Source organism: Pseudomonas sp. AC247, from assembly GCF_979258015.1.
The window spans coordinates 5717340-6556029 of sequence record NZ_OZ409829.1 but is presented as its reverse complement, the minus strand read 5'-3'; the positions used below and the strand labels follow the sequence as shown (position 1 = coordinate 6556029).

Here is an 838690-nt window from a genome sequence, read left to right as displayed (position 1 = left end):
TCTAAAATTCGCCGTCAACCCCTATTTTCAGATTTACTCGGATTTCAGCGTAATACGTGCAAACGCCTTCTTGCCGGCCTGGCAAACGTGGGTAGCGCCCAGTACGTATATAAAGGAACGATCAACCACCTCACCATCAACACGCACACCACCGGAAGCCAGCAGATCACGCGCCGCTGCCGAGTTCTTCACCAGACCCGCCTTATTAAGGACGGCTGCAATCGGCATGTCTTCAGCAGAAGCCAGCTCGATCTCTGGCAGATCATCCGGCAGCTCGCCATCTTTCATGCGATTGCCCGCAGCGCGATGAGCATTTGCCGCAGCCTCCTCACCATGGAAGCGCGCAACGATCTCTTCGGCCAGCTTGATTTTAACGTCACGCGGATTGGCACCCGCCTCTACGTCTGCACGTAACGCATTGATCTCATCCATCGAACGGAAGCTGAGCAGCTCGAAGTAGCGCCACATCAATGCATCCGGAATCGAAACCAGCTTGCTGTACATGACACCCGGCGCTTCCTGAATACCGACGTAGTTGCCCAAAGACTTGGACATCTTCTTCACGCCATCCAGACCTTCAAGCAGCGGCATTGTCAGAATGCACTGCGCTTCCTGGCCATAACCACGCTGCAACTCACGCCCCATCAGCAAGTTGAACTTCTGATCGGTGCCGCCCAGCTCAACGTCCGCACGCAAAGCCACCGAGTCATAACCCTGAACCAGTGGATAGAGGAACTCGTGAATAGCGATCGGCTGATTGGTGGTGTAGCGCTTGTCGAAGTCATCGCGCTCAAGCATGCGTGCGACGGTGTATTGCGAAGTCAGGCGAATGAAGTCCGCCGGCCCCATCTGATCCATCCAGGTAGAGTTGAACGCAACTTCGGTTTTCGCCGGATCAAGAATTTTGAAAACCTGAGTCTTGTAAGTCTCGGCGTTCTCTAGAACCTGCTCACGAGTCAGCGGAGGGCGCGTGGCACTCTTGCCGCTCGGATCACCGATCATCCCGGTGAAGTCACCTATAAGGAAGATCACTTGATGCCCCAGTTCCTGGAACTGGCGCAGCTTATTAATAAGCACGGTGTGACCCAAGTGCAGATCCGGTGCGGTCGGATCGAAACCAGCCTTGATACGCAGCGGTTGGCCGCGCTTGAGCTTCTCGATCAGCTCGGACTCGACCAATAGTTCTTCCGCACCACGTTTTATCAGCGCTAGCTGCTCTTCAACCGACTTCATAACAGACCCGCAAGGCTCAGATTCAAAGGGAACCAACCATACAAGATCGTGCACCAATTACAAGTTTTGCCCGGCGCACGGACACCAATCCACAAACGCGCTGTCTGTAGACTTGCTTCAGAGATGATTTGGTTATATTTTATACAGTTATTTCATCTTCATCATGTCATTCATCTTTTCCAATTCATCATTTTTCAAAGTCAAAATTACCTATGACCACAGAACCGTCTAAAGCGCCTCCGCTTTACCCGAAGACCCACCTGCTCGCCGCAAGTGGGATCGCCGCCCTTCTCAGCCTGGCACTCCTGGTATTCCCTTCCAGTGATGTTGAAGCCAAAAAGACGACCCTGAGCCTTGAACTGGAAAGTCCTGCTGAACAACTGACACAAGATCAAGACGCTGCTGACGCGGCTCAAGCCACAAATGAGCCGGTCGCTTCACCATTTGCGCAGATCGAAAACAGCGACGAAAACACCCCGCAAACCGCTGAAACCGCACCTGTACCAGCGCCTGCTGCAGAAAAAGCAAAAGCGCCCGGCCATCGCGAAGTTGTCGTCGCCAAGGGCGATACACTGTCCACGCTATTCGAAAAAGTCGGCCTGCCCGCCGCCTCCGTGCATGAAGTACTGGCCAGCGATAAACAAGCCAAACAGTTCAGCCAACTCAAACACGGCCAGAAACTCGAATTCGAATTGAACCCGGAAGGCCAGTTGACCAGCCTGCACAGCAAAGTCAGCGACGTCGAAACCATTACCCTGACCAAGAATACCAAGGGTTATGCATTTAACCGGGTTACCGCAAAACCAACCGTACGCACCGCTTACGTACATGGCGTGATCAACAGCTCGCTGTCTCAGTCCGCCGCCCGCGCAGGCCTCTCCCACAGCATGACCATGGACATGGCCAGCGTATTTGGCTACGACGTCGACTTCGCTCAAGACATCCGCCAAGGCGATGAATTCGACGTGATCTACGAGCAGAAAGTGGTCAACGGCAAAGCCGTCGGCACTGGCCCGATCCTGTCTGCACGCTTCACCAACCGCGGCAAGACTTACACCGCCGTGCGTTACACCAACAAACAAGGCAACAGCAGCTACTACACCGCTGATGGCAACAGCATGCGCAAGGCGTTCATCCGTACGCCGGTGGACTTCGCCCGTATCAGCTCGAAGTTCTCCATGGGCCGCAAACACCCGATCCTCAACAAGATCCGCGCCCACAAAGGCGTCGACTACGCAGCACCACGCGGCACGCCTATCAAGGCTGCCGGTGACGGTAAAGTACTGCTGGCCGGCCGCCGCGGCGGTTACGGCAACACCGTAATCATCCAGCACGGCAACACTTACCGTACCCTTTACGGCCACATGCAAGGCTTCGCTAAGGGCGTGAAAACCGGCGGTAACGTCAAGCAGGGCCAGGTGATCGGCTATATCGGCACCACCGGCCTGTCCACCGGCCCGCATTTGCACTATGAGTTCCAGGTCAACGGCGTCCACGTCGATCCGCTGGGCCAGAAGCTGCCAATGGCTGACCCGATCGCCAAAGCCGAACGTGCTCGCTTCCTAGCGCAGAGCCAACCGCTGATGGCGCGCATGGATCAAGAGAAGGCCACCATGCTGGCATCGAGCAAGCGTTAAGCCATGGCCCTTTATATCGGTGTGATGTCCGGAACCAGCCTCGACGGTCTGGACATTGCCCTGATCGAACAGACTTCGGCGATCAAGCTGATCGCCACGCACTACATTCCCATGCCTGCGTCCCTGCGCGGCGAGCTGCTTGGCTTGTGCGCCAGCGGCCCCGACGAAATAGCCCGCTCGGCGATTGCCCAGCAACACTGGGTGAAGCTCGCCGCGCAAGGCATTCATACCCTCCTCGATCAGCAGCAGCTCAAACCTGCAGCCATTCGTGCGATCGGCAGCCATGGCCAGACCATTCGCCACGAACCGGCACGCGGTTTTACCGTGCAGATCGGCAACCCTGCCCTGCTGACTGAGTTGACCGGCATTACTGTAGTCAGCGATTTCCGCAGCCGTGATGTCGCTGCCGGCGGCCAAGGTGCGCCGCTGGTTCCAGCCTTCCATGAAGCTTTGTTCGAAGAGCGTACCGGTAACCAGGCAGTCTTGAATGTCGGCGGTTTCAGCAATCTGAGTCTGATTGAGCCGACCAAGCCTGTAGCCGGTTTCGACTGCGGCCCTGGGAATGTTCTGATGGACGCCTGGATTCAGCAGCAACGGGGCGAAAACTACGACCGCAATGGCGACTGGGCAAAATCAGGCTCTGTTGAGTCGACATTGCTGGAAGCACTGCTCAGCGATCCGTTCTTCATTACTAAAGGCCCGAAGAGTACCGGCCGCGAAGTGTTCAACCTGCCGTGGCTGGAACAACACCTGTCACGACTACCAGCCTTCGCGGCGGAAAACGTGCAGGCCACACTGCTTGAGCTGACTGCGCTGACCATCGTCGAGTCGCTGCAAAGCGCTCAATCCGATACCCAAGAACTATTGGTCTGCGGTGGTGGCGCGCACAACAGCGCACTGATGAAACGGCTGGCCGACCTGCTTCCCGAGACAACGGTAGCCAGCACCGCGACCCATGGCGTCGATCCGGACTGGGTCGAAGCCATGGCATTCGCCTGGCTGGCCCATTGCTGCCTCGAAGGCATCGCCGCCAACCGCCCAAGCGTCACCGGCGCACGCGGTCTTCGTGTCCTGGGCGCCATCTACCCGGCCTGATCAAATCGCACACAGCAAAACGCCGCAGAACCGTAAGGCTCTGCGGCGTTTTGTTATCTGAAACGAAGAAGCGTCAGATCGAGAACGAAGACCCGCAACCACAGGTCGTGGTGGCATTCGGGTTCTTGATCACGAAACGCGACCCTTCCAGACCTTCCTGGTAATCCACTTCAGCACCTGCCAGGTACTGGAAGCTCATCGGATCAACTACCAGACTCACGCCTTCGCGCTCGACGATAGTGTCGTCCTCGGCCACGTCTTCATCGAAGGTGAAACCGTATTGAAACCCTGAACAACCGCCGCCCGTAACAAATACGCGCAGCTTCAAGCGATCATTCCCCTCTTCATCGACCAGGCTCTTCACCTTGTGCGCGGCACCGTGGGTGAATTGCAAAGCCGTGGGGGTGAAGGATTCGACGCTCATGCTGACTATCTCCCGGCGTTACGCCGCCATAATGAGTGATGACGCGCATTATCCGCTTCTCCTAGAAAATCGGTCAACTATTGTTACGGTATATCAATAAAGCCGACGAGCTGTCCGGAATGCAAAAAGGCCCGTTAGACGGGCCTTTTCGCTGTGCGACTTAAAGTGTTACGGCAGCATTCCGGCGTGAGACAAGCCGAAACGTTCGTCCAGCCCGAACAGAATATTCATGTTCTGTACTGCCTGGCCCGACGCGCCTTTGACCAGGTTGTCGATCACCGACAACACCACCACCAGATCGCCATCCTGTGGACGGTGCACGGCGATGCGGCAAACGTTCGCGCCACGCACGCTACGGGTTTCCGGATGGCTACCGGCGGGCATCACATCAACGAATGGCTCATTGGCATAACGCTTTTCGAACAGCGCCTGCAGATCCACCGAACGATCAACCACGGTCGCGTAGAGCGTGGAGTGAATGCCACGAATCATCGGCGTCAGGTGCGGAACGAAGGTCAGCCCCACATCCTTGCCCGCGGCACGACGCAGGCCCTGGCGAATTTCCGGCAGGTGACGGTGACCTTTCACTGCGTAGGCCTTCATGCTTTCCGACGTTTCGGAATACAGCGAACCTACCGCCGCGCCACGACCGGCACCGCTGACGCCAGATTTGCAGTCAGCGATCAGACGCGAAGTATCGGCCAGACCCGCTTCCAGCAGCGGCAGGAAACCCAGCTGCGTCGCGGTCGGATAGCAACCCGGCACGGCGATCAGGCGAGCTTTTTTGATCTGCTCGCGATTGACTTCCGGCAGACCGTACACCGCTTCATCCAGCAATTCTGGCGCGCCGTGCGGCTGGCCGTACCACTTGGCCCATTCTTCCGCGTCTTGCAGACGGAAGTCCGCCGACAGGTCAATCACCTTGGTCCCCGCAGCCAACAGCTCGCCGGCCAAGGCGTGAGCAACACCGTGCGGCGTGGCGAAGAACACCACATCGCAAGCGCCCAGGGTCTTGATGTCCGGCACGCTGAAGGCCAGGCCGTCGTAGTGACCGCGCAGGTTCGGGTACATGTCAGCCACGGCCAGACCGGCCTCGGATCGGGAAGTGATCACAACCACTTCTGCCTGCGGATGCTGCGCCAACAGACGCAGCAGTTCGACACCGGTGTAACCCGTGCCGCCGACGATACCGACCTTGACCATAACCTGCCCTCAAAGAACCCACTGGAAAGCCGTCGATAATAGGGGCCGCGCGGCCCTGCGACAACCGTCAAGGTGACGTGCGGACGCTCAAGCCTCTACTATCCGGGCTTACCGTGAACCTGGAATAACTAAAAATGCTCTATCTATGGATCAAAGCTTTTCACATCGTCAGCATCGTTTGCTGGTTTGCCGGGCTGTTTTACCTGCCGCGACTGTTCGTTTATCACGCGCAGAGCGAAGACACGATCAGCAAAGAACGCTTCAGTGTCATGGAGCGCAAGCTGTATCGCGGCATCATGGGCCCGGCGATGATCGCCACGCTGATCTTCGGCGGCTGGCTGATCTATCTCAACCCGAGCATCTTCAGCATGGGCGGCTGGATGCACGCCAAACTGACTCTGGTCGTACTGCTGATCGGCTACCACCACATGTGCGGCGCGCAGGTAAAACGTTTTGCCCGTGGCGAAAACACCCGCAGCCATGTCTTTTATCGCTGGTTCAATGAAGTGCCGGTTCTGATATTGCTGGCTATCGTAATTCTGGTCGTGGTCAAGCCGTTCTAACTTCAACAAGAACAGATCTTTGGGGTATTCATCATGTCGCTGCCCGCTTTGCTCGAACAACGTCTGCGTCTGCCCGTAGTGGCGGCGCCGATGTTTCTGATTTCCAACCCTGAGTTGGTGCTCGCCTGCTGCCGCAATGGCGTGGTCGGCAGTTTTCCGGCCTTGAACCAGCGCGAAAGCAGTGGCTTCAAGGCCTGGCTGGAACAGATCGAAGCGGGCCTTGCGACACTGGACAACCCGGCGCCCTACGCGGTGAACCTGATCGTGCACAACAGCAACCCGCGCCTGCAGGCGGACCTGAACATCTGCGTCGAACACAAAGTACCGATCGTCATCACCAGCCTCGGCGCGGTGAAGGAGTTGGTCGATGCGGTGCACAGCTATGGTGGACTGGTCTTCCATGACGTGACCACGCGCCGACACGCCGAGAAAGCGGCCGAGGCTGGGGTCGATGGTTTGATCGCAGTCGCCGCCGGCGCCGGGGGCCATGCCGGTACCTGGAGCCCGTTTGCGCTGATTGCCGAGATCCGTGAGTTCTTCGACAAGACGCTGTTGCTTGCAGGATGTTTGAACCATGGCCATGAGATTCTCGCCGCACAGCTGCTCGGTGCGGATTTGGCCTACTTAGGTACGCGATTTATCGGCACCACTGAAAGTCATGCGCCTGACGCCTACAAGGACATGCTGCTGACAGCCAAGGCTGCGGACATCATTCATACTCCAGCGGTGTCGGGCGTTCCGGCCAGTTTCATGCGCCAGAGCCTGGAAGCGGCGGGTTTCGACATGGCTGCACTGCAAGGCAAGGGCGAAGTGAACTTCGGCGACAAGCTCAAACCCATCAGTGACGAAGCCAAAGCCTGGAAGACCGTGTGGTCGGCCGGTCAGGGCGTCGGGCAGATTGATGACTTGCCGAGCGTGGATCAACTGATTGCGCGCCTCGACGCCGAGTATCGCCAAGCCCAGGAGCGCGCTGCGCAGTTGCCAAAACGCTGGCCACGCTGAAAAAATCAGGCCAGTCGTTTGTGGACTGGCCTTACACTGACGACCTTTCAATTTACTCGCGACAAGGATGCCTCGGCCATGAGCGAACCCCGTTACAAGATCGTTTTCAACGGTGCTCTGCAGCCCGGTGTCGATATCACCACCGCCAAACTCAATTTGGCCGACCTGTTCAAAAGCGATGTCACCGCCATTGAGCGGCTGTTCAGTGGTCGCGCCGTCGCACTCAAACGCGACCTGACCCACAGTGATGCGCAGGCTTACCTGCAGGCGCTGAGCAAAACCGGCATCGACGCCCGGCTTGAACCCGAAACCACCATCGAGCTCAACCTGGCGGACGTCCACGAGCACAGCCCTGCCACCACTGAGCCGCAATCTCCTTACGCGCCGCCGCGGGCCAATGTCGGCGAAAGCCTGCCGGCATTCGCCGTACTCAAGCCGTTCAGTGTCGAAGGCCGCATCGGCCGATTGCGTTTTCTGGCGTGGACAATGGTGCTCAGCCTGGTGACATTGCCGATTGTCGGCATCTTCGCCCTGATCGCTCTGGGGCTGGTCAGCGGTGAGTCGACCACGGGCCTGATCATTGGCGGCATCCTTGCCTTCTTCCTGTTCCTCGGCTTCTTCATTGTCAGCATCCTGTTCAGCGTTCAGCGCTTGCACGATATCGGCTGGTCGGGCTGGCTCTGGCTGCTGAACATTGTCCCGTTCGTGGGCAGCTTCTTCCCTTTCGTGATCATGGTGGTGCCGGGCAATACCGGCGCCAATCAATATGGCCCGCCGCCTCCGCCCAACAGCACGGCGGTCAAGGTGCTCTGCTCGTTGTGGGTCGTGTTCATCGCGTTGATCTTTGCTGGTGGCATCCTCGGCGGCTTCTCCGCCGTCCAGCAGGAATATGAAAGCAATCTGGAAAGCAGCTACGAAAGCGGCTCGGTGACCACCGATGAAATCGACGTCGAAGTCGAGCCGGCAGCAAATTCCGCCGACGAGGCAGCCGAAGCGGCGCAGGCCCCTGTAGACTCTGCGAAAGAATGAACAGCGCTCCCCGCCGTGACACCCGCGTCGTCGGCGCGGAGCTGTTGCGATGGAGAATTGCATGACCCGTTACGCTCTGATCACTGGCGCTTCCAGCGGCATTGGCCTGGCCATGGCCGAAGCGCTGGCCCGGCGCGGCCGCAGTCTGATTCTGGTGGCTCGACAGCGTGATCAGCTGGAAAGTATTGCGATCGAGTTGACCCAACGCTTCGGCGTCGAAGTACTGTTTCGCGCCTGCGATCTGGGCGAGCCGCTGCGCTTGTCCGGCTTTTTGCTGGAGCTGGAAGAAGGCGACCGGCAGATTGACCTGCTGGTGAACTGCGCGGGTATCGGCACCTGCGGCCCGTTTCTCGCGCAGGACTGGATGACCGAGCAAGACCTGATCGAAGTGAACATCCTCGCCCTCACCCGCCTGTGCCACGCGATCGGCAACAGCATGGCGCTGCAGGGTGGCGGGCAGATTCTCAACGTTGCGTCGGTGGCCGCATTCAATCCCGGCCCGTGGATGAGCACTTACTACGCCAGCAAGGCCTATGTTCTGCACTTCTCCGAAGCCTTGCGGGTTGAGCTCAAACAAAGTGCCGTGAAGGTTTCGGTGCTCTGCCCTGGCCCGACGCGCACGGCATTTTTCCGCACGGCGCAACTGAACAGCGACAAACTCAAAGACAGCAAATTACTGATGAGCCCCGAGGAAGTCGCGCTGTACACCGTGCGCGCGCTCGATAAGAACCGAGCAATCATCATCCCGGGGCGCCGCAACCGCTGGTTTGCCTTTTTGCCGCGACTCGGTTCGCGCTGGCTTAATCGCACCATTGTCGGCATGGTCAATAAAGCCTATTGCCCGCGCTAAAGAATCCGGATTCAACGCGGTACACTCGATTCAGCTCAAACAACGGAGAAAACAGCAGTGGATACTCTGTTCACCAAGATCATCAACCGGGAAATCCCGGCCAAGATCATTTACGAAGACGACCAGGTTCTGGCGTTCCACGACATCGCCCCTCAGGCACCGGTGCATTTCCTGGTGATCCCGAAGAAACCGGTGCGCACCCTCAATGACCTGACCGAAGACGACAAGGCACTGGCCGGGCACATTCTGTTCACTGCGCAGCGTCTGGCGCTGGAGCTGGGTTGCGAGGAAGGTTTCCGCGTGGTGATGAACTGCAATGAAAAAGGTGGGCAGACGGTTTACCACATTCATATGCATGTACTTGGCCAGCGCCAGATGAACTGGCCACCGGGCTGATTCACACCGCGACCTGTGTGTTTATGTACTCTTGTGTAGGAGCTGCCGAAGGCTGCGATCTTTTGATCTTTGACGTATGAAAAAAAATCAAAAGATCGCAGCCTTCGGCAGCTCCTACATAACGCAGAACTAGCGCGGCATGACCCAGCGCAAACCTTCCCCGGCCGATTCGGTTAAACTGGTGGCCGAGATTCTTCCCGGAGGTCAGCATGACTACCCAACGTCACTACTCGCCGATTGACCGTCTTCTGCTGCAAGCCGATGCCGCGATGCGTACCCTGCTGCCCTTCAGTGGCCAGCCGTACCGTCCGTCGCCAGCCATTCTGCAGCCGGATACGCAAATGAGCGATGAAGACACCCGCCACGTCGCCGGCCTGATGCGCATCAACCACACCGGTGAAGTCTGCGCCCAGGCGCTATATCAGGGGCAGGCGCTGACCGCCAAGCTGCCGCAAGTGCGCGAAGCCATGGAGCACGCCGCCGAAGAAGAGATTGATCATCTGGTCTGGTGCGAACAGCGCATTCACCAGTTGGGCAGCCATACCAGCGTGCTCAACCCACTGTTTTATGGCATGTCCTTCGGGATTGGCGCGGTGGCCGGGTTGATCAGCGACAAGGTCAGCCTGGGTTTTGTTGCGGCGACCGAGCATCAGGTGTGCAAGCATCTGAATGAACACCTGGAGCAATTGCCCGCAGAGGATGAGAAGTCCCGAGCGATTCTGGAGCAGATGCGCATTGATGAAGAGCATCATGCGGAGAGTGCATTGGAGGCTGGCGGTTTCCGTTTTCCGGCGCCGGTGAAATTTGGGATGAGTATTCTGGCTAAGGTGATGACCAAGAGTACTTATCGGATTTGAGAAGTGTATTGCCGGACAGGGCCCCATCGCTGGCAAGCCAGCTCCCACAGGGGTCTTTGTTTCAACAATAAAAAAGGCGACTGTCCTGAGACAGTCGCCTTTTTTTGTGTGCGTGAATCTTAGGTCGGCATGTTGCGCGCGTAGAAGATTTCGAGCATTTCGTGTTTCACCCGGTCGGTCACTTGAGCACGCTGCTCGGAGGACAGGCTGCTGGTGGCGTCGCCGAACAGGTAGTTATCCAGTTCGAAGTTCTTCAGCAGCATTTTGGTGTGGAACAAGTTCTCCTGGTACACGTTCACGTCGGTCATCTGGTAAGCGTCGCGAGTGTCTTCGGAGAGGTAGTTCTGGATCGAATTGATCTCGTGGTCGATGAAGTGCTTGTTGCCTTCAACGTCACGGGTGAAGCCGCGCACACGATAATCCACAGTCACGATGTCCGAATCGAACTGGTGAATGAGGAAATTGAGCGCTTTCAGCGGTGAGATGACACCACAAGTCGACACGTCGATGTCCACACGGAACGTTGCAATACCGTCGTCCGGATGGATTTCCGGGTAGGTGTGCACCGTGATGTGGCTCTTGTCGAGGTGGGCCAGGATAATTTCGGGCAACGGGCCCGGCGATTCTTCAATCTGGCTTTCAGTCGGGGTTACCGGCTCTTCAGAAATCAGAATCGTGACGCTGGCGCCCTGAGGTTCATAGTCCTGACTGGCAATGTTCAGGATGTTGGCACCAATGATCTCGACAACTTCTGTGAGAATCTGCGTCAGGCGTTTCGCGTTGTACTCTTGATTGATGTACTCGACGTAAGCCTGCTGGTCTTGCGGGGTTTCCGCGTAGCAGATGTCATAGATGTTGAAGCTCAAGGTCTTTGTCAGGTTATTGAACCCGTGGAGCTTGAGTTTGCTTTTCACCGTTAAAAACTCTCTATGTATGCGGCGCAGCCGCGTGATCAAGCATGCCCGTCAAGTGCGAACAACGCACCTGCGTAGGACGGTTAACACCTCTTCGCGATGGCGATTTTGGTTATCTGTTCAGGCGGATGACCCGTCGGCTGACCGATCACTGCCCTGAAAAAAGTGGCGCATTATGCAGACGTCAGCGGGGGATCGCCAGAGTCTGCACTGCTTTTATGATAGTTGAATGTCGGTTCAACCGAGTTCGACGATTTCATAATCGTGAGTGATGGCCACGCCAGCGGCGCCGAGCATGATCGAAGCCGAGCAATACTTCTCGGCGGACAACTCGATCGCGCGTTTGACCTGGGCTTCTTTCAAGCCACGGCCCTTGACCACGAAATGCATGTGAATCTTGGTGAATACCTTCGGATCTTCGGTCGCGCGCTCGGCTTCGAGGAAGGCTTCGCAGCTTTCAACGGCCTGACGCGATTTCTTCAGAATGCTGACCACGTCGAAATTGCTGCAACCGCCCACACCGAGCAGGAGCATTTCCATCGGGCGAACACCCAGATTGCGACCACCGGCGTCCGGCGGACCGTCCATGACCACGACATGACCGCTGCCGGATTCGCCGAGGAACATGGCTTCGCCAGCCCATTGGATGCGTGCCTTCATCGCCCAGACTCCACTGTAAAAAAAGGGTCGCCAGCTTAGCACAGGGGATTGCCCTGACCGCGAGCAGCGTTCCTAGGACGAATGCCCCAACTGTGTAGGTAATTTCTCGAATTTGCGACGAAGTGTCTGTTAAGCTGGCGCCAATTCGCTGGCGCCCATGCCAGCCGTGCAGCGACCGCCTTCAGCGCCTCATAAAAAAATCAAACATCACCGTGCAGTCTTTTCGGGATACAACCATGGTTGCTATTACCCCCACACCCAAAATCAAGAACCTCGACAAGCTGTTGATGCATTGTCAGCGCCGTCGCCATGCGGCCAAGAGCAACATCATTTGTGCCGGCGATCGTTCCGATACGTTGTATTTCATCATCAAGGGTTCGGTGACGATCCTGATCGAGGATGACGACGGCCGCGAAATGATCATCGCCTACCTTAATGCCGGGGATTTCTTCGGTGAGTTGGGCCTGTTCGAGCAAGCCGGTCAGGAACAGGAACGCAGTGCCTGGGTGCGGGCCAAGGTCGAATGCGAAACAGCGGAAATCAGCTACGCCAAGTTCCGCGAATTATCGCAGCAGGATCCAGATATTCTTTACGTCCTCAGCGGACAAATCGCACAACGCCTGCGCAACACCACGCGCAAGGTCGGCGACCTGGCGTTCTTTGACGTGACCGGTCGCGTAGCGCGTTGCCTGCTGGAGTTGTGCAAACAGCCAGACGCGATGACCCACCCGGACGGCATGCAGATCAAGGTGACCCGTCAGGAAATCGGGCGGATTGTCGGTTGTTCGCGGGAGATGGTCGGTCGCGTGCTCAAGGATCTTGAGGAACGCAACCTGGTCGATGTGAAAGGCAAGACCATGGTGGTCTTCGGTACACGCTAAGCCCGAATATCAGGCGCTGTACATCTGCGCCAGCATCAGACGAAACAGCTCATCAAGACGCGCCAAGGCCTGTGGCGCGTTGAATTTCTCATGCAGGGCGATGTGGCTTTGCGCCCTCACCCGTTGCTCCAGGCCGCACGCTTCATTGAAGCGATTGACCGCTGCAACCATCGATTCGCGCTCGTCATCCATCAGCATCGCCCCATGCACCAGACCGACCGGCCGCTGTCCGCCCTGACTCTGGCGCCAGCGCTGAGCGGTGCCGACCATTTTGCGACCGTCGAGGTTAACGTTGAAACGGCCGTCGCAGAATGCGCCGTCGATTTCGCCCAACGATGACGTGCCGCCCAATTCATCGAGCAACTGACAGATCGGATCGCAGAGGCGGTGGTAGCCGGTTTCGATGCGGTTCAGGTCGCCTTCGCTGCGCAGTGGTGCGTAGACCAACGCGATGTTGATGGTGGCGGCGGATTGCGGGACGGGTTCGCCGCCGGTTTCACGCAGCAGGACTGGCCAGCCGGCAGCGGCGGAGACTTCGCAGGCGTGTTCGAAAGCCGGGAGGCGATTGAGGCGGCGTGGCATGACCAGTGCGCGATCGCTGGGTTGCCAGAAGAGAAGGCCGAATTCGGAGTCGCCGGCGCAGACCGAGGCCAGCAAGTCTTGCTCGGCCTGGAGGCCGGCTTCGATGGTCAGCGGGGTTGGCAGCGACATAACAGGCTCCGGCAACATAAGTATCTTCAGCGGTTTCGATGGCCCCTTCGCGAGCAGGCTCACTCCTACAAGGGGAACGCATTCCAACTGTAGGAGTGAGCCTGCTCCGGGCGGCGTTCCGACGATGGCGTCGACTCGGTCTGAAAAAATATCAGTCGAGGGTTGAACCGCTGATCGGCACGCCACGCTCCGGGAAGAACAGGCGCTGCAGTTCAGTGCCCGGATTTTCCGCGCGCATGAATGCTTCACCGACCAGGAACGAATACACGTCGCTGATTTCCATCAGCTCGACATCGGCACGGTTGAGGATACCGCTCTCGGTAATCACCAGACGATCACGCGGAATACGCGGCAGCAGATCGAGGGTGGTTTCCAGGCTGACATCAAACGTATGCAGGTTGCGGTTGTTGACGCCGACCAGCGGCGTATCGAGGGTTTTCAACGCGCGCTCCAGTTCATCACCGTCGTGAACTTCCACCAGCACGTCGAGGCCAACACTTTTGGCCACCGCAGCCAGCTCAGCCATTTTCACGTCGTCCAGCGCGGAGACGATCAGCAGCACACAGTCGGCGCCCAAGGCGCGGGCTTCAACGATCTGGTACGGATCGATCATGAAGTCCTTGCGGATCACCGGCAACTTGCAGGCGGCGCGCGCCTGTTGCAGGTAAGCATCGGCGCCCTGGAAATAATCGATATCGGTCAGCACGGACAGACAGGTTGCCCCGCCCTTCTCGTAGCTTTTGGCGATATCCGCCGGAACGAAGTCCTCGCGGATCACGCCTTTGCTTGGCGAAGCCTTTTTGATTTCAGCGATCACCGCCGGCTGCTTCTTCTTTGCCTGCGCCAGCAATGCCTGGGCAAAACCACGGGGTGCATCGGCCGCCTTGGCCAGACTTTCCAGCTCGCTCAGGCTGACGCGGGCGCTACGCTCGGCGACTTCCTGAACCTTGCGGGCCAGAATGTTTTCCAGAACCGTCGGTACACTCATCCCTCATTCTCCACTCTGAATACCGCGGTAAAGGCACCCAGCTCCTCGAGTTTCTCCCGAGCGAGGCCGGTGTGCAGGGCGTCGTGCGCAAGCTCCACGCCTTGTTTCAAACTGCTCGCCACGTCGGCGGCGTACAGCGCAGCACCGGCGTTGAGCACAATCATTTCGGCGGCTTTCTGGCCGTTCTCGGTCTTGCGCTTGCCGAGGGCATCGCGGATCAGCGCCAGCGACGCTTCCGGGCCGTCGACCGACAGACCGTGCAGGCTCTGGCTCTTCATGCCGAGGTCTTCCGGCTCGACCCAATATTCAGTGATTTCGTTGTTCTTCAGCTCGGCAACAAAAGTCGGCGCGGCGAGACTGAACTCGTCCAGACCGTCCTTCGAATGCACCACCAGCACGTGCTTGCTGCCCAGACGTTGCAACACTTCGGCCAATGGCCGGCACAGTGCCTGGGTGAACACGCCCACCACCTGATGTTTCACACCGGCCGGATTCGTAAGCGGGCCGAGCATGTTGAACAGCGTACGCAGAGCGAGATCGCGGCGCGGGCCGGCGGCGTACTTCATGGCTTTGTGGTGAGTCTGGGCGAACATGAAACCGATGCCGACGTTGTCGATGCAACGCGCAACCTGTACCGGCGTCAGGTTCAGATAAATACCAGCGGCCTCCAGCAAATCGGCGCTGCCGCTTTTACCCGAGACCGCGCGGTTGCCGTGTTTGGCCACGGTGCAACCGGCAGCAGCGACAACAAAGGAAGAAGCCGTCGACACGTTGAAGATGTTCGCACCGTCACCGCCGGTGCCGACCACATCGACCACGCCGTCGAGGGTTTTCAGTTCGACCTGATCGGCCAGCTCACGCATCACTGACACGGCGCCGACGATCTCGTCGATGCTCTCGCTCTTCATGCGCATGGCCATCATGAACGCGCCGACCTGCGCCTCGGTGCATTGGCCGGTCATGATTTCGCGCATCACATCGCGCATTTCTTCGGTGCTGAGATCGAGGTGCTCGACGATACGGCTCAGGGCTGTCTTGATATTCATGGGAAGTCCTTAGCGCGTGCCGCCGGTTTGTTTGAGGAAGTTGGCAAACAGTTCATGACCCTGCTCGGTGAGGATCGACTCGGGGTGGAACTGTACGCCCTCAATGTTCAGGGTCTTGTGACGCAGGCCCATGATTTCGTCGACCGAACCGTCGTCGTGTTGCGTCCACGCGGTGAGCTCGAGGCAGTCGGGCAACGTATCGTGCTTGACGATCAGCGAGTGGTAGCGGGTAACAGTCAACGGATGATTCAGACCTTGGAAAACGCCCTTGTCCTCGTGGAATACCGGGCTAGTCTTACCGTGCATGACTTGGCGCGCGCGCACCACATCACCGCCAAAGGCCTGGCCGATGGATTGGTGGCCGAGGCAGACACCCAGAATCGGCAGTTTGCCGGCGAAGTGTTTGATCGCTTCGATGGAGATACCGGCTTCGGTCGGCGTGCACGGGCCTGGCGATACGACGATGCGCTCGGGCTTGAGTGCTTCGATCTCGGCGACGGTCAATTCGTCGTTGCGCACGACTTTGACGTCGGCACCCAGTTCGCCGAGGTATTGCACGACGTTGTAAGTAAAGGAGTCGTAGTTGTCGATCATCAGCAACATGGCGTTTCGAACCTCTTGAATTCTGACTTGGAGACAGCCTTCAGATGACTTGCCCGCAGGGCGCTGCACGATGTCGGACGCAGGTAGATGCGTCGGCACAGCGGCATTTCAAACAGGCAAGGAAGGCAGAGCGATACAGATCCGGCGGGGCCGGCAGAAAAGATTCAGGCGCGCCAACGCCAGCGGGCGTGTGCCTTGATGACTTGATCCAGAAGTTTGCTGGTGATCAACACGGGGAAGGTCTCGTTCATACGTTCCGGCACAGTAACTTAGCTGGGCGGAGCGTGCAATATGGCCGGGCGTATGGGGGTTAAATCTGCGCGAGGGTTCGCGACCGATGGCAAAAGGCCGGAAGTTTTTGGTACTGTCGTTTCGTTCACCTACAACAATAAATAAACGGACTTGCTCATGATCAAACAGACGTTGTTTGTACCGCTGGCTGGTTGCCTGCTCGCACTGGCTTGTGCTCAGGCCAATGCCGCCCCCAATCCCTACTCGAATTTCGTGGTGTTTGGCGACAGCCTCAACGATGCCGGCACCTTCAGGGACACCGGCGGCCCGGCCGGTTCTACCCAGCGCTACACCAACCGCACCGGCCCCATTTATCTGGACGGCAGCGGCGAATCCCGCGATCTGAACGCCACCCAACGGCTGGGCGCACGTCTCGGCTTCACCCCCGATCAAACCGCCTCCTCCAGCTCGGCCGTGCGTGCCGAGAATGGCCAGGCTGACGGCAACAACTGGGCGGTCGGCGGTTATCGCACCGACCAGATTCTCGATTCGATCACTACGCAGTCGGCCACCGGCGAACGCACCCGCGCCGGCTATCTGCCCTCGAACGGCTTCCGCGCCGACCCGAATGCGCTCTATTACATTTCCGGTGGCGGTAACGACTTCCTCCAAGGCCGCATCCTCAGCCTGCCGCAAGCCAACGCCGGCGCCGATCGCCTGGCTGACAGTGTGCAAGCGCTGCAAACAGCCGGGGCCAAATACGTGATGGTCTGGCTGTTGCCTGATGTCGGCCTGACCCCAGCCATCAACGGCACACCGCTGCAAGCGTTCAGCAGCCAGCTCGCCGCGCAGTTCAACAGCCAGTTGGTCACGCGCCTGCAAGGCATCAACGCGGAAATTATTCCGCTGAACATTCCGGTTTTGCTGTCGGAAGTGTTCGCCGATCCGGGGCGTTTTGGCTTGGCCACTGATCAGAACCTCACCGCGACGTGCTTCAGCGGCAGCGGTTGCCCGGAAAACGCCCGTTACGGCATCAACAGTGCAACGCCGGATCCGACCAAGCTGATTTACAACGACGGCGTGCACCCGACCGAAGCCGGGCAAAAACTGATCTCCGACTACGCCTATTCCCTGTTGGCGGCGCCGTGGGAACTGACGCTACTGCCGGAAATGGCCCACGCCACCGTGCGCGCGCATCAGGATGAACTGCGTAACCAATGGCAGGCGGATTGGGAGAACTGGCAAGCGGTCGGCCAGTGGCGGGCGATTGTTTCCGCCGGCGGCCAGCATCTGGATGTCGACAGCCAAAGCAGCGGCGCCAGCGCCGACGGCAGCGGTTACAACCTTAACGTCGGCGGCAGCTATCGTCTCAACGAAGCGTGGCGTGTCGGTGTGGCGGGTGGTTTCTACCGGCAGAATCTGGAGGCCGGGCATAACGATTCGGACTACAAGCTCAACAGCTACATGGCCACCGCATTCGCCCAGTTCCAGCAGAATCGCTGGTGGGCCGACGCCGCGTTGACCGGTGGCAAGCTCGACTACGACAACCTCAAGCGCAAGTTTGATCTGGGCGCCAGCGAAGGTGCGGAGAAAGGTGATACCGACGGCAGCCTCTGGGCATTCAGCACGCGCATCGGTTACGACATTGCCCAGCCGGGCAGCGAATGGCATCTGTCGCCGTTCGTCAGCGCCGACTACGCCAGCGTCGATGTCGATGGTTATTCAGAGAAGAGCAACCGCGCTACAGCGCTGACCTTCGATGATCAGACCCGCGATTCGAAACGTCTGGGCGTTGGTATTCAGGGCAAGTACAACTTCACCCCGCAAACCCAAGTGTTTGGTGAGTACGCGCACGAGCGCGAGTACGAAGATGACGTGCAGAAGGTCAATATCGCGCTGAATACCTTGCCGGCGAATGACTTCAAACTTGATGGGTATACGCCGCAGAGCCATTTGAATCGGTTGAGTCTGGGCGTGAGCCATAAGCTGACGGCGGATCTGGCGTTGCGTGGCGGGTATTCGTTGCGCAAGGATGATGACTTTACCCAGCAGGGAGTGAATGTTGGGGTGGTGTTGGATTTTTAAGCGGTAGATCGAAAGATCGCAGCCTGCGGCAGCTCCTACAGGGGGTTGTTGCAGGGCATAAAAAAGCGGCGCCCTCACAGGCGCCGCTTTTTTATGGCTCATTTTCTGGGGTGAGAGACATTTACCTGTGGCGAGGGGATTTATCCCCGTTGGGGTGCGAAGCGGCCCCGAAACCAATCACCGCGGTGTATCAGGTAAACCGCGTGCGATGGTTTCACGACTGCTGCGCAGCCGAGCGGGGATAAATCCCCTCGCCACAATGAATCCCACACCAAAGATAAATCCCCATACCACACAAGCCCTCCCCCACAGAGGGTTGGGATCAGTCCGGGGTTTGTTCGGCCAGGGCCACGGCGCGGAACATGGCGCGGCGTTTGTTCAGGGTTTCTTCCCATTCCAGGGCCGGCACCGAGTCGGCGACGATGCCGCCACCGGCCTGCACGTGCAGTTCGCCGTTTTTGATCACTGCGGTGCGGATGGCAATCGCGGTGTCCATGTTGCCGTTCCAGGCGAAGTAACCGACCGCGCCGCCATACACACCACGCTTGACCGGCTCCAGTTCGTCGATGATTTCCATCGCACGAATCTTCGGAGCGCCGGACAAGGTGCCCGCCGGCAGAATTGCCCGCAGTGCGTCCATCGCCGTCAGCCCATCTTTCAGCTGGCCGGTGACGTTGGAAACGATGTGCATCACGTTGGAATAACGCTCGATGACCATTTTCTCGGTGAGCTTCACCGAACCAATCTCCGAAACACGCCCCGTATCATTACGGCCCAAATCGATCAGCATCAAATGCTCGGCGATCTCTTTGTCGTCCGACAGCAGATCTTCTTCCAGCGCCAGATCGGCTTCTTCGGTCGCGCCACGTGGGCGTGTGCCGGCGATCGGGCGCACGGTAATCAAATTGTCTTCGACGCGCACCAGCACTTCCGGCGAACTGCCGACGACGTGGAAGTCGCCGAAGTTGAAGAAGTACATGTACGGCGTCGGGTTGAAGCAACGCAGCGCGCGGTACAGATCAATCGGTGCAGCGTTGAAGTCGATCGACATGCGCTGCGACGGCACGACCTGCATGCAGTCACCGGCGAGGATGTATTCCTTGATGGTGTCGACGGCTTTTTCGTAATCGTCCTGAGTAAAACTGGAACGGAATACTGGATCAGCCGATTGCTGCTTGCTGAAATCCAGGCCACGGCGCGGGGTGATCGGCTGGCGCAGTTGCTCCAGCAATTCCTGCAAACGTGCCTGACCTTGTTCGAAAGCATCGGCCTGCGCAGGGTCGGCGAGAACGATCGCGTGCATCTTGCCGGCGAGGTTGTCGAACACCACAACGGCGTCGGACACCATCAGCAAAATATCCGGCACACCCAATGGATCCGGGTTAGGGCACTTGCCCAAGCGCTTCTCGACATAACGCACGCAGTCGTAACCGAAGTAACCCACCAGACCACCGTTGAAGCGCGGCAGACCGGCAATGGTCGGCACGTTGTAACGCGCCTTGAAGGATTCGACGAAGGCCAGTGGGTCTTCAACGTCGTGGCTTTCGGTCTCGACGCCATCAACGGTGATGCTGACGTGATGATCGTGAACGCGCATGACCGTGCGGCACGGCAGACCGATGATCGAGTAACGCCCCCACTTCTCGCCACCCTGCACCGATTCGAGCAGGTAGGAGTTGGGCTGGTCGGCCAGTTTCAGGTAGATCGACAGCGGCGTGTCGAAGTCGGCCAGGGTTTCGCAGGCCAACGGAATGCGGTTGTAGCCGTCAGCGGCCAAGCGCAGGAATTCTTCGCGGATCATAAGGTGCCTCGTGGTGTGAGGTGCTATCAGTCAGGTATGCAAACGCGCCGGCAGGCCGGCCAGAAAGAAGTCAGGCGCGCCAACGCCAGCGGGCCAGGGCCTTGATGACTTTCATCCAGAGTTTGCGAGTGACCACCACGATGGCGTTTCCAGAATGGGATTGAGAAGCGTCGGGCAACGTTATCTCAGCGGCCGAACCGAGGCAACCGGGAATTAGCTTGCGCAGATCGTCGATCACCAGCGCCGGCGATTCTTCGGCAATCGGTCGGCCATGGTTGTAGCCGTAACTCAGCGCCACGCACTTGACCCCCGCCGCTTTCGCCGCCAGCACATCGCTGCGCGAATCGCCGACGAACAACGATTGCGAGGCCGGGATGTTGGCCATTTTCATCACGAAAAACAGCGCCGCCGGGTCAGGCTTCTTCTGCGGCAAGGTATCGCCGCCGATGATCCACTTGAAGTAGCGGCCGATCTTCATCTGATCCAGCAACGGCGCGACAAAGCGCTCGGGCTTGTTGGTGATCAGCGCCATGGCCACGCCTTGCTTGTGCAGCCACTTGAGGGTGTCGCGCACGCCGGGATAGACCACGGTCAGCTCATGGCTGGCGCCGTAAGCCTCCATGAACACTTCCAGCGCATGCTCGGCCTCGACGTCATCCACCGCCGAATGATCGATGCCACCGGCCAAAGCACGGCGCACCAGAACCGGCGCGCCGTTGCCAACCCACTCGCGCACCGCTTCGATGCCGGCAGGCTGGCGGCCGAGGGAGAGCAGCATGGTGTCCACCGCCGCTGCCAGGTCTGGAACCGAGTCGATCAGCGTGCCATCCAGATCGAACATCACCAGCCGTGGCAGTTTTCCCGGGAACAGCTGCTCAAATCCGCTCATGGGCGCGCCAGCGCCAGTTCGGAGCGCATCTTGTCGATGACTTCCTGGTAGTTCGGCGCATTGAAGATTGCCGAGCCGGCGACAAAAGTGTCAGCGCCAGCCGCGGCGATTTCGCGAATATTGTTAACGTTGACACCGCCGTCGATTTCCAGACGGATGTCACGGCCCGAAGCATCGATGATCGCCCGCGCTTCACGCAGTTTGTCGAGGGTACCGGGAATGAATTTCTGCCCGCCGAAACCCGGGTTGACGCTCATCAGCAAGACCATGTCGACCTTGTCGATCACGTACTTGAGCACGTCCAGCGGGGTCGCCGGGTTGAACACCAGACCGGATTTGCAGCCGCCTTCACGGATCAGCTGCAGCGAGCGATCAACGTGCAGCGTGGCTTCCGGGTGGAAGGTGATGTAAGTCGCGCCGGCTTCGATGAAGTCGCCAACGATGCGATCCACCGGGCTGACCATCAGGTGCGCGTCGATCGGCGCGGTGACACCGTACTTGCGCAACGCCGCGCAAACCATCGGGCCGATGGTCAGGTTGGGTACGTAGTGGTTGTCCATGACGTCGAAGTGGACAAAGTCGGCGCCAGCGGCGAGAACGTTGTCGACTTCCTCGCCGAGGCGGGCGAAGTCGGCGGAGAGAATCGACGGAGCAATTACGAAGGGCTGCATGACGCACCTTTTCTGAGCTAAATCACGATGGCGCGCATTGTAGCCTCATGCATTGCTGCGCGCACCGTGACCGCGATGATCAGTACGCCGCTCGGTAAATCTTCTCGATATCGACGGCGCTGAGTTTGCGCGGGTTATTGCGCATCAAGCGCTCGATCCCCGCGGCTTCTGCGGCCATGGCCGGGATCGCTTCTTCCGGCACACCGAAACTGCGCAGCCCGGCAGGAATTTCCACCGCTGCGCACAGGTCGGTCATCGCCTGCACGGCTTTGTCGGCGGCTTCGGCGGGGCTCAGATGAGCGGTCTTCACCCCCATGGCTTCGGCAATATCCTGCATGCGCTCGACGCAGGCCATCTTGTTCCAGGTCATGACATACGGCAGCAGCAAGGCATTGCTGACGCCATGGGCGATGTTGAAGCGCCCGCCCAGCGGATACGCCAGCGCATGCACCGCACCGACCCCGGCATTGCCGAACGCCATACCGGCCATCAGGCTGGCGGTGGCCATGTCTTCGCGCGCTTGCAGATTGGCGCCGTTGGCGTAGGCCTTGGGCAGGGCTTTGGCGATCAGCTTGATCGCGCCGATGGCCAGCGAGTCGGTGATCGGCGAGGCGTTGACCGACAGATAGGATTCGATGGCGTGCACCAGCGCGTCGACGCCACTGGCAGCGGTGACGCTGCGCGGGCAGGTCAGGGTCATCTGCGGGCTGACCAATGCGACGTCCGGCAAAAGATAGTCGCTGACGATGCCTTTCTTCAGTTGCGCGACTTTGTCCGAGAGAATTGCGACGTTGGTGACTTCGGAACCGGTGCCGGCGGTGGTCGGGATGGCGATCAGCGGCGGGCCTTTGCGCGGCACCTGGTCGACGCCGAACAGATCTTCCAGCGCACCGTGATATCCGGCGTACGCGGCGACGCTTTTGGCGATGTCGATGGCACTGCCGCCACCTAGGCCGATCAGGCCGTCATGCCCGCCCTCGCGGTAGACGCGCATGCAGTCTTCGACGATGGCGATTTCCGGGTCGGGCAGGACGCGGTCGAAAATCTCGTAGTCACGCCCGCCCAATTGGCACAGCGCCAGCTCGACGGTGCCGGATTTGACCAGCGCGGCATCGGTGACAATCAGCGGGTTGTCGATGTCGAGGCGTGTGAGTTCGGCGGCCAGTTGTTCGATGGCGGCGGCGCCGGTGATCAGTTTGTGAGCGATTTTGAACTGGGACAGACTCATCGTGCGCAGCCTCTTATAGATGTGGGAGCTGGGCACAAGATTAGCTGGGGATTTGGGGTTGTCTGCTATTCAGGTGGTGAATGACGCATCCCTGATTGTTCCCACGCTCTGCGTGGGAATACAGCCGGGGACGCTCTGCGTCCCATCCTCGAGCGGGAACGCGGAGCGTCCCGAGAGGCATTCCCACGCAGAGCGTGGGAACGATCAGCGTCAGACCTGGGCGGTGCGCAGTTTTTCGCTGCGCCCGCGTAGCCATTCCAAGGTCAGCAGCAGGATGACCGAGAAGGCAATCAGCAAGGTCGCCGCAGCGGCAATCGTCGGACTGAGGTTCTCGCGAATCCCGCTAAACATCTGCCGAGGCAATGTCGCCTGCTCGGGACCTGCGAGGAACAGCGTCACCACCACCTCATCAAACGAAGTCGCAAACGCAAACAGCGCCCCGGAAATAACCCCCGGTGCAATCAACGGCAAGGTCACCCGACGGAACGCCGTCAGCGGTGAAGCACCGAGACTAGCCGCCGCACGCACCAGATTGTGATTAAACCCCTGCAACGTCGCCGACACCGTGATGATCACAAACGGCACGCCCAGCACCGCATGCACGACGATCAGCGAGAAGAAGCTGTTGCCCAACCCCAACGGCGCGAAGAACAGGTAACTCGCCACACCGATAATCACCACCGGCACTACCATCGGTGAAATCACCAGCGCCATTACCAGCGCCTTGCCGGGGAAGTCGCCACGGGTCAGGCCAATCGCCGCCAGCGTACCGAAGATCATCGCCAGCACCGTCGCCGCCGGGGCGACGATGATGCTGTTCTTCAGTGCGCGCATCCATTCCGCCGAGGCGAAGAAGTCGTGGTACCACTGCAGCGAGAAACCCTGCAGCGGATAGACCAGAAAACTTCCCGAGTTGAACGACAGCGGAATGATCACCAGCACCGGCAGAATCAAGAACAACAGAATCAGGCCGCAGAGAATCCGCAGGCTGTAGAACCACACCCGTTCGATGGGCGACATGTAAGGACTCAGCATCTCAAATTCCCCCTTAGCTCAGGCGCAGGCGACTGGCGCCTACCAGCCAGCTGTAAATCAGATAAAGCACCACGGTCGCCAGCAGCAACAACCCGCCCAGTGCGGTGGCCATGCCCCAGTTGATGCTGGTGTTGGTGTAGAAGGCGACGAAGTAGCTGACCATTTGATCGTTCGGGCTGCCGAGCAGCGCCGGGGTGATGTAGTAGCCGATGGCGAGAATGAACACCAACAGGCACCCGGCGCCGACACCGGCGTAGGTTTGCGGGAAGTACACCCGCCAGAAACTGGCGAACGGGTGGCAGCCGAGGGAAATCGCCGCGCGCATGTAGGTCGGCGAGATGCCTTTCATCACGCTGTAGATCGGCAGGATCATGAACGGCAGCAGGATGTGCACCATCGAGATGTACACACCGGTGCGGTTGAACACCAATTCCAGCGGTTTATCGATGATGCCCATGGCCATCAGGCCGCTGTTGATCAGCCCGCCCGATTGCAGCAGCACGATCCATGCGGCGACGCGCACCAGAATCGAAGTCCAGAACGGCAGCAGCACCAGAATCATCAGCAGGTTGCTCTGCCGCGATGGCAGGTTCGCCAGCAGGTAGGCCAGAGGATAGGCGAGCAGCAGGCAGATCACGGTGATCACCAGGCCCATCCAGAACGTGCGGGCGAAGATGTCGAGGTAGATCGCCTGATCCGGGGTGGCCGGGGCGATTTCGCCGAGGTCGTCGATGCGGTGATCGACGGACGCCAGCAAGTAATACGGAGTGATGCTGCTGGTGTTGCGTTTGACCGCTTGCCAGTAGGCCGGGTCGCCCCAACGTTCGTCGAGTGCTTCGAGGGCTTCTTTATAAGAGGCCGGTTCGCTGGCGAAAGGCAGCGCCCGGGCGGTTTTGGTCAGCAGGCTGCGATAGCCGGCCAACTCCATGTTCAAGCGCTTGGACAGATCGCCCAGCGTCTGGTTTTTGCGTGCTTCGGCGAGGTCTTCGCTGGCGGCTTTGTAGACCGGTTCAGCGGGCAGGCCGCGGCCGTCCCAACTGGCGATGGCCGCCACGGTGCGCGGCATGCCGCCGACCACTTCGGGGTTGCCGACGCTTTTGTAGAGCAGCGCCACGATCGGCACCAGAAACACCAGCAACAGAAACAGCACCAACGGCGCGATCAGCGCTTGAGCCTTCCAGCGGTTGACCCGCTCGGCGCGCTTGAGCTTCTGCTTCAAGGTGGGGCTGTTGCCCTCGTTCAGGGGAACGGCGATGGCCATGACGTACTCCGCAAATCTTTGATCGTTACAGAGGCGGCGAACCACCTCGAACTTTAGCTACTGATCGTTCCCACGCTCTGCGTGGGCACGCATCCAGTGACGCTCTGCGTCACACGAGGACGCGGAGCGTCCCGGGCGGCATTCCCACGCAGAGCGTGGGAACGATCATCCGGTACACCGTCGGCCCGTGTGACGTGCTTATTTCGCAGCCCAGGAGTTGAAGCGCTGTTCCAGTTGCTCGCCGTTGTCAGCCCAGAAGCTGACGTCGATCTGCACCTGGTTGGCGATGTTTTCCGGGGTGGTCGGCATGTCTTTCAGGACATCCTTGGCCAGCAGCGGCACAGCCTGGGTGTTGGCCGGGCCGTAGGCGATGTTTTCCGAGTAGGTCTTCTGCTGTTGCGGCTGTACCGAGTAGGCGATGAACTTCTTCGCCGCTTCCGCGCGTTTGGCGTCCAGACCTTTCGGGATCGCCCAGGCGTCGAAGTCGTAGATGCCGCCGTTCCACACCACTTTCAGGTTGGACTCTTTCTGCACCGCCGCGATGCGACCGTTGTAAGCCGAGCTCATCACCACATCACCGGAGGCGAGGTATTGCGGCGGTTGCGCGCCGGCTTCCCACCACTGAATGCTTGGTTTCAGCTCATCAAGTTTCTTGAACGCGCGATCCTGGCCGCCCTTGCTCGCCAGCTCTTTGTAGACGTCTTTCGGCGCCACACCATCGGCCATCAAGGCGAATTCGAGGGTGTACTTGGCGCCTTTGCGCAGGCCACGCTTGCCCGGGAATTTCTTGGTATCCCAGAAATCCGCCCAGCTGGTCGGCGCGGTTTTCAGCTTGTCGGCGTTGTAAGCCAGCACGGTCGACCAGACGAAGAAACCTACGCCGCACGGCTGAATCGCGCCTTTGACGTAGTCTTCGGTTTTGCCGAACAGTGCCGGGTCGAGTTGTTCGAACATGTCTTCGTCGCAACCACGGGACAGTTCTGGCGATTCAACTTCGACCAAGTCCCACGACACGCTCTTGGTGTCGACCATGGCTTTGACTTTGGCCATTTCGCCGTTGTATTCGCCAGCGACGATCTTGCCGTTGCCCGCTGCTTCCCACGGTGCATAGAAGGCTTTGACTTGCGCCGCCTTGTTCGCCCCGCCAAACGACACCACGGTCAAATCCGGGCCAGCGGCCATTGCGCTGGCCGCACCCATCAGGCCCAGGGTCAGGGCGGTGAACTTCAGGGATCTCAACATTTATTGTTCTCTCCACGTGCAGGGTTGGTGTTGGTATTGCCGGGGCGATCAGTTCGCCTCTAAAAGCGGATCAAGCGCGCGAACGTGCTCGACCTGCCAGCCAAGCGGAACCACGTCACCGACGGCGAGCGCAGGATCGAGCTCGGCAATCGGTTGTTTCACGAAGAAGTCGGTCTTGCCGCAGACTTCCAGGCGCACCCGGACGTGGTCGCCCAGATAGATGAATTCCGCCACCCTCCCTGAGAAGCGGTTGACGCATTGATCGCTCGAACCGTTGAGGCTGACGCGCTCCGGACGGATCGACAGGGTCACCGGTTCGCCGGTCTGGCCGACATTGACCGCCAGCGCCTCGACCTTTTCGCCACGGCCCAACTCGACCACGCAGCGCTCGCCGGTCTGGCTGAGCAGGCGGCCGTTGAGGCGGTTGTTCTCGCCGATGAAGTTGGCCACGAAGGTGTTTTTCGGTTCTTCGTAAAGCGTGCGCGGCGGGGCGATCTGCTGGATTTCGCCTTGATGGAATACCGCGACGCGGTCGGACATGGTCAGCGCTTCACCCTGATCGTGGGTCACGTAGACCACGGTCACACCGAGGCGCTGGTGCAGGTGTTTGATTTCCATCTGCATGTGTTCACGCAATTGTTTATCGAGGGCACCGAGGGGTTCGTCCATCAGCACTAGTTGCGGTTCGAATACCAGCGCGCGCGCCAATGCCACACGTTGCTGCTGACCACCGGACAATTGCGCCGGGTAGCGTGAGGCGAATGCGTCGAGCTGAACCATGCTGAGGACTTTCTTCACGCGGTCACTGACGTCGCTTTTGTTCAGGCCACGGACGGTCAGCGGGAACGCGAGGTTTTCAGCGACGGTCATGTGCGGGAACAGTGCGTAGTTCTGGAACACCATGCCGATGTCGCGCTTGTGCGGCGGCACGTTGTTGATCGAGCGTCCGGCCAGCAGAATCTCGCCGGCAGTCGGCGTTTCGAAACCGGCGAGCATCATCAGGCTGGTGGTTTTCCCGGAACCGGATGGCCCGAGCAGGGTAAGAAATTCGCCTTTGCGAATGTCCAGGTTGAGGTCTTTGACGATCAGGTTCTCGCCGTCGTAGCTCTTCTGCACTCCACGAAAGCTGACCAGCACATCACTGGCCCCTGCGTTTGTATCGACCTGGCTCATACCCACACCTTTGTTGTTGATGACTGCTTGTGGATTAAGCCTAGTGGTTGCTGACAGGCACGCAAATCGGGGCGCAGGAGAGAATCGCCTCAGCCGGATGGAAGGTTGGGGGTAGGGATTGCCCTACAAGGATGGCGCAAACGGATATGGCAGTGACAAGGGACAAGCTGCGAGCCACAAGAACAAGCAAAAGCCCCTGTCGCTCACAGATATGCCCACAATCCCGACGGCTGCGGAGATCCCCTGTAGGAGTGAGCCTGCTCGCGATGACGTCCTCTCAGCCAACACTGCAGCGACTGACCCACCGCTATCGCGAGCAGGCTCACTCCTACAGTTTTGACCGCAGTGATTGTCAGAGGAGTTTATGTTCCATCGCGTATTTGACCAGTTCGGCCAGCGAGGTGATGTTGAGCTTCTGCATCAGCCGCGCTTTGTGGGTGCTGATGGTTTTGCTGCTCAGCGCCAGTTGCTGGGCGATGTCGTTGACGTTGGCGCCTTGGGCCAGGCGCTCGAACACCGAGAATTCGCGTTCGGACAATAGCGAATGCAGCGGCCGGGCATCGGTCAGGCCGACTTCGAAGACCATGCGGTCGGCCAGGTCCGGATCAATGTAGCGACCACCCGCCGCGACTTTGCGGATCGCCGTGAGCAGCAGCGCCGGATCGCTGTCCTTGGTCGCATAACCGGCGGCGCCGACCTTGAGCGCACGCGCGGCCATCTGCGCTTCGTCATGCATCGACAGCACCAGAATCGCCGGTGGATTGTTCAATGCGCGGATGCGCGGGATCGCCTCCAGACCATTGACCCCGGGCATGGAGATGTCGAGCAGCACCACTTCACACGGTACATGGCGCAGGGTTTCCAGCAGTTGCTCACCATTGCTCGCCTCGCCCACCACTTGCAGATCCTTGGCCAGGCCAATCAACTGCTTGATGCCCTCGCGGACGATGGTGTGGTCTTCGGCTACCAGAACACGGATCACTTGCACTCTCCTCGGTTGTTGTTTTTAAGGGTAAAAGCGATCCAAAGGCACCCACACTTTAAGACTGGTGCCCTCCCCCGGCTCACTCTCCAGCACCAACCGCCCACCCATGATCAACACCCGCTCACGCATGCCGACCAAACCAAACGAAGTTGGCCTACCCGTGGCGGCGACAAATCCTACGCCATCATCGGCGACCGTCAGGCACAACTCATCGCCCGCAAGCTCGAGCGTCAGTTCCACAGTATGCGCCTGAGCATGACGCATCACGTTGGTCAGCGCCTCCTGCAAAATCCGGAATAAGCCAATGGCCTTGGCGTCACTGAGCGCCGGCAGATTGTCCGGCACCTGCACCAGACACGGAATCTGCGTGCGCGCTTCAAATCGCCGCGCCTGCCACTCGATCGCCGACGCGATCCCGGCATCGAGAATCGGTGGGCGCAACGCCGTCGCGACATCCCGCACCAGCTGGAACAACTGCGCGATCAAACGCTTCATGCTGTTCAGCCGTTCATTCAGCCCTGGGTCGAGTTGCGCGTAGGCCAATTCGCACATCGATGTCTCCAGTTTCAGCACCGTGAGCATCTGCCCCAGCTCATCGTGAACTTCGCGGGCGATGCGCGCCTTCTCTTCTTCGCGCACGCTCTCCAGGTGCGCCGACAGTTCGCGCAGTTGCTCACGCGACGCCGCCAGCTCCAGTTCGATGCGTTTGCTTTCGCTGATGTCCCAGACGATACCGTCCCAGACATACGCGCCATCTTCCAGTTGCCGGGTGATCGCCTTGATCTCGGCCCAACGCTGTTCGCCCTGCCGGGTGAGGATTCTGCCCTGCCACGACCAGTCGCTGTCGGTGTCCAGCGCCTGATCCTGGGTGCGGTGATAACTGGCCCGGTCGTCCGGATGGACCAGACTGCGCAGGCCCATATCGCGATGGGCGATGACGGCCGGGGCATAACCGACAAGGCTCTCGCTGCCTTCGCTGATGTAGGCAAAGTCGATCTGCCCGGTCACCGGCGCACGCTCCAGACGAAACACCAGCCCCGGCACGTTGGCGGCGATGCCTTGCAGCCGCGCCTCGCTTTCCTGCAACGCGGCCAGGGCGCGACGGCGCTCGGTGACGTCAGTCAGGTAAACCACCAGATACTCACTGTCACGAAAACGCAAAAAGCTCAGCGAAACATCCGCCGGCAAAATACTGCCGTCAGCGCGCACGCAACTGGTTTCAAAACTCAGCGGCCCTTCTTCACTGGCCCGCGCACGCTTCCACAGGTTGAGCCAGCGATCCATGTGCAGGCCCGGTTCGAAGTCGATCAGCGGCCGTTCGATCAATCCGCCTGCGGAGTAACCGAGCATGTTCTCTGCCGCACGATTGGCGTAGCGCACATGGCTGTCCCAATTGACCCAGAGGATGCCAACGGTGCTCTGATCGATGGAAAACTGCGTCAGCCTCAGCGCTTCTTCGCTGGCAGCGCGCAAAGCGATGTCTTCGCGGGCGGCAAGCAGGCGCTGTTCAAGGCTGTGCTGTTGGCGCCGCTGCCAGAACACGATCGCCACGCAACTGAGCAGCATCACCGCGAACAACAGGCTGAGGTTCTGCCAGAAACCGGGCGACTCCGACAGTCGCGGGTATTTCGGCTGCAGCCATTGATTGTGCAGGCGCTCCAGATCTTTCGCCGGGATCGCGCGTAAAGCGCTTTGGACGATACCGGCCAGTTCCTGCCAATCCCGACGCGAGGCGACCCGCAACAATTGCGGCAGACCGATATCACCGACCACCACCAGTTCGGCGAACTCCGGCTCTGCTGACAATCGACCGAGTTGCGCCTCATCGACTACCGCATAAGACGCCTGCTGACTCAGCAACAATTGCAGCGCCTGACGTTCGAGCGGCACGCCTTGCAGGTTGAGATGGGGATAGTTGCCCCGCAGATAATCGGCGGTGGTGCTCGGCATGCGCACGGCGACGCGGGTCTGGCCGTCGAGTTTTTCCAGATCGATCGTGCCGCTGGCTTTCTGGTCGCTGACCACCAGTTGCGGCACCCGCATGTACGGATCGGAAAATTGCCAGAGACGCAGCGCGACCGGGGTTTGCATCAGGCCCGGGGCGATGTCGATTTCGCCCTCGCGCACCGCTGCTTCCAGTTGCGCGAGGTCTTGAAAGTTGCGCCAGCTCAGTTCGACATTGAGCACCCTGGCCAATGCTTTCATCAGTTCGACGTTGGCCCCGGACAGCTTCTGCAAACGCCGGTCGTATTGCGCAAACGGCGCCTGCAAGACCAGACCGACGCGCAACTCATGGTGCTGCGCGAGCCATTGCTGCTGGCTCGGCGACAATGGTGCGACCGGTGTCGGCGGCGCAGGCGCTGCCCAGCCCATCAAGGGAAACCACAAACAGCCGATAACCCACAGGCAGCAAAATCGCTTCATTGAAGTCTCATACACTGACAAATTCTGACCAACCCATTAGGCTGCCGGGATACTTTCTGGCCTGGAATAACCGATGCCCTCTGTTTACCGCCTGGCAATGCCAGCATTGTGCCTGTCGCTGATCCTGCCTTGTGCGTTTTCCGTCGAAGCCGCCGATCCGGCGCCTGCCGCCACGGCAGAAAAACCCGCCGAAGAAAAACCGCTCGAACGCCAGCCACTGCTTGAGCGTAGTCAGGAAGAGGCCGCCGCACTCGGCCGTACGGTTCCGGCGCAAGAGCAGCAACAGTTGCAGGCTGGCGGCGAGACGTTCCTCGCCCTGTGGAAAAACGCCAACACCGCTGAACCCAAAGGTGCGGTCATTATTATCCCAGGCGCCGGCGAAACCGCTGACTGGCCTCAGGCAATCGGCCCGTTGCGGCAGAAACTGCCCGACGCCGAGTGGAGCAGCCTGAGTATCAGCCTGCCTGATCTGCAAAGCGATGCGATCGCACCGCGCGTCATCGAGCCCGTCGCCGCGCCGAAAGCGCCGGAGACCGGCAGCAAGGATGCCACCACCGCACAACCGATCGAGCAAGCCGCGGGCGGTGAAGCCGAGGTCGCCGATCAGGTCGTCGCCGAGACCGTGGAAGAACAGGAAAAGGCAGACGGCGAGCGCATCTTCGCGCGCATCGACGCGGCCATTGCCTACGCCGAACAACAGGGCGCGCGCAGCATTGTCGTGCTCGGTCATGGCACCGGTGCTTATTGGGCGGCGCGTTATTTGAGCGAGAAACAGACCGCGCAGGTGGCGAAGTTTGTCATGGTCGATGCACAGACACCGGCCAAGGCCAAACCGCCACTGGCGGAATTGACGCCGACGCTGAAATTGCCGACGGCGGATATTTTCTACATGGACAAGGCGCTGGATCGCAATGCCGCACTGGAGCGCATGCAGGCGAGCAAGCGTTTGAAGACCTCGGCGTTCAGCCAGGTGGCGTTGCAGGTGTTGCCGGACAAGAAGGCAGAGCAGGAACAGTTGTACCGTCGGGTGCGCGGCTGGTTGAATCCACAGAACAGCGACTGATAACAGCAAAAGCAAAAAGATCGCAGCCTTCGGCAGCTCCTACAGGAAATGTATTCCAAGGTAGGCGCTGCCGAAGGCTGCGATCTTTTGATCTTCAACGGTCAGCGAAAATCGCGTCGCTCGCGGATCAGCGTGTAGGCACTGTGCAGCTCCCGCGTCTTCTCGGTCGCTTCCCGCACCTGCGCCGCCGTCGCCCCCGTGCCGGCAATCTTGTCCGGATGATGCCGACTCAGCAGCCGCCGGTATGCGCGTTTGATCTGCGCCGGTTCGGTATTGGCTGAAACACCGAGCAAACGCATCGCGTCCTGATAACTCACCGCCGCGCTGACAATCGGTCGCTTGCCGGGCTCGTAATCACTGGCCAACGCCTGCACCTGATGCGTCGTCCAGCCCAGCCACTTGCCCCATTGCGCCAACAACTCACGCTCATTGACGCCCGCGCGGCCATCGGCCCAGACCATCCGCCAGCAAGCACGCAAAACCCCTTCGGACGCGTGCGGCTGCGCACTCAGGCGTTTCAGATAACCACGCAGATTATCGCTACCAGACTTGCCACGGTTGAACGCGGCAATCGCCCGACGCGTCGCCGGCTCACTCATCTCCAGCGCGCGCATTTCGTTGCGCGCCTGGTGAATATGCCCGTCGGTAACACGGCCATCGCTCTTGGCCAGACGCCCGAGCAACACGAACAACAATTCATCGTTGCGCAGCATCGGCCGACCGCCGAGCTTCTCGCGCAAATGCCCCCAGCTCTGCAAGTGCAAACGCCGATCCAGCGCCTGTCCCAACAAAGCGCCAAGCATGGCCCCCGGAATGCTGGCAATCGCAAAACCCGCACCGGCTCCAATCAGAGTCCCTGGCCACAACATCTCAGCGACTCGCTTCTATCAAGGTTTCGGCTTCGGCCAGACGCTCGTGGGTGCCGACATCGACCCAGTGACCTTTCAAGCGTTCGCCGCTGACCTCGCCTTGCACCATGGCTTGGCGTAGCAGCGGGGCCAGTTTGAAAGCACCGTCGCTGCAGCCGTCGAACAATTGCGGATGAAGCACGGCGATGCCGCTGTAGGTCAGGGTCGCGGCGCCGGCCTGGCCATCGACCACTTGACCGTCAACCAGACTGAAGTCGCCAGTCGGGTGATGCGCCGGATTGTCTGCCAGCACCAGATGCGCCAGGCCGTTGATCGGCTGATGCAGCACGCTGAAGTCGTAATCGGTCCAGATATCACCGTTGACTACCAGAAACGCATCGTCACCAAGCAATGGCAGCGCACGAAAAATCCCGCCGCCGGTTTCCAGCGGCTCGCCTTCCGGCGAGTACTGAATGCTCACGCCAAATTGCGAGCCGTCGCCCAGATAATCCTCGATCTGCTGGCCGAGCCAGGCGTGGTTGATCACGATCTCGTCAAACCCTGCGGCCGCGAGGGCGCGCAGGTGATATTCGATCAAGGGCACGCCGCCGGCGCGCACCAGCGGTTTCGGGGTGGTCAGGGTCAACGGGCGCATGCGCTCGCCTTTGCCTGCCGCCAGAATCATTGCCTTCATGCTGTTGCTCCACCCCGCAGGCTGGTGAACAACGCTTGCAGCTCCGCCAGCTCAGGACGACGCGCGATCACTGCTTCTATATAAGAGAAGAAGCGCGGCACGTCGGCCAGATAGCGCGGCTTGCCGTCGCGATGGCAGATGCGCGCGAAAATGCCGATGACTTTCAAGTGGCGCTGCACGCCCATCAGGTCGCTGGCACGCAGGAAGTCCTCAAAGTCCGGCTGCACCGGAATGTTCAGCGCCGAAGCTTGCTGCCAATAGTTTTCCAGCCAGCCACGCACACGCTCTTCCGGCCAACTGAGGAAGGCGTCCTTGAACAGGCAGGTAACGTCGTAGGTCACCGGGCCGTAGACCGCATCCTGGAAATCCAGCACACCAGGGTTCGGCTCGCTGAGCATCAGGTTGCGCGGCATGTAGTCGCGGTGCACCAGCACTTTGGGCTGGGCCAGGGCGCTGTCGATCAACAGGTCGCTGATCTGCTGCCACTGTTGTTGCTGGGTCGAATTGAATTCGACGCCCAGTTCACGCTTCACGTACCACTCAGGGAACAGTTCCAGCTCACGGCGCAGCAATGCGACGTCGTAACTCGGCAGCGGCGCGACCATCGGCAACTGCTGAAAAGCCAGCAGTGCTTTCATGGCATCGTCGAATAACGCATCGGCATTTTCGCCATCGATCACGTCGAGATAGGTCTTGTTGCCCAGGTCATTGAGCAAAAGAAAACCGCGTTCCAGGTCTTCGGCATAAATTTTCGGCACATTAATTCCGGATTTCGCCAGCAAAAACGCGATATCCACGAACGGTTTGCAGTTTTCCTGGGGCGGCGGCGCATCCATCACGACGAAGCTGCGACCAGCGCCTTCCCAACGGAAGTAGCGGCGGAAACTCGCGTCGCTGCTGGCCGCGGTCAACGTGGCCGGGGGCACAGCGCCCCAGCCCTGATCTGCAAACAGGATTGCCAACTGCTCATCGAGCCAAACTTTCAGGTGTTGCAAGCGTACATCTTGGTCAGGCATTGCAAGGGTCTCCGACGGCGCTAGCCGTCAAGCGGGTCATGCTTTATTATCCAGCATCTTTTTCAGACCATCGAGAGGCGTGCGGCCCACACCGCGGGCAGATGGCACGCAGGAAGCCCGGACTAATAAGATGGCATTGAAATCCCCCGCGTTTCGTAAAAAATTTCCGTTGTTGGTAACCGGCAGTCTGCTGGCTATGCAACCTCTGGCCAGTCAATTCGTTGTTGCCGCCGAGCAGTATGACTGCTCCGTCTCGGCTTCGGGTGGTTGGGCCTGTGCGCCCAAATCAACCGCTGCTGCGTTGCCGCCACGTCCAGTGCATGACGGCAGTGCCGTCAGTGCCACCGGCGAAGCGGCGAGCGAGAACGGTTCGACTGCCGACACAGCCCCTAAAACGGCACTGGTCACCGAAGCCAAAGGCCGCGGCCTGAAATCCCGTAGCGAAGACTTCAGTCACCTCGACTGGGTTCCGCGCGAGAAGCTCACCGCCGCTCAACTGGCCGAGACCGGTCCGTACTGCTCTGGTGCCTATATCGAACCGATTCGTCCTGGCATGAATGACAAGACGAACAAAAGCGATGCTCCGACCTTTATCGGCGCAAAAGCCTCGCGCTATAACACCGATGATCAAGTCGGTACGCTGGCCGGTGATGTCGTCCTGCGTCAGGGCAGCATGCAGGTCGAATCCGACGAGGCGAGCCTGTATCAGGCCGAGAGCCGCGCCGAACTCAATGGCGACGTGCGCATCCGTGACAACGGCGCACTGATCGTCGGCGACCACGCTGACGTTCAGCTCGACACCGGTGAAGCCAAGGTCGACAACGCCGAATACGTGATGCACAAATCACGCATCCGCGGTAATGCGCTGTACGCCAAGCGTGCCGAAAACGCGATCATCCGCTTGAAGGACGGCACGTACACCACGTGCGAACCGAACAGCAACGCCTGGCAGCTCAAGGGCAACAACATCACCTTGAACCCGGCCACCGGCTTCGGTACCGCGACCAACGTGACGCTGCGCGTAAAAGACATTCCGATTCTGTATACGCCGTACATCTACTTCCCGATCGATGATCGTCGCCAGTCGGGCTTCCTGCCGCCGACCATCGGCAGCGGCAGCGATACCGGCTTCATGCTGGTTACGCCGTACTACTTCAACCTGGCGCCGAACTACGACGCCACGTTGTACCCGCGTTACATGAGCAAGCGCGGCATGCTGGTCGAAGGCGAATTCCGTTACCTGACCAAGTCGAGCGAAGGTCAGTTCGGTGCGGCGTATCTGAACGACGAAGATACCGATCGCAGCAAACAGACCGACTACGAAAAAAATCGCTACATGTACAACTGGCAGCACAAGGGTGGTCTGGATTCCCGCGTGTTCACTCAGGTTGACTACACCAAGATCAGCGATCCGTACTACTTCCAGGATCTGACCACTGATCAGATCGGTGTGAAAAGCGAAGACTTCGTCAACCAGCAGGGTTCGGTGACCTATCGTGGCGACAGCTATACCGCGCGCCTGAATGCCCAGCAGTACCAGTTGGCTACCGTTTCGAACATCACCCCGTATGGCCGACTGCCGCAGATCACCTTCAATGGTAGCCTGCCGTATCATCCAGAAGGCCTCAAATTCGATTACGAGACCGAACTGGTTCGTTTTGACCGTGATCTTGAAAACGGCACCTTCACCGACGAAGATGGCAACATCTCGCCTCGTCTGGATACCAACGTTGCGGGGCTGGCCCGCGCCAACGGTGATCGTCTGAATCTGAAGCCTGGTGTCAGCCTGCCAATGAACTGGACCTATGGTTTCCTGAAACCGTCGCTCAAGTATCAGTACACCCAGTACCAACTGGATCTGGACGGCACGGGTAAATCGCAAATCGATGCGATGACTGCCGAGCAGAAGAGGCTCAATGGTGAGTTCGACAGTAGCCAGAACCGCGGCGTACCGATTGCCAGCATCGACAGCGGTCTTTATTTCGACCGCAACACATCGTTTTTCGGCAAAAACTACCGCCAGACCCTGGAGCCTCGCCTGTTCTACCTTTATGTACCCGAGGTTGATCAGGAAGATATTCCGGTATTCGATACCGGCGAATACACCTTCAATTATTCATCGCTGTTCCGTGACAACCGTTTCGCGGGCTCCGACCGTATCGGCGACGAAAACAAGCTGTCGCTGGGCGTGACTAGCCGCTGGATCGAAGACGATGGTTTCGAGCGTCAACGCATCAGTGTCGGCCAAGCTTATTACTTCAAAAATCGTGAAGTTCAACTGCCAGGTATCGACGCCAAAACCCGCGACGACGCCAATGCCAATGTTTCGCCGTACGCCCTGGAGTACGAATACCGCTGGAACCGCGATTGGCGCACCACCGCCGACTATAACTGGGATCCGGATAGCCGCAGCCCGCGTTCCGGCAGTGCGATGTTCCACTACCAGCCTGAAGACAACCCGAACAAAGTGGTCAACCTTGGTTATCGCTATCGCAACGACCAGATTCGCTACGACCAGAACACCGGTAAATGGTCGGTGGGTGGTGGTGACTACGGCACTCCAGGCACGCCTGGCTACGTGAAGGACTACTACAAGATCCAGCAGCATGATTTCTCGGTCATCTGGCCGATCGTTCCGCAGTGGAGCGCGATCAGCCGCTGGCAGTACGACTACAACCGCAACCGTACGCTGGAAGCCTTCGGTGGTTTCGAGTACGACAACTGCTGCTGGAAACTGCGTCTGATCAACCGTTACTGGGTTTCCTATGACGAGTTCAGCCAGGAGGCTCCGCAAAACGAAAAAGGCGACCATGGCGTCTTCCTCCAAATTGTTCTGAAGGGACTCGGCGGCCTCACCGGCGCCAAGGTAGAGAGCTTCCTCGACAAAGGCATTCAAGGTTATCGTGAACGTGAAGACCAAGCTTTCTGATTGTCTGCGCCCGCTGATGCTGGGCGCGCTGTTCCTGGGTACTGCGGCCAACGCCGCAGTACAGTCCATCGATAAAGTGGTAGCGATCGTCGACAACGACGTGGTCATGCAAAGCCAACTGGACCAGCGTGTCCACGAAGTTCAGCAGACCATCGCCAAGCGTGGCGGCGGTTTGCCACCTCCAGGCGTACTGGATCAACAGGTGCTTGAGCGCCTGATCGTCGAAAACCTGCAACTGCAGATCGGCGAACGTTCCGGCATCCGCATCACCGATGAAGAACTGAACCAGGCTGTCGGCACCATCGCCCAGCGCAACAACATGACTGTGGATCAATTCCGCGCCGCTCTGGCTCATGACGGTCTGTCTTACGACGACGCCCGTGACCAGATCCGTCGCGAAATGGTCATCAGCCGTGTACGTCAGCGCCGGGTGGCAGAGCGCATCCAGGTGTCCGAGCAGGAAGTGAAAAACTTCCTCGCCTCCGACCTGGGCAAAATGCAACTGTCCGAAGAGCTGCACCTGGCCAACATCCTGATTCCTACCCCGGAAAGCGCCAGTTCTGAAGCGATTCAGAACGCCGCACGCCAGGCGATGGAGGTTTACCAGCAGCTCAAGCAAGGTGCTGACTTCGGCCAGATGGCCGTTGCCAAATCCGGCAGCGACAACGCACTCGAGGGCGGCGACATGGGCTGGCGTAAAGCCGCGCAACTGCCACCTCCCTTCGATCGCGAGCTGAGCAGCATGGCTGTCGGCGACGTGACTCAGCCAGCGCGCACACCGGGTGGTTTCATCATCCTCAAGCTGCTGGCCAAGCGCGGCGGCGAGACCCAGACCCGTGATGAAGTGCATGTGCGCCACATCCTGGTCAAGCCAAGCCCGATTCGCGACGAAGCCAAGACCAAGGCCCTGGTGCAATCGCTGTATGAACGCATCGTCGCCGGTGAAGATTTCGCCACCCTGGCGAAGAGCTACTCCGAAGACCCGGGTTCTGCGCTCAATGGCGGTGACCTGAACTGGATCGACCCGAACGCACTGGTTCCGGAGTTCCGCGAAGTGATGGCCAATACCCCGCAGGGTCAGCTGTCCAAGCCATTCCAGACCCAATACGGCTGGCACGTTCTGGAAGTCCTTGGCCGTCGCGCCACTGACAGCACTGAACAGGCCCGCGAGCAGCAAGCAATGACCGTACTGCGTAACCGCAAATACGACGAAGAGCTGCAAACCTGGCTGCGTCAGATCCGTGACGAAGCATACGTAGAGATCAAACTCCCTGGTGCAGACCAGGCAGCGCAGTGAAACCCAAGCGTTTCGCGCTGACACCCGGCGAACCAGCCGGCATCGGTCCCGACCTGTGCCTGCTGCTCGCCTCGCAAGCCCAGCCACATCCCCTGATTGCCATCACCAGCCGCGACCTGCTCATCGAGCGGGCCGCGCAGCTGGGGCTGGCCATCAACTTGCTGGATGTCGGCCCGAATCACTGGCCGGACGCTCCGGCACCCGCCAATAGCCTGTATGTCTGGGATACACCGCTCAGCGCCCCCGTGGTTGCCGGGCAACTGGACAAGGCCAACGCCGCGTTCGTCCTCGAAACCCTGACCCGTGCCGGTAACGGCTGCCTCAACGGCGATTTCGCCGGGATGATCACGGCGCCTGTGCACAAAGGCGTGATCAACGAATCGGGCATCGCGTTCTCCGGGCATACGGAATTTCTGGCTGACCTGACCCATACCGCACAGGTTGTGATGATGCTGGCGACACGCGGTTTGCGCGTGGCACTGGTCACCACTCACCTGCCCCTGCGCGAGATTGCCGATGCGATCACGCCGGAACGGCTGGAACGGGTCACGCGAATTCTGCACAGCGATCTGCAAAACAAATTCGGCATCGCCCAGCCACGCATTCTGGTCTGCGGGCTCAACCCGCACGCCGGTGAAGGCGGACACCTAGGCCATGAAGAAATCGACATCATTGAACCGACATTAGAGCGCCTGCGCGGCGAGGGCATGGACCTTCGTGGCCCGCTGCCTGCCGACACTCTGTTTACCCCCAAATATCTGGAGCACTGTGATGCAGTGCTGGCGATGTACCACGACCAGGGCTTGCCTGTGCTTAAGTACAAAGGCTTCGGCGCCGCGGTCAACGTGACCTTGGGCCTGCCGATCATCCGCACATCGGTCGACCACGGCACTGCCCTGGATCTGGCCGGCAGCGGCAAGATCGACACCGGCAGCCTGCAAGTCGCCCTGGAAACCGCCTACCAGATGGCCGAGACCCGTTTATGACCGAGCAATACCAACACAAGGCGCGCAAACGCTTTGGCCAGAACTTCCTGCACGATGCCGGCGTTATCGACCGCATCCTGCGCTCCATCAGCGCCAAGCCTGACGATCGTCTGCTGGAAATCGGCCCGGGCCAAGGCGCGCTGACCGCCGGCCTGCTCAACTCCGGCGGGCAGCTCGACGTGGTGGAACTGGACAAGGATCTGATCCCGATCCTCAACCAGCAGTTCGCCGGCAAGAGCAATTTCAACCTGCACCAAGGCGATGCGCTGAAGTTCGACTTCAACACGCTCAATGCCGCGCCGAACAGCCTGCGTGTGGTCGGCAACCTGCCGTACAACATTTCGACGCCGCTGATTTTTCACCTGCTGAACAACGCCGGCATCATTCGCGACATGCACTTCATGCTGCAGAAAGAAGTGGTCGAGCGTCTGGCCGCAGGCCCGGGCGGTGGTGACTGGGGTCGGCTGTCGATCATGGTTCAGTACCACTGCCGCGTAGAGCACCTGTTCAACGTCGGCCCGGGCGCATTCAACCCGCCGCCGAAAGTCGATTCGGCGATCGTCCGCTTGGTGCCGCACGCCGTGCTGCCGCACCCGGCCAAGGATCACAAGTTGCTCGAGCGCGTTGTGCGCGAAGCGTTCAACCAGCGTCGCAAGACCCTGCGCAACACCCTCAAGCAATTGCTCAGCAATGCCGAGATCGAAGCCGCCGGCGTCGATGGCAGCCTGCGTCCGGAGCAACTGGACCTGGCCGCGTTCGTACGCCTGGCTGACCAGCTCGCGATCCAGGTCCCGGCCTCCCCCGCCGCCGACTGACAAACGATGAACGCTATCGGGCAGGACGCCACTCTGGTTTACTGCCCGATACTTGCCTAGACTGATTCCCCATCAGCTACGCCCCGCGTTCCGCTTCGTTTAAGGCCTCTTGCATGTCCGATTCCCGTTACCAGGTCGATGTCAGCGTCGTCACCCACTATCTGGCAGACCAATCGCAACCCGAGCACGACCGCTTCGCCTTCGCCTACACCATCACCGTGCAGAACAATGGCGAGCAACCTGCACGTCTGATGTCGCGGCACTGGGTGATCACCGACGGTGATGGCCATGTCGAAGAAGTGCGTGGTGCAGGCGTAGTGGGTCAGCAACCGTTGATCGATGCCGGCCAGAGCCACACCTACAGCAGCGGCACGGTAATGACCACCAAGGTCGGCACCATGCAGGGCACCTATGAAATGGTCGCCACTGACGGCAAACATTTCGACGCCATCATCAAACCTTTCCGCCTGGCGGTGCCCGGAGCCCTGCACTGATGGCGACGTATGCCGTTGGCGACCTGCAAGGCTGCCTCGAGCCGCTCAAGTGCCTGCTCAAGCAAGTCGCATTCGATCCGATGCTTGACCGGCTGTGGCTGGTGGGTGATCTGGTCAACCGTGGGCCGCAGTCGCTGGAAACCCTGCGCTTTCTCTACGGCATGCGTGAATCGCTGGTCTGCGTGCTGGGCAACCATGATCTGCATCTGCTGGCTGCGGCGAAAAACATCGAGCGACTGAAGAAGTCCGACACCCTGCGCGAGATTCTTGAGGCGCCAGACTGCGCCGAACTGCTTGAGTGGGTACGCCAGCAAAAACTCATGCACTACGACGAACAGCGTGATGTCGCCATGGTCCACGCCGGCATTCCGCCGCAATGGTCGCTGCGTCGTGCCTTGAAGTGCGCTGACGAAGTCGAAACCGCCCTGCGTGACGACAATCTGTTGCCTGCCTTTCTCGACGGCATGTACGGCAACGAGCCGGCGAAATGGGACAACGACCTCAAAGGCGTGACGCGCCTGCGCGTGATCACCAACTATTTCACGCGCATGCGTTTCTGCACCGCCGAAGGCAAACTCGACCTCAAGAGCAAGGAAGGTCTCGACAGCGCGCCAGCAGGTTACAAACCGTGGTTTCAGCACAAGGAGCGCAAGACCAAGGGCCTGAGGATCATCTTCGGCCACTGGGCGGCCCTTGAAGGCAATATCCACGAGCCAGGCATCTCGGCACTGGACACCGGTTGTGTCTGGGGCGGCAGCCTGACCCTGATGAACGTCGACAGCGGCGAACGCCTGTCGTGCAAATGCGATGAACATGGCGGCCTCGCCCCCACGGTCGCACCACTTATCCCCGAAACTTCGCCAGTCAACGCACCGCGTTAGACTGCGCATTCAGCCGAGCAACAGGAACCCGCCATGAGCGAATTCAAACGAATCCCCCCGGAGCAGGCCCAGGCCCTGCGTGAGCAAGGTGCTGTCGTGGTCGACGTTCGCGACCCGGCGACTTTCGCTGCCCTGCACATCAGCGGCTCGAAGCATCTGGACAATCATTCCCTGCACGCCTTCATTCAAGGTGCTGACCTCGATGCACCGACCGTGGTCGTCTGCTATCACGGCAATTCCAGCCAGGGCGCTGCGGCCTACCTGATCAGCCAAGGCTTTTCCGACGTCTACAGCATGGACGGCGGCTTCGAGTTGTGGCGTACGACTTATCCTGCGGAAACCGCGCAAGGCACCGCCGAATAATTTTTTTGTCACGCGCAGGCCCCGGCTGCCGTGGGCCTGCGCGCGGCAGACGAACGGTCAGAGACAACTAATTACGTATCCGCCCTTTACCTCCCGAATTCCCAACTATCCTTAAGCCCAGGCCATCCAAAACAGGGGAGAGCCGGTACACCGGCGCACGGGTCATCGGGAGTGACTTTCGCGATTGTCGATCGTGGAAGTGTTCTGGGGGGTAAACAAACAGCCGCCAAAACGGTTGTTTGCCAGCATCGACTGAGTGATCCGGCGTCGGCTCCACGTATCGAGCGAGGTGACGTCATGAGTATCTTTAGCCACTTCCAACAACGCTTCGAGTCCACACGCCAGGAAGAACTCTCGCTGCAAGAGTACCTGGAGCTGTGCAAGAAAGACCGTAGCGCTTACGTTTCCGCCGCCGAGCGTCTATTGCTGGCCATCGGTGAGCCGGAACTGCTCGACACCTCGACCAACTCGAGGCTGTCACGCATCTTCTCCAACAAGGTGATTCGTCGCTATCCGGCCTTTGAAGACTTCCACGGGATGGAAGAATGCATCGACCAGATCGTTTCGTATTTCCGCCACGCCGCCCAAGGCCTGGAAGAGAAGAAACAAATCCTTTATCTGCTCGGCCCTGTCGGCGGCGGTAAATCGTCGCTGGCCGAGAAGCTGAAACAGCTGATCGAGAAAGTGCCCTTCTACGCGATCAAGGGCTCGCCGGTATTCGAATCACCTTTGGGTCTGTTCAACGCCACCGAAGATGGCGCGATCCTCGAAGAAGACTTCGGTATCCCACGGCGCTACCTGAACACCATCATGTCGCCCTGGGCGACCAAACGCCTGGCCGAATTCGGCGGCGACATCAGCCAGTTCCGCGTGGTCAAACTGTACCCGTCGATCCTCAATCAGATCGCCGTGGCCAAGACCGAACCGGGGGACGAGAACAATCAGGACATTTCCGCACTGGTCGGTAAAGTCGACATCCGCAAACTCGAGGAATACCCACAGAACGACGCCGACGCCTACAGCTACTCCGGTGCGCTGTGCCGGGCCAACCAGGGCCTGATGGAATTCGTCGAAATGTTCAAGGCACCGATCAAGGTGCTGCACCCACTGCTGACTGCGACTCAAGAAGGCAACTACAACAGTACCGAAGGCCTCGGCGCGATTCCGTTTACCGGGATCCTGCTCGCCCACTCCAACGAATCGGAGTGGCACACCTTTCGCAACAACAAGAACAACGAAGCGTTCATCGACCGGATCTACATCGTCAAAGTGCCGTATTGCCTGCGCGTCAGCGACGAAGTGAAGATCTACGACAAACTGCTGTTCAACAGTTCGCTGGCCAAGGCGCATTGCGCACCCGACACCCTGAAAATGCTCGCGCAGTTCACCGTGCTGTCACGCCTCAAGGAGCCGGAAAACTCCAACATCTATTCGAAGATGCGCGTCTACGACGGCGAAAACCTCAAAGACACCGATCCGAAAGCCAAGTCGATTCAGGAATACCGCGACTCGGCAGGCGTTGATGAGGGCATGAACGGTCTTTCGACTCGCTTTGCGTTCAAGATCCTGTCCAAGGTCTTCAACTTCGATCCGCATGAAATCGCTGCCAACCCGGTGCACCTGCTCTATGTGCTGGAACAGCAGATCGAACAGGAACAATTCCAGGCCGAAACCCGCGAGCGCTATCTGCGCTATCTGAAAGAGTACCTGGCACCGCGTTATATCGAATTCATCGGCAAGGAAATCCAGACCGCTTACCTCGAGTCTTACAGCGAGTATGGCCAGAACATCTTCGACCGCTACGTGCTGTACGCGGACTTCTGGATTCAGGATCAGGAATACCGCGATCCGGAAACCGGCGAGATCCTCAACCGCGTCGCCCTGAACGAAGAACTGGAGAAAATCGAGAAACCGGCCGGCATCAGCAATCCGAAGGATTTCCGCAACGAGATCGTCAACTTCGTGTTGCGCGCCCGGGCCAACAACAACGGCAAGAACCCGACCTGGCTCAGCTACGAAAAACTGCGCGTGGTCATCGAGAAGAAAATGTTCTCGAACACCGAGGATCTGCTGCCGGTCATCAGCTTCAACGCCAAGGCCAGCAAGGAGGATCAGCAAAAGCACAACGACTTCGTCACTCGAATGGTCGAGCGCGGCTACACCGACAAACAGGTACGGCTTCTTTCCGAATGGTACCTGCGGGTACGGAAGTCGCAGTGAAGCAGCTGCAAGCTTCTAGCTACAAGCTGCAAGAACAAAGCGCGTAACCCAGAGATGCCCGGGAACCTGCTTTTACTTGCAGCTTGAAGCTCACAACTTGAAGCTGCCCGGAGGGCTTCCTATGAGTTATGTGATCGACCGACGTCTGAATGGCAAGAACAAGAGCACGGTGAACCGCCAGCGCTTCCTGCGGCGTTACCGTGATCACATCAAAAAGGCTGTCGAAGAGGCGGTCAGCCGGCGTTCCATTACCGATATGGAACACGGCGAACAGATCAGCATTCCCGGTCGCGACATCGACGAACCGGTGCTTCACCACGGCCGCGGCGGCAAGCAGACCGTGGTTCATCCTGGCAACAAGGAGTTCACTGCCGGCGAGCACATCGCCCGGCCACCGGGCGGTGGCGGCGGACGTGGTCCGGGCAAGGCCGGCAATTCCGGCGAGGGCATGGACGAGTTCGTCTTCCAGATCACTCAGGAAGAGTTTCTCGAATTCATGTTCGAAGACCTCGAACTGCCGAACCTGGTCAAACGCAACCTCAGCGGCACCGACACCTTCAAAACCGTACGTGCCGGGATCAGTAACGAAGGTAATCCGTCACGCATCAATATCATCCGCACCCTGCGTTCGGCGCACGCGCGGCGCATTGCTTTATCTGGCAGCAGCCGGGCAAAACTGCGCGAGGCGAAAGAAGAACTTGAACGACTGAAACGCGAAGAGCCGGACAACTTCGGCGATATTCAGGAACTTGAGGCGGAAATCGAGAAACTCAGCGCGCGCATTCATCGCGTGCCGTTCCTCGACACCTTCGATTTGAAATACAACCTGCTGATCAAGCAACCGAATCCCAGCTCGAAAGCCGTAATGTTCTGCCTGATGGACGTTTCCGGCTCGATGACCCAGGCGACCAAGGACATCGCCAAACGCTTTTTCATCCTGCTGTACCTGTTCCTTAAGCGGAACTACGACAAGATCGACGTGGTGTTCATCCGCCACCACACCAGTGCGCGGGAAGTCGATGAAGAGGAGTTTTTCTATTCAAGGGAAACCGGCGGCACCATCGTTTCCAGTGCATTGAAGCTGATGCAGGAAATCATGGCCGAGCGTTATCCGAGCAACGAATGGAACATCTATGCAGCCCAGGCTTCCGACGGTGACAACTGGAACGACGACTCGCCGATCTGCCGTGACATTCTGATCAACCAGATCATGCCGTTTGTGCAGTACTACACTTACGTGGAGATCACCCCGCGCGAACATCAGGCCTTGTGGTACGAGTACGAACGCATCGCCGACGCCTTTTCTGACACTTTTGCCCAGCAGCAACTGGTCTCGGCCGGGGATATCTATCCGGTCTTCCGTGAACTCTTCCAGCGCAGGTTAGTGACATGACCGCCAAAGAGCAGAAGCGCCAACCCATTTCCACCGGCTCCGAATGGACGTTCGAGCTGATCCAGACCTACGACCGCGAAATCGCCCGTATCGCGGCCGGCTATGCGCTGGACACCTATCCCAACCAGATCGAAGTGATCACCGCCGAGCAGATGATGGACGCCTATGCCTCGGTGGGCATGCCGCTGGGTTACCACCATTGGTCCTACGGCAAACACTTCCTCAGCACAGAAAAATCCTACAGTCGCGGGCAGATGGGCCTGGCCTACGAGATCGTGATCAACTCGGATCCGTGCATCGCCTATCTGATGGAAGAAAACACCATCTGCATGCAGGCGCTGGTGGTGGCCCACGCGTGCTATGGCCACAACAGTTTCTTCAAGGGCAATTACCTGTTCCGCACCTGGACTGACGCCAGTTCGATCATCGATTACCTGGTGTTCGCCAAGCAGTACATCATGCAGTGCGAGGAGCGCCACGGCATCGACGCCGTGGAGGATCTGCTCGACTCCTGCCACGCGCTGATGAACTACGGCGTTGACCGCTATAAACGCCCCTACCCGATTTCCGCCGAAGAAGAACGCCGGCGGCAGAAGGATCGCGAGGAACACCTGCAGAAGCAGATCAACGATCTGTGGCGCACCATTCCCAAAGGCGCGGACAAATACAGCGACAAGGACAACGCACGTTTCCCGGCCGAGCCACAGGAAAACATCCTCTACTTCATCGAGAAACATGCGCCGTTGCTTGAGCCTTGGCAGCGCGAAATCGTGCGCATCGTGCGCAAGATCGCCCAGTACTTTTATCCACAGCGTCAGACCCAGGTCATGAACGAGGGTTGGGCGACGTTCTGGCACTACACACTGATGAACGACCTGTATGACGAAGGGTTGGTCACCGACGGCTTCATGATGGAGTTCCTCACCTCGCATACCAGCGTAGTGTTCCAGCCGGGATTCGACAGCCCCTACTACAGCGGCATCAACCCGTACGCACTGGGGTTCGCCATGTACCGTGACATTCGGCGCATGTGTGAAGAACCTACCGAGGAGGACCGTCACTGGTTCCCGGAAATCGCCGGGACCGACTGGCTGTCGACCATCAAGTTCGCCATGAGCAGCTTCAAGGATGAGAGCTTCATCCTGCAATACCTGTCTCCCAAGGTGATCCGTGATCTGAAGCTGTTCAGTATTCTCGATGACGATCAGAAGGATGACTTGCTGGTGCCGGCGATCCATGACGAAACCGGTTACCGGATCATCCGCGAAACCCTGGCTGCGCAGTACAACCTCGGCAATCGCGAACCGAACGTGCAGATTTACAGCATTGATCGACGCGGTGACCGCTCACTCACCCTGCGCCATCAGCAGCACGACCGCAAACCGCTCGGCGATTCCACTGAAGAGGTACTCAAACACCTGCACCGTTTGTGGGGCTTCGATATTCATCTTGAGACGCTGCAGGGTGACCAGATCATGAAAACCCATCATGTACCGCCGCGCAACGAGCACAGCGAAGGGGATTACGGTCGGCTCGACTTGGCCGTCATTCATCTTTGAAACGGTTCTGACCTCCGCAAGTCCGACGCAAGGGTTATCCTGTCGGGCTAACGGAGGTTTTTTATGCAGATTTTCAAGGTTGGCGGTGCGGTTCGTGATCGCCTGCTGGGCAAACCGGTTACTGACATCGATTGGGTCGTGGTCGGAGCCAGCACGGAAGAAATGCTCGCCAAGGGCTATCGCCCGGTCGGCGCGGATTTCCCGGTGTTTCTTCACCCAAAAAGCGGCGAGGAATACGCCCTCGCCCGCACCGAGCGCAAAAGCGGCCGTGGTTATGGCGGCTTTACGTTTCACGCCAGTCCCGAAGTCACGCTTGAAGAAGATCTGATCCGTCGCGACCTGACCATCAACGCTATGGCCGAGGACGACCAACAGAACATCACCGATCCGTACCATGGCCAGCGCGATCTTGAAGATCGAATCCTGCGCCACGTTTCTCCGGCGTTCGCCGAAGATCCGCTCCGAGTGCTGCGCGTTGCCCGCTTCGCCGCCCGCTATGCCGAGCTTGGTTTCAGCGTTGCACCGGAGACGCTCGAACTGATGCGTCAACTCAGTGAATCCGGTGAACTGGAGGCGCTGACCGCTGAGCGCAGCTGGAAAGAAATCTCCCGCGCGCTGATGGAAGATCAGCCACAGGTATTCATCCAAGTGCTCCGCGACTGTGGCGCGCTCAAGGTGTTGATGCCGGAAGTCGACGCACTGTTTGGCGTGCCGCAACCGGAAGCACATCACCCGGAAATCGACACTGGCGTCCACACACTCAGCGTGCTGGAGCAATCGGCGCTGCATAAACAACCGCTGACGGTGCGTTGGGCCTGCCTGCTGCATGACCTTGGCAAAGGCCTGACGCCGAAGGAAGAGTGGCCACGGCATATCGCCCACGAGCACACCGGATTGGCGCTGATAAAAGCCGTAAACGAACGCTTCAAGGCGCCGAAGGATTGCCAGGAATTGGCCTTGCTCGTTGGCAAGTACCACACCCACGGACACCGGGCGCTGGAGCTAAAGGCTTCGACGCTACTGGAGCTGTTGCAGAGCTTTGACGTGTATCGCCGGCCGCAACGGTTTGAAGAGTTTATCGTTGCGTGCGAGATGGATGCGCGGGGCCGCAAAGGGCTGGAGCAAAGAAGCTACCCACAGGCGGATTATTTGCGCGGTGCGGCAAAGGCAGCGCGTGAAGTCGCAGTGCAGCCGTTGCTGGAGAAGGGATTCAAGGGGCCGGAGCTGGGTGAGGCGCTGAAGCGTGAGCGGCTCAAGGCCTTGAAGGCTTACAAAGACAACGCTTGAAGCAAGATCAAAAGATCGTCCGATCGCGGCCCGAGCCTTCGGCAGCTCCTACAGAGAGATTTGGATTTCCATGTAGGAGCTGCCACAGGCTGCGATCTTTTGCTTTTAAAGGTCCTCAGACGTGAGCTGCTTGCCGCGCCACTCAAACCGGACCGGCGCCAGCACCTGATCAATCTGCGCCTCGGCCCACAACGTCGCGAAGCTTTTTCCCACACCCGGATGCACACGATCCCGCGCAATCAGCGACAACGGCCACAGCACAAAGGCGTTTTTCAGAATTTCAGCACGTGGCAAGATCAAACCATCAAAGTTGCCCGCCAGATCACCATAGAGCAGCACATCGATATCCAGCGGCAAGCCCTTGCGATCCGGCGCGTAACGACCGTTATCCGCCTCGATGAATTTCAAGCGTCGATCCAGTTCCATCAACGGCAGGTCGGTATAGGCCGACACCACAAAGTTGAAGAACGGCCCGCTCTTGATCCCCACTGGCTGACTCTCGAACACCGCCGAACAGCGGATATCCACCAGAAACGTCGCCAAAGCATCAAGACCGGCGCGCAAGTGGGTTTCACGCTCGATATTGCTACCGAGCCCGAGATAGACCTGAGTCAGCGACATCCGCGCTCGATCTCCACACCCACACCGCCCTTGGCCGCTGGCACCGCGCCAGGCTTGGTCAGTTTCAGGCGTACCCAAGTGATGTTGAACTCATTCATCAGCACTTCGACCAGACGCTCGGCGAACGTCTCGACCAGTTGAAACTGTGCCTGCTCGGCAAAGGCCTGAATCCGTGTGGAAACGCTGGCATAGTCGAGCGCCAGGGTCAGGTCGTCACCGGCCGCGGCCGGGCGATTGTCCCAGGCGAAGCTCAGATCAAGACGCAGGCACTGTCGGATGCCGCGCTCCCAGTCGTAGGCACCGATCACGGTGTCGACTTCCAGGCCCTCGATAAACACTCTGTCCAAGCACTTTTCTCCGTTGCACGACAAGGGCGCAATGCGCCGTTAGAATCAGGGCGTCCTCGCCCGGAATAGTTAGCATGTTTTGGTTACTGGCGACTTTCGCCTACCTGCTCGGCTCGCTGTCCTTCGCCATTTTGCTCAGCCGCCTGACCGGAAATCCGGATCCGCGAATGAGTGGCTCGGGTAATGCCGGCGCCACCAACATGCTGCGCCTGGTAGGTCGCAAACTGGCGATCCTGACCCTGCTGGGTGATCTGTGCAAAGGCCTGGTGCCGGTGCTGATTGCCTCGGCTGTCGGCCTTTCGCTGCAGGAGCAGGCCTGGATCGGCGTGTGCGCCGTGATCGGTCACCTGTTCCCGCTGTATTTTCGCTTTCGTGGTGGCAAAGGCGTTGCCACCGCCGCCGGCATGCTGCTGGGCCTGTATCCGCCCGCCGCGCTGCTGGCCGTATGCGCCTGGCTGCTGACGTTCTACCTGACCCGCACCAGCTCACTGGCGGCGCTGATCGCCACGCCGCTGACCCTGCCGTTGCTGGCCTGGCAGGAACCGGAGGCGCTGCTGCCGATGAGCGCGCTGACACTGCTGATCGTCTGGCGCCACCGCGGCAATCTACGCGACCTGTTTGCTGGGCGCGAACGGCATTTTTAAATACCGCTCATGAGCGCCGCTCATCACAACGCCGACAATTGCTCCATCGGCCAGCGCGCCTGCACGCTGATCGCCAGACTTTCCTGCTGACCGGCCTGCAAACGCTGGCAACCGGCAAACGCGATCATCGCGCCGTTGTCGGTGCAGAACTCCGGACGTGCATAAAACACATCGCCCTTCATGTCGCCGAGCATTTTCTCCAGCGAAACGCGTAAGGCTTTGTTGGCGCTGACGCCGCCAGCGATCACCAGACGCTTCATGCCTGCCTGTTTCAGGGCACGCTTGCACTTGATGGTCAAAGTCTCCACCACGGCCTGCTGGAACGCCAGCGCGATGTCGCAACGGGCTTGCTCGTTGTCGTCCCCGGCGCTGACGCACTGCTGCCAGGCGTTGAGCGCAGAGGTTTTCAGACCGCTGAAGCTGAATTGCAGGCCCGGGCGATCGCACATCGGACGCGGAAAGGTAAAACGTCCTGCAACGCCCTTCTCCGCCAACTTGGCGATTTCCGGCCCGCCCGGATAATTGAGGCCCATCATCTTCGCGGTTTTGTCGAACGCTTCGCCGGCAGCATCGTCGAGCGTCTCGCCGAGCAAGGTGTATTGACCGATGCCATCGACCTGAACCAGCTGCGTATGACCGCCCGAGACCAACAAAGCGACGAACGGGAATTCCGGCGGTTTTGGCTCCAGCATCGGTGCGAGCAAATGCCCTTCCATGTGGTGCACGCCGAGCGCCGGAATGCCCCAGGCAAACGCCAGCGCCTGAGCGCAGGAAGCGCCGACCAGCAACGCGCCAACCAGGCCAGGACCCGCGGTATAGGCGATCGCGTCGATCTCGGTGGGTACACAGTCCGCTTCGGCCAACACCTGACGAATCAAGGGCAACATGCGCTTGACGTGGTCACGCGAGGCGAGCTCCGGCACCACACCGCCATAGGCGCGGTGCAGGTCGATCTGGCTGAACAGTGCGTCGGCCAGCAGACCGCGTTCACTGTCATATAATGCGACGCCGGTTTCGTCGCAGGAGGTTTCTAATCCCAGTACTAGCATGGGTTTGCGCCTTGTTTAGGCTGACTTCGAAGGCGCGCATAATAGTCGCCGCGGGATGCCCCGACCAGCGGTTTTCGATCAGAGGCTTTGCATTCCGAGCGATGAGGGGTTAACATCCGCAACCCTTAAAAACCGACGTCTTCAAGTGCTCTTTTGCCGCGAGGATGTTGACCCCGGTAATGAATGAAGGTAGCTCTGGATGCCAGCCGTCAAAGTTAAAGAGAACGAACCCTTCGACGTAGCTCTGCGTCGTTTCAAGCGCTCCTGCGAAAAAGCCGGTGTACTGGCTGAAGTTCGTAGCCGCGAATTTTACGAGAAGCCAACTTCTGAGCGTAAGCGCAAAGCAGCAGCCGCTGTTAAGCGTCACGCCAAGAAAGTTCAGCGCGAACAGCGCCGCGCCGTTCGTCTGTACTAATACACAGACGTTCGTTGCAAGCTTCTTTGCCTAAGCCCGGCTCTCAGCCGGGCTAATGGCATTTGCGTAAAACGCTTGATGCTTCAACGTCGAAGTCGCACACGCGACCAAGACGAATCTGCTTCACACGTCAGACCTGGCTCTTTTGCCAGCGGTGCACGTCTTTTCTGACGAGCCTTTCAAGGCTACTGACGAGCACACCCACTGATTCCTCTCACGACGATCAGCCCAAGGCACCTGCATGCGTGCCCGCTTTATTGAGCTATCCGAGGCCCTTACCCGGCCGTCAGCGGATTCAGCGCAACACTTTCAAATAGTCGAAGACTGATAGGTACTAACGTCAGTGGATTTTCGGCAGATACACTTCCCGACAGCGATTACGCAGACGACACCGGTCGAGCCGCACCTTTTGCGTGCTTCAAACAACGACCCGCGTCCGGCAGCCTTACGCATCGGACTTATTGCAGCGCAGACGACGAGAATGCCATGGCCGGGCTGATACCCCAGAGCTTCATTGACGACCTGCTGAACCGCACCGACATCGTCGACGTGGTCAGTTCGCGCGTGCAATTGAAGAAGGCCGGCAAGAATTACACCGCCTGCTGCCCGTTTCACAAAGAGAAAACCCCGTCGTTCAGCGTCAGTCCCGACAAGCAGTTCTATTACTGCTTCGGCTGCGGCGCCGGCGGTAATGCCCTCGGCTTTCTTATGGATCACGACAACCTGGATTTCCCCCAGGCTGTCGAGGATCTGGCGAAAGCCGCCGGCATGGAAATCCCCCGCGAAGAAAGCGGCCGCGAGCGCAAGCCACGGCAACCGACTGATTCGCCGCTCTACCCGCTGCTCACCGCCGCTGCCGATTTTTACAAGCAGGCCCTCAAGAGCCATCCCGCGCGCAAAGCTGCCGTGGACTACCTCAAGGGTCGCGGCCTGACCGGCGAGATCGCCCGGGATTTCGGCCTCGGCTTTGCGCCGCCTGGCTGGGACAATCTGTTCAAGCACCTGAGCAGCGACACGCTCCAGCAAAAAGCCATGATCGACGCCGGCCTGCTGATCGAGAACGCCGAAACCGGCAAACGCTATGACCGCTTCCGCGATCGCGTGATGTTCCCGATCCGCGACACCCGCGGGCGCATCATCGCCTTCGGTGGCCGCGTCCTCGGCGACGACAAACCGAAGTACCTGAACTCACCGGAAACCCCGGTATTCCATAAAGGTCAGGAACTCTACGGCCTCTATGAAGCACGCAAGAACAACCGCAACCTCGATGAAATCATCGTCGTCGAAGGTTATATGGACGTCATCGCCCTCGCCCAACAAGGCTTGAAAAATGCCGTCGCGACGCTGGGTACCGCGACCAGCGAAGAACATTTGAAACGCCTGTTTCGCGTCGTGCCGAACGTGCTGTTCTGCTTCGACGGCGACCAGGCTGGCCGCAACGCCGCGTGGCGGGCACTCGAAGCAACGTTGTCGAGCCTGCAGGACGGGCGTCGCGCGCGATTCCTGTTCCTGCCCGAAGGCGAAGACCCGGATACCCTGGTGCGCGCCGAAGGCACCGATGCGTTCAAGGCGCGAATCAATCAACATGCTCAGCCGTTGGCGGATTATTTCTTCCAGCAACTGACCGAAGAAGCCGACCCGCGCTCGCTCGAAGGCAAGGCCCATATGGCCACCCTCGCCGCACCGTTGATCGACAAAGTGCCAGGCGCCAACCTGCGCATCCTGATGCGTCAGCGCCTGAGCGAAATCACCGGCCTGAGCAGCGAGACCGTCAGTCAGCTGGTGCAAAGCGCGCCGCAGGAAGCGCCGCCCGCCTACGATCAGGGTATCGATTACGACGCAATGCCGGACTACAGCGACTACCATCAGCCGCAGGCACAGGACATGTATGTGCCGCAGCAGGAGTGGACGCCGAAGAAACCCGGCGCTGGCGGCAAGAAGTGGGACAAGAAGCCCTGGGACAAGAACGGCAAGCGTGGCGGCGATCGCGACCAGCAACGCCCGCGCACGCCGATTGGCGTCGAATCGCCAACCCTGACCGCCCTGCGAACACTGCTACATCACCCGCAATTGGCTGAGCGCGTCGAGGACGCCGGGCACATTGCGGACGAAAATCAGACCAACGCCCAGTTGCTTGTGGCGCTGCTCGAAGCCGTACAGAAGAATCCCAAGCTAAACTCATTTCAGTTGATCGCGCGATGGCACGGCACTGAACAGGGTCGCCTGCTCAAGGCGCTGGCAGAAAAGGAGTGGCTGATTGATGGAGATAACCTTGAACAACAGTTTTTCGACACCATTACTAGCTTGTCAGCCCGCCAACGCGAGCGAAATCTTGAACAGTTACTCAGGAAAGCCCGTCAAAGCGAACTGAGTATTGAAGAGAAAAATCAACTGCGCGACCTTCTTAGTCGCAATGTTTCCGCATCAAACCCGACCTCAACTGGCGCGTGAGGTCATAGCTCAGGTATAATCCTCGGCTTGTTTTTTGCCCGCCAAGACCTTCAGTGGATAGGGTGTTATGTCCGGAAAAGCGCAACAGCAGTCTCGTATTATTGAGTTGATCAAACTGGGTCGTGAGCAGAAGTATCTGACTTACGCCGAGGTCAACGACCACCTGCCCGAGGATATTTCAGATCCAGAGCAGGTGGAAGACATCATCCGCATGATTAACGACATGGGGATCCCCGTACACGAGAGTGCTCCGGATGCGGACGCCCTTATGTTGGCCGACGCCGATACCGACGAGGCCGCTGCGGAAGAAGCAGCCGCCGCGTTGGCAGCGGTGGAGACCGATATCGGTCGCACCACTGACCCGGTGCGCATGTACATGCGTGAAATGGGTACGGTCGAGCTTCTGACTCGTGAAGGCGAAATTGAAATCGCCAAACGAATCGAAGAAGGCATCCGTGAAGTGATGAGCGCAATCGCGCACTTCCCTGGCACGGTTGACCATATCCTCTCCGAGTACACTCGTGTGACCACCGAAGGTGGCCGCCTGTCCGACGTCCTGAGCGGTTATATCGACCCGGACGACGGCATTGCGCCGCCTGCCGAAGTGCCGCCGCCTGTCGAAGCGAAAGTCGCGAAAGCCGACGACGAAACCGACGACGATGAAGCCGAATCTTCCGATGACGAAGAAGAAGCCGAAAGCGGTCCGGATCCGGTTATCGCCGCCCAGCGTTTTGGCGCGGTCGCCGACCAGATGGAAATCACCCGCAAGGCCCTGAAAAAGCACGGTCGCAGCAACAAGGCAACAATTGCCGAATTGCTGGCTCTGGCCGAGCTGTTCATGCCGATCAAACTGGTACCGAAGCAATTCGAAGGTTTGGTTGAACGTGTTCGCGGTGCCCTGGACCGTCTGCGTCAGCAAGAGCGCGCGATCATGCAGCTGTGCGTACGTGATGCACGTATGCCACGCGCCGATTTCCTGCGTCAGTTCCCTGGCAACGAAGTCGACGAAAGCTGGTCCGACGCCCTGGCCAAAGGCAAGAGCAAGTACGCCGAAGCCATCGGCCGCGTACAGCCGGACATCATCCGTTGCCAGCAGAAACTGATCGCGCTGGAAACCGAGACCGGTCTGACCATCGCTGAAATCAAGGACATCAACCGTCGCATGTCGATCGGTGAGGCCAAGGCCCGCCGCGCGAAGAAAGAGATGGTTGAAGCCAACTTGCGTCTGGTGATCTCGATCGCCAAGAAGTACACCAACCGTGGTCTGCAATTCCTCGATCTGATCCAGGAAGGCAACATCGGCTTGATGAAAGCGGTAGACAAGTTCGAATACCGTCGTGGTTACAAGTTCTCGACTTATGCCACCTGGTGGATCCGTCAGGCGATCACTCGCTCGATCGCCGACCAGGCCCGCACCATTCGTATTCCGGTGCACATGATCGAGACGATCAACAAGCTCAACCGTATTTCCCGGCAGATGTTGCAGGAAATGGGTCGCGAACCGACCCCGGAAGAGCTGGGCGAACGCATGGAAATGCCTGAGGATAAAATCCGCAAGGTATTGAAGATCGCTAAAGAGCCGATCTCCATGGAAACGCCGATCGGTGATGACGAAGACTCCCATCTGGGTGACTTCATCGAAGACTCGACCATGCAGTCGCCAATCGATGTCGCCACTGTTGAGAGCCTGAAAGAAGCGACTCGCGAAGTGCTGTCCGGCCTCACTGCCCGTGAAGCCAAAGTACTGCGCATGCGTTTCGGTATCGACATGAACACCGACCACACACTCGAAGAAGTGGGCAAACAGTTTGACGTAACGCGTGAGCGGATCCGTCAGATCGAAGCCAAGGCGCTGCGCAAGCTGCGCCACCCGACGCGAAGCGAGCATCTGCGCTCCTTCCTCGACGAGTGATACCAGAACCCCCGGCCCAGGCCGGGGGTTTTGTTTATGTGGCAGATTAAATCCCGCGCATCCCCCCTCCCCCGCATACCCCGTCTACACTCGAAACAATCATCCCCGAGCCATAACGAGAGCGTTATGCCCAGATTGGCGTCCGTGCTTTTTTTGCTGTCACTGATGATCTGGACCGCAACGGCTGACGCGCTGACTCTGACCGATGAAGAACGTAGCTGGCTGGCGGCTCACCCGGACTTGCACCTGGGTGTCGATGCGTCGTGGCCGCCCTTTGAGTTTCGCGATGATCAGGCGCGTTATCAGGGCCTGGCGGCCGACTATATCGACGTGATTCGCCAGCGTCTGGCGATCAAACTGACGCCAATCGAACCGGTGAGCTGGACAGAGGTGCTGGAACAGGTCAAACAGGGCAAGATCGACCTGCTGCCGGGCATCATGTCCACCCCCGAGCGCCAGTCCTATCTGTCGTTCACCCGCCCCTATCTGGACTTCCCGATTGTCATCCTCGCCCACGTCGGCGGTGCCCAGCCGCGCAAACTTGAAGACTTGTACGGCCTGAAAATCGCCGTGGTGGAAAACTACGCGCCGCACGAACTGCTGCGCACCCACCATCCGGACCTGAACCTGGTGGCCATGCCCAACGTCAGTTCCGCGCTGCAAGCGCTGGCCACCGATGAAGTCGACGCGGTGGTCGGCGATCTGGCCTCCAGCGTATGGAGCCTGCGCCAACTGAAACTGGATGGCCTCTATGTCAGCGGCGAAACCCCCTATCGCTACCAGCTGGCGATGGGCGTACCGCGCGACAACAAGATACTGGTGGGGATTATCGACAAAGTCCTGGCTGATATGAGTCCGGCCGAGATCAGCAGCATTCAAGAACACTGGGTTGGCAACGTCCTCGATCATCGGACGTTCTGGTCAGATCTGCTGATTTACGGCCTGCCAGGCCTGCTGCTCTTGGTGGGCGTGTTGGCCGTGGTGATCCGCATCAACCGGCGTCTGAGTTCGGAAATTGCCCGGCGCATCGACCTCGAACAAGAACTGCGCAGCAGCGAGTATCACTATCGCGGTCTGGTGGAGAGCCTGTCGGCGATCGCCTGGGAAGCCCGGATGAGCGACTTCACCTACAGCTATGTCTCACCGCACGCCGAAGACTTGCTTGGATATCCGCTGTCGCATTGGCTGATTCCGGGGTTCTGGCGCAACATCATCCACCCGGCAGACCTGACCCGCGCCCAGAGCTTCTGTGACCACGAAGTGCTGGCCGGGCGCGATCACAGTCTCGATTACCGGGTGATCACTGCCGACGGTCGCTGCCTGTGGGTGCGCGACATCGTCAGCCTGATCGAGCACGGCCACGAACCGGTGATGCGCGGTCTGATGATCGACATCAGCGAAACCAAGCGCACCGAAGAAGCACTGCGCCTGTCGGAGCAAAAATTCGCCTCGGTGTTTCAGCAATGCCCGGACATTCTGGTGATTGCACGGTTGTCCGACGGCTGCCTGCTGGAGGTCAACGAAGCCTTTGAGGAACAGATTGGATTGAAGGCCGAAGAAGTCATCGGCCAGACCGCCACCGACCTGAATATCTGGGGCATTCCCGGGGTCGGCCCAGGCCTTTTGCAGCGCTTGCAGGCGGGCAGCATTCGCAATCTGGAAATGCCCTTTCGCCGCAACAACGGCCAGGTATTCACCGGCCTGATTTCTGCAGAGCCATTCGACCTCGACACCACGCCTGCACTGGTGGTCGTGGTGCGCGACATTACCCAGCTCAAGGAAACCCAACAGCAACTGCAAACCTCCGAAGAGAAATTCGCCAAGGCCTTCCACGCCTCGCCGGACGGTTTGTTGCTGTCGCGCCAGAGCGATGGTCTGCTGCTGGAGGTCAACGAAGGCTTCAGCCGCATCACCGGTTTCAACAGCGCCATGTCAGTGGATCGCTCGGCACTGGATCTGGGCATCTGGGTCAATCTCAACGAGCGTAAACAGATGCTCGACCTGTTGCATCGCGACGGTTTCGTCCGCGACTTCACCTGCCATATCCGCCGCAGCGACGGTCAGATTCGCCTCTGCGAGGTCTCCAGCCGACCGCTGCCGATTGGCGACGAAGACTGCATGCTGACCATCGCCCGCGATATCACTGAACGCCATCTGATGCAGGAAAAACTGCAACAAGCCGCGACTGTGTTCGAGAGCACCGCCGAAGGTGTGTTGATCACCGACACGCAGCAGCACATCAGCGCGGTCAATCGAGCCTTCACCGAAATCACCGGCTACAGCGAAAGCGAAGCGCTTGGTCATACGCCACGCTTGCTCGCCTCCGGCCTGCACGACAGCGCGTTTTATGCGGCGATGTGGCATCAGTTGACCGACGAGGGTCACTGGCAAGGCGAGATTTCCAACCGGCGCAAGAACGGCGAGCTGTACCCGAGCTGGCTGACCATCAGTGCCGTGCGCAACCGCGATAAATTCATCACTCACTTTGTCGCAGTGTTTGCCGACATTTCCAGCCTCAAGCACGCGCAGGCCAAGCTCGATTACCAGGCTCACCATGACCCACTGACCGGCCTGCCAAACCGCACGCTGTTTGAAAGTCGCTTGCTCATGGCGCTTAACAGTCAGCAGGAAAACGGCGGTCAGGGCGCGGTGCTGTTTCTCGACCTCGACCGCTTCAAACACATCAACGACAGTCTCGGTCACCCGGTCGGCGACCTGCTGCTCAAGGGCATTGCCGTGCGCTTGAAAGAGCAGTTGCGCGACATCGACACCGTTGCGCGCCTGGGTGGCGATGAATTCATCATCCTGCTGCCCGGCCTGCAACAGCCCAGCGACGCCGACAACATCGCCACCAAACTGCTCAACTGCTTCGGCGCGCCGTTCCAGGCCGGTGAACACGAGTTTTTCATCAGCGCCAGCATCGGCACCAGTCTTTATCCGCGCGATGGTTGCGACGTCGCCACGCTGGTGAAAAACGCTGACGCGGCGATGTACCGTTCCAAGGCCAAGGGCCGCAACCGCGTCGAAAGCTACACCCGCGACCTCACCGCCCAGGCCAGCGAACGCGTGGCGCTGGAGCACGAACTGCGCCGGGCCATCGAGCGTGATGAGCTGTTTCTCTACTACCAGCCGAAAATCAGCCTGGAAGATCACAGCCTGGTCGGTGCCGAGGCGCTGATTCGCTGGCGCCACCCGACGTTCGGCGATGTACCGCCGGAGCACTTCATTCCGTTGGCCGAAGAGAACGGCATGATTCTGCAAATCGGCGATTGGGTGCTGGAGACCGCGTGCCGGCAGATGTACGAATGGAATCAGGTCTACGACAGTCCTGGCCCACTCTCGGTGAATCTTGCCGGTGCGCAATTGCGCCAACCCAACCTGCTCGGGCGCATCGAGCAACTGCTCAACGACAACGGCTTGATGCCGGATTTACTGCAACTGGAAATTACCGAGAACTTCATCATGAGTCAGGCCGAAGAGGCATTGGCCGTGCTGCACCAACTCAAACACCTCGGCGTGCAACTGGCGATCGACGACTTTGGCACCGGCTATTCCTCACTCAGCTACCTCAAACGCCTGCCACTGGACATCCTCAAGATCGACCAGTCTTTCGTCCGTGGACTGCCTGACGACCCCCACGACGCGGCGATTGTCCGCGCCATCATCGCACTGGGCCGCAGCATGCAATTCACCGTCATCGCCGAGGGTGTGGAAACCCAAGCGCAACAGCAATTCCTCGCCGCCGAGGGCTGTGAACAGATCCAGGGCTACATCGTCAGCCTGCCGCTGCCCCCGGAAGAATTCGCCGCTACGTTTCTTCGTGTAACCGTATCGGATTATTCGGATAGCACAGCCGAGAAACCGTCGCTATAATCCGCGACCTACTGAGGGCCTATAGCTCAGTTGGTTAGAGCAGAGGACTCATAATCCTTTGGTCCACGGTTCAAGTCCGTGTGGGCCCACCACCTTGAAAGCCACGTATTACGTGGCTTTCGTCGTTTCTGGCGTTCGACAAAAGCAGGTCAGAAGGATTGCACAAAATGCCTTCCGTCCAAGATTCGTCCAATTCTGTTTTTGGACGAGCCTTCACGCCACCTCTGCGACCACTGGTTTCGCTTCCAAGATGCCAGCCAGCGGATTCAAAGTGACAACCTCCGCCATGTGTCCAGGACTGAAGTGGGCGTACTTCTGCGTCATGGCCAGCGTTGCGTGCCCCAGCACTTTTTGAAGCGTCAGGATGTCCCCGCCGTTCATCATGTAATGGGATGCGAAGGTGTGTCGCAGGACGTGCGTCATCTGTCCATCAGGCAGTTCCAATCCGATCGCCGCAACGCTACGCCGAAAGGTGATGTAGCAAGGTCTGAACGGCAGTGCGGCCTTCAATCGATCCTCGAGGCGTTTCGAGATTGGCACCGACCGGTTCTTACTGGACTTCGTCCGGCTGTAATGCACCATCTGATTGCGCACCTGGCGCGGCTGTAGCTTCTCCGCTTCGCCCCACCTAGCACCGGTTGCCAAGCACACTTCAGCGATCAAACCTGCATCCGAATCGCGCTTAGCCAGATCGCCAAGTAGCTCTTGGATATGCTCGGTCAGCAGATAGACCATCTCGGTTTCGTCGAACTTCAGTTTACGAACCTTGCCGAGTGGGTTGTCCACATCCCATTCGCCCAGTCTGGCCAGCTCGTTGAATACGGCACGCAGATACGCCAGCTCATGATTGAGCATGTTTGCGCTGATGGGCTTCGGATCTGCGTCACCTTTGGCATAACCAGCGCCTGGCGTAGTCCTGGAATGCTTACCCTCGGCGCGCTCTGCACGGTACTGCGCAAAGTGAGCAGACGTGAACTTGTGCGCCTTCGGATTCCCCATCCGATTGACCATGCTGATCAACAACGCCAAGCGCTGTTCTCCAGTCTTGAGGTTTTGACCGTGGACGACGTACCAGCGGTTGACGAGATCAAGCATGCTTCTGGGGTCGTGCTTTGCGGGTTTCGCAACGCGCCCTGATGCAGCCTCTCCCATGACCTTACTGTGATAATGGGTCGCTTCGTTTTTGGTAGGAAAAATCCTGCGGGTTCGATAGCCGTAGCTGCCGTCCGGACGGCAGTCCACTTCGTAGCGACCGTCCGCCAGTTTCTTTATCGGCATGGACGTTCACCTACCCTCACTGGCCGATCACGGGGCTTATCTGACCGGCTTCGGGTGCAACCTCATCAGTCACCAGCCACAGCGCGTATTTTTTGAATCTCGGATGCATGGTGACCTTCAGCAGCTCGACTGAGCTGACTGATTTGCTGCGTCCGTACTCATAGCCCTTCCAAGTGTCCATTTTGACGCCGGTGAGTTCGCAGATTTCTGTCTGCGTGAGTCGCTCTGTTAGCCGCACTTCCTTGAGCTTGCTTCCTAAATCCATGACGACCCCTTGATTTTGTGTATGTACATACATATTCTGTGGATGCAGACACATATCTGCTGCATATATACCCACGGAGCTTATCAAATGCAGATCACGATCGACACGCCTTACACCACCGTCAGAGAACTAGCGCGGCGCTCCGGCCAGTCGGAACGAGCCATCCGGAACGACATCGAGCGCGGGCGAATTCTCATCCGTGAAAAGAGCGAAGGTTCCAAGGAAGCGGTGCTGATCAACATGCTCGCCCTGGCCATCGAAGCCGCTCAGCAGGCAGAGCGCGTCATGTCCGCCTCGGCCAAGCGCTGAGGGGCTGGCAATGCAATTCGAAGACATCTACCGCCTGGAAGTAGTCGAAGCCCTGGAGCATGACCATGACCTGGACTTCAAAGACATCGGCACGACGTACTTTCAAAAAGGTGTATGCCCAGGGTGCGGCGAGCGCACGTTGTACATCGCTCGCAAGCAGCCGTATCAGCTCAAATGCAATCGCCTGAACCAGTGCCAGTTCGAGGAAAAAACACGGGAACGCTATAGCCACCTGTTCGAAAACCTAAGCGAGCGGTTCCCCCGTACCGAGCTGAATCCGAATGCCACGGCCGATGCCTACCTACAGCGTAATCGCGGTTTCGACATCAGCAAGATGAAAGGCTGGTACGAGCAGGCCCGGCGCAAAGTGGCGGACGGCCAATGGGCTGACACTGTTCGGTTCCCGCTCTGCGACGGGTACTGGGAACGCATCATTGATTCGACCATGGTCACAGCCAACGGCGGTGATAAAGCCGGTATCAAATGGAAGATGTCCTACAAGGGCGGCGCATGGGTGCCGCCTGGCATGACCATCGAGCCAGGCGACAGCGTTTACATCGTGGAGGGCATCTTTCACGCAATCGCCCTGTTCCTCGCCGGCTACAAGGCCATTGCGTCGATCTCGGCGAACAACTTTCCTTGGGACATCATTGAGGCGAACAAGGGCAACAAAGTGCGCTGGATCATCGCACTGGACGACGACGCGGCCGGCCACTCTGTCATCCCCAAATATCGTAGCCAGCTGCACGCCAAAGATGAAAAGGCATGGGTGGCACTCGCCGGCGCCGATCGCGACTGGGACGACGTGTACCGAGATGGCCAACTGAATGACGACTTCATGCTGGAGGCGTGTTACCAGGGGCGCTTGTTCGTGGCGGTCAGCGCAACGAAAAAGGCTTTTCTGCTCTACCTGAAACGACCACGCAGCTTCTTTCTCGTCGATTTTCAGAACCGCCTGTACTCGGCCAAGATCAACACCGACGAGTTAAATAAGGATCTCGACGGCGACACGGTCAACGGCCATTGGCCGATGTTCGAAAAGCATTGCGACCTCAAGCAGGTGGCCAACTGCGTACCGCAATTCGAATACATCCAGCGCGATGCCCTCAGTGGCGACCAGCAGTTTTTCTTCCAATTCAACTTCCCCAACTCGGCACAGAACTGCAAAGAACCGTTGGCGCCAAACTCCATCGGCGATCCGCGCAGCTTTGCCAAGTCACTGCTGGAACGCACACCAGGCGGCAACTTCGAAGGCGGGGAAAAGGTGTTGGCAATGTTGCGCAGCAAGTGGCTCGACAACGCGCTAACCGTCCGATCGCTGCCCTTCGTCGGCTACGACGCATCGAGCAAGACCTACTGCTTTCAGAAGTTCGGCTACCACAAAGGGCGCGAATACTTGGCGAACAGCCATGGCTATCTTGAGGTCGGGAAAATCGGTCTGAAAACCTCGCTCAACAGCCTCTCGATAGTCCGCGGTTCTGGATTCGACCCGAGCTGGTTTTCTGATTTCTTTTCAGTGCATCACCTGAACGGGCTAGCGGCGCTTTCGTGGTGGACTGCCACCCTATTCGTGCAACAAATCCGCACCAAACAGGAGTCATGGCCTTTCTTGGAACTGACCGGTGACGCCGGCGCCGGCAAGTCCAGTTTGCTGCGTTTCCTTTGGCGTTTACTCGGCCGCTCCAACTATGAGGGCATCAAGCCAAATAGCGACGGCGCCAGTGCGATCGGCCTGACCCGCGCACTTTCTCAGGTAAGCAACCTTCCGGTGGTTTTGATCGAGTCGGACAGCCAGGCCGTGGACGCCCAGGGCCGCACGGTAATCAGTCAATACAACTGGGAAAAGTGGAAACCCTTGTTTGACCACAACGCCACGCTTCGAACGGTAGGGGTCAAGTCTTCAAGCAATGACACCGACAGCCTGATTTTCCTCGCAGCATTGTGCATTGCACAGAACGCCAGCGTTGAAGGCTCGGAAGCAATCCTGACGCGCATCACCCATTTCCATGCGAACAGGGCGCATCACACCCCTGCGCTGAAAGTCTTGGCCACGCGCTTGAACGGGATCGCTGTTGAGCAACTAGCTGGTTACCTCGGCCATTGCATTGGACAGGAGTCTGCCTGGCTCCAGCGCTACTTCGACGCTTTCCCTGAGTACGAACAACGTCTGCAAGCGAACCCAGTGCTTCAGCATCAACGGATTGTTCTGTGCCACGCCCAATTAATGGCCGCTGCAAAAGCCACACAGCCGCTGTTTCCGGACTGGAGCGACGACACCTTGGAACAGGTCATCAAACACATCGAACGGCGCGCCATTGACCGTCAGCAGCGTGTCAGCACTGAGAACCCAACAGCCGGGCGCTTCTGGCAGATCTATCACTACCTGAACGAGCGAGTAGTTTCGATCAGCGATTCAATTGGCGATCGCGAAGTCATTCAGGAAACGCTCAACCACAGCGCTGATAAAGACCTCATTGCCATCAACATCGAACACTTCCACAACGCTTGCCGCCTGGCAGGTCAGGAAGTCATTCACGCGACTCAACTGCATCGAGCGCTTCCACTGAGTTCCTCACACACCTTCATAGAAACCCGCAAAGTCCGGTCGGTCATCGAGAAACGCTCGCTTAACTGCTGGCTGTTCCGGAAGGGGAGCAAATCTTGATGAACGTCTTGGGGATCAAACCACGTGTATGGGGGGGCACCAGTGTTTTCTGGCAAATGCGTGGGTTGCCAATGAACAAGGGGAACATCTGGAACATTAATATCTATAAGAAAAATATCTATAAAAAACAGATAGATAACAGCCGCCCCCTATCCCCATTGACCGGAACACGCTGGAACACACCGGAACAACTTTTCATTCGCTGTTCCATAAGTGTTCCACCACCAGCAATTGCTGGAACACCACGCAAACCCACGTAGTGCGCGGCCTACAGGCGAGATTGCAGAAAAGCTGTTCTGGAATGTTCCGGCTCATTCATCCAAGTGCTGAACTCGCTGAAAGCCCCGTAAACCGTGGGCCAGCGGCCATTCACTTTTAATTGTTCCGGATATTCCGGGGCACACCGGGTCACACCCGACATTTCTTCAGGCGCGGAGCCTGATTCAACCAGCGGAAAAAGGAGCAACACCATGCAAGTACAAATCATCACTGGCGGCCCAGCCACAGGCAAAACCACGCGTCTGCTGGCCATTCAAGCCGAACTGAAAGCGCACGGGATCGAGGCGCCTATCCTCATTGGCGCGCAGTGCACATCCCCATTTTTCGTTGATCAGATCACTCGGGCGGCTGCGTCCGGCGCCAAACAGTTCTTGGCTGATGAGTGCACCCCGTTCCAAATCAGAGCTGCGAGGGAGTTAGAGAGGCTGGGAATCTACACGGGCATTTCTTCCGACTTCGTGGTTCACCTGGTGCAGCAGTCTCAAGGAGAGGCGCAGTGATTATTCGCTACGTCGCCAACGCGCTCCCAGGCGAGCTGCCGTTGCCGTCCAGCTATGTCGATCAACGCTCCCCCGAAGACCTCGCCGAGCTGGCAGCGGCCGCACATTGGAGGGATCACCCGGAGGACACGCCCACGTTTGTAACGGTCGTGCATATGCGCGACGTGGATGGGCATGACTTGGGATTGTTTGAGGTGCGCTGTGAGCAGCGTCCGGTATTCACGGCAAGCCAATTGCGGCAAGCGTAAGAGACGGTGTCGAGGAGTTCGCACCTCCCCGACACCAACCACCACAAGAGGAGCAACGCCATGCAAGCACAGCACCCAAGCAGCAGCGGTAGCAAGGCTATCACACTGCCGGAGCAAGCCAGTAAAGCCGTTAAACCACCGCGCCCATTGTTGGCGATAGCCGTGATTGGCGCTGCCCTGATCGGTTACCAGATTCACAAAACGCCAGATGCCCGTCAGCGTCTTGAAAGCCTGGCCTCAATGGCCCACACCCTCGGCGAGCTGTCCGATCGTGACGCGGATGTCGTTGCGCAACTACTTGCCAAACCGTACGCAGTACAACAAGGAGCAAACGCATGCTGATCGATGGCCAATTTTTCGCAATCAGTGACGCCCAATATGACGACGCAAGGAAACAGATGGAGTTGCCCGCCAACTTTCACCTGGTAGAGGCAACCACCCTGCTCCACCACGATACCGGCAACGGAGTGGCGCACATTCCATTACCGCGTGATTTCGTTGTCGCTGCGTTCGAAGATCTGCAAGGGCATCGTAGATACGGAGTAATCACCTTTCCGCTGTCGCGAAACCAGCCGTAACATTTTAGCCGCTAAAATCCTTCTGCACATTTCAGTAATTAAAGGGCGCTTCGGCGCCCTTTCCCATCCTGCAATATAAACATCGCATGCATCCTAGCAAACCCATGAATTTGTAGATTCATGCTTTATCAGCTTCAATATTAAACGGAGCACTAAAACCCAATTAGCAGCACAACCCTTCAAAAGTTTAGCTAAACACTCACATTTACCCGCACAGCCCCCAACAACTATCGATACCTTGATTGAAAAACCTTCCATACGTATGTAAGTACGTATGCATGAAACTATACTTTCGTGCGTAATCATAATCGTCGTATTTGTGCTACCGCGTGAAAGGCACTACTCCACCAAGTCAATAATCCAACGCCGGAAATTGTCGATCCAGCGCTCTGCTGTGGGCTTCCAAAGGACGCAGGAACGGTGTAGCGTGGATTTATCAGGAACTTAAAAGAGCATCGAACCTCTTTAAAATATTATTTGACAATCTAAATTTCAAATAAGTAAAGTGCGCCGCATCTGACCCGCCCAGCATGGAGCCATTGAAATGGACGAGCGAACTATTATCCAAACAAGAGACATCATAGAGGAAGTTGCGAAGGTAATAATTTCTTTGAGCGTATCAGTCGGCGCTAGGCCACTGGACGAAGAGGAAAGCGGCGGAGTTGTAGCGACCATGACTTGGAGTCACGGTCGATTACTGGAATGCTCAAGAGAACTTGGCGAGGTTTTTAACAATCGGGAGTCAAACTAAGCTGATCGAACAATTGTTGCTGCTGAGCAATCGGCATTGCGCGCAGTCGGTCGAAAATCAGCTGATCGACCGACGACGCTGAAGGGCGCAACGGGTGCGAATAAGTGAGGCTCATAACAAAAGAGTGCCCGCAATGTGGATTCAGGCACTGGCAGTACAACTTTGCGTACTCCAGCGACATGTTTTCCCGCGAGCCAATCAGTGCCTTTCCACCACAGTCCCTGCATGTAATCCGCATTGCGCCCCTTCCCCAAGGTGTATGTATACACACTATTCTACTCAAGAAGCACCGCTACCACTAACGCTTGCAACACCTCAATCGGCGGCGCGTGGCTCGACAACTTCGCGCCATGCAATGCGCCGGTCTGGTCGCAAACTGTCATTCATCTGATCAAACAGCTGGCAGATCGGTCGAATCTCATTGTTGGTGTAAACCCGGTCAATCTTTTCGATATCGCCGAATCCCCCGCTGTTTTCCGGGATGATCCCGGCCAACGCCGGGTTCATCCGCCACGCGGCGATGACGTCATTGCGAGTGATGTTCTTAACCTTCTCCAGCTCGTCTTTCGCCTGGAAGTCCCCCACCGGAATAATCTGGATCGCCTCCTTAGCCCCGCCCGGGATATTGACGAACATCGAGCGGAAGTTACCCACACCTTTGCTGGCGGTTATCTGGGCCTTCAGTTCGTCCTCGTCGTCTTCGCTCAAGTTCGGGTCATTGGTATAGAAGATGTAGCCCGCGTGGGCGCCGTTGCTGTAGTAGCGCCGGCGGAACAGAGTTGCCGCTTCGTTGAGCAGCAGCGCCTGCATGCCGCCCAGATAATCAGGCACGCCGTAGATGTTCTGTTCCACGTCGTAGTTCATGACGTGCTCGATCTCATCCTGGTCGAACTCCACTTCCTTGCCGTCCGGCAGCAGCATTACAAAACCACCATCCACTTTGACCCGCATGTTGATGGTCGGCAGGTGTTCCATCTCCAGCACTTGGTCAAAGGCGTTTCGATTGCGTAGGAAATACGCCTCGCCGAAAACCATAAAGTCGAGCGCCGCGCGGCTCATGGTCGCGATAGAGCACCCTTCCGACGGGATGAATTCACGCAGCAGCAGATTGCGCTTGAACCCGGGAATGGCGCCGTGGTGTGCGTTGGCGCGCAGCAATTTGGCCAACCCCTGGCGCGACACTGGGGGCGTATAGATCCGGCCGTCGTGCGTGGCAAACACGCCCAGGTATTGCCCGATGTTTTCGCTCAGTACCTGTTCGGGTGCGCCGAATGAAAACATCCGCGCTTGCCCGGGAGCTTTGGTTTCCGGTTTTTGCTGCCGCTTTTTTCGAGCCATTGTTTGCTGATCCAGTCATTGAGTAGCTGCTACGCCGCTGCTTGTTGGTATTGAGGGGTTCGTGGGCCAGGGCGTGCATGATCGCCCAGGCAATATCGGCATGGCCCGAGGCGTCGGTGCGCGATGCGCTGTAAGTAACTTGCCCGCCTCCCGTGGTGCCGCGCTTGATGGTCAGGAAGGCTTGAGCGATGTCGTTCCAGCCGGCGTCCCATTCGATCCGGCTCCCCTGAATCGTGTCCTGCGCTTTGAGTACGAGCGTGTTTTTCGTTTCGAGGCTGTAGTGAATCGAGGTCGCGCGCGGGTAAAAATCGCGCACCAGGTCAAACACTCCGTAGCCAATACCAGTGGTATCGATACCGATGTGTTGCACGTTGAAACGCTCGGTAAGTTTCTTGACCTGCTCGGCCTGGTACTTGAACGACTGCCCACGCCAGCTGTGCTTTTCCAGAATCCTGAACTTGGCACCAGGCTCCAGCGGTGGGGCAACGACCACGCAACTGGCGTCGTCGCGGGTACGGCTGGGGTCGTATCCGATCCACACGGGGCTGTTACCGAAGGGGCGGGGTTCGTCGGGATCGTAGTCCGTCCACAAGGCCAGGTCGGAGTAGCAGCGTTCCAGATCCGGCAGGGAAAAGGCACTCTGAGTGCTGTCGATAAACTTGCACATGAACAACTGTTCAAATTTGTCGCCGTCAAACTCCAGCCGCAGCTGCTCCAGGTCGAACCGGTCACAACCGCCCGCGATCGCGTCGAGGATGGTGATGACCTGGCGCCATTGACCATCGGGGCAGCGGGCACCAGCGGCAATTTGTTTTTCGCTTGGCCATGGATCTTTGGCGCTTTTGTGTTTGCCATTGCGAAACTTCTCGCCGGACCAAAATGGGTAGGCCTGGTGCGACACCGCGCTTGGTGTTGAAAAGTAGGTCTTGCGCCACTTCTTGTGTGTTGCCATGGCACTGGCAACGGTGTTCAGTTTTTCGAAGTCACGGATCCAGAAATATTCGTCGATGTAAACATGGCCGTGGTGACCTTGGGCGGTGCTGCTGTTGGTACTGAGAAAACGCAGCTCAGCCCATGGTTTGCCGTCTTTGCTCAACACAATCGGGTTGCCGGTCAGCTCCAGGCCAAACCATTCTTGTGCGAATGCGATGATGTAACTGCGGAAAATCTCGGACTGGGCGCGGCTTGCCGACAGGAAAATCTGGTTGTCACCAGTGAGCACGGCGTCCATGAACGCTTCGCCGGCAAAGTAGTAGGTCAGCCCCACCTGGCGGCTCTTGAGGATGTTTCGAATTCGGCAAGTCAGCGGGTTCTGTTTGGCCGCGAACAGATCCTTCTGATAGCCGTACATCTTGCTGATGAACTTATCGAGGAAGTCCACTTCGGTCAGTTCACTGACGTCGTTTTTTACTTTCTTCTCGCGCTTCCGGCCGCTCTTCTCGCCTCGCTCCCGACGTTCCCTGCGCTGTCCCTGCTGCTCTCCCGGATTATCCAATCCAGCATCAGTGGTCATTGCCGGCAACGGCTTGGCGGACTGTTTCAACAGCCGATCACGGACGGTCGTGAGTCGGTCAAGTTCGTCTAGCTCGCCTTTGGTCAGGGTGGCCGCTTTCTCCAGGATCAGGGTGATTCGCCGGCTAACCGCGGTCAGCGGTTCTTCATCCGACAGCATCTCGTCCCAGCCGCCCTTGGCGATCCAGTAATAGACGATTCGGATATTCGGCAGCTTGAGCTGCGCCTGAATCTCTTTCGGCTTGCAGCGACGCAGATAGAGGCGTTTGGCGGCTTCTTTGACTTCGATTGAATAGAGCATGGGCCGCAGTCTATGCGGCGAAAACCGGTAAAACGCGGTGTTAGATTCCGCACTCCTCCTAGATCGTGAAAATAGGAGGAACGCGAAAGCAAAGCGTTTGTTTGGACGCTTTCGGCTCCCTATCGTGGCGGCTCAAACCACCGATTGAGCGCAGTTAACGCCCATGCCCCGTTCCCTTGTTTCGTTATGGAAACGTGTCGCCACCAGCGGCACCACCGCCGATGGCCGCGAGATCCTTCCCCAGGAACTGCGCGATGTCGCCGAAACCTACAAGCCGTCGAAATACACGGCAGTCATCTGGAGCGAACACGAACGCTGGATGGGTTCCCACGGTACCGTCTACGCCGTCCGCCTGGTCGAGGAAGGCGAAGATCTGGAGCCGGGGCAAATCGCCCTTGAGGCACAGCTCAAGCCCAATGACAAATTGCTGTCGCTGAATGACCAGGGCGAAAAACTGTTCACCAGCATTGAGGTCACTCCCAACTTTGCTGGCTCGGGCAAAGCCTATTTGACCGGTCTGGCCGTCACCGACTCGCCGGCCAGCCTCGGCACTCAAGAGCTGTATTTCTCCCATAAAACCAGCAAGGCCGCGTATTTCGCCGCCTCGGTCGAACTTGGCCCCCTGATGGATGTTGAGCCTAAAGGCGACCTGGGCAAGTTGGCTGCAATGGTCACCAGCCTGTTCAAACGGTTCGGCATTGAAGAATCCCCCGCAGCACCCTCGCAAACCCAAACAGAGAGCAAACCCCCAATGGATGAAGCTACAGCCAAAGCGCTGGCGGCCCTGGTCGAGCAGTTGCTGCTTGTGACTGCCGGCATTCAAACCTTGATCGAGCCTGCGACCACTGACGTAGTGGTCGAGCAGGAACCGATTGATAACGTCGAAACTTCCGTTCAGGACATTCTCGACGCCGCTGAAGAAGAGCGCGAATTCTCCCGCCGCCGCAAAGGCGCCTCGACCACCACCGCGTTGGCCACTGCGATTGCCAACCTGGACAAGAAATTTAACACGCTGCTCAACACCCCGAAGGGCCGCCAGGTGCCGCGCTCGACCGGCGCGACTCACAGCCAAAAGCGGAGAGTCGTGTAAATGGCCACGCTGAGCAGTAACGCCCAAGAGCAGTTCGCTCTGATGCAGGACGATCTCGCCGAGACGTACAACGTCCAGGACGCCTCTCGCCAGTTCGCCGTTGAACCCGCAATCGCCCAGGAACTGAACGACAAAATCACCGAGAAATCCGACTTTCTGAGTCGCATCAACGTGGTTCCGGTCAGTGAAATCAAAGGTCAAAAGGTGATGATCGGCGTGACTGGGCCAGTGTCCAGCCGCACCAACACCAAAACGACCGACCGTGAAGCCAAGGACTTCAGCGATCTTTCGGGCCTGGACTATGAGCTGTTCCACACCGAATCCGATGTGGGGCTGTCGTTCGCCAAGATCGACAGTTGGGCCAAGTTCCCCGACTTTGCCGATCGCTACAGCGCGGCTGTGCAGCGTCAGATCGCCCTCGATCGAATCATGATCGGCTGGCACGGCACCCACGCGGCACCGCAGACCGACATCGTCGCGCACCCAATGCTTGAGGATGTGAACAAGGGTTGGCTGCAAATCGCCCGCGACCAGATTCCCGCGCAGGTACTCAAAGAGGGCAAAGCCGCCGGCAAAATCACCCTCGGCGCCGGCGGCGACTACGCCAACCTTGACGCCCTGGTGCATGACGTCAAACAGATGATTGATCCGGTGTTCCGTGATGCCGGCGATCTGATCGCGATCATCGGCAGCGACCTGTTGGCCAATGACAAAGGCAAGCTGTACGCCAAGCAAGGCGACACCCCGACCGAGAAAGAACGGATTGAAGGTGCCCAGGTGATCGCCACTTATGGCGGCTTGCCGTCCTTCCTCATCCCACACTTTCCAGCCACGGGTCTAGTGGTCACCAGTTGGGACAACCTGTCGCTGTACTTTCAGGACAGCAGCTGGCGCCGTCACCTGATCGAGAACCCGAAACGCTCCCGCGTTGAAGATTACAACGGCCGCAATGAGGGCTACGTGATCGAGCAACTGGAGAAATTCGCGGCCATTGAAGCGGCCAACCTGGAACTTCTGCCGTGAGCATCGCACTCGCGCACAAGCGGCGTGTTCTGGCATTAGGCCCGGCGGCGGTGGGAGCCGCCGAGCCGTACAGTTCCAGCACCGCACTGGCCAGCCCAGCCAATGCGCAAAAGCACCTCAAGCTGATGGAAGGCGCGCTGGCAATCGATCTGGAACGCCTTAGCGAGATGAACAACCTCGCCAGCCGCCAGCAGCTCAAACGCGACGAACTGCTGCCCAAATACATGGACTACGTCGAGCGCTACCGCGATTCCGGGCTGAATCACCCGAACTCGGTACTGGTGCAAGTCATGGTCTGGCTGTTCGACACCGAGCAGTTCGAATTGGGCCTTGAAGTGGCGATGTTCGCCATTGGGCAAGGGCAACCCATGCCTGAGCGTTTCAAACGGGACATCCCAACCTTCGTTGGCGATGCGGTGATCGAGTGGGCCGAAAACGAACAGAAGTGCGGGCGCAACCCCGAGCCGTACCTGAGCAACATGCTGCCCTTCGTGGATGGTGAATGGGATCTGACCGAACAGATCCCGGCCAAGTACCACAAGTTGATCGGCATCCGTGCTCTCGACGCCAAGGAATGGGCGAAAGCCATCACCCACTTTGAACGCGCCACTGAATTGCACCCCGGCGCCGGTGTGGGCACGCGCCTGGAAGGCGCTCGCAAAGCGCTGGCAAAAGAACTGGCTACCAACGCCGCCGAATAACCCGACTACCCCCCCGGCGAGAAACTGTGGATGTGAGCCAACCATTTATGGCCCTGACCCACTGAAACAGTTTTCCCGCCCCTATTCGAGTGCCCAGCAATGAGCTTTTCAGGGAAACCCACGACCTTTGTGGAACAAGCGATCGAGAACGACGGCTTCTGGCCGGACCTCTCCGTGGCCGAGTTCCAGAAGGGTTACCGCCTGCCGGCGGAGTACCTGGTAGAAATGCTGGTCACTGATCTGACCACGGCGATGATCGAGGTCAACACCGATCTGGCCAAGCTCAAGGCCGGATGGTCTGCCCTTGGCGTGTCCTCCGTGGAATCTGCTGATACCAGGGTGCTGCCCGAGCGCACATTTCAAGCAGCGACGTACAAACGCGCCGTTTACACGCGGGCCAAATCCAGCCTGTTGACCCAGTTCGCCACCGTAACCCGTCGCGAAAGCGCCGAGAACACAGGTAAGGAACTGCCAGAAAGAGCGGAAATCTTTCTCGCTTTCAGCCAGGCCGCCGTCCGCTCTCTGCAGGGCCGTGGCCGCATCACGGCGGTGTTGCTGTGATCAAGCTCCGCGCCCTGACCACCTACCTGATCGAGCGCCGCCTGGTCGAGTCCGAGCAGCTCGACAGCTGGACCAACCAGGTGGATCTCGAACTGATCTGGAAGCCCGACGTCGGTGGCATGCGCATGGGTGACATGCGCTACAGCGCCACGATCGCTCTGGAGCGTTTCGCCGACCACCCGGGGCGTCTGATGGCATTGGTGGGCAGTTGGCTTGAGAGCAACGACGACGACCGCGACGAACTGCCGGCGGCGAAGTTCGACATCACCATGCTCGACAGCGATTTGGCCGACGTCGATATCACCCTCGAATTCATCGAGCCGCAATACCTGGCCGAGGATCAGGAGGGCGAAATCGAGGGTTTCGGTAAGACCTGGTCGTTCATCCCGTTTGACCTGTGGATCGCTGAACACGGCGAGGTGTCGAGCCATGGCCGGTCGTAGCAACGTCGACCTCGACATCAGGGGATTCCTGGGCGCGCAGGAACAGCTGGCCCTGCTCAGCCTGCCGCCACAACTGCGCCGGCGGTTGTTGAACAACGTCTCCAAGCGCGTGCGATCGATGAGCCGAAAGCGCGTGCGCGACCAGCAGAACCTGGACGGCTCGCCGTTCGAGGCGCGCAAGGGGTCAAGCAAGGGCAAAAAGAAGATGGAAGCCGGTCTGACCAAGCTGATGCAGGTCACCAGCGTCAGCGCCGACGAAGCCGTACTCGGTTGGAAAAACGCCCTGACCAGTTGGGTCGCGGCGCAGCAACACAACGGCGTGAGTGAACGCCGCACCGCTGCGCAGATGAAGCAATGGAACAGGGTGCCTGAAGGCCTTGCCGCCACTGAAAAGCAGGCCAAGCGTCTGCGAAAACTGGGTTTCAAGGTTCGCCAGAAGGGCAAAAAGTCACTGACCAGGCCGTCCGTGGCCTGGATTCAAGAACACGTCAACTACGCCAGGGCGGGGCTACTGATCCGCATCCTGGACGACGAAAAAACCGAGAGCAGCGGCGCACAAAGCTGGGAAATCACCTTGCCCAAGCGCCAATTCATCGGCGTCGGCACCGAAGGCGATACCGCCTCGCTGCTGAACCAGGTGCTCCAACAAATCCTTAATTCACCCCGCTAGCGAGGCACTGCATGGCACTCGGCAAAGTCAGCGTTAACAACCTCAATCTCGGCCAAGGTGCCGTGACTGAGATCGAACGCTATTTCCTTTTCATCGGCACCGCCGCCAAAAACGTCGGCCAGTTGCTCGCCCTTAATACCGACAGCGACCTCGACGGTTCGCTGGGTATTCCGGCCAGTGATCTGAAAACCCAGATCACGGCGGCACGTCTCAATGGCGGCGATCGCTGGGCGTGCCTGGCCGCTCCGATCGCGGCCGATGGTAGCTGGTCCGAAGCACTGACCAATGCCCAGCAAAAAGGCTTCTCCGTCGAGGCGGTGGTGATTACTACGCCAGTGGAAGCCGGCAATGAACTGTCGGTCATGCATGACGCGGCGATCGCACTGAACAACAACTTTGGCCGTCGCGCTTTTGTCATGGCGGCAAGTGTCGGCATCACTGTGCAGCAGACCTGGGCGGAATACCTGATCGAGCAGAAGGCGATCACCGCCGATCTGGCTGCGCCGCGTGTCCTGGTCGTGCCGCAGTTGCACGGCAATGACCTGGGCGTGCTGGCTGGCCGACTGGCCAACTCCGCCGTGAGCATTGCCGATAGTCCGATGCGCGTGGCGTCTGGTGCTCTGCTGGGCCTGGGCCCCGTTCCCGTCGACAAGGAAGGCGTGCCGTTGCCGTCCGCCATCCGCGCCGAGCTGGACGCCGCACGTTTCTCCGTGTCGCAAACCTATGCCGATTACCCGGGCGTGTTCTGGGGCGACGGCAACATGCTCGATGCGCCTGCCAGTGACTTTCAGGTGGTCGAGTACCTGCGCCTGGCCGACAAGGCCGCTCGCCAAGTTCGTCCGCTGCTGATCCGCCGTGTCGGTGATCGTCGCTTGAACAACTCGCCCAACAGCATGGCTGCGGCTATCAGCGCATTCATGAAGCCGCTGCGCCAGATGGCCAAGTCCACCACCTTCGCCGGCGAAGTGTTCCCGGGCGAGATCGAATCGCCGAAGGACGGCGACATCGTCCTGGTGTGGCACAGCAAAACCAAGGTTGAGATCTACATCAAGATCCGGCCGCTCAACTGCCCGAAAGACCTCACGGCAAACATTGCCCTCGACCTTTCCAGCGAAGATTCGGAGTAATCCTTATGTCCCGTATTGGCGGTAAAAACTTCGACATCAACCTGGGTGATCTGCAGATCCATGTCGAAAGCTGCACCTTGGATATCACCGACAACACCGCCGTGGCGCAAACCCGTGGCGTGCCTAACGGCACCGTTGACGGCGATGTGTCTGCCAGTGGCGAGTTCGAGTTCGACACCAACAACTTCAACCTGCTGATCGAGGCGGCACGCTCTGCCGGCAGCTTCCGCCAGTTGGAGCCTTTCGACTCTGTGTTCTTCGCCAAAGCAGGCGATGAAGAGCTGCGCATCGAGGCCTTCGGCTGCAAGTTGAAGGTGTCCAGCCTGCTCAGTGTCGACCCGAAAGGCGGCGAAAAAACCAAGCACAAGGTGCCGTTCGACGTTTCCAGTCCGGACTTCATCCGTATCAACGGCGTGCCATACCTGGCCGCGGCCGAGATCGAGGGCCTGCGCTGATGGTCTGCCCGTTCGACCGCGCCCAGGCATTGGAGCAACGCCAGCGTGATCAGGCGATCGCCGCTCAGCTGGCCCGCATGCGGCCGATCGGGCCAAGCCTGACCCATTGCGAAGACTGCGATCAGCCGATCCCGGAAAAACGCCAGGCGCTGGGCGGTATGACCCGCTGCGTGCCGTGCCAAACCATTTTTGAGAAAGAGGTTCTGCGATGAGCGCGAATCAGGTCGCCCAGGACACCGCCGTTGCCTTGGCCAAGGCGTCGCCCGCAATCGGCGTGGCCGCTACAGGTGTGACGGGCGCCGTCGATTGGTCGGCGGTCGCCTACATGCTGACCGCGCTCTACATGGTGCTGCAGATCCTTCTGCTGATTCCCAAGTATCGCCAGATGCTGCTCGACTGGAAGGGCAAGTCGTGAGCCTTCGCACCAAGATCGCCACCGGCGCCATTGTGCTGGCCAGCGCGCCTTTGCTCGCGTTCCTGGGCAAGTGGGAAGGCAACCGCGAAAACGTGGTGTACGCCGATAAGTTGGCCCGTGGTCTGCCTACGGTGTGCAAAGGCATCACCCGTTACACCAGTCCGTATCCGCTGATCGTCGGTGACTACTGGTCGCCGGCACGCTGTGCCGAGGTGGAGCAGCTGGTGACCGAGAAAGGCCAGTTGGCTCTGGCGGACTGCCTGAGCAATCAGGCGATCGGCCAGAAGACTTTCGACGCCCTGAGCAGCCATGGCCACAACTTCGGTGTGCCCAGTACCTGCGCCAGTCGGGCCGTCGGCCTGATCAATGCCGGCCGTATTGCCGAGGGTTGCAAGGCGTTGGCCTGGGCGCCGGATGGCAAAACACCGGTGTGGTCATCGGTCACCGATGCCCAGGGCCGCAAGCAGTTTGTACCGGGGCTGCACGCTCGCCGGCGCGCCGAAGCGGCGATGTGTGCGGAGGGGCTGTGATGCTCCGCGAGATCCTGTTTCCGCTGCTGGTTTGCCTGGCGGCGTTCGTTGGCTTCGACATCCTGCAGGGACAGCGCGACACCGCCCGGGCAGAACGTGATGCAGCCCAGTACGAAGCCAGCGGCCTGCGTGAAGCGGCCCGAATCAGCGGCGAAATGATCGCCGCCCGAGACGCGATCGACCGTAACCGTATCGAGGAACTGAACGATGCACGCACTGAAATCGATGCTTTGCGCCTTGACGTTGCCGATGGCCGTCAGCGGCTGCGCGTCAAAGCCACCTGCAGCAGCACCCCGTCAAACGCCACCGGCGCCGGCGGCGTGGCTGATGCAGGTACCGCCGAACTCGCAGCAGACGCTCGACCGGATTATTTCACCCTCAGAGATCAGCTTGCCCTCAGCAAGCAAATGATCCTGGGCCTGCAGGACTACGTCAGCCAAGTGTGCCTGCGCTGACCCGAATCACCCCTCTAACCCAACCACCAAAACGGACATGAACATGAGCCAGATCCAATCCCGCGACATCACCCTCGAAGTCGGTACCAAGGAATTCACTTTCAACCTGACGCCCCAGGATGTGACCAAGTACTTCAACGCCATGACCGCCAACAACAAGGTGGCGCCGTCTTTCAACTTGCTGAGCAGCACCGTGCTGCCGGCCGAGAAAGCCGACCTGCGCGAGCTGATGGCCAACCCGGTGATGACCATGCAGATCGCCGGTGCGCTGCTCGAGGAGTACGCCCCTGACGTCGAGATCATCGTAAAAAAGCCCTCGAGCACGCTGACCGCCTGACCGAGGACGGGCTGGGCCAGCTAATGGCCCTGACCAACCGTTGGCTGCCTGGTGCCGAGCCCACCATTGAGAACATGGGCACGGCCAAGTGGCTGGAAGACGAACACTGGAAGCGCATGGAATTTGCTGTGGCCAACGGCATTGCCCATGCGCTGAACGGATAGGACACACATGGCCGACCGTAGCGCCCGCCTGGACTTCATCCTGGCCCTGACCGACAAGGTAACTGCACCGTTGGGCAAGGTGAAAGCGGGTTTTTCCGACCTTACCGAGCAAAGCGAAAAGAACATCAAAACGATGGGCATGGGCTTGGCCGGTGTCACGGGTGCTTTCGTCGGCATCAACGAATCGCTGCAGCCTGCGTTGGAAATGAACCGCGCCCTGGGCGAGGTCAAATCCTTGGGCGTGGCCGAGGACGCGCTCACGGCGCTGAATCAAAAATCCCTGGAGTTCTCGGTGGCCTATGGCGAGAACGCCCGGGATTTTGTCGCTTCGGCGTACAGCATCGAGGGTGCCATTAAAGGCCTGACCGGCAACCAGCTCGCCACTTTCACCAACACCAGCAACTTGCTGGCCAAGGCCACCAAGTCCGATGCCGAAACCATGGGCGCCTATGTGGGCACCATGTACAACCTGTTCAAGGGCCAGGCGGACGCCATGGGCAAAGGCGAGTGGGTTGAAAAGCTGGGCGGGCAAACGGCCCTCGCGGTTCAACTGTTCCGAACCGACGGCGCTCAACTCAAGGACGCTTTCAAGGAAGTGGGCTCGATCGCCACCGCCGCCGGCGTGGACATCGCCGAGCAGTTCGCGGTGATCGGCTCGCTGAGCAGCACCATGGAAGGCGGCGATGCCGGCGGCCGCTACAAGGCGTTCTTCGAGAACCTGGGCGCCGCCTCGGAAAAGATGGGCATGACGTTCACCGACTCCAACGGCAAAGCGTTGCCCATGCTGCAGATCATGGAAAAGCTGCAGGGCAAGCTCGGCGACCTGACCAGCGCGTCGGCCAGCGCCAAGCTGACGGAGGCGTTTGGCGGGGAGGGTGCGCAGGTGATCACGTCCCTGGCCAAGGACACCGATCGGCTGCGCAACGGCATGGACAAACTGGGCAAGGTGCGCGGCCTTGAGGACGCCGAGAAAATGGCCAAAGCCATGGTGGATCCGTGGCAACAGTTCGGTGCGGCCGTCGAAGGGCTGCGCATTGCCTTCGGCCAGGCGCTGATCCCGATCCTGACGCCCCTGATGGCCAAGCTTTCCAGCATTGCCGGCACCATGACTCGCTGGACTCAAATGTTCCCCAACATCACCCGGGTGATCGGCATTGTCTCGCTGACGATCTTGGCGCTGATTGCCGTCATGTCATTGCTCACCTTTGCCGTCGGCGCCGGCCGCATGGCTTGGCTGGCGATGGTCACTGTCTGGAAAGTGGTGCAGATGATCAGCCTGCGGACAACGGCGGTTTTTCTTCTGCAGAAGCTGATGATGCTGACCTATATCACCGTGATCGCGTTGCTGACCGTGGGCTTAGGGCTGGTACGCGGAGCGATGCTTATGTGGCAGGGCGCCATCTGGCTCGTCAACGCCGCGATGCTGGCCAACCCGGTCGTGTGGATCGTGATCGGCGTTATGGCCCTGGTCGCTGCTGTGATCGCCGCTGTCGTGTACTGGGACGAATGGACCGCCGCGCTGATGAACAGCGAGGCGTTCAAGTGGGTCAGCGATCAGCTCACCGCGCTGTCGGACTGGTTCACGTCCATGGGCGGCTGGAGTGGCATGGCCAAGGCCGCTTGGGACGGCATCGTCGCGATCTTTCACAAATCGATCAACAGCCTGATCGAGATGTTGAACAAGATCCCGGGCGTCAACATCGAGACCAAGTTCGGCGCTATGCCCGAGGTGCCCGGTACCGACATCGGCGTCAACAACGTGGACGCCTCTGCAGCTGCGCAAAAAGCCCAACAGACCATCAACGCGGCCATTCCAACCCTGTCGCCTGCGCGGCCCAACGCCGTGCCGCCGGGTGGCCTGCTGACCAGCATTCAAAACAACAACAGCAGCCAGAACAAGGGCACCCATGTGGAAACACTGAACATCAACACCGCCAAGCCCATGACCCCGCTGGAGCTCGAAAACATGATGAACATGGCGGTACCGGGATGAGCGAATACATCGACCTGCTGATCCACGACAACGATCTGGTGCTCGATCCGTCCCGCCAGCCCGAGCTGATCGATGACCGGGCCAGCATCGCCCAGGACATCGCCCACATGATCCGCGACAGCGGCCTGCTGGTGACGTTGGTGGCCGAGCGCAACCGCCTGAAACAGCGCGACTGCATTCAGCAATTGGAGCTGCTGGTTGAGGCGGACGAACGCCTCGTACCGGGTACAGCACTGATTACCCAGCTTGAGCCTGGACAGTTCCTGGTGACGGCCACAACCCTGAAATTCGGCAGTATCGAGGTGACGTTGTGAGTGACGTGGATTTCAAACAGGCTCTGTCCGATGCCGGCATTCCCACCACTGAGGCTGGCCTGCGCCAGGCGTGGGAAGCGGAAGTGATCGCCCAGGGCAGCAAATTGAGCAATACCAGCACCTGGTCGCCGTTTTGGCGGGTGGTCACCGCGTTGGTGACCAAACCCGTGCTGTGGATTATCGACTTTTTTGTCGCCACGGTACTGCCGAATTTCTTCGTCAAAACCGCCGTAGATGCCTGGCTCGACATGCTGGCCTGGGGTGTTAACGTCGAACGAAAGGGCGCGACCAAAGCCAGCGGCCTGTTGCTGTTCACCCGGGTCGCCCCGGGCGGCGCGCTCGAGGTCGCGAAAGGCACGGTGGTGCAGTCCGCCGCGATCAATGGCCACGTTTACCAACTGGTGACCACGGCGGTCGGGACTTTTACCGATGGCCTGATGCAGTTGCTGGTACCGGTCGAAGCGGTAGACGTTGGCAGTGGCTTCAACTTGGCGCCCGGCTATTACGCCGTGTTGCCGGTGCCGATTCCAGGCATCGCCCAGGTGGTCAACGCGGAGGGCTGGTTGACCACACCAGGCGCGGACAGGGAGCCCAACGACGAGCTGCGTCTGCGCGTGCGAAATCAGTTCTCGGCGGTCAACCAATGGCACACCGACGCGGTGTATCGAGCGATGATTTCCGCGTTCCCGGGCGTGCGTCCGGATGGCGTGTATTTCGAGCATGGCGCCCCACGTGGCCCGGGCAGTGCCAACGCCTTTGTGCTGTTCGATGCCGACGTGCCTGCGGCGACTTACCTAGAGCAAATCAACTCGCACATCCGGGACCAGGGCAACCATGGCCACGGTGACGATCTGCTGGTGATGGTAATGCCGGAAACCCTGCACGCGTTGCGGGTGACCCTCTGGCCGCGCTCCACCCTGAGCGATGCCCAGCGGCAAACCCTGCAGGACGAAACCGCGCTGTTCATCCGCGCGGCGTTTCGCGAAAGCACCACCAGCGACTACCAGCCGACGCTGACTTATCCACAGTCGCGCTTTTCATTCAGCCGCCTGGGTGAAGAGCTGCACCAGCAATTCCCGGGGATCGAGTCATTGCACTTCGACAACGACGACATCCTGTCAGAGCTGAAAATCCCCCGGATCCAGAGTCTGGAGGTGCTGACCAATGATTAAGCTCGAGCTGAAATTCTGGTTGGCCGGTACCGAGCTGACCAAGCTCAAGGACGCCGCGCAGTCCTGGTGGGGCAAGGTCGAGGGCTGGTTGCGCTGGCCGCTGCTGCAGCTGGACGCTGACACCTGCCATTTGACCATGCTCGATTTGCTGGCTTGGCAGCGCGACATCACTCGCTTCAAAGGCGAGCCAGAAAGCATGTACCGCTTGCGCGTGAAGTTCGCCTTCATCAACGCGGTCGACGCCGGCAGCACCGCCGGGATGAAACGCATCCTGCAGCGCCTGGGCGTCGGCTACATCGAGATCGAGGAGCGCATGCCCGATCGGGATTGGGACGTCGTGCTGCTGCGTTTCTCCGACACCCAGCTTTCACAGAACCCGGAACTGCTGCGGGTTTTGATTCAGCAATACGGCCGCACCTGCCGCCGTTATGACTTCGTGACCATCACGCCGGTGCCGTTTCGCATCGCGCTGGTCGACTTCAACGACGACCAGCAAACGCTGGTTGCCAGTCTTTAGGAGCCCCCATGGGAGCCAGTATTACCCTTGCGGGTGAAAGCCTGATCGCGCAGAAACACGCCGCCCAGCTGGGCCTCGATGTCACGCGCTTTATTTTTGCCAACGTGCCCGGGCTTGACCCGAGCGGGCCGGTGGATCGCGCCGCGTCGAAACCTGCCGCCGCGCAGATCGTTCACGTTTACGACATTCCCAAGGAAAACGCCGGCTACGTGAACCCCAACCAAGTGGTCTACAGCTCGCAGATCGGCTCCGACGTCGGCGACTGGGACTTCAACTGGATCGGGCTCGAGACGGCCGAGGGCGTGCTGTTTGCCGTGGCCTATGTGCCGCTGCAGATCAAGCGTCGCAACATTCCGCCGCTGCAGATCGGCAACAACCTGACGCGCAACTTTCTGGTGGCGTTCGACGGTGCCCAGGCGCTGACCGGCATCACGATTGATGCCAGCACCTGGCAGCACGACTTCACCGTGCGCTTGGCCGGCATCGATGAGCGTGAGCGATTGAGCAACCGCGACGTCTTTGGTCGTGCGTGTTTCTTCGGCGCCTCGCTGCAGTTGGTGAAGGTCGGCAGCGCTTATCAGCTGCAACCGGGCAGCGCCTACGTCGAAGGCATTCGCCTGGTGCGCTCTGCCGCGCTTGCGGTAGTGCCGCCGGCATTCCCCACCACCGCGTGGCTGGACGTCTCCCTGCAGCGCGAACTCAGCGATGTCGTGGCCAACTGGAACGTGGTGTTTGCCGCCGATCGCCCTGACTACACCGACAGCGCCGGGGTACGCCATTACTGCGTGGCACTGGCGGATTTGCCGAACGCCGGCACCATCACCGATCGCCGAAGTGTCGAGCTGATCGACGGGCCGCTGGTGAAGCACTTCGCGGCGCGCACGGGTGATTACGAATACCTGCGCGCACGGGCGACCACCAAAGAAGACGTGGACCTGGGCAATCTGCCGAACGCCAAGAGCGACGACCCCAGCACGAACAGTAGCGAGATTCTGGCTACGACGGCGGCACTCAACAGACTCCAGCAACAGGTCGGTGAATCGTTAACGGGCATGGTGGCTTCGTTCGCGATGAGTACAGCGCCATCTGGCTGGCTCAAGTGCAACGGCGCCGTGGTGTCGCGCACGACATTTGCCAGCCTCTTTGCGCGTATCGGTACGGTGTTTGGGGCCGGTGACGGCACCAGTACCTTCGGCGTACCTGATCTGCGTGGCCTGTTTCTTCGCGGCCTGGACGATGGACGCGGTATCGATGCCGCTCGGGTACTTGGTGCTTATCAAGAAATGATGCATCAGTCCCACACTCACACCGCATCGGCCGGTGCAGATGGCAATCACATCCACGGCGCGTGGACTGATTCGCAAGGGGCGCACACCCACGCAACTGCAGGCGCGCCCGGTATTGGTCAAGGTGCGCCCGGCGTCAACTCGGTGCAACAGTCGAGCGGTGCGCATGAAACCGCATGGGCTGGAGCCCACTCGCACAACGTAGGTATGAATGGCAGCGGAAATCACTCTCACGCGATCACCGTTAATGCTGCCGGCGCCGCCGAAACGCGGCCAAAGAACGTCGCCCTCCTTTTCTGCATCAAGTATTGAGACCGAGCATGACCGAGAAACTTGTTTATCAGACCGACCACCTGGGGATGTTCATCGGCACCGCTGCGGCTGACGAATCGCCTCTTGAGCCTGGTGTGTACCTAATCCCCGGCGGCTGCGTTGAAACACCCCCACCTGCTGCTCCCGAACATCAAGTTGCTTGCTGGAACGGCGAGAATTGGCAACTGGTGGACTACTTGGGCGGCGTGGTGGTCTACAACACGGAGTCCGGCGAGCCACGCCCCCTGGAAGGATTTGAGCGGGTACCGTCCGGATACACCATGAAAAAGCCCGGACCGAATCAGGTCTGGAAAAACGGCGCTTGGGTGGATGACATCGACGCAGTGTTGACTGCACTGCAGGGCCAAAAGCTGCTGATGATCGAAGCGGACTACACGGCTTTTGTCGCCGGTGGCTTCAACTCCAAGGCTTTGGGTGAGGTACACCGCTATAGCAGTGCCATCGATGACCAGGTGGATCTCAATGGCCAGGTGCTGCTGGGCGTGGACGACGTTTACCCATGTTGGGACGCCGAACAGGTGAAGGCATTCCGACCGCACACTATCGCCCAGTTGCAGCGCGTCAGTCAGGACCTGGTGCGTTTCAAACAGGGTGCTCAGCAGCACGCGGACAGCTTGCGTGAAACCTTGGACAAAGCTCGGCAAAGCAAAGACCTCAAGATGATGAAAGCCGTCACCTGGAAGCTTTCGGCATGACCTGGTCACCGGTGACCATGCGCTGGCCAGAACAAGCCACGCAATGGATGGAAGGACTGAGCGCGGCTCAGGACCTGGCCGGTGGCGAGTTGGCCAGCACTGCGTTACGTCTGGCCAGCCTCGACGGCATGACCAGCACGAACCCGGGGCCAGTCGGTGACGCGGCGAAAGGCGCGATCGCCGCCGGCCGTGCAGCGATGGCGGGGCAGTTGGGTGAAGCGCCTGCTTGCCTCGTGGTGACGCCGTTCCAAAGCGGCATTGGCCAGGGACGCGGCAATCAGCGTTTTCTGTCTGCGCCGAATCTGCTGCAGCAGCTGGCCGGCAAATTGATCGACACCACCGACACCGGTCGGCCGACCGGACCGCAGTACGCGCTGTCACTGATGTTCCTGGGCACCAATTACGCCCAGCTGGCCGCCACGCTGTCGCGCTTCAATGCGCTGCTACCGATCCCGGACCTGGTACGCACCGAGCGTCGGGCCGAACATCTGTCGACGCTGGAGACAGACAAGTGGGTGATCCCCAGTTCCGGCCCGCTGCCGCGTTGGCAATCGCTGCCGCTTGAGCGCTGCACGTTGGTCAAAGCTGCGAAGCAATCGATGTCCGGCCAACTGGCGGTGCTTGAGAGCTACGCGGCGGACAGTTCACCGATGGCTGATCTGGCAGCGCTGGCCGCACGCAAAGCGGCGCAGCAGCAGGGCCGGGATCAACAGCTGAATGACCTCAAGGCGCTGCTGGCCGGAGGCTCGGCCGACACCAGCATGCGCGCACGGCTGATCGGTCCGGGCGATGTCAATGAACTGCGTCGCTCGCTGCTCGAGGGCGAAGCACCAGGTCATGAGTGGGTGCTGTCCGCCGGCGTGCTGCTGGTGGGGTCGCTGGAAGGCTTGAGCTTCGTGCGGGAGCTGGTCGGCCTATGACGCTATTACTCGACGGCGAGCAGGTCCTGGGCAAACGGATGAAGATCACCGCTAACCTGCGCATCGAAGCTGATGACCTGTCTGGTCAAACCAGCAACACCGAGACTGCCCACAAGGGCTTCAAGCCGAAAACCCTAGCGGTGTCGCTGATGATTCCCTTCGTCGATGCGGTGCAGATGCGCACGATCATGCGCTTGGCCGAGGCCACGGCCGGCGGTGGCCAGCTCAAGATGTACCGGATCGTCAACGACACCGCCGCCGCGTTTGGCATTCGTGAGGTGCAGTTTTCGGACGGTGTCAGCGCCCGGGAAGACGACACGCTGGCCGCTTGGCTGGTCCAGTTCACACTGTCGGAAAAAGCCTCGAACCCCGAGAAGGTTGAACAGCGACGGGCAGCGAACGGCGTCAGCGCGCAATCAGCACCCGGCCAGGCGGTCGGCGGCGCCGCAGGCGGCGCGGCCGGTGGTGGGACTGGGAGCGAGGCCCAAGAACTGAGCGGCTTTGAAAAGACCCTCAAGAAGCTGGATGACTACCTGGCGCCCAAAACATGAAGCTGCATAAGGTTTTGACGATCGCCGGCCAGGTCTACCCTCTGATCAAGGACGAAGTGCGCCTGGACATCAAAAGCCCTGGCCGTGCGACGTTCACGGTGCAGGCCGGCGAATCGTTGAAAGGGCTGGTGACGCTGGATATCGGCTACAACGAGCGCACGCTGCAGCGTCACTTTCTTGGCTACGTCGAACGGTCGACCGCCGCCAACAGCACCCAGCAGCTGGTGGCTTGCCGCGAGTTGTCCTGGATCCTGGCCAACCCGTTGCCGCTGAACCTGCGTCACGTCGACCTGCAGGCGGTGCTGGCCGAGATCAGCGAGAAAACCGGGCTGGGCTTTCGGGTTCCGGACAAGGCTTATGCCAAGGTCAAAGCGCCGTATTTCTACAGCCTGGCGGCGGGCTATTTGGCGATGGACAGTCTGGCCAACGTCTTCAACATCCCCGACTTCATCTGGCAGCAGCAGGGCGACGGCGAAGTGTTTGTAGGCAGTTGGGCCGACAGCTTCTTCGGTACCCGCACTGCGCTGCAGCTGCCGGTCGAACTGTTCGACGGCTACCAGGGCAATCAAAGCGCGGTGATCGCGCCCCTTCCTGGGCTTCGACCAGGTGCAACCATCAACCAAGGCGAACGAATCACCAGTGTGACGCTCGCCGGCAACCAAATGGCGATCAAATGGACGACGCAATAAAGCGCAGCGTAGCGCGCCAATTTCCTGAATTGAGTGGCGGTTACCACCTGCCGCGCTTTGGCCGCGTGGTTGCGGTACCGGATGCGCCGGCGGCGCCCGGGCTGTGTGACGACTTCCGGCCGCGCTTTGGCGTCGACGTCGAAGTGCTGCTGGCCGATGGCGAGCCTGATCCGGATCTGCCGATCCTCGAAGGCCTGCCATTGCCGGCGCCGATGGGCGGGCAAGAAGCGGGGATGTTTGGCTTTCCGGAGGAGGGCACGACGGTCGTGATCTGTTTCGCCTATGGCCTGCCGCACAAGCCGTTCATAACGCAGATCCTACCGCACGGTCTGAGCCTGCCCCGGGTGCCGAAGGGCGACCAGGTGTGGCAGCACAGCGAGGCTTGCCAACAGCGCGTCGACGCGGACGGCAACTGGTTGCGCCAGACCGATGGAAAGATCCAGGACAAGGCGATCGAGCGCGAGGTCGAAGCCCTGGGCAACACTGAGGCCTTCCAGAATCACACCAGGACGGTCGACGACCATTCGACCGAGACGGTGGGTGGCATTAAGAAGATTGAGGCGCTGGGCGCGCTCAAACTGCTCTCCGGTGGGTCTGCGAGCCTGGCGGCGGTGGACGATCTGCACCAGGCTACTGGGCGGGATCTGAACCTGGTCGTGGGTCAAAAGCACAACGCCACGGTAGGCGGCGATATGCAGGAGCGGATCGAGGGGTTGCGTAAAAGCGTGAGCGTGATTAGTCAAAAGTTGGAAGCGCCAAAGACCTGGATCGGTTCGGCGAATGTCAACGTGCTGCAAGTGCTCTGTGACCTGCTCGATCTGGTTCAGCAGATGAACTCCCAACTGGCGGCGCACACCCACCTGCCTGGGCCAACGCCGGCGCCGACCGATGCAACGGCATTTCAGGCGAAAGCGACAACGGCCCTACAGTTAATTATGAAACTTAAACCAATTATACTTTGATTATTTCGCAAGCGTACTATTTATTAGGTTGTGCGTTAGACTCGTTAATTGACTGGCTAAAAGCATCGCCTTTAGCCTGAAGTGCATCAGATGCATCAACTACTTCATGCTTCAAAGCATCGTGCCACATCCACAATATCGATATTGTCATTAACGACTCATCATTTGGGAACGCTCTGATCAACGCTTCTGTTGCATAAATCAAAGAAAGGCTGGTGCACTGTATCGGCTCTATAAGTCCTTCATTTGACGGGCCTGTTAACAAGAGATCTTTGTTAGACATCGATGTTCCCAGCTTGAAGCCAATACTGTCTATACCAGCATGTACGTACTGGCTGGCGAAGCTGAAGTGGTTTCGCAACAAGTCTAATTCTACGAATGTTTCTATTGTCGTAAAAGGTAACTTTCCTTTTGAAGTGTCTCCCAGCGCTTTACGAGCCCAACCAAAGCTCTGTCCAAAGGGACTTCCGTATAGCTCTATTATCTCTTCTTTCTCTGTCTTGAATTTTTCCAACTGTTCGGCCGGGATAGGTTCAAACCCCAGCTTGTTTTTGTTGTACTTATTGGCAGTCTCAAAGCGGATGATTTTTTGAAAGTCTAGGAATCTAGTTGACAGATCTTCATCGCCTTCGCAAATGAATTTGGTGATTGTCGAAGTTTCGTGAAGCGTTCTCCATCTTGCAAAAGCACCATCAGCAAAGCCACCATGCAATAAGTGGGAGATTTCATTGCCGATTTGAACGCAGCGTGCGTGTAACCTTGTTGCTATATTGAATTTCTTATTTTTGATGAGCGGTAAATAAGATTGGTCTCTTCTTAGCTCATCGACGATTTCCATACAAATGTAAATAAGGCTGTCGAGTCTCTTTAGTGGGGTTTCCCAAGTATTAAAAAGACGTTTCCTAAATTCCTCAAAAAAACCATAGTGTTCAGATAGCAGTTCATCCTTACCGGTATCTAGTGACTGATACAGATCGCGAGAGAATAAACCGATCAACTCTTCTGGGTATTGCTCAAAAAGATCTGTGAAATTTTCAATCTCGTCTGAGTTTAAATTCAAACCATCTACTAGCTTGCGGAACAATCCTGCATCCGAGTGTTTTTTGCTCGCGTCATCGCTCACTGCGTCGCTCCTTGTCATGGGTGAATTGTGAGCCTAGAAGGATCGGTCCAGCTCCGCAACCGACCGGGTGTCAGGTGGATTTTACGACCCATAGCTGATCAAGTTTTGTGGTGAAACTCTGACTCATCATCTCCCGCCGCATCCCCCAATCAGGCGTTGCCGGAACACCTCCAGTACGCAGTGTCCCCCGACCCCATCGCTGATTGATCTCATCCAGCACACTCATGACCTTTTCGGCCGCTTGCGGTTGCGTCTGGGCGAACAGGTCGTCAGTGAATTCCCCGGGCTGGCGTAGATCCATCAACAGCACTTCGGCCTTACTGTATTTGAAGCCAGGTCTAAATAGGCGTTGAACCGCCTCGGTCGCGGCCTTGGTTAACAGGCGGATATCGTTCGTCGGGTAAGGTAATTCAACCATCGCACCGTTGGCGTATTTGGCTTCCTCCGGACTAAACATGCCGGTGCGGATGCTGACGCGCAGTTTCTTGCACAGCGAGTTCTGCGCTCTCAGCTTTTCCGCCGCACGCTGCACGTAGGTGGCGACCGCTTCTTTGATCGGCTCGATGGTTGTCAGACGCTTGCCGAACATGCGGCTGCTGCAGATCTCCTGCTTCGCCGGTTCGGCCTCGGTGAGTTCCAGGCACGACGTTCCGGTCAGCTCGCGTGCGGTCTTTTCGATCACCACGCTGAATTTCTGCCGAAGCGTCCACGGATCGGCTTTCGCCAAATCCATCGCAGATCTGATTTGCATGGTTTCGAGATGCGCTTTCATGCGACGGCCGACGCCCCACACTTCGCCCACGTCTGTGTTTCGCAGCACCCAATCGCGCTTGGCCGGATCACAGATATCGACGACGCCGCCCGTCTCCGCCTGCAAGCGTTTCGCGGTGTGGTTGGCGAGTTTGGCCAAGGTTTTTGTGGGAGCAATGCCGACGCCTACCGGGATGCCCGTTCCTTTGTAGACGGCGGCGCGGATCGTTCGGCCAAATGCGGTGAGGTCACCGGGAATGCCAGTCAGATCCGCGAAGGCCTCATCGATGCTGTACACCTCGACGGTAGGCACCATCGATTCGATGATGCTCATAACCCGTTCACTCATGTCGCCGTACAGTGCGTAGTTGCTACTGAACACCTGCACGCCGTGCTTTCGCAGCCCGTCTTTGATCTGGAAATACGGCGCGCCCATTTTCACGAACGGTTTGGCGTCGTAGCTGCGCGCGATGACGCAGCCGTCGTTGTTGCTCAGGACGACGACTGGTGTCTTGGCCAGGTCCGGCCGGAATACGCGCTCGCAGCTAGCATAGAAGCTGTTGCAGTCAATCAGGGCAAAGACCGGCTCACGGCTTGGCATGATCGCGCACGCTGTATGTCACCACACCCCAGATCAGCAGCTCGTCACCCTCCATCACATAGCGAGGCGGGTACTTGGTATTCGCGGACATCAGGATGATGGTGTTATCGCGGATGTGCAGGCGCTTGCAGATAGGTTCGGCGTTGAGACCAGCGATGACGATATCACCGTGCTCGGCGTTCAGGCTGCGATTGACCACCACCATGTCTCCGCAAAAGATGCCGGCACCTTCCATGCTGTCGCCCTCGATCTTCGCCAAGTAAACGTGCGGCGCGCGGATCTCGAACAGCTCGTCCAGGGAAATGTGCTTTTCGATGTGATCGGCCGCCGGCGACGGAAACCCGGCAGGAATTCGAAAGGAATAAAGCGGGAGCTTTGCGCCTCCCTCCGACAACGGCCCAACGATAGTGACACTCATGATGCGAACCTGGTGAGAGATTGACTGTATACCCATACAGTAAACTCGGAGGCCCGCGCGTGGTCAATGCTGTATGTAGGACATTTCGACGGGTGACACCATGTGCGGACGTTATTCGATATACGAGTCGATGGATGAATATCTCAGGGAGCTGGCTCCCCATCAGTTAGTAATCAATGGGTACGACCTGTGGGCCATCGATCGCTACAACGTCGCGCCCTCCACTCGCGTGGAAATCATCCGGCCGGTTGATGGTGGCCTGAGCGTCGACAAGGTGCGGTGGGGATGGTCGCCGTTCTGGGCGAAAGGCAAGCGGCCGGATCCGATCAATGCGCGGGTGGAAACGGTGACCTCCGGAAAGTTCTTCAAACAGCTGTGGCCGAATGGTCGAGCGATCGCGCCGGCCAATGGCTGGTTTGAGTGGGTGAAGGATCAGGATGATCCGAAGAAAAAACAACCTTACTTCATCCGCTTGAAAAGCCAGGCGCCAATGTTCTTCGGCGCGCTTGCGCAAGTTACGCCAGGGCTTGAGCCTAACGACCAAGATGGATACGTGATCATCACCGCAGCCAGTGACCAAGGCATGGTGGACATCCACGACCGTCGGCCGCTAGTGCTGGATCCTTCAGTGGCCCGCGAATGGCTCGAGCCGGATCTGCACCCAGAGAGGGCCGAGGAAATCGCCAAGACTATGTGCCGGGCTACGGAGGACTTTGAGTGGTTCAAGGTGGATCGGGCTGTGGGCAACGTACGCAATCAGGGGCCGCAACTGATCGTACCGCTTGAACAAATGGATTAACGCGCCAGGCTGAGAAATTTGGCGCTGTAATAAAAAAACGAAAGAAAAAGCACTTATCCCCCTCCCGCCGACGGGCTCTGCATGTTTTTTTTGTGCAAATCGAACAGCGATGCAAATCCATATGCGTAGCAGGCGGGCCGGGGGGCGTGAGCGGGTGAGACAGATTGCACACTGTGCAAACTTGAGAAAGGAATTGAAGTTGTTTCACACAGCAGAGCTGAAGGCAGCAAATCTACCGACGAATCTGGAACGCCCGGCCTGCAAGGAGACGGCTAAAAAAAACAGCCTGTTTGAGATGTTTTACGTTTTCCAACGAGTCGAATTTCGAGAAGTTTCTAGCCGCTGTAATCAGCGTGCAAACCGGCCACAGCCTAAGCAATTCAAGGGCCGCAGCCTATGAAGTGCGTTTCAAAGATTGTCAGCGAATAAACCACCACATGGTCAGCACAACCACTACGATCCAAGCGGCAGCCATCAGAAATTCGAGAGCGGTGAGGCGATAACGGCTCATTGCAAAAACCTCCCGATCAAAGCGACTGTGGCTTGCCTTTGGAAATGGGATACCCGGGCTGTAGAAGAGCGGCAACAGAAACCACAAGATCGTCCAGTGACCAGGGCTTGTGCAGGTAGACAGTCCCCCGTGGCAGCGTTGTTGGATCAATTAAATATCCCGAAGTCAGGATCGCAGCAACCGCTGTCCAACGTTCCTTCGCCATTTCAATGAACTCAATTCCCTGAATCTGACCAGGCAACGACTCGTCCACGATGACCAGCGGGAATTTGCCGTGGCTCTCCAGCATGTGAGTTAACGCATCGTCAGCGGTTTCGAACGCCAATACTTCCGCACCTACTTCAGCCAGGATGTCAGCCATGAGCGGGCGAAGGGTTGCATCATCCTCAACAACGATGACGGTTCCCTCAATCGGCAAAATTCCTTCCCAATTCACGTTCACTGACCGTTCCTTACTCGTGACAAATTCACAGTACCGAAAGGACAGCTTAGGTTCTTTTCTGTTCGGTGTAGGATGGCGTTTCTTTTCTTTTTGTGACGCAGGGAAGGTATGGATATCAAGCAGCTTCGACACGGTAAGCGCGTGAGCGTACCGCCGGAAAAGGCGGTACAGGGGCGTCCTTGGGAAGAGCCTTACGGCATGGTTGTCGGAACAGTAAGCGAGCACGGTGCTTCAGTGCGCTTGGACGGAGATATGGCAACTATCATCAGGGTCCGCCTTGAGGATTTGGACGACGAGTGAAATTCCGGCACGGACGGGACCTGGCCACCCCACCGATTGTCCGTCCAATGCCCGTCCAATTTAGCTAGATTTCATTACTGCACATATACACAGACACACCCTAGAACCCTTGCTTTTTTTGACCATGCCCAATGAAAGCGCTGGTTTAACTCGGGCTCATAATCCTTTGGTCCACGGTTCAAGTCCGTGTGGGCCCACCAAATTGAAAGCCGCGCTAAATGCGCGGCTTTTTCTTGGGCGAGTGGTTGGGGGTCAGTGTTGGCGAGCGCAATGTTCGGAAGACTTCCCCGAAGGCTGTAGGCAAGTTCCGAAGCTGTGGTTTTGAGCTGTGTTGAGCCTGTTGGGGGTTGGTTTGACGGGATACTCTCGATACGTCGCTGCTTATCAGCGGTCGGGCTTGGAAACCTGTCGAAATCGGAAGCCACAGGCTTAATACCAATCAAGAACATGCCCGCCATGCCTAGGATCGCCATCGCGATCATGCACAAATTGCGCGGGCCTTTTAGCCGGGTATCTTTCCACCCACCAGCGCACTGTTAGGAATACAACTGCAAGGTCTGTAGGAGTATTCCTAACCTATGTTTTCTGCACCGTTTCTACCTTGTTGAGGATTTATTCCGACAGTAATCTCCGGACGCCTCCGCCCAGGATCGATTTCATGTTCGTGAATGCTGCGCCACTGATAAAGGAAGCAGCCGACCAGCAAACCTGGATCGACCTTGCCTTACCCGATCTCAGAACCTTATCGAGAGAACTTCGGTCAGCCGCAATAGAAGAGGTAAAAAGGGCCGAGGACGCAGAAGGCGCGCTCAAAATCCTCTCGGATCACTTTGGGTTTGTCGACGAGTCATTATTGGCCGTTACCATCCTCACGCCCATCGGGAACGTCGCGATCCTGAGAGACAAGCTGGCCCACATCGTCGAGAAACGTCCAGATTCCCGAGAACGTTATGTTCGACATGCCATAGATACGCTGACGGGACCTTTTGAAGTATGGAAAGTACTCTACGATAACGGCGGATACCGAATGGCATTCATTAACGCCTACGAGGCAAAAAACGACATGCTTGTCGTGGTCGATGTGCGAAACGGGCATGTCCTCTGGAACTTCATGCACGCGCCCGCCCGAGCGATGAACAAACATCGCCAAGGCGAGCTTTTGTACAAGCGGTACATTCTTGAAGACAAAGAAAAGGGCAGCCATTTGGCTTAATGCCGATCAGTTAAGCCTTCTCGCTTGACCTTTGGCCGCAAGAAATCAAAATCCGATGCCTGTACTGGCATCGGATTTTTTTATGCGTCTCGCTCGGGCACTGGAACTGACCCACAACATCGCCTCTACCCCCAACGCCATTGAGGGATTGGATGCTTTGCTCGATCCTTCTTTGGTCGAACAGGCGCTTGAACAAGCTGGTGTGGCGACGCTGCGCAAGCGTCGTTTGCCTCTGGAAATGATGCTCTGGTGCGTGATCTCCATGGCGTTCTTCCGGCGCATGTCGGCCTGGGATGTGGTTAGTCGCATGAATATCATGTTGCCGGGTCAGCGCCCGTTGGTAGCGCCCAGCGCCGTAGTCCAGGCCCGTCAGAGATTGGGCAGCGAAGCTGTACGACAAGTCTTCGATTTGACCCAGAAAAGTTGGCATGAGGCAGCCGGTCACCCGACTTGGGCCGGTCTGCGTTTGTTGGGTGTCGATGGCGTTGTCTGGCGCACGCCTGATACGCCGGAAAATCGGGCGCGCTATGACTCCGCCAGCAACCAGCATGGCGACACCGGTTTTCCTCAGGTGCGCATGGTCTGCCAAATGGAGTTGACCAGCCATTTGCTGATTGGAAGTGCGTTTGACGGCTACCGCAGCAACGAAATGAAACTGGCCGAGCAACTGATCGAAACCACCCCCGATCACTCGCTGACGCTGTTTGATCGTGGTTTTTACTCGTTAGGTTTACTGCATCAGTGGCAGCAGGCAGGTGTCGAACGCCACTGGCTGATGCCGCTGAAAAAAGGCTCGCAGTACGAGGTGATCCAGCGTTTGGGGCGCCAGGATGCGATTATTTTGCTGAGCACTTCGCCACAGGCCCGCAAGCAATGGCCTGGGTTGCCGGAGCGGCTGACCGCGCGACTGCTGAGCAAAACCGTCAAGGGCAAGGTGTGTCAGATTCTGACCTCGATGACTGACCCACTGCGTTTTCCTTCCGACGAGATTGTTGATCTATACAGCCAGCGCTGGGAAATCGAATTAGGCTTTCGGGAAATGAAGCAGACGCTGCTCAACAGCAGCTATACGCTGCGCAGCAAGACACCCGAGATGATCGAGCAAGAGTTGTGGGGTGTGTTGTTGGGCTACAACTTATTGCGCTATCAGATGGTGGAAATGAGTCGCCACTGTCCTGGCATTTACCCGTGCGAAATGAGCTTTACTGCGTGTACCTGGGCGATTCTTGGGTTTATCAACAGCGTCTCGGCCGATCGTTCCGGGAACATCCCCAAGTATTTGGCCGAGCTTCATGCTTCAGCGCCGCACTACGTTCTGCCGCATCGACGGGAGGAGCGCGTTTACCCTCGGGCCATCAGGCTTAAATCCCCGAAGTATCCGATCAAAAATAAAAATGCCAGTCAGCTTAACTGACTGGCATTAGCCATTTGGCTGCCCTTAATATTTGAATCCTGATATTTGCATCCTCAGGAAATGGGATGAAGAGGTCTCACCTTACACCGATGTTGCAGCATCGCTGAGGTACCTACGTCCACTAATGCCCTGCAAGGCAGCGGATTTCGCGCTCTTGCTGGCATTCTTGATAAATAGGCCAACCAAGTCAAATCAAATATCCGATGTATTGTTTGAGGGCAACGATGCCATCGATTCTTGGGTGAACAATTCAAACATCGCCTGCAAGCGTGTTGCTGACAGTGTCTGTAACATGCGTACTCACCGCCCCCACCCCCATGGAACCGCCCCCTTGCCAGACACCCGCCCACCCGTGCTCGATGAAATCGATCGTCAGCTGATCGCCGCCCTGCAAATCAACGCCCGCGAAAGCGTGGCCATGCTTGCTCGGCAATTGGGCATTGCGCGCACCACCGTGACCTCTCGATTGGCGCGGCTGGAAAAAGCCAAAGTGATTACCGGCTATGGCGTGCGTCTCGGTCAGCGGGTGGTCGATGGCGGCTTGCAGGCCTACGTCGGGATCAAGGTGCAGCCGCGTTCCGGCAAGGAGGTGGTGCGCCGGTTGAGTGCGATGGCGCAGGTGCAGCAGTTGTGTGCGGTGAGTGGCGAGTTTGATTATGTGGCGTGGTTGCGCAGCGATTCGCCGGAGCAGCTGGATCAGTTGCTCGATCAGATTGGCGGCGTGGATGGGGTCGAGAAGACCACGACTTCGATTATTTTGAGTAGCAAGGTTGATCGGGGGCAGCCGGTTTGAGTGTTGATCATGATTTTTCGGTTGGTGGATGGACCTCTTCGCGGGCAAGCCTTGCTCCTACAAGGGACAGTGTGTAGCGAATGATCGTCATACTGATCAGGTTATTGGCAAAACGACGACACTTTGCGTCTTATTAACGTGTTCCACGCTCCCTAGAATGGCTGGCATCTTTTCCTATACTCAGACGCGCATTCCGCGTCGGGTCGCCAGCAAGGTCAGCCATGAACAAGAACAATCGCCATCCTGCAGACGGTAAGAAACCAGTCACCATTTTCGGCCCGGACTTTCCGTTCGCGTTTGACGACTGGATCGAACACCCGGCCGGTCTCGGCACTATCCCTGAACACAATCATGGCGCAGAAGTGGCGATCGTCGGTGCGGGCATCGCTGGTTTGGTGGCGGCTTACGAGTTGATGAAACTCGGCTTGAAACCGGTGGTGTATGAGGCGTCGAAGCTGGGCGGGCGTTTGCGTTCGCAAGCGTTCAACGGCACCGACGGCATCGTCGCTGAACTCGGTGGTATGCGCTTCCCGGTGTCGTCCACCGCGTTCTATCACTACGTCGACAAGCTCGGCCTTGAGACCAAACCTTTCCCGAACCCGCTGACGCCAGCCTCCGGCAGCACGGTGATCGATCTGGAAGGCAAAACCCATTACGCACAGAAACTGGCGGATCTTCCTGCGCTGTTTCAGGAAGTGGCTGACGCCTGGGCGGATGCGCTGGAGGCCGGCTCGCAGTTCGCCGACATCCAGCAAGCCATTCGCGACCGTGACGTGCCGCGCCTGAAAGAGCTGTGGAATACCTTGGTGCCGCTGTGGGACGACCGCACGTTCTATGACTTCGTCGCCACCTCGGAAGCCTTCGCCAAACTGTCGTTCCATCACCGCGAAGTGTTCGGTCAGGTTGGTTTTGGCACCGGCGGCTGGGACTCGGACTTCCCCAACTCGATGCTGGAAATCTTCCGCGTGGTGATGACCAACTGCGACGATAACCAACACCTGGTGGTCGGCGGCGTCGAGCAAGTGCCGCAAGGCATCTGGCGGCATGTGCCGGAGCGCTGCGTGCATTGGCCCGAAGGCACCAGTCTGAAGTCCCTGCACCGTGGCGCGCCGCGTTCCGGCGTGAAGAAAATCGCTCATGCGCCGGATGGCCGTTTCGCGGTCACCGACAACAATGGCGACACCCGCGAATACGCCGCCGTGCTGACCACGTGCCAGAGTTGGCTGCTGACCACGCAGATCGAATGTGACGAGACCCTTTTTTCGCAGAAGATGTGGATGGCGCTCGACCGCACCCGCTACATGCAGTCATCGAAAACTTTCGTGATGGTCGACCGGCCGTTCTGGAAGGACAAGGATCCAGAGACCGGCCGCGACCTGATGAGCATGACCCTCACTGATCGCCTGACCCGCGGCACTTACCTGTTCGACAACGGCGACGACAAACCCGGCGTGATCTGCCTGTCGTATTCGTGGATGAGCGACGCATTGAAGATGCTCCCGCACCCGGTGGAAAAACGCGTTGAGCTGGCGTTGAACGCGTTGAAAAAAATCTACCCAAAAGTCGATATCGCCGCGCGAATCATTGGCGATCCGATCACCGTATCGTGGGAAGCCGACCCGTACTTCCTCGGCGCGTTCAAAGGTGCCCTGCCCGGCCACTATCGCTACAACCAGCGCATGTACGCGCACTTCATGCAGGACGAGATGCCGGCCGAGCAGCGCGGGATTTTCATCGCCGGCGACGACGTTTCCTGGACGCCGGCCTGGGTCGAAGGTGCGGTGCAAACCTCGCTCAACGCGGTGTGGGGGATCATGAAACATTTCGGCGGGTCGACACATAAAGCGAACCCGGGCCCCGGTGATGTGTTCAAAGACATCGGCCCTATCGCCCTGCCCGAGTAAGAGGAATCCCTGATGCGTGTAGCCCTTTACCAATGTCCACCGCTGCCACTGGAACCCGCCGCCAACCTGCAACGCCTGCATCAAGTAGCGATGGAGGCCAAGGGCGCCGACCTGCTGGTGCTGCCGGAGATGTTCATGACCGGCTACAACATTGGCGCCGAAGCGGTCAGCACCTTGGCCGAGGTCTACAACGGTGAATGGGCGCAGCAGATCGGGCGGATCGCCAAGGCTGCGGGTCTGGCGATTGTTTATGGCTATCCGGAACGTACCGCCGACGGGCAGATTTACAACGCCGTGCAACTGATCGATTCGCACGGCGAGCGCTTGTGCAATTACCGCAAAACGCATCTGTTCGGCGATCTGGATCGCTCGATGTTCAGCCCCGGCGACGATGATTTTCCGATCGTCGAACTCAACGGCTGGAAGCTCGGTTTCCTGATCTGCTACGACCTGGAGTTTCCCGAGAACACCCGCCGTTTGGCGCTCGCTGGCGCCGAGCTGATTGTGGTGCCGACGGCGAACATGATTCCGTTCGATTTCGTTGCTGACGTCACCGTGCGTTCGCGTGCCTTCGAAAACCAGTGCTACGTGGCCTACGCCAACTATTGCGGCAGCGAAGGCGACATCCACTATTGCGGGCAAAGCAGCCTCGCCGCACCGGATGGCAGCCGCATCGCTCAGGCCGGACTCGACGAAGCGCTGATCATCGGCCAGCTCGATCGACAGTTGATGCTCGACTCGCGCGCCGCCAATCGTTACCTCAGCGACCGCCGCCCGGAGCTTTACGGCGCGCTGAACCGGCGCTAATCCGCTAGCATTGGCACTTCACTGTTCTGGAAGTGCCCATGCCTGCGCCGACTCACCCCCGCCCCCACACTGAAACCCTGGCCAACGGCTTGCGTGTGACCCTGCGTCATGTACCCGGCCTGAAGCGCAGCGCCGCCGCGTTGCGCGTGGCTGCCGGTAGCCATGACGTGCCGCTGGAGTGGCCGGGGCTGGCGCATTTTCTCGAGCATTTGCTGTTTCTCGGCACCGAGCGTTTTCCTGCGAGCGAAGGGCTGATGGCCTACGTGCAAGGTCAAGGTGGCCAGGTCAATGCCAGCACGCGCGAACGCACCACTGACTTTTTCTTTGAGTTGCCGACGCGCTCGTTCAGCGATGGGCTGGAGCGTCTGTCAGACATGCTCGCCAAGCCGCGTATGAATCTGGACGATCAGTTGCGGGAACGGGAAGTGTTGCAGGCGGAATTTGTCGCTTGGTCGCAGGATCCTGCAGCGCAGCAGCAGTTTTCCTTGTACGAAGGTTTACCCGCAGAGCACCCGTTGCGGGGGTTTCATGCAGGGAATCGGGACAGCCTGCACATTGAGCAGCCGGCATTTCAACAGGCGCTCAACGATTTCCATCAGCAGTTTTATCAGACGGGGCAGATGACACTGAGCTTGGTCGGGCCGCAGAGCCTTGAAGAGCTGAAAGCGCTCGCTGAGCAATTCGCGGCGGCTTTGCCGGTTGGGGATAACGTTGCGCAGGCGACAACCGTGCCGCTGGCGGTGAAAAGTTATCAACAGGTCAGTGAGCGACGCGGCAATCTGCTGTTTGCGTTTGATGCCTTGCCTGAGTCATCCGTCGAGGCTTTGGCTTTTCTTTGTCATTGGCTGAACAGCTCAAAACCCGGCGGGCTGCTCGCGCATTTGCAGGAGCAAAAACTGGCAGATGGATTGAACGCCGCGCCGGTTTATCACTTCGACGGGCAAGCGTTGTTGCATCTGGAATTCACCGCTCCAGCGGAATCGTTAAACGCTATTCGCGAACAACTGCTCGATTGGCTGAGTTTCTTCTCTCAGCAGGATTGGTCGCCATTGCGCAAGGAATACGCGGCCCTGCTTGAACGTCAGCAGCAAGTCAGCGGCGCCCTGCAACTGGCGCGGCTGGACAGTGAGCAATTGGAAAATGGCCTGTCCGAGACAGGCGTAACAGCCCTCTCACAGATCCTCGGCGAAATCGGCACTGTGGATAACTTCAGCGATCATTGGCACCTGCCTGCCGCCAATCCTTTCCTGCGAGCCAATGAACCGTTGGCCAATGCCGGACTGATTCGCGGCCAGACCAGCGCCCACCGAGGCCTGCGCACGTTCGCTCAGGATCGTTCGCGCGGCCGTCGTGAACGCTCGCCCATGCAGTTCAGCCAGGCGTTGCCGGACAGCACTGATGCAGGCGCGATTTATCTGCGCTGGCAGATGGAAGCCGCCGCCAGCACCGGTCTGCACTCGCGGTTGCAGCGCAGTCTCCGGCAAACGCAGCAAGATGCGCGTGAGGCCGGCGTCGAGCTGATTTTCAGCGCCACTGGCAATCAGTGGCTACTGAAACTCACCGGATTGCAGGAGCCAATGCCCGGCGTCCTCGAGCACGCGCTGAAATGTCTGACACAGGTTGACGCCGATTCATCGCTTGCTGAGCCGAAACCGCCGCTGATCCCCATTCGCCAACTGCTTGAAGTGCTGCCGGAACATGTTCTGCTATCAGCCAAAACCGGCGATGACGCGAATCACCTGTGGACAACTTCGCGTTGGGACGGCCTCGCTCTGGGGCTCAACCCACAAACGCAATCTGCCATGGGCCTGGCGCTGAGCCGTATTCCCGGGATCCCGGACAATCAGCTGCCAACGCCGACGACGATTAAAGAGCAAAAACACTGGAGCTACATCAATACCGGCGCCAGCGAACACGCCTTGCTGCTGTATTGCCCGACCGCCAACCGCGACATCGCCGACGAAGCCGCCTGGCGAATGCTCGCGCAACTTGGTCAGACGCCCTTCTACCAACGTCTGCGAGTCGAATTGCAATTGGGCTACGCGGTGTTCAGTGCGTTGCGCCAGATGCAAGGCCAGACCGGCCTCCTGTTCGGCGTGCAATCGCCAAGTGCCAAACCTGCGGCGTTGCTTGGGCATATCCAACAGTTTCTCAACGGCATGCCCGCGCTGATCGAACAGCTCGATGAGGCCAGCCTCAGCCGACACCGGCAAAACCTCGGCAATCAATTCGACGACGCCACACTGGCCAGCAAAGAGGCGGCTGAATTGCTCTGGCAGGCAAAACTCGCGGGCCACTCGTCGGATTATCTTGAACAGTTGACCGCCGCCATCCATCAACTGGATGGCCAGACATTGCTCGCGGCTGCTCAACGCTTGATCAACGCAGACGGCGGCTGGCTCTGCCTCACCAGCGATCCAGCGTGCGAAACCCCGTGGCAAGCGACAAATTGATCATTACCGAGGCTGCAAGGAGCTTTCTCAAAGATTCACGGGCATTTACCCGGAAATTTTGAGTAACATAGCAGCCTAACTATTTGGAACATCTCTGCGCTGCCGTGGACTATAACTATGGACAGCGCTATCCCACCCACCCTGAGGAGACACACCATGTCCTGGACAAAACCGGCTTACACCGACCTGCGTATCGGCTTCGAAGTCACCATGTACTTCGCCAGCCGCTGAGTTCTGCTTACATAGAACTGCAGTGCAACGCCTCGGCTCGCCGGGGCGTTTTATTTTCCGCGTTGAAATGATGGAGTGTTCATGTTCGTCCAGATTCTGGGTTCGGCCGCTGGCGGCGGTTTTCCGCAGTGGAACTGCAACTGCGTCAATTGCGCAGGCTTTCGCGACGGCAGCCTGAATGCCAAGGCCCGCACCCAATCGTCCATCGCGATTTCCGATGACGGCGTGAACTGGGTGCTGTGCAACGCCTCGCCGGACATCCGCGCGCAGCTGCAAAGCTTCGCCCCGATGCAACCGGGCCGTGCCCTGCGCGACACCGGCATCAGCGCAATCATCCTGATGGACAGCCAGATCGACCACACCACCGGCCTGCTCAGCCTGCGCGAAGGCTGCCCGCATCAGGTCTGGTGCACGGACATGGTTCACGAAGACCTCAGCACCGGTTTCCCGCTGTTCAAGATGCTCACGCACTGGAATGGTGGGCTGGACTGGAACCGCATCGAACTCGACCAGAGCTTCACTGTGGCGGCGTGCCCGAACCTGCGTTTCACCCCGCTGCCGTTGCGCAGCGCCGCGCCACCGTACTCGCCGCACCGCTTCGATCCGCATCCGGGCGACAACATCGGCTTGATAGTGGAAGACCTGAAGACCGGCGGCAAATTGTTCTACGCGCCGGGACTGGGCAAGGTCGATGCGCCACTGCTGGAAATCATGGCCGGCAGCGATTGTCTGTTGGTTGACGGCACGATGTGGGATGACGATGAAATGCAGCGTCGTGGTGTCGGCACGCGTACTGGCCGAGAGATGGGCCATCTGGCGCAGAACGGGCCTGGCGGCATGCTCGAAGTGCTGGAGCAACTGCCCGAGCAGCGCAAGGTACTTATCCACATCAACAACACCAACCCGATTCTCGACGAAGATTCGCCGGAGCGTGCGGAGTTGGCGCGGCGTGATGTTGAAGTGGCGTTTGATGGCATGAGTATTGTGCTGTAGCGGATGGCCCCATCGCTGGCAAGCCAGCTCCCACAAGGTTCTGTGGCGTACACAAAACCTGTGGGAGCTGGCTTGCCAGCGATGACGTCCTGACAGACACCACAGAATCCAACGGTTGTTCCCGGAGAACAGACATGACTGACACGCCAATGTCCCCCACCGAATTCGAAGCCGCCCTGCGCGCCAAAGGCGCCTACTACCACATCTACCACCCGTATCACGTGGCGATGTATGAAGGCCGCGCCACCCGCGAGCAGATTCAGGGCTGGGTCGCCAACCGCTTCTACTATCAGGTGAACATCCCCCTGAAAGACGCGGCGATCCTTGCCAATTGCCCGGACCGGGAAATCCGCCGCGAATGGATTCAGCGTCTGCTCGATCACGACGGCGCCCCCGGTGAAGACGGCGGCATCGAAGCCTGGCTGCGCCTCGGTCAAGCGGTCGGTCTCGACCCGGATCAACTGCGCTCCCAGGAATTGGTATTGCCCGGCGTGCGTTTCGCCGTCGACGCCTACGTCAACTTTGCCCGCCGCGCCAGTTGGCAGGAAGCCGCCAGCAGCTCGCTGACTGAACTGTTCGCGCCGCAGATCCACCAGTCGCGCCTCGACAGCTGGCCGCAGCATTACCCGTGGATCGACCCGGCCGGTTACGAATACTTCCGCACCCGCCTCGGTCAGGCACGGCGTGATGTCGAGCATGGTCTGGCGATCACGCTCGAGCACTACAAGACGCGCGAAGGCCAGGAGCGCATGCTGGAAATTCTCCAGTTCAAACTGGACATTCTTTGGAGCATGCTCGATGCCATGAGCATGGCCTACGAACTGAACCGCCCGCCGTATCACAGCGTGACCGAACAACGCGTCTGGCATAAAGGAATCACCTTATGAGTTTCGACCGCAGCAAAGTACCGAGCTGGCGTCCCGGCTACCGCTTCCAGTACGAACCGGCGCAAAAAGGCCACGTGCTGCTGTATCCGGAAGGCATGATCAAGCTCAACGAAACGGCTGCGCTGATTGGTGGTTTGATCGACGGCGAACGTGATGTCGCGGCAATCATTGCCAAGCTCGATGAGCAGTTCCCCGGCGTGCCCGAGCTCGGTGACGACATCGAGCAATTCATGGAGGTTGCCCGTGCACAGCACTGGATCGAACTTGCCTGATCTGCCGCCCAAGCCTGAAATCGGCCTGCCGCTGTGGCTGCTCGCCGAGCTGACCTACCGCTGCCCGCTGCAATGCCCGTACTGCTCCAATCCATTGGATTTTGCCGAGCAGGGCAAAGAGCTGAGCACAGAACAATGGATCAAGGTGTTCCGCGAGGCGCGGGAGATGGGCGCGGCACAACTGGGCTTTTCCGGTGGCGAGCCGCTGGTGCGTCAGGATCTCGCCGAGCTGATTCATGAAGCGCGGCAGTTGGGTTTCTACACCAACCTGATCACCTCCGGTATCGGCCTGACCGAGCAGAAAATCAGCGACTTCAAGAAGGCCGGCCTCGATCACATCCAGATCAGTTTCCAGGCCAGCGACGAGCAAGTGAACAACCTGCTCGCCGGCTCGAAAAAAGCCTTCGCGCAGAAGCTGGAAATGGCCCGCGCGGTGAAAGCCCACGGCTATCCGATGGTGCTGAATTTCGTCACCCATCGGCACAATATCGACAAGATCGACCGCATCATTGAGCTGTGCATTGCGCTTGAAGCCGACTTCGTCGAGCTCGCCACCTGCCAGTTCTATGGTTGGGCGCAGCTCAATCGTGTCGGTCTGTTGCCGACCAAAGAACAACTGGTGCGCGCCGAACGCATCACCAATGAATACCGGGCGAAACTGGAAGCCGAAGGGCATCCGTGCAAGCTGATTTTCGTCACCCCGGATTACTACGAAGAACGCCCGAAAGCCTGCATGAACGGTTGGGGCAGCATCTTTCTGACGGTCACCCCGGACGGCACCGCCCTGCCCTGCCATGGCGCCCGACAGCTGCCGGTACAATTTCCCAATGTGCGCGATCACAGCATGCAGCACATCTGGTACGACTCGTTCGGCTTCAACCGCTTTCGCGGTTACGACTGGATGCCCGAGCCGTGCCGCTCCTGCGACGAGAAAGAAAAAGACTTCGGCGGCTGCCGCTGCCAGGCATTCATGCTCACCGGTGATGCGAGCAACGCTGACCCTGTGTGCAGCAAATCCGAACATCACGGCGTGATCCTCAAGGCCCGCGAAGAAGCCGAGACCGCCACCCAAACCATCGAACAACTGGCCTTCCGCAATGAACGAAACTCACGCCTCATCGCCAAGGGCTGAGCCTTTCAGCGCTTCGCAAGCCGTCGCTGCCGGCATGGACTTCGCCGAGTTGCAACTCGGCGCCAATGGGCTGTTCTGGAATGAATATCGTCCGGAAGATGCCGCGTGCCGGATCTGGCATTGGCGCGATGGTGTGGCGAAATGTCTGACGCCGGATGGTTTCAGTGTGCGCAGTCGGGTGTACGAATATGGCGGTGGTGCGTTTTGTCTGACGCCGGATGGGGTGGTTTTCGTCGCTGAGGCGGATCAGCAGTTGTATCGGCAGACGCTGGATGGCGAGCCTGCGGCGCTGACGTCAGGCGAATGCCGTTATGGCGATGTGCATTTTGCTTTCGGCCAGGTGCTGGCGGTGGAAGAACAGTGTGATCAACATCGGCTGGTGGCGATTGATCTGGCGGATGGGACGCGACATTTGTTGGTTGAGGGCGCGGATTTTTATGCGGCGCCAACACTCAGCCCGGATGGCCAGCGTTTAGCGTGGATCGAGTGGAGTCGACCGCACCAGCCGTGGACATCGACTCGACTGATGGTGGCTGAGCGCCTGGCGGATGGTGCATTCAGTTCGCCGCGCTGCGTGGCTGGCGCTGAGATTGAAGAGTCCATTCAACAACCGCGATTTGATGCTAAAGGTCGGCTGTATTGCCTGACTGATCGCGGTGGCTTCTGGCAGCCATGGGCTGAGGCTTCTGATGGTTTGAAGCCATTGCCCGCTGCTCAGGCCGATCATGCACCGGCGCCTTGGCAACTCGGCGGCTGCACCTGGTTGCCTGTTGAAGATTCGGTTTTAGCCAGTTGGAGTGAAGGTGGGTTTGGCCGTCTGACATTGGGCGATGAAGATTTCACCGGTGACTACAGCCGCTTCCGTCATCTGGCTCTGGATGCGCAATTTATCTACTGCATCGCGGCCTCGCCGATCAGCCCTTCGGCGGTTATTGCCATTGATCGAGCAACGCGTGAAGTGAAAGTGCTGGCCGGTGGCGTGGCGCCCCTGCCCGCCCAGCGCATCAGTCGTCCGCAAACGTTGCGTTATCCAAGCGGATCGGGCGAAGCGCATGGGTTTTTCTATCCGGCCATGAGCGGCGAGACGAAACCGCCGCTGGTGGTGTTCATCCATGGCGGCCCGACGTCGGCCTGCTACCCGATGCTCGACCCGCGCATTCAATACTGGACGCAACGCGGCTTCGCCGTCGCTGATCTCAACTATCGCGGCAGCAGTGGTTATGGTCGGGAATATCGTCAGGCGTTGCATCTGAGCTGGGGTGAGGTGGATGTCGAGGACGCTTGCGCGGTAGTGAACTATCTCGCCGAACAGGGTTTGATCGACGGTAATCGCGCGTTCATTCGAGGCGGCAGCGCAGGCGGTTACACCACGTTGTGCGCATTGGCCTTCAAGCAGGTATTCCGCGCTGGCGCCAGTCTTTACGGGGTCAGCGACCCGGTGGCGTTGGCTCGGGCGACGCACAAGTTCGAAGGCGATTATCTGGACTGGCTGATCGGCGATCCCGAGCGAGACGCCGAACGCTACGCCGCCCGCACGCCACTACTGCACGCCGACAACATCCGCGTGCCGGTGATTTTCTTTCAGGGTGAACTGGACGCAGTGGTTGTCCCGCAACAGACCCGCGACATGGTCACGGCACTGGAGCAGAACGGCATCCCGGTCGAAGCCCATTACTACCCCGACGAACGCCACGGCTTCCGCCGCGCCACCAATCAGGCACATGCGCTGGAACAGGAGTGGAAATTCTATCGACGGGTGATGGGATTTACAGACTGAAACCCTCTCCCTGTAGGAGCTGCGGCACGCTGCGATCTTTTGATCCTGATCCTCGAATTAAAATCAAAAGATCGCAGCGTGCCGCAGCTCCTACAGGTTTATGCCGCTGACTCAGCGCTTGGCGATGATGTACACCGCATGCACGATCCCCGGAATATACCCGCACAACGTCAGCAGAATGTTCAACCAAAACGCCCCGCCAAACCCGACCTGCAGAAACACGCCCAGTGGTGGCAACAGAATAGCGATGATGATCCGAATAAAATCCATGGGGCAGCTCCTGTATGGGGGTTGGCTCACTTGAGCCATACAAGCTAATCGACCCGCGCCGTTCGTCAGGGTTCAGTAGCATTTTCCGCGTCAGCATCAGATTGACGCTGTGCCGCCTCAGAAAATGCAACGAGGCACGACACATCAAACTCTCGCATCGTCGCCTTGTTGATAGCACCGACCTCAAGCAGTGCAATGGCTGACTCGTGTATCGATTCAGAAATTTCACTTTTGAATTTTTCACCCATGAGCTGGCTCCTCAATTTCCTTGGTCAACAGGTTTTCGATTTGTCGTAGCAACGGCGAAGCTTAAAAAACATGAGCGGCTCCATCCCTCAAGCATTAATTGCCACCTGCAAAACCCGGCCACAAAAAAACGCCCCACGCCAAAAGAATCAGGCGTGGGGCGTGCGTTATACCGCGAGACGGTTCTTTAATTCGGGTAGGAAACTTCAGCTCAGACGGCAATCCCTTTGCGGCATTGCATCTGTGCGGTGCGCACGCGGGCGAACGCGCGACCCAGGCGCAGGAGCATTTCGTCGATGTTGGTTTTGCTCACGGTGAGCGCCGGGGTGAAGCGCAGGCAGTTGGCTTGCGGGGCGTTGAGCAGCAGGCCTTCGTGCAAGGCGGCGTGGACTACGGCGTCGGCGCAATCGTCCGACAGGGTCAGTCCGTAGAACAGGCCTTGGCCGCGCAGTTCGCCGTGGTCGTAGCGGTGCGCCAAGCGGGCCAGGCCTTCGCGCAGGTGCTGGCCGTTGTCGTTGACCTGCTGGAGGAAGCTGCGATCGTGCACACTGTCGAGCACCACCAGCCCGGCCGCGGTCATCAGTGCGTTGCCGTGATGCGTGCCGCCGAGTTCGCCCGCCTCGAAACAGCAGGCCTTGCCCCGCGCCAGCAGCGCCGCCAACGGCACACCGCCGCCAAGCCCTTTGCCGAGCACGACGATATCGGCGCGCACGCCGTAGGACTGTTCCGCGAGCAAGGTGCCACAGCGACCAATGCCGGTTTGCACTTCGTCGAGGATCAGCAGAATGCCCAACTCACGGCACAGTCGTTCGACACCTTTGAGGTAATGCTCGGTGGCCGGAACAACGCCGGCATCGCTCTGGGTCGGTTCAAGCATGATCGCCACGGTTTGCGCATCGACCGCCGCGTGCAGCGCTGGCAAGTCGTTGAACGGCACCGGATCGAACCCCGGCAGCAACGGCGCGAAACGATTGTGCAGATTGCAGCTGTCCGAAGCAGAAATCGTTGCCAGGCTGCGGCCATGGCAGCCTTGCTTCGCAACAATAATCCGCGAGGCGCCGCCGCGATGCAGTTGGCCCCACTTGCGTGCCAGTTTGATCGCCGCTTCACAGGCTTCGCTGCCGGTGTTGAGCAGGTAAGCCTGATCGCTGGCGGTAGCGGCGCACAGGCGTTTGGCGAGGCTGAGCATGCCGCGATTGTGCAGGTTGAAACCGGGATTGATCAGCGCCTGCGCCTGACTGCTGATGGCTTTGACCAGCGCCGACGGGCTGTGGCCGAGGCTGTTGGCGCCGCCGGCCTGAGAAAAGTCGAGATACGCGCGGTCGTTACTGTCCCATAGCCACGAACCCTGACCACGAACGAATAGCTGCTGCGGCCGTTCGACGCTGGGCATCAGCCGCTCGGCGCTGAGATTTTCATTATCGTCAGATGGATTGGCCTCGAACGCGAGGTCATCAAGACTCGGCATCTGGCGCCGCAAACTGAACAGATTCATTGGAAAACACCTCGATTGAGGTGTTTTGAACTGCCTATGTAAACACTGTCGAAGCGAACGCTATTCATCGCGCTTTCTGGCCCTGTAAGCCTTGTGAATGCGGTTAGACTAGGCTCACTGACGGCTTCGGGCCATTTCGTTTTTCCAGCATTTTCGATAAGCATTACTTATGGATTTCAAACAACTGCGTTATTTCGTCGCGGTCTACGAAGAAGGCCATGTCGGCCGGGCGGCGGAACGTCTGTCGATCTCGCAGCCAGCGTTGTCGCAGCAGATCCGCCAACTTGAACAGAACCTCGACGTCACTCTGTTCGAGCGCAGCAGCAAACGTCTGCTGCCGACCCTCGCCGCACACACTTTGTACAACCATGCCTTGCCGCTGCTCGATGGTTTGCAACGGGCACGCGAGGCGTTGGGCAACTTCAAGGGACAGGCCTTGCGCACGCTGGCGATCGGCGTACTGCAAACGGTTCACACCAGTCTGGTGCCGCAAATGCTTGAGCGGGTACGCAAGGCGCAGCCGCATCTGGTGGTGCAGATTTATGAATTGACTGGACTTGAGATCGAGCGGCGCCTGCTCAACGGGTCGCTGGATATTGGCATCAGTTATCTGCCGCCGCGCCAACCTGGCCTGCATGGCGTGATGCTTTATGAAGACGAACTGACGCTGGTGATCCCGGCGGATCATCCGTTGCGCGAATTCAAGAAAGTCTCGATGCGCCAGGCCGCCGAACTGCCGATGCTGCTGTTGGGCGAAGAGTTTCAGATTCGCCAGATCTGGCAGGCGCAACTGACCGCCTTGGGACGGCGCCCGCAAGTGCAGGCCGAACTGAACAATATGGTGGGGATTCTCGACAGTCTGCCGCATACCAAATTGGCAACGGTGCTGCCGGGGCGTTCGCAGAAGGAATACGACGATCAGGATCTGCTATGGAAACCGCTGAGCGAGCCACGGGTGCCGCTGAAGGTAGGTTTAGTGTGTCGCGATGTGCAGCGCCAGCAGGCCTCGTTGGCTCTTTTGCGGACATTGCTGGAAGAAGTGATGGAACGCGAGATGAAGCCAACGCTTGATCCGCTGGCCTGACTACTTTTCTGCAGGCAAAAGAAAACCCCGCCGAAGCGGGGCTTTGCAGACTGTTTCCCTGACATCCATTTCACTCCGCCACCCTGGCAGAATCCTACGTGTCCGTGTTGTTGCTTTGCGCTTCCTGCGCGACGTCCATGAAATGTAGATTAGCTCTGGATCCAATTTCCGACTATGGGAGAACAGCAGCACGTCATGTAAGAGAATGCTTACATGACGTTACATCATCAGAATTGCGCCGCATCCAGCAGGAACAGCGACTCGCTGCCAGCCTTCACCGACGCGCTCAACGAGTGAATGCGCGGCAACAGACGGGCGAAGTAGAAGCGTGCGGTGCCGAGCTTGCTGGCGTAGAAATCGTCCTGCGCTTCTTTGCCCAGCGCAGCTTTGGCCATCAGTGCCCACATGTAAGCGTAGGAAACATAGCCGAACGCTTGCAGATATTCGACCGAGGCCGCGCCGATTTCGTTCGGGTTGTTTTTCGCCCGATCCAGTACCCACGACGTCAGCTCGTCGAGGGTGTCGACGGCATCGTTCAGCGGCTTGGTGAATTCGCCCAGATCGGCGCTGGCAGTCGCGGTGAAGTGGCGGATCTCGTCAGCGAACAGCTTGTAGAACGCGCCGCCGCTGCCGACGATCTTGCGACCGACCAGATCCAGCGCCTGAATGCCGTTGGTGCCTTCGTAGATCTGGGTGATGCGCACATCACGCACCAGTTGTTCCTGGCCCCACTCACGGATGTAGCCGTGACCGCCGAAAATCTGTTGGCCGTGCACGGTGGTTTCCAGACCGAGATCGGTGAGGAACGCTTTGGCGACCGGCGTCAGCAGTGCAACCAGATCTTCGGCACGCTTACGGGTCGCGGCGTCTTCGCTGAACTTGGCGGTGTCGAGTTGCATCGCCACGTAAGTGGAGAACGCACGGCCCCCTTCGTTCGAGGCTTTCATGGTCAGCAGCATGCGCCGCACGTCCGGATGGACGATGATCGGGTCAGCGACTTTGTCTTTGTTTTGCGCGCCCGTCGGTGAACGGCTTTGCAGACGGTCGCGCGCGTACTCAACGGCGTTCTGATAAGAGCGCTCGCCGGTCGCCAGGCCTTGGATGCCGACGCCCAGACGCTCGTAGTTCATCATGGTGAACATCGCGTTGAGGCCTTTGTTCGGCTCGCCGACCAGATAACCCACGGCTTCGTCGAAGTTCATCACGCAGGTCGCGGAGGCCTGGATGCCCATTTTGTGTTCGATCGAACCGCAGTTCGCCGGGTTGCGCGCGCCGAGGCTGCCGTCGGCGTTGACCATGAACTTCGGCACGAGGAACAGCGAGATGCCTTTAGGGCCCGCTGGTGCGTCCGGCAGTTTCGCCAGCACCAGGTGGATGATGTTCTCGGTGAGGTCGTGTTCGCCACCGGTAATGAAGATCTTGGTGCCACTAACCTTGTAGGAACCGTCGGCCTGAGGCTCGGCCTTGGTACGAATAATCCCCAGGTCGGTACCGGCGTGCGGCTCGGTCAGGCACATCGAACCGGCCCAGACGCCGGCGTACATGTTCGGCAGGTACGCGGCCTTCAGCTCTTCGCTGGCGTGGGCATTGATCGACAGGCAGGCACCGGCGGTCAGCATCGGGTACAGACCGAAGGACAGGCTGGCGGAGTTGACCATTTCTTCGACTTGCGCCGACACGGCTTTGGGCATGCCCATGCCGCCGAACTCGGGATCACCGCCCACGCCGACCCAACCGCCTTCGGCGTAAGTCTGATAAGCCTGTGGGAAACCGGCCGGGGTGGTGACGGCGCCGTCGGCCCAGTGGCAACCTTCTTCGTCAGCGGCACGGCTCAGTGGCGCGATGCTTTTGCTGGTGACCTTGCCGGCCTCTTCGAGAATGGCTTCAACGGTTTCGGCGTCGACGGTCTCGGCCAGTGCCGGCAGTTCGGCCCAGAGTTTGGCGACCTCGAACACTTCATTGAGGACGAAGCGCATATCGCGCAGCGGCGCTTTGTAGTCAGCCATGGCAAACCTCGCAAGATCTAAACGGTGATTCGTGGAATGATGTTTTCGTTGAGCCCGAGTGTACCTCAACAACTTTTGCGACACATAGGGTCAACCGGTGACTGATTTGTTATTTTTAGTCACCGAAAAAAGATCGTCCGATCGCGGCCCGAGCCTTCGACAGCTCCTACAGGTAAAACTCGATCCCATGTAGGAGCTGCCGAAGGCTGCGATCTTTTGATCTTCCTTAAAGCGCAAATACCTCCGCCGGCAACTTCATCAAACAATCACTCCCCGCCTCAATCGCCGCCCGATGCGCCGCCGTACGCGGCAACAGTCGCTTGAAGTAAAACTCGCACGTCGCCAATTTCCCGCGCAGATAATCCGCCTCGCCCTCGCCCGCCTCCAATTGCGCCTGCGCCACCCACGCCATGCGCAACCACAGATAACCGAGAATGATGTAACCGCTGTACATCAGATAATCCACCGACGCCGCGCCCACTTCATCAGGGTTCTTCATGGCCGCCATGCCGACCTTCATGGTCAGGTCGCCCCACTGCTGATTCAGCTCGTTGAGCTGCGCAACAAAACTGCCCAACCGCGGATGGTCAACATTGGTCGCGCAGAACTTGTGGACGATTTTGGTAAAGCCGCGCAGCAATTTGCCCTGACTGCCGAGCACCTTGCGCCCGAGCAGATCCAGCGCCTGAATGCCATTAGTGCCTTCGTAAATCGGTGCAATCCGACAATCGCGAACCAACTGTTCCATGCCCCATTCACGAATAAAACCGTGGCCGCCAAATACCTGCATGCCGAGGTTGGTCACTTCCAGCCCGCTGTCGGTCATGAACGCTTTGCAGATCGGCGTGAGGAACGCCAACAAGTCTTCAGCCTCCTGGCGCGCGTCGGCGTCGCTGTTCAGATGTGCGGTATCGAGCAACTGCGCGGTGAAGTAGGTCAGTGCGCGGTTGCCTTCGTTGAAAGCTTTCATGGTCAGCAACATGCGCCGCACATCCGGGTGGACGATGATCGGGTCGGCGACTTTGTCCGGGGCTTTGGCGCCGGTCAGTGAGCGCATCTGCAAGCGGTCGTTGGCGTATTTGATCGCGCCCTGAAAGCTTGCCTCGCCCAGACACAAGCCCTGCATGCCGGTGCCGAGCCGCGCGTGGTTCATCATGGTGAACATGCAGTTGAGGCCCTTGTTCGGCTCGCCGATCAGGTAGCCCTTGGCGCCATCGAAGTTGAGCACGCAGGTAGCCGAAGCCTTGATGCCCATCTTGTGTTCGATCGAACCACAGGAAACACCGTTGCGTTCGCCCGCTTCGCCCGCCGTGTCCGGCAAGAACTTCGGCACGATAAACAGCGAGATGCCCTTGGTCCCGGCTGGCGCGTCCGGCAGTTTCGCCAACACCAGATGGATGATGTTGTCGCTCATGTCGTGCTCGCCGGCGGAGATGAAAATCTTGCTGCCGGTGACCGCATAACTGCCGTCAGCCTGAGGCACGGCGCGGGTCTTGATGATGCCCAGATCGGTGCCGCAATGGGCTTCGGTCAGGCACATGGTGCCGGTCCATTGCCCGGCGGTGAGTTTGCTCAGATAGGTTTCTTTCTGCTCGGCGCTGCCGTGGGCGTGGATCGCCGACATCGCGCCGTGGGTCAGGCCCGGGTACATGCCCCAGGAGGTGTTGCTGGAGCCGACCATTTCGCTGATCACCAACCCCAGCGAACTCGGCAGACCCTGGCCACCGTAGGTCGGATCTGCCGCCAGACCATGCCAGCCACCTTCGACATATTGTGCGAAAGCCTGCTTGAAGCCTGTAGGCGTTGTCACCACACCGTTGTCGAACTGGCAGCCCTCCTCGTCACCGCTGCGATTGAGCGGCGCCAGAACGTTCTCGCAGAACTTCGCGCCCTCTTCGAGGATCGCGTTGATCATGTCCGGGCTCGCGTCATCCGCGCCGAGGGCGGCGTAGTTGGCGTGGAAGTCGAAGACGTGATCGATCAGAAAGCGCATGTCGCGCAGCGGGGCTTTGTACTCAGGCATGGTGGCTTCTCCGTCAGCAGATTCCTCAACCTACTGCCCGCCACTACGCCCGACAATCATTGTGCAGACGCTGAATGCGCCGTCATCACTCAACCTGCGGCCGTGCCCATGCGCACCGCGCCACGGCGGTTCTGGCCGAACGCGACGACGCAGTTTCGCCCTGCGCCTTTGGCGCTGTAGAGCGCCTCGTCGGCTGATTTCAGGACTTGCTCGGGGTTGCGCTGCTCAACGCGCTCGGCGACGCCGATACTCACCGTCACCGACACGCTCGAAGCACCCGAGCCGGCGCGACGCTGACGTCCTTGTTGGTCGTCGTTCGGGCGGTTTTCCTGATTGCGCAGTTGAATGTTGTAGGACGCAATCGACTCGCGGATCACTTCCAGGTGCGGCATGCACTCTTCAAGGGTTTTACCTGCAAACACCAGGGCGAATTCCTCACCGCCATAGCGATATGCCCTACCGCCACCGCTGATTTTCGACAGCTTGCTGGCGACCAGACGCAGCACTTGGTCACCAACATCGTGGCCGTGGGTGTCGTTGAATTTCTTGAAGTGGTCAACGTCGCTCATCGCCAGCACATAGTTGCGGCCGAGGCGCTGCATGCGTTCGTTGAGTGCGCGACGCCCCGGCAGACCGGTGAGCTCGTCGCGGAAGGCCATTTGATAAGCCTCGTGCGCAACGGCGGCGGCGATCATCAACATCACCTGGCTGCACATGATGTTCAGGGTAAACGGCAGGATGAAGGTTTTCGGCAGCATCCAGAACACGCCGAGCAGGCCGACCAGTTGCGCCGCGTGCAGCGGGCGCGGGTTGCGCCAGTACTGCCAGGCCAAGAGCAGGAACGCCGAGATAAATACCGGATAGGACAGCTGGATCAGGCTCATCCATGCGCCGTGCAGCGCCGGCCAGCGGATTTCCGAGAGCCACATCAACAGCGCCTGGGGATAACTTTGCTCAAGCCCCAACGCCACGCTGCCAAACGCGAGTAGAACGGCGAAGCGCGCGACCATGTCCTGAAACAGGTGCGTGCGCTCCTGCCACGCGGCAAACAGGCCAAACAGCAGCGGCAGCAACAGACAGACGAGATGGAAAACCACCGCAGCGTCTTCGCGCACCTTGCCGTTGTCGCGGTAATAGTCGGTCTGGGTATCGAGCAGAAAGTAGGCGATGTACACCGTGAGCATCAGAAACAGTTCGCGCTGACGTCGGTATACCGCGCAGTAAGCGCCACCCAGCAACAGCACCAACGTCGGCAACACGTTGAACAGCGAAGTGAAGAACACGTTGAGGTCTTTGACGTACGCAGCCGCCAACCCCGCGAGTAACAACAGCAGCGAAGGTAAGAAATGACTGAAACGTACAGCGGAAGAACGCGGCAAGGGTAAAGCTCCGACCCGTCATGGCAAAAAAGATGGCATTGTGCCTGCAATGTGGCCAGTTAAGCACACAATGTGATCCAGATCACAGGCAGTCTCTTTAACGGCAGAAAACCCGACTATCTGAGCGTTTTGCCAAGTTTTTTGCCTCCAGCGAGGCGCTGGCCATCATGACTGATGGCCAGGCTGGGAAATTCCCCTCATAGATCGTTGTAAAACGGCAACAGCGGGCCCTCCGCCGGGCTCCGTCCCTCGGCACCGTAGGGTTTGAGATTGAGCGAAGCATCCGCCGCTTGCCGCGTCGTCACCTTCGGACTGGCCGGACGCTGAGTCACGGCATTTTCATCGCCGACATGGCCCTGCGGAATCACCAGTGACGGATGATCGAACGGCGCCCGTTCCCAGGCCACTCGCGGATCGGTCAGGCCGACTTCCATGAATTTCACCAGTGCATCGATCTCGTCCGGGGTCAGGTTGAGGTTGGTCATGTCCGGATCGAGGTTCGAGGTGTTGTGCTGATTCGCCGAAGGATGCTCGAAACCGCTGGTGTTGTTGGCGTCCTCGCCACGGCGATCACCGCCGCGGTTATAAAACTCCATGACTTGCTTGAGTGTCGCGCGGCTGCCGTTGTGAAAGTACGGCCCGGTCAGCGCGATGTTGCGCAGGGTCGGCGTCTTGAAGGCGCCATCGACCGAATCGCGGAAGTTGACGTTGGGTTTGAGCGTGGCGTCGCACGGAATCGCTGCGCTCAGCGGTGCTTCGAAGGTGCAGACGTCGACATCCAGCGGATCGGCAATGCTGGCGCCCTGCAACAGCTTGTTGTACTGACGGCTGAACGACCACGGATTGCCCCAGGCATCTGACCCGCCAAGCGCGAGGTCTTCGGAAGTCGGGCGCACGCCGGTGTTGTAGAAACCGTTGTCGTAGAGCGTGGTGAGGTTGTCGGCCATGACCATGCGCTCGATGCGTTCACGCGGGTGCATCAACAGGCGGCTGGCGGCATTGGTCAGCTCCGCACCGCCATGGCAGTTCACACATTTACCCTTGCCGAGAAACAGATTCATGCCCTGGACCTGCTGCGCATTCATGGCGGTTGAATCGCCTTGCAGGTAAGCATCGATGGGCGCCTGATCGGAGATCAACGTGGATTCGTACATCTGAATCGCCAGACCGAAGAACAGCGGGAAATTGGCTTCCATCTGCGTATACGGCGCACCACCCACCAGCACGTTTTGCGTGGCGTTCCACAGTCGTGGCTGGAAGGCGTTCTTGATCAGTTCGCGATAGGTCGGGCGCCGCGCGCCGGACACCGAGGCGAGCACGGAATCGTTGGAGGAAATCCGTTGTTGCTTGAGCATCAACTGATCGAGCATGCGCCGGCCGATGTCGGCGAAAGTACGGCCGCCGCAGGACATCTCCACCCCGCTACCGGGCGGGCCTACCGCTTGCGATGCGGCGGAAGCGTCGTTGAGCGCCAGCCGGACTTTGCTGGCCACGGTGCTGCGCTCGGCGGTTACGTAAATCCCTGCATCGGGATCGCGGTTGCCGAACGGCGAGAAGCCGTTGAACACGTTATTCGCGCGGCCATCCCAGAAATTGCGCACGTTGAACGCCGCGTTGATCACCGACGGCGCGTTACGCCCGGTGCTGCGACGCACGTTGATGCCGCCGACCTGGAAAATACCGTCGGGCTGCTGGGTGCATTTGTCGAAGCGCGGCTGGTTGGGTTTGACGAAATTGGCGTCGAACACGCCCTGGGAGCCGACCACGTCATCGCTCGAATAGACGATCGGCGAGTTGCGCTCCAATGGATTGCTTAGCACATGAGTCGGGAAATCGGTTTTCTTCAGCGTGTAGTTCGGCCCGCCCTTGCCGCCGGACAAGGTCGCGTAGGACGCCACGTCACCGGGTATGTCGGAGGCCACGAAGGGCTTGTTGAAGATCGAGGCGACGTTAGCGTTGGTGTGTGCCTGGCCGGGGTTGAGCTGGTTGGTGATGCGGTGGTCGACGCCGGCGTGATAGTGGCAGGAGGCGCACGCGGTGGCGCCATCGCTGCCGACTTCCATGTCCCAGAACAGCGCTTTGCCGAGCAGAATCGCGGCGGAGCGGTTGAGCACGTAGTCAGTCATCAAGTCGACTTTGCGCCCGCCTTCTGTCCCCGACGGATCGGGCGGCAGCATGCCACGCAGCGATTGCAGGCTCGGCACTTCCGGTACTGGCGGATCCACTTCGGCGGGCGTTGCGGCCATTGCGCCGGAGGCTGCGAGTGCGAGGGGTAGCCAGACAAGTCGACTGATGTTCATGTGCTTCACCCTGACGGTTGTTGTTATGCGTTTTGCCGGGCGAGAGGTGTCGTGGAACAGCACAGGATTTCTCGTGAGCGCCGGTTAATCCGGGCAGTGCAATTAATTGGCCATCCTGCTTGGAAATATTTTGAATCAATAAACGCGGGGACAGCGCGCTGACAGCCACCGTTTCTGCTGGGGAATGTCCCCAGTGTTGGGGGCAAATCCAGCGCAAAAAAAAACCGCTGCCCCCGTAGGAGCAGCGGTTTTTCAAGAGACTGCGTTAAGGCTTAGTAGCCCAGTGCGAAGTCTTCTTCTTTCATGTCCATCAGGTTGTTGGCACCCGACAGCATGGTCGCCACGTGGGTACGGGTACGCGGCAGGATGCGCTGGAAGTAGAAGCGCGCAGTTTGCAGCTTGGCGGTGTAGAACGCTGCGTCGCCGGTGCCTTCTGCCAGCTTTTCAGCGGCCAGACGCGCCATGTCGGCCCAGAAGTAAGCCAGGCAGGCATAACCGGAGTACATCAGGTAGTCCACGGAAGCCGCGCCGACTTCTTCGCGATCTTTCATGGCGGCCATACCGACCTTCATGGTCAGCTCGCCCCATTCCTTGTTGATTGCCGCCAGCGGTGCGACGAATTCTGCAACGGCTTCGTTGCCTTCGTTGTTCTGGCAGAACTTGTGGACGATCTTGGTGAAGCCTTTCAGGGCCTCGCCTTGCGTCATCAGCACTTTACGGCCGAGCAGGTCGAGTGCCTGGATACCGGTGGTGCCTTCGTACAGCATCGAAATGCGGCTGTCGCGAACGTTCTGCTCCATGCCCCACTCGGCGATGAAGCCGTGGCCGCCGTAGATCTGAACGCCGTGGTTGGCGGATTCGAAACCGACTTCGGTCATGAACGCTTTAGCGATCGGGGTCATGAAAGCCAGCAGTGCGTCGGCTTTCTTCTTTTCTTCTTCATCGACGCCGTATTTGACGATGTCGACCTGTTTGGCGGTGAAGTACACCATCGCACGGTTGCCTTCGGCGAACGCCTTCATGGTCAACAGCATGCGGCGTACGTCAGGGTGAACGATGATCGGGTCAGCGGCTTTTTCCGGCGCTTTCGGGCCAGTCAGCGAACGCATTTGCAGACGATCGCGAGCGTATTTCAGGCCGCCCTGGAAACCGATTTCGGCGTGGGCCAGACCTTGCAGCGCGGTACCCAGACGTGCGGTGTTCATAAAGGTGAACATGCAGTTCAGGCCTTTGTTCGCCGGGCCGATCAGGTAACCGGTAGCGCCGTCGAAGTTCATCACGCAAGTGGCGTTGCCGTGGATGCCCATCTTGTGTTCCAGCGAACCGCAGGTCACTGCGTTGCGCTCACCGACGGTGCCATCAGCGTTCGGCATGAACTTTGGAACGATAAACAGCGAGATGCCTTTGGTGCCAGCCGGTGCGTCCGGCAGGCGGGCCAGCACGATGTGGACGATGTTATCGGCCATGTCGTGTTCACCGGCCGAGATGAAGATCTTGGTGCCGGAAACCTTATAGGAACCGTCGGCCTGAGGTTCGGCCTTGGTGCGCAACATGCCCAGGTCGGTGCCGCAGTGCGGTTCGGTCAGGCACATGGTGCCGGTCCATTCGCCGGAAACCAGTTTGGTCAGATAGGCTTCTTGCTGCTCAGGCGTGCCGTGCTCGGAGATGGTGTTCATCGCGCCGTGCGACAGGCCTGGGTACATGCCCCACGACCAGTTGGCTTCGCCAACCATTTCGCTTACGGCCAGACCCAGCGACTCCGGCAGGCCTTGGCCGCCGTGCTCGACGTCGTGCGCCAGGCTTGGCCAGCCGCCTTCAACGAATTGCTTGTAAGCCTCTTTGAAGCCCGTCGGGGTTTTCACGCCGGACTCGCTCCAGGTGCAACCTTCGAGGTCGCCCACGCGGTTCAGCGGTGCCAGTACCTGCTCACAAAACTTGGCGCCTTCTTCGAGAATGGCGTCAACCATGTCCGGAGTTGCGTCTGCGCAAGCCGGAAGGCTCTGATAGTGCGCTTCGTAGCCGAGCAGCTCGTCACGAACGAAGCGAATATCACGCAAGGGGGCCTTGTAGTCAGGCATAGCGATAAACCTCTGCTGATGTAACCGGGAATGAACGACCGCGTTGATTTGTTGTGACGGTCAAACAGTTGTTTGAAACATACGTTTACGCCGAAATCTTGTCAAGCGTCGATCTTTTGCCGTTCGTCATCACGCCCGGTAAACGCTGGGCACAGCAAACCGCCATTGGCTCAGGCGAGTCATCGGCGCTGAAAAAAGATTAGTTGAGGGAGAAGGACTTACAACGAAAAACGCCGCGACAAGGCGCGGCGTTCAGGAAACTGATGGCAAAAAATCAGGCAAATGTATCGATGATCGTCCCGAGCATTTCATCGGATGCCTTGGCGACCTTTACGCCCAGCTCCGCCTGGAGCTTGCCCTGAGACATCTCGACCATATTGCTGGCCAGATCAGATTGCTGAGCACGATCCACGCCACGCAGACGATCGACCTGCACTTCGGACGACTGGCTGGTCACCGAGCGTTCAATCGTATTATTGGCAATCTGGCTGGCAGCCTGATCGACGCGGTTTTGCCCGCTCTGAATCGAGCTCAGACCGGCATAAAAAGCTGTGTTACCGGAGATTTCCATAACGGTTCTCATCCTTGGGAAGGATCAATGGCTACCATTGAAGCAGAGGTGTCAGAAAAACACCCGTCAAAAACACTAATGGCACAGTGCCTGCCCATAGAGAAAAGCTTAGTCGAGCAGATCCAGTTGCAAATGATCCGCCACGGCCTCGGCACTCAAGGCCTTGAGTTTAGGCACGCGCCCCAAACACGGCGCGGGGATGCGCTCAGCCAATGTCGCCAGATTCTCCTCCAGCCGCGAGGTCTTTGGATCAATGATATTCGCCACCCACCCCGCTAACTGCAGGCCATCACGGGCGATTGCCTCAGCTGTCAGCAGCGCATGACTGATGCAACCCAGTCGCACACCGACGACCAGAATCACCGGCAGCTTCAACGCAATCGCCAAATCCGACAAATTATCCTGATCCGCCAACGGCACGCGCCAGCCACCCGCGCCTTCAATCAAGGTGAAATCGGCGTTCATCGCCAGAATCTCGCGCATCGGCGCCAGCAACGATTGCACGGTCAACGCCACACCCGCTTCACGCGCCGCCAGATGCGGCGCGATGGCCGGCTCGAACGCCACCGGATTGACCTGTTGATAAGTCAGCGGCACCGAACACTCGGCCAGCAGCGCTAGCGCATCCGAATTACGCAAACCCTTGGGCGTGACATCGCACCCGGACGCCACCGGTTTGCCTGCCGCCGTGCTCAAGCCTGCCGACCGCGCCGCGTGCAGCAACCCCGCGGCAACCGTGGTCTTGCCGACATCGGTGTCGGTTCCGGTGATGAAATAGGCTGCGCTCATACGGGTTTCTCCAACACGGCGTAGACCACCTGATAAGTCGCCGGCAACCCCGACGCCTCACGGAACTGCTCGTAAGCTTCAACCAAGCCGAGAATCCGCGCGCGCCCGGTCAAACCGCCCGGCCGTCCCGGATTCAGATTGTGCGCGCCCAGGGCTTTCAATTCATGGGTCAGGCTGCGCACATCCGGGTAATGCAGCACGTGCGCCTGTTTCTCCAGACTCAACGTGCGTAAACCGCTGGCCGCGGACATTTGCTCATAGCGAGCGAACTCGCGGAAGCGGTTGACGTGCACCAGCCCGTCGACCTGCCGCCAGCTGTCGCGCAACTCAAACAGCGTCCCTACACAAAGACTAGCAAACGCAAAAATTCCGCCCGGTTTCAGTACGCGAAAGGCCTCGCTGAGCACAGCCTCGAAATCCGCACACCACTGCACCGCAAGGCTGGAGAAGATCAGGTCGCAGGTCGAATCCTGCAACGGCAGCCGCTCGGCATCGCCAGCAATAAAATGCTGCGCACCACCCAACGGACGTGCGTGCTCGAGCATGCCCTCGGCAATATCCAGCGCCACACCGTGGCTCTCGGCAAACCGCGAAGCCAACGCGCGGGTGAAGTATCCCGTGCCACAACCGAGATCCAGCCAGCGCGCCGGTACAAACTCCGTCGGCAAGCGCTGAATCAACTGTGTACCGACATCACGTTGCAACTCGGCGACGCTGTCGTAACTGGCCGCCGCACGAGAAAAAGAGGCCGCGACCTGACGTTTGTCAGGCAAGCCGCCAGGCAGCACAAGAGACAAATCAGTCATCACCGCACTCATGTAAAAAAGCCTGGATCGCACCCGCCAGTCCGTGGGGATCTTCCAGAAGAAACGCATGACTGGCCTGTTCGATCAGACCAATTTCGATATCCGGCAACAAAGCGAACAACGCCCCCGCTGCTTCCGCCGGCACCAAACCGTCCTGCCCGGCGAACAGATGCAACTGCGGCCCGCGAAACGCCTGCAGCGCATCGCGAGTATCCATTTGCGCAAGCAGCTCCAGCCCGGCCATCAATGCTGACGGCGACGTATTCGGCGCACCGCCGAGCAGCAATCGCGACAGGCCGCGCGGGTCTTGCGCGCCCTGAGCACACAGCAAAGAGAACCGTTTGAGGGTCGTGCGCGGGTCGGCCTGGCAACCGGCGAGAAACGCGTCGAACGTCTCGCCCGCCATCGCACTCGGCCATTGCTCATGGGCAACAAAACAAGGATTGCTCGCCAGCGTCAGCAATCCGCAGCAACGCTCGCCACGCCGCGCCGCCAATTCGCAGGCGAGCATCCCACCCAACGACCAGCCACCGAGCCACACGTCCTGAGGAATGCGCTCATCAAGTTCGTCGAGCCAGTCTTGCAGATCGCGGGAATCCAGCTCGGGTAACGGCTCGATGTCGACTTTCAGGTGTGCATCGAGACCTTGCAACGCCGCCGCCAAGGGCTCCATCGGCGATACGCCGAGGCCCCAGCCGGGCAGCAGAATCAGGCGATCACGCATGGCTTGGCTCCGACGAAAGTTGGGCAAAGCAATCGGCCAGTCCTGCTAACAATAGCTGCACCTGCGCTTCACTGTGGGCAGCGGTCAGAGTCACGCGCAAACGCGCACTGCCGGCGGGCACGGTGGGCGGACGAATCGCAGTAACCATCAGCCCGCGCTCGCGCAACATCTGCGACAAGCGCACCGCGCGCCCGGCGTCGCCAATCATGATCGGCTGGATCGGCGTGAAGCTGTCCATCAGCTCCAGGCCGATCTGCTCGGCGCCTTGGCGGAACTGACGGATCAGCGTTTGCAGATGCGCCCGGCGCCAATGCTCGGTGCGCAGCAACTCCAGACTTTTCAGCGTCGCGCAGGCCAACGCGGGGGGCTGGCTGGTGGTGTAAATGTATGGGCGGGCGAACTGGATCAGGCTTTCGATCAGCTCCTCGCTGCCCGCGACGAAAGCGCCAGCCGTGCCGAAGGCTTTGCCGAGGGTGCCGACCAACACCGGCACGTCCTCCTGACTCAGTCCGAAATGCTCGACGATGCCGCCGCCATTCGCACCGAGCGGGCCGAAACCGTGCGCGTCATCGACCATCAGCCACGCGCCTTTGGCCTTGGCTGCGCGGGCGAGTGCCGGCAAGTCGGCCAGGTCGCCATCCATGCTGAACACGCCGTCGGTGACCACCAGCGTGTTGCCGGTGGCTTTCTCCAGGCGCTTGGCCAGACTTTGCGCATCGTTGTGCAAATAGCGATTGAAACGCGCACCGGACAACAAACCGGCATCCAGCAGCGAAGCATGATTGAGGCGGTCTTCCAGCACCGTATCGCCCTGCCCGACCAGCGCGGTGACCGCACCGAGGTTGGCCATGTAACCGGTGGTGAACAGCAGCGCACGCGGGCGACCGGTGAGGTCGGCCAAGGCTTCTTCGAGTGCATGGTGCGGGCCGCTGTGGCCGATGACCAGGTGCGAAGCGCCGCCACCGACACCCCAGCGCTCAGCGCCGGCGCGCCAGGCTTCGATCACTTGTGGGTGATTGGCCAGACCGAGGTAATCGTTGTTGCAGAAGGCGAGCAACGGTTTGCCGTCGACCACCACTTCAGGCCCCTGCGGGGATTCAAGCAGCGGGCGCTGGCGATAAAGATTTTCGGCACGACGGGCAGCAAGGCGTGCGGCGAGATCGAAAGACATGCAGGCCTCGACAGTAAAAAAAACTCTGTAGGAACTGCCGAAGGCTGCGATCTTTTGATCTTGTCTTTTTAAAAACAACAGCAAAAGATCGCAGTCTTCGGCAGCTCCTACATGGGATCCGTGCGGCGATCAGACGGCGGCGTTGTAGAACTGCTCGCTGCTCTTCTGTTCAACCAATGCCTGCTCGATCGCCGCCTGGTGCACCTCGTCGGCATGCTCTTCACGCGCTTCCGGCTGAATGCCCAGACGCGCAAACAGTTGCATGTCCTTGTCCGCCTGCGGGTTGGCAGTGGTCAGCAACTTGTCGCCGTAGAAAATCGAGTTGGCGCCAGCGAAGAAAGCGAGGGCCTGCATCTGCTCGTTCATCGCTTCGCGGCCGGCGGACAGGCGCACGTGGGATTGCGGCATGAGGATACGGGCCACGGCGAGCATGCGGATGAAGTCGAACGGGTCGATGTCTTCGGCATTTTCCAGCGGCGTACCGGCGACTTTCACCAGCATGTTGATCGGCACAGATTCCGGGTGTTCCGGCAGGTTGGCCAACTGGATCAGCAGATTGGCGCGGTCATCCAGCGACTCGCCCATGCCGAGAATCCCGCCCGAGCAGATTTTCATCCCCGATTCACGTACATAGGCCAGCGTTTGCAGGCGCTCGCTGTAAGTACGGGTGGTGATGATGCTGCCGTAGAACTCCGGCGACGTGTCGAGGTTGTGGTTGTAGTAATCGAGGCCGGCCTTGGCCAGCGCTTCGGTCTGATCCTGATCGAGACGGCCGAGGGTCATGCAGGTTTCCAGGCCCATGGCTTTCACGCCTTCAACCATTTTCAGTACGTACGGCATGTCTTTGGCCGACGGATGCTTCCACGCCGCGCCCATGCAGAACCGTGTCGAGCCGATGGCCTTGGCGCGTGCCGCCTCTTCGAGGACCTTCTGCACTTCCATCAGTTTTTCTTTTTCAAGGCCGGTGTTGTAGTGACCGGACTGCGGGCAGTACTTGCAGTCTTCCGGGCAGGCGCCGGTCTTGATCGACAACAGCGTCGAAACCTGAACGCGGTTGGCGTTGAAATGTGCGCGGTGCACCGTTTGCGCCTGGAACAGCAAGTCGTTGAATGGCTGTACGAAGAGGGCTCTGACTTCGGCCAGTGACCAGTCGTGACGCAGGGTGGCGGTGGTGCTCGCGCTCATGGGTAATTCCTTGGTTATGCTTGGCTGGCGACTGGGGAAACGGAATACCCACAGGCGCTACACGGATGTTCGGCATATTTAAGGAAGAGTCATGCGCTGTCAACCACCATACAAAGAGTCGGTTTACATCTGTTTAAAAAACACACAAACCTGTTTGTTGTGCGATGAGCCCGCAGACGCAGAAATACCAATGTGCGTGGCGTGCGAGACCGAACTGCCATGGCTGGGTGATCACTGCATCACCTGCGCGCTGCCGCTGGCGGCGGCGGACATGACATGCGGTGAGTGCCTGCTAGAGCCTCCAGCGTTCGAACAAGTCGTTGTGCCGTGGCTGTATGGCTTCCCGGTGGACAGTTTGATTACGCGCTTTAAACACAACGCGAAATGGCCGTTTGGCCACCTGCTCGCCGACGTTCTCGGGCAATACCTGCAACATCGCTTCGAAGAGGACGTACCAAGACCGGAGGCGTTGCTGCCGGTGCCGATGGCGAAACAACGTTTGCGTCAGCGTGGTTTCAATCAGGCTGCGATGCTCGCGCAATGGCTGGGCAAGTCGCTTGATCTGCCATGCGAGGAGCAGGTCCTGCGCAGGCTGCAGAACACCAGCGCCCAGCAGGATCTCGACGCCAAGGCGCGTAAACGCAATCTGCTGCAAGCCTTCAGCCTCAATCCCGATGCACAGGTGAAGGGCCGACATCTGGCGTTGATCGATGATGTGCTGACGACCGGCGCCACGGCCCAAGCGTTAGCTAGGTTGTTAATGAATGCCGGCGCAGCAAGAGTTGATGTTTACTGCCTGGCCCGCACACCAAAACCCGGAACCTGAAGCCAACACCCCCCCCGTAGGAGCTGCGGCACGCTGCGATCTTTTGATCTTGTTTTTAAAGATCAAAAGATCGCAGCGTGCCGCAGCTCCTACAGGGGATTGGGTTTGGCTTGACTCTGGCGTTGCAAGCGGCCAACTTCACTTCCCACCGCCACAGCTAAAAAGCGCCCATTCATGTCCATGCCTTCCCTGTTGTCCCAGCACATCGTCCGCCGTCCGCAGCGTATCGCCCTGCTGCAACACATCGCCGAACAGGGCTCGATCACCCGCGCCGCAAAAAGCGCCGGCCTGAGCTACAAAGCGGCGTGGGATGCCATCGATGAGCTGAACAACCTCGCGCAGAAACCGCTGGTGGAGCGTGCCGTCGGCGGCAAGGGTGGTGGCGGCGCGAAACTGTCCAGCGAAGGCCAACGGGTATTGCGCCTTTATCAAAAGCTGCAAGCCTTGCAGGCCCAGGTGCTGGAAGCCGCGGAAGACGCCAGCGACCTCGATCTGCTCGGTCGTTTGATGCTCCGCACCAGCGCGCGCAATCAGCTGCACGGCAAGGTTGTGGCGATTGAAAGTCAGGGCCGCAATGACCTGATCCGCCTCGAACTCGCCGAAGGCCTGCACCTCGACGCGCAAATCACCCACGACAGCACCGTGCATCTGGAATTGCAGGCCGGTACCGAAGTGGTGGCGTTGATCAAGGCTGGCTGGCTCGAACTGCTGACCGTCGAGCAGTCTGCAACGTCTGGTCACAATCTTCTCAACGGCACCATCGAAGCCATTCTCGATGCCGAGGACGGCCCCAGCGAAGTGCGCATTACCCTGCCCAACGGCCATACCCTCTGCGCTCTGGCTGAGCCGCTGGACTTGCGCACCCGTGGCCTGATCGTCGGGCAAGCGGTGCAGGTGCAGTTTTCACCGTCCAACGTGCTCATCGGTACGCCGCTCTAGTCGGGCGCTGCAACGAAAGCGTCATCGACGCTCATTAAGGTGGCTGCCAAAACCAAGCAGGGAGCCTGATGTGAGCCTATTAGAAGAAAACCAATCGACTGACCTGGAAAAAATGGTCGGCCTCAGCCGTCGCGGCTTCATCGGCGCCGGCGCGTTGTGCGGCGCGGCGATGTTCCTCGGCGGCAGTCTGTTGAGCCGCAGCGCACTGGCCACCGGCGTCAGCGCTGGCAACAGCCGCCTGCTCGGTTTCGAGAGCATTCCGGCGGCCACCACTGACGTGATCAGCCTGCCCAAAGGCTACAAGTCTTCGGTGCTGATCAGTTGGGGCCAGCCATTACAGAAAAACGGTCCGGCCTTCGACCCGAGCGGCAACGGCACCGCCGCCGCACAAGAAGTGCAGTTCGGCGACAACAACGACGGCATGAGCCTGTTCGCCTTCCCTGACGATCGCAACCGCGCGTTGATGGCGATCAACAACGAATACACCAACTACCGCTACCTCTACCCGCACGGCGGCATGCCGCAGTCGGCCGAAGACGTGCGCAAGGCACTGGCCTGCGAAGGCGTGTCGGTGATCGAGGTACAGCGCAAGAACGGTCAGTGGCAGTTCGTTCAAGGCTCGCGTTACAACCGCCGTATCCACGGCAACTCGCCGCTGCGCATCAGCGGCCCGGCGGCTGGCCACGAATTGATGAAGACCGCTGCCGACAAGCATGGCAAGAAAGTCCTCGGCACCTTCCAGAACTGCGCCAACGGTAAAACCCCGTGGGGCACTTACCTGACCTGTGAAGAAAACTTCACCGACTGCTTCGGCAGCAGCAACGCCCAGCAGCAGTTCGACCCGGCGCAAAAGCGCTACGGCGTGTCGGTCGCCAGCCGCGAAATCAACTGGCACCCATACGACCCGCGCTTCGACATGGCGAAAAACCCCAACGAACTCAACCGTCACGGCTGGGTGGTCGAGATCGATCCGTTCGACCCGCAATCGACCCCGGTCAAACGTACGGCGCTGGGCCGCTTCAAACATGAAAACGCCGCACTGGCCGAGACCGATGACGGTCGCGCCGTGGTGTACATGGGCGACGACGAGCGGGGCGAATTCATCTACAAATTCGTCAGCCGTGACCGCATCAATCACCGCAATGCCAAGGCCAACCGCGACATCCTCGATCACGGCACCTTGTACGTGGCCAAATTCGACAACGGCGACAGCAACCCCGACCACCCGAAAGGCCAGGGCCAGTGGATCGAACTGACCCACGGCAAAAACGGCATCGACGCCAGCAGTGGTTTTGCCGATCAGGCCGAAGTGCTGATCCATGCGCGCCTCGCCGCCAGCGTAGTCGGCGCAACGCGCATGGACCGCCCGGAATGGATCGTCGTCAGCCCCAAGGACGGCCAGGTTTATTGCACCCTGACCAACAACGCCAAACGCGGCGAAGACGGCCAACCCGTCGGCGGGCCGAACCCGCGCGAGAAGAACGTCTACGGGCAGATCCTGCGCTGGCGCACCGACCGCGACGATCATGCGGCGAAAACGTTTGCCTGGGATCTGTTTGTGGTTGCCGGTAATCCGGGTGTGCATGCCGGGACGCCGAAGGGCGGCTCGAAGAACATCACCCCGCAAAACATGTTCAACAGCCCGGATGGTCTGGGTTTCGACAAGGCTGGCCGCTTGTGGATTCTCACCGACGGCGATTCGAGCAACGCTGGCGACTTTGCCGGAATGGGCAATAACCAGATGCTCTGCGCCGATCCCAAGACCGGTGAGATTCGCCGGTTCATGGTCGGGCCGATTGGTTGCGAGGTGACGGGGATCAGCTTCTCGCCGGATCAGAAGACGCTGTTTGTCGGGATTCAGCATCCGGGGGAGAACGGCGGGTCGACGTTCCCGGAGCATCTGCCGAATGGCAAACCGCGCTCCTCGGTGATGGCGATTACCCGTGAGGATGGCGGGATCGTCGGCGCCTGATAAGCCCTCATCGCTGGCAAGCCAGCTCCCACAGGGAAACGCATTTCTAATGTGGGAGAACGGTGGTTCGACGTTTCCTGAGCATCTGCCGAATGGCAAGCCACGGTCTTCGGTGATGGCGATTACCCGCGAAGATGGCGGGATCGTCGGCGCCTGACAGGCCCTCATCGCTGGCAAGCCAGCTCCCACAGGGAACGCATTTCTAATGTGGGAGCTGGCTTGCCAGCGATAGCGTCAGCGAAGACACCAACCACCTCCCCCGCTGCCATCTGCGCTACCATGCTGGGCCGGACGCGGCAGCCTGCTGCGCGCAGGAGTCAGCATGGCCCACCCGTTTGAAACCCTCACACCCGATCTCGTGCTTGATGCCGTTGAAAGCATTGGCTTCCTCAGTGATGCACGCATTCTGGCGCTCAACAGCTACGAGAACCGCGTCTATCAGGTCGGCATCGAAGACTCCGAACCGCTGATCGCCAAGTTCTACCGTCCGCAACGCTGGACCAACGAAGCCATCCTCGAAGAACACAAATTCACCTTCGAACTGGCCGACGTCGACATTCCGGTGGTTGCGCCGCTGATCCACAACGGCGAAACCCTGCACGAACACGCCGGTTTCCGCTTCACCCTGTTCCCGCGTCGTGGCGGCCGCGCGCCGGAGCCGGGCAATCTTGACCAGCTGTATCGCCTCGGCCAGTTGCTCGGGCGCATTCACGCGGTCGGCGCGACCAAGCCGTTCGAACATCGTGAAGCGCTCGCCGTGCAGAACTTCGGCCACGCCTCGCTGAACACTTTGCTCGAAGGCAACTTCATTCCGAAAAGCCTGCTGCCGGCCTACGAGTCTGTCGCCCGCGACCTGCTCAAACGTGTCGAAGATGTTTACGCTGCGACCCCCCACCAGAACATCCGCATGCACGGCGATTGCCACCCCGGCAACATGATGTGCCGCGACGAGATGTTCCACATCGTCGACCTCGACGACTGTCGCATGGGCCCGGCGGTGCAGGACATCTGGATGATGCTCGCCGGCGACCGTCAGGAATGCCTCGGGCAGTTATCGGAATTGATGGACGGCTACAACGAGTTCCACGATTTCGATCCGCGCGAACTGGCGCTGATCGAACCGCTGCGCGCCTTGCGTCTGATGCACTACAGCGCCTGGCTGGCACGACGCTGGGATGACCCGGCGTTCCCGCACAGTTTCCCGTGGTTCGGCACCGAGCGTTATTGGGGCGATCAGGTGTTGGCGTTGCGCGAACAACTGTCAGCGCTCAATGAAGAGCCGCTGAAGTTGTTCTGATGCAGGAGAGGATCAGCGCGCCCACGGTGCCCGGCGCGAATCGTTGAGACCCAGCAGATAGCTGTCGCCACCCAACTGGCTCATCTGCTGGCGAATCCAGCCGGCGCGGCGCGACACGTAAGCGGTCGGATGGCTGGCGCTCCACACGCGCGGATTCGGCAACACCGCCGCCAGATAACTCGCCTGCTGGCGGGACAGCGACTTGGCGCTCACACCGAAATGATGACGGGCGGCAGCTTCGGCGCCGAACACACCGTCATCCCACTCGACGCTGTTCAGGTACACCTCAAGAATCCGCTGCTTGGGCCAGAACACCTCGATCAGCGCGGTGAACCAGGCTTCGAGGCCTTTGCGCAGATAACTGCGCCCGGCCCACAGAAACAGGTTTTTCGACACTTGCTGGCTCAAGGTGCTGGCGCCGCGAATCGAACCGCCGAGTTCGTTGTGCGCGAGTGCGGCCTGAATTGCGCTGAAATCAAAACCCCAGTGCTCGGGGAATTTCTGATCTTCACCGGCCATGACCGCGACTTTGAGATCGTCGGAGATCTCGTCCCACGGCTTCCACGTGCGTTGCAGATCAATCGGCTCGCCGTCGACCCACGACTCGACCTTGCGCTCGACCATCAGCGCCGTACCCGGCGGCGGCACGAAACGAAAGATCAGCACCAGCACGATGCTGCCGCCCGCGAACCAGAGCAGGGCTTTCGTGAGACGACGGAAAATAGTACGCAGCATAGAGATGGCTTGGCCGAACCCGTGGAGCGGGCCATTATACAGACCCTGCCGATCGAGTCTGACTGGAGTTCTTCATGTTGCGTGGCTTTCTGCTGCTGGCCGCTTTCTTTGGTTTTACCGGTGTCGCGTTGGGCGCTTTTGCCGCCCACGGCCTGAAAAACCGTCTGACGCCGGAATATCTGGCAATTTTCCACACCGGCGTCACCTACCAATTGGTGCACACGCTGGCGCTGTTCGGCGTTGCGCTGCTGGCCACGCATGTTCAGGCCCGACTGGTCACCTGGGCCGGCGTGTCCTTCACCGTCGGCATTCTACTGTTCTCCGGCAGCCTGTACGTGCTGACCACCACCGGCATCAGCAAGCTCGGCATCATCACCCCGTTCGGCGGCCTCGCCTTCCTGATCGGCTGGCTGTGCCTGGGCCTCGCCGCGTGGCGCCTGAACTGACCCACCATGAAACCGCTCCCTGTAGGAGCTGCCGCAGGCTGCGATCTTTTGATCTTCAAAAACAACATCAAAAGATCGCAGCCTGCGGCAGCTCCTACAGAGGCCTGGCCAATTCACCGGGGCAGCGGGTTTCAAGACGAATGGCTTGGGTCACCCTGTCTGATCGGGCTAGAATGCCAGCCCCTAAAAATGATGGCGGCGTTGCGCATGCGCATTCAGTTGAACGGCGAATCCCTTGAACTGCCCGACGGTGAAACCGTTGCGGCCCTGATCACCCGTCTGGAACTGACCGGACGCCGGGTAGCAGTTGAACTCAATCTGGATATCGTCCCGCGCAGCCAGCATGCCGACACCACGCTCAACGACGGCGACAACGTTGAAGTGGTGCACGCCATCGGCGGCGGCTGATTGCCAGGCCCGCGAGGGCACAGAATTCTGCAAGACCCTCACTCCTAAAGAGGATTCCCCATGAGCATCGTTCGTAGCGACAAGCCTTTTGTGCTGGCCGGTCGTACTTACCAGTCGCGTTTGCTGGTTGGTACCGGCAAGTACCGTGACATGGAAGAAACCCGTCAGGCCATCGAAGCCTCGGGTGCCGAGATCGTCACCTTCGCCGTGCGCCGCACCAACCTCGGTCAGATCGAAGGCGAGCCGAACCTGCTCGACGTATTGTCGCCAGAGCGCTACACCTTCCTGCCGAACACTGCCGGTTGCTACGACGCCATCGAAGCCGTGCGCACCTGCCGCCTGGCCCGTGAGTTGCTCGACGGTCATAACCTGGTGAAGCTGGAAGTACTGGCTGACCAGAAGACCCTGTTCCCTAACGTCATCGAAACCCTCAAGGCTGCCGAAACGCTGGTCAAGGAAGGTTTCGACGTGATGGTGTACACCAGCGATGACCCGATCATCGCCCGTCAACTGGCAGAAATCGGCTGCATCGCGGTGATGCCGCTTGCCGGTCTGATCGGTTCCGGTCTGGGGATCTGCAACCCGTACAACCTGCAGATCATCCTCGAAGAAGCCAAGATTCCTGTGTTGGTCGATGCCGGTGTCGGCACTGCGTCCGACGCAACCATCGCCATGGAACTGGGTTGCGATGCGGTGCTGATGAACTCGGCCATCGCCCACGCCCAGCAGCCGGTGATGATGGCTGAAGCCATGAAACACGCCATCGTTGCAGGCCGTCTGGCCTACCTCGCTGGCCGTATGCCGAAAAAACTCTATGCCAGCGCCTCTTCGCCGCTGGATGGTCTGATCAAGTAAGAGCCATTGATGACTGAATCGAACGACACGCCTATCCAGCCGGAAGAAGGCGACGAGCGCCAACACCGCCGCATCAAGAGTTTCGTGATGCGTGCCGGGCGCATGACCGAAGGCCAGCAAAAAGGTCTGGATCAAGGCACGCCGCTGTTCGTGCTGCCGCTGGCCGACGCGCCGGTGGATTACGATCAAGTGTTCGGCCGTTCGGCACCGCGCTCGCTGGAGATCGGTTTCGGCATGGGCCACTCGCTGCTGGAAATGGCCGCGGCGGCGCCGGATCAGGATTTCATTGGCGTTGAGGTTCACCGTCCGGGTGTTGGCGCGCTGCTCAATGGCGTGCTGACGCAGGGCCTGACCAACCTGCGGGTCTACGATTGCGACGCGATCGAAGTGCTCAACCGTTGCATCGCCGACAACAGCCTCGATCGCCTGATGCTGTTTTTCCCGGACCCGTGGCACAAGAGCCGTCACCACAAGCGTCGGATCGTTCAGGCCTCGTTCGCTGAACTGGTGCGCAGCAAGTTGAAGGTTGGCGGCATTCTGCACATGGCCACCGACTGGGAACCGTATGCCGAATACATGCTGGAAGTGATGAACGTCGCCCCGGGCTACCGCAACCTCGCCGAAGACGGCAAGTGCGTGCCGCGCCCTGCCGAACGCCCGATCACCAAGTTCGAACGCCGCGGCGAACGTCTTGGCCACGGCGTCTGGGACCTGAAGTTCGAAAAACAGTCCTGAGCCAATGCAATACCCCCTGTAGGAGCCGAGCTTGCTCGCGAAGGCGCCCGCTCATTCAACATCAACGTTGACTGACACGCCGCCATCGCGAGCAAGCTTTGCTCCTACAGCAGTTTTCGGGGCTGCACCCAAGCAAAACAGGTAGGAGCTGCGGCACGCTGCGATCTTTTGATCCTGATTTTCAAGATCAAAAGATCGCAGCGTGCCGCAGCTCCTACAGTTTTTTTGAGTACCCGAGAATTACACGGGCGAAAGGAATCGAGCGGGCACCTGCTCAGTCAGCCAGACGCCATTTTCGGCCTGATAGAACTTGAAGCCCTGCTCCTCCATCTGCTGCGCCGCAACCTGCAGAACGACTAACGTTCCATAGCGTTGACCCACGGCCGAGGCGGTGGCGATCTCCTCGGACAAGTGCACGTGATGGCGTTGTCCGGGAATCAAACCCTGTTCGTGGATCGAGTCGAGAAAACGCGTCGCAGTGCCGTGATACAGCGTTTGAGGTGGCTGTTTCTGCTCGAATTGCAGATCAACGCTTTTCGTCGAGTGCCCCTGAACCGCGCGGATAGAGTGGCCGTCTGCAGAAATCGCAAAACGCTTCTTGTCACTGCTGGCCACGACGTTTTCAATCAGCTCGCGACTCAACTGCCTGCCGTCACCCGCAGCCCCGCTGATCAGAGCGTCGATACTCGCCCAGCCCTCAGCATTAAGCGCCAAGCCGATTGCCTGAGGTTCGTGACGCAACACGAAGCTGAGAAATTTGCTTGTCTCGTCCAACAACTTCTTACTCATGAACATCCCTGATTCCCGGCAAAAAAATAAAACCCACGCTTGTAGGAGCTGCGGCACGCTGCGATCTTTTGATCCTGATTTTCAAGATCAAAAGATCGCAGCGTGCCGCAGCGTCTACAGTTGTTTTCTGGTGTCAGCGGCGGTCGGCGACTACGCCGATGAGGACGAGGACGACCAGCAGCACTGGCGCCAGGCTGTAATTATTGAACTGGCTCAGGCCTTTGATCACCCACGGCGTGGCGTAGATCAGTGCCGCGCCGCTGCCGATCAGGCACAGCAGCGCCATCAATGGCACGCGCAAGGCGCCGGCGATGCTGCCCAGGCGTTGCTCGACCCAGCCTTTGAAATCGGCGCCGAACAGCACCAGCAAGCAGCCGACCAGCGCCAAGGCGATTTCTGAGAGGTTGCTGCGGCTCCAGCGGGAGACGGTGGCGAGCAGGTCGAGTATCAAATCCATGCGTTTTCCCTTGGGACAGAAGTTGAGGGTTGAGCTCAGTTCAGAAATTGTTGCAGCAAATCGTTGAGGAACAGCTGTCCGCGCTCGGTGGCCGCCAGACGTGACGGTTCGACCTGCAACAGACCGCTTTGTTCTGCCGCTGCCCGGCCTTCGGCGAGGCTTTCCAGCGACAGCCCGGTACGCTCCGGGTACAGGCGCGATTCCACACCCGCAGTCAGGCGCAACGCGTTCATCAAAAAGTCGAACGGCAGCTCATCATTGGTCAGCGATTTCTCGCCAGCCTGAAAATTTTTCGCCGGATTCAGATAGTCCTTCGGCAGCCGTGTCTTCCACGTCCGCACGATGCGCCCGTCCGGATGGCTCAACTTGCCATGCGCACCCGCGCCAATACCGATGAAGTCGCCAAAACTCCAGTAATTGAGGTTATGCCGCGCCGGTCGCCCAGCCTGTGCATAAGCCGAGACTTCGTACTGCGCGTAACCATGCTCGGCCAGCAGCGCCTGCCCGGCTTCTTGAATGTCCCACAGCGTGTCGTCTTCCGGCAGCACCGGCGGCTGATTCCAGAACACCGTGTTCGGCTCCAGCGTCAGTTGATACCAGGAGATGTGCGTCGGATTCAGCTCGATAGCCTGGCGCAGATCGCTCAAGGCATCGTCCAGCGACTGATCGGGCAAACCGTGCATCAAGTCGAGGTTGAAGTTATCGAACCCGGCCTGCCGCGCCATCCCGGCCGCGCGCACCGCTTCGTCACCGTTGTGGATGCGGCCCAGTGCCTTGAGCTTTTCCTGCTGGAAGCTCTGGATACCGATCGACAGACGATTGATCCCCAGCTTGCGGTAGGCGACAAACTTCTCTTGCTCGAACGTGCCCGGATTGGCTTCCAGGGTGATTTCGATGTCGTCGGCAAACGGAATGCGCTGCTCGACGCCTTCAAGCAAACGCCCAAGCGCTTCGGCGCTGAACAGGCTCGGCGTACCACCACCGAAGAAGATCGATGTCAGCTCACGGCCATAAACCGCGTGCAGATCCTGATCGAGATCGGCCAGCAAGGCGTCGACGTATTCCTGCTCCGGCAACACCGGGCTGGCGGTGTGCGAGTTGAAATCGCAATACGGGCATTTGCGTACACACCACGGGATATGGATGTACAGCGACAGGGGCGGCAGCGTGGGCAGCGGCGCCCGAGGCGAAGAAGCGGCGCCGCCGACAATCAGCGACGACGCAGAAGAGTCACGGGTCATTTCAGGCCCAGACGCTGGCGCAGCAGATCCATTGCACGGGCGCGGTGGCTGATCTGGTTCTTGTCGGCCGGGCTCAGTTCGGCACTGGACACGTCGCGTTCCGGCACCCAGAACAGCGGGTCATAACCGAAACCGTGCTCGCCACTGGCAGCGGTCAGAATCCGTCCGTGCCACAGGCCTTCGCAGAGGATCGGCAACGGATCGTCAGCGTGACGCACCAGCGCCAGCACGCACACAAACTGTGCACCGCGCTCGGCTTGCGGCACGTCCTTCAAGGCGTCGAGCAGTTTGGCGTTGTTCGCCGCGTCGCCCTTGCCATCGGCATAACGCGCCGAATAGATGCCCGGCGCACCGCCAAGGAAATCCACCGCCAGACCGGAATCGTCGGCCAGCGCCGGCAGCCCGGAAATGCGTGCGGCGTTGCGCGCCTTGAGGATCGCGTTCTCGACGAACGACAGACCGGTTTCTTCCGGCTCGACCTTGCTCCACTCGCCAATCGAGCGCAGTTGCACCGATTCGCCGAGCATGGCCTGAAGTTCTTTGAGTTTGCCGGCGTTATGGCTGGCCAGTACGAGCTGCTTGATGTTCATCATTCGCCGGGAAAGAGTTCTTGGTTGAAATTGATGGTGTTGATCTTGTCGCCGTTCTGCACCTTGATTTCAAAGGTGCGGGTTTCCTGCTGTTCCACCGGGTACTGGGCGATGTAGTAGATCGCGCCCTGTTCGGTGACCTGGCGGAAATTCAGCGGCACGCTCTGGCTGGTCAGGTCCTTGACGGTGCCGGTGACGTTGGCGACCAGCGGTTTGCCGTCCTTGATCACCGAGACATTGATCACGCCCTGATTCTTGCTGCGGATCAGCTCCGCTGCCTTGGCGATGTCCGGTTGCAGGAACGTCGAGTTGAAAGTGTTGTAGTGCACCGTCACGTCGCCAAAGGTTTCCTTGCGCTCACCTTTGATGACATCCGCTGCCAGTGCGCTGGCACTCAGGCAGGCGGTCAATAACAACAACGCTAAACGACCCATGATCGTCTCCTCGAAATGACGGGATTCAGACCGCGACTTTGTGGTCTGCAAGCTGCGGGCTGCTGACGCGGTAGATACCGATCTCACCTAACAGATTAGGCCATAGCTTACTGGCCCACCCGTGGCGGTGCTGTTGATCCACGGCAAGCCGATCAATGACCTTCGCATCACGTTCGCGACACAGTTCTTCAAAGTCTTCGAAGGTGCAGAAGTGAATGTTCGGCGTGTTGTACCAGGTGTACGGCAGAAACTCGGAAACCGGCATGCGCCCCTTGCTCGCCAGGTACCAGCGGCAGCGCCAGTGACCGAAGTTCGGGAAGGTAATGATGCATTGGCGACCGACCCGCAGCATTTCGTCGAGGATCTTGTCCGGGTAGTGCACGGCTTGCAGGGCCTGGGTCATGACGACGATGTCAAAACTGTTGCTGGCGAAGTTGCCCAGCCCCTTGTCCAGATCCTGCTCGATGACGTTGATGCCCTTGGCCACGCACTCGGCGATGTTGTCGGCGTCGTTTTCCAGGCCATAACCGGTGACGTTCTTGTTGTCGCGCAGCCAGGTCAGCAGCTCGCCGTCACCGCAACCGAGGTCGAGGACGCGGCTGCCGGCGGGGATCCATTCCTGGATGATTTCCAGATCAGCTCTCATGGCTTTCTCACAACGTGATGCGGTTCATGTAATTGCCGAACGCCTGCAAGTAGCGCGGGATCGGAATCAGGAAGGCGTCGTGGCCCTGCGGTGCGTCGATTTCCAGATAACTGACGTCCTTGCGCGCCGCCATCAGCGCATCCACCAGTTCACGCGAACGCGCCGGGGAGAAACGCCAGTCGGTGGTGAACGACATCACGCAGAACTTGGCCGTGGCGTTGGCGAAGGTTTTCGCCAGGTCATCATCGAAGTTCGCCGCCGGGTCAAAGTAGTCCAGCGCCTTGGTCATCAACAGATAAGTGTTGGCGTCGAAGCGTCCGGAGAACTCTTCGCCCTGATAACGCAGGTAGCTTTCGACCTGGAACTCGACACTGTGGAAGTCGTAGTTGAGCTTCTCGCTCTTCAGGCCACGGCCGAATTTCTCGCCCATCGAATCGTCGGACAGGTAGGTGATGTGCCCGACCATCCGCGCCAGCATCAAACCGCGCTTGGGGATCACGCCCGCTTCCTGGAACGAACCGCCGTGGAATTCCGGGTCAGTGAGGATCGCCTGACGCGCGACTTCGTTGAAGGCGATGTTCTGCGCGGACAGCTTCGGTGCCGAGGCGATGGCCAGACAATGACGCACGCGATCCGGATAAGTGATGGTCCATTGCAGCGCCTGCATACCGCCGAGGCTGCCGCCGATCACCGCCGCCCACTGGCCGATGCCGAGCAGGTCAGCGAGGTGTGCCTGGCTGTGTACCCAGTCTTCCACGGTGAGCACCGGGAAGTCGGCACCAAACGGTTTGCCGGTCTCGGGGTTGATGCTGCTCGGGCCGGTGGAGCCGTTGCAGCCGCCCAGATTATTCAGGCTGACCACGAAGAACTTGTTGGTGTCGATCGGTTTGCCCGGGCCGATGCAGCTGTCCCACCAACCGGGCTTGCGGTCGTCGACGCTGTGGTAGCCAGCGGCGTGATGATGGCCGGACAAGGCGTGGCAAATCAGCACGGCGTTGCTCGCTTGCGCGTTCAGCGTGCCGTAGGTTTCGTAGATCAGGTCATAGGCGGCCAGCGACCGACCACAGGCCAAGGCCAGCGGTTCGCTGAAGTGCGCGGTTTGCGGCGTCACCAGACCAACAGAATCGGGGGGAAAGGCAGTTGGCATCGACCCTGCTCTCGTTGAAATGAGGCGTAAGTCTAAAGACCGGGGGGGTTAGCGGCAAGCAACTACCTGCGCTCGTTCCCACGCTCTGCGTGGGAATGCCTCATTGGACGCTCCGCGTCCGCTTCGGCGGGGGACGCGGAGCGTCCCGGGATGCATTCCCACGCGGAGCGTGGGAACGATCAGCGCACCAGGTCAGGCAAATCCGGCAACTTCTTCGGCGAGCAAATCTTCACTCGTTTCTGCCGGTTCAACTCACCGCTGAGCAAACTGACCTGACTCTTGGACACCCCAAACGCCTTGGCCAGAAAACCAATCAGATACGCATTGGCCTTGCCCTCGACCGGCGGTGCGGTCAGGCGGATCTTCAGGCGATCGCCGTGCAGCCCGGCGAAATCATCGCTGCGGGCTGCCGGTTGCAAGTGACACTCGAGGATCAAGTCGTCACCGTCCCATCGAAACCAGCTCACATCAGCAGACGGAGGATTTCCGGCATCATCGTCATCGCGGCCAGATTGTTGATCACCAGCATGTCGATCAGCTTAAGCGCGAGGAAGGCGAAGATCGGCGACAGATCCAGACCGCCGAGATTCGGCAGGAACTTGCGGAACGGCGCCAGCGCCGGCTCGCAGATCTGATTGACCAGCTCAGCGCCCGGATTGTGGCTGCCCGGTGCGACCCACGAGAGAATCACGCTGATGATCAGGGCGAAAAAGAAGATCTTCAGGAACAGCGCGGTCACGCCGATCAGCGACCAGATAAACAGTTGCAGCGGATTACCGGTGGTGCCGTAAGTCAGCAGCAGGGTCAGCGCCATGAGTGCCAGTTGCACCAGAATCGCCAGCACCAGCGACGACATGTCCAGGCCGAACAGGCTCGGAATGATTCGGCGCAGTGGCTTGAGCAGGGGCTGGGTCGCTTTGACAATGAACTGGCACAGCGGGTTGTAGAAGTTCGCCCGCACCAGTTGCAGCACGAAACGCAGCAACACGATCAGCAGGTACAGACTGCCGAGGGTTTGCAGCACGTAAACCGCTGCAGTGTTCAATCCAATCATGTAAGGCTCCTTATTTGCCCAGTTGTTCGGCCATTTCGGCCGAGCGGTGCGCGGCGGCGCCGAGTGCAGTTTCGACCAGGGCTTCGAAGCCATTGGCCTGGAATGATTTGATCGCCGCTTCGGTGGTGCCATTTGGCGAGGTCACGCGGCGACGCAGTTCGGCAGCATCGACATCACTGGAGACGGCCATGTGTGCCGCGCCCAACGCCGTTTGCAAGGTCAGTTGTTCGGCGATTTCCTTGGGCAGACCGAGTTTGACGCCAGCGGCGGTCATGGCTTCGATCAGCAGGAAGAAGTACGCCGGGCCGGAGCCGGACACGGCGGTCACCGCATCCAGTTGCTGTTCTTCGTTCAGCCACAGCGCGATGCCGACGGCGGACAGCAGCTCTTCGGCTTGCTGACGCTGCTCGGCGGTGACTTCGCTGGTCGCGTACAAACCACTTACGCCCTGACGCAGCAGCGCCGGGGTGTTCGGCATGCAGCGCACGATCGGCTGCTCGCCGAGCCACGCGGTCATGCTCGCGCAAGTGATGCCGGCGGCAATCGACACCACCAGCTGATTCGGTTTCAGACTCGGGCGAAGCGCTTCGCACACGGTTTTCATGGCTTGTGGCTTGACCGCCAGCACGATCACGTCGACGCCGTCGATGGCCTGAGCATTGTCGGCAAAGGTTTCGATGCCGTGTTCAGCGCTGACCCTGGCACGGGTTTCTTCGCCCGGATCGCTGGCACGGATGTGGGCAGCTTCCAGACCTTTGGCGCGCAGGCCGCCGATCAAACTGGCAGCCATGTTGCCGGCACCGATAAAGGCAATACGTGTGTTGCTCATGTGTGGTCCTTATCTGGAAACGTTCAAGATTGGGAATAGTCACGCGCGCCAAACAGGGCCGTACCGATACGCACCCAAGTGGCGCCTTGGGCAATCGCCGACTCAAGATCGTGGCTCATGCCCATGGACAGTGTGTCGAGCGGCAAATCGAGGCTGGCCTGCAATTTCTGCACGGCGGCGAAGGCCGCGTCTTGCTCGGCGCGGTCGTCGGTCGGCTCGGGGATTGCCATCAAGCCGCGCAGTTTCAAACGCGGCAAAGTGCTGATCGCAGCGGCCAGCGCCGGCAGATCGTCAGGCGTGCAGCCGGATTTACTGACCTCACCGCTGACGTTGACCTGAATGCAGATGTTCAGCGGCGGCAGCTCGGCCGGGCGCTGTTCGGACAGACGTTGAGCGATTTTCAGGCGATCCACGGAGTGCACCCAGTCGAAATGCTCGGCAATCGCACGAGTCTTGTTCGATTGAATGGGGCCGATGAAGTGCCAGATCAAGGGCAGATCCGCCAGTTCGAGCTGTTTGCTCAGGGCTTCCTGCAGGTAGTTCTCACCAAAGTCGCGCAGGCCGGCGGCATACGCTTCGCGCAGGGCCTCAGCGGGTTTGGTTTTGCTCACGGCGAGCAACTGGACGCTGTTTTCAGGACGGTGTGCGGCTTGGGTCGCGGTCTGGATGCGCGAACCAACGTGGGAAATGTTGTCTGCTATCGTGGACATCAAGAGGCGCCGGCGGTCTGAAGGTTCGCGGCATTCTACTGGAAACGAGGATCGCTATGGATATCACTGAACTGCTGGCCTTCAGCGCCAAACAAGGCGCTTCCGACCTGCACCTGTCGGCCGGTCTGCCGCCGATGATCCGCGTCGACGGCGATGTACGGCGGATCAATCTGCCGCCGCTGGATCACAAGCAAGTGCACGAGTTGATCTACGACATCATGAACGACATCCAGCGGGTCGACTTCGAGAAACATCTGGAAACCGACTTTTCCTTCGAAGTCCCCGGCGTCGCGCGTTTTCGGGTCAACGCCTTCAACCACAACCGTGGCGCCGGCGCGGTGTTCCGTACCATTCCGTCAAAAGTGCTGAGCATGGACGACCTCGCCATGAGTGATGTTTTCCGCAAAATCACCGACGCGCCGCGCGGGCTGGTGCTGGTCACCGGGCCGACCGGTTCGGGCAAATCGACCACGCTGGCGGCGATGATCGATTACCTCAACAACCATCGTCATCACCACATCCTGACCATCGAAGACCCGATCGAATTCGTTCACGAATCGCGTAAATGTCTGATCAATCAGCGTGAAGTTCACCGCGATACCCGCAGTTTCGCCACCGCACTGCGCTCGGCACTGCGCGAAGACCCGGACGTGATTCTGGTCGGTGAGATGCGCGATCTGGAAACCATTCGCCTGGCGCTGACCGCCGCCGAAACCGGACATCTGGTGTTCGGCACCCTGCACACCACGTCGGCGGCAAAAACCATCGACCGGGTGGTCGACGTGTTTCCCGGCGACGAGAAATCGATGGTGCGCTCGATGCTCTCGGAATCGCTGCTGGCGGTAGTTTCGCAGACGCTGATCAAGAAGATTGGCGGCGGCCGGATTGCGGCGCACGAGATCATGCTCGGCACGTCGGCGATCCGTAATCTGATCCGCGAGGACAAGGTGGCGCAGATGTATTCGGCGATTCAGACCGGTGGATCGCTGGGCATGCAGACCCTCGACATGTGCCTGAAAGACCTGGTGACCAAGGGTTTGATCAGCCGCGAGCATGCCCGGGAGAAAGCGCGGACGCCGGATAATTTCTGATCGCTGTTGATGAGCCTTCTCTGGGGAGGCTCATTCCTTCGTTCACACATTCCTGACCAATCAACTGCGGCACTGGCTGACAAACCTCCTTACAATCCCCTCCTTTGTTAGCTGCCTAAGCAAGGATTCTGCATGCAAGCCGCCAACCCGCGTCGCGGGTACATCCTGGGCCTTACCGCCTACATCATCTGGGGCCTGTTCCCGATCTACTTCAAAGCCATTGCCGAAGTCCCGGCGGTCGAGATCATCATCCATCGGGTGCTGTGGTCGGCGCTGTTCGGCGCGTTGCTGCTGATGGTGTGGAAACACCCGGGCTGGTTGCGCGAGTTGCTCGACAACCCTAAGCGTCTGGCGATTCTGGCCCTGAGCGGCACGCTGATCGCGGCCAACTGGCTGACGTACGTGTGGTCGGTGAACAACGGACGCATGCTGGAGGCGAGCCTCGGTTACTACATCAACCCGCTGGTCAACGTGTTGCTGGGGATGCTGATTCTTGGCGAACGTCTGCGGCGGATGCAGTGGCTTGCGGTTGGGCTGGCGGCGGTGGGTGTGGCGCAGCAGGTCTGGCAGGTCGGCAGTCTGCCGTGGGTGTCGCTGGTGCTGGCGCTGACCTTCGGTTTCTACGGGCTGATCCGCAAACAGGCTCCGGTCAAGGCGTTGCCGGGCCTGGTGGTGGAAACCTGGATGCTGGTGCCGATTGCCATCGCCTGGCTGCTGTTCAATCAGACCGCGACCAGCGCGCAACCCGAGTTCTGGACAACGTCGCAAGCCTGGTGGCTGGTCGCCGCCGGCCCGGTGACGCTGGTGCCGCTGGTGTGTTTCAACGCGGCGGCGCGGCATCTGCCCTACACCACGCTGGGCTTCCTGCAATACCTGGCGCCGACGCTGGTGCTGCTGCAAGCGGTGCTGCTGTTCGGTGAGCACTTGTCGTCCAGCACGCTGGTCGCGTTCATCTTTATCTGGGCTGGCTTGGCGGTGTACAGCGTCGACGCGTGGATAGGTTTGCGCCGGCGCAGCTGATCAAAAAATATACAAACCTCCGCAGGCCACGGTTCTCGTGGCCTGCAACGTTCCTTCCCAAGGTTATCCACAGCGTGATCCCCGCCGTTTGTGCGCAACTCACTGAATACTGGCGGTTTTTTGATCAACTCCAGCAAAGCCACGGCGGGCGTGGCGTTGCTCGCAGTCTCTACAGGTTATCCACAGGCAGGTGCACGTTAAAACTGGATAACCTGCTCAGCGTTAAATGTCTGTGCGTAACACCAATTCGACCATCAGATCATCGGCCAGGGTTTCCAGGCGCGACTGCAACACGTCGAGCGATAAAGTCAGCGGCACGGCGAGAATCGCTTCGGCATGGAACAGCGGTTCACTGCTCATCGGTGCGGGGCGCACTTCGGTCACCAGCCTTTCAAGGTTCACGCCCTGCTCGCTGAGCAAGCGGGTGATGTCACGGACGATCCCCGGGCGGTCGTTGCCGACCAATTCCATGGCAATCGGTTTCCAGGTGCAGGATTGTTCGATACCGCTTTCGGCAATCAGTACGCGAATGCCATGAGTCGACAGCGCTTGTAGGGAATCGACTAATTCGTCGTAAGCCTCTGCCGGCACGCCCACCCGCAGAATCCCGGCAAACTGCCCGGCCATCCGCGACATGCGACTTTCCAGCCAGTTACCGCCGTGCTCGGCAATGCATTGGGCAATACGCTCGACCTGCCCGGGCTTGTCCGGGGCGAAAACGGTGAGTACGAGATGGTCCATGGCGCCGCCCTCTTGTCATGACTGTTGTTATAGAAGGGCAAGTATAGGCAAGGGCGTTGATTCAGCCCGACCCGACCTACCTTGCTGGGAAACTGTGCCTGGGTTTGGGTTTGGGTTTGGGTTTGAGTTTGGGTTTGGGTTTGGGTTTGGGTTTGGGCATGAACCTGTGGCGAGGGGATTTATCCCCGTTCGGCTGCGCAGCAGTCGTAAATCCTGCCAATTCGGTTTATCTGCCAGAACGCTGGGGGCGGCTTCGCCACCCAACGGGGATAAATCCCCTCGCCACAATTGACCCCACCACCAAGCCCTATGTGACAGATGCCATAGCAGCCAAATAGTATTTATGTGTACAACTTTTGATATTTCGCTGGAACAATCCAATGGTTTTTTGAGAACATCCCGTTCCGCGATGTGACCGCAATGCGACATGAGGTCGCAGAACGACGTAATTAGTCTGATTTTCACAAGCGTAACTCATCATGTAGTATGCCGCAGCGCGCACTACATAACGCTGGATCAATGTCTGCCCAAGGCATGTTCGCAACCCTGAAAGCCCCGTCAGCAAGGCCCCAAGCCTTTGATTGGTCCCAGCCCAGCCGCCAGCAATGGCATGTACTGGTCGGCAGGTTTGTGGTTTAAATGGCCAGAGGCTTCATTGTCAAAATTGAAGAGCTGAAAAGCGAAATAGCTGAGCAGAGTGAGGCAAGCAATGACTGAACACGTTCAAGTCGGTGGCCTGCAGGTCGCCAAAGTCCTGTTCGACTTCGTGAACAACGAAGCCATTCCCGGTACCGGCCTCACCGCCGAAAAATTCTGGGAAGGTGCCGACAAGGTCATTCATGACCTGGCGCCGAAGAACAAAGCCCTACTCGCCAAACGCGATGACTTCCAGGCACGCATTGACGCCTGGCATCAGGAACGCAACGGTCAGGCGCACGACGCCGTGGCCTATAAAGCTTTCCTGCAAGAAATCGGTTATCTGCTGCCAGAAGCGGCTGATTTCCAGGCAACGACACAAAACGTCGATGATGAAATCGCCCGTACTGCCGGCCCGCAACTCGTTGTGCCGGTGATGAACGCCCGCTTCGCTCTCAATGCCTCGAACGCCCGCTGGGGTTCGCTGTACGACGCCCTCTACGGCACCGACGCGATCAGCGAAGACGGTGGCGCGGAAAAAGGCAAAGGCTACAACAAGGTGCGTGGCGACAAAGTCATCGCCTTCGCCCGTGCGTTCCTCGACGAAGCAGCGCCATTGGCGGCTGGCTCCCACGTTGATTCGACCGGCTACAAGATCGCTGACGGCAAACTGCTGGTCACCCTCAAGGATGGCAGCAACGCTGGCCTGCGCGACGACGCGCAACTGATCGGTTTCCAGGGCGACGCCAACGCGCCAATCGCCATTCTGCTGAAACACAACGGTCTGCATTTCGAAATCCAGGTCGACGCCACCACCCCGGTTGGCCAGACCGACCCCGCCGGCGTCAAAGACATCCTGATGGAAGCGGCACTGACCACCATCATGGACTGCGAAGACTCCGTGGCGGCCGTCGATGCTGACGACAAAGTGGTGATCTACCGCAACTGGCTCGGCCTGATGAAGGGCGACCTGTCGGAATCCGTGTCCAAGGGCGGCCAGACCTTCACCCGCACCATGAACCCGGACCGTACCTACACCGCGCCGAATGGCGGTGAAGTGACGCTGCACGGTCGTTCGCTGTTGTTCGTGCGTAACGTTGGTCACCTGATGACTATCGACGCGATCCTCGACAAAGACGGTAACGAAGTGCCGGAAGGCATTCTCGACGGTCTGGTCACTTGCCTCGCGGCGATGCACAACCTCAATGGCAACACCTCGCGGCGCAACACCCGCACCGGCTCGGTCTACATCGTTAAACCGAAGATGCACGGCCCGGAAGAAGCGGCGTTCACCAACGAGTTGTTCGGGCGCATCGAAGACGTGCTCGGTCTGAAGCGCAACACGCTGAAAGTCGGGATCATGGACGAGGAGCGCCGCACCACGGTCAACCTCAAGGCCTGCATCAAGGCAGCCAGCGAGCGCGTGGTGTTCATCAACACCGGTTTCCTCGACCGCACCGGCGACGAAATCCACACCTCCATGGAAGCCGGCCCGGTTGTGCGCAAGGCCGACATGAAGGCTGAGAAGTGGATCGGCGCCTACGAGAACTGGAACGTCGATATCGGTCTGAGCACCGGCCTGCAAGGTCGCGCGCAAATCGGTAAAGGCATGTGGGCGATGCCCGACCTGATGGCCGCGATGCTCGAGCAGAAAATCGCGCACCCATTGGCTGGCGCCAACACCGCTTGGGTTCCATCGCCGACCGCTGCTGCACTGCACGCGCTGCATTACCACAAGGTCGACGTGTTCGCGCGTCAGGCCGAACTGGCCAAACGTGCTCGCGCGTCGGTCGACGACATCCTGACCATCCCGCTGGCGGTCAATCCTAACTGGACGCCAGAGCAGATCAAGAACGAACTGGACAACAATTCCCAGGGCATTCTTGGTTACGTGGTGCGCTGGATCGACCAGGGTGTCGGTTGCTCGAAAGTGCCGGACATCAATGACGTCGGCCTGATGGAAGACCGTGCCACGCTGCGTATCTCCAGCCAGCACATCGCCAACTGGCTGCGCCACGGCGTGGTGACCGAAGCGCAAGTGATGGAAAGCCTCAAGCGCATGGCGCCAGTGGTTGACCGTCAAAACGCCAACGACCCGCTGTACCGTCCGCTGGCCCCGAACTTCGACAGCAACATCGCCTTCCAGGCGGCGGTCGAACTGGTGGTTGAAGGCACCAAGCAGCCGAACGGTTACACCGAGCCGGTTCTGCACCGTCGTCGTCGCGAGTTCAAGGCCGCTAACGGCCTGTAAATTTGCGCTGATGTGAAAAAGCCCTGATCTTTGGATCAGGGCTTTTTTATTGGACGCAGAATCAAAAGATCGCAGCCTTCGGCAGCTCCTACATGAGATCACCTGTAGGAGCTGCCGAAGGCTGCGATCTTTTGATCTTCAAACCTCAGGAATCGATACCTAATTCATGTTTCACCAACGCCAATAACTTCACCGTATCAATCGGCTTGAGCAGAAAATCCACCACGCTCAAATGCATCGCCGCAATCGCGTCCTTCACATCGGCATCGCCCGAGACAATGATGATCGGCATCGCCGCCCGCACCGATTCGCGTACCTGCCGAATCAAATCCAGGCCATCGACATTGCCCATGCGCAGATCGGTGATCACCAGGCCAATCGAAGGTTTCTCGGCGAGCATCTTCAGGGCTGTCTCGCCACTGGCCGCCGTCATGCAACGAATACCGTCCAACGCGAGAATCTCCGACAACAGCTCCCGGGCGTCCTTGTCGTCATCGACGATCAGTACACGCTGCGGCGGCAGATCGGGTTCGAGCATTACTGCGCTGAGCGCCTCTCGCTCGGCATCGCTCAAAATATCGTGGTCGGACATGGCGTTCTCTAAGTGTTCAAAACAGTCCCTTGGCAAGTGGTCAGACATCGCTGGGCAGAGCTTCAATGTGCACTTCGTCGGATTTTTTTCCAAGGGGGTAACCAAGGGAATTTCCGACTGTTTGCGTAGGGCATCTCCGAAACTTCGCCAATGGTGGCAAAACCTAGACTTACGTCCAATGGGCACCCTGTCCGTAGGGGCCGACCATGGCCGTAACGATCCGACAACAACAATTCGAAAAAGACTGCGGTAATGGTTATGAGTAAAGCGGACGCCTTCACCCAGGCAGGGAAAACCGCGGTATTGCAGAACATTCAGGGCACCCTGCAATTCCTCCAGCGCTTCCCGCCCTTCAATCAGATGGAACATGCCCACCTCGCATATCTGGTGGAGCAATGCCAACTGCGTTTTTACGCTCAGGGCGAGAGCATCATCAAACCCGTCGACGGCCCGGTCGAACACTTTTATATCGTCAAGCAGGGCCGGGTGGTCGGCGAACGCCAGCACATCACCAAACCCGGCACCGAGACCACGTTTGAAATCACCACCGGCGAGTGTTTTCCGCTGGCCGCCCTGCTCGGCGAACGCGCGACGCGCACCGAGCACCTGGCCGGCGAAGACACCTTCTGCCTGCAACTGAACAAACTGGCATTCATCAAACTGTTCGCCCTCTCCAACGCCTTCCGTGATTTTGCCCTACGCGGGGTCAGCAGCCTGCTTGATCAGGTCAATCAGCAAGTGCAGCAGAAAGCCGTGGAAACCCTCGGCACGCAGTATTCGCTGAACACCCGCCTCGGCGAACTGGCCATGCGTCACCCGGTGACGTGCAGCCCGGACACGCCGCTGCGCGAAGCGGTGAAGCTGATGCACGAGCAACAGGTCGGCAGCATCGTCGCCGTGGATGAACACAAGGCGCCGTTGGGAATTTTCACCCTGCGCGATTTGCGCCATGTGGTGGCCGAAGGCGTTGGCGATTTCAGCGAAGCCATCGAACGCCACATGACCCACGCGCCCTTCTATCTGTCGCCGGATCACAGCGCGTTCGATGCGGCGATTGCCATGACCGAACGGCACATCGCCCACGTTTGTCTGGTCAAGGATCAGCGTCTTTGCGGCGTGGTCTCCGAGCGCGATCTGTTTTCCCTGCAACGGGTCGATCTGGTGCATCTGGCGCGGACGATTCGCAGTGCGCAACGGGTCGAACAATTGGTGACCCTGCGCGGCGAGATCGGCCAACTGGTCGAACGCATGCTCGCCCACGGCGCCTCATCGACGCAGATCACCCACATCATCACCTTGCTCAACGACCACACCGTGTGCCGGGTCATCGAGTTGACCCTCGCCGAAAAAGGCGACCCTGGCGTGCCGTTCAGTTGGCTGTGTTTCGGCAGCGAGGGCCGCCGCGAGCAGACGCTGCACACCGATCAGGACAATGGCATTCTGTTCGATGCCCGCGACGCTGCACATGCCGCAGAGATTCGCGGCAAGCTGCTGCCCATCGCCCAGCAGATCAACCAGAGCCTGGCGCAGTGCGGCTTTACCCTGTGCAAAGGCAACATCATGGCCGGCAACCCCGAGCTGTGTTTGTCGCGGGCGGAATGGGCGCGGCGTTTTGCGGCGTTTATTCGTGAGGCGACGCCGGAGAACCTGCTCGGGTCGAGCATTTATTTCGATCTGCGCGTGGTCTGGGGCGATGAACAAAGCTGCGAACAATTGCGCCGGGGCATTCTTGATCAGGTCGGCGACAATCGTTTGTTCCAGCGCATGATGGCCGAGAACGCCCTGCGCAATCGTCCGCCGGTGGGGCGTTTCCGTGAGTTCGTATTGGCGCGCAAGAATGGCGAGAAAGCCACGCTGGATCTCAAGGTTCAAGGCCTGACGCCGTTTGTGGACGGCGCACGCTTGCTGGCGTTGGCCAACGGTATCGACGCCAACAACACCCTCGAACGCTTCCGTCAGTTGGTCGATAAAGAAGTCATCGAACGGCTGGACGGCGCGGCGTATGAAGAGGCGTATCACTTCATTCAGCAGACGCGCATGCAGCAACATCAACTGCAGACGCGGGAGAATTTGCCGTACTCCAACCGTGTCGATCCCGACAGCCTCAATCATCTCGACCGACGCATCCTCCGCGAATCCTTGCGGCAGGCGCAACGCCTGCAAAGCAGCCTGACCTTGCGGTATCAGCTATGAGCCTGTTTTCGTGGCTGCGCCCGGCGAGTCCGGTGGTGCCGGCGGACTTGCAGCAGCGTCTGGCCAAGCTGCCGGTGATCACCGAGCTGAGCGACTGCAGCCTGCGTGAGCAACGCTGGGTGGTGCTGGACCTGGAAACCACCGGGCTCAACCTGAACAAGGATCGCGTGCTGTCGATTGGCGCGGTGGTGATCGAGGACGGCGCGATCGACTTCAGTCAGCAATTTGAGCGCACCTTGCAATGCCGGGAGTTGAAGCTCAGCCCCAGTGTGTTGATTCATGGACTGGGGCCGAATGCGATTGCCGCTGGTAGTGAGCCGGCCGAGGCGTTGCTGGAATTGCTGGAGTTTATTGGCGACAGCCCGGTGCTGGCGTTTCATGCGCCGTTTGATCAGCACATGCTCGGGCGTGCGGTGAAGGAGCATCTGGGGCACAAGTTGCAGCAGGTGTTTGTGGATGTCGCCGACATTGCACCGCTGGTGTGCCCGCAAGCGCAGATTCGCGAGGCGGGGCTGGATGAGTGGATCGACTGGTTCAAGCTCGAAGTGTTCGAGCGGCATAACGCAAGTGCCGATGCGCTGGCCACGGCGGAACTGGCGTTGATCCTGTTCAGCCGCGCGCGCGCGCAGCAGATTCATAGCCCGCTGAATTTGCAGCAGCGCCTGAGCCAATGGAAACGCCGCCAGCAAGCCCCCTCCTTCTAAAAGCCCCCTGTAGGAGCTGCCGCAGGCTGCGATCTTTTGACCTTGATCTGCAAAAACAAGATCAAAAGATCGCAGCCTGCGGCAGCTCCTACAGGTTTATCCAAACATGTCACCTGACCAGTGGCCAATTGCTAACCATTCCCACCTCTGCCAGAATCGCGAACAATTCGCGTTAGTTAATATTTCCCAATCGGTGATGTCCGGTGTCGTCAGTCCCAAGCCCTCACAGTGAACTTGTTGGTGCGATGTATCGCGACCATCGCGGTTGGCTGCTGGCGTGGCTGCGGCGCAACGTGGCCTGCCCGCAACGTGCCGAAGACTTGAGTCAGGACACCTTCGTGCGCCTGCTCGGCCGCGACGAGCTGCTGACACCCCGCGAACCACGAGCGTTTCTGGTGGCGATCGCCAAAGGCCTGCTGTTCGACTACTTCCGTCGCGCCGCGCTGGAACAGGCCTACCTCGCCGAATTGATGCTGGTCCCTGAAGGTGAACAGCCTTCTATAGAAGAACAGCAACTGATCCTCGAAGACCTCAAGGCCATCGACCGCCTGCTCGGCAAACTGTCGACCAAGGCCCGCGCCGCGTTCCTGTATAACCGTCTCGACGGCCTCGGCCACGCCGAGATCGCCGCCAGGCTCGGCGTGTCGGTACCGCGCGTGCGCCAATATCTGGCGCAAGGCATTCGCCAGTGCTACATCGCCCTGTACGGTGAGCCGACGTGAGCCCGGCCAGTTCCCGCCCCGTCCCGGCGCATGTGCTGGACGCGGCGATTGCCTGGCAACTGACCCTCGATTCGAGCAGCCCGCTGGAACGCGAAGAGTTCGCCAAATGGCACGCGGCGCATGAAGAACACGCCCGCGCCTGGCGCCAGTTGGGCATGCTTGATCAACGTTTCAGTGTGGCCAAAGGCCCGGCGCGCAATGCACTGCTGCAATCACGCGAAGGCATTCGCCGGCGAGTGCGCAAGCTCGGCAGCGGGCTGGCCAGCGTTGTGCTGATCGTCGGTCTCGGGCTGTTCGCCAGTGAACGGTGGCTGCCGCTGGACTACTGGCTCGCCGATCAGCGTACGGCCACGGGCGAACAACGCACCGTGCGCCTGGCCGATGGCACCGTACTCAACCTCAACACCCACAGCGCAGTGGATGTGCGTTTCGATGAGAAGCGCCGACTGATCGTGTTGCAGGAAGGCGAGATTCTGGTCGAAACCGGCCACGGCGATGCGCGGCCATTTATTGTCGAAACCCGCGAGGGCAGCATGCGCGCCCTGGGCACGCGCTTCCTGGTCAAGCGCGAGGACGAAGGCACACGCCTGAGCGTGTTGCAGTCAGCGGTGGCGGCCCACGCGCAATTCAATCCTGAAGAACAGATCCTGCGTGAAGGCCAACAAGTGCTGCTGCGCAGCGATGGTCTGGGCTCGATTGTCGCCCTCAACCCCGGCGCCGATGCGTGGACGCGCGGCATGCTGGTGGTCGACAACGCGCGGCTGGGCGATCTGTTGCATGAGCTCGGGCGTTATCGTCGCGGGCATCTGGGTGTGGCGCCGGAAGTGGCGGACTTGCGGATTACCGGCAGCTTCCCGCTGCATGACACCGATAAAGCCCTAAACGCCCTGCTGCCCACTCTTCCGGTGCAGATCGAGCAGCACACACAGTATTGGGTGACGGTCGCGAAGGCTGATTCCAAGCCTGAATGATCAGGTGGCTGAGCGGTTGCTATCGCGAGCAGGCTCACTCCTACAGTTGAAATGCGTTCCCCTGTAGGAGTGAGCCTGCTCGCGATGGCGTCATCCGCCACACCGCTGTTTTCCGCAAATCAAAATTATTTTCATCCAGCCCTATCACTTTTCGAGTTTCATCCGGCACACAGGCAATTGAGAAATATTTCCATTCAGGAGCCGCCGTATGTCCCGTTCGCTAGACACCTTGTTGCGCCCCAGTCTGCTGGCCGTCGCCATTGCTTTCAGCACCCCGCTGATCAGCAGCCCGTTGCTCGCCGCTGAACAAGCGTCCAGCGTGCGCGCCTACAACCTGCCGGCCGCACCGCTGTCGACCACCCTGAACCAGATCGCCAGCCAGGGCGGCCTCGCGCTGTCGCTGAATCCGGCGCTGGCGGCGGGCAAGACCTCGGCACCGGTCAGCGGCCAGTACGACGCGGCCGGCGCCCTGCGTGCGGCCCTGCGCGGCACCGGTCTGCAACTGGAGCAAAGCAGCGCGGGCACCTACAGCCTGGTCGCCGTGCCTGACGGCGCAATGGCCCTGCCGGAAACCGCGATCATCGGCGTCGAAAACACCGAAAGCGCCTGGGGCCCGGTTGAGGGCTACACCGCCACCCGCACTGCCGCCGGCACCAAGACCGACACCGCGCTGGTCGAAGCACCGCGCTCGATCTCGGTTGCGACCCGCCAGCAAATGGACGACCGCAGCGTGCACAGCCTCGATGACGCCGTGCGCTACATGCCGGGGATCACCGCCAGCAGTTATGGCAGCGATACGCGCATCGACTGGCTGCGCGTACGCGGTTTCGAGCCGACCCAATTCCTCGACGGCCTGCCGCTGCCACGCGGTGTGTACGCCAACCCGAAACCGGAAACCTGGAACCTCGACCGCCTCGCCCTGCTCCGTGGCCCGGCGTCGTCGGTGTACGGCCAGACCCCGCCAGGCGGTTTGCTCGACATGGTCAGCCGCCGCCCGAGCGCCGAAGCCAGCAGCGAAATCCAGTTGCAGTACGGCAGCGACAACCACCGTCAGATCAACTTCGCCAGCACCGGCAAGATCGATGACGCCGGCCAGTTCCTCTATGGCATCAGTGGCGTGGTGCGCGACAGCGACACGCAGATCGACCACATCGAAAACAAGCGCTACAACATCGCGCCGAGCCTGACCTGGAACATCGACGACGACACCAGGCTGACTTTGCTCACGCAGTTCACCCGCGACGATACCGGCGTCACCAGCCAGTTCTATCCGATTCAAGGCACCAAGATCGACATGCCGTTCGGCAAGATCTCCCACCACAAGAACCTCGGTGATCCGGACTACGACTACTACGACCGCACTTACTACGCGCTCGGTTATGCCTTCGAACATCGCCTGAACGATGTCTGGCAGTTCAAGCAGAACCTGCGTTACACCAAGTCGGACCTGGCGTTCCAGACTGTCACCGTCAACAGCTACAACCCGTCGTTCGCCGGTTTCACCGTGGACGATCAGGGCAATGTCGGCCGCGGCACCACCAACGTCGATGAAGACATCAGCCAATTCGCCGTGGACAACAACTTCCAGGCCGATTTCGCCACTGGCGACATCCGCCACACGCTGCTGCTGGGTTTCGATCATCAGCGCAGCAACACCAACTACACGTCGATCTTCGGCTCCGCACCGAGCATCAACGTCAACAACCCGATCTACGGCCAGACCATCGTGCGTCCACCGCGCTCCAGCGCGTTTTACGATTACGACCAGAAGACCACCCAGACCGGTCTCTACGTGCAGGACCAGATGGCCCTCGACCAGTGGCGCCTGACCCTCGGCGGGCGTGAAGACTGGGTACACACCAGCACGCAGTTCATCAACAAGGGCGACGCCACCAACACCCAGCGTGACAAGGCGTTCAGCGGCAACGCAGCGATCAGCTACGTGTTCGACTCGGGTTTTGTGCCGTACCTGTCCTACGCCGAATCGTTCCAGCCCACCAGCGGCGCCGACGCCACCTCGACCGACTCGTTCAAGCCGACCGAAGGCAAGCAGTGGGAACTGGGTATCAAGTACCAGCCGCCGGGCAGCAAAACCCTGCTCAGCGCTGCGGTGTATGACCTGACCCAGAAAAACGTTTCGGTCAATTCCATCGTCAACAACGTGACCATCACCAGCCAGACCGGCGAAGTGAAAGTCAAAGGCCTGGAGCTGGAAGCGGTCTCCGATGTGACCGATAACCTGAAAGTCATCGCCGCCTACACCCTGGCCAAGTCCGAAGTGCAGAAAGGCGTCGACAAGGGCAACCGTCTGCAACTGATGCCGAACCAGCAAGCCTCGCTGTGGACTGACTACACCTGGCACACCGGCGTACTCGACGGCTTCGGCGTTGGCGCCGGCGTGCGTTACACCGGCAACACCTACGGCGACAAAGGCAACACCTGGCTGGGCAAGGCGGATGCCTATACCGTGTTCGACGCGAGCGTGCATTACGACCTCGGCCGTCTGGACAACAGCCTCAAAGGCGCGTCGCTGGCAGTCAACGCGACCAACCTGTTCGACAAGGACTACATTTCCACCTGCGACGGTTTCTATTGCTACTACGGCGACCAGCGCAGCGTCGTCGCCAGTGCCACTTACAAGTGGTAAGCGACTGAGCTGAACCAGGCCCTGTTACCAGGCCGTCCCTCGGGGACGGCTTTGGTGTTTTTGAAGGTCATGAAATGAAAAGTAAAACAATTCGTCGCTGGTCGTTTATCCACACCTGGACCAGCCTGATCTGCACCGTGTTTTTGCTGATGCTGGCATTGACCGGTCTGCCGTTGATTTTCAGCCATGAAATCGACCATCTGATCGGTGATGCCCCAGAGTTGCGCGAAATGCCGGCCGACACGCCGCAGCTCAATCTGCAGCAACTGGTGGATGCCGCGCAGAACCATCGGCCGGGCGAAGTCATGCAGTATTTCGGTTACGACGATGAAGACCCGAACGCGGCGTTCGCGATCATGGCGAAAACCGCCGGCACCGAACCGAACTCCTCGCACACCTTCATGCTTGATGCACGCACCGGTGAAGCGCTGGAAACCCCGTCGGCCAACGGCGGTTTGATGCTGTTTATCCTGCGCCTGCACGTCGACATGTTTGCCGGGCTGCCGGGCAAGTTGCTGCTGGCGTTCATGGGCTTGCTGTTTGTCGTGGCCATCGTGTCCGGGACGGTGCTGTATTTGCCGTTCATGCGTCGGTTGAAATTCGGCACCGTGCGCCAGGACAAATCGACGAGGTTGCGCTGGCTCGACCTGCATAACCTGATCGGCGTGGTCACACTTACGTGGGCGTTGGTCGTCGGCGTCACCGGCGTGATCAGCGCCTGCGCCGACCTGCTGATTGCCGCCTGGCGCAACGATGCACTGACCGCGCTGATCGAGCCTTACCGCGATGCCCCGCCGCTGACGCACCTGGCGCCGGCCACGCGTTTGCTCGACATCGCCGCTGAAGTCGCGCCAGGCATGAAGCCGGATTTCATTGCCTTCCCCGGCACACGGTTTTCCAGCGAGCACCATTACTCGGTGTTCATGAAGGGCGGCACGCACCTGACCTCGCATCTGCTGACGCCGGTGCTGATCGACGCGACGACTTTGCAGGTCACCGCCGTCGCCGAACGCCCGTGGTACATGGACGCCATGGGTATGTCGCAACCGTTGCACTTTGGTGACTACGGCGGCATGCCGATGAAAATCCTCTGGGCCACGCTTGATGTACTGACCATCATCGTCCTCGGCAGTGGCGTCTACCTGTGGGTGGTGCGCCGCAAAGCGGCCAAGCCCGTGCCGGAAACGGCGGAGGCCTCTGTATGAGGCCGCGTCAGTCGAATTTCTGGAAAGTCTTCAGCACGCCGATCGTGATAGCGCTGCTCAGTGCGGCAGGTTTGTTTGCGGCGCTGCTGGGTGACGGGGTCTGGGATGCGTTGAGCTGGGTCGGGCTGGGTGTGCCGGCGGTTCTGGCCACAAAAGGTCTACTGCTGCGAAGCTGAAAAACCTTTGTAGGAGTGAGCCTGCTCGCGATAGCGGTGGGTCATCCAACATTGATGTTGAATGTGATTACGCTATCGCGAGCAGGCTCACTCCTACATTGGGTCCGGCATGAGGCTTGAGGTCGTGGGCTGACACGCTATGCTGCTCCCTCATCGTTCTGATCGAGACCCTGCCAATGTCCGCCCCCAGCATGACCCTGTACCACAACACGCTCTCCCCGTTTGTTCGCAAAGTGATGGTGCTGCTGCACGAGACCGGCCAGCAGGATCGCGTCGCGTTGCAAGACTGTGTGCTCAGCCCGGTCAGCCCCAGCGCTGAACTCAACGCCGACAACCCGCTGGGCAAGATTCCAGCCCTGCGCCTGGCCGATGGCAACGTCATCCATGACAGCCGTGTGATCCTCGAATACCTCGACCATCAACATGTCGGCAATCCGCTGATCCCGCGCGAAGGCGCGGCCCGCTGGCGCCGTCTGACCCTCGCTTCAATGGCTGACGGGATCATGGACGCCTCGGTGATGGTGCGTTATGAACAAGTGTTGCGTGCCCCGGAAAAACATTGGGACGAATGGCTGGAGGCCCAACGCGAGAAGATCCGCCGCGCCCTGAATCTGTTGGAGAACGACGCGATTGCCGAGCTGACCAGCCACTTTGACGTGGCGGCGATCAGCGTGGCCTGCGCGTTGGGCTACCTGGATCTGCGTTTCCCGGATCTGGGCTGGCGTGAGGCCAACCCGCAACTGGCTAACTGGTTTTTTGAAGTGAGTCAGCGACCGTCCATGATCGCGACCATGCCCAAGCCTTAGTTTTTTGGCACCTGCTCCGGCCTCATCGCGAGCAGGCTCACTCCTACAGTTGACCGCATTTCCCTGTAGGAGTGAGCCTGCTCGCGATGGCGGCAACTCGCTTCCACAGGCAAATACCCAATAATCCGCGTCATCAATTCATCCTTCCAGCGCTGATCCTCACGCAACCCCAGCGACCGGCTCATTGCATTGCCCCCACATCAAACTCCAATGGTTTGGCGGGTTTCTGCCCTATTCCGTACCAATCCAGTTTGCGCGTCAGCACCATAAACACGCCGAGCAGACCGAACAGCAACAGCGAGCCCATCAGCAAGGCGTAATCCTCGGCGCTGAGCAATCCATAAAGCAGCCCATACAACGCCGCCAGCCCCGCCGAAAAACTCAAGCCATGGCGCACGCTGCGCAGCACATGGCAAACGTAAAACCCGATCAACAACACGCAACCACTGGCCGACAGCAGATACGCCAGGGCAAAGCCGATGTGCTCCGACAACGACAGCAACAACAGATAAAAGAATGCCAGCGCGACACCCACCAATGCGTACTGCACCGGGTGCACCGCCAGGCTTTTGAGCACTTCGAAGAGAAAGAAACCGGCGAACGTCAGAACGATGAACAGCAGCGCATATTTGATCGCCCGGTCACTCTTCAAGTACTGATCCACCGGATCGATAAAACTCACGCCGAAGCTGCGACCGTTGAACGCCGCGCAGTCATTGCTGGCCACGCAACGGCTCATCGCGTCCTGCAAGTTGGTGGAGAAGAACGTGGTCTGCCAGTCAGCGTTGAAGCCCTGATCATTGATCTCACGCTTCGCCGGCAGGAAGTTGCCGATGAAGCTTGGATGCGGCCAGTTGGCACTGAGGCTGACACTGCTGGTTTTGCCCACCGGCAGCACTTGCAATGAACCGGTGCCTTGCAGGCGCAGGTCGAACGCGAAGGCCAGTTCGGTGTTTTTGCTGGTGTCGAGCAGCGGCAACGTCACGCGCACGCCTTCGCCGAGCCAGCCAACCTGCGTGCCCGGCACAAAGTCCAGGCGCTGCCCTTCGAACTCCAGTTTCAGGGCATTTTCGATTCCGCGAATGTCGCTGATACCGACAGCGAGAAACGGCGCATCGAATCGATAGTCAGTGAAATCTTCCTTGATGCCCAATTGCGCCGGCAACGAGAAATGCCCGTCGATGCGATTGTCGGCATGGAACAACCGCGCCTCGTAAATACCCCGGGCGCGCAGTTCAGTCTGCACCTGGCCATCGAGTTCGAAACGTTCCGGCAGGAAATACAGACGCCCGCGCTCTTCGCGTGGATCGTCGTAGCGCTGATTGGTCTTGTCGTTGATCTTCCAGTTGTGAATCACTTTGCGATACGGCACCACCATCACCGGCCCGCTCAATTGTTGGCTGTAACTGGAGCTGCGGGCGATGTCTTCGAGTACGCCGTCACGCAGTTGCTGACGCTCGTCGATGACGCCATCGATCATCAGCAGGGGAATCAGCAACAGCAGGATCAGCAGGGCAATCGCCCCCAGTTTCAGTGCCAGACTTCGGTTCATAAGGTCGCTCCCTTGTTGGAATGGGGCGAGTCTGCGAGCGCTGTATGGTTTTGTGATGGAGGTTGTGTGGGATTTGCGTGGAAATACCTGTAAAAGGTTTTCCCCATTTACGGGGCAGTGCTCAGATAAAGGACGATCACGTTGCGCAACAACTCATTCGATTTGATCAGGCACCTGGCGGCGTTGATGGTGCTGGTCAGCCATCACTTTGCCCTGTCGGGCCTGGAAGAACCGGGCATTGCCGGTTACAACTCGCTGGGCGGTATCGCCGTGACGGCGTTCTTTTCGATTTCCGGCCTGCTGATCAGCCAAAGCTTTCTCAACGCGCGCACCTTTGCCGATTATCTGGGCAAGCGTGTGGCGCGCATTTTCCCGGCGTTGATCCTTTGCGCTTTTGTGATGACGTACCTCGCCGGGGCGGTGTTTGCCGACGGCTATGTCACGGGCTTCGGCGCCCTGCTCGACTTTCTGCGCATCTCGGTGTTCGGGCGGGCCACCATTGAACCGATCACCCAGGGATTTATTGTCAGCGAATCCTTCAACGGCAGCCTCTGGACGCTGAAGATCGAGTTCGGCTTTTACCTGTTGCTGGCGCTGGCATTGGGCATGTACAGACGGGCACTGCTGCCGTGGGTGTTGCTGGCTGCGTTTGGCGTGGCGACTTACGTTCTGGGCAATCACGTGCCTGGCGCGCTGGCGCAAAAGCTGGCGGTTTACAGCGCGGCCGGCATCGCGTTCTTTGCCGGCGCAGTGATTGCCTTCAACCAGCAATATTTGAGCGATCGCCGCGTGCTGGCAATCGCGCTGGTGACTGGGGCAGGCCTGATATTTTTCAGCGTCGGCACGCCGCTGGCCAGCGTGCTGGCGACCCTGGGTTTGTGCCTCGCGACCCTGAGCCTGGGCTTGCTGTACGTCGACAAAACCCTGCGCGGACGATTCGATATTTCCTACGGGATGTATCTGTACGCCTTCCCGGTGCAGCAACTGATCATCAACAAGACCTCACTGACGTTTATTCCGTCGATGCTCGTGTCGACCTTGATCGTGATTGTGCTGGCCACGATTTCGTGGCGCCTGGTCGAGCAGCCGGCGCTGCAGTTTGTCCATCGACGAAAGCGCGCACTGGCCGCCACACAGCCCTGACGTTACGGCAGGCTGAGCGTCACTTCGACGCCTCCGGGCACATTGCGCACAGCCAGCCGACCACCATGCAACTTGACCACTTCTTCAACGAAGTTAAGCCCCAGCCCGGTGCTTTTGCGGCCGCTGTCGGGACGGGGCAGTGAGTAAAAGCGTTCGGTCAGGCGCGGCAAGGCGTAATCGGGAATCGGTGCGGTTTCATTGAACAATCGAAACTCGATCTGTTCGCCAACCCGCTCGGCACTGAAACGCAACACACCCTGCTTCTGGGTGAAATCCAGTGCATTCTCCAGCAGATTGCCCAGCGCCTGACGCAGCAGAAACGGCTCGCCGATCAGCAACAGCTCCGCAGCAATCGTCTGCTCGACGCGCAATTGCTTGGCCTCGATCCGCGCGGCCTGGCCCTGCAACAGTGCGTCGACCAACACTGCCAACGGCACCGCCACTTGTTCTTCAAGACCCTGACGCTGTTCAACTTGCGCCAGGTTCAACAGGCGCTCGATCAACTGCTGCATCCGCGCACTTTCGCTATCGATGTTGCCGACGAAACGCAGGCGCTGCACGGGCGGCATTTCACCTTGCAGCAACTCGGCTGCGCCACGAATCGCCGCCAACGGGCTCTTCAATTCATGGGTCAGCGTGTGCACGTAGCGTTCGACGTAGGCCTTGCCCTCCAGTTGCGTGCGCATCTGTTCGACCGCCGTGGCCAGTTGCTCCAGCTCGCCGCCGCGATAGTGCGGCACTTCCACGCGCCGGCCTTCGCTCACGGCCTGGGCATAACCGGTCAGGCGATGCAGTGCGCGGCTCAGCCACCACGACAGCAACGCGCCAAACAACAGGCCGAGGCCGATCAGGCCGGCGCCATAAAACAGCAGGCGCCGTTCGGTGCGATCGACATAGGGCTGCAATGAGCTGTTGGGTTTGGCCACGGTGACCACGCCGATAATCTGGCCGTTGTCGCGGATCGGCGCGCCGACGTGCATCACCGATGAACTGGCATCATGCGGATCGCTGCGGGTCGAGCGTGCGCCGTATTCGCCGCGCAACGTCAGGTAGACGTCGTTCCAGCGCGAGTAATCCTGGCCGACCGCGACGCCGCTGGAATCGAGCACGACAATGCCTTTGGCGTCGGTCACGTAGATACGGTGGTTGACCTGATTTTTCGGCAAGCCCCAGATCGTCGCTTTCGGCTGGCGCTCGCCATAGGCACGCAGCAGTTCGGGCCAGCGATTTTCGCTGAGGGTCCCGGCCTTGAAATCGTCACGTAGTATTTCCGCCATGAGGTTCGCGGTGTCCACCAGAGTTTCTTCGGTGGACTGGCGCACGCCGGGGCGGATTTCTTCCATCACGGTGTTGAGCACGAAATAACCGGTCAGGCCGATAAACAGCACATACACCAGAAATATCCGCAGCCCCAGTGACATCAGCTGTGCCCCGGGCTGTAACTGTATCCGAGGCCACGGTGGGTCTGGATCGGCTCGGCCTCGGCACGCACCAGGCGTAGTTTGGCGCGCACGCTTTTGATGTGGCTGTCGATGCTGCGCTCGTAGCCGGCGTCGGCCGCCACGCCCAGCGCGTCGAGCAATTGCTCGCGGCTGAACACCCGTTCGGGTTGTTCGAGCAGGCATTGCAACAGGCGGAATTCGTGGCGAGTCAGGCTCAAGGGCTGGCCGCGATAGCTGATCTGTACGCGTTCAGGGTCGACGCGAAACAGCGCCGAAGCGACGTCCACCGGGGCTCGCGGCGCCATGCGTTTGAGGATCGCCTTGACCCGCGCCGCCACCTCGCGAGGACTGAACGGCTTGACCACATAGTCGTCGGCGCCGATCTCCAGTCCCACTACACGGTCGATCTCGGCATCGCGGGCGCTGAGAAACAGCACCGGCACTTCGCTGAAGCGCCGTAGCTGTTTACAGGTCTCGAAGCCGCTGATGTCCGGCAGGCCGATGTCGAGGATGATCAGATCGGCCGGCGTCTGCCGCTGATGTTCCAGCGCCGCCGCGCCGAGGCTCAGCCACGTGGTGCCGAACCCCTCGCCTTGCAGGGCGAAAATCAGCGTGTCGGCAATCGCCGCTTCGTCTTCGACAATCAAGATATGAGGCATGGCGTCCGAGCCCGTGGGTTAAGTGCGCGAACGGTGCCCCAAGCCTGACGTTACGTCAATGAGACCACTTAGCAGTCCGGCTTGTCGGCGGTGAAGCGCCGCGCCGGATTGACGGCTGCGCCGAACTCGCGCAAGGCTTTGGCACCGATCAGCAGCGGGTAGTTGAAGTTGCTGCGGTCGGTCAGGTTGACCTCAACGGTACGCTTGACGTTGCCCAGACACAGCTCCAGATCGACCACCGGACGCTTGGCGACTTCGGTGCTTTCGCCCTCGTCCTCTTCATCCGAGCGGCTCTTGATCTTGCTGATCCGCGCGACCTTGTGTTCGTAGACTTTGTTGCTGGCGTCTTTGGTGCCGAGGCGGAAACGCACCCAGTCGTCGCCATCACGGGTGAAGGTTTCGATGTCCTTGGCCGACAGCGAGGCGGTCAGCGCGCCGGTGTCCATCTTGGCCTTGAGCACTTCGCCGCCGATTTCCGGCAGCGCGATGTATTCGTAGCGCCCGTACAGGGTCGGCTCGGCGGCCATGACCGGCAGGGCGACGAGGGCAAACAGTGCAAGGAGGGATTTCACGTAAGGGGCTTCCTTGGGGAGTTGGGCAACGGGATTTTAGACCGTTGCCTTAGAAAACGTTCGGCTCAACCAGGATCAAAAGATCGCAGCCTTCGGCAGCTCCTACAGGGATCGGGTAGGAGCTGCCGAAGGCTGCGATCTTTTGATCTTAAGGGTTAAAAGGTGAAACATTCGTCAGCGTCGATTTGGCCTGTCGCGCGAAGCTGCTTATCATGACGCGCCCAACCCACGTCATAGAGTTGCTTATGCGCCGCCTGCTCACCGGCTGTTTCGTCACCCTGCTGCTGTTGCTCAACACCCTGATCCTGATCGGGCCGTTGCTGGTGTTTGCCCTGCTCAAACTGGTCGCGCCGGGCCGCTGGCGCGACTATGCGTCGGCGGCGGTGATGTGGATCGCCGAGACCTGGGCCGAAATCGACAAACTGATTTTCCGCCTGTGCATTCCCACCCAATGGGACATTCGCGGCGGCGAAGGCCTGCGCGGCGACACGTCTTATCTGGTGATCAGCAACCACCAATCGTGGGTCGACATTCCGGCGCTGATCCAGACGCTGAACCGGCGCACGCCGTTCTTCAAATTCTTCCTCAAGAAGGAACTGATCTGGGTACCGTTTCTGGGGCTGGCGTGGTGGGCGCTGGATTACCCGTTCATGAAGCGCTACACCAAGGCATTCCTGGCGAAGAACCCCGAGCTGGCGGGCAAAGATCTGGAAATCACCAAACAGGCCTGCGAGCTGTTCAAGCGCCAGCCGGTGACCGTGGTGAATTATCTGGAAGGCACGCGCTACACGGCGGCGAAAAGCGCCGAACAGCAATCACCGTTCAGCCACCTGCTCAAGCCCAAGGCCGGCGGCGTGGCATTTGTGTTGGCGGCGATGGGTGAACAACTGGACGCGATTCTCGACGTCACCGTGGTTTATCCACAGGCACAGATTCCGGGGTTCTGGGACTTGATCAGCGGCAACGTGCCGAGAGTCATCATCGACATCAAGACCCGCGAACTCGACCCGGCGCTGTGGCAGGGCGATTACGAAAACGATCCGGCGTTTCGCCAGACGGTCCAGAGCTGGGTCAACCAGCTCTGGAGCGAGAAGGATCAGCGCATCGCCGAACTGCGCAGCGAGCGCCGCTGAATCAGCTACCGGTGCCGGCGCCCCAGATGCTGCCCAGGCTTTGCAACAGCGGGCCGCCGACGCCTTGGTCACCCAAGTATTTGAGCAGCACCGGGGCAAACTGGCCGACCATGCCGCTGTCCATGCCCAAGGCACCGAAAGCATTGTTCAGGTCATTGGTGTCCTTGACGTTGCCCAGCGCGTTTTCCAGACCGGCGGACTTGCCGGACTGACCGAGCAACCCGCTCAACGCCGCCAGGTTACCGCTACCGCCCGACAGCTTGTCGATGCCCGGTACTTCCTTGGCCAACTGCGAATAATCGGTGCTGCTCAATTGGTTCTTGGCCAAGCCAAGCATGGCGCTGGTGCCGCCGACGGCTTGTTGCGGGGTAACGCCCAGGCCCGTGACGGCTTGCAGCAGACCGGCGGTTTCCGAAGTCGGCGCGGCGGCCGTGGCAGCGTTGCCGCCCTGCATGCCTGCAGCGGCCTTGGTCACATCGTCGAGGCTGAAACCGGCGAACACCGGGCTGGCCGCAAGGGTCATCAGCGAAGCCATTGCAATACCACGTGAAATCTTCATTCAGACATCCTCTTGCGCTGTGAAAACCACCCGTTGAACGAGCAGCGAAACTGCCGGTTTGACCGGTTATGCGCCGGCATGTTCCGGCGCGGCGCATCCATTTTCATCCGGCCTGCGTATATAAAACGTGAAATCCCGGACACCCTCGCGATGAATGGCACAACCGCTGTCGCTGAACTAGCCTGTGAACAGTCCGAGTCGCGCCCTCGTGCGTTCAGCCTTGCCTGGAGAGTCGTCATTTCCATCGCCGACACCGATCAGTTGCGACAGCTGTTGGCCCAGTGTTCACTGGGTGATCGTCGCGCCTTCGAAACCTTGTACCGCAGCGTCGGCCCACGCCTGCATGGCGTAGCCCTGCGCTTCATGGGTCGTGCGGATCTGGCCGAAGAAGTGCTGCAGGAAGCCTTCGTGCGCATCTGGAACAACGCCTCGCGCTACGACGCGCACCTGTCGGCACCGCTGACCTGGATGATCAACATCACCCGCAATCAGGCGATCGACCAGTTGCGCAAACACCGCGACCGCCCGTTGACCGATCTGGAACAGGACGCCCTGCCGGACGAAAGTCCCTCGGCCCATGATCAGTTGAGCAGCGCCCGTGAGGCCCGCGCCCTGAACCGCTGCCTGGAAACCCTCGACGGCATGCAGCGTCAGTCGATCACTGTGGCCTACTTTCAGGGATTGTCCTGCTCGGAACTGGCCGAACACCTGGCCACACCGCTGGGGACGGTGAAATCGTGGATCCGCCGTGGCATGGAACGCCTGCGTCGGTGCCTTGAATCATGAACTACCAGACCCCCGCCCTGCGCCGCGCCCTCGCCGCCGATTACGCCATCGGCCTGATGTCGGCGCCTGCGCGGCGACGGTTTGAACAATGGCTGCTGGATGACGCGGCGTTGCGTGCGGAAGTGGCGCAATGGCAGGAAACGCTGGCGAGCCTCACCGAATCGCTGCCGGAACATCCGCTGCCCGACCGCGTCTGGCACGGCATCACCGCGCGCATCGAACCGCAAGTGCTGCATGTTCCCGAGAAGCGGCCATTCTGGAACTGGCTACGCATTACCGCCGCGTTGTGTTCGCTCGTGGTGCTGGTGTTCCTCGGTTCGCTGTACAACCGCGATGATGCCCGCTATCACGCCACGCTGCTGACAGCCGATGCGCAACCGGCGCTGAAAGTGGAGGCGCATGCGGATTATCTGCAAGTAGAGCCGCTGACATTGGCGGCCGTCGCGCCTGATCGCAGCCTGGAACTGTGGGTGATTCCCGCCGACGGCAAACCGATCTCGCTGGGTGTGATCCCGGTGGGGGGCAAGGGTAAAGTCGAGTTGAGCGAGGCGCAGAGGGTGTTGATTGGTCAGCCGATTGCGCTGGCGGTGAGTCTTGAGCCTAAGGGTGGTTCGCCGACTGGGCAGCCGACTGGGCCGGTTCTGTATCAAGGGGCGCTGGCGGCTCTCTGAGTGCATAAAGTCAAAAGATCGCAGCCTTCGGCAGCTCCTACATGGATTGGTGTAGGAGCTGCCGAAGGCTGCGATCTTTTGATCTTAAAAAAAGGCGACCCGAAAGTCGCCCTCTCTTACTTACGCCGCACTAAACAACTTATGCGGATCAATCACAAACTTCTTCGGCACGCCCGCATCGAACTCGCCATAGCCTTCCGGCGCCTGATCCAGACTGATCACCTGCACACCCACCACTTCGGCGATATTGATGCGATCCCACATGATCGCCTGCATCAACTGGCGGTTGTACTTCATCACTGGGGTCTGGCCGGTGTGGAAGCTGTGGGATTTCGCCCAGCCCAGACCGAAGCGAATGCTCAGGCTGCCCATTTTTGCGGCGGCATCCACAGCCCCCGGATCTTCGGTCACGTACAGGCCAGGAATACCGATTTTGCCCGCTACGCGCACCACGCCCATCAGCGAGTTGAGCACGGTGGCCGGGGCTTCCGATTTCGCGCCGTCGTGGCCATGACCGCGTGCTTCGAAGCCGACGCAGTCCACCGCGCAGTCGACTTCCGGCTCGCCGAGCAGCGCGGCGATCTGTTCGTGCAGCGGTGCATCTTTCGACAGGTCGACGATTTCAAAACCTTGCGCCTTGGCGTGGGCCAAACGGATGGTGTTGACGTCGCCGATGATCACCACCGCAGCACCGAGCAGACGTGCAGACGCGGCAGCGGCCAGACCGACCGGGCCAGCGCCGGCAATGTACACGGTACTGCCCGGGCCAACGCCCGCCGTGACCGCGCCGTGGTAACCGGTCGGGAGGATGTCGGAGAGGCAGGTCAGGTCGCGGATTTTCTCCATGGCCTTGTCGCGGTCCGGCAGTTTCAGCAGGTTGAAGTCGGCGTAGGGCACCAGCACGTACTCGGCCTGGCCACCGGTCCAGTCGCCCATGTCGACATAACCGTAAGCGCCGCCGGCACGGGCCGGGTTGACGGTCAGGCAGACGCCGGTGTGTTGCTCCTTGCAGGAACGGCAGCGCCCGCAAGCGACGTTGAACGGTACCGAGACCAGATCACCGATTTTCAGGTTTTCGACGTCGGAGCCTTTTTCGATCACCTCGCCGGTGATCTCGTGGCCCAGCACCAGACCGGTCTGCGCCGTGGTACGGCCGCGCACCATGTGTTGGTCGGAGCCGCAGATGTTGGTGGAAACCACTTTGAGAATGACCCCGTGCTCGATCTTGCGACCGCGCGGGTCCTGCATTTTCGGATAGTCGATTTTCTGCACTTCGACCTTGCCCGCGCCGAGATACACCACACCACGATTGCCAGACATGCTTTCACCTCGCTGTTGTTTTTATGGAACCGCGTTGCCCAGGCAGGCAGCGCGTTAAATGCTCGGTAAATCAAAAGATCGCAGCCTTCGGCAGCTCCTACATGAATCGCACCCTCCTGTAGGAGCTGCCGAAGGCTGCGATCTTTTAGCGATCTAGAGAACGACCGTACGATTGGCGTTCAAAAACACTCTTCTTTCGATGTGATATCCAACCGCCCTCGCCAACGTCAGGCCTTCAATATCGCGCCCCTTGGCAATCAGATCCTCAGGGTAATGACTGTGATCCACCGCCTCGACGCCCTGGGCAATGATCGGCCCTTCATCCAGATCGTTATTGATGTAATGCGCCGTCGCGCCAACCAGTTTCACGCCTTTGTTGTAGGCCTGGTGATACGGCTTGGCGCCCTTGAAACCGGGCAGCAACGAGTGATGAATGTTGATCGCCTTGCCATCGAGCTTGCGGCACAACTCCGGCGACAGCACCTGCATGTAGCGGGCGAGGATGACCAGTTCAGCGCCGGACTCTTCGATCACCTGCCACACCTGACGCTCCTGCGACGGCTTGTCGTTGGGGTCGAGGGGGAAATGGTAGTAGGGAATCTGGTGCCAGTCGGCCAGTGGTTTCAAATCCGGATGGTTGGAGACCACCGCCGCGACGTCCATCGACAACTGGCCGATGCGCTGGCGATAAAGCAAATCGTTGAGGCAGTGATCGGCCTTGGAGACCATGATCACCACTTTTGGCCGGTAGTTCGGCGCGGTCAGCTCGAAGATCATGCCAAAGGCCTGGCCACGTTCAGCGAGACCGGCGCGGAAGGATTGCTCGTCGAAGCCGTCAGGCTGACGGAATTCCACGCGGATGAAAAAACGCCCGGAGAGGCGGTCATCGAACGAATGGTGCTCGGTGACGTAGCAACCCTGCTCGAACAGAAAACGCGTGACCGCGTCCACGGTGCCGAGGACGCTGGGGCAGTCGGCGGTCAGAATCCATGTGTCTGGGGCGCGGCTCATGGTGCGGTGACTCCTGTTACAACAACGGTTAGCAGAGTGAACTCTGAACTGGGCTGACCTGTGCTGAACTGCTTTTGTGGCGAGGGGATTTATCCCCGATGAGTGGCGAAGCCGCCCCAAAATCAATCACCGCGGTTTATCAGGTAGATCGTATTCACAGGTTTTGCAACTGCTTCGCAGCCGAACGGGGATAAATCCCCTCGCCACAGAAGCAGGCACGATAGCCATTCAGTGTCAGGCCTGGACGCTGAGGCCGTACTCGGCCGATGCATCCTGCAACCACAACCACCAGTAATCCGAAAAGCTGCGACGAATCAGCAATTCCCAGGTGTCTTCAGCGGTATGGCGAATCATCAGCTGCGACTTGGCGAACACCGTGCCGACCGCTTTACCCACCGGAAAGTTATTCGGATGCACGTCATAACTGGTCGACTTCATCAGCACCTGACGCACGTTCGGCCCGCTCAGTTCGAGCACTTGCTGGCCGCCGCTGACGTTGACGATCGCAACGTGCAGATCGCCCAGTGCTTCACGCAGTTTCTGTTCGGCGGCGAACTCTTCACCGCTAGGCACGATCAGCAGCCACTCGTCCGGGCCCATCCATTGCAGGCTGGTTTCGCCTTTGACGATAACGCTCAGCGCGCCGGGCAGTTCGATGCCCAAGGCCTTGTGCACACCGGCGGCGAACGCGGCATCGTGGCCATCGCCACGGATGGTCAGGTGACCGAGGAGTTTCTTTTCACGCACGATCACGCCGGCGTTCTTGCGGCCCTTGCCGACTAGGCTGGCGAGGTCGGCATGGTGCAGCGACGACTCGGCCTTGGCCCCGGTGGTCGGGCGTTGTTGGTAAACATTGGCTGTGGTCATAAAGCACCTTCCTGAATTCTTGATCGTTCCCACGCTCTGCGTGGGAATGCCGCCATGGACGCTCTGCGTCCGCTCTTGGGACGCAGAGCGTCCCGGGATGCATTCCCACGCGGAGCGTGGGAACGATCAATGTCAGATGTTCTGGCGATCCCCCTTCGGATCGAAGAACACCGAAGACACGATTTCCGCCTCGATCACGCTGCCATCGGCCAGCGGTGCAAACACCCGCTCACCGAGGCGCTTCAGACCGCCCTTGACCACACCCATGGCAAACGAATAGCCGAGGGAGTTGTGCGCGTAACTGGAAGTCACGTGGCCGACCATGGTCATCGGAATCGCCTGTTTGGTGTTGAACACCAGTTGCGCACCTTCCGGCAGCCACACGTTCGGGTCGATCGGCTTCAGACCGACCAGTTGCTTACGCTGATCCTTCACGCAGTCTTCACGGTTCATGCCACGCTGGCCGATCCACGAAAACGGTTTGGTGCGACCGACGCACCAGCCCATGTTCAAGTCGTCCGGGGTCATCGAGCCGTCAGTGTCCTGACCAACGATGATGAAACCCTTCTCGGCGCGCAGGACGTGCATGGTTTCAGTGCCGTACGGGGTCAGGTTGTACTGCTTGCCGGCCTCGACGATTTTCTCCAGCACGCCCATCGCATAGTCGGCCTGGACGTTGACTTCGTACGACAGTTCACCGGTGAACGAGATACGGAACACCCGCGCCGGCACGTCGCCGACCAGACCTTCTTTCCAGGTCATGAACGGGAACGCTTCGTTGCTCAGATCAATGTCGGTCACGGCGCTGAGCAGCTTGCGGCTGTTCGGCCCCGACAGGGTCATGGTCGCCCAGTGGTCGGTGACGGACGTGAAGTAGACCTTCATGTCCGGCCATTCGGTCTGGTGGTACAGCTCCAGCCATTGCAGCACGCGCGCCGCGCCGCCAGTGGTGGTGGTCATGACGAAATGGTTGTCGGCCAGACACGCCGTGACACCGTCGTCGAAGACCATGCCGTCTTCTTTGCACATCAAACCGTAGCGAGCCTTGCCCACGTCGAGCTTGGTCCAGGCGTTGGTGTACACGCGGTTGAGGAACTCGCGGGCATCCGGACCCTGGATGTCGATCTTGCCGAGGGTCGAGGCGTCGAGCAGGCCGACGCTGTCGCGCACGGCTTTGCATTCGCGCTTCACCGCTGCATGCAGGTCTTCACCGTTTTTCGGGAAGTACCATGGACGTTTCCACTGACCGACGTCTTCAAACTCGGCGCCGTTCTTCACGTGCCAGGCATGCAGGGCGGTGTGACGCACCGGTTCGAAGATGTGCCCACAGTGACGACCGGCCACGGCGCCAAAAGTCACCGGCGTGTAGTTCGGACGGAACATCGTGGTGCCCATCTGCGGGATGGTCACGTTCAGCGAACGTGCCGCGATGGCCAGACCGTTGACGTTGCCGAGCTTGCCCTGATCGGTGCCGAAGCCCAGCGCGGTATAGCGTTTGACGTGTTCGACCGACTCGAAACCTTCACGAGTTGCCAGCTCAATGGCAGCAGCGGTCACGTCGTTTTGCAGGTCGACGAATTGCTTCGGCGCCCGTGCGGTGTTCTTTTCATGCGGCACCTGGAACAGCGCCAGCGTCGGTTCTTCGTGACGGCTCAGGGCTTTCGGCAGCACGCCTTCGACAGTCTGGAAACCGGCTTCAGCGGCAGCGCGCACGCCACCTTCAAAACCGTCAGCCAGCGAATCGCCGAGACCGTAAACACCGTTGATGCCACCGACGCACACGCGTTTCTGCGGTGCTTCGCCCGGTACGAAACCGAGGATGTCTTCGCGCCAGGTCGGCTTGCCACCGAGGTGCGAAGCCAGGTGGACGACCGGGCTGTAACCGCCGGAACTGGCAACCACATCGCAGTCGAGCCACTCGCCAGGACTGGTCACGGCGTGCGCTTTGACATCGATCGCGGCAACGCGGGCAGCGGTGACGCGTTTGCTGCCACGGGCCTCGATCACGGCGCTGCCAGTGAGAATCCGAATACCTTTGGCACGGGCTTCTTCTACCAATGCACCACGCGGATTGCTGCGCGCATCGGCGATGGCCACCACTTGCAGGCTGGCGTCGAGCCAATCCAGAGCAACGCGGTAGGCGTGATCGTTGTTGGTGCTGAGGACAAGCTTCTTGCCCGGTGCTACGCCATAACGGCGTACGTAAGTCGACACCGCACCGGCCAGCATGTTGCCCGGCACATCGTTGTTGCCGTAGACCAGCGGACGCTCGCAAGCACCGGTCGCCAGCACCACTCGCTTGGCGCGGACACGGTGAATACGCTGACGCACCTGACCAATCGGCGCACGGTCACCGAGGTGATCGGTGAGACGTTCGTGAATGGTCAGGAAGTTGTGGTCGTGGTAACCGTTGACCGTGGCGCGCGGCAACAGCAGCACGTCCGGGGTGTTCTTCAATTCGGTGATGACACTGGCGACCCAGTCCATCGCCGGTTTGCCGTCGAGACTTTCGCGCGAGTCGAGCAGGCTGCCGCCGAACTCTTCCTGCTCGTCCGCCAGAATCACTCGGGCACCGCTGCGCGCCGCCGCCAGTGCAGCGGCGAGACCGGCCGGGCCAGCGCCGACGATCAGCACGTCGCAGTGCTGGTTCATGTAGTCGTAAGTGTCCGGATCGACTTCGGTCGGCGAACGGCCCAGACCGGCAGCCTTGCGAATGTACTTCTCGTAGGTCATCCAGAACGACTGCGGATACATGAAGGTTTTGTAGTAGAAACCCGGCGGCATCAGCTTGCCGCCGACCTTGCCGAGAATGCCCATCATGTCGTTGTTGACGCTCGGCCAGCCGTTGGTGCTGGTGGCCACCAGACCTTGATACAGCGCCTGCTGCGTGGCGCGCACGTTGGGGATTTGTGTAGCTTCGGTAGCGCCGATCTGCAGCACCGCATTCGGCTCTTCGGCACCGGCGGCGAAGATGCCGCGCGGACGCGAATACTTGAAGCTGCGGCCAATGATGTCGACGCCGTTGGCGATCAGCGCGGCGGCCAGCGAGTCACCCTCGAAGCCTTTGTAGCTCTGACCGTTGAAGGTGAAGCTCAGCACTTTGTTGCGGTCGATCCGTCCACCGTTGGACAGGCGATTGGTCTGGCTCATACCTTCTCTCCCAGCGCCGTCGTGGCTGTTTTCGCCGTATCAGCCTTGTCGGTGAATTGCGGCTTGGTGCCGATCTTGTAGGTTTCGAGAATCTCGTAGGTCACGGTGTCGCGGGTGACGTTGAAGTACTGGCGGCAACCGGCGACGTGATCCCACAACTCGTGGTGCAGACCGCGCGGGTTATCGCGGAAGAACATGTAGTCGCCCCACTCCTCGTCGGTGCAGGCGCCAGGGTCGAGCGGACGCGGAATGTGCGCCTGGCCGGATGCGTGGAATTCCTCTTCGGAGCGCAGTTCGCCGCAGTGAGGACAGAAGATATGCAACATGGGGATTTCTCCTGTTAGTGGGCAACCGCAGCAGCGCCATGTTCATCGATCAACGCACCGTTGTGGAAACGGTCGATGGAGAAAGGTGCGGCCAACGGGTGCATTTCACCCTTGGCCAGACTCGCGGCAAACACGTTGCCCGAGCCAGGAGTTGCCTTGAAGCCACCGGTGCCCCAACCGCAGTTGAAGAACATGTTCGGTACCGAGGTTTTCGAAATGATCGGGCACGCGTCCGGCGTGGTGTCGACGATGCCGCCCCACTGACGGTTCATGCGTACGCGCGACAACACCGGGAACATCTCGACGATAGCCTGAATGGTGTGCTCGATCACCGGGTACGAACCGCGCTGGCCGTAGCCGTTGTAGCCGTCGATACCGGCGCCGATCACCAGGTCGCCCTTGTCGGACTGGCTGATGTAACCGTGCACGGCGTTGGACATGATCACGCTGTCGATAATCGGCTTGATCGGCTCGGACACCAGCGCTTGCAGCGGGTGGGATTCGATCGGCAGACGGAAACCGGCGAGCTTGGCCATGTGCCCGGAGTTACCGGCCGTGACCACGCCGACGCGCTTGGCACCGATGAAACCCTTGTTGGTTTCAACACCGATGCACACGCCGTTTTCCTTGCGGAAACCGATCACTTCGGTCTGCTGAATCAAGTCCACGCCCAAGGCATCAGCGGCACGGGCAAAGCCCCAGGCCACGGCATCGTGACGGGCGACGCCACCGCGGCGCTGAACGGTCGCGCCCATCACCGGGTAGCGGGTGTTTTTCGAGCAGTCGAGGTACGGAATCTCGTCAGCCACTTGCTTGGCGTTGAGCAGTTCGCCATCGACGCCGTTGAGGCGGTTGGCGCTGACCCGACGCTCGGAATCACGAATGTCCTGCAGGGTGTGGCACAGGTTGTAGACGCCACGCTGGGAGAACATCACGTTGTAGTTGAGGTCCTGCGACAGGCCTTCCCACAATTTCATCGCGTGTTCGTAAAGATGCGCCGACTCGTCCCACAGGTAGTTGGAGCGCACGATGGTGGTGTTGCGCGCAGTGTTACCGCCGCCCAGCCAGCCCTTCTCGACCACGGCGACGTTGGTGATGCCGTGTTCTTTCGCCAGATAGTAGGCAGTCGCCAGACCGTGCCCGCCGCCGCCGACGATGACCACGTCGTAGACCTTTTTCGGCGTCGGCGTGCGCCACATGCGCTGCCAGTTTTCGTGGTGGCTGAGGGAGTGTTTGAAGAGGCCGAAGCCCGAATAGCGTTGCATAGTCAGTTACTCCAGAACACTCAGCGATAAACCGGGAAGTCTGCGCACAGGGCCGACACTTGCTGGGCAACATTGGCCTCGACGTCGGCATCACCGAGGTTGTCGAGAATGTCGCAGATCCAGCCAGCCAACACTTCGCACTGGGTCACCTTGAAGCCACGAGTAGTGACCGCCGGGGTGCCGATGCGCAGGCCCGAGGTCACGAACGGCGATTGCGGGTCATTCGGCACGGCGTTCTTGTTGACGGTGATGTGCGCACGGCCGAGGGCGGCGTCGGCGTCTTTGCCGGTCAGGCCCTGACGGATCAGGCTGACCAGGAACAAATGGTTGTCAGTACCGCCGGACACTACATCGTAGCCACGTTTGATAAATACGCTGGCCATCGCCTGAGCGTTGTCGATCACTTGTTGCTGATAGGCCTTGAAGCCTGGCTCCAGCGCTTCCTTGAAGCACACCGCTTTACCGGCGATGACGTGCATCAGCGGGCCGCCCTGAGCGCCGGGGAATACGGCGGCGTTGAGCTTCTTCTCGATCTCTTCGTTGGACTTGGCCAGGATCAAGCCGCCACGTGGACCGCGCAGGGTTTTGTGCGTGGTGGTGGTGACCACGTCGGCGTACGGCAGCGGGTTCGGGTACAGACCGGCGGCGACCAGACCGGCGACGTGGGCCATGTCGACGAAGAGCAGCGCGCCGACCTTGTCAGCGATCTGGCGGAAGCGTGGGAAGTCGAGGGTCTTCGAGTAAGCGGAAAAACCGGCGACGATCATTTTCGGCTTGGATTCGACGGCGAGACGCTCGACTTCGTCGTAATCGATCAGCCCGGTGTCGGTGTTGATGCCGTACTGCACAGCGTTGTAGAGCTTGCCCGAGGACGACACTTTCGCGCCGTGGGTCAGGTGACCGCCGTGGGCCAGGCTCATGCCGAGGATGGTGTCGCCCGGCTGGATCAGCGCCAGGTAAACAGCGCTGTTGGCCGAGGAACCGGAGTGTGGCTGGACGTTAGCGTAATCGGCGCCGAACAGTTGTTTGGCGCGTTCGATGGCCAGTGCTTCGACTTTATCGACGTGCTCGCAGCCACCGTAGTAGCGCTTGCCCGGATAGCCTTCGGCGTATTTGTTGGTCAGGCCGCTGCCTTGCGCTTCCATCACGCGTTTGCTGGTGTAGTTCTCCGACGCGATCAGCTCGATGTGATCTTCCTGACGTTGCTCCTCGGCATTCATCGCCGCCAGCAGTGCATCGTCGTAACCCTGGATCTGGTCTTGCTTGCTGAACATCGCGTCTCTCCCAGCGGCATCTGTGCGCCATTCGTCTCGGTAAGGCACTGGCAATCACGGCAGTGCCCTTTGATGCCGATGGTATGACCGGCGCAGACAGCTCAAATGCCTGCGGACGCCACGCAAAGGTGCGTTTACGACATGGCTGAAAATGACCCAAAGAATGCATCCCCCTGTAGGAGCTGCAGAAGGCTGCGATCTTTTGACTTTGATTTCCAAGATCAAAAGATCGCAGCCTTCGGCAGCTCCTACAGGGGTTATGCGAGCAACTGGCGGATGGCGAGCAGCAGGAGGAAATGCGCGGGGTAGAGGGCGTAAGCCCAGCGGCGCATTGGCGGTGGCCGGAGATGTCGCCCATGTCGCAACAGAAACACTCCGAGCATTGGCGCGAACAGACAGGTGGCGATGCCAAAAATGGCGACGCTATTACCGAAGATTGCCGACTCATACAGCACCTGCCACTGATTGGCGGCGAGACAAATCAATCCCGACAGCGCGCTGAAATACCACGGGCGGCGAAACACCAGCAGCATCGCCAACGGCAGCAATACCCCGAAGAAGCCGAACATCAGTCGCTCCGGGAACACAACGGCCAGCGCCAGTGCGGCGACACCCAACAATCGCGCCATGATCGAGGGGTCCTGCCACGCACGCGCCACGAGCAACCCCAGCGCCAGCGTCGGCAGCACATTCAGTGTATTGGGATCGGGAATGAACAGCCGGTACGGAATCTCGCTCACCAGGCTGAACAGCAACAACCAGCCCAGATACCGCCACTCCATTCTCCGCGATCCATCGCGCGAAAGATTCGCCGCCATCGCCAGGCAAAACCACGGAAACGCCAACCGCCCCGGCACGTACAGCCAATCGGCGGAGAACCCGACATATCGCAGGTGATCGAGCAACATGCTCAGCAGCGCCAGCCACTTGAGCAGATCCAGCGCGCCGTCGCGTTTAGTCAGGTGCATAATCGGCCTGCGTCCATGTAATGTTCTGACAGCGACATCCCGTGTGCTCCCCGGAAGATCTTCGGTAAAGTGCGCACCATCATTGACCACGAGCCTTCACAAGAGTCTCGACCACGGAAGCCGGCCATGACCGACAAGAGCCAACAATTCGCCAGCGACAACTACTCCGGTATCTGCCCTGAAGCCTGGGCTGCGATGGAGCAGGCCAACCACGGCCACCAGCGCGCTTATGGCGACGATGAATGGACTGCACGCGCGTCCGACCATTTCCGCAAACTGTTCGAAACCGACTGCGAAGTGTTCTTCGCCTTCAACGGCACCGCCGCCAACTCGCTGGCCCTGTCGTCGCTGTGCCAGAGTTACCACAGCGTGATCTGCTCGGAAACCGCTCACGTCGAAACCGACGAATGCGGCGCTCCGGAATTCTTCTCCAACGGCTCGAAACTGCTGATCGCCGGCACTGAAAACGGCAAGATCACCCCGCAGTCGATCCGCGAAGTCGCGCTCAAGCGCCAAGACATCCACTACCCGAAACCGCGCGTGGTCACCCTGACCCAAGCCACTGAAGTCGGCAGCGTCTACACCCCGGAAGAAGTCCGCGCCATCAGCGCCACTTGCAAGGAACTGGGCCTGCACCTGCACATGGACGGCGCACGTTTTTCCAACGCCTGCGCGTTCTTAGGCTGCTCGCCAGCAGACCTGACCTGGAAGGCCGGTGTCGATGTGCTGTGCTTCGGCGGCACGAAAAACGGCATGGCCGTGGGTGAGGCGATTCTGTTCTTCAACCACAAACTGGCGGAAGATTTCGATTACCGTTGCAAACAGGCCGGTCAGTTGGCGTCGAAAATGCGCTTCCTCTCGGCACCGTGGGTCGGCATTCTCGAAACCGACGCCTGGCTGAAATACGCGCGCCACGCCAACCACTGCGCGCAATTACTCGCGGAACTGGTTAGCGACATTCCCGGCGTCGAACTGATGTTCCCGGTGCAGGCCAACGGCGTGTTCCTGCAACTGTCGGAACCGGCCATCGCCGCCCTGACCGCGAAGAACTGGCGTTTCTACACCTTCATCGGCAAGGGCGGCGCACGCTTCATGTGCTCGTGGGACACCGAAGAAGAACGCGTCCGCGAACTGGCCCGCGACATCCGCGAAGTCATGTCCGCCTGACCTGACTCCTGCGCACTGATCGTTCCCACGCTCCGCGTGGGAATGCCTCCCGGGACGCTCCGCGTTCCAGCCCCACATGCTAAACACGGCTATGACGCGGAGCGTCAGTGGCTGCATTACCACGCAGAGCGTGGGAACGATCTTCGGCCGAGAATGACTTTTCCCAACGGCACTTCAGACTTCTCTGCTAGCGCGATCACTTCGTCCGCCTCACCCTGATCGTTCCCACGCTCTGCGTGGTAACGCCTCCCGGGACGCTCCGCGTTCCAGCCCCACATGCTAAACACCGCTATGACGCTGAACGTCAGTGGCTGCATTCCCACGCGGAGCGTGGGAACGATCTTCGGTCGGGAATGACTTTTCCCACCGGCACTTCAGACTTCTCTGCTAGCGCGATCACTTCGCCCGCCTCACCCTGATCGTTCCCACGCTCCGCGTGGTAACGCCTCCCGGGACGCTCCGCGTTCCAGCCCCACATGCTAAACACCGCTATGACGCGGAGCGTCAGTGGCTGCATTCCCACGCAGAGCGTGGGAACGATCTTCGGCCGGGAATGACTTTTCCCACCGGCACTTCAGACTTCTCTGCTAGCGCGATCACTTCGCCCGCCTCACCCTGATCGTTCCCACGCTCCGCGTGGTAACGCCTCCCGGGACGCTCCGCGTTCCATTCCCGTCACACCGCAAGATTCAAGGAAGAATCCCATGGGCCGCAGCCGCTACACCATTACTGAAACCGACAAACCGCATTTCCTGACTTGCACGATCATGGGATGGTTACCGCTGTTCATCCGCCCCTACATCGTCGACCACCTGCTCAACTGCTGGCGATATCAACAGACCCACCATGACTTGAAGCTGTACGGCTACGTGATTCTGGAAAACCATCTTCAATTCGTCGCTCAGGCGCCCAACCTGAGTAAATGCCTCAGCCAATTCAAATCTTTCACCGCGCGTCAAATCATCGATGATCTGCAAAGCAAAGGTGCCGACAAAGCTCTGCAACGCCTGCGCTTTAGCAAACGCGCGCATAAGCAGGATCGGGTTTACCAGTTGTGGCAGGAAGGCTCCCACGCAGAGATGGTTTATAGCGAATCGGTGATGCGTCAGAAGCTTGAATACATCCACAACAATCCAGTGAAACGCGGGTATGTGGACTTGCCGGAGCATTGGCGTTATTCGAGTGCCAGGGACTACGCGGGAATGCCGGGGCTAATTGAGGTTCAGTACTGGTATTGAATGGGACGCAGAGCGTCCCGGGCTGCATTCCCACGCAGAGCGTAGGAACGAGCAAATTGAGTCCGCCTGACCTTGATCGTTCCCACGCGGAGCGTGGGAACGATCAAAATTGCGTTGCCTCTTGGTCTACATTGTCTGTCGAGCCCTCCGCTCACATAACAATAAGCAGGAGCATCGGCATGTCGTTACAAGGCAAAACCCTGTTCATCACCGGCGCCAGCCGTGGCATTGGCCGTGAGATTGCGCTACGTGCCGCGAGGGACGGGGCCAATATCGTGATTGCGGCGAAGAGCGCCGAACCCCACGCCAAATTGCCCGGCACCATCCACAGCGTCGCCGCCGAAGTCCAGGCGGCGGGTGGCAAGGCGTTGGCGTTGCAGGTGGATGTGCGTGATGAGGACGGCGTGCGCCGGGCATTGGCCCAGGCCAACGAACATTTCGGCGCGATCGATGCGCTGGTGAACAACGCCGGGGCGATCAAGTTGACCGGTGTGCAACACGTCGAACTGAAACGTTTCGACCTGATGCACCAGATCAACACCCGCGCAGTGCTGCTGTGCAGCCAGGCCGCCCTGCCCTATCTGAAAAAATCCGCCGGGCACATTCTCAACCTGTCGCCACCGCTGAATCTGGCGAGCAAGTGGTTTGCACAGTTCAGCCCTTACACCGTGACCAAGTACGGCATGAGCATGCTGACGCTGGGGATGAGTGAGGAGTTTGCCGGTTACGGCATCAGCGTCAATTCCCTGTGGCCGCAGACGATGATTGCTACAGCGGCGATCGAGTTTCAGTTGGGAAATCGGGAGTCGTTCAAGCAGGCGCGAACGCCAACGATCATGGCGGATGCAGCGCATGTGATTCTGGATAGCCGCGAACGGCAGATCACCGGGCGGCTATTGATTGATGAAGAAATTTTGCGCGAGCACGGCATGACCGAGTTCAATCACTACCGGTTTGAACCGGACAGCACCGCAACCCTGATGCCGGACCTGTTCATCGACTGAACAAAACCCATGTAGGAGCTGCCGAAGGCTGCGATCTTTTGATCTTCAAAAACAAGATCAAAAGATCGCAGCCTTCGGCAGCTCCTACATAGGGATCCCGTTAGAAATCGATACGGACGTCACCTTTAGGCACACTGCAGCACGACAGGATGAACCCCTCGGCCTCGTCGTCCTCGGTAATCCCGCCGTTGTGCTCCATCTCCACTTCGCCGCCCAGCTTGAGCACCTTGCACGTCCCGCAAATCCCCATGCCGCAGGCTTTCGGGATCATCAGGCCAAGCTTGGCCGCCGCCGCATGCACAGTCTCACCCGGGGCCACCCGAATGCTCTTGCCGGACGAGGTGAACTCGACCTGATGCAGATCCGCCGCATCGATCTCCGGCGCATCCGCTGCCTGTTCGGCTTGCTCCACCGCATCGGCACGCGCTTCTGGTGGCGTCGCACCGAAGGATTCTTCGTGATAACGCGACATGTCGTAACCAGCCACTTCCAGCAGGCGCTTGACCGCGTTCATGTACGGCGTCGGGCCGCAGCAGAATACTTCGCGCTCAAGGAAGTCCGGCACCATCAGTTCCAGCATCTTGTGGTTCAGGTAACCGCGATAACCGGCCCATGGCTCACCCAAGCCATGCTTCTCGCAGATCAGGTGCAGGCTGAAGTTGTCGATCCGCGACGCCATGTGCTCCAGCTCGCGGTGGTAAATGATGTCTTTCGGCGAGCGTGCGCTGTGGATAAAGGTCATGTCGACGTTGGCGTTGGTGTCGTAAAACCAGCGCGCCATCGACATGCACGGCGTGATACCTACGCCGCCGCTCAGGTAGAGGACTTTCGGGCTCGGGAAGTCGATGGCGTTGAACAGCCCGACCGGCCCGTGCACCGCCAACTCCTGCCCTTCATGCAGTGTGTCGTGCAACCAGTTCGAGACCTTGCCCCCCGGCACCCGTTTGATCGTCACCGAAAAGCTGTACGGCACCGATGGCGAACTGGAAATGGTGTACGAACGCATGATCGGCTGGCCTTCGATTTCCAGCTCCAGGGTCACGAACTGCCCGGGTTTGAAGAAGAACAGGATCGGCTGGTCGGCCATAAAGCAGAAGGTGCGCACGTCCCAGGTTTCCTGGATGACTTTGACGCAACGGACGATGTGTCGGCCATTGGCCCAGGTCTGGGTGGTGACCGGATTCAGGAAGCTGTTGGACATGCTGTTCTCCACGGCCGACTGTCGGCCTCATGTCGGCGATTCTGCGTATAGCGCGAACCGCCCGTTTACCTATCCGCGACATCGGCATACTTATCGCGACCAGCCCCCAACCACCGGGGGTTGCGCGTCGGGAACAGATTGCACCATGTCGCCCATGGATAAGGTTCCGCCCCGCGCCGGCCCCACACTCGCCCCAACACCAAGACAGCTTCTTTACACCTTGCGTAGCAACCGTTAGCAGCACACCTGATCAGCCACTTTTCGCCGGCCACGCAGATGGCCATGAGGATCACATCGATGGACGTCACCGCAAAAATCAGCCTGGGCGATCCGCTGGAACCCGCACGCAAGGCCACCGCACAAATGCTCCAGGAGCGCGAGCGGACGTTTTCGCTGCCACAACCGTTTTACAGCGATGAACGACTCTTCGATATCGACATGCAGGAGATCTTCCAGAAAGAGTGGTTGATCGCCGGCATGACCTGCGAGATCCCGGCGAAAGGCAACTACCTGACCCTGCAGATCGGCAAGAACCCGATCATCGTCATTCGTGGCGCCGAGGGTGTGGTTCATGCCTTCCACAACGTCTGCCGCCACCGTGGCTCGCGCCTGTGCACCAGCGAAAAGGGCAAAGTCGCCAAACTGGTCTGCCACTACCACCAGTGGACGTACGAGCTGGACGGACGCCTGCTGTTCGCCGGCACCGAAATGGGCGCCGACTTCGACATGAAGCAGTACGGCCTCAAACCAGTGAACGTGAAGACCGCCGGCGGCTACATCTTTATCAGCCTGGCGGAGAATCCACCGGCCATTGATGACTTCCTGTCGACGCTGAACCATTACATGGAACCGTACGACATGGAGAACACCAAGGTGGCGATCACCACCACCTTGATGGAAAAGGCCAACTGGAAACTGGTGCTGGAAAACAACCGCGAGTGCTACCACTGCAACGCGTCGCACCCGGAACTGCTGAAAACCCTGCTGGAATGGGACGACGTCACCGATCCGCGCGCCGATCAGGCGTTCAAGGATCACGTCGCCGCCTCCGCCGCGGCCTGGGAGGCCGAGAAGATTCCTTATGCCCACGCCAGTTTCGGCCTGCGCAACCGCATCGTGCGCATGCCGTTGCTCAAGGGCACCGTGTCGATGACCCTCGACGGCAAACAGGGTTGCGCGAAACTGATGGGCCGGATCAAGAACCCGGACCTCGGTTCGATGCGCATCCTGCACCTGCCGCACTCGTGGAACCACTGCATGGGCGACCACATCATCGTCTTCACGGTGTGGCCGATCAGCGCGCAGGAAACCATGGTCACCACCAAGTGGATCGTGCACAAGGACGCGGTCGAGGGCGTGGATTACGACGTCGAGCGCATGCGTCAGGTGTGGGATGCGACCAATGATCAGGATCGGCGTCTGGCTGAGGAGAACCAGCGCGGGATCAACTCGACGGCGTATCAGCCTGGGCCTTATTCGAAGACCTATGAGTTTGGTGTGGTCAACTTCGTGGATTGGTACAGCGAGCGCTTGCTGAACAACCTTGGGGCTGAGCCTGCGCCTTACCTCAAAGGCGTCCCGGTTCAGGGCTGAGCAAGATCAAAAGATCGCAGCCTTCGGCAGCTCCTACAGGTGGAATGCGTTCCCCTGTAGGAGCAAGGCTTGCCCGCGAAGGCGTCCTCACATTCACCCTTTCCTCCAAATCCTGATTGCACAATTTCTGATCAACCACCCCGCACCCCATACCCACCAAGCCCCCCAGCCTTCCGCAAACAAGTTATCCACACACCCACCCACAGCAAATGGGGACAACTGTGGATGACTCGGAAAATATCCCACTGATTTGCAAAGAAAAACCGTGACTTATCCAGAAGTACCGTTTTGAAAACACATTGATCGCTTTTTGATCAACAGCCTGCAAGCCACGCCGTTCGTGCCATACAGCGGATGGCAAACACCTTATCCACAGAAGCACCAACAGAGATCGGGGGTAACTTTGCGCCTGCTGTGGAAAAGCCCTGAAGACTGCGAAATATCAGGCTCTACGGGCAATTCATCGGGTTAAAAGCGCAAATTGATCAGTTATTGATCAACCCTCTGAAAGCCACGTTTTATATAGCTCTCATGGGTTAGCGAACATCTTATCCACAGAAGCGCCAACAGAGATCGAGGGTAACTTACGCAGTTAACCCGCAGAAAAATCCCGTAAAAACCGTAAGTTAGGTTGGTTGTTTTTTGATCTGCGGCCTGCAAGCCACGGCGGACATGGCTTGCAGCGAAGGGCGAACACGTTATCCACAGACTGACCAACAGGGATTGTGTGTAAACCCTCGTCAGTGGATAACCGAGTTCATGCTCGGTGCATCAGATAGGCCTCGCCCGTCACCCGGATCATCGGATGCGGAACCACTTGGCAGGTTTTGACGATGCCGAAGCCATGGCGCTCATAGAATCGCCGTGCACCGGAGTTGGCCGCGTAGTCGATCAGGCTCAGGCCTTTGAGCGCCAGTTGCTCAGCACGCGCCTGGGCATGCTGGAGGAACTGCACGCCCAAGCCCAGATTGCGCCAGCCCTCATGCAGCGCCAGGCTGGAGATGTACAACGAATCCGGCACTTCCATATCGGCATACGGTGCCAGCACCGGATCGGTGGGCGGCGTTGGCTCGGGATCTTCGCGCATGGCGTAGCTGTGCATCATGCCAACAACCTGACCTGCAGCCTCGGCGATCAGGCAGTTCTGCCAAGAGAAATCCACGTCGTCGCGGGCATAGCGCCGCTCACCGACATCAAGCAATGCCTCACCCGGCTCCGCCAATTGGCTCCAGATATAATCCGAGGCCCCCTCCGAAGAGATCTGAAACAAACGCGCAATGTCGCGCGCATCCGTGCGCAGTGCAGGTCGAAACTCAACGGTCATTCACATTATTCCTATGGCAAACCCACCAACCTATAGGAGCTGACGAGTGCAACGAGGCTGCGATCTTTTGATCTTGGTATTTGAAAACAAGATCAAAAGATCGCAGCCTCGTTGCACTCGTCAGCTCCTACAGAGATTTGGGGGGTGTCGGGTGTCAGCGGACGACGCCTTCTTCGATCAGCAGTTTGAGGATGGCTTCGGCGCCGGCTTGTGGGGTGACGCCTTTGAGCACTTGCCCACCGCCGCCAGTGGCTTTGGCGGTCGCGGCTTTCATGCGGTCGGCGCCGCTTTTGGCTTTGATCACTTTCAGGCGTTTAGGCCTTGGTTTGGCCGGTTGCAGGGTGGCTACAGACAGGAGTTCATCGTCAACAACCTCGACGTCGTCAGCCTCCAATACCCCACGCCGCGCCGGGCCGTAAGCACTCTGCCGAGGTTTCGGCGCAGCGTTATCCACAGTCGCCAGAAAGGGCAGCTTCACCTTCAACCGTCGCCGCTGACCACGCGGCAAGGCTTGCAGCACCAGCGCCGAGCCGTCGCTGATCGACTCGACCTGCGCCAGCCCAACCACCAGCGGCCAGCCCAGCCCTTCGGCCAACAGGAACGGCAACATCCCCGAACCTTCACCGGTTTCCGCCTGGCTGCCGGTCAGCACCACTTGCGCACCGGCATCACGCAGATACGCGGTCAACGCTGGCAAGGCATCGGCGCCAGCGGGCTGCTCCAGCACATGCATCTGCTCCAGGCCCATGCCCAGATAGGCGCGCAGTGCCGGTTCCGCCACGTCGCCGGCGTGCAGCACTTGCAGGTTATCCCCAGCCAGTTGCAGGCCCAACTCCACGGCGCGCGCGTCCTGGTCGGCGCGACGCGGGCGACCGGAAGTCGGGTGGGCGCCGATTGAAACCAGACTGATAACTTTCGTGTTCATCGCGTTTCCTTAGGCCGCATCGCGCTTGGATTCATTGCGGTAAGCCGAAACGGCTTCGATCAACGCTTGCAGAATCGCCGCGCTCTCGCCGATCACCGAGAGATCGGCACGCTTGATCATGTCGCAACCCGGATCGAGATTGATCGCCACCACCTTGTCGCAGGCGCCAATACCTTGCAGATGCTGGATCGCCCCGGAGATACCCACAGCCACATAGACCCGCGCGGTGACCCAGGTGCCCGACGCGCCGACCTGACGATCACGCGCCATGAAGCCATCGTCCACCGCGACCCGCGAGGCGCCTTCGGTAGCACCGAGCGCCGCCGCCGTTGCGTGGAACAGCTGCCAGTCCTTGACGCCGTTGCCGCCGGAGAAAATGAATTCGGCTTCGGCCATCGGAATCGCCGCCGGATCTACTGCTACGGCACCGAGATCTTCGATTCGCGACAGGCTGCGCGCGACGCTTGTGGATAACTCCACCGGCAAGGCTTCATGACGGGTTTCGCTGACCGGCTCGGCGCATTCGGCGGCAGCCAGAATCAACCGCGCAACCGGCCGGGCAAGGTCTTGCAGCCCAGCGCCAGCGCGGCCGATGCACTCTTGATCCTTGACCTGCCAGACCCGTGTGGCCGGGCGCTCGCCGAGTGCCGCCGCAAAGCGTCGACCGAGTTCGCCGCCACCGCTGCGACTGTCTGGCAATAGCCAGTGGCGCGGATTGAACTGGTTATCCACAGCGCGCAGACCCTGTACCCGTTGCTCCGGTGCATAACCGCTGAATTCTTCACCTTCAAGCACCAGCAAGCGATCCACCCCGGCAGTGGCGAAAGCATTTTCCTTGTGCTCGCCAAAGACCACCGCCAATACGGCGCCGTCCTGGCCAGCGAGTTGATGGGCAAGGCCGAGCAAGTCACGGTCGTGGCTGCTCAAGCGGCCACCGACCATGTCCGGCACCACGTTGATATAGAACGCCGGGGCCGGCACTTGATGCAGCGGCAATTGCACTTCAACAGTCGCCGAACGTTTGACCGCACCGCCCTGTTGCGCGCCACTGCGATCGATACGTTTGATGCCATTGGGGCCGATAAAACCGATGCCGTGCAGATTCTTGCGGATGACGCCATTCGGCCCCATCCAGCTGTGTTGCGCCGGTTGCATCGCCGCGTGCAGCGGGTGCAGGCGGTTACGCGCAATCCATTCAGCGCGCGGGTCGCGGCGGATAATGTCGCTCATCAGTGGGCCTCCGCAGGTTCACGTTTGGCCGGGGTCGCAGGCTTGCTCGGCGCGGCGTCTTCAAGCAGCGCGTCGGCGACCAGTTCGGCAATGTCCTTGATCAGCGGACGCGGTTCGACCACGCCTTCGAGCATCGCCGTGCACTGTGGACAACCCACGGCTACCAGTTCGGCGCCGGTCTCGCGGATGTCTTCCATGCGCATGTCGGGAATCCGCTGCTTGCCCGGAATGTCAGTGATCGGCGCCCCGCCGCCACCGCCGCAGCAGCGCGAACGGAAGCCGGAACGTTGCATCTCTTTGACTTCGATGCCGAGCGCACGCAGCACTTCACGCGGCGCTTCGTACTCGCCGTTGTAGCGGCCGAGATAGCACGGATCGTGATAGGTCACGCTGTTGCCTTTGTGCTGGCCAAGATTCAGCGCGCCGGCCTGAATGATTTCCGCCATGTAGGTGCTGTGGTGCTGCACCAGGTAGTTGCCGTCGAACGCGCCGTACTCGTTTTTCAGCACATGAAAGCTGTGCGGATCGCAGGTGACGATGCGGTTGAAGCTGTATTTGCCCAGGGTCTGGATGTTGCGTTTGGCGAGCAACTGGAAGGTTGCTTCGTCGCCCAAACGGCGCGCTACGTCGCCGCTGTCACGCTCTTCAAGACCAAGCACGGCGAAGTCGATTTTCGCCGCTTTCAGCACTTTGACGAAGGCGCGCAGGGTGCGCTGGTTGCGCATGTCGAACGCACCGTCGCCGACCCAGAACAGCACGTCGGTGGATTTCTTTTCGCTGAGCAGATTGAGGTTCAAGTCCGCCGCCCAGTCCATTCGCCCGCCCGGGGCGAAACCGCCGGGGTTGTCGGTGGCGATGAGGTTTTCGAGGACTTCGGCGCCCTTGTTCGGGGTCGCGCCTCTTTCCAGGGTCAGGTGACGGCGCATGTCGACGATGGCATCGACGTGCTCGATCATCATCGGGCATTCCTCGACGCAGGCGCGGCAGGTGGTGCACGACCACAGGGTTTCGGCGTCGACCAGACCGTTGACGATCGGTTGATGCGGATTACCGCTGTGTTCGCCAATGGGTTTGCCGGGATACGGGCTGCCGGCGAATTTTGCATCGGTGCCGCCCGCGAGGCCGACGACCATGTCCTGAATCAGCTTTTTCGGGTTCAGTGGCTGGCCAGCGGCGAACGCCGGGCACGCGGCTTCACACTTGCCGCACTGCACGCAGGCGTCAAAACCGAGCAACTGGTTCCAGGTGAAATCCTTGGGTTTTTCCACCCCCAGTGGTGCGTTCGGATCGTTCAGATCCAGCGGCTTCAAACCGGTGGAACGACCGCCGCCAAAGCGTTCAGCGCGACGGTGCCAAGCCAAATGCAACGCACCGGCGAAGGCGTGTTTCATCGGCCCGCCCCAGGTCATGCCGAAGAACAGTTCCGACACGCCCCACAGCACGCCGATCCCGAGGATGCCCGCGAGCACCCAGCCACCGAAGTTCTCCGGCAGTATTCCAGCCACCGGCAATGTCAGCAGAAAGAACGACGCCGAGAACGCCAACAGGCTTTTCGGCAGGCGCATCCACGGGCCTTTCGACAGCCGCGCCGGGGGGTTGCGCCGACGCAGATAAACGAAGATCGCGCCGACGAACATCACCGCCGTCATCAGCAGCAAGGCGTAACCGAGAATGCGGTTATGCAGGCCGAAACCGTGCACCAGCAGCGCCAGCACAATCGACGCCACCGCACCGCCGGCCGTGGCCACGTGGGTGTTGGCGATGTATTTGTCCCGCGCCACCACGTGGTGCAAATCGACCATGTAGCGCTTGGGCATGGCCAACAGGCCGCCGATCAGATCGACCTTCGAGGCCCGGCCCCGACGCCACATGGCCACCCGCCGCAACGCGCCGAGGACACCAAGGCCGATAGCTGCGAACAACAGGATTGGAAGAAGGGTGTTCAACATGGTGAAGCTCCCACCAGTACAACCTGGAGAAACACGGCGTTCAATGATCGTTCCCACGCTCTGCGTGGGGATGCATCCCGGGACGCTCCGCGTCCCAAGCGGACGCAGAGCGTCCATTGCGGCATTCCCACGCAGAGCGTGGGAACGATCGGTTCACTAGCCCTTAGAAATCCTTGCAGAGCCGCAGGGCGTCATAGATCGCGGCGTGGGTATTGCGCTGCGCCACGCAGTCGCCGATGCGGAACAGCAAGTAGCCGTCGCCCGCCTCGCTCAGCGAAGGTTGCGGCTGGATCGCGAACAACGCTTCGACGTCAATCTGACCCTTGTTGCGCGAACCCTCTTTGAGCGCGTAGTAGATTTCCTCATCCGGACGCACGCCGTTCTCCACCACCACCTGGTCGACCACCCGTTCCTCTTTGGCGCCGGTGTATTCGTTCTCCAGTACCGCGACCAGCTTGTCGCCTTCGCGGTAGACCTTTTCCAGCATCATGTCGCCGGTCATGATCACTTCTTTCGGGTACATGCTGCGGTAGTAGGTCGGGAACGACGTACCGCCGATGGCCACGCCCGGCTTGATGTCGTCGGTGACGATCTCGACCTGGCTGCCCTTGTCGGCGAGGAAGTCGGCAACCGACATGCCGGTGAACTCGCAAATGGTGTCGTAGACCAGCACGTTCTTGCCCGGCGCAACCTTACCGTCGAGCACGTCCCAGCTGCTGACCACCAGCCCTTCGGCAGCGCCCCAGTGTTCGTTCTGTTCCAGATACGGATGCCCGCCGACCGCCAGCACCACTACGTCCGGACGCAAGTCCATGATGGTGTCGGCATCAGCCGCCGTGCCCAGGCGCAGATCGACTTTCAGCCGCGCCAGCTCCAGCTGGAACCAGCGGGTGATGCCGGCGATCTGGTCGCGCTGCGGTGCTTTCGAGGCGGTGGTGATTTGCCCACCGATGAATTCTTTCTTCTCGAACAGGGTCACGTCGTGGCCACGCTCGGCGGCAACGCGTGCCGCTTCCATGCCGGCAGGGCCGGCACCGACGATCACCACTTTGCGTTTCGGCCCGGTGGATTTCTCGATGATGTGCGGCACGCCCATGTATTCACGGGAGGTCGCGGCGTTCTGGATGCACAGCACGTCCAGACCTTGGTACTGGCGGTCGATGCAATAGTTGGCGCCGACGCACTGTTTGATCTGGTCGATCTGGCCCATCTTGATCTTGGCGATCAGGTGCGGGTCAGCGATGTGCGCGCGGGTCATGCCGACCATGTCGACGTAGCCGCCTTCAAGAATCCGCGTAGCCTGGTTCGGGTCCTTGATGTTCTGTGCGTGCAGCACAGGCACCTTGACCACTTCCTTGATCCCGGCGGCCAGATGCAGGAACGGCTCCGGTGGATAACTCATGTTCGGAATCACGTTGGCCAGGGTGTTGTGCGTGTCACAACCCGAGCCGACGACGCCGATGAAGTCGAGCATGCCGGTGTCGTCGTAATACTTGGCGATCTGCTTCATGTCCTCGTGGGACAAACCGTCCGGGTGGAACTCGTCACCGCACAGACGCATGCCCACGCAAAAATCGTCACCGACCTCGGCGCGCACGGCTTTCAGCACTTCCAGACCGAACTTCATCCGGCCTTCGAAGGTGCCGCCCCATTCGTCGGTACGCTTGTTGACGCGCGGGCTCCAGAACTGGTCGATCATGTGCTGGTGCACCGCTGACAGCTCAACGCCGTCGAGACCACCGGCCTTGGCCCGGCGCGCGGCCTGGGCGTAGTTGCCGATCACCCGCCAGATTTCTTCCGGCTCGATGGTTTTGCAGGTGGCGCGGTGCACCGGCTCACGGATGCCCGACGGCGACATCAGGGTCGGCCAGTTGAAGCCGTCCCAGCGCGAGCGCCGGCCCATGTGGGTAATCTGAATCATGATCTTGGCGCCATGCTTGTGCATGGCGTCGGCCAGATTCTGGAAGTGCGGGATGATTCGGTCGGTCGACAGGTTGACCGAGCTCCACCACTCCTGCGGGCTGTCGATGGCGACCACGGAGGAGCCGCCACAGATCGCCAGGCCGATGCCGCCCTTGGCTTTCTCTTCGTAATACTTGACGTAGCGGTCGGTGGTCATGCCACCGTCAGTCGCGTAGACCTCGGCGTGCGCGGTGCTGAGCACGCGGTTGCGGATGGTCAGTTTGCCGATCTGGATCGGCTGGAACATTGCTTCGAAAGCCATGGCGGGTTCCTCGACTTACAACGGCTTGACGGTGAACAGGCCGTCGTCGTGGCCTTCTTCGGAGCCACCGTAGACTTGCTCGGCAACCGTGCGAATCTTGCTGCCGCGCGCCTCAAGAATCTGGTCCATGGCACCGGCAAACCAACCGGTGAACATGTAGTCGACCTTGCGCCCAACCTTGCCGTACACATAGACGAACGCCGAGTGTTCGAGCTTGACGCTGGCGGTGCCTTTGTCGAGGTCGATGTCCTGGATCTTGAACAGGCCCCAGCCGCGTTGCGACAGGCGCTTCATGTAGTGCTCGAACACCGCGACGCCTTCCAGGCCGTGGCATTCGGCTTCTTTTTCGCACCAGTGCCAAGCAGATTTGTAGCCGGCCTTGTAGAGGATTTCTGCGTAGGCCTCAGCGCCCAAAACCTCTTCGATGCCCATGTGGTTGTTGACGAAGAAGTGACGCGGCACGTAGAGCATCGGCAGGGCGTCGGAGGTCCAGACACCGGTCTCGCTGTCGACTTCGATTGGCAATTGCGGGGCGATCTTGGCCATGGAAACTTAACTCCAGAAAAAATAGTGGATTCAGTGGTGACCGCTGCCCTCACCCCGGCCCTCTCACACAGGAGAGGGGGCAGTTCTGCGGCGGTCTTGAGTCAGCGTTACTCGCCCCAGACGTCCTTGAGGACGTTGACCCAGTTCTCGCCCATGATCTTGCGCACCACGCGCTCGGGATGGCCGCGCTTGAGCAGGGTTTCGGTCAGGTTCGGGAACTCGCCGACGGTGCGGATGCCCAGCGGGTTGATGATCTTGCCGAAGCTGGTCAGACGACGGGCGTAGCCCTTGTCGTGGGTCAGGTATTCGAAGAAGTCCTGGCCGTGGCCCTGGGTGAAGTCGGTGCCGATGCCGATGGCGTCTTCGCCGACGATGTTCATCACGTATTCGATCGCTTCGGCGTAGTCGTCGATGGTCGAATCGATGCCCTTGGCGAGGAACGGCGCGAACATGGTCACGCCGACAAAACCGCCGTGGTCGGCAATGAACTTCAGTTCTTCATCGGACTTGTTGCGCGGGTGCTCTTTGAGACCCGACGGCAGGCAGTGGGAATAGCACACCGGTTTTTTCGATTCGAGGATGACCTCTTCAGAAGTCTTGGAACCGACGTGAGACAGGTCGCACATGACGCCGACGCGGTTCATCTCGGCGACGATCTCGCGACCGAAACCCGAGAGGCCACCGTCACGCTCGTAGCAACCGGTGCCGACTAGATTCTGGGTGTTGTAGCACATCTGCACGATGCCGACGCCGAGCTGCTTGAACACCTCGACATAGCCGATCTGGTCTTCAAAGGCGTGGGCATTCTGGAAGCCGAAGAGGATGCCGGTTTTGCCCTGCTCCTTGGCTTTGCGGATGTCGGCGGTGGTGCGCACCGGCATCACCAGGTCGCTGTTGTCGCGGATCAGCTTCTGGCTGGCAGCGATGTTGTTCACGGTCGCCTGAAAGCCTTCCCACACCGACACCGTGCAGTTGGCCGCCGTCAGACCGCCCTTGCGCATGTCTTCAAACAGCTCGCGGTTCCATTTGGCGATGATCAGACCGTCGATAACGATGCTGTCGGCGTGTAATTCGGCTGGGCTCATCAGGCGTCCCCTTATTGGCGATTCATGCGCCGAATCGTCTGCCGGCGCTTTGGGGCCAGCATATGCCTCGGTGCCGGGGCGACCGGGTGCAAAAACGACAGGGGAATTGCCGAAAGCGTCAATCCGCGACAAAGGGTCGCCAGACGCTCCGATCAGCTACCTGTTCAAGCCCGCAAGCTTGAGCCAGAATCTCCGGCATCTTGGAAACACCACTGGATTAGAGCGGCGACAACAATGAAATCGATCTTCCTGGCTTTGGCACTGATTGCGACCGGCGTACACGCCGCCGAAGAATCCGACAACAACCCCTGCGACGCCGTCGAAAACGACGTCCAGACCCTGGAATGCTCGACCTACAGCCGCACGACCGCCGAAGACCTGCTCAAGGACAACTACGCCAGCCTGACCGAACGCATGCAGACCGCGTACGGCAAAAACGCCACGCAACTGGCGGATATCACCGCCAAACTCAAAACCGCACAGCAGCAGTGGCTGAAGACGCGGGATGCCGATTGCGCGGTGGAGGCGTTCCCGGCGACGGCGGGGAGCAAGGCGTTTACGATTGCGCAGAATGACTGCGTGGCGCGGATGAGTGATGAGCGGTCGGAGTTTTTGGAGTCGATTGGGCAGGAATAGTCTTAAGTACTCCGATGAAAGCGGGACTCGCTCTCTGCTTTCATCGCGTCAATCTCCTCTTCTTACAATAGATACCGTGCCTGCCTACACGTATTGCGTGAATGCCTTTATCTGAGGGGTTCTCACGCAATACGCTGACATCCGTTTCCAGTTGGCCAACCGAAAAATATAAGTAAAGATTCGCCAATCTTATAAAAGACTTATATTCTTCCATGAACAGCATCCACTGGACTCGAAAGGCCGTTAAGCAACTACTGAAATTGCACTGCGTTCATCAAGGACAGGTTCGTGATGCCATCACCGCGCTCGCTGACATGCCTGATGTCGGCAACGTCAAATCATTGGTTGGACATGAATACGCTTACCGACTGCGAGTCGGCAATTATCGGGTCATGTTCGACTGGGACGGCGCAATCAAAGTGGTCAGTATTCAAGAGGTCAAAAAACGCGATGAACGCACCTACTGACATCCAAATAATCAACGACGCCGAGGGCAAACCGGCCTTCGTGGTCATTCCCTATGCGCAATACGTTGCACAGAAAGTAAAACCTGATCTGATCCCCCATGAGGTGGTTAGCCGCATGGTCGACGGGGCGACACCGATTCGGGCCTGGCGCGAATATCTAAACCTGACGCAAGAAGAAGTCGCCAAACGCATGGGCATTTCGCAACCGGCGTTTGCCCAGCAGGAAACGGTGTCCAAGCCTCGTAAAGCGACACGCGAGAAAGTTGCAGCGGCGTTCGGCATCACCGCCAATCAGCTTGAGCTGTAAGCTGCCCTCTTCACTTCAAGGAATTCCCCATGAACATCTGCGGCATTGAAATCAAAGGCAGCGAAGCGATCATCGCCGTGGCCGCTCTCGACGGTTCGGCCTTGAGCCACGTTCCCCTCGCCACCAAGAAAATCGCCCTCGAAGAGGATGACGAAGCGGCCAACGTGAAGTTGTTCGCGGCGCAGGTGGCGTCGTTTGTGCGGGAGAATTCGGTTGACCGGATTGCGATCAAGAAGCGCAGCAAGAAGGGTGAGTTTGCCGGTGGGCCGACGACATTCAAGATTGAAGGGATTTTGCAGTTGCTCGATGGCTGCGAGGTGACGTTGTTGTCGCCGCAGACGATCAATGCGCAGGCGAAGAAGCACAATTTTGAACTGCCGGTGACGTTGAACAAGTATCAGCATGAGGCTTATAAGGCGGCGTGTTCGGCGCTGGTGAAGAAGTAAGATCAAAAGATCGCAGCCTGCGGCAGCTCCTACATTGGAATGTATTTTCATGTAGGAGCTGCCGCAGGCTGCGATCTTTTGATGTTAGGCCTGGGCGGTACGCCGGTCTTCGCGCGGGCAGCGGGCGAAGCGGGCGCGGTAGCTGCGGGTGAAGTACGACGGGGATTCGAAGCCGCAGGCGATGCTGACTTCGAGCACGCTCATGTCGGTCTGGCGCAGCAGCTGCCGGGCCTTTTCCAGGCGTAGGCGCAGATAGAAATTGCTCGGCGTATCGTTCAGATGCAGCCGAAACAACCGTTCCAGTTGCCGCCGCGTCACCTTGATCGATTCTGCCAATTGCAGCGTGGTCAGCGGCGGCTCGCTGTGCTGCTCCATCTCGCCGATCACCTGCACCAGTTTCTTGTTGTTGATCCCGTAACGCGTGGCGACTTCCATGCGCTGGTGGTCTTTGCGCGGACGGATGCGCCCCAGCACAAACTGCTCGCTGACCTGAATCGCCAGTTGCGGGCCATGGGCCTGAGCGATCAGATCGAGCATTAGATCGATAGAAGCCGTACCGCCGGCCGAGGTGATTCGCCGGCGGTCGATCTCGAACAGCTCCTGGGTCACGCTGAGCTGTGGATAAGATTCCTTGAATGCGTCGATGGCTTCCCAGTGCAGGGTCAGGCGATGGCCATCGAGCAGGCCCGCCTCGGCAAGGACGAAGCTACCGGTGTCGATGGCACCAAGGGTCACGCCTTCGTTATCCAGACGCCGCAACCAGTGTTCAAGGGTTGGTGTGGCAAATTTCAGCGGTTCAAACCCGGCCACCACCAACAGCGTCGCGCCTTTCTTCAACGGCTCCAGCGCCGCATCGGCGTTAACCGACATGCCGTTACTCGCCAGCACCGCCCCGCCATCGGCGCTCAACACATGCCAGCGGTACAACTCGCCACGAAAGCGGTTGGCCACGCGCAGCGGTTCGATCGCAGAAATAAAGCCGATGGCGGAGAACCCCGGCATCAGCAGAAAGTAGAAATCCTGGGACATGTGCGCACTCGATTCGCGGGTAACGAGAGGGAGGGTAGCGTGGCTCGTTGATACGCCGATTGTCGTCGGCGTTCAAGCGCACAGGTCGCTACAGTGCAAATGCCAGTCGCCGCAGTGCGCTTTCATGGGCGTATAGCTGCGTAGCTTTACATCACCGGCACGACAGATGCCGGAACTCACAATAACGACCTGCCGAGGAACCCGACATGAAACGACTGATCAGCAGCTGTGTTATTGCACTCAGCGGTACCGCTTTCTTGAGCGCCAGCGTCATGGCGGCCGAACCCGCCTCGTGCCAGAACGTACGCATGGGCGTGGTCAACTGGACCGACGTGATCGCCACCAGTGCCATGACCCAGGTCCTGCTCGACGGCCTCGGCTACAACACCAAACAAACCAGCGCGTCCCAGCAAATCATCTTCGCCGGGATTCGCGATCAGCGCCTCGACCTGTTCCTCGGTTACTGGAACCCGCTGATGACGCAGACCATCACCCCGTTCGTCGATGCCAACCAGGTCAAAGTGCTTGAAGCACCAAGCCTGAAAGACGCTCGCGCGACCCTCGCGGTACCGACTTATCTGGCCGACAAAGGCCTGAAAACCTTCGCGGACATCGCCAAGTTCGAAAAAGAGCTGGGCGGCAAGATCTACGGCATCGAGCCTGGCTCGGGCGCCAACACGCAGATCAAGGCAATGATCGCCAAGAACCAGTTTGGCCTCGGCAAGTTCCAGTTGGTCGAGTCCAGTGAGGCCGGCATGCTCGCCGCCGTCGATCGCGCCGTGCGCCGCAAAGAGGCCGTGGTGTTCTTCGGCTGGGCGCCGCACCCGATGAACGTCAACGTCAAAATGACCTATCTGACCGGCAGCGATGACGCCCTCGGCCCGAACGAAGGCATGGCCACGGTGTGGACCGTCACCGCACCGAAATACGCCGAGCAGTGCCCGAACGTTGGCCGTCTGCTGACCAACCTGACGTTCACTGCCGAGGACGAGAGCCGGATGATGCAGCCGCTGCTCGACCACAAGGACGCTTTCGAATCGGCCAAGCAATGGCTCAAGGATCACCCCGAAGACAAGGAGCGCTGGCTCGAAGGTGTGACTACTTTCGATGGCAAACCGGCCGCTGAAAATCTCCAGCTGACCAGCAAATAACTCACCCCGAATCAACGCTCCGCAGCCCCGAAAAGGGCTGCGGACAGACCCATCACGCCTGAAGGAAACCGCACCATGAACCACGACGTCATCATCACCTGCGCACTCACCGGTGCTGGCGACACGACCGCCAAGAGCCCGCACGTGCCGGTCACCCCGAAACAAATTGCAGCGGCGGCCGTTGAAGCGGCCAAGGCCGGCGCCACCGTCGTGCACTGCCATGTGCGCGATCCGCAGACTGGCAAGTTCAGCCGTGACGTGGCGCTGTACCGCGAAGTGATGGAGCGCATCCGCGAAGCCGACGTCGACATCATCGTCAACCTTACCGCCGGCATGGGCGGCGACCTCGAAATCGGCGCTGGCGAGAACCCGATGGAGTTCGGCCCGAACACCGACCTGGTCGGCCCGTTGACCCGTCTGGCGCACGTAGAAGAATTGCTGCCGGAAATCTGCACCCTCGATTGCGGCACCCTGAATTTTGGCGATGGCGACACCATTTACGTCTCGACGCCGGCGCAATTGCGTGCCGGCGCCAAGCGCATTACCGAGCTGGGCGTGAAGGCCGAGCTGGAGATTTTTGACACCGGCCACCTGTGGTTTGCCAAGCAGATGATCAAGGAAGGTCTGCTCGATAACCCGCTGTTCCAGCTGTGCCTGGGCATTCCTTGGGGCGCGCCGGCGGATACCACCACGATGAAAGCCATGGTCGACAACCTGCCCGCCGATGCTGTTTGGGCCGGGTTCGGCATTGGCCGGATGCAGATGCCGATGGCGGCGCAAGCGGTGCTGCTAGGCGGCAACGTGCGGGTCGGGCTGGAAGACAACCTGTGGCTGGACAAAGGCGTGCTGGCGACCAATGGCCAATTAGTGGAGCGCGCCAGCGAAATCCTCAGCCGCCTCGGTGCTCGCGTGCTCACCCCTGCCGAAGGCCGCAAGAAAATGGGCCTGACCCAGCGCGGCTAACTCTCAGCTCAAAAAATGGGGCTCTGACTGCCCCCCAAATTTCACCTGTAGGAGCTGCCGAAGGCTGCGATCTTTTGATTTTGTTTTTCAAGATCAAGATCAAGATCAAGATCAAAAGATCGCAGCCTTCGGCAGCTCCTACAGGGATTACTTTCCACGGGAAAACTCCTATGAGCTTTATCACCGAAATCAAAACCTTCGCCGCGCTGGGCAGCGGTGTCATCGGCAGTGGCTGGGTGGCACGTGCGCTGGCCCATGGGCTGGATGTCGTGGCCTGGGACCCGGCGCCCGGCGCTGAAGCGGCGCTGCGCAAACGCGTCGCCAATGCCTGGGGTGCGCTGGAGAAAAACGGTCTGGCGCCAGGCGCATCGCAGGATCGTCTGCGCTTTGTCGCGACCATCGAAGAATGCGTGCGTGATGCCGATTTCATTCAGGAAAGCGCTCCGGAACGGCTGGAGCTGAAACTCGATCTGCACAGCAAAATCAGCGCAGCGGCCAAGCCGAATGCGTTGATTGGTTCGAGCACTTCGGGGCTGTTGCCGAGCGAGTTCTACGAGAGCTCGACGCATCCGGAACGTTGCGTGGTCGGCCACCCGTTCAACCCGGTTTATCTGCTGCCGCTGGTGGAAGTGGTCGGAGGCAAAAACACTGCGCCGGAAGCCGTTCAGGCGGCGATGAAAGTCTACGAATCCCTCGGCATGCGCCCGCTGCATGTGCGCAAGGAAGTGCCGGGGTTCATCGCCGACCGTCTGCTCGAAGCGCTGTGGCGTGAGGCGTTGCACCTGGTTAACGACGGTGTCGCGACCACGGGCGAGATCGACGATGCGATCCGTTTTGGCGCTGGATTGCGCTGGTCGTTTATGGGCACGTTCCTGACTTATACGCTGGCCGGTGGCGATGCCGGGATGCGCCACTTCATGTCGCAATTCGGCCCGGCGTTGCAGTTGCCGTGGACCTATCTGCCGGCGCCGGAACTGACTGACAAGTTGATTGATGATGTGGTCGATGGCACCAGTGATCAGCTCGGCCGTCACAGCATTTCGGCGCTGGAACGCTATCGTGATGATTGCCTGCTGGCGGTGCTGGAGGCGGTGAAGACCACCAAGGAAAAGCACGGGATGAGTTTCAGCGAATAGGCCGTTTAATGATCGTTCCCACACTCTGCGTGGGAATGCAGCCCGGGTCGCTCCGCGTCCCAGAAGCGTGACGCAGAGCGTCACAAGAGGCGTTCCCACGCAGAGCGTGGGAGCGATCGCGTCAGGAGAAAACATGCCCCACCTCACCACCTACCAAACCAAAATCATCCCCGACTGGGTCGACTACAACGGCCACCTGCGCGATGCCTTCTACCTGCTGATTTTCAGCTACGCCACCGACGCCCTGATGGATCGCCTCGGCATGGACAGCAACAACCGCGAAGCCAGCGGCCACTCGCTGTTCACCCTCGAACTGCACCTCAACTATCTGCACGAAGTGAAGCTCGATACCGAGGTCGAAGTACACACGCAAATCATCGGCCACGACAGCAAACGCCTGCACCTCTATCACAGCCTGCACAAGGTCGGTGACGATCAGGAACTGGCCGGCAACGAACAAATGCTCCTCCACGTCGATCTCGTCGGTCCGCGCTCGGCACCGTTCAGCGCCGACACCTTGAGCCGTCTGCAAGCCATCGTCACCGAGCAGAAAGACCTGCCCGCTCCCGCTTACATCGGCCGCGTCATCGCGCTGCCACCCGCCAGGTAATCCATTGATCGCAAGGAGCCGCCATGAACACCGCTGCCGCTGTTGCCGACTTCCGTACTTATCCGTTGATCAGCGCGCTAAGCGGCGTGCAGAGCCTGGCGGATCGCGTGGCCATTGAATGGGCTGACGGTCGCATCAGCCCGTTTCACCACGTTTGGCTGCGGGACAATTGCCCGTGTGAACGTTGCGTCTACAACGTCACCCGTGAGCAGGTTTTCGAGATTGTCGACGCCGCTGAAGATCTGAAACCCGCAGCCGCACACATCGATACCGACGGCTGCCTGCGCATCGACTGGCAGGACGGCCATCTCAGCCGTTTCGATCCGGGCTGGTTGCGCGCACACGCTTACGACGACGATTCCCGTGCCGAACGACTGGCCGGCAAACCGAAACCCTATCTGTGGCGCAGCGATTTGCAGTTGCCGGTGTTCGAGTACGCGGCGCTGATGAATGACAACGCCGCCCTGCTGCAATGGATGATCGCCATCCGCGACATCGGCCTGACGCAAGTGCGTGGCGTGCCCACCGAGCCCGGTTCGCTGAAGCTCATTGCCCAACGTATTTCGTTCATCCGCGAGAGCAACTTCGGCGTGCTGTTCAACGTGCAATCGAAGGCCGATGCCGACAGCAATGCCTACACCGCTTTCAACCTGCCGTTGCACACCGACCTACCCACTCGCGAGCTGCAACCGGGGCTGCAATTTCTGCATTGCCTGGTGAATGACGCCGAGGGCGGCGAGAGTATTTTTGTCGACGGTTTCGCGATTGCCGATGCGTTGCGCAGCGAAGATCCGGCGGCGTTTCAGGCGTTGTGTGAAATCCCCGTGGAGTTTCGCAACAAGGATCGGCATAGCGACTATCGCTGCCTGGCGCCGATCATTGCTTTGGATGCTCTGGGGCGGGTGGCGGAGATTCGCATGGCGAACTTCTTGCGTGGGGCGTTTGATACGTTGGTGGAACAGATGCCGCTGTTGTATCGGGCGTATCGGCGGTTTATTGCGATGACCCGCGAGCCGCGGTTTCGGCTGATGCAGCGGCTCAATCCCGGCGAGCTGTGGTGCTTTGATAACCGCCGCACGTTGCATGCGCGCAATGCGTTTGATCCGGGCACGGGGGCGCGGCATTTTCAGGGCTGCTATATCGACCGGGATGAGTTGTTGTCGCGGATCCTCGTGTTGCAGCGTTAGACCGTAAAAAGATCGCAGCCATCGGCAGCTCCTACAGAGAAACGCATTCCAATGTAGGAGCTGCCGAAGGCTGCGATCTTTTGCTTTTCACCAGTCCAAAAAAAGCCCCGATACCAGCCGTGACAGGATCGGGGCGCAAGCTACTGTTGAGGAGCTGCCGTGCGAGGGTGACCAAACCTTCGTGAAGCGAGCTTGCGCCAGTGTGCCCACTCCCCTTTCTGTCGAGTTAGCCGAAAACGACCTGTTCATAGTCGTCGCGGCCACGCTGACAAAACGCCCTTGCCGTGCCCGCCCCAGCCTTACAGAATCGAATCAAGACCTCCGTTGCCACAGAAGGATTTGCGTGATGATGTACGCCGATTTGATTGACCAGGAAGATCTGTTGGGCCAGCTCAAGGCGTTGGGTATTCAAGTACCCAGTGGCACGACCGCCGAGCAGGCTTGCGAGTGCGCGGTGCGCGGTCTGGATAATGTTCGCGCGTTTGAACTGCGCAAGATGGTCAAGGACATGTATACCAGCGGCGCCAGTATTCAGCCGGCAGTGCGGCAGGCGATCGACAAACAGTTGTTGCCGGCACTCGCCGATTTCCAGCAAAGCCACAGCGCCTGACAGCAGATCAAAAGATCGCCGCCTTCGGCAGCTCCTACATTGGAACGCATGATCGTTCCCACGCTCTGCGTGGGAATGCCTCAACGGACGCTCCGCGTTCGGTTTTTTGGGACGCAGAGCGTCCCGGGCTGCGTTCCCACGCAGAGCGTGGGAACGATCCTTATCAGAGCCTTACGCTGGCAAACGTCGACTCATTGCGCGCCTGACTCAACGCCGACATCGGCCCCGACAGCGGCGACATCACGATCGCTTGCGGCAGCGGCAGCATCGCCACTTGCTGGGTGGTGTTGGAGCCCACGCGCTCGTCACGCGGCGGAATGCCGAAGTATTCGCGGTAGCACTTGGAGAAGTGCGGCGTCGAGACGAAACCACACACCGACGCCACTTCGATGATCGACATCGGCGTTTGCTTCAGCAGTTGCCGGGCGCGGATCAGGCGCAGCTTCAAGTAATAACGCGACGGCGAGCAATGCAGGTATTTCTGGAACAAGCGCTCCAGCTGTCGACGCGACACGGCCACATACACCGCCAGTTCATCCAGGTCGATTGGCTCTTCGAGGTTGGCTTCCATCAGCGCAACAATTTCCTGCAGTTTCGGCTGGTTGGTGCCGAGCATGTGCTTGAGCGGCACGCGCTGGTGATCCTGTTCGTTGCGGATGCGTTCGTAGACAAACATTTCCGAGATCGCGGCGGACAGTTCACGGCCGTGATCGCGGCTGATCAGGTGCAGCATCATGTCCAGCGGCGCGGTGCCGCCGGAGCTGGTGAAACGGTTACGGTCGAGAGTGAACAGACGCGTGCTCATGGCCACGCGCGGGAAAGCTTCCTGCATCGCCGCGAGACATTCCCAGTGCACGCTGCAATCGAAACCGTCGAGCAACCCGGCGCAGGCCAGTGCCCAACTGCCGGTGCACACGGCGCCGAGACGCTTGGACTGACGCGCCTGACTTTGCAGCCACGAGACGTGCTCACGGGTGACGGTGCGTTGAATGCCGATGCCGCCACAGACGATCACAGTGTCCAGTGGCGGGGCTTTGTGCATGGAGGCGTCAGGAGTGATTTGCAGACCGTCACTGGCCCACACCTGGCCGCCATCGACGGTGAGGGTGCTCCAGCGATACAGCTCGCGACCGGACAATTGGTTGGCCATGCGCAGGGGTTCTACTGCGGAGGCCAGAGAAATCAGCGTGAAATTGTCCAGCAGCAGAAAGCCGATGGATTGAGGCGCACGGTTCTGGGGTTGGGCCCCGGAGTTGAACGACGTCATCGCGGTATCTCCTCACACAAAGCGGGTGATGGCCTCAGGCGGAGGCTCTTGTTATTGCCAGCGTTCTCGCGTGGGAGACGGGCTTTGTTATGACAGAGCAATTGCCATGCCTAAAATTGGATGGCCGTTCAATAACTCCTGAAAACGACGTCGCGACGCGTCTATACGAGCCGTCCGACGAAAGGTATTTCGAAGTGCCATCAGCGACGGGGAAAGCGCGGTTCAGGTGGCTGTGAGCAAATCGGTAGCACTTGTGGGAACTGGCCTGCGCGCGGTTTGCGGGGAGTGTCACCGCAAGCACGGGTGACAGACGGTAGGAGGGCTGGGCGCGTGTAACAGCTGGGAAAGACTCTTATCTGATTGCGACGCGCTAAAAGGTGGCGTGGTTTATTGACCGTGTTCACTTAGCGCGCAGTTTTGACTGGTCTAGCGCTATCGCGAGCAGGCTCACTCCTACATTTGGAATGCGTTCCCCTGTAGGAGTGAGCCTGCTCGCGATTGGGCCGATGCGGTCTCAGCACTCCACAGCGCTGACCGCCAGGCCACCGCGCGATGTCTCTTTATATTTGTCATGCATGTCGGCCCCGGTATCGCGCATGGTGCGAATCACCCGATCCAGCGAGATAAAGTGCTGACCATCCCCGCGCAGCGCCATCTGCGCCGCGTTGATCGCTTTTACCGCGGCAATCGCATTGCGCTCGATGCACGGCACTTGCACCAGACCGCCGACCGGATCGCAGGTCAGCCCAAGGTTGTGTTCCAGGCCAATCTCCGCCGCGTTGCACAACTGCTCCGGCGTAGCACCGAGAATTTCCGCCAGCCCCGCCGCCGCCATTGCGCACGCCGAACCGACTTCACCCTGACAGCCGACTTCGGCGCCCGAGATCGAAGCATTCTTCTTGCACAGAATCCCCACCGCCGCCGCACTCAGGAAGTAGTCGACCACGTTGGCGTCCGTCACCGCTTCGCTGAACTTCATAAAATAGTGCAACACCGCCGGAATGATCCCCGCCGCACCATTGGTCGGCGCCGTGACCATGCGCCCGCCCGCTGCGTTCTCTTCATTCACCGCCAACGCAAACAGGTTGACCCACTCCATTGCACTCAGCGTCGAGCCAATCACATTGGGCTTGCCCAATTCCTGAAGACTGCGATGCAACTTCGCCGCACGCCGCCGCACATTCAAACCGCCGGGCAGGATGCCTTCGTGCTTGAGCCCCTGCTCGACGCAATCCTGCATCGCCCGCCACAGTTTCATTAGCCCAGCGCGGATTTCTTCCTCGCTGCGCCAGACCTTCTCGTTAGCCATCATCAATTCAGCGACGCGCAGGTTGTTCTTATTGCACAGATCCAACAGTTCAACCGCGCTGGAAAAGTCATACGGCAATTCAGTGCGATCCAGATCGACGACACCGCTGGACGCCTGCGCTTCATCCACGACAAAACCGCCGCCAACCGAATAGTAGGTGTCGCGATGCAGTTCGCCGTGATCGCCTTCGGCAACAATCGTCATGGCATTGGGGTGGAACGGCAGATTCTCATCGATCAGACGCATGTCCCGCGCCCAGACAAACGGCACCGACAAACGACCATCCAGTAATAGCGTGTCGGTTTCACGCAGTGCCTGAATGCGCGGGCCAATCTGCGCCGGGTCGATTGCGTCCGGCCATTCGCCCATCAGGCCCATGATCACCGCGTTGTCGCTGCCGTGACCGATGCCGGTGGCTGACAGCGAACCGAACAGCTGCACTTCGATCCGCCGCACCTGTTCCAGTTGATGCTGGCCCCGCAACGACTCGACAAACAACGCCGCCGCGCGCATCGGCCCGACGGTGTGGGAACTGGAAGGGCCGATGCCGATTTTGAACAGGTCGAAAACGCTGATAGCCATTGCTGCAGAGCTCCTGAGGATGCCGGTCCGGGACGCGAAAGCGCCCGCTGGCGGAGCTGCTACGCTCAAGCTGCGATCCGCCGGAATGCCCGCATCATCAGGCTTTTGTCGGAACGCACGGCGTCTGGCACCGACGCACTCATGTCCACCAGCGCCGCGCCGTTTTCGCCCCGGTTTTCACCGTTTTTGTGCGGTTCAGAGGGCTGATCGGGGCAGAAAAAAGCTGTAAACGACGTCACCGACACTAGATACGACCATCCCTGTACTGGATACGACCCCCCCTGTAGGCGTCAGATTTTCACTGGTACATGATCGTTATGACTCGATTGCAAGGCGCCGTGGTAGAGCTGTCTCCAGAACGCCATCCAACCGCAACCTATAAGTGCGGTGGTCCACAGTCGGAACACTGCCAAAAAAAACACCAAGGAGTCCATCCATGAAAGGTTCCCCGTCGTTGTTATTGGCCGCCATGCTGAGTCTGCCGTTACTGGCGCAAGCTGCAGAACCGGCGCAGTGCAGTACCGTGAATTTCTCCGATGTCGGCTGGACCGACATCACCGCGACCACCGCCACCACCTCCGTTGTCCTCAACGCCCTCGGCTACAAGACCAAGACCACCATGATCTCCGTGCCCGTGACCTACAAGTCGCTGGCCGATGGCAAGAACATGGACGTGTTCCTCGGTAACTGGATGCCGACCATGGAAAACGACATCAAGGCCTACCGCGACGCCGGCACGGTGGAAACCGTGCGCACCAACCTCAAGGGCGCCAAGTACACCCTCGCCGTGCCGCAAGCCCTGTATGACAAAGGTCTGCATGACTTCGCCGACATCGCCAAATTCAAAAAAGAACTCGACGGCAAGATCTACGGGATCGAGCCGGGCAACGACGGCAACCGCCTGATCCAGAGCATGATCGACAAGGATGCCTTCGGCCTGAAAACCGCCGGTTTCAAAGTCGTCGAATCCTCCGAAGCGGGCATGCTCTCGCAGGTTGATCGCGCGCAAAAACGCGACACCGCCGTGGTCTTCCTCGGCTGGGCGCCACACCCGATGAACAAGCGCTTCAAGATTCAATACCTGACCGGTGGCGATGATTTCTTCGGCCCCGATTTCGGTGCGGCAACCGTGGCGACCAACACCCGCAAGGGTTACGCCGAGGAATGCAGCAACGTCGGGCAGTTGCTGAAGAACCTGGAGTTCAACGTCGACATGGAAAGCGAACTGATGGGCAACATCCTCGACGACAAAATGAAGCCTGACGCGGCCGCCAAGGCCTGGCTGAAAAAGAATCCACAGGTGCTCGATACCTGGCTCGCTGGCGTGACCACCATTGACGGTAAACCTGGCCTGGAGGCCGTGAAAGCCAAGCTGAATCAGTAATCGCTTATGCCGGGGGAGCTTGCTCCCTCGGGCTGTTTATTTCCTCGCATGCGGACGTTCACTACCATGCTGATTGATCAGAAAATACCTTTAGGCCAGTACATCGCGGGCTTCGTTGAATGGTTGACGCAACACGGCGCCAACACCTTCGACGCAATCGCCGTGACACTGGAAACGATGATCCACGGCGTGACGTTTGCGCTCACCTGGTTCAACCCTTTTGTCTTGATCGGCCTCATCGCCCTGCTCGCGCACTTCATCCAGCGCAAATGGGGATTGACCGTTTTCGTCATCGCGTCCTTTCTGCTGATCCTCAATCTGGGGTACTGGCAGGAAACCATGGAAACCCTCGCCCAGGTGCTGTTCGCGACCCTGGTCTGCGTGGTCATCGGCGTGCCGTTGGGCATCGTCGCCGCGCACAAACCGATGTTCTACACATTAATGCGTCCGGTACTCGATCTGATGCAGACCGTACCGACCTTCGTATACCTCATTCCTACCCTGACCCTCTTCGGGCTGGGTGTGGTGCCGGGCCTGATCTCCACGGTGGTGTTCGCCATCGCTGCGCCGATCCGCCTGACCTACCTGGGCATCCGCGATGTCCCGCAAGAACTGATGGACGCCGGCAAAGCCTTCGGCTGCTCGCGTCGTCAATTGCTCTCACGGATCGAACTGCCACACGCCATGCCGAGCATCGCTGCCGGCATCACCCAGTGCATCATGCTGTCGTTGTCGATGGTGGTGATCGCCGCACTGGTAGGCGCCGACGGACTCGGCAAACCGGTGGTCAACGCACTGAACACTGCTGATATCGCCCTGGGCTTCGAAGCAGGCCTGGCGATCGTACTGCTGGCGATCATGCTCGACCGTATCTGCAAACAACCCGACGCCAAAGTAGGGGGTGACGCATGAGCATAATTCGCTTCGAAGACGTAGACGTAATCTTCTCCAAGGATCCACGCGAAGCGCTAAAGCTGCTCGATCAGGGCATGACCCGCAACGAGATCCTGAAGAAAACCGGGCAGATCGTCGGCGTGGAAAAAGCCACGCTGGACATCAACAAAGGCGAAATCTGCGTACTGATGGGCCTGTCCGGTTCGGGCAAGTCGAGCCTCTTGCGCTGCATCAACGGCCTCAACACCGTGAGCCGCGGCAAGCTGTTCGTCGAGCATGAAGGCAAGCAGATCGACATCGCCTCCTGCACCCCGGCCGAGCTGAAAATGATGCGCACCAAACGCATCGCCATGGTCTTCCAGAAGTTCGCCCTGATGCCGTGGCTGACGGTGCGCGAGAACATCAGTTTCGGTCTGGAAATGCAGGGCCGTCCGGAGAAGGAACGCCGTAAGCTGGTCGATGAAAAACTCGAACTGGTCGGCCTGACGCAATGGCGCAACAAGAAGCCCGACGAACTCTCTGGCGGCATGCAGCAGCGTGTCGGTCTGGCGCGGGCGCTGGCGATGGACGCCGATATTTTGCTGATGGACGAACCGTTCTCGGCACTCGACCCGCTGATCCGCCAAGGTCTGCAGGATGAACTGCTGGAACTGCAACGCAAGCTGAGCAAGACCATTGTGTTCGTGAGTCACGACCTTGATGAAGCACTGAAGCTCGGTAGCCGCATCGCGATCATGAAGGACGGCCGGATCATCCAGTACAGCGTGCCGGAAGAGATCGTGCTGAACCCGGCGGACGACTATGTGCGGACCTTTGTCGCGCACACCAATCCGCTCAACGTGCTGTGCGGGCGCAGCCTGATGCGCACGCTGGACAAGTGCAAACGCATCAACGGTTCGGTGTGCCTGGATCCGGGCGGCGATTCCTGGCTGGACCTGGCCGAAGGCAACACCATCAAGGGTGCGCGGCAGAACGGTTCGGTGCTGGATCTGCAGAACTGGGCGCCGGGACAAGCGGTGGAAGGCCTGGAGCGCAAGCCGACGCTGGTGGACTCGAACATCGGCATGCGTGACGCCTTGCAGATTCGTTATCAGACCGGCAACAAACTGGTGCTGCACGATAACAATCATGTGGTGGGGATCCTGGGCGACAGCGAGCTGTATCACGCGTTGCTGGGCAAGAACCTGGGCTAATAACCCCGGACACAAAAACGCCGCGAGAGGATCGCGGCGTTTTTGTTAGTGCAGATATTCAGCTGTGAATACAGGATCTGTGGCGAGGGGATTTATCCCCGATGGGCCGCGAAGCGGCCCCAAGTCGTCAAACGCGGTAATCCAGGAAAACCGCGTTTGACGGTTGCAGGACTACTTCGCAGCCCATCGGGGATAAATCCCCTCGCCACAATGGTTCTGCGGTGCGGCTGATTGCACTGCAGAACTTCAAGTCTTAGCTATACACCCGGCCAAGGAGCTGCCGATGGCTTTCAAACTGATCGAGCACATCCCGCGTGATCTGATCCTGCGTGAAGCCCATCAGGTCGTAATCCTGGCTGCCGTTGTGCAAATACACTTCAGCGCGGTAGTAACGCTGGCGTGCTTCATCGGACTGCGCCGATTCAGTCGGCGTCGCCAGATAACCGTCCAGGCTGACTTCGTAAACGAAAGGGTTGCCCTCTTCCATCTCGACGCGCACGCCCATGCAGCGCTTGGATTTACCCAACAGCGTCTGCACTTCCAGACCCTGCGCACGCATCTGCGCGGTGGCGTCTTCCAGCGCCGGGCTGACTTGCTTGTCCATGAAACGCTGCACCACCGATTGGCTCGGCTGCAGATCCAGTTGCGTCAGACGCTCGCTGAAACCGCGACGACCGCGCTCTGCCAGTTGCGCTTGCTCCTGTTCGATCTGCACGTCCTGGCGCATCGCCTTGTGCAGGCCGAACATGAAGAACACCAACACCACCGAGAACGGCAGACCGGCCAGCACCACCATGGTTTGCATGGCTTCGAAGTTACCGGCAAACAGCAGACCGATGGTCACCAAGGTGATCACCACCGACCAGAAGATCCGCAGCCAGTGCGGCGCATCTTCGTCGACGTTGCCGCCCTTGCAGGACAGATTCGCCATCATCACCGCGCCAGAATCGGCCGGGGTCAGGAACAGCACGAAGCCAACGAAGATCGACACACCGATGACGACTTTCGACGCCGGGTAATGTTCAAGCAATTGATAGATCGCCATCGACGGCTGTTCCAGCGCCGTCTTGCCAAGCTCCACCGCCCCATGGTTCATCACCAGATCCAGTGCCGAGTTACCGAAGATCGACAGCCAGGCCAAAGTGAAGCCCAGTGGAATCAGCAGCACGCCGGCGACCAGTTCACGCACGGTACGACCACGGGAAATACGCGCGATGAACATGCCTACGAATGGCGCCCAGGAAATCCACCATGCCCAGTAGAACAGCGTCCACAGGCCCATCCAGCGCTCGGACTTGGCGTTGTCGCCTTCGTACACATAAAGGTCAAAGGTTTTCAGCACGATGCCATTGAGGTAATCGCCGATGTTCTGCACGAAGCCGTTGAGCAGGTGCAAAGTCGGGCCGAACAACAGCACGAAAATCAGCAGGCCGCTGAACAGCACGATGTTCAGGTTGGACAGACGACGGATGCCGTTTTCCACGCCGGACACGGCAGCGATGGTCGCCACGGTGCTCATCACGATGATCACGATCAAAAGGTTAGTGTTGCTGTGTTCCATGCCGAACAGGTTTTCCAGGCCCGAGGACACTTGCAGCGAACCAATCCCCAGGTTCGTCACCAGACCCAGCAGGGTCACGAACATGCCGAAGCCGTCCACAGCGTGACCGGCCGCGCCTTTTACCCAACGCTCGCCGACCAGCGGATACAGTGCCGAACGCAAGGCCAGCGGCTGGTTATGACGGTAAGCGAAGTAAGCAACAGCCAAGCCGACCAGTGCGTAGATCGCCCAGCCGTGCAGGCCCCAATGCAAGAAAGTCAGCTGTACAGCCTGACGCGCGGCCATGTTGCTGGCCGATGCGCCTTCCGGCGGATTGAAATAGTGATCCAGCGGCTCGGATGCGCCGAAGTACAGCAGCGAAATACCGATACCCGACGAGAACAGCATCCCCGCCCAGGCGCCGTAACTGAAATCCGGGGTGTCGTCCTTGCTGCCCAGTTTGAGTTTGCCGTACGAGGAAAACGCCAGGCCCACGACAAATACCAGGTAGGCGGCAATCACCACCATGTAGTACCAGCCGAAGCTGCGCGACAACCAGGCCTGAGCGATACCCAACAGTCTGCCGGCCTCTTGCGGGGCGATAATCAGAATGGCGGTCAACAACAGAATCAGCGCGGTAGAGGTGTAAAACACCCAACCGTTGACCGTCACCTTCTCGGGCGGGGTCTTTATAAGCGAGGCAGAACTCATGGCACAAATGCTCCAGGCAGTGCGAGAGAAGAACACAAGGCAACACGGAACCCGACCAATCGGTTAGTTGGCAGCCGACCGGCGGGTGATATAAAGACACCCCGAAAAAAGCCCGAACCTGCCGAAATGGCGCTGCGAATCGCTTTCGTGGCCGAAGGTGGACGGACGTTCATCCGAAACCTGGCCCTGAGCGTCTTGCCCTTTCAACACGTCCATCGAATCGCGAACCGCGCCATGCCCCATACAGGTTTCGAGCATTTTCGGATGTCGGTTTTATCGCCACTTACACGTAGGAAAAATCTGTAGGCAGCGACGATTTGTCGCAGATCTTATTCTTTGTTGATTGAACGTTCAATCAAAACAAAATAGACTGGCCGTCAATCCGATAGGCGTCATTCGCCGCTCGGAAGGCCTAAGGAGATGTGCAAGATGCCCAAGGTCGGTATGCAACCCATCCGCCGCCAACAACTGATCGAAGCCACTTTGCAGGCGGTCGATCAGGTCGGAATGGGGGACGCCAGCATTGCGCTGATCGCCCGTTTGGCCGGTGTCTCGAATGGCATCATCAGTCATTACTTTCAGGACAAGAACGGCCTGATTGCCGCCACGATGCGGTATCTGATGACCGCCCTCAGCGAGAGCGTCACCGCGCGCCGTCAGGCGCTGGCAGATGACAGCCCACGGGCGCATCTGCAGGTGATCATCGAAGGCAACTTCGACGCCAGCCAGGTCAATGGCCCGGCAATGAAAACCTGGCTGGCCTTTTGGGCCACCAGCATGCACCAGCCGTCTTTGCACAGGTTGCAGCGGATCAACGATCACCGTCTGTATTCCAACCTGTGCTGCCAGTTCCGCCGCGTGTTGCCGCTCGAAGATGCGCGCAGCGCAGCGCGTGGCCTGGCAGCGTTGATTGACGGCTTGTGGTTGCGCGGCGCTTTGTCGGGAGACGCTTTCGACACGGCGCAGGCGCAACAGATCGCTTACGAATACATGGATTTCCAATTGGCCAAGAAGGTGAGCTAGAGCACACAGAAAACGCTCGGCCCCTGAACGCCACCGCAGCCTCACCGCGGTGGTCAACGCCAACCACCAATGCACTTGCGAGGACACTATGGCCCGTTTCGAACTGCAAAAACTTTACATCGATGGCGCGTACTCGGACGCCGGCAGCGATGCCACCTTCGAAGCCATCAACCCGGCTAACGGTGAAGTCCTCGCACTGGTGCAACGTGCGACCAAGGAAGACGTCGAGCGCGCTGTGGTCAGCGCTGAAAAGGGCCAGAAAATCTGGGCCGCGATGACCGCCATGGAGCGTTCGCGCATCCTGCGTCGTGCCGTCGACATCCTGCGCGAGCGCAACGATGAACTGGCCGCGCTGGAAACCCTGGACACCGGTAAATCCTTCTCCGAAACCAAGTACGTCGACATCGTTACCGGCGCTGACGTGCTGGAATACTACGCAGGCCTGGTGCCGGCGATCGAAGGCGAGCAGATTCCACTGCGCGACACTTCTTTCGTCTACACCCGTCGCGAGCCGCTGGGCGTTGTCGCCGGTATCGGCGCGTGGAACTACCCGATCCAGATCGCTCTGTGGAAATCCGCGCCAGCCCTGGCGGCCGGTAACGCGATGATCTTCAAGCCAAGCGAAGTCACCTCGCTGACCACCCTGAAACTGGCCGAGATCTACACCGAAGCCGGCGTTCCAAACGGTGTGTTCAACGTCCTGACCGGCAGCGGCCGTGAAGTCGGCACCTGGCTGACCGAGCACCCGCGCATCGAAAAAATCTCCTTCACCGGCGGCACCGACACCGGCAAGAAGGTGATGGCCAGCGCTTCGGCATCGTCGCTGAAAGACGTGACCATGGAACTGGGCGGCAAGTCCCCGCTGATCATCTGCGACGACGCCGATCTCGACCGCGCTGCCGACACCGCGATGATGGCCAACTTCTACAGCTCCGGTCAGGTCTGCACCAACGGCACTCGCGTGTTCGTTCCGGCGCACCTGAAAGCCGCTTTCGAAGCCAAGATCGTTGAACGCGTTGCACGCATCCGCATCGGCAACCCGGAAGACGAGAACACCAACTTCGGCCCGCTGGTCAGCTTCGCGCACATGGAAAGCGTGCTGGGCTACATCGCCAAGGGTAAAGAGCAAGGCGCCCGCGTCCTGTGCGGCGGCGAGCGTCTGACCGACGGCGAATTCGCCAAAGGCGCATTCGTCGCGCCAACCGTGTTCACCGATTGCACCGACGACATGACCATCGTTCGTGAAGAAATCTTTGGTCCGGTGATGGCGATCCTCTCCTACGAAACCGAAGAAGAAGTGATCCGCCGCGCCAACGACACCGACTTCGGCCTGGCCGCCGGCATCGTCACCAAAGACCTGAACCGCGCGCACCGCGTGATTCATCAACTGGAAGCCGGTATCTGCTGGATCAACGCCTGGGGCGAGTCCGACGCAAAAATGCCGGTCGGCGGCTACAAGCAGTCGGGTGTTGGCCGTGAAAACGGCATCAGCTCGCTGAACAACTTCACCCGCATCAAATCGGTACAGGTCGAGCTGGGCGATTACGTTTCGGTGTTCTAACCCGAGATTTGCATTGCCCGCGAAGGCCTCTTCGCTGGCAAGCCAGCTCCCACAGGTTTGGGGTCGTCCATCAAATCTGTGGCAGCCCCCAATCTTTGTGGGAGCTGGCTTGCCAGCGATTCGAGTGCGCAGCACTCGCCGAGGTCAGACCTGACCATATCTAAAGAGGGTGCATCCAATGTCCCAAGAATTCGATTACATCATCATCGGTGCCGGCTCGGCCGGTAACACCCTGGCGACCCGTCTGACTGAAGACGCCGGCGTCACCGTTCTGCTGCTCGAAGCAGGCGGCCCTGACTATCGCCTCGACTTCCGCACGCAAATGCCGGCTGCTCTGGCGTTCCCGCTGCAAGGTCGTCGCTACAACTGGGCGTACGAAACCGACGCCGAGCCACACATGGACGGTCGCCGGATGGAATGCGGTCGCGGCAAAGGCCTCGGCGGTTCTTCGCTGATCAACGGCATGTGCTACATCCGTGGCAACGCGATGGACTACGACGGCTGGGCGAAACTGCCGGGCCTGGAAAACTGGTCTTACCTGGACTGCCTGCCGTACTTCCGTAAAGCCGAAACCCGCGACATCGGCCCGAACGATTACCACGGTGGCGAAGGCCCGGTCAGCGTGACCACGCCGAAGGCTGGCAACAACCCGCTGTTCCACGCCATGGTTGAAGCTGGCGTACAAGCCGGTTACCCGCGCACCGAAGACTTGAACGGTTACCAGCAGGAAGGCTTCGGCCCGATGGACCGCACCGTGACGCCGAACGGCCGTCGTGCTTCCACCGCCCGTGGCTACCTCGACACCGCGAAAAAGCGTTCGACCCTGACCATCGTCACCCACGCCCTGACCGACAAGATTCTGTTTGAAGGCAAGCGCGCGGTCGGCGTGCGTTATCTGGTCGGTTCGGCGGAAGAGCGCGTTGAAGCCAAAGCGCGTAAAGAAGTGCTGCTGTGCTCCGGCGCCATCGCTTCGCCGCAGATTCTGCAGCGCTCCGGAGTCGGCCCGGCCGAACTGTTGAAGTCGCTCGACATCCCGGTGGTTCACGACCTGCCAGGCGTTGGTGAAAACCTGCAGGATCACCTTGAGCTGTACCTGCAATACGCTTGCACCCAACCGGTTTCGCTGTACCCGTCGCTGCTCTGGTACAACCAGCCGGCCATCGGTGCAGAGTGGCTGTTCAACGGCACCGGCATCGGCGCCAGCAACCAGTTCGAAGCCGGCGGTTTCATCCGTTCGCGTCCGGAATTCGAATGGCCGAACATTCAGTACCACTTCTTGCCGGTGGCGATTAACTACAACGGCAGCAACGGTGTGAAAGAGCACGGTTTCCAGGCGCACATGGGTTCCATGCGTTCGCCGAGCCGTGGTCGCATCCAGGCCAAGTCGAAAGACCCGCGCCAGCACCCGAGCATCCTGTTCAACTACATGGCCACCGAGCAAGACTGGCAGGAATTCCGCGACGGCATCCGCCTGACCCGTGAAATCATGCAGCAACCTGCGCTGGACGCTTTCCGTGGCCGCGAAATCAGCCCGGGCATCGAAGTGCAAACCGATGAGCAGCTGGACAAGTTCATCCGCGAGCACGCCGAAACCGCGTTCCACCCGTCCTGCTCGTGCAAGATGGGCACCGACGAGATGGCTGTAGTGGATGGCGAAGGTCGCGTGCACGGCATGCAGAGCCTGCGTGTGGTCGATGCCTCGATCATGCCGATCATCACCACCGGCAACCTGAACGCGCCGACGATCATGATCGCCGAGAAAATCGCCGACAAGATCCGTGGCCGCCAGCCGCTGCCGCGCAGCACCGCGCCGTACTACGTAGCGGGCGATGCACCGGTCAAAGGCAAGCCGATGCGTGATATCACCCCAGTTGCTCAGTAATTCAGTTACACCGCATCAAGGCTGATCGCGAGCAGGCTCACTCCTACAAGGATCTGTAGGAGTGAGCCTGCTCGCGATGAGGCCCTACAAATCAGCATCCCTCTTCCTGATTCACAGTAAATCCCCCTACACCCCCTCTTCACTTGATCCTACCCCCACGCAGGCCTACTCTAGACCTCGCGCAACCGTTTCACCCCCTTCCTCGCCGTAGCTCTACCGCTTCCCCCTGACAAGGAGGTTCCCGAATGTTCGATTTCCACCCCCAGCTCAAGCAGCGCTTCGCTGCCTTGCGCACGGGCGCTGAGTTTTTTTCCCTGCGGTATGTACGCGAGTCCGGACAGTACCTGTCGGTACGCAAGAACGTCGCCGAACCACCAAGCCTGAGCCGTGACGAAGGTGCGATGCTCACCGTTCGCGTCAATGGCGTTGAGGCCTACGCGGCCACCAATGACTTGTCGCAACAAGGCCTGCAAGCCGCGCTTGAACGCGCCGAACTGCAAGCCCGCCGGCTCAAGCCGCACGCCTTGCTCGACCTGCGTGATCAGCCGGTGTCCAGCGACCGCGCTGATTACTTTTCACCCAATCTCGAACAACCCTTTCCGTCCCTGAGCGAATGCTTCGAGCTGCTCGGTGCGGAATCCGCCTCGGTGCCAAAGGATGAGCGCCTGGTGAATTGGGAAGTGAGCATCGGCATCACCCACGTCGAACAGATCTACCTGAGCAGCGCCGGGGCTGAATTGCGCCAGGCCCAGCGCTTCGTCTATCCAGGCCTCGACGTCACCGCCTACGACGGCAACGACAGCCAGACCCGCAGCCTCGGCCGCGAAAACTTCGGCCAACAGGGCGGCGCGGACGTGATCAGCCGCTGCGGCCTGATCGGCGCCGGCCCGCAAGTCGCCGATCAGGCGCTGCAACTGCTGCTCGCGCCGAACACGCCGCAAGGCCCGCGCGACCTGCTGTTAATGCCCGATCAGATGATGCTGCAGATCCACGAATCCATCGGCCACCCGCTGGAACTCGACCGCATCCTCGGCGACGAGCGCAATTACGCTGGCACCAGTTTCGTCAAAGCCAGCGACTTCGGCAGCCTGCAATACGGCTCGAAACTGCTCAACGTGACCTTCGATCCGGGCATTCCCGAAGAGCTCGCCAGCTACGGCCATGACGACGACGGCAGCCAGGCGAGCAAACAATTTTTGATCCGCGAAGGTCTGTTGCTGCGGCCGCTGGGCGGTGCGCTGTCGCAGTTCCGTGCCGGCATGGACGGCGTCGCCAACAGCCGTGCCTGCGGCTGGAACCGCGCGCCGATCGACCGCATGGCCAACCTCAATATCGAACCGGGCGATCAGCCGTTGAACAAGCTGATCGAAGGCATCGAGCACGGCATTTTGATGAGCACCAACCGTTCGTGGTCGATCGACGATGCGCGCAACAAATTCCAGTTCGGCTGTGAATGGGGCCAGTTGATCGAGAACGGTGAACTCAAAGGCGTGGTAAAAAACCCGAACTACCGGGCGATTTCCGCGCACTTCTGGAAAAGCCTGCGCGCCGTCGGCGACGCCAACACCGTCAAGGTGCTCGGCACGCCTAACTGCGGCAAGGGCGAACCGAACCAGGTGATCCGCGTCGGCCACGCTTCGCCGGCCTGTGTATTCAGCAACGTTGATGTGTTTGGGGGAGACGCCTGATGAGCATTTCGAAGAGTCAGTCCGACGCCTTCAAGGTCATGGTCAATTGGCTGCGCGACAGCGTGCGCGAGCCGGAACAGTTCACCCTCAGCTATGCCGCCGAGTCTTCGGCGTTCGTGCGTTTCAACCACGCCAAGGTGCGCCAGGCCGGGCAAGTGCAGCAGGCCAACATCGTTCTGAAGCTGATCAACGACGGGCGTCACGCCGACCTGCAAGTCACCCTGTCCGGTGATCAGGAAGGCGATCTGCAGCGCCTCGCCGAAGGTCTGCAACAACTGCGCGAAACCCTGCCGCTGCTGCCGCAGGATCCGTATTTGCTGCTCAACCACAACGGCTGGCAGAGCCAGAACGTGCAGGAACATCCGTTGCCGGACACGGAACAGGTGGTCGATGAAATCTGCGCGGCGGCTGAAGGTCTCGACTTGGTGGGATTCTATGCCGCCGGCCCGATCAGCCGTGGTTTCGCCAGTTCTTCGGGGGCGTTTGGCTGGCATCAGGCGAACAGCTTCAACTTCGATTTCAGCCTGTTTCACGAGAACGGCGAAGCGGTGAAAGCCAGCTACGCCGGGCATGACTGGAGCAGCGAAGGGTTCGCCAAGCGCTTCGGTCAGGCGCGCGAGCAACTGGAATTTCTCGGTCGGCCGCTGCGCACCCTGGCGCCGGGGCAGTACCGCGCGTATCTGGCGCCAGCGGCGTTGGAAGAAATCATGGGCATGTTGAGCTGGGGCGGATTTTCGGCGCAGTCGATCGCGAGCAAAAGCAGTCCGTTGCAGAAGTTGTATGTCGGCGATCAAGCGTTCAGTCCGCTGGTGTCGCTGGACGAGAAGGTCAGCGATTCACTGAGCCCGGCGTTTTCCGGTGAGGGTTATCCGCGCAGCGATCTGCGTTTGATCGTTGAGGGCAAGGCTGGCGATCAACTGGTCGGCTCGCGCAGTGCCGCCGAATACGGCTTGACGGCCAACGGTGCCAGCGGCGGTGAATCGCCGAGTGCGCTGAACATGGCTGCCGGTGATCTGTCTCAGGCAGAGATCCTCAAGCAGTTGGGCACCGGGTTGTACATCAGCAACCTGTGGTACCTGAACTTCTCGGATCAACCGGCGGCGCGCATGACCGGTATGACTCGTTTTGCGACCTTCTGGGTCGAGAACGGCGAAATTCAGGCGCCGGTGAGCACCATGCGTTTTGACGACAGCGCTTACAGTCTGCTGGGTTCGCAACTGGAGGCGCTGACGGCAGAGCGCGAGTTGCTTTTGTCAGCGAGTACGTACAGCCAGCGCAATACCTCGTCGGCATTGCTGCCGGGCGCGTTGGTCAGCCGTTTGACCTTGACCCTGTAAAACAAAGATCCCTGGCACACAGGGGATCAACTGTTGGAATAGAAACTGTGGCGAGGGGATTTATCCCCGCTGGGTCGCGCAGCGCCCCCAAAAGATGGGACTGCTGCGCACTCCAGCGGGGATAAATCCCCTCGCCACAGGGTTTCATGTTTGAACAAGAATCTGGATTAACCACCCATCAGAGGTTCCATGCCCAACCGCCCGCCTCTCGACGCCATCACCGCCCGCTGGTTGCCGTGGGTCGTGGCCATTGCGTTTTTCATGCAGTCCCTCGACGGCACCATTCTCAACACCGCCCTGCCCGCCATGGCCCGCGATCTCGCCGAGGATCCGTTGCGCATGCAGGGTGTGATCATTGCCTACATGCTCACCGTGGCATTGCTGATCCCGGCCTCTGGCTGGATCGCCGACCGCTTCGGCACCAAGAAAATCTTCTTCGGCGCGATCCTGCTGTTCAGTTTCGGCTCTTTGCTTTGCGCGCTGTCGAGCAGCCTGAGCATGCTGATCGGCGCCCGAGTGATTCAGGGCCTGGGCGGTGCGCTGATGTTGCCGGTCGGGCGCTTGGTGGTGTTGCGTGCTTATCCGCGATCCGAACTGGTGCGGATCATGGGCTTCATCACCATTCCCGGTCTGCTCGGCCCGTTGATCGGCCCGACCATGGGCGGCTGGATGGTCGAATACCTGACGTGGCACTGGATCTTCCTGATCAACCTGCCGGTCGGCGTCATCGGTTGCTATGCGGTGTGGAAGTTCATCCCCGACCTGCGCGGCACCGAGCGTACTCGCTTCGATAGTTTGGGTTTCCTGCTGTTCGGCGCGGCGATGATCCTCATCACCATCGCCATGGAAGGCCTCGGCGAACTGCACTTGCCGCACCTGCGGGTGATGTTGCTGCTGTTCGGCGGCATGGCCTGTCTGGCGGCATACTGGTTGCGCGCCGGGCACATCGAAAACCCGCTGTTTGCGCCGTCGCTGTTCAAGACCCGCACCTTTGCCGTCGGCATTCTTGGCAACCTGTTCGCGCGTTTGGGCAGCGGCGCGTTGCCGTTTCTGGTGCCGTTGCTGCTGCAAGTGGCGCTGGGTTATTCACCGTCGCAAGCGGGGATGAGCATGCTGCCACTGGCGGCTGCGGCGATGATCGCCAAGTGGGTGGCGCGACCGTTGATTGAGCGACTTGGTTATCGCATCGTCCTCACCGGCAACACGCTTGCGCTGGGGATCATGCTGGCGAGCATGGGGCTGGTCAGCGAACAGACTCCGTACTGGTTGCTACTGTGTTTGCTGGCGGTGCTTGGCGCGATCAACTCGCTGCAATTTACGGCGATGAACACGGTGACGTTGATCGATCTGGATGACGCGAGCGCCAGTAGCGGCAACAGCTTGCTGTCGGTGGTGGCGCAGTTGTCGTTGAGTCTGGGCGTGGCGTGCGCGGGTGCTTTGCTTGGCGGGTTTACGGCGGAGGTCGGTAATGATGGTGTGGAGACTGTGCTCGGCGCCTTCCAGCTGACCTTCGTCACTGTCGGGATCATGGCGATGCTCGCGGCGACGATCTTCTCGCAACTGTCGAAAGAAGACGGCCGCCGCGCCAAGCGTCCTGAAGAACATATCGAACACTGATTCATGCTGAAGGGCTTCTGTGAGAAGGGAATTGTGGTGAGGGGCTTTTGTGGTGAGGGGATTTATCCCCGATGGGTTGCGTAGCAGCCCCAAAAAGACTGTATGCGGTCAGCCTGACAAACTGAGGTGACAGATTTGGGGGCGCTGCGCACCCCATCGGGGATAAATCCCCTCGCCACAGATGAGTTCCTGCACAACAGGGGCTCAGTGGTTTTAGTCGCTGTTCGTCCAGAACTTTCGAGGAAAGTGGCACGGGGCTGCTACACTGCGCGACATTTTGTTTTGCAGGCCAGTCCCGTGACCACCATCGCCACCGCTTTTAATACTCTGCCGCTGTCCGCCGCCATGCTGGCTAACCTCGAATCCCTCGGTTATGCCCAGATGACGCCGATCCAGGCGCAGAGCTTGCCGGTGATCCTCAAGGGGATGGACCTCATCGCCCAGGCCAAGACCGGCAGCGGCAAGACCGCCGCGTTCGGCATCGGTCTGCTCAACCCGATCAACCCGCGTTATTTCGGTTGCCAGGCGCTGGTGATCTGCCCGACGCGTGAGCTGGCCGACCAGGTCGCCAAGGAAATCCGTCGTCTGGCCCGTGCCGAAGACAACATCAAAGTCCTGACCCTGTGCGGCGGCGTGTCGTTTGGCCCGCAGATCGCTTCGCTGGAGCACGGCGCGCATATCATCGTCGGCACCCCGGGGCGCATTCAGCAGCACCTGCGCAAGGGTTCGCTGGTCCTCGATGGCCTGAACACGCTGATCCTCGACGAAGCCGATCGCATGCTCGACATGGGTTTCTACGATGCGATCGAAGACATCATCGTCAAGACCCCGGAGCGTCGTCAGACTCTGCTGTTCTCCGCGACTTACCCGGTGGGCATCAAGCAACTGGCATCGAAGTTCATGCGTGATCCGCAAACGGTGAAAGCCGAAGCGTTCCACGACGACACGCAGATCGAGCAGCGCTTCTACGAGATTTCCCCGGAAGATCGCATGAGCGTGGTGACCAAAGTCCTGCACCACTTCCGCCCTGCTTCGTGCGTGGCGTTCTGCTTCACCAAGCAGCAAGTGCAGGAAACCGTTGATCACCTGACCGCCAAAGGCATTTCCGCCGTCGGCCTGCACGGCGATCTCGAACAGCGTGACCGCGATCAGGTGCTGGCGATGTTCGCCAACCGCAGTACTTCGGTACTGGTCGCCACCGACGTCGCCGCCCGTGGTCTGGACATCGATGCGCTGGACATGGTGATCAACGTCGAGCTGGCGCGCGATTCGGAAATCCACATTCACCGCGTCGGCCGTACTGGTCGCGCTGGCGAGAAAGGCATCGCGATCAGTCTGGTTGCTCCGGGTGAAGCGCACCGCGCGCAAGCCATCGAGCAACTGCAAAAATCGCCGCTGAACTGGGATCAGGTCGATAACCTCAAGTCCCAGGGCCTCGCGCCGCTGCAGCCGCCGATGACCACGCTGTGCATCGGTGCTGGCCGTAAAGACAAGGTTCGTCCGGGCGACATTCTTGGCGCACTGACGGGTGATGCCGGTATTCCGGGTGCTCAGGTTGGCAAGATCGCGATCTTTGACTTCCAGGCTTACGTCGCTGTTGACCGCACCGTGGCCATGCAAGCCTTGCAGCGCCTGAACGACGGCAAGATCAAGGGCCGCTCGCTGCGCGTCCGCATCCTCTGACCTGATCGTTCCCACGCTCTGCGTGGGAATGCATCCCGTGACGCTCCGCGTCACATAACAACGGACGCAGAGCGTCCATGGCAGCATTCCCACGCAGAGCGTGGGAACGATCATTGTGTGAGGACACCGTTTTGCGCTCTACCGAAGTCGTGATCATTGGCGCTGGCGCCGCTGGGTTGATGTGTGCACTGACCGCCGCTGGGCGTGGGCGTCAGGTGTTGCTGCTCGACCATGCGAACAAGGCCGGCAAGAAAATCCTGATGTCGGGCGGTGGCCGCTGCAATTTCACCAACATGTACACCGAGCCAAGCAATTTCCTCTCGCAGAACTCGCATTTCTGTAAATCCGCACTGGCGCGTTACACCCAGTGGGATTTCATCGGCATGGTCGCCAAGCACTCCGTGCCCTACCACGAGAAAAAACTCGGCCAGTTGTTCTGCGATAACAAATCCAGCGACATCCTCGAAATGCTCCTCACCGAGTGCGATCAGGCCGGCGTCGAGTTGCATCTGGACACGTCGATCCAGACCATCGAGAAAGTCGAAAGCGGTTACCTGCTCGACACCACCCTAGGTCAGGTCCATTGCCAGTCGCTGGTGATCGCCACCGGCGGCCTGTCGATCCCGACGCTGGGCGCCACCGGTTTTGGTTATCAGGTGGCCAAGCAGTTCGGCCATGAACTGCTGCCGACCCGTGCCGGGCTGGTGCCGTTCACCATCACCGATCAGCTCAAGGAACTGTGTACCGAGCTGTCCGGGACGTCGGTGGATTGCCTGGTCAGCTGCAACGATCAGAGCTTTCGCGAGAACATCCTGTTTACTCACCGCGGTCTCAGCGGCCCGGCGATTTTGCAGATCTCCTCGTTCTGGGAATCCGGCGACACGGTCGAGATCAACCTGCTGCCGGATCACGACGCGGCGAGCTGGCTGCAACAGCAAGTGGCCGAGCGGCCCAACAGCGAGCTGAAAACTTTGCTGGGTGAAATCTTCACCAAGAAGATGGCCAACCTGCTGGCGGATAACTGGTTCGTGTCCAAGCCGATGAAGCAGTACACCCACGCTGAGTTGGCGGAAATCGCCGAGAAGCTCGGCAGCTGGAAAGTCGTGCCGGCGGGCACGGAAGGCTATCGCACTGCAGAGGTAACACTCGGTGGCGTTGATACCCGCGAAGTGTCGTCCAAGACCATGGAATCGCTGAAAAGCCCGGGCCTGTATTTCATTGGCGAAGTGCTCGACGTCACCGGCCACCTGGGCGGCTTCAACTTCCAGTGGGCCTGGGCCTCCGGCTACGCCGCCGCGCAATACGCCTGACCGAAACAACACTCCCCCTGTAGGAGCTGCCGCAGGCTGCGATCTTTTGATCCTGTTTTTTAAGATCAAGATCAAAAGATCGCAGCCTTCGGCAGCTCCTACAAGGGGTCGCGGGGCGATCAAGGAACACTTTTTGCTGTCAGATGTGATCGGCGCCATTGCGTCGGCGTCATTACTGGCTCAATTTAGCGGCATCGCCTCGGAAGGCCTTCGCACTTCATGTCCTCGACCTCGTTTCGTCAGTCTTTGCGGCGCCTGTGGGCGCTGGATAAATTCAGCTACAGCGTGCGGGTGTTCATCGCCCTGACCGGCAGCATGGCGCTGTGTTGGTATCAGGATGAAATGGGCCTGCTGATCCCGTTGTTCCTGGGGATTATCGCCAGCGCCCTGGCCGAAACCGACGACAGTTGGCAGGGCCGCCTCAATGCCCTCGCCGTGACGCTGGTGTGCTTCAGCATCGCCGCGCTGTCGGTGGAATTGCTCTTCCCCTACCCCATCGTGTTTGCCATTGCCCTGGCGCTGGCGAGTTTCGGCCTGACCATGCTCGGTGCGCTCGGCGAGCGTTATGGGGCGATTGCTTCGGCGACGCTGATTCTGTCCGTGTACACGATGATCGGCGTCGATCAACGCGGTGGCGCGGTCACCGATTTCTGGCACGAACCGATGCTGCTGGTCGCGGGTGCCGCGTGGTACGGCTTGCTCTCGGTGGTGTGGCAGGCGCTGTTTTCCAACCAGCCGGTGCAGCAAAGTCTGGCGCGGTTGTTTCGCGAATTGGGTTTTTACCTGAAGCTGAAAGCCTCGTTGTTCGAGCCGATCCGCCAGTTGGACGTCGAAGCCCGGCGACTGGAGCTGGCGCAACAAAACGGCCGCGTGGTCGCTGCACTCAACAGCGCCAAGGAAATCATTCTGCACCGCGTCGGCAATGGTCGCCCCGGTTCGAAAGTCAGCCGCTACCTGAAACTGTACTTCCTCGCGCAAGACATTCACGAACGCGCCAGCTCTTCGCACTATCCGTACAACGCCCTCGCTGATGCGTTTTTCCACAGTGACGTGCTGTTCCGCTGTCAGCGCCTGCTGCGCCAACAAGGCAAAGCCTGCCGCGCGCTGGCCGAATCGATCCAGATGCGCCAGCCGTTCACCTACGACGCGAGCTTTGCCGAAGCGCTGAGCGACCTCGACGCTTCCCTCGAACACCTGCGCATCCAGAGCAACCCGGCCTGGCGCGGATTGCTGCGCTCGCTGCGCGCACTGGCGGCCAACCTCGGCACCCTCGACCGTTTGCTCAGCGACGCGAGCAACCCCGACGCCCTGGCCGATGCGACCGACAGCAGCCTGCTCGACCGCTCGCCGCGCAACTTCAAGGACGTCTGGATTCGCCTGCGCACGCAACTGACGCCGACGTCGCTGTTGTTCCGTCACGCCCTGCGCCTGCCGCTGGCGTTGATCATCGGCTATGGCATGGTGCATCTGATTCACCCGTCGCAAGGCTACTGGATCATCCTCACCACGCTGTTCGTCTGCCAGCCGAACTACGGCGCCACCCGACGCAAACTCGGTCAGCGGATTTTCGGCACGGCCATCGGCCTGACCGTGGCCTGGGCGCTGTTCGATCTGTTCCCGAGCCCGTTGGTGCAGTCGTGTTTCGCCATCGCCGCCGGCGTGGTGTTCTTTACCAACCGCACCACCCGCTACACCCTGGCGACTGCAGCGATCACCATCATGGTGCTGTTCTGCTTCAACCAGGTGGGCGACGGTTACGGGATGTTCCTGCCACGACTGTTCGATACCCTGCTCGGCAGTTTGATTGCCGGGCTCACGGTGTTCCTGTTCCTGCCGGACTGGCAGGGTCGACGCCTGAACAAAGTGCTGGCCAACACCCTGACCTGCAACAGCATCTATTTACGGCAGATCATGCAGCAATACGCCGCCGGCAAGAGCGACGACCTCGCCTACCGTCTGGCCCGACGCAATGCGCACAACGCCGATGCGGCGCTGTCGACGACGCTGGCGAACATGCTCATGGAGCCGGGGCATTTCCGTAAGGAAGCGGATGTCGGTTTCCGTTTCCTGGTGCTGTCGCACACGTTGCTGAGTTATCTGTCAGGGCTGGGTGCGCATCGCGAGACTCAATTGCCGGCGGAGGTGCGCGAACATCTGATTGATGGCGCCGGGGTGAAGCTGGCGGCGAGTATCGATGAAATCGCCCAAGGGCTGGCGAGCAAGCAGCCGGTGGCGATTCAGAGCGACGAGGAAGAAGCGCTGGCCAATGAGCTGGAACAGATGGCCGATGAGATTGATGAGGGGCAACGGTTGGTGCAGACGCAGTTGGCGTTGATCTGCCGGCAGTTGGGGCCGTTGCGCACTTTGGCGGCGCACCTGATCAAGGACACCTCAGAAATCAGCGGCGGTTGACAGGGCGTCATCGCGAGCAGGCTCACTCCTACAGGGGAACGCATTCCAAATTGTAGGAGTGAGCCTGCTCGCGATAGGGCCATCTGCCGCACCGACAATTCTGGATCAACCCTCACATCCCATGCTGGCGAAGCAGCCGGTCATAACTGCCATCCGCCTTCATCGCCGCAATCGCCTTATCAAACCCCGCGACAATCTGCTCATGCTGCGGATTCTTCAGGCTGACCAAAATATGCAGGCTGTTCTCACTCAACGGCTTGGGCAAAAACTCCACTGCGTTGCGCACCTTGGCGGATTCCCGCGCCAGGTAATACTTGGCCACGTACTCATCCTCCAGCGTCAACTTGACCCGATCCGCCGCGAGCATGCGCACGGCCATGGCAAAGTTATGCACAGGCACTTTCTGCAGTGCGGTGTCGGCATCGAACGGCGCTGAATAGGCATAACCGCGCACCACCGCAATCGGATAGGTGTGCAGTTGTTGCAGATTGGCATAGTCGAGTGGCGTGTCTTTGCGCTTGAGAAACCGGATGCGGTTGAGCAGGTATTCCCCGGAAAACTCCCCGAGCCTGGTCCGCTCGTCGTTGTACCAGGCGTTGACCAGCACATCGTAACGGCCCTCACCAACCCCCAGCAGCGCCCGCGCCCAAGGCACCTGCTCATAACCGCTGGCATAACCGGCCCGGGCCAGCGCGGTGCTGACAATGTCGGTGGCCAGGCCACCATTGACCAGCGTGTCGTCGGTAAAGGGCGGCCAGATATCAAACACCAGCCGCAGCTTCTCCGCTGCAGCGCTTTGACTCAGCAACAGCAATCCGATCAAAGCAAAGGCTCGATGCAATCGCGGCATGCTTGAAAATCCTTAGCGGGCGGGCTGCCCAGCGTGTTTTCAGTCAAAACCCCAAGGCCCCTTACCGGCGAAACCCAGGCACTAACATTAGCTCAATGGAGCCAAGGCACTGCGCTCACCAGCAGATTACACAAAGAAGTCATCCGTGCGAGAAAGGAATGATGGCATTTTGACCTTTGTCACAGACTCTTACGCCATACAGACATCTTTGGCGCGGGCGCTTAGTATCGAGCGACACGTTCAAGGAATCGGCACATGACAATCGAGTGGGTCTGCAAACATCACAGTGATCTGGGCAAGGAACAGTTGTACGCGCTATTGAAGCTGCGGTCGGACGTGTTCGTGGTCGAACAGAAATGCGCCTATCCGGACCTCGACGGCCAGGATCTGGAAGGTGATACCTATCATTTGATGGGGTGGGATGACGACCAGTTGATGGCTTATCTGCGTCTGCTCGACCCGGAGTCTCAGGGCGGCGACGTGGTGATCGGCCGCGTGATTACCGCGCCGCAAGGTCGAGGCAAAGGGTTGGGGCACGAGATGATGGAACAGGCGCTGAAACAGGCCGAGAAGCATTGGCCGCAAGTGCCGATCTATCTGTCGGCGCAGGCGCATTTGCAGGGGTATTACGGCAAGTACGGGTTTGTTGTGGCGGGTGAGGAATATCTGGAGGATGACATTCCGCATATCGGCATGCGTCGTTCTTAAGGGCCTCTCGCGAGCAGGCTCACTCCTACAATTGATCGCATTCCGTCGGGAGGAACTCGGTTGACTGTAGGAGTGAGCCTGCTCGCGATAGCGTCAGTTCAGGCGCAGAGAATCTCAAGGGTATTCAAGCACAGCCTTGATCTGCCGCAGATTGCGCTCGATCCACCCGCGATCAATCGCCCCCCACTCACGAATCCGATAGCGCCCGGCATGGTTGCGTGCGCCCTCTTCCTGCTCGAACTCACAAACAATATCCAGATCAGCCAACGCCGCGATGGTGTCCTGCGCGGTGCGCCGGGGCATGCCGGTGACGTCGGTCAGCGTTGGGACGCTGGGGGCCAGGCCGCTGTCGATCAGGTAGGCCACATACAAACGGCGGTAGAAACTGCTTTTGGTCTTGCTTACGTCCATGCATGGACCCCGTTGATTAGAAAGTCAAAAGATCGCAGCCTTCGGCAGCGCCTACAGGGGCTGTGATTTTTTGATCTTTATTGCATGTCGCGCCAGGTCAGGTACACGCGCAGATCGAACTCGATCTGGTGATACCCCGGCAGCATGTGCTCGCACAATTTATAAAACGCCTTGTTGTGATCCGACTCTTTGAAATGCGCCAGTTCATGCACGACGATCATTTTCAGAAAGTCCGGCGCGGCCTCCTTGAACAACGAGGCGATACGAATTTCTTTCTTGGCCTTGAGCTTGCCGCCCTGCACCCGCGACACCGTGGTGTGCAGGCCCAACGCGCGGTGGGTCAGGTCGAGACGGTTGTCGAACAGCACCTTGTCGATGGCCGGGGCGTTGCGCAGGTATTCCTGTTTCAGGTCCAGTGCGTAGCTGTACAACGCCTTGTCGCTCTGCACATCGTGCCGCCCCGGATAACGCTGGCTGAGGTAATCGCCCAGGCGCCCTTCGGTGATCAGTTGGCGCACCTGATCCTGTAATTGCGCGGGATAGGCCTGGAGGTACTTCAACACAGTCATGGACGGGCGACACGGTTCGAAAAAAGGTGCGCCAGTGTAGCGAATTCAACCGGGCAGCGCGCTCCAGTCGAAAGGCTCGGCGAAGCTGGCGGCGTCTTCGGCGATCAACGGCCGCGCGACGAGGAAACCTTGCACGTACTCGCAACCGTGGGCTTGCAGCCATTGGTATTGCTCGACGGTTTCGACCCCTTCGGCAATCACCAGCAAACCGTATTGTTTGCACAGATTGATCACCGTACTGACCAGTGAGGCGTCGCGAGCAGAGTCCGGCAATCGGGCGATGAGATGGCGATCAAGTTTGAGCGTGTCCAGTTCCAGATCACGAAGGTGCGCCAGCGAGCAAGGCCCGGAACCGAAGTCATCGAGCGCGACCCGAACCCCGAGATTACGCAGCAAGCGCAGTTGCTTGCGGGTTTCGTCAGGGTTTTGCATCAGCGCTTCTTCGGTGACTTCCACCTCCAGTTGCCGAGGTTGCAGGGCGTGTCGCTCCATCACCTGACGCAACTCGGTGACCAGATTCGGCAAGCTGAATTGGGTGTTGCTCAAGCTCACGCCAAGCACCAGATCCTCAGCGAACAGGGTTTCCCAGGCTTTGCGCTGGCCGGCGCCACGATGATAAATCCAACTACCGAGCCGACTGATCAACCGCGCTTCTTCCAGCAACGGCAGGAACAGCCCCGGCGGGACATCGCCGACGCTGGGGTGCTGCCAGCGCAACAAGGCTTCAAAACCGCGAATCTGCCCGGTATCAATGGCCACCTGCGGCTGATAGACCAGGTTGAAATCGCGGTTCTCGATGGCGGTGCGCACGCTCTCTTCAAGCATCAAGCGCGAGCGCGCGCGACCGTTCATTTCGTGATCATAGAAGCGATACTGCTGACGCCCGGCGCGCTTGGCTTCATACATGGCGATGTCGGAGGCACGCAGCAATCCGTCGAGGTTGGAACCGCAGTCCGGGAACGTTGCGATGCCGATGCTGGCGCCGAGAGCGATGTCGAGTCCTTCGATTTGCTGACAGATCGACACGCGTTCGATGAGTTTCTCGGCAATTTTCGCCGCTTGCTCAGGAAACTCCAGATCCAGTAACGCGGTGAATTCATCGCCGCCCATGCGCGCAAGAATGTCGAACGGGCGCAGGCACGCCTTCAATTGCTCGGAGACCCAGCGCAATACGCGGTCGCCGGCATCATGCCCCAACGAGTCGTTGACCCGTTTGAAGCCGTCGAGATCCAGGTACAACAGCACCCAACTGCTGTCGCTGCGTTCGCCGCGCAACAGCAGGTTTTCCACCGTCTGGTAAAAGCCTCGGCGATTGAGCAGGCCCGTCAGTGGATCGGTCACGGCCTGAAACTCGAGTTGTTGGTGCAAGTGGCGCACCACCGACATGTCGAGCACCGTCACCACCATCGCATGTTGTTCGCTGGGCAGTGCCGCGCAGGACAAGGCCACCGGCACCTGCTGGCCGGGCGCAGTGCGCAATAACGCGTCGTGCAGTCTTAACGTTTCCCCGCGTTTGTAGCAGGCGTAGAAATCGGAATCGGCCCATAGCGGAATATGCGGTTTCTGCAGGTAATCGAGAAACTCCTGACCCTCCAGCTCCTTCACGGGCGCATTGAGCAGCCGCGAGATCGCCGGATTGGCGAAGCGGATCAAACCGTCCTCACCCACCACCAGAATCCCCTCGGCGGCGTTATCCAGCACCGAGGCATTGAAGGCTCGCGCCACTTCCAGATCATGGCTCAAACGCTGCAAAGCACGGCGGTTACGCTGGTGCTCCAGCAATGCCTGCACTTTGGGCTTGAGAATCTGCGGGTCGAACGGTTTGAACAGGTAATCCACCGCGCCACTGGCATAGCCCTTGATCACGGCATCCTGGGATTGCTCGTTGGCGGTGAGAAAAATAATCGGTGTAAGCCTTGTGCGCTGGCTGCCGCGCATCAGCCGCGCGACCTCGAAGCCGTCCATGCCCGGCATCTGCACATCCAGCAGCACCAGATCGACGTCGTGTTCGAGCAACAGACTGAGCGCCTCGAAACCGGAGGCAGCGGTGATGACCTGCCAGTCCTGACGTTGCAGCAACGCGCGCATGCTGATCAGGTTTTCAGGGTAATCATCAACGATTAAAAGGACAGAGCTGCCTTCACCTGGCTGGGGTTGCGCGCATTCCATGCTGCTTCTCTTGTCGGGACTACAGGCCGGTTCCGGTAAAAACCGTACACATACTGAGCGTTCACTCTAGTCCGGGATCTGTAAAAGCAATAGCTGTCATCAGGCCATCATTTAACCAAACGTGCCATTTACCGACTAACGGTCACCGCTACAGCCCCCGGAATCCGGCAAAGATGGCATTTCGACAGGATGTTGACGTCAATCATCTGCCAAACGGGCGTTAACAAAAAACATCACTACGCTTATAAAGACCGCCCCAAAAGGCGCGGACTAGAGCTTCTGGCACCCGCGTTCAGGATGAACTGAGTGGAACAACCGACATGATCGATCTCGCAACCTGGAACCTCAGCGTTCCCGTCGGCAGCCCGCCATACACCGTTGAAACCTCGAAGCTGGTAAAAGGCTTCAAGGATCAGTACTTCCATTCCGACACCGGCACCTTGTTCTTCTGGTCACCGGTTACCGGGTCAAAAACCGAAAACGCCATTTATCCGCGCACTGAACTGCGCGAGACCTACAGCAATGGCACGCTGCGCAACTGGTATTACCCGGATGCCGATAATCTGCTGCGCGCGACGGTTACGGTCAACAAAGTGCCGAGTTCCGGCAAGATCGTCATTGGCCAGATTCACGCTTATGAAAGCCAGAAGCCGATGGTCAAACTCGAATACCAATACAAGACCAAAACCGAGACCGGCAACCTGGTGATCAAAGTCCGCATGCACCCGGACGAGGATGAAAGCCGCGTTATCACCTTGGCGACCGGGATCAAACTGGATCGCGAATTCAACTATCTCATTCACTTGAGCCCCGGCGGCGCACTCGGCATCAGCGCGGCGGGTTATCAGTGGGATTCACAGATCAGCGCGACGTGGCGCAACAAACCGCTGTATTTCAAGGCAGGGGTTTATGTGCAGGACAACACTGGCTATACCAGCGAAGGCGGCCAGGTGACCTTCTCCAAACTCGACATCGATCACGATAAATAACTTCGCCGAGGCCCCCCAAACCCTGTGGGAGTTGGCTTGCCAACGATGACGGCCTCAAAGCCACCCGATTTCCTACGGTTCACATCCGATCCAACTGTAGGAGTGAGCCTGCTCGCGATGACGGACCAACATCCAGCATCAGTGCTGCTGATCCACCGCAATCGCGAGCAGGCTCACTCCTACAGGGGGTCAGCTGGGTGTTACAGACCGCGTCACTTCCACATTATCCAGCACCCGATTTACCGCCAGCTCAGCCAGCATGATGATCTGCTGAATCGCCAGAATCGTATGCCGCTGCGGGATATCGACATACGCCGCAATATCGCTGGTCATGATGCTCGCCGAAGCCAGTGATTCGCAGGCGTGGGCCAACAGGCTTTCGTTATCCATGTCAGGAGCAACCTGAAACATGGTGCTGGGCTTGTGGAATCTCAGGGCGGTGACGTTCGGTTTGAGGTAATGATCTAGCGCACGCTCGGCAGCGTCGTGGAGCTTTCTTGAATCGAGGGATTCGTACGGGGATGTGCAATCGCCTTCAGGCGGATTGGGTGTTGGTTTGATCATCGTGAAACTCCAAGTGATGCATTGAGCTGCCACTGATCGCTGCGACGCGACGGAGGGAGGGAGGGAGGCAGCTGTACGCGGGGTCGCAGACCGGATCACTTGGAAATCCGGCATACCCGAGGGTATTCCGCGCACAGCCACCATCGACCAAACACAAACACCGAGGCGTTGTGGTTTGGGGTGGCGATTATGCACCAAGTGAGCTGAACGGACTGCGACGTCCGATCGCTGAATTCAGCGATCCCCAGAGCCTATCTATCCCACTTCCGACGGACAACCGACGCGAGCTGTCGGAATAATCACTCCGAACGCCAATATCTGTAGGACAAGCACTTTGCCTACAACCCGCCCACAAAAAACCCGCCTCTCAGCGGGTTTCTTGAATCAGCGGTCCAACACTCAGGCTTAGTTAACCTTAGCGTTCAACTCACCCTTCAGATAACGCTGATACATCGCTTCCAGCGAGATCGGCTTGATCTTCGAAGCATTACCCGCAGTACCAAACGCTTCATAACGAGCGATACACACATCACGCATCGCAGTCACGGTCGCGCCGAAGAATTTACGTGGGTCGAATTCGCTCGGGTTGGTGGCCATCAGGCGACGCATCGCACCGGTGGATGCCAGACGCAGGTCGGTGTCGATGTTGACCTTACGTACGCCGTACTTGATGCCTTCGACGATTTCTTCAACCGGTACGCCGTAGGTTTCTTTGATGTCGCCGCCGTACTGGTTGATGATCGCCAGCCACTCTTGTGGCACCGAGGACGAACCGTGCATCACCAGGTGGGTGTTCGGGATGCGCTTGTGGATTTCCTTGATGCGGTCGATTGCCAACACGTCACCGGTAGGTGGCTTGGTGAACTTGTAGGCGCCGTGGCTGGTGCCGATGGCGATGGCCAGGGCGTCGACCTGGGTGCGTTTTACGAAGTCAGCGGCTTCTTCCGGGTCGGTCAGCATTTGGCTGTGATCCAGAACGCCTTCGGCGCCGATGCCGTCTTCTTCACCGGCCATGCCGGTTTCCAGCGAACCCAGGCAGCCCAGCTCGCCTTCTACCGAAACGCCGCAGGCGTGAGCCATGGCCACGGTTTGTTGGGTAACGCGGACGTTGTAGTCGTAGTCGGTCGGGGTCTTGCCGTCTTCGCCCAGCGAGCCGTCCATCATTACCGAGCTGAAGCCCAGTTGAATCGAGCGCTGGCAGACGTCAGGGCTGGTGCCGTGGTCCTGGTGCATGCACACCGGGATGTGCGGGAATTCTTCGATCGCAGCCAGGATCAGGTGACGCAGGAATGGCGCGCCGGCGTATTTGCGAGCGCCGGCCGAAGCCTGAACGATCACCGGGGAGTCAGTCTTGTCAGCGGCTTCCATGATGGCGCGCATCTGCTCAAGGTTGTTGACGTTGAAAGCTGGAACGCCGTAGCCGAATTCGGCTGCGTGGTCCAACATCTGGCGCATGCTGATAAGTGCCATTGTGTGTGTCTCTCCCGGTTGAGGGTCGTTAATCGTGCCAGCCTGCCGGAGCGGCGGCGGCTATTCAAGTGATTGCAGATCGGGGGTTGAGGCCCGGCCTGGTGATTCGATAAAGCCAATTCTTCAGAACTGCGCAGAACCCTTGTAGGAGCAAAGCTTGCTCGCGAATGCGCTGGCACATTCACTGCTGATGCAAGCTGAACCAGCGCTTTCGCGAGCAAGCTCTGCTCCTACAGGTGTTGCAATTACTCGGCTTTGCAGCCGCGGCCGATCAGGTCATTGGTGGCGACCCAGTACACCAGGCCTTCCTCACCCTTGACGTGAAACGCCAGCATGCCGTCGCTGTACAGCGTGCCCGAAGCGCCCGGCTCTTCTTTCAGGCGATAGACCTGATCACCGCCACCCAGTCGAACGTCGACTTCCTTCTGGCCGGCATCGGCGTAACGCCACAGCACTTTGGCCTGGCTGTCGCAGGTCCAGGTGGTCCAGTTATCCGCCGGGGCAGACGACTGGAACAGGTTCAACTGCGCGCAACCGCCCAACAATGCCAACGCCGCAATGGCGATCAAGCCTTTCATCCGTGTTCCTCGACTGACGGCGCACGCCGCCAGCCCTGAGTTAAAGAGTCAGACCCGTCAAGGACAACCATGTTCCTTGGCCGGGGTTTGCGTCTCGTATTTGTCCAGACCGTCCGGGCCCGAGCGCTTGTTCAGCACCGGGTTGGTTTCGGCCTGCCAGTCGGCCTGATAACAGCCCTTCTGCGACTCGCTCGGTGCCGGCGTCGCTTCGGCCTTTGGGTTACTCCCGCAGGCCGCCAGCGTACCGGTCAGCAACAACAGCGCTAACGACTTGACCATGTAAACACTCCTTTGCCTGGCCAAACGGGCGGCCTCAGGCCTTGGCCCGGCTTTCCAGGACTTCAACGGCTGGCAGCACTTTGCCCTCGACGAATTCGAGGAACGCGCCACCACCGGTGGAAATGTAGGAGATTTGCTCAGCCACGCCATACTTATCGATCGCGGCCAGAGTGTCGCCACCGCCAGCAATGGAGAACGCCGAGCTTTCAGCGATGGCTTGCGCCAGCACTTTGGTACCGTTGCCGAACTGGTCGAATTCAAACACGCCGACTGGGCCGTTCCACAGAATGGTTTTCGACGATTTCAGCAGTTCGGCGAAGTTGGCTGCGGTTTGCGGGCCGATGTCCAGAATCATGTCGTCGGCAGCAACGTCAGCGATCAGCTTGACGGTGGCTTCTGCGGTTTCAGCGAATTCTTTGGCAACCACAACGTCAACCGGCAGCGGTACGCTGACTTTTGCAGCGATGGCGCGCGCGGTGTCGAGCAGATCTGGCTCGTAAAGGGATTTGCCAACCGGGTGACCGGCCGCCGCGAGGAAGGTGTTGGCGATGCCGCCGCCGACGATCAGTTGATTGCAGATCTGGCTCAGGCTGTTCAGCACGTCGAGTTTGGTCGACACCTTGGAGCCGGCAACAATGGCCGCCATCGGCTGAGCCGGTGCGCCCAGCGCTTTGCCCAGTGCATCCAGTTCAGCGGCCAGCAGTGGACCAGCGGCCGCAACTTTGGCGAACTTGGCCACGCCGTGGGTCGAACCCTCAGCGCGGTGAGCGGTGCCGAACGCGTCCATCACGAACACGTCGCACAGGGCGGCGTATTGCTGGGCCAGTTCGTCAGCGTTCTTTTTCTCGCCTTTGTTGAAGCGCACGTTTTCGAACAGCACGATGTCGCCGGCCTTGACGTCAACGCCACCGAGGTAATCAGCCACCAGCGGCACTTCACGGCCCAGCGCTTTGCTCAGGTAGTCAGCGACAGGCTTGAGGCTGTTCTCGGCGGAGAACTCGCCTTCGGTCGGACGGCCAAGGTGCGAGCAGACCATCACGGCCGCGCCTTTTTCCAGGGCCAGCTTGATGGTCGGCAGCGAAGCCAGGATACGCGCATCGCTGGTGACAACACCGTCCTTGACTGGGACGTTGAGGTCTTCGCGGATCAATACGCGCTTACCTTGCAGATCGAGGTCGGACATCTTCAACACGGTCATGGGTCGCACTTCCTACGGTTTTTTTGAAGTTGCTGTTTGCAGATAGTGTTCTGCAACGTCCAGCATTCGGTTGGCAAAGCCCCATTCGTTGTCGAACCAGGCCAGGATGTTCACCAGCTTGGGGCCGGAAACACGGGTCTGACTGGCATCGACGATGGCCGAATGTGGGTCATGGTTGAAATCACAACTGGCGTGCGGCAACTCGGTGTAAGCCAGCAGGCCTTTGAGCGGGCCACTGGTGGCGGCCTCGCGCAGGATCCGGTTGACCTCATTGGCATCGGTCGCGGTGGCGGTCTGCATCGTGATGTCGAGGCAGGACACGTTGACCGTCGGCACGCGTACGGCTTTGGCTTGAATTCGCCCGGCAAGTTCCGGCAGCAGGCGCTCGATACCTCGCGCCAGACCGGTGGACACCGGGATCACCGACTGGAACGCCGAACGCGTGCGGCGCAGGTCTTCGTGGTGATAGGCGTCGATCACTGGCTGATCGTTCATTGCCGAGTGAATGGTGGTGATCGACACGTAATCAAGGCCAATGGCCTTGTCGAGCAAACGCAACAGCGGCACACCGCAGTTGGTGGTGCAGGAGGCGTTGGACACCAGCAGTTCGTCGCCGGTCAGGCAATCCTGATTGACGCCGTAGACGATGGTGGCGTCGACATCCGCCTCGCTGGCCATCGGCTGCGAGAACAGCACGCGCGGCGCACCAGCGTCGAGAAAGCGCTGGCCGTCTTCACGGGTGTTATAGGCACCGGAACATTCCAGCACCAGATCGACGCCCAGCGACGCCCAATCGATGCCTTCAGGGGTAGCACTGCGCAGAACCTTCACGCAGTCGCCATTAATATGCAGACAATCGCCTTCTACTCGCACTTCGCCGGGAAAACGGCCGTGGGTGGAGTCGAAGCGTGTCAGGTATTCGATGCTGGCCATGTCCGCCAGATCGTTGATCGCGACAATTTCAAACCCGGCTTTCTCGCCTCGCTCAAACAACGCACGCAAGACGCAACGACCAATCCGGCCGTAGCCGTTGAGTGCAACTTTGTAAGGACGCGGTTGAGGCATGGGGTTCTCGATAGTATTCGCTACAACACAACCCCCATGTAGGAGCTGCCGGAGGCTGCGATCTTTTGATCCTGTTTTTTCAAGATCAAGATCAAAAGATCGCAGCCTCCGGCAGCTCCTACAGGGGAATGCGGTGGCTGGGGCCACCGCATTCGTACTGCTTAGTCTTCCAGCAGTTCTTCAGCCTGACCCAGGATGTTTTCCAGGGTGAAGCCGAACTCTTCGAACAGTGCCGAAGCCGGAGCCGATTCGCCGTAAGTGGTCATGCCAATCACGCGACCTTCCAGACCCACGTACTTGAACCAGAAGTCGGCGTGTGCCGCTTCGATGGCGATACGTGCGCTGACTTGCAACGGCAGCACGGCTTGCTTGTAGCCCGCGTCCTGAGCGTCGAACACGCTGGTGCACGGCATCGAAACAACGCGCACTTTGCGGCCCTGTTCGGTCAGCTTGTCATAAGCCTGAACCGCCAGACCGACTTCCGAACCGGTCGAAATCAGGATCAGTTCAGGCTCGCCTGCGCAGTCCTTCAGTACATAACCGCCACGGCTGATGTCGGCGATCTGGCCGGCATCGCGTTCCTGGTGTTGCAGGTTCTGACGCGAGAAGATCAGCGCCGAAGGGCCGTCCTTACGCTCCAGAGCGTTTTTCCAGGCCACGGCCGACTCAACGGCATCGGCTGGACGCCAGGTGTCGAGGTTTGGTGTGGTGCGCAGGCTGGTCAGTTGCTCGATCGGCTGGTGCGTCGGGCCGTCTTCGCCCAGACCGATGGAGTCGTGGGTGTAGACGTGGATCACTTGTTTCTTCATCAGCGCGGACATGCGCACGGCGTTGCGGGCGTATTCCATGAACATCAGGAAGGTCGCGCCGTAAGGCACCAGGCCGCCGTGCAGGGTCACGCCGTTCATGATTGCGGTCATGCCGAATTCGCGCACGCCGTAGTACATGTAGTTGCCGCTGGCGTCTTCAGCGCTGACGCCTTTGCAACCTTTCCACAGGGTCAGGTTGGAACCGGCGAGGTCAGCCGAACCGCCGAGCAGTTCCGGCAACAGCGGGCCGAAGGCGTTCAGGGTGTTCTGGCTGGCTTTACGGCTGGCGATGGTTTCGCCTTTGGCCGCGACTTCAGCGATGTAAGCCGAAGCTTTTTCGGAGAAGTCAGCCGGCAGCTCACCGCTCAGACGACGGATCAGCTCGTTGGCTTCGGTCGGGAACGCAGCGGAGTAAGCAGCGAAACGCTGATCCCACTCGGCTTCGGCCGCGCGACCTTTTTCCTTGGCATCCCACTCGGCATAGATGTCGGCCGGGATTTCGAACGGACCGTAATTCCAGTTCAGCGCCTTGCGGGTCAGAGCGATTTCCGCGTCACCCAGTGGGGCGCCGTGGCAGTCTTCTTTGCCCTGCTTGTTCGGCGAACCGAAACCGATGGTGGTCTTGCAGCAGATCAGCGTCGGCAGCGGGCTCTTGCGCGCGGTCTCGATGGCAGTCTTGATCTCTTCCGGATCGTGACCGTCAACGTTGCGGATCACTTGCCAGTTGTAGGCTTCGAAACGCTTCGGGGTGTCATCGGTGAACCAGCCTTCGACTTCGCCGTCGATGGAGATACCGTTGTCATCGTAGAACGCGATCAGCTTGCCCAGACCCAGAGTGCCGGCCAGGGAAGCGACTTCGTGGGAAATGCCTTCCATCATGCAGCCATCACCCAGGAACACATAGGTGTGGTGGTCGACGATGTCGTGGCCAGGGCGGTTGAACTGCGCGCCCAGGACTTTCTCTGCCAGGGCGAAACCGACGGCGTTGGCCAGACCCTGACCCAGCGGGCCGGTGGTGGTTTCAACGCCCGGGGTGTAACCGAACTCCGGGTGGCCCGGGGTGCGGCTGTGCAATTGACGGAACTGCTTGAGGTCGTCGATCGACAGGTCGTAACCGGTCAGGTGCAGCAGCGAGTAGATCAACATCGAGCCGTGGCCGTTGGACAGCACAAAGCGGTCACGGTCGGCGAACGATGGATTGCTCGGGTTGTGCTTGAGGTAGTCGCGCCAAAGCACTTCGGCGATATCTGCCATACCCATAGGGGCACCGGGATGGCCGCTGTTGGCTTTTTGCACGGCATCCATGCTGAGGGCACGAATGGCGTTGGCACGCTCACGACGGCTAGGCATCGCTGATCTCCTGGGTTCTGGTAAGTCGAAACGGAAAAAAGGAGGGCATTTTCCCTCACCGGAGCGCCTCGGGGCAATGACAGATAGTCATCCGGGGGCGTTTTTCCAATGGATAGCGGCGCTTTCTGTTGGTGAAACCTTTCCGCTACTCGTTTGTAGAGTTAACCGGTGAGTGAGAAGTGCAATAAAAAGCGCCATTGATCGAGCAATATCAAAACTTTTTGATATTGCCCTTGCGATGAATTCCCCCCGTCACTAGACTGCGGCCCTATGAATTTACGCGTGCCTTCCATTCGCCATGACGATTGCGACGAGCTGGCGGCCCTGTGCAAGGCCGGCGGCGATCCGTTGCGGCTGAATGTATTGCGCGCGCTGGCCAACGATTCGTTTGGTGTACTGGAGCTGGCGCAGATTTTCGGCATCGGTCAGTCCGGCATGAGCCATCACCTTAAAGTGTTGGCGCAGGCTGATCTGGTGGCAACGCGCCGCGAAGGCAACGCGATTTTTTATCGCCGCGCCCTGCCCCACACCGATCTGTTGGGCGGCAAGTTGCACGCGGCATTGTTAGAAGAAGTCGACAATCTGGATCTGCCTGACGACGTGCAAGCGCGCATCGAGCAGGTTCACGGCCAACGCGCCGCCGCCAGCCAGGACTTTTTCGCCCGGGTCGCGGAGAAATTTCGCGCCCAGCAGGATTTGATCGCAGGCCTGCCGCAATACCGCGACAGCGTGCTGGCCCTGCTCGACAAACTGAACTTCAATGGCGCTGCCACGGCCATTGAAGTCGGCCCCGGCGATGGTGCTTTTCTGCCGGAACTGGCGCGTCGTTTCGGCACCGTAACCGCGCTGGACAACAGCCCGGCGATGCTCGAACTGGCGCGTCAGGTATGTGAACGTGAACAGCTGGCTAACGTCAGCCTGCAATTGGCCGATGCATTGAACGGCACAAGCCTTCAGGCCGATTGCGTGGTGTTGAACATGGTGTTGCACCATTTCGCCGCGCCGGCCGATGCGCTCAAGCACATGGCCGACCTGCTGCAACCGGGCGGTAGCCTGCTCGTGACAGAGTTATGTAGCCACAACCAGAGTTGGGCCAGGGAGGCCTGCGGTGATCTGTGGTTGGGGTTTGAACAGGACGATTTGGCCCGTTGGGCCACCGCTGCGGGACTCGTTCCCGGGGAAAGCCTCTATGTGGGCTTACGTAATGGTTTCCAGATCCAGGTTCGCCACTTTCAGCGACCGACTGGCGACACTCACCATCGGTAAATTCAGGAAAACATCGAGATGAGCGAATACTCCCTCTTCACCTCCGAGTCCGTGTCCGAAGGGCATCCGGACAAAATCGCCGACCAGATTTCCGATGCGGTGCTGGACGCCATCATTACCCAGGACAAACACGCACGCGTTGCCGTGGAAACTCTGGTCAAGACTGGCGTGGCCATCGTTGCCGGTGAAGTGACCACCAGCGCCTGGGTCGATCTGGAAGAGATCGTGCGTAACGTGATTCTCGATATCGGCTACAACAGCTCCGACGTCGGCTTCGACGGCGCGACCTGCGGCGTGATGAACATCATCGGCAAGCAGTCCCCAGACATCAACCAGGGTGTTGACCGTGCCAAGCCTGAAGATCAGGGCGCCGGCGACCAAGGCCTGATGTTCGGCTACGCCAGCAACGAAACCGACGTTTTGATGCCAGCACCGATCACCTTCTCGCACCAACTGGTGCAGCGCCAAGCCGAAGCCCGTAAATCGGGTCTGCTGCCTTGGCTGCGTCCAGACGCCAAGTCGCAAGTGACTTGCCGTTACGAAGGCGGCAAGGTTGTCGGTATCGACGCGGTTGTTCTGTCGACCCAGCACAACCCTGAAGTGTCGTACAAAGACCTGCGCGAAGGCGTAATGGAGCTGATCGTCAAGCACGTACTGCCTGCCGAACTGCTGAGCAAAGACACCCAGTTCCACATCAACCCGACTGGCCAGTTCATCATTGGCGGCCCGGTAGGTGACTGCGGTCTGACCGGTCGCAAGATCATCGTCGACAGCTACGGCGGCATGGCCCGTCACGGCGGCGGCGCGTTCTCCGGTAAAGATCCATCGAAGGTTGACCGTTCGGCTGCCTACGCTGGCCGTTACGTTGCCAAGAACATCGTCGCTGCCGGCCTGGCCGAGCGTTGCGAGATTCAGGTTTCTTACGCGATCGGCGTGGCTCAGCCTACTTCGATCTCGCTGAACACCTTCGGCACCGGCAAGATCAGCGATGACAAGATCGTCAAACTGGTCCGTGAAGTGTTCGACCTGCGCCCATACGCAATCACCACCATGCTTGATCTGCTGCACCCGATGTACCAGGAAACTGCAGCGTACGGCCACTTCGGTCGCACGCCAGAGACCAAGACTGTTGGCGAAGACACCTTCACCACGTTCACCTGGGAAAAAACCGACCGCGCCGACGCCCTGCGCGCTGCTGCTGGTCTGTAATATTTCCCCGGCGGTACCCAAAAGCCCCGCACGGTTCGCGCCGTGCGGGGCTTTTTTATGCCTTGAAGATCAAAAGATCGCAGCCTCCGGCAGCTCCGACCCTGATCAATGTAGGAGCTGCCGCAGGCTGCGATCTTTTGATCTTCCGACGTTGAAACAACCCGATAAACACCCGTCCGACCTCGCTCAGAATCCTGACTAACCTTCAAAAACCTCCATGAGCAAGGACGCTCACGATGCATTGGTTTTTGTTTGTTTTGCTGCACCTCCTATGCCTGACTGGCTACGCGTCTCAATGCCCGGACTGGACACCCACCCAAGCCCAGCGCGAAATCACCGTCCTGCAAAACCAAATCAACCAATGGGACGACGCCTACCACCGCGAAGGCCGCTCACTGATTGCCGATGAACTCTACGACCAGTCCCTTGCGCAACTGAACGAATGGCGAGCGTGTTTCAAACTGTCCTCGCCAACCGATCCTTTGCGTACAGCTTCAGGCTCAATCGCGCACCCCATCGCCCACACCGGTCTGGATAAAATCCACAAAGCCGAGGCCGTAGAAACCTGGCTACGCGAGCGCAAGGATGTCTGGATACAACCCAAAGTCGATGGCGTCGCGGTGACGTTGATTTATCGCGAGGGCGTTTTGCAGCAGGCAATCAGTCGCGGGGATGGGGTTAGTGGTCAGGACTGGACGTCGTCGGCGCGCAACATCAAAGCCATCCCGCAACGCCTCACACAACCGTTGGATCTGCTCGTGCAGGGCGAGCTCTACTGGCAGCTGAACGAGCACGTGCAAGCCCGATCCGGGAGTGTTAACGCTCGCGCCACCGTCGCCGGCCTGATGGCACGCAAAAACCTGGAGGCCGAACAAGCCGCCGGAATTGGACTGTTTGTCTGGGACTGGCCTCAGGGCCCAGCGCAATTGCCCGAGCGAATCGCCGCGCTGACAAAACTGGGTTTCGCCACAATTGAACCCTACAGCCATCCCGTCATCGACTTTGATGCCGCACAGAAATGGCGCGATCACTGGTATCGCTCGCCCCTGCCCTTCGCCACTGACGGAGTGGTGTTGCGTCAGAGTCAGCGTCCACCTGCCGAGCGCTGGCAAGCGCGTGCGCCTTATTGGGCAATTGCCTGGAAATATCCGTTTGCCCAGGCGCTGGCTGAAGTCCGCAGGGTCAACTTCAAAGTCGGTCGAACCGGGCGCATCACGCCAGTACTCGAACTCAAATCCGTCATGCTCGATGACCGTGAGATCAAACGGGTCAGCGCCGGTTCCTTCAAGCGCTGGCAAGAGCTGGATATCCGCCCCGGTGATAAAGTGGCAATCAGCCTCGCCGGCCTGACCATTCCACGGCTCGACAGCGTGGTGCTGCGCGCCACCGCACGCACAGACCTCAACATCCCCCACGCCGACGACTTTCACGCCCTGAGTTGCTGGCAACCCACGCCTGGCTGCGAAAGTCAGTTTCTCGCCCGTTTGACCTGGCTCAGTGGCAAGCAAGGGCTGGCCATGCAACATGTCGGTCGTGGCACCTGGGAGAAACTTTTGGAAACAGGCCGCCTGAACAACCTGCTGGATTGGCTGACCCTCGATGCCCGAGAGCTTGCTAACATTGCCGGCTTCGGCGAACGCAGCAGCGTGCGCCTGACGCACAGTTTCCACAGCGCCCGACAACAGCCGTTTGCACGATGGCTAAAAGCATTGGGCTTGCCGCCGACCGGTCAGGCGCAACTGGCTGACTCATGGCAGGCGCTGGCACAACGTGACACCGAACAATGGCAAGCAGAAGCCGGTATCGGCCCCGGTCGCGCGGCGCAATTGAGCGCATTCTTTCGCGACCCGCAGGTGCTAGCCTTGAGCGAAACCTTACAGGCCGCCGGAATCGACGGTTTCTGAACACGTAATCCCGGCCCGCCGGGAACCCAACGGTCGCCGAGGCGCTCCAACAGCGCAGTGCCTACCCGACCCGAATGCCTTTGCACATGGAGCTTTTATGAAATTTCTCGCACCGCTGGCCATGCTGACCTTCTGCGGCATGCTTGCCGCCCCTGTCATGGCCGAAGAAGACGGCCCGGGCCTGACCGGCTGCGCCGCCAAGAAGCAGGGCATCATCAACCAGATCGAACAGGCCAAATCGCGCGGCAATGCCGATCAGCAGGCTGGCCTGGAAAAAGCCTTGAGTGAAGTGACCGAACACTGCACCGACGCCGGCCTGAAGAAAGAGCGCGAAAACAAAGTGCTCGAGGCCAAACACGAAGTGAGCCAGCGACAGGCGGATCTGGACAAGGCGATGAAGAAAGGCGATCCGGAAAAGATCAACAAACGCAAAGACAAACTCGCCGAGTCGCGTAAAGAACTGCAGGACGCGCTGGACGAAATCGACAAGTAATTGATGCCCTTGTGGCGAGGGGATTTATCCCCGATGGGCTGCGAAGCGGCCCCAAGTCCATTCAACTCAGCTGTAACAGGCATACCTGGTTGAATGGATTTGCGACGGCTACGCCGCCGATCGGGGATAAATCCCCTCGCCACAGGGTTACTCAGCAGTCTTGAAGATCAATGATCGCGAAACTGTTTATGGCAAGCGCTGCAGGCATCTTCAACTTTCTGCACCGCAGGCCCGAGGTTGCTGGCCTTGTACGGCTGAACCTGGCTGACGATCACCAATTCACCGGTGGCTGTTTCCAGTTGGCGGGCCATGTCCTGAAACTGTGCCTGTTTCTGCCAGACATCGTCCTTGGCGCTGGTGTGATCTTCTTCGCGAACCTGGGGGAAGTGTTTCCACGGCTCATGAGACAACGCGTCGAGTTTCACCGCACCTTCGGCGAACTTCGGCCCGTCGAACGGAATGCGACCACGCAACATGCCGCCGAGGTCTTCAGCGGTCTTGAGCATCTGTTTGAAAATGGCCTTGCGCTGGCCCAGCGGAGAATTCGGATCGACACCGCCACAGGCGGACAAGGTCAGACAGGCCAGCAATACAACAGCAATTCTTTTAAGAGTCATGGTGGCTTCAGGTCACGGAATCGGCGGCCAGTATCCTCGCGTCACCGACAAACACCAATAGCCCTATTAAAATTGAGGGTTGTCTGAACGCATGGAGCATTCGGGCGACCGGCACAGGAATCACTCCATGAACAGCCGTTCCCCGGCCTGGCGTCACCCGCTGATCCCGACCCTTGCGCTGCTGGCAATGCTTGCCGGCTGCACCGGTGGCGACAACGCCAAGCCGAAAACCCACGCCCTGGCCACTTACTCCAGCGCTAGCTGGGAAGCACTGCCGGCGGTGTCCGACAGCGATCTGGTCGCCGGTTTCGGTTCGTGGCGCAGCGCCTGCACCCGACTCAAGGCTGATGCGGTCTGGGGCACCACCTGCGCAGCCGCCGCCAATGTGCCGCAGAGCGCCACGGAGATTCGTGCGTTCCTCAAACAGAATCTCGACGTTTACGGCCTGCGCGCCGAAAACGACAACCCCAACGGCTTGATCACCGGCTATTACGAGCCGGTCTACCCCGGCAGCCTGACCCCCACCGCGGTGGCCAATGTGCCGGTGTATGGCGTTCCCGAAGACATGATCATTGTCTCGCTCGACAGCATTTATCCGGAACTGAAAGGCAAGCGCCTGCGCGGACGTCTTGAAGGCCGCGTGCTCAAGCCTTACGACGATGCCGCGACCATTGAATCGAAAGGCATCAAAGCCCCCGTGGTTGCCTATCTGACCGATCCGATGAACCTGCAATTTCTGCAGATCCAGGGTTCCGGGCGGATTCAGACCGAGGACGGCAAACAGCTGCGCATCGCCTACGCCGATCAGAACGGCCATCCGTACCGGCCGATCGGCCGCTGGCTGGTCGAGCAAGGCGAGTTGAAGAAAGAAGACGTGACCATGAGCGCGATCAGCAACTGGGCCAAGGCCAACCCGGCGCGCATCCCGGAGCTGCTCGGCAGCAACCCCAGTTATGTGTTCTTCACCCGCAACCCGGACAGCAACGAAGGCCCGCGCGGTTCGCTGAACGTGCCGCTGACTGCCGGCTACAGCGCAGCGGTGGATCGCAAGGTGATTCCGTTGGGCAGTCTGTTGTGGCTGTCGACCACACGCCCGGACGGCACGGCACTGGTGCGCCCGGTGGCGGCGCAGGATACCGGCGGCGCGATTGCCGGCGAAGTGCGTGCGGATCTGTTCTGGGGCACGGGTGACGCGGCCGGACAACTGGCCGGGGACATGAAACAGCAAGGACAGATCTGGATGCTCTGGCCAAAAGGCGCGGCGCTGCCGCAAGTGCCGCAGGTGGCGGACAAACCTTAAAAGCAAAAGATCGCAGCCTGCGGCAGCTCCTACAGGGATAAATACGTCCCCATGTAGGAGCTGCCGCAGGCTGCGATCTTTTGATCTTGCTTTACCTAAACCGAAACAAAGAAGAACGAAGCAATCAACCCCATCCCCACAAACCACACCAGCGAACGCAGGATCGCCCAGTCCGCCAGGTAGCAAATGATGTACAGCAGGCGACTGGTGATAAACAGCACCGCCAGCACATTCACCGTCACCAGCTCCGCCGTGCCCACCAGGTGCGCGACTATTACCGCCGCAGCAAACGCCGGCGTCACTTCAAAGCTGTTCATCTGCGCCGCATGCGCGCGTCTTGCGACACCGTTGAGGCTTTCGAGAAAGTCGCGCGGATCGTGGTTGTCACGCAGGCGGTAGCCGCCCACGGCCTTGGCCACCCCTGTGCAGATATACGGCAGGAAAATCGCGATCAACACACACCACAGAGCCACCGTCATAACGCCGTCCTTCTTTCGAGTTTTAGAATTCGCGAGCGGTCAGAACTTCATCACCAGCATGCCGATCAGCACCAACCCACAGGCTAAGAGCCGTGGCCGGCCAAAAGGTTCTTTGAGGTAGCGCATGCCGAACAGCACCACCAGGATCACGCTGATCTCGCGCAACGCTGCCGCCTCCGCAATCGAGCCCAACTGCATCGCCCATAGCACCAGAGCGTAGCTGGCCAATACGCAGAAGCCCACCGCCAAGCCCAGCTTCCATTGCTCACGCCAGAACTGCATGAACGCCGGACGCTTGGCGACCCATGCCAGCAGCGGAAACGGCCAGGCACTGAGCAACGTGACCCAGACCAGATAATCCAGCGGATGCGACCAGCGCCGCAGCGCCTGGCCATCGATGTAGGTGTAGCAGCCGATGCACAGGCCGATCAGTGCCACCACCGGCAGCATCGACCACGGCAAGTGTTTGCCACCGCCGCCCTGCCACAGCAGGCACGCCATGCCGAACGGGATCAGCATGATCCCGAAGATCTGCTGCGTGGTGAGCACTTCACCGGCGAAGATCAAGGTCAGCGCCAGCACCACCAGCGGCGACAGCCCACGCATCAGCGGATAAACCAGCCCCAGATCGCCGACCCGATATGCCTGGATCAGCAGATAGCGGTAGAGCAATTCAAACGCCGCTGAAGCCAGAATCCATGGCCAGATTTCCATCGGCGGCAAGCTCACAAATGGAAACGCAATGGCGACAACCAGCAGCGCCACGGTGTCCATGCACGCCACCACCAAAAGCCGCTCGGCGCTGAACTTGATCAACGTATTCCACGTCGCATGCAACAGCGCCGCCATCAATACCAAACCCGTCGCCAGCACCTTTCACCTCTTATTTTTATGAGTCCCCGTGTAGGAGCTGCCGCAGGCTGCGATCTTTTGATTCTGATTTTCAACAACAAGATCAAAAGATCGCAGCCTTCGGCAGCTCCTACAGTGAAAATCGATAATTCGAATAGTCAGATTATTGATTCGCGATGTGTCAGCAGCTGTTTATACTGCAAGCGACCACGCCGCACTCAGTTGCGCACAGAAAAATTCCAATAATTCCTGCCTGCACCGACGCTCTTCGAGATCGGTCGTCGGCCTGCGTATGCCTGATCAACGCGTCAAGACTAACGACAGAGACCTTGCGCATGCCACTCGCCTTGCTTGCACTCGCTGTTGCCGCGTTCGGCATCGGCACCACTGAATTCGTCATCATGGGCCTGCTGCCCGACGTCGCCCGCGACCTCGCCGTGAGCATTCCGCATGCCGGCCTGCTGATCACCGGTTACGCGCTGGGCGTGGTATTCGGCGCGCCGATCCTGGCGATCGGCACGGCCAACATGCCACGCAAAGCGACATTGCTGGGCATGACGCTGATGTTCATCCTCGGCAACATCCTCTGTGCCCTCGCCCCCAACTACGCAACGCTGATGGCCGCGCGGGTGGTCACGGCGCTGTGCCATGGTGCATTTTTCGGCATCGGTTCGGTGGTCGCCGCCGGGCTGGTGGCGCCGAACAAACGCGCTCAGGCGATTGCGATGATGTTCACCGGGCTGACCCTGGCCAACGTGCTGGGCGTGCCGTTGGGCACAGCGCTCGGCCAGTACGCAGGCTGGCGTTCGACCTTCTGGGCGGTGTCGGTTATCGGTGTCATCGCTGCCCTCGCACAATGGTTGTGGCTGCCGAAACACATCCCCATGGACAAGGCCAACCTCGCCAGCGAATTCAAAGTGCTGGGCAAGGTCAATGTGCTGCTGGCGCTGGGCATGAGTGTGCTGGCCTCGACCAGTCTGTTCAGTGTGTTCACTTATATCGCGCCGATCCTGCAGGACATCACTGGCGTCAGCCCGCACGGTGTGACCGTGATGTTGTTGCTGTTCGGTGTCGGTTTGACCGGCGGCAGCATGCTCGGCGGACGTTTGGCCGATAGCCGTTTGTTGCCTTCGCTGGTCGGTGTGGCCCTGGCAGTGGTGGTGATTCTGGCGGCGTTCAGCCAGACCAGCCGCTCGGTGGTGCCAGCAGCGATCACCCTGGTGCTGTGGGGGATTTTTGCCTTTGCGCTGTGCCCGATCCTGCAACTGCTGATCATCGATCAGGCGCATGAAGCACCGAATCTGGGCTCGACGCTGAACCAGAGTGCGTTCAACCTCGGCAACGCGGCGGGTGCATGGATCGGCGGGTTGGTGGTTGCCAGCGGCGCAGATCTGGCCGACTTGCCTTGGACGGGTGCCGTGGTCGGTGTGTTGACGGTACTGACGGCGTTGTTCTTCATCTACCTGCAACGGCGCAGCGCGACTGCGGTCAATGTGTCCGGCTAATCGTGTTGTGCCAGGAAGCGCCCTGACCCTAACCCTCTCCCAGAGGGAGAGGGGACTGACCGTGTTGAATGTTCGAGTTACATCGACCTGAAATTTCGAGCCGAACTCAGGCCCTGAAAGACTTGAAGATCTGCTCCCTTTCCCCCTCTCCCTAAGGGAGAGGGCTGGGGTGAGGGGGCTCTTGATCTCATCACACCATCAACTGTGTCCCGATCCTGACTCAACCCATCCAACACCTGCACCAAAGATTCGGTGCGCTATCTTTCCCCCCTCATCCAAAGGACCCCGGATGCTTGAACTCGTCGCCGCTTTCATCTGCCTCACCACCCTCCTCACCTTCGTCAACTTCCGCTTCATCGGCCTGCCGCCGACCATCGGCGTGATGGTTACCGCGTTGATGTTTTCCCTGCTGCTGCAAGGCCTCAGCGTGCTCGGCTACCCCGGCCTCGAAGAACGCGTGCAGCAACTGATCGGCCAGATCGACTTCGGCGATCTGCTGATGAACTGGATGCTGTCGTTCCTGCTGTTCGCCGGCGCCTTGCACGTGAACCTCAACGACTTGCGCAGCTACCGCTGGCCCATCGGCCTGTTGGCGACCTTCGGTGTCCTGATCGCCACGGCGGTGATCGGCAGCCTCGCCTATTACATCTTTGCCCTGTTCGGCTGGCACGTGAGCTTCCTTTACTGCCTGTTGTTCGGCGCACTGATTTCGCCGACTGACCCGATCGCGGTGCTCGGCGTACTGCGAACCGCCAACGCTTCGAAACCGCTGAAAACCACCATCGTTGGCGAATCGCTGTTCAACGACGGTACCGCGGTGGTGGTGTTCACCGTGTTGCTGGGCATCGCCCAACTTGGCGAAACCCCGACCGTTGGTGCCACCGCCCTGCTGTTCGCGCACGAAGCCATTGGCGGCGTCGTGTTCGGCGGGCTGATCGGCTATCTGGTCTACCTGATGATCAAGAGCATCGAGCAGCACCAGATCGAAGTGATGCTGACCCTCGCGCTGGTGATCGGCGGTTCGGCAATGGCCAGCGAACTGCACGTTTCGGCACCGATCGCGATGGTGGTAGCCGGTCTGATCATCGGTAACCTGGGGCGCAACCTGGCGATGAACGACATGACCCGCAAATACCTCGACGGTTTTTGGGAGTTGCTCGATGACATGCTCAACGCACTGCTGTTTGCGCTGATCGGCCTGGAGCTGTTGCTGCTGCCGTTCAACTGGTTGCACTTGGCGGCGGCAGGTTTGTTGGCGGTGGCGATTCTATTGTCGCGCCTGCTCACCGTGGCCCCGGCGATTGTCCTGCTGCGCCGCTGGCGCACGGTGCCGCGCGGCACTATCCGCGTGTTGACGTGGGGTGGTTTGCGCGGTGGCGTCTCGGTGGCGCTGGCACTGTCGCTGCCGCTGGGCACCGAACGTGACTTGTTGCTGAGCATCACCTACATCGTCGTGCTGTCGTCGATTCTGGTGCAGGGCCTGACCATTGGCCGGGTTGTCCGTGGGGTGACTGCCCCACAAGGCGCCAGCGTTGCCGATGCTGCGCACTGACACTTGATCGGGCTCCGTCGCAGCGCATCTGCGCTGCGACGGAGTACATGCAACACCCTCCCCGCCCGATGCGACCTTTTCCTTTACCCGGCCGCTCTCAGCACCGCATCCACCTGCTCGGCCGCGTGCAAAAGAATGCTGTCGTCTCGAAAACCGCCAATCATTTGCAGACCTGCAGGCAACGCCCCGGCATTGCGCACGAGCGGAATGTTGATCTGAGGCAAACCGAACGCCATCCAGAACTTGCTGAAATCCGAAGGCCCGGTCGCGCCAAGGCCCAACGGGGCGACGATGCCGCAGCTCGCCCCCAGCATGGCGTCAAACGGTTTGAATATCGGTTCCAGCACAGCGGCCAATGCTGCCAAACGTTTCTTCGCCGCAGATTCCTGCTCCCACGTCGTCAGGCGGGCGCGTTCGATCATCGCCAACACTTCTTCGCTGAGTAGCTCAGGCTGCGCTTGCAGTTCTTTGGCCAGTGATCGGGCACCCTCGCAATCGTTGATCAACAAATGGTCATCGAATACCGTCGCAAACTCCTCCGGCAACTCCACCTCGTGCACCTGATGGCCCGCCCGGCGCAGATCTTCAACGGCAGCGTCCAGCGATCTGGCGATGTCCTCGTCGACCTGATCCCAGCGCGCGGTGCGACAGAAGCCGAACGTGCACAACTGCCGCTCATGAGCACTCGCCGGCAACCCAGGGATCAAGACCTGAGCCATCAAGTGCAGATCACGCACCGAGCGGCCATACCAACCCACCGTGTCGAAGCTCGGCGCCAGCGGTTTTACCCCCTCCAGAGAAACCAGGCCATAGGTCGGTTTGAACGCATACAGTCCGCAATACGAGGCCGGTTTGATCAACGATCCAGCGGTCTGCGTGCCCAAGGCGATCGGAAAAAAACCGGCCGCCATCCCCGCTGCCGAGCCGGCACTGGAGCTTCCCGGCGTCCGCTCGAAATCATGCGGATTACGCGTCGGCCCGGTGTGCATGTACGCGAATTCGGTGGTGTGGGTCTTGCCCATGATCACCGCGCCGGCCTGACGCAACAGCGCGACGACATGCGCATCACGCGAAGGACAGTTGCCTGCATAGATCGGCGAGTAAAAACCCGTGGGATGATCGGCGGTGTCGAAGATGTCCTTGATCCCCACCGGCACACCGGCAAGGAGGCCATTGGTGTTGCGGTTTTTAATCTGGCGAGCCTGGCGGCGTACCTGATCCGGGTCGACCGCAACAAAGGCTTGTACGCTGTGCTCCTGGGCTTCGACACAATCGAGAAAATGCTCGGCGACCGATTCTGCGCTCACCATGTCCGAACGCACCATGTGCGAAATGGCAGTGGCGTCAGCCTGATTAAAATTGTGCATAGATACCCTGCAGATCAGTGAAGCCCTTTATCTCGATCGGGTTTCCGGCAGGGTCCAGAAAAAACATGGTCGCCTGCTCACCGGGCTCGCCGGCAAAACGAAGGCTGGGTGGCAGGACAAATTCCACTTGGGCTTCGATCAAGCGGTCTTTCAAGACGTGCCAGTCCGACATTTCGAGGATCACGCCCAAGTGCGGCATCGGCACGTTGTGCTCACCGACTTTGCCGGTGTTACTCACCGCAAAGGGCTCGCCCAGATGCAACGACAATTGATGCCCGAAAAAATTGAAATCGACCCAGGTGTCGGTGCTGCGCCCTTCTTCGCATCCCAATAAATCCCCGTAGAACTGGCGGGTAACCTGCAAATCGCGGACGTGCATCGCGAGATGAAAAATCGATTGCATAGAGAACTCCTGACGATCGCCGGACGATAGAAACAGCTCAACGGTTGAAGACTGTGCGGTTTGCATCAAAAGAGCTAGCCTGTAATTCTTTCTGTCATCGAAAGCATTTCTTATGGACTCACGCTATTTAAGAAGCCTGATCACCGTCGTCGAATGTGGCTCGATCGCCCATGCCGCGCGCGTCGAAGGCTTGACGGCCGCAGCGATCAGCCAGCGCATTCTCGCCCTCGAACGGCAACTCGGCTTTGAGCTGTTATCCCGCGTCGGCCATGCCGCCAAGCCGAGTCAGGCCTGCCTCGATTTACTGCCCAGGGCCAGACGCATCGTGCGCGAAGTGGCGTTACTGGCGGGAGATGCGGACCTCGCAGGGCTGACGGGACCGTTGCGCATCGGCGCGATTTCCACGGTTCTGACCGGGCTGTTGCCGGGAGCACTGCGCGCACTGACCGAGTTGGCGCCGGGGCTGACGCCGGTGATCGTGCCGGGAACATCGCGCTCGTTGTATCAAGCACTTCTTTCGGGAGAAGTGGATGCGGCGATCCTCGTGGTTCCGCCGTTCGAGTTACCCAAAGCGCTGCAAGCGGTGTCCCTGCGCAAGGAGCCGCTGGTGTTTCTGTCGAAGCAAACGTCCGCGCAGAGCATCCCCGCACAACTGATGAACCAGCCCTACATCCGTTACGACCCTGACGCATGGGGCGGACGGCACGCCGAGCACTATCTGGCGGAGCATGGACTGACGCCGACGCCGCTGGTCGATCTCGACGCGCTGGAGACCATTGCCATGCTCGTGACGGGCGGCATGGGCGTGAGCCTCGTGCCCTATTGGTCCGGTTTTGAGCAATGGGCTCAGCAATGTGCGGTAAGCCCGCTTGGCACTGACCGCTACGACCGCGAGATAGCGCTGATCAGCCCCGCCCAGACCGATCGGCCGAACATGATCAGCGCCTTGTGCAAGGCGCTTTCAACCGCCGCCCCTGAGCGCAATCAATCTTTCTTCGACTCGCCTTGATCGTCTTCAGGGCCATCGACTTTCGCCGAGCCGCTCTCGCTGCGGATCTGCGCGTGGCTGATCAGGGCGAAGATAAAGCTGCCGCCGATGATATTGCCCGCCAGCGTAGGGCCGGCGAAGACCATCCAGAAATCACTCCACGGCAACTCGCCGGCAAACACCAGGTACGACACTTCGGCCGATCCGACGACGATGTGGGTGAAATCGCCGAGCGCCATGAGGTAGGTGATGAGGATGATGATCCACATCTTCGCGCTCTCCATGGACGGGATCATCCAGACCATGGTGGCGATCATCCAGCCGGAAACGATGCCTTTGGCGAACATCTGGCTGGCGTGGTTCTCCATGACCTTGCGGCCGATTTCGAGGAAGGCGTGGTCAGTCTTGGTGTCGAAGATCGGCAGTTCGAGCATCACGTACGCCACCAGAATCGTGCCGCAGAGGTTGCCGACCAGCACCACTGTCCACAGGCGGATCAGCCGGCCGAAGTTGCGGATCGTCGGTTTGGTCATCACCGGCAGCACGGCGGTCAGGGTGTTTTCGGTGAACAGTTGCTGGCGGGCGAGGATCACCGCGAGGAAGCCTGCGCAGTAGCCGAAACTGGCGATCACCTTGAATTCGTCGCCCTCGGGCAGGCGTGAATTGAGCAAGCCCATGCCCATCAGCGACAGGCCCATGGTCAGCCCGGCGGCGAGCGCCGACCACCAGAGTGCGGCAATGCTGCGCTCCAGTTCCTGATCGCCTTGGGTGCGAATGATTTCATGCAGGACGGCCGCACGGGGCGGCTGGTTTTTCTCGACTTCGTGCTGCTCTTTGGCCGAGAGGTCGGGGGTCTTGCCGTCGGTGGGCGTGGTCATGGCGAGGGAACCGTGGGGGGTGGTGTTTAGCTACGACCCTTGCGGCTTGTAATACGTTCTGTGAGCGCCAAGCAAATCCTCCGCCGGACCTGTAGGAGCTGCCGAAGGCTGCGATCTGTTGATTTTGATTTTTTAGAAACAAGATCAAAAGATCGCAGCCTGCGGCAGCTCCTACAGGGGTCGCGTTATTTGGTGACTAATTCATCTTCCTGGAACTGGTCTTTGACGTATTTGATTTCGGTGCGGCCGTGCGGTGCCGGCAAACCGTCCTCACCGAGGTTCACAAACACCATCTTCTCAACCGTCAGAATGCTCTTGCGAGTGATCTTGTTGCGCACTTCGCAAGTCAGGGTGATCGAGGTGCGGCCGAACTCGGTGGCGGTGATGCCCAGTTCGATGATGTCGCCCTGGCGCGACGCGCTGACGAAGTTGATTTCGGAAATGTACTTGGTCACCACGCGCTGATTGCCCAGTTGCACGATGGCGTAAATCGCCGCTTCTTCGTCGATCCAGCGCAGCAGACTGCCGCCGAACAGGGTGCCGTTGGGGTTGAGGTCTTCGGGTTTTACCCATTTGCGGGTGTGGAAATTCATCTTCACTCCTGAGTGTCTTGCCGAACGATGGACGGTATCTTGGCAGACTGAGCGGTCAGGCTCCATGCGGCTTCGACTATGGTCGTCATTAACGATCTTCATCTGGCCGACAGAAACCCTTTGGAAGATCAGTCTAGACGGCTATAATCGCCCCCGTTTCAAAACGGTAACGTTCACTTGCTACCGTTTTCCCGCCACCTGTCCGAGGGGCGCTGCAGCAGGTTCAACCTGTCAGGCTCGGATGGGGCGTTGACCGGCCTTAGGCTGGACACTAAACGCACAACGGCGCCCATTCGCATACATTACGAATGGAGGCTCTTCATGAGCGCTGTTATCACGCCTGCAGATTTTAACGATTACAAAGTTGCCGACATGTCCCTGGCTGCCTGGGGCCGTCGCGAAACCATCATCGCCGAATCGGAAATGCCGGCTCTGATGGGTCTGCGTCGCAAGTACTCCGGCGAACAGCCGTTGAAAGGCGCCAAGATCCTCGGCTGCATCCACATGACCATTCAGACTGCCGTGCTGATCGAAACCCTGGTTGCCCTGGGTGCCGAAGTACGCTGGTCGTCGTGCAACATTTTCTCGACTCAGGATCAGGCTGCTGCCGCTATCGCTGCTGCCGGCATCCCGGTTTTCGCCTGGAAAGGCGAAACTGAAGAAGAGTACGAGTGGTGCCTGGAACAGACCATCCTGAAGGATGGCCAGCCATGGGATGCCAACATGATCCTCGACGACGGCGGCGATCTGACTCAACTGCTGCACGACAAGTACCCACAAGTACTGGATCGCGTTCACGGCGTGACCGAAGAAACCACCACCGGCGTACACCGCCTGCTGGACATGCTGGCCAAAGGCGAGCTGAAAATCCCGGCCATCAACGTCAACGACTCGGTGACCAAGTCCAAGAACGACAACAAGTACGGCTGCCGTCACAGCCTGAACGATGCGATCAAGCGCGGTACCGACCACCTGCTGTCCGGCAAGCAAGCGCTGGTCATCGGTTACGGTGACGTGGGCAAGGGCTCGGCTCAGTCCCTGCGTCAGGAAGGCATGATCGTCAAGGTTTCCGAAGTTGACCCGATCTGCGCCATGCAAGCGTGCATGGACGGTTTCGAACTGGTTTCGCCGTTCATCGACGGTATCAACGACGGTTCCGAAGCCAGCATCGACAAAGCGCTGCTGGGCAAGATCGACCTGATCGTGACCACCACCGGTAACGTCAATGTTTGCGACGCGAACATGCTCAAAGCCCTGAAGAAGCGCGCTGTGGTCTGCAACATCGGTCACTTCGACAACGAAATCGACACCGCTTTCATGCGCAAGAACTGGGCATGGGAAGAAGTGAAGCCGCAGGTACACAAGATCCACCGTACCGGCGCTGGCGCTTTCGACGCTCAGAACGATGACTACCTGATCCTGCTGGCCGAAGGCCGTCTGGTTAACCTGGGCAACGCCACTGGTCACCCAAGCCGCATCATGGACGGCTCGTTCGCCAACCAGGTTCTGGCGCAGATCTTCCTGTTCGGCCAGAAGTACGCCGACCTGTCGCCAGCCCAGAAAGCCGAGCGCCTGACCGTTGAAGTACTGCCGAAGAAACTCGACGAAGAAGTGGCCCTGGAAATGGTTCGCGGCTTCGGCGGCGTGGTCACCCAACTGACCAAGCAACAGGCTGACTACATCGGCGTCACCGTCGAAGGCCCGTTCAAGCCGCACGCTTACCGCTACTGATTGGCTGAGCGTCGACGCGGTGTGCCTGGCGCACCGCGTTGCCTGACTGGCGCTGCTGACCGCTCTGTGTAGGAGCTGCCGCAGGCTGCGATCTGTTGATCTGCAAAGATCGCAGCCTGCGGCAGCTCCTACGGGGTGCAGCGTCCGGCTTACGTGTTTCCAAGGGTATGACCATGTCCCAAGACCGTCGCTACAGCTTCGAGTTCTTCCCGACCAAGACCGATGCTGGGCATGAAAAACTGCTCGCCACTGCCCGTCAGTTGGCCACTTACAATCCTGATTTCTTTTCCTGCACCTATGGCGCTGGTGGTTCGACCCGTGATCGCACCCTCAACACCGTTCTGCAACTGGAAAGCGAAGTCAAAGTACCGGCCGCACCGCACCTGTCGTGCGTCGGCGACAGCAAGGACGACCTGCGCGGCCTGCTGAACGAGTACAAGGCTGCCGGCATCAAGCGCATCGTTGCCCTGCGCGGTGACCTGCCGTCCGGGATGGGCATGACCAGCGGTGAGCTGCGTCACGCCAATGAACTGGTGGAATTCATTCGTGAAGAAACCGGCGATCATTTCCACATCGAAGTGGCTGCTTACCCGGAGATGCATCCGCAAGCGCGCAACTACGAAGACGATCTGGCCAACTTCATCCGCAAGGCCAAGGCCGGTGCCGACAGCGCGATCACCCAGTACTTCTTCAACGCCGACAGCTACTTCTACTTCGTCGAGCGTTTGCAGGCGCAGGGTGTCGATCTGCCGATCGTGCCGGGGATCATGCCGATCACCAACTACAGCAAACTCGCGCGCTTCTCCGATGCCTGCGGTGCGGAAATCCCGCGCTGGATTCGCAAGCAACTGGAAGCCTACGGCGATGACACGCAAAGCATTCAGCGCTTTGGTGAGCAAGTCGTCAGCGAGATGTGCGAGCGCCTGTTGCAGGGCGGCGCGCCGGGGCTGCACTTCTATTCCATGAACCAGGCTGAGCCTAGCCTGGCGATCTGGAATAACCTGAAGTTGCCTCGTTGAAGCAGCTGCAAGCTTCAAGCTGAAAGCGACAAGCAAGAGCAAAAGATCGCAGCCTTCGGCAGCTCCTACATTGAGATTTCGTATCCCGTGTAGGAGCTGCCGAAGGCTGCGATCTTTTGCTTTTAAATGCCCGAAACAGAGCTTGTGCCGGCACTTTCTGGCTCTTTCGCGTTTCTCGTCGTAATCTCAAGCCATGCCTTTGATCACGCAGTTATTCGCCGTGCTGGTTTTTGCTTGCCTGAGCTTCGCCGCTCGGGGCGAGAAGTTGCGTATTGTCACCGAGCCGTGGGCGCCCTACGTCTATGAAGAGAACGGCAAGAACCTCGGTCTCGACTACGAAACCACGGCCATCGTCTTTAAACGTCTGGGTATCGAAGTGGAATGGCAATTCCTCCCGTGGAAGCGTTGCCTGTCGATGCTGGAGACCGGTCAGGCTGATGGCGCGCTGGATATTTTTCACAGCGACGAGCGCGATGCCACCCTGCTCTACCCGAGCGAACCGCTGTCGGACGTCGAGTTCGTGATGTTCTACGCCAACGCCCGGCCGCATCCGTTCAGCAAACTCGAACAACTCAAGGGCCTGACCATCGGCACCTCACCGGGTTATCTGTACAGCCCCGACTTCAGCAATTCGACGCTGTTTACTCGTGAGCCGGCGCCGACCCACGAAGCCAACTTCGGCAAACTGGTGCGCGGTCGCATCGACCTGTTGATCACCGATCGCCGCGTTGGTCAGCACTTGCTCGATGAATTGAATATTCGCGATCAGATCAGTGAAAATCCGACCGTTATTAGTCGTCAAAGCCAGTTTTTGGCAGTTCGGCGCAATGCCGGCATGGATTTGCTGGTACAGCGTTTCGGTGCCGAACTCAAACGTTTCAAGCGTGAACCGGCGTATGCGGAGCTGAGCACACGCTACGGCGCCGCCCCGTCCGAGGTCACGCCGCTGGGCAATGCCTCGGCTAGCAGTAAAACCGTTGAGCAGCAGGAAAGCAGCGCGCAGTGATTGCTCTGTTATACTCCGGCGTTCCCGCCAGGCTCACGCCCGGACGCCCGGAACCGTAACAGGCCTCTCGACCCGCTACAGCGCAGCCTCCCAGCCCGCGCGAGCGCTCCAGACGTGCCTTCGGAACCGCAGCAGGACCGGACGGGATTGCGTCCTCTTAAACGTGATTCGCGCCAGGCAAGACTCCCATTGGGCCAAGCCCTAACTAAAACAGGATTACTCATGTCCTTTGCTTCCCTCGGTCTCTCCGAGGCTTTAGTCCGCGCCATCGAAGATGCGGGCTATACCGAGCCTACTCCGGTGCAACAGCGGGCCATTCCCGCCGTGTTGCAAGGTCGCGACCTGATGGTGGCGGCTCAGACAGGTACCGGTAAAACCGGCGGTTTCGCCCTTCCGATCCTGGAGCGGTTGTTCCCCAACGGTCACCCGGACAAATCCCAGCGTCATGGCCCGCGCCAACCGCGCGTACTGGTCCTGACCCCGACCCGCGAACTCGCGGCCCAGGTACACGAGAGCTTCAAGATCTACGCCCGTGACCTGAAATTCGTCAGCGCCTGCATCTTCGGCGGCGTCGGCATGAACCCACAGGTTCAGGCCATGTCCCGCGGTGTTGACGTGCTCGTTGCCTGCCCGGGTCGTTTGCTTGACCTGTGCGGCCAGGGCAGCGTTGACCTGTCCCACGTGGAAATCCTCGTCCTCGACGAAGCCGACCGCATGCTCGACATGGGCTTCGTCCATGACGTAAAGAAAGTCCTCGCGCGCCTGCCGTCCAAGCGTCAGAACCTGCTGTTCTCGGCGACGTTCTCCAAGGACATCACCGATCTTGCCGGCAAGCTGCTGCACAACCCGGAACGCATCGAAGTGACGCCGCCGAACACCACGGTCGAGCGCATCGAACAACGCGTCTTCCGTCTGCCGGCCAGCCACAAGCGTGCGCTGCTGGCGCACCTGATCACCGCCGGCGCGTGGGAACAGGTGCTGGTGTTCACTCGCACCAAGCACGGCGCCAACCGTCTGGCCGAGTACCTGGACAAACACGGCCTGCCGGCTGTGGCGATTCACGGTAACAAGAGCCAGAACGCGCGCACCAAAGCGCTGGCCGACTTCAAGGCCAACCAGGTACGCATTCTGGTTGCCACCGACATCGCCGCACGCGGTCTGGACATCGATCAGTTACCACACGTGGTCAACTTCGAACTGCCGAACGTCGATGAAGATTACGTTCACCGTATCGGCCGTACTGGCCGTGCCGGTCGTTCGGGCGAGGCGATTTCGCTGGTCGCGCCGGACGAAGAAAAACTGCTGAAAAGCATCGAACGCATGACCAAGCAGAAAATCGCCGACGGCGACCTGATGGGCTTCGATTCGAGCACCATTGAAGCCGAGAAGCCGGAAGTGCGTGAGCGTCCGGACGTGCGTAATCCGCGCAATCCACGTGGCCCACGCGGCGACGGGCCGAATGGCGGCGGCGGTGGCGGCGGTCGTAAAGACAAAGGCAAAGACAAGGGCAAAGAGAAGCCGGCCGGTGAACGTGGCGAGCGTCCTGCCCGTCAGCAGAAACCGCGCGAAGGCACTCCGGCCCGTGAACAGCGCCCAAGCCAGCCGCCACGTGCGGCGGCTGATCGTGCACCGGACGAGTTCCTCGATGACGATGTGGATAACTTCGGTAACCGCGTTGACTACGTGCCAAAGCCTGCTCCTGCTGGCGGTCGCGGCCGTCGTCCAGGCGCACCGGCCCAGGGCGCAGGCGCAGGTTCGGGCGCACCACGCGGCGGTCAGTCGCAAGGTCGCCAGAACGGTCCGCGCAACAGCAACGGTTCGAGCACCGGCACCCCGCCAGCCAAACGCAGCGGCCCGCGCAACGGCGCACCGCGTGATGGTCAGCCGGCGCGTCGCGATGACGCTTCGTCCTCGCGCAACCGTCGTCCAGCCCGTGACGATCAGCCACGCAGCGAACCGGCCGTACAAAACCCGCGCAGCACTGGCCCGAAGATCATGCACAAGGAGTCGAAAGCCGACCGCTTCCCGACGCCTGAGCAGCTCGATCAACTGCCAAGCCGCCCACGTGGCGAAAAACCAGCCTTGCTGACCCGCAATCGCTGAGTTAACGCTGCAATAAAAAATGCCCCGCCTCGCAAGAGCCGGGGCATTTTTTATCCCTCCGCCATTACCCTAATTCACACAATCCCCCTGTGTACACCACCCCTGTGGCGAGGGGATTTATCCCCGATCGGCTGCGAAGCAGTCGCAGATCAAGCGAACGCGGTCCGTCAGATGCACCGCGTTGTTAGATTTTGGGGCCGCTGCGCGACCCATCGGGGATAAATCCCCTCACCACAAAAAGCCCGACCCCACAGGGAATTGTGTTGTGACGGGCAATAAAAAACGCCCCCGGCCTTTCAACCGGGGGCGTTTTTGTGTGGCGGGGGAAAGTTATTTAACTTTCACGCCTTCCAGCGAGATGTCCAGATCCGCAGTTTGCGAGGTAGGACCTGGGCCCTTGATCCCGAAATCGTTCAGGTTCAGGGTGGTCTTGGCGTTGAAGCCAGCACGCTCGCCGCCCCATGGATCCTTGCCTTCGCCGTTGAACGTAGCCTTGAAGGTCACAGGCTTGGTCACGCCGTGCAGAGTCAGGTCGCCGGTCACGTCAGCAGTCTTTTCGCCGGTCGATTTAACGGCGGTAGAAACGAACTTGGCGTCAGCAAACTTGCCCACGTCGAGAAAGTCTTTGCTGGCGATGTGCTTGTCACGCTCAGCGTGGTTCGACCACAGGCTGGCGGTTTTCACGTCTACAGCGATCTTGCTGGCTTCAGGCTTGGCCGAATCCCACGAGAAGGTACCGTCGAAATCTTTGAAAGTACCGTGGATGAAGCTGTAACCCAAGTGGCTGATTTTCCAGTCAACGAAGGCGTGCTGACCTTCCTTGTCGATTTTGTAGTCCGCTGCCATGGCCTGGGCCGAGAGCAGTGCAGAACCGATTGCCAGAGCGGCCAGAGTCTTTTTCAACATGCTTTCTTTTCCTTTGAGTCGAGGTTGAATTTCAGGCTTTGCGACCGAGCATTCGCGTCAGGGTCGCATCACGATCGATAAAGTGGTGCTTCAATGCTGCCAACGCATGGAGACCGGAAAAAATTACCAGCGCCCACGCCAGCCAGAGATGAATCACCCCGGCGGTATCTGCCTGATCCGGTAGTCCGGAAACCAGTGCAGGAACTTCAAACAGGCCAAACACCGGGATCCCGACACCGTCTGCGGTGGAAATCAGGTAACCGGCAAGCATCACAGCGAACAGCGCCAGATACAGAAACCCGTGGCCGAACTTGGCGCCGATGCGGGTCATCCGGCTGTAGCTCTGCAGCGTCGGCGGTGGTGGGCTGATAAAGCGCCACAGCACCCGCAACACCACCACGGCCAGCAACACCAGGCCAATACTCTTGTGCAGATCCGGCGCTTCTTTGCGCCAGCTGCTGTAGTAATCCAGCCCGACCATCCACAAACCCAGCGCGAACAGCCCGAAGACCACCAGCGCCACGCCCCAGTGCATGAAGATGCTGACCCAACCATAGCGCGAAGAAGAGTTACGTAGCTGCATTGCCCAAATCCTGTGAGAACTGCGAACCAAGACTAGCGAGTTATCTATCGAATTAAAGCGGAAAATTTCGCTTTGAAATATCGAGAAATACGATCAAGAGTCTGTAAGTGGCGTGTTAAGGAAAGATTAAAGGGAAAAGTGTGGCGGGATGTTGTTTCTGAGCAATGGATTTTTGTTGGCAGAGCTGGCCCTATCGCGAGCAGGCTCACTCCTACAGTTGGCCGTATTCCAACTGCAGAAATGCGATCCCTTGTAGGAGTGAGCCTGCTCGCGATAGCGGTCTTACAGGCAAAAAAAAGCGCGGCATAAACGCCGCGCTTCTTCATTCACCGCAAGGCTTACTGCGCCTTGGTCTCGGTCGTTGCCGCAGGCTTGGCCGCTGGCTTCTTCGCCGGTTCAGCCTTCTTCGCTGCCGGTTTCGCCGCAGGCTTTTTCGCGTCGGTTTTAGCCGCCGGCTTCTTCGCCGCAGGCTTGGCCGCCGCTTTCTTCGCCGGTGCAGCTTTCACTGGTGCCGCAGGTTTTGGCGCTTCCACCGGAGCTGGCGCAGGTGCCGGGGTCGGCGCAGGTGCTGGAGCGACCGGAGCAGGTGCCGGCTCCGGCGCCTTCACAGGCTCAGGCTTCTTCTCGTCATCCGAACCGCCGAACAGGTTGCTGAAGAAGTTGCCCTTCTTCGCCGCCACGGCACCCGCCGCGCCTGCCGCTGCTGCAGCCGGAACCACTTTAGCTGGCTCGAACGATTTGCCCGCCGCCAAGTCTTCAACCTGACTGGCCGCACGCTGACCGGTGCGCAGTGCGCCTTCCAGGGTGCCCGGGTACAAGGTGTCGGTGTGTTCGCCAGCGAACGTCACGCGTTGCAGCGGACGTTCCCACAGGCGCCAGAACTTGCTGATCTGGCCCGGGCCGTAAGCCAGGTACGCGCCGCCCATCGACGGGTCGGTGCTGTAGCGACGGATTTCATAACCGGTGAACGAGCCACGGGCCTGTGGATAAAACGCGTGCAGACGGATCAGCACCTGATCGACCATCTGCTTGTCGCCGAACGCCTGCATCACGCGGGCATTGTCGCCGGACAGGTTGATCACCACGTTGGCGCCGCCCTTCAGCGCAGGCTCGATCCAGAGCATGCCGAGACCGGTGTTGCTGTAGATCTCGCCGGACATGCGCGCCTTGCTTTCCCACACCGGCGTCTTGAACTTCAGCATGATCTGGTCGCGCCAACCGTAGTTGGTGCCTTTGATCGCCGCCAGATGCTGAGCATCCAGTGCCGGCGTCAGCGCAATCTTGTTCAGTGCACGCAATGGCACGGCCAACACCACGTAGTCAGCCTGATAGCCAACGCTGCCGACCTTGACGGTCACGCCGTCCTTGTCCTGGGTGATCGCCGACACTGGCGAGTTGGTCTTGATGGTTTTGATCTGTTTGACGAACGCTTGCGCCAGCACCTGGCTGCCGCCGACCAGACGCGATGCGCGCAGGTCACGGTCGGAGATGCCGCGATACACGCGGTTCTGCTGAGCGAAATACAGCAGCGAAAGACGCGAAGGCTCGTCGTAGTGAGTGCGGATGTCCTGGTTGATCAGCTGACGCGCGGTGGCCGGCAGGTTCTGCTTATCGAGCCAGCTCGATACGGTGATCTGATCCAGTGCGTGCAGGGTGTTGGTCGCCGCCGGGTTCTGCGGGTCGTCAATCGAGCGTGCCAGATCGTCGAGGGTTTTCTGGTAGCGTTTCAAGGCATCGGCGGTGGCCGGTTGCTTGGTCGCCAGATCAGCGGCGGAGAAATACTCGCCGTCGATCAGGTAGCCCGGGGTCCGCACGAACTCAGGTGCCGGCGTGGTGCCGAGCTTGAAGGTCGACACGTACTTGTTCAGCACCGGCTGGGTCTTGTCGTTACCGATCCACTCGCTGGTGGCCATGCCCGAGCGACCGCCCAGGCTCGGTTTGGCTTCCAGCAGCGTGACCTGCCAGCCTTTGTTTTGCAGTTCGTAGGCAGCAGTCAGGCCCGACAGGCCACCACCGATCACGATTGCGGTTTTATCCTTGGCCAGCGCCGTAACGCTGAACAGCCCCAACATCACCAGCGCACAGGCGCGCAGCCAACCGACAGACATTCAGCGAACTCCGGAAATACCACAGAAAAAAGCAGTTGTGCGGGTCAGACGACCCAAAGAACCGCGAAGAATACGTTAGCCATCAAAACGCCGCCAGCGACGTCTATCGGCTCATACAAAGTAGCTCAATCGACACAATGGGTTGTTCCCGCGCGACGCATTGCATAGGCTTGCGCGATTGTTTGCCCGCGCCTGACGCGAGCCGCCTCGAGGAGACTGTAAATGGGCCTGAATAACCAGTGGATGCAACGCGACCTCGCGGTGTTGTGGCATCCCTGCACCCAGATGAAAGACCACGAACAGCTGCCGCTGATCCCGATCAAGCGCGGCGAAGGCGTCTGGCTCGAAGACTTCGAAGGCAAGCGCTACCTCGACGCGGTCAGCTCGTGGTGGGTCAACGTGTTCGGCCACGCCAACCCGCGCATCAACCAGCGCATCAAGGATCAGGTCGATCAGCTGGAGCACGTGATTCTGGCCGGTTTCAGCCATCAACCGGTGATCGAGCTGTCCGAGCGTCTGGTGAAGATGACGCCGGAAGGCCTGAACCGGGTGTTCTACGCCGATAACGGTTCGTCCTGCATCGAAGTCGCGCTGAAAATGAGCTTTCACTATTGGCTCAATCGCGGCCAACCGAACAAGAAACGCTTCGTCACCCTGACCAACAGCTACCACGGCGAAACCATGGCGGCGATGGCGGTCGGCGACGTGCCGCTGTTCACCGAAACCTACAAAGCGCTGCTGATGGACACCATCAAGGTGCCGAGCCCGGATTGCTACGGGCGCCCCGACGGCATGAGCTGGGAAGAACATTCGCGCAACATGTTTGCGGCCATGGAACAGACCTTGGCAGAAAATCATGACAGCGTTGCGGCAGTGATCGTCGAGCCGTTGATTCAGGGCGCCGGCGGCATGCGCATGTATCACCCGGTGTACCTCAAGTTGCTGCGTGAATCCTGCGATCGTTACGGCGTGCACTTGATCCTCGACGAAATAGCTGTTGGTTTCGGTCGCACCGGAACCATGTTTGCCTGCGAGCAGGCCGGTATTCGTCCGGACTTCCTCTGCCTGTCGAAAGCCCTGACCGGCGGCTACCTGCCGTTGGCGGCGTGCCTGACCACCGATGAGGTCTACAGCGCGTTCTACGACGACTATCCAACCTTGCGCGCCTTCCTCCATTCGCACAGCTACACCGGCAACCCGCTGGCGTGCGCGGCGGCACTGGCGACGCTGGATATCTTCGAGCAGGACAACGTCATCGAGAACAACAAGGCCCTGGCCCAGCGCATGGCCTCGGCGACGGCGCATCTGGTCGATCACCCGAACGTGTCGGAAGTGCGCCAGACCGGCATGGTGCTGGCCATCGAGATGGTCAAGGATAAGGCCACCAAAGAGGCCTACCCTTGGCAGGAGCGGCGCGGCTTGAAAGTGTTCCAGCATGCGCTGGAGCGTGGCGCGTTGCTGCGTCCGCTGGGCAGCGTGGTGTATTTCCTGCCGCCGTACGTGATCACCCCGGAGCAGATCGACTTCCTCGCCGAAGTCGCCAGCGAAGGCATCGACATTGCCACGCGTGACAGCGTTAGCGTCGCCGTGCCAAAAGACTTCCACCCCGGCTTCCGCGATCCGGGTTGATTGCTATCTAAAGGTTTGAAAAGAACCCTGTGGCGAGGGGATTTATCCCCGTTCGGCTGCGCAGCAGTCGTGAAATCAGCACACGCGGTACTCCTGAGTCACCGCGTGAGCAGATTTTGGGGCGGCTTCGCCACCCAACGGGGATAAATCCCCTCGCCACAGAAGCTCTTCATCACAGTGACTACGCGCCAATTTTTTAGAGACCCGAAATGAGAATGTCCCGCTTCTTTATCGACGCTCCCCTGAGCACCGGCGAACACGAACTGCCGGAGGCCCAGGCGCATTACATCAGCCGCGTGCTGCGCATGGCCGAGGGCGATGCGGTGCAGTTGTTCGACGGTTCCGGCCATGAATTTCGCGGCGCCCTGCTGGAAGTCGGCAAGAAACGCGTGACCGTGCAGATCGACGAGCAATTCGCCGGCCAGGTCGAATCACCGCTGCACATCCACCTCGGCCAGGGCTTGTCCCGAGGCGAGCGGATGGATTGGGCAATTCAGAAAGCCACCGAGCTGGGCGTAAATGAAATTACGCCGATCTTCAGTGACCGCTGCGAAGTCCGCCTTAAAGACGAACGCGCCGACAAACGCCTGCTGCACTGGCGTCAGGTAGCGATCAGTGCGTGCGAACAATGCGGTCGTTCGCGGGTGCCGGTGATTCATCCGCCGGTGTTGCTGGCGGACTGGATCAAGCAGACCGAAGCCGAGTTGAAACTGGTGCTGCACCCGGTGGCCGAGCCATTGGTGAGTCATGCCAAACCGGCGACGCTGGCGTTTCTGATCGGGCCTGAAGGTGGTTTGACGGATGCCGAAGTCGAGCAGGCCAAAAGCAACGGCTTCCACGCCGCCCGCCTTGGCCCGCGGGTGTTGCGCACCGAAACCGCACCGGTGGTTGCATTGGCGGTAGCCCAACAGCTTTGGGGTGATTTCTAATCCACAATTGGAATACGTTCCCCTGTAGGAGTGAGCCTGCTCGCGATAGCGGTGCATCAGCCACAAACGCTGTCGACTGACAGGACGCTATCGCGAGCAGGCTCACTCCTACAGGGGGATGGTGACGTCTCTAGAGGACGTAAAACAGAATCGCGACAAAGTGCAGCAAGCTCCCCGCGATCACAAACAAATGCCAAATCCCATGCGCATGCCGCAACCGGTGATCAAGGGCAAAAAAGATAATCCCCACCGTGTACAAAACCCCGCCCGACGCCAGCCAGGCAAACCCGGTCGTACCCAGCGCCGCAATCAAAGGCTTGACCGCCACCAACACAATCCAGCCCATCACCGCGTAAATCACGATGGACAGAATCCGCGCCTCCGAGCGCGGTTTGATCTCTTGCAGAATGCCGATCAGCGCCAGCCCCCAGACAATCCCGAATAACGTCCAGCCCCACGGCCCGCGCAGGGTCACCAGGCAGAACGGTGTATAGCTGCCGGCAATCAACAGGTAGATCGAAAAGTGATCGACCTTCTTCATGATCGCTTTCTTGCGCCCGCGCACGCTGTGGTACACGGTGGAGGCGCTGTAGAGCACCAGCAAGGTAAACGCGTAAATCGCCACACTGACAATCTTCCACGGGCTGCCGTCGAGGCAGGCGATCACCAACATCCACACGCCGCCGACAAAAGCCGCCACTGCCCCGACCAGATGGGTCCAGGCGTTCAATCGTTCTCCGTGATACATGTATTGCTTACCTCATATTCATTACCGCAGCGCGCAAGGCTCGGGCCTTGAGCGTAAAAGCGCAATCAAAAGATCGCAGCCTGCGGCAGCTCCTACCTTCCAACGCATGCCAATGTAGGAGCTGCCGAAGGCTGCGATCTTTTGATCTTCAAGGCACAATCGACACATTCGAAAAAGAGTCCGCGCCATGCTGATCGACGAAGAATTGACCCTGAAAAAACTCGAGGTGTTCCTCGCCTTCATGCGCACCGGCAACCTCGCCCGCGCCGCTGCCGAACTGCAGACCAGCAACGTCAGCGTGCATCGCGCGATTCACTCACTGGAAAGCGCCCTGCGCTGCCCGCTGTTCAAACACGAAGGCCGCAACCTGACGCCGCTGGAAAGCGCTTATGTGCTGGAAGAGCGCGCGCAGAAGCTGATCAACGACGTGGTCGAAAGCGTGCGCCTGACCCGCGAAGCCGCGGGGTTCTCCGCTGAACGCTTCAAACTCGGCTCGCTGTACTCGCTAACAGTGAAAACCGTACCGCAGCTGATCATGGGCCTGAAAATCCGTCGCAGCGAACTCAACATCGACCTGATCCTCGGCTCGAACATCGACCTGCTCTACAAGCTGAAGAACATGGAAGTCGACGCAATTCTGGTGTCACTGGACGACAGCATCAACGACCCGGATTGCGAGCAGATTGCGCTGTTTTCCGACGACATCTTCCTCGCCACTCCGGCGGATTCAAAGTTTGCCCAGCGCAGTGAAGTGGATCTGGCTGAGGTGCGCGATGAAACCTTCATCACCCTGACCCAAGGTTTTGCGACCCATCAGGACGGTGTGCGGGTGTTCAAGCAGGCGGGGTTCGAGCCGAAGGTGGCGATGCAGGTGAATGACATCTTCACGCTGTTGAGCATGGTCAGCTCGGGAGTGGGTTATGCGTTGCTGCCGGGGCGGATTGCGGCGGTGTATGAGAACCGGGTGAAGCTGATTCCGTTGCAGGAGAAGTACCGGTTGCAGCAGCACATCGGGGTGGTGTTTTTGAAAGCCAAGGAGCGCGATCCGAATTTGCTGGCGTTGCTGGCGGAGTGCCGGATGTATGCGAATCGGCAGATCACCCCATGATCGTTCCCATGCTCCGCGTGGGAATGCCTCAATGGACGCTCTGCGTCCGCTTTGGGACGCAGAGCGTCCCGGGCTGCATTCCCACGCAGAGCGTGGGAACGATCAGTTAGAGGCTCAGCCCACAATCCCGCGAACAATGAAGAATAACAGCGATGGCCCCAGCAAGCACCCCAGCCCGGTATGGAACGTCGCCGTCAACGCGCCATAAGGCACCAACCGCCGATCCGTCGCCGCCAATCCAGCTGTAACGCCGCTGACAGTCCCGGCCAGACCACCAAACACCATCGCCGAACGCGGGTTATCCAGGCCCATCCAGCGCGCCGCGACCGGCGTGCCGACCATCACCAGAATCGCCTTGATCAACCCGGTGGCAATCGACAAGGCCATCACATCCGAGGTCGCGCCAATCGCCGCGCCCGTCACTGGCCCGACAATGTAAGTCACCGCGCCCGCGCCAATAGTGGTCATGCTCACCGCATCGCGATAACCAAACGCCCAGGCCATGCACGCGCCGACAATGAACGGCAGGATCGTGCCCAACAGCAGCGCAATCACACCAATCAACCCGGCCTTTTTCGCCTCGGTCGCCTGCACTTCAAACGCTGTGGCAACAATCGCAAAGTCACGCAGCATCGCCCCGCCCATCAGGCCGATACCGGAGAACAACGTCAGGTCCGCCAGGCCTTTCTGCCCGCCAGTCATGGTGCCGCCGACCCATGCCAAAACCAGACCGATGACGATGGCAATCGCCGAGCCGTGAATGCGTCCGAACGTCAGGCGTTTGGACAGAATCACCGACACCCACATGATCACGCCGACAAAAGCGAAGGCAGTGACCAAGCCGTTGTGTTCCAGACCTTTCTCGATGAGATCCCACATATCAGCGGCCTCCTACTGGCGTGCCGACCGGGGAGATTTCCGCCGGCTCGTCAGGCAGTGGCTCGCCCTTGTGAGTGCGGCTGATCAGGGCAATCGTAAAACCGCAGACCACCACCGAACCAATCGCCGCCAGCACTGCGACCGTGCCGCCGTGCAGCGCGGTGACGACGTTCTGTTGCGCGGCCATCGCCACCACCACCGGAATGTACATCGCGCCCCAAAAGCCGACGCCCATCTCGCAATCCTTGGTCATACCGCCGCGTTTCTGCATCCACAACCGCGCGCAGATCAGCAGGATCATCGCGATGCCGACCCCGCCGACATTGGATTTGACGCCCAACAACGCGCCGAGCATGTCACCCATGATCACCCCTGCCAGCGTACAGATCGCGAGCAGCGCCACACCGTAAATAATCATTGTTGTAGTCCTCAAAGTGCATCGTCGAATGTTGTTTTTGTTGTTCGAAGCTTGAGTCGCGGCGGTTTAGAGTTGGCGGCTACCCTCCTCACGCAACAGCGCTTGCAGGGTGTCGAGGCGCGCACTGTCGAAGGCTGTGACCGTGCCTTGCTCGAACACCCGGCGCGCCAGCCCGGTCAGCACCGCACCGGGCGGCAGTTCGATCTGTAAACGCACGCCGCGCTCATAAGCGCTTTGCACGGTGCCGCGCCAATCCACTACGCGACACATGTTGAAGGCGAGGTCGTCACGCAGCGCTTCGACTTTGGTCACAGGGCGTGCGCGACTGCCGCTCAGGTAAGCGATTTTCGGGGTTTTCAGTTCAACCTTGGCGAAGGCTTCGGCGAGGGTTTGCGCCGGTTTTTCCAACAGCGGACAGTGCGACGGCACACTCACCGCCAGACGTTTTGCCAGACCGGCGCCACGACTGCGCGCCAGTTCGGCCACGGCTTGCATGGCCTCGTCACTGCCGGCGATCACCACCTGATTGTCGGCGTTGATGTTGGCCAGATACACCGGCGAATCTGCGCTGTGCACCTGCGCCAGCAGCGTTTCGACTGTGGATAATTGCAGGCCGATGATTGCGGTCATGCCGTAGCCCTGTGGATAAGCTTGTTGCATCAACTCACCGCGCAGGCTGACCAGATGTAACGCCTCGCTGAAGCTCAATGCGCCCGCAACCACCGCTGCCGGATAAGCGCCGATGGACAGGCCGGCGACGTAATCCGCCGCGAGTTCGTCTTGCAACAGCTGCCGTGAAGCTGCGACGCCTGCGATCAGCAGGCAGAGCTGAACCGCCCTTGTCGTGCGCAATGCTTCGCTGGAATCGAGCAGCAAAACATCTTCGCCAAGCACATCGCTGGCCTCAACCAAGGTCTCCCGAGGCAAACGCTGAAGCATCCCCGCCTGCTGCGCGCCTTGGCCGGGGAACACCAGCAGACTGCTCACGCTGCCTGCTCCTGCGGGTTCCATGGATCAATCACCAGGCAAGCTTGATGAGCATTTTTCAGCAGCACGCGCGTCGAAGCGCTGGCCCATTCACGCAGGGCCACGGCACCGAACGGCGTCTGCAATTGCATGTCGATCCGGCACACAGCCTGATCAAAAATTTCGACGAGATTGCGTGCCTGATTGCGGGTGATCAGTTGCGGTGTACGCAGAATCAAATCGAGGTCGCTGGCCGCGTGCATCGCGGTGAAACCACTGGCCAATTCAAATCCGACACTGCCGCTGACACCCCAGACCCAACCGCAGTCATCGAGCATCGGCCGCAGTTGTTTGAGCGCGTGCATCACTGGCAGATCGCGCTCGCAGTCGACGTGACACAGCGCTTCGGGGCTGACCCGACAGGCAATCGAATCGACCGCCATAAACGCCGCCAACCGCTGCTCGCGCAACACACCGCGCACGCCGACCGCGACATAACCTTCCTCGCTCAACGCCCGCCGCACCACCACCGGTTGTCCGGCGGCCAGCGACCCGACTGCCCACAACGGCGCATCCGCCGGCAACTGCGCCGGGGTCATGCCCCAGAGCAGATCGTGGGCCAGAGGCGTGTTCACCACTGCGCCCTCAGCAGTTCGCGAACCTTGCTGGAAGCCGCACGATTCTTCGCGCCGAGACGATTGCTCAAGTCAGTGCTGGAGATATCGCTGATGGCTTGTTTCAGGCACTCGTTCACCCGCGCCAGATCCTCCGCCGTCGGCTGTTCAATTTGCTCAACCGACAAGGTTTCCCAAAGCAATCCGAGGCTCGCATAACTGTCGATGTCATAAGCCATCGGCGGCACACTGGCGGCCAGCGCTTCCAGTTCTTCAACACTGCGCAAGGTCACCCGCGCAGCCGACGCCTTGCCCATCGCATGCACCATCACGCCCGGATCACGCAGCGCGATCAATCGATTGGCCTGGTAACCATGAGCCAGAAACGCCCCGGACATCGCTTTACCGACCAACAACGCAATCACCGGATGCCCGGCCAGACGCGCACGGGCGTAACTGTCCGCCGCACCGGCCAACGCCTGATGAATACCGAGCGCTTCTTCGCGCCGACCATAAGCCTGGCTCGGCACATCGACGATGGCGATGATCGGGCGCTTCTGCGCTTTATCGCGGTCAGCCGTGATCGCGTCATCCACAACCTTGGCCAGACCCCAGCCTTCGAGCAAGCCGACTTCGCCGTTGCGAGCGCGAGGAAAACGATTGTCCGGGTCAGCCACCACAGCGATGAAACGCCCCAGCCCACCGTCAGCAACCCTCAACGATGGCGGCAGTCCTTCAACACTTTTAGCGCCCGCGCTCAAGGCGGTGAACCAGTTCAAGCCGCGCAACGAATAACTGCTCATGAGCGCTCTCCTTGATACAGATCGCGAACCACCGACGGTTCGATTTGCGGGTCAGTGTTCAGACTGCTCAACTTCCGCAGAAACCACTCAGCACGTTGGCTACGTGGCTGCTTTGGCAAACCTTGCTGGAGCAACTCGCCGACCTGCTGACGAATCTTCGCCACGTCATCGGCGACATAACGATCCACCAGACCACTGGCAAACCGCTGCTCGCCGCCAGTCACGCTCCAGATGAAGGGCCGGTCGCGAGAGTCATATTCTTCGATCCCCGCTTCCTGTTCGATGACCTGCGGGCCGTTCAAACCAAGGCGTGCTTCTTGAGTCACCAGCAAATAGCTGCACAGCGCCGCCGCAATCGACATACCGCCGAAACACCCAACGCTGCCCGCGACCACACCGACCACCGGTTGGTACTGCTGCAAATCGACAATCGCCGCATGAATATCAGCAATCGCCGACAGCCCGAGATTGGCTTCCTGCAAGCGCACACCACCGGTTTCCAGCAGCAACACCGCGCGCGTCGGAATACCTTTGCGGTTGTCTTCAGCCGCCAGTTCCAGCGCGCCGGCAATCTTCGCCCCGCCGACTTCGCCAAGGCTGCCGCCCTGAAATGCACCTTCAATCGCGGCAATGACTACCGGCAAACCGTCGAGGCTGCCCTTGGCGATCACCACCCCGTCATCGGCCTGCGGCACCACGCCCTGACGTTCAAGCCACGGCGACATCACCCGTTGAAACGGATCAAGCAACTCACGAAAGCTGCCAGCATCGAGCAAGGCCTTGGCCCGTTGTCGCGCGCCGAGTTCGACGAAGCTGTGTTTGTTGAGCAACGCTGCGCTGTCAGTCATGGCCGATCTCCTCGAAACCTTGTTCCAGTCGCAAGCGCACCACGCCCGGCGTCGCGCCGAAGTCGTGGATATCGATGGCCATTGCTGGCGGTGTGGTGCCGTCGAACATCCGCGCAAACAGATGCTGCCAACGCAATTGCGCGCCGTTGACCGAGGTCTGCACATTGATCGTCAGCTTGCCGGCCAGGCCCGGTTCGATCAGCACTTCCAGATCACCCGAGCCGACACAACCGACCAGCGCGCGACCGCGTGGCGGCTGCCCGGCGGGGAATTCAAACGATAGGGTTTCCATCAAAACGCTCCCTGAGAGATGCCGTCGCGCTCGATACGGTCGAGCAGCAGCGTGGCGGCGAGCAAGTCGGCGGCGCCACCGGGCGAGGCATTCAATGCGATGAGTTGTTGATCCAGTTCGTGCAGCCGGCGGCGACCGCTGAGGCTGGCGCTGCCGCCAGCGTCGAGCACCGCTTGTGCGCCGAGTTGCATGGCGTGCAAACCCTCTTCGCCGGCGCGGTAGAGCACGCAGGTGTCGGCCAGATTGGTCATGATCGCGAGCAAAGCGTCGAGCCGGGCGTTCTGTTCGCCGTGACCGTTAGCACGACTACGTTTGAGTTGTGGCAAGCCGCGTTGCAGCACTGAGGGGAAGCCGAGTTGCGCTTCTTCACGAGCACCGCGTGCGCCGTAACGCAGGGCGACTTGGGCGCCGTGGCTCAGTGGTTTGGGTGCGTAGCGGTCATCCAACAAGGCCAGACGTGCAGCGCGCAGGGTTACAGCGTTGGCGCTGGAAGATTGCGGTTCCAGTGCAGTGGCCGTCACCAAAAGGCCCAAGGCCCAGATCGCCCCGCGATGCGTGTTCACGCCATTGGTGGTCGTGAGCATGGCTTGTTCACCTTCACGGCCGATGCGACCAATCGCTTCGCGCAACGTTGAATCGACTTCGCCGATCGCGCCCGCCGCTTCAGCCATCTCCTTGAACGCCGGCCACAACGACAGCGCCGAAGCGTGCATCAGGCCCAAGTGCAGATCGGTGTGCGCGCCGTTGCCGCGACGGTCGACCAGTGCCGGTTTCGGCGACAGATCGGCTTCGTCGATCAACGCGTCCACCGCCAGATCGGCCAATCGATCGGCCAGGGACAGCGGCTTCGCTTGCAGGTTAAGTGCGTGCATTACCAGCTCCTGAATTTCGCGGGCGGGTTGTACAGACCGCCAGACCACTCGACCAGATCGGCCACGCTTTTCGCCGCGAGCAATTCGCGGGTGGCGTCGGTGCGGCGGATGCCGAGGTCTTCGGGCAAGGCGATCAGGCCTTCGCGGCGCATGCGTTCGGTGTCTTTCGGGTTGTGGCGCAGGCCGATGGCGGTGACACCCGCGACGGCGGCGATCATCGCCTGGCGCTCTTCCAGCGAGCGCGCCTTGTACAGGTAGGCGATGCCTTCTTCGGTGAGCAGGTGGGTGACGTCGTCGCCGTAAATCATGATCGGCGCCAGCGGCATGCCGCTTTTCTTCGCCACTTCTACCGCGTCGAGGGTTTCAACGAAGGTCGGTTTGCCGCCCTCCTGGAAGGTCTCGACCATTTGCACCACAAGTTTCTTGCCGCGTTCGAGCATCGGTTGCTGCGAGTCGTCGTGGCGCATGTCCAGCCACGCCGGGGTGCCGTGACGGCGACCGCGCGGGTCGTGGCCCATGTTCGGCGCGCCACCGAAACCGGCGAGGCGGCCACGAGTCACGGTCGAGGAATGGCCATCGCCATCGACCTGCAACGTCGCGCCGATAAACAGATCTACCGCGTACTGCCCGGCGAGTTGGCAGAACATCCGGTTGGAACGCAGGGAGCCGTCGCGGCCGGTGAAGAACACGTCCGGGCGGGCGGCGATGTAGTTCTCCATGCCCAGTTCGGTGCCGAAGCAATGCACGCTTTCGACCCAGCCACTTTCAATCGCCGGGATCAATGTTGGGTGCGGATTGAGCGTCCAGTTGCGGCAGATCTTGCCCTTGAGGCCGAGGGATTCGCCGTAGGTCGGCAGGATCAATTCGATGGCGGCGGTGTTGAAACCGATGCCGTGGTTGAGCGACTGCACGTTGTGTTTTTCGTAGATGCCGCGAATCGCCATCATCGCCATCAATACGTGCACAGGCTTGATGTGGCGTGGGTCGCGGGTGAACAGCGGTTCGATGTAGAACGGCTTGTCGGCCACCACGACGAAATCGACCCATGAGGCGGGGATATCCACACGCGGGAGTTCGCTGACGTCGTCGACCAGTTGGTTGACCTGGACGATGACGATGCCGTCGCTGAACGCGGCCGGTTCGATCAGTGCCGGGGTGTCTTCAGTGCTGGGGCCGGTGTAGATGTTGCCGGCGCGGTCGGCCATGAACCCGGCGGAGAGCACGACGTTGGGGATCAGATCCACCACCAGTCGCGCGTAGAGTTCGATGTAAGTGTGGATCGCGCCGACTTCCAGCAGGCCGTCTTCGAGCAACTGGCTGATGCGCAGGCTCTGGGTGCCGGCGAAGGAGAAATCGAGCTTGCGGGCAATGCCGCGTTCGAACAGGTCGAGGTGCTCGGAGCGGCCGACGCTGGGCATGATCATGTGCAGATCGTGGAGCTTTTCCGGATCAGCCTTGGCCAGCGAGCGCGAGAGGAAATCTGCCTGCTTCTGGTTGTTGCCCTCCAGCACCACACGGTCGCCGGGATGAATCAGCGCTTCGAGCGCGGCGACGATCTTGTCGGTGGGCAACACCACACCGTCGGCCAGCCCGCGCACCTTGTCGAGGCGGCGCTGCTTCTCATCGCGCCGCCGCGTCCAGCGCGAGTCGGGGGGAATTGTTGTTGTCATGCTCACTCCACGGGGTTCGCTGTCGTGGAGCTAAGGTAGGCGCGTGGGGTGGGGGCATCAATCAAGCACGGTGGTGAATCATTACGCTGAGCGTAACGTTCGCCGACGCCTTCGCGAGTAGGAGCTGTCGAGTGAAACGAGGCTGCGATCTTTTGATCTTCAGCATCAACATCAAAAGATCGCAGCGTGCCGCAGCTCCTACAGGAGAACGCATTCCATATCCAATTCCTGTAGGAGCTGTCGATTGAAACGAGGCTGCGATCTTTTGATCTTCAGGATCAACATCAAAAGATCGCAGCGTGCCGCAGCTCCTACAGGAGAACGCATTCCATATCCAATTCCTGTAGGAGCTGTCGAGTGAAACGAGGCTGCGATCTTTTGATCTTCAGGATCAACATCAAAAGATCGCAGCGTGCCGCAGCTCCTACAGGGGACGTATTCCAACTGTAGGAGTGAGCCTGCTCGCGATGGCGTCGCATGGGTCGACGCATTAATCAGTCAGTCGGCACCAATCTGTCCAACACGCGATTGACGGCCATTTCCGCCACCATCACCACTTGCGCAATACCCTGCAGGGTCTTGCGGTGCGTGCCTTCAACCATGGCTGCGTGATTGTTGAGCATCACCGTGGCCGAGCCGAGGGTTTCGCTGGCGTCGGTCAGCAGGGATTCGGTGTCGGCATTGGGGTTGGCCATGTACAGCGTGTTCGGGGTGTAGGGCGTGGCCATGAGGTCGGCGTTGGTCGGGCCGAGGTAATGGTCGAGGGCGCGTTCGGCGGCTTCGTGGAATTTCTTCGAATCGGGGGATTCGTAGGGGGATGCCGGGTCGGTGGGCGGCGGGTTAGGCGTTACTTTGAACATGGATGACTTTCCTCTGATGAGGCTGCGACCATCCCGCTGCTAAACGATAGGGAGGCAGCTGTGCGCAAGTTAGCAGACCGGTAGTCACCCAAACCCGGCGCACCCGAAGGTGCCATGCGCACAGCCACCATCAAGTGCAGGCGATTGCCTGACTGGATGAGACTCGTACGACCGGACAACTAGCCGGGCTGCTAAACCCGATCACTGGGAATCAGTGACCCAATCCACGTTACGCAGCCAGCCAAAGGCGCACAAGCCGGCGGATTCTGGTACATGCGTAGGCAGCGGCGCAAGGATTTGTAGTCCAGGGAGCCGTAACACCGGGTGTCTTTAAACAGATGTGCCGGAAAGTGTTTAAGGCATGACAGAAATCGGGAATTTACCTGTAGGATTTTGGTGAAGAAACTGGATCAGCCCGCCGATGATCGTTCCCACGCTCTGCGTGGGAATGCCTCAACGGACGCTCTGCGTTCGGCTTTCTGGGACGCGGAGCGTCCCGGGCTGCATTCCCACGCGGAGCGTGGGAACGATCAAATCAGAAGACCAGCCCAGCCTCCACCAACAACTTCTCCAACCCCAACAAATCCGGCACCTTCGCCACCTGCTCCCCGACCTGCACCGCCGCCTGCTCCAACGCACACAACGGCACATCGACATAACTCAACTGACTGTCGAGCTTGTACGAACGCGGAATCCCCTGCACCAGCAGCGCAATGAACTTCAACTCCGGCAACCCGCCGAGGGCATTGAGGATGACAATCCGCGCGCGCTCACCAATGACAATTTTCTGCCCGCACGCAGACTCAAAACTCAGCAGAGGAATCTGCCGCTCGCGCCACTTCACTCGCCCCAGATACCACGGCGGCGTGTCCAGATCGAAGGCGCTGGCCTGATAATCGATCAATTCAGCAACAGCGACGTTAGGCAGGATCAAATTGCGATCCGCCAGCGGCAGCAATAGCCCGGTCAGCTGACTGGTGCGCTGATTATGCCGGCGTTCATGCATGTTTCTTGCTCCACTGGGCAATGCTTTCAAGCAGCACCGACTCTTGATACGGCTTGCCGAGGTAGTCGTTGACGCCGATGGCCATGGCGCGGTCGCGGTGTTTCTGGCCGGTGCGTGAGGTGATCATGATGATCGGCAGGTGTTGCAGGCGCTCGTCGTTGCGCACCTGGGTAGCGACTTCGAAGCCGTCCATGCGCGGCATTTCGATGTCGAGCAGCATCAGGTCGGGCATGTGCTCTTCGAGCAGCAGCATGGCGTCGACACCGTCCTTGGCGGTCAGCACGGTCATGCCGTGGCGCTCGAGCAAACGGCTGGTGACCTTGCGCACGGTGACCGAGTCGTCGACCACCATCACCAGCAGCGGCTTGTGCGGTTCGCTGTCGATCTCCGGCAGCGTCGGTGTCTGCGCAACCCGCGCTTGCATCGCCCGAATCGGCGCAAGCAAATCGAGAATCAGCACCACCCGGCCATCGCCGAGAATCGTTGCTCCGGACACGCCTTGCACTGCCGCGAATTGCGCGCCAAGGCTCTTGACCACGATCTCGCGAGTGCCGGCCATGGTGTCGACCTGCACGGCGATGCGCCGGTCGTTGTAATGCACCAGCAGCACCGGCAACGGCAGGTTCTGCCCCAGCAATTTCGGTCGTGGCGCGGTTTTCAGCAGTTCGCCGAGATAGCACAGTTCATAGGTCTGGCCGCCGTATTGGTAGCGCGGCGGATCAACGCGGAAGTGCGCTTCAAGATCATTCGGCAACACGCGAACAATGCCTTCGATGGTGTTCAGCGGAATCGCGTATTGATCCTCGCCACACTGCACCATCAGCGCACGGTTGACCGACACGGTGAACGGCAGACGAATGCGGAAATGCACGCCCTGCCCCGGCACCGAATCAATGCTCATGCTGCCGCCCAGTTGCCGCACCTCTTCATGCACCACGTCCATGCCGACGCCGCGCCCGGAAATCTGCGTAATCTTTTCCGCTGTGGAAAACCCCGGTTGAAGGATGAACTGCAACACGTCGCGGTCGCTGATCTCGGCTTCCGGCGCGAGCATGCCGCGCTTGATTGCCTTCTTGCGCACGGCTTCCAGAGGCACCCCGGCACCGTCGTCGCGAATATCGAAAACGATGTCGCCGCCCTCGCGGGACAGGTCGAGGCTGATCTGCCCTTGCGCCGGTTTACCCGCCGCCAGCCGCACTTCGGCGGACTCCAGACCGTGGTCGACGGCGTTGCGCAGCATGTGTTCCAGCGGCGCCGCCATACGCTCCAGCACGTTGCGATCCATCTCGCCTTCAGCGTTGCCGACGACAAACGCGACATCTTTATTCAGCTCTTCAGCGACTTGGCGAACGATGCGTTTCAGGCGCGGCAACATGCGCTCGAACGGCACCATGCGCGTACGCATCAGGCCTTCCTGCAATTCGGTGTTGATGCGGCCCTGTTGCTGCAACAGGTTCTCGGCGTCGTGGTTACGGCGGTCGAGGGTTTCCTTGAGGTCGAGCAAGTCGGATGCCGATTCGAACAGCGCCCGCGACAATTGCTGCAATTGCGAATGGCGGTCCATTTCCAGCGGGTCGAACTCTTCGTAACCGAGGCGTTCGGCGTCGACTTGCTGGCGGCTGAGAATCCGCCCTTGGGTTTCCGTGTCGAGGCGGCGCAGCTGATCGCGCATGCGCTCGATCGTGGTTTCCATCTCGTTCAGGGCGATCTGTGCGTCGTTGACCTGCTGTTCAATACGGCCACGGAAGATCGAGGTTTCCCCGGCCAGATTGACCAACTCGTCGAGCAGTTCGGCGGAGACTTTGACCATGTCCGCGCCAGCCTCGGCAGCCGGCGGTGCCGCGTCAGTCTTGACCTGCACAGGTGGCACTGGCGGCTTTACTACCGTTACCGGATGACTGAAATTCTGGATCGCATTGATCAACCGATCCGCCGGCGGGCACGGTTGCCCGGCGCGCACGCCATCGAGCATTTGCGCCAAGCGATCATGCCCACGTTGCACCAGCGCAAACAGTTCCGCCGACGGCTGCAAAGCGCCGCTGGAAAGACTTTCGTAAAGGTATTCCAGCTCATGCGCGAGGTCGCCGATCGGGCCGATCTCGACCATCCGCGCGCCACCCTTGAGTGTGTGCAGATCGCGCAGCAGGGTTTCCACTTCCTGGCGATTGCCCGGCTCGGCCTGCCAGCGCAGCAGCGCGGCGCCGGAATTTTCGATGATGTCGAAACCTTCTTCGAGGAAGATTTCCAGCAGCTCCGGGTCGTGACCGGCGCTGTCGTGCTCGGTTATTGCTGGCGGCGTTTCGGCAACGTTTTGGCCTTGGCGGACCTGACGGATCGTTTCGATCAGTTCCTGTGCCGGCGTCAGCGGCTGATGGTTTTGCAGCTGATCAAGCATCAACGCCAAGCGGTCATGACTCTTGAGCAGCAAGCGTCCCAAGGTTTCGCTGTAGCTGTAACGACGATCGACCAGCCCTTCGTAAAGGCTTTCCAGCTCCTGTGCCAGATCGCCGATGGCCTCGACTTCGGCCATCCGCGCGCCACCCTTGAGCGTATGCAAATCGCGCTGCAACGAGGACAGCGGCGCAACGTTGTCCGGGTCGCTCAGCCAGCGCTGCAAGGCTTGGCCTGAGCTGTCGAGAATGTCCACGGCCTCTTCAAGGAAGATCTCGACAATCTCGTCATCGGGTTCAAGCGCCGTTGCCTTTTGCTGCAACTCGGCGGTGGCGCTGCCCAGTTCACGGATGCTCAGGGTGCGGCTGCCGTCGCTGCGAATCAGGCCCATCGACGAAGGGTCGAGGCTTTCATCGAGCAGATCATGCAGGGCCCGAATCCGTTCTGGCTGCGGCGTGACTTCCTGACCGGCAGCCAGTTCGTCGAGCATGTTGATCAGCGCTTCGTGAGCGTTCTGCGCTTCCTGGAAAAACCGTTCACTGACCGCCAGGCTGCTTTCTTCCACGGCGCCATAGAGGTCGAGCAAGGCTTCACACAGCACGTCGACCGGCAGCAGATCGGCCATGTGCGCGCCTTCGCCGAGGGTGGTCAGCTCATCCAGCAAGGCGCTGAGTTCCTGACGCTCGCCGGGGTGTTGCTGCCAGCGCTGCAACAGGCTTTCGGCGTCGAGCAGGATATCCATGCCCTGGGCGAGGAAGTTATTGATCAGTTGCGGATCGCGCTTGATCCGCAGGCCGGTGTGCGGCGCATCGAGGATCGACGCCAGACGCTCGGCGAGCAGGGTTTCCGAGCGTTTGATCAGCGACTGCGCACCGACAATCGGCGCCAGCGGATCATGCTTGAGCTGACGCAGACCGACGCGGAACAGGCCCTCGGCTTCAAGTAGCAACTCCACTTCGTCGAGGTCCAGCGGCAACTGGTGCGCCTTGAACTCGCGGGCCAGTTGATCGAGCGGTGCCGCGAGTTCGGCAATCGGCAATACGCCGGCCATCGACGCACTGCCCTTGAGCGTGTGCAGGGCGCGCTGCAATTCATCGCTGGCCTGTAGCGGCACATGCTCGGCGGCTTGATCGAGAAAGCGATTGAGGCTGGCGAGGTGGGTCTCGGCTTCTTTGCGGAAGATTTCCAGCAGCAGCGGATCGAGCGCCGCGACATCGTCGACGTCTTCGGCAGCCAGCGGTTCGTCCCCCTTGGCCAAGGCGTGAGCACGGGCAGCGAGTTGATCGACATCGCTGCGCTGCCGTTGGCTGTTGGTGGCGAATTCGCTGATCAGTTCGGGCAGCAACAGCACGGTGTCGGTCAGCACTTGCTGCACCACCGAGCCCGGCTCGACACTTTGTTCGAGCACACGGTTGAGCAGGTTTTCCACCGACCACGCCAGTTCACCGAGAATCAGCGCGCGGACCATGCGCCCGCTGCCCTTGAGGGTGTGGAAGGCGCGACGCAGCTCGGTCAGCGCATCGCGATCCTGCGAATTGGCGATCCAGCGCGGCAAGTATTCGTGGAGGACTTCGAGCACCTCGTCGGTCTCTTCGAGGAACACTTCGCGCAGCTCATCGTCGACCGGTTCTTCATCGGCCGGCGGCGGCATCAGGCTGCCGGGCGTGCTCAATGCCGGCGGGTTGAGCGCTGAAACCGGGCTGGCCAGAACGTCGGCCAGCGACTGTACGGTTTCCGGATCATCGAGCGCCTGCATGTCCTGCATCACCAGCGCTTCGCTGGGGCTGAGCACGTCTTCGAGCACCGGCACGTGCGGCTCATTTGGAAAAAAACCCAGACTGGCGAGGGACTTCTGCGCGACGTCCAGCAATTGTTCGCCCGGAGCCTGTGGGTCATCGCTCAAGCGTTCGAGGTAATACTCGAGGCTGCTGATGACGTCGGCCAGATGATCGAGCTGCTCCCAACCGGGCTCGTGCGGATCGAGCAGCAAATGTTCGCGGATAAACCCGTTGCACGCTTCGACCAGACTCGCCGCCCGGCTGAGCGGAATCATCGCCAGCGCACCGCGCACCTGAGTCAGCAGCGCCGGCAACGCTTGCAGGTGCTGGCGATCCCAATCGGCGTCGATGTAGTCGACGATCATGTCCTTGGCCTGTTGCAGACAGATGCGTGCTTCCTTGATCACGATCTGATGAATCTGCGTCAGGTCGGTGGTCGGCAGGCGCGCGTCTTCCGGGCTTTCCGGCTCGACGGTGCCGACCATGCCGGCCAGCGTCGCTTCGACGTAGAGCAAGGCGCCGGCGACGTCCATCAGGATCGCGTCGTTCGGTTCACGCTGGCCCTGGGCAAGGCTGAGCACCACGGCCAATTGATCGATGATGACTTTGCGCGGCTGGCCGAAACCGAGCACGGCGAGGGTGTCGGCGATCTGCCGCAACGGCGCCAGCAAACTCTCCAGATCCGAGGTGTGCTGACGGTCGCTGCGCACGAACAGGTCGAGGCGTTCCTTGACCCGCACCAGTTCTTCGCACAGAGCTGCCAGCACCGAGCGCATCGCATCGCGGTCGGGGCCGGCCAGGCGCGCGCGTTCTTCGTCGACCATCGCGCTGTCGGGCAACGCGTCGTCCAGCGAGTAGCGATCTTTCATGGTCAGCATCTGCCCGGTGGGATGTTCGGCTTTGGCAATATAGAACAACAGGCTTTTCAGCAGCTCCGCCGGTGCCGGCTGATTGAGGCCGGACAGACCTTGTTCGAGCAGGCGCTTGAGCTCTTTGTCGGCGTCCTTGAACAGGCTACGCAGCGCCGGGCTGTTGGCGATCACGCCTTCGCGCATGCCTTCGACCAGCGCCGAAGCGACCTGCCAAAGTGGGCTCAGGGGTGAATCGCCGCTCAGCGCTTCGAGGCGAGTAAAGACTTTCGCCAGATAGTCGAGATGCGTCTGGTCATCCTGTTCACGGAGCAAACCGACCAAAGCCATTTGCAGCATCTGGCGTAATTTGCGTAGCACGTTCGGCAACTCTGCTGGCTCTAGCAGTGCCAGCGCATCAGCGCTCAAGGGCGGCAGTTCGGGCAGTTGCGGGCTGAACAGGCTGGTTTCCGAGAGCAGGCTTTCGCCCCGGGCGCTGCGCAGATCGTTGATCAGCGGCAGCACCACCAACGGCAGATCTCGGCGGGCGCTCTGCACGCGGTCAAGGTAGATCGGCAATTGCCCAAGGGCTTGCAGCAACAAGTGCAGCGCTTCGTCGCGGTGGCTGACGCGCTCGTGCTGCAGGGCTTCGACCAGATGTTCCATCTCTTCGGCGAGCAACGCTGCGCCGTAGAACTCGACCATCTGCAGGCTGCCGTGGACCTGATGGATGTAATCCAGGCACTCGTCCAGCCCGGGAAAGGCCTGCGGATCATCGAGCACGGCTTCAATCGCCTGATGCGCCTGCTTCAGCGTTTCGGCAATTTCGCCCTTGACCCATTCGAGGGCCACATAGTCGTGCCGATCACCCATAACCGCTCCGATCACACTTTATCCGTCGCCGGCGCGGACGCTGCCGGCAAGGTGAATCCGGACACCGAACGGCGCAGCTGGCTGGCCATTTTCGCCAGGTTGCCGATGCTTTCGGCGGTGGCCGTGGAGCCGGACGAAGTCTGCGAGGTGATCTGCTGGATCACGTTCATCGTCAGCGAGATCTGCCCGGCTGACGAGGTCTGCTGCTGCGCCGCGTTGGAGATGCTTTGAATCAGCGCCGCGAGGGTCTTCGACACGCCTTCGATTTCTTCCAGGGCCACACCGGCATCCTGCGCCAGTCGCGCGCCGCGCACCACTTCGGTGGTGGTTTGCTCCATGGAAATAACGGCTTCGTTGGTATCGGTCTGGATCGCCCGCACCAAGGTTTCGATCTGCCGGGTGGCAGCGGACGAGCGTTCGGCCAGCCGTTGCACTTCGTCGGCAACCACGGCAAAACCGCGCCCGGCATCACCGGCCATCGACGCCTGAATCGCGGCGTTGAGGGCAAGGATGTTGGTCTGGTCGGCGATGTCGTCGATCAGGCTGACGATGTCGCCGATTTCCTGCGACGACTCGCCGAGGCGCTTGATGCGTTTGGCGGTGTCCTGAATCTGTTCGCGAATATTGTCCATGCCGTGGATGGTGTTGTGCACCACCTCGTTGCCCTTGTTGGCAATTTCCACGGAACGCTCGGCTACCGCTGAAGACTCGGCGGCGTTGGCCGAGACCTGATCGATGGATTCAGCCATGTCGCTGATCGCCGTCGAGGCTTCGGAGATCTGCTGGGCCTGATGCTCCGAGGCTTGCGCCAGGTGCATCGCAGTGGCCTGGGTTTCCTGCACCGCAGCAGCGACCTGGCCGGCGGTGAGATTGATGGTCGCGACCAGATCACGCAGTTGGTCGACGGAGTAATTGATCGAGTCGGCGATGGTGCCGGTGAAGTCCTCAGTCACCGAGGCGGTCACCGTGAGGTCACCGTCAGCGAGATCTTCGATCTCGTCGAGCAGACGCATGATCGCGTTCTGGTTGCGCTCGTTCTTCTCGGCGGTTTCGCGTAACTGGCGATTGGTTTCCCGAACCATCACCAGACCGATGAGGATGATCGATGCCAGCGCCAGCAAACCAAGGACGTAGCCGCCGATGGTGTCGGTGTTGCGCCCGCCGGCAAGGTTTTCGAAACCGGTGGCCAGGTGCGAGGCTTCGTCGAGCAGGGTTTGCGAGAGGCTGAAGATGTTGCTGGCCGACTCGCGAACCTTGAACAGCTCTGGCGAGGTTTCGAGGATTTCATCCACCGAGCCGGAAACGAACTGGAACAGCTCGGAAATCTCGCTCAAACGGGCACGGGCGTCACGGTCTTCGACCTGGCTGATTTTCAGCGCCGGGTTGCCTTGCAGCATGCCGTTGAGCACTTGGCCAAAACGCGTGGCATCGCGGCCAAAGGCATCGGCGGCTTGCTGCGAGTTTTCGTCGCCGGCGAGCACGGTGTTGACCGCGCCGAGGATGCGTTCAGCCAGCAGCGATTGGCGCTGGGCCATCGCCACTTGTGCCGCCGGAGCACCGCGCTGGAGGAGGATTTCGACGACTTTTTCGTATTCGATCTGCAACTGCGGCACGGTTTCGGCCAGGGTCGCGGCGACCTGATGCAGCGACAGCACAGTCTGTTCGCTGGAGAGAATCGCGTCGGTGTTTTTCAGCAGGCGTTCCCAGTCGAGCTGCACGGCGCGCATTTCCGGGCGCACGGTGGCCGGCGCTGGAGGCAGGCCGGTAACCGGGTCGCCCTTTTTCAGGTAACCCCAGCGCTGGGCGAAATCGTTGCGCGCATCGCTGAGCAGCTTGAACGCGGCCGCCTTGCCGGCGGCGGCTTCGGTGGCGTTCTTGGCGATGCGTTGCGAGAGCACGCGCAGCTCACCGGCGTGACCGATGTACTGTTTGTCGTAGTTCGCCTGGGTGTTGAGGTAAGCGAAGTTGGCGAACAGCAGCATGATGAACACGATCAGTGCGATGAACAGCACGATGATCTGCGAGCGACTGCGCGATCCTTCCGCCGGCTTGCCTGTTTTTGCTTTTATCATCGGTCCTCGCCTGTTTGAAGCTCATCGAACAACCTGTGGGAGATAGCCTTGTGAAGTGGAGCTTTTGTGGCGAGGGGATTTATCCCCGTTCGGCTGCGAAGCAGTCGCAAAATTTTGCATGCGCTGACGATGGTCAGGCGTTGCAGATTTGGGGCCGCTGCGCGACCCAACGGGGATAAATCCCCTCGCCACAGGTTTCCCTTGCCACAGAATCCCACCATTGCATGGCCCATTCCCACATGGGTTCTCTGTTGTTTCGACTAGATTGCGACGCTCATGAACACCGGGGATTTCGCCAGGGCAAACAGGCTGAATACCCGCCAGTTCTGCTCGCGCCGAAAATAGCCTTTGACGAACTCGGCCTTGGAGCCCTGGCGCTTGCTGATCGAGATCGGTTCGAAGCTGTCCTGCTCGAAATGCTGCAGACCAATAACTTCATCGACCATCAAACCGGCAAACACATCGCCATGCTCGACCACCAACACTCGCCGCTGTTTACGCAACGGCGACAGTTCATGCCCGAAGAACCCGCATAGATCCATGATCGGCAGCAGCCGCCCACGCAGGTTAGCCACCCCTTTGACCCATGGCTTGACCCCGGGCAACTGAGTGAAGCGCGGCTCGTGCAGCACTTCGCTGACTTCACCCATCGGCGCCACATACCAATGCTCGCCGAGGCGAAAGCCGATGCCGCTCCAGCGATCCTGACGCGCCGGTTGCGACGGCAAATCTGCCGCCAGCAAGCGGCAGCGCTGGTCGATTTGCCAGAGCAGTTCGAACGCGGTCAGCGATTCGCTCATGGTTGCGCGATCAGCCTTTGAGCACGTTGTTCAGGGTCTTGATCAGGGTGTCTTCGTCGACCGGTTTGGTCAGGTAGTCCTTGGCGCCCTGACGCGTACCCCAGACCTTGTCGGTTTCCTGATCCTTGGTGGTGATGATGATCACCGGGATGTGGCTGGTCTCGGCATCCTTGGTCAACTGACGGGTCGCCTGAAAACCGTTGAGGCCGGGCATGACGATGTCCATCAATACCGCGTCGGGTTTTTCCTGACGGGCCAGGGCCACGCCGTCGGCGCCGTTTTCAGCCTTGAGCACTTCATGGCCGTGCTTTTCGAGCATGCCGGTGAGTTTGTACATTTCAGTCGGCGAATCATCGACGATCAGGATACGTGCCATGGTTTTCCCCATTTTTCTTGTCGACGCCCGGCCCGCTGGCCGAGCGTCTCTGTACGTGTCTTACTGCGGCAAAACGGCGGCAAAGCCCGGAACGTGGGCCTGGATCGCGTTGAGCAGTTCTTCCTTGCTGAAAGGCTTGGTCAAAAATTGATCAGATCCGACAATCCGCCCCTTGGCCTTGTCGAACAGCCCGTCGCGCGACGACAGCATGATCACCGGCGTGGCCTTGAACGCGCTGTTGTTCTTGATTAAAGCGCAGGTCTGATAACCATCCAGACGCGGCATCATGATGTCGACAAAAATGATCCCGGGATGGTTGTCGGCGATCTTCGCCAAAGCGTCGAAACCGTCGATCGCCGTAATCACTTCGCACCCGACATTCTTCAACAATGTTTCGGCGGTGCGACGAATCGTTTTCGAGTCGTCGATCACCATGACCTTCAAGGCGCTGGACTGCTGTTCCATAAGAGGGCTCTACCGTCGCCTTTGCGAATCAAATTGTCCGTTTTGCGATGAGTAATGGCTGGAAACCCTTGATGCTCAAGGGCCAGCACGGCTTGGCAGCCTTTTTAGCACAGTCTCCAGATGCAATCTATCGACGGGTTTTTCCTTGACCGAAAACCCGCCCGGCGCCACTCTGGCGGCACTTTTTCAATACCGATCCGGTAGCCAATTTTCGAGGAAAACCCAATGAGCGTTCGCGTCGGGATTGTCATGGACCCTATCGCCAGCATCTCCTATAAAAAGGATAGCTCGCTGGCCATGCTGCTGGCCGCGCAGAAGCGTGGCTGGGAACTGTTCTATATGGAACAGCGCGACCTGTATCAGGGCGAAGGTCAGGCACGGGCGCGCATGAAGCCGCTGAAAGTCTTCGCCAACCCGGAAAAATGGTTCGAACTGGACGCCGAGCAGGACAACCTGCTGAGCGATCTGGACGTGATCCTGATGCGCAAGGATCCGCCGTTCGACATGGAGTTCGTCTACTCCACCTACTTGCTCGAACAGGCCGAAACCGCTGGCGTGCTGGTGGTGAACAAGCCGCAGAGCCTGCGCGACTGCAATGAAAAGCTGTTCGCCACGCTGTTCCCGCAGTGCACGCCGCCGACCATCGTCAGCCGCCGCGCCGACGTGCTGCGTGAGTTCGCCGCGAAACACGGCGACGTGATCCTCAAGCCGCTGGACGGCATGGGCGGCACCTCGATCTTCCGTCACCGTGCGGGCGATCCGAACCTGTCGGTAATTCTCGAAACCCTGACCGCCCTCGGTGGCCAGCAGATCATGGGCCAGGCTTACCTGCCGGCAATCAAGGACGGCGACAAACGCATCCTGATGATCGACGGCGAGCCGGTGGATTACTGCCTGGCACGGATTCCGGCGCAGGGCGAAACCCGTGGCAACCTCGCGGCCGGTGGTCGTGGTGAAGCGCGCCCGCTGACTGAAAAGGATCGCTGGATCGCTGCTCAGGTCGGCCCGACCTTGCGTGAGAAAGGCCTGCTGTTCGTCGGCCTCGATGTGATCGGTGAAAGCCTCACCGAAATCAACGTCACCAGCCCGACCTGCATCCGTGAAATCGACAATGCCTTTGGCACTGATATCGGCGGCATGCTGATGGATGCTATCGAGAAGAAGCTGCAAGCCGCCGGCAAATTGCCGCAAGCTTGATGCACGTCACATGCAGTCTGTCGCTTGAAGCGTGAAGCCCAAGGCGTGAAACCAACATTGCGTTATCATGCGCAGCCTCTGAAAAACGCGATGTTGGTTTTCTTGTCATGACCCTCCCGTCCGATCTGCCCGCAGAACTCGCCCACCGTGGCGTGCGCCCGGCCGATCGCCTCGGATTTACCCTGTTTCTCGCAGCGCTGATTCATTTGGCGCTGCTGCTCGGCGTCGGCTTCACGATGGTCGAGCCCAAGCAAATCAGCAAAACCCTGGAAATCACCCTCGCCACCTTCAAAAGCGAAAAGAAGCCGGAGAAGGCTGACTTTCTTGCTCAAGAGCATCAGGAAGGCAGCGGCACGCTGGACAAGAAGGCGATCCCCAAGACCACTGAGGTGGCGCCGTTCCAGGACAATCAGGTCAAGAAAGTCACCCCGCCACCGGCCGCCAAGCCAGAAGTGCAGGAAGCCGCGCCCAAGGCTGCGGTGACCACCGTCGCGCCAAAGCCGAAAAAGGCGCCGACCAAGAAAGAAGAAACCAAGACCGAGATCAAACCGACGGTTGATGCGCCGGAATTCGACAGCTCGCAGCTGTCCAGCGACATCGCCAGCCTCGAAGCCGAACTGGCCAAGGAACAACAGCTGTACGCCAAGCGTCCGCGTATTCACCGCTTGAGCGCGGCGTCGACCATGCGCGACAAGGGCGCCTGGTACAAAGATGACTGGCGCAAGAAGGTCGAGCGCATCGGCAACCTCAATTACCCCGAAGAAGCGCGGCGCAAGCAGATCTACGGCAATTTGCGCCTGATGGTCTCGATCAACCGCGACGGTTCGCTGTATGAAGTGCTGGTGCTGGAGTCTTCCGGCCAGCCGCTGCTGGATCAGGCGGCGCAGCGCATTGTTCGGTTGGCGGCACCGTTTGCGCCGTTTACCGGGGACTTGTCCGATATCGACCGCCTGGAAATCATCCGTACCTGGAAATTCGCTCGCGGTGACAAACTCTCCAGCAACTGAATATTTCAGTGACGATGAGACTCATTGTGGCGAGGGGATTTATCCCCGATGGGGCGCGCAGCGGCCCTGAATCCATTGACATGACCTGCCTGACACATCGTGCGTGATGGTTTTGCGACTGCTTCGCAGCCGATCGGGGATAAATCCCCTCGCCACAAAGCCAGGTTCCAACAAGGGATCTGTGTTGTTGTCAGCATCTCCAGCTTGTCAGTTTGCCCCCCGAACGCCACACTAGCGCACATGAAAAACGTCAGCCCCAGCTACCTCAAGCATCAATTCCTGATCGCCATGCCACACATGGCCGACCCGAACTTTGCCCACACCTTGACCTACATCGTCGAGCACACGGCCAATGGCGCGATGGGGATTGTGGTCAATCGACCGCAAGAGCTGAATCTGGCCGACATTCTCGAGCAACTGCGCCCGGACATCGACCCGCCAGCACTGTGCCAGCACGTGCCGATCTTCATCGGCGGCCCTGTGCAGACTGATCGCGGTTTCGTTCTGCATCCGGCGGGCAAGACCTTCCAGGCCACTGCGCAACTGGACGGCGATCTGGCCCTGTCGACCTCGCAGGATGTGCTGTTCGCCATCGCGGACGGCGTTGGCCCGGCGAAAAGCCTGATTGCCCTCGGTTACGCCGGTTGGGAAGCCGGGCAACTGGAAGCGGAAATGGCCGACAACGCCTGGCTGACCTGCCCGTACGACGCCGACATCCTCTTCAACACCAGCAGCGAGCTGCGTCTCGAAGCGGCGGCCAGGCACTTGGGGATCAACCTCAGCCTGCTGACCAGCCAGGCAGGTCACGCCTGATGGCCCTGCGCCTGATTCTCGGCTTCGACTACGGCACCAAACAGATCGGCGTCGCGGTCGGCCAGGTGATCACCGGCCAGGCCCGCGAGCTGTGTACCCTGAAAGCGCAAAACGGCATTCCCGACTGGAATCAGGTCGAAGCGCTGTTCAAGGAATGGAAACCTGACGCCGTGGTCGTCGGCCTGCCGCTGAACATGGACGGCACACCCAGCGAAATGTGCCTGCGCGCGGAGAAATTCGCCCGCCGCCTCAACGGCCGCTTCAACGTGCCTTTCTATACCCACGACGAGCGCCTGACCACCTTCGAGGCCAAAGGCGAGCGCCTGGTGCGCGGCGGCCAAAAAGGCAGTTACCGCGACAACCCGGTGGACGCCATCGCCGCCGCTCTGCTGTTGCAGGGCTGGCTCGATGAAAACACTGCATTGTTTGAATCCTGACAAGCGCTTCGGCGCTTTTCTTTTGAGTGAAAAACCGAGCCGCGTCCAAGGACCTGACTCGCCCCTAACAAGGAGCAACCATGAGCCTGCCAAATCCCGCCGATCTGATCAGCCAGATGGCGACCCGCCTCAAGGCGCACCTTGCCCAGCGTGAAATCACTGAACCGCGTTACATCGGCATTCGCACCGGCGGCATCTGGGTTGCACAGGCCTTGCTCAAGGAATTGGGCAGCGACGCGCCACTGGGCACGCTGGATGTTTCCTTCTACCGCGACGACTTCAGCCAGAACGGCCTGCACCCGCAAGTGCGCCCGTCCGCCCTGCCCTTCGAGATCGAAGGCCAGCATCTGGTGCTGATCGACGACGTACTGATGAGCGGCCGCACCATCCGCGCCGCCATGAATGAATTGTTCGACTACGGTCGCCCGGCCAGCGTGACCCTGGTCTGCCTGCTGGATCTGGACGCCGGCGAGCTGCCGATACGCCCCAACGTGGTCGGCGCGACCTTGTCGCTGGCGGCTCACGAACGGGTAAAGCTGTCCGGCCCCGAGCCGTTGACGCTCGAACTGCAAGACATGTCCCTTTAATCCGCCCTATTGAGAGTCCCCTTCGCGATGACGCCTCTAGATACCAAGCGCCCGCTGCAGCTCAATGATCAGGGCCAGCTGCGCCACTTCCTCTCGCTCGACGGCCTGCGCCGCGAGTTGTTGACGGAAATCCTCGACACTGCCGACTCGTTCCTCGAAGTCGGTGCCCGGGCGGTGAAGAAAGTCCCGTTGCTGCGCGGCAAGACCGTGTGCAACGTGTTCTTCGAGAACTCCACGCGCACCCGCACCACCTTCGAACTGGCGGCCCAGCGGTTGTCGGCGGACGTGATCACCCTGAACGTGTCGACCTCGTCGGCGAGCAAGGGCGAAACCCTGCTCGATACCCTGCGCAACCTCGAAGCCATGGCCGCCGACATGTTCGTCGTGCGCCACGGTGATTCCGGCGCTGCGCACTTCATCGCCGAACATGTTTGCCCGCAAGTGGCGATCATCAACGGCGGCGACGGCCGTCACGCGCACCCGACGCAGGGCATGCTCGACATGCTCACCATCCGTCGGCACAAGGGCGGTTTCGAAAACCTCTCGGTGGCCATCGTCGGCGACATCCTGCACTCGCGGGTTGCACGTTCGAACATGCTCGCGCTGAAAACCCTCGGCTGCCCGGACATCCGCGTGATCGCGCCGAAAACCCTGCTGCCGATCGGCATCGAGCAATACGGCGTGAAGGTTTACACCGACATGACCGAAGGCCTGAAGGACGTCGATGTGGTAATCATGCTGCGCCTGCAGCGTGAACGCATGACCGGCGGCCTGCTGCCGAGCGAAGGCGAGTTCTACCGCCTGTTCGGCCTGACCACCGCGCGCCTGGCCGGGGCCAAACCCGATTGCATCGTCATGCACCCGGGGCCGATCAACCGTGGCGTGGAAATCGAGTCCGCAGTGGCCGACGGCCCGCACTCAGTGATCCTCAATCAGGTCACCTACGGCATCGCAATTCGTATGGCTGTGCTGTCCATGGCCATGAGCGGACAAACCGCGCAGCGTCAATTCGAGCAGGAGAACGCCCAGTGAAGCTCAGCATTCTCGGCGCACGCGTCATCGATCCAAGCAGCGGCCTGGATCAAGTCACCGACATTCACGTTGAAGCCTGCAAGATCGTTGCCCTTGGCGCGGCCCCGGCGGGTTTCACGGCAGTGGAAACCATCGACGCCCAAGGCCTTGTCGCCGCTCCGGGCCTGGTCGACCTCAACGTTGCCCTGCGCGAGCCGGGCTACAGCCGCAAAGGCTCGATCATCAGCGAAACCCGCGCCGCCGCTGCTGGCGGTGTGACCAGCCTGTGCTGCCCGCCGAAAACCAAACCGGTGCTCGACACCTCCGCTGTCGCCGAGCTGATCCTCGATCGCGCCCGTGAGGCCGGCAACACCAAGGTGTTCCCGATTGGCGCGCTGAGCAAAGGTCTGGACGGCGAGCAACTGGCTGAGCTGGTGGCGCTGCGCGACGCTGGTTGTGTGGCGTTCGGCAACGGTCTGGAGAGCTTCCGCAATACGCGCACCCTGTGCCGGGCGCTGGAATATGCGGCGACGTTTGATCTAACGGTGATTTTCAACTCGCAGGATCATGACTTGGCCGAGGGCGGTCTCGCCCACGAAGGCGCAGTGGCCAGCTTCCTCGGTCTGCCGGGGATTCCGGAAACCGCTGAGACTGTGGCCTTGGCTCGCGACCTGCTACTGGTCGAGCAGACTGGCGTGCGCGCGCACTTCAGCCAGTTGACCAGCGCTCGTGGCGTTGCCCTGATTGCTCAGGCGCAGGCCCGTGGCTTGAAGGTGACGGCGGACGTGGCGTTGTATCAGTTGATTCTGACCGATGAAGCGCTGATCGACTTCAGCAGCCTGTACCACGTGCAACCGCCGCTGCGTACGCGCGCGGATCGCGATGGTTTGCGTGCGGCAGTGAAGTCCGGGGTGATCTCGGCGATTTCCAGCCATCACCAGCCACACGAACGTGACGCCAAACTGGCACCGTTCGGCGCGACCGAGCCGGGCATCAGCAGTGTTGAGTTGTTGCTGCCATTGGCGATGACCCTGGTTGAAGATGGTTTGCTGGATCTGCCGACGTTGCTGGCGCGTTTGAGCGCTGGCCCGGCCGAGGCGTTGCGTTTGCCGGCTGGCAAACTGGCGGTGGGTGGGGCGGCGGATATCGTGCTGTTCGACCCGCAGGCTTCGACGGTGGCCGGTGAGAACTGGCTGTCGAAGGGTGAGAACTGCCCGTTCATCGGGCATACATTGCCAGGCGTGGTTCGTTACACCTTGGTGGATGGCCGGATCAGCCACCAGGCTTGATACCAAGGGATATTGTGGCGAGGGGATTTATCCCCGTTCGGCTGCGAAGCAGTCGCGAAGCCGTTGCACGCGGTGGATCATCTCCACCGCGTTCTCGGATTCAGGGCCGCTTCGCAGCCCAACGGGGATAAATCCCCTCGCCACAGGTTACTGGAAAGCGCCGCGATTCTGCGCGTTACGCACCGAGACCTGATCATTCAGCGTCCAGAAGTCATACAGCACGCCAATAAAGAACAACCCGCCCGTGAGCAGATACACCAGCCCGCTGATCCATTTCCCCTGATACATCCGGTGCACCCCGAAGACGCCAAGGAACGTCAGCAGAATCCACGCGACGTTGTATTCGATCGGCCCAGCGGTAAAGCGCAGATCCGCCTCACGATCCATCGCTGGGATCAGGAACAGGTCGATCAGCCAGCCAATGCCCAACAAACCGAAGGTGAAGAACCAGATCGTCCCGGTCACCGGCTTGCCGTAGTAGAAGCGGTGAGCGCCGGTGAAACCTAAAATCCACAACAGGTAACCGATGACCTTGCTGTGCGTATCCTGGGATTGATAGCGGTTCATGAATGACCTCGTTTGCCTCGATAGATAAATATTTTCTGCATCTTTGTGACTTTTTTATGTCGAGCCGACAAGTGGCTCTTCACTGTTACACCGTGCGCAAAGCCTTGTGGGGCTTGGGTTCTGTCCGACAATTGAGTCAATTTGCCGCTTGTTGAGCGAAATTGACCCCTTGGTTGAATCGACCAACGGCCTCGGAAGAGACAAAAAAGCTGTTATAAAGTTGCGCGCTACCACTTAAGAGCCACGCCTAATGCGACCATTTTTCAAGACATGGCTAACCATCTGCCTATTAATGCCACTGGCCGCCCACGCCACCAATCGTGAGCAACGTCTTCCTAACGTTAACGGCTTCACCCCTAAATCCCATGCTTCGGCTCCTTCGAGCAAAAGCAGCAAAAGCAAAACCACCACGCTGAGCAGCAAGAGCCACAGCAAGCTGGTGCCACCGATGGCGAGCAAGGAAAGCAGCAATGTGCTGAGCCGTGCGGTGAACGTCCTCGGTACCCCTTATCGTTGGGGCGGCAGCAGCCCAAGTAAAGGCTTCGATTGCAGCGGTCTGGTCAAATATGCGTTCAACGACGCCACGTTTGACCTGCCACGTACCTCTAACGCCATGGCCAGCGGTCACGGCGAGAAGGTTGAGCGCAAGGACCTCAAGCCCGGCGACCTGATCTTCTTCAACATCAAGAGCCGTCGCGTCAACCATGTGGCGATCTATCTGGGCAACGACCGCTTCATCCACGCGCCGCGTCGCGGCAAGTCGGTGAGCATCGATACCCTGAACAAGCCGTACTGGGAAAAGCACTACGTGGTGGCCAAACGCGTACTGCCGAAAGAACCGGCCGGCAAGCAATTGCGCGTGGTTCAGCGCTGATCTGATCAGCCTGAACGAAACGTCACATACGAAAACGCCCCGATCATTGCTGATCGGGGCGTTTTTTATTGCCTGTTCACCGGTTACGCGGCGATCGACAACTTGAGCTTGTTCATCGCGCTCTTCTCGAGCTGACGGATACGCTCGGCCGACACGTTGTACTTCTGCGCCAGGTCATGCAGCGTGGCCTTCTCTTCTGCCAGCCAGCGCTGGTAGAGGATGTCACGGCTGCGGTCGTCCAGCACTTCCAGCGCTTCGTGCAGGTTGTGGTTGGAGTTGTCGCTCCAGTCGGCATCTTCCAGTTGACGCGCCGGGTCGTACCGGTGGTCTTCCAGATAGTTGGCCGGCGACTGGAAAGCGCTGTCGTCGTCGGCTTCAGCAGCCGGGTCGAAGGCCATGTCATGACCGGTCAGGCGACTTTCCATCTCGCGCACTTCACGCGGCTCCACGCCGAGGCTTTCCGCCACACGGTGGACTTCCTCGTTGTTCAGCCACGCCAGACGTTTCTTCTGGCTGCGCAGGTTGAAGAACAGCTTGCGCTGGGCCTTGGTGGTCGCGACTTTCACAATGCGCCAGTTGCGCAGGATGAACTCGTGAATTTCCGCCTTGATCCAGTGCACAGCGAACGACACCAGGCGCACACCCATTTCCGGGTTGAAGCGCTTCACGGCCTTCATCAGGCCGACGTTACCTTCCTGGATCAGGTCAGCCTGAGCCAGACCGTAGCCGGAATAGCTACGGGCAATGTGTACGACAAAACGCAGGTGGGCGAGCACCATCTGCCGAGCCGCCCCCAAATCCTGCTCATAGTAGAGACTCTCGGCCAGTTCACGCTCCTGCTCCGGCGTCAGCAATGGAATGCTGTTGACGGTGTGCACATAGGCTTCCAGGTTCGCGCCCGGAACCAGTGCATACGCAGGTTGCAAAGAATTGGTCATACGAAAAAACCTCCCACTTACATACTCGTGCCTCTCGGCACTGCGAAAAATTGACCGGGAATTCAAGTACAAGTTCCCAAAAAACCGCGAGGCCAATCACGCGCAAAAAAGATTCTACTTCGGCGCCAGCTCCCTGAGATGACGTGCGACTGCAATCCATGCACCGATATAACCCAACAGCACCGCGCCAAGCAAGAGCGACAGACCGTCGGCAACTGGCACTCCGGCCAGCGCGAAATCACTGCCGTACAAGCCGGCCAGCCCAACCACCGCATCGTTCAGCCAGTTCAGGCCGAACGCCAGGACACCCCAGGACAACAGCCCCGCACCGAAGCCATACAACGCGCCCATATAAAGGAAGGGACGCCGCACATAGCTGTCAGTGCCGCCGACGAGTTTAATCACTTCTATCTCGGTGCGGCGGTTTTCAATATGAAGACGAATGGTATTGCCTATCACCAAAAGTAATGCAGAAACCAGCAGCACAGTCAGACCAAAGACAAAACGATCGCCAAGCTTGAGGATGGCGGCCAGACGCTCGACCCAGACTAGATCAAGTTGCGCCTGTTGTACCTTCGGCAGCTCGGAAAGTTTTTGTCTTAATGCTTCCAGCGTCGGCTTGTCGACTTCGTTCGGCGTCACCAGCACCACGCCCGGCAGCGGGTTCTCCGGCAGTTCGCGCAAGGCTTCGCCCAGCCCGGACTGTTGCTGGAACTCTTCCAGCGCCTGATCGCGACCGACATATTCAGCGTCCGCTACGCCGGGCATGCCTTTGATCTGCTCGCGCAACGCTTCACCCTGCTGCGGGCTGGCATCAAGTTGCAGATACAGCGAAATCTGCGCCGCACGCTGCCACGAACCGCCGAGACGTTCGACGTTGTTGAGCAGCAGCGACAAGCCCATCGGCAGGCTCAGCGCCACCGCCATCACCATGCAGGTGAAGAAGCTGCCGATCGGCTGCTTGCCGAGGCGACGCAGGCTGTCGAGCAGGCTGGCGCGATGGCTTTCAACCCAGGCGCGGAACAGCGTGGCGAAGTCCGGGCCGTCGTCATCGTCGTGTTTTTTCTTCTTCGGCGGCTGCGGATCGGCGGCTTTCGGGGCCACCCGCTCGGAAACCTTGGGGCTACGTGTTGCGCTCATTCCCCAGCCTCCCCGTCGCCGATCAAGCGGCCACGTTGCAGGGTCAACATGCGGTGGCGCATGCGCGCGATCAGGGCCAGGTCGTGACTGGCGATCAGCACGCTGGTGCCCAGACGGTTGATGTCTTCGAACACGCCCATGATTTCCGCCGCCAGACGCGGGTCGAGGTTACCGGTCGGTTCGTCCGCCAGCAGCAAGGCCGGGCGGTGCACGATCGCGCGGGCAATGCCGACGCGCTGTTGCTGACCGGTGGACAGGTCGCCCGGGTACAGATCGGTTTTATCCGACAGCGCCACACGCTCCAGCGCCGAATCGACACGCTTGGCGATTTCGGCCTTGGACAGCCCGAGAATCTGCAGCGGCAACGCGACGTTGTTGAACACCGTGCGATCGAACAGCAACTGGTGATTCTGGAACACCACGCCGATCTGCCGGCGCAGGAACGGAATCTGCGCGTTGCTGATGGTGCTCAGGTCTTGCCCGGCCAGCAGCAGTTTGCCGCTGGTTGGCCGTTCCATTGCCAACAGCAGGCGCAACAGGGTGGATTTACCGGCACCGGAGTGACCAGTGACAAACAAGAACTCGCCACGACGGACTCGAAAGCTCAGCTCATGCAAGCCGACGTGACCGTTCGGGTAGCGTTTACCGACCTGTTCGAAACGAATCATGAACGCTCCCGCTCGGCAAACAGTGCCTGGACAAAGGGTTCGGCTTCAAAGGTACGCAAATCGTCGATGCCTTCACCGACGCCGATGTAGCGGATCGGCAGGCCGAACTGCTTGGCCAGTGCGAAAATCACCCCGCCCTTGGCGGTGCCGTCGAGCTTGGTCAGCGCCAGGCTGGTCAGTTCGACGGTCTGATTGAATTGCTTGGCCTGGTTGATGGCGTTCTGGCCAGTACCGGCGTCGAGCACCAGCAGCACTTCGTGCGGCGCGTCGGCGTCGAGCTTGCCGATGACCCGGCGAACCTTTTTCAGTTCTTCCATCAGGTTGTCTTTGGTGTGCAGACGACCGGCGGTGTCGGCGATCAATACGTCGATACCACGGGCCTTGGCGGCCTGCACGGCGTCGAAGATCACCGAAGCCGAGTCGGCGCCGGTGTGCTGGGCGATCACCGGGATCTTGTTGCGCTCGCCCCAGACCTGCAACTGCTCAACAGCTGCAGCGCGGAAAGTGTCACCAGCGGCGAGCATGACTTTCTTGCCTTCCAGTTGCAGCTTCTTCGCCAGTTTGCCGATGGTGGTGGTTTTGCCGGCGCCGTTGACGCCAACCACCAGAATCACGAAAGGCTTGTTCTGCGAGGCGATTTTCAGCGGTTGTTCGACCGGTTTGAGCATCGCGGCCAGTTCGGCCTGCAGGGATTTGTACAACGCATCGGCGTCGGCCAATTCCTTACGAGCAACCTTCTGGGTCAGGCGCTGGATGATCTGCGTGGTGGCTTCGACACCAACGTCGGCGGTGAGCAGACGGGTTTCGAGGTCATCGAGCAGATCGTCGTCAATGGTTTTGCGGCCGAGGAACAGACTGGCCATGCCCTCGCCGATGCTGGCGCTGGTTTTCGACAAACCCTGTTTCAGACGGGCGAAGAAACCGGCTTTGGTTTCTTCGGTGCGCGGGGCTTCGACGGGGGTTTCGGCAACCACTTCGACCGGCATGACTTGAGCTGCAACTACGGGAGCCGGTGCCGCTGCTGGCTCGGGCTGTTGCACGACTGGAGCAACAGGAGCAACAACGACCGGAGCAACAGGCTCAGGCGCAATAATTTCAGGAACAGCTTCAGCCACGACGGGCGCAGGCTCGATGATCGGCTCAACCACTGGCGCCGGCGCCACTTCAGGTACAAACGCAGCAGGCGCAGGAATCACTGGCGTAACGTGTGGCGCAGCCTCTTCAACCAATGCCACCGGCTCTTCCGCCACCGGCAAGGTCAGCCACGGCTCGGCCGCCGGGGTCAGCGGCAGTTCGGCCGCGACAGGTGCTTCAGGCTCTGGCTCAACCGGTTGCAACACCGGTTCGGCAAGCGGCAGAACGATCGGTGCCGGCTCTTCTTCTATTACCGGAGCCGGCGCGGGAGCGGGTTCAGGAATCGCGGGCGGCTGTTCGACGACGGGTTCCTGCGGTTTCTTACGCAGCCATCCGAACAGGCTTTTCTTCTCGCCAGCCGCAGCTGGGGTCTTCTTGTCGTCGTTGGAACCAAACATGGAGGACGGCTATCTCACGGTAGCGACGCGCCATAAGGGCGCCCCGGCAAATAAATATTCGATGCAGAACAGACTGTGTTTCATCCAGCTTGTTCACGCGCAACATTTTGTCGAGGCGCCACAGGCACCTCAAAGGTCGATTAATACGAAGGACTGGAACGGCATCGTCGGCGAAAACGCAGAGTTTAGCTGACAAACTCAAAGCTTCTGCCGGAAACCCATACAACCTATCGACCGATCAGTGGCTTGATAGGCGTGGCCGCCAGTAAAACGGATCAGTATCCTAGCACCTCCTCGCCCGCCTAGGCTAAGACCAAGCGGGCAGCCCAACAGGTTAAAAAACGAATGAATGCTCTAGCCCGCCGCGCCGCAGGCCTGCTGCTCAGCACAGTCTGCCTGCCCCTTTCGGCCCTGGCGGCCGACCCGCAACCGACCCACGAATTCACCCTCGACAACGGCCTCAAGGTCGTCGTGCGCGAAGACCATCGCGCGCCAGTGGTGGTCTCGCAGGTCTGGTACAAGGTCGGCTCCAGCTACGAAACCCCGGGCCAGACCGGTCTGTCTCACGCGCTTGAGCACATGATGTTCAAGGGCAGCGAGAAAGTCGGCCCCGGCGAAGCGTCGCTGATCCTGCGCGATCTGGGCGCCGAAGAGAACGCCTTCACCAGCGACGACTTCACCGCTTATTACCAGGTGCTGGCCCGCGACCGTCTGGGCGTAGCCTTTGAACTGGAAGCCGATCGCATGGCCAACCTGCGCCTGCCGGCCGACGAGTTCGCCAAGGAAATCGAAGTCATCAAGGAGGAGCGCCGCTTGCGCACCGATGACAAGCCGATGTCCAAGGCTTACGAACGCTATAAAGCCATGGCCTACCCGGCCAGCGGCTATCACACGCCAACCATTGGCTGGATGGCTGACCTCGATCGCATGAAGGTCGAAGAGCTGCGCCACTGGTACCAATCCTGGTACGTGCCGAACAACGCCACGCTGGTGGTGGTCGGCGACGTCACTCCGGACGTGGTGAAAACCTTGGCCCAGCGCTATTTCGGCCCGATCGCCAAACGCGACGTGCCACCGGCGAAAACACCGCTGGAACTGGCCGAGCCGGGCGAACGCCAGATCACCCTGCACGTGCAGACACAACTGCCTAGCCTGATGCTCGGCTTCAACGTGCCAAGCATCGCCACCGCTGAAGACAAACGCTCGGTCAACGCCCTGCGTCTGATCTCGGCGCTGCTCGACGGCGGCTACAGCGGGCGCATCCCGACGCAACTGGAACGTGGTGAGGAACTGGTTTCCGGCGGTTCGTCGAACTACGACGCCTACACCCGTGGCGACAGCCTGTTCACCCTCTCGGCAACGCCGAATACGCAGAAGAAAAAGACCATAGCGCAAGCCGAGGCCGGCCTGTGGAAACTGCTGGAGCAGCTGAAAACCACCGCACCGTCCGCCGAAGAGCTGGAGCGCGTGCGTGCCCAAGTGATTGCCGGCCTGGTCTTCGAGCGCGATTCGATCACCAGCCAGGCCACGGCGATTGGCCAACTGGAAACCGTCGGCCTGTCGTGGAAACTGATGGACACCGAACTCGCCGATCTGGAAAGCGTGACCCCGCAAGACATCCAGAACGCCGCCAAGCTGTATTTCACCCGCGAACGTCTCAGCGTCGCCCACGTCCTGCCACTGGAGACGACTCATGAGTGAGCGCAAAACCCCACGTTTGATGCTGCTCGGCCTGATCGCCGTGGCGGTGATCGGCTCTGCTGCTTTCTATCTGTCGCCAAGCGCTGACAGCAAGGCCAGCGAAGCCCTCGACAACGCCAAGACCAGCCAGAAGTTGCAATCGCTGGCCGAGCTCGACGGCAAAGCCCCGGCCAGCCGCAAACTCGACGTGCAGACCTGGAACACCGCCGACGGCGCCAAAGTGCTGTTCGTCGAAGCCCACGAGCTGCCGATGTTCGACATGCGCCTGATCTTCGCCGCGGGCAGCAGCCAGGACGGCAGCGCGTCGGGTCTGGCGGTGCTGACCAACGCAATGCTCAACGAAGGTGTGGCTGGCAAAGACGTCGGCGCCATCGCTCAGGGTTTCGAAGGCCTCGGTGCGGATTTCGGCAACGGTGCGTTCAAGGACATGGCGCTGGCTTCGCTGCGCAGTCTGAGTGCGCCTGAGCAACGTGAACCGGCGCTGAAGCTGTTCTCGGAAGTGGTCGGTAAACCGACGTTCCCGGCCGATTCCTTCGCCCGCATCAAAAACCAGATGCTCGCCGGTTTCGAATACCAGAAACAGAACCCCGGCAAACTCGCCAGCCTTGAGCTGATGAAGCGTCTGTACGGCGATCACCCGTACGCGCATTCGAGCGACGGCAATCCGCAAAGCGTGCCGAAGATCACCCTCGCGCAATTGCGTGAGTTCCACGCCAAGGCCTACGCGGCTGGCAACGTGGTGATTGCATTGGTCGGCGATTTGTCTCGCGCTGAGGCCGAGGCGATTGCCAATCAGGTTTCCTCAGCCCTGCCGAAAGGCCCGGCGCTGGCGAAGATCGCGCAGCCGCAGGAACCGAAAGCCAGCACTGGCCATATCGAATTCCCGTCGAAGCAGACCAACCTGATGCTCGCGCAACTGGGCATCGACCGTGACGATCCGGATTACGCGGCGCTGTCGATGGGCAACCAGATCCTCGGCGGCGGCGGTTTCGGTACACGTCTGATGAGCGAAGTGCGCGAGAAGCGTGGCCTGACTTACGGCGTGTATTCGGGTTTCAGCCCGATGCAGGCGCGCGGCCCGTTCATGATCAACCTGCAGACCCGCGCGGAAATGAGCGAAGGCACCCTGAAACTGGTGCAGGATGTGCTCGCCGACTACCTGAAAACCGGGCCGACGCAGAAAGAACTCGACGATGCCAAGCGTGAACTCGCCGGCAGCTTCCCGCTGTCCACCGCGAGCAATGCCGATATCGTCGGCCAACTCGGCGCGATGGGCTTCTATAATCTGCCGCTGAGCTATCTGGACGACTTCATGCGTCAGTCGCAAAGCCTGACCGTGGAACAAGTCCGCGACGCCCTGAACAAACACCTGAGCACGGACAAAATGGTCATCGTCACTGCTGGCCCGACCGTGCCGCAAAAGCCGTTACCGGCCCCTTCTGATAAACCTGCCGAGCAACCGCTCGGGGTTCCGGAGCATTAATGGCAACTCGTTCCCCTAAAAAGCCTGCGCACAACGTTCACAACGGTGTGAACCAGTTGCGCATCATTGGCGGCCAATGGCGCAGCCGCAAGCTGAGCTTCCCCGACGCACCGGGCCTGCGCCCGACGCCGGACCGTGTGCGTGAAACCCTGTTCAACTGGCTCGCGCCGTACGTTGAAGGGGCCAAGGTACTCGACCCGTTCGCCGGCAGCGGCGCGCTGTTCCTCGAAGCACTGTCGCGTGGCGCGGCCATGGGCCAGGCGCTGGACGCGAGCAACATCGCGGTGTCCAGCCTCAAAGAACACCTCGGCACCCTGCGCTGCACCAACGGTCACGTGCAGACAGCGGACGCGCTGCGTTATCTGGAAACCCAGACCGCCAGCGCGTACGACCTGGTGTTCCTCGACCCGCCGTTCAACCAGAACCTGTTGCCCGCCGTGTGCACCTTGCTCGAAGAGCGCCAGTGGCTGGCCGCCGACTCGTGGATCTACACTGAAAGTGAAACGGCGCCATCGACGCTGGGCCTGCCGGGCAACTGGCGCCTGCACCGCGAACAGAAATCCGGCCGGGTTTACTACGCGCTGTGGCAACGTACGGCAGAGATCGCCGGTTAATCGACCGGTCTGAATAAGCGGCGGCCCTTCCCACAGGGTCGCCGCGCTGCATCGAGAACCATCGTGTCCGCCTCTTCAGAACGCTTCACCCCCGCCCTCGGCCTCGGCAATCCGCACCTGCAAACCTTGTGGGGGCCGCTGTGGCGCAAAACCGTGCATATCCAGCGTGAGCGCGAGCGCCTGTGGCTTGAGGATGGCGACTTTCTCGACCTCGACTGGCATGGCCCGCACACGGCCGATGCGCCGTTGGTGCTGGTGCTGCATGGCCTGACCGGTTCTTCCAATTCGCCTTATGTCGCCGGCGTGCAAAAAGCCTTGGCCGATCAGGGCTGGGCCAGCGTTGCGCTGAACTGGCGCGGTTGCTCGGGCGAACCGAATCTGCTGCCACGCAGCTACCACTCCGGCGCCAGCGAAGACCTCGCCGAAACCATCAAACACCTGCGCGCGAAACGCCCGTTGGCGCCGTTGTACGCCGTCGGCTATTCGCTGGGTGGCAACGTATTGCTCAAGCATCTGGGTGAAACCGGTAGCGCCAGCGGCGTGCTCGGTGCAGTGGCAGTGTCGGTGCCGTTCCGCCTCGATCAATGCGCCGACCGTATCGGCCAGGGCTTTTCCAAGGTCTATCAGGCGCACTTCATGCGCGAGATGGTCGCCTACATCAAGAACAAGCAACGGCAGTTTCAGCACGATGGGCGCGAGGATGGACTGGCGGCTTTGGCAGCGCTCGGTTCGCTGGAGAACATGCGCACGTTCTGGGATTTCGATGGCCGGGTGACCGCGCCGTTGCACGGTTTCGAGAATGCCGAGGATTACTACCGGCGGGCGTCGAGCCGCTATTTTCTCGGTGAGATTCGCACACCGACCCTGATTATTCAGGCGGCAGACGATCCATTCGTGTTCCCGCACAGTTTGCCCGAGGCTGATGAGCTGTCAGCCTCGACCGCGTTTGAGCTGCAACCACGCGGCGGCCACGTCGGGTTCGTCGATGGCTCGCTGCGTCAGCCCGGTTATTACCTCGAACGCCGCATCCCGCGATGGCTGGCCAGCGTGCCCGCATGAGCGAGCACGGCGAGTCGATCCATTTCTGGCAAACCGCGCCACTGGCCGGCGTCGAACTGTTGTCGGCACGCTACATCGATCATCGCTTCGCCCCGCACGTACACGACGGTTTTGTGATCGGCATGATCATGGCCGGCGCTCAGCGCTACCGTTATCGCGGCGCCGAGCATCTGGCCGGCAGCGGCACGCTGGTGTTGATCAACCCGGATGAACTGCACACAGGCCACAAAGGCACCGAAGACGGCTGGCTGTATCGGGCGTTCTATCCGGAGACCAGCAAGATTGTTTCGCTGCTCGATGAGCTGGAACTGTCGACGACCAGTCTGCCGGCCTTCGGCGCCACGCTGTATCGCGATCCGGACCTGGTCAGCGGGTTTGCACAATTGCATCGCTTGCTCGAAAGCCCGGCCACCGCGCTGCAACAGCAAACGGTGTGGCGCGAGATGATGTTGCTGCTGTTGCAGCGCCACGCGGCGGTGCGAGAAGTCGGCAACCCCGGCAAGGAGCACCGCGCAGTGCTGATCGCCAAGGATCTGCTGCACACGCATCTGGCTGCGCCGCCGTCGCTGGAAGAGCTGGCGGCGGCGGTCAATCTGTCGCCGTTCCACTTCGCCCGGGTGTTCCGCCGCGCGACCGGCATGCCGCCGCACACCTGGCTGATGCAGCAGCGCATCGCTCAGGCGCGGGCCTTGTTACAGAGTGGCTGCTTGCCGCTGGAAGTCGCGACACAGTTGGGGTTTGCCGATCAGAGCCACTTGAGCCGACAGTTCAAGCAGGCTTATGGCGTCGGACCCGCCGCGTATCGCAGTGCCCGACAAATTCCCCCAGACACCGATTTCCCCCTGTAGGAGTGAGCCTGCTCGCGATAGCGGTGTGTCAGCTCAGGTAATCGTCACTGACACACCGCTATCGCGAGCAGGCTCACTCCTACAAAAGATTCGCGTTTGATTACTCGCCGGTGGCGATTCCGCGCGCTGGCTCGTTGATCCACTCACTCCACGACCCGGCATACAACGAACCCAACGGATAACCCGCCAGGCACAGCGCAAACAGGTTGTGACACGCCGTCACCCCGGAGCCGCAATAGGCGACCAGTTCCGACGGCGAACGCTCACCCAGTTGCGCCGCAAAGCGCTGCTTGAGCTGATCGGCCGGGAGGAATCGCCCGTCGCTGCCAAGGTTGTCGGTGAACGCCGCGCACTGCGCACCGGGAATGTGCCCGGCCACCGGGTCGATCGGTTCCACTTCACCCTTGAAGCGCGGCAAGGCGCGGGCGTCGATCAGCGTCAGCGTCGGCTGGCCCAGGCGCTGTTGCAATTGCTCGGCGCTGAGTACCAAAGCTTCATCTGGCTGACCATTGAAATCGCCACGGCTGACCTCCGGCGCATCCAGACTCAACGGCAAACCCGCCGCATGCCAGGCCTTGAGCCCGCCATCAAGAATGAACACGCCCTCGCGCTTGCCCAGCCACGCCAGCAACCACCACGCCCGCGCCGCATAAGCACCGGGGCCGTCGTCATACAAAACCACATCGCTGTCACTGTTTACGCCCCACGCTTGCAGGCGCTCGATCAGCTCTGCCGGTTCGGGCAGCGGATGACGACCGGTGATGCCCTTGACCACTTTACCGCTGAGGTCGCGCTCAAGGTCCGCAAAGCTCGCCCCGGCAATGTGCCCTTCGGCATAGCTGCGCTGGCCGTAATCCGGATCTTCGAGGGCAAAACGACAATCGAGAATCACCAACCCGGGCTGTTCCTTGCGGGCATCCAGTGCTTGCGGGCTGATCAACTGCGCAATCGGCATAACGGGCTCCTGAGGGATTTCAACAGAACGGTTTATTTCACGTCTTCGAGGGCCTGGGCCAGCGGCACGTAGAACTCGTCGAACAGCGCATTGACCTGATCGCGCGCTTCATCGGTGACAAACCCGGCTTCGAGCACCAGCACCTGATACACGCCGCGTTTAACGGCCTGCTCGCTGAGGTGGTTGGAGTTTTCGCGGGTGGTGCACAGAAAGCGTACCCACGACGTCAGGATGATCCAGGCGTTGAGCGTCAGCGATTCGATCTGCACGCGGTCCATCTTGAGGATCCCGGCGGCGACGAACCCTTCGTAGATCGCCGCGCCCTGGATCACGCAACGCTGCGAGAAGCGCCGATACCGGGCGGCCAGTTCCGCATCGCTGTCGAGCAGATGCTCAAGATCGCGATGCAGGAAACGGTAACGCCACATCGCCGAGAGCAGCTCCTTGAGATAGAAACGCTTGTCTTCCACCGTCGCGCCACGCCCCTGCGGCGGGCGCAGAAAGCTGTCGACCAAGGCTTCGTACTCACTGAACAACACGGCGATGATCGCCTGCTTGTTGGGGAAGTGGTAGTACAGGTTGCCCGGAGAAATCTCCATGTGCGCGGCAATATGGTTGGTGCTGATGCTGCGCTCGCCCTGTTGATTGAACAGCTCAAGGCTGTTCTGCACGATGCGCTCGCTGGTTTTTATTCGTGGGGCCATGGCTTGAGCTTTAATTCAGAGTGCGGTGAGGGGCATCTTACGACCTATCCGGAAATGGATAAAACAAAGCTGCACACGGAAGTCATTTGACTTTATAGAGCATAGACTCTAAAAAGTTCATCACTACAATAAATCCGGAGCCTACGATGACTGCCGATATTGCCTACCTGCAAACGCTGCAACAGCCTCTCGAAGAGCTCAACCGTTTGTTTGCCGGGCAACGCGCTGCGTACGCCGCCAACCCGATGCCACCTGCGGCCCAGCGCCAGCAATGGTTGAAGGCATTGCGCGATCTGCTGAGCAGCGAGCGCCAGGCCTTGATCGACGCCATCAGCGCGGATTTCAGCCATCGCAGCGCCGACGAAACCCTGCTCGCCGAACTGATGCCGAGCCTGCACGGCATTCATTACGCCAGTCGCCGACTCAGGGGCTGGATGAAACCATCGCGGCGCCACGTCGGCATGGCGTTCCAGCCTGCTGCGGCGAAGGTCATTTACCAGCCGTTGGGCGTCATTGGCGTGATCGTCCCGTGGAATTACCCGTTGTACCTGGCCATCGGCCCGCTGGTCGGCGCACTCGCGGCGGGTAACCGGGTGATGCTCAAACTCAGCGAATCGACCCCGGCCACCGGGCTGTTGCTCAAGGAATTGCTCGCGCGGGTGTTTCCCGAAGACCTGGTCTGCGTAGTGCTCGGCGAGGCTGACGTCGGCGTCGCGTTCTCGCGCCTGCCCTTTGATCATCTGCTGTTCACCGGTTCCACCAGCGTCGGCAAGCATGTGATGCGCGCGGCTGCCGAGAACCTCACGCCTGTCACCCTGGAACTGGGTGGCAAGTCGCCGGCCATCGTCTCCCACGACGTGCCACTGAAGGATGCTGCCGAGCGCATCGCCTTCGGCAAAACCCTGAATGCCGGGCAGACCTGCGTCGCCCCCGATTACGTATTGGTGCCGGAAGACCGCGTCGGCGGCTTCGTCGAAGCCTATCGCCAAGCGGTGCAGAGCTTCTATCCGACCCTCGCCGATAACCCGGACTACACGGCGATCATCAACGAACGTCAGTTGGCGCGACTCAATGGCTACGTCAGCGATGCCACCAGCAAGGGCGCGCTGCTGATTCCATTGTTCGAACAGGGCCAGGGCCGGCGCATGCCGCACAGTGTGCTGTTGAATGTCAGCGACGAAATGACCGTGATGCAGGACGAAATCTTCGGCCCGTTGCTGCCGATCGTGCCGTATCGGGACTTGGAGCAGGCATTCGCTTACATCAATCAGCGCCCGCGACCTCTGGCTCTTTACTACTTCGGCTACGACAAACGCGAACAAAACCGCGTGCTGCACGAAACCCACTCGGGCGGCGTGTGCCTGAACGACACGCTGCTGCATGTCGCGCAGGACGATATGCCGTTTGGCGGCATCGGCCCATCCGGCATGGGTCATTACCACGGGCATGAAGGTTTCCTGACGTTCAGCAAGGCCAAAGGCGTGTTGATTAAACAGCGCTTCAACGCGGCCAAATTGATCTACCCGCCGTACGGCAAATCGATTCAGAAACTGATCCAGAAGCTGTTTATTCGCTAACGTTCGTCACCGCCGGGTAATAACAACAATGCACCCAAGCCTGACCGAAACACCTGCGCTGTCACGCCGTGGCCTGCTGAAATTCAGCCTCGGTGCCACGGCGTTCCTCGCCACCGCCGGCCTTGGCGCCAGCCTCAGTGGTTGTTCCTCCAGCATCGCGGCCAACGGTTTCATCACCTTGCGCGATGGCGACCTGCTGTTTCTGCGCGCGCTGATTCCAGTGATGCTCGACGGCGCCGTGGCCGCCGAGAAAATGCCCGGTGCTGTCGACGGCACGCTCAAGTCGCTGGACTACAGCCTCGATCACCTGTCGCCGGAAATGCTCAAACTCACCCGGCAACTGTTCGATGTGCTGGGCATGGCCGTGACGCGCGGGCCGCTCACCGGGATCTGGGGCAGCTGGGAAAATGCCAGTGCCGAGGCGATGCGCAACTTCCTTGAGCGCTGGGAGAACAGTTCATTGAGTCTGTTGCGCATGGGGCATAGCTCGTTGCAGCAGATGGTGATGATGGCTTGGTACACCCGCGCCGAATCCTGGGCGCATTGCGGTTATCCCGGCCCGCCTACCGTTTGAGACCGTGTAGCGGCCATCGCGAGCAGGCTCACTCCTACAGGGGATTGCATTCCAAATGTAGGAGTGAGCCTGCTCGCGATGAGGCCCGCCAAAACAACAAAAACAAGAGAACCCGACCGATGCCCGTACCCGACCCGTTCCGCGAAGGCCTCGCCCGAGGCTGGAAAACCTACAACGGCGCACAACTGAGCGACGACCTGACCCTGGAAGCCGACGTCGCGATCATCGGCAGCGGTGCCGGTGGCGGCACCACCGCGGAAATCCTCAGCGCCGCCGGTTACAAAGTCCTGCTGATCGAAGAAGGCCCGCTGAAAACCAGCTCCGACTTCAAGATGCTTGAAGATCAGGCCTACAGCAGCCTTTATCAGGAAGGCATCGGCCGCATGAGCAAGGACGGCGCGATCACCATCCTGCAGGGTCGCGCGGTCGGCGGCACGACGTTGATCAACTGGACATCGAGCTTTCGCACGCCCGAACCGACCCTCGAACACTGGGCCCGGGAACATAACGTCAAGGGCCACAGCGTCGCCGAGATGGCGCCGTGGTTCGAGAAAATGGAACAGCGCCTCGGCGTCGCGCCGTGGCTGGTGCCGCCCAACGCCAACAACGACGTGATCCGCAAAGGCTGCGAGCAACTCGGCTACAGCTGGCACGTGATCCCGCGCAACGTGCGCGGCTGCTGGAATCTGGGCTACTGCGGCATGGGCTGTCCGACCAACGCCAAGCAATCGATGATGGTCACTACCATTCCCGCGACATTGGAAAAGGGCGGTGAACTGCTCTATCTGGCCCGCGCCGACAAACTGCTGATCAACGGCGACAAAGTCACCGGCCTGCACTGCGTGGCGATGGACGAGCGCTGCGTCGAACCGACCGGGCGCACCATCACCGTCAAGGCGCGGCATTACGTGCTGGCTGGCGGCGGCATCAACAGCCCGGCGTTGCTACTGCGCTCGGACGCGCCTGATCCACACAAGAATGTCGGCAAGCGTACATTTCTGCATCCGGTGAACATGTCCGCCGCGCGCTTCGATGAGGTGGTCAATCCGTTCTACGGAGCGCCGCAGTCGATCTACTCCGACCATTTTCAGTGGAAGGACGGCACCACCGGGCCGATGGCGTTCAAACTCGAAGTGCCGCCGCTGCACCCGGCGCTGGCGGCAACGCTGCTCGGCGGTTTCGGCCAGGAGAACGCGCAGCACATGGCTGATCTGCCGCACACCCACGCCATGCTCGCCTTGCTGCGTGACGGTTTTCACCCGGACAGCAGCGGCGGCGCCGTGGAATTACGCGGTGACGGCTCGCCGGTGCTCGACTACCAGGTGTCGCCGTACGCTTGGGAAGGTTTGCGCAAAGCCTTTCACGTCATGGCGGAAATCCAGTTCGCCGGCGGCGCGAAATCGGTGATGCCGATGCACGCCGACGCCCGTTACGTGAACAGCCTGGCCGAAGCGCGCACGCTGATCGATGGCCTGAGCCTTGAGCTGTACCGCACGCGCCTGGGCAGCGCCCACGTCATGGGTGGCTGCGCGATGGGTGAAGACCCGAAAACCGCCGTCACCGACAGCCTCGGCCGTCATCATCAACTGGCTAATCTGTCGATTCACGATGGCTCGCTCTTCCCCACCAGCATTGGCGCCAACCCGCAGCTGTCGGTGTACGGCCTGACCGCGCAACTGGCGACGGCCCTCGCCGAGCGGCTGAAAAATCCATGAAAAAGCGGATAATTGCCCTCGTCTATAGTGCTTTCTTACCCAACAGGCGACTTGGCCGACCGGGACGGCTGCGATACCATCCGACTCCCCAACGGACTCCCGCCAGGACGACGCGATGAACCGAGTGTTGTACCCAGGTACCTTCGACCCTATTACCAAGGGCCATGGCGATCTGGTCGAACGCGCCTCGCGCCTGTTCGATCACGTGATTATTGCGGTCGCTGCCAGCCCGAAGAAAAATCCGCTGTTCCCGCTGGAACAACGGGTTGAACTGGCTCGCGAGGTCACCAGCCACCTGCCGAACGTGGAAGTGGTCGGTTTCTCGACGCTGCTTGCGCATTTCGCCAAAGAGCAGAACGCCAACGTGTTCCTGCGTGGTTTGCGTGCGGTGTCGGACTTCGAATACGAATTTCAGCTGGCCAACATGAATCGCCAGTTGGCGCCGGATGTCGAGAGCCTGTTTCTCACCCCGTCCGAGCGTTATTCGTTCATTTCGTCGACGCTGGTGCGGGAAATTGCCGCGCTGGGCGGCGATATCAGCAAGTTCGTCCACCCCGCCGTGGCCGACGCCCTGACCCTACGCTTCAAAAAGTAGGCGCTGCCGCAGGCTGCGATCTTTGTTTTTTGATCGCAGCTATCAGTGCCCTTGATCGCACCCGCGTGCACTGCGCTCGCCAATGCGGCACAATTGCGCGCATTGATTTATAGCGCCCGGGCCTGCCGCCCCGGCTGGAGTTAGCATGTCCCTGATCATCACCGACGATTGCATCAACTGCGACGTCTGCGAACCCGAGTGCCCGAACGCCGCCATCTCCCAAGGCGAAGAGATCTACGTGATCGACCCGAACCTGTGCACCCAGTGTGTCGGCCACTACGACGAACCGCAGTGCCAACAGGTTTGCCCGGTGGATTGCATACCGCTGGACGAGGCGCATCCGGAGACTGAAGAGCAGTTGATGGAAAAGTACCGCCTGATCACCGGCAAGGCCTGAATCGCTCAAAAGATCGCAGCCTGCGGCAGCTCCTACACAGATCTCATGTAGGAGCTGCCGCAGGCTGCGATCTTTTGATCTTGCCCTTCACTCGCGCTGCTCAAACCCCTCTCCCGTACACCCCAGGCACCGCACAAAAGCTGCCCTAGCCGGATCCACCACCAACGCCTGCCCCGCATCGCCCACCCCGCCACCCAGTGCGGTAAACGGCAGCGACACGACAAACACCCCCGCACCAATCACTGTCGCCACCACCAATAAAGGTCGGGCAATCAGCAAGTCGCCGATCATCGCGTAGGCCGGGGGATTCTGGATGGTGTAGCGCGGATCACCGCTGCCGCTCTGCGTGGCCTGAACGGCCAGACTGGTACACAGCAGCAGGGTGACAAACAGGACTTGCAAGGATTTCATGGCACGATCCTTCGGGCTGAACAGTGAGACAACTCACTATAGACCGTAGGACTGTTTCAGCCGTTTGCCTCAGCTCTGACAGCGCGGGCAGAACACACTGGCGCGCTGGCCCAGTTTCACCTCACGCAAACCGGTGCCACAGACCTTGCAGTGTTCGTTTCCACGGCCATAAACATACAGCTCCTGCTGGAAATAGCCTGGCTGGCCGTCGCCGCCGATGAAGTCACGCAACGTGGTGCCGCCGCGCTCGATGGCAGCAGCAAGGATGCGTTTGATCTCGATCGCCAACTTCAGATAACGCGCGCGGGAAATGCCGCCGGCCTCGCGACGCGGGTCAATCCCGGCAGCGAACAGCGCTTCGGTCGCGTAAATATTGCCGACGCCCACCACCACCGCGTTGTCCATGATGAACGGCTTGACCGCCATCGACCGCCCGCGCGACAGCTGGAACAGCCGCTCGCCGTCGAACAGATCGGTCAACGGCTCCGGCCCGAGACGAATCAGCAGCTCATGATTGAGCGGATCGTTACTCCAGAGCATCGCACCGAACCGGCGCGGATCGGTGTAGCGCAGCGCCAGCCCCGATTCCAGCTCGATATCGACATGCTCATGCTTCAACGCCGGCAGGCCGACTTCGACCAGACGCAAATTCCCGGACATGCCCAAATGGCTGATCAACGTGCCGACTTCGGCGTTGATCAGCAGATACTTGGCCCGCCGTTCGACCAGCACGATACGCTGCCCCGACAGGCGCACATCGAGGTCTTCCGGGATCGGCCAGCGCAGGCGCCGATCACGCACGATCACCCGACTGACGCGTTGGCCTTCCAGATGCGGGGCAATACCGCGGCGGGTGGTTTCGACTTCCGGCAATTCAGGCATGGTGTTCTCGAATCAATGCGCGCCGAGGTCGCGGATCGTTTGTTTGAGCGTTTCGAAGTCGTAATCCGACAGCCCTACGTAATCGAGTACCAGCGGCCCGACCGCGTTCCATTCGAAATCTTCGGTCTGATTGCCCAGCACGCGATACGAGGCGCAAATGTGCTCGGCCATCTTCAGGATCGCCAGCAGGTTTTTCAGCTGGCTGTTGCGCGACGATTCATCGCTGAAAATCGCCAAGGCATTGTGGTGATTGGCGATGGCGGCGCTGACGTGTTCCGGCAGGCGCCACGACTTGGCGGTGTAGTAACCGACCACGGCATGGTTGGTGTTGAACTCGCTGTTCTCGGTGTCGACCACGCGGCATTCCGGGCTGGCGTTGGCGTAAGCCTTTTCCAGCACCGTCATGTAATTGGGGAAGCGCTGCAACATCAGCGGCACGCCGCAATCGTGGAACAGGCCCAAGGCGTAGGCCTCGTCACCGGCCTGGGTGCCGACGCGTTTGGCCAGGGTCAGGCACGTCATCGCCACATCCTGGGCGGTGTCCCAGAAACGGTTGAGGGTGACGATGGTGTCATCGTTCATCTCGCCCTTGATCGACTGCGCATTGATCAAGTTGATGATCGAACGGCTGCCTAACAGGTTCACCGCACGCTGGATCGAGGTGATCTTGTTGCTCAAGCCGTAATACGGCGAGTTGACGATTTTCAGCAGCGAGCCGGACAGGCCAGGGTCTTGGGCGATCAGCTTGGCGATCACCTCCAGGTCCGGGTCGGGCATGTACTGCTCCATTTGCAGATCCACCATGATCTGCGGTTGCGCGGGCACACTGATGCCTTGCAGCGATTGTTGAATCTGTTCGGTGGTCAGCTCTTGGGACATAAGTACACACTCTGGGACAGGCGGCGATTCTAACCGCTGAAACTGGACGGGGACACACCAATGGGCACATCGGAGGAACTTTCATTCAAGCTCAGGCTTCGGATTTCGTAAGGCCCGACGGACAATTTCTGTCCGGTGCGGCAACAAATCCCCACAGACTCAGGAGCTTATCGATGGCCACCTCCCTCAACGGCAAGCGCGTCGCTTTTTTGGTAACCGATGGTTTCGAACAGGTTGAATTGACAGGTCCCAAGCAGGCGCTGGAGCAGGCTGGCGCGCAGGTCGACATCCTTTCGGCCGAGGCCGGCAAGGTCAAAGGCTGGAATCACGACAAACCGGCGGACGACTTCACCGTCGACCAGACGTTCCAGGCGGCGAGTATCGAGCAGTACGACGCCGTGGTGCTGCCGGGCGGCGTGCAGAACTCCGACACTATTCGTATCGATCAGGATGCCCAGCATCTGGTCAAGACCGGCGCCTCGGCCGGCAAACCGATCGCGGTGATCTGTCATGGCAGCTGGCTGTTGATTTCCGCCGGGCTGGTCAATGGCAAAACCATGACCAGCTATAAAACCGTCAAGGATGATCTGGTGAACGCTGGCGCGCACTGGGTGGACAAAGAAGTGGTCAAGGACGGCAACCTGATCAGCAGCCGGCAGCCGGATGATATTCCGGCGTTCAGCAAAGAGTTGATCGATACACTGTCTGCCTAGCTTTCAAGGCAGTCTTCGCGAGCAAGCCCACTCCCACATGGGAATGCTTTTCTCCTTTCACACTGATCTATTGTGGCGAGGGGATTTATCCCCGTTCGGCTGCGCAGCAGTCGCAAAACCTGACAGCGCGGTGTATCAGACATACCGTGTCAGATGGCCTTGGGACGGCTGCGCCGTCCAACGGGGATAAATCCCCTCGCCACAGATAAATCCTCTAGCCACAGGTAAATCCCCTAGCCACAGATAAGTCCCCTGGCCACAGGCAAATCCCCCCACATTGGGAACGCACCACATGTCCATTTGCCGGCCAATCAGCCGGCCTGACGCGCTATACTCCCGCTCTTTTTTCCGGAGCGACGTCATGTCCCTGCCTAGCCTGCGCCTCAAAGCCAATGCCGACCGTCGCCTGCGCAACGGCCACTTGTGGGTCTACAGCAACGAAATCGATGTGGCCGCCACCCCATTGCACGGCTTCAAGGCCGGCGATCAGGCGATCCTCGAAGCCGCCGGCGGCAAAACGCTGGGCATCGTAGCGATGAGCCCGAACAACCTGATCTGCGCCCGTCTGGTGTCGCGCGACATCAAACTGCAACTGGACAAATCGCTGCTGGTCCATCGCCTCAACGTGGCCCTGTCGTTGCGCGATCGCCTGTTCGACAAGCCGTTCTATCGTCTGGTCTACGGTGATTCCGACCTGTTGCCAGGCCTGGTGGTTGACCGTTTCGGCGACATCCTCGTCGTGCAGATCGCCTCGGCGACCATGGAAGCGCACAAAGACGACGTGATTGCGGCGCTGACCCAAGTGCTCAAGCCAAGCGGCATCCTGTTCAAGAACGACTCCGCGGCACGTGATGCCGAAGGCCTCAACCGCTACGTCGAAACCGTGTTCGGCCTGGTGCCGGAGTGGGTGGCGCTGGAAGAGAACGGCGTGAAATTCGAAGCCCCGGTCATCCAGGGTCAGAAAACCGGCTGGTTCTACGACCACCGCATGAACCGCGCACGCCTGGCGCCGTACGCCAAAGGCAAACGCGTTCTCGACCTTTATAGCTACATCGGTGGTTGGGGCGTGCAGGCTGCCGCTTTCGGCGCCAGTGAAGTGTTCTGCGTCGATGCGTCGGCCTTCGCCCTCGACGGCGTTGAGCGCAACGCTGCGTTGAACGGTTTCGCCGACAAGATGACCTGCATCGAAGGCGACGTCTTCGAAGCGCTGAAAGAGCTGAAAGCCAGCGAAGAACGCTTCGACGTGATCGTCGCCGACCCTCCAGCGTTCATCAAACGCAAGAAAGACATGAAAAACGGTGAAGGCGCCTACCGTCGTCTGAATGAGCAAGCCATGCGCCTGCTCAACAAGGACGGCATCCTGGTCAGCGCGTCGTGCTCGATGCACCTGCCGGAAGACGATCTGCAGAACATCCTGCTGACCAGCGCCCGTCACCTGGATCGCAACATCCAGATGCTCGAACGCGGCGGTCAGGGCCCGGATCACCCGGTGCACCCGGCGATCCCCGAAACGCGCTACATCAAGAGCATCACCTGCCGCCTGCTGCCTAACAGCTGATAGCCGAGCAAAAGCGGGGAGCCCAAGGGCTCCCCGCTTGTTTTCGGGCGGTGCAAGGCCGTCGATTGCCATTCAGTTTTTTCTTTTCCTACAACTAACTTCCTGGCAGCGTGCAGGAAATTTCTCTGCGTCTTTAAAACAATGGAAAACAACTTACAAGCACAGGCCTGAAGCAAGATTTGCTCCGACAAATTTACGGAATCTTCCTACTTAATCTCCGCTTGCCATTAATCAATTACAAACTATGATTAAGTTGTCACCACGAGGTGGCATTCAATCTCGATGAACAAGGAGTTCATACTATGAAAGCAATTACTCTGGAAACTAACAAAATCGCAAACCTGGCTTTTCTGGTTGCCCCTAAAGCCCGTTAAGTAAGTCAGGACGCTGGGGAGTGCCGGCACCCCAGCGTCCTTCAGACCTCTCCAGAGTGAAGCATTGAACATGCACATCAATCCGTACTTATTCATATTGCCGCGCACGCCCGGATTCATAGTCTGGAATTACAAAGACCACCTCCAGCACGAACTGGATCTTGATTACTCTTGTAGACTTGCAAAACTTATCAACAACCCAAACTTGTTCAATCAAGACAATATAATAGACACCCAACTATTAAACGCAGGAATAATAACTGCTTCAAAGATTGACAGCCCAGAATGGGGCTGGGATGAACTGTCGAAGATTTATCACATCGGCACACAAAACATTCCGTGCGAACAACCACCACAGAATATCCAAGAGTGGTCCAGACAATACCTGAGCCACTGCAATGAAGTACTGGCCAAACCGGCGCCCGCGACAGAGCGCCCGGCACAGGGCACGCAGCCGCGCATCGCGCTCCCGGCGTCCCGCGTGTTAACCGATGACAGCCTTGGCCACGCGCTGCGCGAGCGCAAAACCTGCCGTTCCTATACCGGTGAAGCGATCACATTGAATGATGTCGCCACCCTGCTCTATCTATCCTTCGGCTATTTACACGAGCGCGACAACGACCGCGACGACAGCATTGCCAACGGTCTCGACGCGCGTCGCAGCAGCCCCTCGGGTGGTGGACTGAATGCCTGCGAGGGCTTTGTTCTGGCACAGAACGTCAGCGGCCTGCAGCCCGGCGTCTATGCCTATCATCCGGCAGAACATGCCTTGAGCCTTATCAACCCACTGCCGGAGTCGGCGCTGGGCCTGCTGCTCGGCGGCCAACACTTCATCAACAACTTGCCGCTGGGGCTGTTCATCACCGCGCGCTTCGACAAGCTCTGGTGGAAATACGAGCATTCTCGAGCCTATCGCATGGCCTTCGTCGAAGCGGGCCATCTCTCACAATCCTTCCAGCTGGTGGCCACCGCACTGGGCTTCGGCACCTGGTTGACCGGAGCGTTCTCGGATGATCAGGTCGAAACCTTGCTGAGCATCACTGGCAGCGCGGAACAACCGCTGTTCTTCGTCGGTTGTGGCGCCAGCGACGGTCAGGCCATGTGCCAGGAAATGCAGGATCTGTTGCAGCAGGCCCAAACATGAGCTCACAGATTCAGCAGCAGACCGAAGCCCCCGAGTCGTGGGCACACAAGTTCATTCTCAGCGACTGGAACAATCGCGCTTCGGTACGTTCCAGCCAACACGATTACCAACTGCCGCCGGATCTGGCGCAGCAACTGGAAACCCGCCACTGGTTTCCACCCGCCTTTCTTCCGTACCTCGCACACCCGGTCATCCAGGCTGCGGGCAGCGCAGTCACCCACAGCCTGGCGGCCAGGCATCTGGTGCACTTTCTCGACTACACCACTCTGCTCGAACACCGCATCGTCAACCGGGCCGTCGAAACCATCGTCCACGGTGAGTTGCCCGCCTACGTGCCCTCGCGCATGAAAAACGCCGCCCTGCAGCTCTACACCGACGAGGGCTATCACGCGCTGTTTTCCCATCAACTCGCCGAACAGATCGCCCGCCTGCATGGCATCACCGATCGCCCGGCGATGCCGTTGCGCATCACTCGCTTGAACGCAGTGATTGCACGCACCCCGGAAGGCAACCGCCCGCTGGCCTGGTTTCTGCTTGGATTCGTATCGGAAACCATCATTGCCCGGGAGTTGCTCGATGTCTGCCGCGACAGTCTGGTATCCAGTGTGAGCGACATGCTGCGCGATCACCTCGCTGACGAGGCCCGTCACAGCCGCTATTTCGCCGAGGTTTTTCATTACCTCTGGCTGACCCTGAACAGCCGCCAGCGCATGTTCAGCGCAAAAATACTGTTGGAGGTCATCAGGATTTTTTTCGAGGTCGATGAGCAATGGCTGCAACAAAGTCTGCGCAGTGAGGCTATCGCCGACAGCGCTATCAGGGAAATTCTCGATGGCTTGATCAACGCCAATGCCAGCCGTCAGCGCGCCAGAACGGGTGCAACCGCGACGCTGGATGCCCTGAAAAAGGCCGGATTTTTCGCACTCGCCCACAACCAGAAACTCTTTGCCAAGGCAGGACTGATCGATGGATGAAGGAAAATCTGTGGTAACCGCCCGCCAACGGCGCGGAGCAGTCAGCCTGCTGCTGGCGATGGTGCTGCTGGGGGTATTTCCACTGGATGTCCTGCTGCCCTCGTTTCCGGCGCTGGCCGAACACTTCGGCAGCACCCCGGCGGACATCGCGCTGTCGATCAGTCTGTTCGCCGTGGGCATTTCCTTCGCTCAATTGCTGATCGGCCCCCTGTCCGATGTCATCGGGCGCAAGGGTTTGCTGCTACTGGGCATGACGATTTCGATTCTCGGTGCCCTCGGGTGCGTGGCCACCAGCGATTACCGGCTGTTTCTGCTGTTCCGGCTCATGCAGGCCTTGGGCTGCGGCTGTTTCGTGCTGTCCCAGGCCCTCGTGCAGGATCTGTTCGAGGGCGAACAGCGTGATCGACTGCGTATTTTGATGGTCACGGCTTCGGGGCTGTTCATCTCGGTATCACCGCTGGCCGGCACGTTCCTGCAAGCCTGGCTTGGCTGGCGCGGCAGTTTTTGGGTGTTTGTCGCGCTGGCCGCCGTGGTGATGATCAAGGCCTGGGCGTTTCTGGACAACAGCCGTCCGGCCCACAGCGGCGCACGCCTGGGTTTCACTCAGTCATATCGACGGGTACTGGGGAATTTCGAGTTTGTCGGTTACTGGCTGATCTCGGCATTCGCCTTTGCCTGCCACTTCTCGTTCATCGTCATTTCACCGCTGATCTTCATGGACCAACTGCAATTGGCACCCTATGACTTTTCGCTGATCCTGCTGGTTTACGGGGCCGCGTATGTGGTTGGCGGCATCGTCGCCACGCTACTCAGCCGCAGGATAACGCCCGGCCAGCAAATCATCGTCGGTTTGAGCCTGATCCTCTTGGCGGGACTGGCGATGCTCTACCTGTCCTCGAATTTTGCCCTGGCGCCGGCGACCGTGCTGATTCCGATGCTGATCTGCACCGCCGGCACCACCATTACTCGCCCGGCAGCGACGTCGAGGGCCATGGGCCTGTTCCCCGATGCGGCCGGCACTTCAGCCTCGGCCGGCAGTACCCTCATCTTTATTTGCGGCGGGCTGATCAGCGCCTTGATCAGCTTGAGCACAGCCAACCTGCAATCGACACTGGGCTACAGCTTTATGCTGCTCAGCGGCGTGGCATTGATGCTCAACTGGCGTATCAGCCAGCGCGCCAGAGTCTGCGAGGCCAGCGCCATTGGCGGCGATTAGCCTGCCGGTCGTCATGCCGCACACACCGTCGGCGCTGGAACAACACTTTGCGCCATTCCCTCCAGACGCCAGCGGTGTAGAATCGCCTGATTCATCGCCATTCATCCCCCGGCGGGTTTATGAGCTCAGGCTGAGACCAGCGGCGATCCCGCAACGTCATCGGCAGCTTCCGGACACACGGCCATTTCTGAGTGTTCCAGACGTTAATAGAAGCTCACTCCCATTTAGTACCTGATTAGCCGCCCGGAGTGCTCCATGCCAGATTACCGCTCGAAAACATCCACCCACGGCCGCAACATGGCCGGCGCCCGCGCACTGTGGCGCGCCACCGGGATGAAAGATGACGACTTCAAAAAGCCGATCATCGCCATTGCCAACTCGTTTACCCAGTTCGTACCGGGCCACGTGCACCTGAAAGATCTGGGCCAACTGGTCGCCCGCGAAATCGAACGCGCCGGCGGTGTAGCGAAAGAATTCAACACCATCGCCGTGGATGACGGCATCGCCATGGGCCACGACGGCATGCTCTATTCGCTGCCGAGCCGCGAGATCATCGCCGACTCCGTCGAGTACATGGTCAACGCCCACTGCGCCGACGCCATCGTGTGCATTTCCAACTGCGACAAGATCACCCCGGGCATGTTGATGGCTGCGTTGCGCCTGAACATTCCGGTGATTTTCGTTTCCGGCGGCCCGATGGAAGCCGGCAAGACCAAACTCGCTTCCCACGGCCTCGACCTTGTCGACGCCATGGTGATCGCCGCCGACGAAAGCGCTTCTGACGAGAAAGTCGCCGAGTACGAGCGCAGCGCTTGCCCGACGTGCGGTTCGTGCTCCGGCATGTTCACCGCCAACTCGATGAACTGCCTGACCGAAGCCCTCGGCCTCGCACTGCCGGGCAACGGTTCGACCCTTGCCACCCACAGCGACCGCGAACAGCTGTTCCTGCAGGCTGGCCGCACCATCGTCGAGCTGTGCAAGCGTTACTACGGCGAGAACGACGAGTCGGTATTGCCGCGCAACATCGCCAACTTCAAGGCGTTCGAGAACGCGATGATGCTCGACATCGCCATGGGCGGTTCGACCAACACCATCCTGCACTTGCTCGCTGCCGCCCAGGAAGCCGAAATCGATTTCGACCTGCGCGACATCGACCGTCTTTCGCGCACTGTTCCACAGCTGTGCAAAGTCGCGCCGAACATCCAGAAGTACCACATGGAAGACGTACACCGCGCCGGCGGCATTTTCAGCATCCTCGGTTCGCTGGCCCGTGGCGGTTTGCTGCACACCGACCTGCCGACCGTGCACAGCCGCAGCATGGAAGAAGCCATCGCCAAGTGGGACATCACCCAGACTACCGATGAAGCGGTGCATCACTTCTTCAAGGCTGGCCCGGCCGGTATCCCGACGCAAACAGCGTTCAGCCAGTCGACCCGCTGGGAAACCCTGGATGACGACCGTGAAAACGGCTGCATCCGCAGCTTCGAACATGCCTATTCGCAAGAAGGTGGTTTGGCTGTGCTGTACGGCAACATCGCGCTCGACGGCTGCGTGGTGAAAACCGCTGGCGTCGACGAGTCGATCCACGTCTTCGAAGGCAACGCGAAGATCTTCGAAAGCCAGGACAGCGCGGTGCGCGGCATCCTCGCTGACGAAGTGAAGGCTGGCGACATCGTCATCATTCGCTACGAAGGCCCGAAAGGCGGACCGGGCATGCAGGAAATGCTCTACCCGACGTCGTACCTGAAATCCAAAGGCCTGGGCAAAGCCTGTGCGCTGCTCACCGACGGTCGTTTCTCCGGCGGCACCTCCGGTCTGTCCATCGGTCACGCTTCGCCTGAGGCTGCTGCCGGCGGCGCGATCGGTCTGGTGCAGGATGGCGACAAAGTGCTGATCGACATTCCGAACCGTTCGATCAACCTGTTGGTCAGCGACGAAGAACTGGCGGCACGCCGCGCCGAGCAGGACAAAAAAGGCTGGAAACCGGTCGAGATTCGTCCACGCAAAGTCACCACCGCCCTCAAGGCTTACGCCCTGCTGGCGACCAGCGCCGACAAAGGTGCTGTGCGTAACAAAGCGATGCTTGACGGCCTGTAAGCATCAAATCGCAGCAATAAAAATGCCCCGCCAACGTGCGGGGCTGATCGTTCCCAAGCTCTGCGTGGAAATCTCTCAAGGGACGCTCCGCGTCCAGTGACGCGGAGCGTCACGGGCTGCATTCCCACGCAGAGCGTGGGAACGATCAAAGATCGCAGCCTTCGGCAGCTCCTACAGGGGATTCTGGGGGTTACTGAATTTCTTCAGGTTTGACGATCACCCAGTTCTTGTCTGCCGTCACCGGCAACCCTTCCTTCGCCTGCGCCGCCGCGTGCTTGGCCATCATGCCGTTCAACTGCGTCATGTACTTGTCCTTGCGGTTGATCCACAAGTGAATCCCGCCCTTGGCCACGTCGACATCGTGGAACAGCATGTAACCGTCGCTGGTCGGCGTATCGCCACCGACCAATACCGGTTTTTTCCACTCGTCGATGTAAGTGAGGATCGCCGCATGTTTGCCGGCCATCCACGTCGCCGGGGTCCACAGATATGGCGTCAGCTCGAGCCCTAGGTTGGCCTTCTCGTCATATTTACCGGCGGTGATCTGCTTGCGCGCGGTGGTCAGTTCGTTAGTCTCGCGGTTCTTCAGCAGCGTGGTCACGCCGATAACGTTCTGCGGTTTGACGTTGTAGCCGTACTTCGGATCCGCCGCGACCATGCGCACCAGTTCCTCGGAAGCCGCAGTCATCACGTAAACCTCGATGCCGTTCTCCATCAGCTTGTTGTACAGCTCTTGCTGGCCGGTAAAAATTTTCGGCGGATTGACGTCGAGCTTCTTGACCACATCACCTTCGTAATAAGTCGCCGGCACCGGTTTGCCCGAAGCCATCAGCTCATCGACGTAGCCTTTGAGTTCCTTGAGGGTGAAACCGGAGAACACCTGCGCCACCCACGGGTAGCAGACCATGTCGTCGACTTCGCAGAGGCGATAGTAGTAACTGAACAGGCTTTCCTTGTGGTCGGCGGTGTCCTTGAACGGCATCAGTTTCAAGGAGGGGTCGAGTTTGTCGCGGGTGATCAGGCCCTTGTTTTCCATGAACGGCAGCAACGACTCTTCGAGGTCGTAGCGGTAACTGGTGTTGTCCATATCGAACACCGCGTAGTTACCCTTGTTGGCGTTGGCCGCGATCATCGCGTCCAGCGCTTTGGCCTGATCGGCGGGCCAGTGTTTCAGGTCGGTGGCGAAAGCCTGAGAAGCCAGGCCCATGCCCACAGCCAGTGCGACAGCCAGAAATTTCGGTGCGAACTTCATCGATGCTTTCTCCCTGATGTAAAAGCATCGACGCTAACAAATGTGTATGACAGTCCTCGTCTGTCAGCGACCGCCCACGCCGCCATTTGCGCCAGATGCATTGCCGAGAGCGACACGCGCTTATTCCAAAAACGACGGACACCCTAAGATTTCGGTATTAAATCATTGCAAATCAAGCTGTTAGGCTTTCCGGTTCGCAGCAGCCCCGGAAGGCTGTTGGCAAAGTCTTTCTGGAGTTCTCATGAACCTACCGTTGATTCTCAACCTGCTGGTGTTCCTCGCCCTGCTGTTCGGTCTGGCGCAAACCCGCCACACCACGTGGAGCCTGGCGAAAAAAGTCCTGCTCGCACTCGCGCTGGGCGTGGCCTTCGGCGTGGCGTTGCACGCCGTTTACGGTGCCGGCAACCCGGTACTGAAAGCTTCGATCGGCTGGTTCGATCTGGTCGGCAACGGCTACGTGCAGTTGCTGCAAATGATTGTTATCCCGCTGGTGTTCGCTTCGATCCTCAGCGCCGTGGCGCGTCTGCACAACGCGTCGTCGCTGGGCAAGATCAGCTTCCTGACCATCGGCACGTTGCTGTTTACCACCGCGATTGCCGCGCTGATTGGCATCGGCCTGACCAACCTGTTCGGCCTCACCGCCGAAGGTCTGGTCGCCGGCACCCAGGAAATGGCCCGTCTGCAAACCATTCAGACCGACTACGCCGGCAAGGTCGCCGACCTGAATGTGCCGCAACTGCTGCTGTCGTTCATCCCGCAAAACCCCTTTGCCGATCTGGCGCGAGCCAAGCCGACGTCGATCATCAGCGTGGTGATTTTCGCGGCATTCCTCGGGGTTGCCGCGCTGCAGCTGCTCAAGGATGACGTCGAGAAAGGTCAGAAAGTGATCAACGCCATCGACACCCTGCAAGCCTGGGTGATGCGTCTGGTGCGTCTGGTGATGAAGCTGACCCCGTACGGCGTGCTGGCGCTGATGACCAAAGTGGTCGCCGGTTCCAACCTGCAGGACATCATCAAACTCGGCAGTTTCGTCGTGGTGTCGTACCTCGGTCTCGGCCTGATGTTTGTCGTGCACGGCTTGCTGGTGTCGGCGGCCGGGATCAATCCGCTGCGTTTCTTCCGCAAGATCTGGCCGGTGCTGACGTTCGCGTTCACCAGCCGTTCCAGCGCGGCGAGCATTCCGCTGAGTATTGAGGCGCAGACCCGTCGATTGGGGATTCCGCAATCGGTGGCGAGTTTCGCAGCATCGTTCGGTGCGACCATCGGCCAGAACGGTTGCGCCGGTCTGTACCCGGCGATGTTGGCGGTAATGGTTGCGCCAACCGTGGGCATCAACCCGCTGGATCCGCTGTGGATCGCGACGCTGGTGGCGATTGTGACGTTGAGTTCGGCCGGTGTGGCCGGTGTCGGTGGCGGCGCGACGTTCGCGGCGCTGATCGTGCTGCCGGCGATGGGCTTGCCGGTATCACTGGTGGCGTTGCTGATTTCGGTTGAGCCGCTGATTGATATGGGGCGCACGGCGTTGAACGTGAGCGGTTCGATCACCGCTGGCGCGATTACCAGTCAGGTGATGCAGCAGACTGATAAAGAACTGCTGGATGCCGATGAGCATGCGGAGCTTGCTCAGGCCTGATTAGCGCCTGAAAGACCGCTATCGCTGGCAAGCCAGCTCCCACAGTGTTTTGTGGTGAACACAGATTTTGTGAACACCTCTAGACCTGTGGGAGCTGGCTTGCCAGCGATGCTTTTAAGCCTTTTCCCAGACTTCGAAGTTGTATGCGGGTTTATCTTCAACCGCCGGGTTTTCAACGTTCGACACCAGTTTCCAGTCGTTCAAATCAAACTCCGGAAACCACGCATCCCCCTCCGGGCTCAACGCCACGCGCGTCAGATACAGACGATCCGCCTGCGCCAGCCCTTGCGCGTACAACTGCGCGCCACCAATCAGCATCAACTCATCAACGCCCTGCTCTTTCGCCCATTCCTCGGCGCGAACCACTGCGGCTTCCAGCGACGGATACACTTCCGCACCTTCGAGCACCAGATCGGCCTGACGGCTGACCACGATGTTCAAGCGCCCCGGCAATGGCCGACCGAGCGAATCCCAGGTCTTGCGACCCATGATGATCGGCTTGCCCAAGGTCGTGGCCTTGAAGTATTTAAAGTCCCCCGGCAGGTGCCAGGGCATGCTGTTGTCGACGCCGATCACGCGGTTTTCACCGAGGGCTGCGATCAGGCTGAGGGGGAGTGATTTAGTCATGCCGGCGAGGATACCAGAGCCGCGCTTACCCCGATAAGCGCCACAGCGGTTATGCTCAGCGCTCAATTGAGCGACGGAATGGCGCGTGACTGAACTGACTCCACTGCAAAACCTCTGGCTGACCGAGACCGTGCGCCTGCGCGAAGAACACGCCGGCACCCTCGAAGATCTGGAAGCCAATCGTCTGGCGCGCACCGCTGGCGGCGATCTGCCGAGCCGCATTCAACGCCGGGCGTTATGGCTAGCCGAACGTGACGGGCTGACGGCCGCACTCAAACACTGGCTGCAAGGCGCGCGTCTGGCGCTGGTGTTGCTGATGATCTTCGCGGTACTGAGCGGCGCCGGTCTGGCCTACGCCGCACTCGGCCAGACGCCGGTCAACGTGTTCTGGGCCTTGGGCAGTCTGCTCGGGCTGAACCTGATTCTGCTGCTGAGCTGGTTGCTGGGCTTGATCTTCGCCGGCGAACACGGCGCCACGCTCGGACGATTGTGGCTGTGGCTCAGCGAAAAAATGGCCCGCGACGCCAAAGCCGCGCAACTGGCGCCCGCCCTGCTACTGATGCTGCAACGCAAGAAACTCAATCGCTGGGCACTCGGCACATTGGTCAATGGCCTGTGGTTGCTGGCGATGCTCAGCGCATTGATTCTGCTGCTGACACTGATGGCGACCCGGCGCTACGGCTTCGTCTGGGAAACAACGATTCTCAGCGCCGACACCTTTATCCATGTCACCCACGCGCTCGGTTATCTGCCGTCGCTGCTCGGTTTCAATGTGCCGACGGTGGAGATGATCCGCGCCAGCGGCGACGGCGCGCTCGACATCGAAAGCGCTCGTCAGGCCTGGGCAACCTGGCTGGTCGGCGTGCTGGTGGTGTACGGCGTGCTGCCGCGTCTGCTGCTGACGCTGTTGTGTTTCTGGCGCTGGAACAGCGGCAAAACCGCGCTGCGTCTGGACCTGAACCTGCCCGGCTACGCGCAATTGCGCGAACGCCTGATGCCGACCAGCGAACGCCTCGGCGTCAACGATCCGGAGCCTGCGCAACTGCACCGCGTTGAAAGCAGCGTCGGCGAACTCGCCAGCGAAGGTGCGCTGCTGGTCGCCATCGAACTCGATGAACAACGTCCATGGCCGCCCGCGCTGCCGAAAAATGTCAGCAATGCTGGCATCCTCGACAGCCGCGAGTCACGCCATAAACTTCTCGAACAACTCAGTCGCTTCCCGCCAGCACGCCTGGCGATTGCCTGCGATCCACGGCGCTCGCCGGATCGCGGCAGCCTCGCGCTAATCGCCGAACTGGCGCGCAACGCCGGAGAAACCCGCGTCTGGCTGCTGCAAGCGCCGCCCGGTGAAGCACTCGATGCCGAACGCCTCGGCGACTGGCACATAGCGCTGCAACAACTGGAGTTGCCGTTCGCCGATTGCGCGCCGTTGAACTGGCTGGAGACGGGTCATGACTGATGCCTGGAAAGCGCCGCTGAAACTCGCGGTGGTCGGCCACACCAACGTCGGTAAAACCTCGCTGCTGCGCACGCTGACCCGCGATGTCGGCTTCGGCGAAGTGTCTCATCGCCCAAGCACCACACGGCATGTCGAAGGCGCGCGGTTGTCGGTGGACGGCGAGCCGTTGCTCGACCTCTACGACACGCCGGGGCTGGAAGACGCCATCGCCCTGCTGGATTTTCTCGAGCGCCTGGAACGCCCCGGCGAACGCCTCGACGGCCCGGCGCGACTGGCGCGGTTTCTCGACGGCAGCGAGGCGCGCCAGCGTTTCGAGCAGGAGGCGAAAGTGCTGCGGCAACTGCTCGCCTCCGACGCCGGTTTGTATGTGATCGACGCCCGCGAACCGGTGTTGGCCAAATATCGTGATGAGTTGGAAGTGCTCGCCAGTTGCGGCAAACCGCTGCTGCCGGTGCTGAATTTTGTCAGCAGCGCCAACCATCGCGAGCCGGATTGGCGCGAGGCGCTGGCGCGGCTCGGGCTGCATGCGCTGGTGCGTTTCGACAGTGTGGCGCCGCCGGAAGATGGCGAGCGGCGGCTGTATGAGAGTCTGGCGCTGCTGCTGGAAAACGCTCGTCCGCAACTGGAACGCTTGATTGCCGATCAACAGGCCCAGCGCCTCGCGCGTCAGCAAAGTGCGGCGCGTTTGATTGCTGAATTGTTGATCGACTGTGCGGCTTGTCGGCGCAGTGTGGTCAGTGAAGCGGCGCAGGAACAGCAAGCCATCAGCGAACTGCGCAAGGCTGTGCGCCAGCGCGAGCAGAAGTGTGTTGAAGCGCTGCTCAAGCTGTATGCGTTTCGTCCGCAGGATGCGGCGGCGAGTGATTTGCCGTTGCTCGATGGGCGTTGGGGTGATGACCTGTTCAACCCGGAAACCTTGAAGCAACTTGGTGTGCGTGTGGGCGGCGGGATTGCTGCCGGTGCGGCGGCGGGGGCTGGTGTGGATTTGCTGGTTGGCGGGATTACCCTTGGCGCAGCGGCGTTGGCGGGAGCGATTGCCGGCGGTGCGCTGCAGACGGCGCGCAGTTATGGCAGTCGCTTGCTCGGCAAGATCAGAGGGCAGCGTGAGTTGACGGTGGATGACGGGGTATTGCGGCTGTTGGCGCTGCGCCAGCGGCAGTTGGTGTTGGCGCTGGATCAGCGCGGGCATGCGGCGATGGACGCGGTTCAGGTGGCGACGCCGCAGGATAAGACCTGGCGTGAGGGCAAGTTGCCGGAGGCGCTGAACAAGGCGCGGGCGCATCCGCAGTGGTCGTCGTTGAATCCGCAGGCGAAGTTGAATCAGGCGGAAAGGCAGGAGCAGGTTGAGTCGTTAGCCAAAGGGCTCTAGTGCCTGACCTGGCCCCATCGCTGGCAAGCCAGCTCCCACAGGGATCTCGGCTGATCACAAAAAATTGTATTCACCGAAAAACCTGTGGGAGCTGGCTTGCCAGCGATGGCAGCAACCCGGTTCCAAGACCTAAGCAGCCAACAATCGCGCCGCTTTCTCCTTCAATAAGGCCAGATCAATCACCGGCACCGCCCTCTCCTTGGCCAACTCATCCCACTGCCTCATCCGCAGGCTGACGGCACACAACGGATCGCGCTCAAACACCTCCGCCTCCGCCTCCGTCATCACCCCACCCTGATACTCCAGCGTCCGCCGGCTCGCCTCACTCAAGCGCTCGAAATACCCCGGCTCACGCAGCGTCAGATACCGCTTGGCCTGCACGTGATATTCCACCAGCCGCGCCAGCCGCTCACTGAAACCGGCCTCACGCAAATAATCCGCGCCGAGCCTTTCATGGCTGACCACGCCATAGCCGCCCATGTTTTCCGCGCCTTCGGCACACAAATGGCCGATGTCATGGAAGAACGCCGCCAGCACCACTTCATCATCAAAGCCCTCGGCGATCGCCAGTTCGGCGGCCTGGGACATGTGTTCGATCTGCGACACCGGTTCGCCGATGTAATCGCTGGTGCCAAAACGCTCATACAGCGCGAATACCCTGGCGACGGTTTGCTCGTGACCTGTCATCAAATCTCCTCCAGCAACTGCGCAATGTTGCGCTCGGCCAGCGCCGGGCCGACGCTCATGCCGACGCCGCTGTGCATCAGCGCCACACTCAACCCCGCTGCCGGGCGCAGCAACGAAAACGGTGCCGGCCCCCGAGCACCATAGACGCCCTGCCAGCGCTCGACCACTTGCACTTTGCAGCCCAGGGTCTGCTCGGCCAAATCGATCATCCAGTTGTCCACTTGCTCGGCATTGAACGGTGAAGCGTCGCTGCCGTAATGGTGCGAGTCGCCGATGATCAGTTCGCCGTACGGCGTCGGACTGATCAGCAGGTGAATGCCGTTGTCATGCAGGTGCGGTTGTTCGCGGAGGATCTGCGCCTGCACCGCCGCCGCTTCCGGCAGATCGGCGAAGGCGCCGTAGTGCACGCAGCTCAGGCCGGTGAGCAAGGCGTGCTGCAGATTCAGATCGATCTGCGGTTTGGCGCGGAGCATTTGCAGACGGCAGATTTGCGGGTCGAGGGCGGCGATTGGTTCGGCCAGCAACGTCTGATAATCATGACCGGAGCAGACGATGACATGCTTGGCGGTAAAGCTGCCGGCGGTGCTGTGCAGGTGACCGGGTTCTACGTCGCGCACCAGCGTGGAGAAGTGGAACTCGACACCGAGGTCACGGCGCAGGTAGTCGATCAGCGCCGGGATCGCTTCGCGTGAGTACAGCTGTTGATCGTCGATGCCGTGGAGGGCGGCGCGGTGATGGCTGAATTGGCCGTTATAGAGATCGCGCAGGGCGGCGCCGCGCAGCAGGTCGATGTTGTAACCGTGCTCCACGGCGCGGCCGTTGCAGAAGGCTTCGAGCAGGTGTTCTTCGGCTTCGGTGCGGGCGAACAAATAGGAGCCGTTGCGTTTGATTTGCAGGCCGGCGAGTTGCGCCCAGTCGCCCCAGATCTCGCGGCTGGCTTTGGCTAGCTCAAGCATTTGGCCTGGCGGCTGGCCGGTGACCAAGGCCTGACCGAAGTTGCGCACCGAGGCGCCGAGGGGCGTGGCGGTGCGTTCGAAAACGGCGACCTTGAGGCCGCGTTTGGCGGCGGCGTAGGCGTGGGACAGGCCCAGAATGCCGGCGCCAACGATGAGCAGGTCTTTGTGTTGTGTCATTTAGAAGTGCTCTGAATGAGAGGCCGTCATCGCTGGCAAGCCAGCTCCCACAGGTATCGAGGTGTTCACAAAATTCGTGTTCACCGCAAAACCCTGTGGGAGCTGGCTTGCCAGCGATGAGGCCCTGTCAGTCGATTAAGATCTTACTTGGCAGCGACTTTCTCGGACTTGCCGTCATAACGCTTGCGCCACTCGGTAAGGATCTCGTCGCGATTCTTCGAGGCCCAGGCAAAGTCGTTCTTGATCAGACGTTGCTCATAATCCGCCGGCAATTCGGTCTGCGGCTTGGCAATCCCCGGCTGCGCAAGAACCGCAAAGTTCTCCTTGTACAGATCCATCGCCTCAGCACTCGCCGAGAAGTCCGCCAGTTTCTTCGCCGCCTCTTCATGCGGCGTGCCTTTGATCACCGCAGTCGCTTCGATCTCCCAGCCCAGACCTTCTTTCGGCAGGATGATGTCCAGCGGCGCGCCCTGACGCTTCAGCTGAACCGCCGGATACTCAAAGGAAATCCCGATCGGGAACTCGCCCGCCGCCGCTAACTTGCAAGGCTTGGAACCGGAGTGAACGTACTGGCCGATGTTCTGGTGCAGGCCATCCATGTACGCCCAGCCCTGCTTCTCGCCGAAGGTTTGCAGCCACGCGCTGACGTCGAGGAAACCAGTGCCGGACGACGCCGGGTTGGGCATAACGATCTTGCCCTTGTACTCAGGCTTGGTCAGGTCCTGCCAGCTCACTGGCTTGGTCAAACCCTGCTTCTCGGCTTCGACAGTGTTGAAGCAAATCGTCGCAGCCCAAACGTCCATGCCGACCCACGCTGGCGGGTTGGCGGCGTCGCGGTAGTTCGCGCCGATCTTGCCGAGATCCTTCGGCGCGTAGCTTTGCAGCATGCCTTGCTGATCGAGGATCGCCAGACTGGAAGCCGCGAGGCCCCACACCGCGTCAGCCTGCGGACGGGCCTTTTCGGCGAGCAGTTTGGCGGTGATGATCCCGGTGGAATCACGTACCCATTTGATCTCGACGTCCGGGTTGGCCTTTTCGAAGGCTTCTTTGTAGGACTTCAGTTGCTCGGCTTCGAGGGCGGTGTACACCGTCAACTCGGTTTTTGCCGCGAAAGCATTCAGGCTGAAAGTAGCGAGCACAGCAGCGGCCAGGGCCAAAGGCTTGAACATGATCGGTATCCTGTCTTTTGAGTTGAGGGTGTGAATCAGTGACCGGGCGCGGTTTGCCGCCAGGCTTGAGAACGGCGCAGCAAGCCGCGCGACGCCCACGCCAGCAGCAAGGACACGCCCGCCGAGGTGAACAGAATCAGGGTCGACATCGCCGCCGCGCCACCGACGTTGCCGGCGTCATCCATGTTCAGCACCGCCACCGCCGCGAGGATGGTGTCTGGGCTGTAGAGGAAGATCGCCGCCGACACCGTGGTCATCGCCGAGACGAACAGGTAGCGCACGATGTCGAGCAGCGCCGGCAGGCAGATCGGCACGGTGACGCGCAGGTAATGCCGATACAGCGGCGCCTTTAGCGACAGCGCGGCGGCTTCGAACTCGGCGTCGAGTTGGCGCAATGCAGTGGTCGCGGTCATTTGGGCGGTGGTCAGGTAGTGCGCAATGGTGCAGACGATCAGCAGCGTCATCGTCCCGTACAGCACGTGCAGCGGGTTACCCGTGAGGTTGAAGAAAAAGACGTAACCCAGACCGAGCACCAGCCCCGGCACCGCCATCGGCACAAAGCTGAGCATGCGCAACGCCAGGTTGAGGCCGCGTTGATCGCGGGTTTTCTCCATCAGATAAGCGCCGGTGAAGATCAGCACGCTGCCGATCAGCGCCGTACCCAAGGCCATTTTCAAACTGTTGCTGTAGGCCAGCCAGCCACCGCCAGCGGTTTCGTTGAACTGGTAATGGTTGAGCGACAGCGACAAGTTGTACGGCCAGAACTTCACCAGCGACGAAAACACCGCCATGCCGAACACCAGAATCAACGCCGCGCTGATCAGCAAAACAATCGCCAGATAGCAGCCATCACGCAGCTTCGACGGTGCCGGTTTGAACACCTGCGCACGACCGCTCATGGAGTCTCCGTGACGCCGACGCAACCAGGCATCGACACCGAAGCTGAACAGCGCCGGCAGCAACAGCACCATGCCAATCAACGCGCCGCGACCGAATTGTTGCTGGCCGACCACAGCTTTGTAGGCTTCCAGCGCCAGCACCTGATAGTCGCCACCGACCACCACCGGCACACCGAAATCGGTGATGGTCAGGGTGAACACCAGACAGAACGCGGCGAACACAGCCTGACGCGTCGCCGGCCAAGTGATGCTGCGAAACGCCTTGGCCGGGCTGGCGCCCATGCTCGACGCAGCGTCGAACAATCGCGCATCGGCCAGCGACAACGCCGAGAGCAAAATCATCAGCGCATGCGGGAAGGTGTAAATCACCTCGCCCAGCACAATCCCCCAGAACCCGTAGATGTTGTCCGAGAGCAGCCCGCGCAACATGCCTTGGTTGCCGAACAGATAGACCAGCGCAATGCCCGGCAACATCGACGGCGCCATCAGCGGCAACAACGAAATCCCGCGCCAGATGCCCTTCGCCGGAATCATTGTGCGTTGCAGCGCGTAGGCAAACAGGTAAGCCAGCGGTACGACGATGGCCGCAACGCTGAGGGAAACTTTCAGACTGTTGCCGAGCAGCCAGTGGAAATTCTCGCTGGTGACCATCTCCTTCGCCGCGATCCAGCCACCGCCCTGCCCGGCTTCACTGCTGAAGCCGCGCCAGAAGATCGCCAGCAACGGCAGCAACACCGCGACGCCGAGCAACACCAGCAGGAGGACTTTGCCGCCGACGACAAAAATTCGGTCGCCGATCTCGGCTTTCGAGGACTGTCGCACCTGCTTGTGCGGTAGCGGCAGCGCGAGGTTGCTGTTCATCAGGCAAACACCTGCAGGCTGCGCGGCGGCAAGGCGACCATGATTTGCTGGGCGCCGAGGCGCGGCATGGCTTCCGGCGCGAGTTCGGCGAGCAAGGCGTGGCCCGGCAGCTGATCGAGTTCGAAGCTCATGCGGCAGCGGTTGCCGAGGAAGGTGATTTCGCGGACTTTGGCCGGGAACAGGTTTTCTTCGTGTACCGGTGGATTGACGTTGATCGCTTCCGGGCGGCAGAACAGTCGGCCCGAGGCGCGCTGGACGCTACCGTCGCTGAGGCGCAGGTTCATCCCGCCGACCTGCGCGTGGCTGTCGCTGCTGCGCTGGAATGGCAGCCAGTTGCCCTGGCCGACAAACTCGGCCACGAACGGCGTGGCCGGGCGGTTGTAGATTTCCTGCGGGGTGGCGTACTGCTCGACGCGGCCGTTATTCATCACGGCGATGCGGTCGGCCATCAGCATGGCTTCGTCCTGATTGTGCGTGACCATCAGGGTGGTGATGCCGAGGCTGCGTTGCAGCTGGCGCAACTCGGTGCACAAATGCTCGCGGACGCGGGCGTCGAGGGCGGACATCGGTTCGTCGAGCAACAGCAGCGATGGCGCGGGAGCCAAGGCCCGAGCGAGAGCAACGCGCTGTTGTTGGCCGCCAGACAATTGGCCGGGGTATTTTTTTTCGCTGCCGGTGAGGCCGACCAGTTCCAGCATCTGCCCGACGCGACGGCGCACTTCGTCACGACCGCTGCCGGCGAGGCCGTAGGCAATGTTCGCTTCGACGGTCAGATTGGGGAACAACGCGTAGGTCTGGAACAGAATGCCGTAATCACGGGCTTGCGGGGCAAGGTGCGAAACGTCGCGATCGCCGAGGTACAGCTCGCCGCTGTCCTGCTTCTCCAGACCGGCGATGCAGCGCAGCAACGTGGTCTTGCCACAGCCCGAGGGGCCGAGCAGGCAAACCAGTTCACCGGCGGCGACGTCGAGGGAGACATTATCCAGTGCAGTGAACGCGCCGAAGCGTTTCTGCACGCCGCGCACTTTCATCGGCGCACCGGGGTTGGTCAGGGCAGTTGCGATGGCAGGATTCATGGACAGACCTCATCAAGCAGATGGGGCCAATCCTAGAGTTGTAATGCGTCCGTCATGTGGCAACGAGGCAAAAACTGCTGATAGTGGTATTCAGGGATTTTGGTTCACCAGAGATCGTTCCCACGCTCTGCGTGGGAATGCCTCATCGGACGCTCCGTGTTCGGCTCTTGGGACGCAGAGCGTCCCGGGCTGCATTCCCACGCGGAGCGTGGGAACGATCATTACGCGGGGGACATTTCTTGGGCCAGGCCTAGGAACGCCGCGGGCAACCGCGCGCCCTTGCGTTCCTTCAGGCAATACAAATATTCAGGAATCTGCGGCGCATTCTCGATCGTCAACACGCGCAACTGCGGATCATGCGGCACTTCCTGCCGGGCAATGATGCTGATGCCGATATTGCGCAACACCGCCTCACGAATCGACTCACGGCTGCCAATCTCCAGCAACGGCCCGAAACTCACCCCGGCACTCGCCAGCAATTCTTCCGTCAACCGCCGCGTGGTCGAACCCGACTCACGCATCAACAACGTATGCCCGGCCAGCGCACTCAACGTCACATGCTCCTGCACAGCCAGCGGATGATTGCGATGCACCGCCAGCACCAGCGGATCAGTCCCGAGCACCCGGCGAATCAACCGCGCGTCATCCAGCAACTGCGATGACGCAGCGATATCCACCCGATAGTCCTCCAGCGCTTCGAGCACCTGCTGCGAATTGCCGATTTCCACCGACACTTCCACCTGCGGCAGACGTTCGCGAAAGGTCTTCACCAGATCGAGAATGTAATACGGCGCAGTAGCGGCGATGCGCAAAGTGCCCTGCACCTGACCGCTGTTACGCAGGAAAAACTCGATGTCCGCCTCCTGCTGCAACAGTGTCTTGACCATCGGCAGCAACCGCGCGCCTTCGTCGCTGACGCTCAGGCGTCGACCGCCACGATAGAACAGCTCCACCGAATACTGACTTTCCAGATTGCGGATCTGCGTGGTCACGGTCGGTTGGCTGAGGCCGAGTTTTTTCGCCGCCAGCGTGATGCTGCCCAGGCGGGCGACCATGTAAAACGCTTTCAGCTCGGCACTCAGCACAACCATTCCTCACTCTATTTGCGCAGCAGGCGCAAACCGTTGAACACCACCAACAGGCTCACGCCCATGTCGGCAAACACCGCCATCCACATGGTGGCGAGCCCGGCGAAGGTTACCGCAAGAAAGATCGCTTTGATCACCAGCGCCAGCGCGATGTTCTGTTTCAGGATGCTGGCGGTGTTGCGCGACAGGCTGATGAACGCCGGGATCTTGCGCAGATCGTCGTCCATCAGGGCGACATCGGCGGTTTCGATCGCCGTGTCGGTACCGGCGGCGGCCATGGCGAAACCGATCTCGGCGCGGGCCAGTGCCGGCGCGTCGTTGATGCCGTCGCCGACCATGCCCACACGATGGCCCTGCTTGTACAGATCTTCAATGGCTTGCAGTTTGTCGGTTGGCAGCAAATCACCACGCGCTTCATCGATGCCGACCTGCGCGGCAATCGCCTGAGCGGTGTGGACGTTGTCGCCAGTGAGCATCAGGGTTTTTACCCCGAGTTCATGCAACTGACGGATCGCTTCGCGGCTGGTTTCCTTGACGGTATCGGCCACGGCGAACAGCGCCAGCGGGCCGGAACTGTCGAGCAGCAGCACCACGGATTTGCCCTGTTTCTCCAGCGCGAAGAGTTTTTCTTCCAGCGCTGGCGAGCACAGGCCGAGTTCTTCGACCAGACGATGGTTGCCCAAATGATAGGTCTGGCCGTTGATTTCGCCTTTGACGCCACGCCCACCCAGCGCTTCAAAGTTATCCACAATCAGCGCGGCGAAGTTTTTATCCACAGCGGCGTTGGCGATGGCCAGCGAGACTGGATGGTCGGAACGTCCGGCCAAGGCAGCGGCGATTGCCGGTGCCGTGGCATCGGCGGTCGCGTCGAGGGACAGGTAATCGGTCTGCACCGGTTTGCCGTGGGTGATCGTGCCGGTTTTATCCAGCGCCAGATAATCGAGCTTGAAACCGCCCTCAAGGTACACGCCGCCCTTGACCAGAATGCCTTTGCGCGCCGCTGCCGCGAGGCCGCTGACGATGGTCACCGGGGTGGAAATCACCAGTGCACACGGGCACGCGACCACCAGCAACACCAGCGCGCGGTAGATCCAGTCGAACCACACAGCGCCCATGAACAGCGGCGGAATGATCGCCACGGCCAAGGCAAAGACGAACACCACAGGCGTGTAGATTTTCGAGAACTGATCGACGAAACGCTGGGTCGGTGCCCGCGCGCCCTGAGCCTGTTCGACCGCGTGGATGATTCGCGCCAACGTCGAGTTGTTCGCCGCTGCGGTGACCGCGTATTCCAGCGAACCAGCCTGATTGATGGTGCCGGCGAAGACTTTGTCGCCGACGGTTTTCTCGACCGGCAGGCTTTCACCGGTGATCGGCGCCTGGTCGATGGTCGAGTTGCCGCTGAGCACTTCGCCGTCTAGCGCGATGCGCTCGCCGGGCTTCACTCGCACACGGGCGCCGAGTTCGACGCTTTTCACGTCCTGTTCGACCCACGAACCGTCAGCCTGCAACACCGTGGCTTGCTCTGGCGTCATCTGCATCAGGCCACTGATCGCATTGCGCGCACGGTCAAGCGAACGCGCTTCGATCAGCTCGGCGACAGTGAACAGGAACATCACCATCGCCGCTTCCGGCCACTGGCCGATGAGGATGGCACCGGTCACGGCGATGCTCATCAGCGCGTTGATGTTGAGGTTGCGGTTCTTCAGGGCGATCCAGCCCTTTTTGTAGGTGGTCAGGCCACCGCTGAGAATCGACACCAGCGCGATAATCGCCACCACCCAAGTGGGCGCGGCGTTGGTGAAGTGGATGACTTCAGCAGCGAGCGCACCAATGCCGGACAACGCCAGCGGCCACCAGTGTTTTTTCACCGGCGCCGGGGCCGGCGAGTCGACGCCCGCCTCCAGCGGCTCGGCGTGCATGCCGAGGGATTTGATCGCCTCGGTGATGGGCTCGGTACCCGGCAGATTGTGGGTCACGCCGAGTACGCGGTTGATCAGGTTGAATTCCAGTTGCTGCACGCCGGCGAGTTTGCCGAGCTTGTTCTGGATCAGCGTCTGCTCGGTCGGGCAGTCCATCGCCTCGATGCGGAAACTGCTCAGCCGCGCGTCGGCGGTGGTCTTTTCGCTCAGTTGCACCAACGCAGGCGCGGCGGCGTTCGACGAACAGCAAGAATCTTCGTGCGCATGCACCGGTGCCGGCGCTGCAACTTTCGACCCGCAGCAAGAATCGCCGCCATGGGCATGCTTATGCACAGGCTGCAATTTATGACTGTGATCGTGGCCGTCGCCGGGCTTGTGGGTGTGCTGGGAATCGCTCATTGGTCGCGTCCATGAAGGTGCCTGTTGCCAAGTAAAGACCCTGTAGCCACTATAGGGTCAAGCACCCTTTTGGAGATTGCCGTCATGAAGATCGGAGAACTGGCCAAGTTGACCGACTGCGCCGTGGAAACCATCCGCTACTACGAGCGCGAAAACCTCCTGCCGGAACCGGCCCGCAGCGACGGCAACTACCGCGTCTACACCCAGGCGCACGCCGAACGCCTGACCTTCATCCGCAACTGCCGCACCCTCGACATGACCCTCGAAGAAATCCGCAGCCTGCTGGCCATGCGTGACAGCCCACAGGATCAGTGTGAAAGCGTGAATACGCTGATCGACGAACACATTCAGCATGTGAAGGCGCGGATTGATGGGTTATTGGCGTTACAGACACAGTTGCTCGACCTGCGCCAACGCTGTGGCGAAGGGCCGACGGCCGATCAATGCGGGATTTTGCAGCGCTTGGAGGTCAGCGGCGGAGTCGTCGCCACCGAAGTCGAACACTCCCACGTAGGCCGCAGCCACGGCCACTAAAGAACACCGCATAACGCTCGTTCCCATGCTCCGCGTGGGAATGCCGCCATGGACGCTCCGCGTCCAAAGTGACGCAGAGCGTCACGGGATTCATTCCCACGCAGAGCGTGGGAACGATCCTACCGACTAGACCGCCATTGGCGCGGTCATTGGTGCGTGGTGTTCGTAGCCTTCCAGCGAGAAATCGCTCGGCTCGACCAGCTCCAGCCATTCCGGCTGGTACACGCCAGTCTTGGCAAACTCCGGCACACGATCGGAGATTTTCAGTTTTGGCATGGCGAACGGCTCGCGCTTGAGCTGTTCGTTGAGCATGTCCAGGTGGTTTTCGTAGACGTGTGCGTCACCGATAAAATAGGTGAACCAGCGCGGCGTGTAGCCGGTCAGGCGACCGATCAGGCTCAGCAGCGCGGCGCCTTCGGTGAGGTTGAACGGCGTGCCCAGACCCAGATCGTTGGAGCGGATGTAGAGGGTCAGGGAAATTTCCTTGGTCTCGACATTCGGGTGGAACTGGTACAGCAGGTGGCATGGCGGCAGAGCCATTTCATCGAGCTGAGCGACGTTCCAGCCGTGGAACAGAATGCGACGGCTGCCGGGATCGTTGATGATCGTGTCGACGCACTGACGCACCTGGTCGATGGCTTTGTACAGCACCACGTAGGCCTGACCGTCTTCTTCGCCTTGAGCGATCTGCTTGTAGCCGTTGCTCAGAGTTTGTTCGATGGCGGCGGTGTTGCTCAGCGGGATCTGCTTGTACGCCGGCCATTTGCGCCATTGCACGCCGTAGATTTCGCCGAGGTCGTCGTCGCCCTGACGGAACGGGTTGGCCAGCCACTGCGCGTTTTCGTTGGCGTTCTGGTCCCAGACCTTGCAGCCCAGCGCGCGGAATTCAGCGGCGTTGTTGACGCCACGGAGAAACCCGCACATCTCGCCGATGGCCGATTTGAAGGCCATTTTGCGCGTGGTGATCGCCGGAAAACCTTCCTGCAGATCGAAACGCAGCATCGCACCCGGGAAACTGATGGTGTTGATGCCGGTGCGGTTGGCTTGCTTGGTGCCGTTCTGAATGACGTGAGAGACCAGTTCGAGATATTGCTTCATGAGTTACCTGTGTCCTTTGAGCCCCGGCGTCGCGCGCCGGGGTTCGTAGTTTAAGCCGTCGGCGCGAGCGGTGCTGCCGGTGCGCGACGATAGGCCAGCCAGATCAGGAACAGCCCGCCGATGATCATCGGCACACAGAGCACTTGCCCCATGGTCAGCCAGTTCCAGGCCAAGTAGCCGAGTTGCGCATCCGGGACGCGAACAAATTCGACGATGAACCGGAAGATGCCGTAGAACAGCGCGAACATGCCGGAAACAGCCATGGTCGGACGCGGCTTGCGCGAGAAAATCCACAGGATCAGGAACAGCGCCACGCCTTCGAGCGCGAACTGATACAGCTGCGACGGGTGACGCGGCAGTTGCGCCGGATCGCTGAACGGCGGGAAGACCATCGCCCACGGCACGTCGGTGGCTTTGCCCCACAATTCGGCGTTGATGAAGTTACCGATGCGTCCTGCGCCCAGACCGATCGGCACCATTGGCGCGACGAAGTCCATCAACTGGAAGAACGACTTGCCGTTGCGCTTGCCGAACCACAATGCAGCCAGCATTACGCCGATAAAGCCGCCGTGGAACGACATGCCGCCCTTCCACACCTCGAAAATCAGCGTCGGGTTGGCCAGGTAGGCGCTCAGATCGTAGAACAGCACATAGCCCAGACGTCCGCCGACGATCACGCCCATCGACAGCCAGAAGATCAGATCGGAGAGCTTCTCCTTGCTCCAGGTCGGGTCGAAACGGTTGAGCCGGCGCGACGCCAGCAGCCACGCACCGCCGATGCCGATCAGGTACATCAGGCCGTACCAATGGATATTCAGCGGACCGATGGACAGAAAACGGTTGAACACATGTATGTCCAGCGGACCGATGGATAACGCCACCGGGTCGATCTGCGGGTAAGGCAGCATTGCGACTCCTCGTTAGAGTTGAAACCAAAATTCCCGGGCGACGCTGCCACCTCAGGATTAAGCCAGGATTGCGACGCGGCTAAAGCAGGAAGCTCAAACCCACGCTGAACAGCAAAGCGGCGAACAGCCTTTTCAGCAAGCGCGGCGACAATCTATGCGCCAGTCGCGCGCCGAGACGGGCGAAAACCATGCTGGTCAGGGCGATGCCCAACAACGCCGGCAAATAAACAAAACCGAGACTATGCGGCGGCAACAACGGATCGTGCCAGCCCAGAATCATGAAACTTAATGCACTGACCAAGGCAATCGGCAGACCGCAGGCCGATGACGTCGCCACCGCTTGCTGCATCGGCACACTGCGCCAGGTCAGGAACGGCACGGTCAGCGACCCGCCGCCAACGCCAAAAATCGCCGAGGCCCAACCAATCACACTGCCGGCCACGGTCAGACCCACTTTGCCCGGCACGGTTCGGCTGGCCTTGGGTTTGACGTCCAGCGCCAACTGCACCGAGATCACCAAAGCGAACACGCCGATGATCTTTTGCAGGTGCGGCCCGGAAATCGCCTCGGCGGTCAGCGCGCCAAACCCGGCGCCCATGAGAATCCCCACGGTCATCCACATGAAGATCGGCCAGCGCACCGCGCCGCGACGGTGATGTTCACGCACGGCATTGACCGAGGTGAAGATGATCGTCGCCAGCGACGTACCGACCGCCAGGTGGGTCAGGATCGACTGATCGAAGCCCTGCAAGGTGAAACTGAACACCAGCACCGGAACGATGATGATCCCACCACCGACACCGAACAGCCCGGCCAACACGCCAGCACAGGCGCCGAGCGCCAGATAGAGCAGAAATTCCATGTCCTTCTCCCAGACGCATCCCAAAACCGGAGCGGCATGGTAACGGATGCGCGGCCTTCTGCTCCACTGGCGATGGATGCACGGGCGCCGGATGCGTAGAGTGGGCAAAAAACACACAAGGACCACCTTATGTGCCTGATCGTTTTTGCCTGGCGCCCGGGCCATGCCCAGCCGCTGATCGTCGCGGCCAACCGTGACGAGTTCTACGCCCGGCCGAGTCTGCCGCTGGCGCAATGGCCCGAAGCGCCGCACGTGCATGCGGGGCGTGATCTTGAGGCTGGCGGGACGTGGCTAGGCATCGGCGCCAACGGCCGCTTTGCCGCGCTGACCAATATTCGCGACCCGCAGCAGCCGCCCGCGCGCAAATCGCGCGGCGAACTGGTGGCGCGGTTTCTGACCGGCGATCTGTCGATTGATGATTATTTGAGCGATGTGGTCGGGCGCGCCTCGGAATATGCCGGGTTTAACCTGCTGCTCGGCAATAGTCATGAGCTGTGGCATTTCAATGCACGGCTGTCAGAGCCGATCATGCTGGAGCCCGGTGTTTACGGGCTCTCCAATGCCGGGCTGGATACGCCGTGGCCGAAGTTGCTCAAGGCCAGGGCGGCGTTGGGCGCAGTGCTGGATGAACCGACACCTGCGCGGTTGCTGGGGTTGTTGAGCGATGCGCAGACTGCGCCATCGGCTGAGTTGCCGGATACCGGGGTCGGCATGGCGACGGAGACGTTGTTATCGAGTGTGTTTATTGCCAGCCAGAGTTACGGGACGCGGGCGAGTACGGCGCTGATCGTGCAGGCGGATGGGACGCGGCGGATGGTCGAGCGCAGTTTCGGGCCGTATGGCGGGCATTTGGGCGAGGTGGATATCAGAATCTAAAGATCGCAGCCTGCGGCAGCTCCTACAGGAATACACATTCCATGTAGGAGCTGCCGCAGGCTGCGATCTTTTAATGAGCCTTGATGACGGCCGGTGGATTGATCTTCGACAACCCAAGGTTCTTCAGCGCCAGTTGCAGCGAGCTGTGGATCACTTGCGGGTTATCGATGGTCATCAGTTCAGCCAGCAACTCCTTGGCCTTGCTCAGATTGACCTGACGCAACATCCACTTGACCTTCGGCAAGTTGGTGGCGTTCATCGACAGACTGTCGAAACCCATCGCCATCAACAGCACCGCCGCCGCCGGATCACCGGCCATCTCGCCGCAGATACTCACCGGTTTGCCTTCCGCATGCGCATCACGCACCACCGTTTGCAGGGCTTGCAACACCGCCGGATGCAGGTAGTCGTAGAGATCGGCCACACGCGGGTTGTTGCGGTCGACCGCCAGCAAATACTGGGTCAAGTCGTTGGAACCGACAGAAAGGAAGTCGACCATCCGCGCCAGTTCCTTGGTCTGATACACCGCCGCCGGAATTTCGATCATCACGCCAATCGGCGGCATCGGCACGTCGGTGCCTTCGTCGCGCACTTCGCCCCAGGCCCGATGGATCAGGTGCAGGGCTTCTTCGAGTTCATGGGTGCCGGAGATCATCGGCAGCAGAATCCGCAGGTTGTTCAAGCCTTCGCTGGCCTTGAGCATCGCGCGGGTCTGCACCAGGAAGATTTCCGGGTGGTCGAGGGTGACGCGAATGCCGCGCCAGCCGAGGAACGGGTTGTCTTCCTTGATCGGGAAGTACGACAGCGACTTGTCACCGCCGATGTCGAGGCTGCGCATGGTCACCGGTTGCGGGTGGAACGCGGCGAGCTGCTCGCGGTAGATCGCCAGTTGCTCCTTCTCGCTCGGGAAGCGCTGGTTGATCATGAACGGCACTTCGGTGCGGTACAGGCCGACACCTTCGGCGCCACGCTTCTGCGCCCGCGCCACATCGGCGAGCAAACCGGTGTTGACCCACAGCGGCATGCGGTGGCCATCGAGGGTCACGCACGGCAAATCGCGCAGGGTATCGAGGCCCAGCGCCAGTTGTTTCTCTTCTTCGACGACTTCGGCGAACTGCTTGCGCAGCACTTCGCTCGGGTTGGTGTAAACCTCGCCGCGCGTGCCGTCGACGATCATTTCGATGCCGTCGACCTTGGCGTACGGCAGGTCGACCAGACCCATCACCGTCGGAATGCCCATGGCGCGGGCAAGGATCGCGACGTGGGAGTTACCCGAACCGAGTACCGAGACCAGACCGACCAGCGTGCCTTCCGGCACCTCGCCGAGCATCGCCGGCGTCAGTTCTTCGCTGACCAGAATGGTTTTTTCCGGGTAGACCAGGTTCTGCTGACGCTCTTCCTGCAAATACGCGAGCAGGCGCCGACCAAGATCTTTGACGTCCGAGGCGCGCTCACGCAGGTAGGCGTCGTCCATCAGTTCGAAACGGTTGACGTGTTCCGTAACCACCTGCCGCAGCGCGCCCTGGGCCCACTGGCCGGTCTTGATCACGGTGGTGATTTCGCTGCCCAGCGAGGCATCGTCGAGCATCATCAGGTAGACGTCGAACAGCGCGCGCTCTTCCGGGCGCAACTGCGTAGCAAGCTTGGCGGACAACGCGCGCATGTCGGCACGCACGCCTTCGATGGCGGTCTTGAACAGCGCCAGCTCAGCGTCGATGTCTGTGATGGTCTTGTCGGGCACCACGTCGAGATCGGCCGGTGGCAGCATGACCACCGCCGTACCGACCGCCGCACCCGGTGAACCCGGCACGCCGACGAACTTGGCTTCCTGAATGCCCTTGCCCTGACGGCCCAGACCACGGATCGAACCGGTGGCCTCGGCGTGGGCGATAACGCCGGCGAGTTGCGCGCTCATGGTCACGAGGAAGGCTTCTTCACCTTCGTCGAACTGGCGGCGTTCTTTTTGCTGGATGACCAACACGCCGACGACGCGGCGGTGGTGAATGATCGGAGCACCGAGGAACGAGGCGTAACGCTCTTCACCGGTTTCGGCGAAGTAGCGGTAGCGCGGGTGAACCGAAGCGTTTTCGAGGTTCAGGGGTTCTTCACGCGTGCCGACCAGACCGACCAGACCTTCGTTGGGTGCCATGCTGACCTTGCCGATCGAGCGCTTGTTCAAGCCCTCGGTGGCCATCAGGACGAAGCGGTTGGTCTCGGGATCAAGCAGGTAGACCGAGCAGACCTGGCTGCCCATGGCCTCTTTGACGCGCAACACAATAATCCCCAACGCCGCCTTGAGATCCTTGGCGGAGTTAACTTCCTGGACGATCTTGCGCAGCGTATTGAGCATGGCTCGGGGTCGAACTCCGTCGTCAGTCGCGCGCTAAAAGGCGCGGGGCAAGCTCTTTGAGGGCGCGGCGATACACCTCGCGCTTGAATGTCACCACCTGGCCCAACGGATACCAATAGCTGACCCAGCGCCAGCCATCGAACTCCGGTTTACCGGTCAAATCCATCCGCACCCGCTGCTCGTTGGAGATCAGGCGCAGGAGAAACCATTTCTGTTTCTGGCCGATGCACAGCGGTTGGCTGTGGGTACGCACCAGACGTTGCGGCAAACGATAGCGCAACCAGCCCCGGGTACAGGCCAGTATTTCAACATCTTCACGTTCCAGGCCAACTTCTTCGTTCAGCTCGCGGTACAAGGCGTCTTCCGGCGTCTCTTCAGGGTTGATTCCCCCTTGCGGAAACTGCCAGGCATCTTGATTGATACGGCGAGCCCATAGCACCTGGCCGGCGTCATTCGTCAGAATGATCCCGACATTGGGGCGGAAACCATCGGGGTCGATCACGGGCACAACCTCGCAAACGCATGTCGCCGCATTGTTCCACAAAGGTTGATAAGGCGGCAACGAAGCTTCCTACCTTATGTGCACTCTTGTGAAAAGACCGTATTCTTGTCGCCTTTTTACAGACTTATCAGCGGGTAACTGCAATGCGCCTGGCTCTATTCGATTTGGACAACACCCTTCTGGGCGGCGACAGCGATCACGCCTGGGGCGACTATCTGTGTGAACGCGGTTTCCTCGACCCGATTGCGTACAAAGCGCGCAACGACGAGTTCTATCAGGATTACCTGGCCGGCAAACTGGATAACGCCGCGTACCTGAACTTCTGCCTGGAAATCCTCGGTCGCACCGACATGGCCGTGCTCGAGCAATGGCACAGCGATTACATGCGCGACTGCATCGAGCCGATCGTGCTGCCGCAGGCGCTGGAACTGCTGAAAAAACACCGTGATGCCGGCGACAAACTGGTGATCATCACCGCGACCAACCGTTTCGTTACTGCGCCGATTGCTGTGCGCCTTGGCGTTGAAACCCTGATTGCCACTGAATGTGAAATGGTTGATGGCCGCTACAGCGGGCGCAGCACCGATATTCCGTGCTTCCGCGAAGGCAAGGTGACGCGCCTGAATCGTTGGCTGGAAGAGACCGGATATTCGCTGGACGACAGCTATTTCTATAGCGATTCGATGAATGACTTGCCGCTGCTGGAGCAGGTGGCGAATCCCGTCGCTGTTGATCCGGATCCGAATCTGCGTGCCGAGGCCGAGAAGCGTGGCTGGCCGGTGATTTCTCTGCGCGGCTGATGACGCCATCGCTGGCAAGCCAGCTCCCACAGGGACTATCAGTGGACACAAATTTTGTGGACAGCTCAAAAACCTGTGGGAGCTGGCTTGCCAGCGATTGGCTCGACTCGGTATGTAGCCTTAAACAGGCTTGGCACCCATCAACCCCGCAATGGCGAGAAACCCAACGCCGCTGACAATCGCCAGGGCCAGATTGAATTTCCAGTTACCTACCCCGCTAGTCCACAGCCGATTAAGCCGCACCAACAGCCACACGGCACTCAACGTGGCCACGGCATAGATCACGCTGGAACCCAGAATCCAGAACTGCCCCAGTGGCCAGCCGACCAGGTGTACCAACCACCAGCCGGTGAAAGGCATGCTCAGCATACCTATCAGCATCAAACACCAGATAAACAGCCAAGGGCGCTGCATCGTGCTCGCTGGCCCTTCGCTGCGATTACGCCAGGTCAGAGCGGCAAGCCCCAACCCGCTGACGAGGATCACCACGGTCGCCGCGACGTGAAGGACTTTCAGGGTGGTCAGGGTTTCCATGAATTTCTCTTCCTTGGGCCATGCCCATCAGCGTAGCCGCTCAGCCAAGAAACAGCTGATAGGCCGGGTTCTCGCTTTCATCCCAATACGGGTAGCCGATTTCCTCAAGCGCTGCCGGCACCAGATGACGCTCGTCGTGCGGCACTTGCAGGCCGGCGACCACACGGCCATCGGCGGCGCCGTGGTTGCGGTAGTGGAACATCGAGATGTTCCAGCGCCCACCGAGCTTGTTAAGGAAGTTGAACAGTGCGCCCGGACGTTCCGGGAATTCGAAGCGGAACACCACTTCATCGACCACCTGCGCCGCGCGGCCGCCGACCATGTGGCGGATGTGCAACTTGGCCAGTTCATTGTCGGTCAGGTCGAGCACCGGGAAGCCCTGCTCAGTGAGGCTCGCCAGCAACGCACTGCGCGGGTCGTTTTCCGGGTGGGTCTGCACGCCAACGAAGATGTGCGCTTCGCTGCCGGTGTTGTAGCGGTAGTTGAATTCGGTGATCTGGCGCTTGCCGATGGCTTCGCAAAACGCCTTGAAGCTGCCGGCCTTCTCGGGAATGGTCACGGCAATGATCGCTTCGCGGCCTTCACCCAGTTCAGCGCGCTCGGCGACGTGGCGCAAGCGGTCGAAGTTGACGTTGGCGCCGGAGTCGATGGCGACAAAGGTCTGGCCGCTGACGCCGCGTTGCTCAACGTACTTCTTGATCCCGGCTACGCCCAACGCACCGGCAGGTTCGGTGATCGAGCGGGTATCATCGTAGATATCCTTGATGGCTGCGCAGATCTCGTCAGTGCTGACGGTGATCACTTCATCGACATAGTCTTTGCAGATCTCGAAGGTGTGCTGGCCGATCTGCGCCACCGCCACGCCATCGGCAAAGATTCCCACGGTCGGCAGCACCACGCGCTCACCGGCAGCCATCGCCGCTTGCAGGCAGTTGGAGTCGTCCGGCTCGACGCCGATGACCTTGATGTCCGGACGCAGGTATTTGACGTACGCGGCGATACCGGCGATCAGACCGCCACCACCGACCGGGACGAAAATCGCGTCCAGCGGCTGCGGGTGCTGGCGCAGAATTTCCATCGCCACGGTGCCCTGCCCGGCGATGGTGTGCGGATCGTCGTATGGGTGGATGTAGACGTAGCCTTTTTCATCGACCAGTTTCAGCGAGTAGGCCAGCGCTTCCGGGAACGAGTCGCCGTGCAGTACCACTTTGCCGCCACGCGAACGCACGCCTTCGACCTTGATCTCGGGGGTGGTCTTGGGCATGACGATGGTGGCTTTCACGCCCAACACTTTCGCCGCCAGGGCCAGACCCTGCGCATGGTTGCCCGCCGACGCGGTGACCACGCCACGGGCGCGCTCTTCGTCGGTCAGCTGAGTCAGCTTGTTGTAGGCGCCGCGAATCTTGAACGAGAACACCGGCTGCAAGTCTTCGCGCTTGAGCCAAATGTCATTGCCCAGCCGCTCGGAGAGCTGGCGAGCGTTCTGCAGCGGGGTTTCTACGGCAACGTCATAAACGCGCGAGGTGAGGATCTTTTTGACGTACTGTTCGAGCATCGGAAAGCATCACTGAGCGGGTTGGGCAGGGCCAAGGAGTCTAACCCGGCTTTTGCCCGGGCGACCACACGAATCCAGAGGTTTTAGCCGCGCCTTAAAAGATCGCAGCCTTCGGCAGCTCCTACAGAATGCATGCGATTCCTGTAGGAGCTGCCGCAGGCTGCGATCTTTTGATCTGCCAATAGGACAATGACCTTCCCAGACATGGGGCCTATAATGCCGGCCTTTCCGTTCTCACCTTGCCCGCTTCCGGAGCCCGCATGACCCAGGATCAACTCAAACAGGCAGTGGCTCAGGCCGCCGTCGACTTCATCCTTCCGAAACTCGACGACAAGAGCATCGTCGGGGTCGGCACCGGCTCCACCGCCAACTGCTTCATCGACGCACTGGCCCAGCACAAGGGCGCGTTCGATGGCGCGGTCGCCAGTTCCGAAGCCACCGCTGCGCGCCTGAAAGGCCACGGGATTCCGGTGTACGAGTTGAACACCGTCAGCTATCTGGAGTTCTACGTTGATGGCGCCGATGAAAGCGACGCGCACCTGAACCTGATCAAGGGCGGCGGCGCTGCCCTGACCCGCGAGAAGATCGTCGCGGCCGTGGCCAAGACCTTCATCTGCATCGCCGACGCCAGCAAACTGGTGCCGGTGCTGGGCGAATTCCCGCTGCCGGTCGAAGTGATCCCGATGGCCCGCAGCCACGTCGCGCGTCAGTTGGTAAAACTGGGCGGCGACCCGGTGTACCGCGAAGGCGTGCTGACCGATAACGGCAACATCATCCTCGACGTGTTCAACCTGCAGATCACCAACCCGGTGGAGCTGGAAGCGCAGATCAATGCGATTGTTGGCGTGGTCACCAACGGCCTGTTCGCGGCACGTCCGGCGGACCTGCTGCTGCTGGGCACACCTGAAGGCGTGAAAACCCTCAAGGCTGAGTAAGCCAAACTGCCCACTATTTATGGGCAAATGAAGTTCCCTTGTAGGAGTGAGCCTGCTCGCGATAGCGGTGTGTCAGTTGATATAGATGTTGACTGACACTCCGCTATCGCGAGCAGGCTCACTCCTACATTGGATTTGCGGTGTTTGTCAGGGTTGAGTGGGTTTTTTGAAGACGTAGAACAGGTTCGGCTCACTCACCAGGTACAACGTGCCGTCGTCGTCCATCGCAATGCCTTCCGCCTGTGGCACGGTTTTCTTCAAACCCTGACGCCCGCCACTGATGGACATGGTGCTCAACGGCCGCCCATCGACATCCAGCTCCAGAATCAATCGCGACTCATCCGACAGCGCCAACAAATGGCCGCTGCGTTCGTCGTATTGCAGGCTCGACAGGTCACGCACAAACATCCCGGCATCGCGCTTGGGGTTGTTGATCACGTGCACCGCGTAAGATTTTTCCGGGTTGAAGTGCGGGAAGCCATGCACTTCGTAGATCAGCATCGGGTCGCGCTCTTTCGCCACAAACAAGCGCTTGCCCACGGAATCATAGGCCAACCCCTCGAAACCCTTGTTGCCGCTCATGTGCACGCCGAGGGTCATCTGCTCGGCATCGGCCGCATCGAGGAAGGTCGTGTCTTTTTCCAGGTGGATCTTGATCAGCCGCTGCTGGCGTTCGTCGGTGATCACATAGGTGTCGGCGCTGATGAACTCGACCGCTTCCGGGTCGCCGAAACCGATCAGCGCGATGCGCCGCAGGATCTTGCCTTCCAGCGACAACTCGACCAACTCGGCATTCTTGTTGGTGACGGTGAACAGGCTTTTGCGCACCGGATCGAAGGTCAGTGCCGAAACGTCGTCGTCCAGCCCTTCGATGACTCGCGCTTCGATCTCGACTCGATATTGGTCCAAGGCAATGGACTCACTGCTCTGCGTCTGCCACAGCGTATGCAGGTTGAACCAGGCGCGCTCGAACAGACGCATATATTGGCCAATCGCAATCAACGCGATCAGGGCAATCACCGACAGGAGGATGACCAGAGGTTTGGGACGGGCAAGTCGACGCATTCGGGCGGGCTCGGAATCAAAACAGGCGGATGAAATATCACGCCCGTCTGAACTGAAGCTTAATGGCCACTTGCCCCAAACCACAACCCAACCTCGTGTAGGAGCTGCCGAAGGCTGCGATCTTTTGATTTTGTTTTTAGGATCAAAGTCAAAAGATCGCAGCCTGCGGCAGCTCCTACAGGGGTTCGCTTTGGGCGTTATTGGTGTTTTTCGAAGCGATAGAACAGGTTCGGCTCGCTGACGATGTACAGCGTGCCCGCCTCGTCCATGGTCACGCCTTCGGCGCGGGGGATGGTTTTTTTCAACCCGTTGAAACCGCTCAGCAGGGTCATGAAACTGACTTGCTCGCCCTTCTCGTCCAGTTCCAGCAGCAGGTGCGAATCAGCCGAAAGCACCAGGGTGTGGCCGGTGCGCGGATCGATTGCCAGCGCGGAAAGATTGCGGATATCCAGTTCGTCGCTGGCCAGCTTCTGCTTGTCGCCTTTCAGGATCTGGCTACCATCGCTTTTCCAGGTGAACAGCGCCGGTGGCCGCTCCTCGCCCAGCAGCAATTGCTGATTGCGCGGATCCCAGGTGATCGCCTCGAACGCCTTGTTCTGGTCTTTCGATGGCCCGAGGTCGTATTTCGGGAAATCGGCGATGTTCAGCTCGCGGGTGTCGGCGTCAACCTTGACGATAGAGAGCATGTGTTCACGCTCGTCGACAATGGCCATCAGGCCGTTTTCCATGACGGTCAGGCCTTCCGGATTGCTCCAGCCTTTGAGCGGCATCTTGCGCAGAACATCGCCCTGCAGCGTCAGCTCGGCGAGGAACGGATTCTTGCCCGTCACCGAAAACAGGGTTTTGGTCTGCGGGTTATAGGACAGGTCCGAGGCTTCGTCCTTCTCCATGCCCGGCAGCAACTTCGCGTCGATCACCGCGCGATAGTCCGGCAGCCAGATGCTTTCCTTCTGCTCAGCCTGACTTTCAAAGCGCTCGTGTACCCACAGCAACGCACGGTCATCCCAATGCATGGCGAACGCCAGGCCATAAACGGCAGCGATCAACAACAATAACCAAACGTACCAACGCAGGTAGAAACGCGAGCGAGGGGTGGTTTTGAGCTGAGTTTGAGAGGACATCGAGGGACGCTTTCCGAAAATTCAGGCTATGGGTAATAGCACAAAGAGGCCGGCTCAGACGCCAGAATTGCGAAAATTATCCAGACAGGATGTGAAAAAAACGGCAAATGGCGGGATTGCCCTGTGGGTTTGTGGGCCAAGACACAAAAATACCGGCCAGGCCTCTGTGGCGAGGGGATTTATCCCCGTTGGGTCGCGCAGCGGCCCCAAAGATCTTGGGATCTGCTGCGCAGTCCAACGGGGATAAATCCCCTCGCCACAAAATCACATCACAAGAAAAATATGCTTAATCAGCGCACGCTGCTGGTGAAGCTGCTCGCGCCGACCAGTTCGAGGACGATGTCATCGCCGACGTTCAGCGGGCCGACGCCCACTGGTGTGCCGGTGAGAATCACGTCACCGGCCTGCAGCGAGAAGCAGCCGGCCATGTGCTGGATCATCGGCACGATCGGGTTGAGCATCGCGCTGCTGTTGCCGTCCTGACGGACTTCGCCGTTGATGGTCAGGCGAATGCCGATGTCGGTCAGGTCAGCAAAGGTGCTGCCGACCACGAACGGGGCGATCACCGCCGCGCCGTCGAAAGACTTGGCGATTTCCCACGGCAGGCCCTTGGCTTTCAGCTCGGCCTGCTTGTCGCGCAGGGTCAGGTCCAGCGCCGGGGCGAAACCGGAGATCGCGTCGAGCACTTCTTCACGGCTCGGTTTGGTCGACAACGGCTTGCCGATCAACACGGCGATTTCCGCTTCGTAGTGCACCGAACCGCGCTCGGTCGGAATGGCGAAACCGCCTTCCAGCTCAACCACGCAACTGCCCGGCTTGATGAACAGCAACGGTTCGGTAGGCACCGGGTTGTCCAGTTCCTTGGCGTGTTCGGCGTAATTGCGGCCAATGCACACGACTTTCCCGATCGGGAAGTGGATGCGCGTGCCGTCGACGTACTGGTGCTGATAGCTCATTTACCGACTCCTGCCTTCATTGATTCATCAAAGATTGCCGATCAAACCGCGAAAATCTTGCCCGGGTTCATGATGCCGTTCGGGTCGAACACCGCTTTTACCGCTTTCATGTACTCGATCTCAACCGGCGAGCGGCTGTAGGTCAAGTAATCGCGTTTGGTCATGCCCACGCCGTGCTCGGCGGAGATCGAACCGTTGTACTTCTCGACGGTTTCGAACACCCACTTGTTGACGGTCGCGCACTTGGCGAAGAACTCGTCCTTGCTCAGGTTATCCGGCTTGAGGATGTTCAAATGCAGGTTGCCGTCGCCGATATGGCCGAACCAGACGATTTCGAAGTCGGGATAGTGTTCGCCGACGATCGCGTCGATTTCCTTCAGAAATGCCGGCACTTTCGACACGGTGACCGAGATGTCGTTTTTGTACGGCGTCCAGTGCGAGATGGTCTCGGAGATGTACTCGCGCAGCTTCCAAAGATTCTGCAGTTGGGTTTCGCTCTGGCTCATCACGCCGTCCAGCACCCAGCCCTGCTCGACGCAGTGTTCGAAGGTTTCCAGTGCGCTATTGGCCACTTCTTCAGTGGTCGCTTCGAATTCCAGCAACGCATAGAACGGGCAATCGGTTTCGAACGGCGCCGGTACGTCGCCACGGCCCATGACTTTGGCCAGGGCTTTGTCGGAGAAGAATTCGAACGCGGTCAGGTCGAGCTTGCCCTGGAAGGCGTGCAGCACCGGCATGATCGAGTCGAAATCGGCGGTGCCAAGGACCATCGCTGTGAGGTTTTTCGGCGCGCGATCGAGGCGCATGGTCGCTTCGACGACGAAACCCAGCGTGCCTTCAGCGCCGATGAACAGCTGGCGCAGGTCGTAACCGGTGGCGTTCTTGATCAGGTCTTTGTTCAGTTCGAGCACGTCGCCCTTGCCGGTGACGACTTTCATGCCGGCGACCCAGTTGCGGGTCATGCCGTAGCGAATCACCTTGATCCCACCGGCATTGGTGCCGATGTTGCCGCCAATCTGGCTGGAACCGGCCGAGGCGAAATCAACCGGGTAATACAGGCCTTTTTCTTCGGCGACGTTCTGCAAATGCTCGGTGACTACACCCGGCTGACAAACGGCGGTGCGGTCGGTGAGGTTCACGTCGAGAATCTGATTCATGTAATCAAACGACACGACCACTTCGCCATTCGCCGCCACCGCAGCGGCGGAAAGCCCGGTGCGTCCGCCCGACGGCACCAGCGCGACCTTGTGTTCATTGGCCCAACGGACAACGGCTTGCACCTGCTCGATGGTCTTGGGAAACACAATGGCGCTAGGCGCCGGCGCGAAGTGCTTGGTCCAATCCTTGCCGTACGCATTCAGGGAGTCGGCGTCGGTCAGGACCTTGCCAGGCTCGACCAGGGTCTTCAGTTCATCAATCAGGGCAGGATTGGTCATCGACAGAACTCTCGAACAATTCATGGTCATCCTGAGAACGCTTCACGTCGCAGGAATGAGTGTTTAGCGGGGAGGCTATGCTAGCATATCGACCCCGCAGGACAGTGCCCAAGGCCAGATCCGCGGAGACGACTTTCTTGTCGTCCGGGTCAGCGTCTGTTGACCATTTCCTGCCATTTTTCTCCGGGATACAGGTTTACGCAGATGAGCAAGACTTCTCTCGATAAGAGCAAGATCAAGTTCCTTCTTCTCGAAGGCGTCCACCAATCGGCTGTCGACGTCCTCAAGGCGGCGGGCTACACCAGCATCGAATACCTGACAGGTTCCTTGCCGGAAGCCCAGCTCAAGGAAAAGATCGCTGACGCTCACTTCATCGGCATTCGTTCGCGCACCCAACTGACCGAAGAGATCTTCGATCATGCGAAGAAGCTGGTTGCGGTCGGCTGTTTCTGCATCGGCACCAACCAGGTTGACCTGAGTGCTGCCCGTGAGCGCGGTATTGCCGTGTTCAACGCGCCGTACTCCAACACTCGCTCCGTAGCGGAACTGGTGCTGGCCGAAGCGATCCTGCTGCTGCGCGGCATCCCGGAGAAAAACGCTTCCTGCCACCGTGGCGGCTGGATCAAATCCGCAGCCAACTCCTTCGAGATCCGTGGCAAGAAACTCGGCATCGTCGGCTACGGCTCGATCGGTACGCAGCTGTCGGTTCTGGCTGAAGGTCTGGGCATGCAGGTGTATTTCTACGACACCGTGACCAAGCTGCCGCTGGGCAACGCGACTCAGATCGGTAGCCTGACCGAGCTGCTGGGCATGTCCGACATCGTCACCCTGCACGTTCCGGAAACCGCTGCGACCCAGTGGATGATCGGCGAGAAGGAAATCCGCGCCATCAAGAAGGGCGGCATCCTGATCAACGCGGCGCGCGGTACCGTGGTCGAGCTGGACGCCCTGGCGGACGCGATCAAGGACAAGCACCTGATCGGCGCGGCCATCGACGTATTCCCGGTGGAGCCACGCTCCAACGACGAAGAGTTCGAAAGCCCGCTGCGTGGCCTCGACAACGTGATCCTGACCCCGCACATCGGTGGTTCGACCGCCGAAGCGCAAGCCAACATCGGTCTGGAAGTGGCAGAGAAACTGGTCAAGTACAGCGACAACGGTACTTCGGTTTCGTCGGTGAACTTCCCGGAAGTGGCCCTGCCGGCTCACCCTGGCAAGCACCGCCTGCTGCACATCCACGAGAACATTCCGGGTGTGATGAGCGAGATCAACAAGGTCTTCGCCGAAAACGGCATCAACATTTCCGGTCAGTTCCTGCAGACCAACGAGAAGGTTGGCTACGTGGTGATCGACGTCGACGCCGAGTACTCGGATCTGGCGCAAGAGAAGCTGCAGCACATCAACGGCACTATCCGTAGCCGCGTGTTGTTCTGATTTAGCGTTGAGCGACAAAAAAGGGAGCCTTCGGGCTCCCTTTTTCATGCCGAAAAATTATTCGACGTTGACGGTGATTTTCTTCGAGACGATTGGCGGATCGAACGGCATGTGGCCGCTGTCGCCCAGCTCCAGCTGCAAGGTGTGCTTGCCCGGGGCCAGTTTGATGTCAGCCTGGGTCTGCGCCTTGCCGAAGTGCATGTGATTGGCGTCATTCGGAATCGGCGCGCCAGCGGCCGGGAGCTTGTCGACGTCGATCAGCAAATGGTGGTGACCGGTGTTCTTGGTGACGTCACCGGCTGGTGCCAGCGCGACGTCCTTGGTGCCGAACTTGACGGTGAAGGTCTGCGAAACCGTGGCCCCGTCCTCGGGAGAAACGATGAACACTTCGGCGCCTTTTGGCGCGGGTGTGGCAGCACTGGCCAGCACCGAAACACCCATCAGCACACCCGCCAACGCTGCACGTGACATAAAGCTTTTCATTTTCTTCTCCAGTTTTTCCGTAAAATCCGCACGGTCATGACAACTTCATGACCATTCGTTGCCGAAGGCACTCGACAACCATAGCAAAGCGAGCCTGACTCAGAGCATCGCAATAATGATTTCAAAGGAGTGACCATGCGCTTTTTGCCTGGCCTGATCTGCCTGCTACCCCTTCTGAGCCCTTTGGCTCACGCCGAACTGATTGATGACGTCAACGACCGTGGCGAGTTGCGCATAGCCCTTGAGGCTAATACACCGCCTTTCAATTACAAGGACGACGGCGACAAACTCACGGGGTTCGAGGTCGAGCTTGGGCAACTGCTCGCCAACGAGCTGGATGTACGCGCCGACTTCATCGTCACCGACGAGGCCGATCTGCTCCAGGGCGTTGAAAGCGGCAAGTACGACGTCGCGCTCAATCACATAGCACTGACACCCGAACTCAAGGATCGTTTCGACTTCAGCGAGCCTTACGGCAAGGTCGATGCGCAACTGCTGGCGAAGAAGGATGAGCAGCCGCAGCCGATGGTCTTGGTGCAGGCGTTGACTGATGCCAAGCCAAAGGCGAGTGCACCGGTGGAGTTGGCGATACCGTTTCAGAAGGGTAATCCGGCATTTCACGCCAGCCTTGAGAGCGCGATGCAGCGGATCAAGGCCGACGGGCGCCTGGCGGCGCTGTCGAAGAAGTGGCTCACCGAACCCAATTGAAACCTGTAGGAGCTGCGGCACGCTGCGATCTTTTGATGTTGATTCGAAAGATCAAAAAGATCAAAAGATCGCAGCGTGCCGCAGCTCCTACAGGTGATCGAGTTGGGTCAGGGCCAGCGCGGCTTGCGGGAGTTCGAGCTCGCTGAAGACTTGCACGCCATGGCGCTTGAGCAGTGCAGCGGTTACGCCTTCGCCGGAAACTTTCACCCCACTGAACGTCCCGTCATAGGTCAGCAGGTTGCCACAGGAAGGACTGTTGGCTTTGAGCACCGCCACGCGGATGCCGTGTTTGCGCACCAGCTCCAGCGCCTGCCGCGCACCGTCGAGAAACTGCGCGCTGACGTCCTCGCCCTCGGTGGTCATCACCGCAGCAATGCCATCCAGCACTTCACCACCCTGCCCGCCGGGAATCTCCGCCGCTGCACGAGGCGTCGGCAAACCTCCCGCGACTTCCGGGCACAACGGCACCACGCGTCCTTCGCTAATCCACTGTTCGAGCAGATCAAACGGCCCACTCGCGCCACCGTCGTAACGTACGCGATGACCCAGCAGGCAGCGGCTGACCAGAATCTTGTCCATGTCAGAACGGCTCGTTGCCACGCCGACGGAACCAGCCCGTCAGCGACAAACGTTCACGGTTCGCCGGCAACACTTCGTGCGGCACTTCGCCAGAAAGAAACACCACCAGACAACCGCCAGTAGGCTGCACGTCATGCACGCGCTCTTCGTTCAGGTACATGCGCAACTGACCACCGTCCTCCGGCAGCCAGGCGTCATTGAGGTAGACCACCACCGAGACCATGCGCTTGTCATCGTCGCGAAAACGGTCGACATGCCGACGATAGAACGCACCCGGTGGGTACAAGGCGAAATGGCATTCGAAGTCTTCAAGACCGAGGAACAAGCCACGGTTGAGCGCCTCGCGCAGGCTTTCCATCAGATTCAGATAGCGGTCGCTGGAATCGGCCTGGCCTGGATCGATCCACTGAATGTGGTCGCCACGAATACCCTCGCGGATCTCTGAAAACGGCCCACGTCCCACCGCCGCCGGCGCCAGCTCACCTTCGGCCTCACGTTTACGGCACTCGGCCGCCAACTCGCGGGTCAAACCGGCGGGCAGGAATATGTTCTGCTGCGACCAGCCATGCTCGGCCAGGTCGTCGACAATGCGTAACAGCAGCGGGTGTTCAGAGGATATTTGCATGGCGCGCATAGTATGCCGCCGGCGAAAAATCCGACAGAGCCACGCGGCGGCTTGCTACGAATTCTCGACAAGTACCGGCACCGCACGGAGAATAGTCCGCTGCTGACAGGAGTCCCTATGCGCCGTTTGCTTTTTTCACTGTTGATGTTCTGCGTGTTGCCCGCCTGGGCGGACGGCCACGATCAGTTGTACAAGGTCGCCGGCTGGCCAGATCAACGTGCGCATTTCAACGACGCCCTGACCGCTGCCCAGCAGCGCTATCAGAACAGCCTGCCGCCCGCCGTGTTTCAGGCGTTGGTCAACAACAGCAATCAGCGTTTCGCCCCGCAAGCCGTGGATCAACGCGCCGAAGCGCAACTGCGCCAGCAACTTGCCGATCCGAAACCGGCGCTGAGCTTTTTTCAATCGCCACTGGGCAAAAAAATCGTCGCCGCTGAGTTGCTCGCAACCCGTCGCGACCAACTGGCAAAAAACGCCAAGGGCCTGCCGAAGATGCAGGTCAGCGACAGCCGTCTGCTGATCATCGGCCACCTCGCGCAGGCGCTGCCAGCGCGTGAGGCTGGCGCCGAGGTCAGCCTGGCGATTGCCGGTGTGGCGGCGGACAGCTTGAGCTCGATGATTCCGGGACTGCTCGGTGGCGGTCAGGCGCAGGGCATGTTGAACGGTCAGCGCCAGCGCCTGATGGATCAGATTGGCGCGGACATCAACAACACGCTGCTCTACGTTTATCGCGACCTGTCGGACGAAGAGCTGGAAGAGTTTGCGACGTTTGCCGAATCAACCGAGGGCAAGGCGTATTACCAGGCGGCGCTGGCGGCGATTCGTGCAGGCCTGGCGGTCGGCCAATGATCTCTAGCACCTGATAAGCCGCCATCGCTGGCAAGCCAGCTCCCACAGTTTTCTTGGGTGTTCACAATATTCGTGATCGACACCTAACCCTGTGGGAGCTGGCTTGCCAGCGATAGGGCCCTCAGAGACGCTAAAGATTGCGGCCCCTGATGCGCTTGCTCAGAAACTCGAAATACTCCTCACGCATCTCCTCCGTCTCATTCGCCAGATGATGCCGCGCCTCGGCCAGCAGCAATATCTGCGGCCGATCGAACTTCCACTTCATCACTTGCAAATTGTGCTGCCAGTCGACCGTCATGTCCGCCTGCCCCTGAATGATCAGCGGTCGCCGCGGGCTTTTTTTCGCGTGCTCGACGCGAATGATCCAGCGTGACAATGCGCCTACCCACTGGGTCGGCAAGCGTCGCGGCTGCAACGGATCGGCCTGGAGAAACGGCAGGAAATCCGGATCGTTGGAGTTCTCGCTGAAGCGCCGCACGACACCTCGGACAAAAGGCCGGAGCAGGTAATAACTCAGTTGCGACCACCCCCACGCGCGCGGCCGTACCAATGGCGCCATCAGGATCAACTGACCTTGCGCCGGGCTGCCCTGACCATGGTTGAGCACGTGATCGACAATAATCGCCCCGCCCGTGCTTTGCCCGAACATGTGCCACGGTTGCGGCAGCGCGATCGACTGCGCTTCGGCGAACAGGGCTTGCAGGACGTCCTGGTACTCGGAGAAATCGCGAATGCTTGCACGCGGCCCGCTCGACAGGCCATGGCCCGGCAGGTCGCAGGAAATCACTGCAAAATCCTGATCCAGCGCCCACTCGATCACATGGCGATAAAGCCCGGTGTGATCGTAGTAACCGTGCAACAGAAACAGCGTCGCCTTGACCTTTTCCGGCCACCAGCAATGGCTGACCAGCTCATAACCGTCGACTTCGAAACGGCCCATGCCGCGCCAGACATCACGCTCGGGAAAGTCGGTCTGGTAAAAGCGCTGATAGGCTTTGGCCTCCTCCGACAACGGCTGCCACTCGGCCAAGGGCTTGAGGCTGGCGCGTAATTGATCGGGGTCGAAGGTGGCGGGCATAAGCGGTTCCAGAGCGGTAAACAGACTTTATCGGCCTGCGATATTCATCTGTAGTGACAGACATGGCAAGCTAGCCGACCTCTTCGGGATCGAAAACCATGCGTTCGCCCTACCGCACCGCACTGTTTGCCAGCCTGCTCGCGCTGATCTGCGCCGGGGTGCTGTGGGCGGCGTACGACTGGTTTCAGGGGCGATACCTGCGCGCGTTCAGCGAACACACCGCGGTATTTTCCGGCGATCCGCTGCGCCTGCCCGACGATCTCGCCGGCCCCGGCAATATCCGTCTGGTGCACTTCTGGGACCCGGCCTGCCCGTGCAACGTCGGCAATCAACAGCACCTGAGCGAGATGGTCGAGCACTTCAGCGCCAGGGGTGTCGAGTTCTTTGCGGTGCAAAGAGCGGGCAGCCACGGCCAGTTGCCGGCCACACTCAGTAGCCTGAAAACCATCACGGTGTTGCCCGGTTCCGAACAGGTGCCCGCCAGCCCGGCCGTGGCGATCTGGGATCGCAGCGGCAAACTGGCGTACTTCGGCCCTTACAGCGAAGGCCTGACCTGCAACTCCAGCAACAGCTTCATTGAACCGATCCTCAATGCCCTGACGGACGATCGCCCGGTCGACGCCACGCACACGCTGGCCGTCGGTTGCTATTGCCCGTGGCCGGTGGAGACGAAGTAAGGCATTCCGGACTTTTCAAGGACAGCGCTGCACGGCACGGACGGTCTGTGCTAATTGTTTGCAGCCCGACGGGCGGCAATCCCGCCTGCACAAGGAGTCGCCATGAAACGCGTGTTCACCGTTCTTGCCTTGCTCATTGTTGTTCTGCTCTGCGCCGGGGGCTGGTACGTCTACAGCAAGCAACCGACGCGACAGGGCCAGGTGGAACTGCGCAACCTGCAGGGTTCGGTGACCGTGCGCTACGACGAACGCGGCGTACCGCACATCCGCGCCGAGAACGAAACCGACCTCTACCGCGCCCTCGGCTATGTGCATGCCCAGGATCGCCTGTTCCAGATGGAAAGCGTGCGCCGCCTCGCCCGAGGCGAACTGGCCGAAGTGCTCGGGCCGAAGCTGCTCGACACCGACAAACTGTTCCGCAGCCTGCGCATCCGCGAGCGCGCTGCCAGTTATGTCGCCAGCCTCGACAAGCAGTCGCCGGCGTGGAAGGGCCTGCAAGCCTATCTGGATGGCATCAACCAATATCAGGACACCCACGCTGCGCCGATCGAGTTTGACGTGCTGGGCATCCCCAAGCGGCCGTTCACCGCGGAGGACAGCATCAGCGTCGCCGGCTACATGGCTTACAGCTTTGCCGCGGCGTTTCGCACCGAACCGCTGTTGACCTATGTGCGCGATCAACTCGGCGCCGATTATCTCAACGTCTTCGACCTCGACTGGCAGGCCAAAGGCGTGCTGGCCAACGGTCACGCCCAACAGACGCCAGCCCTCGCCGCTGGCGACTGGCAAGACCTCAACGCCCTCGCCCGCCTCAGTGAACAGGCGTTGATCGACAACGGCTTGCCGCAGTTCGAAGGCAGCAACGCCTGGGTGATTGCCGGCAGCCGCAGCCAGAGCGGCAAACCGCTGTTGGCTGGCGACCCGCACATTCGTTTCTCGGTGCCGTCGGTGTGGTACGAAGCGCAATTGTCGGCGCCGGGGTTTGAGTTGTACGGCCACCATCAGGCGCTGGTGCCCTTCGCGTTTCTGGGGCATAACCTCGATTTCGGCTGGAGCCTGACCATGTTCCAGAACGACGATCTGGACCTGATCGCCGAGAAGGTCAACCCGGACAACCCCAATCAGGTCTGGTATCGCGGCCAGTGGACCGACATGGTCAGCAGCGAGCAGCAAATCAATGTGAAGGGCCAGTCACCGGTGACCATCACCCTGCGCCAGTCGCCCCACGGCCCGATCGTCAACGATGCACTGGGATCTGCTGCCGGGAAAACACCGATTGCGATGTGGTGGGCCTTCCTCGAAACACCCAATCCGATTCTCGAAGGCTTCTACCAACTCAACCGCGCCGACACGTTGGCCAAAGCCCGCGCCGCGGCGGCGAAAGTGCAGGCACCGGGGTTGAACCTGGTGTACGCCAACGCCAAGGGCGACATCGCCTGGTGGGCCTCGGCGTTACTGCCCAAGCGTCCGGCCGGAGTACGGCCGGAATTCATTCTCGACGGCAGCAGCAATCAGGCCGACAAGGACGGCTTCTACCCGTTCAGCGCCAACCCGCAGGAAGAAAACCCGGCGCGCGGCTACATCGTCTCGGCCAACTTCCAGCCGCTGTCGCCGACCGGCATGGAGATCCCCGGTTACTACAACCTCGCCGATCGCGGCCAGCAGCTTAATCGTCAACTCGGCGACAAGAGCGTGAAGTGGACCAACGAGGCTAACCAGAAGCTGCAACTCGGTACGGCAACCGGTTACGGCCCGCGTCTGCTGGCGCCGTTGCTGCCGGTATTGCGTGAAGTGGTGAGCGATCCGGCACAGCTGAAACTGGTCGAGCAACTGGCGCAATGGCCCGGCGATTATCCGCTGGACTCGGTCAGTGCGACGCTGTTTAACCAGTTCCTCTACGACCTTGCCGACGCGGTGATGCGTGATGAGTTGGGCAATGACTTTTTCGACACGCTGCTGTCGACGCGAGTGATCGATGCGGCGCTGCCACGTCTGGCGGCAAACGCTGATTCGCCGTGGTGGGACAACCGCAACACGCCGGCCAAAGAGACCCGCGCCGATGTCGTGCGCGCGGCGTGGGCAGCGAGCATGGCCCATCTGCAGCTGACCCTCGGCGACGATGTGGCCGGATGGCAATGGGGCGCGGCGCACACGCTGACGCACGGGCATCCGCTGGGGCAGCAGAAGCCGCTGGATCGCCTTTTCAATGTCGGGCCATTTGCGGCGCCGGGCAGTCATGAAGTGCCGAATAACCTTTCCGCAAGGATCGGCCCGGCGCCGTGGCCGGTGACGTACGGGCCGTCGACGCGGCGGCTGGTCGACTTCGCCGATCCGGCGCATGCGCTGACGATCAACCCGGTGGGCCAGAGCGGTGTGCCGTTCGACAGTCACTATGACGATCAGGCTGAGGCGTATGTCGACGGGATGTATGTGCAGGCGCATTTCAGCGAGGAAGAGGTGACGGCGAATACGCGCAGTACCTTGAAGCTGTTGCCGGCGCGGGCTGCGCAGTAGTTTTGCGCTGATAGAACAGGCCTCATCGCTGGCAAGCCAGCTCCCACAGGGTTTTGCGTCGATCACAAATCATGTGAACTCCAGAGAAACCTGTGGGAGCTGGCTTGCCAGCGATGAGGCCCTGAAGAGCAGCACACAACTTCAGAGCAGCACCGCAAAATTCAGCCGAAACTGCTGCGGCGTCACGCCCAAGCGGCGGTTGAACACGCTGCGCATATGCTGCGCATCACGAAACCCGCACTGATACGCCACGGTCTTCAACGGCGCCGTCGTGCTTTCGAGCATCACCCGCGCCGCATCCACCCGTGCCTGCTCGACAAACTCCGCCGGCGTCACCTTCGCCTCCCGAGCAAACACCCGGGAGAAATTGCGCGCACTCATGTTCGCCGCATTGGCCAGATCGGCAATGGTCAGATCGCCGGTGAGATTGGCCAGCACGTACAACTGCACCATCGCCACTGCCGACGTCGGCTCCGCATGCGGCGTGAGGAACGGACTGAACTGCGACTGCCCGCCCGAACGCTGGGTGAACACCACCAGCCGCTTGGCAACGCTCAAAGCCACTTCAGCACCATGATCACGCGCCAGCAGATACAACGACAGATCGATCCCCGCCGTGACCCCGGCCGAGGTGTAGAGCGTGCCGTCCTCGACGTACAGGCGATCGGCTTCGACGTGGGTTGACGGGCATAACTGCGCCAACGCCTCGGCATCGTTCCAGTGCGTGGTCACGGTGCGCCCTTCCAGCAACCCTGCGCGCGCCAGCATGAAGGCGCCATTGCAGATCGAGCCGAAGCGCTTGGCCCGTGCGCAAGCTTCGCGCAGCCAGCTGTCGAAGACGCTGCCGAAATCCATGAACGGCAGCTGCGGGCCACCGGCGACCAGCAGCAGGTCATAGGCGTCGAGTGCTTCGCTGAAATGGCGATGGGCGTTGAGGATCAAGCCGTTGGAACAGGCCATCGGTGTTTTTTCCAGGCCGATCACTTCGAGCCGATAGTGATCTTCCGGCGCGAGAAAGCGGTTGGCTTCGGCGAACACATCCATGGGGCCGGTGACGTCGAGCGACTGCACGCCTGCGAACACCACGATGGCGATGGTTTTATTCATGTTTTTGAAGTCCCCTGTAACCCTGTGGCGAGGGGATTTATCCCCGTTGGGTTGCGAAGCAGCCCCAAGACCCTACACCTCGTTGTGTCAGGCAGTCTTCATGGCTGGATTTACGACTGCTGCGCAGCCGAACGGGGATAAATCCCCTCGCCACAATGGCTGGCATTCCGACCTGTGAAGGGCAGTTGGCACGATTTGCAGGTGGATTGGCAAGGATCGCAGCCATGCAGCGATTGTTCGCTTTCAGCGCCGCGAACAGACTTGACTCATCAGCGCCACGACGGCGTTTCAGTGAGGAAACCTCCCATGAGCACCACCATCGCCGGCATCAAAATCCCTGACAGCGCCCTCGCTCGCGCCACCACCGATTACATCCGTGACATCGAGTCCGACCTGCTCTATCACCATTCACGCCGGGTATTTCTGTTCGGCGCATTGAGCGGTGAACGCCAGCAACTGGCCTACGATCCAGAGCTGCTCTACGTCGGCGCGATGTTCCACGACCTCGGTCTGGTCGAAGGTCATCGCAGCGCTGACGAGCGTTTTGAAGTGGACGGCGCCAACGCGGCGGCGGCGTTTCTCAAGCCGTACGGTTTGAGCGATGACGACATCGAGCAAGTCTGGTTATCGATTGCCCTGCACACTACGCCGGGCGTGCCGAAGCATTTGCGGCCGACCGTGGCGCTGGTGACGGCGGGTGTCGAGATGGATGTGTTGGGGATGGATTACGCGGCGTTCAGCACCGTGCAACGGGAGGCGGTGGTGCATGCGCACCCGCGTGGGGAAGGTTTCAAGGAATGCATCATCTGCGCGTTTGCCGATGGCTTGCGTCATCGTCCGCAGACCACATTTGGCAATGTGAAGACCGATGTGCTGAAGGATCAGGAGCCGGGGTTCAAACCGATGAACTTCGTAGAAGTCATCCGCAATTCCCCTTGGACTGCCTAAAACCAGATTTGAAACTGGCCCCTGTCGCGAGGGGATTTATCCCCGTTGGGTTGCGAAGCGACCCCTCTTTTGATTCAAAAAAGAAGGGGCCTGCTGCGCAGTCCAACGGGGATAAATCCCCTCGCCACAAAGGCTTCATCGCCAATGTCCGGATATGGCTTACGCCGCTTCCGGCGAAGGCGCCCGGCGTACGTCCGGTTGTTTCCACGAATCGGCAGCGCTTTCTTCGATGGCTTGCTGGATGGCTTTCTTGCGCGCTTCTTCGGCACGGCGGCTGAAAAACCAGACCATGAAGGTCACGATCGATACCGCCAGCAGAATCAGACTCGCCACGGCGTTGATCTCAGGCTTCACGCCCAGGCGCACCGCCGAGAACACTTCCATTGGCAGGGTCGTCGAACCCGGGCCGGAGACGAAGCTCGCCAGCACCAGGTCATCCAGCGACAACGCGAACGACATCATGCCGCCCGCCGCCAGCGACGGCGCAATCATCGGGATGGTGATCAGGAAGAACACCTTCCACGGGCGCGCGCCCAGATCCATCGCCGCTTCCTCGATCGACAGGTCCAGCTCACGCAAACGCGCCGAAACCACCACCGCCACATACGCCGCACAGAATGTGGTGTGAGCGATCCAGATGGTGACGATGCCACGTTCCTGCGGCCAGCCGATCATCTGCGCCATGGCCACGAACAGCAGCAACAGCGACAGACCGGTGATTACTTCCGGCATCACCAACGGCGCGGTCACCAAACCGCCAAACAGCGTGCGGCCCTTGAAGCGGGTGATGCGCGTCAGCACGAATGCCGCCAGCGTACCCAGCGCCACCGCGGCAACCGCGGTGTAGCAGGCAATTTCCAGCGAGCGCAGCACCGAGCCCATCAGTTGGGTGTTGTCGAGCAGGCCGACGTACCACTTGATCGACCAGCCGCCCCATACCGTCACCAGTTTAGAGGCGTTGAACGAGTAGATCACCAGGATCAGCATCGGCAGGTAGATGAACAACAGACCGATGACCAGCATCAGGCTGGAGAAACGGATGCGCTTCATTCTTTGCCCTCCATTTCTTTGGCCTGACTACGGTTGAACAGAATGATCGGCACAATCAGGATCGCCAGCATCACCACCGCCAGCGCGGACGCTACCGGCCAGTCACGGTTGTTGAAGAACTCTTGCCAGAGCACTTTACCGATCATCAGGGTTTCCGGACCGCCGAGCAGTTCCGGGATCACGAACTCACCGACCACCGGGATGAACACCAGCATGCAGCCGGCAATGATCCCGTTCTTGGACAGTGGAATAGTAATTTTCCAGAAGCTGTTGAAGGTGCTCGAACCGAGGTCCGATGCCGCTTCCAGCAAGCTCTGATCGTGCTTCACCAGGTTGGCATACAGCGGCAGGATCATGAACGGCAGGTACGAATAGACAACACCGATGTACACCGCGAGGTTGGTGTTGAGGATCTGCAGCGGCTCGTCGATAAAGCCCATGCTCATCAGGAAACCATTGAGCAGGCCGTTGTTGCTGAGGATGCCCATCCACGCGTAAACGCGGATCAGGATCGCCGTCCAGGTCGGCATCATGATCAGCAGCACCAGCACCGTCTGCATCTCTTTACGGGCGGTGGCGATGGCGTAGGCCATCGGGTAGCCGATGACCAGACAGAGAATGGTGCTGATCAGCGCCATCTTCAGCGAGCCGAGGTAAGCGGCGATGTACAACTCGTCGCCGGCCAGCATCGAGTAGTTGCCCAGGTTCAGCAGCAGTTGCAGCTTCTGCTCGGCGTAGGTGTAGATCTCGGTGTACGGCGGGATCGCCACGTCGGCTTCGGCAAAACTGATCTTCAGCACAATGAAGAACGGCAGCATGAAGAACAGGAACAGCCAGATGAAAGGGACCCCGATGACCAACTGCCGGCCATTGGGGATTATTCGGTTGAGGCGGCGTTTGAATTTGCGCATGTTCATGAGCGAAGTACCACGCCGCTGTCATCTTCCCAGTACACGTAAACCTGATCGCCCCAGGTCGGACGTGCGCCACGGCGTTCGGCGTTGGCCACGAACGACTGCACCAGTTTGCCGCTTGGCAGTTCGACGTAGAACACCGAGTGACCGCCGAGATAGGCGATGTCGTGCACCTTGCCGCTCGACCAGTTGTATTCGCAGGTCGGTTGATCGGCGGTGACCAGCAGCTTCTCCGGGCGGATCGCGTAGGTGACCGACTTGTCCTGCACCGAGGTGCTGATGCCGTGGCCGACGTAGATCTGCCGATCGAGGTCTTTGCAGGTGATGGTCGCGTGGCCTTCGGCGTCGTCGATCACTTCGCCTTCGAAGATGTTCACGTTACCGATGAATTCGCAGACCAGACGGCTGGTCGGGGTTTCGTAGATGTCGATCGGGCTACCGATCTGGGCGATCCAACCCAGGTGCATGATCGCGATGCGCTCGGCCATGGTCATGGCCTCTTCCTGGTCGTGTGTCACCATCACGCAGGTCACACCGACGCGCTCGATGATCTCGACCAGCTCCAGCTGCATCTGCGAGCGCAGTTTTTTATCCAGTGCGCCCATCGGTTCGTCGAGCAACAGCAGCTTCGGCCGTTTGGCCAGCGAACGCGCCAATGCCACACGCTGACGCTGACCACCAGACAGTTGATGCGGCTTGCGCTTGGCGTACTGGCTCATCTGCACCAGCTTGAGCATCTCGGCCACGCGGGCGTCGACTTCAGCCGCCGGAATCTTGTCCTGCTTGAGGCCGAAGGCGATGTTCTGCGCCACGGTCATGTGCGGGAACAAGGCGTACGACTGGAACATCATGTTGATCGGACGTTCGTACGGCGGCATGTCGGTGATGTCGACGCCGTCGAGGAAAATGCGCCCCTCCGTGGGCCGTTCGAACCCTGCCAGCATCCGCAGCAGGGTAGATTTGCCCGATCCCGAACCGCCGAGCAGAGCGAAGATCTCGCCCTTTTTGATTTCCAGGGACACATCGTCCACGGCAATCGTCTCGTCGAACTTCTTCGTGACCCGGTCGATTTTGACCAACACCTGTTTCGGTGTCTGGTCGCCCTCGAGGGCTTTCTTATAGGCGCCGGAGGCAACTGCCATTTACGAAACTCCCAGAAAAAAACAATGCAGTCCGCCCCGCAAGGCGAACCCAGGATAGTGTGTGCCTTACATCCCCGACTTGACCTTGGTCCAGCTGCGGGTCATCAGACGCTGAATGTTCGGTGGCAACTCGGTCGACACATAAGCCTTGTCGATAACGGCCTGCGGCGGATACACCGACGCATCGGTCCGGATGGATTGTTCCATCAGTTTGTCCGAACCCGGGTTGGGGTTGGCATAACCGACGTAATCACTGACCTGGGCAATCACCTCAGGTTTCAGCAGATAGTTGATGAAGGCATGAGCCTCTTTCACGTTCGACGAATCCTTCGGAATCGCCAGCATGTCGAACCACAATGCGCCACCCTCTTTCGGCACCGTGTAGGCGATGTTTACGCCCTTCTTGGCTTCGGCTGCGCGGTTCTTCGCCTGGAAGATATCGCCGGAGAAACCGATGGCCACGCAAATGTCGCCGTTGGCCAGATCACCGATGTATTTCGAGGAATGGAAGTAGGTCACGTAAGGACGCACCGCGAGCAGCTTGTCGGTGGCTTTTTCGTAGTCCTCGGGGTTGGTGCTGTTGGCGTTCAGGCCCATATAGTTGAGCACGGTCGGCATCATTTCATCCGCCGAATCGAGGAACGCTACGCCGCAGCTTTGCAGCTTCTTGATGTTCTCCGGCTCGAACAGCACGCCCCACGAATCGATCTTGTCGACACCGAGCACGGCTTTCACTTTATCGACGTTGTAACCGATGCCGTTGGTGCCCCACAGGTACGGCACGGCGTACAGGTTGCCCGGATCGTTCTGCTCCAGACGCTTGAGCAGCGCCGGGTCGAGATTGGAATAATTCGGCAGCTGCGAGCGGTCGAGCTTCTGGAAAGCGCCCGCCTTGATCTGCTTGCCGAGGAAGTGGTTCGACGGCACGACCACGTCGTACCCGGTACGCCCGGCCAGCAGCTTGCCTTCCAGGGTTTCGTTGGAGTCGAACACGTCGTAGACCGGCTTGATCCCGGTGGCTTTCTGGAAATCCGCCAGGGTGGTCTCGCCGATGTAATCCGACCAGTTATAAATATGCACCGTACCGGCGGCCTGGGCACCGACAGCAATCGTCAGGCCGGCAGTGGCCAGCAGGGCTTTGCGCAAAGAAGAAAAAATAGGCAAGTGGAGGTCCTCTAAATTAGTTGGGCCCAAGTTGCCCCGCGCTGCATGACAGCCATGGCTGCCCGGCAACAAAACCGGCGCGCAACTTACCCTCGAAAAACCGTTCCAGCAAAACTTTCTGTCATTTAATTAATCCGCTGGCCGCCTTCGCGGGGGACGACGGCCAGCGGTTGTTGCTGCAAACCGGCTTATTTACCCGATTTGATCTTGGTCCAGCTGCGGGTCAGGATGCGCTGAGTCGCGGCCGGCAAGTCGGCAATCGCGTACAGCTTGGCCAGCACGTCAGCCGGTGGGTAAACGCCCGGGTCACTGGTGATGTCTTTATCGACCAGCGGAGTTGCAGCGGCGTTACCGTTCGGGAAGCGTACGGCGTTGGTGATTTCCGCCATGATTTCCGGCTTCTGCAGGAAGGTCATGAACTTGTAGGCGCCTTCGACGTTTTCGGCATCTTTAGGGATGGCGACCATGTCGTAGAAGCTGCCGGCACCTTCTTTCGGAATGTTGTAGCTGACTTTCACCTTGTCACCGGCTTCAGCCGCGCGGGACTTGGCCTGGTAGATGTCACCCGAGTAACCGACGGCTACGCAGATGTTGCCGTTGGCCAGGTCAGAGATGTACTTGGACGAGTGGAAGTAGGCGATCGAAGGACGAACCTTCATGATCAGCGCTTCAGCCTTGTCGATGTCTTCTTTCTTCTGGCTGTCGGTTGGCAGGCCCAGGTAGTGCAACGCCACCGGAATCATCTCGGTTGGCGAGTCGAGCAGGCTGATGCCGCAGGATTTCAGCTTGGCGGCGTTTTCCGGCTTGAAGATCAGATCCCACGAATCGACCGGCGCGTCGGCGCCCAGAGCAGCCTTGACCTTCTCGGCGTTGAAGCCAATACCGATCGAGCCCCACATGTACGGGAAAGCGTGCTCGTTGCCCGGGTCGCTGACCGACACGGCTTTGAGCAAGTCAGTGTTGAGGTTCTTCCAGTTAGGCAGCTTGGACTTGTCCAGCTTCTGGTAGACACCGGCCTTGATCTGCTTGGCGAGGAAGTTGTTCGACGGCACGACAATGTCGTAGCCGGACTTGCCTGCGAGCAGTTTGGCTTCGAGGGTTTCGTTGCTGTCGAAGACGTCGTAGACGACTTTGATGCCCGACTCGTCTTCAAACTTCTTGATGGTGTCCGGGGCGATGTAGTCGGACCAGTTGTAGACGTGCAACACCTTGTCGTCCGCCTGAGCCGCAGCCGCCATGATTCCCATCAGGGACATGGCGAGCAGAGTCTTGCCAGCGAGCTTTTTGCCTAATGCCTTCATGCGTAATGCTCCAAATTTTCTTTTTTTGAACCACTTTGTTCAGCGGCCGAACCCGGACAACTGGAACCGCGGCTAGTCTGGCAAGATCCGAGGCGGTCTTTCAAGAAAAGACCAGCCTTTCTGACAGCTTTTGAGCGAGCGCGCCGCAGCTCCCCCGCTCAAAAGCCTAGCACTTAGCCCTGCAACGCACTGAGGGTCAGGTCCAGGCATTTACGTGCCTTTGTCACCAGCTCATCGATCTCGGCTTTGCTGATCACCAGCGGCGGCGCGATGATCATGGTGTCACCCACAGCGCGCATGATCAGGCCGTTGTCGAAGCAGAACTGGCGGCAGATCATGCCGACGCCCTTGCCTTCGTAACGCTTGCGAGTGGCCTTGTCCTGCACCAGCTCGATTGCGCCCAACAGACCAACCCCGCGAACCTCACCCACCAATGGGTGATCGTTCAGTTCCCGCAGACGTTTCTGCAAATACGGTGCCGTTTCGTTGTGCGCGTTCTCGATAATTTTTTCATCGCGCAGAATGCGGATGTTTTCCAGACCGACCGCTGCCGCCACCGGGTGACCGGAGTAGGTGAAGCCATGGTTGAAATCGCCACCTTCGTTGAGCACCGCAACAACGGTGTCGCGAACGATCAGGCCACCCATCGGGATGTAACCGGAGGTCAGACCTTTGGCGATGGTCATCATGTCAGGCTTGAGGTCGTAGAAATCGCTACCGAACCACTCACCGGTACGGCCGAAACCGCAGATCACTTCGTCCGCGACGAACAGGATGTCGTACTTGGCGAGGATTTCCTTGATGCGCGGCCAGTAGGTGTCGGGCGGAATGATTACGCCGCCGGCGCCCTGGATCGGCTCGGCAATAAAGGCACCGACGTTGTCGACGCCGACTTCGAGAATCTTTTCTTCCAACTGATTGGCCGCCCAGATACCGAACTCTTCCGGGGACATGTCGCCGCCTTCAGCGAACCAGTATGGCTGCGCGATGTGGACGATGCCCGGGATCGGCAGGTCGCCTTGTTCGTGCATATAGGTCATGCCACCCAGACTCGCGCCAGCCACGGTCGAACCGTGATAACCGTTCTTGCGGCTGATGATGACTTTCTTGTTCGGCTGGCCTTTGATCGCCCAATAGTGGCGGACCATACGCAGCATGGTGTCGTTGCCTTCGGAGCCAGAACCGGTGAAGAACACGTGGTTCATGCCTTCTGGCGCGACGTCGGCGATCGACTTGGCCAGTTCCAGTGCCGGCGGGTGTGCGGTCTGGAAGAACAGGTTGTAGTACGGCAGTTCGCGCATCTGTTTGGCGGCCGCATCGGCCAGCTCATCGCGACCGTAACCGATGGCCACGCACCACAGACCGGCCATGCCGTCGAGGATCTTGTTGCCTTCGCTGTCCCACAGGTAAACGCCCTTGGCGTTGGTGATGATCCGCGGGCCTTTCTCTTTCAGCTGTTTGAAGTCGCTGAACGGCGCCAGGTGGTGATCATTGCTGAGTGCTTGCCACTCGCGGGTTTGCGGATTGTTGCTGGTCATGCCAATTCTCCTTGTTATCGGTGAAGGCGCGACCGCTGAGGGTCGCGCCCGGCGTATCAGACGGCGAAGAGCAGGTACTCACGCTCCCAGGAACTGATCACGCGCTTGAAGTTTTCATGCTCGGCCCGCTTGACCGCGACGTAGCCTGTGATGAAAGTCTTGCCGAGGTATTTCTCGACGGTGGTGCTGTTTTCCATACGCTCCAGCGCGTCTTCGATGGTTAACGGCAGGCGCAGGTTGCGGCGCTCGTAACCACGGCCGACCACCGGCGCGCTCGGGTTGAGACCCTCGACCATGCCGATGTAACCGCAGAGCAGGCTCGCGGCAATCGCCAGGTACGGGTTGGCGTCGGCGCCCGGCAGACGGTTTTCGACCCGACGGTTCTGCGGGCCGGCATCCGGTACGCGCAGGCCGACGGTGCGGTTTTCTTCGCCCCACTCGACGTTCACCGGTGCCGAAGTGTCCGGCAGGAAGCGGCGGAACGAGTTGACGTTCGGTGCGAACAACGGCAACAGCTCGGGAATCAGTTTCTGCAAACCACCGATGTGGTGCAGGAACAGTTGGCTCATGGTCCCGTCTTCATTGGAGAAGACGTTCTTGCCGGTCTCGATGTCGATGATGCTCTGGTGCAAGTGCATCGCACTGCCCGGCTCGCCCGTCATCGGCTTGGCCATAAAGGTCGCTGCGACGTCGTGCTTGAGTGCGGCTTCACGCATGGTGCGCTTGAACACCAGGATCTGGTCGGCCAGCGACAGTGCGTCGCCGTGACGGAAGTTGATTTCCATCTGCGCCGTGCCGTCTTCGTGGATCAGCGTGTCGAGGTCCAGCTCCTGCAGTTCGCACCAGTCGTAGACGTCTTCGAACAGCGGGTCGAATTCGTTCGCCGCTTCAATCGAGAACGACTGACGACCGATTTCCGGACGGCCCGAGCGACCGATTGGCGGCTGCAACGGATAGTCAGGGTCGTCGCTGCGCTTGGTCAGGTAGAACTCCATTTCCGGCGCCACGATTGGCTGCCAGCCCTTGTCGGCATAGAGTTTGAGGACTTTCTTGAGGACGTTGCGCGGCGACAGCTCGATCGGGTTGCCTTGCTTGTCGTAGGTGTCGTGGATCACCTGCGCGGTTGGCTCGATGGCCCACGGCACCATGTACACGGCGTTCTGGTCGGGGCGGCAGATCATGTCGATGTCGGCCGGGTCGAGCAGTTCGTAATAGATGTCGTCTTCGACGTAGTCGCCGGTCACGGTCTGCAACAGCACGCTCTCGGGCAGGCGCATGCCTTTTTCGGCGATGAACTTGTTGGTCGGCGAAATCTTGCCCCGGGTGATACCGGTCAAGTCGGCGATCATGCATTCGACTTCTGTGATCTTGTGGTCTTTCAACCAATCGGTGAGCTGGTCGAGGTTGTTACTCATAAATGCCTCTGGGCTGAGTCTCCTGACGTGGTGTCAGGCAAAGTTTGACGCCGGCGGCGTCGCGTTAAAGGGGGCTTGCTTGTGCGCAGTGCGGGCTTACGCCAGGCACCGCGCATAGACAATGAAAGAGGAGCTTACCTGCCCTTTACGCTGGCGTTGCATTTCCTGTGCACAGTTCAGGCGTGCAGAATCATGAGCACGACTCGGTGAGCGGCACAGGCTTTGGGAGTGAAAGCGATCTATATTGGAAGGGAACGCCATAAAGGAGATGCCTTGTCGTACGTCCAGAATATCGGACGCTGCCGTTTTGCCTGCTGCTGACAAAACCTTCGTCGACAGGCCGCGCGCCATACTGGCGGAGCTTTCGACGGATTTGTCGCCACTGATGTGATAAGCATGCAGACCGGACTGTTGCGAGCAGTCGGTGATGCCGATTAACGGCAGGCGAGACATGAAGCACCCCGGTATTATTGCTGTTATGGGTTTGATCGGAGCTTAGCCTTGTTCATTTTTTTACACAACACCCCCGTAAAAAATACAACACGGCCTGCTCAAGCCTGCGGGTGCCAAGCGTCCCAAGGACGAAAAACTGCCCTAAAGTGCCCCATAAATGCCCCTGCGGCGCTTTTTTAGGGCAAAAAAGGCCTTGCTTGACTTCGGCATGCCGTTCGGGTTGACTGAAACCAGAAAAGATCAATGATTGATATTTTTAACAACAAAGGTGTTGCATCATGTCGGTACCCCCGCGTGCCGTTCAGCTTAACGAAGCGAACGCGTTCCTTAAGGAACATCCTGAGGTTCTGTACGTTGACCTTCTGATTGCGGATATGAATGGTGTGGTGCGCGGCAAGCGCATCGAACGCACCAGCCTCCACAAGGTTTACGAGAAAGGCATCAACCTTCCGGCCTCTCTATTTGCTCTGGATATCAACGGCTCTACGGTGGAAAGCACCGGCCTGGGCCTGGACATCGGCGACGCCGATCGTATCTGCTATCCGATCCCCGATACCCTGTGCAACGAGCCATGGCAGAAGCGCCCGACCGCGCAGCTGTTGATGACCATGCACGAGCTCGAAGGCGACCCATTCTTCGCCGATCCCCGCGAAGTGCTCCGTCAAGTTGTTGCAAAGTTTGACGAGCTGGGGCTGACCATCTGCGCCGCCTTCGAACTCGAGTTCTACCTGATCGACCAGGAAAACGTGAACGGCCGTCCACAGCCGCCACGCTCGCCGATCTCCGGCAAACGCCCGCACTCGACGCAGGTCTACCTGATCGACGACCTCGACGAATACGTCGACTGCCTCCAGGACATTCTGGAAGGCGCGAAAGAGCAAGGCATCCCGGCCGACGCCATCGTCAAGGAAAGTGCCCCGGCGCAGTTCGAAGTGAACCTGCACCACGTCGCCGACCCGATCAAGGCGTGCGACTACGCGGTACTGCTCAAGCGTCTGATCAAGAACATCGCCTACGACCATGAAATGGACACCACCTTCATGGCCAAGCCGTACCCTGGCCAGGCGGGTAATGGTCTGCACGTACACATTTCGATTCTGGATAAAGAAGGCAAAAACATTTTTGCCAGCGAGGATCCCGAGCAGAACGCCGCGCTGCGTCACGCGATCGGCGGTGTGCTCGAGACCCTGCCCGCGCAGATGGCTTTCCTCTGCCCGAACGTCAACTCCTACCGTCGTTTCGGCGCACAGTTCTACGTGCCGAACTCGCCGTGCTGGGGCCTCGACAACCGCACCGTAGCGATTCGCGTACCGACCGGTTCTTCCGATGCCGTGCGTATCGAGCATCGTGTAGCCGGCGCCGACGCCAACCCGTACCTGCTGATGGCTTCGGTCCTGGCCGGCGTGCACCACGGTCTGACCAACAAGATTGAACCGGGCGCGCCAGTCGAAGGCAACAGCTACGAGCAGAACGAACAAAGCCTGCCGAACAACTTGCGCGATGCCCTGCGCGAGCTGGACGACAGCGAGGTGATGGCCAAGTACATCGATCCGAAGTACATCGATATCTTCGTCGCCTGCAAGGAAAGCGAGCTGGAGGAGTTCGAACACTCCATCTCCGACCTTGAGTACAACTGGTATCTGCATACCGTTTAAGCGGTTGTAGCGCCAAAAAGAACGCCGTCGGCTGATTCAGCCAACGGCGTTTTTTATGGCCGAATACAAAACCTGTGGCGAGGGGATTTATCCCCGTTGGGTTGCGAAGCAGCCCCAAACCCATCCCACTCGGTGTGTCAGGAATAACCGGTTCTCAGGGTTTACGACTGCTGCGCAGCCGAACGGGGCGGTGCGACGTTTCGCTAAATCCGCTCTCCACAGGGTACCGGCAGACAACACCGAAACCGGCTCGTACAATGCCCGCTGCCCCGCAGGAGACTTTCATGACGCGTCCCGCCCCCGTTCGCAAACCCCGTGCCCGCAGTCAGGCGCGCATCGATTCGATACTCGACGCTGCGCGCACGTTGCTGGCCGCCGAGGGTGTGGCGAGTCTGTCGATCTACAGCGTCGCCGAGCGCGCGCAGATCCCGCCCTCCTCCGTGTACCACTTCTTTGCCAGCGTGCCGGCGTTGCTCGAAGCGCTGACCGCCGATGTGCACGCAGCCTTCCGCGCCTGCCTGCAGGCACCGATCGATCATGAAAGTTTGCGTGACTGGCGGGATCTGTCGCGGCTGGTCGAGCAACGCATGCTGGAGATCTACGACGAGGATGCCGCCGCGCGCCAGTTGATTCTCGCCCAGCACGGCCTCACCGAAGTGACCCAGGCTGACCGCCAGCACGACATCGAACTCGGCGACCTGATGCACAAGCTGTTCGACCATCATTTCGAACTGCCAAGGCTGCCGAGCGATGTCGACGTGTTTGCCCTGGCCATGGAGCTGGGCGACCGTGTCTACGCACGCTCGGTGCAGCAACACGGGCAGATCACCCCGCGCATGGCCGAAGAAGGCATGCGCGTGTTTGATGCCTACATCGGCCTGTACCTGCCGACATACCTGCCGAAGCGGCCCGTCAGCGACTGACGTTCAAATCGCCCGCAGCAGAATCTTGTCGATGGAATGGTCCGCCGACTTGTTGAGGATCAGGCTCGCCCGGTCACGGGTGGGCAGGATGTTTTCAACGAGGTTCTTCAGATTGACCCGGTCCCAGGTGGCCGAGGCCATGGCCAGCGCTTCATCGTCCGATAGCGTCTTGTACTTGTTGAAGTACGACTCGCCAGACTGGAACGCGGTGTTCTTCAGATAGACAAACCGCTCGAGGTACCAGCGCTTGATGTCCTCATCAGCGGCGTCGACATAGATCGAGAAGTCGACGAAGTCACGGACGTTGAGACTGTCGTGTTTGTCCTCCTGGAGGACATTGAGCCCTTCCAGAACGATGATATCGGGGGTTTGCACCGTCTGCGTCTCGTCGGCAAGAATGTCGTACCGAACGTGCGAGTAGACCGGGATCTGCACCGGTTTGCCTTCGTTGCGCACGGCGTGCAGGAAGTCGAGAAGCAGTGCCCGGTCGTAAGACTCGGGGAAGCCTTTGCGGTGCAACAGGTTGTTCTGCTCGAGTGTCGCCAGCGGAAACAGGAAAGAATCGGTGGTCACCAGTTGCACATCCGGCGAGCCTGGCAGAGACGCCAGCAACGCCGACAAAACCCTGGCGAAGCTGCTCTTGCCTACCGCGACACTGCCCGAGATGCCAATCACATACGGTGGCTTGCGCGTCGGTTCGCCGAGAAAAGCACTGTGCACCACGGCCGCCGACTGCGCGGACTCGGCGTAAAGACGCAAAAGGCGCGACAGCGGCAGCAATATTTCTTCCACTTCGTCGCGGCTGATGGGCTGCGTAGGGCTGATCAGCGCATTCATTTGTGCCGACGAAAGGCTCTGCGCCGCCTCTTCCCGCAAGGCAGACCATTGCTCGCGAGTGAATTCCCGGTACTCGCGGTGAGCGGGCGAATGCCCTGCGGCATCCTGCTGGGTGGTCATAATCTTCCTGTCTGTGCCTTGGCAAAAGCCGGAACATAGCAGATATGTTCAGGGCCTCCAAACCACGCTTTTCACCCTCAATCGCATTTTTGCCGCACAAATGAAAAACCCCGGAGGGCTCAAGCCGTCCGGGGCGCGTGTTGCCCATCGATTACAACTTGGCGATCGACACCTCGGTGGATTTAACAAAAGCGATCACTTCGCTGCCCACTACCAGCTCCAGCTCCTTGACCGAGCGGGTGGTGATCACCGAAGTGACGATGCCCGAAGCGGTTTGCACGTCGATTTCCGACAGCACGTCGCCAAGGACGATTTCCTTGATCGAGCCTTTGAACTGGTTACGGACGTTGATGGCTTTGATAGTCATGGCAATGATTCCTGTCGTTTGCTTGAGTTATTGAGCCCAACGCAGTTGCGTAGGCAGGGGTGAAACAGGTTCCGGCTCCGGCGGTTCGCCAGGCAGGGACAAAACGCGGTTGAGCACTTCGGTTTCCAGCGCGGCCAGGCGATGTGAACCACGCACCCGTGGGCGCGGCAGTTCGACGTGCAGGTCGAGGCCGACTTCGCCGTCCTCGATCAGAATCACCCGGTCGGCAATCGCCACCGCTTCGCTGACGTCGTGAGTGACCAGCAGCACCGTAAAGCCGTGTTGCTGCCAGAGACGTTCGATCAGTTGCTGCATTTCAATGCGGGTCAGCGCGTCGAGTGCGCCGAGCGGTTCGTCGAGCAAAAGCAGGCGCGGTTGGTGGATCAGCGCGCGAGCCAGTGCGACGCGTTGCTTCTGTCCGCCGGACAACGCCGCCGGCCATTCATTGGCGCGATCGGCCAGACCGACCGCTTCCAGCGCATCCAGAGCTTGCGGGCGCCAGTTGCCTTTAAGGCCGAGGCCGACGTTGTCGATGATCTTTTTCCATGGCAGCAAACGCGCTTCCTGGAACATCAATCGGGTGTCTTCCCGCGCATCACTGAGCGGCGCAGAACCGGCCAGCAAGTCGCCGCCAGTCGGTTGATCGAGGCCGGCGAGCAAGCGCAGCAAGGTACTTTTGCCGCAGCCACTGCGCCCGACTACGGCGACGAACTGCCCCGCCGGAATGTGCAGATCAATGTCACGCAGCACCTGCCGCGCGCCAAAGGTTTTCTGCAGATTGCGCACCGCCAGCGGAATCCCGCGCAGCAGGCGTGGAGGTTGTTGAGCGGTCATGCCGCACCTCCTTTGGCAACCTGATAAGCCGGGTGCCAGCGCAACCACACACGCTCAAGTCCACGGGCGGCGAGGTCGGCGAGTTTGCCGAGCACGGCGTAAAGCAGGATCGCCAGCACCACCACGTCGGTCTGCAAAAACTCCCGGGCGTTCATCGCCAGATAGCCGATGCCGGAGCTGGCCGAAATGGTTTCGGCGACGATCAACGTCAGCCACATGAAGCCTAGGGCGAAGCGCACGCCGACCAGAATCGAAGGCAGCGCGCCCGGCAGAATCACCTGCCAGAACAGGCTGAAACCGCTCAGGCCATAACTGCGCGCCATCTCCACCAGCGCCGGGTCGACGTTACGGATGCCGTGATAAGTGTTGAGGTAGATCGGGAACAACGTGCCCAGCGCCACCAGAAAAATCTTCGCCGACTCGTCGATGCCGAACCACAGGATCACCAGCGGAATCAGCGCCAGGTGCGGCACGTTGCGGATCATCTGCACCGAACTGTCGAGCAGGCGTTCGCCCCATTTCGACAGACCGGTGATGAAACCCAAGACCAGACCGATGCTGCCGCCGATGGTGAAACCGAGTGCCGCGCGCCAGCCGCTGATCGCCAGGTGCGTCCAGATTTCGCCGCTGCGCACCAGGCTCACGCCGGCTTCGATCACCGCCACCGGTGCCGGCAGAATCCGTGTCGACAACCAACCGGCCGACACCGACAACTGCCACACCGCCAGCAGCAATACCGGCAACGCCCAGGGCGCAAGGCTGTGGATGATTTTCTTCATGGCGCGCCTCAGCTCTGCGACGCGGCTTTGGGAAGAATGTCGTTGGCGACCATCTCGCCGAACGGGCTGACATAACCGGCGCTTTTCGGCAGTTCCGGACGCTCGATGTCGAGGTGCGGGAACAGCAGTTCAGCGACGCGATAGGATTCTTCGAGGTGTGGATAACCGGAGAAGATAAAGGTGTCGATGCCCAGATCGGCGTATTCCTTCACACGTGCAGCCACAGTCGGGCCATCGCCGACCAGCGCCGTACCGGCACCGCCGCGCACCAGGCCAACACCGGCCCAGAGGTTCGGGCTGACTTCGAGGTTGTCGCGGCTGCCACCGTGCAGTGCAGCCATGCGTTGCTGGCCAACCGAATCGAAACGCGCCAGCGAAGCTTGAGCACGAGCGATGGTGTCGTCGTCCAGATGCGAGATCAACCGATCTGCCGCTTGCCACGCCTCGGCGTTGGTTTCACGGACGATCACGTGCAGTCGAATACCAAAGCGCACGGTGCGGCCAAGCTTGGCGGCTTTGGCGCGCACTTGGGCGATCTTCTCGGCCACCGCTGCCGGTGGCTCACCCCAGGTCAGGACCATTTCCACTTGTTCAGCGGCCAAGTCTTGCGCCGCTTCCGACGAGCCACCGAAGTACAGCGGCGGACGTGGTTGCTGGATCGGCGGATAGAGCAGCTTCGCGCCTTTCACGCTGATGTGCTCGCCGTCGTAATCAACGGTTTCGCCTTCCAGCACACGGCGCCAGATGCGGGTGAATTCCACCGAGGCTTGATAGCGTTCTTCGTGGCTGAGGAACAGACCGTCGCCAGCCAATTCTTCTGGGTCACCGCCGGTTACCAGGTTGAACAGCGCGCGGCCGCCGGACAGACGATCCAGCGTGGCTGCCTGCCGCGCCGCGACCGTCGGGGAAATGATCCCGGGGCGCAGAGCAACGAGGAATTTCAGGCGCTGGGTTACCGGGATCAGCGAGGCCGCCACCAGCCACGAGTCTTCGCAGGAGCGGCCAGTGGGGATCAGCACACCGCCGAAACCCAGACGATCCGCCGCTTGCGCGACCTGTTGCAGATAACCGTGGTCGACGGCGCGAGCGCCTTCGGCGGTGCCAAGGTAATGGCCGTCACCGTGGGTAGGCAGGAACCAGAAGATATTGAGGCTCATGGAGTGGTCTCCTTGGGGATTCGAATTACGGCGCTTTAGCCACAGCGGCCGGTGGTGTCCAGATCACATCCTTGATGCTCAGCGGTTTCGGAATCAGCTTGAGCTGGAAGAACGTGTCAGCGATTTTCTGCTGTGCGGCGACCACTTCCGGGGTCAGGAACAGCGCGCCGTAGCCCTGGCGTTTTACCGAGGTCAGAGTGATGTCTGCCGGCAGGCCGAGCAGTGGCGCGACTTGCTGGGTCACGTCTTCAGGGTTGGCTTTCGACCATTCGCCGACGGCACGCACTTCTTCCACGAGGGTCTTGATCACCTGAGGATTTTTCTCGGCGTAAGGTTTGGTCGCGAGGTAGAACTGGTGGTTGTCGACGATGCCTTTGCCGTCACGCAGGGTGTGCGCTTGCAGTTGTTTCTCGGCGGCGGCCTGGTACGGATCCCAGATGACCCAGGCATCGACGCTGCCACGTTCGAACGCGGCGCGAGCATCGGCTGGCGGCAAGAATACGGTTTGAATGTCGGTGTATTTGAGGCCGGCGTCTTCCAGCGCACGCACCAGCAGGTAGTGGACGTTGGAGCCTTTGTTCAGGGCGACTTTCTTGCCTTTGAGATCGGCCACCGATTTGATCGGCGAGTCTTTCGGCACGAGGATCGCTTCGCTGTTTGGCGCTGGCGGTTCGTAGGCGACGTAGAGCAGATCGGCGCCGGCAGCCTGGGCGAAGACTGGCGGGGTTTCGCCGGTCACGCCGAAGTCGATCGAGCCGACGTTCAGGCCTTCCAGCAACTGCGGGCCACCGGGGAATTCAGTCCATTGCACGTCGACGCCTTGGGCGGCCAGACGTTTTTCCAAAGTGCCTTTGGCTTTGAGCAGCACCAGCGTGCCGTACTTCTGGTAACCGATCCGCAATGTCTCGGCTTGAGCTTGAGTGATGGCGCCGAAGGTGACAGCCGCAGCAAACAGAGCGACCAGACCACGACGCAAAAATACAGTGCGCATAGCGCTCTCCTTTTTTGCTGTTGGGTTTTGGCTGCACCTGCTTGGCCGTTAGCGGCTGAGTAAGGTGAAGTACATCAAATGCGGGTGTGGCTTAAATGCTCCAGCGAGCACTCAACAAACGTTCGTTCAACAGGCCCGGTTCCAGCGGCTTCGGCCGGCGGGCCATGGCGCCGACAAACTGATCCAGCGCTTCGTGCAGTCGCTGCTCCAGCGCCGGGGCCAGTTGTGCGGCGGCACTGCCTTCGCCGTAAGCGATCTGGCTGTCCTCGGCGAAAATCCCCTGAAGCATTTCCTGGGCTTTCAGCGCCGACAACACAGGCTTGAGGGCGTAATCGACCACCAGCATGTGGGCGATGCTGCCGCCGGTGGCCATTGGCAAAACAATCTTGTGGTTCAGGGCACGCTCTGGGAGCAGATCCAGCAGCGTCTTCAACGCGCCAGAGAAAGACGCTTTGTAAACCGGCGTGGCGATCAACAGGCCGTCGGCGTTTTCAATCTGTTGCAGCAGGTCGAGCACCTTCGGGCTGTCGAAGCGGGCGTGGAGCAGATCTTCGGCCGGGAAATCCCGAATCTGATAACTCACCACTTCCACGCCTTGCTGCTGCAACCAACGTTGCGAGCGCTCCAGCAGCACCCCGGAACGGGAGCGCAGGCTGGGACTGCCACCGAGTGAGACAACCAGCATTGAGACGATTCCTTAAGCGTTACAGGCGATTCGCGGGTTGCGATCTCGCTTCGATGGGAGTGACCTTACCAGCTGATTTATATATCCATAAATCATATTTATTCATTTGGTTATGCGTTTTGGAGATATGCGGATTGCTTTGTTTCGGGCGAAAAAAAAGGCCGTCGAAACGGCCTGAAATCCCCTGCTTTGTGGATGCCTCGAAAAGATCGCAGCCTTCGGCAGCTCCTACAGGAAGCGGCGTACTCCTGTAGGAGCTGCCGCAGGCTGCGATCTTTTGATCTTACCGATTCGGCTGTGGCGTCAGGCGCAGGTAAGGCTTCACGGCGCGATAGCCCTTGGGAAAACGCTGCTTGATCTCTTCCTCGTCCTTCAACGAAGGCACGATCACCACTTCATCACCGTCCTGCCAGTTGGCCGGCGTGGCCACTTTGTAGTTGTCGGTGAGCTGCAGCGAGTCGATCACCCGCAAAATCTCGTGGAAGTTGCGCCCGGTGCTCGCCGGGTAAGTGATGGTCAGGCGCACCTTCTTGTTCGGATCGATGACGAACAGCGAACGCACGGTCAGCGTGTCATTGGCGTTCGGGTGGATCAGGTCATACAGATCGGAAACCTTGCGATCGGCATCGGCCAGGATCGGGAAGTTGACGATCGTGTTCTGGGTTTCGTTGATGTCTTCGATCCACTTGTGGTGCGAATCCACCGGGTCGACCGACAGTGCGATGGCTTTGACGCCGCGCTTGCTGAACTCATCCTTGAGCTTGGCGGTGAAGCCCAGCTCAGTGGTGCACACCGGGGTGAAGTCCGCCGGGTGAGAGAACAGCACGCCCCAGCTATCGCCCAGCCATTCGTGGAAACGAATCTTGCCGGCGCTGGAATCCTGTTCGAAATCGGGGGCGATGTCGCCGAGTCTGATGCTCATGGTGCTGCTCCTGATGAGTTGTTGGAGACCTCAACTGTAGCTTGGGATTTGCCATCATGAAAAAGAATAAATAAGGAGATATCTAGATCATTAGTGAATATTAAACATCTGTTCACTGGACGCTCGACGGCATCCCGACGAACATCGGCCGCAAGGTTCGAGAAGGCCTTGAGTTGCTGTAAAGAGGGGAATTTCGGGGAGGGCTTACGGGGGTGAGTCTGACTCGAAAACGCAAAAGCCCCGTCCGGCGCGATGCCGGACGGGGCTTTTTTTACTTCAGCGGATCGAAACGCGCTATTACAGCAGCGGGATCGAGTAGCTGAGGATCAGGCGGTTTTCGTCCTGGTCGCGAACACCGGCGATGTTGGTACGCCAGGTAGCGTTTTTCCACATGAAGCCAACGTTTTTCAGCGGGCCTTCCGGTACGACGTAACCGACAGTCAGGTCACGTTCCCACTCGGAGTCGCCATTACCGTTTTCAAGACCGCGGGAAGTAACGGTGTCGATGTTGTCGCCACGCAGGTAAACCATACCAGCGGTCAGGCCTGGTACGCCGACTTTGGCGAAGTCATACGAGTAGCGAGCTTGCCAGGTACGTTCGCCGGCACGGCCGAACTTCTGAATCTGCATGTCGGTGATGGTGTAGTTCGACGAGCCGTCACCCTGGTTCAGCCAAGGGAAGTCGCTGCTGCCGTTGGAAACCTGGTAGCCACCACCGAAGGTGTGACCTGCAACGGTGTACAGGAACAGGCCGCTATACAGGTTGTTGTCGACTTTACCGCGACCGCTGGCAACACCGGAGTAGTTACCGTTGCTGAAATACGCAGAGGTGTTGCCGTTGGCGCCATCGTCGGAGCTGTTGAAGTAACGGAAGTCAGACTTCAGCACGCCCGGGCCGATTGCCCAGTTGTGAACCAGACCCAGGAAGTGCTGCTTGTAGAAGTCTTCCAGGTTGCCGTAGTAGTACTGGGCAGTCAGGTCTTTGGTGATTTTGTAGTCACCACCGGCGTAGATGAACTTGTTGCTGTTAGCGGTACGCGCGTTTGCACCACCGATGGACAGTTGTTCGTTGTTGCTCGAGTTACGACCTTTCACGTGCTCGACTTGACCACCGACCAGAGTCAGGTCCTTGATCTCGCCGGAAGTGATCTGGCCACCCTGCCAGGTTTGTGGCAGCAGACGACCGTCGTTGGTCACGATAACCGGCAGTTTTGGCTGCAGGGTACCCAGTTTCAGTTCAGTCTGGGAGACCTTGGCCTTGGCAGTCAGACCCAGGCTGGAGAAATTATCAACCGCTTGGCCATTAGATTCGCTTGGAAAAACAGTGCCACCGTAGGCACTACCAGGGGTGCCATTACCGTTAACGTTGCCGTTGGTGCCACCGCCCGAATCCAGACGCACGCCCAACAGGCCGATAGCGTCAATACCGAAGCCCACGGTGCCTTGGGTGTAGCCGGAGATGAAACGCAGATCGAAGCCTTGGCCCCACTCTTCGTTGCGGCTCGGCTCGGCAGTGCCGCTGCGGTTATCGGTGTTGATGTAGAAGTTACGCAGCCCCAAAGTAGCCTTGCTGTCTTCGATGAAACCGGCGGCGCCTGCCTGCTGCGCCATAACCCCTACGGCCACAGCCAGGGCCAAGGTGGACTTGTTCATGTAAAGCTCCTCTCGTTTCTAATTTTTGTGTTTCTGGCCCTGGGTCTGTTGCCCTGGATCCGAGATGCGCGATTAGCGCCAGTTCGTGACCGACAAGTCAATCGTAACCTTGTGTGTCTACGACCAAGGTCTAATCGCAGTGATTTGGTCCGTGCAGAGTAAAGATTTCCTGATAAACCCAAAAAGAATTTATTCATTCTTTTTCATATCATTTCGGAATATGGCCAGTATCTTGCCATCTTCGCCGGGATACAGCGTATCGGCGACTAAGCTCATTCCTAAATGGTATTTGTTAGCCTTTTTTTATATCGATTAGCTTTGGCGTAACCCCGAATCGTCAAACCCTATCGAAAAGGCGACGCCATGATGGCCAAACGCGCACTATCTAGTCAATTTGTTACAGTTTGTGTATCAGCACTGATTTCTTTCTCCGCTCACGCTGGCAACCTCACCATTGGCTACCAAACCGGCATCGACCCGAGCAAAGTCCCGCAGGCCGACGGCGTCTACGAGAAAACCATCGGTGAGAAAATCGACTGGCGCCGCTTCAACAGTGGCCCGGAAGTTGTGACAGCCATTGCTTCCGGGGACGTGCAGATCGGCAACCTCGGCTCCAGCCCGCTGGCGGCAGCCGCTTCACGCAATCTGCCGATCGTCGCGTTCATCGTTTCAGCGCAGATCAATGCCGCCGAAGTACTGGTGGTGCGCAATGGCAGCGGTATCAATAGCCCGCAGGATCTGGTCGGCAAGACCATCGCCACGCCGTTCGTATCCACCTCGCACTACAGCCTGCTCGGTGCCCTGAAGCACTGGGGCCTGGACGCCTCGAAAGTCAAAGTGGTGAACCTGCAACCCGCAGAAATCGCGGCGGCGTGGAAGCGTGGCGATATTGATGGCGCGTTTGTCTGGTCGCCGGCGCTGGGCGAAATCCGCAAGACCGGCAAGACGCTGACCGATGCTGCACAAGTCGGCCAGTGGGGCGCGCCGACGTTCGAAGTGTGGGTAGCGCGCAAGGACTTTGCCGAGAAGCACCCCGAGGTGGTCGCCAAATTCGCCAAGGTCACGCTCGACTCGTTCGCCGATTACGCCGCGCACAAAGACAGCTGGACGGCTGACTCGGTGCCGGTGCAGAAAATCGCCAAACTGACCGGTGCCAACGCCGCCGATGTCCCGGAATTGCTCGCAGGCTCGGCATTCCCGGATGCCAAGGCACAACAAACCACGGCGCTGCTGGACGGCGGCACGGCGAAGGCGATTGGTGAGACGGCGAAGTTTTTGAAGGAACAGGGCAAGGTTGAAACGGTGCTGCCGGACTACTCACCGTACGTGAGCGCCAAGTTCATCACCGAGTAATTGATCGTTCCCACGCTCCGCGTGGGAATGCATCTCGGGACGCTCCGCGTCCCATCGAAAGCGAACGCGGAGCGTCCGTTGAGGCATTCCCACGCAGAGCGTGGGAACGATCGAATCCAGATGAACCGGGTCAGAGGGTTTTTTCGAAGATCTTTGAGTTGCGCTGATAGTTGTACAACGACGCCCGCGCCGCAGGCATGCGCTCGACGCTACTTGGCTCGAAACCGCGCTCGCGGAACCAGTGTGCGGTGCGAGTGGTGAGGACAAACAAGGTTTTCAAACCCTGCGCCCGCGCTCGGGTTTCGATGCGCTCCAGCAATTCATCCCCACGTCCGCCATGGCGATACTCCGGGTTCACCGCCAGGCACGCCAGTTCACCGGCATCCGAATCGGCAATCTGATACAGCGCCGCACAGGCGATGATCATGCCTTCGCGCTCAACCACGCTGAACTGCTCGATCTCGCGCTCCAGCACTTCGCGCGAACGCCGCACCAGAATCCCCTGCTCTTCCAGCGGGCTGATCAAGTCGAGCAAGCCGCCGACGTCTTCAATCGCCGCCTCGCGCACCAGTTCGAATTGCTCTTGCGCAACCAGCGTACCGCCACCGTCACGGGTGAACAGCTCGGTCAGCAGCGCGCCATCCTCGGCGTAACTGACGATATGGCTGCGCGCCACGCCGCCACGGCAGGCTTCGGCGGCGGCATCGAGCAGTTCTGCTTGATAGTTGCTGCTGCCCAGACGCTGCAAATGCGCCGGCACTTGCTGTGGACGCAGTTCGCGCACCAGTTTGCCGTTTTCGTCGATCAGACCGAGGTCGGCACCGAACAGCAGCAACTTGTCCGCGCCCAGGTCGATGGCGGCGCGGGTAGCGACGTCTTCGCAGGCGAGGTTGAAGATTTCACCGGTCGGCGAGTAACCCAGCGGCGACAGCAGCACGATCGAACGCTCATCGAGCAGACGATTGATGCCCTTGCGGTCGACCCGGCGTACTTCGCCGGTGTGGTGATAATCGACACCTTCGAGCACGCCGATCGGCCGTGCAGTCACCAGATTGCCGCTGGCCACGCGCAGACGCGAGCCCTGCATCGGCGAGGACGCCATGTCCATCGACAGCCGCGCTTCGATCGCGATGCGCAACTGGCCCACCGCGTCGATTACACATTCCAGCGTGGCGGCATCAGTGATGCGCATGCCGTGGTGGTAATGCGGAGTCAGGCCGCGAGCGGCGAGGCGGGTTTCAATTTGCGGGCGCGAACCGTGTACCAGCACCAGGCGCACGCCAAGGCTGTGCAACAAGACAAGGTCGTGGACAATGTTGCCGAAATTCGGATGCTCGACGCCGTCGCCGGGCAGCATGACGACGAAGGTGCAATCGCGATGGGCATTGATATAGGGGGACGCGTGACGAAGCCAGTTAACGTATTCGGGCATGAACCTGGGCCTGTAATAAATAGCAGCCGAAAAAAGGGGCGAAACGAAAAACGCACAGCGGGCTGATGGTTATCGTCGGAACAGGCTTGGCGACACGCGCGCTCTCCTCATGAATACGGGTTCAATCCCCACAAATTTAACGACTACCCCCCTGTAGGAGCTGCCGCAGGCTGCGATCTTTTGCTCTTGAAACCAAGATCAAAAGATCGCAGCCTGCGGCAGCTCCTACAAGGGAGGCGTTCAATTGTTCAGGCAGTAATGTTCAATCAGTTGCCGTAATAGATGCACGGTAGGCTGCAAACGTGACATTTCAAGGTACTCGCCGGGCTGATGCGCACAGGCAATGTCGCCAGGGCCGAGGACGATGGTTTCGCAACCGAGGCGCTGAAGATAAGGCGCTTCGGTGCCGAACGCCACTGCTTCGGCGCGGTGGCCGGTAAGCTTTTCGGCGATGCGCACCAGTTCGGCGTCTTCAGCCTGCTCGAACGACGGCACTTCCGGGAACAACGGTTTGTAATCGATTTTCACCTGATGCCGCTCAGCGACCGGGTTGAGCTTGCGCAAAATCTCCGCGCGCAGGACTTTCGGGTCCATGCCCGGCAACGGTCGCAAATCAAATTCCAGCGAACACTGCCCGCAGATACGGTTGGGATTGTCGCCGCCATGGATGCAACCGAAGTTCATCGTCGGTTGCGGCACGCTGAACTGCGGATTGTTGAATTCACGTTGCCACAACAGGCGCAGGCCGCGCAGTTCGCCGATCGCATCGTGCATCGCCTCAAGGGCGCTGTGGCCCAGGCGCGGATCCGACGAATGGCCGCTCTGCCCGAGGATATCGATGCGCTCCATCATGATGCCTTTGTGCATGCGGATCGGCTTGAGCCCGGTCGGCTCGCCGATCACCGCTGCGCGGCCCAATGGACGCCCGGCCTCGGCCAGAGCGCGGGCGCCGGACATCGAGCTTTCTTCATCGCAGGTGGCGAGGATCAACAACGGCTGCTTGAACGGCTGATCGAGCAGCGGCTGCACCGCTTCGATGATCAACGCGAAAAAGCCCTTCATGTCGCAACTGCCGAGGCCGACCCAGCGGCCATCGACTTCGGTGAGCTTCAGCGGATCGGTCTGCCACAACGCATCGTCGTACGGCACGGTGTCGCTGTGCCCGGCCAGCACCAGCCCACCGGGGCCGCTGCCGAAACTGGCGAGCAGGTTGAACTTGCCGGGGCTGACCTGCTGGATGTCGCAGCTGAAACCCAGATCGCCCAGCCAGCCAGCAAGCAAATCGATCACCGCCCGGTTGGATTGATCGAGGTTCGGTTGGGTACAGCTGACCGATGGCGCGGCGATCAGCGCCGCGAACTGGTCTTGCATGGATGGCAAAGGCATCGCTGACTCCAACTCCCGAATTGAAGTCCATCATAGAACCATCTGGCGCTCGGAATAAACCGTCGCAGGGCGTAGGAAGTTCGAGTCCTGTACACTGCACGGCCTTGGCAGCCACGTATTCCCCGGCTGCGCTCCCGATCCTGGATTTTCCGGCCATGCAGAAAGAAACCGAAATCAAACTCCGCGTCAGCCGCGAAACCCTCGCTGCCCTGCGCGAGCACCCGTTACTGAAAAAACGCAACAAAAGTGGCTGGGAACGCCGTGAGTTGATGAACCAGTACTTCGACACCCCCGAGCGCGATCTGGCTCAGGCCAAAGTCGCCCTGCGCCTGCGCAAGGACGGTGACGAAGTGATTCAGACCCTCAAGACCCGTGGCCAGAGCGTCGCCGGTCTGTCCGAGCGTAACGAATACGACTGGAAGTTGCCGAAAGCCAAGCTCGACGTGAAGAAACTCGACGGCGAATGCTGGCCCGAGTCGCTGGCCGAGCTGGACAAGAAAACCCTCAAGCCGATTTTCACCACCGATTTCGTCCGCGAGCGCGCCGAAATCGCCTGGGGCCGTGGCAAGACCAAAGTGGTTATCGAAGCTGCGCTGGATCTAGGTCACGTAGTGGTCGGCAAGCAGAAAGAAGAAATCTGCGAGCTGGAACTGGAACTGCGCGAAGGCGAGCCTGCCGCGCTGCTGGAACTGGCTGCCGAACTGGCCGAAACCCTCGCACTGATGCCGTGCGACATCAGCAAGGCTGAGCGCGGCTATCGTCTGTACGACGCCAACAGCTACTCGCTGAGCCTGCCGGCGCCGGAGCTGACCCCGGAAACCCAACTCGACGACGCGTTTGCCGCACTGAGCTGGCACTTGCTCGGCAGCAGCCAGCGTCTGGCGGAACAGTACCGTTTCAACGGCCACTGGCGCCTGTTGCTCGACTGGGTCGAGAACCTCGCGGAAATGCGCGCCCTGCTCAGCAGCCTCGGCCAGGCCGCACCGCGTCAGTCGACCCACGATTTGCGCGTTGCCCTGGATGCGTTGCTGGAAGACTGGCGTCCACTGGTGCAAGCCGGTATCGAAGACGAAGACGTGCGCAAAGCCGCACCGGAGCAGTTCCTCGAAGAACTCGAAGACCCACGCTGGGGCCTGTTCTCGCTGAACACTTCGCGCTGGTTGCTGGCCCGCACCTGGACCGCCGAGCGCAACGTACGTGGTAACCGTCAGGGCGGCGCGCAATTGCACAGCTGGCTGCCGCGCACCTTGGGCGAAGAAGCGACGGCTCTGCAATTGCAGCGTTATCAGCAGCAGCCGGAAGATCTGGCTGAGCAACTGCCGCGCATCGAACGCATTCAGGTCTGGCTGCACCACGCCCGCAACGTGCTGGACATCGCGGAAATGGATCGCCTGTACGGCGAGTTGAACAAATTGGCGCAACTGGCCAACGAACCGACGATCACTGACGAACTGCTCGATGCACGCAAGCAGCAGGCGATTGCGGTTTACCAGAATCGTGCATGGAAAATGCTGCTGCGCATGTAACACCGCTAAAAGATCGCAGCCTTCGGCAGCTCCTACAGGGTGTACACCCGCCCCATGTAGGAGCTGCCGCAGGCTGCGATCTTTTGCTTTACGGCAATACAGGCAAACTCGTGGTGGATTTGATCTCCGACAACGCCACAATCGAATTCACTTCCTGTATCCCCGGCACCAGCGACAGCTTTTCGAAGAAAAAACGCTCATACGCCTCGATGTCCGCCGCGACAATGCGCAACAGAAAATCCACCGCGCCCATCAGCACATAACATTCCAGCACCTCCGGAAACTCCCGAATCGCCTCGGTGAATTCAGTGAAGTTCGAACGCCCGTGCGCGTTGAGTTTGATCTCGGCAAAGATTTGCGTGTTGAGGCCAATCTTCTTGCGATCAAGCAAGGTCACCTGGCCACGAATGATCCCCTCCTCTTTCATCCGCTGAATCCGCCGCCAGCACGGCGATTGCGACAGGCCGACCTGCTCGGCGATCTGCGCGCTCGACAGTGAAGCGTCCTCTTGCAGGAGGGCGAGAATCTTGCGGTCGTAGCCGTCCAGCTCACTGTGCATAGATAAACCTCTAATTGACTCTTCTACGAATTGATCCTTTCGATCATTCGCCAATAACGCCGATCATAGCCAAGAAATACCCCGCACCGAATGTAAAAATTCCTCCAGAGATTTTGGAGACTCGTCATGCCCCACCTCGAAGCCGTCACCACCACACCGACCCGCGCCGACGTCTGGAACGTCAGCAACGCCCATTGCCTGGCGCAATATCAAATCCTCGCCGAGGCCGAGCCGGATTTGCTGGTGCGGGTGCTGAATTTGTTTGCCCTGCAATTTCTCACGCCTGAGCAAGTCAACGTGCAGCGCATGGACGATCTGCTGTCGATCGAACTCGTCATGGGCGGCCTCAGCTGGCATCGCGCGCAAGTGATCGCGGAAAAACTTCGTAACCTGATCAGCGTCTGCTCGGTGGATCTGCAAAACGCCAACAGCGCTTGGGATGCACCTGCGCAAGCGGCCGGCTGACAAATCCGGCAACGGCTTCGTCGGGTAGTGGCCCAACAGTCTGCCGGGCCGCGACTATCCTTTGGCGCACTGTCGCTTAAAAGGAAGCCCGCATGTCCGTTCAACTCGCCACTCAGGACCGCTGGCTGGAACTCAATGATGTATTGCGTGAACTGGTCGCCCAGGGCTTTATCGGCCAGGACGCGGCGGAGCAGGCGCTGAATGCGCGCCGTCGCCACGCCGCGAATGGCCAGATGCATCCGCTGGAATTCATCGCCAGCCAGCAACTCGACGACCTCAGTCGCCCGGGCAAACACCTCGACCTGGAGAGCCTGACCCTGTGGCTGGCGCAACAGGCCGGCCAGCCGTATTTGCGCATCGACCCGTTGAAGATCAACGTCGCCGCGATCACGCCGCTGATGTCTTACGCTTTTGCGCAACGGCACAAAATTCTCGCTGTGGCCGTCGACCGTGATGCGGTAACCGTGGCCAGCGCTCAGCCTTACGTCACCGGTTGGGAGGCTGACCTGACTCACGTGCTGAAGTTGCCGATCAAACGGGTAATGGCCAACCCGGCGGACATCCAGCGCTTCAGCGTCGAGTTCTTTCGACTGGCCAAATCGGTCAGCGGCGCCAGCAATGCTGACGCCCAGGGCGGCAACCTCGGCAATTTCGAACAACTGCTCAATCTCGGTGCCAGCGATCAGGAGCCGGACGCCAACGACGCGCACATCGTCAACATCGTCGACTGGCTGTTCCAGTACGCCTTCCAGCAGCGCGCCAGCGATATCCACATCGAACCGCGTCGCGAGCAAGGCACCGTGCGTTTTCGCATCGACGGCGTGCTGCACAACGTCTATCAATTCCCGCCGCAGGTGACCATGGCGATCGTCAGTCGCCTGAAAAGCCTGGGGCGGATGAACGTCGCCGAAAAGCGCAAACCGCAGGACGGCCGGGTCAAGACCAAGACCCCGGAGGGCGGCGAAGTCGAGTTGCGCCTGTCGACGCTGCCCACCGCGTTCGGCGAAAAAATGGTCATGCGGATTTTTGACCCGGAAGTGTTGCTCAAGGATTTCGATCAACTGGGCTTCAGCGCCGACGACCTGCGGCGCTGGCAAGACATGACCCGCCAGCCCAACGGCATCATTCTGGTCACCGGGCCGACTGGTTCGGGCAAGACCACCACGCTGTACACCACGCTGAAGAAACTGGCGACGCCGGAAGTGAACCTCTGCACAATCGAAGACCCGATCGAAATGGTCGAGCCGGCGTTCAACCAGATGCAGGTGCAGCACAACATCGACCTGAGCTTCGCCGCCGGGGTGCGTGCGCTGATGCGGCAAGACCCGGACATCATCATGATCGGCGAGATCCGCGATCTGGAAACCGCCGAAATGGCGATTCAGGCAGCGCTGACCGGGCACTTGGTGCTGTCGACCCTGCACACCAACGACGCGCCCAGCGCGATCAGTCGTCTGCTCGAACTCGGCGTGCCGCATTACTTGATCAAAGCCACCGTGCTCGGGGTCATGGCCCAGCGTCTGGTGCGCACTCTGTGCCCGCACTGCAAGGCGCCGCTGACGCTGGAGGAAGAAGACTGGCAAACCCTGACCCGCCCGTGGCAAGCGCCGCTGCCGGGCAATGCGCAGCGCGCGATCGGCTGCGTCGAATGTCGCGACACCGGTTATCACGGCCGCGCTGGGGTTTACGAAATCATGCAACTGAGCGACAGCCTCAAGGCGTTCATCACCCCGGACACCGATCTCGCGGCGATCCGCCGCCAGGCCTTCAAGGAAGGTATGCGCAGCTTGCGTCTGTCCGGCGCGCAGAAGGTTGCGGCAGGGCTGACCACGGTTGAAGAGGTGCTGCGGGTGACGCCGCAGAGTGAGCTGAAATAGCCCCTCACGGAACTGGATCAGGGGATTGGCAATCCAACGCCGTAGTTAACCCCCAGGAGTCACCTCATCATGCGTCTCAAACTTGCTGTCGCCACCTTGGCCTTGCTGTCCCTTCCCGTTGGTTCGGCCATGGCGGACAGCTTTTGGCGTAACGTCATTTCGTCCGGAGCGACCACCGGTTCGACCTACCTGACCTTCAAGGATCACAAGCTGATCATCGCCGCGCAGGACGATGCCGGCAGCTTCGTTGCCAGTGACGGCGGGATTCGCGGGCCGTACCTGGAAGCGGCGATGCAGAAAGTCCGCGCCGACAATCCGGGCCTGCAGGCGACTGATATGGAATTGGCCAACGCGATTCTGGCGAAGAACGCTGTAGCTTCCGAGTAACTCAAAAGCAAAAGATCGCAGCCTGCGGCAGCTCCTACATGTGAATGCGTTCCCATGTAGGAGCTGCCGCAGGCTGCGATCTTTTGATCTTCAGCGGTAATCGTCCACCGGGACGCAGGCGCAAAACAGGTTGCGGTCACCGTAAACGTTATCGACCCGATTCACCGCCGGCCAATATTTATGCGCCTTGGTGTGTGCATCCGGGGTGATGCCTTGTTCGATACTGTATGGCCGTTCCCACACGCCGGTGACATCAGCCAAAGTATGCGGCGCCCGTTTCAGCGGGTTGTCCTCGGCCGGCCAATTGCCGTTCTGCACCTCGGTGATTTCCGCACGAATGCTCAACATTGCGCCGATAAACCGATCCAGCTCAGCCTTGGATTCACTCTCGGTCGGCTCGACCATCAAGGTCCCCGGCACCGGGAATGACATGGTTGGCGCATGGAAACCGTAATCCATCAAACGTTTGGCAACATCCTCTTCACTGATCCCGGTCTGCGCCTTCAACGGCCGCAAATCGAGAATGCATTCGTGCGCCACCCGCCCGTTGCGCCCGGTGTACAGCACGGGAAACGCGCCGGATAAATGCTGTGCCAGATAATTTGCCGCAAGAATCGCCACTTCACTGGCGTCCGCCAGTTGCGGGCCCATCATGGCGATGTACATCCAACTGATCGGCAAAATACTCGCGCTGCCCCACGGCGCCGCACTGACCGCGCCGTTCTGCGCCAGCGGCCCGTCGATCGGCACCACCGGGTGATTGGCAACGAACGGCGCCAGATGCGCACGAATGCCGATCGGCCCCATGCCAGGCCCGCCGCCACCATGGGGAATGCAGAAGGTTTTGTGCAAATTCATGTGCGACACGTCGGCGCCAATGTCCGCCGGCCGCGCCAGCCCGACCTGCGCATTGAGGTTGGCGCCGTCCATGTACACCTGACCGCCGTGCCGGTGGATCACTTCGCAGATCTCGCTGATGCCCTCCTCGTACACGCCATGGGTCGACGGATAGGTCGCCATCAGACAGGACAACTTATCCCCAGCCTCCGCCGCTTTCGACTTCAGATCCTCCAGATCAACGTTACCCGCTTCGTCGCATTCGACGATGACCACACGCATCCCGGCCATCTGCGCCGATGCCGGGTTGGTACCGTGAGCTGAGGATGGAATCAGGCAAATATCCCGCGCACCCTGCTGCCGGCTCTCATGATATTTACGAATCGCCAGCAACCCCGCGTATTCACCCTGCGCACCGGAATTGGGCTGCATGCAGATCGCATCGAAGCCGGTGATCGCACATAACCAGCGTTCCAGCTCTTCGATCATCAGCGTGTAACCGACGGCCTGCTCGCGCGGCACGAACGGATGCAGGTTGGCGAACTGCGGCCAGGTAATCGGGATCATCTCGCTGGTGGCATTGAGTTTCATGGTGCAGGAGCCCAGCGGGATCATCGACTGATTGAGCGCCAGATCCTTGTTCTCCAGTTGCTTGAGATAGCGCAGCATCTCGGTTTCGCTCTGATGCGCGTTGAACACCGGATGGCGCAGGTACGGCGTTGTGCGCTGAAGGTTGTCGGGGATGCCTGAGGTCAGTGCCTCGGCGTCAAGATCGTCGACGGTCAACCCGTGATCAGCTCCGAGCAATACATCGAACAGTTTGGCGACGGTATTTTCATCGCACGTTTCATCAAGGCTCAGCCCTACCCGGCCACGGCCGAGAATCCTCAGGTTGATCTGCACAGCCTGGGCACTCTCGATAATCGCGGTTTGTGCGCCGCCGACGTCCAGCGTCAACGTGTCGAAAAATTGCGCGTTGAGGCGTTTCAGCCCATGCCGCTCAAGCCCTGCCGCCAGAATGCAGGTCAACCGATGCGTACGCTGAGCGATGCGCTTCAAGCCTTCCGGGCCGTGATAGACCGCATAGAAACTGGCGATATTGGCCAACAATACCTGCGCGGTGCAAATGTTCGAATTGGCCTTCTCGCGGCGAATATGTTGCTCGCGGGTTTGCAACGCCATGCGCAGCGCCACGTTGCCGCGAGCGTCCTTCGACACACCGATGATCCGCCCGGGGATCGCCCGTTTGTATTCCTCGCGACTGGCAAAAAATGCTGCATGCGGGCCGCCGTAACCCATCGGCACACCAAATCGCTGAGACGAGCCGAACACCACATCAGCGCCCAGTTCGCCCGGTGGCGTCAGCAACAACAGGCTCAACAAATCCGTCGCGACGCAGGCCAGCGCCTGTTGCGCATGCAGATGATCGATCAATGGCCGCAGATCGCGGATCTCGCCATGGGTGTCGGGATACTGCAGCAGCGCGCCGAACACCTGGTGCTGCTTCAAGTTATCCACAGCGTCGACGATCACCTCGAAGCCAAACCCTTCGGCGCGCGTCTGCACCACGGAAATGGTCTGCGGATGACAGTTCTCATCGACGAAAAACACATTGCTCTTCGACTTCGCCACGCGCTTGGCCAGCGCCATGGCTTCGGCCCCCGCCGTGGCTTCATCGAGCAGCGAGGCGTTGGCCAATTCCAGACCGGTGAGGTCGATGGTCAGTTGCTGGAAATTCAGCAGCGCTTCGAGCCGGCCCTGGGCGATCTCCGGTTGATACGGCGTATAGGCGGTGTACCAACCGGGATTTTCCAGCACATTGCGCAGGATAACCGTCGGCGTCAGGGTGCCGTGGTAGCCCATGCCGATCAGGCTGGTCCAGACCTGGTTCTGCTCGGCATAACCGCGCAGTCTGGCCAGCGCCGCTTGTTCATCGAGGGCGGGCGGCAGATCCAGTGCGCGATTGAAGCGAATGCCCGGCGGCACGGTCTGTTCGATCAGTTCGGCGCGACTGCCGAGGCCGAGGCTGTCGAGCATCGCTTGTTGCTCGGCGGCATCCGGGCCGAGGTGGCGGCGCAGGAAGGCATCGGGATCGCGTAACTGGCTCAGGGACGGCAACTGGGACATGACGGGCTCTCTCTTGGCTGGCGCTCGGCGTCAATGCAACACGGTCAAACCAGCATAGCAGCCGATGTGGCAACCCATTTTCAGTGCACCGCGTACCCCTGTAGGAGTGAGCCTGCTCGCGATAGCGGTGTGTCAGTCAGCATTAATGTGTCTGAAAGAACGCTATCGCGAGCAGGCTCACTCCTACAGGGGATTTGTATCGCCCATGAAAAAGCCCCGACAGGTCGGGGCTTTGGGTGTTGCTTAACGCTTACTCGCCGATAGCAGCCTTGTAAGCAGCAGCGTCGAGCAGCTTGTCCAGCTCGGCCTTGTCGCTTGGCTTGAGCTTGAAGATCCAGGCACCGTACGGGTCGGAGTTCAGCAGTTCCGGGGAGCCGCTCAGCTCTTCGTTGATCGCGATGACTTCACCGCTGATCGGCGAATAGATGTCGGAGGCGGCTTTCACCGATTCAACGACGCCAGCCTGATCTTCAGCGGCGAAGACTTTGCCCACTTCGGTCAGCTCGACGAACACCACATCGCCCAGCGCTTCCTGCGCGTGATCGCTGATGCCCACGGTGACGGTGCCGTCAGCTTCCAGACGTGCCCATTCATGACTTTCGGCAAAACGCAGTTCAGCGGGGATATTGCTCATCTTCGGTGTCCTCGGAATTGGGTCAGCGGTCATGCCCGCCAAAAAAGGTTAGATCAAAGTTTTGCCATGGCGTACGAAGGTCGGTTTGACCACCCGTACCGGGTACCACTTGCCACGGATTTCCACTTCGGCGCGGTCGGCAGTGGCCATCGGAACACGCGCCAGGGCAATCGATTTGCTTAGCGTAGGGGAGAAACTACCACTGGTGATCTCTCCTTCGCCAACATCGGCGATACGAACCACTTGATGAGCACGCAAAACACCGCGTTCTTCCAGCACCAGGCCGACCAGTTTATGCGCCACGCCGGCGGTTTTTTCCGCCTCCAGCGCAGCGCGACCGATGAACTGACGCGAGGCCGGTTCCCAAGCGATGCTCCAGGCCATGTTCGAGGCCAGCGGGGATACGTCCTGATGAATGTCCTGACCGTAGAGGTTCATCCCGGCTTCAACCCGCAGGGTGTCGCGGGCACCGAGGCCGATCGGGGAAATGCCGGCACCGACCAGGTCGTTGAAGAAACCCGGCGCCTGATTGGCTGGCAGGCAGATTTCCAGGCCATCTTCACCGGTGTAACCGGTGCGGGCGATGAACCAGTCGCCGTCGGTGTAGCCTTCAAAGGGTTTCAGGTGCTGGATCAGCGTGGCGCGTGACTGGGTCACCAGTTCGGCAATCTTCTGCCGGGCCTGCGGGCCCTGAATAGCGAGCATCGCCAGCTCGGAGCGCTCGTGCAGTTGCACGTCGTAATCGCCGAGCTGCGCGTTCATCCAGGCCAGATCCTGATCGCGGGTGGAGGCGTTGAACACCAGACGATACGCATCGTCGAGGCGGTAGACGATCATGTCGTCGACGATGCCGCCGCGCTCGTTGAGCATGGTGCTGTACAACGCACGGCCGGGGCGGTGCAGGCGCTCGACGTCATTGGCCAGCAAATGCTGCAGCCAGCCCTTGGCCTGGGGGCCGGTGACATCGATCACGGTCATGTGGGATACATCGAACACCCCGCAATCGCGGCGCACCTCGTGGTGTTCCTCGACCTGCGAGCCGTAATGCAGTGGCATGTCCCAACCGCCAAAATCGACCATCTTCGCGCCGAGGGCGAGATGCAGGTCATACAGAGGCGTACGCTGTCCCATGGGTTTCTCCTTCCGGGCGTGGCGAAGGTGCGGACCGCCGCTGCACGGACGAAAGCCTTGAAATATAAGGCTCTCAGCCGATTCCAGCGAACGGGTCTGTCAGACGAACCGTACCGAATGCCGCGCATTGTAGCCGCATGATTGAGGACTGACGACTAAGTGTTTCGGTGCGCCGAGCGGCGGATCAGACCAATGACCGGCAACAGTCCGACCAGAACCAGGGTCAGCGCCGGCAACGACGCCCGCGCCCATTCGCCTTCGCTGGTCATTTCAAAGATCCGCACCGCCAGCGTGTCCCAGCCAAACGGGCGCATCAGCAGGGTCGCGGGCATTTCCTTGAGCACATCGACGAACACCAGCAACGCCGCACTCAATGTGCCGGGCAACAAAAGTGGCAGATACACTTTGAAAAAAAGTTGCGGCCCACTGACACCGAGGCTACGTGCTGCTTCGGGCAAAGAGGGCCGTATACGCGCCAGACTGTTTTCCAGCGGGCCGTAAGCGACTGCGATAAAGCGCACCAGATACGCCATCAACAATGCTGCCAGACTGCCAAGCAGCAACGGTTTACCGGCGCCACCGAGCCAGCCGGAAAGCGGAATCACCAGCTCGCGATCCAGATAACTGAACGCCAGCATGATCGACACCGCCAACACCGAACCCGGCAAGGCGTAACCGAGATTGGCCAGACCAACGCCGGAGTTGATCGCCGGCGTCGGCGCCAATCGCCGGGCGAAGGCCAGCAGCAACGCAACGCTGACGGTGATCAACGCGGCCATGCCACCTAGATAGAGGGTGTGCAGGATCAGCCCGGCGTAGCGCTCATCCAGATCGAAACGCCCGCGCTGCCAGAACCAGACGATCAGTTGCAGCATCGGAATCACGAAGGCGCAGGCGAACACCAGTCCGCACCAGCTCATCGCCGCGAGGGCTTTGAATCCGCGCAGGTGATACAGCGCTTTCACCCGAGGCCGCTCGTTGCTCGCCCGGTTGGCGCCGCGCGCGCGACGCTCGCCGTACAGCACCAGCATCACCACCAGCAGCAACAGACTCGCCAGTTGCGCTGCGCTCGGCAGGCTGAAGAAGCCGTACCAGGTTTTGTAGATCGCCGTGGTGAAGGTGTCGAAGTTGAACACCGACACGGCGCCGAAATCGGCGAGGGTTTCCATCAGCGCCAGCGCCACGCCGGCACCGATCGCCGGGCGCGCCATCGGCAACGCCACCCGCCAGAAGGCCTGCCACGGTGATTGGCCGAGCACCCGCGCCGCTTCCATCAGGCCTTTGCCCTGCGCGAGAAACGCGGTGCGGGCCAGCAGGTAAACGTATGGATAGAAGACCAGCACCAACACGATGATCACCCCGCCGGTGGAGCGCACTCGCGGCAGGCGCAGGCCTGTGCCGAACCATTCGCGCAGCAGGGTTTGCACGGGGCCGGCGAAGTCGAGCAGGCCGACGAAGACGAAGGCCAGCACGTACGCGGGAATGGCGAAGGGCAACATCAGCGCCCAGTCGAGCCAGCGCCGCCCGGGGAATTCGCAGAGGCTGGTGAGCCACGCCAGGCTGACGCCGAGCAGGGTCACGCCGACACCGACGCCGAGTACCAGCGTCAGGGTGTTGCCGAGCAGGCGTGGCATCTGGGTTTGCCACAGGTGCGACCAGATTTGTTGGTCGATGGTCTGCCAGGACAGCAGCAGAACACTCAGGGGCAGCAGCACCAGCGCGGCGATGGTGAAGACGATGGGGTACCAGCGGCGTTGGGCGGGGTGGGCCAAGAGGTTCTCTAATAAATCGTGGGGCGACGCAAGAGTAATGCCGGCCCCATATTGTGGCGAGGGGATTTATCCCCGATCGGATGCGCAGCATTCGTAAAAGCTACGCACGCGGTGAATCAGAAAGCCTTCATCAAGGGCATTGGGGGTGCTTCGCACCCCATCGGGGATAAATCCCCTCGCCACAGAATATAACCCAGGCGTTAGTTCCAACCCGCGCGATCCATCATGCGGATCGCTTCAGCCTGACGCTTGCCCGCCACTTCCACCGGCAACGTATCAGCAATGAACTTGCCCCACGCCGCCACTTCTTCCGAAGGCGCGACCGCCGGGTTGGCCGGGAACTCCTGGTTCACGTCAGCAAAAATCTTCTGCGCTTCCGGCGTGGTCATCCACTCAACCAAAGCCTTGGCCGCTTCCGGGTGCGGCGCATGTTTGGTCAGGCCGATGCCCGACAGGTTCACATGCACGCCGCGATCCGCCTGATTAGGCCAGAACAGTTTCACCGGCAGCTCCGGCTTCTGCTTGTGCAGGCGACCGTAGTAGTAAGTGTTGACGATGCCGACGTCACACTGGCCGGCATTGATTGCCTCCAGCACTGCAACGTCATCGGAGAACACGTCGGTGGACAGGTTATTCACCCAGCCCTTGAGGATTTCCTCAGTCTTCGCCGCGCCGTGAACTTCGATCATGGTCGCGGTCAGCGACTGGTTGTAGACCTTCTTCGCCGTGCGCAGGCACAGGCGCCCTTCCCAGTTCTTGTCGGCCAGTGCTTCATAAGTCGTCAGTTCGCCCGGCTTCACCCGTTCGGTGGAGTAAGCGATGGTGCGTGCGCGCAGGCTCAGGCCCGTCCAGGCGTGAGTGGACGAGCGATATTGCAGGGGAATGTTGGCGTCGATGGTTTTCGAGGTGAACGGCTGGAGAATGCCCATCTGCTCGGCCTGCCAGAGGTTGCCGGCATCAACGGTGAGCAGCAGGTCGGCGGTGGCGTTTTCACCTTCGGCCTTGATGCGCTGCATCAACGGCGCTTCCTTGTCGGTGATGAACTTGATCTTCACCCCGGTCTTGGCGGTGTAGGCATCGAATACCGGTTTGATCAGCTCATCGATGCGCGACGAATAAACCACCACCTCATCAGCGGCCTGGGCCGTGGTGCTACCGATCAGGGTCAGGGCCAGTGCGGTCAGAAGACGCTTGGGTGCCAACATGGGAGTGGTCTCTCGGTCGGGAAATGTGGGCCAAATGATAAGGACTCACATTTACCACCTCAATCGAACTCTTTTTGAAGGAGTTACCAGATGTTGCATGATTGCCCCCTCACTGTAGGAGCTGCCGCAGGCTGCGATCTTTTGATGTTGTTTTTGAGATCAAAAGATCGCAGCCTTCGGCAGCTCCTACAGGGGAATGCATTACAACTGTAGGAGTGAGCCTGCTCGCGATGAGGCCATCAACCTCAATGAAGTGTCAGGCCTTGGCCAAGGCCGGAAGATCCCCGGTCAACCCGAGGGCCTCCCGCACAAAAAGCGCTTTCGCCTCGGGCATCTGCTCCACCAGCTTCAACCCGGCATTGCGCAACCAGCGCACCGGCAACGGATCGGCCTGAAACAACCGCTCAAACCCTTCCATCGCCGCCATCAGCGCAAGGTTATGCGGCATGCGCCGGCGCTCGTAGCGGCTCAGCACCTTCACATCCGCCAGACGCTCACCACGCTCGGCCGCCTGCAACAACACTTCCGCCAGCACCGCCGCATCGAGGAAACCAAGGTTCACACCCTGCCCCGCCAACGGGTGAATGGTGTGCGCCGCATCGCCGATCAACGCCAGGCCTTCAGCCACATAACGCTTGGCATGGCGCTGACGCAGCGGCACGCACAATCGCGGATCAGCACTGATCACTTCGCCCAGACGCCCTTCAAAGGCGCGCTCCAGCTCACGGCAGAAATCCGCTTCATCCAGCGCCATCAAGCGCTCGGCTTCGCTCGGCGTGGTCGACCAGACGATCGAACACCAATCCTGCTGCCCGTCACGCTCCAGCGGCAAAAACGCCAGCGGCCCGTGATCGGTAAAGCGCTGCCATGCGGTCGACTGGTGCGGCTGGCTGCTGCGCACGCTGGTGACGATGGCGTGGTGCATGTAATCCCATTCACGAGTGGCCATCCCGGTGAGACGACGAACCGCCGAGTTGGCGCCGTCAGCGGCAATCACCAGCGGCGCGCGTAACTGACGACCATCGGCCAGCGTCAGAAACCAGTCATCGCCCGAGCGGCGCATCTGCTCCAGCCGTGCATTGGCGAGCATGCCCAGATCGCAATCGTGCAAACGGTCGAGCAAAGCGTCCTGAACTACACGGTTTTCGACGATATGCCCGAGCACTTCGGCGTGTACGCTGCTCGCCGAGAAATGAATCTGCCCGGTGCCGCTGCCATCCCACACGTGCATGTCGGTGTACGGGCTGCTGCGCCGTGCGGCGATGCCGTCCCACACGCCAAGGCGTTCGAGAATCCGCTGGCTCGCCGCTGACAGCGCGCTCACTCGCGGTTCAAACGCCGCGTCGGCATCGAACGGTTTGACGCTAAGCGGGCTGCCGTCGAGCAGCAGCACTTCCAGCCCGCTGTCCTGCAACGCCAACGCCAGGGCGCTGCCGACCATTCCGGCTCCGACAATCAGCAGATCTGCGCGCATGTCCATGCTTTAAGCCTGTCTCGCTTGCGGCTTGAGCCGCACGTAAAGGGTTTTACCGACCCGCGCCACCAGATTGCCAGCGCCGTCATGAATGTCGACCTGCAACTGCGGCAGGTATTTCTCGCCATTGGCGGTCTGCCGGCGGATCTCGCCGAGCAGTGTCTCGTCGATGCTGAACCGGGCAAACACCGGGCCTTTGCCCGGCGCGATGAAATCGATGTCGGCAGCCTTGTCCCAGACGATGTACTTCGAGCCAAGGTTTTCCATGAGCATCAACATGAAGAACGGATCGACCATCGAATACAAACTGCCGCCAAACTGCGTGCCGACGTAATTGCGGTTGTACCAGCCAAGGCCCATCGATACTTGAACGTCGCGGAAGTCATCGCTGATGTGCCGAACGCGCACACCGGCGCCGAGGTACGGCGGGTAGAAGGTCATGATCCAGCGCATCAACCGCGCCTTGCCGAATTTATTCGTCAACCACTTAAGCATCCGGACGCGTCCCCAACCCCATGGCCTGACGCGCAAACCAGCGCTTGGCCGGTGGCAACAGATCGAGACCGAGCAAGCCGATGTTGCGCCCCAGCGAAACCAGCGGCTGCGTGCTGCCAAACAAGCGCGTGACCTGATCGGAGAAGCCCACGGTGAGGTCCTGATCGAGACGCTGACGCTCGCGATACGCCTGCAACGTGGCGAAATCGCCCAGCGGTTTATCGCTGGCCAGCAGTGCAGCAGCCAAGGCATCGGCATCGCGCAGCGACAGGTTGAAACCCTGTCCGGCTATCGGGTGCAGGCTGTGCGCCGCATTGCCGAGCACGGCCAGATGCGAGCGCACTTGCTCTTCGGCCTCGACCAGCGTCAGCGGATATAAATGCCGAGCGCCGACCTGTTTCAACGTGCCGAGGCGATAACCGAACACGCCCTGCAATTCGCTGAGGAAATCACGCTCGCTCAAATCGGCCAAGCGCTGCGCATCCATGCCCAGACGCGTCCAAACCAAAGCGCAGCGGTTGTCCGGCAGCGGCAGCAGCGCCATCGGCCCCTCGTCGGTGAAGCGCTCGAAAGCCATGCCGTTATGCGCTTCGCTCGGGGTGATGTTGGCGATCAGCGCGCTCTGGTTGTACGGACGCTTGCGCACGTTGATGCCCAACTGTTCGCGCAGCCCGGAGCGACCGCCATCGGCGAGCACCGCGAGGTCGCTTTCCAGCGTGGTTTCATCGTTAAGGGTCAGGCGATAGCCGTCAGGCAGCGGTTCCATGCGCGTGACTTCTGCCGGGCAACGCCAGCTGATCACGTCCTTATCGACGTGCTGCCACAGGCACTGGCCGAGCCAGGCGTTTTCCACCACATAACCGAGTGCCGGCACGCCCTCTTCCATCGCCGACAAACGCGCGGTGGAGAAGCGGCCACGGTCGGAGACGTGAATCTGTTTGATCGGCTCGGCGCGGCGGGAGATTTCCTGCCACACGCCCAAGCGTTGATAAATCTGCCGCGAGCCGAAAGACAGCGCCGACGAACGTGCGTCGTAGCTTGGCTGCCAACTGTCGCCGGGGGCGAACGGCTCGATCAGCACGATCTTCCAGCCGCGCGCCTTGGCCCCGGCCTGCAAGGCCAACGCCAGACTGGCGCCGACCAGACCGCCACCGATGATTGCCAGATTGACTCGACTCATGCCGCGTGTGTCCTTGCTTGCGCCATCAGCGCTTCGATTTCAGCGACGCTTTTCGGTACGCCGGTGGTGAGGATTTCACAGCCAGTCTTGGTCACGACCACGTCGTCCTCGATGCGCACGCCAATGCCGCGCCATTTCTTCGCGACGTTTTGATTGTCCGGGGCAATGTAGATGCCCGGCTCCACGGTCAGCGCCATGCCGACTTCGAGCACGCGCCATTCGCCGCCGACTTTGTACTCGCCGACGTCGTGAACATCCATGCCCAGCCAGTGGCCGGCGCGGTGCATGTAAAACGCTTTGTAGGCTTCGCTGGCGATTAACTCGTCAACCTCGCCTTGCAGCAATCCGAGTTTCACCAGCCCCGTGGTGATCACCCGAACCGTGGCCTCGTGCGCCTGATTCCAGTGTTTGTTCGGGGCGATTTCGGCGAACGCGGCTTCCTGCGAGGCCAGCACCAATTCGTAGATCGCTTTCTGCTCGGGCGAAAACTTGCCGTTGACCGGCCAAGTACGAGTGATGTCGCTGGCGTAGCAGTCGATCTCGCAACCGGCGTCGATCAACACCAGATCGCCGTCCTTGAGCAACGCGTCATTCTGCTGGTAATGCAGGATGCAGCTGTTGCGTCCGGCGGCGACGATCGAACCGTAAGCGGGCATTTTCGCCCCGCCCTTGCGGAATTCGTAGTCGAGTTCGGCTTCGAGGCTGTACTCGTAGAGCCCGGCCCGACTGGCCTGCATCGCGCGAATGTGGGCTTGCGCCGAGATCCGTGCGGCTTCGCGCATGACCTTCACTTCTGCCGCCGATTTATACAGGCGCATGTCGTGCAGCAGATGATCCAGGGCAACGAATTCGTTCGGCGGCTGCGCGCCGAGGTGCGCTTTGGAGCGGATGACGTTGATCCAGTCCATCAAGTGACGGTCGAATTCGGGGTTGCTGCCCATCGCCGAATACACCCGGTCGCGGCCTTCGATCAGGCCCGGGAGGATGTCGTCGATGTCGGTGATCGGGAAAGCGTCGTCGGCACCGAAGTCGCGGATCGCGCCTTCCTGCCCTGCGCGCAGGCCGTCCCACAATTCGCGTTCGGCGTTGCGTTCACGGCAGAACAGCACGTACTCGCCGTGCTCGCGGCCGGGCATCAGGACGATGACAGCTTGCGGCTCGGGAAATCCGCTGAGGTACTGAAAATCGCTGTCCTGACGGTAGACGTGCTCGACGTCGCGGTTGCGAATCGCCACCGCGGCGGCGGGCAGGATCGCGATGCTGTTGGGTTCCATCTGCGCCATCAGGGCCTTGCGGCGACGGCTGTATTCCGCTTTGGGGATATGGGTCATGGGCAGATGGCTTTCCCTGGCACGCGATTAATGCAGCGACGGTTTGGCGGCTGGCGGCACGTCGGTTTTCTTGGTTTCCGAGAACAGCAACAGAGGCGCGACGCGCAGGTACTCCATGACTTCCATGTAATCGGTTTCGCCGTCTTCGGATTCTTCCAGTGCATCTTGCACCTGGGAAATGGCGGCCAGATCCTGCAACACTTCGGTGGCTTCAGTGCTGAGCATGCTGCTGTCGCGGCAGTTCAGGCCGAAACCGCTGAGGAAGCCCTGGCACCACTCGCCCAGTGCCGCGGCGCGGTCAGCCAGCGGTGCGTCATCGGTCGGCAGCAGCAGGACAACGGTGACGTCGTCGCCGGTCAGCTCGCCTTTGACCATCTCTTGCAGGCCGATCAGGGCGTTGCGGACGTTGTCCTGGATGTCGCCTTCGAGCAGTTCGGCGGCGTCGATCAACCAGCCTTCGTTATCGAAGCCGGCACCGGCGCAGCTGCGTCCGAGCAGCACGCCATGCAGTTCGGCAGGCGAGACGTTGTGGCCGCTGGAGGTCAGCAGGGTGGCAAAGGCTTGGTACGGGGAATTCGCAATGGTCATGGGCAGCTAGGCGCCAGACGGCGCTATGTCTAGAATGAAGGCCTTGTATCCTACATCGACAGACTCGCCAAGACTATTAAAGGCTGTCCGCCAGCTATCCCATCAGACAGACTCCGACCCAGTGGACACAATGGAAGACACCGACCTGCAAGCGCTGATGGCCAGACTCGAACTGCTGATTGGCCGAGTCGAGCAACTTAAGAGTCAAAATGCACTCTTACTAGCTCAGGAAAAGACCTGGCGCGAGGAACGCGCTCACCTCATTGAAAAAAACGAAATCGCCCGGCGTAAGGTCGAATCGATGATTTCGCGCCTCAAGGCCCTGGAGCAAGACTCATGAGTTCAAGCAATAGCGTCACCGTGCAGATACTCGATAAAGAATATTCGATCATCTGCCCGCAGGAAGAACGCAGCAATCTGGTCAGCGCCGCGCGCTACCTCGATGGCAAGATGCGCGAGATTCGCAGCAGCGGCAAAGTCATCGGCGCCGATCGCATCGCCGTGATGGCCGCGCTGAACATCACCCACGACCTCTTGCACAAAGAAGAGCGTCCGGATATCCAGGCCAGCGGTTCGACCCGTGAACAGGTGCGCGACTTGCTCGATCGTGTCGATCTGGTACTCGCCGACGATCAGACCAACACCAAGGGCTGATTCGACTGGCCGCTTGCGGTATACTCGCGGCACTCCCTGGGGTGCTTGCCAGTTGACGATGTCCCTGAGCCGATTCGCACTACCCTGGAAGTTGCACGTTGGGCTGGTGTGCATGTCCGCTAGACGGAAAGCCTTAAAGTCTACTGCATCTTCCACCTTGAACTTTCGGGTTCAAGGGCTAAGTTGACAGCGGTTCATCCGGGGAGCCTGATTCGAATCCGATGTCGGTGAAAACCGCCATCGGATTTTTTATGCGTACGTTTTCGTCCAACCTGCCGAAGCCGAACCATGACCGAACCCGCGCTGCTGCCCCGCCCGCAACTCCGCCGCCTGCTGCGCAAGGCGCGCCGCTCGCTGAGCAAAAGCGAGCAACGCCAGGCCGCCAAAGGCCTCTACCGGCAACTGGCGCAAGACCCGCACTTTCGCCGGGCCAAACACATCTCTCTGTATTTACCCACCGACGGTGAAATCGATCCGCGTCTGTTGCTGCGTGAAGCACAGCGTCGAGGCAAGGCGACTTACCTGCCGGTGCTGAGTGCCTGGCCGCGAACCAAGATGGTCTTCCAGCGCATTCGTCCCGGCGAGAAACTCAAACCCAATCGTTTCCGCATTCTAGAGCCACGGGCCAATCTGGCCCGGCAACGCAAAGTATGGACGCTGGATCTGGTGTTGTTGCCGTTGGTGGGGTTTGACGATGTCGGCGGGCGACTGGGCATGGGCGGCGGTTTTTACGATCGCAGCCTGGCGTATCTGGCGCGCCGTAAAAGCTGGCGCAAGCCAACGCTGCTGGGGCTGGCCCATGAGTGTCAGAAGGTCGAACGCTTGGCGCAAGCGAGTTGGGATGTGCCGTTACAAGGCACGGTCAGCGACAAGGCGTGGTATTTCGCGGGATAGGACGCCGCGCAGATCAGCGGCGTCGAAAGATCAGTTTCAGCGCTTGAAGGCTGTCGACTGTTGAACCTGTTGCGCAACTTCGATCGGTGCGTCGGCCTTGGTCGTCCACAGGCTCTGCGCGTAACCGGTGGTCACAACGCCCAAGCCAAACAAAATTACCAAAGTCCATAGTAAATCCGGTTTGCGTTTCATCGATTGCCCCCCTCAAGGCACATCATCACGATGACAGCAGCGGTTTCCGTTTGTAGGCCGTGCAGCAGCGTCAAGCTTTAAAGGCCGGCATTTTGCGGCAACGTGAACCGCTGCGCAAACGCTGACGTCAACCGACCGTCGGTTTGTCATAAAATTGCCCGACAACCTGCCCAATGACCGTTTCAGGAGCACACGACATGGCCTATTGGCTGATGAAATCCGAACCCGACGAACTCTCGATCAAAGGTCTGGAGAAGCTCGGCAAAGCGCGCTGGGACGGGGTTCGTAACTATCAGGCACGCAACTTTCTGCGGGCGATGGCGGTGGGGGATGAGTTCTTTTTCTACCATTCCAGCTGCCCGGAGCCGGGAATTGCCGGGATTGGCAAAATAATCGAAGCCGCGTACCCGGATCCCACCGCACTGGAGCCGGAAAGTCATTACTTCGATCCGAAGGCTACGCCGGAGAAGAATGCGTGGAGCGCGATTGACGTTGAGCACGTCGAGACGTTTGCGCGGGTGTTGAAGCTGGACTATCTGAAGCAGCAGACGGCGCTGGCCGAGATGCCGCTGGTGCAGAAGGGCTCGCGGTTGTCAGTGATGCCGGTTACACCCGAGCAGTGGGCGGCGGTGCTTGCGCTTAAACCCTGATTCATTTGGCGCCTGCCAAAATGCAATCGCTGGCAAGCCAGCTCCCACAGGGATTTTCAGTGAACACATAATTTGTGACCACCCGAAAAACCTGTGGGAGCTGGCTTGCCAGCGATGGGGCCCGCCCGGACAACGGATGGCTTATTGAATGATCAGGTTGTTGAACAACAGGTCTTCAACCACCGGCTTGCCGGTTTCGTCATTCATCACTTGCTGCGTCTGCTTCAACGCTTCCTGACGCAGTTTTTCTTTGCCCTCGATGCTGCTCATCGCCTCGGTCGACTGCTGGGTAAACAACGCCACCAGTTGATTACGGATCAGCGGCTCGTTGGCCTTGACCAGTTTGGTCGCTTCCTCGCCCGTCACACGCAACGCCACGTCAGCCTTGTAGACCTTGAGCTTCGGCGTGCCGTCCAGCCCGTAGTTGCCCACAAACGGCGGGCTCAGGGTGATGTAGTTGACCTTCGGCGCTTCGCCTTCTTTGGCCTCTTCGGCCAGCGCTGCCACAGGCAGAGACAGGGCCAGCAACAACATGATCCACGCTTTCACAATTCGCTCCTTATCCGGTTTGCGGCCTAGCATAACGACCCGCCGCGCAAGCACAAGCTTATGGCTGACTATCAGGGTCGGGCATGCTCGTTGACCCGTTGACTGACACACCTACACTTATCGGCCATCACTCCCAAAGGAATAGCCCTGATGAAAGCCGTGCTGTGCAAAGCCTTCGGCCCTGCCGAATCGCTGGTGCTGGAAGAGGTCGCCAGCCCCGCCCCGAAGAAGAATGAAATCCTGCTGGACGTGCACGCCGCCGGGGTCAACTTCCCGGACACGCTGATCATCGAGGGCAAATACCAATTCAAGCCGCCCTTCCCGTTCTCGCCGGGTGGCGAAGCGGCAGGCGTGGTTCGCGAAGTAGGCGAAAAGGTCAGCCACCTCAAGGTCGGCGACCGCGTCATGGCTCTGACCGGCTGGGGCAGTTTCGCTGAACAGGTCGCGGTGCCGGGCTATAACGTCCTGCCGATTCCGCCGTCGATGGACTTCAACATTGCCGCCGCATTCAGCATGACCTACGGCACTTCGATGCATGCGCTCAAGCAACGCGCCAACCTGCAACCGGGCGAAACCCTGCTGGTGCTCGGTGCATCCGGCGGTGTCGGCCTGGCTGCCGTGGAAATCGGCAAAGCCATGGGCGCCCGCGTCATCGCCGCCGCCAGCAGCGCCGAGAAACTCGCGGTGGCCAAGGCTGCCGGCGCTGATGAACTGATCAACTACAGCGAAGCCAGCCTCAAGGATGAAATCAAGCGCCTGACCGATGGCCAGGGCGCCGACGTGATTTACGATCCAGTCGGCGGCGATCTGTTCGATCAAGCCATCCGCGCCATCGCCTGGAACGGCCGCCTACTGGTGGTCGGCTTCGCCAGCGGGCGCATCCCCGAGCTGCCGGTCAACCTCGCGTTGCTGAAGGGCGCGGCGGTGCTTGGCGTGTTCTGGGGTTCCTTCGCCCAACGCCAGCCGCAGGACAACGCGGCGAACTTTCAACAATTGTTCGGCTGGTTCGCCGAGGGCAAGTTGAAGCCGCTGGTGTCGCAGGTGTATCCGCTGAGCAATGCGGCGCAGGCGATTAATGATCTTGGGCAGCGCAAGGCTGTGGGCAAGGTTGTGGTGCAGGTGCGCTGAGACGGAAGCCTCCCGAGGCCAGAACCGCAGGCGGTTCCGGCCTTTTTATATCTCGGGGAAGTGACCGCATATTTATTGAATCATTTGGCGGTAACTATATACCGCACTCACTTTATTAAATCACGATAGTTTCCTGCCATACAGACAAGGAGTAACTGTATGAGCAACCAAGACTGGACACCTGGAAAACTAACGATCCACACCCCCATTGTCATTTCTGACAGAGAGCAAAACTTTAACGGCATGGAAGGCGGCGGCTATGGTGGCGCGAGGCCGGGATATAGATTAAACGCTGCAACCGCACAGCAAACACTTAAGGTCCGAACCACGTTAGATAGCGAATATCATCAAAAACTTCTTGAAACTCCAGCCACGACAAACTCCGAACTTATCAATAACGGAGTGACGAGTACTGAAGCCGACCCGCCGTCTGACCTTCCCACTATTGAGCGTGAGAAGAACACTCTAACCCGGATGATTCAACTGAAAAACGAGAGCCTGCAACGCAACCTCGTTCAAGCCAACAACTTCTATGGCAGTGATCCCCACAATAAATCGACCCAAGAATATATAAACACATTCAACACGCACTTAATTGGAAACGAGAAGGCCCCTGGCGAAGTCCACAGGCAGTGGAAAAAATCATACACCGCCGGCTATTCGGTCAGACTGTATGCCGAGTCTATTCGCATTCTTACCCACCGCTCTCTACAGCTTGATGCCTCTTACGCCGCTGTGCAGGCTCGACAACATGCGGCGCAGCAAGCGGCAGTTCAACAGGCCGCAACGGCACGATCGGCGGCTGAACAAGCAGCGCGTGCGGAGGCGGCGCGTGCGGCTGCCGAACAAGCAGCACAGGAGCAAACCAGGCATCGTGAAGCAGAGAAGCTTTTTAAAGAGCAGAGAGCACACAGGGCCGCGTCTGAAGTTGCGGACCGGTTCGATGCTTTACTTAGCCAGCTAAGGGCACATCAGCCAGAAAACTTAAGCGAAAAAATTCGGTGGATAAAGGACAACCATCAAAAGCTGTACGCGGCACATGTCGAAGCATCAAAAGCCGAGCGCGCATTCAAAGACTTCTACAACTTTCAAAGACGGAAAAGACGCTGGAGAGCGATTAAGGACATACAAAAAGAAATCAGCGGGCTAACACGCCAGATCAAGGCCGATGCAAAGACAGAGATGCCCACGATCACTGGGGCGATTGCATCCGTCCGCCCCTTGGTGATCAGCTCTGACGGAATGATCGCGGGGTTTGAAGGTTCGCCATTTTCGTTAGGTAAGGCTGTCGATACTCTCGGAGCCCTACGCGGGGCGTTGTCCGGTGGGCCCGTCATTACGTTTCTTGCCTCGGTGTTTTATACGCCGACACTGGGAAACGGCGAACTGCAGCGCAATCCTTTGCTTCTGACTATCCCCGTCTCGCTACTAGTCCAAAACGATGAAGGTGTAACAGTTCCTGGCCCGGTTGATGCGAACTGGCTCCCTTTCCGCGTCGTGTCATCGGTTCAGGGAGAGCACACACGATTCTTTTTACGCTCATCCGAGCCAAGTCAATCGATCAGAGTCAGACAAGCGAAGTTTAATCGCGCAGACAATCTTTACACCTTCACGACCGAAGGCTCATTCCCGATAACGCTGACCTGGACACCCAAAGCGCCTCCCGGAGACGACATCCCCGCCACAACCGAATTACCCGCAACCGATCCTGGAACCAGAATTTATCCGGGAGCCCGCGTTACGCCAATTGAAGGTCGGCTGGACGAGCTCCCTGCCTGTGAAATAGCCGACCCGGATGACTACATCCTGACGTTTCCCATCGCGTCGGGGATCGAATCAATCTACATGATGGCCACTCGCAGCGGCCCGCGCTATGAACCAGGCACGGCTACAGGCAGGGGGCAAGAGGTCGGCGAAAATTGGTTGGGTGGCGCGACACTATCAAGTGGCTCCCCTGTCCCCGCACAGATTGCGGATAAATTACGTGGTCAGGATTTCAGGAATTTTGACAGATTCAGGGAAAAATTTTGGAGGGCGATTGCATCGGATAGCTCGCTGAGCCAGCAGTTTGGTAACGTTGATCTTGAAGAGATGCGAAGTGGCGCAGCACCTTTTACCGATCTAAATGACAATGTCGGTGGCAGAGAAAAATATGAGATACATCATAAGCAAAAAATTGCTGACGAAGGCGCGGTGTATGATGTGGACAACTTGACTGTCCTGACCCCAAAAGCACATATAGAACTGCACAAAAGTGGTATACAACAATGATCCTTAAAGACAAGCTGGAAGATTATACGGAAGCCGAATTTCTAGCCTTCTTAGAAGGCTTTTATAAAAACACGACCGGGCTGTCAGGTGATGCGTATAGCGTTTACTCATCTGAGCGTATGCGACACTTTGAGAAAATAACTGAACACCCTCGTCAGCGCATGGTTCTAACTCGCCCAATAAATGGCCGAGAAGATAGTCCAAGGGGCGCACTGGAAGAAATCAAAGAATGGCGTAAAGCAAACGGCAAGCCCGGCTTCAAAGCTGAATAAGTCATAAGCCAGACAGTGCCGCACCCACAGCTACTCTGTCTGGCTTTTTTTCTAAAGCAGTTGGCGAATCTCCTCGGGCAACAGACTCATACACCGACTATTCGGGCTATGTCCACAGCGATTGATAATGTCGGGGACACGCTCATGCAGTTTGGCAATCAGGCTCAGTCGGCGTTCGTCCGAAAGCTGGGCGGTATAAACCACACTTGATAAATAGGCCCGTGTGTAATAAAAAACCGGCAAGTCCACCCAGGAAGAGGCCGGACGACGAATGGCATATTGGTGGAGATCAATACATCGCAATTTACGTAGCCATTGGTTCGCGTGAATAGGTGAATCAAGATCGAGTCGAAAAACCATGGGGAGAGTGACTTCCAGCTCTGCAGGCTGACTTGCTTCTACCGTCCACGGCCTGAATCGCCATTGCTGCAGGGCGTCAGTGGCCGCCTCGGAAAAATCAGGATGTTTGCTTTCCAAAATACTGATTTTACTGACAGAGCCATTTGCGTTGGCGGTGAAACGGACCCGAACATCTCCCATGACTCCCGCCTTGGCAAGCGCTCGAGGATAAACCGGATCTGGATTATTTTCGGGGATCAAGAGCACATCTGCTGCTCCTGCGACACCCACAAACGCCAGTAAAGACAAAGCAAAAAACCACCGCAAGATCCACCCCCCTTCAGACTCAAATGCCGAATCCGGCAACCGCTCAAAGGTTACGGAACAATGGTTTTTACCTGAATGGCGCAGCTTCGCCTTTGGCTGCAGGACATTTCCTAAACCGTGATGGTAAAACGGGCGCAAACACTGCGCGAAGGGTTTCAGGTAACTTTTCTGACGGACGCTTAGCCACCACTGGCGCCCGCAGCAGCATCCGGCATCAGATGCTCCTGAACCTTCTCGCTTCGCGATTCAACCAACTGCCCCTTGTCGTCGAAGCGCAAAACAATCAGCCAGTCAAAAACATCCACCGGCCATTTCGGCTGGCCGATCAATGCCGGGCCGTTGCCGCCGAATGCGGCGATGAGTTTGTTGATGTGGCCGTGGTGCCAGGCGATCAGCACGGTTTTCGCCTGATTATCCTTGCGCAGCAGACTGACCAGTTTGTCGACGTCGTTGTTGGCGAAGGGTTGTTCGATCGGCAGTTGCAGGCGCTGGGACAGTGGAATCAGCGTTTGCCGTGGGCGGATGCTTTGCGGGCTGTCGGCGGTGGCGATCAGCCGTTGCGGGGTGAGTGTTCCGTCGTCCAGTTTCAGCGGGGCGAAATAGTCGGCGTAGGCGGCGGCGCGTTGTTGGCCTTGGGCGTTGAGCTCTCGGCCCACGTCCGGTTTTTCCGCATGGCGGACGATCAGTACTGTGGTGTTGCGCAGCCCCGATGCGCCAGAACCGTGGGCGAAACTCAGCGCCAGCACCGAAACGGTGACGACGGCCACCATCAGCAACCTCGGCAATAACCTGCGCACATTCGGAGCCATCGTTTATCTCTGCGATCAGTCATTCACTGAGCGCGAGTCTAAGACACAACCTTCGCAGAGCGACAAAAACGCCCCGTTCTTACAGCTAAGCGACAGGTTCGTAAAAGAACACGCGACTTCCAACATTTTCCGCTATTTGGTCGATGCGAACCGGTGCTATTTTCGGTAACGAAACTGTAACATTCGCATCCGCAGTCAAAACAAGAAATTTGGAGCTCTTGAATGTTTGCTTTCTTTCGACCTGCCGCACATCAGGCTCCATTGCCTGAAGAAAAAATAGACAGCACGTACCGACGCCTGCGCTGGCAGATCTTCGCCGGTATCTTCTTTGGTTACGCGGGTTACTACCTGCTGCGCAAAAACTTCTCGCTGGCCATGCCGTACTTGATCGACGAAGGCTACAGCCGTGGCGATCTGGGTCTGGCGATGTCGGCAATTGCCATCGCATATGGCTTGTCGAAATTCCTCATGGGCCTGGTGTCCGACCGTTCCAATCCACGCTTCTTCCTGCCGTTCGGCCTGTTGGTTTCGGCGGGCGTCATGTTCGTGTTCGGTTTCGCGCCTTGGGCAACGTCCAGCGTGACCATGATGTTCATTCTGCTGTTCATCAACGGCTGGGCTCAGGGCATGGGCTGGCCGCCAAGTGGCCGGACCATGGTGCACTGGTGGTCGCAGAAGGAACGCGGCGGCGTGGTTTCCGTGTGGAACGTGGCGCATAACGTCGGCGGCGGCCTGATCGGCCCGCTGTTCCTGCTCGGCATGGGCCTGTTCAACGACTGGCACGCGGCGTTCTACGTACCGGCAGCGGTAGCGCTGGGCGTGGCGGTGTTCGCCTTCATCACCATGCGCGACACCCCGCAATCGGTCGGCCTGCCGCCGATCGAGAAATACAAGAACGATTACCCGGAAGGCTACGATGCCAGCCACGAAGACGAATTCAGTGCGAAAGAGATCTTCGTCAAATACGTGCTGCGCAACAAAATGCTCTGGTACATCGCCATGGCCAACGTCTTCGTCTACCTGCTGCGCTACGGCGTGCTGGACTGGGCGCCGACGTACCTGAAGGAAGCCAAAGGCTTCACCGTCGATAAAACCTCGTGGGCGTACTTCTTCTACGAGTGGGCGGGTATTCCGGGCACGCTGCTGTGCGGCTGGATGTCGGACAAGATCTTCCGGGGCAACCGCGGCCTGACCGGCATGGTGTTCATGGCACTGGTGACTGTCGCGACGCTGGTTTACTGGCTGAACCCGGCCGGCAACCCGACCGTCGACATGATCGCGCTGTTCTCGATCGGCTTCCTGATCTACGGCCCGGTGATGCTGATCGGTCTGCAGGCGCTGGAGCTGGCACCGAAGAAAGCCGCTGGCACCGCTGCGGGCTTCACCGGTCTGTTCGGTTATCTGGGTGGTTCAGTCGCGGCGAGTGCAGCGATGGGCTACACCGTTGACCATTTCGGCTGGGACGGTGGTTTTGTCCTGTTGGTAGGCGCTTGCCTGCTGTCGATGGCCTTCCTGGCCCCGACGCTGTGGCACAAGCAAGTCGCCAGTCAGAGTCGTGAAGCGGTCGCTTGATCGCACTGTGACTGACAGCGCTTGAGCCGCGCCTCCAGATTGCGGTCTGGCATGGCGTGGCTGCGCAGGGCGTGTGCGGTCTGCTCGACATAATCGCGAGTGGTACCGTAACGCCCGCTGGCGCTTTCGAACACCTGGCTCAGCACGTGATCCGGCAAGTTGCCGGCATAGCTGGGCAGGTGTCGCTCCAATACAAATCCCAAGGCCTGCACCTGGCTACCGTCGGCAAGACGGCAGTTGAGCCAGTGTGGCCGATAGGATGGCACCGGCATCTCGCGTTTCCATAGCGCATACAGCGCCGCATCGAGATTGTCTTCCGGCAAGCGATAGGCGAAGCCGCTGCACGAACCGCCACGATCCAGACCAAACACCAGACCCGGCATTTCCGGCGTACCGCGGTGCTCGTGCGACCACAGGTACAAGCCGCGATGGTAGCCATGCACGCGTCCGCGCACCCGCTCCACCGCCGAACATTCCGGCCGCCAGATCAGCGAACCGTAGGCGAACAGCCACACCGGCCCGCCCTTGTGGCGCGCCATGGTCGATTGCATGGAAGCGAGAAGTTGTTCGTGCGTCAGCTGCGGCCCAAGATCGAGCCGCGGAGGGTAATTCAGATTCAGAAAAGCGTTTTCAATGGCGCTCATGGCGAATAGCGTTCAGCTCCCCGCGGGTAAAGAATTACTTAATAGAACGCACCGCTGTAACAATAAGGCACATATGTTTTAAGGCAATTTGAGTGCCATGGCACAGTTCTTAATTGATTGCCTCATTGATATATAACCTAGCGGTATTTATGCAATTACATAAATACCGATCGGCTATATAGAGAGTTATAACGACTCAAGAGCGCGGCTCAAGAGCGCGGCGCGTAGGCGAACACGTCGGCACGCATTTGATGGGCGTCCATCCCGGCTTCGACCAAGGCGTCGAGGGTGCCGTAGACCATGGCCGGTGAGCCGCTGGCGTAGACGTGCAGCGGTTTCAGATCGGGAAAGTCTTCGCAGACTGCTTCGTGCAGCATGCCGCAGCGCCCTTCCCAACCGCATTGATCGCTGACGACTTTGTGCAGGAACAGGTTGGGTAACTTCAGCCATTCGTCCCAATGTTCGATTTCATAGAAATCTTCTGGACGACGCACGCCCCAGTACAGATGTACCGGGTGTTTGAAGCCGTTGGCGCGGCAGTGCTCGATCAGCGCGTGAATCTGGCCCATGCCGGTGCCAGCAGCGACCAGCACCAGCGGCCCGTCGGGCAGTTCCGCCAGGTGCGTGTCGCCGAACGGCAGCTGGACGCGCACCATCGGATTGCGTTGCAGCTGTTCGATCAGGCTCAGTGCACTGGCTTCGCGCGCCAGCACATGGATTTCCAGATCACGCCCGCCATGCGGCGCCGAGGCCATGGAGAACGCCGATTTCTCGCCGTTCTCGCGCTCGATCATCAGGTACTGCCCGGCGTGATAACGCGGCGGTTTGCCTGCCGGCGCACGCAGACGCACGCGCCAGGTGTCGCCGCCGACGTCCCGGCATTCGATGACCTGACACGACAGGCTGCGCACCGGCAGTTCTCCCAATGCAAGCACGCCATCCCACAGCAGAATGCAGTCTTCCAGCGGCTCGGCTATGCAAGTGTAGAACTCGCCATGATCGTGCACCTTGCCATCCTGCGCGACGCGCCCTTCCACCAGCAGCGCCGCACACACGTGACAATTGCCGTTGCGGCAGCTTTGCGGGCATTCGTAGCCCAGGCGCCGCGCACCATCGAGAATTCGCTCACCGGGCCGTATCTCAAGCACCGCTCCGGAGGGCTGCAGGGTTACACGCATCAATCTATTCCTAATTGATTCCAGATGGCATCGATCCGTTGGGTAACGGCGTCGTCCTTGACAATCACACGGCCCCACTCGCGAGTGGTTTCGCCCGGCCACTTGTGGGTGGCATCGAGGCCCATCTTCGAACCCAGGCCAGAGATCGGCGAGGCGAAATCGAGATAGTCGATCGGCGTGTTATCGATCATCACCGTGTCGCGCTTGGGGTCCATGCGCGTGGTGATCGCCCAGATCACATCATTCCAGTCCCGGGCATTGATATCGTCGTCAGTGACGATAACGAATTTGGTGTACATGAACTGTCGCAAAAACGACCAGACACCGAGCATCACGCGCTTGGCGTGCCCCGGGTACGACTTCTTCATGGTCACGATGGCCATGCGATACGAGCAGCCTTCCGGCGGCAGGTAGAAATCGGTGATCTCCGGGAACTGCTTCTGCAGGATCGGCACGAACACTTCGTTCAGCGCCACACCGAGGATCGCCGGCTCATCCGGCGGCCGGCCGGTGTAGGTGCTGTGGTAGATCGGTTTGATCCGGTGGGTGATGCGCTCGACGGTGAACACCGGGAAGCTGTCGACTTCGTTGTAGTAACCGGTGTGGTCGCCATACGGGCCTTCATCGGCCATCTCGCCCGGATGAATCACGCCTTCAAGGATGATTTCGGCGGTGGCCGGCACTTGCAGGTCGTTGCCACGGCACTTGACCAGTTCGGTGCGGTTACCGCGTAGCAGACCGGCGAAAGCGTACTCGGAGAGGCTGTCCGGCACTGGTGTCACGGCGCCGAGGATAGTTGCCGGATCCGCGCCGAGGGCCACGGACACCGGGAACGGCTGGCCCGGATGCTTCTCGCACCACTCGCGGAAGTCGAGCGCACCGCCACGGTGGCTGAGCCAGCGCATGATCACCTTGTTGCGGCCGATCACTTGCTGACGGTAGATACCGAGGTTCTGGCGCTCTTTATTCGGGCCTTTGGTGACGGTCAGGCCCCAGGTGATCAGCGGGCCGACATCGCCCGGCCAGCAGGTCTGCACGGGCAGCATCGCCAGGTCGACATCGTCGCCTTCGATAACCACTTCCTGGCACACCGCGTCTTTGACGACTTTTGGCGCCATCGAGATGATCTTGCGGAAGATCGGCAGCTTCGACCACGCGTCTTTCAAGCCCTTCGGTGGCTCCGGCTCCTTGAGGAAGGCCAGCAACTTGCCGATTTCACGCAGCTCGCTGACCGACTCGGCGCCCATGCCCATGGCCACCCGCTCGGGCGTGCCGAACAGGTTGCCGAGCACCGGAATGTCGTAGCCTGTGGGCTTTTCGAACAGCAGCGCCGGGCCCTTGGCCCGCAGCGTGCGGTCACACACCTCAGTCATCTCCAGCACCGGCGAGACGGGAATCTGGATGCGTTTCAACTCTCCGCGCTGCTCAAGCTGCTGCACGAAATCCCGAAGATCCTTGAATTTCATTGACGATGGCACCCTCAAAATAGGCGTACATCCTACCTGCTATGCAGCCCTGTGGCAGCCTGTCGCTGCTTACTTGGCTGCATTCGTCCGGGCCTTGCCGAGGTTTTCCCGGCGCTGCAGGTTAATGAACAGCGGTTCCATGATCGGTGCCACCAGACGCGCGCCGACTTCCGAGAGGTGATTGTCATCGGTGTATAGCGAGTAGCCGTCGAGTTCGGCGTGACACAAACCGCGCTCATCGCACAGCCGTGGTGCCGGATCGACCACACGCACTGCCGGGTCTTTGGCCAGCTCGGCGAACAACTGGCTGATAAACACCTGACGCTCGTGATGTACGGCAACTTGCTGACCAACGCCCTCGACCGAACGATCGAGCATCGCCAGTCGCGTCAGGCGATACGGTGGGCTGAAGGCCTGCAACGGCGCCTCCTTGACCAGCCAGACCCGATGGCCGCTGGCACGCAGTTGCGCAACGCGCGTGCGCAGGCCAGCGGCCAGACGTTGCTCGGCAGCGGCGCGATCGTAACGACCGTCGGGGGTTCTCAGCACGTGACCCAAGTCGCCATTGGCATCGCCGTAGAGATACAGGCTCCAGCGCGCGACCAGCACCACATCGCTGACGGTTTTCTCTTTCAGGGCCTGCTCGATCCGGCGGTTGAAATGCGCACATACCGGGCCATGTTCCAGACCCTCCACCGGAATGCAGCCAGGGGAACTGGCCAGAATCACGCTGACGTCATGGGCTTTCGCGCCGTCATCGAACACCGGAATCAGCGCCGTGGCATGACTGTCGCCCCAGACCATCGCTTGCGCCGGCACGTCGGCCGCGCCGTAATGACAGAACAGTTTGTCATCAGGCGTCTTGTCGTCCGCCAGGCACGCCATCAACTCCGGCCGCCAATCGTGGCCACGGGCATATTGCAGCGCCTGATCGGACAGACGCCACGGCAAGCCATCGGTCCAGCGCAAGGTTTGCCCGGCCAGCGCCAGCACCAGCACGCCCAGGGCGCCAGCGATCAGAATCGGCCGACGACCGGCGAGCAGACGGCGCTCGCGGAACGGCGTTTCGATGAATTTCCACGACAGATAACCCAGCACCAGCGTCAGCAGAATTAATCCGGCGTTATCGAGCGCGCTGATTTCCTCGACGCTGGCATAGCTGGAAAACACGAACACCGGCCAATGCCACAGGTACCAGGAATAAGAGATCAGGCCAAAACCGACCATCACCTTACTGCTCAACAATTGACCAACAACAGTCTCGCGGTGACCGTTGGCGAAAATCAGTAGCACCACACCGAGCACCGGCAGCAGCGCCGCCGCACCGGGGAATGGCGTGGCTTTGCTGTAGCCGAATACCGCCAGCAGGATCAGGCCCATGCCGAGCAGGCTCAACAGTTGCGCCGCCATCGGCTTCAAGCGCCAGGCATGCTTCGGCGCGACCGCCAGCATCGCCCCGGCGAGCAGTTCCCAGGCGCGCATTGGCAGCAGAAAGAAGGCTTTTTCCGGGTGGTGACTGACCGCCCACACGCTCAGACCGAAGGACACCAGCAGAATCGCGAACAGCGCCAGTCGCCAGTGCTTGAGGCGACTCGACAGCACCGCAAGCAGCAGCGGGAAGAGGATGTAGTACTGCTCTTCAACCGCCAGCGACCAGGTGTGCAACATCGGCTTGAGGTCAGAGGCGACGTCGAAATAGCCGTCCTGACGCATGAACAGAATGTTTGAGACGAACAGCACCTGATAACGCACCGAGCGCCCCAGCTCTTCGTAATCCTTGGGCGCCAGCAGGAACCAGCCCACCGCCAGCACCGCAATGATCATCGCGAACAGCGCCGGCAGAATCCGCCGCGCACGGCGCGCCCAGAATTCGACGAAGCTGAAACGCCCGGCTTGCCGCTGGTTCCAGATGATCGAAGTGATCAGGTAGCCGGAGATGACGAAGAACACGTCGACCCCGACAAATCCGCCGGTAAACCCCGGGACGCCAAAATGGAACAGCACCACGGCGATGACCGCGACTGCCCGCAAGCCGTCGATATCCCTTCGATAAGCGAGTGTGCTCATAAAATCTTTAATGCCAATCAGTTGGTTATTATTTGTACAGCCTGATTCTCTTGTGCGGAAACGGTCACGTACGTTGCGGCTCATTCTTGCAAGGGACAGACCTTAGCAGATCGCCAACGTCCCATCGTTCGAGCAAAAAACAGGCAAAAAAATGGCGCCCCGCGAGGGACGCCATTTTTGTCGGTTCACACCGCGATGTTACTTGCGCTTCATCGACAGGAAGAACTCGTCGTTGGTCTTGGTCGTTTTCAGCTTGTCGACCAGGAACTCGATCGCGGCGACTTCGTCCATCGGGTGCAGCAGCTTGCGCAGAATCCACATGCGCTGCAGTTCGTCGTCGGCGGTCAGCAACTCTTCGCGGCGGGTGCCGGAGCGGTTGATGTTGATCGCAGGGAACACGCGCTTCTCGGCGATCTTGCGATCCAGAGGCAGTTCCATGTTGCCGGTACCCTTGAACTCTTCGTAGATCACTTCGTCCATCTTCGAGCCGGTTTCAACCAGCGCGGTGGCGATAATGGTCAGCGAGCCGCCTTCTTCGATGTTACGCGCAGCACCGAAGAAACGCTTTGGCTTCTCCAGGGCGTGGGCATCGACACCACCGGTCAATACCTTGCCGGAGCTCGGGATCACGGTGTTGTAGGCACGGGCCAGACGGGTGATGGAGTCGAGCAGGATCACCACGTCTTTTTTGTGTTCGACCAGGCGCTTGGCCTTTTCGATCACCATTTCGGCAACCTGTACGTGACGGGTCGGCGGCTCGTCGAAGGTCGAGGCAACCACTTCGCCGCGCACGGTGCGCTGCATTTCGGTTACTTCTTCCGGACGCTCGTCGATCAGCAGCACGATCAGGTGAACTTCAGGGTTGTTACGGGCGATGTTTGCCGCGATGTTCTGCAGCATGATCGTTTTACCGGCTTTCGGCGGTGCCACGATCAGACCACGCTGGCCTTTGCCGATCGGGGCGCACAGGTCGATCACACGACCGGTCAAGTCTTCGGTGGAACCGTTGCCGGCTTCCATCTTCATGCGCACGGTCGGGAACAGCGGGGTCAGGTTCTCGAAGAGAATCTTGTTTTTCGCGTTCTCGGGACGATCGAAGTTGATCGTGTCGACCTTGAGCAGTGCGAAATACCGCTCGCCTTCCTTCGGAGGGCGGATCTTGCCAACGATGGTGTCACCGGTGCGCAAGTTGAAGCGGCGGATCTGGCTTGGCGAGACGTAGATATCGTCCGGGCCGGCCAGGTAGGAAGCGTCAGCGGAGCGCAGGAAGCCGAAGCCGTCCTGGAGAATCTCCAGCACGCCATCACCGGAGATTTCCTCGCCGCTTTTCGCGTGCTTTTTCAGCAGGGAGAAAATCACGTCCTGCTTGCGCGAACGGGCCATATTTTCTATGCCCATCTGTTCGGCCAATTCGAGCAGTTCGGTAATCGGCTTTTGCTTGAGTTCAGTCAGATTCATATAGGAATGACGTAATCATTTATGGAGGGGGGGAAATTAAGCTTTTGGCTTAATGAGGCCGCGCCGCGGAGAAGGCGACAGGATCGCGAACTAATTCGAAAAGGAGTGCGTCGGCGACGGCTAGCAGGGGGCAATGGAGAAACCAGTGCGGGGCCGAATGTACCACCTGAGTTTCGGAGCGTCTAGCCCTGAATACGCAAAAAGCCCCGCTATTTTGCGGGGCTTTTTTTCAGGCACTTTGCAGCGACGCTTAGATGTTGGCGTCGAGGAAAGCCGCCAGTTGCGACTTCGACAGGGCGCCGACTTTGGTCGCTTCAACGTTGCCGTTCTTGAACAGCATCAGCGTCGGGATACCACGCACGCCATGCTTGGCCGGGGTTTCCTGATTTTCGTCGATGTTCAGTTTGGCAACGGTCAGCTTGCCTTTGTAAGTCTCGGCAATCTCGTCCAGAACCGGAGCGATCATTTTGCAAGGACCGCACCATTCAGCCCAGTAATCGACCAGGACAGCGCCTTCGGCCTTGAGTACGTCGGCTTCGAAGCTAGCGTCGCTAACGTGTTTGATAAGATCGCTGCTCATGGAATTCTCCAGGTTGTAAGCAAAAAAACGTGGCCCATCATAGCCGCCCTTCCCCTGTTCAGGAAGCCGCAGATGATTGAGTCTTGCTATGGTGCCCCATGAGTTTGGGTATAGCTCAAGTCAAGCGGTAGCGGGGGCGATGAAGGAAATTCCAGTACGCAGGGCCGCGTTGCGTACGTGCTCCTGCATGGCTTTTTGCGCGGCAGCGGAGGCCCGGCGAGCGAGGGCGCGGAGGATCTTACGATGTTCCTGCCAGGTTTCCATGGCGCGTTCGGCACGGATGAACGGTAACTTCTGGCTCTCAAGAAACATCTCGGCACTGGCGGTGAGGATGCTCAGCATCGCCTGATTGCCGCTGGCCAGGAGGATGCGCCGGTGAAATTCAAAGTCGAGTTTCGCCGCGGCTTCAAATTCGCCGGCCTTCAGTTGCTCGCGCATTGCCGCGACGTTGTCTTCCAGCGCATCCAGATCAACCGTGCTCAACGTCACTGCCGCGAGACCTGCGGCAAAACCTTCCAGTGCATAGCGCAGTTGAAAGATATCCAGCGGCGATGCCTGCGCGGCGAATGACCAGCCCGGCGCGGTATCGCCACGCGACAACTCCACCGGTGCCTGCACGAAAACGCCTTTACCCGGTTGAATGCTGACCACGCCCAACGCGCTCAGCGACGACAATGCCTCGCGCAACGACGCCCGGCTCACGCCCAGTTGCAACGCCAGATCCCGTTGCGACGGCAAGGCATCGCCGGCGCCGAAACCCTGTTCGGTGATCAGTTTGCGGATCGCTTGCAGCGCCACTTCGGGTACCGCACGGGAAATCGAATTCATGGTTTTTCAGACGCGTCAGGCCAATGTGCGGCTAGTTGTAAAGCTATTCGCCGAGTCCGGCAAGTCGTGCCCCAGCGGGGTTCGGTGATCGAGCCTGATGCGCTATCGCAGTGCGAAAAACAACCTGACTGTTCAGACCAGTAAGACCGAACAAAGCCGCTGAAACCGCGGTCTGCCGAGACGAAACCCATGTATTGGCACGGCGCATGCTCTGTCCGAAGGCAGAAATCACTTCTCGCCGATCCGGAGATTGTCCATGACCAAGCGTTACAGCGCCCTCCTCGCCGTTCTGTTTTCCAGCCTGCTGCTCAGCCAGGTACCCGCTCACGCCGACGGTCTCGACGACGTGGTCAAACGCGGCACGCTGAAAGTCGCCGTGCCGCAGGACTTCCCGCCGTTCGGCTCGGTCGGCCCGGACATGAAACCTCGCGGCCTGGACATCGACACAGCGAAACTGCTGGCCGACCAGCTCAAGGTCAAACTCGAACTGACTCCGGTCAACAGCACCAACCGCATCCCGTTCCTGACCACCGGAAAAGTCGATCTGGTGATTTCCAGCCTCGGCAAAAACCCCGAGCGCGAGAAAGTCATCGACTTCTCCCGCGCCTACGCACCCTTCTACCTCGCGGTGTTCGGCCCGCCAGATGCCGCCATCAACAACCTCGACGACCTCAAAGGCAAAACCATCAGCGTCACCCGTGGCGCCATCGAAGACATCGAGCTGACCAAGGTCGCCCCTGAAGGCGTGACCATCAAACGCTTCGAAGACAACAACTCGACCATTGCCGCCTACCTCGCCGGGCAAGTCGACCTGATCGCCAGCGGCAACGTGGTCATGGTCGCGATCAGTGAGAAGAACCCGAAACGCGTGCCGGCGCTGAAAGTGAAGCTCAAGGATTCGCCGGTCTACGTTGGCGTGAACAAGAACGAAGCGGCGCTGCTGGCCAAGGTCAACGACATCCTGACCACCGCCAAGGCTGACGGCGCGCTGGAAAAGAATTCGCAGACCTGGCTGAAAGAGCCGCTGCCGGCCGATCTCTGATCGACTGCGCGGGAGACCTTCATGGCTTATCAGTTCGATTTCATGCCGGTGGTGCAAAACACCGACCTGTTGCTGCGCGGCGCGCTGTTTACCCTTGAGCTGACGGCCATCGGCGCGTTGCTTGGGGTGGGCGTCGGGATTGTCGGGGCGCTGGTGCGGGCGTGGAACATCCGCCCGTTCTCGGCAATTTTCGGCGTCTACGTCGAGTTGATCCGCAACACGCCGTTTCTGGTGCAGTTGTTCTTTATCTTCTTCGGGCTGCCGTCGCTGGGCGTGCAGATTTCCGAGTGGCAGGCAGCGGTGTTGGCGATGGTGATCAACCTCGGCGCGTATTCCACGGAAATCATCCGCGCGGGCATTCAGGCGATCCCGCGCGGGCAGCTGGAAGCCGCCGCGGCGCTGGCGATGACGCGTTTCGAAGCGTTCCGCCACGTGGTGCTGTTGCCAGCGCTGGGCAAGGTCTGGCCGGCGCTGAGCAGCCAGATCATCATTGTCATGCTCGGCTCGGCGGTGTGTTCGCAGATCGCCACCGAGGAGCTGAGCTTCGCCGCCAACTTCATTCAGTCGCGCAACTTCCGCGCTTTTGAAACCTACGCGCTGACCACGCTGATCTACCTGTGCATGGCGCTGCTGATTCGCCAGTTACTCAACTGGATCGGTCGCCGCTACATAAGCAGGAGCCACGCATGAGCGATTTCACCTTCTGGGACATCCTGCGCAACCTGCTCATCGGCCTGCAATGGACGCTGGCGTTGTCGCTGGTGGCGTTTATCGGTGGCGGGATCGTCGGGCTGCTGATCCTGATCATGCGCATTTCGAAAAACCCTGTGTCGAGCAGCATCGCCCGCACCTGGATCGAGTTGTTCCAAGGCACGCCATTGTTGATGCAGCTGTTTCTGGTGTTCTTCGGCGTGGCGCTGGCCGGGATTGAAATCTCGCCGTGGATGGCTGCAGCAATTGCCCTGACCTTGTTCACCAGTGCCTATCTGGCGGAGATCTGGCGCGGTTGCGTCGAGTCGATCGCGCATGGTCAGTGGGAAGCTTCGGCGAGTCTGGCGCTCAATCCGCTGGAGCAACTGCGCTACGTGATCCTGCCGCAAGCGCTGCGCATTGCCGTGGCGCCAACCGTGGGTTTCTCGGTGCAAGTGGTCAAAGGCACCGCAGTGACCTCGATCATCGGCTTCACCGAGCTGACCAAAACCGGCGGCATGCTCGCCAACGCCACGTTTGAACCGTTCATGGTCTACGGCCTCGTCGCCCTCGGCTATTTCCTGCTCTGCTACCCCTTGTCCCTCAGTGCGCGCTACCTGGAAAGGAGACTGCATGCCTCTGCTTAGAATTTCCGCCCTGCATAAATACTACGGCGATCACCACGTGCTCAAAGGCATCGACCTCAGCGTCGAGGAAGGCCAGGTGGTGGCGATCATCGGCCGCAGCGGCTCGGGCAAATCCACCCTGTTGCGCACGCTTAATGGTCTGGAATCGATCAACGATGGCGTGATCGAAGTCGATGGCGAATACCTCGATGCTGCGCGCGCTGATTTGCGCAGCTTGCGGCAGAAGGTCGGCATGGTCTTTCAGCAATTCAACCTGTTCCCGCACCTGACCGTCGGTGAAAACGTGATGCTCGCGCCGCAAGTGGTGCAGAAAGTGCCGAAAGCCAAGGCGGCGGAACTGGCGCGCGAGATGCTTGAGCGGGTTGGCCTTGGGGAAAAGTTCGACGCCTTCCCGGATCGGTTGTCCGGTGGTCAGCAGCAGCGCGTGGCGATTGCTCGGGCGTTGGCGATGTCGCCGAAGGTTTTGCTCTGCGACGAGATCACCTCGGCGCTTGACCCGGAACTGGTCAACGAAGTGCTCAGCGTCGTGCGGCAGTTGGCCAAGGAAGGCATGACGCTGATCATGGTCACCCATGAAATGCGTTTTGCCCGCGAGGTCGGCGACAAACTGGTGTTCATGCACCATGGCAAGGTGCATGAGGTGGGCGATCCAAAGGTTCTGTTTGCCAATCCGCAAACGGCGGAGCTGGCGAATTTCATTGGTACGGTTGAAGCGGTGGCCTGAAAGAGATGCAGGGGCTTTTAAGGCCTCATCGCGGGCAAGCCCGCTCCCACAGGGTTCTATGTAGGAACAGGATTGTGAATTCGACGCAAAAACCTGTGGGAGCGGGCTTGCCCGCGATTGACCGCGCAGCGGTCACCCAAACTCCTGTGTCAGATCAAGGGTTTGAACCGTGCGCGTTGGCGCCAGCGTTTGATCGTGGCACGATGTCGAGGTTATCGACCGAGACCCCCTGACCATGCCGCAATCCCAAGCCAAGAATCTGTCCCTGATCGCCGCAATCGACCTGGGCTCCAACAGCTTTCACATGGTCGTGGCCAAGGCCCAGAACGGCGAAATCCGCATTCTCGAGCGGCTCGGCGAGAAGGTTCAACTGGCGGCCGGCATCGACGATGAGCGCAAGCTCAACGAAGAATCGATGCAGCGCGGCCTCGACTGCCTCAAGCGCTTTGCCCAACTGATCAACGGTATGCCACTGGGCGCCGTGCGCATCGTCGGCACCAACGCCCTGCGTGAAGCGCGCAACCGCCTCGAATTCATTCACCGCGCCGAAGAAATCCTCGGCCATCCGGTGGAAGTCATCTCCGGCCGTGAAGAGGCGCGCCTGATCTACCTGGGCGTGTCGCACACCCTCGCCGACACTCCGGGCAAACGCCTGGTCGCCGACATCGGCGGCGGCAGTACCGAATTCATCATCGGCCAGCGCTTCGAGCCGCTGCTGCGCGAAAGCCTGCAAATGGGCTGCGTCAGCTTCACCCAGCGCTACTTCAAGGACGGCAAGATCACTCCGGCCCGCTACGCCCAGGCGTACACGGCGGCGCGGCTGGAGATCATGAGCATCGAACACGCCCTGCACCGCCTGACCTGGGATGAAGCCATCGGCTCCTCGGGCACCATCCGCGCCATCGGCCTGGCACTGAAGGCCGGCGGCCATGGCACCGGCGAAGTGAACGCCGAAGGTTTGGCCTGGCTCAAGCGTCGGCTGTTCAAGCTCGGCGACGTCGACAAGATCGATTTTGAAGGCATCAAGCCTGATCGCCGGACCATTTTCCCGGCGGGTCTGGCGATTCTCGAAGCGATTTTCGATGCCCTCGAACTGCAACGCATGGATCACTGCGACGGCGCACTGCGTGAAGGCGTGCTCTATGACCTGCTCGGCCGCCATCATCACGAAGACGTGCGCGAGCGCACCCTGACCTCGTTGATGGAGCGTTATCACGTTGATCTGCAACAAGCGGCGCGGGTTGAGCGCAAAGCCTTGCACGCGTTCGATCAGGTCGCGGTGGACTGGGAGCTGGACGACGGCATCTGGCGCGAACTCCTTGGCTGGGCGGCGAAAGTGCACGAAGTCGGCCTCGATATCGCTCACTATCACTACCACAAACACGGTGCCTACCTGATCGAGCACTCTGACCTCGCCGGCTTCTCCCGCGAAGACCAGCAGATGCTCGCCCTATTGGTGCGGGGCCATCGCCGCAATATTCCCAAGGACAAGTTCGCCGACTTCGGCGACGACGGCGACAAGCTGATCCGCCTGTGCGTGCTGCTGCGCTTTGCGATCCTGTTCCACCATATTCGTGGCACCCAGACCATGCCGCAGGTGGTATTGCACGCCAAGGGCAACACCCTGGATGTGGAATTCCCGGAGAACTGGCTGGATGAAAATCAGCTGACCCAGGCAGACTTTGGCCTCGAAGCCGATTGGCTGACGCGGGTTGGCATCGTCCTCACCGTCCACTGACACACCGCAAATCCCCTTGTAGGAGCTGCCGCAGGCTGCGATCTTTTGATCTTGTTTTTAAAATCAAAAGATCGCAGCCTCGTTTCACTCGACAGCTCCTACAGGGATTTTGGGTACAAAAAAGGCGATCCCGTGGGATCGCCTTTTTTATTCGGCTGAAAGTCAGCTACTCACCGGCAAGATCGGGCTGCCCAGTCGTTCCAGCAACGTTGCCTGCGCGCTGCGCGGGTTCTGGTTGCCGGTCGGCGTGTTGCGGATGTACCGGCCATCCGACTGCAAGCTCCAGCTGTGGGTATTGTCGGTCAGGTACAGCTCCAGCTCTTTTTTCACTCGGGTCAGCAGCTTCTTGCCTTCGACCGGGAAGCAAGTCTCGACGCGTTTGTCGAGGTTGCGCTCCATCCAGTCGGCGCTGGAGAGGAACATCTGCTCGTCGCCGCCGTTGAGGAAGTAGAACACTCGGGTGTGCTCAAGGAAGCGGCCGATGATCGAGCGCACATGGATGTTGTGCGAAACCCCGGCAATCCCTGGACGCAGGCAGCACATGCCGCGCACCACCAAATCGATGCGCACGCCGGACTGGCTGGCCTTGTACAGCGCGCGGATGATCTTCGGATCGGTCAGCGAGTTGAACTTGGCGATGATGTGCGCCGGTTTGCCTTCGACGGCGAACTGGGTCTCGCGGGCAATCATGTCGAGCATGCCCTTCTTCAGCGTGAACGGCGCATGCAGCAGCTTCTTCATGCGCAGGGTTTTACCCATGCCGATCAACTGGCTGAACAGTTTGCCGACGTCTTCACATAAGGCATCGTCGGAAGTCAGCAGGCTGTAGTCGGTGTACAGCTTGGCGTTGCCGGCGTGGTAGTTGCCGGTGCCGAGGTGCGCGTAACGCACAATTTCGCCGGCCTCACGACGCAGGATCAGCATCATCTTGGCGTGGGTCTTGAAGCCGACCACGCCGTAGATCACCACCGCACCGGCCGCTTGCAGACGGCTGGCCAGTTGCAGGTTGGATTCTTCGTCGAAGCGCGCACGCAACTCGATGACCGCCGTGACTTCCTTGCCGTTCCGCGCGGCATCGACCAGCGCATCGACGATCTCGGAGTTGGCACCGGAGCGGTAAAGGGTCTGACGCACCGCAAGTACGTGCGGATCTTTCGCGGCCTGGCGCAGCAGGTCGACCACCGGGGTGAACGACTCGAACGGGTGCAGCAAGAGGATGTCCTGCTTGCTGACCACGCTGAAAATGTTTTCGCTGTTCTGCAGCAGTTTCGGGATCTGCGGGGTGAACGGCGTGTATTGCAGCTCTGGATGACTGTCCAGACCGGTGATGCTGAACAACCGCGTCAGGTTGACCGGGCCGTTGACCTGATACAGCTCGCTCTCGCTCAGGTTGAACTGCTTGAGCAGGTAATCCGACAGGTGTTTCGGGCAGGTGTCAGCGACTTCCAGACGTACCGCATCGCCGTAGCGACGCGAGAACAACTCGCCACGCAGCGCGCGGGCCAAGTCTTCTACGTCTTCGGAGTCGAGCGCCAGGTCAGCGTTTCGGGTCAGACGGAACTGGTAGCAGCCCTTCACCTTCATGCCCTGGAACAGGTCATCGGCGTGGGCGTGGATCATCGACGACAGGAACACATAGTTGTCGCCCGGGCCGCCGACTTCTTCCGGCACCTTGATGATCCGCGGCAGCAAACGCGGTGCCGGGATGATCGCCAGACCGGAGTCGCGACCAAAGGCGTCGATGCCTTCCAGCTCGACGATGAAGTTGAGGCTCTTGTTCACCAGCAACGGGAACGGGTGCGTCGGGTCGAGGCCGATCGGGGTGATGATCGGCGCGATCTCGTCGCGGAAGTAGCGGCGCACCCAGGTCTTGAGCTTGACCGTCCAGTTGCGGCGACGGATGAAGCGCACCTGATGCTTTTCCAGCTCCGGCAACAGGATGTCGTTGAGGATCGCGTACTGACGATCAACATGGCCGTGGACCAGCTCGCTGATCCGCGCCAGTGCTTGATGCGGTTGCAGACCGTCGGCACCGGCCTGTTCACGGGCGAAGGTGATTTGCTTCTTCAGGCCGGCGACGCGGATTTCAAAGAATTCATCGAGGTTGCTGGAGAAGATCAGCAGGAACTTCAAACGTTCCAGCAACGGATAGGACTCGTCCAGCGCCTGTTCCAGCACGCGGATGTTGAACTGCAATTGCGAGAGCTCGCGGTGGATGTACAGGCTGCTGTCATCCAGGCCCGGAATGGCAATCGCCGGCACCGCCACAGCGGTTTCGGCCACCGGCGCGGGCGGCGCTGGCTCCAGTTCCGGCGGGGTCTCGGTGATCTGCTCCACCACCGGCTGAGCTTCTTTTACTGCAACTTCAGTGAGTCCTTCGGTATTCATTGAATGTTCCTGGGAGGGCTATTTCTGCTCTCGTAACAATTGAGCGGCACGGACAGCAAAGTAAGTCAGGATGCCATCAGCACCGGCACGTTTAAAGGCGGTCAGTGATTCGAGAATCACCGCCTCGCTCAACCAGCCATTCTGGATCGCCGCCATGTGCATGGCGTATTCGCCACTAACCTGATAGACGAAGGTCGGCACTTTGAAGGCATCTTTTACCCGGAAAAGAATGTCCAGATACGGCATGCCCGGTTTGACCATGACCATGTCCGCGCCTTCAGACAAGTCCGCACCGACTTCGTGCAGCGCTTCGTCGCTGTTGGCCGGGTCCATCTGATAAGAGGCTTTGTTGGCCTTGCCGAGGTTCGAAGCTGAACCCACGGCATCGCGGAACGGGCCGTAATAGGCGCTGGCGTACTTGGCCGAGTAAGCCATGATCCGCACATTGACGTGGCCGGCGATTTCCAGCGCTTCGCGGATCGCCTGAATGCGACCGTCCATCATGTCCGACGGTGCGACAACCTGCGCGCCGGCTTCGGCGTGGGACAGCGCCTGGCGCACCAGTGCGTCGACGGTGATGTCGTTCTGGACGTAGCCTTCTTCGTCGAGAATGCCGTCCTGACCGTGGGTGGTGAACGGATCAAGCGCAACGTCGGTGATCACGCCGAGTTCCGGGAAGCGCTCACGCAAGGCGCGAGTGGCGCGCTGGGCGATGCCTTCAGGGTTCCACGCTTCAGCGGCGTCGAGGGATTTCAATTCAGGAGGTGTAACCGGGAACAGCGCCAGCGCTGGAATCCCCAGGTCGACCCACTTGGCGGCTTCTTCGAGCAGCAGGTCGATGCTCAGGCGTTCTACACCGGGCATCGAGGCCACGGCTTCGCGGCGGTTCTCACCGTCGAGCACGAACACCGGCAAGATCAGATCATCCACCGTCAGCACATTTTCCCGCACCAGCCGACGCGAAAAATCGTCGCGGCGATTGCGGCGCAGGCGCGTGGCAGGGAACAGACGGTTGGCGGGGGTAAAGCTCACGGCGGACTCCTGAGCCCGCGCAAACGGGCGAGCGTGACAGTTATAGACGGCCATTATGACCAACAGATGACAGTTGTGTGAGACCTGTGTCACGTAGCCGCATTCCATTCTCAGTGTAGGAATTGTTCACGTCGAGACACATTTCGACACTTTCATGAATGTGTCCGAAGGGTTAGGCTGCGCGTTCATTTCGCCAGCACCCAGACAATGCTCCAACAATTTCTGCATGACTTTGGCTACTTTGCCTTGTTCCTCGGCACGTTCTTCGAAGGCGAAACCATTCTGGTGCTCGCGGGCTTCCTCGCGTTTCGTGGATACATGGACATCAACGTGGTGGTGGTCGTGGCGTTCTTCGGCAGCTATGCCGGCGATCAGCTGTGGTACTTCCTCGGCCGCAAGCACGGGCGCAAATTACTCGCGCGCAAACCGCGCTGGCAGATGATGGGCGACCGCGCGCTGGAGCACATTCGCAAACATCCGGACATCTGGGTGCTGAGCTTCCGCTTCGTTTATGGCTTGCGCACGGTGATGCCGGTGGCGATCGGCCTGTCGGGCTATCCGCCGGGACGTTACCTGCTGCTCAACGGCATCGGCGCAGCGATCTGGGCGACGGCGCTGGCGGCTGCGGCTTACCACTTCGGCGCGGTGCTGGAAGGCATGCTCGGCAGCATCAAGAAGTACGAGCTGTGGGTGCTGGGTGCGCTGCTGGTACTCGGTGTTGGCCTGTGGCTGCGTCGCCGCTTCAAGAATGCGCGCCTGGCGAAGAAGATCTACGAGGACGAGCAAGCTGCCAAAGCTGTACAACTCCAGCTCGCCGAACCAGCCAAGTCCGCCGACCCTAAACCGCCAGTCGAGTAACGCGCTGACGGCAGCTGTACAGCCCGATGCCGCTGAGCAGGCTGTACCCGAGCAAGCCAGCCCAGATCATCGGGCTGGCTGGCCACAATCCAACCAGCGGCGCCAGCCACACCAGCGGCACATTCAACCCCAGCCGCAACAGCTCGACCTTCAGCGCCCACGGGCGATTCTCCAGGCTCACGCCCAACGCAAACACCCCGAACGTCACCGCGCCCCAGCCCAGCAACAGCGCAGCGGTCGGCAGGCTGCGTTCCAGATTCATCAGATAACTGCCCAGCGCGATGTAAAGGCAAAACTGCAGCGCCACGTAAAACTGCTGACGACGCTCAAGCGGCACTTCGAATTTACGGAAGCGGGCCAGATCCGGCTTGCTCATCGGGTACTTCGCCGCGACGTCCGCCGGGCGCCAACCGGTGCGCATGAACCAGATCCGCAGCTTGTCCCAGTTGCGCTCGGCCCGCCGCGCGTCATCCCACAATTGCGCATAAAACTGCAGGTTGGCCCACAGCGGATTCCAGCTCGCCAGCGGCGTGGTCACGCCGAAAATCACCGGTTCGTTGTCCTCCTCTTCCTGAAACGAGCCGAACAGACGATCCCAAAAAATGAACACCCCGCCGTAGTTGCGATCCATGTAGAGAGCGTTCTGTGCATGGTGAGCCCGATGATTGGACGGCGTAACGAAGAACCACTCGAACCAGCCGAGCTTGGGAATGTGTCGGGTGTGGACCCAGAATTGATAGAGCAGGTTCAGCGCCGCGACGCTGACGAACACCAGCAACGGCACGCCGAGCACGGCCATCGGCAGGTAGAAAATCCAGCCGAGCAGAAACCCGGTACTGGTCTGGCGCAGCGCGGTGGAGAGGTTGTACTCCTCGCTCTGGTGATGCACCGAGTGAGCGGCCCAGAGGATATTGCGTTCATGGCCCATGCGGTGCAGCCAGTAGTAGCAGAAGTCGTAGAGGACGAACGCAAACACCCAGACCCAGACGCGGTCCGCCGGAAGCCTGAGCAAGGCCAGATGATCGAGGGCAAAGGCATACGTCAGCAGGCCGACACCCTTGGTCAACAACCCGGTGGTGGTCGACAACACGCCGGTACTGATGCTGTTCAGCGCATCGGCGAGGCGATAGTTGCTCACCCCGCGCCAGCGGTCGGCGACCAGTTCGAGCGCAATCAACACGAGGAAAAACGGCACCGCATACAGAATCAAGTCCATGACGCGCCCTGCTCGCAATCGTATGAACAGATCCTAGGTGTAGCCGCCCGTTTACCCTATGGCAACGCGCGACAATTTAGTGGACATTTAGCGCCATGAATCTGGAGAGAAACCCATGAGCAAAAAAGTTGCAGTGATCCTGTCCGGCAGTGGCGTGTACGACGGCGCCGAGATCCATGAAAGCGTCATCACCCTGCTGCGCCTTGACCAACGCGGCGCGCAGGTACAGTGCTTCGCCCCGAACATCGCGCAGTTGCATGTGATCAACCACCTGACCGGCGAAGAAATGCCCGAGACGCGCAACGTGCTGGTCGAGTCGGCACGGATTGCCCGAGGCAACATCAAGGACATCCGCGAGGCTGACGTCGACGACTTCGATGCGCTGATCGTGCCCGGCGGTTTTGGGGCGGCGAAGAATCTGTCGAACTTCGCTGTGGAAGGCGCTGGCTGCAGCGTGCAGCCTGAAGTGCTGGCCTTGGCCGAGGCGTTTGCCGAAGCGGGCAAACCAGTGGGATTGATGTGCATTTCGCCGGCTCTGGCCGCGAAGATCTACGGCCCGGGCGTGACCTGCACCATCGGCAATGACGCCGACACCGCGACGGCGATGAACAAGATGGGCGCCACCCACGAAGATTGCGCGGTGACCGAGATCATTGAGGACAAGGCGCGCAAACTGGTGACGACCCCGGCTTACATGCTGGCGCAGAACATCAGCGAGGCTGCTTCGGGGATCAACAAACTGGTCGACCGAGTATTAGAGCTGACCCACGAAAACGACGCCTGACACGGTCTATTGTAGGAGTGAGCCTGCTCGCGATGGCGGTGTGTCAGGCAACATATCTGTTGAATGATCGACCGCTATCGCGAGCAGGCTCACTCCTACAAGGGATTTGTGTTGGGCTCAGGTGTTGCGGGTCAGGCGGGTGAGAATCCGGTCCAGCGCATTGGCAAACGCCTGCTTCTCGCGATCGCCAAATGGCGCCGGGCCGCCGCTCATCTGGCCCTGTTCACGCAGATCGGTGAACAGGTTGCGCACCGCCAGCCGCTCGCCCATGTTCTGCGCATCGAACTCCTTGCCGCGCGGATCCAGCGCCGCAACGCCCTTCTTCACCAGACGATCGGCCAGCGGGATATCGCTGCAAATCACCAGCTCCCCCGGCACCGCGTGCTCAACCAGATAATCGTCCGCCGCATCCGGCCCGCTCGGTACCACGATCAATTTGACGATGGCCAGCCCAGGCTTGATCTGCGGCTGCCCGGCCACCAGCACCACTTCGTACTGGCGCTTGAGGGCGAACTTCACCACCAGATCCTTCGCCGCCCGTGGGCAAGCGTCGGCATCGATCCATACACGCATTTTTTACCTCTCAAAAGCAAAAGATCGCAGCCTGCGGCAGCTCCTACAGGTATACACGAACCTATGTAGGAGCTGCCGAAGGCTGCGATCTTTTAAGGGATCACCCAATCAAGCCGCCGAAACCCGCCGCTTTTCAGCCACCCAACTACGCCCATACAACACTACAATCGCCAGAATCGCCACCGCCTGCGCCGTCAGCGAATACGCATCGGCATGAATCCCCAGCCAGTCAAACTCAAAGAACGCCACCGGCCGCGTGCCGAAGATCCCGGCTTCCTGCAACGCCTTCACACCATGCCCGGCAAACACCACCGACAACGCACAGAGCAGCGCGGCGTTGATGCTGAAGAACAGCGTCAGCGGCAATTTCGCCGAACCGCGCAGGATCACCCACGCCAGACCGACCAGCAGCACCAGCGCCGTCGCCCCGCCTGCCAGCACCGCGTCATGCCCGGCTGGCCCTGCCTGCAACCACAGGGTTTCGTAGAACAGGATCACTTCGAACAACTCGCGATACACCGAGAAGAACGCGAGGATCGCAAAACCGAAACGCCCGCCCCCGCCGACCAGACTGCTCTTGATGTAATCCTGCCAGGCCGCCGCGTGACGACGGTCGTGCATCCACACGCCCAGCCACAACACCATGACGCTGGCAAACAACGCCGTCGCGCCCTCGAGCAACTCCCGTTGCGAACCACTGACGTCGATCACATACGCCGCCAGCGCCCAAGTGCCCAGCCCCGCCAGCAACGCCAAGCCCCAACCGACGTTGACGCTGCGCACCGCCGATTGCTGGCCGGTGTTGCGCAGGAACGCCAGAATCGCCGCCAATACCAGAATCGCTTCCAGACCTTCGCGCAGCAGAATCAGCAAACCGGAGATGTAGCTAAGTGACCAGCTCAAGCCATCGCTGCCGAGCAGGCCGGCGGACTCCTTCAGCTTGGCCTTGGCCGCGTCCAGACGCTGCTCGGCCTGTTCGACCGGCAAGCCGTCCTGCAACGACTGACGGTAAGCCATCAGCGATTTTTCGGTGTCTTTGCGCACGTTGGCGTCGACGTTATCCAGCGAACTTTCAACCAGTTCGAAACCTTCCAGATACGCCGCTACCGACAGGTCATAGGCCTGATCGTGCTCACCGGCACGGTACGCCGCCAGACTCTTGTCCAGCGTCGCCGCGGTGTAGTCGAGCAACTGCGCCGGGCCGCGCTTGACCTGGGGTGGCTGGGCACGCTGCGCGCGGAACGTCGCCGCCGCTGGCGCGCCCTCGGCGCCTTGCACTTCGGCCGGGGTCTGACGCGCCAGATCGGCGATGTTGTAGGTTTTCTCGGAGTTGGCGGCCGTTGCATCGGCACTGAACCCGGCGATGTACGTCGCCAGATCCCAGCGCTGGCGATCGTCGAGCTGATCGGCGAACGCCGGCATGTCGGTGCCTTCGACGCCTTGACCGAGGGTGCTGTAGATCGCATACAGGCTCAGGTGATCCATCCGCGCAGCGTCACGCAGGTTGGCCGGCGCGGGCGTCATGCCGAGCGCCGCCGGGCCGTCACCGGCGCCGCTGTCGCCGTGACACACCGAGCAGTTTTGCGCATACAGCGGCGCGCCACGTGTCGGGTCCGGGGTGATGATCGGTGCCTGGCTGACTTCATAGGCCACGGCCAGTTTCGCCCCCAGTTGCCGCGCCTGGCGGGCGACGTCCGCACCGTCCTGCTTCGCCGTGATCGCGCTGTGCAGCGCCTCGACGCCCTGCTCCAGCGCGATTTTTTCCGGCTTGGCCGGCAGCGCGCTGATCAGGCTCTGCAACGCCTGAGTGAATTCCAGCTGCTCGCGGTATTCGGCGTCGTCGAGAATTTTTCCCGCCTCGACCGTCGGCGGGTAATCGGCGCTGATGTAATCAAGCAGGTGCAGCGCTTGCGGCGCGCCTTCCACGGTATCGGCCAGCAGATTGAAGCTGCTCAGGGCGCACAGCGGAAACACCAGCCAGGCCAGAAAGCGGGACGAGGCAGTCATGAAAGGTTCTCAAGGGGAAATACGGAGTTACATATTGTTCACTCCGACGACGAATCCCTCAAGCTTTGTCGTTGCCAAGGTGAACACCACGATGCTCATTGGTCCCTGAAAAATCATCAAAGCAGTTAGCCATCATCCACCCCTATAATGCGCCACCTCTTCGTACTGTCCGTTCAAGGAAGAACCCGCTCATGCGCCATTGCCTGCTGCCATCGCTGCTGATCGCCGCCATTTTGCAAGTCAGCGGCTGCGCCGCGTACCGCGATTACGACTTGGAACTGCAACAGACCACGCAACAGCTCAAGGCCGGCAACATCGATGGCTCGCTCGCCTTGATCGAGGCGCACAACCCGGGCGAAGAGAAGGATCTGCTCTATTACTTCGAGAAGGGCGCGGTATTGAGCGCTGGCGGTGAGTTCCCACAGAGCCAGGTCGCCTGGCGCAGCGCCGAGCAGATGGTCATACAGCGCCAGGACACCCTAGAAACCACCGGCGACAAGTTGCTCGCCGCCATGGGCAATCAGTGGGGCAGCATCATCAATGACAAGCTGCGGCGCTACGATGGCTACGATTACGAAAAGGTCATGCTGACCACGCAAATGGCCCTGAATCAACTGGCCCTGAATGACTTCGACGGCGCCCGTGCCGACATCAAGAAAACCCACGAGCGTGAAGCACTGATCGCCCGGCAACGGGAACTGGAATACGAGCGGGTCGAAGAAGCGGCCAAGGCCAACGGCGCCCGCGTTCACTACAAGGATCTGCAAGGCTACCCGGTAGTCATGCTGGAATCGGCCGCCGTGATTGCCTTGAAGAACGGTTATCAGAGCGCGTTCAGTCACTACCTCGCGGGCTTCACCTACGAGGCACTCGGTGAAAAAGATCTGGCGGCACCCGGCTATCGTCAGGCAATTGAGCTGCGCCCGGACATGGCGTTTTTCCAGCAGGCCCTGCGCGACCTCGACAATCCTGGGCTCAAGGCCAACGAAAGTGACGTGCTGATCATCGTCCAAAGCGGTCTGGCGCCAGCCCGCAGCTCGGTGCGCGTACCGTATCCGGTGAAGCTTAAGGACGGTCAGGTCATCGTCGCCAATGTCTCATTCCCGGTGATGGTGCCCGACACGTCGACCCCTGCCTTCAATCAAGTGAGCATCGACGGTCGGCAGAACAAGCTGATCGCGGTCAACAGCATTACCGACATGTCCTTGCGCACCCTGCGTGACGACATGCCAGGCATTATCCAGCGCACCACCTACCGGGCCTTTCTGGCGGCGGACGTTCAGGCCACGGACAATCGACGCGATCCGAGCAAAGCTTCGTATGTCACCCACTGGGACGGTTTCGAGCAGGCCGACACACGCACCTGGCGCACCTTGCCCAACCTCACCCAAGTCGTGCGCCTGCGCCTGAAGAAGGGCGACCACTTGATCAGCCTCCCCAACACCCCGGGGACTGCTCCGTTGAAAATCCGTATCGACCAGAACCGCCAAGTCGTTGGTCTGCGCGCCCTGGGCGATCGAATATTTGCCAATGGCAGTGCATTTCAGTCCAGTGGAGCACCGGCAAGCAGCGTGGTATCGAACCTGAAATAAGTAATGGCACCTAACTAACCAGTGCAATTAAAAAGCTATTACATAGCCACCATTCGCCGCTTATAATGCCGCGCCCTCGCTAACGCGAACCGGCATTAAAGCTCCTCAGGATATGAGGAATTGGCAGGAGGCCAGCGCCACTGTCGATGGGTCACACCAGCCCGACCAGCATCCGCGGCTGTATTTACTCCAGGGAAGAAGTACCCCCATGGCATTCCGCGCTCCCTCCTTGATCGCGCTCAGCGCGGTCACTTTGCTGTCCGGCTGTTCCGCTTTCCGCAATTACGACTCCGAACTGGCCCAGACCAATCAGCAACTGGCGACCGGCAACGTCGACGCTGCGCTGACCCTGCTGGAAAAGAACAACAGCGGCCCGGACAAAGACCTGCTCTATTACTTCGAGAAAGGTGAGTTGCTGCGCGCCAAGGGTGACCTGTCCGGCAGCCAGAGCGCCTGGACCAGCGCCGATCAGGTGGTCGGTCAGTGGGAAGACTCGGTCAAGCTCGACACTGGTAAGTACCTGGCTCAGTTCGGCAGCTTCATCGTCAACGACAAGGTGCGTCGTTACGAAGGCTATGACTATGAAAAAGTCATGCTGACCACGCAGATGGCCCTGAACCTGCTGGCGGTGAATGACTTTGACGGCGCACGCACCGCGATCAAGCGGACTCACGAGCGTGAAGCGGTGATCGCCGACCTGCGCGACAAGGAATACCTCAAGAGCGAAGAAGAGGCCGAGAAAGAAGGCGTCAAGACCCAGTACAAAGACCTGCAGGGTTATCCGGTCGCCAGCCTCGATGCACCGGAAGTCGTCGGCCTGAAGAACAGCTACCAGAGTGCGTTCAGCCATTACCTCTCCGGTTTCGTCTATGAAGCCCTGGGCGAGAAAGGCCTGGCTGCACCGGGCTACCGCAAGGCCGCCGAACTGCGTCCGAACACGCCGCTGCTGGAGCAGGCGCTGATCAACCTCGACAAGCCGGTCAAATCCGACGACAGCGACATCCTGATCGTGGTGCAAAGCGGCCTGGCGCCGGCACGTGACTCGATCCGCATTCCGTTGCCGCTGCCGATTTCCAACAGCGTGGTGATCACGCCGCTGTCGTTCCCGGTGATCAAACCGGACACCTCCACCGCCACCTTCGCGCAGATCGGTGTCGACGGTCAGCAGGTTGACCTGACGGCCCTCAACAGCACCACGGCGATGTCCCGTCGCGCCCTGCGCGACGACATGCCAGGGATCATCGTGCGCACCACCGTGCGCGCAATCACCAAAGGCGTGGCGCAGAAGAAGATCAACGAAACCAACCCGCTGGCCGGTCTGGCTGTCGGTATCTCTTCAGCTGTGCTCGAAGGTGCCGATACCCGTACGTGGCGTACCCTGCCGGACTACACCCAAGTGGTGCGTCTGCGCCTGAAAAAAGGCGAGCATCAGGTTACCCTGCCGAGCGCTGTTGGCGGCTCGGTGGTCAAGGTCACCGTCGACCAGCGTTATCAGGTCATCAGCCTGCGCGCCGTCGGTAACCAGGTGTTCGCTGGCGGTCTGGCCGCCCACGTGATCCCGAGTGCCAGTGCGACCAACGTCGCCAGCCTCAAACAACCTTAAGAACGGAGTCTTTGCATGCGCTTCAAACTCATCGCCGTCGCCGCCCTCGCCTTGCTGGCGAGCGGCTGCGCCACCCCGCCACCACCTGAGCCGGGCAGCGCCGCGAGCAAAGTCGTGGCCATGGGGCCGCAGAAACACATCGTCGTCGGCGCCATGCGCGTCGCCCGCGAAAACGGTTTCATGACCGTCAACGTGCAGTTGAGCAACACCCTCAACAGCAACAAGACGTTCTACTACCGCTTCGCCTGGCTCGGCCCGGAAGGCTTCCCGATTGCCGACGAGGAAGTCTGGAAAAGCCAGATGATGTACGGCGCCCAGACCAGCTTCATCCAGGGCATCGCCCCGACGCCGAAAGCCGTGGACTTCCGTCTGGAACTCAAGACGCCGTAAGCCCGCCACCCTATTTCTGATTTAGAGAGCATTCCCATGTTTGCACGCTTTTCCTGCATTGCCGTTATTGCCCTGCTGGCCTCCGGCTGCGTCAACACTTCGCCGACCCTGGGCAGCAAGAACATCAGCTACGGCGATACCAAAGCCGTTGAAACCGTGACCAACGAATTCGGTTCGACCGACCTGCAGATGATTGCCGAGTCGATGACCCGTTCGATGGCTCAGTCCGGCATCCTGCAAGGTCGCCCGGTGGTTCAGGTCTACGATGTGAAGAACAAGACCAGCGAATACATCGACACGCGTGAGATCACCACCAGCATCAAGACTCAGCTGATGAAGACCGGCGTCGCCCGTTTCGCCAGCGACAACACCGCCATGCAGAGCCAGGTCGACCAGCTCAAGCTGCAAAACCAGAGCGGCCTGTACAAGAAGAGCACCGTGGCCAAGACTGGCAACATGATCGCGGCCAAATACCGTCTGGAAGGTTCGATCAGCTCGATCGTCAAGCGCAGCAGCGACTACAAGGACGTCTTCTACAAATTCAGCCTGCAACTGATCGACGTTGAAAGCGGTCTGGCCGAGTGGATGGACGAAAAAGAGATTCGCAAAACCACGGAGCGTTAATTGATGCGCGCATGGATTGGCATGATGGCCCTGGCTTGCGCGTTCAGCGTGCAAGCGGCCCCGAAAGTCGCGGTAACGGATCTGGCGTACCAGGAACGTGTGGAGCAATACATCCACATCGTTTCGTCGCAGAACAATTACCGCGAGGGTTACTACAGCTCCAGCGGCTCGTCGAACTACAACGAGTACGAAGCGAACACCAGCTACATCGAGCAGGCCGAGCTGCGTAAATTCACCGGCGACATCAAGGGTGAAATTCTCCGCACCGGCATGTTCCAGCTGATCCAGGGCACGCCGTACACCGCTTCGTCCAAGGGTGACATCTACGATGTGATCAAGCGGATCAAGTCCGGCGCCTTCAAAGGCGCCGACTATGTGTTGTTTGGAACGGTGTCGGACATCGACTTCACCCAGGACATCAACGAGCTGGCGAACACCGACAGCTATTCGGCGGTGCTGGGCCTGACGCTGGTGGCGGACTTCAGCCTGATCAATACCAAGACCTTCGAGATCACTTCGGCCTTCACGGCGATGGGCGAAGCGCAGGACACCAAACTGGTGAACCACCGCGACATCAAGATCTCGCTGAACCGCCCACGGGTGGTGCGTGACGTGTCGAAGGCGCTGGGTGAGGACGTGGCCGGGCAGCTGAGCATGCAGCTTGGTGGTGGCGGTTACGAGCAGCCGCGCGAAGCACCGCAGCGCAACAACCTGCCGCGCGATACCGCGCCGGTGATCCTGCGCTGATTGCAGGCCTGCACAAATCTGATGTGAACTTTGTGCTGGGGACTCTTGTGCTGGGGACTTTGTGGTGAGGGGATTTATCCCCGATGGCTCGCGAAGCGGGCCCCCTCTTGATCTTAAAAGAAGGGGCCGCTGCGCAGCCCATCGGGGATAAATCCCCTCACCACAGTTGTGTGTCTGTGAGGTTTAGGCGGCTGCTTTGCGCAGCGTCGCCATAAACGCCGCCGCGCCAATGAACAGCCCGGCAAACGTGCGGTTCATGCGTTTCTGCTGTTGCGGTGTGCGCAACAGACGCAGCACCTTCGAGGCCAGACCGGTATAACCGGCCATCACAATCAGGTCGACGCAGATCATGGTTGCGCCGATCACCACGTACTGAATCAGCAGCGGCGCGTGCGGATTGATGAACTGCGGCAGCACCGCCAGCATGAACACCAGCGCCTTGGGGTTGCTGATGTTGACCAGAAAACCACGGAACACCAATGCCAGCGGCTTGCCGATCGGCCGCACTGCCGCGTCATCGCTCATGTCCATGGGCTGCGCGCGCCATTGCTTGATCGCCAGATACACGAGGTAAGCGACACCGAACCATTTGATCGCGTGGAAGGCAGTCGCCGAAGCGGTCAGGATCGCGCCAACGCCGGCGCCGACAATCGCAATCTGCACCGCCAGGCCAATCTGCAGGCCGAGGGCATTCCAGTAACCGCGCCAGAATCCGTATTGCAGACCGCTGGACATCGACGCAATGGCGCCAGCACCCGGGGACAGACTGATCACCCAGCAGGCGGCAAAAAACGCCAGCCATGTTTGAAGCTCCATCGCACACCTCGCATCTGAATCGTGACAGACGCTCAAGCTAATGCGGATCGGAGCTAAAAGCAAAAGATCGCAGCCTCCGGCAGCTCCTACATTGGAATACGATCCCTGTAGGAGCTGCCGAAGGCTGCGATCTTTTGATCTTGCTTGAAACCCTACTTCTCAAACCCGCTAGACGGAAACACATCCGTCCCACGCCAACGCCGCACCGAACGCTGGAAGAACAGACTGTTCGGCACCTGCACCATCGCGCTCCCCGTCCCCAACTCTTCCGCTTCGATCAACGTCGTGTAAAGCAGATTGATCGCCACCACCCGCCCCTTCACGCCAGGCTTGTCCGTGGTGTCGACCAGTTCAACGATATCCCCCAGCCGAAACGGCCCGACCGTGAAGATCAGAATCGCGCACAGCAGGTTCGACAGCACACTCCACATCGCGAAGAACGCCACCGCCGCCACCGCGACGAAACCCGACAGCGCCGTCCACAACACCGTGGCCGAAACACCGAGGCGTTCCAAAACAAAGATCACCGCACTGCCCATGATCAGCCAGCGCAGCACGCCACGCAGCGGCATCAGCAACTGCGGCGGGAACGGATAGCGCTCACCCAGGCGGGTCAGGCACTTGGCAACGAAGCGTTGGGCGAGATAGCCGGCCAGCAGGATCAGCAGAATCTGCACGCCCAGCCAGATTGGCTCGACCCACATCGCCGGCAGCGGCAGCTTGAACGCTTCCATCAGGACAGCGCCTCCAGCTCCGCCTGCATGCTTTCCAGCACCTCGAGGGCTTCCATCCACGCTTCTTCCAGCTCGGCTTCGCGAACCTTCAGCTTGGCTTGCTCGGCCAACAGATCACGCAACTCGTTCTTGCGCGCCGGCTCGTAGATGTCGCTGTCGCCGAGGCTGGCATCGACCTTGGCGAGCTTCTCGTGGAGCTTGCCCAGCTCGGCTTCGAGCTTGTCGGCTTCGCGCTTGTGCGGCGCCAGTTGCTGACGCAAAGCAGCTGCAGCCTGACGCTGAGCCTTCTTGTCAGTCTTGTCCGGGTTGGCCGGAGTGTTGCTGACCGGCGCATTGCGCTGGCGGTATTCCACCAGCCAGCGCGCATAGTCTTCGAGGTCGCCATCGAACTCTTCGACCTTGCCGTCCGCGACCAGGTAGAAGTTATCGGTGGTGCTCTTGAGCAAGTGCCGGTCGTGAGACACCACCAACACCGCGCCGCTGAATTCCTGCAGCGCCATGGTCAGCGCCAGGCGCATTTCCAGGTCGAGGTGGTTGGTCGGTTCGTCGAGCAGCAACAGGTTCGGACGTTCCCAGGCTATCAACGCCAAGGCCAGACGCGCCTTTTCGCCACCGGAGAAATTCAGCACCGGCTCATCGATGCGCGCGCCACGGAAGTCGAAACCGCCGAGGAAGTCGCGCAGGGTCTGCTCGCGTTCGCTCGGTGCCAGACGCTGCATGTGCAGCAACGGGCTGGCCTTGGAATCCAGCGAGTCGAGCTGATGCTGGGCGAAGTAGCCGACCACGGTGTTCTCGCCACGGGTCAGGCGCCCGGCGATCGGTGACAGCTCGCCGGCGAGGTTCTTGATCAGCGTCGATTTACCCGCGCCGTTCGGGCCGAGCAGGCCGATCCGTGCACCCGGGGTCAGTTGCAGCTTGACCTTCTCGAGGATGGTTTTGTCGCCGTAACCCAGACGCGCATCGGACAGGTCGATCAGCGGGCTGGAGATTTTCGTCGACTCGCGGAAGACAAAGTCGAACGGCGAATCGACGTGAGCTGCCGACAACTCTTCCATCCGCTCCAGGGCCTTGATCCGGCTCTGCGCCTGACGGGCCTTGGTCGCTTGCGCCTTGAAGCGGGCGATGTAGCTTTCCATGTGCGCACGTTGCGCCTGCTGCTTCTCGTAGGCCTGCTGCTGCTGGGCCAGACGCTCGGCACGGGCGCGCTCGAACGCGGTGTAGCCACCACGGTAGAGGGTGATCTTGCGCTGATCGACATGCGCGACGTGATCGACGACTTCGTCGAGGAAATCACGGTCGTGGGAAATCAGCAGCAAAGTGCCCGGGTAGCTTTTCAGCCACTCTTCGAGCCAGATGATGGCGTCGAGATCCAAGTGGTTGGTCGGTTCGTCGAGCAGCAATAAGTCCGAAGGACACATCAAGGCTTGCGCCAGGTTCAGGCGCATCCGCCAGCCACCGGAGAAATCCCCGACCTGACGATCCATCTGCTCGTTGGTGAAACCGAGACCGGCGAGCAACTTGCGCGCTCGCGCATCGGCGGTGTAACCGTCGGCGCTGTCGAGTTCCGAGTGCAGGCGGGCCTGAGCGGCACCGTCATGCGCCGCTTCGGCAGCGGCGAGGTCACGTTGCACCTCGCGTAGACGCAGGTCGCCATCGAGCACATAGTCGACGGCAAGGCGCTCCAGCGTCTCGATTTCCTGGCGCATGTGGGCGATGCGCCAGTCGGCCGGCAGGAAGCAGTCACCCGAGTCCGGGTGCAGTTCGCCCCGAATCAAGGCGAACAGGCTCGATTTGCCGGCGCCGTTGGCACCGATGAGGCCAGCTTTGTGGCCGGCGTGCAGGGTCAGCTCGGCGTCTTCTAGCAGACGTTGCGGGCCACGCTGTAAAGTCAGGTTCTGAAGTCGGATCATAATGGCGGCGGAGTCTACCAGCTTCGCTCACAACTGGCGCGAGTAGCACGATGTCCTCTGACCTGTGGAGCTTTTCCCTTGCCACCTACGCCCGCACGGGCGTGGAAGATGCTTGTCTGCAACTGCAAACGGCGGGCGCGAATGTGTGCCTGCTGCTGTGTGGTTTGTGGCTGGAACAACGCGGGGTGACTTGCGATGAACAACGCGTTCGCCAGCTTCAGGCGCTGACCGAGCCGTGGGATATCGAGGTAGTGCAGCCGCTGCGGGCACTGCGCACGCAATGGAAAACCCCGGCGGTGGAGGATGCGGTGTTGAAAGGCATGCGCGAGCAGATCAAGTCACTCGAGCTGGAAGCTGAGCGAGTGTTGTTGTCACGGCTTGAGGGTGTGGCGCAGGAGTGGACGCGAAACGAGGCAGGTTCGATGACCTGGCTGGAAGGCTTGGCCGGCATGGCAGCCAGCCCGAACCGCGACGCGCTGCAAGTGCTGCGCGTCGCGGCTACCGGCACTTAGGAAGCGCTGGTTGGGTTGTTGCTGGTGCTCGACACAGCGGCTGGCGATGACGCAGTCGAAGGGGTCGAGGTGGTAGCGGCTGGAGCAGGTGCCGCTGGCGCAGCCGACGCTGCCGGTGCGGCAGGTTTGGCGGCAGGCGCGGTAGCCGGTTTGGCGGCAGCTGGTTTGGCAGCGGCTGGCTTTTTAACGGCAGGTTTTGCAGCTGGCTTGGCGGCTGGTTTTGCAGCAGCAGGCTTGGCGGCAGCAGTCGTTGGTTTGGCAGCAGCGGCCGGTTTAGCGGCTGGCTTGGCTGCCGGTTTGGCGGCGGCTTTCACGGCTGGTTTTGCAGCCGGTTTTGCAGCAGCTTTGGCTGGCGCTTTTGCCGCAGGTTTGGCTGCTGCTGGTTTAGCGGCAGTCTTGGCAGCTGGTTTTGCCGCAGCAGGTTTGGCGGCCGGTTTAGCAGCGGCGGTTTTCGCTGGAGCAGCTTTGGTAGCGGCTGACTTCGCAGCTGGTTTAGCAGCAGCGGCACGGGTAGCCGGCTTGGCAGCGGCAGTACGCGCAGCAGGTTTTGCCGCTGTGGTTTTAGCCGCTGGTTTTGCAGCGCTCGCCGCAGCAGGTTTTTTCGCAGCAGGTTTTGCAGCCGCTTTGGCCGCTGGTTTTGCAGCGGTTTTTACTGGTGCTTTTGCAGCAGGCTTGGCAGCGGTTTTAGCAGCCGCTTTTGCAGCAGGCTTGGCCGCTGCAGTTTTCGCTGGAGCTTTGGCTGCAGCAGGTTTTGCAGCAGCTTTCTTCGCCGGTGCCGCTGCTGGTTTGGCCGAGCGAGTCGACAATACTTTGCCCACGGCTTCTTGAACGCGGCCAACACCCTGGGCCAGTTTCAGGCTTTCCTGGGCGTCACGCTTGAGTTGCAGAATGTAGCTGCGGGTATCGGACTGACGATCCTTGAGCGCATCGAGCAGGTCTTCCAGTTCTTTCACTGCGCCTTTGGCTTTGGTCTGTGCCTTGGCTTTACCGGCAGCCGCTGCGTCTTGCAATTTGGTACGCGATTTGTGCAGTTTTTCTTGCGCCTTGCCGCGTTGCTTTTCCAGTTTGGCGAGCAGTTTTTCAGCATCAGCCAAGGCTTGCGAGCAAGCGTTTTCCAAATGCTCGAGCAGGCTGCCCGAGAGTTGTTGGAGTAAGTGCAACGGAGTGTTTACAGGCTTCTTGGTGGCCGACATGGTTTACCTCCTGGCTGACGTGAATGCGGCTCATACTAGACCTCTGCTGCTACCGCCGCTAGGTCATCTTGACAGTATCGAAACGGTTGCGTTGCAACGAAGTGAAAATGTTCTTCGACAAGTCAAAAGCAGTTCACCGTTGCAGACGTTTGCGCTGGCATAATCCACCGCATCTCAGGACGGAGAGTGCCCATGTCGCGCTACCTTTTTTTATCCCTCTGCATGGTTTTTTCAGTGGCTCACGCCGACGAAAAAACCACCGCGAATGACGCTCACGATCTCGCCTACAGTCTCGGTGCAAGCCTGGGTGAACGCCTGCGTCAGGAGGTTCCACAGTTGCAGATTCAAGCGTTGGTCGAAGGCTTGCAGCAAGCCTATCAAGGCAAGCCATTGGCGCTGAGTGAAGCACGTATCGAACAGATTCTGGCTGATCACGAAGCACAAAATGCCGAACATTCGGCGCAGCCTTCCAGTGATGCCGCGATGGAAAACGAGCAGCGGTTTCTCACGGCAGAAAAAGCCAAACCGGGCGTGAAGGAATTGGCCGACGGCATCCTCCTGACCGAGCTGACGCCAGGCACTGGCGCCAAAGCCGGGCCGGATGGAAAAGTGCAGGTATTGTATGTCGGTCGCTTGCCCGACGGCACCGTGTTCGATCAGAACACTCAGCCGCAATGGTTCAACCTCGACAGCGTGATCGCCGGTTGGCGCACCGCTTTGCAAAACATGCCGGTGGGCGCGAAATGGCGCCTGGTGATTCCATCGGATCAAGCGTATGGCGCGGACGGTGCCGGTGACCTGATCGCGCCATTCACACCGCTGGTGTTTGAAGTGGAATTGCGCGGCGCGACCAGTTGAGCAGGCAATAAAAAACGGTGCGCTTTGGGCGCACCGTTTTTTTTGATCGGCAGAAAGGATCAGGCCTGGACCGGATCTTCTTCCTTGTGCGCTGTGTGCAGCACTTCAATCAGGCAGTCTTCGAGTTCGAAGCGCTCGTGCAGCAAACCACCCAGCTCCTTGAATTTCTCGGCAACGCATTTGCCCTCATCACACAGATCGTTGAACGCGAGCAGCTTCTCGGTGATCACGTCGATGCGCGGATAGATTGTCTCGGCGAGTTCCAGGCCGCGCTTGTCGTTGAACGCCTTGGCTTCGCCGGTCAGCTGTTCGTAGATTTCGAAATGCCCGGCCGACACGTAATCGACCAGCACACCGCAAAATTCCTGCAAGGGCTTGCGGCTCTCGGACAGCGACTCAGGCTGTGCACCCAGTTTGTCGTAGGCACCGATCAGATCTTCACGCTCTTGCAACCAGCGGTCGATCAGCAGATGAACTCCACCCCAGCGTTCCTGAGCATTCTGACAACTTTCGAGCATGGCGATCTCTCTTCCCTTGTGGGTCATGCTGCTCTACACCCGCGCCTCTCTTCTGGTTTATCGCTTGGAGTGCGGACGGGCAGAGCGTCATCGAGCAACATAAATCCAATGACACGTGCGGGCCAGATTATGCCCGCGCGCCTATGGCTTCAAGGTACGCAGGAGATAAAGTTCATACAAGTGTTTAATCCCTGACCAACCCCCGGTGCGACGCTTCGCCGCTGAGCGGTCGTTGCAGAGCGTTCCAGACCTGTCGCACGAGTTGAAAAAACGCCAGCACGGAGACGGCCATAAAGAACAGCAGGCTCCACTCTGGAACGCTCAGGTCAAACAGCGTCCAGGAAATTTCCGCGCAATCGGCGCTGCCGTTAAACATCCGCACCGCCGCACACAGCCATGGCAGGTTGCTGAACAAGGTGGCGGGATCGGGTGAGCAGTTTGCCAACTGCAACACCGGATCGCTCTGCAACAACACCTGTCGCCAGGCCGCAGTGGTTCCGCCGAGGCTGGCACCCAGCGCGGCCACCCAATAGAACGACAGACCGAGGCGTTGCGGGCCGTGCACCGCCGCCAGTCCACAACAGGCTGTGAGCAGCGTCATGCACAATCGCTGCACCAGGCACAGGCTGCACGGCACCAGGCCAACCGCGTATTCAAGGTAATAGGAAGCTCCCAGGGCAACGGCCCCCGCAGTAAAAGCCATGAAAAACAAGGAGCGTGAGCAGGCCAACGACATGGCTTTTCCGTAACAGTAGAGACAGGCAGTTACGGTAGAGGAAAGCGCGTCAGCCTTTCAAGGCGGTGGGCTGGCGACACTTCGGTAAAGGTGTAGGGAAAACCCGACAGGGTAGAGAGGAAAAGGTAAAGCACGCTGTAGGACTTTGCCTTCGAGGCTGATTTGCAGGCAATCAATAGTCGCGAAACGAAAACGAGGGAGCGAACTCCCCCGTGTTTTCAGGCGCGAGCAGGTACCGGCAACGGCGCAGCCAGCAGGCGCTCATCCAACAAACCGAGGCCTTCCTGGAACAGCTGGTTGCTGCGCTCGGTATCACCCAGTTGCGCCAGCAAACGCGCCAGTTCCGCGCAGGTTTCCGGATTGCGCTGCACACGCAGGCTGCTTTCCAGATAATCGCGCGCCTTGCCCCACAGGCTGGTTTGCAGGCACAGACGCCCCAAGGTCAGCAGCAGGCTCGGATCGTTCGGATGTTCCTTGAGCCAGCCTTCAGCCGTCTGCAGCTGACGCGCCGGATCGCTGCCGCGCACCAGGCCATACAGGCGGGCCAGATGGCTGTCGTACTTGCGCTTGATGGCGCCGCGCAAGACTTCCTCGGCTTCCACCTGAGCGCCCAACTGCCGCAGTTGCTCGGCATACGCCAGCACCAGCGGCGATTCCTGACGTTGCGCGGAAGTCAGTTGCTGCCATGCCCGATTGAGCGATTGCAGGCCCACCGTGCCGTCCTCTTCGCGATGCGCCGCCAGCGAAAGGTTCTCGCCCCAGGCGCGTCGTTCGAGTTCAGCCAGTTCGGCCGCTGGCAGGACCTTGTCCTTGCGCAGCTCCGGCAGCAGGCGAATCACCGCCGACCATTCACCACGCTGCTGATACAGGCGCTGCAACTGGCGCAGCGTCTGCGCATTGTGCGGATGGCGTTCGTGCATCGCTTGCAGCGTGACCAGCGCCCCATCGGTATCGCCACGATCGGTTTGCAGTTGCGCATGGCTCAGGGCAATCGCCAGTTCGGCCTGCGGCTGACGCTCCAGCGCACGCTCCAGCAGGCGGTCGCATTCTTCGTAATTGCCTTGCTCATTGGCGGCGCGCGCAGCGCCGAGGTAGTACAGCAACGGTTGGCGTTCGGCTTCAGCCGCGCGATGCAGATGACGTTGCGCGCTGGCCCAACGCCCTTCGGCCAAGTCCAGTTGCCCGTGTTCGATCGCCACTTGCACGCGACGGCTGCGGTTGCGCCGTGACCATGGATTAACCACGCCGCTGGAGGTCATCACCAGCTCGACCAACGCCTTGATGCCCCAGATCAGCAGCCACAGCACCGCGATGACCGCCAGCGTTGCCCACAGGCTCGCTTCGTAGCGAAAGCTCTTGTAGGCGATCAGCACGTAACCGGAATGCTGCGCCACCGCAAAACCCAGCGCCGCTGTCGCCGCGATCACCAGGAACACGATCACATACAGGCGCTTCATGGCGTCGCCTCCTGCGCGGAATTGGCGGCAGGCTTGGCAAAAGGTTTCACCGATTCTTCAGCATTGACGTTGCGCCGTTCCAGATACGCCTGCACCGCGCTGAGAGTGCCGGCCAGATCCGGCGTGTTGACCGTGACCGGCTCTTTGCTCAATTCGCCAACCTGCTCCAGCATCACTTTGCTCTGCGGGTTGTCCGGATTGAAATTGCCTTTGAGCACGTCACGCGCCTCGGCCAGTGCCTGGGTATAAACCGGCGCCTGTCCGTTGAGCGCCGCCCACTGCGCCTGCTCCAGCGCCAGGCTCAGGGCCAGACGTACCTGGCTCAGGCTCTGCCCGGCCAGCAGCGGCCGCACATTCTTGTCGGCGTTGAAATCGATACGGATGTAACGCGAAACCTGATCCCACCACTGTGCCCAGCGACTGGCGCCGTCACCGTCGGCAGTCAGGCCCAGCAGCGATTCGCCGCGATCCTTGTACTCCGGCGCCAGCTCGGTGAGGTCAATGACCTGATCGCGCAACGCGCCGAGGCGCAGGAACAGCCCGGTGCGATCCGGCTGCGCGGTGCTGCGCAGGGCCACCAGGGTTTTCGCCACTTGCTCGCGGGCAGCGAAAGAACCAGGGTCGTTCTGTTCGCGGAGAATTTCGTCGGCGCCCTGCACCAGTGCCTGCGCGCTGCTGATGTCCTGCAACGCGGAAAGACGCAGGCTGGCCAGACGCAGAAGGTGTTCGGCCTCGGCCAGACGCCAGTCCTTGCGGCTCGCCCCGAGAACGGTTTCCAGGCGTTGGTTGAGGCGTTGCTGATCGCCCTGAAGCTGCGTCACCAGACGCTGGCGCTCGGCAAGTTCGTCGGCGCCCGGCAACTGCGCGAGGCGCTCGGTCAGACGCTGCTCGTTGAGTTTCAGGCTCTGCGCCTGATCGTTCAGCGCCTGCACCTGGCCCGACTGTTGTTGGGTGTTGGTCTGCAGGTGACGGACCTGCCAGACACCCCAGCCACCGATCGCGACACCGGCAGCACCGAGCAACAGGGCGACGATGGCCAGTCCATTGCCTCGGCGCGGCTCGTTGGCCGGCGGTGGAGTTTCAACCTGCTTTTCAAGCACGACAGGCTGGACATCATCTTTTGGCAAGGCTGTTTCGCTCACGTATCCATCCTTTGCATTAGAGAACGGGCCCGGGATGCTCCCGTAACGCCGTCAGCAAAGCCGCGGCACTCGCGCCGCGGCAATCCACAACTGTTTGAGCCCCGTCGGCACGTGCCAGCTCGGCGACCCTTGGGCTTGGAACAAACAACGGCAGCTGCGCAATCTCGGGCCAGGCATCGCCGGCCATTTCGCGCAGGTGCTCGAAACCCTGTCCACTGCTGACCACCAGCCCGTTCAAGCGTTCCGCTGCGATCCGCTGCGGCAACGCGTGCGGTGCATAGGCTGGCAGGTCACGTCGATACAATTCCAGATACTCGACACTAGCACCTAGCTCACGCAAACGCTCGGCGAGCAGCTCGCGCCCGCCCTGCCCGCGCAGGATCAACACCTGCGCACCCGGTCGGCTGACCGCCTCTCGCAGACGCGGCAACTGCAGCAGCGCTTCGCTGTCATCACCGTCGGCGGGAAAGCTGACATCCAGGCCATGATCGCGAAGAATCTGCGCGGTTGCCGCACCGACGCTGAACCACGGCATCGTCAGCGCAGGCGAGCCGCCGAGTAAATCCAGTGCAATGCGCGCCGCCGGTTTGCTGACCACGATCACCGCGCTGCAACCCGGCAACTGCGCAATCGCCTGACGAATCTTGTCAGAGACTGGCAGCGCAACAATGTCCAGGAGCGGCAGACAACTACTGAAAACGCCCTGCGCCGCCAACGTCTCGGCGAGCGCCGCACAATCTTCCGCAGGGCGCGTCAGCAGCAGGCGCCAAGCGGTCACTCGTGACCTGCCTCGCCGTAGACCGCTTTGAGAATGTCGGCGGCGCCCTGGCTCAACAGATCTTCAGCTACCTGCACACCCAATGCTTGGGCATTAGCACGTGGCGCACGGGCTTCAGCGCTGAGCAGCTTGCCACCGCTCGGCTCGCCGACCAGACCACGCAACCACAACTGCTCGCCTTCGAGCACGGCGTAGCAGGCGATAGGCACCTGGCAGCCGCCATTCAGATGTTTGTTGAGGGCACGTTCGGCAGTCACCCGCGACGAGGTGTCGGCGTGATGCAGCGGGGCGAGCAAGGCATGGATTTGCGTGTCGGCGCTGCGGCATTCGATACCGACCGCACCTTGGCCACCGGCCGGCAAGCTGTCATCGACACTGATTGCCGAAGTGATGCGCTCTTCGAAACCGAGGCGGATCAGGCCGGCCGCTGCGAGGATGATCGCGTCGTACTCGCCAGCATCAAGCTTGGCCAGACGCGTATTGACGTTGCCGCGCAGGAAGCGGATTTCAAGATCCGGGCGACGCGTCAGCAGTTGCGCCTGACGGCGCAGACTGGAGGTGCCGACGATGCTGCCGGCAGGCAACGCTTCAAGGCTTTCATAGGTATTGGAAACGAAGGCATCGCGCGGGTCTTCGCGCTCGCAGATGCAAAACAGACCGAGGCCTTCGGGGAAGTCCATCGGCACGTCTTTCATCGAGTGGACGGCGATGTCGGCTTCGTTTTCCAGCAGCGCGGTTTCCAGTTCTTTGACGAACAGGCCCTTGCCGCCGATTTTCGACAGTGGCGAATCGAGCAGCTTGTCGCCGCGACTGACCATGGGCACCAGCGTCACCAGCAGGCCCGGGTGGGCCGCTTCCAGACGGGCTTTGACGTATTCGGCCTGCCAGAGGGCCAACGCACTTTTACGGGTGGCGATGCGGATTTCGCGAGAGGACATGGATCAATCCGTACTGAATAGATACGGCGGATAATAACAGCTCAGCCAAATCCACTTTGACTTGAATCAGAGTCGGCGCGGCCTCCCTGGCCTGCAATGCCCGATGGAAAGAAATGTGAGCCGCCGGAAATGTCCGGATTACAGGCCCTGCATCATTTTGCGCACACCGGCCACGTGCCGACGGCTGACGATCAGCGCATCACCATTGAGGCCTTTGAGGAACAGCTGGAAATGCCCCAGCGGCGTGCGTTGCAGACGTTCGATGCGGTCGCGGGCGACCAGGGCGTTGCGGTGGATACGCACAAAGCGTTCGCCGAATTCGTCTTCCAGAGCCTTCAGTGGCTCGTCGAGCAGCACTTCGCCGGCCTCGTGGCGCAAGGTCACGTATTTGTGGTCGGCAATGAAATAGACCACCTGATCCAGCGGGATCAGTTCGATGCCTTTACGGGTGCGGGCGCTGATGTGGCTGCGTGGGCCGGTGCCACTTTCGGCAGCGGGACGGGTCAGGGCCGAGAGTTGCGCCCGGTTGGGACGTTCCGCCCGTTTCAGGGCGTCATGCAGATGTTCGGTTCGCACGGGTTTCACCACATAGCCCACGGCGCTGGCCTGCAGGGCTTCCACGGCAAATTCATCGGGGCTGGTGCAAAACACCACGGCGGGCGGCGTTTCTCGTTCGCACAGACGGGCAGCAACTTGCAGGCCATCGAGGCCCGGCATGCGGATATCAAGCAGCACGATATCCGGTTTGTGGCTGTCGATCAGTGCCAACGCCTCCTCGCCATTCGTGGCGCTGGGCTCCAGAACTGTATAACCCTCGAGCTCGCTCACCATTCGGCTGAGGCGCTCGCGAGCCAGTGGTTCGTCATCAACGATCAGGACATTCATATTGCGCTGGATTCCTGCGTGAGTCTCGCACAAGGATAGCGTAGACAGGTGAAGTGACGTCCGTCACCGCGATCCACGCTAAGACTAGCCCGAGCGCCAAAAAGTGCCGTACGTCGGCCAGCAATATTTGCCAGTGTCCGGGTCGTACTGCTCAAAGCCCGCTGTTTCCTGCGTTTCTCACGGGGATTGCCGAAGGACAATTACACCCACCCCCCTCTTCTTATAGTCGGCGGCCAGACCTTTGCGCGATCGAAAGTCGCGCCGACCCTTATGTCCTACTGTAGACGCTCGTCGGGCCGATATTGCTCAATCGAAAAATATCCTTGCGCAAATCTTCCGGGCGCAGCGCCGACTATGACTGAGCCAATGAGAAAAAAACGTATCGACCGGTGTCAGCGACAGTCTGGGCAACCCTGTTATTATCCGCGCCAGCGTTTCACGCCTTTTTTCTTCAAGCCGATACGAGCGAATTCATGAGCACTGACAAGACCAATCAGTCCTGGGGCGGCCGCTTCAGTGAACCCGTCGACGCCTTCGTCGCCCGCTTCACCGCCTCCGTCACTTTCGACCAGCGCCTGTATCGCCACGACATCATGGGTTCGATCGCCCACGCCACCATGCTGGCCAAGGTTGGCGTGCTGACCGATGCCGAGCGCGACAGCATCATCGATGGCCTGAACACCATTCAGGGCGAAATCGAGGCCGGCCAGTTCGACTGGCGCATCGACCTCGAAGACGTGCACATGAACATCGAAGCACGCCTGACCGACCGCATCGGCGTCACCGGCAAAAAACTGCACACCGGGCGCAGCCGCAACGACCAGGTCGCCACCGACATCCGCCTGTGGCTGCGTGACGAGATCGACCTGATCCTCGCCGAAATCACCCGTCTGCAAAAAGGCCTGCTGGAGCAAGCCGAGCGCGAAGCCGCGAGCATCATGCCGGGCTTCACTCACTTGCAGACCGCGCAGCCAGTGACCTTCGGGCACCACATGCTGGCCTGGTTCGAAATGCTCAGCCGCGATTACGAGCGTCTGGTCGACTGCCGCAAGCGCACCAACCGCATGCCATTGGGCAGCGCCGCGCTGGCCGGCACCACCTACCCGATCGACCGCGAATACACCGCGCAACTGCTGGGTTTTGACGCGGTTGGCGGCAACTCGCTGGACAACGTTTCCGATCGCGATTTCGCCATCGAATTCTGCTCGGCCGCGAGCATCGCGATGATGCACTTGTCGCGTTTCTCCGAAGAATTGGTGCTGTGGACCAGCGCGCAGTTCCAGTTCATCGATCTGCCGGACCGTTTCTGCACCGGCAGTTCGATCATGCCGCAAAAGAAAAACCCCGACGTGCCAGAGCTGGTACGTGGCAAGACCGGCCGTGTGTTCGGCGCACTGATGGGCCTGCTGACCTTGATGAAAGGCCAACCGCTGGCCTACAACAAGGACAACCAGGAAGACAAAGAGCCGCTGTTCGACGCCGCCGACACCCTGCGCGACTCGCTGCGCGCCTTTGCCGACATGATCCCGGCGATCAAACCGAAGCACGCGATCATGCGTGAAGCGGCGTTGCGTGGTTTCTCCACCGCGACCGACCTGGCGGATTATCTGGTGCGCCGTGGTTTGCCGTTCCGTGATTGCCACGAAATCGTTGGCCATGCCGTGAAATACGGCGTGGACACGGGCAAGGATTTGGCCGAGATGAGCCTGGAAGAACTGCGCCAGTTCAGCGATCAGATCGAGCAGGACGTGTTTGCCGTACTGACCCTGGAAGGCTCGGTGAATGCCCGTGACCATATCGGCGGGACTGCGCCGGCGCAGGTCAAGGCTGCTGTAGTGCGCGGTCAAGCGCTCATCGCCAGCCGCTAAAAGCATCGCTGGCAAGCCAGCTCCCACAGGGTTCTTTGCTGGAACACAATTTTGGTTCGACCCAAAGACCTGTGGGAGCTGGCTTGCCAGCGATGACTGACTTCAGAACGCTAAAAAAATCACTTCTTTGCAGCGATCATCGCCAAAAACGCCGGCATCGCCGCATCCTTGTCCGCCGCAATCTTCTGCACATGCGGATTCTGCTCAAGCCTCTCCAGCAACGCCTTCGCCTGCGGCATCTCCGCCAGGAAATCAATCCCGAACAGCTTCTGCCCGACCGCAGAGGCCAGCGGCACGCTGTAGAGGAAGTACAAATCGGCAATACTCAAGCTGTCGCCCGCCACGTACGGGACGAATTTGCCGTGTCGGCCCAAGGCCGCAAAACCCAGCAACAATTCAGTCTTGGTCTTTTCCTTGATCGCGTCCGGCAAAGTCATGCCGAAAAATGCTTCGCCATAACAGGCACGCCCCGGCAACTCGATGTACAGCTCGATTTCCTTGGCAATCGCCAACACCTGCGCGCGCTCGAACGGATCGCTCGGCAGCAGCGCTGTGCCTTTCTGGGTCTGCTCCAGGTATTCGAGGATGATCGCGGTTTCGTTGATGTAACCACCATCGACGCCGAGCACCGGCACTTTGCCGCGCGGGCTGATGGTCAGGGACTCCGGGGTTTGCGCCGGGTAGAACGTGACCTCTTCGAACGACAGGCCTTTTTCCAGCAGCGCCAGTTTGACCATGTTGTAGTAGTTGCTGACTGAGAATCCATAAAGCTTGAGCATCACATAGCCTCCAGGCCGTGCGGGGTGGGCAGTGCCTGTTTATAGAACGTGCAGGCCAATCCCGCCAGCAGCATCACGCCTCTGAATGCGGGTAAACTGGCGCCTTTCCTTGAGGAGCCTGCCATGAGCGAGCCGACAGACATCGACAATGACAACGACGAAGAAGAGTTCACCGAAGCGACGTTGATCGAAGCCATCGAGAACCAGATCGAAAGCGACAACCCGCCAGCGGCCAAAGCGACTTTCAACAAGCTGACACTGGTCGGAACTGAGCGCGAAGAGATCCTCAACCTGATGGCGCACGTGCTGGCCTACGAGATTGACGCGATGCTCGATGAAGATCGCGCATTTGATACTGAATGGTACGAAGCGGCCCTGCGTGCGCTGCCTGAGTTGCCGCCAGAAAAATCCTGAATCAAAAGATCGCAGCCTTCGGCAGCTCCTACATAAATCCCCTGTAGGAGCTGCCGAAGGCTGCGATCTTTTTTATGAGGACTACACTGGAATCCGCCTCAAGACAAAATCCCTGATCTGAGCACTGGACATGCCGCAAAAGCCGGTTCACCTTAGGGGCGCTGTCGTCCAATTCCTAGAAAGTCTGGAGTCCTTATGTCGCTTACCCCTGAGTTGGTTGCCGAACTGGAAGTCCTCGCACTCTTTCCCCTGGACAGTTCCCAGGAAGGTTTGAAAATTCATCAGACCGCTGCCCCGAAACATATTTCTGCCGCCAAACGCCTCTTTGAAAAAGACCTGACTGATCAGCCCGATGGCGGTTATCTGACCAGCCTCGGTCGCGATGCAGCACAAAACGTGCAGACCGTGCTGACCATTTTGAGAGAGCAAGAAACCGCCTGATCCTCCCCGGCTTCGCCCACGGGAACTCCTGCCACGGGATTTCCGCGGGCCTGCCTGTTCGTCCGCGATAGAAATCTGACGTCAAAAAACAAAATCAGCTAAAAGTCCCGCCGCGCTAAGGCTAAACTGCCTGACATTCCGAGACCCTCTACGTCCGAGCCTGCGAGCCGGTTTGAGCTGACATGACGCGCACCCACGAAATCCGCCCCGACCTGGACGAAGGCATTGACCGCAAAGTCCTCAGCCAACTGCGCGCGCGGTTTCTCAAACTCAATGAAGGCCGCCTTGGGCGCGCCCTCGAAGGGTTGTCAACACGCCAGCAAAGCGTACTGACGCTGCTGCCGCTGTTCTTCCATGTCAACCATCCGCTGCTGCCGGGTTATGTCTCGGGCAGTACGCCGGCTGGTCTGTCTAATTACGAGCCCGACGCCAATGTGCTCGCCGAAGCCCAGCGCCTGACCCGATCGTTTTCTTACAAGCCACGCCACGGCAGCAACCCGCCGCGACCTATTCACGGTCTGTTTCTGATGGGCAGCCTCGGCACGCTGGCGCAGGCCGATCAGAGCGACATGGACGTGTGGGTCTGCCATGCGCCAGATCTCAATGAAAGCGAACTCACTGAGCTGAGCAAGAAATGCCAATTGCTGGAAGCCTGGGCCGCGAGCCAGGGCGCCGAGGCGCATTTCTTCCTGATCGACCCGGTGCGCTTCGTCAAAGGCGAGCGCGACACCCAACTCAGCTCGGAAAACTGCGGCAGCACCCAACACTATCTATTGCTGGACGAGTTCTACCGCACCGCGATCTGGCTGGCCGGGCGCACGCCGATCTGGTGGCTGGTGCCGGTTTACGAGGAAACCGCCTACGACCTGTACACCCACACCCTGCTGTCGAAGCGCTTCATTCGCGCCGACGAAACCCTGGATCTCGGCCATCTGGCGACGATTCCACCGGGAGAGTTCATCGGCGCGGGTTTGTGGCAGTTGTTCAAGGGCATCGAGTCACCGTACAAATCGGTGCTCAAACTGTTGCTGACCGAGGTTTACGCCAGCGAGCACCCACACGTGCAGTGCCTGAGCCTGCGCTTCAAGAAAGCCGTGTTCGCCAATCAGCTCGATCTCGATGAGCTGGATCCGTACATGGTCGTGTACCGGCGCATCGAGGAATACCTCATTGCGCGCAACGAGCCGGAACGCCTGGAACTGGTGCGCCGCGCGCTGTATCTGAAGGTCAACCGCAAGCTCACCGGCAACAGTCGCACCCAGAGCTGGCAACGTTCGTTGCTCGAACGGCTGGCCAGCGAATGGCATTGGGATCAGCGGCAACTGGCGCTACTCGACAGCCGCAGCCAGTGGAAAGTCCGTCAGGTCAGCGCCGAGCGCCGCGCGCTGGTCAACGAGCTGAATTACAGCTATCGCTTCCTGACTCAGTTCGCCCGCACCGAACAGACGGTCAGCCTGATCAACAAGCGCGACCTCAATGTGCTAGGCCGGCGCTTGTACGCGGCGTTTGAGCGCAAGGCTGACAAGGTCGAGTTCATCAACCCCGGCATCGCCCCGGACCTGGCCGAAGACACCCTGACGCTGGTGAAATCGCGCAACAAAAAGGAACCCGGGCAAACCCAGTGGGGCCTATACAACGGCAGCCTCACCGCGCTGGAGTGGGAGCACTTTGCGCCGATCAAGCGCAGCCGCGAGCTGCTTGAACTGCTGACCTGGAGTCACCGCAACGGCGTGATCGACAGCAGCACTCGCCTGGCGCTACACCCTGGCACCAGCGACCTGAGCGAGTTCGAGCTGTTCAACCTGCTCGGTAGCCTGCAACAGTGCATCGCCCTGCCCTTGCCCACTGTCGCCGAAGAGCCATTGCTGCGCGCCGCCGTGCCGAGCGAAGTGCTGATGCTGGTCAACGTCGGCGTCGACCCGCTCAAGCATCACCGCGACCTCAACATCCTGATGACCACCGAGCGCACCGACTCGCTGAGCTACGCCGGTGTGCGCGAAAACCTCGTGTTGACCCTCGATCAAGTCACGCTCAACAGCTGGAACGAAGTGCTGGTCAACCGCTTCGACGGCCCGCACGCCCTGCTCGATTGCCTGCGCGATTACCTCAACAACCTGCCACGCGGGCCGTTGCAACCGTCGTTGAAGGTGCGCTGTTTCTGCCACAACCGCGCGCAGTTCATTGCCCGGCGTGTCGAGGAAATCGTCGACACCGCGCAAAACCTGCTGCTCAGTGATTTGAACCACCGCTACCTGATTCAAGTGCAGCAGCACTATCACGTGCTGGAGTTGGTGCCGGGCCAGGTCAACCACGTCGCCCTCGCGACCCTGCCGGCACTGCTCGATTACCTCGGCGAAGAACAGCCGCGCTACAGCCCGCTGCACCTGGACCCGATGGCGCTGGAGGAACACGACCTCGCGCTGATCCTGCCAATGGGCCAGCCGGAATGCATTCAGGTGTTCTACCGCATCACCGAACAGCAAGCCGAGCTGTACGTATTGGATGAATTCAATGCGCTATGGCAGCAGCATTTGCCGTACCACGACGAGCAGAGTCTGCTGGTGCCGCTGCAGCGCTTCCTGCAATCGATCCTGTTCCGTCGCGAAGCCGTGTTGCCGATGGACGCCGGCCCGGGTGCCCGTCTCGAAACGTTGTATTACCAGTTATTGCCTTCGGGTCCGGGGCGCGCGCGACGGGTCGAAGCGCGACCAGCACCGCAGACCCCGGTAAACAAGCCGTTCTACGACGTGCAGGCGATCGTCGGCAAAGCCGCACCGGGCGAAGTGCAGGTCACGCTGTATTGCAATCAACGGGAATTCAGTGAGCTGGAACATGGCGACCAGCTGTTCAGCGTGGTCGCCCAGGAGATCGTCGAGCAGCGCCGCGACAGCGAACGCTATCGCTGCTACATCACCGACCTCGACCTTTCGGGCCTGCTCGGTGACGGGCAGAGTTCAAGCAATCTGTATCTACGCTACAAGGCTGACCTGGAGCGCGCTCTGAACGAGGCACTCGAACAGGTCTGAAGGCGGGTTACTCGCGGAAATCACCGCCGTTGGCCGGCTGCGATTCGACTTCGAGCAAGGTCAGCTTGAGGGTCTTGCCACCCGGTGCCGGCCAGTCGATGTGTTGACCGACTTTCAGGCCCAGCAGTGCACTGCCGACCGGTGCCAGAATGGAGATCTTGCCTTCGTCGGCGTTGGCATCCTTGGGATAGACCAGCGTCAGGTGGTAGTCCTTGCCACTGCCTTCTTCACGGCAATGCACGCGGGAATTCATCGTCACGACATCGGCGGGCACTTCATCGTGGCCGACCACGTCGTCGGCACGGTCCAGTTCGGTTTGCAGCGCGATCACGCCCGGCGCAGCCTGGTCTTTGTCGTTCAGGCTGTCGATCAGGCGCTCCAGACGTTGCACGTCCAGACGGGTGAGGGTGATGGAAGGTGCGGTCATGATCCGGGCAGACTCCTTTCTTCTGCACAAAAAAAGCAAAACCCCGCCAAAAAAGACGGGGTTTTCACCGTGCCTCGGTGGTTTGAGGCGTCTGCGGACACTATCACAGCTCAAAAAATATACAAGTCACCCTGCCCCAGCCCCCACTTATCCATCCGGGAACCTTTGTGGCGAGGGGATTTATCCCCGATGGGTCGCGCAGCGGCCCCAGGCTTTTGAGACTGCTGCGCAGTCTGTCGGGGATAAATCCCCTCACCACAGGATCGAGTCAGGCTTGAGTGCGGCGCTCGGTGGCTTGGGCGCAGATGACCCGGCGGCGCTGATCGTCTGCCGAACGCCATTCGCGAATGTCCTCGACATGGCGGAAGCAACCCAGGCAGACCTTCTGCTCATCCAGCCGGCACACCCCGCTGCACGGCGAAGGCACTGCCGCGCTGACATTGCTGTAAAGCGGCTTCGGCGGACGAACGGGAGCAGTATCAGTCACGAAATCACAAACCTTCGAAATCGAAGTCGGCGCCGGCCTGCTGCTTGACGATGCGCTCGAGCATTTCGCCCAATTGCTCTTCGCTCTTGTCGCACATCCAGCGCTCGCTTTCTTCGTCGTAATCAAAGTGGAATCCACCGGACACCGCCGCCAGCCAAAGCTGACGCAGCGGCTCCTGGCGGCTGAAGATCAGCTGCGAGCCGTTTTCGAACTTGACGGTGAGCACACCGGCCGAGTTCTCCATGTCGATATCCAGGTCGCTTTCATCAAAGATGTCTTCCAGTTTTTCCTGGGTTTCATCGACCAGATCGTGGAAACGGGCTTCGGACAAACTCATTGCGGCAACCTCAAAAAATGTTCTGATCAGGCTCAAGCGCCGAAAGATACGGACGCTGCCGGCCGATTGCAAAGATTAACGACCAAGCACCCTCACCACCCTTTGTAGGAGCAAAGCTTGCTCGCGAAAGCGGTCAATCATTCAACAATGATGCTGACTGATAAAACGCTTTCGCGAGCAAGCTCTGCTCCTACAAGGGATTGCGGCGGTTCGGGCAGCTTTGGGCAAGCCCCGCCGGACGGGAAGGCCATCACATAGGCAAGCTGCCGGGTGGCCGGTATACTCCGGCGCAATTAACGCATTTTCAAGGATTTCGCCATGAAGCGCCTGATCTCTTCCCTTGCTGCGCTCGTCGCGGTTGCCTGCCTCGTTTCGGCCTGCGGTCAAAAAGGCCCGCTGTACCTGCCCGATGACGATCAGGACCCGGCCGAGCAAGCCAAATCGTCGCAACAACAGCCTGCCTCCAAGGCGCACAAGCACGACGTTTACCAATAAGGGATCGCCATGGACGCTTTTAACTACCGTGGCGGGGAACTGTTTGCGGAAGGTGTGGCGCTGTCTGCCATCGCCGACCGCTTTGGCACGCCCACCTACGTTTACTCGCGCGCACACATCGAAGCCCAGTATCTGGCGTACGCCGATGCGCTGGCCGGCATGCCGCACCTGGTCTGCTTTGCGGTCAAAGCCAACTCCAACCTCGGCGTACTGAATGTCCTGGCGCGTCTGGGCGCCGGTTTCGACATCGTGTCCCGTGGCGAACTGGAACGCGTGCTCGCCGCTGGCGGCAGCCCTGAAAAAATCGTCTTCTCCGGTGTCGGCAAGACCCGCGACGACATGCGTCGTGCGCTGGAAGTCGGCGTGCACTGCTTCAACGTCGAATCCACTGACGAGCTCGAGCGCCTGCAAGTGGTTGCCGCCGAACTGGGCGTCCGCGCCCCGGTTTCGCTGCGCGTGAACCCGGACGTCGATGCCGGCACCCACCCGTACATTTCCACCGGTCTCAAAGAGAACAAGTTCGGCATCGCCATCGCCGACGCCGAAGACGTGTATGTGCGCGCCGCGCATCTGCCGAACCTGGAAGTGGTCGGTGTCGACTGCCACATCGGTTCGCAACTGACCACGCTGCCACCGTTCCTCGATGCGCTCGACCGTCTGCTGGATCTGGTCGATCGTCTCGGCGATTGCGGCATTCACCTGCGCCACATCGATCTCGGTGGCGGTCTGGGTGTGCGTTATCGCGATGAAGAGCCGCCTTTGGCTGCCGACTACATCAAAGCTGTGCGCGAGCGTCTGAACGGACGTGATCTGGCGCTGGTGTTCGAGCCGGGCCGTTTCATCGTTGCCAACGCCGGCGTGCTGCTGACCCAGGTCGAGTACCTCAAGCACACCGAATACAAGGATTTCGCCATCGTCGACGCGGCGATGAACGACCTGATCCGCCCGGCGCTGTATCAGGCGTGGATGGACGTTACCGCAGTCAAACCGCGTGACAGCGCTGCGCGCAAATACGACATCGTTGGCCCGATCTGCGAAACCGGTGACTTCCTCGCCAAGGATCGCGAATTGGCTCTGGCCGAAGGCGATCTGCTGGCCGTGCATTCGGCCGGCGCCTACGGTTTTGTGATGAGCTCCAACTACAACACCCGTGGCCGCGCCGCTGAAGTGTTGGTAGACGGTGATCAGGTTTTTGAAGTGCGTCGCCGCGAGACCGTGGCCGAGCTGTTTGCCGGCGAAAGCCTGCTGCCGGAGTAACCCATGCTGCTGCGTTTTACTAAAATGCACGGCTTGGGCAATGACTTCATGGTTCTCGACCTGGTCAGCCAGCACGCGCATATTCAGCCAAAGCACGCCAAGCAATGGGGCGACCGCCACACTGGCATTGGTTTCGACCAATTGCTGATCGTCGAGGCGCCGAGCAATCCGGACGTGGATTTCCGTTATCGGATCTTCAACTCCGACGGCTCGGAAGTTGAGCAGTGCGGCAACGGTGCGCGCTGCTTTGCGCGCTTCGTGCTCGACAAGCGTCTGACCGCCAAGCGGCAGATTCGCGTCGAAACCAAGGGCGGCATCATCGAACTGGACGTGCGTAACGACGGCCAGATCGGCGTGAACATGGGCGCCCCGCGTCTAGTGCCGGCGGACATTCCGTTCGACGCACCGGCGCAAGCCATCAGCTATCAACTGGAAGTCGATGGCACCACGGTCGAACTGGCCGCTGTGTCGATGGGCAATCCTCACGCGGTACTGCGCGTGCAGGACATCAACAACGCGCCAGTGCATGAGCTGGGGCCGAAAATCGAACATCACCCGCGCTTCCCCGCGCGCGTGAACGTCGGTTTTCTCCAGGTCATCGACCGCAACCGCGCGCAACTGCGCGTGTGGGAACGTGGTGCCGGGGAAACCCAGGCCTGCGGCACCGGCGCTTGTGCAGCGGCTGTCGCTGCGATCAGCCAGGGGTGGATGGATTCGCCGCTATTGATCGACCTGCCCGGCGGGCGTCTGTCCATTGAATGGGCGGGCCCTGGCCAACCGGTGCTGATGACCGGTCCGGCAGTGCGTGTATACGAAGGACAAGTACGTCTTTGAGTGAGCAGAAACCATGACCGATAAGCCTCAGGTACCCGCCCGACAGTCCGACGAATCAGCGTCCGAGAGCCTGGAGGCGGCAGCGGTTGCTGCGTACCTTGAGGCGCATCCGGACTTCTTCGTCGAGCACGAAGAACTGCTGCCCGCCCTGCGCATTCCGCACCAGCGTGGCGATACCGTTTCGCTGGTCGAGCGGCAGATGACTATCCTGCGCGACCGCAACATCGAGATGCGTCATCGCCTCTCGCATTTGATGGACGTCGCCCGCGACAACGATCGCCTGTTCGACAAGACCCGCCGCCTGATTCTTTCTCTAATGGACGCCGCCAACCTGGAAGACGTGGTGATCAGCGTCGAAGACAGTCTGCGCCAGGATTTCCAGGTGCCTTTTGTCAGCCTGATCCTGCTCGGTGATAACCCGGCACCGGTTGGCCGTTGGGTCACCCACGCCGACGCGCAAGTCGCCATCGGCGGCTTGCTCACCGAAGGCAAAAGCGTCAGCGGCAGCCTGCGCGAACATGAGCTGGACTTCCTCTTCGGCGAAGAACAGCGCAAGCAGATCGGCTCCACCGCTGTGGTCGCGGTCAGCCATCAAGGCATCCACGGCATTCTGGCGATCGCCAGCCGTGATCCGCAGCACTACAAGAGTTCGGTCGGTACGCTGTTCCTCAGCTATATCGCCGAGGTCATGGGCCGCGTGCTGCCACGGGTCAACAGCTCCCTGCGCTCGGTACGCTGAACATGGACCGACAACTGGACGCTTACTGCGAACACCTGCGCAGTGAGCGACAGGTGTCGCCGCACACGCTGTCGGCCTACCGCCGCGACCTCGATAAAGTCCTTGGCTGGTGCGTGAAACAGAACATCGGCAGCTGGGCGGCGCTGGATATTCAGCGCCTGCGCAGCCTGATCGCCCGTTTGCATGCGCAAGGCCAGTCCTCGCGCAGCCTCGCCCGGTTGCTGTCGGCGGTGCGTGGGCTTTATCACTATCTGAATCGCGAAGGCCTTTGCGACCATGATCCGGCCACGGGTCTGGCACCACCTAAAGGCGAGCGCCGCCTGCCGAAAACCCTCGACACTGACCGTGCTCTGCAACTGCTGGAAGGTGCAGTCGAGGATGATTTTCTCGCGCGTCGGGATCAGGCGATTCTGGAGTTGTTCTACTCCTCCGGTCTGCGCCTCTCCGAGCTGACCGGGCTCAATCTTGATCAGCTGGACCTCGCCGACGGCATGGTTCAAGTCCTCGGCAAGGGCAGTAAAACCCGGCTGCTACCGGTGGGTAAAAAGGCCCGCGAAGCACTGGAACAATGGCTGCCGTTACGGGCCATGACCAACCCCGCAGACGACGCCGTGTTCGTCAGCCAGCAAGGTCGACGCCTTGGCCCGCGAGCGATTCAGGTGCGGGTCAAACTCGCCGGCGAACGCGAATTGGGGCAGAACCTGCACCCGCACATGCTGCGGCACTCGTTCGCCAGCCATCTGCTCGAATCCTCGCAGGACCTGCGCGCCGTGCAGGAATTGCTCGGCCACTCAGATATCAAGACCACGCAGATCTACACCCACCTGGACTTCCAGCACCTGGCGGCGGTCTACGACAGTGCCCACCCACGGGCCAAACGCATGAAAGGCGATGATTCATGAGCATCCAGTTGATCACCTTCGACCTCGACGACACCCTGTGGGACACCGCGCCGGTGATCGTCAGCGCCGAAGCGGTATTGCGCGAATGGCTGAGCGAACATGCGCCGAACCTGGGCGCGGTGCCGGTCGAACATTTGTGGACGATTCGCGAGCGTGTACTGGCTAACGAGCCGGGGCTCAAGCACCGGATCAGCGCGCTACGTCGGCGGGTGTTGTTTCATGCGATGGAAGACGCTGGATATGCCCATGGCGAAGCTACCGACCTGGCAGACAAGGGTTTTGAAGTGTTTCTGCATGCGCGGCATCAGATCGAAGTGTTCCCTGAAGTCGAGCCGATGCTGGAGATTCTCGCCAATCATTACGCCCTTGGCGTGGTCACCAACGGCAACGCCGATGTGCGTCGATTGGGCCTGGCGGATTACTTCAAGTTTGCGCTCTGTGCGGAAGATATCGGCATCGCCAAACCGGATGCGCGGCTTTTTCATGAGGCTCTGCAACGCGGTGGCGCCACCGCCGAAACCGCCGTGCACATCGGCGATCATCCGGGTGATGACATTGCCGGAGCACAACAGGCGGGTTTGCGGGCAATCTGGTTTAACCCGGCGGGCAAAGCCTGGGAAGCGGATCGTCTGCCGGACGCCGAAATCCGTAGCCTCAGCGATTTGCCAGCCGTGCTTGCACGCTGGAATACCCTCTCCGCCTGACGCACAACCGCCTTTTTGTGGCGAGGGGATTTATCCCCGATGGGCTGCGAAGCGGCCCCAAATGCAGAACACCCAACAGTCCTGACACACCGCGCAAGCTGACTTCACGGCTGCTGCGCAACCGATCGGGGATAAATCCCCTCGCCACAGTGACCGCAGCGGGTCGTGCATTTTCTAACGGCATGAAAAAGCCCGCAGCGACGGCGGGCTTTTTCAGCAAGCAAGCGGCACGCCTCAGATAGGGCGGCTACCGTACTTGTTGTCCGGCTTCTTCGGAGGATCGGCGACCACATTGGCCTCCACTTCCTGCACTTTTCCGCCGCGCAACAGGAACTCTTCCATGGCCTTGGCCAGGGCGTCGCGTTCCTTGTTCTTGGCTTCAATGCTCGGCAACTCATCTACCGACACCGCAGCCTTGGCTTTGCCTTTGGCAGCCGGGGCCGGCGTATCGTCACCGCCATCGTCGTCAGCAACGTCTTCCGCTGCCGCTTCCAGGCCTTCCTCGGCCTCGTCTTCGTCGCCTACTTCGAGGTCGTCGTTTTCCAGATCATCGTCGCTCATGTTCTACCTCATGACTTGCGAAAAGCAGATTAGTTATAGACCAGCTTTGGCAACTGTCGAAAGTCGCCGTTAAAAAATCAGTAACCATTGGTGACCAACGGTTTATGCCCCTTCACCGTGCAAGGTGGCGAGGACTTTTCGAGCACCGCCATGATCACGGTGCTCGCCCAGATAAACGCCTTGCCAGGTCCCCAGAGCCAGACGACCTGCCGAAACCGGCAGACTGATCTGGCAACCAAGCACGCTGGCCTTGAAGTGCGCCGGGAGGTCGTCCAGGCCTTCGTCGTTATGCTCATAGCCGTCTGTTCCTTGTGGGATCAGACGATTGAAAAATCGTTCGAAGTCGCGACGGACCGCCGGATCGGCGTTCTCGTTGATGGTCAACGACGCCGAGGTGTGCTGCAGCCACAAATGCAACAGACCGACCCGGCACTCCCTGAGTTCAGGCAGGCCAGCGAGTAACTCGTCCGTTACCAGATGAAAGCCCCGGGGCCGTGCCCGCAGGGTTATCAGAGTCTGTTGCCACATACAGTTCTCCGCACGTTCGGGGCGCATTCTAGCGCGCTCTGGGAAAAAACAAAGGCCCTAATATTCGCTCAATGATGTAAGCCATTGGCCGGTGAAAAACCGCCGTCGTAAACACGACTAAAGGCGTACGAAAAATCCTTTCAGCCTGTCGCTTAATGACAAATCCCGGACAAAAAAATGCCCGGCGAACCGGGCAATTTTTTTCAGTGCGCGTACTTACAGGTTGTAGCCGCGTTCGTTGTGTTGTGCCAGATCGAGGCCAACCGACTCTTCTTCCTCGGTCACACGCAGACCCATGACGGCGTCCAGGACCTTGAGGATGACGAAGGTGACGATCGCGGTGTAGATCACTGTGAAGCCGACGCCTTTTACCTGAATCCAGACTTGCGCGCCGATATCGGTGACGGTGCCGAAGCCACCCAGAGCCGGCGCAGCGAACACACCGGTAAGGATCGCGCCGAGAATACCGCCGATACCGTGTACGCCGAACGCGTCCAGGGAATCGTCATAACCGAGTTTGCGTTTCAGCGTGGTGGCGCAGAAGAAGCACACCACACCTGCGGCCAGACCGATCACCAGTGCGCCCATCGGGCCCACAGTGCCGGCAGCCGGAGTGATCGCGACCAGACCGGCAACCACACCCGATGCGATACCCAGTGCGCTTGGCTTGCCGTGGGTGACCCACTCGGCAAACATCCAGCCCAGCGCCGCCGCAGCGGTAGCGATTTGGGTGACCAGCATCGCCATGCCGGCGGTGCCGTTGGCCGCCGCAGCGGAACCGGCGTTGAAGCCGAACCAGCCGACCCACAGCATCGCCGCGCCCATCAGGGTGTAACCGAGGTTGTGCGGAGCCATCGGGGTGGTCGGGAAGCCTTTGCGCTTGCCCAACACCAGGCAGCAGATCAGACCGGCCACACCGGCGTTGATGTGCACCACGGTGCCGCCGGCGAAGTCGAGCACGCCCCAGTCCCACATCAGGCCGCCGTTGCCGGACCAGACCATGTGCGCGATCGGTGCATAAACCAGGGTGAACCAGATGCCCATGAAGATCAGCATCGCGGAGAACTTCATCCGCTCAGCGAACGCGCCGACGATCAGCGCCGGGGTGATGATCGCGAAGGTCATCTGGAAGGTGATGAACACCGCCTCAGGGAACAGCGCCGCAGGGCCGGTCAGGCTCGAAGGCGTGACACCGGCGAGGAACGCCTTGCCCATACCGCCGAAGAACGAGTTGAAATTGACGACGCCCTGCTCCATGCCGGTGGTGTCGAACGCGATGCTGTAGCCATAAATGACCCACAGGATGCTGATCAGACCGGTAATGGCGAAGCACTGCATCATCACGGAAAGAATGTTTTTCGAGCGAACCATGCCGCCGTAGAACAGCGCCAGGCCCGGGATGGTCATGAACAGCACGAGGGCTGTCGAGGTGAGCATCCAGGCAGTGTCGCCGGAATTGAGGACCGGGGCCGCCACTTCGTCTGCCGCCATAGCAAGGCCGGGCATTACGATAGACAACAGGGCTCCTAGCCCTGCGAATTTACGCAGAGTCATATTGTTTTCTCCTGGGGCGTTGGGGTTTGTGGCGGCGCTTAGATCGCGTCGGTATCGGTTTCGCCGGTACGGATGCGAATCGCCTGTTCCAGATTGACCACGAAGATCTTGCCGTCACCGATCTTGCCGGTGTTGGCCGCTTTGGTTATCGCCTCGATAACCCGATCCAGATCCTTGTCGTCGATGGCCACGTCGATTTTCACCTTGGGCAGAAAATCGACCACATATTCCGCGCCGCGATACAGCTCGGTGTGACCCTTCTGCCGGCCGAAGCCTTTGACTTCAGTAACGGTAATGCCCTGCACGCCGATTTCGGACAGCGACTCGCGCACGTCGTCCAACTTGAACGGCTTGATGATGGCAGTGACTAGCTTCATGAAAACTCTCTCCCGAATTGGTGGACTTGCCCCAGGAAAACAAACCCGACTCAAGTCTAAGCGCAGTGCCTGGCTTTGTAACGCATCGTCGGCCGTACCTGCCCGACTGACGCCAGCTAACCGCTGCCGACGAAACTCCCCGCTCCGCCTGCCGCACTGCATTCGTCACAGCGACTGCATCAGTGCATGGGTCGAAGGTGACTAAGCAGAAAGCTTGCCATCTCGCCAAAAACCTCTGATTTCAATCCCTTGGCCGCTGTCGCACGCCATCCCGTGCAAAACCCCATCCGGATACGCACAACAACGGTGCGTCGCCGTCCGTCCGCCTGCGCGAAAAGCGTGCATCCCTGACCACGGGATTGACTATAGACACTGCGTGATACACTGCCGGCCATTGTTTCCAGGACATCCACCATGCTCGCGCCCAAAGACTTCCTCGACGCCCTGAGCGGCACCGCCTCCCGCCTCTTCAGCGGCGACACCCCGCTGCCGAAAGCCGAAATTGAAAGCCAGTTCAAGATGCTGCTGCAGAGTGCCTTCAGCAAACTCGACCTGGTCAGCCGCGAAGAATTCGACAGCCAGATGGTCGTACTGGCCCGCACTCGCGCCCGCCTCGAAAGCCTCGAAGCCAAAGTCGCCGAGATGGAAGCCAAGCTGACACCGCCAGCCGAATAACGCATCCACCTGTAGGAGCTGCCGAAGGCTGCGATATTTTGATCCTCAGCCCTTCAACCATCCCGGCAACGTCCTACAACCTGCACCACCGCCGTCCGATTGCGCCGAAAAGCCCAGGTTTCTAAGCTCACCCGATGCTGAATGTTCAGCACCGGGTTTGGCGACCCGAACAGCTTAAGGCGCACGACAACCATGATGGCGGCTACATTACCGCCACATCGTTTCATGGCGGTTGTGCGTGGGAGACCTTCGGGTCTGCCGGGTTCCTTTTGCTCCGGTTCGCCAACCCGCGTACAACTGCCACCCAATCGTTTGGCGACGATTGAGGGCAGCCCCTTAAGCAAGAGGAACTGCTCAATGAATCAAGAAGAGACTTATCTGACCCCGCACATTTTCACCCGCCACAAACTCCCCCTCCACGCCCTCCTCATCCAGAACCAACCCTGGTTCTGCGCCCGAGACCTGAGCCGCCTGCTGCACATCTACCTCAACGAACGCATGCTGCGAAAACTCGACCCCGACCAATACCAAACCCGTAAAACCCTGATCCACAACCAGATCGAAAACACCCTGCTGATCAGCGAATCAGGCATCTACGCCCTCCTCGTCTACCACTACTGCCCCGAATACCGAGCGCTGCGCGAATGGCTCACCCACCAAGTCATCCCCACCCTGCGCGACGCCCAACACCCCACCACAAGCGAACGCCCACACCTGAGCCTGCTCAGTTGGCCGGACATGACATTGAGTTTGTTGCACTGGAATAACCAGCAGTGGATACGGTTACAAGATGTGCCGCAGATGATGGTGGAACGGGAACAGACCAAGCGCCCAATGACGGGGCCATGGTGGAAAAGAGCTTCGCGAATGCTGCAATCGCTATAAACCCGCATGCCGGAGCTGGGCCCTGCGCAAATCGTAAGTCGATTGGAGATTCATCCAGAACTCAGGCGTAGTGTTGAGATGAGTGGCAAGGCTGATTGCCAGATCGGCGCAGATCCCGAGCTGGCATTTCACAAGCTTTTCGATCTCACTTTCGGGCCAGTTCGTGGGCATGGCCAGATCCATGACGGTCATGCCCGACGGCTGCATGAATTCCTTATTCAGAACCTCGCCCGGATGAATCGGGCGCATACCATTGCGGTCCATTTTTCGCATCCAGAGACTGCGTTGAGTGGCCAAGCTGGAACATCCGACTCCTGGATACAAGACCTTCATCCCCTTTCGGCGTCCTACAACTATTAGGGCATGGCCCTACAAACATCAGCGTCTGCGCCTGATTACGCGACTTTTCCTCCTTGTACTACGGTGGCCAACAAAGCATCTGTCACCCAAAAAACGAGGCATCAATGAAAGACAAAAAGAGAAGGGCAAAGCTAGAAGAGATTGTTGGATATCACGCTGAAGCACTTCGGTTAGCCGGAGGTATTTCAGCCAATCAGCGTCGTTTTATTGAGGTAGCGGCCAAGTACGGTAAAGAACTCGAACCGGATGGTTGGCTGGCCGGGGGAGGAAGCCAAGTAAGAAAACCCGAAGAAGAAAACTAATGTGACGCCTCTACTGAACGTGGAAGGACACCTTGGCAACATCCAGTGAAGGTTTGCCCTCGCATCCGTGTCGCCTGGATTCGCTCTCCCAACTACCCTTCAAAAACCCGCAGGAAGCGGCCCCCGATTCAGCTCAAGGAACGACCATGTCCCTCTCCATCGTCCACAGTCGCGCCCAGATTGGCGTGGAAGCCCCCGCCGTCACCGTCGAAGTCCATCTGGCCAACGGCCTGCCGTCGCTGACCATGGTCGGCCTGCCCGAGGCGGCGGTGAAGGAGAGCAAGGATCGGGTGCGCAGCGCGATCATCAATTCAGGGCTGCAGTTTCCCGCGCGGCGGATCACCTTGAATCTGGCGCCGGCGGATTTGCCCAAGGATGGCGGGCGGTTTGATCTGGCGATTGCCTTGGGGATTCTGTCGGCGAGTGTGCAGGTGCCGTGTCTGACGCTGGACGATGTGGAATGTCTGGGAGAGTTGGCATTGTCCGGCGCAGTAAGGGCGGTGCGCGGGGTTTTGCCGGCAGCATTGGCGGCGCGCAAGGCGGGTCGTGCGTTGGTGGTGCCGCGAGCGAATGCCGAGGAGGCGTGTCTGGCTTCGGGGTTGAAGGTGTTTGCGGTGGATCATTTGCTGGAGGCGGTGGCGCATTTCAATGGCCATACGCCGGTTGAGCCCTATGTCTCCGATGGATTGATGCATGCCAGCAAGCCTTATCCCGACTTGAATGAAGTGCAAGGGCAAGTGGCGGCGAAACGAGCGTTGCTGATCGCTGCTGCGGGGGCCCATAACTTGTTGTTCAGCGGGCCGCCGGGAACGGGTAAGACATTGTTGGCAAGTCGGCTGCCTGGGCTGTTGCCGCCGCTGGCCGAGAGTGAAGCACTGGAGGTGGCGGCGATTCAGTCAGTCGCCAGTGGCGCGCCGCTGACCCATTGGCCGCAGCGCCCCTTCCGTCAACCGCACCACTCGGCATCAGGGCCGGCTCTGGTCGGCGGCAGTTCGAAACCGCAACCCGGTGAGATTACCCTCGCCCATCACGGCGTGCTGTTTCTCGATGAGCTGCCGGAATTTGATCGCAAGGTATTGGAGGTTTTACGCGAGCCTTTGGAGTCAGGGCACATCGTGATTTCCCGAGCCAAGGATCGCGTGCGCTTTCCGGCACGTTTCCAGTTGGTCGCAGCAATGAACCCCTGCCCCTGTGGATATCTTGGTGAGCCCAGCGGCAAGTGCTCGTGCACACCGGACATGGTGCAGCGCTATCGCAACAAGCTATCGGGGCCTTTGCTGGATCGGATTGATCTGCACCTGACGGTGGCGCGGGAAGCGACGGCGTTGAACCCACAGGCCAAGCCGGGAGAAGACAGTGCCAGCGCCGCAGCATTGGTAGCCGAGGCTCGCGAGCGACAGCAAAAGCGTCAAGGCTGCGCCAACGCGTTTCTCGATCTGCCAGGACTGAAAAAACACTGCAAGTTATCCACAGCCGATGAGAAATGGCTGGAATCAGCCTGTGAACGGCTGACGCTATCGCTGCGCTCGGCACACCGGCTACTCAAGGTCGCCCGCACTTTGGCAGACCTTGAGCAAGTCAATGCAATCAAACGCGAACACTTGGCCGAGGCGCTGCAATATCGGCCGGCGACACCTTAATGCTCGGTCAGATCCACCAACGGCGTCTGCCGCACTTCGGTCTCGCGCCCCGCCTGAATTTCGGTCACACGCTTCAAGGCGTTATCCACAGCCCCCTTGTCCGCAAGCAGGCTGTAGCTGATCTGGAACTGTTTGTGTTCTTTGGGTGCGATAGTCGGCACCAGATTCAGCGGACGCTGATAGCGGCGGTTGTAGGAAAAACTGGTGCCCGGCTCCAGCCCCGTGACATAGCCCTGCCCTTGCGTATCGGTGTTTTTCCACAGGGAGAACACCGGCAACTGCTGGGTATTGAAGCCGACGGAGACACCGAGGCTGCCCGCCTTGTTATGCAAAACGGTCAGGGTTTCACCTTTCGCGTCGGCATAGGGCACAACGTTATAGACGGTTTCGTCGTAGTCCTTGGTCGGCGCGCGATAGGTCTGCCAGTCAGCCAGATCGCCTTTGGCCTTGTCGTTGAACGGCGAGACCTGTTTTACCGGTGCAGCAAAACGGGCACCCTGCTCGAGGAACGGCGTGCTGAAATTGCTGTGGTACAGCGCTTGGTATTCCTTTGGATAGTCGCCGTTGTTGGTCAGCGTATCGTTGAGTGCAAAGCGCACGCTGCCAGGCTCGGTGACCAATTCAGTGACAACCGAGAAATCGACTTTCTTGAAAGCTTGCTCTTTCAGCTCGCCGCGCAGACTGATGGCGTAGGGTGGCTTTTCGTCGATGTGCAGCGTGACGGTACTGGCCGGGATGTTGGCGGCGCGGCCGTGCAAGGTCAGCAGCTCACCATTATCGATGCCGGGATGGCCGACCCATTCGTAACCGCAGCGGGCGACCAGCTCATTGAAGCCTTCCAGCCAACCCAGCCCACCGCGTCCGTTGAGCTCGATAAAGGACGGGTTGACCACGTCCTTGACCGGCGAATCCCACCCCATGCGCACATTGCCGACAGAGGCCTGCAAGACATTCATGCCGCGGGTTGGCACCACCGAGAGTTTCATCGTGCCGTTATCGATATCAACGATGCTGACACCTTCCTGCCGCCCACCGTGCAAGGTACGCAGGCTTACGGAGAAGGGTTGGTCGGTTTTCACACCGAGCTGTTCACTGGTGATGCTCCAGTTTTGCGCGGGCTTGTTGGTATCGAGAAGGACGTAATCCCAGGCCATGGCGTGGGAAGCAGCAGTGAAAGCGCCGAGGGCGACGGCGAGTTTGAGCGGAGTCATGGCAGCAGCCTTTATTGGAGTTGTGCCATTTTTATAGCGCTGCGGAAACGTTTCAGCAAGTATGAAAGAGCAAGAGTACGAGTGTTTTATCCAGGATTGGCGGTGAGGCGATCGCGAGCAGGCTCACTCCCACAGGGATCTTTGGTGATCACAAACATTGCGACCAACCGATACACCTGTAGGAGTGAGCCTGCTCGCGATAGCGATTTCAGCCATCCATCAACGGAAGCGATCAACCTCGGAACGCAAATCCGCCGCCAGCTTCTCCAGCTCTTTAGCCGTAACAGCCAGGTTCGACACAACCTCACGCTGCTCACTGTTGGCCAGCGCAATGCTCTGCAAATTGCTGCTCAACAACGTCGCGGTGCTGCTCTGCTCCTGAGTCGCCGTAGTAATCGCGGCAAACTGCTGCCCCGCCGAACGGCTCTGCTCGTCAATACGCGCCAGCGCCGACGCGACATTGGCGTTACGCGACAGACCTTCCTGCATCAGCACGTTGCCCTGCTCCATGGTGCTGATCGCGTTGCCGGTTTCCTGCTGGATGCTATGAATCATGCTGGAAATCTCATCGGTGGCCTGGCGAGTACGCGAAGCCAGGCTGCGCACCTCGTCCGCCACCACAGCAAAGCCACGACCCTGCTCACCGGCACGGGCTGCCTCGATTGCAGCGTTGAGCGCGAGCAAATTGGTCTGCTCGGCAATCGAGGTGATCACGCCGACGATGCCGCCAATTTCCTGCGAACGCTGACCGAGGGTGTTGATCACGGTGGCGGTGCTGTTCAGGGCGCCAGCGATTTGCTCCAGCGACGACGAGGCCTCTTCCATCGAGCTGCGACCAATCTGTGTTTGCTGAGCATTTTCCTGCGCCAGACGCTGGGTCGCGCCCATGTTGTCGGCGATGTTCAACGAGGTCGCGCTGAATTCTTCCACCGCGCCGGCCATGCTGGTGATTTCGCCGGACTGCTGCTCCATGCCTTCGTACGCGCCGCCGGACAGGCCAGACAAGGCTTGCGCACGGCTGTTGACCTCTTCCGAAGAGCGGCGGATGTGCTCGACCATCGTCGACAGCGCTTGGCTCATCTGGTTGAACGCACGAGACAATTGACCGATTTCGTCGTTGCTCGATACGCTCAGGCGCACGCTCAGATCGCCAGCGCCCAAAGCTTCGGCCTGACGTACCAGATCGCTCAGTGGCGCCAGTTTGCTGCGCAGCAACCACACAACGGAACCGACCGCCAACAGCATCGCCAGCAGGCTGCCAATGGCCAATTGCGTGCCGACGCTCCAGGTCACTGCGCGGATTTCGGCTTTCGGCATGCTTGCCACCACCGACCACGGCCCGCCATCAAACGGCACCGCGACGCTGTAGAAATCTTCGGACTTGTCGCCCCAGAACTGACCTTTGCCCGGCGATTTCGCCAGATCCTTGATCACTGGAATCGCTTGATCCAACGCCTGCACACCCGCCGGAGCAACCAGCCATTTGCTCTGCTCATCGAGCAGCGCCAGCGAGCCGGTCTGGCCAATGCGGAAGCGCTTGAGGTTGTCGAACTGGGCATTCTGCGCGTCGGTGTAATCGAAACCGACAAACAACACCGCAATCACCTTGCCGCTGCCGTCGCGCACTGGCGTGTACTGAGTCATGTAGGAACGATCGAACAGCAACGCACGGCCAACATAGCTCTGCCCCGCCATCAACTTCGCGTACGCCGGGTGCGCGTGATCAAGCAAGGTGCCGATAGCACGGGTGCCGTCCTGTTTGGTCAGCGAGGTGCTGACCCGCACGAAGTCTTCACCACTGCGCACAAACAACGTGGCGACGCCGGCGGTCATCTGCTTGAACTCGTCGACTTCCTTGAAGTTGTTGTTCAGCACTTCGCTGCCCAAGTGCAGGCCCGGGGTTTGGGTGCCTGCCACCGTTACCGGCTCACTCGGGTGAATGCTCAAGCCGGCGCTGAAGCGCTTCTCGAACAACCCACTCAGACGCTGGGTGCTTTCACGCAGCGTGCCGTGAAAGGTACTCAGTTGGTCGGCCAGCAGCCGCGCCTCACTGGCCAGATGCTCTTCACGGGTGGCGAGGTTGGCCGAATCCAGCGAACGCAGGGCGAACACCGTACTGCCACTGATAACTATCGCCAGTATCACAGCGAGCGCGAGGCCCAGCTGCGAGGCGATCCGAGCGCGAGGTTGAGACATGCACAGCTCCTGGCCGAGCCACGGGATCCTCCTTGATCTCGACTCGGATAATTTTCTAATAGTGGGGGTGAATCGTGGATACCGGCACGACGGTTCCACTTGCTCATAGTCGGCGGTAAAACCGAATACTTGAGCGCATTGCGAGGGTATGGCGCAAGGCCTCCATTGTGGCGGCTCGAACGTTTCAGCCCAAGCGCGCAACGTCCGGCAGCTCCATGGCGCGGACTTCGCCCTGCAGGAAGTCGCTGAGGCGGCGCAAACGTTCACCTCCCGGACGGGTCTTTGGCCACACCAGGTAATAATTCAATCCACTGGCGACCGCAGTCGGCCATGGCAGGCTCAGCCGTCCTTGCGCGACATCTTCGGCGACCATCAACAGATCGCCCATCGACACACCGTAACCGCGCGCCGCCGCGATCATGCCCAATTCCAGCGTGTCGAAGACTTGCCCGCCCTTGAGCGAGACCTGATCGGACAAACCCATGTGCTCCAGCCAACTGCGCCAGTCGCGGCGATCCGGCGTCGGATGGAGCAATTCGGTGGACGCCAGCCGGGCCAGATCCCACGGTTGATCATTGAGCAGGTTCGGTGCGCCGACGGGAATCAGCTCTTCGGGAAACAGCAAGCTCGCCTCCCAGTCCGGCGGGAAATGCCCGTCGCTCAACAGCACCGCACAATCGAACGGCTCATCGTTGAAGTCTACCGAATCGACGTCCATCCACGCGCTGGTCAGTTGCACTTCGTTGCCCGGTTGCAAGTGACGGAAACGACTGAGTCGCGCCAGCAACCAACGCATGGTCAGGGTCGACGGGGCTTTCATGCGCAGGATGTCATCTTCAGCGCGCAAGGTATTACAGGCCCGTTCCAGGGCTGCAAAACCTTCACGAATACCCGGCAACAGCAAACGGGCCGACTCGGTGAGCTGCAAATGGCGACCGCTGCGGTGAAACAGCTTGCAGGCAAAGTGATCTTCGAGCGTACGAATGTGCCGACTCACCGCACTCTGGGTGATCGACAACTCCTCGGCCGCACGCGTGAACGAGCTGTGCCGCGCGGCGGCTTCGAATGCGCGCAGGGCATACAACGGAGGAAGTCGACGGGACATGCACAAGGCTCCTGCAGCGGGATACAGCGAAATGGACAGTTTCTACTCAGGATGAGTATTACTCATGCGACCCATCCTTTTTATCCCTTTGTGCAATAACTGCCAAGCGCCGAGAATCGATGCTCTCCTGTTCCCTCCGATATCGAGTGGTGATGACCATGCAGCATCCTGTGCGTACCGAACTCTGGGCCATTCTGCGGCTGGCAGGGCCGTTGATCGCTTCACAGTTGGCGCACATGTTGATGGTGCTGACTGACACCCTGATGATGGCGCGCTTAAGCCCCGAAGCGCTGGCCGGCGGCGGGCTGGGTGCAGCAACCTATTCGTTCGTGTCGATTTTCTGCATCGGCGTGATTGCGGCGGTTGGCACGCTGGTGGCGATTCGCAAAGGTGCTGGCGACATCATTGGCGCCGCACGGCTGACTCAGGCCGGGTTGTGGCTGGCGTGGCTGATGGCGTTGGGCGCTGGGTTGCTGCTGTGGAACCTGAAACCGGTGTTGCTGCTGTTCGGCCAGACCGAAACCAACGTCAACGCTGCCGGACAATTCCTGATCGCCCTGCCCTTCGCTCTGCCCGGCTACCTCAGTTTCATGGCGCTGCGCGGGTTCACCAGTGCGATTGGCCGGGCGACGCCGGTGATGGTTATCAGCCTCGCCGGCACCGTGGCCAACTTCCTGCTCAATTACGCGCTGATCACTGGCATGTTCGGCTTGCCGAAAATGGGGTTGATGGGCATCGGCCTGGTCACGGCGATTGTCGCCAACTGCATGGCGCTGGCATTGGCCTGGCATATTCGCCGGCATCCGGCCTATGACGCTTATCCGCTACGCGCAGGGTTATCGCGGCCGAATCGGCAGTACCTGAAAGAACTCTGGCGCCTCGGTCTGCCGATCGGTGGCACCTACGCGGTGGAAGTCGGGTTGTTTGCCTTCGCGGCGCTGTGCATGGGCACCATGGGCAGCACGCAACTGGGCGCGCATCAGATCGCCCTGCAGATTGTCTCGGTGGCGTTCATGGTGCCGGCGGGCATGTCCTATGCGATCACCATGCGCATCGGCCAGCATTACGGCGCCGGGCAATTGCTCGATGCACGGATGTCGGGCCGCGTCGGGATCGTCTTTGGTGCGGTGGTGATGCTCGGGTTTGCGATGGTGTTCTGGTTGCTGCCAAATCAGTTGGTCGGGTTATTCCTTGATCACAATGATCCGGCGTTTGCCGAAGTGATTCGTTTGGCGGTGAGCCTCCTGGCCGTGGCGGCATGGTTCGAGCTGTTCGACGGCACGCAGACGATTGCCATGGGCTGTATTCGCGGGCTCAAGGATGCAAAGACCACGTTCCTGGTCGGGCTCGGCTGTTATTGGCTGATTGGCGCGCCGGCGGCGTGGTGGATGGCGTTCCACTTGAACTGGGGGCCGACGGGCGTCTGGTGGGGCTTGGCGCTGGGCCTGGCGTGCGCGGCGGTGAGTCTGACGCTGGCGTTTGAGTGGAAGATGAAGCGGATGATTCGGCGTGAGCCTGTGTCATCAAGTCAGTTCACTGTCCCGCAGACCGACTGAGACACCTTGTAGGAGTGAGCCTGCTCGCGATAGCGGTGTGTCAGATAATGATGAGTTGTCTGACACACCGCTATCGCGAGCAGGCTCACTCCTACATTGATTATGTGTTCAGCTTACGATCTCAAGGGCGGGCTGTTGGCTTGAGCCGAAGGTCAGATACTCAACCAGCTCTGCCAACGGCAACGGCCGGCTGATCAGATAACCCTGCACCTGATCGCAGCCAAACCCGCGCAGCAATTCCAGTTGTTCCGGCGTCTCGACCCCTTCCGCCACCACTTCCAGGTGCAGGTTGTGCGCAAGGTTGATCATCGCGTGCACCAGTTTGCGGTTCTCTTCGCGCTGCTCCATGCCACCGACGAAACTCTTGTCGATCTTCAGCAAAGTGATCGGCAAGCTGTTGAGGTGTACGAACGACGAGAACCCGGTACCGAAATCATCCAGCGAGAAGCGCACGCCGAGCCGCCCAAGGGCATCCATGGTCTGCTTGACCAGATCGCTGCGGCGCATCACGGCGGTTTCGGTCAGTTCGAATTCCAGCCACTGCGCTTCCACACCACGCTCAGCGATCAAGCGGCTCAACGTCGGCAACAACTGACTGTCCTGAAACTGACGAAATGACAGATTGATCGCCATGTGCAACGCCGGCAGTCCGCGTTCGCGCAACGCCTGCATGTCACGCAGCGCCCGGGAAATCACCCAGTAACCCAGCGGCACAATCAACCCGCTTTGCTCGGCCAGCGGCACGAATTCACTCGGCGGCAGCAAACCACGTTCGCCATGGCGCCAGCGCACCAGGGCCTCGAGGCCGACAATCTGGCCGTCCGCAAGATTCAGGCGTGGCTGGTAATGCAATTCCAGCTCATCGCGACGCAAGGCCCGGCGCAGCTCGCTTTCGAGGTCGGCCATGCTCCGCGCGTTGCGGTTGATGCGTTCGTTGAAGATATGAAAGGTGCAGCCCTGCGTGCTCTTGGCCTGCTGCATGGCGATGTGTGCGTGCCACATCAGCGGGTCGGCACCACCCTGCGCGCGGGCATGAGCGATGCCGAGGCTGGAGCCGATGAGCAGACTTTCACCATCGACCCAATACGGTTCGGCGAGTGCTTCGGTGATACGTTCGGCCATCCACTCGGCGCGTTGCGGCGCGCGGCGGGTGTCGATCAGCAAGGCGAATTCATCGCTGCCGAGACGTGCCAGTTGATCACCGGCTTCGAGCTGACTTTTCAGCCGCGCGACGACTTGCAGGATCAAGCGATCACCCGCCTGGTGACCGAGAGCATCGTTGGCGTGGCGGAAGTTGTCGAGATCGAGATGCCCGAGGGCCACGCCACGTCCATCGTTTTCCGCGAGACGCGCAGCGAGCAAGGTCTGGAAACCCTGGCGATTGGCGATGCCCGTCAGCGGATCCTGTTCGGCCAGGCGTTGCAGAGTATTTTCGAGCACGCCGCGCTCACGCACATGGCGCAGGCAACGGCGCAGCATGCCGGCGTCGAGCGCGTCGAACACCAGCCAGTCACTGACGCCAACCGGCGCGGTGTCCGGTTCGTGTTCCAGCAGCAAGACTGTCGGCAAGCTGCAACGGCCCGGTGCCGGCTGCAACGCCGGTAGGGTCAACAGAACCGCGTGGCGGTTGTCTTCGAACAAACTGCTGACCGACTCCCAGCTCGGCGCGCTGATCAGCACCGCCGCGCTCCCCATCGGAGCCAGACACTCACGCAATAACGCTGTCCACGCTGGCTCTTCGGCCAGTAGCAGCAAACGCAAGGGTTCGACAGGCGTAGACAAGCTAGCTCCCTAGACTCTGCAATGATGTGGGCGGGGCATTATGCCGTTGCGATGTTCAATGACCAAATGACAACGGTTATCAAAACGTTATTTTGTGTCACGAATGAGAACATTAGCCGCAAAATCACCGCGCATCCTGCGTGAAAGTAACAAAACCGGCAAATTTGAATCGCGTGGTACGTCACAAGTCGGACAGAGCAGCACAAATCGCTGAGCCTGTTAAAATGCCGGCCCATTTCGTCAACGACTCCTGAATTTTCGTATGTCCCGACTCAATCCCCGGCAGCAAGAAGCCGTGAACTACGTCGGCGGCCCTCTATTGGTGCTCGCCGGTGCTGGCTCCGGCAAGACCAGCGTGATTACGCGCAAGATCGCGCACCTGATCCAGAACTGCGGCATCCGCGCCCAGTACATCGTCGCCATGACCTTTACCAACAAGGCCGCGCGCGAGATGAAAGAGCGGGTCGGCACCCTGCTGCGGGCCGGCGAAGGGCGCGGCCTGACGGTCTGCACCTTCCACAACCTGGGCTTGAACATCATCCGCAAGGAACACGCGCGGCTGGGCTACAAACCCGGTTTCTCGATCTTCGACGAGACCGACGTGAAGTCGCTGATGACCGACATCATGCAGAAGGAATATGCGGGCGAAGACGGCGTCGACGAGATCAAGAACATGATCGGCGCCTGGAAAAACGACCTGATCCTGCCGCCTCAGGCGCTGGAGAACGCGCGTAATCCCAAGGAACAGACGGCCGCCATCGTCTACACCCACTATCAGCGCACGCTGAAAGCATTCAACGCGGTGGACTTCGACGACCTGATCCTGCTGCCGGTAAAACTTTTCGAAGAACACGCCGACATTCTCGAAAAATGGCAGAACAAGGTGCGCTACCTGCTCGTCGATGAATATCAGGACACCAACGCCAGCCAATACCTGCTGGTAAAAATGCTCATCGGCAAGCGCAACCAGTTCACCGTGGTCGGCGACGACGATCAGTCGATCTACGCCTGGCGTGGCGCGCGGCCGGAAAACCTGATGCTGCTCAAGGACGACTATCCGTCCTTGAAAGTGGTGATGCTCGAACAAAACTACCGCTCGACCAGTCGCATCCTGCGTTGCGCCAACGTGCTGATCTCGAACAACCCGCACGAATTCGAAAAGCAGCTGTGGAGTGAAATGGGCCACGGTGACGAGATCCGCGTGATCCGCTGCCGCAACGAGGACGCCGAAGCCGAGCGCGTGGCCATGGAAATCCTCAGCCTGCACTTGCGCACCGACCGCCCGTACAGCGATTTCGCGATTCTCTATCGCGGTAACTATCAGGCCAAACTGATCGAGCTGAAGCTGCAGCACCATCAGGTCCCGTACCGTCTGAGCGGCGGTAACAGCTTCTTTGGCCGTCAGGAAGTGAAAGACCTGATGGCCTACTTCCGCCTGATCGTGAACCCGGATGACGACAACGCCTTCCTGCGCGTGATCAACGTGCCGCGCCGCGAAATCGGCTCGACCACCCTGGAAAAGCTCGGCAACTACGCCACCGAACGCAAAATCTCGATGTACGCCGCCACCGACGAAATCGGTCTGGGCGAGCATCTGGACAGCCGCTTCACCGATCGCCTGTCGCGCTTCAAGCGTTTCATGGACAAAGTGCGCGAGCAGTGCGCCGGCGAAGACCCGATCTCGGCACTGCGCAGCATGGTCATGGACATCGACTACGAGAACTGGCTGCGCACCAACAGCTCCAGCGACAAGGCTGCCGACTACCGGATGAGCAACGTCTGGTTCCTGATCGAGGCGTTGAAAAACACCCTTGAGAAAGACGAAGAAGGCGAAATGACCGTCGAGGATGCGATCGGCAAACTCGTTCTGCGCGACATGCTCGAACGTCAGCAGGAAGAGGAAGACGGCGCTGAAGGCGTGCAGATGATGACCCTGCATGCGTCCAAGGGTCTGGAATTCCCTTACGTGTTCATCATGGGCATGGAAGAGGAAATCCTTCCGCACCGCTCCAGTATCGAAGCCGACACCATCGAAGAAGAACGCCGCCTGGCCTACGTGGGCATCACCCGCGCGCGCCAGACACTGGCCTTCACCTTCGCCGCCAAGCGCAAGCAGTACGGCGAGATCATCGACTGCGCGCCGAGCCGCTTCCTCGATGAGCTGCCGCCGGACGATCTGGCGTGGGAAGGCAACGACGACACACCGACCGAAGTCAAAGTCGTGCGCGGCAATAGCGCATTGGCTGATATACGCGCGATGTTAAAGCGCTAGAATTGACCACTTTTTTTACTAGACCTTCGGCGCACAAAGCGCCAAAAGAGGACAGCTTCATGGAAGCATTGCAGCAGAAAATCCGCGAACAAGGCATTGTGCTTTCCGACCAGGTCCTGAAGGTCGACGCCTTCCTGAACCACCAGATCGACCCGGCCCTGATGAAGCTGATCGGCGACGAATTCGCCGCGCTGTTCAAGGATTCGGGCATCACCAAGATCGTCACCATCGAAGCCTCGGGCATCGCCCCGGCGATCATGACCGGTCTGAACCTCGGCGTACCGGTGATCTTCGCCCGCAAGCACCAGTCCCTGACCCTGACGGAAAACCTGCTGTCGGCGACCGTTTACTCGTTCACCAAGCAGACCGAAAGCACCGTGGCCATCTCCCCGCGTCACCTGACCAGCAGCGACCGCGTGCTGATCATCGACGACTTCCTGGCCAACGGTAAGGCCTCGCAAGCGCTGATCTCGATCATCAAACAGGCCGGCGCGACCGTTGCCGGTCTGGGCATCGTCATCGAAAAATCGTTCCAGGGCGGCCGCGCCGAACTGGACTCGCAAGGCTACCGCGTCGAATCGCTGGCCCGCGTGAAATCGTTGAAGGACGGCGTCGTCACCTTCATCGAATAAAGCCACACCGCAGCCCCCCTGTAGGAGTGAGCCTGCTCGCGATAGCGTAGTGTCAGTCGATATATTCGTCAGCTGAAACACCGCCATCGCGAGCAGGCTCACTCCTACAGTTGTTTTGGGTCCGGCAGTTATTGGGTGGTGGCTTTTAGGCCGGTGAGCAGCAGGCGCTGGAAGAGGTCTTCTTTCAGGCCTTCCGGGTTTGTGAGTTGCATGCGTTCGAGGTGTTCGGGGTAGAGCGATGCCTCGGGGGCGTCGAGGGCGGCTTTGCCCAGTTCGAGGATTTCGCTGAGTTTGAATTTGCTCTTCAGCCAGTTCAGCGCCCGCAGTAAATCCCGTTCGATCGCAGTGAAATCACAGCCCAGTGGATACTCCGGAAACAGGTTCGCATGCCGTGCGGCGATGGCTTGCAAACGCTGCGGCGTGTTCTCGGCGAAGCGTGGATCGAGGCGGAAATCCTTTGGCAGCTTGCCGACCTTTTGCGCTTGTTCGATCAGGCCCTGCTGGAAGCGCGAGTCACTAATGTTCAACAGCGATTCGATCACTACGGCATCAGTTTTACCGCGCAGATCAGCGATGCCGTATTCGGTCACGACGATATCACGCAGATGCCGTGGGATCGTGCAGTGGCCGTATTCCCAGACGATGTTGGAGCTGACGTCGCCCCCGGATTCACGCCAGCTACGCAGGATCAGAATCGACCGCGCATCGTGCAACGCGTGGCCCTGCGCAACGAAGTTGTACTGCCCGCCGACACCGCTGAGCACTCGCCCATCTTCCAGTTGATCCGCCACACCCGCACCGAGCAAGGTCATGGTGAACACCGTGTTGATGAACCGCGCATCGAGGCGCTGTAAACGCTTGAGTTCTTCCTGCCCGTAGAGCTCGTTGATGTAGCTGATGCGGGTCATGTTGAATTCGAGGCGTTTGCTCAACGGCAACTCACGCAGGCGCTCGTAGAAACTGCGCGGGCCGAGGAAGAATCCGCCGTGCACGGAGATACCGTCAGTTTGCGCGGCTTCGTCGAGAGTGCCGGCGTTGGCCTGTTCCTGCGTCGGTACATCGGGGTAGACCTTGCGCCGGATGATCCCGGCATCCGCCAGCACCAGCAGGCCGTTGACGAACATTTCGCTGCAACCGTACAGGCCTTTGGCGAACGGCCCGGTGCCGCCCTCGCGGTTGATCAACTGCGCCCATTGGCTGAGGTTGATGTCGTCGAGCAGCGCTTTATAGCCGGCATTATCGGCTTGACGTGCGAGCAACGCGGCAGTCAGCGCATCGCCCATCGAGCCGATGCCGATCTGCAACGTACCCCCGTCGCGCACCAGCGTACTCGCATGCAAACCAATGAAATGATCCTGAAACCCCACCGGCATGTTCGGCGTGGAAAACAGCGTGCTGCTGTCCTTCGCGTCGATCAACAGGTCGAAGGTGTCGATATCGACTTCGGCATCGCCGGGCATGTACGGCAGATCGGTGTGGACCTGGCCGACCAGCAAAATAGTCTCCCCGGCCTCGCGGCGCTTGGCGATCATCGGCAACAGGTCGAGGGTGATGTCCGGGTTGCAACTCAGGCTCAGGCGATCCGGGTGTTCGCTGCTGCTGGCCAATAACTGCGCCACCAGATTCAGCCCGGCGGCGTTGATGTCGCGGGCGGCGTGGCTGTAGTTGCTGCTGACGTAATCCTGCTGGGCCGGCGCGCTGTTGAGCAGGCTGCCGGGCTGCATGAAAAACTGTTCGATGCGGATGTTCGCGGGCAGGCTGTCGCGGTGCAGGTCGGCGAGGAAATCGAATTCCGGATAGTCACCGAAGACGCGCTCGACGAAGGGTTCGATGAAGCGCTTTTGCAAGCCGTCGCCCAGCGCCGGGCGGCCGAGGCACAGCGCGGTGTAGATCGTCAGTTGCCGCTCGGGCAAGCCTTTGATCCGCCGGTACAGCGCGTTGACGAAGTGATTGGGTTTGCCCAGGCCCAGCGGCATGCCCATGTGGATATGCGCCGGCAAGCGCGCCAGCACGTCGTCCACTGCTTGTTCGATCGAACACAACTGCACCATCTGAAGCCTCCTGCCCGTTCCGTGAATAGGGGTAGACCGAGCTTGCCGCTACTTTGCTGCAATGAACAGCCCAGCCCCTGAATCGCAGGCACAAAAAAACCGTCCGAAGACGGTTTTTTTCATCAGAAGCGCAGCTTATTTCAGGCCGGACATCTTCTGGATCGCGCCTTTCAACTCGTCATCCGAGCAATCAGCGCAGGTGCCTTTTGGCGGCATGGCGTTCAGGCCTGTAATGGCTTTTGCCAGCAGGCCGTCGAGGCCGCCCTGGTGATCGGCGCGGTCTTTCCAGGCTGCCGCATCACCGATTTTCGGCGCACCCAACAACCCGGAACCGTGGCAAGCGTTGCAATGTTTGGCAATCACTTCGTCCGGAGTCTTGGCACCGCCACCACCGCCGGCAGTCGCCGCCACTTCCATCCCTTTGCATTCCTGACCTTGAACACACACCTGGCCGACAGGCTCTAGGCGTTTGGCAATGTCGTCATTCGTCGCAGCTTGAGCGCTGACAGCCCAGAGGGCCAGTACGGTTGCTGGTGCAGCCAGCATTTTCATAATTAGATTCACGCGTTCACCCTCAATGGTGGCTATTCACGCCTGCGGCCACGGTTCGCAGGCGGGCGCAAGTATAGCGGGTAGCCCGCCACACTGAAACAACCCCATGATTAAAGGGGTCTTGTTGCGCATCGGTAAAACAGCTTGGGGGCCTTCGCCGTAATGGCCTGGCGCCTCTTTGTTTAAAAGTTTGCCGGCGTGGCTGCGCTGATTAGTCGCGCAGGCAAGTCGAACGGATTACGGAAACGATGCGGCTTGGTACTTTCAAAGTAGTAGCTGTCGCCGGCTTCGAGAATAAAAGTTTCCAGACCCACCACCAGTTCCAGACGACCTTCCACCAGAATCCCGGTTTCCTCGCCTTCATGGGTGAGCATTTCTTCGCCGGTGTCAGCACCCGGCGGGTAGATTTCGTTGAGGAACGCGATGGCGCGGCTGGGGTGCGCGCGGCCGACCAGTTTCATGGTCACGGCGCCGTCGGAAATGTCGATCAGCTCGTTGGCCTTGTAGACGATCTGGGTCGGGACTTCCTGCAGGATTTCTTCGGAAAAGAACTCGACCATGGACATGGGAATGCCGCCCAGCACCTTTCTCAGCGAACTGATCGAAGGGCTGACGCTGTTCTTTTCGATCATCGAAATGGTGCTGTTGGTGACGCCCGCGCGTTTGGCGAGTTCACGCTGGGAAAGCCCTTTGAGCTTGCGGATCGATTGCAGTCGTTCACCGACGTCCAAGGCGCGAGCCTCCTGATGTTGTAAGAATATTGAGCGTTATCATGGCGACAGCGTTCAGTATTTACAACACTTGGCCCCCGCAGCGGCGTCAACCCTCGGAATAGAGCCTTGGCACTCGACGCAGGTTGCAGAAGATCTGGTACGGGATGGTGTCGGCCCACTGCGCCACTTCACTGGCGAGAATGTTTTTGCCCCACAGCTCGACGGTCGACCCCAAACCGGCTTCCGGCACATCGGTAAGATCGATGCAAAGCATGTCCATCGACACGCGACCGATAATGCGACTGCGTTTGCCCGCCACCAGAACCGGGGTGCCGGTCGGCGCCTGACGCGGATAACCGTCGGCGTAACCCATGGCGACCACACCGATGCGCATCGGTTTGTCGGTGATGAACTTGGCGCCGTAACCGACAGGCTCACCGGCCGGCAGCTCACGCACGCAGATGACTTTCGATTCCAGGGTCATCACCGGTTGCAAACGATCCGCCACGGCGTTGGCTTCTTCGAACGGGGTCGCGCCATACAGCATGATGCCCGGACGCACCCAGTCACTGTGGATCTGCGGCCAACCGAGTACGGCGGGCGAGTTGCGCAGGCTGACTTCCGCCGCCAGGCCCTGACGCGCCGCTTCAAACACCGCAACTTGCTCGGTGCTGCTCTGCGCATGCAGTTCATCGGCGCGGGCGAAGTGGCTCATCAAGACGATTTTCGCCACTTTGCCGCTGGCCAGCAGACGTTGATAAGCCGCCGCATAATCCTTTGGATGCAGCCCGACGCGGTGCATGCCCGAATCGAGCTTCAGCCACACCGTGATCGGTTTGCTCAGCGCTGCCTGCTCGATTGCTTCGAGCTGCCAAAGCGAGTGCACCACCGTCCAGAAATCATGCTCGACGATCAGCGCCAGCTCATCGGCCTCGAAAATCCCTTCCAGCAACAACACTGGCGCACGAATGCCGGCGGCGCGCAGTTCCAGAGCCTCCTCGATGCAGGCAACGGCAAACCCGTCGGCCTCGGATTCCAGCGCCTGGGCGCAACGCACCGCGCCATGGCCATAGGCATCGGCCTTGATCACCGCAAGCGCCTTGGCGCCGGTGACTTCGCGGGCAATTCGGTAGTTGTGGCGCAGGGCTTGAAGGTCGATCAGGGCACGGGCAGGACGCATGGCGGCAGACTTCTAGGCGGTCATGGGAATAAAAACCGGCGCCGACTGACGACGTGAACCGCCAACAGCGCCGGGAGAGGGATCTTTACAACTTTTTACGGCAGCGCGGCGACGATAGAGATTTCTACCAGAATGCTCGGCTTGGCCATTTTCGCTTCGACGGTGGCACGGGCCGGCGCGGCGCCTTTTGGCAGCCACTGATCCCACACCGAGTTCATCCCGGCGAAGTGCTCATCGATGCCGTTCAGGTAAATCGTCGCCGACAGCAGGTGCTGTTTGTCAGTCCCGGCGAGGTCGAGCAGGCGCTCGATATTGGCCAGAACGTCGCGGGTCTGCTGTTCAATCCCGGCGTCGAAGTCGTCGCCGACCTGCCCGGCCAAATACACGGTGCCGTTGTGGCTGACGATCTGACTCATGCGCTCATTGGTGAGCTGGCGCTGGATTGACATGTTTTGCGGACTCCTGAATTTTGTTGCCATAACGGGAAATATCGAGGCCTTCGGCGCTAATCTGCGGCTTTTTCTTCGCCATCAGGTCGGCCAGCAAACGACCGGAACCGCATGCCATGGTCCAACCAAGCGTGCCGTGACCGGTGTTGAGGAACAGATTCTTGAACGGCGTGGCGCCAACGATCGGCGTGCCATCCGGCGTGGTCGGACGCAGACCGGTCCAGAAACTCGCTTCGGCCAGATTACCGCCCTGAGGATAAAGGTCGTTGACGATCATCTCCAGGGTTTCGCGGCGACGCGGGTTCAGCGACAGGTCAAAACCGGCGATTTCGGCCATGCCGCCAACGCGGATGCGGTTGTCGAAACGGGTGATCGCGACCTTGTAGGTCTCGTCGAGAATAGTCGAAGTCGGCGCCATCGCCGGGTTGGTGATCGGCACGGTCAGCGAGTAACCCTTGAGCGGATACACCGGGGCTTTGATGCCCAGCGGCTTGAGCAGTTGCGGCGAGTAGCTGCCGAGCGCCAGCACGTAGCGGTCGGCGGTTTCCAGCTTGCCGTCGATCCACACGCCGTTGATGCGATCACCGGCGTAGTCGAGTTTCTGGATGTCCTGGCCGAAGCGGAATTCGACACCGAGTTTCACCGCCATTTCGGCGAGGCGCGTGGTGAACATCTGGCAGTCGCCAGTCTGATCGTTCGGCAGGCGCAGGGCACCGGCGAGGATGTCAGTGACACCCGCCAGCGCCGGCTCGACGCGGGCAATGCCGGCGCGGTCGAGGACTTCAAACGGCACGCCGGATTCTTTCAGCACGGCGATGTCTTTGGCGGCGCCATCAAGCTGCGCCTGGGTGCGGAACAGTTGAGTCGTACCGAGGCTGCGGCCTTCGTAGGCGATGCCGGTTTCGGCGCGCAATTCGTCGAGGCAGTCGCGGCTGTACTCGGACAGACGCACCATGCGCTCCTTGTTCACCGCGTAACGGTTGGCGGTGCAGTTGCGCAGCATCTGTGCCATCCACAGGTACTGGTCGATGTCGGCGGTGGCTTTGATCGCGAGAGGGGCGTGGCGTTGCAGCAGCCACTTGATCGCTTTGAGCGGTACGCCCGGCGCGGCCCACGGCGAGGCGTAGCCCGGCGAGACCTGGCCGGCGTTGGCGAAACTGGTCTCCATGGCCGCAGCCGGCTGCCGGTCGACCACCACCACTTCAAACCCGGCACGGGCCAGATAGTAAGCACTGGCGGTACCGATGACGCCGCTACCCAAGACCATTACGCGCATTTTTGTATCCCTCATCGCGGCGGGGCCGCGTACGTCTGTTGTTAGAGCAATGATGCGCGCAGTGTAAAAAAGAAATGCCAGTGCTTTTCACTATATAAGCGCCTATATTTGGCGACAATTCTCGGCAAAAACCCTTTTCACGGAGGCGCATCCCCTATGCGTACCAACACTCAGACCAAACGTGAGCTGGACAAGATTGACCGCAACATCTTGCGGATCCTGCAGGCGGACGGGCGGATTTCCTTTACCGAACTGGGCGAAAAGGTCGGGCTCTCGACCACGCCGTGCACCGAGCGCGTGCGGCGTCTGGAGCGCGAAGGGATCATCATGGGCTACAACGCCCGGCTCAATCCGCAGCACTTGAAGGGTAGCTTGCTGGTGTTCGTCGAGATCAGCCTCGACTACAAATCCGGCGACACGTTCGAGGAGTTCCGCCGCGCGGTGCTGAAATTGCCGCACGTGCTGGAGTGCCATTTGGTGTCAGGGGATTTCGACTACCTGGTGAAGGCGCGGATTTCCGAGATGGCCTCGTACCGCAAGCTGCTGGGCGACATTCTGCTGAAACTGCCGCATGTGCGGGAATCGAAGAGCTATATCGTCATGGAAGAGGTTAAGGAGAGCTTGAGCCTGCCGATTCCAGACTGAGATTGGGGATTCCTGACCCGGCCCCATCGCTGGCAAGCCAGCTCCCACAGTGATTATCGGTGTTCACAACATTTGTGTACGACGCCGAACCTGTGGGAGCTGGCTTGCCAGCGATGGCGTCGACACGGTTCCGAGTGACCGTTAAACCAGCACCTGCCGATTCGCCGCCATGTACTCGAAAATCTGCTTCTCCACCCGTGGATGAATCAGCTCCACCGGCCGCCGCTCATTCGGGCAAGGCAAAGTCTTGGTCGTACCAAACAGCCGGCAAATCAACGGCCGCTCTTCATACACCGTGCAGCCATTCGGCCCCAGGTGCACACAGTTCAGCTCTTCCATCGCCGCATCCTGCTCGGCGCGGGTCTTGCGCGGCAAGCGGGCCATTTCTTCCGGCGAGGTGGTCACCGGCCCACAGCAATCGTGGCAGCCGGGCACGCACTCGAACGAGGGGATCTGCTGGCGCAAGGTGCGGACTGTCTGGCTGTTGCAGCTCATCGAAACGGTAACCAAGGTGAAATAGGCGGCAATTGTGCCGCAAAAGCCGTGATCCAGACACCGCAGGCCGACCAGTGTTGCCCCCGTTCGGGCGTGCGGCTTATGCTCCGTCAAATTTTCTCGACACCTTAGCCGTTGGATGACGCCCATGACCGCCCGCGCCCACACCTCCGCGAGCCAACCTCACGTTGCCTCTTACTACGCCGCCAGCAGCTTGCCGCAGCCGGATCATTCGCTGCTGCAAGGCGACGTGGTGGCCGACGTTTGCGTGGTCGGCGGCGGCTTTTCCGGGTTGAACACGGCGCTGGAACTGGCTGAACGCGGACTCAGCGTGGTGTTGCTCGAAGCGCACAAGATCGGCTGGGGCGCCAGCGGCCGTAACGGCGGGCAGTTGATTCGCGGCGTCGGCCACGGTCTCGATCAGTTCGCCAACGTCGTCGGCAGCGACGGCGTACGCGAGATGAAACTGATGGGCCTGGAAGCGGTTGAAATCGTCCGCCAGCGCGTCGAGCGTTTTCAGATTGCCTGCGACCTGACCTGGGGCTACTGCGACCTCGCCAACAAACCTTCCGACCTCGAAGGTTTTGCCGAAGACGCCGAAGAGTTGCGCGGCCTCGGTTATCGCTACGAAACCCGCCTGCTACAAGCCAGCGAGATGCACACCGTGGTTGGTTCCAAGCGCTACGTCGGTGGTTTGATCGACATGGGTTCGGGGCATCTGCATCCGCTCAATCTCGCGCTGGGCGAAGCGGCTGCTGCGCAACAATTGGGCGTCAAACTGTTTGAACACTCAGCAGTGACGCGTATCGACTACGGCCCCGAGGTCAAAGTCCACACGGCTCAGGGTTCGGTTCGAGCCAAGACTTTAGTGCTCGGTTGCAACGCTTATCTGAATGATCTGAATCCGCAACTCAGTGGCAAAGTCCTGCCCGCCGGCAGCTATATCATCGCTACCGAACCGTTGAGCGAAGAGCAGGCGCACAACCTGCTACCGCAAAACATGGCGGTCTGTGATCAGCGGGTGGCGCTGGATTACTACCGACTCTCGGCGGATCGGCGTTTGCTGTTTGGCGGTGCCTGTCATTACTCGGGACGTGATCCGAAAGACATCGCCGCGTACATGCAGCCGAAGATGCTCGAAGTATTTCCGCAACTGGCGGGCGTGAAGATCGATTATCAGTGGGGCGGGATGATCGGCATCGGCGCCAACCGTTTGCCGCAGATTGGCCGGCTCAATGATCAGCCGAACGTGTATTACGCCCAGGCTTATTCCGGGCACGGGGTGAATGCCACGCACCTGGCGGGTAAGTTGCTGGCTGAGGCGATCAGTGGGCAGCACAGCGGTGGGTTTGATTTGTTTGCCAAGGTGCCGCACATCACCTTCCCGGGCGGCAAGCATTTGCGCTCGCCGCTGTTGGCGCTGGGGATGTTGTGGCATCGCCTCAAAGAGTTGGTCTGAGCCCCCCTCTGTTGATCGTGTTGATCGTTCCCACGCTCTGCGTGGGAATGCATCCAGTGACGCTCTGCGTCACAGCGGACGCAGAGCGTCCGGGGCGGCGTTCCCACGCAGAGCGTGGGAACGATCGGTGTCGTTCAGATCTGCCAAAACGGCTTCAACCCCTCCTCCTGCGCCTGCTCACGCGTCAACCCGATGTCCTTGAGCTGATCCGCCGTCAGGTTCAGCAACGCCCTGCGCGTGTGCAGACGATGCCACATCAGACCCCAGCGGCTCAGGCCGGACGGTGCGTTACGCATGATCTCATTGCGCGCACGATCCTTCTGCCCTGCCGCCAGTTCCTGACTGTGTAACGTCAGCCGCACATCGCTCAAGCCGTTCATTTTTGTCGCTCCTGTTTACTTGGGTAGCCAGAGATTCCATGATGCGCGGGTGAGCAAAACCGTTACAGATTCAAAGCAACTGTATTAACTCCATACAGATTTGCCGCTCTGCGGACTGAATTGACGATTTATCTCGCATCTGTACTGGTCTTCCGAATCTTCTGCACCGAGGCAGCGCCATGACCCTCTACGTAAACCTCGCCGAATTGCTCGGCACGCGTATCGAACAAGGCTTCTATCGCCCCGGCGACCGCTTGCCGTCGGTGCGCGCCTTGAGCGTCGAACACGGGGTCAGCCTGAGCACGGTGCAGCAGGCCTATCGCATGCTCGAAGACAGCGGACTGGCCACGCCGAAACCCAAGTCCGGCTACTTTGTGCCGGTCGGTCGCGAGTTGCCGGAGCTGCCTGCCGTCGGCCGTCCGGCGCAGCGGCCAGTGGAAATTTCGCAGTGGGATCAGGTGCTGGAATTGATTCGCGCGGTACCGCGCAAGGACGTCGTGCAATTGGGTCGCGGCATGCCCGACATCAGTTCACCGACCATGAAGCCGCTGCTGCGTGGGCTGGCCCGCATCAGCCGCCGCCAGGACATGCCCGGTCTGTATTACGACAACATCCACGGCACCCTCGAACTGCGCGAGCAGATCGCCCGGTTAATGCTCGATTCCGGCTGCCAGTTGAGCGCCAGCGATCTGGTCGTGACCACCGGTTGTCACGAAGCGCTGTCCACCAGCATCCACGCGATCTGCGAGCCAGGCGACATTGTCGCGGTGGATTCGCCGAGCTTCCACGGCGCCATGCAGACCCTCAAAGGCCTCGGCATGAAAGCCTTGGAAATCCCCACCGACCCACTCACCGGCATCAGCCTCGAAGCGCTGGAACTGGCGCTCGAACAATGGCCGATCAAGGTCATCCAGCTCACCCCGAACTGCAACAACCCGCTCGGCTACATCATGCCGGAGTCGCGCAAACGCGCGCTGCTCACCCTCGCCCAGCGCTTCGATGTGGCGATCATCGAAGACGATGTGTATGGCGAACTGGCCTACACCTACCCGCGTCCGCGCACGATCAAATCCTTCGACGAAGACGGCCGTGTGCTGCTCTGCAGTTCGTTTTCAAAAACCCTGGCGCCGGGGTTGCGCATCGGCTGGGTCGCGCCGGGGCGATACCTCGAGCGCGTGCTGCACATGAAATACATCAGCACCGGATCAACCGCGCCACAGCCGCAGATCGCCATTGCCGAATTTCTCAAATCCGGCCATTTCGAACCGCATTTGCGGCGCATGCGCTCGCAATACCAGCGCAATCGCGACGTGATGATCGATTGGGTGACCCGCTATTTTCCCGCCGGCACCCGCGCCAGCCGCCCGCAAGGCAGCTTCATGTTGTGGGTCGAATTGCCGGAAGGTTTCGACACACTGAAACTGAATCGTGCGCTGCTCGACCAAGGCGTACAGATTGCTGTTGGCAGCATCTTTTCCGCCTCGGGCAAGTACCGTAATTGTTTGCGGATGAACTACGCTGCCAAGCCGACAGCACTGATCGAGGAAGCCGTGCGCAAGGTCGGCGAGACCGCAATCAGACTGCTTGCCGAAACCGACTGACTTTTTTCCAGACATCAGCGTCCATATGCCGACCTTTGCCGCCTACCGGAACAATCCTACGTGAGCTTCAGACAGCCCCTACTCGCCTTGCTGTTACTCGCCTCGTTCCTGAGCGGCTGCGCCAGTCTCGACGTGCCGCGCGAGCCAAGTCAGGCGTTACCGGCGTCCAGCTCCAGCTTCGGCCGTTCGATCCAGGCCCAGGCCGCGCCGTATCAGGGTCGCTCCGGTTTCCGCCTGCTGTCCAACAGCACCGAATCCTTCACCGCCCGCGCCGAGCTGATCCGCCATGCGCAGGTCAGCCTCGATTTGCAGTACTACATCGTCCACGACGGCATCAGCACGCGGATGCTGGTGGACGAAGTGCTCAAGGCTGCCGACCGTGGCGTGCGCGTACGCATCCTGCTCGACGACACCACCAGCGATGGCCTCGACCAGATCATCGCCACGCTGGCGGCGCATCCGCAGATCCAGATTCGCCTGTTCAACCCGCTGCATCTGGGCCGCAGCACCGGCGTGACCCGCGCGGCCGGGCGCCTGTTCAACCTGTCGCTGCAACACCGGCGTATGCACAACAAACTGTGGCTGGCGGACAACAGCGCGGCCATCGTCGGCGGGCGCAATTTGGGCGATGAGTATTTCGATGCCGAGCCGAATCTGAATTTCACCGACATCGACATGCTCAGCATGGGGCCGGTGGCCGAGCAGCTCGGGCACAGTTTCGACCAGTACTGGAACAGCGCGCTGAGCAAACCAATCGAAGAATTTCTCTCCAGCAAACCGACCGCCAAAGACTTGCAGAACACCCGCACGCGCCTGGAAGAATCGCTGGAAGAAACCCGTAAACAGAATCACGCGCTGTATCAGCAGCTGATGACCTTCACCACCGAGCCGCGCATGGACATCTGGCGCAACGAGCTGATCTGGGCGTGGAATCAGGCATTGTGGGATGCGCCGAGCAAGGTGCTGGCCAAGGATGAGCCGGATCCGCAATTACTGCTGACCACGCAACTGGCGCCGGAACTGAAGAACGTCAGCAAAGAGCTGATCATGATTTCGGCGTACTTTGTGCCGGGGCAACCGGGGCTGGTGTACCTGACCGGGCGCGCCGATGCGGGTGTTTCCGTGAGCCTGCTGACCAACTCGCTGGAAGCCACCGATGTGCCGGCGGTGCATGGCGGCTATGCGCCGTATCGCAAAGCACTGCTGGAACACGGTGTGAAACTGTATGAACTGCGCCGCCAGCCTGGGGATAACTACGGCAGTGGCCCGCATGTGTTTTACAGCAAGTCGTTCCGTGGCTCGGATTCGAGTTTGCACAGCAAGGCGATGATTTTTGACCGGCAGAAATCGTTTATCGGCTCGTTCAACTTTGATCCGCGTTCGGTGTTGTGGAACACCGAGGTCGGGGTGTTGGTGGACAGTCCGGAGCTGGCTGAGCATGTGCGTGAGCTGGCGCTGCAAGGTATGGCGCCGGCGTTGAGTTATCAGGCGAAATTGCAGGATGGCCAGATTGTCTGGGTCACTGAAGACAATGGCCAGATGCATACGCTGAGCAAAGAGCCGGGGAGTTGGTGGCGACGGTTCAATGCGTGGTTCAGCACCACCGTCGGCCTGGAACGCATGTTGTAATCGAACAGCGAACTCTGCTCTAGAGGGCTTTTGTGGCGAGGGGATTTATCCCCGTTGGGCTGCGAAGCAGCCCCAAAACCTGCAATTGCGGTGTATCAGATACACCGCGTGCGATGGTGTTACGACTGCTGCGCAGCCGAGCGGGGATAAATCCCCTCGCCACAGGGTTTATCCCAAATACCTGTTCAGGCAGGTTCGGTCACCGGGCCGAATGCGCCTTGGCGCAACAGCAGAATCACCAACCCAAACGCGCCGATTGCCATCAGCAGCGGCAACGCATGTCCGCTGATCCACTGACTCCCCGCCCCTGCCGCCAACGGCCCGATCAGACACCCGACACCCCAGAGCTGTGCGATATGCGCATTCGCCCGCACCAGCGCATCATCGCGATAACGCTCGCCAATCAGAATCAGCGACAGCGTGAACAACCCGCCTGCACTGGCGCCAAATAACACCCACAACGGCCAGATCAACAGCGTATCGAGCAACAGCGGAATCGCCAGACTCGACAGCATCAACACCACCGCACAACCTGCAAACAGCGTGCGCCGCGACAGGTAATCGGCCAACGCGCCAATCGGCAGTTGCAGCAACGCATCACCGACCACCACGGTGCTGACCATCGCCAAAGCGATCTCGGCGGTGAAGCCTTGTTGCAGGCAATACACCGGCAGCAGCGTCAGGATCATTGCCTCGAACGCCGCAAACAACGATACCGCCCATGCTATCGCCGGCAGGTCGCGAGCAAATCCCCACAGGTCGCGGAATGTCACGCTGCTCGCCTCACTGCTCGGCGCACCGCTGCGGCCCAACAACAGCAACGGCGAAACCAGCAGCAGGCCGACGCCGACCCAGAACCCGTAATCGTCTTCAGTGCCGAGCGCGCCCAGCAGCAACGGGCCAGACAACTGGCTCAACGCATAACTGCTGCCATACAGCGCCACCAAGCGACCGCGCCAGTTCTCGACCACCAGTTGATTGATCCAGCTCTCGCCGAGGATGAACACGATGGTCAGGATCACGCCAATCATCAGCCGTAACAGCAGCCAGATCGGATAACTCGGCAACAGCGCCAGCAGACCGATCGACAATGCTCCGGCCCACAGACACAGGCGCATCAGGTTCGCCGTGCCGAAGCGCGCCGCCAGATGACTGGAAATCTTCGCGCCGAGCAACACGCCAATCGCCGGCATCGCCGCCATCACACCAATGGCGAAAGAGCCGTAACCCCAACCCTCCAGACGCAACGACACCAACGGCATGCTGACCCCCAAGGCCAGGCCGACACTCAAGACAGACGCCAACACGGCGAAATACGTCGCCCAACGCATGGTCCACGCTCCTGTGGATAATTATTATGTGCACCGCAAAACCACTGTGGGAGCGAGCCTTTGTGGTGAGGGGATTTAGCCCCGTTGGGTCGCGTAGCGGCCCCAAAACCTGCAAGCGCGATGTATCAGGTACACCGCGCGCACTGATTTTGCGACTGCTTCGCAGCCGAACGGGGATAAATCCCCTCGCCACAAAAGCTCGCTCCCACAGGGATATCTGTTTGGTCAGGAAGCCCGCTCACACAGGGGATCTCTGTTTGGCAGGAAGCCCGCTCTCACAGAGGATCTCTGTTTGGCAGGAAGCCCGCTCTCACAGAGGATCTCTGTTTGGCAGGAAGCCCGCTCTCACAGAGGATCTCTGTTTGGCAGGAAGCCCGCTCTCACAGAGGATCTCTGTTTGGCAGGAAGCCCGCTCTCACAGAGGATCTCTGTTTGGCAGGAAGCCCGCTCTCACAGAGGATCTCTGTTTGGCAGGAAGCCCGCTCTCACAGAGGATCTCTGTTTGGCAGGAAGCCCGCTCTCACAGAGGATCTCTGTTTGGCAGGAAGCCCGCTCTCACAGAGGATCTCTGTTTGGCAGGAAGCCCGCTCTCACAGAGGATCTCTGTTTCGTCTGGAAGCCTGGCGTGACCAGGCTCCCTTAACGGCTTACAGCTTGATCCACGTCGCTTTCAGCTCGGTGTATTTGTCGAACGCGTGCAGCGACTTGTCGCGGCCGTTACCCGACTGTTTGAAACCACCAAACGGTGCGGTCATGTCGCCGCCGTCGTACTGGTTGACCCACACGCTACCGGCGCGCAGTGCTTTGGCGGTCAGGTGCGCCTTGGAGATGTCTTGCGTCCATACCGCAGCGGCCAGGCCATACGGCGTGTCGTTGGCGATCTGGATGGCTTCTTCAGCGGTATCGAAAGCGATAACCGACAGCACTGGCCCGAAGATCTCTTCCTGAGCGATCTTCATCGCGTTGCTCACGCCGTCGAAAATCGTTGGCTCAACGTAAGTGCCGCCGGTTTCCTGAAGAATGCGCTTGCCGCCGGCGACCAGTTTGGCGCCATCGGTGTGACCGGATTCGATGTACGACAGCACAGTATTCATCTGCTGCGTGTCGACCAACGCGCCGACATTGGTCGCCGGATCCAGCGGGTTGCCCGGTTTCCAGGCTTTCAGCGCCTCGATCACCATCGGCAGGAATGTGTCCTTGATCGAACGCTCGACCAGCAGACGCGAACCGGCGGTGCAGACTTCGCCCTGGTTGAAGGCGATGGCGCTGGCAGCGGATTCGGCTGCAGCTTGCAGATCCGGCGCATCGGCAAAGACGATGTTCGGGCTTTTGCCACCGGCTTCCAGCCAGACGCGTTTCATGTTCGATTCGCCAGAGTAGATCATCAGTTGCTTGGCGATCTTGGTCGAACCGGTGAACACCAGCGTGTCGACATCGTTATGCAGGGCCAGCGCCTTGCCGACGGTGTGACCGTAGCCCGGCAGCACGTTGAGTACGCCTTTCGGGATACCGGCTTCAACGGCCAGCGCCGCGATGCGGATGGCGGTCAGCGGCGATTTTTCCGATGGCTTGAGGATCACCGAGTTACCGGTCGACAGCGCCGGGCCGAGTTTCCAGCACGCCATCATCAGCGGGAAGTTCCACGGTACGATGGCGCCGACCACACCGACGGGCTCGCGGGTTACCAGGCCCAGTTGATCTTGCGGCGTCGCTGCCACTTCGTCGTAAATCTTGTCGATCGCTTCACCACTCCAGCTCAGCGCTTGCGCCGCGCCTGGAACGTCGATGTACAGCGAATCGCTGATCGGCTTGCCCATGTCGAGGGTTTCGAGCAGGGCCAGTTCTTCGGCATGCTGCTTGAGCAGGCCGGCGAAACGGATCATGGTGGCTTTGCGTTTGGTCGGTGCCAGACGCGACCACACGCCGGAATTGAACGTGGCGCGAGCGTTTTCCACAGCGCGCTGAGCGTCGGCGGCGTCACAGCTGGCAATCTTGCCGAGCGGACGGCCATCGACCGGGCTGATGCACTCGAAGGTCTCGCCGGAGACGGCGTCGGTGTATTCGCCGTTGAGATAGGCGCGGCCTTCGATTTTCAGGTCGCGGGCGCGTTGTTCCCAGTCGGCACGAGTCAGGGTGGTCATTTCGAGTGTCCTCCGCTTGTTGAATACGAGCGCCGCGCGATCTTCGCCAGCGTCCTCAAGAATTCTGCCCGGCCAGCCGGTTTTTCGGCCAGAGGCACCCGCCACCCTAAACCAGCGGCCGGGGTTGTTTCAATATATTTGACATAAGGTGGCCATACGGCCTTGCGGTGTTGATTTTAATCAACATAGACTTTGGCCCTTTCCAGCCAATCGCGCCGTATTCACGGGGGATAACAACAATGAACATCCAGAACGTCGTCGACATCAGCCTGACCAGCAGCGAAGCCGAACGCTATCGCCCGGATCCGGCGAAAGTGCTCAAGGGTGATCCTGAACAAGCGGTGTTCCATCAATACGACAGCCCTTGTGGGCAGATGGGCGTTGGCGTGTGGGAAGGCGCGGTTGGCCAGTGGACGGTGAACTACACCGAGCATGAGTACTGCGAGATTTTGCAGGGTGTGTCGGTGTTGCGTGACAGCGATGGCAATGCCAAGACGTTGCGTGTTGGCGACCGCTTTGTGATTCCGGCGGGGTTTCGAGGCACCTGGGAAGTGCTGGAGGCTTGCCGCAAGATCTATGTGATTTTCGAACAAAAGGCTTGAGGATTTTTGCTGGCTGATCCGGGCCTATCGCTGGCAAGCCAGCTCCCGCAGGGGAAATTGGTGTTCACAAAATTGTGTTCAACACAAAAACCTGTGGGAGCTGGCTTGCCAGCGATGAGGCCCGCACAGACACCACAGAAATCCAAGGCAACAAAAAAGGCCCGTATCGTGAGATACGGGCCTTTTTCGTAAGTCGGGAAAAATCAATTACTTGATTTTGCCTTCCTTGTAGATCACGTGCTTGCGAACAACCGGATCATATTTCTTGATCTCGATTTTGTCCGGGGTAGTACGCTTGTTCTTGTCGGTAGTGTAGAAGTGACCAGTACCGGCGCTCGAGATCAAACGAATCAATTCACGCATGATTAGCTCCCTTAAATCTTGCCATCGCGGCGAAGTTCGGCGAGCACGACAGTGATGCCACGCTTGTCGATGATACGCATGCCTTTGGCAGATACGCGCAGACGCACAAAACGTTTCTCTTCTTCAACCCAGAAGCGGTGATGCTGCAGGTTCGGCAGGAAACGACGACGGGTTTTGTTGTTTGCGTGGGAAATGTTATTCCCAGTCACCGGACCCTTACCGGTAACTTGACATACTCTCGACATGCCTCAGCCCTCTAAAACCACATGCCCAACCCGGCATGGGTTGGCCGCTTAATCTCTCAGTCATTTGGCGCCAGGCGCCGCGTTTCTTTAGAGGTCTTACCGGCTACACCTACAGTGAAGGAACCGGGCCCCTAGAAAAGAGCGCTGCTTTATACCAGAAAGACCGGGGTGCAACAACTTTCCGTGTGCAATCAATCCACAAAAAAGCGTTTTTTCGACCTGCGAACGCTTTGGATAAAGGCCGGCACCGGTTTTTACCACTCGTCGAAGAAAATCATCCGCACACGGCTTTCAGACTTTTTGCGCAGCGCCGTGGTCTGAAAAACCGCCATCACTGTGCCCTTAAAATGCAAAAAGGGGATAGTCATTTGTAATCCAGCCCTCTAGGGTAGGCCTTTTCCAGACTGCACTTGCAGATGGGCCTTCGATCTGTAAAAGGAAACCGACCATGCGCCTCGCTGCCCTACCCCTGTTGCTCGCCCCGCTCCTGCTGAGCCCTCTGGCCCAGGCCGCCGCGCTGAGCGTCTGCACCGAGGCCAGCCCGGAAGGGTTCGACGTGGTGCAATACAACTCGCTGACCACCACCAACGCCTCGGCCGACGTGCTGATGAACCGTCTGGTGGACTTCGACACCGCCAGCGGCAAAGTCGTGCCGAGCCTGGCCGACAGTTGGGAAGTCAGCACCGATGGCCTGACGTACGTGTTCAAACTGCATCCGCAGGTGAAATTTCACACGACCGATTACTTCAAGCCGAGCCGCGAGCTGACCGCTGAAGACGTCAAATTCAGTTTCGACCGCATGCTCGACCCGGCGAACCCGTGGCACAAAGTCGCCCAAAGCGGTTTCCCGCATGCGCAGTCGATGCAGTTGCCAGCACTGATCAAGAAGATCGACGCCCTCGATCCGCTGACCGTGCGCTTCACCCTTGATCATCCAGATTCGACTTTCCTGGCAACCCTGAGCATGGGCTTCGCCTCGATCTATTCTGCCGAATACGCCGACAAACTGATGAAGGCCGGCGCGACGGACAAGCTCAACAGCCAACCGATCGGCACCGGCCCATTCGTGTTCAACCGCTTCCAGAAAGACGCGGCAATCCGTTACAAGGCCAACCCGGACTACTTCGGTGGCAAGCCTGCGGTCGATCCGCTGATCTTCGCCATCACCCCGGACGCCAACGTGCGCCTGCAAAAGCTGCGACGTAACGAGTGCCAGATCGCCCTGTCGCCGAAACCACTCGACGTACAAGCCGCGCTGAAAGAACCGACCTTGAAAGTCGAAAAGACTGACGCGTTCATGACTGCTTTCGTTGGCATCAACAGCCAGCATCCGCCACTGGACAAGCCGGAAGTGCGCCAGGCGATCAACCTCGCGTTCGACAAGGCCAACTACATCAAGGCTGTGTTTGAAGATACCGCCGAAGCAGCGAACGGCCCTTACCCGCCGAACACATGGAGCTACGCCAAGAGCCTGCCGGGCTACCCGCACGACATCGCCAAAGCCAAAGCGCTGATGGCCAAAGCCGGATTGAAGGAGGGTTTCCAGACCACCATCTGGACGCGTCCGTCGGGCAGCCTGCTCAACCCGAATCCAAGCCTCGGCGCACAGATGCTGCAGTCGGATCTGGCGGAAATCGGTATTCAGGCGGAAATCCGCGTGATCGAGTGGGGCGAACTGATTCGTCGCGCCAAGGCCGGCGAGCATGATCTGTTGTTCATGGGCTGGGCCGGCGATAACGGCGACCCGGATAACTTCCTGACGCCGCAGTTTTCCTGCGCGGCAGTCAAGTCGGGGACTAACTTCGCGCGCTACTGCAATGCCGATCTGGACAAGCTGATCAGCGCCGGCAAGACCACCAGCGAACAAGGTGTACGCACCAAGCTGTACGAGCAGGCGCAGGCGCAGATTCAGCAGCAGGCGTTGTGGCTGCCGCTGGCGCACCCGACCGCTTACGCGCTGACGCGCAAAGACGTGCAGGGCTACGCCGTCAACCCGTTCGGCCGCCAGGACTACTCCAAGGTCAACCTCAAATAACCTGCCCCCGTAGGAGCCGCCGCAGGCTGCGATCTTTTGATTTTGTTTTTTAAGATCAAAAGATCGCAGCCTGCGGCAGCTCCTACAGGGAGCGGAAGTTACATCCAGCCGCACTCCGCCATCGACAGCGGCTCGCCGTCACCGATGATGAAGTGATCGAGCACCCGTACATCAATCAGCTCCAGCGCCTTTTGCAAACGCTTGGTCAGCAATCGATCCGCCTGACTGGGATCAGTGCTGCCCGACGGGTGGTTGTGGCAGAGGATCACGGCGGCGGCGTTATTGGCCAAAGCGCGCTTTACGACTTCTCGGGGATGCACGCTGGTGTTGTCGATCGAACCGCGAAACAGCGCCTCGAAATTCAGTACTTGATGCTTTGAGTCGAGAAACAGACAGCCAAATACCTCATGGGGCTCATGCCGAAGCATCGCTTTAAGGTAATCGCGCACGACTTGCGGATTCTCCAGCGCAGGCTTCTTGCGCATGCGCTCGGCCAGATGCCGGCGCGCCATTTCCAGCACCGCCTGCAGTTGGGCATATTTCGCCGGGCCGAGGCCCAATTGTTCACTGAACGCTGCCAGATCGGCTTCAAGCAAAACCCGCAGGCTGCCGAATTGGTTCAACAGATGTCGCGCCAGATCCACCGCGCTTTTGCCAGAGACCCCGGTGCGCAAAAAAATCGCCAGTAATTCAGCATCGGAAAGGCTTCCCGAACCCTGTTCCAGCAGCTTCTCCCGCGGGCGTTCCGCCGCAGGCCAATCACGAATACTCATAGCACTTCCCTGTCTGTGGGCGCCGCTGTTCCGTAGCGGTCGCTGTGATATCTTAGCCCATCTTTTTTGCGGGCGGATTCACCCTGGGGAGGGGGTTTCGCCACGTATGTCACCCACGAAATGAAAGGCAGACCTATGCAGCGGCTGTATCGGAAACGCATCGTTCTGGGCGTCGGCGGCGGCATCGCGGCCTACAAGAGCGCCGATCTGGTTCGTCGCCTGATCGATCAGGGCGCCGAAGTGCGCGTGGTCATGACCCACGGCGGCGCCGAATTCATCACCCCGCTGACCATGCAAGCGCTGTCCGGCCACCCGGTGCACCTCGACTTGCTCGACCCGGCCGCCGAAGCCGCGATGGGCCACATCGAGCTGGCCAAGTGGGCCGATCTGGTGCTGATCGCCCCGGCCACCGCCGACCTGCTCGCGCGTCTGGCACAAGGCATTGCCAACGATTTGCTGACCACGCTGGTGCTGGCCACCGACGCTGTTGTCGCTGTCGCGCCGGCCATGAATCAGGCGATGTGGCGCGATCCGGCGACCCAGGCCAACCTGCAACTCCTGGAAAGCCGTGGCCTGAAAACCTTCGGCCCGGCCTCGGGCAGTCAGGCCTGCGGCGACGTCGGCATGGGCCGGATGATGGAAGCCACCGACCTCGCACAGTGCGCGGCGGACTGTTTCCAGCGCCAGGCACTGACCGGAAAACATGTGGTGATCACTGCCGGCCCGACTCAGGAAAACATCGATCCGGTGCGCTACATCACCAACCACAGCTCCGGCAAAATGGGCTTTGCCCTCGCCGAAGCAGCGGTTGAAGCCGGCGCCCGCGTCACGCTGATCAGCGGCCCGGTGCACCTGCCGACGCCGGATCGCGTCACGCGTATCGACGTGGTCAGCGCCCGCGACATGCTCGCGGCTTGCGAAGCCGCGATCCCGTGTGACGTGTTCATTTCCTCGGCAGCGGTTGCGGACTACCGCCCGGAAGTCGTTGCCCCGCAAAAACTCAAGAAAGATCCTACGAGCGGTGACGGCTTCGTCCTGCAAATGGTGCGCAATCCAGACATTCTGGCCACCATCGCGACCCGTCCCGACCGTCCGTTCAGTGTCGGCTTTGCCGCCGAGACCGAACACCTGCTCGACTACGCTGCACGCAAGCTGAAGGACAAGAATCTCGATTTGATCGTCGCCAACGACGTCGCCAACCCGAGTATCGGTTTCAACAGCGAAGAAAACGCCTGCAGCGTGATTGACCGTGAGCTGCACGCCACGGTTTTCGCCCAGACCAGCAAGAGCAAGATCGCTCGCCAACTGGTCACTTTTATCGCCGAACGTCTGAACCAGGTTTAATTTACATGCACGCTTTGCAAGCCAAGATCCTCGACCCACGCATCGGCACCGATTTCCCGCTGCCGCAATACGCCACTCCGGGCTCCGCCGGCCTCGACCTGCGCGCCATGCTGGAACAGGACATCGTGATCAAGCCGGGTGAAACCGTGCTGATCCCCACCGGTCTGTCGGTTTACATCGGCGACCCGAACCTCGCCGCGCTGATCCTGCCGCGCTCGGGCATGGGCCATAAGCACGGCATCGTGCTGGGCAACCTCGTCGGCCTGATTGACTCCGATTATCAGGGCCCGCTGATGGTGTCGTGCTGGAACCGTGGCCAGAGCGATTTCACCATGACCGTCGGCGAACGCCTGGCGCAACTGGTGCTGGTACCGGTGGTACAGGCGCGCTTCGAAATGGTTGAAGAGTTCGTCGAAACCGAACGCGGCACCGGCGGTTTCGGCCACACCGGCACCAAATAAGCCATGTAGGAGCTGCCGCAGGCTGCGATCTTTTGATCTTGATTCTTCAAAAACAAAATCAAAAGATCGCAGCCTTCGGCAGCTCCTACAGGGGAAAATTTCAGGCAGATCAGCTGATAGGTTTAACACCGTAAATCAAGGTTTTGCCGGCCGAAAGCCACGCCAGCCAAGGCGTCATGGCCCTTTCATACCACGAACTCTCTGTGGAAAACGCCGTCATACCCTTCAGTTTGAGCCTGCCGTCGAACGATTCGTCGGTCTGTCCCGCCACTTTCGAGATGGAGCATTTCCGTAGATGAGCACCCCAGCCAAGATCGCCCCGAAGCTGCCTGACAGCATTTTCCGCGCCTATGACATTCGCGGCACCGTGCCGGAATTCCTCAATGCCGAAACCGCTTACTGGATCGGCCGCGCCATCGGTTCGCAGAGCCTCGCTCAAGGTGAGCCGAATGTGTCCGTCGGTCGCGACGGTCGCTTGTCCGGCCCGGAGCTGGTTGCCGAGCTGATTCGCGGTATCGCCGAAAGCGGCTGCCATGTCAGCGATGTCGGCCTGGTGCCGACGCCGGCGCTGTACTACGCCGCCAACGTGCTGGCCGGCAAATCCGGAGTGATGCTCACCGGCAGCCACAACCCGTCGAACTACAACGGCTTCAAGATCGTCATCGCCGGCGACACCCTCGCCAACGAACAGATTCAGGTGCTGCATGAGCGCATCAAGACCAACAACTTGAGCAGCGGCACGGGCAGCGTCACCCAGGTCGAAATCCTCGACCGCTACAACACCGAAATCGTCCAGGACATCAAACTGGCGCGGCGCATGAAAGTCGTGGTCGACTGCGGCAACGGCGCGGCCGGCGTGATCGCCCCGCAACTGATCGAAGCGCTGAACTGCGAAGTCATCCCGCTGTTCTGCGAAGTCGACGGCAACTTCCCGAACCATCACCCGGATCCGGGCAAGCCTGAAAACCTCGTCGACCTGATCGCCAAGGTCAAGGAAACCAACGCCGACATCGGCCTGGCGTTCGACGGCGACGGCGACCGTGTCGGCGTGGTGACCAACACCGGCAGCATCGTCTACCCGGATCGTCTGCTGATGCTGTTCGCCCGTGACGTGGTCGCGCGCAACCCGGACGCCGAGATCATTTTCGACGTCAAATGCACCCGTCGCCTGGTGCCGCTGATCAAGGAATACGGTGGTCGTCCGCTAATGTGGAAGACCGGTCATTCGTTGATCAAAAAGAAAATGAAACAATCCGGTGCGCTATTGGCCGGTGAAATGAGCGGGCACATTTTCTTCAAGGAGCGCTGGTTCGGTTTCGACGACGGTATCTACAGCGCTGCACGCCTGCTGGAGATCCTCAGCAAGGAAAAATCCACCGCGGAAGAGCTGTTTGCGACCTTCCCGAACGATATTTCTACGCCGGAAATCAATATCCATGTGACCGAAGAGAGCAAATTCAGCATCATTGATGCACTGCACGACGCACAGTGGGGCGCAGGCGCTGACCTGACCACCATTGACGGCGTGCGAGTCGATTACGCCAAAGGCTGGGGCCTGGTGCGCGCATCCAACACCACGCCGGTGCTGGTGCTGCGTTTCGAGGCCGATGACGAGGCTGAATTGCAACGCATCAAGGATGTGTTCCACGCCCAACTGAAACGCGTTGCACCTGATCTCCAACTACCGTTCTGATCCACCCGGAGCCCTGAATGACCCTCGAACGCGAAGCCGCCGCCCATACCGCCCAGGTCCTGTCCGAAGCGTTGCCTTACATCCGACGTTATGTCGGCAAGACCCTGGTGATCAAATACGGCGGCAACGCGATGGAAAGCGAGGAGCTGAAAACCGGCTTCGCCCGCGACATCGTCTTGATGAAAGCCGTGGGCATCAACCCGGTGGTCGTGCACGGTGGCGGCCCGCAGATCGGTGATCTGCTCAAGCGCCTGTCGATCGAAAGCCACTTCGTCGACGGCATGCGCGTCACCGACGCGGCGACCATGGACGTGGTCGAAATGGTTTTGGGCGGTCAGGTCAACAAAAGCATCGTCAACCTGATCAACCGTCACGGCGGCAGCGCCATTGGCCTGACCGGTAAAGACGCCGGGCTGATCCGTGCGAAGAAGCTCACCGTGACCCGCCAGACACCGGAGATGACTCAACCGGAAATCATCGACATCGGTCAGGTCGGCGAAGTGGTCGGGATCAATACCGAACTGCTGAACCTGCTGGTCAAAGGCAACTTCATCCCGGTCATCGCGCCGATTGGCGTGGGTGAGAACGGCGAGTCGTACAACATCAACGCCGACCTGGTCGCTGGCAAAGTGGCCGAAGCGTTGAAAGCCGAGAAGCTGATGCTGCTGACCAACATTGCCGGCCTGATGGACAAGTCGGGTACCGTGTTGACTGGCCTTAGCACCCAGCAGGTCGACGATCTGATCGCCGACGGCACCATCTACGGTGGCATGCTGCCGAAGATCCGTTGCGCGCTGGAAGCGGTTCAGGGCGGCGTCGGTAGTTCGTTGATCATCGACGGTCGTGTGCCGAACGCGATCCTGCTGGAAATCTTCACTGATACTGGTGTGGGTACGTTGATTAGTAATCGCAAGCGTCCTTGATCGGTAATTGCTGAAAGCAAAAGATCGCAGCCTGCGGCAGCTCCTACATAAGCGAATTTCGTTTGTATGAAATTTCTGTAGGAGCTGACGAAGTCTGCGATCTTTTTTATGCGCGCAAGAAACGTCCGACATAACTCAGCGAAACGCCCGACATTCCCTCCGAACAAATCTCCCTAGGATCTTCCCTTCATCCACCGGAGATTTACCCATGCAAAAAGATTACGTCCCTTACGGCAGCGATGTTTCCCCTGGCACTTACGAGTGCGTCGATTGCGGCCATCAGTATTCCAATCAAGCCAAAACCTCGATGCCACCGTGCCCGCAATTTCGCAAAACAGCACATGCGTTGAATGGCTGGAAAATCCTCACCGGCCAAGGTGATGCGATCAAAGACCCTTATCCGGAAAAGCCTGCCGACATCAAAAGCGCCGAGGTCATCACGCCCTCGAACAAAAAATAACTCCGGAGCGCCTGAGCCATGCAGATCTCGTTCACGATCGATGCCGACGCTTTCGAGCTGGAACAAAAGGAACCGGTCAAGAAAACCTTGCGCATCGGCGACGCAGAAATCGCCCACGCCTTGCAGCGTATCGCCAAGGCCAGCCTGACCGAATACCTGAAAATGCTGGTCGAGGGCGGGATGCCCAGCCGCGCTGACGAGGCCAAGCAGGATCGTCTGCTTTATCTGATTCAAAGCTACTTCGGGCAGACACTGCCGACCGAGTCGCAGATCTCGACGATCTTCCAGCTGACGCAGAGTCAAAGCAAAACCTTGCTGAAGAACACCGTGTCGCGTTTTCGCAATCAGCTCGACGACATCCTGCAGCACAGCATGCGCGCGGTGATCGAGACGGCTGAACATGCGCAGACCGTGTATCTGGTGGTGATCAGCTCGGACGTGATTCGCGATGAGCTGAACATGCTCATCACCCAGAACGAGCCAACCTTCAAACCCATCACCAAACGCAAGGGCAGCGCCGGGCAGTTCGAGATCAGTGAGGATTCCCACGACTTGCTCTGCACGACGCTGGGGCTCAATGCCGTTCAGTGACATCGTCGCGGTCAGTGGCTTGCTGCTGACCCTGACCACGTTCATGTTCAATCTGGCTTGGCCGGCCCTCAGTGAGGCGTTGGCGCTTGATGAATACCAGTCGGGGCCGCTGAACAGAAAACGCAGCAGGGACAAGGTTCGGGAGGCTGTTTACGGGCGGGCGCTGCCGTTGACGTGCGCGTTTATGGCGCTGTTTTACGTCAACCTGCCGGCTGCGATGGGGATTATTCGCAGCAGCACGCTGGATCTGTGGGATTTTGATGTGGATCGCACGTTGTACGTGATGGTCGTACTGGCGTTGCTGGCGTTTGCACTGATCAACACGGGATTAACCGTGAAACTGCTCAGAAAATGGCGAAACCTTCGTTAAACCGAAACCCTGTAGGAGCTGCCGAAGGCTGCGATCTTTTGATTTTGTTTTTTAAGATCAAAAGATCGCAACCTTCGGCAGCTCCTACAGAATGATGCCTTATCAGACGCCGAATTGGGCGCGGTACGCTTCCACGGCCGGCAAGTGCTGCTTGAGTTGCGGATCATCCGCGAGGAACTCCAGCACCTGATTCAGCGACACAATGCTGATCACCGGAATGCCGAAATCACGCTCGACTTCCTGAATCGCCGACAACTCACCGTTGCCACGCTCCTGACGGTTCAGGGCGATCAGCACGCCGGCAGCCTTGGCGCCGTCCTGCGAAGCAATGATTTGCATCACTTCACGGATCGCGGTGCCTGCGGTGATCACGTCGTCGATGATCAGCACGTCGCCGGTCAGCGGCGCGCCAACCAGGCTGCCGCCTTCGCCGTGGGCCTTGGCTTCCTTGCGGTTGAAGCACCATGGCAGATCACGGTCGTGATGCTCGGCCAGTGCCACGGCGGTGGTTGCCGCCAGCGGGATGCCTTTGTAGGCCGGGCCGAACAGAACGTCGAAGGGAATGCCGCTTTCGGCGATGGCTGCAGCGTAGAAACGCCCCAGTTGCGCCAGGGCCGAGCCCGAGTTGAACAGGCCGGCGTTGAAGAAGTAAGGACTGGTGCGCCCGGACTTCAGGGTGAACTCACCGAAGCGCAAAACGCCGCGATCGATGGCAAAACGAATGAAATCGCGCTGATACGCTTGCATGAAAAAAACCCCAAATACCACGGATTTAGCTAATTAGCTTGACGCCGTGTATCATACACGCACGCGATTTTTGGGGCCATTTATGCGGATCATCAGTGTGAACGTCAATGGTATTCAGGCGGCAGTCGAGCGCGGTTTGCTCAGTTGGCTGCAAGCACAGAATGCCGACGTCATCTGCCTGCAGGACACCCGTGCCTCCGCCTTTGAACTGGATGACCCAGCCTTCCAACTGGATGGCTACTTCCTTTATGCCTGCGATGCTGAAGTCCCTGCCCAAGGCGGCGTGGCTTTGTATTCGCGGTTGCAACCGAAGGCTGTCATCAGCGGTCTCGGTTTCGAGACGGCCGACCGCTACGGGCGCTACCTGCAAGCAGATTTCGACAAAGTCAGTATTGCCACCTTGCTGCTCCCTTCGGGGATGAACGGCGATGAGGACTTGAACCAGAAGTTCAAGCTCATGGACGACTTCGGCAAGTACCTGGACAAACAGCGACGCAAACGTCGCGAGTACATTTATTGTGGCTCGCTATACGTGGCGCAGCAGAAGCTCGACATCAAAAACTGGCGCGACAGCCAGCAATCCCCGGGCTTCCTGGCGCCAGAACGCGCCTGGATGGACGAGATTGTCGGCAACATGGGTTATGTCGATGCCCTGCGCGAAGTCAGCCGTGAAGGCGACCAGTACAGCTGGTGGCCGGACAACGAGCAGGCCGAGATGCTCAATCTGGGCTGGCGCTTCGACTACCAGATCCTGACCCCGGGCCTGCGCCGCTTTGTACGCAGCGCACGCCTGCCACGTCAGCCACGGTTTTCGCAGCACGCGCCGCTGATCGTCGACTACGACTGGACGCTGACCATCTAAGCGTCTTTTCGCCGTACAAAAAATGTCCGTATCGAGAGATGCGGGCATTTTTTTTCGATCAAAGGATTGTTTGGCTGGCAATGTCTCTCGGCGCGCGGGTCAGGATGTCTGGCTTGTCGCCAATCACCACCGTGTCGTCGATACGAAAGCCACCCAAGCCCCACTGAAATATCCCCGGTTCCGCCGAGTAGACTTCACCGCTCATCAGCGCGCGGGTGTTGAACGCCATGTCGTGGGGAAATTCATGGCCGATCAAGCCAAGACCATGCCCCGTGCGATGAATGATCAGATCGGCAACCCCGCGCCGCTCGAAAACTCCTTGCGCCGCTGCATCAATGGCGCAGACCGGATTGCCGGTTACCGCCGCTTCGCACGCGGCTTCATTGGCCTCCCGTGCCGCTTCGTACAGTTGGGCCTGGCGTGGCGAAGGTTTGCCACAAAACCATGTCCGTTCGTTCTCGATGATCAAGCCGTTGATACGCGGGATGATGATGTTGACCAGGCCATGGCCCTTTTCAATCCGCGCACCGCATTGCCGGCCATCACCGTGGGGCGCGCAACTCGCCGGGCCGGACAGGGTGAAAAATTCGATGCATTGCACATCCTCTCCGGGGAAACGATTGGCCGCTTCTTCGACAAACAGTGCGGCCATGCTCATGTCCAGCTCCTGAACCAAGCGTCCGGGACGGATGTTTTCCCGGTAGCGATCCTGCAGCCAGTCCGTCAGCGCGCAGGCTTCGCGCATCAGTTGGATCTCTTCCGCATGCTTGACCAGTCGTAGCGTGCGGCACTCTTCGGTCGCATTTTGCAGTACCAACGATGGCAGCAAAGTGCCGACGCGAGCCAATGGCGCCGTGATCGTGTCGACGCCAATGCGCGACCGATGCAGCCCGGCATCGCGCAAAGATTGTGCGACCAGCTCACTCCACTGACTGACCAAGGGCAGCCGATTTTGCACACGCGGATGCTCGGCATAGAAACGCGCATCCTCGATCCATAGACGCCCGGCCTCCTGGGTAAAACGCCAATGATGCGTCGATAGCTCATGGGCGATCACGAACGGCTTACCGTTTCTCGGTACGACGCACAAAATGGGCCGTTCCCACGTCTCGACGTCGGTATTGAAGTTGGTCGCGAACTGGAAGAAGTCGGCCTGAGTGAACACCAGCGCATCAAAACCTTCGCGGTCCATCAGCGAATACATGAGTTGCAGGCGATAGTCGCGCACAGCGTGTTCGAGGTGTGCCATTGGCTGGCTCCGTGTCGTTGAAGTGCGGACAGTGTTCAACGAGGGCAGAGTTGACGTCGCGCCGATCCTTGCTCAATTGCCGGTACTTTCTTGCTCAAGAGTTTTATCGGGACTGGCGAAAATCCGTCGGGCTGATGCCATAGGCTTTACGAAAGACTCGGGCGAAATGGCTGGAGTCGGCAAATCCACTTTCCAGGGCGACTTCCAAAACAGTCTTTCCGGAGATTTCCAAAGCGTTGCGTGCCCGTTGCAGGCGCACGGCAAGTACGTGAGCGTGAGGCGAAGTACCAAAAGCGCGTTTGAATTCGCGGGCGAAGTGGAATTCGCTCATCGCTGCGATCGCCGCCAAACGGGCGATACAGAGTTTTTCGCAGGGGTGACGCTCAATGTAGCGCAGGGCATCCATCAGGCCTTGGCTGGCAACTCTTGGCTGGGTGCTCGAAAGCTCATAACTGTTCAACAAATGAGCAATCAACACCTGAACGCTTAGATCCGCCTGCTCACGGGCGCCCCGACTGTTGTCACCGATGGACAGCGCCAACTGCCGGGCAAGCAAATGAGCCACTCTGTCGTTTTGATACAGCGGCTGATGCGTCCCGCGAAACCCGGCAAAGTTAATCCCTTGATCCTGCGCCGCAGCGGTCAACGCCGGCATAGGTAAATGCACATGGAGGATGTCGAAAGCGCTACGAGTATCCCAGCTCGCGGATTGGCTGGGCTGCAGCAATCGCACCTGACCGCGGTGAATCGGGCCGTCCCACACCTGCTGGCCGCCAACAGCGGCACGCGACTGCATAGGCGCAAGCATCACGCTGAGCAAAACATGCTCGCGCGGTTCCGTGCGTTCAAAACGATAATTGTCTGTGGAAAATCGCTGCCAGCGGAACACTGCAGCGCCGGTCGATTGCAGACCTGTGAGGGCCGCGGCGGGTTTCATCCGCCATTCCTCGGTTTGCTGCTCGATAGAAGACGCGACAGGCTGAGACATTGCGCACTCCGCCCATCAGGCCCGCGAGCCTACTTGATCAACCGCCAGGTAAACGGATACCGGTACGGATACCCTTCGTTGGCCTTGACCCCGGCAATGATCGTCAACACCAGTGCGCCAATCGCCACAATGCCAATCAGGAAGAAGCCGACGATCAGCACCATCAGCAGGAAGCAGATCAACGAGGCAATCGCCACGGTGATCTGAAAATTCAGCGCCTCTTTGCCCTGGGCATCGATAAACGGATCCTTTTCACGTTTCATCTGCCAGAGGATCAATGGCCCGATCAGGTTGCCGAACGGAATCCAGATCCCCAGCAAGGCGGACAAGTGACAAAACATCGCCCACTGACGAACCTCCTGGCTCGGCTTGGGCAGTAGCTCTTGCTGGTCACTCATCGCTTTCTCCTTGCGGTTATGAACCTGTTCAGTCGGCCAGTGCGGCGTTCTGCAGTTCGAAGATCTCGTTCATGCCTTTCTTGGCCAGTTCCAGCATGGCGTTGAGGTCTTCCGGCTGGAACGGCGCGCCTTCAGCGGTGCCCTGCACTTCGATGAAACCACCGGTGCTGGTCATCACGACGTTGAGGTCGGTCTCGGCAGCGGAGTCTTCCAGGTAATCCAGATCCAGTACCGCTTCGCCCTGATACATGCCGACCGATACCGCGCCGATCATTTGCTTGAGCGGGTCGCCGCCCTTCAGGCCGCCGCGCTTCTTGATCACTTTCAGTGCGTCAACCAGAGCGACCATGGCGCCGGTGATAGACGCGGTGCGGGTGCCGCCGTCAGCCTGGATCACGTCGCAGTCGACGTACAGGGTGACGTCGCCCAGTTTGGACATGTCCAGCGCAGCGCGCAGGGAACGGCCGATCAGACGCTGGATTTCCAGGGTGCGACCGCCTTGCTTGCCACGGCTCGCTTCACGCTGGTTACGCTCGCCAGTGGCGCGCGGCAGCATGCCGTACTCGGCGGTCAACCAGCCCTGGCCCTGACCCTTGAGGAAACGCGGCACGCCGTTTTCGACGCTGACGGTGCAGATGACTTTGGTATCACCGAATTCGACCAGCACCGATCCTTCGGCGTGTTTGGTGTAGTTGCGGGTAATGCGGATCGAGCGGAGCTGATCGGCAGCGCGACCACTTGGACGTTTCATAGGAGATACCTGTACTGAGGACGGAAAACTGCCGAGCATTATAGAGCGCTGCACTGCGACTGGGCACTTGTTAAAAATTCGGGCCGACGATCGAAGGCCCTGAAACACGCATTACCGACGGGCTGCAGCCCTTTGTCACACCGTGTGTTTGGGCGCATTCGCCGCACTGCGCTACAATCCTGCGCCTTTGCTGCCAGTCGGCATAAATTCATTGATATCGCGCTTGCGGAACCCAGGTTTCGCGCCGATCTGCATTGCGAGGTTACCGCCATGGTGCACAGCATGACCGCCTTCGCCCGCGTCGAGAAAGCCGGCGTACAGGGCACCCTGAGCTGGGAACTGCGCTCGGTCAACAGCCGCTATCTGGAACCGCACCTGCGCTTGCCGGAAACCTTTCGCGACCTCGAAGGCGCGGTGCGTGAAGCGCTGCGTCAGGGCCTGTCGCGGGGCAAACTGGAATGCACCCTGCGTTTCACCGAAGAAAGCACCGGCAAAGCGCTGCAAGTCGACCGCGAGCGCGCCGCGCAACTGGTCGCCGCCGCCGAAACCATCGCCGGCCTGATCAAAAACCCGGCGGCACTGAACCCGCTGGAGGTGCTGGCCTGGCCTGGCGTGCTGGTCGGCGATGCAACCGACCCACAGGCGCTGAACGCCGAGGCGCTGGCCCTGTTCAATCAAGGCCTCAAAGAGTTGAAGGCCGGCCGCGAGCGCGAAGGCGCGGAGCTGGCCCGGTTGATCAATGAGCGCCTGACCTCGATCGAAGAAGACGTCGTGACCCTGCGTGAACTGGTGCCGCAAATGCTCGCGACCCAACGCCAGAAAGTCCTCGACCGCTTCGCCGACATGAAGGCCGAGCTCGATCCGCAGCGTCTGGAACAGGAAATGGTCATCCTCGCGCAAAAAAGCGACGTGGCCGAAGAACTGGATCGCCTGAGCACCCACATCATCGAAGTACGCCGGGTGCTCAAGTCCGGTGGTGCAGCCGGGCGTCGCCTCGACTTCCTGATGCAGGAACTCAACCGCGAAGCCAACACACTGGGCTCCAAGGCCTTTGATCCGCGCAGCACCCAGGCCGCCGTCAACCTCAAGGTGTTGATCGAGCAAATGCGCGAACAAGTGCAGAACATTGAGTAAGGCAACCCCGACATGACCCACAGCACCGGCACCCTGTACATCATTTCCGCCCCTTCGGGCGCGGGCAAAAGCAGCCTGGTCAAGGCGTTGACCGACGCCATACCGGAAATTCGCGTTTCGGTTTCGCACACCACGCGCGCCATGCGTCCGGGTGAAGTGGACGGCGTGAACTATCACTTCGTGACCCGCGAAGAGTTCGTGAAGATGGGCGAGCACGGCGACTTCCTCGAACGCGCCGAAGTCTTCGGCAACTTCTACGGCACCTCGCAAAGCCGCCTGCAGCAGACGCTGGACGAAGGTCACGACCTGATTCTGGAAATCGACTGGCAAGGCGCCGAGCAAGTACGCAAACTGATGCCGCAAGCTCGCTCGATCTTTATCCTGCCGCCGTCGCTTCAGGCCCTGCACCAGCGCTTGACCAACCGTGGCCAGGACAGCGACGAGATCATTGACGGCCGGATGCGCGAAGCGGTCAGCGAGATGAGCCACTATGTCGAGTACGACTACCTGATCATCAACGACGATTTTGCTCACGCACTTGACGATCTGAAGGCTATTTTCCGCGCCAATCAACTCCAACAGAAACGTCAGCAGGTACGTTTCGGCAAATTGCTGGCCGAATTGCTCGGTTAATCAGCACTTCCCAAAACGCCTGCAAGCGCTTTACATTGGTGCTTGCAGCGCGTTGAAGGGCTTGGTTAAAAAATCAGCGCTTCCCTAATCGCTGGTGATTTTTTAAACTGTTGAGTCCGCTCGCCCAACCGGGCAGCGCGCATATTGCATTCGCTCCGAGGAATACCATGGCCCGCGTAACCGTTGAAGACTGCCTGAACCACGTGGAAAACCGTTTTGAGCTGGTCATGCTCTCTACCAAACGTGCCCGTCAACTGGCCACCGGCGGCAAAGAGCCACTGGTTCAGTGGGAAAACGACAAGCCTACTGTTGTTGCCCTGCGTGAAATCGCTGAAGGCCTGATGAGCTACGAGTTCATCGCCAACGCTGAAATCGTCGAAGACGAACCGCTGTTCGCAGCGTTCGAGGACGAGTCCAACGAGGCCGTCTAAGCCTATGCCTGGTCGACGTAGCACGGCGCGGGGTCACAACCTACGGCAGGAATTATCATGCCGAGCATAGACGCCCTCGCCGATCGCTTATCGACCTACCTCGGCAACGACCAGGTCAACCTGGTCCGCCGAGCGTATTTCTACGCCGAACAAGCCCATGACGGTCAACGCCGTCGCAGCGGCGAGGCGTACGTCACGCATCCTCTTGCCGTGGCCAATATTCTTGCCGACATGCACATGGACCATCAGAGCCTGATGGCCGCGATGCTGCATGACGTGATTGAAGACACCGGTATCGCCAAAGAAGCGCTGCAAGCGCAGTTTGGTGAAACCGTGGCCGAACTGGTCGACGGGGTCAGCAAACTGACCCAGATGAATTTCGAGACCAAGGCCGAAGCCCAAGCCGAAAACTTCCAGAAAATGGCCATGGCCATGGCGCGCGACATTCGCGTGATCCTGGTCAAACTCGCCGACCGCCTGCACAACATGCGCACGCTGGAAGTGCTGTCCGGGGAAAAACGCCGCCGGATCGCCAAGGAAACCCTCGAAATCTACGCGCCCATCGCCAACCGGCTGGGCATGCATGCGATCCGCATCGAATTCGAAGACCTCGGCTTCAAGGCCATGCACCCGATGCGTTCCGCGCGGATCTACCAGGCGGTCAAGCGCGCCCGGGGCAACCGCAAGGAAATCGTCAACAAGATCGAAGAATCCCTTGGCCATTGCCTCGCAATCGACGGCATCCAGGGTGAAGTCAGCGGTCGTCAGAAACACCTCTACGGCATCTACAAGAAAATGCGCGGCAAGCGTCGGGCCTTCAACGAGATCATGGACGTCTATGCGTTCCGGATCATCGTCGACAAGGTCGATACCTGCTACCGCGTACTGGGCGCTGTACACAATTTGTACAAACCGTTGCCGGGGCGCTTCAAGGATTACATCGCGATCCCCAAGGCCAACGGCTATCAGTCGCTGCACACCACGCTGTTCGGCATGCACGGTGTACCGATCGAGATTCAGATCCGCACCCGCGAAATGGAAGAGATGGCCAACAACGGCATCGCCGCCCATTGGCTGTACAAATCCAGCGGTGACGAGCAGCCGAAAGGCACTCACGCCCGCGCCCGCCAGTGGGTCAAAGGCGTGCTGGAAATGCAGCAACGTGCCGGCAACTCGCTGGAATTCATCGAGAGCGTGAAGATCGACCTGTTCCCGGACGAGGTCTACGTGTTCACGCCCAAAGGCCGGATCATGGAGCTGCCGAAAGGCTCCACGGCGGTCGACTTTGCTTACGCGGTACACACCGACGTCGGCAACAGCTGCATCGCCTGCCGGATCAACCGTCGACTCGCACCGCTGTCCGAACCGCTGCAAAGCGGGTCCACGGTCGAGATCGTCAGCGCACCCGGCGCCCGGCCAAATCCGGCGTGGCTCAACTTCGTGGTCACCGGCAAGGCGCGTACGCACATCCGCCATGCGCTGAAACTGCAACGCCGCTCCGAATCCATCAGCCTCGGCGAACGCCTGCTGAACAAAGTCCTCAACGGTTTCGACAGTTCGCTGGAGAAGATCCCGGCCGAACGCGTCAAGGCGATGCTCACCGAGTACCGCCTCGAACTGATCGAAGATTTGCTTGAAGACATTGGTCTGGGCAATCGCATGGCCTACGTGGTCGCCCGCCGCCTGCTCGGCGAAGGCGAACAGTTGCCAAGCCCTGAAGGCCCGCTGGCAATTCGCGGTACCGAAGGTCTGGTGCTGAGCTACGCCAAGTGCTGCACACCGATCCCGGGCGACCCGATTGTCGGGCATCTGTCGGCGGGCAAAGGCATGGTCGTGCACCTGGACAACTGCCGCAACATCAGCGAAATCCGGCACAACCCGGAAAAATGCATCCAGCTCTCGTGGGCCAAGGATGTCACCGGCGAATTCAACGTCGAACTGCGCGTCGAGCTGGAGCACCAGCGCGGCCTGATCGCCCTGCTGGCCAGCAGCGTCAACGCAGCCGATGGCAATATCGAGAAAATCAGCATGGACGAACGCGATGGTCGCATCAGCGTGGTCCAGTTGGTGGTCAGCGTCCACGACCGTGTGCACCTGGCCCGCGTGATCAAGAAGCTGCGCGCCTTGACCGGGGTGATCCGCATCACCCGCATGCGTGCATAACTCAACCATTACAAGGAGTCATACATGACCAAGACTGTTATCACCAGCGACAAGGCCCCGGCCGCCATCGGTACTTATTCCCAGGCGATCAAGGCAGGCAACACCGTTTACATGTCGGGTCAGATTCCTCTGGACCCAAAAACCATGGAACTGGTTGAAGGCTTCGAAGCCCAGACCGTCCAGGTGTTCGAGAACCTCAAAGCCGTGGCCGAAGCTGCCGGCGGTTCGTTCAAGGACATCGTCAAACTGAACATCTTCCTCACCGACCTGAGCCACTTCGCCAAGGTCAACGAGATCATGGGCAAATACTTCGACCAGCCGTACCCGGCTCGCGCCGCCATCGGCGTGGCTGCCCTGCCAAAGGGTTCGCAGGTTGAAATGGATGCCATTCTGGTCATCGAGTGATGCGCACGGCGCGGCCTTCAACGCCGCGCCGACTGCTCTGCAAGAAAAGGTTTTGAAAGGATTCCACCATGCGCAAAGCGCTAGCTCTCCCGCTGCTCGCCATTTTCCTCGGCGGCTGCGCCAGCAACCCTGCCGATCGTGACATCAGCGGCACCTGGATCAATCAGGTAGCGATCGATGCCGCAGCCAAGGGCGGCCCCCTGCGCGAAGCGCTTCAGGCTTACGGCCCGAACCTGGAGTGGGACGTCAACACCAAGGCCAGTCAGGCCCGCTACACCAACGGTTTTGAGAACGTCGAAGGACGGCTGCTGGGCGAACAGTCCGGCGCCTGGAAAGTCGACTTCTATGGCAGTTCCGCCAGTGAGCTGAAACGTGATGGCAGCCAGCTGCAACAGGCGGCCAGCGATAACGAACCTGAACAGCTCTTCGACCGCGCACAGATTCCCGTACCGGAAGGCGCGCCGATCGGCGCCAGCTTCGAACGTGCGCTGTATTCAGCCTACATGGGCGGCAGCTGGAAAATCGCCAGCGGTCAGGGCGAAGGCGAAACCGTGCAGTTCCAGGCCGATGGCCAGGTGTCCGGATTGCCGGGTGCTGATCGTTATGCGCTGTGCCTGGCGGGCGATTGCGCGTCGATGAGCAACGGCAACGACAGCATGTGGCTGCAGCAGAACGGTCAAGGCAATAACTGGATCTTTGTGCGCAAGGGCAAAGAGCTGGAAATCCTCCAGGCGGTAAACACCGCGCTGACGGATGAACAGCCGCAGTTCACCCCGGGTGATCGCAAGTGGTTGCTCGAGAAACAGTAAACCGCTGAAAAGATCGCAGCCTTCGGCAGCTCCTACAGGAAACGTATTCCAATGTAGGAGCTGCCGAAGGCTGCGATCTTTTGCTTTTAGCGGCCTTCGAGGATCGCGGCGTAGCCTTCGCGGTAGCTTGGGTATGTTGGCGTCCAGCCCAGCGCTTTTGCCCGGGCATTGCTGCAGCGCTTGCTGCCGGTGCGCCGCACACTCGCCTCCGCCGCCCACTCGGTCACGCCTAGATACTCGCGCAACCAGTCGACCACTTCGGCCAACGGCGCCGGTGCATCGTCGACGCCGATATAGATGCTCTCCAGCGCAGTCCCCTGCCGATCCGCTTCCAGCAAAAACTTCAGCAAACCTGCTGCGTCATCGGCATGGATGCGATTGCCATACAACGGCGGCTCGACGGCCACGCGATAACCCTCGCGAACTTGCGTCAGCAGACGCTCGCGACCCGGGCCGTAGATGCCGGTCAGGCGCAGGATGCTTGCCGGGACGCCGCTCTTGAGCGCGACTTGTTCGGCCTCAAGCATCAATTGCCCAGAGAAGCCGCTGGCAACCGTCGCTGAAGTCTCGTCTACCCATTCACCCTCCATCTGCCCATAAACACTGCTGCTCGACACGAACAACAGTCGCTCCGGCACCTGCCCGTAGTCATCCAGCCAGCTCAGCACATTCTGCAAACCCTGCACGTAAGCCGCGCGGTACCCGGCCTCATCGTGATGGGTGGCCGCCGCGCAATACACCAGGTAATCCACCGCCCCTACCGGCCAGGTGTCCGGGCAGTCTTCGTTGAACAGGTCGCCGGCAACACCAATGACCCCGGCGGGCAGGCGCGACACATCGCGGCGCAGGCCATGGACTTCCCAGCCAGCGGCCAGCAATTGCGTGGCCAGACGACTACCAATATCGCCACAACCGGCAATCAGAACAGAAGGCGCAGACATCGGAAAACTCCCATCGGAAAGCGACAGACTAGGCTCGACGAGTGACGAGCGGCTAGCAATCAAGGAAAAAAAGATACTCTATTACTTTTGTTAACAAGAATTACTTGCAATAATGCACGCCACTTTTGTTCTCGGCCTCACGAGGCCTGGAAGAGCATTAAACGTTTTTCTATCTCAGGTCCGGCCAGCATGACACGTAATCAAATCCCCGCTTCGCCAACCAAACGACCTCGCGCCTGGAGCGCGGTGGCGGCTCTGTTGCTCAGCCTGATGCTGGCACCGACCGCCGCGTTCGCCGACGCTCAGGCGCCAGCTGCACCGGCCGCGACCGAACAGCACGCACCGGCTGCCGACGCGCCTGCCGCTGCTCCCGCTGCTACTGATCCAGTGCAAGCGGTAGACGCTGCCGACGTTCCTGAAGTTCTCGAAGCCGACAACTCCTTGGGCATGGCCCACGACTTGTCGCCTTGGGGCATGTACCAGAACGCCGACATTATCGTGAAAATCGTGATGATCGGCCTGGCCATCGCTTCCATCATCACCTGGACCATCTGGATCGCCAAAGGCTTCGAGCTGATGGGCGCCAAGCGTCGTCTGCGTGGTGAAATCGCTGCCCTGAAGAAAGCCACCACCCTTAAAGAAGCCAGCGCCACCGCCGGCAAGGAAGGCACCCTCGCCAACCTGCTGGTACACGACGCGCTCGAAGAGATGCGCCTGTCGGTCAACAGCCGCGAGAAAGAAGGCATCAAGGAACGCGTCAGCTTCCGTCTTGAGCGTCTGGTTGCCGCCTGCGGTCGCAACATGAGCAGCGGCACCGGCGTGCTCGCCACCATCGGTTCCACCGCGCCGTTTGTCGGCCTGTTCGGTACCGTGTGGGGCATCATGAACTCCTTCATCGGCATCGCCAAAACCCAGACCACCAACCTTGCCGTTGTGGCGCCGGGTATTGCTGAAGCACTGCTGGCCACTGCACTGGGTCTGGTTGCTGCGATCCCGGCCGTTGTGATCTACAACGTGTTCGCCCGCTCCATCGCCGGTTACAAGGCGCAGGTTTCCGACGCCTCGGCAGAAGTGTTGTTGCTGGTCAGCCGCGACCTCGACCACCAGCCTGAGCGCAGCTCGCAGCCGCACATGGTCAAAGTGGGGTAATCGGCCATGGGCCTGCATTTGAAAGAAGGCGCAGACGACGATCTGGCCGAGAACCACGAAATCAACGTCACGCCGTTCATCGACGTGATGCTGGTACTGTTGATCATCTTCATGGTGGCCGCTCCGTTGGCCACCGTGGACATCAAAGTCGACCTGCCTGCCTCGACCGCCAAACCGGCACCGCGGCCAGAGAAACCGGTGTTCCTCAGCGTCAAGGCTGATCAACGCCTGTACATCGGCGAAGACGAAGTGTCGCCGGAAACCCTCGGTGCCTTCCTCGACGCCAAGACTCACGGCAAAAAAGACACCACCATCTTCTTCCAGGCCGATAAAGGCGTGGATTACGGCGACCTGATGAGCGTGATGGACAAGCTGCGCGGCGCCGGTTACCTGAAGGTCGGCCTGGTCGGACTTGAGACGGCAGCCAAAAAATGATCACGACGCGCCATAAGCTGACGCGTTACAGCGGTAGCCTGGCCGTGGTGCTGGGCGTTCATGCGCTGGCCATCGCGCTGGCGCTGAACTGGACCGCCCGCCCGCCCATCGAATTGCCGCCGCAGGCAATGATGGTCGAGCTGGCCCCGGTTCCAGCCCCGCCACCGCCTGCTCCGCCGAAAGTCGTCACACCGCCGCAGCCACCGGCTCCGGTCGAAGAGTTGCCGATTCCGAAACTGGCCGAAGCCCCGAAAGCTGAAATCGCGGTGCCCAAACCTAAGCCGAAGCCAAAGCCTAAACCGCCGAAGCCAGTCGAGAAGAAGCTGCCCGATCCGCCGAAGGAAAAACCTTCCGAGGAGAAACCGGCCGACACCCAACCGACTCAGGCACCAACGGAGAAATCCGCCCAGCCTGCACCAGGTCCGTCGCCGGCCCAGATGGCGGCCAAAGCCAGCTGGCAAGGCACGCTGCTCGCGCATTTGGCCAAGTACAAAAAGTACCCGGCCAGTGCTCAGGCACGCGGTAAGGAAGGCTTGAACCGTCTGCGCTTCGTGGTGGATGCCGAAGGTAATGTGCTGTCGTTCGAACTGGTGGGCCGCTCCGGCAACGCCGATCTGGACCGGGCTACCCTGGAAATGATCCGCCGCGCACAACCGCTGCCCAAGCCACCGGCTGACATGCTCAACAACGGCTCGATCGAAATTGTTGCGCCGTTTGTTTATTCCCTCGAACGCCGCCGTTAAGTAGCAAGATCAAAAGATCGCAGCCTTCGGCAGCTCCTACATTGGAATGCATTTCCCTGTAGGAGCTGCCGAAGGCTGCGATCTTTTGCTTTTTGCAGTAGTCGCATGCCGCCCTCAGTCTGATAACGTGCGTCTATCGATTGCAGCCGGTATGCTTGGCCCGCATCTTCATGGACGCTTGCTATGACCCTCACAGAATTACGCTACATCGTAACCCTCGCCCAAGAGCAGCATTTCGGCCACGCCGCCGAGCGTTGCCACGTCAGCCAGCCGACCCTGTCGGTGGGCGTGAAAAAGCTTGAAGACGAACTCGGTGTGCTGATTTTCGAGCGCAGCAAAAGCGCCGTGCGCCTGACCCCGGTCGGCGAAGGCATCGTCGCCCAGGCGCAAAAAGTCCTTGAGCAAGCCCAAGGCATCCGCGAACTGGCCCAGGCCGGCAAAAACCAGCTGACCGCGCCACTGAAAGTCGGCGCGATCTACACCGTCGGCCCGTACCTGTTCCCGCACCTGATTCCACAACTGCACCGGGTCGCCCCGCAGATGCCGTTGTACATCGAAGAAAACTTCACCCACGTGCTGCGCGACAAACTGCGCAACGGCGAGCTCGACGCGATCATCATCGCCCTGCCGTTCAACGAAGCCGACGTGCTGACCCTGCCGCTGTACGACGAGCCGTTCTACGTGCTCATGCCGGCCCAGCACCCGTGGACGCAAAAAGAAACCATCGACGCCGGCCTGCTCAACGACAAGAGCCTGCTGCTGCTCGGTGAAGGCCACTGCTTCCGCGATCAAGTGCTGGAAGCCTGCCCGACCCTGACCAAGGGCAACGACGGCGCCAAGCACACCACGGTCGAATCCAGCTCGCTGGAAACCATCCGGCACATGGTTGCGTCCGGTCTGGGCATTTCGATCCTGCCTTTGTCGGCGGTCGACAGTCACCACTACGCCCCCGGCGTGATCGAAGTGCGTCCGCTGTCGCCACCGGTGCCGTTCCGCACCGTGGCCATCGCCTGGCGTGCGAGTTTCCCACGGCCAAAAGCCATCGAGATCCTCGCCGACTCCATTCGCCTGTGTTCGGTGGCCAAGCCAGCGGCACCGGTTACGGCCGGTTAAGCGAGCGTCATGACTGAGCTGTCGCAAGTGTCGGTGACGGCACTCAAGGGTGTCGGCGAAGCCATGGCCGAGAAATTGGCCAAGGTCGGTCTTGAGAACCTTCAGGACGTGCTGTTTCACCTGCCGCTGCGCTATCAGGATCGCACCCGCGTGGTGCCGATCGGCCATTTGCGACCGGGACAGGACGCCGTGGTCGAAGGCACCGTCAGCGGCGCCGACGTGGTCATGGGCCGCCGTCGCAGCCTCGTCGTGCGTTTGCAGGACGGCACCGGCGGGCTCAGCCTGCGCTTCTACCATTTCAGTAACGCGCAGAAAGAAGGCCTCAAGCGCGGTACGCGGATTCGCTGCTACGGCGAAGCCCGGCCCGGCGCCTCAGGGCTGGAAATCTACCACCCGGAATACCGCGCCATCACCGGCGACGAACCACCGCCAGTGGATGAAACACTGACCCCGGTTTACCCGCTCACCGAAGGCCTGACCCAGGCACGTCTGCGCCAGTTGTGCATGCAGACGCTGACCATGCTCAAGCCAGACACCCTGCCCGACTGGCTGCCGACCGAACTGGCGCGCGACTATCAACTGGCGCCGCTGGCCGACGCGATCCGCTACCTGCACAATCCGCCCGCCGATGCCGACGTCGACGAACTCGCCCTCGGTCATCACTGGGCCCAGCATCGTCTGGCCTTCGAAGAACTGCTGACGCATCAACTGTCGCAACAACGTCTGCGCGAAAGCATGCGTTCGCTGCGAGCACCAGCGATGCCGAAAGCGAAAAAGCTGCCGCCGAAGTACCTGGCCAACCTCGGCTTCAACCCGACTGGCGCCCAGCAGCGCGTTGGCAACGAAATCGCCTACGACCTCAGCCAGCACGAACCGATGCTGCGGCTGATTCAGGGTGACGTCGGCGCGGGTAAAACCGTGGTCGCCGCCCTCGCCGCTCTGCAAGCGCTGGAGGCCGGTTATCAAGTCGCGCTGATGGCGCCGACCGAGATTCTTGCCGAACAACACTTCATCACCTTCAAGCGCTGGCTCGAACCGCTGGGCATCGAAGTGGCGTGGCTGGCCGGCAAGCTCAAGGGCAAGAACCGCGTCGCCGCGCTGGAACAGATCGCCAGTGGTACGCCGATGGTGGTCGGCACCCACGCGCTGTTTCAGGACGAAGTGCAGTTCAAGAATCTGGCGCTGGTGATCATCGACGAACAGCACCGCTTCGGTGTGCAGCAGCGTCTGGCGCTGCGGCAGAAAGGCGTCGGCGGGCGCATGTGCCCGCATCAACTGATCATGACCGCCACGCCGATTCCGCGCACTCTGGCGATGAGCGCCTACGCCGACCTCGACACCTCGATCCTCGACGAACTGCCGCCCGGCCGAACCCCGGTCAACACCGTGCTGGTCACCGACACCCGCCGCGTCGAAGTCATCGAACGCGTGCGCGGTGCCTGCGCTGAAGGTCGGCAGGCCTATTGGGTGTGTACGCTGATTGAAGAGTCGGAAGAGCTGACCTGTCAGGCCGCCGAAACCACCTTCGAAGACCTCACTCTCGCCCTCGGCGAACTGAAAGTCGGGCTGATTCACGGGCGCATGAAGCCTGTCGAGAAGGCCGCCGTGATGGCCGAATTCAAGGCCGGCAATTTGCAATTGCTGGTGGCGACCACGGTGATCGAAGTCGGCGTCGACGTGCCCAACGCCAGCCTGATGATCATTGAAAACCCCGAACGCCTTGGCCTCGCGCAACTGCACCAATTGCGTGGCCGTGTCGGTCGGGGCAGCGCCGCCAGCCATTGCGTGCTGCTCTACCATCCGCCGCTGTCGCAGATCGGGCGTCAGCGCCTGGGCATCATGCGCGAGACCAACGACGGTTTTGTCATCGCCGAAAAAGACCTCGAACTGCGCGGCCCCGGTGAAATGCTCGGCACCCGCCAGACCGGCCTGCTGCAATTCAAGGTCGCCGACCTGATGCGCGATGCCGACTTGTTGCCCGCCGTGCGCGATGCCGCGCAAGCACTGCTGGAACGCTGGCCGGCCCACGTCAGCCCGTTGCTCGACCGCTGGCTGCGTCACGGGCAGCAATACGGCCAAGTGTGAGCACGGTCGCAGTTTCTGCCAGCTCGCTGCGACCAAGCTGGTTATACTCCTGCCATTGTTTCAAAAACGGATACACACCATGACTGACGCAGCTCTCGCCCCCGAACCTCCGCACGCACCGTCTGTGATTCGGCTGCTGCTCGGCAAGCTGGGGATCGCTTACGAAGAAGTGCTCGACCACCACGGCCTCAATGCCTCGCGCAAAGTCCAAGCCGTGCTGCTCGACGACGCCGTGGGCGCGCTGATGGTGCTGTTTCCGCAGAGCCAATTGCTTGACCTCAATCGCCTCGCCGAATTGACGGGCCGGCGCCTCACCGCCGTGTCCACCGAGCGCCTGGAAAAGATGCTCGGCAAACACAGCCTGAGCCTGCTGCCGGGCCTGCCGGCGCTGACCAGTTCGCCGTGCCTCTACGAAGAAAGTCTGCTGCGCGAACCGAAGCTGCTGATCAACTCCGGTGAGCCGGGCCTGCTGCTGGAAATCGCCAGCGAAGACTTCAAGACCATGCTGACCAAGGCCAGCGCCGCCAACTTCGGCGAAGCCCTGAGCAGCATCCGCCCGAACCTCGACCGCCCGGACGATGACCGCGAGGAAATCACCCAGGCCGTGCAAGCGTTTACCGCGCGGCGTATCCAGCAACGTCTGGAAGCGACCATCGAGATTCCGCCGCTGGCTGAAACGGCGCAAAAAATCATCAAGCTGCGCGTCGACCCCAACGCCACCATCGACGACATCACCGGCGTCGTTGAAACCGACCCGGCGCTGGCCGCACAAGTGGTGAGCTGGGCGGCATCGCCGTATTACGCCTCGCCGGGCAAGATTCGTTCGGTAGAGGACGCGATCGTTCGCGTGCTCGGTTTCGATCTGGTGATCAACCTGGCGCTGGGCCTGGCCCTCGGCAAGACCCTGAGCCTGCCCAAGGATCACCCGCAACACACCACGCCGTACTGGCAACAGTCGATCTACACCGCCGCCGTCATCGAAGGCCTTACCCGCGCCATGCCGCGCGCCCAGCGCCCGGAAGCCGGCCTGACGTATCTGGCCGGTCTGCTGCACAACTTCGGTTATCTGCTGCTGGCCCATGTGTTCCCGCCGCACTTCTCGCTGATCTGCCGCCACCTGGAGGTCAACCCGCACCTGTGCCACAGCTACATCGAGCAACACCTGCTGGGTATCAGCCGCGAACAGATCGGCTCGTGGCTGATGCGCTACTGGGACATGCCGGACGAGCTGGCCACCGCGCTGCGCTTCCAGCACGACCCAAGCTACGACGGCGCCTACGCCGAATACCCGAACCTCGTCTGCCTGGCCGTGCGCCTGCTGCGCGGTCGCGGCATCGGTTCCGGCCCGGATGAAGACATCCCCGACGCCCTTCTCGAACGCGTCGGCCTGACCCGCGAAAAAGCCAACGACGTCGTCAGCAAAGTCCTCGAAGCCGAAGTCCTGCTGCGCGAACTGGCTTCGCAGTTCAGCCAGGCCTAAACGCATCGCGGGCAAGCCTTGCGCCTACGGGATCATTTCAATCCTGTAGGAGCAAGGCTTGCCCGCGAAGCCGTCAACGCGATCTGTGAAGTACTCGCCTCAAGCGGAATAACACAGCAGAACACCACCATTGATGTGAGGCCAAGGCTCGGCGTCATTCCACAAATTACCGCAAACGAAGAAGCGATCCGTCCCTTGCATCGACATGTCGGTCATGCCCTCCATGGATAGCGCCTCATCGAACACGACATAACCTTGACCGTTAAACGCCGTTTCCAGAGAACCGTCGGATCGATAACACGCGGTCACAATACTTAACTCCTTTTTGACAAAACCGTCTCCGGTGCTCCCCGAGACGATGACCGAGCCATTGGTTTGTGTCACACAACGCCGCCAACTGAGCCCCTCCGCTACAAAATCGGCAAATAACGGCTTGCCTTTGTTGAAAGGCAGATTGTAGGAACCCGTGGAATTCAGAGCGACGATCAACCCCTTCCGAGGCTCGCTCCGCGTCATGAATGCATTGCCTACCGCAATAATCCGGCCGTCACTTTTTCGCACCGTCATAGCAACAAGGTTAATCAGGGAAGGACTGAAAACGGTGACTGCAAGCCCCCCGTTGAAACCGCGGTCGACCTCGCCTGCGGCGGTAAGACGCGTCACATAGGCAGTCTGGCCTTCATCCGCGTTGAAATGCCCGCACACCAGTATGTGGCCGTCCTCTTGTAACGCAATGCCTTCGCTACTGCTCCAGTCAAACGTAAAACCTTCAAGCTCGATGATTGCCGCACCTCGGCCCTTGAACGTCGTGTCAGGCGAACCGTCCTTGTTACGCCGCAAGACGATGCCTTTCATTTTGCCGAACTCATCCCCGACATTGCCGACCAGCAGGAGCTTGCCATCGGGCTGTACGATCACTGAAGGTGAACCGGCAGCAGAAGCCTGCTTGCCCCCCTCCGCCGAATTGTCCCCGCGTCGCGCCGCACTCACCATTACCCCGGTGTGCCCGGAGCTGCCGTAATCTTCGTAGGGAATATGGAGAATGCCGGTTCCGTTCAGGGACTTATCCAACCGGCCATCCTCGTGGTGACGGACGATCATCAGCCCATGAGAACCGGGTAACGATGCTTGCGCGAAAATCACCCAACCGCCGCTTTCTGTCGGGCTGACGCCAAAAATGTGATCAAACTCAAAGTTTTCCAGCGGTACCACGACCACGCCGTCCTGGTTGGCACCAAACGAATTATCCAGTGAGCTATCAGCATCCAGCCGCGTCACCGCATAACCTGCGTTTCGGCCGGAAAGAGACACAACCGCCAATACCTTGCCCCCTGGCAGGGCCAGCACGGCATCCGGCGCAGCTCCGGAGATGGCGGGGATTGGAAATTTAAGAATGCCTGTTTCATTGAAAGTCTTGTCGAGCTTTCCCGAACTTGCAATTCCTTGTTGTCCCATGATCTAGCTCCATCAAGTGATGAGAGTCCGGTGCGGACCCTCATCACCATTGAGCGCCCGAATGCGCTTGAAAACACCTGTCAGAGTTGACAGGCCAGCAGCCTTCTCAAGCCAATTCCCGGGCAGCATTGCATGACAAGGCCCCTGCACCTCAAGCGGAATAACACAACAGGAAACCGCCCTCCACCTGCGGCCAGGGCTCCGCGTCCACCGACAGAGCCCCGCAAACAAACACGCGCCCCCCGTGCAACACCATATCGGTCGTGTCTTCGATCAGCAGCGGTTCATCGTAACGGTTGAAACCTGTGCCATTGAATGTCGGGTCCAGAACCCCGTCAGGGCGAAAACGCGCTGTCACGGTAGACAATGTTTCAGTGACAAAACCGATGCCGGTATTACCGGCGACGATGATTGATCCGTCTTCCTCTATCGCACAGCGCAGCCAATACAGCCCCTCAGACACAAAGTCGGAATACAGCGGACGGCCGCTATTGAAGACGAGGTTAAAGGAGCCGCTGGCGTTCAGAACAACGGTCAACGCTTTTGGCGGCACTCCCCGTGCAGGGCGCGCCCTGCCAACCGCAACGATCCGGCCATCGTCTGGACTGACGGTGATGGCGTCCAGTCTGATTTCGCTGCTGTTGGAAAGGATGACGGCGCGGCCGTTGTTGAAATCAGCATCGACCTTACCGGCAGCAGTGAATCGCACGACAAAGACGCCCTGATCCTCCAAACCGTTAAAAAGGCTCCCGCCGACCAAAATACGGCCATCCGCCTGAACCGCAACGCTGCTGGCGCTGTTCCATTGATGGGGAACGCCTTCAAGCTCGAGGATTGCAAACCCTTGACCATTGAAGGAGGTATCACGAGAACCATCCGAATTTCGCCGCAGGACGATACCTTTCAGCTTATCGAAACCCTGAGAAATATTACTGACCAGGACGATCTTGCCGTCGGCCTGCTCGGCGACCGAAATCGAGGCAGACGTCTGTTGAGCACCATCGGTGGCCACTCGACTGCCGGGGGATACTGCAAACGCGTTATGTCCTGACTTGCCAAAATCACCGTAAGGAATGAACAGAATGCCGGTTCCATTCAAGGACTTGTCCAACTGGCCATCCGGCAAATGGCGAATAATCAACAAGTAACCGGTTGGCCCGGTCATGCCCTGACCCACAATCAGCCACCCACCCTTCGCCGTCGCGCTGATACCGAAAATGTGCAATGCCTTAACGGTATCCAGCGGCACAAACACGAAACCGTGTTTATCAACGCCAAACTGCTCATCCAGCGCACCGTCCGCCTTGAGCCGCGCCACTGCATAGCCTGCGCTGTTTCCCGCCAGCGGCAGGGCAACCAGCAGCTTTTCTTCAGGCTGAGGCAGCACAGCACTCGGTACGAAACCGGAGATGGCGGGAATTGGAAATTTGAGGATGCCTGTTTTATTGAAAGTCGGGTCGAGAGCACCCGCACGAACGATTCCTTGTTGTTGCCCCATGATCCTGCTCCATCCAGTGATGAGGGTCCGTTGCGGACTCTGCATCCCGATTGAGCACCCATCTGCGCGGCAAAACACCTGTCAGAGTTGACAGGTGTGTCTCGCTGAAGGGCAATCATGGACATTTCAGCCCGGCTTAAAAGCATCGCGGGCAAGCCTTGCTCTACGGGAGCAAGAGTTACCCGCGCAGGGACTTACTATCAAGCGAGGTAACGCAGCACATACCCCGGAAGGGGCGGGGTGTCAAAGGATGTGTAACCGCAAACAACGGTCCGGTTGTCGGCCGTTACTGTGCACCCTGTGAACAAATCGATCCCGCTTTCGTGGTTAAAGATCGTCCACCCTTTGTCCACGAACGTTGTATCCAAAGAGCCATTCGGGTTATAGCGCGCCGTTGTGACTGAACTGTTTTCATCAATAAATGCCGACCCACCCTGCCCACTGACGACCAACTTGCCATCGGTTTGCAAAATACAACGCTCCCAGGAAACACCGTGCTCCGTGAAGCGGGAAAACAGTGGTTTGCCATTGTTGAAAACAAGATTGAAACTGCCGCTCGAGTTCAGCGCTACGATCAGCCCATCACGACGCCTATCAAGATCTGCGGTTCCCACCGCAAATACGCCGCCATCCGGTTGCAAAGCCATCGAAACAAGGTCAAGCCATCGACTGCCATCGGTAATGGTTACGACACCATTCTGGTTGCTGCCATAGCTGGCATCGACATTGCCATACTGGTCGTAGCGAATCACGTAAGCGTCGGGCCACTCATCGTCGGAAGCCCTGCTGAAATCACCACAAACCAACACGTTGCCGCCCGGCTCAACCGCTAAGCCGTAAGCGTAGTTCCAAGCGTGATCGATCCCGGGCAGTTCGACTTGTACAAAGCCTTTCTGATTGAAAGTCTTATCCAGAGACCCATCTTTCTCAAGTCGTATTACCAGCCCTCTCAGATAGTTGAACGCAAAAAAGACTGTGCTGCTTAGAACAACTTTTCCATCCTGCAGCCCCACAGCAGCCACTCCGACCCCACCCGCAGATGACTTTTCAGCATTTTTTTCGTCATGGCGACGGGTGAGAAAATTTGCATCCGGATAGCTGCGAGATCCGATGAGGTCATAGACATTGACGGTGACCATGCCGTCCTTTTGAGGACCGAAGGACGTATCCATCTGGCCATCGTGCAATTGACGAATGACCGCCAGGTCAACGGTATCGTTGGGGTGCTTAACCGTTCCCGTGACCAGCCATCCGCCATTGTCGAGGAGGCGCAGATGGCGAGCAGAAAAAACAACGCCCGCCCGGACAGGAATCTCGACAATTCCCTGTTTCCCAAAACTCGAATCCAGCGTGCCGTTCTCCAGCAACCTTGCAACTTTGGCTGGAGAGTTTTCCGATGGAGACGCGCTGAAAAGCACTAGCATTTTTCGGTCAGGTAACGCGGCGACCGAATCAGGGTACTGGCCCACAATGCCTTCAAAAGGCAGCTCGAGTATGCCGCCAGCAGCAAAGGCAGGATCGAGGCCCTCTGCTGCCGCTGCTTTTTCAATAGTGTTCATGATCGCACTCCCTGTGATTTACCAAGGGTGCCCACCAATGGACACCGTTCACAGTGGAGCACCAACCCGAAATAAGCACACCTGTCAGACCTGACAGGTCTACCTCGCCGGAAACACTCCATGTAGGAGCTGCGGCACGCTGCGATCTTTTGATCTTGATTCTGGATTTCAAAATCAAAAGATCAAAAGATCAAAAGATCAAAAGATCGCAGCGTGCCGCAGCTCCTACAGGAATTGGTTGGGCGATTTACTCCGGCTCGGCGTGACTGCCTTGAATCAAGCCTTGGGCTTTGGCTTGCGTGGTTTCAGGTACTTCATCAGTCCTTGAAACCACATCACCAGCGCCGGGTTGCCCTTGAGCTGAATCGACTTGTCCTGAATGCCCTGCATGAACGCCAACTGCTTGTTCTTCGCCTGCAGCGTGGCAAAACCATACGCCGCATCTTTGAAGGCAATCGCAAACGCAGGCTCCGCGACCACGCCGGCCTTGCTGGTGATGCGCTGGTTCTTCACCACGAAATGCCGCGCCACCTTGCCGTCCAGGGTCTGTAGCTGAAACACCAGATCCTTGTCGCCCAACTGCTGCTGGAACGCAGGATTTTTCCGACTGGCCTTACCCATCAACAGACCCAGCATCCACAGGAGAAAACGAAATTTCATGCGCACAGCCTCAAAAGGAAAATGAACGGCCGGGGCAGTGTAAGGGATTCGCACAATAACGCCACTATCTGCCACCGTTTCAAGAGGATGCAGACCATTTCCCGCACGATGACCACCAAGTCACGATCCAAAGCCCCGCCACTGATCGCTCCCATGCTCAGCGCACAAATCCCTCCCGAGCCGCCCCGCCCCCCTTTCCTACACCTGTTGCAACACACCCCTGTAGGAGCTGCCGAAGGCTGCGATCTTTTGATCTTCCCCCCTGCAACTCCTTAGGAAATTTCCCGCAAAGCGCGGCGGCGTGCATGAACTAGGCGGCTTGAAGGTTCATCGATAGGCTGAGTACGTCACCACAAATCGGTGATACGGACGTGCAAGTCCGGTGGGAGTCCACATTGGTTATGGCAATTCGCCGAGCATTTTCCTATGCTCGCGGATCGTTATGGCTGCTGTGTATGGGAGACCTTCGGGTCTGCCGGGTGACTCCACCGGTCTTGCACACCTATGCACAGCTGCCACCACTTTCGAAGTGCGAGCGAAACGGTGTCGGCTCCTGAAACTGGAGTAAGACCGAATGATCAAACCAACACCCAATCCCCCCGAAACCCCGGATATATCGCCCTACGAATCGCTGGAATCAAAGAAATTCCACGAAGCCGCCGAGCGCGCCCTCGACCACCATTTCAAACCGCCCCTCGAACCGCAACCCAAACGCGAAACCGGCCTCTTCAGCCTCTCCCCCGGCACCGACGCCGAAGCCCTGATGGCCAACGCCTCCGAAGACCTCCTGTCCATCAGCGTCATCGCTTGCGACCTCGCCGACGACCTCCACGGTTCACGCCGCTCGGTAGCGCTGGCCCTGAGCAGAATGGCGGACGGGGTGAGACTGATGGTGGAAGGCACGCTCGACCACATCGAAATTGTAGTGGTCTAATGAAACCGGACACCCATTTAGGCGAGAATGCTCGCCAGATCGAGGTGTCAGATGACCAAACAACGCCGTTCCTTTTCTGCTGAATTCAAGCGCGAGGCTGCCGACCTCGTACTCAAACAAAACTACAGCTACATCGAAGCCAGCCGTTCACTCGGCATCGGCGAATCGGCCTGCGCCGCTGGGTTGATCAGGTTCAGCAGGAGCGCCAAGGCGTCACTCCACAGAGCAAAGCGCTGACTCCGGAACAGCAGAAAATCCAGGAGCTGGAAGCCCGGATTGCCCGTCTTGAACGGGAAAAATCGATATTAAAAAAGGCTACCGCGCTCTTGATGTCGGAAGATCACGAGCGTACGCGCTGATCAATCAGCTGAGCGTCCATGAGCCGATTGATTGGCTGTGCAAGGTGTTTGAAGTCACCCGTTCGTGCTACTACGCCCAGCGCCTTAGGCGCCGAACACCTGATGTCGAACGGCTTCGGTTGCGCAGCCGGGTGAGCGAGCTGTTCTCGCAAAGTCGCAGTGCTGCGGGCAGCCGCAGCATCCTGTCGCTGATGCGTGACGACGGTGAGCAGCTCGGTCGATTCAAAGTGCGCAGCCTGATGCGCGAGCTTGAACTCGTCAGTAAACAGCCCGGATCACATGCCTATAAACGAGCGACAGTTGAACGGTTGGATATCCCGAACATCTTGAATCGGGAGTTCGATGTTCCGGCACCCAACCAGGTGTGGTGCGGCGACATCACCTACATCTGGGCCCAGGGGAAATGGCATTACCTGGCTGTCGTGCTGGATCTTTGCACACGCCGGGTAGTGGGCTGGGCGTTGTCGGAAAAGCCGGACGCCGATCTGGTTATCAAGGCGCTGGATATGGCTTACGAGCAACGAGGCAAACCTCAAGGCCTGCTGTTTCACTCGGATCAAGGGTCACAGTATGCGAGTCGTCTATTTCGCCAGCGGCTGTGGCGTTATCGGATGCGCCAGAGCATGAGCCGGCGGGGAAATTGCTGGGACAACGCGCCAATGGAGCGCGTGTTTCGCAGCTTGAAAACGGAATGGATACCGACCACGGGTTACAGAACGGCTCAAGAAGCCCAGCGCGATATCAGTCACTTCTTGATGCATCAGTACAACTGGGTTCGACCCCATCAATTCAACGGTGGGTTGGCGCCAGCTCGGGCCGAAGAAAAACTTAACGTCGTGTCCGGGATTAGTTGACCACTACAAAATACGGCGCGCGGCGGTCAAACCGTAGCGAGAGGTGTGCATGAAAAAAGGGGACGCCAAGTCCCCTTTCTGCGACCGCTTGTAAAAATCCAGACACAAAAAAGCTGCCAACAAGGGCAGCTTTTTAAGAAGCCGAAGCCTTCAACCGGCCAGTCGACCTACAGGCTCAAAATCAATGCCCTTGGACAACGCAACATCCAGAAAACGACTGCGCTTATCGGAGCGCTTGATCAAAACTTCACGAGCTTCAGCCTGGAACCGGGCAGCCATCATAGGCTTTGGTTCATGTTTGGACTTTTTCATGGAAACCTCTCGGGTCTCGAAATTTGACTGGATCGCCCTATCTGGCAGCGCCACCAGCCCCGGCGATTCTTGGACATGGATAACCAATGGCAATTTGAAGGTCGAGAGTAGCGACATTTGAAAGATTTTGAATAGCTGCCAGAAACACCTCGATATTGATTATCTGATCGAAGCAACCAGCACCATAGTTCATCGGCGGATCGAGATGTCTGGGTTAAAAGGGACGGTGCCCCTTTTTTATCAGCCCATGCTCACCACTGACACGTTGTCTCAGGTGAGACCTCCATATTGAAATCGTGCTCGAACGAGTACTTTTTTTCGGACTTGTAGTTTGTATACGTCATCGAATCAACACGGCCACCCTGAGTGACCATTTGATACTCACCTGCCAGCGCGCCGTCAGTCACCTCTATCCAGGTAGTCGTGTACTGATAGGGACGCCCATATACCAATTCTTCTTGTTCAGTATCGCGATGAACGAGACCAATAGCCTCCTTGGATTTACTGTACTTGACGCCAGCACCGCTCCATTTGGTAGCAGAGTCAAAATAGGTTCTGAATTCAAAATTGATATTTTTACCTTCCTGCGAGCGGAAGCAATAAACGCTGGTAATGACTTCACTGAAGGCCGTCGACGGCAACACCAACATCAGCAATAAAAGCAATTTTTTCACAAATCCCTCTCACCCAATTTTTCTGAAAAGCCAACTCGGCCTCGACAGCGCATGCCGTCAACTAAAGCGAGTAATCCATCACTTCTTTCAACTGCCAACACTGCCCACGCTCAAACCGATACTCGAAGACATAGTCGGTATCCGGTTTCTGCAGAATCGCGGTCGCTTTGTTGCCCCGCTCTTCCTTGACGGTCAACGTCAGGCCCTGGGCCTCTCGCTTTGCCAGATCAGGAATGATTGGAAACTTGAGTTCATCACCGCTGAGGCTGCGTTTTTGCATCTCAGGCTCAGGATCGCCGGCCACGGTAGTGACCATTCGCAGCGGTTGCAGGACGAAAGCCTTTTGCACTTCAGCGCGCTCGGAAAACGCTTTGAGAAACACCGAAAACTCAGGTGAGGGACAAGCTACACGGGGCACGTCGCCGGTGGTTTCGGGCGACTTCTGGCGCAGGTCCTGTTGAAGCTTTGAATCAGCAATGATCTTTGCATCGAGGTCTGCCAGGCGCTTTTTGATACTCGCCGCATCCTTGTAGGCACACACAACATCGACGCCGTTTTCAAGGTCTCGGCCGTCTCGGCAATCCTGCAACTCGGGGTCTGGCGGATCACCGCGAAAAAACCGCAACGACAACTGTTCGCCCTGCTTGATGAGTGGCAATTCCAGCGTCCAATAGGTGTAGCCTTCGAAACCACCGTTTGACTCTTTTCGCCTCATGAGCACGTAAAGGGACTTCCCCGCTTGCTCAGGGAATTTACGTTCGAAAAAAAACACTGATGTGACTTCATCACCCACGAGCGGCGCCACAAAAGAGAGTTCTGGCCTCGTGGCACTCATTGTCGTGTAGAAAACCTCCCCTCCGGGAACGTAGGCACCTGTTGTCTGACCTTTGAGCGTGTTCTTCAAGAACAACACGGTGATCTTCTGCTCGCCCACCGATGCCACCACCGGCGGATGCATTTGCTTGATGGTTTGCAGGTCATCAGCCGTTGCCGTTTGCGCGGTAAGACTGATGATCGATATGAGCATGCACACACAACTGAAAAACCTGGTCACTTCCATTACTTCCTTGTTGATCGACGAATTGATCAATATTCAATAACTGGCGCGAGGGCATCACGATGACTCAGGTTCGCCGCATTTCAGCGCTTTGATTTGCTCGTTCTTGATCGGAATCACACAGGCGCGACGCTTCTCACCGGGCGCGCGAAGCTCCGTCGTGCTTAACGTCAGGTGCAGGCCGTCATCTGCAAATACAGGCTCCTCAAATCCGGCATCGGTATAACCGGACCGGAATGACTTGCCGTCAAAACTGCAGAACTGCGCCGATGACAACACTCGCCAACCGCCGTCAGGCGCGAGAATCTGAACCGTCAGGCATGGGTTGTCGAACGAGTAGAGATAGCGCGCGACTACGTCTTGGTAACGCTTCGCGCCGGATCTGGAGATCTTGTTCATATCAACTACATCACCCGGACTGTCCGCCACAATCCCGTCCAGATACACCGCACGTTCCAGGCTCATTCTGGCGATGCAGCTATTGATTGATGTGGAATGCATCGCCGCATCAGGGTCGATATCCGTGGCTTCCAGCGGGCATGTGGTATCGCGCAACTTGATCCATGCTCGCTGTGACTCTCTGGCGATGGCCATGAATGCCTTGCCCTGTTCGGGAACGCGTTTTTGCTGAGACTCAAACCTTGCCATCAGTTTTTTGTAGCTGGCATTGAGCTTGGCGTCGGCTTTCTCGCGGTCGGCTTTCACGCAAACGTCAACTTGCCAGCTCACACTAATGACTTTGCAATCGTCCTCAGCGTGCGCAATTGACCCGCACAGCACCCCGAGGGGCAACGCAATAAAGCGGACAATCCTGTTCAATTTTTCATTCCCTGATGTGCAGTTCGTTCAGCGACGCGTTGCGGAATCTTCTGTGCCTTGCCGGCGGCAGTCATTGCTTCGCCGTATTCGCGGTAATAGCGCTGCGCTTCGTCTTGTTTGTTCAGTCGCCACAGCGAATCGGCCATGTTCAGCATCAACACTGTGCGCTTGCCGACCGCCTCAACACCGCGATAGAACTTCAGTGCCAGCTCATCTCTGCCGCCCTCGGCGAGGTAAAAACCCAGGTCGTTGTAGGCCTGAACGTTTTGCGCCGGGGGATGGCATGCCATGTAGGATTCGGCACTCAAGAAGTCCAGGCTTCCTTCGATGGACTGCGCACGGGACTGTGCCGGCTCGATACTGGAGACCTGTTTCAGCAAGTCCTTTGGGGACACCGTTTCCAGGGTAGGAGTGAGCACATCACCGTCTGCGGAAACCCACTGATTGCCCTTCCACTCGCCGACACAAAAAGTGGCCCAACGATCAGCCAATACGCAACCGGTCTCCATGGAGATCACATCGCAATGCTGTTGCGACACCAGTTTTTCTTCTTGATTCTCATCCGACAACATGCCGAAGACGACCGGGTCGAGCAACAAGGTTTTCTTGTCAGGACTGAGCATATAAGAGTGTCCATCAGCGCCAATGTCAGCGCCGAAGAGCGGAAAGGTTTTGCCGTTTGCGGTGAACCATGCAGTCGCCGACTCAACGCCGGGCATGGTCCATTTCGTCGCCCGAAACGTAACCGTGTGCCCGCCGATACCAACAATTGGCGGATCTTCGTCTTCGGCAAAAGCGCAGGCGGCAGTTGCAAACAGACTGCCGATCAACACCCACTTAAGGCTGGGCATATTCAATCCTTTTCTCCGCCGGGCTTGGCGATTGCAGCTGCCTTTGGGTAACGCCATACGCCTCGATCAGCTCCTCCCATGACCCCTTCGAGCCAAACGAACGCCGGCGACGAGAGCAGCCATGCCAGGCTGCCGGCGAAAAAATACTGATTCATCGTGAATTCCCTGTCGCCGTTAACCGGGCTGCTTTTCCGTAAGGCATTTTGCGTAGCCATCGGCGAACCTGGCGTCAAAGGACAACGCCACCGGCTCGTCCAATTCGGCCGAGGTATTGAGCAATACGCGTGTCGCCGGGGTGTATTTGATCCAGCCGATGGTGCCGGTGCCGTCCGTGTCGAAAAACAATTGGGCGCGCACCACTTCGCCGTCGTCCTCATCAATCAGCAGATTGACCTTGTCCTTGCCGACATACTGAAACGGGAAGTCGCTGCTCCTGACCATTTCGGTAAGGTAGCCGTAGCAACTGCCTTCACTGGCACTCGCCGGCAGGGCAAAAGGCAAAAGCAGCAGCGCGCTCAGCATGCTCCGAATGAAAACCCGGTCCATCCCATCATCCTTATTCAAGCGGCGGCGATTCCGCGTCAGTCATCGTCAGCAGGCGGAATTCGTTGTTCACAAATTCGTAGTAACGGTCGCGGTTGACGCTTTCCAGCGAATTGCCCTGGGCGTCTACTTCACCATCGAGGGCAATCCCGGTGATGAGGATCAAGCGGCTGTCGGGTTGGTTGAGCATGGCGAACGTGCTGCCGTCGTAGGCATTCGGTAGCCCGCCGACAACTTCTCCGGTTTGTGCATCGAGCACTTCGGCGCAGATGGCACCGCCGCCACAACCCAGTGGGTTGATGATGTAGTGGCCGGCGAAGTTGACCTTGCCTTTCAAGGCCTTCGCGCGCGCACTGTCCATTACCGGGTTGCTGTTTTCCTGCGGCACCAGCGCAGGGTGAGTCCCGGTGAAGACCGGGCTGACGGTGTAATCCTTGAAGTCCGGGTCGGCGGCGAAAGCCATGGATGAGGCCACCCATATCAAGCTGCCGAGTAGAACCAAAAATCCTTTCACGCTGTAACTCCATCTGTGCGACGTATCGTCGGGATGTTCATTCGAAGGCAATGCTGCGCACCGCTGTCTTGATCTGTTCGAAGCCTGCGGCGCTGATCTCCAACGGGGTGGCCGAGCCTGATTCGGCGGCGCCGATCAGCACCTGCTCACCTTGCATCAGGCAGAAGGCAATACGGCTGAATTGAGGTTGATGCGGTGGGTGGTAGCCGATGATGAACCCCGACGACTTCGCGCCCTGCAGTGACTCAAAGGTATAGGTCTGCGGATCACCCGCCAGCGCTGTTGGCCGCCAGCCGTTTTCGGTCAAGGTCGCCGGGCACTTGCGGTCATTGGCCTCGCGCAGCAGTTGCAGTTCGATCGTGTCATCCGCTGGCGGCTGCGTCGTCAGGGAAGAAAAGCTGCCGAGGTTTTCACACATCATTCCGAACCATGGCTGAGTCAGATTGACCGACGTTGCAAAATTCCATTCATAACCGCTGGACGTCGGCGCTTGCCACAAGTGCGGGGCGCTGGAGGGATCGGGCCGTTGTCGGGAGGCGATGAAGATCAGATCGGGGGCGTTGAATTGCAGCCATTGGTCTTGCAAGAGCGGCATGGAAAACCGGCACGCGCCCATGTCGACGCCAGCGAACGCCGGCCCCTGGGCGACCCGCGACTGGCCTGTCGTATTGCCGACCATCACGGTCTCAGCGGCATGGCCCATTTGAGCAAGCATGAACAAACACGCCAGTAATCCATGGAAATATCGAGGCTTCACTGCGCATCCTTCGCATTGATCAATTGCAGCTCACCATCCCGATACAACACCTCACACCCGACCCACGCCGGATCAACCTGCGGCATCACCGCCGACGGCTTGCGCAATTCCCGCAACAACGTCGAGCCATGCGACAGCCGCCCACCCATCCGCGCAATCACCGCCCGCGCCGTCTGGTAATGCGCGTGCCGCCCCGGATCGAGGGTGTCTTCGAGCAAAATATCCTCGCCCAGAATGCCCTGTACCTGCCCCGGATAAATCATGAACCCGGTGGCCTGCTCAGCGCCTTCACGGCCGTCCTGCCAGAAGCTGCCATCGCGCGTGCGCACGTCCGGGTGCGGCGCAAACCACTGTTCGCGGTCGGCCAGCGGCATGGCGTGGTGCAGCCGGAAGAAGATGCGCATCAGGTTGTCGCGGTACCACTCGCGCACTTGCAGGTAGTAGCCGCGCAGGCCCGGCAGGCCGGTCGAATGCGCGATGCGGATCAGGCTCGGCCACTGTGGAAAGGCCTGCAACGGCAGCCCGCTCGGCGCCGGTCGCGGGGTCGCCGCATCGGTTTCCCAGGGCAGTCGATGCGGGCTGTTTTCAAGGTTGTCGTAAGCGGTCGGCGGGCGCCCCAGCCAATCGCCGCCGCTGCTGGCCAGCGCCGTGGCGATGCACAGATTGCCTTGCACGACGAACACGTAAAACCGGGTGAACCAGTCCGCCAGTTGCTGGCCGTCAGCGTTTTGGGCGACGAGTTCGGCCAGCTCTTGATCAAAGCGCTGCAAGCCGTGTTCGAGACTGAGCAAATGGCCGCGAGCGATGCGTTGCATGCGCAGGAACAGCGGCAGCGAACGCAGCAGCTTCAGCGGTTGCCACGGCAAGTGCGGGGTCGCGCCGCCGACTTCACCGGCGTAGTTGCTGGCGCTGATGCCCCAGTCGGCGAGCCGGGCGAGAAACAGGTCATTGTTGATGTAGGACGCGCCGCCGAACACCGCGGTGAACGGCTCGTTGTCCTGCAACACTCGCGCATCCCAGCGCGCCATGATCGCCGGGATACTCGCTGCCGCGCGGCGCTGGGCGTACTCCACCAGTACGCTCGGTTGCGGCGGCAGGATCTCGGCGATGTTGGCGGCAGTCAGGTGGCGGCGCCAGCCGTAGTCGCTGATCGGCCGGTATTGCAGCAGCCACAGTTGCGCACCGTCCCAGGCCCATTCGACGTCGCCGGGCACGTAGTGAAAAACGCGCAGCACGTCTTGCAGAAACTGCCACAGCAGCGCTTCGGTCAGACCGTGCGTGGCGGTAAATGCACCGCTGCGCCAGGCCTCGCCGACCCGCGACAGAGTGGCGCGCGAAGGGCTGACGTGACCGTCGGCCAACGACTCCAGATGACCTTCCACCCATTCCAGTTCAACCGACAGATGCCGGACAAACGCGATGCCGGAAACCTGCGGCGTGATAAAGCGCTGCACCACCACTTCCTCGACGCCTTCGGCGGTCAGTTCGGCGATGCGCGTCGGCACGTTGGCGTGTGGCTCGCGCAGGTAAGTGGTGCTCAAACCGGCATTCGCCGAGTCGGCTTGATCCTCGCCATAGCTGGAGGAGCGCACGGCCCAGGTCACGTCAGGTTGCGCGGCGAGAAAGGCTGACAGGCGCGGATCATCGCAATCGTTGAGGTTCAGCGCTGCCGGCACCGGTTGCCGGGCCAACTCCGCCAGACGCAAACGGCCGCCCTTGGTGTGTGCGACAAAACCACGCTCGCCGGACTCCAGCCACGCGGCAAATTCAGCCGGCGCGTCGATCCACGGGTAATGGCCCCAACCGGGTTTGAGGCTGATGGTCAGATCAGCGCGGGCGAGAATCGCCGACCATGCCGCCGCTTGCTCGATGCCAAGCACGGCGTCCTGATCACCCCAGACCAACTCGACCGGATCGGTAATCCACTCCAGCAGCGGCAAAGCCGTATCGGCGCGGATCAAGTCCCAATGCGGCACAAACGCCCGGCAACGCGCATAACCGGCGCCCATGCGCTGGTACTGCGCGGGCGTCCAGGACTGATTGGAAAACTTGCGCGCGAACAGCCTCGGTTTGTTCGACAGCAGCCAGTGAATGGTCTTGCGAATCGGCAGCGGTGACATCAATGCCGGCAACCGCCGCTGCCACAAAAACGCACCGACCGGGGCCAACAAAACACTGCGGGAAAAGTGTCCGGGCCGACGCTGCAACGCGTGCAGCACCAGCAAAGCGTTGACCCCGACCGCCATGATCGCGCTGCCCTGCTGCGTCATCGCCAGCAAGGTCTGCGCGTAATCCGCCAGATCCTCGCAGGGTGGCTGCGGGTTCGCGCCGAAACCGGGCAATTCCAGCGGCACCACGTCGTAGCGCTGAAAGTGCGGCAGCGCGTCATCCCACCAGTCGGCGGCACTGCCGTTGCCGGCCAGCAGGTACATCAAAGGCTTGCTCATCAACGATCCTCAGGCCAGATCGCGCAGCGCCGCGTCGAGGGTCGGATAGCGGAACGTATAGCCCGCCTCGCTCAGACGCTGAGGCACGACACGCTGCCCGTCGAAGAACAGCTGCGCCATCTCCCCCGCCAGCGCGCGCACGGGCGCCGCGGGAACGTGGAACCACACCGGGCGCTTGAGGACCTTGCCGACGTTCTCGGCAAACGCCGCCTGACTGACCGTCTCCGGCGCCACCAGGTTGTACGTGCCGTGTAGAGTTTCATCGTGGAAGGATCGGGCGATCACCTGAATCACATCGTCGCGGTGCACCCAGCTCATGATCTGCTGACCATCGCCCATGCGCCCGCCGAACCCGAGGCGAAACGGAATCAGCAACGGCAACAACGCGCCGCCCGGACCGAACACCACACCGAGACGCAGCACCACCTGACGCACGCCAAATTCAGTTGCCGGTTGCGCGGCGGCTTCCCAGCGCGCGCAGAGTTCGGCCATGAAACCGTCGCCCTTGCTCGCCTGTTCATCAAGGCTTTCGCTGGCATCGCGCACGCCGTAAAAACCGATCGCCGAGGCCTGCACCCACAGCGCCGGTTTGTGCCGCGCATTCTTCAGCCAGGTCATCAGGCTGTCGGTGGTGTTGACGCGGCTGGCGATCAGTTGCGCCTGACGCTTGGGACTCCAGCGCGGCCCCGCCACTGGTGCGCCCGCCAGATTGATCACCACGTCGAAGGTCTCGTCGTAGCCCAGTTTGCTCAGCGACCGCACGCAGCGCGCGCGGCCGTCGAACAGGTACGCCGCCTTCAGCGGATCGCGCGCCAGCACGCTGACCGTGTGGCCGGCGTCGAGCAATTGATTGACCAGCGTTTCACCGATAAACCCGGTGCCGCCCGTGACCAGCACACGCTTGTAGGCGCCGCCGGCAAACGGGTTGGACGGCTTGCCTTCACGGTGCATGCGCAATGCCGCCAGACCGTCACGAATCCCCGACGCGGTTACGCCCACGGCAAACAGCGTCAGCACCCAACCCTTCCAGCCGAGATCGATAGCACTCAGGCCGGTCGGCAAACTCGCCCACTGCGCCAGTTGCACCCCGTACAACGCAAAAAACGCCCCGCCATTCACCGCCAACACGGTGTGCATGATGCGTTCGACCGCCGGCAGTTTGCGGCTGCGATCCTCAACCACGAAGTCCCATAGCGTCAGGCCGATTTCCAGTGCGAACAACAGCGCAATCACAATCGCCCAGGCGCCACCGAACTGCAGGTGCGCCATGCCGAGAAACAGAATCCCGTAGAAACACGAACGCATCGCGTGGATCGACAACTCCAGCCGCGCACTGTGCCGATACGGCAGCGCCACGGTCAGCTCGTGGTGATAAAGGGTGTCCAGCGCGCCGAGGCACGCTTGCGCAATCAGCAACGTCAGCGCCCAATCCAGCAGCGAAAAATCAGGCATGGTTCGACTCACTCATGGCGTTATCAGAAAGGGAATTTCGACGGTCGTGGCAATACAGCCAGGCCAGCGGCGGCAACAGCACAAGCAGCGCAAAGGCGTCGAACCAGAGGTGCGACCAGACCTGCTTTTGCAGCGAAACAAAAACGTCCTGCGGCGCCCACAGCACAATGCCGGCGAACAACCAGGCCCAGGCCATCGGCGCTTTCAGGCGATTGCCCAAATACACCAGCCCAAGCATGAACAGCGAATAGCTTTGCAACGTCGCGCCGAACAGCGCGAGCCACCAGACCTGCTGCTCACGGGCAGCGGCCGGCACCGCGTCGGCGCCCCAGAAAATTTGTTCGAGTGTGTGCAGATAACCGTCGAGCAGCCCGGAGTGGCCGGCCCAGGTCAGGGTCAGACCGGCGAGCAAGTGCACCAGCGCGGCGGCGTATAACCACAGCACCAACGCGCGGCGAAGGGAGAAAGAGGGGACTGGCATTCCGTGTCCTGGGGGTATTCCTTTGAGGGTGGGGAGTTTAAAGGAAAACGCGGGGTATCAGTCGCTCGAAGATAAACGATTGGTGGCGTTCAGTGACCGCTATCGCAAGGTGCGAGCGTCGATCATGCCGAGTAAATCCTTCAACCTGGCAATATCCTCTTCGTAAAAGTCATTACATTGCGTAACGACTACATATTCAGAGCCGATCGCTTTTCCATGGGTACTGCATACAAGTTCAAAACCTTCCCCGCCACCCTGTCGTTCATACACGACATCCCGCGCATCGATCAGTACCCAGCCTGGCATTGCCAGTTTTTTAGTGGCTGATTCGGGCAACTGATCGAAGTACATGATTCCCTCAGCATCCGGCAACTTGACGAGCAAGTTGTAGGGCGACGACAAAATACTCATCCCCACCGTTTTCTTGACCTCGTTGAGGTCATCACCCCGCACGATAAATGTTGGGAGCCGATCTATATCACTCTCATAAACTGGATGATTGCGTGGCGCCAGCTTCAGGACTTCCACGGCGCCCTCGTTGAGGCAACTGACCACTTCGAGCGTTGACTGGATGTCGTGAAACGCGCAGGTGGAATCTTGAGCAGACACTGGCGGTGATAGAAATCCCGCGCAAAACGCGAACACCCAGGTGAAACAAGCTTGGGGCAGGCTCAATCGAATGGCCCTTTTACGCATTTCCATATCACCACCCAACCAAGCAAAAACATTAATCAGCACAACATCAATGTGCCGGAAGGATGCCGTCCAAATATAAAGCTCTCTCCAGACTCATCTTCGCGGTGCACCTATTCAGATCTGCAGAATAGGATGGCTTGTCCCATTCATTCTCAAACCCCTCAAGCCTGCAGTTCGAATCCCTCAGCTTTATCCACGCCCGCTGGGAGTTTTTCAGTCGATCCAGAAACGCCTTATGCTCTTCATGCCGAGACTGGTATTGAAAAATATACCGGGACCCTGCTCTATCAATCAGTGCTTCGTAACGGTCATTAAGCACGCGAGCCGCAGCCTTCATCGCTTCTTCTGCGCACTCGGCACGTTGCCCGGCCACGGCCTCGCAATCCGCATCTTGGGCAAAGCTGACTGACGAGACTGACATCGCCATAAATGCAAAGAACATCAAACGGGCGACATTCACTGAGTGCCACCTGCGCCAATACATTCAATTGAGCTGTCCATAACGACGCCTCGGACCAGCAAACGCTCGACCGCAGCAGGGCTCCACTTAAGCTCGGTCTTGCTGGCCTCGCGGTAACAGGCCATTGCGCGGGGTAGATCAGCAGCGACGACAGTGCCGGTTTCGTAGACTTCACCCAATCGCAGGAGTGCTTGGGTAGAGCCTCGTAGCGCGGCGCTTTCCAATGTCGCCATCGACTTTTGCGGATCGATGCAGGCCTTGTCATCGCCGTACTCACCTTCATCGCAGTAAAACAAGGAGAGGAACACGCCATCGTCGGGATTGCTCTGAAATCCCTGATTCATGAGCTTCAGAATCTGTTCATTCGGCAATCGCGGTGCCTGCCCGGAAAGACTTATCCCCGCAGCTGCTATCGCCGCTTGGGCCGAACCTTTGCGGGCGCCGTCCACATAGCTATCCAGCGCTGCCGCGTACAAAGAGACACCAGATTCGCCAGACGCCTTGTTGACCAGCCGATCGAACATCACGCCTTTTTTCAACTCGCGCTCACCGGGTGAAGGGCGATCTGTCCGAGCCACGTCATTCATTACCGCTTCGAGCGTCCAGTCTTCAACACTGTTCAGCACCCAGCAGTCGCTTTGCTTGAAGACGAAAATCTTCAAGAAAGCACCCTGCTGATCACGCACCACCACCCTGTTCAGAAACGTAATCTCGATAGCCAGATTCGACGCTGCAGCATTCTCCGCACTCAGCATACTGAATTCATCGGTGGGCAAATGCTTGACGCTGCGCACGACAACCTTGGGTATGTTGTTCTCAGCCACGACGTGAGTTGTCTTCACCGACGATGCGGTAAATGCTTTCTGTACCGTCGAGTCCGATGAAAAGACTTTGACGAAGTCAGCGAAGTTGTTAGCCGGGCATTGCTGTTGAGTAGAGGCGAAGGCGCTTGTGCACAGGCCGGTGCTCAACAATGCGGTGGAAAGCCACTGAGTTAGCCTGCTTGTTGCCATGCCGTAACTCGGTACCGCAAAAAATCGTTTCAACAGTGTTCATCCTTGAGTCATTCAGGTTTTGCGTTGGGTGAATCGGGTGATGCATTGCTTCGGCCTGTTCATTTCCCAGTAAGTGCTGAGCAACACTTTGCGTTTTTTGTCGACGCGCAGATTGACGAAGCCATCGCCGCAATCCGGCTGCAACTCTTTGAAGGTGCCGGTTTTGGCTTGGTAAACGAACACCCTGAAGTAGTCGTAAGTGCCCATGCCGTCGTCCAGCTGCCAAATCGCAAAATCTTTGGCACCGTCGAAATTGAAGTCCTCGATCTGTACCTTGAGTTCGTTTATGGCTTCAAAATCTATGGTCCAGGGCTCGCTACGCGTTTCGCCCTTAACCGAGACATTCAGTGTGGAGCCCTCAATAACCAGCGTCGCTTCGACGCCTGTGACCGGGCTGAACTGAGTGGTTTCGGCCAGTGCCGGGATCGCCCACAGCAGGCCAAGCAGTGATACCGCTAGAGTTTTGAATTGCATGTGCTTGCCCTATTCCCACTTGCATCCGGACTCGAGGGAGGAATCAACGCTGGGACTGAGCAGAAAGCTGTATCCCTTGCCATTGGACTTCTTCGTGTACGACATCGAGACAATTTGTGAGCCTTGAGTCATCAATTCATAGGTTCCCGTAACTTTGCCGTAGACGACTTCAGACCAGGTTCTGGTGTTTTGCCAAGGGGCATCCGGGTCGAGGATTTCACTTTCGGAATCCGTCAACACGATGGAAATGGGCACGTTGGACTTGGCGTATTTGACGAAGCCACCTGACCATTTGCTGGCCCCATCGTAGTAAGTGCGGAGCTCAAATTTTACTGGGCTGTCCTGGGAGAGTTCGAAGCAAAGTGATTCAGTGCTGACTTCTGCATGGGCCATCAGAGGCAGGAGGTTGACCAAGAGAAGAAGTACTTTTTTCATGTTCATTTCCTTATGAGAGATCGGGCGCACGTGCCTATTCCGATCCCGCTACACACTGTCCATCCTGAAGATCAGGAGCCAGCGCTCGATTTCCCGACAGATACCAACTCGCAAGCGACTGACTCTCGCAATAAGCGTTCTTCTCTGCATCGTAATAAAACGCCACTTTGTGATTAGCCATCCCGCCCCGGTTGGGGACGAACAACTCGACGGCGAACACGACATCGGGCATAGCAGTTTTTCTATCCGACATCAGCGAGGGTGGCCCCAGAAACTTACAGGGCACGCCGTCAAAAGGCAGATCCAACTGGCCTTCTTGATACCTGTAAATCGCACAAATGCCATTCGGATCTTCGATCACCACGGCAGCAATCGTTCCAACACTCCAGTTCACGGCGCCATCTGCAATGGAGTGGAAACTATCGGCAGGCATTTCGCTTTCCTTCACGATGGCAGCGATCATGTTGGCAGGCATTGTACGGCTTGTACTTAAACCGACTGGCGCTGCGTTCACGGACAATATCCATGTCAACGTCATAAACAATAGGTAAACAACCTTCATTGCCTCTCCTGTCCTGCAATCTTTCTCGCATACTCAACAAGATCTTTTGGATAAATCATCTGATTTATCTGGCTATCATCGATCCCATACAAAAATGCGATGGCACCCGCCTCAAACGCCCAATACCCGAAGTAACTACCGTCATCACCATTAATACTCAAGTGAGCATCATGCCAACTGGCTTGTAGTTCCCCGAAGGAAACGTACCATTGAGCGCAATATTCATTCAAAAGCGCAGACGCAGCTGACCGATCTGGCGCATATATCGCCCTGATCAATTGCGAATACACCGGATGAAACCATTCATCAATATCTGCCCTTCCCGGCAGATTTTTCCGCAGTAAATCTTCGTAGAGCGTATCTTCGCCTTTGAAGCCAGCCCTATCAGTCAGGAACACAAACCTGGCCAAAAGATCATTCCGATGCATGAGTATGCACAGGCTCGCAACTTGTACAAACTCCTCAAAGTCGCCGGGATAGTCTTCGATATTTAACGGCGATATATCGTATACGCCTTGATAATCAGCCAAGGCTTGTTGGTACAACTCAAAATTTCTCACTAGCCTTTCCAGTGGCTCCTGCAAGCTTGCAATAGGCTCACCTGCCGTATACCTGATGATCAAGGCATGAAGTGAATCCTGTTTAACCTCAAAGGCTTTTAAAGAAGCAGCCTGGCCCGGAAAATCCTCATCCAGATGATGAAAGCGCCAGTATGATTCCGAAGAGTCATAAAACTCGACCAGGCGCTGGTAATACGCCTCGGTCATAAAAGGCTGACGGCTATCCATGATTCGTCAATTCTCCAACTGTCATATAGACCATTACAAGGATGTCCTTATCCATCGAACCTTCCATGAACATGAACGCTTTAATTCACTGCTTGTTCTTGTCCGGAGCCATGGCCAATTGACGCGCTCGCTCTATCGTCGCGCGGATCAAGCAGGAATTCGACCATTCCCCGAAAACCGATTTATACGATTTCGCCTCAGGCAGACACTCCGCATCGCGAAACTTCATCCAGGCTCTTTGGGTTTCTCTCAGGCCTTTCTGTGCATTTTCGTCCAACCGCTCCATGCGCTCCCGGTAAACCAGGTTTAGCAGTGCATCCGTATCCGTCACAACCAGATCAAGCGCCCCACTCGACGCAGTTGGCCACACAACGTCCGCCAGCGCCTGCTTGGTTTCGTTGTTCCAATTGTAGAAACCGTTCTCTTCGATCTTCAGCCAGGCAGAGCGCCTATGATGATTGGTCGGATCGGTCGCACTGACTTCAGACTGGTAAACAATCTCCAGATAGATCGGGTCGGTTGAGCGCTGAGGATCATTCAGCAGCGTTTGGCGAACGATGGCCCGTTGCTTTTTGCTCTCGGTAATTTCAATCGAAAAGCATGGATCCGGGCCGGGACGGTCAGACGATTTCACCCTCGCCAGACACTCTTTACGAAGGGCCATCGACGGAGCATCCGGCCCCCATCCTATGTCTACAACCCTTACGAGCAGCCTTACCTCCGGATCTTTGGAAAAATCCGCCTGAAGCACGGTCGCAATCATCGTGCCTTCCGCTTGGGCGAGGGACGATAGTAAGGACAGTATAAAAACGACCCCGAATCTGAAAATTTTCATTCCCTGGTTTCCTTGGAAAAACAATAAAAGCCTGAAATTCATCCGATCTGAATTTGACCCACTCAACCTTCAGAATCAGACGTAGATGCCCTGCTGTAAGACCCATCCACGTTCTGGCGTAGGCACCTAAACAGAACTCACGATCCTCTGCTAACCGGATGTCATGTTCGTCGGACATTTCCCGCAAGACGCCGAGCCATCCATGAACTATCCACCCCTTGCATTCACCGCTAACCTTGATTTGTCACCGCAAAAAACGATGACACGGACGTGCAAGTCCGGGTAAAAGACGACGCGCAACGTCATTGGTCGCTGATCGGGCATTTCCCTGCTCGCGCAACCGACTGTATGGCGGCTGTGCGCGGGAGATCCTTCTTTCGAGAATGATCTGCCGGGTCCGTCTGCCCGGTCTTGCACACCTGCGCACAGCTGCCACCTTATTTGCGTGCAAGCGAACGGTAGTGGCTCCTCACATACAGACGGAGATACACCCATGTTCAAAGTGACGCCCAACCCGCCAGAAAACACTGGCACCCCAACCGAAGAACCCCTCGACACCGAAATGCTCGACAGAGAAGCCGCCGACCGCGCCTTCGCCCACTACTTTCCGCCTACCGTCGACAAACTGTTCAAACGCCGCAAAAGCGGACTCTTCACTATCTCAACAGGCATTGACCCGGAAGCCCTCCTGGCCAACGCCTCCGAAGACATGCTGTCCATCAGCGCCATCGCCGCCAAATTAGCGGACGACGTAGAGGGCTCGAACCGCTCAGTGGCACTCGCCCTGAGCAGAATCGCCGATGGTGCACAGCTCATGGTCGAGTGCGCTTTGGACCATCTGGAAGATTTGATAGCGGCGAGAGCGAGACAGACAGTGAAAACTTAAGATACGTCCAAGGGACGGATAAAATCCGTCCCTTATTCGACCACTTGGATATAGCTGAGACTTACAACTCTATTCATCAATCAAAATGGCGCTCGCTAATAACCAAGCTGTAACCGTCTTTTTTCCAAAAAAAGTCACTTGGTAGAACAGTCCCTCATCCCCACGATGGTAATCATTTAGAACTACTTTATCTCCCTTAATCAAATAAGATTGTTTCTGATCAAAACTCTCACTAGATTTTTTTTCATAGAAATGAGCCTTTTCGATTGCCACTGTAGCCCTGACTGGAACAGCTTCACCAGGCCTTACAAGAACCGGAGGAGCACAAGATTTCTCATTGCACGTTTCTACTCGCTCTAATTTTTCTGAAAATTGCTCTCTTTGCTCACAGAAAAAGAAATCTTTTGCATTAATCGAATAGCAGGCCGTATCTTTCCTACTTTTCGGCCCATCCATATACTCGCTTATGATTTTATCATTTAAAAACTCTGGATTAGTTACCATTTTTACGGAAGATGGCTTAAACCTACCAGAAGCCTCATCAAAGACGAACAAAGAAAAACTCTCATTCACATCATTTTCTGAATATTTAAGCGCAATCACACACACATCAGAGTCAGTAACCGAGCCAACAAAGGCTGAAAGGTCTTCATCCTGCTCATCGAGATTTAAACTGTAGCGCTTACCGGAAGAGGTCCTTATGCCAACTTTCCCATTCCGAAGCTGAATAATTGAATCATTCCCTACACATGGAACCCCAATGCTGCTCTCACTCTGCTGCCTTATCGTGACATGTTGAAAATCAGCATAGCAAGACGTGGCAGCGAACAGAGAGCCGAGTATAAGCAGCGATATATATTTCACTTCATAGCCTCATTTATGTTTTTGAAACAGTTCTTGCCTTTCAGAGTAAAAAGGGGACAGAGGTATTCAAATATAAAATAAACATATCCCCTTTTCACTTATGCGTACCCTTTGCCGAATCGCCGATCGCGTGCAACTCTTGGAGGGCCGTGCGTTTGACTATATGGAAGAGTTAATGGCAACGAGGCGAAAAATTTAAATAATCCGTCCCATTTGGTACTTTTGATTAGTCGAGCAGAACAAATAAATCTGTCACCTTTCGCGCCCTTTACTAATTTAACTGCTCGACCCTGACTCCTAAATTAATTCAATCTTTCCTTAACCCTACCAGGAGTTTTACTTTCCATATTTTTCTTCCTCAGCGCACTAATGTATTCAGCATAGTATTGTTTAGCCTCATTTTTCTTTCCAAGCGCCCATAGAGAGTCAGCAACGTTGAGCTTTAACGGCACCCTGTCCGGCGCGACAACTAATAAACGGTCATAAATCTGCATCGCTAAAAGATGTTCACCTGCCTGAGCAAAATAAAACCCCATATCGTTATATTCAGATATATTTTTCTCAGGGGGATAACATGCCATATAAGAGGGAATACCCATGAAAATATAATCCCTCAGAAATCTGGCGCGCGATTGATTTTCAGCATCCCGCAAGGCATCAGTAATTAGAAGCTTTGGAGGCTTACCTTCTTGAGAAAAATCAAATAACTCCCCCCTGGAAGTTTTCCACTTTCCATTTTGCCACGTCCCTTCACACTGCTGCACTGATCCTATATTTTTAATGCAGCCGGTTTCCATTGAAATCACGTCACAATATGCCTGCGAAGAAATAAAACTATTACCCTTGTCATCCACCACCTCCCCAGCGTCAGTTCGTTGAATTATCAAGTATTTTTTATATGGAGAAAGAGAATCCGTATCAGGGTTTGCTACTATCCCGTCCTCCGATGGCTCCATTCCAATAGGAACGGCATATACTTTAAACGACACTGACATAGCGCTATATTCTATATCACGCCAGCCGCCGTATTTTTTATCGAAGCTTCTAGCACTCAAAGAAGTACCTTTCACCCCTTTTACTTCCATAGCCACTGCATCTGCATGAGCCGTCTGCATGGACAAAAAACAAGAAACCACAAGTACAAAAAATATATTAAACATTCAGCGCAGCCTTTAATTTAATAAACCTTGACCCCGGATCCGTCATCTCAGGGTGACCCGGCCCGTAAATATCTACAATCCGTCGCTCATATAGGGGGTGGAAAAAATGGGAAGAGACCGCGTATTTCGGATCATTACTAAAATGTGGGCTTTCCCCATTTTCACCCCAAAGACATGCTATCCATCTGCGCGATAGCTGCCAAATTAGCCGACGACGTCGAAGGTCCGAACCGCTCCGTGGCGTTGGCCCTCAGCCGAATCGCCGATAGTGCGCAGCTTATGGTAGAGCGTGCGCTGGACACCTGGAAGAATTGCTTGCGGTGAGGCAGGACGGGAAAAGAGAAAATAAATCCGTCCCCGTTGATTACCGGACCGGGGTCAGACCACATCGTTTTGATTATTACTAAAACGTAATCTTCGCCCCAATTCAACTAAACAACCACCACCGACCGCTGCCCTCACTTAAAATCTTCGGCACTTTTTGGAAGCGCCTCAATCCCTTTTAAGGCATCCCAATTGATAAATGCGTATCCACCGGCTTCGCAAGACTTCCTAGAGACAAGTTTTCCATCTTTCAAAACAGCCAAATAGCTTGTATATGCCTGCGCAACAAAGTACGTATATCTGCCAATATAAAATTTTATTGTATTTAGGTTGGCACTACCCTCCGAGGCATTTACAACATAAAATTGCCCTTCTGGTGGTATTTTACTTTGAGGGTATACAAGCTCAAGTTTTTCAGGAGTGCCATATCTATACTGTACATAACCTGAGCTCGGTTTTTTATTACCCGAAGCACACACTGATACAACCTTCCCATTAGGGAGCGGGCAACTAAAATAAATAGCCTCCTGCGATTCACAAAGCGTAACTTCTTTATCCTCACCCGCAAACACTGAAAAACTAGAAAAGCCACACACAAAAAATACAACTAACACTCTGAAATATTGCAGCTTGAACACAACACACACTAAGCTTGCTTTCATTTAAAATACTCTTCACTTCCCGACTCTACATCTTGAATTCTAATCAACAGCTTTACATGAGGAACTGCACAATAATCGACTTGCAGTATCTTCGCGGAGTAGAACGGCTCCGCTTGGGCCGCGCCGTTAAAAACCGAAATAGTCGCAATGCAAAAAAGGTAGAACGATATTTTCAATCACAAATATTAACTCCATTTAAAAAATGCACGAAAACTACTTCACCTATGAAACATACGAGATGGATAAAGTCCCATACGGTCTCATTGAGATTTCTAACCACCCAATCTAAATATTGTTATTAACTGTACGAAAGTTACGAAATTAATCCGTCCAACACTGTTGAAACTGGTAGTAACACAGCGCCGATAAAACAAAAAGCAAAGCGCTCACCGTTTTCAATCCTTGATTTATTCAGGTCATCAGGCTTTGCTAAGAGACAGACGTGACAGATCTATCTGAACGTCCCACTGAGATCGAAACCACTGAGCATAACAAATAAATCTGTCTCGTTAGATTTTCGTCACCTTATCACTCGTTTGCTATTTTACTTAATAAGCTTTGAAAGTCACTCGCCGGGCCCGTAACCACATTCTCCGTCACTAAGATCCGGAGGATATGTCTTATCACTGTTCTGATACCAATCAGACAAAGAACGGCTGAGACAATATGTGGACTTTTGATCATCAAAAAACAAAGCAATCATTTCACTCACCATCGCGCCACGATTAGGAAGGAATAATTCAATCTTATACAAAACATCAGGCATGGCGGCGCTTCTCGACTCATTTATCTCTACCGCACCTTTGAATTCACAAGGAACACCATCGAATAGCGAGAACAAAGCAGAATTTGAGTATTTATAGACCGAGCAAATTTTATCAGCGCTTTTTGGAGAGACAAAAACCAAATACTCACTCCCCCACTTCAAGGCTCCCCCAGTTTCAACCTTTATCTTGTCGACACCCAAACTATTTCTTTCAGATATAGCGTCGAGCACCACACGCGGAAGCTCAGTTGCTACTGTAAGCTTTTCACCGGAATTGGCATAACTATTACCTACAAAAACCAGCAACAAAAGAATTAGTATATTTTTCATGATGGCTACTCATTGAATAGATGCTGTCCATCAGCGCCATCGCCGCAAAATTAGCTGACGATGTCGAAGGCCCGAACCGCTCGGTGGCATTGGCACTGAGTCGAATTGCCGATGGCGCGCAGCTCATGGTGGAACGTGCGTTGTATCATCTGGAAGAGTTGATAGCGGCGAGGCAGGAAGCGAACACGTAAGCGGAACGAGGGGACTGATTGGGTTAAATAAAAAATCCGTCCTCACTTTCCAACTATTTAAAGGAAGCCGGGGACAGACAACGTTTTTTCGGATCATTATTAAAACGTGGTCTGTCTCCATTTCATCTCTTACTCTAAATCACCTTCGTATTTTTGCGATTCTGGGTTGAATTGCCAGATGTGAGGTGTAGTCAACGGCTCACCATTTTTCTGTTGAATACTTCCGCCAGAGTTTCGCTTATAAGAAAAAACTTTAATGTCTCTAAAACCTTTATTTCGATCTTCACCCTGATCCATAATTTTAACATCGGCAAAATATGAAGCACCCAATGACTTAAGATAACCATGACACTGGAGTAAAAAACTAAAAACTTTATCGCCACTTGACCCGACACCTGTTGAAGCTTCAAAGATGAAATCGTCATTACCGTCCTGATTTAGATCAACGGTGTAGGCAATACGCCCGTGATCCACTAAAAAATCCTTACCTTCCTGCGTTGACAATACTTTCGTCTTACCGTACCCAAGATTCCAATCAGTAATAAAACTCTTCGAGTCTTGCTCTGGATTACATATCTCGCCCACAGAAGACCATGCGATAGCAGGACAAAAGACAATCAACAGAAAAAAATGTTTCATAGATCATACATCCATAATGAAGGAGTTTCTGCGGTTTCTGCCAGCTCTAACCTCGCACTGTGGAGATTTGGACCATACTGGATCGCGATAGTAATGGAGTAGTTCAGAGTGGAAAGTGGGGACAGACCAAGGTTTTGGATCATTAATAAAACGTGGTCTGCCCCCATTTTCACCACAAATAAATCTGCCACCTTTTCTCACTATCAACTTTTCTCATTGTGACCTTTTTTCATTTTTTTGCTATTTTGCGAAGATCTAAAAAATAGTAGGGTGACGGATTTAGCCAAGTCCATCTCCTTCTCCTCGAAGTGATAACCGGAGTCACTGATCGACAAGATCTATTAAATTAAGCGCTTTTCCATCGAACTCATAGAAACGCAATCTGTTACCTTCTTCGAGGTCGTTACCATTTACATCTACCTCTGGGTCGGCTGCGACCCCCATAATCATGAGCAATTTGCTGTCCGATTGGTAGACGGCCGCATAGGGTGCTGTTCCGTCATTTCCAACTATGTAATATGCATTAGGAAATGATGTCACAACCTCTCCGGTTTTTACGTCAAGAACCTCCCCACATATCGCGCCGCCACCACAGCCGTTTGCGTAAACTACGTAATGACCAGCAAAATTTACGGGGCGCTTAATGGCACTCTTTCGCCCCTCATCCCAGATTTTATTTTCATCACTCACCACAACATCATGATGTTCGCCCTGAAATATTTCGTCGACTTTATAGTTTTCAAACCGCGGTGTATCAGCCTTAGCGAAACACGAAAACAGAAAAAGTGTGCCCAACCAAAATAAACGAAACCCCAAAAATTTAATTGCCATTATTTTTTGACTCCTCCAGAACACGAATCATGTCAACTGGTAATATGTGAGCGGCATTTGTACCAACGCCATCATAATACGACTGTCCTTCAAAGCTTGCGACCCTGGCTAACATTACCGGTTTTCCGTCTTTCATTTCCGTGACTCCGTTCTCGTCTTTTTTCGACACGGGGCTTATAGTTTTACCTTTTCTAACACCTGCCGAGGCGAATTCTAAAGCCCAGGCGTAAGCAGCTTTTTCGATATCGCCATCCCCTTCCAGATATTGGATGAACGCCTTGCGTTTAATTCTTATTAAGTATTCTTCGAAAATTTTGTCCTGCATCTTTTCATCAAACTTAAGACTGGTATCAAGCTCAAGTTTTTTCACAGCACCATTGATCGTGTCAGCAATCATCTGATAGCGACCCGCCGCAAGAACATCACGATCCATTTGTTTTTTCTGAAGTTCAGCGATTGTCCACGTCGTCAAATCAGTTTTATAAAAGGATTGGTGTCCACCCTTCGTTTTATTGTAAGCAGTGTAATCGTTATTCGACTCTACACTTGCAAGCAAATTAGCAAATGCGCTGTGCGCCCAGCCTTTTCCAGGCACGGCAAACTTCATGAAATTATTGACAAACGCGATAGGGTGAAAATGATAGACCTGTTTTGGTAGTGTCATCTGCAGCACACCCGCCAGTTCATCCCAAAAAACCAGTTTATCGATGCGTTCTTTTTCATGCTTCAATAACTTCGGAGAGTCTTCGAGTAATTTATCAAGACGACTCCACTTCGGTTCAGAGGATTTCGCCTGCCATTCGGTCGGATGGTAAGCAATCAACTTTGTCCACTTATCCCGAAATTCCACATTTTTTAATGCCGAGTTCAAGTCTGCGGAAGTTACTTCACCATCTGTGTTACCCAGAGCGTCGAGTTTCGCATGCAACTCTTTAAAAAAAGGCGGCATGGTGTCAGGATCAAGAAAACCATCCGAGTTTTCATCGCCCTCTTTGACAACTGTAAATCCTAATTTTGCCCAATCATGCTGGGATATCAGCTGAGCTCCTGATGATGTAAATGTCACATCCGCCTTTTTTATCAAGCCCGTCAGTTTCTTATCTTTCTCTGTCACAGTCGGCTCATACCACTCGACTCCCTGTGAGTCTTTGAATGTGGTAACCGAGCCCATAGGAACTGTATGTTCGGACTCAAGGGTCGAAGACTGCCCGGCGGCTGCTTTACTGGCGAGTACCGTGCCGGCAGGCAGCTTCATGTAACTCATGCCAACTTTCAGGGCTGCTTCATTCTGCAAGAACTTATCGAGTCCCGTATCACTGGTGAATATCTCAATATGGGCATGATATTTACTGGTGGTCGAACCCTCAACTTTCCCAGGGTTCTCCTGCAAGCCTAAAAACCCAACCGGATGACCCGCTTTGATAGGTGCCTGGCACGCGATTACCTTATCGAATTCGGTTGGTGTGGTTTCGGCCCAAGCGACCATTCGACCTTTACCGATATCTTCCACGCAGGCCCAGAAAATCGGTGGGACAGCTCCTGCACCTCTCAAACCGCCGGACAGACAAATGCACTCAGCCATCCGAACAAGAGAACTGCCAACTTTCAAGTTGAATACTTTAGTACCGTCGAACTTAATTTCACTGTTCAAACAAAGGGCCATTTCCCCCATCGGTTCACCGGCACTCTCACCATTGGCAAGTGTACTCGGCACAGCGTACAACGGTAATCCGTTCGGGGCGGTGACACGTGCCTTTACTACCCCCTTCCAATAACCAGGCCGAGTTCGTTCCGGAGGTAATATTGCGCTCCAGATAGCAGTGTCTTTTTTGTTGGTTAATACCACACCGTCTTTCTTGTATGCGAACCATGCTTCTTGCCCGACCTTCCTGTTTGGAACCTTTCCGCTTAACAACTTTCCTTTGGCATAAGTAATGCCGTTACTGGCAAGCTTTTCGTCTAGAACCTCGAAAACGGTACCAACAGAAATCATTCCGTACTTTTCACACCCCGGCCCATCCTCGACATCACTGCGGGCTGTAAAATCCCCCACCTTGAACTTTATCTTCGGCTTGCCCAGCTCTTCCTCTGTCGGCAAATAGCCTTTGTATGGCATAAGGTGCATATAGAGGCTGAAAAATACTAAGCTATTTTGTTTCTTTTTATTTGCACCCTCTTCCGGATTAGCGAGCGACTTATAGTCATGTCGAACTAGGCAAAAAGAATTAGAGTATTTGAGCTTGGCCGGCTTATCGCCAGAATAATCCGACTGAAGATAATCTTCGTTGAGGCGATAGGCGACAACTACCCCATCGGCCATGCATCGAACGGGCTCATTCTTTACACAGTAAGGGGCACTGGCATCGCTAATATGAATACCACCATGCCAAAAACCATGATTGCCTAATAAAAAATTCCCCGATCCTTCACTTTCGAGAGCTTTAAAGATCTCCTCGGAGTCCTTGAACTGTGTCCCGTCAGATTTTCTAAACGGGTACTGAAAGTTCATTAAAGGATAAGCGGTTGGCGCTGGCGGGGTTACGGGAGCAGGTTCTGGGGTAGAGGCAGGCTGGGATCCTGTCTTAAAAATCTCTTTAACTCGTAAAAACTTGATTGGCATCGGCCAAAAATTTGAGCCTGTTCCAAATTTAGCGGTAGCGGGACCAGTAGAATTTTGGGAGCCAAAAAAATTCCCACTTTTATTTTCCACATCGATATCTTCGACAAACCCTGTATGTGTTGGCCAAAGCGCAATGTCTCCAGGCAATACATCTTTCCATTCGATTACATCATAATTCGTGACATTTATCTTCAGAGCAGTAGTATTGTTGTATGGAACTTTATAACCGGCCGTTTTTAGCATTTCCCATACTAAGGTTGAGCAATCAATCTCTTTCTTGCCGTCGCCATCAGTGTCTTTGCCTTTGCCGTCGCCATATACATAGTCGCCTTTGTTATAGAGCGATCTCTGCTCAAGTACTCCGGTAGTCATTGGTTAGCTTCCTGCTTAAAGCAAAGTGAGGACTCAGTTTTTACATTTTCGGCGATAAGTCGCGCCGCATTTTTTTTGGATAATTCAAATCCTTTGTCGGCTGCCGCCTGGAAACATGCAAGCGCACGACTTGGGCTGGTTATACCCAGAGAGCCCCTCTCGTATGAGAGCCCTAATTGATTCATTGCTTCCATAGAGCCGAGCTTCGCTCCCCCTTCAAGAGCGTTAAGAGATTTCTCGGGGTCTGCGCAGGGGCGTGCCTGGTCATAGCGCCCCCCGTCACAGTAGAAGTTCGCGAGTGCAAGATTTGCTGCTCCAGAGGTGCTAGCTGCATTGAACAACAGTTCAAGAATTCTCGAGTTCTCTAGGCGTGGTGCTTGACCTGACAAACTCAACAGGACTGCTTGATACCCAGCCTCTGTAGACCCCTTATCTGCGCCGTCCAAGTAGCTATCAAGTGCGGAAATATAAAGCTGAGTCGATGCTGGAAACGCTGCTTCCATTGCCAAATCGACCAAAATTTCCCCTCTTCTCAAGCTGCGCACTCCTGGGGGAAGACTCGATATATCAATCTGGGAGTTCAGCACAGCGCCTAGTGACCAGTTCTCAACCCTGCTCAAAGACCAGCAATCGGTTTTTTGGAATGTAAGAATCTTCAGCAAATCTCCTTTCTGATTACGAACGAAAAGCTTATTCGGTAGTTGAACCATCACAGCCAAACTCGACATTTGGACTGCCTCGGGAGAGAGCATGCTCAACTCATCAGCGCCCAAAGTTTCGACTTCTCGCTCAACCACTTTAGCTTCACGGCCCTCTGCAACAACCTCCATAAAGTGAATAGGTGAAGTGGTGAACGCGTGCTGCACCTCTGGCTCAGCAGAAAACACCTTCACAAATCCTTCAAAATTTTCGGCTGGGCATTGCACGGCGAATACGTCAGAACTGAGGCCCAATGCCAGCAACATGGTCCATTTCAAGCGGAATCTGCCGGGGTTCTTTTTGCTTGTCATCACAAAACTCATCACTCAGAAAACACAAAAAAAGCCTTCGGCTTAACCTTCTCAGGCGGCGAATTAGCCAACGCCTGATCCATCAAACTCCCCGCCTTATCCTTATCCGCCGCCCCCGGCAGCACCGGCGGTTTAATCCCGATCCCGGTCCCATCCCCAGGCGACCCACCCGCATTAATCTTCACCACCGGCCCAACCACCGTCACACCACCGCCATCGAGCTTGATAAAGCTCCCACCCCCAAGAATGGTCAGCTCAGTCCCCGCCTCAATAACAATCTTGTCCCCAGCCTTGAGATGAATCTCTTTCCCCGCGCTGGTCAGTTGCGCAGTGCCCAGTTTGATGTGCTGGTTCTGTCCAACTGTCAGGTGATCATCGATTCGCGTTTCAACCTTGCGGTCGGACACTGTGGTGCGGTGTTCTTCGGCCTTGAGCTCGGTGTAGGTGTTCTTCTCGACGGTGTCGTGGCGTTCGTTGCCGACCCGAATCTTCTGGTCGCGCTCAACGTTTTCATCCCAGTCGCGCTGGGCGTGGATGTAGATTTGCTCCGCGCCTTTCTTGTCTTCGATGCGCAGCTCGTTGTACCCGCCGCCACCCGGTGAGCTGAGCGTTTTGAACACGCTGCGCGTATTGTTCGCCGGCAGTGCATACGGCACTGGGTTTTCCTTGTGGTACAGGCAACCGGTGACGAGGGGTTGGTCGGGGTCGCCTTCGAGGAAGGTGACGAGGACTTCCATGCCGACGCGCGGGATGCTGATGGCGCCGTAGCGGTCGCCGGCCCAGGAGCTGGAGACGCGCAGCCAGCAACTGGTTTTGTCGTCGGCCTGGCCTTCGCGGTCCCAGTGGAATTGCACCTTGATACGGCCGTATTGGTCGCAGTGGATTTCTTCACCGGCGGGGCCGGTGACATGGGCGGTCTGGCTGCCGAGTACACGCGGTTTCGGGTGTTCGAGGGCCGGGCGGTAGAACACGTCCCACGGGGTGCCGAGGAAGGTGTTGCGGTAGCCCTGGTGGAAGTCGTCTTTGTTGTCGGTGGTGTCGCTGGTCACGCCTTCTTCGAGGACTTGCGGTTGTTTGCCTTCGTGGAAGATTTCGGTGAGCAGCCACAGGTCGTTCCACTCGCTGCGCGGGTGGTCGGACATTTCCATGAAGTGGCCCGTGACCAGGCGGGTCTGATCGCCGCGACCTTCGGCCTGGCGGTAGTCGGCGCGGTGGCGTTCGAGGGCGCGTTGGCTGAGGAACTTGCCGCGCGCGCGGTCGATGAAGCGGCCGGGGTAGTCGTAGTCTTCCAGATCCGGTTCGGCGCTTTGGCTATCGGGAGCGGCGTCCGGTTTGTACGCCGCTTCCATTTGCAGACGTGGTTTTTCGAAGTCGTAGTCGCGGCGGGTGACGCGGCTGGTGCGGGTTTCCAGGCGCAGGCGGAATCCTTTGATCACCGGCTCGTCAGCCACCATGCCGCTGCCTTGAATGTAGGCGGTCGGCTGGCCGAGTTTGGGGAACACGGTCTGGTCGTCGCCGAACACCAGCAGGTGCCCTTTCGGGGTGTGCTGGAAGTGGTAGTGGATGCCTTCCTCTTCGCACAGACGCTGGACGAAATGCAGGTCGGTTTCGTCGTACTGCACGCAGTAGTCGCGATCCGGGCACGGCTGGCTCAACTGGAAGTTGTAGGCGTTGCCTTTGATGCCGTGTTCTTCGAGGATCAGCGCGATGATTTTCGGCGCCGACATCTGCTGGTAGATGCGTTGGTTGGTGCGGTGATGCAGGTATTGCAGTTGCGGCACCAGCGACACTTTGTAGCGGGTCAGGCGCTTGCCGGCATCGCCCTGGGCGACGCGGTAGATCTGGCCGTGAATGCCCGAACCTTGTGGATCGAACGCCAGGAATGCCTGTTTGTGCAGGAGCTTTTCCAGGTCCAGATCAGGATTTTCACTGACCAGTTCGAGGTCGAAGCGAAACGGCTGGCTGATGCCTTCGGTGCCGGTGAACGACAGCACTTGCAGGTCGCCGACATAGTCTTCGACCGTCAGGCTGAAGTGGGTCTCGTTAGCTGAGTTGAACATTGTGTGTTCCCTGTTCGAATGTCATCCGTTATGCCCGAAGTCGCAGACGTTGCAGCCAGGACGAGGTGGCGCCCATGGCGTCACGCAATTGAGTGGCAGTGATGGTGCGTTCTGCCGCGTGGAAGCTCAGCGCTGTTTGCAGCGCAGGCCAGCAGTGTTTCGGCAGGTTTGCCGGGGCTTGCAGCTCGCGCTCCAGGTTCTCGTCGCGGGCCTGGGTCGAGGGCAAGCGGCGGAACGGGTGTTTGCCGCCCGCCAGTTCATAGATCACACAGGCCACGCCGTAGACGTCTGCGCTGGCCGACAACGGTTGGCCTTCAAGCAGTTCGGGGGCGGCGTAGCCTGGCGTCCAGGCGTTGAAGCGCTCGCGGCTCAGGTGCGGCAGGCCGGGCAAGGTGCCCTCTTCTGCCTGGCCGAGACCGAAGTCGAACAGGCGCAAGCCGTCTTCGCTGAGCATGACGTTGCTCGGTTTCATGTCGCCGTGCAGCACGCCGCGACGGTGGGCGTAGGCCAGCGTGTCGAGCAGCGGCAGGACGATGTCGCGCAGTTCTTTCCACGGCAGGCCGAGGGGCCGCTCGCAGAGCAATTTGTCCAGGGTCAGGCCACGCATGTATTCCATGGTGATGAAGGCCCGCTGGCAATCGGTGTCGACTTCAAAGGTGTGTGCGCGCACAACGTTAACTGCCAAGGCCTGTGCCATCCGAGTAGTCCCATCGGTCATCAAGCAGGTGCCATGTAATATCTTCTCGAGTTTCAAATACGGTACGCCCGAGACATTCTGTTTTGCTCGAATCAGATGAAGCCTTAGAAGCAGCTTGGGTGTTTTGAAAGCCCGTCATTAGGATTGTTAGAAATATGGGCCAAAAGTGACAGTTGCGCATCAGGAGTTTTCCATCGTTTGTGTTTTGGCCGCAGATACGATCAAGATTTTTTCGTGATTTTCACTTTGGATACTTGGCGTTATCTTGGCAAGAATAGTCATGTGGAACTCAGAGTCGTTGTTTTCGTTTTTTTTCCAATTGACCGAAAGAGCTGTGATAAAGCCAAGTATTTCTTCGGGCGCTTTGCCGGCGACTGGTTTTTTCCAGAATTCGCTTTCAAATGGCATAAACTCTCTTGTCCCGGCCATCGGGTTGGTAGTTTGTTTTTGTTTTATCCAGGTTGGCCATATGGAATCATAATTATTAGGGATGAAAGAGAAAGCTTTTTTGTAACTGGTTAAGCTTAGCAATGCCTGTTCTTGTATGCTCTCCCAAGTTTTTGGGGCGGCGGGTTCGTTAATCGATCAAAGGGGACGAACAAAGGGGACAGATTTATTTTGGCTCAACGATAAACCATCGGATAAATAAATCTGTCCCCTTTACCAGCCTTGAGTCATTCAGGTTTTGCGGGGGAGGCAGATTTATCCAAGTATCCCTTACGGAAAAATCTGCGCTATTTGCGCCCCCCGGATTCTGCTTTCACTTACCGGTCAGTTTGTCCATGCCCGGTTGTAGGCGGAAGCTTTTTAGAATGCTGAGGAAGTCTTCCTTGCTCTGCTCAAAGGTTCTGACTTGTGTCGAAGCGTAATTCTGGGCCTTTAACACCATGCTTGGCTCATAACCCTTGTTGGCCAGACCCGCGGTCATGACGAATCGTTCTGTGGCCTCAATTTCTCCGCCTTGCGGGTCCGTGGGATTGTAATACTTGCCGCCCATGATTCCTGTGCGCGATCCGATTTGCACTTTTGAAGGGCCGAACGTTTGAATGACGCCGGCACTTGGGAATGGGTTGCCCATGATCGGCGTGGTCAATACCGGGAGCAGATTAAGGGCTTTGCCGATGTCGTCACTCAAACTCAGGCTGTAAAGCAGGTTCGGATTGTCAGTGGGATGCCAGGCCATGGTGATCGAGTAGTGGGCTTTGCCATCATCGGCGATGAAGCCGAAGGGCAGGCAAAAGCCAGTCTCTTTGGGTATCTCAAATTCTGCGCGCGTGCGGAAGCGCGCGAGCAGGTCACGGGCGGCGGGGAGTAGTTTTTCGAACGAGCTTCTGTGTTCGGAATAGTCGCTTTGTTGGCCGAATGCGAAGCGATAGATTCGGTCGTCACGCCACAAGAGCACGATGAGTTTGTCGGGATAGCGAGCGCCGTAGGCGTCTGGCATGCCGAAGTCGAAGGCGGACTGCTCGGCGTACAGATCGTCCGTGGGGTAGGTGTCGAATTCTTTTTTGTAGTCTTCCAGTTCAATTTCAAAATGTTCGTAGGGACGGTTTTCTCTTTTGAATTGACTTATAAAGTCCGCCAGCACAACGAGTTCGGTGCTTACTTTTCTGATTCTGGTTAATGTTTTGCGGAGATCGAGTCGTTGCTTTTGCAGTGATTTATATTTTGCGGGGTCCGAGCGAGATAAGTCACCTGTCATTATTTCTGAAATTTTGTCGATTTTGTTTTTTACTACACGTTCTTTTGCCACGGTTATGTCTGGGCGATGGCTGCTGACCAATTCGTTAAAGGTTTCTAAATCGGTTTTAGGTGAGACTTCAATGGTGACTAGACCGTATGCATCATTTGTTGGATCACTGCCGTAACTGAGCTGCTTGTCCGCCAAGCGTATATCCGGTGAGTAGGTGGTGAAATTGGTGCCGTTAGTATAAGTCCATTGATCATTAAGCAAATGCCATTTTATTTCTGATTGTATGTCGAATACCGAACGCCCCAAGCACTCTGTTTGTGATTTAGACTCTCCAGTGCCGGCTTGCGCTATCAGTGAACTCATCAGCGCTGACGTAAATAAGGCATATAAGAAGTGAGTGGCATGCATCAGGGGCTTCCGTATCCAGTTGCTGATCGCCATTAACGGGACTTGTATAGCGTATTCGTTCGACTGCTAATTGCTGCGGTGCTGAGCAGATTATCCAAGTCGGACATTGAACAGATCTGCTCTATTTGCGCACCGCAAGATTGCTTTCACTTACCGGTCAGCTTTTCCATGCCAGGTTGCAGGCGGAAGCTCTTCAGGATGTTGAGGAAGTCTTGCTTGCTCTGCTCAAAGGTTCTGACTTGTTTTGAAGCATAATTCTCGGCTTTCAATACTAGGCTAGGCTCCCAGCCTTTATTGGCCGTTCCGGCGGTTATGACAAAGCGTTCTGTGGAAGAGTTTTCATCGCCTTGTGGATCAGTGGGTCTGTAATACTTGCCACCCATAAGTCCTTCGCGCGAACCGATCTGCACCTTTGAAGGCCCGAAGGTTTGAATGACGCCGGCGCTTGGGAACGGGTTGGCCATGATCGGTGTGGTCAATATGGGCAGCAAGTCAAAAGCTTTGCCGATGTCATCACTCAAACTAAGGCTGTACAGCAAGTTCGGGTTGTCAGTGGGATGCCAGGCCATGGTAATTGAGTAGTGGGCTTTGCCATCATCGGCGATGAAGCCGAAAGGTAAGCAGAAGCCAGGCTCTTTGGGTATCTCAAATTCGGCGCGTGTGCGGAACCGTGCTAGCAGATCACGGGCGGCAGGAAGCAGTTTTTCGAACGAGCTTCTGTGTCTGGAATAGGCGCTCTGCTGGCCGAAGGCAAAACGATAGACGCGCTCGTCGCGCCATAGCAGGACGATAAGCTTGTGGGGGTGACGAGCGCCGTAGGCGTTTGGCATGCCGAATTCGAAAGAGGACTGTTCGGCATAGAGTTCGTCTGTTGGATAGCTGTCGAACTCTTTCTGGTAGGTTTCAAGTTCAAGTTCGAGTTTTTCAGTAGGTTTTTTTTGTTCTTTGAATTCAGCGATTAGGCCCGGTAACAAAACTCGCTCTATGGTTGCTCTACCCAACTTGTCAAATTTCTCCCTAAGCTCGTCTCTTTCATCCTCTAAGGATTTGTATTGATCAGGATCCGAGCGCGACAAGTCACCGGTCATGGCTACTGAAATTTCTTCTATTTTATTTTTTATAACTCGTTCTTTCGCCTCAACCACGCTTGGGCTATGTCTGTCGACCAGTTTTTTGAATGTTTCGAAAGTAGTTTTTGGACTGACATCTATAGTGACGAGGCTGTAAGCATCATTTGTTGGATCGCTGCCGTAATTGAGTTCTTTGTCCTCCAGTCTTATGTCCGGAGTGTAGGTGGCAAAATTGAGGCGGTCGGTATAGTCCCACTGGTCGTTCAGTAAGTGCCATGATGTATCTTGATTGATATCAAATAGCGAGCGCCCTAGGCATTCAGTGTTGGTGATTGTTGTGGTATTAGCGTTTTCTGCTTGCGCAGTTTGGGTTAAAAGAAAATAGCAGCTGAGTAAAATGTAGATTGGCTTAATAGGACGCATTATGAATTTTCCGTGACTCGGTTATTGTTTAAAGCTGCGACAGCTATATCTTCACCTTCCTTTTTGTTGGGTTGTATTTTAGCAAGTATGGTCTTGCTGAAACCGGAGTCATTATTTTCATTTTTTGTCCAGTTAACAGGAAATACTGTTATAAATCCGAGGATTTCTCTTGGCATTCCGCTGGGTTTGTATTTTTTCCAGAATTCAGTTTCGAAAGGCATTGGCTTTTCTTTTTTACCCGTCGACATGCCTGTATCTGTTTTTAGATCTTTTTTCCAAGTCGGCCAGATTGATACATCGTCACCTGGGATAAAAGTAAAGGCTTCTCTGTATGCATCAGAGTTCTTTTGCGCTTGTTTCTGAATCGCCTTCCAGGTTTCCGGTGACGCAGGTTCATCTATCAAACTACCCAGCAGCGTAGCGGGCCGGACTTTGACGCCTTTATCTGTGGCGTCAAGCGCAAACAACTTGCGCCACAGCTTGCCTCGTAACGCCTTGATCTCAGGGCAGACGGGATGTTGTTTTTTTCCGTTCACTGGAGCAGGTGTCGAAACCGTGCCCGATACGATCACAGCCAACTCGGAGTCTCGATCACCCAACTGGCTGCGATCATTGATGTTTGCGCTGCCGAGTATCGCCACACGATCATCTGCAATAAGCAATTTACTGTGCACGTAAATCTGTTCCGTAACCGGCTGGTCGAGCAGTTCCCATGACCGAAGATTCAAGAGAGTCAGGTATTTCGACCATTTCATTTTTTCATAAACCTTGAGCGTGTCAGTTCCGTCTCCAGCGAGCTCTATACCGGCCTTCGCGACCGCTTCCGATCTGCCTCTATCCATCTGCTCCTTCATCGCCATCGCCCGCTGCACTCGTTTTATCAAGCTCTGCTGGCCCAGAGAAATGCTTTGCATCGTCAGGTGAACTTGAGTCATCAGATTGATCGCGTTGAGCGGTCCTTCGGGGTGCACGGGAAGAACCATGTAGACATGGAAGTTCTCGCCCATTTCGATCGCGCGTTCAATTCGATCGGCCAGCGCTTCGCACAGCGGGTTTATCAGGGCGGTTTGTGGCTTTTGCAGGAGGTTCAGGCCTTCGACGGTTGACTGGTTGGTCAACACCTGCATGATGCCTTGAGTCAATGCTTCGGCTTCTTTGTTTCGTATCATCTCTGCCAGTGCGAAATAATTGATCTTGTGCAATTTTTTCGGGTCTTTGTCGACTTCATCCAAGCGCAGTCGCGTTTTATAAGTTTCAAAGTCTGGCAGCCCGGAAATGTTCATCAAGCTTTGCGTTGGCCCTTTGATCAGGTCGGCCGAGGGCTTTGTGTCCTCGCCATACGCACTCTGAAAAAACTGGTTCTCAATGTAAATGAAATGCTGCGCCCCCGAGATCGCTTGAAGCATGGCCTGCATGCAATTTGCCTGAACGCCTGTCGGGGCGGAGGCTGGAGCTTTGGCGCCTGACTTGCTGGCGCCCTGGCGTTCTTCGGTTTGCATGCGCAGCGGAGCGCTTCGCAGTACTTGCATGCTCATTTTGCCCTTTGGTGCGACACGTTCGGGTTGCGCGAGGTAGTGCGGTTTGAACGGGACGGGCTCAAGGTTCTTGTCAGCGAACTTCAGCAGGCCGGTCAGCACGCTTGGCATCTTCTGCACTTTGCCGTCGAAGCGCGCCTGCAGGCTGTTCCAGCGATCAATGAAATTGCGCGACAGGTCATAAACCGAGCTGCCTTCCAGGCGCATGTGCACGTCATGCCAAGGCATGCGCGGTTGTTTGATGCTGTCGAGCATCATGCCGCCGGGTGGCAGCAGGCGGGTCGCGGGATCGGCCAGGTAGGAATAGGGCTGGCCCGTTTGAGCATCGCTCAATCGGTCGAGAACCGAGTGCAGGTAGAGGACAAAAGGGGTGGAGATCTGTTCGAATTCCGTCATCGCCTTGGCGGTGATAATCGGCGTTGGCGTGTTGTTGAGCCAGGCATAAAACGCGCCCAGCCCTGTTTGCTGGATCCACAGGCTGGTGAGTTCGCTGCCTTCGTTCAATAGCTGCTCGCTGATTTGACCGCCGGACTTAATGACTTGGCCAGCCCAGGCGGACAAGTCTTGTTGAAACTTGTCCGCCTGCGGAGCAGCGCGCTCTACCCAGGTCTGCACTTCACCCTTGAGGCGGGTGACCTGAGTTTGCAACTTGGCGCGACCCGGCTGAGTGACCGCGGTCACCGCAGGAATTTTCTGTTGCGCGCGCACCAGCCAGTTCTCGACGCGCTGCTGAATGGCCGAGGCTTGCTCCGGTTTGTTCAGCGCCACACCAATGGCCTCGCTGATGGATTTGGCTTCCTGGCGCAGTTCAGTCAGGGCACTGTCGGTTTTTTGCAGCGTCTGCACTTCATGATCAATGGTGCCGACGGCGCCATCGAGCGAGGTTTTCCATTGGCGCAAGCTTTTCTTCCAGCCTTCCAGGTTGTCTCCGGTCAACTGTTGCTGGATGAACTCGGCAATGTAGATCACACCGCCGGTAGAGTACGCAGCACCCGCACCGAGCAAGCGCAGGCCGTCCTTGCCCTTTTCGGCGAACCATTCGCCGGCGTCTTTCTTGGCTTCCCGCAGCACGTTGAACATCTTGTTATCTTTTGCCCATGCCAGCTTGCGCTGGGCCTTGCTCAAGACATCACCCTCCATCAAGGCTGCGCCGATCAACTCGACGGTGGTCATGTACGGGTATTGCTTGTGGGCTTCGATTTCCTTGATCGGCGGGATGCACGGGTTGTAAAACTCGTTGGCGGTTCGGCCTTCGGCGGCCAGACGAAAGTTGTTGTCATCGCGGCGCCCGTAGGCGAGGTCGATCCCACCGACGTAGGCGATTTCGTTGTCGATCACCACCATCTTCTGGTGATGGGAAAAGAACAGGCCAAGGGTGCCCATGTCGCTTTGCTGGATCGCCGGCAGGCACCAGACTTTTTTCTTCGCGAGACCGGCATTCAAAACAAACGCGGCCACCATGGTTTCCAGATCACCGGTATCAACGGCGGCCTTCGGCGACAGCCAAGGCATGAGGTAGATGTCCGGTGCCGCGCCTTTGTGCAGCGCATGGTGCACGCAGTCCCACAGCCGGGTTTCGCCCTCCAGCCGCACTTCGTAGTTGATCTGCCAGCCGGAAATGAAGATGGATTTCTTAGCGTTTTTTATCGCATTGGCGACATCTTTGAAGTAGTCGCTACCGGTGGTGAAAAACTTCACTTCGTTGCCCGGGCGCTCAGGTGAGAACGCTTCGCCGTATTTGGCATTGCCTTTGATGAACCAGCCAGGAGCGGAAGTAGCGGTGTAGGCATCGCCTTCTTTTGAGTTGAGCTGGTTCAGTTGCTTGGGCTGAACGCCGTTCAAGTTGCTCATGCCTTAAATCCCTTTAATTTGTCGAAGAGTGCAATGCCGTCGGTCAGTGACAAGTTTTCGAAGGCGCTGAGTTTGTCTGTGCCGGCTTGTTCGTGACGGGCGTTGGAGTGGGGCTCGCTGCTGAAGTCCATACTTGCCAGTGCCAGCAGTTCACGCTGTTCTTCAGACCAGCCGGTGTCGGTATGTGCCTTGAGCGCAACGCATTGACCTGGATATACCAGCCAGAACATTTCCGGATTTTGTGGGTATTCGAGGGACAGCTTCTTCTGAACAGCATCGGTAAGGGTGACTTTGCCTTCGTCATCGGTTTCGCCTTTGGCGATGACGTCGCTTTCCGGCACGCGACCGATTTTTTTCCAGGTCGGCTCACTCATTTTGATAATGCGCCACGGTGTGTTCGCCAATGCAAAGGCACCGCCCCCCGGGCGGTCAGCCAGACGAATGTCAAAGCGCAGGTTCTTCACCGGGGCGGGTGGGACTGGCGATCGTGTGTTGCCCTGAGCGCGATCCATCAGGCTGCCGGCCTTATCCTTGTCCGCCGCGACCGGCAGCACTGGCGGTTTAATCCCGATCCCGGTCCCATTACCAGGCGAGCCACCGGCATTAATCTTCACCACCGGCCCAACCACCGTAACCCCACCGCCATCAAGCTTGATAAAGCTGCCACCCCCAAGAATGGTCAGCTCAGTCCCCGCCTCAATGACAATCTTGTCCCCAGCCTTGAGATGTATCTCTTTCCCAGCGCTGGTCAGTTGCGCAGTCCCCAGTTTGATGTGCTGGTTCTGCCCAACTGTCAGGTGATCATCGATTCGCGTTTCAACCTTGCGGTCGGAAACCGTAGTGCGGTGTTCTTCGGCCTTGAGTTCGGTGTAGGTGTTCTTCTCGACGGTGTCGTGGCGTTCGTTGCCGACCCGAATCATCTGGTCGCGCTCAACGTTCTCATCCCAATCGCGCTGGGCGTGGATGTAGATCTGCTCCGCGCCTTTCTTGTCTTCGATGCGCAGTTCGTTGTAGCCGCCGCCACCCGGTGAGCTGAGCGTTTTGAACACACTGCGCGTCTTGTTCGCCGGCAAGGCGTAGGGCACCGGGTTTTCCTTGTGGTACAGGCAGCCGGTGACGAGGGGTTGGTCGGGGTCGCCTTCGAGGAACGTGACGAGGACTTCCATGCCGACGCGCGGGATGCTGATGGCGCCGTAGCGGTCGCCGGCCCAGGAGCTGGAAACGCGCAGCCAGCAGCTGGTTTTGTCGTCGGCCTGGCCTTCGCGGTCCCAGTGGAATTGCACCTTGATGCGGCCGTACTGGTCGCAGTGGATTTCTTCACCGGCGGGGCCGGTGACGTGGGCGGTCTGGCTGCCGATTACACGCGGTTTCGGGTGTTCGAGGGCCGGGCGGTAGAACACGTCCCACGGGGTGCCGAGGAAGGTGTTGCGGTAGCCCTGGTGGAAGTCGTCTTTGTTGTCGGTGGTGTCGCTGGTCACGCCTTCTTCGAGGACTTGCGGTTGTTTGCCTTCGTGGAAGATTTCGGTGAGCAGCCACAGGTCGTTCCACTCGCTGCGCGGGTGGTCGGACAGTTCCATGAAGTGGCCCGTGACCAGGCGGGTCTGATCGCCGCGACCTTCGGCCTGGCGGTAGTCGGCGCGGTGGCGTTCGAGGGCGCGCTGGCTGAGGAACTTGCCGCGCGCGCGGTCGATGAAGCGGCCGGGGTAGTCGTAGTCTTCCAGATCCGGTTCGGCGCTTTGGCTATCGGGAGCGGCGTCCGGTTTGTAGGCCGCTTCCATTTGCAGACGCGGTTTTTCGAAGTCGTAGTCGCGGCGGGTGACGCGGCTGGTGCGGGTCTCCAGGCGCAGGCGGAAGCCTTTGATCACCGGCTCGTCAGCCACCATGCCGCTGCCCTGAATGTAAGCGGTCGGCTGGCCGAGTTTGGGGAACACGGTCTGGTCGTCGCCGAACACCAGCAGGTGCCCTTTCGGGGTGTGCTGGAAGTGGTAGTGGATGCCTTCCTCTTCGCACAGGCGCTGGACGAAGTGCAGGTCGGTTTCGTCGTACTGCACGCAGTAGTCGCGATCCGGGCACGGCTGGCTCAACTGGAAGTTGTAGGCGTTGCCTTTGATGCCGTGTTCTTCGAGGATCAGCGCGATGATTTTCGGCGCCGACATCTGCTGGTAGATGCGCTGGTTGGTGCGGTGATGCAGGTACTGCAGTTGCGGCACCAGCGACACTTTGTAGCGGGTCAGGCGCTTGCCGGCATCGCCTTGGGCGACGCGATAGATCTGCCCGTGAATGCCGGAGCCCTGCGGATCGAAGGCGAGGAAGGCCTGTTTGTGCAGGAGCTTTTCCAGGTCCAGATCCGGGTTTTCGCTGACCAGTTCGAGGTCGAAGCGAAACGGCTGGCTGATGCCTTCGGTGCCGGTGAACGACAGCACTTGCAGGTCGCCGACATAGTCTTCGACCGTCAGGCTGAAGTGGGTCTCGTTAGCTGAGTTGAACATTGTGTGTTCCCTGTTCGAATGTCATCCGTTATGCCCGAAGTCGCAGACGTTGCAGCCAGGACGAGGTGGCGCCCATGGCGTCACGCAATTGAGTGGCAGTGATGGTGCGTTCTGCCGCGTGGAAGCTCAGCGCTGTTTGCAGCGCAGGCCAGCAGTGTTTCGGCAGGTTTGCCGGAGCTTGCACCTCGCGCTCCAGGTGCTCGTCGCGGGCCTGGGTCGAGGGCAAGCGGCGGAACGGGTGTTTGCCGCCCGCCAATTCATAGATCACGCAGGCCACGCCGTAGACGTCTGCGCTGGCCGACAACGGTTGGCCTTCAAGCAGTTCGGGGGCGGCGTAGCCTGGCGTCCAGGCGTTGAAGCGCTCGCGGCTCAGGTGCGGCAGGCCGGGCAAGGTGCCCTCTTCTGCCTGGCCGAGACCGAAGTCGAACAGGCGCAAGCCGTCTTCGCTGAGCATGACGTTGCTCGGTTTCATGTCGCCGTGCAGCACGCCGCGACGGTGGGCGTAGGCCAGCGTGTCGAGCAGCGGCAGGACGATGTCACGCAGTTCTTTCCACGGCAGGCCGAGGGGCCGCTCGCAGAGCAATTTGTCCAGGGTCAGGCCACGCATGTATTCCATGGTGATGAAGGCCCGCTGGCAATCGGTGTCGACTTCAAAGGTGTGCGCGCGCACAACGTTGTCGTGGCGCAGGCGTCGGGTCAGGGCGAACTCGCTGTAGAGCAAGGCACTGGCGTCCGGCGATTCGGCAAATTCTTCGCTGAGGATTTTCAGCGCGATGTAAGGGTCGGGATCGCCGAACTGTTCGTGCAGCAGATCCCTCGCCCGGTATACAGCGCCCATGCCGCCAGCCCCGAGCAGGCGCTCGAGGCGATAACGGCCGGCCAGCACGTCCGGCAACGCGCCGATGCTGGCCTTGGTCGGGGCCAGCGCGGGTTCCGCGTTATGGGCTTTGGCGAAGGCGAAGTAGGTCAGGTTGTTGGCCTGTTCTTCGCTCATCAGCACATCATCGATGGGTGATTCGATTTCACTCATTGGCGGATTACCACGGCAGTCAAATTGTCCCGAGCGGCGCCCCGCAGGGCACCGTCGAACAAACGTTCCAGCGCCACGTGCGGCGCGCTGAGGCTGAGGGCGTTGCCGAGGGCATCGCTGCTCAGGCCTTGATACAAACCATCGCTGCAGAGCAAAAACGCATCGCCCGGATAGACCTCGAGTTCGAGGACATCCAGGGTCAGTTGTTCGGCGGCGCCGACGGCTCGGGTCAATGCCTGAGCCGACGGGTGCGCTGCCGCCTGTTCGACGCTCATCTGTTGCTCGTCGATCAGTTGCTGTTGCAGCGAATGGTCTTTGGACAGTTGATACAGACGCTGGCCGCGCCACAGGTAGCAGCGGCTGTCGCCGGCCCAGATGCAGGCCGCGCGATTGCCTTCCACCAGCAGCGCCACGACGGTGCTGCCCATGATGCTGTCGTGACGGCCGGCAGTGACGGTCAACTCCTGCCCCAGGCGCCGGTTCAGCCAGTGCAGGCACTGGCGAATGGCTTTGAGGCGTTCGTCGAACTCGTCGTGTGCCGGCAGTTCAGCCAGGCTGGCGACGATCAACTGGCTGGCGACGTCGCCACCCTGATGACCGCCCATGCCGTCCGCGACCACCCACAGCCCCTGCTGCGGATGGTCGAGGAAGGCATCTTCGTTGCGCGCCCGCACCTTACCCGGGTCGGTACGCGCCGCGCTACGCCAGGGACTGGCCACCAGCATCAGAGCTGCACCGGCATACGGAAGGTGCGCAGCACGCCCATGTCGAACGGGTTCGGCGTGCGCTGGCTGGTCAGCAGGTAGTTGGCGCGCAGGCCGCCTACGTCAGCTTTCAGCACCAGCACGTCGCGACCGGTCAGGTACTCGGTCTGCATCAGGTCGAACAGACGGAACAGCGACCATGGGCCGGAGTTCTTCTCGATACCGATCGGGCGGCCGGCCATTTTGTCCATGACCAGGCTGGTGCGACCGTCTTCAGCCTCGGTCGGCCACTTGAACGACATTGGCAGGATCGGGCCGTGACGGTATTCCATGGTCTTGTCGCCGAACTTGAACTCGGAACGGCTGACCGCCGGGTCGAGGGTGTACGGCTCCAGTTTGAACTGCACGGTCGGTTCGGCCGGGTTGATCGAGAAGAAGCTCTGACGAATCGTCAGCGCCGCCGCCATCTGATCGAGGTAGACCTTGGACACCGGCAGGCTGTGACCGTCGATGCTGCGCATGCGGTAGTTGCCCGGATCGCCGCTTACGAACGGACGCATGTAGCTGTCGAAGAAACGGTCAACGGTGCCTTGCGCCTTGAAGAACTCGCGGAAGTCGCTGATCGCCACGTCGCTGGTGCTGCTGGCGCTGAACGGATAACGCTTGCTGATGGTCTTGCCATACACGCTGTACAGCTCGTTCTGATAACGGCCGTTGAGGTATTGGTAAGCATCGTTGAGCACCAGACGCCAGGAGTCTTCGGCCAGCACGTTGAACCACACGCTCAGTGGACGCGGCAGGCGACCGGAAGCGGTGCGCAGGTTGGTCAGCGCATCACGCTGGCCGCTCATGCGGGTTTTCGCCAGTTCGAACGCGGCTTGTTCCGGCGTGCTGGAACGGGCCAGACCGGACAGTTGCAGTTGCAGGTCGTTGAGCGCGTTGAAGGCTGGCGTCAGGTCGGCGCCCGGACCGTTGTTGTCATCGAGCAAACGATGCAGCGGTTCGAAGCGACGTTGCAGCGACTTCTTCGCGGTGTCCGGCAGGCTCTTGGCAACGTTCAGGGCCGAAGCCTTGTCCGCCACGGCAGACGCCAGTTTGCCGACTTTACCCAGTTTGCCCTTCTGCCCCGCCAGTGCATCGGCGGCATCACCGGCTTCATCGACCGGATCGGCAGCAGCCGGGAAGCGGGTGTTTTCACGCACTTCGGTGAGCAATGCGAGCACCGGCGAGTTGGCCGAAGTCAGGCCCGCCAGTTGCTCGGCGCCTTCACCGGCGTCGCTGATCGGCGGCAACGCCACCTGGCCAACGGCTTCGCTCCAGTAGTTGGCGTAGTCGCGGAAATACAGCTGCTCCAGTTCGACCATCAGGCGACGCAAGTCCATGTCGCTGATGCCCGCACCTTCGCCCAGCACCCAGTTGTCACGCAGGATGTCGGTGACCAGCGCCGAACCCTGCACCGAGAAGTACTGCTGATAACCGGTCTGCGTGTAGAAGCCCGGGATCACGTATTCGGTACCGATAAACAGCGAGCCTTGCGGGCCGAGGTGTTGGCTGAAACGGTATTCCGGCAAGTTGCGCGCCTGCTCGCGGAGCATGCGATAAACCACGGTGGCCAACGATTCGCTGCGCAATACCTGACGCGCCTGCGTGACCAACTGGTCGTTCAGCGGGTAGATGAAAGGCAGCTTTAGCAGGCGTTCGAGGTGAGTGTTCAGACCGTTCTGCACCGCGGTGTTGCCGGTGTAGCGCGTCGACCAGTCAGTCGCGACCCAGTCCTTCAGCCATGCGGCGTCGCGACGGTCTTTCATGTTCAGCATCAGGTACGCGCGCAGGCTGTTGAGCAGCTTTTCGCGGTCCTTCATGTTGGCGCGAATCTGCCCTTCAAGCATGGTCGCAACGCGTGGCAGCAGTTGCTTCTCAAGCTCGCGCTCGTAAGCTTCTTTGACCACCGGATTAACCGTTTCACCCTGATACAGACCGCCACGCTCAAGGTAGGAGACATCACCTTTTTTCGGGAAGGCCTGGGTCGCGGCGTAGCTGGTGTCGAGGGTTTTCAGCGCGCCCATCGCATCATCGCGCGGCGACAAGGCCGAGCGCTGCTGCGTCCAGTTCTGCGCGAGGTTGCGCAGGTTTTCCAGACGCTCGTAGTTGGCCGAGAAACCGCCGGCCCAGAGCATGCCGAACAACGCCAGTGCCGCCAGTGCGCCGACGTACAACGCACGTTGCCCCCAATGGATGCGGCTGCGCTCGCGCTTGTCGAGACCGGCCAGATCGGCTTCAGGGAAAATCACCCGGCTGAGCAGGTGATGAATGAACCGCGAACGGCCGCTGCGCAGGGTCGGCAACACGCCGGCACTGATGCCGAGGTTGGCGCCGATGCCGGCGGTGCTCGCATCCATTTCCTGGGTCAAGTGCGGTGCACTGGTCAGGTAGAAACCGCGCAGTTGCGTAGCACGCTGATAACGGTTGCCGGTGAACGCCATGTCGACGAACAGGCACATGCGCTCGCCGATCTGCCCCAGTTGATGCGGGAAGTCGAGGATGCGGCCACGGCGCTGCGTGTCGCGCTCGGAGTGCATGCGCATGATCACTTGGCTGTTGAGGCGACGCAGCAGTTCTTCGAACTCGTTGCGCAGCACGGCCACGTCGGTGCCGACCTGATCCTTGCGGAAACTGGTACCGAGCACCTGATCGCTTTCTTCGCGGGTCAGTTGATCGAAGAACTCGTCGAAGCCCAGCAGCTTGTCAGCCTTGCTCAGCACCAGATACACCGGCACGTCGACGTGCAGTTTCTGATGCACGTCTTGCAGACGGGCACGCACCTGGCGCGCCAGGGTGTCGATGTCTTGTTCGCTGCCGCCGAGCAGGGTTTCCACCGGAATGGTCACCAGCACGCCGTTCAACGGACGGCCACGACGACGCTTGCGCAACAGTTCCAGCAAGGTGGTCCAGGCGCTGCCGTCGACTTCGGCGTCAGGCTGCGTCAGGTAACGGCCGGCGGTGTCGATCAGCACACCGTGATCGGCGAAGTACCAGTCGCAATGACGGGTGCCGAGGGTGTCGCGGGTCAGCTTGCGGTCGATCTTGTTGATCGGGAATTCCAGACCGGAAAAGTCCAGCAGGCTGGTCTTGCCCGAGGCCTGTGGGCCGATCAACAGGTACCACGGCAAGTCGCTGCGCCAGCGTTCGCTGCGGCCGCGATACAGGCTCGAGGTCTTCAGGGTTTTCAGCGCGTCCTTGAAGCGCGCCTTCAACTCTTTCTGTTCTTCGTCGATCTGCTCTTCGCGGCGGATGCGATCCTGACCGTCTTCGGATTCTTCATCGGCTTTCTTGCGGATGCCCGCGCGCCAGCTGACGAAGACCATGGTCAGGCCCCAGATCAGGAACAGCACGCTGATGGTCAACAGACGGGAGGTCGAACCTTCCCAGAACTTGTAGTCATCAACCGCCAACAACGGGCCGACGAACCACACCAGCAGCGCCACGAACAGCACCAGCAGCAGGGTCCAGACCCAGGTCTGGCGCAGGAAGGCGCCGACTTTCTTGAAAAACTTTTTCATCACACGTCCCTGTTTACGGCTGCGACTGCGGCTGGACCGCGGCCGGATCAAGCGGCTGATATGGTTGCAGAACGGTGTCGCGCTGCTCGCCCAAGACCCAGGCGAAGCCCGAATACATCACCACCAGGCAGACGAAGGTGAACAACACCACCATCCACGCCGGCACGATGCGCACCAGGTTGCGGCGCTGATCGTTCAAGCCTTCCCAGTGCGGCGACAACTCGCGCGGCACGTCGCCACGCAACTGACGGATCTGCCGGTACAAGGCGTCGCGGATGCCTTCGAGTTCGAGCATGCCGCGTGCCTGTACGCGGTACTTGCCCTCGAAACCGAGGGACAGGCACAGGTACATCAGCTCGAGCATCGGCAGGTGCTTGACCGGGTTCTTCGACAGCCGATCGAGCAACTGGAAGAACTTCTCGCCACCGAAGGTTTCGTTGTGGAAGCTGCTCAAAAGGCTCATCTGCGACCATTCGCTTTCGTTGCCCCACGGCGTGGTCACGACGGCTTCGTCGACCACGGTGCAAAGCACGTAACGCGCGGCCATCACCTGGCTGCTTTCGGCGCCGTTGTGCAGGGCGCGCACTTCAAACAGCTTGAGCCCGGCGGTCAGGCGCTCGTTGAGCGCGTACAAGTCTTCGCGGGTTTCGCTGTGCTTGAGGCGCACCACTTCCGAGAGCAGTTCGGAGGACGCCGCCACCAGCGAATTGAGGCTGATGTTGAACGCTTCGGCCGGGCGCAGGCGCGCGGCGTAGATCATCCGTTCTTCCAGTTGCTCGAAACGCGGCGGCGCGGCGAAATCGGTCAGCGGACTCGACGCCGGGCCGTGGCCCTGACGGTCGAGCAGGACGGTTTTGTCGTCCTGGTTGTGTTCCATGTCCTTGATCATGTCGGTCAGTTCCTGATGGCCCAGAATTTCAGTTCAAGCTCGGCGAATTCGCCGGACACGTGGAACGCGAAGCCGCCGGAGCGCTCGAGTTGCGCCAGGTCTTCGGAACTGAGTTCGAGGATGAAATAGGTTTTGTTCGAGTGGAACGCGATCTGCCGTGGGGCCACGGGCAACGGTTTGACCTTGATCCCCGGCAGGTGCAGGTTGACCAGTTGGCGGATACGCTCCACCGGGCCGACCTTGAGGTGCGCCGGCAAGCGGTGGCGCAGTTCTTCGGAGTCGCAGTTGGCACTGGCCGCCAGCACGAACGAGGCCGAGCCGAGCAGTTTGTGGTCGTGCAACGGCGACACGATGATGCCGTACTGGCGCGCTTGCAGGATCAGCTCGATGGCGTGCTGTTCCAGCACCATCGACAGCACCTGACGAATCGCGTCCATCAGTTTGCGGAAGCTCGCGCCCTGGTCGGCGTGCGAGTAGCGGCTGTCCAGACGCGGACGTTTGCTATCGCCGGAGAAGGTCGCCAGGTCGCCGAGCATGGTCAGCAGCGTGCGGTACAACTCCTCCGGGTGAACCTGCTCCAGCCCCAGATAGTGGCGCAGCAGCAACTCGGTGCGGTTGATCAGTTGCAGCATCATGAAGTCGCCGACTTCGGCACCGCCGACCTTGCCGTTGGAACGAATCCGCTCGGCAATCGTGTCACCACGGTGGTTGAGCATGCTGATGACTTCTTTCAGGCACGACAGCAGGTAGCTGGAGGCGTGGGCCTGAATGTAGGTCGGGACGAAATCCGGATCGAGGCTGATCACGCCGTCGGGCGTGGTGTCGAGCACGTCGCAGATCTTCAGTTTCACGTAGGCCTGATCGCTCTGCTGCTCGCCGAGCAACAGTTTGAAGTCCGGTCGGCCACAGCTGACCTGGCTGGCGGAATCGTCGCCGGCGTTGGAGTCGGCCACTTCGGCGTCGTACGCGGTATAGCGCGCGAGCACGTCGGACTGCTCCGGACGGCGCGACTCGATGTGGTTACCGGTGACCAGCGGCAGCGCCAGGTAGATCGGCGTGTTGCCGGTGTTCGGCGGCACGTCCAGCGCCAGCGGTTCGGTGTTGCCACCGAGTTCGAACAGGCTGCCGTCCGGCAGAATCCCCGAGGCGGCACTGATCACCAGTTTGCCCATGTTGAGGAACTGCAGGTCGATCTCCAGATTGAGGAAACCCCAGGTGTAACCACCCAGCAACTGGGTGCGGGTTTTCATCTGGTGATCGTAATAGCGATCGTTGTGCTGGAAGTGCTGCGGACGCAGCAGCATGCCTTCCTGCCAAATGACTTTATGGGTATTCATGGTCAGTCATCCGCCTTGGCGAGCACTTGATTAGTGTTACGGATGCCGGTCTGGTCCAGGGTCAGATCGACTTCGGTGACTTCCAGTGGCGTGATCTGCACCGTGTGGCGCCATTGGGTTTCCGGCAAATCGCGGTAAGCGGCGAGAACGCCGACATAACTGCTGCCCTCTTCCACCTTGAGTTTCAGTTCCACGGTTTCGCCCGGGCGCAGTTCGAGTTCTTCGCTGGCCACCAGATCCGGGTTGAGGGATTCCTTGGCGCGCTCGTAGAGGCTGAAGAAGTCAGCGTTCTCGAAGGTCACCGGGTGCTTGAGTTCGAACAGGCGCACGACGATCGGCGATGGCCGCCCGTTGAGGTCCGGGTTCAACTGATCGCTGCCGGTCAGTTTCAGGTTGATCTTGGTCACTTTCGAGTACGGCGACAGCGACGAGCAACCGGCGAGCAACACCAGCACGGTGAGCGCAGTCAGCGTCTTGAAAAAAGCGGTCGAGCGGCGAGACATGCGCATCATCCTTGGTGGTCGGTGTGGAGGGTGGAGATCAGGCGGATCTGTTCTTCGTAGGCCTGGGCGAAGTCGCGGGCCAACAGGCGTTCGCTCCAGTCATCGTCCTGGCGCAGCGCCTGGTGATAACGGCCGAACGCTCTCCAGCGCCCGCCCGACGTGGCAATCAACGGCTTGTTGTCGCGCTCGAAACGCAGGGTCAACTGCTCCGGCGAGAAGTGCTCCAGCGTGCCGCGCACGGCGGCGCGGCTGGCGGTCAGCAAGGCCACTTGGTGCGCCTGCAAATCGCGGAACGCGCGGGAGATGGCTTGCTCGGCCGGCAGGTGGCCTGGCTTGCTTGGCTGCAACAGAATCTGCAGGGCTTCGCTCGGATCAACGGCGAATTTCAGCGGATTCTTGTTGGTGCCTTGCACGGTGGTCTGGGCCAGACGCAGTTCGTTTTTAAGCTCCGAACGGGTACGCAGACTCTGCTGCAAACCGCCGACGCTCTGACGCAGCAAGCGCGCAGCGTTCAGCGCCAGGGCTTCGCGCTCGTCGTGGCTGAGACCTTTGACGTCGACCCCCAGTGCCGCACCGAAGTGCTCCCAGAAACCTTCGCTCTGGCGCTCGACGGCTTTCGGCGCCGGCGCAGGCTCAGGCTCGACGGGGGCGCTGATCAGCTCCGGCACCATCAGGCTTTCCATGTCGATGCGCGCGTAGTCGGCGCGCTGACGGCTGTCCTCGGGCGCGGTGTTCGGCGCCAGCAATTCGTCGATTTCCGAGTAGACGCGTTCTTGCTGTTCGAGCGCATTGAGCGGGTCGAGGTCGAGGAAGGCGTCATCGGGGATGATGCTGCCGGCCGCGCGCGGACGCCCGGCTTCACCGTCGAACGCCGCCGGGTCACGCACCAGCCGTGCACGGATCTCGAAGTCGCCCAGCACGTAGGTGCTGCCGTGTTCGATGCGCACTGGCTCGCCCTTGCTCAGACGTGCGCCGCTCTCACCGTCCTGAACACCGTTGCTGCTGGTGTCCGTGAGGAAAAACACGCCTTCGCGAAAGCTGACAATCGCGTGGTGGTTGGACAGGTGACGCTTGCGGTCAGGAATGATCCAGTCGCAGTCCTCGCCCCGCCCGATCACGCCACCGGCCTGTTTGAAGGTCCGCTGGCACAGCTCGGTGGGCACGAACTGCTTGGTATTCAGCATTTCGAAAACCAATTCCATGTTTGATGCTCCTTGCGGTCACTTGCCGCGATTGACCGCTTGCGGATCACCCAACGGGCGATAGTCGGTGTCGTTGAATTTGTAATTGCCGCTACAGCCTGCAAGGCCGCATAGAACGACAAGGGTCAGCAGGACAGCGTGCCAGTGACGAACAGACATCAGAGGGTCTCCAGGGGTAGACAAAGCACAAAGCGCCGACCCTTGCGGGCGGCGCCATTATTAGCGAATTTGTTGGTTTGGGAGGCTCTAAACCGAAGCTCAGAGCCAATCCAAGGAGGTGCCACGATCTCCTGTGGCGAGGGGACTTGGCGAAACGTCGCACCGCCCCGCTGGGGTGCGCAGCGCCCCCAAAACCTGTGACCCGGTTTCTGCAGGGAAACCGCGTTTGCCGGACTACGACTGCTGCGCAGCCGATCGGGGATAAATCCCCTCGCCACAGGGGGTTCACTGATCACAGGGGTTTCACTGCCCACAGGGATATTGTTGGATGCAGCGATCACTTTCTGCTCAACCATCAAAGTCACCCAAATTGATATTCAGGCGACCGAGGCGATACAGCAGCGTGCGGCGTGGCAGGCCCAGTTCGCGGGCGGCGAGGGTCTGGTTGCCGTCGTTCTTGCGCAGGCAATCGAGCAGCAGGCTGCGTTCGACTTTCTCCAGGCGTTCACGCAGGTTCAGGCCACTGTTGTCGTCGGCCATCGCCTCCATGCGCAGGGAAAAATGCTCGTCCAGCAACTCGCCGCCCTCGCACAACAACACCGCGCGTTCGACCAGGCCTTTGAGTTCGCGGACGTTGCCGGGGAAGTTGTAGCCAGACAGATGCTCCAGCGCCGCATCCGACCAGCGCACCGGGTCGCGCTGCAAAAACGTACAGGCCTTTTCGGCGAAATGCCGCGCCAGTTCGAGGATGTCGCTTTCACGGTGACGCAGCGCCGGCAACTCGATCGGAAATTGCGCGAGGCGGTAGTACAAGTCCTCGCGGAATTTGCCTTCGCTGACCAGCACCGACAAATCACGGTGCGTGGCGGCGATGATGCGTACATCGATCTTGTGGGTGTCGTTGGAACCCAGCGGACGAATCTCGCCTTCTTGCAATACGCGCAGCAATTTCGCCTGCAACGACAACGGCATGTCGCCGATCTCATCGAGCAACAACGTGCCGCCATTGGCCGCGTCGAACAGCCCGGCACGGTCGCGATCGGCGCCCGTGAAGGCGCCTTTGCGGTAGCCGAACAGTTCGCTTTCCAGCAGGTTTTCCGGGAACGCCGCGCAGTTCTGCACGATGAACGCCTGGGATCGACGCGGGCCGCAATCGTGAATCGCCCGCGCCACAACCTCCTTGCCGGTGCCGGTTTCACCACGCAGCAGCACGGTATACGGGCTGTGCAAGACCTTGCTGATCAGCGAGTAGGTCTGGCGCATCGCCGCACTTTTACCGATCAGGCCATAACCGCTGACATTGGCCACACTGCGCGACGTCGGCGCGACCACATCCATCGGCTGACGCAGGCGTTGCAGCAAGTGCAACTGCCCCAGCACGAACGAGCCAAGTTGCCCGAGCGAATCGGCGAAACCCTGCAAATCGACGCGGCGATGGCTGGCGCATAGCAGCAGACCTTCGACAGCCTTGTGCTGATTGACCAGCGGCACGCACAGTAACGATTGCCAGGCGCGCGTGGCGGCCGGCAGGAAACTGGTTTCGTGCAGGCTGCCGCCGAGGTCGTCGAGGCACACCACGCGGTTCTGGCACAGGGCGAATTGCAGCAATTGCTCACCGTTGTAATCGGCAGGCAGGCTCGCCGCTTCGCGCGGTTGCAGGGCGCCATCGAGGTACTCGGCGTTCATCCCCAGGCAGGTGTGGGTGGCGTCGAGCAGGTACAGCTGCGTCAATTCGCAGCCGCTCAACTCGGCCAGCCCACGCACGAAGTCACCCAAGAGCGCAGCGCCGTCTGCCGCACGCGACAGACTGGCGAACTGCGCCAGCAACGCCTCGGCATAGACCAGCGGCTGCGGCACTTGAGTGAACATCACGCCCACCTCAGACGAACTCGCACGTCACGCTGGCGTCGCCGTCGAGCGTGGCATGCACACGCTTGAGGCTTTCACCGGTGGCCATCGCGTCGAGCAGACGATCCGCTACCAGCGGCAGCACGTGCTGATCGAGCAAGTGATCGATCAGGCGCGCACCGCTTTCGCTTTGCGTGCAACGCTCGGACAAATGATCGACGAGGTTCTGGCACCAAGTGAAATCCAGCTGGCGACGGTTGAGGCGCTCGCCGAGACGGCCGAGTTTGATCTCGATCAGCTCGCGCAGCACCGGGCCGCCGACCGGGTAGTACGGCACCACTTTCATCCGCGCCAGCAGCGCCGGTTTGAAGTGTTTGCTGAGCACCGGGCGAATGGTTTCTTCGAGCACTTCGGCGGTTGGCCGCGCACCGTTTTCACAGAGGTCGCTGATGCGGTCGCTGCCGAGGTTCGAAGTCATCAGGATCAACGTGTTGCGGAAGTCGATCTCGCGACCTTCGCCGTCGTTGGCCACGCCTTTGTCGAAGATTTGGTAGAACAGGTTGAGCACGTCAGGGTCAGCCTTCTCGACTTCATCAAGCAGCACCACCGAGTACGGCTTCTGGCGCACGGCTTCGGTGAGCATGCCGCCCTCGCCGTAACCGACGTAGCCTGGCGGTGCACCGATCAGGCGGGAAACGGTGTGCTTCTCCTGGAACTCGGACATGTTGATGGTGGTGATGAAACGATCGCCGCCGTACAGCAGGTCTGCGAGGGCCAGCGCGGTTTCGGTTTTACCGACGCCGCTCGGGCCGACCAGCAGGAACACGCCAACCGGCGCATCAGGTTTGTTCAGGCCAGCAGCGGTGGCACGCATCGAGCGATCCAGTGCGTGCACGGCTTGTTCCTGACCACGAATGCGCGTGCGCAGATCGGTGGCGAAACTGGCGACTTTGGCGTTGTGTTCGCGGGCCAGTTGCGCCAGTGGCACACCGGTCCAGGCGCTGATCACTTCGGCAACCAGACGCGGGCACACTTCGAAGCTGACCAGACGCTCTTTGACCTGCGCGGCGGTCAGTGCGCTGTGGGTTTCGTTGAGCAGGGCTTCCAGCGCTTCGACGCTCTGGCCTTCTTCAACCTCAGCGGCAACGGTTTCGATCACGGTGCCTTCGGCGTCTTCCTCAACGGTGACCACCGGCTCCACGGCGGCCGCTTCGCGGGCCTTGGCCAGTTGCTGACGCAGTTCCAGCAGGCGCTCGGCCAAGGCTTTCTGTTCGGTCCACTGGGTTTCCAGTGCGACCATTTCGTCTTCGGCTTCGTCGAGACGCGCTTCCAGCGCATCGAGTGCTTCGTGGTCGATCAGCAAGCCAGCTTCGGCATCGCGGCGCAGGGCCTGACGCTGACGGCCGCCTTCAGCCAGTTCGCCACGCAGGCGCTCAAGACTTTCCGGAGCAGCGGCGAGGCTGATGCGTACGCGGGCGCACGCGGTGTCGAGCACATCAACGGCTTTGTCCGGCAGCTGCCGACCGGCCAGATAACGCGCGGACAGTTCAGCCGCCGAAACCACCGCGTCATCACGCAGGTAGATGCCGTGGCTCTTCTCGTAAACCTGAGCCAGACCACGAAGGATGGTCACCGCTTCGCTGACGGTCGGTTCGTGCAGTTGCACCGGTTGGAAACGACGGGCCAGGGCCGGGTCTTTCTCGAAGTATTTCTTGTACTCGGCCCACGTGGTGGCGGCGATGGTGCGCAGCTCGCCCCGCGCCAGTGCCGGTTTCAGCAGGTTGGCCGCGTCGGAGCCGCCGGCATTGCCGCCCGCGCCGATCAAGGTGTGGGCTTCGTCGATGAACAGAATGATCGGTTTCGGCGAGGCTTTGACTTCGTCGATCACGCCCTTGAGGCGACGCTCGAACTCACCTTTGACGCTCGCGCCGGCCTGCAACAGGCCCATGTCCAGCGACAGCAGCTCGACGCCTTTGAGCACTTGCGGCACTTCACCGGCAGCGATGCGCGACGCCAGGCCTTCGACGATGGCGGTCTTACCGACACCAGCCTCACCGACGACGATCGGGTTGTTCTTGCGGCGACGGGCGAGGATGTCGACCATCTGGCGGATCGCGCCGTCACGGCACAGCACCGGGTCGAGTTTGCCGTCGCGGGCCTGTTGGGTCAGGTTGTGGGTGAAGCGCTGCAACAGCGATTCGCCCTGCGCGGCCGGTTTGCCATTGGCCGCCGGTTGCTCTTTTTGCGACAGGGCAAATTCTTTCAGGCGATCGATGTTCAGCTTGGCGAGCAGCGGCTGATAACGGCTGCCGGCGTAGCGCATCGGGTTGCGCAGCAGCGCGAGGATCAGCGCGGCGTCTTCGACCTGGGTCTGGCCCAGTTCGAGGTTGGCCACCAGCAGCGCGTCTTGCAGCCACTGCACCAGTTCCGGGGCGAACACCGGGTTGCGCGAAGCGCTGTGCTCGACCCGCGATTGCAGCGCGGCGCTGAGTTCACCGGCGTCGACGTCGGCATCTTGCAACGCGCGCGTGAGCAAACCGTTCGGGCGCTCGAGCAGGCCGAGCATCAGGTCTTCGACGAGGATCTTGCTGCCGCCACGGGCGACGCAACGCTCGGCCGAACGTTCCAGATCACGACGGGTTTCGGCGTCCAGCGCCTGGATGAGTTGTTGCAGGTCTACGTTGATCATGGCTCACGTCCTTAATGAATTTTGCTGCCCAGGGTCACCACGCCGTCCGCCTTCTCGCGGCCCAGCCAACTGGTCCAGCCGAGGCGACAGGCGTTCTGCTCACCGATGCGCAGTTCGCGGATTTCTTCCTGGCGCAAGACCAGGCGGATGTCGTAATCAAGCGGGTCACGCAGGGTGAACCGCACCAGCGCGCAGAGCGGCTGGTAACCGAAACCGATCGGCAGGAATTCGTGGAATCGCTGCCAGTCGAGCTGGGTGATGTGGATGCGGAATTTGCCGCTGCGGTCGCGAACGTGTTCGCCGAGCACCAGGTCTTCGCCGAGCATGCTGTTGGCGCGGCCCAAACGATTGCGCTGCTCGTGGAGAATCTCCACGCGGCGTTCGATGCACTGCTCGATGACCAGGTCTTCGTGCTTGAAGTAGTAACGCAACACGGCTTCGATCAGCGCCGCCGAGTGCGCCCGCAAGCTGAGCAGACCGAGGTACGGCAGCAGGCGTTTCCAGTTGAGTTCCTTGGCCTTGCGAATCTCGTCGCCGCCCAGGCCGATCAGCGCAAACAGCTGCGACGAGAACGGGTCGAGCGCGCCACTCTGGAAGCTCGCGCGATAGCGGTACTTGCGCCAGATCGGCAGCATCAGCCGTTGCAGGCGATGGTGGAACAGGTCGAGGAAGTTGCGCGTCGGGTTGCCGTCCTCGCTGTCGCCCAGGGCTTGTTCGCCGTAGAACGCCGGCAACGGCGAACCCGAGCCCACCAGGCCGATCAGGTTGAAACGTATGCGCGCGCGCATCTGCCCGTGCTCTTCGAAAAACTCCACGCGATCGACATCGCTGCGCGGAAAGCCCAGGCTCGGGTTGGCCTGGAACTCGACCTGATCGTACAGATCGTCTTCGCTCAGGTGCGGGTGTGCTTCGCGCAGCCGGTCGATCACCAGCAGCACTGCCTGAAACAGCGAGTACTCGCGTATTACCTTGGTCAGCCCGCTTAAAGCAGGGGCTGAAGGCCCATACGTGGTGTCCATTGGTACACCTCTCCCTGTGTGCTTTTTACGCGCAGTTCATGGAATGAATTGAGACTGGCGTAAAGCGCGAAAAACTCGTTAAGAACCGAAGCGAAGACGAACAGGTCGCCCTCGCCGATGTACCCTTCCGGGTCGATGGTCAGCTCGGTGCGCAAACCGCGTACCGGCAGGCCACGGTGCAACCGATCGACGTGGTGATGCTTGATGTGCTTGAGGCCACCGAGCAGGCGTTTGCTGACCTTCTCTGCGTGCTGGTCGTAGTAGCGCGGCAAGTCGTAGGTTTCCAGAATCACCTTCAACGCATTGACGTCGGCCAGCGACAGATAGTTAAGCGACATGTTGCTGATCAGCTTCCACAGGAAGTCACGGTTCAGCGGTGGCGCGAAACTGGACGTCGCCGGGGTGATGTTGCGGAAGCTCAAGAACTCCGGCGTCTCTTCGCAAGCCATGCAGATGTCGCCAAGCTTGAGCTTGCGCGGCAGGTTCTGGTTGGTGCACATCAGCTCGATCGACAGGGTTTCGTGGGCTTCGGTGTGGCGGATGCCGAAGCTCAGGTAAGTGTCGAGGCCGTCGTGCAACAGCGACGAACGCTGGCGAATGCTGTAGTGCGGACGGCTGTTGGGCACGTCGAAACTCGGGTCATGCTCGAACGATTCGAACGGCACGTATTCCTGATAACCGAGGCCGCCGGGCTTCCAGCCGGTCACGGTTTCCACGGAGAACACGCCGCAGTTTTCCAGATCGAATTCCGCCGGCAGCAGCAGGTATTCGTCCTGCTTGCCGTCGAGGCGGATCGGCAATGCATCGTGGGCGAACAGGTTGGCAATTGGCGTGCAAAACAGCTTCACGTTATCCAGGGTCGGGCGCATGCGCATGATGCCGCTCTTGCGAATATCGAAGCGCAATTCGAGGCCGCGCATCTGCTTGAGCGTGTCTTCGGGCAGTGCCTTGAGGATGTCCAGGCCGTTGACGTCGACGAACAGGAACTTGTCCTGAAAGGCGAAGTATTCCTGCAGGTAGCGATAGCCACGGAAGGTGTTCAGCGGATACGGGATCAACGCTTCTTCTTCGGCAAAGCCCACCGGTTTGACCCGGTCACCGGGAATCTTGAACGCCATCGGCTTGCCGCTGACGCCATCGATCGGCTTGCCGGCGCCGTCGAGCGGGATCAATTCGATGCCTTCGAGGTTGCGCAGCAGGCTCAGGTAGAGCATCTGACTGATGTAACGCTCACCGGCAAAGTGCAGGCGCAATTTGCTCAGTTCCAGCTCACCGAGGTGGCCGTCGGCGCTCATTTCCAGGCGCAGGCTGAGCAGCGAGCCGTCGCCCTTCACCGAGTAGTTCAGCGCGGCCAGATCCAGCGGCAACACTTCGGTCGGGTAGCAGGTGCGGAAGCGGCAGCGCACGTCTTCGATCGGCACGCTTTCGATCGGCGTATCGCGCTCGACCTTCAACGCCGGCCCCGAACGCTTCAACGGATCGAACTGCAGAATGCTGAAAGCCGGCAGCGGCCGCATGTAGTTCGGCCACAGCAGTTGCATCAGCGAATGGCTGAGCTCAGGCAGTTCGTCATCGAGCTTCTGGCGCAGCCGCCCGGTGAGGAAGGCAAAGCCTTCGAGCAAGCGCTCGACGTCCGGATCGCGCCCGGCCTGCCCCAGATACGGCGCCAACGCAGGACTACGCTCGGCGAAACGGCGACCGAGTTGGCGCAGAGCGGTGAGTTCGCTTTGGTAGTAATGGTTAAACGACACGGGTTACCTGCCTGGTAATGGAACTCATCAAAAAAATATCCTGTAGAGCGCGACCGTTACGCCGGCGCAGAAATAACCGGCGATTAGCACGTACGGTATGAGCATGATCCAGGCGAAGGACATGTAAGCATCCGAAAACGGCCCGGCAATCAGACTGCACAGGCCATAAATCACCCATGGCACGCCGTAAAAAAGCACGAATTTCAAAGGTGCCATCCAAACCATCCGCACTGCTTGTTGCTCGGTTCGACGCTTGGCGCCACGCGACATCCACAGCGAAAACCCCAACAGCCCGGGAATGCCCCACCACAACGGGTACTGCCAATAGGTCTGGGCTGAGTCGTGCGTCGAATAAGCGCCAGTCGACAGGTCATAGGAAGAAATCGCCAGCACTGCCAACGTTGGCCACCACAAGGCCCCCATGAAAAAACCCAGTTGCGCGCGACTGAGCACGTTCTGTGGCGCCGTCATGCTGGAGGCAACGAGGCGTAGTAACCGCCGCTAATTTCGATGGCAACCAGCGAAATCAGGACCATGAACATCAACGCCCGATGCAGCCATGACTGACGCAGGCGCTTGCTGATCGCCGTGACAATCAGCAGAAAACTCAAGATCGCGATGCCGCCGAACAGATCGCTGTCGGCGATGAAGGCCAGATACATGCGCATCTCGTCAGACACGGCAATCATGGGCAAAACACTCCGTCCTTGAGAGTCCAGCTGCGCTGCAAGCCATCGCTCTCACGTTTGACGGAGTGCAAGGCCTGGCGCATTTCATCGGCAGTGACCAGACGCGTGCGTTCAGGCCCTTTGATGCTGAGCGAATAGCGGCAGCTGACTTGCCCATCGACGTCTTCACCGTACGACCGGTAGCTGGCCACGCTGACGCGCTCGCCCGGTGCAACCATTTGCGGCTCGATCGGCGGCAGCCAGTTGGTCGAATTCTGTGATTGCACTTGCAGCGGTACGCCGCAGCTGTTGACCAGATAAATGTCGTTCATATAAACCAGCTGCGTCGTGCAGCCCGTCAACAACAGGCCGGCCAGGGCGGTCAGCGACATCATGCAAGCGAGAAACTTCATTGGACGAGCCCTCCTTTGCTCGGGGTAATCGGCACGTACGAATCGATGAAGAGGTATTCGCTGTCCGCACCGCCGACACGATTCATCGTCAACGGCTTGCCGTCAGGGGTAGCGAAGCGCGTCCAGCCTTCGGTGACCAGACTGCCGCCCTCTGCACGCACCTGGACGAAATAGTCCGGCGGTGTCGAGCGGGTGATCTCGATGAAGTAGCCACCGTCCTCCGCACCGCGCCATACCGCATCGGGGTACGCGGGCAACACCGGCTTCGCATTATCACGACTCGACCCGACCCAGAACATCACGGCGGCGATGACGGCCAACGCACCGATCAGGCTCAGCAGATGATTGAGCCATTTCCATACCCGCAACCACGCGATCATGGTGTGCACCATGTGCGCACGTCGCGCTTGTCGAAGCCCGCACACTGATTGTTTTTGGCGATCAGGCGGTAAGCGGTTTCAGGGGTGTAGGTGAAGGAGTAGTAATTTACCCGATCCTCACCGTAGAGCCAGTAAGACGAGGAACCTTGATTGATTTCGTAAGGTTCAAAGGTCCAGATCGACGACTGCGCCGGGATGAAGTTGCTCCGCTCCATCAGCAACATCACGGCGTTGGAAACCAACGGAGTGGCAAACATCGCCAGCGCCAATAGCAGCGCCGTCAGCCCGAGAAAAAGTCGGCGCCTGGCGAAGGCGAGCAACGTGTTCAAACGGGTCATCAGGCGCATTGCTGTACCCCGCCGTCGTCGTGACCTTGAGTGTCGCGATACGACACGGCCGAATCATTGGCCTTTGTGGCATCCGCGTAAATCCCCAGCGCCAGCAAAACGGTGCATACGCACACGCCGATCAACGCCGTGATCAGCAGCAGAAGCGGCGTTGCCCGACGGCTGTGGATCGCTGGCGATTTCACCTGCGCCTGCCCGCGCAAGCGCGCGTAGGCCTTGTCGATGGCACCGGTCAGCAAAATGGCGGCAATCGTCAGGCCACCGGTGAGTGCGCAATACGCCAGGCCGCGGACGGGATACTGCGGCAGCAGGTAAAACAAAATCGCCAGCATCATGAAAATCACCAGGCCAAACTGGAGGGCCTGGCGCCGGATGAAGACCAGAATCAAATTCACAGCAACGAAAAAGTAGAAAATCAGGTACATCGCCATGCCGATGGCGACGCCACGCGAAGTCAACCCGCCGACCAGCTGTTTGTAGGCAGCCACGGCATAGCCGTTCATGAGGATATAAATCACGCAGGCCAACGCATGCACGGCCAGACCGATGACTCGACGGCTATTCATGCGCAACCCCGGCCATGGCTTTATCGGCACGCAGAATCTGCGTTTGCTGAAGGTGTGCGAGGCGACCGGATCGGGTCATGCCACCCCCTCCTGCACAGGACCGGCAGGCAACGTGCGCCGCGTCAGCAAGCGGTTTTGCCAACGCAGTTCAATGACCTGCGTGAGCAGAATCGCCAGCAACGTGACGCCACCTTGGGCCACGGTGTAGAACAGCGCACGCAACGGGTTGTGGGGCACCATCATGAACAAAATCCAGGTAACCATCAGCGCGAGCAAACCGAGCTTGGCCCACAGGCCGGGGAGAACGGCGGCCAATACATTCACCCCGAAAAAAATATAAATGAACGTGTAATGCGCGATACCGATGCCCACGCCACGCGTGGTAAAGCCGCCATTGAAGGCTTTATAGGCATCGACCACAGCGTCGTTCAGGAACGTGTATGCAACACATCCTGCGACGTGGAAAACCAGGCACATGGCAACGCGGACGTAGGTGTTCATTCCGAGTTCATGTTCCCAGAGAAAATCAGAGACAAAAGCACCATTAGTTAGGTATCACTTCATAGGCTGTGTTACTGACGAAAAAATTCGCCCAACTTTCTTTCCAGTTTGGAAGGGACAATACGAAAACTCGGCGAGACTTATCGAAGTCAACCCAGGTAATCCCCACGACTTTTTCATCCTCATAAGGCCGCATGTCCAATGAGGTTTTTGACATCAGGGGTGTACGGTATATATGCCCGGGCTGCTTAAGATCGATAAATCGGAGATAGATGAGATTGGACGACACCAGTATCGGACCCGCTCTGACCACGTCGACTTTATAGCTACCAGACTTGCTGACATTCGATACATATGCTTCACGATCAAACACATCGGCGACCAGAACAAAAAAGCCGATAGCCACGCTTACTACGAGCGCAAGAAAAACCCGCGACAGCTTCGCCGCCGAACGACCCGCCACCGACGCCAAGGTCACACCCCTGAACTCATCATGTAATACACCCCGACGGCAAACATCAGCGGGATAGCCATCACACACAGAAAATTCAGCACTTGATGAATTCTATTGTTGCGAAACTTCGGAAACAGTCCCAGTGGGTGCCGTGGCCGGGGAGCGGGCAAGCAGTGGGGTCGGATACGCGTGCGGCGGGTTTTCCTGACATTGAGCTCTCCTTAATGGGCCTTGGCGTGATGACTGTTCATTGATTAACCACACGCTGGAATATTCCAGCCCTCGTAACCTGACACCGTCGGATAGATCGCGTGAGATCCTGCCCACTGCGAGCGTTCATCCGTGGTGAATTCGTTCTGCCACAGCAGCCATTCCGACGACTTCAACAAGGTGCCGTCTTTGGCATACACCCGGAAAAACGCTTCGCTGGTGAACATCTTCGCAATGCTTCCCGCGACACCAAGCGCCGAATACTGCGGAATGTAGGACTGGATGTAGCAAGTACCGGCGTCGTTCCAGTCCGTGGAGTACACGTGTGCAAGCCGAGACGCCGCCGTTTTCACGTAACAGGCAGCTGCAACCAAGGCAACAACAGCCGCGGCAAGCAACAGCAACGCCCTACGCCCCCACTTCACCACCGAAGAGAAACTCACGACGCTACCTGCCAACGTCGCGAGATCTGCCGTTCGACCATCCAGCGAACGCTCAAGGCCAACAGACTCATGACACTGGTCAGGGCGCTGTAAGCCATGGCTCTTACCGGGTTGTCCGGCAGGAAATAAAGCAGGATCACGCTCACCATCAACGCGATCGACACAAGTTTTGCCGAAAGCCCGGGAATAAAAAAAACAGCCGCATTGACCACAATAAAAAAATAAAACGTCAGCTCGGCCGTGACGCCAATCCCGACACCTCGATCCGTAAAACCACCCATGTGCGCTTTATAAAAAACAACAGCAAAATCATGGACGACCACGTACAGCGCACCGACCAGCAGGTAGACCGACAGACCTGCAATGACTTTTCTCAACGGCATTCTGGAATGATCCAGCTTTCCCAGCCCTCAGAGCCCGGATATAGAATCATCTCGCCGTGAAACTCCGGGGCAACACCTGGATTGCCTTCCCTCATCCACAGATACCACTCAGACGTTTTCAACAGTTGTCCATCTGTTGCGTAAACACGGTAGAAAGACCGACTGCTGGACAGCTCGAAAATACTGCCCACCACACCCAGGAATGCGTAATCAGCTGCGTATCGGGAGATATGGCATTTAGCCGATTCACTGTCATAGATTTTCAGTGGCTTGGCCGTCAGCGAACTGAACACCTTCAACACGATGAACGTCAGCAGACACAACGGCACTGCCATCAGGAGAACGCGCGCGGATGTTCTGGTGGAGCGTGCAGCAGGCTTGCCAGACATCGGGGTTCTCCTTAGTTGACTTTCACTTGACCGCTGCCATCCAGGCGCGCGGAAAAACTGACCTGACGCTTGAATCCTTCAACTTCCAGCAGGCCTTCAATGCTGAAGGCCAGGCGCAGTTGGTCGTGATCACGCGGCAGGGAAATGACACGCACGTTGCTCAGGCGCGGCTCGTAGGCTTCGATGAAGCTTTCGATGGCCAGGCGGGCCTGACTCAAGGAGTCGTGCAGGCTCAGGCGCATGTCATTGAGATCGGGCAACCCGTAGTCGGCCAGCGTTTGCACGCTGCCGGCCCGGGTGCTGAGCATTTTGGCCAGATGGGCAGCCACTGACGCCATGGCACAAGCCTCAAGGCTGTTGCCCTTGCGTAGTTGCGCGTCGCCGTTGAGGCGTTCGAACAGGCTGCCGTATCCGTCCATGAGTCGCTCTTACTCTTTGTCCAGCTTGCCAACCAGCGACAGGGTGAAATCGGCACCCATGTACTTGAAGTGCGGACGCACGTTCAAGCTCACGCGGTACCAGCCTGGCTCGCCTTCAACGTCGCTGACGATGATTTGCGCAGCGCGCAGCGGACGACGGCCACGTACTTCGGCGCTTGGGTTTTCCTGGTCGGCGACGTACTGACGGATCCACTTGTTGAGTTCCAGCTCGAGGTCGGTACGTTCTTTCCACGAACCGAGTTGCTCGCGCTGCAGCACTTTCAAGTAGTGAGCCAGGCGGTTGACGATCATCATGTACGGCAGTTGGGTGCCGAGCTTGTAGTTCAGCTCTGCCGCCTTGCCTTCTGCGCTGATGCCGAAGAACTTCGGCTTCTGCACCGAGCTGGCGGAGAAGAACGCCGCGTTGTCGGAGCCTTTACGCATGGTCAGGGAGATGAAGCCTTCCTCGGCCAGTTCGTATTCACGACGGTCGGAAACCAGAACCTCAGTAGGGATCTTGGTTTCGATTTCGCCCATGCTTTCGAAGTGGTGCAACGGCAGGTCTTCAACCGCGCCACCGCTCTGCGGGCCGATGATGTTCGGGCACCAGCGGAATTTGGCGAAGCTGTCGGTCAGCTTGGTGCCGAACGCGTAAGCGGTGTTGCCCCACAGGTAGTGCTCGTGGCTGTTGGCAACGGTTTCCTTGTACACGAACGATTTGACCGGGTTTTCTTCCGGATCGTACGGGTTACGCAGCAGGAAACGCGGCACGGTCAGGCCAACATAACGGGAGTCTTCCGAGGTACGGAAGCTCTGCCATTTGGCGAATTGCGGGCCTTCGAAGTGGTCTTTCAGATCTTTCAGATCCGGCAGGCCGGTGAAGCTTTCCAGACCGAAGAATTTCGGGCCGGCAGCCGCGATGAACGGTGCGTGGGACATGCACGAAACGCTGGCCACGTACTGCATCAACTTGACGTCTGGCGAGCTCGGCGACATGTAGTAGTTGGCGATGATCGCGCCTACCGGCTGACCACCGAACTGGCCGTATTCAGCGGTGTAGATGTGCTTGTACAGGCCCGACTGCATGACTTCCGGCGAATCTTCGAAATCGTCCAGCAGGTCTTCTTTCGAGACGTTGAGGATTTCGATTTTGATGTTTTCGCGGAAGTTGGTGCGGTCGACCAGCAACTGCAGACCACGCCACGACGATTCCAGAGCCTGGAAATCCGGGTGGTGGAGGATCTCGTCCATCTGACGGCTGAGCTTGGCATCGATCTCGGCGATCATGCGGTCAACCATGGCTTTCTTGACCGGCTCACCGTTGTTCTGCGGCTTGAGCAGTTCTTCGATGAACGCCGACACACCGCGCTTGGCGATGTCGTAGGCTTCGTCGTCCGGGGTCAGACGGGTTTCGGCGATGATGCTGTCGAGAATGCTGTACTCGCCGTTTTCGGCGCTCTTCTCTTGTGCTGCGCTAGTGCTCATTGTGTTGGCTTCCTTGGCTGGAGTCTCAGGCGTCCGGGGCTGCGGCGTTCAGGCCCAGCTCACCGAGTACGCGACCGCGGGATTCGTCGTCGGCGAGCACGCCTTCGATCGCTTTACGGAACGCAGGTGCGTTACCCAGCGGGCCTTTGAGGGCCACCAGCGCATCGCGCAGTTCCATCAGTTTTTTCAGCTCAGGCACTTGCTCGACCAAGCTGGCCGGGTTGAAGTCCTTCATCGAATTGACGCGCAGTTGCACAGCCAGCTCGTCGGCCTCGCCATCTTCCTGCAGACGGTTCGGCACGCTCAGCGTCAGACCCAGTTCTTGCTTGGCCAACACTTCGTCGAAGGTCATCTTGTCGATGCTGATCGGCTTGCGATCTTCGATTTTGCGATCGTCCTTGCGGTGGGTGTAGTCACCGATTGCCAGCAGCTTCAGCGGCAGTTCAATCTCTTCCTGAGCACCGCCGGTGGCGGGTTTGAAGGTGACGTTGATGCGTTCCTTGGGGGCTACCGAGCCTTCTTTGGCCATGGCTTTTCTCCTTGCGGTTGTGGCCCTGGGGCCTATTCGAGTACCACTTCGAGATCGAGGTGGCACAGCCTGCGATAAATCTCTTCCTTGCGTTCACGTACGGCATGGTTCTGCGGCAACAACTCGCAGCAACTGTGCAGCAGGTGCAGCACTTCCAATGCAAGATCGGGCTCCCAGGCATGCAGGCCTGAGTCCAGTAATGTCTGATCGAGGGTTTCCAGCTGGTTCTTGGCCAGTTCGTATTTCTTGGCCATGAAGCACAGGCGCGCGAGGGCGAACTGCCAGAAGAAGCGTTCGCGGCCGCCATGGGCCGACTGCAAGCCTTGCTTGAGCGTCTGCACGGCAGGCTTCAGGCCTTCCTTGCGCAGCAGCGGCAGAACTTCTTCGAGGGCCTTTTCCCAGGCCGGCTGGGTTTCGACGTTTTCGCTTTCGACCTTGCGCGGCGCGCTGGCGCTTTGCAGGTGCGGCATGACGTTGGCGGCGATCCACGCCCGGGTGGACGGATCGGCAAACGGCGCGCCGTCATGGAAGCGCAACTCGACAATGCCGGGCAGGCGCTGAATCAAAAGCGCGAAGTGGATTTCCACTTCGCGCATGGCCAGCTCGGCGTTGAGGTTCTGGAGACATTCCCAGACCATCCTCTGGCCATCGAACCAGAACGGCGCCTTCGCCAGGCTCGCCTCCAGTTCCACCAGCAGGTCGGCGTATTTGCCCTGATCGAAACGGTCCTGGTAGAGCTTGAGCTTTTCCAGCGGCAGGCCGCGCAACACGGTGATTTGCTCGGCGTTGCGCTCAGGCACGGCGTCGATGGTCATCCACAGCAGCGTGCGGTTCAGGCGCAGGGCGCGCAGGTCGGTGGCTTTCTGTTTGAGCCACCAGGCGCACAGCGGACGGGCGCTGTCCTGCTGGGCGCGCAGGGCTTTGTGCGCCTCGCGCTCGTTGTCGATCGGTGCGCCGGGCGCGAGCAACTGGCTGGCGGCCTGCTTGACCTGCGCCACCGCAGCGCCCACGACGCCGGGGGCCGGCTGGTTGTCGGCCGCGCGCTGGATCATGGTTTTCAGGCGACGGGAGATCGGCAGCAGCAGCGGCGAATCATCGCCCAAGTGCTCGGCACACGCGGCTTCGAGGCCGGACAGGTGTTCGGAGAGCTGCCGGAACATCGGCAACTGCTCTTTGATCGCAATGTTTTCGGTGATGACCTGCTCGAGACGCGGCACCAGCCAGCCAATGGCGGCGGCACGGGTGCGGGCTTTGAGCGGATGAACGTCGGCCCAGTTGTTTTCCGACAGATGGTGCAGCAGACCGAGACCGGCCAGCAGCCCGGGGAAGGATTCGCGCTGGTACAGCGACCACGTCAGCCAGGCGCCGACACGCAGATCCTTGGATTGGGTACGCAGCAGATTTTCGCTGTTTTCGCGGATTTTCAGCCAGTCGATCTGCCCGCTTTCGTGCATCGACGAGGCTTTGGCCAGCTCACTTTCCAGGGCCTCGAATTCGCTCGAAAAGCGTACGTCTTCGCCCGCAAAATTCTCTTTGGAAACAGAGACTTTGGCGAGTTCGAGGTAATGGGCGGAAAGTTTGCTTGAGTAGGACATCCATGGCCTTTAATTGGATTACAGTCGTGCGCCTATTGGAGTTTCAGCGGCGCGGGACAGTATCGAAGAGCAGTGACGCGACTCATCCAATTGAGTGTGTGCTCTATCAAGTGCGCGCATCGTAATCACTATGATGGCCACTAGCAAGCATCTGGTTAAACAACAAGACGAAGTGTTCATTGCTGCTTGTAGGAGATCGCCCTATATGTGACAGGGGAATCCCTGATATCAATTTATATTTGCCCTGATCGCTACGCTCGGCCGTAACCATTGAGCTAGAGCGGCCCGATGAGGGCGGTCGGGGCACTTCGAACATCCGTACCAAAACATGTGTGAAAGCATGCCTGCACTTGCAGGAAATAGAAGTAGGAATTTTCCTAGAAATGCTGGTCATCTATCAACCCGTTGCCGGTGACAACAGGCAAAAGCAAAAGTGCCATCAATTTGATAGCATTTTTGTTTTTCGCTAAACTTTGTTTCCACCCGGTAATAAACGGCGAACTGTTGCGATTATCCGCAAAACTTCTTTGAAAGTTTTCTCTGACAGCTGTCGGGGAATGTTCTTACTTCAATTTGTTTCCACGCCAATAGCGTCGCCGTCAGGGAAAGTCATTATATTGTCACCCGCCATCATCAACTGATGGCACTCATCATTGATATGGACATTGCACATGGACGACAACAGAAGGCCCATCAAGACGCGGTCGGCGGGCTGGGCGAAGTACATCACTCAACGATTGGTCAACAGCGACATCTCCCCCAACCAGATCTCCGTGGTCAGCATCGTTTTTGCCTTGTTCGGCGCCATAGCGCTCAACATCGACAATGGCGCGGCGGGTGCGATCTGTTGCGCGGTGGCGATTCAATTGCGCCTGTTGTGCAATCTGTTCGACGGCATGGTGGCCATTGAAGGTGGCAAACAATCCGCCATCGGCAGTCTCTACAACGAGTTCCCGGATCGGCTCGCGGACAGCCTGCTGATCGTCGGGCTCGGTTACGCCATCGGCCAGTCCGATCTCGGCTGGTTTGCCGCGCTGGCCGCTGCGCTGACCGCTTATGTCCGGGTGTTCGGCGGTTCGCTGGGGCTGGCGCAGAGTTTCATCGGGCCGATGGCCAAACAGCATCGAATGGCAGTGATGACCCTGAGTTTGCTGTTGAACGCCGTCGAAGCCAGCCTTTATGCCACGCATTACATCCTGCTGATCGCGCTGATCATTATCGCCATCGGTTCCGTCGCCACGTGCGTTACGCGCACGCTGGCCATCGCCAGGCAATTGAAGGGGAATCACCATGTGGATCAGTAATGCGCTGATTTCGCTGCTGCGCTTCTTGATCGGTGTGACCGCGCGCTGGGAGAGTCCACCGGATCTGTCGCGCCAGCGTATTTATTTCGCCAACCACACCAGCCACATGGACACCCTGGCGATCATTGCCGCATTGCCACCGGAGGCGCGAATCGACGTAAAACCGGTGGCCGCCGCCGATTACTGGGGCAAGAACCGCTTTCTCCGGTACATCTCGCAAAAAGGCCTGAACGCCGTGTTGATCGAGCGTAACCCGGCCCCGGGCGTCAACGTGCTGGAACCGATTTTCGACGTGGTTCGCGCGGGCCATTCGATCATTATTTTCCCCGAGGGCACCCGCTCTACCCAAGCGCTGCCCGCTGAATTCAAATCCGGCCTGTTTCGTCTGGCCGAGTCATTCCCTGACGTCGATCTGGTGCCGATCTACCTGGAAAACCTGCACCGCTCGATGCCTAAAGGCAAACACGTACCGCTGCCGATCATTTGTACGATCCGCATCGGCGACCCACTGCCAAGAATTGCCGGAGAAGAAAAACAAGTGTTTCTGGAACGGGCGCGTGACGCCATCGTGAGGTTGTCTAAATGAGTCTGGAAACCAAATTCCTCTGGTTCTTCGCCGCCATCGCCGGGTTGCTGGCGATCGCTTCGTCGATCGGTTACGTGCTGGCCCGACGGGCAAAAAGCGAGAGTTCGATAGCGACCATCGAGAACCTCAACCAACGGGTGAATGCCTGGTGGGGGATGGTCATCATCTTCTTCGTTTCGTGGCTGCTGGGACCTAACGCAACGGTAGTGCTGTTTGCGTTTATCTCGCTGTTCGCGCTGCGTGAGTTCATTACCCTGGCGCCCACCGCACGCGGTGACCACAACGCGCTGTTTTCGGCGTTCTTCATCCTGATCCCGCTGCAATACCTGTTGATCGGTATGCACTGGTACTCGATGTTCACCTTGCTGGTGCCGGTGTATGCCTTCCTGTTGCTGCCGGCGATTGCCGTGCTGAGCCAGGACACCGAGGGTTTCCTAGAGCGTACGGCGAAGATTCAGTGGGGCGTGATGATCTGCCTCTACTGCATCAGCCACGCCCCGGCGCTGTTGCTTCTGGACCTGCGAGGTTTCCAGGGCCAGAACGCCTTGCTGCTGTTCTATCTGGTGTTTGTGGTACAGATGAGCGATGTGCTGCAGTACGTGTTCGGCAAGCTGTTCGGCAAACACAAAGTCGCACCGCTGGTGAGCCCGTCGAAAACCGTCGAGGGCCTGGTCGGCGGTGGCTTGAGCGCTACGCTGATTGGCGGCTGCATGTTCTGGATGACGCCGTTCAACTTCTGGCAATCATTGCTGATGTCGCTGGTGATCGTGGTGATGGGCTTCCTCGGCGGCCTGGTGATGTCGGCCATCAAGCGCAGCCTGAGCGCGAAAGACTGGGGCACGATGATCAAGGGCCACGGCGGCATGCTGGATCGGATGGACTCGATCTGCTTCGCCGCACCGATCTTCTTCCACCTGACCCGGTACTTCTTCTCGGCCTGACCCGAGCAAGATCATCAGGCATAAAAAATGGGCATCCGACCGCAATCGGTATGCCCATTTTTTTATGCCGCGCGCCCCGCTATTCGGGGGCGATCGCCGCCCTTATGGATTGACGCTGTCTTTCAACGATTTGCCTGGCTTGAACGCAACGGTGTTGCTGGCCTTGATTTTCACCGGCTCGCCGGTTTGCGGGTTTTTGCCGGTACGGGCGCCGCGGTGGCGTTGCAGGAAGGTGCCGAAGCCTACCAGCGTCACGCTGTCCTTGCGGTGCAGAGCGCCGGTGATTTCTTCGAGAACGGCGTTGAGCACGCGGTTGGCCTGCTCTTTGGTCAGATCTGCTTTTTCAGCGATTGCAGCGGCGAGTTCTGGTTTACGCATTAGTGAAGCCCCTTTGACGGTTTTTTGTTGTTATGTCCGTGCTGTTCTCGTTGGAACAGCGCCCAAGGCGCCGCAGGCTCTACTCTGCGGCAGACGGGAGTGAGAATGGCACGCGGACAAGGCCTGCGCCAGTCTCACTACGACCTTTGTGGGGGCAAAAGCGGGGTGATTCCGACAGAACGACCGGTATTTACGCCAGCAAGGCCGGAAGCTGTTTGTTCAGGGCAAGTTTTTCCATCACCGCCGCCCCGGTCAGTGCGTAACCGAGCAACTGGCCGTCGGCGCCGTGGCACAGCGCCTTGATGTCGGCGCCCTGCCCTTCAACGCTCCAGACGCCTTCGCTACCGCGTGGCGGCGGCGAAACCACCAGTGGGCACACCGGGGTTTTCACGGTGATCGGCATCGGGCCATAGTTCACCGCAGTCGGGTTGCCTGCCAGGGTTTGTGCCAGCGCTCGCGCACAGCTCATGAGGGGCATCACGTACAGAAGATTCAGCCCATCGACCTCGGCGCAATCGCCCAGGGCGTAGATATTGGCGTGGGAAGTCTTCAAATGACGATCAACCACGACGCCGCGATTGACCTGTACACCAGCCGCGGCCGCCAGATCGATGCGCGGACGCAGGCCGATCGCCGAGACCACCACATCGCAGGCAATGACCTGGCCATCGGACAGGTGTGCTTCGAGACCATCGGCGACTTTCTGCAGACGGGTCAGCACCGGACCGAGGTGGAATTTCGCCCCGAGGCTTTCCAGCCCGGCCTGTACCGCTGCCGCCGCAGCCGGGTGCAGCAAGGTCGGCATGACCTGCTCGCAGGGTGCGACCAATTGCACTTCGTAGCCGCCGAGGATCAGGTCGTTGGCAAACTCGCAGCCAATCAAACCGGCACCGAGCAGCAACACCCGGCGCTTGCCGGCCGCGGCGGTGCGGAAGCGTGCGTAGTCTTCGAGATCGTTGATCGGGAACACCAGATCGCTGGCGTCGCCCTCGATCGGTACGCGCACGGTTTCCGCGCCCCAGGCAAGAATCAGGTCGCGATAGGGCACGGCTTCTTCGCCAATCCACAGGCGCTTGTGGCCGGCGTCGATGCCGCTGATGCGCGTGTGGGTACGCACTTCGGCCTTCAACTGCTCGGCCATGGCGCCGGGTTCAGCCATGCTCAGGCCGTCGGCATCCTTGTTCTTGCCGAAGCCGGTGGAGAGCATCGGCTTGGAGTAAGAGCGACCGTCATCGGCAGTGATCAACAGCAGCGGGGTTTCGCTGTCGAGTTTGCGAAACTCGCGGGCCAGGTTATAGCCCGCCAGGCCGGTGCCGATGATGACGACAGGTGCGCTCATGCCTTACTCCTTTGGATTTACTTAGTTGATTTCGATCATTTCGAAGTCCATCTTGCCGACGCCGCAGTCCGGGCACAGCCAGTCTTCCGGCACGTCCTGCCACAGGGTGCCCGGCGCAATGCCGTCATCCGGCCAGCCGTCGGCTTCGTTGTAGATCAGGCCGCAGACCACACATTGCCACTTTTTCATTCAGGTACTTCCTCAGGGTTCAGGCTTATTGCCGGCGCGGACGGTCGATGGGTTGTGCGCTGCCATCCGGCTCAGGGCGTTTTGTACTGATGGAGCCGGGCAGATGCAAGCCTGTTCGGCGCAACGGCGCCCCGGATCGCTCAATATCGCAGCCTGCCATGGTAAGCTCGCCGCCTCATTTGCGGCCAATAATGACTCATTGTGCAACAGACTAATCCCGCCCCGGCCCCGCTCTGGCTGACTCAAAGCCGACTGACGCCCCTCCCCGATTCGTTGACCCTCGACTGGCTGTTCGACGAAGGCTCGCTGACCCGCCGACTCACACGTTTGTCCAACGATGGCTTCAGCGTGACGCCATTGTTCGAAGGCTGGGACACCCTGCGCGCCGATGAATGTACGGCGCTGGATCTGGCCGAAGGCAGCGAAGGCTGGGTGCGCGAGGTGTATTTGCGTGGCCACGGCGAGGCTTGGGTGTTTGCCCGCAGCGTCGCCTCGCGCGCCGCGTTGCAGGGCGACGGTTTGCACATGGACGAACTCGGCAGTCGCTCGCTGGGCGAATTGCTGTTCAGTGATCAGGCCTTCCAGCGCCGCGCCCTCGAAGTCTGTCACTACCCTGAAGAATGGCTGCCGACCGCCGCGAAAGCGCCTGCACTGTGGGGCCGTCGTTCGCGTTTCGACCGTGGCGCGCTGAGCGTGCTGGTCGCGGAAATCTTCCTGCCGAGCCTGTGGCGCACCGCCCGCGCCCATCCGGAGAATTGCTGATGTATCAGAGCCTGCTCAAGTCCCTGAACCGTTTGAACCCGCGCGCCTGGGATTTCATTCAGCTGACCCGGATGGACAAGCCGATCGGTATTTACCTGCTGCTGTGGCCAACGCTGTGGGCGCTATGGATTGCCGGTAAAGGTTCGCCGTCGCTGGCCAACGTGGTGATTTTCGTCCTCGGCGTGGTGCTGACCCGCGCCGGCGGCTGCGTGATCAACGACTGGGCCGATCGCAAGGTCGACGGCCACGTCAAACGCACCGCGCAACGGCCATTGGCTGCGGGCAGGATCAGTTCGAAAGAAGCGCTGGTGTTTTTCGCGCTGTTGATGGGCGTGAGTTTTTTGCTGGTGCTATGCACCAACGCGCCGACCATTTGGTTGTCGCTGGGCGGTCTGGCGCTGGCCTTCACCTATCCGTTCATGAAGCGCTACACCTATTACCCGCAAGTAGTGCTGGGCGCGGCGTTCTCGTGGGGCATGCCGATGGCGTTCACCGCCGAAACCGGCGAACTGCCGGCGGCGGCGTGGTTGCTGTGGATCGCCAACCTGTTGTGGACGGTGGGTTACGACACCTATTACGCGATGACCGACCGTGATGATGACTTGAAGATTGGCGTGAAGTCGACGGCGATTCTGTTTGGCGAGGCAGATCGGGTGATCATCCTCAGTTTGCAGGCGTTGTCGCTGGGTTGCCTGTTGCTGGCGGGATCGAAGTTCGAGCTGGGTGTCTGGTTCCATCTCGGCTTGCTGGTGGCTGCCGGGTGTTATGCATGGGAGTTCTGGTACACCCGCGATCGTGACCGCATGCGCTGCTTCAAAGCGTTTTTGCACAACCACTGGGCCGGGTTGGCGATTTTCGTCGGGATCGTGCTGGATTACGCACTGCGCTGACTGAAAAGATCGCAGCCTGCGGCAGCTCCTACAGGGCGTACACATTCCAATGTAGGAGCTGCCGAAGGCTGCGATCTTTTGCGTTACTTGGCTTTGGCGACTTTCCAGGCGCCGTCCATTTTGCCGTCACCGGTCATGTCACCGGCCTTCTTGTCCATCACGAAGGTGTACAGCGGCATGCCTTGGTAGGCCCACTGCATCTTGCCGTCGTCGCGTTTGATGACAGTCCAGTCACCCATCGACTTGTCACCCGCCGTCGCCATCAACGGCGGCCAGTTGGTTGCGCACTTGTCGTTGCACATCGACTTGCCGCCCGAGTCCTTGGCGAAGGTGTACAGGGTCATGCCTTTGTGGTCGGTGTACATGCCGTCCTTCTCCATCGCAGGATCTGCAGCCATCGCAAATCCAGGCAGCGTCAGGGCAGCAGCCATCAGCAGGGCTTTGAAAGAAACAGTCATTTGAGTCATGGAAACCTTCTTTTGTGGTTGTCAGGATTCGGACTTAGAGCTTAGTTCAGGATCACGCGAAACGCCGGGCGACTAAAATACTGTCACACGACTGCAATAATTCCGTTATCTAATGCGGCGCAAGACAGTTAAATGACAAGAGGATTAAGGCATGGTTGGCAGGAGCATTCTGATCGTCGACGACGAAGCGCCCATTCGCGAAATGATCGCCGTTGCGTTGGAAATGGCCGGCTATGACTGCCTCGAGGCAGAGAACTCGCAGCAGGCGCACGCCATCATCGTTGACCGCAAGCCGGACCTGATCCTGCTCGACTGGATGCTGCCCGGCACCTCCGGTATCGAGCTGGCCCGCCGCCTCAAGCGTGACGAGCTGACCGGGGACATCCCGATCATCATGCTCACCGCCAAGGGCGAAGAGGACAACAAGATTCAGGGCCTGGAAGTCGGCGCCGACGACTACATCACCAAACCTTTTTCCCCGCGCGAACTGGTTGCACGCCTGAAAGCCGTGCTGCGTCGCGCCGGCCCGACCGATGGCGAAGCGCCAATCGAAGTCGGTGGCCTGCTGCTCGACCCGATCAGCCACCGCGTGACCATCGACGGCAAACCGGCCGAGATGGGCCCGACCGAATACCGTCTGCTGCAATTCTTCATGACCCACCAGGAACGCGCCTACACCCGTGGCCAGTTGCTGGATCAGGTCTGGGGCGGCAACGTCTACGTTGAAGAACGCACCGTCGACGTGCACATCCGCCGCCTGCGCAAGGCCCTCGGCGACGCCTACGAAAATCTGGTACAAACCGTGCGCGGCACCGGCTACCGGTTTTCCACGAAAGCATAAAAAAGCAGCTGCAAGCTTCTAGCTACAAGCGGCAAGTTGAAGCCGATCCGCTTTAGCTTGAAGCTTGTGGCTTGAAACTTGAAGCTGCGGCTAAGGACGCCCCCGTGAATCAAAACTGGCATGGCACCCTGATTCGCCACATGCTGTTGCTGGTCACCGCCTGCCTGGTGATAGGCCTGATCACCGGCTATTACGGCTGGAGCCTGGCGGCAGGTCTGGGCATTTATCTGGGCTGGACGCTCAAGCAATTGCTGCGGCTGCACGAGTGGCTGCGCCAGCATCAACCGGACGAAGCACCGCCCGATGGCTATGGTCTGTGGGGCGAAGTGTTCGACAGCATCTATCACCTGCAACGCCGCGACCAACGCGTGCGCGGGCGTCTGCAAGCGGTGATCGACCGGGTGCAGGAGTCCACTGCCGCGCTGAAAGACGCGGTGATCATGCTCGACAGCGACGGCAACCTGGAATGGTGGAACCGCGCCGCCGAAACCCTGCTCGGTCTGAAGACCCCGCAGGACAGTGGCCAGCCGGTGACCAACCTGGTGCGGCATCCGCGCTTCAAGGAATACTTCGAGCAGGACAGCTACGCCGAGCCGCTGGAAATCCCTTCGCCGACCAATGATCGCGTACGCATTCAGCTGTACCTGACCCGCTACGGCAACAACGAACACCTGATGCTGGTGCGCGACGTCACGCGCATCCATCAGCTGGAACAGATGCGCAAAGACTTCATCGCCAACGTCTCCCACGAATTGCGCACGCCGCTGACGGTGATCTGCGGCTATCTGGAAACCCTGCTCGACAACGTCGAGGAAGTGAACCCGCGCTGGAGCCGCGCCCTGCAGCAGATGCAGCAACAGGGCGGACGCATGCAGACGCTGCTCAACGATTTGTTGCTGCTGGCGAAACTGGAAGCCACTGATTACCCGTCGGACAACCAGCCGGTGCAGGTCGACGCCCTGCTGCAATCGATCAAGGGTGATGCGCAGCAGTTGTCCGGTTCAAAGAATCAGCGCATCAGCCTCGAAGCCGACGCCGGCCTGCTGCTCAAGGGCAGCGAAGCGGAGTTGCGCAGTGCGTTCTCCAATCTGGTGTTCAACGCCGTGAAGTACACCCCGGCCGAGGGCAACATCCGCATTCGCTGGTGGGGCGACGATCAGGGCGCGCACCTCAGCGTGCAGGATTCCGGGATCGGCATCGACAGCAAACACCTGCCGCGCCTGACCGAACGTTTCTACCGCGTCGACTCCAGCCGCAACTCCAACACCGGCGGCACCGGGCTGGGTCTGGCCATCGTCAAACACGTATTGCTGCGCCACCGCGCACGCATGGAGATCAGCAGCGTGCCCGGTCATGGCAGCACCTTCACCTGCCATTTCGCCCCGGCGCAAGTGGCCAGCGCACGGGCGATCAGCGCCGCTGAGTAATGTCGCACTAGGCAATCGCCAGGTCAGCCGCTACATTGGCTGACTTGTGCCTGCCTTTCAGGCGCGACTTTTACCTCTCTTGAATCACACGGAACCCGCAAAACTCCATCATGGACCCTTCCCCTGGCTTGTCCCTCGCAACAATATTCGCCGATTTCGGCATGATCCTTTTTGCTCTGATCCTGGTTTTGCTCAACGGTTTTTTCGTTGCGGCGGAATTCGCCATGGTCAAACTGCGCTCGACCCGGGTCGAGGCCATCGCCGACAAAAACGGCTGGCGCGGGCATATCCTGCGCACCGTACACAGTCAGCTCGATGCGTACCTCTCGGCGTGTCAGCTCGGTATTACCCTCGCCTCCCTTGGCCTGGGTTGGGTCGGTGAGCCGGCCTTTGCGCACATTCTCGAGCCGCTGCTGAGCGCGGTCGGCGTGCAGTCGCCGGAAATCGTCAAAGGCGTGTCGTTCTTCACCGCGTTCTTCATCATTTCGTACCTGCACATCGTCGTCGGCGAGCTGGCCCCGAAATCGTGGGCGATCCGCAAACCCGAGCTGCTGTCGCTGTGGACGGCGGTGCCGCTGTACCTGTTCTACTGGGCGATGTACCCGGCGATCTACCTGCTCAACGCCAGCGCCAACGCGATTCTGCGCATCGCCGGTCAAGGTGAGCCAGGCCCGCACCATGAACACCATTACAGCCGCGAAGAACTGAAATTGATCCTGCACTCCAGCCGTGGCCAGGACCCGAGCGATCAAGGCATGCGTGTTCTGGCGTCGGCGGTGGAAATGGGCGAGCTGGAAGTGGTCGACTGGGCCAACTCCCGCGAAGACCTGATCACGCTGGAATTCAACGCGCCGCTGAAAGAAATCCTGGCGATGTTCCGTCGCCACAAGTTCAGCCGTTATCCGGTATACGACAGCGAGCGCCAGGAGTTCGTCGGCCTGCTGCACATCAAGGATCTGCTGCTGGAACTGGCGGCGCTGGACCACATTCCCGAGTCGTTCAACCTGGCCGAACTGACCCGTCCGCTGGAGCGCGTGTCGCGGCACATGCCGCTGTCGCAGTTGCTGGAGCAGTTCCGCAAGGGCGGCTCGCACTTCGCCGTGGTCGAGGAAGCTGATGGCAACATCATCGGCTACCTGACCATGGAAGACGTGCTGGAGGTGCTGGTCGGCGACATTCAGGACGAACACCGCAAGGCTGAGCGCGGGATCCTCGCGTATCAGCCGGGCAAGTTGCTGGTGCGTGGCGACACGCCGCTGTTCAAGGTGGAACGCCTGCTGGGCATCGACCTCGACCACATCGAAGCGGAAACCCTCGCCGGGCTGGTCTACGAAACCCTGAAACGGGTGCCGGAAGAGGAAGAAGTGCTGGAAGTCGAAGGCCTGCGGATCATCATCAAGAAGATGAAAGGGCCGAAGATTGTGCTGGCGAAGGTGTTGATGCTGGATTGAGTGCAATGCGGGTGACCGCATTGCCTGTTAAAAGATCGCAGCCTTCGGCAGCTCCTACAGGGATCGCATTTCCATGTAGGAGCTGCCGCAGGCTGCGATCTTTTGCTTTTTACTGTTTGCCCAACGCAAAGTTGGGCAACGCCCCCAGCGGCTGGTTGAACTGGTAGGGAATCGACACCAGCCCCGCCCCGCTGTTGCGCTGCACCACAAAGTGCAGGTGCGGGCCGCTGCTGTTGCCGGTGTTGCCCGACAGCGCCAACGGACTGCCCACCGTCACCCTCTGCCCTTCGCGCACGCTCACCGAACCTTGCTTGAGGTGCAGGTACACGCCCATCGTGCCGTCGTCATGCAGCACCCGCACAAAATTGCCGGACGCATCGTTGCCGCGCCCGCTCTGCGAGTTTTCAGTTTTCACCACCACCCCTGCCCGCGCGGCAATGATCGGCGTGCCGACCGGCATGGCAATGTCCATCGCGTACTTGTTCTTCGGCCCGTAGTGGCTGTATTGGCCGTTGGCGCCTTGGCTCAGGCGGAACGGCCCACCGCGCCATGGCAGCGGATAACGATAGCCCTGCGCGGTGCCGGCAGGGTCACCGAGGGAATAGTGAAATTGCGGCGTGTACACCAGCGGCTGCTTGCCGGACACCGCCGTCAGCAACGCCAACCGCGTATTGCTGCGCGCCGGCAGCACCCGGCGGATGGTTTGCGCCGGCGCGCCGCGCACGTTGCTCATCCCGGTAAACGCCAGCGCCACCTCGACCGGCGCGTACAGATCGTTGCGCACGAAGACCACGTCGGCGCCCTTCTGCTTTTTGATGTCGAGGTATACCTGACGCTCCAGGCGCTCGACCATCCGGTCCTGAAAGACGAACACCTGCGCGCCTTTGCTCGGCCGGTCGCTGTAGGAGACCACGCCGTTGGCATCGGTGGATTTGTAAATGGTCATGGCCACAGCCGAGGTGGAGGCCATGAAGAGACCACAGAGAAACAGCAGGCGCGCGAGCATGGGCAAGAGTCTGTCGAAGTAAGGCCTGGGAGTGAGCCTAGCAGTTGTGACAGACCAGGCTAGTCGACAGATGTTTCAATTTGCCCAGCGCACACAGCAAAAGATCGCAGCCTGCGGCAGCACCTACAGGGAAATGCATTCCCATGTAGGAGCTGCCGCAGGCTGCGATCTTTTCTGGCGCCTCGATTACGCGCCGGGAACGAAGTGCTTCTGCGCCGTGCCGCGAGCGATCAGGCGGGAGATGTAGTCGAGCTTCTGCGCATCCTGGTCGACAAAACGGAAGGTCAGTTGCAGCCAGTCGCTGTCGGCTTTCTGCTCATGCGCGACGATGGCGTGCAGGTAACCGTTGAGGCGGGCGATTTCAGCATTGTCGCCCTGCTCCAGGTCGAGCACGGCGCTGTCGAGGATCTGCGGCAGGGTGTCGGTGCGTTTGATCACCAGCAGCGCTTCCTTGATGCTCAACGCCTTGATCACGCATTGTTGGGTGCCGCTCGGCAGACGCAGTTGACCCTGACCACGACCACCGGCCGGCGCTTTCGACGCTGCGGGGGCCTGCACCGGTGGGCTGTTGAGCAAACCACGCGACGGCGCTGCAGCTGCTGGCGCAGCGGCAGCCGGTTTGGCGAACGGGTTGACCGCCGCTGCCGGTGCGCCGCCGACCACAGCAGGCTTGCCACCGGTCAATGCGCTCAGCGAATCGTTGCCGAACGCCGAGTTCATCTTGGTCGGCGCGCTGTTCATCAGGGTGTCGAGCTTGCCGACCTTGTTCAGCGCCTGTTTGACCTTGGTCAGCAGTTGCTCGTTGGTGAACGGCTTGCTGACGTAGCCGGAAACGCCGGCCTGAATCGCCTGCACGACGTTTTCCTTGTCGCCACGGCTGGTGACCATGACGAACGGCATAGTCTTGAGATTGTCTTGCTCGCGGCACCAGGTCAGCAGTTCAAGACCGGACATTTCCGGCATTTCCCAGTCGCACAAGACCAGGTCGAACGCCTCTTTGGCCAGCATGGCCTGAGCCTTTTTACCGTTGACGGCGTCCTCGGTGCGGATCCCCGGGAAGTAATTACGCAGGCACTTTTTCACCAGGTCACGAATGAACGAAGCATCGTCCACGACCAACACACTGATCTTGCTCATCCAACACCCCTATTAAAATCCCGGCAAGCATAACGCTGGCTGATGGCACATTGCCAAAACTCTTCAGTCACGCCGGGACTTTTCGTTCGCGGGTGCTGCTTTTTAATTCGATCTGCCTTGTGAAAAGCAGAAACAAAAACGCCCGGCCAAAGGGCCGGGCGCTTTTCTCAGGCAATCTTACTTATCGTCAGCATCGCCCGGAACATTAGCGGTTTCGCCGCTTGTGCCCTCAACTTCTTCCTTCATGCGCTTGAGGCCCATGTGGCGCACGTCGGTACCGCGCACCAGGTAGATGACCAATTCGGAGATGTTGCGTGCGTGGTCACCGATGCGTTCCAGCGAACGCAGCACCCAGATGATGCTCAAGACCCGCGAGATAGAGCGCGGATCTTCCATCATGTAGGTCGCCAGCTCACGCAGGGCGGTTTTGTATTCGCGGTCGATGATCTTGTCGTACTGCGCCACCGACAACGCCAGATCGGCGTCGAAACGGGCAAATGCGTCCAGCGCATCACGGACCATGTTGCGTACCTGGTCGCCAATGTGACGAACCTCGACGTAACCGCGCGGCGCTTCACCTTCTTCGCACAACTGAATGGCGCGACGAGCGATCTTGGTCGCTTCGTCACCGATGCGCTCAAGGTCGATCACCGACTTGGAGATGCTGATGATCAGACGCAAGTCGGACGCCGCCGGCTGACGACGGGCGAGAATGCGCAGGCATTCTTCGTCGATGTTGCGTTCCATCTGGTTGATCTGGTCATCGATCTCGCGCACCTGCTGAGCCAGACCGGAGTCGGCCTCGATCAGCGCGGTCACCGCGTCGTTGACCTGCTTCTCGACCAGCCCGCCCATGGCCAGGAGGTGGCTGCGCACTTCCTCAAGCTCAGCATTGAACTGCGCAGAGATGTGATGGGTAAGGCCTTCCTTAGAAATCATTGTGTTCGCTCCGCAAAAGCTTTAACCAAGAGCTGCAAGCTACAAGCTGCAAGCTGAAATTTGTCGTTACGCTGAACCGCTTGGACTTGCCGCTCGCAGCTTGAAGCTCGCGGCTGCTTCAATCAGCCGTAGCGCCCCGTGATGTAGTCTTCGGTCTGTTTCTTCGCCGGATTGGTGAACAGGGTGTCGGTGTCGCCGAATTCCACCAGTTTGCCCATGTACATGAACGCCGTGTAGTCCGAAACCCGCGCAGCCTGTTGCATGTTGTGCGTAACGATGACGATGGTGAACTTGGATTTCAGCTCGTAGATCAGCTCTTCGACTTTCAGCGTCGAGATCGGGTCGAGGGCCGAGCACGGTTCATCGAGCAGCAGCACTTCCGGCTCAACCGCGATGGTACGGGCGATCACCAGACGTTGTTGCTGACCACCGGACAGGCCGAGTGCCGACTCGTGCAGACGGTCTTTGACTTCGTCCCACAGTGCCGCGCCTTTCAATGCCCACTCGACCGCTTCGTCGAGGATGCGCTTCTTGTTGATGCCCTGAATGCGCAGGCCGTACACGACGTTTTCGTAGATGGTTTTCGGGAACGGGTTGGGCTTCTGGAACACCATGCCGACGCGGCGACGCAGTTCGGCAACGTCTTCGCCCTTGCGATAGATGTTGTTGCCGTACAGGTTGATCGCGCCTTCTACGCGGCAGCCGTCAACCAGATCATTCATGCGGTTGAAAGTGCGCAGCAGCGTCGATTTACCGCAGCCGGACGGGCCGATGAACGCGGTCACGCGCTGTTTCGGAATGTTCATGCTGACGTCGAACAGGGCTTGTTTGTCGCCGTAGTACAGGCTCAGGCCGGGTACTTCGATGGCCACGGTTTCCTGTTCGAGGTTGAGGCTCTGCTTGTCGCGGCCCAGGGCGGACATGTTGATGCCGTGGGTATGTGCTTCGTGCTGCATGGGAGGCTCCCTGTGCTAACAAATTCGGTTCGGTTTTTTGTAGGAGTGAGCCTGCTCGCGATTCAGGCGCTGCGGTTTATCTATGAAACCGCGGTGTTGCCATCGCGAGCAGGCTCACTCCTACATAAGAAATCAGCTATCCAGTGCTTTGTATTTTTCGCGCAGGTGGTTGCGGATATATACCGCCGACAGGTTCAACGTGGCGATCACCAGCACCAGCAACAGCGCCGTGGCGTACACCAGCGGGCGGGCCGCCTCGACGTTCGGGCTCTGGAAGCCGACGTCATAAATGTGGAAGCCCAGGTGCATGATCTTCTGATCCAGGTGCAGGTACGGGTAGTTGCCGTCCACCGGCAGCGACGGCGCCAGTTTCACCACACCCACCAGCATCAGCGGCGCCACTTCACCGGCGGCGCGGGCCACGGCGAGGATCATGCCGGTCATCATCGCCGGGCTGGCCATCGGGATCACAATCTTCCACAAGGTTTCAGCCTTGGTCGCGCCGAGGGCCAACGAGCCTTCACGCACGGTACGCGGAATACGCGCCAGACCTTCCTCGGTCGCCACAATCACCACCGGCACCGCCAGCAGCGCCAGCGTCAGCGAGGCCCAGAGCAGACCCGGTGTACCGAAGGTCGGTGCCGGCAGTGCTTCCGGGAAGACCAAGCGGTCGACCGAACCACCGAGCACGTAAACGAAGAAGCCCAGACCGAACACACCGTAAACGATCGCCGGAACGCCGGCGAGGTTGTTCACCGCGATACGGATGATCCGCGTCAGGGTGTTCTGTTTGGCGTATTCACGCAGGTACACCGCCGCCAGCACGCCGAACGGGGTGACGATCATCGCCATGATCAGGGTCATCATCACGGTGCCGAAGATCGCCGGGAAAATCCCGCCTTCGGTGTTCGCTTCACGCGGGTCATCCGAAAGGAATTCCCAGATCTTGCTGAAGTAGAAACCGACCTTGGTAAAGGTGCTCATCGCGTTCGGCTGGTAAGCGTGAACCACTTTGCCCAGACCGATTTCGATCTCTTTGCCGTTGGCATCACGAGCGGTCAGCGCATCACGGTTGAACTGCGCATGCAGATCGGCCAGACGTGCTTCGATGTCCTGATAACGCGCGTTCAGCTCGGCGCGCTCGGATTCCATGTCCGCTTGCGCGGTGGCGTCGAGCTTGCCTTCCAGTTCCAGTTTGCGACTGTGCAGACGGATGCGTTCCAGCCCTGCGTTGATCGCACCGATGTCGGTTTTTTCCAGCGACTTCAGCTGTGCCGCCAGACCGTTTACCCGGTTGATCCGCGCTTGCAGCTCAGGCCAAGCCGCTTCGCCCTCGGCGATGACCTTGCCGTCCTGTTTGACGTTGACCAGGTAGCCGTAGAAATTGCCCCACTCGCGACGTTCGATCGCCATCAACTCTGGCGGCGTGGTCTGGTTGGTCAGCCACTCGCCGACGATCCAGGTGAAGTCGTTGCCGTTCAAATCACGGTTGCCGACCTTGATCAGCTCGCGGGTCATGAATTCCGGGCCGACGTCAGGCACCGGCAAACCAGCGCTCTTCAGACGTGCGCGCGGCACTTCTTCTTTCTGTACCACTTCACCGACGACCAGGTGATTGGCCTGGCCCGGGACGTCGTAGTTGGCGTGGATCAGATCCGCCGGCCAGAAGTGACCCAGACCGCGCACGGCGATCACTGCCAGCAGGCCAATGGTCATGATGACCGCGATGGACACCGCGCCACCGCTGATCCAGACGCCCGGGGCGCCGCTCTTGAACCATCCTTTCAGGGAGTTCTGTTTCACAGACTTCTACCTTTGCTTAAAGCGACGAGTATTTCTTGCGCAGACGCTGACGAATCAGTTCTGCCAGGGTGTTCATGACGAAGGTGAACAACAGCAGCACCAGCGCCGAGAGGAACAGCACGCGGTAGTGGCTGCCGCCGACTTCCGACTCGGGCATTTCCACCGCGACGTTGGCGGCCAGGGTGCGCAGGCCTTCGAACAGGTTCATTTCCATGACCGGGGTGTTGCCGGTGGCCATCAACACGATCATGGTTTCGCCGACCGCGCGACCCATGCCGATCATCAGCGCCGAGAAGATGCCCGGGCTGGCAGTCAGGATCACCACGCGGGTCATGGTCTGCCAAGGCGTAGCACCAAGTGCCAACGAGCCGAGGGTCAGACCGCGCGGCACGCTGAACACGGCGTCTTCAGCAATCGAGTAGATGTTCGGGATCACCGCGAAACCCATGGCCAGACCGACCACCAGAGCGTTGCGCTGGTCGTAGGTGATGCCCAGATCGTGGGAGATCCACATGCGCATGTCACCGCCGAAGAACCAGTTCTCCATGAACGGGCTCATGTACAGCGACAGCCAACCGACGAACAGAATCACTGGAATCAGCAACGCACTTTCCCAACCGTCCGGGACTTTCAGGCGGATCGATTCAGGCAAGCGACTGAAGGTGAAACCGGCGACCAGAATGCCGATCGGCAACAACATCAGCAGGCTGAAGATGCCCGGCAAGTGCCCTTCTACATACGGCGCGAGAAACAGGCCGGCGAAGAAACCGAGGATCACCGTCGGCATCGCTTCCATCAGCTCGATCACCGGTTTGACCTTGCGGCGCATGCCCGGGGCCATGAAGTACGCGGTGTAGATCGCAGCAGCAACCGCCAGCGGGGCCGCCAGCAGCATCGCGTAGAACGCGGCTTTCAGCGTGCCGAAGGTCAGTGGCGACAGGCTCAGTTTCGGTTCGAAATCGGTGTTGGCCGCGGTCGATTGCCAGACGTATTTAGGCTCGTCGTAGTTCTCGTACCAGACCTTGCTCCACAGCGCGCTCCACGACACTTCCGGGTGCGGGTTGTCGAGCAGCAGCGGTTGCAGCTTGCCGCCGGCTTCGACGATCACGCGGTTGGCGCGCGGCGACAGACCGAATACACCTTGGCCATCGACCACTTGATCAACCAGCAGCGTGCGGTGCGCGGTGCTGTGGAACACGCCGAGCTTGCCGCTGGCATCCAGCGCGAGGAAGCCTTTGCGACGTTCTTCAGCGGTGATTTCAACGATCGGCGTGGTGCCCATCTGGAAGGTGCGGATCTGCTTCAGGCGCAGCTCGCCGTCGGTGTCGCGGGCCATGAACCACTGGGCCAGACCGCCCTTGGAATCACCGACGATCAGCGAGATGCCACCGACCAGTTGCGTAGTCGCGGTGACTTCGGCGTCAGCGTTTTCCAGCAGTTTGTAGCGACCGTTGAGGCTCTTGTCGCGCAGGCTGAACACATCGGCCTGGGCACGACCGTTGACCACGTACAGCCATTGCTGGCGCGGGTCGACGAAGATGTTTTTCACCGGCTCGGTCATCTGCGGCAGATCGATACGCTTCTGCTCGTTGGTGACTTCGCCGGTCATCATGTTTTCTTCGCTGGACAGCGACAGGACGTTGAGTTGCGAACCGGTCGAGCCGACCAATATCAGGGTGGTGTCGGTGGCATTCAGGCTGACATGCTCAAGCGCACCGCCGGCTTCGTTCAGCGCGATCGGCGTGTCGCCGTACGGATATTCAATCGCCGGGGTGATGGTTTTCTTGCCATCGGGGTAGCTGACTTTGTAGGTGTGACGGAACACCAGTGCCTGACCGTTGGACAGGCCCACGGCCACCAGCGGTTGCCCCGGCTGGTCTTCACCAATGGAGGTCACGGTGGCACCGGCCGGCACCGGCAGATCGACGCGCTTCAGTTCAGCGCCACTGTCGATATCGAAGAACAGCGCCTGGCCTTTGTCCGACACGCGCATGGCCACCTGATTCTGCTCTTCGAGCGAAATCATCAGCGGCTTGCCAGCGTCCTGCATCCAGGCTGGGGTGATCGAGTCTTTCGCGGTCAGGTCGGCACCCTGGAACAGCGGCGCAACCACGTAGGCGAGAAAGAAGAAGATCAGGGTGATGGCTGCCAGCACCGCCAGGCCGCCAACGAGGACGTACCAGCGGGTGAAGCGATCCTTGAGCGCGCGAATGCGGCGCTTGCGTTGCAGCTCAGGCGTATTGAAATCAATGCGCTTGGGAGGGGAAGTCGTAGTCATTGGGGAATTGGCCAGATCATTCATGCGCACACCCTAGCGATCCTGTATGACAGAAAGATGACAATGCAGTGACGCACCAAATCCACCGCCAGCGGGTACTGGAGGAGGATCAAAGAATTCGAAGGTTCGCGGTGTCCGTGGGACCTGTACGGAACCGTTTGAAACCTGTGTAGGCGCTGACGAGGGAACCGAGGCTGCGATCTTTTGATCTTGCAGTCAGAGGCCAGATCAAAAGATCGCAGCCTCGTTTCCCTCGACAGCTCCTACAGGGGTTCCTGCAGATCCGGGGGGTTAGCCCGGATCTACGGGGTTACTTCTTTGCGACTTCAGCGCCGCCTTCTTGCAGACCGAGGTCAGCCAGTGCTTTTGCAGCAACCTTGGCTGGCAGCGGGATGTAGCCGTCTTTCACCACAACTTCCTGGCCCTGTTTCGACAGCACCAGTTTCACGAACTCAGCTTCCAGCGGAGCCAGAGGCTTGTTCGGGGCTTTGTTGACGTACACGTAGAGGAAACGCGACAGCGGGTACTTGCCGTTCAGGGCGTTTTCTTCGGTGTCTTCGATGAAGTCAGTGCCGCCCTTCTTGGCCAGCGCAACGGTTTTCACGCTAGCGGTTTTGTAGCCGATGCCCGAGTAACCGATGCCGTTCAGCGAGGAGCTGATCGACTGCACAACCGACGCCGAACCTGGTTGTTCGTTAACGTTTGGTTTGTAGTCGCCTTTGCACAGGGCTTCTTCTTTGAAGTAGCCGTAGGTGCCGGATACCGAGTTACGACCGAACAGTTGCACTGGCTTGTTGGCCAGGTCGCCGGTCACGCCCAGGTCGCCCCAGGTTTTCACGTCGGCTTTGGCGCCGCACAGACGGGTCGACGAGAAGATTGCGTCAACCTGTTCCATGGTCAGGTGCTGGATCGGGTTGTCCTTGTGCACGAACACGGCCAGGGCATCCACGGCAACCGGGATAGCGGTTGGCTTGTAACCGTACTTCTGCTCGAAGGCAGCCAGTTCGGTGTCCTTCATCTTGCGGCTCATCGGGCCCAGGTTGGAGGTGCCTTCAGTCAGCGCAGGTGGCGCAGTGGCGGAGCCAGCGGCCTGAATCTGGATGTTTACGTTCGGGTATTCTTTTTTGTAGTTCTCAGCCCAGAGGGTCATGAGGTTGGCCAGGGTATCGGAGCCGACGCTGGACAGGTTGCCCGACACACCAGTGGTCTTGGTGTAGCTCGGGATAGCAGGGTCAACAGCGGCGAACGCGTTGGCAGTCGCAACGCCAGCAGCGACAAAAGTCATTGCCGCCATCAAACGCTTCAGTTTCATGCCTTACTCCTAGCAGATAGGGTGTGTTAAGTCGGGGCCAAGTATCAGCAGGCCGTGTGAACACTCTATGGCTGAAATATGACAATTGGATGAAAGGCCAGCATGTCGCGACAGATCGTTCCCACGCTCTGCGTGGTAACGCCGCCATGGACGCTCTGCGTCCGCATTTGAGAGGTGACGCGGAGCGTCACGGGATGCATTCCCACGCGGAGCGTGGGAACGATCAGGCGGGAGGGAAAATCAGCGGCCCTTCTTCCAGAGCCACGCCCCCACCAGCATCCCCATCGTGCACAGCACCGCCACATAGTAGGCCGGCCCCATCGCGCTTTCTTTCAGCAACAGACTCACCACCATCGGCGTCAACCCACCAAAGATCGCGTAAGCCACGTTGTACGAGAACGACAACCCGCTGAAGCGCACCACCGGCGGAAACGCTTTGACCATCACATACGGCACCGCACCGATGGTGCCGACCAGAAACCCGGTCAGCGCATACAGCGGGAACAGCCAGTTCGGGTGATCGGCGAGGCTGTGATAGAAGGTCCACGAGCTGATCAGCAAGCCCAGGCAACCGAACACAAACACCCGACCGGCACCAAAGCGATCCGCCAGCGCACCGGAAATGATGCAGCCGATGCTCAGGAACACGATCGCCAGACTGTTCGATTGCAACGATTGCGTCGGCGTGAAGTGATAGACCGTTTGCAGCACGGTCGGGGTCATCAGGATCACCACAACGATGCCAGCAGAGAGCAACCAGGTCAGCAGCATCGAGATCGCAATCGCGCCGCGATGATCACGCAGCACCGCCCGCAGCGGCACTTCCTCAGCCAAGGCTTTACGTTGTTGCAGTTCGGCGAACACCGGGGTTTCGTGCAGCCAGCGGCGCAGATACACCGAGAACAGACCAAATACGCCGCCGAGCAGGAAAGGGATCCGCCACGCGTAATCGGACACTTCTGCGGGCGTATAGATGCTGTTGATCGCGGTGGCGACCAGTGAGCCGAGCAAAATGCCAGCGGTCAGGCCGCTGGTGAGTGTGCCGCAGGCGTAACCCATGTGCTTTTGCGGCACGTGTTCGGAAACGAAGACCCAAGCGCCCGGCACTTCCCCGCCAATCGCCGCGCCCTGAATCACGCGCATCACCAGCAGCAGGATCGGCGCCCACATGCCGATCTGTGCATACGTTGGCAGCAGACCCATGATCAGGGTCGGCACGGCCATCATGAAAATGCTCAGGGTGAACATCTTCTTGCGGCCCAACAGGTCGCCGAAGTGCGCCATGACGATGCCGCCCAGCGGCCGCGCGAGGTAGCCGGCGGCGAAGATGCCGAAGGTCTGCATCAGGCGCAGCCACTCGGGCATGTCGGCGGGGAAGAACAACTTGCCGACCACGGTGGCGAAGAAAACGAAGATGATGAAATCGTAGAATTCCAGCGCACCGCCGAGGGCGGACAGCGACAGAGTCTTGTAGTCATTGCGGGTCAACGGTCGTGCGGGTTGCTCGGGCTGCGCGAGGCTCGAAGGCGCTGTGGTCATGGCAAGGGCTTCTCTTATAGTCGGATCTGCCGCCACAACAACGCTGGCGGTGGCTTGGGCAGGTTCGGCACCATAGCAAATTGTTCGAAAAAGCACATAGAGGCGCGTATTTGACGGTCAAAATCAGAACCGGATGGTCGTCGCGGAGTCTACCGACCGATATACTCGCAACCTGCTCCGGTTTGTAGGGGGTTGCTGTGCGAAAACGTCGTTGGCCCGGCCTTTGCTCGGGATTAGCCGGTTTCGCAGAGTTTCTCCTTCAGGCGGCTTATGGAAAACGTGACGAACGTAGTATGTTCGGTGCTGAATCGTTTTTCCTGAAGACGGCTACCACCCGCAATACCAACAAGAGTCACGGGTCAGAGGCACCCCCGGCATGATAGAGCTCGAACAAGAAGATCCGATCCCGCAAGGCGACCTGGCCCTGCAAATCACCGCACTCCCACGCGAAACCAACGGCTTTGGCGATATTTTCGGCGGCTGGCTGGTGGCGCAGATGGATTTGGCCGGCACCGCAATGGCCAGCCGTGTCGCTGGCGGTCGCGTCGCCACGGTTGCCATCGATCGCATGGCGTTCCTCGTGCCGGTCGCTGTCGGCGCGCAATTGTCCTTTTATACCCAGACCCTGGAAATCGGCCGCAGCTCGATCCAGATGATGGTCGAAGTGTGGAGCGACGATCCGCTGTCCAGCGAGTGGCGTAAAGTGACCGAAGCGGTCTTCGTCTTCGTCGCCATCGACGGCAGCGGTCGCACACGCTCGGTTCCACCGCGCGCGCGTTAAACCTCGCGGCCGTTTGACGGTCGATTGTTGTCCTTGTTACTGATCGAGAGCTGTCCCATGAACACGCCCAACGTTGAAGCCGTGAAACTGGATGAACTGAACTGCTGGCGCATCCGCCACGGTCAGGCCGAAGTGCTGGTGGCCCAGCAAGGCGCGCACATCCTCAGTTATCAGATCGATGGCCAGCCGCCGATCATCTGGCTCAACGACAAGGCCGACTTCAAGACAGGCAAAAGCATCCGCGCCGGTGTTCCGGTGTGCTGGCCGTGGTTTGGCAAGTTCGAGCGCAACCCGCAGAGCGTGCAGGCCATGTACACCGGCGATCAACCGGCGTCCGCGCACGGTCTGGTGCGGGCGATGGATTGGGAGTTGGGTGGCATCGAATCAGAGGCTGACGGCGTCAAGGTCGAGTTCAAACTGCCCTACCCCGAAGGCGGCCTGCCGGGCTGGCCGCATCAGGTCGATCTGACCCTGACCCTGCATTTGTCCGAGCAACTGAGTTTCAGCCTGACCAGCCATAACCGTGGCAGTGACACCGTCAGCCTGAGCCAGGCGCTGCACACCTATTTCGCGGTCAGTGATGTGCGCAACGTGCACGTCGATGGCGTGGATGGCTTGAATTACATCGAGACGCTGGATGACTGGAAAACCAACCGTCAGCAAGGTGACCTGCAGTTTGCCGGTGAGACCGACCGCATCTACCTCGACGCTCCGCCGCAGCTGAGCATCGTCGACGCGGCCTGGGAACGACGCATTGTGCTGACCTGCACCGGCTCGCGCACGGCGGTGATCTGGAATCCGTGGATTGACCGCGCGGCCGCGCTGGCGGATATGGATAACGATGGCTGGCAGCGCATGTTGTGCATCGAGACGGCGAACGTGATGGATGACATCGTCACGCTGGCACCGGGCGCGAGCCATACCATGGGTGTCAGTGTCGCCAGCACACCGCTCTAACCAACACCGCCAAACCCAATGTGGATGTGAGCCTTTGTGGCGAGGGGATTTATCCCCGATGGACTGCGCAGCAGGCCCTGCTCTTTTAAAAGCGGGGTCGCTTCGCAACCCATCGGGGATAAATCCCCTCGCCACAGGGCTCATTCCCACATTTGTTATGTGCAGGTTCTAAAGATCAGACTCCTGCACCACCCGCACTTTGTCCGCGTCCAGCGCATACGCCGCGTCAGCCAGGTCATTGCTGACCTTCTCGACTTTCAGCGTGCCGGTCACCCACAGCGGCGTATAGATATCGTCCAGCTTCAAACCCTTCGGATAACGCACCAGCACCAGTTGATTCGGCGGCGGTGGCGGCACGTGAATGCAAGCGCCCGGATAAGGCACGAGGAAGAACAGCGTGCTGCGACCCTTGGCATCGGACTCCAACGGCACCGGATAACCACCGATGCGGATGTGCTTGTCGTTCATCGACGCCACGGTTTTGGTCGAATACATCACCGCCGGCAGACCTTTGGCCTGCTTCATCCCGCCCTTCTCGGTGAAGGTGCCGGTGGCTTCCGGGGAGTTGTGGTCGATTTCAGGCATGGCCTCGAGGGCCTTTTGGTCCGACTTGGGCATCAGTTCGAGCCAGTCGGTTTCCGGCAGTTCGCCGGCGTGGGCCAAACCGCTGCCCAGGAACAGGAGAGTCAACAGAAGACGGCGCATGAAGGTGCTCGGTATAGAAAGGAATGAACGTTGAATCGCCGAGCATTCTAGCCCTCCCGGCCACTTTGGCAGAGAGGGCTTTGTCGCTTTGGATCAGTTCTTTTTGATCAGGCCGTAGATCACCAGCAACACGATTGCGCCAACCAGTGCGCCGATGAAACCTGCGCCCTCGCCCGCGTGATAGATGCCCAGAGCCTGGCCGCCGTAAGTGGCCGCCAGCGAACCGCCGATACCGAGCAGGATGGTCATGATCCAGCCCATGCTGTCATCGCCCGGTTTCAGGAACCGAGCCAGCAGGCCGACGATCAAGCCGATAAAGATGGTTCCGATAATTCCCATGGCAATTCCCTCTCAGTAGTAGATATGCGAAGCCTAGTCAGACTTTGGCATCCTGCCATGAGAGAACGGCGGCCCCTGAATGGTTCCGCCGCTGCCACATGAAACTGTTTTACTCGGCGATCAGCGCTTCGACCTTGATGATCTGCGCCTGCAGCGTGGCCATGTCCGCGCAGCGCAGGTTGGCGTGACCGACCTTGCGCCCGGCCTTGAACGCTTTGCCGTAGTGATGCAGGTGGCAATCGTCGATGGCGATGACCTTCTCAACCGGCGGTACCACGCCGATGAAGTTGAGCATCGCGCTCTCGCCAACCTTGGCCGTCGAACCCAGCGGCAGGCCGGCAACGGCGCGCAGATGGTTTTCGAACTGGCTGCACTCGGCGCCTTCGGTGGTCCAGTGCCCGGAGTTGTGTACGCGCGGGGCGATTTCGTTGGCTTTGAGGCCACCGTCGACTTCAAAGAACTCGAACGCCATCACGCCGACGTAGTTCAACTGCTTGAGCACACGGCTCGAGTAGTCTTCGGCCAATGCCTGCAACGGGTGATCAGTGCTGGCAACGGACAGCTTGAGAATGCCGCTGTCGTGGGTGTTGTGTACCAGCGGATAGAACTTGGTTTCGCCATCGCGGGCGCGCACCGCGATCAGCGAGACCTCACCGGTGAACGGCACGAAGCCTTCCAGCAGGCAGGCAACGCTGCCCAGTTCGGCGAAGGTGTCGACCACATCTTCCGGCTTGCGCAGGACTTTCTGGCCTTTGCCGTCATAACCCAGGGTGCGGGTTTTCAGCACGGCTGGCAGACCGATCGAAGCCACGGCAGCATCCAGATCGGCTTGCGATTGAATGTCGGCGAAAGCCGGGGTCGGGATGCCCAAGTCCTTGAACATGCTCTTTTCAAACCAGCGATCGCGAGCGATGCGCAGGGCTTCGGCGCTCGGGTAGACCGGGACGAATTGCGAAAGAAATGCCACGGTTTCGGCCGGGACGCTTTCGAACTCGAAGGTCACCAGATCGACTTCATCGGCCAATTGGCGCAGATGATCCTGATCGCCGTAATCGGCCCGCAGGTGTTCGCCCAGCGCAGCGGCGCAAGCGTCCGGCGCAGGGTCGAGGAAAGCGAAGTTCATGCCCAGCGGAGTGCCCGCCAGGGCCAACATGCGACCCAACTGGCCGCCACCGATTACACCGATCTTCATCTCAACAACCTCAGGCAATACGTGGGTCTGGATTGTCCAGGACGCTGTCTGTCTGCTCGGCACGGAAGGTTTTCAGTACCGCGTGGAACTGCGGATGCTTGGCGCCGAGGATGCTCGCCGAGAGCAGCGCGGCATTGATCGCGCCGGCCTTGCCGATGGCCAGAGTGGCGACCGGAATGCCCGCTGGCATCTGCACGATCGACAGCAGCGAGTCGACGCCCGAGAGCATGGCCGATTGCACCGGCACACCGAGCACCGGCAGGTGGGTCTTGGCCGCACACATGCCTGGCAAGTGGGCTGCGCCACCGGCACCGGCGATAATCACCTCGATGCCGCGGCTTTCAGCCTCTTCGGCGTACTGGAACAGCAGATCCGGGGTACGGTGGGCAGAGACCACTTTGACCTCGTACGGGATGCCGAGCTTTTCCAGCATATCGGCGGTGTGGCTAAGGGTGGACCAATCGGACTTGGAGCCCATGATCACGCCAACCAGTGCACTCATCGTCGCGCCTCTTCTCTCTGGAGCGCCCGCAGGCGCGTCATAAAACAACAAGCCACGCAGGTTGCGTGGCTTGATTGTACGAAAAATGGCCGGACGTGCCGGCCGAAGGCCGCGCAGTATACCGCAAAGAAAGCAATAAACAGCCCCCTGCGCGACCATCTGTCATCTGCCGCAAATGCCCGGTTTTATTGACCTGAAGGTCAGCGACAGAACACCGTAAATCCCTTGTAGGAGTGAGCCTGCTCGCGATGGCGGTGTGTCAGTCACATCGTCGCTGAATGTGCTGACGCTATCGCGAGCAGGCTCACTCCTACATTTGAATTGCGTTTAGTCAGGAAGCTTGCGCGGCGCCGCCTTCAAGCTTGCGCCACAGCAATCGCACGTTGGCCTTGCGTACCAAGGCGCAGCGATAGAGGCGAATTTCCAGCGGCACATGCCATTGCGGGCCACCGCAGACCACCAACTCGCCACGAGCCAATTCAGCACGCACGCTCAATTGCGGTACCCAGGCGATACCCAGGCCTTCCAGCGCCATGCTTTTAAGGCTGTCAGCCATTGCGGTTTCATAGATGGTGGTGAAGCGCAGCTGACGCTGACGCAGCAAGCCATTCACCGAACGCCCGAGAAACGCCCCGGCGCTGTACGCCAGCAACGGCACGCTCGCCTCTCCCTCCAGATCGAACAACGGCTTGCCGTCAGCATCCGCCGCGCACACCGGCAGCATCTCGGTCTGGCCCAAATGCAGCGACGGGAAAATTTCCGGGTCCATCTGCATCGCCGCGTCCGGGTCGTAGAACGCCAGCATCAGATCGCAGCCCCCTTCACGCAAGGCATGCACCGCATCGCCGACGTTGGTCGCGACCAGCCGCGTGGCGATGTTCAGCCCTTCATTGCGCAACTGCGCGATCCAGCGCGGGAAGAAACCCAGCGCCAAGGAGTGAGCGGCAGCGACTTGCATCACTTCGCCCTGCCCGCCTTCCAGATGATGCAAATGGCGCAGCACTTCACCGAGCTGTTCAACCACGGTGCGTGCGGTCACCAGAAACAATTGCCCCGCCGCCGTCAGCTCGATCGGCGTGCGCGAGCGGTTGACCAACGTCAGCCCCAGCGCCGCTTCGAGACTGCGGATCCGCCGGCTGAAGGCCGGCTGGGTCACGAAGCGTCGTTCAGCGGCCTGCGAGAAGCTGCGGGTGGCGGCCAGGGCACTGAAGTCCTCGAGCCATTTGCTTTCCAGATTCATCACGTCCTCCCGGACACGCACCAAAACAGGTCACACGTCTGCCGCGCACGCGGCGTCACACGGGCATTATGCCGAATGTGCATAGGGCAGTGCTTAACAGCATTGGCCCAAAAATTCGCACAAGCCTAGCATTCGCAGCGTTCCGGCACAGACCGGGTCCATATCGAGATGATTTCTATCATGTCCTCCGCTGCATCTTTCCGCACAGAAAACGACCTGCTTGGCGCCCTCGAAGTACCGGCTCAAGCGTATTACGGCATCCAGACCCTGCGAGCGGTGAACAACTTCCGTCTCTCCGGCGTTCCGATTTCGCATTACCCGAAACTGGTTGTCGGTCTGGCAATGGTCAAACAGGCCGCTGCTGACGCCAACCGCGAGTTGGGTCACCTGAGCGAAGCCAAGCACGCTGCCATCAGCGAAGCCTGTGCCCGATTGATCCGCGGTGATTACCACGAAGAGTTCGTGGTCGACATGATTCAAGGTGGCGCCGGTACTTCCACCAACATGAACGCCAACGAAGTGATCGCCAACATTGCCCTCGAAGCAATGGGCCACCAGAAAGGCGAGTACCAGTACCTGCACCCGAACGACGACGTCAACATGGCGCAGTCGACCAACGACGCTTACCCGACGGCGATCCGCCTGGGTCTGTTGCTCGGTCACGACACCCTGCTGGCCAGCCTCGACAGCCTGATTCAAGCGTTTGCGGCCAAGGGCAAAGAATTCGATCACGTCCTGAAAATGGGCCGTACCCAGCTGCAAGACGCCGTGCCGATGACCTTGGGTCAAGAATTCCGTGCTTTCGCCACCACCATGGGCGAAGACCTGGCCCGTCTGAAGACGCTGGCCCCGGAACTGCTGACTGAAGTGAACCTGGGCGGCACCGCGATCGGTACCGGCATCAACGCCGACCCACGTTATCAAGCGCTGGCTGTTCAGCGTCTGGCCCTGATCAGCGGTCAACCGCTGGTTCCGGCGGCCGACCTGATCGAAGCGACTTCCGACATGGGCGCCTTCGTACTGTTCTCCGGCATGCTCAAGCGCACCGCGGTCAAGCTGTCGAAGATCTGCAACGACTTGCGTCTGCTGTCCAGCGGCCCACGCACCGGCATCAACGAAATCAACCTGCCAGCGCGTCAGCCAGGCAGCTCGATCATGCCTGGCAAGGTCAACCCGGTCATCCCGGAAGCTGTGAACCAGGTTGCGTTCCAGGTCATCGGTAACGACCTGGCGCTGACCATGGCAGCCGAAGGCGGCCAACTGCAGCTGAACGTGATGGAGCCACTGATCGCTTTCAAGATCTTCGACTCGATCCGCCTGCTGCAACGCGCCATGGACATGCTGCGCGAGCACTGCATCGTCGGCATCACCGCCAACGAAGCGCGCTGCCGTGAACTGGTCGAGCACTCGATCGGTCTGGTCACCGCACTGAACCCGTACATCGGCTACAAAAACGCCACCCGCATCGCCGGTCTCGCCCTTGAAAGCGGCCGCGGCGTGCTGGAACTGGTGCGCGAAGAAGGTCTGCTCGACGAAGCCATGCTCGCCGACATCCTGCGCCCGGAAAACATGATTGCTCCGCGTCTGGTTCCGCTGAAAGGCTGAACCGATGCGTAATTTGTAGCACCGCTCACCAGGTCGAGGGACTAGACACCTCTCACCTTTTGAGGGCTTGGGGATTTAGTCCCCAGGCCCTTTTTTTTAACTATTTGATCCTGAGACCCGTATGTCTGGGGACTGCTTTATGTCGAGGCAAGCCCTTGTGGCGAGGGGATTTATCCCCGTTGGGTCGCGAAGCGGCCCCAATACCTGCAATCGCGATGTATCAGGTACACCGCGTGCGATGGTTTTGCGACTGCTTCGCAGCCGAACGGGGATAAATCCCCTCGCCACAGGGTTTGCTTCAGCAAAGGAGCAGTTCCTGTACAAGCCCGGCGCCGGTAACGCCGGGTGTTTCAAAGCCTCGTTTCGTCGCTTGCACCACTACCGTGCAGACGGGCGCGTCACTGATCGGTATAGTGCCGCCCCTCTTCGCGTGAGCGGTCGTCGGTAACGAGGCCACAACCCATGCGAAACCCGAACTAATAACAAACCCGCGAAATGGATCCGGGACGAAACCTTCGCCTCACCTGTCGTGCCGTGCGCACACCGGTGTAACACGATATTTCTTCCATCCAGCATTTGCTTACACAATAAACAGCGAGGAAAAATCCATGCTCGAAGTCATTAACGACTTCCTCTCAGGGAAAGTACTGATCGTGCTCATTGTCGGGCTCGGTAGCTACTTCACGATTCGCTCGCGTTTCGTTCAATTGCGGCACTTCTTCCACATGTTCGCGGTGTTCCGCGACAGCCTCAAGGGCAGCGCCGGGCAACTCAGCTCGTTTCAGGCCCTGATGCTCAGCCTTGCCGGCCGAGTGGGTGCAGGCAACATCGCCGGTGTCGGCATCGCCGTGACCCTCGGTGGTCCAGGTGCAGTGTTCTGGATGTGGGTCACCGCGCTGGTCGGCATGTCCAGCAGCTTCTTCGAATGTACTTTGGCCCAAGTCTACAAACGCGCCGATGGCGATGGCTTGTACCGTGGCGGCCCGGCCTACTACATTCAGCACGGCCTGAAGCTGAAAGGCATGGCAGTGGTGTTCTCCGTTCTGCTGCTGGTCACCTACGGCTTCGCCTTCATCGGCCTGCAGTCCTACACCGTGACCCACTCGCTGCAGAACGCCTTTGCCTTCGACCCGCGCCACACCGGTATCGTCCTGGCGGTGCTGCTGGCCATTACCTTCCTCGGTGGCATCAAGCGCATCGCTTCGGTGTCCGACCTGCTGGTTCCGATCAAGACCCTGGCCTACATCGGCGTGACCCTGTACGTGATCGGCACCCAGATCGAGCACGTGCCAGCCATGCTGGAAACCATCTTCAAGAGCGCTTTCGGCCTTGACCCGGCCTTTGGCGGCCTGCTCGGCAGCGCTATCGTCATGGGCGTGAAGCGTGGCGTGTTCGCCAACGAAGCGGGCCTGGGCAGTGCGCCGAACGTCGCCGCCGTGGCCGCTGTGAAGCACCCGGGTGCGCAAGGCGTGGTTCAGGCTTTCAGCGTGTTCCTCGACACCTTCGTGATCTGCACCTGCACCGCGCTGCTGATCCTGCTGTCGGGCTTCTACACCCCGGGCTTCGAAGGTGACGGCATTGTCCTGACCCAGAACTCGCTGGCCGCCGTGGTCGGTGACTGGGGTCGCATGTTCGTCAGCGTCGCGCTGTCGCTGTTCGTCTTCACCTGCATCCTCTACAACTATTACCTGGGCGAAAACAGCCTGCAGTTCCTCACCCGCAACCGCGCCGCGTTGATGGTTTTCCGCGGCCTGGTGCTGGCGCTGGTGGTCTGGGGTTCGATGCAGGATCTGACGACCGTGTTCGCCTTCGCCGACATCACCATGACTTGCCTGGCCTTCGTCAACCTGGTGGCCCTGGCCATGCTGTTCAAGGTCGGCATGCGTGTGATGCGCGACTACGACGGCCAGCGCCGTGCCGGCGTCAAACAGCCGGTGTTCGATTCGAGCAAATTTGCCGATCTGGACCTCGACCTGAACGCCTGGCCAGCCAACCCGTCTGCTGCTGTCGGCAAGACTGAAGCCGAGCCGCAAGGCGTGCCTGCAGCGCAACGCTGACAGGTGAATGACGGGCGCATCCCCTGCGCCCGTCAGTTATTGTGATGCAATAACTTGTAGGAGCGAGCCTGCTCGCGATAGCTGTCTTTCAGCCAACATCAATGTTGAATGATGAAACGCCATCGCGAGCAGGCTCGCTCCTACAGGGACCTCATCGTTTCGGAGAATCCTATGAACCCTTCGACTTATCCCGCCGCTCAACACGTCATGGTGCTCTACACCGGTGGCACCATCGGCATGCAGGCCAGTGCCAACGGCCTGGCCCCGGCGTCCGGTTTTGAAGCGCGGATGCGCGACTACCTGCACAGCCAGCCTGAGCTGGTGGTGCCGCAATGGCGCTTTCGCGAGATGTCGCCGCTGATCGACAGCGCCAACATGACCCCGACCTATTGGCAGCAACTGCGTGAAGCGGTAGTCGATGCGGTGGATGTGCAAGGTTGCGACAGCGTGTTGATCCTGCACGGCACTGACACCCTGGCCTACAGCGCCGCGGCGATGAGCTTCCAGTTGCTCGGCCTGCACGCACGAGTGTGCTTCACCGGCTCGATGCTGCCGGCGGGCGTGACCGACAGCGATGCCTGGGAAAACCTCGGTGGCGCGCTGGTTGCCCTCGGCCAAGGCCTGGCGCCGGGCGTGCATCTGTACTTCCACGGCGAACTCCTGGCGCCGACCCGTTGCGCGAAAGTGCGCAGCTTTGGCCGTCATCCGTTCAAGCGTCTGGAGCGGCAGGGTGGCGGTGTGAAAGCCTCTTCGATTCCAGCGTCGTTGAACTACAACCAGTCGAAGCAACTGGCCAAAGTTGCCGTGCTGCCATTGTTCCCCGGCATTAGCGCTGGAGTTCTTGATGGCCTGCTCGACAGCGGCATTCAGGGTCTGGTGCTGGAATGCTACGGCAGCGGCACCGGGCCGAGCGACAACCCGGAGTTTCTGGCGAGCCTCGGTCGTGCGCGGGATAACGGCGTGGTGGTGGTTGCGGTGACGCAATGCCATGAAGGTGGGGTTGAGCTGGATGTGTATGAGGCGGGCAGCCGCTTGCGTGGGGTTGGCGTGTTGTCCGGTGGGGGCATGACCCGTGAGGCGGCGTTTGGCAAGTTGCACGGGTTGCTCGGTGCTGGGCTTGAAACTGAAGAAGTGCGCCGCCTGATCGAACTCGACCTCTGCGGCGAACTCCTCTGACACCACCCCGCCCTTGTAGGAGCAAGGCTTGCCCGCGAATGGCCCACCTCGATGACACAGATACACCGTGTCATCGTTCTTCGCGGGCAAGCCTTGCTCCTACAAGGACCGCGTACGGCATATAAATTGCTGCATTCCAGCTATCTCAAGGCTGGAAGATCCCATGCTGCACTCCCACCTCACTACCCTCAACGCGGTCTCGCTGATCCTCAACACCTTCAAAGCCGAAGGCCTGTCGAGCGAGGCGCTGCTCGCCGGTAGCGGCATCAGTGCCGCGGATTTGCACCGGGCCGACACCCGCATCACCACCAACCAAGAGATGCAGGTTTGCGCCAACGCGGTCGCGCTCAAGCGCGATATCGGTCTGGAACTGGGCCGGCGCATGCACGTTTCTTGCTACGGCATCCTCGGTTACGCGCTGCTGACCTGTGCCACCTTCGGTGACGCTTTGCGTTTGGCGATCCGTTATCCGGCGCTGTTGGGAACACTTTTCGAACTGAGCCTGGAAGACGATGGCGAGCGCGTCTGGTTCGTTGCGGCGGACTATCGCGAAAGTCCGGCGATGGCGGTGTTCAATGCCGAGTTCTGCCTAGTCTCGCTGAAGGTGATTTGCGATGACCTGCTCGGGCATCCTCTGCCCTTGCTTGCCACGCGGTTCGAACACGCAGCGCCGGATTACCGCGACCGTTACGCCGAGCACTTCGAATCGCCATTGCACTTCGCCACCAAGGACAACGCGTTCGCCTTCGACCGCCACTGGCTCGATCAACCGTTGCCTTTGGCGGATGCCATTACCCACCAAGCCATGGCCGAACGTTGCCGCAAGCAGAATCTTGAGTTCACCGGGCGTCAGGCATGGCTGGGGCGCATTCGTCAGTTGCTCAGTGCGCAGTTGAATGCCGCACCGGGGCTGGAAGGATTGGCGCAGCAGATGAAGTGCTCACCACGCACGTTGCGCCGGCACCTGAAGGACATGGGCAGCAGCTATCAGGAACTGCTCGATGAGCTGCGCTTCGAGCGCGCCAAGCAGATGTTGTGTGAGGACCAGTTGCCGATCTACCGCATTGCCGAAACCCTCGGTTTCAGCGAGACCGCCAGCTTCCGCCACGCCTTCGTGCGCTGGAGCGGCGTCGCCCCGAGCCAGTTCCGCGCTTAAGATAAATCAGGCACCGTGCCATCAGCTGCACTACATTACGCAGCCAACCACGTTGCCGGTGTTTTCGCTTGATGCCTCTTTTCCGCCGCTGCTCACGCCTTGCCTTGCTCGCCGTTTTGCTCAATTTGCCTGTAGGCGCCCACGCCATTCAACTGGACTGGTGGGGCCGCCCGCCACACCCGACTGTCGATGCACCCGAAGACGGAAAAACCATCATCCCGCTCCCCGCCGCTGCCCAGACCCTCGATGCGGCAAAACCGCTGACGGGCTTGATCAGCGGTTTTCGCGGCCTTTTCTATCTGAACGTCTACAGCGATGAGAACTACCGCGAACGTTTGCACAAGCTAGGGCCGATCCCGCTGCTGACCGCTGATGAGTTTCACAGCTGCGTGACCGAATACCAGTACATGAACCTGTCATCGTCGGCCATGCGCACCGACATCGCACCGGGCATCGTGGTCGATACGATGAGTTTCGACTGCCTCAAAACCAATGGCTGGGAAACCAAACGCTATCTGCTGATCGACTGGCGTACACCCGGTGAACCGCTGCTGGCACTGGGACGAGTTCGCGGCGAGCACATGCTTGCGTTCCAGCCATTGCAAGAGACGCCGGCGCCGGTACTCGACACTTGGCTAAAAGGCATCGAAGGCGCTCGCGACGCCATGCGCCATGACGTTCCCGAAGCGCCGCTGAGCATCGTGGTTGACCCGCACCCTTACCTGGCGGGTGACGGCGCCCTGCAACTGTGGGAACTGCATCAGCAACTGAGCAAGGCCAGCGACAAAGGCCCGGGCCTGAAAAAGGTCGATGAGCTGTTTCTGAATCAAGACTATCGCCGCATCGGCGTCGACCAAAAGGATTTCGTCGGCCAGCTCAACGATATTGCCTACTGGAAAAGCGAACTGGCGCCGGACGAAGGCTCCCGGCAGTGGCTGCTGGAGGTCGTGCGGCGCGCGCCGCAACGCATCCCGGTGTACCTCAACCTCGCCGATCAGGCCTGGAAGGGCTATGAAAAAGCGCCGGCCTACACCACGCAATACGCGTTGGCGCAGGAGTATTACCGGATTTATTGCGGTTTGCGCCTGCAACGCAATCTGAGCGTTCCCGAGCGCGTGATTCAACGGCTTGGCCTCACTCAGGCTGATCCTCAGGCCTGCCAGGCACAATGGCCATTGATCGAGGCTGTCGACCAGCAAAACGAGGCCCTGGTAAAACAGCTTCTCGACAGTGGCCTGCAGGCGAAAACCCAAGGCGAGGATGGCCGCAGTGCCCTGGCCCACGCATTGGATGCACCGAACTTCGCCATTGCCCGTCTGTTGCTCGAGCGTGGCGCCGCCACCAGCGGGATCAACGGCAACGAGCCGCTGGTGATGCAGGCCTTCAACAAGGACCTCAAGGCTGACAAGGATCCACAAAAGGGCCAACGCACGCAGTTTCTGCTCAGTGCCGGTGCCGCCATCGACGAACCCGATGCACGGGGCGAAACGTTGCTGATGCAGCGCGTGTCGCAAAACGACGATGCGCTGTTCAACTGGTTGTTCGAGCACCCGCAAAACCTTGATCGGCAGCAGAGCAAAGAACAACGAACCGCACTGTACGAAGCGATCTACCGCAACAACTATTCGGCCGCCAAACGTCTGGTCGAAGCCGGCGCGCAGCTGAATCTGCTCTACCCCGCCGGACGCTGCTACGGACGTGATCGCATGGATTCGGCGCTGTATCTGCTGGCCAGCGAGACGCCCAGGAGCGACATGGACAAAGAGCTCGCTCGTCAGCAAGTACTGCAGCTGTTCACCCTGATGCTGGAGAAAGGCGCCGACCCGATGCTGGGCGACGCCTGCACTGGCGATGCCTACGGCAAGCTGCGCGAAGTGCTGAAACAACGTGATCGCCAGGACTGGCTGGAGGTACTCGACCAGCATCAGGCAGCCGCCGGCAAGACGCCGACGCAGCGCTAACCGTGCGGGCGCCCCGCCGGGGCGCCTGACACCATCGAGGGGCGAATTGCGGTCAGAGGTTTTGGCCAGATCAATCCCCTTTTGGCCTTTCCTGCCGTTCTCCGATTTGTCTCGCGCCGCAACACTGGGGGCAACCGAACCAGCCTTGCGGAGAACAACAAATGCTGACGATCTACTCAGACGATCACCACCTGCACCATGGCCGCTGCGAACTGATCGATGGCCAGCTCAAGCCGTGCTTCGAAATGCCCTCGCGCGCCGACCACGTGCTGCAACGCGTACACAATCAAAACCTCGGCCCGGTCGAAGCACCCAAGGATTTCGGCCTCGAACCGATCGCCCGCATCCACAGCCGCGACTACCTCGACTTCTTCAAAGGCGCATGGGATCGCTGGACTGAATTCAACACCGACGGCGACTTGCTGCCCTACACCTGGCCCGCCCGCACCCTGCGTGCGATAAAACCGACCAGCCTGCACGGCCAGCTCGGTTATTACAGCTTCGACGGCGGCGCACCGATCACCGCCGGCACCTGGCAAGCGGCCTACAGCGCGGCGCAAGTAGCCCTCACCGCGCAAGCGGCAATCCAGCGCGGCGCTCGTGCGGCCTTCGCCCTGTGCCGCCCACCGGGACACCACGCCGCCAGCGATTTGATGGGCGGTTATTGCTACCTCAACAACGCCGCCATTGCCGCACAAGCGTTCCTCGATCAGGGCCACAAGAAGGTTGCGATCCTCGACGTCGACTATCACCACGGCAACGGCACGCAGTCGATCTTCTACGAGCGCAGCGATGTGCTGTTCACTTCGATCCACGGCCACCCGGAAGCGGAATTCCCGTTCTTCCTCGGCTACGACGATGAGCGCGGTGAAGGCGCCGGTGAAGGCTGCAACTTCAACTATCCGCTGCCCGCCGGTTCCGGCTACGACGTCTGGAGCGCAGCGCTGGAACAGGCCTGCGACGAAATCGACCGCTACGGCGCCGACGTCATCGTCGTGTCGCTCGGCGTCGATACGTTCAAGGACGATCCGATCTCGCAGTTCAAACTCGACAGCCCGGATTATCTGGCGATGGGCAAGCGTATCGCCGCCCTCGGCAAGCCAACGCTGTTCGTCATGGAAGGCGGTTACGCGGTCGAGGAAATCGGCATCAACGCGGTGAACGTGCTGGAAGGTTTCGAGCAATAAACCCGACAGACTGGCGCATAAACTGACCCGCCACTGCGCGGGTCTTTTTTTGCCTGCGATAAATAGTTACCACCAAACGCCAAAGCCCCCCCGCTACCTTCGCGAATCCGATGCTGCGTTTTGCAGCCTCATCGTCAGAAGGATCTGAACATGCTCAACAACGAGCCCGATTCTCAACCCAAGTCCGCCCCACCCAGCGACCTGCTGACACAGCTTGTCACTGGCCCGGCCCTGCGCGAAGTCGCCGCAACGGTGCTGCGCTCGGCACTGGCCGAGCTGTACCCGGCCCTTGAACTTGACCCGGATCTGGTCATGGTCGGCACGCCCTCCTGGATCAGCGACGGTGAGCAGATCATCGCCGGTGATACCCGTTTCGAGTCCCTGACCGACGCCCTGCTGTGGCACGTGATCGCCAGCAAACCGGTGATGTACATCGACGGTGAACAGTTCCTGACCCGACAACCGAGCGCCAACCCGTCCATCCAGTTGCCCGTCAATATCGATGTCATCGGCCGGCAGCTCAACACACTGGCCGCGGTGCTGTTTACCGCTTATCAGGAACAGCAGCTGGATTACTGGAACCAGCACACCACGTCCGACACACCTCGCTGGGTGGAGCTGTCGCTGGCCTTGCGCGCCCGCTGGAACCTCAAGCGGGTCAAAGGCTGGGACGCCGATCAACAGGCCCTCGCGCGCCTGGTGTTCAACTATCCCGACCGCGCCCTGCGCCAGCCCCATGACCCTTACCAGACGCGGGCCTGCCTGATTGATCTGGATCGCGGTGGCGCAGCCGCGCAGCACCTCAACATCATGGACATCGCGGTGGTCATCGGCATGCAGGCTGAGCGCACGCTGATCCTCACCCACTCGGTGGTCCTCGGCTTTCGCGCCCATCCTTCACTGGACGCACTGAGCGACTACCTGAGCCGGTTTGCTGGCGATCTGCCACCGCAGAGCCCGCTTGAGTGGCGGCTAGTCGAACCCGAAGGCAATTTTTTCGACACCCAGGCTTGCACCTTGATCGCCCTCCAGGCTCAGGCGCTGGGCGAGCTCGATTTCAGCGACAACGCGGCAAGCACTGCCCACGACACCAACGCCCACCACGCGCACAACAACGACGCGCGCTTCAATCGCATCGACCCGTTATTACCAGAGTGGCTGAGCCGAGCGAATTCCAACGACCTCAGTGCGTTCAGCCGTCACCTCATGGAGCTGGCCGCCATACGGCAGAACAGTGCCACTTCATTTGAAGATGACATCCCGCCGATTCAGCGTTTTGCTCTGAACAACATCAGCTTGCTGATGCAAAAAAAACACCCCGAAGCCAAAGACCTGAAACTTGAAGATCTGCGTATCCGCATCACCAGCCCGGTGGTCTGGGGCACTCAGGCCACCGGCACCAGCGAGACGCTGATCCTGAGCCTGGCCGAACTGGCTCTGGAAAACCTGATCGCGGAACCGTTGGGCGATAAAGAACTGTATTTCCTCGGCGCGCAAAGCGTTCCCCACTGGCTGACGACCGCCTATGTCGAAGAGCTGGTCACCACGCTCAATGTCGGTAAAACCTATCCGGCGCGGATCAAGGATCGACTGATCGATGACCCGGTCAAGTCGGCCTATCTGGAGGATCTGTACAGCCGTCACTTGCGAGTGCAACTGCCGCTGCTCGCGCTGCAAAACAAGATCCGCGGCGAAGGCGGCATTGATGAGCAGGGTTATCGTTACGTCGTCGCGGTGATGAGTACCGACGGTGAAAGTCGCCGCGTCGACGATCAGGAAATCGTCATCCGGCCACTGTCGTTCGTCCTTGACCAACAGGCCGATGACAGCGCTGATTCCGTCACCAACATGTTCGTGATCGGCCCGCGTGACCCGACTAGAGGCCCGTGCCTGCTCTACCGGCCCCTGCTGGATAACGCACTGACTCAGTACCCGACACCGGCGAGTCTGATCTACGCCATCAAGCATTCGAAAAAGATCCGCGAATCGGTACTCGCCTGGTTGCCGGATCGAGTGCGCGCCACTTATTCAAACTACATTTTCCACGGCGACTTGCCCGACCTCGCGGTGCTCGCCGAGCTGCTGACCAATCCGCTGCTTAACGTCAACCTCAATAGACCGGTGAGGCTGGGCGGCGACGTACTGGCCGGTGATTACCTGCCTGCTTTGTTCAAGGCCAATGCCCACGCGCTGATCGATCTCGCCGACCGGCAATCGGTATCAAACGCCGAAAGTCATTGGGCGACGCTGAAACTGGGTGCGTGGAAACTGTTTAACGCGGTGCTGCCATTTCTCAATCCGACTTTCGGCGCGGCGGTGTGGATCTGGCAGATTTTCGATGACCTGCAGCAAACACTTGAAGCTGCACAAAACGACGACCACGAACTGGCTGCCCACGCCCTCACTGACCTGCTTCTGCAATTGGCCATGGTGCTGGCCCATCGCGCGGCCACGCGGGGCAGGCCGACTCGCCGGATCGGCGAAACCGAAGCGCAGGGCAAAAACACAGTCGTTGAAACACCTGTGCACCCGGCGAAAATCCAGATGAAACAGCTCGCGGACATTTCATCCGTCGACTTGCCGGCCAGCCATCAATTGGCAATCCATAGCGATGGCGCGCTCAATCGCACGCCCGTCAGCCTTGGTCAGGCTCTGGAACGCTTTGCCATCAGCAAGCCGCCCGAGTTGGGACAACCCATCAATGAGGGCCCGCAACAACACCTCTATGCCAGCGACGACAAGCTCTACGCCAATGTCGGATCGCGCTGGTTCGAGGTTCAACTCAACGACCAGCACGATGTACAGATCATCGACTCCCGCCACCAGCCACCACGCCCGGGGCCCCTGCTGGTACATAACCTTCAGGGGCGCTGGTTCATCGATACGCGCCTGCGGTTGCGCGGTGGCGGGCTCAAAAGCCGCAGAGCCGAAGTGCTGCGCAAGAATGCACAGCGGGTCGACGAACTGCGCCAGCAACTTAAACAATTCGACAACCAGTTGGGGCCGACTAAGGCGGCGTTGGTCGCTGCGCGCAAGGCGATGCTCAGTGCGCCGGATGCGACCTATCCCGCCCACGAAACGGTATTTCTGCAAAAGCTTGAAGCACAGATCCGCGCCTACGACGGCGCCATCAGCTCGGTCAAAGAGCTGAACCGCTTCGATGCCGTTCCGCGTTACCGCGCCTCGATGATCGAGATGCTCAGAACCCAGCTGTTTTTCAATCAGTCGTGGATCGATCAGATCGAAACGACATTCAAGTCGTCGCTGAACGAGACATTGAGGCTGCTGGCCGGTGAGGAGCTAGGGATCAAGCCGGCTGATCTGGGCCCTTACAAAGAGATGCTCAGACTGACCACCCTGATGATCCAGCGTACAGAAATGGCTCAAGCGAGTTTTCTCGAACTGAACATTCTCGGCAAAGAAGCCGCGCAAGTTGCCAGTGATTTCAAGAGAAAACTGCCGGATTACGAAGTACCGGACATGAAAGCGCTACGGGTAACGCTGACGCGTCCGTTCTGCGTCAAAGAAGGCAACAGCGCCAGGCTGGACGCTGTTCGGGAAAACCTCGAACGTCTGGTCGACGAAGCCGATCTGGCGATTCAGAACTCGCTGGATCTGCAACGTGAGGATCATGTCCTCAGCGATAGCCAACGTATCGAGCCGCTCAATGCATTGGTCGATCAGTTCGCCATCATCGACTCGCGATTACGCGATCTTGCGCTGCAGTCAGCCGCAGAGCTGATACCCGACCAGCTAGAGCAATTGCAATTACACATCAGCGAATTCAGCCAGCAAAGCACCCACCAACTGACTCAACTGTTGCGTGACCGTGGACCTCAGCAGCCACAGCCCGGCCCGTCACGCGCGCCGGTAAAGAAAGCCATCAAAACGCGCTTCAAAGGCACTCAGCTCGCGGTGCCACGCAAAGAAGCCGAGGGTCACGTGCAATTGGCGGATGTCAAAGCCAGCCTGACCGGCAGGGTACTGGCAACCTTTCACAAAAAGGAACCGGGCGTTTGGGTGCAACGCCTGCGCAGCAAACCTCCGAAAATCCTGCCACCGAGAAGTTTGAGCAGCCTGATGAACTCGGGGCAATCCTTGCTGGATGCGCTGCAGGGCTTTATCGAACGGCAAAAAAGTCTCGCTCATGAAGCGAACCGGCTGCCGATCGAAGTCGAAGAATCGCTGAACCACCACGCCAATCAGTTGCACGATACCGCCAGGGCCATCGAACAGGCGTTGCATTCTGCGCCCTCTTCAAATGCCCAGGCGAACACCGCGACCCTGCTCAAAGAAAAACTCGACGCGGCGGTGAAGCAGCTCAAGACCGAGGGGCATTCACTGCGCGTGAGCATGACCAAACGCCAGTTGCCCACAGCGCCGCGCGTCGAATGGCTGGTGGCGCAGCAAGAGGTGACGATCGCAGTGATTGCCGGTCGGCGTCGGCTCAAAGGCCCAAGGAAAGACTTTCTGCAGGAATATGAAATTCGCGACCGCAAGACCAACGCCGTGCTGTGGTACGCGCACTTTCATTACGAGCGCGCCGACACGGTTGCCGAGTTGTTCAGCGCCGCCCACCTCAAGACCCGAGACCAGCGCCTGTTAGGCGGAGCCTACAACCTGAGCAGTGCGTCCAGCACACAGGATGTGATCGCCATCTACCGCAGCGAGATCGGCGTGCAACTGGCAAAAAACCTGTTCTTTGCTGTTCCCACACCTTCCACATCGCAGGCTCACGCATGAATCCGGTCATCACATTGGCTTCCAGCCCGTCCACGCCATTGCTCGATAAAAGCCGTCTGGTCAACCTGACCAGCCATGGTCCGACGCTGGCAGGTGTCGCTACGCAAATGCTCAGCGAAGCCTTGAACGGGTTATATCCCGAGCTGGCGCTGAATCCTGACAAGTGCATGATCGGTACACCGCAATGGCGTGAACAAGACCATCAGATCGTTGCCGACACCACTCGTTTTGAATCCCTGAGCCACGCGTTGGTACGCCTGAATTTGTACGGCGCCTCAGCCAACTTTCTTGCCGCTGAACACTTCCTGACCACAGAACCCGACGCGCCAACGCCGACGCATCTGGCCGTCGACATCGAAGAGATCGGCCGCCTGCTTAATGAGTACGCGCCGCTGTTGTTCGTCGAGTATCAGGAGCGCCAACTGGATTTCTGGAACAGCAGCAGCCGCTCCGAACCGCATTGGCAAGCACTTGCCGACTCTTTGCGCACAGCCCTGGACGTCAACCAGGTGCAGGGCTGGAACACCGAAGAATGTGCCTTGGCCCGGCTGATTTTCACCACGCCGGACAAGAACATTCGATTGGCAACTCAGGGTGACTTCAGCGACATTCAGGCCGGGCTGATTGATATCGACATTCTCGAAAGCGCTGGCGCAACTCATCTGTTGCTCGGTGGCGCGCTGGTCATTCGCGCTCTTCACGAAGGGCACGAGCGGGTGTTGATGTACACCATCGAGAGCGGCTACGAGTCGTTTGCGTCGATGGATGCGCTGGGGGCGTCGTTGCCCTCGCGCCTCTCCGAACAGTTGGACGGGCATCCGATGCAGTGGCGGTTGTTCGAGCCTGACGGCAACATCTTTGATCACATGGCCTGGGCATTGGTGGCTTCGCAGCTCGACGCCATTGTCGCGATCAGCGCCAGTGACAGCGACAACCCCTCCGCTGCGGCCACCCTGACGGAGTCGGTGATGCCTGTCGACGAGCAGGCCCGACTCGATCAACTCGACGCAGCAATTCCGGATTGGCTGCACAACGCCTCCGCCAAAGACCTCGCCGCTTACAGTCGATACATCACCGGCCTGGGCAAGCTGTACCGCGACCCGCGGGTCAAAATCAGCAGAGATCTGATCGAACCTATCGACCGTTTTGCCCAGCGGCTGATGCACGAAGCGATTGTTCGCGACAAACACGCCGAAGGCGCCGCCGCCCTGCCGCTGGATGATCTCGAGATCAGCATCACCAACAGCTTTACCGCCGGTGATCTGACGTTGCCCAACGTGCTCGACACCTATTCGCGCTCCCTGGGCGAATTCGCCCTGGAAAACACCACGCCTTATCAGGCCAGTCTGCGTTTCAAACACGGCGAGCCTGTGCCGGCCTGGCTGACAGTCGATCTGTTGGTGCGGCTGTCAAAGCAAGTCGATATCGGTCAGGTCTACCCGCAGTTGATCAAGCGCAGGTTACTCGACGACCCACAGGAGTCGGCGCGTCAGGCAGCGCTGTATCACCAGCAGTTGCGCCTGTTGCTGCCCCTTGCCGCGCTGGAAAACAAGGTTCGCGCGCAGAACGGTTTTGATGAAACCGGTTTTGCCTACATTCGCCAATTGGTCGGCGAACCCGTTGTGTCTTCACAGCGGATTTCCATCTGCCCACTGACGTTGATCCCGCAGCATCGACTGGTCAGCGCCGCGGACACCGTCACCAACATGTTCATCATCGGCCCGGGCGATCCGGACAATGGTCCGTGCATTCTGTACCGCCCGCTGTTTGAGCCGACCTTGAGGCAATTCCCGTCGCGACAGAATCTACTGTACGCCTTGCATCAACCGGGCGAACTCAGGGATTCGGTACTGGCCTGGCTGCCCGATCGCAACCTGAGTTTCGAATACGCCCAGTACGTATTCCCCGTAGGATTGCCGTCGCCCTGGCTGATCACTCAACAGCTCTCCGATCCCAACCTGCGTCTGGGCGGGCTCGGTCACGTGAGTTTCGGCCATGTCGAAATCAACGGAGACCGGCTGCAGACGCTTTTTGAAAACAACGCTCGGGCCATTGTCGAACTGGCGGATCGTCAATCGCTGTCCAACGCCGATCAGCGCTGGCTGTTGCTGCAGGAAAGCAGCTGGAGCCTGTTCAATGTCGCTTCGAATTTTCTCAGCGGCGCGCTCGGGACAGCCGTTTGGGTGTGGCAAAGCATTGAGGAAATCCAGCAGGCGCTCGACGCGCATGAGCGCGGTAATCGCCTCGGCGAGTGGACTTCACTGGGCAATGTGCTGTTGACGCTGGGGATCATTCTGACCCACCACGCCGTGCGGCAACGACGTCGGATTTCGGGCACGGCAGGCACCCCACGAACGGTCATTGAAGTCCCGCACAAAATCGAGGTTGCCCCGGTGAGCTCACGTTTTCAGCCAATGCCTTTGCTCAATGAACTGCCGCCTGAACACAGTTCATCGCTTGAAGTCGGCGGCTCAGTGCCACGACGCAACTCCGCCGAACTGGGGCGCTATCTGGATTCGCTGAAAGTGACACCGCCCGACCTGAAGCACGAAGCGTTGATCACGCTCAACGTAGAGCCGCCTCACCTCTACCAGCTCGGTGACAAGACCTACGCGCAGGTGCGCGAACGCTGGTTTGAAGTGCGTCTGGATCCCGAGGATCAAGTCACCCTGTGTGTGCCTGGCGATCCGACACGCAGTGGCCCGCTGTTAACCCACGGTCTGCAGGGATTGTGGTACATCGACACCCGTTTGCGCCTGCGCGGGGGTGGCCGCAAAAGTCGTCTGCAGCATTTCAAGCACGCCAACGAACACCGAAAACAACAACTCGAAGACGCATTGAAGGCGTTCAAGGAGCGCGAAAAAATCCTCCAGGCCGAGTTGAACACGACGTTCAACGAAAAGCTCAGGGCAGCCCCACCGGCAAGCGCAGCCGCCACGCGCGCTTACGGGCAAAAAGTGGAAACGGCCATCAACGAGTACGCAACGGCGCTGGATCAACTGCGCGAATGGCGCACCAAGGGCGGCACGGTCGGTTATGTGTACGACATGGTGCGCATGACCACAGAACTGCACAAAAACATCTCGGCCTGGTTTTTAATCAACAGGAATGCCTACGATGCAGCCACGCATGCAATGGCCTTCAACGTACCCGCCGATCAACCAATCCCCCGCCAGATCTACGTCGACACCATCACCCGTTCGATCCATCTGGGCCAGCAACTGGAAGAGAAACTGACCCTGGCTCGTACTTCCCTTGAGCAGCTCAAGGCGCTTGGTAAAACCGGCATCATCACAGCGACAAGACTTGAAAACCTGATGCCCCGTGCTACCGCGCTGGATTTCAAAGCCAATGAAATCGGCATGTCCAACGAGCTGTGTCTGGAAGACCGCGGTGGCCCGCTCATGGCTCAGGCTCGCGAAGATGTCAGTAGCATTATCATCAGTGCGGCGAGAGCAGCGCATGAGCTGGCTGTGCAGATCAATCCCGGAACACCCTCAGCGACACCCGCTGCGGAGCTGGAACGGATGAACCACTTCCTCGAAACCTTCAACGATGCCGACGAGCGCTTGCTCGAGCTGCCCGATACTCACCCGGGACTGGTCAAGCGCGCCGCGGTGATGCATCTGCGCACGGTGATCGAAGAGTTTCGGCAAGTGGCGCAGACCCGTCTCGACTCTCTGCTGCTCAATGAAGAATCCCTGCAGATCACCGAGACGTCACAATCCGAGCGCCCCGGTCCATCGCGGGCGATGATCAAGGTGCACAAGTCCCGACCACGCGATCCAGCCCCCGCAGCCCCGGCGCAAAAACCCGCTGAAGCAGTGAATAAAATACTGCCAAAATCATCTTCGCCACCGACGCCGGCTCGCGACGATATCGACACCATAAACAATGCCCTGGATCTCACTCTCGATTACCCCAACTTTCTCAAGCGTACCCGCAAGGATGCGCTGCGGCCCTCACGTATTCCTGCCGACATGCAGGACATCCATGATCAGTACGCGCTGAAACTGGAGCGCAGTGCTGACGAGGTCGAACAAGCGCTGAAAAACTTGCGCGAAGCCAAAAAAGAGCAGCCTCCAGTGGCAGAGCTGAGTGCTGAACTGCGTGAAGCAGCCCGACATGTCAGGCAGGAAGGCGTGAATATCCGCGCCAGCCTGTACAAACTGCGCAAGCCGACGCAAACCGCCTTCAATTGGATGTACGAGCAAGCGCAGGTCAGTCTCGTACGTGATGAGCGCGGACGGATTGCAACGAAACAGTTCGGCGATTACTTTCAGGAATTCCGGATTCTGGACAAAGCCAATCACGATCGGCCGCTGTGGGTCGCGCACTTCCACTACAAAACGCTGCAGACACCGTCCGACCAACCGACGACGGCTCACCTGAAAGTCGCCGACGGCTACCTGGAAACGCTCACCGTGGATCAGCAAAAATCATTGAATGCGTTCGATCGGGTCAACGGTGTTTTGCGCAAACTGACTGATCCGGCACTGCGCAAACTGTTCCTCGATCTGCCTGTGCTGGAGGAACCTGCCGTCGAAGAAAACCCTTGAGCTCAGCCCCGCCAAACCTTTCGTAAACGCCCGAGTGCCGCAGTGATCGCGGCCTCGGGCACGGCGGCAAAACCCAGCACCAGGCCGGCGCGCTGATCCGCCGGCAAAGTTGAATCCGGCAGCCAGTAACTGCTTAAACCGTTGATCTCGACATCGACGCTGGCGGCCAGAGCAATCAACTGTTGCTCACGGGCCAATGTGTCCACGGGAATGGTCAGATGCAGACCGGCCGCGACACTCGGCAAGCTGCCAACGCCGGGAATATCGCTCGGCCAACCGGCCAGCAGCGTATTGCGCCGGCTCAGCGCTGCACGACGCATGCGCCGGATGTGCCGCTGAAAATGCCCGGCCGCCATGAACTCGGCCATCACGGCCTGGGTGCTCACTTCCGAGTGGCGCACGTCCACCGCGCGGCGCTGGGAAAAGGCGTCCACCAGCGCTGGCGGCAACACCAGATAACCCAGGCGCAGCGCCGGGAATGCGACTTTGCCGAAGGTGCCGACGTACAACACGCGGCCCTGTCGATCGAGCGCCGCCAATGGCGCCAGCGGTGCGCCGGTGTAACGGTACTCGCCGTCGTAATCGTCCTCGACGATCCAGCCTTGCGTGCGTTCGGCCCAGGCCAATAACTCCAGACGTCGCGCCAGACTCATCACCACGCCGGTCGGGTATTGATGAGACGGCGTCACGTAGGCGACGCGACAATCCGTTGCCGCTGCCAATGCCGCGCAATCAATCCCCTCCTCGTCCACCGCAATCCCACGCAATCGCGCACCCGCAACGGCGAATGCGTGACCAGCGGCGCGATACCCCGGATTTTCGATTCCGACGCCATCGCCCGGCTCCACCAGCAACTGTGCACAAAGGCTAATACCCTGCTGCGCGCCACTGGTGATCACAATTTGTTCAGCGCTGCACTGCATGCCGCGCGAACTGCGCAGATAGGCGGCGATCATCGCGCGCAAACGCGCATCACCGGCCGGGTCGCCGTAACACAGCTGCTGCAAATCCGGCTTGCGCCAGAAAGCCGCGTTCAGCTTGGCCCAGACCTCAAAAGGGAACAGATCGAAGGCCGGCACACCGACACGAAAAGCACGCGGTGGACCACTCGGCGGCTTGGCCAAATGGTTGTTTTCAATACGCGAAAAAGTAGCGCTGTGGATAACTTTACTGGATGGAATCACAGGTAAATCCAGCCAATTTGTGGATAAGGCTGTGGGTAAGCCTGTTGAAAACCCTGTGGATACTTTTGTGGATAGTTTTTTCGCCGAGGGCGGCGGCGCCGATAATTGCGCGACGTAAGTACCGTCGCCGACGCGGCCTTCGATAAACCCTTCGGCATACAACTGATCGTAAGCGCGCACCACGCTGTTACGCGAAATCGCCAACGCTGCCGCCAGATCGCGACTGGCCGGCAGCCGCGTGCCGCTGGCGAGGCGTCCATCGAGCACGCGCAAACGCAGCGCCTGATACAGCTGGCGGCTCAAACCCTGGCGCCGATCCAGCTCGATACCGGCGGGATTGAAGGGCATGGACAGCGATGGCGAGTCAGGCATGGCAATGGACCTATGAAATTGGTCGGCAATGGCTCTTACAACAGACCAATAGCCTGCCTAGGATGCAGGCATTCGCCAAGGAAAATCTGTCCATGTACACGCCGCGCGCCTTTGCCATCGAAGAACTGTCCCAACTGCACGAACTGATCCTCGCCACCCGCCTCGCCATTCTGGTGACCCACGGCGAAAACGGTCTGCAAGCCAGCCACGTGCCGGTGCTACTGCATTGTGAACAAGGCGAGTACGGCACGCTGTACGGGCACCTGGCCCGCGCCAACCCGCAATGGAAAGACCTGCGCGACGGCGCCGAAGCCATGCTGATCTTTGCCGGTGCCGACGCCTACGTCAGCCCGGGCTTTTACCCGAGCAAAGCCGAGCACGGCAAAGTCGTACCAACCTGGAACTACATCGCCGTGCACGCCTATGGCCACGCCGAAACCTTCAGCGATGGTGGACGCCTGCTCGACATCGTCAGCACCCTCACCGACCGCCATGAAGCCGGCCGCGCCCAGCCGTGGTCCGTCGCCGATGCGCCCGCTGACTACATCGACGGCATGCTCAAGGCGATTGTCGGTTTCGCCATTCCCATCGACCGTCTCGAGGGCAAGCGCAAGCTCAGTCAGAACCGCAGCGCCGAAGACATTGCCGGCGTGCGTGAAGGCCTGGCCGCCAGCCCCGAAATAAACGATCAAACCCTCGCCCGATTGATGCGCTAAGGAAATCACCATGAGTCAGATCGACATTCGCCAGGTCAGCGCCGCCGACCGCGCCGCGTGGCTGCCGCTGTGGCAGGCCTACCTGCGTTTCTATAACACCGACCTGCCGGACGCCGTGACCGACAGCACCTGGCAGCGCTTCCTCGACCCGAGCGAACCGACCCACGCGGCGTTGGCCTGGGCCGATGGCAAAGCAGTCGGCATGGTGCATTACATCTACCATCGCTCGAACTGGAGCATTGAAAACTCCTGCTACTTGCAGGATTTGCTGGTGACCGAGGAAACACGCGGTACCGGCGTCGGCCGCCTGCTGATCGAACACGTTTACGCCACCGCCAAGGCTGACGGTTGCTGCAAAGTGCACTGGCTGACCCACGAATCCAACGCCACCGCGATCCAGCTCTACGAGCGCATCGCCGAGCGCCCGGGCTTCATCCAGTTTCGCAAAGCCATTTAAGGAGAGGCACCCATGATCATTTCACCGGCTGACTGGAAAGGCGTCCCCGCCCCTACCGCCACATTGCTTGAAGGCCGTTTTATTCGCCTCGAACGACTCGACCCGGCACGCCATGGCGAACAACTGTTCGCCGCCCTCGAAGGCCCCGGCGCCGACCCGAAACTCTGGGATTATTTGCCCTACGGCCCGTTCCCGGAACGCAGCGTTTTCGACGCCTGGCTGAACAACCATGCGGCCGCCAGCGACCCGTATTTCTTCGCGGTCATCGACCGTGCGAACAACCAGGTGCAAGGCATCCTCAGCCTGATGTCGATCGTCCCGGCGCAGGGCCGCATCGAGATCGGCCACGTCACCTTCGGCGCGCCGATGCAGCGCTCGCCGAAAAGCACCGAGGCGGTGTACCTGCTGGCCAAACATTCCTTCGACCTCGGCTACCGCCGCCTCGAATGGAAATGCAACAACGGCAACGCTCGCTCCAAATACGCCGCCGAACGTCTGGGCTTCAGCTTCGAGGGCGTGTTCCGCCAGCACATGGTGGTCAAGGGCCAGAACCGCGACACCGCGTGGTACTCGATTGTGGATTCGGAATGGCCGGCGATTGGCGCCGGGTTCGCGCGTTGGTTGAGCGATGAAAACCAGACACCGGATGGCCAGGTGAAAGGGTTGGTTGAGTGCCGTAGCTGAGGCGCAAAGCAAAAGATCGTCCGCACGCGGCCCGAGCCTTCGGACGATCTTTTGATCTGTTTTTCACCCCAGCTTTTGCGCCAGCACCGCAATGTGCTCGGGGCCGATCCCGCAGCAACCGCCCAAGTGGCTGGCACCGCGCTGCTGCCAATCTATCGCCCAGTGCAAGTAACCCGGCGGATCAAGATCCTCGCGCAACGGATCAAGCCCATCATTGGCCGTTGCCTCTTCTGGCTGCGGCGGAAACGCATTGGCGTAAGCGCCGATATGAATGTTCACCCCCAGGCGTTCGAAGGTTTCACGCGCCGCGTCAATCGCGGCACCGATCACTTCCGGCTGACTGCAATTGAACAGCAACGTCTCGACGCCCAACTCAGCCGCCACTGCCGCCGCTTCGGCGACCGGCTCGCCAGAGCGCAAGCGCGGTACTTCATCGATGTCTTCGTCCTTCAAGGTGAACGACAGCCAGAACGGCTTGCCGTCCTGCGGTAAACCATTGTGGATGGCTCGCGCCTCAATGATCGAGCTCTGGGTTTCCGCCAGCCACAGATCAACGTGCGGCGCCAGGCCGTCGACCAGCGGCGCCAGCAACTCGGGCGCGCGTGCGGCTTCGAACAAGTCCGGTCGATAGGAGCCGAACAGCGGTGGCAACGAGCCGGCCACGCGCACGGTTCTTCCCGACGCCTGCACCGCCCGCCGCGCCAATTCACCCGCCAATGCCGCCAACGCCTGCCCTTCAGCGGCGAAGCGCTCTGCGCCGATATGAAATGGCACCACCGCATAACTGTTGGTGGTAATCACATTGGCACCGCTGGCGATATACGCCGCGTGTACGGCCTCAACCGCTTGCGGCGCTTCGCTCAGGGCCAGCGCCGACCACTCCGGCTGCCGAAATGGCGCCCCGGCGCGCTGTAACTCACGGCCCATACCGCCATCGAGAATAATCGTGCTGCCTGCGCCCATATGCTTTTCACTCATATGCTTATGAAAATAACTCACTATCAGAGTCGTTCTTATAACTATTTAATACGCACCATTCGGTTAATAACAACCTCTTTTTTACTCAGGGATCGACTGTGAAATTTCAACCGCTACTGGCCCTGGGCCTGACGATTCTGGCCGCCTCGACGCAAGCCTTTGCGGGCACCACGCTGGACCGTGTCGAGCAGAAAAAGCAACTGGTCGGCGTGCTGATGGAGAGTTATCCACCGTTCTCGTTTCTCAACGATCAGAACCAGCTCGACGGCTTCGATGTCGATGTCGCCAAAGACGTAGCCGACAAACTCGGGGTCAAGCTGCGCCTCGAAACGCCGTCCTGGGATGTCATCGCCGCCGGTCGCTGGAGCGGCCGTTACGACATCTGCATCTGCTCGATGACACCGAGCAAGGCGCGCGCCGAAGTGTTCGATTTCCCGGTCGAGTATTACGCCTCGCCGGCCGTGATCGTGGTCAATGCCAAGGATGACCGGATCCACCAAGCCAAGGATCTGAGCGGCAAGAAAGTCGGCCTCACCAGTGCCTCCAGCTACGAGAGCTATCTGAACAAGAACCTGGTGATCGAAGGCGCTGAAGACACGCAGTTGCAGTACCCGTTCGAGGACGTGCAGATCGCGCCGTACGATACCGACAACGTCGCGTTCCAGGACCTGGGGCTTGGCGCAGGGGTGCGGCTGGATGCGATTCTCACCAATCTCGTCACCGCGCAACCACGCCTGAACCAGGACAAACGCTTCAAACTGGCTGGCGCGCCGCTGTACTCGGAGCCGAACTCGGTCGCCATCGAGAAGGGCGACGCACAATGGAATGCCAAAGTGCGCGAAGTGTTCGCGCAGCTCAAACAGGACGGCACCCTGAGCAAACTTTCGCAAAAATGGATCGGCGCCGATATCAGCCAATGACCTCTTTCCCTACACCTCCACAGCCACCGCAGCGGGTGGCTGAATCACGTCTGCAACGACTCTTCGGTTTTCGCACGCGGCTGTACCTGACGTGGGCGGCGATGGTCTGCCTGTTCGGCGGATTTTTCCTCAGCTTCGACCTGAAGTTCTCGATCATCCTCGACAAACTGCCCAATCTGGTCGGCCTGCATCTGGCCCCCAACGGCTTTCTGCAGGGCGCTGCGCTGACGCTTTTCCTGTGTGTCTGCTCGATTGTCGCCTCGTCACTGCTGGGCTTTGTCACCGCGCTGGCACGCCTGTCGAAAAGCGCCGTGGCGTTCGGCATCGCCAGTTTCTACGCGTCGTTCTTTCGCGGCACGCCGCTGCTTATCCAGATCCTGCTGATCTATCTCGGGCTGCCGCAACTGGGCATCGTGCCCGGCGCCATTGTCGCGGGCATCATCGCCCTGTCATTGAATTACGGTGCCTATCTCAGCGAGATTTTCCGCGCCGGTATCCTCGGCATTCCCTATGGCCAACGCGAAGCGTCACTGGCGCTGGGCATGCGCGAATCGGTGATTTTCTGGCGCATCACCCTGCCCCAGGCCATGCGCACGATCATCCCGCCGACGACTAACCAGTTCATCTCGATGCTCAAGGATTCGTCGCTGATCTCGGTGATGGGGGTCTGGGAAGTGATGTTTCTGGCGCAGTCGTATGGGCGCTCCAGCTATCGTTATATCGAAATGCTCACCACTGCGGCGATCATTTACTGGGTGATGTCCATCGGTCTGGAGTTGATTCAGGCGCGAATGGAGCGGCATTACGGCAAGGCGTACGAACGCCGGACGTGAGGTGTGCTGCAACAAGGCCGTCCACTTAACAGCCGTAATCACAGGCTGATCGGACAGAGGCAGACGAGTTTTTGAGTTTGCCAGCGGGTTACATCTGTATTCGCTGTAGGAAAACACGCCGCAACGGCGGGGTAAAACCAGCCGTTCTCACGGTCGCGGAAATTTTCCACAGAGGAAACTGATAGAAGCCGCAAACCTGTGGGAAGCAGCTGACATCGCCCCCACAGTCCTTCCACATAGAGTTTGGCCTCCTGTCAAAAGAGGCCTTACTTGATGCCCGCTCAACACATATTTCGACCGAAACAACTGGCCTTGGCCATCACCCTCGCAGTGGGTTGCGCGCAATTTGCGCAGGCACAAGAACCGCCGGCTCCGATGCCGACGCCTGAGGAGCTGATCGGTCTGCTCGACCAATTCACCAGCGATCCGGCGACTCATAAAACATCCGTCAGTACAAAGGGCTACTCAGAGCCATTCGATGATCGGGATGACCTGATCACCGTCACCGGTCGTGGCAGTCTGGCCGGCCTACTGGATGGAGCCGGGGGCATCAACGTTCTACAACTGGATGCAGCGAAAGGTACCTTGGGGGAAACGCGCAATATTGACGGGCTGGAGGTGATGAAAGGCAAGTGGACGCTCAGCAAGGAAGGATTGGGGAGCTTCGAAAAAGGCGCGATGGTTCGGCCGAAAGCCAACCTTACTAACGAAGGAGACATCAGAGGTCATGCCATTGTCCAAGGCATTCTGGTCAACCGAGGCGGGATAGGTGGCGAAGCACTTGTGGTGGCTGGCGGTGATCTGACCAACCTGGGAATCATCGGCGGTGGGGTCACCGTCAACGAAAACGGCCACTTTGCCGGTCGAGGAGCGACCGGCACATTGAACCTGCACGGCCGCCTGACAGTTGATCACGCTTATGGCGCACCGCAAATCAACGGCGATCTGAACCTGTCGCACAGCGCAACACTGGCTTACGAGGTGGACGCTGCCGGTGTCAGTGAAACCATCCTGGTACGTGGGACAGCCAATCTCGGCGATGCGACCCTTAAACTGCTGACTGCCGGGGACTACCCTCAGAGCAGCGAGCACACCCTGCTCAAAGCCGAAAAGGTTGAAGGTCGCTTTGGTGCAATCGAACACAACCTCGCATACATGACCCCAACACCCCACTACAACGCTCAGGATGTCAGCCTGACCTACGCTCGCAATGAGGTGCCCGTCGAAAGCGCAGCAAACACCACGAGTGCTCGTGAGATTGCCAAAAGCATTGATCAGACGCCCAATGCAGCCCCCTCTGCGGTAGCGTCCGCGAAAACGACTTCCGGCGTGGCTAGCGGGGTGGCCGCATCCGCTGTGGTTTCCACTCCTGCGGCGGCCCCCAAACGCAGTGAATTTTCCCCGCCGGCCAACAAAGCCCTTGTCGCCCTGCTCGGCAGTAACCGAAACACCGCCGCCCTCGCACTTGAGCAACTTGCCGCCGGCAGTAACGCCAACCTGGCCAAAGCCACACTGAGTGCCGTGACCCCGGTCAACGACAGCCTGCTGTCGGCGATGCGCCAGTTGGACCCTGGCAAGCCATCGACCCGCGCAAACGACGGCAATGGCCGAGTCTGGGTCCAGGCACTGGGCAACGGCGGCAAGATCGATCGCGACACCGACAGCACACTGAAATACGCCACCCAAGGTCTGGTCGCGGGTGCCGACTGGCGTCTCGATGAGCAATGGCATGTCGGGATAATCGGTGGCAAATCGCAGACGAAACTCGATGCCCGTCATTCGGACGGCGACCTCGACAGCTGGCACCTCGGTGCTTATGCCGTTCGCCAGGACGGCCCCTTGGCGCTGCGTTTCGGTGCCACTTACGCCAGCCACGACGGCAGCAGCAAACGTCGAGTCGCGTTCAATGGTTTCAGCGATCGTCTCAAGGGCAGTTACGACGCCAGCACCCAACAGGCCTTTGCCGAAGCGGGTTACAACTTCGGCGAGGGTGACATCACGCTCGAACCTTTCGCCAATCTGGGTTACCAGCGCTATCAACGCGACAGCTACAGCGAAAAAGGTGGTGATGCGGCGTTGAAAGTCCACGGGCAATCGCAAAACAACCTGACCAGCACCTTCGGCCTGCGTGTGGCAAAAACCAATACCTTGGACAACGGCATGCACCTGACGCCGCGCCTGAGTGCTGGTTGGAAACATACCTACGGCGAACTCGACCTGCACACCCGCCAGCAATTGCTCAACGGTGGCATCGATTTCGAAATCGCCGGAGCACAACTGGATCGCAACAGCCTGTCAGTCGACGCCGGCCTCGACCTGGCCCTGTCTGCCAACCACACGCTGGGCATGGGCGTCACCGGGGACGTCGCATCAGACAGCCGCAACACCGGCGTAATGGGCCAATGGCGCATGGCGTTCTAACCGATCCCGGTAGGAGCTGCCGCAGGCTGCGATCTTTTGATGTTGTTTTTTAGAAGACAAGATCAAAAGATCGCAGCCTGCGGCAGCTCCTACAGGGAAAAAAGCAAAAAAAAGGGGAGCACATGCCCCCCCGAGGTTTAAAGCGTTGAATCGCGGCCGTTATCTCAGCCTTCGATCTCGATCAGAATTTCGCCCGGATTGACCCGATCACCCTTGGCCACATGAATCGCCGTGACCTTGCCGGCGATAGCGGCCTGGACTTCGGTTTCCATCTTCATCGCTTCGGTGATCAACACAGCCTGGCCGGCCTTGACGGAGTCGCCCTCCTTGACCAGCACATCAACGATGTTGCCCGGCATGGTGGTGCTGACGTGGCCCGGTGCGGATGCTTGCTTGCGCTTGCTGCTGCCACCGCCGACGAATTCGTTGAGCGGTTCGAACACCACTTCTTCCGGCATGCCGTCGATGGACAGGTAGAAGTGACGTTTGCCTTCAGCCTTCACACCGACACCGGTGATGTCGACGCGGTAGGTTTCGCCGTGCACGTCGATGACGAACTCGGTCGGTACGCCTTCGCCGCCCGCCTTGGTCACACCGCCCGCTTCAGGAATCGGCAGCAACACTTCTGGCGTGAGGGTGCCGGCGGCACGCTCTTCGAGGAACTTGCGGCCGATGTCCGGGAACATGGCGAAGGTCAGCACGTCTTCTTCGGACTTGGCCAGTGCGCCGATGTCGGCACGCAGCTTGGTCATTTCCGGTTTGAGCAGATCGGCCGGACGCACGTCGATGACTTCTTCGCTGCCGATCGCCTGACGACGCAGCTTCTCGTTGACCACGCCCGGCGCCTTGCCGTAGCCGCCTTGCAGGTAGAGCTTCACTTCGTTGGTGATGGTCTTGTAGCGCTCACCGGCCAGCACGTTGAAGAACGCCTGGGTGCCAACGATCTGCGAAGTCGGGGTCACCAGCGGCGGGAAGCCGAGGTCTTCACGCACGCGCGGGATTTCCGCGAGCACTTCGCCCATGCGGTTCAGCGCGCCCTGCTCTTTCAGCTGGTTGGCAAGGTTGGAGATCATCCCGCCCGGCACCTGGTTGACTTGCACACGGGTGTCGACGGCGGTGAATTCGCTTTCAAACTGGTGGTACTTCTTGCGCACGGCATAGAAGTACAGGCCGATCTCTTGCAGCAGTTCGAGATTCAGACCGGTGTCGTACTCGGTTCCTTTGAGCGCAGCGACCATCGACTCGGTGCCCGGGTGGCTGGTGCCGGATGCGAAGCTGGAGATCGCGGTATCGATGTGGTCGGCGCCGTTTTCGATGGCCTTGAGCTGGCACATCGTCGCCAGACCCGCCGTGTCGTGGGAGTGGATAAACACTGGCAGCGACTGCTCGGCTTTGAGTGCGCGAACCAGCTCACCGGTAGCGTACGGGGTCAGCAGACCGGCCATGTCCTTGATCGCCACCGAGTCGCAACCCATGGCTTCCATTTGCTTGGCCTGGGTGACGAACGCGTCGATGGTGTGCACCGGGCTGGTGGTGTAAGCGATGGTGCCTTGGGCATGTTTGCCGGCTGCTTTCACCGCCTCAATGGCCACGCGCAGGTTACGCACGTCGTTCATCGCGTCGAAGATGCGGAACACGTCGATGCCATTCACCGCAGCTTTGGCGACGAAGGCTTTGACCACGTCGTCGCTGTAGTGACGGTAGCCCAGCAGGTTCTGCCCGCGCAGCAGCATTTGCAGACGGGTGTTAGGCAGCGCCGCGCGCAGTTGGCGCAGACGCTCCCACGGATCTTCTTTGAGGAAGCGTACGCAGGCGTCGAACGTCGCGCCGCCCCAGCATTCCAGCGACCAGTAGCCGACTTTGTCGAGCTTGTCGCAGATCGGCAGCATGTCTTCGGTGCGCATGCGGGTGGCGAGCAGCGATTGGTGAGCGTCGCGCAGGATGGTGTCAGTGACAAAGATCTTCTTGGACATTGTTGTATTCCTCACAGGCCTGCGTGGGCGGCGATGGCGGCGGCGATGGCCAGGGCCAGCTCTTCGGGTTTGCGCTTGATCGAGTAGTTGGTCAGTTCAGGGTGGCTTTCAACGAAGCTGGTATTGAACTGGCCGCTACGGAATTCCGGGTTGCGCAGGATTTCCTGGTAGTACGCGGCGGTGGTCTTCACGCCTTGCAGACGCATGTCGTCCAGCGCCCGCAGACCACGGTCCATCGCCTCTTCCCAAGTCAGTGCCCACACAACAAGTTTCAGGCACATCGAATCGTAGAACGGCGGAATGGTGTAGCCGGTGTAGATCGCTGTGTCGGTGCGCACGCCCGGGCCACCGGGGGCGTAGTAACGGGTGATCTTGCCGAAGCTCGGCAGAAAGTTGTTTTTCGGGTCTTCGGCGTTGATACGGAACTGCAACGCGAAGCCACGGTGCTGAATGTCTTCCTGTTTCACCGACAGCGGCAGACCGGAGGCGATGCGAATCTGCTCGCGGACGATGTCGATCCCGGTGATTTCTTCGGTGATGGTGTGTTCCACCTGCACCCGGGTGTTCATCTCCATGAAGTACACCTCGCCCTCGGCGAGCAGAAACTCCACGGTGCCGGCGTTCTCGTAACCCACTGCCTTGGCCGCACGCACCGACAGGTCGCCGATGTAGGCGCGCTGTTCCGGGGTCAGTTGCGGGCTCGGGGCGATCTCGATGAGCTTCTGGTTGCGACGCTGGATCGAGCAGTCACGCTCGAACAGGTGCACGACGTTGCCGAAGCTGTCGCCGAGGATCTGCGCTTCGATGTGCTTGGGATTGACGATGCATTTTTCCAGGAACACTTCGGCAGAACCGAACGCCTTGGTCGCTTCGGATATGACGCGAGGGAAATTTTGTTCGAGCTCTTCACGGCTGTTGCAGCGACGGATACCGCGACCGCCACCACCGGAAGTGGCTTTGAGCATCACCGGGTAACCGATGCGGTCGCCTTCGACCAAGGCTTCTTCGATGTCGGCAACGTTGCCTTCGGTGCCCGGCGTCACCGGTACGCCGGCCTTGATCATGCTGCGGCGCGCTTCGGTCTTGTCGCCCATGCGGCGGATGACTTCTGCCGACGGGCCAATGAACTTGATCCCGCGTTCGGCGCAGATATCTGCCAGCTCAGCGTTTTCCGAGAGGAAACCGTAGCCAGGGTGAAGTGCATCGCAACCAGTTTCCACGGCCAGGTTCACCAGCTTGCGCGGGTTGAGGTAACCGGCCAGTGGCTCGGCACCGATGCTATGGGCCTCGTCCGCACGCTTCACATGCAACGCATGACGGTCGGCGTCGGAAAAAATCGCAACCGAGCGAATACCCATTTCGGCGCAGGCTCGTACGATTCGTACGGCAATCTCACCACGGTTGGCGATCAGGATCTTTGTTATCACTTGGAGGTTCCCTTGAGCCGGTGGCACCACGACCTGCTAGACCCAGGTCGACGCGTGACCAAATGTTTCAATTTAGTCGCAGCTCCACACTAGCGCTCATGAGGGATTAACAAAAATGAATAAAAATTGGGTCAGGCATAAGCAAAGACTTATAGTTGAAACATCAGCCAGCCGTCAGAGCCTATAAAAAATGCGTAAGTCCTTGATGCGTATGACATTGCGTCAATTGCAGATCTTCAACGAAGTGTGTGATTTACGCTCTTACAGTCGCGCAGCTGAGGAAATGTCGCTCACCCAACCGGCGGTCAGCCTGCAAATAAAGCAGCTCGAAGAGCTGATCGGCCAGCCATTATTCGATTATGTTGGCAAAAAACTCTACATGACCGAAGCCGCTGAAGCTCTTCAGCGCGCCAGCCGGGACATTTTCGGGCGCCTGGAAAACCTCGATATGCAACTCTCGGACATGCAGGGCTCGCTGCAAGGTCAGCTGAAACTGGCGGTGGAATCCAGCGCCAAATACTTCGTCCCGCACCTGTTCGCCGCGTTCAAGCGCCAGCACCCGGAAGTGAACCTGCAACTGACCGTAGTCAACCGTGGCCAGGTCATTCGCAGGCTGTCCGATAACCGTGATGATCTGGTGATCATGTCGATGGTGCCGCAGGACATGGGCCTGGAATTTTTGCCGTTCCTTAACAATCCGATTGTCGCGGTAGCGCGCCCGGATCACCCGTTGGCGCACATGGGCCCGCTGCGCCTGCAGGATCTTGAGCCCTACACGTTGCTGATCCGCGAACCCGGCTCGGGAACGCGATTGGCGTGTGAAGAATATTTCAAAGAGAAACGTGTGCACTTCACCCAGACCCAGGAAGTGGCCTCGGCCGAAGCACAACGTGAATGTGTGCAGGCGGGTCTGGGCCTGGCGCTGTTGACGCGCCATGCCCTGAACCTGGAGCTGGCGACCGGTGGGCTCGTCGAGCTGCCGGTCGAGGAATTGCCGCTGCTGCGTAGCTGGTGCCTGGTGCAAGCGAAAGCCAAACGCTTGTCACCGGTGGCGCACGCCTTCCTGGCGTTTATCCGCAGCGAGCGCGTGCAGATCAGCGCGCTGGTTGAGCGCTTCGACGGGAAGCTGCGGGTGCCGCCTGCCAGTGAGTGATCTCGGGAAAGTCGCCGATCTCGGCTTGAAGCTGACGGAGTTCGAAGCGATCTTCGATGGCGCGGCGAAATTCCATGCGGCGCTGGTCTTCCTGCTGACGACGGGTTTTCGCGGCGCTGTTGCGTTCTTCGTAGGGCTGAGCCATTTCGAGTCTCCCAAGGCGATGACGGGAGTTTCACGATAGGCGCGGGGGATGACGGTTTGATGAAAGTTGCCGGCAAGAAAGCAAAAGATCGCAGCCTGCGGCAGCTCCTACATTGACCGTGTAGGAGCTGCCGCAGGCTGCGATCTTTTGATCTTAATCGTCGAGGGCTTTTGCCGCTTTCGGCGACAAGCGCAAGCTGCGCAGACTGCGCTTCACGCTCTTGAGGTGGTTGACCAGACTCGGCCCACGCGCCATGGCCACGCCCATCGCCAACACGTCGATCACCACCAGGTGGGCGATACGCGAGGTCAGCGGCGTGTAGATCTCTGTATCTTCATGCACATCGATCGCCAGATTCACAGTCGACAACTCGGCCAGCGGAGTCTGGCTCGGGCACAAGGTAATCAACGAAGCGCCGCTCTCGCGCACCAGATTGGCGGTGATCAGCAAATCCTTGGAACGCCCCGATTGCGAAATACAGATCGCCACATCAGTGGGCTTCAACGTCACCGCCGACATCGCCTGCATGTGCGGATCGGAATACGCCGCTGCCGTCAGCAGCAAACGAAAGAACTTGTGCTGCGCATCCGCCGCCACCGCGCCCGAAGCGCCAAAACCATAGAACTCGACGCGCTGCGCCTGCGACATCAACGTCACCGCGCGCTGCAACTCGATCGGATCGAGCTTCTCGCGAACCTCCATCAGGGTGTGCAACGTGGTGTCGAAAATCTTCAGGCTGTAATCGGCAACCGAGTCGTCTTCGTGGATCGCGAACTGACCGAAGCTGGCACCAGCGGCCAGGCTTTGCGCCAATTTGAGTTTGAGATCCTGAAAACCGGAGCAACCGATGGCGCGACAGAAGCGCACGATGGTCGGCTCGCTGATGCCGACGCTGTGGGCCAGGTCGGCCATGGAACTGTGCATCACCGCCGCAGGGTCAAGCAGCACGTGGTCGGCGACCTTGAGCTCCGACTTGCGTAACAGGTGACGTGATTGGGCGATGTGTTGCAGCAGATTCAAGGGGCTGGACTCTTCTTATGGGCAAGGATGTAGCACGCTTGTAGTTATACTACATGAATTGGCTTTTTGCCTGCTCAATGCGTAACTCCATGTCCCCATATCAGGCGCGATGAGGTGCATGTAGCCCTTAAAACGGTTTTTCCTGTTCACGCAAAAGCCCGGCCAGCGCGGCAGCCTCCACCGGACGGCTGATCAGATAGCCCTGCACTTCATCGCAACGTTCGGCGCGCAGAAATTCCAACTGATCCTGGCGCTCAACGCCTTCGGCGACCACCTTCAGCGAGAGCCCGTGGGCCATGGCAATGATCGCGCGGGTAATCGCCGCATCCTCACTGCCTTCACCCAATCCGCGTATGAACGCCTGATCGATCTTCACGTAATCCACCGGAATACGCTTGAGGTAACTCAATGACGAATAGCCGGTGCCGAAGTCGTCGATGGCCAGCTTCACCCCCAGATCGCGCAGTTGCTGGAAGGTCGCGATGATGTGTTCGACGCTGTCGAGCAACTGGCTTTCGGTCAGTTCCAGCTCAAGGTAGTGCGGCGCCAGACCGGTTTCTTCCAGCACCTGGCGCACCAGGCTGACCAGTTTGCCCTGACGCAATTGATGCACCGACAGGTTCACCGACACGCGGATCGGCTCCAGCCCTTGCCGCTGCCATTCACACGCTTGCCAGCAAGCCTGGCGCAGGACGAATTCGCCGATCGGTCCGATCAGGCCGGTTTCCTCAGCCAGCCCGATAAAGTCCCCCGGCGGCACCCGGCCCATGGTCGGGTGATCCCAGCGCACCAGTGCTTCCGCCGCGTTCAGTCGCCCGGATGCGAGACAGAGCTTCGGCTGATAGAACACTTTTAGCTGCTTTTCTTCGATGGCTTTGCGCAGCTGGTTTTCCAGTTGCAGGCGCTCAAGGGTGCTGGCCTGCAAGCTGTCGGTGTAGAACTGGAAGTTGTTACCGCCCAAGTGCTTGGCGTGTTGCATGGCCATGTTCGACTGGCTGACCAACGCGGAAATCTCCCGCGCGTTGTCCGGCAACATGCTGATGCCCATCGAGGCACTGACGACCAGCTCATGCCCTTCGACGGTCAGTGGCAAGCGCAACTTGCTCGACAGTCGGGTGGCGACACGGGCCAGGCTCGACAGGTTGCCGTAAGCATCGAACAACACTGCGAACTCATCACCGGACAACCGCGCGATGGTGTCGGCCTCCGGCAAGGCATTGACCAGCCGACGCGCCATTTTCTGCAACATCTGGTCAGCGACCTCGTGGCCGAGGCTGTCGTTGAGCAATTTGAAGCGATCCAGATTAATGTGCAGCAACGCCAGGCTACGCCGCCCGCCCTGCCGCACGCGTTGATGCGCTTCATGCAGGCGCTCGCGGAACAGTGATCGATTGGCCAGCCCGGTGAGTTCGTCGTAATGGGTCAGGTAACGCATGCGCTCTTCGGATTCGCGCCGCGCTGACAGATCGGCGAAGAAGCCGACGATATGACTTACATTGCCTCGACTGTCGCGCACTGCATTCAGCTGCAGCCACTGCGGGTACAACTCGCCATTCTTGCGCGTCTCCACCAGTTCGCCCTGCCAACTGCCGTGCTGTTCCAGCGCATGGCGGATCGCGACGTAATGACGCCGGGCATCGCGGCTGCACGGCAGCTCGACGACGTTGCGCCCGAGCATGTCGTCGATGTCGTAGCCAGTCACGCGGCTGAACGCCTGATTGATTGCGATCAGCGCGTAGTTTGGGTCGAGAATGACGATGCCTTCGCTGGCCGCTTCGAACACCGTCGCCGCCAGGCGTTGCTGCTCTTCGAGGCTTTTGCTGGCGCTGATGTCACGGCGAGTACCGACCATGCGGATCACACGACCACTTTCGCTGCGCTCCACGGCGCGACCACGGTCTTCGATCCACACCCAATGACCGTCGCCATGACGCACGCGGTACTCGATCTGATAATCCTCGGTGCGACCCTTCAAATGCTCGATCAATGCGTGTTTGAGGGTGGGCACGTCCTCCGGGTGCAAGCGCGGTTTGAGGTCGCGCAGCAGTGCCGTGACAAATTCCGGGGCGAGGCCGAACAGCTCCTGAATCTGCGTGTGATGAACTTCATCGGTTTGCAGGTTCCAGTCCCACAGCCCCAGCTCACTGGCTTTCAACGCCAGCGCCAGCCGCGCTTCGCTTTTGCTCAGGGCCTGATTGGCAGCATCGAGTTCGCGGCTGCGCTGGGCGACGCGGTCTTCGAGCTCGACCTGCGCTTCGCGCAACTTGCCCTCGGCACAGCGCCGGTGATCGATTTCCCGGGCCAGTTCCTGATTGAGGTGCTCGCTGCGCGATTGAGTTTGCTGCAGGTGTTCGATCAGGTGCTGATTCTGGAAGCGCCGCAGCAAACCACGATCGATCAGGCGATTGACCTGCCACGCGACCACGCTCAGCGAGCCGAGCAGAATCAACCCGAGCCAGCCCCAACCGCACGCCTGTTCATCGCCGCCCCAGAATAAAAAGCCGATCGCTGGCAGCAGACACGGCAAGGTAAAGGACAGGAACGCCGGCAGGCTCACCGCGTAAGCGACACTGGCCGACAGGGTCGCGGCACCGATCAGGCCGAACACCCAGGCTTGCTGCATGAAATTATCGGCGGGCACCAATGCGATGCCGGCACCGGCCAGCGTCAGCCCGGTCAGGGTCGAGCCGAGCAGAAACATCCGCAACCAGATGGGTTGGGCCTGGCGATCAGGGATTGCCGAGTCGAACGCCGCCACCTGGATCACCCGCAACGCCACCAGCGACAATAGCCACACCAGCCAGACGCTGACCACGAAGTAGCGCTGCGGGCTCCAGAGCAAACCGGCGCAGACCAGACCATTGATGAGCATGAAAAGAGTGGGCAACAAGGAGCCCTGATACAGCAGACGCGTGCGCTCCACCGCCATTTCGACGGCATAGTGCTTGCGGATAACCCGGGGTTCCACAGAGGGGCCCGACAGTTCGGCGCTGAGGGTCATGGGCAACGTTCTTGTTCTTATAAGGAGGGCGTGCGCCCGAAACGTGGACGGAGCATACACAAGCCGACCCCGTTGCCAAACTGCCCCAGATCATAATTTCATCGAAACTTTTCCGCCTTCAAGCCCCGGTAAAACCCGCAGAGTGAGGCGGGCTCAAGCCTGTAGCCGGTGACCGACCGGTCGTCATCGGCAGCACTTTCATCGGCTAATGCAAAGCTCGGTTTGCCCGGGCCTGCGGCGCACCCTAGAATGCCCCGATGCGCGATGATCTCTCCCTTCTGCTGAACTCCCTCAACGATGCCCAACGCCAGGCCGTAGCAGCCCCCGTTGGCCGTCAGTTGGTCCTGGCCGGTGCTGGCTCCGGTAAAACCCGAGTGCTGGTGCACCGTATCGCCTGGTTGATCCAGGTCGAAAACGCCTCGCCCCACTCCATTCTGTCGGTGACCTTCACCAACAAGGCCGCTGCCGAGATGCGTCATCGCATCGAGCAGTTGCTGGGGATCAACCCGGCCGGCATGTGGGTCGGCACCTTCCACGGCCTGGCGCATCGCTTGTTGCGGGCGCACTGGCAGGAAGCGGGATTGAGCCAGACCTTCCAGATTCTCGACAGCGACGACCAGCAACGGCTGGTCAAGCGGGTGATCCGCGAGCTGGGCCTCGACGAGCAGCGCTGGCCGGCCCGTCAGGCGCAGTGGTTCATCAACGGCCAGAAAGACGAAGGTCTGCGTCCGCAACACATTCAGGCCAGCGGCGATCTGTACCTGGCGACCATGCGCGGCATTTACGAGGCCTACGAGGCGGCGTGCCTGCGTGCCGGCGTGATCGATTTCTCCGAACTGCTGCTGCGTGCCCTCGATTTGTGGCGCGATCATCCGGGCCTGTTGGCGCATTACCAAAAGCGCTTCCGCCATATTCTGGTGGACGAGTTCCAGGACACCAACGCCGTGCAGTACGCCTGGTTGCGCCTGCTCGGCAAGGGCGGCGACAGCCTGATGGTAGTCGGCGACGACGATCAGTCGATTTACGGCTGGCGCGGCGCGAAGATCGAGAACATTCATCAGTACTCGTCCGACTTCGCCGACTCGGTGACCATTCGTCTTGAGCAGAACTACCGCTCCACCGCCGGCATCCTCAAGGCTGCCAACGCCCTGATCGCCAACAACACCGGGCGCCTCGGCAAAGAGCTGTGGACCGATGGCGGCGATGGCGAAGCGATCAATCTGTACGCCGCGTTCAACGAACACGACGAAGCACGCTACGTTGTCGAAACCATCGAAAGCGCGCTGAAAACCGGCTTGGCCCGTAGCGATATAGCGATTTTGTACCGCTCCAACGCCCAATCGCGCGTTTTGGAAGAAGCCTTGCTGCGCGAGCGTATTCCGTATCGCATCTATGGCGGTCAACGCTTCTTCGAACGTGCGGAAATCAAGAACGCCATGGCGTACCTGCGTTTGCTTGAAGGTCGCGGTAACGATGCGGCGCTGGAGCGAGTGATCAACGTACCGGCCCGTGGCATCGGCGAGAAAACCGTCGAAGCCATCCGCGAGCACGCGCGCCACAGCGATGTGTCGATGTGGGAAGCGATGCGCCAACTGGTCGCCAATAAAGGCCTGACCGGTCGCGCTGCCGGTGCTTTGGGCGCGTTCATCGAGCTGATCGAGAACCTCGCCGCCAAGTGCATGGAAATGCCGTTGCACTTGATGACGCAAACCGTCATCGAGCAATCCGGCCTGATCGCTTATCACCAAGCGGAAAAAGGCGAAAAAGGCCAGGCCCGGGCAGAAAACCTTGAGGAATTGGTCAGCGCCGCGCGCAACTTCGAGAACAACGAAGAAGACGAAGAGCTGACGCCACTGGCGGCATTCCTCGGCCATGCTTCGCTGGAAGCAGGCGACACCCAGGCCGACGAGCACGAAGACAGCATTCAGTTGATGACCCTGCACAGCGCCAAAGGCCTGGAATTCCCTTACGTGTTCCTCGTAGGCATGGAAGAAGGCCTGTTCCCGCACAAGATGAGCCTGGAAGAACCGGGACGTCTTGAGGAGGAGCGGCGCCTGGCCTACGTCGGCATCACCCGGGCGATGCAGAATCTGGTGATGACCTACGCAGAAACCCGACGCCTGTACGGCAGCGAAACCTACAACAAGGTCTCGCGCTTCGTACGCGAAGTGCCGAAGGGTCTGATTCAGGAAGTGCGTTTGTCGAACAGCGTCAGCCGACCGTTCGGCGGCAATCAGTCGATGAGCGGCAGCAACCTGTTCGCCGGCAGTGAAATCCCGGAGACCGGGTTGAGCCTCGGTCAGGCGGTTCGCCATTCGATCTTCGGCGACGGCGTGATCCTCAACTTCGAGGGCGCCGGTGCGCAGGCACGGGTGCAGGTGAACTTCAGCGAAGGCAGCAAGTGGCTGATGCTCGGTTACGCCAAGCTGGAAGCTATCTAAAAGCGAAAAGATCGCAGCCTGCGGCAGCTCCTACAGGGGATTGTGTATCTGTAGGAGCTGCCGCAGGCTGCGATCTTTTGATCTTTTGATCTTCTGATCACGGCGGGTGTGGTGATGCTGGCGTTTCGTCGCTAAGTAGATTTCCCACTGAACCTGTCGCGCTTTCCTACAGCCAAAAGGTAGAAGGCCCTCTTGCCTCTTCCGAGCTGAACGCGACCTGTCAGGCAAAAGCCCGAAACACTCTCTCGCTAGCCAGTAACAGTTGAGCTGTGCAACATGGCGCGCGTGTCTCCACAAACGGGAATTCCCTTTATGAAACGTTTTCTTAGCATCGCCATGGCGTTGTGCATTGGCTTGACGATGAGTCTCGACGTCAATGCTGCCAAGCGCTTCGGTGGTGGCAAAAGCGCCGGCGCTGCGCCGACGCACCAGACCAGCCAGATGGCTCCTTCCTCTCCAGGCATGGGCGGCGCTGCAGCGACCGCAGGTGCTGCCGGTGCCGCCGGCGCTGCGGCCAAGGCCAGCGGTGCTTCGCGCTGGCTCGGCCCGCTGGCCGGCATCGCCGCCGGTGGCCTGCTGGCGTCCATGTTCATGGGCGACGGCTTCCAGGGCATGCAGATCTTCGACATTTTGATCATGGCCCTGATCGCGTTCGTGATCTTCCGTTTCATCGCCGCTCGTCGCCGCAAGCAACAGGAGCAATTCGCTCCAGCGGGCGCACCGATGCAGCGTGAAGCCTTCCAGCAGAACCCGCCTGCCATGGGTTCGATCTTCGGTGGTTCGGCTGCACCCGCTGCCGCCCGTCCGGTGATCAACGCGCCAGCCTGGTTCAACGAACAGCGCTTCCTTGAAGCTGCACGCAGCCATTTCCAGGCGCTGCAGCAGCACTGGGACGCCAACGAAATGGACAAGATTGCCGAGTTCGTGACCCCGCAAATGCTCGAGTTTCTCAAGCGTGAGCGTGCGGACCTGGGCGACGCGTTCCAGTCGACCTTTATCGACAATCTCCAGGTACAACTGGACGGCGTCGATGACCGTGCCGACAAGACCATCGCCACCCTGACCTTCAACGGTGTGTCGAAGTCTTCGCGCTTCGATCAGGGCGAAGCATTCAGCGAAAGCTGGAACATGGAACGTCCGCAGGGCGACAACCAGCCTTGGCTGGTCGCCGGTATCCGCCAGAACGGCTGATCCCCTCGCGCGCTTCACTTGCTGTCATAAAAACCCCAGCCTCGGCTGGGGTTTTCTATTTCGCGGTTGCATCTATAGCGAGCTACTGTATAAACCGGCCCATATAAACCGCGCCATTCAAGCAAGAGGATCCCGGACGTGGAAGAAATCATCGAACAACTGCGTGAAGCCAACGAACCCGTGCCGGTTCCTTTGGAATTGCCTGACGAAGACCAACTGGTGGAAGTCGAAGAAGAACTCTTCATCAACATCCCGTTTGTCTTCAAAGAATTTTTGCTGACCGTCAGCGATGTGGTCTACGGCAGCCTGGAGCCGGTGACCGTCACCGACCCGCAATCGCACACCTATTTGCCGGATGTCGCGGCCAATGCGTGGGACATCGGCGTACCGCGTGACCTGATCCCGATCTGCCAGGACGGCGAGAACTACTACTGCGTCGAAGAAGACGGCACCGTGGTGCTGTGGTCCGGCGAAGAAGAGCTGATCACCGAAGAATCCTGGGAATCGGTGTGGCACTGGGCGCGGGACGTCTGGCTGGAAAGCTGATCGCCAGCCGCCCCGGTGGGTCAATGCCCCGACGACTCCTTGTGGTTGTCGAGGGTTTCCAGCAGCGCCACCTGCATCCGCGTGTGCACGCGGATGAACCAGCGCCAGAGCAGCGCCGCTACGGCGGCCGCGACCACGGCGATCAGCACCAGCAACTTGTTGGTCGGCAGAATACTGGCCGACAAGGCTGCCAACAGCAGGAAAATCACCAGCAGCGAGAGAATCGGGATCACTTCTGAGATCACCCGGCGCACTCGCTGCGTGTGACGCCCGGCCATCTCCGGTTTCACGCCCATCTCCGCCAGCAGCATCGACAGCGCCTTGAGCTTGCGATACGCGGCGATCAGGAATGGCAACGACACCAGCAACGCCCCACCCCAGATCAATGCTTTCTGCCAGCTCGGATCACTGATCCAGTCCTGCAGCCACAGCGAAATGCGCTCGGCGAAATACGCCCCGGCGAAGAAGATCGCGATCACCAGCGCCAGGTTGACCCCGACTTGCAGCAAGATCTTGCGAATAATCGACGCCAGCATCGCGCCCTCGCCTTGCGGCTGAATGCTGCGCAGCCATTCACCGTACATGCCGAGCACGCGCCCGAGAGGCTTGGGCACCGCTGCCGACAATTTGAGCGACAGCGGATCAGCCGCACGAATCAGGTACGGCGTCAGGAGCGTGGTGATCACCGAAACGGCCACCGCGACCGGATAGAGGAAGTTGCTGGTGACCTGCAAGGTCATGCCCAGCGCGGCGATGATGAAGGAAAATTCGCCAATCTGTGACAGCCCCATCCCCACGCGCAGTGAGGTGCGTCCGTCGTTGCCGGCGATAAACGCTCCGAGGCCGCAGGACAACATCTTGCCGAGCACCACGGCGACGGTGATCACCGCAATCGGCCACGCGTATTCGAGAAGGATCAACGGGTCGAGCATCAACCCGATGGCGACAAAGAAGATCGCGCTGAACAAATCGCGAACCGGCTCGATCAGCCGTTCGATTTTCAGCAGTTGCCGCGACTCGGCCATGATCGCGCCGATCAGGAAGGCGCCGAGCACCATGCTGTATTCGAGCTTGACCACCAGCAGACAGAAACCGAAACACAGACCCAGCACAGTGATCAGCAGCATTTCGTTGCTTTCGAATTTGGCCACGTAAGCCAGCAGGCGCGGCACCAACAGAATGCCGATGACCAGCGCGACGATCATGAACAACGACAACTTGCCGACCGTGGAGAACACTTCACCGGAACTGACCGTGCCGCTGACCGCGATGCTCGACAGCAGCGCGATGATGCCGATGCCGAGTATGTCTTCAACGATCAGCACGCCGAAAATCAACTGCGCAAAGCGCTCGTTCTTCATCTTCAGATCATTGAGTGCCTTGACGATGATGGTGGTCGAGGAGATCGCCAGAATCGCGCCGAGGAACAGCGAGTCCATGGTGTTCCAGTCGAACCAGCGGCCAATTTCGTAGCCGATCCAGATCATCAGGACGATTTCGAGGAACGCCGCGATAAACGCGGTGGCGCCGACCTTGAACAACTTGCGCAGGCTGAACTCCAGCCCGAGGCAGAACATCAGGAAAATCACCCCGAGTTCGGCGAGTGTCTTGATGGTTTCTTCGTCGTGAATCAGGCCGAACGGTGGCGTGTGCGGGCCGATGATGAACCCGGCAACGATGTAGCCGAGTACCACCGGTTGCTTGAAGCGGTGGAACAACACGGTCACCACACCTGCGACCAACATGATCACTGCCAGGTCCTGAATAAAACTGATGGCATGCATGGCGTGGGCTCCTTGTATGACGAGGCTCGCAGTCAGACGTCAGAAAGGTCTGAGCGAGCAAAGTAAAAATCCGATTTTCGTGTGGGAATTGCCCTTGGGAGAGGCTTTTGCAGGTTAACACCGCGACTTGCGGCTGGAAGGCGGTGCAATATATGGAAACAGATCGATCCCGGCGTGACGGCGGCCAGTCGCCCGGCGTCCCGATAACGGTGCTTTTGAAAAGTGACCAGGCACCCGCAGAGGTGCTTCCAGAAACCAGCCTTGATCCGTGAGAACGTTATGGAACCCGGAAACGCCCAGCTGTCGATGACGGTACTGATGACCCCCGACATGGCCAACTTCTCTGGCAATGTCCACGGCGGCACCTTGCTCAAATACCTCGACGAAGTGGCCTACGCCTGCGCCAGCCGTTATGCCGGCCGCTACGTGGTGACCCTGTCGGTGGATCAGGTGATTTTCCGCGAGCCGATCCATGTCGGCGAACTGGTGACCTTCCTCGCGTCGGTCAACTACACCGGCAACACGTCGATGGAAGTCGGCATCAAAGTCGTGACCGAGAACATCCGCGAACGCTCGGTACGCCACACCAATAGCTGCTTCTTCACCATGGTCGCGGTGGATGACCAGCGCAAACCGGCCGCCGTGCCGCCGCTGCAACCGCAGAACAGTGAAGACAAGCGTCGTTACATGCAGGCGCAGCAGCGTCGGCAGATTCGTCAGGAACTGGAAAAGCGCTATCAGGAGATCAAGGGCGACGCCTGAGATCAAAAGCAAAAGATCGCAGCCTGCGGCAGCTCCTACAGGGGAATGCAAAACCCTGTAGGAGCTGCCGCAGGCTGCGATCTTTTTGAACGATTACACGATTACAGACTGATCGCGGTCGCCTCAAACTTCACCCGCGGATGCGCAATCCGATCCTGCGCCCGGATCAGTTGCAGCTCATAACTGGCACACGCCTGAGTTTCCAGCAGCACCTCATGCACTGCAGCCGCGGTGAATTCGAACGCCGCCACCAGGCTGTCACCCAGCAGCACCCGCGCCAGAAACAGGCCAGACGTCAGATCGCCCACGCCCACCGGCTGACGCGGAAACGCCAGCAGCGGGCGACGCAAGTGCCAGCTGCCTTCAGCCGTCACCAACAACATCTCGAAGCCATCGGCCGGTTTGCCCGGATAATCCAGATGCTTGACCAGCACCGCTTTCGGCCCACGCGCGAGCAACGCGCGCGCCATCGCCAGACAATCGAACAGCGACTGCGGTTTGCGCCCGGAGAAGCTGTCCAGCTCCAACTGGTTCGGGCACATGATGTCGGCCACGGCCGCCGCCTCTTCCAGCAGGAAGTCGCTGACCTCGGTCGGCACGCTGCAACCCTTCTCCGGATGGCCCATAACCGGATCACACAGATACAACGCTTTCGGATTGACCGATTTGATGCGCTCGACCCCACTAAGAATCGCCCGGCCCTGCGCCGCGCTGCCAAGATAACCGGACAGCACTGCATCGCAGTTGCCCAGCTCGCCAATCGCCGCGATGCCTTCGACCAATTCAGGAATCTGCTGCGGCGCCAGCACTTCGCCGGCCCACTGGCCGTACTGGGTGTGGTTGGAAAACTGCACCGTGTTGAGCGGCCAGACATTCACGCCGACCCGCTGCATCGGAAAAACCGCAGCGCTGTTGCCGGCGTGGCCGAACACGACGTGGGACTGAATGGCGAGCAGATGAGGCGTACGTTTCATTCGGGTCATTCCGTAAAACGATTGAAATTCAAGCCGCGCAGTATGCGACGAAACACAGCCTGTACGACAGACCGGCGACGCAGTTAAGCTGACGCTATCTTTTGGAGTTTGATGTTGATGCTGACCCTCGAAAACATCTTTGTGCTGATGCTGTTCGCCGCTGCCGGCGCCTGGCTATGGCACAACCACGGCTTGCGCGAGCGGGCGCTGGAGCGGGTCAAGCAGCATTGCCTGAACGTGCGCGTCGAATTGCTCGACGGCAACGTTGCCCTGAAGAAGATCGGTTTCATCAAGGACGCCAACGGTCGCCGACGGCTGGCGCGGGTGTACAACTTCGAGTTCACCGTGACCGGTGAAACCCGGCATAACGGCACGATTACCCAGTTTGGTGCGCACAGTGCGCAGATCGAACTGGCGCCCTACCCGGCACCGTTCGACGATACGCCGCCGGTGGTTGAGGTGCAGAGGCCGCGTGCGGAAGTTATCGAGTTGAGTCAGTGGCGGCAGGAACATACCAAGTGGAAGCCTTGAAGATCAAAAGATCGCAGCCTTCGGCAGCTCCTACATGGGATTCCCTGTAGGAGCTGCCGAAGGCTGCGATCTTTTGATCTAATCCTCTCGACAACCCGATAACCCCCGCTGCAACTCATCGATGTTTTGCGGATCGACGAAGATCAGCTCAATCCGTGAATCCTTTCGCCACTCGCTGGCCTGCCAACTCAACTCGGCATTATCCAAGGCATTCGCAGACACCCAGCCCTCCGCGCTGTGGATAACCAGCTTCGCCCGCTGCCAATTGAGGCGGGTCAGCCAGTCAGCAATGCGTTGCTTGTCGAATATCTGCCGCGGATGCCAACGCCAACCAATGCTCCAGCCACCCTCCTGCGCCTGACTCAGGCAAATCGGCTGCGTCGGATCAGTCCAGACGGCCGGCATTGGCCCTGATCCCTTGGGGATGACCAGGTTATCCACACCGTTGAGCGCTTTTACAGCCAGGCCCGGCAGTTCGCTCAGGGCGAGTTGCGCCTGTTGCGTCCAGATCAGCGGAACGGACGGTAACTGGCTGGCGATTTTTGCCCGGGCCGCGTCGTCAAGATTTTCAGCCTTGTTCAACAGCAACAGGCCTGCAGTTTCCAACGCTTCCTGTTGCGCTGCCGGCAATGCTTTCCCCGCTTCAAGCGCCTGAGCATCCAGCACCAACACACACGGCTGCACCGCCAGCACACCTGTCCAAGGCGCCTCATTCAGTTGCTTGAGTAACTGCGCCGGATGCCCCAGCCCGGACGGTTCGATGAACAGCCGATCGGGCCGCGCTTTGCGCAACAAACGCCCGAGGCCGATCTGAAACGGCGCGCCATTGACGCAGCACAGGCAGCCCCCGGCCACTTCGCCCAGTGCGATACCATCGGCGTCGCTGGTCAGCAGTGCGGCGTCGAGGCCGATCTGGCCGAACTCGTTGATCAACACCGCCCAACGCTCGCCTGCTGGACGCTGCGTCATGAGCTGACGAATCAGGCTGGTTTTGCCGGCGCCCAAAGGGCCAGCAATGACATGGGTAGGAATGTTCTGCAACATGGCCGGGAGCTTTCTTGGGAGATGCAAAGATGCGTTGGATGGGATGGTCGTTGCTGTTGGCGCTGCTGTCGAGCGAAGCGTGGGCGCAGGCCTGCGTGGTGCACAGCCAAAGCGAGCGGCTCGACGTAAAAGTCTGCCAGCAGAATCGAAACATTCCGCAGAAACTGTTTAACGACGGCTTCTGCCAGCCATCGCTGGCCGGGCAGAAAGTCGAGGTGCAGTACGTCGATCAGTGCCCGAGCGGTGCGTTTGGCGTGTGCAGCAACGCGCAAGTCGCCAATATGCCTTATCGCCAGGACATCCACTATTACGGCGTGGCCACGGATGCGGCGTATTTGCAGCCGTATTGCGAAGGCCAGAGCCAAGGATCGTGGCTCAAGCCTTAACCGAGCCAGTCTAGCGTCAGTATTAATCGGCGCTCGCCAGCAGCCGGTTGCGGCGAACGATGGATGAGACCGAAGCCTTCATTGCCGTGCCATTTCTCGCCTTTCAATAGCGCGACGTCTCCGCTGCTCAGTTGCTGAATGTTCGCGTGGGGTTCGGCGTTGGCCTGCCCCAGTTGCTGACGATCCATCGCACCTTCCTTGAGCCATTGGCTACCGACGCCGGCATAAGTGGTGATCAACCGAACAGGCACGTGATCGACGTGGAAACGCGGGCACATGGCTTTATCGAGTACCCGCAGGCGCAACCCGATGCGCTTGGCTCCCAGCAAGCAGGCGAAGCCGCTGACCAGCCATTTCAGATCGGCGACAAAGCCTTCGTAGCCTTCCAGATCACGGAAGCCTGAGGCCAACCCGGTCAGATCAGGCTCGGCGTCCTCGTTCGCCAGCTCCAGGCATAACGATTCCGCCAAGCGTTCGTTGAGCGACAGCAGTAACTGCGCAAAATCACTGATGTGCAACGGCAGTTGCCGCTGCCACACGGCGAGGTTGCTGTCGTCCTGGAGGATTTTCGTCAGCGTTTCAGGTGTCGGCCCTTGGTGCTGATGGCGCGTACGGTTTTGCATGAGTTTGAGGGCGAGCATCAGGCGGCCTCTTCATGCCAAGGGCCGAACGGATCCGCCAACAATCGCCAGCCTTCTATGCCGAGGGCCATCTCTTCATCGGTGAGCAGGCAGTCATCCAGTTCGTCAGAGAGCTGTAGGAAATCGATGTTCTGACCGATGAAAACCAGTTCCTGACGGCAATCTCCTACGCTCGGTATCCAGTTTTCCATGATCGCGGCGGTGCTTTGCTGATCCTGTGGCCATTGGTTTTTCGGTACGAATCGCCACCAGCGCCCGGCGAAACCGTGACGCATCAAACCGCCGGCTTGCGACCAACTACCGGCGTCTGTGGGTTTGCTCGCCAGCCAGAAGAATCCTTTGGAGCGCAGCAATTTTCCGTTCAGCCACGGACGATCGATGAAGTTGAAGAAACGTTGCGGATGAAACGGGCGGCGCGCACGGTAGGCCGTCGAGGCAATGCCGTATTCGTCGGTTTCCGGTACGTGCTCGCCGCGCAACTCCTGCAGCCAGCCCGGCGCCTGCGCGGCTTTCTCGAAGTCGAAACGACCGGTATTGAGGATCTTCTCCAGCGGCACCTCGCCCATCACCATCGGAATGATTTCGGCTTGAGCATTGAGGCGTTTGAGGATGGCGATCAACTCTTCACGCTCGGGCTGGCTGATCAGGTCGATCTTGCTGATCAACAGCACGTCGGCGAACTCGATCTGTTCGATTAACAGGTCGGTGATGGAGCGCTCGTCCTCCTCGCCAAGCATCTCGCCACGGGAGGCGAGGCTTTCAGCCGCCTGGTAGTCCGGCAGGAAATTCACGCCGTCGACTACAGTAACCATGGTGTCGAGACGGGCGATGTCGGAGAGGCTTTGGCCATGTTCATCGCGGAAGGTGAAAGTTTCTGCGACCGGTAGTGGCTCGGAGATTCCGGTGGATTCGATCAGCAAATAATCGAAGCGACCTTCACGGGCTAGCTTGCTGACTTCTTCAAGCAAGTCTTCGCGTAACGTACAGCAGATACAGCCGTTACTCATCTCGACTATTTTTTCTTCTGCACGGTTTAAGCTGACATCACGCTGGACTTCGCTGCCATCGATATTGATCTCGCTCATATCATTGACGATTACAGCGACGCGCAGTCCTTTGCGATTACGTAGTACGTAATTCAAAAGTGTACTTTTTCCAGCGCCCAAAAATCCTGAAAGTACGGTGACGGGCAATTCGGCTGACATTGGATAATCCTCATAGGAAGGCAGCCGATCGACGCTTTTACTAGCGCTTGGCGTTTTGAGGCTTCATACGAGGGTTTCGTTGAAGCTAAACGCGTGAAATCGGCCTGCTCAGGCTCAGTTATTATTTATGTTATAGTATAACAACATGAATTAACCAGCCCTGCTCTTGTCCTGAGCGATAAACAGCAGGAAGCTGAGCCCAACCCACACCCGGAATTGGTAATGAAAACTGCGCTGAAATGCTCGTTGTTGAGTCTTGGGTTGTTGATGGCTGGCCAAGCGTCAGCGCAGTTACCGGCGCTGGCGAGTTGCACACGCAGCGCTAATCTTCTGGCGTGCGTCGATGCCGAGGGCAACGCGTATAGCGTCAACACTGTCGGCAATACGCTTTACCTGCGTGGATTTGAAAAGATTGGGCAGCGTTATTGGGCGCAGACCAATAGTCGCTTTGGCCAACTGACATTCTTCACCGGCGTCGCCTCTGACGGTGAAGCCTGGGTTGGCTACACCCGCCGAGTCGGCTGGACGACCATCAATCGCTTCTCCAGCTCGGGCGGCAGCCGCGCGGAATTTACCTGCAGTCGAATCGACGGTTGCTAGACCTGCGCTTTTTGCTGTTCCTGCTGCCAGGCTATGTAGCTGTCGATCGGTGGGTTTTTCTCAAAGTAACGCTGCAATCCCTCAAACAAACCATTAGCCACGGCCTGTTGATGCCGCGCCGTGACCAATCGCTGACTGTCGCGAACATTGGAAATGAAGCCGGTTTCTACCAGGATTGAAGGCACATCTGGTGACTTCAAAACGGCAAATCCGGCCTGTTCCACGCGCTTCTGATGCAGGGTGGTGATGCCGGCCAGACTGCCCAGCACGGTGTTTCCAAGCTGCAGACTGGCGGCGATAGTCGCGTTCATCGACATGTCGAGAATCACCCCAGCGAGCATCGGATCCTTATCTTTAAGATTGAGCAGACTGGTAGCACCGAGCAGATCCGCACCGTTCTCACGCTGCGCCATAAAGCGCGCCGTCGCCGATGTCGCGCCACCTTCAGACAGGCAATATACCGAGGCTCCAGACGCTGTCAGCCGTGGCGCCGCATCGGCATGCACCGAGATGAATATGTCGGCCTTGTGCTGACGGGCGATCTCCACGCGCTTACGCAAAGGCACGAAAAAGTCGTCATTGCGCACCAGTTTCACGTCGAAGCCTTTTTCTTTTTTCAGACGCTTGGCGAGTAGCTGAGCAATGGAAAGCACCACATCTTTTTCCCGCTCACCCTTGGCACCGACCGCGCCGGGATCCTTTCCGCCATGCCCTGGATCGACGACTACGATGATGTCGCGCTTGGGGTGAGCACCGAGCTTGGGTGTTTCACGTGGAACCATTGCTGTTACTGGCGTCGTTTTCGCACTGAATAAATCCACAACCAAGCGATAACTTTGGCCGTCTTGAGGCGCCAAAAGGAAGCTGTTCAGCAGCACTGGATGACTCAAATCAAGAACAATCCGCGTATCGCCCTGACCAAAAGGTCCGGATCGAATCGAGCGGATCACCGTGCCATTTAGTGCCAACTGACTGAAATCACCGCTCAGATTGGCACCAGACACATCAATGATCAGCCGCTCAGGAGTACTGAGGGTGAAAGTTTTGTAACGCACTGGCCCACTTAAATCGAAAACCAATCGCAGCTTTTCATCAGATCGCCAAAGCCGCGCGTTGCGAATTTGCGCGGCCGAAACACTGAACGGAAGGGCGAAGGCAGCGCTCGCCAGAATCAAATTGAGCAGATGGCGTCTGTGCATATGAAAACCTGTTCATGAAAAAGGCATCGTGGATTGCATTGTTATAATGTAACATCCAATTCATTCATCACGATGGCTCCGAACATGAATTCGCTGACACTTCCGGATATCGCCGCGCAGTCCGCTCGCCAAGCTTTGCCCCTCGAATGGGTGGGCATGCACGGCATCGCGTTACCTGTTTTATTGGAAGGCCAACGCTTAAGTGCGAAGGCTGATGCTGGGGTAAGCCTGGATGATGGCGAAGCGCGGGGCATTCATATGTCGCGGCTTTATCTGGCCTTGGAATCGCTCGAACAACAGAGCCTTTCCCCCGCTCTGCTGCACCTGGTACTCAAACGTTTTCTGGCTAGCCACGAAGGTTTATCCAACTGTGCCTACCTGAATATCCACACCGATCTACTGTTGAAAAGACCTGCGTTGATCAGTCCCTTGGCCGGTTGGAAATCCTATCCAGCGACCATTTCAGCCAGTCTGAAAAACAAGATGTTCCACGTGGAACTCAAAATTGAAGTGCCCTACTCTTCGACTTGCCCGTGTTCAGCAGCCTTGGCTCGACAGTTAATCCAGCAACAATTCGTCGACGACTTCGCCAATAAAGCCCTTCAGCACGCAGGCGTTCTAGCCTGGCTCGGCTCAACCCAAGGCATCGTCGCCACGCCTCACAGCCAACGCAGCACCGCACAACTGCATCTACACCTCGACGAGTTCATCGATGAATTACCGCTGAGCGTGATCATCAACGACGCCGAAGCCGCCCTAGGCACCGCCGTACAAACCGCCGTAAAACGCGCCGACGAGCAAGCCTTCGCCCTCGCCAACGGGCAGAACCTGATGTTCTGCGAAGACGCCGCACGCCGCTTGAATCTCGCGCTTCGCCGCACGCCGGGCGTCAACCAGTTCCACCTGCGAGTGATCCACGCAGAGAGCCTGCACGCCCACGACGCCGTCGCCGAAAGCCACTGGCAGCGTGAGCAAGCATGATCCGCTGCCAATCCTTGATCTGGGGCGCACCCGGTCAACCGCTGACCACGCCCCTGAATCTAGAACTGGAAAGCGGCAGCCTCACGGCCATCATCGGCGCAAACGGCTGCGGCAAAAGCAGCCTCTTGAAAGTCATCGCCGGACTGCAAAAACCGTTGACGGGCAACATCGCCCTGAGTGTTCCACGTCAAAGCGGCGTGTCTTTTCTCCCCCAACAACAACACCTCGACCGCCAATTCCCCATCAGCCTCGAAGAACTGATCGCCGCCGGATTCTGGGGACGTCGACTCTCAACCCAATTGCGCGCGCAACGCCTGAAAGACGCACTGGAAAACTGGCACCTCAGCGGACTGGAAAACCGCCCGCTCATGGCCCTCTCCGGCGGCGAATTACAACGCGCCCTGCTCGCCAGATTGAGCCTGACCGATGCCCCGGTTCTGCTCCTCGACGAACCCCATGCCGCCCTCGACGAACTTGGCCAACAATTGCTCTGGCAACACATCCACGCCTGGCATAACCAAGGTCGAACCATCGTCGTGGTCTGCCATGACCTCGCCGCCGTGCGCCAACACATTCCGCACACCTTGCTGATCAAAAACCGCGAATGCGTATTCGGCGCCAGCGTCGAACTGATCCAGCAAACCCCTAACACGCAGGTGGCCTGATGCACGCCGTCGCCCACTTATGGCAACCATTCAACGAGTTCGTGTTCATGCGCCGCGCCCTGATCGGCGGCCTGGTATTGGCGTGCAGTACGGCGCCACTCGGTGTGTTTTTGATCCTGCGACGCATGAGTCTGATCGGTGACGCCGTCGCCCACGGCATCCTCCCCGGCGCCGCACTGGGATTCTGGTTCGCCGGCCTGAGCCTGCCCGCGCTCACACTCGGAGGTCTGGGCGCCGGTCTGAGCATGGCCGGACTCGCCGCATGGATCACCCGCCGCACCGGTCTGCGCGAAGACGCCAGCCTCGCCGCGATCTATCCGATCTCTCTCGCCAGCGGCGTGCTGATTCTCGGCATCGCCGGCAAACGCCTCGACCTGCTTCACCTGCTGTTCGGCTCGGCATTGGCCGTCGACGGCCCGACCCTCACCGGCATGTTGTGGGTCTCGGGATTCAGCCTGATCGCCATGGCGCTGATCTACAAACCGCTGCTGCTCGACACCCTCGACCCACTGTTCCTGAGAACCGTCAGCCGCCTCGGCCCACTCGCCCACGGCGTGTTCCTGACGCTGGTGGTGCTCAATCTGGTGATCGGTTTCCAGGCCATTGGCGCGCTGATGGTGGTCGGACTGATGATGCTCCCCGCCGCTGCTTCGCGATTCTGGAGCCGCCGCTTACCGATCCTGATAGCCGTCTCCGCCGTCATCGGAAGCCTCTCGGTGTGGTTCGGTTTGCTCCTGTCGTTTTACTACTCGCTGCCGAGCGGCCCGGCCATCGTGCTGGTCGCCGGCGTCGGTTATCTGCTGTCGGTGGTGTTCGGGCCGGTTCACGGTTTGTTGCGCCGCCCGCCTTTGCTCACATCCCAATGAGGTGTTTCCCGATGCGCGTTCTACTCGTGTTGTTCAGCCTGATGCTGTCGATGTCATTGTCGGCGGCGGAAAAATTACCGGTGGTCACCAGCTTCAGCATCCTCGCCGACATGGTCCATCAGGTCGGCGGTGAGCATATCCAGATCACCAACATGGTCGGCCCGGACGCCGACGCGCACACCTACGAGCCGACACCGGACGATGCCAAAGCGTTGCTCGGCGCCAAACTGATCATCAAGAACGGGCTCGGTTTCGAGCCGTGGCTGGATCGACTGGTCACCAGCACCGAAACCAAAGCCACGGTCATCAATGCCAGTCATGGCGTAATTCCGCGCTCGCTGGATGAGGACGGCGAAACCGTTCCCGACCCGCACGCCTGGCACAATCTGGCGAACGCCGAGTTGTACATCGCCAACATCACCAAGGCGCTGACCGCTGCCGACCCGGCGAACAAAGCCGACTACGAACGCAACAGCAAAGCCTATCTGAAGCAGATCTACGCTCTGCTCGCCGAAGCCAAAAGCAAACTCGGTTCACTGCCACCAGGCAATCGCAAGATCGTCACCAGCCACGATGCTTTCGGTTATCTCGGTCAGGCCTACGGCATCGACTTTATGGCGCCGCAGGGTTTGTCGACGGAGCGTGAACCCTCGGCCGCCGAAGTCGCCGCGCTGATCACCCAGATCCGTCAGGCCAAGGTCAAAGCGGTGTTCATGGAAAACATCAAGGATGCACGCCTGCTCAAGCAGATCGCTGACGAAAGCGGCGCGCACATCGGCGGTACGCTGTACTCCGACGCGCTCGCCACGAGTGGTCCGGCGAGCACCTTCACCGGTCTGTTCGAATACAACCTCAACACCCTTTACGACGCGCTGAGCCGACCATGATCCGCAAGAATCCTTCAGGTGATTTGCCACAAATTGCCGAGTCGGCTTACGTCGATAAAACCGCAATCATCTGCGGCAAAGTGGTGATCGGTGAGAACGTCTTCGTCGGCCCCTACGCGGTGATCCGCGCCGACGAAGTGGACGCCTCAGGCGAGATGGAGCCGATCACCATCGGCGCCAATTCGAACATTCAGGACGGCGTGGTGATCCACTCAAAATCCGGTGCGGCGGTGACCATCGGCGAGCTCAGCTCCATCGCCCACCGCTCGATCGTGCATGGCCCGTGCGTGGTCGGCGACCGCGTGTTCATCGGTTTCAACAGCGTGCTGTTCAACTGCATCGTCGGCAACGGCTGCGTGGTACGGCACAACTCGGTGGTCGATGGTCGCGATTTGCCGGACGCGTTCTACGTGCCCTCCACCACCCGCATCGGCCCGAACACCGACCTCTCGTTATTCCCACCGGTGAGCGTCAGCGCCTCGGAGTTTTCCGAAGACGTGGCGCGCACCAACGTCGATCTGGTGCGCGGCTACAAAGCCTTGCAGAACGAGTTCTGAAACCATGAGCAGCGTGCTGATTCGCAACGCCAGAATGGTTAACGAGGGACGCGAGTTCGATGGTGATCTGTTGGTCAGCAACGGGCGCATCGTCAAGATCACCCGCAGCATCCAAGGTGAAAACGCCATGATAGAAATCGACGCCAACGGCCAATGGTTACTGCCGGGGATGATCGATGACCAGGTGCATTTCCGTGAACCGGGCGCGCCGGCCAAGGGCAGCATTCACACCGAGTCGCGTGCGGCCGTGGCCGGTGGCATCACCAGTTTCATGGACATGCCCAACACCAACCCGGCCACCCTCACCCTCGAAGCCCTGGCGGATAAAAAGCGTCGGGCGGCGATCAATTCGGTGGCCAATTACGGCTTTCACTTTGGCGTGAGTCGGGACAACCTCGATACAGTGGCCGCGCTCAATCCTTGTGAAGTGGCCGGGGTAAAAGTGTTCATGGGCGCGTCGACCGGCAACATGCTGGTGGATGATCCGCAAATCCTTGAGCGACTGTTTGCCGAGGTGCCGACCATTCTCTTGGCACACTGTGAACACACGCCGAGCATTGATGCCAACGCAGCCAACCTGCGTGAGGTGTTCGGCGAACGAATCCCGCCCGATGCTCACCCGCTCACCCGCAACGCCGAGGCGTGTTATCGATCCTCTTCACTGGCGGTTGAGTTGGCCAAACGTCACGGTACAAGGCTGCACGTTCTGCACCTGACCACGGCGCGCGAACTGGCGTTGTTCGAGGACAAACCACTGGCGCAGAAACGCATCACCGCTGAAGTCTGTCTGCATCATTTGTTGTTCGATGATCGCGACTACCCGAGCCTCGGTAACCTGATCAAATGCAACCCGGCGATCAAGACTCAGAACGATCGCGATGCCTTGCTTGAGGCTTTGAACAGCAATCGACTGGACGTTATTGGCAGCGATCATGCGCCGCACACCTGGGAAGAAAAGCAACGGCCTTACGCGCAGGCGCCGGCCGGATTGCCGCTGGTGCAACACGCATTGCCCGCGTTAATGGAACTGGTGGCGGATGGAGTTTTGCCGATCACGACCTTGGTGGCGAAGACCAGCCATCGCGTCGCGGACCTGTTTGCGATTCCGGATCGTGGGTATTTGCGGGAGGGATATTGGGCGGATCTGGTCTTGGTTGAAGCGCAGACGCTGGAGGTGGATCGGCAACCGATTCTGTCGCAGTGCGGCTGGACGCCGTTCGCCGGGCGCTGCTTTCGGCATCGGGTGAGCACGACAATTGTCTCGGGGCAGATTGCCTGGCGGGAAGGTCGGGTGAATGAGGGATGTCGCGGGCTGGCGCTAAGATTTATGCGCTGATTCAAAAACCCTGTAGGAGCTGACGAGTGCAACGAGGCTACGATCTTTTGATCTTGTTTTTGACAATCAAGATCAAAAGATCGCAGCGTGCCGCAGCTTCTACAGGGATCGCATTAAGCTCTTGGTTTTACAGCGCCGCAATCCTGGCCGAGCCAGACAGCGCGGGTTTCCAGGCTGCCCTTCTGGTTGATCCCGATCGCATTGAACGTGCCGTTGGCCACGGTGGTGAACTCGCGATCACTGAGGAACGTCGCCACGCCGGTACCCTGCGCTTTCGGGCAGCTGAAGCGGAATTTCCACTGATTGCCGGTGCGATCGGTGATCTGCTGTTTGCAGCCCGACTGCGGGTCCGCCAATGGAATGTTGTTTGTCGCCACCTGCTCTGGCGTCAGGCAGGCGCGGATGCCCTTGCCGCCGATATTGATCCCGTTCTTCTCCAGCGCTGCGCGCTGTTGCGGGGTCATCTGCCCTTGCAGTTGACCGAGGATCGATTGCACATCCATCGGCTGGTCATCGACCTTGACGTTGCTCGATGTCATTTCCCACAGCCCCGGCTGCAGCATCTGCGCTTGCGCAACCAGCGGCAATGCCAAACCCAGGCCCAGCGCCAAACTCAGCAGACGAACGTTCATCGAAAAACTCCTGATCAGTAGTGGCCGTTAGACGTCGGCCGGTTGCTTCGGTTCATGCGCCAATTAATTAGCGACATTCACGACAGAACATGGTCTGTTACGCATTGAATCTTCCGGAGCAAGGCTGCCCCATGGATTATTTTGGACCGCACATTTTCGGTTATCTGATCGCCCTGATACACACCCTCGGCTTGATCGCCGCCGTTCATGCGGTGCTCACCGTGCGCACGGCTCAAGGCTCGATCGCCTGGGCATTGTCGCTGATCTTTATTCCCTACCTCACGCTAATTCCGTACCTGGTGTTCGGCCGCAGCACGTTTGATGGTTACATCAAGGCGCGGCGCCAGGCCAACGAACAAATGCGTCAGGCCATTTCCGAACTGAACTGGCGCCCTTGGGTGGAAGAAGCCCTGACTGCGCGCGCCTCGAATGCCTACGCCTCACTGCGGGCGATGCCCAAGCTTGGGCGCATGCCGTGTCTGGCGAACAACGAAGTGCAGCTGCTGATCAACGGCACCGCGACGTTCGAGTCGATTTTCCACGCCATCGAGCAGGCGAAGGAAGCGGTACTGATCCAGTTTTTCATCATCCACGATGACCGCCTCGGCCAGCGCCTGCGTGATCTGCTGCTGAAGAAAGCTGCCGATGGCGTGACCATTCACCTGCTCTACGATCGCATCGGCAGCCACGCCCTGCCCCACAGTTATGTGCAGGCGCTGCGTGATAGCGGTGTCGAGGTTAAAGCCTTCGCCACCCGCAGCGGCTGGCTCAATCGCTTTCAAGTCAACTTCCGTAATCACCGCAAGATCGTCGTGGTCGATGGCGTGGTCGGTTTCGTCGGCGGGCACAACGTCGGCGATGAATACATGGGCGAAAAACCACCGCTGGCACCGTGGCGCGACACCCACGTCAAAGTCCGTGGCCCGGTGGTGGCGTGCATGCAGGAGTCGTTTGCCGAAGACTGGTTCTGGGCCGCGCGCACCCTGCCACCGCTGATCCTGCCGGATGAATACCCCGAAGATGGCGTGCTCTGCCAACTGCTTGCCAGCGGCCCGGCAGACGCCTACGAAACCTGCTCGCTGTTCTTCGTCGAGGCGATCCATGCGGCGACCGAACGGGTGTGGATCACCAGCCCGTATTTCATCCCCGATGAAGCGGTGTTCGCTGCGCTGAGACTGGCGGTACTGCGCGGCGTCGATGTGCGTTTGTTGCTGCCATCGCGCCCCGATCACCGCATCGTCTATGCCGCCTCCAGCCTTTATGCCTTTGAAGCGGTGCGCGCAGGCGTGCGCGTGTTCCGCTACGAACCCGGGTTCCTGCATCAGAAAGTGGTGTTGATCGACAGCGAAATCAGCGCCATCGGCAGCGCCAATCTGGACAACCGCTCGTTCCGCCTGAACTTCGAAGTGATGCTGCTGACAGTCGACAGCGACTTCGCTGCCAGCGTGGAACAGATGCTCAATCAGGATTTCGAGCAGTCCTACGAAATCGCCAAAGAAGAAAGCCGGGAGATCCACCGCCTGCAACAACTCGGCATGCGGATCGCCCGGCTGATTTCACCGATTCTCTGAAAGCCCTCTCCCGCACGGAGAGGGAACCCGCTTATGGGTTATAGATGTCGTCCCGCGTCCATGGCAGTTCATGGCTGCCATCCGCGTGAGCCTTCACCGCGAGGATCTGGTGCAGATTGATCCAGCCGCGCGCAAACGCGTAGGCGCAACCAGCCAGATACAAACGCCAGATGCGCAGCGCCTGATCCGGCACCAGTTTGCCGGCGGCTTCAAGGTTGTCCTCCAGCCGTTCGCTCCAGTGATCCAGCGTGCGCGCGTAGTGCAGGCGCAGGCTTTCGACGTCGACAATCTCCAATCCTGCTTCGCTGATCTCGGCCGAGATCATCGCCAGGTGTGGCAACTCACCGTTGGGGAATACGTACTTCTCGATGAAATCCCCGGCACCGCGACCTACCGGACGGCCATCGGTGTGTTTGGCGGTGATGCCGTGGTTCATCACCAGACCGCCCTCCTTCACCGCGCCGAACAGGGTTTTGCAGTACTCGGCGAGATTGGCGTGGCCGACGTGCTCGAACATGCCGACGCTGACCACTTTGTCGAAACGCCCGTCCTGGGGCAGATCGCGATAGTCGAGCAGTTGCAGTTCGATCTGATCCTCCAGGCCCTCGGCCTTCACGCGCTCGCGCGCCAGTTCCAGTTGTTCCTTGCTCAAGGTGATGCCGAAGACTTTCGCGCCGAATTCGCGCGCGGCAAAACGTGCCAGACCACCCCAACCGCAACCGACATCCAACAGGTATTCGCCCGGCTGCAAACGCAGCTTGCGGCATAAATGGCGGAATTTGGCTTGCTGCGCCTGCTCAAGAGTTTCGCTGCCCGTTTCGAAATACGCGCAGGAATACGCCATGTCGCTGTCCAGCCAGAGCTGGTAAAACGCGTTGGACAGGTCGTAATGGTAGGAGATGGCTTTGGCGTCGGTTTCCTTGTCGTGCAAGGTGCGCACAGGATGACTGTCGTCATCGTCGCCGAGCAACGCATTACTCAATTCGTCGCAGACCCGGATGACTTCGCTGATCGAGCCCTCCAGTTCAAGCTTGCCTTCGACGAATGCCGCTCCGAGTGCATCGAGGCTTGGGTGGGTGAACTGGGTGACCATCTGCGGGTCCTTGACCACGATGGTGACGCTGGGCGCCGGCCCCAGATTGAACTCATGGCCGTCCCAGAGTCGCAGGCGAAGCGGTAGCTGCAGATTCTGTAAGGCCGGTGGAAGTTGCGCGAGCATGGAAAATCCCCCTTGTTTCAGACCGTCAGATCTGAGGGTAGACCATCCTGAAAAAATAGCAGGCTATCGATTTAATTAGCCAAAACTATCGTTGCAGACGCTCCAGCAGGCCTTCCATAACCGACTGTTTCAACCCGCTAACAGCTTGCAGCGGCGCGCCCTCACCCTAAATGACTGCTAACGCGGCGCACAGTTCAGCCAATGCAGCGTGGGGGTCGAAGAGTTCAAACGATTTCCTCCTTGAGCTTGAGCAGCGGTTCCTGAAAACGCAACAATCGCCCCGCGTTGCCGAGTACCAGCAACGTACTGAGGTTATGCAACAACGCGGCGATCATCGCCCCGGCAGCACCGAGCCAGCCAAATGCCGCAAACACGACGATCGCCAGCGTCCAGCCCAGACCGATGATGACGTTGACCTGCAGCGTCCTCCGGCACTGGCGGCTGAGGCGTACGCAGGTGCCGAGGCGGCGCAGGTCGCTGCCGATCAGCACAATGTCCGCCGAGGCCAGTGCGATGTCCGCCCCGCCCGCGCCCATTGCCACGCCGACTACGCCAGCCTTCAACGCCAGCGAGTCATTGATGCCGTCACCGACCACCATCGGCCGGAAGCCGTCTTCGATTTCCTTGAGCACCCGATTGAGTTTGTCTTCCGGCAAGGCTTGCGCTTCGACCTCGTGCAAACCGACGTCCCGCGCCAGCGACTGAGCCACGCTGTGCCGATCGCCCGTCAGCAACAGTTGTCGACCGAGCCCCAGTTCACGCAACTCAGCAAGGGCAAAGCGGGCTTCCGGTTTGACGCTATCGGCCAGCAGCAGCCAAGCGAGGAATTCACCGTTCAGGGCCAGCCCGGCAATCGGCCCGTCGTGTTCGGGCACCGTCGTGGTGGTGACGCCCAGTTGCGCGAACAGCTCCGGTCGCCCGAGCGCCGCTTCGCCCTGCCCGGTCATGGCAACGACACCGAGGCCCTGGCGCTCGTGAATGTCGGATAAAGGCACAGAGTGTTCCGGGCTGACCAACCCGGCCAATGCGCGACTGACCGGGTGACTGCTGGCCGCGCCGAGGCTGGCGGCCAGCGCCATCACGGTAGCGTTATCCGCTTGAGCACTGTTGATCGATTGCAGGCGCAAAGTGCCGTAAGTCAGCGTGCCGGTCTTGTCGACCACCAGCGACGTGAGGTCGGCCAGCTCTTCAAGGAACGCTGAACTGCGGATCAGAATCCCGTGCCGCGCCGCCACGGCCACCCCGGCAATCGCCGTCGCCGGTGCAGACAACACCAGCGCACACGGACATGCCGCCACCAACACCGCGAGCATGGCTTGCGCATCGTTGGTGACAAACCAGGTCACCGCCGCCAGCAGCAACACCAGCACCATGTAGCTGCCGGCGTAACGTTCGAGCAACCGGGTGATCGGGGGTTTCGAGCGCTCGGCGTTTTGCATCAGTGCGATGACTTTGCCCAGGGTCGACTCATCGCCGGTGCGGGTAACTTCAATACGCAGCAGTCCATCAAGGTTGATCGCACCGCCGAACACCGTCATGCCGACGCCCGCCTCCACTGGCACTGACTCACCGGTAATCGAAGCGGTGTCGAGGCTGGCCTGACCCGACAACACCCGGCCGTCCGCCGGTACTCGGTCACCCGCGCGCACCTCGACGCAATCACCGGACTTCAGTGTGCCGTTGTCCACTTCGATGATCGAACCATCAGCCTGAACCTTGCGTGCGTGGCTGCGGGTCAGTTGGCCGAGCGCATGAATCGCTTCCTGCGAACCGATGACGCTACGCTCCTCCAGCACATGGCCGAAGATCATGATGATCGGCAGCAACGCCGCCGTGAGCAGATCGCCCGTCGCCCACGCGCCGAGCATGGCCAAGGCAATCAGTTGATCGGTGATGCCGTGCAGACTCGGATATCGCAGGCTGTACCACGCCGAGCGCATTACCGGCACGGCGACTAATAAAGAAGCAAAACCCAGCAGCAATTGGCTGACACCGGTTTGCTCCGGCACCAGCCAACGCCAGATCAAACCCAGTCCAAGCAGTCCCAACGCGAGCATGGCGAGGGTCAGTTGCCGGGCGGCGCGGCGTTGTTCGGCCGAGGACAACAGGCTCGGTGCGGCGGTCGTCGCAGTCATTTACTGGCTCCCTGAATGATCAGGCGGGAATCGTCTTTCGGATCGACCGTGGTCACCGATCCGGCCTGGCCGAGAATCTTCGGCATGCGTTCACGGTACAGGCGCAAGAGCATTTGCGGGTCGGTGCTGCTGGCCAGACTCGACACCGTGGCGGTGTCGGCCGAGGCTTTGGCCAGGCGTTCACCCGCCTGTGCGTGAGCCACTTGCAGCGTGCGGTCGGCTTGTTCGTTGGCGGTCTGGGTGAGTTTCTCGGCGTCGGTGCGCGCGTTGGCCACGGCTTTGTCGGCTTGCTGGCTGGCGGTCAGCACGGCGTTGAACGCGCTGACTGCCGGATCCGGCAGACTCGATTGCACATCAACCCGCGCCACTTCGATGCCGATGCCCTGCCCGCTCGCCTTCAACTCGGCGAGGCGTTTGTTGATGCCTTGCACCAGATCACCGCGCAGCCGCTCACGGCGTTCGGCCGCTTGATTGTCGGCGCCGATCAATTCCGGGCGAGCGACAAGAATAGTGTCGAGATCGCGCGCGGCCGTCAGTGCGACGGCGCTGCGGGTGACCAATCGATCCAGCGCCGGCAGCACATGATCGGCCTGCAAGACGAAGTCGTAGGGGTCGGTAACTTTGTAAAACACCCGCACATCCAGTTGCACCACGCCGGCATCACCGGTCAATAAATAACCAGACCCGGCCAGCGCATCGCTCAGCGGTGTGGCGAACGAAGCGACGCGATCAGCCTTCAGCGCCTCATCGCTGCGCAACAGGTTTTCCACCCGGCGTTCGATGACTCGATCCGCTGCGGGCAACAAAATCACCTGTTCGAAGGGCTGTGGCCAAGCCAATAACAGACCGGCGTTTTGTACGCGATCCAGTGCACCAAAGTGCAAAACCACGGCACGATTCTGCGGGTCGATCTGCCGCACGTTGGAAAATGCCCATGCCAATGCGGCCAACACGGTTACCGCGTACAGGGCGAAAAATGCCAAACGCCCGGCCTGAATCCACGGACTGTTCAGCGAATGTGTTCCACGTGGAACTTCTTCACTCATGGCTGCGATCCGGATTTGCTGTCGAGTGTCGGCGGGCCATCGACCAGCACGCGGAATGGCGCGGCGTCGGTGCGCAGAATCAGTTTGGTATCCGGCGTGACAATGCTGCCGAGGGTATCCAGCGAACGCAGCAAGTTGTACAGCTGCGGCGAACTGGCGTAGGCACGACCGTAAATCTGCGCGGCTTCGACGCGAGATTGCGCTTCGATTTCTGCGGCTTTCACCGTGGCGTCAGCCTGGACAATTCGCGCATCGCGTTCGGCCGCGGAACGGATTTGCGCCGCTTCGCGTTTGCCGATCGCCGTACGTTCGGTGGCAATGGTTTCACGCTCGGCGCGCATGCGATCGACCGTGGCAGTCAGCGTCACCGACGGCAAGGTCAAACGCTCGATGCCGACTTGCACGACACGCACGCCATAGGTCGCGAGCAATTGCTGATCAATCTGCTGCCGTAACTGCGCTTCGAAGTCAGCGATGTGCACTTGGCTGGCATCGGTGTTGACCAGATTCGCCAGATCGAAACTGCTCGCGGTGGTTTCCAGCGCCGAGCCAACGAAGGTACGAATCTGCCGCGCCGCTTCGTCCGGCTGGTTCTGCACTGCGCGCATGAAGCGCTGCACATTGTCCGGGTCGCCCTGCACCTGCCACGCTACGTAGGCTTGCACAATGATGCGCAAACCATCCCGGGTGCCGACATCCTGCAAGCCGCTGGAAGTAGTGCGCAGACGCAGATCCACAGGGATCGCCGCCTCGAACGGTGCCGGCCAACGCCAGCTCAAACCCGGATCAAGCAATACCCGCGACGGATTACCGAATCGCGTGATGACCGTGGCTTCACCGGAGCGTACTTGCACCAGGCTCGCTGCGGCAATGGCGAACGCCACCAGCAAGACTGCCCAGCCCATGCGCCGCCACGGGAAAGGCCCCGCCTCTTCCGGCGCACCGTGGTGATGATGCCCGTGATGATGGTGATGTCCGCCGTGGCCGTGATCGTGGCCGCTGTGATCATGCGGTTCGTGCGTGTGCGACTGGCTCAATGGGCGACTCCTGGTTGAGCGGTGGTGCGCGCGGGCGTCGGGTCAGCCGGCAGCGTGAAGGTACGCAGGTCGATGGTCGGCGCATTGCTGCTGCCACCTAGGCGATGATCGAGTACCAGCAATTGGGCTTTGCTCAGACCTTGGCTGAGCTGCGCGAGGTATTGCTCCAGCACAAAGGCCTGGCCGGCACTGGCGTAGGCTTTTTGTTCGGCGCTGAATTTCAGATCCGCCGCCTGCGCCGTGGCACTGGTTTCGCGGGCGTTGGCGCTGGCCTGATCGCGAGCGAGGCTGGCCTGCAATTGCGCCTGATTACTCGCTTCGGCCGCTGCGCCACGCTCGCGGGAGATCAACGCCTGGGCGCCGATCTGCGCCGCTTGCACCGCGTGATAAGCATTGGCGGCACCGGCCGGCGGGTGAATGGCTTCAACCACCGTGGCGAGAATTTCCACGCCACTGTTGAGTTGTTGCAGATCACTTTGCACCGCGCGACCGATCTCTTCGCCCAGCCCTACCCGGTCTTCGCCGAGCAAACCGTCGAGCGTGCGCGAGGCAAAGTCGTGCACCAGAATCCGGCTGGCGGTGCTGCGAATCAGCGTTGGCACATCTGCGCTGTTGTAAGTCGCGGCCAGCGCCGCCTGATCCGTCAGACCAATGCGATAGACGAAGCGCACGTCCATGTTGACGATTTGAAAGCTCTGCTGATCGCCACGGCTGCTGGCGATCACTTGCGACTTGTCGTTGACGTGACTGGCGTCCCACAAACGGTTGGCCGTCATCGGTGCCGGGCCTTCAGCAGGATCGGCTTGTGGCGGTGCCGGGCTCTCGCCGACGCTGGTAGCGAGTTCATGCACCACGCCGTTTTCGACGATCAACACGCGACCCAGCGGCCACGGTAAACCGGTGTGCAAACCGGGGCCGAACACCTGCACCGGTTTGCCGAAGCGCTCATAAATGCCCCGACCTTGCAGCGGGATTTCATGGATGCCGGTGAGCAACCAGCCCACCGCTGCGACCAGCGCCAGCACCGGCAGAAACGCTCGACGCATGTATCTGAACGCCCAGATTTGACGCAAATCGATACCAAAACGGTTGTGTAATTCATGCTGCAACGCGAGCAACGGCTGCGGCGGCCAGCGCAGCATGTCGGCGACGAAACTGCGCGCCAATAGCGTCGGTTCGAGCTGTTCGAGGCGTGGGCTGAAGACCGAGAGTACCGCGCGCAATAGCAGCTCGATCGCGACCAATCCCGGCAAGATGCCGATGAGTACTGCCACGCGAACCGGCCAAACCGCGTTCTCGCCAGCGAACAATAAACACAGCGCGCCGAGCAGCAGACTGATGATCGCGACGCGCGTCAGTTGCGCCAGCGCTCCGGCTTCTGGCCATTGCGCTGGATTCTCCTGAGCGAGTTGCCGCTCCAGTACCAGCAAGCCGAACGCCAGCAGCAACGCCAACGCCGCACCGACGGAGGCGGACACTCCAACGGTTGCGGCGGGTAACGTCAGGTTCCACACCTGTTCGATGCTCAGCGCCACCAGCAACGACCAACCGCCCAACCACAGCGTCGCTGCACCGATCTGGCCAAGCACATGCAAACCGCGCTGACTGAGGCGATCCAGCAGGCGTTCGTACCAACCTTCTGGCGCAATCGCTTGATCGTCGGCAGTCGGCGTCAGCACACCAGGATTGATCACCCGCGCGCGCCACTGCGTCACCCACCACGCCGATTGCAGCCCGGCGACCAGCACCAGCAACGCCGCGCTCTGATTGACCAGCAGCGGCAGCCACAATGATTGCGGCGCAAACAGCCCGACGAAAAACGCCGACAACCAGCCCGGCCCGGCCAATCCGCCAAGGCCCAACGCCCAACGCCGCAGTCGCCTGCCCTGCGTGGTCGCCTGCTGAAAACGCGGCAGTCCGGTCACCTGCGTGCCATCCACCTCCAGATCAACTTGCATATCACCCCAAAATCATTGGCTCACGGTTCATATCGTTACGATATAACGAAAAGCGTGAAATATTCGTACACAATTACCCGTATTCAAAGATGCTCAACCTGTCGCTTGCCTGAAGCCTTGACCGAAATGTCTGGAAACGCACATATTACGTTCGTAATTTTTATCGACAGCTACTTTTAGCGATCCGCATCCATTCATCAGGAGCAAGCGCATGAGCAACTATGACGTAGTGATTCTGGGCGGCGGCCCCGGTGGATATAACGCGGCGATCCGCGCCGGCCAGTTGGGCCTCAAGGCCGCTTGCGTCGAAGGTCGGGCGACCCTCGGCGGCACCTGCCTGAATGTTGGTTGCATGCCGTCCAAAGCCCTGCTGCACGCCTCGGAGCTGTACGACGCGGCCATGGGTGCGGAATTCGCCAACCTCGGCATCGAAGTCAAACCGACGCTGAACCTCGCGCAAATGATGAAACAGAAAGACGAGAGCGTGACCGGCCTGACCAAAGGCATTGAGTTTCTCTTTCGCAAGAACAAGGTCGACTGGATCAAGGGCTGGGGCCACATCGATGGCCCGGGTAAGGTCACCGTGACTGACGATCAGGGCAACAAGGTCGAGCTGAGCGCCAAGGACATCATCATCGCCACCGGCTCCGAGCCCACTCCCCTGCCCGGCGTCGAGATCGACAACCAACGCATTCTGGATTCAACCGGCGCGCTGTCGCTCAGCGAAGTGCCCAAGCATCTGGTGGTCATCGGTGCCGGCGTCATTGGCCTCGAATTAGGCTCGGTGTGGCGGCGACTGGGCGCGCAAGTGACGGTGGTTGAATACCTCGACCGCATCTGCCCCGGCGTCGATGCCGAGGCTGGCAAGACCCTGCAACGCTCGCTGAGCAAACAGGGCATCGCCTTCAGGTTGAGTTCGAAAGTCACCAGCGCCACGTCTTCTGCCAGCGGTGTGCAACTGAGCGTCGAGCCTGCGGCGGGTGGCACGGCTGAACTGCTCGAAGCCGATTACGTGCTGGTGGCGATTGGGCGCCGTCCGTACACCCAAGGCCTCGGTCTGGAAAACGTTGGCCTGCGCACCGACAAGCGCGGCATGCTCGCCAATAAACAGCATCGCACCGAAGCCGCTGGCGTTTGGGTGATCGGCGACGTGACGTCCGGACCGATGCTCGCGCACAAGGCTGAAGACGAAGCGATGGCCTGCGTCGAGCAGATCCACGGCAAGGCCGGCGAGGTCAATTACGCCTTGATCCCTAACGTCATCTACACCAGACCGGAGCTGGCCAGCGTCGGCAAGACCGAAGAGCAGCTCAAGGCCGAAGGCCGCGCCTACAAGGTCGGCAAGTTTCCGTTCACCGCCAACAGCCGGGCGAAGATCAACCACGAAACCGAGGGGTTCGCCAAAGTCCTTGCGGATGAGCGCACGGATGAAGTGCTTGGCGTGCATTTGGTCGGGCCGAGCGTGAGCGAGATGATTGGCGAGTTTTGTGTGGCGATGGAGTTCAGTGCCTCGGCTGAGGACATTGCGTTGACGTGTCACCCGCACCCTACGCGGTCGGAGGCATTGCGCCAGGCGGCGATGAATGTCGAGGGGATGGCGACGCAGATGTAATCGTTTGGAAGATCAAAAGATCGCAGCCTTCGGCAGCTCCTACAGGGGTACGCATTTCATGTAGGAGCTGCCGAAGGCTGCGATCTTTGCTTGTCAGGCCGGAAGATGTCCCAAAGGCAACGCCCCCGGCGTTTTCACCGTGTGAATCGCGAAGTTGCTGCGAATGTCACTCACCCCCGGCAGTTTCAGCAGGCAACCACTGAGAAAACGGTCGTACGCACGCAAATCCGGCACCACCACCTGCAACAGAAAATCCGATTCCCCCGAGACCAGAAATGCCGAGATTACTTCCGGCAACGCCGTCACCGCTGCGTAAAACGCCTCGGCCTGTTCGTCGTTGTGGCGCTCGACCTTGACCCCGACAAACACCGTCAGGCCCAAGCCGACTTCGTCGCGATCCAGATTGGCCTGATAGCCGCGAATCACCCCGGCCTCCTCCAGCATGCGCACCCGGCGCAGACACGGCGAGGCCGACAGACCGATTTCATCGGCCAGCTCAACGTTGCTGAGGCGTCCGTCACGTTGCAGGGCCGCGAGAATCTTGCGGTCGAAAGCGTCGAGTTTCATGTTTGGCAGATCCACAGAGTTTCAGCACTGAAAACCAGCAGGTTATGCTAAAACAAGGTGATTTTGAAGCTGACTACGCAAGCACCTGCCCCGCCCTCCAGCCCTAGACTGACGTCACCGAATCGACAACGAAAGGACGCTGACGTGGCAAATCTCTGGCTGTTTTTCCTCGCCTTGGCGGTGGTCTATCTGTTGCCCGGCCCGGACATGATCCTGCTCCTGCAAACCGGCGCACGGCAGGGTCGCGGCGCGGCGTTGGCCACGGCGATCGGTTTGGCAATCGCCCGGGGCTGCCATGTCGCATTGGCCGCGCTGGGGCTGGCGGCGCTGTTCAAGGCGGCACCGTGGACGTTTGATGTGATGCGGCTGGCGGGCGCGGCGTATCTGCTGTGGATCGGCGTTCAATGCCTGCGCAGCTCACTGGTGCCAGACTTGGCCACCGGCGCCCTCACCGCGACACCCGGACAATGGCGCGAGGCGATTCGCCGGGGGTTGCTGACTAACCTGCTCAACCCCAAGGCGCTGTTGTTCTGCTCGGTGCTGCTGCCGCAATTCATCGTCAATGACGGCGCGCAGGTCCTCAACCAGTTCGCCGTCCTCGGCCTGCTGCTGGTTGGCGTTGGCCTGCTGTTCGACAGCGCCTACGCCCTGACCGGCGCCGCATTGGGCCGTTGGCTGCAACACAGTCCAACGGCGCAACGCGTTCAACAATGGCTGTTTGGCAGCCTGTTGATCGGCTTTGCGCTGCGGCTGACTTTCGTCCAGCAGGCTTAGCCCTTGCCGGCCTTGCGCCGGCGACGCATGAACAGCGCCAGCGCGACACCGATGAGCAACACAGCGGCGCCGATCTGCACCGGCCATTTGTACGGTCGCAGCGTCGCGCGCACGGCATCGGTCACTTGGGTGACGTAGCGTTTGTCGGCGTTAGCGAAGTCCGGGCTCGGGCACTGTCGGCCGAAATCCTCCGCCCACTGCACGTACGGGCCTTCCTTGACGTAACGCTGATACAGGGCTTTCTGCTCTTCCACGCTGCTGTTGAAGCTGACGGCTTTGCACAGCACCGCAGCAAACGCCTGGCTGGTGTGCGGCAGGTTATCGGCAGCACGATCGGCCAACTCGGTCGCAACGAAACGGTAGTGAAAACGATGCTGCGTCAGGGCTTCACTGGCTTTCTGCCGTTGCACTTCGTCTTCGCTGACCAGCGGCCCGGCGACCAGCTCCTTGTTGCCGAGCTGGTAGAAGCCGCCAAACGACACGTAGTCCGGTGCCATCTCGTAACCGAGAATCTCGAAGCCAGACTCACGCGCAACCACAGCGGCATTGAACAGTGCGGTGGCACGTTTCGTCGGCCACCAGGCGCTCTCTGCCGCCAGGCGCTGCTCACCGTAATACCTGGCTTCTTCCTGCATCGTGCTGTTGGCGAAATAGTCGACGGCTTCGGCGTAATGGCCTTCGCGCAACAAGCGCCGGGCCAGCAGATAGCGCAGGTTCTCGGCTATGTGCAGCTGCTCGGCGTCAGCTCGCCCATCGTCAATCGGCGCTGCCGGGGGCGGGACGTTTTCATCGACGTACTGCTTGAGCTCTTCGACCGTCAGCACCCGCTCGGCGACGGCGGCGGCATCGAACCAATAGATGTTGTTGCTGCGATACAACTGCACAAAGGCTTGCAGGTATTCGCCGCGTTGCAACGCCAGAATCGCGCTTTCGCCCTCGACCCGGCATTTCGGTTGCACGGTTTCAAACGCCCAGTCTGCCGTGAGCTGGTAACCCCACGATTCACTTTGCGGAAACGCCTGCGCAGCTTTGGCGTAAGCGGCGGCAGCGGCATTTTTATCGCCATCGCGCACCGCCAGTTTGGCCCGCAACCACCAGGCCAGCCCGCCATCGCCGGCATTCTCGAGGAAGGCCCTGGCGCTGGCGTAATCACCCTGTTGATAATTCATCGCCGCCAGCCGATCGGCGTTTTCCAGCGTGCCGCGCGTGCTCTGCTGCAGCAGCGTAATGAGTTTTTTCTCGTTCGGCGGCTGCTCGCCAAACGACCAGCCCATTCGGCTGACCAACGATGCGGTGACCAGTTGTTGCACCGGCTTACGCTCCAGCAGCTTCGCCAGCTCAGCCTCGGGCAACTCGGCCAGCTCATTCGTCAGTTGCTTCAACGACGTGTACCCCACGGCCGAACCGTGCAGGTTTTGCGCCTCATACAGTTCAATGGCGCCGCTCCAGTCGCCGGCAGTGCGCAATACCCGCGCCTCTTCGCCAAGGCTGGCCACGCCCAGCTCGAGCGGATCACTGAAACCATCGATGCTCATTTGCCGCGCCTGGCGAAACGCTGCGCGCGATTGCTCCAAGGCTGCGACGGCGTCGTCGGCTTCACTGCTCATGGCAAACCAGGTACGCCCCAGGGAATAGGCCGCCCAGGTGCTGCGCAACGGCCGCTGATCAGCCGGCAGCGCCAACAGCTTGTTGAAATACTCGACCGCCAGCGCATGTTCGCCCGTGGCAAACGCCACCGCGCCCGCCACGTACAGTCGAATTTCAGGCGGCAGACTGGCGCCCTGCTCTGCAACCTGATGTGCATCGGTCAGGCCACGCAGTTGCGCGACCAGCGCGGCCTGCTCGTTGCTCAATCCGAGCTGTTCGGCGTTGTCGCGGGCTTGGGTTGGCGCACTGTCGTCACCGTACATATCGTCGGGATCGTGAGTCGCTGCGGTGACATTCTTGAGCCCGGCGATCGTTTGGCCGAGGCGGCTGATCTCGAACTTGAAGTTGCCCGCCGGCAGATTGGCCAGGGTCTGTCCGCGATCGTCGAGCAGACGATTGGGAAAATCCGGGCCACAGGCCAGCGCGGAACCCAGCGGCAGGCTGAGGCTCAGGCAGAGCAGATGGCGGGGCCAGTTACGGGTCAACATGCGAACCTCCTTGATCAATAGTCGCGCAACGCGCCCAACCGATGGCGCGCTGCCCGCCCGCCGGCAATCGGCCGTCGCGCAGGCGGGTGAAGGTAAGCAGATCGGCGCTCTGTTGCAATGCATATCCGGCGAGCGCATCGGCGCCTTCACAGCCTCGCGCCTTGAGCGTTATCCGCGCCGGCCAAGCGCTGTCGAGATTGCCGCGGTTGTCGAGGCTGATGTCGTAGAGGCCGTGGTGCTCGCTGAACGTCAGGCCGAGCTGACTGACCAGTTGATCACCACGCGCGACCGCACGCAGGGTGGTCAGGCTCCAGGCGCGGCGATCGTTGGCCAGCGGCAAGCGAAACCAGATCAGCCCGGCCAGATGCGCTGGCGGGTCTTCACGCAAAGCCTTGCCGAGTTGGCTCAATGCCAACGGATCGGCGAGCAGTTCGCGGCGTTCACCGGCTCGCTCAAGCTGCACTTCGCTTTCCACCAGCGGCGCGCCGCCGTCATCCGGCAACAGCGCCACGCCATAGGCCGGCAGCGCCAGATAAAACGGCTTGTCGCTGACGCGCGCCCAGGCCTTGCTCCACTTCAACGCCTGCTCAGGATCAAACAGACCGTGGCGTGGATCGCTGACGGCGTGCACTTGCAGCACGCTGCTGTCGACGGTGTGCAGAAGGGTTGGCAGTTGCGCGCTGGACAGCCACGCCGGCAACGCGGTAATGCTCAGTGGCAGCGAATTCGGCAATGCCGCCCGCAGATGCTGAAGAAACTCGCTATAGGCCGGCAATCGCGCATTACCGGCGTCGTGGTCGATCTCGACGCCGCTCGGCGTCAGGCCTTGCGCCTGCCAATCGGCGAGCACCTGAAGAATCTGCGCAGTGACTTGATCCTGATCCAGCGCCTTGAGTTGCCCGTCGAGGCGGATCACCGCGATCACGGGGCGCCCATCGGCTTTCAACAACGACGAATCAACCCGCGCGCGGCGCCAGCCTGCATTGGGAAAGGCTTGCAGCGCCAGCACGCGCAGCGTCGAGAAGTCACTGTGACTATCACGCAGCGCCGTTTCATGGGCGGGCGTCCACTGGCGTTGCCAGACATACAGTTGCTGGTCCAGCACCGGTGCATCGTGCTGCTCGCAGCCTGCAAGCAACAACACCGTGATCAGCATCGAAAAACCGAACCGCATCAAATCGCCAATCCCTGCCGACAAAAGACCGCAGGTTACACAAAAACACTCTGCGACCTGTAGGAGCTGTCGAGTGAAACGAGGCTGCGATCTTTTGATCTTCAAAATCAAATGATCGCAGCCTCGTTTCACTCGACAGCTCCTACAGGCACTCGGAACTCAAGGCTTGCGCGCGATGATCACCTGACTTTTCGCCACCACCGCGTCCAGCGCCTGCTTGATCTGCGCGCCACGCGGCGAATCGAGCACCGCTTGCCAGGTCTCGGCCCAATGATTGAGCAGCGGATGATCCGGGTTGCTGAAATCGACCTTGGCTTCCCAGAACAACAGCATCCACAACGACCAGTAAAAACCGTACTGGCTGTGGCTGATGATCTCCAGCCCCGCCTCGCTGACCATCGCCTTGAACTGCTCTTCGCTGATGACGCGAATGTGGTTGGGCTTCTGGAAATACTCGGGCGCGGCGATGTCTTTCTGCAGGTCTTCGGAGCTTGGGTGCGGCACGCTCAGCAGGTACAACGCGCCCGGTTTGCCGACACGCACCAGTTCCGCGAGAAACTGCGCGGGATCGTCGACGTGTTCGAGCACTTCCGTGGACACCACGCGCGTGGCGGTAGCGTCGGCAATCGGCAACGGATTGCAGTCGGTGACGTGGCATTCGACGTCACGCGCCGGGGTATCGCCCAGGCGCAGGCGGGTCGCCTCGACCTTGGCGCCGTCGATGTCGGCAATGATGATCTTCGCCCCGCGCATGCCGCAGAAATGCACGTTACCGCCATCGCCGCAGCCGACGTCGAGCAAGGTGTCATCGGCCGACACCACAAAGCCTTTGAACAACTCGTTGGTCTCCTGGTTGAACCAGCCGCTGAGCTTGGCATCGTAGAGGCCGAGCATGTACGGATCGACCTTGCCGACGACCGGGGCAACGGGTTCTGCCGGCGCCGGCACGGGCGTCGCCGCCGTGAGTTTCTTCAACAGTCTCAGCATGAGGTGGCTCCAGGGGATGGGACGGCGGTTGGGGTGGTGCCAAGGCGCTTGACCAACGCAGCTCCGCGATTGCGCAGGGGCATTTCGATCAGGCGGTAATTAAGCTCGCTGAGCAGCACGATCAGGCCGCCGGCCATCACCAGCGTGAGGATCGGGTGCCCGGCCGGGCTCGGCAGGCCGGCGCTCTGCAAGCGGAAAATCACTTCACGCACGGTGAGATAAGCGGGAATGTGGATCAGATAAATGCCATAGGAACGACTGCCGACCCACGCCAACAAACGCTGGACCACGCCGGCCGGCATCAGGTAATCACGGTTGTAGGAAGCAATCCATACCAGCACGGCGCACAGCACGGCGATCGAGCCGATGCGGTAATTGGTGAAGGTAAAGCGGTCGGTGGCCATGAAGCTCAACAGCGCGCCGATTCCGATCAGCGCCGCGATGCCGGCCCACGGTCGACGCAGAAAGGTCGGCTGCCAGCGCTGATAACTCGGCTGCGCGCTCCACATCGCCAACAGCACACCGAGTGCCAGCGCATCGGTGCGCACGACCATCAGCAACGGCGTGCGCAAGGTGTAGATCTGCACCGCGACCAGCGCCAGCAACACCCACACCAAGTGCTTGCGGCACAGCACGATCAGCAGCGGGAACAACAGATAGAACTGCTCCTCCAGCGCCAGGCTCCAGTAGACAAAACTGCTGCCGTACTCGTAATGAAAGAAGCTGTCGGCAAAGCGGAAGTTGGCGTATTGCAGGACCCCGGCCAACGTCGCCTGCCAGTTCGCGGCCAATGTTCCGAACGCTCCGGAGCGATTGAAAAACACGCACGCCAGCAGAATCAGCGCCAGCCATAACCAGGCCGACGGCAATAAGCGAAACACCCGGCGCAGCCAGAAATTGCGCGTCTGCGCCCAGTATTGCTGGCGGCTGGTGCAGCCTTGCAGCGCCGGAATCAGGCTGCGCGCAATGACGAAACCGGAAATCGCGAAAAACAGATCGACGCCCCACCACGGCTGCGCCCAGGCATGGATTTTTTCCAGCAGCGGCACCGGATCGGTGAACAGGCTGCCCTGCAGGTGATGAAACAACACACCGAGTACCGCGATGGCGCGCAGGACTTCGATGTCCATGATTCGTTTGCCGTTCATGGCGTGTCTCCGGTGGCCAGCGGTTTGCGGGCGATGATCACTTGGCTCTTGGGCATGAAGCGGTCGAGCGTCTGCTTGATGGCCAGGCCCTCGGGTTGCGTGAGCAAGTCTTGCCAGGTGCGCGCCCAACTCTCCATCAAGGGTGGATACGGCGCCTGGATGCGGTCGCGCACCGCGCCGCCCGGATCACGCCCGGCCGCACGCTCACTGGCCCAGAAAAAAATCATGCCCATCACCCAGAAAAACCCGCTGGCCTGACGGTGCTCGATCACCAGCCCGGCGTCTTCGACCAACGCGGCGAAGCGCTCGGGGGTGAAGATCTGCACATGGTTAGGGGCCTGGTAATAACTATCGGGGGCGATGCCTTTCTGCAAATGCTCGCCCATGGGCGCCGGCACGCTGAGCAGGTACTGCGCACCGGGGCGGCCCATGCGCACCAGTTCAGCCATGAACGGTTCAGGCTCGGTGATGTGCTCGAGCACTTCCATGCACACCACTTTGCTGGCGCAACCGGCGGCCAGTGGCAACGGCAGGCTGTTGCTGACCAGCCCGAGATTCGCCTGCTGGCTTTGCGCCTCGACTTGCCGGGCGAGCTCGCGCACCTTGTCGTATTCGCTGTCGGTGAAGATCACCGAGGCGCCCTGACGCACGGCGAACAACGTCGCCACCCCCTCACCGCAACCGACGTCGAGCAGGGTGTCGTCAGCCGTAATGGCAAAGCCCCTGAGCAATTCGCCGGTGGCATTCAAGAACCAGCCGTCGAGCACCGCATCGTGCAGGCCGACCATGCGCGGCGACACCGTCGCGGGCGGCTCCGGGGCCGGCAGAGGCGTCGGCAGAGGGGGCGCAAACCACCGGGCGAGCAGACGACGAATCATGCGGTCGACGCTTGCACAGTCAGCGTCTTGGCTGGCTCCAGGTGCGCTTCGAAAAACGCCCGCAGACGCTGCTCGGTGCTGGCCTGGCTGCAAAACCGTTCGAGGTTACGCACTGCCCGCGCGGACATGGCGGCATAGCGCTCGACATCGTTTTTCGCCACCGCATAACTGGCGCGATACGCCGCACACAAGGAATCCCAGTCGGTCATGTAGCGCAGAGTGCGGTAGGCCGCTCGTGGGTCATGGGGCCAGGCCGTGAGTTCTTCGGTGAAGTCGACAATGAATGCACAGTCGCGGTCGATGTAGTCGGCCATCGCCGTGTTCAGCGGGGCAATCGCCGGTTTGCCGCACGACATGAATTCCATCAGCGGCAGGCACTGCCCTTCACCGTAGGAACTGTTGACCACGTAACTCGTGGCCTCCACCAGGCGTTCGTAATCAGGGTCGGCCAGATACCCGTGGATGAGCACGATCCGGCACTGATACGCCTGGTTTTTGTAGAGGTGATGGAGCATGTCGTTCAACGCATTGGCGATGTCATGGTGCGTCAGCTTCAGCACCAGCGTCGCGTCCGCCGTATCGCGGAACGTGGTGCAGAACGCGCTGATCATGTCCTGCCAGTTCTTGCGCCCATCGTAGGGGTTGAACACCGAGGTGTAGACCACGCCGTCGAGTTGCAACGTGCAATCCTGCGGCGGACCACTGAACGAGAGGGGAATGCCCTCGCGCAATTCGGCCGGGCCGTAGGCGCGCAGGTCGGTCGTGCGACTGTCGATCAACAGGCCGCGCAGGTTCAGCTGCACGGCCTCGACCACCGGGGATTTGCTCAGGTGTTCACCGCGTGCGGCGAAGCGATCCCACACCGGGGCCGGGATGGCACAGATCGGATAATCCTCGCCCATCACCGCACGCACAGCGTTGACGGTGAACGTCGAATGAGTGATCGCCCTGCCGCTGGCCGCCAACACCACGCGCCAATCGTGGCGCGGTTCACCTTGCCAGCTTTCGGTCGGGATGGTGCTGAACTCCCAGGCGAATACCGGGATGGTCGGACAGGCGTAATGCGTCGGTGTGCGATGAGGCGGCGAGAACGACAGGTACACACACGCCTCGCCCCGGCTCTGGCAGTCGAAATACAGACGATCAACCAACTCGTCCGGGTGACTGACTTCTATCACCTGACCGATGCGCTCCAGTACCGGGCGAAATTCCTTGAGCACAAAGTAATAGCTGTACTCGGGCCGCCCGAGGTTTTGCTGGATATTGCTCTTGTTGGTTTCCGAATGAATGATGATCAGCATGCGGCGGTCCCCGCTTCGGCTGCCTGTGGCGCTGTGGTACGCATCGGCGTCAACCCGAGAAATTGCGCCAGGCGCTGCTGCACCGGGGCAAAGCTGCAGTAATCGTGCATGCGTTGCTCAGCGGCGGCGGCCATGGCCAGATAGGCTTGAGGCTGGTTCTTGGCCATCGCGTAGCTGTCCTCATAAGCGGCTTTCAACGATCCCCAGTCGGGGCGATGGCGCAGGGTGCGATAGAGGATGCGCACGTCTTCCGGCCAGATCGTCGGCTCGCGGCTCGACTTGACGATGAAGCCGACGTGTTCGTCGATGTAATCGCCCATCGCCGTGTGATTCGGCGCAATCACCGGCCGTGCGCACGACATGAATTCCATCAACGGCAGGCACAAGCCTTCGCAGCGCGAGGCGTTGACGTAGAAACTCGCCGCGCCATACAACCGGGCGAATTCTTCATCTTCCAGATAGCCGTGCATGACCACCACACGACAGGCAAACGGTGAGAGTTGCGAGAGCAGCGTGATCAGGTGAACGTAGTAGCTCGACAGGTCGTTCTGGGTGATTTTCAGCACCAGCGTCGCATCTTCGGCATCGCGCATGGCCCAGCAGAACGCGGTGATCAGGTGATGCCAGTTCTTGCGCCCGTCCTCGGGATTGAACACGCTGACGTAGACCACGCCACTGACGTCGATCTGCACCTGTTCCTGGGTATCGGGCAGCACGGCTTGCGGGTGTTCGGCCTGTTCAAGGGCCTCCGTGACGCTGGTCGCCAGCGGCAAGGAGGCAGCAGAGGAGGCACGCCGTGCGGCGATTTTCTCGCGCAGCGCGGCGGGCAGCAGGTCGCTGACCGCTTCGCGGTACCACAGCAGCGCATGGTGTTTGAGCAAAAACAGCGGCCCATGCTCGGACGGGCTCGTGAGGCCGCGATAGCCCTCACGCAGGTAATGTTTGGTGATGAATGCCCGACGCCGCAAGGTCAACGCCGGTGCTGTCGCGGGCTCGGCAACCGGTTCAGCCAGACCGCGCACTTCCAGCTCCTGTTCACTGTGAATCGGCGCGATCAGGCCATCAGCAGACAACCCCAATGCCCGGCTGTCGATGATGCAGCCCTTGATCTGCAACGTCGCCCCCGCGCTCGAAGCGGCGGCCGGGTAGTGCTGACGTACACCGGCAAAGCCCTCCCACAACGGTGTCGGCAGGACCAGCACAGGGAAGTCTTCACCCATCGTGCGGCGAATCGCTGCGGCCGTGTGGCTGGACAACGTGATGACCCGACCATGACGCGCCAGGGTCTGGCTCCAGTCCTGGCGCGGATCATCGTCGTGGCACTCGGACGGGATCGAATCGTACTCCCACGCAATCACGCACACCGTTGGGCATTGCAGGTCGGTCGGGGTCTTGTGCGGCGGCGAGAACGACAGAAAGAGACAGTCCTGACCGGCCTCCTGCAACTGCCGATACAGCGGATCGACTTCAGACGCCGACGCCACCACGTGGACTCGCCCAAGGCTTTCCAGCACCGGGCGATAGGCCTTGAGTACGAAGTAGTAACTGTATTCGGGACGCCCGAGACTCTGGCTGATGGAGCGGTCGTTGACGTCCGAGTAAAGAATGAAATTCATGGCATCCCACGATGAAACCACCATCCCGGCAGTCTCATGCTATGACGGCCAAGCGTCGGATCGAGTCGGTATTACCGGCAATCGTCCGTCGTCATGGAGTACGTCTTCGTTCTTGTTTTAGTGGTCGGTTTCACTCCGGCTCGCAACCCTTCCGGCGAACTTTGAAGGATGGCGGCGAAGGGCATTCTAAACACATCCATCAAGGATCCGTGAACCGCCCGGCGAGAATAAATTTGGCTACGCTGACGAGAACTGACCAGTCACGGTTTGGCCTGTTGAAATTGCCGAGCAATTGGCACAGATTGTTAACAAACAACTACAACAACTGACTTCGCCCGTCTTTTAGCCGGTTTTTCTTTCGGTCTGTAAGACCTTCCCCCAAAGCCTGTGGGAAAGTGGCGCAAGTTCAAGACCAAGGGGTCGCTGTTTGAAAAAGCGTCTGTTCGTCACGGGTCTCAGTGGATTCGTGGGACAACATATTCAGTCGCGTCTGGCGTTGGCGGATTCGTCGTGGGAGCTGCTGCCTGCCGCTGCGCCCTACGACCTCACCGATCCGCACAGCCTCACCGACCTTTGGCCGCAACTGCCGGATGCCGTCATTCATCTGGCCGGCCAGACCTTCGTCCCCGAAGCCTTCCGCGATCCGGCGCGCACCCTCGAAATCAACCTGCTCGGTACCCTCAACCTGTTGCAAGCCCTCAAGGCGCGCGGCTTTGCCGGCACATTCCTGTATGTGAGCTCCGGTGACGTCTATGGCCAAGTCGGCGAAAACCACCTGCCGATCACCGAGCAACAACCGCCCTGCCCGCGCAACCCCTACGCCGTGAGCAAACTCTCGGCGGAATTCCTCAGCCTGCAATGGGGCCTGAGCGAAGCCTGGCCGGTACTGGTCGCGCGGCCGTTCAATCACATCGGCAGCGGTCAAAACCCAAGCTTTGTGATTGCCAGTGCCGCCCGCCAGATCAATCGCATCAAACAAGGCCTGCAGGCACCGCAGCTGGAAGTCGGCGATATCGACGTGACACGGGATTTTCTCGATGTCGGCGATGTGATCTCGGCCTACTTCGCGCTGCTGGAAAAAGGCACACCGGGGCAGGTCTACAACATCTGCTCGGGCCGTGAACAGAGCATCCGCAGCCTGATCGAGCAGCTCGGTGATCTGGCCGAGGTCGAGCTGCAACTGGTTCAGGACCCGGCGCGCATGCGGCGCGCCGATCAGCGTCGCGTTTGCGGCAGCCATGCCAGGCTGACCCAGACCACAGGATGGACGCCTGAAATCACTACACAACAATCCCTGCGGGCGATCCTGTCCGACTGGGAGACGCGAGTAAGCCAAGAATGACAAAAAGTGCACTGATCACAGGGATCACCGGCCAGGACGGCGCGTATCTGGCCAAGCTGTTGCTCGACAAGGGCTACAAGGTTCACGGCCTCGTCGCACGGCGCAGCAGCGATTCGCGCTGGCGCCTGCGCGAGCTGGGCGTCGAAGCCGACATTGTCTATCTGGACGGTGACATGGCCGATGCCTGCTCGGTACAGCGTGCGGTCATTCAATCGGCGCCGGACGAAATTTATAACCTCGCCGCGCAGAGCTTTGTCGCCGCCTCGTGGAATCAGCCGGTGACCACCGGCATCGTCGATGGCCTGGGCGTCACCCACGTGCTCGAAGCGATCCGCCAGTTCAGCCCGCACACCCGCTTTTATCAGGCCTCGACCAGCGAAATGTTCGGCCTGATCCAGGCCGAACAGCAGGACGAGAACACGCCGTTCTACCCGCGCAGCCCTTACGGCGTGGCCAAGCTGTACGGCCACTGGATCACCGTCAACTACCGTGAAAGCTTCAATCTGCACGCCAGCAGCGGCATCCTCTTCAACCATGAATCGCCACTGCGCGGCATCGAGTTCGTCACCCGCAAAGTCACCGACGCCGCCGCTCGCATCAAGCAAGGCAAACAGCAGGAGCTGGCGCTGGGCAACATCGACGCGAAACGCGACTGGGGTTTCGCCGGCGACTACGTCGAAGCCATGTGGCTGATGCTGCAACAGGACAAGCCTGACGATTTCGTGGTCGCCACCGGCGTCACCACCACGGTGCGCGAAATGTGCCGCATCGCCTTCGATCACGTCGGCCTCAACTACCGCGATTACGTGAAGATCGACCCGGCATTCTTCCGTCCGGCCGAAGTTGAAGTGCTGCTCGGCAATCCGGCCAAGGCTCAGCGCGTGCTGGGCTGGAAGCCGAAAACCGACCTGGATACCTTGATCCGCATGATGATGGATGCGGACATGAAACGCGTCGCCAAGGAGTAGGCCATGCTGATCCCCGTGATTCTGTCCGGCGGTGCCGGCACCCGTTTGTGGCCGGTGTCCCGTGAGGGCCATCCCAAGCCGTTCATGACCCTGCCCGACGGCCAGTCGCTGCTCGGCAAGACCTACCAGCGTGCCGCCGCATTGCTGGACGGCTGGGGCGACATTGTCACGGTGACCAACCGCGAGTACTACTTCCAGAGCAAGGATCACTATTGCGCCGCCCACGTGTCGCGCCATCGCGGGCACTTCCTGCTGGAGCCGACCGGGCGCAACACCGCCCCGGCGATTGCCGCAGCCGCCCTGGCACTGCAAGCGTTGCACGGCGACGAGGCAATCATGGTGGTGATGCCGGCCGACCATTTGATCGTCAATCAGGACGCGCTGAAAACCGCCGTCGAGCACGCGGTCAATCTGGCGAAGGACGGTTACCTGGTGACCTTCGGCGTCACACCAACAGCGCCGGAAACCGGCTTCGGCTACATCGAGACCGGTGCACCGCTGGACGCCAGGGGCGCCGCCAAAGTGCAGCGTTTCGTCGAGAAACCCGACCTGCAAACCGCTACGCATTACCTGGAAAGCGGCAACTTCCTGTGGAACTCGGGGATGTTCTGCTTCACCACCGCGGCGGTCATTGCCGAATTGCAATTGCACGCGCCTGAGTTGCTGGAGCAGACCCGCGCCTGCATGGCCGCCAGCGCGCCGATCGAAACCGTTGGCTGCCTGCAACAGGAACTGTCGCCGGCACTGTTCGCTGAAATCACCGACATTTCCATCGACTACGCGCTGATGGAGCGCTCGGAAAAAGTCGTCGTGGTGCCGGCCGGTTTCGACTGGAGCGACATCGGTTCCTGGGGCGCCGTCGCCGCCCTGGTGCCGGCCGATGCCGACAACAATCGCGCCAGTGGCGAAGCGATCTTCATCGACAGCCACAACAACTTCGTGCAGAGCGAAGGGCGGCTGGTGGCCGCCGTCGGTGTCGATAACCTGATCGTCATCGATACCGCCGACGCGGTGCTGGTGGCCCATGCCGACCGTGCGCAGGATGTACGGCGCGTGGCCAAGCAACTCAAGGACACCTCCCACGAGGCCTATCGGCTGCACCGCACGGTCAGCCGTCCGTGGGGGACGTACACCGTGCTTGAGGAAGGCCCGCGCTTCAAGATCAAGCGCATCGTGGTCAAGCCCGGCGGCAAACTCTCCCTGCAGATGCACCATCACCGCAACGAACACTGGGTGGTGGTCGAAGGCATGGCCAAGGTTACCAACAACGGTTCCGGCACCCACCTGGTGGCGAAGAATGAATCGACGTTCATTGCCGCCGGTCATCGCCATCGCCTGGAAAACCCCGGCGTGATCGATCTGGTGATCATCGAAGTGCAAAGCGGCGAATACCTGGGAGAGGACGACATCGTTCGCTTCGAAGACCAATACGGCAGGACGGATTGAATGCTGCTTTCCCTGTATCGCTCGCTGCGCAGCTACCGTGGATTCATCCTCGGCAGCGTCAAGCGAGAGTTTCAAGCACGCTATCGCAACTCGTTGTTCGGTGCCCTGTGGACGGTACTCAATCCACTGTCGATGATCATCGTGTACACGGTGATCTTTTCCCAGATCATGCGCGCCCGCCTGCCGGGCGTGGACGATGGCCTGGCCTACAGCGTCTATCTCTGCGCCGGCCTGCTGACCTGGGGCCTGTTCGCTGAAATCACCACGCGCAGCCAGAGCATGTTTCTGGAAAACGCCAACCTGCTGAAGAAAATCAGCTTCCCGCGCATCTGCCTGCCGGTCATTGCGCTGCTAAATGCCGGCATCAACTTCGCGATCATCCTGGGCCTGTTCTTCGGGTTCCTGCTGATCAGCGGGCGCTTGCCCGGCATGGCCTTGCTGGCGCTGATACCGTTGCTGATCCTGCAGGTGATCTTTGCGGCCGGGCTGGGCATGTTGCTGGGTATTCTCAATGTGTTTTTTCGCGATGTCGGGCAGATGTTCGGCATCTGCCTGCAATTCTGGTTCTGGCTGACGCCGATCGTTTACCCGCTGTCGATCCTGCCCCCGGGGATCCAGCACTTGATCGGGCTCAACCCGATGACGGCCCTGATGACCAGCTACCAGAATGTCTTCCTCTACAACCAATGGCCGGTCTGGTCCTCACTGACCCCGCTGCTGGTCATCGGCCTGCTGCTCTGCGCCATGGCGCTGCGGCTGTTTCGCCAGCGTGTCGGTGAAATGGTGGACGAACTCTGATGGGACATATTCGCGTCAGCGGCCTGGCCAAGGCCTACAAACAATACCCGAACCGCTGGAGCCGTCTGCTCGAATGGCTGGTGCCGTTTTCCCCCAGGCGCCATCACCTGCACTGGGTCCTGCAGGACATCGATTTCGAGATCAAACCCGGTGAGTCGGTCGGCATCGTTGGCGTCAACGGCGCGGGCAAAAGCACCCTGCTGAAGATGATCACCGGCACCACGCAACCGACCTGTGGACAGATTCAACTGGAAGGCCGGGTGGCGGCGCTGCTGGAACTGGGCATGGGTTTCCACCCGGATTTTACCGGTCGGCAGAACGCTTTCATGGCCGGCCAGTTGCTCGGCATGCAGGTTGAAGAAATCGAAGCGTTGATGCCGCAGATCGAGGGTTTTGCCGAAATCGGCGACGCCATCGATCATCCCGTACGCACCTACTCCAGCGGCATGCAGATGCGCCTGGCCTTCAGCGTCGCCACTGCGCGACGCCCGGACATTCTCATCGTCGACGAAGCCCTGTCGGTGGGCGACGCCTACTTTCAGCACAAAAGCTTCGAGCGCATCCGCAGCTTCCGCAAGGCCGGCACCACGTTGTTGATCGTGTCCCATGACCGCTCCGCCATTCAGTCGATCTGCGATACCGCGATCCTCCTCGAAAACGGTCGCCTGGCCATGCGCGGCAAGCCTGAAGAAGTGATGGATTACTACAACGCCATGCTCGCCCAGCGCGAAGGCCAGATCGTCCGTCAGGAGATGCTCGCCAACGGCCAGGTACGGACCATTTCCGGTACCGGCGAAGCAGGGATTGTCAGCGTACGCCTGCTCGACGCGCAGGGCCGCAGCCTTGAAGTGGCCGAAGTCGGTCAACCGGTGGTGCTGGAAGTGCAGACGGAAATTCGTCAGGACATCGAACGGTTGATTCTCGGTTTCATGATCAAGGATCGCCTCGGCCAGGCGATTTATGGCATCAACACCCATCGCCTCGACAAAGCCGTGACCGACCTGAGCGCCGGCGAGCGCGTGACCTTCCGCTTCGCCTTCGACATGCGCCTGGGCAAGGGCAGTTATTCAGTGGCATTGAGCCTGTCGCGCCTGGACTCGCACCTGGACCGCAATTTCGAATGGCGCGACTACGGCCTGGTGTTCCATGTGATCAACAATCGCCAGGAAGACTTCGTCGGCTGTTCGTGGCTGGAGGCACAAACCGAAATCACCCGCTCCAGCGAAACACTTCTGCAAACGCCTGCCACGGAGACCTTGCGATGACGCGATTGTTGGTGGAGTGCACGTACGTTTTCGAACACCCCTCCGCCAACTCGGGCATTCAGCGCGTGGTGCGCAACGTCATCCAGCAACTGCCGGCAGCCGACGACACCGTTGAATGCATCCCGGTGGTGATGATCGATGGCGGTTTGTATGAGGTTAAAAGCCTGGCGCCGCTGAAATCGTTGAAGCTCGACCTGATCGGCCTGCGGGTAAAACTGGAGCAATGGGCCAACGCCTTCTGGTTGCGCCACCGTGCCGTCGAGCGTCGTCGCCCGTTCAGCCAGTCGCACTTTGCCCGGCGGGTTTTGTACGTCGGCTGCCGGCTCACCGCGCTTGCCTGTTTCAGCTTACCGATGCGCCTGCTGGGACGCGCCCTCAAGGGCAAACACATCCCCGAACGTTGCGTGCCGCTGGCGCATCGCCCCGGCGATCAACTGGTGCTGCTCGACTCGTCGTGGCACGCCAACTTTTTCCCCCTCGCCGAGCAACTCAAGCGCGAAGGGGTCGGCATCATTTCGGTGATTTACGACCTGATCCCGCTGACCCATCCGCAGTTTTGCGACGCCGGGCTGGTCAAGGTCTTCAATGACTGGTTCGACTGGATTGCGCGCACCGCCGATGGCTACGTGGCGATCTCGACCACGATCCGCGATCAGGTCCGCCAGGAGATGCAACGCCGGATCGGCTCACAGCAGGTGGCGCAGCGCTGGTTCGATTATTTCCATCTCGGCTCCGAGCTGGACTTGAGCGACGCCGATGCCGCTGTCGACCGCGGCTTGCTGCAACTGTTCGAAACGCCGGAGCCGGTGTTCCTCATGGTCAGCACCATCGAACCGCGGAAAAACCATGCCTACCTGCTGGATGCGTTTGATCGTGCCTGGGCTGACGGCTCCCGCGCGAGGTTGTGCATCGTCGGCAAAATCGGCTGGAAGTGCGAGGCGCTGATCGACCGCATCCGCCAACACCGCGAATTGAATCGACGCCTGTTCATGTTCAATTCACTCTCGGACAAAAGCCTCGAACACGCCTACGAGCACGCCACGGCGCTGGTGTTCCCGTCGCACGTCGAAGGGTTCGGCCTGCCGCTGGTGGAGGCCATGCAACGCGGATTGCCGGCGATGGGCAGCGACATTCCGGTGTTCCGTGAAATCGGCGGCGACTACATGGCTTATTTCGACCTTGCTGACCCACAGCGCCTGACGGATCTGGTGATCGGCATGGACCGCAACCCGACATTCCCGGCACTGCTGAGCCTGGAACACTGGCGCTGGCTGAGCTGGCGCGAAGCAAGCGCGCAATTGGTCGAGCGCATCGAGCGCAACCTGAACACGGCGCAGCCTGCCATAGAGAGTCAGCATGCGCATTGCTCTTAACGCTCGCATTCTCCAGGCGCCGCGCACCGGCATCGGCCATTACGTGGCCGAACTGGTCAGCGCCTTGCGCCATCAACCCGATATCGAGGTGACGTTGTTCCACGGCTGGGGCTGGAGTTCGGCACTGCCGGAAGCGGCCATGCCCGGTTACTCACGCCTGACGCCACTGTTGCGGCAAATTCCCGGGGCCTATCAGGCGCGCCGCTGGCTGGAGCAGAAACGCTTCGATCAGGGCCGCGCGCAGGGCATCGACCTCTATCACGAACCGAGCCTGTGGCCGCTGGCCTTCGACGGCCCGACCGTGATCACCCTGCACGACCTGACCCACCTGCATTTCCCCGAGACCCAGCCACCGGCACGGCTCAAGGAAATCGAGCGGCGGCTGGCCTTGGGGGTGCAACAGGCGCAAGTGATCCTGACCGACTCGCAGGCGATTGCCGACGAGGCGCAAGCCTATTTCGGCCTGCCCAGTGAACGTTTCGTGGTGGCGCCACTGGGCGTCGCCGAGCGTTTTCACCCGCGTGAGCCGAGCGCCATCGACGCGGCCCTCAAGGCGCATGCGGTGGCGGCGCGGGAGTATTTTCTGTGCGTCGGCACGCTGGAGCCGCGCAAGAACCTTGGCCTCGCCCTGCGCGCCCATGCCCTGTTGCCGGAGCCCGTGCGTCAGCGTTATCCGTTGCTGATCGTCGGCATGGCCGGCTGGGAGCGCGATCAGTTCAGCGAACCTTTGCGCCAGGCACTGGCCAGCGGGCATGTGTGCCTGCTTGGTTATCTGCCCGATGAACAGGTGGCGCAGCTGCTGGCCGGGGCCCGTGCGCTGATTTTTCCATCGCTGTATGAGGGGTTTGGTCTGCCGGTACTGGAGGCCATGGCCAGCGGCACACCGGTGGTGCTCACACAGTCTTCGGCCATGCCGGAAGTCGCGGGCGCCGCGGGCAACTATATTGAAGCTGACGATGCAGAAGGCCTGCGTGATGCGCTGAGCCGACTGATCGATGATCAAGCGCATTGGCAGGCATGCCAAGAAGCCGGGTTGCAGCAGTCACGGCTTTTTTCCTGGGAGCGTTGTGCACGGGCCACGGCCGGTGCCTACCACCAGGCCATGGGAGGTTGAATGCGAGTTCTTCATTTTTTCAAAACGTACCTGCCGGATTCGGTCGGCGGCATCGAACAAGTGATCTTCCAACTCTGCGAAAGCGGCGCCCAGCACGGCATCGACGGTCAGGTTCTGACCCTCAGCGCCGACCCGACACCGCCGGTGGTGCAACTCGGCCAACACGAAGTGCACCGCGCCAGACTCGACATTCAATTCGCCTCCACCGGGTTTTCCTGGAGCGTGTTCAAACAGTTTCGCGAACTGGCGGCCGAGGCCGACGTGATCAACTACCACTTCCCGTGGCCGTTCATGGACCTGGTGCATTTCGCCAGCGCCCTGAACAAACCGAGCGTGGTCACTTACCACTCGGACATCATCCGTCAGAAGCACCTGCTCAAACTCTACCGGCCGCTGATGAACCGCTTTCTCGCCAGCGCCGACCGTATCGTCGCCGCTTCGCCGAACTACCTGCACACCAGCGATGTGTTGCAGCAGTTCCAGGATAAGACCCGGGTCATTCCCTACGGCTTGAACAAGGCCGGTTATCCACAGCCTGACGCGCAGCGCATGAATCGCTGGCGCCAGCAGCTTGGGGATAAGTTTTTCCTGTTCGTCGGGGTGATGCGTTATTACAAAGGCCTGCATATCCTGCTCGATGCACTGAAAGACGTCGATTACCCGGTAGTCATCGTCGGTGCCGGGCCGCTGGAGCTGGAACTGCATGCGCAGGCGCAGGCGTTGGGCCTGCGCAACATTCACTTCCTCGGGCGCCTGGGGGATGAAGACAAGGTCGCGCTGCTGCAACTGAGCTACGCCATCGTCTTCCCTTCGCACCTGCGTTCGGAAGCGTTCGGGATTTCCTTGCTCGAAGGGGCGATGTACGGCAAACCGATGATTTCCAGCGAGATCGGCACCGGCACCAGCTACATCAATATCCACAACGAGACCGGTTTGGTTGTGCCCCCCAGTAATCCACAGGCATTTCGCGAGGCGATGCGTACCTTGTGGGACGATCCGGTGCGCGCCGCGGCGATGGGCGTGAAAGCAGAAGCCCGTTATCGGCAGTTGTTCACAGCGGATGACATGGGCCGCAAATGGACGGAGTTGTATCAGGAACTGCTGGAAGAAAAATCCCTGTCCTACGCCTGATTCGAAACCGGATCGCCCTGTAGGAGCTGCCGCAGGCTGCGATCTTTTGATCTTGTTTTCAGGACACCAAGATCAAAAGATCGCAGCCTGCGGCAGCTCCTACAGAGGGGCGGTTTATAGGTCCAAGACCAGCGGGTGGGGGCTCTGTGCCGGGACGGCGCAGCAGATCAGCACGTGGCCGGCTTCAGGGATGTCCGCCGGGGGCTGTGGATAATTCACCGCGCCGCTGACCAGACGGGTTTTGCAGGTGCCACATGACCCGCCACGGCAACTGAACTCCGGACGCAATCCGCGGCTTTCCGCCAACTCCAGCAGACTGCCGCCATCGGGCTGCCAGCGCGCCTCTTTTGCCGAGCGCTCGAACACCACCGGCACCGAAGTGGTCGCGGCGGGCGGTTGTTCGATCACGATGGCGTCCGGGTCGGCCTGACGTTTCAGTGTCGACGGGCCAAAGGTTTCCGCGTGAATTTGCGCATCGCGCACATCCAGTTCGCGCAGGATGTCGTACAGCCCCTGGGTGAAACCACCGGGGCCGCAGAGCACAAAGTCGAGCTGATCAAAATCCTCGGCCTCCAGCAAATTCCTCAGCACCGTGCCGTCAATTCGGCCCAGCAGATCAAAATCCTCGCCCTCCTGCAGATCGGCTTCCGGTTGGCTGAGCAAACGCAGGACGCGGACTGAGTCGCCTGAAGTTTCGAGCAAACGGTCCAGCTCCTTGCGAAACGGTTGATCCGCGAGACTGCGCGAACTCTGCAGCAATAACGTCGGACGAATCCCGCGCGTGCGTAAGCCTTGGTACACCACCTCGCGCAGCATCGACAGCAACGGCGTGATTCCCACACCGGCGGCCAGCAGCACCAGTGGTCGGTGCTCCAGCGGCGCCACGGTGAAATGCCCTTGCGGCGCCCGCGCTTCCAGCACATCGCCGACGCGGATCTGCTCATGCAGATGGGATGAAATCAGGCCTTCACGCTTGACGCTGATCCGGTAGAAACCGTCCGATGGCGCGCTCGAAAGGCTGTAAGTGCGAATGTGTACCTCGCCATCAATCGTGAAACGCAGCGGCAGATGCTGGCCAGCGAGAAACACCGGCAAACCGGCGCCATCGGCGGGCTCCAGGTAGATGGAGCGGATGCTGCGACTTTCTGCCTCGATCTTCGCCACGCGCAGCGGCCGCCATTGGTTGCCCAGTGCCTGCGCCTGCAAACGCGCCGCCGCCTCGGTCCAGTTGCCGGTCAACAGACTGGTCGGCGACATGCCGTCGAAGCGCCAGCGCAACGCCAATGCTGCCGGGCGCCGCACCAGTGTTTCCACCTCGAACGTCCACAAACGCTCAGCGCCCTGAAACGCTTCGATCTGCGGGTCGTCGAGCAGGATCTCGGTGCGCCCGCTGAGTTGCAGCAAATCGCCTGTGGAAAAGTCGATGAACAGCAAGCCAGCCTTGGGGTTGAGCAGCAGATTGCCGAGAGTGTTGAAGTGCAGGTTGCCGGCGAAGTCAGGGATGGTCAGACGATTGCCATCCACGCGTACGAAACCGGCCTGGCCGCCCCGGTGGGAAACATCCACCGCACGCTGACCGTCGACATCGACATAACTGGCGACGAAGAACGTATCGGCTCCCGCGATCAGCGCGGTGGCCGCGTCATCCAGCGCGTTGAGATGTTCAGCCGGGCGAGTCTGCGGATCCGTCAGCGGCACGCGCTGGAACTGACGCAGCTGGATGTATTGCGGGCAATTGCCGAAAGCCTGATCCACGCTCACGGCGAAACCCTGAGCGTTCAGATTGCCGACATGGCCGTTAAGGCGATTGCGCCGGCGGGTGTGCAATTCGATGCCGAGCAGACCGATCGGCTCACCGTTGCGCAGTTGCGCCGGATCATCAGCCGCGACCTGACTGGCGAAATGCAGGTGCTCGGGATCCGGCGAATGCGCGAACCCCGGTGCACCTTCGAGCACGCTGGCCCACGGGCGCCCCTGTGCATCGACGGCGCCGTACAGCAGGAAGGGCAATTGCTGATAGAACTCGCGGTGCTGGTCCGGCATCCAGGTGCGAATCACCTTACGCCCGAATGCTTCCATGCGTTCGGCAACGCCGACATGGGCTTGTAACTGTTGCTCGCCAGCGTGCCACGGTGAACGTTCCATCACGACCTCTCCCCTGCGCCGACGGCACAGTGTGGATAGCGAAAATCAGGCGGTGGTTTGCAGACCGGCGACGGTGCGCGGCATGCCGACAAAACCGGGCAAGGCTTCGACCCGGGCCAGCCAGGCGCGCACGTTGTCGTAGTCGTCCAGCGACACGTTGCCCTCGGGTGCGTGAGCGATATAACTGTAGGCGGAAACGTCGGCAATGCTCGGTTCGTCGCCGGCCAGAAACGCAGTCTTGCCCAACTCAACGTCCATCACCTTGAGCAGGTTGTGCGCACGGCTGATCGCCTCTTCAGCATTCAGTTGTGCGCCAAACACCGTGACCAACCGTGCAGCAGCAGGCCCGAACGCAATCGGCCCGGCGGCAGCGGATAACCAGCGCTGCACCCGCGCCGCGCCGACCGGGTCAGCAGGCAGCCAGCGACCGTGACCGTATTTTTGCGCCAGATACACCAGAATCGCGTTGGAATCGGCCAGCACCACGCCGCCGTCATCAATCGCCGGCACCTGGCCAAAGCTGTTGATCGCCAGATACGCCGGCTGTTTGTGCTCACCTTTCGCCAGGTCGACGAAGATCAGCTCGGTGGGCAATTGCAGCAGGGACAGCATCAACTCGACGCGATGAGCGTGGCCAGAGCGTGGGAAGTTGTAGAGTTTGATCGCTTGCATGGTCGACTCCGCTGAACAGGGGCGCCACTGCGAGGGTGAGAGCGCCGATGCAGGCCATCATCCCCTTACTGCGAAAAGAACAGAATCACCAGCAACCGCAATCGATTATTTCATCTCGTGCAACAACGCAGCATTTTGCAGCGCCGGGTGTTCACGCAATGCCTTGGCGGCGAAATCGACAAAACTGCGGATCCGCGCCGGCGCCTTGCGCCCGCCCTGATACACCACATGGATCGGCAGTGGCGGCAGTTCGAACTCAGCAAGGACGATTTCCAGCTCGCCGGCCGCAACCTTGCTCGCTACTTGATAGGACAACACGCGGGTCATGCCCAGACCCATGCTGGCGGCGGTAATCGCAGCCTGATTGGCGGTGACGATCAGGCGCGGCTCGGGACGCACGCTGAGCGGCTCTCCTGCGTCGAGAAACGGCCAACTGCGTTGCTGACCAATCGCAGAAGTCGCGACCACTGGCACACCTGACAGCGCATGAGGATGAACCGGTCGACCGTGCTGAGCGAAATAAGCCGGCGAACCGCAAATAACCCGGCGAACCTCGCCCACCCGAATCGCATGCTGACTGCTGTCCGGCAGGTCACCGATGCGCACCGCCACATCAATGCCCTCCTCAACCATGTTGACGATCCGATCAACCAGTACGGCGTTAATCGTGACATCCGGATACTGCGCGAGATAACCCGCCATCACCGGAGTGACAAACAAATCACCGAACAACACTGGCGCCGTCACCGTCAATTGCCCGCGCGGCTGAGCATGGCTGCCCGCCGCAGAATCCTCGGCCTCCTGCACCTCGGCAAGAATCCGTCGACAATCCTCCAGATAACGCTGCCCCGCTTCGCTCAAATGCACACTGCGCGTGGTCCGAATCAACAACTGCGTACCGATGCGCAACTCAAGCGCTGCCACCGCACGGGTGACGCTAGCTGCGGACAGGCCCAAACGCCGAGCGGCCGCGGAGAAGCCTTGCTCTTGGGCGACGGTGGTGAAGATGTGCATTTCCTGGAAGCGATCCATAGGGTCGACGCTCACCTCAAAATCAAAAAAGATCGCAGCCTGCGGCAGCTCCTACAGGTGAAATACGATTCCCATGTAGGAGCTGCCGCAGGCTGCGATCTTTTGCTGAATTTAGAGAATTAAAACTGTCGCGGGAGGGCCTTGTTTTAGCGGCCTGCAGCCTCTTGTAGAGGAAACGCAAAACTGTCGCAACCACCCAAAAATCCGGTTCGGACAGATATTCTAGAGAATTAAAACTGTCGCAGCCAGAAACGACGCGGCTTTAATGTACATTCAAGAGCCCCGGCGTCTGGTCAACCGCCGGGGCGTGAATGACCGACGAGGGATGAAATAGGCAACGAGACCGATGGTCATCAACCAGACGTGGGTTGAACTGTCGACCGGGGTGTCATTTGGGGAAGAGTCATGGTGTAAATGGACCGATTATCCGGCCAAGGGAAGGGTCAAAGCCGGAATTGACTAGTGACCGTCCTAACTTCGTATTTACCCGCCCTCCCCGTTGCCGAGAAACGAATGACGAGGCTCAAAACTCTTTTACATCATCGAAATAATCGCTATCCAATTTCGGTATGGCAAAGTGCGCGACTGATGCTCGGGCACCGCACTGGTGTTTGGCCCTGATGGCTTCTTGCACGACTGCCTATGCATCAATGACCCCCGCTTGGGCATCCGCCGGATTTCTGCTGTAGCGCTTCGGACGGCTGAGTTCGCAATCTGAGCGCTGATGAGCGCGGTCTGCGTATTGAGCGTGCCTGTTTACTGTTTTGGGCGGGTTCGTAAAGGTAGCGGCCTGCTAATTATTGAGATCAAATTATGATCAATGACATGTGACAAAAATCCGGCGATTTCAGCAAAAGTCACTGTTATGATCACAAGAATAACCTCGAAGTCAATTGTACGGCGTCAATCCGAATAAAAAGAGGACGAAAGGCTCTCGCTGATGCCAGCGCATCGTTGATCGTTACTTGATTTGTGCCTATAGTCCCCCTAGACCAAGAGGGGAATACTATGACGGCCGGTAACGTTCTTATGGAACTGCTGCAAAATCCGAAGGAACCACTGGGCCTTAGTCGGCATTCAGGCACCATCCTCGCCGATTGGCTCGAGGAAGCCATGCTAAGCGCATCACGCCAAAAATCAGGCGAAATTCACGACGCGATAGTGCAGCTCTATCAGAGTGCATTAACCCGTTGCTCTTCTGATGTCCAACTTGCTGTCCAAGCAGCCAACAAGGCAGATTCATTGCATAGGGAGGCATATCAGATGGGTATGCTGAGCCTTGCCCAACTTTTGGCTGCACAGAGTGTGGATAGAAAAGTTAGTGCCGAATTCAATGAATTTTTGAATGATCCGGCGAATGTTTCATATATAAGTGCTTTGTTTGAACAGTCACTTAGCAACAAAATGCTTTCTAAAATTGTAGGCCAAACAGAAGAAAACGTCAGCCGCAAGCTAAGAAGATTTAGAGAATTGGGAATTACTACATCCAAAAAGGTCGGTACAACTGTAATTAATTCTCTTTCTGCAGCGGCTAGACAGATACAGGAAGAGCAAAGATTGCATAAGAGTTTCGATGCACTAGTTCCTAAAGCCTCTAGAGATAGCGCTCTATTTGCACTTGAAACTAGGAAGGAATCCTCACAACCATTTATGCAACGCCAAATTGCTTTCAGTCGTTCTGTTAGCAATCGTGCTGAGAGGATGTCAGCATGAATCAATCGAAAATCGTAACTTTCTACTCATACAAAGGGGGCGTAGGCCGAACTATGAGTCTTGCTAACGTCGCGTTCTTAGCGGCGTTGGATAGTTACAAAGTGCTTGTCATGGACTGGGATATGGAAGCGCCAGGATTAGCTTATTATTTTCGCGGCCTTCACGACGGAGCAGAAGCAAAAGCCTTAAAAAACACCCGAGGATTGCTAAATATCTTTTGGGATTGGAGTGCAGGTGCCGAGCAGGCGCAAAGTTCTGAAGATGTGGAGTTACTTTTTGATAAGGCGAGTTCAGGTGACATATTTGAGGAGTGTGTTAAACCTCTAATTGGGCCAGGACTCTTCGAAAAGAATATTAAGCTTGACTATATTAGTGCAGGTGGATTAACGGTAGGGAAAGAGCAGCTTTTTTATGAGGATGCACTATCTAAATTTTCTTGGACCGATTTTTTTGATAAGTATGCAGGTGGAGCACTACTAGAACAGTTGAAGATATGGGCAAAATCTAATTACGATTTAGTTCTTATTGATAGTCGCACGGGCTTTGCTGATGTTGCTGGTATTTGCACAATGCAAATGCCTGACGAGGTTGCGTTGTGCTTTGTGCTCAACCGTCAAAATATCGATGGTATTGCACGTGTTGCTTCTGCAATTAGAGAGCGTCGACAAGAAGAGGTCTCTCTAAGGGCTGTCCCCATGCGTATGCGCGTTGTTGGTACTGAATCTTCTGAAGTAAGCGACGCCAAAGCTCGCGCTGTTAGTGAGCTGGTCAGAATTGGAGGTTTTTCCAACGTAGCGATTCAAGAAGACATTAAGAATCTGGCAATACCTGCGATTGATAGTATTCCATCCTATGAAACTCTCGCACCATTTGTTGCAACCGACCCGAAATTCGATCAGTTAACGTTGAATTATACGAAATTGGCAAGCGAGCTTGTAGGGAAGAGCATTAACGTTCCAGTCATTACATCCGAAACAATAGATTTAGTTAAGCGCAGACTATTGCCTCGACATGCTACTGAAGAGTTTCTAGAGAACCTTGCAACCCGCGATTCAGAATCGGCGGTTGCGGAGCTACAACAGCTTACTCAAAGCGCTCAAGAATTAATTGTAAACGAAGAGTATCTTGATCCAGATTACGTGAAAGCATTAGTCCGAGCATGCGATAACGTAGCTGAAAATATGGATGATCTCGCCGAAATAATTTCAATTAAAATGGCTGCTGTGGATTTGCTTCGCGCGATTGCCAGCGTTGAACCTGATATGTGGAATATCGATCTTGAGAGTAAGATTTCTGAAGTAGTGGATTTTCACGGTTATATGCTTGAGCATGAAGTTCAACTGGCCCTTCTGGAGGAGCTCGACATAATCCTAGCGGGCTTTTCATCCATCAACCTGAAAATTCGGCGTATAGAACACAGACGTAAGGCTGCGTGGATCTACGTCGAAATGAAGAAGATTGAGGCAGTCAAGAGAACGATAGGGGAAATTGTCGCTCTTAGCAAAGATCTCACAGGACATAAACTTGCCCAAGATCAATTAGCTGAAACTGTAGCGATCGATGTTGACGTTTGCCGGCTTAAAGCTGAAATAGAAATTCAGATGGGGAATTATCAAGCTGCACGCAGTGATCTTACTGAATCGCTTAGTCTGATTAAAAAGTATACGTTAAGAAACAACGCGTCAAGTGTGCTGTCCAGAATAAAATTCAATATTCACATCAGATTTACTGAGTTTCCTAGGCCTTATTTAAGCGTGCGAGAAGCAGCTGAGCATGCTGTTGAAGCAGCTGCTAGCGGGTGGTCTATTCAGAGGATAGTTATTCGCTTTATAACTTTGAGTAGAGTAATAATTGAGAGCGGCAGTGACACCTTAACCGTAAAGTTCTGTGAAGCCTTATTTGGAGGAGATAACAGAGCTAGAGTTCAACTTGGTAATTATTATGGGCGCTACCCAGAGCAGGCTGTAGATTTCTTCAAAATTGCTCGCGAGTTGGTGTCAGTTGTTATAAAGCATGAAGATCGGTCACGCTCGTTTGTGATATGCACAGCCTTCTCTGAAGCGGCGTCGCTTGTACTTAAAGGGCTTATTCGTCGTCGGCATAGTGTCAAAGAAGAAGATTGGACATTGTTGACGAATGAGTTTGACTTACTTTCTACTTTATTTGATCGCGTGGGTGTACATATAGAATCTCATAATAGCGTGTTGGAGAATCGCTTATTTGTGCGAGGAAAAAGCCACGATAGTAACTCGCCCGAGGACGATTGAATAATGCCTTCTCCTGCTGACTTATTCATCGAAAATTGGGAGCTTGCCCGCAAGTGGAGTGGTCCCGATGTGCAAAATTTTAAATTACCATGCGCAGAATTTAAGCGCGCCGTCGGCGAGTCGTTATTAATTCCTAGTGCTTCGGACTCTTATGCGGCGCTCAAGAATTTACAGCGTGGAGATGATCCTGCTGTTCTGAACGGCAGGATAATGTATGTTCTTGCTGCAATAGATGATTTTTTCGAGATCGTTCATCCTCGAACGTTAAATCGAAGTAAGTTGTTTGATCGGATCCCCTTATCACACTGGATGCGAAAAATTGTTCTTGAGCGACTAGATAACGGGGCATTCAGTTCTACGCAGACTCACCAGTTGGTTCCAAGGGGACCTTTGGTTCGCTCACCTCGCGGTGATTTCGCATCAAGTGCGTACTCTTTCCTCGACCAGTTCGGATTCCTGACGGTAGTACGAACAGAGCTCTTAATAGACGAGAGGCCAATCAAAGTGAGTACGATCGCTAAAGATCGCTCTCTTAGTCAAGGTATTGGGCTAGCCCCTAGTTCGAGCGGCTCTGAAAAAGTCGCATTTATCCCAATCGCGCAATTAGATGAACATTTGTTAATAGAAAGAGTTGAGCGAAATGGGCATGCATATGTTGACTTCAAACTCAGCGAGGACATTGACGCGGCTGCGGTAATTGACTCCGTCCTTTGTGACATTGGTTACGCGGATATTGTGATGTCTGCTGAATTAATGGTAGATGCTCTCGCAGCGGATAGACTTAGTCACCTGATCAGCGCTAAACCTGGTCGCACGCGGATTCTGCTCGCAGGTTCTGGCAATACAATCGAAACTCGAGATGGCTTACCTTGGAATGAAACTCGCGTGTTCAATGGCTCCGGAGTTGAGCTTTGGCGCCAAAGAAAAATTTGGCAGGCTGGATTGGACACGTCCCGCTCAGAAGATCTCGGGCTTGTTCCTGGCCATAATGGTCGGCTTATGGAGCATAATCACGCAGGTGACGAAGTTGTTGTCGCTGATTTAGATGGGTTTGGGCGATGCGTTGTACTCATTTGCCAGGATATAAAATCCAGCCCGTTGGCTTCTCAGCTTATTAAGCTTTATCAGCCGGACTGGGTTTTTGTTCCAATTCTAGACTGGGGGACCGCTATAGCGCGCTGGGCACACGTGGAGGCATTTCAGCTGAGTGATTTCTCTCCGGCCAGATTCCTCATCGCCAGCAGCTTATCGATGGTTGAGAAACTAAAGAAGGAGGAACAACCCTGCGGTTTGGCTGTTGGGCCAAAACAGTCAACGGAGCAGAACCCCGGGCGTGAGTGCGCAACCGCCTACGCAAAAACGTCGCCGCACGGCTTCGGGATGGTGGAGTGGCAGACTGGCTGGGGAAAAAGTGCATTAATGTTTGACCCAAAAAAATGAGCCGGAATAAGATGGCGTCTTCTACCGTTAAACGACAGGTGTGAGTGAGCGCTCATCCGCCCCGACTGAGCCCCGTCTAATATCACGTACTCGGATCACCTCAGTGTCGGCATTCTGGGTAAGTAGGTTGGGTTTGCTCGGCGTCAGGCTCGACTTCGTGTGCAGAGACTATGAGTTTGGGGCCTTCGGCATGCCATAGCATTCCGCAACCGTTCTGGCGAGGGATTTTGTGGGGCTAGAAATAACTAACCCCCTAGTTCGCAGTACAGATAGTACGATTTTCCCGAGGCGTGAGTATTGTGCTGCGATCGAAGCTACGTTACAGCTTGGACAAGCTGCATAGTCAGATTAGATTTTATCTACAGCAGCCTTCTCAACGAAATCGTTTCTTAGATTACTGCAATAATAGTTTTCTAATCTTATCCTTAATCTCGGCAGGCTTCTCATAACATCCATATTTGGACGCTTGTTCTTTATTTGTATTGGACCCTAGGTGAAAGCCGCTGTAGTAAAAATAATAGTTGGCGATTTTAATTGTTTTTTGGCTGGGCCCGCAAAGAAAAGAGTAAAGTGTTTTTAGCTGATCCCGGGTCAAGTGAAAAGGTAGCTTTTTGCTTCTATCAAGATCGTAAGTTAGTTCTAATGTAAGTTTCGACATTTTTATCAACCACTCAGCCGTTAATCTTATTCTTAGTCTACCATTTATCGCTCTCAACGAGCTGCATAACCAGAAGCTTCAAGAGCTTTAGTTACATGGGCGTGCGTTTTGGCCGATAGTGGTCTGCAGCGACCCGTGCCACAATCCCAATGCAGTAAGCAATAGATCCCCAGTAGCAAGGAAGCTCAGCCTATTGCTACGGCAGAGCAACGTATCGCCCTAAGAGATACGACTTGCCACATACCATTCACCGCAGCACAGTATCAAAAGACACCCGCCCCCTTTCTCTCGCATCGCACGCCCCTACGCGCAAACCGTCCTCAAACGACCTGCATGCTCCTCAAGCTTACGAACAAGATCCCCTACGCCAAGCTCTCTATTAAGCACAACCTTGCGCCAAGAATTCCCCTGACGCTTGCCAAAGCGGTTATCAAACACCGTTAGGTACTCGCGCAACTGCTCACCCTCAGCCTCTGACTTAGAGTGTCCTACATTGAGTATCAGGGCTACAGTTCAGTATTCGAGAAGGTCGTTTGGCCGCCCAACATGAGTACCTTGCAATGCAGCGATCTGGGACTGTGCGTAAGCGACAGGAGATGCTCCGCTGAAAACAAGCCAGGAGACGAGCTCGGGATCTTTGATTGCCGTGAGCCGTGCAAACTCAGCAAGGTTTTCATGCGCGAGTGCAACACGCTTCAGATGCCGTTTGAGCTTATCTGGTTTGCCCTTTATATCCTCACCCTGATAATCGGAAAGCTGGGAAGCGACTTCTGAGTAGTTTCGAGTAAGGGAAAGATCCTTGCACTCGACGATGAGCACTTGGTTTCGATCCGCACGCCAAGCAAGCAGGTCTATATCGCCAGGATCAGTGGGCAGTTTTCGGCCCAATATCTCTGGAAATCCGATTCCGCGCCGTACAGTCCACCCCGCACCTTGAAGATCCTTTTCTAGAGACTTTTCGAAGGTATGCCCTTCCCGGGCCTCACCCAACCATTCGTCCCTCATTCCGTCGGTACGGAAGAAGTCTCGTTTGAGCCGCCCCGAATGTGCTCCGTCGAACACGTATTGCAGCGAGTTGCGCAATTGCCCTGGGGATACGATCACTAACGGGTCTTGGCTATCGTCTATCTGTAGCAACGGCCTGGCGACGGCTGACAAGCGTCGACCGAACCGCCAAGGATAGATGTCGGATAGGTCAAACTCGTCAGTCACCTCAGCCCACTTCGGACGAGTTTTGAGCACGAATCGGTCAAGGAACGCGGAAACGACGTTATCGTCGAGTCCGGCGGACTGACCGGCATGCTCCAACTGGCTCCGCTTCATGGTGAGGATTGCCGCCTGATTAGCGATCCCAATCAACTCAAGTGCATGGACGAATTCGAGGCCTTCTTCTAGCGTAAAGTCCATTTCTGCGTTCCAGAACGCGAGAAAGCTCTCAGTATCGTCATCGTCTGTGGCAGCATCCGTGGTGCCTTCTTCGCTTATCAACTCTTCGATCTCTTCCGCTTTGGCGTAATGCTGTTTGAACCGAGCAGCGTGGGCTTCGAACCGCTCGTTGGTCGCCTTAGACAACAAAGGGTCAAGCACCATTTCTCCAAGCTCGTCGCGGAAGAGAAGGTCACCTAATGGAGATATCTGCACTTGGGCAGGTAGTGCTCCAAAGCGCACGGCGTCAGACATGCCGCCGATGCGAAAGAGTAATGCTGCTTGTGCAAGGAGCCGCCCGAGCGCCATATCGGAAGGCTCCATCCCTCCTTCAATAGGGCACGCGCAAATTGCTAGCTCAATGACTAACCGGGAGGTCAGCGCCGCGCCGGAAAAACGTCCTAACTGCTTGGCGACGGTTGTCTCGACACCGACTTCACCAGCATGCAGACCGAGTACCGCAGCGGCCGTCCGATGCCAATGGTTCTCCTCACGGCGTGCTCGTTCGCAATTCTCGAGCAGGCGGGTAAGAGTCTTCAGCCGATCGAATTGGGAAAGCTCATCCTGCATGTCTTTCAAGAGCACATCCACTACATCGTTGAGGAGCTTGCCGACCGCCTTCTTCCCCTCGTACTGCGCCGGTGCATCGGCCGCAACCGCACGCCACCCGAGCTCAATTCTGGCGGCACCCGACTCAGTGTTTTCGATGGTCAAAAGGCTTCGGCTCAACGAGCTGGACACCCTATCACTGAAGTCGAATGTCTCCATAATGTGGAAGCTGCGCGCGGCGTCATTGGGAACCGCGATCTTCTCGATCGCAAAGCCCTGGTCGGCTGGTGCATTGAAACGAAGCAGAGTGGCAAACGCCGTGCCGAGCGCGCGGACCAATGCGCGTTCTGCACGATTGTCCGAAGCTCGAAAGCCAGCAAGAAATCCGTCTATGAGCACTACCCTTAGTGCCCCATGCTCACGGACCCGCTCGAGCCTCCAGAAAGCATTTAGGTTACGGGGAATCGCCTTACCGTCGAACCCGCTAATGTCGCCGTCACCCTCAAAGCAGAGATAGACCTTTATCGACTTCCTTATCCTCTCATTGCCTATGGCTTCGACCGCCTCGCCAATTCGCCCAGCCCACGTGCGTACTATCTTGGCCAACTCGACAAGGAGCGCTTGATCCTCCACATCAGGTGCCTCGATCGTCACCCAGAGGGTGAGCTGCCCCTCGTAGACACAAGTCAAACGTCGTGCCTCGAGCTCATCGATTGATGCATAGCACCGGCTTTCGCGCTCGGTCGGGAAGTAGTCCCCTGCTGAGGGCCGCATTACCCTATGCCATCTGCCACTGTTGTCACAAATGCGGTGCCAGTCATACCCCGTGTCTGCGGCTAACCGTACATCACGAAGGAGATCTGTAGGAATTGAGAGCATCAGAGGCCGCTCAGGTGTGATGCGCCCCTCTGGCAATTGATCGTGCGGGACCATATGACCATCATTGGCGCGTGCCCAGCCAAGGAGATTGAGAATGCCGTTGACATTGATTAATTGAACACCGGCTCGCGAAATTATTTCCACTGCGTCCTGCACACGCCAGAAGGCAAGTGGGGACATCTCTGGCAGCGAGCCTAAGCGGAAAAAGTCTGCGCACGACATCGACTCGAACTGCCATGCCGCAGGCATTTCCGGCACCGAGCCAACAAAACCCGCACCCCAGCCACAGCCTACCCGCACGACGATGCCACGCTGGAAGCCTGGTTGTTTGGAAAGTTCAAGAGCGGATTTTGCAGCACGGGCGTCGAGGATACTCGCGGTTTTCTCATCGAGCCGGAGCATGCTGCTGAAACCTTCGGCCGAGTGCTGCTGCACTGAGGGCAAGACGAATTGGAGCACCATGAAGTGGCCCACATCGACTGAAGAGTAAGAGGTCGCTGATTGGGTAGTCCCAATCCTCTCCCAAGACAACCGAATTCGCTCACCGTTACCAAACGCCGGTTTCTGAGAAAGAGTATGTACATGGGCTTGGGCTAGTGCCCTGTCAAGGTTGCTCAACTCTCGCTTCTGGACGGCGAACGCTATCACCGCATGGCGAAGCGCAATGGATAGAGCCGTGGGCAGCACGACGACAAGGCCATCATGTACGCGAAGAAGCGGGCGCTGCTCCAGCATTCCCGCACTAGGCACTTGGCTGACGAGAGCACCGATTTGCGTGTGATCAAGAATGAAGGGGGAAAGATCTGCTATTGCCACACCGGCGGCCTTTAGCATGTGCTTCGTCAGGGTGACACGTGAACGGAGGACGCTTGCGTCAAGGCCTCCAGTTTCGAGCGAGTTGGTGTTGGTTTCAACACCCGGCTCGAATCGTCGTAGAGAAGAGTTAGCGCAAATCACGTCCGATAGCCGTAGAAGCGCCTGTGTAGAACGTTTAATCGAGATGAAGTAGCCCTCTTCGGGCATACTGAAGACAACGTCGACCATCAACTGTGTGTAGAAGCCTGCGGCCTCCCAGATGCCTTCCAGAATGCGGTAATCGCCTTTCTCGTTCCCGACTATCGAGACAAATACGTCCTCGGCAGGATCTTCCCCAATGACGCTGTTCGACTCACCAATGATCGCATACCAGCGCCGCGCATCATCGACGGTAGCTACCTGTGCGCCATGACAATGAATGAGAGCCAGAGCAGCCATCAACTCTAATCGCAAGCATTCGGACTGATGCACAGGGAGAGTCAGCAAACTGGCTAGCAAAGCCACTGTGCCGCTTCGTTCGAAGTTAGCGAGATCGGCGACAAGTCCAGCGTTGTCCTTCGCAACATCATCCAGCGTGTGGCTGGGACTTGCCCAAGCAGCATTCTCAGCCATAGCCTCAAGCAGAGTTTGCAAATCTGGTGTTGAGAAGGAATCGTTCACAAACAGCTCCCGGCAAATTGTTGGCTAGAGGATCTTACGTGACGGGCGGAAAAGGGCCTATGGGAACTTGAGGAGGTATAAAGCAAACCTCAGCCGTCAACGAGCAGGAGGGCAATTCGCCCCCCTATTCTAGTCAACTATCTAGAGAATCCGGGGCGATTCACTGCTGATCTAAGCAGGTTTCAGAGAGCCGCCAAACGTACCACTCGTACCAATGAGAGATTGCTGAACCTAATGAAATACATCCTTTTTTTCGTCGCTGCCGCATCGACTTTGTGGCAGCTGAGTTTTCAATACCATTCCTGGTGGAGTTTTTTTCTGCTGTCAGCAATATCCGTCTCATGGATTCTCGGCACGGTATACACCTATGACTGTATTCAAGCTTTGACTGGACGAAGCTCCCCCTATTACAGGGAGTTTTATGGTGAGCTGAATAAAGATTTCTGTATAGCACTACTTAGCGGCTTATCACTTACATTCATTATAAACATCTCTTCGGCGGACTACAGCCTGTCAAGCATTGACATAGCTTTTGCTGGATTCCCATTTTTATTGTTAAGCGTGCACGACAGCTTTGCGTTGCAAAAAAGAAAGATCGTCGGTGTCCGGCTTCCTAAGGCCATGACGCGCTCCATGATTGGACTTCAGCTTTTCATCATAGGCGTATTTAACTATTACCTGATACAGATTAACTCCGGTGCATTCGCGCCCGCAGAATCCCTGTGGATTCAGATAACGCTCTTATTGACTGCCCTGTGTCTTTGTGTGTTTTCACACCAGATGGTTTTCATTCTTACAAAGCAGAGAATGGAGATCTCTCCTGCGATACTTGGACTATTTGAAAGTATTAAAATGAGCAGAGGCGTTTATAGGCAGGCTGGCGAAATGGCAGAACAATGGAATAAAATTGTATTTGATAAAAAGCTAGAGCAGCGTAAGAAAAAGGCTAAAAAGCACAAGCATTGAAAAATTCGGTTCGGGCTGCTGTACGCCTACCAAGCAATGGCCGTAGCCACCGGCCTGCTTCTAACGCTTGAAAACTGAATGGATAAAGGTATCGCTCCGCGGCTGGCTGCTCGGGGAGATGCAACCAACTACGGAGTATTCAACGCTAGTCTGAGCTTAAGGATGGAGTTTAACCGACGGGTAATATTGAGCGATCAACTCCAGCTTAGGAGCTCCTGGTTGTGAGACAAGCCACCTAGCCGCCTCGTCCTTTACGGCCTGCGGCACCGAGGTCAACACTTGCTTGGCAAGCGCAACCCCACCTGGCTGACTGAATAGTTCTTCATGAATTTTATAACCTACGTACATAATGTAGGAGTCTCGTCTCGATACAAAAAAATCAAGATCAACATAATTAGTCAAAAGCTCTTCTAATCCACCTTTGAGATCTAAACTCAGCTGGCCAAGCTTGTGCTTCTCCTTAAGAATTTTTGTAAGCTTAAAAGCGAGATCTAAAATTTTACGCGAATTTACAAGCGTTCGATTTGAATCAGACCGGGAGCTGTAGATGCCGTCCCAAGGCGTAGAGGCATGTACAAAAATCTCATCAATATTGTTATCAATCTCAAACCAGAAGTTTTTAACTTTTTTGACCACGTCCACGGAAATCAAACTTGACTGGTGCATAAGTGAATTGCGGATAGCATAAAGAGCGTCACTATCCTTTGAATCGACTGGTATATTTAAAAAATTGTGTGCAGACTTTATAACGCCGGATTTACTCGAAAGCCCTTTCGGCAAAATCGAAGGAACTGGTGCATAACAGGCTCCATACTGATCCAAGGCGCTCAAAGCACCAAGTAGAGGTAGGAGCTCTCCAGAGTATCTTCTTAGACTCGCGCTCTTGGTCTCTGCTAACAACATAGATACAGCCGAACGGCACCAAATATTATACCCTACAGTGAATCGCTCAAAAGAATTCACCTCACAATGTGCGTCAATAGCAACATCAGTAAGCCAAGCGAGCTCGTGGGGGTCTGTTGGTAGCGTGAAATTCATTTTCAGAGAAACTCCATAAAGTTTGGGAATAACATTTTACAGTGAATATAGGTGGATCTTCGACGGTATTATATAATCTTGCTTATCTTAAGAAAACCGAGATAATGAAAAATCGCGAACGGCAGCTAAAAGACGGCTACTTTGCTCGGCGGTAAATTACCGTTATTCGGAATTTCGGAAAAATGAGCTGAACCCCCGGTAACCTGCCAGCGTCTTTTTGCTCGATAAACTCCTCGTACGCTCCGTAACGTAGTAATCGGTAACGGCTATCGTCTCGACTGCAGGCTTTAGCTCTTCGAGTGAGCGAAGGTAGTTCTCCCACGGATTGTCTGAGCGAAATTGATTGTTCAACACCGTACCTGGAGCGTGAATATGCCGCTCCCACCGATGCCATTCAGATCCCCGACTAATCATCTGAAGCCCTCATTACAAAAGTATCCGTACTTGGAACGCGTAGGTGCAGTCTGAGCTTACCGGACTGATGGGACTAAGTCATATGGCTAATTAGTGGCTCGGTCACCAAAATTGTTCTGCTGGGAGAAAGCATTCCACGATGCCAAGAATCTGACTAGATCGGGCTCAGCCTATCAGGCTGCCGGCGCTGGCGTCAGAGCTTGCTGGCCTACAAAAAGCTCCCTGTAACCACGCAAAAAGTATTTGTTCGGCTCCTTCTTCTTGACGTCCTCTGAATGCTCTCGCGACAAGTTGGCCAGAAGGCCGCAGTTGATGAGAAACGCGTTTGCTCGGGGAATGCGCTTTTCGGGCACGCCTGTCTTTTCACAGATCGTTTCGAACGACGCCATCGTGTATGGCGTTTTGTTATCCCGGGCGAAAGCAAAATAAAGGAATAGTTTGAGCGCATCGAGTTCGCAAACCGACCGCTTCTGGAACAACTGGAAGGGCTCGATCAGCGTCTGTTTCAGCGGAATGTACAGTGCCCTAGCCGGCAGCTTGCACCAATTGCCGCTGAAGTCGTAGCCGATAATCAGGTACCGGCATTTCCGGCCTTGTTTCTCACTCGTGATCCGGCCAGCCTTCACCAAACCCTCCAGACCTGCTGCAACCAGCTGCCGACTTAGATTGGTGATCCGCATCAGATCGCTGTACGTAATGTCTGCAACCAGCTTGCAGCCATCAGTCCGCCAGTCCTCCTCTGCGACAGTCATCAGTGCGATGTACAGCTGCAACGCTGCGATGGCTGAGGAACGCGACACATTGCTCGTGTTAGCCCACCCGAAGTCTCGCAGTCCCCCTGCCTTAATCCAAAGTGCTGGCATCTTCACCCAAGGGAGAATCCTCATTTGCCTAATCCTTGTTGCAAACCGATGACGATGATCGCAGCGAAGATTGCAAAAGACAGAACGAGCGGTACTAGTTTGTCTGCCTTAGATGCGAGTCTTACCAGTGCTTCTACAGCTTTGCGAAAGTTATTCATTTTGGTAGATCTCAAAATGGCTTCTGATGAGACCTTTCTACCGAATTCAGAACATCTCTCTCTAGATATAGGTGACGCGTATTTCAAAAAAAAATACAGAAAAACACTTTAAAATCAAAAGATTGCGAGAGAAAACCAAGGTCTTCTGTGATCTTGAATTGGTTCACGAACAGTGATTTTTTAGCTTTTCATTCCCAAATATTAACTCTACGGACCGCAGTAGGCGCCCGCCCGAACCTCCGGTGCGATCCTCCGGAACTCAGGGCACCGGAGGACCGTGGAGGGATTGAATCGCCGTTGTTCCTTGGGCGCGCCGCCCTTCTATTGCAATAGATCTAGGTTCAACAATAATTTTGCGAAACGGTCTATAAAGCTCCTTGCATCTCGCATGCCTTCCGACAGCTCAGCTTCACTCACCTCATGAGCGCGATGGATGATGCCGTCCCGACGACCGATAAGGGCGCTGATCCTATCGCGATGGGGTAGGCGCTGAGGAGGTGTTAATACGCCAATTCGCTGAAGAGCGTCTTGCAACGCCCGCAATGCCTCACGGGGCCCAAGAGTCTCAGTTCCATTCTCTTTGAAGGCTGAAAGGGCCAGATCTTCGCGCCGCTCGAAGAGTCCATAAAGAAACATCTCGACAGCGTGAACAGTGGCAATCGCAGCAAGCCGGCGATTATTCGCTCCACCCTCCAATTGCAGTTCTTCCGCTTTTCTGAAGAAATCTCGGGCCATCAACAGAAACCCGTCTACTTGCGCAAGCATTTGGCCCCTGTTAGCCAAATAATCCAAAATTACCCCAGCCGTAAAATTCTCAGTCCATGGTTCAGCCTCCCACCCCCCGAGAATCGTCTGCCCAGCCACTAACCAAGTCTCTCCAGCTTCGAGAACATGAGGAATTTCATCCGCTTGATCCGACCTACGAATTGCTTCCAGCGCCAAAACTGTGCTGATGAGGTCGGGCTCGCTGTTGACAGTATCGCGTGGAAAAGCTCCGCTCTCGGGCAAGATTGTGGTCAAAAGCCAAGCAACGGCCTGCCCAATCGCTTGATGATACCGGTCGTCCCCTATGCGCTGTAGGGCAACTGTAGCGAACGCCGTGGCTCGTACGCTTTCAATGGAATCACCGCCAGATCGATCCCGCCAGCAACCTAACGGCTCCTGTCGCCTGATCAGCCGATCAGTAAGGACGGCGGTTTCTCGGCGAAGACGCCCGATAAGCATGCGGTTTCTACTACTTCGCCAAAGCGCATATCCAATCTCCTCGACTAGCCCGTCTCGTTCTGACTCATCCCCTCCTAGCTCGATCATGCGTTGCGCGCAATCAGATAGGGCCGTGTTAAGTCGAGCTCTCTCAGTGGCGCTGCCATAAAGGCTAAGGAACCAAGCAATGGAAAAGGACCAGTCCTGGGGCAATTGCCGGCCCCTGGCATCTCGGGCGAGTACAGCCACCAATGCATTACGTCCTTCGGCTGTACGAGGTTCAATTCCAAGAATTGGAAAGAGTTCGGGTGTTGGGTGCTGAAGAATTCGAGCTGGGAGCAATGCCATCGCTTTCTCCAGCGATGGCGGATAACCCCCAAGCTCTTCTTCGAGGTCGGCCGCTTCAGGACCTCGGTGCTCGCGTTTTGCTTCAGTGAATTCGGCGGCGACAACGGTGACAGGACGCTGTACACGTTCAGCTGCTCCCGTCGCAATTAGTTCAGGGGGGAGTTCACCATCCTTGATTGCCCAGTGTGTACGATGCTTCTCGAATTGATCGATTCCAAGACGATCAGCAATGCCGAGAACCTGTGATCTATCTAGGAAGGCATGTTGTTGGTCAAGTTCAAAAGCAAATGTCAGTTCGTTCGCCCTGCGTGAGATATTCCGTATACGTCCATGACGAACTACTCGGGCATGAGGTCCGCCGGCGCCAACCTCATACATCAGTAGGGTTGGCACCTCCTCCAGGCGGCGCATAGACTCAGGGCGAGCCGGATCTATCGCAGCGGCATCAATACCGCTGTACTCTTTGAATCGTCCTAACCCAAATGAATACGGCGGCGTTTCCCACATCTCGCTATGGCCAGCAACTAGCAAATTGAACATCCCTGTCTCCTCATGGGCCTCTTGACTTGGTAGATAGAAAAATACGACCCAGAGTCTACGTTCGATATCTATCAGGCTACGCCAATAATCTTGGTCACACGCGGAGCGGTACTCGCACAGGCAATGGTGTGTTCACCCAGTTGGTCTGGGCAAGGGCTCGAAGGCCCGCTGCGCGAACCTGGGGATCTCCATCCAGTGAGCGAACAGTGACAATGATGTGGACTGGCAAAGGCTCTATCAGAGCTGGCTCATATGCACGCAGCAGAGCAGTCGCCTGTAGCCCCCACTGCTCACCTGTGACGCCTCTCGGGAAGCTGTTGCGATGCACTTTTACGGGTGACCATTTGCTACCGCATGTGATCTGAGCAGCCTCATATCCACTTCGTCCCTCATCACTATCCATAGGAACCATACCCTTGATTGTCTCGCCATGGATGAGTCCGAAGCTCAACTCAATGTTCGCCCGTACGTATTCACTTCCTGCGTTCGGATCTAGCGGTGGAGCATAAGCGGCCGTTATGATGATTTCGCCGCGGAACTTGTCCCCATCCATCAGCACGTCCGGCATAGGGTAGTTGGCCTTCCGCCAACGCATGTTTCCAGGAACTAGATTGGCCTGGAACACCAAGGTGAAGCTGTCATTGGAATCGTAGAGCGCTTTCAATACATCATCTGGCCGCCCAGCGCCGAGGTAGCGGCGATGGTAGGCATCGTAATCGGGCGATGAAAGCTGAGCGGCATGAATCATTAACGCCTTGACCAGCGATGGCGACGGATCAAGACCAGGACGACCGGCAATGGCTCGCCAAGCATGAGCCGCCATGCTCGACGCCAACGGTGCCGCATAGCTAGTTCCGAACGAATAATGCAGCTGATCGGTAGGACCTAGAACTAAGAGGCTTGCCTGACCGGCGTTCCACGGGGCATGTACGCCTCCACCTACATGGGTGATGTCGGGTTTGGGTGTGAATACCGGTCCAGGACCTGAGCGCGAGTATGGAGCTGGATGGCCGACGGCAGACAGCGCGTCAGCCGCATCAATATGCGAGATAGAGCCGACGGTCAGTGACCGCACGGACTCACCTGGGCAAGAAATCCTGTCCGCCAAAGTCGCAGGCGTTAACCACTGCCGCCGAGGCTCGTCATTGTAATTCCCAGCTGCAACCACGAAGAGCACTTGGTACTTGTCGCTTAGCTCATCCATCGTCATGGCGAAATCGCTGAATAGGCTTTCGTCACATGGATCGCCACCGATCGAAATGTTCCAAATCTTAACGTCGGGGCGCCGGCGTACTGCTTGGCTAAGACGCAGCTCCAAATCCGACATGTTGGAACCACCTACCTCCAACGCGCATACGTCATGAATCAGCGCGGGCGTTGAAGGCAGCCACGTGTGCTTATTATTGAAATGAGCTCCGGCGGCGACCAATGATCCAACCGCAGTGCCGTGTTCGTAGTTGGTATCCGGGGGCAGTACGTATGGGTCACGCGACGTAACGTAATGAGCGATTGCTTTGGCCGAGGGACTCACCCCGGTATCGAAAACCCCAACTGTCGGCAGACCGTCCAGATCGGCTGAAGCCTGAGCGGCATTCCCGCCGCTTTGAGGTGTGGCAACAGCCTGGCGTGGCCTGAATACCGGCTCGGCGAAGACTGTTCGTATACCGGGGAAATCGAGCAGCAACTCAAGATGGTCATTTTGAATCTTGTCTAGCTCTCGAATGGCGAATACTGGCAAGCCTCGGCCTTGGGGAATTTCAATAAACGGGAGTGATAACAACTTAAGCGTGCGCTGCACGGTCTCGTAGTTATAGGCATTGAAAGCATCGTGCTGATATTGGAAAAGTCGCAACACCGCTCGGCCGTGCTCCAACAGTCGCGCACTGCCTTCTGGATTACGTCGCTCACGGCTCCAAGGCTGAATTTCTTCGATCACGCTCAGGTTATGAAGAATTTTCTGCGTTCCGCGCTGGAGAATCACTCTGTTCAATTCGTTCAGGCTTTTCGACGACGCACCGACAAGCATTTCGTTGATACGAGCATGGCCTGCAGGTTGGAGGCTGGCTTCTTCAGCCAACTTTATAGGTCTGTGGGTTTTAGCGATTCCCTGTTCTCGCAGCTTGAGAACCAAGTGCGTCAGTGCTTGGGGATGAAGTGCTTTCTCTCGCGAAAGCGCTGTCATAGCGCTTGCCAAGCCCCTCGAGAGGGCCTGGCGGTATGCCTCATCAACATCCAGTAGCGGTTTTGGGCTTCTGGCGTTGGCATCTACAGCGTTGAGATCCCGTGCTTGGAACGGGATATGGATAAAGGGGTTTTCAACCTTGGCATTCAGCGAATGCCCCGGGGGCAAGTTCTTCCGGGCCACTTACGATCTCCTCCTTAAGGATCTTGGTAATACGCCTAGTCGACAGGTCGTACAGCCGCCCTAATGTTCTTAGGGAGAAGTATCGAGGTGCCCATCCATTAAGCCACCGTATTTCAGACTCCACAGTAGATAGCACCCGGCCACCACTCAGCGCAAGATTTAAACCCAATCGGCGGAGCAACTGGCCCTCATCTATTTCTGTTTTGTTAGAAAGCACTGCCGCGCGCTTTGTATCAAGACAAACCTGTTCAATGTTTGCACCGGTGATACCTGCGGAAACCTTAGCCAAGTTAGAGAGATCCAATTCCTCGGAATTAAACGGTGCTAGGAACTGCTTCCATAGCAAGGTACGCAGCGCAAAGTCTGGTTCGCCCAGCGGGATCCGGAAGCTAAAACGACGCCATACAGCAGGATCCAAAAGCTGATCGTGGTTGGTTGCTGCGATAATAATCGTGTTATCAGGCACTGCATCAATGTTCTGAAGCAATGCGATGACCACCCGCTGCAGTTCGCCCACGTCGCGCTCATTGCCACGAGCTCCAGCCAGCGCATCGAACTCATCCAGAAACAAGACGCAGGGCCGCTGCTGTGAGAATTCGAACACCCGACGCAGATTTCGGCTGGTCTGGCCCAGCAAACTGCTGATCAGAGTGTCGCATCGAACAGTGAGAAGTGGCATCCCAAGATTGGCAGCGACGTAACGAGCAAGACGTGTTTTGCCAGTGCCTGGAGGCCCATAGGTCAGCAGTCGACTTGGCATAGCGGCACCGACTCTGGCTAGATCATCATATCGATTGATGTTCGCCAGGAACTCCTGAATGCGGCTATCTACGGCGCTCGAAAGAATCAGCAACTCATGGTCCAGCGCCGGATAGCTTACGTCCACCGTATGCAGGTGGCTTTCACCGTCGGTAGGCAGATTCGACAAGCTGAGCCCGTTGGCAGCATCTTGCGCGCTGGCTAGAGCGACAGGTGCTCGCGCCAGTCGCTCTCTGATCATGCGGGCCTGTTTCTTATCACCATCACTCTCAAGCTTGTCAGCCAAGAGGCCAGCATAGTTGGAGGCCATGCTGGCATTTGCCTTGAGAGCTCCATCCAGGATCTTCAAGATTTCGGAAAGATATTCCACGGTTTTGATTCGCTCAGGGAGTGTTCTGTTACGCAATTTGGCGAGAGTGTAGCGCATAGCCTTAGAATCGTTTCGCTTTTGTCGAATTTTGATTCACCACACTGTACCTAGATCAACCAATACTCGACCAAGCGTCGTCGCAGCACTTTTCGTTTTGCTACACGGGCAATACAAGAACTGGACGTCTTTTCTTCTCTTGAGATGCTTAGAAGTGATTCTCGGTATGGCTCGTATTACTAGTGGAGGTCTTCTCGCACCGGTATTGCTGCAATAGCTTCGCAGAGGTCGCCGACATGACTTCAGATCGGATCCTCGTCAATTTTGAGTGAAGTCTTTTTAGAGAGAGGCGGAACCTCCGGTGATGACCGAAAGACCGCATGTTGGTAGATGTGACGCCCATGATTCATCCGGCGGGGTAGCCTCGCCAGCCGCCACTCCCCTAAGCTGATTTGCCGAGGGACCTCCGTTGACGACATCTGCTTTCAATGGAAGGCCTAACCTCGACTTGTTCTCATCGCAAAATTAATGCGCCCTCCGTTTCTGCATACCTGAGCCTCGCAAATCGTTCCAGCAGTAGATAAAACTCCGCAAAATCTGAACTCAGCGGCTCATAGAGGGCGGTCAACTCCTCAAATGCGCTACGTAGCTGCTCAGGCTCCGATAATCTTTTGGATATGACATCCAGCCCATGGCCGATCATCGAAAAGTCTCTATACGCACCCAGCCAATCCTCCGTAACGATCAAACGCGCCACCCGAGCTAATGGCTCCGGCAAGGAAGGTTCGCTTTGGCACGTACCACGTTGCGCTCGCGACCGCGAAAATGGCTGACCTGACAGGGTCTCAACAGGGTCTCATTTGACGCCTACTGTTAGAAGCAAAGCCTGCAACACCTCTCCAGCGCTCCCAAGCAGCATAATCTCATTCGCTCCGCCTAAACCCACGTCCTCAAGATTGATATGAATCACTGTGGCCCCCGCTGATAGGGCCATTTCCGGAATATCCGCTGCAGGTGTCACCACGCCGGAGGTACCAACGGAAATTAGCAAATCACAACTTTTTACAAGCCTCACGGCCGATCGCCACGCGTCCTCAGGCAAGTTCTCTTTGAACCACACGACCCCTGGTCGAAGTCTGCCGTTGCAGCGGCTACACCGGGGAGGCTGGATTAGTCGATCGCCATCAGGTACTTCCATCTGTTCAAACGTCAAATCGCTAGGCCGGTGACATGCGAAGCACTTAACGCTCATCAAGCTGCCATGCAGATGGAATACCTCCGCAGAACCAGCTCGCTCATGCAAGTCATCAATGTTCTGGGTAACAACTGATACTTCCCACCCTGCTTTGGCGAGCTGAGGAATACATAGGTGAGCTGAATTTGGTTGTGCCTGGGTGACTTGGCGCCGCCTCCACAGGAACCACCCCCATACAAGCGCGGGGTTTTTACGAAAGGCATTGGCTGTTTCCAGACGCTTTGGATCATGCTTTTCCCACAACCCGGTAAGCTTGTCCCGAAATGTCGGGATGCCGCTGGCTGCTGAAATTCCCGCGCCTGTGAAAAAGACAATTTTCTTAGACCTGCGAATGGCTTCGGAAGCTCTGTGCATCTGGTCCATGAAATATCCTCCCTAAGCACGGACGACTATTTTCAGTAAACACGGGAAAGGCGATCGGGCGCAGACTTGGCGATCGCTATTGATCGGAAAACTCAGCGCAGTCGCCGGAGTGACACCTCCTCAGATGATCGCGTGGAAACTGCTCGATGATGTTGCACAGGATAAGGTCTAGCTTAAGCCATTGGACGCCGGTCTCCTTGCCAGTGCCCGAGATTAGTTCAAGACCTCAGATATGCCTACCGGAGCCCTAAGTAACCAACGTTACGCCATTTACGTCGGTTTCTTATGACCCGGTGGTCCCGGTTGCGAATCCATGTATTGGTGGAACGCCCGCATCAAATCCTCGTCCGTAGCTTTTGGAACCGGAGCACGACGAGTTTTTTTGGCAGCAGCTTTCTCCTCAGGGACAAGGATTTTGTTTAACACTGACCGCTCCGCAGGGGTGGTTGAGGAGTCGAAAGCTCGAGCTTGAACTCGCTTGTCCCGCTCGGCGCGCGTAAAGCTCACCACATTCGACTTATATTCTGCAGGCAAATCAAACGGGCAAACCAAGTCCAGGCGCGCTCGCTTGGAGCCTTGATTGATCATCTGCAATTGCAGCTCTTCAACATCGCGAGCATTGCTAGTGTATCCACTGGAGCGATATGCCCTATAGAGGTCATCGACCTCAATCTGCTTTCTCCCCGCAGTACGGCATTCGATGTAGGCAGCCTTGAGCAAGAACATGGCGAGCCGCTTGATGCCAAAAGTCGAGCGGTAAAGCTCGGCAGCGAATTCGTCCGTGGATGCTTTAATTCGGCCACCGCTGACCCTCACGCATTCTTTGACATAGTCATGCCAATCCTGGCTTTTCGGAGTATCCGGCAGCATGATCCGAGGCTCCGAAAGCAGCCTCTGTTTATCCTCACTGTTGCGCCGAAAGAGCTTATGAACAAGGCTGAAGTTCGACACATAGATCATCGGAGGGCCGATGCCCGCCATAGTCAGCAGGATATCGGTGACTTTGGAGGCGCCCTGACCGGTATTGATATGCTGGGTTTCGTCCAAGACCACGATTGATACGCCATCCCTGCTTGAAATCTGCCTGCTTTGGACGAGCAATTTTTTCAGATTTCCTCCGCGCCCGTCATGTTCACCACCGATGACAAAATCCAAAAGAAGCTGTTTACCACTGGCTTTGCCCCGAGCACTGGCATACCAATAGGTAGTCAGATCAACGGTGCCTTGGAACAAATCACACGCAAATTCTATCGATGGGGGCAGAGCCCTCAGCAAAGCAGCGATCGTTTGACTCTTACCGACTCCCGCTAAGCCGTTCAGACAGATCGGGAACACCTCAGTGTCGGGAGGAGTGAAGACCTTTTCAGCGTACCCTGCAGCACTGCTGAACGTTTTAAGACTATGCAAATTCGCAAGGTTGATCATTTCCTGAATGAAATGGAGGGAAAACTCATTCGGGAGATAAATCTCCATGATCTTCTCGGCGAATTTCTCTGCGGCGACCCATGGCTGCAGTGCCTCCAAACCTTCGACAGGGTCTGGATGCAAAGTAACTCGCTTGCGGATGTTCTCGATGTCCATATACCCATCGAACCGCATTTCGATGGCAGCGTTCATTTGGTCGCTCCCCTGAATCGGTTGAAGTCTTCGGTATCGCGTCGGGCTGCCCCCCCTTGGACGGTCGCCCAAGCTTCCGCTCGCCGGCGCCCCAATCCTCGCCAGTGTTCTCTTTGAACAGATCATCAAAATACTGCTCATGTGCAGGCTGCTCATCACGAAGATCAGCACCGCTGTGCCGTCGCATCTCATCGATTTGCTGCAGATCGCGTAGCGAGATATCTATAGTGCCCAACGACGTACGAGCTGTTCGAACGAAGTCCAACTCATACAGAATTCCCTTCACTTCAACCCAGATATGACGGACGCACATGGTCAAGGCGTACGCTGAGGTTTTGATCACTCCGTCGCGCGCGATCTGGTCAAATACACCCGTGTCCGCTAATGCGCGCGATCTGTATTTACGCCCGTAAAAATAGACCCCGTCTTTTCGAATCACCGCCGGCCGCCGGCTAAGAAACTCTCTTACGGCCGTGTCGAAGGGCATCCCGATTGATGAGTCGCGACCGCGCATGCTCCAGTAGGTGAAGATGTCATGCGGCGTCGGCTTGATGCCCGCGTGGTACATGTCATCGTCCATGCGACGGCTCGCGTCGGATAGATGATTATTCCTTATAGCCCTTATGATCTCGCGCTTCGCCATCTGCACAAAATCCAGCTTGCTATGAATATGGGTCGGCTGACCAAGCGTTTTCTTATCCCTGGGGTGCGACGATTCCACCGTTGCCTTGGATTGACCGGAGTAGATAGGTGTGAGCTCAACAGACTTCAACCAGTTAATCTCTAATTCACTGTCATAGCTCGCAGCGGGACCACGGTCCAGCACCATCCCCCCGGATAAACCGATGCTTGGCCAGTCGTCAGCGCCTATTTGAACACCGTATTGCTCGCAAAACTGAACCTTGTCGCATGCCATACAATAGAGGGCCATTCGATAGGCCTCCATGTTCTCCTTCCCTTCCGAGAAGCCAACACCCAATACCATCCCTGACAAAGCACAGACCGCACGGACCACGCAAAAGCTGTCAACGGCACTCCCTTCTGTCAGACCGGAGATCTTCTCCGAGATGTAGTAGCCGTCGAACTCCACGCGCTGGTTTACGTTAATGACGCTATCCGCAAAGCTCCCTTGCGACCCGGCTTTTGCACGGGCGCCATGCGTTCCCTTCAACGCAATTGTCAGTTCTTTAGGGCTGATCAATTTTGAAATCCAATAACGAAACTGAGGGAAGGACGGAAAAGGTTTACCTTGAGGGTGTCGGAACTCGATCGGCTGGTTCTTTTTTTTGAAGGAGACGCAGCCGAAGTTGTCGGTGAGAATTTCTCTGTAGATCGTCCCTTGAGTTTTGGCAGGCGACTTGTGGCCGATGAAGCCTTTCAAGAGGGTCTGCTGCATTTCTGTGTTGCAACGGTAGCCCTGACGTTTCCCCTTGCACGAGGGCCGACCAAGCTTCATCGTCTGACCAGGTCCCTCACGATCCCATCTCCCAATTCGGCTGAGAGGCGGGAGCAACGCCCATTTGTTGTAGCCGAAAACTACGTAGGTGTAGAACCAAAGTCGCAATCTGCCAGGATTCTGTTTAGGCCGCTGAGCTTTAGCATCAGCATTGATGAGTGCCGCAGGATTATCACTTGCCAAGATTTCATCGCGGCGAGTCATAAGATCGGCAATGGCTGCAAAGCGCTTGTTCACCATTTGCTCGTAGCTCGTCTTTTTGGAAACTCTGCGCTCTTCCAAATACGCGATCGCCACGCCCTTTCGTAGGGAGAGCCAAGGGGGACTCGACTCAGCGGGGCCATCTTCCACGATCCAACCATTCTCAATCGCTTCTTCAAAGTCGAATTGGCTCAGCTCAACCAGGTCAGCACTTATTTTTTGGCTACTTTCGACGAACTCGACCAAACGAATGCGGTTTCGTTGCCCATCGCTGATGAGGAAATGATAGGTAACCCCCTTGCAAAGGTTGAGAAACCCATCGGGCGCAATAATCCGTGACCCCGCCCTCATGGTGCAGTCCCTTCAAAGAACGAACCGAACTCCACAAGCGGATCGCGACCGCCAGTGACAAGCGGATGATCTATCAAGATAGGCTCGTGGAAGTCCACGAGGATCTTGCGATTCCAGATGTCCTGATAAATTTTCGCAATAAACTGATCCCTGAAGCCCCACCGAGCGCCGTATTCAATCGCAACGTAGGCCACGGGATCACCACGTTCTACGGCATCCACTACCTCAGCACTAAAGTCATCCAGCAGACAGCTTCCGACCGAGAAGTCGAGGTCATGCATGCCAAACAAAAGGTCGAGGTTGGCCTGAACAACTGGCGGTAAAAGATCGCTTGACACTTCGACGGTACGAATGCCGGCGCTGGCGTAATAACGACGTTCCAATTCACTCCGGAGCTCGGCATGCTCACGATCTTTTTTTTGCTGAATAGCCGTTTTAGGCTTACCACGCCGACGCTCATGGAAGGCAGTACTATCGTCCTTCACGGTCCAGTTGATGGCGAAAGGCGCGCCAAGGTCATTACGGAGATATAGGAGCAGATCCCCTAGGTACGGATAAGGCATTTTCCGCCATACACCGCCCGCATCCTCCTTCACAATTTCATAGTGTTTGAACCCAAGATCCCTGGCGATTTCAACAGTACCGCTTAGTGGGGGCGGAAAGGTTCCCTTTACAAGCGGATGCCCTCGCAGAGGATGAGGAGCATGTACTGGCCAGAGCATTTTTTGCTCATGCAGCTCAAACAGGCCTGGGTGGTAGAGCGCCAGCTGCGCAAACAGCCTTTCCGGGCCAGAGAGAAGATGGATCGTGCGGCCCAGCTTGCGGCTATGCAACCTGCTGATACGCGATCCTTTCGGAGCTTCGCGGGGAAATGCCAGAATAGATGGCACGTATTCTCCGCCCCATTCGAACCAGCACTGGCGGCTCATAATGAGGTCAAATCGTTCTTGCGGTTTCATCCAAGCAATCCAATCACATGGAGATCGCCCGCCGTGCACGCGCTGGGGATAACAGCTTATGCACAGGCGAAATCCTTATCCTACGGGTGGGTTGGTCCGCGTTAGCCTGTGGATAACGCAAACTTTCCTGTGGATGAGCGAAGTCGTGCAAGACTTGACGTCCTACATGCAAGGGATAGACAATGAACAGGTCAGGGTTCTACTTGACTTGTCCACAGGGGCCCAAGGTCGCACTTGGGCCCTTGTCTAACTGACTACGGCGCTCTCATTTAGCTAGCAGGAGCTGGCAGGCATCTGAAGTCTGTTCGTATAGCTCAAACCTTAGGCGTAATCGCCGAAATCGGAATGTACTCAGCCCACTGCCTGTGACCGAACATTGAGCATGCGGTTCGTCCCGAATCCATATTGATAAAGTTAAACATGTTAACGCTGGATTTTCCTGCCTGACAACATTTTTACGTACCTCGATCAAACTAATTGGGTTAAAAATTCTCCGCCTCGTTAGAGCGCACACAGGAATCCGGTCACCGCACACAAAACTACGGTCCGTCAGCGACAGAAGTTCCACAGCTCGCTGATCGGATAGGCAGGTGTCGGGGAGCCCAAAAATATATCTGAAACCGACACATCCCCATCTGTTTAGGCTGCAGTTATATAAAGCTGTAGGTTAATGCCATTTAGAAATTTCCCATTTTCAAAACTTAGGCTTAGTTTGATTTCATTTAACTGGTGAGTGGCATGGGCACCAACAGGAGACCAGAGACTTATTTAAACTGGCTCGAAGACGAATGCTTTTTTAGTCTTTGCAGCCGACAGCATATTTTTTGGACAAATAGCTCCCCGCAAGAAACTCTTGCATCACTATTTGAATGCCCTATTGACACTTATTCCCATGATTTCCCAAGAAACCTTAACAGTCTGAATAAGAATGCGATATCCGCATGGGGAAGTGCACAGGGAATTATTGATGAGCATACGATAGCGCCAATATTCTTTCCTTTTCAGTCACTAGAACATATGACGGCTCTTAAAGAAGCAATGAATGGTGAAAGCCTGGGGCCTATCAAATATAAGATCGGACTCATCACTGGCCGATTTGGGGGTGAGCATCCGCTAAAGGCTTGTAGTGAGTGCATCATTTGTGATCGGCGTACGTACGGCGTCGCATATTGGCATCTATCTCACCAGTTTCCAGGAGTAACGATCTGCCCAATACACAACTGCTTACTTAGAGAGTCGAAAGAAAATAGGCAATGGTCCAAAGCGTTTAGTTTGTTCACTCCCTCAGAGTCCATTCTTATTGAAAGCGGCCCCCTAGCATTTAACGACGATGTTTTCGAAGCGTTTAAAATTGTATCGGATGCCGCCACGAAACTTGGAAAACTGGGGGATAGAACCCGATACGAACCGGAGCTAGTTGCCCAAGTTTATAGCGCGGCGATGGTCCGTCTCGGGAAGTCCGGGCGCGAGAAAAATGCTGCTGCACAAAGCTTCGCGCATTACTGCTCGATGCTTCGCAAACACCCGCAATTTTCATCCCTACCAGATTCCGTCATGTGTGCAATAGCGTTCACCTCTCAAATGAGTCGCAAGGCACGCGGTTATTGCCATCCATTGAAACACCTTGTGCTGATCTCGTGGCTATTTGGGAGCATCGATGTGTTTATTAGCGCTTATGAGTACCAAGCAGAACAGCGTGCAGATATAAAAAACAACGAAATCCCGAAGATGGAACATCATAAATCTATACAACGCATAAAACCTGTCATCCATACGCCGATACTCAAACCTAAGAAAATGTTTGAGGAAGTTAGAAATAGAGTTTTGGATACTTTGAGAAGCGGCACATCCAAAGCAGAGGTGTGTCTCGATTTTGGGATATCAATAAGCACAGTGAACCGGCTCCTAAGGTTAAATCCCACAATTGAAGAAACTAAAAATGAGAGGACGAATCACGAAAAAATTGAGCACCATAGGAAACAGTGGACCTTTGCTGTGGGTAAAAACCCGGGCTTCTGCGTAAATAAAGTCAGGCGCCTGATTCCAAATATTTATGCGTGGCTCTATCGCAATGACAAAGTTTGGCTTTCTAAACAAGCAACTAACCTGCCTAGTGGAAGATCTGGAAATAATTCTAAAATCGATTGGAAGAGTAGAGATGAGGAACTATGCACTAGAATCAATGACGTAATCACACAGCGAGATCTAAACTCGGTACATCTGTGGAAATACGAACTGTACCAATTGGTGCCAGGATTGTTCTCCGCTCTTGAAAGCAAACCGCATTATCCTAAAGCTCGAGCTTTGCTCGCTAAGGTGACTAAGTCTAATTCTCACGTCCGTCCGTGATAACGGCCGCGTTCCACCTATAAATCAGCATGTGAAATTCATCCATTCAGTATTTTCTATGAGGACTGCTAGCAAGCTATTTATGAATACGAACTTCTTTTTGTTAGAGTTTCGTCAGTACCGAAAACCTTCGATCCCAAACAATAAGAATTGCTCCACTGAAATAATAAAATCAATTCACTGAGATGGCGAGACCAAGAGAATTTTCTCACGGTGTCAGCGCACGCAGATCAGATTACCCAAGATTGGAAATACTCTGAGGAGGTAAAGTCTGGTCAACACCATCAATGCTGCTTGCTGCGCCGTGGAACACCCAGGCTACGATACCTCGCCTCGAATGAGAGAGATGCGGGATGCTTTCAGTAAACCCCGTATTCTATGCGCTCCAAGTAACGCATAACTTGCTGATACCCGTCTGCGTCTGCGAGCAACTGACAGGGAGGACACCCATCCAAACCGTACGCAGGCCTTGTTAACCAATCAATGGCACTCTGACGCCCGCCTAAGACTCCAGTTGCTTGGCCCAAAACCTGATCGGCACGAGCAACAGAACAGCGGTGAGTGGCGCTCCAGCATCCGATCGGTGATGAGAGGCAGGATCCCTGAAGAGCTATCGATGCCATATTGCCTCCGCCAACATTTGCTTCTGGGGATAGACTAACCATACGACAATAGCTTCGCTCCCCTGTGACAATGGGACGGCCGGTAGTACATCACCCCGGGGTAGGCATGGCAGTCATCGCCACCAGCTCATATTGTGTTAAGCGGAGCACTCTAGGATAGGGGGCATCGTAGCGATTGCGAGGGGGATGCGTGTCAGATGGAATGCAGCAGAGATCGCTTTCCGGGCTCCACATCATAGGGAAAGAATTCCTATGAGACGGGTTACGGCTCAAGTGCCCGAAAGCTGGCCACGACCATTCGGCGACACCATGCTCGTAAACCTCCCGGACAAAATTTTGTGTATCTGAGCTAAAGCAGCAGTATGTATCCCAAAAACAACTAATGCTTGGTGCATTAGGCTGCAGTTGATGGCAGTCATGTAGAAAATCATCAAACGATTCGTATAATGAAATAGCGAGTTCAATTAATTTATTGGAGAGAGAGTAATACTTCCATGACACACAAGGGTCATTTAACCGGCAGCGTTCAATATAACCTCTAAACCCAGTAAGATTTTCTAACTCTCCCAAAGCGGCAGAGTTACTCACATGATTTTTAATTATCCTCTCCTCAATTACTGCCGCTGCCGTGTCGATGTATATGTGGTCATCAACCCGACAGAGCTTGTCGAAGAATTGTGCCAAGCGGAGTGCGCCCAGGTTCACGTTAACCAGGGGCTGCGCTTCACCTAGGTGGCGGCCGGCGCATCCGCTCCACATGACGCTAACGGTATGGCCACCCCTAGCAAATGGCCTGTTGCAGAACTGGCATGTCGTGAGCAATACGACATTGTGTTTGGCGCACACTTGAACGTCAGGATGTATTCGACGCCAATAAGAGTATCCAAGATTTTGCTTGTCCTCTTTAGCGCAGACAGGGCAATAGGCCCTAACTTTCGACAAGCTGTCGAAGTTCTCCTGTGTATTTAAGTACGCATCATCAGAATAGGAGTAATTGAATCTTGATTTAAGCGCGACTTTCCAAGGATACGCCGTGTGTTGATGAAGCAGTTTGTTGAAGCCATAACAACCATGCCAACCTAGAAGATCAGCAACTAGTTTTACTTGGCTAGAATTCCAATTACAGCAAGAGAAACTTTCCGCAGCGTCATTATCGAGGACTGTATTGGGGATGAAAAGGTTTCGTTCCACATATGAACGAAGGGATTCATCTTTCTGGATTCGTAACAACATCAGAGCGCTCGACGAGGCTGGCAGGAAGGTGGTGATGGGTTCGAAGCAGAGAGTAGTAGCAGGAGCCGAGGCGGGTGCGCTTACCGGCTCCTGTGACAGGTTTAATTCTCCTGAGACAGCTTTAATTCTCTAAAATCATTGCGGTTAACTCAGCTGTGGATAACTTACTCCACGGTCACCGACTTCGCCAAATTACGCGGCTGATCCACATCCGTGCCTTTCAGCACTGCAACGTAGTACGACAGCAGCTGCAGCGGAATCGTGTAGAGGATCGGCGAAAGGATGTCGTGGATGTGCGGCATTTGCACCACGTGAGTACCTTCACCATTGGTCATCCCGGCTTTCTCGTCGGCGAACACGATCAGTTCGCCGCCGCGGGCGCGGACTTCCTGCAGGTTGGATTTGAGCTTTTCCAGCAGTTCGTTGTTTGGCGCGACGGTGACCACTGGCATGTCGTTATCCACCAGCGCCAGCGGGCCGTGTTTCAGCTCGCCGGCCGGATAGGCTTCGGCGTGGATGTAGGAGATTTCCTTGAGCTTCAAGGCACCTTCCATCGCGACCGGGAATTGCGCACCACGGCCGAGGAACAGGGTGTGGTTTTTCTCGGCGAACAGCTCGGCGATTTTTTCCACGGTGCTGTCCATCGCCAGCGCTTCGCCGAGGCGGGTTGGCAGGCGACGCAATTCTTCGACCAGTGTGGCTTCGACGCCTTTGTCCAGGGTGCCGCGCACCTGGCCCAGCGACAGGGTCAGCAGCAGCAGGCCGACCAGTTGCGTGGTGAAGGCTTTTGTCGAAGCGACGCCGATTTCGCGGCCGGCCTGGGTCAGCAGGGTCAGGTCAGATTCGCGCACCAGCGAACTGATGCCGACGTTGCAGATCGCCAGGCTGGCGAGGAAACCCAGCTCTTTGGCATTGCGCAGGGCGGCCAGGGTGTCGGCGGTTTCGCCGGACTGCGAGATGGTCACGAACAGGGTGTCCGGCTGTACCACGACTTTGCGGTAGCGGAATTCGCTGGCGACTTCGACCTGGCACGGGATGCCGGCCAGTTCTTCCAGCCAGTAACGTGCGACCATGCCGGCGTGATAACTGGTGCCACAGGCAACGATCTGCACGTTGCGCACTTTGGCGAACAACTCGGCCGCTTGTGGGCCGAACGCCTGAACCAGCACCTGATCATTGCTCAGGCGACCTTCGAGGGTGCGCTGGACAACGGCCGGTTGCTCGTGGATTTCCTTGAGCATGTAGTGGCGGAATTCACCTTTGTCGGCGGCTTCGGCGCCGTCGGTGTATTGCACGGTCTGGCGCTCGACCGCATTGCCGTCGACGTCCCAGATCTGCACGTTATCGCGGCGAATTTCGGCGATATCACCTTCTTCCAGGTACATGAAGCGGTCGGTAACCTGACGCAGCGCCAGTTGGTCGGAAGCGAGGAAGTTTTCGCCCAGACCCAGGCCGATCACCAGCGGGCTGCCACTGCGCGCAGCAACCAGACGATCCGGCTGCTTGGCGTTGATCACGGCCAGACCATAAGCACCGTGCAATTCCTTGACGGTCGCTTTGAGTGCGACGGTCAGGTCTGGCTGATCCTTGAGTTTGTGGTTGAGCAGATGGGCGATGACTTCGGTGTCAGTGTCCGAGGTGAACACGTAACCCAGCGCTTTCAGTTGTTCGCGCAGGGCTTCGTGGTTCTCGATGATGCCGTTGTGCACCACGGCGATGTCGCCGGAGAAATGCGGGTGGGCGTTGCGTTCGCACGGTGCGCCGTGGGTGGCCCAGCGGGTGTGGGCGATACCCAGACGACCCACCAGTGGATGCTCGGCCAGTGCCGCTTCGAGTTCACTGACCTTGCCCGGACGGCGCATGCGCTCGAGAGTTTCCTCGTTGGTGTAGACCGCTACACCCGCGCTGTCATAGCCGCGGTACTCGAGGCGCTTGAGGCCTTCGAGCAGGATGGCGGTGATGTTACGTTCAGCCACTGCGCCGACAATTCCACACATGCTTATTTCTCCTGACTGACAGCCGCGCAAATCAAGTTGATACCGCGGGCCTGTATCTGATCCCGTGCCTCTTGGGGCAGGCGATCATCGGTAATTAGGGTATGGACGCTGCTCCATGGCAGTTCCAGATTGGGAATCTTGCGGCCGATCTTGTCGGCCTCGACCATGACGATGACTTCCCGCGCCACGTCAGCCATGACCCGGCTCAAACCGAGCAGCTCATTGAAGGTCGTGGTGCCACGCACCAGATCGATGCCATCGGCGCCGATGAACAACTGGTCGAAGTCGTAAGAGCGTAGTACTTGCTCGGCGACCTGACCCTGAAAGGACTCCGAATGCGGGTCCCAGGTGCCACCGGTCATCAACAGCACCGGCTCGTGTTCGAGTTCGCTCAGGGCGTTGGCAACATGCAGGGAATTGGTCATCACCACCAGACCCGGCTGTTGACCGAGTTCTGGGATCATCGCAGCGGTGGTGCTGCCGCTGTCGATGATGATGCGCGCGTGCTCGCGAATGCGTTTCACCGCTGCGCGGGCAATCGCCTGCTTATATTTGGAAATGCTTTGCGCGGTTTCCGCGACCAGTTCCTGCGGCATGGTGATCGCCCCGCCGTAACGGCGCAGCAGCAGACCATGACTCTCCAAGGCAGCCAGATCCTTGCGAATCGTAACTTCGGAGGTTTCGAAGCGCTTGGCCAACTCATCCACACTGACTTCACCCTGCTCATTGAGCAAGGCAAGGATGTTATGGCGGCGCTGGGGCGTATTGCGTTTCGACATGACGACCTAAGTTTCGATTCGAAAGATAACGGAAGCAATCAAAACCTATCAGCCACAAATCGTCAACCCGCCAGACAAAAAAAATCGCAGCCATCGCCAGGTCCCATGTAGGAGCTGCCGAAGGCTGCGATCTTTGGATCTTTAAAGCGCTGTGGATAACTCAGCCCTTCTTGATCTTCTCCGGCCGTTTCCAGCCATCAATGTTCTTCTGCCGCGCACGCCCTACCGCCAATTGCGCGTTATCCACATTCTGCGTAATCGTCGACCCAGCCGCCGTGGTAGCACCGTCAGAGATATCCACAGGTGCCACCAACGAGTTGTTGGAGCCAATGAACACGTCCGCGCCCAACACGGTTTTCCACTTGTTGGCGCCGTCGTAGTTGCAGGTGATGGTGCCGGCGCCAACGTTGGTGCGCGCACCGATCTCAGCGTCGCCCAGATACGTCAGGTGACCGGCCTTGGCGCCCTCGCCCATGTGCGCGTTCTTCAATTCAACGAAGTTACCCACATGCGCACGCGCTTCCAGTACGGTGCCCGGGCGCAGACGCGCGAACGGACCGGCATCGCTGCCTTCGCCGAGGATGGCACCTTCGATATGACTGTTGGCCTTGATCACCACGCCTTTACGCAGGGTGCTGTCCTTGATCACACAGTTCGGACCGATCACCACGTCATCTTCGATGACAACATTGCCTTCGAGAATCACGTTGATATCGATCAGCACGTCGCGACCCACGGTCACTTCGCCACGCACATCAAAGCGCGCCGGATCACGCAGGGTCACGCCTTGTGCCATCAAACGGCGACCGGCACGCAACTGATAATGACGCTCCAGCTCGGAGAGTTGCTTGCGATCATTGGCGCCCTGCACTTCCATCGCATCGTGCGGTTGCTCGGTGGCCACCAGCAGACCATCGTTGACCGCCATTTCGATCACGTCGGTCAGGTAGTACTCGCCCTGAGCGTTGTTGTTCGACAGGCGGCTCATCCAGTCGGCCAGACGATTGGCCGGGACTGCGAGAATGCCGGTGTTGCCCTCGGTGATCGCGCGTTGCGCTTCGCTGGCATCTTTGTGCTCAACGATTGCCGTGACTTTGCCATCGGCATCACGAACGATGCGGCCATAGCCGGTCGGGTCATCCAGCTCAACGGTGAGCAAGCCCATTTGCCCGGGCACGACTTGCTTGAGCAGACGTTGCAGGGTTTCGACTTCGATCAGCGGTACGTCACCGTAAAGGATCAGCACGGTGTCGGCAGTAATGAACGGCACAGCCTGGGCGGTAGCGTGGCCGGTGCCCAGTTGCTTGTCCTGCAGGACGAAATTCAGATCGTCAGCCGCCAGGCGTTCACGCACCACGTCGGCGCCATGGCCGATGACCACATGAATGCGCTGTGGATCAAGTTGGCGGGCACTGTGGATAACATGGCCCAACATGGAGTTGCCGGCAATCGGGTGCAACACCTTCGGCAGGGCCGAACGCATACGAGTGCCTTGACCGGCCGCGAGGATAACGATTTCAAGAGACATGACTGGCTACCAATCCTGGGTGGTCAGCAACTGCGACCGGGTTGTAAAAATCGGAAAAGAAAAAAGGGTAGCCGAGGCTACCCTTTTTTATCAATCGCACAACAAGCGGCTGACGGATTAACCGCCAAACTTCTTGCGGATCTGCTGGACGGTGCGCAGCTGAGCTGCAGCCTCGGCCAGACGTGCTGATGCAGCGCTATAGTCGAAATCCGCGCCTTTTTCGTGCAAGGCATTCTCGGCAGCCTTGAGAGCTGCTTGAGCCTGAGCTTCATCCAGATCGGCGGCACGTTGCACGGTATCGGCAAGCACCTTGACCATGTTCGGCTGAACCTCGAGGAAACCACCGGAGATGTAAAACACCTCGGGTTCCCCGCCTTGCTTGATCAGGCGGATAGGACCTGGCTTCAGATTAGTGATCAGCGGCGCGTGACCCAGAGCGATACCAAGATCACCCAGTGCACCGTGCGCAATCACCATCTCGACCAGGCCGGAAAAGATTTCCCCTTCCGCGCTGACGATATCGCAATGGACTGTCATAGCCATCTGATTGCCTCAACCTAAATTAGCGCCCGTTGCCGGGCGCCGGGATTACAGTTTCTTGGCTTTCTCGATCGCTTCTTCGATGCCGCCAACCATGTAGAACGCTTGTTCTGGCAGGTGGTCGTAGTCACCGTTGAGGATGCCTTTGAAGCCAGCAATGGTGTCTTTCAGGGAAACGTATTTACCCGAAGCACCGGTGAAGACTTCAGCCACGAAGAACGGCTGCGACAAGAAGCGCTGGATCTTACGAGCACGGTTTACCAACTGCTTGTCGGCTTCCGACAGCTCGTCCATACCCAGGATCGCGATGATGTCTTTCAGCTCTTTGTAACGTTGCAGAACGTACTGAACGCCGCGAGCGGTGTCGTAGTGGTCCTGGCCGATTACGTTCGGGTCCAGCTGGCGCGAAGTCGAATCCAGTGGATCTACCGCTGGGTAGATACCCAGGGAAGCGATGTCACGGGACAGAACGACGGTGGCGTCCAAGTGGGCGAAGGTGGTCGCTGGCGACGGGTCGGTCAAGTCATCCGCAGGTACGTATACCGCTTGGATCGAAGTGATCGAACCTTCCTTGGTGGAAGTGATACGTTCTTGCAGAACGCCCATCTCTTCAGCCAGGGTCGGCTGGTAACCTACTGCCGAAGGCATACGGCCCAGCAGTGCGGATACTTCAGTACCGGCCAGGGTGTAACGATAGATGTTGTCGACGAACAGCAGAACGTCGTTACCTTCGTCACGGAACTTCTCGGCCATGGTCAGGCCGGTCAGTGCTACGCGCAGACGGTTACCCGGCGGCTCGTTCATCTGACCGTAAACCAGTGCCACTTTGTCCAGAACGTTGGAATCCTTCATCTCGTGGTAGAAGTCGTTACCCTCACGAGTACGCTCACCCACACCGGCGAACACGGAATAACCGCTGTGCTCGATGGCGATGTTACGGATCAGTTCCATCATGTTTACGGTTTTGCCTACACCGGCACCACCGAACAGACCGACTTTACCGCCTTTGGCAAACGGGCAAACCAGGTCGATAACCTTGATGCCGGTTTCCAGCAGATCGTTGCCGCCTGCCTGTTCAGCGAACGAAGGCGCTGGACGGTGAATGCCCCAACGCTCTTCGGTGTCGATCGGGCCAGCTTCGTCGATCGGGTTACCGAGGACGTCCATGATCCGGCCCAGGGTCGCTTTACCGACCGGTACGGAAATGGCTGCGCCAGAATCGGTAACTTCCAGACCGCGCTTCAAGCCCTCGGTGGAACCCATCGCAATGGTACGAACCACGCCGTCGCCCAGCTGCTGCTGAACTTCCAGAGTGGTGCCGGCATCGCTTATTACTTTCAAAGCGTTGTAGATGCTCGGTACGCTGTCGCGTGGAAATTCCACGTCGATAACGGCGCCGATGATTTGAACGATACGTCCGCTACTCATAGCTGGATCCTCTGAATATTTGAACCGTTAAACCGCGGCAGCGCCGCCGACGATTTCCGAGATCTCTTGGGTGATCGCAGCCTGACGCGCCTTGTTGTAGATCAGCTGCAAATCGCTGATCAAATCACCGGCGTTGTCGGTAGCGTTCTTCATCGCGATCATCCGCGCAGCTTGTTCAGCCGCGTTGTTCTCGACCACCGCCTGGTAGACCTGCGACTCAACGTAGCGGACCATCAAGCCGTCAAGCAGCTCTTTGGCATCCGGTTCGTAGAGATAGTCCCAGTGGTGCTTGAGATCCTGATCCGGGGTGGCCACCAGTGGAATCAACTGCTCCACGGTAGGCTGTTGCGTCATGGTGTTGATGAACTTGTTGGACACCACGGACAGGCGGTCAATACGGCCGTCCAGGTAGGCATCCAGCATCACCTTGACGCTGCCGATCAGATCATTGATCGACGGCTCTTCACCCAGGTGGCTGATAGCTGCAACGACGTTACCGCCGAAGTTACGGAAAAAGGCCGCACCCTTGCTACCAACGACACACAGATCAATCTCGACGCCGTTTTCGCGGTTTACCGCCATGTCCTTGACCAGGGCCTTGAACAGGTTGGTGTTCAAGCCGCCGCACAGACCACGGTCACTGCTCACGACGACATAACCGACACGCTTGATGGCGCGATCGATCATGAACGGGTGGCGGTATTCCGGGTTGGCGTTGGCCAGATGCCCAATAACCTGGCGGATACGCTCCGCATAAGGACGGCTAGCAGCCATGCGCATTTGTGCCTTGCGCATTTTGCTGACCGCCACTTTTTCCATGGCGCTGGTAATCTTTTGCGTGCTTTTGATGCTCGCAATCTTACTGCGAATCTCTTTTGCGCCTGCCATGTAACACCTATCAGGTTAGCAAGCGGGAGCCTCGCGGCTCCCGCTGCGGCTTACCAGGTTTGGGTGGCCTTGAACTTCTCGATACCGGCTTTCATGCCAGCGTCGATTTCGTCATTGAAGTCACCTTTAACGTTGATCTTGGCCATCAAATCGGCGTGATCGCGGTTGAAGAAAGCGATCAGCGCTTGTTCGAAGCTGCCGATCTTGGCGATTTCAACGTCAGTCAGGAACCCACGCTCAGCGGCATACAGCGACAGCGCCATGTCAGCGATCGACATTGGTGCGTATTGCTTCTGCTTCATCAGCTCGGTAACGCGCTGACCATGCTCAAGTTGCTTACGGGTCGCTTCGTCCAGGTCAGAAGCGAACTGGGCGAATGCTGCCAGTTCACGGTACTGAGCCAGAGCGGTACGGATACCACCGGAGAGCTTCTTGATGATCTTGGTCTGAGCGGCACCACCCACACGGGATACCGAAACACCGGCGTTCACTGCAGGGCGGATGCCCGAGTTGAACATGGCCGATTCCAGGAAGATCTGACCGTCGGTGATCGAAATCACGTTGGTCGGAACGAACGCGGAAACGTCGCCAGCCTGGGTTTCGATGATCGGCAGTGCGGTCAGCGAACCGGTTTTGCCGGTCACTGCGCCGTTGGTGAACTTCTCTACGTATTCTTCCGAAACGCGGGATGCGCGCTCCAGCAGACGGGAGTGGAGATAGAACACGTCGCCTGGGTAAGCTTCACGGCCTGGTGGACGGCGCAGCAGCAGGGAAATCTGGCGGTAAGCCACTGCTTGCTTGGACAGATCGTCATAAACGATCAGCGCGTCTTCACCGCGGTCGCGGAAGAATTCACCCATGGTGCAACCGGAGTACGGTGCCAGGAATTGCAGCGCAGGAGATTCCGAAGCACTGGCAGCCACGATGATCGTGTTGGCCAGGGCGCCGTTTTCTTCCAGCTTGCGAACCACGTTGGCGATGGTCGATTGTTTCTGACCGATGGCTACGTAGACGCAGAAAATGCCGCTGTCTTTCTGGTTGATGATCGCGTCGATCGCCAGAGCGGTTTTACCGATCTGACGGTCACCGATGATCAGCTCACGCTGGCCACGGCCGACAGGGATCATGGCATCGACAGCCTTGTAGCCAGTCTGTACAGGCTGGTCTACCGACTTACGCCAGATCACGCCCGGTGCAACTTTCTCGACCGCGTCGGTCTCGGTGTTGCCCAGTGGACCTTTGCCGTCAACAGGGTTACCCAGTGCGTCGACTACGCGACCCAGCAGTTCCTTACCAACAGGAACTTCGAGGATGCGGCCGGTGCACTTGGCGCTCATGCCTTCAGCCAGAGACTGGTAAGCGCCCAATACAACGGCACCTACGGAGTCTTGCTCCAGGTTGAGGGCCATACCGTAGACGCCGCCCGGAAACTCGATCATCTCGCCGTACATGACGTCGGCCAGACCGTGAATCCGCACGATGCCGTCAGATACGCTGACGACAGTGCCTTCGTTACGGGCTTGGGAGGTCACATCGAGCTTGTCGATGCGGCCCTTGATAATTTCACTTATTTCGGAAGGATTGAGTTGCTGCATTGCTCTGCTGCCCCTTCAAACTCAAGATTTCAATGCTTCGGCAAGTTTCGCGATTTTGCCGCGAATCGAGCCATCGATAACCAGGTCGCCGGCGCGGATGACGACACCACCTATTAGGGCAGCATCCTCCGCAACTTGCAGGCGCACTTCCCGGTTGAGTCGTGCACTGAGAACCTTGGCGAGTTTGTCTTGCTGTTCTTGGTTCAATGCGAAAGCACTGGTCACTTCAACGTCTACCGACTTCTCTTGTTCGGCCTTGTACAGGTCGAAAAGAGCGGCAATCTCCGGCAGAAGCGGGAGACGGTCGTTTTCGGCAACGACATTGATGAAGTTCTGTGCCTTGGCATCAAACTTGTCGCCGCACACGTCAATAAACGTGGCGGCCTTTTCTGCGCTCGTCAGTCGCGGGGCCTTGAGCACGCGCTGCATGGTGTCATCTTGTGACACCGCTGCAGCCAGGCCGAGCATGGCTGACCAATTGGCCAGTTGCTGGTGGGCCTGAGCGTGCTCGAAGGCCGCCTTAGCGTAAGGTCGGGCCAACGTGGTCAGTTCTGCCATGATCGCCCTCGCTTAGATTTCAGCAGCCAGTTGGTTAACCAGCTCTGCGTGCGCGTTTTGATCGATTGTGGCACCCAGGATCTTCTCGGCGCCGCCGACAGCCAGCATACCCACTTGGGCGCGCAGCTTGTCTTTGACACTGTTCAGTTCCTGTTCGATCTCGGCTTGAGCCTGAACCTTCACACGGTCAGCGTCGACACGGGCCTTTTCAACGGCCTCTTCGACAATCTGGTTACCGCGTTTCTTGGCTTGCTCGATGATTTCAGCTGCCTGAGCTTTCGCTTCGCGCAGTTGCTGACCCGCTTTTTCTTGGGCCAACTCCAGGTCGCGAGCTGCTCGGCTGGCAGCGTCCAGACCATCAGCGATCTTCTTTTGACGTTCGTGCAGGGCAGTGATGACCGGAGGCCATACATACTTCATGCAGAACAGTACAAAAATCAGGAACGCAACGGACTGGCCAATCAGGGTCGCATTAATGTTCACGCCAACACCTCGCAGTTACGTTGTCCATCACATCAAATTACTCGGAAGAATCCGGGTAATTAGCCAGCGATCTGACCAACGAACGGGTTCGCAAAGGTGAAGAACAGAGCGATACCAACACCGATCATGGTTACGGCGTCGAGCAGACCGGCAACGATGAACATTTTAACTTGCAGCATTGGAACCATTTCTGGCTGACGCGCTGCGCCTTCCAGGAACTTGCCGCCCAGCAGGCCGAAACCAATTGCGGTACCCAGTGCGCCCAGGCCGATCAACAGTGCAACAGCGATAGCGGTTAGACCAACTACAGTTTCCATCTTTCCTCCCGACTTTTACGTCGTATGGTTTAGGTTTTTTAGATTAAAGCGGTAAAACAAATCGTTTCAGGTGCCCTGTGAAGAGCCCCTTCCCGTTTGACCGGGAAGGACATCAGACTAGTCGAGACTGGTCTTAATGGTTTTCTTCGTGCGCCATCGACAGGTAGACGATGGTCAGCATCATGAAGATGAACGCCTGCAGGGTGATGATCAGGATGTGGAACACAGCCCAAGCCCACTGCAGAACAACGCCCAGGCCGCTCAGCCAGAGCAGACCGCTGCCGAACATCACAGCGATCAGAATGAACACCAGCTCACCGGCATACATGTTGCCGAACAGACGCAGAGCCAGAGAGATCGGTTTAGCGATCAGGGTCACGAATTCCAGCAGGAAGTTCACCGGGATCAGCAGGGCCTGAACAAAGATGTTCTTGCTGCCGAACGGGTGCAGGGTCAGTTCGCCGATGAAGCCGCCGATGCCCTTGACCTTGATGCTGTAGAAAATGATCAGTGCGAAAACCGACAACGCCATGCCCAGGGTCGCGTTCGGGTCGGTGGTCGACACGGCGCGGAACGGGATGTGGTGATCACCGGTGATCAGGATGGCCAGCTGAGGAATCCAGTCGACCGGGATCAGGTCGACGGCGTTCATCAGGAACACCCAGACGAAGATGGTCAGTGCCAGCGGTGCAATCACCGGGCTACGGCCATGGAAGCTGTCTTTCACGCTGCCATCGACGAATTCGACCAATACTTCAACGAAGTTCTGCAAAGCACCCGGTTGACCCGAAGTCGCCTTCTTTGCCGCCATGCGGAAAAGAAAAACGAAGATCAGACCCAACGCGACCGACCAGCCGAGAGTATCGACGTGGAAAGCCCAGAAGCCCATTTCCTTGGCTTCTGCTGCGGTATGGGCAAAGCCCCAGCCGCCGTTAGGTAGCTGACCGAAGGTCAGGTTCTGCAAGTGGTGCTGGATATAGCCCGAAGCGGTTGTTTCTGCCATGGTTGCCTCAAACGCCCTAAGGTCTCGAAAGTCTTGTTCTCATCAGCAGGGGAGCGAACCAGCTGACCGACTGAGTCAGCACGAACACGCCGAATACAGCTATCGGCGCCAGTGGCTTCACACCTGCAAACACCAGCGCAAAAAGCACTGCTGTCAAAATCAGTTTGCCTGCCTCGCCGGCATAAAAAGACCGGACGATGGACTGGGCTGCTCGGGCGCCGGAAAACCGAAATGCCTTGTGAGCGAAATAAACATTGGGCAGCAAGGCTATCAGGCCTCCGCAAAGTCCCGAGTATCCGGCAACGACTCCGTGCCATTGCCAGAGCGCCAAAGCGGCAATCAGCAAAATGACAAATTGAGCCATTAACACCGGAAAAACTGCCAGGCGATGGAACGGCAGGCGGTTTGGCTTGCGGGTTTCCATCACTATTGCTCTCCAATGGTCGGCTGCCAGAATTCAATAACTTGGCATAATTTGTGCCGACAAAATGCGCGCAGAGTATAGGGGCGGTTCTGCCCCTATTCAACTGTCAGGTAGTGATTTCCGACTGCGCGCTACATGAGGAAATGTTTCAGCGGATGTGTGCGAGCACACCTTGAAGCTCATCGAGCGAGTTATAACCGATCACCAACTGACCCTTTCCCTTCTTGCCGTGGCGAATCTGCACCGCAGAGCCTAGGCGCTCGGCCAGACGCTGTTCGAGACGGGCGATATCCGGGTCGGGTTTGCTGGCTTCCACAGGCTCCGGTTTACCACTCAACCACTGGCGAACCAGTGCTTCAGTTTGGCGCACGGTCAGGCCGCGTGCGACAACATGTCGCGCCCCTTCGACCTGCTGATTGTCCGGCAGACCGAGCAATGCACGGGCATGACCCATTTCCAGGTCGCCGTGGGACAGCATGGTCTTGATGACTTCCGGCAGCGCAATCAGACGCAACAGGTTGGCCACTGTGACGCGGGACTTGCCCACCGCTTCGGCGACCTGTTGCTGCGTCAGCTGGAATTCCTGCTGCAAACGCTGCAAGGCCACCGCTTCTTCGATCGGGTTGAGGTCTTCGCGCTGGATGTTCTCGATCAGCGCGATGGCGATCGCGGTTTCATCCGGTACATCACGGACCATCGCCGGGATGGTTTCCTGGCCGGCCTGCTGGCTCGCGCGCCAGCGGCGTTCACCGGCGATGATTTCAAAGCGGCCACCGCCAATCGGGCGCACCACGATCGGCTGCATCACGCCTTGTGCCTTGATCGACAGCGCCAGCTCTTCCAGCGCCTGCGGATCCATGTCGCGACGCGGCTGGTACTTGCCACGCTGCAGCAGATCCAGCGGCAGGTGCTGCAGCTCACGGGTATCAGCCTGCGCGGCTTGTTCTTCCAGCGCGCTGACGGTCGGACCACTCAGCAGTGCATCCAGTCCACGTCCGAGACCTCGTTTCTTGACGGCCATGGGGATTCCTTAAGTTGCCTGAGCGGCGGCGATGCGTGAATTTTTGCGCTGACGACGAACCATCTCGCCGGCCAGGGCCAGGTAAGCCAGGGCGCCGCGCGATTGCTTGTCGTAAGCCAGCGCCGGCATGCCGTAGCTTGGCGCTTCGGCCAGACGGATGTTGCGCGGGATCACCGTATCGTAAAGCTGATCGCCGAAGTGTTCCTTGAGCTGCGCCGAAACGTCGTTCATCAGGCTCAGGCGCGGGTCGTACATGGTGCGCAGCAAACCTTCGACTTTCAGGTTCGGATTGAGCAGTTCGGCGATGCGCTTGATGTTATCCACAAGGTCGCTCAGACCTTCGAGCGCAAAGTACTCGCACTGCATGGGGATAATTACCCCGTCAGCAGCGACCAGTGCGTTCAGCGTCAGCATCGACAGCGACGGTGGGCAGTCGATCAAAATGTAATCGTAGTTTTCACGGATCGGCGCCAGCGCGCTGCGCAGACGACTTTCCTTCATCTGCATTTCCAGCAGCACCACTTCAGCCGCCGTCAGATCGCGGTTGGCCGGCAGCAGTTGATAACCGCCATGCTCGGAATAGTGCATGGCCTGGGCCAGATCGCATTCGCCGATCAGCAGGTCGTAGACCGAGTTTTCCAGGCCGTGTTTATCCACACCGCTACCCATGGTGGCGTTGCCCTGTGGATCGAGATCGATCAACAGCACCCGGCGCTTGGTCGCGACCAGGGATGCTGCGAGGTTGATGCAGGTGGTGGTCTTGCCCACACCACCCTTTTGGTTCGCTATCGCGAATACCTTAGCCATTCTTGCTTGTGTTCCCAATCATGCCGTGCGGCGCAGTATCAGCAGATGGCGTTGGCCTTGGCAACCGGGTACGGCCAGGGCGTGTTCGCTATCGAGTTTGAAGTCTGCCGGCAATGCTACCAGCTCATCGGCCGGATGAACGCCCTTCATTGCCAGCCAGCGTGTATCGGCATCGCCGAGATGGCGAGTCCAGTTGGTGAAGTTCTCCATGCTGCTGAACGCCCGGGAAATGATCCCGTTGAACGGCTCTGCAGGCTGGAAAGCTTCGACACGACTGTGGATAACTTGCAGGTTATCCAGTTTGAGTTCGAGTTTGACCTGAGTCAGGAAGCGGGTTTTCTTGCCATTGCTGTCCAGACAGGTCACTTGCGAGTCCGGATACAGGATCGCCAACGGGATCCCCGGCATGCCGCCGCCGCTGCCGACGTCGAGCCAGCGACCGTTTTCGATGAACGACATCACGCTGAGACTATCGAGCAAGTGGCGCGAAACCATTTCGTCCGGATCGCGCACAGCGGTCAGGTTGTAGGCCTGGTTCCATTTGATCAACAGGGCCAGATAACCCAGCAGCAATTCGTGCTGGGTTTCAGTGAGGTTGACACCGAGCTCGCGGGCTCCTGTGGATAACTCTTCGGCGTGTTGCGAAGTGACCTTAGAACTCAAGCGCTTTGCTCCAACTGACGGCCCGCGCCGCGTTTTTTCAAATGAATCATCAACAGCGAAATCGCTGCCGGGGTCACACCCGGGATCCGCGAAGCCTGGCCCAGCGTCTCTGGTCGAGTCGCGCCGAGCTTGCTCTGGATCTCCTTGGAGAGACCGGAAATGTTGGTGTAATCGATATCCACAGGCAATTTCGTGTCTTCACTGGCGCGCAGACGGGCGATTTCGTCCTGTTGACGGTCGATGTAACCGGCGTATTTGGTCTTGATTTCAACCTGCTCGGCAACCTGTGGATCTTCGGCGCCGTTGCCGGTCACTTCGACCAGACCAGCGTAGTCGATTTCCGGACGGCTCAAGAGGTTGAGCAAGTTGTATTCGTGGGTCAGCGGCGTGCCGAATTTCTCGGCAATCGCATCGCCCTGCTGCGTGTTCGGGCGAACCCAGGTGCTTTTCAGGCGCTGCTCTTCGAGTTCGATGCTTTCGCGCTTCTTGCAGAAGGCCGCCCAACGCGCGTCATCGACCAAACCGAGCTCGCGACCTTTTTCGGTCAAACGCAGGTCGGCGTTGTCCTCGCGCAGGATCAGGCGGTATTCGGCACGGGAAGTGAACATGCGGTACGGCTCTTGGGTACCGAGGGTAATCAGGTCGTCGACCAATACACCGATGTACGCTTCATCGCGACGCGGGCACCAGGCTTCTTTGCCCTTGGCGCGCAGTGCGGCGTTGGCGCCAGCGAGCAAACCTTGCGCGCCAGCTTCTTCGTAACCGGTGGTGCCGTTGATTTGCCCGGCGAAGAACAGACCGCCGATGACTTTGGTTTCGAGGCTGTACTTCAAATCTCGCGGATCGAAGTAGTCGTACTCGATCGCATAACCCGGACGCACGATGTGCGCGTTTTCCATGCCGCGAATCGATTGCACGATCTGCAATTGCACGTCGAACGGCAAGCTTGTGGATATCCCGTTCGGATACAGCTCATGGGTGGTCAAACCTTCCGGTTCGATAAACACCTGATGGCTTTCCTTGTCGGCAAAGCGGTGGATCTTGTCTTCGATCGACGGGCAATAGCGCGGGCCGATGCCTTCGATTTCACCGGCAGCGGAATACATCGGCGAACGATCGAGATTCGCAGCAATGATTTCGTGGGTGCGGGCGTTGGTGTGCGTAATCCAGCAACTGACCTGGCGTGGATGCTGTTCTTTGTTGCCCATGAACGACATCACCGGGATCGGCGTATCGCCCGGTTGCTCGGTCATCACCGAGAAATCCACAGATTTGCCGTCGATACGCGGCGGTGTACCGGTTTTCAAGCGACCGACACGCAGTGGCATCTCACGCAGACGGTGAGCCAGGGCGATCGACGGTGGGTCACCGGCGCGACCGCCGGAAAAATTCTGCAAACCGATGTGGATAAGTCCGCCGAGGAACGTACCGGTGGTCAACACCACGGAATCGGCGAAGAACCGCAGACCCATTTGCGTGACAACACCGCGGACTTGTTCCTGCTCGACGATCAGGTCATCAGCAGCTTGTTGAAATATCCACAGGTTCGGCTGATTTTCCAGAATTTCGCGGACAGCGGCCTTGTACAAAATCCGGTCAGCTTGCGCACGGGTCGCCCGTACAGCCGGGCCTTTGCGGCTGTTCAACACGCGAAACTGGATGCCGCCCTTATCGGTAGCCATGGCCATCGCGCCGCCGAGGGCATCGATTTCCTTGACCAGATGGCTTTTGCCAATGCCACCGATGGCCGGGTTGCAACTCATGGCACCGAGGGTTTCCACGTTATGCGTCAGCAACAGGGTTTTTGCCCCCATACGTGCTGAGGCCAGTGCTGCCTCGGTACCGGCATGACCGCCGCCGATGACGATCACTTCAAAACGGGAAGGGAAATCCACCACGCACCTCGTGCCTGCTTAAGTAGGTAATTCAGGAATAGTTTGAGATCAGGTTTTTGAACCTGGTCGACAAGTATAGGGACTTCGCCCTTCCTAAAGAACCCTTTGCACAAAATTTAACCAGCTGTGGAGAACTCGAGGTTAAAAGAATAAAAAAGAGAGAAATTTATAAAACCTTTGTTTTTATGTTTATTTCTACTGAGCCTACTTTCTGTGGATAGATCTCTACAGGCCTTTGTTTTCAATATGTACAGAGATTCAAAACCCTGTGTTCATGTGCCAATGAGGGCCTTGGATAACCGGTTTAAGCCTGTGGATGAAAGGGGTGGTTATCCACAGAGGGGTTTATGTCCAGTTTTCAGGCCCTGTTATCAACTGCCCTTAGTGGCAGTTATTCACAGGGCTTAATCCACAGAAAAACGATAAAACGCCTTTTCCAGAGTGCAAAAAAACACCAGCGAGGGTTCGCTGGCGATAAAGAAGCCGATGGAGGGAAGTGCGCGGGCTATTGTGAGAGAACGTAACAGGGGCTAATAATAGGCATTATCATTAACTCGTCAGTTTTCCCCATGTCCCTACCCGCCCACACTGCTGCGATCGAGCGAATCTACGAGCAACACCATTCGTGGCTACATGGCTGGCTCAAGGGAAAATTGCATGACGCCTGCGATGCAGCCGATGTGGCGCATGACACGTTCGTGCGGATTCTGGCGGCACGTAATGCCGCACAGATTCGCGAGCCACGTGATTATCTGGCGACCATTGCACGCGGTCTGGTGATTGACCGCTATAGAAGACAGGCTATCGAAGCCGCCTATTTGCAGACCCTCGCGGCTCGACCGGAAGCCACTGCCATCAGCGAGGAAGACAAGGCGCTGATCATCGAAACCCTGGTCGCTGTGGATAAAGCCTTGGCCGGGCTTGGCGCCAGAAGCCAAAAAATCTTTATGCTCTCGCAGATCGATGGCCTGACTTATCAACAGATCGCTCTGCAATTGAAGGTTTCGCTGACCACGGTGAAGAAGCACATGATCCGCGCCCTGACGGAGTGTGCCCTGATCATGGCGCAACGTTGATGGCCATCGCCCCCAATCGCCAGATCTTCGAAGCAGCCGCCAGTTGGTACGTACAGTTTCAGGCAGATCCACCAACGCTCGCCGAACAGAAGGCCTGGCAGTTGTGGATAGATAGCGACCCGGCGCATCTGGCGGCGTGGAACCAGATGGAACAATTGCAGCGCCACCTCGGCACGCTGCCACAGGATCTGAAACGTCGCGCATTAAATACCGGTCAGCAACGTCGCCAAGTGCTGAAATTGTTGCTGCTCGCAGCGGGAACGGGGTTCGTTGGCTGGAATGTTCAGCAACACACTTCCTTGGGAAATGTCTGGGCCGACTACAAAACCGGCGTTGGCCAGCGTCGCAATATCACATTGGCGGATGGCAGCCAGATTCAACTCAACACCGACACTGCCATTGACGTGTCTTTCGACCCGGCACAGCGACTGATTCGCCTGCGCTCCGGCGAGATCCTCATTCAAACCGGAAAACTGGGTGATCAACGGCCCTTTTTCGTCGAAACCCGAGATGGCCGGATTCAAGCATTGGGCACCCGTTTTTCCGTTCACCAGTTATCGAGCTCAACCCGTGTTGGAGTGCTGGAAGACCGGGTCAGTGTTCAGCCCGGTGATACTTCAACGACCGCAAAAATCTTGCAGGCAGGCGAAGGCGCTAATTTTGATCGTCAGCACATAGGACTCATTCATCCGTTCAAATCCTCCGAAGTGGCGTGGATCAACGGTCAATTGATCGTCCTCGATGCACGCTTGGGCGATGTGATTGAAGAATTGGGCCGTTATCGCAGCGGGGTTTTGCATTGCGACGCGCGTGCCCGGGAGCTGCGGGTTTCCGGGACATTCCGCCTCAATTCAACCGACGCTGTCCTGGCCAATCTTCAGGCGTCACTGCCGATCAACGTGCGCTATTTCAGCCGTTACTGGGTATCGATCAGCCACAACGCTTGATCGAAATGTCACCTGGGCAAAATAAATCGACAACAGGGTTATCTTTTTTTGCCCTGACCCGGCCCTACAGGTAATCGCGATAAACGCGGCTCTTTGCCACCTTCAGGGCTTATCCACACATGCGTCTTCCCACGTTTCGTCAGCGTTTTTCCTACCACTGCATTGCTTACAGCCTCCTAATGACCAGTGCCGCTTCCTGCCTGGTGGTCAGCCATAACGCCGTTGCTGCATCGGCAGCCCAGCGTTATGCCATCGCCGCCGGCCCGCTGGACAATGCATTGAGCCAGTTCGCCTCGGCCGCAAACGTGATCCTGTCATTCTCGCCGCAACAAACCAGCCGATTGCGCAGTGCCGGGTTGAACGGCAATTTCACCGTCGACCAGGGATTCGCCCAACTGCTGCAAGGCTCGGGTTTGCAAGCCGTACCGCAGGCGCCGGGCAGTTACATTATGCAGGCGCTGCCAAACGGTGATTCGCTAGAGCTGGCCCCAACCAACATCAATGGTCAGTTGGCCAACCCGATGAATCTGGATTACGCGGCGGACGTCGGATACAAGGCGCAGAACAGTCGAATCGGTACGAAAACCAGTACGCCTTTGTCGGAAACGCCGCGTTCGGTGTCAGTCGTCACCGCCCAGCGCATGAAAGATCAGAAATCTCAGACACTCACCGAGGTGCTCGGCTACGTGCCGGGGATCTTTGCCCCACCGTTCGCCGCCGGCGACAGCCTGGCCGGAGACCTGTTCTATATTCGCGGTTTCAACGCCACCGATTACGGCTACGGTCTGTTGCGCGATGGACTACGCGTTCAGGGCAATCGTTATGACACCAGCACCGAGCCTTACGGGCTGGAGCGGGTAGAGATTTTCCGCGGCCCATCTTCTCTGCTGTATGGGGAAAACGCTCCGGGCGGTCTGGTCAATCTGGTGAGCAAACGACCGACCGCCGCACCGCAAGCCGAAGTGCAATTGGGTTATGGATCGAACAATCGCCGGCAGATCGGCGTCGATGTCTCCGGCCCGCTCAATGACAGCGGCAACGTGCTCGGACGCGTGGTGATGCTTGGCCGCAAGTCCGACACCCAGACCGACCACGTACCGGATGACCGAATCTACATCGCGCCATCGCTGACCCTGAATTTCGACGATTACAACACGCTGACCCTGCTGGCCAACTACCAGAAGGATCACACCAACATGGAACTTGGCCTACCGGCCGCCGGCACTTTGCTGACGAACCCCAACGGCAAGTTATCCAAGGGCACCATGCTCGGCGACCCGGACTGGAATACCTTCGAACGGGAAACCTGGAGCACAGGTTACGAGTTCAGCCACTCGTTCAACGACGATTGGCAGTTCCGCCAGAATTCGCGCTACATGCAGTCGCGCATTACCCGCCACGAAACCTGGCCGGGCAACCTCAACAACGCCGGGTTTGGCACACGCCTGAACATGACGGCGTACGATCGCTTCAACAAATCGATGGTGTACTCGCTGGATAACCAGTTGGAAGGCAAATTCCAGGTCGGTGGTCTGGAGAACACCGTGCTGTTCGGCGCCAGCTATGACCGTACCTCGTTCAATCAGGACTGGAACGCTGGCATCGTCGGGCCAATCGATGTGTATAACCCGATTTACCTGCGCGATCCGACCACACCGATTGCGGTGCAAAACACCTTGCTTGAGCAACAGATGAAAGGGGTTTATGCACAGATCCAGAGCAAGTATGACCATTGGCTGTTCCTGCTCGGTGGCCGTCAGGATTGGGTCGACAGTGATTTTCGCGACAAGGTCGCTCAGTCGAGCGACATCAGTTCCGAGGACAAGAAGTTCACCTATCAGGGCGGGGTGATGTATCAGTTCGACAATGGCATGACGCCGTATGTCAGCTATTCCACCTCGTTCGTGCCGGTGCAGCAGATCTCCAATGCCGGCGCGCCGCTCGATCCGATCACCAGCAGCCAATATGAAGTGGGCCTGAAGTACGAACCGATCGGCTGGGACACCGCGTTCACGGCGTCGGTGTACGACCTGCGCAAAAAGGACGACACCTACTTCGACGCCACTACATCGAGCTACCGCCAGGTGGGCGAAAGCCGTTCCAAGGGTGTGGAACTGGAGCTCAACAGCAACCTGACGCAGAACCTCAACGTCACTGCGGCTTATACCTACACCGACGCGCGAATCACCAAGGATGCCGCGACGTCATTGGTCAAAGGCCATCAAATGACCGGCGTGCCGCGTAATCAGGCCTCGGTCTGGGCGAAATACCGCTTCCTCGATGGCGATCTGAAAGGTTTATATGTGGGTGGCGGTGTGCGTTATTTCGACAGTGCCTTCGCTTACACCTCGCCTTCTCTGTACGGAAAGCTGGATGCCGGCGACGTTACCTTGGTGGATGCGGCCATCGGTTATCAGATCGATACGCACTGGAGCGTCGACCTGAATGCGAAGAACCTGTTCGACAAGGAATATGTGTCGGGTTGCAACGACGCGGGCCGTTGCTACTGGGGTGAAGATCGCACCCTGCTCGGTACGGTTTCCTATAACTGGTAAAACGAAAAAGGGGCTGTGGATAAATTGTCCACGGCCCCCTTTGTCATTTACCGATACAGAAACTGGAAAAAATTCGTCCCAACAGATCATCAGAGCTAAAAGCCCCGGTTATTTCGCCGAGGGAATGCTGAGCCTGGCGCAAATCCTCCGCCAGTAACTCTCCGGCGCCAGCCAAGGTCAGCTGGGCGCGGCCGTGTTCCAGTGCCGCGCTGGCGTGGCGCAAAGCCTCCAGATGCCGGCGGCGTGCGCTGAAACTGCTTTCCGAGGTTTGCTCGTAACCCATGCACGCCTTGAGATGATCGCGCAACAGGTCCAGGCCTTCACCGGCCGACTTAGCACTGAGGCTGATGGTCACGTGCCCGTCTTCACTGGTTTCCAGAACAATGGCCTCGCCAGTTAGATCGGCTTTGTTGCGGATCAAGGTGACTTTGGCCGGATCCGGCCGGGTTTCGAGGAATTCCGGCCACAGGGCAAACGGATCCAGCGCTTCCGGCGCGGTCGCATCGACCACTAACAACACTCGGTCGGCTTCACCAATGGCTTTCAATGCCCGTTCAACCCCGATCTTTTCCACATGATCATCGGTATCACGCAGGCCAGCGGTATCGACAACGTGCAACGGCATGCCGTCGATGTGGATATGTTCACGGAGGATGTCGCGAGTGGTGCCGGCGATCTCGGTAACGATTGCCGCTTCCCGTCCTGCCAACGCATTCAACAAGCTCGACTTGCCAGCATTCGGCCTACCGGCAATCACCACGGTCATTCCATCGCGCAGCAACGCGCCCTGCCCGGCTTCGCGCAGCACTGTGGATAATTCATCGCGCACTTTGTCGAGCATGCTCAGCACATGGCCATCGGCGAGGAAGTCGATTTCTTCTTCCGGGAAATCGATGGCGGCTTCGACGTAGATGCGCAGGCCGATCAGCTGTTCGGTCAAGTTATGCACACGTTGCGAGAACGCGCCCTGCAGAGAACGCAGCGCATTACGTGCAGCCTGTGCAGAACTGGCTTCGATCAAATCGGCAATCGCCTCGGCTTGCGCCAGGTCGAGTTTGTCATTGAGGAAGGCGCGTTCGCTGAATTCCCCCGGGCGCGCCAGACGGCAGCCCAGTTCCAGGCAGCGCTTGAGCAACATGTCCAGAACGATCGGGCCGCCATGGCCCTGCAGTTCCAGAACGTCTTCACCGGTGAACGAGTTCGGCCCGGGAAAATACAGCGCCAGACCTTCGTCGAGCACCTGTTTGTCGTCAGTGAAAAACGGGCCGTAATGGGCGTAACGCGGTTTCAGTTCGCGGCCGCTGATGGCTTTTGCCGCCACGCTGGCCAACGGCCCGGAAATACGGACGATGCCCACACCACCACGACCTTGAGCGGTGGCGACAGCGGCGATGGTTTCACGAGGTACGCTCATTAACCGGAATCCAGACAAAAATGACAGATAGCAAAACGCCCCACTAGGGGGCGTTTTGAGTGGTTATCCACAGTGTAAATCAAGCGGCTGCTTTGGTAGCCCGTTCGATCTTACGTGTGATGTACCACTGTTGGGTGATGGACAGGCAGTTGTTCACAACCCAGTACAGCACCAGACCCGCCGGGAACCACAGGAAGAAGAAGGTGAAGATGATTGGCATCATTTTCATGACCTTCGCCTGCATCGGATCCGGAGGAGTCGGGTTCAGCTGCTGCTGGATAAACATGGTTGCGCCCATGATGATCGGCAGAATGAAGAACGGATCCTTGATCGACAGGTCAGTGATCCACAGCATGAACGGCGCCTGGCGCATTTCCACGCTTTCCAGCAGAACCCAGTACAGCGAAAGGAAAACCGGCATCTGCACGAGGATTGGCAAGCAACCACCCAGCGGATTGATCTTCTCTTTCTTGTACAGCTCCATCATGGCTTGCGACATTTTCTGCCGGTCATCGCCATGTTGCTCTTTCAGCGCAGCCAGTTTCGGTGCAACGGCACGCATGCGCGCCATCGATTTGTAGCTGGCAGCCGACAGAGGGAAGAACAGACCCTTGATCAGCATGGTCAGGAAAATGATCGACCAGCCCCAGTTACCAACGATCGCGTGGATGTGTTGCAGCAACCAGAAGATTGGCTGGGCAATGAACCACAGAATGCCGTAGTCGACGGTCAGTTCCAGACCTGGGGACAACTCTTTCAGCACAGCCTGGCTTTTCGGACCGGCATACAGCACAGCGCTGGTTTCAACTTTGGCACCTGGTGCAGCGGTCAGTGTTGGACCGGTGTAACCGATGATGTAGTTGCCTTTGCTGTCTTTACGGGTCTGAACGACGTTGTTTTCGCCTTTCGCCGGAATCCACGCGGTCACGAAGTAGTGTTGCAGCCAGGCTACCCAACCACCGGTGACGGTTTCTTTCAGTTGCGCCTTGTCCATGTCCTTCATGGACACTTTCTTGTACGGCTCCGAACTTGTCCACAGGGCAGCGCCTAGGTAAGTCGCGGTGCCAGTAGCAGTGGTGGACGAAGGGTCAGCGCTGTTATCACGCTTCAACTGAGCAAACATTGCGCCGTTCCAGGGCTGAGCGCTCTGGTTATCCACAATGTAGGAAACGGCTACATCATACAGGCCGCGTTTCAGGGTGAAACGCTTGATGTAATTGACGCCGTCCTTGCTGAACTTCAGGTCTACGACCAGTTGGTCCTGACCGTCAGCCAGTTGATAAGTCTTCTTCTCCGAGGAGTAGATCGGACGACCGGCCGGATTTGCGTCCGGGCCGTTGGTGCCGATCAGACCGCTTTGGGCCAGATAAACACGTTCGCCGCCGTTATCGAACAGCTGGAACGGAACATCAGGACGATCCTGACGACGTGGATACAGAGGCAAGGTCAGTTGAGCAACATCACCACCTTGTGGATCGATCGCGAGATCGAGCACGTCGGTTTTGATCTGGATCAGATCCTTGCTGGCGGCTACCGGCGTTTCGGCAGGTGCGCTGGTATCGCTAGCGGCGCGCGGAATATCGTCACTGGCGGCAGCATTATTGCCAGTGGCGGTGTCCGGCAAACCGGATGTAGTCGTACTGGAAGCAACATTCTGAGTCGGCAGGGCAGCCTGACCGTAGTCCTGGTTCCATTTAAGGACCATAACGTAGGCCACGATTGCCAGGGCGACGATCAGGATCGTGCGTTTGATATCCATGATTACTCGGCCATCGAAGAAGAACGGGAGGTAGGGATAGGTGGAACCGGGTCATAACCACCGGGATTCCACGGATGACAGCGACCTAAACGACGAAAGGTCAGCCAGCCACCGCGCAGAAGGCCATGATTTTCGATGGCTTCATACGCGTAGCAGGAACAACTGGGGTAGAAACGACAGTGGCTGGCCATCAAAGGACTAATGGCATAGCGATAAAACTGGATCGGAACGAGGGCCAGTTTACGCATCGGTACTGTCTACCCCTACAGTTTCGGTTTTGACTTCTGGAACTGGCTTGCTGCGTGCCAGACGCTTCCAGAGCTTGCCGAAATGCTGAATCAATTCGGGGTTTTCTACATCGCCCAGACCTTTGCGCGCGACGATAACGATGTCCCAGCCGACCAGTGAATCCTGGTGCAGACGGAACGATTCGCGCATCAAACGTTTGAGGCGATTGCGCTCAACGGAGAGCTTTACGCTCTTTTTCCCGATAACCAGCCCGAGACGGGGGTGATCAAGATCGTTGTTGCGTGCAAGGAGCAGGAGATTTTTCCCCGGAACCTTGCCGGTAGGGGAGTCAAAGACTGCCTTGAAATGCCGGGGGGTAAGCAAACGCTTTTCCCGACTGAAGTCCTGACTCACCTCCAGTACCGGATTATCAAACTGCCAGACGCGCACGACCTTTGGCGCGGCGACGCGACAGGACAGCACGGCCGTTCTTGGTAGCCATGCGAGCACGGAAGCCGTGGGTACGGGCGCGTTTGATAGTGCTTGGTTGGAAAGTACGTTTCATTGTCGTGTTACCTGGTTCGTCCACAACGGGCCGGAATGGCCCCCGTTTTAAGAGACCGGGGATTCTAGAGAAAGCAAGCCCTCAGGTCAATTTCCAACCAGCGTTTCCTTATAAATAGATCTCGAGGTGTTCTTTGCCTGATCACCCGCTCGCCATACATAAAAATAAAGAAGGGAATTATTTAAAGCTTTTCTGTAAAGCTTATAAAAGCTAGGCACGCCATCCTCTGTGGATAACTGCCATCAAGCCTTGTTTCACCTGATGTACAGCGAATGACAACTACAGTGGAAAACCGTGTTCAGCCTGTGCTGCGCTGTCGGATAACCTGTGTGTGGAATGGCCTGTTATCCACAGGCAGGTTATCCACCGAGTTCAACCCCCAGTTTTCCAGTGCCCTTAGAGGCGGTTATCCACAGAGCTTATTCACACACCGTTGGTCGCTTTCTCATCGGTTAACGCATTGATAAATCATGGTCACCGCGCAACCTGCATGTGGATAAGTGGGCGGCTCGCCGCTACAATGGCCGCTTGTTTTTGCCTCACCGGCTTTCAACTTAGGGGATATCCGTGTCAGTGGAACTTTGGCAGCAGTGCGTGGAGCTTTTGCGCGAGGAGCTGCCTGCCCAACAATTCAACACCTGGATCCGTCCACTACAGGTCGAAGCCGAAGGCGACGAGTTGCGCGTCTACGCACCGAACCGTTTTGTGCTGGACTGGGTCAACGAAAAGTATCTGGGCCGCGTCATTGAACTGCTGGATGAGCATGGCAACGGCATGGCGCCCGCGCTTTCCTTATTAATAGGCAGCAAACGCAGTTCCGCTCCGCGTGCCGCACCGAACGCGCCGCTGGCGGCCGCGCAGGTTTCCCAGGCCCAGGCAAATGCCGCACCTGTGAGCGCACCCGCACCTACCCAAGCGCCAGCACCGGCGGCCAAGCGCTCGACGCAGAAAAGCCCCGAGGTCAGCGACGAACCGTCTCGCGACAGTTTCGACCCAATGTCCGGCGCGGCTTCGCAACAGGCGCCGGTTCGCGCCGAACAGCGCACCGTGCAGGTCGAAGGTGCGCTCAAACACACCAGCTACCTGAACCGCACCTTCACCTTTGAAAACTTCGTCGAAGGTAAGTCCAACCAGCTCGCCCGTGCGGCGGCCTGGCAAGTGGCGGATAACCCAAAGCACGGCTATAACCCACTGTTCCTTTATGGTGGCGTTGGCCTGGGTAAAACTCACTTGATGCACGCGGTGGGCAACCACCTATTAAAGAAGAACCCGAATGCCAAGGTCGTGTACCTGCATTCCGAGCGTTTCGTGGCCGACATGGTCAAGGCGCTGCAACTGAACGCGATCAACGAGTTCAAGCGTTTCTACCGTTCGGTGGATGCTCTGTTGATTGACGACATTCAGTTCTTCGCCCGCAAAGAGCGCTCGCAAGAAGAGTTTTTCCACACCTTCAACGCCCTGCTTGAAGGTGGCCAGCAGGTCATTCTCACCAGTGACCGCTACCCGAAAGAAATCGAAGGCCTTGAAGAACGTCTCAAATCCCGCTTCGGCTGGGGCCTGACCGTTGCCGTCGAGCCGCCGGAACTGGAAACCCGCGTCGCGATCTTGATGAAGAAGGCCGACCAGGCCAAAGTCGACTTGCCGCACGACGCCGCATTCTTCATTGCCCAACGCATTCGCTCCAACGTCCGAGAGCTGGAAGGCGCGCTGAAACGCGTGATCGCCCACTCGCACTTCATGGGCCGCGACATCACCATCGAGTTGATTCGCGAATCCCTGAAAGACCTGTTGGCGCTGCAAGACAAACTGGTCTCTGTGGATAACATTCAGCGCACCGTCGCCGAGTACTACAAGATCAAGATTTCGGACTTGCTGTCCAAGCGCCGTTCGCGCTCGGTAGCGCGCCCGCGTCAGGTGGCCATGGCGTTGTCCAAGGAACTGACCAACCACAGCCTGCCGGAAATCGGCGACGTGTTTGGCGGCCGTGACCACACCACCGTGTTGCACGCCTGCCGCAAGATCAACGAACTTAAGGAATCCGACGCGGACATCCGCGAGGACTACAAGAACCTGCTGCGTACACTGACCACTTGATGAACACCAGCGCAGCTTATTAAGGCAAGGGACTAGACCATGCATTTCACCATTCAACGCGAAGCCCTGTTGAAACCCCTGCAACTGGTCGCAGGCGTCGTCGAGCGTCGACAGACCTTGCCGGTACTGTCCAACGTGCTGTTGGTAGTCGAAGGCCAGCAGCTGTCGCTGACCGGTACCGACCTCGAAGTCGAACTGGTCGGTCGTGTGCAACTTGAAGAGCCTGCGGAAACAGGTTCCATCACCGTGCCTGCGCGCAAGCTGATGGACATCTGCAAAAGCCTGCCCAACGATGCGCTGATCGACATCAAGGTCGACGAGCAGAAGCTGGTGGTGAAGGCTGGCCGTAGCCGTTTCACCCTGTCGACGTTGCCCGCCAACGATTTCCCGACCGTTGAAGAAGGTCCGGGCTCGCTGACTTGCAGCCTTGAGCAAAGCAAACTGCGTCGCCTGATCGAGCGCACCAGCTTCGCCATGGCCCAGCAGGATGTTCGTTACTACCTCAACGGCATGTTGCTGGAAGTGTCGAGTGGGCTGATGCGTGCCGTTGCCACCGATGGTCACCGCTTGGCCATGTGCAGCATGAAAGCCGCGATCGACCACCCTGATCGTCATCAGGTCATTGTTCCGCGTAAAGGTATTCTGGAATTGGCGCGCCTGCTGACTGAGCCGGAGGGCACGGTTGCCATCGTTCTCGGCCAGCACCATATCCGCGCTACCACCGGCGAATTCACCTTCACCTCGAAACTGGTCGACGGCAAGTTCCCGGATTACGAGCGCGTTCTGCCGAAGGGCGGCGACAAGCTGGTATTGGGCGATCGTCAGGCGCTGCGTGAAGCGTTCAGCCGTACCGCGATTCTGTCCAACGAGAAGTACCGTGGTATCCGTTTGCAACTGGCCAACGGTCAGTTGAAAATCCAGGCAAACAACCCGGAGCAGGAAGAAGCGGAAGAAGAAGTGGGCGTTGAATACAACGGCGGCTCGCTGGAAATCGGTTTCAACGTGAGCTATCTGCTCGACGTGCTGGGCGTGATGACCACCGAGCAGGTTCGTCTGATCCTGTCCGACTCCAACAGCAGTGCGCTGGTGCAAGAGTCCGACAACGACGATTCGGCTTACGTTGTCATGCCGATGCGTCTGTAATCAGCTGACCCTGGATGTCCTTAAGTCGTGTTTCGGTCACCGCGGTGCGCAATTTGCACCCGGTGACCTTCTCCCCCTCCCCCCGCATCAACATTCTTTACGGCGCCAACGGCAGCGGCAAAACCAGTGTTCTGGAAGCCATTCATCTGCTGGGGCTTGCCCGTTCGTTTCGTAGCACGCGTCTGTTGCCGGTCATCCAGTACGAACAACTCGCCTGTACCGTGTTTGGTCAGGTTGAATTGGCCGAGGGTGGCCACAGTGCGTTGGGAATCTCGCGCGATCGTCAAGGCGAGTTCCAGATCCGCATCGACGGGCAGAACGCCCGCAGCGCTGCGCAACTGGCGGAGATCCTGCCACTGCAGTTGATCAACCCCGACAGCTTCCGCCTGCTCGAAGGTGCACCGAAGATTCGCCGGCAGTTTCTCGACTGGGGCGTGTTCCACGTTGAGCCACGGTTCATGGCTACCTGGCAGCGTTTGCAGAAGGCCTTGCGCCAGAGAAACTCCTGGCTGCGGCATGGTACACTTGACGCCGTTTCGCAAGCGGTTTGGGACAGGGAACTGTGCCAGGCCAGCGCTGAAATCGATGAATACCGCCGCGCTTACATCAAAGCCTTGAAACCAGTCTTTGAACAAACCTTGAGCGAACTGGTTGAGCTCGAAGGTTTGACGCTCAGCTATTACCGAGGCTGGGACAAAGACCGGGAATTGAGCGCCGTACTGGCTGGGTCCCTGCAACGGGATCAGCAAATGGGTCATACCCAGGCCGGACCGCAACGGGCTGATTTGCGTCTTAGATTGGGCGCACACAACGCCGCGGACATTTTGTCCCGGGGTCAGCAGAAGTTGGTGGTCTGTGCACTGCGGATTGCCCAAGGTCACCTGGTCAGCCAGGCCCGCCGCGGTCAGTGTATTTATCTGGTGGATGACTTGCCGTCCGAGCTGGACGAGAGCCACCGTCGCGCGCTGTGCCGCTTGCTGGAAGACTTACGCTGCCAGGTGTTTATCACCTGTGTAGATCACGAATTATTGAGGGAAGGCTGGCAGACGGAAACGCCAGTCGCTTTGTTCCACGTGGAACAGGGCCGTATCACCCAGACCCACGACCATCGGGAGTGAAGGCATTGAGCGAAGAAAATACGTACGACTCAACGAGCATTAAAGTGCTGAAAGGCCTGGATGCCGTACGCAAACGTCCCGGTATGTACATTGGTGACACCGACGATGGCAGCGGTCTGCACCACATGGTGTTCGAAGTGGTCGACAACTCGATCGACGAAGCCCTCGCTGGCCACTGCGACGATATCAGCATCATCATCCACCCGGATGAGTCCATCACCGTTAAAGACAACGGTCGTGGCATCCCGGTCGACGTGCACAAAGAGGAAGGCGTTTCCGCCGCCGAGGTCATCATGACCGTCCTCCACGCTGGCGGTAAGTTCGACGACAACTCCTACAAAGTTTCCGGCGGTCTGCACGGTGTAGGTGTTTCGGTAGTGAACGCGCTGTCCGAAGAACTGGTTCTGACCGTTCGCCGCAGCGGCAAGATCTGGGAACAGACCTACGTCCACGGCGTGCCTCAGGCACCGATGGCCATCGTTGGCGACAGCGAAACCACCGGCACCCAGATTCACTTCAAGCCATCGGCTGACACCTTCAAGAATATCCACTTCAGCTGGGACATCCTGGCCAAGCGTATTCGTGAGCTGTCCTTCCTCAACTCCGGTGTCGGCATCGTCCTCAAGGATGAGCGCAGCGGCAAGGAAGAGCTGTTCAAGTACGAAGGCGGCCTGCGTGCGTTCGTTGAATACCTGAACACCAACAAGACTGCGGTCAATCAGGTGTTCCACTTCAACATTCAGCGTGAAGACGGCATCGGCGTGGAAATCGCCCTGCAGTGGAATGACAGCTTCAACGAGAACCTGTTGTGCTTCACCAACAACATTCCACAGCGCGACGGCGGCACTCACCTGGTGGGCTTCCGTTCGGCACTGACGCGTAACCTGAACACCTACATCGAAGCCGAAGGCCTGGCGAAGAAGCACAAAGTCGCCACCACCGGTGACGATGCGCGCGAAGGCCTGACCGCGATAATTTCGGTGAAAGTGCCGGATCCGAAGTTCAGCTCGCAGACCAAAGACAAGCTGGTCTCTTCCGAAGTGAAGACCGCGGTCGAACAGGAAATGGGCAAGTACTTCTCCGACTTCCTCCTGGAAAACCCGAACGAAGCCAAGCTGGTCGTCGGCAAGATGATCGACGCTGCCCGTGCCCGTGAAGCCGCGCGTAAAGCCCGTGAGATGACCCGCCGCAAAGGCGCGCTGGACATCGCCGGTCTGCCAGGCAAGCTCGCTGACTGCCAGGAAAAAGACCCGGCGCTGTCCGAACTGTACCTCGTGGAAGGTGACTCCGCGGGCGGCTCTGCCAAGCAGGGACGTAACCGCAAGACCCAGGCGATCCTGCCGTTGAAGGGCAAGATCCTCAACGTCGAGAAAGCGCGTTTCGACAAGATGATCTCTTCCCAGGAAGTGGGCACCTTGATCACCGCACTGGGCTGCGGTATCGGTCGCGACGAGTACAACATCGACAAGCTGCGTTATCACAACATCATCATCATGACCGATGCTGACGTCGACGGTTCGCACATCCGTACCCTGCTGCTGACCTTCTTCTTCCGTCAGTTGCCGGAGCTGATCGAGCGTGGCTACATCTACATCGCTCAGCCGCCGCTGTACAAGGTCAAGAAAGGCAAGCAAGAGCAATACATCAAAGACGACGACGCCATGGAAGAGTACATGACGCAGTCGGCCCTGGAAGATGCGAGCCTGCACCTGAACGAAGAAGCCCCGGGCATTTCCGGTGAAGCGCTTGAGCGTCTGGTGAACGACTTCCGCATGGTGATGAAGACGCTCAAGCGTCTGTCGCGCCTGTACCCGCAGGAACTTACCGAGCACTTCATCTACCTGCCGGCCGTGAGCCTGGAAAAGCTCGGCGACCACGCAGCGATGCAAGAGTGGCTGGCCCAGTACGAAGCGCGTCTGCGTACCGTCGAGAAGTCCGGTCTGGTCTACAAGGCCAGTCTGCGTGAAGACCGCGAACGTGGCGTGTGGCTGCCAGAGGTCGAACTGATCTCCCACGGCCTGTCGAACTACGTCACCTTCAACCGCGATTTCTTCGGCAGCAACGACTACAAAACCGTCGTCACCCTCGGTGCTCAGTTGAGCACCCTGCTCGACGAAGGCGCGTACATCCAGCGTGGCGAACGCAAGAAAGCAGTCACCGAGTTCAAGGAAGCACTGGACTGGCTGATGGCTGAAAGCACCAAGCGCCACACCATTCAGCGATACAAAGGTCTGGGCGAAATGAACCCGGATCAGCTGTGGGAAACCACCATGGACCCAAGCGTGCGCCGCATGCTGAAAGTCACCATCGAAGACGCCATTGGCGCAGACCAGATCTTCAACACCCTGATGGGTGATGCGGTCGAACCTCGTCGTGACTTCATCGAGAGCAATGCGTTGGCGGTTTCGAACCTGGATTTCTGATCCGGTGTAGGATCCCAGAATAGTTGCTCATTTTCACAAATAGATGGTTCACCTAACCTGTGGATTAGGAAGCCATTGCAAAGCAGGCCCGCTTAAAAAGCGTAATGCTGTTCACTTAAACATTTGAATCCTCGCCGGGCTTCTCCGAAAATCCGATGTCAGATCTCTGGCATCGGATTTTTTTATGTCTGTTCAACAGGACTTGCTCGACCTCGGCGACCTTTTCAACTTCTGCGACTTGAGTACATTGACTCAAAATACTCCCATCGAGTGGGTCGCATCTGCGCTGGATCTGTCCAGCCAAGCCACTATCCGTCGGCGTCGCTTGCCCGCCGACAAAGTGCTCTGGTTAGTGCTCGGAATGGCGTTGTTTCGCGATGAGCCTGTTCATGAGGTCGCCCGACGTTTGAACATCTGCGCCCAAGGTCTGGCTTCTGACCATCTTGGCCCGTAGCAGTTTGACCCAGGCTCGCAAATGGCTCGGCGCCGAACCAGTTGAGTGTTTCGTAAAACAGGTACTCAATGGGGCGCGGAGCGTTATCCCGAGGATACTTTTTAGGATTATCAGGTATTTGCGGTGGATGGCGGCGCGCTTGAATTGCGAGAACATTCCGGTTCGGGAAACACCCAACCGACCGTGAAACTCGCTTTCCACTGATGCGTCTGGTGGCGCTAATGAATCTGCGTTGGCCTCTGATCTTGAGGCACAACTTAGCCCTTACCGGAACAGCGAGATGATTCTGGCCGATGAGTTTTCGCAGCAGATCGCCGACCATTCCGTGACGCTGTTCGACAAGGATTTCTGAAGCTTCGATCTCATGCTCAGTCTGAGCCGCGAGGGCATTTCCGCCACTGGCTGACGCCGGCAAAAAAGGAAGTGATTTGCAAAGATGTCGCCCGTTACGACCAGCATGATTGTTTGGTGCGCGTGAAAGTGTAGTCTCAAGCGAGAAAGTGAAATCCGACGCTTCCCACACATTGGGGGGGCGTGAAGTCAGTTATGAAACTCAAGGCGAAGTAAAACAGTCATGACGTCGTTCCCGTCCAAGATCTACAGTACCTAGGCCGTTGCCAAGCTGTTTCGGGATCCAATTGGTGAACAGCTGATTGCATATTAACCGGCCGCAGTGTGTATGACCCAATTGGGACAGTGGTGGCATGCTGGTGGATTATGCTCATTATGTATCTGGTCTGCCCAATAGCATACTGATGGGCAAGCCTAACGGACATTTGTATGGGCAAGAAAAGAATTTGGCACCTGAGCTTTCGCAAAGCTCAGTCTTTACCTGTACACCATTTTCCGTAGTCCTGTTTCTCCACTAAAAACCTTTTCGGTTTAGCAGTGGAAGGATAGGGAGACCGCAGTACATTTTTCGACCAACCATGAGTGTTGCTGTCAACTCAACACGTTTGTCAGATCTGTGAGGATATTTTGCTAGGTTTGGTTGCAGTACCGTATGCGGTCTTGGATGAGCGGTCATTGACAGCTTAGCGTTTTCCGGTAGGCTGGCGCGGCGGCGCCAGCCTACCGGCAAACGCTAAGCTAGACTAGATAAAATTTCTACATGGTCTAATCTTGACTTTATGTCGGTATAGCGAAAGCTCAGTTGGACCCTAAAACTAAGGAAACTCCGCCGATGAGAACTGAAGAACGCATTGAAAAACCTGTAGCCAAGGTCGTTCCCGGCGAGGAGCATCACAACTCCGTAATTTTCTCGGACGCATTTACTCAGCGTAGAAAGCAAAAAGAATACCAACACGCGATCATACAAATTGCTGAGCGTGCTAAAAAACTTGACTGGTAGTTTAAATTATGGCGACAGGGATAGTTAAGAGTATTGTTAACAAAGGAATGTCCGAAAGCAATCATGCTGATAGAGACCAAAACTTAAAAGAAAAAATTAAGTCTCGGCGTACCAATGAAATCGTGATTGGTGTGTGCGGCGCAGTTGGTTGCAATTTGCAAGATGTAGTTTCTGAACTAAAAGATCAATTTGGTGCATTCTCTTATGAAGTGACTATTGTCAAGGTAAGTAGTCTGATCAAAGAGCTTGCAGCGAACCACGATGATCTTTCTGAGGTTGGCCCGGACATTGGATCCATCGAAGCTCTCGATTTTTTTTCACGCTATACCGCGCTTCAAGATCTTGGCAATGCAATCCGTGATAAGTTCACAGATGATACATTAGCTACTCAAGCCATAAAATATATATCTGCCAATCGTCAAGTAAAAATGAACGAGAGTGGTGATGCGGTTCCTCCTCGGGCAGTCTATATTGTTGATCAGCTTAAACACCCCGCAGAAGTGGAGCTGTTTCGTCTCACCTATCGAAATGCGTTCTTTCTCGTAGGCGTGATGAGCCCCCAAAACGCTCGTTTGGAATATTTGCAATCGGAGGGATTGAGCCCTGTCGATGCACAGAATTTAGTTGAACGTGATCGGAAAGAAAATGTAACTCACGGGCAGCAACTGGAAAAAACGATCCACAAATCTGATTATTTCGTGAAACATAGCTTAAAGAGTTCTGGCAATATTACGAAGCCGTGTAAAAGATTTGTTGGATTGGTGCACGGTGAGAATGGGATTACTCCAACCCGGGACGAAGCGGGTATGTATGCAGCGTATGCGGCTTCTTTAAAATCAGCATGCCTAAGTCGCCAAGTTGGGGCCGCCATCGCTAACGTTTCGGGTGATGTCATATCTGTCGGTTGGAACGACGTTCCTGCCGGAGGCGGAGGCCTCTATAATGAGGATTCTGAAAATGACCAACGTTGTGTAGTACATGGTAAGAAATGCTACAACGATGATACGAAGCAACGTTTAGCTAAAGATATAGTAACTATACTATCCAAATTTAAAATTAATCCGAAGCTGGCTACCAAAGTGATGGATGAAGTTTCGCCGATCCTCATACAAGCCAAAGATATCGGGGAAAGCGCAAAAATTAGCGGTGAAAAATCTCTTTTAAGTTCGACAGATGCTTCAAGACTGGCGACTCAAATCCTTGAAATCACTGCACTTGGCTCGATCATTGAATATTCTCGAGCTATTCACGCAGAGATGGAGGCAATTCTCAATATCGCTAGAAGTGGAAAAATTTCTACTCTTGGTTCGGTAATGTATACAACTACTTATCCGTGCCATAATTGTGCTCGACATATCATTGCTTCGGGAATTTCACGTGTGGTATATATCGAACCATATGAGAAAAGCCTAGCGATGAAATTGCACTCCGATGCGATTTCCGTCGATGAGTCCTCTTCGGGAAAGGTCTTATTTGAAAACTTCCAAGGCGTCTCTCCAACTCGATATACTACCTTGTTCGCTTTTAGTCATCGTCGTAAAAATGACAAGGGTCAAGCTGTACGTATTGTTGGGAAAGATGCTTCGTTGATTTCTCACGAATACCTAGATTCGTATCTGGATGTAGAAAGTAAGGTCGCACTTAAGGGGCTTGAGGACAGTGGTGAAATTCCTAATCAGTGAATATATTGGGAGTTTTAAATAATTCGTGATTAGCTGAAATTGCTGTTAAAGCATCTATTTTGTAAGCCTACATAAGTAATGCATTGAGAAATAAAAACCCAGTGAATCATATTCACCGGGTTTTTTTATGACTAGTCGATGCTGGCGGAGCAATGACTTTAAGCTAGCCAGCGAACCATATTGTTGATTGCAGCAATATGGTCCATGCTTTCGGAGGTACTGGAGTCAGCTACCCGTCGCCACACTCTCCAACCGATACCCATACCCATAAATCGTCAACAGTTGCCAACCCCGATCCGCCGTCAGGCCGAGCTTGTTGCGCAGCCGATAGATATGCGTATCCAATGGCCGCGACGAAGCCATCTCCTCATGCGGCCAAAACCGCTCATACAGATAATCCCGCGACAATGGCCGGCCGAGATTGCTGAACAGACACCGCGCCAGCCGATACTCGCGCTCGGTCATAACGATCGGCTTTCCCTCGCGAGTTACCGTCAGTTCAGCATCATCAAACGTCAGATCATTGAAGCTCAGCACTTCCGTCGCCGCCGCCCGTTGCTGGCTATGCCGTCGGAGCACCGCAGCCACCCGCGCTTTCAACTCATTCGGCCGAAACGGCTTGCTCACATAATCATCCGCCCCCGCATTCAACGCCTGAACGATATCGCTCTCGCCATCACGGCTGGTGAGCATGATTGCCGCCGGTGGCGCTTCCATGTGTTCGCGGGTCCAGCGCAGCAGGGCCAGGCCGGTGAGGTCGGGCAGTTGCCAGTCGAGGATCAGCAGGTCGAAAGTTTCCCGGCGCAGTTGGCGCAGCAGGTCTTCGCCACGCTCGAAGCTGTGCAGTGACCACGGCTGTTCGCCGGCATCGGCCATTTGCTGCAGGGTTTGCTCGACCCGGCGCAGTTCGGCGGGTTCGTCGTCCAGAATCGCAACGCGCATTCGCGGTTATTCCTTGTTGCTTGGGCAGTTGGCGGACAACCATAGTCGCTCGGCCCTCGCAGTGAAAGTAAGCGGCCCGCCGTTGGTCGACGTCCGCTATGATTCTTCGGGTCTACGTCTCAGACCTGTGGCCTATGAAACCATTCACACTGCCCTGCCCTTTTTCCACATGAACCACGATCGTCGGCGTGAAAGCCGAGAGCCGAGTCAGGTGCAGCGCCTGTTTCGCCAATTGGTGCGCGAATGGTTGTGGATAAGTCTAGTGCTGTTGCCGCTGACTGCGCTGCTGTCTTATCGCGCGCAGATCAACTTGCACGATGCGACTCCCGCCATCGGCGCCCTGTTGTCGGTTGCCTTGGTCGCCGGCAGTCTTGGCCTGCTGTTATGGCGTCCGCGTTGGGCGCTCTGGATCACGTTGATCGGCATGGCGTGCGCGCTGCTGGCCAGTGCGGGGTTAGCGGAAATGCGCCGTTGGTGGTCGCCGACACCGGCGGTGCTGGGGATGTTGTTCGGTTATCTGATCTGGAACTGGCGGCGCTTAAGCGTGGTGCTGACCTACTTCGGTTGGGAACTGGCGCGGCTGGATCGCGAACCGAAAGTGTTTCCTGAACGGCGTCGCTCGCAATTCACCGGCGCTGATCGCCTGCAGGGCCAGATCATGGCGCTTGAGCAGGCCATGAGCCGTACCCGCGATACGCGGCGGTTCATTGCCGATGGCCTGGAGTACTTGCCCGTCGCCACGCTGATTACTGATCCCAAGGGGCAGATCCTGTTGGGTAACCGCAAGTCCCGCGCGCTGTTTGATCATGCGCTGGTGGGGGATGACGTGCTTGATCAGCTGGCGCGCCTGGGTTATCCGGAATTATCCACAGCGGCGCGACCGACGCTGTCCGCCCTGCCGCTGCTGGAATTCCGCGACAACAAGGAGCGCAGCCTGCGCTTGGAGCGTGCCGCGTTGCTGCCGGTGGACGGCGACACCCCGATCGGCTGGCTGCTCAGCCTGACCGACCTCAGCGCCGAACGGGCCGCCGAAGAGCAACGCGGAGTTCTGCTGCGGTTCCTCTCGCACGATCTGCGTGCCCCGCACTCGGCGATCCTTGCCTTGCTCGATGTCCACCGGCACCAGGCTGGCGCCGATACACCGCTGTTCGAACAGATCGAACGTCAGGTGCGTCGCGCGCTGGATTTGACTGACGGTTTTGTTTTGCTGGCGAGGGCCGAATCCGAGGCGTACCAGTTCCAGCCAAGTCTGTTCGCGATGTTGGTGCTGGACGTGCTGGACCAGGCACTGCCCATCGCCCAGCAGAAACGCATTGAGCTGCTCCACAACATGGATGAGGAATCCCAGGAGCGGCTGATCTCGGCTGACCAAGGCTTGCTGACCCGTGCGCTGTTCAACTTGCTGGAAAACGCCATCAAGTACAGTCCGCCAGACACCACTGTCCGGTTGCATGTGAGCTGTCAGGAGGAATGGTTGCGTTGCGAACTGTCGGATCAAGGCAAGGGCATCGCCGCCGATGAATTGCCCGATCTGTTCAGTCAGTACCGCCGTTTTTCCTCGGCTCAGGGCATCGATGGCGTGGGCCTGGGCCTGTCGATGGTCAAAGCAGTGATCGATCACCATGGCGGTAAAATCGAATGCCTGAGTGTGGTCGATCAAGGCACTACGTTCCTGCTGGAACTGCCGCTGATCCCCGAGTGATCAGGCACAAAAAAACCGGCTATATCTGCCGGTTTTTTTACATCCAAAAAAAACTTATGCACGTTTTACGGCGTTTTATGAGCTTGAGAAATATATAAGTAAATCAATCACTTAATTTCAATATTCAAGCCTTTTCAACAAAACCGTACACAGGTTATCCACAAAATCTCAGACAGCGATCTGATCATTGGCGGCCGGTGCCTGCGGAGCCGGTGGCAGTGAGCCCATTTCGCGTTGAGTCTTCTCGTTCCAGGCTTGCACCCGGTCGTTAAGCTCGGCGATGGCGCGAGGCCCAGTACCTTCGGCGTACATCGGTTCACCGATGACTACGGTGATCACGCCGGACTTCTTGCCCCAGCCGATTTTCGGCCAGAACTTGCCGGCATTGTGTGCAATCGGCAGCACCGGAAGCGCCGCATTCACCGCCAAAGCGCTACCACTGCGCGAGAACTTGCCGACAGTGCCAAACGGCACCCGAGTGCCTTCCGGAAAGATCAGCACCCAAACGTTGTCCTTCAGCAGCTCATCACCCTTGGCCGCGACTTGTTTCAGCGCCGCTTTCGGGTTGTCGCGATCAATCGCGATCGGCCGCAACATGGCCATTGCCCAGCCAAAGAACGGCACGTACAGCAGTTCGCGTTTGAGCACTTGGCTCAATGGCGAGAAATAAGCGGAGAGAAAGAACGTCTCCCAGGTGCTCTGGTGGTTCGATTGAATCACGCAGGGCCGGTCAGGCACGTTTTCCGTGCCCTTGATTTCGTAGCGGATACCGAGAAACACCTTGGTCAACCACAAGGCGCAACGGCACCAGTACACGTTGATAAAACGGTAACGCGCCTTGAACGGCAGAAACGGCGCGATGAAAAAACTCAAACTGCACCACAGCAGGGAAGTGGTGCCCAGCAGCAGGTAAAAGAGAAAAATTCTGATGGCCCGCAGTATCGACATAGTGACGTTTACCGTGACGGGGCAATGCCCGAGTGTTCAAGCGCACTCCCGATCAATCCCTGGTCAGGAACTTCAGAAGTACTCTAGTTGTGGATAAGTTCTGCGGCAATCGCCGCCAGATCGTCAAAAATCAGAGTGCCAACCGGCAGGGTTTTGCCCTGAGTCTTTGCGCCTTTTCCGGTCTTTACCAAAACTGGCTGTGAATCGACGGCTTTGGCGGCCTCCAGGTCACCAAGGCTGTCGCCGACGAACCAGACATTCGTCAACTCCACGTCGTAATGCGCCGCGATGGTTTTCAACATCCCCGGTTTCGGCTTGCGGCAATCGCAGCCTTCGTCCGGCCCATGCGGGCAATACACGATCAGCCCGACCTCACCGCCCTGCTCCGCAACCAGCTCACGCAAGCGTGCGTGCATGGCATCGAGGGTGGCGAGGTCGTAATAGCCGCGAGCAATGCCCGACTGGTTGGTGGCGACCGCCACCGTCCAGCCGGCCTTGCTCAACTGCGCAATCGCTTCGATCGAGCCGGGCAACGGAATCCACTCCGCCACCGACTTGATGTAAGCGTCGGAGTCGTAATTGATCACTCCGTCCCGATCGAGAATCAGCAGTTTCAACAGCAATCCCTCAACCCAGCAGCGAAATGTCGGCAACGCCGAGGAACAGACCACGTAGACGCGCCAGCAGCGCGTAACGGTTGGCCCGCACATTGGCGTCGTCGGCATTGACCATTACCGCGTCAAAGAACGCATCCACCGGCTCACGCAATGCCGCCAGGCGTGCCAGCGATTCGTTGTACTGACGCGCCGCAGCCATTGGCTGTACGGCCTGATCCGCTTGCTGGATCGCCGAGTACAGCGAGAACTCGTTGGCGTTGTCGAAATACTTGGCTTGGACTTCGGTCGGTACCGCGCCTTCGAGTTTGCTCAACAGGTTCGATACACGCTTGTTCACCGCCGCCAGCGCTGCCGCTTCCGGCAGTTTGCGGAAGGCCTGCACCGCTTGCACGCGCTGGTCGAAGTCCAGCGCCGAACCCGGCTTCAGGGCACGTACCGACAGGTAAGTGGCGACTTCAACGCCTTCGTCTTCGTAACGTGCACGCAGACGTTCGAAGATGAACTCCAGCACCGACTCGTTGAGGCCGGCAGCCTTGACCTTGGCACCGAACGCATTCACCGCGAATGCGACGGCGTCGTTCAGGTCCAGATCGAGTTTCTTCTCGATGAGGATACGCAGCACGCCGAGTGCCGCACGGCGCAGGGCATACGGGTCTTTGCTGCCGGTTGGCAGCATGCCGATACCGAAGATACCGACTAGGGTGTCGAGCTTGTCAGCGATCGCGACGGCCGCACCGGTCAGGGTGGCTGGCAGTTCAGCACCGGCACCGCGTGGCATGTACTGCTCGTTCAGCGCCAGCGCGACGTCTTCCGGCTCGCCGTCATTGAGGGCGTAGTAGTAACCGGCGACACCTTGCATCTCCGGGAACTCGCCGACCATTTCAGTGGCCAGGTCGCACTTCGACAGCAGGCCAGCGCGAGCAGCCCACGAAGCGTTGCCGCCAATGCGAGCGGCGATGTACGCGGCCAGCTTGGAAACACGCTCGGCCTTGTCGTAGACGCTGCCGAGTTTTTCCTGGAACACCACGTTTTTCAGGCGATCGTTGAAGGCTTCGAGTTTCTGCTTCTTGTCTTGCTTGAAGAAGAACTCGGCGTCGGTCAGACGTGGGCGAACCACTTTCTCGTTACCGGCGATGATCTGTTGCGGGTCTTTGCTTTCGATGTTGGCCACAGTGATGAAACGTGGCAGCAACTTGCCGTCGGCATCCAGCAGGCAGAAGTACTTCTGGTTGTCCTGCATGGTGGTGATTAGCGCTTCTTGCGGCACGTCGAGGAAACGTTCCTCGAACGAGCACACCAGCGGCACCGGCCATTCAACCAGCGCGGTCACTTCGTCGAGCAGTGCCGGCGGAACGATTGCGGTGCCTTCCTGACGGGTGGCCAGCTCTTCGGTGCGCTTGCTGATGATCTCGCGACGCTCGTTGGCGTCGGCCAGCACGTAAGCGGCACGCAGGTCGGCGAGGTAGCTCGACGGCGAACCGATGCGCACGCTTTCCGGGTGATGGAAACGGTGACCACGGGAGTCACGGCCAGCCTTCTGCGCGAGGATGGTGCAGTCGATGACCTGGTCACCGAGCAGCATCACCAGCCACTGGGTCGGACGCACGAACTCTTCCTTGCGCGCACCCCAACGCATGCGTTTCGGGATCGGCAGGTCGTTCAGCGAATCTTCGACGATGGTCGGCAGCAGGCTCGCGGTCGGCTTGCCGGCGATGCTCTGGCTGTAACGCAGTTTCGGGCCGCTCTGATCGATTTCGCTCAGATCAACGCCGCATTTCTTGGCGAAACCCAACGCTGCCTGAGTCGGATTGCCGTCAGCGTCGAACGCCGCCTGACGTGGCGGGCCGTCGAGGTTGATGCTGCGATCCGGTTGCTGGGTGGCCAGCGCGGTGATCAGCACAGCCAGACGGCGCGGCGCGGCGTAGACGGTTTTAGTCTCATAGCTCAGGCCTGCGGCTTGCAGGCCCTTGTCGATACCGGCGAGGAACGCCTCAGCCAAGGTGTTCAGGGCTTTCGGTGGCAGTTCTTCGGTGCCCAGTTCAACCAGAAAATCTTGCGCACTCATTGTGCTGCCTCCAGCTTGGCCAGTACTTCGTCACGCAGGTCCGGGGTCGCCATCGGGAAGCCCAGCTTGGCACGCGCCAGCAGGTAGGCTTGCGCAACGGAACGCGCCAAGGTGCGTACGCGCAGAATGTATTGCTGACGCGCGGTCACCGAGATCGCCCGGCGCGCATCCAGCAGGTTGAAGGTGTGCGACGCCTTCAACACCATTTCGTAGCTCGGCAACGGCAGCGGCTGGTCGAGTTCGATCAGGCGCTTGGCTTCGCTTTCATAGAAGTCGAACAGTTCGAACAGTTTGTCGACGTTGGCGTGTTCGAAGTTGTAAGTGGACTGCTCCACTTCGTTCTGGTGGAACACGTCGCCGTAGGTGACTTTGCCCATCGGGCCGTCAGCCCAGACCAGGTCGTAGACCGAATCCACGCCTTGCAGGTACATGGCCAGACGCTCGAGACCGTAAGTGATCTCGCCGGTCACCGGGTAGCACTCGATGCCGCCCGCCTGCTGGAAGTAAGTGAACTGAGTCACTTCCATGCCGTTCAGCCAGACTTCCCAGCCCAGACCCCAGGCGCCGAGGGTCGGCGATTCCCAGTTGTCTTCGACGAAGCGAATGTCGTGGACCAGTGGGTCCAGGCCGACATGCTTGAGCGAGCCCAGGTACAGTTCCTGGAAGTTGTCCGGGTTCGGCTTGAGCACGACCTGGAACTGGTAGTAGTGCTGCAGACGGTTCGGGTTTTCACCGTAACGGCCGTCAGTCGGACGGCGGCTTGGCTGCACGTAAGCGGCGTTCCAGGTTTCCGGGCCGATGGCACGGAGGAAGGTCGCGGTGTGGAAAGTGCCGGCGCCTACTTCCATATCGTAGGGCTGAAGTACCACGCAACCTTGCTCGGCCCAGTATTGCTGGAGCGCGAGGATCAAGTCTTGGAAGGTACGCACGGCTGGCGTAGGCTGGCTCACGAAATTCACCTGTTTCTTGGGCTGCGATTTAAAGAGCGGGAGTATACCCGATTCATTGCTGCGCACGCCCCCTGGAGCCTTATGCCACGCTGCTTTTGGTGTACCGAAGATCCGCTGTACATGGCTTATCACGACCAGGAGTGGGGCACGCCGCTACGCGATGCGCAGGGTTTGTTCGAGTTGCTTTTGCTCGAAGGGTTCCAGGCTGGCCTGTCCTGGATCACCGTGCTGCGCAAACGCGAGCGTTATCGCGAGGTGTTGTTCGGCTTTGACGTACAGCGCGTGGCGCAAATGAGCGACGCCGAAATCGACGAATTGATGCTCGATCCGGGGATCATCCGCAACTGCCTCAAACTCAATGCCGCCCGGCGTAATGCCCAGGCCTGGCTGGCGCTGGAGGATCCGGTGGCCTTCCTCTGGTCGTTCGTCAACGACCAACCGATAATCAATCATTTCAAGGATCGCAGCGAAGTCCCGGCGATCACCGCCGAAGCGCTGGCGATGAGCAAAGCCCTGAAAAAGGCCGGGTTCACGTTCGTCGGCCCGACCATTTGCTACGCGCTGATGCAGGCCTCGGGGATGGTCATGGACCACACCCAGGATTGCGACCGCTACGCGCAGCTCGCCAACGGCGGTTAGAATGGCCGCCTCGCGCACCGCACAAGATCAGGAGTGACCTGTGGAAAAGTTTAAAGGCGCCTTGCTGGTAGGCGCTCTGCGGCTGTTTGCCCTGCTGCCATGGCGGGCCGTGCAGGCCGTGGGTTCGGCGATTGGCTGGATCATGTGGAAAACCCCCAACCGCTCCCGCGACGTGGTGCGGATCAACCTCGCCAAATGTTTTCCACAGATGGATCCGGCCGAGCGTGAGCGTCTGGTCGGGCAGAGTTTGAAAGACATCGGCAAGTCGCTGACCGAAAGCGCCTGCGCGTGGATCTGGCCGGCGCAGCGCTCAATCGATCTGGTGCGCGAAGTCGAAGGCCTCGACGTGCTGAAAGATGCTTTGGCCTCGGGCAAAGGCGTGGTCGGCATCACCAGCCACCTCGGCAACTGGGAAGTGCTCAACCACTTCTATTGCAGCCAGTGCAAACCGATCATTTTCTACCGCCCGCCAAAGCTCAAGGCTGTGGATGAATTGTTGCGCAAACAGCGCGTGCAACTGGGCAACAAGGTCGCCGCCTCCACCAAGGAAGGCATCCTCAGCGTCATCAAGGAAGTGCGCAAAGGTGGTGCAGTGGGCATCCCCGCTGACCCGGAACCGGCCGAATCCGCCGGGATCTTCGTGCCGTTCTTCGCCACTCAAGCGCTGACCAGCAAATTCGTGCCGAACATGTTGGCCGGTGGTAAAGCGGTCGGCGTGTTCCTGCATGCACTGCGCCTGCCGGACGGCTCTGGCTACAAAGTGATACTCGAAGCCGCGCCCGAAGCCATGTACAGCACCGATACCGCCGAATCCTGCGCAGCAATGAGCAAAGTCGTCGAGCGCTATGTCGCCGCCTATCCGAGCCAGTACATGTGGAGCATGAAACGCTTCAAAAAGCGTCCACCCGGCGAAGAACGCTGGTACTGAAAAAGTTGGCACACTCTGTGGATAACCTGTAGGAGCTGCCGCAGGCTGCGATCTTTTGATCTTGCTTGAGGTTATCCACAGAACCGTTCAAAAAAAGGGCGCACCAAGATGTCCGAACACCGCAAATCCTTCCGCATTAAAATCACCCACGACAGCTTCGGCGAATGCCTCGGGCAAACCCGCAATTTGTCGCCAACCGGGGTCTATGTGCAGCATCCGAGCCTGGCATCATTGCCCAAAGGCGCGGTCGTCTATGGCCAGGTGCAGGACTTACCCACAGGCGCGCCACGGGTGCGAATGGAAGTGGTGACGGTCGATGCGGAAGGCATCGGCCTGCGCTATCTATAGAAAATCACTGCGCCTGACGATCAAGCTTCTTCAAGAACACCGTCATTTCCTTCTCGGCCTGCTTGTCGCCATGGGCGCGGGCGGCTTCCAGACCTTGTTCCCACGCCTGACGTGCGGCGGCAGTGTCGCCCAGCGCCAGTTGCGCCTTGCCCAACAGTTTCCACGCGGCCGAGTACTTGGGATCAAAGCCGACACAACGCTGGAAATGCTCGGCAGCCTTAGCGTTTTCCCCAAGATCCAGATAGCCCTTGCCCAGGCCGAAGCGCAGCAGAGAGTTATCCACACCCTTGGCGAGCATTTTTTCCAGGGATTCGAGCATTTTTGCACCCTCGCTTCAGTGATCGTTCCCACGCTCCGCGTGGGAATGCCTCAATGGACGCTCTGCGTCCGCTCTTGGGACGCAGAGCGTCCCGGGCTGCATTCCCACGCGGAGCGTGGGAACGATCAACCTCAGAAGAAGCTCAACCCCACATGAAACAGCTTCTCCACATCACGAATATGCTTTTTATCCACAAGGAACAGAATCACATGGTCGCCCGCTTCGATCACCGTGTGGTCGTGGGCGATGATCACTTGTTCGTTGCGGATTACCGCGCCAATCGTGGTGCCCGGCGGCAGGCCGATTTTCTCGATCGGTTTACCAATCACTTTGCTCGACTTCGCATCACCGTGGGCAATTGCCTCGATGGCTTCCGCCGCACCGCGCCGCAGTGAGTGCACGCTGACGATATCGCCACGGCGCACGTGGGCCAGCAGCGTGCCGATGGTCGCCAGTTGCGGGCTGATGGCGATGTCGATGTCGCCGCCCTGAATCAGGTCGACGTAGGCCGGGTTGTTGATGATCGTCATGACCTTCTTCGCCCCCAGCCGTTTCGCCAGCAGCGACGACATGATGTTGGCTTCGTCATCGTTGGTCAGGGCGAGGAAGATATCGGCGTCGGCGATGTTCTCTTCCAGCAGCAAATCGCGGTCGGACGCGCTGCCCTGCAACACCACGGTGCTGTCCAGGGTGTCGGAGAGGTAGCGGCAGCGCGCCGGGTTCATCTCGATGATCTTCACCTGATAACGGCTTTCGATGGCCTCGGCCAGACGCTCACCGATCTGCCCGCCGCCGGCAATGACAATGCGCTTGTAGGTTTCGTCGAGACGGCGCATTTCGCTCATCACCGCGCGAATATTCTCACGGGCGGCGATGAAGAAGACTTCGTCGTCGGCCTCGATCACCGTGTCGCCCTGCGGCAGGATCGGCCGGTCGCGGCGGAAGATCGCCGCCACGCGGGTTTCGACATTCGGCATGTGTTCACGCAACTGCCGCAGTTGCTGACCGACCAGCGGCCCGCCGTAATACGCGCGCACCGCCACCAGTTGCGCCTGGCCCTCGGCGAAGTCGATGACCTGCAACGCACCCGGATACTCGATCAGGCGCTTGATGTAGTTGGTCACCACTTGCTCGGGGCTGATCAGCACGTCGACCGGAATCGCTTCGTTCTGGAACAGTTGCTCTTCGCGGTTCAGGTAGGACGCTTCGCGCACCCGGGCGATTTTCGTCGGGGTGTGGAACAGCGTGTGAGCGACCTGGCAGGCGACCATGTTGGTTTCGTCGCTGTTGGTCACGGCCACCAGCATGTCGGCATCATCCGCGCCGGCCTGGCGCAATACCGACGGCAACGAGCCACGGCCCTGGATGGTGCGGATGTCGAGGCGGTCGCCGAGGTCGCGCAGGCGTTCGCCGTCGGTGTCGACGACGGTAATGTCGTTGGCCTCGCTGGCCAAATGCTCGGCCAGCGAACCGCCGACCTGTCCCGCACCGAGGATGATGATTTTCATCCAGTCACTCCATTGAATCCGTTTAGCCGCGCGCGGCAGCGATCTTGATCAGCTTGGCGTAGTAGAACCCGTCATGCCCGCCCTGCTGGGCCAGCAATTGGCGACCATGGGGCTGCTTGATCCCGGCCGTGGTGGCCAGATCCAGTTCACGGGCGCCCGGCGTACGCTCAAGGAACGCGGCGATGACTTCGGTGTTCTCGGTCGGCAGCGTCGAGCAGGTGGCGTACAGCAGAATGCCGCCGACTTCGAGGGTCTTCCACATGGCGTCGAGCAGTTCGCCTTGCAGTTGCGCGAGGGCGGCGATGTCGTCGGGCTGACGGGTCAGCTTGATGTCCGGATGGCGGCGGATCACGCCGGTGGCCGAGCATGGCGCGTCGAGCAGAATGCGCTGGAACGGTTTGCCGTCCCACCATTTCTCGGTGTCGCGACCGTCGGCGGCGATCAGTTCGGCGTTGAGGCCGAGGCGTTCAAGGTTTTCCTTCACGCGCACCAGACGCTTGGCTTCCAGATCCACCGCGACCACGCCGGCCAGCGCCGGTTCGGCTTCGAGGATGTGGCAGGTCTTGCCGCCCGGCGCGCAGCAGGCGTCGAGCACGCGTTGGCCCGGCGCCAGGTCGAGCAGGTCGGCGGCCAGTTGCGCGGCTTCGTCCTGCACGCTGATCCAGCCTTCGGCGAAACCCGGCAGGCTGCGCACGTCGGCGGCGGCTTCGAGAATGATGCCGTCGCGGCTGTACACGCACGGTGTCGCAGCAATGCCGGCCTCAGTCAGCAGACCGAGGTAAGCGTCGCGGCTGTGGTGGCGACGATTAACGCGCAGGATCATCGGCGGATGCGCGTTGTTCGCCTCACAGATGGCTTCCCACTGTTCCGGCCAAAAAGCTTTCAGGGATTTTTGCAGCCAGCGCGGATGAGCGGTGCGCACCACTGGATCGCGCTCAAGCTCGGCAAAAATCGTTTCGCTTTCGCGCTGAGCGTTACGCAACACAGCGTTGAGCAGACCTTTGGCCCAGGGCTTTTTCAGTTTGTCGGCGCAACCGACGGTTTCGCCGATGGCGGCGTGGGCCGGCACGCGGGTGTAAAGCAATTGGTAGAGACCGACCAGCAGCAACGCCTCTACATCGGCGTCGGCAGCCTTGAACGGTTTCTGCAGAAGTTTTTCCGCCAGTGCCGACAGGCGTGGCTGCCAGCGCGCGGTGCCGAACGCCAGATCCTGGGTAAAACCGCGATCGCGATCCTCGACCTTGTCCAGTTGTGTCGGCAGAGAGCTGTTCAGCGAGGCTTTGCCGCTGAGCACGGCGGCGAGTGCCTTGGCGGCGGCCAGACGCGGGTTCATTGCGCGTCCACCGCTGCGCCGAGCACCGTGCCGACAGCGAATTTCTCGCGACGGCTGTTGAACAGGTCGCTGAAATTCAGTGCTTTGCCGCCGGGCAATTGCAGGCGGGTCAGGCACAGCGCTTGTTCGCCGCAGGCGACGACCAGGCCGTCCTTGCTGGCGCTGAGGATTTCACCCGGCGCGCCGTTGCCTTCGGCAATGGTCGCCGCGAGCACTTTCAGCGCTTCACCGTTAAGGGTGCTGTGGGTGATCGGCCATGGATTGAAGGCGCGCACCAGTCGCTCCAGTTCAACCGCCGGACGGCTCCAGTCGATGCGTGCTTCGTCTTTGTTCAATTTGTGCGCGTAAGTGGCGAGTTCATCGTTCTGCACTTCGCCTTCCAGCGTGCCTGCGGCCAGACCGGCAATCGCTTGCACCACGGCTGGTGGGCCCATCTCGGCGAGGCGATCATGCAAGGAGCCGCCAGTGTCTTCGCCAGTGATCGGCGTGACGACCTTGAGCAGCATCGGCCCGGTGTCGAGGCCGGCTTCCATGCGCATCACGGTTACGCCACTCTCGGCATCACCGTGTTCGACGGCGCGCTGGATCGGCGCCGCACCGCGCCAGCGTGGCAGCAACGAGGCGTGACTGTTGATGCAACCCAGGCGCGGAATATCCAAGACCACTTGCGGCAGGATCAGGCCGTAGGCGACCACCACCAGCAAATCCGGCTTCAACGCGGCCAGCTCGGCTTGAGCGTCAGCGTTGCGCAACGTCGGAGGCTGCAACACCTGGATATTATTTTCCAGCGCGAGCTGTTTGACCGGGCTCGGCATCAGTTTTTGCCCGCGACCGGCCGGACGATCCGGTTGGGTGTAGACCGCAACGATCTCGTAAGGGCTGTTCAGCAGGGCCTTGAGGTGTTCGGCGGCAAATTCCGGGGTACCGGCAAAAACGATGCGCAGTGGCTCAGTCATGAAGGGAGTCTCATAAAAAGAAAAAGGCTTGCCGCAGCAAGCCTTTGAAGAGGGGCATCAAGCGTTCTGGCGGTGCTGCTTTTCCAGTTTCTTCTTGATCCGGTCGCGTTTGAGCGTGGACAGGTAATCGACGAACAATTTGCCGTTGAGGTGGTCGCATTCGTGCTGGATGCACACCGCGAGCAGGCCTTCGGCGATCAGTTCATAGGGCTTGCCGTCGCGGTCCAGCGCCTTGATCTTGACCTTCTGCGGGCGGTCGACGTTTTCGTAGAAACCCGGTACCGAGAGGCAGCCTTCCTGGTATTGCTCCATTTCTTCGGTCAGCGATTCGAACTCGGGGTTGATGAACACCCGTGGCTCGGTGCGGTCTTCGGAAAGGTCCATCACGACGATACGTTTGTGCACGTTGACCTGGGTCGCGGCTAGGCCGATGCCCGGCGCTTCATACATTGTTTCAAACATGTCATCGACCAACTGACGCACTTCGTCGTCCACTACAGCCACAGGCTTGGCGATAGTGCGCAGACGCGGGTCCGGGAATTCGAGGATGTCTAAAATGGCCATAGGCTGATTGCTGCACGTGTTGAGTAAAGTCGGGCGATGGCCTGGCAGGTCCGAAGATGCAGGCTACCGTTGTGAAGCGTAGCTTGTGCATTTTGCACAAGCGAGCCACGGGGGCTCTGACGGTTCACGCGAACGCACATGATAAAGGGATTCACTGCATGAGGAAAACACTACTCGCCCTGCTGTTGCTGGCTTCGGCCGGCGTAGCGCAAGGGCAAGTGCAGCTCAGGGATGGTTTTCCACAGCAATACACAGTGGTTACGGGTGACACACTCTGGGACATTTCCGGCAAATACCTGCGCGAGCCCTGGCAATGGCCACAGTTGTGGCGGGCTAATCCGCAGATTGAAAACCCCAACCTGATCTATCCCGGCGACACGCTGACGCTCAGCTACGTCAACGGCCAACCGCGCCTGACGCTCAATCGCGGCGAGTCGCGCGGCACCATCAAACTGTCGCCACGGATTCGCACCAGCCCGGTGGCCGAGGCGATTCCGAGCATTCCACTGAAATCGATCAACAGCTTTTTGCTGAGCAACCGCATCGTCGACAAGGCCGAAGATTTCGACAAGGCGCCGTACATCGTCGCCGGCGATGCCGAACGAGTGCTCAGCGGCACCGGCGACCGTATTTACGCGCGCGGCCATTTCGACCCGAATCAACCGGTCTACGGCATCTTCCGCCAGGGCAAGGTCTACACCGATCCGCAGACCAAGGAGTTTCTCGGCATCAACGCCGACGACATCGGCGGCGGTGAAATCGTCGCGACCGAAGGCGACGTTGCCACCCTCGCCCTGCAACGCACCACGCAGGAAGTGCGCCTCGGCGACCGCTTGTTCAGCGGTGAAGAGCGCTCAATCAACTCGACCTTCATGCCCAGCGCGCCGACCACGGGCATCAACGGCGTGATCATTGACGTACCACGCGGCGTCACCCAGATCGGCGTGATGGACGTGGTCACCCTGAACAAGGGCAAACGCGACGGGCTGGTCGAAGGCAACGTGCTGGAGGTGATGAAAACCGGCGAAACCGTGCGCGACCGCGTCACCGGCCAACCGCTGAAAATTCCTGACGAACGCGCCGGGTTGCTGATGGTGTTCCGTACCTACGACAAACTCAGTTACGGCCTCGTCCTTAACGCATCGCGCTCGCTGGCGGTGCTCGACAAGGTGCGAAATCCGTAAGCTTGCTTCACAAGTTACCAACAGAGTTATCCACAGCTTGTTCCGAATGGTTCGGGGCTTATAACGATCAAGGATGATCCAATCATGCTGTCTGTCTGCACGTCGGTTTCGCCGGCGGAACTGGAAGCGCGTCTGCGCCTGCACCGCTTGCCGGACATCGGCCCCAAGCGTTTTACAAAATTGCTCGAAGCCTTTGGCTCGGCTTCGAAAGCCATCAGCGCGCCGGCCAGTGCCTGGCGCTCGTTGGGCTTGCCAACGTCGAGTGCCGAAGCGCGCCGTAGTCCCGAAGTGCGCGATGGCGCCAGCCACGCAATGCGCTGGCTAGAGCGGCCGGAGCATCATTTGCTGATGTGGGATCAGGCAGATTACCCGGCGCTGCTGGCGCAAATTCCGGATCCGCCACCGTTGCTGTTTGTCGCCGGTGATCCGCTGATTCTCGAAAAACCGCAACTGGCGATGGTCGGCAGCCGCCGCGCTTCGCGTCCGGGAATGGACACCGCAGCGGCGTTTTCCCGCAGCTTGGCCGGGGCTGGTTTTGTCATCACCAGCGGTCTGGCGCTGGGCATAGATGCCGCTGCGCATCAGGCCGCGCTGGATGTCGGTGGGCTGACTGTCGGGGTGCTCGGCACCGGGCTGGAAAACTTTTATCCACAGCGCAATCGACGCTTGGCCGACGCGATGATTGCGTCCGGCAGCGCGGTGCTTTCGGAGTTTCCGCTGGATGCCGGGCCGACCGCGAGCAACTTCCCCCGGCGCAATCGGATCATCAGCGGTTTGTCCCTCGGCGTGTTGGTGGTCGAGGCCAGTGTCGCCAGCGGATCCTTGATCACGGCAAGGCTGGCGGCAGAACAGGGGCGCGAGGTTTACGCGATTCCCGGCTCGATCCATCACCCCGGCGCACGGGGCTGTCACCAGTTGATTCGCGATGGCGCGGTGCTGGTGGAAACTATCGAGCACATCCTCGAAGCGCTGCGCGGCTGGCAGCGTTTGCCGCTGTCCGCAGACACGCCGAAAGTCGATCATCCACTGCTTATGTTGCTGCACGCCGCGCCGCACACCAGCGAAGGTCTGGCCGACAGCAGCGGCTGGGCGTTACCGAAAGTGCTGGCAGCGCTGACCGAACTGGAAATGGATGGCCGCGCGGTGAGTGAAAACGGACGCTGGTTTGCGCGGGTGAGCTAGGTTTTACAAGGAAGATCGGTAAACTGCGCGAAACCTGTTTGTGGAGAGTTTTTTCATGGTCAACAGTTGGCGTGTGCAACAAGCCGCACGAGAGATTCGCGCCGGGGCGGTGATTGCCTATCCAACCGAAGCCGTCTGGGGGCTGGGTTGCGACCCGTGGAATGAAGAGGCGGTGGATCGGCTGCTGGCGATCAAGAATCGCTCGGTCGACAAGGGCCTGATTCTGGTCGCCGACAACATTCGCCAGTTCGACTTCCTGTTCGAAGACTTCCCGCAGGAATGGCTCGATCGCATGGCCAGCACCTGGCCGGGGCCGAACACCTGGCTGGTGCCGCACCAATGCTTGCTGCCGGAATGGGTGACGGGTGTGCACGACACGGTGGCGCTGCGCGTCAGCGATCATCCGCAGGTGCGTGATCTGTGCTCGATGGTCGGGCCGCTGATTTCGACCTCGGCCAACCCGCAAGGACGTCCGGCAGCGCGCACGCGGTTGCGCGTCGAGCAGTATTTCCGGGGGCAGATTGATCTGGTGCTGGGCGGGGAGTTGGGTGGGCGCAAGAACCCGAGCCTGATTCGTGATTTGGCCACGGGCAACATCGTGCGCCCGGCCTGATACCGCGTCGCTTCCATCGCGAGCAGGCTCACTCCTACATTTGGAATGCGTTCCCCTGTAGGAGTGAGCCTGCTCGCGATGGGGCCAATCAAGGCAACAGAATTGTCGACCCTGTCGTCCGTCGAGCCGACAACTCGGTCTGGGCTTTGGCCGCCTCAGCCAGTGAATAACGCTGACTGATATCCACCTTCAACTTGCCACTGATGATCATCTCAAACAGCTCATCGGCCATCCGCTGCAGGTTCTCGGCGTTATTGGCGTAAGTCGCCAGTGTCGGCCGGGTCACGTACAGCGAGCCTTTCGCCGCAAGAATCCCCAGGTTCACCCCGTCCACCGCACCTGACGCATTACCAAAACTCACCACCAGACCGCGCGGTGCAACGCTGTCCAGCGACGTCAGCCACGTGTCCTTGCCCACACCGTCGTAAACCACCGGGACCTTCTTGCCATCGGTGAGCGCCAGCACACGTTCGGCAACATTTTCATGGCTGTAATCGATGGTTGCCCAAGCGCCGTTGGCCTTGGCCAGTTCAGCTTTCTCTTTCGAGCTGACGGTACCGATCAGCTTCACGCCCAGGGCCTTGGCCCATTGGCAGGCCAGCGAACCGACACCACCGGCTGCGGCGTGGAACAAAATGGTTTCGCCACCCTTCAGCTCATAGGTCTGGCGTAATAGGTACTGCACGGTCAGGCCCTTGAGCATCACCCCCGCCGCCGTTTCGAAACTGATTTCATCCGGCAGTTTCACCAGATTGTCCTGAGGCAACACGTGAAACTCGCTGTAAGCGCCCAACGGCCCACTGCCGTACGCCACGCGATCACCGACCTTGAAACGGGTAACGCCACTGCCGACGGCATCAACCACGCCTGCACCTTCGGCCCCGAGGCCGGACGGCAACGCTGGTGGCGCATACAGACCGCTGCGGAAATAGGTGTCGATGAAATTCAGGCCGATCGCCTTGTTGGCCACGCGCACTTGGTTGGGGCCGGGCGCGGCGGGTTCGTAGTCAACAAATTCGAGCACTTCGGGGCCGCCGTGGGCGCGGAACTGGATACGCTTTGCCATCTGCCTGCTCTCCTTGGGTCTTTCGTGAGCCCCCTATCCAACTCCCATGCTTGATCTTCGTCAACTGCGGCGCGTCAGTCTGCGGTGGTATGCTACGCGCCCATTTGCGTCGCCCGCCTGCGGGGCGCCGCCCGATTCAAGGTGAAGCCATGACGACCCGCACCGACGCCGTAAAGGCCTATCTGCTCGACCTGCAAGACCGCATCTGCGCCGCCCTCGAACTCGAAGACGGCGGCACGCGCTTCGTCGAAGACGCCTGGACCCGGCCGGCTGGCGGTGGCGGTCGCACCCGCGTGATCGAGAACGGCACGCTGATCGAAAAGGGCGGCGTCAACTTTTCCCACGTCTTCGGCAGCGGCCTGCCGCCGTCCGCCAGCGCCCATCGCCCGGAATTGGCCGGTCGCGGTTTTGAAGCCCTCGGCGTGTCGCTGGTGATCCACCCGCACAACCCGCATGTGCCGACGTCCCACGCCAACGTGCGCTTTTTTATCGCTGAAAAAGAAGGCGAAGAGCCGGTCTGGTGGTTCGGTGGCGGCTTCGACCTGACCCCGTATTACGGCAACGAAGAAGACTGCATCCACTGGCATCGCGTCGCCGAACAGGCCTGCGCGCCGTTCGGCACGGACGTCTACCCGCGCTACAAAGCCTGGTGCGACACCTACTTCCACATCAAGCATCGCCACGAACCGCGCGGCATCGGCGGGCTGTTCTTCGATGACCTGAACGAGTGGGACTTCGACACCAGCTTCGCTTTCATGCGCGCGATCGGCGACGCCTACATCGATGCTTATCTGCCGATCGTGCAGCGCCGTAAAAACGCTGCGTTCACCGCGCAGCAGCGTGAATTCCAGGAATTCCGCCGTGGCCGTTACGTTGAATTCAACCTGGTCTACGACCGTGGCACATTGTTCGGCCTGCAATCGGGCGGGCGTACCGAATCGATCCTGATGTCGCTGCCGCCGCAAGTGCGCTGGGGCTACGACTGGAAAGCCGAGCCGGGCAGCGAAGAAGCGCGCCTGACCGAGTACTTTCTGCAAGACCGCGACTGGTTGGCCGAGGCCTGAGGATTTCTGATGGATCGTTACGTCGTTTTCGGTAACCCGATCGGCCACAGCAAATCGCCGATGATTCACAAGTTGTTCGCTGAGCAGACCGGTCAGAGCCTCGACTACGGCACCCTGCTGGCGCCGCTCGACGATTTTTCCGGCTGCGCTAAAGCCTTTTTCGTACAAGGTCGCGGCGCCAATGTGACCGTGCCGTTCAAGGAAGACGCTTATCGCTTGGCCAACAGCCTCACTGCCCGAGCAGAACGTGCTGGCGCGGTGAACACCTTGAGCAAACTCGCCGACGGTTCATTGCTCGGCGACAACACTGACGGCGCCGGACTGGTGCGGGATCTGACGGTAAACGCCGGGTTCAGCCTGACCGGCAAACGCATTTTGCTGCTCGGTGCGGGCGGTGCAGTGCGTGGCGCGCTGGAGCCGTTGCTGGCGGAGCAACCGGCCTCGGTAATCATCGCCAATCGCACGGTGGACAAGGCTGAGTTGCTGGCCGAGTTGTTCTGCGATCTGGGGCCTGTGTCGGCGAGCGGGTTTGACTGGTTGCGTGAGCCGGTGGACGTGATCATCAATGCCACGTCGGCGAGCCTGACCGGTGATGTACCGCCGATTGCGCCGAGCCTGATCGAGCCGGGTAAAACCCTGTGCTACGACATGATGTACGGCAAGGAGCCGACGGCATTCTGCCGCTGGGCCAGCGAGCATGGCGCGGCGGTGTCGATGGATGGTTTGGGGATGCTCGCCGAGCAGGCGGCTGAGGCGTTCTTCCTGTGGCGCGGTGTGCGCCCCGATACGGCGCAAGTATTGGCCGAGCTACGCCGCCAACTAGCGCAATAATCCTTGTAGGAGTGAGCCTGCTCGCGATAGCGGAGTGTCAGTTGATAGGGTTTTATCTGACACTCCGCTATCGCGAGCAGGCTCACTCCTACAGGGTTATGCGGTGCTATCAGATCAATCCTCAAACCGGATCGGACATTTCTCCGGCCCTTCAAGCTTCCTCAATTCCTCCACCACCTGCGGTCGCGCCCGGCGCAAGGTCAAACTGCGACTCTGGCTGAGCAAGCGTCGCGCCTCCTGATGCAGCATCTCCACCCCCGAATAATCGATGAAGTTGATCTGCTGCGCCTCGATCACCACCCGCGCGCCGTGCATCCGTTGCAGGCGCACTTGCAGGTAATGGCTGGCGCCGAAAAAGATCGAGCCGCCAACCCGCAACACATCGTCCTCACCGTCGCGCCAATGCTGCACGCGCGGTTGCGAGGTGCGCTTGAGGTAGAAGAACAGCGACGCCAGCACCCCGGCATAAATCGCCGTCTGCAATTCCAGCAGCAATGTCGCCAGGCAAGTCAGCGCCATGACCACAAACTCGGCACGGCTGACCCGCAGCAATGCGCGGATGCCGCGATGATCGACCAGGCCCCAGGCGATCAGCAGAATGCTGCCGGCCATCGCCGGAATGGGAATGTGCGAAATCAGCCCGGCGCCGAAAATCGCAAACAACGCCACCCAGATCGCTGAAAAGATCCCGGCCAATGGCGAGCAGGCGCCCGCCTCGTAGCTCAACCCAGAACGGGTAAACGATCCGGCTGACAGCGACCCGGAAAAGAACGCCCCGACGATATTCGATAAGCCCTGCGCGCGAACTTCCTGATTGGCATCGAGCAACTGCTGCGAGCGCGCCGAAATCGAGCGCGCGATCGACAGGCTGGTGACCAAACCGAGCATGCCCACCGCCACAGCGCTGGGCAGCAAGCGCAGGATCAAGTCCAGATCCAGCGGCAAGCCACTGAACGGCGGCAGGCGACCAACAAACGCACTGACCAGATGCACATGGCCGAACATCGCTGGCCACAGCCACACCAGCAGACTGGCCAGCACCAATGTGATCAACAGCGTTGGCCAGCGTGGCAGCAGTTGTTTCAACACCACGCCGACCACCACCGTGGCTACGCCCAGAACTAATGACGGCTTATCCACAGCCCTGAGGTGTTGCAGCAGATCCATCAGACTCGCCAGCGCCGTGGCTTTGGCCGGCAACTCCAGCCCCAGCAGGTTCGGCAATTGCCCGATGGCGATCACCACCGCCGCGCCGAGGGTGAAACCGAGCACCACCGAATGTGAGACGAAATTCACCAGCGCACCGAAGCGCAGCAGGCCGAGCAGCCACTGGAAAATCCCCGCGAGTAAGGTCAGCAGCAGGATCAGCGTGATGTAGTCCTGCGAGGCCGGCACGGCCAACGGGCTGACGCTGGCGAACAGCACGATGGAAATGGCCGCTGTCGGGCCGCAGATCAGGTGCCATGACGAACCCCACAGGCAGGCGATCAACACCGGGATGATCGCAGCGTAGAGACCGTATTCGGGTGGGAGACCGGCAATCAGTGCGTAGGCAATCGACTGGGGTAACGCGAGAATTGCGCCGCTGAGGCCGACGATCAGATCCCGTCCTACGCTGGCGCGGGTTTGCCGCGGTAGCCAGGTCAGGAAGGGGAAGAGAGAGTGGCGGCTGGGGAAGGCCATGGGTCCTCGCGGTTGAAATTTTTAGTTAGGGTATCAGCCCGTTACGCTGATCGTTCCCACGCTCTGCGTGGGAATGCCTCAACGGACGCTCCGCGTTCGGCTTTGAATGGGACGCGGAGCGTCCCGGGCTGCATTCCCACGCGGAGCGTGGGAACGATCATCAAGTAGAAAGCATTACAGCTTGGCTTTTACTGCCGCCAACGCATCCTTCCCGTCAACCGTCTTCACCCCGTCCAGCCACTTGTCCAACACCGCCGGATTCGCCTTGATCCACGCCTTCGCCGCCGCGGCATTAGTGACCTTCTTGTTCACCACCTCAGCCATGATGCTGTTCTCCATCTCCTGCGTGAACGACAGATTGGTCAGCAATTTACCCACATTCGGACACGCCTCGGCATAGCCCTTACGCGTCAACGTGAACACGCTGCCAGTATCGCCAAAATACTTCTCGCCACCCTTCAGGTAATGCATCTTCAACTGCACGTTCATCGGGTGCGGCGTCCAGCCGAGGAAGGTGACGAATTTCTGTTTCTTCACCGCCCGCGACACTTCGGCCAGCATCGCCTGCTCGCTGGACTCGATCAGCTTCCACTGGCCCAGGTCGAAGTCGTTCTTCTTGATGATTTCCTGCAACGAGATATTCGCCGGCGCACCCGAGCCGATGCCGTAGATCTTCTTGTCGAACTTGTCGGCGTATTTGTTCAGGTCGGCAAAGTTATGCACACCCGCATCCCACACGTAGTCCGGCACGGCGAGGGTGAACTCAGTGCCGTCGAGGTTCTTCGCCAATTGCGTGACGTCGCCGGTGGCGACGAACTTGTCGTAGAAGCCCTGCTGCGCCGGCATCCAGTTGCCGAGGAAGACATCCACCTGGCCGTCCTTCAACCCGCCAAAGGTGATCGGCACCGCGAGGGTGTCGACTTTGGCCTTGTAGCCCATGCCGTCCAGCAGAAACCCGGTGATCGCATTGGTCGCGGCGATGTCGCTCCAGCCCGGGTCGGCCATTTTCACCGTGTCGCAACTCTGCTCGGCGAAGGCCGCAGCGCTGCTTAGCGATAGCAGGCCAACCGTCACTACTGTGGATAACTTACGCATGGACTTCCCCTTAACATTATTGGTTTTGGCAGGGTTGTGGATAACGTGCTTTGCGTTCCAGATCATCGAGGTCGATGTGGTTGCGCATGTACTGCTGACTGGCGTCCACCAGCGGCTGGTGATCCCAGCTCTTCAGCTTGCCGATGGTTAATGCCTCGGCAACGAAACGGCGGCGGCGCTGGCTGGCGAGTACCTCTTGGTGAATCGCCGGAATGTCCCATTTGGCCCGCGCCTCGGCGAGAAAATCGTCGAACAGCTGGCGATGTTGCGGTGATTGACCGAGTTCTTCCAGTTCGCGCGGATCGTTGCTTACGTCGAAGAGTAGGCAAGGGTCGCTTTCACTGTAGATAAATTTGTAGGCGCCGCGACGGATCATCATCAACGGGCTGACGGTGCCTTCGGCCATGTATTCGCCGAACACTTCGTCATGCCCACCCAGCCCTTGCAGATGCGAGACCAGAGAACGGCCATCCAGTGGCAAGCCCGGCTCCAGGGGGCCGCCGGCCAGTTCCACAAAGGTCGGCAACAGGTCAGCGGTAGACACAGCCGCGCTGACCCGACCGGCACCAAATTGGCCCGGCGCACTGATCAACAGAGGCACGCGGGCGGCCATTTCATACCAGTGCATTTTGTACCAGAGGCCTTTCTCGCCAAGCATGTCGCCGTGGTCACCGGAGAACACAATGATGGTGTCATCGATCAGCCCGGTTTCTTCGAGGGTTTGCAGAAGTTTGCCGACGTTGGCATCGATATAGCTGCACGCTCCGAAGTAGGCTCGGCGCGCGTCGCGGATCTTATCCACAGGCAGCGGTTTATCCCACAGGTCATAAACCTTGAGCAGGCGCTGCGAGTGCGGATCGAGTTCGTGTTGATCCGGGGTTGTAGGCAAAGGGATATCGGCATCGTCGTACAAATCCCAGAAAGCCTTGGGAATCGTGTACGGGTCGTGTGGGTGGGTCATCGATACGGTCAGGCAAAACGGCTGATCGCCATCTTCGCGTATGTGATCGAACAGGTACTGCTGCGCTTTGAACACCACCTCTTCGTCGAAATCGAGCTGGTTGGTGCGCACGCACGGCCCGGCCTGCAACACCGAGGACATGTTGTGATACCAGGTCGGCCGCACGTCCGGCTCATCCCAATTCACCGCCCAACCGTAATCGGCCGGGTAGATGTCGCTGGTCAGACGCTCTTCATAACCGTGTAACTGATCCGGGCCGCAGAAATGCATCTTGCCCGACAGCGCCGTGCGGTAGCCGAGACGGCGCAAGTAGTGGGCGTAGGTCGGCACATCGGCAGGGAAATCGGCAGCGTTGTCGTAGGCGCCGATCTTGCTCGGCAACTGGCCACTGACCAGGGTGAAACGCGACGGCGCGCACAACGGGCTGTTGCAGTACGCAGCATCGAACACCACGCCTTGTTCGGCGAGGCGGGAAAGATTCGGCAGTTTGATTGGCGATGGGCCGTAGAACGGCAACGTTGGCGCGGCCATCTGATCGGCCATGATGAAAAGAATATTCTTGCGCTTCATGTGATCGCGGCATTCCATAGTGAATATTTATGCGACATTGCTGCGATCGAGCATGGAGTCCATGCTGTGTCGGGTAAAGCCCGCACCGGGCAATGACTAGGATAAGCACAGCTTATGTATGAAGCTTTGGGCGATCTGTCGCTCGACCTGCTGCGCGCCTTCGAAGCCGCCGCTCGTCATCGCAGTTTTACTGCGGCGGCGGTCGAGCTGGGCACCACGCAACCGGCGATCAGTCAGCAGATCAAGCGGCTGGAGGAACAGCTCGGCACGCGGCTGTTTGATCGCATCTACCGAGGCATCGAGTTAACCGAAGTCGGTGCGATCCTTTTCGAGCAAGTTAGCTTGGGTTTGCAGAATATCAACGCAGGATTGAGCGCGATCAGCGCGCAGCAGCAACATGAAGTGCTACAAGTCGCTACCGATTTCGCCTTCGCCGCGTACTGGCTGATGCCGCGTCTGCACCGCTTCCATGAGGCCAATCCCCACGTCGACGTCAGCCTGGTTACCAGCGAACGCAACCACAACATGCTGCGCACCGACATCGACGTGGCGATCCTGTTTGGCGACGGGCGCTTCAAGCAGGGCGAGAGCCATTGGTTGTTCAGCGAAGAAGTATTCCCGGTGTGCAGCCCGCAATTGCTCAAGGAACGCGCCCTGCCCTTGCCCGCTCAGGCGTTGCTGGAGTTGCCGCTGCTGCACCTGCGTGGCGAAAACAGCAGCAACTGGTTTGACTGGAGCGGACTGTTTCGCGAGTTGGGGATCAGCACGCCGCCGGCGCCGGGGCAGTTGCGGTTCGACAATTACACGCTGTTGATTCAGGCGGCCATTGGCGGGCAAGGCGTGGCAATTGGCTGGCGGCACCTTGTGGATAACTTGCTCAGTCAAGGTTTGTTGTGTCGGCCGATTGCTGAAACGACGCTGTCGCGGCTGGGGTATTACGTGGTATTGCCGCAGCGCAAACGGCGTGGGGCGTTGATTCAACAGTTTGTGGAGTGGTTGATGGCGGAGCAGGCGAGCAGCGCCGAATCCCTGAACGGGTTGGCGCTGCCTTCGATTGCGGTTTGAAGATCAAAAGATCGCAGCCTTCGGCAGCTCCTACATGGGATCTGTGGCGGCGATGAAATTGACGTGTTGGCCCACGTGCAAATTCAGCCGCAGCTCATCGGCAATGCCGACCGCTACGCGATTCAGGCGTTCCAGCGGTTCCGCCAGCCCCGGTTCAAGATTCCCGCCGACCTGACTGAAATGCTCAATCGTCAGCCCGGCCACGCCGTGGGGCGCATTGACCAGCGTCCACTGCAGCGGGCTGCTTTGCAGCGCTTCACGGATTTCCTCGGCGGCGTGGCGTTGCAGGCGATCGTCCAGTTCCGTTTCGTCGAGCACCGAGAACTCTCCTACCAAAAACAGTCGCGAAACATTCGCCGCTTGTAGGCCATCGACCAAAGCATCTACGGCTAGTACCTGCTCCACCGGCCCGAGCACCACCGAGCGTTCAACGTGATCACTGCTGAACGGCAACCCCGGCGCATCCAATAAACAGATGACCGCCGAACTGCCTGCCACACTTTGATTGACCCGCTCGGAATCGAACAGATCACCGCTTTTGGTGCGCAAACCCGGACGCGGCGCGAGCGCGGTGAGGTCGTCGAGGATGGCGATGACTTCGTGCTGACGGCGCAGCAACTCAGCCATCAACGCACCGCCCAGGCTACTCATGGCACCATAGAGCACCACTTTTACCGCCGGGGTTTCGGCATTTTTCATGGCTGATCCCTTTTGTTTTCCCTTGTATGGCGTGTGACATACGGGCAACGCCGAGGGTTCGAACCGATTCAGAGGCTTTCAGATGCAAGTGATCAAGGGATACCACGCCCACGTCTATTTCGACGCCAGCAGCATTGGGCAGGCGCGGGATTTGTGCGAACAGGCAGCGCAGTTGTTTGCGCTGAAAATGGGCCGGGTCCACGAACGCCCGGTCGGCCCGCACCCGGACTGGAGTTGCCAACTGGCCTTCGGCCCCGAGCTGATCGGCGAGGTGTTGCCGTGGCTGGCGCTGAACCGCAAAGGCCTGGTGGTGTTTCTGCACCCGGACACTGGCGCTGATTTGCTCGATCACACTGAGCACGCGATCTGGATGGGCGCCGTGCGACCGTTGGACCTGTCTATTTTTTGATCAAATGGTTTCTTCGGCTTCACTCGGCAGTTGTTCGTCCAGATGCAGCCAGGGCAGTTGGCTGTCGGTCCAGATATGCCGCTCGGCCGGCGCCAGTTCCGGGTGATCAAGGGTGGCGATGGTCACGTCGATGCTTTCCGGGCTGAGCAACGTCACCAGCGCCAGTTGCGCGCCGCAGTTCGGGCAGAAGAACCGCGCGCAACTCTGCGACGAGTCATACCGCGACGGCGTACCCGCCAACCACTGGAAACTCGCCGCCGGCACGGTGATCCACGTCGTCACAATCCCGCCGCTGACCTTGCGGCAGATCGAGCAATGACAATGGGCGATGTCCTGCAGCGCCCCGCTGAACTGATAACGAATGTGTCCACAATGGCAGCCGCCGCTGTGCAATTGGCTCATGGCTGAAGCCCTCCTTCCCGTGTTCATTGACTCTAGTTCGCATCCGACGGCCGGTTGACCGTTCATTCAAAGCTTTCTCCAGCGAAAGCTGGCTGAAAGCTTCCCCGATTAGGATCGCCCCACTTCCGGCAACAGACCGGTTGGCCAAACCGTGTGATCGCTCGCACGCAAGGCCCAATTAACAACAACAATGGTGATTCCGATGTCCTCTGTAGCCCGCCTCCTCGCTCCCACTCCGCCCGTACGTTTCGTGCTTGCCGTTCTGCGCTGATCCCTCACCGATCCGCTCACTCAACTAGCTGCGCTACGCCTGGAGTATTCCCATGCTGACTTTCCTTGGCTTCGCCATGGTCATCACGTTCATGTTTTTGATCATGACCAAGCGCCTGTCCGCGCTGATCGCCCTGATCATCATCCCGATTCTGTTCGCCCTGTTCGGTGGTTTCGCCCCGAAGATCGGCCCGATGATGCTCGAAGGCATCACCAAGCTGGCGCCGACCGGCGTGATGCTGATGTTTGCCATTCTGTATTTCGCCCTGATGATCGACTCCGGCCTGTTCGACCCGGCCGTGCGCAAGATCCTCAAACTGGTCAAGGGCGACCCGTTGAAAGTTTCGGTCGGCACCGCCGTACTGGCGCTCGTCGTCTCCCTCGATGGGGACGGCGCGACCACTTATATGATCTGCGTGGCCGCCATGCTGCCGCTGTACAGCCGCATCGGCATGAGCCCGCGGATCATGGCCGGCCTGATCATTCTGGCCGGTGGCGTGATGAATATGACCCCGTGGGGTGGCCCGACCGCCCGTGCCGCGAGTGCGTTGCATGTCGATCCGTCGGACATTTTCGTGCCGATGATCCCGGCGATGGCCGCCGGCGTCGTGGCGATCCTGCTGATTGCCTACTTCTACGGCAAACGTGAACGTGCGCGTCTGGGTGAGCTGCACCTGATCGGCGACGAAATCGATCACAGCGAAATCAGCGTGTCGCAGTTCCCGGATGCCCGCCGTCCGAAACTGATCTGGTTCAACGCCCTGCTGACCCTGGCGCTGATGTGCACGCTGATCGCTGGCCTGCTGCCACTGCCGGTGCTGTTCATGGTCGCGTTCAGTATCGCGATGATCGTCAACTACCCGTGCCTGCAGATGCAGAAGGACCGCGTCGCGGCCCACGCTGGCAGCGTGCTGTCAGTGGTCAGTCTGATTTTCGCTGCCGGTATCTTCACCGGTATCCTCTCCGGAACAGGCATGGTCGACGCCATGTCGAAAAGTTTGCTGGCAGTGATTCCGGACTTCCTCGGCCCGTACCTGGCGGTGATCACGGCGCTGGTAAGCATGCCGTTCACGTTCTTCATGTCGAACGACGCGTTCTACTACGGCGTGCTGCCGGTGCTCTCCGAAGCGGCCAGCCATTACGGCATCACAGCCGTGGAAATGGCCCGTGCCTCGATCGTCGGTCAGCCCGTCCACTTGCTGAGTCCGTTGGTACCGTCGACGTACCTGCTGGTGGCGCTGGCCGGTATCGAGTTCGGTGACCATCAACGCTTTACCCTGAAATGGGCCGTGCTGGTGTGCCTGTGCATTCTGGTTGCAGCCCTGCTGTTGGGGACTTTCCCGCTGTTCAGCACGTTGTAACGGCATCAACTCACCAGGCGCCAGCTGCTGGCTGGCGTTCTGGTTTAACACACGCTCAAAGGAATACACATGGAATGGCTGACCAACCCCGAAATCTGGGTTGCCTTCTTTACCCTGACTGCCCTGGAGATTGTCCTCGGCATCGATAACATCATCATGATTTCGATCCTGGTCAGCCGCATGCCCAAGCACATGCAGCAGCGCACCCGGATCTTCGGTCTTGGCCTGGCCATGATCACCCGGATCATGTTGCTGCTGTCGATCACCTGGGTCATGCGCCTCACCGCCGACCTGTTCGAAGTGTTCGGCCAGGGCATTTCCGGCCGCGACCTGATCCTGTTCTTCGGTGGCCTGTTCCTGCTGTGGAAGAGCTCGCAAGAGATGTACCACGCGCTGGAAGGCGAAGACGAAAGCGACGATTCGCCTGGCGGCAAGGGCGGCAACTTCCTCTACACCATCATCCAGATCGCGATCATCGACATCGTCTTCTCGCTGGATTCGGTGATCACGGCGGTGGGCATGGTCTCCCATGTGCCGGTGATGGTCGCCGCGATCATTGTGGCGGTGCTGGTGATGATGCTGGCGTCGGGCAAGATCAGCGAATTCATCGACAAGCACCCGTCGCTGAAGATGCTGGCGCTGTCGTTCCTGCTGGTGGTCGGTACCGTGCTGATTGCCGAGTCGTTCGACGTGCATGTACCGAAAGGCTATGTCTACTTCGCCATGGCGTTCTCGCTGGCGGTCGAGGCGATCAACATCAAGTTGCGCGGCGCGATGGCCAAGAAGAAAAAGCAGCAGGACCCGGTGAAACTGCGCAAGGACATCCCGGGCCAGTAACCCCTACGCCACACCCCTGTAGGAGTGAGCCTGCTCGCGATGGCGGCCTGTCAGTCAACAACAATGTTGAAGCTGATGGCCCTATCGCGAGCAGGCTCACTCCTGCATTTGTTTTGGGCTATATCCAGACTTTTTTGTACCCGCAAAAACCTGTGGCGAGGGGATTTATCCCCGATGGACTGCGCAGCAGTCCCCTGCTTTTGGGTTAAACAACGGGGGCCGCTGCGCGACCCATCGGGGATAAATCCCCTCGCCACAGGATCATTGGTGGATTCGAAATCTGAAGGGTGGATGAAGCGCTTTTCATGACACTTTTGTTTCAATCGACACTTTAGCTGTGCAATGCTGGCGCCCAGTCCGTTAGCCAACTACAGCTTAAGTATCAAAAACGTAGAAACCGCGCGGTACCGTCAACTTGCTCCTTTGGGGCACTGCTATTACAGGGGGTCTGCATGCTCACCCTGCTCAATCTGCTTTCCGCCGTCGCCCTGCTGATCTGGGGCACGCACATCGTTCGAACCGGCATCCTGCGGGTGTACGGCACCAATCTGCGCCATGTGATTGGCCAGAACATGTCCAGGCGCTGGCTCGCGTTCGTGGCCGGCATCCTCGTGACCGCCATGGTGCAGAGCAGCAACGCCACCGCCATGCTCGTCACCTCCTTTGTCGGTCAGGGCCTGATGGCGCTGACCCCGGCGCTGGCGACCATGCTCGGCGCCGACGTCGGTACCGCGCTGATGGCGCGGGTGTTGACCTTCGACCTGTCGTGGCTGTCGCCGTTGCTGATTTTTCTCGGGGTGATTTTCTTTCTGTCGCGCAAACAGACGCGGCTCGGGCAAATGGGTCGGGTGTCGATCGGTCTCGGGCTGATCATTCTCGCGCTGCAACTGATCGTCGAGGCCGCCGCGCCAATCACCCACGCTCAGGGCGTGAAGGTAATTTTTGCTTCGCTGACCGGCGACATCCTCCTCGACGCCTTGGTCGGCGCGCTGTTCGCGATGATTTCCTACTCCAGCCTCGCCGCCGTGCTGCTGACCGCCACACTGGCCGGCGCAGCGGTAATCAGCTTGCCGGTGGCGATCGGTCTGGTGATCGGTGCCAACATCGGCAGCGGCGTGCTGGCGTTCATGAGTACCAGCATGCAGAACGCCGCCGGCCGGCAAGTGGCGCTGGGCAGCCTGTTGTACAAACTGATCGGCCTGCTGCTGATCATCCCGGTGCTCGACCCGCTGGTGCACTGGATCGACAGTCTCGATTTCAGCCCGCAGGAAATGGTCATCGGCTTCCACCTGCTCTACAACACCGCGCGCTGCCTGATTCTGCTGCCGAGCGTCGGGCCGATGGCACGTCTGTGCGCTTGGCTGCTGCCGGAGCGCCCGGAGGTCAACGGCACCGCCAAGCCGCGTCATCTCGACGCCACCGCACTGGTCACGCCGAGTCTGGCGCTGGCCAACGCCGCGCGGGAGACCCTGCGCATGGGCGATCTGCTGGAGAACATGCTCGACGCCACGCTTGATGTGTTGCGCGGTAAGCAGACCGCTGTCACTCAGGAGATACGCCGGCTGACCGACGACGTCGAAGCGTTGTACAGCGCGATCAAGCTGTACCTGGCGCAGATGCCCCGCGAGGATCTCGGCGAGCAGGACAGTCGGCGCTGGGCGGAGATCATCGAGCTGGCGATCAACCTGAAACTCGCCGCCGACCTGATCGAACGCATGCTGCGCAAAATCCAGCAGCAGAAGACCTCGCAGCGTCGCTCGTTTTCCGAGGAAGGCCTGGAGGATCTGGCCGGGTTGCAGCAGCAATTGATCTCCAACTTGCGTTTGGGCCTGTCGGTATTCCTCAGCGGCGATCGTGAAAGCGCTCGCCAGTTGCTGCGCGAGAAACGTCGCTTCCGCGCACAGGAACGCCGTTTGGCCCATGCGCATGTCAGCCGTTTGCAACGCAAGATCGTGCAGAGTATTGAAACCAGTTCGCTGCACCTGGAGTTGATTGCCGACATGAAGCGGCTCAATTCGCTGTTTTGCGGCAGTGCGTATGTGGTGCTGGAAACCGCGGACACTGGGGCGCTGGCGGCGGATGATATTGCCGACATTACGCATTCGCCTTGAACGTTTTACGGCTGGATTTAGTCAGTTACATTGATTCAGCCTTCAGGCCGCTATCGCGAGCAGGCTCACTCCTACAGGGGGACGCATTCCAAATGTAGGAGTGAGCCTGCTCGCGATGGGGCCCTGACTGACGACACGGATCTCCAAATCAGCCGTATGGAAGCCTGTTATGCGTTGCCTGTTGTTCGCCTGTCTGTTGCTCGGTTCCCTGCCTGCCTTTGCCCTGGATCGCTTTCAGGTCGAAGGCTATGCGCTGCCCAACGGTTTGCAGCTGATGCTCAAACCCGGCACCGAACGTGGGCATGTGGCGATTCGCTTGGTGGTCGGCGTCGGCCTTGATGATTTCGATTGCGCGGACAAAGAGCTGCCGCACCTGCTCGAACACTTGTTGTTCAGTGGTATCGACGCCACTGGCGAAGGTGGTTTAGAGGAACGCATGCAGGCACTGGGCGGTGACTGGAATGCCTTTACCAGCAACGCCGACACCACGTTCGTCATCGAAGCCCCGGCGAAGAACCAGCGCAAGGTGCTCGACCTGCTGCTCGACCTGCTGACGCAGACGCGCATCGACGACAACGCGATCAACGCCGCCAAACGCGTGGTCGAACGCGAGGACGGCGGCCATTACACGCGTCTGCAACGCTTCCTCGATCGCCAGGATCTCGGCCACACCGCGAGCAACCAGCTCGCCGTCGAGCTGGGCCTGAAATGCCCGCAACGCGCCGAAGTCGGTCACCTGACTCAGGAACAACTGGAGAAGGTGCGCAAGGCCTGGTACGCGCCGAACAACATGACGCTGATCGTCGTCGGCGAACTCGACAAGCTGCTGCCGGCCTACCTGGAACGCACCTGGGGCGCGCTCGAAGCGGTCGATCCGAGCGAGCATCGACCGCTGCCGGACATCCGCACCAGCGCGGCCCATGAACGCACCCTCACCCGTGGTTTCATCGGCGACAGCGCCAAGCTGCACTGGCTGGTGCCGGAACCGGTGATTGACGATCAGTACGACCAGACCTTCGACATCCTCAAGGATTATCTGGATTGGGCGCTGTATCGGCAGATCCGCCTCAATCATGGCTTGTCCTACGGGCCGTGGGCCGAGCGCGAAGTGTTCGGTGGTGTCGGTTTCATGAGCCTGAATGCCGATCTCGATCGTGATGACGTCGACGAAGCCATTCAGGTGCTGGAAGACCTCAAGGCCGATCTGCTGAAAAACGGCCTCGACCCGGACACCTTTGCGCGGATCAAACAGGCGTCCATCGCCCATCAGGCGTGGGCGGTGCAGGGTAATAGCGCGATGGCGGATTATTACTGGAGCGCGCTGGGCGATTACGAGGACGGCCGTTTTGCCAACCCGGCCCGCGAGCTGCAAGGGGTGACGCTGGAGGCGGCGAACAAAGCCATGCGCGAGTTGCTGCTGCAACCGGGGTATTTGCGGATCGAGAAGCCGTTGATCAGTGATGATCAGGTGTTGTGGTTGAGTGCGGGTGGAATCGGTGTGTTGCTGCTGATTCTGATCGGCTGGCGTTTGCACCACCGCCGCCGGCCGGCCGAACACTAACCCTGTAGGAGTGAGCCTGCTCGCGATAGCGGTCTTTCAGTCACCATTGCTTCGGCTGATACACCGCTATCGCGAGCAGGCTCACTCCTACAAGGGAATGCGTTGGTTTTAAGTGACCGGCAGCCTCGCCACATCGCCCGGCGGGCGCTACTCTGTCGAGGTTTTTTCCTATCCAGTTGTGAACCCCCGACATGCCGAAAATACAGCTCCTGATCCAGCGCATTCTCGAACTGATGAAGCGCTATCCCGGGGTCATTGCGCTTGGCGGTTTCATCTCCGGCGTCGGCAGTTTCATCATGGTCGACCGTCAGCAGGGGCTGGCGAGCTGGATCACGGTGATCATGCTGCTCAGCTGGATCTGGCTGATGCTGGAAAACACCCTCACCGGCCTCTTCACCCGCATCTTCAAACGCGAGATTCCCCAGCCGCTGCTGCGTTACGCGACGCAGATGATCCATCAGGAAAGCCTGTTTTTCGTCCTGCCGTTCTTCTTCATCACCACGACGTGGAACAGCGGCCAGTTGTTCTTCACCGGCCTGCTCAGCGTCGCGGCGCTGATCTCGATCGTCGATCCGCTCTACTACAAATGGCTGGCGCCACGGCGCTGGGCTTTTCTGGCGTTGCACACACTGACGTTGTTCGCCGCCCTGCTCACCGCGTTGCCGGTGATCATGCACCTGACCACGGCGCAGAGCTTCAAATGGGCGCTGGGCATTGCCGTGCTGTTGTCGTTCCCCAGCCTGGCGTCGATCTTCCCGATCCGCACGCTGCGCAACGCTTTGGCGATCCTGTGCATCACCGTCGGCATTGGCGGCGTCGGTTGGGCGCTGCGTTCGTGGGTGCCGCCGGCGACGCTGTGGATGACCGACGTGGCGATCAGCACGCAAATGCAGGATCGCACCCCCGGTGCCAGCCTCGACACGGTCAGCGCCGAGCAGATCCGCAACGGCGGGCTCTATGCCTACACCGCGATCAACGCGCCGCGCGGCCTTGATGAGCGGATTTATCACGTCTGGCAGTTCAACGGCAAAGAGGTCGACCGCATCGCCCTCGATATCCATGGCGGGCGCAAGGAAGGCTACCGGGCGTGGACGCACAAGCAGAATTTCCCTGGCAACCCGGCGGGCAAATGGCAGGTGCGGGTGCTGACCGAGGATGGCCAGGTGATCGGCGTGCTGCGTTTCGAAGTCACCGACAGCACAGCGATCAAAGAAAAGTAATCCGGTTCGTGCTATTACGTTAGTTCGCTTAGCAGACGAACAAGCACGGAGCTTATGACCAGCAGCTCGATCAGCGGCAATGCCCAACTGGACACGTCGATCAGCCCTGCCCGCCTGCGGGTCACCGGGGACTGGACGCTTGCCCATTACGCCGAGCTCAAGCAACTGAGCGAAAAGCTCCACGGCCAGTACGACGCCAATACCGAGATCGACCTCAATAGCCTCGGCGCCCTCGACACCGCGGGCGCTTCGCTGCTGGTCGAACTGCTCGGCTCCGAGCGCCTCGGTAAATCTGCCGAGCATCCTGATTGCACGATTTCCACCGCCGACCGCGCGCTGCTGCAGACCGTGTATCGCTCGATGACCGACTTCTGCGTGCCGATCAAGGAGCCGGAAATCAGCGTCAGCGTGCAGTTGCTGACGCGCATCGGCCGCGCTGTCGACACCATCTGGCAAGACACCCTGCAACTCCTCGGTTTCATCGGCCTGATCCTGGAAACCATCGCTCGCAGTCTGTTCCGGCCCAAGCGCTGGCGCATCACGCCAATGATCGCGCACATCGAACAGACCGGCCTCGACGCTGCACCCATCGTGGCGCTGCTGACCTTTCTGGTCGGCGCGGTGGTGGCGTTCCTCGGCGCGACAGTGCTGGCCAGTTTCGGCGCGACGATTTTTACCGTGGATCTGGTCGGTTTCTCGTTTTTGCGGGAATTCGGCGTGCTGCTCACGGCGATCCTCATGGCCGGGCGCACCGCCAGTGCCTTTACCGCGCAAATCGGCTCGATGAAGGCCAACGAAGAAATCGACGCAATCCGCACACTCGGCCTCGACCCGATGGAGCTGCTGGTGGTGCCGCGCGTGCTGGCGATGCTGGTGGCGCTGCCGATGCTGACCTTTCTCGCGATGCTCTGCGGGATCATCGGTGGCGGCGTGGTCTGCGCGGTGTCGCTGGATATCTCGCCGGCGATGTTCCTGACACTGTTGCAGTCGGACATCGGCGTTCAGCACTTTCTGGTCGGTTTGGTGAAGGCGCCGATCTTCGCCTTCATCATCGCCGCGATTGGTTGCCTGGAAGGCTTCAAGGTCAGCGGCAGCGCCGAGTCGGTCGGCGCGCACACGACGTCTGCCGTGGTGCAGTCGATTTTCGTGGTGATCGTGCTCGACGCGGTGGCCGCGCTGTTCTTCATGGAGATGGGCTGGTGAGTCGTCTACCCCGCGCGCCCTCGGAGGCGGTGATCGAAGTCCGTGGCCTGTGCAATCGCTTCGGCAGCCAGAGCGTGCACGAGAATCTCGATCTGGATTTGTACAAAGGCGAAATCCTCGCCGTGGTCGGCGGTTCCGGCAGCGGCAAATCGGTGCTGCTGCGCAGCATTGTCGGTTTGCGTCGGCCCAGCGAAGGCATCGTCAAAGTGTTCGGCAAGAACCTGCCGAGCCTGTCGGAGCACGAGCGTTCGATGGTTGAACGACGCTTCGGCGTGCTGTTTCAGAAAGGCGCGCTGTTTTCCTCCCTGACGGTCACCGAGAACGTCGCCCTGCCCCTCATTGAACACGCCGGCCTCAGCCGTAACGACGCCGAACATTTGGCCGCCGTGAAGCTGGCGTTGGCCGGGCTGCCATTGTCGGCGGCGGATAAATACCCGGCGTCGCTGTCCGGTGGCATGATCAAGCGCGCTGCTCTGGCGCGGGCTTTGGCGCTGGATCCGGACATTCTGTTCCTCGACGAACCCACCGCCGGCCTCGATCCGATTGGCGCGGCGCAGTTCGATCAATTGATCCTGACCCTGCGCGATGCGCTCGGCCTCAGCGTGTTTCTGGTGACCCACGACCTCGACACGCTCTACACCATCACCGACCGCGTCGCGGTGCTGGCGCAGAAGAAAGTCCTGGTCGCCGGCCCGATCGACGTCGTTTCGGAAACCGACGACGCGTGGATTCACGAATACTTCCACGGCCCGCGCGGTCGCTCGGCGCTGGACGCCGCCAAATTGCTCAACGAGGTCTGACATGGAAACCCGAGCGCATCATGTATTGATCGGCCTGTTTACCGTGATTGTGGTGGCAGGCGCCCTGCTCTTCGGCCTGTTCCTGGCCAAGTCCAGTGTCGACACCGAGTTCAAGGATTACGAGATTGTCTTCAGCGAGGCAGTCAGTGGCCTGTCCAAGGGCAGCCCGGTGCAGTACAGCGGGATCAAGGTCGGCGATGTGATCAATTTGCGCCTTGATCCGAAAGACCCACGGCGGGTGCTGGCGCGGATTCGTCTGGCCGGTGACACCCCGGTCAAGGAAGACACCCAGGCGAAACTGGCACTGGCCGGGATCACCGGCACGTCGATCATCCAGCTCAGCGGTGGTACGCCCGAAAGCCCGAAACTGACCGGCCATGACGGCAAACTGCCGCTGATTGTCGCCTCGCCTTCGCCGATTTCGCGTTTGCTCAATGACAGCAACGATTTGATGACCGGCATCAGCGCGCTGCTGCAGAACGCCAATCAGATGTTCTCCCCAGAGAACGTCGAGCGCGTCAGCAAGACCCTCGCCCATCTGGAGCAAACCACCGGCACCATCAACGATCAGCGCGGCGACATCAAACAGGCGATGCAGCAACTGGCGACCGTTGGCAAACAGGCCGGCAGCATGCTCGAACAGACTTCGCTGCTGATGCGCAACGCCAACGGCCTGATCAACGACCAAGGCAAGCAAGCACTGGGCAGTGCCGAGCAGGCAATGAAGTCGCTGGAGCAAAGCACCACGACCATCAGCACCTTGCTCAGCAAAAACGAAAACTCCCTCGACAACGGCATGCAGGGCCTCAATGGCCTGGCCCCGGCGATCCGCGAACTGCGCGAGACGCTGACTTCGTTGCGCGCCATTTCGCAACGCCTTGAGGCCAACCCCAGCGGCTATCTGCTGGGCCGTGACAAGAACAAGGAATTCACGCCATGAAGCTGACTCGCCTCGCCCTTCTCGCCGCCGGCATTTCCCTGATCAGCGCATGCTCGATTTTGCCCAAATCCGAGCCTTCGGATGTCTATCGCCTACCGACGGCACAGGCGCCCGCCTCGGCCAGTTCGGCGGCAGCACAGCATTGGTCGTTGCGACTGAACAAATGGCAGGCCAGTGAGGCTTTGAACAGGCCGACGATTGCGGTGATCCCGCAGGGTGACGTGATCAGCAGCTACAAGGGCTCACGCTGGAGCGATCCGGCGCCGGTGCTGGTGCGTAATCGTCTGCTGGATGGGTTTGCGCGTGATGGCCGGGTGACGTTGCTCAGTACCGATGACAGCAACTTTGCGGCGGATCTCGAATTGGGCGGGAGTTTGCAGGCGTTTCAGACCGAGTATCAGGGATCGCAGGCCAGCGTCGTGGTGCGGGTTGATGCGTTGCTGGTGCGCGGTTATGACCAGCGGATTCTGGCCAGTCGGCGCTTTGAAGAGCGTCAGCCTCTGAACGATGTGCAGGTGCCGGCGGTGGTCGCAGGCTTTGGCCAGGCCAGTGATCGCCTGACCGCCAAGGTCGTCGCGTGGGCCGTCGACCAAGGCCAGAAACTCGCTCCCCCAAAACCCTAAGCCCAACACAAAACCCCTGTAGGAGTGAGCCTGCTCGCGATAGCGGTGTATCAGTCACCGATGATGGCGATTGATAAACCGCTATCGCGAGCAGGCTCACTCCTACAGTTTTGATCTGTGGTTAGCCAAAGAACCAGTAGCAGACAAAGATAGCGCCAACGACGCCGGCAAACTCCGCCAGCAACGCACACCCCACCGCATGCCGCGCCCGCTGAATGCCCACCGCACCGAAATACACCGCCAACACATAGAACGTGGTCTCGGTACTGCCCTGGATCGTCGCGGCGACCAGCGCCGGGAAGCTGTCGACCCCCGAGGTCTTCATGGTCTCGATCAACATCGCTCGCGCCGCACTGCCGGAGAACGGTTTGACCATCGCCGTTGGCAACGCATCGACAAACCTCGTGTCCCAACCGGCCCACTCGACCAGATGACGAATGCCGTCCAGCCCGAAGTCCAGCGCCCCGGAAGCACGCAGTACGCCAACCGCACAAAGCATCGCCACCAGATACGGCAGCAGATTCTTCGCCACGTCGAAGCCTTCTTTGGCGCCTTCGACAAACGCCTCGTAAACCTTCACTTTCTTTAACGCGCCGATCAGCAAAAACAGCATGATCAACCCAAACAGCGTGAGATTGCCGAGGATCGACGACAATCCCGCCAAAGCCGTGGCGGAAAGCGTGCCGAGCAGTGCCATGAATCCACCGAGGATCAGCGCCCCGGGAATCAGATAAGCCAACACCACCGGATCCCAGATCCGCAGGCGCTGCATGAACGCCACCGAGAGGAAGCCGACAATCGTCGAGCAACTGGTCGCCAACAGAATCGGCAGGAACACCAGCGTCGGGTCCGGCGCGCCTTGCTGGGCGCGGTACATGAAGATCGTCACCGGCAGCAGGGTCAGGGAGGAGGCGTTGAGCACCAGGAAGAGGATTTGCGCGTTACTGGCGATGGTCGCGCTGGGATTGAGCTCCTGCAGCGCCTTCATGGCTTTCAGGCCGATCGGCGTCGCGGCGTTGTCGAGGCCGAGACCGTTGGCAGCGAAGTTCAGGGTGATCAGGCCAAGGGCAGGGTGACCCGCCGGGACTTCCGGCATCAGCCGCAAGAACAGCGGGCCGAGCACCTTGGCCAGCCATTCGACGATCCCGGCCTTCTCGGCGATGCGCAGAAAGCCCAGCCACAGGGTGAGGGTGCCGAACAGCAGCACCATGACTTCGACCGAGAGCTTGGCCATGGCGAAAATGCTCTCCACCATCGCCGCAAAGATCCCGGCGTTGCCGCCGATCAGCCACTGCGCCAGCGCCGACACGGCTGCCACGATGAAGAAGCCAAGCCACAGGCCATTAAGCATCAGTCAAATCCCCCGAAGAATGCCGCGAATGATAGCGGGGTCGCCAGAAACGACAAACCCCGGATTTCTCCGGGGTTCGTCTACAGGCTCGTGGCCCCAATCTCATGTAGGAGCTGCCGAAGGCTGCGATCTTTTGATTTTGTTTTTTTAAAGCAAGATCAACAGATCGCAGCCTGCGGCAGCTCCTACAGGGGTGTGTCAGTTTTTCGAGATTTCGCCCGCTGGCAGTTGGGTCTTGCTGCGCCAGTGCGGCAGGGAGTTCCAGTAGCGCTCGCCCTTGGCGTCGTCGTACATGCCTTCCCAACGTGCGATAACCAGTACGGCCAGCGCGTTGCCGATCACGTTCAGTGCGGTACGGGCCATGTCCATGACGCGGTCGACACCGGCGATGAACGCCAGGCCTTCCAGCGGAATACCAACGCTGCCCAAGGTAGCCAGCAGCACCACGAAGGACACGCCCGGAACACCGGCGATGCCTTTGGAGGTGACCATCAGGGTCAGCACCAGCAACAGTTGCTGGCTGATCGACAAGTCGATGCCATACAGCTGCGCGATGAAGATTGCCGCGATCGACTGATACAGAGTCGAGCCGTCGAGGTTGAACGAGTAACCGGTCGGTACCACGAAGCTGCAGATGGCTTTCGGTGCGCCGTAGGCTTCCATTTTCTCGATCACGCGCGGCAGCACGGTTTCCGAAGAAGCGGTGGAGTAGGCCAGCACCAGCTCATCCTTGAAGATGCGCATCAGCTTGAACACCGAGAAACCGAACAGCTTGGCGATCAGGCCCAGCACCACGAAGGCGAAGAAGGCGATGGCGAAGTAAACCAGGATCACCAGCTTGGCCAGCGGCACCAGCGAGGCGAAGCCGAAGTTGGCGACGGTCACCGCGATCAGGGCGAACACGCCGATTGGCGCATAGTTCATGATCATGTGGGTGACTTTGAACATGCTTTCCGAGACGCCCTGGAACATCTTCACCAGCGGCTCGCGCAGGTCCGACTGCAGGCTCGACAGACCGAGACCGAACAGCACGGAGAAGAAGATGATCGGCAGCATTTCGCCGCGGGCCATGGCCGCGAAGATGTTCGACGGGATCAGGTTAAGAATGGTCTCGATGAACGCGTGTTCATGCTGTACCTCGGCGGCAGTCGCCTGGTACTTGGAGATGTCCACGGTGCCCAGCGTGCTCATGTCGATGCCGGCACCCGGATGGAACAGGTTGGCCAGCAGCAGGCCGACGACGATGGCGATGGTGGTGACGATTTCGAAGTAGATAATCGTCTTCAGACCGATACGCCCGAGCTTCTTGGCGTCGCCCACGCCAGCAATGCCGACGATCAGGGAAGAGATGACGATCGGGATCACGATCATCTTGATCAGACGGATAAAGATATCGCCTGCCGGTTGCAGGACGTTGCTGATCCACCAGGCTTTTTCGGCACTGAAGTGGTTGAGCAACGCACCAATTGCAATACCCAAAACCAGACCGATGAGGATCTGCCAGGCGAGGCTAATTTTTGCCTTCTTCATTATCTTTACCCTTACTTGCGTTTGACTCAGGCACATGCAGGAACTGGAACGCTCTTTAGCGGAAAAGTCTGTGCATCTGCCTCCGTATAAGGTGCCCCGAAGCGCGTGTTTACGGCTCTTCGGCAGGCGAAAAAAGGCGCAACTATTCCGATGCAAGGTTGCGCCGTCTAATGCCGTAAACGCCTACCCTATGCCGAATCGGCATGAGCTTTTTTAATTGAAACTGGCGTCCCAACCGGTTCGATTGTGACATTTCGGCCGGCATAAGTGCCGTGAACCGGCCATCACAGCGTAGGTTGGTTATTTTTTGAACGAGAAAAATCAACGAAAAATTTAGGAAAAAGCCTACGTGGGAAGCCTAGAAGTCCCACTGTTTAAAAGGTTTCTTTGTCGATATACGGTCGCCAGGAAACACCGCGTAATGTTTTCGCGCGCAGTGTCGACGATAAAAAAGGCGAGCTGGACGCTCTGGATCAATGTTTTGCTGAAAAGGAAGCTCAACGCAAGTCCGTCGATCTGCTGTGAGTCGGCGAACCTGCGATGCAGCTTTTACTTGCCCTGACCCGGCCCTCGCGCAGGCACTCCCTGTACCCGTAGGTCACTCCGACCCTGTAACAGTCAGAACGTCCCGGCCCCTTGGTCATGCGCCGAGCCTCCTCGGATCGGTGCAATGGAAGGCAGCAGGGCTGCTGCCTTCATGTTCAATACCAGTTCGGATCTTTCTTCAGGGTTTCCATCAGCAGATCCTGCATGCCCTGATCGGGTTTGCCGAGGAAGCGGTAGGTGGCATGTCGCGTGGGCGACTTGTCGGCCGGCAGTCCTTCGGGCACATCGACGAGCATGGCGTAAGCGTCTTTCTTGTCGAAACTGAAGGCGACGATCAAACGGTGGTTGAGGCACTTGTCCGCAGATTCGCAGAGCGGCCCGACCAGATATTGATCGCCGTCTTCAGTCACGGCATTCATCTGTTGGTCTGGCGTGCCGGACAGGTTCATTACCCATTCCGGCAGGCGTTCTTCCTTCTTCACCACGCCTTCCCACGTTTCGCGATATTGCGGGTCGGAACTCAACAGTTCGTTGACCCGCGCCTGGCCATCGTTGGCCGCCATCGCCATGGCACTACCGCCCAGAAGCAGGGCGGCTGCCAGTGTTTTTAAAACAGTCATCGTTAACCTCGGCCGCGACGGCCAAAGAAGAAGGAAGCGATGAACATCACCAGGAACACGACAAAGAGAATCTTGGCGATACCCGTGGCGGTGCCCGCGATACCACCGAAGCCCAGTACTGCAGCGATGATGGCAATGATCAAGAATGTGATTGCCCAGCTCAACATGGTGATTCTCCTTACTTCTCTATTTAGGGATATTGCGTGTTCCGGCGCATCGCGCCTGAATCCGTTTGTTCAATCAGAAAACCCAGCGCTCTTCACGTGGCATTTGATCCAGTGGCTGCGCCTGGTCGACATCGACCATGCGCATCGTCGCGTTGTCATCCTGGACACTGCTGCTGACAGCGCTGAAATGACTCTGGGTAGCGTGCTGCATGGAAATCAGCGGTGCTTCCGGCTGCTGGCTGTTTTCCCAGCGCAGGTATTGCTGGCAAGCAATCAGGGTGATCAACAGCGCAAGTACGCCAAACAGAGCTTGTTGCAGATGCAGTGGCGAGATGCGTACTTGAGCGGCGCGTTGGCGAGTCATCCTGGGTTCCTCACTCTTATTCGGTTGGGGCAGTTCTGATCTGCCCGGGCTGAATGAGTTATTGCAGCCTGCATGCCAGTTTTTTCATTGAAAAATATTCAATAAAATCAATAACTTAAAAGAGATGCGAAAAGAGTCGGCGACGCATCCTGCACGATGGGTCGTCTGGGATCGTGCGCAATGCACGATTTTTTCGTAGGAGAATTCATTCTTATGGAATTGAGAGCAGGGCGCAGATGTCAGAAAAGGACGCAGGCAATGTCCTGTAAACCGCTGATTGTTTAAAAAACCAACAAAATCAACGTATTGGCCGTAATGGCAGGAGAGAGCTACCCTCCTATGGCTGGCATCGTTCAGAATCAACCATGCAACTTGCCCGATTTTTCCGGGACTAACCTCAGACCAATCACTATGGAGCGTAGGAAAAATGGAATCTGCCACTGAGCATCAAGGCCGCATTCTGCTGGTGGACGACGAATCCGCCATCCTGCGTACCTTCCGTTATTGCCTTGAAGACGAAGGCTATACGGTGGCTACCGCCAACAGCGCGGCTCAGGCCGACGCACTGCTGCAACGCCAGGTCTTCGATTTGTGCTTCCTTGATTTACGCCTGGGCGAAGACAACGGTCTCGATGTACTGGCGCAAATGCGCATTCAGGCACCGTGGATGCGCGTGGTGATCGTCACCGCGCATTCGGCTGTCGATACTGCGGTGGATGCTATTCAGGCGGGCGCCGCTGATTATCTGGTCAAGCCGTGCAGCCCTGATCAGCTGCGTCTGGCTACCGCCAAGCAGCTGGAAGTGCGTCAGTTGTCGGCGCGCCTCGAAGCGCTTGAAGGCGAGATCCGCAAACCGAAGGACGGTCTCGACTCCCACAGCCCGGCAATGAAAGTTGTCCTGGAAACCGCGCGCCAAGTCGCGGGCACCGACGCCAACATTCTTATCCTTGGTGAATCCGGCACCGGTAAAGGTGAGCTGGCCCGTGCGATTCACGGCTGGAGCAAGCGCGAGAAGAAATCCTGCGTGACCATCAACTGCCCGTCGCTGACCGCAGAGCTGATGGAAAGCGAGCTGTTCGGTCACAGCCGTGGTGCGTTTACCGGGGCCAGCGAAAGTACGCTGGGTCGAGTCAACCAGGCCGACGGCGGCACGCTGTTTCTCGACGAGATCGGCGATTTTCCGCTGACATTGCAGCCAAAGTTGCTGCGCTTCATTCAAGACAAGGAATACGAACGCGTAGGTGACCCGGTCACCCGTCGCGCCGACGTGCGTATTTTGGCGGCGACCAACCTCAATCTGGAGGACATGGTCCGTGACGGTCGTTTCCGTGAAGACCTGCTGTATCGCCTGAACGTCATTACCCTGCACCTGCCGCCGTTGCGCGAGCGTGCCGAGGACATCCTCACGCTGGCTGATCGCTTTCTGGCGCGCTTCGTTAAAGAGTACGCACGTCCGGCGCGTGGGTTCAGCGACGAGGCTCGCGAGGCACTGCTCGGCTACCGCTGGCCGGGCAACATTCGTGAGCTGCGCAACGTGGTCGAGCGCGCGAGCATCATCTGCCCGCAGGAGCGCGTGGAGATCAGCCATCTCGGCATGGCCGAGCAACCGGCCAACAACGCGCCTCGGGTCGGCGCCGCGCTGAGTCTGGACGAGTTGGAAAAAGCCCACATCGGCGCGGTTCTCGCCACCGCCGGCACCCTGGATCAAGCAGCGAAAACCCTCGGCATCGACGCCTCGACCCTGTATCGCAAGCGCAAGCAGTACAACCTGTGAGTGCCGGGCGATGAAACTGGCGATGAAGTTGCGCACGCGGTTGTTCCTGAGCATTTCCGCCTTGATCACCGTGGCCTTGCTCGGGTTGCTGCTCGGGCTGGTCAGCGTGATGCAGATGGCCGGTACACAGGAAACCACGCTGCGTAACAACTTCGTCACGCTCGATCTGGGCCTCAAGCTGAGACAAACTTTGGGTGATCAACTGGTCATCATGCTTGCCGAAGAACCCGATCCGGTCGCGTTCGAGGCGTCCAAGCAGCAATACCTCAAGTTGCTCGATGACGGTATCGCCCAAGAGCACATCGGCGATGGTCGCCAGTATGGTTTCAGTCAGGCCAAGGCTGATTACCTGAGTTTTCTTCAGGCCTTCGATGTGTCCCGTGACCCGGCGACGGCGTTGAGCAGCAACGCCAATCTCAGGGAGCGCTTCAACACGCTGCGTAACGGGTTGATCACCGAACACAAGCATGCGCTGGACAACATCAACGCGGTCCAGCATCAAGCGCGCGACCGTGCACTGTTGATCGCCGGCCTGCTCGGGCTGGTAGGGCTGGCGGTGTTGATCATCGGTTTCGTCACCGCGCACGGTATCGCTCGACGCTTCGGTGTGCCGATCGAAGTCTTGGCGAAAGCGGCGGACAACATTGGTCAGGGCAACTATGAAGTGACCCTGCCGATTTCCTCGGCGATGGAAGTGAACCTGTTGTCGCGTCGCTTCGGTTTGATGGCCGAAGCGCTGCGTGAGCACCAGGCCACCAACGTCGACGAGCTGCTGGCCGGCCAGCAGCGTCTGCAGGCGGTGCTCGACAGCATCGACGATGGTCTGCTGATGATTGACCGCGAAGGTCACCTGGAGCACCTCAACCCGGTGGCTCAACGCCAGTTGGGTTGGGACGATGATCGACTCGGCCAGGGTCTGGGCGCGGCGCTTGAGCGGCCGGAGCTGGATGCGCAGCTGCAACTGGTGCTGCGCGGCGGCACGCTGGAGCGCGCGCCGGAGGATTTGAGCATTGAGGTCGACGGCGAATCGCGCCTGCTGACTTACAGCCTGACGCCGGTCAGCCACACACAAGGTCATATCCTCGGCGCGGTGATGGTTTTGCACGACGTCACCGAGCAGCGCGCGTTCGAGCGGGTGCGCAGCGAGTTCGTCCTGCGCGCGTCCCATGAGCTGCGCACGCCGGTCACCGGCATGCACATGGCGTTCGGCCTGTTCCGCGAGCGGGCGAAGTTTCCGGCGGAGTCACGCGAGGCTGATCTGCTCGATACCGTGAATGAGGAAATGCAGCGCCTGATGCAGTTGATCAACGACTTGCTGAATTTCTCGCGCTACCAGAACGGTTTGCAGAAACTCACGCTGGCACCGTGCTCCATCGAAGATCTGCTGGCGCAGGCCCAGCTGCGTTTCGCCGAGTCGGCGGCGGCCAAAGGCATCGCCCTGGAGGTCGAAGTGCAAGGCCCGCTGCCGCGTTTGCAGGCGGATCAGGCGCAGCTCGACCGCGTGCTCGACAACCTGATCGACAACGCCCTGCGCCATACCGCCCGCGACGGATTGATTCGTCTGCAGGCGCGGCGACACGGCGAGCGGGTGATCATCAGCGTCGAGGACAATGGCGAAGGCATTGCCTACGGCCAGCAGGGGCGGATCTTCGAGCCCTTCGTCCAGGTCGGGCGCAAGAAGGGTGGAGCCGGGCTCGGCTTGGCGCTGTGCAAGGAAATCGTCCAGTTGCATGGCGGGCGCATGGGCGTGTATTCGCGGCCGGGGCAGGGCACGCAGTTCTATATGGCGTTAGCCGTTTAGGCTTCGTCGTCCATGCGCCGACCGGCGAGCCGGCGGCCGCGCGTGATCAGTTCGATGAACTGCACCGCGCTCAGCGCATGGGCGAACAGCCAGCCCTGACCGAACTTCACGCCTTCGCTGCTGAGCAATTGCGCTTGTGATTCCAGTTCGATGCCTTCGGCAATCACCTTCAGGTCCAGCGCTTGCGCCATGTGAATGATGTGCGGGGCGACGCCGCTGCTGGCGGCGTCATGGCCGAGGGCGTCGATAAACGCCTTGTCGATTTTCAGGCAGTCCACCGGCAGGGTCTGCAGGTAGGCGAGGCTGCAATAGCCGGTGCCGAAATCGTCGATCAGCACCTGATGGCCAACATCACGCAGGGCTTGCAGGTTTTCCCGCGCGACCACCACATCAATCAAACCGCGTTCAGTGACCTCGAAGGCAATCTGTCGTGCGGCGACCCGGTGCAAGGTCAGCAAGCGCGCCATGACCTGGCCGATGCGCGGCACCATGACGTCGCACGCCGCCAGGTTCACCGAGATATACAGTTGTGGGTTGGCGCGCAATACCGGGCCCAACTGCTCGAGCAAACGCTGCAGGACAAAGTCGGTCATTTGCCGAATCTGCCCGGTGTTTTCCGCCATCGGGATAAACAGGTCGGGGCTGGTCAGCGTGCCGTCCGGGCGGCGCCAGCGCAGCAGGGCTTCGGCACCGACGCAGTTGCGGCTGTCGAGGTCGAAGATCGGTTGATAAAGCACCTGCAACTCGCCGCGGCGGATCGCGCCGTGAAGCTCGGCATCCAATGATTGCCGCTGGCGCACCAGCAGGAAGGTGAGAAAGCCGACAATGGCACCGGCCACCAGGCAGACCGGAATCATCCACCACCAAATGGTGGGGATGTGCATGCCGGTGCGCGGCGTGATCAACACCAGCTGATATTCCGGGTTGTCTGTGGGCATGCGGTAGATCAGTCGCGTTTGCGTGACTTGCAGGGCATCGCGACCTTTCGGTGGCCAGTTTGCCGTCGGCGGCCAGTCCTGCTCGGTACCCAGTACCGGGATTGCCCGGGAGCCATGGTCGAGCACCACCAACAGGCTGCTGCCAGGCGACAGGTCGACCATGTCGGTCAAATGGCCGCGCGAGGTGGCCACACGAAAATTTCCCCGACCAAGCATCAGCGCGGCGCGGTTCTCGTCGGGTTCGGTGGTGGTGTTCAGCCAGTAGCTGTAGGTCGGGCCTTTGATGTCTGGTGCGCGGACAACCGATAAGCCTTCCTGGCGCGGCCGGTTCGAACAGATCCGCGAGGCGTCCATATAAGCGGCTTCGTAAACGAAGCGATAGTTGAAGGTGACTTGTTGCAGGGTGGCGATCATTTCGTCGTCGCAACTGCGCAACGGTTGCGCTTCGAGGTCGTCGAGACTTTCGCGCAACTGGCCGAACAATTGTTCGAGGCGAGCGAGGAAACGTTCGCCTTGCGCGTTCATTTCCCGGCTCTCGTTTTGCTCCACCTGATGCATCGCCACGAACATTGCGCCGGCGATCAGCAGGCAGGCACTGAGGACAGCCGCGATCATCGCCAAAAACCAGGGGCGATAAAACCAGCTACGCAGCGTCTCTCGGGTAGCAACCATCATGGAATATCCGAAGAATTACCAATGAGTTATAGCTGCTGATTGCAATTTCGCCCTGACCGTCGGGCGGGCGTCATTATTTTGTCTGATTGAGCACCAACAACAGCGCTGCCGTTTGCGCATCCGGCGTACCGTCGAAGCGCGAAGGCCGGAAGTGCATCTGGAAAGCGGCAAGGACGTGGCGAGTGGCGACGTCGAGTTCGCCGGTCTGCGGCGTGTCGTAGCCAAGGTGCGCCAGTTGCGCCTGGAACCAGCTGACGCTCGGCAGTTCGCTGTTGTTGAACACTGCCTGTTGGCGTGCCACGGCTTGCTCGTTGGGCCACACGCCAAGGCCTTCAGCGGCAAGGCGCTGCCACGGGAACAGCGGGCCTGGATCGAGCTTGCGCAGCGGCGCGATGTCGCTGTGGCCGATAATGTGGCGCGGGCTGATGCCGTTGCGTTTGCTGATGTCCTTGAGCAGGGCGATCAACGATTGAATCTGTGCTTCGCTGTATGGATACCACAGGCGCCCGGTCGGGGTGTCCTTGAAGCCCGGATTGACGATTTCGATGCCGATCGAGCTGGAGTTGAGCCAGGTGCGGCCCTGCCATTGGCTTTCGCCGGCGTGCCAGGCGCGCTGGTTTTCATCCATCAGTTTGTAGACGGTGGCGCTCTTGTCGTCGCCGATCAGGTAATGGCTGCTGACTTCGCCGTGGGTCAGCAATTGCAGCGAACGCTCCAGCGATGTCGAGGTGTAGTGGACGATCACAAACTGGATGCGGCTATCGTAATTGGCCGAAGGGTGGCTGGTGTCATAACGCGGGCTGCTGGCGCAACCGGCCAGAACGAGCAGCGAAGCGAGGAGGGCAAAGAATTTCATGGCAGAGGACAATACACGCAAGACAGTAATGCAACAGTGTAACGTACTGCCTTGCGTCTCGACGGTCAGCGGGCGGATTTAAACAAAATGGAACACATTGCTTAGCCCAGCTCGACCCGGTTGCGCCCTGCATTTTTCGCGCGGTACAGCGCCTGATCGGCTCTTTTCAGCACCAGATCGCTGTGTTCTCCCGCTCGGAAGGACGCCAATCCCATGGAAATGGTGATGGTCACGCGTTCGCCCTTGAAGTGGAACGGGCAAGCTTCGATGGCCGCGCGCAGGGTTTCCAGCAGCTTGGCACCGACTGCCGGTGGCGTGGCCGGCAGCAACAGCACGAACTCTTCACCGCCGAAACGGGCAATGAAGTCAGTGCCGCGCAGGCGCTTGCGCAGCACGGTGGCGATAATCTTCAACACTTTGTCACCGGCCAGATGACCGTAGTTGTCGTTGATGCGCTTGAAGTGATCAAGGTCGAGCATCGCCAGGCTCAAGGTATTGCCGTGTTGTTGCCACTGCTTGATTTCATGCTCAAGGCGCTCGCTCCATGCGGCGCGGTTGGGCAAGCCGGTGAGCGGGTCGATCAGGGCTTTCTGCCGTTGCACTTCAAGGTGCTCGCGGAAACCCTGGGCTTCCTGTTCCATGTGCGCCACGCGTTCGGACAGGCTTTTAAGCCGTGTCGCGACTTCCTGTTCACGGGCATCGCGCTGTTTCTGGTGTTGATCCATGGTGCCGAGCAGGCCTTCGAGGTGATTCTCCAGGACTTGCTTGAGGTCATCCAGATCGGCGGCTTCCTGCACGCTGGTCTGCAAACCGTCGACCTGCTCGCGAATTTGCGTGTCCATTGCCCGCGCCGCCGAGCTGTTGTCGGCATGGCCTTCACTGGCGGCCTGCAGGTTGCTCTGGAACGCTTCGAGGCGTTCGTTGAGCTGTTGCAGATAGACTTCGAATTCGTGTTGACCGCTGTCGGTAATCGCCAGCATCAAAGTGGCAAGATCGTCGAGGATCGGGATCAGTTCGTACCAGTTCAACCCGTGTTGCAAACGTTCGCGCATGGCCTCGGCTTGCGGGCGGTGGCGTTCGGGCAAGGTCAGGTCGTCGAGCAGGCCGATCAGGGTGTCTTCGATGTGCTTAGCCACGGAGCTGTAGGACGGCTCCGGGGAATCCGGCAGGGCGAACAGGATGTCGTGCTCGGATTGCTCCGGGTCGATGGCCGCCAATGCCTGCGCGATAGGTTCGGGCAGCGGCAGGCTGTCGAGAATCAGCGGAACGGGATCGCCGGGGTGGATCAATTCGTCCGGATTGAAGGGGGCGGGTGCAATCGCCGCCGGCGCCTGCGCGAAAACTGGTTCCAGTTCGGGCTCCAGAGGCAGGGCTTCGGTCTCGGCCGGGGTGCTGGGCGCTTCGTTGAGCACGGTCGGCGGGACGAAGGCAACCACTGGCGGTTGCGTTGAAGTCTCGGGTGCGGGTGTCGCTGGTTCGATGGCTGGTGCAGTTTGCTGAACGGGCGGCGTCGTTGTAATCACCGGTTCAGTAGCTGCGACGGGGGTCGTCTGCTCGGGCACTGTATCGGCTTGCGGCGCAACGGGTGAGGGCGCCGCCGGCACGGACGCGGCCGCCGGAGCTGGTGGTGCTTCTGGCGTTGGGGCGGGCGTTTCTTCGTTTTCCCGGCTGCCAAACAGTCGCTGCAACAATCCCGGACGCCCCGGCTCAGCTGGCGTTTCCAGCTGGCTCAACGCCTTGCCCTGCAAGCCACTCAGTTCGCTGAGCAGCAGCGGCATCTCGCGCGCCTGGCCGACGCGGCCATCCAGTTGTTTGGCGAATTTCTTCAGCGGTTGCGCCACTTCCCGGGGCAACGGCAAGGCCTGCAACTGAGCCACCAGTGAGGTCAGCGCCGTGCTGACCTGATCGATGCGGGTTTCGCGGCGCTGCTCGGAGTCGAGCACGGCTTTTTCCAGGCGCGGCAACAGGGCGGCGAGGCCGGCATCCATGTCGTCGGTGCGCACAACGTCGCGCATCTCTTTCATGCACTGATCGACGACCTTGTCGGTGCCTTCGGCCGCCAGCGTGCTGCGCACCAGCCCGCGACGCAGCAAATCGAGCCTGGCGGCCCAGCGCCGTTCGAGCTTGTCCTGCTGTTCGATGCTTTTGAGGTACTTCTCTTTCCAGCGCTGGGCGTCGTCGCTCATTCAGGGGTTCCGCGAGGGTCAGGACTCAACGCGGGCAATGCATCAGCCGTGAGCGAACCCGGCAGACGAATCTCTACCGCGACCGGCAGGTGATCGGAAATCGGTTGGGCCAGCACTTCGACTCTTTCCAGGGTCAGGGTCGGGCTGAGCAAAATATGATCAAGGCAACGCTGCGGGCGCCAGCTGGGGAACGTCGCTTCCAGCTGTGGGGCCAGCAGGCCAAGATCGCGTAACGGTGAGTGTTGTAGCAGATCGCTGGCGTGGGTGTTCATGTCGCCCATCAACACCTGGTGTTTGTAACCACCGATCAGTTCACGAATATAGGCCAGTTGCAGGCTGCGCGTTCGCGCGCCGAGGGCCAGGTGCATCATCACCACCACCAGTGCCTCCGGACCTTCGCCGAAACGCAGCAGAATCGCGCCACGACCTTTCGGGCCGGGCAAGGGATGATCCTCGATCGCCCACGGCTTCAGGCGACTGAGCACGCCATTGCTGTGCTGGGCCAGTCGACCGAGGTTGCGATTGAGTTGTTGATACCAGTAGGGGAAGGCGCCGAGGTGGGCCAAGTGTTCGACCTGATTGACGTAGCCCGAACGCAGGCTGCCGCCATCGGCTTCCTGCAGGGCGACCAGATCGAAGTCGCCGAGCAGATCGCCGATCTTTTGCAGATTGCCCGAGCGCCCATTGTGCGGCAGCAGATGCTGCCAGCTGCGCGTCAGGTAATGTCGATAACGCTCGGTGCTGATGCCGACCTGGATATTGAAACTGAGCAGGCGCAGACGCTGGTCCGCGGGCAGGCCCGTTGACGCCAGGTGATGCTCGTTGACCTGCGGATCATGCAGGCCAACGAGGCGTTCAGACTTCCAGCGGCGCATGGCGGTTGCCGCGCTTAGTTGGCAGCAGCCTTGGTTGCCGCTCGCTCTTTGGCGACCAGTTGATCAGCCAGTTGCAGCGCTTGTTCGGCACCACCGGCAGAGCCGATGTCGAAGCGGTACTTGCCGTTGACGATCATGGTTGGCACCCCGGTGATTTCATACTTCTTGGCCAGTTCACGCGCCTTGACGATCTGACCTTTGATGGCGAACGAGTCGAAGGTGGCGAGGAACTTGTCCTTGTCCACGCCTTGGGTGGCGAGGAAGTCAGCCATGTCGTTCTTGTCGGTCAGCTTTTTGTGTTGTTTCTGGATGGCTTCGAAAACCGCCGCGTGAACCTTGTGCTCGACACCCATGGCTTCCAGGGTCAGGAACATCTGGCCGTGAGCGTCCCACGGGCCGCCGAACATCGCCGGAATACGCACGAAATTGACGTCCTTGGGCAGTTTTTCAACCCACGGGTTGATCACTGGCTCAAAGGCGTAGCAGTGCGGGCAGCCGTACCAGAACAGCTCGACCACTTCGATCTTGCCAGGCTCTGCAACCGGAACCGGGTTGGCCAGTTCCACGTAAGGGGCGGCAGGGGCTTCGGCGGCTTGAGCGGTCACGCCGAACAGGCTGGCAGCGACGAGAGCGGCGCTGATGATCAGATTACGCATGCTTTACTCCTGGACAATTTTGGTCGCCTCGCGCGACCTGTTTTCAGACAGATCCTGGCGGGCATGAGTTCTGTAGTGTAACGGCAGCGGCCACAAAAAAGGGCGGCCAAAGCCACCCTTTTTATACTTGCTGCGACGGATTAATCGAGCGTTAACATTGCCGGAGATATCAACTCCTGCATTGAATCACGCAACACCCCTGTAGGAGCTGCCGAAGGCTGCGATCTTTTGATCTTCAGCCCCGCTCAACGCCTGATACGACGCGCTTAGTGCAGACCCTGAATATAGCTGGAGACCGCCGCGATGTCTTCGTCGCTGAGGCGCTTGGCGATGGTCTGCATGGTCATGGTGTCGCCGTCGTTGGTGCGGCCACCTTCTTCCTTGCGGAAATCGGTCAGCTGCTTGGCGATGTATTGAGCGTGTTGGCCACCCAGGTGCGGGAAGCCGGCAGCGGCGTTGCCGGCGCCATTCGGCGAGTGGCAACCGGTGCAGGCTGGCAGCCCTTTGGCGAGGTTGCCGCCACGGAACAGTGCTTCACCGCGAGCGACGATCTTCGGATCGGCGGCGCCGACGCTGCCTTTCTGGCTGGCGAAGTAGGCGGCGATGTCGGCCAGATCCTGATCGCTCAGGTTGGTCAGCAGCCCGGTCATTTCCAGAACGGTGCGCTTGCCTGACTTGATGTCGTGCAGTTGCTTGGTCAGGTAGCGTTCACCTTGACCGGCCAGTTTCGGAAAGTTTGGCGCCATGCTGTTGCCGTCCGGGCCATGGCAGGCTCCGCAAACGGCGGCTTTTGCCTGGCCCGCTGCGGCATCACCGGCAGCATGGGCGAAGCCTGAAATTCCCACGGTCAACAGCAGACTCACGATCAATTTGTTCATCAGCTAATCCAACTACGGCTAAGGGTTAAGTTATGGACCGGGCTTACTCGCGCTCATCCAAAGGATGATGGCTTGGTAATCCTCGGCACTGCAGTCCATGCACAAACCACGCGGCGGCATCGCCTTGAAACCCTGGGTCACGTGTTGCACCAGCGTCCCCATACCTTTCGCCAACCTCGGCGTCCAAGCTTCCTGATCGCCTCTTTCGGGCGCCATGGGTAGTTGGCCGGAATGACAGGCACCACAAACACGGTTGTACACGGCTTCCGGATCCTGTGTAGCCTGTGCGCTGTAAAGCGGCATCAAGACTCCGGCAGCCAGCAGCCATTTCGTCATAAAACGACCTTTTCAGGGTTGAGAGCGTTCTGCGTTCTAATGCGCAATCAAAGTCTGTCGCTCTCGTGAACTTCATCCTTCGCTGGGACAAAGCACACACAAAATCTGCGGCATTATATACTGGCGTCACTGAAACGGAAGCGACACCGCGTTCCGCGCCCAATCCCGGCGCCGCCCACATCGGAAATCCCATGCAACTCAAGAATCCCATCCTCGGCCTGTGCCAACAGTCCACGTTCATGCTCAGTGCTGCCAAAGTCGATCAATGCCCTGACGACGAAGGCTTCGAAGTAGCGTTTGCCGGCCGTTCCAACGCCGGTAAATCCAGCGCGCTGAACACATTGACTCACGCCAGCCTGGCGCGCACCTCGAAAACTCCGGGTCGCACACAGCTGTTGAACTTCTTCAAGCTAGACGAAGATCGCCGTCTGGTCGACCTGCCGGGCTACGGTTACGCAAAAGTACCGATCCCACTGAAGATGCACTGGCAGCGTCACCTTGAGGCTTACCTCGGTGGCCGCGAGAGTTTGAAGGGTTTGATTCTGATGATGGACATCCGTCATCCAATGACCGACTTCGACCTGCTGATGCTCGACTGGGCCGTTGCGGCCGGCATGCCGATGCACATCCTGCTGACCAAGGCGGACAAACTGACCTACGGCGCAGCCAAGAACACCCTGCTCAAAGTGCAGTCGGAAATCCGTAAAGGCTGGGGCGACCTGGTCACCATCCAGCTGTTCTCGGCACCAAAACGCATGGGCCTGGAAGAGGCCTACACTGTATTGGCAGGCTGGATGGAACTCGCAGACAAAGGCGCCGAGGCGGCAGCCGAGTAAGTCGGGATATGGAAATTTGTTTGTAGTGTGTTCAGGCAAGGCGAAAGGGCAGTGAAAAGCGGAGTTTAGGGGACCTAAATGAGCATTTGAGCTGATCTTTCAACGCAGCATGAACGCGCTACAGACAAATTTTGGGCAAAAAAAGCCCCGGATTTCATTGGGGAGGGAGAAATTCCGGGGTTTAAGTTCCGAACCGCTAGGGCGGGGTTCAGATATCTGCCAACACTTAACACAACATAGGAGCATCGAAGGGCTTCACCAGCCATTCAGTAACTCTGAGTAGTGTCCTTCCAGATTAGTTCAGATTTTTTTCAAAAAGCTTTGGAATAATCTCAAGTGCTTTTCGAAATATGCAGGTTTTACCGGGCTCGCCGCGACAACAGGTCGCGGCAAACCGTGTTCAAAAGGCTCAATGAGCCTCATCCCAATTGTTGCCTACACCGACTTCGACCAGCAGCGGTACATCCAGTTTCGCCGCTTCGCTCATGTGCACGCGAATTTCGGCGCTGACCTGCTCGACCAGATCCTCGCGAACCTCCAGCACCAATTCATCGTGTACCTGCAGGATGACTCTGGCATCCAGCCCGGACGTCGCCAGCCATTCATCCACAGCGACCATGGCTTTCTTGATGATGTCGGCAGCCGTGCCCTGCATCGGCGCGTTGATCGCCGTGCGCTCGGCGGCAGCGCGTTCCTGCGGCTTGTTCGAGTTGATCTCCGGCAAATACAGGCGACGACCAAAGAACGTTTCGACATAACCCTGATCCGCTGCCTGCGCGCGGGTGCGATCCATGTACTCGCGAACCCCCGGATAACGGGCGAAGTAAGTGTCGATGTAAGCCTTGGCAGTCTTGGTGTCTACGCCGATGTCCTTGCCGAGCTTCTGCGCGCCCATGCCGTAGATCAGGCCGAAGTTGATCGCCTTGGCGCCACGACGCTGATCGGAGCTGACTTCGTGCAGTTCGACCTTGAACACTTCGGCAGCGGTGGCGGTGTGCACGTCGAGATTGTTGCGGAAGGCATTCATCAGGCCTTCGTCCTTGGACAGGTGCGCCATGATCCGCAGTTCGATCTGCGAATAGTCCGCCGCCAGCAGTTTGTAGCCTTTCGGCGCGACGAACGCCTGACGGATACGACGGCCTTCAGCGGTGCGCACCGGGATGTTCTGCAGGTTGGGATCACTGGAAGACAAGCGACCGGTCGACGCCACGGCCTGATGATACGAAGTGTGGATACGCCCGGTACGCGGGTTGATCTGCTCCGGCAGACGATCGGTGTAGGTGCTTTTCAGCTTGCTCATCGAACGGTGCTCCATCAGCACCTTCGGCAAGCGGTGATCGTCTTCGGCGAGTTTCGCCAACACTTCTTCAGCGGTGGACGGCTGACCCTTGGCGGTCTTTTTCAGTACCGGCAGGCCGAGTTTCTCGTAGAGAATCACGCCCAGTTGTTTCGGCGAGCCGAGGTTGAATTCTTCCCCGGCGATCTCGAACGCTTCGCGCTCCAGCGCGACCATTTTGTTGCCCAGCTCGATGCTCTGGATGCCGAGCAGCTCCGCGTCAACGAACGCGCCTTGGCGTTCGATGCGTGCGAGAACCGGCACCAACGGGATTTCGATGTCGGTCAGCACGCTGGCCAGACTCGGGATGGCGCTGAGCTTTTCGAACAAAGTCTGGTGCAAACGCAACGTGACGTCAGCGTCTTCGGCGGCGTACGGCCCGGCCTGTTCCAAGGCGATCTGGTCGAAGGTCAGCTGCTTGGCGCCTTTGCCGGCGATGTCCTGGAAGCTCACGGTGGTGTGATCCAGGTACTTCTGCGCGAGGCTGTCCATGTCGTGGCGGGTGGCGGTGGAGTTGAGCACGTAGGACTCAAGCATCGTGTCGAAGGCGATGCCGCGCACGCTGATGCCTTGGCTCTGATCACCACCGATGGCGCAGTTGGCCAGGATATTCATGTCGAACTTGGCGTGCTGGCCGACCTTGAGCTTGTTCGGGTCTTCCAGAATTGGTTTGAGTGCACGCAGCACGGTGTCGCGATCCAGCTGTTCTGGCACGCCGATGTAGGAGTGGGTCAGCGGAATGTACGCGGCCTCGTTGGCCTGCACGGCGAACGACAGACCGACCAGGTGCGCCTGCTGCGCATCGATGCCGGTGGTTTCGGTGTCGAAGGCGAACAGTTTGGCGTTATTGAGTTTTTCCAGCCAGACGTCGAAACGTGCCTGATCGAGGATGGTTTCGTACGCCGCTTCAGTCGAAGCGGCAGGCGCTTCGGCTTCTGGCGCGCTGAACAGATCGCCGGCCGGTGCAGGCTCGCTGGCCGCGCTCAATTCCAGGCGTTTGGCGTCCCGATCCAGATCATTGATCCAGCTTTTGAATTCCAGTAGCGAGTACAACTCGTAGAGCTTGGCCGGGTCTTCCGCGCCCATCTGCAGATCATCAAGTTCGACGTCCAGCGGCACGTCGACCTTGATGGTCGCCAGTTGATAGGAGAGAAATGCCATCTCCTTGTGCTCTTCGAGCTTGGCCGGCAGGGTTTTCGCGCCGCGAATCGGCAGGGTCGGGACGATGTCGAGATTGGCGTACAACTCGGTGAGGCCACCGTTGACGCCGACCAGCAAGCCGGAAGCGGTCTTCGGGCCGATGCCCGGAACGCCTGGAATGTTGTCGGACGAATCGCCCATCAGCGCCAGATAATCGATGATCTGCTCCGGTGCGACGCCGAATTTCTCCTTCACGCCTTCCACGTCCATCGAGCTACCGGACATGGTGTTGACCAAGGTAATGTGGCCATCGACCAGTTGCGCCATGTCCTTGTCGCCGGTGGAGATGATCACCGGACGATCCGCCGCCGCGCTGCTGCGGGCGAGGGTGCCGATCACGTCATCGGCCTCGACGCCTTCCACGCACAACAGCGGGAAACCGAGGGCGATCACGCTCTGGTGCAACGGCTCGATCTGCACGCGCATGTCGTCGGGCATGCTTGGGCGGTTGGCTTTGTATTCGGCGTACATCTCATCGCGAAATGTCCCACCCTTGGCGTCGAACACCACGGCGAACGGGCTGTCCGGGTACTGCTTGCGCAGACTCTTGAGCATGTTCAGCACGCCTTTGACCGCACCGGTCGGCAGGCCTTTGGAAGTGGTCAGTGGTGGCAGCGCGTGAAAGGCGCGGTACAGGTAAGACGAACCGTCCACCAGGACGAGGGGGGCTTGGCTCATGAGCAGGATCAACCTTTTCGGCGGGTCCGGCGCTAGAATAGCGGGACCGTTGACGACAAAGGGACAAGGTTATCATGCGTACGTTAAATCGCTTGCTGCTGGTCGGTCTGATTGCTGCCTCACCGTTGGCCGCGATGGCGGCGGATGATGCGCCCGCCTCGGAGCCGGAAGTTACGATCAACACGCACACGGAAGGCGACAAGGTCATCCAGGAATACAGTCGCAGTGGCTTCGTCTACGCGATCAAGGTCACGCCAAAGGGTGGCAAACCGTATTTCCTGGTGCGCGCCGATGGCACGGACGCGAACTACATTCGCTCCGACCAGCCGGATATGCTGATTCCGTCGTGGGAAATCTTTACCTGGAAGTAAGTTTCCCGACTTTTAATCGGCGTCGCCTGACCGCGACGCCTGAACTGAGCAGTTTTTAACCATGTCTGTGTTCACTCCCCTGGCTCGGCCCGAGCTGGAAACCTTTCTCGCCCCTTACGGGCTTGGCCGTCTGCTTGATTTCCAGGGGATCGCCGCCGGCAGCGAAAACACCAATTTCTTTATCAGTCTGGAGCAGGGCGAATTCGTCCTGACCCTGGTCGAGCGCGGCCCGGTGCAGGAGATGCCGTTTTTCATCGACCTGCTCGACGTGCTGCACGAAGCCGATCTGCCGGTGCCGTACGCACTGCGCACCACTGACGGCGTGGCGTTGCGTGAGCTGAAAGGCAAACCGGCGCTGCTACAACCGCGCCTGTCCGGCAAACACATCAAAGTCGCCAATGCCCAGCATTGCGTGCAGGTCGGCGAATTGCAGGCGCACCTGCACCTGGCGACGCAGGGCGAGCGCATGATCAAGCGCAAGACCGATCGTGGCCTGGACTGGATGCTGGAAGAGGGCAGCGAATTTCTCTCGCACCTGAGCGATGAGCCGCGTGCCTTGCTGCAAAAGGCGCTGGATGAAATCACTGAGCGCAAAGACAAGATTCTCGCGCTGCCTCGGGCCAACATTCATGCCGACCTGTTTCGCGATAACGCGATGTTCGAAGGCACGCACCTGACCGGTTTGATCGACTTCTACAACGCCTGCTCGGGGCCGATGCTGTACGACGTGGCGATTGCCTTGAATGACTGGTGCTCGGACGAGGACGGTTTGCTCGATGGCCCGCGTGCCCGCGCATTCCTTGACGCTTATGCGGCGCTGCGGCCGTTCACGGCGGCGGAGGCTGAGTTGTGGCCGACCATGCTGCGTGTGGCGTGTGTGCGGTTCTGGCTGTCGCGGTTGATCGCGGCGGAGCAGTTTGCCGGGCAGGACGTGCTGATTCACGATCCGCGGGAATTTGAGCAGCGCTTGGCGCAGCGGCAGCAGGTCAATACACCTTTGCCTTTCGCGCTTTAAGATCAAAAGATCGTCCGAACGCGGCCCGAGCCTTCGGACGATCTTTTTCTATGGGTTTACAGAGATTCCAGGCACCCGGCCAGATCGTTACCCAGCTTCTCCAACACCTGCTCATAGCCCTGAGCCGTCGCCGGTGTATACCCGCCCAACGCATCCAGCTCAGCCAGTTTCACTGGCAGGCCAGCGACCAATGTCTCCGCCAGACGCGGACGCAACGGCGGCTCGCTGAACACACAAGTCTTGCCCACTTCCTGCAAACGCTTGCGCATCGCCGCGACATGCTGTGCACCTGGCTGCACTTCCGCTGCAACACTGAATACCCCAGCGTGCTTCAGGCCGTAAGCCTCTTCAAAGTAATCAAACGCCTCGTGAAAGACGAAGTACGGCTTGCCTTCAACACTGGCCAGACGCTGCTTCAAACGCTGATCCAGCGCATCCAGACGCGCGTCAAACGCCTTGGCATTGCTCTGATAACGCTCGGCGTTGGCCGGGTCGGCAGCGCTCAAGTCTGCCGCCATCTTGTCGGCAATCACCCGCGCATTGACCGGCGACAACCACAAATGCGCATCCAGCGTGCCCGGACGGTGGTCGTGATCATGCTCGTCGGCCTCTTCCGCGTGGGAGTGGCTGTCTTCAGCAAAACGCCGCAGTTTCATCCCCGGCAGATCCTGCACGGCGACGCTCGGCAGCGTACGACCATTCAGCACGCGCGGCAGGAAACCTTCCATGTCCGGGCCAATCCAGTAGAGCAGATCGACCGATTGCACCTTCCGTACGTCGGATGGCCGCAGCGCGTAATTGTGCGGCGACGCACCCGGCGGCAGCAGCACTTCGGGAATCGCCACGCCGTCCTGCACGGCCGCTGCAATCAGCTGCAACGGTTTGATGCTGGTGAGGACTTTGACCTCGGCCTGAGCCGAACCGATCAACAGAAAACTGGCGACAAAAGCCACAAAAACAGAAAAAAGTCGGGACACGATGACCACTCAAGGAGGCGAGAACGGGTAACATAATAACGTCTCTATCAAAACTCGTCGCCGCCCATGCCTATTACACCGATTGCCAGCCGTCCCCACGACCACTCTCATTGCGTGCATAGCGCTTTGTCCGAGGCCGATACCTTGTGCGCCCAGAAAGGCTTGCGCCTGACCGCGTTGCGCCGCCGGGTGCTGGAACTGGTGTGGCAGAGCCACAAGCCGCTGGGCGCCTACGACATTCTCGCCGTGCTCAGCGAGCAGGACGGCCGCCGCGCCGCGCCGCCAACCGTGTACCGCGCGCTGGATTTCCTGTTGGAAAACGGCCTGGTACACCGCATCTCTTCGCTGAACGCCTTCGTAGGCTGCGTCCACCCCGAGCATGCGCATCAGGGCCAGTTCCTGATCTGCCGCGAATGCCACGCCGCCATCGAACTTGAGCAAAAAGTGATCAGCGACGCGATCATCAACAGCGCCAAAGACGTCGGTTTCATCGTCGAAGCACAAACCGTCGAAGTCGTCGGCCTATGCTCCGGTTGCCAGGGGGCTTGATGAGCAATGCGCTGATTCGTCTGGAACAGGTCGCCGTCACGTTTGCCGGGCAGACCGTGCTGGACAACATCGAGCTGAGCGTCGAACCGGGGCAGATCGTCACCTTGATCGGCCCCAACGGCGCCGGCAAGACCACGCTGGTGCGCGCCGTGCTGGGTTTATTGAAGCCCGACAGCGGCAGCGTCTGGCGCAAGCCGAAACTGCGCGTCGGCTACATGCCGCAAAAACTGCATGTCGATCCGACCTTGCCGCTGTCGGTGCTGCGCTTTCTGCGCCTGGTCCCGGGCGTTGACCGTCCGCGTGCGCTGGCGGCGCTGAAAGAAGTTGGCGCCGAACACGTCATCGACAGCCCGGTGCAAAGCGTTTCCGGCGGTGAAATGCAGCGCGTGCTGCTCGCTCGAGCGCTACTGCGCGAGCCGGAATTGCTGGTACTCGATGAGCCGGTGCAGGGCGTCGATGTCGCCGGGCAAGCCGAGCTGTACAGCCTGATCACCCGTCTGCGCGATCGCCATGGCTGCGGCGTGCTGATGGTGTCCCACGATTTGCATCTGGTGATGAGCACCACCGATCAGGTGGTCTGCCTCAACCGTCACGTCTGCTGCTCCGGGCATCCCGAGCAGGTCAGCGGCGATCCGGCGTTTGTCGAACTGTTCGGCAAGAACGCGCAGAGCCTGGCGGTCTATCACCACCATCACGACCACGCTCACGACCTGCACGGTTCGGTGGTCAAAGGGCCGGTTATTGGCCAACCTCACGTTCACGGAGACAACTGCAAGCATGGCTGATTTTCTGTTGTATGCCCTGCTTGCAG

Annotated in this window: 765 protein-coding genes, 1 tRNA gene, 1 other RNA gene, 8 pseudogenes and 1 riboswitch (1 of these 776 running past the window's edge); of the genes and pseudogenes, 347 read left to right on the top strand and 428 right to left on the bottom strand. The window is 59.2% G+C overall.

Annotated elements, in window-relative coordinates; all coding sequences use genetic code 11:
* Positions 1–33 precede the first annotated feature (33 nt).
* Positions 34–1233 (bottom strand): tyrosine--tRNA ligase, encoded by a 1200-nt coding sequence (gene tyrS / locus ACZZ0B_RS29755; protein WP_129395737.1) that lies wholly within the window; start codon positions 1231–1233, stop codon positions 34–36.
* A gap of 212 nt (positions 1234–1445) precedes the next feature.
* Here tyrS and ACZZ0B_RS29750 point away from each other — a divergent pair, with 212 nt between their 5' ends.
* Both ACZZ0B_RS29750 and ACZZ0B_RS29745 read left to right on the top strand, forming a co-directional pair.
* Complete coding sequence (locus tag ACZZ0B_RS29750) at positions 1446–2870, top strand: peptidoglycan DD-metalloendopeptidase family protein (RefSeq protein ID WP_463546899.1); 1425 nt, start codon at positions 1446–1448, stop codon at positions 2868–2870.
* 3 nt (positions 2871–2873) lie between these two features.
* Positions 2874–3965, top strand: a complete 1092-nt coding sequence (locus tag ACZZ0B_RS29745) for an anhydro-N-acetylmuramic acid kinase (RefSeq protein WP_463546898.1) — start codon at positions 2874–2876, stop codon at positions 3963–3965.
* A 73-nt stretch (positions 3966–4038) separates the two neighbouring features.
* On the opposite strand, the gene erpA is transcribed toward ACZZ0B_RS29745, so the two are convergent.
* Both erpA and argC read right to left on the bottom strand, forming a co-directional pair.
* Positions 4039–4389 carry an iron-sulfur cluster insertion protein ErpA gene (gene erpA / locus ACZZ0B_RS29740; RefSeq protein ID WP_008077999.1) on the bottom strand — a complete coding sequence of 117 codons (351 nt, stop codon included), beginning with the start codon at positions 4387–4389 and terminating at the stop codon, positions 4039–4041.
* Between the two features lie 168 nt (positions 4390–4557).
* Positions 4558–5592, bottom strand: coding sequence for an N-acetyl-gamma-glutamyl-phosphate reductase (gene argC / locus ACZZ0B_RS29735; protein ID WP_034155112.1), 1035 nt, complete (start codon positions 5590–5592; stop codon positions 4558–4560).
* Between the two features lie 134 nt (positions 5593–5726).
* On the opposite strand from argC, the gene hemJ reads away from it, so the two are divergent.
* From hemJ to coq7, 6 genes are all read left to right on the top strand, one after another.
* Complete coding sequence (gene hemJ / locus ACZZ0B_RS29730) at positions 5727–6155, top strand: protoporphyrinogen oxidase HemJ (RefSeq protein WP_463546897.1); 429 nt, start codon at positions 5727–5729, stop codon at positions 6153–6155.
* Between the two features lie 33 nt (positions 6156–6188).
* On the top strand, positions 6189–7157 hold the full coding sequence (locus tag ACZZ0B_RS29725; RefSeq protein WP_463546896.1) for an NAD(P)H-dependent flavin oxidoreductase: 969 nt from the start codon (positions 6189–6191) through the stop codon (positions 7155–7157).
* A gap of 78 nt (positions 7158–7235) precedes the next feature.
* Complete coding sequence (locus ACZZ0B_RS29720; protein WP_463546895.1) at positions 7236–8186, top strand: DUF805 domain-containing protein; 951 nt, start codon at positions 7236–7238, stop codon at positions 8184–8186.
* A gap of 61 nt (positions 8187–8247) precedes the next feature.
* A complete protein-coding gene (locus ACZZ0B_RS29715) occupies positions 8248–9036 on the top strand; it encodes an SDR family NAD(P)-dependent oxidoreductase (protein ID WP_034155108.1) in 789 nt (262 codons plus the stop codon).
* Between the two features lie 57 nt (positions 9037–9093).
* On the top strand, positions 9094–9432 hold the full coding sequence (locus ACZZ0B_RS29710; RefSeq protein WP_003228789.1) for a histidine triad nucleotide-binding protein: 339 nt from the start codon (positions 9094–9096) through the stop codon (positions 9430–9432).
* Positions 9433–9641: 209 nt separating this feature from the next.
* A complete protein-coding gene (coq7, locus tag ACZZ0B_RS29705; RefSeq protein WP_008077993.1) occupies positions 9642–10289 on the top strand; it encodes a 2-polyprenyl-3-methyl-6-methoxy-1,4-benzoquinone monooxygenase in 648 nt (215 codons plus the stop codon).
* Between the two features lie 119 nt (positions 10290–10408).
* Here the strand turns inward: coq7 and speD are convergent, their stop codons facing one another.
* Positions 10409–11203, bottom strand: a complete 795-nt coding sequence (gene speD, locus ACZZ0B_RS29700; RefSeq protein WP_158832549.1) for an adenosylmethionine decarboxylase — start codon at positions 11201–11203, stop codon at positions 10409–10411.
* Between the two features lie 237 nt (positions 11204–11440).
* Positions 11441–11863: an OsmC family protein gene (locus ACZZ0B_RS29695; RefSeq protein WP_003228794.1), complete on the bottom strand. Its 423-nt coding sequence runs from the start codon at positions 11861–11863 to the stop codon at positions 11441–11443.
* 236 nt (positions 11864–12099) lie between these two features.
* Between ACZZ0B_RS29695 and crp the strand changes: the two genes are divergently transcribed.
* The gene (gene crp, locus ACZZ0B_RS29690) at positions 12100–12744 is read left to right on the top strand and encodes a cAMP-activated global transcriptional regulator CRP (RefSeq protein WP_008088598.1); all 645 of its coding nucleotides are present in this window, start codon (positions 12100–12102) and stop codon (positions 12742–12744) included.
* A gap of 9 nt (positions 12745–12753) precedes the next feature.
* On the opposite strand, the gene ACZZ0B_RS29685 is transcribed toward crp, so the two are convergent.
* From ACZZ0B_RS29685 to ACZZ0B_RS29670, 4 genes are all read right to left on the bottom strand, one after another.
* Positions 12754–13455, bottom strand: a complete 702-nt coding sequence (locus ACZZ0B_RS29685) for a lipoate--protein ligase family protein (RefSeq protein ID WP_463546894.1) — start codon at positions 13453–13455, stop codon at positions 12754–12756.
* 151 nt (positions 13456–13606) lie between these two features.
* Positions 13607–14443, bottom strand: a complete 837-nt coding sequence (trpC, locus tag ACZZ0B_RS29680; RefSeq protein ID WP_440095807.1) for an indole-3-glycerol phosphate synthase TrpC — start codon at positions 14441–14443, stop codon at positions 13607–13609.
* The gene (gene trpD, locus ACZZ0B_RS29675; RefSeq protein WP_463546893.1) at positions 14440–15489 is read right to left on the bottom strand and encodes an anthranilate phosphoribosyltransferase; all 1050 of its coding nucleotides are present in this window, start codon (positions 15487–15489) and stop codon (positions 14440–14442) included. The genes trpC and trpD overlap by 4 nt, the downstream gene beginning before the upstream one ends.
* Before the next feature lie 9 nt (positions 15490–15498).
* Positions 15499–16092, bottom strand: coding sequence for an aminodeoxychorismate/anthranilate synthase component II (locus ACZZ0B_RS29670; protein WP_158832541.1), 594 nt, complete (start codon positions 16090–16092; stop codon positions 15499–15501).
* 408 nt (positions 16093–16500) lie between these two features.
* On the opposite strand from ACZZ0B_RS29670, the gene estP reads away from it, so the two are divergent.
* On the top strand, positions 16501–18408 hold the full coding sequence (estP, locus tag ACZZ0B_RS29665; RefSeq protein WP_463546892.1) for an esterase EstP: 1908 nt from the start codon (positions 16501–16503) through the stop codon (positions 18406–18408).
* Positions 18409–18730: 322 nt separating this feature from the next.
* Here the strand turns inward: estP and trpE are convergent, their stop codons facing one another.
* The 10 genes from trpE to ACZZ0B_RS29615 form a co-directional block, all read right to left on the bottom strand.
* A complete protein-coding gene (gene trpE / locus ACZZ0B_RS29660) occupies positions 18731–20209 on the bottom strand; it encodes an anthranilate synthase component I (protein ID WP_463546890.1) in 1479 nt (492 codons plus the stop codon).
* Positions 20210–20279: 70 nt separating this feature from the next.
* Positions 20280–21098, bottom strand: a complete 819-nt coding sequence (locus ACZZ0B_RS29655) for a phosphoglycolate phosphatase (protein ID WP_053124372.1) — start codon at positions 21096–21098, stop codon at positions 20280–20282.
* Positions 21095–21769 carry a ribulose-phosphate 3-epimerase gene (gene rpe / locus ACZZ0B_RS29650; protein WP_007918813.1) on the bottom strand — a complete coding sequence of 225 codons (675 nt, stop codon included), beginning with the start codon at positions 21767–21769 and terminating at the stop codon, positions 21095–21097. The genes ACZZ0B_RS29655 and rpe overlap by 4 nt, the downstream gene beginning before the upstream one ends.
* Before the next feature lie 79 nt (positions 21770–21848).
* Entirely contained in the window at positions 21849–22997 is a 1149-nt protein-coding gene (locus ACZZ0B_RS29645) for an iron-containing alcohol dehydrogenase (RefSeq protein WP_463546889.1), read from the bottom strand.
* A 210-nt stretch (positions 22998–23207) separates the two neighbouring features.
* Positions 23208–24032, bottom strand: coding sequence for an ABC transporter permease (locus ACZZ0B_RS29640; RefSeq protein WP_008084123.1), 825 nt, complete (start codon positions 24030–24032; stop codon positions 23208–23210).
* Between the two features lie 13 nt (positions 24033–24045).
* The gene (locus ACZZ0B_RS29635; protein WP_159814843.1) at positions 24046–25293 is read right to left on the bottom strand and encodes an ABC transporter permease; all 1248 of its coding nucleotides are present in this window, start codon (positions 25291–25293) and stop codon (positions 24046–24048) included.
* A 198-nt stretch (positions 25294–25491) separates the two neighbouring features.
* Positions 25492–26535 carry an ABC transporter substrate-binding protein gene (locus tag ACZZ0B_RS29630; RefSeq protein ID WP_008085222.1) on the bottom strand — a complete coding sequence of 348 codons (1044 nt, stop codon included), beginning with the start codon at positions 26533–26535 and terminating at the stop codon, positions 25492–25494.
* A gap of 48 nt (positions 26536–26583) precedes the next feature.
* Positions 26584–27708 (bottom strand): ABC transporter ATP-binding protein, encoded by a 1125-nt coding sequence (locus ACZZ0B_RS29625; RefSeq protein WP_016983608.1) that lies wholly within the window; start codon positions 27706–27708, stop codon positions 26584–26586.
* Positions 27709–28060: 352 nt separating this feature from the next.
* Positions 28061–28690 (bottom strand): response regulator, encoded by a 630-nt coding sequence (locus ACZZ0B_RS29620; RefSeq protein WP_008085218.1) that lies wholly within the window; start codon positions 28688–28690, stop codon positions 28061–28063.
* Positions 28691–28714: 24 nt separating this feature from the next.
* Positions 28715–31117 carry a PAS domain-containing sensor histidine kinase gene (locus tag ACZZ0B_RS29615; RefSeq protein ID WP_463546888.1) on the bottom strand — a complete coding sequence of 801 codons (2403 nt, stop codon included), beginning with the start codon at positions 31115–31117 and terminating at the stop codon, positions 28715–28717.
* Positions 31118–31190: 73 nt separating this feature from the next.
* On the opposite strand from ACZZ0B_RS29615, the gene ACZZ0B_RS29610 reads away from it, so the two are divergent.
* Positions 31191–32180 carry an alpha/beta hydrolase family protein gene (locus ACZZ0B_RS29610; protein ID WP_463546887.1) on the top strand — a complete coding sequence of 330 codons (990 nt, stop codon included), beginning with the start codon at positions 31191–31193 and terminating at the stop codon, positions 32178–32180.
* 101 nt (positions 32181–32281) lie between these two features.
* Here the strand turns inward: ACZZ0B_RS29610 and ACZZ0B_RS29605 are convergent, their stop codons facing one another.
* From ACZZ0B_RS29605 to ACZZ0B_RS29595, 3 genes are read right to left on the bottom strand one after another with little or no spacing between them, the layout of a single operon-like run.
* Entirely contained in the window at positions 32282–33049 is a 768-nt protein-coding gene (locus ACZZ0B_RS29605; RefSeq protein ID WP_463546886.1) for a TerB family tellurite resistance protein, read from the bottom strand.
* A gap of 1 nt (position 33050) precedes the next feature.
* Complete coding sequence (murU, locus tag ACZZ0B_RS29600; protein ID WP_463546885.1) at positions 33051–33722, bottom strand: N-acetylmuramate alpha-1-phosphate uridylyltransferase MurU; 672 nt, start codon at positions 33720–33722, stop codon at positions 33051–33053.
* Positions 33719–34738 carry an aminoglycoside phosphotransferase family protein gene (locus ACZZ0B_RS29595; RefSeq protein ID WP_463546884.1) on the bottom strand — a complete coding sequence of 340 codons (1020 nt, stop codon included), beginning with the start codon at positions 34736–34738 and terminating at the stop codon, positions 33719–33721. The genes murU and ACZZ0B_RS29595 overlap by 4 nt, the downstream gene beginning before the upstream one ends.
* 130 nt (positions 34739–34868) lie before the next feature.
* On the opposite strand from ACZZ0B_RS29595, the gene ACZZ0B_RS29590 reads away from it, so the two are divergent.
* The 11 genes from ACZZ0B_RS29590 (at position 34869) to ACZZ0B_RS29540 (ending at position 48962) form a co-directional block, all read left to right on the top strand.
* Positions 34869–37667, top strand: coding sequence for an LPS-assembly protein LptD (locus ACZZ0B_RS29590; RefSeq protein ID WP_463546883.1), 2799 nt, complete (start codon positions 34869–34871; stop codon positions 37665–37667).
* Positions 37648–38964 carry a peptidylprolyl isomerase SurA gene (gene surA / locus ACZZ0B_RS29585; RefSeq protein WP_008085205.1) on the top strand — a complete coding sequence of 439 codons (1317 nt, stop codon included), beginning with the start codon at positions 37648–37650 and terminating at the stop codon, positions 38962–38964. Before ACZZ0B_RS29590 ends, surA begins: the two co-directional genes overlap by 20 nt.
* The gene (pdxA, locus tag ACZZ0B_RS29580) at positions 38961–39950 is read left to right on the top strand and encodes a 4-hydroxythreonine-4-phosphate dehydrogenase PdxA (RefSeq protein WP_008085203.1); all 990 of its coding nucleotides are present in this window, start codon (positions 38961–38963) and stop codon (positions 39948–39950) included. Before surA ends, pdxA begins: the two co-directional genes overlap by 4 nt.
* A complete protein-coding gene (gene rsmA, locus ACZZ0B_RS29575) occupies positions 39947–40765 on the top strand; it encodes a 16S rRNA (adenine(1518)-N(6)/adenine(1519)-N(6))-dimethyltransferase RsmA (RefSeq protein WP_008085201.1) in 819 nt (272 codons plus the stop codon). The genes pdxA and rsmA overlap by 4 nt, the downstream gene beginning before the upstream one ends.
* 113 nt (positions 40766–40878) lie before the next feature.
* The gene (apaG, locus tag ACZZ0B_RS29570; RefSeq protein WP_008085199.1) at positions 40879–41259 is read left to right on the top strand and encodes a Co2+/Mg2+ efflux protein ApaG; all 381 of its coding nucleotides are present in this window, start codon (positions 40879–40881) and stop codon (positions 41257–41259) included.
* Positions 41259–42140, top strand: coding sequence for a symmetrical bis(5'-nucleosyl)-tetraphosphatase (locus tag ACZZ0B_RS29565; RefSeq protein ID WP_008085196.1), 882 nt, complete (start codon positions 41259–41261; stop codon positions 42138–42140). Before apaG ends, ACZZ0B_RS29565 begins: the two co-directional genes overlap by 1 nt.
* Before the next feature lie 33 nt (positions 42141–42173).
* A complete protein-coding gene (glpE, locus tag ACZZ0B_RS29560; protein ID WP_016983139.1) occupies positions 42174–42503 on the top strand; it encodes a thiosulfate sulfurtransferase GlpE in 330 nt (109 codons plus the stop codon).
* 297 nt (positions 42504–42800) lie between these two features.
* Complete coding sequence (locus ACZZ0B_RS29555; RefSeq protein WP_007910115.1) at positions 42801–44723, top strand: PrkA family serine protein kinase; 1923 nt, start codon at positions 42801–42803, stop codon at positions 44721–44723.
* Positions 44724–44844: 121 nt separating this feature from the next.
* Positions 44845–46116, top strand: coding sequence for a YeaH/YhbH family protein (locus ACZZ0B_RS29550; RefSeq protein ID WP_008085192.1), 1272 nt, complete (start codon positions 44845–44847; stop codon positions 46114–46116).
* Positions 46113–47675 (top strand): SpoVR family protein, encoded by a 1563-nt coding sequence (locus tag ACZZ0B_RS29545; RefSeq protein ID WP_440095822.1) that lies wholly within the window; start codon positions 46113–46115, stop codon positions 47673–47675. The genes ACZZ0B_RS29550 and ACZZ0B_RS29545 overlap by 4 nt, the downstream gene beginning before the upstream one ends.
* A 63-nt stretch (positions 47676–47738) precedes the next feature.
* Positions 47739–48962: a multifunctional CCA addition/repair protein gene (locus ACZZ0B_RS29540; RefSeq protein ID WP_008085188.1), complete on the top strand. Its 1224-nt coding sequence runs from the start codon at positions 47739–47741 to the stop codon at positions 48960–48962.
* Between the two features lie 105 nt (positions 48963–49067).
* On the opposite strand, the gene folK is transcribed toward ACZZ0B_RS29540, so the two are convergent.
* Positions 49068–49583 carry a 2-amino-4-hydroxy-6-hydroxymethyldihydropteridine diphosphokinase gene (folK, locus tag ACZZ0B_RS29535; protein WP_463546882.1) on the bottom strand — a complete coding sequence of 172 codons (516 nt, stop codon included), beginning with the start codon at positions 49581–49583 and terminating at the stop codon, positions 49068–49070.
* The gene (folB, locus tag ACZZ0B_RS29530; RefSeq protein ID WP_008085185.1) at positions 49574–49930 is read right to left on the bottom strand and encodes a dihydroneopterin aldolase; all 357 of its coding nucleotides are present in this window, start codon (positions 49928–49930) and stop codon (positions 49574–49576) included. The genes folK and folB overlap by 10 nt, the downstream gene beginning before the upstream one ends.
* A 74-nt stretch (positions 49931–50004) precedes the next feature.
* Between folB and plsY the strand changes: the two genes are divergently transcribed.
* Positions 50005–50574 (top strand): glycerol-3-phosphate 1-O-acyltransferase PlsY, encoded by a 570-nt coding sequence (gene plsY / locus ACZZ0B_RS29525; protein ID WP_008085184.1) that lies wholly within the window; start codon positions 50005–50007, stop codon positions 50572–50574.
* A gap of 23 nt (positions 50575–50597) precedes the next feature.
* On the opposite strand, the gene tsaD is transcribed toward plsY, so the two are convergent.
* Entirely contained in the window at positions 50598–51623 is a 1026-nt protein-coding gene (gene tsaD, locus ACZZ0B_RS29520; RefSeq protein WP_008085183.1) for a tRNA (adenosine(37)-N6)-threonylcarbamoyltransferase complex transferase subunit TsaD, read from the bottom strand.
* A gap of 199 nt (positions 51624–51822) precedes the next feature.
* Between tsaD and rpsU the strand changes: the two genes are divergently transcribed.
* The 5 genes from rpsU (at position 51823) to ACZZ0B_RS29495 (ending at position 60366) form a co-directional block, all read left to right on the top strand.
* On the top strand, positions 51823–52038 hold the full coding sequence (gene rpsU / locus ACZZ0B_RS29515; RefSeq protein WP_002551877.1) for a 30S ribosomal protein S21: 216 nt from the start codon (positions 51823–51825) through the stop codon (positions 52036–52038).
* A 486-nt stretch (positions 52039–52524) separates the two neighbouring features.
* The gene (gene dnaG / locus ACZZ0B_RS29510) at positions 52525–54489 is read left to right on the top strand and encodes a DNA primase (protein ID WP_463546881.1); all 1965 of its coding nucleotides are present in this window, start codon (positions 52525–52527) and stop codon (positions 54487–54489) included.
* Between the two features lie 67 nt (positions 54490–54556).
* Positions 54557–56401 carry an RNA polymerase sigma factor RpoD gene (gene rpoD / locus ACZZ0B_RS29505; RefSeq protein WP_008085181.1) on the top strand — a complete coding sequence of 615 codons (1845 nt, stop codon included), beginning with the start codon at positions 54557–54559 and terminating at the stop codon, positions 56399–56401.
* A 126-nt stretch (positions 56402–56527) separates the two neighbouring features.
* Entirely contained in the window at positions 56528–60274 is a 3747-nt protein-coding gene (locus tag ACZZ0B_RS29500; protein ID WP_008085180.1) for a bifunctional diguanylate cyclase/phosphodiesterase, read from the top strand.
* Positions 60275–60289: 15 nt separating this feature from the next.
* Positions 60290–60366: transfer RNA gene (locus ACZZ0B_RS29495), tRNA-Ile, on the top strand.
* Between the two features lie 121 nt (positions 60367–60487).
* On the opposite strand, the gene ACZZ0B_RS29490 is transcribed toward ACZZ0B_RS29495, so the two are convergent.
* Both ACZZ0B_RS29490 and ACZZ0B_RS29485 read right to left on the bottom strand, forming a co-directional pair.
* Positions 60488–61552, bottom strand: a complete 1065-nt coding sequence (locus ACZZ0B_RS29490; RefSeq protein ID WP_463546880.1) for a phage integrase — start codon at positions 61550–61552, stop codon at positions 60488–60490.
* A 16-nt stretch (positions 61553–61568) separates the two neighbouring features.
* Positions 61569–61817 carry a helix-turn-helix domain-containing protein gene (locus ACZZ0B_RS29485; RefSeq protein WP_454565393.1) on the bottom strand — a complete coding sequence of 83 codons (249 nt, stop codon included), beginning with the start codon at positions 61815–61817 and terminating at the stop codon, positions 61569–61571.
* An 87-nt stretch (positions 61818–61904) separates the two neighbouring features.
* On the opposite strand from ACZZ0B_RS29485, the gene ACZZ0B_RS29480 reads away from it, so the two are divergent.
* The 6 genes from ACZZ0B_RS29480 to ACZZ0B_RS29455 all read left to right on the top strand — a co-directional run bounded on the left by ACZZ0B_RS29480 (position 61905) and on the right by ACZZ0B_RS29455 (position 66396).
* On the top strand, positions 61905–62126 hold the full coding sequence (locus tag ACZZ0B_RS29480; RefSeq protein WP_463546879.1) for a hypothetical protein: 222 nt from the start codon (positions 61905–61907) through the stop codon (positions 62124–62126).
* A 10-nt stretch (positions 62127–62136) separates the two neighbouring features.
* On the top strand, positions 62137–64791 hold the full coding sequence (locus ACZZ0B_RS29475; RefSeq protein WP_463546878.1) for a toprim domain-containing protein: 2655 nt from the start codon (positions 62137–62139) through the stop codon (positions 64789–64791).
* Positions 64792–65261: 470 nt separating this feature from the next.
* Positions 65262–65570: a hypothetical protein gene (locus tag ACZZ0B_RS29470; RefSeq protein ID WP_463546877.1), complete on the top strand. Its 309-nt coding sequence runs from the start codon at positions 65262–65264 to the stop codon at positions 65568–65570.
* Entirely contained in the window at positions 65567–65818 is a 252-nt protein-coding gene (locus ACZZ0B_RS29465; protein WP_463546876.1) for a hypothetical protein, read from the top strand. The genes ACZZ0B_RS29470 and ACZZ0B_RS29465 overlap by 4 nt, the downstream gene beginning before the upstream one ends.
* A 60-nt stretch (positions 65819–65878) precedes the next feature.
* Complete coding sequence (locus ACZZ0B_RS29460; protein WP_463546875.1) at positions 65879–66160, top strand: hypothetical protein; 282 nt, start codon at positions 65879–65881, stop codon at positions 66158–66160.
* Complete coding sequence (locus ACZZ0B_RS29455) at positions 66154–66396, top strand: hypothetical protein (protein WP_463546874.1); 243 nt, start codon at positions 66154–66156, stop codon at positions 66394–66396. Before ACZZ0B_RS29460 ends, ACZZ0B_RS29455 begins: the two co-directional genes overlap by 7 nt.
* Positions 66397–67124: 728 nt before the next feature.
* Here ACZZ0B_RS29455 and ACZZ0B_RS29450 read toward each other — a convergent pair.
* The 3 genes from ACZZ0B_RS29450 to ACZZ0B_RS29440 form a co-directional block, all read right to left on the bottom strand.
* Positions 67125–67385, bottom strand: coding sequence for an ogr/Delta-like zinc finger family protein (locus tag ACZZ0B_RS29450; RefSeq protein WP_463546873.1), 261 nt, complete (start codon positions 67383–67385; stop codon positions 67125–67127).
* Positions 67386–67462: 77 nt separating this feature from the next.
* A complete protein-coding gene (locus tag ACZZ0B_RS29445; protein ID WP_463546872.1) occupies positions 67463–68314 on the bottom strand; it encodes a phage portal protein in 852 nt (283 codons plus the stop codon).
* Positions 68241–70298, bottom strand: coding sequence for a terminase large subunit domain-containing protein (locus ACZZ0B_RS29440; protein ID WP_463546871.1), 2058 nt, complete (start codon positions 70296–70298; stop codon positions 68241–68243). Before ACZZ0B_RS29440 ends, ACZZ0B_RS29445 begins: the two co-directional genes overlap by 74 nt.
* 163 nt (positions 70299–70461) lie before the next feature.
* Here ACZZ0B_RS29440 and ACZZ0B_RS29435 point away from each other — a divergent pair, with 163 nt between their 5' ends.
* From ACZZ0B_RS29435 to ACZZ0B_RS29320, 24 genes are all read left to right on the top strand, one after another.
* Complete coding sequence (locus ACZZ0B_RS29435; protein ID WP_463546870.1) at positions 70462–71388, top strand: GPO family capsid scaffolding protein; 927 nt, start codon at positions 70462–70464, stop codon at positions 71386–71388.
* On the top strand, positions 71389–72411 hold the full coding sequence (locus ACZZ0B_RS29430) for a phage major capsid protein, P2 family (protein ID WP_463546869.1): 1023 nt from the start codon (positions 71389–71391) through the stop codon (positions 72409–72411).
* Entirely contained in the window at positions 72408–73112 is a 705-nt protein-coding gene (gene gpM / locus ACZZ0B_RS29425) for a phage terminase small subunit (RefSeq protein ID WP_463546868.1), read from the top strand. The genes ACZZ0B_RS29430 and gpM overlap by 4 nt, the downstream gene beginning before the upstream one ends.
* A 99-nt stretch (positions 73113–73211) precedes the next feature.
* Complete coding sequence (locus tag ACZZ0B_RS29420) at positions 73212–73673, top strand: head completion/stabilization protein (protein ID WP_463546867.1); 462 nt, start codon at positions 73212–73214, stop codon at positions 73671–73673.
* A complete protein-coding gene (locus ACZZ0B_RS29415; RefSeq protein ID WP_463546866.1) occupies positions 73670–74116 on the top strand; it encodes a phage tail protein in 447 nt (148 codons plus the stop codon). Before ACZZ0B_RS29420 ends, ACZZ0B_RS29415 begins: the two co-directional genes overlap by 4 nt.
* Positions 74103–74786 carry a phage virion morphogenesis family protein gene (locus tag ACZZ0B_RS29410; protein ID WP_463546865.1) on the top strand — a complete coding sequence of 228 codons (684 nt, stop codon included), beginning with the start codon at positions 74103–74105 and terminating at the stop codon, positions 74784–74786. Before ACZZ0B_RS29415 ends, ACZZ0B_RS29410 begins: the two co-directional genes overlap by 14 nt.
* Before the next feature lie 11 nt (positions 74787–74797).
* Positions 74798–75913, top strand: a complete 1116-nt coding sequence (locus ACZZ0B_RS29405; protein ID WP_463546864.1) for a DUF2586 domain-containing protein — start codon at positions 74798–74800, stop codon at positions 75911–75913.
* 5 nt (positions 75914–75918) lie between these two features.
* Positions 75919–76368, top strand: coding sequence for a phage protein (locus ACZZ0B_RS29400; protein WP_064381012.1), 450 nt, complete (start codon positions 75919–75921; stop codon positions 76366–76368).
* Positions 76368–76580 carry a TraR/DksA family transcriptional regulator gene (locus ACZZ0B_RS29395; RefSeq protein WP_463546863.1) on the top strand — a complete coding sequence of 71 codons (213 nt, stop codon included), beginning with the start codon at positions 76368–76370 and terminating at the stop codon, positions 76578–76580. The genes ACZZ0B_RS29400 and ACZZ0B_RS29395 overlap by 1 nt, the downstream gene beginning before the upstream one ends.
* Positions 76577–76783, top strand: coding sequence for a hypothetical protein (locus ACZZ0B_RS29390; protein ID WP_064392730.1), 207 nt, complete (start codon positions 76577–76579; stop codon positions 76781–76783). Before ACZZ0B_RS29395 ends, ACZZ0B_RS29390 begins: the two co-directional genes overlap by 4 nt.
* On the top strand, positions 76780–77313 hold the full coding sequence (locus ACZZ0B_RS29385; RefSeq protein ID WP_463546862.1) for a lysozyme: 534 nt from the start codon (positions 76780–76782) through the stop codon (positions 77311–77313). Before ACZZ0B_RS29390 ends, ACZZ0B_RS29385 begins: the two co-directional genes overlap by 4 nt.
* Positions 77313–77768, top strand: coding sequence for a lysis protein (locus ACZZ0B_RS29380; RefSeq protein WP_463546861.1), 456 nt, complete (start codon positions 77313–77315; stop codon positions 77766–77768). The genes ACZZ0B_RS29385 and ACZZ0B_RS29380 overlap by 1 nt, the downstream gene beginning before the upstream one ends.
* 43 nt (positions 77769–77811) lie before the next feature.
* Positions 77812–78105: a putative phage tail assembly chaperone gene (locus ACZZ0B_RS29375; RefSeq protein ID WP_253484979.1), complete on the top strand. Its 294-nt coding sequence runs from the start codon at positions 77812–77814 to the stop codon at positions 78103–78105.
* A 23-nt stretch (positions 78106–78128) separates the two neighbouring features.
* Positions 78129–78269: a DUF6890 family protein gene (locus ACZZ0B_RS29370; protein WP_163005298.1), complete on the top strand. Its 141-nt coding sequence runs from the start codon at positions 78129–78131 to the stop codon at positions 78267–78269.
* A 7-nt stretch (positions 78270–78276) separates the two neighbouring features.
* Positions 78277–80262 carry a phage tail tape measure protein gene (locus ACZZ0B_RS29365; RefSeq protein ID WP_463546860.1) on the top strand — a complete coding sequence of 662 codons (1986 nt, stop codon included), beginning with the start codon at positions 78277–78279 and terminating at the stop codon, positions 80260–80262.
* Positions 80259–80576 carry a DUF2590 family protein gene (locus ACZZ0B_RS29360; RefSeq protein ID WP_123533180.1) on the top strand — a complete coding sequence of 106 codons (318 nt, stop codon included), beginning with the start codon at positions 80259–80261 and terminating at the stop codon, positions 80574–80576. Before ACZZ0B_RS29365 ends, ACZZ0B_RS29360 begins: the two co-directional genes overlap by 4 nt.
* Complete coding sequence (locus tag ACZZ0B_RS29355; protein ID WP_463546859.1) at positions 80573–81748, top strand: baseplate J/gp47 family protein; 1176 nt, start codon at positions 80573–80575, stop codon at positions 81746–81748. The genes ACZZ0B_RS29360 and ACZZ0B_RS29355 overlap by 4 nt, the downstream gene beginning before the upstream one ends.
* On the top strand, positions 81741–82265 hold the full coding sequence (locus ACZZ0B_RS29350) for a phage tail protein (RefSeq protein WP_123533176.1): 525 nt from the start codon (positions 81741–81743) through the stop codon (positions 82263–82265). Before ACZZ0B_RS29355 ends, ACZZ0B_RS29350 begins: the two co-directional genes overlap by 8 nt.
* A gap of 8 nt (positions 82266–82273) precedes the next feature.
* Positions 82274–83863 (top strand): phage tail-collar fiber domain-containing protein, encoded by a 1590-nt coding sequence (locus ACZZ0B_RS29345; protein ID WP_463546858.1) that lies wholly within the window; start codon positions 82274–82276, stop codon positions 83861–83863.
* Positions 83864–83871: 8 nt separating this feature from the next.
* Complete coding sequence (locus ACZZ0B_RS29340) at positions 83872–84579, top strand: hypothetical protein (protein WP_463546857.1); 708 nt, start codon at positions 83872–83874, stop codon at positions 84577–84579.
* A complete protein-coding gene (locus ACZZ0B_RS29335) occupies positions 84576–85499 on the top strand; it encodes a hypothetical protein (protein WP_463546856.1) in 924 nt (307 codons plus the stop codon). Before ACZZ0B_RS29340 ends, ACZZ0B_RS29335 begins: the two co-directional genes overlap by 4 nt.
* Positions 85496–86050, top strand: a complete 555-nt coding sequence (locus ACZZ0B_RS29330) for a baseplate complex protein (protein ID WP_463546855.1) — start codon at positions 85496–85498, stop codon at positions 86048–86050. The genes ACZZ0B_RS29335 and ACZZ0B_RS29330 overlap by 4 nt, the downstream gene beginning before the upstream one ends.
* On the top strand, positions 86047–86739 hold the full coding sequence (locus tag ACZZ0B_RS29325; RefSeq protein ID WP_463546854.1) for a hypothetical protein: 693 nt from the start codon (positions 86047–86049) through the stop codon (positions 86737–86739). The genes ACZZ0B_RS29330 and ACZZ0B_RS29325 overlap by 4 nt, the downstream gene beginning before the upstream one ends.
* A complete protein-coding gene (locus tag ACZZ0B_RS29320) occupies positions 86724–87701 on the top strand; it encodes a hypothetical protein (RefSeq protein WP_463546853.1) in 978 nt (325 codons plus the stop codon). Before ACZZ0B_RS29325 ends, ACZZ0B_RS29320 begins: the two co-directional genes overlap by 16 nt.
* A 16-nt stretch (positions 87702–87717) precedes the next feature.
* On the opposite strand, the gene ACZZ0B_RS29315 is transcribed toward ACZZ0B_RS29320, so the two are convergent.
* The 3 genes from ACZZ0B_RS29315 to ACZZ0B_RS29305 all read right to left on the bottom strand — a co-directional run bounded on the left by ACZZ0B_RS29315 (position 87718) and on the right by ACZZ0B_RS29305 (position 90593).
* Positions 87718–88824 (bottom strand): DUF5677 domain-containing protein, encoded by a 1107-nt coding sequence (locus ACZZ0B_RS29315; RefSeq protein ID WP_463546852.1) that lies wholly within the window; start codon positions 88822–88824, stop codon positions 87718–87720.
* Positions 88825–88894: 70 nt separating this feature from the next.
* The gene (locus ACZZ0B_RS29310) at positions 88895–90175 is read right to left on the bottom strand and encodes a Y-family DNA polymerase (protein WP_463546851.1); all 1281 of its coding nucleotides are present in this window, start codon (positions 90173–90175) and stop codon (positions 88895–88897) included.
* On the bottom strand, positions 90162–90593 hold the full coding sequence (locus ACZZ0B_RS29305) for a LexA family protein (protein ID WP_463546850.1): 432 nt from the start codon (positions 90591–90593) through the stop codon (positions 90162–90164). The genes ACZZ0B_RS29310 and ACZZ0B_RS29305 overlap by 14 nt, the downstream gene beginning before the upstream one ends.
* A 100-nt stretch (positions 90594–90693) precedes the next feature.
* Between ACZZ0B_RS29305 and ACZZ0B_RS29300 the strand changes: the two genes are divergently transcribed.
* Entirely contained in the window at positions 90694–91392 is a 699-nt protein-coding gene (locus tag ACZZ0B_RS29300) for an SOS response-associated peptidase family protein (RefSeq protein WP_463546849.1), read from the top strand.
* A gap of 527 nt (positions 91393–91919) precedes the next feature.
* On the opposite strand, the gene ACZZ0B_RS29295 is transcribed toward ACZZ0B_RS29300, so the two are convergent.
* On the bottom strand, positions 91920–92345 hold the full coding sequence (locus ACZZ0B_RS29295; protein WP_463546848.1) for a response regulator: 426 nt from the start codon (positions 92343–92345) through the stop codon (positions 91920–91922).
* A 958-nt stretch (positions 92346–93303) separates the two neighbouring features.
* Between ACZZ0B_RS29295 and ACZZ0B_RS29290 the strand changes: the two genes are divergently transcribed.
* The 12 genes from ACZZ0B_RS29290 to ACZZ0B_RS29235 all read left to right on the top strand — a co-directional run bounded on the left by ACZZ0B_RS29290 (position 93304) and on the right by ACZZ0B_RS29235 (position 106521).
* A complete protein-coding gene (locus tag ACZZ0B_RS29290; RefSeq protein WP_463546847.1) occupies positions 93304–93858 on the top strand; it encodes a PBECR2 nuclease fold domain-containing protein in 555 nt (184 codons plus the stop codon).
* Between the two features lie 82 nt (positions 93859–93940).
* Positions 93941–95272 carry an IS4 family transposase gene (locus ACZZ0B_RS29285; RefSeq protein ID WP_463544343.1) on the top strand — a complete coding sequence of 444 codons (1332 nt, stop codon included), beginning with the start codon at positions 93941–93943 and terminating at the stop codon, positions 95270–95272.
* Positions 95273–95603: 331 nt separating this feature from the next.
* Positions 95604–96065, top strand: coding sequence for an Lrp/AsnC family transcriptional regulator (locus ACZZ0B_RS29280; protein WP_463546846.1), 462 nt, complete (start codon positions 95604–95606; stop codon positions 96063–96065).
* A 221-nt stretch (positions 96066–96286) separates the two neighbouring features.
* A complete protein-coding gene (locus ACZZ0B_RS29275; RefSeq protein ID WP_463546845.1) occupies positions 96287–97969 on the top strand; it encodes a flavin monoamine oxidase family protein in 1683 nt (560 codons plus the stop codon).
* Positions 97970–97981: 12 nt separating this feature from the next.
* Positions 97982–98776, top strand: a complete 795-nt coding sequence (locus ACZZ0B_RS29270; protein WP_463546844.1) for a carbon-nitrogen hydrolase family protein — start codon at positions 97982–97984, stop codon at positions 98774–98776.
* A gap of 38 nt (positions 98777–98814) precedes the next feature.
* Positions 98815–101229: a pyrroloquinoline quinone biosynthesis protein PqqF gene (gene pqqF, locus ACZZ0B_RS29265; protein ID WP_463546843.1), complete on the top strand. Its 2415-nt coding sequence runs from the start codon at positions 98815–98817 to the stop codon at positions 101227–101229.
* Between the two features lie 156 nt (positions 101230–101385).
* Positions 101386–101460 carry a pyrroloquinoline quinone precursor peptide PqqA gene (gene pqqA, locus ACZZ0B_RS29260; protein ID WP_003422658.1) on the top strand — a complete coding sequence of 25 codons (75 nt, stop codon included), beginning with the start codon at positions 101386–101388 and terminating at the stop codon, positions 101458–101460.
* 81 nt (positions 101461–101541) lie between these two features.
* On the top strand, positions 101542–102453 hold the full coding sequence (gene pqqB, locus ACZZ0B_RS29255) for a pyrroloquinoline quinone biosynthesis protein PqqB (protein WP_105705754.1): 912 nt from the start codon (positions 101542–101544) through the stop codon (positions 102451–102453).
* Positions 102454–102587: 134 nt separating this feature from the next.
* Positions 102588–103340, top strand: coding sequence for a pyrroloquinoline-quinone synthase PqqC (gene pqqC / locus ACZZ0B_RS29250; protein WP_008085171.1), 753 nt, complete (start codon positions 102588–102590; stop codon positions 103338–103340).
* Positions 103337–103612 (top strand): pyrroloquinoline quinone biosynthesis peptide chaperone PqqD, encoded by a 276-nt coding sequence (gene pqqD / locus ACZZ0B_RS29245; protein WP_008085169.1) that lies wholly within the window; start codon positions 103337–103339, stop codon positions 103610–103612. Before pqqC ends, pqqD begins: the two co-directional genes overlap by 4 nt.
* Positions 103605–104744 (top strand): pyrroloquinoline quinone biosynthesis protein PqqE, encoded by a 1140-nt coding sequence (pqqE, locus tag ACZZ0B_RS29240; RefSeq protein ID WP_397482318.1) that lies wholly within the window; start codon positions 103605–103607, stop codon positions 104742–104744. The genes pqqD and pqqE overlap by 8 nt, the downstream gene beginning before the upstream one ends.
* Positions 104710–106521, top strand: a complete 1812-nt coding sequence (locus tag ACZZ0B_RS29235) for an alpha/beta hydrolase family protein (RefSeq protein WP_463546842.1) — start codon at positions 104710–104712, stop codon at positions 106519–106521. The genes pqqE and ACZZ0B_RS29235 overlap by 35 nt, the downstream gene beginning before the upstream one ends.
* 111 nt (positions 106522–106632) lie before the next feature.
* On the opposite strand, the gene ACZZ0B_RS29230 is transcribed toward ACZZ0B_RS29235, so the two are convergent.
* The 3 genes from ACZZ0B_RS29230 to ACZZ0B_RS29220 all read right to left on the bottom strand — a co-directional run bounded on the left by ACZZ0B_RS29230 (position 106633) and on the right by ACZZ0B_RS29220 (position 108532).
* Positions 106633–106791: a YqaE/Pmp3 family membrane protein gene (locus ACZZ0B_RS29230; RefSeq protein ID WP_003228885.1), complete on the bottom strand. Its 159-nt coding sequence runs from the start codon at positions 106789–106791 to the stop codon at positions 106633–106635.
* A 65-nt stretch (positions 106792–106856) separates the two neighbouring features.
* A complete protein-coding gene (locus ACZZ0B_RS29225; protein WP_463546841.1) occupies positions 106857–107039 on the bottom strand; it encodes a DNA-binding protein in 183 nt (60 codons plus the stop codon).
* 209 nt (positions 107040–107248) lie between these two features.
* Positions 107249–108532 (bottom strand): aspartate aminotransferase family protein, encoded by a 1284-nt coding sequence (locus ACZZ0B_RS29220; protein ID WP_463546840.1) that lies wholly within the window; start codon positions 108530–108532, stop codon positions 107249–107251.
* A 169-nt stretch (positions 108533–108701) separates the two neighbouring features.
* Between ACZZ0B_RS29220 and ACZZ0B_RS29215 the strand changes: the two genes are divergently transcribed.
* Complete coding sequence (locus ACZZ0B_RS29215) at positions 108702–109616, top strand: LysR family transcriptional regulator (RefSeq protein WP_008085162.1); 915 nt, start codon at positions 108702–108704, stop codon at positions 109614–109616.
* A gap of 227 nt (positions 109617–109843) precedes the next feature.
* Here the strand turns inward: ACZZ0B_RS29215 and ACZZ0B_RS29210 are convergent, their stop codons facing one another.
* From ACZZ0B_RS29210 to bioB, 11 genes are all read right to left on the bottom strand, one after another.
* Positions 109844–111622, bottom strand: coding sequence for an acyl-CoA dehydrogenase C-terminal domain-containing protein (locus ACZZ0B_RS29210; RefSeq protein WP_158828772.1), 1779 nt, complete (start codon positions 111620–111622; stop codon positions 109844–109846).
* Between the two features lie 226 nt (positions 111623–111848).
* Complete coding sequence (locus ACZZ0B_RS29205; protein WP_463546839.1) at positions 111849–113645, bottom strand: acyl-CoA dehydrogenase C-terminal domain-containing protein; 1797 nt, start codon at positions 113643–113645, stop codon at positions 111849–111851.
* A gap of 89 nt (positions 113646–113734) precedes the next feature.
* Positions 113735–115024 carry a GGDEF domain-containing protein gene (locus ACZZ0B_RS29200; RefSeq protein WP_008085156.1) on the bottom strand — a complete coding sequence of 430 codons (1290 nt, stop codon included), beginning with the start codon at positions 115022–115024 and terminating at the stop codon, positions 113735–113737.
* 197 nt (positions 115025–115221) lie between these two features.
* A complete protein-coding gene (locus ACZZ0B_RS29195) occupies positions 115222–117324 on the bottom strand; it encodes a cytochrome-c peroxidase (protein WP_463546838.1) in 2103 nt (700 codons plus the stop codon).
* Between the two features lie 272 nt (positions 117325–117596).
* Positions 117597–119402, bottom strand: a complete 1806-nt coding sequence (locus tag ACZZ0B_RS29190) for a phenylacyl-CoA dehydrogenase (RefSeq protein WP_008085151.1) — start codon at positions 119400–119402, stop codon at positions 117597–117599.
* 274 nt (positions 119403–119676) lie between these two features.
* Positions 119677–119973: a hypothetical protein gene (locus ACZZ0B_RS29185; RefSeq protein WP_008085149.1), complete on the bottom strand. Its 297-nt coding sequence runs from the start codon at positions 119971–119973 to the stop codon at positions 119677–119679.
* A 108-nt stretch (positions 119974–120081) separates the two neighbouring features.
* A complete protein-coding gene (gene bioD / locus ACZZ0B_RS29180; protein ID WP_008085147.1) occupies positions 120082–120762 on the bottom strand; it encodes a dethiobiotin synthase in 681 nt (226 codons plus the stop codon).
* On the bottom strand, positions 120759–121568 hold the full coding sequence (gene bioC, locus ACZZ0B_RS29175; protein ID WP_045123237.1) for a malonyl-ACP O-methyltransferase BioC: 810 nt from the start codon (positions 121566–121568) through the stop codon (positions 120759–120761). Before bioC ends, bioD begins: the two co-directional genes overlap by 4 nt.
* Positions 121561–122292, bottom strand: coding sequence for an alpha/beta fold hydrolase (locus ACZZ0B_RS29170; RefSeq protein WP_463546837.1), 732 nt, complete (start codon positions 122290–122292; stop codon positions 121561–121563). Before ACZZ0B_RS29170 ends, bioC begins: the two co-directional genes overlap by 8 nt.
* Complete coding sequence (bioF, locus tag ACZZ0B_RS29165) at positions 122285–123463, bottom strand: 8-amino-7-oxononanoate synthase (RefSeq protein ID WP_463546836.1); 1179 nt, start codon at positions 123461–123463, stop codon at positions 122285–122287. Before bioF ends, ACZZ0B_RS29170 begins: the two co-directional genes overlap by 8 nt.
* Positions 123464–123592: 129 nt before the next feature.
* Positions 123593–124648 (bottom strand): biotin synthase BioB, encoded by a 1056-nt coding sequence (gene bioB / locus ACZZ0B_RS29160; protein ID WP_008084274.1) that lies wholly within the window; start codon positions 124646–124648, stop codon positions 123593–123595.
* 91 nt (positions 124649–124739) lie between these two features.
* Here bioB and ACZZ0B_RS29155 point away from each other — a divergent pair, with 91 nt between their 5' ends.
* From ACZZ0B_RS29155 to ACZZ0B_RS29140, 4 genes are all read left to right on the top strand, one after another.
* Positions 124740–125474 carry a phosphoribosyltransferase family protein gene (locus tag ACZZ0B_RS29155; RefSeq protein WP_463546835.1) on the top strand — a complete coding sequence of 245 codons (735 nt, stop codon included), beginning with the start codon at positions 124740–124742 and terminating at the stop codon, positions 125472–125474.
* A 174-nt stretch (positions 125475–125648) separates the two neighbouring features.
* A complete protein-coding gene (locus ACZZ0B_RS29150) occupies positions 125649–126413 on the top strand; it encodes a TOBE domain-containing protein (RefSeq protein WP_463546834.1) in 765 nt (254 codons plus the stop codon).
* 70 nt (positions 126414–126483) lie between these two features.
* Positions 126484–128385, top strand: coding sequence for a PhoX family protein (locus ACZZ0B_RS29145; RefSeq protein WP_008084074.1), 1902 nt, complete (start codon positions 126484–126486; stop codon positions 128383–128385).
* A gap of 322 nt (positions 128386–128707) precedes the next feature.
* Positions 128708–129682, top strand: a complete 975-nt coding sequence (locus tag ACZZ0B_RS29140) for a serine/threonine protein kinase (RefSeq protein ID WP_158831275.1) — start codon at positions 128708–128710, stop codon at positions 129680–129682.
* Between the two features lie 12 nt (positions 129683–129694).
* On the opposite strand, the gene mtgA is transcribed toward ACZZ0B_RS29140, so the two are convergent.
* Positions 129695–130417 (bottom strand): monofunctional biosynthetic peptidoglycan transglycosylase, encoded by a 723-nt coding sequence (gene mtgA, locus ACZZ0B_RS29135; protein ID WP_008083830.1) that lies wholly within the window; start codon positions 130415–130417, stop codon positions 129695–129697.
* A gap of 74 nt (positions 130418–130491) precedes the next feature.
* Here mtgA and ACZZ0B_RS29130 point away from each other — a divergent pair, with 74 nt between their 5' ends.
* The 4 genes from ACZZ0B_RS29130 to trmB all read left to right on the top strand — a co-directional run bounded on the left by ACZZ0B_RS29130 (position 130492) and on the right by trmB (position 132861).
* Positions 130492–130863, top strand: coding sequence for a DUF423 domain-containing protein (locus tag ACZZ0B_RS29130; RefSeq protein ID WP_463546833.1), 372 nt, complete (start codon positions 130492–130494; stop codon positions 130861–130863).
* Positions 130864–131070: 207 nt separating this feature from the next.
* On the top strand, positions 131071–131271 hold the full coding sequence (gene thiS / locus ACZZ0B_RS29125; RefSeq protein ID WP_122604433.1) for a sulfur carrier protein ThiS: 201 nt from the start codon (positions 131071–131073) through the stop codon (positions 131269–131271).
* Between the two features lie 60 nt (positions 131272–131331).
* Positions 131332–132126 (top strand): thiazole synthase, encoded by a 795-nt coding sequence (locus ACZZ0B_RS29120; protein WP_007913621.1) that lies wholly within the window; start codon positions 131332–131334, stop codon positions 132124–132126.
* Positions 132127–132135: 9 nt separating this feature from the next.
* The gene (trmB, locus tag ACZZ0B_RS29115) at positions 132136–132861 is read left to right on the top strand and encodes a tRNA (guanosine(46)-N7)-methyltransferase TrmB (RefSeq protein WP_008083818.1); all 726 of its coding nucleotides are present in this window, start codon (positions 132136–132138) and stop codon (positions 132859–132861) included.
* Between the two features lie 240 nt (positions 132862–133101).
* Here trmB and ACZZ0B_RS29110 read toward each other — a convergent pair whose 3' ends face one another.
* The 11 genes from ACZZ0B_RS29110 to ACZZ0B_RS29060 all read right to left on the bottom strand — a co-directional run bounded on the left by ACZZ0B_RS29110 (position 133102) and on the right by ACZZ0B_RS29060 (position 140758).
* A complete protein-coding gene (locus ACZZ0B_RS29110; protein WP_008083810.1) occupies positions 133102–133650 on the bottom strand; it encodes an RNA 2'-phosphotransferase in 549 nt (182 codons plus the stop codon).
* Positions 133651–133783: 133 nt separating this feature from the next.
* Positions 133784–134107 (bottom strand): DUF3392 domain-containing protein, encoded by a 324-nt coding sequence (locus ACZZ0B_RS29105; RefSeq protein ID WP_008083808.1) that lies wholly within the window; start codon positions 134105–134107, stop codon positions 133784–133786.
* Positions 134108–134142: 35 nt separating this feature from the next.
* Entirely contained in the window at positions 134143–135348 is a 1206-nt protein-coding gene (hemW, locus tag ACZZ0B_RS29100) for a radical SAM family heme chaperone HemW (RefSeq protein WP_158834168.1), read from the bottom strand.
* Positions 135345–135941, bottom strand: a complete 597-nt coding sequence (gene rdgB, locus ACZZ0B_RS29095) for an RdgB/HAM1 family non-canonical purine NTP pyrophosphatase (protein ID WP_007913634.1) — start codon at positions 135939–135941, stop codon at positions 135345–135347. Before rdgB ends, hemW begins: the two co-directional genes overlap by 4 nt.
* Positions 135938–136372 (bottom strand): DUF4426 domain-containing protein, encoded by a 435-nt coding sequence (locus tag ACZZ0B_RS29090; protein ID WP_008083800.1) that lies wholly within the window; start codon positions 136370–136372, stop codon positions 135938–135940. Before ACZZ0B_RS29090 ends, rdgB begins: the two co-directional genes overlap by 4 nt.
* A 25-nt stretch (positions 136373–136397) precedes the next feature.
* Positions 136398–137018 carry a methionine biosynthesis protein MetW gene (gene metW, locus ACZZ0B_RS29085; RefSeq protein ID WP_008083798.1) on the bottom strand — a complete coding sequence of 207 codons (621 nt, stop codon included), beginning with the start codon at positions 137016–137018 and terminating at the stop codon, positions 136398–136400.
* 7 nt (positions 137019–137025) lie between these two features.
* A complete protein-coding gene (metX, locus tag ACZZ0B_RS29080; protein ID WP_008083796.1) occupies positions 137026–138165 on the bottom strand; it encodes a homoserine O-succinyltransferase MetX in 1140 nt (379 codons plus the stop codon).
* Between the two features lie 179 nt (positions 138166–138344).
* The gene (locus ACZZ0B_RS29075; RefSeq protein ID WP_463546832.1) at positions 138345–138632 is read right to left on the bottom strand and encodes a DUF167 domain-containing protein; all 288 of its coding nucleotides are present in this window, start codon (positions 138630–138632) and stop codon (positions 138345–138347) included.
* Positions 138629–139219, bottom strand: a complete 591-nt coding sequence (locus tag ACZZ0B_RS29070; RefSeq protein ID WP_008083788.1) for a YggT family protein — start codon at positions 139217–139219, stop codon at positions 138629–138631. The genes ACZZ0B_RS29075 and ACZZ0B_RS29070 overlap by 4 nt, the downstream gene beginning before the upstream one ends.
* Before the next feature lie 10 nt (positions 139220–139229).
* Positions 139230–140048: a pyrroline-5-carboxylate reductase gene (gene proC / locus ACZZ0B_RS29065; RefSeq protein WP_008083786.1), complete on the bottom strand. Its 819-nt coding sequence runs from the start codon at positions 140046–140048 to the stop codon at positions 139230–139232.
* A 23-nt stretch (positions 140049–140071) separates the two neighbouring features.
* Positions 140072–140758 carry a YggS family pyridoxal phosphate-dependent enzyme gene (locus ACZZ0B_RS29060; protein WP_158834166.1) on the bottom strand — a complete coding sequence of 229 codons (687 nt, stop codon included), beginning with the start codon at positions 140756–140758 and terminating at the stop codon, positions 140072–140074.
* Positions 140759–140814: 56 nt separating this feature from the next.
* Between ACZZ0B_RS29060 and ACZZ0B_RS29055 the strand changes: the two genes are divergently transcribed.
* On the top strand, positions 140815–141849 hold the full coding sequence (locus ACZZ0B_RS29055; protein WP_463546831.1) for a type IV pilus twitching motility protein PilT: 1035 nt from the start codon (positions 140815–140817) through the stop codon (positions 141847–141849).
* A gap of 132 nt (positions 141850–141981) precedes the next feature.
* On the top strand, positions 141982–142869 hold the full coding sequence (gene rarD / locus ACZZ0B_RS29050) for an EamA family transporter RarD (RefSeq protein WP_440095852.1): 888 nt from the start codon (positions 141982–141984) through the stop codon (positions 142867–142869).
* 222 nt (positions 142870–143091) lie between these two features.
* On the opposite strand, the gene ACZZ0B_RS29045 is transcribed toward rarD, so the two are convergent.
* Positions 143092–143610 carry a glycine cleavage system transcriptional repressor gene (locus ACZZ0B_RS29045; protein WP_463546830.1) on the bottom strand — a complete coding sequence of 173 codons (519 nt, stop codon included), beginning with the start codon at positions 143608–143610 and terminating at the stop codon, positions 143092–143094.
* Between the two features lie 709 nt (positions 143611–144319).
* On the opposite strand from ACZZ0B_RS29045, the gene ACZZ0B_RS29040 reads away from it, so the two are divergent.
* Positions 144320–146497: a malate synthase G gene (locus ACZZ0B_RS29040; protein ID WP_463546829.1), complete on the top strand. Its 2178-nt coding sequence runs from the start codon at positions 144320–144322 to the stop codon at positions 146495–146497.
* Between the two features lie 145 nt (positions 146498–146642).
* Here the strand turns inward: ACZZ0B_RS29040 and ACZZ0B_RS29035 are convergent, their stop codons facing one another.
* Positions 146643–147089, bottom strand: a complete 447-nt coding sequence (locus ACZZ0B_RS29035; RefSeq protein WP_008083781.1) for a response regulator — start codon at positions 147087–147089, stop codon at positions 146643–146645.
* A gap of 258 nt (positions 147090–147347) precedes the next feature.
* On the opposite strand from ACZZ0B_RS29035, the gene ACZZ0B_RS29030 reads away from it, so the two are divergent.
* The 8 genes from ACZZ0B_RS29030 to ACZZ0B_RS28995 all read left to right on the top strand — a co-directional run bounded on the left by ACZZ0B_RS29030 (position 147348) and on the right by ACZZ0B_RS28995 (position 156513).
* Complete coding sequence (locus tag ACZZ0B_RS29030) at positions 147348–149282, top strand: DUF294 nucleotidyltransferase-like domain-containing protein (protein WP_463546828.1); 1935 nt, start codon at positions 147348–147350, stop codon at positions 149280–149282.
* On the top strand, positions 149279–149986 hold the full coding sequence (locus ACZZ0B_RS29025) for a 3'-5' exonuclease (protein ID WP_463546827.1): 708 nt from the start codon (positions 149279–149281) through the stop codon (positions 149984–149986). The genes ACZZ0B_RS29030 and ACZZ0B_RS29025 overlap by 4 nt, the downstream gene beginning before the upstream one ends.
* A gap of 245 nt (positions 149987–150231) precedes the next feature.
* Complete coding sequence (locus ACZZ0B_RS29020) at positions 150232–150708, top strand: RNA polymerase sigma factor (protein ID WP_440095858.1); 477 nt, start codon at positions 150232–150234, stop codon at positions 150706–150708.
* Positions 150705–151679, top strand: coding sequence for a FecR domain-containing protein (locus ACZZ0B_RS29015; protein ID WP_463546826.1), 975 nt, complete (start codon positions 150705–150707; stop codon positions 151677–151679). The genes ACZZ0B_RS29020 and ACZZ0B_RS29015 overlap by 4 nt, the downstream gene beginning before the upstream one ends.
* Before the next feature lie 208 nt (positions 151680–151887).
* The gene (locus tag ACZZ0B_RS29010; RefSeq protein WP_463546825.1) at positions 151888–154326 is read left to right on the top strand and encodes a TonB-dependent siderophore receptor; all 2439 of its coding nucleotides are present in this window, start codon (positions 151888–151890) and stop codon (positions 154324–154326) included.
* Between the two features lie 74 nt (positions 154327–154400).
* Positions 154401–155531, top strand: a complete 1131-nt coding sequence (locus ACZZ0B_RS29005; RefSeq protein WP_463546824.1) for a PepSY-associated TM helix domain-containing protein — start codon at positions 154401–154403, stop codon at positions 155529–155531.
* On the top strand, positions 155528–155707 hold the full coding sequence (locus ACZZ0B_RS29000; protein WP_463546823.1) for a hypothetical protein: 180 nt from the start codon (positions 155528–155530) through the stop codon (positions 155705–155707). Before ACZZ0B_RS29005 ends, ACZZ0B_RS29000 begins: the two co-directional genes overlap by 4 nt.
* Before the next feature lie 176 nt (positions 155708–155883).
* A complete protein-coding gene (locus ACZZ0B_RS28995; RefSeq protein WP_008078080.1) occupies positions 155884–156513 on the top strand; it encodes a glutathione S-transferase in 630 nt (209 codons plus the stop codon).
* Positions 156514–156694: 181 nt separating this feature from the next.
* On the opposite strand, the gene creD is transcribed toward ACZZ0B_RS28995, so the two are convergent.
* A complete protein-coding gene (gene creD, locus ACZZ0B_RS28990) occupies positions 156695–158065 on the bottom strand; it encodes a cell envelope integrity protein CreD (RefSeq protein WP_463546822.1) in 1371 nt (456 codons plus the stop codon).
* Between the two features lie 141 nt (positions 158066–158206).
* On the opposite strand from creD, the gene ACZZ0B_RS28985 reads away from it, so the two are divergent.
* Positions 158207–159208: an acyltransferase family protein gene (locus ACZZ0B_RS28985; protein ID WP_463546821.1), complete on the top strand. Its 1002-nt coding sequence runs from the start codon at positions 158207–158209 to the stop codon at positions 159206–159208.
* A gap of 2 nt (positions 159209–159210) precedes the next feature.
* Here the strand turns inward: ACZZ0B_RS28985 and creC are convergent, their stop codons facing one another.
* The 3 genes from creC to rloA2 all read right to left on the bottom strand — a co-directional run bounded on the left by creC (position 159211) and on the right by rloA2 (position 161881).
* On the bottom strand, positions 159211–160629 hold the full coding sequence (gene creC, locus ACZZ0B_RS28980; protein ID WP_463546820.1) for a two-component system sensor histidine kinase CreC: 1419 nt from the start codon (positions 160627–160629) through the stop codon (positions 159211–159213).
* Positions 160629–161309, bottom strand: a complete 681-nt coding sequence (gene creB / locus ACZZ0B_RS28975; RefSeq protein WP_440095868.1) for a two-component system response regulator CreB — start codon at positions 161307–161309, stop codon at positions 160629–160631. Before creB ends, creC begins: the two co-directional genes overlap by 1 nt.
* 68 nt (positions 161310–161377) lie before the next feature.
* Positions 161378–161881, bottom strand: a complete 504-nt coding sequence (gene rloA2, locus ACZZ0B_RS28970; RefSeq protein ID WP_008078089.1) for a retropepsin-like aspartic peptidase RloA2 — start codon at positions 161879–161881, stop codon at positions 161378–161380.
* Positions 161882–162126: 245 nt separating this feature from the next.
* Between rloA2 and ACZZ0B_RS28965 the strand changes: the two genes are divergently transcribed.
* Positions 162127–163014 carry an acyltransferase gene (locus tag ACZZ0B_RS28965; protein ID WP_463546819.1) on the top strand — a complete coding sequence of 296 codons (888 nt, stop codon included), beginning with the start codon at positions 162127–162129 and terminating at the stop codon, positions 163012–163014.
* Between the two features lies 1 nt (position 163015).
* Here the strand turns inward: ACZZ0B_RS28965 and ACZZ0B_RS28960 are convergent, their stop codons facing one another.
* Positions 163016–163573: a DUF2780 domain-containing protein gene (locus ACZZ0B_RS28960; RefSeq protein ID WP_008078091.1), complete on the bottom strand. Its 558-nt coding sequence runs from the start codon at positions 163571–163573 to the stop codon at positions 163016–163018.
* A 150-nt stretch (positions 163574–163723) separates the two neighbouring features.
* Here ACZZ0B_RS28960 and ACZZ0B_RS28955 point away from each other — a divergent pair, with 150 nt between their 5' ends.
* Together ACZZ0B_RS28955 and ACZZ0B_RS28950 are read left to right on the top strand one after the other, a co-directional pair.
* The gene (locus ACZZ0B_RS28955) at positions 163724–164359 is read left to right on the top strand and encodes an RNA polymerase sigma factor (RefSeq protein WP_440095871.1); all 636 of its coding nucleotides are present in this window, start codon (positions 163724–163726) and stop codon (positions 164357–164359) included.
* Entirely contained in the window at positions 164356–165030 is a 675-nt protein-coding gene (locus ACZZ0B_RS28950; RefSeq protein ID WP_463546818.1) for an anti-sigma factor, read from the top strand. The genes ACZZ0B_RS28955 and ACZZ0B_RS28950 overlap by 4 nt, the downstream gene beginning before the upstream one ends.
* A gap of 120 nt (positions 165031–165150) precedes the next feature.
* Here the strand turns inward: ACZZ0B_RS28950 and fdhA are convergent, their stop codons facing one another.
* The 8 genes from fdhA to ACZZ0B_RS28910 form a co-directional block, all read right to left on the bottom strand.
* Positions 165151–166350 (bottom strand): formaldehyde dehydrogenase, glutathione-independent, encoded by a 1200-nt coding sequence (fdhA, locus tag ACZZ0B_RS28945; RefSeq protein ID WP_008086916.1) that lies wholly within the window; start codon positions 166348–166350, stop codon positions 165151–165153.
* 153 nt (positions 166351–166503) lie between these two features.
* Positions 166504–167361, bottom strand: a complete 858-nt coding sequence (gene purU / locus ACZZ0B_RS28940) for a formyltetrahydrofolate deformylase (protein WP_008086918.1) — start codon at positions 167359–167361, stop codon at positions 166504–166506.
* Between the two features lie 234 nt (positions 167362–167595).
* Entirely contained in the window at positions 167596–168228 is a 633-nt protein-coding gene (locus ACZZ0B_RS28935) for a sarcosine oxidase subunit gamma (protein ID WP_053124537.1), read from the bottom strand.
* 132 nt (positions 168229–168360) lie between these two features.
* Positions 168361–171378: a sarcosine oxidase subunit alpha gene (locus ACZZ0B_RS28930; protein ID WP_160042124.1), complete on the bottom strand. Its 3018-nt coding sequence runs from the start codon at positions 171376–171378 to the stop codon at positions 168361–168363.
* Complete coding sequence (locus tag ACZZ0B_RS28925; RefSeq protein ID WP_016986286.1) at positions 171375–171704, bottom strand: sarcosine oxidase subunit delta; 330 nt, start codon at positions 171702–171704, stop codon at positions 171375–171377. The genes ACZZ0B_RS28930 and ACZZ0B_RS28925 overlap by 4 nt, the downstream gene beginning before the upstream one ends.
* 14 nt (positions 171705–171718) lie before the next feature.
* Positions 171719–172969: a sarcosine oxidase subunit beta gene (locus ACZZ0B_RS28920; protein WP_463546817.1), complete on the bottom strand. Its 1251-nt coding sequence runs from the start codon at positions 172967–172969 to the stop codon at positions 171719–171721.
* A 20-nt stretch (positions 172970–172989) separates the two neighbouring features.
* Positions 172990–174243, bottom strand: coding sequence for a serine hydroxymethyltransferase (locus tag ACZZ0B_RS28915; RefSeq protein ID WP_008086924.1), 1254 nt, complete (start codon positions 174241–174243; stop codon positions 172990–172992).
* Positions 174244–174500: 257 nt separating this feature from the next.
* Complete coding sequence (locus tag ACZZ0B_RS28910; protein WP_463546816.1) at positions 174501–175211, bottom strand: TraX family protein; 711 nt, start codon at positions 175209–175211, stop codon at positions 174501–174503.
* Between the two features lie 126 nt (positions 175212–175337).
* Between ACZZ0B_RS28910 and ACZZ0B_RS28905 the strand changes: the two genes are divergently transcribed.
* The 3 genes from ACZZ0B_RS28905 (at position 175338) to ACZZ0B_RS28895 (ending at position 178620) form a co-directional block, all read left to right on the top strand.
* Entirely contained in the window at positions 175338–176378 is a 1041-nt protein-coding gene (locus ACZZ0B_RS28905) for a threonine aldolase family protein (RefSeq protein WP_064119210.1), read from the top strand.
* 704 nt (positions 176379–177082) lie between these two features.
* Positions 177083–177616 carry an REP-associated tyrosine transposase gene (locus tag ACZZ0B_RS28900; RefSeq protein ID WP_463546815.1) on the top strand — a complete coding sequence of 178 codons (534 nt, stop codon included), beginning with the start codon at positions 177083–177085 and terminating at the stop codon, positions 177614–177616.
* Positions 177617–177795: 179 nt separating this feature from the next.
* A complete protein-coding gene (locus ACZZ0B_RS28895; protein ID WP_463546814.1) occupies positions 177796–178620 on the top strand; it encodes an SDR family oxidoreductase in 825 nt (274 codons plus the stop codon).
* A 100-nt stretch (positions 178621–178720) separates the two neighbouring features.
* Here ACZZ0B_RS28895 and gbcB read toward each other — a convergent pair whose 3' ends face one another.
* Positions 178721–179821, bottom strand: a complete 1101-nt coding sequence (gene gbcB / locus ACZZ0B_RS28890) for a glycine-betaine demethylase subunit GbcB (protein ID WP_007911227.1) — start codon at positions 179819–179821, stop codon at positions 178721–178723.
* Positions 179822–180118: 297 nt separating this feature from the next.
* Between gbcB and gbcA the strand changes: the two genes are divergently transcribed.
* Positions 180119–181414 carry a glycine-betaine demethylase subunit GbcA gene (gene gbcA, locus ACZZ0B_RS28885; RefSeq protein ID WP_008083155.1) on the top strand — a complete coding sequence of 432 codons (1296 nt, stop codon included), beginning with the start codon at positions 180119–180121 and terminating at the stop codon, positions 181412–181414.
* Positions 181415–182171: 757 nt separating this feature from the next.
* Here the strand turns inward: gbcA and ACZZ0B_RS28880 are convergent.
* From ACZZ0B_RS28880 to ACZZ0B_RS28850, 7 genes are all read right to left on the bottom strand, one after another.
* Positions 182172–182738: an N-acetyltransferase family protein gene (locus ACZZ0B_RS28880; protein ID WP_463546813.1), complete on the bottom strand. Its 567-nt coding sequence runs from the start codon at positions 182736–182738 to the stop codon at positions 182172–182174.
* Positions 182739–182892: 154 nt separating this feature from the next.
* Positions 182893–183663: an electron transfer flavoprotein subunit beta gene (etfB, locus tag ACZZ0B_RS28875; RefSeq protein ID WP_463546812.1), complete on the bottom strand. Its 771-nt coding sequence runs from the start codon at positions 183661–183663 to the stop codon at positions 182893–182895.
* 9 nt (positions 183664–183672) lie between these two features.
* Positions 183673–184893, bottom strand: a complete 1221-nt coding sequence (gene etfA, locus ACZZ0B_RS28870; protein ID WP_440095878.1) for an electron transfer flavoprotein subunit alpha — start codon at positions 184891–184893, stop codon at positions 183673–183675.
* Positions 184893–186842 (bottom strand): dimethylglycine demethylation protein DgcB, encoded by a 1950-nt coding sequence (dgcB, locus tag ACZZ0B_RS28865; RefSeq protein ID WP_463546811.1) that lies wholly within the window; start codon positions 186840–186842, stop codon positions 184893–184895. Before dgcB ends, etfA begins: the two co-directional genes overlap by 1 nt.
* A 163-nt stretch (positions 186843–187005) precedes the next feature.
* Positions 187006–189066, bottom strand: coding sequence for a dimethylglycine demethylation protein DgcA (gene dgcA, locus ACZZ0B_RS28860; protein ID WP_016983627.1), 2061 nt, complete (start codon positions 189064–189066; stop codon positions 187006–187008).
* Positions 189067–189081: 15 nt separating this feature from the next.
* On the bottom strand, positions 189082–189612 hold the full coding sequence (locus ACZZ0B_RS28855; RefSeq protein WP_008083165.1) for a DUF5943 domain-containing protein: 531 nt from the start codon (positions 189610–189612) through the stop codon (positions 189082–189084).
* Positions 189613–189719: 107 nt separating this feature from the next.
* A complete protein-coding gene (locus tag ACZZ0B_RS28850) occupies positions 189720–190697 on the bottom strand; it encodes a dipeptidase (protein WP_008083166.1) in 978 nt (325 codons plus the stop codon).
* Between the two features lie 234 nt (positions 190698–190931).
* Here ACZZ0B_RS28850 and ACZZ0B_RS28845 point away from each other — a divergent pair, with 234 nt between their 5' ends.
* The 4 genes from ACZZ0B_RS28845 to ACZZ0B_RS28830 all read left to right on the top strand — a co-directional run bounded on the left by ACZZ0B_RS28845 (position 190932) and on the right by ACZZ0B_RS28830 (position 192553).
* Positions 190932–191333, top strand: coding sequence for a lysozyme inhibitor LprI family protein (locus ACZZ0B_RS28845; RefSeq protein WP_008083168.1), 402 nt, complete (start codon positions 190932–190934; stop codon positions 191331–191333).
* A gap of 212 nt (positions 191334–191545) precedes the next feature.
* Positions 191546–191800, top strand: a complete 255-nt coding sequence (locus ACZZ0B_RS28840) for a type II toxin-antitoxin system RelE family toxin (protein ID WP_008083170.1) — start codon at positions 191546–191548, stop codon at positions 191798–191800.
* Positions 191784–192107 (top strand): helix-turn-helix domain-containing protein, encoded by a 324-nt coding sequence (locus ACZZ0B_RS28835; protein ID WP_463546810.1) that lies wholly within the window; start codon positions 191784–191786, stop codon positions 192105–192107. Before ACZZ0B_RS28840 ends, ACZZ0B_RS28835 begins: the two co-directional genes overlap by 17 nt.
* A 29-nt stretch (positions 192108–192136) precedes the next feature.
* Positions 192137–192553, top strand: coding sequence for a DUF3010 family protein (locus ACZZ0B_RS28830; RefSeq protein ID WP_463546809.1), 417 nt, complete (start codon positions 192137–192139; stop codon positions 192551–192553).
* Between the two features lie 84 nt (positions 192554–192637).
* Here the strand turns inward: ACZZ0B_RS28830 and ACZZ0B_RS28825 are convergent, their stop codons facing one another.
* Positions 192638–193582, bottom strand: a complete 945-nt coding sequence (locus tag ACZZ0B_RS28825; protein ID WP_027610647.1) for a GlxA family transcriptional regulator — start codon at positions 193580–193582, stop codon at positions 192638–192640.
* Positions 193583–193788: 206 nt separating this feature from the next.
* On the opposite strand from ACZZ0B_RS28825, the gene ACZZ0B_RS28820 reads away from it, so the two are divergent.
* From ACZZ0B_RS28820 to ACZZ0B_RS28795, 6 genes are all read left to right on the top strand, one after another.
* On the top strand, positions 193789–194733 hold the full coding sequence (locus ACZZ0B_RS28820) for a choline ABC transporter substrate-binding protein (protein WP_463546808.1): 945 nt from the start codon (positions 193789–193791) through the stop codon (positions 194731–194733).
* Positions 194734–194808: 75 nt separating this feature from the next.
* A complete protein-coding gene (gene cdhC, locus ACZZ0B_RS28815) occupies positions 194809–195696 on the top strand; it encodes a 3-dehydrocarnitine:acetyl-CoA trimethylamine transferase CdhC (RefSeq protein WP_123454174.1) in 888 nt (295 codons plus the stop codon).
* A gap of 170 nt (positions 195697–195866) precedes the next feature.
* Complete coding sequence (locus ACZZ0B_RS28810) at positions 195867–196832, top strand: L-carnitine dehydrogenase (RefSeq protein ID WP_011336297.1); 966 nt, start codon at positions 195867–195869, stop codon at positions 196830–196832.
* Positions 196833–196965: 133 nt separating this feature from the next.
* Positions 196966–197442 carry a thioesterase family protein gene (locus ACZZ0B_RS28805; protein WP_463546807.1) on the top strand — a complete coding sequence of 159 codons (477 nt, stop codon included), beginning with the start codon at positions 196966–196968 and terminating at the stop codon, positions 197440–197442.
* Positions 197443–197465: 23 nt separating this feature from the next.
* The gene (locus ACZZ0B_RS28800) at positions 197466–198629 is read left to right on the top strand and encodes a gamma-butyrobetaine dioxygenase (RefSeq protein ID WP_463546806.1); all 1164 of its coding nucleotides are present in this window, start codon (positions 197466–197468) and stop codon (positions 198627–198629) included.
* Between the two features lie 346 nt (positions 198630–198975).
* Positions 198976–199239 carry a hypothetical protein gene (locus ACZZ0B_RS28795; RefSeq protein WP_463546805.1) on the top strand — a complete coding sequence of 88 codons (264 nt, stop codon included), beginning with the start codon at positions 198976–198978 and terminating at the stop codon, positions 199237–199239.
* Positions 199240–199402: 163 nt separating this feature from the next.
* On the opposite strand, the gene gbdR is transcribed toward ACZZ0B_RS28795, so the two are convergent.
* Positions 199403–200506, bottom strand: coding sequence for a choline metabolism transcriptional regulator GbdR (gene gbdR / locus ACZZ0B_RS28790; RefSeq protein ID WP_007949927.1), 1104 nt, complete (start codon positions 200504–200506; stop codon positions 199403–199405).
* Positions 200507–201020: 514 nt separating this feature from the next.
* Positions 201021–202397: an L-serine ammonia-lyase gene (locus ACZZ0B_RS28785; RefSeq protein ID WP_463546804.1), complete on the bottom strand. Its 1377-nt coding sequence runs from the start codon at positions 202395–202397 to the stop codon at positions 201021–201023.
* Between the two features lie 436 nt (positions 202398–202833).
* Here ACZZ0B_RS28785 and ACZZ0B_RS28780 point away from each other — a divergent pair, with 436 nt between their 5' ends.
* The 3 genes from ACZZ0B_RS28780 (at position 202834) to choV (ending at position 205868) form a co-directional block, all read left to right on the top strand.
* A complete protein-coding gene (locus ACZZ0B_RS28780; RefSeq protein WP_008085762.1) occupies positions 202834–203781 on the top strand; it encodes a choline ABC transporter substrate-binding protein in 948 nt (315 codons plus the stop codon).
* 66 nt (positions 203782–203847) lie between these two features.
* On the top strand, positions 203848–204693 hold the full coding sequence (gene choW, locus ACZZ0B_RS28775) for a choline ABC transporter permease subunit (protein WP_008085763.1): 846 nt from the start codon (positions 203848–203850) through the stop codon (positions 204691–204693).
* A complete protein-coding gene (choV, locus tag ACZZ0B_RS28770; RefSeq protein WP_463546803.1) occupies positions 204690–205868 on the top strand; it encodes a choline ABC transporter ATP-binding protein in 1179 nt (392 codons plus the stop codon). The genes choW and choV overlap by 4 nt, the downstream gene beginning before the upstream one ends.
* 253 nt (positions 205869–206121) lie before the next feature.
* Here the strand turns inward: choV and betT are convergent, their stop codons facing one another.
* Positions 206122–208119, bottom strand: a complete 1998-nt coding sequence (gene betT / locus ACZZ0B_RS28765; RefSeq protein ID WP_008085768.1) for a choline BCCT transporter BetT — start codon at positions 208117–208119, stop codon at positions 206122–206124.
* Positions 208120–208548: 429 nt separating this feature from the next.
* Between betT and betI the strand changes: the two genes are divergently transcribed.
* The 9 genes from betI to yccS all read left to right on the top strand — a co-directional run bounded on the left by betI (position 208549) and on the right by yccS (position 222632).
* A complete protein-coding gene (gene betI / locus ACZZ0B_RS28760) occupies positions 208549–209142 on the top strand; it encodes a transcriptional regulator BetI (RefSeq protein WP_008085771.1) in 594 nt (197 codons plus the stop codon).
* Positions 209143–209230: 88 nt separating this feature from the next.
* Positions 209231–210703, top strand: coding sequence for a betaine-aldehyde dehydrogenase (gene betB / locus ACZZ0B_RS28755; protein WP_440095889.1), 1473 nt, complete (start codon positions 209231–209233; stop codon positions 210701–210703).
* A 178-nt stretch (positions 210704–210881) separates the two neighbouring features.
* On the top strand, positions 210882–212585 hold the full coding sequence (gene betA, locus ACZZ0B_RS28750) for a choline dehydrogenase (protein WP_463546802.1): 1704 nt from the start codon (positions 210882–210884) through the stop codon (positions 212583–212585).
* Between the two features lie 245 nt (positions 212586–212830).
* Positions 212831–214273: a TldD/PmbA family protein gene (locus ACZZ0B_RS28745; protein WP_008085776.1), complete on the top strand. Its 1443-nt coding sequence runs from the start codon at positions 212831–212833 to the stop codon at positions 214271–214273.
* The gene (locus ACZZ0B_RS28740; RefSeq protein ID WP_463546800.1) at positions 214273–215610 is read left to right on the top strand and encodes a TldD/PmbA family protein; all 1338 of its coding nucleotides are present in this window, start codon (positions 214273–214275) and stop codon (positions 215608–215610) included. The genes ACZZ0B_RS28745 and ACZZ0B_RS28740 overlap by 1 nt, the downstream gene beginning before the upstream one ends.
* A 189-nt stretch (positions 215611–215799) precedes the next feature.
* Positions 215800–217227: a multidrug transporter subunit MdtD gene (gene mdtD / locus ACZZ0B_RS28735; RefSeq protein WP_008085779.1), complete on the top strand. Its 1428-nt coding sequence runs from the start codon at positions 215800–215802 to the stop codon at positions 217225–217227.
* Positions 217228–217524: 297 nt separating this feature from the next.
* Entirely contained in the window at positions 217525–218910 is a 1386-nt protein-coding gene (gene dbpA / locus ACZZ0B_RS28730; protein WP_008085781.1) for an ATP-dependent RNA helicase DbpA, read from the top strand.
* Between the two features lie 131 nt (positions 218911–219041).
* Positions 219042–220220: a BaiN/RdsA family NAD(P)/FAD-dependent oxidoreductase gene (locus tag ACZZ0B_RS28725; RefSeq protein ID WP_463546799.1), complete on the top strand. Its 1179-nt coding sequence runs from the start codon at positions 219042–219044 to the stop codon at positions 220218–220220.
* A 219-nt stretch (positions 220221–220439) separates the two neighbouring features.
* Positions 220440–222632 (top strand): YccS family putative transporter, encoded by a 2193-nt coding sequence (gene yccS / locus ACZZ0B_RS28720; RefSeq protein ID WP_463546798.1) that lies wholly within the window; start codon positions 220440–220442, stop codon positions 222630–222632.
* A gap of 112 nt (positions 222633–222744) precedes the next feature.
* Here the strand turns inward: yccS and ACZZ0B_RS28715 are convergent, their stop codons facing one another.
* Positions 222745–223482 (bottom strand): substrate-binding periplasmic protein, encoded by a 738-nt coding sequence (locus ACZZ0B_RS28715; protein ID WP_463546797.1) that lies wholly within the window; start codon positions 223480–223482, stop codon positions 222745–222747.
* Positions 223483–223737: 255 nt separating this feature from the next.
* On the opposite strand from ACZZ0B_RS28715, the gene ACZZ0B_RS28710 reads away from it, so the two are divergent.
* On the top strand, positions 223738–224190 hold the full coding sequence (locus ACZZ0B_RS28710) for a GNAT family N-acetyltransferase (RefSeq protein WP_008081018.1): 453 nt from the start codon (positions 223738–223740) through the stop codon (positions 224188–224190).
* 114 nt (positions 224191–224304) lie between these two features.
* Here the strand turns inward: ACZZ0B_RS28710 and ACZZ0B_RS28705 are convergent, their stop codons facing one another.
* The 3 genes from ACZZ0B_RS28705 to ACZZ0B_RS28695 form a co-directional block, all read right to left on the bottom strand.
* Positions 224305–224601: a winged helix-turn-helix domain-containing protein gene (locus tag ACZZ0B_RS28705; RefSeq protein ID WP_008081019.1), complete on the bottom strand. Its 297-nt coding sequence runs from the start codon at positions 224599–224601 to the stop codon at positions 224305–224307.
* A 77-nt stretch (positions 224602–224678) separates the two neighbouring features.
* On the bottom strand, positions 224679–225170 hold the full coding sequence (locus ACZZ0B_RS28700; protein ID WP_463546796.1) for a YgjP-like metallopeptidase domain-containing protein: 492 nt from the start codon (positions 225168–225170) through the stop codon (positions 224679–224681).
* Between the two features lie 45 nt (positions 225171–225215).
* Entirely contained in the window at positions 225216–227339 is a 2124-nt protein-coding gene (locus ACZZ0B_RS28695; protein ID WP_158833470.1) for a putative bifunctional diguanylate cyclase/phosphodiesterase, read from the bottom strand.
* 320 nt (positions 227340–227659) lie between these two features.
* On the opposite strand from ACZZ0B_RS28695, the gene ACZZ0B_RS28690 reads away from it, so the two are divergent.
* Positions 227660–228328: a polysaccharide lyase family 7 protein gene (locus tag ACZZ0B_RS28690; RefSeq protein WP_008081023.1), complete on the top strand. Its 669-nt coding sequence runs from the start codon at positions 227660–227662 to the stop codon at positions 228326–228328.
* 189 nt (positions 228329–228517) lie between these two features.
* Here the strand turns inward: ACZZ0B_RS28690 and ACZZ0B_RS28685 are convergent, their stop codons facing one another.
* The 7 genes from ACZZ0B_RS28685 to tkt all read right to left on the bottom strand — a co-directional run bounded on the left by ACZZ0B_RS28685 (position 228518) and on the right by tkt (position 235641).
* Complete coding sequence (locus ACZZ0B_RS28685; RefSeq protein ID WP_440095899.1) at positions 228518–228892, bottom strand: DUF6124 family protein; 375 nt, start codon at positions 228890–228892, stop codon at positions 228518–228520.
* 405 nt (positions 228893–229297) lie between these two features.
* Positions 229298–230362, bottom strand: coding sequence for a class II fructose-bisphosphate aldolase (gene fba, locus ACZZ0B_RS28680; RefSeq protein WP_007913760.1), 1065 nt, complete (start codon positions 230360–230362; stop codon positions 229298–229300).
* A gap of 245 nt (positions 230363–230607) precedes the next feature.
* Positions 230608–230940: an MliC family protein gene (locus tag ACZZ0B_RS28675; RefSeq protein ID WP_008081029.1), complete on the bottom strand. Its 333-nt coding sequence runs from the start codon at positions 230938–230940 to the stop codon at positions 230608–230610.
* A 57-nt stretch (positions 230941–230997) separates the two neighbouring features.
* Entirely contained in the window at positions 230998–231219 is a 222-nt protein-coding gene (locus ACZZ0B_RS28670; protein ID WP_007913756.1) for a hypothetical protein, read from the bottom strand.
* A gap of 34 nt (positions 231220–231253) precedes the next feature.
* Positions 231254–232417 carry a phosphoglycerate kinase gene (locus ACZZ0B_RS28665; RefSeq protein WP_008081033.1) on the bottom strand — a complete coding sequence of 388 codons (1164 nt, stop codon included), beginning with the start codon at positions 232415–232417 and terminating at the stop codon, positions 231254–231256.
* A gap of 12 nt (positions 232418–232429) precedes the next feature.
* Positions 232430–233482 carry an erythrose-4-phosphate dehydrogenase gene (epd, locus tag ACZZ0B_RS28660; protein WP_093429868.1) on the bottom strand — a complete coding sequence of 351 codons (1053 nt, stop codon included), beginning with the start codon at positions 233480–233482 and terminating at the stop codon, positions 232430–232432.
* A 161-nt stretch (positions 233483–233643) separates the two neighbouring features.
* Complete coding sequence (gene tkt, locus ACZZ0B_RS28655; protein WP_463546795.1) at positions 233644–235641, bottom strand: transketolase; 1998 nt, start codon at positions 235639–235641, stop codon at positions 233644–233646.
* A gap of 270 nt (positions 235642–235911) precedes the next feature.
* Here tkt and ACZZ0B_RS28650 point away from each other — a divergent pair, with 270 nt between their 5' ends.
* From ACZZ0B_RS28650 to ACZZ0B_RS28635, 4 genes are all read left to right on the top strand, one after another.
* Positions 235912–236907, top strand: coding sequence for an ArsR/SmtB family transcription factor (locus ACZZ0B_RS28650; protein WP_008081038.1), 996 nt, complete (start codon positions 235912–235914; stop codon positions 236905–236907).
* Between the two features lie 18 nt (positions 236908–236925).
* Entirely contained in the window at positions 236926–238116 is a 1191-nt protein-coding gene (gene metK, locus ACZZ0B_RS28645) for a methionine adenosyltransferase (RefSeq protein WP_008081040.1), read from the top strand.
* 236 nt (positions 238117–238352) lie between these two features.
* Complete coding sequence (gene ligB, locus ACZZ0B_RS28640; protein WP_463546794.1) at positions 238353–240020, top strand: NAD-dependent DNA ligase LigB; 1668 nt, start codon at positions 238353–238355, stop codon at positions 240018–240020.
* 97 nt (positions 240021–240117) lie between these two features.
* Entirely contained in the window at positions 240118–240513 is a 396-nt protein-coding gene (locus ACZZ0B_RS28635; protein WP_008081047.1) for a DUF1090 domain-containing protein, read from the top strand.
* Positions 240514–240680: 167 nt separating this feature from the next.
* Here ACZZ0B_RS28635 and ACZZ0B_RS28630 read toward each other — a convergent pair whose 3' ends face one another.
* Positions 240681–241130 (bottom strand): c-type cytochrome, encoded by a 450-nt coding sequence (locus tag ACZZ0B_RS28630; RefSeq protein ID WP_463546793.1) that lies wholly within the window; start codon positions 241128–241130, stop codon positions 240681–240683.
* Between the two features lie 127 nt (positions 241131–241257).
* Between ACZZ0B_RS28630 and mltA the strand changes: the two genes are divergently transcribed.
* On the top strand, positions 241258–242430 hold the full coding sequence (gene mltA / locus ACZZ0B_RS28625) for a murein transglycosylase A (RefSeq protein WP_463546792.1): 1173 nt from the start codon (positions 241258–241260) through the stop codon (positions 242428–242430).
* 95 nt (positions 242431–242525) lie between these two features.
* Here the strand turns inward: mltA and ACZZ0B_RS28620 are convergent, their stop codons facing one another.
* Both ACZZ0B_RS28620 and ACZZ0B_RS28615 read right to left on the bottom strand, forming a co-directional pair.
* Positions 242526–242909: an MAPEG family protein gene (locus ACZZ0B_RS28620; protein ID WP_463546791.1), complete on the bottom strand. Its 384-nt coding sequence runs from the start codon at positions 242907–242909 to the stop codon at positions 242526–242528.
* A gap of 39 nt (positions 242910–242948) precedes the next feature.
* The gene (locus tag ACZZ0B_RS28615) at positions 242949–243782 is read right to left on the bottom strand and encodes an EamA family transporter (RefSeq protein WP_158833492.1); all 834 of its coding nucleotides are present in this window, start codon (positions 243780–243782) and stop codon (positions 242949–242951) included.
* 314 nt (positions 243783–244096) lie between these two features.
* On the opposite strand from ACZZ0B_RS28615, the gene ACZZ0B_RS28610 reads away from it, so the two are divergent.
* Positions 244097–245266 (top strand): MFS transporter, encoded by a 1170-nt coding sequence (locus tag ACZZ0B_RS28610; RefSeq protein WP_158833494.1) that lies wholly within the window; start codon positions 244097–244099, stop codon positions 245264–245266.
* A 289-nt stretch (positions 245267–245555) separates the two neighbouring features.
* Complete coding sequence (locus ACZZ0B_RS28605) at positions 245556–246818, top strand: cation:proton antiporter (protein WP_463546790.1); 1263 nt, start codon at positions 245556–245558, stop codon at positions 246816–246818.
* An 83-nt stretch (positions 246819–246901) separates the two neighbouring features.
* Here the strand turns inward: ACZZ0B_RS28605 and ACZZ0B_RS28600 are convergent, their stop codons facing one another.
* Positions 246902–248185 carry an amidase gene (locus ACZZ0B_RS28600; protein ID WP_463546789.1) on the bottom strand — a complete coding sequence of 428 codons (1284 nt, stop codon included), beginning with the start codon at positions 248183–248185 and terminating at the stop codon, positions 246902–246904.
* On the bottom strand, positions 248172–248588 hold the full coding sequence (locus ACZZ0B_RS28595) for a VOC family protein (RefSeq protein WP_158833597.1): 417 nt from the start codon (positions 248586–248588) through the stop codon (positions 248172–248174). Before ACZZ0B_RS28595 ends, ACZZ0B_RS28600 begins: the two co-directional genes overlap by 14 nt.
* A 112-nt stretch (positions 248589–248700) precedes the next feature.
* On the opposite strand from ACZZ0B_RS28595, the gene ACZZ0B_RS28590 reads away from it, so the two are divergent.
* Complete coding sequence (locus ACZZ0B_RS28590; RefSeq protein ID WP_463546788.1) at positions 248701–249597, top strand: LysR substrate-binding domain-containing protein; 897 nt, start codon at positions 248701–248703, stop codon at positions 249595–249597.
* Here the strand turns inward: ACZZ0B_RS28590 and ACZZ0B_RS28585 are convergent.
* A complete protein-coding gene (locus ACZZ0B_RS28585; RefSeq protein ID WP_008081062.1) occupies positions 249573–250454 on the bottom strand; it encodes a formate/nitrite transporter family protein in 882 nt (293 codons plus the stop codon). The two genes, ACZZ0B_RS28590 and ACZZ0B_RS28585, sit on opposite strands and share 25 nt — an antisense overlap.
* Positions 250455–250639: 185 nt before the next feature.
* Entirely contained in the window at positions 250640–251047 is a 408-nt protein-coding gene (locus tag ACZZ0B_RS28580) for an acyl-CoA thioesterase (protein WP_016984776.1), read from the bottom strand.
* Positions 251048–251245: 198 nt separating this feature from the next.
* Positions 251246–251345, top strand: a riboswitch (S-adenosyl-L-homocysteine riboswitch).
* Positions 251346–251368: 23 nt separating this feature from the next.
* On the opposite strand from ACZZ0B_RS28580, the gene ahcY reads away from it, so the two are divergent.
* The 4 genes from ahcY to ACZZ0B_RS28560 all read left to right on the top strand — a co-directional run bounded on the left by ahcY (position 251369) and on the right by ACZZ0B_RS28560 (position 256906).
* Positions 251369–252778 carry an adenosylhomocysteinase gene (gene ahcY / locus ACZZ0B_RS28575; RefSeq protein WP_008083099.1) on the top strand — a complete coding sequence of 470 codons (1410 nt, stop codon included), beginning with the start codon at positions 251369–251371 and terminating at the stop codon, positions 252776–252778.
* 173 nt (positions 252779–252951) lie between these two features.
* Positions 252952–253797: a methylenetetrahydrofolate reductase [NAD(P)H] gene (metF, locus tag ACZZ0B_RS28570; RefSeq protein WP_008083100.1), complete on the top strand. Its 846-nt coding sequence runs from the start codon at positions 252952–252954 to the stop codon at positions 253795–253797.
* Positions 253798–253990: 193 nt separating this feature from the next.
* Positions 253991–254803, top strand: coding sequence for a substrate-binding periplasmic protein (locus tag ACZZ0B_RS28565; protein WP_440095912.1), 813 nt, complete (start codon positions 253991–253993; stop codon positions 254801–254803).
* 222 nt (positions 254804–255025) lie between these two features.
* Positions 255026–256906 carry a DEAD/DEAH box helicase gene (locus ACZZ0B_RS28560; protein ID WP_008083103.1) on the top strand — a complete coding sequence of 627 codons (1881 nt, stop codon included), beginning with the start codon at positions 255026–255028 and terminating at the stop codon, positions 256904–256906.
* Positions 256907–257236: 330 nt separating this feature from the next.
* On the opposite strand, the gene ACZZ0B_RS28555 is transcribed toward ACZZ0B_RS28560, so the two are convergent.
* From ACZZ0B_RS28555 to ACZZ0B_RS28545, 3 genes are all read right to left on the bottom strand, one after another.
* Positions 257237–257812 (bottom strand): YceI family protein, encoded by a 576-nt coding sequence (locus ACZZ0B_RS28555; RefSeq protein WP_008083105.1) that lies wholly within the window; start codon positions 257810–257812, stop codon positions 257237–257239.
* A 31-nt stretch (positions 257813–257843) separates the two neighbouring features.
* Positions 257844–258395 (bottom strand): cytochrome b, encoded by a 552-nt coding sequence (locus tag ACZZ0B_RS28550; RefSeq protein ID WP_463546787.1) that lies wholly within the window; start codon positions 258393–258395, stop codon positions 257844–257846.
* 338 nt (positions 258396–258733) lie between these two features.
* The gene (locus ACZZ0B_RS28545) at positions 258734–260503 is read right to left on the bottom strand and encodes a flavin monoamine oxidase family protein (protein WP_463546786.1); all 1770 of its coding nucleotides are present in this window, start codon (positions 260501–260503) and stop codon (positions 258734–258736) included.
* Between the two features lie 222 nt (positions 260504–260725).
* On the opposite strand from ACZZ0B_RS28545, the gene ACZZ0B_RS28540 reads away from it, so the two are divergent.
* Positions 260726–262132 (top strand): adenosylmethionine--8-amino-7-oxononanoate transaminase, encoded by a 1407-nt coding sequence (locus ACZZ0B_RS28540; RefSeq protein ID WP_463546785.1) that lies wholly within the window; start codon positions 260726–260728, stop codon positions 262130–262132.
* Between the two features lie 209 nt (positions 262133–262341).
* A complete protein-coding gene (locus ACZZ0B_RS28535) occupies positions 262342–263061 on the top strand; it encodes a 16S rRNA (uracil(1498)-N(3))-methyltransferase (RefSeq protein WP_463546784.1) in 720 nt (239 codons plus the stop codon).
* Between the two features lie 130 nt (positions 263062–263191).
* Here the strand turns inward: ACZZ0B_RS28535 and trhA are convergent, their stop codons facing one another.
* Complete coding sequence (gene trhA, locus ACZZ0B_RS28530; protein WP_007913708.1) at positions 263192–263809, bottom strand: PAQR family membrane homeostasis protein TrhA; 618 nt, start codon at positions 263807–263809, stop codon at positions 263192–263194.
* A 187-nt stretch (positions 263810–263996) separates the two neighbouring features.
* Between trhA and ACZZ0B_RS28525 the strand changes: the two genes are divergently transcribed.
* On the top strand, positions 263997–264917 hold the full coding sequence (locus ACZZ0B_RS28525; RefSeq protein WP_008083125.1) for a LysR family transcriptional regulator: 921 nt from the start codon (positions 263997–263999) through the stop codon (positions 264915–264917).
* Between the two features lie 114 nt (positions 264918–265031).
* Here the strand turns inward: ACZZ0B_RS28525 and madM are convergent, their stop codons facing one another.
* The 16 genes from madM to pilG form a co-directional block, all read right to left on the bottom strand.
* Positions 265032–265796 (bottom strand): malonate transporter subunit MadM, encoded by a 765-nt coding sequence (gene madM, locus ACZZ0B_RS28520; RefSeq protein ID WP_095049482.1) that lies wholly within the window; start codon positions 265794–265796, stop codon positions 265032–265034.
* 1 nt (position 265797) lies between these two features.
* Positions 265798–266214 carry a malonate transporter subunit MadL gene (gene madL, locus ACZZ0B_RS28515; protein ID WP_008083127.1) on the bottom strand — a complete coding sequence of 139 codons (417 nt, stop codon included), beginning with the start codon at positions 266212–266214 and terminating at the stop codon, positions 265798–265800.
* A gap of 66 nt (positions 266215–266280) precedes the next feature.
* Complete coding sequence (gene mdcH, locus ACZZ0B_RS28510; protein ID WP_463546783.1) at positions 266281–267201, bottom strand: malonate decarboxylase subunit epsilon; 921 nt, start codon at positions 267199–267201, stop codon at positions 266281–266283.
* The gene (locus ACZZ0B_RS28505; RefSeq protein ID WP_463546782.1) at positions 267198–267818 is read right to left on the bottom strand and encodes a malonate decarboxylase holo-ACP synthase; all 621 of its coding nucleotides are present in this window, start codon (positions 267816–267818) and stop codon (positions 267198–267200) included. The genes mdcH and ACZZ0B_RS28505 overlap by 4 nt, the downstream gene beginning before the upstream one ends.
* Positions 267812–268597 carry a biotin-independent malonate decarboxylase subunit gamma gene (gene mdcE, locus ACZZ0B_RS28500; RefSeq protein ID WP_463546781.1) on the bottom strand — a complete coding sequence of 262 codons (786 nt, stop codon included), beginning with the start codon at positions 268595–268597 and terminating at the stop codon, positions 267812–267814. The genes ACZZ0B_RS28505 and mdcE overlap by 7 nt, the downstream gene beginning before the upstream one ends.
* Positions 268594–269445, bottom strand: a complete 852-nt coding sequence (locus tag ACZZ0B_RS28495) for a biotin-independent malonate decarboxylase subunit beta (protein WP_463546780.1) — start codon at positions 269443–269445, stop codon at positions 268594–268596. Before ACZZ0B_RS28495 ends, mdcE begins: the two co-directional genes overlap by 4 nt.
* The gene (locus ACZZ0B_RS28490; protein ID WP_007913697.1) at positions 269438–269737 is read right to left on the bottom strand and encodes a malonate decarboxylase subunit delta; all 300 of its coding nucleotides are present in this window, start codon (positions 269735–269737) and stop codon (positions 269438–269440) included. The genes ACZZ0B_RS28495 and ACZZ0B_RS28490 overlap by 8 nt, the downstream gene beginning before the upstream one ends.
* Positions 269737–270609 carry a triphosphoribosyl-dephospho-CoA synthase gene (locus tag ACZZ0B_RS28485; RefSeq protein ID WP_463546779.1) on the bottom strand — a complete coding sequence of 291 codons (873 nt, stop codon included), beginning with the start codon at positions 270607–270609 and terminating at the stop codon, positions 269737–269739. The genes ACZZ0B_RS28490 and ACZZ0B_RS28485 overlap by 1 nt, the downstream gene beginning before the upstream one ends.
* Complete coding sequence (gene mdcA / locus ACZZ0B_RS28480; protein WP_008083133.1) at positions 270609–272279, bottom strand: malonate decarboxylase subunit alpha; 1671 nt, start codon at positions 272277–272279, stop codon at positions 270609–270611. The genes ACZZ0B_RS28485 and mdcA overlap by 1 nt, the downstream gene beginning before the upstream one ends.
* A gap of 494 nt (positions 272280–272773) precedes the next feature.
* On the bottom strand, positions 272774–273139 hold the full coding sequence (locus ACZZ0B_RS28475; protein WP_440095925.1) for a DUF6124 family protein: 366 nt from the start codon (positions 273137–273139) through the stop codon (positions 272774–272776).
* Positions 273140–273674: 535 nt separating this feature from the next.
* Positions 273675–274145 carry a chemotaxis protein CheW gene (locus ACZZ0B_RS28470; protein WP_463546778.1) on the bottom strand — a complete coding sequence of 157 codons (471 nt, stop codon included), beginning with the start codon at positions 274143–274145 and terminating at the stop codon, positions 273675–273677.
* Positions 274138–280035, bottom strand: coding sequence for a hybrid sensor histidine kinase/response regulator (locus ACZZ0B_RS28465; RefSeq protein ID WP_463546777.1), 5898 nt, complete (start codon positions 280033–280035; stop codon positions 274138–274140). The genes ACZZ0B_RS28470 and ACZZ0B_RS28465 overlap by 8 nt, the downstream gene beginning before the upstream one ends.
* A gap of 11 nt (positions 280036–280046) precedes the next feature.
* Positions 280047–282107, bottom strand: a complete 2061-nt coding sequence (locus ACZZ0B_RS28460) for a methyl-accepting chemotaxis protein (RefSeq protein WP_008084308.1) — start codon at positions 282105–282107, stop codon at positions 280047–280049.
* A 260-nt stretch (positions 282108–282367) separates the two neighbouring features.
* Positions 282368–282907, bottom strand: coding sequence for a chemotaxis protein CheW (locus ACZZ0B_RS28455; protein WP_007913675.1), 540 nt, complete (start codon positions 282905–282907; stop codon positions 282368–282370).
* A gap of 10 nt (positions 282908–282917) precedes the next feature.
* Positions 282918–283283, bottom strand: a complete 366-nt coding sequence (gene pilH, locus ACZZ0B_RS28450; RefSeq protein ID WP_008084306.1) for a twitching motility response regulator PilH — start codon at positions 283281–283283, stop codon at positions 282918–282920.
* A 60-nt stretch (positions 283284–283343) separates the two neighbouring features.
* Complete coding sequence (gene pilG, locus ACZZ0B_RS28445; protein WP_007913673.1) at positions 283344–283748, bottom strand: twitching motility response regulator PilG; 405 nt, start codon at positions 283746–283748, stop codon at positions 283344–283346.
* Between the two features lie 225 nt (positions 283749–283973).
* Between pilG and gshB the strand changes: the two genes are divergently transcribed.
* The 7 genes from gshB (at position 283974) to ACZZ0B_RS28410 (ending at position 290089) form a co-directional block, all read left to right on the top strand.
* The gene (gshB, locus tag ACZZ0B_RS28440) at positions 283974–284945 is read left to right on the top strand and encodes a glutathione synthase (RefSeq protein ID WP_463546776.1); all 972 of its coding nucleotides are present in this window, start codon (positions 283974–283976) and stop codon (positions 284943–284945) included.
* Between the two features lie 107 nt (positions 284946–285052).
* A complete protein-coding gene (locus ACZZ0B_RS28435) occupies positions 285053–285952 on the top strand; it encodes an energy transducer TonB (RefSeq protein ID WP_447787389.1) in 900 nt (299 codons plus the stop codon).
* Between the two features lie 240 nt (positions 285953–286192).
* Positions 286193–286765, top strand: a complete 573-nt coding sequence (locus ACZZ0B_RS28430) for a YqgE/AlgH family protein (RefSeq protein ID WP_008077846.1) — start codon at positions 286193–286195, stop codon at positions 286763–286765.
* Entirely contained in the window at positions 286765–287202 is a 438-nt protein-coding gene (gene ruvX / locus ACZZ0B_RS28425; RefSeq protein ID WP_007913667.1) for a Holliday junction resolvase RuvX, read from the top strand. Before ACZZ0B_RS28430 ends, ruvX begins: the two co-directional genes overlap by 1 nt.
* A gap of 80 nt (positions 287203–287282) precedes the next feature.
* Entirely contained in the window at positions 287283–287789 is a 507-nt protein-coding gene (gene pyrR, locus ACZZ0B_RS28420) for a bifunctional pyr operon transcriptional regulator/uracil phosphoribosyltransferase PyrR (RefSeq protein ID WP_122604421.1), read from the top strand.
* 27 nt (positions 287790–287816) lie between these two features.
* Positions 287817–288821 carry an aspartate carbamoyltransferase catalytic subunit gene (locus ACZZ0B_RS28415; protein WP_007913665.1) on the top strand — a complete coding sequence of 335 codons (1005 nt, stop codon included), beginning with the start codon at positions 287817–287819 and terminating at the stop codon, positions 288819–288821.
* The gene (locus ACZZ0B_RS28410) at positions 288818–290089 is read left to right on the top strand and encodes a dihydroorotase (protein ID WP_440095929.1); all 1272 of its coding nucleotides are present in this window, start codon (positions 288818–288820) and stop codon (positions 290087–290089) included. The genes ACZZ0B_RS28415 and ACZZ0B_RS28410 overlap by 4 nt, the downstream gene beginning before the upstream one ends.
* Before the next feature lie 147 nt (positions 290090–290236).
* On the opposite strand, the gene ACZZ0B_RS28405 is transcribed toward ACZZ0B_RS28410, so the two are convergent.
* Positions 290237–290656, bottom strand: a complete 420-nt coding sequence (locus tag ACZZ0B_RS28405) for an NINE protein (RefSeq protein ID WP_008077835.1) — start codon at positions 290654–290656, stop codon at positions 290237–290239.
* A 250-nt stretch (positions 290657–290906) separates the two neighbouring features.
* Here ACZZ0B_RS28405 and ACZZ0B_RS28400 point away from each other — a divergent pair, with 250 nt between their 5' ends.
* Positions 290907–291530 carry a C40 family peptidase gene (locus ACZZ0B_RS28400; RefSeq protein WP_463546775.1) on the top strand — a complete coding sequence of 208 codons (624 nt, stop codon included), beginning with the start codon at positions 290907–290909 and terminating at the stop codon, positions 291528–291530.
* A gap of 83 nt (positions 291531–291613) precedes the next feature.
* Here the strand turns inward: ACZZ0B_RS28400 and rpoH are convergent, their stop codons facing one another.
* From rpoH to ftsY, 4 genes are all read right to left on the bottom strand, one after another.
* Positions 291614–292468, bottom strand: a complete 855-nt coding sequence (gene rpoH, locus ACZZ0B_RS28395) for an RNA polymerase sigma factor RpoH (RefSeq protein ID WP_007897890.1) — start codon at positions 292466–292468, stop codon at positions 291614–291616.
* Between the two features lie 114 nt (positions 292469–292582).
* Positions 292583–293608 (bottom strand): permease-like cell division protein FtsX, encoded by a 1026-nt coding sequence (gene ftsX / locus ACZZ0B_RS28390; protein ID WP_158833538.1) that lies wholly within the window; start codon positions 293606–293608, stop codon positions 292583–292585.
* A complete protein-coding gene (ftsE, locus tag ACZZ0B_RS28385) occupies positions 293605–294276 on the bottom strand; it encodes a cell division ATP-binding protein FtsE (protein ID WP_008065082.1) in 672 nt (223 codons plus the stop codon). The genes ftsX and ftsE overlap by 4 nt, the downstream gene beginning before the upstream one ends.
* Entirely contained in the window at positions 294273–295808 is a 1536-nt protein-coding gene (gene ftsY / locus ACZZ0B_RS28380) for a signal recognition particle-docking protein FtsY (protein WP_463546774.1), read from the bottom strand. Before ftsY ends, ftsE begins: the two co-directional genes overlap by 4 nt.
* On the opposite strand from ftsY, the gene ACZZ0B_RS28375 reads away from it, so the two are divergent.
* The 6 genes from ACZZ0B_RS28375 (at position 295807) to ACZZ0B_RS28350 (ending at position 301513) form a co-directional block, all read left to right on the top strand.
* Positions 295807–296001, top strand: coding sequence for a hypothetical protein (locus ACZZ0B_RS28375; RefSeq protein ID WP_025112092.1), 195 nt, complete (start codon positions 295807–295809; stop codon positions 295999–296001). The genes ftsY and ACZZ0B_RS28375 overlap by 2 nt on opposite strands.
* Positions 296002–296153: 152 nt before the next feature.
* Positions 296154–297509, top strand: coding sequence for a M16 family metallopeptidase (locus ACZZ0B_RS28370; protein WP_463546773.1), 1356 nt, complete (start codon positions 296154–296156; stop codon positions 297507–297509).
* The gene (locus ACZZ0B_RS28365; RefSeq protein ID WP_463546772.1) at positions 297502–298992 is read left to right on the top strand and encodes a M16 family metallopeptidase; all 1491 of its coding nucleotides are present in this window, start codon (positions 297502–297504) and stop codon (positions 298990–298992) included. Before ACZZ0B_RS28370 ends, ACZZ0B_RS28365 begins: the two co-directional genes overlap by 8 nt.
* Positions 298992–299606, top strand: coding sequence for a 16S rRNA (guanine(966)-N(2))-methyltransferase RsmD (gene rsmD, locus ACZZ0B_RS28360; RefSeq protein ID WP_463546771.1), 615 nt, complete (start codon positions 298992–298994; stop codon positions 299604–299606). Before ACZZ0B_RS28365 ends, rsmD begins: the two co-directional genes overlap by 1 nt.
* Positions 299607–299669: 63 nt before the next feature.
* A complete protein-coding gene (locus tag ACZZ0B_RS28355) occupies positions 299670–300665 on the top strand; it encodes a hydrolase (RefSeq protein ID WP_463546770.1) in 996 nt (331 codons plus the stop codon).
* A complete protein-coding gene (locus ACZZ0B_RS28350; protein ID WP_463546769.1) occupies positions 300662–301513 on the top strand; it encodes an AraC family ligand binding domain-containing protein in 852 nt (283 codons plus the stop codon). Before ACZZ0B_RS28355 ends, ACZZ0B_RS28350 begins: the two co-directional genes overlap by 4 nt.
* A 100-nt stretch (positions 301514–301613) precedes the next feature.
* Here ACZZ0B_RS28350 and ACZZ0B_RS28345 read toward each other — a convergent pair whose 3' ends face one another.
* On the bottom strand, positions 301614–302468 hold the full coding sequence (locus ACZZ0B_RS28345; RefSeq protein WP_463546768.1) for a sulfurtransferase: 855 nt from the start codon (positions 302466–302468) through the stop codon (positions 301614–301616).
* A 32-nt stretch (positions 302469–302500) separates the two neighbouring features.
* Positions 302501–303172 carry a TetR/AcrR family transcriptional regulator gene (locus tag ACZZ0B_RS28340; RefSeq protein WP_008088393.1) on the bottom strand — a complete coding sequence of 224 codons (672 nt, stop codon included), beginning with the start codon at positions 303170–303172 and terminating at the stop codon, positions 302501–302503.
* A 146-nt stretch (positions 303173–303318) separates the two neighbouring features.
* On the opposite strand from ACZZ0B_RS28340, the gene ACZZ0B_RS28335 reads away from it, so the two are divergent.
* The 5 genes from ACZZ0B_RS28335 to ACZZ0B_RS28315 all read left to right on the top strand — a co-directional run bounded on the left by ACZZ0B_RS28335 (position 303319) and on the right by ACZZ0B_RS28315 (position 308030).
* Complete coding sequence (locus ACZZ0B_RS28335; RefSeq protein ID WP_463546767.1) at positions 303319–304749, top strand: coniferyl aldehyde dehydrogenase; 1431 nt, start codon at positions 303319–303321, stop codon at positions 304747–304749.
* 28 nt (positions 304750–304777) lie between these two features.
* Entirely contained in the window at positions 304778–305323 is a 546-nt protein-coding gene (locus ACZZ0B_RS28330) for a twin-arginine translocation pathway signal protein (RefSeq protein WP_463546766.1), read from the top strand.
* A gap of 119 nt (positions 305324–305442) precedes the next feature.
* Positions 305443–307038: a GMC family oxidoreductase gene (locus tag ACZZ0B_RS28325; protein WP_463546765.1), complete on the top strand. Its 1596-nt coding sequence runs from the start codon at positions 305443–305445 to the stop codon at positions 307036–307038.
* Positions 307039–307153: 115 nt separating this feature from the next.
* On the top strand, positions 307154–307633 hold the full coding sequence (gene coaD / locus ACZZ0B_RS28320; RefSeq protein WP_008088403.1) for a pantetheine-phosphate adenylyltransferase: 480 nt from the start codon (positions 307154–307156) through the stop codon (positions 307631–307633).
* A gap of 145 nt (positions 307634–307778) precedes the next feature.
* The gene (locus ACZZ0B_RS28315; RefSeq protein ID WP_003213796.1) at positions 307779–308030 is read left to right on the top strand and encodes a YfhL family 4Fe-4S dicluster ferredoxin; all 252 of its coding nucleotides are present in this window, start codon (positions 307779–307781) and stop codon (positions 308028–308030) included.
* Between the two features lie 87 nt (positions 308031–308117).
* Here ACZZ0B_RS28315 and ACZZ0B_RS28310 read toward each other — a convergent pair whose 3' ends face one another.
* From ACZZ0B_RS28310 to ACZZ0B_RS28300, 3 genes are all read right to left on the bottom strand, one after another.
* The gene (locus tag ACZZ0B_RS28310) at positions 308118–308441 is read right to left on the bottom strand and encodes a hypothetical protein (protein WP_008088407.1); all 324 of its coding nucleotides are present in this window, start codon (positions 308439–308441) and stop codon (positions 308118–308120) included.
* A 69-nt stretch (positions 308442–308510) separates the two neighbouring features.
* The gene (gene mutM / locus ACZZ0B_RS28305; RefSeq protein ID WP_008088409.1) at positions 308511–309323 is read right to left on the bottom strand and encodes a bifunctional DNA-formamidopyrimidine glycosylase/DNA-(apurinic or apyrimidinic site) lyase; all 813 of its coding nucleotides are present in this window, start codon (positions 309321–309323) and stop codon (positions 308511–308513) included.
* A 12-nt stretch (positions 309324–309335) separates the two neighbouring features.
* Positions 309336–310148, bottom strand: coding sequence for an HDOD domain-containing protein (locus tag ACZZ0B_RS28300; RefSeq protein ID WP_178116960.1), 813 nt, complete (start codon positions 310146–310148; stop codon positions 309336–309338).
* 227 nt (positions 310149–310375) lie between these two features.
* Here ACZZ0B_RS28300 and ACZZ0B_RS28295 point away from each other — a divergent pair, with 227 nt between their 5' ends.
* From ACZZ0B_RS28295 to ilvD, 6 genes are all read left to right on the top strand, one after another.
* Positions 310376–310915: a type 1 glutamine amidotransferase domain-containing protein gene (locus ACZZ0B_RS28295; protein WP_158833570.1), complete on the top strand. Its 540-nt coding sequence runs from the start codon at positions 310376–310378 to the stop codon at positions 310913–310915.
* 361 nt (positions 310916–311276) lie between these two features.
* Complete coding sequence (locus ACZZ0B_RS28290; protein WP_008088415.1) at positions 311277–312473, top strand: class I SAM-dependent rRNA methyltransferase; 1197 nt, start codon at positions 311277–311279, stop codon at positions 312471–312473.
* 444 nt (positions 312474–312917) lie between these two features.
* On the top strand, positions 312918–313991 hold the full coding sequence (locus tag ACZZ0B_RS28285; protein WP_463546764.1) for a SagB family peptide dehydrogenase: 1074 nt from the start codon (positions 312918–312920) through the stop codon (positions 313989–313991).
* The gene (locus ACZZ0B_RS28280; protein ID WP_463546763.1) at positions 313988–314965 is read left to right on the top strand and encodes a diiron oxygenase; all 978 of its coding nucleotides are present in this window, start codon (positions 313988–313990) and stop codon (positions 314963–314965) included. Before ACZZ0B_RS28285 ends, ACZZ0B_RS28280 begins: the two co-directional genes overlap by 4 nt.
* Positions 314958–316181 carry an MFS transporter gene (locus tag ACZZ0B_RS28275; RefSeq protein ID WP_463546762.1) on the top strand — a complete coding sequence of 408 codons (1224 nt, stop codon included), beginning with the start codon at positions 314958–314960 and terminating at the stop codon, positions 316179–316181. The genes ACZZ0B_RS28280 and ACZZ0B_RS28275 overlap by 8 nt, the downstream gene beginning before the upstream one ends.
* Positions 316182–316436: 255 nt before the next feature.
* The gene (ilvD, locus tag ACZZ0B_RS28270; protein ID WP_008088424.1) at positions 316437–318278 is read left to right on the top strand and encodes a dihydroxy-acid dehydratase; all 1842 of its coding nucleotides are present in this window, start codon (positions 316437–316439) and stop codon (positions 318276–318278) included.
* A gap of 190 nt (positions 318279–318468) precedes the next feature.
* Here ilvD and ACZZ0B_RS28265 read toward each other — a convergent pair whose 3' ends face one another.
* Complete coding sequence (locus ACZZ0B_RS28265) at positions 318469–319530, bottom strand: HAD family hydrolase (RefSeq protein ID WP_159811900.1); 1062 nt, start codon at positions 319528–319530, stop codon at positions 318469–318471.
* A gap of 241 nt (positions 319531–319771) precedes the next feature.
* Between ACZZ0B_RS28265 and ACZZ0B_RS28260 the strand changes: the two genes are divergently transcribed.
* A complete protein-coding gene (locus ACZZ0B_RS28260) occupies positions 319772–321163 on the top strand; it encodes an L-cystine transporter (protein ID WP_463546761.1) in 1392 nt (463 codons plus the stop codon).
* A 114-nt stretch (positions 321164–321277) separates the two neighbouring features.
* Here ACZZ0B_RS28260 and ACZZ0B_RS28255 read toward each other — a convergent pair whose 3' ends face one another.
* Complete coding sequence (locus tag ACZZ0B_RS28255; RefSeq protein WP_159811901.1) at positions 321278–321790, bottom strand: dihydrofolate reductase; 513 nt, start codon at positions 321788–321790, stop codon at positions 321278–321280.
* Between the two features lie 85 nt (positions 321791–321875).
* Here ACZZ0B_RS28255 and ACZZ0B_RS28250 point away from each other — a divergent pair, with 85 nt between their 5' ends.
* Both ACZZ0B_RS28250 and ACZZ0B_RS28245 read left to right on the top strand, forming a co-directional pair.
* Positions 321876–323249 (top strand): DUF2868 domain-containing protein, encoded by a 1374-nt coding sequence (locus tag ACZZ0B_RS28250; RefSeq protein ID WP_463546760.1) that lies wholly within the window; start codon positions 321876–321878, stop codon positions 323247–323249.
* Complete coding sequence (locus ACZZ0B_RS28245) at positions 323242–324618, top strand: GTPase/DUF3482 domain-containing protein (RefSeq protein WP_463546759.1); 1377 nt, start codon at positions 323242–323244, stop codon at positions 324616–324618. Before ACZZ0B_RS28250 ends, ACZZ0B_RS28245 begins: the two co-directional genes overlap by 8 nt.
* A 129-nt stretch (positions 324619–324747) precedes the next feature.
* Here the strand turns inward: ACZZ0B_RS28245 and ACZZ0B_RS28240 are convergent, their stop codons facing one another.
* The 7 genes from ACZZ0B_RS28240 to ACZZ0B_RS28210 form a co-directional block, all read right to left on the bottom strand.
* Positions 324748–325305 (bottom strand): phosphonate degradation HD-domain oxygenase, encoded by a 558-nt coding sequence (locus ACZZ0B_RS28240; RefSeq protein ID WP_463546758.1) that lies wholly within the window; start codon positions 325303–325305, stop codon positions 324748–324750.
* The gene (locus ACZZ0B_RS28235) at positions 325305–326438 is read right to left on the bottom strand and encodes a TIGR03364 family FAD-dependent oxidoreductase (RefSeq protein ID WP_463546757.1); all 1134 of its coding nucleotides are present in this window, start codon (positions 326436–326438) and stop codon (positions 325305–325307) included. Before ACZZ0B_RS28235 ends, ACZZ0B_RS28240 begins: the two co-directional genes overlap by 1 nt.
* Positions 326439–326581: 143 nt before the next feature.
* Complete coding sequence (locus ACZZ0B_RS28230) at positions 326582–327607, bottom strand: putative 2-aminoethylphosphonate ABC transporter substrate-binding protein (RefSeq protein ID WP_053124777.1); 1026 nt, start codon at positions 327605–327607, stop codon at positions 326582–326584.
* 35 nt (positions 327608–327642) lie between these two features.
* Positions 327643–329367, bottom strand: a complete 1725-nt coding sequence (locus ACZZ0B_RS28225; RefSeq protein ID WP_463546756.1) for a putative 2-aminoethylphosphonate ABC transporter permease subunit — start codon at positions 329365–329367, stop codon at positions 327643–327645.
* Positions 329367–330443 (bottom strand): putative 2-aminoethylphosphonate ABC transporter ATP-binding protein, encoded by a 1077-nt coding sequence (locus ACZZ0B_RS28220; protein ID WP_463546755.1) that lies wholly within the window; start codon positions 330441–330443, stop codon positions 329367–329369. Before ACZZ0B_RS28220 ends, ACZZ0B_RS28225 begins: the two co-directional genes overlap by 1 nt.
* A 221-nt stretch (positions 330444–330664) precedes the next feature.
* A complete protein-coding gene (locus ACZZ0B_RS28215; protein ID WP_008088437.1) occupies positions 330665–331528 on the bottom strand; it encodes a LysR family transcriptional regulator in 864 nt (287 codons plus the stop codon).
* A 14-nt stretch (positions 331529–331542) separates the two neighbouring features.
* A complete protein-coding gene (locus ACZZ0B_RS28210; protein ID WP_463546754.1) occupies positions 331543–333852 on the bottom strand; it encodes a heavy metal translocating P-type ATPase in 2310 nt (769 codons plus the stop codon).
* An 84-nt stretch (positions 333853–333936) separates the two neighbouring features.
* On the opposite strand from ACZZ0B_RS28210, the gene cadR reads away from it, so the two are divergent.
* Positions 333937–334386 carry a Cd(II)/Pb(II)-responsive transcriptional regulator gene (gene cadR / locus ACZZ0B_RS28205; protein WP_159811907.1) on the top strand — a complete coding sequence of 150 codons (450 nt, stop codon included), beginning with the start codon at positions 333937–333939 and terminating at the stop codon, positions 334384–334386.
* 126 nt (positions 334387–334512) lie between these two features.
* Here cadR and ACZZ0B_RS28200 read toward each other — a convergent pair whose 3' ends face one another.
* The 3 genes from ACZZ0B_RS28200 to ACZZ0B_RS28190 all read right to left on the bottom strand — a co-directional run bounded on the left by ACZZ0B_RS28200 (position 334513) and on the right by ACZZ0B_RS28190 (position 337254).
* On the bottom strand, positions 334513–335484 hold the full coding sequence (locus ACZZ0B_RS28200; RefSeq protein WP_034153704.1) for a thymidylate synthase: 972 nt from the start codon (positions 335482–335484) through the stop codon (positions 334513–334515).
* A 50-nt stretch (positions 335485–335534) separates the two neighbouring features.
* A complete protein-coding gene (gene lgt, locus ACZZ0B_RS28195) occupies positions 335535–336392 on the bottom strand; it encodes a prolipoprotein diacylglyceryl transferase (protein ID WP_008088444.1) in 858 nt (285 codons plus the stop codon).
* A 79-nt stretch (positions 336393–336471) separates the two neighbouring features.
* A complete protein-coding gene (locus tag ACZZ0B_RS28190; protein WP_440095956.1) occupies positions 336472–337254 on the bottom strand; it encodes a sulfite exporter TauE/SafE family protein in 783 nt (260 codons plus the stop codon).
* A gap of 129 nt (positions 337255–337383) precedes the next feature.
* Here ACZZ0B_RS28190 and ACZZ0B_RS28185 point away from each other — a divergent pair, with 129 nt between their 5' ends.
* Positions 337384–338130 (top strand): NRDE family protein, encoded by a 747-nt coding sequence (locus tag ACZZ0B_RS28185; protein WP_463546753.1) that lies wholly within the window; start codon positions 337384–337386, stop codon positions 338128–338130.
* A gap of 70 nt (positions 338131–338200) precedes the next feature.
* Here ACZZ0B_RS28185 and ptsP read toward each other — a convergent pair whose 3' ends face one another.
* Positions 338201–340480: a phosphoenolpyruvate--protein phosphotransferase gene (gene ptsP, locus ACZZ0B_RS28180; RefSeq protein ID WP_463546752.1), complete on the bottom strand. Its 2280-nt coding sequence runs from the start codon at positions 340478–340480 to the stop codon at positions 338201–338203.
* Between the two features lie 22 nt (positions 340481–340502).
* Entirely contained in the window at positions 340503–340982 is a 480-nt protein-coding gene (locus ACZZ0B_RS28175) for an RNA pyrophosphohydrolase (protein ID WP_003229203.1), read from the bottom strand.
* A gap of 143 nt (positions 340983–341125) precedes the next feature.
* On the opposite strand from ACZZ0B_RS28175, the gene ACZZ0B_RS28170 reads away from it, so the two are divergent.
* Positions 341126–341782: a histidinol-phosphatase gene (locus ACZZ0B_RS28170; RefSeq protein ID WP_053124792.1), complete on the top strand. Its 657-nt coding sequence runs from the start codon at positions 341126–341128 to the stop codon at positions 341780–341782.
* A 120-nt stretch (positions 341783–341902) separates the two neighbouring features.
* Here ACZZ0B_RS28170 and ACZZ0B_RS28165 read toward each other — a convergent pair whose 3' ends face one another.
* On the bottom strand, positions 341903–342316 hold the full coding sequence (locus ACZZ0B_RS28165) for a DUF2269 family protein (RefSeq protein WP_463546751.1): 414 nt from the start codon (positions 342314–342316) through the stop codon (positions 341903–341905).
* A 40-nt stretch (positions 342317–342356) separates the two neighbouring features.
* Positions 342357–343871, bottom strand: coding sequence for a threonine ammonia-lyase, biosynthetic (gene ilvA / locus ACZZ0B_RS28160; RefSeq protein ID WP_008088452.1), 1515 nt, complete (start codon positions 343869–343871; stop codon positions 342357–342359).
* A 260-nt stretch (positions 343872–344131) separates the two neighbouring features.
* On the opposite strand from ilvA, the gene rpiA reads away from it, so the two are divergent.
* Positions 344132–344806, top strand: a complete 675-nt coding sequence (gene rpiA, locus ACZZ0B_RS28155) for a ribose-5-phosphate isomerase RpiA (RefSeq protein WP_463546750.1) — start codon at positions 344132–344134, stop codon at positions 344804–344806.
* A 147-nt stretch (positions 344807–344953) separates the two neighbouring features.
* Here the strand turns inward: rpiA and ACZZ0B_RS28150 are convergent, their stop codons facing one another.
* The 4 genes from ACZZ0B_RS28150 to ACZZ0B_RS28135 all read right to left on the bottom strand — a co-directional run bounded on the left by ACZZ0B_RS28150 (position 344954) and on the right by ACZZ0B_RS28135 (position 349384).
* Positions 344954–345871, bottom strand: a complete 918-nt coding sequence (locus ACZZ0B_RS28150; protein ID WP_463546749.1) for an SdiA-regulated domain-containing protein — start codon at positions 345869–345871, stop codon at positions 344954–344956.
* 197 nt (positions 345872–346068) lie between these two features.
* A complete protein-coding gene (locus ACZZ0B_RS28145; protein WP_463546748.1) occupies positions 346069–346992 on the bottom strand; it encodes an SdiA-regulated domain-containing protein in 924 nt (307 codons plus the stop codon).
* A gap of 290 nt (positions 346993–347282) precedes the next feature.
* Positions 347283–347948 (bottom strand): fumarylacetoacetate hydrolase family protein, encoded by a 666-nt coding sequence (locus ACZZ0B_RS28140; RefSeq protein ID WP_008085293.1) that lies wholly within the window; start codon positions 347946–347948, stop codon positions 347283–347285.
* Positions 347949–347989: 41 nt separating this feature from the next.
* Positions 347990–349384, bottom strand: coding sequence for an FAD-binding oxidoreductase (locus ACZZ0B_RS28135; protein ID WP_116028440.1), 1395 nt, complete (start codon positions 349382–349384; stop codon positions 347990–347992).
* A gap of 204 nt (positions 349385–349588) precedes the next feature.
* On the opposite strand from ACZZ0B_RS28135, the gene serA reads away from it, so the two are divergent.
* The gene (gene serA / locus ACZZ0B_RS28130; protein WP_008085296.1) at positions 349589–350818 is read left to right on the top strand and encodes a phosphoglycerate dehydrogenase; all 1230 of its coding nucleotides are present in this window, start codon (positions 349589–349591) and stop codon (positions 350816–350818) included.
* A 57-nt stretch (positions 350819–350875) separates the two neighbouring features.
* On the opposite strand, the gene ACZZ0B_RS28125 is transcribed toward serA, so the two are convergent.
* Entirely contained in the window at positions 350876–351301 is a 426-nt protein-coding gene (locus tag ACZZ0B_RS28125; RefSeq protein WP_008085298.1) for a DUF4399 domain-containing protein, read from the bottom strand.
* A 135-nt stretch (positions 351302–351436) separates the two neighbouring features.
* Here ACZZ0B_RS28125 and ACZZ0B_RS28120 point away from each other — a divergent pair, with 135 nt between their 5' ends.
* The gene (locus ACZZ0B_RS28120) at positions 351437–352009 is read left to right on the top strand and encodes a transporter substrate-binding domain-containing protein (protein WP_008085300.1); all 573 of its coding nucleotides are present in this window, start codon (positions 351437–351439) and stop codon (positions 352007–352009) included.
* 87 nt (positions 352010–352096) lie between these two features.
* Here ACZZ0B_RS28120 and ACZZ0B_RS28115 read toward each other — a convergent pair whose 3' ends face one another.
* Positions 352097–352588, bottom strand: a complete 492-nt coding sequence (locus tag ACZZ0B_RS28115) for a 2-thiouracil desulfurase family protein (protein WP_008085302.1) — start codon at positions 352586–352588, stop codon at positions 352097–352099.
* Between the two features lies 1 nt (position 352589).
* The gene (locus tag ACZZ0B_RS28110) at positions 352590–353222 is read right to left on the bottom strand and encodes a 2OG-Fe(II) oxygenase (RefSeq protein ID WP_008085304.1); all 633 of its coding nucleotides are present in this window, start codon (positions 353220–353222) and stop codon (positions 352590–352592) included.
* A 108-nt stretch (positions 353223–353330) separates the two neighbouring features.
* Between ACZZ0B_RS28110 and ACZZ0B_RS28105 the strand changes: the two genes are divergently transcribed.
* The gene (locus ACZZ0B_RS28105) at positions 353331–354062 is read left to right on the top strand and encodes a DUF2059 domain-containing protein (protein ID WP_440096706.1); all 732 of its coding nucleotides are present in this window, start codon (positions 353331–353333) and stop codon (positions 354060–354062) included.
* Positions 354063–354192: 130 nt separating this feature from the next.
* Here ACZZ0B_RS28105 and bipL read toward each other — a convergent pair whose 3' ends face one another.
* Entirely contained in the window at positions 354193–355140 is a 948-nt protein-coding gene (bipL, locus tag ACZZ0B_RS28100; protein ID WP_463546747.1) for a phospholipase BipL, read from the bottom strand.
* A gap of 98 nt (positions 355141–355238) precedes the next feature.
* Here bipL and ACZZ0B_RS28095 point away from each other — a divergent pair, with 98 nt between their 5' ends.
* Both ACZZ0B_RS28095 and ACZZ0B_RS28090 read left to right on the top strand, forming a co-directional pair.
* The gene (locus ACZZ0B_RS28095) at positions 355239–355817 is read left to right on the top strand and encodes a DUF6436 domain-containing protein (protein WP_008085310.1); all 579 of its coding nucleotides are present in this window, start codon (positions 355239–355241) and stop codon (positions 355815–355817) included.
* Positions 355818–355919: 102 nt separating this feature from the next.
* Entirely contained in the window at positions 355920–358331 is a 2412-nt protein-coding gene (locus tag ACZZ0B_RS28090; protein ID WP_463546746.1) for a penicillin acylase family protein, read from the top strand.
* Positions 358332–358472: 141 nt separating this feature from the next.
* Here ACZZ0B_RS28090 and ACZZ0B_RS28085 read toward each other — a convergent pair whose 3' ends face one another.
* Positions 358473–359438: a GlxA family transcriptional regulator gene (locus tag ACZZ0B_RS28085; protein ID WP_440096701.1), complete on the bottom strand. Its 966-nt coding sequence runs from the start codon at positions 359436–359438 to the stop codon at positions 358473–358475.
* Positions 359439–359744: 306 nt separating this feature from the next.
* Between ACZZ0B_RS28085 and ACZZ0B_RS28080 the strand changes: the two genes are divergently transcribed.
* Complete coding sequence (locus ACZZ0B_RS28080) at positions 359745–360386, top strand: HD domain-containing protein (protein ID WP_008085317.1); 642 nt, start codon at positions 359745–359747, stop codon at positions 360384–360386.
* A gap of 159 nt (positions 360387–360545) precedes the next feature.
* On the opposite strand, the gene ACZZ0B_RS28075 is transcribed toward ACZZ0B_RS28080, so the two are convergent.
* From ACZZ0B_RS28075 to ACZZ0B_RS28040, 8 genes are all read right to left on the bottom strand, one after another.
* Positions 360546–361436 carry an ABC transporter permease subunit gene (locus ACZZ0B_RS28075; protein ID WP_007913861.1) on the bottom strand — a complete coding sequence of 297 codons (891 nt, stop codon included), beginning with the start codon at positions 361434–361436 and terminating at the stop codon, positions 360546–360548.
* Positions 361433–362314 (bottom strand): ABC transporter permease subunit, encoded by an 882-nt coding sequence (locus tag ACZZ0B_RS28070; RefSeq protein WP_174823987.1) that lies wholly within the window; start codon positions 362312–362314, stop codon positions 361433–361435. The genes ACZZ0B_RS28075 and ACZZ0B_RS28070 overlap by 4 nt, the downstream gene beginning before the upstream one ends.
* 35 nt (positions 362315–362349) lie before the next feature.
* Positions 362350–363492 carry an ABC transporter ATP-binding protein gene (locus tag ACZZ0B_RS28065; RefSeq protein ID WP_008085321.1) on the bottom strand — a complete coding sequence of 381 codons (1143 nt, stop codon included), beginning with the start codon at positions 363490–363492 and terminating at the stop codon, positions 362350–362352.
* A 66-nt stretch (positions 363493–363558) separates the two neighbouring features.
* Positions 363559–364656 (bottom strand): polyamine ABC transporter substrate-binding protein, encoded by a 1098-nt coding sequence (locus tag ACZZ0B_RS28060; protein WP_463546745.1) that lies wholly within the window; start codon positions 364654–364656, stop codon positions 363559–363561.
* Positions 364657–364844: 188 nt separating this feature from the next.
* Entirely contained in the window at positions 364845–365957 is a 1113-nt protein-coding gene (locus ACZZ0B_RS28055) for a polyamine ABC transporter substrate-binding protein (RefSeq protein ID WP_008085325.1), read from the bottom strand.
* Between the two features lie 173 nt (positions 365958–366130).
* Positions 366131–367495 (bottom strand): aspartate aminotransferase family protein, encoded by a 1365-nt coding sequence (locus tag ACZZ0B_RS28050; RefSeq protein WP_122660204.1) that lies wholly within the window; start codon positions 367493–367495, stop codon positions 366131–366133.
* A gap of 56 nt (positions 367496–367551) precedes the next feature.
* A complete protein-coding gene (locus ACZZ0B_RS28045) occupies positions 367552–368910 on the bottom strand; it encodes a glutamine synthetase family protein (RefSeq protein WP_008085328.1) in 1359 nt (452 codons plus the stop codon).
* A gap of 96 nt (positions 368911–369006) precedes the next feature.
* Positions 369007–369363, bottom strand: coding sequence for a gamma-glutamyl-gamma-aminobutyrate hydrolase family protein (locus ACZZ0B_RS28040; RefSeq protein WP_463546744.1), 357 nt, complete (start codon positions 369361–369363; stop codon positions 369007–369009).
* A gap of 278 nt (positions 369364–369641) precedes the next feature.
* Between ACZZ0B_RS28040 and ACZZ0B_RS28035 the strand changes: the two genes are divergently transcribed.
* Together ACZZ0B_RS28035 and ACZZ0B_RS28030 are read left to right on the top strand one after the other, a co-directional pair.
* Positions 369642–371018 (top strand): glutamine synthetase family protein, encoded by a 1377-nt coding sequence (locus ACZZ0B_RS28035; RefSeq protein ID WP_007913842.1) that lies wholly within the window; start codon positions 369642–369644, stop codon positions 371016–371018.
* Positions 371019–371302: 284 nt separating this feature from the next.
* A complete protein-coding gene (locus tag ACZZ0B_RS28030) occupies positions 371303–371941 on the top strand; it encodes a TetR/AcrR family transcriptional regulator (protein WP_008085331.1) in 639 nt (212 codons plus the stop codon).
* A gap of 3 nt (positions 371942–371944) precedes the next feature.
* Here ACZZ0B_RS28030 and coaA read toward each other — a convergent pair whose 3' ends face one another.
* The 9 genes from coaA to ACZZ0B_RS27985 all read right to left on the bottom strand — a co-directional run bounded on the left by coaA (position 371945) and on the right by ACZZ0B_RS27985 (position 380286).
* Complete coding sequence (coaA, locus tag ACZZ0B_RS28025; RefSeq protein WP_463546743.1) at positions 371945–372898, bottom strand: type I pantothenate kinase; 954 nt, start codon at positions 372896–372898, stop codon at positions 371945–371947.
* A 151-nt stretch (positions 372899–373049) separates the two neighbouring features.
* Entirely contained in the window at positions 373050–373265 is a 216-nt protein-coding gene (locus ACZZ0B_RS28020) for a TOBE domain-containing protein (protein WP_003229256.1), read from the bottom strand.
* Between the two features lie 27 nt (positions 373266–373292).
* Positions 373293–374099: an aliphatic sulfonates ABC transporter ATP-binding protein gene (gene ssuB, locus ACZZ0B_RS28015; protein ID WP_463546742.1), complete on the bottom strand. Its 807-nt coding sequence runs from the start codon at positions 374097–374099 to the stop codon at positions 373293–373295.
* A complete protein-coding gene (ssuC, locus tag ACZZ0B_RS28010) occupies positions 374096–374878 on the bottom strand; it encodes an aliphatic sulfonate ABC transporter permease SsuC (protein ID WP_003229260.1) in 783 nt (260 codons plus the stop codon). The genes ssuB and ssuC overlap by 4 nt, the downstream gene beginning before the upstream one ends.
* Before the next feature lie 8 nt (positions 374879–374886).
* The gene (ssuD, locus tag ACZZ0B_RS28005) at positions 374887–376035 is read right to left on the bottom strand and encodes an FMNH2-dependent alkanesulfonate monooxygenase (RefSeq protein ID WP_008085337.1); all 1149 of its coding nucleotides are present in this window, start codon (positions 376033–376035) and stop codon (positions 374887–374889) included.
* A 25-nt stretch (positions 376036–376060) separates the two neighbouring features.
* A complete protein-coding gene (locus ACZZ0B_RS28000) occupies positions 376061–377026 on the bottom strand; it encodes a sulfonate ABC transporter substrate-binding protein (RefSeq protein ID WP_463546741.1) in 966 nt (321 codons plus the stop codon).
* Positions 377027–377117: 91 nt separating this feature from the next.
* Positions 377118–377711, bottom strand: a complete 594-nt coding sequence (gene ssuE / locus ACZZ0B_RS27995; protein ID WP_008085340.1) for an NADPH-dependent FMN reductase — start codon at positions 377709–377711, stop codon at positions 377118–377120.
* Between the two features lie 283 nt (positions 377712–377994).
* Positions 377995–378633, bottom strand: a complete 639-nt coding sequence (locus ACZZ0B_RS27990; RefSeq protein ID WP_008085342.1) for a peroxiredoxin — start codon at positions 378631–378633, stop codon at positions 377995–377997.
* Between the two features lie 297 nt (positions 378634–378930).
* Positions 378931–380286, bottom strand: coding sequence for an OprD family porin (locus tag ACZZ0B_RS27985; protein WP_158832176.1), 1356 nt, complete (start codon positions 380284–380286; stop codon positions 378931–378933).
* 363 nt (positions 380287–380649) lie between these two features.
* Here ACZZ0B_RS27985 and tauA point away from each other — a divergent pair, with 363 nt between their 5' ends.
* A complete protein-coding gene (gene tauA / locus ACZZ0B_RS27980; RefSeq protein ID WP_463546740.1) occupies positions 380650–381639 on the top strand; it encodes a taurine ABC transporter substrate-binding protein in 990 nt (329 codons plus the stop codon).
* A gap of 130 nt (positions 381640–381769) precedes the next feature.
* Here the strand turns inward: tauA and argA are convergent, their stop codons facing one another.
* Positions 381770–383071: an amino-acid N-acetyltransferase gene (gene argA, locus ACZZ0B_RS27975; protein WP_008085349.1), complete on the bottom strand. Its 1302-nt coding sequence runs from the start codon at positions 383069–383071 to the stop codon at positions 381770–381772.
* 240 nt (positions 383072–383311) lie between these two features.
* Complete coding sequence (argE, locus tag ACZZ0B_RS27970; protein WP_463546739.1) at positions 383312–384457, bottom strand: acetylornithine deacetylase; 1146 nt, start codon at positions 384455–384457, stop codon at positions 383312–383314.
* A 155-nt stretch (positions 384458–384612) separates the two neighbouring features.
* Here argE and ACZZ0B_RS27965 point away from each other — a divergent pair, with 155 nt between their 5' ends.
* Positions 384613–385983, top strand: coding sequence for a CYTH domain-containing protein (locus tag ACZZ0B_RS27965; protein WP_463546738.1), 1371 nt, complete (start codon positions 384613–384615; stop codon positions 385981–385983).
* Between the two features lie 88 nt (positions 385984–386071).
* Here ACZZ0B_RS27965 and ACZZ0B_RS27960 read toward each other — a convergent pair whose 3' ends face one another.
* A complete protein-coding gene (locus ACZZ0B_RS27960) occupies positions 386072–386542 on the bottom strand; it encodes an Lrp/AsnC family transcriptional regulator (protein ID WP_463546737.1) in 471 nt (156 codons plus the stop codon).
* A 126-nt stretch (positions 386543–386668) separates the two neighbouring features.
* Between ACZZ0B_RS27960 and ACZZ0B_RS27955 the strand changes: the two genes are divergently transcribed.
* From ACZZ0B_RS27955 to ACZZ0B_RS27945, 3 genes are all read left to right on the top strand, one after another.
* Entirely contained in the window at positions 386669–387007 is a 339-nt protein-coding gene (locus ACZZ0B_RS27955) for a hypothetical protein (RefSeq protein ID WP_463546736.1), read from the top strand.
* A gap of 92 nt (positions 387008–387099) precedes the next feature.
* The gene (gene tfpB, locus ACZZ0B_RS27950) at positions 387100–388884 is read left to right on the top strand and encodes a type IV pilus assembly ATPase TfpB (protein WP_440096689.1); all 1785 of its coding nucleotides are present in this window, start codon (positions 387100–387102) and stop codon (positions 388882–388884) included.
* Positions 388885–388950: 66 nt separating this feature from the next.
* Positions 388951–389271, top strand: coding sequence for a DUF2388 domain-containing protein (locus ACZZ0B_RS27945; RefSeq protein ID WP_171057234.1), 321 nt, complete (start codon positions 388951–388953; stop codon positions 389269–389271).
* A gap of 90 nt (positions 389272–389361) precedes the next feature.
* Here ACZZ0B_RS27945 and gcvP read toward each other — a convergent pair whose 3' ends face one another.
* From gcvP to ACZZ0B_RS27895, 10 genes are all read right to left on the bottom strand, one after another.
* Complete coding sequence (gcvP, locus tag ACZZ0B_RS27940; protein ID WP_463546735.1) at positions 389362–392235, bottom strand: aminomethyl-transferring glycine dehydrogenase; 2874 nt, start codon at positions 392233–392235, stop codon at positions 389362–389364.
* A gap of 250 nt (positions 392236–392485) precedes the next feature.
* Positions 392486–392869 carry a glycine cleavage system protein GcvH gene (gene gcvH / locus ACZZ0B_RS27935; protein WP_008081459.1) on the bottom strand — a complete coding sequence of 128 codons (384 nt, stop codon included), beginning with the start codon at positions 392867–392869 and terminating at the stop codon, positions 392486–392488.
* A gap of 48 nt (positions 392870–392917) precedes the next feature.
* Positions 392918–394000: a glycine cleavage system aminomethyltransferase GcvT gene (gene gcvT, locus ACZZ0B_RS27930; RefSeq protein ID WP_463546734.1), complete on the bottom strand. Its 1083-nt coding sequence runs from the start codon at positions 393998–394000 to the stop codon at positions 392918–392920.
* Positions 394001–394155: 155 nt separating this feature from the next.
* The gene (locus tag ACZZ0B_RS27925; RefSeq protein WP_463546733.1) at positions 394156–395772 is read right to left on the bottom strand and encodes an ABC transporter permease; all 1617 of its coding nucleotides are present in this window, start codon (positions 395770–395772) and stop codon (positions 394156–394158) included.
* 200 nt (positions 395773–395972) lie between these two features.
* Positions 395973–396977, bottom strand: coding sequence for an extracellular solute-binding protein (locus ACZZ0B_RS27920; RefSeq protein ID WP_008081441.1), 1005 nt, complete (start codon positions 396975–396977; stop codon positions 395973–395975).
* A gap of 256 nt (positions 396978–397233) precedes the next feature.
* Entirely contained in the window at positions 397234–398451 is a 1218-nt protein-coding gene (locus ACZZ0B_RS27915) for a 2-octaprenyl-3-methyl-6-methoxy-1,4-benzoquinol hydroxylase (RefSeq protein ID WP_463546979.1), read from the bottom strand.
* A 9-nt stretch (positions 398452–398460) separates the two neighbouring features.
* Positions 398461–398946 carry a DUF4442 domain-containing protein gene (locus ACZZ0B_RS27910; RefSeq protein ID WP_008081439.1) on the bottom strand — a complete coding sequence of 162 codons (486 nt, stop codon included), beginning with the start codon at positions 398944–398946 and terminating at the stop codon, positions 398461–398463.
* Positions 398939–400126: a 2-octaprenyl-6-methoxyphenyl hydroxylase gene (ubiH, locus tag ACZZ0B_RS27905; RefSeq protein ID WP_463546732.1), complete on the bottom strand. Its 1188-nt coding sequence runs from the start codon at positions 400124–400126 to the stop codon at positions 398939–398941. Before ubiH ends, ACZZ0B_RS27910 begins: the two co-directional genes overlap by 8 nt.
* Positions 400123–401457 carry a Xaa-Pro aminopeptidase gene (gene pepP, locus ACZZ0B_RS27900; protein ID WP_158832152.1) on the bottom strand — a complete coding sequence of 445 codons (1335 nt, stop codon included), beginning with the start codon at positions 401455–401457 and terminating at the stop codon, positions 400123–400125. Before pepP ends, ubiH begins: the two co-directional genes overlap by 4 nt.
* A 27-nt stretch (positions 401458–401484) precedes the next feature.
* Positions 401485–402045, bottom strand: a complete 561-nt coding sequence (locus ACZZ0B_RS27895; RefSeq protein ID WP_016985920.1) for a YecA/YgfB family protein — start codon at positions 402043–402045, stop codon at positions 401485–401487.
* Positions 402046–402175: 130 nt separating this feature from the next.
* Between ACZZ0B_RS27895 and ACZZ0B_RS27890 the strand changes: the two genes are divergently transcribed.
* The 4 genes from ACZZ0B_RS27890 to ACZZ0B_RS27875 all read left to right on the top strand — a co-directional run bounded on the left by ACZZ0B_RS27890 (position 402176) and on the right by ACZZ0B_RS27875 (position 403593).
* Positions 402176–402385 carry a TIGR02449 family protein gene (locus ACZZ0B_RS27890; protein WP_007911197.1) on the top strand — a complete coding sequence of 70 codons (210 nt, stop codon included), beginning with the start codon at positions 402176–402178 and terminating at the stop codon, positions 402383–402385.
* Positions 402382–402699: a cell division protein ZapA gene (locus tag ACZZ0B_RS27885; RefSeq protein ID WP_008081434.1), complete on the top strand. Its 318-nt coding sequence runs from the start codon at positions 402382–402384 to the stop codon at positions 402697–402699. Before ACZZ0B_RS27890 ends, ACZZ0B_RS27885 begins: the two co-directional genes overlap by 4 nt.
* Before the next feature lie 30 nt (positions 402700–402729).
* Positions 402730–402908, top strand: a non-coding RNA gene (gene ssrS, locus ACZZ0B_RS27880) — 6S RNA.
* A gap of 79 nt (positions 402909–402987) precedes the next feature.
* On the top strand, positions 402988–403593 hold the full coding sequence (locus ACZZ0B_RS27875) for a 5-formyltetrahydrofolate cyclo-ligase (protein WP_463546731.1): 606 nt from the start codon (positions 402988–402990) through the stop codon (positions 403591–403593).
* 36 nt (positions 403594–403629) lie between these two features.
* On the opposite strand, the gene ACZZ0B_RS27870 is transcribed toward ACZZ0B_RS27875, so the two are convergent.
* Entirely contained in the window at positions 403630–403785 is a 156-nt protein-coding gene (locus ACZZ0B_RS27870; protein WP_008081430.1) for a hypothetical protein, read from the bottom strand.
* Between the two features lie 197 nt (positions 403786–403982).
* On the opposite strand from ACZZ0B_RS27870, the gene ACZZ0B_RS27865 reads away from it, so the two are divergent.
* Positions 403983–404435: an EVE domain-containing protein gene (locus tag ACZZ0B_RS27865; protein WP_440096682.1), complete on the top strand. Its 453-nt coding sequence runs from the start codon at positions 403983–403985 to the stop codon at positions 404433–404435.
* A gap of 141 nt (positions 404436–404576) precedes the next feature.
* On the opposite strand, the gene ACZZ0B_RS27860 is transcribed toward ACZZ0B_RS27865, so the two are convergent.
* Positions 404577–404984, bottom strand: coding sequence for a flagellar basal body-associated protein FliL (locus tag ACZZ0B_RS27860; protein WP_045123128.1), 408 nt, complete (start codon positions 404982–404984; stop codon positions 404577–404579).
* 150 nt (positions 404985–405134) lie between these two features.
* Here ACZZ0B_RS27860 and ACZZ0B_RS27855 point away from each other — a divergent pair, with 150 nt between their 5' ends.
* The 3 genes from ACZZ0B_RS27855 (at position 405135) to ACZZ0B_RS27845 (ending at position 408655) form a co-directional block, all read left to right on the top strand.
* Positions 405135–406112 (top strand): NADPH:quinone oxidoreductase family protein, encoded by a 978-nt coding sequence (locus tag ACZZ0B_RS27855; RefSeq protein WP_008081424.1) that lies wholly within the window; start codon positions 405135–405137, stop codon positions 406110–406112.
* Positions 406113–406271: 159 nt separating this feature from the next.
* Positions 406272–408383: an S-type pyocin domain-containing protein gene (locus ACZZ0B_RS27850; RefSeq protein WP_463546730.1), complete on the top strand. Its 2112-nt coding sequence runs from the start codon at positions 406272–406274 to the stop codon at positions 408381–408383.
* A complete protein-coding gene (locus ACZZ0B_RS27845; protein ID WP_008081421.1) occupies positions 408380–408655 on the top strand; it encodes a bacteriocin immunity protein in 276 nt (91 codons plus the stop codon). The genes ACZZ0B_RS27850 and ACZZ0B_RS27845 overlap by 4 nt, the downstream gene beginning before the upstream one ends.
* A 51-nt stretch (positions 408656–408706) precedes the next feature.
* Here ACZZ0B_RS27845 and ACZZ0B_RS27840 read toward each other — a convergent pair whose 3' ends face one another.
* Together ACZZ0B_RS27840 and ACZZ0B_RS27835 are read right to left on the bottom strand one after the other, a co-directional pair.
* Entirely contained in the window at positions 408707–409459 is a 753-nt protein-coding gene (locus ACZZ0B_RS27840; RefSeq protein ID WP_463546729.1) for an energy transducer TonB, read from the bottom strand.
* A 41-nt stretch (positions 409460–409500) separates the two neighbouring features.
* Positions 409501–410130: a flagellar basal body-associated protein FliL gene (locus ACZZ0B_RS27835; RefSeq protein WP_463546728.1), complete on the bottom strand. Its 630-nt coding sequence runs from the start codon at positions 410128–410130 to the stop codon at positions 409501–409503.
* A 222-nt stretch (positions 410131–410352) separates the two neighbouring features.
* Between ACZZ0B_RS27835 and glpT the strand changes: the two genes are divergently transcribed.
* Positions 410353–411702 (top strand): glycerol-3-phosphate transporter, encoded by a 1350-nt coding sequence (gene glpT / locus ACZZ0B_RS27830; protein ID WP_201229148.1) that lies wholly within the window; start codon positions 410353–410355, stop codon positions 411700–411702.
* Here the strand turns inward: glpT and ACZZ0B_RS27825 are convergent.
* The 7 genes from ACZZ0B_RS27825 to ACZZ0B_RS27795 all read right to left on the bottom strand — a co-directional run bounded on the left by ACZZ0B_RS27825 (position 411678) and on the right by ACZZ0B_RS27795 (position 419923).
* Positions 411678–412346 (bottom strand): gamma-glutamylcyclotransferase, encoded by a 669-nt coding sequence (locus ACZZ0B_RS27825; protein ID WP_038359047.1) that lies wholly within the window; start codon positions 412344–412346, stop codon positions 411678–411680. The genes glpT and ACZZ0B_RS27825 overlap by 25 nt on opposite strands.
* Before the next feature lie 209 nt (positions 412347–412555).
* Positions 412556–413524, bottom strand: a complete 969-nt coding sequence (locus tag ACZZ0B_RS27820) for a CDP-6-deoxy-delta-3,4-glucoseen reductase (RefSeq protein ID WP_158832141.1) — start codon at positions 413522–413524, stop codon at positions 412556–412558.
* Positions 413524–414990, bottom strand: coding sequence for a 4-hydroxy-3-polyprenylbenzoate decarboxylase (gene ubiD / locus ACZZ0B_RS27815; RefSeq protein ID WP_008081413.1), 1467 nt, complete (start codon positions 414988–414990; stop codon positions 413524–413526). The genes ACZZ0B_RS27820 and ubiD overlap by 1 nt, the downstream gene beginning before the upstream one ends.
* A 69-nt stretch (positions 414991–415059) precedes the next feature.
* The gene (locus ACZZ0B_RS27810; protein WP_463546727.1) at positions 415060–417057 is read right to left on the bottom strand and encodes an acyltransferase family protein; all 1998 of its coding nucleotides are present in this window, start codon (positions 417055–417057) and stop codon (positions 415060–415062) included.
* A gap of 198 nt (positions 417058–417255) precedes the next feature.
* A complete protein-coding gene (gene rho / locus ACZZ0B_RS27805) occupies positions 417256–418515 on the bottom strand; it encodes a transcription termination factor Rho (protein ID WP_003229334.1) in 1260 nt (419 codons plus the stop codon).
* A 250-nt stretch (positions 418516–418765) separates the two neighbouring features.
* The gene (gene trxA / locus ACZZ0B_RS27800; protein WP_003206727.1) at positions 418766–419095 is read right to left on the bottom strand and encodes a thioredoxin TrxA; all 330 of its coding nucleotides are present in this window, start codon (positions 419093–419095) and stop codon (positions 418766–418768) included.
* A gap of 120 nt (positions 419096–419215) precedes the next feature.
* Positions 419216–419923, bottom strand: coding sequence for a FadR/GntR family transcriptional regulator (locus tag ACZZ0B_RS27795; protein ID WP_463546726.1), 708 nt, complete (start codon positions 419921–419923; stop codon positions 419216–419218).
* Positions 419924–420179: 256 nt separating this feature from the next.
* On the opposite strand from ACZZ0B_RS27795, the gene ACZZ0B_RS27790 reads away from it, so the two are divergent.
* The 5 genes from ACZZ0B_RS27790 (at position 420180) to ppx (ending at position 424764) form a co-directional block, all read left to right on the top strand.
* Positions 420180–420965 carry a transporter substrate-binding domain-containing protein gene (locus tag ACZZ0B_RS27790; RefSeq protein WP_463546725.1) on the top strand — a complete coding sequence of 262 codons (786 nt, stop codon included), beginning with the start codon at positions 420180–420182 and terminating at the stop codon, positions 420963–420965.
* Between the two features lie 21 nt (positions 420966–420986).
* The gene (locus tag ACZZ0B_RS27785; RefSeq protein ID WP_440096677.1) at positions 420987–421655 is read left to right on the top strand and encodes an amino acid ABC transporter permease; all 669 of its coding nucleotides are present in this window, start codon (positions 420987–420989) and stop codon (positions 421653–421655) included.
* Positions 421652–422302 (top strand): amino acid ABC transporter permease, encoded by a 651-nt coding sequence (locus tag ACZZ0B_RS27780; RefSeq protein WP_463546724.1) that lies wholly within the window; start codon positions 421652–421654, stop codon positions 422300–422302. Before ACZZ0B_RS27785 ends, ACZZ0B_RS27780 begins: the two co-directional genes overlap by 4 nt.
* On the top strand, positions 422289–423026 hold the full coding sequence (locus ACZZ0B_RS27775; protein WP_008081407.1) for an amino acid ABC transporter ATP-binding protein: 738 nt from the start codon (positions 422289–422291) through the stop codon (positions 423024–423026). The genes ACZZ0B_RS27780 and ACZZ0B_RS27775 overlap by 14 nt, the downstream gene beginning before the upstream one ends.
* Positions 423027–423261: 235 nt before the next feature.
* Positions 423262–424764 carry an exopolyphosphatase gene (gene ppx, locus ACZZ0B_RS27770; RefSeq protein WP_463546723.1) on the top strand — a complete coding sequence of 501 codons (1503 nt, stop codon included), beginning with the start codon at positions 423262–423264 and terminating at the stop codon, positions 424762–424764.
* 162 nt (positions 424765–424926) lie between these two features.
* Here the strand turns inward: ppx and ppk1 are convergent, their stop codons facing one another.
* Entirely contained in the window at positions 424927–427152 is a 2226-nt protein-coding gene (gene ppk1, locus ACZZ0B_RS27765; protein WP_159814363.1) for a polyphosphate kinase 1, read from the bottom strand.
* 18 nt (positions 427153–427170) lie between these two features.
* Positions 427171–428184 (bottom strand): porphobilinogen synthase, encoded by a 1014-nt coding sequence (hemB, locus tag ACZZ0B_RS27760; RefSeq protein ID WP_463546722.1) that lies wholly within the window; start codon positions 428182–428184, stop codon positions 427171–427173.
* Positions 428185–428391: 207 nt separating this feature from the next.
* Between hemB and ACZZ0B_RS27755 the strand changes: the two genes are divergently transcribed.
* Positions 428392–429042, top strand: a complete 651-nt coding sequence (locus tag ACZZ0B_RS27755; RefSeq protein WP_463546721.1) for a DedA family protein — start codon at positions 428392–428394, stop codon at positions 429040–429042.
* Here ACZZ0B_RS27755 and ACZZ0B_RS27750 read toward each other — a convergent pair.
* A complete protein-coding gene (locus ACZZ0B_RS27750) occupies positions 429023–430258 on the bottom strand; it encodes a sterol desaturase family protein (RefSeq protein ID WP_463546720.1) in 1236 nt (411 codons plus the stop codon). The two genes, ACZZ0B_RS27755 and ACZZ0B_RS27750, sit on opposite strands and share 20 nt — an antisense overlap.
* A gap of 115 nt (positions 430259–430373) precedes the next feature.
* Here ACZZ0B_RS27750 and elbB point away from each other — a divergent pair, with 115 nt between their 5' ends.
* Positions 430374–431042, top strand: coding sequence for an isoprenoid biosynthesis glyoxalase ElbB (gene elbB / locus ACZZ0B_RS27745; RefSeq protein WP_008084520.1), 669 nt, complete (start codon positions 430374–430376; stop codon positions 431040–431042).
* A 117-nt stretch (positions 431043–431159) separates the two neighbouring features.
* On the opposite strand, the gene ACZZ0B_RS27740 is transcribed toward elbB, so the two are convergent.
* Together ACZZ0B_RS27740 and ACZZ0B_RS27735 are read right to left on the bottom strand one after the other, a co-directional pair.
* A complete protein-coding gene (locus ACZZ0B_RS27740) occupies positions 431160–431615 on the bottom strand; it encodes a YaiI/YqxD family protein (protein WP_400651500.1) in 456 nt (151 codons plus the stop codon).
* Positions 431616–431723: 108 nt separating this feature from the next.
* Entirely contained in the window at positions 431724–433622 is a 1899-nt protein-coding gene (locus tag ACZZ0B_RS27735) for an FTR1 family protein (RefSeq protein ID WP_463546719.1), read from the bottom strand.
* Between the two features lie 191 nt (positions 433623–433813).
* Here ACZZ0B_RS27735 and ACZZ0B_RS27730 point away from each other — a divergent pair, with 191 nt between their 5' ends.
* From ACZZ0B_RS27730 to ACZZ0B_RS27710, 5 genes are all read left to right on the top strand, one after another.
* A complete protein-coding gene (locus ACZZ0B_RS27730; RefSeq protein WP_463546718.1) occupies positions 433814–435214 on the top strand; it encodes a COG3014 family protein in 1401 nt (466 codons plus the stop codon).
* A 208-nt stretch (positions 435215–435422) separates the two neighbouring features.
* The gene (locus ACZZ0B_RS27725) at positions 435423–436817 is read left to right on the top strand and encodes a COG3014 family protein (protein WP_008084527.1); all 1395 of its coding nucleotides are present in this window, start codon (positions 435423–435425) and stop codon (positions 436815–436817) included.
* A 15-nt stretch (positions 436818–436832) separates the two neighbouring features.
* Complete coding sequence (locus ACZZ0B_RS27720) at positions 436833–437207, top strand: YcfL family putative periplasmic lipoprotein (RefSeq protein WP_008084528.1); 375 nt, start codon at positions 436833–436835, stop codon at positions 437205–437207.
* A gap of 36 nt (positions 437208–437243) precedes the next feature.
* Positions 437244–437831, top strand: coding sequence for a penicillin-binding protein activator LpoB (lpoB, locus tag ACZZ0B_RS27715; RefSeq protein ID WP_008084530.1), 588 nt, complete (start codon positions 437244–437246; stop codon positions 437829–437831).
* A gap of 3 nt (positions 437832–437834) precedes the next feature.
* Positions 437835–438578, top strand: a complete 744-nt coding sequence (locus ACZZ0B_RS27710) for a hypothetical protein (RefSeq protein ID WP_008084532.1) — start codon at positions 437835–437837, stop codon at positions 438576–438578.
* A 183-nt stretch (positions 438579–438761) separates the two neighbouring features.
* Here ACZZ0B_RS27710 and rhtB read toward each other — a convergent pair whose 3' ends face one another.
* The 3 genes from rhtB to ACZZ0B_RS27695 all read right to left on the bottom strand — a co-directional run bounded on the left by rhtB (position 438762) and on the right by ACZZ0B_RS27695 (position 442038).
* Entirely contained in the window at positions 438762–439394 is a 633-nt protein-coding gene (gene rhtB / locus ACZZ0B_RS27705) for a homoserine/homoserine lactone efflux protein (RefSeq protein WP_008084534.1), read from the bottom strand.
* A gap of 152 nt (positions 439395–439546) precedes the next feature.
* A complete protein-coding gene (locus ACZZ0B_RS27700; protein ID WP_008084536.1) occupies positions 439547–440128 on the bottom strand; it encodes a mechanosensitive ion channel family protein in 582 nt (193 codons plus the stop codon).
* Entirely contained in the window at positions 440128–442038 is a 1911-nt protein-coding gene (locus ACZZ0B_RS27695) for an ATP-binding cassette domain-containing protein (RefSeq protein ID WP_463546717.1), read from the bottom strand. Before ACZZ0B_RS27695 ends, ACZZ0B_RS27700 begins: the two co-directional genes overlap by 1 nt.
* A gap of 50 nt (positions 442039–442088) precedes the next feature.
* Between ACZZ0B_RS27695 and ACZZ0B_RS27690 the strand changes: the two genes are divergently transcribed.
* Positions 442089–442550, top strand: a complete 462-nt coding sequence (locus ACZZ0B_RS27690) for a TIGR02444 family protein (RefSeq protein WP_463546716.1) — start codon at positions 442089–442091, stop codon at positions 442548–442550.
* Here ACZZ0B_RS27690 and ACZZ0B_RS27685 read toward each other — a convergent pair.
* A complete protein-coding gene (locus ACZZ0B_RS27685; protein ID WP_463546715.1) occupies positions 442547–443743 on the bottom strand; it encodes an AlgP family protein in 1197 nt (398 codons plus the stop codon). The two genes, ACZZ0B_RS27690 and ACZZ0B_RS27685, sit on opposite strands and share 4 nt — an antisense overlap.
* Before the next feature lie 192 nt (positions 443744–443935).
* Between ACZZ0B_RS27685 and ACZZ0B_RS27680 the strand changes: the two genes are divergently transcribed.
* Positions 443936–444601, top strand: a complete 666-nt coding sequence (locus ACZZ0B_RS27680) for an FKBP-type peptidyl-prolyl cis-trans isomerase (protein ID WP_158832105.1) — start codon at positions 443936–443938, stop codon at positions 444599–444601.
* Positions 444602–444660: 59 nt separating this feature from the next.
* Here ACZZ0B_RS27680 and ACZZ0B_RS27675 read toward each other — a convergent pair whose 3' ends face one another.
* From ACZZ0B_RS27675 to ACZZ0B_RS27640, 8 genes and pseudogenes are all read right to left on the bottom strand, one after another.
* Entirely contained in the window at positions 444661–445119 is a 459-nt protein-coding gene (locus tag ACZZ0B_RS27675) for an Rsd/AlgQ family anti-sigma factor (RefSeq protein WP_064116385.1), read from the bottom strand.
* A gap of 184 nt (positions 445120–445303) precedes the next feature.
* Positions 445304–445855, bottom strand: coding sequence for a disulfide bond formation protein B (locus ACZZ0B_RS27670; RefSeq protein ID WP_158832103.1), 552 nt, complete (start codon positions 445853–445855; stop codon positions 445304–445306).
* A gap of 218 nt (positions 445856–446073) precedes the next feature.
* Complete coding sequence (locus ACZZ0B_RS27665; RefSeq protein ID WP_463546714.1) at positions 446074–447312, bottom strand: heme biosynthesis HemY N-terminal domain-containing protein; 1239 nt, start codon at positions 447310–447312, stop codon at positions 446074–446076.
* The gene (locus ACZZ0B_RS27660; protein WP_008084554.1) at positions 447309–448454 is read right to left on the bottom strand and encodes a uroporphyrinogen-III C-methyltransferase; all 1146 of its coding nucleotides are present in this window, start codon (positions 448452–448454) and stop codon (positions 447309–447311) included. The genes ACZZ0B_RS27665 and ACZZ0B_RS27660 overlap by 4 nt, the downstream gene beginning before the upstream one ends.
* A gap of 16 nt (positions 448455–448470) precedes the next feature.
* The gene (locus ACZZ0B_RS27655) at positions 448471–449232 is read right to left on the bottom strand and encodes a uroporphyrinogen-III synthase (RefSeq protein WP_463546713.1); all 762 of its coding nucleotides are present in this window, start codon (positions 449230–449232) and stop codon (positions 448471–448473) included.
* Positions 449229–450170 (bottom strand): hydroxymethylbilane synthase, encoded by a 942-nt coding sequence (gene hemC / locus ACZZ0B_RS27650; RefSeq protein WP_008084557.1) that lies wholly within the window; start codon positions 450168–450170, stop codon positions 449229–449231. Before hemC ends, ACZZ0B_RS27655 begins: the two co-directional genes overlap by 4 nt.
* Positions 450171–450308: 138 nt before the next feature.
* Entirely contained in the window at positions 450309–451055 is a 747-nt protein-coding gene (locus ACZZ0B_RS27645; RefSeq protein WP_007911111.1) for a LytR/AlgR family response regulator transcription factor, read from the bottom strand.
* A pseudogene (locus ACZZ0B_RS27640) lies at positions 451052–451192 on the bottom strand (sensor histidine kinase); the annotation flags it as partial. The pseudogene ACZZ0B_RS27640 and the gene ACZZ0B_RS27645, both read right to left, overlap by 4 nt.
* A 336-nt stretch (positions 451193–451528) precedes the next feature.
* Between ACZZ0B_RS27640 and argH the strand changes: the two are divergent.
* The gene (gene argH / locus ACZZ0B_RS27635) at positions 451529–452923 is read left to right on the top strand and encodes an argininosuccinate lyase (RefSeq protein WP_008084559.1); all 1395 of its coding nucleotides are present in this window, start codon (positions 451529–451531) and stop codon (positions 452921–452923) included.
* Positions 452924–453042: 119 nt separating this feature from the next.
* Here argH and ACZZ0B_RS27630 read toward each other — a convergent pair whose 3' ends face one another.
* Positions 453043–453702 carry a glutathione S-transferase family protein gene (locus tag ACZZ0B_RS27630; RefSeq protein WP_463546712.1) on the bottom strand — a complete coding sequence of 220 codons (660 nt, stop codon included), beginning with the start codon at positions 453700–453702 and terminating at the stop codon, positions 453043–453045.
* 123 nt (positions 453703–453825) lie between these two features.
* Here ACZZ0B_RS27630 and ACZZ0B_RS27625 point away from each other — a divergent pair, with 123 nt between their 5' ends.
* The 3 genes from ACZZ0B_RS27625 (at position 453826) to ACZZ0B_RS27615 (ending at position 457583) form a co-directional block, all read left to right on the top strand.
* A complete protein-coding gene (locus tag ACZZ0B_RS27625; RefSeq protein ID WP_463546711.1) occupies positions 453826–454116 on the top strand; it encodes a hypothetical protein in 291 nt (96 codons plus the stop codon).
* 195 nt (positions 454117–454311) lie between these two features.
* The gene (locus ACZZ0B_RS27620; RefSeq protein WP_008084565.1) at positions 454312–454557 is read left to right on the top strand and encodes a TIGR02647 family protein; all 246 of its coding nucleotides are present in this window, start codon (positions 454312–454314) and stop codon (positions 454555–454557) included.
* Between the two features lie 182 nt (positions 454558–454739).
* Positions 454740–457583: a class I adenylate cyclase gene (locus tag ACZZ0B_RS27615; protein ID WP_463546710.1), complete on the top strand. Its 2844-nt coding sequence runs from the start codon at positions 454740–454742 to the stop codon at positions 457581–457583.
* 7 nt (positions 457584–457590) lie between these two features.
* On the opposite strand, the gene rnk is transcribed toward ACZZ0B_RS27615, so the two are convergent.
* The 3 genes from rnk to cyaY all read right to left on the bottom strand — a co-directional run bounded on the left by rnk (position 457591) and on the right by cyaY (position 458834).
* A complete protein-coding gene (gene rnk / locus ACZZ0B_RS27610) occupies positions 457591–458010 on the bottom strand; it encodes a nucleoside diphosphate kinase regulator (protein WP_008084569.1) in 420 nt (139 codons plus the stop codon).
* A 268-nt stretch (positions 458011–458278) separates the two neighbouring features.
* A complete protein-coding gene (locus tag ACZZ0B_RS27605; protein WP_082341499.1) occupies positions 458279–458497 on the bottom strand; it encodes a DUF1289 domain-containing protein in 219 nt (72 codons plus the stop codon).
* A gap of 4 nt (positions 458498–458501) precedes the next feature.
* A complete protein-coding gene (gene cyaY / locus ACZZ0B_RS27600; RefSeq protein WP_008084571.1) occupies positions 458502–458834 on the bottom strand; it encodes an iron donor protein CyaY in 333 nt (110 codons plus the stop codon).
* A gap of 318 nt (positions 458835–459152) precedes the next feature.
* Here cyaY and lptM point away from each other — a divergent pair, with 318 nt between their 5' ends.
* Genes lptM through ACZZ0B_RS27570 form a run of 6 tightly spaced genes read left to right on the top strand, consistent with a single transcriptional unit; the run spans position 459153 to position 463765 of the window.
* Complete coding sequence (gene lptM, locus ACZZ0B_RS27595; protein WP_003229400.1) at positions 459153–459329, top strand: LPS translocon maturation chaperone LptM; 177 nt, start codon at positions 459153–459155, stop codon at positions 459327–459329.
* Positions 459330–459338: 9 nt separating this feature from the next.
* Positions 459339–460586, top strand: a complete 1248-nt coding sequence (gene lysA, locus ACZZ0B_RS27590) for a diaminopimelate decarboxylase (RefSeq protein WP_463546709.1) — start codon at positions 459339–459341, stop codon at positions 460584–460586.
* A gap of 3 nt (positions 460587–460589) precedes the next feature.
* Entirely contained in the window at positions 460590–461420 is an 831-nt protein-coding gene (gene dapF / locus ACZZ0B_RS27585; RefSeq protein ID WP_053124973.1) for a diaminopimelate epimerase, read from the top strand.
* Between the two features lie 13 nt (positions 461421–461433).
* Positions 461434–462159: a DUF484 family protein gene (locus tag ACZZ0B_RS27580; protein ID WP_463546708.1), complete on the top strand. Its 726-nt coding sequence runs from the start codon at positions 461434–461436 to the stop codon at positions 462157–462159.
* Positions 462160–462161: 2 nt separating this feature from the next.
* On the top strand, positions 462162–463061 hold the full coding sequence (gene xerC / locus ACZZ0B_RS27575) for a tyrosine recombinase XerC (protein ID WP_463546707.1): 900 nt from the start codon (positions 462162–462164) through the stop codon (positions 463059–463061).
* Positions 463058–463765, top strand: coding sequence for an HAD family hydrolase (locus ACZZ0B_RS27570; protein WP_463546706.1), 708 nt, complete (start codon positions 463058–463060; stop codon positions 463763–463765). The genes xerC and ACZZ0B_RS27570 overlap by 4 nt, the downstream gene beginning before the upstream one ends.
* A gap of 234 nt (positions 463766–463999) precedes the next feature.
* Here the strand turns inward: ACZZ0B_RS27570 and sutA are convergent, their stop codons facing one another.
* From sutA to glnK, 4 genes are all read right to left on the bottom strand, one after another.
* Positions 464000–464326 carry a transcriptional regulator SutA gene (gene sutA / locus ACZZ0B_RS27565; RefSeq protein ID WP_463546705.1) on the bottom strand — a complete coding sequence of 109 codons (327 nt, stop codon included), beginning with the start codon at positions 464324–464326 and terminating at the stop codon, positions 464000–464002.
* 102 nt (positions 464327–464428) lie between these two features.
* Entirely contained in the window at positions 464429–464854 is a 426-nt protein-coding gene (locus ACZZ0B_RS27560) for a secondary thiamine-phosphate synthase enzyme YjbQ (RefSeq protein ID WP_007920418.1), read from the bottom strand.
* A 216-nt stretch (positions 464855–465070) separates the two neighbouring features.
* Entirely contained in the window at positions 465071–466408 is a 1338-nt protein-coding gene (locus ACZZ0B_RS27555; RefSeq protein WP_008086040.1) for an ammonium transporter, read from the bottom strand.
* A gap of 38 nt (positions 466409–466446) precedes the next feature.
* On the bottom strand, positions 466447–466785 hold the full coding sequence (glnK, locus tag ACZZ0B_RS27550) for a P-II family nitrogen regulator (protein ID WP_002555808.1): 339 nt from the start codon (positions 466783–466785) through the stop codon (positions 466447–466449).
* A gap of 414 nt (positions 466786–467199) precedes the next feature.
* On the opposite strand from glnK, the gene ACZZ0B_RS27545 reads away from it, so the two are divergent.
* Both ACZZ0B_RS27545 and ACZZ0B_RS27540 read left to right on the top strand, forming a co-directional pair.
* A complete protein-coding gene (locus tag ACZZ0B_RS27545) occupies positions 467200–467460 on the top strand; it encodes an accessory factor UbiK family protein (RefSeq protein ID WP_007920416.1) in 261 nt (86 codons plus the stop codon).
* A gap of 357 nt (positions 467461–467817) precedes the next feature.
* The gene (locus ACZZ0B_RS27540; protein ID WP_463546704.1) at positions 467818–468345 is read left to right on the top strand and encodes a BRO-N domain-containing protein; all 528 of its coding nucleotides are present in this window, start codon (positions 467818–467820) and stop codon (positions 468343–468345) included.
* On the opposite strand, the gene ACZZ0B_RS27535 is transcribed toward ACZZ0B_RS27540, so the two are convergent.
* Entirely contained in the window at positions 468340–468609 is a 270-nt protein-coding gene (locus ACZZ0B_RS27535) for a HigA family addiction module antitoxin (RefSeq protein WP_463546703.1), read from the bottom strand. The two genes, ACZZ0B_RS27540 and ACZZ0B_RS27535, sit on opposite strands and share 6 nt — an antisense overlap.
* 200 nt (positions 468610–468809) lie before the next feature.
* Here ACZZ0B_RS27535 and ACZZ0B_RS27530 point away from each other — a divergent pair, with 200 nt between their 5' ends.
* Both ACZZ0B_RS27530 and ACZZ0B_RS27525 read left to right on the top strand, forming a co-directional pair.
* A complete protein-coding gene (locus tag ACZZ0B_RS27530; RefSeq protein WP_463546702.1) occupies positions 468810–469007 on the top strand; it encodes a hypothetical protein in 198 nt (65 codons plus the stop codon).
* Between the two features lie 146 nt (positions 469008–469153).
* Positions 469154–470647, top strand: coding sequence for a YifB family Mg chelatase-like AAA ATPase (locus tag ACZZ0B_RS27525; RefSeq protein ID WP_463546701.1), 1494 nt, complete (start codon positions 469154–469156; stop codon positions 470645–470647).
* Here the strand turns inward: ACZZ0B_RS27525 and ACZZ0B_RS27520 are convergent.
* From ACZZ0B_RS27520 to ACZZ0B_RS27510, 3 genes are all read right to left on the bottom strand, one after another.
* Positions 470644–471858 (bottom strand): aldose 1-epimerase family protein, encoded by a 1215-nt coding sequence (locus ACZZ0B_RS27520; RefSeq protein WP_463546700.1) that lies wholly within the window; start codon positions 471856–471858, stop codon positions 470644–470646. The genes ACZZ0B_RS27525 and ACZZ0B_RS27520 overlap by 4 nt on opposite strands.
* A 219-nt stretch (positions 471859–472077) precedes the next feature.
* Positions 472078–474054 (bottom strand): methyl-accepting chemotaxis protein, encoded by a 1977-nt coding sequence (locus tag ACZZ0B_RS27515; protein ID WP_440096653.1) that lies wholly within the window; start codon positions 474052–474054, stop codon positions 472078–472080.
* A gap of 184 nt (positions 474055–474238) precedes the next feature.
* Positions 474239–475159, bottom strand: a complete 921-nt coding sequence (locus ACZZ0B_RS27510) for a LysR substrate-binding domain-containing protein (RefSeq protein WP_463546699.1) — start codon at positions 475157–475159, stop codon at positions 474239–474241.
* 158 nt (positions 475160–475317) lie between these two features.
* Between ACZZ0B_RS27510 and ACZZ0B_RS27505 the strand changes: the two genes are divergently transcribed.
* On the top strand, positions 475318–476715 hold the full coding sequence (locus ACZZ0B_RS27505) for a NorM family multidrug efflux MATE transporter (RefSeq protein ID WP_463546698.1): 1398 nt from the start codon (positions 475318–475320) through the stop codon (positions 476713–476715).
* A gap of 108 nt (positions 476716–476823) precedes the next feature.
* Here ACZZ0B_RS27505 and ACZZ0B_RS27500 read toward each other — a convergent pair whose 3' ends face one another.
* Positions 476824–478497, bottom strand: a complete 1674-nt coding sequence (locus ACZZ0B_RS27500) for a putative bifunctional diguanylate cyclase/phosphodiesterase (protein ID WP_463546697.1) — start codon at positions 478495–478497, stop codon at positions 476824–476826.
* A gap of 262 nt (positions 478498–478759) precedes the next feature.
* Between ACZZ0B_RS27500 and rep the strand changes: the two genes are divergently transcribed.
* Together rep and ACZZ0B_RS27490 are read left to right on the top strand one after the other, a co-directional pair.
* Positions 478760–480769 carry a DNA helicase Rep gene (gene rep / locus ACZZ0B_RS27495; RefSeq protein WP_008086063.1) on the top strand — a complete coding sequence of 670 codons (2010 nt, stop codon included), beginning with the start codon at positions 478760–478762 and terminating at the stop codon, positions 480767–480769.
* A 59-nt stretch (positions 480770–480828) separates the two neighbouring features.
* Positions 480829–481401: a xanthine phosphoribosyltransferase gene (locus tag ACZZ0B_RS27490; protein WP_463546696.1), complete on the top strand. Its 573-nt coding sequence runs from the start codon at positions 480829–480831 to the stop codon at positions 481399–481401.
* A gap of 128 nt (positions 481402–481529) precedes the next feature.
* Here ACZZ0B_RS27490 and ACZZ0B_RS27485 read toward each other — a convergent pair whose 3' ends face one another.
* The 6 genes from ACZZ0B_RS27485 to dadA all read right to left on the bottom strand — a co-directional run bounded on the left by ACZZ0B_RS27485 (position 481530) and on the right by dadA (position 487622).
* A complete protein-coding gene (locus ACZZ0B_RS27485) occupies positions 481530–483452 on the bottom strand; it encodes an acetyl-CoA hydrolase/transferase C-terminal domain-containing protein (RefSeq protein WP_463546695.1) in 1923 nt (640 codons plus the stop codon).
* Between the two features lie 135 nt (positions 483453–483587).
* Positions 483588–484004, bottom strand: a complete 417-nt coding sequence (locus tag ACZZ0B_RS27480; protein WP_045123295.1) for a c-type cytochrome — start codon at positions 484002–484004, stop codon at positions 483588–483590.
* Between the two features lie 182 nt (positions 484005–484186).
* Positions 484187–484735 carry a cupin domain-containing protein gene (locus ACZZ0B_RS27475; protein WP_008086779.1) on the bottom strand — a complete coding sequence of 183 codons (549 nt, stop codon included), beginning with the start codon at positions 484733–484735 and terminating at the stop codon, positions 484187–484189.
* 88 nt (positions 484736–484823) lie between these two features.
* On the bottom strand, positions 484824–485897 hold the full coding sequence (gene alr / locus ACZZ0B_RS27470; RefSeq protein WP_463546694.1) for an alanine racemase: 1074 nt from the start codon (positions 485895–485897) through the stop codon (positions 484824–484826).
* Positions 485898–485992: 95 nt separating this feature from the next.
* Positions 485993–486346, bottom strand: a complete 354-nt coding sequence (locus ACZZ0B_RS27465) for a RidA family protein (RefSeq protein ID WP_008086784.1) — start codon at positions 486344–486346, stop codon at positions 485993–485995.
* Positions 486318–487622: a D-amino acid dehydrogenase gene (gene dadA / locus ACZZ0B_RS27460; RefSeq protein WP_064389549.1), complete on the bottom strand. Its 1305-nt coding sequence runs from the start codon at positions 487620–487622 to the stop codon at positions 486318–486320. Before dadA ends, ACZZ0B_RS27465 begins: the two co-directional genes overlap by 29 nt.
* 156 nt (positions 487623–487778) lie before the next feature.
* Between dadA and ACZZ0B_RS27455 the strand changes: the two genes are divergently transcribed.
* Positions 487779–488267 carry an Lrp/AsnC ligand binding domain-containing protein gene (locus ACZZ0B_RS27455; protein ID WP_003177284.1) on the top strand — a complete coding sequence of 163 codons (489 nt, stop codon included), beginning with the start codon at positions 487779–487781 and terminating at the stop codon, positions 488265–488267.
* A 141-nt stretch (positions 488268–488408) separates the two neighbouring features.
* On the opposite strand, the gene ACZZ0B_RS27450 is transcribed toward ACZZ0B_RS27455, so the two are convergent.
* Positions 488409–488762, bottom strand: coding sequence for a YkgJ family cysteine cluster protein (locus tag ACZZ0B_RS27450; protein ID WP_038359217.1), 354 nt, complete (start codon positions 488760–488762; stop codon positions 488409–488411).
* A 148-nt stretch (positions 488763–488910) separates the two neighbouring features.
* Between ACZZ0B_RS27450 and ACZZ0B_RS27445 the strand changes: the two genes are divergently transcribed.
* The gene (locus ACZZ0B_RS27445) at positions 488911–490221 is read left to right on the top strand and encodes an NAD(P)/FAD-dependent oxidoreductase (RefSeq protein ID WP_463546693.1); all 1311 of its coding nucleotides are present in this window, start codon (positions 488911–488913) and stop codon (positions 490219–490221) included.
* Positions 490222–490355: 134 nt separating this feature from the next.
* Here the strand turns inward: ACZZ0B_RS27445 and ACZZ0B_RS27440 are convergent, their stop codons facing one another.
* The gene (locus ACZZ0B_RS27440; protein ID WP_282353584.1) at positions 490356–490601 is read right to left on the bottom strand and encodes a DUF1127 domain-containing protein; all 246 of its coding nucleotides are present in this window, start codon (positions 490599–490601) and stop codon (positions 490356–490358) included.
* A 179-nt stretch (positions 490602–490780) separates the two neighbouring features.
* On the opposite strand from ACZZ0B_RS27440, the gene ACZZ0B_RS27435 reads away from it, so the two are divergent.
* The gene (locus tag ACZZ0B_RS27435) at positions 490781–492202 is read left to right on the top strand and encodes an aminotransferase-like domain-containing protein (RefSeq protein ID WP_008086793.1); all 1422 of its coding nucleotides are present in this window, start codon (positions 490781–490783) and stop codon (positions 492200–492202) included.
* A gap of 60 nt (positions 492203–492262) precedes the next feature.
* A complete protein-coding gene (locus tag ACZZ0B_RS27430; protein ID WP_463546692.1) occupies positions 492263–493831 on the top strand; it encodes a phospholipase D family protein in 1569 nt (522 codons plus the stop codon).
* Positions 493832–494016: 185 nt separating this feature from the next.
* Here the strand turns inward: ACZZ0B_RS27430 and ACZZ0B_RS27425 are convergent, their stop codons facing one another.
* Positions 494017–495162 carry an MFS transporter gene (locus ACZZ0B_RS27425; protein WP_158830141.1) on the bottom strand — a complete coding sequence of 382 codons (1146 nt, stop codon included), beginning with the start codon at positions 495160–495162 and terminating at the stop codon, positions 494017–494019.
* A gap of 647 nt (positions 495163–495809) precedes the next feature.
* A complete protein-coding gene (locus ACZZ0B_RS27420) occupies positions 495810–497303 on the bottom strand; it encodes an aldehyde dehydrogenase (RefSeq protein ID WP_463546691.1) in 1494 nt (497 codons plus the stop codon).
* 239 nt (positions 497304–497542) lie between these two features.
* Here ACZZ0B_RS27420 and ACZZ0B_RS27415 point away from each other — a divergent pair, with 239 nt between their 5' ends.
* Positions 497543–497905, top strand: coding sequence for a cupin domain-containing protein (locus tag ACZZ0B_RS27415; RefSeq protein ID WP_150649022.1), 363 nt, complete (start codon positions 497543–497545; stop codon positions 497903–497905).
* A gap of 207 nt (positions 497906–498112) precedes the next feature.
* Here the strand turns inward: ACZZ0B_RS27415 and rpmG are convergent, their stop codons facing one another.
* Positions 498113–498268 carry a 50S ribosomal protein L33 gene (gene rpmG, locus ACZZ0B_RS27410; RefSeq protein WP_003177274.1) on the bottom strand — a complete coding sequence of 52 codons (156 nt, stop codon included), beginning with the start codon at positions 498266–498268 and terminating at the stop codon, positions 498113–498115.
* Between the two features lie 11 nt (positions 498269–498279).
* Entirely contained in the window at positions 498280–498513 is a 234-nt protein-coding gene (rpmB, locus tag ACZZ0B_RS27405; RefSeq protein WP_007920377.1) for a 50S ribosomal protein L28, read from the bottom strand.
* A gap of 448 nt (positions 498514–498961) precedes the next feature.
* On the opposite strand from rpmB, the gene ACZZ0B_RS27400 reads away from it, so the two are divergent.
* Positions 498962–500548: an ABC transporter substrate-binding protein gene (locus ACZZ0B_RS27400; protein ID WP_463546690.1), complete on the top strand. Its 1587-nt coding sequence runs from the start codon at positions 498962–498964 to the stop codon at positions 500546–500548.
* A gap of 98 nt (positions 500549–500646) precedes the next feature.
* Here ACZZ0B_RS27400 and radC read toward each other — a convergent pair whose 3' ends face one another.
* Positions 500647–501321, bottom strand: coding sequence for a RadC family protein (gene radC / locus ACZZ0B_RS27395; protein ID WP_008086466.1), 675 nt, complete (start codon positions 501319–501321; stop codon positions 500647–500649).
* Between the two features lie 135 nt (positions 501322–501456).
* Here radC and coaBC point away from each other — a divergent pair, with 135 nt between their 5' ends.
* The 7 genes and pseudogenes from coaBC to ACZZ0B_RS27360 all read left to right on the top strand — a co-directional run bounded on the left by coaBC (position 501457) and on the right by ACZZ0B_RS27360 (position 507163).
* Positions 501457–502665 (top strand): bifunctional phosphopantothenoylcysteine decarboxylase/phosphopantothenate--cysteine ligase CoaBC, encoded by a 1209-nt coding sequence (gene coaBC, locus ACZZ0B_RS27390; RefSeq protein WP_103302595.1) that lies wholly within the window; start codon positions 501457–501459, stop codon positions 502663–502665.
* Positions 502666–502670: 5 nt separating this feature from the next.
* Entirely contained in the window at positions 502671–503126 is a 456-nt protein-coding gene (dut, locus tag ACZZ0B_RS27385) for a dUTP diphosphatase (protein ID WP_463546689.1), read from the top strand.
* A gap of 316 nt (positions 503127–503442) precedes the next feature.
* Positions 503443–504819: pseudogene (locus tag ACZZ0B_RS27380) on the top strand (phosphomannomutase/phosphoglucomutase); the annotation flags it as partial.
* A gap of 17 nt (positions 504820–504836) precedes the next feature.
* On the top strand, positions 504837–505742 hold the full coding sequence (argB, locus tag ACZZ0B_RS27375) for an acetylglutamate kinase (RefSeq protein WP_003229488.1): 906 nt from the start codon (positions 504837–504839) through the stop codon (positions 505740–505742).
* A gap of 208 nt (positions 505743–505950) precedes the next feature.
* Positions 505951–506202 carry a hypothetical protein gene (locus tag ACZZ0B_RS27370; protein WP_008086460.1) on the top strand — a complete coding sequence of 84 codons (252 nt, stop codon included), beginning with the start codon at positions 505951–505953 and terminating at the stop codon, positions 506200–506202.
* An 18-nt stretch (positions 506203–506220) separates the two neighbouring features.
* Positions 506221–506793, top strand: coding sequence for a hypothetical protein (locus tag ACZZ0B_RS27365; protein WP_008086459.1), 573 nt, complete (start codon positions 506221–506223; stop codon positions 506791–506793).
* Positions 506780–507163, top strand: coding sequence for a hypothetical protein (locus tag ACZZ0B_RS27360; protein WP_463546688.1), 384 nt, complete (start codon positions 506780–506782; stop codon positions 507161–507163). Before ACZZ0B_RS27365 ends, ACZZ0B_RS27360 begins: the two co-directional genes overlap by 14 nt.
* Positions 507164–507265: 102 nt before the next feature.
* Here the strand turns inward: ACZZ0B_RS27360 and pyrE are convergent, their stop codons facing one another.
* Positions 507266–507910 (bottom strand): orotate phosphoribosyltransferase, encoded by a 645-nt coding sequence (gene pyrE / locus ACZZ0B_RS27355; protein ID WP_008078597.1) that lies wholly within the window; start codon positions 507908–507910, stop codon positions 507266–507268.
* A gap of 82 nt (positions 507911–507992) precedes the next feature.
* Here pyrE and ACZZ0B_RS27350 point away from each other — a divergent pair, with 82 nt between their 5' ends.
* Positions 507993–508772 (top strand): exodeoxyribonuclease III, encoded by a 780-nt coding sequence (locus tag ACZZ0B_RS27350; protein WP_007920349.1) that lies wholly within the window; start codon positions 507993–507995, stop codon positions 508770–508772.
* A gap of 58 nt (positions 508773–508830) precedes the next feature.
* Here ACZZ0B_RS27350 and ACZZ0B_RS27345 read toward each other — a convergent pair whose 3' ends face one another.
* From ACZZ0B_RS27345 to rph, 4 genes are all read right to left on the bottom strand, one after another.
* Entirely contained in the window at positions 508831–510021 is a 1191-nt protein-coding gene (locus ACZZ0B_RS27345) for a M24 family metallopeptidase (RefSeq protein ID WP_463546687.1), read from the bottom strand.
* A gap of 103 nt (positions 510022–510124) precedes the next feature.
* Positions 510125–511009 (bottom strand): helix-turn-helix domain-containing protein, encoded by an 885-nt coding sequence (locus ACZZ0B_RS27340; RefSeq protein ID WP_463546686.1) that lies wholly within the window; start codon positions 511007–511009, stop codon positions 510125–510127.
* A gap of 29 nt (positions 511010–511038) precedes the next feature.
* Complete coding sequence (locus ACZZ0B_RS27335; RefSeq protein ID WP_158835007.1) at positions 511039–511407, bottom strand: DUF4870 domain-containing protein; 369 nt, start codon at positions 511405–511407, stop codon at positions 511039–511041.
* 28 nt (positions 511408–511435) lie between these two features.
* A complete protein-coding gene (rph, locus tag ACZZ0B_RS27330) occupies positions 511436–512158 on the bottom strand; it encodes a ribonuclease PH (RefSeq protein ID WP_008078603.1) in 723 nt (240 codons plus the stop codon).
* Positions 512159–512428: 270 nt separating this feature from the next.
* On the opposite strand from rph, the gene ACZZ0B_RS27325 reads away from it, so the two are divergent.
* The 6 genes from ACZZ0B_RS27325 (at position 512429) to ACZZ0B_RS27300 (ending at position 517733) form a co-directional block, all read left to right on the top strand.
* On the top strand, positions 512429–513292 hold the full coding sequence (locus tag ACZZ0B_RS27325) for a YicC/YloC family endoribonuclease (RefSeq protein WP_008078608.1): 864 nt from the start codon (positions 512429–512431) through the stop codon (positions 513290–513292).
* Positions 513293–513304: 12 nt separating this feature from the next.
* Complete coding sequence (gmk, locus tag ACZZ0B_RS27320) at positions 513305–513925, top strand: guanylate kinase (RefSeq protein WP_008078609.1); 621 nt, start codon at positions 513305–513307, stop codon at positions 513923–513925.
* Between the two features lie 167 nt (positions 513926–514092).
* Positions 514093–514356 (top strand): DNA-directed RNA polymerase subunit omega, encoded by a 264-nt coding sequence (gene rpoZ / locus ACZZ0B_RS27315; protein ID WP_007894670.1) that lies wholly within the window; start codon positions 514093–514095, stop codon positions 514354–514356.
* 57 nt (positions 514357–514413) lie between these two features.
* A complete protein-coding gene (gene spoT / locus ACZZ0B_RS27310; RefSeq protein ID WP_007920338.1) occupies positions 514414–516519 on the top strand; it encodes a bifunctional GTP diphosphokinase/guanosine-3',5'-bis pyrophosphate 3'-pyrophosphohydrolase in 2106 nt (701 codons plus the stop codon).
* Positions 516520–516543: 24 nt separating this feature from the next.
* A complete protein-coding gene (locus tag ACZZ0B_RS27305; RefSeq protein WP_003229509.1) occupies positions 516544–516924 on the top strand; it encodes a RidA family protein in 381 nt (126 codons plus the stop codon).
* Between the two features lie 68 nt (positions 516925–516992).
* On the top strand, positions 516993–517733 hold the full coding sequence (locus ACZZ0B_RS27300; RefSeq protein ID WP_463546685.1) for a hypothetical protein: 741 nt from the start codon (positions 516993–516995) through the stop codon (positions 517731–517733).
* Between the two features lie 86 nt (positions 517734–517819).
* Here the strand turns inward: ACZZ0B_RS27300 and ACZZ0B_RS27295 are convergent, their stop codons facing one another.
* The gene (locus ACZZ0B_RS27295; RefSeq protein ID WP_463546684.1) at positions 517820–518674 is read right to left on the bottom strand and encodes an SDR family oxidoreductase; all 855 of its coding nucleotides are present in this window, start codon (positions 518672–518674) and stop codon (positions 517820–517822) included.
* Between the two features lie 189 nt (positions 518675–518863).
* On the opposite strand from ACZZ0B_RS27295, the gene exbB reads away from it, so the two are divergent.
* From exbB to ACZZ0B_RS27265, 6 genes are all read left to right on the top strand, one after another.
* Entirely contained in the window at positions 518864–519823 is a 960-nt protein-coding gene (gene exbB / locus ACZZ0B_RS27290; RefSeq protein ID WP_008078620.1) for a tonB-system energizer ExbB, read from the top strand.
* 6 nt (positions 519824–519829) lie between these two features.
* Positions 519830–520258: a TonB system transport protein ExbD gene (exbD, locus tag ACZZ0B_RS27285; protein ID WP_008078622.1), complete on the top strand. Its 429-nt coding sequence runs from the start codon at positions 519830–519832 to the stop codon at positions 520256–520258.
* Positions 520255–521001, top strand: coding sequence for a TonB family protein (locus ACZZ0B_RS27280; protein ID WP_008078624.1), 747 nt, complete (start codon positions 520255–520257; stop codon positions 520999–521001). The genes exbD and ACZZ0B_RS27280 overlap by 4 nt, the downstream gene beginning before the upstream one ends.
* A gap of 183 nt (positions 521002–521184) precedes the next feature.
* Positions 521185–522114 carry a hydrogen peroxide-inducible genes activator gene (locus ACZZ0B_RS27275; protein ID WP_007920331.1) on the top strand — a complete coding sequence of 310 codons (930 nt, stop codon included), beginning with the start codon at positions 521185–521187 and terminating at the stop codon, positions 522112–522114.
* A gap of 9 nt (positions 522115–522123) precedes the next feature.
* The gene (gene recG, locus ACZZ0B_RS27270; RefSeq protein ID WP_463546683.1) at positions 522124–524199 is read left to right on the top strand and encodes an ATP-dependent DNA helicase RecG; all 2076 of its coding nucleotides are present in this window, start codon (positions 522124–522126) and stop codon (positions 524197–524199) included.
* 79 nt (positions 524200–524278) lie between these two features.
* Positions 524279–525679: an aminoacyl-tRNA deacylase and HDOD domain-containing protein gene (locus tag ACZZ0B_RS27265; RefSeq protein ID WP_008078626.1), complete on the top strand. Its 1401-nt coding sequence runs from the start codon at positions 524279–524281 to the stop codon at positions 525677–525679.
* Between the two features lie 99 nt (positions 525680–525778).
* Here ACZZ0B_RS27265 and ACZZ0B_RS27260 read toward each other — a convergent pair whose 3' ends face one another.
* The 4 genes from ACZZ0B_RS27260 to ACZZ0B_RS27245 all read right to left on the bottom strand — a co-directional run bounded on the left by ACZZ0B_RS27260 (position 525779) and on the right by ACZZ0B_RS27245 (position 530851).
* Positions 525779–527134 (bottom strand): delta-60 repeat domain-containing protein, encoded by a 1356-nt coding sequence (locus tag ACZZ0B_RS27260; RefSeq protein ID WP_463546682.1) that lies wholly within the window; start codon positions 527132–527134, stop codon positions 525779–525781.
* A 151-nt stretch (positions 527135–527285) separates the two neighbouring features.
* Complete coding sequence (locus ACZZ0B_RS27255) at positions 527286–528632, bottom strand: delta-60 repeat domain-containing protein (RefSeq protein ID WP_463546681.1); 1347 nt, start codon at positions 528630–528632, stop codon at positions 527286–527288.
* A gap of 200 nt (positions 528633–528832) precedes the next feature.
* The gene (locus tag ACZZ0B_RS27250; RefSeq protein ID WP_463546680.1) at positions 528833–530191 is read right to left on the bottom strand and encodes an NHL repeat-containing protein; all 1359 of its coding nucleotides are present in this window, start codon (positions 530189–530191) and stop codon (positions 528833–528835) included.
* A 276-nt stretch (positions 530192–530467) separates the two neighbouring features.
* Positions 530468–530851 carry an SCP2 sterol-binding domain-containing protein gene (locus ACZZ0B_RS27245; protein WP_008078629.1) on the bottom strand — a complete coding sequence of 128 codons (384 nt, stop codon included), beginning with the start codon at positions 530849–530851 and terminating at the stop codon, positions 530468–530470.
* Between the two features lie 574 nt (positions 530852–531425).
* Here ACZZ0B_RS27245 and ACZZ0B_RS27240 point away from each other — a divergent pair.
* The gene (locus tag ACZZ0B_RS27240) at positions 531426–531785 is read left to right on the top strand and encodes a DUF6124 family protein (protein ID WP_463546679.1); all 360 of its coding nucleotides are present in this window, start codon (positions 531426–531428) and stop codon (positions 531783–531785) included.
* Between the two features lie 51 nt (positions 531786–531836).
* Positions 531837–532998, top strand: a pseudogene (locus ACZZ0B_RS27235) (IS3 family transposase).
* A 150-nt stretch (positions 532999–533148) separates the two neighbouring features.
* On the opposite strand, the gene ACZZ0B_RS27230 reads toward ACZZ0B_RS27235, so the two are convergent.
* From ACZZ0B_RS27230 to ACZZ0B_RS27140, 19 genes are all read right to left on the bottom strand, one after another.
* Complete coding sequence (locus tag ACZZ0B_RS27230) at positions 533149–533310, bottom strand: hypothetical protein (RefSeq protein WP_463546678.1); 162 nt, start codon at positions 533308–533310, stop codon at positions 533149–533151.
* A gap of 251 nt (positions 533311–533561) precedes the next feature.
* Complete coding sequence (locus ACZZ0B_RS27225) at positions 533562–533984, bottom strand: hypothetical protein (RefSeq protein ID WP_463546677.1); 423 nt, start codon at positions 533982–533984, stop codon at positions 533562–533564.
* Positions 533985–534045: 61 nt separating this feature from the next.
* Positions 534046–535044, bottom strand: coding sequence for a hypothetical protein (locus tag ACZZ0B_RS27220; RefSeq protein ID WP_463546676.1), 999 nt, complete (start codon positions 535042–535044; stop codon positions 534046–534048).
* A gap of 54 nt (positions 535045–535098) precedes the next feature.
* Positions 535099–535860, bottom strand: coding sequence for a lysozyme inhibitor LprI family protein (locus ACZZ0B_RS27215; protein ID WP_463546675.1), 762 nt, complete (start codon positions 535858–535860; stop codon positions 535099–535101).
* On the bottom strand, positions 535857–536768 hold the full coding sequence (locus tag ACZZ0B_RS27210) for a tetratricopeptide repeat protein (protein ID WP_463546674.1): 912 nt from the start codon (positions 536766–536768) through the stop codon (positions 535857–535859). Before ACZZ0B_RS27210 ends, ACZZ0B_RS27215 begins: the two co-directional genes overlap by 4 nt.
* Before the next feature lie 117 nt (positions 536769–536885).
* The gene (locus tag ACZZ0B_RS27205; RefSeq protein WP_463546673.1) at positions 536886–537257 is read right to left on the bottom strand and encodes a hypothetical protein; all 372 of its coding nucleotides are present in this window, start codon (positions 537255–537257) and stop codon (positions 536886–536888) included.
* Between the two features lie 10 nt (positions 537258–537267).
* Complete coding sequence (locus tag ACZZ0B_RS27200) at positions 537268–537717, bottom strand: hypothetical protein (RefSeq protein ID WP_045122979.1); 450 nt, start codon at positions 537715–537717, stop codon at positions 537268–537270.
* A gap of 88 nt (positions 537718–537805) precedes the next feature.
* Positions 537806–538483 (bottom strand): hypothetical protein, encoded by a 678-nt coding sequence (locus ACZZ0B_RS27195; protein WP_463546672.1) that lies wholly within the window; start codon positions 538481–538483, stop codon positions 537806–537808.
* Positions 538484–538521: 38 nt separating this feature from the next.
* On the bottom strand, positions 538522–540972 hold the full coding sequence (locus tag ACZZ0B_RS27190) for an alpha/beta hydrolase (RefSeq protein WP_463546671.1): 2451 nt from the start codon (positions 540970–540972) through the stop codon (positions 538522–538524).
* Positions 540973–540981: 9 nt separating this feature from the next.
* Positions 540982–542424, bottom strand: a complete 1443-nt coding sequence (locus tag ACZZ0B_RS27185) for a TIGR01777 family oxidoreductase (protein WP_008078661.1) — start codon at positions 542422–542424, stop codon at positions 540982–540984.
* Positions 542417–542905, bottom strand: coding sequence for a hypothetical protein (locus tag ACZZ0B_RS27180; protein ID WP_008078663.1), 489 nt, complete (start codon positions 542903–542905; stop codon positions 542417–542419). The genes ACZZ0B_RS27185 and ACZZ0B_RS27180 overlap by 8 nt, the downstream gene beginning before the upstream one ends.
* 99 nt (positions 542906–543004) lie before the next feature.
* Entirely contained in the window at positions 543005–543607 is a 603-nt protein-coding gene (locus ACZZ0B_RS27175) for a hypothetical protein (protein ID WP_463546670.1), read from the bottom strand.
* Between the two features lie 40 nt (positions 543608–543647).
* Positions 543648–544061 (bottom strand): lysozyme inhibitor LprI family protein, encoded by a 414-nt coding sequence (locus ACZZ0B_RS27170; protein WP_158559171.1) that lies wholly within the window; start codon positions 544059–544061, stop codon positions 543648–543650.
* Positions 544058–545107 carry an SEL1-like repeat protein gene (locus ACZZ0B_RS27165; RefSeq protein WP_463546669.1) on the bottom strand — a complete coding sequence of 350 codons (1050 nt, stop codon included), beginning with the start codon at positions 545105–545107 and terminating at the stop codon, positions 544058–544060. The genes ACZZ0B_RS27170 and ACZZ0B_RS27165 overlap by 4 nt, the downstream gene beginning before the upstream one ends.
* 21 nt (positions 545108–545128) lie before the next feature.
* Entirely contained in the window at positions 545129–545590 is a 462-nt protein-coding gene (locus ACZZ0B_RS27160; RefSeq protein WP_463546668.1) for an XAC2610-related protein, read from the bottom strand.
* Positions 545591–545599: 9 nt separating this feature from the next.
* Positions 545600–546025 carry a hypothetical protein gene (locus ACZZ0B_RS27155; RefSeq protein WP_463546667.1) on the bottom strand — a complete coding sequence of 142 codons (426 nt, stop codon included), beginning with the start codon at positions 546023–546025 and terminating at the stop codon, positions 545600–545602.
* A 34-nt stretch (positions 546026–546059) separates the two neighbouring features.
* A complete protein-coding gene (locus tag ACZZ0B_RS27150; RefSeq protein ID WP_463546666.1) occupies positions 546060–546587 on the bottom strand; it encodes a hypothetical protein in 528 nt (175 codons plus the stop codon).
* Entirely contained in the window at positions 546584–547375 is a 792-nt protein-coding gene (locus tag ACZZ0B_RS27145) for a PoNe immunity protein domain-containing protein (RefSeq protein WP_463546665.1), read from the bottom strand. Before ACZZ0B_RS27145 ends, ACZZ0B_RS27150 begins: the two co-directional genes overlap by 4 nt.
* Positions 547376–547460: 85 nt before the next feature.
* Complete coding sequence (locus ACZZ0B_RS27140) at positions 547461–548210, bottom strand: lysozyme inhibitor LprI family protein (RefSeq protein WP_463546664.1); 750 nt, start codon at positions 548208–548210, stop codon at positions 547461–547463.
* A gap of 493 nt (positions 548211–548703) precedes the next feature.
* Between ACZZ0B_RS27140 and ACZZ0B_RS27135 the strand changes: the two genes are divergently transcribed.
* Positions 548704–549096 carry a DUF6124 family protein gene (locus ACZZ0B_RS27135; RefSeq protein WP_463546663.1) on the top strand — a complete coding sequence of 131 codons (393 nt, stop codon included), beginning with the start codon at positions 548704–548706 and terminating at the stop codon, positions 549094–549096.
* Between the two features lie 69 nt (positions 549097–549165).
* Here ACZZ0B_RS27135 and ACZZ0B_RS27130 read toward each other — a convergent pair whose 3' ends face one another.
* Together ACZZ0B_RS27130 and ACZZ0B_RS27125 are read right to left on the bottom strand one after the other, a co-directional pair.
* Complete coding sequence (locus tag ACZZ0B_RS27130; protein ID WP_463546662.1) at positions 549166–549960, bottom strand: hypothetical protein; 795 nt, start codon at positions 549958–549960, stop codon at positions 549166–549168.
* Positions 549961–550262: 302 nt separating this feature from the next.
* Entirely contained in the window at positions 550263–551120 is an 858-nt protein-coding gene (locus tag ACZZ0B_RS27125) for a tetratricopeptide repeat protein (RefSeq protein ID WP_463546661.1), read from the bottom strand.
* Between the two features lie 168 nt (positions 551121–551288).
* Between ACZZ0B_RS27125 and ACZZ0B_RS27120 the strand changes: the two are divergent.
* Positions 551289–551444: pseudogene (locus ACZZ0B_RS27120) on the top strand (DUF6124 family protein); the annotation flags it as partial.
* 134 nt (positions 551445–551578) lie between these two features.
* Here the strand turns inward: ACZZ0B_RS27120 and ACZZ0B_RS27115 are convergent.
* Both ACZZ0B_RS27115 and ACZZ0B_RS27110 read right to left on the bottom strand, forming a co-directional pair.
* Positions 551579–552106, bottom strand: a complete 528-nt coding sequence (locus ACZZ0B_RS27115) for a hypothetical protein (protein WP_463546660.1) — start codon at positions 552104–552106, stop codon at positions 551579–551581.
* A gap of 565 nt (positions 552107–552671) precedes the next feature.
* Positions 552672–553202, bottom strand: a complete 531-nt coding sequence (locus ACZZ0B_RS27110) for a hypothetical protein (RefSeq protein WP_463546659.1) — start codon at positions 553200–553202, stop codon at positions 552672–552674.
* Between the two features lie 20 nt (positions 553203–553222).
* Between ACZZ0B_RS27110 and ACZZ0B_RS27105 the strand changes: the two are divergent.
* Positions 553223–553393: pseudogene (locus ACZZ0B_RS27105) on the top strand (DUF6124 family protein); the annotation flags it as partial.
* A gap of 129 nt (positions 553394–553522) precedes the next feature.
* Here the strand turns inward: ACZZ0B_RS27105 and ACZZ0B_RS27100 are convergent.
* From ACZZ0B_RS27100 to tssA, 39 genes and pseudogenes are all read right to left on the bottom strand, one after another.
* On the bottom strand, positions 553523–554032 hold the full coding sequence (locus ACZZ0B_RS27100) for a hypothetical protein (protein WP_463546658.1): 510 nt from the start codon (positions 554030–554032) through the stop codon (positions 553523–553525).
* Between the two features lie 321 nt (positions 554033–554353).
* The gene (locus tag ACZZ0B_RS27095; RefSeq protein ID WP_008078698.1) at positions 554354–554863 is read right to left on the bottom strand and encodes a hypothetical protein; all 510 of its coding nucleotides are present in this window, start codon (positions 554861–554863) and stop codon (positions 554354–554356) included.
* Complete coding sequence (locus tag ACZZ0B_RS27090) at positions 554853–557855, bottom strand: hypothetical protein (RefSeq protein ID WP_463546657.1); 3003 nt, start codon at positions 557853–557855, stop codon at positions 554853–554855. Before ACZZ0B_RS27090 ends, ACZZ0B_RS27095 begins: the two co-directional genes overlap by 11 nt.
* Positions 557852–558865, bottom strand: coding sequence for an SEL1-like repeat protein (locus tag ACZZ0B_RS27085; protein ID WP_008078702.1), 1014 nt, complete (start codon positions 558863–558865; stop codon positions 557852–557854). Before ACZZ0B_RS27085 ends, ACZZ0B_RS27090 begins: the two co-directional genes overlap by 4 nt.
* Positions 558866–558876: 11 nt before the next feature.
* Positions 558877–560925 carry a type VI secretion system Vgr family protein gene (locus ACZZ0B_RS27080; RefSeq protein ID WP_463546656.1) on the bottom strand — a complete coding sequence of 683 codons (2049 nt, stop codon included), beginning with the start codon at positions 560923–560925 and terminating at the stop codon, positions 558877–558879.
* A 28-nt stretch (positions 560926–560953) separates the two neighbouring features.
* A complete protein-coding gene (locus ACZZ0B_RS27075) occupies positions 560954–561643 on the bottom strand; it encodes a serine/threonine-protein kinase (protein WP_463546655.1) in 690 nt (229 codons plus the stop codon).
* Between the two features lie 159 nt (positions 561644–561802).
* Entirely contained in the window at positions 561803–562153 is a 351-nt protein-coding gene (locus ACZZ0B_RS27070; protein WP_463546654.1) for a hypothetical protein, read from the bottom strand.
* A 229-nt stretch (positions 562154–562382) separates the two neighbouring features.
* Complete coding sequence (locus ACZZ0B_RS27065; protein ID WP_463546653.1) at positions 562383–563723, bottom strand: T6SS immunity protein Tli4 family protein; 1341 nt, start codon at positions 563721–563723, stop codon at positions 562383–562385.
* 146 nt (positions 563724–563869) lie between these two features.
* A complete protein-coding gene (locus ACZZ0B_RS27060; protein WP_463546652.1) occupies positions 563870–565216 on the bottom strand; it encodes a T6SS immunity protein Tli4 family protein in 1347 nt (448 codons plus the stop codon).
* Complete coding sequence (locus tag ACZZ0B_RS27055) at positions 565216–568602, bottom strand: hypothetical protein (protein WP_463546651.1); 3387 nt, start codon at positions 568600–568602, stop codon at positions 565216–565218. The genes ACZZ0B_RS27060 and ACZZ0B_RS27055 overlap by 1 nt, the downstream gene beginning before the upstream one ends.
* The gene (locus tag ACZZ0B_RS27050; RefSeq protein WP_463546650.1) at positions 568599–571091 is read right to left on the bottom strand and encodes a type VI secretion system Vgr family protein; all 2493 of its coding nucleotides are present in this window, start codon (positions 571089–571091) and stop codon (positions 568599–568601) included. The genes ACZZ0B_RS27055 and ACZZ0B_RS27050 overlap by 4 nt, the downstream gene beginning before the upstream one ends.
* A 28-nt stretch (positions 571092–571119) precedes the next feature.
* Positions 571120–572121: a serine/threonine-protein kinase gene (locus ACZZ0B_RS27045; protein WP_440095969.1), complete on the bottom strand. Its 1002-nt coding sequence runs from the start codon at positions 572119–572121 to the stop codon at positions 571120–571122.
* Entirely contained in the window at positions 572118–572846 is a 729-nt protein-coding gene (locus ACZZ0B_RS27040) for a PP2C family protein-serine/threonine phosphatase (protein WP_008078706.1), read from the bottom strand. The genes ACZZ0B_RS27045 and ACZZ0B_RS27040 overlap by 4 nt, the downstream gene beginning before the upstream one ends.
* Complete coding sequence (tssM, locus tag ACZZ0B_RS27035) at positions 572846–576385, bottom strand: type VI secretion system membrane subunit TssM (protein WP_008078707.1); 3540 nt, start codon at positions 576383–576385, stop codon at positions 572846–572848. Before tssM ends, ACZZ0B_RS27040 begins: the two co-directional genes overlap by 1 nt.
* Before the next feature lie 13 nt (positions 576386–576398).
* Entirely contained in the window at positions 576399–577274 is an 876-nt protein-coding gene (icmH, locus tag ACZZ0B_RS27030) for a type IVB secretion system protein IcmH/DotU (protein WP_008078709.1), read from the bottom strand.
* A 5-nt stretch (positions 577275–577279) separates the two neighbouring features.
* Positions 577280–578611 carry a type VI secretion system baseplate subunit TssK gene (gene tssK, locus ACZZ0B_RS27025; protein WP_008078710.1) on the bottom strand — a complete coding sequence of 444 codons (1332 nt, stop codon included), beginning with the start codon at positions 578609–578611 and terminating at the stop codon, positions 577280–577282.
* A 2-nt stretch (positions 578612–578613) separates the two neighbouring features.
* On the bottom strand, positions 578614–579114 hold the full coding sequence (gene tssJ / locus ACZZ0B_RS27020) for a type VI secretion system lipoprotein TssJ (RefSeq protein ID WP_008078712.1): 501 nt from the start codon (positions 579112–579114) through the stop codon (positions 578614–578616).
* Positions 579115–579119: 5 nt separating this feature from the next.
* On the bottom strand, positions 579120–580316 hold the full coding sequence (gene tagH, locus ACZZ0B_RS27015) for a type VI secretion system-associated FHA domain protein TagH (protein WP_008078713.1): 1197 nt from the start codon (positions 580314–580316) through the stop codon (positions 579120–579122).
* An 18-nt stretch (positions 580317–580334) separates the two neighbouring features.
* On the bottom strand, positions 580335–580475 hold the full coding sequence (locus ACZZ0B_RS27010) for a hypothetical protein (protein ID WP_008078714.1): 141 nt from the start codon (positions 580473–580475) through the stop codon (positions 580335–580337).
* 348 nt (positions 580476–580823) lie between these two features.
* On the bottom strand, positions 580824–582344 hold the full coding sequence (locus ACZZ0B_RS27005; protein ID WP_440095975.1) for a sigma-54 interaction domain-containing protein: 1521 nt from the start codon (positions 582342–582344) through the stop codon (positions 580824–580826).
* A 10-nt stretch (positions 582345–582354) separates the two neighbouring features.
* The gene (gene tssH, locus ACZZ0B_RS27000) at positions 582355–585012 is read right to left on the bottom strand and encodes a type VI secretion system ATPase TssH (RefSeq protein WP_463546649.1); all 2658 of its coding nucleotides are present in this window, start codon (positions 585010–585012) and stop codon (positions 582355–582357) included.
* An 11-nt stretch (positions 585013–585023) separates the two neighbouring features.
* Positions 585024–586031, bottom strand: a complete 1008-nt coding sequence (gene tssG / locus ACZZ0B_RS26995) for a type VI secretion system baseplate subunit TssG (protein WP_158836357.1) — start codon at positions 586029–586031, stop codon at positions 585024–585026.
* The gene (tssF, locus tag ACZZ0B_RS26990) at positions 585995–587782 is read right to left on the bottom strand and encodes a type VI secretion system baseplate subunit TssF (RefSeq protein WP_158836355.1); all 1788 of its coding nucleotides are present in this window, start codon (positions 587780–587782) and stop codon (positions 585995–585997) included. The genes tssG and tssF overlap by 37 nt, the downstream gene beginning before the upstream one ends.
* A 27-nt stretch (positions 587783–587809) precedes the next feature.
* Positions 587810–588253, bottom strand: a complete 444-nt coding sequence (locus ACZZ0B_RS26985) for a hypothetical protein (RefSeq protein WP_158836353.1) — start codon at positions 588251–588253, stop codon at positions 587810–587812.
* Positions 588250–588471 (bottom strand): hypothetical protein, encoded by a 222-nt coding sequence (locus tag ACZZ0B_RS26980; protein ID WP_008078730.1) that lies wholly within the window; start codon positions 588469–588471, stop codon positions 588250–588252. Before ACZZ0B_RS26980 ends, ACZZ0B_RS26985 begins: the two co-directional genes overlap by 4 nt.
* Positions 588468–588863 (bottom strand): hypothetical protein, encoded by a 396-nt coding sequence (locus tag ACZZ0B_RS26975; protein WP_463546648.1) that lies wholly within the window; start codon positions 588861–588863, stop codon positions 588468–588470. Before ACZZ0B_RS26975 ends, ACZZ0B_RS26980 begins: the two co-directional genes overlap by 4 nt.
* Complete coding sequence (locus ACZZ0B_RS26970; RefSeq protein ID WP_008078734.1) at positions 588860–589243, bottom strand: hypothetical protein; 384 nt, start codon at positions 589241–589243, stop codon at positions 588860–588862. The genes ACZZ0B_RS26975 and ACZZ0B_RS26970 overlap by 4 nt, the downstream gene beginning before the upstream one ends.
* Entirely contained in the window at positions 589240–589590 is a 351-nt protein-coding gene (locus tag ACZZ0B_RS26965; RefSeq protein ID WP_008078736.1) for a hypothetical protein, read from the bottom strand. The genes ACZZ0B_RS26970 and ACZZ0B_RS26965 overlap by 4 nt, the downstream gene beginning before the upstream one ends.
* Positions 589581–590156: a hypothetical protein gene (locus tag ACZZ0B_RS26960; protein WP_008078738.1), complete on the bottom strand. Its 576-nt coding sequence runs from the start codon at positions 590154–590156 to the stop codon at positions 589581–589583. The genes ACZZ0B_RS26965 and ACZZ0B_RS26960 overlap by 10 nt, the downstream gene beginning before the upstream one ends.
* A gap of 75 nt (positions 590157–590231) precedes the next feature.
* Entirely contained in the window at positions 590232–590657 is a 426-nt protein-coding gene (locus ACZZ0B_RS26955) for a hypothetical protein (RefSeq protein WP_440095981.1), read from the bottom strand.
* Between the two features lie 43 nt (positions 590658–590700).
* Positions 590701–591135, bottom strand: a complete 435-nt coding sequence (locus ACZZ0B_RS26950) for a hypothetical protein (protein ID WP_008078740.1) — start codon at positions 591133–591135, stop codon at positions 590701–590703.
* 118 nt (positions 591136–591253) lie between these two features.
* Positions 591254–591322 (bottom strand): annotated as a pseudogene (locus tag ACZZ0B_RS26945) (PAAR domain-containing protein); the annotation flags it as partial.
* 43 nt (positions 591323–591365) lie between these two features.
* Complete coding sequence (locus ACZZ0B_RS26940; protein WP_463546647.1) at positions 591366–591644, bottom strand: hypothetical protein; 279 nt, start codon at positions 591642–591644, stop codon at positions 591366–591368.
* A gap of 116 nt (positions 591645–591760) precedes the next feature.
* Positions 591761–592147 (bottom strand): hypothetical protein, encoded by a 387-nt coding sequence (locus ACZZ0B_RS26935; protein ID WP_463546646.1) that lies wholly within the window; start codon positions 592145–592147, stop codon positions 591761–591763.
* Complete coding sequence (locus tag ACZZ0B_RS26930) at positions 592138–592536, bottom strand: hypothetical protein (protein ID WP_463546645.1); 399 nt, start codon at positions 592534–592536, stop codon at positions 592138–592140. The genes ACZZ0B_RS26935 and ACZZ0B_RS26930 overlap by 10 nt, the downstream gene beginning before the upstream one ends.
* An 11-nt stretch (positions 592537–592547) precedes the next feature.
* Positions 592548–592955, bottom strand: coding sequence for a type VI secretion system baseplate subunit TssE (gene tssE, locus ACZZ0B_RS26925; protein WP_008078744.1), 408 nt, complete (start codon positions 592953–592955; stop codon positions 592548–592550).
* Between the two features lie 9 nt (positions 592956–592964).
* The gene (gene tssC / locus ACZZ0B_RS26920) at positions 592965–594440 is read right to left on the bottom strand and encodes a type VI secretion system contractile sheath large subunit (RefSeq protein WP_440095985.1); all 1476 of its coding nucleotides are present in this window, start codon (positions 594438–594440) and stop codon (positions 592965–592967) included.
* A gap of 25 nt (positions 594441–594465) precedes the next feature.
* A complete protein-coding gene (tssB, locus tag ACZZ0B_RS26915; RefSeq protein ID WP_003229587.1) occupies positions 594466–594969 on the bottom strand; it encodes a type VI secretion system contractile sheath small subunit in 504 nt (167 codons plus the stop codon).
* Positions 594970–595001: 32 nt separating this feature from the next.
* Positions 595002–596564 (bottom strand): type VI secretion system protein TssA, encoded by a 1563-nt coding sequence (gene tssA / locus ACZZ0B_RS26910; protein ID WP_008078749.1) that lies wholly within the window; start codon positions 596562–596564, stop codon positions 595002–595004.
* 671 nt (positions 596565–597235) lie between these two features.
* Between tssA and ACZZ0B_RS26905 the strand changes: the two genes are divergently transcribed.
* The 3 genes from ACZZ0B_RS26905 to ACZZ0B_RS26895 are packed head-to-tail and all read left to right on the top strand — an operon-like array spanning position 597236 to position 599395.
* A complete protein-coding gene (locus tag ACZZ0B_RS26905; RefSeq protein WP_008078751.1) occupies positions 597236–597868 on the top strand; it encodes a CDP-alcohol phosphatidyltransferase family protein in 633 nt (210 codons plus the stop codon).
* Positions 597855–598454 (top strand): lysophospholipid acyltransferase family protein, encoded by a 600-nt coding sequence (locus ACZZ0B_RS26900; protein WP_008078756.1) that lies wholly within the window; start codon positions 597855–597857, stop codon positions 598452–598454. The genes ACZZ0B_RS26905 and ACZZ0B_RS26900 overlap by 14 nt, the downstream gene beginning before the upstream one ends.
* On the top strand, positions 598451–599395 hold the full coding sequence (locus tag ACZZ0B_RS26895; protein WP_158836336.1) for a phosphatidate cytidylyltransferase: 945 nt from the start codon (positions 598451–598453) through the stop codon (positions 599393–599395). Before ACZZ0B_RS26900 ends, ACZZ0B_RS26895 begins: the two co-directional genes overlap by 4 nt.
* 102 nt (positions 599396–599497) lie before the next feature.
* Here ACZZ0B_RS26895 and ACZZ0B_RS26890 read toward each other — a convergent pair whose 3' ends face one another.
* The 3 genes from ACZZ0B_RS26890 to ACZZ0B_RS26880 form a co-directional block, all read right to left on the bottom strand.
* Positions 599498–599773, bottom strand: coding sequence for an HU family DNA-binding protein (locus ACZZ0B_RS26890; protein ID WP_003213368.1), 276 nt, complete (start codon positions 599771–599773; stop codon positions 599498–599500).
* A 190-nt stretch (positions 599774–599963) separates the two neighbouring features.
* Entirely contained in the window at positions 599964–601112 is a 1149-nt protein-coding gene (locus ACZZ0B_RS26885; RefSeq protein ID WP_008078758.1) for an NAD(P)/FAD-dependent oxidoreductase, read from the bottom strand.
* Between the two features lie 21 nt (positions 601113–601133).
* Positions 601134–601301: a rubredoxin gene (locus tag ACZZ0B_RS26880; RefSeq protein ID WP_007954349.1), complete on the bottom strand. Its 168-nt coding sequence runs from the start codon at positions 601299–601301 to the stop codon at positions 601134–601136.
* A gap of 201 nt (positions 601302–601502) precedes the next feature.
* Between ACZZ0B_RS26880 and ACZZ0B_RS26875 the strand changes: the two genes are divergently transcribed.
* Together ACZZ0B_RS26875 and ubiA are read left to right on the top strand one after the other, a co-directional pair.
* A complete protein-coding gene (locus tag ACZZ0B_RS26875; RefSeq protein WP_463546644.1) occupies positions 601503–602063 on the top strand; it encodes a chorismate--pyruvate lyase family protein in 561 nt (186 codons plus the stop codon).
* Positions 602063–602953, top strand: coding sequence for a 4-hydroxybenzoate octaprenyltransferase (gene ubiA, locus ACZZ0B_RS26870; protein WP_008078760.1), 891 nt, complete (start codon positions 602063–602065; stop codon positions 602951–602953). The genes ACZZ0B_RS26875 and ubiA overlap by 1 nt, the downstream gene beginning before the upstream one ends.
* 83 nt (positions 602954–603036) lie before the next feature.
* Here the strand turns inward: ubiA and ACZZ0B_RS26865 are convergent, their stop codons facing one another.
* Positions 603037–603420, bottom strand: coding sequence for a COG4315 family predicted lipoprotein (locus ACZZ0B_RS26865; protein ID WP_008078761.1), 384 nt, complete (start codon positions 603418–603420; stop codon positions 603037–603039).
* A 151-nt stretch (positions 603421–603571) separates the two neighbouring features.
* Between ACZZ0B_RS26865 and phoB the strand changes: the two genes are divergently transcribed.
* From phoB to ACZZ0B_RS26850, 3 genes are all read left to right on the top strand, one after another.
* A complete protein-coding gene (phoB, locus tag ACZZ0B_RS26860) occupies positions 603572–604261 on the top strand; it encodes a phosphate regulon transcriptional regulator PhoB (protein WP_007896474.1) in 690 nt (229 codons plus the stop codon).
* A 140-nt stretch (positions 604262–604401) separates the two neighbouring features.
* Positions 604402–605688, top strand: coding sequence for a phosphate regulon sensor histidine kinase PhoR (gene phoR, locus ACZZ0B_RS26855; RefSeq protein WP_238552685.1), 1287 nt, complete (start codon positions 604402–604404; stop codon positions 605686–605688).
* Positions 605689–605798: 110 nt separating this feature from the next.
* On the top strand, positions 605799–607139 hold the full coding sequence (locus tag ACZZ0B_RS26850) for a hemolysin family protein (RefSeq protein WP_008078763.1): 1341 nt from the start codon (positions 605799–605801) through the stop codon (positions 607137–607139).
* Between the two features lie 109 nt (positions 607140–607248).
* Here ACZZ0B_RS26850 and ACZZ0B_RS26845 read toward each other — a convergent pair whose 3' ends face one another.
* From ACZZ0B_RS26845 to ACZZ0B_RS26810, 8 genes are all read right to left on the bottom strand, one after another.
* Positions 607249–608145 (bottom strand): peptidoglycan DD-metalloendopeptidase family protein, encoded by an 897-nt coding sequence (locus ACZZ0B_RS26845; RefSeq protein WP_008078764.1) that lies wholly within the window; start codon positions 608143–608145, stop codon positions 607249–607251.
* Between the two features lie 186 nt (positions 608146–608331).
* Positions 608332–609282, bottom strand: a complete 951-nt coding sequence (locus ACZZ0B_RS26840) for a response regulator (RefSeq protein WP_008078765.1) — start codon at positions 609280–609282, stop codon at positions 608332–608334.
* 177 nt (positions 609283–609459) lie between these two features.
* Positions 609460–610221 (bottom strand): phosphate signaling complex protein PhoU, encoded by a 762-nt coding sequence (phoU, locus tag ACZZ0B_RS26835; protein ID WP_007954334.1) that lies wholly within the window; start codon positions 610219–610221, stop codon positions 609460–609462.
* Between the two features lie 122 nt (positions 610222–610343).
* Positions 610344–611177 (bottom strand): phosphate ABC transporter ATP-binding protein PstB, encoded by an 834-nt coding sequence (gene pstB / locus ACZZ0B_RS26830; RefSeq protein WP_008078766.1) that lies wholly within the window; start codon positions 611175–611177, stop codon positions 610344–610346.
* 132 nt (positions 611178–611309) lie between these two features.
* Positions 611310–612980: a phosphate ABC transporter permease PstA gene (gene pstA / locus ACZZ0B_RS26825; protein WP_463546643.1), complete on the bottom strand. Its 1671-nt coding sequence runs from the start codon at positions 612978–612980 to the stop codon at positions 611310–611312.
* A gap of 16 nt (positions 612981–612996) precedes the next feature.
* The gene (locus ACZZ0B_RS26820; RefSeq protein ID WP_463546978.1) at positions 612997–615030 is read right to left on the bottom strand and encodes an ABC transporter permease subunit; all 2034 of its coding nucleotides are present in this window, start codon (positions 615028–615030) and stop codon (positions 612997–612999) included.
* A 538-nt stretch (positions 615031–615568) separates the two neighbouring features.
* Complete coding sequence (locus ACZZ0B_RS26815; protein ID WP_008078772.1) at positions 615569–616570, bottom strand: phosphate ABC transporter substrate-binding protein PstS; 1002 nt, start codon at positions 616568–616570, stop codon at positions 615569–615571.
* A 240-nt stretch (positions 616571–616810) separates the two neighbouring features.
* The gene (locus tag ACZZ0B_RS26810; RefSeq protein WP_463546642.1) at positions 616811–618109 is read right to left on the bottom strand and encodes an MFS transporter; all 1299 of its coding nucleotides are present in this window, start codon (positions 618107–618109) and stop codon (positions 616811–616813) included.
* 376 nt (positions 618110–618485) lie between these two features.
* Between ACZZ0B_RS26810 and ACZZ0B_RS26805 the strand changes: the two genes are divergently transcribed.
* Positions 618486–618890, top strand: coding sequence for an acyl-CoA thioesterase (locus ACZZ0B_RS26805; RefSeq protein ID WP_003229628.1), 405 nt, complete (start codon positions 618486–618488; stop codon positions 618888–618890).
* A 57-nt stretch (positions 618891–618947) separates the two neighbouring features.
* Positions 618948–619847 (top strand): D-hexose-6-phosphate mutarotase, encoded by a 900-nt coding sequence (locus ACZZ0B_RS26800; protein WP_463546641.1) that lies wholly within the window; start codon positions 618948–618950, stop codon positions 619845–619847.
* 168 nt (positions 619848–620015) lie between these two features.
* Here the strand turns inward: ACZZ0B_RS26800 and ACZZ0B_RS26795 are convergent, their stop codons facing one another.
* The 5 genes from ACZZ0B_RS26795 to ACZZ0B_RS26775 form a co-directional block, all read right to left on the bottom strand.
* Positions 620016–620552 (bottom strand): DUF3299 domain-containing protein, encoded by a 537-nt coding sequence (locus ACZZ0B_RS26795; protein WP_008078784.1) that lies wholly within the window; start codon positions 620550–620552, stop codon positions 620016–620018.
* Positions 620553–620645: 93 nt separating this feature from the next.
* Complete coding sequence (locus ACZZ0B_RS26790) at positions 620646–620891, bottom strand: GlsB/YeaQ/YmgE family stress response membrane protein (RefSeq protein ID WP_007920223.1); 246 nt, start codon at positions 620889–620891, stop codon at positions 620646–620648.
* Positions 620892–621000: 109 nt separating this feature from the next.
* Positions 621001–622083: a 5-(carboxyamino)imidazole ribonucleotide synthase gene (locus tag ACZZ0B_RS26785; RefSeq protein ID WP_463546640.1), complete on the bottom strand. Its 1083-nt coding sequence runs from the start codon at positions 622081–622083 to the stop codon at positions 621001–621003.
* A 10-nt stretch (positions 622084–622093) separates the two neighbouring features.
* Complete coding sequence (gene purE / locus ACZZ0B_RS26780; RefSeq protein WP_007920220.1) at positions 622094–622585, bottom strand: 5-(carboxyamino)imidazole ribonucleotide mutase; 492 nt, start codon at positions 622583–622585, stop codon at positions 622094–622096.
* A gap of 331 nt (positions 622586–622916) precedes the next feature.
* A complete protein-coding gene (locus ACZZ0B_RS26775) occupies positions 622917–623825 on the bottom strand; it encodes a LysR substrate-binding domain-containing protein (RefSeq protein WP_007962273.1) in 909 nt (302 codons plus the stop codon).
* Between the two features lie 180 nt (positions 623826–624005).
* Between ACZZ0B_RS26775 and aspA the strand changes: the two genes are divergently transcribed.
* From aspA to ACZZ0B_RS26735, 8 genes are all read left to right on the top strand, one after another.
* Positions 624006–625430, top strand: a complete 1425-nt coding sequence (gene aspA / locus ACZZ0B_RS26770) for an aspartate ammonia-lyase (protein ID WP_053125149.1) — start codon at positions 624006–624008, stop codon at positions 625428–625430.
* 608 nt (positions 625431–626038) lie between these two features.
* Entirely contained in the window at positions 626039–627487 is a 1449-nt protein-coding gene (locus ACZZ0B_RS26765; RefSeq protein ID WP_008078792.1) for an alanine/glycine:cation symporter family protein, read from the top strand.
* A 171-nt stretch (positions 627488–627658) separates the two neighbouring features.
* The gene (locus tag ACZZ0B_RS26760) at positions 627659–628663 is read left to right on the top strand and encodes an asparaginase (RefSeq protein ID WP_463546639.1); all 1005 of its coding nucleotides are present in this window, start codon (positions 627659–627661) and stop codon (positions 628661–628663) included.
* A gap of 163 nt (positions 628664–628826) precedes the next feature.
* Positions 628827–629819, top strand: a complete 993-nt coding sequence (locus ACZZ0B_RS26755) for an AraC family transcriptional regulator (RefSeq protein ID WP_463546638.1) — start codon at positions 628827–628829, stop codon at positions 629817–629819.
* 71 nt (positions 629820–629890) lie between these two features.
* Positions 629891–631780: an ankyrin repeat domain-containing protein gene (locus tag ACZZ0B_RS26750; RefSeq protein ID WP_463546637.1), complete on the top strand. Its 1890-nt coding sequence runs from the start codon at positions 629891–629893 to the stop codon at positions 631778–631780.
* 161 nt (positions 631781–631941) lie between these two features.
* A complete protein-coding gene (locus tag ACZZ0B_RS26745; protein WP_463546636.1) occupies positions 631942–632967 on the top strand; it encodes a histone deacetylase family protein in 1026 nt (341 codons plus the stop codon).
* Between the two features lie 150 nt (positions 632968–633117).
* Positions 633118–637710: a hypothetical protein gene (locus tag ACZZ0B_RS26740; RefSeq protein ID WP_463546635.1), complete on the top strand. Its 4593-nt coding sequence runs from the start codon at positions 633118–633120 to the stop codon at positions 637708–637710.
* Positions 637707–642269, top strand: coding sequence for a dermonecrotic toxin domain-containing protein (locus tag ACZZ0B_RS26735; protein WP_463546634.1), 4563 nt, complete (start codon positions 637707–637709; stop codon positions 642267–642269). Before ACZZ0B_RS26740 ends, ACZZ0B_RS26735 begins: the two co-directional genes overlap by 4 nt.
* Positions 642270–642271: 2 nt before the next feature.
* Here ACZZ0B_RS26735 and pdxR read toward each other — a convergent pair whose 3' ends face one another.
* Complete coding sequence (pdxR, locus tag ACZZ0B_RS26730) at positions 642272–643825, bottom strand: MocR-like pyridoxine biosynthesis transcription factor PdxR (protein WP_463546633.1); 1554 nt, start codon at positions 643823–643825, stop codon at positions 642272–642274.
* 92 nt (positions 643826–643917) lie between these two features.
* On the opposite strand from pdxR, the gene ACZZ0B_RS26725 reads away from it, so the two are divergent.
* The 3 genes from ACZZ0B_RS26725 to ACZZ0B_RS26715 are packed head-to-tail and all read left to right on the top strand — an operon-like array spanning position 643918 to position 645682.
* Positions 643918–644541 carry an FMN-binding negative transcriptional regulator gene (locus ACZZ0B_RS26725; RefSeq protein WP_158836302.1) on the top strand — a complete coding sequence of 208 codons (624 nt, stop codon included), beginning with the start codon at positions 643918–643920 and terminating at the stop codon, positions 644539–644541.
* Between the two features lie 10 nt (positions 644542–644551).
* Complete coding sequence (locus ACZZ0B_RS26720) at positions 644552–644998, top strand: N-acetyltransferase family protein (protein ID WP_463546632.1); 447 nt, start codon at positions 644552–644554, stop codon at positions 644996–644998.
* A 12-nt stretch (positions 644999–645010) separates the two neighbouring features.
* Positions 645011–645682, top strand: a complete 672-nt coding sequence (locus tag ACZZ0B_RS26715) for a GNAT family N-acetyltransferase (protein ID WP_463546631.1) — start codon at positions 645011–645013, stop codon at positions 645680–645682.
* Positions 645683–645745: 63 nt separating this feature from the next.
* On the opposite strand, the gene ACZZ0B_RS26710 is transcribed toward ACZZ0B_RS26715, so the two are convergent.
* Positions 645746–646645 (bottom strand): homocysteine S-methyltransferase family protein, encoded by a 900-nt coding sequence (locus ACZZ0B_RS26710; RefSeq protein ID WP_463546630.1) that lies wholly within the window; start codon positions 646643–646645, stop codon positions 645746–645748.
* 113 nt (positions 646646–646758) lie between these two features.
* On the opposite strand from ACZZ0B_RS26710, the gene ACZZ0B_RS26705 reads away from it, so the two are divergent.
* The 3 genes from ACZZ0B_RS26705 (at position 646759) to ACZZ0B_RS26695 (ending at position 650834) form a co-directional block, all read left to right on the top strand.
* Entirely contained in the window at positions 646759–647580 is an 822-nt protein-coding gene (locus ACZZ0B_RS26705; RefSeq protein ID WP_463546628.1) for an ABC transporter substrate-binding protein, read from the top strand.
* Positions 647577–648413: an amino acid ABC transporter permease gene (locus ACZZ0B_RS26700; protein ID WP_008078829.1), complete on the top strand. Its 837-nt coding sequence runs from the start codon at positions 647577–647579 to the stop codon at positions 648411–648413. The genes ACZZ0B_RS26705 and ACZZ0B_RS26700 overlap by 4 nt, the downstream gene beginning before the upstream one ends.
* A gap of 273 nt (positions 648414–648686) precedes the next feature.
* The gene (locus ACZZ0B_RS26695; RefSeq protein ID WP_463546627.1) at positions 648687–650834 is read left to right on the top strand and encodes an autotransporter family protein; all 2148 of its coding nucleotides are present in this window, start codon (positions 648687–648689) and stop codon (positions 650832–650834) included.
* 164 nt (positions 650835–650998) lie between these two features.
* On the opposite strand, the gene oadA is transcribed toward ACZZ0B_RS26695, so the two are convergent.
* Positions 650999–652807 carry a sodium-extruding oxaloacetate decarboxylase subunit alpha gene (oadA, locus tag ACZZ0B_RS26690; RefSeq protein ID WP_463546626.1) on the bottom strand — a complete coding sequence of 603 codons (1809 nt, stop codon included), beginning with the start codon at positions 652805–652807 and terminating at the stop codon, positions 650999–651001.
* Between the two features lie 11 nt (positions 652808–652818).
* On the bottom strand, positions 652819–654234 hold the full coding sequence (locus ACZZ0B_RS26685; protein WP_053125176.1) for an acetyl-CoA carboxylase biotin carboxylase subunit: 1416 nt from the start codon (positions 654232–654234) through the stop codon (positions 652819–652821).
* Positions 654235–654424: 190 nt separating this feature from the next.
* Here ACZZ0B_RS26685 and ACZZ0B_RS26680 point away from each other — a divergent pair, with 190 nt between their 5' ends.
* Positions 654425–655387 carry a LysR family transcriptional regulator gene (locus ACZZ0B_RS26680; RefSeq protein WP_158836288.1) on the top strand — a complete coding sequence of 321 codons (963 nt, stop codon included), beginning with the start codon at positions 654425–654427 and terminating at the stop codon, positions 655385–655387.
* Here the strand turns inward: ACZZ0B_RS26680 and ACZZ0B_RS26675 are convergent.
* From ACZZ0B_RS26675 to ACZZ0B_RS26665, 3 genes are all read right to left on the bottom strand, one after another.
* Positions 655329–655532 (bottom strand): PA3496 family putative envelope integrity protein, encoded by a 204-nt coding sequence (locus ACZZ0B_RS26675; RefSeq protein ID WP_008078845.1) that lies wholly within the window; start codon positions 655530–655532, stop codon positions 655329–655331. The two genes, ACZZ0B_RS26680 and ACZZ0B_RS26675, sit on opposite strands and share 59 nt — an antisense overlap.
* 153 nt (positions 655533–655685) lie before the next feature.
* Entirely contained in the window at positions 655686–656552 is an 867-nt protein-coding gene (hexR, locus tag ACZZ0B_RS26670) for a transcriptional regulator HexR (protein WP_008078846.1), read from the bottom strand.
* 127 nt (positions 656553–656679) lie between these two features.
* A complete protein-coding gene (locus ACZZ0B_RS26665) occupies positions 656680–659553 on the bottom strand; it encodes a putative bifunctional diguanylate cyclase/phosphodiesterase (RefSeq protein WP_463546625.1) in 2874 nt (957 codons plus the stop codon).
* A 257-nt stretch (positions 659554–659810) separates the two neighbouring features.
* On the opposite strand from ACZZ0B_RS26665, the gene uvrD reads away from it, so the two are divergent.
* The 3 genes from uvrD to ACZZ0B_RS26650 all read left to right on the top strand — a co-directional run bounded on the left by uvrD (position 659811) and on the right by ACZZ0B_RS26650 (position 663731).
* Entirely contained in the window at positions 659811–661994 is a 2184-nt protein-coding gene (gene uvrD / locus ACZZ0B_RS26660) for a DNA helicase II (RefSeq protein WP_463546624.1), read from the top strand.
* 312 nt (positions 661995–662306) lie between these two features.
* Positions 662307–663185 (top strand): Tim44 domain-containing protein, encoded by an 879-nt coding sequence (locus ACZZ0B_RS26655; protein ID WP_008078851.1) that lies wholly within the window; start codon positions 662307–662309, stop codon positions 663183–663185.
* A gap of 138 nt (positions 663186–663323) precedes the next feature.
* On the top strand, positions 663324–663731 hold the full coding sequence (locus ACZZ0B_RS26650) for an SMI1/KNR4 family protein (protein ID WP_008078852.1): 408 nt from the start codon (positions 663324–663326) through the stop codon (positions 663729–663731).
* 20 nt (positions 663732–663751) lie between these two features.
* Here ACZZ0B_RS26650 and ACZZ0B_RS26645 read toward each other — a convergent pair whose 3' ends face one another.
* Positions 663752–665515 (bottom strand): cation:proton antiporter, encoded by a 1764-nt coding sequence (locus tag ACZZ0B_RS26645; protein ID WP_008078853.1) that lies wholly within the window; start codon positions 665513–665515, stop codon positions 663752–663754.
* Positions 665516–665794: 279 nt separating this feature from the next.
* Here ACZZ0B_RS26645 and ACZZ0B_RS26640 point away from each other — a divergent pair, with 279 nt between their 5' ends.
* On the top strand, positions 665795–666277 hold the full coding sequence (locus ACZZ0B_RS26640) for an acyl-CoA thioesterase (protein WP_003229693.1): 483 nt from the start codon (positions 665795–665797) through the stop codon (positions 666275–666277).
* A 101-nt stretch (positions 666278–666378) separates the two neighbouring features.
* Here the strand turns inward: ACZZ0B_RS26640 and pdxY are convergent, their stop codons facing one another.
* A complete protein-coding gene (gene pdxY, locus ACZZ0B_RS26635; RefSeq protein WP_463546623.1) occupies positions 666379–667251 on the bottom strand; it encodes a pyridoxal kinase PdxY in 873 nt (290 codons plus the stop codon).
* Positions 667252–667368: 117 nt separating this feature from the next.
* On the opposite strand from pdxY, the gene ACZZ0B_RS26630 reads away from it, so the two are divergent.
* Complete coding sequence (locus ACZZ0B_RS26630; RefSeq protein ID WP_122593228.1) at positions 667369–667782, top strand: DUF3301 domain-containing protein; 414 nt, start codon at positions 667369–667371, stop codon at positions 667780–667782.
* A 78-nt stretch (positions 667783–667860) separates the two neighbouring features.
* Here ACZZ0B_RS26630 and ACZZ0B_RS26625 read toward each other — a convergent pair whose 3' ends face one another.
* Complete coding sequence (locus ACZZ0B_RS26625; protein WP_463546622.1) at positions 667861–668826, bottom strand: CobW family GTP-binding protein; 966 nt, start codon at positions 668824–668826, stop codon at positions 667861–667863.
* 29 nt (positions 668827–668855) lie between these two features.
* On the opposite strand from ACZZ0B_RS26625, the gene ACZZ0B_RS26620 reads away from it, so the two are divergent.
* Positions 668856–669212 (top strand): NADH:ubiquinone oxidoreductase, encoded by a 357-nt coding sequence (locus ACZZ0B_RS26620; RefSeq protein ID WP_440096011.1) that lies wholly within the window; start codon positions 668856–668858, stop codon positions 669210–669212.
* On the opposite strand, the gene ACZZ0B_RS26615 is transcribed toward ACZZ0B_RS26620, so the two are convergent.
* Both ACZZ0B_RS26615 and zigA read right to left on the bottom strand, forming a co-directional pair.
* Entirely contained in the window at positions 669209–669853 is a 645-nt protein-coding gene (locus ACZZ0B_RS26615) for a DUF1826 domain-containing protein (protein ID WP_463546621.1), read from the bottom strand. The genes ACZZ0B_RS26620 and ACZZ0B_RS26615 overlap by 4 nt on opposite strands.
* Positions 669853–671058 (bottom strand): zinc metallochaperone GTPase ZigA, encoded by a 1206-nt coding sequence (gene zigA, locus ACZZ0B_RS26610; protein WP_463546620.1) that lies wholly within the window; start codon positions 671056–671058, stop codon positions 669853–669855. Before zigA ends, ACZZ0B_RS26615 begins: the two co-directional genes overlap by 1 nt.
* Before the next feature lie 222 nt (positions 671059–671280).
* Between zigA and ACZZ0B_RS26605 the strand changes: the two genes are divergently transcribed.
* A complete protein-coding gene (locus ACZZ0B_RS26605; protein WP_463546619.1) occupies positions 671281–671658 on the top strand; it encodes a glutamine synthetase in 378 nt (125 codons plus the stop codon).
* Here ACZZ0B_RS26605 and ACZZ0B_RS26600 read toward each other — a convergent pair.
* Positions 671655–672857: an N-acetylmuramoyl-L-alanine amidase gene (locus ACZZ0B_RS26600; protein ID WP_463546618.1), complete on the bottom strand. Its 1203-nt coding sequence runs from the start codon at positions 672855–672857 to the stop codon at positions 671655–671657. The two genes, ACZZ0B_RS26605 and ACZZ0B_RS26600, sit on opposite strands and share 4 nt — an antisense overlap.
* An 84-nt stretch (positions 672858–672941) precedes the next feature.
* Here ACZZ0B_RS26600 and folE2 point away from each other — a divergent pair, with 84 nt between their 5' ends.
* From folE2 to ACZZ0B_RS26570, 6 genes are read left to right on the top strand one after another with little or no spacing between them, the layout of a single operon-like run.
* On the top strand, positions 672942–673838 hold the full coding sequence (gene folE2 / locus ACZZ0B_RS26595) for a GTP cyclohydrolase FolE2 (protein WP_463546617.1): 897 nt from the start codon (positions 672942–672944) through the stop codon (positions 673836–673838).
* Positions 673835–674503, top strand: a complete 669-nt coding sequence (locus ACZZ0B_RS26590; protein WP_463546616.1) for a metal ABC transporter ATP-binding protein — start codon at positions 673835–673837, stop codon at positions 674501–674503. Before folE2 ends, ACZZ0B_RS26590 begins: the two co-directional genes overlap by 4 nt.
* A complete protein-coding gene (locus ACZZ0B_RS26585; RefSeq protein ID WP_008078872.1) occupies positions 674503–675369 on the top strand; it encodes a metal ABC transporter permease in 867 nt (288 codons plus the stop codon). The genes ACZZ0B_RS26590 and ACZZ0B_RS26585 overlap by 1 nt, the downstream gene beginning before the upstream one ends.
* Before the next feature lie 11 nt (positions 675370–675380).
* Positions 675381–676256, top strand: a complete 876-nt coding sequence (locus ACZZ0B_RS26580; protein ID WP_463546615.1) for a metal ABC transporter substrate-binding protein — start codon at positions 675381–675383, stop codon at positions 676254–676256.
* Positions 676253–676813: a gamma carbonic anhydrase family protein gene (locus ACZZ0B_RS26575; protein WP_463546614.1), complete on the top strand. Its 561-nt coding sequence runs from the start codon at positions 676253–676255 to the stop codon at positions 676811–676813. The genes ACZZ0B_RS26580 and ACZZ0B_RS26575 overlap by 4 nt, the downstream gene beginning before the upstream one ends.
* A 4-nt stretch (positions 676814–676817) precedes the next feature.
* The gene (locus ACZZ0B_RS26570) at positions 676818–678149 is read left to right on the top strand and encodes a dihydroorotase (RefSeq protein WP_463546613.1); all 1332 of its coding nucleotides are present in this window, start codon (positions 676818–676820) and stop codon (positions 678147–678149) included.
* A 113-nt stretch (positions 678150–678262) separates the two neighbouring features.
* Here the strand turns inward: ACZZ0B_RS26570 and ACZZ0B_RS26565 are convergent, their stop codons facing one another.
* On the bottom strand, positions 678263–678781 hold the full coding sequence (locus tag ACZZ0B_RS26565) for a DUF3617 domain-containing protein (protein ID WP_463546612.1): 519 nt from the start codon (positions 678779–678781) through the stop codon (positions 678263–678265).
* Positions 678782–678912: 131 nt separating this feature from the next.
* On the opposite strand from ACZZ0B_RS26565, the gene cls reads away from it, so the two are divergent.
* Positions 678913–680352: a cardiolipin synthase gene (cls, locus tag ACZZ0B_RS26560; RefSeq protein ID WP_463546611.1), complete on the top strand. Its 1440-nt coding sequence runs from the start codon at positions 678913–678915 to the stop codon at positions 680350–680352.
* A gap of 31 nt (positions 680353–680383) precedes the next feature.
* On the opposite strand, the gene cfaB is transcribed toward cls, so the two are convergent.
* The 6 genes and pseudogenes from cfaB to hflK (ACZZ0B_RS26530) form a co-directional block, all read right to left on the bottom strand.
* Entirely contained in the window at positions 680384–681571 is a 1188-nt protein-coding gene (gene cfaB / locus ACZZ0B_RS26555; protein ID WP_463546610.1) for a C17 cyclopropane fatty acid synthase CfaB, read from the bottom strand.
* Between the two features lie 85 nt (positions 681572–681656).
* A pseudogene (locus ACZZ0B_RS26550) lies at positions 681657–681770 on the bottom strand (HvfC/BufC N-terminal domain-containing protein); the annotation flags it as partial.
* Positions 681771–681795: 25 nt separating this feature from the next.
* Entirely contained in the window at positions 681796–683706 is a 1911-nt protein-coding gene (locus ACZZ0B_RS26545; protein ID WP_463546609.1) for a heavy metal translocating P-type ATPase, read from the bottom strand.
* Positions 683703–684752 (bottom strand): protease modulator HflK, encoded by a 1050-nt coding sequence (gene hflK, locus ACZZ0B_RS26540; protein WP_401241769.1) that lies wholly within the window; start codon positions 684750–684752, stop codon positions 683703–683705. The genes ACZZ0B_RS26545 and hflK (ACZZ0B_RS26540) overlap by 4 nt, the downstream gene beginning before the upstream one ends.
* A complete protein-coding gene (hflC, locus tag ACZZ0B_RS26535; RefSeq protein WP_463546608.1) occupies positions 684749–685789 on the bottom strand; it encodes a protease modulator HflC in 1041 nt (346 codons plus the stop codon). The genes hflK (ACZZ0B_RS26540) and hflC overlap by 4 nt, the downstream gene beginning before the upstream one ends.
* Entirely contained in the window at positions 685786–687747 is a 1962-nt protein-coding gene (hflK, locus tag ACZZ0B_RS26530) for a protease modulator HflK (RefSeq protein ID WP_463546607.1), read from the bottom strand. Before hflK (ACZZ0B_RS26530) ends, hflC begins: the two co-directional genes overlap by 4 nt.
* A 211-nt stretch (positions 687748–687958) precedes the next feature.
* Here hflK (ACZZ0B_RS26530) and lpdA point away from each other — a divergent pair, with 211 nt between their 5' ends.
* Positions 687959–689359: a dihydrolipoyl dehydrogenase gene (gene lpdA, locus ACZZ0B_RS26525; RefSeq protein ID WP_463546606.1), complete on the top strand. Its 1401-nt coding sequence runs from the start codon at positions 687959–687961 to the stop codon at positions 689357–689359.
* Between the two features lie 93 nt (positions 689360–689452).
* On the opposite strand, the gene ACZZ0B_RS26520 is transcribed toward lpdA, so the two are convergent.
* Positions 689453–689926 carry an Lrp/AsnC family transcriptional regulator gene (locus tag ACZZ0B_RS26520; protein ID WP_053125245.1) on the bottom strand — a complete coding sequence of 158 codons (474 nt, stop codon included), beginning with the start codon at positions 689924–689926 and terminating at the stop codon, positions 689453–689455.
* Between the two features lie 144 nt (positions 689927–690070).
* Here ACZZ0B_RS26520 and ACZZ0B_RS26515 point away from each other — a divergent pair, with 144 nt between their 5' ends.
* Positions 690071–690700: a LysE family translocator gene (locus ACZZ0B_RS26515; RefSeq protein ID WP_463546605.1), complete on the top strand. Its 630-nt coding sequence runs from the start codon at positions 690071–690073 to the stop codon at positions 690698–690700.
* On the opposite strand, the gene ACZZ0B_RS26510 is transcribed toward ACZZ0B_RS26515, so the two are convergent.
* The 7 genes from ACZZ0B_RS26510 to ACZZ0B_RS26480 form a co-directional block, all read right to left on the bottom strand.
* The gene (locus tag ACZZ0B_RS26510) at positions 690697–692835 is read right to left on the bottom strand and encodes a hypothetical protein (RefSeq protein ID WP_463546604.1); all 2139 of its coding nucleotides are present in this window, start codon (positions 692833–692835) and stop codon (positions 690697–690699) included. The two genes, ACZZ0B_RS26515 and ACZZ0B_RS26510, sit on opposite strands and share 4 nt — an antisense overlap.
* Positions 692822–694009, bottom strand: a complete 1188-nt coding sequence (locus tag ACZZ0B_RS26505) for a DUF3142 domain-containing protein (protein WP_463546603.1) — start codon at positions 694007–694009, stop codon at positions 692822–692824. Before ACZZ0B_RS26505 ends, ACZZ0B_RS26510 begins: the two co-directional genes overlap by 14 nt.
* 159 nt (positions 694010–694168) lie before the next feature.
* Positions 694169–694996: a class I SAM-dependent methyltransferase gene (locus ACZZ0B_RS26500; RefSeq protein ID WP_008078903.1), complete on the bottom strand. Its 828-nt coding sequence runs from the start codon at positions 694994–694996 to the stop codon at positions 694169–694171.
* Complete coding sequence (locus ACZZ0B_RS26495; RefSeq protein WP_463546602.1) at positions 694990–696144, bottom strand: acyltransferase family protein; 1155 nt, start codon at positions 696142–696144, stop codon at positions 694990–694992. The genes ACZZ0B_RS26500 and ACZZ0B_RS26495 overlap by 7 nt, the downstream gene beginning before the upstream one ends.
* Positions 696141–697022, bottom strand: a complete 882-nt coding sequence (locus tag ACZZ0B_RS26490; protein WP_463546601.1) for a class I SAM-dependent methyltransferase — start codon at positions 697020–697022, stop codon at positions 696141–696143. The genes ACZZ0B_RS26495 and ACZZ0B_RS26490 overlap by 4 nt, the downstream gene beginning before the upstream one ends.
* Positions 697019–698323: a glycosyltransferase gene (locus ACZZ0B_RS26485; protein WP_463546600.1), complete on the bottom strand. Its 1305-nt coding sequence runs from the start codon at positions 698321–698323 to the stop codon at positions 697019–697021. Before ACZZ0B_RS26485 ends, ACZZ0B_RS26490 begins: the two co-directional genes overlap by 4 nt.
* Complete coding sequence (locus ACZZ0B_RS26480; RefSeq protein WP_463546599.1) at positions 698317–699939, bottom strand: glycosyltransferase; 1623 nt, start codon at positions 699937–699939, stop codon at positions 698317–698319. The genes ACZZ0B_RS26485 and ACZZ0B_RS26480 overlap by 7 nt, the downstream gene beginning before the upstream one ends.
* Before the next feature lie 427 nt (positions 699940–700366).
* Here ACZZ0B_RS26480 and ACZZ0B_RS26475 point away from each other — a divergent pair, with 427 nt between their 5' ends.
* The 8 genes from ACZZ0B_RS26475 to ACZZ0B_RS26440 are packed head-to-tail and all read left to right on the top strand — an operon-like array spanning position 700367 to position 709376.
* Positions 700367–701281, top strand: coding sequence for a GDP-mannose 4,6-dehydratase (locus tag ACZZ0B_RS26475; protein ID WP_463546598.1), 915 nt, complete (start codon positions 700367–700369; stop codon positions 701279–701281).
* The gene (gmd, locus tag ACZZ0B_RS26470; protein WP_008078910.1) at positions 701278–702249 is read left to right on the top strand and encodes a GDP-mannose 4,6-dehydratase; all 972 of its coding nucleotides are present in this window, start codon (positions 701278–701280) and stop codon (positions 702247–702249) included. Before ACZZ0B_RS26475 ends, gmd begins: the two co-directional genes overlap by 4 nt.
* A 3-nt stretch (positions 702250–702252) precedes the next feature.
* Positions 702253–703695: a mannose-1-phosphate guanylyltransferase/mannose-6-phosphate isomerase gene (locus tag ACZZ0B_RS26465; RefSeq protein ID WP_463546597.1), complete on the top strand. Its 1443-nt coding sequence runs from the start codon at positions 702253–702255 to the stop codon at positions 703693–703695.
* Entirely contained in the window at positions 703696–704493 is a 798-nt protein-coding gene (locus tag ACZZ0B_RS26460; protein WP_158830546.1) for an ABC transporter permease, read from the top strand. It abuts the gene before it with no gap.
* A complete protein-coding gene (locus ACZZ0B_RS26455; RefSeq protein ID WP_463546596.1) occupies positions 704493–705758 on the top strand; it encodes an ABC transporter ATP-binding protein in 1266 nt (421 codons plus the stop codon). The genes ACZZ0B_RS26460 and ACZZ0B_RS26455 overlap by 1 nt, the downstream gene beginning before the upstream one ends.
* Entirely contained in the window at positions 705755–707131 is a 1377-nt protein-coding gene (locus tag ACZZ0B_RS26450; RefSeq protein ID WP_463546595.1) for a glycosyltransferase family 4 protein, read from the top strand. Before ACZZ0B_RS26455 ends, ACZZ0B_RS26450 begins: the two co-directional genes overlap by 4 nt.
* On the top strand, positions 707115–708245 hold the full coding sequence (locus ACZZ0B_RS26445) for a glycosyltransferase family 4 protein (RefSeq protein ID WP_463546594.1): 1131 nt from the start codon (positions 707115–707117) through the stop codon (positions 708243–708245). The genes ACZZ0B_RS26450 and ACZZ0B_RS26445 overlap by 17 nt, the downstream gene beginning before the upstream one ends.
* The gene (locus ACZZ0B_RS26440; protein WP_463546593.1) at positions 708246–709376 is read left to right on the top strand and encodes a glycosyltransferase family 4 protein; all 1131 of its coding nucleotides are present in this window, start codon (positions 708246–708248) and stop codon (positions 709374–709376) included.
* Between the two features lie 114 nt (positions 709377–709490).
* Here ACZZ0B_RS26440 and ACZZ0B_RS26435 read toward each other — a convergent pair whose 3' ends face one another.
* The 3 genes from ACZZ0B_RS26435 to ACZZ0B_RS26425 all read right to left on the bottom strand — a co-directional run bounded on the left by ACZZ0B_RS26435 (position 709491) and on the right by ACZZ0B_RS26425 (position 713225).
* Complete coding sequence (locus ACZZ0B_RS26435) at positions 709491–711521, bottom strand: 2Fe-2S iron-sulfur cluster-binding protein (protein ID WP_463546592.1); 2031 nt, start codon at positions 711519–711521, stop codon at positions 709491–709493.
* A gap of 45 nt (positions 711522–711566) precedes the next feature.
* Positions 711567–712193 (bottom strand): glutathione S-transferase family protein, encoded by a 627-nt coding sequence (locus ACZZ0B_RS26430; RefSeq protein ID WP_440096038.1) that lies wholly within the window; start codon positions 712191–712193, stop codon positions 711567–711569.
* Between the two features lie 105 nt (positions 712194–712298).
* On the bottom strand, positions 712299–713225 hold the full coding sequence (locus tag ACZZ0B_RS26425) for a LysR family transcriptional regulator (RefSeq protein WP_463546977.1): 927 nt from the start codon (positions 713223–713225) through the stop codon (positions 712299–712301).
* Between the two features lie 1029 nt (positions 713226–714254).
* Here ACZZ0B_RS26425 and ACZZ0B_RS26420 point away from each other — a divergent pair.
* The 3 genes from ACZZ0B_RS26420 to ACZZ0B_RS26410 are packed head-to-tail and all read left to right on the top strand — an operon-like array spanning position 714255 to position 718645.
* A complete protein-coding gene (locus tag ACZZ0B_RS26420) occupies positions 714255–714938 on the top strand; it encodes a hypothetical protein (RefSeq protein ID WP_463546591.1) in 684 nt (227 codons plus the stop codon).
* On the top strand, positions 714935–717205 hold the full coding sequence (locus ACZZ0B_RS26415) for a KGGVGR-motif variant AAA ATPase (protein WP_463546590.1): 2271 nt from the start codon (positions 714935–714937) through the stop codon (positions 717203–717205). Before ACZZ0B_RS26420 ends, ACZZ0B_RS26415 begins: the two co-directional genes overlap by 4 nt.
* A gap of 3 nt (positions 717206–717208) precedes the next feature.
* On the top strand, positions 717209–718645 hold the full coding sequence (locus tag ACZZ0B_RS26410) for a hypothetical protein (RefSeq protein ID WP_463546589.1): 1437 nt from the start codon (positions 717209–717211) through the stop codon (positions 718643–718645).
* A gap of 1171 nt (positions 718646–719816) precedes the next feature.
* Here ACZZ0B_RS26410 and upx read toward each other — a convergent pair.
* Positions 719817–723632 (bottom strand): anti-phage protein Upx, encoded by a 3816-nt coding sequence (gene upx / locus ACZZ0B_RS26405; protein WP_463546588.1) that lies wholly within the window; start codon positions 723630–723632, stop codon positions 719817–719819.
* A 234-nt stretch (positions 723633–723866) separates the two neighbouring features.
* Between upx and ACZZ0B_RS26400 the strand changes: the two genes are divergently transcribed.
* The gene (locus ACZZ0B_RS26400; RefSeq protein WP_463546587.1) at positions 723867–724598 is read left to right on the top strand and encodes a hypothetical protein; all 732 of its coding nucleotides are present in this window, start codon (positions 723867–723869) and stop codon (positions 724596–724598) included.
* A 156-nt stretch (positions 724599–724754) separates the two neighbouring features.
* Here ACZZ0B_RS26400 and ACZZ0B_RS26395 read toward each other — a convergent pair whose 3' ends face one another.
* From ACZZ0B_RS26395 to iteA, 5 genes are all read right to left on the bottom strand, one after another.
* Positions 724755–725636, bottom strand: coding sequence for a hypothetical protein (locus ACZZ0B_RS26395; protein ID WP_463546586.1), 882 nt, complete (start codon positions 725634–725636; stop codon positions 724755–724757).
* 587 nt (positions 725637–726223) lie between these two features.
* Positions 726224–726937 (bottom strand): DNA-binding protein, encoded by a 714-nt coding sequence (locus ACZZ0B_RS26390; protein ID WP_463546585.1) that lies wholly within the window; start codon positions 726935–726937, stop codon positions 726224–726226.
* A 455-nt stretch (positions 726938–727392) separates the two neighbouring features.
* On the bottom strand, positions 727393–729162 hold the full coding sequence (locus tag ACZZ0B_RS26385; RefSeq protein WP_463546584.1) for a prenyltransferase/squalene oxidase repeat-containing protein: 1770 nt from the start codon (positions 729160–729162) through the stop codon (positions 727393–727395).
* A gap of 94 nt (positions 729163–729256) precedes the next feature.
* The gene (gene iteS, locus ACZZ0B_RS26380) at positions 729257–731527 is read right to left on the bottom strand and encodes a S8 family anti-phage peptidase IteS (RefSeq protein ID WP_463546583.1); all 2271 of its coding nucleotides are present in this window, start codon (positions 731525–731527) and stop codon (positions 729257–729259) included.
* Positions 731478–732713, bottom strand: coding sequence for an anti-phage ATPase IteA (gene iteA / locus ACZZ0B_RS26375; RefSeq protein WP_463546582.1), 1236 nt, complete (start codon positions 732711–732713; stop codon positions 731478–731480). Before iteA ends, iteS begins: the two co-directional genes overlap by 50 nt.
* Before the next feature lie 31 nt (positions 732714–732744).
* Between iteA and ACZZ0B_RS26370 the strand changes: the two genes are divergently transcribed.
* A complete protein-coding gene (locus ACZZ0B_RS26370; RefSeq protein WP_463546581.1) occupies positions 732745–732930 on the top strand; it encodes a CPBP family glutamic-type intramembrane protease in 186 nt (61 codons plus the stop codon).
* A gap of 237 nt (positions 732931–733167) precedes the next feature.
* Here ACZZ0B_RS26370 and ACZZ0B_RS26365 read toward each other — a convergent pair whose 3' ends face one another.
* The 5 genes from ACZZ0B_RS26365 to ACZZ0B_RS26345 all read right to left on the bottom strand — a co-directional run bounded on the left by ACZZ0B_RS26365 (position 733168) and on the right by ACZZ0B_RS26345 (position 738855).
* On the bottom strand, positions 733168–733494 hold the full coding sequence (locus ACZZ0B_RS26365; RefSeq protein ID WP_463546976.1) for an ACP phosphodiesterase: 327 nt from the start codon (positions 733492–733494) through the stop codon (positions 733168–733170).
* Positions 733495–733509: 15 nt separating this feature from the next.
* Complete coding sequence (locus ACZZ0B_RS26360; RefSeq protein WP_463546580.1) at positions 733510–734271, bottom strand: SIR2 family NAD-dependent protein deacylase; 762 nt, start codon at positions 734269–734271, stop codon at positions 733510–733512.
* Positions 734272–734541: 270 nt separating this feature from the next.
* Positions 734542–735744 carry an AAA family ATPase gene (locus ACZZ0B_RS26355; protein WP_463546579.1) on the bottom strand — a complete coding sequence of 401 codons (1203 nt, stop codon included), beginning with the start codon at positions 735742–735744 and terminating at the stop codon, positions 734542–734544.
* Positions 735722–737896: a transposase gene (locus tag ACZZ0B_RS26350; RefSeq protein ID WP_463546578.1), complete on the bottom strand. Its 2175-nt coding sequence runs from the start codon at positions 737894–737896 to the stop codon at positions 735722–735724. The genes ACZZ0B_RS26355 and ACZZ0B_RS26350 overlap by 23 nt, the downstream gene beginning before the upstream one ends.
* A complete protein-coding gene (locus ACZZ0B_RS26345) occupies positions 737893–738855 on the bottom strand; it encodes a PDDEXK family nuclease (RefSeq protein WP_463546577.1) in 963 nt (320 codons plus the stop codon). Before ACZZ0B_RS26345 ends, ACZZ0B_RS26350 begins: the two co-directional genes overlap by 4 nt.
* A 738-nt stretch (positions 738856–739593) precedes the next feature.
* Here ACZZ0B_RS26345 and ACZZ0B_RS26340 point away from each other — a divergent pair.
* The gene (locus ACZZ0B_RS26340; protein WP_463546576.1) at positions 739594–741204 is read left to right on the top strand and encodes a TnsD family Tn7-like transposition protein; all 1611 of its coding nucleotides are present in this window, start codon (positions 739594–739596) and stop codon (positions 741202–741204) included.
* Positions 741205–741563: 359 nt separating this feature from the next.
* Here ACZZ0B_RS26340 and ACZZ0B_RS26335 read toward each other — a convergent pair whose 3' ends face one another.
* The 18 genes from ACZZ0B_RS26335 to mnmG all read right to left on the bottom strand — a co-directional run bounded on the left by ACZZ0B_RS26335 (position 741564) and on the right by mnmG (position 758986).
* Positions 741564–741827 (bottom strand): antitoxin Xre/MbcA/ParS toxin-binding domain-containing protein, encoded by a 264-nt coding sequence (locus ACZZ0B_RS26335; protein WP_463546575.1) that lies wholly within the window; start codon positions 741825–741827, stop codon positions 741564–741566.
* A gap of 90 nt (positions 741828–741917) precedes the next feature.
* Positions 741918–743060 (bottom strand): TniQ family protein, encoded by a 1143-nt coding sequence (locus ACZZ0B_RS26330; RefSeq protein ID WP_463546574.1) that lies wholly within the window; start codon positions 743058–743060, stop codon positions 741918–741920.
* Positions 743061–743224: 164 nt separating this feature from the next.
* Positions 743225–745057: a glutamine--fructose-6-phosphate transaminase (isomerizing) gene (gene glmS, locus ACZZ0B_RS26325; protein ID WP_463546573.1), complete on the bottom strand. Its 1833-nt coding sequence runs from the start codon at positions 745055–745057 to the stop codon at positions 743225–743227.
* Between the two features lie 2 nt (positions 745058–745059).
* On the bottom strand, positions 745060–745836 hold the full coding sequence (locus ACZZ0B_RS26320; RefSeq protein WP_008084428.1) for a DeoR/GlpR family DNA-binding transcription regulator: 777 nt from the start codon (positions 745834–745836) through the stop codon (positions 745060–745062).
* 160 nt (positions 745837–745996) lie between these two features.
* Positions 745997–747364: a bifunctional UDP-N-acetylglucosamine diphosphorylase/glucosamine-1-phosphate N-acetyltransferase GlmU gene (gene glmU / locus ACZZ0B_RS26315; RefSeq protein WP_158830526.1), complete on the bottom strand. Its 1368-nt coding sequence runs from the start codon at positions 747362–747364 to the stop codon at positions 745997–745999.
* Between the two features lie 117 nt (positions 747365–747481).
* Complete coding sequence (locus ACZZ0B_RS26310) at positions 747482–747907, bottom strand: F0F1 ATP synthase subunit epsilon (protein WP_008084424.1); 426 nt, start codon at positions 747905–747907, stop codon at positions 747482–747484.
* 45 nt (positions 747908–747952) lie between these two features.
* The gene (gene atpD, locus ACZZ0B_RS26305) at positions 747953–749332 is read right to left on the bottom strand and encodes a F0F1 ATP synthase subunit beta (RefSeq protein ID WP_008084423.1); all 1380 of its coding nucleotides are present in this window, start codon (positions 749330–749332) and stop codon (positions 747953–747955) included.
* A gap of 27 nt (positions 749333–749359) precedes the next feature.
* On the bottom strand, positions 749360–750220 hold the full coding sequence (gene atpG / locus ACZZ0B_RS26300; protein WP_008084419.1) for a F0F1 ATP synthase subunit gamma: 861 nt from the start codon (positions 750218–750220) through the stop codon (positions 749360–749362).
* Positions 750221–750270: 50 nt separating this feature from the next.
* Positions 750271–751815 (bottom strand): F0F1 ATP synthase subunit alpha, encoded by a 1545-nt coding sequence (atpA, locus tag ACZZ0B_RS26295; protein WP_158830525.1) that lies wholly within the window; start codon positions 751813–751815, stop codon positions 750271–750273.
* Between the two features lie 21 nt (positions 751816–751836).
* Positions 751837–752373 (bottom strand): F0F1 ATP synthase subunit delta, encoded by a 537-nt coding sequence (locus ACZZ0B_RS26290; RefSeq protein WP_007911956.1) that lies wholly within the window; start codon positions 752371–752373, stop codon positions 751837–751839.
* Positions 752374–752385: 12 nt separating this feature from the next.
* Positions 752386–752856 carry a F0F1 ATP synthase subunit B gene (locus ACZZ0B_RS26285; protein ID WP_008084415.1) on the bottom strand — a complete coding sequence of 157 codons (471 nt, stop codon included), beginning with the start codon at positions 752854–752856 and terminating at the stop codon, positions 752386–752388.
* 59 nt (positions 752857–752915) lie between these two features.
* A complete protein-coding gene (gene atpE, locus ACZZ0B_RS26280) occupies positions 752916–753173 on the bottom strand; it encodes a F0F1 ATP synthase subunit C (RefSeq protein ID WP_003097235.1) in 258 nt (85 codons plus the stop codon).
* A gap of 133 nt (positions 753174–753306) precedes the next feature.
* Entirely contained in the window at positions 753307–754176 is an 870-nt protein-coding gene (gene atpB / locus ACZZ0B_RS26275; RefSeq protein WP_008084413.1) for a F0F1 ATP synthase subunit A, read from the bottom strand.
* Positions 754177–754192: 16 nt separating this feature from the next.
* Positions 754193–754600, bottom strand: coding sequence for a F0F1 ATP synthase subunit I (locus tag ACZZ0B_RS26270; protein WP_008084411.1), 408 nt, complete (start codon positions 754598–754600; stop codon positions 754193–754195).
* Between the two features lie 148 nt (positions 754601–754748).
* Positions 754749–755621, bottom strand: a complete 873-nt coding sequence (locus tag ACZZ0B_RS26265; protein ID WP_158830524.1) for a ParB/RepB/Spo0J family partition protein — start codon at positions 755619–755621, stop codon at positions 754749–754751.
* Between the two features lie 9 nt (positions 755622–755630).
* A complete protein-coding gene (locus ACZZ0B_RS26260) occupies positions 755631–756428 on the bottom strand; it encodes a ParA family protein (RefSeq protein ID WP_008084406.1) in 798 nt (265 codons plus the stop codon).
* A gap of 18 nt (positions 756429–756446) precedes the next feature.
* Positions 756447–757091, bottom strand: coding sequence for a 16S rRNA (guanine(527)-N(7))-methyltransferase RsmG (gene rsmG / locus ACZZ0B_RS26255; RefSeq protein ID WP_158830523.1), 645 nt, complete (start codon positions 757089–757091; stop codon positions 756447–756449).
* The gene (gene mnmG, locus ACZZ0B_RS26250) at positions 757088–758986 is read right to left on the bottom strand and encodes a tRNA uridine-5-carboxymethylaminomethyl(34) synthesis enzyme MnmG (protein ID WP_053125290.1); all 1899 of its coding nucleotides are present in this window, start codon (positions 758984–758986) and stop codon (positions 757088–757090) included. The genes rsmG and mnmG overlap by 4 nt, the downstream gene beginning before the upstream one ends.
* Positions 758987–759555: 569 nt before the next feature.
* Here mnmG and ACZZ0B_RS26245 point away from each other — a divergent pair.
* The 3 genes from ACZZ0B_RS26245 to ACZZ0B_RS26235 all read left to right on the top strand — a co-directional run bounded on the left by ACZZ0B_RS26245 (position 759556) and on the right by ACZZ0B_RS26235 (position 763564).
* The gene (locus tag ACZZ0B_RS26245; protein ID WP_400652297.1) at positions 759556–760062 is read left to right on the top strand and encodes a sigma-70 family RNA polymerase sigma factor; all 507 of its coding nucleotides are present in this window, start codon (positions 759556–759558) and stop codon (positions 760060–760062) included.
* Complete coding sequence (locus ACZZ0B_RS26240) at positions 760062–761009, top strand: FecR domain-containing protein (RefSeq protein ID WP_463546572.1); 948 nt, start codon at positions 760062–760064, stop codon at positions 761007–761009. The genes ACZZ0B_RS26245 and ACZZ0B_RS26240 overlap by 1 nt, the downstream gene beginning before the upstream one ends.
* A 119-nt stretch (positions 761010–761128) precedes the next feature.
* Positions 761129–763564: a TonB-dependent siderophore receptor gene (locus ACZZ0B_RS26235; RefSeq protein WP_463546571.1), complete on the top strand. Its 2436-nt coding sequence runs from the start codon at positions 761129–761131 to the stop codon at positions 763562–763564.
* A 43-nt stretch (positions 763565–763607) separates the two neighbouring features.
* On the opposite strand, the gene mnmE is transcribed toward ACZZ0B_RS26235, so the two are convergent.
* The 5 genes from mnmE to rpmH all read right to left on the bottom strand — a co-directional run bounded on the left by mnmE (position 763608) and on the right by rpmH (position 767530).
* Complete coding sequence (mnmE, locus tag ACZZ0B_RS26230; RefSeq protein ID WP_008084392.1) at positions 763608–764978, bottom strand: tRNA uridine-5-carboxymethylaminomethyl(34) synthesis GTPase MnmE; 1371 nt, start codon at positions 764976–764978, stop codon at positions 763608–763610.
* Positions 764979–765057: 79 nt separating this feature from the next.
* A complete protein-coding gene (yidC, locus tag ACZZ0B_RS26225) occupies positions 765058–766737 on the bottom strand; it encodes a membrane protein insertase YidC (RefSeq protein ID WP_008084390.1) in 1680 nt (559 codons plus the stop codon).
* A gap of 2 nt (positions 766738–766739) precedes the next feature.
* Positions 766740–766985 (bottom strand): membrane protein insertion efficiency factor YidD, encoded by a 246-nt coding sequence (yidD, locus tag ACZZ0B_RS26220; protein ID WP_010465488.1) that lies wholly within the window; start codon positions 766983–766985, stop codon positions 766740–766742.
* Complete coding sequence (rnpA, locus tag ACZZ0B_RS26215) at positions 766978–767379, bottom strand: ribonuclease P protein component (RefSeq protein ID WP_016984072.1); 402 nt, start codon at positions 767377–767379, stop codon at positions 766978–766980. The genes yidD and rnpA overlap by 8 nt, the downstream gene beginning before the upstream one ends.
* 16 nt (positions 767380–767395) lie before the next feature.
* Entirely contained in the window at positions 767396–767530 is a 135-nt protein-coding gene (gene rpmH, locus ACZZ0B_RS26210) for a 50S ribosomal protein L34 (protein ID WP_003213577.1), read from the bottom strand.
* 567 nt (positions 767531–768097) lie between these two features.
* On the opposite strand from rpmH, the gene dnaA reads away from it, so the two are divergent.
* The 7 genes and pseudogenes from dnaA (at position 768098) to ACZZ0B_RS26175 (ending at position 777795) form a co-directional block, all read left to right on the top strand.
* Positions 768098–769624 (top strand): chromosomal replication initiator protein DnaA, encoded by a 1527-nt coding sequence (gene dnaA / locus ACZZ0B_RS26205; RefSeq protein ID WP_008084386.1) that lies wholly within the window; start codon positions 768098–768100, stop codon positions 769622–769624.
* A 39-nt stretch (positions 769625–769663) separates the two neighbouring features.
* Positions 769664–770767, top strand: a complete 1104-nt coding sequence (gene dnaN, locus ACZZ0B_RS26200; protein ID WP_008084384.1) for a DNA polymerase III subunit beta — start codon at positions 769664–769666, stop codon at positions 770765–770767.
* A 14-nt stretch (positions 770768–770781) separates the two neighbouring features.
* Positions 770782–771885, top strand: a complete 1104-nt coding sequence (recF, locus tag ACZZ0B_RS26195; RefSeq protein WP_007911886.1) for a DNA replication/repair protein RecF — start codon at positions 770782–770784, stop codon at positions 771883–771885.
* A 5-nt stretch (positions 771886–771890) separates the two neighbouring features.
* The gene (gyrB, locus tag ACZZ0B_RS26190) at positions 771891–774308 is read left to right on the top strand and encodes a DNA topoisomerase (ATP-hydrolyzing) subunit B (RefSeq protein ID WP_008084382.1); all 2418 of its coding nucleotides are present in this window, start codon (positions 771891–771893) and stop codon (positions 774306–774308) included.
* A 184-nt stretch (positions 774309–774492) separates the two neighbouring features.
* A pseudogene (locus tag ACZZ0B_RS26185) lies at positions 774493–775366 on the top strand (IS4 family transposase); the annotation flags it as partial.
* A 579-nt stretch (positions 775367–775945) separates the two neighbouring features.
* Positions 775946–776113 carry a hypothetical protein gene (locus tag ACZZ0B_RS26180; protein ID WP_463546570.1) on the top strand — a complete coding sequence of 56 codons (168 nt, stop codon included), beginning with the start codon at positions 775946–775948 and terminating at the stop codon, positions 776111–776113.
* Between the two features lie 47 nt (positions 776114–776160).
* Positions 776161–777795, top strand: coding sequence for an anti-phage dCTP deaminase (locus ACZZ0B_RS26175; protein WP_463546569.1), 1635 nt, complete (start codon positions 776161–776163; stop codon positions 777793–777795).
* A 225-nt stretch (positions 777796–778020) separates the two neighbouring features.
* Here ACZZ0B_RS26175 and ACZZ0B_RS26170 read toward each other — a convergent pair whose 3' ends face one another.
* Complete coding sequence (locus ACZZ0B_RS26170; protein WP_129386946.1) at positions 778021–778737, bottom strand: response regulator transcription factor; 717 nt, start codon at positions 778735–778737, stop codon at positions 778021–778023.
* A gap of 169 nt (positions 778738–778906) precedes the next feature.
* Between ACZZ0B_RS26170 and ACZZ0B_RS26165 the strand changes: the two genes are divergently transcribed.
* Complete coding sequence (locus ACZZ0B_RS26165; protein WP_463546568.1) at positions 778907–780439, top strand: sensor histidine kinase; 1533 nt, start codon at positions 778907–778909, stop codon at positions 780437–780439.
* A 168-nt stretch (positions 780440–780607) separates the two neighbouring features.
* Here the strand turns inward: ACZZ0B_RS26165 and ACZZ0B_RS26160 are convergent, their stop codons facing one another.
* The 4 genes from ACZZ0B_RS26160 to glyQ all read right to left on the bottom strand — a co-directional run bounded on the left by ACZZ0B_RS26160 (position 780608) and on the right by glyQ (position 785019).
* Positions 780608–781387 carry a lysophospholipid acyltransferase family protein gene (locus ACZZ0B_RS26160; RefSeq protein WP_463546567.1) on the bottom strand — a complete coding sequence of 260 codons (780 nt, stop codon included), beginning with the start codon at positions 781385–781387 and terminating at the stop codon, positions 780608–780610.
* 83 nt (positions 781388–781470) lie between these two features.
* A complete protein-coding gene (gene gmhB / locus ACZZ0B_RS26155) occupies positions 781471–782010 on the bottom strand; it encodes a D-glycero-beta-D-manno-heptose 1,7-bisphosphate 7-phosphatase (RefSeq protein WP_174245032.1) in 540 nt (179 codons plus the stop codon).
* 4 nt (positions 782011–782014) lie between these two features.
* Positions 782015–784069: a glycine--tRNA ligase subunit beta gene (gene glyS / locus ACZZ0B_RS26150; protein ID WP_463546566.1), complete on the bottom strand. Its 2055-nt coding sequence runs from the start codon at positions 784067–784069 to the stop codon at positions 782015–782017.
* A complete protein-coding gene (gene glyQ, locus ACZZ0B_RS26145; RefSeq protein WP_025112261.1) occupies positions 784066–785019 on the bottom strand; it encodes a glycine--tRNA ligase subunit alpha in 954 nt (317 codons plus the stop codon). Before glyQ ends, glyS begins: the two co-directional genes overlap by 4 nt.
* 81 nt (positions 785020–785100) lie before the next feature.
* Between glyQ and tag the strand changes: the two genes are divergently transcribed.
* The 3 genes from tag to ACZZ0B_RS26130 all read left to right on the top strand — a co-directional run bounded on the left by tag (position 785101) and on the right by ACZZ0B_RS26130 (position 786934).
* Positions 785101–785658: a DNA-3-methyladenine glycosylase I gene (gene tag / locus ACZZ0B_RS26140; RefSeq protein WP_463546565.1), complete on the top strand. Its 558-nt coding sequence runs from the start codon at positions 785101–785103 to the stop codon at positions 785656–785658.
* A gap of 40 nt (positions 785659–785698) precedes the next feature.
* Entirely contained in the window at positions 785699–786586 is an 888-nt protein-coding gene (locus ACZZ0B_RS26135) for a lysophospholipid acyltransferase (RefSeq protein ID WP_008084359.1), read from the top strand.
* A 108-nt stretch (positions 786587–786694) separates the two neighbouring features.
* Positions 786695–786934, top strand: a complete 240-nt coding sequence (locus tag ACZZ0B_RS26130) for a PilZ domain-containing protein (RefSeq protein WP_053125318.1) — start codon at positions 786695–786697, stop codon at positions 786932–786934.
* 4 nt (positions 786935–786938) lie between these two features.
* Here the strand turns inward: ACZZ0B_RS26130 and ACZZ0B_RS26125 are convergent, their stop codons facing one another.
* The 5 genes from ACZZ0B_RS26125 to def form a co-directional block, all read right to left on the bottom strand.
* Positions 786939–787253, bottom strand: coding sequence for a tetratricopeptide repeat protein (locus ACZZ0B_RS26125; protein ID WP_159813429.1), 315 nt, complete (start codon positions 787251–787253; stop codon positions 786939–786941).
* Between the two features lie 131 nt (positions 787254–787384).
* Positions 787385–788761, bottom strand: a complete 1377-nt coding sequence (trkA, locus tag ACZZ0B_RS26120) for a Trk system potassium transporter TrkA (RefSeq protein ID WP_008084356.1) — start codon at positions 788759–788761, stop codon at positions 787385–787387.
* 22 nt (positions 788762–788783) lie between these two features.
* The gene (gene rsmB / locus ACZZ0B_RS26115; RefSeq protein ID WP_463546564.1) at positions 788784–790094 is read right to left on the bottom strand and encodes a 16S rRNA (cytosine(967)-C(5))-methyltransferase RsmB; all 1311 of its coding nucleotides are present in this window, start codon (positions 790092–790094) and stop codon (positions 788784–788786) included.
* Positions 790091–791050, bottom strand: coding sequence for a methionyl-tRNA formyltransferase (gene fmt / locus ACZZ0B_RS26110; RefSeq protein ID WP_463546563.1), 960 nt, complete (start codon positions 791048–791050; stop codon positions 790091–790093). Before fmt ends, rsmB begins: the two co-directional genes overlap by 4 nt.
* 57 nt (positions 791051–791107) lie before the next feature.
* Complete coding sequence (def, locus tag ACZZ0B_RS26105) at positions 791108–791614, bottom strand: peptide deformylase (protein ID WP_008084349.1); 507 nt, start codon at positions 791612–791614, stop codon at positions 791108–791110.
* Between the two features lie 158 nt (positions 791615–791772).
* Here def and ACZZ0B_RS26100 point away from each other — a divergent pair, with 158 nt between their 5' ends.
* From ACZZ0B_RS26100 to tsaC, 3 genes are all read left to right on the top strand, one after another.
* Complete coding sequence (locus ACZZ0B_RS26100) at positions 791773–792798, top strand: LysM peptidoglycan-binding domain-containing protein (RefSeq protein ID WP_463546562.1); 1026 nt, start codon at positions 791773–791775, stop codon at positions 792796–792798.
* 84 nt (positions 792799–792882) lie between these two features.
* On the top strand, positions 792883–793980 hold the full coding sequence (gene dprA, locus ACZZ0B_RS26095; RefSeq protein WP_008084347.1) for a DNA-processing protein DprA: 1098 nt from the start codon (positions 792883–792885) through the stop codon (positions 793978–793980).
* Positions 793981–794035: 55 nt separating this feature from the next.
* A complete protein-coding gene (tsaC, locus tag ACZZ0B_RS26090) occupies positions 794036–794593 on the top strand; it encodes an L-threonylcarbamoyladenylate synthase type 1 TsaC (RefSeq protein WP_158830507.1) in 558 nt (185 codons plus the stop codon).
* An 88-nt stretch (positions 794594–794681) separates the two neighbouring features.
* On the opposite strand, the gene ACZZ0B_RS26085 is transcribed toward tsaC, so the two are convergent.
* The gene (locus ACZZ0B_RS26085) at positions 794682–795659 is read right to left on the bottom strand and encodes an NADPH:quinone reductase (protein ID WP_463546561.1); all 978 of its coding nucleotides are present in this window, start codon (positions 795657–795659) and stop codon (positions 794682–794684) included.
* 149 nt (positions 795660–795808) lie between these two features.
* On the opposite strand from ACZZ0B_RS26085, the gene hemF reads away from it, so the two are divergent.
* Both hemF and aroE read left to right on the top strand, forming a co-directional pair.
* A complete protein-coding gene (hemF, locus tag ACZZ0B_RS26080; RefSeq protein ID WP_463546560.1) occupies positions 795809–796723 on the top strand; it encodes an oxygen-dependent coproporphyrinogen oxidase in 915 nt (304 codons plus the stop codon).
* A 9-nt stretch (positions 796724–796732) separates the two neighbouring features.
* Positions 796733–797554 (top strand): shikimate dehydrogenase, encoded by an 822-nt coding sequence (gene aroE / locus ACZZ0B_RS26075; RefSeq protein WP_463546559.1) that lies wholly within the window; start codon positions 796733–796735, stop codon positions 797552–797554.
* A 114-nt stretch (positions 797555–797668) separates the two neighbouring features.
* Here the strand turns inward: aroE and ACZZ0B_RS26070 are convergent, their stop codons facing one another.
* The 3 genes from ACZZ0B_RS26070 to betC form a co-directional block, all read right to left on the bottom strand.
* Positions 797669–799237, bottom strand: a complete 1569-nt coding sequence (locus ACZZ0B_RS26070) for a SulP family inorganic anion transporter (protein WP_008084340.1) — start codon at positions 799235–799237, stop codon at positions 797669–797671.
* Between the two features lie 174 nt (positions 799238–799411).
* Positions 799412–800332, bottom strand: a complete 921-nt coding sequence (gene choX / locus ACZZ0B_RS26065) for a choline ABC transporter substrate-binding protein (protein WP_463546558.1) — start codon at positions 800330–800332, stop codon at positions 799412–799414.
* 16 nt (positions 800333–800348) lie between these two features.
* Positions 800349–801863, bottom strand: a complete 1515-nt coding sequence (betC, locus tag ACZZ0B_RS26060) for a choline-sulfatase (protein ID WP_463546557.1) — start codon at positions 801861–801863, stop codon at positions 800349–800351.
* Positions 801864–801977: 114 nt separating this feature from the next.
* Between betC and ACZZ0B_RS26055 the strand changes: the two genes are divergently transcribed.
* Entirely contained in the window at positions 801978–802928 is a 951-nt protein-coding gene (locus ACZZ0B_RS26055) for a choline sulfate utilization transcriptional regulator (RefSeq protein WP_463546556.1), read from the top strand.
* Between the two features lie 30 nt (positions 802929–802958).
* Here the strand turns inward: ACZZ0B_RS26055 and ACZZ0B_RS26050 are convergent, their stop codons facing one another.
* Positions 802959–803627 (bottom strand): NAD(P)-dependent oxidoreductase, encoded by a 669-nt coding sequence (locus tag ACZZ0B_RS26050; protein ID WP_463546555.1) that lies wholly within the window; start codon positions 803625–803627, stop codon positions 802959–802961.
* Positions 803628–803709: 82 nt separating this feature from the next.
* Between ACZZ0B_RS26050 and ACZZ0B_RS26045 the strand changes: the two genes are divergently transcribed.
* Positions 803710–804036 (top strand): DOPA 4,5-dioxygenase family protein, encoded by a 327-nt coding sequence (locus tag ACZZ0B_RS26045; RefSeq protein ID WP_463546554.1) that lies wholly within the window; start codon positions 803710–803712, stop codon positions 804034–804036.
* On the opposite strand, the gene ACZZ0B_RS26040 is transcribed toward ACZZ0B_RS26045, so the two are convergent.
* Positions 804037–804438: a GFA family protein gene (locus tag ACZZ0B_RS26040; RefSeq protein WP_463546553.1), complete on the bottom strand. Its 402-nt coding sequence runs from the start codon at positions 804436–804438 to the stop codon at positions 804037–804039.
* Between the two features lie 323 nt (positions 804439–804761).
* Between ACZZ0B_RS26040 and ACZZ0B_RS26035 the strand changes: the two genes are divergently transcribed.
* The 9 genes from ACZZ0B_RS26035 to ACZZ0B_RS25995 all read left to right on the top strand — a co-directional run bounded on the left by ACZZ0B_RS26035 (position 804762) and on the right by ACZZ0B_RS25995 (position 815364).
* Complete coding sequence (locus tag ACZZ0B_RS26035) at positions 804762–806069, top strand: CitMHS family transporter (RefSeq protein ID WP_008084326.1); 1308 nt, start codon at positions 804762–804764, stop codon at positions 806067–806069.
* 69 nt (positions 806070–806138) lie between these two features.
* Positions 806139–806906: a TerC family protein gene (locus ACZZ0B_RS26030; RefSeq protein ID WP_008084323.1), complete on the top strand. Its 768-nt coding sequence runs from the start codon at positions 806139–806141 to the stop codon at positions 806904–806906.
* A gap of 452 nt (positions 806907–807358) precedes the next feature.
* Positions 807359–809017 (top strand): Na/Pi cotransporter family protein, encoded by a 1659-nt coding sequence (locus tag ACZZ0B_RS26025; protein WP_463546552.1) that lies wholly within the window; start codon positions 807359–807361, stop codon positions 809015–809017.
* 169 nt (positions 809018–809186) lie between these two features.
* Positions 809187–810578 (top strand): M16 family metallopeptidase, encoded by a 1392-nt coding sequence (locus ACZZ0B_RS26020; RefSeq protein WP_463546551.1) that lies wholly within the window; start codon positions 809187–809189, stop codon positions 810576–810578.
* A 191-nt stretch (positions 810579–810769) separates the two neighbouring features.
* A complete protein-coding gene (locus ACZZ0B_RS26015) occupies positions 810770–811798 on the top strand; it encodes a DUF5924 family protein (protein WP_463546550.1) in 1029 nt (342 codons plus the stop codon).
* 54 nt (positions 811799–811852) lie between these two features.
* On the top strand, positions 811853–813001 hold the full coding sequence (locus tag ACZZ0B_RS26010) for an ABC transporter permease (RefSeq protein ID WP_158832328.1): 1149 nt from the start codon (positions 811853–811855) through the stop codon (positions 812999–813001).
* Positions 812998–813801 (top strand): ABC transporter ATP-binding protein, encoded by an 804-nt coding sequence (locus ACZZ0B_RS26005; protein WP_463546549.1) that lies wholly within the window; start codon positions 812998–813000, stop codon positions 813799–813801. Before ACZZ0B_RS26010 ends, ACZZ0B_RS26005 begins: the two co-directional genes overlap by 4 nt.
* Position 813802: 1 nt before the next feature.
* Positions 813803–814741, top strand: coding sequence for an MlaD family protein (locus tag ACZZ0B_RS26000; RefSeq protein ID WP_463546548.1), 939 nt, complete (start codon positions 813803–813805; stop codon positions 814739–814741).
* Entirely contained in the window at positions 814738–815364 is a 627-nt protein-coding gene (locus ACZZ0B_RS25995) for an ABC-type transport auxiliary lipoprotein family protein (RefSeq protein ID WP_463546547.1), read from the top strand. Before ACZZ0B_RS26000 ends, ACZZ0B_RS25995 begins: the two co-directional genes overlap by 4 nt.
* A 121-nt stretch (positions 815365–815485) precedes the next feature.
* Here the strand turns inward: ACZZ0B_RS25995 and ACZZ0B_RS25990 are convergent, their stop codons facing one another.
* The 5 genes from ACZZ0B_RS25990 to ACZZ0B_RS25970 all read right to left on the bottom strand — a co-directional run bounded on the left by ACZZ0B_RS25990 (position 815486) and on the right by ACZZ0B_RS25970 (position 819942).
* Entirely contained in the window at positions 815486–816715 is a 1230-nt protein-coding gene (locus ACZZ0B_RS25990) for a nucleoside recognition domain-containing protein (protein ID WP_007911793.1), read from the bottom strand.
* 198 nt (positions 816716–816913) lie between these two features.
* A complete protein-coding gene (gene gltP / locus ACZZ0B_RS25985) occupies positions 816914–818245 on the bottom strand; it encodes a glutamate/aspartate:proton symporter GltP (RefSeq protein WP_463546546.1) in 1332 nt (443 codons plus the stop codon).
* Positions 818246–818946: 701 nt separating this feature from the next.
* Positions 818947–819411, bottom strand: a complete 465-nt coding sequence (locus ACZZ0B_RS25980; RefSeq protein ID WP_008081255.1) for an inhibitor of vertebrate lysozyme family protein — start codon at positions 819409–819411, stop codon at positions 818947–818949.
* A gap of 2 nt (positions 819412–819413) precedes the next feature.
* Positions 819414–819578 carry a DUF1328 domain-containing protein gene (locus ACZZ0B_RS25975; RefSeq protein ID WP_003177151.1) on the bottom strand — a complete coding sequence of 55 codons (165 nt, stop codon included), beginning with the start codon at positions 819576–819578 and terminating at the stop codon, positions 819414–819416.
* A 73-nt stretch (positions 819579–819651) separates the two neighbouring features.
* The gene (locus ACZZ0B_RS25970) at positions 819652–819942 is read right to left on the bottom strand and encodes a hypothetical protein (RefSeq protein ID WP_008081254.1); all 291 of its coding nucleotides are present in this window, start codon (positions 819940–819942) and stop codon (positions 819652–819654) included.
* 427 nt (positions 819943–820369) lie between these two features.
* Here ACZZ0B_RS25970 and algB point away from each other — a divergent pair, with 427 nt between their 5' ends.
* Together algB and ACZZ0B_RS25960 are read left to right on the top strand one after the other, a co-directional pair.
* Positions 820370–821716: a sigma-54-dependent response regulator transcription factor AlgB gene (gene algB, locus ACZZ0B_RS25965; protein ID WP_007954049.1), complete on the top strand. Its 1347-nt coding sequence runs from the start codon at positions 820370–820372 to the stop codon at positions 821714–821716.
* Between the two features lie 10 nt (positions 821717–821726).
* Complete coding sequence (locus ACZZ0B_RS25960) at positions 821727–823517, top strand: KinB sensor domain-containing domain (RefSeq protein WP_008081252.1); 1791 nt, start codon at positions 821727–821729, stop codon at positions 823515–823517.
* Here the strand turns inward: ACZZ0B_RS25960 and ACZZ0B_RS25955 are convergent.
* The 7 genes from ACZZ0B_RS25955 to ACZZ0B_RS25925 form a co-directional block, all read right to left on the bottom strand.
* Positions 823514–825127, bottom strand: a complete 1614-nt coding sequence (locus ACZZ0B_RS25955) for an EAL domain-containing protein (RefSeq protein ID WP_177323312.1) — start codon at positions 825125–825127, stop codon at positions 823514–823516. The genes ACZZ0B_RS25960 and ACZZ0B_RS25955 overlap by 4 nt on opposite strands.
* Before the next feature lie 76 nt (positions 825128–825203).
* On the bottom strand, positions 825204–825986 hold the full coding sequence (locus tag ACZZ0B_RS25950) for an N-acetylmuramoyl-L-alanine amidase (RefSeq protein ID WP_463546545.1): 783 nt from the start codon (positions 825984–825986) through the stop codon (positions 825204–825206).
* A gap of 101 nt (positions 825987–826087) precedes the next feature.
* Positions 826088–828172 (bottom strand): GGDEF domain-containing protein, encoded by a 2085-nt coding sequence (locus ACZZ0B_RS25945; protein ID WP_463546544.1) that lies wholly within the window; start codon positions 828170–828172, stop codon positions 826088–826090.
* On the bottom strand, positions 828169–829047 hold the full coding sequence (locus ACZZ0B_RS25940) for an endonuclease/exonuclease/phosphatase family protein (protein WP_463546543.1): 879 nt from the start codon (positions 829045–829047) through the stop codon (positions 828169–828171). Before ACZZ0B_RS25940 ends, ACZZ0B_RS25945 begins: the two co-directional genes overlap by 4 nt.
* A 14-nt stretch (positions 829048–829061) precedes the next feature.
* On the bottom strand, positions 829062–829703 hold the full coding sequence (gene dsbA, locus ACZZ0B_RS25935) for a thiol:disulfide interchange protein DsbA (protein ID WP_008081242.1): 642 nt from the start codon (positions 829701–829703) through the stop codon (positions 829062–829064).
* A gap of 266 nt (positions 829704–829969) precedes the next feature.
* Complete coding sequence (locus ACZZ0B_RS25930) at positions 829970–830581, bottom strand: c-type cytochrome (protein WP_008081240.1); 612 nt, start codon at positions 830579–830581, stop codon at positions 829970–829972.
* A gap of 30 nt (positions 830582–830611) precedes the next feature.
* Entirely contained in the window at positions 830612–830917 is a 306-nt protein-coding gene (locus tag ACZZ0B_RS25925) for a c-type cytochrome (protein ID WP_045123119.1), read from the bottom strand.
* Positions 830918–831108: 191 nt separating this feature from the next.
* Between ACZZ0B_RS25925 and yihA the strand changes: the two genes are divergently transcribed.
* On the top strand, positions 831109–831753 hold the full coding sequence (gene yihA, locus ACZZ0B_RS25920) for a ribosome biogenesis GTP-binding protein YihA/YsxC (protein WP_008081236.1): 645 nt from the start codon (positions 831109–831111) through the stop codon (positions 831751–831753).
* A 409-nt stretch (positions 831754–832162) separates the two neighbouring features.
* Here the strand turns inward: yihA and polA are convergent, their stop codons facing one another.
* Positions 832163–834967: a DNA polymerase I gene (gene polA / locus ACZZ0B_RS25915; protein ID WP_463546542.1), complete on the bottom strand. Its 2805-nt coding sequence runs from the start codon at positions 834965–834967 to the stop codon at positions 832163–832165.
* 74 nt (positions 834968–835041) lie between these two features.
* Between polA and ACZZ0B_RS25910 the strand changes: the two genes are divergently transcribed.
* Together ACZZ0B_RS25910 and ACZZ0B_RS25905 are read left to right on the top strand one after the other, a co-directional pair.
* Positions 835042–835338 carry a DUF2782 domain-containing protein gene (locus tag ACZZ0B_RS25910; protein WP_008081231.1) on the top strand — a complete coding sequence of 99 codons (297 nt, stop codon included), beginning with the start codon at positions 835042–835044 and terminating at the stop codon, positions 835336–835338.
* Between the two features lie 61 nt (positions 835339–835399).
* On the top strand, positions 835400–836353 hold the full coding sequence (locus ACZZ0B_RS25905; RefSeq protein WP_463546541.1) for a homoserine kinase: 954 nt from the start codon (positions 835400–835402) through the stop codon (positions 836351–836353).
* A gap of 56 nt (positions 836354–836409) precedes the next feature.
* Here ACZZ0B_RS25905 and ACZZ0B_RS25900 read toward each other — a convergent pair whose 3' ends face one another.
* Positions 836410–837330, bottom strand: coding sequence for a zinc ABC transporter substrate-binding protein ZnuA (locus ACZZ0B_RS25900; RefSeq protein WP_008081226.1), 921 nt, complete (start codon positions 837328–837330; stop codon positions 836410–836412).
* 66 nt (positions 837331–837396) lie between these two features.
* Between ACZZ0B_RS25900 and ACZZ0B_RS25895 the strand changes: the two genes are divergently transcribed.
* The 3 genes in view from ACZZ0B_RS25895 to znuB are tightly spaced (each overlapping or abutting the next) and all read left to right on the top strand, a layout consistent with a single transcriptional unit that may run on beyond the window.
* Complete coding sequence (locus ACZZ0B_RS25895) at positions 837397–837879, top strand: Fur family transcriptional regulator (protein ID WP_053125415.1); 483 nt, start codon at positions 837397–837399, stop codon at positions 837877–837879.
* Positions 837879–838664, top strand: coding sequence for a zinc ABC transporter ATP-binding protein ZnuC (gene znuC, locus ACZZ0B_RS25890; protein ID WP_008081224.1), 786 nt, complete (start codon positions 837879–837881; stop codon positions 838662–838664). The genes ACZZ0B_RS25895 and znuC overlap by 1 nt, the downstream gene beginning before the upstream one ends.
* On the top strand, positions 838657–838690 hold the beginning of the coding sequence (gene znuB / locus ACZZ0B_RS25885) for a zinc ABC transporter permease subunit ZnuB (RefSeq protein ID WP_008081222.1). 755 nt of this gene lie beyond the right edge of the window; 34 of the gene's 789 nt are visible here — the first part of the coding sequence; it begins with the start codon at positions 838657–838659; its stop codon lies beyond the right edge, outside the window. Before znuC ends, znuB begins: the two co-directional genes overlap by 8 nt.

Excerpts from the sequence above, each read along its gene's own strand:
- cyaY (WP_008084571.1), bottom strand. The coding sequence starts at position 458,834 with ATGAGTTTGTCCGAAGCCCGTTTCCACGATCTGGTCGATGAAACCCAG.
- ACZZ0B_RS28695 (WP_158833470.1), bottom strand. The coding sequence starts at position 227,339 with ATGGAATGCGCGCAACCCCAGCCAGGTGAAGGCAGCTCTGTCCTTTTA.
- ACZZ0B_RS29565 (WP_008085196.1), top strand. The coding sequence starts at position 41,259 with ATGGCGACGTATGCCGTTGGCGACCTGCAAGGCTGCCTCGAGCCGCTC.
- ACZZ0B_RS29695 (WP_003228794.1), bottom strand. The coding sequence starts at position 11,863 with ATGAAGGCACGCATCCAATGGGCTGGCGAAGCCATGTTCCTCGGCGAA.
- ACZZ0B_RS28375 (WP_025112092.1), top strand. The coding sequence starts at position 295,807 with ATGGAGGACGGCTATCTCACGGTAGCGACGCGCCATAAGGGCGCCCCG.
- ACZZ0B_RS27710 (WP_008084532.1), top strand. The coding sequence starts at position 437,835 with ATGCGCGCATGGATTGGCATGATGGCCCTGGCTTGCGCGTTCAGCGTG.
- ACZZ0B_RS28915 (WP_008086924.1), bottom strand. The coding sequence starts at position 174,243 with ATGTTCAGCAAGCAAGACCAGATCCAGGGTTACGACGATGCACTGCTG.
- plsY (WP_008085184.1), top strand. The coding sequence starts at position 50,005 with ATGTTTTGGTTACTGGCGACTTTCGCCTACCTGCTCGGCTCGCTGTCC.
- ACZZ0B_RS28705 (WP_008081019.1), bottom strand. The coding sequence starts at position 224,601 with ATGGACGTAAGCAAGACCAAAAGCAGTTTCTACCGCCGTTTGTATGTG.
- ACZZ0B_RS26450 (WP_463546595.1), top strand. The coding sequence starts at position 705,755 with ATGACGCGATTGTTGGTGGAGTGCACGTACGTTTTCGAACACCCCTCC.
- hemJ (WP_463546897.1), top strand. The coding sequence starts at position 5,727 with ATGCTCTATCTATGGATCAAAGCTTTTCACATCGTCAGCATCGTTTGC.
- ACZZ0B_RS26960 (WP_008078738.1), bottom strand. The coding sequence starts at position 590,156 with ATGAATAGCCGTCGAGTCATCGGTCTGGCCGTGCATGCGTTGGCCTGC.
- ACZZ0B_RS26880 (WP_007954349.1), bottom strand. The coding sequence starts at position 601,301 with ATGAAAAAGTGGCAATGTGTGGTCTGCGGCCTGATCTACAACGAAGCC.
- ACZZ0B_RS28620 (WP_463546791.1), bottom strand. The coding sequence starts at position 242,909 with ATGACGGTGGCTCTGTGGTGTGTGTTGATCGCGATTTTCCTGCCGTAT.
- cdhC (WP_123454174.1), top strand. The coding sequence starts at position 194,809 with ATGAACCACGACGTCATCATCACCTGCGCACTCACCGGTGCTGGCGAC.
- polA (WP_463546542.1), bottom strand. The coding sequence starts at position 834,967 with ATGAGCCAAGCCCCCCTCGTCCTGGTGGACGGTTCGTCTTACCTGTAC.
- ACZZ0B_RS28235 (WP_463546757.1), bottom strand. The coding sequence starts at position 326,438 with ATGACACAACACAAAGACCTGCTCATCGTTGGCGCCGGCATTCTGGGC.
- ACZZ0B_RS27275 (WP_007920331.1), top strand. The coding sequence starts at position 521,185 with ATGACCCTCACAGAATTACGCTACATCGTAACCCTCGCCCAAGAGCAG.
- choW (WP_008085763.1), top strand. The coding sequence starts at position 203,848 with ATGCTGATTGATCAGAAAATACCTTTAGGCCAGTACATCGCGGGCTTC.
- ACZZ0B_RS28170 (WP_053124792.1), top strand. The coding sequence starts at position 341,126 with ATGCGCCTGGCTCTATTCGATTTGGACAACACCCTTCTGGGCGGCGAC.
- ACZZ0B_RS29605 (WP_463546886.1), bottom strand. The coding sequence starts at position 33,049 with ATGTTGTGGCCAGGGACTCTGATTGGAGCCGGTGCGGGTTTTGCGATT.
- ACZZ0B_RS26590 (WP_463546616.1), top strand. The coding sequence starts at position 673,835 with ATGATCCGCTGCCAATCCTTGATCTGGGGCGCACCCGGTCAACCGCTG.
- ACZZ0B_RS29460 (WP_463546875.1), top strand. The coding sequence starts at position 65,879 with ATGCAAGCACAGCACCCAAGCAGCAGCGGTAGCAAGGCTATCACACTG.
- ACZZ0B_RS28700 (WP_463546796.1), bottom strand. The coding sequence starts at position 225,170 with ATGACTGTGTTGAAGTACCTCCAGGCCTATCCCGCGCAATTACAGGAT.
- ACZZ0B_RS27990 (WP_008085342.1), bottom strand. The coding sequence starts at position 378,633 with ATGAGCATCAGACTCGGCGACATCGCCCCCGATTTCGAACAGGATTCC.
- ACZZ0B_RS29440 (WP_463546871.1), bottom strand. The coding sequence starts at position 70,298 with ATGCTCTATTCAATCGAAGTCAAAGAAGCCGCCAAACGCCTCTATCTG.
- ACZZ0B_RS26180 (WP_463546570.1), top strand. The coding sequence starts at position 775,946 with ATGAGAACTGAAGAACGCATTGAAAAACCTGTAGCCAAGGTCGTTCCC.
- creC (WP_463546820.1), bottom strand. The coding sequence starts at position 160,629 with ATGTCACTGGGGCTGCGGATATTTCTGGTGTATGTGCTGTTTATCGGC.
- ACZZ0B_RS26775 (WP_007962273.1), bottom strand. The coding sequence starts at position 623,825 with ATGAATCTGGAAAGCAAATGGCTCGAGGACTTCAGTGCCCTGGCCGCC.
- ACZZ0B_RS28590 (WP_463546788.1), top strand. The coding sequence starts at position 248,701 with ATGGACTCACGCTATTTAAGAAGCCTGATCACCGTCGTCGAATGTGGC.
- atpD (WP_008084423.1), bottom strand. The coding sequence starts at position 749,332 with ATGAGTAGCGGACGTATCGTTCAAATCATCGGCGCCGTTATCGACGTG.
- ACZZ0B_RS26420 (WP_463546591.1), top strand. The coding sequence starts at position 714,255 with ATGGAACTGCTGCAAAATCCGAAGGAACCACTGGGCCTTAGTCGGCAT.
- ACZZ0B_RS27090 (WP_463546657.1), bottom strand. The coding sequence starts at position 557,855 with ATGACTACCGGAGTACTTGAGCAGAGATCGCTCTATAACAAAGGCGAC.
- aspA (WP_053125149.1), top strand. The coding sequence starts at position 624,006 with ATGTCCTCCGCTGCATCTTTCCGCACAGAAAACGACCTGCTTGGCGCC.
- tag (WP_463546565.1), top strand. The coding sequence starts at position 785,101 with ATGCCACGCTGCTTTTGGTGTACCGAAGATCCGCTGTACATGGCTTAT.
- ACZZ0B_RS26270 (WP_008084411.1), bottom strand. The coding sequence starts at position 754,600 with ATGGAAACCCGCAAGCCAAACCGCCTGCCGTTCCATCGCCTGGCAGTT.
- ACZZ0B_RS28065 (WP_008085321.1), bottom strand. The coding sequence starts at position 363,492 with ATGGCAGTTGCCTCCGGCGCCTATAAGAAAGCCCTCGAGGGCGACCAG.
- fba (WP_007913760.1), bottom strand. The coding sequence starts at position 230,362 with ATGGCACTTATCAGCATGCGCCAGATGTTGGACCACGCAGCCGAATTC.
- ACZZ0B_RS26505 (WP_463546603.1), bottom strand. The coding sequence starts at position 694,009 with ATGCGGTTCGGTTTTTCGATGCTGATCACGGTGTTGTTGCTTGCAGGC.
- ACZZ0B_RS27570 (WP_463546706.1), top strand. The coding sequence starts at position 463,058 with ATGAGCATCCAGTTGATCACCTTCGACCTCGACGACACCCTGTGGGAC.
- ACZZ0B_RS28455 (WP_007913675.1), bottom strand. The coding sequence starts at position 282,907 with ATGAGCGAATCGCTGACCGCGTTCGAACTGCTCTGGCAAATCGACCAG.
- erpA (WP_008077999.1), bottom strand. The coding sequence starts at position 4,389 with ATGAGCGTCGAATCCTTCACCCCCACGGCTTTGCAATTCACCCACGGT.
- phoB (WP_007896474.1), top strand. The coding sequence starts at position 603,572 with ATGGTTGGCAGGAGCATTCTGATCGTCGACGACGAAGCGCCCATTCGC.
- argC (WP_034155112.1), bottom strand. The coding sequence starts at position 5,592 with ATGGTCAAGGTCGGTATCGTCGGCGGCACGGGTTACACCGGTGTCGAA.
- ACZZ0B_RS27825 (WP_038359047.1), bottom strand. The coding sequence starts at position 412,346 with ATGAGCGCCATTGAAAACGCTTTTCTGAATCTGAATTACCCTCCGCGG.
- pdxY (WP_463546623.1), bottom strand. The coding sequence starts at position 667,251 with ATGAAACGTACGCCTCATCTGCTCGCCATTCAGTCCCACGTCGTGTTC.
- ACZZ0B_RS27875 (WP_463546731.1), top strand. The coding sequence starts at position 402,988 with ATGACCGAACCCGCGCTGCTGCCCCGCCCGCAACTCCGCCGCCTGCTG.
- ACZZ0B_RS29330 (WP_463546855.1), top strand. The coding sequence starts at position 85,496 with ATGACGCTATTACTCGACGGCGAGCAGGTCCTGGGCAAACGGATGAAG.
- ACZZ0B_RS26175 (WP_463546569.1), top strand. The coding sequence starts at position 776,161 with ATGTCCGAAAGCAATCATGCTGATAGAGACCAAAACTTAAAAGAAAAA.
- ACZZ0B_RS28805 (WP_463546807.1), top strand. The coding sequence starts at position 196,966 with ATGCCCCACCTCACCACCTACCAAACCAAAATCATCCCCGACTGGGTC.
- trpE (WP_463546890.1), bottom strand. The coding sequence starts at position 20,209 with ATGATCCGCGAAGAATTCCTGCGCTTGGCCGCTGACGGCTACAACCGC.
- ACZZ0B_RS29305 (WP_463546850.1), bottom strand. The coding sequence starts at position 90,593 with ATGAGTGTCACTATCGTTGGGCCGTTGTCGGAGGGAGGCGCAAAGCTC.
- gmd (WP_008078910.1), top strand. The coding sequence starts at position 701,278 with ATGACAAAAAGTGCACTGATCACAGGGATCACCGGCCAGGACGGCGCG.
- ACZZ0B_RS29340 (WP_463546857.1), top strand. The coding sequence starts at position 83,872 with ATGACCGAGAAACTTGTTTATCAGACCGACCACCTGGGGATGTTCATC.
- ACZZ0B_RS26340 (WP_463546576.1), top strand. The coding sequence starts at position 739,594 with ATGGGCACCAACAGGAGACCAGAGACTTATTTAAACTGGCTCGAAGAC.
- ACZZ0B_RS28785 (WP_463546804.1), bottom strand. The coding sequence starts at position 202,397 with ATGGCTATCAGCGTTTTCGACCTGTTCAAAATCGGCATCGGCCCTTCC.
- ubiA (WP_008078760.1), top strand. The coding sequence starts at position 602,063 with ATGTATCAGAGCCTGCTCAAGTCCCTGAACCGTTTGAACCCGCGCGCC.
- folE2 (WP_463546617.1), top strand. The coding sequence starts at position 672,942 with ATGAATTCGCTGACACTTCCGGATATCGCCGCGCAGTCCGCTCGCCAA.
- ACZZ0B_RS28105 (WP_440096706.1), top strand. The coding sequence starts at position 353,331 with ATGCGCCGTTTGCTTTTTTCACTGTTGATGTTCTGCGTGTTGCCCGCC.
- ACZZ0B_RS26260 (WP_008084406.1), bottom strand. The coding sequence starts at position 756,428 with ATGGCTAAGGTATTCGCGATAGCGAACCAAAAGGGTGGTGTGGGCAAG.
- exbB (WP_008078620.1), top strand. The coding sequence starts at position 518,864 with ATGACACGTAATCAAATCCCCGCTTCGCCAACCAAACGACCTCGCGCC.
- ACZZ0B_RS29450 (WP_463546873.1), bottom strand. The coding sequence starts at position 67,385 with ATGCGGATTACATGCAGGGACTGTGGTGGAAAGGCACTGATTGGCTCG.
- ACZZ0B_RS27740 (WP_400651500.1), bottom strand. The coding sequence starts at position 431,615 with ATGCGTGTATGGATCGATGCCGACGCTTGCCCACGGGCGGCGAAGGAT.
- ACZZ0B_RS26930 (WP_463546645.1), bottom strand. The coding sequence starts at position 592,536 with ATGTCTGGCAAGCCTGCTGCACGCTCCACCAGAACATCCGCGCGCGTT.
- ACZZ0B_RS27700 (WP_008084536.1), bottom strand. The coding sequence starts at position 440,128 with ATGGAAGCGTTCAAGCTGCCGCTGCCGGCGATGTGGGTCGAGCCAATC.
- ACZZ0B_RS29010 (WP_463546825.1), top strand. The coding sequence starts at position 151,888 with ATGTCCCGTTCGCTAGACACCTTGTTGCGCCCCAGTCTGCTGGCCGTC.
- pqqD (WP_008085169.1), top strand. The coding sequence starts at position 103,337 with ATGAGTTTCGACCGCAGCAAAGTACCGAGCTGGCGTCCCGGCTACCGC.
- ACZZ0B_RS27185 (WP_008078661.1), bottom strand. The coding sequence starts at position 542,424 with ATGCCTGATTTTTCGCTGCTGGATTGGGCGCTGACGTTGCTGATTGCG.
- rpe (WP_007918813.1), bottom strand. The coding sequence starts at position 21,769 with ATGCAGCCCTTCGTAATTGCTCCGTCGATTCTCTCCGCCGACTTCGCC.
- madM (WP_095049482.1), bottom strand. The coding sequence starts at position 265,796 with ATGTGGGATCTCATCGAGAAAGGTCTGGAACACAACGGCTTGGTCACT.
- ACZZ0B_RS26680 (WP_158836288.1), top strand. The coding sequence starts at position 654,425 with ATGCGTAAGTCCTTGATGCGTATGACATTGCGTCAATTGCAGATCTTC.
- metW (WP_008083798.1), bottom strand. The coding sequence starts at position 137,018 with ATGAGAGCTGATCTGGAAATCATCCAGGAATGGATCCCCGCCGGCAGC.
- icmH (WP_008078709.1), bottom strand. The coding sequence starts at position 577,274 with ATGATCAAGGACATGGAACACAACCAGGACGACAAAACCGTCCTGCTC.
- apaG (WP_008085199.1), top strand. The coding sequence starts at position 40,879 with ATGTCCGATTCCCGTTACCAGGTCGATGTCAGCGTCGTCACCCACTAT.
- ACZZ0B_RS29720 (WP_463546895.1), top strand. The coding sequence starts at position 7,236 with ATGAGCGAACCCCGTTACAAGATCGTTTTCAACGGTGCTCTGCAGCCC.
- ACZZ0B_RS26055 (WP_463546556.1), top strand. The coding sequence starts at position 801,978 with ATGTATGAAGCTTTGGGCGATCTGTCGCTCGACCTGCTGCGCGCCTTC.
- ACZZ0B_RS26100 (WP_463546562.1), top strand. The coding sequence starts at position 791,773 with ATGAGGAAAACACTACTCGCCCTGCTGTTGCTGGCTTCGGCCGGCGTA.
- lgt (WP_008088444.1), bottom strand. The coding sequence starts at position 336,392 with ATGCTGCCTTACCCGCAGATCGACCCGGTGGCGTTATCCATCGGTCCG.
- ACZZ0B_RS28325 (WP_463546765.1), top strand. The coding sequence starts at position 305,443 with ATGCCCGTACCCGACCCGTTCCGCGAAGGCCTCGCCCGAGGCTGGAAA.
- ACZZ0B_RS27045 (WP_440095969.1), bottom strand. The coding sequence starts at position 572,121 with ATGAGTGAAATCGAATCACCCATCGATGATGTGCTGATGAGCGAAGAA.
- hflK (WP_463546607.1), bottom strand. The coding sequence starts at position 687,747 with ATGCAAGTTGATCTGGAGGTGGATGGCACGCAGGTGACCGGACTGCCG.
- ACZZ0B_RS26715 (WP_463546631.1), top strand. The coding sequence starts at position 645,011 with ATGATCATTTCACCGGCTGACTGGAAAGGCGTCCCCGCCCCTACCGCC.
- ACZZ0B_RS28995 (WP_008078080.1), top strand. The coding sequence starts at position 155,884 with ATGTCCGCCCCCAGCATGACCCTGTACCACAACACGCTCTCCCCGTTT.
- ACZZ0B_RS27325 (WP_008078608.1), top strand. The coding sequence starts at position 512,429 with ATGGTGCACAGCATGACCGCCTTCGCCCGCGTCGAGAAAGCCGGCGTA.
- hemW (WP_158834168.1), bottom strand. The coding sequence starts at position 135,348 with ATGACCCGTGACTCTTCTGCGTCGTCGCTGATTGTCGGCGGCGCCGCT.
- ACZZ0B_RS26935 (WP_463546646.1), bottom strand. The coding sequence starts at position 592,147 with ATGCCGTTGAGAAAAGTCATTGCAGGTCTGTCGGTCTACCTGCTGGTC.
- ACZZ0B_RS27150 (WP_463546666.1), bottom strand. The coding sequence starts at position 546,587 with ATGAAGGTTGTTTACCTATTGTTTATGACGTTGACATGGATATTGTCC.
- ACZZ0B_RS27085 (WP_008078702.1), bottom strand. The coding sequence starts at position 558,865 with ATGACAAGCAAAAAGAACCCCGGCAGATTCCGCTTGAAATGGACCATG.
- ACZZ0B_RS27245 (WP_008078629.1), bottom strand. The coding sequence starts at position 530,851 with ATGAAATTTCGTTTTCTCCTGTGGATGCTGGGTCTGTTGATGGGTAAG.
- glnK (WP_002555808.1), bottom strand. The coding sequence starts at position 466,785 with ATGAAGCTAGTCACTGCCATCATCAAGCCGTTCAAGTTGGACGACGTG.
- ACZZ0B_RS27580 (WP_463546708.1), top strand. The coding sequence starts at position 461,434 with ATGACCGATAAGCCTCAGGTACCCGCCCGACAGTCCGACGAATCAGCG.
- ACZZ0B_RS28310 (WP_008088407.1), bottom strand. The coding sequence starts at position 308,441 with ATGAAATCCTTGCAAGTCCTGTTTGTCACCCTGCTGCTGTGTACCAGT.
- ACZZ0B_RS28920 (WP_463546817.1), bottom strand. The coding sequence starts at position 172,969 with ATGCAACGCTATTCGGGCTTCGGCCTCTTCAAACACTCCCTCAGCCAC.
- ACZZ0B_RS28110 (WP_008085304.1), bottom strand. The coding sequence starts at position 353,222 with ATGCGCGCCATGCAAATATCCTCTGAACACCCGCTGCTGTTACGCATT.
- ACZZ0B_RS28365 (WP_463546772.1), top strand. The coding sequence starts at position 297,502 with ATGAGTGAGCGCAAAACCCCACGTTTGATGCTGCTCGGCCTGATCGCC.
- ACZZ0B_RS27730 (WP_463546718.1), top strand. The coding sequence starts at position 433,814 with ATGCGCCATTGCCTGCTGCCATCGCTGCTGATCGCCGCCATTTTGCAA.
- ACZZ0B_RS27365 (WP_008086459.1), top strand. The coding sequence starts at position 506,221 with ATGCAGATCTCGTTCACGATCGATGCCGACGCTTTCGAGCTGGAACAA.
- ACZZ0B_RS25930 (WP_008081240.1), bottom strand. The coding sequence starts at position 830,581 with ATGAACAAATTGATCGTGAGTCTGCTGTTGACCGTGGGAATTTCAGGC.
- ACZZ0B_RS28345 (WP_463546768.1), bottom strand. The coding sequence starts at position 302,468 with ATGCCGATTGCGCAGTTGATCAGCCCGCAAGCACTGGATGCCCGCAAG.
- ACZZ0B_RS27160 (WP_463546668.1), bottom strand. The coding sequence starts at position 545,590 with ATGCAATTCAAAACTCTAGCGGTATCACTGCTTGGCCTGCTGTGGGCG.
- ACZZ0B_RS29195 (WP_463546838.1), bottom strand. The coding sequence starts at position 117,324 with ATGAACATCAGTCGACTTGTCTGGCTACCCCTCGCACTCGCAGCCTCC.
- bipL (WP_463546747.1), bottom strand. The coding sequence starts at position 355,140 with ATGCCCGCCACCTTCGACCCCGATCAATTACGCGCCAGCCTCAAGCCC.
- ACZZ0B_RS29615 (WP_463546888.1), bottom strand. The coding sequence starts at position 31,117 with ATGAAGCGATTTTGCTGCCTGTGGGTTATCGGCTGTTTGTGGTTTCCC.
- ACZZ0B_RS27220 (WP_463546676.1), bottom strand. The coding sequence starts at position 535,044 with ATGGAAGTGACCAGGTTTTTCAGTTGTGTGTGCATGCTCATATCGATC.
- ACZZ0B_RS26605 (WP_463546619.1), top strand. The coding sequence starts at position 671,281 with ATGAAAACTGCGCTGAAATGCTCGTTGTTGAGTCTTGGGTTGTTGATG.
- exbD (WP_008078622.1), top strand. The coding sequence starts at position 519,830 with ATGGGCCTGCATTTGAAAGAAGGCGCAGACGACGATCTGGCCGAGAAC.
- ACZZ0B_RS27505 (WP_463546698.1), top strand. The coding sequence starts at position 475,318 with ATGCAGCATCCTGTGCGTACCGAACTCTGGGCCATTCTGCGGCTGGCA.
- ACZZ0B_RS28330 (WP_463546766.1), top strand. The coding sequence starts at position 304,778 with ATGCACCCAAGCCTGACCGAAACACCTGCGCTGTCACGCCGTGGCCTG.
- folK (WP_463546882.1), bottom strand. The coding sequence starts at position 49,583 with ATGTCGCTGACTCAGGTCTATCTCGGGCTCGGTAGCAATATCGAGCGT.
- tsaD (WP_008085183.1), bottom strand. The coding sequence starts at position 51,623 with ATGCTAGTACTGGGATTAGAAACCTCCTGCGACGAAACCGGCGTCGCA.
- ACZZ0B_RS26760 (WP_463546639.1), top strand. The coding sequence starts at position 627,659 with ATGAACCCTTCGACTTATCCCGCCGCTCAACACGTCATGGTGCTCTAC.
- rsmB (WP_463546564.1), bottom strand. The coding sequence starts at position 790,094 with ATGAACCCGCGTCTGGCCGCCGCCAAGGCACTCGCCGCCGTGCTCAGC.
- ACZZ0B_RS26975 (WP_463546648.1), bottom strand. The coding sequence starts at position 588,863 with ATGAAGTTTCTCGCTTGCATGATGTCGCTGACCGCCCTGGCCGGCCTG.
- ACZZ0B_RS29410 (WP_463546865.1), top strand. The coding sequence starts at position 74,103 with ATGGCCGGTCGTAGCAACGTCGACCTCGACATCAGGGGATTCCTGGGC.
- oadA (WP_463546626.1), bottom strand. The coding sequence starts at position 652,807 with ATGTCCAAGAAGATCTTTGTCACTGACACCATCCTGCGCGACGCTCAC.
- ACZZ0B_RS29020 (WP_440095858.1), top strand. The coding sequence starts at position 150,232 with ATGTATCGCGACCATCGCGGTTGGCTGCTGGCGTGGCTGCGGCGCAAC.
- ACZZ0B_RS27890 (WP_007911197.1), top strand. The coding sequence starts at position 402,176 with ATGGAAGACACCGACCTGCAAGCGCTGATGGCCAGACTCGAACTGCTG.
- ilvD (WP_008088424.1), top strand. The coding sequence starts at position 316,437 with ATGCCAGATTACCGCTCGAAAACATCCACCCACGGCCGCAACATGGCC.
- ACZZ0B_RS27345 (WP_463546687.1), bottom strand. The coding sequence starts at position 510,021 with ATGGCACACCTCGAACACGCTGTGCGCGACTATCGCCTGCAACTCATG.
- ACZZ0B_RS28475 (WP_440095925.1), bottom strand. The coding sequence starts at position 273,139 with ATGTTCAAAGTAACGCCTAACCCGCCGCCCACCGACCCGGCATCCCCC.
- ACZZ0B_RS27665 (WP_463546714.1), bottom strand. The coding sequence starts at position 447,312 with ATGAAGCGCCTGTATGTGATCGTGTTCCTGGTGATCGCGGCGACAGCG.
- ACZZ0B_RS28490 (WP_007913697.1), bottom strand. The coding sequence starts at position 269,737 with ATGGAAACCCTATCGTTTGAATTCCCCGCCGGGCAGCCGCCACGCGGT.
- ACZZ0B_RS27510 (WP_463546699.1), bottom strand. The coding sequence starts at position 475,159 with ATGTCCCGTCGACTTCCTCCGTTGTATGCCCTGCGCGCATTCGAAGCC.
- alr (WP_463546694.1), bottom strand. The coding sequence starts at position 485,897 with ATGCGTCCTGCCCGTGCCCTGATCGACCTTCAAGCCCTGCGCCACAAC.
- ACZZ0B_RS26510 (WP_463546604.1), bottom strand. The coding sequence starts at position 692,835 with ATGTTGACCCGTAACTGGCCCCGCCATCTGCTCTGCCTGAGCCTCAGC.
- ACZZ0B_RS26755 (WP_463546638.1), top strand. The coding sequence starts at position 628,827 with ATGCTGCACTCCCACCTCACTACCCTCAACGCGGTCTCGCTGATCCTC.
- ACZZ0B_RS27560 (WP_007920418.1), bottom strand. The coding sequence starts at position 464,854 with ATGTGGCAACAGACTCTGATAACCCTGCGGGCACGGCCCCGGGGCTTT.
- ACZZ0B_RS29435 (WP_463546870.1), top strand. The coding sequence starts at position 70,462 with ATGCCCCGTTCCCTTGTTTCGTTATGGAAACGTGTCGCCACCAGCGGC.
- ACZZ0B_RS27465 (WP_008086784.1), bottom strand. The coding sequence starts at position 486,346 with ATGTCAATCCAGCGCCAGCTCACCAATGAGCGCATGAGTCAGATCGTC.
- ACZZ0B_RS25995 (WP_463546547.1), top strand. The coding sequence starts at position 814,738 with ATGAAGCTGACTCGCCTCGCCCTTCTCGCCGCCGGCATTTCCCTGATC.
- ACZZ0B_RS27720 (WP_008084528.1), top strand. The coding sequence starts at position 436,833 with ATGCGCTTCAAACTCATCGCCGTCGCCGCCCTCGCCTTGCTGGCGAGC.
- glpT (WP_201229148.1), top strand. The coding sequence starts at position 410,353 with ATGTTTGCTTTCTTTCGACCTGCCGCACATCAGGCTCCATTGCCTGAA.
- ACZZ0B_RS26625 (WP_463546622.1), bottom strand. The coding sequence starts at position 668,826 with ATGTTGCAGAACATTCCTACCCATGTCATTGCTGGCCCTTTGGGCGCC.
- ACZZ0B_RS27695 (WP_463546717.1), bottom strand. The coding sequence starts at position 442,038 with ATGATCCGACTTCAGAACCTGACTTTACAGCGTGGCCCGCAACGTCTG.
- mdcE (WP_463546781.1), bottom strand. The coding sequence starts at position 268,597 with ATGAGCAGTTATTCGTTGCGCGGCTTGAACTGGTTCACCGCCTTGAGC.
- ACZZ0B_RS26445 (WP_463546594.1), top strand. The coding sequence starts at position 707,115 with ATGCGCATTGCTCTTAACGCTCGCATTCTCCAGGCGCCGCGCACCGGC.
- ACZZ0B_RS27440 (WP_282353584.1), bottom strand. The coding sequence starts at position 490,601 with ATGAACGGCTTGAGCGATGTGCGGCTGACGTTACACAGTCAGGAACTG.
- purU (WP_008086918.1), bottom strand. The coding sequence starts at position 167,361 with ATGAGCCGCGCCCCAGACACATGGATTCTGACCGCCGACTGCCCCAGC.
- ACZZ0B_RS28935 (WP_053124537.1), bottom strand. The coding sequence starts at position 168,228 with ATGACCACAGCCAATGTTTACCAACAACGCCCGACCACCGGGGCCAAG.
- ACZZ0B_RS28285 (WP_463546764.1), top strand. The coding sequence starts at position 312,918 with ATGCACATCAATCCGTACTTATTCATATTGCCGCGCACGCCCGGATTC.
- ppk1 (WP_159814363.1), bottom strand. The coding sequence starts at position 427,152 with ATGAATACCGAAGGACTCACTGAAGTTGCAGTAAAAGAAGCTCAGCCG.
- ACZZ0B_RS27305 (WP_003229509.1), top strand. The coding sequence starts at position 516,544 with ATGACCAAGACTGTTATCACCAGCGACAAGGCCCCGGCCGCCATCGGT.
- ACZZ0B_RS28485 (WP_463546779.1), bottom strand. The coding sequence starts at position 270,609 with ATGCACGCACTTAACCTGCAAGCGAAGCCGCTGTCCCTGGCCGATCGA.
- pepP (WP_158832152.1), bottom strand. The coding sequence starts at position 401,457 with ATGACCCATATCCCCAAAGCGGAATACAGCCGTCGCCGCAAGGCCCTG.
- ACZZ0B_RS26905 (WP_008078751.1), top strand. The coding sequence starts at position 597,236 with ATGGACGACAACAGAAGGCCCATCAAGACGCGGTCGGCGGGCTGGGCG.
- ilvA (WP_008088452.1), bottom strand. The coding sequence starts at position 343,871 with ATGCTCGAACAGTACGTCAAAAAGATCCTCACCTCGCGCGTTTATGAC.
- ACZZ0B_RS28290 (WP_008088415.1), top strand. The coding sequence starts at position 311,277 with ATGTCCCTGCCTAGCCTGCGCCTCAAAGCCAATGCCGACCGTCGCCTG.
- ACZZ0B_RS28905 (WP_064119210.1), top strand. The coding sequence starts at position 175,338 with ATGACCGACAAGAGCCAACAATTCGCCAGCGACAACTACTCCGGTATC.
- ftsY (WP_463546774.1), bottom strand. The coding sequence starts at position 295,808 with ATGTTTGGTTCCAACGACGACAAGAAGACCCCAGCTGCGGCTGGCGAG.
- ACZZ0B_RS29110 (WP_008083810.1), bottom strand. The coding sequence starts at position 133,650 with ATGAGTAAGAAGTTGTTGGACGAGACAAGCAAATTTCTCAGCTTCGTG.
- ACZZ0B_RS28260 (WP_463546761.1), top strand. The coding sequence starts at position 319,772 with ATGAACCTACCGTTGATTCTCAACCTGCTGGTGTTCCTCGCCCTGCTG.
- ACZZ0B_RS28585 (WP_008081062.1), bottom strand. The coding sequence starts at position 250,454 with ATGACCACGCCCACCGACGGCAAGACCCCCGACCTCTCGGCCAAAGAG.
- epd (WP_093429868.1), bottom strand. The coding sequence starts at position 233,482 with ATGCCTCAACCGCGTCCTTACAAAGTTGCACTCAACGGCTACGGCCGG.
- ACZZ0B_RS26895 (WP_158836336.1), top strand. The coding sequence starts at position 598,451 with ATGAGTCTGGAAACCAAATTCCTCTGGTTCTTCGCCGCCATCGCCGGG.
- ACZZ0B_RS27515 (WP_440096653.1), bottom strand. The coding sequence starts at position 474,054 with ATGTCTCAACCTCGCGCTCGGATCGCCTCGCAGCTGGGCCTCGCGCTC.
- ACZZ0B_RS27335 (WP_158835007.1), bottom strand. The coding sequence starts at position 511,407 with ATGAGTGACCAGCAAGAGCTACTGCCCAAGCCGAGCCAGGAGGTTCGT.
- ACZZ0B_RS26010 (WP_158832328.1), top strand. The coding sequence starts at position 811,853 with ATGACCAGCAGCTCGATCAGCGGCAATGCCCAACTGGACACGTCGATC.
- dprA (WP_008084347.1), top strand. The coding sequence starts at position 792,883 with ATGCTGTCTGTCTGCACGTCGGTTTCGCCGGCGGAACTGGAAGCGCGT.
- ACZZ0B_RS27850 (WP_463546730.1), top strand. The coding sequence starts at position 406,272 with ATGAGCAACCAAGACTGGACACCTGGAAAACTAACGATCCACACCCCC.
- choV (WP_463546803.1), top strand. The coding sequence starts at position 204,690 with ATGAGCATAATTCGCTTCGAAGACGTAGACGTAATCTTCTCCAAGGAT.
- ACZZ0B_RS28960 (WP_008078091.1), bottom strand. The coding sequence starts at position 163,573 with ATGAAGATTTCACGTGGTATTGCAATGGCTTCGCTGATGACCCTTGCG.
- ppx (WP_463546723.1), top strand. The coding sequence starts at position 423,262 with ATGCCGCAATCCCAAGCCAAGAATCTGTCCCTGATCGCCGCAATCGAC.
- ACZZ0B_RS29185 (WP_008085149.1), bottom strand. The coding sequence starts at position 119,973 with ATGGAAATCTCCGGTAACACAGCTTTTTATGCCGGTCTGAGCTCGATT.
- ACZZ0B_RS28185 (WP_463546753.1), top strand. The coding sequence starts at position 337,384 with ATGTGCCTGATCGTTTTTGCCTGGCGCCCGGGCCATGCCCAGCCGCTG.
- ACZZ0B_RS27420 (WP_463546691.1), bottom strand. The coding sequence starts at position 497,303 with ATGACCACCCTGACTCGTGCCGACTGGGAACAACGCGCCCGCGACCTG.
- ACZZ0B_RS29405 (WP_463546864.1), top strand. The coding sequence starts at position 74,798 with ATGGCACTCGGCAAAGTCAGCGTTAACAACCTCAATCTCGGCCAAGGT.
- ACZZ0B_RS26390 (WP_463546585.1), bottom strand. The coding sequence starts at position 726,937 with ATGAGGATTCTCCCTTGGGTGAAGATGCCAGCACTTTGGATTAAGGCA.
- ACZZ0B_RS26745 (WP_463546636.1), top strand. The coding sequence starts at position 631,942 with ATGCTGACGATCTACTCAGACGATCACCACCTGCACCATGGCCGCTGC.
- ACZZ0B_RS26485 (WP_463546600.1), bottom strand. The coding sequence starts at position 698,323 with ATGCTGATCATCATTCATTCGGAAACCAACAAGAGCAATATCCAGCAA.
- crp (WP_008088598.1), top strand. The coding sequence starts at position 12,100 with ATGGTTGCTATTACCCCCACACCCAAAATCAAGAACCTCGACAAGCTG.
- ACZZ0B_RS27545 (WP_007920416.1), top strand. The coding sequence starts at position 467,200 with ATGCTCGCGCCCAAAGACTTCCTCGACGCCCTGAGCGGCACCGCCTCC.
- ACZZ0B_RS27870 (WP_008081430.1), bottom strand. The coding sequence starts at position 403,785 with ATGAAACGCAAACCGGATTTACTATGGACTTTGGTAATTTTGTTTGGC.
- ACZZ0B_RS29670 (WP_158832541.1), bottom strand. The coding sequence starts at position 16,092 with ATGTTGCTGATGATCGACAACTACGACTCCTTTACTTACAACGTCGTG.
- ACZZ0B_RS27250 (WP_463546680.1), bottom strand. The coding sequence starts at position 530,191 with ATGAACACTATTGAAAAAGCAGCGGCAGCAGAGGGCCTCGATCCTGCC.
- ACZZ0B_RS26030 (WP_008084323.1), top strand. The coding sequence starts at position 806,139 with ATGGAATGGCTGACCAACCCCGAAATCTGGGTTGCCTTCTTTACCCTG.
- dnaG (WP_463546881.1), top strand. The coding sequence starts at position 52,525 with ATGGCCGGGCTGATACCCCAGAGCTTCATTGACGACCTGCTGAACCGC.
- ACZZ0B_RS29485 (WP_454565393.1), bottom strand. The coding sequence starts at position 61,817 with ATGGATTTAGGAAGCAAGCTCAAGGAAGTGCGGCTAACAGAGCGACTC.
- ACZZ0B_RS28560 (WP_008083103.1), top strand. The coding sequence starts at position 255,026 with ATGTCCTTTGCTTCCCTCGGTCTCTCCGAGGCTTTAGTCCGCGCCATC.
- ACZZ0B_RS29745 (WP_463546898.1), top strand. The coding sequence starts at position 2,874 with ATGGCCCTTTATATCGGTGTGATGTCCGGAACCAGCCTCGACGGTCTG.
- ACZZ0B_RS28080 (WP_008085317.1), top strand. The coding sequence starts at position 359,745 with ATGAGCACCACCATCGCCGGCATCAAAATCCCTGACAGCGCCCTCGCT.
- def (WP_008084349.1), bottom strand. The coding sequence starts at position 791,614 with ATGGCCATTTTAGACATCCTCGAATTCCCGGACCCGCGTCTGCGCACT.
- ACZZ0B_RS27625 (WP_463546711.1), top strand. The coding sequence starts at position 453,826 with ATGAGCGAGCCGACAGACATCGACAATGACAACGACGAAGAAGAGTTC.
- etfA (WP_440095878.1), bottom strand. The coding sequence starts at position 184,893 with ATGAGCGACATTATCCGCCGCGACCCGCGCGCTGAATGGATTGCGCGT.
- iteA (WP_463546582.1), bottom strand. The coding sequence starts at position 732,713 with ATGCGCTACACTCTCGCCAAATTGCGTAACAGAACACTCCCTGAGCGA.
- ACZZ0B_RS28745 (WP_008085776.1), top strand. The coding sequence starts at position 212,831 with ATGTTCGATTTCCACCCCCAGCTCAAGCAGCGCTTCGCTGCCTTGCGC.
- ACZZ0B_RS28035 (WP_007913842.1), top strand. The coding sequence starts at position 369,642 with ATGTCGGTACCCCCGCGTGCCGTTCAGCTTAACGAAGCGAACGCGTTC.
- argE (WP_463546739.1), bottom strand. The coding sequence starts at position 384,457 with ATGCCTTTGCCATCCATGCAAGACCAGTTCGCGGCGCTGATCGCCGCG.
- ACZZ0B_RS28115 (WP_008085302.1), bottom strand. The coding sequence starts at position 352,588 with ATGGACAAGATTCTGGTCAGCCGCTGCCTGCTGGGTCATCGCGTACGT.
- ACZZ0B_RS25895 (WP_053125415.1), top strand. The coding sequence starts at position 837,397 with ATGCCTATTACACCGATTGCCAGCCGTCCCCACGACCACTCTCATTGC.
- ACZZ0B_RS27005 (WP_440095975.1), bottom strand. The coding sequence starts at position 582,344 with ATGTTCACTCAAGTGCCGCAGCCGCTGGTCTATGCCGAGGCGTTGCTG.
- betB (WP_440095889.1), top strand. The coding sequence starts at position 209,231 with ATGGCCCGTTTCGAACTGCAAAAACTTTACATCGATGGCGCGTACTCG.
- glmS (WP_463546573.1), bottom strand. The coding sequence starts at position 745,057 with ATGTGTGGAATTGTCGGCGCAGTGGCTGAACGTAACATCACCGCCATC.
- ACZZ0B_RS25970 (WP_008081254.1), bottom strand. The coding sequence starts at position 819,942 with ATGACTCGCCAACGCGCCGCTCAAGTACGCATCTCGCCACTGCATCTG.
- ACZZ0B_RS27485 (WP_463546695.1), bottom strand. The coding sequence starts at position 483,452 with ATGGTGCAGTTGTGTTCGATCGAACAAGCAGTGGACGACGTGCTGGCG.
- ACZZ0B_RS27415 (WP_150649022.1), top strand. The coding sequence starts at position 497,543 with ATGAACATCCAGAACGTCGTCGACATCAGCCTGACCAGCAGCGAAGCC.
- ACZZ0B_RS29345 (WP_463546858.1), top strand. The coding sequence starts at position 82,274 with ATGGGAGCCAGTATTACCCTTGCGGGTGAAAGCCTGATCGCGCAGAAA.
- ACZZ0B_RS28525 (WP_008083125.1), top strand. The coding sequence starts at position 263,997 with ATGCTGATCGACGAAGAATTGACCCTGAAAAAACTCGAGGTGTTCCTC.
- rpsU (WP_002551877.1), top strand. The coding sequence starts at position 51,823 with ATGCCAGCCGTCAAAGTTAAAGAGAACGAACCCTTCGACGTAGCTCTG.
- rph (WP_008078603.1), bottom strand. The coding sequence starts at position 512,158 with ATGAAACGTCCAAGTGGTCGCGCTGCCGATCAGCTCCGCTCGATCCGC.
- ACZZ0B_RS27615 (WP_463546710.1), top strand. The coding sequence starts at position 454,740 with ATGACGCGCACCCACGAAATCCGCCCCGACCTGGACGAAGGCATTGAC.
- ACZZ0B_RS27535 (WP_463546703.1), bottom strand. The coding sequence starts at position 468,609 with ATGGACCGCAATGGTATGCGCCCGATTCATCCGGGCGAGGTTCTGAAT.
- ACZZ0B_RS26000 (WP_463546548.1), top strand. The coding sequence starts at position 813,803 with ATGGAAACCCGAGCGCATCATGTATTGATCGGCCTGTTTACCGTGATT.
- ACZZ0B_RS25905 (WP_463546541.1), top strand. The coding sequence starts at position 835,400 with ATGTCTGTGTTCACTCCCCTGGCTCGGCCCGAGCTGGAAACCTTTCTC.
- ACZZ0B_RS29470 (WP_463546877.1), top strand. The coding sequence starts at position 65,262 with ATGCAAGTACAAATCATCACTGGCGGCCCAGCCACAGGCAAAACCACG.
- ACZZ0B_RS27750 (WP_463546720.1), bottom strand. The coding sequence starts at position 430,258 with ATGGACTTGATTCTGTATGCGGTGCCGTTTTTCCTCGTGTTGATTGCG.
- ACZZ0B_RS28295 (WP_158833570.1), top strand. The coding sequence starts at position 310,376 with ATGGCCACCTCCCTCAACGGCAAGCGCGTCGCTTTTTTGGTAACCGAT.
- rpiA (WP_463546750.1), top strand. The coding sequence starts at position 344,132 with ATGACCCAGGATCAACTCAAACAGGCAGTGGCTCAGGCCGCCGTCGAC.
- ACZZ0B_RS25980 (WP_008081255.1), bottom strand. The coding sequence starts at position 819,411 with ATGACTGTTTTAAAAACACTGGCAGCCGCCCTGCTTCTGGGCGGTAGT.
- ACZZ0B_RS25955 (WP_177323312.1), bottom strand. The coding sequence starts at position 825,127 with ATGGTTGCTACCCGAGAGACGCTGCGTAGCTGGTTTTATCGCCCCTGG.
- ACZZ0B_RS27845 (WP_008081421.1), top strand. The coding sequence starts at position 408,380 with ATGATCCTTAAAGACAAGCTGGAAGATTATACGGAAGCCGAATTTCTA.
- ACZZ0B_RS25960 (WP_008081252.1), top strand. The coding sequence starts at position 821,727 with ATGAAACTGGCGATGAAGTTGCGCACGCGGTTGTTCCTGAGCATTTCC.
- ACZZ0B_RS26600 (WP_463546618.1), bottom strand. The coding sequence starts at position 672,857 with ATGCACAGACGCCATCTGCTCAATTTGATTCTGGCGAGCGCTGCCTTC.
- ACZZ0B_RS27540 (WP_463546704.1), top strand. The coding sequence starts at position 467,818 with ATGAATCAAGAAGAGACTTATCTGACCCCGCACATTTTCACCCGCCAC.
- ACZZ0B_RS28795 (WP_463546805.1), top strand. The coding sequence starts at position 198,976 with ATGATGTACGCCGATTTGATTGACCAGGAAGATCTGTTGGGCCAGCTC.
- ACZZ0B_RS29750 (WP_463546899.1), top strand. The coding sequence starts at position 1,446 with ATGACCACAGAACCGTCTAAAGCGCCTCCGCTTTACCCGAAGACCCAC.
- ACZZ0B_RS28145 (WP_463546748.1), bottom strand. The coding sequence starts at position 346,992 with ATGTCCTCTCAAACTCAGCTCAAAACCACCCCTCGCTCGCGTTTCTAC.
- ACZZ0B_RS28855 (WP_008083165.1), bottom strand. The coding sequence starts at position 189,612 with ATGGCCAAGATCGCCCCGCAATTGCCAATCGAAGTCGACAGCGAGACC.
- tfpB (WP_440096689.1), top strand. The coding sequence starts at position 387,100 with ATGTCCGTTCAACTCGCCACTCAGGACCGCTGGCTGGAACTCAATGAT.
- ACZZ0B_RS27145 (WP_463546665.1), bottom strand. The coding sequence starts at position 547,375 with ATGGATAGCCGTCAGCCTTTTATGACCGAGGCGTATTACCAGCGCCTG.
- ACZZ0B_RS26845 (WP_008078764.1), bottom strand. The coding sequence starts at position 608,145 with ATGCTCGCGCGCCTGCTGTTTCTCTGTGGTCTCTTCATGGCCTCCACC.
- ACZZ0B_RS28690 (WP_008081023.1), top strand. The coding sequence starts at position 227,660 with ATGATCGATCTCGCAACCTGGAACCTCAGCGTTCCCGTCGGCAGCCCG.
- ACZZ0B_RS28350 (WP_463546769.1), top strand. The coding sequence starts at position 300,662 with ATGAGCGAGCACGGCGAGTCGATCCATTTCTGGCAAACCGCGCCACTG.
- tssC (WP_440095985.1), bottom strand. The coding sequence starts at position 594,440 with ATGAGCACTAGCGCAGCACAAGAGAAGAGCGCCGAAAACGGCGAGTAC.
- mltA (WP_463546792.1), top strand. The coding sequence starts at position 241,258 with ATGAACAGCCGTTCCCCGGCCTGGCGTCACCCGCTGATCCCGACCCTT.
- ssuC (WP_003229260.1), bottom strand. The coding sequence starts at position 374,878 with ATGAAGAAAATCATCCACAGCCTTGCGCCCTGGGCGTTGCCGGTATTG.
- ACZZ0B_RS26565 (WP_463546612.1), bottom strand. The coding sequence starts at position 678,781 with ATGAACGTTCGTCTGCTGAGTTTGGCGCTGGGCCTGGGTTTGGCATTG.
- ACZZ0B_RS26400 (WP_463546587.1), top strand. The coding sequence starts at position 723,867 with ATGAAATACATCCTTTTTTTCGTCGCTGCCGCATCGACTTTGTGGCAG.
- ACZZ0B_RS26570 (WP_463546613.1), top strand. The coding sequence starts at position 676,818 with ATGAGCAGCGTGCTGATTCGCAACGCCAGAATGGTTAACGAGGGACGC.
- ACZZ0B_RS26385 (WP_463546584.1), bottom strand. The coding sequence starts at position 729,162 with ATGTTCAATTTGCTAGTTGCTGGCCATAGCGAGATGTGGGAAACGCCG.
- ACZZ0B_RS26085 (WP_463546561.1), bottom strand. The coding sequence starts at position 795,659 with ATGGCAAAGCGTATCCAGTTCCGCGCCCACGGCGGCCCCGAAGTGCTC.
- ACZZ0B_RS28740 (WP_463546800.1), top strand. The coding sequence starts at position 214,273 with ATGAGCATTTCGAAGAGTCAGTCCGACGCCTTCAAGGTCATGGTCAAT.
- ACZZ0B_RS26815 (WP_008078772.1), bottom strand. The coding sequence starts at position 616,570 with ATGAAACTGAAGCGTTTGATGGCGGCAATGACTTTTGTCGCTGCTGGC.
- ACZZ0B_RS27490 (WP_463546696.1), top strand. The coding sequence starts at position 480,829 with ATGGAAGCATTGCAGCAGAAAATCCGCGAACAAGGCATTGTGCTTTCC.
- ACZZ0B_RS28780 (WP_008085762.1), top strand. The coding sequence starts at position 202,834 with ATGAAAGGTTCCCCGTCGTTGTTATTGGCCGCCATGCTGAGTCTGCCG.
- ACZZ0B_RS28280 (WP_463546763.1), top strand. The coding sequence starts at position 313,988 with ATGAGCTCACAGATTCAGCAGCAGACCGAAGCCCCCGAGTCGTGGGCA.
- ACZZ0B_RS26355 (WP_463546579.1), bottom strand. The coding sequence starts at position 735,744 with ATGGAGATTTATCTCCCGAATGAGTTTTCCCTCCATTTCATTCAGGAA.
- ACZZ0B_RS28125 (WP_008085298.1), bottom strand. The coding sequence starts at position 351,301 with ATGAAAAGCTTTATGTCACGTGCAGCGTTGGCGGGTGTGCTGATGGGT.
- ACZZ0B_RS27360 (WP_463546688.1), top strand. The coding sequence starts at position 506,780 with ATGCCGTTCAGTGACATCGTCGCGGTCAGTGGCTTGCTGCTGACCCTG.
- tssB (WP_003229587.1), bottom strand. The coding sequence starts at position 594,969 with ATGGCCAAAGAAGGCTCGGTAGCCCCCAAGGAACGCATCAACGTCACC.
- ACZZ0B_RS27735 (WP_463546719.1), bottom strand. The coding sequence starts at position 433,622 with ATGACTGCCTCGTCCCGCTTTCTGGCCTGGCTGGTGTTTCCGCTGTGC.
- tssG (WP_158836357.1), bottom strand. The coding sequence starts at position 586,031 with ATGGACACCACGTATGGGCCTTCAGCCCCTGCTTTAAGCGGGCTGACC.
- ACZZ0B_RS26465 (WP_463546597.1), top strand. The coding sequence starts at position 702,253 with ATGCTGATCCCCGTGATTCTGTCCGGCGGTGCCGGCACCCGTTTGTGG.
- ACZZ0B_RS26415 (WP_463546590.1), top strand. The coding sequence starts at position 714,935 with ATGAATCAATCGAAAATCGTAACTTTCTACTCATACAAAGGGGGCGTA.
- ACZZ0B_RS26320 (WP_008084428.1), bottom strand. The coding sequence starts at position 745,836 with ATGTCGAAACGCAATACGCCCCAGCGCCGCCATAACATCCTTGCCTTG.
- glpE (WP_016983139.1), top strand. The coding sequence starts at position 42,174 with ATGAGCGAATTCAAACGAATCCCCCCGGAGCAGGCCCAGGCCCTGCGT.
- ACZZ0B_RS26520 (WP_053125245.1), bottom strand. The coding sequence starts at position 689,926 with ATGAAACTCGACGCTTTCGACCGCAAGATTCTCGCGGCCCTGCAACGT.
- ACZZ0B_RS27755 (WP_463546721.1), top strand. The coding sequence starts at position 428,392 with ATGCTCCAACAATTTCTGCATGACTTTGGCTACTTTGCCTTGTTCCTC.
- ACZZ0B_RS26500 (WP_008078903.1), bottom strand. The coding sequence starts at position 694,996 with ATGCTGAGACTGTTGAAGAAACTCACGGCGGCGACGCCCGTGCCGGCG.
- bioB (WP_008084274.1), bottom strand. The coding sequence starts at position 124,648 with ATGAGCGCGAGCACCACCGCCACCCTGCGTCACGACTGGTCACTGGCC.
- ACZZ0B_RS28580 (WP_016984776.1), bottom strand. The coding sequence starts at position 251,047 with ATGAATTTCCACACCCGCAAATGGGTAAAACCCGAAGACCTCAACCCC.
- ACZZ0B_RS29170 (WP_463546837.1), bottom strand. The coding sequence starts at position 122,292 with ATGCGTGATCGCCTGATTCTGCTGCCCGGCTGGGGCCTCGGCGTATCG.
- lpoB (WP_008084530.1), top strand. The coding sequence starts at position 437,244 with ATGTTTGCACGCTTTTCCTGCATTGCCGTTATTGCCCTGCTGGCCTCC.
- rnk (WP_008084569.1), bottom strand. The coding sequence starts at position 458,010 with ATGACCGCACCTTCCATCACCCTCACCCGTCTGGACGTGCAACGTCTG.
- yidC (WP_008084390.1), bottom strand. The coding sequence starts at position 766,737 with ATGGATATCAAACGCACGATCCTGATCGTCGCCCTGGCAATCGTGGCC.
- ACZZ0B_RS28225 (WP_463546756.1), bottom strand. The coding sequence starts at position 329,367 with ATGAACAGCAACCTCGCGCTGCCGCTACCGCACAAGCAGGTGCGACAG.
- madL (WP_008083127.1), bottom strand. The coding sequence starts at position 266,214 with ATGATTATTTACGGTGTGGCGCTGCTCGCGATCTGTACGCTGGCAGGG.
- atpA (WP_158830525.1), bottom strand. The coding sequence starts at position 751,815 with ATGCAGCAACTCAATCCTTCCGAAATAAGTGAAATTATCAAGGGCCGC.
- ACZZ0B_RS29060 (WP_158834166.1), bottom strand. The coding sequence starts at position 140,758 with ATGTCCACGATAGCAGACAACATTTCCCACGTTGGTTCGCGCATCCAG.
- ACZZ0B_RS28465 (WP_463546777.1), bottom strand. The coding sequence starts at position 280,035 with ATGGGTGATCGGCACGACTATGTGGCCCTCGAATGGGTCAAGGGCGAA.
- ACZZ0B_RS27125 (WP_463546661.1), bottom strand. The coding sequence starts at position 551,120 with ATGTTTAATATATTTTTTGTACTTGTGGTTTCTTGTTTTTTGTCCATG.
- gshB (WP_463546776.1), top strand. The coding sequence starts at position 283,974 with ATGAGCGTTCGCGTCGGGATTGTCATGGACCCTATCGCCAGCATCTCC.
- rarD (WP_440095852.1), top strand. The coding sequence starts at position 141,982 with ATGCAAGCCGCCAACCCGCGTCGCGGGTACATCCTGGGCCTTACCGCC.
- tssK (WP_008078710.1), bottom strand. The coding sequence starts at position 578,611 with ATGAATACCCATAAAGTCATTTGGCAGGAAGGCATGCTGCTGCGTCCG.
- ACZZ0B_RS28670 (WP_007913756.1), bottom strand. The coding sequence starts at position 231,219 with ATGGTCAAGTCGTTAGCGCTGTTGTTGCTGACCGGTACGCTGGCGGCC.
- ACZZ0B_RS26480 (WP_463546599.1), bottom strand. The coding sequence starts at position 699,939 with ATGAATTTCATTCTTTACTCGGACGTCAACGACCGCTCCATCAGCCAG.
- ACZZ0B_RS29610 (WP_463546887.1), top strand. The coding sequence starts at position 31,191 with ATGCCCTCTGTTTACCGCCTGGCAATGCCAGCATTGTGCCTGTCGCTG.
- tssJ (WP_008078712.1), bottom strand. The coding sequence starts at position 579,114 with ATGTCTCGCCGCTCGACCGCTTTTTTCAAGACGCTGACTGCGCTCACC.
- ACZZ0B_RS26805 (WP_003229628.1), top strand. The coding sequence starts at position 618,486 with ATGATAGAGCTCGAACAAGAAGATCCGATCCCGCAAGGCGACCTGGCC.
- yihA (WP_008081236.1), top strand. The coding sequence starts at position 831,109 with ATGCAACTCAAGAATCCCATCCTCGGCCTGTGCCAACAGTCCACGTTC.
- ACZZ0B_RS29400 (WP_064381012.1), top strand. The coding sequence starts at position 75,919 with ATGTCCCGTATTGGCGGTAAAAACTTCGACATCAACCTGGGTGATCTG.
- creD (WP_463546822.1), bottom strand. The coding sequence starts at position 158,065 with ATGAACCGAAGTCTGGCACTGAAACTGGGGGCGATTGCCCTGCTGATC.
- ACZZ0B_RS26700 (WP_008078829.1), top strand. The coding sequence starts at position 647,577 with ATGACCTCTTTCCCTACACCTCCACAGCCACCGCAGCGGGTGGCTGAA.
- ACZZ0B_RS28635 (WP_008081047.1), top strand. The coding sequence starts at position 240,118 with ATGAAATTTCTCGCACCGCTGGCCATGCTGACCTTCTGCGGCATGCTT.
- ACZZ0B_RS28370 (WP_463546773.1), top strand. The coding sequence starts at position 296,154 with ATGAATGCTCTAGCCCGCCGCGCCGCAGGCCTGCTGCTCAGCACAGTC.
- ACZZ0B_RS27050 (WP_463546650.1), bottom strand. The coding sequence starts at position 571,091 with ATGTTCAACTCAGCTAACGAGACCCACTTCAGCCTGACGGTCGAAGAC.
- serA (WP_008085296.1), top strand. The coding sequence starts at position 349,589 with ATGAGCAAGACTTCTCTCGATAAGAGCAAGATCAAGTTCCTTCTTCTC.
- rep (WP_008086063.1), top strand. The coding sequence starts at position 478,760 with ATGTCCCGACTCAATCCCCGGCAGCAAGAAGCCGTGAACTACGTCGGC.
- ACZZ0B_RS29555 (WP_007910115.1), top strand. The coding sequence starts at position 42,801 with ATGAGTATCTTTAGCCACTTCCAACAACGCTTCGAGTCCACACGCCAG.
- betT (WP_008085768.1), bottom strand. The coding sequence starts at position 208,119 with ATGAGTTCTGCCTCGCTTATAAAGACCCCGCCCGAGAAGGTGACGGTC.
- ACZZ0B_RS26490 (WP_463546601.1), bottom strand. The coding sequence starts at position 697,022 with ATGATTCGTCGTCTGCTCGCCCGGTGGTTTGCGCCCCCTCTGCCGACG.
- rsmA (WP_008085201.1), top strand. The coding sequence starts at position 39,947 with ATGACCGAGCAATACCAACACAAGGCGCGCAAACGCTTTGGCCAGAAC.
- ACZZ0B_RS27135 (WP_463546663.1), top strand. The coding sequence starts at position 548,704 with ATGTTCAAAGTGACGCCCAACCCGCCAGAAAACACTGGCACCCCAACC.
- rpmB (WP_007920377.1), bottom strand. The coding sequence starts at position 498,513 with ATGTCGAGAGTATGTCAAGTTACCGGTAAGGGTCCGGTGACTGGGAAT.
- mdtD (WP_008085779.1), top strand. The coding sequence starts at position 215,800 with ATGCCCAACCGCCCGCCTCTCGACGCCATCACCGCCCGCTGGTTGCCG.
- ACZZ0B_RS27195 (WP_463546672.1), bottom strand. The coding sequence starts at position 538,483 with ATGCTTGCTCAAATGGGCCATGCCGCTGAGACCGTGATGGTCGGCAAT.
- ACZZ0B_RS26585 (WP_008078872.1), top strand. The coding sequence starts at position 674,503 with ATGCACGCCGTCGCCCACTTATGGCAACCATTCAACGAGTTCGTGTTC.
- ACZZ0B_RS26865 (WP_008078761.1), bottom strand. The coding sequence starts at position 603,420 with ATGACTCAAATGACTGTTTCTTTCAAAGCCCTGCTGATGGCTGCTGCC.
- ACZZ0B_RS29350 (WP_123533176.1), top strand. The coding sequence starts at position 81,741 with ATGATTAAGCTCGAGCTGAAATTCTGGTTGGCCGGTACCGAGCTGACC.
- gcvH (WP_008081459.1), bottom strand. The coding sequence starts at position 392,869 with ATGAGCAATATCCCCGCTGAACTGCGTTTTGCCGAAAGTCATGAATGG.
- ACZZ0B_RS26245 (WP_400652297.1), top strand. The coding sequence starts at position 759,556 with ATGTCCCTACCCGCCCACACTGCTGCGATCGAGCGAATCTACGAGCAA.
- ACZZ0B_RS29300 (WP_463546849.1), top strand. The coding sequence starts at position 90,694 with ATGTGCGGACGTTATTCGATATACGAGTCGATGGATGAATATCTCAGG.
- ACZZ0B_RS26655 (WP_008078851.1), top strand. The coding sequence starts at position 662,307 with ATGAAACGTTTTCTTAGCATCGCCATGGCGTTGTGCATTGGCTTGACG.
- ACZZ0B_RS26740 (WP_463546635.1), top strand. The coding sequence starts at position 633,118 with ATGCTCAACAACGAGCCCGATTCTCAACCCAAGTCCGCCCCACCCAGC.
- ACZZ0B_RS26455 (WP_463546596.1), top strand. The coding sequence starts at position 704,493 with ATGGGACATATTCGCGTCAGCGGCCTGGCCAAGGCCTACAAACAATAC.
- ACZZ0B_RS28165 (WP_463546751.1), bottom strand. The coding sequence starts at position 342,316 with ATGGAAACCCTGACCACCCTGAAAGTCCTTCACGTCGCGGCGACCGTG.
- ACZZ0B_RS28210 (WP_463546754.1), bottom strand. The coding sequence starts at position 333,852 with ATGAGCGATTCCCAGCACACCCACAAGCCCGGCGACGGCCACGATCAC.
- ACZZ0B_RS26360 (WP_463546580.1), bottom strand. The coding sequence starts at position 734,271 with ATGGACCAGATGCACAGAGCTTCCGAAGCCATTCGCAGGTCTAAGAAA.
- dgcB (WP_463546811.1), bottom strand. The coding sequence starts at position 186,842 with ATGTTGAACACCCTTCTTCCAATCCTGTTGTTCGCAGCTATCGGCCTT.
- pqqF (WP_463546843.1), top strand. The coding sequence starts at position 98,815 with ATGCCTGCGCCGACTCACCCCCGCCCCCACACTGAAACCCTGGCCAAC.
- murU (WP_463546885.1), bottom strand. The coding sequence starts at position 33,722 with ATGAAGGCAATGATTCTGGCGGCAGGCAAAGGCGAGCGCATGCGCCCG.
- ACZZ0B_RS27340 (WP_463546686.1), bottom strand. The coding sequence starts at position 511,009 with ATGTCTCAGCCTGTCGCGTCTTCTATCGAGCAGCAAACCGAGGAATGG.
- ACZZ0B_RS26495 (WP_463546602.1), bottom strand. The coding sequence starts at position 696,144 with ATGAACGGCAAACGAATCATGGACATCGAAGTCCTGCGCGCCATCGCG.
- ACZZ0B_RS27265 (WP_008078626.1), top strand. The coding sequence starts at position 524,279 with ATGACTGACGCAGCTCTCGCCCCCGAACCTCCGCACGCACCGTCTGTG.
- ACZZ0B_RS26710 (WP_463546630.1), bottom strand. The coding sequence starts at position 646,645 with ATGGGCGCAGGCAGCACGATTATTCTCGATGGCGGTATGGGCCGTGAG.
- ACZZ0B_RS27455 (WP_003177284.1), top strand. The coding sequence starts at position 487,779 with ATGCGTACCAACACTCAGACCAAACGTGAGCTGGACAAGATTGACCGC.
- ACZZ0B_RS28140 (WP_008085293.1), bottom strand. The coding sequence starts at position 347,948 with ATGAGCTATCAGCACCAGTACGTCGACGGCACGCGCATCCACTTCCCG.
- ACZZ0B_RS27835 (WP_463546728.1), bottom strand. The coding sequence starts at position 410,130 with ATGGCTCCGAATGTGCGCAGGTTATTGCCGAGGTTGCTGATGGTGGCC.
- ACZZ0B_RS26410 (WP_463546589.1), top strand. The coding sequence starts at position 717,209 with ATGCCTTCTCCTGCTGACTTATTCATCGAAAATTGGGAGCTTGCCCGC.
- ACZZ0B_RS26615 (WP_463546621.1), bottom strand. The coding sequence starts at position 669,853 with ATGCTCGCCCTCAAACTCATGCAAAACCGTACGCGCCATCAGCACCAA.
- ACZZ0B_RS27370 (WP_008086460.1), top strand. The coding sequence starts at position 505,951 with ATGCAAAAAGATTACGTCCCTTACGGCAGCGATGTTTCCCCTGGCACT.
- ACZZ0B_RS29150 (WP_463546834.1), top strand. The coding sequence starts at position 125,649 with ATGTCCATGCCTTCCCTGTTGTCCCAGCACATCGTCCGCCGTCCGCAG.
- ACZZ0B_RS29310 (WP_463546851.1), bottom strand. The coding sequence starts at position 90,175 with ATGCCAAGCCGTGAGCCGGTCTTTGCCCTGATTGACTGCAACAGCTTC.
- ACZZ0B_RS27445 (WP_463546693.1), top strand. The coding sequence starts at position 488,911 with ATGACCGCCCGCGCCCACACCTCCGCGAGCCAACCTCACGTTGCCTCT.
- ACZZ0B_RS29715 (WP_034155108.1), top strand. The coding sequence starts at position 8,248 with ATGACCCGTTACGCTCTGATCACTGGCGCTTCCAGCGGCATTGGCCTG.
- ACZZ0B_RS26735 (WP_463546634.1), top strand. The coding sequence starts at position 637,707 with ATGAATCCGGTCATCACATTGGCTTCCAGCCCGTCCACGCCATTGCTC.
- ACZZ0B_RS28315 (WP_003213796.1), top strand. The coding sequence starts at position 307,779 with ATGTCCCTGATCATCACCGACGATTGCATCAACTGCGACGTCTGCGAA.
- coaBC (WP_103302595.1), top strand. The coding sequence starts at position 501,457 with ATGCAGCGGCTGTATCGGAAACGCATCGTTCTGGGCGTCGGCGGCGGC.
- ACZZ0B_RS26790 (WP_007920223.1), bottom strand. The coding sequence starts at position 620,891 with ATGGGAATTATCGGAACCATCTTTATCGGCTTGATCGTCGGCCTGCTG.
- ACZZ0B_RS28335 (WP_463546767.1), top strand. The coding sequence starts at position 303,319 with ATGACTGCCGATATTGCCTACCTGCAAACGCTGCAACAGCCTCTCGAA.
- ACZZ0B_RS28430 (WP_008077846.1), top strand. The coding sequence starts at position 286,193 with ATGAAAAACGTCAGCCCCAGCTACCTCAAGCATCAATTCCTGATCGCC.
- tssE (WP_008078744.1), bottom strand. The coding sequence starts at position 592,955 with ATGGACGGATACGGCAGCCTGTTCGAACGCCTCAACGGCGACGCGCAA.
- ACZZ0B_RS27820 (WP_158832141.1), bottom strand. The coding sequence starts at position 413,524 with ATGCGTGTAACCCTGCAGCCCTCCGGAGCGGTGCTTGAGATACGGCCC.
- ACZZ0B_RS28630 (WP_463546793.1), bottom strand. The coding sequence starts at position 241,130 with ATGACTCTTAAAAGAATTGCTGTTGTATTGCTGGCCTGTCTGACCTTG.
- pstB (WP_008078766.1), bottom strand. The coding sequence starts at position 611,177 with ATGCAGCACGAAGCACATACCCACGGCATCAACATGTCCGCCCTGGGC.
- ACZZ0B_RS28435 (WP_447787389.1), top strand. The coding sequence starts at position 285,053 with ATGACCCTCCCGTCCGATCTGCCCGCAGAACTCGCCCACCGTGGCGTG.
- gcvT (WP_463546734.1), bottom strand. The coding sequence starts at position 394,000 with ATGGGACAGCGTACGCCTCTGTATGACCTGCATCTCGCCCTCGGCGCG.
- ACZZ0B_RS26820 (WP_463546978.1), bottom strand. The coding sequence starts at position 615,030 with ATGCAGGACGCTGGCAAGCCGCTGATGATTTCGCTCGAAGAGCAGAAT.
- ACZZ0B_RS28715 (WP_463546797.1), bottom strand. The coding sequence starts at position 223,482 with ATGCCGCGATTGCATCGAGCCTTTGCTTTGATCGGATTGCTGTTGCTG.
- rho (WP_003229334.1), bottom strand. The coding sequence starts at position 418,515 with ATGAATCTGACTGAACTCAAGCAAAAGCCGATTACCGAACTGCTCGAA.
- ACZZ0B_RS28230 (WP_053124777.1), bottom strand. The coding sequence starts at position 327,607 with ATGTTCAAGCCTTTGGCCCTGGCCGCTGCTGTGCTCGCTACTTTCAGC.
- pdxR (WP_463546633.1), bottom strand. The coding sequence starts at position 643,825 with ATGCCTGACTCGCCATCGCTGTCCATGCCCTTCAATCCCGCCGGTATC.
- mdcA (WP_008083133.1), bottom strand. The coding sequence starts at position 272,279 with ATGACAACAACAATTCCCCCCGACTCGCGCTGGACGCGGCGGCGCGAT.
- ACZZ0B_RS27060 (WP_463546652.1), bottom strand. The coding sequence starts at position 565,216 with ATGCGTCCTATTAAGCCAATCTACATTTTACTCAGCTGCTATTTTCTT.
- ACZZ0B_RS27200 (WP_045122979.1), bottom strand. The coding sequence starts at position 537,717 with ATGGCTTTCGCCGCCGACCCGGACTTCAAGGATTACACCGTCAGCCCG.
- rdgB (WP_007913634.1), bottom strand. The coding sequence starts at position 135,941 with ATGATGAACATCAAGCAGCTCGTACTGGCCAGCCATAACGCCGGCAAA.
- ACZZ0B_RS26345 (WP_463546577.1), bottom strand. The coding sequence starts at position 738,855 with ATGAAACCGCAAGAACGATTTGACCTCATTATGAGCCGCCAGTGCTGG.
- argH (WP_008084559.1), top strand. The coding sequence starts at position 451,529 with ATGAGCACTGACAAGACCAATCAGTCCTGGGGCGGCCGCTTCAGTGAA.
- ACZZ0B_RS27520 (WP_463546700.1), bottom strand. The coding sequence starts at position 471,858 with ATGACTCCGCTCAAACTCGCCGTCGCCCTCGGCGCTTTCACTGCTGCT.
- ACZZ0B_RS27855 (WP_008081424.1), top strand. The coding sequence starts at position 405,135 with ATGAAAGCCGTGCTGTGCAAAGCCTTCGGCCCTGCCGAATCGCTGGTG.
- ACZZ0B_RS26290 (WP_007911956.1), bottom strand. The coding sequence starts at position 752,373 with ATGGCAGAACTGACCACGTTGGCCCGACCTTACGCTAAGGCGGCCTTC.
- ACZZ0B_RS27680 (WP_158832105.1), top strand. The coding sequence starts at position 443,936 with ATGTCGCGCTACCTTTTTTTATCCCTCTGCATGGTTTTTTCAGTGGCT.
- ACZZ0B_RS26165 (WP_463546568.1), top strand. The coding sequence starts at position 778,907 with ATGAACCACGATCGTCGGCGTGAAAGCCGAGAGCCGAGTCAGGTGCAG.
- radC (WP_008086466.1), bottom strand. The coding sequence starts at position 501,321 with ATGAGTATTCGTGATTGGCCTGCGGCGGAACGCCCGCGGGAGAAGCTG.
- ACZZ0B_RS29215 (WP_008085162.1), top strand. The coding sequence starts at position 108,702 with ATGGATTTCAAACAACTGCGTTATTTCGTCGCGGTCTACGAAGAAGGC.
- ACZZ0B_RS26425 (WP_463546977.1), bottom strand. The coding sequence starts at position 713,225 with ATGGATCGCTTCCAGGAAATGCACATCTTCACCACCGTCGCCCAAGAG.
- rpoH (WP_007897890.1), bottom strand. The coding sequence starts at position 292,468 with ATGACCAATTCTTTGCAACCTGCGTATGCACTGGTTCCGGGCGCGAAC.
- ACZZ0B_RS27785 (WP_440096677.1), top strand. The coding sequence starts at position 420,987 with ATGGCTTATCAGTTCGATTTCATGCCGGTGGTGCAAAACACCGACCTG.
- ACZZ0B_RS25945 (WP_463546544.1), bottom strand. The coding sequence starts at position 828,172 with ATGAGCGACGACGCCCAGCGCTGGAAAGAGAAGTACCTCAAAAGCATC.
- ACZZ0B_RS28555 (WP_008083105.1), bottom strand. The coding sequence starts at position 257,812 with ATGTTGAAAAAGACTCTGGCCGCTCTGGCAATCGGTTCTGCACTGCTC.
- ACZZ0B_RS28830 (WP_463546809.1), top strand. The coding sequence starts at position 192,137 with ATGAACATCTGCGGCATTGAAATCAAAGGCAGCGAAGCGATCATCGCC.
- trmB (WP_008083818.1), top strand. The coding sequence starts at position 132,136 with ATGACTGAATCGAACGACACGCCTATCCAGCCGGAAGAAGGCGACGAG.
- ACZZ0B_RS27685 (WP_463546715.1), bottom strand. The coding sequence starts at position 443,743 with ATGTCGGCCACCAAGAAGCCTGTAAACACTCCGTTGCACTTACTCCAA.
- phoU (WP_007954334.1), bottom strand. The coding sequence starts at position 610,221 with ATGATTTCTAAGGAAGGCCTTACCCATCACATCTCTGCGCAGTTCAAT.
- ACZZ0B_RS26545 (WP_463546609.1), bottom strand. The coding sequence starts at position 683,706 with ATGACTGCGACGACCGCCGCACCGAGCCTGTTGTCCTCGGCCGAACAA.
- ACZZ0B_RS27205 (WP_463546673.1), bottom strand. The coding sequence starts at position 537,257 with ATGGACCGGGTTTTCATTCGGAGCATGCTGAGCGCGCTGCTGCTTTTG.
- coaD (WP_008088403.1), top strand. The coding sequence starts at position 307,154 with ATGAACCGAGTGTTGTACCCAGGTACCTTCGACCCTATTACCAAGGGC.
- ACZZ0B_RS25925 (WP_045123119.1), bottom strand. The coding sequence starts at position 830,917 with ATGACGAAATGGCTGCTGGCTGCCGGAGTCTTGATGCCGCTTTACAGC.
- ACZZ0B_RS29375 (WP_253484979.1), top strand. The coding sequence starts at position 77,812 with ATGAGCCAGATCCAATCCCGCGACATCACCCTCGAAGTCGGTACCAAG.
- ACZZ0B_RS29120 (WP_007913621.1), top strand. The coding sequence starts at position 131,332 with ATGAGCATCGTTCGTAGCGACAAGCCTTTTGTGCTGGCCGGTCGTACT.
- ACZZ0B_RS26840 (WP_008078765.1), bottom strand. The coding sequence starts at position 609,282 with ATGAGCAAGATCAGTGTGTTGGTCGTGGACGATGCTTCGTTCATTCGT.
- ACZZ0B_RS28245 (WP_463546759.1), top strand. The coding sequence starts at position 323,242 with ATGACTGATGCCTGGAAAGCGCCGCTGAAACTCGCGGTGGTCGGCCAC.
- ACZZ0B_RS28050 (WP_122660204.1), bottom strand. The coding sequence starts at position 367,495 with ATGACCAGCAACAATCCGCAAACCCGCGAGTGGCAAGCACTCAGCAAT.
- rpmH (WP_003213577.1), bottom strand. The coding sequence starts at position 767,530 with ATGAAACGTACTTTCCAACCAAGCACTATCAAACGCGCCCGTACCCAC.
- ACZZ0B_RS27295 (WP_463546684.1), bottom strand. The coding sequence starts at position 518,674 with ATGTCTGCGCCTTCTGTTCTGATTGCCGGTTGTGGCGATATTGGTAGT.
- lpdA (WP_463546606.1), top strand. The coding sequence starts at position 687,959 with ATGAGCAACTATGACGTAGTGATTCTGGGCGGCGGCCCCGGTGGATAT.
- gbdR (WP_007949927.1), bottom strand. The coding sequence starts at position 200,506 with ATGACGTCGTTCAACTCCGGGGCCCAACCCCAGAACCGTGCGCCTCAA.
- ACZZ0B_RS28610 (WP_158833494.1), top strand. The coding sequence starts at position 244,097 with ATGCCACTCGCCTTGCTTGCACTCGCTGTTGCCGCGTTCGGCATCGGC.
- ACZZ0B_RS26890 (WP_003213368.1), bottom strand. The coding sequence starts at position 599,773 with ATGCGTAAACCAGAACTCGCCGCTGCAATCGCTGAAAAAGCAGATCTG.
- ACZZ0B_RS27240 (WP_463546679.1), top strand. The coding sequence starts at position 531,426 with ATGATCAAACCAACACCCAATCCCCCCGAAACCCCGGATATATCGCCC.
- ACZZ0B_RS29475 (WP_463546878.1), top strand. The coding sequence starts at position 62,137 with ATGCAATTCGAAGACATCTACCGCCTGGAAGTAGTCGAAGCCCTGGAG.
- ACZZ0B_RS28840 (WP_008083170.1), top strand. The coding sequence starts at position 191,546 with ATGAACAGCATCCACTGGACTCGAAAGGCCGTTAAGCAACTACTGAAA.
- bioF (WP_463546836.1), bottom strand. The coding sequence starts at position 123,463 with ATGTCTTTCGATCTCGCCGCACGCCTTGCTGCCCGTCGTGCCGAAAAT.
- yidD (WP_010465488.1), bottom strand. The coding sequence starts at position 766,985 with ATGCGTAAACTGGCCCTCGTTCCGATCCAGTTTTATCGCTATGCCATT.
- ACZZ0B_RS27920 (WP_008081441.1), bottom strand. The coding sequence starts at position 396,977 with ATGTTGGCACCCAAGCGTCTTCTGACCGCACTGGCCCTGACCCTGATC.
- ACZZ0B_RS29005 (WP_463546824.1), top strand. The coding sequence starts at position 154,401 with ATGAAAAGTAAAACAATTCGTCGCTGGTCGTTTATCCACACCTGGACC.
- ACZZ0B_RS28550 (WP_463546787.1), bottom strand. The coding sequence starts at position 258,395 with ATGCAGCTACGTAACTCTTCTTCGCGCTATGGTTGGGTCAGCATCTTC.
- fmt (WP_463546563.1), bottom strand. The coding sequence starts at position 791,050 with ATGACTGAGCCACTGCGCATCGTTTTTGCCGGTACCCCGGAATTTGCC.
- ACZZ0B_RS26015 (WP_463546550.1), top strand. The coding sequence starts at position 810,770 with ATGCCGAAAATACAGCTCCTGATCCAGCGCATTCTCGAACTGATGAAG.
- ACZZ0B_RS26970 (WP_008078734.1), bottom strand. The coding sequence starts at position 589,243 with ATGATCGCGTGGTTGCGGGTATGGAAATGGCTCAATCATCTGCTGAGC.
- ACZZ0B_RS29285 (WP_463544343.1), top strand. The coding sequence starts at position 93,941 with ATGCGTCTCGCTCGGGCACTGGAACTGACCCACAACATCGCCTCTACC.
- ACZZ0B_RS26310 (WP_008084424.1), bottom strand. The coding sequence starts at position 747,907 with ATGGCTATGACAGTCCATTGCGATATCGTCAGCGCGGAAGGGGAAATC.
- ACZZ0B_RS29055 (WP_463546831.1), top strand. The coding sequence starts at position 140,815 with ATGGATATCACTGAACTGCTGGCCTTCAGCGCCAAACAAGGCGCTTCC.
- ubiH (WP_463546732.1), bottom strand. The coding sequence starts at position 400,126 with ATGAGTCGAGTCAATCTGGCAATCATCGGTGGCGGTCTGGTCGGCGCC.
- ACZZ0B_RS26985 (WP_158836353.1), bottom strand. The coding sequence starts at position 588,253 with ATGACGGCGCCACAGAACGTGCTCAGTCGCGCGCAACTGGGTTTTTTC.
- ACZZ0B_RS29140 (WP_158831275.1), top strand. The coding sequence starts at position 128,708 with ATGGCCCACCCGTTTGAAACCCTCACACCCGATCTCGTGCTTGATGCC.
- yccS (WP_463546798.1), top strand. The coding sequence starts at position 220,440 with ATGTCCTCGACCTCGTTTCGTCAGTCTTTGCGGCGCCTGTGGGCGCTG.
- ACZZ0B_RS28415 (WP_007913665.1), top strand. The coding sequence starts at position 287,817 with ATGACGCCTCTAGATACCAAGCGCCCGCTGCAGCTCAATGATCAGGGC.
- zigA (WP_463546620.1), bottom strand. The coding sequence starts at position 671,058 with ATGTCAGCCGAATTGCCCGTCACCGTACTTTCAGGATTTTTGGGCGCT.
- ACZZ0B_RS26395 (WP_463546586.1), bottom strand. The coding sequence starts at position 725,636 with ATGAATTTCACGCTACCAACAGACCCCCACGAGCTCGCTTGGCTTACT.
- rpmG (WP_003177274.1), bottom strand. The coding sequence starts at position 498,268 with ATGCGTGAATTGATTCGTTTGATCTCGAGCGCCGGTACTGGTCACTTC.
- ACZZ0B_RS26335 (WP_463546575.1), bottom strand. The coding sequence starts at position 741,827 with ATGGCATCGATAGCTCTTCAGGGATCCTGCCTCTCATCACCGATCGGA.
- ACZZ0B_RS27525 (WP_463546701.1), top strand. The coding sequence starts at position 469,154 with ATGTCCCTCTCCATCGTCCACAGTCGCGCCCAGATTGGCGTGGAAGCC.
- rpoZ (WP_007894670.1), top strand. The coding sequence starts at position 514,093 with ATGGCCCGCGTAACCGTTGAAGACTGCCTGAACCACGTGGAAAACCGT.
- ACZZ0B_RS26720 (WP_463546632.1), top strand. The coding sequence starts at position 644,552 with ATGAGTCAGATCGACATTCGCCAGGTCAGCGCCGCCGACCGCGCCGCG.
- gbcA (WP_008083155.1), top strand. The coding sequence starts at position 180,119 with ATGGACGTCACCGCAAAAATCAGCCTGGGCGATCCGCTGGAACCCGCA.
- ACZZ0B_RS28340 (WP_008088393.1), bottom strand. The coding sequence starts at position 303,172 with ATGGCCCCACGAATAAAAACCAGCGAGCGCATCGTGCAGAACAGCCTT.
- tsaC (WP_158830507.1), top strand. The coding sequence starts at position 794,036 with ATGGTCAACAGTTGGCGTGTGCAACAAGCCGCACGAGAGATTCGCGCC.
- bioD (WP_008085147.1), bottom strand. The coding sequence starts at position 120,762 with ATGAGCGCAGCCTATTTCATCACCGGAACCGACACCGATGTCGGCAAG.
- ACZZ0B_RS28045 (WP_008085328.1), bottom strand. The coding sequence starts at position 368,910 with ATGAGTAACAACCTCGACCAGCTCACCGATTGGTTGAAAGACCACAAG.
- ACZZ0B_RS26885 (WP_008078758.1), bottom strand. The coding sequence starts at position 601,112 with ATGAGCGCACCTGTCGTCATCATCGGCACCGGCCTGGCGGGCTATAAC.
- ACZZ0B_RS29550 (WP_008085192.1), top strand. The coding sequence starts at position 44,845 with ATGAGTTATGTGATCGACCGACGTCTGAATGGCAAGAACAAGAGCACG.
- ssuD (WP_008085337.1), bottom strand. The coding sequence starts at position 376,035 with ATGAGCCTCAATATCTTCTGGTTCCTGCCTACCCACGGTGACGGCCAT.
- ACZZ0B_RS29420 (WP_463546867.1), top strand. The coding sequence starts at position 73,212 with ATGAGCTTTTCAGGGAAACCCACGACCTTTGTGGAACAAGCGATCGAG.
- ACZZ0B_RS28595 (WP_158833597.1), bottom strand. The coding sequence starts at position 248,588 with ATGCAATCGATTTTTCATCTCGCGATGCACGTCCGCGATTTGCAGGTT.
- ACZZ0B_RS28895 (WP_463546814.1), top strand. The coding sequence starts at position 177,796 with ATGTCGTTACAAGGCAAAACCCTGTTCATCACCGGCGCCAGCCGTGGC.
- ACZZ0B_RS26750 (WP_463546637.1), top strand. The coding sequence starts at position 629,891 with ATGCCTCTTTTCCGCCGCTGCTCACGCCTTGCCTTGCTCGCCGTTTTG.
- ACZZ0B_RS29360 (WP_123533180.1), top strand. The coding sequence starts at position 80,259 with ATGAGCGAATACATCGACCTGCTGATCCACGACAACGATCTGGTGCTC.
- ACZZ0B_RS28835 (WP_463546810.1), top strand. The coding sequence starts at position 191,784 with ATGAACGCACCTACTGACATCCAAATAATCAACGACGCCGAGGGCAAA.
- ACZZ0B_RS26035 (WP_008084326.1), top strand. The coding sequence starts at position 804,762 with ATGCTGACTTTCCTTGGCTTCGCCATGGTCATCACGTTCATGTTTTTG.
- ACZZ0B_RS28665 (WP_008081033.1), bottom strand. The coding sequence starts at position 232,417 with ATGACCGTGTTGAAGATGTCCGACCTCGATCTGCAAGGTAAGCGCGTA.
- trxA (WP_003206727.1), bottom strand. The coding sequence starts at position 419,095 with ATGAGCAGCGATCTTATCAAACACGTTAGCGACGCTAGCTTCGAAGCC.
- ACZZ0B_RS29190 (WP_008085151.1), bottom strand. The coding sequence starts at position 119,402 with ATGCCTGACTACAAGGCCCCCTTGCGTGATATTCGCTTCGTTCGTGAC.
- ACZZ0B_RS27775 (WP_008081407.1), top strand. The coding sequence starts at position 422,289 with ATGCCTCTGCTTAGAATTTCCGCCCTGCATAAATACTACGGCGATCAC.
- ACZZ0B_RS26800 (WP_463546641.1), top strand. The coding sequence starts at position 618,948 with ATGAACACGCCCAACGTTGAAGCCGTGAAACTGGATGAACTGAACTGC.
- ACZZ0B_RS26695 (WP_463546627.1), top strand. The coding sequence starts at position 648,687 with ATGCCCGCTCAACACATATTTCGACCGAAACAACTGGCCTTGGCCATC.
- ACZZ0B_RS27915 (WP_463546979.1), bottom strand. The coding sequence starts at position 398,451 with ATGCGCGCAGATCTGCTGATTGTCGGAGCCGGAATGGTCGGCAGCGCC.
- dnaN (WP_008084384.1), top strand. The coding sequence starts at position 769,664 with ATGCATTTCACCATTCAACGCGAAGCCCTGTTGAAACCCCTGCAACTG.
- gltP (WP_463546546.1), bottom strand. The coding sequence starts at position 818,245 with ATGAAGAAGGCAAAAATTAGCCTCGCCTGGCAGATCCTCATCGGTCTG.
- ACZZ0B_RS28055 (WP_008085325.1), bottom strand. The coding sequence starts at position 365,957 with ATGAAGGCATTAGGCAAAAAGCTCGCTGGCAAGACTCTGCTCGCCATG.
- ACZZ0B_RS28605 (WP_463546790.1), top strand. The coding sequence starts at position 245,556 with ATGCTTGAACTCGTCGCCGCTTTCATCTGCCTCACCACCCTCCTCACC.
- ACZZ0B_RS27885 (WP_008081434.1), top strand. The coding sequence starts at position 402,382 with ATGAGTTCAAGCAATAGCGTCACCGTGCAGATACTCGATAAAGAATAT.
- ACZZ0B_RS26725 (WP_158836302.1), top strand. The coding sequence starts at position 643,918 with ATGTACACGCCGCGCGCCTTTGCCATCGAAGAACTGTCCCAACTGCAC.
- ftsE (WP_008065082.1), bottom strand. The coding sequence starts at position 294,276 with ATGATTCGTTTCGAACAGGTCGGTAAACGCTACCCGAACGGTCACGTC.
- ACZZ0B_RS27480 (WP_045123295.1), bottom strand. The coding sequence starts at position 484,004 with ATGAAAATGCTGGCTGCACCAGCAACCGTACTGGCCCTCTGGGCTGTC.
- gmk (WP_008078609.1), top strand. The coding sequence starts at position 513,305 with ATGACCCACAGCACCGGCACCCTGTACATCATTTCCGCCCCTTCGGGC.
- ACZZ0B_RS27095 (WP_008078698.1), bottom strand. The coding sequence starts at position 554,863 with ATGGCAATTAAATTTTTGGGGTTTCGTTTATTTTGGTTGGGCACACTT.
- ACZZ0B_RS28075 (WP_007913861.1), bottom strand. The coding sequence starts at position 361,436 with ATGAAGCGCATCCGTTTCTCCAGCCTGATGCTGGTCATCGGTCTGTTG.
- coq7 (WP_008077993.1), top strand. The coding sequence starts at position 9,642 with ATGACTACCCAACGTCACTACTCGCCGATTGACCGTCTTCTGCTGCAA.
- argA (WP_008085349.1), bottom strand. The coding sequence starts at position 383,071 with ATGCCCGAATACGTTAACTGGCTTCGTCACGCGTCCCCCTATATCAAT.
- ACZZ0B_RS29645 (WP_463546889.1), bottom strand. The coding sequence starts at position 22,997 with ATGAGTCTGTCCCAGTTCAAAATCGCTCACAAACTGATCACCGGCGCC.
- ACZZ0B_RS28930 (WP_160042124.1), bottom strand. The coding sequence starts at position 171,378 with ATGAGCCAGACCAATCGCCTGTCCAACGGTGGACGGATCGACCGCAAC.
- ACZZ0B_RS27865 (WP_440096682.1), top strand. The coding sequence starts at position 403,983 with ATGGCCTATTGGCTGATGAAATCCGAACCCGACGAACTCTCGATCAAA.
- ACZZ0B_RS28540 (WP_463546785.1), top strand. The coding sequence starts at position 260,726 with ATGGGCCTGAATAACCAGTGGATGCAACGCGACCTCGCGGTGTTGTGG.
- ACZZ0B_RS27055 (WP_463546651.1), bottom strand. The coding sequence starts at position 568,602 with ATGAGCAACTTGAACGGCGTTCAGCCCAAGCAACTGAACCAGCTCAAC.
- ACZZ0B_RS28880 (WP_463546813.1), bottom strand. The coding sequence starts at position 182,738 with ATGACCGTTGAGTTTCGACCTGCACTGCGCACGGATGCGCGCGACATT.
- ACZZ0B_RS29220 (WP_463546840.1), bottom strand. The coding sequence starts at position 108,532 with ATGAATCTGTTCAGTTTGCGGCGCCAGATGCCGAGTCTTGATGACCTC.
- ligB (WP_463546794.1), top strand. The coding sequence starts at position 238,353 with ATGCATTGGTTTTTGTTTGTTTTGCTGCACCTCCTATGCCTGACTGGC.
- ACZZ0B_RS27450 (WP_038359217.1), bottom strand. The coding sequence starts at position 488,762 with ATGAGCTGCAACAGCCAGACAGTCCGCACCTTGCGCCAGCAGATCCCC.
- hemC (WP_008084557.1), bottom strand. The coding sequence starts at position 450,170 with ATGTCCTCTCGCGAAATCCGCATCGCCACCCGTAAAAGTGCGTTGGCC.
- ACZZ0B_RS26765 (WP_008078792.1), top strand. The coding sequence starts at position 626,039 with ATGCTCGAAGTCATTAACGACTTCCTCTCAGGGAAAGTACTGATCGTG.
- ACZZ0B_RS27725 (WP_008084527.1), top strand. The coding sequence starts at position 435,423 with ATGGCATTCCGCGCTCCCTCCTTGATCGCGCTCAGCGCGGTCACTTTG.
- ssuB (WP_463546742.1), bottom strand. The coding sequence starts at position 374,099 with ATGACCGCTCAACAACCTCCACGCCTGCTGCGCGGGATTCCGCTGGCG.
- ACZZ0B_RS29105 (WP_008083808.1), bottom strand. The coding sequence starts at position 134,107 with ATGGATTTGATACTCGACCTGCTCGCCACCGTCTCCCGCTGGAGCCGC.
- coaA (WP_463546743.1), bottom strand. The coding sequence starts at position 372,898 with ATGACCACCCAGCAGGATGCCGCAGGGCATTCGCCCGCTCACCGCGAG.
- pqqB (WP_105705754.1), top strand. The coding sequence starts at position 101,542 with ATGTTCGTCCAGATTCTGGGTTCGGCCGCTGGCGGCGGTTTTCCGCAG.
- ACZZ0B_RS29590 (WP_463546883.1), top strand. The coding sequence starts at position 34,869 with ATGGCATTGAAATCCCCCGCGTTTCGTAAAAAATTTCCGTTGTTGGTA.
- znuC (WP_008081224.1), top strand. The coding sequence starts at position 837,879 with ATGAGCAATGCGCTGATTCGTCTGGAACAGGTCGCCGTCACGTTTGCC.
- ACZZ0B_RS29040 (WP_463546829.1), top strand. The coding sequence starts at position 144,320 with ATGACTGAACACGTTCAAGTCGGTGGCCTGCAGGTCGCCAAAGTCCTG.
- ACZZ0B_RS29725 (WP_463546896.1), top strand. The coding sequence starts at position 6,189 with ATGTCGCTGCCCGCTTTGCTCGAACAACGTCTGCGTCTGCCCGTAGTG.
- ACZZ0B_RS29395 (WP_463546863.1), top strand. The coding sequence starts at position 76,368 with ATGGTCTGCCCGTTCGACCGCGCCCAGGCATTGGAGCAACGCCAGCGT.
- ACZZ0B_RS27255 (WP_463546681.1), bottom strand. The coding sequence starts at position 528,632 with ATGGGGCAACAACAAGGAATCGTTCGTGCGGGTGCTCTCGACCCGACT.
- ACZZ0B_RS27630 (WP_463546712.1), bottom strand. The coding sequence starts at position 453,702 with ATGCTCAAGCTTTATGGATTCTCAGTCAGCAACTACTACAACATGGTC.
- ahcY (WP_008083099.1), top strand. The coding sequence starts at position 251,369 with ATGAGCGCTGTTATCACGCCTGCAGATTTTAACGATTACAAAGTTGCC.
- ACZZ0B_RS26795 (WP_008078784.1), bottom strand. The coding sequence starts at position 620,552 with ATGCGCCGTCTTCTGTTGACTCTCCTGTTCCTGGGCAGCGGTTTGGCC.
- ACZZ0B_RS28095 (WP_008085310.1), top strand. The coding sequence starts at position 355,239 with ATGCGTTCGCCCTACCGCACCGCACTGTTTGCCAGCCTGCTCGCGCTG.
- lysA (WP_463546709.1), top strand. The coding sequence starts at position 459,339 with ATGGACGCTTTTAACTACCGTGGCGGGGAACTGTTTGCGGAAGGTGTG.
- ACZZ0B_RS27690 (WP_463546716.1), top strand. The coding sequence starts at position 442,089 with ATGTCCTCTGACCTGTGGAGCTTTTCCCTTGCCACCTACGCCCGCACG.
- ACZZ0B_RS29290 (WP_463546847.1), top strand. The coding sequence starts at position 93,304 with ATGTTCGTGAATGCTGCGCCACTGATAAAGGAAGCAGCCGACCAGCAA.
- ACZZ0B_RS27645 (WP_007911111.1), bottom strand. The coding sequence starts at position 451,055 with ATGAATGTCCTGATCGTTGATGACGAACCACTGGCTCGCGAGCGCCTC.
- ACZZ0B_RS27965 (WP_463546738.1), top strand. The coding sequence starts at position 384,613 with ATGCAGAAAGAAACCGAAATCAAACTCCGCGTCAGCCGCGAAACCCTC.
- ACZZ0B_RS28470 (WP_463546778.1), bottom strand. The coding sequence starts at position 274,145 with ATGCATGAACGCCGGCATAATCAGCGCACCAGTCAGCTGACCGGGCTA.
- pqqC (WP_008085171.1), top strand. The coding sequence starts at position 102,588 with ATGACTGACACGCCAATGTCCCCCACCGAATTCGAAGCCGCCCTGCGC.
- thiS (WP_122604433.1), top strand. The coding sequence starts at position 131,071 with ATGCGCATTCAGTTGAACGGCGAATCCCTTGAACTGCCCGACGGTGAA.
- algB (WP_007954049.1), top strand. The coding sequence starts at position 820,370 with ATGGAATCTGCCACTGAGCATCAAGGCCGCATTCTGCTGGTGGACGAC.
- xerC (WP_463546707.1), top strand. The coding sequence starts at position 462,162 with ATGGACCGACAACTGGACGCTTACTGCGAACACCTGCGCAGTGAGCGA.
- atpG (WP_008084419.1), bottom strand. The coding sequence starts at position 750,220 with ATGGCAGGCGCAAAAGAGATTCGCAGTAAGATTGCGAGCATCAAAAGC.
- pyrR (WP_122604421.1), top strand. The coding sequence starts at position 287,283 with ATGAGCCTGCCAAATCCCGCCGATCTGATCAGCCAGATGGCGACCCGC.
- ACZZ0B_RS29225 (WP_463546841.1), bottom strand. The coding sequence starts at position 107,039 with ATGGGTGAAAAATTCAAAAGTGAAATTTCTGAATCGATACACGAGTCA.
- ACZZ0B_RS26350 (WP_463546578.1), bottom strand. The coding sequence starts at position 737,896 with ATGAGGGCGGGGTCACGGATTATTGCGCCCGATGGGTTTCTCAACCTT.
- betA (WP_463546802.1), top strand. The coding sequence starts at position 210,882 with ATGTCCCAAGAATTCGATTACATCATCATCGGTGCCGGCTCGGCCGGT.
- ACZZ0B_RS26640 (WP_003229693.1), top strand. The coding sequence starts at position 665,795 with ATGGAACCCGGAAACGCCCAGCTGTCGATGACGGTACTGATGACCCCC.
- ACZZ0B_RS25990 (WP_007911793.1), bottom strand. The coding sequence starts at position 816,715 with ATGCTTAATGGCCTGTGGCTTGGCTTCTTCATCGTGGCAGCCGTGTCG.
- metF (WP_008083100.1), top strand. The coding sequence starts at position 252,952 with ATGTCCCAAGACCGTCGCTACAGCTTCGAGTTCTTCCCGACCAAGACC.
- purE (WP_007920220.1), bottom strand. The coding sequence starts at position 622,585 with ATGAGTGCACTGGTTGGCGTGATCATGGGCTCCAAGTCCGATTGGTCC.
- ACZZ0B_RS28850 (WP_008083166.1), bottom strand. The coding sequence starts at position 190,697 with ATGAGCCCAGCCGAATTACACGCCGACAGCATCGTTATCGACGGTCTG.
- recG (WP_463546683.1), top strand. The coding sequence starts at position 522,124 with ATGACTGAGCTGTCGCAAGTGTCGGTGACGGCACTCAAGGGTGTCGGC.
- tagH (WP_008078713.1), bottom strand. The coding sequence starts at position 580,316 with ATGGAATTGGTTTTCGAAATGCTGAATACCAAGCAGTTCGTGCCCACC.
- ACZZ0B_RS29370 (WP_163005298.1), top strand. The coding sequence starts at position 78,129 with ATGGCCCTGACCAACCGTTGGCTGCCTGGTGCCGAGCCCACCATTGAG.
- ACZZ0B_RS27190 (WP_463546671.1), bottom strand. The coding sequence starts at position 540,972 with ATGAGCAAGCCTTTGATGTACCTGCTGGCCGGCAACGGCAGTGCCGCC.
- ACZZ0B_RS29205 (WP_463546839.1), bottom strand. The coding sequence starts at position 113,645 with ATGCCTGAGTACAAAGCCCCGCTGCGCGACATGCGCTTTCTGATCGAT.
- ACZZ0B_RS28810 (WP_011336297.1), top strand. The coding sequence starts at position 195,867 with ATGAGCTTTATCACCGAAATCAAAACCTTCGCCGCGCTGGGCAGCGGT.
- ACZZ0B_RS29230 (WP_003228885.1), bottom strand. The coding sequence starts at position 106,791 with ATGGATTTTATTCGGATCATCATCGCTATTCTGTTGCCACCACTGGGC.
- ACZZ0B_RS28085 (WP_440096701.1), bottom strand. The coding sequence starts at position 359,438 with ATGAATAAAACCATCGCCATCGTGGTGTTCGCAGGCGTGCAGTCGCTC.
- pyrE (WP_008078597.1), bottom strand. The coding sequence starts at position 507,910 with ATGCAAGCGTATCAGCGCGATTTCATTCGTTTTGCCATCGATCGCGGC.
- etfB (WP_463546812.1), bottom strand. The coding sequence starts at position 183,663 with ATGAACACGAAAGTTATCAGTCTGGTTTCAATCGGCGCCCACCCGACT.
- ACZZ0B_RS28150 (WP_463546749.1), bottom strand. The coding sequence starts at position 345,871 with ATGCGTCGACTTGCCCGTCCCAAACCTCTGGTCATCCTCCTGTCGGTG.
- fdhA (WP_008086916.1), bottom strand. The coding sequence starts at position 166,350 with ATGTCTGGCAATCGTGGTGTGGTGTATCTCGGCGCGGGCAAGGTCGAA.
- dut (WP_463546689.1), top strand. The coding sequence starts at position 502,671 with ATGCACGCTTTGCAAGCCAAGATCCTCGACCCACGCATCGGCACCGAT.
- pilG (WP_007913673.1), bottom strand. The coding sequence starts at position 283,748 with ATGGAACAGCAGTCCAGCGCCTTGAAGGTCATGGTGATCGACGACTCG.
- creB (WP_440095868.1), bottom strand. The coding sequence starts at position 161,309 with ATGCCTCATATCTTGATTGTCGAAGACGAAGCGGCGATTGCCGACACG.
- glyS (WP_463546566.1), bottom strand. The coding sequence starts at position 784,069 with ATGAGTGCGCAAGATTTTCTGGTTGAACTGGGCACCGAAGAACTGCCA.
- ACZZ0B_RS27555 (WP_008086040.1), bottom strand. The coding sequence starts at position 466,408 with ATGACTCTGCGTAAATTCGCAGGGCTAGGAGCCCTGTTGTCTATCGTA.
- ACZZ0B_RS26045 (WP_463546554.1), top strand. The coding sequence starts at position 803,710 with ATGCAAGTGATCAAGGGATACCACGCCCACGTCTATTTCGACGCCAGC.
- recF (WP_007911886.1), top strand. The coding sequence starts at position 770,782 with ATGTCCTTAAGTCGTGTTTCGGTCACCGCGGTGCGCAATTTGCACCCG.
- trpD (WP_463546893.1), bottom strand. The coding sequence starts at position 15,489 with ATGAATATCAAGACAGCCCTGAGCCGTATCGTCGAGCACCTCGATCTC.
- tssA (WP_008078749.1), bottom strand. The coding sequence starts at position 596,564 with ATGTCCTACTCAAGCAAACTTTCCGCCCATTACCTCGAACTCGCCAAA.
- ACZZ0B_RS26575 (WP_463546614.1), top strand. The coding sequence starts at position 676,253 with ATGATCCGCAAGAATCCTTCAGGTGATTTGCCACAAATTGCCGAGTCG.
- ACZZ0B_RS29490 (WP_463546880.1), bottom strand. The coding sequence starts at position 61,552 with ATGCCGATAAAGAAACTGGCGGACGGTCGCTACGAAGTGGACTGCCGT.
- ACZZ0B_RS29035 (WP_008083781.1), bottom strand. The coding sequence starts at position 147,089 with ATGTCCGACCACGATATTTTGAGCGATGCCGAGCGAGAGGCGCTCAGC.
- ACZZ0B_RS28020 (WP_003229256.1), bottom strand. The coding sequence starts at position 373,265 with ATGACTATCAAAGCCATCAACGTCCGTAACCAGTTCAAAGGCTCGATC.
- glmU (WP_158830526.1), bottom strand. The coding sequence starts at position 747,364 with ATGTCTCTTGAAATCGTTATCCTCGCGGCCGGTCAAGGCACTCGTATG.
- ACZZ0B_RS29030 (WP_463546828.1), top strand. The coding sequence starts at position 147,348 with ATGAGTAAAGCGGACGCCTTCACCCAGGCAGGGAAAACCGCGGTATTG.
- aroE (WP_463546559.1), top strand. The coding sequence starts at position 796,733 with ATGGATCGTTACGTCGTTTTCGGTAACCCGATCGGCCACAGCAAATCG.
- ACZZ0B_RS28650 (WP_008081038.1), top strand. The coding sequence starts at position 235,912 with ATGAATTTACGCGTGCCTTCCATTCGCCATGACGATTGCGACGAGCTG.
- tkt (WP_463546795.1), bottom strand. The coding sequence starts at position 235,641 with ATGCCTAGCCGTCGTGAGCGTGCCAACGCCATTCGTGCCCTCAGCATG.
- ACZZ0B_RS29210 (WP_158828772.1), bottom strand. The coding sequence starts at position 111,622 with ATGGCTGACTACAAAGCGCCGCTGCGCGATATGCGCTTCGTCCTCAAT.
- ACZZ0B_RS26675 (WP_008078845.1), bottom strand. The coding sequence starts at position 655,532 with ATGGCTCAGCCCTACGAAGAACGCAACAGCGCCGCGAAAACCCGTCGT.
- ACZZ0B_RS27100 (WP_463546658.1), bottom strand. The coding sequence starts at position 554,032 with ATGAAACATTTTTTTCTGTTGATTGTCTTTTGTCCTGCTATCGCATGG.
- ACZZ0B_RS29455 (WP_463546874.1), top strand. The coding sequence starts at position 66,154 with ATGCTGATCGATGGCCAATTTTTCGCAATCAGTGACGCCCAATATGAC.
- ACZZ0B_RS29155 (WP_463546835.1), top strand. The coding sequence starts at position 124,740 with ATGCGCTGTCAACCACCATACAAAGAGTCGGTTTACATCTGTTTAAAA.
- trkA (WP_008084356.1), bottom strand. The coding sequence starts at position 788,761 with ATGAAAATCATCATCCTCGGTGCGGGACAGGTCGGCGGTTCGCTGGCC.
- bioC (WP_045123237.1), bottom strand. The coding sequence starts at position 121,568 with ATGACTGATTTGTCTCTTGTGCTGCCTGGCGGCTTGCCTGACAAACGT.
- ACZZ0B_RS28820 (WP_463546808.1), top strand. The coding sequence starts at position 193,789 with ATGAAACGACTGATCAGCAGCTGTGTTATTGCACTCAGCGGTACCGCT.
- estP (WP_463546892.1), top strand. The coding sequence starts at position 16,501 with ATGATCAAACAGACGTTGTTTGTACCGCTGGCTGGTTGCCTGCTCGCA.
- ACZZ0B_RS28135 (WP_116028440.1), bottom strand. The coding sequence starts at position 349,384 with ATGACCAATCCTGCCCTGATTGATGAACTGAAGACCCTGGTCGAGCCT.
- ACZZ0B_RS29090 (WP_008083800.1), bottom strand. The coding sequence starts at position 136,372 with ATGGGTCGTTTAGCGTTGTTGTTATTGACCGCCTGCCTGAGTGCCAGC.
- ACZZ0B_RS27140 (WP_463546664.1), bottom strand. The coding sequence starts at position 548,210 with ATGAAAATTTTCAGATTCGGGGTCGTTTTTATACTGTCCTTACTATCG.
- ACZZ0B_RS26965 (WP_008078736.1), bottom strand. The coding sequence starts at position 589,590 with ATGCGCCTGATGACCCGTTTGAACACGTTGCTCGCCTTCGCCAGGCGC.
- ACZZ0B_RS26810 (WP_463546642.1), bottom strand. The coding sequence starts at position 618,109 with ATGACCACAGCGCCTTCGAGCCTCGCGCAGCCCGAGCAACCCGCACGA.
- ACZZ0B_RS27620 (WP_008084565.1), top strand. The coding sequence starts at position 454,312 with ATGTCGCTTACCCCTGAGTTGGTTGCCGAACTGGAAGTCCTCGCACTC.
- ACZZ0B_RS28460 (WP_008084308.1), bottom strand. The coding sequence starts at position 282,107 with ATGATAAAAGCAAAAACAGGCAAGCCGGCGGAAGGATCGCGCAGTCGC.
- rpoD (WP_008085181.1), top strand. The coding sequence starts at position 54,557 with ATGTCCGGAAAAGCGCAACAGCAGTCTCGTATTATTGAGTTGATCAAA.
- ACZZ0B_RS26025 (WP_463546552.1), top strand. The coding sequence starts at position 807,359 with ATGCTCACCCTGCTCAATCTGCTTTCCGCCGTCGCCCTGCTGATCTGG.
- ACZZ0B_RS27780 (WP_463546724.1), top strand. The coding sequence starts at position 421,652 with ATGAGCGATTTCACCTTCTGGGACATCCTGCGCAACCTGCTCATCGGC.
- tyrS (WP_129395737.1), bottom strand. The coding sequence starts at position 1,233 with ATGAAGTCGGTTGAAGAGCAGCTAGCGCTGATAAAACGTGGTGCGGAA.
- ACZZ0B_RS28535 (WP_463546784.1), top strand. The coding sequence starts at position 262,342 with ATGAGAATGTCCCGCTTCTTTATCGACGCTCCCCTGAGCACCGGCGAA.
- ACZZ0B_RS26955 (WP_440095981.1), bottom strand. The coding sequence starts at position 590,657 with ATGAACACCTACGTCCGCGTTGCCATGTGCCTGGTTTTCCACGTCGCA.
- betC (WP_463546557.1), bottom strand. The coding sequence starts at position 801,863 with ATGAAGCGCAAGAATATTCTTTTCATCATGGCCGATCAGATGGCCGCG.
- hflK (WP_401241769.1), bottom strand. The coding sequence starts at position 684,752 with ATGAGTGAAGAAGTTCCACGTGGAACACATTCGCTGAACAGTCCGTGG.
- ACZZ0B_RS26980 (WP_008078730.1), bottom strand. The coding sequence starts at position 588,471 with ATGATTGCCGTGTCTGACGAGATGCGCATGTATCTGGCCTTCATCGCC.
- lptM (WP_003229400.1), top strand. The coding sequence starts at position 459,153 with ATGAAGCGCCTGATCTCTTCCCTTGCTGCGCTCGTCGCGGTTGCCTGC.
- ACZZ0B_RS28910 (WP_463546816.1), bottom strand. The coding sequence starts at position 175,211 with ATGCACCTGACTAAACGCGACGGCGCGCTGGATCTGCTCAAGTGGCTG.
- atpB (WP_008084413.1), bottom strand. The coding sequence starts at position 754,176 with ATGGCAGAAACAACCGCTTCGGGCTATATCCAGCACCACTTGCAGAAC.
- ACZZ0B_RS28220 (WP_463546755.1), bottom strand. The coding sequence starts at position 330,443 with ATGAATCCTGCCATCGCAACTGCCCTGACCAACCCCGGTGCGCCGATG.
- ACZZ0B_RS29000 (WP_463546823.1), top strand. The coding sequence starts at position 155,528 with ATGAGGCCGCGTCAGTCGAATTTCTGGAAAGTCTTCAGCACGCCGATC.
- ACZZ0B_RS29625 (WP_016983608.1), bottom strand. The coding sequence starts at position 27,708 with ATGAGCCAGGTCGATACAAACGCAGGGGCCAGTGATGTGCTGGTCAGC.
- ACZZ0B_RS26240 (WP_463546572.1), top strand. The coding sequence starts at position 760,062 with ATGGCCATCGCCCCCAATCGCCAGATCTTCGAAGCAGCCGCCAGTTGG.
- spoT (WP_007920338.1), top strand. The coding sequence starts at position 514,414 with ATGCCGAGCATAGACGCCCTCGCCGATCGCTTATCGACCTACCTCGGC.
- ACZZ0B_RS29235 (WP_463546842.1), top strand. The coding sequence starts at position 104,710 with ATGAACGAAACTCACGCCTCATCGCCAAGGGCTGAGCCTTTCAGCGCT.
- ACZZ0B_RS28800 (WP_463546806.1), top strand. The coding sequence starts at position 197,466 with ATGAACACCGCTGCCGCTGTTGCCGACTTCCGTACTTATCCGTTGATC.
- ACZZ0B_RS26620 (WP_440096011.1), top strand. The coding sequence starts at position 668,856 with ATGCGTTGGATGGGATGGTCGTTGCTGTTGGCGCTGCTGTCGAGCGAA.
- ACZZ0B_RS27895 (WP_016985920.1), bottom strand. The coding sequence starts at position 402,045 with ATGACCATTGCGAATTCCCCGTACCAAGCCTTTGCCACCCTGCTGACC.
- ACZZ0B_RS28600 (WP_463546789.1), bottom strand. The coding sequence starts at position 248,185 with ATGCACAATTTTAATCAGGCTGACGCCACTGCCATTTCGCACATGGTG.
- ACZZ0B_RS26850 (WP_008078763.1), top strand. The coding sequence starts at position 605,799 with ATGGACCCTTCCCCTGGCTTGTCCCTCGCAACAATATTCGCCGATTTC.
- ACZZ0B_RS27435 (WP_008086793.1), top strand. The coding sequence starts at position 490,781 with ATGACCCTCTACGTAAACCTCGCCGAATTGCTCGGCACGCGTATCGAA.
- ACZZ0B_RS29320 (WP_463546853.1), top strand. The coding sequence starts at position 86,724 with ATGGACGACGCAATAAAGCGCAGCGTAGCGCGCCAATTTCCTGAATTG.
- ACZZ0B_RS29390 (WP_064392730.1), top strand. The coding sequence starts at position 76,577 with ATGAGCGCGAATCAGGTCGCCCAGGACACCGCCGTTGCCTTGGCCAAG.
- ACZZ0B_RS27985 (WP_158832176.1), bottom strand. The coding sequence starts at position 380,286 with ATGAACAAGTCCACCTTGGCCCTGGCTGTGGCCGTAGGGGTTATGGCG.
- ACZZ0B_RS26330 (WP_463546574.1), bottom strand. The coding sequence starts at position 743,060 with ATGTTGTTACGAATCCAGAAAGATGAATCCCTTCGTTCATATGTGGAA.
- ACZZ0B_RS27400 (WP_463546690.1), top strand. The coding sequence starts at position 498,962 with ATGCGCCTCGCTGCCCTACCCCTGTTGCTCGCCCCGCTCCTGCTGAGC.
- ACZZ0B_RS27115 (WP_463546660.1), bottom strand. The coding sequence starts at position 552,106 with ATGAAAGCAAGCTTAGTGTGTGTTGTGTTCAAGCTGCAATATTTCAGA.
- atpE (WP_003097235.1), bottom strand. The coding sequence starts at position 753,173 with ATGGAAACTGTAGTTGGTCTAACCGCTATCGCTGTTGCACTGTTGATC.
- ACZZ0B_RS28240 (WP_463546758.1), bottom strand. The coding sequence starts at position 325,305 with ATGACAGGTCACGAGCAAACCGTCGCCAGGGTATTCGCGCTGTATGAG.
- choX (WP_463546558.1), bottom strand. The coding sequence starts at position 800,332 with ATGCGTAAGTTATCCACAGTAGTGACGGTTGGCCTGCTATCGCTAAGC.
- ACZZ0B_RS27300 (WP_463546685.1), top strand. The coding sequence starts at position 516,993 with ATGCGCAAAGCGCTAGCTCTCCCGCTGCTCGCCATTTTCCTCGGCGGC.
- ptsP (WP_463546752.1), bottom strand. The coding sequence starts at position 340,480 with ATGCTCAATACGCTGCGCAAGATCGTCCAGGAAGTTAACTCCGCCAAG.
- ACZZ0B_RS28405 (WP_008077835.1), bottom strand. The coding sequence starts at position 290,656 with ATGAACCGCTATCAATCCCAGGATACGCACAGCAAGGTCATCGGTTAC.
- ACZZ0B_RS25975 (WP_003177151.1), bottom strand. The coding sequence starts at position 819,578 with ATGTTGAGCTGGGCAATCACATTCTTGATCATTGCCATCATCGCTGCA.
- ACZZ0B_RS29545 (WP_440095822.1), top strand. The coding sequence starts at position 46,113 with ATGACCGCCAAAGAGCAGAAGCGCCAACCCATTTCCACCGGCTCCGAA.
- ACZZ0B_RS29540 (WP_008085188.1), top strand. The coding sequence starts at position 47,739 with ATGCAGATTTTCAAGGTTGGCGGTGCGGTTCGTGATCGCCTGCTGGGC.
- ACZZ0B_RS27280 (WP_008078624.1), top strand. The coding sequence starts at position 520,255 with ATGATCACGACGCGCCATAAGCTGACGCGTTACAGCGGTAGCCTGGCC.
- gcvP (WP_463546735.1), bottom strand. The coding sequence starts at position 392,235 with ATGTCCCAGTTGCCGTCCCTGAGCCAGTTACGCGATCCCGATGCCTTC.
- ACZZ0B_RS28265 (WP_159811900.1), bottom strand. The coding sequence starts at position 319,530 with ATGAAGTTCGCACCGAAATTTCTGGCTGTCGCACTGGCTGTGGGCATG.
- ACZZ0B_RS29655 (WP_053124372.1), bottom strand. The coding sequence starts at position 21,098 with ATGAGCGGATTTGAGCAGCTGTTCCCGGGAAAACTGCCACGGCTGGTG.
- ACZZ0B_RS29635 (WP_159814843.1), bottom strand. The coding sequence starts at position 25,293 with ATGGCCATCGCCGTTCCCCTGAACGAGGGCAACAGCCCCACCTTGAAG.
- hemF (WP_463546560.1), top strand. The coding sequence starts at position 795,809 with ATGACGACCCGCACCGACGCCGTAAAGGCCTATCTGCTCGACCTGCAA.
- ftsX (WP_158833538.1), bottom strand. The coding sequence starts at position 293,608 with ATGAGCGCAACACGTAGCCCCAAGGTTTCCGAGCGGGTGGCCCCGAAA.
- phoR (WP_238552685.1), top strand. The coding sequence starts at position 604,402 with ATGCTGTTGCTGGTCACCGCCTGCCTGGTGATAGGCCTGATCACCGGC.
- ACZZ0B_RS27670 (WP_158832103.1), bottom strand. The coding sequence starts at position 445,855 with ATGTCGTTGGCCTGCTCACGCTCCTTGTTTTTCATGGCTTTTACTGCG.
- ACZZ0B_RS26160 (WP_463546567.1), bottom strand. The coding sequence starts at position 781,387 with ATGTCGATACTGCGGGCCATCAGAATTTTTCTCTTTTACCTGCTGCTG.
- ACZZ0B_RS27080 (WP_463546656.1), bottom strand. The coding sequence starts at position 560,925 with ATGTTCAACTCAGCTAACGAGACCCACTTCAGCCTGACGGTCGAAGAC.
- ACZZ0B_RS29025 (WP_463546827.1), top strand. The coding sequence starts at position 149,279 with ATGAGCCTGTTTTCGTGGCTGCGCCCGGCGAGTCCGGTGGTGCCGGCG.
- ACZZ0B_RS27065 (WP_463546653.1), bottom strand. The coding sequence starts at position 563,723 with ATGCATGCCACTCACTTCTTATATGCCTTATTTACGTCAGCGCTGATG.
- rsmD (WP_463546771.1), top strand. The coding sequence starts at position 298,992 with ATGGCAACTCGTTCCCCTAAAAAGCCTGCGCACAACGTTCACAACGGT.
- ACZZ0B_RS29685 (WP_463546894.1), bottom strand. The coding sequence starts at position 13,455 with ATGTCGCTGCCAACCCCGCTGACCATCGAAGCCGGCCTCCAGGCCGAG.
- cadR (WP_159811907.1), top strand. The coding sequence starts at position 333,937 with ATGAAGATCGGAGAACTGGCCAAGTTGACCGACTGCGCCGTGGAAACC.
- ACZZ0B_RS28000 (WP_463546741.1), bottom strand. The coding sequence starts at position 377,026 with ATGCGCACTGTATTTTTGCGTCGTGGTCTGGTCGCTCTGTTTGCTGCG.
- ACZZ0B_RS27790 (WP_463546725.1), top strand. The coding sequence starts at position 420,180 with ATGACCAAGCGTTACAGCGCCCTCCTCGCCGTTCTGTTTTCCAGCCTG.
- ACZZ0B_RS29365 (WP_463546860.1), top strand. The coding sequence starts at position 78,277 with ATGGCCGACCGTAGCGCCCGCCTGGACTTCATCCTGGCCCTGACCGAC.
- cfaB (WP_463546610.1), bottom strand. The coding sequence starts at position 681,571 with ATGCTCGCGCAACTTCCACCGGCCTTACAGAATCTGCAGCTACCGCTT.
- dapF (WP_053124973.1), top strand. The coding sequence starts at position 460,590 with ATGCTGCTGCGTTTTACTAAAATGCACGGCTTGGGCAATGACTTCATG.
- ACZZ0B_RS27260 (WP_463546682.1), bottom strand. The coding sequence starts at position 527,134 with ATGGGACAACAAGGAATTGCAAGTTCGGGAAAGCTCGACAAGACTTTC.
- tssM (WP_008078707.1), bottom strand. The coding sequence starts at position 576,385 with ATGAAAAAGTTTTTCAAGAAAGTCGGCGCCTTCCTGCGCCAGACCTGG.
- rhtB (WP_008084534.1), bottom strand. The coding sequence starts at position 439,394 with ATGGAGCTTCAAACATGGCTGGCGTTTTTTGCCGCCTGCTGGGTGATC.
- ACZZ0B_RS29045 (WP_463546830.1), bottom strand. The coding sequence starts at position 143,610 with ATGGACCATCTCGTACTCACCGTTTTCGCCCCGGACAAGCCCGGGCAG.
- ACZZ0B_RS27955 (WP_463546736.1), top strand. The coding sequence starts at position 386,669 with ATGCCCCACCTCGAAGCCGTCACCACCACACCGACCCGCGCCGACGTC.
- elbB (WP_008084520.1), top strand. The coding sequence starts at position 430,374 with ATGAGCAAAAAAGTTGCAGTGATCCTGTCCGGCAGTGGCGTGTACGAC.
- ACZZ0B_RS28255 (WP_159811901.1), bottom strand. The coding sequence starts at position 321,790 with ATGACTAAATCACTCCCCCTCAGCCTGATCGCAGCCCTCGGTGAAAAC.
- uvrD (WP_463546624.1), top strand. The coding sequence starts at position 659,811 with ATGCGCGATGATCTCTCCCTTCTGCTGAACTCCCTCAACGATGCCCAA.
- ACZZ0B_RS28400 (WP_463546775.1), top strand. The coding sequence starts at position 290,907 with ATGCGACCATTTTTCAAGACATGGCTAACCATCTGCCTATTAATGCCA.
- ACZZ0B_RS28900 (WP_463546815.1), top strand. The coding sequence starts at position 177,083 with ATGGGCCGCAGCCGCTACACCATTACTGAAACCGACAAACCGCATTTC.
- ACZZ0B_RS26125 (WP_159813429.1), bottom strand. The coding sequence starts at position 787,253 with ATGCTCGAATCCCTGGAAAAAATGCTCGCCAAGGGTGTGGATAACTCT.
- trhA (WP_007913708.1), bottom strand. The coding sequence starts at position 263,809 with ATGTATCACGGAGAACGATTGAACGCCTGGACCCATCTGGTCGGGGCA.
- ubiD (WP_008081413.1), bottom strand. The coding sequence starts at position 414,990 with ATGAAATTCAAGGATCTTCGGGATTTCGTGCAGCAGCTTGAGCAGCGC.
- ACZZ0B_RS27175 (WP_463546670.1), bottom strand. The coding sequence starts at position 543,607 with ATGGAAATGCGTAAAAGGGCCATTCGATTGAGCCTGCCCCAAGCTTGT.
- tauA (WP_463546740.1), top strand. The coding sequence starts at position 380,650 with ATGATGGCCAAACGCGCACTATCTAGTCAATTTGTTACAGTTTGTGTA.
- ACZZ0B_RS29325 (WP_463546854.1), top strand. The coding sequence starts at position 86,047 with ATGAAGCTGCATAAGGTTTTGACGATCGCCGGCCAGGTCTACCCTCTG.
- ACZZ0B_RS27350 (WP_007920349.1), top strand. The coding sequence starts at position 507,993 with ATGCGGATCATCAGTGTGAACGTCAATGGTATTCAGGCGGCAGTCGAG.
- ACZZ0B_RS29640 (WP_008084123.1), bottom strand. The coding sequence starts at position 24,032 with ATGCTGAGTCCTTACATGTCGCCCATCGAACGGGTGTGGTTCTACAGC.
- ACZZ0B_RS27910 (WP_008081439.1), bottom strand. The coding sequence starts at position 398,946 with ATGCTTAAGTGGTTGACGAATAAATTCGGCAAGGCGCGGTTGATGCGC.
- ACZZ0B_RS26645 (WP_008078853.1), bottom strand. The coding sequence starts at position 665,515 with ATGCATGCCATCAGTTTTATTCAGGACCTGGCAGTGATCATGTTGGTC.
- trpC (WP_440095807.1), bottom strand. The coding sequence starts at position 14,443 with ATGAGTGTACCGACGGTTCTGGAAAACATTCTGGCCCGCAAGGTTCAG.
- ACZZ0B_RS26580 (WP_463546615.1), top strand. The coding sequence starts at position 675,381 with ATGCGCGTTCTACTCGTGTTGTTCAGCCTGATGCTGTCGATGTCATTG.
- ACZZ0B_RS27040 (WP_008078706.1), bottom strand. The coding sequence starts at position 572,846 with ATGCTGGTGGCCAGTCCCTGGCGTAGCGCGGCGCGTACCGACCCGGGT.
- ACZZ0B_RS26050 (WP_463546555.1), bottom strand. The coding sequence starts at position 803,627 with ATGAAAAATGCCGAAACCCCGGCGGTAAAAGTGGTGCTCTATGGTGCC.
- ACZZ0B_RS29275 (WP_463546845.1), top strand. The coding sequence starts at position 96,287 with ATGAACAAGAACAATCGCCATCCTGCAGACGGTAAGAAACCAGTCACC.
- mtgA (WP_008083830.1), bottom strand. The coding sequence starts at position 130,417 with ATGCTGCGTACTATTTTCCGTCGTCTCACGAAAGCCCTGCTCTGGTTC.
- ACZZ0B_RS29270 (WP_463546844.1), top strand. The coding sequence starts at position 97,982 with ATGCGTGTAGCCCTTTACCAATGTCCACCGCTGCCACTGGAACCCGCC.
- ACZZ0B_RS28545 (WP_463546786.1), bottom strand. The coding sequence starts at position 260,503 with ATGTCTGTCGGTTGGCTGCGCGCCTGTGCGCTGGTGATGTTGGGGCTG.
- ACZZ0B_RS26020 (WP_463546551.1), top strand. The coding sequence starts at position 809,187 with ATGCGTTGCCTGTTGTTCGCCTGTCTGTTGCTCGGTTCCCTGCCTGCC.
- argB (WP_003229488.1), top strand. The coding sequence starts at position 504,837 with ATGACCCTCGAACGCGAAGCCGCCGCCCATACCGCCCAGGTCCTGTCC.
- ACZZ0B_RS26235 (WP_463546571.1), top strand. The coding sequence starts at position 761,129 with ATGCGTCTTCCCACGTTTCGTCAGCGTTTTTCCTACCACTGCATTGCT.
- ACZZ0B_RS29500 (WP_008085180.1), top strand. The coding sequence starts at position 56,528 with ATGCCCAGATTGGCGTCCGTGCTTTTTTTGCTGTCACTGATGATCTGG.
- ACZZ0B_RS25940 (WP_463546543.1), bottom strand. The coding sequence starts at position 829,047 with ATGCGCCGCTGGAAGTCTGAACGCCTCGTTGGCCTGCATGATCCGCAG.
- ACZZ0B_RS28040 (WP_463546744.1), bottom strand. The coding sequence starts at position 369,363 with ATGTCTCGCCTGCCGTTAATCGGCATCACCGACTGCTCGCAACAGTCC.
- ACZZ0B_RS27210 (WP_463546674.1), bottom strand. The coding sequence starts at position 536,768 with ATGGCGTTACCCAAAGGCAGCTGCAATCGCCAAGCCCGGCGGAGAAAA.
- ACZZ0B_RS29130 (WP_463546833.1), top strand. The coding sequence starts at position 130,492 with ATGTTGCGTGGCTTTCTGCTGCTGGCCGCTTTCTTTGGTTTTACCGGT.
- ACZZ0B_RS28955 (WP_440095871.1), top strand. The coding sequence starts at position 163,724 with ATGAATGGCACAACCGCTGTCGCTGAACTAGCCTGTGAACAGTCCGAG.
- ACZZ0B_RS28950 (WP_463546818.1), top strand. The coding sequence starts at position 164,356 with ATGAACTACCAGACCCCCGCCCTGCGCCGCGCCCTCGCCGCCGATTAC.
- ACZZ0B_RS28120 (WP_008085300.1), top strand. The coding sequence starts at position 351,437 with ATGCGCTTTTTGCCTGGCCTGATCTGCCTGCTACCCCTTCTGAGCCCT.
- ACZZ0B_RS28565 (WP_440095912.1), top strand. The coding sequence starts at position 253,991 with ATGCCTTTGATCACGCAGTTATTCGCCGTGCTGGTTTTTGCTTGCCTG.
- ACZZ0B_RS28925 (WP_016986286.1), bottom strand. The coding sequence starts at position 171,704 with ATGTTGCATATCTTCTGTCCTCACTGCGGCGAACTGCGCTCCGAAGAG.
- ACZZ0B_RS28090 (WP_463546746.1), top strand. The coding sequence starts at position 355,920 with ATGAAACGCGTGTTCACCGTTCTTGCCTTGCTCATTGTTGTTCTGCTC.
- metK (WP_008081040.1), top strand. The coding sequence starts at position 236,926 with ATGAGCGAATACTCCCTCTTCACCTCCGAGTCCGTGTCCGAAGGGCAT.
- ACZZ0B_RS27010 (WP_008078714.1), bottom strand. The coding sequence starts at position 580,475 with ATGTCTGTTCGTCACTGGCACGCTGTCCTGCTGACCCTTGTCGTTCTA.
- ACZZ0B_RS25950 (WP_463546545.1), bottom strand. The coding sequence starts at position 825,986 with ATGAAATTCTTTGCCCTCCTCGCTTCGCTGCTCGTTCTGGCCGGTTGC.
- ACZZ0B_RS26170 (WP_129386946.1), bottom strand. The coding sequence starts at position 778,737 with ATGCGCGTTGCGATTCTGGACGACGAACCCGCCGAACTGCGCCGGGTC.
- ACZZ0B_RS27075 (WP_463546655.1), bottom strand. The coding sequence starts at position 561,643 with ATGACCGATGGGACTACTCGGATGGCACAGGCCTTGGCAGTTAACGTT.
- ACZZ0B_RS27155 (WP_463546667.1), bottom strand. The coding sequence starts at position 546,025 with ATGAAAAAAGTACTTCTTCTCTTGGTCAACCTCCTGCCTCTGATGGCC.
- ACZZ0B_RS26665 (WP_463546625.1), bottom strand. The coding sequence starts at position 659,553 with ATGACCCTCAGCGCCGAACTGTCGGGCCCCTCTGTGGAACCCCGGGTT.
- ACZZ0B_RS26785 (WP_463546640.1), bottom strand. The coding sequence starts at position 622,083 with ATGAAGATCGGTGTAATCGGTGGCGGCCAGTTGGGTCGCATGTTGGCC.
- ACZZ0B_RS27530 (WP_463546702.1), top strand. The coding sequence starts at position 468,810 with ATGAAAGACAAAAAGAGAAGGGCAAAGCTAGAAGAGATTGTTGGATAT.
- metX (WP_008083796.1), bottom strand. The coding sequence starts at position 138,165 with ATGCCAACTGCCTTTCCCCCCGATTCTGTTGGTCTGGTGACGCCGCAA.
- ACZZ0B_RS28825 (WP_027610647.1), bottom strand. The coding sequence starts at position 193,582 with ATGTCCCAGGATTTCTACTTTCTGCTGATGCCGGGGTTCTCCGCCATC.
- ACZZ0B_RS28030 (WP_008085331.1), top strand. The coding sequence starts at position 371,303 with ATGACGCGTCCCGCCCCCGTTCGCAAACCCCGTGCCCGCAGTCAGGCG.
- ACZZ0B_RS26435 (WP_463546592.1), bottom strand. The coding sequence starts at position 711,521 with ATGGAACGTTCACCGTGGCACGCTGGCGAGCAACAGTTACAAGCCCAT.
- ACZZ0B_RS29430 (WP_463546869.1), top strand. The coding sequence starts at position 71,389 with ATGGCCACGCTGAGCAGTAACGCCCAAGAGCAGTTCGCTCTGATGCAG.
- dgcA (WP_016983627.1), bottom strand. The coding sequence starts at position 189,066 with ATGGCTTTCGAAGCAATGTTCCAGCCGATCCAGATCGGCAAACTGACC.
- ruvX (WP_007913667.1), top strand. The coding sequence starts at position 286,765 with ATGGCCCTGCGCCTGATTCTCGGCTTCGACTACGGCACCAAACAGATC.
- ACZZ0B_RS29380 (WP_463546861.1), top strand. The coding sequence starts at position 77,313 with ATGCTCCGCGAGATCCTGTTTCCGCTGCTGGTTTGCCTGGCGGCGTTC.
- sutA (WP_463546705.1), bottom strand. The coding sequence starts at position 464,326 with ATGAGCGACGATGATCTGGAAAACGACGACCTCGAAGTAGGCGACGAA.
- ACZZ0B_RS29480 (WP_463546879.1), top strand. The coding sequence starts at position 61,905 with ATGCAGATCACGATCGACACGCCTTACACCACCGTCAGAGAACTAGCG.
- ACZZ0B_RS29630 (WP_008085222.1), bottom strand. The coding sequence starts at position 26,535 with ATGTTGAGATCCCTGAAGTTCACCGCCCTGACCCTGGGCCTGATGGGT.
- ACZZ0B_RS26130 (WP_053125318.1), top strand. The coding sequence starts at position 786,695 with ATGTCCGAACACCGCAAATCCTTCCGCATTAAAATCACCCACGACAGC.
- cls (WP_463546611.1), top strand. The coding sequence starts at position 678,913 with ATGGATTATTTTGGACCGCACATTTTCGGTTATCTGATCGCCCTGATA.
- gbcB (WP_007911227.1), bottom strand. The coding sequence starts at position 179,821 with ATGTCCAACAGCTTCCTGAATCCGGTCACCACCCAGACCTGGGCCAAT.
- mnmE (WP_008084392.1), bottom strand. The coding sequence starts at position 764,978 with ATGAGCGTACCTCGTGAAACCATCGCCGCTGTCGCCACCGCTCAAGGT.
- ACZZ0B_RS27675 (WP_064116385.1), bottom strand. The coding sequence starts at position 445,119 with ATGCTCGAAAGTTGTCAGAATGCTCAGGAACGCTGGGGTGGAGTTCAT.
- ACZZ0B_RS27425 (WP_158830141.1), bottom strand. The coding sequence starts at position 495,162 with ATGCGTTGGGCGACGTATTTCGCCGTGTTGGCGTCTGTCTTGAGTGTC.
- ACZZ0B_RS27110 (WP_463546659.1), bottom strand. The coding sequence starts at position 553,202 with ATGAAAAATATACTAATTCTTTTGTTGCTGGTTTTTGTAGGTAATAGT.
- ACZZ0B_RS27810 (WP_463546727.1), bottom strand. The coding sequence starts at position 417,057 with ATGAGCACACTCGCTTATCGAAGGGATATCGACGGCTTGCGGGCAGTC.
- ACZZ0B_RS26040 (WP_463546553.1), bottom strand. The coding sequence starts at position 804,438 with ATGAGCCAATTGCACAGCGGCGGCTGCCATTGTGGACACATTCGTTAT.
- ACZZ0B_RS26630 (WP_122593228.1), top strand. The coding sequence starts at position 667,369 with ATGCTGACCCTCGAAAACATCTTTGTGCTGATGCTGTTCGCCGCTGCC.
- pilH (WP_008084306.1), bottom strand. The coding sequence starts at position 283,283 with ATGGCACGTATCCTGATCGTCGATGATTCGCCGACTGAAATGTACAAA.
- ACZZ0B_RS28710 (WP_008081018.1), top strand. The coding sequence starts at position 223,738 with ATGACAATCGAGTGGGTCTGCAAACATCACAGTGATCTGGGCAAGGAA.
- ACZZ0B_RS28200 (WP_034153704.1), bottom strand. The coding sequence starts at position 335,484 with ATGAAGCAATATCTCGAACTGGTCTCTCACGTCATTCAGAACGGCACC.
- ACZZ0B_RS27230 (WP_463546678.1), bottom strand. The coding sequence starts at position 533,310 with ATGAAAAAGTCCAAACATGAACCAAAGCCTATGATGGCTGCCCGGTTC.
- dsbA (WP_008081242.1), bottom strand. The coding sequence starts at position 829,703 with ATGCGTAATCTGATCATCAGCGCCGCTCTCGTCGCTGCCAGCCTGTTC.
- ACZZ0B_RS27180 (WP_008078663.1), bottom strand. The coding sequence starts at position 542,905 with ATGCCAGTCCCCTCTTTCTCCCTTCGCCGCGCGTTGGTGCTGTGGTTA.
- ACZZ0B_RS26460 (WP_158830546.1), top strand. The coding sequence starts at position 703,696 with ATGCTGCTTTCCCTGTATCGCTCGCTGCGCAGCTACCGTGGATTCATC.
- mutM (WP_008088409.1), bottom strand. The coding sequence starts at position 309,323 with ATGCCTGAATTGCCGGAAGTCGAAACCACCCGCCGCGGTATTGCCCCG.
- proC (WP_008083786.1), bottom strand. The coding sequence starts at position 140,048 with ATGAGCAACACACGTATTGCCTTTATCGGTGCCGGCAACATGGCTGCC.
- ACZZ0B_RS25910 (WP_008081231.1), top strand. The coding sequence starts at position 835,042 with ATGCGTACGTTAAATCGCTTGCTGCTGGTCGGTCTGATTGCTGCCTCA.
- ACZZ0B_RS28675 (WP_008081029.1), bottom strand. The coding sequence starts at position 230,940 with ATGAAAGGCTTGATCGCCATTGCGGCGTTGGCATTGTTGGGCGGTTGC.
- betI (WP_008085771.1), top strand. The coding sequence starts at position 208,549 with ATGCCCAAGGTCGGTATGCAACCCATCCGCCGCCAACAACTGATCGAA.
- ACZZ0B_RS28275 (WP_463546762.1), top strand. The coding sequence starts at position 314,958 with ATGGATGAAGGAAAATCTGTGGTAACCGCCCGCCAACGGCGCGGAGCA.
- ACZZ0B_RS28965 (WP_463546819.1), top strand. The coding sequence starts at position 162,127 with ATGCGCCGCCTGCTCACCGGCTGTTTCGTCACCCTGCTGCTGTTGCTC.
- ACZZ0B_RS28845 (WP_008083168.1), top strand. The coding sequence starts at position 190,932 with ATGAAATCGATCTTCCTGGCTTTGGCACTGATTGCGACCGGCGTACAC.
- ACZZ0B_RS26070 (WP_008084340.1), bottom strand. The coding sequence starts at position 799,237 with ATGGCCTTCCCCAGCCGCCACTCTCTCTTCCCCTTCCTGACCTGGCTA.
- ACZZ0B_RS27960 (WP_463546737.1), bottom strand. The coding sequence starts at position 386,542 with ATGCACAGTGAGCTGGACGGCTACGACCGCAAGATTCTCGCCCTCCTG.
- ACZZ0B_RS29595 (WP_463546884.1), bottom strand. The coding sequence starts at position 34,738 with ATGCCTGACCAAGATGTACGCTTGCAACACCTGAAAGTTTGGCTCGAT.
- ACZZ0B_RS29070 (WP_008083788.1), bottom strand. The coding sequence starts at position 139,219 with ATGATTGGATTGAACACTGCAGCGGTTTACGTGCTGCAAACCCTCGGC.
- ACZZ0B_RS28685 (WP_440095899.1), bottom strand. The coding sequence starts at position 228,892 with ATGATCAAACCAACACCCAATCCGCCTGAAGGCGATTGCACATCCCCG.
- ACZZ0B_RS28190 (WP_440095956.1), bottom strand. The coding sequence starts at position 337,254 with ATGGAATTTCTGCTCTATCTGGCGCTCGGCGCCTGTGCTGGCGTGTTG.
- ACZZ0B_RS26900 (WP_008078756.1), top strand. The coding sequence starts at position 597,855 with ATGTGGATCAGTAATGCGCTGATTTCGCTGCTGCGCTTCTTGATCGGT.
- ACZZ0B_RS28495 (WP_463546780.1), bottom strand. The coding sequence starts at position 269,445 with ATGACTGACAGCGCAGCGTTGCTCAACAAACACAGCTTCGTCGAACTC.
- ACZZ0B_RS26440 (WP_463546593.1), top strand. The coding sequence starts at position 708,246 with ATGCGAGTTCTTCATTTTTTCAAAACGTACCTGCCGGATTCGGTCGGC.
- dadA (WP_064389549.1), bottom strand. The coding sequence starts at position 487,622 with ATGCGCGTAATGGTCTTGGGTAGCGGCGTCATCGGTACCGCCAGTGCT.
- ACZZ0B_RS29335 (WP_463546856.1), top strand. The coding sequence starts at position 84,576 with ATGACCTGGTCACCGGTGACCATGCGCTGGCCAGAACAAGCCACGCAA.
- ACZZ0B_RS27795 (WP_463546726.1), bottom strand. The coding sequence starts at position 419,923 with ATGAATTCGATTTCCCGTGCGGTACCCGAAGTGGCGCTGCAAGCGATC.
- ACZZ0B_RS26430 (WP_440096038.1), bottom strand. The coding sequence starts at position 712,193 with ATGCAAGCGATCAAACTCTACAACTTCCCACGCTCTGGCCACGCTCAT.
- ssuE (WP_008085340.1), bottom strand. The coding sequence starts at position 377,711 with ATGCTGGTTGTCTCACTCGGTGGCAGTCCCAGCCTGCGCTCCCGTTCC.
- tssH (WP_463546649.1), bottom strand. The coding sequence starts at position 585,012 with ATGATCAACGTAGACCTGCAACAACTCATCCAGGCGCTGGACGCCGAA.
- ACZZ0B_RS26265 (WP_158830524.1), bottom strand. The coding sequence starts at position 755,621 with ATGGCCGTCAAGAAACGAGGTCTCGGACGTGGACTGGATGCACTGCTG.